Raw genomic sequence first — 922746 nt, 5'->3', positions numbered from 1 at the left:
GCCAGTTCACGGCAGCGACCTTCACCGGTGCGGCGCTCGAGAATTGCTCCTTCGTCACCTGCGACCTGAAAGGCCTTCACGGCGAACAGCTTCGTGCGGAAAAATGCAATTTCCTGTCCTGCAACCTGGATCGCGCCGATTGTTGTGGCGCCATGATGAAGAAGGTCACCTTTGCGGATGTGTCCTTCCACGCCGTCAAGCTGTGCCACTCCCTGCTGGATGAATGCGGCTGGTTCGGCAATACCGACATGTATGGCGTGAATTTCCTGGAGGCGCATGCGGTGAAATGCGGGTTCCAGGACGCGAACCTGAATGCGGCCGGGTTCTTCAAGGCGATCTTTTCAGGTTGCAACATGTCCGGAGCCAACCTGAAACTGGCGGACATGCGGCTGTCGTCCTGGAACGGTTCCATGTTCTCCTTCGCGGATGCGCAAAAGGCGGACTTCTTCGGTGCCAACCTGCTGGGGGCGAATTTCCACGGCGCGGACCTCGCCGAGGCAAGCTTCCGCTCAGCGAATTTCTTCCGCACCGATCTCTCCGAGGCCAGGCTCGCCTTTGCCGATCTGACCGGCTGCAATCTGGAACTCACCAACCTGGAGGCCCGCCTATGATCTCCCTGGACGAGCTTGCGGATTTCATCCGCTACGAAGAGCCCGTGATGGATGCCGATTTTTCCGGCGCCGATCTCAGCGGTGTGTCGCTCGCCGGCGGGAGGTTTTTCCGGACAAATCTTGCCGGTGCCAACCTGAAGGACGCGGACCTGACCCGGTGTGTCTTCACCGAGTGTGATCTGCAGGGCGCAGACTTCGGTGCCTCTGAAATCGAGCAGGCCATTTTCGTCAAAAGCAACCTGACAAAGGCTAACCTGGCCGGTTGCCGGTTTGAAAAATCGAGTTTTCTGGAAAGCGTCCTTGCCGACGCAGGCCTTGCGAACACGAACCTGATTGCCTGCCAGGTCGTCAAGTCGGATCTGGTGCGCGCGGATCTTGGCGGTGCGGCGCTTCTCAACAGTGCCATGGTCGAATGTGATACGGCGTCGATCCGGTTGTCCGAGGCGTTGCTGGAAGCGAGTGTCTTCGTCAGCCTGGATCTCGCCGGGGCAGCCTTTGAGAACGTCATCTGCCAGTCGGCGATGTTCCTGAAGTGCAACATGACCGGGCTCGATTTCTCCGATACGCCGATCATGCAGTGCACCTTCATGGAGACCAGCATGGAAGGCTGCCAGTTCGAGCGGGCCGATCTGAGCGGCAGCGTGCTGATCGGCAGCCAGCTGGCCGGGTGTTCCTTCGCAGAAGCCATTGCAGATATGGCGCTGTTCTGCGACGCCAATCTGCAGAAAGCGGTTTTTGCTGGCGCAAAGCTGTCGATGGCGAATTTCAACGGCAGCGATCTGAGGGGGGCGGACCTGACGGCAAGCCTTTCGGAAAAAGCCCAGTTCGACCATGCGGATTGCCGCGGCGCGACCTTTGCCGGCAGCGACCTGAAGATCGCGAATTTCGCCAATTGCAATCTGGATGGAGCGGACATGACCCGTACCACGCTGGATCTGGCCGACTTCCACAATGCCAGCGTCAATGCGGCGCTGACAACCGGGGCACATGGAACGGTCCGCCAGACCGACCAGGTGCGCCTGATCCGCGAAATCTATAACCCGCGCACCGTCGCAACGGACCAATAGGTCCCGACCCAAGGAGCGAAAACGTGTTTGCAAACAATCAGCTCGGATGCATGAGCCTCGGCCTCATGGATGTCTGCAACACCTATGTCGGCACCGCGGCCGTGCCCACGCCTTATGTCAACATCGCCACTTCGTCTGTGGCGGTTCCCAATGCGGTGACCGTACTCCTCGGTGGCGGGTTTGCGCATAATCTTCTGACAACCACAACGGTGACGAGCGGCGACGAAGCGGGCGCCATGCTTGGTGTTGCGTCCGGAACCATCGTTGGTCCCAGCACGCATGTCACCAGCTCCGTGAAAGTGTTCATGGGTGTATCTCCCGCGACACGGCTGACCGACACCACCATTCAGAATTCGACCAATTCCGTCGGAATGACGCTGACGCCGGCACAGGTCACCTGCCTGGTCCTGTCCTAACCGTCCGCACCGGCTGCTGCAGAAGCAGCAATTGTTTGAAAGGAACCCGGCATGACTTCCTCCGAGACAGTTGACGACGCCGACTATGAAGTGAGCAGCACGGACGAGGCGCTGAACGCTACGGTTCTCATTCCGGATGAGAGCTCGTCCTCGTCGGAAGAAACGACGGATACGAAGGACAACAGCAGTTTCCTCCGGATCGGCAAGTATGATGCCAGCGAAGAAGGCGACCGTTCGCCTGATCATATGGATGAGGCCGCAAGGGGCGCCCTGATCCAGACAACGGGCGGACTGTTCTTCCTGATCAACGAGGACGCCTATCACCAGTACAAGTCGAACCTGGACATCTATATCGAAGGCAATCTGGAAGAGGCCATCGACGGCAATTCCAGCACGACAATTTCCGGCACCAACGACGTCAAGACAACGGGTCTCAGCCGTCACTCGGGCGAAAGCTATGTGATCTCGACCGGTAGCTACACGGACGAGGAACCGGGATCGACCAACGATATCCTTCTGAAATCCGACAACAAGATCGAGCTGGAAAGCGACAATGGCGTGAAAATGTCGGTCCGCAGCAGCTACTGGGCCGAGCTCAGCGGCGAAGGTCTCTGGGAAACGCAGCTGAAGGACGCCATCGAGGTCACCACCGGCACGACCCACGAGCGATTTGGCGGCTGGAGCACGGAAGAATTCTATGGCGGCAAATTTGAGTTCCAGATTGCCGGCGCCTTTGCGATTTCGTTTTCGGTGAGCATCGAAATCAGCCTGCTGGTCGGAATTTCGGTGGCCAATATCGAAATCGGTGCGACGGCGATCGAGATCGGCGCGACCGGCATCGCCATCGGTGCGACCAACCTGAAGATCGAGACGACCAATATCGAGGTCGCGGCCACAAATGTGGAAGTGTCCACGCGGGAGGCCGAAGTCAAGAGTGCCAGCGCTGTGCTCAACGCCACCAGCATCAAGATCGCCACCGGTATGAAAATTCTGAGCTGATCAGCGACGGCCCGCGCATCACATGAACCTGACATCCTCCGAAAAATGCCAGGCGGCCGAAAAGCTGATCCAGAAAGGTCGGTTCGAGGACGCCGGTTTCCTGCTGGACCAGGTGCTGGAAAGCCATCCCGGAAACACCAGCGCCCTGATCGCCAAAAGTGCCCTGCAGCTCAAGGCCGGGCATGTTGCCGAGGCGAAACAACTCTTGCAGGTGGCCTATCAAGTGACCCCGGACGATCCGGTGATCCTGACGAACATGGCCAACCTGGCCCTGTTCGAGAACCGTGTGCCCGACGCGTTGGAACATCTGCAGACAGTGGTGGGCCAGTCTCCGGAGCATTTGCCGGCGAAACTGCTGCTGGGACAGATCCACCTGCAGCGCGGCGATCTTGGCGATGCGCGAACCTGGTTGCGCCGTGCCGCCGCGCTCGGTCCCGAGGATCCCGATGTTCTCGTGGCATTGGCGTCGCTGGCGCTGGCGCACCAGAACATCACGGAAGCCGCAGCCCTGCTCGACAAGGCGCTGGAGTGCGCACCGGATCATGAACGCGTGCTGTCGACCCTGGCCCAGGTCCGTGCCCTGACCGGCGATTTTGATGCGGCCACCACGCTGGCCGCAAAGGCCCATCTCGAGGCGCCACAGGATCCGGATGTCGCCGTTACACTGGCGCGGGTCTATCTGGCCTCGGGCGTGCTCGGCGAAGCCCAGAAGCTGATGGAGCGGTTCAGGGTCCGGTTTCCCGATTTTGCGCCGGTTGTCCTGTGCGCCGCGGAGGTGTCGATTGCCAGGGGCAAGGTCACCGAGGCGCTGGCGGACACTGTCAGATGGCTGCGCAACGCACCAAAGGAGAGCGGCCGGGTCGCCGGGTTCCTGAAGGTTCTCAAGAAGGCCGGGGCCTGGCAGCAGCTGCTCGATCTCAGCGACAAGCTCTCGCCAGAGCTTGCCGGCAGCGGTCCGGTCCAGAGCCTGCGCGAAGAGGCGCTCCATGCCCTGGGGCGCTCGCGAGAGGGATGGGCTTCCTGGGCGGCGCGGCGCAAGCTGCCGGAGAAACGCCCGGAGCCGCCGCTGCTTGTCGGTCTGCCCCCGCGCACACCGCTGCTGGACCAGCTTGTGTTGATGCGTTTCGTCAATGCGTGGGCCGCTGAAGGAGCGGTGGAGCTGATCGGGCACACGCCGGTGGCGGATGTCTGGGGCCGGATTGCGGCCGGGGACGCAGTCAGCTGGCGGTCCCGGGCCGACCGGCCGGTTGAGTTGCCCGCCGACCTGGCTGCCCGCACCGTTCTCTACGCTTTGGAAATGGCGGCCTTCGCCCCCTATCTGGCACCTCAGCCGGAACGTCGTGCCCTTTGGGAGGGGGCCCTGCCGCAGGACGGCCGGCCGAGGGTCGGTGTCTTCTGGGATGCCCGGGCGCCGGGCCTGCTGATCGATCACCTGCGCGAGATATTCGACGATGTGCCGGTGCATGCGATCAGCCTCCAGTTCGACGACAGCCGCCATCAGTTGAGAGCCTGGCCCGCTGCCTTCGATGCCGGCAAGGCGCTGGAAAACACGGGAGACCTGGTCAACCTGGTCGATTGCCTCGACCTGGTGGTCGGTCCGGACGGTCTTCCGCTTCATATCGCCGGAGCGCTTGGAAAGAGCGGTGTTGCGCTTCTTCAGGAAAATCACGAGTGGTACTGGGCAGGGCAGCAGGCGCAGAGCGACTGGTATCCGAGCATTGACCGGATCGTGTCACCGGTTGGACCTGACTGGTCGGCCGGCAAGAATGCTCTGCGGGAAATGCTTGCGCAATGGATGCAGGATCCAGGGGCTCGGTAAGCTGTCGAGCAGGCGGTCGGCTGTGGGGTGATCAGAACGGCACCCAATTGCCTGCCTCCAACGGAGCGAGGTGGCATGGATTTGAAAGATGTTTTTTGTGTCTTCGGTCGAAAAATCAGTCGGCGCTCCTGAAATTCTGACAATGAAAAGAAAAAGTGCTTCATGCGCTATGTCTTTCGAATTTTTAATAAATCTATTTTCCTCGTCAAATGGGTGATTTAGCTGTCGCCTTTCCTGGTAAGTGCAGTCCAAAACCGCCCGCCGCTCTTGACCTGTTCGCCTCGAGTGATGAACTCTAGGGCAGGTGCTCGATATTTCATTTCAATCTCCGGCCTTGATGGTGCCGGTCTTGCGGCACCTCGGGAGGTCGTGATGGGATTGCAAGCCAAGGCGGATAGCGGAGCCACAGCACTGGAAACCAGCGATGCCGCGTTCCCAGGCAATCTCCTGACCGAGCAACCGCTCAAGCGCCAGAAAACACCGACGGGCGAAGTGCAGGAGCGAGAAGGCAATGCCTTTGAGCTAAGCGTGTCGGGTGAAAGGCTAAGCGCGCAACGCGCCGTGTCCTGTCTGCTGGAGCCCAGGATCGGAGATCTGGTGGCCCTGCTGGACACGGAAGAGGGCGTGTTCATAACGGATGTCCTGGTTAGGCGGGAGGGGAAAACCGAGCAGTCCCGGATCACTGTCGGGGGAACGCGCGGCGAAGCGCAGGACCTGGTCATTGCAGCGGCAAATCTGAAAATCGAAGCATCGGAAAACATTGAGGCGCACGCCAGAAGCATGTCTTTTCGCTTCGAAAGCATCCTGATGGCAGGACGCCAGCTGGCCCTTGTCGGCACCAAGCTTTTGACGTCCATGCAGGACATCGTCACCAACGCGAAAAAACAGCTTGCCAGTTTCGAGACGACGTCGACGCGGGCCAGGAACAGGGTTGATCGGGTTGACGAGACCGACCAGTTGCGCGCCGGAAGCATTCAGACCCAGGCCGATAGTGTTGCACTGACCCAGGCCGGCACGTCTCTGATTGTCGCAAAAGAGGACATTCGCCTCGACGGCAAACGCATTTCCATGGGCTAGTTCCCCTTTGAATTGAGCCAGCTGCAATTCTTCCGGCATGAGCGCCGGAGCGTGAGGTTTCATCGATGCGTATTATCAAGCCCCTGCGACTTGGTCTGCTGACCAAAACCGTGCCGCATAATGGCGGCGGGCTTTTTGTCGTCTCGACCTTCACGCTTTTTGATCTCCTGGACCCCACGGACATCTTGGCGGAAACGGGGCTTTGGCCGATGGCGGCCAAGGCGTTGCCCAAGGGCGCGATCTTCGACCCGGCTTACCCGAAACCGACTGCCGAGTTCCTGATCGCGGGCCGCGCCATGTCACGAGAACCGGTGCAGGCCATGCAAGTTGGTGTTTCTGTCGGCGACAAGGCGCGCGCGCTGTCGGTGTTCGGCGACCGCACCTGGCAACCGAGCGTCGAGGGACCCGTGTTCTCGCAGCCGGATCCTTTCACGGACATGCCGTTGACCCCGGACCGGGCGTTTGGTGGCGAGGGCTACGCTGCCAATCCCGCCGGACGCGGAGCTGTTGCCGCTGACCTCTATGGCCATGCCGAAGGCATCCCGTTGCCGAATGTCGAACTGGCCGGCTCGGAAATCCATGCGATTTCAGACGTGCCGGAGCCTGCGCTGGTTGGTCCGATCCCGATGGATGACCCCGCCCGGCTGCGGCTGATGGGCACGTATGACAGCAGCTGGGCGCAGACAAAAATGCCCGAATGGCCGGACGATTTCGATCCGCGCTACTACCTGAGTGCTCCTCAGGAGCAACGGTTCGATGGATTTCTGACCGGCACCGAACCCATCCGTGTCATCGGCATGTCCGCCGACGCGCCGGATGTTCAAAGCTGTCTTCCCGGCGTGCGTGCGCGCGCCTTTGTGACTGTAAAAGGGGCGGCGGGGACACTGCATGAAATTCAGATGCGCACTGACACCGTCTGGGTGTTTGGGTCCGAGTTGAAGGGTGTGGTCGTCAATCGCGGCATCGTCGAGATCGCCAGCCGGGACGGCAACGAGATCGACAGCGTCATGGTGGCCTATGAATGGCTCAGGGATGCACCGCGCCCGGCAAGCCATTATCACGAGGTCTACGCACTTCGGACGGATCCGGAGGAAGGCCACAAGTACTTGCTCGCTGACGGACAATTGTCGCCCAAGGAAGCACCTGAAGAGCTCGAGCGGCGGGAGCAGGCCCGTCTGTCGGATGCCCGGGCGCGAATGGCCAAGTGGGACGAGAACCGGAAGTGGCGGCTGGAACGTCATTTTGCCGACAACGGGCTACCGGCGTCGCTGGTTCCGGTGACGGATGATCCGGAGATGAAGCCCTTTATCCTGCCGACAAAGGAAGATGTCGCGCGTGGAGACGTGGATTTCGCCAGATTGATCTCCGATGCCGAGGATCTGCGTGTTGAAGCGGAGCTGAAGGCCAACATGGCCCGTGCCGAGGTTTACGGCTTCAACAGGCAGCTGGAAGTGCCCTCGTCAGGCGCTCCGACGGCCAGCCTGGAGCGCATGGAGCAGCTCGGCGAAGGCAATGGCGGTGGACCGGGCTTTCTGCCTGGCTTCGACGACCTGTTGCCGCATAGCGAACTCGACAGGATCCTGGAGGCATTTGAGCAGGTTGCGCCGGAAGAGCGGCACGACGTCCTCAGCGCCGACCCGCAGGCCGATTTCGAGGCCGCGCGTGACAGGTTTCTGAAAACCGAGCAGTCCGGCCTGTTGGCACCAGCCAAATCCCTGCTCGAAACACTGCCTCCATCAGAGGGACCGCCGGACCTGCCCGAGGAGCAGGTGAACTCGGAAACACCGGTGCTGGATGAGATCCTGGAAAACTATCTTTCCAAGGCCTTTCCCGAACTGGACGTGGAAACGGGCGCTTCACGGGCGGATGGTCTTCGGGCAGCGCTGACACCGGACCGGTCCGCCATGGAAACCATGGAGGACCGCCAGGCAGCCGTGCAGCAGCAACTGCTCGACGCCGAAGCAACTGCGGAAGACGCCCTGGTGACGGCTCGCCGCGAAGCGGCCGAACCGATCGCACCGCTCAAGCCCATCGGGCCGGAGGCCGCGGGGCTGTTTGGCAATTTCATCCGGGCTCACATTTCAGGAGGGGGAGCGCTGGCCGGCCGGGACCTGGCAGGCGCGGATCTGGGTGACCTCGACTTGGCCGGGGCGAACCTTGCCGGCGCATTTCTGGAAGCCTGCAGACTGCAAAACGCCCGCCTTCAGCGCGCACAGGCCGAAGACGCGGTGTTCACCGGCGGTGACCTGACCGGCGCCGACTTGTCTGCGGCCGAACTCGGAAGGGCAAACTTCTCCAAGGTGATTGCCAGGGGCGCCAGCTTCCGCAATGCGCGGTTCTCGGGGTCGACCGTTGTGGCGGCCGACTTCACCGATTGCGACTTTTCCGGCGCGATGCTGGATGGCTGCACCTTCGTGGACTGCCAGTTCGCCAATGTCTCCCTGAGCAGCGCTCATCTGCGCGACTGTGCCTTCCTGAAAAGCGATCTGACCGAACTGAAAGCGGATCGCGTGCAGCTTGAGAAAACCAGCTTCCTCAGCTGTCAGCTGGACCGCTCTGACTGGAGCAAAAGCTCGCTCAAGAAGAGTTCGTTTGCGCGCGTCGGTTTTCGCGAAGCCAATCTTGCCGGTGCGGTTCTGGCCGAATGCGGCTGGTTTGGCCAGACCGACATGGAAGGGGCCAATTTCACGCATGTTCAGGCGGTCAAATGCGGCTTTCAGGAAGCCCGCCTGGCAAAGTCGGCGTTCCACCGGGCTGTCTTCAACGAATGCAATTTCGCGTCGGCAATCCTGTCGGGTGCCGACATGCGGCTGGCCTCTTTCAAGGGCAGCCTGTTTGCCTTTGCAGAGATCTGCGAGGCGGATCTTTTCGGGGCGAATTTGCTGGAAACGAGTTTGCACGGGGCCGACCTCGGCCGAAGCAGTTTCCGCGCCGCCAACTTCTATCTGGCTGACCTTTCCGATGCGAAGGTCGCCTTTGCCGACTTCACAGCCTCCAATCTGGAGCTGAGCAACAAGGAGGCGAAGGTTTGAATTCCATCGACGACCTTGTGGAGTTTCTGCACCACGAAGAACCGATCCTGAACGGGCATCTTGCCGGCGGCAATCTGTCCGGTCTTGACCTGACCGGCGTGACCTTCCTGCAAACGGATCTCTCGGGCGCGGATTTTACCGGTGCGACCCTGAGCCAGACCGTCTTTACCGGCTGCTCGCTGCAGGGCGCGCGCTTTCAGGACATGGATGTCGATCAGGCGATTTTCACCCGATGCGATTTGAGCGACGCAAATCTTGCAGGCTGCCGCCTGGACAAGACGTCCGTGGTGGAAGGGTCACTTGAAGGCGCGAAGCTGACGGGTGCGAGCCTGGTCTCCAGCCATCTGGTCAACACGGATCTCAAAACTGCCGATCTTTGCAGTGTCGCGCTGATCAACAGCGCCCTGATCGAATGCGGCACGCAGGGTCTTGATCTCTCTGACGCCGTCATCGAGGCGAGCGCGCTCGTCGGGATGGACCTCACTGAGGTCGGTTTCCAGCATGTCGTCTGTCACTCTGCCATGTTCATCCGCTGTGACCTGACGGGGATCGACTTCTCCGGGACGCCGGTCATGCAATGCACCTTCCTGGAAAGCGACATGGCCGGCTGCCGGTTCGAACGGGCCGACCTGAGCGGAAGTCTGCTGATCGGCAGCCAGCTGAAAGGCAGCTCCTTTGCCGAAGCCATTGCCGAGACCACACTCTTCTGCAACGCCGACTTGCAGGAAGCCGTCTTTTCCGGAGCGCGGCTCGCGATGGCCAATTTCACCGGCAGCGATCTCAGGATGGCCAACCTGTCGTCCAGCGCATGCGAGAAGGGGCAGTTTGGCGGCGCGGATTGCCGCGGAACCCAATTTACCGGCAGCACCATGACATTGGCGAATTTCTCGCACGCAAACCTGGATGGCGCCGACCTGTCGCAGACGGCTCTCCATCTGGCGGACTTTCACAACGCAAGTGTCGAATCGACCCTGACGGCCGGTGTCCAGGGAACGGTCCGGCAGACCGATCAGCAGCGGCTCATCTGTGAGCTCTATGATCCGCAAACGGTTGAATCCTAGGAGACCATGATGGTTTTTAGTCTCAATCAGAATGGCGCGACGAGCCTCGGCATGCCGGATGTCTGCAACATCACGACACCTGCCGGGCCGGTCCCGACCCCCTTCGTCAACTTCGCGATGTCGAGCCTGGCAGTGCCGAATGTCTTCAACGTGTTTGTGGGAGGCGGGCTCGGACACAATGTCCTGACCACGACCACGATCACCAGCGGTGACGAGGCGGGGGTCGCAATGGGGGTGGCGTCCGGAACGATCATCGGCCCCAGCCGCCACCTGACCAGCTCCGTCAATGTCTTCTTCGGTTTTGCGCCCGTGACGCGCATGCTGGACTCGACCTTGCAGAATTCAACCAATGCACCGGGCACCACGCTGGTCCCGACGCAGTTCACCCATATGGTGTTGTCCTGAGCCGCGCCTGGGCGCGCAAGTCCGGAGGAGACCGGCATGTCTGATTCCCAAACGGTCGATGATCTTGATGTTGTTGTTTCGCAAAGCGATTCCGCCGAAGAGTTGAACGCAACGCTGCTGATCCCGGACAAGGCCAGCGCTTCGGCCGAGACGTCGACCCTAACCAAGGACACAAGCAGTTTTCTGCGCATCGGTGAATATGAGGCGTCGGAGGAAGGCGACCGGTCCCCGGAAAACATGAGTGCCGCGGCCCGCGGTGTGCTGGTCCAGACCACGGGCGGCTTGTTCTTCACGATAGGCGAAGACGCCTACCATCAGTACAAGGGCAATGTTGATGTCGAGATAGAAGGCAATCTGACGGAAGCCATCACCGGTGACAGCTCGACCACGATTTCGGGCAAGAGCGATGTTCACACAACGGGCGTTGCCCGTCACTCGGGCCAAAGCTTCGTCATAGCGACAGGCTCCTACAGCAACACAAACCCGGACGCGACCAATGACATTCGGCTGAAGTCAGACAACAAGGTCAATCTCAACTCCGATACCGGTGTCGAGATGACGGTTGGCAGCTCCTACTACGCCAAGATCAACAGCGAAGGGCAGTGGAAGAAGAACTTCAAGGATGAGGTTGCCGTTACCACCGGCACAACACACAGCCGCTACGGGGGCTGGACAACGTCGGAGTATTACGGCGGTTCCTTCACCTTCCAGATCGCCTTCACGATTTCCCTGTCCTTCTCGATAAGCATTGATATCAGTCTGCTTTTGAGCATTGCGGTTTCGAGTATGTCCGTTGAAGCCAAGGGGCTGAAAATGGAAGCAACCAAACTGGCGGTGTCGTCGACCGGTGTCAGCGTCGACATCACGTCGCTGTCGGTGTCCAGAACCTTGGTCGAGGTGAAGACCGAAGACGCACGTGTTGAAACCACCGCCAGCGCCGTTCTGAACAAGGCGGGGATCAAACTGGCATCCGGCATGAATATCATCAGCCCGTAATCCCATGAGCGTTTGAACCGGACATGAGCCTGACAAGCACCGAGAAATGCGCAGCAGCTGAAGAGCTGATTGCGGGTGGAAAACTCGAGGATGCCGAATTCCTGCTGGAGCAGGTGCTGGACAGCCATCCGCTCAACGTGACCGCCCTGAACGCAAAATGCGGACTGCTGATGCGATCGGGCAAGATGGCTGAGGCCAAACGTCTGCTGCAGATCGCGTCCGATATCGCGCCGGAAGATCCCGTTGTGCTGACCAATCTGGCCAATGTCGCACTCCTGGAAAACAGGATCGGGGATGCGATAGACAGCCTTGAACAAGCCCATGGCGCCCGCCCGGATTACCTTGCTGCAATCCTGCTGCTCGGCCAGGTGCACCAGATGCTTGGCCAGCGCAAGGAGGCCGCAGAGTGGCTCACAAGGGCCTCAGCACTGCAGGCCGAGGATCCGGATGTTCTTGCCGCCGGCGCCGCTTTCGAGCTCGATCAGCAGAACATTGTCGAAGCGCGACGGCTCTACGAAAAAGCCGTCGAGACCCGGCCGGATCATATCCGGTCACTGGCGGGGCTGGCCAGGATCAGGTGTCTTGCCGGGGATTTTGATAAGGCGGTGGAACTTGCCAAGAAGGCTCATCTGCTGGCGCCGCAGGATCCGGAAAGCGCATTGGTGCTGGCGCAGGTGTTTTTCCAGTCCGGTGCCCTTGGGGATGCGGACAAGCTGATCGGTCGCTTCAAGCGACGTTATGCCGATTACGCGCCTATTGTCCTCCTGGGCGCAGAAATCAGGATCGCCCAGGGCGAGGTGCAGCAGGGGCTGGCGGATGTCGCTGCCTGGTTTCGCAAGGCGCCGGGGGATGCTGCCCGGCTGGTTGCGTTTTTGAAGCTGCTCGGGAAGGCCGGCGACTGGCAGCGGATCCTGGACATGTGCGAGAAACTGCCTGCTGAAGTCCGGGCGTCCGACGCTGTTGTCAGCCTTCAGGAGGAGGCACTGTTGGCGCTCGGGCGCACCAAGGAAGGCTGGCAATCCTGGGCTCGGCGGCGGAATCTGTCTGGTGAAAGCCCTTGCCCGCCAGTGCAGGTCACGCTGCCACCGCGCGCACCATTGCTCGACGAAATGGTCCTGATGCGGTTTGTCGATGCTGTTGCCCGGAATGGCCGGCTGGAAGTTTCCGGCGAAACACAGATCCCGGGCATGTGGGAGCGGCTGAGCGCAGCGGCCTCCGTTGATTGGGCAAGGGAGGCAGCACCAGACCCTCAACTGCTGGCGGATCTGGCGGCCAGGGCCACGCTGCATGCACCGGAGAATGGCGGTTTTCGCGCCTATCTCGCGCCCGAACCCGGCAGACGGGCGATGTGGGAGGCTGCCCTTCCTTCCGACGGGCGGCCACGTGTCGGCGTCTTCTGGGATGCGCGGCCACCGGGTCTTCTGATCGATCACCTTCAGGACGCGCTGCAGGACCTGAACATCCATATCATCAGCCTGCAATTCGACGAGAGCCGCCATCAATTGCGGACCTGGCGCGGTGTTCTCGATGCCGGCGTGAAACTGGAGGGGCCCGGGGATCTGGTCAACCTTGTGGACTGTCTGGATCTGGTGGTCGGCCCGGATGGCGTGCCGCTGCATGTCGCCGGCGCGCTCGGACGCCGAGGCATTGCGCTTTTGCAGGAAAATCACGAATGGTACTGGGCCGGCAGCGATCGACAAAGCATCTGGTATCCGGATGTGGAGCGGATCGTATTGCCGATCGGTCCAAGCTGGGCAGGGGCAAAGCCGGCGCTGCGCGAAACGCTTGAGAGGATCGTACCGGCTCTTCACCTGCCGGTTACCACATAAACCATCGGTAGAACTGGCTGGATTGCATCGATCCGCTTATCCGCCCTAGGCTATCGGCGCGGCGGTTTGACCATGTCGATGACAGTTGGCAGGGATCTGACCACCGGACCGCCATTGGCCCAGGTGGGAGGAGATCGTGACGGACCTCGCAGACAGGGTGAAAGCTCTTGAAGGTGTGCTTTCAAGCGTCGATCAGGGCGTTGCCGCCTTCGACGAAAACCTTGTGCTGGTTGCCTGGAACGATCGTTTTCTGGAGCTTCGCGAATACCCCGATCACCTCATCTTTGAAGGCCAGAAATTCGAGACCCTGATGCGCTTCGATGCTGAGCGCGGCGAGTTCGGGGAAGGCGATATCGATGCAATCGTTGAAGAACGTGTCGCCGTTGCGCGCCGGTTCAGGCCTCATGCGCTGGAGCGCCGCCGGCCGGACGGCGCCTATATCGAAATCAAGGGCGGCCCGCTGCCGGGCGGTGGCTTTGTCAGCACCTATTCCGACATTACGGAGCGGGTGAGGGCACGGCAGCAACTGCTGCAGCAGATGGAGGATCTGAAGGAGGCCCGCCAGGAAACCCTGCGCATGATGGCAGAGGCGGAGGCAAACCGGCGCCGCGCGGAGGATCTGCGGGAAAAGGCCGAGAGTGCGACCAGGGCGAAAGACTCCTTTCTGGCGACGATGAGCCATGAGATCCGAACGCCGATGAACGGTGTTGTCGGCATGATCGATCTGCTGACCCAGACCCGGCTCGATCAGGACCAGCGCCAGATGGCAACGACCATCCGCGAGTCGGCCCTGGCCCTGCTCACGATCATCAACGACATTCTCGACTTTTCCAAGATCGAGGCCGGCAAGATGGATCTGGAGGAAATTCCGGTTTCGCTGCAGGAGATCGTGGACGGCGTCGGGGAAACCATGGGCCCCAACGCCTGCGCGAAATCCCTGTCACTGGTGACCTATTGCGATCCGGAGATCCCCCAGCATGTGCTGGGAGATCAGGTCAGGCTCAGGCAGATCCTGTTCAACCTGCTCGGCAATGCCGTCAAGTTCACGGAGGCAGGGCAGGTCACCCTGCGGGCCGATCTGGTGGATATCCGCGACAACCACGCCCGCGTGCTCTACCGGATCGACGATCAGGGCATCGGCATGACAAAGGAGCAGATTGCACGCCTGTTTCAGCCCTTCGAGCAAGCCGATACCACGACCACACGCAGGTTTGGCGGAACCGGTCTGGGCCTGACGATCGTGCGCCGGCTTGTCGACCTGATGGGTGGGCGGATTGCAGTGGACAGTCTTCCGGGGGAAGGCAGCCGGTTTACCGTTCATCTGGACCACGCGCTTGCCGGAGACGTCAGTCCGGAAAACGACACGGTTCTCGGGGATCTCCGTGTACTGGGCGTTTTGCCTGGCGATGCCTTTCAGGGTCAGATCTACAGCCAGTATCTAGAGCCACATGGGGCTCAGGTCGAGATCACGGGCCGTCCTGAGGAGGTGCTGGAAAGGGTATTGTGCGCGGCAACCAGGGGAAAGGCCTTTGATGTCGTGGCCATCGGTCTTGGCGTGACGGAGCCGCAGAAGGCCGAATTGCTCGAAACAATCGGACAGCACAAGGATCTTCGGCGGACGGGATTTCTGGTCGAGCGGCGGTCTTCCGATGTTGCAACGCTTGCCGAGCAGGCGGGCATCACAAATGTCGCGGCAACGCCTTTGACGCGTCGAAACCTTGTAAAGGCGATCTCTGTCGCAGCGGGCAGGGCCGCGCCGATGGAAGCGGAGGTTACCTCGCCGGTATCCTATGCACAGCGCGAAGCGCCCTCTGTCGAGGATGCGGTTGCCAACCATGAACTTGTGCTCGTGGTTGAGGACAACAAGACCAATCAGGACGTGATCCAGCGGCAACTGCGGCTGCTCGGATTCCAGTCGGAAATTGCCGAAGATGGTGAGGCCGGTCTTGCCGCAATCCGGTCCGGAAGACATGCGATTGTGCTTACCGATGTCAACATGCCGAAAATGGACGGACTGGAAATGACGGCCCAGGCGCGCCGGACCGAAGCGGCAAAAGGAGGGCGTCTTCCAATCATCGCCATCACCGCAAATGCCATGCAGGGCGAGGTCAGACGTTGCCTTGATGCGGGCATGGACGATTTCCTCACCAAGCCGCTGGAAATGGAAAAGCTGAAAGGCTTGCTGCACCGATGGCTGCCGCATGTTCTGGCAGAACAGGTGCAGGCACTGTCGGACGAAGCGGCAGGGTCTTCCGGAAGTGGTGCCGACGCAGGGCCAATCGACCGATCCGCGCTTGTCGAAATCTTTGGCGACGATGACGAGACAATTTCCGAGATCCTGTCGGATTTTGTCGCCCCTGCCTGGGCAAGCATCGCCGAGGCCGAGGCCGCGGTTGCTGCCAGGGACAGCGGACAGGTCGCAGCGGCCTGCCACAAGCTGAAATCCTCCTCGCGTGCGGTTGGAGCCAATGCGCTGTCCGACCTGTGTCAGCGCCTGGAGAAGGCAGGATCAGCAAATGACTGGACCGTAATTAACGCAGAGTTTCCTAATCTTCAGTCATTAATGAGCGACGTTGCGGACTATATCGATCAGAATTGAGCGGCAATGGGAACGTCACATGCAAGACATGACAGTGCTGATTGTTGATGACGATACGTTCATTACCAACCTGACGACCCGCATGCTGAAAAAACTCGGCATCGAGCGTGTGCGGTCCGCCAAGGACGGCCATGATGGCTTGAGCGAGATCGGGACGGACAAGCCGGACGTCATTCTGTGCGACCTCAACATGCCCGGCATGGACGGTCTTGAGTTCCTGCGTCACCTGGGCGAGGACAAGATCGGCAGCGGGATCATCCTTGTCAGCGGGGAAGACAAGCGGGTGCTGCAAACCGCAACCCAGCTTGCCAAGGCCCATCACCTGAATGTTCTGGGGTCGCTGCAAAAGCCAATCAAGCCGGTCCCCCTCAAGGTATTGCTCGACAAGTTCGATGAGCAGCAAAGTGCATCCAGGCGGGGGCCCATCACTTTGTTGACCCTGGAGGCTGTCCAGGAAGGGCTTCACAATGGACGGATCGACGTCTTTTTCCAGCCCAAGGTCTCGGTACCGGACCGTCGCCTGGTCGGGGTCGAGGCGCTGGTGCGCTGGCGTTCCGAAGACGGTCGTTTGATACCGCCCATCGCCTTTCTGCCCGTAGTGGAGGAAAACGGCCTGATCGACGATCTGACAGCCCAGGTGTTCCAGATTGCGGTGGGCGCGGCGGCAGACTGGGTGCAAAGCGGATTGAACATCAAGGTTGCCGTCAATTTTTCCGTCGATTCCCTGACCCGGTTCGACCTGGTCGATTTTCTGGTCGGCACAGCCCGCGACAAGGGCATCGACCCGGACAAGCTGATCCTTGAGGTGACCGAGAGCCGGATCATGGAAGAGGTGACCACCCCCTGGAAATCCTGACCCGGCTGCGCATCAAAGGGGCCGGTCTTGCCATCGACGATTTCGGTACCGGTGCGTCGTCCATGCAGCAGCTGAAGCGCATTCCCTTTACCGAGCTGAAAATCGACAGGGCCTTCGTGGCAGGAGCACCGACGGACGAAGAAGCCCGCGCCATGCTGGAATCAAGCATAGCGCTGGCAAAGAAGCTCGACCTGACGATTGTGGCCGAGGGGGTCGAAACCCAGGAGGAGTGGGACCTGATCGAACGTCTCGGGGTCGAGATCGTGCAGGGCTATTTCATTGCCAAGCCAATGCCCGCGGATGACCTATTGGCGTGGGCGCGTGCGAACGGCGACCTCAGTCCCTAGCATCGGCAGGTGTCCCGGAGGGTTCCGGGTCGGTCGGAAAGCGCAATTCAACGGTGGTGCCCTTGCCGGGGCTGGACAGAATTGTCGCCCGGCCACCGCTTTGACGCACAAAGCCGTAGACGACGGCGAGGCCAAGGCCCGCCCCGCCTTCGTCCGAGCGCGTGGTGAAATAGGGTTCGAACGCCTTGTCCGCTTCCTCCGGATTCATGCCGATCCCGGTATCGGTCACGGAGACAACAACGCTTTCGTCCTGTGACCAGGCCTTTACGACAACGGAACCACCGTCCGGCATGGCGGCTGCCGAGTTGAGGCAGAGGTTCAAGACAGCCTGTTCGAACAACTCCGGGTCCAGGACGAGCGGCGGCAGGTGGTCGTCCAGATCCAGTTCCAGCCGGCAGGCTTCACCGATCGCGATTTCGAGAATATCGGCCATGCCGCGCAAGAGGGTGGAGATATCCGTCCGGCTTAAATTGGTGGGCTGCTGCCGGCCGATGGTAAGCATGCTGCTGGCCAGCGAACGGCCTCGGTCGGCCGCTTTGCGAATGCGGGCTATGTTGCGCTGCTGCCGGTCGCTGAAGCCGCCCTCGCGTTCAAGCAGGCCCAGGCTTCCCGTAATGATGCCGATGGTGTTGCCGACTTCATGGCTGAGCTGGTGGGTGAGCCGCATGATGCCATCGAGGCGCATGGCCTTGGCCGCTTCGGCTTCCTGGCGGTCCAGCAGGGTGACATCGCGGGCAAGCAGGACAACGCCGTCATCGCTCTGGCGTGACAGGGAGATTTCGGTGACGGTGCCATCGGTGGAGCGATGACGCACGGAAACGGGCTTTGTCAGCAAACCGGCCTTGGCACCGTCCGGCAGTGTTTCGCTCCGGATTTCGGGGATGGGCGCGAGGAACTGGACCAGCGGCAGCTTGCGCGCAGACCCCTTGTGACCGATCAGTTCGATCACGCGCCGGTTCATGGTTACGGGCCGGCCGGCGGCATCGAAAATGGCAATGCCCTCATTCATGCTTCTGAAGGTGGAGCGGATGGTGCGCGCCGCAGCTTCTGCTGTCCGCCGGAGACGGGTGACCCTGTCGACGCTCTCCTTGAACGCCTGGAAGGCCCGTTGCAGATCCAGCAGCTCGGTCTCATCGCCTTGATAGACGGGCGGGCCGACATCCTTTTGTCCCTTGGTGAGCGCGTTCATGCCGCTGGACAGGGACACAATGCCTCTGGAGACCCGGATCGCTGAACGGATGGACAGAACCGCGATGGTCAGCACCAGAATGGAGGCTGCCGCAACGATGAACAGCAGCCGTTGCAGGGTTTCCGACGTCGATTGAAAATCGGCATTCAGCGTCTGGGTGACGATGTCGGATTGTGTCTCGGTCGCAAAGGACAGTTCGCGTGCGATGGTGTGAAGCTGCGCGACAGCGGTGCGCACACCGAACATCTCCATGAGATACCGGGTCTGGGCGGCAAACACGCGTTCATAGGGCTTGAGGGCGTCTTCCGGCAGCGGCAGCGTGACGGTCTCGGCGACATACCGGCGGCGCAATTCGCCGAGCTGGAACAGGCTGCCGGCGCTTGAGACGGAATGCACAATGGCATTGAGGCGCTGACTGAGCTGTTTCTGAGCGCTGGTTTCGCCGACGGCGATGACGCCAAGCGCCGACGAGACCTCTTCCTTGTGGTCTTGTGCGGTTTCGGCGCGCGCGGCGAGCGCCAGCGTCTGCGTGCGGATCTGCTGAAGAAGCCCGGCAACCTGGGCATTGGCCAGTCTGTAGGTCTCCTTGTCCGATGGATAGTCCGGCAGGGAGGCGAGCAGCGCATCTACCTGCTCAACAAGCGCCCGGCTCTTGGAGGAGACTGCGTAAGGCGAAGTCGCGTTCATGAGGAACGGGGCGCTGGAGACCAGGTCCGACACCTGGCGCGACACCAGGGCGGCATCTGCCAGGCTGGAATAGGCCTGCAGGCCGTAGGCAGCCGTTTCCTCCCGAGCCTTCAACAGCCCGTAGATCGCGATCGCCGACAGCGCAAAGGCAACGACACAGATCAGCACGATGGCCGCCGGCAGGCGGAAAGCTATGGAGGAAAGACGCGAACGGCTGATCATCCGGTCAGGCGGGCCGGATCCTGATGCAGGATGTAGCCTTTCCCCCGGCGGGTCTTGATATGCTGTGGCAGGTCCGGATTGCGCTCGATCTTGCGGCGCAAACGCAGGACCAGCACATCAACATTGCGATCGATGAGCCGGTCGGTCTCCGCCCCCAACTGTTCAAGGATGGTGGTCCGGCTTACGGGCTCGTTTGGGGTGGCTGCCAGGATCTCCAGCAGAGAGAACTCCGAAGACGTCAAAGTTCTGGACGGATGCGAGGTGCAGACCGCCTTGCGGTTGACCAGGTCGATGACCCAGTCTCCGAGCCGCAGGGCCGTTGGCTCGTGACAGACCGTCAGCGGGTCCCGTTCACCCTTCATCGCCGGATGCAGGCGGCGCAGCACGGCCTTGATCCGGGCGGTCAGCTCGATGGGTTCGAACGGCTTGACGACATAATCGTCCGCAGCGGTTTCAAGACCGAGTACACGCTCGGCAGCACTTCCTGCCGCCGTCACCATGACGATGCCGATATCGGTCCGGGAGCGCAGCCTTTGTGCAAACACCCTGCCGGACATGCCGGGCAGGTTGTGATCGACCAGTACAAGGTGGAAATCCTGTTCGGTGAGACGTCCCGCAGCTTCCTCCGCAGAGCACACGGTCACCGGTCGCCAGCCTTCTGCTTCGACCAGATCCGCTATCAGTTCCGCCATATCCGGATCGTCCTCCACGATCAGGATACTGATGCCTTCATTCAACAAACTTGTGTCCTCCCGGAAGACATCATATGCATGGTGTTGAAATATGCAAAGCCTATGTTTTTCAAGTGTTTGTCACAATTGTAAGGCTTGTAATATTTGTAATTTATTTTCTTTTCCGGCGAAACAACGGTAACCAAACTCCTGTTGCGAAGACAGCGGCTTCTGCCATGCTGATCAGCACCCGGGGCCATGCTTCGGGCGGGAGGAAACATGAAGTTTGTCACGTCACTCGGAGCGGGGACGGCCCTTTGGCTGTTTGCTGCGCTCAACGTTGCTTCGGCGCAGGATCTGAATGTCCTGTGTGGCGTCGACGAAGACTGGTGCCTGACCATGGAAACAGCGTTTGAGGCCAAGACCGGCCTTGAGGTTGCCATGGAACGCAAGAGCACTGGTGAAATCCTTGACCGGATCCGCGGCGAGCGGGCCGACCCCGTCATCGACGTTTGGTGGGGCGGAACGGGCGACACCCATCTGCAGGGTGCTGCCGAAGGGTTGATGGAGCCCTATCAGCCTGCGCATTCCGAAGACGCCCTTCCCTGGGCACAGAACTTCTTCCAGATGTCCGGCGGCAAGGCCTCCGGCGTCTATGCCGGCGCGCTCGGTTTTGCCTACAACGCCGATATCCTGGAAGACATGGATGTTCCGACACCGTCCTGCTGGAAGGACCTCACGGATCCGCAGTATCGCGGCCTGGTTCAGATGGCGAACCCGAAATCCTCCGGAACCGCATTCACCGTGCTTGCCACGCTCATCCAGCTTCTGGGCGAAGATGAAGCCTTTGCCTATCTGTCAGCGCTGGCCCGGAACATTCCCAGTTTCACCACGTCCGGTGCGGCGCCGGTCAAGGCGGCCGCGCGCGGGGAAACCGGGATCGGTATTTCCTTCATTCATGACGCGGTCACACAGAAGCTGGCCGGAGCGCCGCTGGTGATCGTCGCGCCCTGCGAGGGCACCGGCTACGAGATCGGCGCCGTCAGCATCGTCAGCGGTGCAAGGAACCTGGACAATGCCCGCCGCTTCGTCGATTTCGCGATGAGTCCGGACGGACAGGCAACCGGCGCGGCCTCGGGGCAGAACCAGATCCCGTCCAATGCCAGGGCGGCGCTGCCGCCGGCTGCTCCCGATATCTCGCTCATCCGCATGGTCGACTACGACTTCGCAACGTTCGGATCGCCCGAGCAGAGGCGGCGGCTGCTTGACCGTTTCGACAAGGAGGTGCTGCAGGGCGCCAGCGCCGTCGAGACCCAGTAGAGGAACCGGCTTCGACACCAGACCTGACCGACAACAACGGACCGTCCCAACGGCTCCGAACGGGAAAACTGTGCCCGTTGCCCGGTCAAAACCCAGCCCAAGGGCTGAACAGCAGTCTGCCGCTTCCGGACGGAACCGGCAGGAAACCAGAAGTGGAGGAAAACATGTCCCTGAAAACTCTAGCCGTCGCGATGCTTGCGACCGTTGCCCCATTTGCTGCGTCCTCGGCGCAGGCAGCGGGCAATCTCAACGTCATCTGTTCTGCCGATGTCGTGATCTGCGAGCAGCTGCAAGGCGACTTTGAAGCCAAGCATGACATCAAGGTCAACATGGTGCGCCTGTCGTCTGGCGAGAGCTATGCCAAGATCCGGGCTGAATCCCGCAATCCCAAGACCGACATCTGGTGGGGCGGCACCGGTGATCCGCATCTTCAGGCGGCTTCCGAAGGCCTGACCGCGCAATACAAGTCGGATCTGCTCGGCGACCTTCATGCCTGGGCACAGATCCAGGCGGCCAGTTCCGGTCATCGCACCGTGGGCATCTATGCCGGCGCGCTCGGCTGGGGCTACAACACGGAAATCCTGAAAGAGAAGGGGGTTGCAGAGCCGAGCTGCTGGGCAGACCTGCTGAAGCCGGAACTGAAAGGCGAGGTCCAGGTCGCCAATCCCAATTCCTCGGGGACGGCCTATACCGCGCTTGCATCGCTGGTCCAGATCATGGGGGAAGACGAGGCCTTTGCCTATCTGAAGGAGCTCAACACCAACGTCTCCCAGTACACCAAGTCCGGTTCCGCGCCGGTGAAGGCGGCCGCACGCGGCGAGACCGGTCTCGGTATCGTCTTCATGCATGATGCCATTGCGCAGGCAGCCTCCGGCTTCCCGATCAAGCCGATCGCGCCCTGCGAGGGCACCGGCTACGAAATCGGCTCGATGTCGATCGTCAAGGGTGCCAAGAACATGGACAACGCCAAGATCTGGTACGACTGGGCGCTGACACCGGAAGTCCAGTCGCGCATGAAGGAAGCCAAATCCTTCCAGCTGCCGTCCAACAAGGCTGCCGAAGTGCCGCCGGAAGCTCCCAAGTTCGAAGACATCAAGCTGATCGACTACGACTTCGCGACTTACGGCAATCCGGAGACACGCAAGAACCTCCTGGAGCGTTGGGATCGTGAGATTGGCGCCATCGCCAACTGATCCCGGCATCCGAAGAGACCCGCTGGGGAATTGTCCCTTCCCCGGCGGGGCCAGCCGCGCAAGCCTTTGGCCGCGGCATTTTGACAACCAGAAATCAGCAAGCAGGGGTAGCCATGCACAGTGGCAACAAACGGCTGAACGCGCTTCTCGCGATCGGCGTCTTTGCCTTTCTATTCGTGCCCTGGTACCGGGTGGAAGGCGGCTTTTTTGCATTTGAATGGCCATCGGAGTTTTTGACCGATCCCGATCTGGCGCCCGGTCTGTTGCAGATCGCAGGCGAAGACCGCTTCTGGCTGGTGATTGCGCTGGCCCTGTTCCTGGCCGGTTGCGGCACACGCTTTCTGGCCACAGGTGAAACACGCGGCAAACTGCTGGCTGCGACCGGGTTTGCCGGGATCCTCTTCATGGCCCTGCAGGGACTTGCCATCAGCTTTACCGGCTGGGCATGGACCTTTCCCGAAGCGGCTCTCGGCACGCTCCCGTCCGGGCAGCCTGCCATGGGGGCAGGGGCAATCCTGTTGTCGCTGATCTTCGTGCTCTTCATCGCGTTCGGTCTCGCAGAACGCGGCTTCATGAAGGGAGACGCGTTTGTTGTCGGCTCGATTTCGGTGCTGGTGTTCCTGGTCACGGTGTTCATTTTCTATCCGATCGGTTCGATGTTCGCCGGCTCGGTCCAGGATTTCGACGGCTCCTTCAAACCGGACGGCTTCATCCGCAACATGCAGGACCCGGCCATCTGGAGCCTCGACTGCGTGATTGGCGGCAACCGCTGTGGCGTGGCCTGGCGCACATTGTTCCTGGCGGTGATGACCGGGCTTGGTTCCACCGTGCTGGGGCTTGCTTTCGCTCTCATGGCGACCCGGACGCGGTTTCCCTTCAAGAAAGGCCTGCGCCTGGTGACGGTGTTGCCGATCATCACGCCGCCCTTCGTGATCGGCCTTGCCCTGACCTTGCTGTTCGGCCGCTCGGGTGTCGTTACCGAAGCACTCGATGTGGTGTTCGGCATCGAACCAAGCCGCTGGCTCTATGGGCTCACCGGCATCTGGATCGCGCAGGTTCTGTCCTTCACGCCGATTTCCTTCCTGGTGCTGATCGGTGTTGTCGAAGGTGTCAGCCCCTCCATGGAAGAAGCGTCCCAGACGCTGCGCGCCGACCGATGGCGCACCTTCTGGAAGGTGTCCCTGCCGCTGATGAAGCCGGGCCTCGCCAATGCCTTCCTGATCGGCTTCATCGAAAGCATGGCGGATTTCGGCAATCCGCTGGTGCTTGGCGGCAGCCATGGGGTGCTGTCGACCGAGATCTTCTTCGCGGTCGTCGGATCGCAGATCGACCCCTCGCGGGCGGCGGTGCTGGCAATCATTCTGCTCACCTTCACGCTGTCCGCCTTTCTGGCGCAGCGCCTGTGGCTGTCGGGAAAGAACTTTGCCACCGTGACCGGCAAGGGCGACAGCGGTGCACATGCGGGCCTTCCAAAAAGCCTGTCGGTCACCGTTTACGGCATCGCGCTTCCCTGGATGGGGTTCACCATCGTCGTCTACGGCATGATCCTGTTCGGCGGGTTCGTGAAAACCTGGGGCCTCGACAATTCGCTGACGCTGGAACACTACGCCCGCGCTTTCTCGGTCCAGTTCGGCGAAGGGGGACTGGTCTGGACGGGTGTTGCCTGGAATTCCTTCTGGACGACAATGGAAATTGCGCTCATTTCGGCGCCGCTGACGGCAGCCGTCGGTCTCCTGACTGCCTATATCATCGTGCGCCAGAAATTCGCCGGCAAGAATGCCTTTGAATTCGCCCTGATGATGAGCTTTGCCATTCCAGGCACGGTCATCGGCATCAGCTACATCATGGCGTTCAACCTGCCGCCGCTGGAGATGACCGGGTCCGCGCTGATCCTGGTGGCCTGCTTTGTCTTCCGGAACATGCCGGTTGGTGTGCGCGGGGGCATTGCCGCCATGAGCCAGCTCGACAAGAGCCTGGACGAAGCGTCGCTGACCTTGCGCGCCAACAGCGCCAGGACCTTGCGCAAGGTGATCCTGCCGCTGCTCCGGCCGGCCATCACCGCGGCGCTGGTCTATTCCTTCGTCCGGGCGATCACATCGATCAGTGCCGTGATCTTCCTGGTCAGCGCCGAGTACAACATGGCCACCAGCTACATTGTCGGCCTGGTCGAGAACGGCGAGTACGGCATCGCGATCGCCTATTCCTCGATGCTGATCTTCGTGATGATCACGGTGATTGCCGGTTTCCAGCTGCTGGTCGGCGAACGCCGCCTGCGGCGGGAAAACCGCGTTGCCGGTGTCGCAAAACCCCGAAACATCCGTCTCACGCAGGAGAAAACCGCATGAGCGAGCTCAAACCCGGTTCTGTCGTCTTTGAAAACGTGCGCAAGGACTTTGGCAGCTTCACCGCCATTCCGGACTTGTCCATCACCATCGAGCCAGGCTCGCTGGTAACGCTGCTCGGACCGTCCGGATGCGGCAAGACCACCACCTTGCGCATGCTGGCCGGTCTGGAGCACCCGACATCGGGCCGAATTCTGATCGGCGGGCGCGACGTGACCATGATGGCGGCCCATGAACGGGACGTCTCCATGGTGTTCCAGTCCTACGCGCTGTTTCCGCACATGACTGCGCTCGACAACGTGGCCTACGGGCTGGAATCGTCAGGCTTCAACAAGAAACAAGCGCGGGAGAAAGCGGAAGAAGGCCTTGAACAGGTCGGCCTGTCCGGCATGGGGCACCGGTTGCCTGCCGAGCTCTCCGGCGGCCAGCAGCAGCGTGTCGCCGTTGCGCGGGCGCTTGTGCTCAATCCGCAGGTGCTGCTCCTGGATGAGCCCCTGTCCAACCTCGACGCCCGTCTGCGGCGAAAGGTGCGAACCGATATTCGCGAGCTGCAGCAACGGCTCGGCTTCACCGCTGTCTATGTCACGCATGACCAGGACGAAGCGCTGGCTGTCTCCGACCGTATCGTGGTGATGAAGGACGGACACATTGCGCAGCAAGGGGCGCCGCGCGAACTCTATGAAGAGCCGGTCTCGGAGTTCATTGCCGATTTCATGGGAGAGGCCAATGTCGTCGCTTGCGAGATCGTCGCGCGAGAAGGCGATGACGCGGTGATTGATGTCGGCGGGTTTCAGCACCGGCTGCGCGCGCGGCAGGTTTCAACGGGCAGGGCCCGCCTCGCCGTGCGGCCGGGAGCGGTCGTGCTCAACTCGGATACGGAGGCGGGCCTCGGGGGCGAGATCCTGACCGCGGCCTATCTCGGTGATCATGTCGAGTACGAGATCGAGACTCCCGTCGGCAACTTCTTCGTGATCGATCATGCGGTCGACCGGACACTGGCACCCAGGAGCACCGTTTCCCTGGGCTTCAGAAACCGCGGCCTGGCCCTGATCGAGGCGTGACATGACGGTTCAATGCAAAGGGGCACCAACCATGAACGCAGATCTCGCGGACCGCTTTCGGTTCGCACAGGACCTCGCCGAGGAGGCGGGCGCTCTCGCGCTTGACTATTTCCGTCGCCGCAAGGACCTGACCGTCGAGATCAAGGGCGGTCTTCAGGACGTGGTCTCGATCGCGGACCGCGATGTGGAGACGCTGATCCGGCGCAGGATCGCAGCTGCGTTTCCCGAAGACGGCATTCTGGGCGAGGAGCAAGGTCTGCTGGACGGTCGCAGCGGATACACGTGGGTCGTCGATCCGATTGACGGCACCTCCGCCTTTGTCCACGGACATAAAAACTGGTGTGTGTCCATCGCGCTGACCGATGACAGCGAGCCGGTGATCGGCGTGATCCGGGTTCCCTGCGATGACGAGACCTATGCGGCTCAGCGAGGTGGAGGCGCAACGTTGAACGGTACGCCGTTGACGCTTGACGGGGCGTTGACATTGCAGAACGGTCTGACCGGTATCGGCGCGAGCCAGTCGGTTGTTCCGGAAAAGGTCGGCGCACTGATCAGCGGTCTCATGGCAGTGGGCGGTAACTACATTCGAACCGGGTCGGGGGCGCAGATGCTTGCCTTCGTTGCGGCCGGTCGTCTGGCCGGGTTCCACGAGCCGTCCATGCATGCCTGGGATTGTCTGGCCGGATATTGCCTGGTTGCAGAAGCAGGTGGCTTGTGTCTGCCATTCCCGGCAAAGGGAGAGGGGCTTTTGAACAGCGGGCCTGTGCTTGCAGCCGGGCCCGGCGCCTTCGAGGCGCTCAGGGACCTGGCGGAAACCAGCATCTGTCTGACTGATTGACGTTGCTGTTTAAAAGCCTGCGGAGCGGTTTCACCGGCCGCTCCTTGCTCGGCTTCTTGAATAGCCATGATATTCCGCAAAACCTGCTCGGATGAGTTGAGTGAGAATCGGGTCAGGTGCATTGATCAAATTAACATAAGTTGTTGTCTCTGACGTTACGTTAATTTTCAAGAGTATTTGACTATCTCGGGTATATATATGAATTTCTGTGAAGAAACTAATTGGTTTGAAAATTTGAATCGACCTTCTTGTCTCTGATGATATCTTTGTTTGAGTGATTCATTGTAAATTTTGCTATTTTTTATATAGGTGATGTCAAATTATGGCGATAATGGTCACTGGCGGCGCCGGATTTATCGGATCGAATTTTGTTCTCGACTGGTTCAAGGAAACCGATGAGCCGGTGATCAATGTCGACAAGCTGACCTATGCGGGAAACCTGCATAATCTGGACAGCCTTCTCAACCATCCAGGACACCAATTTCTGCAGGCCGATATCTGCAACAGAGAGGAAATGCGTGAGATTGTCGGCAGCTACAGGCCGCGGGCCATCCTCAATTTTGCGGCCGAAAGCCACGTGGACCGGTCGATTGCCGACCCGCGGGATTTTATCGAAACCAATATCTGCGGCTTGTTTACGCTGTTGGACATCGCCAGGGATTATTGGGACACCCTGCCCGAAGATCGAAAGAAAAGCTTCCGCTTTGTCCAGATTTCGACGGATGAGGTCTTCGGCAGCCTTGCACAGACAGACACGCCCTTTGTTGAAGGCAGCAATTACGCGCCCAACAGCCCTTATAGCGCAAGCAAGGCGTCTGCGGATTTCCTGGCTCGTGCCTATAACAGGACCTACGGTCTGCCGACGATCGTCACCAATTGCTCCAACAACTACGGTCCCTACCAGTTTCCCGAAAAACTCATCCCGCTGGTCATTCATAACTGCCTGAACAGGCTGCCGATACCGATATACGGCGACGGCAGGCAAATTCGTGATTGGCTATATGTCGGCGACCATTGTGCCGCGCTGCGCCTGTTGCTCGAAAAGGGCATTGCCGGTGAAAACTACGTCATTGGCGGTCGCAATGAAGTTCGCAACATCGACATGGTTCGGACCATCTGTCGCCTGGTCGACAGCAGACTGACACCTTCAGCTCTCAGGCGTTCGGAAGAGCTCATCACCTTCGTGGCTGACCGGCCGGGGCATGACACACGTTACGCCATCGACGGCACCAAGATCGAAACCTCACTTGGATGGATGCCACAGGAAACCATCGAGACGGGCCTGGCCAGGACCGTCGACTGGTATCTGTCCAACAGTCCCTGGGTGACCAAGGTGACTTCGGGAGATTACCGGGACTGGGTCGAGCACCAGTACGCATCCTGAACCCACACGCGCGGAGAAAAACGCTTTGGCGGAAAAAGGGATCATCCTGGCGGGCGGAACGGGATCGCGGCTGATGCCGCTCACGAGGGTTGTCTGCAAGCAGCTGCTGCCGCTCTACGACAAGCCGGTGATCTGTTACCCCTTGTCGACCTTGATCAGCATGAATATTACCGACATCCTGATCATCAGCACGCCGTCAGATATCGGCCTTTTTGAGAAGCTGTTCGGGGATGGCGCAGACTACGGACTGAACCTCAGTTATGCCGTGCAGGCCGAGGCCCGTGGCATCGCCGAGGCGCTCATCATCGGCGAAGACTTCATCGGCGATGACCCGGTCACGCTCATTCTCGGCGACAATGTGCTGCATTACACAGATCGGCTGTTGTTTTCTGCAGCTGACAGGTCTGAAACGGCGCGAGCAACAATCTATGCAATCCATGTGAAGGACCCACGACCATTTGCGGTGGTCGAATATGATACCAGGGAGAAGAAGGTGCTCTCCCTTGAGGAAAAACCGGAACACCCCAGATCGAACTATATTGCCATCGGCCTCTACCGCTATCCGCCGGGCGTAGCAGCTCTGGCCAGGACGGTCGAACCCTCCTGGCGCGGCGAACTTGAGATCACCTGTCTGAACGGGCTGTATCTTGAGGCGGACAGGCTGGATTGTGTTCGGTTGCCGCGCGGTGCCGCCTGGTTCGATGTCGGCCGGATCGATACGCTGCTTTATGCGGCGACCTATTTCCAGAACATAGAGCAGCTTCAGGGGTTGAAGGTGGCCTGTCTCGAAGAGATCACCTATCGGCGCGGGCTCATTGATCGGCAGCAATTTGAGAAGTTGCGGGCCGGATACGGCGCAGACAGCGAGTTCGGGCTTTATCTCGACAGCGTGCTCAGACTGTCTGAAGAGACGGTTTGAAAGGCGGGCACGATTGCCCGCCTTTCCTTCAGGATCAGGATCAGGATCAGGATCAGGATCAGGATCGCGGTTTCAGGTTTTCCGGATCGTAAAGCGGCGCATAACCGACGCCGGCGACTTCGACCGGATAGGTCTCGGAGAAATACTCCACGGTCAGTTTGCGGCCGACCTCGCAATAGTCCTGCGGCAGATAGGCAAGGGCGATGTTCTTGCCGATGGTCGGGCCATAGGCCACGGACGTGGTGTAGGAAATGCGGCCCAGGCTGTCGACGAGGGTCTTGCCGGTTTCCGGATCCTGCACCGGCATGGCGCCGACGGGGAAACGTTTGACGCCGCTCGCATCGGTGTTTTCCGTCATCACCAGCGTGCACAGCATGGCCGGCTGCTTGTCACGGGCGCGATATTCCAGGTGTTTCGCCTTGCCGCGGAAATCGGCTTCCTTGACCTTCGGGCGGGCAAGATCGGCCTCGTAGAGATTGTACTGGGTCAGGAGGTCGGCGTTCTGCAGACGCAGTGACTTTTCCATGCGCCGGGAGTTGGCGTAGGTCTCCACGCCAACGGCAATGACACCAGTGGAGCGCAGCGCGTCCCAGACCGCCAGGCCATCCTCGTATTTCATGTGAAGTTCCCAGCCCTGCTCACCGACATAGGACAGCCGCAGCGCGGAGACCTTCTTGCCGGCAATCTCAAGCTGGCGAATGCCAGCAAACGGGAAATTCTCCGGATCGAGGGCTGCCGGGTCCGAAACGACCTTCTTCAGATTGTCGCGGGCATTGGGTCCCCAGATGCCGATGGTGGTGAACTGTTCGCTGACGTCGGTGACGGTGACGTCATAGCCCTTTTCCTCGGCGATGCGCTTGACGTAGTGATAGTCGCGCGGACCGGCATCTGCACCGTCGACAATGCGGCAGCGGTCTTCCATGCGGAAGACGGTGAGGTCGGCACGCACATTGCCCTCGTCATCCAGGAAGTGGGTGTAGATGCCCTTGCCGATGTTGTTGTCGCCGCCGATCTTGGCTGCGCAGAGCCATTCCAGCAGCTCGACATGATCCGGGCCCTCAACGTCGAACATGTAGAAATGCGACAGGTTGATGATGCCGCAGTCTTCGCTGAGCGCCAGCTGCTCGGCATTGGAGACGCGCCAGAAATGGCGGTTGTCCCACTCGTTTTCGCGGACCGGAACCTGGTCGCCGTATTTTTCCAGGAGATGCTCGTTGGCAGCATAGCCGTGCGCACGCTCCCAGCCGCCCAGTTCCATGAAATAGCCACCAAGTTCAACTTCGCGCTCGTAGAAGGGCGAGCGTTTCACGCCGCGGCTGGAGACATAGGGCTCGCGCGGGTGGATTGCCGGGAAGTAGATCTTCTGGGCGGCCTCGTAGCAGCGGTTCTCGATGTAGTCCTCGGTCAGCTGGTGGCCGTAGAAGCGGGAATAATCGATGGTCGCGTGGTCGATCTCGGTGCGGCCATCGGTGATCCAGTCGGCGATCAGCTTGCCGTAACCCGGGCCGTCCTTGACCCAGATGGCCACGCAGTACCACAGACCGCGCACCTTCTGGCTTTCACCGCAGGACGGGCCGCCGGCTGCGGACACCTGAAGCAGGCCATTGAAGGAATGGCTTTCGTTGTAACCGATCTCGCCCAGGATCGGCGTCAGCTCCATGGCGCGTTCCAGCGGGTCCATGACCTGTTCCATCTCCAGGTCGCGCTGGGAGGGAGACAGGCGCGCCTGATCCTTTTCCAGGAGGTCTCGCGGATGACAGAGGCGCGGTTCGTTGGGCTCGTAGTAACCCCATTCGATCTGTCCGCCTTCGGCGGTTTTCGGGTCGCCGGTGTCGCGCATATAGGCCGAATTGCCCTGATCGCGCAGCAGCGGGTAGCCGATGTCCTTGCCGGTGCCTTCGAATTCATTATACGGGCCGAAGAAGGTCAGCGGGTGATCGACCGGCATGACCGGCAGGTCCTCGCCGACCATGTCGGCAATCAAACGGCCCCAGAGGCCTGCGCACACGATGACATGATCCGCCATGATCGTGCCGCGATGCGTTTTCACGCCCTTGATGTGGCCGTCTTCGACAATCAGCGACTGGGCCGGCGTGTTGGCAAAGGCCTTCAGCTTGCCGGTTTTTTCACCTTCATCGACCAGTTTGCCGGCAACCGTCTGCGAGCGCGGAATGACCAGACCGGCGTCCGGATCCCACATGCCGCCCTGGACCTGATCTTCCTCGATCAGCGGGAACTTTTCCTTGATCTCGGCCGGTGTGACCAGGCGCACATTGGTGCCGAAGGCCTTGCCCGACGTTACCTTGCGCTTGATCTCTTCCATCCAGGCGTCGTCGCCGGTGCGGGCGACCTCCAGGCCGCCGACACGGGCGTAGTGGCCCATCTTGTCGAAGAAATCGATGGAGTACTGGGTGGTCCAGACAGAGAGATAGTCGTGGCTGGTCGTGTAGCAGAAATCCGAAGCGTGGGCGGTCGAGCCGATGTCGGTGGGAATGCCCGACTTGTCGATACCGACAATGTCCGTCCAGCCACGTTCGATCAGGTGGTGCGCGATGGACGCGCCGACAATGCCGCCCAGACCGACGATGACGATTTGTGCCTTGTCAGGAAATGCTGACATGTCTCATTCCTTTTCCATCAGCTGGAGCCGGGGAACTTTCGCCCGCCCCATGTCTCTTTGCAAACCTGTCGCGGCCCTGCAGTGATTTCATGTTTCATCCGCGCGCCGCAGCCTGTTCCGAATTTCCATGTGTGAGCGGCAGTATCGCGACTGTATGCGGGGCAAAATAGCGTATTTGCGTCATGCGGCAGTATTGCCACGACACGAGGCTTCAAAACGCCGCAGACGGCGAGTGTCCCGGCCAAGGCCTTCTCTCGCGTTCTGTTTTTCTGTCCGGAGCGTATCGTCTGTGTCGTTTGTATCATTTGCCCTTTCCGGAAGGCGGAATGTCGATACAAATCTTACTGTCTTTCCAGTGAGCTGACGCAGCCCGGATACGTCGGGACGTCATTATCTGTGCAGTGGGCACCGGGTCTTGGCCCGGCAGGAACCCGATCGAATTCGGCCTTGGGCCACAGATGCAAAGAGGAAGACTGACATGGCTTTGAGATTGCTGGCACCCTATTCCAAGACGCTCGACTGGAACGCCAATCAGGGGCGCGCCTGGTCTGACTGGATGGAAGAAACGGCGGTGCCGACACAAGAGGACGACAGCGCGTCGCGCTCCTCCCGGCAGAATGACAGAAGTGACGCCGAAACCGGTGCCGGAGAAGATGACACCGCATCTGTCCGCCGAACTGGACGACAGGACAGTGACGAGGACCCCTACCGGACCGTCGAACGGGCAGAACCGCTGGATGCACCGGTCTGGTCCTTCGGCGGTTATTCCTTTGCGCCGGTTCTTGGTGGATTGGGCGGGGGCAGCCTGATCGACTTCTTCAACATCGGCATCATTGTCACACCGGTCAATTACTGGTTCGACTATGGCGGTGTTGATGAGTTTTTCGGCACGAACGGCATCGACCGGGCCTATGGCCTTTGGGGCGATGACGACATCTTCCTGTTTGACGGCAATGACAGCGGCTATGGCGGCTTCGGCAATGACCTGATTGTCGGCGGCCGCGGCGACGACAATCTCTACGGCCAGACCGGCAACGATGTCCTGAGCGGTGATGTCGGCGACGATTTCCTCGATGGGGGTTCGGGCAATGACACGCTGCTTGGTGGCCACGGCAAGGACCAGATCTTCGGCGGCACCGGTAACGACCGGATCAAGGGCGGCTTCGACCGGGATGTCGTGCGGGCCGGCGATGGCAACGACACGGTTGAGGGCGAAGACGGCAACGACACGCTCTGGGGCGACGAAGGCGACGATACGATCTTCGGCGGTGACGGCGATGACCAGCTGTTCGGTGGTCTCGGCCGGGATCTGCTCCATGGCGGAATTGGCGATGATCAGCTCGAGGGCGGCGCCGGAAATGACGTTCTTGCCGGCGATATGGGCGATGACATCCTCAATGGCCATTCCGGCAACGACAAGATGTCCGGTGGCGGTGGCGGCGACCTGATGACCGGTGGCACCGGTGACGACAACATGGAAGGCGGCGCCGGCAATGACCAGCTTGAAGGGGACGAGGGCTCCGACGAGATGGAAGGGGGCGACGGCGACGATACGCTGCTCGGCGGCGCGGACGGCGATTTCCTCTTCGGTGACGATGGCAACGACTACATCCACGGTGGGGCCGGCAACGATCATATCACCGGCGGCGCTAATGATGCCGGAGAGATCGGCGACTATCTGCATGGCGGCGGCGGCTTCGACGTCTTCTATTTCGCGGAGGGCGACAGCGGCGGTGCGTCCGACCCGATGGATGTGATCGGCGACTTCACGCAGGGCGGCGACCTGATCGTGATCGAAGGTTTCTTCGCCCAGTTCATGGGCGAACAGAACGGATTTTCCAACACACCTGGCGCAGAAGCCTATTTCGAGCAGACCCAGAGCGACATCTATGGCGATGTCACCAATGTCTATGTCCGTGACGGCGTCGGCCTTGACGCAGACCTATCCTTCCAGGTGCTGGGACATGTCGATCTGACCCAGAACGACCTGTTCCTCGTCTGAGGATGTCCCGGAGACGGGCGGCGGTCAGTTGACCGCTGCCCGCTTCCAAGCTCCGATCAACTTGCCGCGCTTGAAACCATCCGGTTTGAAGCGCGGTTTTTTGTTTTTGATCCGCAAGTGAGTTGAGACTGATACAATTGAAATAGTCCGCGAAATCAATTCGATAAGTGAGATGCCCATCTTCGTAGTGTCAGCAGGAAAGCTGACGCAACAAAGATGGAGATCACAAATGAAAATGAATGCCACCCTTTTGAGCACGCTTGCGGCATTTGCCCTTGGCAGCGTCGCCACCGTGTCCCTTCCGGCGACTGCCCAGGCGGCCGACCGCATCGTGACCTGCAATGACGGCACGGTCTATAACTTCGGTCCGGACGATGCGATCAGCAACGAGGTCGCCTGCGCCAACCATGGCGGTGTGAAGCCTGCGTCGCCGTTCAAGGCCTCGAAGGTCAAGACCCGCGGCACGACGGTCAAGCCGGCCAAGACGATGCGTGTCTCAGGCAACAGCCAGCGCAACTCGACCGCTGACGGTTCCTATGGCGGCAAAAACAAGGCCGTGGCCTGGACTGCCGGTTGTTATGCCGAGTTCGGTCCGAACGCGACCCATCCGGATGCCGCACTTCTGGAAAAATGCCTCGGTAACTGACGGCGGGGGCGGGTATACGCCCTGGCACCGGTTCAAGATAACCCCGTGTTTCCCCGGAAACGCGGGGTTTCTTGGATTTTGAGCAGGGCAACCCTGCTGTTTCGAGAGCATCTTTCTACTCAAGGTGTTTTACTGTTCGTGCAGCCGTAAGTTGAGTTTTGGAATCTCGGTGCCGTAACGTTTCTTCAAGTCTACGTGGCTGTTTATTTTTACTTATTCATGCTTGTCTAACTCTCTCAGTCTAAATGCTGAAGGAGGATATCGAGGCAAGCATGCAGATTGAAGCGCTCAAAAGCAGTTTTCTGGATCTGACAAATGATCCCGTTGCGATTGCGCGTCTTGCGCCTGGCGAAACGACTGCACACTTGATCTACGTGAATGCTGCCTTCACCGATGCCTTCGGTTATGCACCGGAAGACGTTTCGGGCGACACCTTGAACCGGCTGCATGCGGGGGACGACTGGTTCTGGCGCAGTTTCGAAGATGGGGTGCCTCCCTCGGGGAGGGACAGGCGACAGGGCGGGACGTGCCGGCTTGTCCGTGCCGATGGCACAAGCGTCGATACCGACTTTTCCTATTTTCTTGTCGACGCCGACAAGGACGAGCACGAACAGGGAGAGCGCTACTTTTGCGCCACCTACAGGCCCCGGTCCGGTGTGGCGGATGCGGAACGGGCCTATGCACGACTGGTTGCCGCGCTGAATGCCTATCCGGATCCGATCGTCGTCTATGACCGCGACCTGAAGATGATCTTCTGCAATGACGGCTATGCAGCGTCCATGTCGGACAAGCCCGAGGAGCTTGTCGCTGGCATGCATCTTGAGGAAGTGCTGCGTCTGGCCGTGCGCGACGGACGGTATCCGGACGCTATCGGCCGGGAGGATGCCTGGATCCAGAGGATCCTGACGCCGGAGTTTCTGGAAAGCTCCTTTGAGGACGTGGAACTGGATGGAGATGTGCACCACCGCCTGCTGCGGTCGAGATCCACTTTCGGCGACCATGTGATTGTTCGGCTGAATTCAACCGAGCTGGTGCGGCAAAAGCGGCAGGCAGAAGCGGCGCAGGCCCGGCTGATCGCCGCTTTGAATGCCTATCCCGCCCCCTTTGTCATCTATGACAGCGACGATTGCCTTGTTGTCTGCAACGATGCCTACCGGGCCTCCATGTCGGAACATCGCGAGAACCTGAAAGTCGGCATGCACCGGACGGACGTTGCGCGAGTTGCCATTCGGGCCGGCAAGATCGCCAATGCGGTTGGCCGGGAAGAGGAATGGATGTCCGATCAGCACCAGGATGCGGAAATGGAAAAACCGGTGCAGGATCTCGAGCTTCCCGGTGACGTGCATCACCGGTTGCTCAGGTCCCGTGTCGAAAATGGTGACCTTGTTATCCTGCGGATCGATACCACCGAACTGGTCCGCCAGCGCCGGGCGTTTGAATCCGCACAGGACCGCCTGATCTCGGCCATCCACGCCTATCCCGATCCCTTCGCAATCTATGACGCGGATCTGAAACTGGTTGTCTGGAATCCGGCCTATGAAGAGGCCATGTCGGGCGAGAGCGGCAAACTGACGGCGGGCACCAGTCTGAAGGACATTCTGTACACCGTTGCCTTGTCCGGCCGGATCCCGGCAGCAATTGGCTGCGAGGAAGAATGGGCCGAGCGCTATTACTCCTCGCCGCATCTGACGGCACCCGGCGTGGAGGATCTGGAACTCGCCGACGATCAGTATCACCGGGTCGTTCGGTCGCGCACCGAGGCCGGCGAATTCGTGATCCTGCGGCTGAACATCACCGAGGTGGTGCGCCAGCGGCGTGCGTTGGAAGAAAAATCCGTGCAGCTGGAAAAGGCGAACCGGGACATCACCTATATGGCGCTGCATGATGACCTGACCGGTCTCGGCAACCGTCGCTATCTGGCCCAGAAATTCGACCAGCTTGTTCAAAAGCGCCGGGAGAGCGGCGGCGAAATTGCCGCGCTTCACATTGACCTCGACCGGTTCAAGAACATCAACGACACGATGGGGCATGCGGCAGGGGACGAAGTGCTCCTGGAGATTTCCAGGCGCATTCGGACACATGTTGACCCCGAAGACGTTGTCGCCCGGATCGGCGGTGACGAATTTGTCGTGCTGTTGTCTGTGGCAGGTGACAGCGACCGGCCGGAAACACTTGCAAGGGACCTTCTGTCGGACCTTTCCCGTCCCCTCTTCTTTGAGGGCAAGGAATGCCGTTTCGGGGCGACGGTCGGTCTGGCGCGTACACCCTTGGCTGAAGTTGAACAACTGCTGACGACGTCGGACCTGGCGCTCTACAAGGCCAAGCGGCGTGGACGCGGCCAACTCGGCATCTTCGACCGGGCCGATCTGGAAGACGCGCAGCGTACCAAGGCCCTTGCGGACGATGTGCTGCGCGGCATCGAGGCCGTCGAGTTCGAACCCTATTTCCAGCCGCAGATGGACGCGGCGACCGGAGAGGTGGTCGCGTTGGAAGCGCTCGCGCGCTGGCGCCATCCGGAATACGGCATCCTGGCGCCGGGCGCCTTCCTGTCCATTGCAACAGATCTGAACGTTGCCGGGGACATCGACAGATTGATCTTCGAACAGGCGATTGCCGCCTGCCAGACTGCCTTCGGGTCGGATGCGCGGCCGCCGTCCCTGTCCTTCAATGTCAGTGAAGGCCGGATCAACCATCACGATTTCGATGCGATCCAGCGCCAGGTGCAGGCCTATGCGGGCCAGGTGAGTTTCGAGCTTCTGGAAACGATCTTTCTGGAAGAACAGGACGATGCGTCCCTGTGCCGGCTCGACCGGCTGCGCGAACTCGGCATTTCCATTGAAGTCGATGATTTCGGCAGCGGCCGGGCGTCGGTCGTTGCGTTGCAAAGGATCAATCCGGATCGATTGAAGATCGACCGCCGGCTTGTGGCACTGGTCGACAAGGGCAGCGGCGGATTGCGATTGCTGAGGTCCCTCATCGAAATTGGCCACGCACTGGAAATCGGCGTCACGGCGGAAGGTGTCGAGACCCGGGATCAGGCCGACATCCTGGCCGGGCTCGGCTGCGACCGCCTGCAGGGGTACCACTTCGCCCGGCCAATGGCCTTTGCGGATCTCGTGGCCTTTCTCCGGAAGAGTGATGATGCCCGGTCGGAGCAGGTCTTCCAGCCTGACCGACGACTGCCGCCGATGTTCTGAAGCCTTCAGGACGTTCTGAGACAGTCCGTCTATGCTCTGAAATCAAGTCGCCTTCAGATCTTGGGAAAGACGCCGAAGCAGGTGGACCCGGATACTACCGGGGCCACACACGCTTTCAATCACGCCTGGCCGGGTTATTCGGCTGGAACTCTGGCGAAGTAGTCATTGGCGCTTTTAAGATCTGCCAGCGGAGAAAACATGTCGAAACTGAACGCCTCGGGCACGTGCTGCTCCTGAACTTTCCGGGGCCAGTCCGGCGCGGCGAGGGCCGGTTTGCCGATCGCGATCAGATCGGCGCTGTCATCCGTCAGCATCTTCGCGGCGCGCTCCGGATCTCCCAGGCCGCCATTGGCGATCACCGGCAGCCCTGACAGGAGGCGGGCCAGCCTGGCAAGGGAGGGGCCGGTCTCGAAGGCCGGTTGATCGGCGTTGAACTCGGTCGTGTGGATGTAGCTGGCGCCGGCCTTGGCAAGTTGCGGGAAAATGACCCTGGCATCGTCTTCAGCGCCGGCCCACTTGTGCTCGAAGTCGTTCACCTTGGCCTGGGAAATGCGCACCCCGACGGTAAAGTCCGGGCCGGTGGCGTCTCGCACACGTCGGATGACGTCGCAGGTCATCCGGACACGGCTCAGCGTGTTGCCACCGAAATCGTCCGTGCGCCGGTTGGTGTAATCGGTGAGGAACTGGTCGAGCAGATACCCGTTCGCGCCGTGAATTTCGACGCCGTCAGCACCGGCATCCTGGGCGCGGCGGGCGGCGTCGGCAAAACCCTTCACGGCGGTGTCGATCTCGGCCGGAGACAGTTCCCGTGGTGTCGGGTAGGGGCCTTCGCCGCGATAAAAACCCATCTGGGTTCCCCTGGGCGGCACGGAGGAGGGCGCGCGGGTTTCGGACTTGAAGCGATTGTACTGCGACAGGGCACCTGCATGCATGAGCTGCAGGATCACTTTTGAACCTGCTGCCTGAATGTCCCTGATCAGCCTGACCCAGCCGGCGGCCTGCTCCGGATCGGTGATGCCCGGCTGATATTGGTAGCCCTGGCTATAGGCCTTGTCGGTATAGACGCCTTCCGTAATCACAGCGCCAAACCCGCCATCGGCGAAGGCCCTGTAATAGGGAAACATCAGATCGCCGACACAGCCGTCCCGGGTGGCGCTGACACGCGTCATCGGCGCAACAAGCGTCCGGTTTTTCAGTTTCATCGACGCGAGCTGGAACGGTTCGAACAGTGGTGAGAATGACATGACTGACTCCATGAGAAACACTGGAGCCAATCTATTCACTGAGTCTTGATCTGATAATTTTGCAATTTGTCTCCTATTCTTTTACAAATCATCGCATAATGAGCGCTGAAAATCTGACAGAATATCTGCGTGTGTTTCGCACCGTTGTTGAGCATGAGAGCTTCTCCGGTGCTGCGCGCGCGTTGAACATGACACCCGCCTGGGTGGCCAGGCAGGTGACCCGGCTGGAAGAACACATGAATGCGTCCCTCCTGATCCGCTCGACGCGCCAGTTGCGGCTGACCGATGCCGGGGACGAGACCTACCGCGTCGCCGGCCGGGTGGCGGATGAGCTGCAATCCTTGCGGGACAGCCTGCAGCGCAATGCCGCCGAGATCACCGGAACCGTGCGCCTGAACGTGCCGACCGTCTATGCCTTGGGGCAGCTCGGCAGTCGCCTGGCCGATTTTCAGAAACGCTATCCGAACCTGACAATGGAAGTGACCGCCACCGACAGTTTCGTCGACGTCTTCAACGACGAAGCGGATATCGTCGTGCGGATTGCACACACGCTTCATGACAGCAGTGCGGTCGTGCGCAAGATCGGGGAGGTGCCAAGGGTGCTGTGTGCCTCGCCAGACTATCTCGCCGCTCAGGGCGCGCTGTCCTCACTGGACGATATCAGGCGCCACAGGGCCCTGGTTTTCAGCGGCCTGCAGGCTTCGCCCCAATGGCATCTGTCGGACGGCAAAACCGAGGCCTGGATCGACCCTGTGGCCGTCGTTCGCGCAAACAACAGCTTCCTTCTGAAAACCGCCGCGCTTGCCGGGACCGGTCTCGCCTTCCTGCCGAAGGTGATTGTCGAAGAGGAATTGAGAACCGGCGATCTGGTTCACATCCCCGCTTTCGTCGATTGCTCCCCGTTTCAGATGTACCTGTTACGGGCACCGGTCAAACACCTGCCGGCCAGAACCCGGATCGTCTGGGATTTTCTGTCGGGTGAGGGTGTTTCAGACTGACTGTCGATCTGGCTGAAGTCGTCAGCGGCTTGAGAACAATGTTTCCCGCAAAGACAGCGAAACAGGCGATCAGGTGGACCTCATTTCGGGTCGCCGATGAGCGTCTTGACCCGTCCAGTGTGACCAGATCTTTTTGAGGCGGTCTGGTCTGGCTGAACGGCGTGATCGGAGTGTCGAGCAATCCAGTCATCGATATAGGCGTGTTCGTGTGACCAGTCCTTCCAGGTCGCTTCGGCCCATTCATGCACCTTTGAAACGTGCTGGGGCGTGCCGGCAAACGGCGCAACGTCGGCGACAGTCTTGCTGAAATCTGAAGGCGGGACCAAAGCGCGGAGCGTATGCTTGTGGCGGGAAAAATGCAGCATGACCTGGTTGGTTTCCGCCGGTGGGCGCGGGCAGGCCAGCTGAAGCATCAGCCGGGCAAGATGTAGACCCACGGATTGCACCGCCCGGCGGTCTCCCGGGTCGCCGGGATGCTGGACGGCCCAGGTGTCGACCGTGAGACGGTTTATGCGCCCGAGATCGACTGAGGAATATTCCGCGGCAAGCAACGTGTTGAAGGCTGCGAAACAGCCGGATGACGACTGCATGTAACGGTGTGTTGGCCCGTCCATGTCGGGGAAATGTCCACCGCAGCCATAACAAGGTTCCATGAAGTATCAACCGCTTGAAAGGAAGGCGTCTTGGTAGCCTACCAGCCCAATGTGTCGTCACCGGGGCTGCGTAAAAGGGCCTGAAAAGCAGCCCTATCGTTCTTGTGCCTCCCCCTCAATCGAAGACATACCCGATCCCGCGCACGGTCCGGATGGTTTCCGGTTTGGTCGGGTTGGTTTCGATCTTGCGGCGGAGGCGGGAGATGCGGAGGTCGATGGAGCGGTCGAAGGGTTCCCAGCCCTTGTCGTGGGCCTGTTCCAGAAGCTGGTCGCGGTTGAGGACGCGGCCGCGGTTTTCCGCAAAGACGCGCAGCAGGCTGAACTCCATCGCCGTGATAGCGATTTCGTCGCCGCCGGGGCCGAACAGCTTGGCGCCGTCAAGGTCGAGCCGGCAGGGGCCGAAAGTCACCGTGCCCGACTGACGGGTTTTTTCCACCTGGTCGGCATCGGCAAAGGTCTGTCGGCGCAGGGCCGCCTTGATGCGGGCTTCCAGTTCGCGCAGATCCACCGGTTTTCCGACATAGTCGTCGGCGCCCATTTCCAGGCCGACAATGCGGTCGATGACTTCGCTCGCCGCTGTCAGCATGATGACCGGAATTGTGGACGTTGCCCGCAAGTCGCGCAGTGCCGTCAGGCCGTCGGTGCCGGGCATGTTGACGTCGAGAATGATCAGGGCCGGTTGAAGCCTTTCCAGCAGCTGCTTCATCTCGGCGGCATTCGGGGCCTCGGCAACATCATAGCCGCGTTCGCTCAGATATTCGGCGACCATTTCGCGCAGGTGCGGTTCGTCATCGCAGACAAGGATCTGTTTCGGGGACGGGGTGCTGGTCATTGCGAGGTCTCTCCACCACCTAGCTGGTTCAGAAGACAGGCAAGGTCTTCCTTTGAAATCGGTTTTTCGACATGGGGGCGCCGGCTGTCGGCCAGGAAGCGCTGGACGGCGGATCCCATGGAATCGCCGGTGACAAACCCGATCCGCGGCGCATAGCTGGGCAAGCGCTCCTGAAGGGTTCTGTAGAAACCCTCGCCATCCATGCCCGGCATCTTGAAGTCACTGACAATCAGGTCGACCGGTGTATGCGACAGGAGCGCAAGAGCTTCACGTGCACTTGTGGCCTGTATCGTCTGGCAGCCGAGATCAGTCAGGAGATCGGAGATCAGTTCGCCGACGCCTGGTTCGTCGTCAACCACGAGAACACGCCGCTGCACCGGGGCGGCTGCAGGCGCTTCGGCCTCAATATGGTCTCCGGCCTCCGGCTTCAGGGCCTTGAGCCGGACGAAGAAACTCGTGCCTTGCCCGGGTGTCGAGGTGACCTCCAGAACGCCGCCATGGGTGTCGATGATCCGGTGGCTGAACGCCAGTCCGACACCGGTGCCTTCACCGACATCCTTGGTCGTGAAAAACGGTTCGAAAATGCGGGCCCGGATTTCCTCCGGAATGCCCGGACCGTTGTCCCTGATTTCCAGAACGGCCTGATCGCGGTCGACATCGTAGGACGACAGAAGCGTCAGGTGCGCCTTCTCGCCAAGCGGGGCGAGCGCGTGTTCGGCATTGACGATCAGGTTGGTGAACACCTGGACAAGCTGGTCGGCGTCGCCGGAGACCTGTGGCAGGTCGTCATCAAATTCCGTTGTGACCGTCGCGCCGTTGGACCGCAAACCGTAGCCCGCAACATCAAGCGCAACAGAGGCGATCTCGTTCAGCGAACACGGCTCGATGCTGGCGGGACGTTGACGGGCCATGGCCAGGAAGGTCTTGACGATCTTCGCGCTCCGGTCCGCCGCCTCGGCGATCCGGTCGACACGCTTGGCGAGCACCGGATCATCGAACTTGCCTTTCAGCATCTGGGCATAACCGGTGACGATCGAAAGCGGGTTGTTGAGCTCGTGGGCGACGCCTGCCAGAAGTTCGCCCAGGGCCGACAATTTTTCGCTCTGATGGGCAATGTCACGCTGTTTCTGCAGTTCCTCCTGCATTGCGAGAAGGTCGGAAATGTCGCGCGTCGAGGAGACGATGACATTCTCGCCCTTGTAGTCGGTGACGCGTGCCGCGGTGATGCCCTGCATGATCGAGCCATCGGCCCGGCGGAACTGAACCCGGTAGTCATCAAGCGTGCCGGTCGGCAGCAGGGCGTCCAAATAGCGGACCCGGTCTTCCGGCGTGAGGAAGAAACTGAGGGTCGAGTCGATCTCGCCGAAGCGTTCCCGGGAAGCGGGCGGGCAATAGATGATCTTGCCGTCCTCGATGCGCGAGACCAGGAAGTTGGCCGGACAGGCCTCGACGATCTTGCGCAGAAGCAGATCCGCCTCGCGCTGTTCTTCCTCCGCCCGCCGCTGCTCGGTGATGTCGGTGAAGGACACCAGATAGCCATCCAGTTCGGTCTTGTGGGCGGAGGCGAGCAGAATGCGGCCGCCTTCCAGGTGGATGGTTTCCTTCTTGTGATAGATCCGCACCTTGCGGCCGAGATCGTCCATATAGGCGTGTTTTTCAACGCCTTCGGGAAGGCGGAGTACACCGGCATCGATGAGCCGGTCCATCATCGGTACGAGGTTTTCGCCGGGTTGAGGGGCTGGGAGTTCGCTGAAATACATCTCGTGCCAGAGGCGGTTGCCGAGGACGAAATTGAGGTCGCGGTCGAACAGCACGAGGCCTTCATCGAGCGACTGGATGGCATCGTTCAGCGTCTGGAGGCTGCGGGTCTCGGCTTCCTTCAGAGCGGTGATGTCCGTTACAACGACGACCCGGCCATTGTCCTGGGTAATGGCGCGTTCAACGACATAATGCCGGCCGTCCCGGAACCGCACTTCCATTGGCGCCAGCGTGTCGCGCTGTTGTTTGACGGCCTCGGCAAACATCGCCGCGGCCCGGTCTCCGGCATCGCGACCGGCGACCTCGGCGATCTTGGGAGCCAGCAGATCAATCCGTTCCTGGTCCGTGAGTTTCAGGATTTCATCCGCGGTCAGGCCAAAGGGAGCGGCAAAGGCATCGTTGCAATGGGTGAACTGACCGTCGGCGGCCTCAATGGCGACGCCGACCGGCAACCGGGCGACCGCATCCGTGAACAGACGCTCGGCGCGCAATTGATCGGTGACATCCTCGATGGTCAGCAGCCGGCCCTGCAGCGCGGTTTCATAGACATTGCCGACGATTTCCCGGCCCTGATTGTTTGGCACGGAAAATCCCTTGGCCGCCTGGCGGATCATCCGGTCGAGTTCATCCAGGATCTCGTTGCTGGGGGTCCAGGGTGGGAGCGGAAATTGTCCTGTGGCAATAGCATCGGCATGGATCTCCCGCATGGTGCGACCGGGGACCAGAAGATCGTTGTTGGGATCGCCGATCTCGCGGAACTTCGTGTTGGCCAGCACCAGCCGGTCATCATCGTCAACCAGCGCAATGCCGAAATCGACGGCTTCAATGGCGCCATGAAGCAGATCGCGGGCGCGGGCCTCGGCGGTGCGCTGTTCGGTGATGTCGCGAACCGTTGCGACAATGCCGCCGTCCTTCAGCAGCGCAAGCGTGATTTCCCGCTGGCTGCCATCGGCGACGCCGATTTCGATCTTCAGTTTGCCGGCTGAGGCAAGGGCCTGGAAGATGCCGGGCAAGCCACCGTCCGGACCGCGCACGATTTGAATATGACCGCTGCCGATGGCGGTGCCGATGATTTCCTGCATCGGCGTTCCTGGAACCAGCAGATCCCTGTGCGGTCCGAGCATGTCCGCATAGCAGCTGTTGGCGAAGACCAGCCGCTTGTCCCGGTCATAAAGGACAAATCCTTCTTCCAGCGCCTCGACCGCTTCTTCCAGCAAGTGCTGCTGGATCCGGTCGCCGCCGGCAAGAGCTGTATCGCTGTCGCCCTGCTGAAACATGTCCCACTCTTCCTGCCTCCCGGGGTGTGAAGACACCCCGAACCACTTCGGTAGCTGTCCAGTATTTCAGTTTGACCTTATCGTTTGTATCAATTGTATCAAAGGGGGCGACCGGGGCCTTTACTCTGCCCCGCTCAGGAGCAGGGCGCGGTTGCGGAGTTCGGCTTTCAAGATGCTGGCAGCGGCGCTGTCGGCTGCGCCCTGTCTGGCAAGCAAGCCAATCGGCCGGGTCACTTCCGGGTCTTTCAATGTCTTGAAGACGAGTTGTTTTCCAAGCTCGGAATGCTGTGCAGAGCGCGGCAGCAAAGCCACGCCGGCGGATGCCCCGACCAGTTCCATCGCCGTTGTCGTCCGCCCGACTTCAAAGGTCCACTGCGCGGAAAGGCGGCTGCGGGCCATGGCGTCATCGATCAACAGGCGATTGCCGGTGCCGCGGGCCGGCAGGATCAAGGGTTCGTTCAGAAGGTCGGACCAGTGCACTGTTTTGCGGTCGGCAAGTGAATGATCTCCTGAGACCGCGAGTGCGATTTCGTCATCAAAGAGGGGCGCGAAATCGGTATTGGGTTCGAGTGACCCGAGTGAACAGACACCAAAGTCGGCGTCTCCCTGCGAGACCGCCTCGGCCACTTCGTTGGCGGCGCGGTCCAAAAGGCGCAGGCGCACGAGCTCGCCCCTTGATCGAAGGGTATGGAGTGCCGGGATCAGCAGGGGCGTCACGGCGCTGGGGATCATGGCAAGCGTGACGACGGCGCTCTGCTGATAGGCAAAGGCAACGCTTTCATCGCGCATGGCCAGTGTGGTTTCTTCCGCGCTGTCGAGCATGGCTTCGGCGCGGGCCTGCAGCCTTTTGGCGGCGAGGGTCGGTTTAACGCTTCTGGTCGAGCGTTCGAACAGGTCGGACCCTAGTGTGTCTTCCAGCTTCTGGATCCTGCGGGTGACGGCCGGCTGGGACATGTTGAGACGGCCCGCAGCGGCATGAAACGACGCGGTGTCCATCACGGCCAGGAAGACCTCAAGGTCCAGAAAATCGAAATTAATGCGCATCAAGCATTAATTGCCAAAAACGTAGCATTGGTCAAATCAATCCGGCCGGGTGTAGATCCTCTCTTGAGAGGACACTCACCATGACCACATCACCTGACATTGCCGTCATCGGCGGTGGCAATGCAGCGCTTTGCGCCGCCATCACGGCCGCGGAAAAAGGCGCCAGCGTCATCATCCTGGAAACGGCGCCCAAGGCCTATCGGGGTGGCAATTCCCGCCACACCCGCAATTTTCGCTGCATGCATGGCGGCCCGTTAGGGCCACTGGTGGAGGATTATTCGGAAGAGGAATACTTCGAAGATCTTCTGAAAGTCACCGGCGGCAAGACCGACGAACAGCTTGCGCGGCTTGCCATACGCACATCCGAGGAATGCCTGCCCTGGATGCAGGACCACGGGGTGCGCTTTCAGCCTTCCCTGTCCGGCACGCTCTCATTGGCCCGTACCAACGCGTTTTTCATGGGGGGAGGCAAGTCGCTGGTCAACGCCTACTACCGAACCGCCGAAGGCTTGGGCGTCGAGGTCGTCTACGAGGCGCATGTCACGCATCTGGAACTGGACGGCGACCGGGTTGTCCATATCGACTATGAGCATGAAGGGCAGAAAAAGCGTCTTGAGCCCAAGGCCGTGGTGGTCGCTTCCGGAGGCTTTCAGGCGGACACCGACTGGCTGACCCGGGCCTGGGGCCCGCCGGCCCAGAACTTTCTGATCCGTGGCACACCCTATAATCGCGGCGTCGTTCTGGCGGACCTGTTGGACCAGGGCGTTCAATCGGTCGGTGATCCGACACAGTGCCACGCCGTTGCGATCGACGGACGGGCACCGAAATTCGACGGTGGCATCGTCACGCGTCTCGACTGCGTGCCCTTTTCCATCGTCGTCAACAAGAATGCCGAGCGCTTTTACGATGAAGGCGAGGATGTCTGGCCGAAGCGTTATGCGATCTGGGGGCGGCTGGTGGCAAGTCAGCCCGACCAGGTCGGCTATGTCATCATCGACGCCAAGTCTCTGAACCTGTTCATGCCCTCCGTGTTTCCACCGATCAAGGCGGAGACGCTGGAAGAGCTGGCGGACCAGATGGGACTTCCCGCCGAAGGTCTGCGCAAGACCGTCGAAGAGTTCAATGCCGCCTGCGGTGATACGTCCAGTTTCCACCCGACCGAACTGGACGGGGTGGCGACAACGGGGCTGACACCGCCCAAGACCAACTGGGCCAGGCCGCTCACCGAGCCGCCCTATTACGGCTACAGCCTGAAGACCGGTGTGACCTTCACCTATCTCGGCCTGAAGGTCGATAAAAACGCGCAGTGCAGCACCGAGACCGGCCTGATCCGCAATCTCTGGGCTGCCGGAGAAACCATGGCCGGTTCGATCCTCGGGCAGGGCTATCTTGCCGGTTTCGGCATGACAATCGGAACGGTCTTCGGACGGATTGCCGGCAGGGAGGCGGCACATTATGCAAGCTGAACTGCTACAGGAAGCGCGCCGCCAGGCTGAAATCTGCAATGCCTGCCGCTATTGCGAAGGCTATTGCTCCGTCTTTCCGGCGCTGCACGAGGAACGGTTTTTCACCGACGCCAACCTCACGCAGCTGGCCAATCTCTGCCACAACTGCCGGGGGTGTTACTACGCGTGCCAATACTCGGCACCGCATGAATTTGACCTCAACCTGCCTAAGGCCCTTGCCGAGGTGCGGCAGGACAGCTGGGAGAGCTTTGCCTGGCCGGGGGGCATTGCGACCCTGTTTCAGAGAAACGGAGTGATGATTGCCCTGGCAACGATTGTCGGATTTGCGCTCCTGTTTCTGGCGTTTCGCACGCTTGGTTCGGCGGGAGGGGATGGCTTTTATGCAGTTCTCTCGCATTCCGCCATGGTGGCGATTTTTCTGCCGGCCTTCCTGTTCCCGGTGGTCAGTCTTGGCGTCAGCCTGACGCGCTACTGGAAGGCAACGGGGGGCAGCAAGATCACCTGGGCGCAAATCGTCGATGCGTTCGGATCGGCCGCGAAGATGCGGAACCTTGCCGGAGGTCATGGCGATGGCTGCAATTTCGAGGACGAGGACCGGTTCAGCCAGGCACGCCGGCTGGCCCACCAGGCTGTGATGTATGGCTTCCTGCTCTGCTTCGCGTCGACCTCCGCCGGCACGGTGATGCACTATGTTTTCGACTTGCCGGCACCTTACGGCCTGTTCTCGCTGCCAAAATTGCTGGGTCTTCCCGGCGGTGTTCTGATGGTACTGGGCACCGTCTGGCTGGCCGCGCTGAAACTGAAGGCGGATAAAAATCTGGGCGCGGTGTCTGCCTGGGGCGGCGAGATGGGCTTCGTCCTGCTTCTGTTCCTGGTCGCGCTCAGTGGCCTGTTGCTTTATGCCCTCGGATCGACGGCCGCCATGCCGGCGATGCTAGCCATCCATCTCGGGTCGGTGCTCAGCTTCTTCCTGCTGACACCCTATTCCAAGATGGCGCACGGGTTCTATCGTCTTGCTGCCCTTGTGCGGGATGCGCAAAGAAAAGGCGTTTGAGGGGGAAAGGCGGTCGTTCAGACCGGCAGATGAACGAGGGGCAGCGTCAGCTGAACCTGAAGGCCGGGCGACGCCGGCGTCAGTGACAGACCGCCGCCATGACGTGTGGCGACGCGTTCGACGATCGGCAGGCCGAGGCCGCTGCCGTCGTTGTTTTCCCCGACCTGGCCGAAACGTTGCAGGGCTGTCTGGATTTCGTCTTCGGTCAGACCCAGCCCGTCATCGGTGACGGTGATCGTGGCCTGATCCTGCGCAACGCCACTTTCGACCCTGATTGTGCCTAGCGTGTCACCGCCATGGCGAAGCGCATTGTCGATCAGGTTTGAAACCGCTTCGCGCACCATCGTCCGGTCGGCGGAAAGCTCAATATCTGCCCGTGCGGGCAGAAAGTTGATGCTGATGCCGCGCCGTGCCTTGCGTTGACATTCGGCGGCAAGATCGGCGAGCAGATCGTTCAGGGCGAAGGTTTCCTTGGCAGACGCCGGATTGATGGATTTTGCGCGCTCATAGGACAGAAGCTTCTGGGCCAGTTGGCTGGTTTCCTTCGCGGCCTTTACGAGATCGTCGGCACGCTGACGCATGGCTGTTTCCGTCTTGGCTGAGCGGACGGATTCGGCCAGGGCCAACACGCCGGCAAGCGGGTTGCGGAGCTGATGCGCAGCATTGGAAATGAATTCGCCCTGCGTTTCCATGGCATCCGAAACCTGCCCGAGCAACCGGTTAAGCGTACGCACGATGCCTTCCACCTCCACAGGGACGGGGCGGCGGATCGGCTTCAGAACGTCGCCGGAGCGCAGGTCGATGGCCTGCTGCAGGTCACTCAGCGGCCACAGGCCGATACGGATCCCGAACCAGACGATCAGGGCGAGCGAGAGAATGATCGACGAAATGGCCACAAAGGACCGCAGCATCAGGTCCTGAACGAAGGCGGATCGGATCTGGACGTCCTGCCAGACGGTCGTTGTGAACACACCGCTGAAACCGTCGACCTGCATGCGTGTGCGCATCCGGTAGCCGCGTACCTCGCGGCCCAGATATTCGCCGTTGAAATAGACCGGGCTGAGATCGTCACCCGCCGTTCTTGGAATGCCGGCCGGCGGGGTTGCATAACCGGCCACGATGACGCCGTCCGGTGCATAGACATGGTAGTAAACCCGGCCGCCGGACGTGTCGGCGAGGATCTGCCGTGTCGCGGGGACCAGCGCATCGCCGCCCGACAGAGCGACGTCATTGGCGACGGCCAGGGCGGCGGATTGCAGGCTGCGGTCGAAGACGTCGCTGGCTGTCACTCTGGCATTGTTGAGCTGCCACAGGCCCGCGATGCCGGCAACGAACAGCAGCGGTAAAAGGATGATGACGGTCAGGCGCAGGCGAAGAGAATAGGATCTCTTCATGTGGTAGACCCTTGCAGCGAATAGCCGATGCCGCGATGCACCTGAATGTGAATGTCGTAGGGGCCGAGGCGCTTGCGCAGCCGTGACACATAGACTTCGATGACTTTCTCGTCGGTCTCGCTGCCGGCACCGTAAAGCTGGTCGAGCAGGCTGGCCTTCGACACCGTCCGGCCATTGGCCTGGAGGAGAGCCGCGAGCAGAGCGAGTTCGCGGCGCGGAATTTCCAGGGCGGTCCCGTCTTCGAACAGCTGCATGGTGCCGGGGTCGAATTTCAGGGGGCCGAGATCCACAAACTGTTTTGGTGCAGTCGCCTTGCGCCGCCCGAGCGCGCGAATGCGCGCGGCCAGTTCATCCATCTCGAAGGGTTTTACGAGATAGTCATCGGCGCCTGCGTCGAGCCCCTTCACCCGGTCCTGCGTTTCGGATCGCGCGGTCAGGAGGATCACCGGACGGGGGTCATCGCGCTCTCTCAGATCGCTCAGGAGATCAAGCCCGCTCTTTCCGGGAAGGTTGATATCGAGAATAACGAGGTCGCCGGGTTCCTGTTTCAGGAAGAGATCCGCCTCGTCGCCAGTGTGTAGAACATCAACCGAGTGACCGGCATCCCTTAGCTGGTAAGCTATGCCCTTGGCCAGACTGACATTATCTTCGACGAGCGCGATCCGCATATTCTTTTTCTTTTCGATGAAAGCTTATTGCAAGCTTCGCAGGGAAATCTGAATGCATCAAGCCGCTTTTCCGCGGTCTGACTGTGCGGCAGTCAAACGAAATTGACTGCGCCATTGGGAGGAAAACATGATTCTTAAGAAGCTTGCGCGCCAGCTCGCGCTTGGTGTGATGTGCACTGCCGGAGCGCTGGTTCCGGCCCAGGCCCTGGCCGAAGGCATCGACCTGTCCGGCAAAACCGTCGAGTGGGTCATTCCCTTCTCCGAAACCGGTGGGTCCGCCAAATGGGCGAACTTCTATGCGCCGCTCCTGAGCGAGGCCCTGCCGGGCCAGCCGACCGTGGTTGTGAAGTTCATGCCGGGGGCCGGTTCCACCAAGGGCGCCAACTGGTTCCAGAACCAGGACTTTGCAGACAGCGAAGGCACCCTGATCTTCGGCTCGTCCGGTTCGACGCAGTTCCCGTATCTGCTCGGCGACCCGCGTGTCCGCTATGAATACGGCGACTGGAACGTGGTTCTGGCATCCGGTACGGGTGGTGTCGCCTATCTGCCGCCGGATCTGGCGTCCAAGATGAACGGCAATGACGCGAGTGCCTTGCGGGACACCGATTTCATCTATGGCTCGCAGGGCGCAACACGCCTCGACCTGGTGCCGCTGCTGGCCTGGGAGATGCTCGGTCTCAATGTGGAGCCGGTCTTCGGCATCAAGGGGCGCGGTGACGGCCGGCTGATGTTCGAGCGCGGCGAAGCCAATATCGACTACCAGACGTCCTCGTCCTACCTCAAGGGCGTGACACCGCTTGTCGAAGCCGGCACGGCCGTGCCGATGATGAGCTGGGGCGCGTTGAATCCGGACGGCGACATCGTTCGCGATCCGACATTCCCGGACATGCCGACCTTCAAGGAAGTCTGTGAAGCAACGGACGGGTGTGAAACGTCTGGCGAAAAGTGGGATGCCTGGAAAGCCTTCTTCATCTCCGGTTTCCCGGCGCAAAAGATGGTGTTCCTGCCGAAGGGCGCAACGCCCGAGGCGATCCTCACCTATTCCCAGGCCTTTGAGAAGGTCAAGGCACGGGGCGACTTTGCCGAGATCTCAGCCGGCCGTCTCGGAAAATATCCGCAGATGACAGGCGCAAAGGCTGACGGTGCTCTGCAGAACGCCACTCAGGTGCCGGCAGCGGCCAAGGACTTCGTGGTCGGCTGGCTGCAGGAACGCTACGGCGTCTCCCTGAAGTAACGGCAGAACCGGCCCCGCCCGCCCGGGTCTGACCGGGCGGGCCCCTTCTTTCAGACAATCAAATCAGAGACGATCCAGTGGACATTCTCGGTACCGCTCTGCCTGCGCTCGCCCAGGCGTCAGAGATGATCTTCCAGCCCGCGGTCCTCGGCTACCTCGTGCTCGGCGTGGTCATGGGGCTCTGCATCGGCGTGTTTCCCGGCCTTGGCGGCATTGCCGGATTGTCCCTGCTGCTGCCCTTCATGTTCGGCATGGACCCGGTTCTGGGTCTCGCCCTGATGATCGGCATGGTCGCCGTGGTGCCAACCTCCGACACGTTCGCGTCCGTTCTGATGGGCATTCCAGGCTCGTCGGCCTCGCAGGCAACCGTTCTGGACGGCTTTCCGCTCGCCAAGAAAGGGGAGGCGGCCCGCGCGCTCTCCGCGGCGTTTGCCTCGTCTCTCTTTGGCGGCCTTGTGGGCGCTGCTTTCCTGACCGTCTTCATTCTGGTCGCCCGGCCGATCGTGCTGGAATTCCGAACGCCAGAACTTCTTATGATCACTCTGTTCGGCCTTTCCATGGTCGGCATTCTGGCGGGCCAGGTGGCGATCAAGGGGATTGTTGCCGCGGGTCTTGGCCTGATGGTGGGCACGATCGGCGAAGGCGACAGCGCCGGTGCCTTGCGCATGGCCACCTACGACATGCCCTATCTCACCGACGGGCTGAAGCTGGTCATTGTCGGTCTCGGCATTTTTGCAATTCCGGAAATCGTTGCGCTGCTGCGTCAGGACCGCGCCATTGCCGAGCGCTCCATGCTCGGCGGCGGCTGGCTGCACGGCGTGCGTGACTGGTTCTCCAATATCTGGCTCAGCATCCGCTGCTCGCTGATCGGCGTGACTGTCGGTGTCATCCCGGGTCTTGGCGGCTCGGTGGTCGACTGGATCGCCTATGGCCACACGGTCCAGACATCCAAGGACAAATCGAAATTCGGCAATGGCGACATTCGCGGCGTGATCGGGCCGGAAAGTTCCAACAACGCCAAGGAAGGCGGCGGACTGGTACCGACGCTGCTGTTCGGAATTCCGGGCTCCGGATCGATGGCCGTCTTCATCGGCGCGGTTGCGTTGCTCGGGTCAGGCTCGATCGAAGTCGGTCCGTCGATGCTGAAGAACAATCTCGATGTGACCTATGCCATCGTCTGGCTGCTGGCGCTGGCCAATGTCGTCGGCACGATCATCTGTATCCTGGGCTCCGGCGGCATTGCGCGGCTGACGACCATTCCGTTCGCGCTGTTGGCCCCGTTCCTGTTCATGATCATCTCCTTTGCCGCGTTCCAGTCGGGCCAGAACCTGATGGATCTGGTGGCGCTGTTTGCCATTGGTCTGCTTGGTATCCTGATGCGCCGGTTCGACTGGTCCCGTCCAGCCTTCCTGATCGGCTTCGTCCTGTCCAACCCGGCAGAGACCTATACCAACCAGGCCGTTCAGATTGCGCAATCCCGGTTCCGCAAGGGCTTCGAAGAGGGACTGGAATATATCTTCTCGCCGATTGTCATCGTCCTGATCATCATCACGGTGATCTCGGTGGTGGTCGGTCTGCGCCAGTCCAAGAATATCCGCGCGGAAGGCGAGGTGCCGCATGGCACCAAGAGGGCGCCGCTGATCTTCCTGCTCGCCATTTTGGGCTACCTGGCCCTTGCCTTCACCAACGCGTCGCTGATCCCGGACTATGCATCGGCGGACCGCGTGTTCCCGCAATTTGTCGGCCTCGTCTCGATCGTCGGCTGCCTGATCCTCCTGTTCCGGATGCGCGGAAGCTCGGAACAGGACCCGCTTTTCTGCGACAGTGAAGCCGGAAACTCGGAGGACAACCGGCACGGCCTGTGGCGGACGCTGGCCTGGTTCGCCGGCTTGCTGATCCTGACCTCGCTGGTCGGCTTCATCCTGGCGCTGGCCGTGTTCCTGGTGGCATTCATCCACTTCCGGGCAGGGCGCAGTTGGGGATATGCCGGTCTTTACGGGGCCTGCGGCATCGCCTTCATGTGCGGCATGGCCTGGCTGCTCAACCGCGACTTTCCGCCGGGCCTGCTGCAGTCCTTCGTCAAGCTGCCCTGGCCGTTGACCTGAGGAGCAGGTCATGGCGCTGAAGCTTCTCTGTCTTGCCGGTGACGGCATCGGTCCGGAGATCATGGTGGCCACCCAAAAGGTGGTCGCCGCTGCGGCCGCATGCCATGGCCTGGACCTGCAGTTTGAAGACCGGGAGATCGGTTTTGCCGCGCTTGAGGCGCAGCACTCCACAATCCCCGAGAGCGTGATCGAGGCAGCAAGGGCCGCCGACGGCGTCGTCCTCGGACCTGTCTCGCACAACGCCTATCCTCCGCGCGAAGCGGGCGGGCTCAATCCCTCCGGCGTGTTGCGCAAGGAGCTGGATCTCTTTGCGAACATCCGGCCGGCAACAAGCGTTGCCGGGTTGCCGACGCCGACGGGAGCCCCGGTCGACCTGGTGATCTTCCGGGAGAACTTGGAAGGCTTTTACGCGGATCGAAATCTTCATTCCGGACCGGGTGAATTCATGCCGGTGCCGGGCGTCGCCATGGCCATGCGCCTGGTCACCCGGCATGCAAGCGAACGCATCGGGCGAGCCGCCTTCGCTAATGCTGAGCGTGAAGGCCGCAAGCGGGTGACGGCGGTTCACAAGGCCAATGTGCTGCGCACAAGCGACGGTCTCTTTCTGGAGGTCATTCGCGAGATCGCTGCTGACCACCCGGACATCGCTTATGACGAGGTTCTTGTCGATGCGGCAACGGCCTTGCTGGTCCGGGATCCCTCCCGCTTCGACGTCATCGTCACCACCAACATGTTCGGCGACATTCTCTCGGACCTCGCAACGGAACTTGCCGGGGGGCTTGGCCTTGCCGCCTCTCTCAATCTTGGACCGCACCACGCCGCGGCCCAGGCCCAGCACGGCTCCGCTCCGGACATCGCAGGCCAGGACAAGGCCAATCCGACCTCGCTGATCGGCTCTGCGGCCATGCTGATGGCGCAGCTTGGCTGCCCGCCGGTCGCCCTGTCGATCCAGACAGCGCTGACAGAAGCGCTGTCACGACCGGCAACGCGCACCGCCGATATCGGCGGTCCTCTCGGCACAACAGCCTTCACAGACAGTGTCATCGATTTGCTTCGGGAGACGGATGAATGATCCAGACATCAACCCCCTTCATTTTCATGCGCGGCGGGTCGTCGCGCGGGCCCTATCTGCGGCGCAAGGATCTGCCGGAAAATCTCGACGACCTTTCCAATGTGCTGACATCAATTGTCGGGGCAGGCCACCCGTTCAATATTGACGGGATTGGCGGCGGCACGGCTGTGACCACCAAGGTTGCGATGTTGTCCAGGTCGGACGACGACTGGGCCGATGTGGACTATTTCTTTGCCCAGGTCGGTGTGGAGGAGAAGCTGGTCGACTACAAACCCTCCTGCGGCAACATCTTGGTCGGCGTCGGTCCGGCGGCCATCGAAATGGGTCTCGTCGAACCAACCGGTGATGTGACCGAGGTGAAGATCCGCGCCGTCAACACGGGCTCGCTGGTCTCCGAACTTGTCCAGACCCCGGGCGGTGCCGTTCAATATGATGGCGAGGCGGCCATTGATGGCGTGCCGGGCACGGCCGCACCGATCGAGCTGCGGTTCATGAAGGTGGAAGGCAGCGTGACCGGGGCCCTGTTCCCGACCGGCCAGAAACAGGAAATCATCAACGATGTCGCCGTCACGTGCATGGATGTTGCCATGCCGATGGTGATCGGGCGTGCGGCCGATTTCGGCATAACGGGAACGGAAAGCGCCGCCGAGCTGGACGCCAACAAGGATCTTTTTGCGAAGATGGAAGCGATCCGTCTCATCGCGGGCGAGCGCATGGGGCTTGGCGATGTCAGCAAATCGGTAATCCCGAAATTCGGGCTGCTGGCCCCGGCACAAGATGGCGGATCGGCCCTGGTGCGCTATTTCATGCCCTGGAAGTGTCATCCGACGCTTGCTGTCACGGGATCTCAGTGCCTGGCCTCGTGCCTTCTCGCTCCCGGAACGATCGGGGAGGGGCTGCTTGACGGGCCGGCAACAGCTCCGGTCTTGCTTCAGCTGGAACACCCGATGGGCAAGATGGAAGTCGTGATCGATTATGACATCGACGGGGATACGTTTCTGGTGAAATCGGCGGGCCTGCAGCGCACCGCGCGCAAGCTTGCGACCGGAGAAGTCTTCATTCCGGGGACGGTCTGGACCCGGAACTGATACGCGGTTTTTGAAGGAAAACGAGGAGAACGGAATGGGGACGGAATATGATGCACATATCGAAGCGGCCGTCCTGGCTCTTCAGATTGCGCGCCAGCAGATCGCGGATGAGATCCGTTCATATCCGACGCCCGTTGCCGGATGCGATGTTGATTACAATTCGCTCTTGTCGAAGCGGACGCAGCTGACCCGCGCGCTGGATGTTCTCAACCGGGAGATCTTCGTGCCGACCCCGCGCACGCTCGTCGACGGAAGTGGTGTGGAAAGCCGATGAAAGTTCATATTCTCGACGACTGGTTCGACACGCTTCGCAGTCTGCCCTGCTTTGAAAAGCTTGCTGCCCATGACGTAACGGTCTGGACCGATCATGTGGCCGATCCGGTAGCTCTTGCCGCGCGGCTCCAGGAGGCCGAAGCGCTGGTGCTCTTTCGGGAACGCACGAAGATCACGGCGGAGCTGCTCGAACAGGTGCCGAAACTGAAACTGATCTCTCAGCGCAGCGTCTATCCGCATATCGATGTGGAGGCCTGCAGCCGCAATGGTGTGCTTTTGTGTTCAAACATGCATGCAGGCACACCGTCTTATGCGGCGGCTGAAATGACGCTCGCGCTGATGTTGTCCAGTTATCGCCAGATCCCCGAGCAGGTTGCCTCAATCCGCCGTGGGGAGTGGCAAATGGGGGTCGGCCGAACGATGCGGGGACGCACGCTCGGGCTCTATGGCTATGGCCGCATCGCCAAGGCAGTGGCAACCTATGCCGAGGCCATCGGCATGAAGATCCAGTGGTGGGCTTCTAAGAGCGGCCGCGAGCGGGCGATCGCAGACGGGGTAAACGTTGCGCCGAGCCGCGAAGCGTTCTTTGCAACATCGGATATCGTCAGCCTTCATGTGCGGCTGAAACCGGATACGCGCGGCATCATCACGGCGGAGGATCTTGCCGCCATGCAGGCGCGCGCCCTTCTGGTCAACACGTCGAGATCGGGATTGATTGCGCCGGGCGTTCTGGAAACGGAAATTGCGAAGGGCCGGATCTTTGCAGCCGTTGATGTCTTCGACACCGAGCCTTTGACCGACACCGCCCATCCGCTTCTGACCCATCCCAACGTCCTGCCGACGCCCCATGTCGGCTATGTCACCGAGGACGAATTCGACCTTCAGTTTTCGGACATTTTCGACCAGGTGAATGCCTACGCGGAGCGCGCGCCGATCCACATGATCAATCCCGAGGTCTGGCAGACGGCTTGAGTGCTCCCAGGGCCGGGCCTTTCGGAAGCCCCCTAAGGCGGTCCGCGTTGCGGACCGGGGCCGGACAGGTTTGCGCGTGCTCGCAGGCACTCCCGAAAGACAGGTGCGGATTTTTCCATGAGATCCATCTTGACATTTTGGAACGTTCCAATAACTATGCCTGAAAATTGGAACGTTCCAAAAAAGATCGCTCGGGAGGAATGAATGCGTTGGGGACTGATTGGCGCGAGCCGGATTGCATCCAGCTATGTGATCGACGCGATCCGCGTGCAGCCGGGTCTGGAGATCCAGTCCGTCCTGAGCTCGGATGCATCCCGCGGCGAAGCCTTTGCGCGGGATAACAACATCCCCGATAGCTATACGGATCTGGATGCGTTGCTGGCCGATGACAGCATCGGTGCGGTCTATATCTCCACGACCAACGAGAAACACCATCCCCAGGCCCTGGCGGCGATTGCCGCCGGCAAGCATGTGCTCTGCGAGAAACCTCTGGGCATGACGCTGGTCGAGGCGGTCGAGATGGTGCGGGCCGCGGAGGACAAAGGCGTCGTTTTCGCGACCAATCACCATCTGCGCAATGCCGGGTCGCATCTCGCCATCCGCGACCTGATCGCCTCCGGCCGCATCGGCAAGGTCCTCAGCGCGCGGGTCTTTCACGCGGTTAATCTGCCCGAACACCTGCGTGGCTGGCGCATCAATGATGCGTCGGCAGGCGGCGGCGTCATTCCGGATATCACCGTTCACGATGCCGACACGATCCGCTTTCATCTCGCCGAAGACCCGATTGATGTGATCGCCAAGGCCGGGACGTCCGGCATGGGCGAAGGTGTCGAGGACAGCGTGATGTCGGTCTGGTCGATGCCTTCGGGCGCAATGGTGCAGACCCATGAAAGCTTCACGCACGGCTTTGCGGGGACCGGGATCGAATTTCATGGAACCGATGGCTCGATCTTCGCGCGCAATGTCATGACGCAGGAGCCGGTTGGTACGGTCAAGCTGGTGGATGCCAATGGCGAGACCGACGTCGCTTACGACACCCACAATCTCTATCACCGCGCACTTGGTCTTTTTGCCGGCGCCGTCGCCGGCAGCGGCCGTCCGTCTGCCGACGGGGCGGACGGCGTGAAGTCGCTTGCCGTAGCTCTGGCCGTTCGCGAGGCGGCCCGCTCGGGCAAAGCCGTCGACGTCGACTACGGAGGGTTTTGAGCCATGGCGTCCAAGATCGTCTCCATGGACGACGCTGCCGCCCGCATTCAGGACGGCGCGACGGTTACCGTTTCCTCTTCCTCCGGCCTCGGGTGCCCCGACCGGATCCTTCAGGCCATCGGCGAGAGGTTCGACAGGGAAGGGCACCCGAGGAACCTTACCACGCTGCACCCGATTGCAGCCGGCGACATGTACGGCATCAAGGGCATCGACCACATTGCCAAGGACGGCCTCTTGTCGACGATCATTGCCGGGTCCTATCCGTCCGGTCCCTCTTCTCTGCCGATGCCGGGCATCTGGCAGATGCTCGTGGAGAACCGGGTTGCCGCCTATAACGTACCCTCCGGCATTCTTTTCGACATGCACCGTGATGTGGCAGCGCGCCGTCCGGGTGTCATGACAAAGGTCGGTCTCGACACGTTTGTCGATCCGATCCGCCAGGGCTGCGCCATGAACGAGGTGGCCGCCGAGCGGCCCATCGTCAACCGGCTTGAGCTTGGCGGTGAGACCTGGCTGCATTTCCCGAACATCGTTCCGGACGTCGCCATCATCCGGGCGACAACCGCGGATGAGAACGGCAATCTGACCTACGAGCACGAAGGCGCCTATCTGGGCGGGCTGGAGCAGGCGATTGCCGTGCGCAACCACGGCGGCCTTGTCATCGCGCAGGTCAAGCGGGTGACGGCTGCCGGCTCGCTGCGGCCCCACGATGTGCGTGTGCCCTGCCACCTGGTGGATCTGATTGTCGTCGATCCGGACCAGCGCCAGACAACCGAGACCGACTATGATCCGGCGATCTCCGGCGAGATCATGCGGCCGTGGTCCAGCTTTTCCCTGGCCGAACACGGCGTGGAAAAGATTGTTGCGCGCCGTGCAGCCATGGAGCTGAGTGCCGGTCAAACCGCCAATCTCGGCTTCGGCATTTCCGCCATGGTGCCGCGTGTGCTGTTGGAAGCCGGTCAGGAACAGGCGGTGACCTGGGCGATCGAGCAAGGCGCGACGGGCGGCATGCCGCTCACCGGTTTCGCCTTCGGCTGTGCCTCCAACGCCGACGCCTATATGCCGTCGCCGCAGCAATTCACCTATTTTCAGGGGGGCGGCTTTGATGTTTCCTTCCTGTCCTTCCTGGAGATCGATCTCGACGGCAACGTCAACGTTTCCAAGCTGGGCAAGAAACCCTATCTGACGGCCGGTTGCGGCGGATTTGTCGATATCACGGCCAATGCGCGCAAGATCGTCTTCTCTGGTCTCTTTGAAGCGGGCGCCGAACTCGAGCTGACCGACGAGGCTCTGACCGTCAGGAAACCGGGCAAGTTCACCAAGATGGTCGACGAGGTCGAGCATGTGACCTTCTCCGGCCGCCGGGCGCGGGAGCTCGGCCAGGATGTCCTTTATGTCACCGAGCGCTGTGTCATCCAGCTGACCGAGTCCGGTCTTGTTGCAACCGAGATCATGCCCGGCATCGATCCCGCCCGCGACATCGTCGATGCCTCCAGGGGACGGGTTCACCTCGCCAACACCTTGAAGGAAATGCCGAAGTCGCTTCTGTCCAGCGGCAGGATGGAGCTGAGCCTTTGAGTGCGCTGCATCTTTTTCGCCATGGCGCAATTGCCGAGCTGAAGCTGGACAACCCGGCCAAGCTCAATGCGTTCACGCTGGACATGCTGAGAGCGCTCGAAGCCCACTGCGATGAGCTGGAGCGCGACGCGTCGACCCGCGCGGTGGTGATCACGGCAGCCGAAAGCAAGGCGTTCTGTGCGGGGGCTGATATTCTGGAATGGGCGGAACTCGGCCCGTTTGATTTTGCCCGTCACTGGGTGCGGGAAGGCCACCGCGTGTTCGACCGCCTGGCGCGTCTTTCCAAGCCGACCGTGGCGGCCATCGGCGCACATGCCTTTGGCGGTGGCCTTGAATTTGCGGCGACGGCCGATATCCGGGTCATGGCGCCCGGCGCAACGCTCGCCCTGCCGGAAGCCTCGGTCGGCATCGTTCCGGGCTGGTCCGGCACGCAGCGCCTCATCCGCCTGATCGGTGAGCCGATGGTCAAGGAAATGGCTCTGTTCGGGCGCCGGATTTCTGCCGAGCGGGCACATGCCGCCGGTTTTGTGGCGGACATCGCCGAGGATCCGAACGAAGCAGCCTTCGACATGGCGCACAAGCTGACTGCAAAGTCCGGCCGCGCCGTCGAGGTTGCCAAATACATGATCCATGCGGCCGTCAATGAGGACCGCAGTGCCATGATCGAGGCGCTCGGCTCCGGGATGATCAGCCCGACAGATGATCGCAACGAAGGCGTTGCCGCCTTCAAGGACAAGCGCAAACCGAATTTCTCCGGAACCCAGTCATGAGTGAATTGAACGTCGTATCCATCAGCGAAGCCAAGCTCCCGGCCGAGCCTTTTGTCGCCCGTCACCTGATTGACGGCGACTGGTGCCAGAGTGCGGATGGGGCCACCTTTGAACGTGTGTCTCCGTCCCATGGCAGCCTCGTCACGGTCGCTGCCAGGGGCGGCGCCGGCGATGTCGATGCCGCTGTCTCCGCCGCACGCCGCGCCTTCGACAAGGGGAACTGGTCTCAGACCAGCGGCAAGGACCGGGCGACGCTGCTTTTGAAGGTGGCCGATCTGATCGACCGCGACCGGGAACGCATCGCTCTTCTTGAAACGCTGGAATCCGGCAAGCCGATCAGCCAGGCGCTGGCCGAAATCGAAGGGGCTGCGGATATCTGGCGATACGCTGCCTCGCTGGCCCGCACCATGCATGGTGAGAGCCACAATTCGCTTGGCAGCGACTTTCTCGGCCTGGTGTTGAAAGAGCCGATCGGTGTTGTTTCGATCATCACGCCGTGGAACTTCCCGTTCCTGATCGTCTCCCAGAAACTGCCCTTCGCGCTTGCCGCTGGCTGCACGGCGGTCATCAAGCCCTCGGAGATGACGCCGGCAACCACGGTGATCCTCGGCGAATTGCTGCTGGAGGCCGGCCTGCCGGCAGGCGTTGCCAATATTGTTCTGGGTTATGGCGACCCGGTCGGGGCCGCGATGACCACCGACAAGCGGGTCGACATGGTGACGTTCACCGGCTCGACAGCCGTCGGCAAGGCCATCGTCAAGGCCGCCGGGGATACGCTGAAGAAAGTGTCGCTGGAACTTGGCGGCAAGAACCCGCAGGTCATCTTCCCGGATGCGGATCTCGAAAGCGCCGTCGATGCTGTCGCGTTCGGCGTCTATTTCAATGCTGGCGAATGCTGCAATTCCGGCTCCCGGATCATCGTGCACGAGGACATCGCCGAAGAGTTTCTGAAACGGACGGTTGACCTGTCCAGGAAGGTGCCCTTCGGCGATCCGCTGGACACATCGACCAAAGTCGGCGCGATCATCACACCTGAACATCAAAACAAGATCGATAGCTATGTTCGGGATGCGAGCAAGACCGGAGCCAGTGTCCGGTTGGGCGGGGAGCCGCTGTCGGTTCCCGGCCTGACCGGACAGTTCTACCAGCCGACCGTGATCGCCAATGTCGAGAGCCACATGCCGATCGCCCGCGAGGAGGTCTTCGGGCCGGTCCTGTCGGTGTTGACCTTCAAGACGCTGGAGGAGGCCATCGCGCTGGTCAACGATGCCGATTATGGCCTGTCGGCAGGTGTCTGGAGCGAAAACGTCCACACCTGCCTGGAGTTCGCGCGCAAGGCGCAGGCGGGAACGGTCTGGACCAATACCTGGATGGACGGCTTTGCCGAACTGCCTTTCGGCGGCGTGAAGGAAAGCGGGCAGGGCCGAGAGCTCGGCAAATACGGTCTCGACGAGTTCCTGGAAGCCAAGACCGTGACCATGCGGATTGGCCGGACGCGGGAGCCCTGGGTGTCGTAATGAGAACCCTAACCCGAAATCGAGAACGGACCCTCGGGCTGGAGAAGAACCTGCATCTTCTCCATCGGGGCACCGTCGATCCTGTCGAGAAGGACCTTTGCGATCGCCCGTCCGGTGGCGCGAAGATCCTCGTCGATGGTCTCGATTCTCGGGCGGAAATGATTGGAGATCGGCGAGGCGCGCTTGGCGACCACGTCGACTTCGTTGCCGGGCGTCAGGCCCATGTCGCCGAGATAGGCCAGCGTGATCAGCGCCATGACCTCGCCGACGCAGACATAGCCGTCGGGCGCGTTGGCCGACGCATGGAGGGCACGCAGCTTGGCGGCGATCTCGTCGGGTTCGGTATCGAGATCGATGTCATCGGGGACCGTGAGCTGGACACCGTGCGTGATCGCGGCCTGACGGGCGCCGAAGCGCAGGTGCTGACCGAATGTGTACCGCTCGTTGGGCATGACGATGCAGATGTGGCGCCGGCCCTTCTGGGCGAGCCGTTCGATGGCCATGCGCACAAAGGCCTCATTGTCGAAATCGACGAAGGGGTGCGGCGTGGTGAAATCCGTCCGGCCATGGGTGGCGAACGGAAAGTCGTGCTCCAGGAGATAGCGGACACGTTCGTCGAAACACTCGGTCCGGGTGAAGACGATGGCATCGGCCAGAGAGTGCCGGCGGATGTTGCGAATGACCTCCAGCCGATCGGAGGAGAGCCGGTCGGCGGTGATGTTGATGGCATAGCCGGTGCCGGCAAGGCCCTCGCTCATGCCGCCGAGAAATTCGGAGGTGAAACTCAGGAATTCGTGGCGGGTGTTGAGCAGCAGGCTGATCACCTTGGTGCGGCCGGTGCGCAGGCGCTGGGCGGCGCGGTTGGGAACGTAGCCCAATCTGTCGGCAACGGCGGCAATGCGTTTGCGGGTGGCTTCGGCAATTCTGGGATCGTCGGCAAGGGCGCGCGAGACCGTGGTGACCGCAACACCGGCTTCGGCTGCAACCGTGCGCAAGGTGGGACGCGATGCCGGTTCGGCGGCGCTAGTGTCTTCGGAATCCAAGGTTTTTCGCGTCATGCCCGTTCACTTCAACAACAGCTTTTTAGCCCAGATTGCGATTCAAGTCTAATCCGGGAATTTAAAACGTTACAACTTGAAAACGTGCTGCGCTGCAAAATTGGCGCTGATCCCATAATCATATGTAAAAGAACAACAAAACTTTTTCCGAAACCCATGCTGAATTTCATTGACACCGATCCAGTTTGCAACGTTACAATAGACGTTGCGTTAAGATCGGGATGCCAGTGTCCGGCACCCGTGATATCTTGAAATGCGCTAAGGGAGGAAGACCATGCGTAAACTATCGATGATGACGGCTGCAGCTGCCCTGTTGGCGGCGAGCACCAGCGTTCAGGCAGAAGACGTTGAGGTTCTGCACTGGTGGACGTCCGGCGGTGAAGCTGCCGCACTGAACGTTCTGAAGGATGACCTGCAGAGCCAGGGCATCGGCTGGCAGGACATGCCGGTTGCCGGTGGCGGCGGCACCCAGGCCATGACCGTGCTGCGCGCACGCGTCACCTCGGGCAACCCGCCCACCGCCGTGCAGATGCTTGGTTTCGACATTCTCGACTGGGCCGGTGAAGGCGCTCTCGCCGATCTGAACATCCAGGCTGGCCTGGAAGGCTGGGACGACGTCGTGCCGGCTGCCCTTCAGCAATTCGCAAAGCATGACGGCAAGTGGGTGTCCGCTCCGGTGAACGTGCACTCCACCAACTGGGTCTGGGCCAACAAGGCTGTACTCGACGAACTCGGCATTGCGGTTCCGACCACCTGGGACGAGTTCGTTGCAGCCCTGGAAAAAGTGAAAGCGTCCGGCAAGACTGCAATTGCACATGGTGGTCAGGCTTGGCAGGACGCGACCGTGTTCGACGCTGTGGCCATGTCGACCGGTGGTCCGGAATTCTACAAGAAGGCCTTTATCGATCTCGATGAGGAAGCTCTTGGTTCCGATACCATGAAGGAAGCCTTTGACCGGATGGCCGTGATCCGCTCCTATGTGGATGACAACTTCTCCGGCCGCGACTGGAACCTGGCGACCGCCATGGTGATCAACGGCGACGCAGCCTTCCAGATGATGGGTGACTGGGCAAAGGGTGAATTCCTGAATGCCGACAAGGTTCCGGATCAGGACTTCCTGTGCTTCCGTTTCCCGGGCACGCAGGACCAGGTGACCTTCAACGCCGACCAGTTCGCGATGTTTGCGCAAGGCTCTGAAGTCGGCAAGGAGCAGGCTGCTCTGGCAACCGCAATCCTGTCGCCGAGCTTCCAGTCCGCGTTCAACGTGGTCAAGGGTTCGGTGCCGGCACGGACGGACGTTTCCGACGAAGCGTTTGACGCTTGCGGCAAGAAGGGCATGGCCGATCTGAAAAAGGCTGCCGACAGCGGCAACCTCTACGGCTCCATGGCACATGGTCACGCCAATCCGGCAGCCGTGAAAAATGCCATGTACGACGTCATCACCGCTCACTTCAACGGTGAGTATGACAGCGCGACCGCTGTCGACGAGCTGGTGACCGCCGTCCAGATCAACAAGTAAGAACCTCCCAACGAGAGCGGTGATCCGTCACCGCTCTCACCCTGGGGGTGGGGACTGACCATGTCTATTTCTGAAACGGCAAACCCGCGCGGTTCCGCTGTTGACAGACTGCGTGACGCATTGCCCAAACTGGTGCTGAGCCCGACCGTCGCGATCGTCGCGATCTTCGTCTACGGCTTCATCTTCTTCACGCTTTACCTGTCTTTCACCGACAGCCGCATTCTGCCCAGCTTCGGATGGGTCGGCTGGCAAAACTACGAGAACCTGTTCAAGATCAGGGCGTGGGATACCGCCGTTTCAAACCTGATCGTCTTCGGTGTCCTCTATATCGTGATCTGCTGCGTACTCGGGCTGCTGCTTGCCATCCTGCTTGACCAGCGGATCCGTGCCGAGGGTTTCATCCGGACGATCTATCTCTATCCGATGGCGCTCAGCTTCATCGTGACCGGCGTTGCCTGGAAATGGTTCCTCGACCCGGGCATCGGCATTGAGGCGGTGGTCCAGGGCTGGGGCTGGACCAGTTTCGAATTCAACTGGATCAAGGATCGCGAAATGGCGATCTACACGATCGTGATCGCCGCGGTCTGGCAGACGTCCGGTTTCGTGATGGCCATGTTCCTGGCAGGCTTGCGCGGTATTGACAGCGAGATGATGAAGGCCGCCCAGATTGACGGCGCCTCGACCTTCGCGCTCTACCGCCGGATCGTCATTCCGCAGCTGCGACCTGCCTTCATGTCGGCCTTCGTGGTGCTCGCCCATATGGCGATCAAGTCCTATGACCTTGTGATCGCCCTGACCGGCGGTGGCCCGGGTACGGCCACCGAACTGCCCGCGACCTTCATGTATTCCTACACCTTCACCCGGAACCAGATGGGCATCGGTGCGTCTTCTGCCGTGATCATGCTGATGACGATCGCTGCGATCATCGTGCCCTATCTCTGGTCAGAGCTGAGGGAGAAAAAGTGATGGCGACTGCATCCTCCAACACCCGCTCCTTCAGCGCAGGCCGCGTCATTCTCTATGCGCTCCTGGCCCTGTTCTGCATCTATTACCTGCTGCCGCTCTATGTCATGGTGGTGAACTCCCTGAAACCCCTTTCGGAGATCACGGCCGGCGGCATGATGGCACTGCCGCAGGACTGGACACTCGCACCCTGGCTGAGCGCCTGGTCGACGGCCCAGGTCGGCGTCGAGGCAACGGGCCTGCGACCCTATTTCCTCAACTCCATCCTCATGGTGGTGCCGGCCGTGGCCCTGTCGACCCTGGTCGGTGCGCTGAACGGCTATGTCCTGACCAAGTGGGCCTTCCGCGGATCGACCGTCCTGTTCGGCCTCCTGCTGTTCGGCTGTTTCATTCCGTTCCAGATGGTTCTGATCCCGATGGCCCGCATGCTCGGCCTGATGGGGCTGGCCGGGTCGGTGCCGGGGCTGATCTTCGTGCACTTCGTTTACGGGATCGGCTTCTCGACGCTCTATTTCCGAAACTACTATGCAGCGTTCCCGACAGAACTGGTGCGGGCGGCACAGATCGATGGGGCCGGTTTCTTCCGCATCTTCTATCGCATCCTGCTGCCGTCCTCCGGACCCATCGCCGTGGTCTGCATCATCTGGCAATTCACCAACATCTGGAACGACTTCCTGTTCGGTGCGTCCTTCTCGGACTTCAACAGTCAGCCGATGACCGTTGCGCTCAACAACCTGGTGCAGTCCTCCACCGGCGTGAAGGAATACAACGTCCATTTTGCCGGCGCGATCATGGCCGCGCTGCCCACCTTGCTCGTCTACATCGTGGCGGGCCGATACTTCGTCCGTGGCCTGATGGCCGGCTCAGTTAAAGGATAAGACCATGGGCTTTCTCGACATCAAACAGGCGACCAAGTCCTATGGGTCCCTCCAGGTCCTGCACGAGACCAACATTTCCATCGAAGAAGGCGAGTTCCTCGTTCTGGTCGGTCCGTCCGGCTGCGGCAAGTCCACGCTCTTGAACATGATCGCCGGTCTGGAGGACATCACCTCCGGCGAGATCGCGATCCGCGACCGCAGCATGAACGGGGTCAAGCCGGCCGACCGGAACATCGCCATGGTGTTCCAGTCCTACGCGCTCTACCCCAACATGACGGTTGCCGGAAATATCTCCTTCGGCATGGAGATGCACGGCATCGCCAAGCCGGAGCGTGAAAAGCGCATCGCCCAGGTGTCCGATCTTCTTCAGATCAGCCATCTCCTCGACCGCAAACCGGGCCAGCTGTCGGGCGGTCAGCGGCAGCGCGTTGCCATGGGCCGCGCGCTGGTGCGCGAGCCGGATGTCTTCCTGTTCGACGAACCGCTCTCCAACCTGGATGCCAAGCTGCGCGTCGACATGCGCACGGAAATCAAGAAGCTGCACCAGAAGCTCGGCACGACCATCGTCTACGTGACCCACGACCAGATCGAGGCGCTGACCCTGTCGACCCGCATTGCAGTGATGTTCGGCGGCTATGTGCAGCAGCTCGGCACGCCGAAGGAAATCTACGACAATCCGGCGAACATGTTCGTCGCCGGTTTCATGGGTTCGCCGTCCATGAACCTCTTCCCGGCGAAGGTGACAGCGGTCGACGGCAAGCCGGCCGCGGAAATCAACCTTGCCAACGGCAACAAGGCAGCGGTGCCGTTTGCCAATGACACGCTCGGGTCCAGCATCGGCCGGGACATCATTCTGGGCATTCGCCCGGAAGCGATCACCGACAAGGATGGCGCGGACCGCAATTCCAAGGCCGTCCATATGGTCGAGGCACCGGTCGAAGTGACGGAGCCGGCAGGGTCCGACACGTTTGTCGTTACCCAGATCGGTGGCAAGGATGTCACCGGGCGGTTCCGTGCGGATGTCGCGGTGAGTGCGGGGGATGTGTTCCCGTTCGCGTTCAACATGGAAAAGGCCGTTGCCTTCGATCCGGAAACGGAAAACCGGGTCGCCTGACATCATGAACGACGCGCCGGACATCGTGATCATCGGGAGCGGTATGGGCGGCGCGTCGCTGGCAGCGGGGCTGGCCTCGTCCGGTGCCCGCATCGTCATCCTGGAACGGGGTCACCAGATCCCGGACGATGCCCCGGCGCGCGATCCCTGGCGCATCTACACCAACAGCGCCTTCCGCTCCAACGAGACCTGGCTGGATGAAGACGGCGAGGCCTTCGAACCCGGCAACTACTACAACGTCGGTGGCAATTCGAAACTCTACGGCGCCGTCCTGCTGCGCTATCGGGCCGAGGATTTCAGCGCGCTGGAGCATTTTGACGGGATGTCACCCGCCTGGCCGTTTCCCTATGAGGAGCTGTCGCCCTGGTATGATGCGGCCGAGCAGCTGTTCCAGGTGCGCGGCGACGCGCAGTCCGATGCCACCGAACCACCGCATGGACAGCCCTATCCGTTTCCACCGGTGCCCGATGAAGAAGCGATCCGGGTTGCAAGACGGCGCCTGGAACGGGTCGGCACGAAGCCCTTCAGCCTGCCGCTCGGGGTTGATATCGACCGCTGGCTCGATGCAGGACAGACCGGCTGGGACGGCTATCCCGATACCCGTTGCGGCAAGATGGACGCAGAAACCTGCTCTTTGAGAACGGCGCTGGCCCACGACAATGTCAGCCTGATCACCGGGGCGCAGGTGACAGAGTTGCGCACCGGCTACAAGTCCAGCCGCATCCATGAGGTTCACTACAGGAAGGACGGCGAAGACCATTGCCTGACACCCGGCGTGGTCGCGCTTTGTGCCGGCGCGGTGCAATCGGCGGCGCTGTTGCTGCGCTCCGGTGTGGCCAACCTCTCCGGTTATGTCGGCCGCTGTTTCATGAACCACAACGCGACGGCAATGATCGCCATCGACCCGCGGTTCAAAAACACCTCCGTCTACCAGAAGACCTTTGGCCTGAATGACTGGTATCTGGACGATGGCGAAGACGGCAAACCGCTTGGCAATGTCCAGCTTCTGGGGCGGGTTACGCCGGACATCCTGAAGATCCAGGTGCCTCACCTGCCGAAATTCGCCGCCCGCTGGATTTCCGGTCACGCGCTGGATCTCTATCTCATTTCCGAGGACCTTCCCGACCCCGAAAGCCGGGTCGTCTTGAAGGACGGCAAGATCCAGTTGATCTGGCAACGGTCCAACATGACCGCACACCGGAAACTGGTTGAAAAGACCAGGGAAACGCTGAAGGACGCTGGTTTCCCGGTGGTGCTGTCGCGGCTGTTCGACGGGCGTGTGCCGTCGCATCAGTGTGGAACCGTGCGGCTTGGAAACGACCCGGCAACGTCTGTTCTCGGGCCCGATTGCCGGTCCTGGGACAATCCGAACCTGTTTGTCTGCGACGCCGGCGCCCTGCCGACCTCGGCCGCCGTCAATCCGGCTCTGACGGTAGCGGCGCTGGCGCTGCGCACTGCGGAAACGATCAAGAAGGACCTGGCAGCATGACGAAGGTCGCGCTCGTCACGGGCGGTCAAAGAGGTATCGGTCTCGGCATTTGCGAAGCGCTTCTGGCAGCTGGCTACAAGATCGCGCTGATGGCGCAGGTCGCCGAAGATGATCCGGATGTCATCGCGGCCCTGGAACGGCTTGGCGGTGGGACGGCGTATTACCAGCATGACCTTCAGGACATTGAAGGGCATGCGGCCGTGCTGGACCGGGTCGAGCAGGAGCTGGGACCCATCTCGACCCTTGTTTCGAATGCGGGCGTGCCGGCCAAGATCCGGGGCGACCTCCTTGATCTCCGGCCGGACAGTTTCGATTTTGTCATGGGCATCAATCTGCGCGGAGCCTTTTTTCTGGCGCAGGACGTTGCGCGGCGCATGACCGGCCGTGAAGCCGACAGCTACCGCTCGCTGATCTTCATCACCTCTGTCAGCGCCACCATGGTGTCCATCGAGCGAGCCGAATACTGCCTGTCCAAGGCCGGGGCCGCGATGATGGCGGAGCTCTTTGCCGTGCGTCTGGCGCCTCACGGCATCGGGGTGTTCGAGATCCGTCCTGGCATCATCGAAACGCCGATGACCTCGGGTGTGAAAGACAAATACACCGCGCGCATTGAAGACGGCCTGGTGCCGGCGGCCCGTTGGGGGCAGCCGGAAGATATCGGCAGGACGGTGGTTCCGCTTGCCGACGGGCACATGGCCTTTGCCACGGGCACGACCATCAAGGTCGATGGCGGGCTTTCGATCCCACGCCTTTGAGAGAAGACTATGGATACTGGTTTTGACTTCATCATCATCGGTGGCGGCAGTGCAGGCTCCGTCGTGGCGGCGCGGCTGACCGAGAACCCGGACATCAGCGTGCTTCTGCTGGAAGCGGGCGGACGCGACTGGCATCCGTTTTATCACCTGCCAGCCGGCTTTGCGAAAATGACCAAGGGCATCGGTTCCTGGGGCTGGCACACGGTGCCGCAAAAGCACATGAAGGACAGGGTCTTCCGCTATACTCAGGCCAAGGTGATTGGCGGCGGGTCTGCGATCAATGCCCAGATCTACACCCGCGGCAACGCGCTCGACTATGACGAATGGCGTCAACTCGGCTGCGAGGGCTGGGGGTACGAGGATGTGCTGCCCTATTATCGCAAGGCCGAGGACAACGACACCTACGACAATCGCTATCACGGCCAGGGCGGTCCGCTTGGTGTTGCCAAGCCCTGTGCACCGCTGCCGATCTGTGAAGCCTATTTCGAGGCTGCGGCTGCGCTCGGGATTCCGAAGAATGAGGATGTGACCGGCGAGAAGCAGGATGGTGTCGCCTATTACCAGCTGACCCAGCGCAATGCCCGCCGCTCGTCCGCGGCCATGGCCTACCTGGCGCCGAACCGGAACCGCCCGAACCTGACGGTCCAGACGGGTGCAAACGTGCGCCGGATCCTGGTCGAGAACGGCAAGGCGACCGGGGTGGAGCTGGTTGACGGTCAGAAGCTGACGGCAACATCGGAAGTGATCCTGTCTTCCGGCGCGATCGGGTCGCCAAGACTGCTGCAGCTCTCGGGCATCGGCCCGGCAGACGACCTGAGCGCGCTCGGCATCGACATTGTGCTCGACCAGCCGAATGTCGGTGCGAACCTGCAGGATCACCTTGATCTCTACTGCATCTGCGAGGTCAGCGGCCCTCATACCTATGACCGTTATGCCAAGCCGCACATGTCGGTGGTGGCCGGTCTTCAGTATCTCTTCACGCGCCGGGGACCGGTTTCTTCCAGTCTCTTTGAGACCGGCGGCTTCTGGTATGCGGATCCCGAAGCCCGCTCGCCGGATCTGCAGTTTCACCTGGGGCTCGGAACCGGGATTGAGTCCGGTGTTGCCGCGATGCCCGATGGCGGCGTGACCCTCAATTCCTGCTACCTGCGTCCGCGCTCGCGCGGCACGGTGCGGCTCCGGAGCAGCGATCCGTCGACCGAACCTCTGATCAATCCGAACTACCTTGAAGATCCGAGGGACCGGGAGATGTCGATCCGGGGGCTCAAGCTGACGCAGGAGATCATGGCGCAGGCGCCGCTGAAACCCTTCATCAAGGCCGAGCGCCTACCGGGCCCGGACCTGAAGACAGATGAGGACTATTTCAACTTCATCTGCGAACACTCCAAGACCTCTCACCATCCGGCCGGCACGTGCCGCATGGGGGGCGATGACGGTGCCGTCGTCGATCCGCGTCTGAAGTTCAACGGCATCGACAACCTGCGTGTCGTCGACGCGTCCATCATGCCGAACGTGATTTCCTCCAACACCAATGCCGCGGCAATCATGATCGGCGAAAAAGCCTCCGACATGATCCGCGAAGACCTGAAGGCCTGACCATGATCCGTCACATCGTTCTCATCAAATTCAAGCCGGACGTGTCCGAGGACACAATCTCGGGTCTCTTTGCAGAGTTGCGGGACATCGAAAAGCAGGTCTCCGGGATCCGGGACATTACCTCCGGGCGAAGCGAAAGCCCGGAAAAGATCGAACGCGGTTACATGCACGGCTTCGTCGTCGACTTCGACGACTGGGACGCCCTGGAGCGATACCAGACCCACCCGGATCATAAGGCGCTTGGCGGCAAACTCGTCGACAATGCCGTTGGCGGTCTCGACGGCATTCTGGTCCTCGACATTCCCGTGGCGGCCTGACCGGTCCTCAAAGCATTCTGGAGACGCCGATGCTGACCCTTCCGACCTATGACAACAAGCTGGAACCCTACCAGCTGACCGGCGAGCCGTTGATCCCGCGCGCGCCGAACGTGCCGCTGACCCGCACGGCCTTTGCCGCCGCGCATGTGGTTTCCGATCCGCTTGCCGAGCGCGACCCGTGGATCGGTTCGCCCGCCGTCGACTGGGACAACACGCTGAAGTTCCGCAACTGGCTCTTCGATCAGGGTCTGGGTCTTGCCGAAGCCATGGACACCGCACAGCGGGGCATGGGAGTCGACTGGCCGACGGCAAAGGAGCTTATCGAGCGGACCATGCGGGACGCCAGGGCCCACCCGCTCAAGCCCCGGGTTGCCTGCGGGGCGGGAACCGATCAGAAGCCGCTGTCCGGGCTGAAGACAACGGCCGACATTCTTGCGGCCTATACCGAACAGATGGAAGCGGTCGAGGCGGCCGGCGGGCAGGTGATCCTGATGGCATCGCGCGCCTTTCCGGCGATCAGCGCGGGCATCGAAGACTACGCCTTCGTCTATGGCAAGCTCCTGGAAGAGGCCGCGGCTCCGGTGGTGCTGCACTGGCTGGGTGACATGTTCGATCCGGCACTGACAGGCTATTGGGGCGCGCCGGATTTCGCGACGGCGTCCGACGCGGTGCTCGACATCATCATGGCCCACAAGGACAAGGTCGACGGCATCAAGATCTCGCTGCTCAACCAGTCCTACGAGGAGCAATTCCGTGCCCGGCTGCCGGAGGGTGTCCGGCTCTATACCGGCGACGATTTTAACTATGCCGACCTGATTGCAGGCGACGGCGAACACTATTCCCATGCGTTGCTGGGCGCCTTTGCGGCGATTGCCCCTGCCGCCAGCCAGGCCCTTGAAGCCCTGGCCCAAGACGACCTTGAGACCTACCACGGCCTGTTCGCACCGACGGTTCCGCTCAGCCGTGAGATCTTCAAGGCGCCGACACAGTTCTACAAGGCAGGCATTGCCTTCCTGGCCTGGCTGAACGGTGCGCAAAGCCACTTCATCATGCCGGCCGGGTTCCAGTCGGCGCGCGAGATCACGCATTATGCGGAGGTTTTTCGGCTTGCGGATCAGGCCCGGGTGTTGTCAAAGCCGGAGATCGCGGTTGAACGGATGAAGCTGCTGCTGAAGCTCCACGGAGTGGACTAGGCACTGCGGGAAGAGGGAATGGGCAAACGACCGACCATACTGGATGTGGCCAAAAAGGCGGGGGTTTCCAAGTCCACCGTGTCGCTGGTCCTGCAGAATTCCTCGCTGGTCAAGCAGCAGACCCGTGACCAGGTCACCGAAGCGATGGAAGCGCTCGGTTATGTCTATAACCGCTCCGCGGCAGGCCTGCGCGGGGCAGCGTCCGGCCTGATCGGGCTCATCATCAACGATCTGCGCAACCCGTTCTTCACCGAGTTTGCCGCCAGCGCCCAGATGGAATTTGCGCGCAAGGGCTATTCCACGGTCATCGCCAACACCGATGAGGATCCCGACATCCAGTCCCAGGTGATCGACTCCATGATCGAGCACGGGGTCTCGGCTTTCGTGATTTCACCGGCTTATGGAGAGGATGCCGGGGCCTTCGACCGGATCGCGCGTGCCGGCATTCCAACGATGCAGGTCCTGCGGCAGCTGGATGACCGGACTGATCTGTTCCCGTTTGCCTCTCACAACTATGCGTCGGGTGGAGAGCTGGCGACAAAACATCTGCTTGACCAGGGCTGCCGCAAGATCGCCTTTGTCGGCGGTCTTCAGGACCGCGCCATTACCAACGAGCGCATGTCGGGCTACAGGGCGGTGATGGCGGCGAACACCAGGACCGTCCAGATCTTTCACGGTCGCCCGTCGCGCGCTTTCGGCCGGGATATTGCCTTGCGGATCCGGCAGGAGCATCCGGATCTCGAAGCCGTCGTCTGCTTCAGCGACCTTGTAGCGCTCGGTCTGATGTCCGGTCTGGCGGAGGCCGGCGTGCGGGTTGGCGAGGACATCAGGATCGTCGGCTTTGATGACATCGAGGAAAGTTCTCTCGTCTATCCGCGTCTGAGTTCTGTCCGGTGCGATTCCAAACGTTTCGGCACCCATGCGGCGGAGGCGATGCTGGCCTGGATTGTCGACGGCAAGCGGCCGCCGGACACAAAGCGCTACGAGGTCGAGCTCATCAGGCGTCAGACGAGCCTCGGACTGGATCCCTGAGCAAAAATCTTGAGGCCTTTTCGCAAGCGCGCATTTGCCGCCACCCAACTGAAAGACTGCCACGTGCACGACCTGGACACCCGCGTTGGCGCTGCACGCGCCCTCATCTTTGACTGCGACGGAACCCTGCTGCGCACCCCCGAGCTCTATGCGGCGGGATGGCAGATGGCGTTTCGCACGGTCGGTCAGGAGATGGACCCGGACTGGTATCACCACCGCGCCGGCATGTCGGAACGTGTTCTGCTGGATGAATTCGAGGCGGAGTTTAACGTCAAGCTGGATCGGGCGGGTGTTGTGCGGGCCATGCGGCAGGCCGTTCTAGCGCAGATCGAAGAGGTGCAGGAGATTGTTGAAGTCGCCGCCGTTGCACGGGCGCATGCCGGGCAGAAACCGATGGCTGTTGCCTCAGGTGGTCCGAAGGCAATCGTTGTGCCCTCGCTGGAAGCGGCAGGCCTGTTGCCTCTGTTTGACTGTGTGGTGACGATCGAGGATGTAGCCCACGCCAAACCCGCGCCGGATCTCTTCCTGGAGGCGGCTGACCGTCTGAAGACACCCGCAGGGTCTTGTCTGGTCTTTGAGGACAGTCGTCAGGGACTGGAAGCAGCCGGACGTGCGGGAATGGATGTGATTGATGTGAATGCGCTGATTGCCCCGCGCTTGATCTCTTGACCTGCGCGGGGCCTTTGGGCCCGGATCAGACTTTCCCGTCAGATTGTCCCGCCGAGGGAGCCTTCGAGTTCTGCGAGTTCCTGTCCGCCGGCCATGAGGTCCTGGAGTTCCTCTGCCTTGATCTCGCCGCGTGTTGCGGTGCCGAGGGTCTTGCCGCGGTTTAGCACGGTGAAGCGGTCGCCGACAGCCATGGCATGGCGGACATTGTGGGTGATGAAGACCACACCGATGCCCTTCTTGCGCACCTTGTCGACGGTCGCCAGGACGTTTGAGGTCTGGCGGACGCCAAGGGCAGAGGTCGGCTCGTCGAGGATCAGCACCTTGGCCCCGAAATAGACCGCGCGGGAAATGGCCACCGTCTGGCGCTCCCCGCCCGACAGCGTGCCGACCGCCTGGTCGGGCGAACGCAGATGAATGCCCATCTTCGCCATCTCGCTCATGGTGACCTCGTTGGCCTTGGCAAAGTCGAAGAACTTGAACGGACCGAAGCTCTTCTGCGGCTCGCGCCCCATCCAGAAGTTCCGCGTCACCGACATCAGCGGGATCATGGCCAGATCCTGATAGACGGTGGCAATGCCGGCATTCATGGCATCGCGCGGGCTGGAGAAGTTGACCTCCTTGCCCTCGATCAGGATCTTGCCTTTCGTCGGCTTGTGAACGCCGGACATGGTCTTGATGAAGGTGGACTTGCCGGCGCCGTTGTCGCCCAGAAGGCAGTGGCATTCCCCGGGCTTGACGGACACGGTGACGCCGTTGAGCGCGATCACCGGGCCGAAATGCTTCTCGATATCGACGAGTTCGATCAATGCATCGGACATGTCAGCGTTCTCCCGTGATCATGCGGCGAATGTAGGTGTTGAGGATCACGGCGAGCAGCAGGATCACACCGAGGAAGACGCGGAAGAGCGAGCTTTCCACCCCGGCAAAGAACAGGCCCTGCTGGACGACGCCGAAGACGAGCGCGCCGAGGGCGGCGCCGATGACCGAGCCGTAGCCTCCGGTCAGAAGCGCCCCGCCGATGACCACGGAGATGATCGCCTCGAACTCCTTCAGAAGACCGCGGTCGGCCGCCGCCGAGCCGAACTCCATCACCTGGCAGGTTGCAAAGACGGTGGCGCAGAAGGCGGAGAACATGAACATCAGAACCTTCACCCGGTTGACCGGAACACCGACATAGCGGGCGGCCTGGGCATCGCCGCCGGAGGCGAAGATCCAGTTGCCGAAGCGGGTGCGGGTCAGGAGGAAGTGGCCGAAGATGATCAGGATGATGGCCCAGATCATGAGCATGGGAATGCCCTCGACCACGGGCTGACCGGCCTTGGGTCCGGCCACGAACTTGCCGACGACGCCCAGATCGGCGAGCCAGACAAAGAGGCCGTTGAAGACCTTGCCACCGAAGAGCCAGGCGATGGGGTCGCCCTCGGCAGCATCCTTGACGCCACCGATGATGGTTTTGCGGGTGGTGGCAATCGCGGTGAAGATGGTCAGGCCGCGCAGGATGTAGAGAAAGGCGAGGGTGACGATGAAGGAGGGCAGGCCGGTCTTGATGACGAGGTAACCGTTGAGGGCGCCGATGGTGAGTGCCAGGAGGAAGGCGACGACGATGGCGAACCAGACGGGATATCCCCATTGCACGGAGATGAGGGCAATGACGATGCCGGAGAAGCCGATCATGGAGCCGACGGAGAGGTCGAACTCGCCGGCGATCATCAGAAGGCAGGCGCCGACGGCGATGATGGCGAACTGGGCGGCGACGGTGCCCCAGTTGATGATGCCTTCGGGGGCGAACATGCCGCTGTCGCGGGCGATGGCGACGAAGAACATGAAGACCAGGATGGTGCCGCAGATGGCACCGAGTTCGGGTCGGATCAACGCCTTGCGGAGCGCCGACATCTCGCGGACACGTTCGTCCTTTTCGGGCGCGGCCGGATCTGGCGCTGATGGCGTCTGTGTTTCAGACATGAGGTTCCTCCTGCGGTCCGGTCAGCCGGCCGCCTTGATTGCTGCGGCCCGGCCGCTGATCGTGTTTCCGGATGAAGGCGCTCGACCCCGGGCATCTGCCCAAGGGAGCGCGGGTCGTTTCAAAAAAGGAGAGGCAGCGAGCCGCCTCTCCAAGGTTCGAGGGGAGATATGACCGGTTGGTCCGGAATTAGCGGTATTCGCCCGCGTATTCCTCAACCTTGGCCAGGGCGTCTTTGGTGATGAAGCCCGGTCCGGAGTTGATGTTGTTGCCCGGCAGCACACCGAAGCGCTGGTAGTTGGCCAGAACGATCACCGGCAGGTAGGCCTGCAGGAACGGCTGCTGGTCGATGCCCCACTGGATGGTGCCGTCCTTGATGCCTTTCACGATCTCGGTGCCGAGATCAAAGGTGCCGAAATAGATGTCGCCGGCCTTGCCGATTTCCTGGAGCGCACCGATGGTCGGGTCCGCAGAGGTCGGGCCGAGTGTCAGGACGGCTTCCGTGTCCGGATTTGCGGCCAGATAGGCTTTCACCTTGTTCTTGATTTCTGCCGGATCCTGGCCGCTGTCGATCATGCTGTCGCCGAGTTCAACGCCGAGACCGTCGGCAAATCCGCGGCAGCGCTCGCCAACCACCGGGTTGGAGACGACGTGGTTCACACACAGGAAGGAGCCGACGCCGTCGCGCTTGGCGCGCTGACCGGCGGCAAGGCCTGCGTCATATTCCGGTTGACCCACATACATCAGCGCGCCGACATCGGCGGCCTGTTCCGGGGTGCCGGAATTGATGATGATCACCGGGATGCCCTTGGCAACGGCGTTCTGGATCGGGCCGGAGAGGACGTCCGGATCGGCCAGGGTGGTGATGATGCCGTCCGGATTGGAGGCGGCGGTCTGTTCGATGATGCGGGCCATGTCGGCAATGTCGCCGGTCGGCGGGTTGCGATACTCGACTTCGGCGCCAACCTGTTCGCCGGCAAGCGCCAGACCGTTCTTGATGGTGTTCCACCAGCTGTCGCTGTCCGGTGCGTGGCTGACAAGGACGAAACGCTCGCCGTCCGCAAGCGCAGGAGCCGTCAGGCCGGTGAACGCAACGGCTGCTGCCGCCATCGCGATAAGTGTCTTCTTCATGAATTCCTCCCAAATAACCTGGCACCTGATCCGGCGTATCCTGCCGGTGAGCCGTGCCTTCCTCCAGACAAACACAACGTCGCGTTAATTGCAACCGGTTGCAAAAAATTTGACGTCAAAAGACGTTCGTGTAGTTTCGGGCGAAAGGAAGTCAGTGGCTGGAATGAAAACTTGGCTGTCACGTTAAAGGAAGTTGCGGAACTTGCGGGTGTGTCCCGGTCGGCCGTGTCGAGAACCTTCACAGATGGGGCGAGCGTCTCCGCGCGCACCCGGGAGAAGGTGGAGAAGGCCGCCAAGGCGCTTGGATACCGACCGTCGCTGATCGCCCGCAGCCTGGCCACCAACCGCACCAAGCTGATCGGACTTGTCGCCAACAACTTCCAGAACCCGGCCTTTCTGGATGTGTTCGACCTCTTCACCAGCGAGCTGCAGGAACGGGGGCTGCGGCCGCTTCTGGTCAACCTGTCGGACGAGACGTCGCCCAAGGAGTTTGTCGAGTTGCTGCGGCAGTACAATGTCGATGGCGTGATTGTAGCGACCTCGACCTTGCCGACCAGCTTTGCCGGCGCTTTCCAGACCGCAGGCATCCCCGTGATTCATACGTTCGGCAAGTATCAGGCAAATGCGCAGGTCCATGTGGTCGGGATCGACAACGAGAATTGCGGCGCCATGGCGGCCGAGACCTTTCATGGGCGCGGATACCGCAAGGTGGCTCTTCTGGGAGGTCCGGAAACCGCGACATCGACCCAGGACAGGGGCACCGGATTTGAGCGCCGGTCGTCCCAGCTCGGTCTTGATGTCACGTCCATTCGCTATGCAGAGAATTACACCTACCGGGCCGGACGGGAGGCCATGGCAACCGTGCTGGCGGAGGACGATGTCGAGGCGATCTTCTGCGGCGATGATCTGATCTGCATGGGGGCAATGGATGCCGCGCGTGCCGCCGGCAAACGCATCCCGGAGGATATCGGCTTTCTCGGCTTTAACGACATCGCGATGGCGGGATGGGATGCCTATGCCCTGACGACCATAAGACAGCCGATCCGGGACATCATCATGAGCGCGGTCGAGCTGGTAGTGGGTATGGTGGAGAACCCGTCCCGCAGCCCTGAAATCCGGCTGTTTCCCTGTTCGGTGGTCGAGCGCGGATCCTTGCGCCCGGCCACCGATTGAAGAATTTTGACTTGAGGATTGGGTGCTAGAGGGTGGTCCAGCGACCGTCCGATTTGGCCGAACTGGCCGCTGCCTCAATTGCACGCATCGACCAGAGACCATCTTCCGCAGTCGGGAAGTCGAGTGCGAGAGGATCCGGAGCCGTGCCCGCCTTGCGCGCCCTCAGAACATCGGCAAGATCATGATAGATATTGGCAAAGGCCACCGGCATGCCTTCGGCGTGACCGATCGGTATGCGGGAGGCGCGGGCCGCGGCGGGCGACAGGTCGCCGTCGCCGCGTTCCAGCGTCTGCGTGCGGCCGTTCAGCGGTGTCCAGAGCAGCTGCTCCGGATGCTGCTGCTGCCAGGAGAGGCCGCCCTTCTCGCCAAAGACCTGCAAGGTCAGGCCGTGCATGCGTCCAACAGCAATCGCGCTTGTCCACAGACGGCACAGGGCGCCGTCCGACAGGCGGATGTTGATCATCGCATCGTCTTCCAGCTGCCGGTCACCCACGAGCGAGGCGAAATGCGCGGACAGCTCTGCAGGTGCCTGCCCGGACACAAAACAGGCCATGTGGAAGGCATGGATGCCGGCATCTGCGAACACCGCGGACGTACCGGCCTGCGCCGGGTCGTAGCGCCAGCGAACGCGGGGGTTGTCGGCTTCTTCGGCATCGGCATGAAAGCCGTGGGCGAACTCCGCCTTGATCAACCTGATCTTGCCAAGCTCGCCGCCAGTGATCATGGCACGCATCTGGCGGACCAGCGGGTAGCCGCTGTAGCCGTAATTGACTGCACAGACCTTGCCGGTATCGCGCATGATCGCGACGATCTCTTCCGCCTCGGCGGCCGTCATGGTCAGCGGTTTTTCGCACAGGACGTCGAAGCCGGCCTCCAGAAAAGCCCGGGTGATTTCATAATGCGTGGCGTTGGGGGTCGCGACTGTCACCAGGTCCAGCCTGTCGTCGCGATCCCGTTCACCCGCCAGCATGTCCTGCCAGTTGCCATAGGCGCGATCCGGGGCAATGCCCAGTTCGATCGCATAGTCCTTGCCCCGTTCCGCGTCGGCGTCGAGAGCGCCGGCGGCGAGGCGGAAGTGGCCGTCCAGCCCGGCGCTGATGCGATGGGTCGGGCCGATCTGCGAGCCGCGCCCGCCACCGATCATGCCCCAGTTCAATTTGCTCATGCTGATGCCTCAAAGCCGATGGAGTGCAGATAGGAACGGTTTTCCCTGGCGTCGTCGAGCGGGGACTGCGCCATTTCCGGATCGCAATCCTGTTCCACCGTACACCAGCCGGAAAAGCCTGCGGTCTCAAGCCGGGCTTTCACGGCCGGAAAGTCCACGGCGCCCCTGCCGAGATTGCAGAAGATGCCGTCACCGCAGGCTTTGTAGAAATCAGTGCGGTTGGCAACGACACTGGCGCGGACTTGCGGGTTGATATCCTTGAAATGCATGTAGGAAATCCGGTCCATATGCCGGTCCATGAAGGCGACCGGGTCAAAGCCCGCGTAAAGGCTGTGACCGGTGTCGAGGCAGATCTTGAGGATGCTCTCGTCGACCTCGGCCAGCAACCGCTCGACCTCGTCCTCAAAATCCATGAAACCGGCGGCATGAGGATGGATGGCAGCTGTCAGGCCATAGTCGTCCCGTGCCATCTTCGCAATGTCGCGGATCCGGTCCCGGAAGACGGTCCATTCCGCCTCGCTCATCTTTTCCGCTTCCTCCGGACGCCCGGCGGTGGGCGCGCGCCGCGGCGAGATGGAATCGATCAGTACCAGGTGTTCTGCACCATGGGCCTTGAGCGCGGCGCAGGTGCGCACGGCACCGTCCTTGACGTCGTCCCACTTGGCCGGATCGTGAAACGGGCGGAAGACAACGCCGCCGATCAGTTCCAGGCTGCGTGCAGCCAGGGCATCGCCAAGCTCAGACGGGTCTTCCGGCATGAAGCCGACCGGGCCCAGCTCGATGCCGCGATAGCCGGCGTCCCGGCATTGGTCGAGCACGGTCTGCCAGGCGGGGTTGCGCGGGTCGTCCGCAAATTCGACGCCCCAGGAGCAGGGCGCGTTGCCAATCTTGATGGTCATGTTCGTTTTCCAAAGAAGGTCCGGACGGTGGGCCGTCTAGACGTTTTGCAGGTCGATCCAGCTCTTGCTGTCGTTGGATTGCCAGGCCGCCTCGACGACCTGGTTGACATAAAGGCCGTCCGCAAAGGTCGGCCAGAGATTTTCGCCCGTCTCGATCGCCGTCAGGAAATCCTTGGCTTCGATGATGATCTGGTCCTGGTAGCCGGTGCCATGGCCAGGTCCGAGGCAGAAATTGACGTAATCCGGATGGTGTGGGCCGGTCAGGATTTTCTTGAAGCCTTCGCGCGCTACGGGCTGTCCGCCTTCGTAGAGCCAGAGCGCGTTCTGGTCTTCCTGGTCGAAGCGGATGGCGCCCTTGGTGCCGAATATTTCGTAGGCATAGCCCATCTTTCGGCCAAACGCTGTGCGGCTGACATAGAAGGAGCCGAGCGCGCCGGACTGGAAGCGGCACATGATCTGGGCGTGATCGTCATTGGTGACGGTCTGCATCTGTCCGTTGGCATCCGGGCGTTCTTTCACGACCGTTTCAATTTCCGCAAGCACCCGCTCCATCGGGCCGGCCAGAGCCTGGGAGGCATTGATGATATGCGGTGAGAGATCCCCCATCGTGCCGTTGGCGCGGCCCTGTGTGCGCCAGGTCGCGGGAATCAACGGATCTGCAAAGAAATCTTCCGTGTGTTCGCCGCGTATATAGCTGATCTCGCCGATCTCACCGGCCTCGATGATCTCCCGGGCGAGCTGTGAAGCCGGTGTCCTGATATAGTTGAAACCGACCATGTTGATGCAGCCGGCAGCCTCTGCGGCACGGGTCATGGCCCGGCTGTCGGTGAGGTCGCGGCCGAGCGGTTTTTCGCAAAAGACCGGTTTGCCGAGTTCAAAGGCGGCGGTGGCAATTTTCAGATGGGTTGACTGAGGCGAAGCAATCACGATGGCTTCCACATCCGGATTGCGAACAAGTTCCTGCCAGTCGGCCGTGGAGGACCTGAAGCCCAGTTCCGCGGCCTTTCGAGTGGCGCCTTCCGGTGTGGTCGTGCAGACCATCTCCAGGGAGGGGCGCAGCTTCGTATCGAAGACCGCACCGACAGCCTGCATGGCGACAGCATGGGCCTTGCCCATGTAGCCGCCGCCGACAATGCCGACGCCAAGTTTGCGTGTTTCCATCCCGTTTTGATCCATTTTTTGCAACCGCTTGCAAAAAGCATAAACACCCATTAGCTTGCCCAGTCAAGGGCTCCAGAAGCCATATAAAATTGTTTTCCGGGAGGAATAGAGGCTCATGGCCGCAAAGACGCTTCGCCTGACGATGGCTCAGGCGCTTGTCCGCTATCTGGCTGCACAATATGTCGACGTGAAAGGCGAACGGGTGCGCTTGTGCGCCGGTGGTTTCGGCATCTTCGGTCATGGCAACGTGACCTGTCTCGGCGAGGCGCTTTACGAAAACCGCGACGCTCTGCCGCTTTGGCGAGGTCAGAACGAGCAATCCATGGCGATGGCAGCTGTTGGGTACGCCAAGCAGCAGCTGCGCCGCCGCTTCATGTTCGCAACCTCGTCTGCCGGACCCGGCACGACCAACATGCTGACCTCGGCCGGCATTGCCCATACCAACCGTTTGCCGCTCCTGATGCTGGCCGGTGATGCCTTTGTCACCCGTTTGCCGGATCCGGTGTTGCAACAGGTGGAGCATCCGGGCAATCCGGGACTTTCCGTGAATGACGCCTTCAAGAGTGTTTCGCGCTACTGGGACCGGATCACGCATCCGGCGCAGCTGCTGCAGTCTCTGCCGGCAGCGATCAGCACGCTGATCGACCCGGCCGATTGCGGGCCTGTTTTCCTGGGCCTGCCGCAGGACGTTCAGGGCTGGGCGTATGACTATCCGGAAGCCTTCTTCGAACCGAAGGTCCATCACTTGCGCCGCCAGACACCGGACGAGCGGGAGCTGGCCGCAGCAGCCCAGATGCTGAAAGGGGCGGAGCGGCCCCTGATCATTGCCGGAGGCGGGGTGCAATACTCGCTGGCGACCGAGGAACTGAACGCCTTTGCCCACAAACACCAGATCCCGGTCGTGGAAACCATCGCCGGACGGGCCAATCTGGTTTTTTCCGATGAGCTCAATTGCGGTCCGATTGGCGTGACCGGCTCCAATTCGGCCAATGCCCTGGCGGGCGAAGCAGATGTCGTTCTGGCCGTCGGTACGCGGCTTCAGGACTTCACCACCGGATCCTGGACCGTCTTTGCACCCGAAGCCCGCATCGTTGCGCTGAATGTCGGTCGCCATGACGCGGGCAAGCACATGGCGCAGCCGGTGGTGGGAGACGCCAAACTGTCTCTGCCGCTGCTTTCCGATGCGCTGGATGGTCTGACGACCACCGTGTCCTGGCGCGAGAAAGCCGCCTTGGAACGTGCTGCCTGGAATGCCTATGTCGATGACAATATTTCGCCGACAGCAGGCGACGGCAGCAACCGGCCGATGTCCTATGCCCAGGTGATCGGGGCCGTGAACGAGGTCTGCGATCCGGACGACAGAGTGGTTGCGGCGGCCGGCGGCCTGCCTGCGGAGGTCACGGCGAACTGGCGGACAAAGTCGCTTGGCTCGGTGGACGTTGAATTCGGCTTTTCCTGCATGGGGTATGAGATCTCCGGGGGCTGGGGCGCGCGGCTTGGCCACCAGGAAGAGCACGCGGACAAGGATACGATCGTCTTTGTCGGGGACGGATCCTATCTCCTGATGAACTCAGATATCTATTCCTCGGTCCTGTCTGGCGCGAAGATGATCATCGTGGTCTGCGACAATGGCGGTTTTGCCGTCATCAACAAACTGCAGAACAACACGGGCAACGAATCCTACAACAACCTGATTGCCGATTGCCGTCTGGCAGTCGAACCTTTTGCCGTGGACTTCGAGGCGCACGCCCGGTCCATGGGAGCCAATGCGGAGACTGTCTATTCGATCGAGGGTCTGAAAGAAGCGTTTGGCCGGGCAAAACAGTCCGACCGCACCTACGTGATCTCGATGAAGGTCGATGCCTTTGAAGGCTGGACACAGGAAGGCCATTCCTGGTGGGAAGTCGGCACACCGGAGGTCTCCAACAGTCCGCGCGTCAAGCAGGCGCATGAGGACTGGGAAGCCGGGCGTTCTGCCCAGCGAAAAGGCGTCTGACATGCCGGCCGGCCTGACATCGCGGTCCCGCTTTCTGGTTCTCGGACGCGCCGGGATGGATCTCTATGCCCATCCGTCCGGTGCGACCGCGGAGACCGCGAGCCATTTCGCAACCGCTCTTGGTGGCTCTTCGGGCAACATTGCCGCCGGGCTTGCGCGACAGGGTCTTGCCGTCAGCATGCTGACCTGCGTCTCGGACGACAGCGTTGGCCGTTTCGTGCGGCGTGAGCTGGAAGCTTATGGCGTCGATACCCGTCACATGAAGGTGCTTGTCGACGGGTCGCGCACGTCTCTGGCGATCACCGAGACCCGCATTGAAGACACGCAGAACACGCTTTACCGGAACAATGCGTCCGACTTGCTGATGGACGAGGCACAGGTCGCAGGGGTCGACTTCGAAAACTTCGACGCGCTGGTCGTCACCGGGACGGCGCTTGCAGCTCATCCCTCCCGCCAGGCAACACTGAGAGCGATGGAACATGCCCGGGCGGCCGGCGGCTATGTTGTCCTTGATCTTGATTACCGGCCCTATTCCTGGCCCGGCAGTCTCGAGGCTGCCGAAACCTACCGGGCGGCCATCGAAGCCTCTGATCTTGTCGTCGGCAATGACGACGAGTTCGCCGTGGTTGCCGATGGCACCCACGAGGCGGGCCGCGTTCTGGCAGAACAGCTTGGCCGTGAGGACATGACCATCGTCTACAAGATGGGCGAGAAAGGCTCGGTGGTGTTTTCCGAGGCGGAAACCTTCGAGACGGGCATTTTTCCGGTGACTGCGATCAAGCCGATGGGGGCGGGAGATGCCTTCATGGCGTTGCTGCTTGCGTCGCTCGCGGCGGGACATTCCATGCGCGAAGCGGTGCGGCGGGGATCGGCGGCTGCCGCGATGGTGGTGTCGACCTTCGGCTGTGCACCGGCCATGCCGACGCCATCAGATCTTGAAACCTTTTTGAACGCTCACAGCGTCCCGCAATCTTGAGGAGACCGCCATGCATATTCCACCGTTTGAAAATGCGAACAAGGCCATCATCGATGTGGAGGATGCGCGCGTTCCGCTGAACTATTTCAACATCGTCAAGTTGACCAGGGGACAGGCCTTCGAATATGCCGTTCCCGGCTACGAGACCGCCATTGTGCCGGCCACCGGCAGCGTCGATGTTTCCGTCGAAGGGGTGGAATTTCCGGCGCTCGGCTTGCGCGGCGTCGATGTCTGGGATGGGGAACCGGAGGGTGTCTATGTGCCGTCCGGGGCAAAGGCACAGCTTGTCTGCGTGAGCGATGCGGCCGAAGTCTTCATTGCCGGTGCGAAATACGACAAGGTCCTGGAGCCCTTCGATGTGCGCGCGGAGGCGATCGATCTCGTGCAATATGGCTCCGACGACACCAAGACCCATCGCAAGATCAAGCACATTCTCGGGACGAAATACCACGACAAGGTCGGCCGGCTCCTGGTGTCGGAGCTGTTTACGGTGGGGCAGGGCGGCTGGTCCGGGTTCCCGCCGCACAAACACGACACTGACCGGATCCCCGAGGAATCCCGCCACGACGAGACCTACAATTTCCGCTTCCGCCCCAACAAGGGCTTTGGCATGCAGCTCGTGCAGCGGGAAGACGGCAAGGTGGGCGATGCCTACCACATTGTCGACGGGTCGACGATCGTCCTGGACAAGGGCTATCACCCCTGTGTCGTCGCACCGGGTTATGAAATGTATTATTTCACGATCCTGGGCGGCCTGTCGCAGCGATCGCTGGTCCAGTATTTCCAGCCCGATCATGCCTGGCAGATCGAGACCATTCCCGGCATCAAAGACATGATTGCCAAGTTCAAATGACGGCGGTCAATCTGACGGAGCTGCTCAAAAGAGCGTCCGAGGAAGGGTACGCGCTGGCCGGGCTTGTCGTGCTCGGCTGGGAAGACGCTTTGGCCTATGTGGAGGCTGCCGAAGAGGTCGGTTGCCCGGTCATTCTCCAGGCGGGGCCGGGCTGCCGGGCCCATACGCCGGTTCCGGTGATCGGCAAGATGCTGCGACACCTGGCCGACCAGGCCACGGTGCCGGTCGTCTGTCATCTCGATCACGGATACACCGTCGAGGAATGCCTGGAAGGGATCGATCACGGCTTCACGTCGCTGATGTTCGATGGCTCCAAGCTGCCGATTTCTGAAAATGTCGCCCTGACATCGGGCCTTGTTGAGGTCGCCCATCCGGCGGGTGTCTCGGTTGAAGGTGAGGTTGGCTATGTCGGTTATGCCGCCGGGGCCGCGTCACGCTTCACCGACCCGGAGGAGGCGGCCCTGTTTGACCTGGAGAGCGGGGCCGATGCCATTGCGATCTCCGTCGGCAATGTGCACCTGCAGACCGAGCCGACAGACGGGATCGATTTTGAGGCGCTTAGCGCCATCGAGGCGGTCACGAGGAAACCGCTGGTGCTTCATGGCGGCAGCGGGATCCCGGAGGCCGACCGTGTCCGGCTGGCCAGGGAAACGCGTGTTTGCAAGTTCAACTTCGGTACCGAGCTGCGCCAGACCTTCGGCAAGGCGTTGCGGCAGGAACTGGCGGACCGACCGGACGTTTTTGACCGGATTTCCATCCTGAAAGGAACGATGCCGGCGGTGCGGGCGGCGGCTGCCGACATGCTCCGGACTGTCACCAGGATCTGAAACGCGTCCGGTCCGAGGGCAGGCGCCAACAGTGAACTTACTTCTTCTGCACTGCTGACAGCGTGTTGCCGGAGGGCGTCTTCGACCCTACCATCCTTGTGACGTCGGAAGCCGGGGCGTGACGGAAGGCAGCTGCATCCGGAGCGGCTCGAGCCCCGCGCCTCAGGGATAAGGTAGGTTGTCGATGAGAAATGCCAGGATCACGCGTCTCCCATTTGGCTTGCCGCTTTTTTTGTCCGCCCTTGCCGCAGTTTTTTCGCTCTTTTTCGTGACTGGTTCCGCGAATGCCAACGGCGTTCTGGAAGAGGTGCGGCGGACCTTGGCGCAGCCGGAGCGTCTGCCGCTCGTCGTTGAAAAACGCCGCACGGCGATCCGCGATTTTTATGCCGCCGATGGAGCAACCTTGCTCTGGCTGCAAGGTTCCTTGAGTGAAGACTTTCTGACGGTGCTGCAAACCGCGAGCCGGGAGGGGCTGCGACCGGAAGATTATCCGGCAGAGGTCCTGATGGCCGCGCTGGACGATGCCGAAGACCTGCAGGATCCGGTGGATGCAGCCTGGACCGAGCTTCTGTTCACGGCACAATTCCTCGATTTCGCCAGCGACCTCCGCGCCGGGCGCGTTTCGCCACGGGTGCTCTACCCGGACGCCTATATGCCGCGCAACGCTATCGATGCACTCGAAGCCCTGGCGCGCCTGGAAGAGGCCGGCAGTCTCGGGGCCTTTATCGAGACCTGGCAGCCGCAGGACGACACCTATCGCCGGCTCAAGGGAGAGCTGGCGCGTCTGCTGGAGATCTCGGCTTCAAGCGGGTTCACCTATGTGGAGCCGGGGGAGGTGATCCGAGCCGGTCAGTCGGATGATCGCGTCCCTGCCCTCAAGCACAGACTGGTGGAAGACGGTCTGCTTTCTGAGGCTTCCGGGCAGAAACTGCTCGACAAGCGCACGGCCTTTGCGGTGGCGCAGGCGCAGCAGCGCTATGGCCAACCGGTTTCCGCAGATCTGACGCCCGGTCTCGTGCGGGCGCTCAACATCCCGGTGGACCGGCGGATCGAGCAGGTCAGCAATGCGATGGAGCGGATCCGCTGGATCCCGAACGAATATGCGCGTCTGCAGCTCTTCATCAACAAGGGTGAAAACCGGTTTGTCTTTCTGGAAAACGGTCGTGTCCTGCAGGACGGCCGGGCCTATGCCAATTGCCCCGACCGCAATCACACCACGTTGGCGACGACCATCGAGGCGGTCACGCTTTATCCGACCTGGCAGGTGCCGTTCGACTATCTGGGCCAGGAATTGCTGACCCGGTTGCAGAAAGACCCGGATGAACTTGCGTCGGAAGGCTATTATCTACGCAGAAAAGGCGCGGACGTGCCCCTGAGTGCCTTGCCCTGGCGCGAAGCAACGCCGAGAAACCTGAAGCGGCTGGAAGACGAGACCACGCTTTATCTGTCCGGGTCGGATCAAAACCCGCTTGGCCGCTATGCCTATCGTTTGCGCCGCGAGCAGAAACTCTCGCTTTTCGACCTGTCGGAGGCTCCGGAAGGGGACACGTTCTGCAATCCCTATCTGCCCAAATCGGCCTTCGGTATTGTTGACGGGCTCAACCTGCTTGATCACATCATCGAACCGCGCGTTCTGCCGACCGGTGGTCTTGCCCCGCGCATCGACCGCAACGAGACCGTTACCTTTCCGGCGCGCGGCGGCCTGATGGCCGTGGTGTCGCACCAGTCCGTCTGGGTACAGCGCCAGGGCACCATCCGGTTCGGAAATGACCCTTACCTGGAAGATGCACGGCTTACCTCCGCCCTGTCGGGCAGACCGAAGCCCTGACAGGAAGGGCTTTTCGCACGGGCCGGAACTTTCTATGGTTCCGGCATGCCGCATCTCTTTCTCAACCGGCCCAGAAAATACAATCTCGCGTCCGGTCAGGACAGTGCGGGCAAGGAGCTTTTCTGGGAAAGCCTGAACGCCTTCATCTACAAGATCGGCGGTGTGATCTTCATTTTCGGCAGCGTGCTGTTCTTCCCGGCCTTCAGTGCCTATGAGGATCTCGGCGCCTGGTCCTTTGTGGTCGGCTCGCTGCTTTATCTGCTGGTGACCGGCCACGATCTTCTGGAAGTGTTCAATGCGCGGCGGCACCGCACCACGCCGCCCACGATCTGGAACCGTCTGGAGGCCGCCGCAGCCATAGCCTATGTCACCGGCACCGTGCTGTTCATCATCGGCAGTCTGTGTTTTCTCAAACGGTTCGACCAGACGGAGGTCGGCGCCTACTGCTTCATCATCGGCAGTCTGCTGTTCGTGGCAGGAGCCGTGGTCAATGTCATCCAGATCGTGTCTGCGGCCAGCATGATCCGGCTGCAGCTGATGAACCTGACCGCGATTTCCTTCGTTGCCGGATCGGTGCTCTTTGCAGTGGCATCCGTTCCCTATCTCTGGACAGTTGAGAGCGCTTCCGACGCGCGGGAGCTGTTTGCCTATCTGGCACTGCTTTACGTGATCGGCAGCGCGCTCTTCCTGCTCGGTGGCATCTTCAACTACTGGCGGGCGCTGCTGGTTATCGAGGCCCTGAAAACCCGGGGCAACAAGCGTGGCGATCCGGATGATCAGCACGGAAACGCACTTCAACAAGACATGCGCGCGGTGCTGGAACGCCGGTTGGATCCCTGAGAAGAAACCGCCTGTCCACGTGCAGGGCCCGGCAAGATGCGGAGCCCTGCAAAACCGTAGCCCGACCGGTCAAGCCACGCGCTTGCCGAACAACTTGGAAAAGAAGCCTTTCTTGGGTTCTTCCACGGTTGCCGCGGCTTCTTTCATGACGCCGGCAACGGTCGTGAAGGTCTCGGTCCAGGCGTCTTTCACCTCCGGGGTGAAAGCCTCGCCGAGGCCCTTTTCAAGCGTGAAGAGGAGGGCGGCCCCGACAGTGTCGTAATGTTCGTCCTTGACGCCATAGGCAACATGCTTGCGGCCCAGATCCTGAACCGTCGGCAGGATCGTCTCGACCTGGTGCAGATTGTTGACCGCAACGCCGAGCGTCTGCATCAGCTTGTCTTTCTGGTTGGACATGTCGGCCGGGAACATCGGCCGGACATCGGGGGCGATCTCGAACAGCCGGTCGTAGAAAATGTCGGCCGCCTTGTCCGCAATCGGCGCGACCTGGGCGAAACTGTCCTGAACGAGTTTGATCTTTTCGGGTGTCATGCGCTTTCCTTCCTGAATGTCTACACCGCTTTGGAGAACGGCGATAGCCGTGCTGCTTTTGTGAAAGATCTGAGGGGCACCGCCGCCCGGTGTCCGTTGCCGTGGCGCGCACTGCTTTGCAAATTGGAAGGCAGCTGAGCTCCAGGTTTGGAACGGTGCCGAACAGGGCAGCTGGGCGGGCGGTGCATGGCCGTTTTAACCGTCGAGCGGAATGCGAATGACGACGCCGCCCATCACATCGCCGAGCTTGAAATCCGTGCGCGGGCTGTCCTTGTGGTCGTTGTGACAGCTGGCGCAGACCTCGGCGACGGCAATGTCCGGATAGACCGCCGTGAAGTAAGTCGTGCCGTCGATTTCTTCCTCGCCGTAGAAGTTTTCGCCAATGTTGTCGGCGACAAATTGCAGCCCTTCCTTCTCCAGCTCTGTCTGGTTCTCGGCATTCGGCTTGTTGATCGGCCAAAGCGACTGCAGGGAATATTCAAAGAGGTCTGTCCGATCGGCCACGGCCTCTGCGCCCATGCGGAACATCTGGGCGGGAAGCGGGGCGGCGACGTCATCTTCGAAGAATTCCGAGGCCTTGATCAGCTTGTGCTTCGCGACCAGCCGGCCAACGATCATCTTGGTGTAGATGGTGCGGTCGGAATCCATGACCGCATGAAGCATGTCGGTCACGTCCCTGGGCTCAATGCCATCCGCGTTGGCGACGGTCTGCGGCGCGGCTGCCAGCATCAGCGCTCCCAGCCCCGCTGCTGCGAGTTTGTTGAAGTTTCGAGGCATCGGCGTTATCTCCTTCGTGTTGCACGATGTGCGATGAAGCGGGAAGTGGGGAATGTGGCGTCCAATCACGGTCCCTACTTCTCGCGGCTAAGGGCCCAGTCGATGCTTTCGATATGCACCGCCGGGCGCCCGTTGAAATTGCTTTCAACGAGATTCGGATCTGCCAGGGCGTCGATGGAAAACTCCAGCGAATGGCAGGACAGACAGACCGGCCGGATCATTTTTTCGTTCGGCCGGAAATAGGCGTTCTGATTGTGCGTTGTGAAGATCTCGCCGCTGCGGCCCTCGATCCTGGGCATGTGGCAGTCGGCGCAGCTGACCCCGCTTCCCGCCGGTGCCTCGCCCGAGGTCTCGGCCTGCCACAGGGCAAAATGCGGTGAAGTGAAATAGTTGCGGCTGTGATCGTCGTCGTGACAGGTGCCGCAGCTTTCAACAGCGGCGACACGCAGGTCGACGTCATGGGGTTTATGGCAGTTGCCACAGTCGCCGAGCGCGACATCGTGGGCCTCGGGTTTCATTTTATCGGCAAGATAGGAGTCCCCCACGGTGAAGGGGGGAAGCGGCCTGTCCTGAAACAGGGTATGTGCAACACGTGCCAGACCGTCTTCCGCCATGGGCCGCGGAGGGGCGATTTTCGCATGAAGCTGCATGCCGTGCTTGCCTTCGCTGAAGCTCTTGCGCTGGGGCGTGTGACAGGTGCCGCAGATCTCGGCGCCGGGGGCTTCCAGCCAGTTTTCCTTGAGCTCAGCCAGGTCGGTCGTTTCGGCAGCCTCAGGCGCATGACAGCCGGCGCAATTGACGCCGCTGATTGCATGCGCGGACCCTGCCCATTGGGAAATCGCCGCCTTGGTCCTGTAGGTTTCAGGGGCAATGGCGTCTTCTGCAGTCAGGAGCTTTGCAAAGATCTCTTGGGCCTTTTCCCCGGTGTCCTGGCCCGCCTTGTTGTCGAGAAAGGCCTTGAGCGCAGCTGTCGGATCGGGAGCCTTTGAAGCTTCGATCAGGAAGGGCGTCGCCGGCTTCAGGCCGTCCTGGGCCAGCACCGGATGGTCCTTGAGCCAGTTGCCGCCGGCATGTTTGACCAGGAATTTTTCATAGAGCGCGGTGTTGTCATGGAAATTGTGGCATCCGGCACTGGCGCAGGTGGTGAAGGCCAGACCTTCGTGGCTTTTCCGGTCTTCGCCGATCTTCTGGTGACAGGCGCTGCACAGGTCCATCGGCAAGGTGACGGCATTCGCACGGGTCAGCTCGGGCAGATGTTCTGTGTGACAGGTGGTGCATTGCTGCGCGTTGAGGGCGGCCCTCAGCCTGGCCCCCTTGGCTCCGCGAAACTTCTTCGGTGGATGACTGTCGTTGGAAACTTTCTTTTCCGCCTCGTGACAGCCGAGGCAGGCCTGGGTCATCGCCTTGGCCAGTTTCTTCGGGCTCCTGGTCAGGTTGTCGCTCAGCCCCGTCGTGTGGCAGCTTTCGCAGGCGAGTTCGAACTGCTTGTGCGCACCGGTGGTCTTGCCGATGAGCATCAGATCTCTCTGGCCGCCGACAAACAGGATGCCGGCAAGCGCGGTGCCGGCAATGAGCGTCAGTGCGATCCAGAGGATCCAGAGCAGGGCCGTCTTGTTCATTCTCTCCCTCCGGCCTCGCTAGAATGCGTAAACGGTTGCGATGTGAATGATCAGCAGGACCGGCAAGGGCCAGAGTGCGAGAATGTGGACCCAGAGCGGCAGGGTTTTCGGAACAGTTGTTGCCCCTCCCTGACCTTGACCCGGATCCGGCAGGGCGTGGTCCGCTCCCTTCACGAAGCCGGCCACAGCGCCGAAGACGAGCGTTGCCAGGAAGCTGAGCATCAGCAAGAGGTTGAGGTTTGAACCGAGGCGGAAGCCGGTATGCACAACAAGGCCAAGCGCACAGGCAAGGCCGATGGTCAGATGAACCAGGCGCCAGCCGTCATAGCTGCCAAGACGTCCCAGGAGCCTGATGCGTTTGCGCAATCCGATGACCGCGGCGGACACTGTCAGCGCCAACAGGGTGTAGCCGGTGTATTGTTTCCAGAGACTGTCGAACCACAGGCTGAACCAGAAGTCCTTCGTGGCATAGGTGTCGGCCAGCGCGATCCGGGGCAGGATTGCGGTCGCGAGCGCTGCCAGCGCGCCCAGAATGGAAACACCGATCAGCCAGCGCCACCATCTGACCGGTTCGGGTGGGGCGTCACCCTGGCCGAGAAGCTCCAGGATAAGGGGTTTGCAGGTGCCGCAGACTGTGTTGGCGCTGGTGGTCGCACGGACATCGTCCAGGGTCTGCGACCCGAGCGTGATGCTGTCGAGAACCGCGCCTTTTGTGGTTCCCGTGCAATTGCAGACGATTGCTTCCCTGGGCCAGCTGGCGACACTGTCATCGCCCTGGGGCCAAAGGTCGCCTGATCTGGCAAACCGGGCGGTTTGCCAGAAGCGGACCGGTTGCCGTTTTCCGATGGCCTGCTGCAGCCGGGTGGCCTCGGGCCAGTCGCCGACGCCGAGCGCGGCCACCAGTCTGCCGCGGTCGACGAAGAGGCGTCTGTAGACGCTTCCGTCGGCGGGCTGGAACACAAAGGACTTGATGTCCTGCTGCTGCTCGATGGATTCAAAATCGCCCATCGAAAAGACGTCGGCGCCGATGACCTTCAGTTTGGTGGCCGGCACGGACCCTAGGTAGGTGGCGTCTTCTTCATCGCAGATATGGGCCACGGCAATCGATGCCTGCTCGTAACCGGGCCCGACCAGGCCATAGATCTGACCGGCATGCTCGACGCATTCGCCGATGGCGTAGATCGCGTCATCATCCGTGCGCATGCTGTCGTCGACGACAATGCCGCGCCGGTGGGAAAGGCCGATCCCGGCCGCCAGCTGGGTGTTGGCACGCACCCCGGTGCAGATGATGACCGTGTCGGCTTCCAGGACCCTGTCCTGACCAAGGACAACCTTCTCGACCCGGCTGCTGCCGGAAATCTCGTGGACCCGTTCACCGACAAGCACGCTGATCCCGATGGCTTCGATCCGTTCCTTCAACACGTTGCCTGCCGCCAGATCGAGCTGGCGCGGCATCAGTCGGTTTTCGTGTTCGACGACCGTGACGGCCGCGCCACGGGCCGCCATGCCCCGAGCTGCTTCCAGACCCAGCAATCCACCGCCGATGACAAGCACCTTCCTGGCGGACATCGATCTGGCCACAAGTGCTTCGGCATCATCGAAATTGCGGAAGGTGAAAACGCCCGGCAAATCGGCGCCAGGGATGGCCGGGACGAAGGCACGGGAGCCGAGGGCCAGGATCAGCTTCGAATAGGGCTGGATCCTGCCGGAGGAGAGAGCGACCAGGCGGTTCTCCCGGTCGACATCGACCACGGAGACACCGTCATACCGGTGAACCCTGCCGGGGCGCGGAAAGTGGTCGCTGGCGTAGATCTGCCCGACCTGCTCTTCCCCGGCCAAAAGCGGGGTGAGCTTTACCCGGTTATAGGGACGCCAGCGTTCGGCATTGAACAGGATGACGGTCCGGCCGCGGCGGGACAGTTCCTGCGCGGCCCGTGTGCCCACCGGACCGCCCCCCACGACGACGACAGGAGGCATCAGTGTCTCTTCCTGAAGGCCTTGATCCGAGCTGGTTTTAACGTCGGCAACTACATTCATGGGTCTTCCGCCAAACAAAAAGCCGTCTTGTCCGGAAACTCTTCTGAGCAACCGGAAAAGACGGCTTTGTCTCGTGCCCAACGCTGGGCGGTTCAGATTTCAGGACCCGGCACGGGCCGAACCACACGCAGCAATTAGCGTGCCAGTGGAGCTGGAATACGTTTGTTCATAAGAGTCAGAAGGTTAGCGCTTTTTGGGTTTTGTTGTTGATTGCCAAAAGTGCGGAGATCTTGTGCAATTTTGCGGAGTTGCCTGCCTATTGTGCATTGCAAAAACTGCGCAAGGAGACGTCACCTGGAGGTCCGTCCGATCCGGCGTCAGTGTCCTAGTTGAACATCGCGTTGGGCAGCAACAGCGCGATCTGGGGAAAGGCGACGATCAGTGCCAGTGTGACGATCATGGCCAGCCAGAAGGGCATGATACCGGCAAAGATCGTTTCGATCCGGACGTCCGGCACGACGCTCTTGACGATGAAGACGTTGACGCCCACGGGTGGTGAGATGAGCCCCATTTCGAGAACCAGCACCATCACCACGCCCAGCCAGATCGGATCGAAGCCGAGGCCGACCACCAGGGGAAAGACGATCGGAAGGGTGATCACCAGCAGAGACAGGCCCTCGATGAACATGCCCAGAATAACGTAACCCAGCAGGATCAGTGCGAGCGTTCCATAAACCCCGAGATCAAGTCCGGTCATGCCGGCGGCGATGGTGGCCGGCAAGTGGGAAAGGGCCACAAAGGGTGCGAACACATTGGCGCCGATGAGGATGAAGAAGGCCATGCCGGTCGTCTTCAGGGTTTCGGCGCTGACATTGTAGAGCGTCGGCAGGGTGCATTTGCCGCGCAGGACCAGCATCAGCAGGGCGAAGAAGGCGCCGACCCCGGCTGCCTCGACGGGCGTGAAGAAGCCGGTGTAGATGCCGCCGATGGTGATGAAGATGATGATGCCGATCCCGGTTGCCCGAAACAGGCTGATCAGCTTCTCCCGAAGCGTGAACACAGGTCCGCGCGGACCTTCCTCGGGCCAGAAGAAGGTGACGAAGGCAATCGCCACCAGGAACATGGCGGTCAGAAGCAGGCCCGGCAGGACACCTGCCATGAACAGCCGGCCAATGGATTCCTCCGTCAATACCGCGTAGATGACAAAACCCGTTGAAGGCGGGATCAGGATGCCGAGGGTTCCTCCGGCCGCGATGGAACCGGTCGCCAGCCGGTCGCCATACTTGAAGCGGTTCATTTCCGGATAGGCGACCTTGCCCATCGTGATGGCCGAGGCGAGTGAGGAGCCGGAAAGGGCAGCAAAGCCTGCGCAGCCCATGACGGTTGCGGCGGCCAGTCCGCCCTTCAGATGTCCGATGATCTTGTGTGCCGCCTCAAACAGGTCCCGGCTCAATCCCGCAGCGGATGCCAGATTGCCCATCAGGATGAACAGCGGAATGATGGTCAGCTCGTAAACGGTGACGGTTGCAAAGACCTGTCCGCTCACCGTGAAGGCCGCCGCCTGAAAACCGGAGAGGGCGACGGTGCCGGCAAAGCCGACAACCAGCAGGGAAATGGCAACGGGTGTTCCAAGGCCGAGCAGCAGGAAGAGCGCCAGGAACCCCAGAAAGCCGACATATTCCGGGCTCATCTGAAAAATCTTTCAACAAGGAGAATGAGGGCCGAGAGCGCGCAGCCGAAGGCGACCGCGTAATAGGACGGGCCAAAGGGCAACTGCAGCAAGAGCGTTGTTTCTCCGAACATGGCGGCTTCGCGCGCGTTCACGAAGGCGCGCCAGGCGACATAGGAGAGGATGGCGATGCCAAGGGCGGAGGTCAGCCAGTCGAGGGGGGATTGGACCCATTTGGGCAGCCGCACCACCAGCGTGTCGATGGCAATCAGGCGGCCCGCCAGCACACAGAGCGGCAGGCTCAGGCCGACAACGAAGGACAGGAGGATCTGGGCATAGTCATTGGCGCCGAAAATCGGGCTGTTCAGGAAGGACCGGAGCAGGGCGTCTGAGACAGAAAGGCCCATCAGGACAAACACGGCGACTGCGCCGAGTATGACAAGCGGGACTTCAAGAAACGTCCTCCAGCGCGCGGATCCCGCGCTGGAGGCTGCCAGTTTTTCAAGAGCCATTTGTCAGTTGGCACTCAGCTTTGCTGCGATGGCTTCGGCATCCTTGCCGATCTTTTCGCTTTTCTCATCGAGGATCTTGGCGAGGGCCGGCTTCATGGCCGCCCGGAATTCAGCCTCTGCGGCCGCATCGATCTCGATGAGTTCCACCCCGCTGTCCGCGGCAAGTTTCAGTCCGGCCTGCCCGGCTTCATAGAAACCCTTGGCGCCGGCAAGGCTGATGGTACGGCCCGTCAGCTCGTCCAGCTTCTGCTTCTGGCTGTCGCTGAGGTTGTCCCAGCTCTGCTTGTTCATCAGAAGATAGAAACTGTCGAGCGCGGAAGGAATGTTGGTGGTGACGTATTTGGCTGTCTCATGCAGCTTGTAGGAGCGGATGCCGGACGGCCCGATCATGACCGCGTCGATCACGCCGGTGTTCATGGCATTGTAGACATCCGGTGTCGGCATGGAGACGGGAATGCCGCCCCAGGCCTCGATCAGGTCTGCCATGACCGGGTTCGGTGCGCGGATCTTCTTGCCCTTCATGTCGGCGAGCGTGCGTACCGGGTCTTCGCGTGAGATCAGCACAGACGGGTTGTTCGCCCACAGGCCCAGCAGTTTGGTCTGCGAATATTCGTCCTCAAAGAGATCGATATTGTCCCAGAGTGCATTGGTGGCTTCCGTGCCGTTGGCAAAGAGACCCGGAATATGGACCAGGCCCGTGGTCGCGAACTGACCCGGTGTGTATTCGGGAATGCCGAAGACGATGTCGGCCACGCCGGTGACAACCCGCTTGTATTGCTGGACTGGGCCCTTGCCCAGTTCGCCGGACGGGTAGATCCGGATGGTCAGTTCACCGTCCGTTGCGGCCTTGATGTCCTCGGACAGAGGCGTCATCACCCCCCGGTCCATCGGGTGCATGGACGGCATGAAATGAGCCGCCTTGAGTTCTGTTGCGGAGGCCGTCTGCAGGCCCAGAAAAACTGCCGCAGCGGCAGCGGTTCCCGCGAGTGCTGCGCGAAAACCCATTGATTTGGTTGGCATTTCCTCTCCCCTCCCAAATTAGTTTACATTGGTAATTAACTTGAGTAATTATCATTGTTAACTGATTAGAAGAGATGCACCGGGCTGAGTCAAGCCTGTTCGCGCGGGGAGACACATGGCGGCTGAGTTCACGCTTCACAACAGGATCGGCTTCAAGGTGACGCGCCTGGCGCGGATCATGGAAAGCCGGCTGGAAAAGCAGCTCGCGGTCCATGGCATTACGCGGTTGCAGTGGTGTGTGTTGCGGGGCGTCGGGCTGGAAGGCGTAACGTCGCCCTCCCAGCTTGCCGATTATATCTGCATCGCCCGTCCGGCCATTTCCAGGCTGCTCAAGTCCATGGAGGAGCATGGGCTCCTGATCCGGAACGGGATCGACGACGACAAGCGGTTTACCGAAGTTGCGCTGACCGATCTTGGCCAAAGCAAGCTGACCGCCTGCCACGGTCTGGTGCGCGAGCTCAACCAGCATTTCAGCGAAAAGCTGGATGGCGATATCTACGACGTCTTCATGGATGCCATCGATCGCCTGACGGAGGGGGAGGACGTGCAGCTGACACGGCTTTGAGCGTGGATCAGGCAATGGCTGCGGAGTGTTTGTAATCGGCCGGTTGATGTCCGGGGGGAGAGAGTGAAGTTTTTTTCAGACAAGTCGCGTCCCGTTCACCTGGGGCCTTTTCCACTGGAGCGTCTGGCGCGGCGGGAAACACTCGTGCTGCCGCCGGACATGCCGGCTTTTGCGCCGCTGACCTTTTCCAGACCGGATCGACCGGAAAACATCATCAACGCGATGACGGAAGCCCAGGCGATGCTGGACACCGTGCGCGACGGGCTGGTCAACCGGTCTCGCGCCGACATACCGGACGATCTGGTCGAACGGCAGAACCATCTGAAGTCCTTCAGCTATTATTCCGACGTGTCGATGGCAGGCACCTGCGCGGTGCCGCCGGTCGCCCTGTTGAGCGAACCGGCGCGAAATCCGGACATCGGCCAGCTGGCGGAAAAATTGCGCAACGGGCAGCACAAGTCGCTCGCCTCCGGCATCGACATGATCATGGCGGATCTCCGCGATGCCGTGAACGCGCCCTTGAAATCGGTCGGGCATCACCAGCATGCGCTGGTCTTTCTGGTGCAGACACCGCGCCCGGTCCGGGCGGACGAGCCGGGCCATCGCTGGCTGGAGGGGGCGGAACGCCACCGATCCGCCTTGCGGGCGATGGAAGTCGCCGCGGTGCTTGCGCAGTATATCCGGCTCCTGGGTTTTGAGGCGCGCGCGCATGGACATTCGGCAAGCGATGTGGATCTGAATGTGCTCGCGGTTGCGTCGGGACTTGCAAGTGTCGAGGAAGGGGCTCTGGTCAATCCCTATCTGGGAGAGCGGTTTGCCATTGCCGCCGTGACAACGGACATGCCGTTCGCCCATGACCTGCCGCTGAAACCGCTGGCAGAGCAACCGACGTGGAAAACCCACGGTCTTGCCTGGAAGATAGGGTACCGGACAGCCCGGAATGCCGGCAATCTCGATCCTTACGCGAAGCGCCGCTATGTCGACGGTGCGCATCCTTTTGAAACCCTGAAACGGGTCGACACGCCGACCACCTATATCGACGAGGACCGTGTGCCGCGTGTTCCCAAGCGGACGGACATGTTTGCCCGCTCGCTCTTTGGCGATCTGGGCAAGAAGGTGCAGCAGGCCTCGACCAATGGGCAATATGTGCGCAAGTCCGCGCCGTCCATGGCGCAGCGGCGCGCGCTGGGCGCTTTCGTCCTCTTGCAGGATGGTGAGCCGGCAAAACGGGAAGCTTCGGCACCACCTGACCCGGTTGAAAACGCACAGAACCTGAAGGCGATGTCCTATTTCCTGGGTGTTGATGCCGTCGGCCTGTCGCGCTGCCCGGACTGGGCCTGGTATTCGCACGACGCCACCGGCGCGCCGATCGATCCACCCCATGATCAGGCGATTTCCATGGTCATTGACCAGGGCTACGAGACAATGGAAGGCGCAACGGGCGACGATTGGATTGCCGTTTCCCAGTCGATGCGGGCCTATCTGCGGTTTTCCATCCTTGGCAGCATCGTTGCCAAGCAGATACGTAACCTTGGCTACAAGGCTAAGGCCCATACGGTAATCGACGGCGAAGTGCTGCAGCCGCCGCTTCTGCTGCTGTCGGGCCTGGGCGAGGTCAGCCGCATCGGCGAGGTGATCCTGAACCCGTTTCTGGGGCCGCGCCTCAAGTCCGGTGCTGTGACCACAGACATGCCGATTGCCCATGACAAACCGATTTCCTTCGGACTGCAGAGTTTTTGCGAGGCCTGTAACAAATGCGCGCGGGAATGCCCGTCCGGGGCGATCACCGCCGGGCCGAAACTGATGTTCAACGGCTACGAGATCTGGAAATCCGACAGTCAGAAATGCACCACCTATCGCATCACCAATGAAGGCGGAGCGATGTGCGGCCGGTGCATGAAGACCTGTCCGTGGAACCTGGAAGGTGTTTTTGCCGAAGCGCCGTTCCGCTGGGCCGCAATGAACATTCCGAAAGCTGCGCCCTTCCTGGCGAAGCTGGACGACATGGTCTGCAATGGCGAACAGAACCCGGTCAAGAAATGGTGGTGGGATATCGAGCTGGCCGAGGACGGCGCCTACCGGCCCGCGAAACAGCCGGTCAATGATCGTCCGCTGCAAAAGGATCTCGACCTCAAATATGAGGATCAGACACTTGCCGTTTACCCGGCTAACCTTGCGCCGCATCCCTGGCCGTTTCCGTTCCCGATGGATCGGGAAAAGGGGATCGAGGCCTACCAGGCGCTGATCACGGCACGGGAATACAAGGCAAGGCTGGAGCGCGGCGAGACCGAGGGCCTTGCCCATGAATATCGCATCGATGGCGATGCGCCGGTTATCCGGGTGGAGGTTGTCAAGGCCGAGGCCATGGCGGGCGATGTCACCAAATACGAGCTTGCGTCGCTGGACGGGGCGCCCTTGCCCGAGTGGACGGCGGGGGCCCATATCGACATCGTCGTTGCGCCGGAATTCCTGCGGCAATATTCGCTCTCCGGCAATCCTGCCGACAGGAGCCGCTACCAGATCGGGGTGCTGCGGGAAGACCAGGGCCGGGGCGGATCACAGCTGCTGCACCGGATCTTCACCGAGGGACGGAAGATCTTCATTTCAAAACCGATCAATCACTTTCCCCTTGTGGAGGAGGCTGGCAAGTCCTTCCTGATGGGCGGCGGCATCGGCATCACGCCGATGATTGCCATGGCGCACCGGCTGCATGCCACCGGTGCGGATTTCGAGCTGCATTATTCCGTTCGGTCTCGGGAAACGGCTGGATACCTGAAGGACCTGGCAGCGTTTCCCTGGGCCGACAAGGTGCATCTCCATGTCAGTCAGGAAGGCACACGCGCCAGGTTCGATGAGATCCTTGAGGGCTATCGTCCGGGCGATCATGTCTATTGTTGCGGGGCCGGTGCCTACATGGACGCCGTGATGGCGGCAGCCGAGGCAACCGGGTTCTCGGAAGAAGAGCGGCATCTGGAATATTTCAACGTTCCGGAAATGCCGGACTATGAAAACCATCCCTTCACGCTCAAGCTGGCCAAATCGGGGATAGAGCTGGAAGTGGCGGCCGACCAGACAGCCACGGACGCGCTGGCGACCCGCGGCATTCATGTGGACGTGAAATGTTCCGACGGTATTTGCGGTGTCTGCAAATGCGACCTCGTGTCCGGCGAGGTCGAGCATCGGGACTTCGTCTTGTCGAAGAAACAGCGCGAGACGGCGGTCATTCTTTGCCAGTCACGGGCCGCGAAAGCCGGCGGTGTTATTGAGGTCGGTCTCTGATTGTCGGACTGCGGCGCTTTTTCAAGCGCCGCATTTTTCTCATGCGGTGCAGAGATGACACGCGACGCGGGCGTGTTCCTGGCCGAATTCGCGAACGTCCGGGCGATCCTTGCGGCAGAGGTCTTCGGTGAGGGAACAGCGCGGGTGATAGCTGCAGCCGCTCGGCTTGTTGATCGGATCGGGGATCTCGCCGGAAACGATCTCTGCCGTGCGGCCGAAGGCATCTATATGAGGCGCCGCATCCATCAGCATGCGCGTATAGGGATGACGCGGGTTCTGGAACAGCGTGTCCCGGTCCGCCACCTCGACCAGGCGGCCGAGATAAAGAACACCGATTTCGTCGGCCATGTAACGGATCACCGACAGGTCATGGCTGATGAAGAGGTAGGTGAGGCCAAGCTCCCGCTGCAGGTTCTTCATCAGGTTGAGCACCTGGCTCTGCACCGAAACGTCGAGGGCCGAGGTCGGCTCGTCGCAGACGATGAATTCCGGATCGGAGGCGAGCGCGCGGGCAATGGCAATGCGCTGGCGCTGGCCGCCGGAGAACTCGTGCGGGAACTTTTCGCCATCCGATTTGGCAAGGCCGACCTGGTCGAGCAGCTCGGCAACCCGCTTGTCGATCTCCGAAACGGGCATCAGTTCAAAGGCCCGGATCGGTTCGCCGATGATGTGCTTGACGCGCCAGCGCGGGTTGAGCGAAGCGTAAGGGCTCTGGAAGATCATCTGGATCCGGCGACGCATGGCCATCTGGCGCTTGCGGTCCTTGATGGCGAAGAAGTCTTCGCCATCGATGAGCACCTTGCCGCTGGTCGGTTTCTGCAGGCCGACAATCATCCGGCCGATCGTTGACTTGCCCGAACCGCTCTCGCCGACGAGAGCGAAGGTCTTGCCTTTCGGAATGTCGAAATCGACCGTGTCGACCGCGGTCAGAAACTGTTTCTTCTCCAGCGCAAGCATGCGGTTCAGCCAGGGCTTGGAGACGTCAAAAATGGCGCCCAGGCTCTGGGCGCGGATCAAGGGGGTCTCGCCGGTCATTCGGTGGCTCCGGAGAACTCTTTTGTTTTGGCTTGATAGGCGGGATCGTAGAGCCAGCAGGCGACTTCGCTGCCATCGACCGGTTCAAGGATCGGAATGTCCTGGAAGCAGGCACCTATGGCCTTCTCGCAACGCGGGTTGAACGCGCAGCCCTTCGGGATGGCCCGCAGGTTCGGCATTGATCCCGGGATCTGGCTGAGCGTGTGCATCGTGCCCGTCGTTGACGGTGTCGAAGCCATCAGACCGGTCGTATAGGGGTGCGACGGTGTGCTGAGCACGTTCCGGGTCGGGCCGATCTCGGCAATGCGCCCGGCGTAAAGAACAGCGACGCGGTCGGTGCTTTCCGCGATCACGCCCATGTCGTGCGTGATCAGGATGACCGCCGTGCCGCGCTCCCGGCACAGGCGCTTCAAGAGCGCCATGATCTGCGCCTGGACCGAGACGTCGAGCGCCGTCGTCGGTTCGTCGGCAATGATCAGTTCCGGTTCCGCCGCCAGGGCCAGCGAGATCACCACGCGCTGGCGCATGCCGCCGGAGAACTGGTGCGGATAGGCATCGATCCGGCTGGCAGCCGCGGGAATGCCGACTTCCTCCAGAAGCGCGATGGCCCGGGTCCGGGCTTCGCTGGCTGAAACAGGCAGGTGCGTCCGGATGGTCTGGATCAGCTGCTGGCCGACCGTCATCAGCGGATTGAGGCTGGTCAGCGGGTCCTGGAAGACCATCGCGATCTTCTTGCCGCGGATCCGGCGCATCTGGTCTTCGGAAAGATTGTCGATGCGGTTGCCGTCGAGGTGGATTTCACCGCCGCTGATCCGGCCCGGACGGTCGATCAGGCCGATGATGGCGGAACCGCACATGGATTTACCGGCGCCGCTTTCGCCGACGAGGCCGAGAATTTCGCCGGCGCGCACTTCGAAACTGACCCGGTCGACCGGGCGCAGAACGCCGTTGCGTGTCGGAAACTCGACGATCAGATCGGAGACCTTGAGAAGAGGTGTGTCTGTCACGGGTCTATCGCAATTTCGGGTTCAGGACGTCCCGCAGCCAGTCTCCGAACAGGTTCACGGAGAGGGCGAGCGCCAACAGGGTCAGGGACGGGAACAGCAGGATCCACCATTCGCCGGAGAGGATATATTGCCGGCCGACATTGATCAGCGTTCCAAGGGACGGTTCGGTTTTCGGTGCACCGACCCCCAGGAAGCTCAGGGTGGCTTCGGCAATGATGGCCAGAGCCAGGCTGATCGTGGCAATCACCAGGATCGGTCCGGTCACGTTCGGCAGGATGTGGCGCAGCATGATGCTCCAGCGGGTGAGACCGATCAGGTGGCCGGCCTGCACATATTCCTTTTGCCGTTCGACCATCGTCGCGCCGCGCACCGTGCGTGCAAACTGCACCCATTCCGACAGGCCGATTGACAGGATCAGGACCCAGATCGCCATTTCGTCCCGCAGGTCCGGCGGGATGAGGCCCTTGCCGATGCCGTAGAGCAGCATGGCGACCATGATGGACGGGAAGGTCATCTGAATGTCGGCAATGCGCATGATGACGCCGTCGAGCCAGCCGCCGACATAGCCGGAGATGAGGCCAAGCACCACGCCGAGGGTCATGGCGAAGAGAACCGCAACTACGCCGACAAAGAGCGAGATGCGCAAGCCGAATAGGATGGTGGAGAAAACGTCACGGCCCTGATCGTCGGTGCCGAGCAGGAAGTAGTCGCCGGTAAAGTCGTTGGCCGACATCGGCTTGGTGAAGCCGTTCATCAGGTTGAGGCTGGCCGGGTCGAACGGTGTGTAGGGTGACAGCAGCGGAGAGAAGACCGCGCCGAGGACCAGCACCGCGAAGACGATCGAAGACACGATGATGACCGGCGCCGACTTGTAGGAGTGCCAGATGTCGGACTGCAACCAACGTTGCAGGAAGGTGGTCGCGACGGCTTCCTTGAATTCGGGCCGGGCCGACGCGCCTTTTGGGGTTTGAATATCCATGATGCCTCTTGTCCTCAGCTGTTGCTCACACTGAGACGTGGATCGATGGTGAAATAGAGCAGGTCGACGATCAGGTTGATGGTCACGAAGATGACCGCAACCAGCAGCAGATAGGCCGACATGACCGGAATATCGACGAAGCTCACCGCATTGAGGAACAGCAGTCCGACGCCGGGCCACTGGAAGACGCTTTCGGTGATGATTGCAAAGGCAACGATCGAACCGAATTGCAGACCGGTGACGGTGATCACCGGCACGAGCGTGTTCTTCATGGCGTGACCGAAATTGACCGTCTTCTGGCTGAGGCCGCGGGCGCGGGCAAACCGGATGTAATCGGTCCGGAGCACTTCGAGCATTTCGGAGCGCACCAGCCGCATGATCAGGGTCATCTGGTAGAGACCGAGCGTGACGGCGGGCAGAATCATCGACTTGAAGCCGTCCCATGTCAGGATGGCAAGATCGACACCAAGGAAACTGCGCGTGTCACCGCGTCCGAACGATGGCAGCCATCCAAGATTGACGGAAAACAGCCAGATCAGGAACACGCCGATCAGGAAGGTCGGCAGCGACACGCCGATCAGCGAGGACGTCATGATGAAATTGGCGATGTAGCCATCTCGTCGGATGGCCGTATAGACCCCTAGTACGAAGCCCAGCGATATGGCGATCACCCCGGAAAGGAAGGCCAGTTCAAGTGTGGCCGGAAGGCGTTCCAGGATCACTTCGCCGACCGGCAGGCCGGCCCGGTAGGAGACGCCGAAATCGCCGGTCAGGGCGCGTTGGAAAAAGCGCACATATTGAACGATAAGCGGATCGTTGAGGCCGAGCCGTTCTTCCAATTCGGCGCGGTCCGCGACGGTGGCTTCCTGTCCCAGCATGTTCTCGAGCGGATCGCCCATGAACTTGAACATGGCAAAGGAGACGAAACCAACGGCCATGAGAACAAGCAGGGCCTGGCCCACGCGCCGGATGATGAATGCGAGCATTTTGTATATGCCAATCGAAAGACTGTGGCGTCGGCAACAGTCTGCTGGAGTCCATCGATAGGGATGCGATTGCTGTTCAGTGACGGTCAGGCCTGGTGCGTTTCACGGGGAAGATGCAAATCACCCGTCGCAAGTCCCTGAAGACATGCCGGCACGTCTGAGCAAAATCACGGAAACCGTGCCGGCTGAAGGACAGCCGGCACGGTCGCCGCTTTCACGACTTACTTGCTGAAGGTCATGAACTTGAAGTGCGGCTGATCTTCCGGCTGGACCGGGAAATCAATGTTGCCCTTCATGCCCCAGTTCAGAACCTGGTTGTGGATCGGCAGGTACAGGGTTTCTGCTTTCACCGTGTCCCAGATCTCGCCGAGCGTACCGTTGCGGACCTCTGCATCGGTCTCGGAAGCCAGGCTCTGGATCTTGGCGTCAATGTCGGCGTTGGAGTAGCGGGTCGCATTCCAGGAGCCGTATTTGTCGGTGGTCGTGTGAACGAGGAAGTTGAAGATATACTCGGAGTCGAACGTCGGAACGCCCCAGCCGAGCATGTAGAAATCAGTTTCCTTGTTCTTGATCAGCGGGAAGTGCTGGGCCTTCGGCTTGGCGTCGAGGTTCACCTTGATGCCGATCTGGCCGAGCATGCCGACAGCTGCCTGACAGATCGCTTCGTCGTTGACATAACGGTCGTTCGGGCAGTTCAGCGTCAGGCTGAAGCCATCGCCGTAACCGGCTTCGTCCATCAGGGCCTTGGCCTTGGTGACGTCATACTCCGGATAGGCGTCGAGCGCCTCGGTCCAGCCGTTGACGAAAGGCGGCATGATGACACCGGTCGGAGCGGACTGGTCGCGCATCACGACCTTCTTGATGGCATCGCGGTTGATGGCGATGTTCATCGCTTCACGCACGCGCTGGTCGGCCAGCGGGTTCTTGCCATCGACGCTGTCGCTGGTCAGGTCCGCGTCACCCATGTTCATGCCGAAGAAGATGGTGCGGTTCTGTGCGGCGGTGCTGAGCTTCAGACCATCGGTTTCGGCCACACGGGCCAGATCCTGCACCGGAACGTCCTGGATCAGGTCAACTTCACCTGAGAGCAGCGCGGAGACGCGGGTCGCGCTTTCCTGGATCGGGGTGTAGATGATTTCGGTGACTTCCATCGGGAACTCACCCTTGCCCCAGTAGTTTTCGTTCTGCTTCAGGACCGTCTTGGAATCCTGCTTGCGGCTTTCCAGAACGAAGGCGCCGGTGCCGTTGACAGAGCGGACGCACGGGTTGTCACCGCCATTGGCAACGTCCTGCGGTGCTTCACAGCCGTTGGAAACGGTCCAGTCGCTGTCCATGATGAACAGGTTGGTCAGGTTGTTCGGCAGAAGCGGGTTCGGGCCGTTGGTCTCGATGTGAACGGTCAGGTCGTCGACCTTGCGCACGTCCTTGATGGACGCCAGCAGTTCCTTCATGGCCGAAGTCGGCATCATGGCGCGCTTGAAGGAGAAAACAACGTCGTCGGCGGTCATGTCTTCGCCGCCATGGAACTTCACGCCTTCACGCAGCTTGAATTCCCAGACATTCGGATTGTCGGTCGGGGCCCAGCTGGTGGCCAGCGCCGGAATGATCTGGGCTTCCATGTCGCGCTGCAGGAGCGGCTCGTACATCTGGTGCGCCAGCGCGTGGGTCGGGCCCTCGTTCTGAGCGTGCGGGTCAAGCGTCAGCGAGTCGCCGGCGCGTGCCCAGCGAAGCGTTTCGGCATTGGCCGCGCTCAGACCGGCGCAAAGCGCCACACTGGCCGCGGTCAGTTTCAGGAAAGTTTTGGTCATGTAGTTCCCCTCGGTTTTGCCTGGGCCGGTTTTTCCGGCGTGATCTTATGGCGATCCCCAGCCTTGCTTTAAGGACGTCTTCGCGGCCGGGTTGGTTCTCTCACATGATGTGGCCCGTTCCCGCGATATCCTGTTGGTTAAAAAAGCGTTCCGACTTTCGAGAGTCAAGCGATAAGTATATCTACGCAGCTGACGTTACGTGCAATTTCGTTCCTCTGAAGCGCAAGTTCGGGAACAATCTGGTGTGCCTGTCCATCAAACGAGGCAGCGCCGGATGTTTTCTGCCGTTGGGGCCAGAGGGGCTTAGGCTTTTCGGCATAAAAAGTTCACGGGAATTTGAAACAAAAACCGAAAAATCCGAAAGCAGATTTGCTCCTGTTGAGAAGCGACAAATGCCAATTATGGTTAATGTGTCGAGCGCCTGTTCAGTTGGTTGTATCAGTGGGTGTCGGAGTTTCATGAGTTGCATGGCGACTTTTCGACCTGTTTCAGGTCTCTTGGCCTGTCGGTGCCTGAGGTGCATTGTCTTGCCGACAGCTTCTGGAGCGCCAATTCGCCTGTCGCACCGTCTTCCAATTCCAGTCCGGGTGGGGCCATGATAAAACTTGCGGAACAGTTCGAGCGCCGTTTCGGCGAAACGTTTGACCCGGACCGGTTTCCTGAAGCTGCCGGGGTCCTGGCGGGGATGCTCGCACGCGGCTCCTGTCGCGACTTTGAGCCCAGGACAGTCGACGCAGAGCTCGGCCGGCTGTTATGCGCCGCAGCGCTGGCGTCGCCGACAAAGAGCGACTTGCAGCAGCGGGACATCATTCTCGTGCGTGACCCGAACCTGAAAGCCGACATTCTTGAACTGGCCGGTCCAGCGTCCTGGTTTGCAAACGTGCCGAACCTTGCAGTCTTTTGCGGCAACAACCGGCGTCAGCGACAGGTGCACGAGCTGCGCGGGCATCCGTTCGTCAATGACCATCTGGATGCGTTCTTCAATGCAGCCGTCGATGCAGGGATCGCGCTTTCCGCCTTCGTTACCGCCGCCGAGGCAATCGGCCTTGGCTGTTGTCCGATCAGCGCGGTCCGGAACGAAGCCGCAAAAGTGAGCGAGCTGCTGAACCTGCCCAACCATGTCTTTCCCGTTGCCGGTCTCGCCTATGGCTATCCGAAGCAGACTGCGCCGACCATCAGTGTCCGGTTGCCCTTGTCCGTGACCGTGCATGAGGACCGGTTCCAGGAAAGTGACCCGGAGACGGTGATTGCCGACTATGACCGGCGCAGAGAGGCCCTGCAGCCTTACACGGAGCAACGCACGCCCGAACGCCATGGTCTCACGGCGACATATGGCTGGTCGGAAGACAAGAGCCGCCAGTATTCATTGCCGGAACGCGACAGCTTTGGGGCCTTTGTCCGGGCCAAGGGTTTCAAGCTGACCTGAGGCCTGGTGTGCCGATCGCATGCAAGATGGGGCAGGCCGCTGAAAACAGGAGATTTTCCAAACCTGCTTGTCAATGCGGGATGGAGGCGATATCCGTCACGCAAACAGCAAGCCCGGTCCGGAGATCGAGGTCCTGTCAGGCGGACTGAAGCCTGGTCAGTGACCTGTGCAAGCGAGGCCGAATTTGAAGGGCGTGCCGTCTCTTACCCATACGCAACAAACGCCCGCACGAGGCGGGTTGGACCTGGAGACACATGATCGAGACCCCGTATTACCTGATCGACAAAGCCGGTCTGCTCCGAAACCTGGAAAAGATCGCCTATGTGCGTGAACGTTCCGGTGCCAAGGCGCTTCTGGCACTGAAATGCTTTGCCACCTGGTGCGTGTTCGATTTCATGCGCGAGTACATGGATGGCACGACATCGTCGTCCCTGAACGAGGTGCGGCTTGGCCATGAACGGTTCGGCAAGGAAACGCACGCCTATTCGGTTGCCTATGCCGACTACGAGATCGACGAGGTGATCTCGCATGCCGACAAGATCATCTTCAACTCGATCAGTCAGCTGGACCGCTTTGGCGACAAGGCGGCCGGTATCGTGCGTGGCCTTCGTCTCAACCCGCAGGTGAGTTCCTCCAGCTTTGATCTTGCGGATCCGGCGCGTCCGTTCTCGCGTCTCGGCGAATGGGATGTGGTCAAGGTGGAAAGGGTCATCGACCGGATCAGCGGCTTCATGATCCACAACAATTGTGAAAATGATGATTTCTCGCTGTTCGATCGCATGCTCGGCGACATCGAGCAGAAATTCGGCAGCCTGCTTGAGCGTGTGGAATGGGTCAGCCTCGGCGGCGGGATCCACTTTACCGGCGACGACTACCCGCTCGACCTGTTTGCGGACCGCCTGAAGGCGTTCTCGGAAAAATACGGCGTCCAGGTCTATCTGGAACCGGGCGAGGCCTCGATCACTCGGTCGACCACGCTGGAGACCACCGTGCTCGACACGCTCTTCAACGGCAAGAACCTGGCAATTGTCGACGCGTCCATCGAAGCCCACATGCTTGACCTTCTGATCTACCGGGAAAGTGCCAAGGTGAGCCCTGATGAGGGCGCGCATTCCTACATGATCTGCGGCAAATCCTGTCTTGCCGGCGACATTTTCGGCGAGTTCAGGTTCCCGGCCGAACTCAGGACCGGTGACCGGGTTTCCATCCAGGACGCAGCCGGTTACACGATGGTCAAGAAAAACTGGTTCAACGGTGTGAAAATGCCGGCCATCGCCATGAAGGAGCTGGACGGCACGATCGTGCCGGTGCGCGAATTCACCTACCAGGATTACGAACAAAGTCTGTCTTGAGACTTGAACCCGAACACCCCCAAGTTCCAGGGAAGGTAAGAAACCTCATGAAAAAGAACGTCCTTATCATCGGCGCCGGTGGTGTCGCCCAGGTGGTGGCGCATAAATGTGCGCAGAACAACGATGTCCTCGGCGACATTCACATTGCCTCGCGTACGGGCTCCAAATGCGACGAGATCATCAAGACCGTTCATGAAAAGAAGGCCCTGAAGCAACCGGGCGTTCTGGAGGGCCACGAACTCAATGCACTCGACATCGACGCGACCGCAGACCTGATCCGGAGCACCAAATCCGAGATCGTCATCAATGTCGGCACCGCCTTCCTGAACATGTCGGTGCTCAGCGCCTGCCTCAAGACCGGTGCGGCCTATATCGATACGGCCATCCACGAAGAGCCGGGCAAGATCTGCGAAACCCCGCCCTGGTATGCCAATTATGAATGGAAGCGGGCCGACGACTGTGAGAAGGCCGGCGTCACGGCCATTCTCGGGGCCGGATTTGATCCGGGCGTCGTCAATGCCTATGCGCGCCTTGCCAAGGACGACTATCTCGACAAGGTCACCGAGGTCGACATTGTCGACATCAATGCAGGCAGCCACAGCCGCTACTTTGCCACCAATTTCGATCCGGAAATCAATTTCCGTGAGTTCACCGGCACCGTCTATTCCTGGCAGAAGGGCGAATGGCAGTCGAACAAGATGTTCGAGATCGGCAAGGAATACGACCTGCCGGTGGTCGGCAAGCGCATGGCCTATCTCTGCGGCCATGACGAAGTGCATTCGCTGGCCAAGAACATGGACGGCGCGGATGTGCGCTTCTGGATGGGCTTTGGCGAGCATTACATCAATGTCTTTACCGTTCTGAAGAACATCGGCCTGCTTTCCGAGCAGCCGGTCACCACGGCCGAAGGGCTGGAAGTGGTGCCGCTGAAGGTGGTCAAGGCCTGCCTGCCGGATCCGTCCTCACTGGCGCCGGAATATGAAGGCAAGACCTGCATCGGCGATTTCGTGAAAGGCATCAAGGACGGCAAGGAGCACGAGGTGTTCATCTACAACGTTGCCGACCACAAGGAAGCCTATGAGGAAGTCGGCAGCCAGGGCATTTCCTATACAGCCGGCGTGCCGCCGGTGGCCGCGGCCATGCTGATCGCGACCGGCGAATGGGACGTGAAGAAGATGGCCAATGTGGAAGAACTGCCGCCGCACCCGTTTCTGGGCATCCTGAACCGGATCGGCCTGCCGACCCGCATCAAGGACGCCGACGGCGACCGGCCGATCGAATTCTAAGTCTTGCGCAGACACTGAAAGAAAAGGGCCGGCGGCATGGTGTCATGCCGCCGGCCCTTTTTTGCAATTCGTCAAATGCTCAGGGCTTCGTACAATGAAGCCGGGAACGCCCTATTTCTGGGACAGGTATTTCGGCGGTTCCGTCAAGAGCAGAACAACGAAAACCAGCACCGGCGTGAAGATCACGCTGGCCAGAAAACAGCCGAAGGAACCCAGGCGCGTTTCTCTACCCCGGTAACCCACGAGCACGCACAGGAACAGGTATATGATCAGCGGGGCAACATACATCAGGCGGCTTCCGGTTTGTCTTCCGCCACGTCTTCGCCTTTCCGGATCATCTTCTTGAAGTGATCCTTGTAGGCCTGGGCGTCAAAGTTCAGTACATCGCCACCGGATTCAAAATGCTGCTGGAACACCTTTCCGACGGCGTAGGTGAAAGCGCCGAGCGTAGCACCGGATCCCGCTATCCCCAGCGCCGTTCCGACGACTGGAATGGTCTTCATGAAACTCGAGGCGATGAAAGTCCCTGCGCCAACACCGCCAAGACTGCCCAGCAATGCCGTGACAGCCGATTTGGCAGCATTTTCCGAGAAGGGCACGTCATAGGCCTGCGCCAGCTTGCGGATCAGGTTGAGCTGGGTGCCAATAGCCGCGACGAGGTCGAAAACCGGAATGGGAATGAGGCCGGTGCCCGTGCCGACGATGACATGATCCCGAATGATCTTGTCCGCGCGCTCGGTGCGTTCTTCAGCGGTCATTTCCGCCTGTTCGGTCTTTTCCGTGTTTTCTGCGAGTTTCTCGGCTTCTTCGGCCTTGTCGGCCGGTCCTGCCTTGGTGGAACCTGTGCGAGTGGACTTCGTCGTCATGTCACATATTCCTTTCAGCTTGGCAGCACCGCGCTGCTTCCCCTAGGTGAGAGTAGCTTGAGAAGGCTGCGAATTCAATCTTGCAATCCAGAGTTTAGTTTTCATTCCTCTGCTTATTATCCGTGTTTTCCGTCTCTTCGGTTCCGGTATCCATCGGCGGTTCGTCGGTCGCACTGGGACTGTCGGCGTCCATTTTGTCCTCTGCGTTTGCTGGAGTATGTGCCTGAGGGGGATCGGGGAACAGCTTGGGCAGGGTTGCAAAATCCGGCAGCCGATAGTGCTGCGGATTGACGGCCGCCGGCGCCGGCAGGTCCGGCTGTTTGGTGATGTCGCTGCCCAGAATGAGCGGCAACTGATCTTCGCCACTGCCAACGATCACGATCTTGCTGTTGTTGGACTGGGCAAGTTCCACGGTGGCCTCGATCCCGCGCCAGGTCAGTAGCTGTGGTGTCAGCGCGTCTGCCACGATTGAGTAGAAGGTCTGGTAGCCGATGGCGTCGATGCGCTTGCGTTCGGCCTCCTTGCGTGCCTGTTCAAGCACGTAATCATAGGCGAGCGCATTCTGTTCTTCGGTCAGTTTTCGCGAAATGGCCTGATTGAGTTCCTTCGGCAGCTGAATGCGTCGGAGAATGACCTGTTCGAAGATTACCAGGTCCTGTTCATTGGAGTCGATAGCCTCCATGACCTCGGTTTCCAGCCGGGTCAGATCCACCTGGTAGAGCTCGTGCGGATCATATTTGCCGATGACGGAACGGATGGCCTCGATCGCGGTTGGCCGAACGAAGCGTTCCGCATACTCGGGGCCGATGGTCTTGTGAAGCTTGCCTGCATTTTCGGCCTTGGGGTGAAACAGGACGGAAATGTCGCTGGTGATACGCAGTCCGTCGGCGGCAAGGCCGTGAACGGTGTCGTCCTGTTTCTGCACCCGGACCTCATACCGGTAGACCCGGTTCCAGGGCCATTTTGCATTGATGCCTTCAGTGAAAACAAAACTGGTATCGGTGCCGGTTGTCAGGGTGCGGAAAAGCACGCCGACCTCACCAGGGCCGATGATGAAGAAGGTCAGGGGCCAAAGAACAATGGAAGCGAAGCCGAGCAGCATCAGGTAGGCAATCGCCTTGTCTGTGCGGCTCAACCCGTGGCGCTTCCGAGGTTTGCCCGCCACGGCCTTTGCTTCAACCTCGTCATCAGCAACGTTCATCCGGAACTCCCTGAAAACGGACCGGTGTGTCGGGCCGTCCGGCTGATCTCACTGTTCAAAGCCGGCATAAAATCAAGGCCTCTCAATGCCTTCCGGTGCACAGCCGGCCAAGGCACAAGCTGCAGACTTGCAAGAAAACCCCTGTGTGGCAAGCGGGATTGTTGCACTGGTCAAAGCTGGAATAATTTGCTTAAGTCGTCTTGCATTGCGTTGCGTCATCGCAACTTGTGGTTAACGATCCGGCCGCGTTGCCGGGCATTCGAGACTGAAGGAGCGGGTGGTGGCGTCCAGTTCGGGAACATTCAGTTTCGATCGGCGCGACCTCAGCCGGTTCCTCTACGATCTCTATGACTACGAGCCGAAACTGTTGCGCCGCCTGATTTCGGCGCGGCCCTATGTCTGCCCATTCGACGAGATCGAACGGCATGTGCCACCGGGAGCCAGGCTCCTTGATGTCGGCAGTGGCAACGGCTCCCTTCTTGCAATCCTGCTTGCCGCCGGACGAATTCGCGAAGCCGTCGGCTGTGACGTCCACGAAGGTGCGCTTGTGTCGGCGCGAACGGCCGCCGGACGCACGGGGCATGGGGAGCAGGTCTCCTTTCAGAAAATCGGCGGGTTCGAAGACCTGCCTTCCGACCGGTTCGACGTGGTAACGATGATTGATGTTCTTCATCATATTGCCGAGAAGGACAGGGCGAGGGCTGTCGCCCAGTCCCTGGAGCGCGTGGCTCCGGACGGGATCTTCCTGTTCAAGGACATGGTCGAAGGCCCGTTCTGGCGCCGTCTGGCGCATAATCTCGACGACTACATCTTTTCGGGTGAATGGGTGACACAGGTCAAGACAGCTGCGCTGAGGCGGCAGGTGCTGGAATCAGGGTTTGACCTTGTCGAGGAAAGGGAAATACCAAGACTGTGGTACGGCAATACGCTGTTGGTGTTCAGGCGGCAAAGTAAATAAACTGTGTCTCTTCGATTTCGGAATTTGTTAAGGAAAATTAACAAATTTTTTGATGGAAAATCAGCTGCGTGATTTATCTTGCCGTTGAGGAAAGAATGTGAAGAGTGAAAGGGTGCAATTTTAAGTTTAAGTGAGTCGATCCTTCTAACGCCTTGAAGGGGGCCGAATTGGTTTCAGATATTGCCAGTCGTCGCATGTTCCTGGCCGGGTATATCCTCGTTCCCGGCAGTCACTTCGCCGGGATGTGGCGGCACCCTTACAGCGAGACCGACTATTGCGATCCGGACCTGTTCAAGGACACGGCCGTCACGCTGGAGCGTGGCGGTTTCGACCTGGCCTTCATTCCCGAATCCCTGAGCGTGACGACCGGCCTGAATGACGATTACGAGACCTTCCTGAAGCGCGGCGCGGTTGGCGCGATCCGGCATGATCCGAGCCAGCTCGTGTCGCTGATGGCCTCTGTCACACAGTCGCTCGGCTTCACGGTCACTCTGTCCACGACCTTCATGGAACCCTATCATCTGGCGCGCACGTTGAGCACGCTGGATCACTTCAGTCGCGGCCGGATTTCCTGGAATGTCGTTACGTCTGCCGGACCGAGCAACGGACACAATTTCGGTCACTTCCCGAAACTCACGTCTCCGGAATCCTATGACAGGGCCGAAGAGACGCTGGAGATCTGCAAAAGCCTCTGGCAGTCCTGGGACCAGGACGCCATGGTCGCCGACAAGGCCGCCGGGATCTACGCCGATACCGACAAGGTCCGACCGATCGATCACGACGGAGACCTGTTCAAGTTGCGCGGTCCTTTGTCGCTGCCGGCAGGCCCTGCCGGAGAACCGATCCTGATGAGTGTCGGCGTCTCGCCGCGCGGCCGGGACTTTTCCGCAAAATGGGTGGACGTCATCTTTGCGATCCAGGCCGATGCGGACGGCATGTCGGAACTGCGCGCGGATGTGCGCCGAAGGGCGGCCGAACGCGGTCGCGATCCGGAGAAGCTGTTTCTTCTGACGGCGGTCCAGCCCGTGATCGGCGAAACGGAAGCCATCGCAAGGGCCCGGGCGGACTATCTGGACGAACTCATTCACACGGATGTCGCCGTCGCGTTCCTGTCCGGCATGCTCGGCCTTGATGCCACCGGGTTTTGCCCCGAGACACCGATTGAAGAGGTGCTGAAAAGTGCCAGCGGGCCATCGGCTCAAAAGGCGGCCGTGGACGGCGGTGCGGCGTTCCCCTGGCTTGAGCGGATCCGGCAGGAAGACAAGGACCGGGACTGGACGCTCGGCGAGATTGCCATCCGCATGGCGCGCAGCACCTCGACCCCGCGTCTTGTCGGGACGCCCGAGCAGGTGGCCGACCAGCTGGAAAGCTATTTCCTCGCCGGGGCCTGTGACGGCTTCGTGATCACCCCAACCCATTTTCCGGGAAGTTTCGACGAGTTTTCCCGGTCGGTCGTGCCCATCCTGCGCGACCGCGGACATGTGTCGGAGGCGGCTTCGGGACCGCTCTCCCTCAGACAAAGACTGGGACTGCAAACCTGAAGAGACCGGCCTCGCGGTATCGGCGGGGCCAACGCAAACCTGTGCATGTGATCTGACGAGCCTCCAACGGAGTTGATCTCAATGGCGCCCCGCGACCCGATTTCCAGAGCTGTGACGGCCAGGAGTGCCGCAGCGGGGGCTCCGTGCGCAGATCCTGATACCTTGTCGCAGAGGCCTATGGATTGTGTTGCGGACCTGTTTGCGCGCCAGGTTCGTGCACGGCCCCATCAAATTGCGCTGCTCGTCGGCCAGACATCGCTGAGCTTTGAGGAACTGGACCACCGTGCCAACCGGATGGCGTGGCATCTGATCCGGCACGGCATCGGGCCGGGCAAGATCGTGGCGCTTGGCTGCCCTTCAGGTGCAGACCTCGTTGTATCCTTGCTCGGGGTCTTGAAAACCGGTGCCTGTTACATGCCCCTTGACCCGTCCTATCCGGCTGGGCGGCTGGTCATGATGCTGGAAGATGCCGAGCCAGATCTGATCATCTGCGGACCATCCGTGCTGGAGATTGCAGCGGTTGCCGGCATGAGCGACCGGATCCTCTCCATCGGGGAGGAACATGTTCGCTCGCTCATCGACGCGCTCCCCGGACAGGCGCCAACCACGGAAGATCTGATCAGGCCATCCAGCCAGGATGATCCGGTCTATCTGGTCTATACGTCCGGCTCCACAGGGCGGCCGAAAGGGGTGCTTGGGCGGCAAGGGGCTCTGTTCAACCGCCTTCTCTGGATCGGCGAAGCTTTACCGTTTCAGGAGGGGGAACGGACGCTCTTCAAGACCTCGCTCAATTTCATCGACGGATCGACAGAGCTGCTGGGCGCACTGACCAACGGCAGTGCCGTTGTCGTCCCCGAGGGCCCGGTGACCGGTGATCCACGCCGCCTGGCGGAAGTCGTCGAACACTTTGGTGTCACGAGGCTGACCGTCGTGCCCAGTCTTCTCGCCTCCTTGCTTGAGGAAGATTGTCTGCACCATCTGTCGGACTGCCGAAGCTGGATCACGAGCGGGGAAACGCTGCCCACAAGTCTGCTCGACAGCTTCAGTGAAAAGCTGCCGCTTGCCCGGCTTTACAATTTCTATGGCGCCTCCGAGGCGGCCGGCGACAGTCTCTGGGCGCCTTGTGTTGCAGGAAAACCCGTCACGATCGGCAAGCCGGTGCGCAGGACGGAGGTGTTCCTGCTCGATGGAAACCTTGCAGAGGTCGCTGATGGTGATGCCGGCGAGCTTTATCTGGCCGGAGAGGGGCTGGCCCTCGGGTACCATCGCCAGCCGGACAGGACAGCGGACCGGTTCATTGCCTCTCCGTTTGGGCCGCCGGGCGCCCTTCTTTATCGAACAGGCGATGTTGCACGCCGGTTGCCCTCTGGTGAGTATCAGTATCTCGGCCGGAGCGATCACCAGGTGAAGATCCGCGGTGTGCGGGTGGAACCCGGCGAAGTTGCCACCGCTCTGGACGCCTTGCCGGCGATTGCCCGTTCTGCGGTCGTCTCAAAGAGGCGGGAGAACGGCGATATCTATCTTGCCGCCTATGTCGTCTGGACCAGGGGAGCGGAAATAAATGTTCCGAAGCTGCTTCGGGACCTTTCTGCGCAGTTGCCGCCAGCCTTTTTGCCGTCGGCCGTCGTGACACTGTCCGAGCTGCCGCTGATGCCCAACGGCAAGCTCGACAGAGCGGCCTTGCCGGACCCCGAGCCACAGGCGCGCTCAGAAGATGGCGCAGCTTCGACCTCGCTGGAGGAAATGCTGTGTGTTCTGTTCGAGGAGTTGCTGGGGCTGGAGAGAGTAGGCCCGCACGATCACTTCTTCCTGCTTGGCGGACATTCGCTGTTGGCCGCGCGCCTTGCCTACCGACTTCAGGATCGGCTTGGTGTGTCGCTCGAACCTGCTCAGGTGTTCGATGCTCCGACGCCGCAACAACTTGCCCGTCTTGTCGAGCAGGCGGGGCCAAAGTCAGCCGCCTTTTCGGCTCAGCCACGCCCGGAAAAACTGCCCCTGTCATCTGCCCAGAAGCGGCTCTGGTTCCTGAACCGGTTGCACCCGGAGGACGCGTCTTACGCGCTGACCTATGCCTACCGCCTCGATGGCGCGTTGGACCTCGATATTGTCCGGCAGGCCTGGGCGGATGTGATCGGCCGGCACGAGGTGCTCCGAACGCTTTATCCGGAAGATGAAGATGGCGCACCCTTTCAGAACATTCTGGCGTCATGGCCGGAAAGCGACGTCTTCAGAGCATCGCCTTCAGCGCCTGCAAACGCGGAGGAGGCGCGGCGAAAACGGGTGGCGTTGCCCTTCGATCTGACCCGGGACCTGCCGATCCGGATTTATCTGGAACCGGCTGCTACGGGATCCTCAGAAACGCATCTGATGCAGATCGTGCTTCATCACATCGCGGTCGATGGCGGCGCCATCAACCTGCTTCTGGCGGATTTTGAGACAGCCTTTGCCGCTCGACGGAAGGGGGAGTGGCCAGACTGGGGGCGCCCGTCTGTCGGCTATGCTGATTTCGCAGTCTGGCAACAGGATTGGCTCGAACACGCAGGGGCCGCAGATGCGCAGCGATACCTTGCGGACTGGAAGGCCGATCTTGAAGCCGCGCCGGAATGTCTGGACCTGCCATGTGCAGAAGGACGTCGCCAGACGGCCCATTGGTTGGGAGGGGAGGTTACATTCGATCTGCCCGCGCGGCTTCACCAGCAGCTGGTGGCACTGGCTGTGAAGAGCGGCACCAGCCTCTTCATGGTGCTTCAGGCGGCGCTCGCAACGACCATGTTCCGGCTTGGCGCCGGTAAGGACATTGTCATCGGGACGCCGGTGGATGGCCGTCCTGACAAGGCCTTTGAAGAAACAGCCGGTCTGTTCGTCAACATGCTTGCGCTTCGCAACGATGTTTCAGGCCGGCCGAGTTTTCGCGATCTGCTGCTTGCCACGCGTGAGCGGAACCTGCGGGCCTATCAGCGCAGAGACGTGCCTTTTGAAACCGTGGTCGATGACCTGAGGCCCGAAAGGGATCTGTCCTACCATCCGCTGTTCCAGTTGGTTCTCGCACTCGACATGGAAGGACCACCGTCGCTTGACCTTCCGGGACTGGCGGCGACACCCCTCAACGTTCCCGTGATCGCTTCCAAGTTTGATATCTCCTTCGACCTGACCGCCTGCCGCGATGAAAAAGGAGCGCCGGCTGGCATCTTCGGACGGATCGAGTTCCGCACGGATTTGCTGGACTCGAAATGCGCCGCCTGGATTGCGCGCCGTTTTGTGAACCTGCTCGACGCAGTGGTTCAGGATCCGGACGCCCGGCTGGACACCCTGCCGATGACCGAGGTTGCAGAACTCGCCGATGTCACTGCGCGCAGTCAGGGGCGGCAAGTTGTCAGGCCGGAAGCCGAAGCCTCGCTTGTTGAGCGGTTCAGAACGCTTGCAGCCCGGCACGGCAACAAGACAGCGCTTGCCAACGAGACCTGCGCGCTCTCCTACCAGGATCTGGAGTGTCGCTCCGATATGGTGGCGCGCAACCTGGTTTCGCGCGGTGTAGAACCGGGTGACCGTGTTGCGGTGTTCATGGAACGATCCATCGATCTGGTCGTTGCAACGCTCGCCATCGTGAAGGCAGGCGCTGCTTATGTGCCGCTCAATCGCAACGATCCGCCGCAGCGGCTGGAGCAGCTCGTCACGGATACAGCTGCCAGCCTTGTCCTGATCGATGGTCCGAAGGACGTGCCGGCATTTGGGGTGACGGCCAACTGCATCCCCTTTCGCGACCTGCAGGCGGGCAATCCGGATAGCGTCCTTCCGAGCGTACAGGCAGCCCAGATCGCGTGTGTCCTGTTCACGTCCGGGTCGACCGGACGACCGAAGGGCATCGCGATCAGCCACCGCAACATACAGGCGCTGGCGCTGGACGGGTGCTGGCCGGAAGGATCGCACGAGCGGGTGCTGTTGCATTCCCCCTATGCCTTCGATGCCTCGACCTACGAAATCTGGACGCCGTTGATGCTCGGCCAGGAGCTGTTCGTGGCACCGCCCGGCCTTCTGGACGCCGAAACAATCAGCCGCCTCATCGCGACGCATCAGATAACAGCCGCCTGTATCACGACGCGGCTCTTCAACATCATTGCCGGGGAAAAACCGGCCGCCTTCCGGCCGCTCAAGTCTGTTCTGATCGGCGGCGAGGCGGCGTCAGCAGAGGCCATTCGCCGGGCAACGTCTGCGGCACCCGATACCCGCTTCGTCAATGGCTATGGTCCGGCAGAAGGGACCACATTCGTCACCTGGCATGCGATGCGGTCACTGGAGGTCGACGCCTACAAGGTTCCGATCGGACTGCCGCGCGACAATTGTCAGGTGCGCATTCTCGATGACCGCTTGCAGCCTGTCGGCTTCGGCATGGCGGGTGAGCTTTATCTGGCTGGTGCGTGCCTGACACTCGGTTATCTCGGCAGGACGGGACTGACGGCGGAACGATTTGTCGCCGATCCTTTCGGACCGGCGGGCGAGCGGATGTATCGCACAGGTGATCTCGTCCGCTGGCGCAGCGATGGTTTGCTGACCTTCGTTGGCAGGGCGGATCACCAGGTCAAGATCAACGGGTTTCGCATCGAACCTCAGGAAATCGAAAACGCGATTGGTGCCAATCCCGATATTGGCCAGTGCAGCGTGATCGTGCGCGAGGACCGGCCGGGCGAGAAGAAGCTGGTCGCCTATGTTGTTGCGGCGGGCGAAGCTGTCCCGGATCTTTCAGGGCTGCGCGCCCATCTGGCCGAGGCCTTGCCCGCCTTCATGGTGCCGGCCCATTTTGTTCCGCTTTCCCAACTGCCCTTCACGACCAACGGCAAGCTCGACGTTTCCAGACTGCCGGCGCCGGACATTCAAGGCGAAACGTCGCGGGCGGCAAAAGCAGGACTGGAAGCCGAACTCTGCAAGCTCTTTGCCGATGTTCTGGGCTTGCCGGCGGTTGGTCCGGCAGACAATTTCTTCACACTCGGCGGCGACAGTATTCTGTCGATCCAGCTGGTCAGCCGTGCGCGTCGACAGGGTCTGATCTTTTCTGCCAAAGATGTCTTTCAATGCAAGACGCCGGAGACCCTTGCCAAGGTCACTGTCGAGAAAGAGAAAGCGACAGAGCAGAGCGACACAAGTCTCGAGGATGGCTGGCTCGACGCGGCCGAACGGGCCGAGATCCTGGACCGCTACGGGCCGTCTGTTTCAGCTGTGTGGCCTTTGACGGGTCTTCAGTCGGGTCTTCTGTTTCATTCGCTGATGGATGCGGAAACGGGTGAGGATGCCTACAAGGTCCAGACGGTGGTGTCTCTCGCCGGCCCGGTGGAGGCAGAGGCGCTGCGAACAAGCCTTCAGACGCTCGTTGCTCGTCATGCCCCCTTGCGGGCCGTCTTCTGCCACGAGGGCGTGCGCGATCCGGCCCAGGTGATCCTGGGCGAGGTTGCCGTGCCGTTTCAGGAACGGGACCTCACGCAAAGCAAGGACCCGCAGGCTGCCCTCGACGCGTTGCTGGCCGAAGACAGGAAGGTGCCGTTCGACCTGGCAAAGGGGCCGCTCTTCAGAGCGCAGCTGGTGCGTTTGCCGGAGGGCCGGTCCGAGCTGATCCTGACCAACCATCACATCCTGCTCGACGGCTGGTCGCTGCCAGTGCTGATGCGCGAGTTACGTCAGATCCATGCTATGGGCGGGGCAGGGCCCTTGCCGCCCGTCGTGCCTTTTGATCACTATCTCGGCTGGCTGCAAGCCCAGGACAAGGAGGCCGCACAGGCTGCCTGGCAGACGGCGCTCTCCGGTCTCGGTGAACCGACCCGGCTTGCTGCCTCTGTCCATGGACAAACGTCAGCGGACAAAAACGCCGCGGAGGAAGTGCTGCGTTTCGACAGATTGCTGAGCGCAGAGGCGACCAGAAGCCTGGAGGCGCTGGCCCGCGGGCTCGACATCACACTCAACACCGTTCTTCAGGGTGCCTGGGCCGTGCTGCTCGGACGGATCTGCGGCAGCACGGATCTTGTCTTTGGGGCGACTGTGTCGGGACGGCCAGCGGAGATCGTCGGCGTGGAGGCCATGGCCGGTCTCTTCATCAACACGGTGCCGGTGCGGGCACAGCCGCAGCCCCGCCAGTCCGTCGGCGCATTCCTTCAGGATCTGCAGGCCGCGCAGGCGCGCCTCTTGCCACATCAGCATCTTGGTCTGCCGGAGATCCAGGCCGCCGTGGGGCTCGGGGATCTGTTCGACACGCTGGTTGTGTTCGAGAACTATCCCGATCAGGAGGATCTGAGCGGTTCCTCCGAAGAAGGGCTTTCGATCCAGGGGCTGGAGGTTCACGACCGGACCCATTATCCGGCCAGTCTGATGGTGGTGCCGGGTGAGCAATTGCTTTTGCGGCTGGATTGCCGGAAGGAGCGGATCGGGGCTGACCTCGGCAAGAGCCTCCTGGAGCAGCTCTGTCATCTGCTTCGGCAGATGAGCGCCCGTCCGGAGGCCCTGCTGGGCGCCCTTGAGACGCTTGCACCGGAGCAACGCCAGCGCGCGCAGGATCGCTGGAACGAGACGGGACATGATCTGCCCGCGGGTGATCTGACAGAGCTGATCGCGGCAACGGCCCGCAGATATCCGGACCGGGAGGCCGTGGTCAGCGGCGAGGAGCGGCTCAGCTATGCCGCGCTCGAGGAGCGGGCCAACCGGCTGGCGCATCTCCTGATTGGGCGGGGTGTCGGCGCGGAAGATGTTGTGGCGATTGCACTGCCGCGTTCCGCCGAGATGATCGTGGCGATGCTGGCGGTCCTGAAAACGGGTGGGGCCTATCTGCCGCTGGACCCGGCCTATCCGCCGGCCCGGATTGCCATGATGCTGGCCGATGCATCGCCCCGGCTTGTGCTCAGCGAGACCGGGACGGCGACAGAGCTTGCAGACGGGCTAACGGGTTGTGAGGTGCTGCAGCTGGACGCGGCGGCGATGAGGGCGGAGCTTCAGGCGGCACCAGTCTTGCTGCCCTCGGATAGTGACCGGCGTATCCCCATCGATCCGCGCCATCCGGCCTATGTCATCTACACATCAGGCTCGACAGGAAAGCCGAAGGGCGTTGTCGTCACACGGCGGGGGTTGGGCAATCTGGCGCTTGCGCAGAATGAAAGGTTTGACATTTCGGCGGCTTCACGTGTGGCCCAGTTTGCCTCCTTCAGCTTCGATGCGGCGTTTTCTGAAGTCTCGACGGCCCTTGTGGCCGGGGCGGCACTGGTGATCTGGCCGAGAGCCGCTTTTACCGACCCGGCGACGCTGAAAGCCTTCATGCAGGAGGAGGAGATCTCACATATCACGCTGTCTCCCAGCCTTTTGGGCGTGATGGCGGTAGACGATCTGCCGGAAGGATGTGTTCTGGTGACGGCAGGAGAAGCCATCGGCGTCGCGGAGGTCCGGCGATGGGCGGCAAGGTGCCGGCTGATCAATGCCTATGGTCCGACAGAGGTCACGGTGTGCGGCTCCATGAGCTATCCGCTTTCTTCCGGTCATCCGGAAGGCATTGCCTCCATCGGCGATGCGATCTGGAACACGCGGCTCTATGTGCTTGATGAGGCCATGCAGCCTGTCGTTCACGGCGTGGCGGGCGATCTCTATATTGGCGGCATCGGTCTTGCTCGGGGATACCAGAACCAGTCCGCCCTGACGGCCGAGAGGTTTCTTGCAGATCCCTTTGCCGGTGCCAGTGCCGGTACTGGTGCCCGTATGTACCGGACAGGGGATCGGGTCTACCGGGCGGAAGATGGCGCACTCTTCTTCCTTGGCCGCAGCGATACGCAGGTCAAGATCCGGGGACGGCGCATCGAGCCGGGGGAAATCGAACGGGTTCTGCTGCAAAGGGCAGACGTCGCCCAGTGTCTGGTCAGCGTCTATCGGGACCCGCAAGGCGGGGCAAGACTCGTCGCCTATGTCATCGGTCCGGAAACAACGGAACCGGTTGCGGCTGAGCTGTTGCGGTATTGCGATGACCGCCTGCCGGACTACATGGTGCCCGCACAGATCGACCTTCTGCCCTATTTGCCGCGTTTGCCGAACGGCAAGATCGATCGCAAGGCCTTGCCGGCACCCAGCCGTCCGGAACGCAATGCCGTGTCGCGGGAGCTGTCCCCGGTGGAACAGGCCGTGTCGGCTGCTTTCGCTGAAACGCTCAGTCTTGCGGCAGTTGCACCGGAAGAAAGCTTCTTTGCGCTCGGCGGTGACAGTATTTCCGCGATCCGGCTGGTCAGTCTCTTGCGCAAGGCGGGCTGGCTGACGTCGCCCAGGGACATTTTCGAGCAGAAGACAGTTGCAAGACTGGCCGGTGTTGTCCGCCCGCTCAACATTGACCGCCCGGTTCGAGATACCTCCTCCAGCGGTGGAGCCGTTGTACTGACACCAATCATGCGCTGGTTCTGCGAACAGGGCGGTCCGGTCGACGGCTTTTTCCAATCGGTCTGCCTGACGCTCCCGGAAGGTGCAGATGACAGCTTTCTGAAAACCGCGCTGGAAGCCTTGTTGCGTCAGCATGAGATGCTGCGTTTGAAGGCTTCAAACGGTCTTGGAAACCTGCGCATAGAGCCTCTTGCAGACAGGCCGGAGACTGTTCCCCTCAAAACGCTCGACCTGACCGATTGCGACACGAGGCTGGATATGGCGCAGCGCCTGGAGCAGGCGAATGCAGCCGCCGTTTCGGCCTTATCTGTCGCTGACGGAGCGGTGTTCAATGCGACCTGGTGCCGGCGGGAAAACGGCGCGCCGGACCTTTTGCTGTTATGCGCCCATCATCTCGTCATTGACGGCGTGTCCTGGCGGATCCTGACCGATGACTTTCAGGCAGCCTGGACGGATTGGAACGCCGGTCGATCTGTCTCGGTTGAGCCCGCATCGACATCCTTTCAGGATTGGGGCCGGCTCTTGCAACAGGACGCCTCCTCGGAGCAACGCCTTCGGGAATGCGGCTATTGGCAGGAGGTGACAAGCGCTGACACTGCCTCGCTTCTTGTGGAGCCGTTCAACCGAGACCTGGACACCGCTGCGACCCTTGGCTCGCGCCACTCGACACTCGATTCTGCCAGAACGGAGCAGGTTCTGACCCGCCTACCGGCTCTTTATGCCTGCAACCCGCAGGACATTCTGCTGACCGCGCTGAGCCTCGCTCTTGGTGCCTTCCTAAGAAAACGGACCGCTTTCAACGGTGCAGCCATTCTCTGCGATGTCGAAGGTCACGGGCGCGAGGCACTCGGTGAGGCGGATCTCAGCCGAACCATTGGTTGGTTCACGAGCCTTTACCCAGTGCGGTTGGAGCCTTGTGAACTGGACCTGCCCATCGCCGATGTGCCGGACCGAACCCTGAAACACATGATCGGGAGGGCCAAGGAAAGGGCTGTCCGACTACCTGATCGGGGCCTCGGCTTCGGCCTGTTGCGCTATCTGAATGAGGAGACGGCGGGTCTTCTCGCCAAGGGGCAAAAGGCGCAAATTTCCTTCAACTATCTCGGCCGTTTCGATGCCGGGCGAAACCACGACTGGGCACCGGCCTCCGAATTCGGAGGCCTGCGCGGCGGGTTTCCACCGGCAAGTCCGCTGGAGCATGCACTTTCAATCGACTGTCAGGCGATTGAGGACCTCGACGGCTATCGTCTTCAGACCGATCTTGGTTTTGCCACACGGCACTTGTCCGCTTCTGACGCTGCCGAGTTCGAAGCTTGTTGGGACAGTGCACTGAAACGGCTGGCTTCTCATGCAGTCTGGCAGAACGCCGGCGGAAAAACGCCGGCCGATTTTGCACTGGTTTCGCTGGACCAGTCCGAAGTCGACCTTCTGGTTAACCGCTACGGGCCGTTTGTTTCAGCTGTCTGGCCTTTGACGGGTCTGCAATCGGGTCTGCTGTTTCATTCGCTGATGGATGCGGAAACGGGCGAGGATGCCTACAAGGTCCAGACGGTGGTGTCTCTTGCCGGCCCGGTGGAGGCAGAGGAGCTGCGTGCCAGCCTTCAGACACTTGTCGCCCGTCATGCGCCCTTGCGGGCCGTCTTCTGCCACGAGGGCGTGCCCGATCCGGTCCAGGTGATCCTGGGGGAGGTTGCCGTGCCGTTTCAGGAACGGGACCTCACGCAAAGCAAGGATCCCAAGGCGGCCCTTGACCAGTTGCTGGCCGAAGACAGGAAGGTGCCGTTCGATCTGGCGAAGGGGCCGCTCTTCAGAGCGCAGCTGGTGCGCTTGCCGGAGGGCCGCTCCGAGCTGATCCTGAGCAATCATCACATCCTGCTCGACGGCTGGTCGCTGCCGGTGCTGATGCGTGAGTTGCGCCAGATCTATGCTGCAGGCGGGGCAGGGTCCTTGCCGCCCGTCGTGCCTTTCGATCACTATCTCGGCTGGCTGCAGCGCCAGGACAAGGACGCTGCACGCGCTACCTGGCAGACGGCGCTCTCCGGTCTCGGCGAACCGACCCGGCTTGCTGCCTCTCTTCATGGGCAAACGTCTGCGGACAAAAACGCGCCGGATGAAGTGCTGCGGTTCGACAGTTTGCTGAGCGCAGAGGCGACCAGATCCCTGGAGGCACTTGCCCGCGGGCTCGACATCACGCTCAACACCGTGCTTCAGGGCGCCTGGGCCGTTCTGCTCGGACGGATCTGCGGCAGCACGGACCTTGTCTTTGGGGCGACCGTTTCCGGGCGACCAGCTGAGATTGCCGGCGTGGAGGCCATGGCCGGTCTCTTCATCAACACGGTGCCGGTGCGGGCACAGCCGCAGCCCCGCCAGTCCGTCGGCGCATTCCTTCAGGAACTGCAGGCCGCGCAGGCGCGCCTCTTGCCACATCAGCATCTCGGCCTGCCGGAAATCCAGGCCGCCGTGGGGCTCGGGGATCTGTTCGACACGCTGGTTGTGTTCGAGAACTATCCTGATCAGGAGGATCTGAGCGGTTCCTCCGAAGAAGGGCTTTCCATTCAGGGGCTGGAGGTCCACGACCGGACCCATTATCCGGCCAGCCTGATGGTGGTGCCGGGCGCGCAATTGCTGTTGCGGCTGGATTGCCGGAAGGAGCGGATCGGGGCGGACCTCGGCAAAAGCCTCTTGAACCAGCTCTGCCATCTGCTTCGGCAGATGAGCGCCCGTCCGGAGGCACTTTTGGGCGCCCTTGAGACGCTGGCACCGGAGCAACGTCAGCGCGCGCAGGATCGCTGGAACGAGACGGGACATGATCTGCCTGCGGGTGATCTGACAGAGCTGATCGCTGCAACCGCCCTCAGACATCCGGACAGCGAGGCCGTGGTCAGTGGCGAGGAGCGGCTCAGCTATGCCGCGCTCGAGGAGCGGGCCAACCGGCTGGCGCATCTCCTGATTGGGCGGGGTGTCGGCGCGGAAGATGTTGTGGCGATTGCACTGCCGCGTTCCGCCGAGATGATCGTGGCGATGCTGGCGGTCCTGAAAACGGGTGGGGCCTATCTGCCGCTGGACCCGGCCTATCCGCCGGCCCGGATTGCCATGATGCTGGCCGATGCATCGCCCCGGCTTGTGCTCAGCGAGACCGGGACGGCGACAGAGCTTGCAGACGGGCTAACGGGTTGTGAGGTGCTGCAGCTGGACGCGGCGGCGATGAGGGCGGAGCTTCAGGCGGCACCAGTCTTGCTGCCCTCGGATAGTGACCGGCGTATCCCCATCGATCCGCGCCATCCGGCCTATGTCATCTACACATCAGGCTCGACAGGAAAGCCGAAGGGCGTTGTCGTCACACGGCGGGGGTTGGGCAATCTTCTTTGCAGCCTCAGCCAGACCCTGCCTTTGGGGCTGGAAGACCGGTTGCTGAGTGCAACGACAATCGGCTTCGACATTGCCGGACTGGAACTCTTCGGACCCTTGCTCACAGGCGCGACTGTGCTTTTGTTTGACGGTCGGCAGCGGGAAACCGATGCCTTGTCGGACTGGGTCGAGAGAAACAGCCCAACGGTCATGCAGGCAACGCCTTCCTTGTGGCGTGCCTTGCTTGAGACAGGTGACTTGCCGCCCTTGCGCATTTTGGCCGGAGGGGAAGCACTTGATGGGGAACTCGCCGGAAAGCTTCTGGAGGCGGGCCCCGTGACCAATCTCTACGGCCCGACGGAAACAACGATCTGGTCCCTGATGGAGTCGATCCTGCCCGAAACTGCTGAGGCTCCGGCAATCGGTCACCCTCTCTGGAACACACAGGTTCATGTGCTGGATGCGGCGTTGCAGCCTGTCGCGGATGGGACCTCGGGAGAGCTTTACATCGGAGGACTGGGCCTTGCACGCGGCTACCATGGCAGGGCCGACCTGACGAGCGAACGCTTTGTCGCCGATCCCTTTGCCGGGGGAGGCGCTCGCATGTACCGCACAGGGGACGTTGTTTTCCGCAAGCCGGATGGCGGGCTGGTCTTCCTCGGCAGAAGCGATGCTCAGGTCAAGATCCGGGGACACCGGATCGAGACAGCGGAAATCGAGGCAATTATAGCGGCAATGACCAACATTGCGCGCGCTGTTGTCATCGACAGACCGGGGCCGGGAGGGGCTCCGGTGCTGGTGGCTTATGTGGTGCCGGAAACCGGTGCCGGAGTGAAACCGGGGGGGATGCGCGAGGCGCTTCGGCAGCTTCTGCCCGATTATATGGTTCCGGCGGAGGTCTTGGTGATCGATGCTGTTCCCCTGACGCCCAACGGGAAGGTGAACCGTCTGGCCTTGCCGGCGCCGCACCACGCCAGCCGCTCATCGGAACCGCGCTCCTTGCGCGAGACCCTGCTTTGCAATCTGTTCTCGGATCTTCTGCCCGGGGTGACGGCCGGGCCGGAAGACAGCTTTTTCGAACTTGGTGGCCATTCACTTCTGGCGGCGCGCCTCAAGGTTCAGATGCGCGACAGGCTAGGTCTTGATGTCAGCCTGCATGACATTTTCGAAACGCCGACAGTGCGGGGTTTGCTGTCTCTCGGCAAGGACCGCAAATCAGGTCTTCTTGAACCGGTCCTGCAGATCAGGCGCGCCAGCGGCGAAGCACCGCTCTTCTGCGTTCATCCCGGTTTCGGGCTCGGCTGGAGTTATGCCGGGCTGGTGTCGGTTCTGCCAGACGTTTCGGTCACAGCCTTGCAGGCCCGCGGATATGCAGGCGAGCAAGACCTGCCGCGAACCCTCAATGCCATGGCGGCCGAGTATGTCGATCATGTCGACCGGTTGTGGCCGGACGGGCCCGTCCGGTTGCTCGGCTGGTCCTTTGGCGGGTTGGCAGCCTTCGAAATGGCCCGGCATCTGGAAACGCGTGGACGGCCGGTCGAACTCGTTGCGCTGTTGGACTGTTACCCGATGAAGGACGGCGATCCATTGCCGGACCTTTCCGACCAGGGCGCGCGTCAGGCGTTTTTCGAAATGATCGGCTTCGACCCGCAAGGACGTGCGCCGGACGATGTGGCGTTTGAGGATCTGAAGCGGTTCCTGGTGGAAAGCGCGCATCCTCTTTCGGATCTCGGTGCTGCCGATTTCGACAACATGCTGCGGATCGCGCGCAACAACGCGACGCTGGCGCATGGCTTCCGTCCCGAAGCGATCAACGCACCGCTTGTGCATTTCGTTTCAGGATCGAGCTGGGCCATGATGGGGCTGAAAGAAGATCCCTGGTCGCGTCTCACCAGGGGGCACTTCGAGCGATGCATGCTGGACCATGGCCATCACCAGATGACAACCCCGGCGGCGCTGGACGTCATCGGCAAGCACCTTACGGATCTGATGCGACGGGCCGGACGGCCCTCCGGCCAGGACGATGGAAAAGGGAGAGTTGAGAATGTCGGTTGAACCTCTCAATCCTGTGGAGCGGTCGGAGGTGGTGACCGCCACGCCGATGACCGGACGCGAATTTGTCGACAGTCTCAAGGATCAGCGCTGCGTCTACTTCAACGGGGAACGGGTCACCGACCTCACCGAACATCCCGCCTTCCGCAACTCGGTGCGATCCCTCGCCAGGCTGTATGACGCGCTCCATGACGACCATGCCAGTGGCGCCAGCATCCTGACCGCCCCGGCAGATGCCGATCCGGCGGGCTACACCCATCGGTATTTCAAGGTGGCCCGAACAGCTGAGGAGTTGCTTGGCCAGCAAAAGGCCATCGCCGAATGGGCGAAGCTCAGTTACGGCTGGATGGGCAGATCACCCGACTACAAGGCCGCCATCGTCAATACGCTGGAAGCGAACGCGGGCTACTACGGGCCCTTTGCGGCAAATGCCCGGCGTTGGTACCACCTGGCGCAGGAGCGGACCTATTTCATGAACCATGCGGTGGCCAATCCGCCCATCGACCGGGCCAAGCCGTTCAGCGACGCCAAGGACATTCTGGTTCATGTGGTGAAGGAAACCGACGCCGGGCTCTACCTGTCGGGCGCCAAGGTGGTCGCGACATCGGCTGCCCTGACACACTACAATTTCCTCAGCCACCATGCGGTCTCGGAGACCAACGGGCCACCGACGGCGTTCATGTTCTTTCTCGACATGTCGACACCGGGCATCAAGCTGATCTGCCGCAATTCCTACGAATTCGCCGCACATGAGGCCTCAAGCCCGTTCGATCATCCGCTGTCGTCCCGGTTCGACGAAAACGACGCCATTCTCGTGCTCGACAATGCCTTTGTGCCCTGGGAGAACGTCCTGGTGCACGGGCCGGCGCACAAGCCGATCGATTTCCTGATGGACACCGGCTACCTGCAGGGGACCTGTTTTCACGGCTGCACCCGGTTTGCCGTCAAACTCGACTTTCTGGCCGGCCTCCTGACCAGGGCGCTGCACATCACAAGCGGCGACGAGTTCCGCGGCAATCAGGTGCTGCAGGGAGAGGTGATCGCGCTCCGGCATCTGTTCTGGTCCTTGTCGGATGCGATGGCAAAGACGCCGGAGCCGTTCGCCGACGGGGCCGTTCTGCCCGGCGTCAGTGCTGCCCAGGCCTATCGCGCCCTGGCCCCCGATGCCTATGGCCGGGTCAAGGAAATCGTTCAGAAGATCGTGGCGTCCGCATTGATCTACCTGCCGTCCTCGGCGAAGGATTTCCAGAACCCGGAGATCGATACCTATCTGGAACGCTACGTGCGCGGCTCCAACGGCATCGGCTACAAGGATCGGATCAAGCTGATGAAGCTGCTCTGGGACGCCACCGGCTCGGAATTCGCCGGGCGGCACGAGCTTTACGAGCGCAATTACGCCGGCAATCACGAAGAGGTCAAACTGCAGCTGCCGGCGATTGCCCGGCGCGACGGGTCGATGGACCAGATGCTCTCGCTTGTTGACCAGTGTCTTGAAGACTATGATGAATTTGGCTGGTGCAACACGGCGTGGAAAGACTGATGCCACCAGTTGGGGAGACCATGCGATGACCAATCCGTTCGACGATCCCGACGGCACATTTCACGTGCTGGTCAATGACGAGGAACAGCATTCCCTGTGGCCTGATTTTGTTGCGATACCGGAAGGCTGGCGGTCCGTCTTCGGTCCCGGCAAGCGGCAGGACTGTCTCGACTATGTCAATGCCAACTGGCCAGATATCCGACCGAAGAGCCTCCGGGACGCGGCGGGCAACTGACCTGAAAGACACGCTGCGGCGAACCACCTGGAGTGCCTGATTTCCGATGAAGTTCTTTCGTCTTTTGTATCGCGAAGCAGGCGACAGCAAACGCACCTTCCTGTTGCTTTCGCTGATCCCGGGTCTTGTGATGGGCCTCGTGATCGCGGTGATCAACGCGGTGACCAACTATCAAAGTGCGGGCGGCGTCCAGTGGCAATATCTTGGCCTGTTCGGCATCGGCTGTGCCACTGTCCTGTTCACGATGAACCGGGCGCTCAACATGGCCACGGCGATCATTGCCGATTATCTGAGCCGGCTGCGCATCAAGGTCACCGATCAGGTCCGCAGTCTCAACCTGGCGGCCGTGGAAGAGATCGGCGTCAACCGCATCCGGTCGGTTGTGGGACGCGATCACCAGACCATCGAGGAGACGGCGCCGGCGCTGGTCGGACTGATCTACTTCGTCATGCAGCTGGTGATGTCGGCGCTTTACATCTGTTATCTGTCGCCACTGGCCTTTGCCGTCACTCTGGCCTTCCTGGCGGGCGCTGTCTTCTTCTACCGCAAGAGCTACCAGGACGCCGAGGAGCTGATGCGCCAGGCCAGTCTGAGCGAGCAGGCATTCCAGAACAGTTTCGAGAACATCCTGGGCGGCTTCAAGGAGGTGAAGCTGAACGGGCAGCGCAGCGACGACCTGTTTCACAACTACGTGGTGCCGCGCTCCGAGAAGGTGGAAGAGCTGCGGGTGGAGTCCGGCCGCTCCTTCATTTACGGACAGTCGGTCAGCGATGTCTTTTTCTACACGTTGATGGGCACGCTGGTCTTTGCCATTCCCTTCTACGTGTCCGACCTCTCCGTTCCGGGCAAGATCGTCACCGTCATCGTCTTTGCCAGCGGTGCAATCACGTCGATCATTCGCATGCTGCCCGTCGTCTCCCGCGCCAATCTTGCAGTGTCCAACATTGAAGACCTGGAGACGTTGCTGGCAGGTCATGCGGAACGCGCGGAGGAGGGGCGACCGGTCAAGCAAGCCAGGCTGACAAAGTCGCTGGCGCTCAAGAAGATCGCCTATACCTATCACAGCGAAAACGGAGATAGGCCGTTCTCCATCGGTCCCTGCGATCTGGAAATCGAAGCGGGGGAAATGGTGTTCATTGTCGGCGGCAATGGCAGCGGCAAGTCGACCCTGGCCAAGATCCTGACCGGGCTCTACGACGCCAATGGCGGGCATATCTCCTGGGACGGAAAAACCGTGAAGGCTGCCAATATCGACCTGTATCGCAGCCTGTTTGCCGTCATCTTTTCCGATTTTCACCTGTTTGACAGGCTCTACGGCGTCGACCTGTCCGATGAGCAGAAACTCTACGATCTGCTGGAAGACATGAAGCTGGATGAAAAGGTCCACTATCGCAACAACCGCTTCAGCACGACCAACCTGTCCACGGGCCAACGTAAGCGCCTTGCGATGGTGGTTGCCCTGCTGGAGGACCGGGATGTCTATGTGTTCGACGAATGGGCTGCCGACCAGGATCCGGAATATCGCCGCTGGTACTACACGGAGTTTCTCACGAAGCTGAAAAAGGACGGCCGTACGGTCATCGCGATCACTCACGATGATCGCTATTTCGATGTGGCCGACAAGGTTGTCTGGATGGAAGAAGGCAGGATCAGCAAAGTGGCGCGCCCTGCCGAGGCCAATGCCTGAGTCTTCCCGCGATCTCTGCCCCACCCTAATGGCGCGTGGGCCGGCCGTCATCGCCGAGTGTTGCAAAATTTCAATTTGACTATCAGCAATTGATGGTCATCTATCGGGCCGCACGAACGGCCGCGACGAAATATCTGCTCGGACCGGAGCGCTGCTGCCTCTACAACGGGCAGGCAGGGCCTGCCGGGCGGCGCTGCAGCAGGTCAACCGCCCGAGCAAGCGCCGGCAGGTTCGTGCCTGGTCGCAGGCTCTTCCGCTTGCCTGCGAGCAACCATCAACGTCTGAAAAGGACAGAACGCATGTCACTTCGTATCAACGACACCGTCCCGAACTTCACCGCAGAGACCGATCAGGGGCAGATCACGTTTCACGACTGGATCGGTGACAGCTGGGCGATCCTGTTCAGCCATCCGAAGGATTTCACACCGGTTTGCACCACCGAATTCGGCGCCGTTGCACAGCTGGCTGCCGAGTGGGAGAAGCGCGGCACCAAGGTGATCGGCGTTTCTGTCGACAGCGCGGAAGACCATCGGAAATGGAAAGGTGATATTGAAAAGGTCGGTGGGGCTGCCGCCGGTTTCCCGATCATTGCCGACGAAGGCCTGGCGGTCTCCAAGGCATTCGACATGCTGCCTGCCGAAGCCTATCTGCCGGACGGACGCACGCCGGCCGACAGCGCTACCGTTCGCTCCGTCTTCATCATCGGTCCGGACAAGCAGCTGAAACTGTCCATGACCTATCCGATGACCGTCGGCCGGAACTTTGCCGAAGTGCTGCGCGCGCTGGACGCCCTGCAGACCTCCGCAAAGGGCGTGGCCACGCCGGCCAACTGGCAGGTGGGTGAGGATGTCATCATCCCGCCGGCTGTCAGCGACGAAGATGCCAAGGCAAAATTCGGCGAGTTCGACGCCGTCCTGCCTTACCTGCGCAAGACCAAGGTCCCGGCCTAAGCGTCAAAGAGCCTGTCACGGCATTTCCGGTGCCGTGACAGCGCCCCGGCCGGTCAGTGATAACACTTCCGGCGTGACATCTTGCCGATGCCCGGGTTGAGCGTGTTGGTGGGATCACATTTCTGGTAGAAGTCGGCGAGATCCGGCTTGGCCGCGTAGAGATGGCCGACATTGTGTTCGGCCGGATATTCCGCACCGCGTTGATCCAGCAGCGCCAGCATCTTCTGCTTGAGCGCCTTCGGGTCCCGACCTTTCTTCACGATATAGTCCTGATGCAGCACGTGGCAGAAGAAGTGGCCGTAATAGAGCTTGTGCAGCAGGCTGTCCTCGATCTCCGCCGGCAGCGTCTCGAACCAGTCCCGGTCGTCCCGGCGCAGCGCAATGTCGAGCGCCAGGATGTCCTCGACGTCACCGGCATGAACGGCCTGGTAACGCACGGCCGCTCCGGCAGCGGCGAAGCGATGCAATCCGGCAATCTTGCCTTCCCGGGGTGTACAGGTGAACCAGGCACCGTCCTCGCCTGAAAAGAAGTCCGCCAGGAACGCTTCCGCCTCGGCAACACCGCCGTCCCGCATCTTCAGGATCAGGTGGTGCTCGTAGTTTGCCCGGTACTCTTCCATGCGTTTCGGCAATACATTCGGCCACATCCAGCTCAGGATCTGCATGAAGCGATCGGTCAGGCTGCAGGGCAGGAACGGGATCTTCGAAAGCCGCGCATCCACCCAGCCTTTCATGGCAAAGATGGCCGGCAGCTTGTCCGTCCCCATCTTGTCGATCAGGACGAGCGTGTCCTTGCCGTATTTTTTGGAAATGTCGTAGATCTCGGCATGCATGTATTCGCCCGAGACCGGCAGGTGCTCGAACTCCGCAAGAACGTGGCGGCGCAGCCTTGTCAGCACCTGGGTGTCGTTGGTGCCGATATAGAAGACCTTTTCGGTTTCCGGCTTGGGGTAGGTGTCGAGCCGGGCTGCGAATACCGCCAGCTTTCCGGCGCAGCCGGAGGCTTCGTGCAGCCGCCGCTTGTCCGCGTTGAACCGTGCGGGGCTCGGCGAGTCGATGTCCCGGACCCGCTGGTGATAGTCGGTGTCCGAGGCCTTGAGATTGGTTTCTTCAATATCCTGGTCGGTGTAGTCGCCGGTCTCGAGCCGCGTCAGGATGGTCTCCGGGTCGTCCCCCAGCGCAATGCCCAGGTGATTGACGAGTTCAAGTGTACCGTCTTCGCGGACCTGCGCAAAAAGCGAGAGTTCTGTGTATGACGGACCGCGCTCGACTAGGGAGCCGCCGGAATTGTTGCAGACGCCGCCGATGATCGAAGCGCCGATGCAGGAGGAGCCGATGACCGAATGTGGTTCCCGGTCCAGCGGTGCCATCAGTTTTTCCAGGCTGAACAGGGTGGCGCCGGGAAAGGAGACGATCTGCCGGCCTTCGTTCAGCAGCTGGATCTTGTCCATGCGTTTGGTGCTCAGGACAATCGCGTCCCGGTCATACTGGCCGTTGGGTGTCGACCCTTCGGTCAAGCCCGTGTTGGCGGCCTGCATGATCACGATCTTGTCCGCGGCGACACAGGCCTTCAGAACGTTCCACTGCTCCAGCAGAGTGCCGGGCTGCACGACGGCGAGCGCCTTGCCTTCGCCGGAGCGGAAACCCTTGCAGAACCGCTCCATCGACCTCGGATTGGTGATCACGTGCCGGTTGCCGACAATTCCCTTGAGTGTTGCAACGAGCTGATCGTCAGTCTGTGTATTGGCCTGGGCTTGCATGCTGTGCCTCCGGCTTCTGATCCGTTGCATCTCGGCAAACGGTAGGGGTCAAGCGTGTCGGGTTGCTTTGGTATAAATTTTTTACCAATTTACATTCCGGCACGCAAGCTGGCAATCCGACCTTCTGCCAAGACGGACGGATAGGGCGGTCAGCCAGCGGATGTCGGCAGACCGTGGCAAAGTTTCAAATGGAGGAGTGACTGCAATCCGGCCCGCGGTCGTGCCGGAGCCAGTCTGTCAACAAGCGGCAAAGTGCTCAGACAGGTGCCGACAGAGAGCTAAGCGATGCCTGCTGTCTGGTCCCAAGAGGCGGATTAAAGGTCAAAAGCGTCGGTCAGTCTTTTGACAAAAGCTTCCTTGCTGTCGCCTTCCGGCAGGCTGGCATGTGCGGCCGGGTCGATCCGCCGGGCCTCTCCAAGTTGGCCGAGGAACCGGTTGATGGCGTCAATTGCGTCGATAGACACCGGTTCGATCAGCATGATGGCATGGGCCAGCACGGCGCTACGGCTACGGTCGGCCTTGCCGCGCCGGATGCGCATGGCCGTACCTGCGAATTTGCGGCCGTTGAGCTGGACGTTGAACTCTCCGTCGCAGAAGGCGCCCGGTTGCCAGCCCCGGCTGGCGCCCAGCCCAAGCGCCTGTTCGATCGCTGTGCAGAGCCGGTCATATTCCCGACGGATATCGACCTGGATGCCGGGTTCTGTCGCGTAAACATGGGTGACGTTCAGGATACCGGTGCCCTGAGGAGTCACATCTCCACCGGTGCTGCGCAGGTGCACGGGCCAGCCTTCGGCTTCAAGGACTTGTGAAGCTTTCTCGAAAAGAGGTTTGTTGCTCAGGTTCTTCGGCGACACCAGGCATGTCGGGCTTTCCCAGAACCAGAGATGGCGCTTGGCCGGATTTTGGCTGACCTCTTCCAGCAGGTCGAGCTCATGCGCCAATGCCTCGGCAGCATCCAGGAAATCGATCAAGAACTACCTCAATGGACCGCGTCTTCAGATTGCCTTGGATCTAGATTATCCTTGAACAGAACACAACAGCAGTGCTGCGCCCTGCGGAACGATCACGTGCAGTGTGCCGGCCGGCATCAATCGGCTTGCAACAATCACCAGGAGTGGTGATCGTCAGTTCGGAAAAAGATTGCATACCAGTGTATACTGAACTATTAGGGCACCCAGCAAGCTTGACCCGGCACGCCAGAACAGAACGCGACCCGGCGTCATAGCGATCATCAACTCCAAAGCGCCGGGGGTATCATGAGCCTTTATGCCGATTATCTGAAAGAGATCGAGACACGCAAAACGCAGGGTCTGAATCCCAAGCCGATTGACGATGGTGCGCTTGTCGACGAAATCGTCGCGCAGATCAAGGACCCGGCCAATGAGCACCGGGAAGCGTCCCTGAAGTTCTTCATCTACAACACGCTTCCGGGCACAACCAGCGCGGCCGGCGCGAAGGCCCGGTTCCTGAAAGAGATCATCCTTGGTGAGGCTGACGTCCCGGAAATTCTCCCGGCCTTCGCTTTCGAACTGCTGTCCCACATGAAGGGCGGTCCTTCGATCGAGGTCCTGCTCGATCTGGCCCTCGGCAATGACGAGCAGATCGCCAGGAGTGCGGCGGACGTCCTGAAGACCCAGGTCTTCCTCTACGAAGCCGATACCGACCGTCTGAAAGAGGCGCATGCCGCCGGCAACGCCATTGCCACAGACATCCTGCAGAGCTATTCCAAGGCCGAATTCTTCACCAAGCTTCCGGAGATCGACGAAGAGATCAAGGTTGTGACCTATATCGCCGCTGAGGGCGATATCTCCACCGACCTTCTGTCGCCCGGCAACCAGGCCCATTCCCGCGCCGACCGTGAACTGCATGGCAAGTGCATGATCTCCGAGCGCGCGCAGCAGGAAATCCAGGCTCTGAAACTGCAGCATCCGGACAAGCAGGTGATGCTGATTGCCGAGAAGGGCACCATGGGTGTCGGCTCCTCGCGCATGTCTGGCGTCAACAACGTTGCGCTTTGGACCGGCAAGCAGGCGAGCCCCTATGTTCCCTTCGTCAACTACGCACCGATCGTTGCCGGCACCAACGGCATCTCCCCGATCTTCCTGACCACCGTCGGCGTGACCGGCGGCGTCGGCATCGACCTGAAAAACTGGGTCAAGAAGCTGGATGAAGACGGCAACCCGATCCTGAACAATGATGGCAATCCGGTTCTGGAGCAGAAATACTCCGTTGAAACCGGCACGGTGCTGACCATCAACACCCAGAAGAAAAAGCTCTACAACGGGGAAGGCGACGAGGAACTGGTCGATGTGTCCTCGTCCTTCACGCCGCAGAAACTCGAGTTCATCAAGGCCGGCGGCTCCTATGCCATCGTCTTCGGCAAGAAGCTGCAGAGCGTTGCCTGCGACATTCTCGGTGTTGAACTGAAATCCGCCTTTGCCCCGTCGAAGGAAATCTCGCACGAAGGCCAGGGCCTGACCGCGGTTGAAAAGATTTTCAACAAGAATGCCGTTGGCTCCACTCCGGGCAAGACCCTGCATGCGGGCTCCGATGTGCGTGTCAAGGTCAACATCGTCGGCTCGCAGGACACGACCGGCCTGATGACCTCGCAGGAACTCGAAGCCATGGCCGCGACCGTGCTGTCGCCGACCGTGGACGGCGCTTACCAGTCCGGCTGTCACACAGCATCGGTCTGGGACCTGAAGGCGCAGGCCAACACGCCCAAGCTGATGGCCTTCATGCACAAGTTCGGCCTGATTACGGCACGCGACCCGAAGGGCGTCTATCACTCCATGACGGACGTGATCCACAAGGTGCTGAACGACATCACCGTGGATGACTGGGCGATCATCATCGGTGGTGACAGCCACACGCGCATGTCCAAGGGCGTTGCCTTTGGCGCGGACTCCGGCACTGTTGCCTTGGCGCTTGCCACCGGCGAAGCCAGCATGCCGATCCCGGAATCGGTCAAGGTGACCTTCAAGGGCTCCATGGCCGACCACATGGATTTCCGCGATGTGGTTCACGCCACCCAGGCGCAGATGCTGAAACAGCACGGCGACAATGTCTTCCAGGGCCGCATCATCGAGGTGCATATCGGCACCCTGCTGGCCGACCAGGCCTTCACCTTCACCGACTGGACCGCCGAGATGAAGGCCAAGGCCTCCATCTGCATTTCCAATGATGAAACGCTGATTGAATCGCTGGAGATCGCGAAGCATCGCATCCAGGTGATGATCGACAAGGGCATGGACAACGACAACAAGATGCTCCAGGGCCTGGTCGACATTGCCGACAAGCGCATTGCTGAAATCAAGTCGGGCGAAAAGCCGGCACTTACCCCGGATGCCAACGCGAAATACTTCGCGGAGGTCGTTGTCGATCTCGACGAGATCAACGAGCCGATGATCGCCGACCCGGACGTCAACAATGCCGACGTCTCCAAGCGCTATACCCATGACACGATCCGGCCGATTTCCTACTACAACGCGGAAAAGAAGGTCGATCTGGGCTTTGTCGGCTCCTGCATGGTGCACAAGGGCGATGTGAAGATCGTGGCGCAGATGCTGCGCAATCTTGAAAAAGAAAACGGCAATGTCGAATTCAAGGCACCGCTCGTTGTCGCTGCTCCGACCTACAACATCATCGACGAGTTGAAGGAAGAGGGCGACTGGTCGGTCCTGCAGAAATACTCCGGTTTCGAGTTCGACGACAGTGCACCCAAGAGCACGGCCCGCACCGAATACAAGAACATTCTCTATCTCGAGCGGCCCGGCTGTAACCTTTGCATGGGCAACCAGGAAAAGGCGGCCAAGGGCGACACGGTGCTGGCAACGTCGACCCGCCTGTTCAAGGGCCGCGTGGTTGAGGACAGCGACGACAAGAAGGGCGAGTCCCTGCTGGCCTCGACCCCGGTCGTGGTTCTCTCCGCAATCCTCGGCAGAACACCGACGGTCGAGGAATACAAGACCGCGGTTGAAGGCATCGACCTGACCAAGTTCGCGCCGCCGCTGCAGAAGCCGCTCGATACCCAGTCGGTCCACTTCTAAGGATCACTGGCCAAAAGGGCTGGAAATCAGCTGCCGTGCCGACCGTCTCCGCGTTTTTCGGAGATGGTTGGCGCGGCAGATTTGTTTCAGGTGTCTTGAAACGTCTCGATTGCAATCGCCAAAGGTGGCAAGTTCTCGGGGGATGCTTCGCCGACAGACCAGCTTGCGCCGCCGAACCGGACCTCGCCTTGCGGTCGGCGCATCAGGTGGGCCAGATCGAGGCTTGGAAGATCGTCGATCAGGCCACAGCCCTCTGCCTTGAGCACTGCCTCTTTCATGCGCCACAGGCGCAGGAACAGGTCGACCCGCGCATCGGCGGGCGCGGACAGAAGCAGGCGCTGCTCGGCTTGCGACAGGGTCAGCCGTGACAGGTTTGCCGCCTCGCTCGCATCGATGCGGCCTGTTGCCTCGATGTCGACACCGATCCGCCGCCCCCTGCAAAAGGCGGCCGCAACCCAGCCGTTGGAATGGGTCAGGTTGAATTGGCACGCCTGGCCATCAATGTAGGGCTTGCCTTGTGCATTCGTTTCGATCGGCACGGCGCCGGGGGGCAGTTTCAGCACATCGCCTAGCACGCGGCGCAGGATGGAGCGGCCGAGAAGATGCTCCCGGCGGTTCTGCTCCAACCGGAACCGGTCCGCCCGCTCACGTTCAGAGACAGTGACAAGGCCGGCCTCCAGCAGGGCGGAGGCGCCGCGTTCCGTGCCTGAGGCAACAATTGCGACAGGCTGGCCACGTTCGATCAGGGTGGGCAGCTCCGGCAACGCGTCAAGACCGACGACCCGTGGATCCGGCGGACAGTCAGAATGTTCTCTCATGAAACAAGACTTGCACCTGGATTGGCGCGGAGGCCAGTTGAAACTGCGACGGCCAATGTCAGCGAGACCTCTGAGGAGCTTCGTTTTCCGGTATTTCCTCGATCGGGTGGTGGTTCCAGCCGAGTTGCTCGAGAAACTTGTTGAAGCTGGAAACCAGGTTGCCGGCGTCAACGCACCGTTGCCACTTGCCCCGCGCGGATGCGGATTGCCTGAGTTCAAACAGGAGCCCGGCGTCCGTTGGGGTAATCGTCAGAAACTCGAATGAAGAGCTGTGCCAGTCGGTTTGCGTGGCCGTCTGGCTGATCCAGAGACTGGTGACAGATGTATGGGCGTAAAGCTGGCCGCCAAGGTGGCTCGTCGCAACGGCGCGGCACAAACCGTCCAGGGCTCCGAAATGCCTGCAGTCTGAAGGCTTGCCCGCCGCAAGTTCTCCGTAAAAGTCGGCGATCTCCAGCCAGTCCCGATGGATAGACCCGGTCTGCCTCATGTCGCACCCGCCCGGGGTGTCTTACCGGGCACCGGCAGCTGACACACGGTCAGGATCGACAAGCCGCTATGTGACATCACCCTGTCAGGAAGCCTTGAAGGTGACCTTGACGCCGCGCTGGCGAAAATAGGCCTGGAGCAACTTGCGGCCGGACCGGTTGTTCTGGACGAGCTTCGAAGCATCCAGTACCGCTTCCTTCAGGCCCTCTTCCTGCAACGCCGCCTTGAGCGCTGCGATATGCAGGTCAATGTCCTCATTGTCCGCCTGAAGAGATTGATAGATGCGGCTCGTTGCGTCCGCTACGGTCAGTTCGCTCACTGGTCCATTCCCGAAGTTGTTGTTTGCGGGCGCATAGCACATTCGCAGGCCTGACACCAAAAAGAGTTGACTGGTGCGCCCCCACGCGGTGCCGGGTGGCCTTGCCGAACGGTTCCTTCAGGTGCGGCGAAGGCAGGGGGGCGACACCATCCTTGTTGGGGGAAGCTGCAATTTGAGCAGCAGATTTCCGCGGATCACGAGCCGGCTGCTCATTCGTGACCTATGCCATTGCGCGAACTAACAATTTTCAAAGCTGTGCCAGGTAACTATTAGTTGGAAGGATAGGCGTAGACTTCTTCCGTGTCGCCCTGTGTGGTTCCTGGACGGGAGCCACCGCTTGCAGTCTCACCCATAGTCACGTGCGACCCCAGGAGACGCAGATGGTTTGTGAACATTCAATACCCTGCACCTTTCCAGCCAAACGGCAATGGCTCCGCAGAGCCTTTGGCGCAAGCCTGTGTGCCGCAGGCCTGCTCCTGAGTGACGCGGGCATGGCTGACTATGTCGGCGGTCTCAACCCCAACGGAGATAACTTCCTGGCCATGCGGCGGGGACCGGGAACCGGTCATCCGATGATGCTCGAAATGGGACCTGGAACCATCGTTACCGTTCTGAAACGTCAGGGGAACTGGGCTCTGGTTGCACTGGAGGACGGGACGAGCGGCTGGGCCTACGGCAAGTACATCAAGCCGGGGTTGCCTTCCTCGACCGACACCGGGGCAGACAGCAACATTGTCTATGTGGCCGGGTCCAGTGATCCGGAGGACCTGTGTTTTGTCATTGTGGAGCAGGGCCAGTTCGGTCGCATTGAAGGCTGTGTATCGTCCGTTCTGCCAAGACAGGGACGCAACTACTATGGCGCCGGAAGCGCGTTTGACGGCGACACACACTCAGCCTGGGTTGAAGGTCGTCCACATGAGGGAACCGGTGAATGGATCGAGTATCTCTTCGAAGATGCAATGGTCGTGCAAACTATTGAAATCATTTCAGGTTATGCAAAAAACAACAAGACCTTCCTGGACAATGCAAGACCGGCCAGGGTCACGATCCACGCCGACGACGTGCCCGTCGGCTCGGTCCGGCTTGCCGACACGCCTGCCCCCCAGATCATTCGCCTGCCTGAACCGGTATCTGCACAATTTCTCAGGCTTGAAATCACGGACGTCTATCCCGGCCGCAAGTACAAGGATCTTGCGATCACGGAGTTGTGGGTCGACCTGGAAGAGCATCACATGACGTTCGAACCTGAGGTTTCCGCACCTCAGGAACCCGTTGCGCCACCGCAACCGACCCCCGTCATTGCCCCGACGCCGCAGGCCGCGCTCCCCGCCGCTTCCGCGCCGCCCCCGTGCCATCCGAAGCATTGGATACAGGCGAAATCATGTTGATAAAGGGCCTTTTGAACCAGTTGGGATACGAGGCCGGTTCCATGAACGGCACCGTCGACGACCAGCTCCGATCCGCAATCATCGCATTTCAGAGTGTCGAGGGAGAAATTCCGACAGGCGAAGCCACGCCGGCCTTGCGGGACCTTCTGGTCCGGAAGGCCTCGCAGTAGATCGCAATCGGCGGCTGTCTGCCTGTTGTGCACCGGCCCGACCTTCGCCGGTTGTCACGGGACGATTATGTGTCCGGCAACCTCGGCGTTCCAGCCCTGAGCTTCGTCTTCACACGGCGTACGTCCCGTGTGTTTCAGGATGACCGCGTAAAGGCCCTTTGGAAGATTGGTCAACTTGCGCGTGGTGTAGAGGCCGTAATAGCCGTAGGAAATGTCGTCGGCCCGGACCAGCTCCTGACCCGTCTCGTTGACCACGATCATCTCCGCCTGGCGCGTGCAGGGTCGAATGGTGACCTGAACGTCTCCTTGCGTTGATGTCGCAAACAGGATGACATCGACATCGCCGACCGGCATGGTGCCGTTTGCCAACCAGCCGTTGGGCCGGCTTTTGAAGATGCCCCTCGTGGCATCTGGCGATGAGGCAAAGTCTCCGACTTCGTCTTCCGTATGCGAGTACGGGCCCTGCGCAGCCGGCGGAGCCTTTGCCGTCTGAGTGCCATTGCCATCGCCCGTGGGTTTATCGCCGCCCTGTGTTTGCGGCGGTTGCTTCACCGCGGAAATCAGGGCGTCTCTCAGACCCTGTGTCGGCAGACCGTCAGAGGGGAGGCCATTGTCGTGCTGGAACCGGGAGATCGCGGTCCCGGTGTTGGCGGAAAACGTGCCGGTCGGCTTGTCCGCCAGATACCCGAGCCTGTTCAAAAGGGCTTGAATGGCCAGAAGAGTGTTCTTGTCGACTTCGACCCCGGGCACACCGGTTGCTGCCTGTTGCGCGGGCCGCTCGGGAGCTGGGGCCGACTGGGAAGGTGGCGGTGACGGAGGCGGTGGAGCTGAAGCCTGCGGCGCTTCCTGAGGGGCGCTGGGGACAACCTGGTCAACGGGTGCCGGCGGCGGTGCTGCGACCGTCGGTGCCGCGACCTGTGCGGAGGGCATTGCAATCGGGATGCCTCTCACGACAACGAAGCCGACATTGTTGGCATTGCCGTTGGTGGCCCATGTCGCCGGGTCGCTGTCCATGATGACGTAAGTCCCGGGATTGAGGACCAGGTTCGGCCGTGCGATCCATTCCGCGTTCGGAGCATTGTTCATGCCCGGAGCGCCGACGGCCTGCCAGAAACCGATACCCGCAATACCGATCGCCCCGGCCTGTGCCGTCCCTTTCGCGTTGTTCCAGTGATAGGTCTGCAGCTGGGTAATCAGGGTCGGTACGCGCAAGGTAACTTGCGGCGAGACCGAGGGACCGCTGCGCACAGTTGCCTTGTTGTAGGTGTTCAGCACTTCGATTTCCTGCCCGGACAGACCAACCACGCCGTTCGAGACGGGCATCTGCGGGGCGGTGGCAGCTTTCGCACCGGCGGGCGCCGGCGGTGCGGTACTTCCCGCTGCCACGCCAGGCGATGGTGAGACCGGAGCCAGAGGTTCTGCAGCGGGCACAGGACCCGGGGAGGTGGGAGGATCGCCGTCCTGTTCTTGAAGCTTCCGCAATCGCTCCAGTATCGGTTTCATGCGCTCAAAGCCATCAGACAGTTTCGGCTGAAGCACGAACTCCCGTTCCTTGAGCATGTGGGCACCGGCAGGCTGAAACGATGCCGCCAGGAAAAGAACTGCGAGAACGGCAGCCGGAACGTATTGGTCTGGTCTGGTGTCGCGAAAAAGTCTCATCACTCACGAGTTCCTTTTTCCTTGAAGCAACCGTTCGGGAAGAGCGCTTCCCGCGCGCCTGTCTCGAAGGTCAGTTCGGGCTGCGTGACAGCTCATCTTCGCCGATACAATGCATGAAATACTGCCTTGAATTCGGCGCGTAGGGACACCCGATCACCTCTGTCTGTTCGGTTACGCCGTAGATTTCGGCGATCTTGTCGGCTTGTCCGTTCAGGATGTCGAGAAACTGGTTCCAGTAGTCGGAACTGCTGTCCCGTATGCTGTTCAGGTAGTTCCAGTCTCTCACAATGGCGTCGGCATCCCCGTTCCGGAAAGACTGCTTGAACCGCTCCATCATGTTGATCTGCGTGATCAGGGTGGTCTCGATCTGCGCGGCGAGATCCTGCAACTCGGCGAATTGTGAATTCCTTGCGAAATGTCCGACGAATTCGGCCGCCTGTTTGGCATCGAAGGTTGCATCGTCCATGCGTGAAAAGTCCAGGCGATTGAGCTTGTCGTACACCTCGTTCATCGTGTCCGAGTCGTTGACGGATCTCAGGACCGCTTCGTATTGGTTGGTCACTGAATCGCGCAGGCCGTCCTCGGCAAGATTCAGCTTGTCTGCCCCTTCCTGAAATGACAGCAGTTCGTTGATGTATTTCTGCGCGTCCGCCTTGTTGGTAATCGCACTGATCCTGCCTTGCGCGAACAGCGGCTGCACATTTGCCATCGCAAACAGCGTGATCAATGCCACTGCGGCAACCAGTCTCTCAGTCGCCACCATAGTCGCCTCCCCCATCGCCATGATCCATGGTCATCCAGTGTGCGAAGCCGGTTGCCGCCATCTGGTTTGCGTCGATCGCCTTCTGGCGGCGACGGGATCTGATCGCCCCGGCGAGCAGCAGGAGACCGATGAACAGCAGCATTCCCGATATGAACAACGCTGCTCCGGCGTCTTCGGTCATGCCTTCCCTGGCATAGACATCCAGAAACGCGATCAGTGTTGCACCGCCGCCTCCGAGGAAACCGGCAACCAGAACCAGGGCAATGAAAAACCGCATGACAGGCTCCCGTTTGCTGGCCGGAACATGATCCGGCTGAGGGACGCGGAAACAGCAGGTCGTTCTTCCCTGGGCGCGGTCGGGAAGCGGCCGCCAACTCCCTGCAGCGACAGGCTTCTCCTGAAAAACGGATCAGCCGGCGGATACCCTGACCTGCAGCAACCCGGATTGAAACCGGGTGTGGCCGTCAGGCTGACAAATTCAGAACGGACGCTCTCGCCGGGACTGCTGTTTCGGCTCAAGGAAAAAGCTTAGCATACCGTAAGGTGATGTATAGACGCGGTTTTTGACATGCCTGGCGTGCCCGGGGCGGGGGGACGGCATTGTCAGATTTCAATCGTCGCCGTTCTTCGCAAGTCGCAATGACCGCGTGTGAGCGGCGGAAAAAAGGTCGTCGCTGCCCGGCAAGACCACGCGACAGGACAGCTTGTTATCTGTCCGCTCTGATCTGTTCGACTGTGCCCAACAGTTTCTCGCCGCTCTGCTGCCCGGTATCCGGATCGAAACGCCGTTCGCCGCACCGGTGGCCTCCGGCGAAGTAGACCTTCAGCACAGTCTTGCCTGTCTTCTTGTTCTGTTTGACCGCGACCCCGTTGAAGGGCTGTGCATCCGTTGCGTCGTTGCAGCGTTTCTGGCCTTGCCACTTGCCGCCATAACAGGTGCACAGGCGATTGTCGCGATAGCCGCATCTGGGAATGGACAGGGACGCCAAAATCGGGATTTCAGCCCCTTGGCTTGCTGCAGCAAAACAGGCGCCGGCATAGAGGTCCTCAGGGTAGCCGTCCTTCGCAAGCGGCTTGCCGTCTACGCCGAAATAGCGGCGCACCTTGTCGTCTTCGCCGGCCGAAACGACGGGACGGCGTTCGAATTCGCGCAACTGTCCTGCCCGGTCGAATTCCTCTCTTTCGATGAAGTCCTGCTTCTCGCCTTCCGAGAGGTAACGCTTGATTTCGCGGATATAGCCGTCACCATCATAGATGTAGGTCACGCGGCCGGCCGGGTGATAGGCGGTCTGACCGTACCATTTCTTGTCCATGCCGCTGTCATCATGCACGACCGTCTTCTCTCCACCTGCGTGGGATGCATAGCTTATGCCGGGTCGTGTCTTGTCCTGTGCGGTTTCAGGAGGCGTTTCAGCTGAAGGGGGCGAAGCGGTCCGGGGTTCAGGCTCAGGTGCTGGGGCCTCGCTGCCTTCCGGAGGCAGGGCTGGGGAGGATTGCACTTCGGACTGCGCCGCAGGTGCAGGTTGGGTCGACAGGGAAGGCTCGTCCGGACCTTTTTCCTGCAGCCGCCGGTGACCGGAAGCGACAGCCGAAAGAGCTTCGTCGCGCAGCGCCGCGCTTGGAAGACCGTCAGCGTGCAAGCCTCTGGCGACCTGAAACGCCGTCAGGGCTGCCCTTGTCTGAGGAGAGAGGCTGCCGTCCAGCATACCGACCTCGTAGCCCATGGAAGACAACAGTGCCTGTATCGCCATGATCAGCTCCGGATCGCCGGGCAATGCAGAGTTGGCCGTTTCATCGGACGTATTGCGGCCGGTATCCGCCGCTTCGGTGGCGACACTGTCCGTTTCGGCTCCCGTGCCCTGTTTCCGGAAAACCCGGTAATTGTCCTGGGGCCTGAGATCGCCGCATGTGGTCTGTAGCCAGCATTCACGCGCCCGGGGGCCACCTGCTGCCCCATACATGACCAGTGGCGCAGACCTTGCGGTACCGATCTCCAGGCAGGCCGCCTGTTCCCGCAATCCGAAGTAACAGCCGTGATCGACGCACTGACCGTCTTTTTTCCAGCTCTCCGGATAAGTGGCTCCGCCGAAGCACGCCAGTGCCCCCTGATCTGAATAGTCGGACCTCATGGAATCGTTCTTGGGACCTGATGGTACAGTTTCTGCCGTGTGTGCGGCCGCGGCGTCCGGCACGTTCGGAGGGGGCTGAACAACCGGTTCCGGCAGTGGTTGCGTCGAAGGGAGCGCGATGTTTCCGACGGTGACCGGAGCCTTCGCGGCGATTTCGTGGCCGCCGTTCGGCCAGTCCAGGTAGACCCTCAGCTCATAATCGCCGTCGGGCAGGAGCTTGAAGGTGTGGGTTCCCGCCTGTCGACCGTCCTGCAACATCAGCAGGTCGTAGAAGGCATCTGCGTCATGGTCGGCCGCGGCGATTGCAATCCAGTTCAACTGACCGGTCGGCAGGTTGCCAAATTCGACCGAAACGGCCTCGCCTGTCGAGAACCGTGCCTTGTTGCCCTTGATGGTCGGAGCGGTTTGCGGGGCCGGCACCGGAACAGGGGTCGGCAGGGCGGTGACGGGTGGTGGCGTGGTCGTTTGCGCTGCGCGGTTTTCCGCGTGCCAGTCCTTCAGGATATCCCTGGCGCCGCGATGTCCCGAGGCGGCGGCCAGTTCGAGGTCGGCAAGGGCCGCCTCCGGTTCCTGCGCGCGCCGCGCCAGAGCCCGTCGCACCAGGGCTTCCGGGTGGCCGAGGTCAGCTGCCTGGCTGATCAGGTCGCTGGCGTGTCCAGAATAGCTTTCATCGTCAAAACCAAGCTCCATCATCCGCGCGAGAAGAAAAAGCCCGCGCGGATCGTCCGCGTCCGCGACCAGCGTCACATGGCCGATGGCTTCCTCCTTGAAGCGCCCGTAGTCGGTCTGATCCATCAGGGCCAGAACGAACACCAGCTGTGCCCGCGGATCGAGTGTGTCGGCGTTTTCCCTCAGTTGCCGAAGACTGCCGGAGGGGACCGGGATGCCGACTTCCCGTGCGAGATCGCGTATGTCTGCGGACGGTTGAATATCCGGCGCTTCGGGTTCGGTTTGGGCGACAACCTGAGGCGCATATGTCTGATGGCAACGCTGCAGTGCCCTGATGGCACGACGGCTTCCGCGCAGCGAGAGGGTGTTGCGCTTCAAACCGGTGATCTGAAAGTTCAGCCGAGAGCCTTCAGCGATGGCCGTGAGCGCCCTGGACGTCGCAATCTCGTTGCCGGGAAAGAACCTGACGGAATCGCTTGTCATGGCCTCGGTACTGGTCTCCAGCGCCCAACGCCGATCCACGCTGATCCGCGCGTTGTAGCTGGCTCCTTCGGTAACCCGATTTTCTCCAAGCCCCAGAATGACAACATAGTTGCCGCTGGTGAACAGGCCCAGCCCGAAGTAGCGCCCCTGTGAGAGGGGCAGAACCATGATGCATTTCGTGAAGGTGGTCGCGTCAGTCCCATCTGCATAGGCTGCGATGACCCAACTTCCCGACTTTTCCAGCGAAAGGCGGTTGGAAGCTGACGCAGTACCGACACTTGCCAGCAATGTGAGACACAGAACAGTTGCCAAAGCAGCGAAAACACGCACGGTCTTCTCCCGGATGCCTGCAGTTTCTGGCCTGTCGTTGTCCGAGTGAGGCCATCTTTGCTTCCGAAGTTCGGAGGGACCCGGCTATTCTATTGGAAACCGCCCCACGCAAAATTGAAGCATCTGCGCATGACAAAACTGCCGATCTGTCTGCGGCACAGGCGCCACGTGGTCCAACAGCGGATCTAGCGACGCGCTCGTGTCCGTCTCCTGTCAGAAAGGAACCGGGCCGACCAGCCTGCTGCTTCGTTCCAGGCGAAGGGAATGGTCTTCAACAACGTTCTTGAGGCATGACAGCTCGAACTTGGTTCCTGGCCCTAGGCGATTGTTGTAAATCCGGGGTTGGTTGCCTGGTAGACAACGTTTGACAGGTGCGCGTCGCCATAGGCATCGGCGTTGGTAAGATGGCCATCATAGCCACCGACCTTGCAGAGCGTGGTGCCGTTCCTCCAGACCATCATCAGGCCGTGCTCGATCTCCCAGTCGCACTCTGCCTCCATAATGGCGTACCAGACATCATCATCGCCGTTGCCTCGCTCCTGGAAGACGGGCCCAGGCGTGACATGTCGCCAGATTTCCGGGACCTGGTCACGATAGGTCTTGGTGTCCTCTCACCCATCTTCGCACTCCGCGGATGTGTGGAAGTCCCTGCAACAGGCAAAGATGTGTCTGGTTTCCCTGAGGTGGTCAGCACTGCACAAAGGGAGAGATGCCTCCAAGACCTGTTTGGCTTCCAGGTCCAGACTTCCGGTTTCATCGTGAAGCTCGACCTTAAAGGTGTCGAAACAAGGAACGGTGATTTTCATCCGGCAGGGCCCCATATGCGAAACGCTGTCTCAAGTTGCACCGTGAGATACGGCCGTCAACAAGCGGTCTTGCCGCCGGCAAGCGTGCGGGGCCGGGGGAGGAGGGGCAAGAGCTTTGTGTCCGGCAAACCTTTTTGGGATCCGAAAAATCGATCAGTGCAGTCAATTATTGAAAAAGCATCGGCAGGCGAAACTGATATGGCTGTATGTGTTGGCCCTTGCGGGGCACAACCGTTTCACGAATGCACGGTTTCAGCTGCAGTTTAGGCAAAATGTCAGCCGCGGGGCAGCAGCGGCGGCAGTCTTTGTTCGAAGATCGAAGACTTCACGATTGACGTATGCGTTTCTGCCCGATCGTGGAAGGGCAACAGAATGTCATCCAGTTCGGCCACATCCACCAGGACGAGACGCGCGACGTAACAATCTTCACCTGTCACCCTGTCGCAGGACGTGAAGCGGGGCTGATCTTCAATCATCCGCTCGACCGCATGCAGCTGCCCGCTGCGAGGCTTGATCCGGACCAGTGCCTGCACGGTATAGCCCAGCGAGCGCAAATCGATCCGGGCCCCGAAACCGTCTACAAATCCTGTCTCTTGCAGTCGGCGAACGCGCTCTCCGACGGCGGGACCAGACAGGCCAACCACCTTTCCGATTTCCGCAAGGCTCGAACGACCATCCGAGTCGAGAATTTCTATGATCTCACAATCTGTTTGGTCCATGGATTTTGACATGAAGGCATAATCGGGAATTGGCGCGCGATTTGAAAGGCCTTTTTCCAGTTTCCCTTTGCGAGTGCCCGGACAGTTGCGCGCCGGATGACTAAAATGCGTCCCAACAAACAGGAGAGCATTATGGAAATCCAAAGAGTAGCAGCGTTCAGTCAGGGTGGTGAAGGGGGCAATCCGGCAGGCGTGGTCTTGTTGAGCGAGCCCGCACAGGTGGCGGACATGGCCCGTGTCGCCGCTGAGGTCGGCTATTCGGAAACGGCCTTTGCCGTGCCGCAGGACGATACCGGAATGAACTGGCGGGTGCGCTATTTCTCGCCTGAATCCGAGGTGCCGTTCTGTGGTCACGCGACGATCGCGCTTGGCGCGGTGCTGGGGCAGCATGCCGGTCCGGGGACGTTTGGCCTGACATTGAACGATGCCTCGATCACCGTTGAAGCGCAGCCGTCCGAGACGGGCATGATCGCAACGCTGACCTCACCGCCGACGAAGAGCCGGGCAATCAACGAAGATGAGCTCTCCGACGTGCTGGCACTCTTTGGACTGAGCCAGGATGATCTTGATCCCCGGCTTCCCGCGGCCCGTATTCACGGCGGGGCAGATCACATCGTCTTGCCGCTGCAACACCGCGCGCAATTGGCGGGCATGAGCTATGACCTTGACCAGGGTCGTGACGTGATGCGCAAACATGGCCTCGTGACAGTGATGCTTGTTTTTATCGAAGCCGATCAGATGTTTGCCGTCAGGAACGCCTTCGCATCAGGTGGGGTTACGGAAGATCCCGCCACAGGGGCAGCTGCCGCAGCCTTTGCGGGGTATCTGAGAGACAGAAACTGGCCCCACGGTGGAAAATTCACGATCCGTCAGGGCGAAGATATGGGGCATCCCTCCTTGATAGAGGTCGAGTTGAGCGACACTCCAGGCGCGCCGGTTCGGGTGTCCGGCAGCGCCAGGGCGATAACGTAAGCTACTGAACGATAGGCCGAAAGGGGGGGATGTGTCCCCCTTCAGCAGACGTTGTTGCTGGCGCCTTGAATTGCGCGGAGCCCACGAACTGACAGACATCCTTGAAGAAAGGGGGAGGCATGAGGTCCGCTGGCTACCCATGGTGGACCTCCGAGAGCGTAGCATAGGAACACCCGCCTTCTCCTCCCGATGGTGGATGTTTATTGTTTTGAAGCAGGCTCTTGCACATCTGACCAAGTGAATCAATTCGGCTTGCCGTGCAGCTCCATCCGTTGATGCCAACGTCGACGTGGCGAAACCTGGTTGCCGGATGCGCTGATTGCAATTTGAAGCACCTGAACAACTACAACTTAAGATTTATACGTTATTGCACCCTGCGCATTCTCCGCAGCATGAAAAACTTCTTTTGATGCTGTCATGGGGTGCAAAGGCTTGCTTGGGTGCGACCATACTCAATCAAGATTGGATTTTTTGTTGGGTTTTTCTGGAGATCTATCGTGCAGAAGAGTGTGGGGCTGGTTCGATTTGGATTTGTATTTACGGGATTGTTGATCGTGATGACGGTCGTGAGCATCGTTCTGGAGATTTTTACCGGTATTAGCATCAACGGTGTGATGAGCCAGCTTGTAGCGGTCATGGGAGCGGCCACGGACGCCGGACACAGGTTCTACAAGAATTTTGAAATCGTTCCTGACAGCGGGTTCGCCTGGAGCGCATCATTCCAGATGACACTGGTCGAAGGTGCCATTTCCCTTACGCTCGGCGGACTGTTCGTATTGTTTCTGCTTGCATCGGGCGAGCTTGGATCAGACCTCGGATCATTCCTGTTGTTCACTTTGCTGCTCACGATTGCCCTTCTTGCCATATCCTGGGTTGCGAAGCGATTCATGTTCGTCAGCGGTGCACGGCAAGCCGAAAAAGTGCATCTGGCGAAACAGGCAAAAAGGAGCGCCGTTTTCGAGTGACGGTCAGGCGGTCCTGTACTGACAACCAAACTGGACCACTGAAGTGGGGCTATTCATGGAGAGTTTTCCGGTTCTTACTCAATAGATCTGAATAACCGACCAGGGCATTAAGGTGGATGACTCTAACAGTTCCTGAACCAAAGAAAAGAACCCGAGAGGCCCAAAGCGCCGTGTGGCCAAAGAGGTATTGTCCGGAATTCGTGCTTCGATTCATGAATTCGCACTTTGCTCAACTTAAGTCGAGCATAAGTTCAGAAAACTCTGAGGGGGAAATTTGGTAGCGGGAGGGACTCGAACCCCCGACACGTGGATTATGATTCCACCGGAAAAACTTAGGTGTTGAGCAAACTTAACAGCCGGTCCAAGCGGAACCACCTATGGAACAAGTCTCGTTTGAGGAAACATGGTCGCGCCTGAGAAAGGGCGCGACCAAGTTTGATTAATCGGCAAATGACCTTGATATTGCGTCCATCGCACGCCAACCCAAAACGATGTTCTCCTTGTCCGCGCTCACGGGAAGGGAGGAGAACTTTACAATCGCCGTGCGGGTTGTCGGGTTAATCCATATGTGCTGGCCGTTAACACCTACAGCAAAGAATGACCCATGATCGTCGCCCGTCACATACCATTGATTTCTGTAGAAACCGTTCGGCCAAGTTTCATAGTAACTGGTCGGTTTCCAGGCTTCGTTGTCACCATTAAACCTGATGTCATCGATCCAGCCTGAAGCGACGATTTGCTGATCATTGTAGTATCCGTCATCCAGAACCATTTGCGAGAACCGTGCAAGGTCTCTCAAAGTCAGGACAAACCCGCCATTGGCTGCCGCGGAACCTTTGTAGTCAACCGTAATCTGGCCGTCGTGATCTGCTCCCAGTTTCGACCAAATTGTTTCGCTAAAGAAATCCGCAAACCTTTGACCGGAAGCGCGCTCAATGAGCCAGCCCAACACATCGGTGTTGATGGACGCGTACTGGAACTGCTGTCCATGTGGTCGAGAGTCGTCCTTTTTGATCGTTGTTGAGAAGGCATAAACACCCTCATTGGCCAGCGGTGCATTTTCACCCCGCCACGCGGTGGAAGCTTCGTGCGCAACGACCTCTGCGTTCGGATCGGCATAGTCCTCGCTGAAGACAATTGAAGTTGTCATATCCAGAACTTGACGGACTGTCGCATCGCCAAATCCGGGTGCACCTTCCATTTCAGGAATGTACTGTGTCACCATTGCGGTGGGGTCGAGCCGACCGTCGTTCACCAGGACACCGGCCAAGGTGCCGGTCACGGACTTTGAGACGGACATCAGAAGGTGACGGGTATCGGGTGTCATCCCGTTGAAGTACTTTTCAAAGACGACATCTCCGTCTCGCAACACGATAAATCCATCGGTATAGGTTTTTACGAGCATCTCTGAAACGGACATGTTCGTGCCGTCCAGGGCTTCGAATTCAAGAAAGGAGAGATCCTGAAAATCGGTTCCAAGTGGAACGGAAGCCTTCGATCCTTTGCTGATATTGGCAACGTGGAGAAATTCACTGATGTGCTGGAACGCCCAACGATTGTCGGGCCCTTTGTCCCATGCGCTGATGTCAATGGTTCGTGCGGGTGGGGTTCCAGTCATGATTCCCAGTTCGGCTGCCGTTTTAGGACGGCCTTCCACAAAGTCATCCTGAGCGTAGCTTGTCGTCGTCGTGGCAATCATTGCCAGCGAACAAACCGCAATTCCTTTTGAAAAGAAGCCCTCGGTAAGCATTCCCAACTCTCCTGATTGTTCGCCAAGAGTGACCTTGGTCAGAAATTGGTAGCGAAAGGTTTCCAAACCCATCGATGGATGTGCAAATCATTGAATTCTGTAGAGACCATGTGGAGTGTGTTACCGGTGGCCTTCGTCGTAAGTTACGTGCAACAGTGGTGCCTGAGATTTCTTATGGCGGTTTTTTTGAATGAACAAAGCAGCAGACAAGCGGAGTGGACAAATCCAGTTGGCGGGAGAGGGCTGGGTTGGTGACGTTCGCCGACAGCTGGCCGTGTTGACGAGCGACGAGGCATTTACGGCCAGTGTTCGCGGTCGGCGTCTCCTCAGGTATCTCGCGGAAGAATGCCTGGCTGGTAGATCAGCCACTTTGAAACAGTTTGCCATTGCACAGGACGTTTTCGGACGAGGAGACGATTTTGATCCGCAAAGCGATCCCGTGGTGCGTGCCGAAGCCGCAAAACTCCGCAGGGCGCTTGATCTTTATTATGCAGTTGACGGCAAGGAAGACGCCATTCGCTTTGAACTGCCCAAAGGTGGATACGCAATCTTGTTTCACCGGCAGCCCAGTCAGGTGCCGGAAGATGACACCCAACGACGTCGTTTTGCCAATAGTCTACCGCGCCTTGCAGTCGCGCCGATTGCCTCAAAATCCAACGTGCCGGATGCACATTTGTATGCGACAGGACTGACTCATGGGTTGATAGCCGGCCTTTCCCGTTTCGACGGCCTGGAAGTCATCGGGCACCACACCTCCGTTGCTGTCGCAAGGAACGGGGCCATCGAGGCGGACCAAATACACGAGTTGAATTTGGATCTTGTTCTCACAGGAACGGTTCGTTGGGGTGGGAACCGGATACGGTTGACTTTGGAACTCTCGGAGACAGAGACCTCTAGCACGGTCTGGTCGGAAATCTACGATCAAATTTGGTCACCTGACCAAGCTTTCGATATTGAAGACAAGATCTGTGCTGACGTGGTCGCGAAGGTTGCCAACAGCTATGGGGCCGTTGCGAGCTATTTTCAGCGTCCTGGCGCAAGGTCACGCGTCAAAACCGATGGCGCATACAGCGCGGCCATGACTTTCTACAATTACAATCTCAATCACACAACATTCGAACACACGCGTTCACTCTTGCGGCAAACAGTGGATGTAGAACCGTCGAATGCGCTTGTGCTTTCAATGCTGGCAGAGCTGGAAGCCGACGCTGTCGCACTGAGATTGAGCGATGACACCATTGAGATGCAGGCAGCAAGAGAAATTGCAGAGCGTGCTGCGAGACTTGACCCCAACTGCCAGCAATCGCAGCAGACACTTGGCTTTTTAAGAATGCACTGCCACGATTTTCAAGGAGCGGTGCAGGCCTATGAAAGGTGTATCTCGCTCAACCCCAATGCCGCTTATCTGATCGGCTTCTCGGGCTGGGGAATTGCGTTATGCGGTCACTGGGAGTCGGGCCTCGCGCATTTGAAAAAGGCATGTCGCCTGAATCCCATGCAGCCAGGCTGGCTTAAACTGGCTCCGTTGCTGCACCACTGGATAAACCATGATTACAAAGCTGCCCACATCAATGCGATTGATTTCAAGTCGCCTGGGATTGCGTGGGATCCTTTGTTACGCTCTGTAACTGCTTGGCGTATCGGAGAGAAAGCCATGGCTCGAGAAGCAGCTGCCGAACTCACGGCAAACCATCCTGAATTTGAAGGTCATGAGCGGGAATATCTGGGACGGTTTGTCTACCGTTCCGAAACCGTCGACCAAATGCTTGAAACTCTGGAAGAGGCCAAATTGTAGTGAATTTGTCCTACGCATGAGCCAAAACCGGAAGCCCGTTTGCGCAGCTTTAAAAGCGCAATCATTACACATTGAAAACTTGGTAGCGGAGGAGGGACTCGAACCCCCGACACGCGGATTATGATTCCACCGGAAAGGCGCAATTTCCACGTAGATTCAGCTCGTTGATCTCGATATGACACTGCCGAGAATTTGTAATTTCGAGCGAGTTTATGCATCCCAGTTACGAGCCGAAGCGCCCATATGTCGGGCTCATTGTCCTCCGCGGTTATAGCCAGTCTGTCTCAGTCAAGGCAGCGAGCCTGCACCCTTCGTCACACTTCCAAAAGGAATACATAGAGCGCTGGGCGGATGAACATGAGATCGAAATCAAGCGCTGGTGTGCGATCTCGGAGGAATATTCTCGGCCCATACTTGGCGCCAATCAGTCGGTGCGGGCTGCCATAACAGAAGTGAAGCGCCATGGAGGCTCTGCAGTGATCGATGACGCCTCCCGGCTCATTGATGCCAGCAATGAAGAGGAAATCTATAGGCTTCAGCGTTTCTTTGGCGGTCAAGCACTCTATCTGCACAGCGTGCTTCAGAATGCACCTGTCTTCTCGCTTACAGAGGAGAGGTTCGCGGAGTTTATCAAGCCCAGGCTGCATGCTGTTCACGAAGCCATCCGAACTCGAGAAATCGAAGAGCAGATGAGAGCGAAGGGGCAGGTGCCACGCTACCGGCCAGCGAAGCTAAAGTCAGAAGAAGCAGAAAAACGCTCGACCGGGATCGAGGACGTGTTCATGGCACAAAACATATTTCGCGCTCATGGACATCTCCTGCCCGAAGACCGCAAGGCCTTGCTGTCAGTCTCGGACATCGTCGAAGAGCTCAATCGCCGAGAAGTGCCGACAATGCGCGGAAAGCCCTGGACGAGTGCAAATTTTCGCAGGTGGCTCAATCAGTTCCGGGCAAGGAATCCTGACCATCCGGTTCTGAGCAAGGTGAAGCTTTCAGGGAGCGGTGCGTAATCATGCCGCTTCCAGGTCAGCCTCGAGTTTGGCGAACAGCTCAACGTCATCCTCAGCGTTGTCGAACAAGTGCCCGTACACGTCGAATGTCATGGTGATTGAGGCATGACCGAGCAGCGTCTGGATCTTCTTAGCGGGCCAACCCTGTTCGATATAGAGCGAGGCGGCTGCGTGCCGCAGCGCATGGAATGAGAACTTCGGCTTGCCGTTGCTGTCCGTGATGTCAGCGTTTTTCAGAAGAGGATAAAGAACCCGAGTTGAGATGTTCGACGGGCTCTCGACGTTGCCAACGCCATTCGGGAATACGAGGTCGAAATCACCGGTTGGGCAGTTTGCCTTCCAGGCCATCAGCACCTTCTTGACGCTCGGCGCCATCGGTATATCCCGGCGACCGGACTTAGACTTGGGCTTGCCGATCTGGTTGAAGCGATCGGCACGCTGACGCACTCGGATGATGGACTTGGTGAAGTCTACATCTTCCCACCTGAGACCGCGTAGTTCCGACATGCGCATACCGGTGTAGATCGCAGTGACGATCAGTGGGCGATATTTGTCGGAGACGGTATTTAGCATCGCCTTGATTTCCGACTCAGTCGGAATGATCCGATCCGGAGCGTTACGAGAAGACCGACGCAGCTTCACAGAAAGCGCAACGTTGTTGTCGATCCACTCCCGGTCCAAGGCTTCATTCAGGGCTGAACGCAGAGACCGCAGCACCTTGTCTGTCATCGCCCTGGAATTCTTGTCGAGCATGTCATCAATGAAGTCGCGGACATCTGACCGGGTCAATTCACAAAGCAAAGTTTCACCGATCACCGGATCAATATGATGATCAACGTGGTTGCGATAAGAGCGCAGTGTCGCTCGCTCCAGTTCATCCCGCTCACAGCGTTTGATCCATGCCTTACACGCGTCGCTTATCGTCTTCTTATTGCTCATCTGAACCTCAGTAGTTGTCGATGAACATTATTGTAGGAGACGCGGAACGACCTGTCGGGTGTTTTTCCAGTCGGGGAGTGGAAAAAGTTAAGTAGAACAGCCGCTTAGATGGAAGTCCTAGAGAAGTTGGACATGTCTCATGGGGATGAGCATTGGGCTCACCAGGAAAATGTTCACCAATCCCCGGAGAGATGGTTTCCAACGGTGTGTTTTTGGGAAACTTTTCTCAACTTCCGAGCGTCGAGAGTTTCCAAAACCGGGTAACAAGAGCGGTTAGAGCCGTGGTCATCTAATTTCACGTCATTGGGTGGGAAACTTTTGTGCTCCTTAAGTAAACTCAAAACCGGCGATTTTTACGACCGCGGGCAAGATCGAGTGCGCCACGAGTTAACCGGCTACCCAAAACAAGAGCGTAGGGTTCCATGAGATGCCTTCGGCAGGAATAAAAAAGCTCCGAATTTCAATACATTCTGGCCAAGATGTAATCTGTGTTGGAGTTTTATGGGAGGAGCGCAAAAAATGTTAACCCACGCACCAGCACAGCCTTTTTCCTTGTCGATCCGATTGCAGTCGCGTGTTCTTGGGAAATCTGAGAGGCGTAATTTCGAGCCTGGTTTTGCGCCGTAAATCACGCTTTGGGCGCGAGGGTGCACTTAGTGCGTCATTGATTGCGACATCCCTTTGGCCCGGACAAACAGTTTTGAGCCCAAGAGATAGACATATCGCGAGGATCTTCAGGGAAGATCACCAGCGCTTTTCTGAGCGATCGATAGTGTTTTCTCTGCCCTGCGCATCGTGAAGCTTGCCAGAGAGCATTAAAACAAATCCCTGTTGTGTTCACCGCTTGATTAGTGGGAGAAGAATAGTTGCGACCGGAACAGTTGGAGGCAGACGACAGCGATCTTGCTGTGTGGCCACTATCTGATTGTTTCCAAAACCCGGAACGAGCCCGGCTGCGACTAAACTTGTCGAAGAGTGCTCGGACCGGCTGGGATAGCCGCTGCGAGCCGGAAACAGATCAGTGATCTTCTTTCTTCTCCTGTATCGTGTGCCGGACCCAGAGGGTGTTCCGGGAGAGGGGAGGATCGGAGCCGCAGGCGACGAACGGACCCTCTCTAGGGTCTTTGTGTCTGGTGTCGGTGTCACCGCACTATGTTCCGGAGATAGCTTAGTCTGTAACCTTGTTTTCTCTCATTCTCTTCCGGAACGATGTTTTCTCACCCCTGGGATGCGGAGTGCCGGAGCCGAAGGCGGAGGCCGGAGCAGCCCGCGCCCGAAGGGCGCTCCCTAGTATGAAAATACCTCTCTATCAGTCTACTTTTTAAGGGACGCCGACAACTCATTTCCCCAAGGTTTCTGGGCTGTTCCGGCCTTTTTGCTCTTGAGTTGCTCGTTCTTTGCTCGTGTCTAGCTTCGGTTGTGCTCTTTCGCACTATGGTTCAACCCCAAGCGTGCGGCAGGCCGACGTGTACTTCTGCATGACGCGGTAAGGAGCGTCGTCACTAACGCGGCCAACCAGGCACAAGACGAGCTTGAGGTTTTGCCCGGACGCATCCAGATCGAACTTCTTCAGCAGTCCGGCAGCCGCAAGCATGTCTGCCCATTCATCTTCGTTCACACTTGCCTTCAACGACTTGTTTCGGAGGTCGATCAGAAAGCGGTCGCGGCTCTTGAGAAAACACCGATGAGCTTCTCTTTCCGCATCAGTCTTCAATGACGCGTTCCCAATCCGGCAATAGCCAGGCCCTGGCGTCTCGTCTAATCCGATCAGCTCGAGCTTCGCCGCGATCTTTCCCTTGGACTGCGAGAACTCATAGGCTTCTTCAAAGTCGAACTGTTCGCCGAATGCAGTCGCGATCTTTCCCGTTTGCCGCGGCTTGTGCCCCATCGACCAGCAGTAATGCATGTCGATCAGGCGAATAATATTTGACAGTGCTGCAGCGTTGCCAGCTGGGAACCTTGTTCGGTTTGGCTGAGGTCGAAACGCAGGTGCAGGCGCTGGGTCAACCTTACAGCCGACCCGCGCATTGAGAACCAGGTGTGACGCGATGAATTCCTTCCTGACCATTCCTTGAAAGGCTGCTGCATTCGCCTCTGCGTCGATGGTTTCCTTAAATCCCTCAAGCTGCTCACAGATCAACGCCGTATCGATACGCTTGAGACGACGAACCGTTGCGGAAACATCATCAAACTTCGCCTGCCTTGGTGACCGAGTAGCAGCGGCACTCTCTTCGCAAGCTGCATCGTCTTTACTTAAGCGCTCTTTGACGTCACCAATGACCTGGAAATTGATTTCCTTAGCGCCGTGGGGCAGGGAGTGCTTTGTCACGCGGCTTCCTTCTCTTCTTGGATGTTGTCATTTCTGGACTGAAAACCTTCGTAACCCCTTTTGCGGCTCGCCTTTTTGCGAAGACAGCTCAGTTTGAGGTGTGTCTGATTGAGAACATGGGTGGTGAGCATACACAGCGACCTTGCGTGCTCAAAAATAGGCTGGCCTAAAGCGGCCAGCCATTCTGCGATCACCAGAAGCATTTCAAGATGCTCCCGAACCCGGATTAGCAAGATCAGCTGATACGACACAGACTCCGCCACATTCGGGATCACGCTTAAGGGCGTCAGCACCAACAAGAAGCTTGTTGCCGTTATCGCGCTCAATCGCAGCTGCGTCAGCGATAAGACGATGAGGTCCGGGGTTCGTGAGAGAATGCCTGCCTCGCAAATATTGATCTGTGCCTTCTTTCTGCTGAGACAGCCAGACATTGAAGAAATGCAGGTCTGCATGGGACAGCATAAACATGTTTTTGATCAGACGTGCTGTCGGGATTTCCGCGTGGCGCGCGAGGCCTTCGACCAGCTCGCCGGTAGCCGCGTCAAGTGTCACTGTGTATCGGAATTTGGTCATCAATTTTCCTTTTTGTAGATGTTTTCCTTATTGTAGCGTTCTTGGTCACCAGAGTGCATAAAAAAATGATCAGCGAAAGAATGCCCTTGGCCCCGCAACGTTGGCGTCCTATCGCGTCGAGTCGTGCTCTAACTGGAGGTCGACTATGAGTTTGCTGATGAAAAACCTGTTCGTGAAAACTTTTGCTGCTGTGCTCACTGTAGGGACTGCGTCCGCCGCAGAAATCGACTCGAGGCTTGAGGGTGCCATTCGTGCATCTGCAGCTAACGTGCTCACTGATCCGTATACTGCGGTGTTCACGTTCGACATCGTGACGGAACTCAGTGAGGGGCTGGGGGGCAAGATTTGTGGAACAGTGAATGCCAAGAACGCTTTCGGTGCCTACACTGGTAAACAGTTCTTCTTCGCTGGCTATGCAAAGCTGAATGAGGACTACGTTATCATTGCATTCGATGTACCCGGATACTCACTAGAGAAGGCGGTAGCATCCGGAAAAATCTGTATGTAAACCAGTTGATTAGCGGCAGCGACCGCTGGCCGTTTGAAACAGATCAAGGATATCACTGTCCCGACTATGCGTTTGGTATCGCAATGCGATCCTTAGCGATGGAGCGGATAGTGGTATCTCGGGAAGAATTATATGACTTGGTCTGGGCTAAACCGCTGACGCAGTTGAGCGAAGAGCTTCAGCTTCCGGGCTTAAAGATTGTCCAGGCTTGCGAAGCGATGGATGTTCCGCGCCCAAGAGCTGGGTATTGGAACAAGCTGAAGGTAGGGCGGGCACCGGCATGAGAACCGCTGCCTGAACCGACCTCGACCACACTATTGCAGTGGTCGTCGTCTGATCGTCCGCCACATAAGCCCTGGGTAAAACGTAAAAAAGAAGCAGGCCACCGTTGAAAGGCCCACAGATGCGAACAAATGCGTTCAATTTCTAGTGCGAAGCGCCCGAGAGCATTTCCTAAACAGTCTTCGTCTTGATGAAGGCGGGTACTTGAAGCCGTTTAAGAAGCTTCTCGTTGACGTGGCAACTTCTCCAAGAGGGCTTGAGAAGGTGCTTGATTTAGCCAACTAACTGCTCATGGCATTCGAAGTCGCCGGACATAATGTGTCGATATCGCAAGCCAACAGCAATTATCGATGTGCTTCAATCGATGAGCGCTTTGTTCAGAAAATATGGCAATGGCAGCCATCCTGTTTCACACAGCTAGCGTAGCGCCTTCCATGACTATCAGGTGGGGGCGGGATTTGCGCTGAAGTGCGAGGCGTCTGCAAGTTGTGGAGGCCAAATAAACTTCCAGTTGATCGCTCCAGCAACAGGACCTGCACAATATTTGGTTGCATTTCGAGCAGGAGTGTCATTTTATTGGTGTGTTAATAGGGGGGTTTTTATGCGCTTGGTAAATTTGTTTCTGATTGCATGTATTACCGCAAGTTCTGCGGTCGCCGACGACGAATTTCGAAAAGTCAGCGAAACTGCCGGTTACTGGTCCGACGACAAGGTTGTATTTCCGGGTTCAAGGGTTATCGACTATCCAAGGAGTGGTGTTGCAATTGGTGCAGGTTGGAATAGCGTCGATGAACAAAAGGCTTACGCTACATGTATTTCCTTCAAAGTCGAGAGTGCTGGCGGGCAAAATGCGTCTGTTTCTTTAAAGCGAATTGAAGATCGAGACAGCCTCCGCCGCGAAATTGAACTCACCTACAGTGCAGCTGCTAAAGCTAAATTTGAAATTGCATCCGCGGATGTATCCGCGAAATACAATTTCTATAAGAAAACCAATGTAGAAAGCCACAGCTTAAACTTGCTTGTGAAGGCAAATCTAGTGAATGGTGTCGAATTTGTGTCCGCTCCGGACGGCGAAAACCAATTGCTTAGAAGCGTTACGATAAACGACTTTGGAAAGGGGCTGCTTGAGAAAGGGCCTGAAGAATTCTTCAAACACTGTGGAGACAGTTTTGTGGCAGCTATCGAGCGTGGAGCGGAGTTATATGCTCTATATGGCTTTGATGAAGAGAGTAATTCTGAAGATACAAGGAAGACTTCATCAATTAGTGCCGGTGGTGGCTATTTAGGGTTTTCAGGAGAAGCTAGTTTTAAATCGAAAAAGTTGTCGGAGACTGTCTCCAAAAGATCTGTTGGAGCTTTGCAATATTATCATTCGGCTCATAGAGGACTGGCTTTGCCCAGTTCAGAAAATAGTATTTATTCTACCTTGGCTCATCTGGGAAATGCGATGGAAGTTAGTGATAGTTATCCGTTTCGTGTCAGGCTTACCAGGTATACAGAATTGCCCGATTTTTCTGAAAAGCTTAAACAAGGTCTTCTGTTGAACGAAAAAAGGGTATCCTTCATTCTTAGATTAGAGGGATTGGCGTCCTATTTGGAGCGAGTTATAGAGAATCCGAGTGCGTATTCCATTGGATTACGTGGGAAAGACATACAGTTCTACAAAGATTTGCAGGACATACTGCTTGCAAAGGTAGAAGAACTCTCTAGCAAAGAAAGGAAATGCCGTCGCTTACTCTCAAATGATTTACGCGATCAAATTTTGGAAGAGTGTTTGGCTGCAAGCGACGGAAAATATTCAGACTACTTTTATCGGTTGGAAATGCCTATTCACTCCGAATTTGTTAGAGAGAGAACTGAAGAAGAAGCAAGATCTATTTCTGATTTGGACAGTTATATTGCACACCAAGAAAATCAGAAGAAAGGGCATTTGGTAAAAATCTATAAGAAGGCTAAAAAATGTAAGTTCAAAATTGGTAAAGGTGGTATCTGTGGTTACGATCACATTAGGGAAGGCTGCAACATCCATCCCTCCGATCGCAGGTGTAGGGAATTCGACTCGAATATAGCAAGGGCGAAGAACAAAAAATCAATTATTGAATCGCAACTTGCCTTGATTTTAGATGCCGATAGCAGGTACTTGCATTGGATTAAAGGAACTTCAGTTGAGAGGCGTAAAAATGGTGACCTTGATGGGTATTTGTCGAATGCGGAGCTAGACAATTTCCGTAGGTTGACATCTTGCCAATATCAGGAACTAGCTGCCAAGCCAGAGCTGAACTGTGATGAGAGTAGAAATTCCACAAATAAAATAATGAACGGCGAAAACATTCGATCAGTTTTCCAATTTAGCCCAGAAAAATACATCTTAAAGCGCCAAGAGTATACTGCTGCGGCCAAGAACGCCCAGAAAATAAAAGCCAAGGAACTGTCGGACTTGTTTCATGAAGAATTTGGTCACCCCGAAGACGGAATAATATTTGTCGATCCGAGGGAGGCCATAAGCGATTTTCCACGTGACTTTGATCTCGGTGATCCGGAGCTAGATGATTTCCTTAAAAAGCTTAAGGAAAATCATTCTCAAACAAACAACTATATCATGTCCAATGCATCTGGATCTGTGAAGGGTAAGGAAACGCGTCTAAGCGTTGAGGAGTTCAACGAATTGATTTCCGAAGACCCACTATTTCTATCAGAATTGCGACACTTCGCCATTCTCGATACGCAGAAACTAGTTGCGACAGGTGATGTAGAAATTATGGGGAATCCAATTGATCGGTTTAACGCTCGGTCTGATGTACAAGAGTTGCAAAAGGATATTGCGGAGCTAACTGAATTGCTGTCTTCGCAAAATACCATTCGCAAGAAATTGATTGACAGATTCAAGGCTATGGAAGTTTCATCAAATCAAATAGAAAATTTTGATGTTTCCCCCTTGAGCGTAAGGCAAATAGTCTCGGATGTAGAAGACAGTAATCGATATACTACTGCTGAAAGCGGTTGGGAGCTAATTCATCCTGACCCGGATTTGGAAGTGGACTATGAATTGCTTCTTCAAAGTTATTAACATTGCATTTTATTCCTACTTGATTGCAGTAGGTGCTACTGAGGCGGGAGAAAAATTGTTGCCGCCTCAGTTAAACAATAGAACCTGCCAGTCTTTTGCCCTGGCAGTTGCACTTCAATCTGAAGAAGATAAGAAACAGATAGTCGTAGATGACACAATAAACTTAGAACTATTCCAAAGCATTCAGAGAAAAGAATCCGCAATTCGGGATTTGGTGGTGCGGAGGATGAAGAGCAAGGGGCAAAAAAGTTCAACTCGCGAAGATTGGGACTACGTTGTTAGGCTTTACACCGGTGGCAAATATAGAGTTCAGACACGTTATTATTACGGGCAGCCGAAACTTCTATCAGCAATCCGAGAACATTTTTTTCCTAGGGAGGAGTGTATTAAGAGGAATGCCTATTGTTCCGATAGCCGGCGAGGTAATGAGCCGGTTTTGAACGAAGAACGGGGTGCAAGGTATCTGCTAACTAGCGTTAGTTACATCGATGGCCGGACTTATAATTCTGGTCACGTAGTTACTCTTGCAGGAATGACGGAACTTCCCATCCTTGATTCCGAAAAAACTCCTCAATTGAAGGTAATAAATAGTTATTATTCTGGAGGCGCGTCGCAAGTTTGTGTTAATCCCAGGACGCAAATACATTGGACAAACGAATTTAAATTGAAATTTTTATGGCATGTGTTCGACCGAAGGTCAAAATACTTTACTAAAATGAAGCGTAAAAAAATTCCAGTGCTAAGTATTTCTTGGGTTGAGGCTACCTTCTAACGCACCAAACGACTTGCCACGGTGCAGGAGCATCAGACTAATTTGAAGATACAATCGAACGCGAAGTAGCAGAGGAAAAATCACCAAAAATTAGAATTGAATTTTCGAAGTACCTGCAGCACAGGGCCTTTGGTTAGGCGAATTTGCCACGAGTTCGTCGAAACGTTCAGCTGAATTTCGTCGTATGTAAAGTAAGCTAGAGTAGCGGATAGATGATCCGATGGAAATCGAATTAGCCTTCCGTTAGTGGTTTCAGTACGTGACCTGAAGCTAACAAAAAAGACCGATGCGATCAGTGATTGCTTTTCGCCCTGATCTCTGACATTGGGCGCGCAAAGCCATAGCCTGAACCCGGACGCTATGACCGCTATCCGTGAAAATCTGAGCGCGCGCGGCCCGGCGTAGGTAGTTACGTGGCAGAGTTGTTAGATTACTCGTTGCGAGCGTTAACCTCGAGCTCTATTGCGAGTTCGACCCTGTCGAGTGTCTGTTCCCACGTCTCGCCTGCAGATGAAGGAGCAAGATGAGGCTTCAATGCTGCAAAATTCTGATGGATTTCACGTCGCGTAAGGCGCGCACGTCAGAAACGGAATGCCGTCAACCGCCGAGTTCGAACGGCAGCACAAAATTAAGGCCGAAGGCGTCTAGAAGACGCGGGGCTATTGAGGCTGACTATTCGAGGCACGCACCCGAAAAAACACTGCGCGAGAAACGCGCTATTTGACAGCACACGGCAACGAATTGACTCGGAATGATGGTAGCGGAGGAGGGACTCGAACCCCCGACACGCGGATTATGATTCCGCTGCTCTAACCGGCTGAGCTACTCCGCCATCCAATGCGCGTCAGGGCCTGGGCGGCCCGCGCAACGTGGGGTGCTTATAGTGAGGCGGCGGGCGGGCGTCAAGCGTTGAATCGATGCCCGTCCGCAAAGTTTTTCAATGTGGCTCAAGCGGCAGAAACCGGGCTTTCGGCTTGTGGAAAATCGATGGTCCAGGTGCCGGTGCGCTCGGTCTTGTCGATCCAGCCGCCACCGAAAACCCGCGCCGTGTCGTCGTCGGAATCGAAAAAGACACAGGCCTGGCCAGGCGCTACGCCGGTTTCGGCATTCGCCAGGTCGACAAAGGCCTTGCCGTTCAGGATGCGCAGGGTGGCCGGGGCCGGTGGCCGGGTGGAGCGCACCTTGGCAAAGAGCTCGATCTCGTCGCCTTCGTCCAGCGGCTGATCGCCAATCCAGTTCATTTCCCGAAGCAGGATGGTGCGCGTTGCCAGCGCCTCACGCGGGCCGACCACCACCCGGCGCTCGTCCGGGTCGAGACGGACCACGTAAAGCGGTTCTCCGGTGGCAACGCCGAGACCGCGGCGCTGGCCGATCGTGTAGTGAATGATGCCTTCATGCCGGCCCAGCACCCGGCCATCCATATGGACTATCTCGCCCGGCTCGGCCGCATTGGGGCGCAGCTTGCGGATTACCTCTGCATAGTCACCATTCGGCACGAAGCAGATGTCCTGGCTGTCCGGCTTGTTGGCCACCGACAGGCCGAACTGTTCGGCCAGGTCCCGCACCTTTGCCTTGGGCATGCCGCCAAGGGGGAAGCGGACAAAGTCCAGCTGTTCCTGGGTCGTGGCGAACAGGAAGTAGCTCTGGTCACGGTCCAGATCGGTCGGCCGGTAGAGCGCGCGCTTGTTGCCCTGCTGGCTGGAGCGCACATAGTGGCCGGTCGCCAGCGCATCCGCGCCGAGGTCCTTCGCGGTCTTCAGGAGATCGGTGAACTTGACGGTCTGGTTGCAGGAGACGCAGGGGATCGGGGTTTCGCCGGCAATATAGCTGTCGGCAAAGCGGTCCATGACCTGCTCCTTGAAGCGGCTTTCATAATCAAGCACGTAATGCGGGATGCCGATTGTCTCGGCCGCGCGGCGGGCGTCGTGAATGTCGACGCCGGCGCAGCAGGACTTCGCCTTGGCAACCGCTGCACCATGATCGTAAAGCTGCAGCGTGACGCCGATGACGTCATAGCCTTCCGCCTTCATCAGCGCAGCCACGACGGAGCTGTCGACGCCGCCGGACATGGCAACGACAACACGCGTATCCTCCGGGCGGCCGGGCAGATCCAGACTGTTTCGCATTTTCAAAGTCTTCCAGAAGTCCTGGCCGGTTCAGCGCTCCGGGCCGTTGCCCCGGGCCATCCACGCCGATTGCATCGGGAGAGGCTGCGCGCTGATCTCAAGGCCTGTTTCAAAGTTGGCGGCACTATACAGATATGGTCATTCTTTGCCAATTGCCCGCCTGCGCATGGCAGGCACGCTTTGCCCGATCGGCAAACCTTGCCGCCCGTTGAAGGCATGTCTTGCGAGGGTGTGACTCTTTTCGTTAAGAAAATCAGTTGCTTGCAAAGGGATTTCGATTGGCCCGCTCCTTGCTTTCTGTTTCGTGACGCAATGTGCCTGCAGCGGCGGGCGAGGATTTCGGGGGCAATCGTGCTGCCATTTGGACTGACAACGGATGTTTCTGCAGGGGCGCTGGCCGCCGGGGCCGGAGGTGCGCTCGGAGCTGCACCTGCTTCTGGCGGCGTGATCGCCGGTGGAGAAACGGGCGGTTTCGCGCATGAACTGAAAGCGGTGGCCGGGCAGGCTCTCGCGCAGGACGGGGGCACGGCCGGGCAGGCCGGGGCGGCGGAAAGCGCTCTGGAAACACTTCAGCTTTTAAAGACCTCCGCTGAACTGCCGGAGGGAGCCGTCCTGCCGCAAGACGTGGTGCCGGGGACCTTGCCCGAGGTGGCAGTGCTGGAGGAAGACCAGCAGATGCCGGTGGCGGAAGCTGGCGTGGATGTCGCGGAGACGGAAGACACCAGCCAGCCCGCCGCGCCTGCCGGAGAAATCAGCCTGGCGGCGTTGGCGCCGGCTCATATGGGTGCGGTCATGTCGCCGGCCGTTTCGCCGGATGGCGCTGTGCTGCCTCAGGTGGCTGTGCCTTCTGTTGAGGCCGGCGCAGGAGGTGTCGCGCCTCCAGCTATTGGGCAGGCAACAGGTTCGGCCGCTGGTGCTGTTCCCGGCGCCGCACCCGTGACGCCGACGCCCGCGCAGCCTTCGCAGTCGGCTTCTTCTGGAATGACACCGCCGGCAACAGCCGCCGCCACACCGCAAACCGCTGGTGAGGGCGTGCCGGCGGGCCTGCCGTCTCAACCCGCCGGTGAATCTCTTCAACAGGTCGCAGCCCCTGCCGGGCGGCGCTGGCAGACCGAGCTGCCGCAAGAATTCCGCGCGCCGTCAACGGTTCCCGCTCAGCCGCGGCCCGCCGGACCTGTTCCGACTGTTGAGATGCAATTGCCCGCTGTTGCCACTGCCGGCGCGGCCGGGACGCCCGCAGCCGGGTTGAACCCGCCGCCGGTGGTGCAGGTGACTGCCGCAGCCCCGGTGCAGCAAGCGGTGACTGATGTTTCAGGATCAATGACCGGTGGAACGCCGACGGCAGCGCTTCAATCGCAGACTGCGGCCGACTTCATGACAAAAGCGCCGTCCACGCCGGTCCAGCCGGTCGCCAGCCAGGGGATCGGGGCCATGCCGGCTGACGGGCAAGCGCCTGTCAGTCAAGCTGTGGGCGCGCCGGCAGCGGCTCCTGCTGTTGTTTCGACTGCGGGGCAGCCCGCAGTCCAGCCCCAGGTGCTGACCCAGGTCCAGACCTCGGCAGCGACTGGTGAAACGCCCGTGGTGGCCGTGCCCGAGCTGGATGCGGCACTGGACCAGGATATTGATGGAGATGTTCTGCCTCTCAAGCCTTTGTCTGCGGACACTGCACCAGCGACGGGCGCCAAACCTGCGGCTGCAGGCGGAACGGGAACAGCGGGTCCCGCCAATGCTGAGCGTGGGCCTGGTGCGCCTCAGAACACGGCTGCCGCCATGGCGGCGCCTGTTGCCGCTGCTGCCCTGGCTCCGGCTCTGAGTGAGGAAGCCGAATTGCCCCCAGGTGTCCTTGAGCCGGAAACCGGTTCGGAGTTCACGACGGCCACCGTTCGCGGCGGTGACATGAGCGGGGCAATGCGCACGGAAAGCCTGCAGACGCCCAATCAGGCGCAGTCAACCCAGGTGGCCACGCAGGTGGCTGCAGAAATTGTCCGGAACCTGAAAAACGGACAGACGCAGTTCCAGATGCGGTTCGATCCGCCGGAGCTCGGCCGGGTTGAAGTCAACATGCGGGTCGCCGCCGACGGCAGCGTTCAAGCGCACCTGATCGTCGAGCGGCCGGAAACCCTCGACATGTTCCTCAGGGACCAGCGGGGCCTGGAACGTGCACTCGAAGCGGCCGGTCTCAATCCGGGGTCCGACAATCTGCAGTTCTCGCTGAAGCAGGATGGTGGCCAGGACATGGCCGGGGGCCAGGACAACCGGAACGGTTCGGGCGGTGCCGATGAAGGCGTTGCAGACGGCGCCGGAGAGGCAGACCCTGACGTCAGTGACCGGGTCCGATTGATGCTTGCCGAACAGCGCGGCGGTCTGGACATGAAAGTATAAAGGGACGGGATCCGTCCCGGGAGTGAAGCATGACCACAATTACTTCATCCACATCTGCGACAACGACCGGCGATGCGGCAAACAGCAGCGCCAGCCTGATCGCGGATTACGAACTCTTCCTGAGCATCCTGACGACGCAGATCCAGAATCAGGATCCGCTCGATCCACTGGACTCGGCCGAATACACCAACCAGCTGGTGCAGTATTCGAATGTCGAACAGGCGATCAAGCAGAACCAGAACCTGGAAGACATCATCGCGACGCTGCAGAGCAATCAGAGCATGAGCTATGTCAGCTATATCGGCAATGAAGTGACGGCGGATGCCTCCACCACGACGCTGACGGGCAGTCAGGCGAGCTGGGCCTATGATGTGACCGAAGCGGCGACGGGAACCTTCGAGATCCGCAATTCCGGCGGCGCGGTTGTCTATAGCGGCGATATCGAGCTTGATGCCGGCAGTGGCACGTTCAACTGGGACGGCCGCACCGACAGCGGCCAGCAGGCGGTGGACGGGCTTTATACGATCGCCTTCGACGTGAAGGACTCCTCCAGCCGGCCGGAGACGGTGCGCACGCAGGTGACGGGAGTTGTTGACAGCGTGGATTGGTCCAGCGGCGAGGCAGTGCTGAAGGTCGGCAACCAGGAATTCCCGATCAGCGCGGTGACAAAGGTGTCCAGCCCGTCGTAGCGACGGGCCAATCAGGGTAATCCGATCCGAAAAGCCTCGAACCTGTTCGGGGCTTTTTTGTTGTCCAACCAACTTCCTGTCTTTTGTGCGTCTGTCGCAATTTTGGATTGAACCCGAATTGCCTCGCAAATTGCATGGGTTAGTAACTATGGTTAACAAATTCATATATCGGTATTTACAATTCGAATGATTATTTTGATGAAACCCTAAATATCATTCACTAAATTTAGATTTTATAGTTAATAAAAACACAACTTTGCTTTAGTCGTTTGTTAAGCGTCATCAGGTAGTCTCAATTCAACCTTGGTCATGGTTAGTGTGAGAGTACAATGACCGAACAGATTCGTTCGCGTGTAAAATATGTCATCGGCCCCGATGGAAGCCCGCTTACCATTGCGGACCTTCCGCCGACCTCCACCAAGCGGTGGGTGATCCGGCGCAAGGCGGAAGTGGTTGCGGCGGTTCGAGGGGGGCTCCTGTCCCTGGAAGAGGCCTGCCAGAGATACACTTTGACAGTTGAGGAATTCCTCTCCTGGCAGAGTTCGATCGAAAAGCATGGACTTGCCGGCCTCAGGGCCACACGGATCCAGCAATACCGGAACTGACCGGAACACATTTGGATGGAGCGGCGCGGGTGGCGCGCCGTTGGAAGGGTCGGCTCAGCCGGCCTTTTTTATTGAGCTGCAGAAACCTTGCCCTCCAGTTTTCTTGGTGAAAGCGTTTCCCATGTCCGGAAAAGCCAAACGACGCGCCAGTCTCCAGGAGATCCTGGCTTCGTGTTCCGAAACGCTCTTCCCGGCGGAAATGGGGGCGGCGGAGGTCTGTCTTGACAGCCGCAGCGCCGATGGGGACACGCCTCTGCATGTCATGCTCTGGCGGGACGATACCTATTCTGCCCTGGAACTCATTCGTGCCGGTGCGGACGTCAACGCCGTCGGCGACATGTCCGAGACGCCTCTGCATGTCGCGATCTCCAGGCAAAATCTCAAGGTTGTCGAGGCGCTGCTGGAGGCAGGGGCAAACACCTCGCTGGTCTCGGAGTTCGGCGAAACGCCTCTTGGCAAGGCGGACGCGGTTGGTGGAGATATCAGGCGACTGCTTCGGGGTCGTTGATTGTCAGCGCCAATACTCCCGCTGATTTGCGCCGCGCGGCACGGGCTGACCTCAACGGAACTTATCCAAAAATTAATCCGGTAGGCAGTTTTTCCCCACCTGAGTTGCGTTTTGCATTATAAGAATTCGCAGAAATCCGCCGATCCCGGAACGCGGGAAAAGGTTTGTTAACCACTTGTTAACCCTCTGGGCGGCAAATTTTGCCCATCGAAGGTGTGGTGTGCCGAGCCGACTCCAACAATAACGGCTTAAGGCATGTTTCAGATGCGGGCGGGCATTCGTGAACGGACTAACTGAATTCATTAGAACACTGGGACCGGCACGTATCGCCGCGATGGGCGCGGTTGCGGCTATCCTGATCGGCGTGTTCGCGTTCATCATTTTCCGTGTCACGGCCCCTCAGATGACGACGCTCTACAACGAGCTGACCCTTGAAGATTCCGCGGCCATCGTGACCCAGCTGGAAAGCCAGGGTGTGCAGTTCCAGCTGAAGCGCGAAGGCTCCACCATTCTGGTGCCCAAGGAGCAGGTTGCCCGGCTCAGAATGCAGCTTGCCGCAGAAGGTCTGCCGACCGGCGGGTCCATCGGCTACGAGATCTTTGACCGGACCGATACGCTGGGGGCCACCAGCTTCGTTCAGAACATCAATCACCTGCGCGCCATGGAAGGCGAGCTGTCGCGCACGATCGGTTCGCTTGATCGCATCCGGGCCGCCCGCGTTCATCTGGTGATCCCGGAGCGGCAATTGTTCCAGCGGGACCGCCGTCCGCCTTCGGCCTCCATCGTGCTCAATGTGCGCGGTGCGCTTGGTCCTGGCGAAATCCGCGCCGTGCAGCATCTCGTGGCCACGGCTGTTGACGGGCTTGATCCGGATCGGGTGTCGATTGTCGACGAGAGCGGCCGCTTGCTTGCCTCAGGTGTCGGCAATGACGAGGACGGCATGGTCTCGGCCTCCTTGCAGGAGCGCACGGTCGCTGTTGAAAGCCGGTTGCGCAACCAGATCGAGGAAATCCTGAATTCCGTCGTCGGGCCGGGGCGGGCGCGGGTTCGTGTCAATGCGGAAGTGGATTACAATCGGCTGACCGAAACCACGGAAACCTTCGACCCGGAAGGCCAGGTCGTGCGTTCGACCCAAACCAAGGAAGAGGCAAGCTCGGCTGTGTCGCGGAACGGTCAGGTGACTGTGGGCAACCAGCAGCCCAACGCGAACGCGCAGGAAGATGGCGGCGGCGATCGGGATACCTCGACGCTGACCGAAGAAATCACCAATTACGAGATTTCCCGGTCGACGCGGACCGAAGTTGTCGAAGCCGGCCAGGTGCGCCGCCTGTCCGTTGCGGTGCTGGTCGACGGCACGTATCAGCCGGACGGCAGTGGCAACAATGTCTATACACCGCGGTCCCAGGAGACGCTGGATCGCATTGCAGTTCTGGTTCGTTCTGCCGTCGGCTTCGACGCGACACGCGGCGACAGCGTGGAAGTGGTCAATCTGCAATTCGCCCTGCCGCCCCAGGACGACCTTCTGGCCGAGCCGGACGGGCTGTTTGAATTCACCCGTGATGACATCATCCGGTTTGCCGAACTTGGCGTCCTGTTCCTGATCGCGGTTCTGTTGCTGCTGTTCGTGGTCCGTCCGCTGCTGCGCCGGATCGTGACACCGGAAGAAAAACAGCCGCAGGAACTGATGATCGGACCGGATGGCACTCTGGTGGTTGAAACCGAAGTGCCGAAGGATGAGCCGGAAGAAGACGAGTTTGTTATTGAATGGCTTGAGCAGGCCAAGCAGGAAGGAGCCATGCAGGCGAGTTCGATCGCAAAAGTCGGCAGCATGATCTCGGATCATCCGACAGAAGCGGTGAACATTGTTCGCGGCTGGCTGGATGAGCAGGCAGCCTGATGGTTAGCGATCAACTCCAGAAACAGCTCCAGGTCAGCGCCGAACACGAAGATCGTGAGCTGAAGGGTGCCGAGCGGGCAGCCGTTCTGCTGCTGGCGCTCGGCGAGCAGCATGGTGCGCCGATCTGGGAGAAACTGGACGAAATCGAAGTGCGTCAGGTGTCGGCTGCCATGGCCAACCTGGGGCCGGTCACGCCGAACATGCTGGAAGACCTGTTCAAGGATTTCGTGCGCCGTGTCAGTTCCACCGGGGCACTGACCGGCAACGTGGATGCAACCGAACGTCTTCTGGCCAGCTTCCTGCCCGGTGACAAGGTCTCCATCATCATGGAGGAAATCCGCGGACCGGCAGGACGCAACATGTGGGAGAAGCTCTCCAACGTGCAGGAGAACGTTCTCGCCAACTATCTGAAGAACGAATATCCGCAAACCGTTGCAGTGGTGCTGTCGAAGATCAACTCGGACCATGCTGCACGTGTTCTGGGTATCCTGCCGGAAGAACTGGCGCTGGAAGTCGTCAGCCGGATGCTGCGCATGGACGCCGTTCAAAAGGAAGTGCTGGAGAAGGTCGAGCAGACGCTTCGGGTCGAGTTCATGTCGAACCTGACCAACACGTCGCGGCGCGACAGCCACGAGATGATGGCCGACATCTTCAACAATTTTGACCGGCAGACGGAGGCCCGGTTCCTGGCCGCGCTGGAAGAGGACAACCGCGAGGCCGCGGACCGGATCAAGACGCTGATGTTCACCTTCGACGATCTGCTCAAGCTCGACGCGGCGAGCTGTCAGACGTTGCTGCGCCACGTGGAGAAGGACCAGCTGGCGATTGCGCTGAAAGGGTCAACGGACAGCGCGCGCGACTTCTTCTTCGGCAACATGTCCTCGCGCGCAGCCAAGCTTCTGCAGGACGACATGGATGCGCTTGGACCTGTGCGCTTGAGAGACGTGGACGAGGCACAGACCAGCATGGTCAACAAGGCCAAGGACCTGGCGGCCAAGGGCGAGATCATGATCTCCAAGTCCAAGGGCGATGACGAGATTATCTATTGATGCGGCAAGCGGCGCGTAGCGGAAACAGAATGGGCAGTATGAGCAACCCGTCGAAATTCCTGTTCAATGTCGACTTCTCCGAACCGGAGGAGCCGGAGGTGGTTGCTCCGCCCGAACCGGAAATTCCGATGATCCCGGTTTCCGAGCACAAGACGCTTCTGAAGGAGGCTCAGGCCAAGGCGTTCGAGGAAGGCCGGGTCAAGGCCCTTCAGGACCTGCAGACCAAGCAGGAAACCCTGCTGACGGAAGAGGTCGGTCATCTCGTGCGGGCAGTGGGGCAGGTGCTGGAGACACTGGACGAGGTCCAGTCCGCCCGGGAGCAGGATGCGATCAGCCTGTCATTTCTTGTGGCTAGACGCCTGTGTGCCCATCTGATTGCCCGCCAGCCGCTGGCCGAAACGGTGGCGTTGGTGTCAGAATGTCTGGGGCCCTTGCGCAAGGCGCCGCATCTTGTCATCCGCATCGCGGAAAAGGATGTCGAGGCGCTGAAGGCCCAGGTGGACCCGATCGTGCACGAAAAGGGGTTCGAGGGACGCCTGGTGATCCTCGGAGAGCCTGAAATCAGCCGGGGCGATTGCCATATCGAATGGGCCGATGGCGGCATCCGGCGGGACCGGAAAGCGCTGGAAGGCGAGATCGACACGAGTATCCGTGCCTATTTGCGGGCGCGCAGTTCAGAAAAACGCGGAACTCCGTCGGACAAGCCGGCGGAAAAGGACACTGACGCATGAGCGACGAACAGGATACCAACATTCCGCTCGACGAGCTGGAAGCTCCCGAGCGTCACGCAGATGACGGTGAGGTTCTCGGACCGCAATCCGCGGCCGATCTGGAGGCCGTGTTTGATGTCCCGGTCCGGATTTCCGCGGTACTCGGGCATTCCCGGATGCATGTTTCGGATCTGTTGAAACTGGCCTCCGGCACGGTGCTGGAACTGGACCGCAAGGTCGGTGAGGCCATCGACATTTACGTGAACAACCGACTGGTTGCCCGCGGCGAAGTTGTTCTCGTGGAGGACAAGCTCGGCGTGACCATGACGGAAATCATCAAGACGGATCGATAGGAAACAGCACGGATGCGTCTGTTAATAGTCGGAACCCTCGGCGGCCAATTGACCACCGCTTCGAAGATCGCCATGCAGAGCGGGGCGCAGGTCACCCATGCGGACGATGTCGAGGGGGCCCTGAAGGTTCTCAGATCGGGCCGTGGTGCCGACCTTCTGATGGTCGAGGTGCATCTCGACATTGCCGGGCTGATCCAGAAACTTCAGGACGAAAGGGTCCACGTTCCGGTCGTTGCCTGTGGTATCGAGACCGATGCCCAGGCCGCCGTTTCGGCGATCCGGGCAGGCGCGAAGGAATATATCCCGCTGCCGCCGGATCCGGAAATGATCGCGGCCGTTCTGGCGGCGGTTGCCCAGGAACGCGGCGACCTGATCTACCGCGACGAGGCGATGGCCACCGTGGTCAAGCTGGCCGAGCAGGTGGCGCCCTCTGAAGCCTCCGTGCTGATCACCGGCGAATCCGGCACGGGCAAGGAAGTCATTGCCCGCCATGTGCACAAATGCTCGAACCGGGCCTCGAAACCCTTCATCTCGATCAACTGCGCCGCGATCCCGGAACATCTGCTTGAATCTGAATTGTTCGGCCACGAAAAGGGCGCCTTTACCGGCGCCGTGGCCCGGCGGATCGGCAAATTCGAGGAAGCCGACGGCGGCACACTGCTCCTGGACGAGATTTCCGAAATGGATGTTCGCCTGCAGGCCAAGCTGCTGCGCGCGATCCAGGAACGGATGATCGACCGGGTGGGCGGCACACGTCCTGTTCCGGTGAATATCCGCATCCTGGCGACTTCCAACCGGGATCTCGCGGAAACCGTGCGCCAGGGTCAGTTTCGCGAAGATCTCCTGTTCCGGCTGAATGTCGTCAATCTGAAACTGCCGGCCCTTCGGGAGCGTCCGGCGGACATCATGGAACTCGCCGGTTTCTTCATCTCCCACTATTCGGAGGCCAACGGCGTGCCGGTGCGTCCGTTGTCGGCCGAAGCACGCCAGGCCTTGATGAGTAACCCATGGCCCGGCAACGTCCGCGAACTGGAAAACACCATGCACCGGGCCATCCTGCTGGCAAACGGTGCTGAAATCGGCGTTGAAGCGATCCGAATGCCCGACGGGTCTCCGCTGAGCGTCTCCAGAGGCCCTGCAGAACGGGCGGCGCAGACCGCGGAAGCGGTGACACGGTCCTTTGTCGGCCGCACGGTTGCCGATGTGGAGCGGGACCTCATCCTGGACACGCTGGACCATTGTCTGGGCAACCGGACCCATGCAGCGAAAATTCTGGGTATCTCGATCCGGACGCTGCGCAACAAGCTGAATCAATATACCGATGAAGGTATCAGCGTGCCCGGGCCGGGCGAAGCCCGCACATAAGCTTTCGGGCCCGGATAGGGCCCGGACCAGAGGACGCAGCGCCGCTTCAGGACGGATGGCGCAGGTAAGGAACTGAAATCGGAATGTCGGATACGGCGGCAGACGGACAAGGTGGTGCAGGCGGGCCGAAAGGCCCGGGTGGCGCTGCGCCGGGCCAGCAGGCGGCTGCACCGCAGCCCGGCGGCGGGGTGTCCGGTTTCCCGAGCGTTGCAGAGCTGATCGATACCCTGAAGAAGGGCGATATCGGTCTTGCCACCGGCATTCTCGTCATCCTGACGCTGCTGATCCTGCCGATGCCGCCCGTGATGCTGGACATGTTCCTGGCGGTGTCGATCATCTTCTCGGTCCTGATCCTGATGACGGGCCTGTTCATCCAGAAACCGCTGGAATTCTCGTCTTTCCCGACGGTGCTCCTGATCGCGACGATGCTGCGGCTCGGCCTGAACATCGCCTCCACCCGCCTGATCCTGTCGAACGGCCACGAGGGGACGGCTGCAGCCGGCAACGTCATCCAGTCCTTCGGCAATCTCGTGATGGGCGGGAACTTCGTCATCGGGATCATCGTCTTCGCGATCCTGGTGATCGTGAACTTCGTCGTCATCACCAAGGGTTCCGGCCGTATTGCGGAAGTCGCGGCCCGCTTCACCCTGGACGCCATGCCGGGCAAGCAGATGGCGATCGACGCGGATCTCTCCGCAGGTCTCATCGACGAGGCGGAGGCGAAATCACGGCGCAAGGCGCTGGAGGACGAAAGCTCCTTCTTCGGCGCCATGGACGGTGCCTCGAAATTCGTGCGCGGCGATGCCATTGCCGGCCTGCTGATCACTTTCATCAACATTCTCGGTGGCATCTTCATCGGCGTTGCCCAGATGGAGCTGAGCTTCTCCGAAGCGGCCAACAACTACACGCTGCTGACCATCGGTGACGGCCTTGTCTCGCAGATCCCGGCGCTGATCGTCTCGACCGCGGCCGGCCTGCTGGTCTCCAAGGCAGGGGTGCATGGCGCGGCCGACAAGGCGCTGGCCAGCCAGTTCACGGGCTACCCGAAGGCGCTTGGCATGTCGGCCGCCGTCATGGTCATCCTGGCGCTGCTGCCGGGCATGCCGATGGTTCCGTTCCTGGGTCTGGCCGGTGTTGCCGGCTACCTGGCCTTCCGAATAGGCACGCAGAAGAAACAGGAAGCGGCCAAGGCGGCCGAAGTCAAGGCGATCGAGGCCGCTCCGCCGCCACCGCCGGAACCGCCGATCACCGATGCGCTCAAGATGGACGAACTGCGCATCGAACTGGGCTATGCGCTGCTGCCGCTGATCAATGGCAAGGCCACCAGCGACGGCGATGTCCTGACAGAGCAGATCAAGGCGTTGCGCCGCCAGGTCGCCGGCGACATGGGCGTGATCATGCCGCCCGTGCGCATTCTCGACAACATCCAGCTCGGCGCCAACGACTATGTCATCAAGGTCAAGGAAGTCGAGGCCGGGCGCGGGGTGCTCTACCCGAACCACTTCATGGTCATGGATCCGGCCGGTGGCCAGGTCAAATTGCCTGGCACCCACACAACCGAGCCGACCTTCGGTCTGCCGGCCACCTGGGTGGAGGCCCAGTATCGCGAGGACGCGTCCCTGCGCGGATATACAGTGGTTGACCCGGCCACCGTGCTGTCGACCCATCTGACAGAGACCATCAAGGCCAATATTTCCGAACTCCTGACCTATGGCGATGTTCAGAAGCTGCTGAAGGAGCTGCAGGGCGAGCAAGCCAAGCTGGTGGAAGATCTGATCCCGTCGCAGATCACCGTCTCCGGTATCCAGCGCGTCTTGCAGACGCTGCTCAACGAGCGCATTTCGGTGCGCGATCTCGGCACGATCCTGGAAGGCGTGTCGGAGGCGACCGGCATGACCCGCAACACGGACACCATTGCCGAACATGTGCGCACGCGCCTTGGCCGCCAGATCTGCGCGTCCAACCTGTCGCCAGGCGGCTATCTGCCGCTGATCGCCCTGTCGCCGCAATGGGAACAGGCCTTCCTGGAGGCGATTGTGGGCGAGGGCGACGACCGGCAGCTCGCCATGCAGCCAAGCAAGCTGCAGGAGTTCGTCGGCCGCGTGCGCGATGCCTTCGAGGAGGCCGCCCAGCAGGGCGAGGTGCCTGTGCTCCTGACCTCGCCGCAGACCCGGCCCTTCGTCCGCTCCATCGTCGAACGCTTCCGGGCCCACACCACCATCATGAGCCAGGCCGAAGTCCACCCGCGCATCAAGCTGAAGACGATCGGCTCGATCTGAGAACCGTTTGGGGAATTTCTTCGGAAAAAAGCCGGGGTCTGATGGGCCTCAGACCAGAACGTTGACCCGCGCCATGGCGGCGGTCTGGTTGGCATAGGCGCCGACGCGGCCCTGGTTCTGCATCACGAACATCGTATTGGCCTGGGAGGCCTGCAGACCGATGGTGTTGAAGGTGCTGGCCAGGTTGCGCAGTTCCTGCATTTTCTGGGCAGATGCCTGGCGGCGCTTGGCCCAGGCCTTGTTGTAGTCGGACCAGGTCGATTTTCGCTGGGAGCGAAACTTGTTGTGATAATCGCGCTGGACGTAGTTTCCGACTTTGGGCATGGCTGCATCTTTCCTGGATACACGCCTTCCAGCTTGCCAAATCGTGGTTAACAGGCCGTTAATATCGCGCAATACGCGATTCACCCCCTTGGAGGTCCGGCCCGGCGCTGCTATGGGCCAGAGCCTGACCTCTAGTGAAGGAGAATCGACGGTGGCAGAGACGTTTGGCGCAGCCCTCAATCTGGATGGCTATACGGAAGTTCCGGATGGCAAGATCGCCTTTGTGGTCACCTATCTGGAAATGCTGCAGGCGCCTGCCAAACCGCTTGCGCCGCCGCGCAGCGACGTGACGCTGGAGCGCTGGAGCGCGCCGGATGTCGCCAGCTACCGCGAACTGTTCAAGGAGATCGGCGAGGACTGGATCTGGTTCAGCCGCCTGGAACAGGACGAGGACGTTCTGGCAAAAACCCTGGCCGAGCCGGCGCGGGAACTCTATCAGCCGATGAAGGATGGCAAGTCCGTCGGGACGCTGGAACTGGATTATGCCAATCCGGCCGAGCCTGTCGTTGCCTATTTCGGTCTTGTGCCGGGGGCAATCGGGGGTGGGCTGGGCCGCTGGCTAATGGGGCAGGCGGTAGAAATGGCCTGGGCGCGGCCGGAAACGAAACGGCTCTGGCTGCACACCTGCACGGGCGACAGCCCGCAGGCGATCCATTTCTACCAGTCCTGCGGCTTCAAACCCTATAAACGCTCCATCGAAGTGGCGGATGATCCGCGGCTCAAGGGTCTCATCGGCAAGGACCGGGCGCCACATGTGCCGGTGATCGGGTAATCCCTTGGAGCTATGAGGGAAGTCATGCTGGACGAACGTGCCTTCGGAAAACTCACAAGTTACCTGAAACGCGTGCCGGCGGTGTTTGAGAACATTCAGACCGGGTCAAACGAGGACGAATGGTAGGTGACGTTCGACCTCGACATTCATCATGAGCTGGCGTGGAACGTCGTTCAGGAGCTCGCCTATGTAACCAACAATCTATCGGCAGGGGCAAAACTGCCGACCCGGTTCTATCCAAGTTCCCCACCGCCCTATTTGAACGGTGGTCCGGAGGAATTTCTGTCCTGGTGGATCGTTTGCAGTAATCTTGAATTCCGGCCTGGAACCGTCGCGGACTGGCTTGAAGGGCGCCTTCCAAAGCCTGTCGAAGACGAGAGCCAGTGGCACGCCGACGAAGACGGCTAGCGTGAGATGCATTCTCCACCGGCGTCATCCTTCGAGACGCTGCTAGCGCAGCTCCTCAGGATGACGTTTGTAGGTGCGGTGGACTTCCGGCCTGAGTGGCTACTCTAGCGGGCTGGATTACGCACCCATCTTGACCCGCTCCGGAAACGCGTCTGCAATTGATTTCCGGCTGGCTTCCAGAACACCGCGTTCGGTGATCAGGCCGGTGACAAGCCGGGCGGGCGTGACATCGAAGGCCGGATTGCCGACCTCGGAGCCGTCGGCGACGATGTCGATCGTCTCGATGGCGCCCGTCTGCGTGCGGCCGGTCATCTGGCTGACTTCCAGGCCGCTGCGCTCTTCGATCGGGATTTCCTGCACGCCGTCCGACAGCGAGAAATCGATGGTGGGGGAGGGCAGGGCGACATAGAAGGGCACGTTGTTGTCCCGGGCCGCCAGGGCTTTCAGATAGGTGCCGATCTTGTTGCAGACATCGCCGGTCGCCGTGGTGCGGTCCGTGCCGGTGATCACGATATCGACCTCGCCATGCTGCATGAGATGGCCGCCCGCATTGTCGACGATGACGGTATGCGGCACGCCGTGATGGCCAAGCTCCCAGGCCGTCAGGAAAGCGCCCTGGTTGCGCGGGCGGGTCTCGTCGACCCAGACATGGACCGGAATACCGCCATCATGGGACATGTAGATCGGGGCCGTGGCCGTGCCCCAGTCGACGGTGGCAAGCCAGCCGGCATTGCAGTGGGTGAGGATGTTCACCGGTTCGCCGGCGCGTTTCAGCCGGGCGATGGCGGCGATCAGCTCCATGCCATGCATGCCGATCGCCATGTTGATGGCAATGTCTTCATCGCAGATGGCATTGGCGAGCAGGAAGGCGGCTTCTTCGCGGGCCTCCGGGGTAACCTGAATGAGCGCCTTGCGCGCCTTGTCGAGCGCCCAATGCAGGTTGACCGCGGTTGGCCGGGTTTCCAAAAGCGCGGAGCAGGCGGCGTGCAGGTTGGCGTCGGAAGGGTCTTCGCGCATGGCAAGGGCGACGCCATAGGCGGCCGTTGCGCCGATCAGCGGAGCACCGCGCACCTGCATGACGCGGATCGCGTGGGCGGCGTCTGCCATCGTGTAGAGCCGGGCGATCTCGAACGCATAGGGAAACTTGGTCTGGTCGATGATCTCAACCGCGCTGCCATCCTCGGCGAGCCAGATCGTGCGGTACTTCTTGCCGTCGACATTCATGTTCACGCTCCCCGGAATATCCGATTTGTCTTTGCATAACCCATGATCAGGGGGCGGGCCAATGGTGGCTTGCTGGCTTCGGGTCAAAAAATGTCTTAATCTTTGTTAACCATGTTCGGATACCCGGTGGATAGCGTGCAGGGAAAAGGCCTGCGGCTGTTCCGTCCCGGTAAGAGTCAGTTAAGATTCTATTGACCAAGAGTAAAACGGAGTCAGGCACCCCATGTCTGAAATGCAGGATAACGTTGTCCCCCACACCCGCATGCGCTCCCTGCGGGACGCAATCCGCAAGGTGCAGCTTGGCGAGGTCGAGCGCTCGGATGTGGTGGTGGAACTGCAGGATACCGAGCGGGCGCGCCTCGACATGCTCGCGGACGAACTGAAAGACGTCTTCAAGGAAATCCCCCAGGACGACGACCAGTTTTCGCTGCAGATCATTTCCGGTTCGACGCCCCGGCTCTGGATTGACGCCACCAGCCACGTGGTGGTCGGCGGCGACCGGCGGACCTACCGGTTCCTGAAGGACACGCGTCTCGGCCGGGTGGTCATTCTGGAGACCGCCAATATCGACGACATGGCCGACTGCCTGACCGAATATATCGCCGAGCGGGTGCTGGAGCGGGAAAAGGCGCTGGAAGGCGACTGGCTCAACAACCGGCTGCGCCAGGTGGCGATTGACAGCCAGGTGGTGCGCGTCAAGGAAAGCCGGACGCCCTGGCTTGCCGTTGCCGGCGCTTTTGGCATCGGCATCGCTGCCGGTGTGGTCGGCCTGGTGGCCTTTGCCTGGTTCGCCAATCCGCTTTGAATTGCTACCGATCGTCCTGAATTCTGTGTCAACCCAGCGAAAACCTGGTACCAGGAAGCGGTGACCTGCCTGAGCCGACGTGATGTTGCTCGTTCAAACTTGTAGCAGCTGATCCCGGTTTGACGCTGTGGCAGGTATTGGCGAAAAAAATACGCCGTGCCGACGGTCTGAGGCAACAGGCAAATACAGGGACACCTGGGTCCCCGCTTTCGCGGGGATGACACCTCAGAAGATGCGGGGGGTGGGGAAGGCGTAACTAAGCCATATCCTTCACGCCGGAACCGCGACGTCCCGCTCTACCAAGAGCTTCACCGGCGCGTTCGGCGCATCGAAGCCGTGTTCCTCCATGCGGCAGGTCCAGCCTTCGTTGGTCCTTTCGATTTTGAACAGATTGTAGCGTGCTGCCGGTTTTTTGCCGCCCGGTGCACTTGTCGCGGAAGGCACGCCGACCACCGGAACGGGGCCGTCCGGTCCCTCGATTGTCTCGAAACTGTCGATATGGGTATGCCCGTGCAGGATCAGTTCCGCGCCGGCACGCTTGATGACGGCGCGCACGCGCGAGGCGTCCGACAGGCGCTTGTGCCAGCCGGTGGCTTTCCGGAAAGGCGGGTGATGCAACATGACAACCCGGAAACAGCCTTCCTTGCCGAGCTCTTCCAGAATGGCCCTGAGGCGTTTGCTCTGCGCGCTGCCGACCCGGCCGGTCGCGAACCAGGGACCGCTGGCACGCCCCGTGGTGACGCCGATCAGCGCGATGTCGCCACGTTTGCGGACATAGGGAAAGGTGGCTTCCGACCTGGTGCCGACGGCCGGGGCGTCCGCGGCATCGTCGCCGCACATATAGGGCCACCAGGCAGCCCGGGCGCGGCGCACGGCGCCGGGTACATAAGCGTCGTGGTTGCCGGGAACAACGGAGACGTCGTCCGGGTCTCCGACCTCTTCCAGCCAGTCGCGTGCGCCTGTGATTTCAAGTGGCAGGGCGATGTTGACCAGATCGCCCGTGACCGCGATGTGGTCGGGCGCCTTCGCCTTCATGTCCTCGACCAGCTGATCCAGGTAATTGGCCCCCATGATCTTTGAGCGGTTCCGCTGCCAGTTCAGGTAACCGAGCAGGCGCTTGGAAAAGAGCTGCAGCAGTTTCGGATCGGGCAGGGGACCAAGATGAGGGTCGGAGAGATGCGCAAGCGTGAACATGTGGCGCATCTTCAAAACGAAAGGCGCCGCGTCAAGGAGAAATGACGCGGCGCCATTGATCTTGGACTGAACCGGAAACCGGTGGTCCGGCTTATTTGCCCGGTTTGGCCGACTTGGCGGCCTTCGGAGCTTTTTGAGCGCTGGTGTCAGCGGAGCGCGTGGTCTCGCGCAGCGTCGCGTTCACAACATTCACAAAACCGAACATCTTGTGTCTCCGTTCAGTTCCCCGTCCGACCTTAGTTGGTCGGGAAGGTGGTCAGGGTTGCGACAACGCGCGGGTTGGTGAGGTCAACGGCAGGCTTCCACTGGTAGTGGTTGCGGTTGCGGCGGCGTTTTCCAAACAGTGCGTTCAACATTGGTCTTTTCCTTCGGACATCAGGCAGTCGGGAGAACTGCCTTCGAAATCATCTTGTTGCCCGATATATAGGCAACCTTCTCTCGAAGGAGGAGCGTTATTCTGAGTGAGCTGCATTGCAGCAATTGCATGGGTTAACAAAGCCTTTCCCGTTGGTTGTGTCTGTTATCCCGCCCGAAACACGGACCCGAACATGCTGAAACTGCTTTCCTTTCTTCCCACGAGCTGGACCATTCGCCTGATCCAGCAGGTCGGCCTGTTGCGCAACTCCTATACGCTGGAGGTGCGGGTCATCGTGGAAGACGAGACCGGCGGTGTGCTGCTGGTGCGGCACAGCTATCTCGATGGCTGGTATTTGCCGGGCGGCGGGGTCGAACGGGAGGAGACGCTGGCGGAGGCTGCGAGGCGAGAGGTTTTTGAGGAAACCGGGGTCACGGCGACCGAAGATCCGCAACTGCTCAACATCTATCTTCATACCGGTGGCACCCGGCGCGATCATGTCGGCCTGTTTCACCTGGCGAACTGGCAGCAGGCAGAGACCTTCCTGGCGCCAAACACGGAGATTGTCGAGGCACGGTTTTTTTCGCAGGAGGAACTGCCTCCGGGGCTTTCAAAGGCAACTGCGCGGCGGCTCAAAGAGTTCCGCGCAGGTACATTGTTGGATTCCAGCCGCTGGTAGCGGCAACAGCGGCAACAGCGGCGATCAGGCAGCGGCCTTGAACCGGTCCCGGTTATGCGGTGTGGTCAGGTCGAGGTCCGGGCCAACCGGTACGATCCTGGTCGGGTTCACACTTTCATGAGAGCCGTAATAGTGCTCCTTGATGGTCTTCATATTGACCGTTTCGGCAACACCCCGCACCTGAAAGAGCTCCCGCAGGTAATTGGAGAGGTTCGGGTAGTCCTCGATCCGGCGGATGTTGCACTTGAAGTGGCCGACATAGACCGGATCAAAACGCACCAACGTCGTGAACAGGCGCCAGTCGGCTTCCGTCAGGCGGTCGCCGACAAGGTAGCGCTGGCCGGAGAGCCGGTCTTCAAGGTCGTCAAGGGTCTCGAAAAGCGCGGTGACCGCGTCTTCATAGGCTTCCTGGCTGGTGGCGAAGCCGGACTTGTAAACACCGTTGTTCACCGTGTGATAGACGCGCTCGTTGATGGCGTCGATGTCAGCGCGAAGCTCTTGCGGATAGAAGTCGAGCGTCGAACCGGTCAGACCGTCAAAGGCGGAGTTGAACATACGAATGATTTCAGACGATTCATTGCTGACAATCGTGTTCTGTTTCTTGTCCCAGAGGACCGGCACGGTTGCCCGTCCGGTATAGTGCGGGTCGGCCTTGGCATAGAGATGCCAGGCGTATTTTGCCCCCACAAGCGGCTCTGCCTCGGCGAACTCCCAACCGTTTTCCAGCATCAAGGGCTGAACCGCGGAGAGGGAGATCTTGTCTTCCAGCCCCTTCAGCTTGCGGAAGATCATTGTGCGGTGGGCCCAGGGACAGGCATAGGAAACGAACAGGTGATAGCGTCCTGCCTCGGCCTTGAAACCATCCTTGCCAGTCGGTCCGGCGGAACCGTCCGCGGTGATCCAGTTGCGAAATGCGGCATCCTTGCGGACAAACCGGCCACCGGTGGATTTCGTGTCATACCACTGGTCTTTCCAGACACCGTCGACGAGCAGTCCCATGATGCACTCCCTTGCTGAATTGCTGTGCTGCGTTCGTTGGTTAGGTTGTGCGGGAACGCGCCATTTCAATCAACTGAATGCACTGTTGCTGATCCGTGAACAATCGAGGCCAACCTGGAAACAGCCAAAAAAGCGCTGGACCCGGCGCGGCAATGCGTGCTAACCGCTTTCGTCACTTGAGAAGTTGCCGGCGGATCGCGCCGGCACATGACGAGACTGGGATCCATGACCGCAGGTCTGACACTCCGACGACGAACCAGCCGACGAGATTTTTCTCGTTCGCACCGTCGCGGCTGACCTGATCCCGGAACCTTCTGATCCTTTCATCCGGGCCAACCGGCAGGCGCGTTTTAAAAAAGCTGCTTGCTGGAACTCGAATTATGAAACAGACGATGTGGGTCATCCGGTCCGAAGAAACTGCCGACAACGAGGCGATTGAAACCCTGCAGGCGGAAGCCTTCGGGCCTGGCCGTTTTGCGCGTACAGCCTTCAGGGTGCGGGAAAACGTGCCTCACCGGGCCGACCTGTCCTTTGTTGGCTTGTCCGGCGAATGTGTTGCCGGATCCATCCGTCTGACACCGATCCGGATTGGCGAGGCTGACGCCCTTCTGCTCGGGCCGTTGACCGTGTCACCGGAGTTCAAGAACCGCGGCCTCGGCAAGGCGCTGATGCGCACCGCCATGGAAGCCGCGGCCGCAGCAGGCGACACGGTCGTGCTTCTGGTCGGTGATGCACCCTATTACAGCCCTTTCGGTTTCCAGCAAGTGCCTCCTGGCCGGATCACGCTGCCCGGCCCGGTCGACCCTGCACGGCTCCTGGTGGCGCTGCTGAATGACGGTGACATGCCAAGCGGTGCGGTGCATGGAGAACTTGGCGGTTAAGCCGAGCTGGCCGGAAGCGCGCAGCCTGCAAGAAGAGAACCTGCCGAACAGGCAGCAAAAGAACCATGTTTTCAACACGTCAGCACGAGGAAACCGAAGTCCGGGAGTTGCTCGGCCAGGCCTGCCGGAGCTTGCGGGTTTTGTGTGTTGCAGAAAGCGACGAGGTTCTCATTTTCCTGATAGAGACGAAGACCCACTTCTTGCGCGGCTTTCTCGACGCCGGATTACTGTTCCTGGACGAATTCCGGCAAGGGGATACGTCCGAAGAGCTTGAAGACGGAGAAACCTTCATTCGTCTGGAAGACACCTATCCTCTCAAGGGCAAGACGATTGTGGCAGCCGAGATGAGAGGCGGTGCGTTTAGGCTTCGGTTTCAGGACGGCCCAGACGTCGTGTTTTGCGAGGAAAACGAGGAAACAAGGGTCCGCGTTTCAACGGAGCCAAACTAGGCGGACAGCAGCTTAACCTGGGCTCAAATGCGAGTTATCCCGGAGGCTTCCCGCCTTCGATGCCAAGTTGAGCCAGTTTTCTCATAAAGCCGGCATCGGTATTCAGGGTATGCAAGACCGTTCCATTGCTTCGGATATAGCTGATCAGTCCCCCGCCTTCGATCGGAAGCACGACCACTTTGTCGCGATTCCCGTCTATTTCGTGATCGGTTGCCTCGTCGATATTTGGCACCAGTTTGACCAGAGGAAGGCAGGGGTCTTCGTTGACAAGTACGAAACGCCCGGGACAGTTGTTGATCGGTCGCCAGAACCAATGCGCCTTCAATTCGTCAAAACACACTTTCGTCACTCGTGAGCTCTCGTCCCTGGTTTTCATCGATCCAGACCCTCCTCAGTGACGGTGCACCGGTCAGGAGCGTGAAGCCGAAGAGGCCGATCATCAGCGAATAACACCGTTGCCTGCACGGGGGTACCTCAACCATCCGGAGCATTGTGGCAGGGGCCTTCGATTGGGAACAGGCTGCGGATCAGTCTCTTAGTCCTGCCTTGTGCAAGGCGGCTCTTGCCCGAAACCGGACACGGGCGCATCTTTCCTTTTCGCTCTCCGACGCGTCTGCCGGACAACGGCAAATCCTCGACAGCCAGGCCATGTCTTCAGGGTCCAGCCAGAGAGCAACGCGTCCTTTTTCCTGTTCTTGCGCAGCATCTGTCGGAACGGGCCCACTCATGCGGTAACTCGCTTCTTCGTTTTGTCAGCGTGTCAGCGCCCTTCGCGATACCAGGTCAGTGACAGGGCACCGAGCAGGAGCGCAAGGCCGAACAGGCCGATCATCAGCGGATAACGGTCAATGCCGTTGAGGACGCTGGCTTCAGTCGCCTTCAGACCTATCCAGCCATTGCCGGCATAATTGGCCGATTCGCGCATGGAGACGACCCGCGGCGCGTTGAGATCGCCGCCAATGTCCCGCAGACGCTCCGACGCGCCTCCGGTGGCCTTGGTCAGTGGCGCCAGCGGTTCCGTCGAGGACAGGACGTCGGTGTATTCCCGCGGGTTCTGCGGGCCGACATGAATAAGCGCATTCATGTCGCCCTCCGAGATGGCAAACAGCCCTGTCTCGGTGACGGGAAGACCGCCGCGCCAGAGGCCCGGTTCCTGTTCGGTCAGCGCGACGTCCGTGCTGTCGCCTGTGGGGGACACCACGGTGACGTTGTCGATGGTTTCGCCGAGGGTCTGGCGTTCAATGACCAGTTCCGGACCCCGCAGGGAAACGTTGAGTGCTTCTTCCTCCAGATCCGGTTCCTGCATCAGCCAGTGGGCCAGCCGGCGCAACAGGGGCACATGCGGGCCGCCGCCTTCAAAGCCGCGCGCCCAAAGCCAGACATGATCGGACAGAAGCATCGCCACACGGCCTTCGCCTTCCCGGTTCAGAACCAGCAGCGGCGTATCGCTCGGACCCGACATCAGGGTCTGGCCGGCATCGAGTTCGGTGTCGACGGCGCGGAACCAGCGGCTCCAGGCGGGCGGGTCCTGTTCGGAGCCCGGCAGGCCGCGTGTGACCGGATGGCGTTCGCCGAGATTGGCGAGCGTTGCATGGAAGGGCTGTTCCAGAATGGTTCCGGTTGGCCGTGCGGGCAGGATCGGTGCCAGCGGTGTCCGGTAGAGGCTGCCACCTTCGGCATAATCTGGCCCACCCGCCAGCAGCACTGCTCCACCATCGCGCACATAGCGGGCGATGTTGTCGAAATAGAGCATAGGCAATACACCGCGGCGGACATAGCGGTCGAAAATGATCAGGTCGAACTCGTCGATCTTGACCGAAAACAGCTCGCGTGTCGGGAAGGCGATCAGGGACAGCTGATTGATCGGCGTGCCATCCTGTTTTTCAGGCGGGCGTAGAATGGTGAAGTGGACCAGGTCGACCGAGGCATCCGACTTGAGCAGGTTGCGCCAGGTGCGCTCGCCTGCATGCGGGGAGCCGGAGACCAGCAATACGCGCAGGTTTTCACGTATGCCGTCAATGGTGACGACAGCCCGGTTGTTCAGTGTGGTCAGCTCACCCTCGAGCGGTTCGGCGTCGAATTCGAAGATGTTGTCGCCGCCATGGGCAATCTCGACCGGAATGTCGATCTTGGCACCCGTGGTGGCCATGCGTTCGGTAATGACGGAGCCGTCGCGTTTGACGGTCAGGCGCACCTGGTCACCGGGGCCGGTGCCCTGGCCCTGGTCGACAACGGTCAGGCTGACGGTCTGTTCGGAGCCAACCAGGCCGAAGCGCGGGGCCTTGTCCAGGACGATGCGCCGGTCGCGCTCCTGCACCCGGCCGGTGATCAGACCGTGCACCGGGGCATCGAAACCGAGGGCGCCTGCGGTTTCTGGAATATCGTGGATCTGGCCGTCAGTGATGATGATCGCACCGCCGACGCGCTCAGGAGGCACATCGGCCAGACCGTTGGAAAGGGTCTGAAATACCTGCGTGCCGTCGCCCGAACCCGAATTGCGCGCTTCCAGCACACGCAGGTCGAACCCGGGCAGGGCCTCGATCCGCCGCTGGATTTCCGCAGCCGTTTCGTCGGTGGTTTCCGCGCGGCCGTCGAGACGCTGGCTCTGGCTCTTGTCGACCACGACAGCGACCACGCTGGAAAGTGGCTCCCGGTCCTCGCGTTCAATGGCGGGATTGGACAGCGCCAACACCAGAAGCGCCATGGTAAAGGCCCTGAGCAGCCAGCCGCGCAGGTTCAGATAGCCGGACAGGCCGGTCAGAAGCAGCGTGATGACGGCTCCGGTGATCAGGGCCCAAAGAGGCAGTAGCGGGTCGAAGGAAAGGGACCAGACCATCAGCGCTCCATCTGTCTCATTGGCCAAGCCGTTCGAGCAGGGCAGGAATGTGGACCTGATCGGCCTTGTAGTTGCCGGTCAGGCTGTACATGACGATGTTGACGCCTGAACGGAAGGCGTAATCCCTCTGGATCGGGTTGTTCGGAACTGTCGGGAACATGAATTCGCCGGTTTCGGTGATCGCCCAGGCCGCGGCGAAATCATTGCCGGTGATCAGGATTGGCGACACACCGTCGCCCGCGCGCACGGGCCTGTCGCCGCGCGCGGCGATTTCTTCCAGGCTCTCAACCCAAAGCGGGCTGGTGGCATAGCGCCCGGGGAAGGTGTCCAGCAGGTAGAAAGCCTTTGTAAGGACATGATCGGGCGGCACCGGCTCAAGCGGCGGCACATCCAGATCCTCCAGGATCTCGCGCAGTTTCAAGGTTGCCGGCGTCGAGCCGAAGCCGGTGGCCGAGGCGTTGATGTGATCGCGCGTGTCGAACAGGATGGTGCCGCCATTGCGCATGAAGGTGTCGATGCGGGCAATGGTCTGATCGCCAGGTTTGTCCATCGCGGGATCGATCGGCCAGTAGAGCAGGGAATAGAAGGCCAGTTCATCGCGGGCGATGTCGACGGCGCTCGGCGCACCCGGCTCAAGTGCTGTGCGCTCGGCCAGAAACTGGGAGAGGCCCGACAGGCCCGCCGCACTGGCATCGTCGATTTCCGGATTTCCGGTCAGGACATAGGCGAGCCTGGTGTCCAGCGTCGATTCAAGCGCCTGCAATTCGCTGTTCGTCGATTGTGCGAATGCCCGATCGGCGCCGAGGCTCACCAGAAGCACCGAGCCGAGCAGGAGGGCAAAGGCCGCGTTGATATGCCGGCTCCGCATGCCGATGCGGCTGAGGCCGCCGGCAAGCAGGAACACGGCAATCGCATCGACCACCATCAACAGGAACGCAAGGGTGAAGAAGACGGCTCTGAGGTCCAGCGGGTCCGTGGTCGGATAGGGAGCTTCCGCAAGGCTTTCCCCAAAGACCGACAGGTCGAGCGGGGCCAGTTCGTCTTCCCTTTTCATCAGGTTGAGCGCGCGGAACCCGTCCTCAGTGCCATAGAGACCGGGCGGTGTGCGGCGGCTGGCATCGGCCCGCTGGAAGTCGGCGGCGCTGACAGGTGTGACCTCGACAGGCGGCGGACCGAACCGGCCGAACCCGTCCAGCAGTCTGAGGGGCGGCAGGACGCTGCTGGATTGTGTTCCGTCCTCTGCGGTCTCCGAGGCGGCAACCACATTGGAAACGGACAGGATCCGGCGCAACATGTTCAGGAAAACACCGGACAGCGGCAGGTTGGACCAGGCGGAATCGGCCGTGACGTGAAACAGCACCACGGATCCGGCTCCGATCGGCGCAGCGGTCACCAGAGGCGTGCCGTCCTCCAGCATGGCCCAGGTGCGCTCCGGCAGGTCGGAGGTCGGTTCGGCGAGGACCTGACGGGTCACGGTCACTTCTTCAGGCACTTTCAACCCGGCAAAGGGCGAGCCTTCCGGAAAATCAGCCAGGTGCTGCGGCTGTTTCCAGCTGAGCGATCCGCCGAGCGACCGGTCGCCGGCTCTGAGACGCACAGGGATCAGTGCATCGCTGCCGCCCGCGGTGCGGGGGCCCGCGAAGCGCACCAGCATGCCGCCGTTTTCGACCCACTCGCGCAAGGTGGCTTCCGTGGTGTCCGGCAGGCGGCCGACATCGGCCAGAACCAGCACGGAGATGCCCTGGTCGATCAGCGCGGGAACGGCCTCGTCAATGTCGCTGACCCGGGGGCGGCGAATGTCGGAAAAGGGCAGCAGCGCACGTTCAAGATAGTAGACCGGTGACAGCAGCGGCTGGTCGAGATCGCCGGACTGTCCGGAAATCAGGCCGACGGTCCGGCGGCGCCAGCTGTCATCCACCAGCTGCACGGCCCCGGCGGCGGCCTCACCGGCAATTTCGACGCGGGCTATGTCGTTGCGCAATTCGCTCGGCAGTTCGAACCGGGCTTCGGTTTCCGTCGCACCGCTGTCGAAATTGACCTGCACTTCGCCAAGGACCAGTCCTTTCAGATCAAGGGCGCGTACGGTTGCTGCGCCGAGTTTCTGATCAGGATGCCGTGCGACTTTCAAGGTCAGCGCATCGGTGTCGTTGTTCAGGTCCTTCAACCCCATGGGCGTGTCGAGACCGGTGAAGACGGTGATCGGCACCTGGCCGACAATGTCGGCGAGGTCGTCGACAAAGGAGCCGCTGGTGTTGGTGCCGTCAGACAGCCAGATGATCGCGGACGGCGGCGTGGCCTGTGCGGCCTTGCGCAGGCCAAGGCTGAGTTCGGCGCGCAGCGGCGGATAGGGTCTCGGTTCGAGAGCGCGCAGTTTGTCCAGTGCGGTTGTCGCGCTTTCCGGCGCAAAATTCTGGCCCGGGCCTTCCGCGGTGGCGGCGAAGAGCAACGGTTGGCCCTCCTGTTCCGCAGCTGTCAGGATGCGTTCGGCGGCGCCAACCTGAGTGTCCCAGCTCCTGGCGGATGTCCAGCCATTGTCGACCAGAACCCAAAGCACGCCGTCGCCGGTCTCGAGCGGTTCGGCCGAGCGCCAGACCGGGCCTGCCAGGGCGAAGATCAGAATGGCGGCCAGCAGAAGCCGCAAGAGCGTCAGCCACCAGGGGCTCCGCTGCGGGGTTTCTTCATGCTGGTCGATATCGAGCAGCAGCCGGGTCGGCGGAAACTGGATTTCACGCGGCCGGGGCGGCGTGAGACGCAGCAGCCACCAGATCACCGGCAAAAGCGCTAGAGCAGTGAGGATCCACGGTGCTGTAAAGGTCAGGGGAAGGCCGGCAAACACGGGTCAGGCGCCTCCCTGCTGCATCACATCAAGGGCGCCGGAGAGGGCGCTGTGCAGGACCAGCAATGGTTCGGAGGCCGGTCTGTCCGTGTGATGAAGGACATAGGTCCAACCTGCCTTGCGGGCCATGTCGCGCAGTTCCGCACGGTGGGCTTCCAACCTGGTCTGGTAATCCTCGCGCCATTTTTCGGCGCGTCCCGCGGTCAGGCGCACGCCAAGTTCCGGATCGGTGAATTCCACACGTCCATCGAAGGGAAAGGTCTCTTCAATCGGGTCGAGCACCTGAACCAGGTGTCCGCGGGCACCGGTGCTGGCGACACGCGACAGCCATTCGGCGATGTCTTCGAGCGGGTCCAGGAAATCCGACACCAGCACCACATCGGCAAAACGTTGTACGGCCGTTGTGTCCGGCAGGGCGATCGGCCGCGACAGGTGGGTCAGCGCGTCGGCAAGGCGTTCTGCCGCCCGCCGGTCCGAGAACGGCCGGGTCAGGCCGGGCAGGCCGATGCGTTCACCGGTTTCCGCCAGCATGTCGGCCAGGGCCAGCATGAGCACGATAGACCGGTCCCGCTTGCTGACCTCCGCCAGCCGCGAACGGAACACCATGGAGGGCGAGAGGTCGGCCCAGAGCCAGACCGTGTGGGCCGCTTCCCATTCGCGTTCGCGCACATAAAGGTGGTCGTCCCGGGCAGAGCGGCGCCAGTCGATGCGCTTGGCCGGTTCGCCCATGTAGAACGGCCTGAATTGCCAGAAGCTCTCGCCGGGGCCGGCGCGCCGCCGGCCGTGCCAGCCGGCAATGATCGAACTGGCGACGTGACTGGCCTCGACCAGGAGATCCGGCAGCGCATCGGCGACCGAGCGCGCCTCGCCGATGACATTCGGCCAGGTCTGCGGGTCGATACCGGACTGTGCGCTGCTGGGATCCATGCTCTCGGGCTCCTGACGTTGCCTGTTTGTGACTTAGGTGATCTGTTCTTTCACGCGGCGAATGACATCACGGACCGTATGACCGTCGGCGCGGGCGGCAAAGGTCAGCGCCATGCGGTGCTGCAGAACCGGTTCGGCCAGTGCCAGAACATCGTCGACCGACGGCGCCAGGCGGCCATCGACCAGCGCGCGGGCGCGTACGGTCAGCATCAGTGCCTGGCTGGCGCGGGGGCCGGGGCCCCAGGCAATCAGCTTGGTGATATCGGAAGAGGCGCCGCCTTCATCCGGCCTTGCAGAACGCACCAGTTTCAGGATCGCTTCCACGACGGATTCACCAACGGGCATGCGCCGGACAAGTTGCTGGTAGTCCATGAGTTCACTCGCCGACATGGCCACCTGCGCCACGGCCTGGTCGGCACCGGTGGTTTCCAGGAGGATGCGGCGCTCGGCTTCCAGGTCCGGGTAATGCACGTCGATCTGCATCAGGAACCGGTCAAGCTGGGCTTCCGGCAGCGGGTAGGTGCCTTCCTGTTCCAGCGGGTTCTGTGTGGCCAGCACGTGAAACGGACGTGGCAGGTCATGCGGGTGTCCGGCCACCGTGACGTGGTACTCCTGCATCGCTTGCAGAAGTGCCGACTGGGTGCGCGGGCTGGCCCGGTTGATCTCGTCGGCCATGAGCAGCTGCGAGAACACCGGCCCCGGAATGAAACGGAAGGAGCGGCCGCCGTCGCTGCTCTGCTCCATCACTTCCGCGCCGAGAATGTCGGAGGGCATCAGGTCCGGCGTGAACTGAATGCGCCGGGCATCGAGGCCGAGAACGGTACCGAGGGTTTCCACCAGCTTGGTCTTGGCGAGGCCGGGCACGCCGACCAGCAATCCGTGACCGCCGGCCAGAATGGTCACGAGCGATTGCTCGACGACGGTCTCCTGACCGAAGATGATCTGGGCGATGTCGGTCTTGGCATCCGAGATGCGGGCAACGGCGCGTTCGGCGCTTTCAGCAACGGCGGCAAGGTCTTCTTCGCTGGGGCTGGAGGGGGAAACAACGCTCATGAATCACCTTTCGCGTATTGTTCTAACCGGCTGTCAGACCCAAATAACGGACGCTGTGCCTGTCACCGTGGTTGCTGCGACTCTTGCAGTCTGACACCATATAAATCAGTAGATAAGGCGCAATTGTGCGCCATACAGTGGAAAGGTCCAAGATTCTTTCCATGCCTTGGGGAAAAGGTCTTGCATCCTCTGGACAGCGGCGGAAGGCAAATGATCGTGAAGGGACGGGGCTTGGTAAAAATCCGGGTGGTCCGGTCAGGCGACGGGCAGGGGTGAGCGAGGACATGGCGGAAAAAACCGCAACTGAAACAAAGACCATGCCGGCGGGGCTTCAGGCCCTGATGAGCCGTGCGGATGCGAGTGGCAAGGCACCGCCGCCGGTCGAAAAATGGAACCCGCCCTTTTGCGGTGACCTGGACATTCGCATCGCGCGGGACGGGACCTGGTTCTATCTGGGGTCCCCGATCGGGCGCCTGCCACTGGTCAAGCTCTTTGCCTCCGTGCTGCGCCGGGATGAAGATGGCAAACACTACCTGGTCACGCCGGTTGAAAAAATCGGCATCACGGTGGAAGACGCGCCGCTGTTGGCGGTCGAGATGGCGGTGGAAGGATCGGCGTCCAGCCAGGTACTCACCCTGCGGACCAATCTGGGAGATGCCGTGACCGCCGGTGCCGATCACCCGATCCGGTTTGAAAAAGAACCGGACAGCGGCGGATTGAAACCCTATGTTCATGTCAGAGGCCGGCTCGAAGCGCTGTTCACACGGGCGCTGATGTATCAGCTGGCCGAGCTGATGGAAGAACGGGACACCGATAGCGGGGTTGAAATGGGGATCTGGAGCGGTGGTCGCTTTTTTGCGGTTGGTCCGGATCTTCTGGCCAATCCGGAGGATGTGCATGACAATTGACACTGGATCGGTTGGCCCGGCTGCATGACTGTTCCGCTCATGACTGACAGCTTTGACACCCGCGCCTGGATTGATGGCCTTAGAACCCGGCTGTCTGAGGCGACCGCGCTGGAAAAAGCCGGTGACGGCGTCAGGGAAACCGGCGACCATATTCTCAATCCGGACCTCGGCCCTTACGCAAAATGGGACGGTCCGCCGCGCGATGCAGCGGTGCTGATCGGCCTGCTGGAACGCGGGGACGGACCGAATGTGGTGCTGACACAGCGGACGGGGCACCTGAATTCTCACGCCGGTCAGGTCGCTTTTCCAGGTGGAAAGATCGATCCGACGGATGACGGTCCGGTGGAAGCGGCGCTGCGCGAAGCCGATGAGGAAATCGGTCTCTCTCCTGCGGCAGTCGAGCCTATCGGCCATCTGGCGCCCTATCTGACCGGGTCGGGTTACCGGGTGGTGCCGATCATCGGCCTGATCCGGACCGAAACCGCGTTCCGCCCCAATCCGGACGAAGTCGAAGACGTTTTCGAAGTGCCGCTCAATTTCCTGATGGATCCTGCGAACCATCAGAAGCTCAGCCGGAAATGGCAGGGCAAACGGCGCTACTTCTATGCAATGCCCTATGGTGAGCGCTATATCTGGGGCGTCACCGCGGGAATCATCCGCTCCTTGTACGATACGGTTTATCGCTGATGTTTCGTGTTTTCCTGGCACATCTTTTTCTGTTCCTGCTTCCCTTTTTCGGCTATGCGCTTTGGCTCTGGATGAGCAAGAAAAGCAATCATCCGGAGCGCTGGTCGAAAGGGCCAATTGCCTGGCTGACGCTGACGGGTCTTGTGCTGGTCATTGCCGGTCTGGTCAGCATGGCAACCCTCACACGAAGCCCGGAAGGCGCCAACTACATTCCCTCGCAGATGCGCGATGGCGTATTTGTTCCGGGGCGGTACGAATAAGGTCATGACGGCGGACGCAATTCATCGCCTCAGCCAAGCCGATTGGCTGAGAACGGACGGCATTCAGGCGGTTTTTTCCGCAATCGAGCAGCAAGGCGACGAAGCCCGCGTTGTTGGCGGCGCCGTGCGCAACACCTTGCTGGATCATCCCGTTCCGGATGTCGATATTGCCACGACCGCGACGCCGGAAACCGTTACGGCACGTGCGCTGGCCGCCGGGCTGAAGCCGATCGGCACAGGCATCGATCATGGAACGGTGACCGTGATTGCCGGCGGATTTCCCTATGAAGTCACCACGTTGCGCGAAGACGTCGAAACCTTCGGTCGCCAGGCCAAGGTCGTGTTTGGCCGGAACTGGACCCGGGATGCGGAACGGCGCGACTTCACCTTGAACGCACTTTATGTCGACCGCCACGGTAGCTTGCATGACCCGCTTGGCGGACTGGAGGATTGCCTGGCGCGCCGCATCCGCTTCATTGGCGATCCGGACAAGCGGCTGCAGGAAGATTATCTTCGTATCTTGCGGTTCTTCCGGATCTATGCGGCCTACGGTGCAGGTGACATGGATGCGGAAGGCCTTGGTGCCTGCCTGCGGCAGCGTGATGGCCTGCGGCATTTGTCGGCGGAACGGATCGGTCACGAAATGCGGCGGCTGCTCAAGGCGCCGCTTGCCGGCCCGGCCCTCAGAATGATGAATGATTGCGGGCTCTGGGAGATCGCGACCGGCGGCTTGGCGCGTGTTGAAGATTATGACGCGCTTCGCCGTCTGCAACCAATTGCCGATGAAGTGCTGGATCCTGAACTGGGTCTTGTGGTGCTTGCCGGGTTCGTGCGCGAAGACCTGGAGCGGATCTGCGACCGCTTTCGGCTCTCCAATGCGGAGCGGGGGCGGATGCGGACGGCCTGGGCTGGGCTGAAGCGCCTTCGTGGAATGGGCCAGCTGCCTGACGCGGCGGATATGATCTATGAATTCGGACGTCAGGGCGCGATCGACGGTCTGCTCGCGCATTGGGCCGGTTTGAGCGCTCAAGGCACGGCAGAGGACAAGGATTTTGGAGAGTTTCTGGCGCAATTGCGACAGGTCAGCCAACCGGAATTTCCGCTGAAAGGGGCGGATCTGATTGCGATCGGTCACACGCCCGGACCGACTTTGGGCGATCTTCTGAAGACGCTCGAGACGACATGGCGCGACAGCCGTTTCCTGCTGGACAGGGAAGCCTTGCTGGCGCAGGCCAACAAGGACGCTTAAGCATTTTTTAGGGGGCTACACGCCACAGCTTGACCGACATATTGTTAGCGGAACGGTTTCAAGGGCTTGTTCGGCGGAGCTTGTAATAGACGAGGGTGGAAATGGAAATTGTTCTGATATCGGACGGTCCGCTTCCGCTTGAAAGCCCGGTCAGGAAACTGCCTTTCTTCTTTCCGGCACGGCTTGTTCACATGGCCAAGGTCTCTCCCCGCACCGTGGGAGACGCAAGAATTGGCGTGGTGGAGCTTCTGAATGCGACCGATGCCGGGCTGACTGCATTGAAGAATTCCTGGGGGAGCATCGCCGAGATACCGGTGATCTGCCTTGTGGACCGGAAGAACCGGCGCGAGGTCATCCAGGCGTCGGCCCTGGGCAAGACCCAGGTGCTGGAGCGGGAGACGCCGCTGGCGCTGCTCCTGCGCACGATCAGGGGAAAGGTCGAATTCGACCCTCTGGGAGACGTTCCGGCAAGTGTTCCGGAGACGACCCTGGAAGCCTATCGAAAAGGCAATGCCTTCCTGGAAAGTCTTGCGCTGTCGACGGCGGATGGGTCGAAGATCCAGATCAACCTGCTGAATGAAAGTGCAGCTGAGGTTCTGTCCGCTCTTGAACTCGACGGCATGTCATCCTGGGTCGACGCCGTGCAGGCTCATCATAGCCCGACCTACTGCCATTCCCTGATGGTCGCCGGTCTTGCGGGTGCGTTTGCCGGTCATCTCGGCTGGAGCAAGGCCGACTGCCTGGAAGCCGTTGCAGGCGGTCTGCTGCACGATATCGGCAAAATGCGGATCCCGCTTACCATTCTCGACAAGGCTGACAAGCTGACCGAGGATGAACGGAAGATCATCGCCAAGCATCCGCAGTTTGGCCGGGACATCTTGAAGCCGAGGCTCGAGGTGCCCTTCGACATCAAGAAGATGGCGATTCAGCACCATGAATATCTCGACGGGTCGGGCTATCCGGATGGTCTCAAGGGCGATCGGATTTCACCAAAGGTCCGTCTGATGACGATCTGCGATATCTTTACGGCCCTGACCGAAACACGCGCCTACAAGGACGGTCTGCCGGTGCGGGCTGCGCTCGGCACCATGAAGGAAATGGGCAGGAAACTGGATCAGGACATGCTGAACCAGTTTGCGCGCATGGTGATCGATCGGGACTTCGGCGACATCAGCAGAGCCTAGTGGCCTTGCTGCAAAGTGGCAGGAACCGTCAGGGCCACTTCACCACGGGCGGCATGGAGGACAGGATCGAAGAGACGTTGCCGCCGGTCTTCAACCCGAAAATCGTGCCACGGTCGTAAAGCAGGTTGTATTCGACATAGCGCCCGCGCCGGACCAGCTGTTCCTCCCTGTCGGCGTCCGTCCAGGTCTTTGCGAAGTTGCGTCGTACAAGCTCCGGATAAATGTTCAAGAAGGCCAGGCCGACATCCCTGGTGAAGGCAAAGTCGGCGTCCCAGTCACCGCTGTTGAGGTAGTCGTAGAAGATGCCGCCGATGCCGCGCGGCTCGTTGCGGTGTTTCAGGAAGAAATAGTCGTCGCACCAGGTCTTGTAGGCGCCGTAGTCGGCTACGTCATGGGCGTCACAGGCAGTCTGCATCGCTTCGTGAAAACTGACGGTATCCTGGTCCTGCTGCGTGCGCCTGGCGTCGAGAACCGGTGTCAGGTCGGCACCGCCGCCGAACCACTGCCGTGTCGTGACCACCATGCGCGTGTTCATGTGAACCGCAGGCACGTGCGGGTTCTGCGGATGGGCGATCAGGCTGATGCCGGAGGCCCAGAAACGCGGGTCTTCGTTGGCACCGGGGATCTGACCCCTGAACTCGGGCGAGAACTCGCCGTGGACCGTTGAGATATGAACGCCAACTTTTTCAAAAACGCGGCCGTGCATCATGGACATGACGCCGCCGCCGCCCTTTGCTCCGGTGCTGTCGGTCCGCTCCCACGGGGTGCGTTCGAACCGGCCGGCCGGCTGGTCGGCAAGCGGCCCGTTCAACGTACCGAGTTCGTCCTCCAGGTCTTCGAACGCCTGGCAGATCCGGTCGCGCAACTCCTTGAACCAGGCGGGCGCGGTGGTTTTCTTGTCGTCGATGCCATCCGGAATGGGGCCGCCGCGGTTTTCGGGGGAAGGTGCGTTCATGACATCGTCCTAAGCAAAGAAATGTGCAACCGCTGACGCGGTGCCTTCAAAAACACTACCCTGTGCTTCTAGGAAATGTGCCTGTTTGCCGCAAGGCTTCTCCAAGTGCCATGCCGCAAGTGACCGCAACGTTGATCGATCGCATGCCCTCGGCCATCGGAACGGTCAACCGTGCGTCTGCCGTTTCGTGAATGCTGTCGGGAACGCCGGTGCTTTCGCGGCCCAGGAAGAGAATGTCGTCGGCGCAATACCGGAACCCGGTGTAGGTGTCAGTCGCCTTGGTGGTCAAAAGCACCATGCGCCTCCTGAGCGGTGTGCGCCAGGCCTCGAACTGCTCAAACGAAACGTGCCGGGTCATGGCCGCGCGTTCCAGGTAGTCCATGCCGGCCCGTTTGAGCGCACTGTCGGAAATCGGAAAGCCGGCGGGTTCGATGATGTGCACCCGCACATTCATGCAAGCGGCAAGACGCAGGATGGTTCCGGTGTTCTGTGGAATATCCGGCTGATAAAGCGCGATATCTGGCATGGTGACCTGTGTGAAATCTCAACTGGGCGGGGCATATCAGCAGATTGTCGTGAGCGCAAAGCACGTGCGGCTGTTGGTCTTGAGGCACAGGCTCGTTTGGACGTCGGGTCCGAGTTGAGGGCGACTTTCGGCGGTCTCCGTAAAATTTCCTTAATGACGCTGCGTTAATTTGAGCGTCTGCGTTTCATCAGGAGGCTGCAGCGGCAGGTGTTGATGCGAGAGAAACGATTTACCTTCGGTTCGTTTGTTCTGCTGCTGTCTTTGATGCAGACAGCCGGTGCTGCCGCAGAGCAGGTTCTCCTTGTTCAGGACGATTCCTACATGCCCTATATGGGCGCGGAGCAAATCGACGCCGTCGGGATCTACAGCGATATCCTGGATGAGGCCGGCGAGAGACTTCAAAAAAGTGAGTTTGCGCTACAGGCGGTCCCCTGGCCAAGAGCGATAGAGCTGGTTCGCGGCGGTGGCGCCCAAGGACTTGTCGGAACTTATCACAGGCCGGTTGTGAGACCCTGGATCCGGTACTTTTCCGTTCCCCTGTTTACCGAACAGGTCAGCGTCTATTGCCGACCGGGTGTTGCCCGGCAGGGTTGGTCCTATCCTGATGACTTCAAGGGGCTGACCTTCGGAAACAACACCGGCTTTCGAACGCCGGGGGCACGTTTCTTTGAACTGGTAAAGGCCGGCGACATCACGCTGCTTGAAGCCCAGACAACAGAGATGAACCTCAACATGCTGGAGCTTGGCCGCCTCGATTGCTACGTCCAGGAGCAGCTCACGGCCGAGCGGGAAATCCGCCGCAATAACCTGAAGAATGTTCAACGGGTGCAAACCATCAGTTCCGAAACGGCGCATATCGGCTATTCCCAAAGCTGGATTGGCCCTGACGCTGATGCCTTCATCGCCGAAATGGATCGGGTGCTTACAGAAATGCACCAGGACGGGTCGGTCAACCGCATCATCAGCGCTTACCTGGGGTCTTCGTAATTACGCTGACCCTACTGGAAGAATTTCAGGTAATCTTATTGCAATTACTGCTGGTAATTTCCCGGTTTAATGTTTGGGGAAACTTCTCTCTACACAATATTAGAGTGCTAAATCGCAAGTAGTGAGGAGTATTCAAATATGTACCGTGAATTGCATTCCCTATTTGCTTCAACTCTACTCGTTGTGGGCGTTGTCTCCGGACCGGCCGTGGCTGCGGAGATCGTGCTCGTTCAGGATGAGGCCTATCCGCCATACATGTTGAAAGAGGGAGCGGACGCGTCGGGGATCTGGGCCGATGTGGTGAAGGAGGCCGGCCGGCGAATGGACGGCATGTCATTCAAGCTGGATGCCGTGCCATGGTCACGTGCCGTGGGACTGGTCGAGAAGGGCAGGGCCCATGGACTGGTCGGAACCTATTACAAGCCTGAAGCGCGCCCCTGGATCGCAACCTATTCCGAACCGGCCATGACAGAACAGGTCAGCGTCTATTGCCATCCGGGTGTCGCCAAGGCGGACTGGACTTACCCGGACGATTACAAGGGACTGACCTTCGGCAACAATACCGGTTTCCAGACACCTGGCGCCAAGTTCTTTGCCATGGTTGAAGCCGGTGACATCACGCTCCAGGAAGCGCCGAGCACGGAACAGAACCTGAAGAAACTCTCTGCAGGTCGCATCGACTGTTATGTGCAGGAACGCCTCTCGGCGGAAATCGCGATCAATTCCGGCGGCATCGACAATGTCGAACGCGTGACGGATGCCAGTTCGGAAGAGTCCTTCATCGGCTATACCGACACCTGGACCGGACCGGAAGCGGAAGCCTTCATCGCCGCCATGGACAAGGCGATCAAGGAAATGAAAGCCGACGGGACGATCGACAAGATCATCAAGAATTACGTTGGCGGTTAGAACTTCGGACCTTCCGACCCCAAATGGGGTCGTCGGCTGAAGCAACCGGGAAACTGCGTTTCCGCGCCAACAGGACCCCTTTGGCGCGGACGCAGCAAAAGACTGTCACACAAGCTCGTGCTCTGCCCGTTCCGGGCGAGAGCGCGTCAAATTGCAACGCCATCTGAGTAGGCACTCTCGACTGACCCCGCTATGATGGTGGCGGTGTGTTTCCGGCGATTCCAAACTGGTGAGAAAAGAGGTGGCACAACACCCGTTCCTGTTCTGGCCAAGATCTTTGCTGCTTGCTGCAGCATGCATATTCGCGACCGCAGCCGCGGCGCAGGGTGAAGAGCCTGTCGAAACCGTGACGATGGTTCAGGATGCGGGTTACCCTCCCTACATGATGCAGACAGTGTCGGGGCCGCAGGGCATCTATGCCGATATCATCAGGGAAGCCGACCGGCGCATGCCTGGCTACGAAATCGATCTGAGGGCCTTGCCATGGCCACGCGCCCTGCATCTGGTCAGCACGGGCCGCGTTCAGGCACTCCTTGGAACCTATTACCGCCCAACGACGCGGCCCTGGCTGAGAGAATACTCTGCTGCGCTCCTGTACGAGAGCGTTTTTGTCTTCTGCCGGAAGGGAGTTGCTCAAAAGGGCTGGACCTACCCGGATGACTTTTCAGGTCTCGTCTTCGGAAACAACAGCGGCTTCTCGACGCCGGGATCGGCGTTCTTCGACATGGTTGCCAGGGGCGAGATCTTCCTGAACGAGGAGCAGACGACGGACCTGAACCTGAAACTGCTGCATCTCGGCCGTGCTGATTGCTATGTCCAGGACAAGTCCGTGGTCGACCCGATTTTGGACCAGGGGCAGTACGACAGGATCGAGCCAGTGAAGCAGCTGACTTACGAGGCTGCCTTTGTCGGGCTTGCCGAAACCTGGGCCCCCGCCGCAGCGGATCGGTTCAAGATGGAACTGGACCGGGTTCTGAAAGACATGAGGCAGGACGGTACTGTCGACCGAATTGTTTTCAGCAATATCATGGATTGACGCCTTTCGAGGAGCTGGATCCTTTGGCCCTTTCTTTTCGTTGGGCCAACCGTTGCACCCTTGCGTAGGATAGAGGCAAGAATCGTTTCCCCTTTTTTTGGAACTTGTCCGTGTCTCCGTTGTTCCGCCTTTTTGAATCCTGGATAGACGCTTTCCGGGAGCCGCCCAAAGCCGAAATGCCGCGCGGCGGCATCGCCTTCCTGTTTTACTTCGTATCTCAGGTGCGCTGGCCGTTTGCGGCCATGCTGGCGCTGGGGGGCGCAGCTGCCTTTGTCGAGGTCGCCATCTTCAACTTTCTCGGCGACCTGGTCGACCTCCTTGAAAACGGCAACCGGGAAACATTCTTTTCCGACCACGGCTGGACCCTGGCCGGCATGGCGTTTGTGGTGCTGGTGGTGCGGGTTATCGTCAATTCCTTGATGGCGCTGGTCGAAGAACAGACCGTCGTTCCGGGGTTCTTCAATCTGGTGCGCTGGCAATGCCATCAACGGGTCATGAAACAGAGCCTGAGCTACTTTCAGGATGATCTGGCGGGGCGCCTTTCGCAGAAGGTGATGCAGTCCGGCATGTCGGCCGGCGACTTCATGATCAACCTGCTTCAGGTCGCCTGGTTCATTGTTGTCTATGCCCTTACGACGCTGGTTCTGATCACGGAGCTTGATCTCCGTCTGGGAATTCTGGTCGCGCTGTGGCTCGCCTGTTTTGCCGCGGCAGCGCTGAATTTTGTCCCGCGTGTGCGTGTTGCCGCGAAAGATCTCGCCCATTCCTATTCCGGTGTGACCGGACGGCTCGTGGACACCTATACGAATATTCAGTCGGTCAAGCTTTTCGGGTCCCTCGAAGAGGAAAACCGCGGCGCGCGCGGTGCCGTTGAAGGCTTTCTCGACAAGATGAAGGTGTTCACCCGCTTGCTGACCTCGATCCGGATGACGATGTCCTTCATCAACGGATTGCTGATTGTTGCCATTGCCGGCATGGCGCTCATGATCTGGCAGGATGGCGGCATCAGCACCGGGCATGTCGCCTTTGCCCTCAGCCTGATCCTCAGGCTCAACATCCTGCTGAACCGCCTGTTCAATCAGCTCAACGGCCTGTTCCGGCAATTCGGGTCGATGCAGGACAGCATGGAAACGGTGGTCAAGCCGATCGCGCTGAGCGACGATCCCCAGGCGTTGGACCTGAAGGTCTCCAAGGGCGCCATCTCCTTTGAAAACATCCGCTTTCACTATGGCAAGGCAGGAGGTGTCATTGACCACCTCAACTTGTCTATTGAGCCTGGTGAGCGCGTCGGCATTGTCGGCCCTTCCGGTGCCGGTAAAACCACCATCACAAGCCTGCTGCTAAGGTTTTATGATGTCGAGAGCGGGCGCATACTGATAGACGGGCAGGATATCCGGACGGTTCGTCAGGAGAGCCTGCGCCGGTCCATCGGCATGGTGACCCAGGACCCGTCACTGCTGCACAGGTCCATCCGGGAGAATATCGGTTATGGGCGCAGCACAGCCGGCGAAGACGAGATTGTCGAAGCAGCGCGCCGGGCGCACGCGCTGACATTTGTTGAGGCGCTGGAAGACAAGCGCGGGCGCAGGGGGCTGGATGCCTTTGTTGGCGAGCGCGGTGTGAAACTGTCCGGTGGGCAGCGGCAGAGGATCGCGATTGCGCGCGTGCTTTTGAAGGACGCGCCGATCCTGGTGCTCGACGAGGCGACATCGGCACTGGATTCGGAAGTCGAAGCGGCGATCCAGGACAATCTTCAGGCCCTGATGACCGGCAAGACGGTGATCGCGATTGCGCACCGGCTGTCGACAATCGCGGCCCTGGACCGACTGATTGTCATGGACAAGGGCCGCATCGTGCAGCAGGGAACGCACCAGACCCTGCTGGAGCAAGCCGATGGTCTCTATGCGCAGCTCTGGCACCGGCAGTCGGGCGGTTTCCTGAAATCTCAAACGGAGCCTATTTGAGGTCCGGCACGGAAAACGCCTCAAGATCGGCGTTTGTCTGATCCGGCTAGGGGCGGCGGACGTAAAGCTCTCAGACCGCAACAGAGATTTCCATGCTCAAGCTTATCATCGCCTATGTCACGACGGCCCTTGTGTTCCTTGCCATCGACTATGTCTGGCTGACACAGGTTGCCACCCGTTTCTATTTCGATCGGATCGGACACCTCCTGATGGAGAAGCCGAACCTGGCCGCGGCCGGCGTTTTCTACATCATCTATGTGATCGGCATCGTCATCTTCGCCGTTGCGCCAGCCTTGCGGAGCGAGAGTATCGTGACCGCGATCACCTATGGCGCGTTGTTCGGGTTCTTTACCTATGCCACCTACGACGTGACCAACTATGCCACGCTCAAGAACTGGCCGGTGATTGTTGCCGTGGTCGACGTGGCCTGGGGGACGTTTCTGTCGGCCATTTCCGCAAGCCTTGGATACCTGCTGACGAGACTGCTGGTTTGACCCGACAGGGGTCAACCGGTGTCTTGCAAAGGGATAGGTATTTTCCCTAACTCTTGAGCGTTACTGAATTTTTACGTGCATCCCGGTAGTATTTCGCCCGCCTGAGGCAAGCCGATTGAGCGGCCTGTCCAGGATCAGAGACACTACCGGGGAAATCTCGTGACACTTTCGATCAAGGGCCGATTTGTTGCCATGGTGCTGACTGCATCAGCTATCATGATGGCCGGCACCGCATTTGCATTTTATACGTTCCGTGAAGCAATCATTGCAAAAATCGGCACGCCTGAGGGGGCTGAACAGTTTCTGTCCGGGGATGTCTCCCGTCAGATCGACACCTTGATCCTCGATCAGATGATCACGATCGGGCTGGTCGTTTCGCCTGTAGGGCTGGCATTTCTGGGCTTCGCTGTCATCCTGGCTGTCGGACTTGCACGCCCCCTGGCACGTCTGCAGGACGGCCTCGACAGATTGTCGTCCGGTGATCTTGATATCCAGATCGAGGGGGAAGGCCGCAGCGATGAAATCGGCGCTATTGCGCGATCCGTGACGGCCTTTCGGGCGGATCTGGCAGAACGGGCGAAGGAGCAGGCACGCAAGGAACTCGCACATCAGGAAACGCTCAGCGAAGAGCGCAAGGCATTGATGCAGGACGTTGCGGATGATTTTGAGAAATCCGTCATCGGTGTTGTCTCCGCGCTTTCCAAGGCCGCGCAAAGCGTTGAGCACAACTCCACGGACCTCAATGACGCAGTGAATTCGTCGCTTGAGGCTGTTTCGCAGGTTCATACGGCAACGTCCGATACCAGCGGATCGGTCGAGATTGTCACCGGGTCGGCGGACCGGCTGTCCGATTCCCTGGGCCGGGTGCGCCAGGACGTCGACCAGGCAACGGACATTGCCAGCGTCGCAGTGGAAGAAGCGCGAAAAACCGACGAGATTGTCGGGCGGCTGTCCGAGACCGGGCGGGCAATTGGCGAGATCGTTGAATTGATCAGCCAGATCGCAAGCCAGACGAATCTTCTTGCCCTGAACGCCACTATCGAAGCGGCGCGGGCCGGGGAGGCCGGCCGCGGGTTTGCCGTTGTCGCGAACGAAGTGAAGGCACTTGCGGAACAGACAACCAAGGCCACAGACGACATTTCCGCGCAGGTTGCCTCGGTTCAGGAAGTCGCCGAATTGTCGGAAACCGCCATTCGTTCGATTGCGGAAACCATCGGCCGGGTCAGCGAGATTTCCGGGAAAATCCGGGAGGCGGTTGAAGAGCAGACGACCGCGACACAGGAGATCAGCAGCAACGCCCAGACCGCGCGCTCAAGTTCGGAGCTTGCCGCGGAATCCGTAGAGGCCCTGAGCGGAGCCATGGAGACGAGCCAGTCTGCAACCCGCGAAATGCATGGGGCGGCATCCGAGCTCGGTGATCTGTCCAACAACTTGCAGAAGCAGGTAAGCCAGTTCTTGCAAAGTGTGCGTGCAGCTTAGACGTCATCTTCCTTAGATGTCATTTCTGTATTGGGGTTATTACTAATATGGAGAAATCGAGAATTCCTGTTTAGAGATTGGTTCAGAATTAGGTGAATAAAATAAAATCTGATCTTAATCTGAGCTGAAACTGGAATATGTCAGACAACTTGGCAGATCTGCCGATTGATCACGTGGTGTTTTTTCTAGGGACCGCTCTTGCTGTCCTTGTCTTTGGCTATTTTGCCGGCCGCTCACGAACCAGCCGGTCCGGTACCTCCAAGAACTCCAGCTTTGGCAATGATACCGCGGTCCTGAACATGGTCGTGAAACATGTCCATGAGGGCCTGATCATGCAGGACATCTATGGACATATCGAATGGTCCAATCCTGCATACACCCGGATCACGGGTTACACGGCAGATGAAGTGCGGGGCAGGCGGCCGCAGGAGTTCATTCTCGCACCGGAAAACACGCTGTCGCCGGAAGCGATCGCAAACTTCAAATACGACCTGGACAAGGTTCGGTCCGGTGTGCACGAGCTGATCCGAAATCGCCGCAAGAACGGTGAACTCTTCTGGAACCAGCTTACCTTCGCCGTGGTCGAGGGAGAAAGGGAAGAAGACACCAAGATCATCCTGATCTGCCGGGATGTCACTTCCCAGGTCGAGCATGTCACGGAACTGGAAGAAGCGCGCAAACGCCTGAAACACCAGGCCGAACATGACGATCTGACTGGGGTCGCCAACAGGGCGAAGATGTCGGCCTATCTGCAGGACAGGGTCTCGGCCAAGACCGGCAGGACTGGGCAGGTCGGTATCATTCACGTGGATCTCGATCACTTCAAGGATATCAATGACAATCACGGACACAGTTCCGGTGATGCGGTGCTGTGCCAGGTCGCCAGAACGCTGAAGTCGGTGCTCGAACCCGAAGGGTTCGTGGCCAGGATTGGTGGCGATGAATTCATCGCGGTTGTCCACGAACCGACAGGTCCGGAGCAGATGGAGCATCTGGGGGCAGAGATCCTGCGTGGGATTTCCAGGCCGATTACCGTTGACCGACAGAAGCTGCGCGTGGCGGGCAGCGTGGGGTTGGTGCTGGCAGATCCGGCCAATGCAAGTGTTTCAGAGCTGATCCATCGGGCGGATATTGCGCTTTATGCGGCGAAAAAATCGGGCCGCAACTGCTTTGCCTGGTACACGGACGCGATCGGCGCTGCCCACCGCCAGCGCCGGATGGTCCTGGCGCGGCTGGATCAGGATCTGGTGACGGGTGACCTGAGCCTGTTGATGGAGCCGCAATACTGTTTGAAGCGCCAGCAGATCGTCGGTTACGAAGTCTATGCGCGCTGGCTGCATCCGACGGACGGCCTGGTCGATCCCGCAAAGCTGCTGTCGCGTCAGGAAGACGCTGGTCGTATTGCCCAGATCGAACTCTTTGCGCTTCGTCGAGGCCTGGCGGAAATCAAGCGTCTGCGTGAAGCCTCCAACGTTCCCTATTTTCTGTCTGTCAACCTGACCGAGGTCGGTCTCAAGCAACCCGGCACCATGGACGCCATCCGCCAGTTAAGCGAGGATGTCGCCATTCCCGCGAGCGACATCATTGTCGAGCTGGATGAAAAGATCATCCGGTTTGACGAGCCGGAAGGGCTGGTGAACATCATCAAGGATCTGTCCGCAACCGGTTGCCGGGTCGCTGTCGATGAATTCGGCGGTGGACACGGAGGCGCCGGTCAGCTGATCCGTCTGGACGCAGATATGCTCAAGATCTGTCCGGAACTGGTGGCTGGCATGGAAGAGCAGGACAATATGCGCCAGCTGGTCCAGTCCGTGATCCGCCTTGCGGGAAACCTGGGTCTTGAGGCCTGCGCGACCGGTGTGAATCGTCCCGAGCAACTCGACATTCTGAAGGAATTCGGTTGCAAGAGGATCCAGGGGGAAGTTGTGTCAGCGCCGATGTCACCGCGCGAAGCGGAGCTGCACATGCGGGCTTTCGAGCTGAAACTCGAAACGGATCAGGACAAGCGCGTTCAGTAGATGCGTTCAAAGGCTGTGGCGGTTGGGCAACAGGTTTCGGCCTCGTGCAGCGAAATGACGCAATTGCCCTTCCCAAGCCTGGCAAAAGCGGTTACCACCACAATTGTCAGCTGCCGACAGCTGATTTTTTATCCCCAGCAGCCGCCCGGCTGCGCAACCAGGAGGGCTACATGATAGATCACAGCATGATCCACCCGTTTGTCGCCCTTGCGGGTTGCCCAAGGATCTCTGCACGCCTCCGCTAGGAGGCCGCGAGCCTTCATTCAAAATCCAAGATTTGCGGTGACCGGCTGAAGCCGTGCCTGCTGGCTGCAGTCGCCTTGCGTCTGTCTGTCGTCACCATCCAATACGATCCCTTTTCGGAGACGATCCGATGTCAGTCCATTATTCACCGGACCTGTCTGCGCTCGCAGACCGTCCGGATTTCGACGTCACTTTGCCGGAAGAGCCGGAACCAGGACGTTTCGGCCGCGCGCGTCGCTTTTTCGCCGCCGTCGGCGTGTTCCTGGGGGCGACATTCGCAACCACCGTTGTGTTTTTCATTCCGGTCTTTATCTACAACCTGAGCCGGATCGAAGCGCTTGAAGTTGCCGGACGCCTGATGCCAGCCTCTGTTTTTGCGGACCAGCTCGGTGCGCTGTTCTGGGGCACGTTTATCCTGGCCCTGGCATTCACAAGCTTTGTGGCTAGCCTCCTGATGTTGGCGTCAAGCCGCACGCTTCGCCCCGTCGCTCGCTCCCTTGACCAGGAGAATGCCTTGACCCACCTTGCCGTGTTACGGTTGAGCGGGTCGGAGAGATGACCATGTTTGAACGTTTCGAAAAACTCGTAGATCCGTTTGAAAATACCGAACTCGATGTGCCGCCAAAAGGCTTCTGGGCCTTTTGCTGGTACTACACAAAGCCGGTCTGGCCGATCCTGGCCGGCGTATCGGTGCTGGGCGCAATCATTGCCGTTCTGGAAGTGATGATCTTCACGTTTCTGGGGGAGCTGGTGACCTGGCTCAGCACGGAAGACGCGGAAACATTCTTCCAGGACAACTGGCGGCAGCTCCTCTGGATGGGACTTGTTGTTCTGGTGCTGCTGCCCGCCTTTGCAGCCTTCTGGGAAATGCTGTTTCACCAGGGGCTGATGGGCACCTATCCGATGTCCGTGCGCTGGCGTGTACACCGATACCTCCTGCGCCAAAGCATATCCTTCTATCAGAATGACTTTGCCGGGCGGATTGCCAACAAGCTGATGCAGACGGCTCTGGCGGTCCGGGAGGTCGTCACGCGGATTGCCGACATCCTGGTCTATGTGGCGGTCTACTTCGTGGCTGCCCTGTTCGTGGTTGCGGAAGCCAGTCTCTACTTCCTAATCCCGTTTGTCGCCTGGCTCGGCTGTTACCTGATCACGATGCGGATCTTCATTCCGCGGCTGAAGAACGTGTCCAGGGACCAGGCGGATGCCCGCTCGCTGATGACCGGCCATGTCGTCGACGCCTACACCAACATCTCCACCGTGAAGCTGTTTTCGCATGCCGAGCGGGAGGAGGAGTATGCCAAGACGTCGATGACATCGTTCCTGAAGACCGTTTTTCAGCAAATGCGGTTGGTGTCGGGCATGAACATCACTCTGACGACACTCAACATGGTGTTGCTGTTTGCCGTCGGTGGCATGTCCATCGGTCTGTGGCAGGCCGGCAAGGTGACGACGGGTGAAATTGCGGTTGCCGTTGCGCTTGTCCTGAGGTTTCAGGGCATGTCGCAATGGATCCTGTGGGAAGTGTCCGGCCTGTTCGAGAATGTCGGCACCGTTCAGGACGGCATCAACACGATCTCGCGGGAGCGGGACGTCACGGACGCGCCGGACGCCGTGGCCCTGGAGGTCCCGAAAGGCGAGATCCTGTTCGAAGGCATCGGCTTTCACTATGGCAAACAGACCGGCGTGATCGAGAATCTCGACCTGGTGATCAAACCAGGCGAGAAGATCGGTCTGATCGGTCGCTCCGGAGCCGGCAAGTCGACGCTGATCAATCTGCTTTTGAGGTTCTATGACCTTGAAAGCGGGCGGATCGTGATCGACGGTCAGGACATTTCCGGGGTGCGCCAGGATGACATCCGGGCCAATGTCGGTGTGGTGACGCAGGATACCTCGTTGCTGCACCGCTCGATCCTGGAAAACGTTACCTATGGCAAGCCGGATGTCAGTCGCGCGGACGTGGAGGCGGCCATTGAAAAGGCCCATGCTGCTGACTTCGTCAAGGATCTGACCGATCTCAACGGTCGCACCGGCCTGGACGCCCATGTCGGTGAACGCGGTGTCAAACTGTCCGGTGGCCAGCGTCAGCGTATCGCGATTGCGCGCGTTCTGTTGAAGGATGCTCCGATCCTTGTCCTGGACGAGGCAACGTCGGCGCTCGATTCAGAGGTCGAGCTGGCGATCCAGGAGAGCCTGTTCGAACTGATGAAGGGCAAGACGGTGATTGCCATTGCGCACCGCCTGTCGACCATCGCGGCCATGGACCGGCTGATTGTCATGGACCAGGGTCGAATCATCGAAGAGGGCTCTCACCAGGAGCTTCTGGACCGGAATGGCCTCTATGCACAGCTGTGGCAGCACCAGTCCGGCGGCTTTTTGTCCTCTGTTCAGGCAGCTTAAAAGCGTTAGAAAACCAGCAGGGCCGGGATTCATTTGAATTCCGGTCTTGCGCTTGTTCGCAAAAAAAGGGCAGAAAAGCGGCGCGGTGGTGGATTTGCCTGCGACATATGCGTTTCGACACGTTTGTTGAACTGGACAAGCGTTTCGAAGGGTGCAAAAAGACAAGCCGCTTGGCCAGTGCAGAGTTTCACTGTACTTGGCCCCCGAAAAGCCCGGCATGGTTCCGCTCTCTTCTTGGGCAAGAAGGGAAATCGGACCTGTTGCGGGCTTTCGGTACAGGTAGAACAGGTTTCGAGAGGACGCGACCTTGGCACATACGGATCAGGCGGAACCGACCCGCCGCGATTTCCTCTACATTGCGACCGGCGCCATGGGCGCTGTGGGCGCCGGCGCGCTGGCATGGCCCTTTATCGACCAGATGAACCCGGACGCCTCCGCATTGGCGCTGGCCTCCATCGAGGTTGACGTGTCCGCCGTGGAAGAGGGGCAATCAATTACAGTTCAGTGGCGTGGAAAGCCGGTATTCATCCGCAACCGCACCGAGACGGAAGTGGAAGAGGCCAAGGCTGTGCCGGTCGGCGATCTGCCGGACCAGCTGGCCCGGAACGCCAATCTTCCGGCCGATGCGGCAGCAACGGATGTGAACCGCGGCGTCGAGGGCAAGGAAAACTGGCTGGTTCAGGTCGGTATCTGTACCCACCTTGGCTGTGTGCCGATTGGCGACGCCGGCGAGTTCGGCGGCTGGTTCTGCCCCTGCCACGGCTCCCACTACGACACCGCCGGCCGTATCCGTAAAGGACCGGCTCCCGAGAATTTGCTCATTCCGCCGCTCGAGTTCGTCAGCGACTCGACCGTCAAGATCGGCTAACGGCAAGCATTTTTTAGGAGGCAGCCATGGCTGGACACTCAAACTATGTACCGCAGAGCGCTGCGGCAAAGTGGCTGGAAAGCCGCCTGCCGGTCATTTCGCTCGTTCGCGGTTCCTTCGTGGATTTCCCGACGCCGAAAAACCTGAACTACTGGTGGACCTTCGGCGGCATTCTCTTTTTCGTGCTGATCGCACAGATCCTGACCGGGATCGTTCTGGTCATGCACTACACGCCGAACACGGAATTGGCGTTCAGCAGCGTTGAGCACATCATGCGCGATGTGAACTTCGGCTGGCTGCTGCGTTATCTCCACTCGAACGGCGCATCGATGTTCTTCATCGCCGTCTACATCCATATCTTCCGCGGTCTCTACTACGGTTCCTACAAGGCGCCGCGCGAGATTTCCTGGATCCTGGGTGTGATCATCTTCCTGATCATGATGGGCACCGCCTTCATGGGCTACGTTCTGCCCTGGGGTCAGATGTCCTTCTGGGGTGCAACGGTTATCACCAACCTGTTCTCCGCCATCCCGCTGGTCGGCGAGACCATCGTGACATGGCTGTGGGGCGGTTTTGCGGTCGACAACCCGACTCTCAATCGGTTCTTCTCCCTGCACTACCTGCTGCCGTTCATGATCTTCGGCGTGGTTCTGCTGCACGTGTGGGCGTTCCACACGACCGGCAACAACAACCCGACAGGCGTGCAGCCGAAGACCAAGCAGGACACCGTTCCGTTCCACCCGTACTACACGGTCAAGGATCTGTTCGCGATCGTCGTCTTCATGGTGCTCTTCTCCTGGTTCGCCTTCTACCTGCCGAACTACCTGGGCCATGCCGACAACTACATCGAGGCCAATCCGCTGGTGACCCCGGCACACATCGTGCCTGAATGGTACTTCCTGCCGTTCTACGCCATTCTGCGTGCGGTTCCGGACAAGCTCGGCGGCGTCGTGTTGATGTTCGGTGCGATCGCGGTCCTGTTCATCCTGCCCTGGCTGGACACGTCCAAGGTTCGCTCCGGCGCCTACCGTCCGCTGTTCAAGCAGTTCTTCTGGATCTTCGCAGCTGTCTGCGTGGCCCTTGGCTACCTTGGCGCCATGCCGGCGGAAGGCATCTACGTGACCCTGTCGCGGATCTTCACCGCCTACTACTTCGCCCACTTCCTGATCATCCTGCCGATGCTCGGTTTCCTCGAGAAGCCGAAGCCTCTTCCGGCCTCGATCTCCGAAGCGGTTCTGAAGGGTGGTTCAGGTACACCGGCTGGTGCGGCTGCCGCACCGGACACGAAGTAACGCGAACCGGATCAGGAGTTAATTGAGACAATGAGCACCATGATCAATATGGTTCGTTCCCTCGCGGCGGTGGCAGCTCTTGCCATCGCAACGCCGGCCGTCGCCGCAGGCGCCAAGGTTGAAATCGACTACCAGCAGTGGTCGTTCTCCGGCCCGTTCGGTTTCTTCGACCGTGGCCAGCTGCAGCGCGGCTTCAAGGTCTATCGCGAGAACTGTTCGGCCTGTCACGGCCTGAAATTCGTCGCCTTCCGCAATCTCGCGGAAGACGGTGGTCCTGGCTTCACCGAAGATCAGGCCAAGGCGATTGCAGCGGAGTATACCGTTGTCGATGGCCCGGATGATTTCGGCGACATGTATGACCGTCCGGCCATTCTGGCCGACCGCTTCCCGTCTCCGTTCCCGAACGAGCAGGCAGCGCGTGCAGCCAACAACGGCGCCTACCCGCCGGACTTCTCGCTGCTGGCGAAAGCCCGTGCCGCGCAGCGCGGTTTCCCGGGCTTCGTATTCGACATCTTCACCCAGTACCAGGAAAACGGCCCGGACTACATCTACTCGCTGCTGACGGGTTATGTGGATGCGCCGGAAGGTCTCGAAGTTCCGGAAGGTCAGTACTACAACCACTCCTTCCTGGCCGGCCAGTTCATCTCCATGGCTCCGCCGCTTTATGATGAGGCTGTTGAATACACCGACGGCACGCCGATGACGGTGGACCAGTATGCCAAGGACGTTGCCGCGTTCATGATGTGGGCCGCAGAGCCGCATCTGGAAGAGCGCAAGAAGATCGGCTTCCGGGTCATGATCTTCCTGATCGTCTTCGCCGGCCTGCTGTACTTCACGAAGAAGAAACTCTGGCGCAACGTTGAGCATTGATTGCTCGAGGTTACAGTGCATGATGAAAGCCGCCGGTAGTTCCGGCGGCTTTTTCTTTTTTGAGGTGACGCATGCGCCGCGCATTCCTTGTCTTGTTGTTTGTTTTGCTTCCCTTTCCGGCAAGTTCCCAGTCCGCTGCAACGCATACGGTCGAGGTGCTGGATCTTCAGCTCGCGATGCGCGCTGCCCTGCGGGCCGTGGAGGTCTGCAATGAAGCCGGCTACCAGGCGGGAGCCGCGGTGGTCGACCGCTTCGGTGTCGAGCAGGTGACCTTGCGCAACAATATGGGCGGCGCACAGGTGTCCGAGGCAGCCCGCTCCAAGGCCCGGACAGCGGCGTCCTTCAATATGCCGACCCTGGAGCTGGAACAACAGGTGGCGGAGGGCCGCGCCGGCGATCTGAGTGCCATGCCGGGTGTGGTGCCGCTTGGGGGCGGCCTGCCCATCTTGACGGCTTCCGGAACCTTGCTTGGCGGGATCGGTGTTGCCGGAGGAGGCGGCAGCGAAAATGAGGCCAAATGCGCGCAGGCCGGCCTTGACGCCATTGCCGATCAGTTGAAATAAACCTTGCTGGCATCCGGTGCGACGAAGCACCGGTTTTCTGATGTGATTGGGAGCGGTTATGGCAGACGCAGTATTGGGCATTATCGGCGGATCCGGCATCTATGACCTTCCCGGCCTGGAAGATGCGGAATGGATCTCGGTCGAAAGCCCCTGGGGGACACCTTCCGATCAGGTGCGCATCGGGACCATCAACGGGCTCAAGATCGTGTTTCTGCCGCGCCACGGCCGGGGCCATGTCTATTCTCCGACGACGATCAACTACCGCGCCAACATTGATGTGATGAAGCGCTGCGGCGTCACCGATCTGCTGTCCGTTTCGGCCTGCGGTTCGCTCAAAGAAGAACACGCACCCGGCACCTTCGTGCTGGTGGACCAGTTCATTGACCGCACGATCGCCCGCGAGAAGAGCTTCTTCGGAACCGGCTGTGTCGCTCATGTCTCCATGGCGACCCCCGTCAGCCCCAAGCTGGTGGATGCGGTGGCTGCGGCAGCGGAGGCGGAAAGCCTCGCCTTTTCGAAAGGCGGCACCTACCTGGCGATGGAAGGTCCGCAGTTTTCTTCGCTGGCCGAAAGCCATCTTTATCGGTCCTGGGGCTGTGACGTCATCGGCATGACCAACATGCCGGAGGCCAAGCTCGCCCGTGAAGCGGAGATCTGCTACGCGACCGTTGCCATGGTGACCGACTATGACAGCTGGCATCCCGATCACGGCGAAGTCGATATTCAGGCGATCATCAAGGTCCTTCACGACAATGCGGAAAACGCGCAGCGCCTCGTGGCCCGGGTGGCGCGGGATCTGCCGAAAGAGCACCAGTCCTGTCCGGCGGGCTCCGACACGGCGCTGGAGTTTGCCTTCATGACCGCACCCGACAAACGCGATCCGGCGCTGGTTGCCAAACTCGACGCGGTGGCCGGGCGTGTGCTGAACCGGGACTAACCCATTTGTCCATCTGAATTGGCTTCGACCACCGGCGGAAACTTGGTATAACCACCGGCCGGGGGCTTCGGCCGGAACGTTTTTAAAAGAAAGACATGTGATGACCGAACAGACGATCCAGGATGAATTGATCAGCGCCATCCGCACGATCAAGGACTATCCCAAAGAGGGCATCCTGTTCCGCGACATCACGACGCTTCTGGGCAATGCACGCGCGTTTCGCCGGGCCGTTGATGCGCTTGTCCAGCCCTGGGCCGGGTCCAAGGTCGAGCAGGTCGCGGGCATCGAGGCCCGTGGTTTCATTCTCGGCGGCGCTGTTGCGCACCAGCTGTCGGCCGGGTTCGTGCCGATCCGCAAAAAGGGCAAGTTGCCGCACGAAACCGTGCGCATCGCCTATTCGCTGGAATATGGCCTGGACGAGATGGAGATGCACAAGGATGCCATCCGCCCGGGCGACCATGTCATCCTGGTGGACGACCTGATCGCCACCGGCGGCACTGCCGAAGCGGCCTGCAAGCTGCTTCGCTCGATGGGCGCGAATATCGAGGCCGCCTGTTTCATCGTCGACCTGCCGGACCTGGGCGGCCGCAAGAAGCTGGAAGCCCTCAACGTGCCGGTGCGCACGCTGGTGGAATTTCCGGGTCACTGAGCCGCCATGTCGGGAGGACAAGCGGGCGACGGCGCCAAACCGGACTTCTCCGAACGGTTTCGCACTGATTTCGAGACCCTTTTGAAGTGGCGGCGGGATGTACGCCGGTTCAGACAGGACCCGTTGCAGGACGAGACACTGCACCATCTGCTGGAGCTGGCCGATCTTGCGCCGTCCGTTGGCAACAGCCAGCCGTGGCGGATCGTGATTGTCGACAGCGAGCAGAAACGGGGCGAGATCATCGCAACGTTCGAAGCGGAAAATGAAGCTGCCGCACAAAGCTACGCCAACGACAAGGCACAGCTCTACCGGCAGCTCAAGCTGGCGGGCCTCAAGGAAGCGCCGGTGCATCTGGCCGTTTTCAGTGACGAGGATCCGGAGCAGGGGCACGGGCTCGGCCGCATGACCATGCCGGAGACGTTGGCCTATTCCACCGTCAGCATGATCCACACGTTCTGGCTGGCGGCCCGGGCGGAAGGTGTGGGGGTCGGCTGGGTGTCGATCCTCGACCCTGAAAAGGTCGCAGATATCCTGCAGGTTGACGAAAGCTGGCGGCTCGTGGCTTATCTATGCGTCGGATTTCCGGAAGAAGAACATGTCGATCCGGAACTGGAACGGGCACGCTGGCAGGCACGGACACCGCTGTCGTCGCGTATACTTCACCGCTGAGGGCAGGTCATGAGCATCGTCACACGCCGGATCACCGAGGATGACAAGGACGCCGTCTACCAGCTTCTGGCAGAACGCTGGGCAGGACCGGAAATGCTGCTGGATGGCGAAATTGTCGATGCGTCGTCACTGCCGGGTTTCGTCGCCTATGCCGGTGACGAACTCGTCGGGTTGGTCACCTTGATCAAACGTGATCAGGAATGGGAAATCCTGACGCTCGATTCGCTCAATCGCTGGCACGGGACCGGAACGCTGCTGCTCAATGCGGTTGTCGACGACGCGAAAGCCAGCGGCATCGACCGGCTGACCGTGCGCACCTCCAATGACAACCTGGATGCCTTCCGCTTCTATCAGCGCCGCGGCTTCCGCCTGGAGCGCATCGCCCAGGGGGTGATTGACGCGGAGCGCGAGAAGAAACCGGAAATTCCGCTGCGCGGCGATTATGGCATCGAGATCCGCGACGAAGTCCTGTTTGCGCGCAGTCTTTGAGGCCGAAAGGTCACCTCATCAATGGAGCTTGGCGCGTTGCCCGCGTCGATGCAGCACACGAGGCTGCCGTTGAACAAAGGACCGTTCAGGTCGAAATCCCAACGGTCGACAAGCCCGGCGTCTTCCTGGCTGGCGCGCCTGATGGCGTCGGCTGCAAGCGCATGGCCGCCGCTGTCCCGGCAGGGAAATGTCGTGCCATGGCCGGCCCCGAAAAGAACTGCTTTGGGCGGTCGGCCTTCAGGCAAATGCCGCGGGAGACCGAGAAAACGGGGTGTGGTGTACATCAGTCATCCCTTCAAAATGGACCAGATCTGGCGCTGTGACGGTCGAACCTTGCGAAGGTGAATTGCAGGTCTGAAATCTTCAAGCGAATTCGGTCAGGCAGCTGCCGGCTGCCGTTATCGGTGCAATTTGCATTGCGCTGCACAATAGTTATAATTGACCATTCTCAAGAATTTTTCCCTGTCCGGGAGAGCTCTGTACATTTTTAACTCAGAATTTCTGAGGAGGATCAATTATGGCCGAAGCGAAGTCACTGGAAACGGCTGAAGAAATTTCTGATATTGCCTTTGGTTTTATGGGGTCGAAGGCGCTTTTTTCTGCACTTCATGTCGATTTGTTTTCTGTTCTCTCCGAGAAAAGCTTGTCTCCTGCAGATGTGGCCAAGAAAAGTGATCTAGATCCGGACCGGGCAACGACACTGCTGACAGCGCTCACCAGTCTGGGGCTTGTGCGCAAGGAAGGCGATGCTTTCACGAATTCCCCGGCTGCCGAGGCCTTTCTGGTCAAGGGGCGCAAATATGACTTCGGCGACTATCTGCGCTTCCAGATCGACAAGCAGATGTATCCGTTTCTCACACAGCTCAATGAAGCGCTGACCGATACGCTCGAGGAGGACCAGGTGGCCTCCTATGAAGACTGGTTCAGCGATCCGGACGAGGCGCGACTTTACTCCAGGTCTCAGCATGCCGGTTCGCTGGGGCCGGGGCGGGGTCTTGCCAAGCTGGTCGACCTGTCGGCCGCCGAAACGCTGCTCGATGTTGGTGGCGGCACGGGCGCCTTTTCGATTTCGCTCTGCAAGGCCTATCCCGGCTTGCGCTCGACAATTCTGGATTTTCCGAATGTCGCGAAGGTCGGTGAGGAGTTCATCGCCGAGGAAGAGCTGGAAAGCCGGATCGCCTACCGGCCCGGCAACGCTCTGAAAGATCCCTGGCCGGAACATGCGGATGCGGTGTTGATGTCCTACCTCTTTTCCGGTGTGCCGGGCACATCCATCCCGCGGCTGGTGCGCAAGGCCTTTGAAGTGCTCACCCCCGGCGGAGATTTCATGGTGCATGACTTCATGGTGGACGAGGCGCGCGACGGCCCGAAACTGGCCGCCCTCTGGCAGCTCCAGCACACGGCATTCAATCCCGAGGCCCGCTCCATCACCAGCTCCTATGTCGCCGGGTTGATGGAAGCAGCCGGGTTCACGAACATTGCGATCGAGCCGATGATCCCGGGCATGACCATGCTTGTGCATGGCCACAAGCCGGAATGACTGGTGTCAAGCAGTGCCTGTTCCTGTTGAGGGATGGAGTGCTTTTCCCTGAACGCCTTTGTCTTGAGGGCGGCAGGGGACCGGTAGCCGACTTCAGCGGGTCTCACCGTTAGTAGTCAAAAACGGTTGTAGATCGAAAATCTCTCGGTTTTTAGTTGTTCTTAAGTCCGGTGATGTAGGTGTTTGACAGGAGCAGGTGCGTGGGGCCTCGCTGCGGAAACGTAGCGTCTTTCCCGGGCGCACTGGAAGCAGGACGCGGTCACGGGTATCCGTCCTCCAAACAGTCAACAGCGTCGGATAGCAAGATGGCTTTACAGCGGAATCATCGACCGAGTGCCTTTGGTCAGACCGGTAATGAGCTCGACATGCAGATCGAGCAGGCAAGGCAGTGGCGGCTGGTGGAGGAACGCTTTCCGTCCGAGAGCGGATCAAGGATCGCCGTATCGCTGGTCCTTCGATCTGTGGTGTTGTGCACCGGTCTCGCCTCAGCCTATGCGCTGGCCTTTCACGCCTTGTCGACCTCTTTTCCCTATCCGTTTTTTGTTGCGCTGGCAGGCGTCCTTGCAGCCAATATCGTCGCAATCAATTTCTCCAGGGAAGCCAACATGATCAATCCGTTCTGGAGCGATCATGTCTACTGGACATGCACCGTCGGGCTGGTGGTGCTGTTTGTTGCATTGCCGGCGCAGCATCGCCTTTATGATCCGCTGCTGTTCATCTGCCTGGCATTGATGCTCTCCTTGCCGTTACCGGGGTATTTCTTAAGCGCGTTGAACCTTCAAAAGACAGCGACGGTGCGCCAGCTTCAGCGGTACCTTGCCAGCCTTCCGGCATCCGACCGTGGCAGGGTGGCGGAGATCCTGCTGCGGCGGTAAGCGTCCTACTTCATTGGCAAAACGGTGCTGTTGAGAGTGGCGGTTCACCAGCCGCCCCCTGTTTTGGCGCCTGTTTCACGGTTGATACAGCTCCAGTTCGGTTGCAAATCCTTCCAGCTGCTCCCCTGAGACCAGCGTCAGGAGCCGATTCACAGTCGTCTTTCTCTCGCCTGCCAAAGCGGCTTTGCCGTTTTTGCTCCGCGTTTGTCTGACCGTCCAGGTGACGTCGAAGCGTATTTTCAGAAAAAAGAGACCCCAAAAAGCCCGGAAAACCGGGACCCTTCGGACATAGCGACGAAGCACGTCCCATTTCCCGCTTGACAATCCGAGGGCAAAACATGTTTTTGGTAAGACATCAGACGTCTGATGTCTTATGAATTGAATTGTTGATGGAGCGGGCACACCTCATGCGGCATACCTCTGGTCTGGATCTGGTGCTGACACGGGACGAGACGGCAGCTGCCTTCAGCGCGGCGGTGCCGCCGATCTTTCAGACCTCGACCTTTCTGTTTCAGACCTATGAGGCGCTTGAGGACTGTTACAGCGGTGCCAGTTCCGCAGATCTCTATTCCCGAACCGGCAATCCCACGGTGCGGCTGCTGGAAGACAAGCTGGCCAGGCTGGAAGGCGGCGGCAAGGCCATCGCGTTTTCAAGCGGAATGGCGGCGATCTCCAGCGCGGTGCTCGGGCTGCTCAAGGCTGGTGACCGGATTGTCAGCATCCGAAATGCCTATTCAGATGCGTATCGCCTGTTCGAAGTGCTGCTGCCGCGCTTTGGTATCGAAACGGACTATGTCGACGCGTCGGACCTGGAGGCTCTTCAGGGCCGCCTTGAGGGCGCCACGCTGCTCTTCCTGGAAAACCCGTCGAGCTTCGTTTTCGAGACTTTGGACCTGCGCAAGGTTGCGGCGCTGGCCAGGGCGAAGAACGTCATCACGCTGATTGACAACAGCTTCGCGTCGCCCGTGCTGCAGCGGCCGATCGAGGCAGGCATCGATCTGGTCGTGCATTCCGCTTCAAAATATCTGTCAGGACATAGTGACGTCGTTGCCGGATGCGTCATCGGTCATCCCACTTACATCGACCGCATCCGTGCAACGGCGGTGCCGCTGCTTGGCGCCAAACTGTCAGCCATGGAAGCCTCCCTGATCCTGCGGGGGCTGCGCACGCTTGCGCTGCGTGTCGACGCGCACACGCAGACCGCGGACTGGATCGTCGAGCGGCTGAAAGACGATCCGCGCATTGCCAGAATTCACCGTCCCGGGCATGCCGAACCGCTGCCGGAAACCTTGAGCGGCGCGGGCGGTCTCTTCACCCTGACGTTTCAGGAGGGGGGCGATATCCGGGCATTCTGCAATGCCCTCAGGATTTTCCGCCTTGGCGTCAGTTGGGGCGGGTTTGAAAGCCTGGTGCTGCCGGCTGCCATTGCCAACCGGCAGGATTCGGGTCCGAACGCCTTGAACGCATTCCAAATTTCGAAAAATTCGGTCCGGTTCTTTGCCGGGCTCGAAGGTGCATCCGCGCTTCTGGAGGACATCACCACAGCTCTTGATGCCGCCTGGCATCAGGAGGCGGTGAAGGAGAATGCGCTGGGTGGGTAACTGATGACACTGGAGGAGAACATGAAACTGATCAAAACCCTGCTGGCAGGTGTTGCTGTCGCGGCGGTCGCCATGCCGGCCCTCGCCGACACCAAGAAGGCGGAAGTGCTGCACTGGTGGACCTCTTCGGGGGAAGCTGCGGCCATCAAGCAATTTGCCGAGGCCTATAATGCCGCCGGCGGCGAATGGATCGATTCCGGTGTCGGTGGCACCGACATGGCGAAGTCGATGCTGACCAACCGGCTGATGGGCGGAAACCCGCCGCAGGTTGGCCAGTTCAACACATCGCGGGAGTTCGAGGAGCTCATCGACGCGGGCGTGCTGAACAACATCGATGCCGAAGCGGAGGCCGGCAACTGGGGCGAGTTGTTCCCGCCCATCATCGACAATCTGGTCAAGCGCAATGGTCATTATTATGCGTTGCCGGTCAATATCCACGGCTCCAACTGGCTCTGGTACAACATCGATCTCCTGGAACAGGCAGGCGTGGAGCCGCCCAGCGACTGGGACAGCTTCTTTGCCGCGGCCGAGAAACTCCAGGAAGCCGGTATCGTACCGCTTGCACTGGGTGGCCAGGCCTGGCAGGAGCGGCTGACATTCAACGCGGTTCTTCTGACGATCGGTGGCCAGGATCTCTATCTGCGCCTGTTCCAGGATCGCGATCTGTCTGCGCTTGAATCTGACGAGATGAAGCAGGTGGTGTCGACCTATACGCGGCTGCGCGATCTGGTGCGGGCAACCGATAGCGGTTCGCCGGGCCGGTCCTGGAATGACGCCACCAACATGGTCATCTCCGGCAAGGCCGCCATGCAGATCATGGGCGATTGGGCCAAAGGCGAATTCATCGCGGCCGAAAAGGAAATCGGCAAGGACTATGGCTGCGTCCCGGCCGTCCTGCCCGGCTCGACCTACATGATCTCCGGCGATGTCTTCGTGTTCCCGAAGACCGGCAGTGATGCGGACCGCGAGGCCCAATCACTGATGGCGACCACCATGCTCGATCCGAAGGTCCAGGTGGCGTTCAACAACGTCAAGGGGTCCGTTCCCGTACGGCCGGATGTGGATGCCTCGCAGATGGACGCCTGCGGCCAGCAGGCGATCAAGCTGACCAGCGATGCGAAGGTCCATGTCGGTTCGACCAGCATGTATATCTCGCCGGATCTCGCCGGAGCGCTGCAGGACATCTACACCGAGTACTGGAATTCCGAAGGCATGAGCGAAGAGGATGTTCTGTCCTTGATGAACTCGGCCTTCAAATCCATCGACTGACGCGATAGCGGCGCCATCCTCCCGCGGCGCCTGAGCCCCCGGACACAGCCAGGACACTTTAGGGCATTCGTCCGGGGGCAGCGCTTTCAGGCAGGCAACTGCCTGGACCCCATAAGACTCCAAACGGGAAACCAACATGTTACGCTTGAGTTCGTCACAGCTGACGGCAAGGCTCGTGATTACGCCCTTTGTCATAGTCGCGGTGACCATCTTCGTAATCTGCGTCCTGTGGTCGGTGCAGCTTTCCTTCACCGGTTCAAAACTGCTGCCGAGCCACGATTATGTTGGCCTGCGCCAGTATGAACGCCTGTTTGCAACGACCCGGTGGCTCGTCTCGCTGCAGAACATGGTCACGTTCGGCATCTTTTTTGTCGGCGGCTCCCTGGTCTTCGGCTTTCTGCTGGCGGTGTTCATCGACCAGAAGGTGCGCGCGGAATCCGTTTTCCGGACGATCTTCCTGTGTCCGCATGCCTTGTCGTTCGTGGTCACCGGCCTTGCCTGGCAATGGCTGCTCAACCCGTCACTCGGCATTCAAAAAAGCGTACGGGAGCTTGGCTGGGAGGGGTTCACGTTCGACTGGCTGGTCGACCAGCAGATGGCGATCTACACGATTGTGATCGCGGCCATCTGGCAGGCGTCCGGGCTGGTGATGGCCTTGATGCTGGCGGGCCTGAGATCAGTCGAACCGGAAATCTGGAAGGCCGCCAGGGTCGACGGCATCAGACCCTGGCGGGTCTATCTGCACGTGATCGTGCCTATCCTCGGGCCCGTGATTTTCACCAGCGTGGTCCTGCTGTCGCTGTCCGTGATCAAGGGCTACGACATCGTTGTGGCGATGACGGATGGCGGACCGGGCATTGCAACGGAAGTGCCAGCGAAGTTCGTGCTCGACCATATCCTGCGGCGTGCCAATATCGGCCTCGCCATGGCGGGCGCAACCGTCATGCTGATCACCGTGATCGCGGCTCTCGCACCCTGGCTCTACGCCCAGAACATGCGCAAAAGGAGGGCGTCATGAACCAGGTCCCAGCCAAACCCTTCGTGACGAACGTTGCACCGGGGCCTCAGGGCAAGCCACCGCGCAAGCTCACGCCAAGCCGGATCGGAATCTATCTGTTTCTGGTCATGGCCGCGGCGTTCTTTCTGCTGCCGCTTTATGTCGTGGTGCTGACCTCGCTGAAGACGATGCCGGAAATCCGTCTGGGCAACATTCTGGAATGGCCCGAAATCTGGACCTTTGAAGCCTGGATCGTTGCCTGGGACAGTGCCTGCACCGGGCTCACCTGCGAGGGCATCAAGGTCGGGTTCTGGAACTCGGTGAAGATCCTGATCCCGAGCCTCTTCGTGTCGATCATGGCCGGCGCGATCTGCGGCTACGTGCTCAGCTACTGGAAGTTCAGGGGCTCGGAACTGTTCTTTTTCATCGTGCTGTTCGGTGCCTTCGTGCCCTACCAGGTGATGATCTATCCGATCATCCGGATCTTTTCGGTGACAGGTCTTTACGGCAGCCTTGCCGGGATCGTCCTGATCCACACGATCTTCGGCCTGCCGATCATGACGCTGATCTTCCGCAACTTTTACAGCTCGCTTCCCAAGGAGATCTTCAATGCCGCGCGTGTCGACGGCGGCGGCTTCTTCGCGATCTTCTTTCACGTGCTGTTGCCGATGTCGACGCCGATGCTGATCGTTGCCGTCATTCTTCAGGTGACCGGTATCTGGAATGACTACCTGCTCGGCCTGATCTTCGGCGGGCGCGACAACATTCCGATGACCGTGCAGCTCAACAACATCGTCAATTCGGCGCGCGGCGATGTTGCCTACAACGTCAACATGGCCGCCACGCTGCTGACGGCCCTGGTGCCGCTGGCCGTCTATTTCTTCTCCGGACGCTGGTTCGTGCGCGGCATCGCTGCCGGCGCCGTCAAGGGGTGATCAATATGCTCGACAGAAACGCACATGTACGCGCGAAGGATCTGAGTGTCAGCTTCGGCGCGGTCGATGTTCTCAAGGGATTGAATCTCGACATTCACAGAGGTGAATTCCTCGTTCTGCTGGGATCATCCGGCTGCGGGAAATCGACGCTTCTCAACACGATTGCGGGCCTGCAGGACGCCAGCGGCGGCCAGATCCTGATCGACGGCCGCAATGTGACCTGGGAGGAGCCGAAGGACCGGGGACTGGCCATGGTGTTCCAGTCCTATGCGCTTTATCCAAAAATGACCGTGCGCGGAAATCTCTCCTTCGCCCTGAAAATGAACGGCACTCCCAAGCGGGACATCGCCGACCAGGTGGACGAGGCGGCACGGATCCTCCAGATCAGCCATCTTCTGGATCGCCGTCCCAGCGAGCTTTCCGGCGGGCAGCGCCAGCGTGTCGCCATCGGACGGGCGCTGGTGCGCCATGTCGATGTTTTCCTGTTCGACGAGCCGCTGTCCAATCTGGATGCCAAGCTGCGCGCCGAATTGCGCGTGGAACTGAAACGCCTGCACCGGGAGCTCGGTGCGACCATGATCTATGTCACTCATGACCAGGTTGAAGCCCTGACGCTGGCAGACAGGATCGCGGCCATGAAAGACGGCGTGATCCAGCAGCTGGCGCCACCGGAAGAGATCTACAACGCGCCTGCCAACAGGTTCGTGGCTCAGTTCATCGGTCTGCCGAGCATGAATTTCTTCAGGGGTGCGATTGCCGATCAGAACGGTGCACCGGCCTTCTGGTCCGATGAGCTGACGATAGACCTCTCCGGCTACGAAACAGCGTCTGCCATGACTGCCGGGCGCGAGGTGGATCTTGGCGTCCGGCCCGAACACATCACGCTTTGCACGGGCGCATCCAGCGGCCGGCCGGCGGTCTCCGGCAAAGTGGACCTGGTGGAAATGCTCGGATCCGAACAGATTGTCTGGGTCGTTTCCAAATCCTCGCGCTTCTGTATGCGGATCCCGCCGGACGAGAAGGTCCGGGCCGGGGACATGGTCGAGGCCTGCTTCAACACTGGCAGACTCAATCTGTTCGACTTAAAGTCCGGGCTGCGCCTATGACGCTGCCCATCCAGACCTGCCCATTCACCTTGGGGAACGGGAGGCAACCGGGGAGGTGCTCGCGGGCGGCAGGCTCAGGCCCAGTCTTGGCTTTCGGAATTCAAACGGGAATGATCGACCATGCATGAACTGCAACCGGTTCCGGCCAAAAGCAAACTTGAAGCGGTGGTTGACAGGCTGGTCGATTTCATCAGCAGCAATCGTTATTCGGCCGGTGACAGGCTACCGTCAGAACGGGAGCTGATGGACGCGTTGGGTGTGGGCCGCTCCTCCGTGCGCGAAGCGGTGCGCAAGCTGGAGGCGCTCAACGCCCTGGAGATCCGCCATGGCGCCGGCACGTTTGTCCGGCGCACCATTCAGCCAGGAGAAATTCTCGTGCCGCTGGCCATTCGCGAGGAAAGGGGCGCGCTTCTGCTCGCTCTGGATCTGCGCAGGGCACTGGAAAGCGAAGCCGCCGCACTGGCCGCTTTGCGCGGCTCGGACGCAGATATTGCGAATATCGAGGAAAAACTTCTGGCGATGGAAGCCGTTCATCAGGCCAAGGGCGCCGCGCTGGAGGAAGATGAGGCGTTTCACCGATCGATCTATGAAGCAGCCCAGAACCCTCTGTTTGAACAGATTATTTCAAACATGCGCGGGCCGTTTCTCAAGTTCTTTTCCAATGCGGTCAAGTCCACACGGATCGGCGAAAGCTCGTTTCCCTTGCACCGCGAGTTGTATCAGGCGATTGCCGACCGCGATCCGGAGAGAAGCCGCGCAAAAACGGTTGAACTGCTCGATCTCGTCGAGCAGGACCTGCGCATGATGGACTGACACCACCCGTTTTCCCATACCAGATCTTTTGTTGGCACACACACGCCGCCGGCCAGGCTAGTTCCTGCCGCCGCATGTCACTGGCTGGTCAATCGGCCTCGGATCTTCAAAGGAACAGAACTGATGAGCTTGCCATTCTTCGACGGCCACAACGATGTCTTGCTGCGCCTGTTGCGCGCCGGTGCCTCAGACGGAGCGGCGCGGTTTCTTGACGGAACGCCGGACACCCAGCTGGATTTGCCGCGTGCGCGCCGGGCCGGTTTTGCGGGAGGCCTGTTTGCCATGTTCGCGCCATCACCGGAGCACTACGATTTCGAGGACTATCAGTCGGACAAGGGCTATAGCGTGCCCATGCCGCCGCCGCTGGCCCCGGAGCTGGCACAAGATGCGACACTGAAGATGGTTGGTGTGGCTGAAGAGATCGAGGCAATGTCTTCTGGCGGCGTGCGGATCTGCAGGCAGAGCGAAGAGATCCGGGACTGCGTCGATCGGGGCCAGCTTGCCATGGTTCTGCATATCGAGGGCGCAGACTGCATCGACGCGGAATTCAGGTTCCTTGATGTGCTCTACGCACGCGGATTGCGATCCATTGGACTGGTCTGGAGCCGCGACAATATCTTTGGCCATGGCGTGCCGTTCCAGTTTCCGGCGTCGCCCGACATGGGTGCCGGTCTGACAGAGCAGGGAAAAGCCTTGGTGTCGGAATGCGACCGCAGGGGCATCATGATCGACCTGTCTCATCTCAATGAAAAGGGTTTTTGGGACGTTGCCGGCGTCAGTTCCAGGCCACTCGTTGCCACGCACTCCAATGCTCACCGTCTTTGTGCGTCACCTCGCAATCTGACTGACCGGCAGCTAAGGGCGATTGCCGACACGGGTGGTGTCGTCGGTGTCAATTTTGCGCCGTGTTTTCTGGCTGCCAACGGTCTGCTTGAAAGCGGCGTGCCATTGGAACAGGTCCTGGCGCACATCCGTTATCTGGCCAATCACCTCGGTGAGGACGGTGTGACGCTCGGATCGGACTTTGACGGCGTGATGATGCCCGACGAGATTGGTGATGTGCTTGGTGTGCCGAAGATCTTCGCTGCCTTGGAAAGGGGCGGCTGGTCCAGTCGAAGCATTGAAAAGTTTGCGCTCGGCAACTGGATGCGCGTGCTGCGCCAGACCATTGGTTGATCCTGGCCTGGTGCAGCCGTCGAGAAAGGGGCGGGCAGCTCAGCTGCCGGTGCCGGCGGGGCGTCGTTCCACAAACACCGTGCCCTTGAAGGAAAACACCAGCTTGCCGTCCTGGTTTTCGGCAAGCATGTCGGAATGGATCAGGCCCCAATCCGGTCGGCTGCGGCTTTCCGTCTTGCCGGTGACGACGCGCTTGTATCTGAGCCTGTCACCGACATAGACCGGCTTGATCCATTTCAGGTCTTCAAACCCCGGCGAAGGGCCGAGCTTTGCAGGCGTCTTGCCTTGCGCTGCGGCCTCCTTCTGAACCTTCTGGTGAGCTGCCACCCACAGTTTCATGAAGACGGATGCGGTATGCCAGCCAGAAGCACACAGCCGGCCGAAATGGGTCTGCGCTGCGGCTTCCTCGCTCAGGTGAAAGGGCTGGGGGTCGAACTGTTCCGCAAAACGGAGAATCTCGTCTTGCGTGAAGGTGTGTTCGCCGAGCTCAAGCGTATCGCCGATCTTGATGTCTTCGAAAAAGTCCGTCATGCGCCTGCCTCCCGACGGGCGAACAGGATCGGGTTTAACCAGGTGAGGACTGTGGCTCCCTCCTGATTTTTGGCAGTCACTTCGACCGTGACGATGCCGAGATCCGGTTTGGACCGTAGCGCCTTTGTCTCCATGACCTCCGCCCTGGCCGTAAGTGTGTCACCTGGAAGAACAGGGCGTTTCCATTTGAGGTCGCTGATGCCCGGCGAGCCGCGGCCCGCGGTCTTGTTCAGAAGGTTGGACGCGAGCAGGCGCATGACCAGGGAAGCCGTGTGCCAGCCGGACGCCGCCAACCCACCGAGGATCGATGCCTTGCCGGCCTCATCGTCCAGGTGAAACGGTTGCGGATCGAATTCGGCCGCGAAGGCGACAATGTCATCGCGGGAGACGGTTAAGGAGCCGAGGTCATAGATCTGCCCCGGTGCGAAATCTTCAAAATGGATGAGATCGGACATGAAAAATTGCCATGGGAAAGGGGAAGAAACGCGGGGGCGCCGCGTTTCCGGTGTTTCAAAGCTGTCCGGTGGGATCAGTCGTAATAGATTTCGTTGTCGTCCATATAGACGTTGCTGGCAGCACAGATATCGATGCTGATCGGATCGTCCAGAACTTCGCTGTCGTCCTCGGCAAGCCAGCCGACCTGGAAGACCTGCTCGCAATTGCCGGTGTCCGCGGTGAATTCCGCTGTGGCGTTTTCTCCGGGCGCGAGGGCTTCCGACAGCCAGTTGTCGCTCCAGCCGCTGCCGTCATTGGTATAGAACCCGACGACGATGTTGTTGCCGGTGTTGTTGTAGAGCTGGAAATAGCCTTCCGAACCTGTTCCCTGTGCAAGAGCGACCGGCGCAGATGCCAGGAGGGCCAGACCGATGATCGACGATTTCAAGAAATTCATACTCTCTCCCCGGCAGAAGGCTGCCCTTTTTGAATGTTGCTCCCAGAAGCTAGTCGGTGGCGGATAAGAAGTAAATTGCCCTGAAGACCAACAGCATGATTGGTTGGCGAACCGGACTGCCGTACCCGGCAGTCTGCTCAGGCGCTGATATAGTTGCGCCAGTTGTGTTCTTCCCGGAAGCCCAGGACCTCCCGGATCTTGCGGTTGGAAAACAGGGCTTCATGGGCTTCGAGCTCTCTTGAGAGCGGCACGCCCGGGAAAAAGCGTTCCAGGATTTCGGTGTTGGCAATGTCGACGGAGTTGGTGTCGTTGCCGGCATTGAAGATCTGAAAGCCGAGCCCGTCCTTTTCAAGGCAAAGGTCGACGATCTGGCCGAGATCGCGTGCGTCGATATAGCAGAAGATATTGCGCCGGCGCTGGGCCGGGTTTTTGAAGAAATCGGCGAAGCGGTCATATTCGTGAGGCTCGATGACATTGCCGATCCGAAGCGCATAGATGTCGAAACCGGAGCGGCGCTGGAAAGACCGGGCCGTCTGTTCATTCACGACTTTCGACAGGCCGTAGCTGTCCATGGGGTCAACGTCATAATCCTCTTCGACGGGCAGAACCTTCGGGTTGACCACCCCGTCGGCAAAACAGACGCCGTACGTGGTTTCGGAGGAGGCGACAACGACCTTGCGGATGCCGAGCTTCACGGCGGCTTCGATCACGTTGTAGGTGCCGACGGCATTGACCTCGAAGGTCCTGTTGTCCGGTTGGATCAGAATGCGCGGGATTGCCGCGAAATGCACCACCGCATCGAAGGCGGGGACGCCGGTTCCCGGTTCCAGCTCATCAAAGTTGGCGTAGCTGGTCATGACATTGAACATCTCGCCGGACGAGGTGATGTCGGCGGTCAGATTGTCGACCCCGGGATGGTCCAGCGGTGTCAGATCGACATTGACGACCCGGTGCCCCTTGTCGAGCAGGTAGGGGATGACATGGCGGCCGGCCTTGCCGGAGCCGCCTGTAAACAGGATCCGTTTCGGGGTGCTCATGTGGAGTGCTCCGCTTTGGTTCAGTTGCGTTCATCATGAGCAATTCAGCCTCTGATGCCAGTGCGATTTTGTCGCCGCCTGCAACATCTTTGTGACTTGAAGCGAGAGCGAGACCAAGTCCGCAAGATTTATCATTCGGGGCGGTGTTAGGGTCCGTTCACATCTTGAGGACAGCCTATGACCCAGCACGAAAAGACCATGATCGATCCGAAGGACAGCGGCTACATCCGCCGGTTCACAAGGGTGATCGAATATATCTACGCCAATCTGGACGAGGATCCGGATCTGGCGACGCTGGCCGAGGTGGCCGCGCTGTCTCCCTGGCACTGGCACCGGGTCTGGCAGGCCGCCTATGGCGAATCCATCGTTGCGACGGTGAAGCGCCTGCGGCTTCACCGCGCTGCGGCCGATCTGGCCTATACCGACATGGCGCTCCTAAAGGTGGCCCATCGGGCGGGCTATGGCAGCCAGGAAGCCTTTTCCCGCAGTTTCAAACAGTCTTATGGCCAAAGCCCATCGGCCTATCGCGCCGAAAGGGCTTCAAGCAAGTTGCAGCCCGCACATGGCGGAGCCCCGATCCCCAAACACACAGGAGCCAATCTCATGCATGATGTTGAAGTCAAATCCCTGCCGTCCGAAACGCTTGCCGTTCTGCATCACAAGGGCCCCTATATGCAGATCGGGCAGGCGTTCGAAAAACTGGTCGGCGTTCTTGTCGGCCGCAATCTGATCGGCAAGGCCGGTGCAATGAAAGCGCTATATTACTCCGATCCGACCCGGGTGCCGGAAGAGGAGCTGGAATCGGTTGCGGGCGTGGCGGTCACGGATGGATTTCCCGTGGACGCCCCCCTCGAACCACTGGAGACACGCGCCGGCGACTATGCCGTGCTTCGCTACAAGGGTCCTTATGCGGACATGCAAAAGGCCTATACCTGGCTCTATGGCGAATGGTTGACCCAGTCGGGCCGCGAGCCGGCCGACGCGCCCTGCATGGAGATCTATCTCAACAACCCGCGCGACACGGCACCGGCCGATCTCCTGACGGATATCTGCCTGCCGCTTAAACCCGCGGCCTGATGCTGGCTACGTGCCCGGAGCTTGCACGCGTCTCGAAGGACGGCCTCAAGACTATCAGTTGAGGCCGATCCTTCGAGACGGATCTTACGGCCGGGTCCAGGATGATGTGGAGTTTGGAGCGCTTGCTCCTTTTTCGGGGGGCGCACTTGCCTCACAGCGGCCAGAAGACAAGGATCGCGGGAATGGAGACAACCAGCACCAACAGTTCCAGCGGCAGGCCCATGCGCCAGTAGTCGCCGAACCGGTATCCGCCCGGTCCCATGATGATGGTGTTGTTCTTGTGCCCGATCGGCGTCAGAAAGGCGCAGGAGGCGGCAACGGCGACCCCCATCAGGAACGGGTCCGGATTGACGCCGAGCGAATTGGCGATCTGAACAGAGATCGGCGCTGCGATCAGGCAGGTTGCGACGTTGTTCAGGAAGTCTGACAAGGTCATGGTGACAATCATCAGGACCGTCAGCGTGACCCAGGCCGGCGCGCCGGCCGTCAAGGACGTGATGCCGTCCGCGATCAGTTGTGCATTGCCAGCCTGTTCAAAGGCCTGGCCAAGCGGGATCAGCGAGCCGAGCAGCACAATGACCTTCCATTCAACGGACTGATAGATTTCCGTGCCGCTGACCAGACCGGTCGCCGCATAGAAGATGATGCAGGCCGCCAGGGCGACCGGCAGATAGGCCAGACCGGCCACGGCCACTGTGATGGCGAGGGCAAAGCCGGCAATGGCCATCCAGGCCTTGTTGCGCTGGATCATGCCGGTCTGCCGGCCTTTCAATGGCAGGACACCAAGCCAGCTGCTGGCACTTTCCAGACGGTCCGGCGTGCCCAGAAGAAGGAGCACATCTCCTGCACGGATGGCTTCGTGGCGGACCCGCTTTTGAATGCGCCGGCCCTGCCGTGAAATGCCCAGGAGGGTGACCCCCTGACCATAGAGAAGGCGCATGTCGAATGCCGACTGGCCGATGATGCGCGCGTTGTCAGGCGCTATGGCTTCGATCAGCGTGAGCGCGCTGCCCGTGAGGCCGCCCTTGTGACGTTCAGAACCCGCAAAAGCCAGTTTTGCAGCGCCCATGAAAGCCTCGATGGCTTTCGGATCGCCCTCGACAAAGAGGTAGTCGCCTTCCTTGATCGGCTCCCGCCTGGCAAAACCACGAATGCGGCGGCCGTTGCGGATCAGGCCAATGATGGCGACATCCTTGTCCTCGGCAACCGGATAAAGGTCGCCGACGGTCATCGGCTTGTCCCTGGAGACCTTGCCGACCTTGAGTTCGGCCGAATAGAGGCTCTCCGCAAAACCGTCTTCCTTGGGTTTGTCCCGAAAGTGGCCGGGCAGCAATCGCCAGCCGATCAACGCGACAAAAAGAATGCCGCTGATCGCAACGACCAGCCCGACGGGCGCAAAGTCGAACATGGTGAAGGGTGCCCCGAGCGCATCGGACCGGTACTCGGCGATCACGATATTGGGTGGTGTTCCGATCAGGGTGATCATGCCGCCAAGAATGGTTGCGAAAGACAACGGCATCAGCGACAGGCCGGGTGAGCGGCCGGCCTTTTTGGCGGCTTCCAGATCAAGCGGCATCAGCAGGGCAAGAGCCGCAACATTGTTGATGATGCCGGACAGGCCGGCACCGACAACGGAGAGCAGCCCGATATGTTTTGCAAGACCGCTGGTGGCGGACAGGAGATACTTGGCGACCAGCTCGACAGCGCCCGAGTTCATCAGGCCGCGTGAGACGATCAGCACGAGGGCAATGATGATGACAGCTGGATGGCCGAAGCCGGAAAAGATCTCGCCCGACGGGACTAGTCCCAGCAGGGCGCCGATGATCAGAGCGGCAAAGGCGACGAGGTCGAAGCGAATGCGTCCCCAGACCAGCAGGGCGAAGACAACGCCGAAGAGTATGAAGAGGGCGGATTGCTCGAAGGACACAGGAGAGCTCCAGCTTGGGCGGGAGAAGACAGGGTCCATCCGTTTTAGGCCGAAGCCGGACAATTATCCAGCCGGTGGCCGGAACAGCTCTTGCCCGGCGCAGGGCCGGGCTGAGCGGTTTGAGGATCAGGCGGGATTGTTTTGACGTCAGGCCGCTTCGGCTTGCGGCTCCTTCATGGGGCTGAGGGCGCTGATGGCAAGCGTCAAAACTGTCACGACAGCGCCGATCCCCAGAATCGCCAGTCCCAGTGTCGCGAAGGCTGACAAGAGCAGGCAGCCTGCGATCAGGGCGAGAACTCCGGCGACGCCTGCGCCAAAGCGCTGCGCGGCCATTTTGCTGGTTTCAAGAACGGAATTCAGGGTCGTCATGTCAGTCTCCTGTTTTGGGAAATGTCAGGGAAGTGCGGCGGGCAAGGGCCCGCCATCCTTTCAGTTCAGCGTCAGCCTTTCTGCTTGTCGTCGTCTTCACCATCGTCGTCGTCTTCGTCATCATCACCGTCATCGTCCTGTTCCATGGACAGGACATCGCCCGTTGCGGCGTCGATCATGACTTCAACTTCACCGGTGTCGGTCTTGATCTCGACTTCGAAGACCGCTTTGCCGTCTTCGTTTTCCAGTTCGATTTCCTCGATGGTGCCGGCTTGAGCACCGAGGGCAATCTCGGAAACCTGGCTGATCGACAGGTCGGACGTGAGCGGGGCCTCGTTGGTGTCGGTCTGTGCTGCAACGGCGAGCGACGTGCCCGTCAGGCCGGTGGCGATCAGAGTGGCGGCAAGGATCTTTGCAGTGGTCTTTTTCATGTCAGTTTCCTCTCAAGTGGTCCGGCGACCCGGCGTCGTCCGGTGAACAAGAGATAGGCGGGCAGGTTTTCCCGCCTCTGGCGCGAAATTTACAATCTTGTAAAGAAGCGATTTTTCCTTTCACCCGTGCGCCCAGACCTTGTAGGCCATAGAAAGACAGGCGGTTATCTATCCGCTGCAACGAGAGGCGCTGGTAGCTGGTCAATGAAAATTCTGCTGTTGGAAGACGACGCCGGAATCGGCAAGTGGGTTCACTCAAGTCTGAGCGATGCCGGCCATGTCGTCGACTGGGTCGAGGACGGGCGCGATGCTCTGGCCAGTGCCACGACAGGTGAATTCGACGTGATCGTGCTGGACCGCATGACCCCCGGCATTGATGGTCTGTCGGTTCTGAAGGCCCTGAGGGCATCGAAGAACATGACGCCGGTTCTGTTCCTCACCGCCATGGAAGCCGTTGACGACCGGGTTGAAGGCCTTGAAGCCGGGGCCGACGATTATCTGACCAAGCCCTTTGCTTCCACCGAGCTTCTGGCACGGGTCGGGGCGCTGGGCCGCCGGGCAGCTCCGGCCGCTCAGTCGGAGCCGGTCAAACTGAACGCGGGCGACGTGGAGCTGGATCTTCTGAAGCAGACCTGCGTTCGGCAAGGTTCCAGGATCGATCTGAATGCCAAGGAATTCCGGCTCCTGGAAGTGTTCATGCGCAACCGGGGCAGGGTCCTGACCCGCGCCATGCTTCTGGAACGGGTCTGGGACATCAATTTCGATCCGACCAGCAGTGTCGTTGAAACGCATATCAGCCGGTTGCGGGCAAAGATCGAAAAACCCTTCGGGGATACGCTCATTCGGACAAAACGGGGGGCGGGATATGTGTTTGAAGCCTAGACAGTTTGCTGTTCAACCCTTCCAGCGGCGGGAGCGGACGGTTTGTTGAAGCGTTTCCGACAATTGCTGCAGATGTCGGCGCTTCGTCAGGCCGTGCAGCTGACGTTAGTCTTCCTCGTGATCGTCTGTGTGGCCGGTCTGGTGTCCGTTCTTTTTGTCGATCGCGAGATTACGGCGCGAATTGATGCGGAGCTTCTGGGCCGCGCCGCCGATATCGCAACACGACTGGCAGCGACCGGGCCGGACCGGGCCATGTTTTACGAAACCGAGGACCGGTTTGCTGTCATCCTGAGTGACAACACTCGCCTTGCAAGGCGCATGACCAATGGAATTGCCAGACTGCCGGGAGCTGCCACCTTTCATTTCAAGGAAGATGAAGAATTTGAGGAACTCGAAGGCCCCTGGCGTGTCTATGCAACACCAATCCCGAACGGTCTTCTGCTGGTCGGCAGCAACCTGGAAAACCGTGAAGACTATCTGGAGGTCTTGATCAACATCTTTGCTGTTTCCGGGGGCGTGACGCTTGTTGTCATGTTGGCGATTGGCGGTCTTCTCGGGTGGCGGGCTCAGAAACGTGTCTCGGTCATCTCCGGTGTTCTGGACCGGGTGGCGGCGGGCGACCTGTCGGCGCGCGTCGGCGACAGGGCGGGGCGCGACGACTTCGGCCGGCTGGCCCGCTCTCTGGACGACACGACGGCGCGCCTGGAAGTCCTGATGCGCCAGACCCGCAATCTCACCACGAATATCGCCCACGATCTGAAAACACCGCTGACGCGGCTGCGTGCCGAACTGGAAGGTCTTGAAGAGCGCACCACAGACAGGGGCGCGGTGGAAAATGCCCTGGCCCAGACCGACGAGGTCATCCATATCTTTGAAGCGCTGTTGCGCATGGCCAAGCTGGAGAGCGGCGAACACAGGCAGCGGTTCGAGACGCTTCAACTGACTTCCGTGGTGGAAGACGTTGCAGATATCTATCGCGCCGTTATCGAAGACAGCGGCCGAAGCTTCCAGTTTCAGGTGTCGGGAACCGCGACCGTGCAGGGCGATCGCCGGCTCCTTATCCAGGCATTGGCCAATCTCATTGAAAACAGCCTGAAACACACGCCGGCGGATACGCGGATCGGTCTTGAAGTCAAAGGCAAGACGCTGGTTTTCACCGATACCGGACCCGGGATCCCGGAAGAGCTCCGTGAACGCGTGTTCGAGCCGATGTTCCGGCTTGAGGAAAGCCGGACAACACCAGGGGCCGGGCTGGGTCTTGCCTTGTTCCAGGCGATTGCCAATCTGCATCAGGCGGAGGTGGTGCTGTCCGACAACCCGCAAACAGGGTCTGTATTCCCAGGGCTACGGATCGAGATCCGGTTCTCGTGATCGGGCAATCTTCGCCCTCTTCACCCGCCTCAGCCGGGCGGAGTTCCGATACCTTGCAGCTTTGGGAGAACATGACCAAAGCTTAATGTTGCCGACACATCTTCGTCAGGATTGCCACCCACATGCCTCTCACAGGCAAGGCATTTCGCTCTGCAAGAAGGGAGACAGAACCATGGAACTTGGCAATCGTCATTATTTTGAAGTCGACACGCTGCTGCAGAAATATGGCGCGCCCAGAAGCAACTGGACGCCGCGCCTGCGCCAGGGCAAACAGGGCGCAAAATGGCAGGACCAGAAAGGTCCGAACCCGCTTGTCCTGAAAGGCCTGGATCGCAGCTAGCAGAAAACCCCGACGGGAGACCGGCGGGGTTTTCCGCTTTCAAGGACATCCGCACTAAACGACGGTCACGTCCAGTTCTGGCAAACCATCGACAGTCGCGCGCATCACGTCTCCCCGCTCGACTGCACCAACGCCGGACGGCGTGCCCGTCAGGATGACGTCGCCAGCCCCGAGCACGAACAGTTCCGACAGTTTGGCGATGATTTCCGGGACTTTCCAGATCATCTGGTTGAGGTCTCCCTCCTGGCGCAAAGTCCCGTTGACGGTCAGGGCGATACGCCCTTCATGCAGGAACCCGCAGTCGGCCGCCGGCACGATCGAGCCGATCGGCGCGGAGTGTTCAAACGCCTTGCCGGCTTCCCACGGACGACCGGCTTTCTTGGCCTCGCCCTGCAGGTCCCTGCGGGTCATGTCGAGCGCGACCGCATAGCCATAGACATGTTCCAGAGCATTCTCGATGCGGATGTTGCTCTTTCCCGATTTCAGCATCACCGCCAGTTCCACCTCATGATGGACGTCGGTGCTCAAGCCCGGGTAGGGAAACGTGCCTGACGGATCGAGATTATCGGGGTTTTTCTGGAAGAAGAAGGGGGGCTCCCGGTCCGGATCATGACCCATTTCGACCGCATGGGCGGCGTAGTTGCGACCGACGCAGTAGACCCGCCGAACCGGAAACTCCGCCCGGCTTTCGCTGACGGGCAGAAGGACGGGATAGGGAGCCGGGATTACGGTTTTCATCGCAGGTCTTTCGCTTGGAAAAGGATTTCAGCTTTTAGGTCGTTTCCTGCGACAATGTCGAGTGGCCTGCGACACGAAGCGGCGCGCCTGCGGCCTAGACCTGCAATCGTCCTGAAACAGGTTCCTCGATATCCTGCGGGTGGCTCACCAACGCGGCGAGGGCCAGGCGCAATCCCTGTGCAGCTGTTTCAACGGACATGCTCGGGGCGCCGAGATTGTGTTCCAGGGCGGCGACTTCCGGCAGATGCGGGAGGTGCACCCAACCAGCGGGGATCGACTGATCGGTGATCGCCAGGTGATGCAGGATGCCATAGAAAAGGTGGTTGCAGCAGAAGGTACCAGCCGCATCCGAAATGTCTGCCGGAATGCCGCCCATTCGCATGGCCTTGACCATGGCTCGGACCGGTAGCGTGCTCTGATAAGCGAGCGGGCCATCCGGTGCGGTCAAGTTTCCCTGCAGCGCAACGCCTGCATTGTCCTTCAGCCCGTAGCGGGTGCTGTCGTTGAAATTGAGGGCGATGCGTTCAACCGTGATGGTCGCCCGGCCGCCGAATTCGCCCATCATCACCACGGCGTCGGCGTTCGTTTCCGTCAGCGCCTGTTTGACCGCATCGATGCAGACAAAGAAAGTGTTCGGAATGATCCGGGAGACAATTCTTGCCCCCGCGAGGGTTTCGCCATCGAGATGTCTGGCAACCTGTTCGGCGGGGTTGACCGGCGTCGTGCCGAAGGCTTCGAAGCCGGTCAGGAGGATGGTCTTCATGCTTGCGCCTTTCGAAGTTCCTGGCCGACAGACTAGAGCGCCTGCCGGAGGAACAAAAGGCAGTAGGGCAAGTTACGTGTTGAACTTGAAGAGCAGGACATCGCCGTCCTTGACGATGTATTCCTTGCCTTCGTCGCGCGCCTTGCCGGCTTCCTTGGCTGCACTTTCTCCGCCGAGACCGACATAGTCGTCATAGGCAATTGTCTGCGCGCGAATGAAGCCGCGTTCGAAATCGGTGTGGATGACACCGGCGGCGCCCGGGGCCTTGGTGCCTTCTGTGATGGTCCAGGCGCGGGTTTCCTTCGGGCCGGCCGTGAAATAGGTGATCAGGCCCAGAAGGTCGTAGCCGGCGCGGATCATGCGGTCGAGGCCCGGCTCCTCAAGGCCGATGGTTTCCAGGAACTCGTCCTGTTCTTCCTTGTCGAGCTGCGAGATTTCGGCTTCGATGGCAGCGGATATCACGACCGCGACAGCGCCTTCTTCCTTGGCTTTCTCGGCAACTTTCGCAGACAGGGCATTGCCCTCTGAAGCTGATGCCTCGTCGACGTTGCAGACATAAAGCACGGGTTTGGACGTCAGGAGATTGAGGCCCTTGAGCAGCCTGGCTTCCTCGGCATCGGCAACCTCAAGCACACGGGCAGGCTTGCCGTCCTGCAGCAGGGCGAGGGCCGCTTCCATGATCGGAAGAACCACCTTGGCTTCCTTGTCGCCGCCGGTTGCCTTTTTCTTCAAGGGCGCAATGCGGCGCTCAAGGCTTTCCATATCGGCGACCATAAGCTCGGTTTCCACCGTCTCTGCATCGGCCAGCGGATCGATGGCACCGTCCACATGGGTGATGTCGTCATCCTCGAAGCAGCGCAGCACATGGGCAATCGCGTCAACTTCCCGGATGTTGGCCAGGAACTGGTTGCCGAGGCCTTCGCCCTTGGAGGCACCGCGCACCAGACCGGCAATGTCGACAAAGGTGATCCGGGTCGGAATGACTTCCTTGGATTCGGCAATGTCGCGAATGGCGTAAAGGCGCGGATCCGGCACGGCCACTTCACCGGTATTCGGTTCAATGGTGCAGAACGGGTAGTTGGCAGCCTGGGCGGCTGCGGTCTTGGTAAGCGCGTTGAAGAGCGTGGACTTGCCGACATTCGGCAGTCCGACAATGCCGCACTGGAAACCCATGGGAATTCGCTTTCGGTCTGGTCTGAAACTGTTGCCGCGCTACATGCCCGAGGCCGGTCATCAGGTCAAGGCTTTCCGCGGGGCATGGCGGCCCGCGACAGCAGCCTGTCAGCACAGATCCGTATTTTCGACAAGATAAGCCGTTAGGCAGCTTCCGGCGCTTTCCTCAAACGGGCGTTCTTGTATACTCACCCCGGTGTTTCGGGCTTTTGTATTGGGAATTGAAACTGATGGTTTTCAGTCTCCTGGAGGCTGGCATGTGTCGGGCGGGTTTGGCTCGGCTGGCCGGAGCCCTGGCCGCCACGGCCTTCATTTGCACGCTGCCATACGCCAGTCCTGCCGAAGGGCAGTCCTTCGATCCAAGCGCGCTCACCGGTCTCTACGGCGATACATCCATTGACCCGGCCCTTTTGAAGTCTGTCGGCCGGGCGGAGGTCACTCGAGCCTATATCCCGGATGCGATCGACCTGTCGCCGCTGATGCCGCCCCCGCTGCTACAGATCCATGGCAGTTGCGTCTCCTATGCGGTCGGCTATGCCATGCGTGGTTACTACGCGGCTTTGGAAAACAACGTCTCGCCGGGCACCAGGGCCTATACACCGAGCCCTGCCTATCTGCATTCCCAGATCCGGGACAAGGATGAAAGCTGCGAGGCCGCCGGCAGCCACGCCTATTACGCCATGTCCTATTTCAAGGGACGGGGCGCGCCGGACCTGAATGCGATTCCGGACATTGCCATGTGCTCGGAGCGGGTGGAGCGGCCGACGTCACCGCCGGACCGGTTCAAGATACGCGACTTTGAATTCATCTATGTGCTGGAGCGCGACGAACGTCCCGTCAGCAACCGGGATCTGGATGCGATCAAGCAGCAGCTCGCCGCCGGACACCCCGTTGCAGCGGGATATCGCATGGTCGATGTCGTGCCGTCGTCCCGAACGCCCGACGGCTCCGTGCTGCAATATCTGAAGGCGGGCGAGATCTATCAGGGTTCGCTCGGTCCCAATGCCGGCCTGGGGGGCGGTCACCAGATGGTGCTGGTCGGCTACGACGAACGGCGCCAGGCTTTCCTGGTTCAGAATTCCTGGGGCCCATATTGGGCGGGCGACGGTTATGGCTGGATCAGTTACGACGCCACCAAGGCTGATCTGCGGAATGCCTCGGTGATGCGCACCTTTGTAAAGCCCCCCAAACCGGTTCCCGGCCTCGACCGCTTCGACCATGGCAACCAGGTGGCTTTCCAGGGGGACGATTGCAGCAATCTTTATGTCACGGAGGATGCGCCCGGTGGCATGCCGCTGCTGGGCGGGTTCGTCAGCTCACAGGAGACGCTGAAGAAACTGCGCGCGGAGTTCCCGCCGGAACAAATTCAGAAGATTGCGGTGCGCCCCTGGCCGGTCTGCGAGGTGCTGAAGACACTGGACCGCCCGCTGGCCGAGCCATCGCGTCCGTCGATCCGGCTGCTGGGTGGCCGGTCCGATCTGGCCTATGGGGACAGTCTTGCCTTCGAGGTCACGGCGCCGGACTTCGCTTCCTTTCTCTACATCGTTTACCTGCAGGCCGATGGTACTGTGGTCAATCTGCTGCCCCGGCGCGGACCGGTCCGCGAGCAGGTCCGGTTTGGCGAAACCTTCCTCTATGGCGATGGCCGCCAGGGACGCCAGAAATACACCGTGTCACCGCCTGCCGGATCCGAGGCGATCGTGGTGATCGCGGCGCACAGCCCGATTGACCAGCTGGAGGCACTTGAGGCCAGCGGTGGCGGTCAGTTTTCTATGCCTGTCAGCGCGGAAGGCCAATCGGGTCTGGCGGATGACCGGTTCTTCCTGACGGCCTTGCGGGCGGGGCTGGCGGAGCGTCCGGATGAAACCCGTCTGCCGCGCGAGATCACGGCCGCCGTGCTGCATCTGACAATCCGGGGCGAGTGAGGGAAACGACATGAGGATCATTTCGAACGTCCTGGACAGATTGCTGACCGCGGGTGTTGCGCTGGCTTTGCTGAGCGGACTGTTTTCGTCTGCCGTTTCGGCTCAAAACGTGACCAGTGAAGACATTATCCGGGCGCTCTTGCCGAATGGCGGAGCGGCCAAGGTGCGCTCCTTCCGCAAGGCAGAGCCGCATCCCCTTCGCGGGATCAGCATCGAGGGCCAGTTGCCACCGGAAGCGGATCTGCCGCGCATCAACCTGACGGTCAATTTCGAATTCGACAGTGCGTCGCTGACCAATGACGGCATTCTGACCTTGCAGGCACTGGGGCAAGCTCTGCGCGATCCGAGGCTGCGCAACATGCGCTTCCAGATCGCCGGGCACACGGATCTCAGAGGCACCGCGGCCTATAACCTGGACCTGTCCAACCGCAGGGCGTTCATGGTTGCCGAGTTCCTCGCTGCTTTCTACAGCATTCCGCGGGAACGGCTGGTGCCGGTCGGCTATGGCGAAAGCCGGCCCGTTGATCCGGCCAATCCGGAAAGTGGCCGGAACCGGCGGGTCGAGATCATCAACGTGCAGCCGTTGTCCTGAAGGATAGGCTGATTGCTCAGTCCTTGCCGCCGAGCAGCTTTTTCAGCATATCCGCCATCGGGCCGGATTTCGGCACGTTGACCGGCTTTGCCTGACGGGCCTGGCGGATGTGGCTTTGACCCTTTGAGGGGACGGGTTTCTGTCCGGCAGGCTTTTTTGCTTCCGCAGAAGCCTTCGGCTTGCGCTGCGCCTTTTCCGGTTCGAGTGCCAGCGTCAGCTTGTTGGCAAACTGGCTGTCCTTGCCTTCGGCCAGCAGATCGGCCTGATCGGCGATCTCGGTCAGGAGCGGCTCTAGCCAGTCACGGTCGGCCTTGGCAAAGTCACCCAGAACATAGTTGGAGACAAGTTTCTTGTCCCCGGGATGGCCGATGCCGAGACGCAGGCGACGGTAGTCCGCGCCGATATGAGCGGTGATGGAGCGAAGGCCGTTGTGCCCGCCATGGCCACCACCCTTCTTCATGCGGAACTTGGCCGGTGGCAGGTCCAACTCGTCGTAGAGGACGACGATGTCCTCCGGTTCCAGCTTGAAAAAGCGCATGGCTTCTCCGACGGCGCGGCCGGATTCGTTCATGTAGGTGTTTGGCTTGAGCAGCAGGACTTTCTCCGAGCCCAGGCGTCCCTCGGAGACCTGGCCCTGGAATCGCGCGCGCCAGGGCTGAAAGCCGGAGTGGCGCCGATGGATCTCGTCGACCGCCATGAAGCCGATATTGTGCCGGTTGCCGGCGTATTTCGCGCCCGGGTTGCCGAGGCCGACAATCAGTTTCATGAGACACCTTTAAAATCAGTCCGGATGCAAAAAAGCAGCCTTGCGGCTGCCTTTCAAGTCCCCTTTTCTAAGGGGGGAGGAGGCGGGGGGCGCCTCCTGCCTTTTGCTCGGGAAGCGGCTTATTCGCCTTCGGCTTCCGTAGCTTCTGCTTCGCCGCCTTCTTCGCCTTCTTCAGCTTCTTGCACGCCGGCCGGCGCAGCAATCGTTGCGATGGTGAAGTCGCGGTCGGTGATGGTCGGCTCACAACCTTCCGGCAGCTTGACTGCGGAAATGTGCAGGCTGTCGCCCGGCTGTGCTTCGGCCAGGTCGATTTCCAGAGCTTCCGGAATGCTGTCGGCCGGAACGGTCATTTCAACCGTGTGGCGGACAATGTTCAGAACGCCGCCCTTCTTGAGGCCCGGGCAGGTTTCTTCGTTCAGGAAGTGAACCGGGATTTCAACGGTCAGCGTTGCGCCCTTGGCAACACGCAGGAAATCGACATGCAGGACGTCGTCGCGTACCGGATGCAGCTGATAGTCCTTGGCGATGACACGGTGCTTCTCGCCATCGATGTTGATCGTGCCGATCTGCGAGGTGAAGCCACCCTTGTGCAGGGTGATCGTGGTTTCCTTCACCGGAATGGTGATCGGCAGGGCAGGTTTCTTGTCGCCGTAGATCACGGCGGGGAGAAGGCCTTCGCGACGCAGTGCCCGAGCGGCCCCCTTGCCCACCCGTTCCCGTGCCGACGCCTTCAGCTCATAGCTGGAAGCCATGGCAAAACTCCTTCGAGTGTATAGGTAACGGACCGGCGAACACCGTGGCTTGACGTCAAGTTGTCCGGGATCGGTCCATGAGCGCCTCCTCCAGGGGTGCAGGCGCGAGCGGGGATATACAGAAAGCCGGGCAAATGTGCAAGCCTGCAGTCACCGATCCGCCAAGAATACCGGGCTTTGCCGCCAAAAAACACCTGTCGGCTGCCGCGTATTTCCATCGACTGGAAAGAAGCTGAACTGATTGGTTGACTGATGGGCCGTTCCGGTCAAGTGTGATCAACGGTCTGGCGCTTGAGGAGATTGCTGACATGGCCATCGATGAAGACCTGAACGACCGGCTGCGCGGGCTTCTCGGAAGCCGGTCCGGACTGGCTGAAAAGAAGATGATGGGAGGCCTCTGTTTTCTCCTGAACGGCCATATGATCGGTGGAGCCGATCGAACGAAAGACGGCGAGCGGCGGTTCATTTTCCGGGTGGGCAAGGACAATCATGACAAGGCCAGCGCGTTGCCGGGCGCCGTGCCCATGGTCCAGGGCGGTCGGACCATGAGCGGGCTGTTTTTTGTCGGTGAGGATGAGGCCCCCGACGACGTTCTTCAAAGCTGGCTGGATCTTGCCGTGGAAAACGCTCTCTCACTACCGCCGAAATAGCGACTAGGCGCCGTTTGGCAGCCGCCTGGAAATGTCTTCCCTGAAATTCGGGTCGACTTTCTTGGCAAAGGACGCCCTCCAGGGTTCGGCAAGCTCTTCAAGTTGCGACAGGGTCGTTGCTGTCTCGGAGTCCAGCCGTGGATTGAAGCGGGCGAGGATGACCTCGCGCAGGTTCCAGTCGGGGCAGGGTCGGTCGATGACCTCGATCGTGTCGCCCGCTTCCAGCGTGCCCTCTTCCAGCACCCGGAAATACCAGCCGGTCCTTGCGGTCTTCTGGAAAGATGCAGCCTGGGCGGGGTTGTCCGTGTGCAGATTGAGCTTCCAGCAGGGCTGGCGGCCTTGCGAGATCTGCAGCCGCGCACTCCCGGCGCTGAATATGTCGCCGATACAGAGATCTGCTTCGGTGAACCCTTGCGTGGAAAGATTCTCGCCAAATCCACCGTTCCGGTAGATCTCGCTTTTCTCCGGAAACACCTCGCGCCAATGGGCATAATGTTCGGACGGGTAAATGTGCAGGGCCTTTTCCGGTCCGCCGTGAACGGCAAGGTCCGCCTGCTGGTCTCCGGCAAGGCCGGTCCGTGTCACCTGAAGAACGCCATCTGCGAGGGTCTTGCGGATGGCGGAGGGGTCCTTGCCGTCCCAGCGCTGTTCCGGTTTGCCGAGGAAAAGACCAAGGATTGTTGCTGTTTCAGTCATCGAGTTCGGTTCCTGTCAGGAGGCGTGTTCATGGCAAAGCTGGCTGGTTTCAGAGGCCGTCAGCGGGACTTGCAACAACCGGCAATACCCCTTCGTGCCGTCCGTCTCGTGATGGCGGCAGGTGTTGCAGATGCCGAAGGACCGGCCACCCCGGTGATGCAGCATTGTCAGCACCAGTGATTTCAGCGAGCCGGCAAGAGAAGCCGCAACCTCTGCCGGTAACCGGGACACCACATCGTCCAGCTCCGACGGTGCTGAAAGCAGCGAGCGACCTTCTGTAGTCACGTCGTATCGAATGCTGCGCTTGTCGGTTTCCGAGCGGGTTTCCTCAATCAGATCCTTGCGTGCCAGCGCCTTCAGGGTCTGTGAGGCCGTGCCGCGGGTCGTCGCCAGAAAATCGGCGACATGGGAAGGCGCGCGCGAGAAACGGTTGGCCCGCGCAAGATAGCTGAGTGCAGCAAATTGCGACGGGTTCAGGGGGCCGTTCCACTCTTCTGCCGCATGCAGGCGCGTCAACCGGTCGACCAGGTCGCGGATCGTCTGGGTGTCGTTTTGCTCGCTCATGCCTCTTTGTATCGAGTCGAAATTAAACTTGCAATAGTTTCGAGTCGCTATTATTAAGGCTGCGTCCTCGAACAGGGAGAACCCAGATGCTGAAATCAATCCTTGGAAGTCTCTTGATAGCCGGTCTTCCGGCCACTGCCCTTGCAGGCGGGTCCCATGCCCTTCACCAGGAAGGGGCGGTCTTGTCGGCCGAAAATCCGAAAATCGATCCGAATTACGACATCCTCGCGGCGCATGTGCATCGCGAGGGGCGCATTGTCACCTTTCACATGACCCTGAAGGGAACAGCCGGTGCGACCACTCCGGAACCGGCAGGCGAATTGGCGGGGGCGCCCGTCGAGGCCTATGTCTGGCCGACGTCCTTGTCGCCCGAAACGGTTGGCTTTGAGGGCGGTGAGGGCATCCTGGCCCTGGTCGCCACCAGCCACCCGGATTTCGACGATACGCCGCTTTTTGACGAAAACGGCGACGGCGATGTCGCCAATGACGGTGCCGACTGGCATTCCCACTGGGTCGTTCTGGCGCCACATGAGGCCTGCGGCCCGGGGGCGCTATCGGTCAAGGACATTCCCGACGGCGCGACGCCGAAAATGCCGGCAACCTGGCCGGGACTGCCGATCTACATTGACAGCCCGGGTTTTTCACCGGTTCTGGAGACTGAAGAGATCACCATCAATGTCTCCTTCGCCGACGACAGCGCGGTCGACGGGTTGAAATACGATGGGGTTACATCGGCGCTGCGCGTGAACCAGAATGTCCATGCGCCGCTGCTCTGCGTTGTCGATGTCTTCGATGTTGCGTCCGGGGATCTCAGCCTGCCGGGTGAAATCAAGCAGCACTGAGGCGCCACAGGGCTGAAGCCCCCCACCGCATTTCGTCATGCCAGGGCTTGCCCATGGCAACCCTGCCGTTCCCTCGCCATTGCTACAGGACCGGCAGGGTCACGGCATGGATTGCCAGGTCAAACCCGGCAATGACGAAGGCGGATGGGAAAAAGCGCCTCACCCCTCGTGCGGCGCATAGGCGGCAGGGTCGACTGTTTCCGGCCGGCCCGGCAGCGAAAGCCGTGTTTCCCGCGGCGGCGTTTCGGCAATCACCTTGCCGCCTTTGACGACCGCAAGGCGCGTTGCCTTCAGCCGGATGGCCTCAATCGGGTTCTCGGCTTGCAGAAGAACAAAATCCGCCTTGCATCCCTTCGCCAGGCCGTAACCCTCAAGCCCCATCGCCTTGGCCGGGTGACTGGTGACGCAGTCGAAGCAATAGCGAATGGCCTCGCGGCTGGTCATCTGGGCCACATGCAGCCCCATGGAGGCCACTTCGAGCATGTCGCCGGAGCCCATGGAATACCAGGGGTCCATCACGCAGTCATGGCCGAAGGCGACATTGACCCCGTAGGAGCGCAGTTCGGGAACGCGGGTCTGGCCGCGCCGTTTCGGGTAAGTGTCGTGGCGGCCCTGCAGGGTGATGTTGATCAAGGGGTTGGCGATGGCGTGAATTTCCGCTTCCGCGATGAGCGGCAGCAGCTTGGATACATAGTAGTTGTCCATGGAATGCATGGAGGTCAGATGCGAACCGGCCACACGGCCCTGCAGGCCAAACCTCTGGGTTTCAAAGGCCAGGCTCTCGATATGACGGGACATCGGATCGTCCGTCTCGTCGCAATGCATGTCGACCATCAGACCGCGTTCAGCCGCAATTTCGCAAAGCCGGGCAACGGACCGGGCGCCGTCCTGCATGGTGCGTTCGAAGTGGGGAATGCCGCCGACAATATCGACGCCCATGTCGAGTGCGGTCAGGAGGTTTTTCTCCGCGTTCGGGGACCTGTAGAGACCGTCCTGCGGGAAGGCGACGAGCTGCAGGTCGATATAGTCCTTCACCTTCTCACGCACTTCCAGGAGGCCTTTGACACCTGTGAGCCGGTCGTCGCAGACATCGACATGGGATCGGATCGCGAGCAGCCCCTGCGAGACCGCGAGGTCGCAGTATTTCAAGGCGCGCTCGACAACCGCCTCAACGGTGAGGATCTCCTTCAGCTCTCCCCAGAGCGCAATGCCTTCCAGAAGGGTGCCGCTGCGGTTCATGCGCGGCAGGCCCAGGGAGAGCGTTGCATCCATGTGGAAGTGGCTGTCGACAAAGGGCGGCGAGACCAGCTTGCCGCCGACGTCGATCACCGTTGCCGCTTCCGCGGCAATGCCGGCTTCCACGGTCGCGATCCGGCCGTCCTTGCACGCGATATCGAGACCGTGACGGCCGTCGGGCAGATTGGCGTTCTTGACGAGAAGGTCGAAGCTCATGTCGGTCCTCTCAACGTTGGCCGCGGAAGTAAGGCACCAGCAGCGCCCTTGGATAGTCGGCCTTGCGGGCGACCACAATCAGCGCGGCAATGGACAGGAGATAGGGCATCATCAGGAACACCTGGCCCGGAATGAAACTGCCGACTTCGGTCTGAAGACGCACCTGGAACGCATCAAAAGCGCCGAAGAGCAACGCGCCGATCAGGGCCTTGCCGGGGCGCCAGGAGGCGAAGACGGTCAGCGCAATGCAGATCCAGCCTCGGCCATTGACCATGCCGAAAAAGAAGGCGTCGAACGCGGACATGGTCAGGAAGGCGCCGCCAAGCGCCATGATCGCCGAACCCGCGACAACGGTGCACATGCGGATGGCATAGACGGAAAGGCCCTGGGATTCGACAGCGGACGGATTGTCGCCGACCGCGCGGATCGCAAGCCCCAGTGGCGTGCGGTAGAGCACATAGGCCGTGACGGCAACCAGAACCAGCGCCAGGAATGTCAGGGAGGTCTGCTGGAAAAGTGCGGGGCCTATAAAGGGCAGGTCGCTGAGGACAGGAATATCCAGCGGCTTGAAGGCCTCGATGCGCGGCGGCGAAGAGACATCGGGCAGGGCGGTTCTGTAGATGAAGTAACTGAGCGAGGTGGCAAACAGCGTCACCCCGATCCCGGAAACATGCTGGGAGAGGCCGAGCGGTACCGTCAGGATGGCATGGATCAGGCCGAAAAAGGCGCCGGCCATGGCGGCAACCAGGACCCCGCCCCACAAGCCAGCCCCCAGCCAGACGGCCATCCAGCCGGCCATGGCGCCTGCGGTGAAGATCCCTTCGATGCCCAGATTGAGCACGCCGGCGCGCTCGCAGATCAGGGCGCCAATGACCCCGAAAATCAGAGGGGTGGCGATCCGGAGCGAGGCGGCCCAGAAATTTGCCGAGAGAAGGATGTCGAGAATCTCGGTCATTCGGCAGCCTCCTTCGCGGCCGGGCCACCGACAAAGCGGATCTTGAACCTCAGGAACAGGCCGGACACCAGAACGCAGAGCAGGGCCATCGCGACGATGAGATCGGCAAGGTAGTTGGAAACGCCTGTGGCGCGCGACATGGAATCGGCGCCGACAAAAATGCTGGCGATGAAAAGCGCTGCCAGCACCACGCCGACCGGCGACAGGCCGGCAAGCATGGCCACCACAATGCCGGAATAGCCGAAGCCCGGGGAAAGGTCCGCCGTGAGATAGCCTTTCAGGCCGGCGACCTCGCCGACACCGGCCAGTCCGGCGAGAGCACCGGACAGAAGACCAACCCGGATGAAGGTGCCCGTGACCGGAATGCCGGCATGGCGCGCAGCGGCGGCGTTTTCGCCCACCGCCCGGATCTCGAAGCCCCAGACCGTCCGCTTGAGGAGGAAATAGACGCCGAGCGCGGCGACGAGAGCCAGGATCAGACCCCAGTGGATGCGCATCCGTGCCATCAGCTTGGGCAAGGCGGCCTCATCAAGGATGGGCTCCGACTGGGGCCAGCCCATGCCCATCGGGTCCTGCATGGGTCCTTCCAGCATCATCTGAACGAACAGCACAATGACGAAATTGAGCAGCAGCGTGGTGACGACTTCGTCGACGCCGAGCCGGGTCTTCAGAAGGGTCGGGCCGAGCATGACGAGCCCGCCCGCCAGCGCACCTGCCAGAACGACCAGCGGGATCAGAATGAAGGAGGGACCCGAAACCAGGCCGGTGCCGACCGCAACGGCGGCGAGCGCGCCTGCATAAAGCTGGCCTTCCGCGCCGATGTTCCAGAGCTTCGCCCGGAAGGCGACCGCCGCGGCCAGACCTGTCAGGATCAGCGGGGTCGCCCGGGTCAGCATCTCGGTAAAGGCAAAGACCGATCCGAAAGCGCCCTTGACCATCAGGCCATAGGCCTCGAAGACGGAGAGGCCGGCGAAGGCCATCGGGATCGCCGCGAGCAGCAGGGCTGCCACCGCGGCGGCCAGCGTGACAGCCAGGACACGGGTAACGGGAACAGGGCCTCTTGGTTCGAACCGGATCATGCTGCCGCCTCGCCGCCATGTCCGGCCATGCGCAGACCAAGCGTTGCGCGATCAAGGGTTTCCGTCGCCTCCGCCCGGGACAGGTGCCCCCGGTGGATCACGGCAATGCGGTCGGAAAGGCGCATGAGTTCGTCCAGGTCCTCGGAAATCAGAATGACGCCGGCGCCGCGTTCGCGGGCGGCCAGCAGGCGTTTGTGCACGTCGGATGTTGCCCCGACATCCAGTCCGCGAGAGGGCTGTGCGGCAAGCACGACCTTCGGTTTGGCTTCCAGCGTTCGGGCCAGGACAATTTTCTGGATGTTGCCGCCGGACAACAGCCGTGCGGGACTGGCATCGCTCTGGCAGCGAATGTCATAGGCGCTGATCAGGGCCTTGGCCCTTTCACGCAGGGCTGCAAAGCGCAACAGACCGAAACGCTGGTTTTCGGGCTTGCGGATACTCTCAATGGCAAGGTTCTCCGCAACGCTCATCGCCCCCACGATACCGTCGTGATGCCGGTCCTCCGGAATGCGTGCGAGACCAAGATCAATCATGTGCCTGGCATCGGCGTGGGTCAGAGGCGCGCCCTCCAGGCTGAGGGTGCCCGCGGTGACGGCTTCCAGTCCCGAGATAACGCGCGCGAGTGTCGTCTGGCCGTTGCCCGATACGCCGGCAATACCCAGAATTTCACCTGATCTCAGGTCGAGATCGGCGTCCAGCAGCGCATCGCGGCCGTGACCGGCAAAGACATTCGCCAGGGAAAACAGCGTTGCGCCCGGCTTTCCCGGGGATCGGACCAGCTCCGTGATCTCGTGACCGACCATGAGTTCGGCAAGTTTGCGCTGGTCGCTTTCGGCCGTCGGCAGGTCGGCCACCTTGCGGCCGCCGCGCAAGACCGCCACCCGGTTCGAGGACGCCACGACTTCAGCGAGTTTGTGCGAGATGAAGATGATGCCGAGCCCGTCTGCAGCCAGCTTCTTCAGGGTGGCGAACAGGGTTTCGGATTCCTGCGGTGTCAGGACGGCGGTCGGCTCGTCGAGCACCAGAACGCGTGCGTCCCGGTAAAGTGCCTTGAGGATCTCAACGCGCTGCTTTTCGCCAACGGACAGGTCGGAAATCCGGGTGTCCAGCGCGACATTCAGGCCGGACCGGTCCATCAGATCTTCCAGCTTCATCCGGGCGGGGGCTCGCGCGGAGGCCAGCGCCGCAAGGCGTTCGGTGCCAAGCAGGATATTGTCGAGCGCGCTGAGGTTTTCCGCGAGCGTGAAATGCTGGTGGACCATGCCGATGCCGGCTTCGAGCGCCGCGTGGGGCGAGCCGGGTTCGAGTTCGACAAGTCTGCTGCCTTCATTGATCAGCACGCGGCCTTCATCAGCCACGTAATGACCGAACAGGATGTTCATAAGTGTTGTCTTGCCGGCGCCGTTTTCGCCCAGCAGGGCAAGGATCTCGCCTCGGCTCAGATCGAGCGAGACATCGCCATTTGCGGTCAGCGCGCCAAAACGCTTGGTGATGCCGTCGAGCCGGAGGACGACGTCAGCCTCTTCAGCGGGTTCCGTCATGCGGAGCTCCGGAAATCGGGTTCTAGGGGGCCGCAGCGGGGGCGCGGCAAGAAAGGCAGTGGCCGGGAGTAGGCCCCGGCCACCGGAAATTTCCATTACATGGTGGATTTCGGTTCGCTGTCGTTGACGTTGACGCGGAACAGACCGTCGAGGATCTCCTGTTCCTTTTCCTTGGCTGCCGCAACCGCGTCGGCCGGTGCCAGGCTTTCGTCGACGATGAAGCTGCCGCCGCCATAGGACATGAAGCTGTAGGGACCGTAGTCGGCAGGTTCGAAGCTGCCCTCAACGACGGCGCCGACAGCCTTGTCGATGGTCGGCTCCATGTGCCACAGCGCGGAGGAGAGGATCGTTCCGGGATAATCGCCGGCCGTGTCGATCACATTGCCGATGGCCAGGATGCCCTTCTCCTTGGCGGCGTCGGAAACGCCGAAACGTTCTGCGTAGAGAATGTCGGCACCCTTGTCGATCATGGCAAATGCGGATTCCTTGGCCTTGGGCGGGTCGTACCAGGAGTTGATGAAGGTCACCAGGAACTTCACGTCCGGGTTGACGGAGGTTGCGCCGTCCATGAAGGCATGCATCAGCCGGTTCACTTCCGGAATGGCGTAACCGCCGACCATGCCGATCACGTTGGACTTGGTGGTGGCGCCGGCAATCATGCCCGAGAGATAGCTCGGTTCATGGATCCAGTTGTCGAAGACGGCGAAGTTCGGCTTGGCCGGTCCGAAGGAAGAGCCCATCAGGAAAGCCGTTTCCGGGTATTCGGCTGCGACTTTGCGCGCAGCGCGTTCCACGGCAAAGGCTTCGCCGACAACAAGATCCATGCCCTGTTCGGCATATTCGCGCATGACGCGCTCATAGTCGGTGTTGGCGACGTTCTCTGAGAAGGTGTAGGTGATCTCGCCGCGTTCCTGGGCGGCCTTGAGGGCCTTGTCGATGCGGCTGACCCATTGCTGCTCGACCGGAACGGTGTAGATCGCAGCGACCTTGATCGGGTCGGCGGCCTGGACAGGCGAATAGGCAAGCCCAGCAGTAACTGTGACGGCCAGCGCAGCCGACAACAAGGCCCGGCGGGCCCTCGAAAACGGTTTTGAATTGATCATCTGGAACCCCTGGAAGTCTTTTTTGACTCCAAAATTTGAACACAGTTTATGCGTGCCCACAAGCTGGGCAGGGGGGCTGAAGCGCTGATTTTTTGAACAAACGGGAAAATTTTTTAGGCGGCCGGGAACGTTGGTGATGTTTGCCTTCCAACGTTGTGTCCTCAAAAGGCGGGGCTCCCTCCGCTGCGCTGCGGCCAGGATGACCAATGTGGGCTTTTCCTCCCCCGCAAACAAAAAAAACGCCGGACAGGCCGGCGCTTTCCGATTTTCAGCCCGTCAGGTTCAGCTGAACAGGCTCGAGACCGATTTTTCCAGGGCCGTGCGGTTGATTGCTTCGCCGATCAACGGGGCGATCGAGATGGCGCGGATGTTGGCGGCGGCGTCGATGGCTGCGGTCGGCTCGATGGAGTTGGTGATCACCAGTTCCTTCAGCTTGGAGGAGGTGACGCGCGCAACGGCACCGCCGGACAGAACACCGTGGGTGATATAGGCCGTGACCGACTTGGCCCCCTTGGCCAGCAGAGCGTCGGCTGCGTTGCACAGCGTGCCGCCGCTGTCGACGATGTCGTCAACCAGAATGCAGTCGAAGCCGTTCACATCGCCGATGATGTTCATAACTTCCGACTCTCCAGGCTTGTCGCGGCGCTTGTCGACGATCGAGAGCGGAGCTTCGATACGCTTGGCCAGCGCACGGGCTCTGACCACACCGCCCACATCCGGAGAGACCACCATGACATTGTCGGTGGCGTAGCGTTCCTTGATGTCGCGGGTCATGACCGGCGCGGCAAAAAGGTTGTCGGTCGGAATGTCGAAGAAACCCTGGATCTGACCGGCATGGAGATCCATGGTCAGGACCCTGTCTGCGCCGGCTTCGGTGATCAGGTTGGAGACCAGCTTGGCCGAAATCGGTGTCCGGCCGGAGGCGCGCCGGTCCTGGCGGGCATAACCGAAATAGGGCAGAACGGCGGTGATCCGGCGGGCGGAGGAACGGCGCAGCGCATCGATGATGATGAGCAGTTCCATCAGGTGGTCATTTGCCGGGTAGCTGGTCGACTGCACGACGAAGACGTCTTCGCCGCGCACGTTTTCTTGGATTTCTACGAAGATTTCCTGGTCGGCAAACCGCCGGACCTGGCATTTGGCAAGAGGAGCGTCCAGATATTTGGAGATTTCCTCAGCCAGGGCTCGGTTGGAATTGCCCGCGACGATCTTCATGAGCCGCAAGTCCTTCTGGTGCGACGGCGGGTCGACGAGGGTCAGGTGGCCCTGTCAACACGCGGAACAGGCTTAGGTCGTAAGTCGAGTGCCGGGTGCCGCGAGTCCCTGACGGAAACCCTCGGCAGGCGGCGGCGTTGTAACAACCAAGCACCGGGACGACAACAGCCGTTCGCGCTGAACTGCCGCTTTTTTTGATTTTTTATGACGCAGCGCGGCAATTACCCGGCAAAGCAATTCATTATCGGTTGAGCCAAGCCTTGATTTCCACCATGGAGCGATTGGCGATGCGTGACAGGGTGCCGGAATTCACCGACTGCCAGGGATCGCCGGAAGCGCCTCCGGTGGCTTCCGTCCCGGAGATTCGCTTCAACCGGCGGCCGCTGCTGTCGACGATGTCAAAAACGTAGAACACGGTGCCGCTCGACGGCTGCCCCGTTGCGGACAGATAGCCGTTGACGCGATAGGTTGCCGCCGCGCCGATACGCCGGACAAGCGTGATGCCCTGCTTGCGGGCTTCCGAGCCGATGAATTCTGAAAGTTCGTCTGCAATGTTGCCAGGCGCACCGGTGAAGGGTTCAAACGCCAGCGTAACGCCTTCTTCCGGATCCACAGGCCCGGACAGGGCCGGAACAGGGGTCGGTGTCGAGACCGGGTTGGGTGGCTGCGGCGTGGCCTGGCAGGCTGCGAGGCCGGCAGCCAGAAGAAAGCCGGCGATCAGGCGCGGATAAAAGAAACGGTTCGAACGGGACGGAGTTTGCATGAAAGGCCTGGCGCTCGCGGTCAGTAACGGTCTGGATGCGGCCCCTGAAACCGACTCAAACAGGCCGGGCCGCAAAAGGTGCACATGGTTTAGCCTGACTTGACCGGCAGGTCGAGAGGCAGCGTGGATAAGCATTCCGGCGCGCCCTCACCGGTCAGATAGGTCTGGCCGAGGGTCATGGCTGTGCCGGTGATGGAATCCATCAGGATCATGTGCATGAAAATGACCATGTTCGGCTTCACTTCGGCCGGGTTCGCCTTGTAGGCCATGGGCATGTCCATCCAGCTCGGCGTGAACCGCGCGCCCAGCGAATAGCCACAGGCGTTCAGCCGGTGAGGCATCATGCCGTGATGATCCATGCGTTCGGCATGGGCGTCGAAGACATCGCCGAAGGTCTTTCCTGGGACCAGCTGGGTTTCGACAGCTGCAAGCGCCTCGCGGGTCGCCAGGTACATTTCCTGGTGCCGGTCGGTGGGAGTGCCGATGACCACGGTGCGCATCAGCGCGGCATGATAGTGCCGGTAGGTTCCCGCCCATTCCAGGGTGATCTGGTCCTGGTCGGAAAGCGTGCGCCGGCCGGCCTTGTAGCGGCACAACAGTGCGTCCCGGCCGGACCCGATGATGAACTCGTTGCCCGGATAATCACCGCCGCCTTCAAAGATCGCGCCCTGCATGGCAGACAGGATGCGGCCCTCGTCGGCTCCCGGACGGATTTCGTCGAGCGCGGCGTGATAGGCCTTGTCGCCAAGTTCGGCCGCCTTGCGGACATAGGCGATCTCTTCCGCACTCTTGACGGCACGAAGCTCCGGAACGAGCGGCGAGGCGTCCCGGATGTCGGCAAAACTCGACAGTTCCTCGTTGATCTGAAGGGCGATCCTGCCGGTCATGCCGTGGGTGTCGTATTCGATGCCCAGCCGGCTGCCGAGCAGGTCCATGTCGAACAGCATTTCCTTCAACTGACCAACCGGACTGGCCGCACCGCGATCAATCCAGATGCGGATGTCCTCGATGTTGGACGTGTGCTTGGCCTGACGCTCGTCGGCGGAGCGGGTCAGCAACACCTTGCGGCCGTCGGCGGTGACCACCAGGCACTGAAAGAAGCAGAAGCCAAACGTGTCGTAGCCGGTCAGCCAGTACATGCTCTCCTGCGCAAACAGCAACATGGCATCGAGTTTTTCCGCTTCCATGACCGCCTTGAGCCGGTCAAAGCGGTTCGCGAATTCGGTTTCGGTAAAATGAAGGGCCATGATGTGTCCTCAAAGAATCGCGATTGCGCTGATTTGGCGGCCGTAGTCCGGTTCCCGCCGGTGAGTTGTCCGGCGGTAGGAGAAGAACCGTTGTTCGTCGGAATAGGTGCAGAGCGCCATGTCGGAGACCGTCTTCAATCCCAGGGACGCAAGCCTGGCCGTGATGAAGGCCGGCAGGTCGAACATGAAATGGTCCGGCTTTTCGGAGGCCCTAAAATAGGCCGCGTTGTCACTGTCTTCTTGCCAAAACCGTGCATGGAATTCAGGTCCGACTTCATAGGCGGCTTGCGAGATGGTCGGTCCGAGAACCGCGGTGATGTTGGCTCTGGAGGCTCCAAGACCTTCCATGGCCGCTACGGTGTTCTGCAAGACACCTGATACCGCGCCTTTCCAGCCGGCATGTGCCGCGCCGATCACACCAGCTTCCGGATCGGCGAAAAGAACCGGGCCGCAATCGGCCGTGGAAATGCCCAGAACGAGACCGGTGGTCGCGGTCACCAGGGCATCGGCCTTGCGGTCTGCATCCGCGGCAAAGGGCGCATCGACCACAATCACGTCCGGTGAATGGATCTGATAGGGCGAGACCAGCTGCGCTGCGCCGGTGCCGAATGTCGCCGCAACCCGGTTTCTGTTCTCAAGAACATGCTCACGCCTGTCGTCGGAGCCCAGACCGATATTGAGGTCGGCATAGATGCCTTCGGAAACACCGCCTTCGCGCGTGAAGAAGCCGTGCGCGAGGCCGTCCAGTTTCAGGGCATCCGATTCAAGTTTCATGAGAGCTCCTGCACACGGGAAATGCAAACCGCCTGATCCTTGGGGCTTCAGGGCGCGCTGTCAAACGGTGGGAATGTTAATCCAGAGTTTGTCACAGCCAAGACCTTGAAGAGGTCGCCCATCTTGTCGGGGGCGGCAAGCCGCTCGACCGCGTCGCGGATCGCTTCCTGATCATCGTGGGACTTGCCTGACCCGAGGGCTCCGGCCCGCTCCAGCAGGCCGGACCGAAGCAGGAAGTCGCCCTGCGTCAGTGGCGGCAGTGCGGCCGCGCCGCCCTTCACGGCCGCCGCGGCGAGGCTCTCGAAATTGACATGTGCCGTCAGGTCCGCTTCTCCGGGATGAGCAAGGACGTTGTCGTAGCGGTGTCTATGGAGCGCCTGCAGCGTGTCGCCGGGTGCGGTCTTCAAGTAGCCGTAGTCGATGAAGAGCGCCGCTCCACCGCATGCTGCAATCCGCTGCCCGATCTCCTCGGCAATGGCATTGGCGGCCGGTTGGGTTTCCAGGATGGCGCCTTGAGGGGCGGTTCGGGCAGAAGCCGGAACAGCTGCCTCGGGCAAAGCGGCGGTGCCGAGGCCAAAGATCAGGTCGCCGGCCTCGTTCACGCCAACCTGGCGCTCCTGCCAGGCGTCCGGGGTCTTGACGAACTGATGGATCGGCAGGGCGTCGAAAAACTCGTTGGCAACCAGGAGCAGCGGCGCCTCCGGCACATCCTGGAACCGGTCCCGGAAGGTTGGCTGGACCGGAGCGCCTTTCAGCGTTGCGCTTTGGATCTTCCTGAGACGGTCGCTGGTCTCGACAAGGCTCAGCCGGGCTGCCTTCAGGAAAGCCGGACGCAGGGCGGCGACGCGCAGAAGATCTGCCATCAGCGTGCCGCGACCAGGTCCGAGTTCAACAAGTTCGAACCGGTCTGGCCGTCCCAGTGCATCCCAGGCGGACAGACAGGCGGCGCCGACCAGTTCGCCGAACATCTGGCTGACCTCCGGTGCGGTGATGAAGTCACCGGCCGCGCCAAAGGGTTCCCGCGTTGAGTAATAGCCGTATTCGGGATCGCTCAGGCAGACGGACATGTATTGCGCGACGGTGAGGGGACCCTCCGCCGCGATCCGGGCGCAAAGCTTGTCGAGAAGGCCGGTCACGCGCTCGGCGCGCCTTTGGACCGGCGGGCCGACCAGATCATGGCGGCGAGACCTGCCAGGATCATTGGCAGGGACAGCAGGATGCCCATGGTCAGGAACCCGCTCAGATAGCCGATATGGGCGTCCGGCACACGGTAGAGTTCGGCGATCGAGCGGCCGACACCATAGCCGAAGGCGAAGGCGCCAGCCAGGAAGCCGGGTCTTTGCAGGAGTTTGAAACGGTGGCTCAACACGCGCAGCACCAGGAACAGGATCACGCCTTCCAGCGCAGCTTCATAGAGCTGGCTCGGATGGCGCGGCTCCGGCCCACCGGTGGGGAAGACAAAGGCCCAGGGCACATCGGTGGGGCGGCCCCAGAGTTCTGAATTGATGAAATTGGCAATCCGGCCGAAAAACAGCCCGATCGGCGCGGCGCAGCCGGCCAGGTCGAACAGGGTCCAGAGCGGGATGCCGCGTTTCCAGGCAAACAGGATCATCGCGATCACGGTGCCGGCAAAGCCGCCGTGAAACGACATGCCGCCGGACCAGACGGCCAGTGCCTCGCCCGGATTGGCGAGATAGTAGCCCGGATTGTAGAACAGGACGTAGCCGAGGCGGCCACCGAGAATGATACCGATCGTGCCCCACAGGACAAAGTCGTCGATATCCGCCCGGCTTGGGCGTGTCGCGGTGCCCCAAAGCTGATCGTTGGCCGTAAGGGCCTGCATATACCGCCAGGCAAGCAGAATGCCGACGATATAGGCGAGCGCGTACCAGCGCAGGGCAAAGGGGCCGAATTCGACGATCACCGGGTCGATGGCGGGAAAGGGCAGGGCGAATACAGGCGGCACGGCGTTTCCTTGTCTGGACCGGTGGCAGCTTCCGGCAGAACGCTTGGCGGAACTTTGTGCCGCCGTCAAGGCAAGGCGCGGTCCCGCCGGGTGCGGCGGAATTGGATCTTGAAGTTGCGGGCAATCCCTCATACCTGTGAGGCATCTTTTTCACCGCCGATCAAGGAGGGTCCGATGACCCAGGGTCCCAACCGTCTTCTCGATGATTTTGCCAAGCTCATGACCGACGCCGCCGGTGTTGCCCAGGGTGCCCGCCGCGAAGTCGAAACGGCATTCAGAGCACAAGCGGAGCGTTTCCTGTCGGAAATGGATGTGGTGTCCCGCGAGGAACACGAAGCTGTCAAGGAAATGGCCGTGCGTGCCCTCGACAAGGTCGAAGAGCTCGAATCGCGACTGGCTGCGCTTGAAAAATCCGACAAGGATGCTTCTGGAGACGCTTGAAGCAGTGCGATGACGCTGTCGTGAGCGTTTTCTGTTAATTGTTGATGACAGAATTGCGACGGATAAACCCGGCAGAAATGCAGTGATTTTGAGCAGTTTGTCTACTTTTGTTGCTGAGTCGTCCACAAGTTTCGGCTTTTGGGGCGACTTGGCATGTATCGTTTAAATTCTTCCTGCACCTATACTCAAAGACAACAGGGATTCGTCGGAGCAAGACGGAACCGGTTCGTGAAAGGGCCATCAAAGGTGCGTATTGCTCCTCCGGCATGGGACATATCCCGGCGGCCCGCCCGGTTATCCTGATCGGGTACTCGGCCCCGGCTCGAAAGGGGAGAAGGCATCATGAGCCTCATCGAGATCGAATTCGAGCGACCTGGCAATCCCGTCGACATGATCGAAACTGTCGCCGCCTTGAACGACTGGGCCTTTGAGCGGTCGGACGAGGATGAGATCACCATCTCCCTTGAAGGCAGCTGGTGCGACTATCATGTCTCCTTCTCCTGGATGGAGGAAGTTGAAGCCCTTCATCTGGCCTGTGCCTTCGACCTGAAAGTGACCGAATTGCGCAAGACCGAGGTCCTGCGGCTTCTGGCCCTGGTCAACGAGCAGCTCTGGATGGGGCACTTCGACCTTTGGAGCAAGGAAAATGTCGTCATGTTCCGTCAGTCACTGCTTCTGACCGGCGGCGCGGAGGCGTCTGCAGCGCAAATCGAGGCGATGCTGACGAATGCCCTTGAAAACTGCGAACGTTTCTATCAAGCCTTCCAGTTCGTTGTCTGGGCCGGTCACTCGGCTGCCGAGGCGCTGAGTACGGCCTTGTTCGAAACCGCAGGAGAAGCATGAGTTTTTCAAAGGAGCGCCCCTTCCTTCTTGTCGGAGCCGGCAAGATGGGTGGGGCAATGCTCGCAGGCTGGATGGCGGAAGGTATCGATCCTGCTTCCGTCGTGGTCTGCGATCCGGGTCTGTCCGACGAGATGGACGGACTGTTGAAATCGCACGGTATCCGCCATGTAGCGGCCGTGCCGGACGATCTGACAGCCGCGATCATGCTGGTTGCCGTCAAGCCGCAGATGATGGACCAGGTCCTGCCGGGTCTTGCATCCGCGGTTGAGGCGGACACGCTGGTCATGTCGGTTGCAGCCGGGACACCGGTTACGAAATTCCAGGAACACTTTGGCCCTGTTCCGGTGTGCCGCTGCATGCCGAACACGCCGGCCATGGTCAAGCGCGGCATCACGGCTGTCTACCCGACCACTGAGGTTTCGGAAGGCCAGAAACAGGATGTGACGAAGCTCTTGTCGGCCGTTGGCAAGGTTGTCTGGCTCGACAGCGAGGACCAGATCGACCTGGTTACAGGCGTCAGCGGATCCGGTCCTGCGTATGTGTTTTTCCTCGCCGAAGCGCTCAGCGAAGCGGGCATGGCGGCCGGTCTGCCGGAAGAGCTTGCACACGAGCTGGCGGTTGCGACGGTCTGCGGCGCCGGGGAACTGATGCACCAGTCGGGTGATCATCCGGCGGCGCTTCGTCAGAATGTCACCAGCCCGAACGGCACCACAGCGGCAGCGCTTGATGTGCTGATGCATGCTGAGGGGCTGCAGCCTGTCATGACCGAGGCCGTTGCCGCGGCGGTTCAACGGGCGCGCGAACTCGCACAATAACAGGGCCTCAGATGGCCTGCGGCGGAAGGTCCCCCTTTTCGCCGTGGGTCCGGTTTCCTATGTTGAGGGCAGTCAACCTGCCGGAGGCACCCATGGCGACCGCAAAGACAAAGCAGAAAATCCTTCAGACCTTTCTGGAGCTGCTCGCAGAGCACCCATACGAAGATGTGTCGCTGCCGCTCATTGCCGAGACGGCGAAGGTGAAACTCTCAGACATGCGCAGCGCCTACAGCTCGAAGCTGAAGCTGGTGGCGGCTTTTCTGGAACAGGTGGATACGGCCGTCCTGGATGAACGGGATGAGGACATGGGCGACCAGCCCGCCCGCGACCGGCTGTTCGATATCCTGATGACCCGGATTGATGCGCTTGCCGAACACAGGGACGCCGTGCGTGCCCTGCAGGAGGCCGCGGCCAAGGATCCGGCGCTGGCCCTTGATCTGAATGCGCTCCATGTGCGCTCACAGAAATGGATGCTGATTGCCGCCGGGATCGACCTATCCGGCGTCAAGGCGACCGTCGTCGCCCAGGGACTCTCGATTGCCTTTGGCCGCGTGGTGGATGTCTGGCTCGACGAAGAGGACGAGGGCATGCCGCGCACCATGGCCCGGCTCGACAAGGAGCTCGACAAGGGCTCCGATTTCATGAAACGACTGAAGAATGTCGAGGGTCTGGCAAAAGGCGTGCGTTCGTTTCTGCGGAAAGCGTCCGGCGGGCGCAAACGCTGGAAGGATCGGCAACGTGAGACCGATCCCGATACCGAATTCGACGGTGAGGCGCCGGCGGGTGCGTGATGGACACACCTCACGCTAGAAACGTCTCTTGAACGCAAACCGGGCTTGCGCGGTGCCAATTGAACGGCCACCCTCGCGGCAAACAACGGCGAGGGATGTTTCGTGAGCGACCAGATCAGTTTCGATGATTTTCTGAAAGTGGACGTGCGGGTAGGCCGGGTGGTCGAGGCCGAGGATTTTCCGGAAGCCCGCAAGCCGGCCTACAAGATGAAAATAGATTTCGGCCCGGATATCGGCATCAAGAAAACGTCTGCACAGATCACCAGGCATTACACGCCTGACACGCTGGTCGGGAAGCTGGTGATGGCTGTGGTCAACTTTCCACCGCGCCAGATCGGTCCGGTGATGTCCGAGGTCTTGACGCTCGGTGTGCCCGACGAGGAGGGCGAAGTGGTGCTGCTGACCCCGGACAAGGATGTCCCCATCGGCGGCCGGCTTTACTGACCGGTGCCCGCACACCGTTCTTATCGACAAAGCGTGATTTTGGTTTTTGATGACCAGCAGCGATACTTTCCTCGGAGAGGAGAGATCCGATGGTCTCCGTATCGAAAGGTTTACCTGCGACGTTGAGGCGGTCGCGCTGTGTTCAGTGCGTCGGGTGGCTCCTGGCTGCGATCGTCGTACCCTGGCTGCTCTGCGTGCCGGCATCGGCCTGCTCCCTGGCGCTGGTGGTTGCGGTTGACGTCTCGGCCAGCATCTCAGAATCCGAGTATGACCTGCAGCAACGCGGTATTGCCGGTGCCTTGCGTGACCCTTCCGTGCTGGAAGCGATCGAGACCGTTGGCGGGATCTGGCTGCACAGTTTCGAATGGAGCGGCCGCTATCAGCAGAACACGCTTCTGGACTGGCGGTTTCTGAGTGACGAGGCTTCTGCTCATGCCGCTGCAGACGAGATCCTGAGCAACACAAGAGACAGCCGGGAGTTTCTGACGGCGCTCGGCCCGGCGCTGGTCCATGCCCGCGGCATCCTCAACACGGCACCGCAGCGATGCGATCGGCAGGTGATCGATGTCTCCGCCGACGGCATCAACAACCAGGGCGAGGAGCCGCGCTTCGTTTACGCGACCCTCGACTTCAGCGAGGTCACGGTCAATGCGCTGGTGATCCTGAAGGACGACATGACCCTGAACTATTACACCGACAAGGTCATCACCGGACCTGGCGCGTTCATCCAGTCAACGCTGCGCTATGAAGACTATACCGAGGCCATGACCCGAAAGCTGATCCGCGAAATCCTGGGCTATGGTTTTGCGGAGTTGCGCTGACCCTGTTTCGGGACAGCGCAAGCCGGTTTCAGAAACGAAGGTCACGTGCCAGCGTGTTCTGGCGCTCGATCACCTTCGGCAGATCAATCGTGGTGACCTTGCCGTCATTGACGATCTGCCTTCCCTCGACAAAGAGGTGTTTCACCCGGGTTGGTCCTGCCAGCAGCAAGGCCGCCGGATCCCAGCTTCCGGCGCTTTCCACGCCGGAAATGTCCCAGATCGCGATATCGGCCCGTTTGCCGACGGCCAGCCGGCCGCAATCGGGCCGGTTCAGCACATCGGCACCGCCGCGTGTGGCAATCTCAAGCGCCTCGCGGGCCGACATGGCGTCGGCACCGTTGGCCACCCGTTGCAGCAACATTGACTGTCTGGCTTCGAGAATGAGGTTGGCGGCATCATTGCTGGCCGAACCGTCGACCCCGAGGCCGACCGTCACGCCTGCATCGCGCATGGCCCGCACCGGTGCAATGCCGCTGCCAAGTCGGCAGTTTGAGCAGGGGCAATGGGCGACTCCCGTGCCACTGGCTGAAAAGAGCGCGATCTCCTGGCCGTCGAGTTTCACGCAATGGGCATGCCAGACGTCAGCTCCGGTCCAGCCGAGATCTTCTGCATACTGGCCCGGGCGGCAACCGAATTTTTCCTGCGAATAGGCGATGTCCTCGTCATTTTCCGCAAGATGGGTATGGAGCATCACCTTCTTGTCGCGGGCCAGCAGCGCTGCATCGCGCATCAGGTCACGGCTGACGGAAAAGGGAGAGCAGGGGGCAAGGCCAACACGCACCATGGCGCCTTCTGACGGATCGTGAAAGGCGTCCACGACACGGATGGAGTCTTCCAGGATGTCCTGTTCCTTTTCGACCAAATCGTCCGGCGGAAGCCCGCCGTCGCTTTCACCAATGCTCATGGCGCCGCGCGTCGGGTGAAATCTCAAACCGATCTCCCTGGCCGCTGCGATCGTATCGTCGAGCCTGGACCCGTTTGGAAACAGGTAGAGATGGTCGGATGTGAGTGTGCAGCCGGACAGCGCCAGTTCCGCAAGGCCCGTCTGGGCGGAGACAAACATCTCGTCTGGTCCGAAACGGGACCAGATCGGATAAAGGGTCTGCAGCCAGCCGAACAGGAGCGCATCCTGTCCGCCCGGAACGGCCTTTGTCAGGCTCTGGTAGAGATGATGGTGCGTGTTGACCAGGCCGGGCGTGACAACGCACCCGCTGGCTGAATGAACCTCACCACTGCTTTCAAGATCGGGGCCGATTTCGGCGATGACGCCCTCCCTGATCCGGATGTCGACGCCCGAATATTCGTTTCGGTCGTCATCCATGGTCAGGACGGTATCGGCATTTTTCAAGAGAATTTCAGGCAAACGCAGTCCTCAGGTCCCCGTCTCATAGGAATGCGTCAGCGGCGCCGGTGGAAAACGGGGGTAAGAACCGGCCACCAAATTGGTACGGAAAATGAACTGGCGATGTCAAGCCGCTGAGGGGGCTTTCGGTCTTCAGGCTGGGATCCGGATCCGGGCCCGGAGGCCTCCGAGCGGGCTGTCTTCCAGATAGAGGTCACCGCCATGGCCGCGGGCAACGTCCCGGGCAATCGCGAGGCCAAGACCGCTGCCGGATTCGTCCATGTTGCGGGCAAGATCCAGCCGGTGGAACGCCTGGAAGGCCAGTTCCCGCTGATCTTCGGGAATGCCCGGTCCGTCGTCATCCACGGTGATGACAAGCCAGCCCTTCTCGATGGAGCCGGCAACTTCCACCCGGTTGCCATATTTGCAGCCGTTGGTGATCAGGTTCGACAGGCAGCGTTTGAGCGACAGCCGCCGAACCTCGGCGTCCATGTCGCCATCAAAGCGGACCTTGAGATCCAGGCCGGAAATCTCGGCCTCTTCTTCCAGCTCCTCCAGAAGCGCAGCTATGTCTGTCTGCTGAATGTCTTCGTCGCCGTCGCCGCTGGCAAACGCGAGGTAATCCTCCAGCATGTTGCTCATCTCGCCGACATCCTTGCGCATTGCTTCGCTCTCCGGCGTGTCTCCGAGGAAGGCAAGCTGCAGACGCAGACGGGTCAGGATGGTTCTGAGATCGTGGCTGACGCCGGCCAGCATGGTCGTGCGCTGTTCGATCTGGCGTTCGATGCGTCGGCGCATGTCGATGAAGGCGAGACTGGCCCGGCGCACTTCGCGCGCGCCGCTGGCCCTGAAATTATCGACCGGCCGCCCCTTGCCGAAGGCGTCGGCAGCATCGGCCAGGCGAATGATCGGGCGGATCTGATTGCGTAGGAACAGAAGCGCGATGATGACCAGCACCAGCGACGTGGAGAACATCCAGACCAGGAAAATATGCGAGTTGGACGCGAAGGTCTGGCTGCGCCGCGTGAAGACCCGCAGGATGGAATCTTCCAGCTGGATCCTGATTTCCACGAAACGGGAGCGTCCGACCGTATCGATCCAGAAGGGCTTGCCGATCTTCTGGCTGATGGCCTTGCTCAGTTCCTGGTCGATGACGTCAAAGAAGGGTTTGGGCGCGGGCGGCGGCAAGGGTTCCAGCGGTGTGACGGTCATCGACATGCCGAGGGCACGGGAGGCAAGTTGCTCCACATTGGCGTAGTTCGGGTCCTGCGGATAATGTTCCAGAACGTAGACCACCGCGGCGATCTCGCGGACCACGGCTTCCGACATGCGCTGCGATACAAGCTGGTAATGCCGCTCCATGAACACAAACACCAGCACCGACTGCAGAATGACAATCGGCGTGACGATGATCAGGAACGTCCGTGTGAAGAGACCCTTGGGCATCACCCGGTACATGAACCGGGAGATGGCCTTGTAAGGACCGAGAAGCGGTTTGAACGGCCGCAGCAACCTTGTCATGCGTTCGGCAAACCTGAGTTTACCTGTCAGGGATCCCAGATCCGCCAGTCGGGGCCAGGTCAGTCGCATGCCAGCCTGTAGCCGATGCCGCGCACCGTCTGCAGATAGATCGGGTTGCCGGGATCGGACTCGATTTTCCGCCGGAGCCGGTTGATCTGCACATCGACAGTCCGCTCACCAAGGCCGCTGTCATCGCCGACGATCTTGTGGCGGGGCACCGTTGCGCCGGGTTGCTCGGCAAATATGGCCAGGATCTGCTTTTCCCTGTCGGTCAGCCGGACCATGCTGTCGCCATTCTTCAGTTCGCCCCGCGAAGCATTGTAGCAGAAGGGGCCAAATCTGATCTCTTCCGTGACAACGGCTGGCTGCTGGTTTCCGCGGCGCAGGATGGCGGCAATGCGCAGCATCAGTTCGCGCGGTTCGAAGGGTTTGGACAGGTAGTCATCGACCCCGGCCTCAAGACCGGCGATGCGGTCGGGTGCATCCGAACGTGCCGTCAACATCAGAATTGGCACTTCGGAGGATTGCCGGAGCGAGGCTGCCAACTGCAGGCCAGTCTCACCGGGCATCATCACATCCAGAATGATCAGATCGAACTCCAGGCCGGACAGGCATCTGCGGGCATCTGCTGCATTGGCCGCTGTCGTCACCCTGTAACCGGTTTCCTTCAGGAGCCTGGACAGAAGGTCCCTGATCCGATTGTCGTCGTCCACCAGCAGAATGTGATTGGCGTTATCGTCCGGCACCTGGGCATTCATCGTGTCAATTCGGTCCTTGTCCTTTGGCGGCCTTAATCCTGAAGGTCAAAGGCAGAGCGGATCAGCTGCAGGATTTCCGGACGCATCTCGGGATCGATCATCTGCAGCAGAAACTTGCGGATAACTTCGTGGCTGCCATCAGGCAACCCAATTAGGGCACGTTCAAGGCGTTTTTGCTGCAGTTTTGCCAGATCCACAGCGAGCGCGTGGCCGCGTTCGGTGGTGTAGAGCAACCGCTGCCGCCGGTCGTGGTGGCCTTCGCGCTGTTCGATGATGCCGACATCCACAAGCTGCTTCAGGACACGGCCAAGGCTCTGCTTGGTGATGCGCAGGATGCCGAGCAGGTCGGTCACCATGATGCCGGGATTGCGCTCGACAAAATGCAGGACGCGGTGATGTGCCCGGCCGAATTCGTATTCGGCCAGCACGTCGTCCGGATCGCCGGTGAAGTCGCGATAGGCAAAAAACAAGAGCTCGATCAGATCATAGGGCAGATCCGGATCGCGCTCGGCGCTTATCCGCTCCGGTTCGGCCTCTTCCATGTCCTGTTTGAGAGGAGACGGTGCCGGTTTGAAATTTATGTCAGTCATATTGACTTAATTCTGGTCGATTGTTACTTCTATATGGCTGCGTACGAAATGATCGGTCGTTTTGATGCCGTATAGAGCATCAGATGTTAAACGAATCCGTTCAGGATCGTGGCGGCTATCAGGATACCGATAGTTTGCGTGCTGTGCAAAAAATACAGTGGTGAAAGAGGCGCAAGTCTTTGGCGTCATTTGCCTCTGTGATCTAAAGAGAAAACACGCTGAAAGAGCGTGCGGGAGATAAAAAATGGCTGGAACGCCTTTTGACCAGCTGAGTGGCGACATCTGGTACGATGGAAATTTCGTGCCCTGGTCGGAAGCGAAACTGCATGTGCTGAGCCACGGGCTCCACTATGGCAGCAGTGTCTTTGAAGGTGAGCGGGCCTATGGAGGCCGCATCTTCAAGTCCGAAGAACACACCGAACGCTTGCTGGCCTCCGGCAAGATGCTCGGTTTCGACATTCCCTGGACTGCCGAACAGATCAACGCGGCCAAGGAAGAAACCCTGGCGCGCATGAACCTCACGGACGCCTATATCCGGCCGGTGGCCTGGCGCGGCAGTGAAATGATGGGCATCTCGGCCCAGAAGAACACGATCCATCTTGCGATCGCTGCCTGGGAGTGGCCGAGCTACTTCAAACCGGAAGAGCGGCTGAAAGGCATCCGGCTGGACATGGCGGACTACCGCCGGCCGGATCCGCAAACCGCTCCTTACAAGGCCAAGGCCGCAGGTCTCTACATGATCTGCACCATTTCCAAACATGCGGCAGAAGCAAAGGGTTACACGGATGCCCTGATGCTGGACTGGCGCGGCCATGTTGCGGAAGCGACCGGTGCCAACGTCTTCTTCATTCAGGACGGCAAGATCCACACGCCGACACCTGACTGTTTCCTGGACGGCATCACGCGGCGGACCGTGATCGGTCTTGCAAGGGACAGGGGCATCGAAGTGATCGAACGCACCATCCTGCCGGAGGAGCTTGCCGGTTTCGAGCAGTGCTTCGTGACAGGAACAGCGGCAGAGGTTACACCGGTTTCTGAAATCGCCGGCAATACCTTCGAAGTCGGTGAGATCATCAAGACGCTGATGGAAGATTATGATGCGGCCGTGCGGCCGAACGCACCGGCCTTGCAGGCAGCTGCTGGATAGGTCGAGTCAGACACACTTATCAAATCTAGGCGGGCTCAGGCCCGCCTTTCTTGTGCCAAGACGGCGGTTTCCGCCCGTTAGCGATCTGACTTCAGGCCGCCGATAGGGTTGGCGGCAGGGGCGCCTGTCTCAACGCCGTCGACATCCTGTTTGCTGAGGCGATCGCATGGCTGCCGTGCAGCGGCCAGGTCTGGGTCAGGCCTTCCAGAATGAGCATCAGCTCGACTTCCCTGCCTTCCAGTCCACCTGACTTTGCCGCCAGTTGCGCGACTTCGCCCTTGTGTTCCTGCAGCAGCGCGATCAGGCGTTTGTCCTGGGGGGCGGCGGCGACCGCTGCGTGGAACAGGCACCCCCTTGCGCTTTCCGTTCCCATCCAGGCGCCGATCCGGTCGAAGATCTCGGCAAGGGCGTCGTCGCCTGCTTCAGGCAAGTCCCCAAAGACCTTTTCCAGATAACGCTGGTGCCGGTGTTCGAGTGCGGCATGGACCATCTCTTCCCGGGACGGGGCGTATTTGTAGAGCGTGCGCAGACTGACACCAGCAGCGTCCCGCAGATCGCCGACGCTTGGCGCGGCAAAGCCGTGTTCGGCGAATGCCCGTTCCAGCCCGGCAGCAATTCTGGTCCTCGTATCCGACATGCTTGACTATGTAGAATGATCGTTCTACATGGGCAAGTAGAAAGATCATTCTACATGGAGTTCTCATGACACGCCCCGACACGATGAGCGGCATGGTTCTGACCGGACACGGCGGGTTGGACAAGCTGCTGTGGCGCACTGATCTGCCGGTTCCGGTCGCCGGACCCGGTGAGGTGCTGATCCGTGTCGGTGCGGCGGCGGTGAACAACACCGACGTCAACACACGGACAGGCTGGTACTCGCCGAAGGTCCGGGGGGACACGTCTTCAGGAGCAGCGGAGGGCTATGCTGCGGGAGAAGGTGCCGAGGGCAGCTGGTCCGGTGAAGCGCTGGCATTTCCGCGCATTCAGGGCGCCGATTGCTGTGGAGAGATTGTCGCTGTTGGAGCGGGGGTTGATCCTTCCAGGATCGGAGAGCGTGTGCTTGTGCGTCCGATGCGGCCGATTGACGATGGCGCAAATGGGATGACTGTCCGGACTTTCGGCTCTGAACGCGACGGCGGGTTTGCCGAATTCACGACTGCACCTTCCGATGACACGATTGCCGTCAATTCCGATCTCACCGACCTGGAACTGGCGACGTTTCCTTGTGCCTTCTCAACGGCGGAGGGCATGATCCAGCGTTGCGGCCTCGGGGCGGAAAAGGTGCTGATCACAGGGGCCTCCGGTGGTGTCGGCTCCGCCGCCATCCAGCTTGCCAGGCGCCGGGGCGCGCATGTCACCGCGATGACCAGCCCGTCCAAGGCGGCTGAGCTGCGGTCACTGGGTGCCGCCGATATCCTGGGACGCGACGAGGCACTGCCTGAAAGTGCCTTTGATGTGGTGCTGGACCTTGTGGGCGGTCCGCGTTGGCCGGAACTCATCGGGACGCTGCGCAACGGTGGCCGCTATGTCACCTCCGGGGCGATTGCCGGCCCGATCGTGGAACTCGATCTGCGCACGCTTTACCTGAGAGACCTGTCGCTGCTGGGCAGCACCTATCAACCGGCAAAGGTGTTCACGGACCTGGTGAGCTACATCGAGGCGGGAGAGATCCGCCCGGTCGTTTCCGCGACCTATCCGCTGCGCGAGTTGCGGGCGGCGCAGGAGGCCTTTCTGGCCAAATCCTTTGTCGGCAAGATCGGGATCGAGGTCGCGCAACAGGTCTGACCGCAGAAACGGTTTGCCTCCCGTCTTCAGTCGCTGGCCGTTTGCGTATCATGCAGCGCGTGAAACATGCGGCCGCGTTCTGCATAGAGGATGCAGCCGATGGCGGCCAGGCCGTAGACAAAAAAGGCCAGACCCAGCGGCTGCGTGGTGCCGTCAAAGAGCTGCCCCATGACATAGCCCAGAAGAGCGCCGCCTAGGGTGGAGATGGTACCAAGGACGCCTGCTGCGGTCCCTGCGATGGCTCCAAGCGGTTCCAGGGCCATTGCGTTGAAGTTGGCACCCAGGAAACCGAAGCTGGTCATGATTGCGGTGGTCAGGATCAGGAACAGCCAGAAATTCTCGATGCCTAGTGCGGGCAACAACCAGACTATGAAACCAAGGCCGGTGTAAACAACCGCAGCCCCATGTGAGAGGCGGCGCATACCCATGGCTTCCACAAGTTGGGCGTTGGAGAAAGACGCAACGGCCATGGTTGTTGCGATCGCTGCAAAGACGGCCGGAAACAGCGTCCCGAGGTGAAAGACGTCGACAAAAATCTGTTGTGACATCGCAAGAAACGAGAACAGTCCGCCGAAAATGAACGCAGTGCCGACCGCATAGCCAAGGCAGGCGCGCGTGGCGAGGGCCGTTTTGTAGGCGTCGATCACTTTGGAGACGACAATCGGTTGCCGTTTGTCCTGGTCAAGGGTTTCCGGCATGCGCAGCGCCGACCAGACCAACATGGCAAGGCCGGACAACAGTAGCAATGCGAAGATCCAGGGCCAGCCGGCGACCAGCAACACCGCCTGACCGATGGCCGGTGCAACAACCGGAACAGCCATGAACACCATCATCACCAACGACATCACCCGACCCATGCGCCGGCCCGTGTAGCAATCGCGCACGACCGAGAGGACCGCGACCCGCGCAGCGGCGCAGCCGATCCCTTGGAGAACGCGGGCGATCAACAACACCGTGAGGTCGGAGGCGAAGATCGCCGCGACGCTGGCGAGACTGTACACCGCAAGGCCACCGACCAGAATGCGGCGTCGGCCAAGAGCATCCGACACTGGGCCGAAGAAAAACTGGGCGCCGCCAAAACCGACCAGATAGGACAGCAGGACCAGCTGGCGGTTGTTTTCTTCCACGATGTTGAGGGCATCGCCAATGGCCGGCAGAGCGGGCAGCATGACGTCGATGGCCATGGCGTTGAGCGCCATGATCATGGCGATGATGGTGACAAATTCTGCAAAGGGAATGCCGGGCTCGCGCAGAACTTCGCTGTTGTCGGCGGAAGCGGAGCGGCTTGCAGCAGCCGTCTTGGCTGCCGGTTCGGAAGAGGCACTGTCGTGTTTCAAGGTCGGGACCAGTTCGTACGCGCGGGCGGGTGTGGGCCCGGGAACGTTATGTAGAGTAAACCTGCGGCTCAAAGCCAAAAGACGGGTCACCTTAGGAGCTTATGTGGCTCAGGTCCAGCGCGCGGCGTCCTTGTCGTCGGTGGCCTTTGCTTCGACCCAGTTGCTGCTGCCGCCTGTCGAAAGATGCTCCTTTTTCCAGAACGGCGCGCGGGTCTTGAGGTAATCCATCAGGAAATCGGCTGCTTCGAACGCGGCCCTGCGATGAGCCGAGGCGGCAATGACCAGAACGATATTCTCGCCAGGCGGTATCTTGCCGAAGCGATGAACCACCGTCAGGCCGGTCAGGGGCCATCGATCGGCGGCCTCCCTGGCGATCCTTGTCAGCTCGGCCTCGGCCATGCCGGGGTAATGCTCCAGTTCGAGGGCTTCCAGCGTTCCGGCCTCGTCGCGGCAAAGGCCGGTGAATGTCACCAGGGCACCGACATCCTTGCGGCCCGCGGTCAATCGGGTGGCCTCGGTCGCGGCGTCGAAATCGTCTGCCTGGACGCGAACAAGCGGAACTACAGGCATGGCACTACCCACCCGTCATCGGCGGAAAGAAGGCCACTTCCCGGGCACCTTCGAGCGCCGCATCGGTTTCGACATGCTCCTGGTCGAGCGCAACCCGTATCGCGTCCTCTTCTTCAAAGGCCGCAGCATGATTTTCATCGAGCGATTTCAGATGCGTGATCAGGTCGGCAACCGTGCTGACAGACGCAGGCAGGTCGATCTCTTCTTCCTCAAGACCCACCCGTTCGCGGACCCAGGCAAAATAACGGATGTTCATGGCGCCCCTCAAGCTTTGAACGGCCGGTCACTCGGTGATCAGATGACCGATGCCGGCGCGGAAATAGTCGTATCCCGTATATAGGGTCAGCAAGGCGGCGAGCCAAAGCGAGACCAGTCCCATGTCGGTCGTATATGGAAACACCGTGTCGCCGGCCGGACCTGCGAGCAGAAAGGCGATGGCGACCAGCTGGACCGTGGTTTTCCATTTGGCCAGCTGGGTCACCGGCACGCTGACCTGGAGTTCGGCCAGAAACTCCCTGAGGCCGGAGACCAGGATTTCACGGCACAGTATGATGATCGCCGCGATCATCGACCAGCCGCCGATCGTGCCGTCGCCGGCCAGCATCAGCAGGCTGACGGAGACCAGCAACTTGTCGGCAATCGGATCAAGCATGCGGCCAAGCGCGGATTGCTGCTGCCAGGCGCGGGCCAGATAGCCGTCGAAGAAGTCGGTGATGGCCGCAACGACGAACAGGGCAAGCGCGATCCAGCGCGGCGTGGTGCCTTCGAAATAAAAACAGAAGGCAACAGCCGGGACGGCCAGAATGCGCCCGTAGGTCAGGAGATTGGGCAGGCTCAGAACAATATTGCGTTTCATGTCGGCTTTCAGATTGCGGAAGGCAGATGGGCCAGGCCTTGGCCGGTCGGACCGCCCTGCGTCAATCGAATATGCTCTCGCCCATCTGGTCAATCATCATTTTGGCCTTGCGGATCATCTCGTTTGCAGCTGCCTCCTCGTCCGGCAGCGTATCCGCCCGGATGAAGGTGTGCACCTTGGTCGTCTCGCCATCCTGCTTCTCGATACGCCCGGAGACCTGCCATTGGCCCTGGTTCTGCTGGGGTTCGGCGACAATCAGGAAACCGTCATAGTCCACGGTCTGCACCTTCGATTTACCCTTGCCGCCTTCGCCTGAGGACGAAAACAGGGATTTGAACATCTTGCCGAGCATCTAGAGCCTCAATCTGGTGTTTGTCTTCTTTTAGGCGGCACGGCGGGGGGCTTCAAGGGGGAGAGGTGCCTCTGTCGTGTCTGACAGGCGCGCAGATGATTGTGCCCGCATGGTCGCGGCCGTGAAGGGGCGATCTTCTGTAAACGCGCTTCGATCCGAAGACACATCTGGGACCGCCCCGTTCCCATAGTCTATCGCTGCCACGCACCCACGCCATCAACAAGGTCGTCAATCTGTTGCGCCGTCAGCTTGGGCTGGCCGGCGGTGCCATTTTTTCGCTCGATGAACCGGACCGCCGCATATCTGGAACCACCCCGCTCGTGGAGGTTTTTGACATGATCGAGAAAAAGCTCTTGCCAGAAGACACGCGACTTCAGTTTGAGCGCCTTGACTTCTCCGTCTTCGACCAAGCCGTAGTGCTCTTTCAAAGCGGCATTGATCGACGCCTCCGAAATTCCCATGGAGTCGGCACGTTCGACAAATTCCAGCGGCGTTTCATGGGCAAGCGGTTCAAAATCGGACATGGGCTTTCAGTCTCATTAAAAGGTTTTGAGTAAATGTCCTCCGGAAGCTCGGCGCAAGTGAAGAAAAGTTAGGGGCCGCGCAAATACTGCGCCTCTTTTATGGTGTTGAGCTTTCTTGGCTTGCCGGTCCGAAATCGTTGGGGACTGCGTTGGTCTCAAGCCTGACCTATCCCAATTCCCGTCTGCTCCAGTGAAGGCGGCACAGCGAGACATATTTGTCGTTGCCGCCGATCTCGACCTGGTTGCCTTCCTCCACAATGTTGCCGTCGGCATCCAGGCGGGCGACCATGGTGGCCTTGCGGCCGCACCAGCAGATGGTCTTGACCTCTTTCAGATTGTCGGCAAGCGCAAGCAGGGCGGCACTGCCGGGAAAGAGCTTGCCCTGGAAGTCCGTCCTGAGGCCGTAACACATGACCGGAATGCGCAGCTGGTCGGCGACATTGGCAAGTTGCCAGGCCTGTGCTTCCGTCAGAAACTGGGCTTCATCGACCAGAACAGCATCGATCTTGCCCGCGTTGCTGCGGGTTTCGATGTGGTTGAACACATCGTCCTGCGGAGAGAAGACGTCGGCATCGGCCCCCAGTCCGATCCGCGAGGCGATGCGGCCTGTGCCCGCCCTGTCGTCGAAGGAGGCGATCATCAGCAACGTGTTCATGCCGCGCTCCTGGTAATTGTAGGCGGCCTGCAGCAGCAAGGTCGACTTGCCGGCGTTCATCGTGGAATAGTTGAAATAGAGCTTGGCCATCTGGGGATCATGGGAATCGGTCACGAAGGGTTCCCGCAGTCTTCAAAAATCCGGCCGTGGCCTCAAACACTTTCAGGTTGAAGTCACAGGCAATCACTCGCCCTTAACGGGATTTTGTCTGGCCCAGTTCGACAATCAGCGGCAAGTGGTCCGAGCCGATATGCGGGCCGAGAGAGACGTTCACAAGCTGCAGGTCTTTGGAAACGGCGAACTGGTCGACCGGTGCACCGAGTATCCAGTGCAGACGATAATCGAAAAAGAAACGGGTGGTCTGCGGCCAGCCGTCCGGATAGCCGGTCTTCAGCCCGTTTCTGGTCAGGGTCTCCTGGAACCGGGCGGACCAGGGTGCGCTGTTCCAGTCGCCGATCGCCAGGATGTTGTCGCCGTTTTCCTCCTTCAACCGGTCAAGGAGCGCATCGATCGCGTCGAAATACCGGCGTTTGTTGAGCCAGCGGGCCTCGGTGCGCGGACTGTCCGGATGAATGACCACGAGATGCAAGGGGGCCTTGCCGGTGTCCAGTGTCAGCGACAGCAGTTCCCGGTCGGCGTCGTAATAGACATTGGCGCCGGGCGGCAGCTCGCCCTGGATGACCTGTTCTTCGGCCTTCAGAATGGGAAAACGGGAATAGACAACGAGGCCGCCGAGATCGCCGACCTTGAGATAGTCCGGAAAACCGTTTTGTCCGGCGCCGCCGACGGGCAGGCCCAGGCGCTCCCAGCGCCGTTCCTGAAGCCACCAGAGCACTTCCTGCAGGACGATGATGTCCGGCTTTTCCTGTTCCAGGAAACCTTGCAGCACCTTGTCGCCCAGAAACAGGTGCTCGATGTTGATGGAGATGATCTTGAGCGGCTGGTCTCCGGCAGCAAGGGGACCGGCCGGCTTGGTGTTTGCCAGGGTGCGGGCACCTGTCAACCCGGCCAGGGCAATGAAGCACGCAAGGGCCAGCGCCCAGGTCATCCGGTAGAGCCAGGCCAGCCGGTGGCGCACCAGGAACCCGATTGTGCCGCCCAGAATGCCGGCAAGGCCCGCGGCGAGGAACTGCCGCAGGAAAAAGCTCATATTGTCGGCCAGCCAAAAGTCGGGTGCAAGATAGGCTGCCAGGCCCATCAGGCAGACAGCAAGTGCACCAAGGCTGCCCAGCCAGCCGAGAAACGACAGGCCGATGTCGATCAGGGATCGCGGCTTTGAGCGGTTGAACAGCATCTTGGCCTTTCCGGCTGATGGAGCAGACAGCCGCTGTGCTTAGCACGAACTGCCGGGGCAGTGTCAGCTAATACAGGGGGAAGAGTGCGTCCCACATGGAGGACAGTGACTTTCCACGTGGCCTGGCTCACTCATGAAAGTGATCATAAACGAGCCGGGCGACCGCTTCGGAGATGCCGGGGACGGCAGCCAGATCGTCAACGCCTGCCTTGGAGACGGCCTTGGCGGTGCCGAAATGGGTGAGCAGGGCCTTCTTGCGGGTCGGCCCGATGCCGGCGATCTCGTCAAGCGGGTTCTTGACGATGTCCTTCTTGCGCCGCGCCCGATGACTGCCGATGGCAAAGCGGTGGGCCTCGTCGCGCAGGCGCTGCACGAAATAAAGCACCGGATCGCGCTCCGGCAGCATGAAAGACGATCTGCCGGGAATGAAGAACTTCTCCCGGCCCGCGTCCCGGTCCGGCCCCTTGGCAATGCCGACGAGTGGCACGTCGGTGATGCCGAGGCTTTCCAGGGTTTCGCGCGCGGCTGTCAACTGACCCTGGCCGCCATCGATCAAGACGAGGTCCGGCCAAGCCGGCATTTCGGCAGAAGCCGGCGGCTCTTCGACCGGGGCGCCTTCGCTCTCGCCTTCACCGCTCTGAGGCGGCTCGGAACGGGCATGTTCCTTCAGGAGGCGCGAAAAGCGGCGCGTGAGCACTTCGCGCATCATGCCGTAATCGTCGCCCGGTACGAGGTCTTCGGACTTGATGTTGAACTTGCGGTACTGGCCCTTGGTGAAGCCTTCCAGTCCGGCAACGATCATGCCGCCGACCGCGTTGGTGCCCATGATGTGGGAGTTGTCATAGACCTCGATGCGGCGCGGCGATGCCGCCAGATCGAAGGCTTCGGCGACCCCCTTCAACAGGCGGGCCTGGCTGGAGGTTTCCGCTAGACGTCGGCCCAGGGCTTCGCGCGCATTGGTCAGCGCGTTGTCGACCAGCTCTTTCTTTTCACCGCGTTTGGGAACGAGGACCTCGACCTTGCGGCCTGTCCGTTCGCTCAAGGCCTCTGAAAGCAGGTCCTGTTCGGCCAGCGGATGGCTTAAAAGGATCTGCTTCGGCGCGGGCTTGTCGTCATAGAACTGGGCGAGGAAGCTTTCCAGAATGTCCGTCTCTTCCAAGGATTTGTCTGCCTTGGGGAAATAGGCCCGGTTGCCCCAGTTTTGGCCGGTGCGGAAGAAGAACACCTGGACACAGGTCTGGCCGCCTTCCTGGTGAATGGCGAAGACGTCGGCCTCTTCGACCGATTGCGGGTTGATGCCCTGATGTGCCTGAATGTGGGACAGGGCCGACAGGCGGTCGCGATAAATGGCGGCCCTTTCAAACTCAAGGTCCGCGGAGGCGGCTTCCATCTGTTCCGCCAGCTGTTTCTTGATCAGTTGACTGCGGCCCGACAGGAAGGCCTTGGCTTCCGAGACCAGGCCGGCATAGTCTTCCGGCCCGATTTCACCGGTGCAGGGGCCAGCGCAGCGCTTGATCTGGTATTGCAGACAGGGGCGTGTGCGGTTCTCGTAATAGCTGTCTGAACAGGTCCGGATCAAAAAGGCCTTCTGCAGGGCATTGATGGTCCGGTCGACCGCGCCTGCAGAGGCAAAGGGGCCGAAATAGGCGCCCTTGCGCTTGCGGGCGCCTCGGTGCTTCACGATGGCAGGCGATTCATGATCGCCTGTGACCAGAATATAGGGAAAGGACTTGTCGTCGCGCAGAAGCACATTGAAGCGCGGGCGCAGGCGCTTGATCAGGTTGGCTTCCAGCAGCAGCGCTTCGGGTTCCGTTTCCGTGACGACGAATTCCATCGCCGCGGTTGCCAGGATCATGCGCATGATGCGGTTCGACTGGCCCTGGAGCCGGGTGTAGCTGGTCACCCGCTTTTTCAGGCTGCGGGCCTTGCCGACATAAAGAACCTCGCCGTTCTCGTCGAGCATCCGGTAAACGCCCGGCCCGTTGGGCAGACGCTTGACCTCGTCGGCGATGACCTCGACACCCTTGCGCGGCGTCTCGGTGCTTTCGCCGGTTTCCGGGGTCTCGTCAGGTTGGGAATCAGACATGTCCTGCATGCCAGACATTTAAGCGCCTCGGCTCGTTCAGGAAAGGGGCCTGTTCAGAAGAGCGTTGTCCGCAGGTCGCCAATTTCAGGCGGTATGGCCCAGCATGTAGACCGTCGCGATGTAAAGGGCATAGGCGGCGGTCATGGCAAAGCCGGAGATCCGGCCAAGGCAAATGCGGAAGCCTGCAAGCGCCGTCAACAGCACCGCACAGGCCAGCATCACCCAGATGTCGAGTTTCAGCACTTCCTGCGGCACATCGATCGGAACAACGACCGCCGTGATGCCGATGATGGCGAGCAGGTTAAAGATATTGGATCCGATGACATTGCCGATGGCAACGGCACCATGCTGGCGGATGGCGGCCATGACGGTGGTTGCAAGTTCGGGAAGCGATGTGCCAAGCGCGATGACGGTCAGGCCGATGACGGCTTCGCTGACGCCCCAGGCAGAGGCGATAGAGGTTGCACCTGTGATGGTGAAATGCGCGCCGAGCGGCAGGCCGACCAGACCGAGGAGAATGTAGATGATCGCGATCCAGATGCTGTCCGGCACATCCTCGACTTCGTCGAGACCGTCATCGTCCTCGTCCATCAGTGCGCCGTCGGCCACCGCAGCACCGGCCGCAGCAGCGGCGATGGCTTTTTGTTCCTTGCGATGCCGCCGCGCGACGATGGTCGATGCGCCAAGGAAGAGGCCGAGCAGCGTCAGCAGGATCAGTCCTGCGGTCAATCCGATCGGGGTGTAGAAACACAGGGCGATAAAGACGAGCGTTACGCCGACCATGAACAGCGCGTTCCGGGTCGCGCCGGCCTCGCCGCAGGGTGTGGCCGCAATCAGGGCCGGCATGCCCAGAACGAGCAGAACATTGGCGATGTTGGAACCGACGACATTGCCGATGGCGATGCCACCGGCCCCTTCCAGGGCGGCCTTCAGGGAAATGACCAGTTCCGGGGCGGAGGTTCCGAAGGCGACGATTGTCAGACCAATGACAAGGTTCGGAATCCCAAGGCGCTGCGCGACCCCGACAGAACCCCTGACCAGAACATCACCGGCAATGATCAGCACAACCAGTCCGCCGGCGAGGCTTATGTAGTCAAACAGCATTTATGAGTTCCGGTTTCGGTCTGGCGTGGGCGTCGTGCACGGTTTCGGGAAGGGCCCCAATTCCTGTTGGGCGCCTTATACGCAATAGATTGGTTCGGGGAAAGTCAGTGACAAGGAACTTTCTACCGCCCAAATGGCGACCCGGAATGCAAATTGCAATGGCCTTAACGCGGCATTTATGCTGCCAGATTGTTGCCAGCATTTGTCACCAAATCTCCCAAATCTCAATCCCGATCCGCCACAAACGCTCTCCATATCTCCTGACAGGGGGAGAGTGAGGACGCGGCAACCCCCGTCCGACTCACAACAGGCCTGCCTGAAAAGGGGGCCATTCAGAAAGAAATGTGGATCTGGAGTATCTGAAATGAAACGTCTTGCACTTGCTGGCATGGCAATGACCGCAGCATCGGCCGCAGCCGCGCCGGTTCTGGCCGCGGATCTGCCCCAGGCCCCGGCACCGGCTTACGAGGCGGTTCCGGCTCCGCAACAGACGATTGACTGGTCCGGGATCTATCTCGGCGGTAATCTCGGTTGGGCGTTCGGGAATTTCGACAACAAGTCTGGCAGCACGGGCCTTGGCACCAACGCCAATGGCGTCGCTGGCGGTCTTTACACCGGCTATAACTTCCAGGTGACGCCCAATGTGGTGATCGGTGCCGAAGCTGACTTCAGCCTCACGGATCTGGAAGAAACGCGCACCAATGGCGGTCTCAACGTCAAATCCAAATCGGACTGGAACTCCAACATCCGGGCGCGTGTCGGTTACAGCTTCGACCGCTACCTGGTCTACGGTGCGGGCGGTCTGGCGCTGGCCGACCTGGAAGTGTCCGCAGCCGGTGACAAGGACAGCAAGACTGCTCTCGGCTGGACCGTGGGTGCCGGTGGCGAAGCGGCCATCACCAACAACATCAGCGCCCGTCTGGAGTATGTCTACCAGGACTTCGGCAGCCAGGATTTCAACCTGAACGGAACCGGCGTCAGCTCGGATTTCAACAATTCCCAGGTTCGACTCGGTCTCGGCTACAAGTTCTGATCATTCAGGCCTCACAAAGAGCGGGCCCGGTACCTTCAGGTGCCGGGCTCGTTTTGTTACAAGTGGTTACAAGGTTTTCAGAATTTCGCCCCACAAGCATGGTATTTTAACGATGCTGTACTACCTGCAGCATTTGGGACCGTGTGCTGAAGCGGGCCTTGAAGCGGTTCTGTGGGAGAGTTGAATGCGGTTCCTGATGCGCGGACTGGTAGGTCTGGCATTGATGGCAGTGATGATCGGGTTTGCCGGGTTTGGCGGCTACCGGCTTTATGAAGCCATGACGGCTGAGGAGCAGGTGCGCCAGCGTCCCGCCCGGGAGCGCAGCTATTCGGTCAATTTCGCCGAACTGGTTCCGCAAACCGTCGCGCCCGTTACCACAGCCTATGGCACGATTGAAAGCTGGCGGACGCTGGAACTCCGGGCAAGCTCCGAGGGCCGGCTGGTTGATGTGGCCAGCAAATTCAGAGACGGTGCTGCGGTCGCGGAAGGCGAACTTCTCCTGCGCATCGATCCGGCAAATGCGGAATTCCAGGTTCTGGATGCGGAGGCAGCTCTTGCCGATGCGGAGGCTCAGAAGGCCGAGGCGGAAGAAGCTATTGTCGGGGCCGAGCAGGAACTGGAAGCGGCCCGCCGTCAGCTGGAGCTGCGCCGGCAGGCGCTGGAGCGTCAGCGGCAACTGAAGGACAAGGGCTATTCGACCGCCGTCCAGGTGGAGACTGAAGAGCTCGGCGTGGCCTCACTGGAACAATCTCTCAGCAACCGCCTGCAAGCGGTGATCACGGCCCGCAAGCGCATCGAGCGCATGGACCTGACGGTAAAGCGGGCCGCGCTGGCTCTGGAAGACGCACGGCGTGTGCTCGACGAGACGACACTCACCGCCCCTTTCAACGGATATCTTTCCGACGTCAATGCGACACTCGGCCGACGGGTCAGCCCGTCGGAAACGCTGGCGCATCTGATTGACCCGGCTGCGCTGGAGGTCAGGTTCTCACTGTCGACGGCCGAGTTTTCCCGCCTGCTCGACGATCGTGGCAAGTTGATCAAGGTGCCGGTCAGCGTCACCTTGCAGCTCGGGGGACGATCGATCACCGTACCCGGCAATATCGATCGGTCCGCGGCAGTCGTGTCGGAAGGCGAGGCTGGCCGCACATTGTTTGCAACGCTTGATATCGAGCCTGGCACGGTTCTGCGTCCCGGCGATTTTGTCCTGGTTGCCGTCGAAGAACCCGAGCTCCTGAACGTGGCGCTTGTCCCGGCCGCCGCTGTGACGGAGGACGGCCGATTGCTGATTGTCGGCGAAGATGACCGGATCGGCGAAATCCGGGCCAGCGTATTGCGCAGGATGGGCAATGAAGTCGTTTTGGGGGACGTGCCGTTTGGCAGGGATTATGTCCGCGAACGTCTGCCCCAGCTTGGCACCGGCCTGAAAGTGACGCCGCGCCGTGCTGGTGAGCCGACATCACCGAAACAGGTTCCGCAAGCTGACCGGCAAGGGTCGTCCGGTGATCTGGTTGCGCTCGATCCCGAGCGCCGCGCGGCCCTGATCGCGCAACTGAACAGTTCCAACATGCCGGAAAACCGGAAAGCTAGGTTGCTGGCGCTTCTGAATGAACCGATGGTGCCCAAGGACCTGATTGAACGGCTCGAACAACGGGGCGGCCGCCGCGGCTGACACGGGCACGGCGCCCGCGCTGACTGGAGTATCCCGACATGCGTTCACCTGGCGGATCGCAATTCGCATCGCTGCTGGACTACATGGTCCGACACCGCACGGCCGCCAATCTGTTGCTGGCGCTCATGCTGCTCAGCGGGATTGCCGCCGGTACGCAGATCCGGACCCAGTTCTTTCCGGACTTCGTGCGGGAAGAGGTGGATGTCGAAATCAACTGGCCCGGTGCCGGGCCGGAAGATCTCGACCGGTCCGTTGTCGAGATTCTCGGACCTCAGTTGCTTGCGATCAATGGTGTCGATGAAGCGACATCGGTTTCCCGCGAAGGTCGGGCCAGCATAGAAATCGAGTTTGAAGACGGCTGGGACATGGGGCAGGCCACCGACGAGGTGAAGGCCGCCGTCGATCAGGCGAGATCCAGTCTTCCGGACGGAATCGACGAACCGGTTGTCACCCGCAGCGTCTATCGGGACCGGGTGACCGATGTGGTCATTTATGGCCCGGTGGATATCGATCAGCTGGCGCGGTTCGCCGAGGATCTGCAGACCGTTTTCTTCCGCCAGGGCGTGACCCGGGTGTCGATCCAGGGCTTGGCGAACCCGATCATTCGCGTCAATGTCGGTGAGCAGATGCTGGTGCGGCACGGACTGACGCTTGCCGAGATTGCAGACACGGTGTCTGCGGAAATGGAAACGACGCCGGCCGGTGATGTCAGCGGCAGTGGCGCACGCCTGCGCACGGGACAAACGCGCCGGTCCGAACAGGAACTCGGCGAGATCGTGATCAAGGCGCCGTCGCAAGGGGAAAAGCTCCACCTGCGGTCTGTTGCTGATATTGTCACCGAAGGGGTGGAAAGCGGGCGCGCCTATTATCACAGGGGCATGCCGGCGGTTGTTCTCAGGGTCGACCGCAGCGCCCAGGGCGACACGATCTCCATCCAGCGGGATGTCGAACGCATCACGGCGGAGTTTCAGAAAACATTGCCGGAAGGGGTGGTTGTGCAGCTGACGCGCACGCGCTCCCAGAACATCATCGACAGGCTGAATATCCTGATCGAAAACGGTGCATTCGGTCTTGGACTTGTGCTGGCATTCCTGTTCCTGTTCCTGTCATCGCGCACGGCGTTCTGGGTGGCCGCAGGCATCCCGGTGGCGATGGCGGCGACCATCGGACTGATGTACGCTTTCGGCCTGACCCTCAACATGGTCTCGGTCTTCGCGCTGATCATCTGCCTTGGCATTGTGGTGGATGACGCCATCGTGGTGGGGGAACATGCCGATTTCCTGCACCGGCGCGGCTATCCGCCGGCCGAAGCGGCGAGCCTTGCCGCACGGCGCATGACGGCGCCGGTCTTCAGCGCGTCGATCACCACGCTGATCGCCTTTGTCGGGTTGATCGCCATTGGCGGACGCTTCGGCAGCCTGATCGCCGACATTCCCTTCACCGTTGCCGTGGTGCTGATCGCCAGCCTGGTGGAGTCCTTCCTGATCCTGCCTGCGCACATGAACCATGCTCTTTCGGCGAGCAAGAAACAGCGCTGGTACGATTATCCCAATAGGGCTTTCAACAGAGGATTTGTCTGGTTCCGGGACAAGCCTTTCCGGACCTTCGTCACCTGGCTGATGTCCGTCCGGTATCCGGCGCTGGGTTTTGCCGTGATGGTCCTCCTGCTGTCGGTGTCGCTGTTTTTCGATGGCAGCGTGCGCTGGCGTTTCTTCAACGCACCCGAAAGGTCGGTCGTTTCCGCCAGCATCGCCATGATGCCGGGGGCGGATCGGGATGACACGAGGGCCATGATCACCGAACTGGAGCGGGCACTCGATACGGTCAATCAACGCTACGCGGATGAATATGGCGCGGAGCCTGTCCTCTTCGTGCTGTCGACCATCGGGGGGACGGCCGGGCGCGGACTGTCTGGCGCAGACTCCAAGGATGTCGACCAGCTGGGCGGGATTTCAATCGAGCTGCTCGATCCGGATCTCAGGCCCTATTCCGCGTTCCAGTTCATCGGCGACTGGCGCAAGGAGATCCAGCGTCCGCCAATGCTGGAAACACTTGCGCTGCGCGGCGAGCGCTCCGGCCCCGGCGGGGACGCGATTGACGTGCGTCTCTACGGATCTTCCACGGAGAACCTGAAAGCCGCCGCGGAGTATCTCAAGCAGGCCCTGGCCCCCATGAGCGGGGTCAGCGCTCTGGAAGACACGCTCGCCTATGACAAACCCGAACTGAGCCTGACGCTGACGGCGCGGGGCGAGGCGCTTGGTTTCACCACGGACGATGTGGCCCGGATCCTGCGCAACCGGCTGGAAGGCGTCGAGGTTGCGGAGTTTCCGGTCGGCCGACGCACGGCGAAGGTCAAGGTCCTGATGCCGGACGAGGAAACGGATGCGGCGTTTCTCTATACGACCAGGGTCCGGACCAATGACGGCAATTACGTCGCCTTGAGCGAGATCGTCAATGTCGACAGCAGCTACGGTTTTGCCTCCGTTCGTCGGAGCGACGGCCTCCGGACGCTGCAGGTGACCGGCGATATCTCCGAGGATGATCCGGAAGCGGCCGCCCGGGTCACCGCGTTTCTGGAAAACGAATTGCTGCCACAGCTCGCTGCGGAGTTTGACGTTGAAAGCGAAATGGCCGGTCTGGCCGAGCAGGAAAAATCGTTCCTGTCAGACGCGATGATCGGCTTCGCGCTCTGCCTTGCCGGGATCTATCTCACGCTTTGCTGGATCTTCGAAAGCTGGACCCGGCCGCTGATGATCATGATCATCATTCCATTCGGTTCGATCGGCATGCTTTGGGGGCATTATATCCACGGGGTACCGCTGTCGATGTTCTCGGTGGTCGGCTTCATCGGCATGGCGGGCATCATCATCAACGACAGCATCGTGCTGGTGACCACGATTGACGAATACGCCAAGAACCATCCGTTCCGGCAGGCTCTGGTCAATGGTGTCTGCGACAGGCTTCGTGCCGTCGTCCTGACAACGGCCACGACCGTGTTTGGCCTGGCGCCCCTCCTGTTCGAGACCAGCCGGCAGGCACAATTCCTGAAACCGACCGTGATCACGCTGTCCTACGGTCTGGGCGTCGGTCTGTTTCTGGTGATCCTGCTGGTTCCCGCGCTTTTGGCGGCCCAGCGGGACTTCGGCCAGTCGGTTGCGAGCGGCCGGCGGCTCTTGAAGGCGCGTAGCCGCAAGCCGCTTGTCGGGCGTGGGGGCTGATCCTAGGAACTTCTTGAAGCCGCCAGGCCGATCCCGCTGGCCACGAAGAGACCGCCGGTGGTCTTGTAGACCCTTGTCATGACGGCCCTGGACAGTTTGAGCCCGCGAACCCATGCGCCGAGGCAGCCGTAAAAGAGGGCGACGGAAAACGCGCTGAGCCCAACGAGCAGGACCATGCCGGTCAGTTGTTCCAGGCTGTTGCCTTCGACCGACAGAAACTGCGGAAACAGGGCGGTAAAGAAGGCAATCGCTTTTGGATTGCTCATCGCCACGGTGAAACCGGCGGTGAACAGCTTGTGAGACGGCTCCCGTGTTCTCTCCTGTCCGGAGGACAGCGATACCTGACGGGCCGCACTGCGCCACAGCTGAATGCCGACATAGATCAGATAGACGGCGCCGGCGTATTTGATGGCAAGAAACAGCGTTGCGGAGCTGGTGATGACGAGGCCCAGCCCGGCCGACGCCAGGACTGCCTGCATGACCGAAGCGGTGGTGTTGCCGAAAGCGGTCAGGACCGCACGGCTCCACCCATAAGCGGCACCGTGGGCGAAGGCGATGAAAGTGCTGGGGCCAGGGATCAGCGACACGCCAAGGACCGTGGCCAGGAAGATGAGCCAGTGAGGGGCGTCCATGATCCAAAATCCTGTGATGTTCTAAATGCGTTTGCGTCCAAATCGTCTGGAGAATTCAGCGCGCGAAAAAGGCTGTGCTCCGGTTCTGTCTCCGCCCACTTCTGGGAGCGGAGACAGAGCCATGGATTTCCAGAGACTACTGCAGCAGGGCAGGGTCGTTGTCGGGCACCGGAGCCGGGGGAACCTTCGTTGCGGCAAATGCCGGCACAACGGCCTCGAAAGCCTCGAGCCAGGCGGCCAGTTTCGGATGCCCGTCTCGCCAGTTGTCGTTGCCGAAACGAATATCCAGATAGCCAAGCATGCAGGCCAATGTCAGCGTGCCCGCATCAATGTCGTCTGCCGAGGAAGGCGTGCTCGGCACATTTTCCTCGAAATAGGCAAGGCCGCGCGCCATCTTGGCACCCTGATAGGCGTCCCAGGCCGGATCCCGGTATTTGGGTTCCTTGAAGCGCTTTTCATAGACCCGCAGAATGGCCGCTTCCATGATGCCGTCGGCAAGGGTCTGGTTGCGCAACACCGCAAAGCGGGCTTCGCCAGCCGGAAACAGTTTGCCGCCACCAGCCAGAAAGTCGAGATATTCCAGAATGACGGCGCTGTCGTAAAGAACGTCGCCGTTTTCCAGGATCAGGGCCGGGATCTTCCCAAGCGGGTTCTGGCTCCGCAGGCTGTCGGAGGGATCCGCGGTGTTGGCGTCTTCGATCTCGATCCGGTCTTTCAGTCCGAGGATCGCCATGGCGAGCTTGATCTTGCGGCCAAACGGCGAAGGGGGGGACGAACGCAGTTTCATCATGATGCGGCTCCAAACAAAGAAACGGTCGAGGTGCCGCGATCGCGGCGGAAGATCAGCGGGTGCGCGGCGGCGGGACGAAGAGACTGCCGGCCCGGCAGCTCTTGCGGTCGACTTCCTGGCAGGCGCGGAACTCAAGGTCCCTGGACAGGCAGATCCGGACTTCCTCAAGCTCTCCCTGGTCGCAGGTGACGGCCATGGCGTCCTCCGTCAGACCGGGATTTGCGAGCCGGAAGGCCTTCTCAACCGTTGCAGGAGCAGCCTTGCCTCGCTTGGTCAGTGTGCGGAACGCGCCGGGAATGGTAATTTTTTCAAAGGCTTCGCGTGTCAGGTCAAAATAGGCTTCCGGCGATAGCCCGGAGCAGGTGCCGTGTTTGCGCCACTCATGAAAGACCAGGTTATGGCTCGGCATGATGTCCTCCATCGAAACGGCGATATCCCGGTCGATGCGCGTTGGCGCGCCCGGGCAGCTCTCCGGATAGCCGCGCTCATATTGCGGCCAGAGACCGTGCACGATGAAGCGGAAGGGGGTGGCGACATCGCATTGATGCCGGCTGGCGCTTGCGCCTTCCTGTTTGCAATAGGTCGGCGACCAGGACAGGGCGAGAACGTAGAAGTCGAACTCGCCGGCCGTGTCGGCGCGTGCCTGTTGCAGGAAGCAAAAAATTGTCAGGAGGGCACAAAGCACCCGGAGACGGGCTGCCGGCATCATCCGCTGATCCTTCCAAGATGCGATCAGTGCGGGCGCACCGTGCTGCAACGGGCACCATAGACCCGCCATTTGTCACGCGGGCTGAGACAGGCTTCCACATTCCAGCCCACGCCGACAAATCCGGCATGCTCTTCAACCATGTAGTGGACAGACTGGAAAGATCCGTCCGACAGGCTGGCCTTGCCGCTGCAATAGCGGCGCGCCACCGGGCTGACACCGTGGTCGCGATAGGCAACCTCGCGGATTTCGTCGACACTCGTGATCCGGACGCCACCATAATAGTCGGCATAGGCCCTTGCGACCGAATTGCGTACCGCACCGGTCACGGAACCCGCCGTGCAGTCCGGGAGGCGTTTTTCGCCGGAGAAGGAGAAATAAACCCGGTTCTCGTCGGCAGCGGCCGGCGCAGCGAGGCTACCGACGATGAGCAGGGCCGACAAGGTCAAAGAGGCAAAACGGGCAATACGCACGGCAGGAACTCCGGAAGGCAAACAGTGTGTGAGACGATGGGGGAGGCTGCTCTGAAGGTCAAGGTTCGATCCCCTGAAAAAGCGCCCTTGCGCCGATTATTCGCCAATCAGTTGTGTCACGTCCCAGCCGCCTCCGGGCCCCTGATGCAGTGTTTCGGCGAGCCAGGGAAGAACCTGTCTCATCTCGTCCGCCAGAGTATAGGGTGGATTGATCAGGGTGATGGCGGAGCCGAGCATGCGCGTATCAGGTCCACTTTTGCCAACGCTCAAGCTAAGGGCCAGAACGTCTTTCACGCCTGCTTCGGCGAAGTCCTCATGCATGCGGCGGATCGCCCTGGCGTCTTTCAGCGGATACCAGAGGGCATAGGTGCCACCGGACCATTTCTTCCAGGCCTTGAGGACGGCGTCTGTCATTCTGGTGAATTCGTCGGTCACCTCAAAGGCCGGATCGATCAGGACAAAGCCGCGTTTCTCCTTCGGCGGCAGGAAACTGCCCATGGCCAGCCAGCCATCGAGATGAATGGTCTTGACCTGGTGGTCTCCCGCGAAGCGCCCGGACAGGGTCTGGAAGTCCTGCGGGTGAAGTTCGGTCAGGGTCAGGCGATCGGTCTTGCGCAGCAGCTGGCGGGCAACCTGCGGAGATCCGGGGTAACGTTCGAGCCGGTCGCCGGGATTGAGGTCCCGGACGACGCCAAGCCATGGTGCCAGGAGCTCGGCGACCGAAGCGGGCATGTCAGCCTCAAGCACCCTGGCGATGCCCTGCTGCCATTCGCCTGTCTTCTGAGTTTCAACGGCAGTCAGGTCATAAAGGCCGATCCCGGCATGTGTGTCGAGGATTCGGAACGGCTTGTCCTTGCGCTGGAAATAAACGATCAGTCGCGCCAGGACGATGTGTTTGAGCACATCGCCGATATTGCCGGCATGATAGGCGTGCCGGTAGTTCATGAGCCGTTGCCGGCTTTCGGCTCTGCAGGACGCTGCAGATAGATAACCGCCTTGTCACCATGGTCTGCCTTGCCGATTTCCTCAAAGCCGAGCCGGCCATGAAAGCGCAGTGACCCGGGGTTGGGCGGACGTTCGTTGACTTCGCACAGGAAACTGCGGCCGGTGCCCGCATAATGCTTGAACAGGGCGGCATAGAGCGCATCGCCGATCTTGCGGCCACGCATGGTTTCACCGACACAGATACGGTCGGTATAGGCGAAATTGGTGACGCGCGCGCTCAGCCAGGCGTAATTCGGGCTGCCATAGTCCGCACCGTCTCCGAGGCACAGCAGAAAACCCGCCGGTTCACCATCCACTTCCGCGACGAGACAGATCAGCGCCTGATTGATCAGGTCGAGAAGCTCTTCTGCCGTCACCTCGCTGACCGCGGGCACGGCCGCATTGTTCATTGTCAGAAGCGTGCTGAGATCGCCGGGTAGAAACGGGCGAACGGTTGCCTGGGAAGTGATGTCTGACGCCATGAGGACCACCTGAAAGGGAAGGGATCTGCCTTATAGGCGGCGGGGCGGGGCTTGAAAAGGAGGTGCGTTGGCGGATTGGCATAAAAACAGGGCGCAACATTTGCTGCGCCCTGATGGATTGGGTCGGTTTATTCATCCAAGCGTCAAGGCGCTCGGCGCATCACTCCTCGGAAGGAGCCTCGCCTTCGCCAGCCGGTTCGCTGCCGTCTTCTTCGAGGACCTGAAGGTTGACAGCTTTCGGTCCTTTGCCGCGACGGTCCGGCTCCGTTTCAAAGGAAATCCGCATGCCGCTGTCCAGGGAAGACAGACCGGAACGCTCGACCGCAGAGATGTGCACGAACACGTCCGCATCGCCCTCATCAGGGGTGATGAAGCCAAAGCCCTTGTCGGATTTGAAGAACTTTACGGTGCCGGATTGACGCGGGCCGCGCTCCATGGGTGGGCCGTCCCGACGCGGGCGCTGCTGGCCATAACCGCCGCCACCGCCGCCATCACGCTGGCCGTAGCCACCACGACCGCCGCCACCGTAGCCGCCGCCGCCTTCGCGCTGGCCATAGCCGCCACCGCCGCCACCGTCACGCTGGCCGTAACCACCGCGGCCGCCACCGCCGTAACCACCGCCACCATCTCGGTCGCCACCATACCCGCCACGGCCGCCGCCATATCCGCCGCCGCCGTCACGGTCGCCGCCATAACCGCCACGACCGCCGCCGCCATCACGACCGCCGCCATAACCGCCACGGCCGCCGCCGTCTCTGTCGTCGCGGCCGTAGCCGCCACCAAAATCATTGCTGCGTCCGCCTCGGTAGCCCCCGTCACGGCCACCGCCATAATCACCACCGAAATTGTTGCCGCCAAAATCACTGCCGAAGTCTTGCGGACCGCCAAACTCGCGCTTGCCGCCGCGCCGACCACGCGACCTCCGGTCCGAATCGCCATCGTGCATTACCAAATCACCTTAATCTCCGTGCCAATCCGGCACATATCGACCAACCTCACCCGCCTTCACAGTCGAGTCACTTCACTCAGACGCACCCTGTACGTCCTATCAACACTTGAAGAGCGGGTTGAAACAAACTCGCCACATCCCACTCCAGCCGCTGCGTTAGCATCATAAGGTCGGGAAATGCGAAATCGCAAGAAAATCCTTGGGCAAAGCTCTAATTGGAGGCTTTTTTGAGGGGCCAGCTGCTTGACCAATTGGACAAGTCCGGCTCGGTTCCGTCGCAGGTCGTTCTGGCGGCTTCCTCCAGCAGGACCAGTCCGGTGCCGTTCCAGACCCACCGGTTCCAGAGGCCGCATTCGCCGACACCGGAGCCCTTGAAGTAGCTGACCAGCTGCTGATCAGCGGGAATCCATTTGGCGTTGTAGATCAGATCTGTTGCAATCGGGCCTTTTTCCGACATGCGGGCAACATGGACCTGACGGGCAGCGCCATCCTTGCCGGAAAGTACTGCGACATAGGGACTGTTATAGGCGGTTGGCGCGCCACAGGGGATGATGTAGAGCGATGCCCCGTCGGCAAAAGGCACCCGGACAGCGTTCAATCCGGCAAAGATGGTCGGGTCGATTTCCGAACACAGCCGGTTGGCGGACCAGACTGCCGCGACTTCCGGCGGCAGCTGGTCGGCGCTCATCAGCGAGACCGCATGCGGCGCGTCCTTGGCGGGGTCGGTGCCTGGCGCGACGATCGCCGAAACGGTTCCGGTCCTGTCCTGGCGGTTGTCGAGCCACAGCAGGCTGGATTTCAGGCCATGCAGGGGCACGGGAACGGTGACCGGATCCGAGCCGTTGACAGCCGGCAGAATGATCGTCAGTTCCTTGCCGGACCGCATGGCTTCCAGAAGGGTCAGCGTTGCCGGCCCGGTCGGGTACCAGAAACCTTCGCCACCAAGCGGGCGAAAACCTGCGGGAGGCTTGACGGCGGGCTGCATCTCCCGGAGCTGTTCGATCGGAAGGGATTCAATCGCCGTGCCGTCCACTGCAAACTGAAGCGTGCCCTCCTTCGGGAGTTCGCTGTTGGTGGTCAGCCGGACCAGCGGCTGTGCTTCCGCCTGCCAGTCCCGGACAATGCGCAGATCGACCCAGACCGACTGGCTGCGGGTGTAGGAAGAGGCAAAGCAGACGCCTGTGTTGCCGCAATCCACCGTCCAGCTTTCAAAGCTGGGCACCGTGCGGCCGGGTTGCGCCAGCGAAGCTGAGGCTGCCAGAAGCGCCGTTGTCGCGGAGATCAGCAATGTCAACAATCTTGGCGTCATTAGGTCCGGTTACCCGATTTATTAGGACATCTTCTCACAGGCCCATTCATCTTGTACGAAATGCGCGCGGCAAGGTGAAGCCGATAGTGCACAGAAACACGGCACCGGACAGCGTTGTCCCGTATTTGTTACAAGGGGTCAGCACTGATCGAGGTGCGGCGATAAGGAGGCAATCATGCCGCAGGAAGGCAAAACATCGGACCATGACGGCACGCAGGAGACCAGAGAAGACGGCATGCCGCCGATCCAGGTGATGGTCATCGTGGTCTCGGCGTTTCAGCAGAACTGCTCGCTGATCTGGGATCCGGCCACTTTGCGCGGGGCTGTCGTCGATCCGGGCGGCGACATCGACCGGATCCAGGCCGCGATCCAGAAACAGGGTGTCACGGTCGAAAAGATCGTTCTGACGCATGGGCATATCGACCATGTCGGAGGCGCTGCGGATCTCGCCAAGGCTCTTGGTGTTCCGGTTGAAGGCCCGCATGAAGCCGACAAGCCGCTGATCGACCGGGTGGCCGAACAGGCTGCACAATTTGGTGTCGACGACGTCAAGCCGGTGACGCCGGATCGCTGGATGGTGGAGGGCGACACGGTCGAGATCGCCGGCCGGAACTTCGACGTGCTGCATTGTCCAGGCCACTCGCCGGGGCATCTGGTCTTCGTCGACAAGGAGCTTCGTTTTGCGATTTCGGGAGACGTTCTGTTTGCCGGGTCAATCGGACGAACGGATCTTCCGGGCGGCGACCATGCCACTTTGATCAAGTCCATTCAGGAAAAGCTGTTGCCACTCGGCGATGATGTCGCGTTCCTGCCGGGTCACGGTCAGGCCTCCACGATCGGCCACGAACGCGAGCACAACCCGTTCCTGCAGTGATTGATGTGGCGGTTCCGGGCGCTAGAACAGCGCCCGCAGATCGTCGATCCGGTCATTGACCAGCCAGCCGTAGTAGTTTTCCCGTGGCCAGGACTGGCCGCTGCGCCGGAACTTGGCGGCGCGGCTCCAGGGGTCGCCGAGATTGTAGAGCGTCGCGGTCAGGCCCGGGTTTTCGGAAATGTCGACCTTGCCGACCGATTTGTAGGCGGCGATCGCATCCTGAATGATCGCCGCCATGTAATGCAGCGATATGTTCGGATCCATGGTGGCCTTGTAGACCTCCTTGGGATCGGAAGCTTTCAGCTTGCGATAGCTGCTCTGGCGAGAAACCCGGTCCGTCATTTTGAGGACCGTCAGCGGGCTCAGCTGCCCCAGGCCAAAACTCTGCCCGGAAAACAGCGGCTGAAAGAAGGCTTCGTTGAAGTTCTTCTTGGGATAACGCACGCCGTCGACGCGGCGGCCACGGAATTTGCTGTTCCAGACGTTCTCATAGCAGGACCAGCGCCGGTCGCTGCTCTTTTGGATATGTTCCTTGCGACAGCGATCGAATTGCGGCCGCTCGACGAAAGCGTCGACATGTTCGCCGTTCAGTTCAAAATCGAAGCGGATACCGGCGTAGGACAAAGCCTTCACATAATAGGATTGGGCGCTGTCCAGCGTGTCGTAATTGTAGGTGTGTTCGCCCACGATCGCGCCGACGATGTGGATCGGGTCGATGCCGTATTTCGATGCCACCCGCTTGATCGATCCCATCAGACGGCGATCTCGTTTCAGGACCGCGAGCACCTTGTCGAACTTGGCGTCATAAGACGATTTGGAAGCGGATGTGCGCCTGGAAGAGGCAAAGGGTATCTTGGGCTGTGACCGGTAGCGGTTGCCTTCGGGAACCGTTCGGACGGATTGCGCTTCAGCCTGTGTCGCGGTCGCCAGCGGGAATGTTACGGGGCTCGAGACCACCGCAAATGCCAGACCGGCCGCCAGCAATCGGGCGGTATGTTTAAACCGATGGGTTTTCCTGCACATCATGACCGTCTTGCGCCTGGCCTTGTTCTTTAAATGGCGCTGGACACATGTCTGCGCGCCCGCGAGCCACATCCATTGCACATAGCTCGTCATTTGCGACTGTAAATAACGCATCTTTCAAAAAGCCCCCAGAAAAAACCATTCGTGCACCAAAGATGCAACTGGTTCCTTTTCCTAGGACGGCGCCATCAACAAAGAAGTGATGCCTGTCACAGCCCTCAGCAATTGGTGAAAATCAGGAGGAAGTGAAGCTTTTCGCTGGGCCCATCCGCAGGCGAACGGCCTTCGGCACACCCAGAAAATCATAAAAGGCCTTGTGCTCGCGCAGGCCGCACAACTCGCGCTGGATGGTCACGTGCCAAAGTGCTTCTCCGGCTTCGGCCAGCAGGGGCAACAGGTCTTCTTCTGTTGTTTCCTGCGCAGAGCCGGACACCTCCAGGCGTTGCAGCGCCTGTTCCAGTTTCTTGTTCAGCCTGGAGAGGGTTGCGGCCTTTTCGTTGAATATTTCCTGCTCGAGCGCAGCGGCCAGCGGATCCTTGTCGGCGGGTTTGGTGAGTTGCGGAGGACGGACGGCCATGGAAGCACCAGACGGTTTCGACGATGGTTCAGGCTCACACGGGCGAACGGTTCCGGGCAAGGTCTTTTTCGACCACGATGAGACCGATCAGGGCGCTGAGTTTTAATATGCAGGGAATGCCGGCATAGGTGAGGCTGAGCACGAAGTTCAGCTCCAGGGTCATGGGCGCGTTGGGCTGATACCCGAACAGGCCAAGCAGGGGAAGAGCCAGGCCGGTTGCCAGGGCCAGCGCCGATTTCGACAGGAATGCCATGATCGAGAACAGGCGGGAGGCGTCTGCCTGCCGCCCGTCGGCATCGATGTGATCGGCGAGGATCGCAGGCGGCAGAGCCAGATCCGCGCCGAGCGCAAGGCCGGAAAAAGCGCAGACAGCCGCATAGGCAGCGATGTCTCCCTGTTGGAGCAAAACCGCCCAGCAAAAGGTCAGGACAGCAGCGCCAAGAGACATCTGCCAGGTTCGTATCTTGCCGAACTTTCTTGCAAGGCGTGTCCAGAGCGGCATCGATAAGGCGCCCGACAGGAAATAAATCAACAAGAACAGTCCTGTATAGGCTTCAGCGCCGAGACGGTCGCGAATGAAAAACAGCACAAGTACGGCCGGGATGGCGCTTGCAAACGTGTTCAGCGCCGTGAGCGCGAAGAAGGTTCCGCGCCAGCGGTCTCGCATCAGTCTCCACCACCCGACACCCTGTTGCGTCGTCTCCGGCACTGTCAGGGGGCTTTGTGCATCCAGCGCACGAGCAGCCAGTAGGCAAGCGCCAGAAGCGGCAGGTAGGAGATTGCCAGCCAGTGAAAAGCGTCCTGGGGACCTGACAGGTGCATGAGGACTGGCGGTGCGACGGCTGCCACCAGAAGTCCGACCAGCCCGAAAGCCTCGCGGCTGGCGGTCACGCCGGTCCGGTCTGCAGACCGTGTTCGCCACAATCCGCCAAGCGCCTGAAAATTGATGGAAACAACAGAGAACCCCGTCGTGCAGATCAAGACAGAAGCGGCAAACCAGACGAGCGTCAGGGAGGAAACGGGATGAAACAGCATCCAGAAGCCGACACCGAGAAGAACGGCTCCCAGGGCGAGGATAGTGGCTCTGGAGCTGTGAAAGTGGTCGCTAAGGCTGCCAATAATCGGATCCTGCACGGCATCGACAAGGCGCAGCACCAGAAGCACTGTCCCGAGCAGCGTAACGGATTGCTCCATGGTGACGGCATAGAAGTCCGGCGCGTGGAGGTAGATCGGAAGACCTGCAAAAGCCAGGGGGAAGGCCATCGCGCCATAAGCAAAAAGGTCTGGCCAGCGAAGGTGTGCAGGCCCGTTGTCGTCTTCGGGCTTCTCTTGGAATGCCCGGTTGTCATTTGCTTGCTGCGGGGCCTCGGCCCCGCCAAACGCTTTTGTCACGAACCGGCCCCGACGAGACGCGCGCGCAGCTGCGGATTTCGGGTGTTGTTGCCGAGCCAGATCGCAAAGAATTTCCTGGTGAAGGCCGGATCACTGATAGTGCCGAGCTTCCTGTTGCCGATGTAAAACACAGTGCTTCCGCCGGAGGTTCGCACACCGGTGATCGACTGGCCCTTGGAGACGTTTGGAAAGATCGCCTGCATCTGCTTTTCCCAGGAGGCGAGCTGGCCTTTGGAAACGCCGCCCTGGCGGCGCATCTCCTTGACGGAGCTCTCGGCAATTGCGTCGCCCTTGAAGTTGCGAAGGTAAGTCAGCTTCAGGGCAAACGGGGACGACGCGCTGTATGTGCCGCGCGGTGCATAGAGCTCTGCATCGAAAACCTTGAACCCGAGATAGGTCATGCGCCCCTTGCCGACCAGTTGGGCCGACGGCACGGAGCGGGCGGCAGCGCCAAGGTCGGCAAGGGCTGAAGACGTTGGCAGGGATAGTGTCAGAAACAGACCGAGCAGCAGAGCGCCTATCGTCTTGCCGCGGCGGGGCATCGTATTCGGGGTCAAGATCATGACGACCTCCTCGTGTCGCGTTCAGTTCGGACTGTGATCGATACGCGGGTCGTCAGCAATTGGATTGGCCCACGCAGAATTTCGCTGTGCGATCGAAGTGGGTTGATTTCCGTAGGTGCTGTGAAAGGTGGCGTTATGTCAGGTGCCGAACTCGGAGAACTGCATAGGCACAATTTGCGATTGTTCGCGTATTGGTTTAGGTCAGTCGAAGATACATCTACTGAAAAGCCAAAAGATGTTTAGAGAAAAGTCATCGTGATTCAGGCAAATCGCAGCCTGATTAAGACATTTTTTGGACAGTCCCCGTATTAGTGAAACAAACCTTATTGGGGGACATTATGAAGTTCTGGCAATCTGTGAAATTCACCACCACGGTGCCAATTGTCGCTGTCGTTGCAGTCGCGTTTGTCGCTTTTGCCTATATTACCTCGACCCAGCGCGTGTCGGCGGTGCAGGATGCATTCGAACAACAGATCAGCATGAGCGCAAACCTGACCAACCAGGCGCTTGGCAATGCGATCTGGGACTTCGATCAGGATCTGGCCAACAGCCTGCTGGCTCCTCTGCTCGACAACAAGAATTTCGACTGGGCCGTCGTCCAGGAGGCGAACGGCGATATCTTCGCGTCGCTGATGCGCCAGGAAGGCGGTGAAGCGGAAGCGCTCGTCAGCCTGATCCCCGAAACAATGCGCGGCGAAAATGCCAGCCAGACAACGGCTTTCTTCAGTGATGCCAGCTACGAGATCGGCATCAAGCCGATCACCCGCAGCGATGGCGACAAGGTCGACACGCTTGGTTACATCTATGTCGGTTTCGACCTTGCCGGAATTGAAGCCGCACGCAGCGAAGCCCTGATGACCGCGTTGATCATCACGCTGATTGCCATCGTTGCCGTGTCCCTCGTTCTGGTCGCACTGATCCGCCGAATTACCGGCCAGATCGGCAATCTGTCCGAAACCATGACCACGCTGTCCGACGGAAATTACGACATCAACATCCCCTATGTTGAGCGTGTGGATGAAATGGGTCAGATGGCACGTACCGTCGAAGTTTTCCGGGACAACGGTCTGCGTCAGCGCGAGCTTGAAGAAGAGCAGCAGCAGAACATCGAAAACGAACGTCAGCGTCAGGCTTCCCTGGAGCAGCTGATTTCCGGGTTCCGGGACGACAGCCAGCGCCTGCTTCAGCCGGTGACCGAGTCCACCGAGAACATGGGAACGATCTCGTCCATTCTCATGGATCTGTCCAGCAGCAACACAGAGCGGACTGCCTCCGTGGCTGCTGCCACCGAGCAGGCCTATGCCAGTGTCCAGACGGTTGCCTCGGCTTCCGAAGAGCTGTCTGCCTCAATCGGTGAAATCTCGCGCCAGATTGCTGAAACAAGCGACGTGGTGTCGACTGCAAACGCCAAGGCGACCTCGGCCAACGAGCAGGTGGCAAGCCTTGCCTCCTCGGCCCAGAAGATCGGTGCGGTTCTGCAGCTGATCCAGGATATTGCCGAACAGACCAATCTCCTGGCGCTGAACGCCACCATCGAGGCCGCGCGTGCCGGTGAAGCCGGCAAGGGCTTTGCGGTTGTTGCCGCTGAAGTCAAGGAACTGGCGACACAGACCTCCAAGGCAACCGAGGAAATCTCCGCCCAGATCAATGCCATCCAGGGCGCGTCTTCCGACTCCGTAGCCGCCATTGAAGAGATCGCCAACATCATGGTGAAGGTGAACGAGTTCACCACCTCCATCACCGCGGCTCTCGAGCAGCAGGGATCTGCAACGGCCGAAATCAGCAGCTCGATCCAGGAAGTTGCCTCCGGCACCCGCGAGATCAGCGAGAACATGACCGGCGTGAAATCCGCCGTGGACGACACATCGCAATCTGCCGGTGACGTATCGCGTACGTCTTCCGAAGTGGCCGACAACACCCGCCAGCTAGCGCAGCGCATCGACGGTTTCCTTAATCAGGTCGCTGCGGTCTAAGCTACGGAACTTCAAGAACAATCGTTACCCTCGCGCCCGGCGCGGGGGTTTTGTTTTGAAAGGTGACGGTGTTTGCGGCAATCGTCATGTTTTCATCGATTTCGCAATGCACTATAGTGGCATCACAACAGGCCGGTTGGAGAATCGGGTGGACAGGTTCCGCCCTTCCGCTGCAAGGCCTTAAGAAAAGAACCGGCAGTGAATGCCGGGGACAACAGGACCCCAGGTTAAATCGCTCGACGCGACCCATGAGGCGACAGCTTAGGCCAGTGCCATGAGTAACATCGATCTGAAACCGAGACTGAAGCAGAAGACCAAGGTTCAGAAACCGAACCTCTACAAGGTCATTCTGCTCAATGACGACTATACGCCACGGGAATTTGTCACCCTGATCCTGAAGGCCGAATTCCGGCTGGACGCCGCGCAGGCGGAAGTGGTGATGATGACCGCGCATCAGAAGGGGGCCTGCGTTGTCTCCGTCTATCCGAGAGACGTTGCTGAAACCAAGGCAACCCGGGCGATCGATGCAGCTGGCCAGCTCGGCTACCCTCTGCAATTCACCGTCGAACCGGAATAGGTCTTTTCAGGAAAAATCTGGCATTTGCAGGCCCGGGTCTTGCCCGGGCTCTTGTCTTTTCACGGAACAGCGCTGGCATGAATTCTGCTGAGAGACCGGTGAACGACCGCGCCTCTCAGGATTTGTGCCATTATGGAACGTGAAGAAATGTCAGCTGCTTCTAAACAGGACAACTTGTTCCGCAAGGTGGTGATCACCGGTGGCCTCGGCTTCATTGGTTCGCAAGTGTTTCGACGGGTTGCAAGACTTGAAAACGTTGCGGAGACCGTGATCCTGGATCGTGTGTCCTATGCCGCTGATTTCCGCAGACTGGCTCCGGCCGGCGAAGCAGGCGAGCTGCCGGTCATACGCGGTGATATCCGGTCCCGCATTGACGTCGCAGCTGCCCTTCACGAATGCGATGCCGTCATTCACCTGGCGGCGGAGACGCATGGTCCCCGGGCCTACGCGGAACCGGACCTGTTCTTCGATGTCAACGTCGCCGGCACAGAAACCTTGCTTGGCGAAGCACTGAAAGCAGGGGTCAAACGCTTCATTCACGTCAGCTCAAGCGAAGTCTACGGCCCCGCGCTCGATCCTCTGCGCGAAGAGGCAGCGCTGCGCCCTGTAACGCCCTATGCCTCGTCGAAGGCCATGGCGGAGGAAGCCGTGATGATGGCCTCACACCAGGGGCTCCAGGCAACCATCCTGCGGCCGACCAACGCCGTCGGGGCCGGACAGAATCCTGAAAAGCTGTTTCCGCGTTTTGTCATGCGTGCCCTGTTGGGCCAGCGTCTGACGATCGAGGGATCCGGTCATCAGGAAAGAACCTTCCTGCCCGTGGGCGACCTGGCCAACGCCATCGCCCTGGCTCTCACCGCGCCCGGCCAGGACAATCTCCAGGTCTACAACGTGTCCGGGGCCGAAGACCTGACGGTCCTGGATGTGGCAGATCGTGTCTCCGAGGTCACCGGCAGGAGCGCCGGCCGGCATTTTCTGCGTGACCGGCTCGCGAACGTCGCCGCCTGCCGGATCGATGACACCAGAATTCGCGGTCTCGGCTACAGGCAGTCAGGCAGTGTCGAGGCCGAGTTGCGCGCGCTCCATGATGTCTATTGCGCAAGGGCCCGAAAGCTGCGTGCAGCCTTGTAGCACCATCGCACGTCGCTTCGGCTCGGTCTGCAAAAAACAAACCCCCGGACGCTGGTCCGGGGGCTGACTGTTCTTTGCGTCGGTGACCGGGATCAGTCGCGCAGTTTCACGACCTTGTCGTCGCCGCCACCCGGCTTGTCATCGTCCGGTCCGTTGTCGGTTTCCGGATCCATGGTCAGGTCGTCGATATCCATTGGCTCCAGGTCGGTCGACAGCGGTTCGGTGATCCCGAGATCGCTGGCCGGATCCGTGGTTTCGGTCAGGCCGAGTTCTTCTGCCGGTCCTCTGCCTTCCATTGCCATCTGGTAGTTCGCGATGACCGACTTGAGCTGAACGATCTGCTCGTTGGCGGTGTCGACCTGGATCTTGTAACGCTGCAGACGCTTGTTCTCTTCGATCAGGTCTTCCAGATTGTCGGCGAATTTCTGGTTCTGGTTGCGCTGGTGATTGAGGTCCGTCAGGGCCGAATTGTAACGCAGATTGAGTTCACGCAGCTTGGCGGTGGTTGCCATCAGCTCGTTGCGGTCTTTCTCGTGGTTCTTCTGCGCGCTGTCGAGCAGGTGCTCGATTTCCTGCATGCGCTTCAGCAGATCCCGGCTGCGCTCCTTCAGCGTGGAGTTCTCGCGCGCCATTTCCTGCAGGGATTGCGCACCGATGCGGCGCTGGGAGGAGAGGTTCTCGATTTCCGCGTTGAGCGCATAAACCTCGTTGTCGTGCTTGCGCTGTTCTTCTTCCAGCCGGGACTTGGCATAGACCAGTTCCTGGTTGGCGACGTCCAGATGGGACTTCAGGTCGATATTGTCGTTTCGGAATTCACCCAGCTCGCGTTTGACGGCCTCGAGTTCGCTGGTGACCTGGTTGTTCTTGCGTACCTCGTCTTCCAGCAGCTTGGCGCTTTCAGAGAGGTTCTGCTGCAGTTCCTTTTCGCGGTGCCGGACAGCTTCCAGATCGGAACCGAGGCTTTCAGCGTGTTTCTCAAGGGTCTCGAACTTGGCCTTCAGATCGTTGAGCTGACCGGAAAGGTCGGCCACCTGGGAATTCGCTTCGACCAGGGTGGCACTCTGCAGACGGTACTCCTCGTTGACCTTCTTGTTGTTGTCGCGGATCGAGACAATGTCATTGCGCGCGGTTTCCAGCGCCGTGCGGGTTTCCGTTGCGCGCTTGCGCAGGGAATGGACTTCCGCCTGGGCGTCTTCCAGCTGCGTGGTCAGCGTCTTGACCTTGTGCTCGGCATCGAGCAGGTCGGTCGAGATTTTCGCGTTTTCCGATTTCAGCCGGACTTCGGTTTCAACGCTTGAACGGGAGACCTCGAGAAATTCCGACATCATGCGGATGGATGTCTGGCTTTCCATGGCGAAAGCCTGCATCTGCTCGAAGGTTTGATTGAGACCACCAACCCGGGACTTCAGCCCGTCCAGCTGGTTCATCTTCTCCTGCATCTTCAGGGCGAAAGGCGAAAGCTGCTCGACATTGGCCTTTTCGGACACTTCAGCTGTGTCCGGGGCCGGGGTCGCCTCTGTCCTGGTCTCGACCTGCTGCTCCTGACCGTCGCCCGGGCGCGAGGATTTCGAGAAAATGCCCATTCCTGTCTCCTGACTTCCGCGCCGGCGCCGCCCGGCGAAAGATACGCAATACGTTTACTCTTTCTTAACCCATGAGGGTGTGCGAATTCAACGACTCACACAAATCGGCCTGCAGAATACATCGGCAAGTGTTACCCCAAAAAGACAGATATCCCCGGCATTTTAACCATTTTGACGATATGGTTAACCGGTCCCCTTCCAGCGGCCTATCTCAGATACCGGTCCAGGAACTGCCGAATTTCCACTTGGGCTTCTTTTGCGGCGGCCGGATTATACCCGAGTGTGCCGCCGCCGGCAGCAAACCGATCCGGATTTATGACCGCAGCTTCGACGGCTCTGGGAGCGCCGAAAGCCGCTATGTCAAAGCCGTGCACGGCATCTTCCAGAAAGACCGCCCTGACCGGATGTTCGTCCGAGCTGCTTTCGGCGGCCACGCGATGGCAGACCGTGTTGTCGACCCAGTCGTCCTCCTTGCCGGAAACGATCAGGATCGGTCCCATATGCGGGCCACGGGCAAAGGAGCAGAAAGGGTAGAGCGCGACGCCGGCAGCGAACTTCGCTTCGAAAAACTGCGCAAAGCCTTCATATTGCAAGGTGCTGAGCGGGATCATTCCAAGACGTGACCAGGACATGATGGCAATCCTGTCGGCGTCGATCTCAGGCCGGTCTGCCAGGTAGAGCAGGGCACCGAGCGCTGCCAGCGACCCGCGTTTCCAGTCCAGCGCCGGAATTTCGGCATCGTCCGGTACAAGATCCGGGGGCTGGCACCGGGAAAAGGACAGGGTCGCATAGCCCCAGTTCTCGAGCTGCTCGAGCCAGGGAGCGTAGTAGTCCGCATCATGGCAGGTCCTGATCACAACGACCGCGGGATGTGGCCCGTCTCCCTTCGGCAGACGCAGGTCACCAGAGAAATGACCCTGGGACAGGTTCGTGGCTGTTGTCTTCAGACGTTTCTGTTGCAGCGGCGTCAGCGGAGCGCGCGGCAATTCGAAAGTGACCGTCTGCGCGACAGCTGGTCCCTGTACGAATTTGCTCGGCAGCATCAGCGGTACAAGAAACAGGGCGACTACAAGCGCGGGCAAACGCCCGGGCAGCAAGATCTTTGTCATTGGTTCCTCCCAGGTGTCCTCCGCTCTTATCGGCAGATTTGACCATGGGCCGAAGAGTGCCGGGCTTGCCGCCCGGAATCAAGCCTCGCACCGGAAAGCAGGCGTTTCTCGGCAATTTCGTGACAGCCTGTGAAAGCTCTTTGTTCCGGCGCCGGACTATGCACCAATGGCAAGCGACCTTCGTTCCAGTGGGAGAAACCGATGCGAATGCGACTTGTGACCCGCCTGAATGCCTTGCTGCTCGGATTCTGTCTGGCCGGGACAGCGTCTGCCTATCAGCAGTTCCTGACCTACCGCATCGCCGGCAAGGACATTCTGGCGATCACCATGGCAGACCATGTTGATGAAGACCCGGCTGCCATGACGTTGAAGGTCGTGCCGACCGGCGGCATGAGCGACGAGATCCTGATCGAGTCCGATGGTGGTCTCGATGAGTGCAAGACCCAGCTGGAATACATCAAGGGCGTCGATGGCGCCTATGCGGAAATCGTCATCGACATGAATTCCACGACCATGAACGGTGTGCTCGTCCTGCAGTGTGCGACATTCTACGGACTGTTCCAGGAAGGCCGGTAAAACGGGGCCTTCGAGTTGGTGTTCGTCTGCGTTCACGCTGATAGCTTCGGTTACCTGACCTCGGCTATCAGCGTGCTGTCTCAAATCCTCATCCGCCCATTTCGTCGATGGTCCAGCTGAGCGGCCAGGCTTCGGGCGGCCCGCCGACGCCGTCGCAGTTCCCCTTCTCCAGGTACTCGATCAGGATGTAGTTGCCGCTTTCGGCCTCCATCTCGTGGCGTTCAAAGGCGCCGCAATCATAGTTCGGCGAATAGTAGGTGGTGCCGGTGACCTGGCCCGTGTCCGGGTCGAAGAAGAGATTGTTGACCAGCGCGTGATTGGGCTGGTTGAACCCCGGAGGGGTTTCGAACTCCTTCCACTCATCAAGCGAGGGATTAAAGGGAATGTGGATTGCCATGTAATAGGGCACATTCGCATCGGCCATCTGGCAGGGGACGACCCAGGTCTCGACATCGCCTTCGGCAAAGAACTGCGCTCCGAAGGCTGGCACCGTTTCTTCCAGCTGGCAGTCGAGCGTGCGGTACCCCATCATCTGGATGCTGTCGGGGATCTCGCTGACATTATAGACCAATCCGCGCGGACCGGCCGCCAGGTCCTGGGACGGCATGACCGGCGGCGGCAGGTCATTGGCCGGAGCTGCGGGAGCAGCACTTGACGCCGTGTCACGGGCGCTCGCCGCATTCGACGCAGCTGCATCGTTGGAAGCGGTCTGGGACTTGCGCCTGGTGGCGGGCTGGGCGGCAGCCGACGCGTTGGCCGAGATGCCGCTGTCCTTGTCCGACGGCAGGCCGCCCCAGGCCACAATGGCGTCGAGCCGGCCGACGCGCCCCTGTTCTTCATCGATTTTCAGCAACGCATGGGTGATGCCCTTGAGCGAAACCCAATAGGTGAGGGTGCCGGTCGATCCGCCGAATTCGATCTGGATCGCCGCATCTTCGCCCATCCGGAGCTTTTCCATCAGGTCGCGGTCGGCATCGCCGCCAAAGGTCATCTCGTTGCCCTTGTAGACCTTGGTGACCTTGCCGAAATAGCCGTAATTGTCCTCTTCGAGACTTTCGATCTCGATGCGCGCAGGCAAACCTTCGGAAAGAGCGGTGGTCGGATCGAAGGTGACATAAACCTGGCCATCCGCCTTGGCGCTGCGTTCGATCTTCAGCCGGAAAGCTTCGCCGTTGGAGGCTTCCCCATCGGTTTCAGCAATGCAGTAGTTTTTCGCGTTGCAGGAGACCGACCAGTCGCCGAAACTGGTTTTGGGTAATTCGGCGGACGCGCCGCTCACAAGTCCCAATGACAAACCCACAAACCCTAAACTGCGATACACTGTGTCAGCCCCCCTCTGGCCTTAATGCGACCTGAACCGGTCGCCAGGGCCAGCATGCCGCTGCGATCCGTGAAGTCAATTGGTACTTCCGCTGGGGGCAGCCTACACTCTGTCGAAACATGCCTTATCTTCCGACTGGTGAGCAGCATTTCATGACCCAGGCCATTCCCCGGACAGCTCCGGACACAACGCGGCTTTTGAAGGCAGAGCGCCGTGGATTGCGTCTTGCGATCGTTTGCCGGACGGTTGCAGTCGGTGCCGCTTTTCTGTGGGTTGGCAGCTCCTGGCTCGCCTTCGGCTTTTACCCCAATCCCCTGATCTTCCTGGTTCTTGGCCTGTTCACCGCTGTCGGCATCGCGCATGCCAGCGTGATCGGCACGCGGTTCGATCGCTGGTGGATGAAATATGCCATCTACACGATCGACATTCTGGCCATCTGCACGACCTTCGCCTTTCTGCCCGTGATCCAGGGAGAAGACGTGCCGCAGATCCTCGCTTTCCGTGCGTATGGGATCTACTACCTGTTTCCGCTGGTTGCCATGGCGACCCTGTCGCTGTCGCCGCGCCTGGTGCTCTGGGCGGGCAGTGTGGCCGTGGCGGGCTGGTTCGCAGCGTTTTTCATCGCGATTTCCGGTATGGAACGCAGACTGTCCTGGTCAGACCTGACGCCCGGGGCAACGCGCGCCGATTACGAAGCCCTGTTTCTGTCTGCCGATTTCATCGGCCGGGGGAATCGGATCGAGGAAACCGGTTTCCTGATGATTGCGACCCTGATCCTCGCCCTGGCCGTGGCGCGGGCGCGCCGCGTGTTTCTGGCGCAGGTCGCCGCTCAGGCCGAGCGTGAGCAGATCGCGGCAACCCTCGGCCGCTATGTGCCCGAAGCCATTGCCAAGCGCCTGATCGAGGATCCGGAAGCCTTGACCCCGCAGGAACGGCCCGCCGTGATCCTGGTGATGGATATTGCCGGTTTCACCAGCTACTCGGCGGGCCGCCCGCCAACGGAAGTGATCGAACATCTGAACGACTTCCTGTCCGGTTGCGCTGAAAAGATCAGCCGCCACGGTGGGGTGGTCATTCAGTTCACCGGCGATGGCCTGATGGCCGCCTTCGGAACGCCGATTGAAAGCGACAGGCCCGAGCGGGAGGCGGTTGCTGCCGGCAACGCGCTTATCGGCGAAGCGCAGGCGGCAGGTTTTGCCATCCGCATCGGACTGGCGGCGGGCCCGGTTGCGGCCGGCAGCATCGGGTCTTCGGACCGGCAGGCCTTTACCGTCTATGGCGATACGGTCAACCGCGCGGCGCGCCTGGAAGCCCATGCCAAGGTGCTGGGGCGGGCCGTGTTGCTGGATGCCGCCCTGGCGGAAAAGCTGCCGGCCAACCAGCTGGTGGCGGAAGGGCCGCAGCAGCTCCGCGGTCTGAAAGGGCCGGTTGAGGTCTATTCACTCACCGTGCCTTGATCAGAAAATTTCCCTAACGTCATTTTTATGAGCCGCTTGCGCGCACTCGCGCTAGACTGTGCCGGATCGGGAGGCGTTTTCTCCCTGCCAGGATCAGTCTGCCGAGGAGGCTGGAATGCTGCAAGCTGTCGGAGTTCTCTTGGCCATGGTTTTCTGGGTCGGCCTGTCGGGAACGGCACAGGCGGCCAGGACCGCGCTGATCATCGGCAACAGCGCCTATCAAAGTGTTGCGCCATTGGACAATCCTGTGCGGGACGCGGATCTCGCTGCCAGAACCTTTGCCGCGCTCGGCTTTGAGACGGAGGTGGTGCTGGACGCGGACGCGGCCACCATGCGGGCTGCCCTGAAGGACTTCAAGGCCAGGGCCGCCTCGGCCGAGGTCGCGGCGATCTTCTTTGCCGGACATGGCGTTCAGGCGGACAATATCAACTATCTGCTGGCGACCGATACGGGCGCGGAAACACGGGAGGTGTTCCAGCAGACGGCCGTCCGGATGGACGAGCTGCTGGAGGCGCTGTCAGTGGCCAAGGGCGTCAAATTGCTGATCGTCGATGCCTGCCGGGACAATCCCTTCGAAGCGACCCGGTCGCTGACCAAGCTCTTCTCCTCCGATGCCAGGGGCCTTGCCCGGGTCAATCATCAGCTGCAGGACCTGATGGTGGTCTATTCCGCTCAACCCGACCACCAGGCGCTGGATGGAGAGGGCGACAATAGCCCCTTCATGGAGGCCTTCTTCGAGGTGTTGACCGCCAAGGAGACGGTGCGCCTGACCGAGGCCCTGATCGACATCACCAATTTCGTGCGCACCAAGACCGCTGACCGTCAGCTGCCCTATACCGAAGGCACCTTGTCCGTTCATCTGGAGTTCGCCCTGGAAACGCCGGTGCAGCCGGCACCTGAAGCCGCAGCCTGCCCGGGACAGGGCGATGTTCTGGCCCTGGACAAGGCTGAGCGCTACCTGGAATTTGCCGAGGGTCCGCATAGCCTCAGGATCTCGGAGAAGGGGACACCGCTCCTGGAGCTCTGTCTGAAGGACGGTGAGATCCTGGTTCAGGGCCGCTATGACGAGCGCTTCGGGGCAGGGGATCTGCGCAATGCGGATCGCGGCGGCTCGGGCTATTATTTTGAGACAGGCGATGGCCGCGACGCGCATCTGTGGTTCTACGCCGACCCGGCAAACGCGTCCGCGGCCGCTGAAATCGGCGTTTACATCGACGGCACCGAAATCTCCTGGATCAACACGGCCTGGACGTTCTAGGTCCAGACATTGGCCTGATCGCCGGGGGCGGGGTCACAATTCGTGCAGATCACAGAACGCTGCTTGGACGCTCTCGATCCAACAGAGCGGGCCTTCCTTGCAAAAACCTCTGGACCCGACAAAACCCCGTCACTTCCGACATTGACAATTTCGCTGCGGCTCGCTCAGGTGGCCGCGCCGGACCGGCCGGGCATTTGGGGTTGGGCGGCGAAGAACTCCCGATCCCGCCGGAAGCCGCCCTGGGCAGCGGACCGGTGCCGGATCGGTTCGTCTGTTTCCCAGGAGGTTCCCATGCGACTGACACCCCCGTCCTTTCTCGTTTTCCTGATTTCCCTTGCGCTCTTTGTTGTCGCCGTCCTGCCGCTCGCCGGCATCGCCGTCCCCAGCATCGGCCTCTCGACCGCCCACATCCTGATCGCCTCCTGGGCGGTTCTGGCGGCCGGGGTTCTGTTCAAGGGGATTTGAGCAGGGTCTTTCGCGTTTGAGTGACGAAGCCGCCTGGTTGGAGACGACCGGGCGGCTTTTGTGTTGGTACGGAATTGAAAATGAGCGGGCTGTGCTCGCGCTGAAACACTGGGTTCCGGATCACACGATGGCGCATAAGCGCCACGCTGTCCGGAATGACGGCGGAGAGGGGGGCAAACAAACCAACCATCGTCATTCCGGACGGTCTGCAACGCAGTCGCATGTCGAGATCCGGAACCCAGACATCCTTCGCGCCCTTGGCGCGTCTTTGTTCAATGCTGTTTCGCCCGTCGTTTATGAGTTCGCTGCGCTCACGCTGACATGCTGGGTTCCGGATCGGCGCACAGCTTTGCTGCGCTTGTCCGGAATGACAGTGGAGAGGGGTGCAAACAAACTCACCATCGTCATTCCGGACAGCGTGGCGCGAGAGCGCCAACGCGTGATCCGGAACCCAGACATAAGTGTGAGCGAAGCGAACGCCGACTAACCAAAACCGGTTGCCGTCAGATCCAGCCATTCCGGGTTGCTCTTTTCAATCAATGCCATTTTCCAGGCACGTTTCCAGGACTTCAGCTGCTTCTCCCGGACAATCGCGTCGTCAATGCGGTCGTGCTCTTCTGCGTAGACAAGACGCTTGACGTTATAGGTGCTGGTGAACCCTCCGATCAGGCCGTTCTGATATTCAAACAGACGCCGCGAAAGGTCTGTTGTCACCCCGATATAGAGCGTTCCGTTTCGGGCGGATGCGAGAATGTAGACATGGGTGGTCATGGCACGATTGTGGTGTGGTTTCCTTCATCGCGCAATCTATAAGGGTAATTTTCGAACCCCTCCATCGTCATTCCGGACGTTCTGCAACGAAGCTGCATGGCCAGATCCGGGACCCAGAAATCTTTCGCGCCTTGGGCGCGGCTATATTCTTTGCTGCGTTGCTTCCGGCGCTTGAGTTCGCTGCGCTCACGCTGACACGCTGGGTTCCGGATCGGCGCACAGCTTTGCTGCGCTTTTCCGGAATGACGGTGGCGAATGGAGGACGTTTGCTCACCCCCAGAGCCAGTTCACCCCGAGCACGATCATCAAGATGACCACCCCGACGGCGACCAGCGTCTGGGTGTCCGGGCCGGGGCCCTTGCCGGGCGGCGGGCGGAAGAATTTCTCGTCCGGGTCCTCGTTCGGATCGATCACCGGTTCCGGCCGGGGCTTCGGCTTGACCAGCTTCAGCACCAGAAACAGGAAGAGGATTGCCATGACGATCGCCATCAGCGGCCCGACGGTGACCGCGACGCCCATGGCAATGCCGCCATTCATGTCGCTGCCTTCGATGGCGACGAAGATCGGGTAGGCGGTGAAAAACGCGCCGATATAACCGACGACCGCCCCGACGACGGCACCCAGAATGGCCAGGATGGCACGCATGACTTCCCCCTTGCATGCTTTTGGAAAAGGTTAGCCTGCAAAGCAGGGGCTGCAAAGAGGTGGCTGCGTGCCGGCTGGCGGCCCTTTCTGAGAAACGCGCGGCCTGAGCAAATTCAAGGGGACTACCGGGATTAGTGTCCCGAACCACACTTGTTCAGTGCCGGTTCCCTACTGCCCCGGCCGCCCGCTCTTCTTCGGCCGGCCACGCCGCCGCTTCTCTTCCGCCGGATCCTCATAGGACCCCGCCCCGATCTTGCCCCGGACAACGGGTTTCGGATCGTCCGAGCCGAGCGGCACTTCCGTCCGCCCTACCGTCATCTCGTCGAGGGAGTTCTTGCGCACCTTGGCGCTTGGGTTCGGCAGGGCGTTTTTCTCTCTGGCGGCCTTGGCCTTGTCCCTGGCGGTGAGTTTCTTCTTGCCGCTGACGCCTTCCTTGGTGCCGCCGGCGCCGAATTTGCGGTCGCCGCGATAGCCGCCGGTCTTGCTGTCGACGTCGGACTGGCGGGCCATGGCGTCGTCGGCAACCGCCAGCTCGGTTTCCTGCAGGCGCTTGATCTCGTCGCGCAGGCGTGCGGCGGTCTCGAAGTCGAGGTCAGCGGCAGCGTCGCGCATCTGTTTTTCCAGATCCTCGATATGGGCCGCCAGATTGTGGCCGACCAGCGAGCCTTCCTCGGCAAAGCCGGCATCGACCGTGACGTGATCCTGCTCGTAGACGCTGTCGAGAATGTCGGCGATGTTGCGCTTGACGCTTTCCGGCGTGATGCCGTGTTCTTCGTTATAGGCGAGCTGCTTCTCGCGGCGGCGCTCGGTCTCGGCGATTGCCCGCTCCATGGAGCCGGTCATGTGATCGGCATAGAGGATCACCTTGCCGTCGACATTTCGCGCGGCACGGCCGATGGTCTGGACCAGCGAGGTTTCCGAGCGCAGAAACCCTTCCTTGTCCGCATCCAGAATGGCGACCAGCGCACATTCCGGGATGTCGAGGCCCTCGCGCAGCAGGTTAATGCCGACCAGAACGTCAAAGGCGCCGAGGCGCAGATCGCGGATGATCTCGATGCGCTCCAGCGTGTCGATGTCGGAATGCATGTAGCGCACGCGCACGCCGTTTTCATGCAGATATTCGGTCAGGTCCTCGGCCATGCGCTTGGTCAGGGTGGTGACCAGGGTGCGGTAGCCCTTGGCGGCGACCTCGCGCACCTCGCCCAGGAGATCGTCGACCTGGCTGGTGGCCGGGCGGATGTCGATGACCGGGTCGACCAGGCCGGTCGGGCGGATCACCTGTTCGGCAAAAACGCCGCCGGACTGGTCCAGCTCCCACGAGCCGGGTGTGGCAGAGACCGCGATGGATTGCGGCCGCATGGCGTTCCACTCCTCGAACCGCAGCGGCCGGTTGTCCATGCAGGAGGGCAGGCGGAAGCCATATTCGGCCAGCGTCGCCTTGCGACGGAAGTCGCCCCGGTACATGGCGCCGATCTGCGGAATCGTGACATGGCTTTCGTCGGCGAAGACGATGGCATTGTCCGGCAGATATTCGAACAGCGTGGGGGGCGGTTCGCCCGGCTTGCGGCCGGTGAGATAGCGGGAATAGTTCTCGATGCCGGCACAGGAACCGGTGGCCTCCAGCATCTCCAGATCGAACATGGTGCGCTGTTCCAGGCGCTGTGCTTCCAGAAGACGGCCGTGCTTGTTGAGCTCGTCCAGCCGGTGCTTCAGCTCTTCCTTGATCGACTTGGTTGCCTGGTTCAGCGTCGGCTTGGGCGTGACATAGTGCGAGTTGGCGTAGATCTTGACGCTTTTCAGTTCGCCCGATTTCTGGCCCGTCAGCGGATCGAATTCGGTGATCGCCTCGATCTCGTCGCCAAACATGGAAATGCGCCAGGCGCGGTCCTCATAGTGGGCCGGAAAGAGTTCGATCGTGTCGCCGCGCACCCGGAAGGTGCCACGCTGGAAAGCGGCATCGTTGCGCTTGTATTGCAGGGCCACCAGATCGGCGATCAGCTGGCGCTGATCCATGCGCTCGCCGACCTCGATGGCGAAGGTCATCGCCGTGTAGGTCTCGACCGAGCCGATACCGTAGATGCAGGACACCGAGGCGACGATGATGACGTCGTCGCGCTCCAGAAGGGCGCGGGTGGCGGAGTGGCGCATCCGGTCGATCTGTTCGTTGATCGAGCTTTCCTTCTCGATATAGGTGTCGGTGCGCGGCACATAGGCTTCCGGCTGGTAGTAGTCGTAGTAGGACACGAAATACTCGACCGCATTGTCCGGAAAGAAGGCCTTGAACTCGCCATAGAGCTGGGCGGCGAGGGTCTTGTTCGGCGCCAGGATCAGCGCCGGGCGCTGGGTGCGGGAAATCACCTGGGCCATGGTGTAGGTCTTGCCCGAGCCGGTGACGCCGAGCAGCACCTGGGTCTGCTCGCCACCTTCCATGCCCTCGACGAGGTCGGCGATGGCGGTCGGCTGGTCGCCGCGCGGCTCATACTCGGATTTCAGGACGATCTCGACGCCGCCCTCCGATTTCGGCGGACGCTCCGGACGGTGCGGGATCCAGGCTTCGCCATTCTTGTGCAGCGGGTTGCCGCTTTCGATCAGCGCGGACAGGGCCTCGACCGTGGCGGTGGCGCCCTGGTTGCCGGTCAGCTCGCCAAATTTGCTTTCCTTGGCCTTCTTCTTGTTGGCCTTCTTGTGCTCCTTCAGCTCGGCCTCGAGCTTTTCCGCCTCTTCCAGCGAAATGTCGAGCCCGGCCACGGGATTGAGCCCGCCGGCCGCCCGTTCGCGCACGCTGTCGGCCTTGCCGATGGAGGTGCCTCGGGACGACTTTGTCGGTTTGGATTTTTTGGCGCTCGTGGTCGCAGCCTTTTTCGCTGCGGCCTTTGGCGCAGGCTTGTCGGCTTCCTCGGAAATCTCGGCAGCCCAGTCGCTGATGGAGCCGCTCAGGGGCGTTCCTGACAGCGGTTTTTGCGGGGCTTCACCGAAGCCGCTGGTTTCGTTGCTGGCGGTGTCGTCGGCAGAAGGATTTTTCGGGCGCTTGCTCATCAGCGCAATATGGTCCGGTTGCGCGCGCGAGGGAAGGGGTCTGTTGCGGCTTTGTTCCGCTTTGCCGCACTTCCTGTCAGTCTCCTGACATGAGGGTGTCAGGAAGTTGCTTTTCAAGAACATCATGTCCTTGGTCGATGTCAGCGGTCGATCTTCAGGTTTCAGGACAGCGACCTGTTCCGTTTTCCCCTTCTGAACGCCGAAAATCACCTTTCCACTTATGCGTGCTGCGTAGTTTGCTGAATGTCTGCGGGCGCTCGAATGTGTTATAAGTAAAGGCGTTCAGAACATTCGGAAAATCAACATCTTGCGCGGAGGAGGCGAAAGATGAACACTCAAGTTATGCTCAAGCTCAGCGCGCTGGTTTTGGCGTTCGGCCTGTCGTCGCCGACCCTGGCTGACCCGACCTCTTACACGAAGACGCCCGACCTGAGCGCCGCCCGAATTATGCTGGCCAGCCTGCACCGGGACCTGGAAGTGCATGCGCTTCCCAACATGTCACCGCAGATTGCCAGTCCGGACTTCGCCTGGCAACCCGGTGCGGCAACTCGGGCCCCGCTGTTGCAGATTGCCGGCCGCTGCGGTTCCTCGGACTATTACTGCGACTCGCCCGGCTACACCTATTGCTGCGGCAACTCGACAGACGGGTTCTACTGTGCGGCGGATGTGAACGGGTGTTAGCGGGGTACCCTTTTCAAAGCTTCGCAAGACCGGCAGGAATTCTCGATTTACGCCTTGAACACATTTGCTCTGTGCCATTGCAGATAGTTCGGGTGAGGGCGTTTTGAGGGGTCTCCCGGAACGCTGGCTTTCATGTCCTTGTTCAACAAATGGGAGACGTCGTAATTGAGGTGCCTGGAAGGCAGGATGTCAAAATCCTCCGACAAGCTGAGCAAGCCTCTGTCAAACATCCAATGCACTGTTCCCGACAGGGCGATGCCGTTTTGAACCGAGTCATTGCCACCCTCTTTGACCGGGACGATATGGGCAGCTTCGACCTCGGGTCGTCCACCACCATTGATCAGTCGAAGACCGGTAAAGGCGCAGGTGCGGTCATAGAGTTTTCGGATATGCTGTCGAAATTTGGCGTCTCGAAAGGGGCGGTTGACGATCTGAGTCAGGATCGGGCGATCTGCGTGCAGTTGGAAAAGTGGTGCTGGTGACCCTTCGGAAAATCCTTCCGGGGTGCCCAGATTGTCGGTGCGCGCTGGCCAGAGCTCTTCTTCGGAGAGGCCGGCAAGCAGTAACCTATTGAACTCGGTTTCCTCAAGCATACGCACTGCGTGACGGGTATAGCCGGCGTTCGGGTGTCCCGTCCCCATTGAGCAGCTTTTTTTCGTAGCCGCCGTTTTCTCGATAATCGAGTGGCTGATCGAAATCGATGTAGTCATTTAAGAAGACGTAATAGCAGTCCTTTTGAACCGAATCCTGCTCGATGTGGGTTGCGCGCGCAGTGGCGGAATAATAGCGACTCTTTCGACCGATTTGCGGACCGTAGTAAACAATCCAATCTCCGAGTGTTTTCTCCACGCGCGACAGGTAGCTCCTGGGGAAATGATACCGCGTGGCCGGATCGTCATCATAGATGCTGTCCGGCTTGTGGTAGAAAACCGCGTTTGCCATCAATCGATTTGCTTGTTGAATTGTAAGGTGAATTCAACCTATCCGATAAAATGCGTCAGTCAAACGTTGGATTGAAACCAGTCCTGCTCACTCTCCCCTCGGAAAGCGCTGGCCTTCTTCGACCTCGTTCAGGTCCATGTGGTTGCGCATGTAGCGTTCGGAGGCTTTTTGCAGGGGCTGGTAGTCCCAGGGGAAATAGGCGCCGTTGCGCAGGGCTTCATAGACGATCCAGCGGCGGGCCTGGGACTGGCGGACTTCGCCGTCAAAGGCAGCCATGTCCCATTGATGTTCGACGCGGGCCGCGAACTCGCCGGCCAGGTCGATATGGGCTGGATCTGCCGCCAGATTGGTCAGTTCGTGCGGGTCGTCGGCCAGGTTGAAAAGCTGGGGCGGGTCGAGCTCGCAGTGAACGTATTTCCAGTCGCCGTCGCGGATGCCGACCAGCGGTGCATAGGAGGCCTCGGCGGCATATTCCATCAGGACCGGCTCGGTGCGGTCCGTGCCACCTGCCAGCGGCACCAGCGACATGCCGTCGGTCCAAGGCATGATCTCGCTCATGTCGATGCCGCCGAGATCACAGACCGTCGGCAGCACGTCGAGCGTGGAGACCGGCGTGGAGATGTGACCCGGAGACAGGTCCTTGTCCGCGATCATCAGCGGCACGCGGGAGGAGCCTTCGAAGAAGGACATCTTGAACCAGAGACCGCGCTCGCCAAGCATGTCGCCATGGTCGGAGACGAACAGGATTGTCGTGTCCTCTGACAGGTGCATGGCCTCCAGCGCGTGCAGGATCTCGCCGATCTTGTCGTCGAGATAGGAGATGTTGGCGAAATAGGCCCGGCGCGAGCGGCGGATATTGTCTTCGGTAATGGTGAAGCTGCGCCAGTCATTGGCATCGAAGATGCGCCTGGAATGCGGGTCGTGGTCGTCATAGTCCATGGCCGGCACCGGCGGCAGCAGGTGTTCGCAATCCTCGTAGAGATCCCAGTATTTTTTGCGGGCAACATACGGGTCGTGCGGATGGGTGAAGCTGACGGTCAGGCAGAAGGGCCGATCGTATTTGCCGCGGCCATAGTCGTAGATCTTGCGCACCGCCTGGAAAGCGACGTCGTCGTCATACTCCATCTGGTTGGAGATCTCCGCGACACCGGCACCGGTGACCGAGCCCATGTTGTGGTACCACCAGTCGATGCGTTCACCCGGCTTGCGGTAGTCCGGTGTCCAGCCGAAATCGGCCGGATAGATGTCGGTGGTGAGCCGTTCCTCGAAACCGTGCATCTGGTCCGGGCCGACAAAGTGCATCTTGCCGGAGAGGCAGGTGGTGTAACCGGCCCGGCGCAGGTGGTGGGCATAGGTCGGGATGTCGGACGCAAACTCGGCGGCATTGTCATAGACACCGGTGCGCCGCGGCAATTGGCCAGACATGAAGCTTGCGCGTCCCGGCGCGCAGAGCGGTGATGCCGTGTAGGTGTTCTCAAAGCGAACCGAGCGCTCCGCCAGCTTTTTGAGATTGGGCGTGTGCAGAAAGTCGGCGGGACCGTCGGGAAATAGCGTCCCGTTCAACTGGTCGACCATCAGGATCAGGATGTTCTTGCGCTTCACCATGCCGTCTCTCCGCTGCCGTTAAGTCCACAGGTTAGATTGTCTAGCTTTTTTTTAATTGAGCGATCAATCAAAAACGGCATAGACTGATTTTCAGGCGCCTTCCCGTCGGGCAGGGGCCGCGGGAGAAAGCAAACCAGAAACGACAATTTCTGTGCACGATAGAAACCTATCGGCATTTTCTTGAACGAGAACCAGAACAGGGGACAGGAGAATGACCAAAGACAAGAAAATTGATCTGAGCGCGGGCGTGTCCCGGCGGAGCATTCTGCAGGGAACGGCTGCCTTGGGGGCGACAGCCTTTGCCAGCCAGTTCGGTGTCAGCCCGGCGGCGGCCCAGCCCAAGAAGGGCGGCGTACTCCGCGTCGGCATGGCGCATGGCAATACCAACGACAACTATGATCCGGGCACCTGGGACAATGCCTATGTTCAGGTCTTCGGAACGGCGCGCAACGGCTACCTTGTGGAAATCGCCGCAGACGGCTCGCTGGTCGGCGAAGTGGCGGAAAGCTGGGAAGCCTCGCCGGACGCAAAGACCTGGACCTTCAAGATCCGCAAGGGTGTTGCCTTTCATGACGGTGGCACCGTCAGACCGGAGGACGTGGTCGCGTCGATCAACTATCACCGCGGTGAAAACAGCACGTCGGCTGCCAAACCTTTTGTCGATCCGATCCAGGACATCAGCGTCGATGGTGATAATGTCGTCTTCACCCTGGAAGCCGGCAATGCCGATTTCCCGTTTGTCGCCAGCGACTATCACCTGCCGATCCTGCCATCCAAGGACGGGGCGATCGATCCGACCAGTGCTATTGGTTGCGGCCCCTACAAGGTGACGAACTATACGCCGGGCTACATCGCCGAACTGACCCGCAATCCGGACTACTGGAAGACCGACCGGGCCCATTTCGACGACATTGTGCTGATGGCGATCGTCGACCCGGCCGCGCGCCAGGCTGCGCTGATGACCGGCAATGTCGACGTCATTGACGGCGTGGATCTGAAGACGGTGGCCCTGTTCCAGCGAGCGCCGAATGTGAGCATCCTGTCGACCACAGGTACCCAGCATTACACTTTTGCCATGGACACGCGCGCGGCGCCGTTCAATGACGTCAATGTGCGCATGGCACTGAAGCATGCCATCAATCGCCAGGAACTGGTCGACAAGATCCTGTTCGGCTATGGATCGGTCGGCAACGATCATCCGATCAGCCCGTCCAACCGCTTCTATGCAAAGGATCTGGAGCAGACGACCTACGATCCTGACAAGGCAAAATACTTCCTGAAACAGGCCGGTGTCGATTCGCTCAAGGTTCAGCTGTCCGCGGCGGACGCAGCCTTCGGTGGCGCCGTCGACGCAGCTGTTCTCTTCTCCAGTTCCGCCGATAAATGCGGTATCGACATCCAGCCGGTGCGCGAACCCAATGACGGCTACTGGTCTGATGTCTGGATGAAGAAGCCGTTCTGCGCGGTCTATTGGGGCGGCCGGCCTACGGAAGACTGGATGTTCTCGGTCGCCTACGCTTCCGGCGCGCCGTGGAACGACACGTTCTGGGAAAACGAGCGCTTCAACGATCTGCTGGTCACCGCCCGGTCCGAACTGGACGAAACCAAGCGTGCCGAGATGTATGCCGAAATGCAGAACATGGTGCGCACGGATGGCGGCGTGATCATTCCGATGTTCGCCAGCTATGTGATGGCGCATAACGACAAGGTCCAGCATCCGGAAAAGGTGGCCGCCAACTGGACGCTTGACGGCTTCCGCGCCATCGAGCGCTGGTGGTTCGCCTGATGATCTCCAAACGGCAACCATAAGCCGGAACCGGCCGGAGGTTCTCTTCGGCCGGGACAGAATTTTGGTGTTTGCTCTTCGGAGTTTCCTGACTGGCCGGCGGCTCCCACCCGCCGGCTTTTTCCTGCCGTCGGCAACCGCTGTTCCACCAAAAGCCGGCACGGACCGTCAGCTGGAGGATGGTCGTGTCCCGGCAAGGATCGGGGCGAGTTCACCAAAGGCGTCATAGAGAAAGTCCATCAGGACGCGCACCCGCGGGTTGGTTTTCAGATCCGCGTGGGTCAGCACCCAGATGTCCATGTCCGGCACCGGATCGTGGCCGGGCAATCGCACCAGGCCCGGATCGGTGTCGCCAAAATAGCAGGGGATCAGGCCAATGCCCTGGCCGTCGCGCATCAGCCGTGCCGCCGACGGCAGCGTGCTGGTGGTCGCGACGGTGCGGGCCGGCAGGACTGGCTTGAGCGAGGGTTCATAGTCGATTGCAATCCAGCGATCGAGCTTGGGCCGGTTTTCCAGATAGACCGGGGCCGCATAGGCGCAAAGCGGGCTGGTCGACACCTTTCGGCCAATTGCGCTGTCTGGCGGTGACTTCGTGATCCTGATCACCACATCGGCTTCCCGGCGCGACAGGCTGGAGAGATGATCGGACATTGCCAACTCGAGAGTGATCATCGGGAATTGGCGCAGGAACCGGTCGAGCACCGGTGCCAGAACACTCAGGTAAAGGCTTTCAGAAACAGACAGGCAGACCGGACCGGCCAGGCTTGTGTCCTCGGCGAAGGCGGCCCGTCCGATGGCAGCAGCGTCCTGTTCCATGCGTTCGGCAAGCGGCAGAATGCGGCGACCGAGCGGCGTGAGGGCACGGCCTTTCGGGCCTGGCTCGAACAGCGCGCCACCCAGATCGGCTTCCAGTGCCTTGAGCTGCCTGGCGACAGTGGAATGGGTGGTGTTGAGGCGCCTGGCCGCCTGCCGGACGGAGCCCTCGCGCAGGAAGGTCAGAAAGGCGCGCAGATGATCCCAATGCATTGGTCGGTCAACTGGATGATATTTCACACATGTTGCCGATGTTATGGATGATTTTTCAAACGAAATGAAGCGGTGCCGGGACCGCTTCACTGTTGGCTATCGCCTTTTGGGAGACCTGTGCCGACTGGTCAGGCGGCGGCAACATCTTTCAGGAACCGGTCGATCCGTGTCGTGACCTCGGCCAGGTGGCTGGTTGCGGCGCCGGCGATGTCCTCGACTTCCCGGGCCGACTGGCTGGTTTCACCCGAGCCCCTGGAAAGGTCGCCAATGTTCTCCGACACGCTGGCCGTCTGACCGGCCGCCTGGGAGACGCCGCTGGAGATCTCGGAAGTCGCCTCCGCCTGCTGTTCGACGGAGCTGGCCATGGCAGCCGCGGTTTCGTTGACGTCCTCCATCATGGTCATGATCCCGCTGATCGCCTCAACGGCAGCGTGGGTGGCCTGCTGGATTTCGGTCACCTGGCTGGAGATTTCGTCGGTTGCCTTGGCGGTCTGGCCCGCAAGGGATTTCACTTCAGAAGCCACGACGGCGAAGCCTTTTCCGGCTTCACCGGCCCGGGCGGCTTCGATGGTCGCGTTGAGCGCCAGCAGGTTGGTCTGTTCGGCGATGTCCTGGATCAGCTGGACCACGGCACCGATGCGTTCGGCGGAGGCCGACAGGCCGCGGATCTGCTCGTTGGAGGTCCTGGTGGCGCCGGAGGCTTCCTCGACGCGGGTAAGCGTGTCGCCGACCTGGCGGCCGACTTCCTGGACCGACGCGCTCAGTTCCTCGGTTGCGGCCGCAATGGTCTGCACATTGTGGCTGGCCTGGCTGGAAGCGGAGCTGACATCTTCACTGCGGCTGGTCGTCGTGCGCGCGATCTCGGACAGCTGTTCTGCCGTGTTGTCGAGCTGCTGCATGTTGCCGGTGACGGTGTCCAGGGCGGTCTCGATGTCCTGGCGGAATTCGGCGACCAGGGCATCGACGGTGTCCTGGCGTCGACGCACCTGCTCCTGGCTGGCTGCGGTTTCCGCTTCCAGGCGCATGCGTTCGCGCTCCCGGTCGCTGAACGTGGCGACAGCCTTGGCCATCTGACCGAGTTCATCCTTGCGAATGGCCGCCGGAAGATCGAGCTCGGTGTCGCCGTCCTTCAGTTTCAGCATCGCTTCGGTCAGGCTGCGGATCGGGCGCACGATGGCCACGGACAGCAGGATGACAAAGGCAATACCGAGAGCGATCGCGAGCGCAAGCGTCAGGGAAATCTGGGTCTGGGCCGCGGCTGCGCTGGAAACGGCTGTTTCCCCGGATGAAGCGCTGATCGCTTCAGCCTGTTCCGTCAGGGACGCGGCCGCCGTCGCAAAGTCCTGCTGGCTGTTCTGCAGCGTGGTTGTCGCTGTTCTGACAGTTTCGAAGGATGTTCCCAGTTTCGGCAGATCTTCATTGCCGGCAGCGACAAGAATTTTCAAAGGGCCATTGAGGAGATCGGTCAAGGCCTTGTCGGAGGTGTTCTTGCCGGCCGCCGTCCGTACTTTTTCGAGATTTTCAAGTTCCAGCTGCGCTTCCGCCAGATAGCGTTCAAAGGAGCCGGATGCCTCCGGGGACGAGGTGTTCAGGAAGTCGGCATAAGCGCTGCGCACGCCGAGTACATTGCGGGCGACGCTTTGGGTGTAGTTGGAGAGCAGAGCAATGTCGGCGGAGGCCTTGTCGAAATCGCGCAGATCCTTTCTCAACGCGTCGATAGGCTCTTCGGCAGCCATGATGATGCCATCGGTCAGAGCGACCAGTTCCTGGGTGGCCGGCTGGATGGTGGTCTTCCAGGCGTCGGCCTCCGGAGTCTTCATATGAGCTTTCAGAAGCTTGGCATAGGCCTTTGAGCCCTTGGTGAGCTTCTTGACGTCGTCCTTGATCGCCTTGGTTTTCACGGTTCTGCGAACGGCCTTGGCGTCCTTGTCGAGATCCTTCACCCGATCGCCGAGAGCCTTGGCCAGGGCCTTGTCCGGATTGGCAGCAAAGGCTTCAGCTTCCTGGGCGAGCACGATTGTGGCAATGCGCATGTCACTGAGGCGCGGCGCGACCTTGGACAGGTCGTTCATCTTGCCTTCGTTGGTGATGGCCAGAGCCGAGCGGTAGGCAGCAAGTTTCTTGAATTCCTCGAAGGCGTTGTCCGTGGTTTGCACCATGGAGGAGGTCAGCGTGTCCAGCTCCGACACTGCCGCGTCCCGGTCTGCTCGTGTCTGGCGAAGTTTTGTGAACCCGCCCTTCAACTCGGCCACAACCGTTTCCAGGTCTGCAGCAGCTTGCGGGCGTCCGCTGGCCAGAAGACGGCTCTCGTCGGTAATGGAGTTCAGTTCGGCCTCAACCGCATCGGCTGCCGCATTGCTGCCATCCAGGCTGAAGGCTTGAGCGTGGTTTTGCAGATACGGCACACTGCCAAGCAGTTCATTGGCGGCTTTTGCCGTTGTCACAGAGGACTTCACCTGCGACCCGGCGATAAGGCCGCCTGCGCCGACAGCGATTGTACACAGGAGCAGCGCGCCGAACCCGATGCGCAATTGCGTCTTGATCGACCAGTCGAGGAACAGACGTGGTTTGGAAGCCTGACCGGCCCCCTCGGTGGGTTCGCCGCTGGTCTTCTTCTTCCCGAAAGGAAGCGTTTTGAACGTCATGGTCGCGCTCCGGGGCAACTGCAGGTGGTTCGATTCTGCCGCAAAACCCTTAAAAAGAGCCAAAGAAAGACTGAATGAAGAATGAAGGCTCCCAGTCAGAAATACCAAGACGTTAGCGCCCCAGGAGCTAGGATGCCGATGACGCAACTGCGATTGGGACCTTGTGAAATGGGGAGAGTATTGGATGAAATTTGCGACATGCAGTGTCAATTTTGGATAATTTTCGATCCGATACGGGTGCGATAGGACAGGGTATCCGAAACACAGGAGACCCGAATGACCTATCAGATCAACTTGCTTCACGCAGACATACCGCAACCCATGCAGGGCGACATGCGCCTCGGCCTGGTGCATGAAGGCAGCCAGGTGGCGGAACTGGAGTATCGCTGGGATGACAAGCAGTTCACGGCTGTCTTCGTCGGCAACGCACCGAGCCTGCCGCATCCGGCTCATCCGGTGGTGTTGCTGCAAAAACCGATTGCCGCGATCCAGGCCCTGAAGACCGAAACCCATGTCAGGCCGACGGATGTGTTCAAGGATCACCAGGTGTCGATCGAGGTGGAGGGATGACCATGCTGTCCGGGATTTACCGCATCGTCGCTGCAGGTGGCCTGTTGTTCGCGGCCAATGTGCAGGCAATGGCCGAACCTATCGGGGTCGTGGCCCTCTACAAGGGGGACAAAAGTGCGCTGAGCGCGATGACGAGCAGCCACGACTGTTCCATCCGCCGTGGGGGGACAGTGCTGGCGCGGCAAGGCAATCTGGATCTGCCGGAGCTCGACCGGTTTGCCGTGCTCAGCTGTGCTGAGAGCCCGCTGAAGTCGACTGCACTGGGAACCTTCCTGCCGGACACTGCCCAGCCGTTTCTTCTATTGGAGGGAGATCTGCAGGAGTTCGACGCGGCGGGCGGATCACAGGCTGATCAGCGCGAGTATCTTTTGAAACTCAGCTACTACACCAATTCCGATCCGGTCGGACGGTCGAAAGACCTCGCCGCGTTGGCTGACTGGGTTGCCCCGCTCGAGGATCCTTACAGGACAGAAAGCTTCCTCGAGGTTCATCGGGCATCGGGGCTGCGCACGCCCGATGAGGTGGTGACGCTCTTTTATGACAGCCCTGAAGCAGGCAATCGTTTCCGGGAAGCCAACCAGGCGGTTCTCGAGAAGGTCGGCGCCTTCAACAAGGCGCATCTTGTGTCCTTTGTCTATCTGGTTGCCAAGGCTGACTGATTGCCCTTAAGGAAGGCGCTGCTCAGGTGCCTTCCTTCCCCTGGTCCTTGGGCTGCAAGGTCGAGGTATTCTCGTCTGAAACCGGTGCCAGGAGGCGCAGGAGCAGGCCGCGCAAGGTCTCCAGGTCCTCCGAACCCAGCCTGGCCTCCAGTTCCCCTTCCAGCTGACGCACCAGGCTGCCAACCTTCACACGCGCCTGCTGGCCCAGTTCCGTCGGAACCGGGCGTTTGTCGCGTTTGTTGCCCGGCACCGGTTCCAGGCGAAGCGCGCCCAGTTCGACAAGGCGGGCCACGGCCGCATGCACGGCCTGGCGGGTGACGCCGCGGTCGCGCGCCAGTTCGGAAATGGTGCGCGGATTTCGGCAGATCATCATGAAGAGATTGGCGTCTGCAGGCCTTGCAGCATCAAGGCCCGTTCCCTTGCGCAATTCGATCATGCGCCGGTCCAGCTCTTCCGACAGGTCGGCGACAAGGCCGCGGATCGAGGCGCGGGGCGGGTGAGTCGGTGCTCTGTCATTCATGCTTGACAATTCCCAGTCCGTCACCACATTGTCAAATGTCAACTATGATTGACAAAATGGAGGTGATGATGCGTTTTGGATTTGGGATTTGGGGACTGGCACTTGGGGCGATGGTTTCTGTCGGCGCTGTATCGCTTGGGGCGCAGGAGGTTGACGGCACACGGTTTCGCGCGCCGGAAGAAGGATCCTGGTATCACCCGTTAGATCCGGAAAAATGGGTGCATGTCGGTGGTGTCGCGTCCGAAATCGACGGGGTATTGACCCGGATTGCAGATGCCGGGCAGAGCCGGACCCCGCCGGACGCCCCGGATTATCAGGGGGCGGGCAGCTGGCTTGCAGAATGGCGTGCTGCGGGCGAAAAGGCTTTCAAGGAAGGACGTGCCCTCGAGGTGGCCGGTGACGAGGCAGCAGCGCAGCGTCGTTTTCGGGCAGCCGTGGCCTATTTTCTCCAGGCTTCGTCGCCACACACGGATGACCCGGCGCAGCGCGGCGCCTTGAAGCGCGCGCAGGACAGCTACCGGGCACTTGCCGGTCTTCACCCGCTGAATATTGAAGAAATCGAGATCCCGTTTGAAGATCGCAGCTTCAAGGCCTGGCTGCACAAACCCGATGTCGATGGGCCGGTGCCTGCCGTGGTTGTCTCCATGGGTTCGGATGTCGCCAAGGAGGAGCTGCTACCCTACTTCGAAAAACAGCTTGCCATCCGCGGCATTGCGATGCTGTCCCTCGATCTGCCGGGCATGGGCACGTCCGCCGAATGGCGCGCATCGCCGGATCTGGACAAGCTGCATGTCGCTGCCATCAATCACCTGCGGACGCTTCCGGACATCGATGGCAGAAACCTGTTCCTGCAAGGGGCAAGTTTCGGTGGTCACCCGGTCGCCCGTGCGTGGCTCGCGCGGCCGGAACTCGATCTGGCTGGTGCCATTTTCATGTGCGGTCCCGTGCACAGCGCGCTGGTGGCTCCGCCTGAAGTCTATGCCCATTTCCCGCAATTCACCATGGACGGTGTCCGGACCCGCTTCGGCCTTGAGCCGGCAGCCGGCTTTGACAAGATTGCTGCCATTGCCGAGACGCTTTCACTGAAACGGCAGGGGCTGTTTGACGGTTCTGAGATCGCGACCCCGATGTTTGCGATCGTGACGAATGACGATCCCGTCATCCCGCTGGAAGATCTTGAGGCGATGCTGGCGCGCGGCAGCAATGTCAAACGGGTCGTTTACGATACGCCGGGACATTGTCCGGAACGGGACTCGCGCGAGGCAATGGCGGCCAGCTGGGTTGTGGACCAGTTGCGATAAGGGCGCCGCAAACGGAAGCCGGCCCATCCGCCAGGTACGGCCGGGAGGCGTCACTGCGTCAGGCGATCCGCTGAAGAGGCGGGTCGCCGTGCGTCGAGGGCGGCCTGCAACCGATCGACCACGCCCTGATCGATGTCGGGATTGCAGGCAAGGGCAAGATCCACTTCCTTGATCGTCAGGACCGGTTGAACGTCAAGCCCTTGCTGCTGCGCGACAAAGGGTGTGGAAACCAGTCCTCCCAGCCAAAGCTGGGTGTGCCCCTGTTTCAGCATGTTCACATTGAGATCGTCCTCGTAAACGATCACCAGATTGGGATGTCCGGCATCCTGGACTTCTACGGTGCTGGTCCAGCCGCTGACGGCGCCGGTTGCATAGCCGAAGCTGTCGGAAAGTTCTGAAAGGGTGATTTTGGTGCCCTTGAGCGCAAACAGCCCGTAGCCATCCACTGCCAAGGGGCCGACCCATTTGAAATTGGGTTCGCGCATGGTGGTGCGCCAGAGCGCCAGGAAACAATGATCAGTGTTGTTCCGAACTGCATTGAGACCGCGTTTGAAAGGGCGGGTGCGGAGATCATAAGTCACGTTGGCCGCGTCAGCGATTTCCCGGACGAGATCCGCGAGTTCGCCTTTGACGCCACCGTTTTCATCCTGAAAATAAAGTGGTTTGTAGTCTTCGGTATAGATTACAATTTTTGATTGAGCTTCATCTGAAGAAAATGCTGGGTTTAGTCCTGTGATCCACAATATTCCGGCAAAAATAGCGGACATTGCTGTGCATGTAGATGGGGCTTTCCGCATGGCATTGGTTCTTTTATTGCGTTGATTGCGGTCAATTTGAAATGATTATACTCTCATATATGTTGATGAAAAGTAATATGTCCAAAAACTCAGTCTTTGCGATCACTGTGCCCAAGATCCTTTTCAGGCCATAGCCGATCACGCAGCCGCTGCTTCAGGATCTTTGCCTCCGGAAAGCCGCCGTCCGCTTGACGGTCCCAGACGGTGGCTCCGTCACAGGTGATGGTGAATGTCCCGCCTGTTGCCGGCACCAGCGTTACAGCGCCTGTTTCTTCGGAAAAAGTGGACAGGATTTCCTGTGCCATCCAGGCAGATCGCAGCAGCCAGTTGCATTGGCGGCAATAGGTGATGATGATATGAGGAGACGGTACGTTGTCCATGGCGTGCGCTGTTCTCCCGATTTGATCCCGGATACGGTCCGCTTGTGCCACAGCTTCCTTCCGATTTGCCAGAGGCCGTTCCTGCTGAAGTCGCCGCTGCCTTCCAGGCTCATCCCGGCCTGCTGGAAACATGTGGCAAGCCACTTCAGGCCACAGCCAGCCGGGGGCTGAGCAATCGTGTTTTTCGCCTTGAGGCGGAGCGGGGGACTTTTTATCTGCGATTGCCACTCAAACAGCAGGCTGTCCGGGTCGACCGGGTCGCCGAGGCGCACAATCTGGCCCTTGCTGCCCGGCTGTGCCTCGCTGTGCCTCCCCTCTATTGCGATGTCGAGGACGCGATCCTGCTGACACGGGCCGTTGCGGTTGCCGATCCGCCGCCGCCAACCCTGCCGGAGCGGCTCGGTACCGCCTTGGGAAAACTGCACGCATCGGCAGAGCCCTTCAAGGGCGAGCTGGACCCCGGCGCGGTCAATCGGGAGCAATTGTCGCGCCTGCCGCAAGAAGGTGTTCTGTCCGCAGAGTGGCAAGACCTGGCCAGGGCGTTGTCCGCGCTTGAGACACAGGAGTGCGAACAGACGGCCTTGCTGGTTCCGAGCCATGGGGATGTTTCTCCAGGAAACTGTCTTCTCTCAGCTGACGGTTTCTGGCTGATCGATTGGGAGTTTTCCGCCATGGCGCCGCCTGCCTGGGATCTCGCCTATGCCATTCTGGAGCACGATTTTTGCGAGCGATCGGAAATGGTTTTCATGGAGAGTTATTGCGCGGAGGGGGCCGGACACCTACGTCCTTCGACGCGGGAACTTGATGTCATGAAGGCCCGGTGTGACGCAGTCTCGGCTTTCTGGGCTCTCGAGCAGCTGGTGGCCGGGCGTGACGAGACAGTTTTTCTTCCCTTCGCAAGGGAGCGGCGCGACAGGTTGCTTTGCCGAGTGAAGCGGGTGTTCGGCCACTTCGATTAAAGCGAGGCCAGTTCGAGACCGGCTATCGAGCGCCTGGGGCAATGTGAGGTAGGGGAATGGCAAGCGGCGAACGAATTCACGTCAGGCAGATTTTTGCTGCGCTGTGCGCGGTTGTTCTTGCCGGGGTCTGGGTCGATCCGGCTTCGCGCGACCTGTTCGAGACTTTGGGGCTTCTGGAGCCCTCACGGTTGGCGTCCGAGTATTGGGGATGTCTGCGCACGCCTTTCAGCCCCTTCCCCTGGTAATCACGCGGTTAATCTCCGGGCTCCGCGAGGCAGATGGCATAGGTCTCGTTCATCTGCTGGCGGAGAGACTGGTTCAGGGGATCCTTGTTGAGATCCTCCCAGACACCGTCCGTTTTCAGCCTGTCGACTGTGCAGGTGCAGGCGGAGTTGCAGGCGCTGGGGGAAGCATAGGTATCCTGGCAGGCGATTGTGCAGTTGCGGACAAATGCATTGCCGGCCCGGTCAAGTTCCGGCGTGACCTGGGCGGCGCTCCAGACCAGCCCGTAAAGAACCGGCTGGTGCAGGAGGTAGATGGTCAGGGAATGCCGGCCGGTCAGGCGAAGCCCCTTGCCAGAGGCACCTTCAAAACCAAGGACCGACAATTTTTGCCAGACGCCGAGTTTTCGAAAACCCTTCGACAGGGAAAGACCGGCGAGTGTCACCCCCGTCCAGGGGGCAACCGGGACATAGTCGACGCTGGCAAAACCCGTCTTGCCCAGCCCGGTCCAAAACCAGAGCGGTCCGTCGAAGACGGAAGATGTGGCCCAGAGCGGCAGCGTCAGGAAGAACAGCGCAGCCGCTGGGACCGTCCAGGAGGGCAGGCGGGCAAAAGGCAGAGCGATCAGGCTGGCGGCGGCAATGCTGTGCAGGATGCCGAAGCGGACGAAACTGTCGGCGAACGCGAAATAGGTCACAAGTGACACAGCCGCCGCGGCTGCTGCAATCGTTGCCAGGCGGCGCCAGAACGCCCGCCAGCGAATGGCCTCATGATGCGCGAGATCCAGACTAACCCCGGCAAGGAACAGGAAGCTGCCCGCGATCGAGCCGGCAAACAGGCGCCAGCCGAAACCCTGGGCGACGGGCCACTGAACGAATCCGAACCAGGAGAGATCCCACGAGAGGTGATAGATCACCATCGCGATGACAGCGAGCCCGCGCGCAAGATCGATCACGGCCAGACGCGGAGCGCGCATTCTCACATCTCTCTGATTTCAAGGGGCAGCTGGACCGGGCAGACGTCGGCCTGCCAGAGGGGCTGCATCAGGGTCGCGAAACAGCTAGCCGCTGAAGGCAACAACAAGTGTGGTGATCAGCGCAGAGGCGGCGATCATGGCGCCGACAAAGGGCCAGGGTGACGGACGATGGGCATCGTAGACATCATGGTTTGCCGGGTCTTGCAGCATTGCCCTCAACTCCCAACTTCAGCAGCAGTCAATCGATTGCCATCGTGTGACCTGACGCTGAGCGTTTCCAAATTGAGAGAGCAAAGGGCTGATTTCAGCAGGCCGATTGCTCTCGTCCCAACCATCAATCAGGCGAGAGTGAGGCAATTGCCCGGCGGCGAAAAGATGGTAAATCAAATCCTAACCGGTTTTCCCAAGGAAAGCGCAAACTTGTGGAGGAGGCGGCAAAGTTTGCCCGCTCTGCTTGACCTCGCAGAAGGCGTTGAAACGAGGGAGGAAACGGCGCCGATCAGAGGTCGAGTGCGTCGAGGCCGGCTTCCATATAGTCCGCCAGCAACGGCATGCCCAGGAGATACTTGGCCGTCGAACCCACGGCCCGTTCACGCGCTTCATCAACGACCTGGTCGAAATCTTCGGCGTCGAAGTCGCCTCGGCCAATCCAGGTGATGGCGACAAGTTCGGCGGCCTCGTCCACATTGAGGTCCTCGATCAACTCGCGCAGCTCCTCGTCGGAGAGGTCGTCGTTTTCCTCTTCCGCGAGGCCGTCGTGATTGTGACCTTCCTCGAGCGTGTCCGCGTCAAACTCGACGTCCCCTTCGTGACCGTCTTCGAAACTGTCTTCAAGGGATGAGGCGGCCGCGCGGGCCTTTTGCGCAAACATTCGGATCGTGTCTGCGGAGAGTGTGAGGTTGATGTCCATTGCTGCCTCCGACAAGCCTGAGTTTTCTTTATCGATCCACTTTGGGCTGTTGGCAATGGTCATGGCGCGAATTCCCTTCCAGGTCCCCGAGAGGCTTTCCCCAGGGTTATCCCCTGTTATTCGCCGAAGTGAACGGGGTTCAAGTTAATCGATGGCGCCTGTGCCCTTGGGGACCGGGTCGGTCTTGCGGGCAGACGTCCTCATTGCTTTACTTGAGCGACAAACACAGTCCTGTCTTTGACCGGGATCAACAACGAGTTCCGTTGCTCACATGCAGCGTGACTTCCGGGTGGGGATGGCGACGTGTTGGGACAGTTTACCGGGGGCGGACCGGGCACTTGAGGCTCGGCTTTCACGCAAGCACGTGGAGCCGGGCCTCTGCTTTTGTATGTCATGTTCTGGCTGCTAGCAGCGCCTCTCGGCGCCGGGTTCTTTCCATGAAGTTGCGGGAGCGCCAGGGGCAGGCCGCACCTGCTCACGCGAGTGTGAAAGACGGTGTCTGGGTATTGCCGGAAATCACCGCTAACCTGCCGCCATGTTTCGGATTCTGATCATTGTCGGATTTCTGCTTGCCGGTTTCCAGCAAAGCTTTGCGCGCGGCAATGTCGAGTTGTCGGAAACGGAAACTGGTGTGGTCCTTCTTCAGGAACCTGGTTTCCAGGGCCTTGACGGCGTAGAGGCCAGTCAGCCGGCGGAGGAACCTGGCACTGCAGATACCACTCCGAGCTACTGCAAATCCTCTGACTGCAAGGCCGTTATCGGCACCGCGTTTCTGGAGGCGTTCAATGCAGCCGAAGCTCCTGACACGATAAGGCCCATCCGGAGGCGCTCCGTCGGGACCCGCCTGGAGCCACGCCCCCCCAATTCCTGATCGTCTGTCCCTGTCCTCCGGCCGACACCATCGGCCAACAGTCCAGATAATTCAGGAGATCTTCCATGTTGAAGCGAAGAGATTTGCTGCTTGGCGGCGCAATGCTGCTTGCAGCACCAGTCGGTGTCGCTCAGGCCCATCACACCGAAAAGTTCAAAAAGACGTTCAAGCTCGATCCTGCCTATGTGCCGCAAAGCGTCTTTTATTCAATGACCTATGCGCCAGGCACGATCGTGGTCGATCCGCGCAACCATTTTCTCTACCTCATGGAACGATGGGGACGGGCGCGGCGCTATGGCGTTGGTGTCGGAAAAGCCGGACTGGCTTTCCAGGGCAGCGCCATAGTCCAGCGCAAGGCGGAATGGCCGAGCTGGACACCGACGAAGAACATGATCCGCCGCGAACCGCAGAAATATGCCCGCTATGCAAATGGGGTTCCGGGCGGGGTCAACAACCCGCTTGGTGCCAGAGCGCTCTATCTTTATCGCAACGGCCGCGACACCTACTACCGGATCCATGGGACCACCCAGCCGTCCTCAATTGGCCGGTCCGTCTCAAACGGCTGCATCCGCATGATCAACGATCATGTGATCGACCTCTATGAACGGGTGCCGGTTGGAACCCGGGTTGTGGTTCTTTAAGAGGCGCCCGGACAAGACCCGATGAAAACAGTCATGACACGCCGCAAGATGCTTGCGGCTGGATTGAGCATGGCCGGACTGACGCTGGCCGGTTGTTCCAACCGGCAGGCTCCTTTGCCCGAAGCGGTTCGCCCTCTGGCAGACCCGGCCTTTCAACTGGCCTACGGTCCGAGACTTTCGGAGCCGTTTCCCGTTCCCGCCGTCGATCCCGCGTTGCTGATGCCGGAGTTTCGGCGCCAGCGCATTTCCTATCCGACCGGGGAAGCTCCTGGAACGGTCATTGTCGATACCAGCAAGTTCTACCTCTATCTCGTGGAGCCCAGCGGCACGGCGATGCGCTATGGCGTTGGGCTGGGGCGGCAGGGTTTCGAATGGTCCGGCCGGGCCAGGATTGCCTGGAAACGGCCCTGGCCAACCTGGACGCCGCCGGACGAGATGATTGCGCGTGAACCGCATCTTGAACAATTCAGCGCCCGCAACGGTGGCATGGCTCCGGGCCTCGACAATCCGCTGGGCGCGCGGGCTCTCTACATCTTCCAGGGCAAGGTCGACACGCTCTACCGGCTGCATGGCACGGCCGAGACGGCGTCGATCGGACGGGCCGTATCATCAGGCTGCGTCAGGCTGGTGAACCAGGACGTGATCGACCTTTACGACAGGGTCCGCCCGGGCGCCGAGATCGTCGTGAGCTGACACGGAGAATCCAACTGTTTGGAAACAGGTGAGACATGAAAAAGCAACGGAAAAACAGCAACCGAAAGGCAAAACGTGCCGCTCAGACCTCTGCTCAGGCCGGAAAGACGGGGCCGGATCGGCGGGGTGTGCTGCGCTTGTTGCGCAATGTCGCGATCGGCACGGTTCTGCTCGGTGGCACCGGCTACGTCTTTGCGCAGAACGTGATGAATACCATGCACGAACATGATCTGGACCGTGTCGGGAATGGGCGCGCAACCATCGTGCAGATCCATGATCCACAATGCTCCATGTGCCTGGCGCTCCAGAAGGAGACCCGCAAGGCATTGGACATGCTTGAAGGTGAGGAGATCGATTACGTGGTTGCGAATATCAGAACCGAAAAGGGGCGAAGTTTCGCGACCAGTTACGGCGTGCAGCATGTCACGCTGCTCTTGTTCGACAAGGAGGGCGCGCTTCAGGACATCTTGCAGGGGCAACGCGGGTCTTACCAGCTGAAGACAGCCTTTGAAGAGCTCGTCGCGCTCTAGGGCCAGGACGCTCGGCAATAGTCAAACCCGCGGAACCGATTGGCGTCTTCCGCGGGCTTGTACTGTCTCCAGCTTTAGTACTGGTTGTACGAGTTTTGCTGGTGAACGGGCAGCGGCGGCGCGCCCATCTCGTCCGGGTTTGCCATGACAGCGGCTGCAACAAGGGCTGCCGCCAGCACAACACCCAGAAAGATGGCTTGCAGCAGGGGCCGGGCGGCGTTCATTTCGGTCTGTTGAGATCCGCTCTTCCGGCGGTTTGGCGTATCAGCGTTGGACATGATTTGTTTCTGAAATGCAGTTTTCGGGGCGATGGACGGTGCAGCCGACCGGCGGGTCAGTCGATGATTTCCTGTTTGCCGGACAGTTCGTAGTACAGGCGCTTGCCGAGCAACCGGGTCGCGATGGCCATGGCAAAGAACGCCACTAGCGGCAGAGCCAGACGTGGTTCCCATGCAGACATCAGCATCAATACACCAGCGGCCAGAACGAACAACACCACGGGCGGAAACACGTTTGAGGATGCTGTCCGGGGTTCTGTCTCAATCACGGTGTCAACCATATCGGCCTCCATCAGCTAGGGTAGCTTCAATGTGGCGCGCAATTGTGCTGGCAGACCGACTCGAATCTGACAGGCCCTGAGTGATTTCGTGACCATTTTGCGGCAGTTGCCACCAGCTGGCAGGTGGGGGAGGGGGTGTCACAAAGGGTCGTCAAACAGTCAGCATTGCAAGGCTGCTCCTTGCCGGATCAGTTTTTGGAAAAAGATAGGTGCGTTTTCTATTCGCGGTCGGTTCAGTAAAGTTAACTTTTAGTAAAATTCAAACCTCCATTTTAAGCATAATTTGAGTTTCTCGCGTTTTTTCTCGCAGGAATTGACAATGATCTACGTTTTTAAGGCCTGATTTTAGTGTTTGTTTGGAATTGGGCGGGATAGTTTGGTTTCGGGAGAGCCTTCGCAAAAAGATCAGGCCTAGAATGACAGTCAATGCAGCGCAACGCGCCACGGCGGCAAAGCCGAACGATGCCGCGACGGCGTCGGCACCAGCACAACAGCCGGCCGGGGAAATGCCCGCCCTGTCACTGGCCGGACTGCAGTTCTTCATCGCCGATATCAGCAAGAAAACCATTCTCTGGCACGAGGTCGGCTCGCAGAATTTCAACAGCGAAGTCAAGGATCTGCAGGAAGCGCCGTCCAACGAGGCATTGAGGCATCTGTCACCTGAGGACCGGAAAACGATCCTGCATCTTGTGCAAGGTGCGATCAGAGACGGGCAGGCAGGGCCGTTTGACGTTGGCGGTGGACCCGATCACCGTATTCCGGGCATTCCGATCGTCGCCTATCGGTACGAGCTTCCCGACGGACGTATTCTGGCGATCTGCTTCCCCTCGATCGGCGAGCATGACGACAATCCGGGCCGCATCGCCCTTGGGCTGGCGCCGATCCTGCAGCACTTCGTGGCGTCCTCGAACCGTGTTGTGCTGCTGGTCGACAATTTCGGGTATGTCCGCTTCGCCAGCGACGGCTTCCTGAAAACCTTCCAGATCGAGGACGCTCGGCTGATCCTCGGGCGCAATATTGCCCACATCCAGGGGAGGGTCGGCCGCACCATTGTCTCGCTGGCTTTGGCGTCGTTAACACGTCGGGCGAGCGCGACAGGCCGTGGCAAGTTCCTGCTGGCCAGTGGCGACAGCACCGACCTGAAATATGAAGCCATGTATTTCCGCATTGGCGGCACGGTTGGCGGGGTCTTGTTTTCCGCCGGCCATATGGGCGGGGATGTCGATTTTGCCAAGGTGTTTGAGATCTGCAGTGCGCCGATGCTCGTGGTCAACGCCAAGTCGCGCATGATCATCGCAGCCAACAATGCGGCCATGAAGACCTATCACCTGACGCACGACGTGATCGAAAGCAAACCGATTACGGAGACATTGCTGCACGCGAGCAATTATACGGAACTGCTTGGGGCGGCCAAACAGGAGTCCGACGTGCCCTTGTCGGTGCCGGTGACAATCCTCAATGGCCAGACCAAGAAGAAGCGTTTCAAGTGCAGCCTGGTCGACGAAGATACAAAAGATCCGAAACTGATCCTCGAAACGCGCATGTAAATGCGCGCTGATTGTCGGTGTATCTCTGAGCTCTTCCCGTCTGGTCGGCAATTCTTTGCAATTTTGTCATACTTGCTGTCATGAGGCCCTTGTCTTCCGCAGCGCACGGTTCTACGGTCCGCGCGCTGTTATTCCCGTTTCCCCCTGGAGGACATTATGGGCTTTCTTGCTGACGCATTGGCGCGTGTACAACCTTCTGCGACCATCGCCGTCACCAACAAGGCACGCGAGCTGAAAGCCGCAGGCCGCGATGTGATCGGTCTCGGTGCTGGCGAGCCGGATTTCGACACCCCGGAAAACATCAAGGCAGCTGCCATTGCAGCGATCAATGGCGGCAAGACCAAATACACCGCCGTGGATGGTATTCCGGAACTCAAGGCGGCCATTGTCGAGAAATTCAAGCGGGAAAACGGTCTCACCTACGCGACCAACCAGATCACCGTCGGCACCGGCGGCAAGCAGGTGCTCTATAACGCCCTGATCGCCACGCTCAACCCGGGCGACGAAGTCATCATTCCGACGCCCTACTGGGTCAGCTATCCGGACATGGTGCTGCTGGCGGGCGGCGAGCCGGTGATCGTGGAAGCCGACAAGTCGACCTTCAAGATCACTCCGGAAGCGCTGGATGCGGCGATCACGTCGCGCACCAAGTGGCTGATCTTCAACTCGCCGTCCAACCCGTCCGGTGCCGCCTATACGGAAGCGGAACTGAAGGCGCTTTGCGAGGTGCTGAAGAAGCATCCGCAGGTCTGGATCATGACCGACGATATGTATGAGCATCTCGTCTATGACGATTTCCAGTTCACCACCCCGGCCCAGGTGGAGCCCGAGCTCTATGAGCGCACGCTGACCGTCAATGGTGTGTCCAAGGCCTATGCCATGACCGGCTGGCGGATCGGTTATGCCGGTGGCCCGGCCGATCTCATCAAGGCCATGGCCAAGGTGCAGTCCCAGTCGACCTCGAACCCGTGTTCCATCGCCCAGTGGGCGGCGGTCGAGGCGCTGAACGGTACCCAGGATTTCATTCCGAAGAACAACGAAATCTTCAAGGGGCGCCGCGATCTCGTGGTCTCCATGCTCAACCAGGCCAGCGGCATCTCCTGCCCGGTTCCGGAAGGAGCGTTCTACGTGTTCCCGTCCTGTGCGGGCACCATCGGCAAGACCGCGCCCTCCGGCAAGGTCATCGAGAGCGACGAGGATTTTGTCTCCGAGCTGCTTGAGGCGGAAGGTGTGGCCGTTGTCCACGGCTCGGCCTTCGGACTTGGCCCGAATTTCCGCATTTCCTATGCGACCTCGACCGAAGCTCTCGAAGAAGCCTGCACCCGCATTCAGCGCTTCTGCGGTAACTTGAAGTAAGTTCAAGAGCTTAGTGTTTTGGAGAAGGGCGGTTTCGGCCGCCCTTTTTTTGTTTTTCGTCCTTGCTGGCGGTCTCTGGCGCCTGGATCCGGATCGGCAGTCGCTGACCTGCTCCGATCAGATGACGTCAGGGTTGAGGAGCTACAAGTTTGCACTTTTTGGGCTTTGTTCTTATCTCTACTCAACAAGGGTGGAGGAAAGTCGATGACAAGATCCCGGCAAATGCAGTTCCTTTTGGATCTTCTGGAGGGCCTGCCCTCCGTCGGTTTCATCCTGCTGTGGCGTCAGACTGGCGACCTGCAATTCGCAGGCTGGTTCGGCTGCGGTCTGGCCTTTGTCGTCTTCATGGTCTTTGCCGGTCTGAAGGCCCGGATGAACCCGGTGTTGCTCGGTGTCAATTTGCATATCCTGCTGGTCACGCCGCTGATGGTCGGCCTCTTCCGCTTCGGGAACACGGCTCTTGCGGAATTTCTCGTGGGCTATTCCTATGGCGCGGTCTTGATCACCGTGACCCTGACAGGAGCTGTGCTTTCGGCCTTCACCCGTGAGGGGTTTGCAGCTGCGCCGGATCTGCCGGCCAACCTGCGACGACGTCTGTCGCTGGCCATGCTGTTCGTCGCCGGCTCCGGCGCCGCGTGGGCAATCTGGATGCCCGGCAACAGTCTCTTGCCTGTTGTGGTCACGTTGACGGGTCTGATCGTCGGTCGCCGGTTCCTGCTGCTTCGCTGGTCGGGAGATGCGGCAACCGGTCTTGTCGTTGCCGGAACGGCCACATCAGGCAGCGCCCAGTCCGACCTGGTCACCTGAAGGGCAAGCGTGACAAGGCTGCCCCGATTTTGACGCGATGGCCTACCATATCTCTCGCACCCGCCGGCCATCCGGTCCTTCGGCGGCCCTCAATTGATCTGGAGAGTTTTCCCATGCAATTTCTGAAGCCCGTTCTTGCTGCCGCTTTGATTGCCGCCGCCGCACCGGCTCTGGCCTCCGAAAACAGCCCGAAGGTGGAGATTGGTACGCTGAACTGCCTGGTAGAGGGCGAACATTCCTTCATTGTCGGCTCGTCCGCGACGCTCGGCTGCAGTTTTAAACCGGTCGACGGGGGCGCGATCGAGTATTACCGCGGCAAGGTCCGTGACTATGGCCTTGATATCGGCAAAACCAAGGAAGCGACCCTGGTCTGGGGTGTGCTGGCGCCCTCTGCGGACAGGAAACCGGGGCTGCTCGCCGGAACCTATGGCGGCCTGACCGCTGGTGCCAGCGTTGGCGCGGGCATTAAGGCGAATGCACTGCTTGGCGGTTTTGACCGGTCGATCGCGCTGAACCCGTTCAGCCTGGAAAGCCAGACCGGTACGAACCTTACGCTCGGCGTCAGCAAGCTCACTCTGGAGCCGATCAACTAGTACCGGATAATCGCGTGATCGGAACTGCTCTAGCGCCCCTGGTTGCAGGCCGCGTTGGCGCCGGGGCAGTTCGATCCGCTGGTGCCGGACCGGGTGTTCAGGCGATTGATCTGATTTGTCCGGTTCAGCTTGTCGGAACTGTCGAGCTGCTGCCGGGTTGAAAAGTCGGATTGCTGGCGGTTGAGGTTTTGGTTGAGCTGCTGGCTGGCAGATGGCAGCCGGTTGGGCGTTGCATCGTTCAGGCCCCGAAGCGTATTGGTCTGGGCGAAGGCCGTGCCGGCGAGACAGGCCGAGAGCACAGCGCCTGACAGGAATATGCCGAGTGTTCTCATCTGTTTCTCCGGCCTGTTGTTGCTCCTGACCATCATAGCGTGACCGGACGATTTATCCAGAAACGGAAAACTCCGCTCATGCGGAGCGCGACGTGTAAACCGCGCCCGTCGCCTTATTTGCAGGCACGAAAATCTGGCTCAGGCCTTGAGGGGTCAGACTTGAAACTGGTCGGAAATGCTGCGCTGCCGCGTAAGATTCCCTTGCGTTTGGGTCGTTATCGGCGCGACCATGGAATACCGCCCCTGGTCGAAGGACTGACAAGACGGGGTCCGGTTCCTGCGGAGCCGGGCATGGCCTTCGATCCCATCCGGGCGTGACGCGGCAGGCCCGCGTCGTTGGAACGAGTTGAGTGGGGGAGGGACTTCGGACTCGCCTCGTTCTTCCTGCCGGCCGAGCCGCGTTGTTGCGAGGATGACCTCGAGCAAACGGGAGGCTCAATATGGCAATCACGACACATGGAAAGGGAACTTCTGCCGGCGGCACGCCGCGCTGCATCGCCCTTGTCGGGCCGTTCGGCAGCGGCAAGACCAGCCTGATGGAGGCGCTGCTTGCACGGACCGAAAAGGTGGCCCGGCAGGGGACCGTTGCCGACGGCAACACGGTGGGCGACGGCGCTCCGGAAGCGCGTGCCCATGGCATGAGCGTGGAAGTGAATATCGCGGATGTGGACTTCATGGGCGACAGGTTTGTCTTTGCCGATTGTCCCGGATCCGTTGAGTTTTTGAGCGAGATGGACGGCGCCTTGAGCGGTGCGGATCTGGCGGTGGTCGTCGCGGAGGACGACGAGCGCAAGGTTCCCGCCTTGCAGCTGATCCTGAAAGCTCTTGAAGCCCGCGCCATTCCGCGGGTTTTGTTTTTGAACAAGATCGACAAGAGCACGCGCCGTGTGCGGGATGTGCTCAACCTGCTGCAACCGGCTTCGGCCGTGCCACTGGTTTTGAGGCAGATCCCGATCTGGGAAGACGGTCACGCAACCGGATTTATCGACCTCGCGCTGGAGCGGGCGCATGTCTATCACGAAAAGGAAGCCAGCACGCAGATCGACATGTCCGACGAGGACCTGGCGCGCGAGCACGAAGCCCGCTTCACCATGCTGGAATTGCTTGCCGATCACGACGACGACCTGATGGAGGCGCTGCTTGAGGATATCGCGCCGGACCAGGATCAGGTCTTTGCGGATCTGGTCAATGAAATGCAGGACGGGCTGATCTGTCCGGTGTTTTTCGGCTCGGCGGAACACGGCAATGGTGTCGGGCGCCTGTTGAAGGCGCTTCGCCACGAAGCACCAGGTGTCGACCGCCTGTCGCGGCGCATTCTCGACACGCAAAACCGGTCGGCGCTTCAGGTGGTCAAGACACTGCATACCCAGCATGGCGGCAAGCTGTCGATTGCCAGGGTTCTGGACGGCGTGGTGTCGGACGGCGACAGCCTGTTCCTGAACGGTGACCAGGAGATCAAGGTCTCGGGCCTGTTCTCGATCTTCGGTCAACAGGCGAACAAGATCGCTACCGCAGGAAAGGGCGACCTGGTCGGTCTTGGCCGGCTTGATGAGGTGCAGACCGGGGATCTCCTGTGCTTCGAGGCCGGCAGGATTTCCAGCCTGGAAACGCCCGAACCGCGCAGTCCGGTGCTGGCAACCGCCATCGCGGCTTCGCAGCGCAAGGACGAAGTCCGGCTCTCCACGGCGCTGGCCAAGCTGGTCGAGGAAGACCGGTCGCTGACCGTGACCCAGAACCAGACCACGGCTGAAACCCTTCTGGCGGGGCAGGGCGAAATGCATCTCAGAGTGGCGCAGGAGCGGTTGGCCGGAAAATACGGCCTCGACATCACGGCCCATACACCGCACGTGCCTTATTCGGAGACCATCAGGTCGGGCACCAAGATCCGCGGCCGGCACAAGAAACAGTCGGGTGGTCATGGTCAGTTCGGCGATGCCGTTCTGGAGATCAGGCCTCTGCCGCGCGGCGAGGGGATCCAGTTTACCGACACGATCACCGGCGGCGTCGTGCCGAAACAGTATATTCCCTCCGTCAGGGACGGCGTTCTGGAAGCGCTCGGGCAGGGGCCGCTCGGCTTCCCGGTGGTCGACGTCGCCGTTTGCCTGACGGATGGGTCCTACCACTCCGTCGACAGCTCCGACCAGGCGTTCAAGATGGCCGGCATCCTGGCGATCCGCGAGGGCCTGCCGGAGTGCAAGCCGGTGCTGCTGGAGCCCATCCACAAGGTGGTGGTGGTTTGCCCGAATGAGGCGACGGCCAAGGTCAATGCCATTGTCTCGGCCCGGCGTGGGCAATTGCTGGGGTTTGACGCCAGGCCCGGCTGGACCGGCTGGGACGAGGTGCAGGCCCTGATGCCGGAAGCTGAAATCGGCGACCTGATCATCGAGCTGCGTTCGGCAACGGCAGGTGTGGCCAGCTACACTTCTGAATTCGACCACATGGCCGAACTCTCCGGCAAGGCGGCTGATCAGGCTCTGCAAAGATCGGGCAAACAGGCGGCTTGAATCGTTCGGTGAGCTGGCCAAACAAACTGAAGGAAAGGGCCGCCAAGCGACCCTTTCCGCGCATGGTCCAATCGCGGCGCTGAGAAACGGGAACTTGACTACTTGAAGGCAATTTCTCCAATCGGAGTTCCGGGAGGAAGATCTCTGGTCTTGCAAATCAGCTGAACCATGACATCCCAGTAGATGCTCATGTCGCTGAGTGTCAGGTTCGCTATGTCGTCATTGCCCCCGAGGAATAGCGGGTGATTGTAGCCAACGCACTGGGAATGAGCTGGAACCTGATTGGACGCCTTTAGCCAGTCAGCGTGAAAGCCGGTGGCGAGGGCGGCATCGGCATGGTTGTCCAGCTCTTCGTTATGAAACTGCAGAAAACTTGTCGGGATTTCAAAATAGTCACCTGTCCCCGGTTCCAGCATTACGACCAAAGGTTCCCCGGACTCCATCCGGCTTGGGTCCAGACAGAATTGACGTCCCAGCCAGTCGTAACCGAAGCAGAAAATTCCCTTCGGAAGCTCTGGAAACGCTTTCAAGGCGAGTTGGTTCCACTGGAGCATGGATTGTGGAGTGTGCACACGATAAAGCCCGCGGTTGAAAGAGCTTCCTGCAAAGGTTTGCAGGAAAACTTCAAGGCCGGTTGCCTTTGGCAGAGCTTCTGAAACTTGAATCGCTGATTGGCTCAATTCATGGTCTATTTCGAATGCTGAAGAAAATGCTTCGAACATCATTGGTCCTTGTAATGGGCAGGGAAAATTCTTCCATCAGTTCAAAACACCTCGACGAACAGTGCAATCTCAAAGTCTTCGTTTAGGTCCGAGTATATCCTGGTCTGCTTCATCGTTCTGATCGGATTTGCCGGGCCGCCGTTTGCCCGGCACGTGTTTCATCCAGGAACGGGCCTAACAGGACGGGTGATTTGTGGTCCACCCGCCGAGGCGTTTCTGTTGGGCGCCTGTTCGAGAGGCGGCCGCGATCTTCTTCACCGTTTCGTTGCCGAAGGTCACCAGGGCGTTATTTGCCATTGATGAGCGATTCCGGTTTCCTGCGGGGCAAATGGAGTGAGACGCATGAACATCCTGAAGAAACGCAGCTGGAACCTTGCTGAGCGCGATGCCACGCCGGAGGCCGTTTTCCTGAACCGGCGGCAGATCCTGGCAGGTCTTGCCGGCGGCGGTGCGCTTCTCGGCAGCGGGCTTGGTCTCCGGCCGGCTTTTGCGGAAGAAGACCCGAGTGCCGGGCTCTATCCGGTCACGCGCAATGCAGCCTACACGCTGGACCGGGACCTCACCGCCGAAGACGTCGCGTCCAAATACAACAATTTTTATGAGTTCGGCTCACACAAGCAGATCTGGCCGGCGGCCCAGGCCCTCAAGATCCGGCCCTGGACAGTGACGCTGGATGGCATGATCGACAATCCGCAGACCATCGACATCGACGATCTGCTGGCCAGGATGCCGCTGGAAGAGCGTCTTTACCGGCACCGCTGTGTCGAGGCCTGGTCGATGGCCGTGCCCTGGTCAGGCTTTGCACTGGCGGACCTGGTCAAGCTCGCGGGTCCTCAGACGGGTGCAAAATATCTGCGTTTCGAGACGTTCCACGATCCGTCGGTCGCAAGCGGTCAGAAACAGTCCTGGTATCCCTGGCCCTATGTGGAGGGCCTGACCCTGGAAGAGGCCACCAACGAGCTGACCTTCATGGCGACCGGTGTCTATGGCAAGCCACTCGCCAAACAGTTCGGCGCTCCGGTCCGTCTGGTGACGCCCTGGAAATACGGCTTCAAATGCATCAAGTCGGTGGTGAAGATCACCTTCACGGACCAGCGTCCTGTCAGCTTCTGGGAAGAGATCCAGCCGAAGGAATACGGCTTCTGGGCCAATGTGAACCCGTCGGTGCCGCACCGCCGCTGGCCGCAGGCATCGGAACGGATCCTGGGCACGGACGAACGGCGGGACACGCTTCTCTACAATGGCTATGAGGAACAGGTGGCGCATCTCTACAAGGACATGAAGGGCGAGCTTCTGTTCATGTAGGGAAGATTTTGCGCTGCAGCAAAGTATAGGCAAAAAAAGAGCCGGGTCTTTAAGGACCCGGCAGTTTATTTTGATTCACTGAAACCAGTGGAATCACCTTCCAGAGGGGAACAGCTGGTCTGGACATCACTGGGAGGAGGACGTGACGTCCGCGTGACCAACAGTGATGCTTATATGCAGTGCACAAGCCGCATAAACAAGAGGCAGGTGCGCAGACCTGCTATGCATTTTGCGCAGGTCTGTGTTTTCAGGCTTTGGTGGCGGTGGAAAAGATTTGTTTTCCAATATGTTAATCCTGTTCAATTAATCGGCGGCACACGACATTTTTTGCGTATTCCGTCAGAATTTCTTTGCGGAAGCCCGGATCTGGTTTGATTGCCTGGCAAAATTGCACTCAGGTTTTTGCATATTTTTTGACCTGACCCTCTCATGTGTCCCTGCGATTGGCGGCTAGGCCGGGCCCAGCAGCATGAAGGTTTCGGACTTTCCAACGCCGTTCATCATGCGAATTTCCGATATGACACTGTTCATGGCTGGCAGGCTGGAAACTTCGATTTCCGCGATGATGTCCCAGACGCCATTGGTGTTGGAGAGGCTAGCAATGCCGGGAATGCGTTTGATCGTGGCGACCGTGTTCTTCAGGTTGTTGCCGCTCAACTCGATCAGCATGACCGCACGCAGCAGATTCTCGGGCATGTCGTCACTGAGGCGGATGGTGAAGCTCTTGATCGTGCCGTTGGCAATCAGGCGGTCCAGTCGGGTCTGAACCGTGCCGCGCGCAACTTTCAGGATCTCGGCAAGCTTGGGCAGAGAGGCCCTGCTGTTGATGCGCAATTCCGCGATCAGTCTCCGGTCCAGGTCATCCATCATGTCTGTCTTCGCTGTCAGTTTCGTTAATCGAACTGACAGAATACGCAGAATACTAGATAATTTGACAGGTTTTTGCGTATTCCTTGACCCTTGTCCGGGGGATGTTTTGGCAAAGAGGCCAGACAGGGAAGGAACAGGAATGACACCGGACACAGCGGCGCCTGTGGAAGCAAACCACGCTCATGGAGTATGGCAGCCAGCGGAGCGCGTCGAGGAACTCGCCTGCCGGCTGGTGCGCCTTGCCAGCGAAACCGGAACGCCCGGCGAGGCGGCCTTTGCACGGCAGCTTGTGGCGCTTTTGAGCGAGATACCGTATTTCCGCGACAACCCCGACGACATCCGTCTGGTGGAGGGACTGGAGGGCACGCCGGCCCGCAACGTCGTGGCAGTGGTTCGCGGCGCCGGCCGCAAGGCCCTGCTGCTGACAGGGCACTATGACACCGTGTCCGTTGAAAACTATCACGATCTCAAGGATCTCAGCCGGGAGCCTTATGAACTCAGAACGGCTCTGCTCGCGGATCTGGAAAGGCCAAACCTGACGCTGCAGGAGGAGCGTGCGAAGACCGATCTGGCAAGCGGCGACTTCCTGCCGGGCCGCGGCATGCTGGATATGAAAAGCGGCCTTGCAGCCGGTGTTGCCGTACTTGAGCAGTTCGCGGCGCGCAGCGAGCGGACAGGCAATCTGGTGCTTTGCTGCAGTCCGGACGAAGAACGTGACAGCCGGGGCATGCGCGCCTTGCGCGACAGCTTGCCGGAGCTGATGGCTGACATGGGTCTGGATCCTGCCGGGGCCATCAACATGGACGTAACCTCGGACCAGGGCGACGGCAGCGAGGGGCGCGCCGTTTTTGCCGGCACCATCGGCAAGCTGATGCCTTTTGCGCTGGTGGTCGGCAGGAGCTCGCATGCAAGTTACCCCTATGAGGGTGTCAGCGCCCAGATGATCGCAGCCGAGATCGTGCGGCGGATCGAAGCCAATCCCGACCTCAGTGACCGGGGCGGCGACGCAGTGTCACCGCCGCCGATCTGTCTGGAAGCAAGGGACCTGCGCGACGTTTACGAGGTCACCACCCCCGAGCGGACCTGGCTTGCCTTCAACTGGCTCTACCATTCCCAGGACCCGGAGGATCTCTTTGCCAGCTTTGTTGGCCAGGTAAAGGCTGCCGCGCAGGCCAGTCTCGCCAGACTGGCGGACAATGCGCGCCGGTTTTACGCACTGTCGGGCAGCGCCGCCGGACCGGAGCCTGCCGATATGCCCATTCTGAGCTACGCGGATCTCAAGGCAGAAGCGGCACGCCAGCTTGGTGACCGCTTCCAGAATGCCTTGATGGCAAAACAGGCCGCGCTTGAAGGCGTCGATAATCCGATGACCGTCAGCCGCGAGCTGGTGATCTGGCTGGTGGATCGTGCAAGGCTCTCCGGACCGGTGATCGTGACCGGTTTTGCCAGTCTGCACTATCCGTCCACCCGGCTCGACCGGAACCATGCGCACGATACCGCACTTGAGACCGCGATATCGGCCGTCATGGCAACGCGGCAGCATGACCCGTCCCGGCGCTTGATCTGGCGCCCCCATTTTGAAGGCATTTCCGACATGAGCTTCTTTGGCTCCATGGAGGGCCGCTCTTCTGCGCTGGTTGCCAGGAATACGCCACCGGGTTGGCTGATTGATCAGCCAAACCCGAAAAGCCTCAGATGTCCCATGGTGAATATCGGCCCGTGGGGGCGTGAGTTCCATCAACGGTTCGAGCGCGTTTACGCCCCTTACGCCTTTGACGAGCTGCCCCGCATCCTGGCTGAAATCAGCGATCTGTTTCTGGCGGATGGCTGACGGGGTGCGGGCAGGAGATCCTTGCCCTAGTAGACCCAGTTCTGGGCGTTGGCCAGCAGGAACTCGCGGAATGCGGTGACGCGAGCCGTGTTCTTCAATTCGGACGGATAGACAAAATAGGTGTCGAAAGAGGGCACCTTGTCCTCCTGCTCGGTCATCACCGGCGCCAGCTTGGAAGACTGGTCAATGATGTAATCGGGCAGCATGGCGATGCCGACACCGCTCTGAACGGCCCGCTTGATCGCCACGATGTTGTTGGCTTTCAGAACCGAACGGCGCGGGCTTGTGGTGACACGTCCTGCCGTTTCCAGCCAGTTCATCGACCTGAGATAGGCCGGTGCCTGCTCGCCGAAGGTGATGATGCGGTGATTGTCGAGATCGTCGATCGACACCGGTGCGCCGAAGCGCTGCAGATATTCCGGTGACGCATAGACATGGAAATGCACGGTGAACAGCTTGCGCTGGATCAGGTCCGGCTGGGTCGGTTGGCGCAGGCGGATGGCCACATCTGCCTCGCGCATGCCGAGATCAAGCTCGTCATCGTCGAAGATCAGGTGCAGATCGACATCGGGATAAAGGTCGATGAAGTTCTTGATCCGCGAGGTGAGCCAGGTGGAGCCGAGACCGACCGTTGTGGTCACCCGGAGAATGCCGGAGGGTTTTTCCTTGCTGTCCGTCAGGCTTGACTGGACGGCCTCGAGCTTCATCAGGACGTCGCTGGCGGTGCGATAGAGCAATTCGCCCTGTTCCGTGAGCAGCAGGCCACGCGCGTGGCGGTGAAACAGGGGCACGCCCAGATCATGTTCCAGCGCACTGACCTGCCGGCTGACGGCGGACTGGCTCATATGAAGCGTGTCACCGGCATGGGTGAAACTGCCGGCTTGAGCGGCCGCATGAAAGATACGTAGCTTGTCCCAGTCCATGCGACCCCTCCGAAGGGCGTTGCAGGCAGCCTTACTCGGCTGCCTGTTTGGTCGATGCGGCCTCATGTTCGGCCAGAAACTTCTCCGCTTCAAGCGCGGCCATGCAGCCCATGCCGGCGGCGGTTACCGCCTGGCGGTAAATATCGTCAGTGACATCGCCGGCCGCGAAAACGCCCGGGATCGAGGTTTTGGTCGAATCCGGCGCGGTTTCCATATAACCGTTCGGCTTCAGCTTGAGCTGATCCTTGAACAGTTCCACCGACGGCGCGTGGCCGATGGCAATGAAAACACCATCTGTGGAAATTTCCGACAGTTCGCCGGTCTTGGTGTTTTTCAGACGAACGCCGGTCACGGCCTTGGGAATGCCGCCGCCGAGAATCTCGTCGACCTGGCTGTCCCAGACGATGTCGATCTTGGGGTTGTTGAACAGGCGGTCCTGCAGGATCTTTTCCGCGCGCAGGCTGTCACGGCGATGCACCAGCGTCACCTTGGAGGCGAGGTTGGCCAGGTAAAGAGCTTCCTCAACGGCGGTGTTGCCGCCGCCGACCACGACCACTTCCTTGTTGCGGTAGAAAAAGCCGTCACAGGTCGCGCAGGCAGAGACGCCGGCGCCCATGAAATCCTCTTCGGACTGGATGCCGAGCCAGCGTGCCTGGGCGCCGGTCGCGATCACGAGCGTGTCCGCGGTGAACACGGTGCCGCTGTCTGCCTCCAGCCGAAACGGACGCTGGGAAAGGTCCGCCTTGATGATCGTGTCATAGACGATCTTGGTGCCGACATTTTCCGCCTGCTTCTGCATCTGCTCCATCAGCCAGGGGCCCATGACCGGATCGGCAAACCCCGGATAGTTCTCGACATCAGTGGTGATGGTGAGCTGACCGCCCGGCTGGATGCCGGCAACAAGGGTCGGCTCGATCATGGCGCGCGCGGCGTAGATGGCGGCCGTATAACCGGCCGGGCCGGAGCCGATGATCAGAAGTTTGCTGTGTTCCGTGCTCATGACGCACCTTTTCCTGTCTTTGGTCCGGCTCTTCCTGTCCGGTTGCCCGTCTTCAGGGCTCCTGTGAGTCTTGCCGCCGAAAGCTTGCGTATTCCGCGAGAATGCGGTCCGCGATGACCGGGGTGGCATCTATCGGCTCGTAGGTAGTGGTTTTCAGCGGACCTGGAAAGGGGTGAACTGCACCGATCCGTTCCAAAGTCCCCAAAAACCCGGTGATCTTGTCGTGACCGCCAGCAGGATGAAACACGTGCACCGGCTTTCCGGTGGCTGTGGCCTCACCGATCATGTTGGTGGAATCGGCCGTGGCGATGATTGCATCCGCTTTTGCAAGATAGTGTCCGAGCGGATTTGGCCCCTGGCCCGACCAGTAGAGATGGGGTCCTGATCTGGCAAGGCTGGAAAGACCATAGGCTAGATCCGGCGGCGTCCGGCGCGACGCCGTGATCATCAACGACGCTTTTTGGGAATTTGCCAAGTCGCGCAGGCCTGCAAGCAGGCGCTTCTGGTCCTCTTCACGGAAGGTATGATGACGGCTGTCGCCGCCGATCAGGACCGCCACCCGCGGGTGGTTCAGCCGGTCGATGTCGACCAGCGTTTCGGCGCGCAGATCGGCAAGCTTGCTGGCGGAGAACCTGTGAGGAGAGGTCGGCGTGACCAGAACGTTGCGGCCGCGCAATTTGTCGTGTTCCGGCACCCAGATCAGGTCGGCGGCCTCCGGGCCGGTGCGGGGGTCCTTGAGAAAGACGGTAAAGGTATTGCCCCCGAACGCCGCTTGATCCGGCGCAGATACCCAGCTGCGCGCCTGCCGGAGGCAACGACGATATCCGGATAGGGGAGAGCGATTGGGCTTTTTGGGCGTGATTCCCACTCGCGCGGGTCGATCGGGCCGAAGGGAAGCCACCAGGAAAAGGGTGGTTTTGGTGCGACGATCCGGGTTTCATAAGGAACGCCGAGCGTTTCGACTACGCCGATGCATTGCGCCAAGTCACCGGCCTTGCCGTCGGTCAGGACCCATGCGGTCGACGGCGCGATCTCCTCAAACTGTGGCATTTAAGGAGCAGTTCCCCTATCGTAATCTTTCGAAATCGTGCGCATTTTTGTTATAGTCTTGCACAAACGCGCAAAAAATCATAACTCGGCACCTGAAACACACGTTAACGCGGGATTCTCCCATTCCGCAAGACGAGGGGCCGGCTCGGTGGTAATTGCCCACACCCGGGTCCAGTTGGAAGCTTTAAGGAGACAGGTGTGAAAGCGCGGCTCGATGCCATTGACTGGCAGATCCTGAAGGAATTGCAAGCAGACGGACGGATGACCAATGTCGAGTTGGCGCGGCGTGTCGGCATTTCCGCGCCTCCGTGTCTTCGCCGGGTCCGGGCCCTAGAAGAAGCCGGCCTGATTCTCGGATACCGCACGCTGCTGGACGAAAAGCAGCTCGGCTATGACGTGACGGCCTTTGCCATGGTCGGTCTGCATAGCCAGACCGAGGCCGACCTGATCGCCTTTGAACAGACGGTGCAGAACTGGCCGCTTGTGCGGGAAAGCTACATGCTGTCCGGGGAGGTCGATTTTCTTCTGAAATGCGTTTCGCCGGATCTCCAGACCTTCCAGAACTTCATCATCCGCGAACTGACCGCCGCGCCCAATGTCGACAGCGTGCGCACCGCCCTGACGATCCGGCGCACCAAGGATGAACCGGTGGTGCCGATCGACTGAGGCCGAATACCTCGTTTCCGGACAGTCTTCAGGCTTGAGGCGCGTTGTCAGGTCGCTTGCGCGTCGCTGCGACCGGACTGGATGCGTTCCAGCTTCTTGCGCAGCCGCAGGATCGTAGCGACATCGCGCAGAGCCGTTGCGACCAGCGTAAACACCACACTGAGCAGGAAGCAGGTGGTCAAGATAGCGACCGGGAGCGGCTGTTCGTAATGGAAGGTGTTCAGCGCCTGGTCGACCGGTTCCATTCCGGAATAGAGACGGGTGCGGACGGTTTCCTTGTAGACGCCGAGTTCAAGCGAGCCATGCTTGAAATAGCGAAGGCTGTAAACCAGAAGCAACACGGACGCAGCAAGGGCGACCAGAAAGCCGAACATGCGCGCACCGAAGGCAAAGGCGCCCTCGTATCGTTTCGTCACCAGACGCTTGAAGATCTGGCGTTCGCGCTCATCCAGCTTGGCATAGAGAAACCAGCGATAGGCCCACAGGGGCAGTGACGCGACCAGCAGCCACACCGCGATTGCGTGAAAGACCATCAATCACCCTCCGACACGTACCGACTGCTACCTTAGCGGGCGACCGGCACGCGTCAAAGGGGAATATCAGTTGCCCCGGACAAACCGGCGCAGACAAGCGATCAGACGAACTGAACTTCAACGATCTCGTAGGAACGAGCACCGCCCGGTGCGGCGACTTCAACGCTGTCACCCACAGATTTGCCGATCAGGGCACGTGCAATCGGGGAAGAAATCGAGACCTTGTTGTGCTTCACGTCGGATTCGACATCTCCAACGATCATGTATTTCTTCTCTTCTTCCGTGTCTTCATCAATCAGGGACACGGTCGCGCCGAATTTCACGGTGTCGCCGCTGAGTTTGGTCACATCAATGACCTCGGCGCGCGAAAGTTTGTCTTCCAGTTCCGCAATACGGCCTTCGTTGAGGCTCTGGGCTTCCTTCGCCGCATGGTATTCGGCGTTTTCCGACAGGTCGCCATGTGCGCGCGCTTCTGCAATCGCATCGACGATGCGCGGACGCTCAACCGTGGTACGTTCCTTCAGCTCGTCCTGAAGCATTTTGTAACCGGCGGAGGTCATCGGAACTTTTTCCATGGGTCTCAGACCTTCAACTTATTGGGTCCTTATTTTGCTCTTCTTCAAGGACCGCGCTTTAACAAAAACAAACCAAGCCGGGAAAGGCGCGCTTTCCCGGCCGGTCAATGAGTATATTAGCCTTAGCCGAAGTAGGATTGTAAAGGTCTTACTTCAAGGCTCCCCGCTTTGTGGGCGGTAATGCCTTTGGCCGCTGCAACCGAACCTGCAAGGGTCGTGTAATACGGAACCTTGTTCAGGAGGGCTGCCCGGCGCATCGACCGGCTGTCGGAGATGGCCTGCGCGCCTTCGGTGGTGTTGAAGACAAGCTGGACTTCGCCATTCTTGATAGCATCGACGATATGTGGCCGGCCTTCAAGCACCTTGTTGATCTTCCTGACCGCGATGCCCTGGTCCTCCAGGAATTTCTGGGTGCCACCGGTGGCGATGATGGTGAAGCCGGCTTCCTCGAGGCTCTTCACGGCCTCAAGCACACCTGCCTTGTCCTGGTCCCGCATGGAAACGAAGACGGTGCCTTCGCCCGGAACGCCGGTGCCGCAGCCGATCTGCGACTTGGCGAATGCCTTGCCGAAGGCGGTGTCCAGACCCATGACCTCGCCGGTGGAACGCATTTCCGGACCGAGAATGGTGTCGACGCCCGGAAAACGGGCGAAGGGGAACACGGCTTCCTTGACCGCAATGTGGTCGTATTTGCGATCGCTAAGGCCGAAGGAGGCCAGGCTCTCGCCGGCCATGACGCGGCTGGCGATCTTGGCGACCGGAGCCCCGATGGTCTTGGCGACGAACGGCACGGTTCGGGAGGCACGCGGGTTCACTTCCAGAACGAAGATCTCGCCGTCCTTGATCGCGTATTGAACGTTCATCAGGCCGCCGACTTCCAGCGCCAGGGCCAGCGCCCTGGTCTGCCGCTTCAGCTCGTTCAGCATGTCTTCGCCGAGCGAGAAAGGTGGCAGCGAACAGGCACTGTCGCCGGAGTGGATGCCGGCTTCCTCGATATGCTCCATGATGCCGCAGACAAAGACGTCCTTGCCGTCGCAGAGCGCATCGACATCGACCTCGATGGCGCCGTCCAGGTAACGGTCGAACAACAGCGGATTGGTGCCCAGCACCGTGTTGATCTGGCCGGTCTTGTCGTTCGGATACTTGGCGCGCACTTCCGCCGGTACCAGCTCGGGCAGGGTACCGAGCAGGTAGGAGTTGAGCGCTTCCTCGTCGCGGATGATCTGCATGGCACGGCCACCCAGCACGTAGGACGGACGTACGACGAGCGGCAGGCCGAGCTGGCCTGCAATCAGGCGGCCCTGTTCGACGGAATAGGCAATGCCGTTTTCCGGCTGCTTCAGGTCCAGTTTGATCAGAAGCTTCTGGAACCGGTCACGGTCTTCTGCAAGGTCGATCATGTCCGGCGATGTGCCGAGGATTGGCACATCGGCCTTGACCAGCGCCTGGGCCAGCTTCAGGGGCGTCTGGCCGCCGAACTGGACGATAACGCCGTGTAGAGTTCCGTTTTCCTGCTCCTTGCGGATGATCTCCAGAACGTCCTCGGCCGTCAGCGGTTCGAAATAGAGCCGGTCGGAAGTGTCATAGTCGGTGGAGACGGTTTCCGGGTTGCAGTTGACCATGATGGTTTCGTAACCGGCGTCCTCAAGCGCGAAGGCGGCGTGACAGCAGCAATAGTCGAACTCGATGCCCTGGCCGATCCGGTTCGGGCCACCGCCCAGGATGACCACCTTCTTCCTGTCGGACGGATCGGCTTCGCAAGCCGGTGCGCCCATGAAGGGGGCTTCATAGGTTGAATACATATAGGCGGTGGGCGAAGCGAATTCGGCGGCGCAGGTGTCGATGCGCTTGTAGACTGGATGCACGTCCAGGTCCTGGCGCAGCTTCTTGACGTCGCTTTCGTCGAGGCCGGCAAGGCTCGCCAGCCGCGCATCGGAGAAGCCCATCGATTTCAGCTTGCGCAGATTGTCCGCATCCTGCGGCAGGCCGATGTTGCGCACCTTGGCTTCCATCGCCAGGATGTCGGCCATCTGCTCCAGGAACCAGGTGTTGATGCCGCTGGCCTGGTAGACCTCTTCCACGCTCATGCCCAGCCGCATGGCCTGGGCGACGCTCAGAAGACGCGTCGGGGTCGCCGTCGAAACAGCCGCGCGCATGGCGTTGCGGTCGTCGCCTTGGTCCAGCCCCGGAATGTCGATCTCGTCGAGGCCGTTCAGACCGGTTTCCAGGCCGCGCAGGGCCTTTTGAAGGCTCTCGTTGAAAGTCCGGCCGATCGCCATGACTTCGCCGACCGATTTCATCGCCGTGGTCAGATAGGGTTCGGAGCCCGGGAACTTTTCGAAGGCAAAGCGCGGAATCTTGGTGACGACATAGTCGATCGTCGGCTCGAAGGAAGCCGGGGTCGCGCCGCCGGTGATGTCGTTCTCCAGCTCGTCCAGCGTGTAACCGACGGCCAGCTTCGCCGCGATCTTGGCGATCGGGAAGCCGGTGGCCTTGGAGGCGAGGGCGGACGAGCGCGACACGCGCGGGTTCATCTCGATGACAACCAGCCGGCCAGTGTCCGGATTGACGGCGAACTGCACGTTGGAGCCGCCGGTTTCCACGCCGATCTCGCGCAGCACCGCAATCGAGGCGTCGCGCATGATCTGGTATTCCTTGTCGGTCAGGGTCAGTGCTGGTGCCACGGTGATCGAATCACCGGTATGCACGCCCATGGGATCGACGTTTTCGATGGAGCAGATAATGATGCAGTTGTCCGCCTTGTCGCGGACCACTTCCATTTCATATTCCTTCCAGCCGAGAAGGCTCTCGTCGATCAGGACCTGTCCGACCGGGGAGGCATCGATGCCGGAGCGCACGATGGTCTCGTATTCTTCCCTGTTATAGGCAACGCCGCCGCCGGTGCCGCCCAGGGTGAAGGCCGGGCGGATGATGGCCGGCAGGCCGATCTCGTCGAGGGCGCGCATGGCTTCCAGGTAGCCTGCGTTGCGGTCGTAGCCGCTGATCTTGCCGTTGTCGTCCCTGATTGCCGGTGAGGAGGCGATTGCGGCGCGCGGGTTTTCCAGCCCGATCTTGTCCATGGCGGCCCGGAACTTTTCCCGGTCTTCCGCCTTCTCGATGACGTCTGCGCGGGCACCGATCATTTCGACGCCGTATTTTTCCAGGACACCCATTTCCTCAAGATCGAGGGCGCAGTTCAGCGCAGTCTGTCCGCCCATGGTCGGCAGCAGCGCGTCGGGGCGCTCCTTCTCGATGATCTTGGCGACCAGTTCCGGTGTGATCGGCTCGATATAGGTGGCATCGGCCAGGTCCGGATCGGTCATGATCGTCGCCGGGTTCGAGTTCACCAGGATGATGCGGTAACCTTCTTCGCGCAGCGCCTTGCAGGCCTGGGTGCCGGAATAGTCGAATTCGCAGGCCTGGCCGATGACAATCGGACCGGCACCAATGATCAGGATAGAAGAGATATCTGTGCGTTTGGGCATCTCGGCTCGCAGCTCGCAGCGGCCAGTCCGGATAACGAACGGGCGTTATTCGGTCTGAACCTGACTTGAGGTGAATGACAATGTTGGCTGAGCGCGTCTTATAGGGAAAAGCGGCGCGCTAGGAAACCCCGCCTGGACCGGAAGATGACGTTTTCCGGAGCAGAAATGCGACTTTATTCGGAGTCCTTGATTTCCAGCGGCAACGGAACGGTCGTCTGGCCGTCAAAGTCGCCTATTCCATTGGACAGCGCGTAACAGGCAAGACGGATGGATTTGGGGATCTCGACCGGTCGGCCGTCTCGATTGCCCTTTTCATAATACTGGATCATGCGCTTCTTCAGACCGAGCCGGTCCGCGGCGTCTTTCTGCTTAAGGCCGAGTGCGCGCCGCCAGTGGCGGAACTGCTGCGGGGTCATGCCGGGTACAGGGTCTTTGGATTTCGAATCGGCCATTTTGTCTTATTCCGGAATGCCTTGGTTTCATGCGCCGCTTGTTGCAGCGCACGTCCCCTATTTCTTGACAGAAATAACCTTGGTGCCGAATTGTCAATCAAGAAGTGCACAATGTGCTCTTTTTGTGCGCTTTTGGGTCGTGCTGCGACGGCCCAAATGCAAAAATGAATAACACAATGCAGATTTACAGCAACGTTTGAGCAACGCATCGTTTTGGATCGGATTTTTCGGACTTTAGGGAAGTTTTTGGAAAGATTCCAAACTGTTTGGTTTGAAATTATATTCTACATATGCCCTAAGGGTTTTTAGCATCCTGTAATAAATGTCAGGGTTAACACAAAGAGATTTAAGTAGTTTTCCGGTGTGCGTTGCCGTGGGGTTAAGAAAATTCGTCGGGGATAAGCCAATTCCAAAAAAGTTTATTTATTAGATTTAGATTATCGATAATTCATATTTATGGCCATCAGGGGTAATTATCTTTGGAAATAACCATTCCCTGTTGCGTGTTCTTTTGGTTTGGTGGCGAGATTTTGTTTTTCCTTATCTGAAACTTCTGCGGAAAATCTGCAATATTTCCAATTTTTCCGTAGATTTTAACTATCGATCCGGTGTATTAGACTACTGCTTAGTCTCCTATGAGTTTGCTGTTGGGAGCTTCTTGAGCGGTGAGCATTGCGCTTCAAGCTACAGAGGCTGTTATTGCCGTGCTAGTGGGACCCGATTGACCGGAGGTGGGACCGGAAGGTCGGGAGTGCTGCAAGACCCAGCCAGACTTGGAACAAAAAGACAAGATCGGGCTTAAAAGTATGAACAATGTAGCAACCAAAATGGTCGTGATCCCGGATATTGCAGGTCCGGGACAGGAAGTGGTTCTGGAAGATCGCGCTCTTGCGATTTCCGAAATGTCGGAACGGTTTGATGTAACGCTCCGCACACTTCGTTTCTATGAGGAAAAAGGTCTCCTCAATCCCGTGCGCAAAGGCGCTCGCCGATTTTACGGTGCGCGCGACGTCTCACGGATGCGGGTCATCCTGCAGGCCAAGAAAATCGGTCTGACCCTTGCCGAGATCCGCCGGGTCATCAAGCTGGTGGAAGGCAATGGCAATCGCAACGACCAGTATAAAGAACTTCAGGAAATCTGCCGCGCACAGCAGGATATCCTGATCGAGCAGAAGCAAATGCTTGATGAGCAGGTCGCTGAAGTCGAACAGATCCTGTCGGCCTTCGACGAACTGGTCGCCTGATACACTCCAGGTGAGTGGCGCGAGACCCGGCATGGGAACATGCCGGGTCTTTTTTGTTGGTGTTTGGCAATCTTTGCTTCTGTAGCTGGTCGCTGAGTTTACTGCTGGCCGGCCTGCAGGCAGACCTGAAACAGACTGCCGTCTTCCTTGCCGGTCAATTTGGCAAAATAGGCGTGGCCGTCTGCCGAACGGAACAACCAGACATCAATCGGATCGGTGCCCTTGACCTTGAGCCGATAGTGTCTTGCCGGGATCTGCTTCGTCCCTGACACCAGGTGCTCTGTTCCCAGATCTTCCACCTTGGCCATGAGGATCACCATGTCCTGCGTGTCGAAAATGCGCAGGTTTCCGGGCAGGCGAAAGGCATTACGCTGCCAGTAGAAAGGCAGCCCGACAAGGCTGGTGTCGAAACTGCTGGCGGTCAATCTGTCGTTCCGGGGCGAATTCTTGTCGTCGGATAAGAGCAAGGTTCCGATTTCAATCACGTCACCGACCTCTGGAACGAGAAAGGTGGCAACGCCTGTCGCCAGGTCTTTCAGTTCGTCCATGTCCTTCTCGCCCTTGTCCTTCATCTGGGAGCGAAAGGACAGGTATTCCTCGCCCGAGAGCTGAAGCTTGCTCCAGAAGACCTTCTTGTTCTCTTTCAGTTCGTTGCTGGCTTCCAGAAGTTGCCCTGAAGCGGAAATACGCTCTTCCAGCGTGCCCCGGATATCGATCTTGCCCCAGAAACCACCCGTCTTGATCCGGAGAAACTGTGTGACCTTGCGTCCTCCCTGCGCAAGATCATCTGTCTTCATCGTGACGCCTCCGATCTTCTTATCGTCGAGAAGCAGATCGTAGTGCTTGAGGGTTTGGGCCATAACGGGCGGGCACATGGAAAACAGCGCCAGCGCCAGGATGGCCTGAAGGATTTTTTGCATTACACCGAATTGCATTGATTGTCCCTTAAATGACTTGTCTGGAATTTGACCGGCACAGCGCTCAAGTCCTTGAAATGCATGCTGTACCGGCGCCACGACCTCTGTGTTCTGCGTCTGCCCCTTGAACCCGGCGGTCGGGTCCGGGGAGCCCGCTGGAAAAATATTGAGCGAACGTTCGTTCGTATTTATGGCTTGCTACACCGATTTGCGAAAGAGGTCAATTGAGGGCGCGTGCGAGGGCAACAGCAATGGCAAGGGCACGAGCAGGGGTACGCGGGAGGGCGCAAGGCGGTATCCGGGCCGGATGCAAAACATCCAGGCAGGCCTCGCCGGACCGGCTGACCGAAGTCGACAGAACTCCGGGAGGGGCTGAAGACCGATGATGTCTCTGCTTGCAGGGACGGCCCTGTCTCGTGGGGTCACGGCAGGAAATCTACATTGGTATGTGGCGCGTTCCTCGGCGCCGCGGAGGCGACGCGTACCGGTTCCACCGCACCGACATGAAAAACGCCGGCTCTGGCGAGCCGGCGTATCTTCAAGGTCTGTCGATGTTTACCGGGGAGGGCTCAGCCCTGCCTTGCGTCTTCCATCAGGCCGGTGAACCTCTTGAAGAGATAGTGGCTGTCCTGCGGACCCGGAGAGGCTTCCGGGTGGTACTGGACGGAAAAGACAGGCTTGTCTTTCATCGCGAGGCCACAGTTGGAGCCGTCGAACAGGGAGACGTGAGTCTGCTCGACATTGTCCGGCAGGCTGTCGGCGTCGACAGCGAACCCATGGTTCATCGACGTGATTTCCACCTTGCCGGTGGTGTGGTCGAAAACCGGATGGTTGGCGCCATGGTGGCCCTGGTGCATTTTCACCGTCTTGCCGCCGAGCGCGAGTGCCAGCATCTGGTGGCCAAGGCAGATGCCGAAGGTCGGAACGCCCTTGTCGACCACCCCGCGAATGGCGGCAACCGAGTATTCTCCGGTCGCAGCCGGGTCACCCGGACCGTTGGACAGGAACACACCATCCGGCTGATGGGCCAGAATGTCCTCAGCCGTTGCCGTCGCCGGGAGCACGGTGACATCGCAGCCGGCATCAGCGAGCAGGCGCAGGATGTTCCGTTTGATGCCGTAGTCGACCGCAACGACCTTGAACGTGCTGCTTGTAGCCTCGCCAAAGCCTTCGTCCCACTTCCATGTGGTTTGCGACCATGGATGGGACTGGGTGGTTGAGGCGTCCTTGGCCAGGTCCATGCCGACGAGGCCAGGCCAGTTGGAAGCAGCCGTTTTCAGGCTGTCCAGATCGAATTCGCCGTCTGGTGCATGGGCAATGACGCCGTTCGGAACACCCTTTTCGCGGATGAGGGCGGTCAGGGCGCGCGTATCGACGCCGCTGATGCCGATCAGGTTCCGGCTCTTGAGCCAGGCATCGAGATGCTTTGCGGCGCGGTAGTTGGCCGGATCGGTGATGCCGGCCGCCAGCACAACGCCGCGAATGCCGCTCTCGGCCGCCATGTTGACGGTCTCGATGTCCTCATCATTGGCGCCGACATTGCCGATATGGGGAAAAGTGAAGGTGATGATCTGACCGGAATAGGACGGATCGGTCAGGATCTCCTGGTAGCCGGTCATGGCGGTGTTAAAACAAATCTCACCAACGGCTTGGCCAGTGGCGCCGAGGCCCTGTCCCTCGATCACGCTGCCGTCGGAGAGCACAAGCAGGGCGGTCGCCGGGGTCTTGGACCATGCGTCTGCAGTCGTCATGTCTTGTTTCCAGATCTTGTTGGTGACATCATGCGCTGCAGGAAAGGCGTCTTGGGTGGGCCCTAAAGCCCGCAAATGGCCGTCTGCATTAAGCGCGGGACTCTATGGGAAGCGGCTTGGATCGTCAATATTGATCCTCTGAAAAAAGATCTTTAAAATTCAATGACTTGGCTGAGAGTTGCAGTGGGCGCCGATGCGCGCTTCGTCTCAGCGCGGCAGGGGTGGGGTTAAACCATGCGCCAGGAAATGCGCGACAGAATCAATGCTGCCCTGAAGGCGGCGCAAGATGATGGCGACAAACGCAGATGCGCGACCCTGCGGTTGATGCAGACCGCGGTCAAGGACCGGGAAGCGGCTGCCCGCGAGACGGGCAAGGATGGCGTCAATGAAGCTGAAGTGATTGAAATTCTTCAGAAAATGATCAGTCAGCGGGAAATCTCGGCGGTGGAATTCGAAAGCGGAGGTCAGCTGGATCTGGCCGAACAGGAACGGACCGAGCAGGACATTATCCGCGAGTTTCTGCCCGAACAGCTCAGCGAAGACGAAATGCGGACCATCTGCCAGGAGATGGTCAAGGACATCGATGCGCATGGCCTCAGAGATATCGGCCGCTGCATGAGCGAATTGAAGACCCGTTATCCGGGGAAAATGGACTTCATGCAGGCCTCCAGCGTCGTAAAGGACATGCTGAGGGCAGATAGCGCCTCCAGAACGGAAAACGGTTCGGACGGCAAGGGAAGCACCTGATCCGGGCACAAGGGCTAACAGGGGGCTTCGGGCGCCTTCAGGGTTCTTCACAGATAATCCAGAGCCCCGGACCGGCAGTCCGGCCGCTCTGGAAACGTCTTCAAAGTCATTCTATTTTGGAAGCCGGTTTGGTCGGGCGCACTGCGTCTGTCATGGCCGGAGCTTCTCTGACGATCGGAAACCAGTCTCTTCATGCGCTTTGAACCGCGACTTCTTGATGAAATCCGGGCCCGGCTAACCCTGTCGGATCTTGTGGGCCGGCGCGTGACCTGGGACCGGCGCAAGACCCAGCCCGGCAAGGGCGACTATTGGGCCTGCTGCCCGTTTCATCAGGAAAAGAGCCCGAGTTTTCACGTCGACGACCGCCGCAACCGCTACAAGTGTTTTGGTTGCGGGGCGTCCGGCGATCATTTCACCTTCGTCTGCGAAACCGAGGGACTGAATTTTCCCGAAGCGGTGGAGCGGCTGGCCGAACAGGCCGGTGTGGCGCTGCCGGCACCGGATCCGCAAGCTGCCAGGCGTGAGAAGAAGCGCGCCGGCCTGGCGGATATCTGCGAGATGGCTGCGCAATTCTTCCAACATGAATATGCCGGTCCGCGTGGGGAAACGGCGCGGGCTTACTGCGCCAAGCGCGGTCTTGTAGCAGAGACCTTGCGCGAATTCCGCTTCGGTTTTGCGCCCGACAGCCGGGACGCACTGAAATCCTTCCTGGCGGCGCGGGAAATCCCCGAGCCGGCGATGATCGAGGCGGGGCTCGTGATCCAGCCGGAAAACGGGCGACCGTCCTACGACCGGTTTCGCGGCCGTCTGATGATCCCGATCCAGGACGACCGGGGCCGGGTGGTTGCCTTTGGCGGACGAACGCTGTCGCCCGACGGGCAGCCGAAATATCTCAACTCGCCGGAAACGCCGCTCTTTCACAAGGGCATCATGCTGTTCAATGCGCACCGGGCGCGGGAGCCGGCCTTCAAGTCCGGCGAGGCCGTGGTGGTTGAAGGCTACCTTGATGCCATCGCACTGTGGCAGGCAGGTATCCACCACGTTGTCGCTTCGCTCGGCACCGCCTTCACCGAGGACCAGGTTGTCCGGCTCTGGAAATTCGCACCCGAACCGGTGATCTGCTTTGACGGCGACGCCGCCGGTGTTGCGGCAGCCCACCGCGCGATCGACCGGATATTTCCGGTTCTGAAGAGCGGCTATTCCTTCCAGTTCAGCTTTCTGCCCGACGGCATGGACCCGGACGATCTGGTCAAGCAGCGCGGCCTGAGCGGCTTCCACGAGGAGGTCGCCCGCGCGCAGTCCCTGTTCGACGTGGTCTGGGACCGGGAAACGTCTGTTGCGCGCCTCGACACGCCGGAGCGCAAAGCCGCTCTGGAAAAGCGGTTCGACGATCTGATCGGGACCATCCGAGACGAGAGGGTGCGCCGGCGCTACCAGCTCGATCTGAAATTCAAACTGTCGAACTTCTTTTTCGAACAGTCCCGGCAAAGCCGAAAAGGCGGCAAGGCTGCGGAAACCGTTCCTTCTCTCGGGATCGCCCGGGAACGCGTCGCTGCCAGCGATGATTTCGGAACGGAGCGCCTGGTGCTTGGATTGAGCATGCGCTACCCGCATTTGCTCGACCGGAACTTCGAACGCTTTTCCAGGATCCCGTTTGCCAACGAGTTGCATTCCCAGCTGCGCGATGTCCTGTGCCGGATTGTCGACGATCTCGAAGTGGCGCCGATTGCCGATCTGACAGGTGGGTTCGAGGAACCGCTCCGGGATATCATGTCGGAGATGATGGCGGAGACCATCGGCCTGCAGGAACAGAAGGGCGCAGAATTCTCCGCCCTGATCCACCGGTTCCCGCTGCTCAAATCCAACCCGCCGGAGGATTTCATCGAGGCGGCTTTTCTGCATTTCCTTGATGTGCTTGAGCTCAATGCGCTGGAAGAGGAGCTGGCGTCTGAACTGGCGGTGGCCGATGACGAACTGGACGAGCATTCCTGGTCGCGGATACAGGCGCTGACGCAGGATCTCAGCCGCCGGCGCGAGGAATGTGCGCGGGACGAGGGTGATCTGGCAGAACGGGCCAAGAAGATCAGGACCGCACCGCCTGCGGCAGCCGCAGGATAGGTGGCAGAGATATCGGTCGTTTGCCGGCCGGCAGAACGCCTCATTTTCCGGTTTCAGGCGGTTGCGGCTTCAAAAAAACGCATTTTCCAATTGACCTGTGACGAATCACACTTGCGAATCGTGCGCGTCGAGCTAAATAGAACCTTTGCAGCCTTCCTGCGCCGCAGCCTTCAAGCCTGCTCGCGGCAATAGTCTTATAAAAGCTGCAACCCGTTTGAACACCTCTTCGGCATTCGTTCTTCGAATGTGGACTTGAAAGACCGTGCGCCGCCTCGATGCTGAAACTTGTCAATGTCGAAAAAGCTACGGTTAATTGGGACTTAAGGGACACGGCTTACAAACCTATCCACACTGATTCCTTTGGACGCCGCCGCTTTCAGAAGCTGGCGCGCTGAGGAAGACGTGGGTTGAAGCCAAACTAGGGGCGCGGCGTGGCCCGTCAGGCCACGAACTGGAGCACGACATGGTAGCCAAAGCGACACAAGCAGACGACACTCAGGAACAGAGCGGCGAAGGCGCGGACGGCCCGCTGCTGGACCTGTCGGATGCTGCCGTCAAGAAGATGATCAAAGCCGCCAAGAAGCGCGGCTACGTCACCTATGACGAACTCAACGAGGTTCTGCCGTCGGAACAGGTGTCTTCGGAAAAGATCGAGGACACGATGTCCATGCTGTCCGACATGGGCATCAACGTGATTGACTCCGACGAAGCCGAAGACGGTCCGGAAGAAGTCGACGGCGGCGAGCTGGCGACCACGACCACCACGGCCGTCGCCAAGACCGGTAATACCAAGGAGCCGGCGGACCGGACCGATGACCCGGTACGCATGTATCTGCGCGAGATGGGCTCTGTGGAGCTTCTGTCCCGCGAGGGCGAAATTGCGATCGCCAAGCGGATCGAGGCCGGCCGCGAGGCCATGATTGCAGGTCTTTGCGAAAGCCCGCTGACCTTCCAGGCGATTATCATCTGGCGCGACGAACTCAACGAAGCCCAGGTCCTCCTGCGTGACATCATCGACCTGGAAGCGACCTACGCCGGCCCGGACGCCAAGGCCGGTCCGGCAGTTGCCAATGACGACGTGGCACCGGGCGAGGGCGAAGAGAAGCCGGCTTCCGGCGAAACCTCCGAAAACACGGAAAACGAGGAAGGCGAAGGCGACGGCGAAGAGGATGACGACGAGTTCGAATCCAACGTCTCCCTGTCGGCCATGGAAGCCGAGCTGAAGCCGGGTGTCCTGGAAACCTTCGACAACATCGCCGACAACTACAAGAAGCTGCGCCGCCTGCAGGACCAGCTGGTCGAAAACAAGCTGGCCAACAAGACGCTCTCCCCGAGCCAGGAGCGCCGCTACAAGAAGCTGAAAGAAGACATCATTGTCGATGTGAAGAGCCTGTCGCTCAACCAGAACCGTATCGACGCCCTGGTGGCCCAGCTCTATGACATCAACAAGCGTCTGATGGGCTATGAAGGCCGTCTGCTGCGTCTGGCCGACAGCTACAATGTCGACCGCACCGACTTCCTGAAGCAGTATCAGGGCGCCGAGCTGGATCCGAACTGGCTGCGCAAGGTGGCGAATCTCTCCACCCGCGGCTGGAAGAACTTCATCGCCAAGGAAAAGGAAAACGTCCGCGAGCTGCGTCAGGAAATCCAGACGCTGGCAACCGAGACGGGCCTGGAAATCACCGAATTCCGCCGCATCGTGGCCATGGTGCAGAAAGGCGAGCGCGAAGCCCGCATCGCCAAGAAGGAAATGGTCGAGGCCAACCTGCGCCTCGTGATCTCCATCGCCAAGAAATACACCAACCGCGGCCTGCAGTTCCTCGACCTGATCCAGGAAGGCAATATCGGCCTGATGAAGGCGGTCGACAAATTCGAGTACCGCCGCGGCTACAAGTTCTCCACCTATGCGACCTGGTGGATCCGTCAGGCGATCACCCGCTCGATTGCCGACCAGGCCCGCACGATCCGTATTCCGGTGCACATGATCGAGACGATCAACAAGATCGTGCGCACCTCGCGTCAGATGCTGCACGAGATCGGCCGTGAGCCGACCCCGGAAGAGCTGGCCGAGAAGCTGCAGATGCCGCTGGAAAAGGTTCGCAAGGTTCTGAAAATCGCCAAGGAGCCGATCTCGCTCGAAACGCCGATCGGCGACGAGGAAGATTCCCATCTCGGCGATTTCATCGAGGACAAGAACGCGGTTCTGCCGATCGATGCGGCGATTCAGTCGAACCTGCGCGAGACCACCACCCGCGTGCTGGCGTCGCTGACGCCGCGCGAGGAGCGTGTTCTCAGAATGCGTTTCGGCATCGGCATGAACACCGACCACACGCTGGAAGAAGTCGGCCAGCAGTTCTCGGTGACCCGCGAGCGTATCCGCCAGATCGAGGCCAAGGCGCTCCGCAAGCTGAAACACCCGAGCCGCTCGCGCAAGCTGCGCTCGTTCCTGGACAGCTAAGGTCAGTTTAAATATTACTGCGAAAAGCCGAAGCAACGCTTCGGCTTTTTTGTTGCGCTAATATGAACGTTGTCACAATTGCGTGCAGTCGATTGATTGGATGATTTGAGGATTAGGGGTAAATGGGCAGTTTTTATACAAATATTACCGTCAAGGGCGCTTCCCGGGAAGCCTTGCTGGAGGATCTAAAGCGCAATAGCTGCAACGCTGTTGTGGGTCCATCTCTTGGGGGCTGGTGTACCTTTTCAGAAGAAGGAATTGACATGCAGGATCAGGAACGGATCCGGGCCTTTTTGAAGTGGGCTTCGTCACGTTATGGCGGCGTTGCGTTGTCTGTTCTTTGTCATGATGACGCCGTCTTGGAAGTTCAGCTTTTTAAGCAGGGAGAACAGATAAGCCACTACAATTCGTGCCCGGGATATTTCCTGGAGGATCCGACCGATGATCAAACGAATCCGGTGTTGGAGAATGCAGGGAATTTCGCCGCCGAGTTCGACGCGGTTTCGGAAAAGGACCTGGAACACATCCTGATGCCCGATGCCGGGACATATCTGTATCCGCTAGATGTGCAAAGTGAACTATGGCGTATCCTGCAGCTGCCGGAATATGGAGTTGGTTTTGGTTTTCGTTATGCGGAACATGATACTGACGAATATGAACCAGAACGGTTCGCCCGTACCAATTGATTTGCTCCAACCTGATGATGCTTTGGGTGCAAAGAGTTTCTAATTTGGGCCGTGCGGGAAGCGATGCAATCTAGGTCGGTGTAAGAGACCTATTGGAAACAAGGACTTGGCATTGGCGCTTGTTGCCGACATGGACCATTTCAACGAGCCGCCCCGGCCCGATGACCGCAAGGAATTCGGCTGGGGCCTTGTGGCATCGTTTGTCCTGCATGGTCTTGCCGCCTTGTTGATGACGGGGATCATCACCGGTCATGTGACCGAACCGCTGCAGGATACGGTTGAAGTGGAGTTGGTGCCGCCGCTCACTGAGGCGGTCCCTGTTCCGGAAGAGGTGCCGGAGGCAGCCACGCCCGAACCGGAGCCCGCTCAGGAGGAGGAAGTTCCCCCGCCGCCACCACTGCCTCCAGCGCCGCCGGAGACCGTCGAAGCGCCTGCCGAGGTGCCGATCGAACTGGCGGTGGAAGAGTTTGGCGAAGAGAACACTGCGCCGCTGGAAACCGCTGACGAAACGCCGCCCGAAGAGACCGAGCCTGAGGAGGCCGTTGCCGAGGCTGAGAGCGAAGAAACGACTGCGCCGTCCGAGCAGGACGCGGCCAAAACGGAGCCTGCCGAAACCGATCCTGCGGGAGATGAGGCGGCGGCGGAGGTTGATACGGCTGAGGCCGATCCGTTGGAGGGCGAACCGGAAACCGCAGCCGAGACCGAAACCGAACCGGAGGAGACGGAGAGCGTCGAGACGGCTTCTCTGCCGGTCGAAGAGGATTTTGACGCCGCCTCGGGCACGGAAGCGGTGGAGGATGTCGGCATTGCGGAGGAGGCGACGCGCGATGATTTCGGCGTTGTCGGTCCGATTGCAACCGATGCAACGCCCAGAGTGAAACCGGCGGCACCCGTCCGGACAGCACGCCGTCAGGATACACGACAAAATTCCGGTCAATCGTCAGGCGTGCCGGCGGGCATGTTGCCGGCGCGGGAGCTCTTTTCCCGGGTCCTGCTGGACGATCCCCAGGCCCGCAGCGCCATGCGCGGCATGTCGGAAAGCCAGCGGCTGAACCTTCTGTGCATGACCGAACTGCGGGCGCAGATCGCGTCGGTCAGCGCGTTGCCGCCGGAATTGCTGCCCTCCTTCCGCCCGCCGCCCGGCAACGTTCTTCAACCCCGCGGAGCCGCATTCCGCAGCCTGGGCCGCTGGTTCGACGTTGCCTTTCGTTGCGAAACGGATCGCGGCGTCACGCGCGTTGAAAAATTCGCCTTCAAGATCGGCAACGAGATCCCGCAGAGCCAGTGGCTGGAACGTGGATTGACCGGGTTCTAGCGGGGCTCTGAGCAAACGCCAACCGGATCAGCGTTCGATTGCCTCTACTGGAAAGAAGCTTGCACCGGGCGGCAGAGCCGCCGCCTCGGCCTGTTCGGTGACCTGGTATTCCAGGCCGAAACCGTAGTCGGGTTTGAAATAGCCGGGGCCGACCTGAGGCGCGGGGCTCAACGTGGCTTCGCCGGGCTTCAGATCTGATCCGCGGATGACGCCGATCTGGAACACGATGCGTGCAACTGCTTGAGGCGTTTCGCCGAGCCGGTAGCTGTCATAAGGATGATAGGCTTTTGCCGGGTTGGAGAGCACGATTTCACCGGAGATCGTTTCACCCGGTCCAAGCCGCTGGAAATAGGGCAGTTCCGGGCTTTCCACCTTCATGCCGTCCGGGATCCGCATGATGAGCTTGCCGGCATAAAGCGTGCCGTCGGCCTGGGGCATGACATAGGCGGTGCGCGGGTCGATCGACAGACTGCCGTCCGCTGCCGGTTGGTAGAGGAGATCGGCCACGTAAATGTCGGTCGTCTCCGTGTTGGTCACCTGGTAGGACAGCGCGATATAGGCCGCCGTAACGGTTTTGACGGATAGGGTCAGCATGGGCGCGCGCTCCTGATTTCGATTGCAATCACTTGATCATAAATAGCCGGGTAGCGCGAGGCTGCCGTGTCCGCCAAAACGGCGTCAATAGCGCGGACGTTGATGTTCTTCATCGTTCTTGCCGATTTCATGCTCGTCGAAATCCTTGCGGATGTTGTTTTCCGTCAGCTCGCTGTCCTTGTATTCGCCAAGGCCGACTGTCTGCAGTTCATAGCCGGGGGCCTTGCGCTTGTTACCGTCGGCATCGGTATATTCCACTTCGCTGCGGCCATCCGTTGTGCCGTTGGCATCGTGATAGGAGTGGATCAGCTCGTGGCCGAGGCCGATGGCCGGATCGCGGGTCATCCAGTCCTCACCATTGAGCTTGTCGCGGTCCGGGTTGAACAGCACCGTGCTGTCGCTGCCCGGCCCCGGTTTGTTGTTGGTGGTGTCATAGAGACCCTTGTTCCAGTCGGCGGCCGTTTCCGTGTTGCCCTTGCCTGCAGGGGCCTGCTTGATCGTGGTGGTCTTGTCGCTGGAATCGAGCGCCTGCAGCAGTTTCATGCCGGTCGGGGACTGGGCCAGCCGGTCGAGGGCGGCCAGAGCCTTTTCCTTGAACGCGTCGGAACCTTCGATCTTGATGGAAGACTGGCCGTTCTTGATCTTGTTCATCAAGGCCTTGCGTTTCAGATCGGCAATCTGCTTCGGCGTCAGACTGGACGGGGCGCCCATACCAGCTCCCCCACCGCCGCCGCCCGCACCGCCACCCCCCTGCGTGCCGATCAGCACGGTCGGGAAGCCGGTGACGATGGCGCCGCCTTTCAGGGTCAGGTCGGTCATCCGGGCGGCCGGCAGATTCTCCACCAGAACGGTCCAGGCGCCGGTGATGATCGGGTCGCCGCCCATGGGAGGCGGCGGGCCGACGCAGACACACAGATCGGTGACGCGCGCCTGGGGCATCATGCCGGTCAGGACCGTCCAGGCGCATTTGTAGACAATTGGGGCCGGCACACCCATGCACATGGGGCAGGTATGCATGTCGAGAATGCGGGCTGCTGGAAACTGCATGAAACTTCCGCCGTCAGATGAACTTGAGGGAAATCTTCAGCTGCAGGCCGGTTTTAGTCAATGACGCTACGTCACACTTTTGCGCTTCCGGTGTAAGCTCCGGCGCAGGGGGATCGGTCTGGACAGACACGCCGACCTGAACTTGCGGCAGGTCCCTGGACTGGTTTGAAACCCGGGTACGGCAATGGGGGCAGAATGGACACGGTGCATCGGGACCCTGCGGGAGGCCAGCGTCCTCAAACCTATATCGAGGAAACACCGCAATGGCGGGACGGTACAAAGGTCGAGGCCTCCGTCCTGACGGGAATGCAGTGGCGGATCTGGTGGCTGGCCTGCGCGGGAAAGTTTTTCGAGGGTATGGTCATCTTCATGACCGGCATCGCCTTGCCGCTGATCGGCCGCGAATTCGGACTGACCGCCTTGCAACACGGATTGGTCAGTTCCGCGGTGCTGTTCGGCATTCTGATTGGTGCCACGGCGCTTGGCGGCCTGGCCGACCGCTTCGGTCGCCGCTTCATGTTCATCGTCGAAATGGCCCTGTTCATCGTCTTCCTGCTGGTTCTTTCCGTAGCGCCGGGACTTGTCGTGACGTTGCTGGCACTCTTCGGCATCGGCCTGGCGCTAGGTTGTGATTATCCGACCGCGCATATGGTGATTTCGGAGAACTTTCCGGCGCGGGCGCGCGGGCGGATGGTGCTGGGTGCATTCGGTTTTCAGGCGATTGGCGCCATGTGCGGCACGGGCATTGCGTTCCTGACGCTGACCTGGTTTCCGGACCTGCACGCCTGGCGCTGGATGTATCTGGTGGCCGTCGCGCCGGCTGCTCTTGTGCTCATCGGCCGCTTTTTCGTGCCGGAAAGTGCCAGCTGGCTGATGGTGCAGGGACGTGTGAATGACGCCGAGGCCGCGCTTTTGAAGCTGCTGCACAGGCAACCGGTCTACCCGGCCGAGATCAAACTCGCGCGGCAAGCCGGGACCGGCGATCCGGTGCAAGCCAGAATTGGCCTGAAACACTTCCTTGGCGACCGGAAGCTGCGCCGCGCAACCCTCTTTGCCGCCTTGCCCTGGTTCCTGCAGGATCTCGGCACCTACGGCATCGGGATTTTCACACCGGTGATCCTGGCCAGCGCGATCGGTGCCAAGCGAGCCCATGAAGGATCGGTCGCCGATCTCGTCTATAATGACCTTCTGGCAGCCAGAGGGGCTGCGCTGATTGATGTGCTTCTGATTGTCGGCATCCTTTTCGCGATCGTTCTCACCGACCGGGTCGGCCGGGTCAAACTGCAGGTCATCGGGTTTCTGGGCTGTGCTGCCGGACTGGCCATTGCCGCGGTCAGCGGTACTGTTGGCCCGGAGTGGCAGATCCCGCTGATTTTCGCGGGCTTCATGCTGTTCAATTTCATGACCAACCTGGGACCGAACGCCCAGACCTATCTGATCGCGGGTGAGGTCTTTCCAGTTGCCTATCGCGGCATGGGGGCCGGGTTTGCAGCCTCCTTCGCGAAGATCGGGGCGGTGATGACCGCGTTCCTGTTTCCGATCTTTCTGAAGGATCTCGGCACCGGCACGCTGCTGACCGCTCTGGTGGTGACCTCTGTCCTTGGCGCCGTCGTCACCTGGCGTTACCGCATCGAGACGCGCGGCGCGCAACTGGACTGACAGGCCGCGCCGTCAGTCCAGGACCCGTTCCTGCCGGATCAGCCGTTGCCGCAGCACCAGCATGGCGAGGGCAGGCACCAGAGCAATCCCGGCATTGAGATAGAATACGGCGGCGCCCGACTGGATGACGGCATCCTTTGTGACCAGGGTTGCTTCGCCCGGCGCGACAAGTCCGGTCATGATGGCGAGCAGGCCCGTCAGTCCACCGCCAATGGCGATGCCGGCAGAGGAGATGGTCGGCAGGATCGAGGACACAAGGTTCTGGTCTTGCCCGGTTGCACCATACATCAGCGAACGCATCAGGATCTGGTTGCAGAGCCCGTGACCCGCGCCCGTGACAACGGCTGCCAGCGCAAAGGCGGGAAGCGAGGCGTTGTCGATTGCCAGGGCTGTCAGAGCCATGCCGCCTGCGATCAGGAACGGCCCCAGCGCCAGATAAAGAAGTTCGCGCTGGCGGTCGGGTGCCCGTGACGAGATGAAGGCGAAGAGCGACCAGGAAAAGGCGAGCAGGGCGGCGACATAACTTGCCTGAGTGACGCTCAGGCCCCAAAGCACCTGACCGATCGTGGTGACAAAAATCGCGCGTACTGCGGCGGCCACCGAGATCAGGATGACGATCCAGGTACCAAGGCCGATGAGTGTCCGGATGCGGAAGGCGTCACGCGGGAAGAGCCGCCTGGGGCTGGCCGCATCGATCCGCAACAGCAGTCCGGCGACGGTCAACCCGGCCAGGATTGTCAGAGCCAGAGGCAGGGGCTCATGCAGTTCGCCGATGACGGTCAAAAGGAAGATGCTGACGGCAAGCAGCGCGAGCCGCAGCACGAACCGGCCATGCCTGCCCTCATGGCTGGCCGGGGCCGCCGCAGGAGCGGTGCTGGCGGGCAGGGCGGTGTTCATCAGCACAAACAACAGCACGACCAGCGGCAGGTTGACCAGGAAGGCCGCGCGCCAGGACCAGAGTTCGGACAGGAGGCCTGCGGACACCGGACCGAGGCCGGCCGCCAGGGCCCAGACCCCGGCGAGAAGCGCAAACACGCGGGGCACAAGCGTCTGCGGGAACAGATCGGGGATCAGCGCATAACACAGCGCGATGATCATGCCTTCGCCAAAGCCCTGCAGCGCGCGGCCTGCAATGAGGCCTTCAAGAGATGTCGACAGGCCGGCCAGAACCGAGCCGCCGGCAAGCAGCAGCGTGGCCAGCAGGAAGGGAAGGCGAGCGCCGAATTTGACTTTCGCGGCGCCGGTCAGACAGCCGGCCAGGATCGCCATCATCTCAAAGGAGGAAAACACCCAGAAGGCCCGGTCCTGGCCACCGAGGTCGCGAATGATGTCCGGCAACACGGCGGTGGTGACAAAACCGTTGATCGCATGCGACCCGACCCCGAGCATCAGGGCCAGGGTTCCGGCGGCACGGTCCGGGGAGAAAATGGATTGGCTGGCAGGCAATGGCGCTGGCGACGTGATGGTCATGGCAACCTCAATAAGAAAAGATTTTTCTTTTTATATGTAGGTGCGTCGAATAAGAAAAGAAAATTATTTTTTATTTGTCCCGGCTGCGCTTCCCTCAATGTCGTCATCCTGAGGAAGCGCGATCGCGCTGTCTCGAAGGATGGTTAGCAGGTTCGGACCAGGCGGACGATCTGCATTTGGCTCGCTGGCACATCCTTCGAGACGGGCCTTTGGCCCCCTGCAGGGTGAGGCCGAGTGAGGGGCCGTTGCGCTTCAGTTCGCAGGGGCGGCAGGTTCCTTCGGCTCGACAACGCAGTCCAATGCGCATTCAGATCGTCCAAACAGAGGATCCTGACTTCAAGCCGCGGTCCATTGGTCGCGCCTTGCTGGCTGGCTTTTTCGGACCTGAGGACCTCACGCATCGTCCGGGCCAAAAGGGCAAGGGCTCTGGAAACGATTGGATCCCGGAGCGGGTCCGGGATGACCCGGAAGGAGGTTGGGGCAGGGGTTGGCAGAGCCGTAGGTGTCTGCCGGGCTGCTGTCGAGCGTCGGTGGTTGTGGTCAGGTTGCGCCCATTTAGAGTTGCGGTTGCGCGTACGCCTTGCCAATCTGAAGATCGGATGCAGTGGGGGCGGGTGACTTGGACAGACTGACTTTTGAAAAGCCGGATGATGTCGGCAAGTGGCTGGAAGACAGACCGGCTGAGTGGGCGCAGGTGGTTGCCGCGCGAGTAGCATTGCGAGTGTTTCCAATTCTGCTTGGTGCCGGCGGGTTGAGCAAGGAGACGCTAGAACAGAACTTGCAACACGAGCTGATTTTGCGTGGCTTTCAGAGCGTATTCCTGTCATGGGTCAGTTGCAGTTATTCGGTGAGAGATCCTGGACTTTTTTCACAAACTGCGAGAAGCGCCGCTTCGGCAGCAGCCAATGCAGGAATTGAAGCGAGCGAACTCTCGTCAAATGTTCGGCCTGCGTCGGGAGCGGTGCTTTCGGCTGCAAATGCGGCTGCTGCAGCCGAGGCAGTGAACACGCTCGCTATCGCAGCCGAGAAAGGCATAGAAACCAAGCCGGTCGACCTGCACACAAGATCCGCCGCCGTTGCGCTTGAGGCTGCATTGAAAGCTGTTGCCGATATCGATGGCGGGCAGCGTCTTCTTTCAGCAACGGTGGTAGCAGATTGCCAACGTCTCCTGGAGAGTTTGAAGCCTGACGAGCTCATCCGTCAGCCCCTTTGGCCGGAAAACCTGCGCGACGACGATTCTCCCTCCAACCAGCCCGCCTGGCTTGTTCGTGCATTCGAGACTTTCGCCAACAGCGAGTGGTCCGGCACGGTGGCCTGCCGGCTGATCTCCCAATGGTACCAGGCCCTGGTTCCCATCGAGGGTGACGTTTCCAATAGCGCCTTCGGAGAAGAGGCCGATCTTGCCATAGCGTCCCAGTCCGCCGAATTCTGGACGGCGACCGATGACAGGAACACGGGCGCCATTTGGGAGGAGCTCGAGCTGCTGAGCCAAGGCGGCACGTTGGAGCCCAGGCGAAAGCAGGCTGACGACGACCCTCAGGACGATGAGACCGATCCCGGCGGGACGCCGGACGACCCCGAGACCGATCCCAAGGACGACAAGGAACCGCCCGCCGAAATCAATGTCGCTGTCCAGTTCGACCAGTTTGCCCGCAAGGACGAGCTGGGCCGCAAGCGATTTGCCGAAATCCTGGCGGCACGGATCGGCGAGCTGCATGTGGGAGGCGGGCCGGACGGACTGGCGGTGAACCTTCACGCACCCTGGGGAGCCGGCAAGACCACGGTCCTCTATTTCATGAAAGGCTTCCTGGAGGCAGAAGAGCTGCCTGAAGACAAGCGCTGGGTGGTGATCGACTTCAATGCCTGGCAGCACGAGCACCGGCGACCGCCCTGGTGGCCCTTTCTGGAAACCGTCAAGAGCCAGCTGTCGGATCGCCTGACGGCGCAGAAACGCCGTACACGGGCCGCTGAAGTGCGGCACGCCTGGAACGAATGGAAGTTCAAGGCGGAGGCCTTTCCCATTTTTGTGGTTCTGTTGGTCGTTGCAATTCTCCTGACCCTGTTCCTGTCCGGCAGCAGCGATGTCTTCAAGACGGTTCTGGGGGCCGTTGGCGGCGTTTTTACGCTCCTGGCGACAGTCTCGCTTTATTCCCGCAAGGCCTTTTTCGGATCGGAGAAGAGCGCCTCGCTCTACCACGATTTTGCCAGCGATCCGCTGGAAAAACTCTCGGTCCTGTTCAGGGACATGATCGAGGCGGCGGATGCGCCGGTCTGTATCTTCATCGACGATCTCGACCGCTGCCAGAACGACTTCGTGGTTGAATTCCTGGAAGGGCTGCAGACCTCCTTCCGGCACCGGAAAGTCGCTTATGTGGTGGCTGCCGACAAGTTCTGGATCAAGACCAGTTTTGAAGACAAGTATTCCAGCTTCTGCGAAAAGACCGCCGACCGGACCCAGCCGCTCGGCTATCAGTTCCTGGAAAAGATATTCCAGTTCAACGTGCCGTTGCCGGGCATGGCTGCGTGGAAAAAACGCTATCTGGAAGCGCGGCTCGGCCTGATGGGAACCGGCTCTGGTGGTATCGGGGCAGGCGATCTTTCTTTCGCTGGAACAGGAACAGGAACGGGAACGGGAAACGGCACCGGAACAGGCCTGGGCACGGGTGACGCCGCGCCGCCGGATGAAAAGGTGGAGGATCTTGAGGTCGAACGTCTGCGCGGCGAGATCCGTTCGACGCAGCCCGAAGGCCTGACGCATGAGACGGTCAGGATGTTGTCGACGGGAGACGGCAGCGCCAATCCGGCCTTTCAGGCGGCCTTGGCGCTGGAATATACGACCTCTGCGGCAGCTCAGCGGGAGGCGGAGCATTTTCTGCTTCAGTATCTGGAATTGCTGCCGGACAATCCGCGGGTGATCAAGCGCATTATCAACGCCTTCGGCATGTCGGTCGCAACAGCCATTCTGGAACAGCAGGCGCTTGACTATGACGTGCTGACCCGCTGGACAATCCTGGAGCAATGTTATCCGGCGGTCGCCGATGAGCTCACCGGAGATCCCGGCCTCGCAGATCAGCTACTGGCGGTCGATGCTGACGGAGGTGAAGACCTCACCAACCTGACGGATACCCTTGTCGCCTTCTGCGCAAAGAACATGGCAGTGAAACTGCTCAAGAGTGGCGAGGTTGCCGTTCTGACACCGCAGGTGATCCGGCGGCTGACACGTGGCTTTACCGGGGACGAGGCGGACGCTGTCTAAACGCGCGGCCGCCTCACATCCCGGTCAGTTCCAGAAAGTCCGGCGGAACGTTTTCCGCGAGCCAGACACCGTTGTCGGTCCGGAAAAAGACATGGCCGGCGTCCTGCATCACACGGGCAGCGACTTTCAGAACCGCCGGTTTGCCGTGACGCATGCCCACTTTCACGGCAGTGGCGGTGTCGGGAGAAAGATGCACGTGATGCCGGTTCATCGGTTTGAGGCCTTCGCTCAAGATGAGCGGCAAGGTCTTCGTGGCCGTGCCGTGGTAGAGAAATTCCGGCGGTGTCAGCGGGGCAAGGCCGAGGTCGATCTTGACGGAGTGTCCCTGCCGGGCGCGGATCTTCGTGCCGTCTTCGGACAGTTCGAAGCGCTTCTTGTCGTTGGTGTCGACCACCCGTTGCAGCTGGGTTTGATCGCAGGCCAGCCCGAGACGATCAAAAGCACTCAAGACCTCAGCGACATTTGCCCAGCCGTCTTCGGTCAGTGTCAGCCCGGCGTCCTGGGGTTGATGTCTCAGCCAGAGGGCGAGGCGTTTGGAAATCTTTGTATCTGTTTTCATTGTCTTTTCTTCAAATAGATTTGGTGTTGCGAGCGCAGGTTGCTTCCGCGGCTCTGTCTTTGTCATCCCGGTTTGCCGTGTTGCGGCAAGACCGGGATCTAGTAGTCACTGTGCAGCGTGCGTTCGCCCAAAACTGGCGGCACGGCGTACTGGGTCCCGGCTCTGCGCTGCGCTTCGGCCGGGATGACAAACGAGCGGCAGGAGATCCTTGGGCTGGATAGGCCTTAGCTGCGCACAAGCAGAAACGGCGCGGGTTGCCCCGCGCCGTCCCTTGTTCAAGCAGCGCTGTCGTCGCGCAGGCGGACGAGGTCGTTCATCAGGCCGCCGGTACCGTTGTGGACCGTCAGTTGATCGACCTTGCCGGCAATGGCTTCGAGTGCTTCCAGCTCCTTCAGCCGCAGCATGACCGGGTTTTCGGCCATGACCCTGGCAGTGTTCAGAAGCGAACGGGTTGCGTTCGTTTCTTCCCGGCGTCGGATCACGTTGGCTTCGGCTTCCTTTTCCGCCGTCACCACCTTGTTGAGGATCTCGCGCATTTCGCCCGGCAGGACCACGTCCTTCAGGATGATGTCGCTGACCTCAACGCCGATCGCAGCCATGTCGGTCCGGATCTTTTCGGCCGCTTCCGCGTTGACCTCGCCCTTCCTTTCCAGGATCTGATCGAGCTTCAGCGCGCCAAGCTGCTTGCGGAAGACCACCTGCAGCGCCCGGTAGAGCGTGTCGGTGAAGTCCTTGACCTCGGTCGCGGCTTTCACCGGATCGACAACGCGGTACTCCGCGCTGAGGTTGATCCGGATGGTGACGCGATCAAGGGTCAGGACTTCCTGGCCGGTGACGTCGAGCGCCTGGCGTTTCAGGTCGATGACCTTCTGCGTAACCGTGCGGCCGGCCTTCCAGAAGGCATGCACACCGGCTTCCAGCACCTGGGTCAGGACACCGTCGATGAAGAGCAGCGCAACGCTGCCCTCCGTCACCGGCGCAGTCACGACCTGATCCGTCAGACGGGCTTCGCCGAGCCGGCGCATCAGCTTCCGCGGAACGGCCGGTTCCGCCTCGGTGTCGATGAGCGTCGAGGTCCACGGGCCGGCGGCGGTCCACAGCACCAGCTGCTGGTCCGGTCCGATGACCATGGCGATCCGCGTGTCCCGTTCGACGATGGCGACTTCGCCAGGACCGGTCCGGACAACGGTCAGGTGCTCTTCGGCAACTTCGGGAAGCTTATCGAACAGCGCCTTCTCGTAGGCAGACCGAAACGTGGGCGTTGCCATCGCGTGGCGCTCGACCACCAGGGTGCCGCGGCCGTTTTCAAGGCTGTGTTCTCCCGGTCCGAGAATGCCCCGGAGTTCGCCCTTGCAAATGTGCAGGGCCCGTTCGGTTTCTGAAATCACAACGCGGGTGCGACCGCGGATCTTGTCGAGAAAAGTCGTCATGTCGATAATCCTTCCATTGCGCTAAGGCACTTGGATGTCCTTTCCGTGGGTTGAAGTCTGTTGGGGGTTGTAAGAACCGGCTTCTCCAAATGAAGGCCAGGGTGAAATCTTGAATAAAAAGAGAGACCTGAAGAAAACACGAGATCTCCCGACGGGCATTGGGTCAGCGGGCGTCGCGGCGGCTGCGCGGGTCACGCCCGTTCGAAAACAGACGGTTCCGGCGCGATCGCGGCAAAGCCTTCACACAAGGCCGGGCGAGGGCACCTGGCATCCGCAAACCGGGATACGCCGTGGCGCAACCCTTGCCTGCGTCTGCAAGTTCTCTTCAGGTCCCGTTGAAAGACAGCACCTAAAGCTGTTGGCTTATCAGGCCAGTCCGGGTGTGAACCGGGTGTTGGAGCGGGAGTCGAACCCGCGACCCTCAGATTTTCAATCTGATGCTCTACCATTGAGCTATCCATGGAGCGCAAGACAGGAGTCGAACCTGTTGCCTCCGAGCAACAGTGCCCGTCGTTCAACCGTTGAACTTCATGCGCGGCAATCCGATCTGCCAGAACAGCATCCGGACATGAAGCGGCAGTGCCGGATCATGCGGGTGGCGAAAATAGCCGAACCGTTGATGTCTGCGCCAGCGTGGCGACCGGTGAAAAAGTGATAACGCCAAAACGGCCGCCGCTGCAACTGACAATTTCATGACAGGCTCGATTTGTTGCTTTATTGCAACATGATGTTGTACTTTGGGAACATTGAGGATTTGAAGTGGCCGGGTAGAGGTCCTCTTTGATTGCTTTGAAGCGGTTTCGGTGAAGAAGCGTAAACCGCTTTCCGGTGACCCACTTGCGCACCGGCTGGCGCGCAGGCAAACTCGCGGTCAAATTGCAGTTTGCGGCAGTGAGGACCCATGGCCAACAAGCAGTCCCGGTTTCTGATCGATACCTATTTTGCAGCCTTCAATGCGGGCGATACCAAGAAGATGGAAAGCCTGGTTGCGGAGGATCTGGTCCACGACGTCAATCAGGGCGAAAGGCGGGTCGGCAAGGACGCGTTCTGGTCGTTCAATGTGCACATGACGCGCTGCTACAAGGAGCGGCTCACCGATATCGAGCTGTTCGTCAACGAGGACGGCACGCGGGCCGCCGCCGAGTTCGTGGTCAACGGCACCTATATCGACACGGACACTGGTCTGCCGGAGGCGAACGGCCAGACCTACAAGCTGCCGGCTGGCAGCTTCTTCGAGATCCGCGACGGCCAGATCGCCCGCATCACCACCTACTACAACCTTCAGGACTGGATCGACCAGGTGAAGGCAGGGGAAGGCGCAAAGGTGCCGGAAGACGCCTGAGCGGGGCTGTCACCACCCAGCCTGAAATTCAGCAGCAGCTACCTGGCTGGCAGCACTGGCGCACGGTTTCGTTGTTGCCGCAGCAATCTTCCAGAAGATAGCGGATCAATGTGCCCATGGCCTCAAAGTCCACCTGATAGCAGATCTGCCTGGACTGGCGGGTCGCGCTGACAAGGCCGGCCTCTGCCATGGTCGACAGGTGAAACGAAGCGCGTGACGGCGTCGCGCCGATGGCGGCCGCGATGTCTCCCGCCGTCAGTCCGGCAGCACCGGCCGCAACAAGCCTTTTCAGGATCTGCAGGCGGGGCGCGCTCGAAATCGCTGAGAGCGCGGCCAGGGCATCGGCTTCCTTCATATTTCAAACTTTCTTGAAATTACATTTCTTTTGTGTCACGACTATATTTCAACAATCTTTGAAATGAAAGGCGTGACCATGACCTGCAACTCACTTTTGGAAACCCTCGAGACCCTGCCCGGGGACGCGCCGCTGGTGTTTGAAACCCCCGAGGGAGAGATCGGCGACGGCTATCACGTCACCGAGTTCAAGCTGGCGCATGTGACGGGGATCGATTGCGGGGCGCGCCTGTCCAACTGGAGCGAGGCGACCCTGCAGCTTCTGGACGGGCAGGGCGGGGGACACATGCCGGCCGGCAAGTTTGCCGGCATCCTGAAGCAAAGCATTGCCAAGGTGAGTGGCCTTGGTGACGCGCCGCTGCAGGTCGAATTCGCGCATGGCAACAGGGCGAAACAGATTTACCGGCTGGCGACGCCGGAACTCTCCGCCGGTCGGGTCCTTGTCGGTTTGCGGGACACACGAGCCCATTGCAAGCCGGCGCTCGACAGGAAGGCGGCGCTCGGCAGCTCTGCCGGCTGTTGCGGAGCCAATGCGGCGAACGAAGCCGGTTGCTGCCAGTAAGCCGGACGGCGGGAACGCGTTCCCGTCCGAATGAAACAAAGTGGGCAACACCGGGGGCCGAGAGGTTTTCACCCTCGATCCCGGCGTTGCGATAAGCGTGCATTGGCCTCCTTGCGGCGATGGATCCGGACCGGGTCAGCCCGTGAGCCAGGGCGGGTTGCGTCCGATGCGTTCCAGCAGGAAGTCAATGAAGACGCGGACCTTGGCGGTCAGAACATTGGACTTCGGGTAGATCAGCCACAGACCCGTATCGTCCTGCACCTCATAGTCGGGCAGAACGCGCACCAGCCGGTTTTCCCGCATGTCTTCGGCGGCGTTCCAGAGGGCGGTCAGGCCGATGCCGACACCGGCGCAGGCTGCCAGTTTGAGGCTGAGGCCGTCATCCATCACCAGCCGGCAATCCGCATTCGCCGGATCAAAGACATGAATGTTGCCGTCCGGTCCGCGCAGCTGTTTCGGCAAGCGGCTGCGAAAGGCGATATACCGATGCGCGGCCAGGTCGGACGGGTCCGACGGCGTGCCGTGACGGGCCAGATAATCGGGTGAGGCAACCAGCACCCGTGTGTCGTCGGCAAGCTTGCGCGCCTTCAGACTGCTGTCCTGGAGCGCGGCGTTGCGCAAGGCAAGATCAAAGCTGCCTTCGATCAGATCAAAGGGCAGATCGGAGAGGCGCAGATCGAGATCGATGCCCGGGTATCGCTCCAGAAACTCCGGCAGAAGCGGAATGATATAGGCCTGGGCAAAGGTGCTTGAGGCAGCAAAGCGCAAGGTGCCGGTCACATGTTCGCTGGCAAAGCCCAGCGCGGCGCGCGCAGCGTCTTCCTGGGCCAGGATTTCCCGTGCAAAGGGCAGGAACTCCGCCCCTTCCAGCGACAGCGCCACCTTGCGCGTCGATCGATGGAGAAGATCCGCCCCGACCGTCTGTTCCAGCTTGGCCAGCCGGCTGCTGGCGACAGCCGGTGCCAGGCCAAGCTCGCGGCCGGCAGCACTGATGTTGAGCTTTTCCGTCGCCAGAACGAACAGGCGCAGGCTGTCGGTATCCATCTGATTATATCCAAAATCAGAATTATGAACTCGTGTTTGGTCGATTTATATAGTGAGGAAGCCGAATTATCTAGGGGTGGTCCTGAAAGAGAGACAAGACAGATCAAGAGGAGCCGCCCAATGGCCTTTTATTCCGTTCTTGCCGTCACCCCGACTTCCGAAGGCTGGATCCCGGATTATATCGGCCCGGCCAACAGGCTGGTCGCCCAGTATGGCGGCAAATATCTGGCCAGAACCGCAAGCCACAGCCAGCTGGAAGGCGAAGAGAGCGGTGCTGCTTTGCGCATTGTCATTGAATGGCCATCCAGAGAAGCCGCGGAAGGGTTCATGAAAGACGCGAACTATGCCCCGCATCTTGCGGCCCGCACCGAGGGCTCTAACAGTTTTCACTTCCTGACCGAAGGCAAGGACGATCTGGCCTGAGCGCCGCTTGCACGGTCCTTTGCCAACGCTCTGATCGGAGATGACATCCCATGCAGATTGCAGCCAACGTCAACTATCATGTCCACAGCCCGGACCCTCAAGCCTATCTGATTGATGCGGGCGGTGTGACGGGCAAGCTGGTGCCGCCGGTGCAGGACCGTCAGACAGTGTCCGTGCGCGATCTGCGCGGACAGGAAGATCGCGTCCGGTTCGACCGGGACAGCCTGGCCTTTGTGAAACGCCCGAGCGTTGAAGCGACCTATGGCGACGACAACGCCTGGCAAAAGGCCTATGACCGGCAGCTTGCGGAGCTTCTGACACAGGAGATCGGCGCGCGGGACGTGGTCATCTTCGATCACACGGTGCGCATTGACGATCCGGCGTCCGACCGCAAACCGGCGCGCAATGTTCACAGTGACTACAGCGAAGCGGGGGCGCAGCAACGCCTGAAGGATCTGCTTGGCGATGCCGGCGCTGCGGACTGGCGCGAAGGGCATTTCGGCTTCGTCAATGTCTGGCGTCCTATCCGGCACCCGATCGCCAGTGCGCCACTGGGTTTCGTCCTGCCGGGCTCTGTCGAAGAGGCCGACTGGGTTACGCTCGATCTGGTCTATCCCGACCGCATCGGCCAGATCATGGGGCTGGTTCACCAGGGCGCGCATGACTGGGTCTACCTGTCTGCGATGACACCGGACGAAGTCGCGATCTTCAATATCTACGACAATCGGGGCCTTGCCTCGATCGCCCACAGCGCTCTTGATCTGGACGCTGACGGGCACGCAAGCGTTCCCAGAATGAGCCTGGAGAGCCGGACGCTGGTGCGCTACGCGCGCTAGAAGAAAGGAGAAGGACGTCATGCTTGATCGTGTTTCTGAGACCGGCTTTCAGCCCCTCAACAAGGGCTTTGGCCGGGTGTTCCGGCAGGGCCGTTTGAGTGTCGGGCTGGTGGCGCCACTGGAAAGCTATCCTTATGGTCCGGTGCCGCAGCTGGAGCGCCATCTGGAACGTGTGAAGCTCGCCGATGAGCTCGGCTTTGCTGCGGTCTGGCTGCGTGACGTTCCTTTCAACGTGCCGTCTTTCGGTGATGCCGGACAGACTTTCGATCCGTTCACCTATCTTGGGTTCCTGTCGGCGGCAACGACCCGCATCGCGCTGGGCGTTGCCAGCATCGTCCTGCCGCTTCGCCATCCTGCTCATGTCGCCAAGGCGGCGGCAAGCGCGGATGTGCTGTCGGGGGGGCGGCTTATCCTGGGCGTTGCTTCGGGCGACCGGCCGGAAGAATTTCCGGCGCTGAACCTGCCGTTCGAGGACCGGGGCGCGCGGTTCCGCGACAGCTTTGACTATATCCGCGAGATGGCAACGGATGCCGGGTCCATCTTCAATTCCTATGGCAGCCCGGGTGGTGGCATGGACATGCTGCCAAAGCCGGTCGCCGGCAAACTGCCGATGCTGATCACCGGCGGCAGCCAACAGGCACCGGACTGGGCTGCGGCCCATGGCGATGGCTGGATGACCTATCCGCGGCCCTTCACGCTGCAGGAGAAGGTGGTGTCCGACTGGCGGTCCCGCGTTCTGGCGCAAGGCGGGTTCGACAAGCCGGTGATGCAGCCGCTCTATGTCGATCTTGCCCCGGAGCCGGATGCGCCGCCAAGACCGATCCATCTGGGCTTCCGGCTCGGGGTCGAGCATCTCAAATCCTATCTGGCGGCGCTGCAGGAGATTGGCGTCAACCACGTTGCGCTCAATTTGCGCTTCAACCAGCCGGACGTGGAAGACACACTGAAAAAACTGGCCGACGCGCTTCTGGCGGAGTTCCCGGCCCATGAAACGAGGGACAGGTAAGACCATGAGCAAGACCATTTTGATCACCGGCGCAACCGACGGCATCGGTCTGGAAACCGCCTGCAAACTGAGCGCGGCCGGCCACACGCTGCTGCTGCACGGCCGCAATCCGGACAAGCTCGCGGCAGCCAAGGCGCGCGTCGGTGCAAAACCCGGCGCGGGCGAGGTGGAGACCTGGCTGGCGGACTTTTCCGATCTTGCCGACGTTGCCCGCATGGGCAGCGAGATTGCATCGACGCATGAGCGGCTGGATGTTGTGATCAACAATGCCGGTATCCTGAAAAGCCCGGTGGAGATGACACCGGCCGGCCTTGATATCCGTTTCGTCGTCAATCTGCTGGCGCCGGTCCTGTTGACGCAGAAACTGCTGCCGTTGATGGGACCGGGCAGCCGGGTGGTCAATCTTTCCTCCGCGGCGCAGGCCCCGGTCGATCCAGCTGCGCTCGCCGGCAAGAAACAGCTTTCCGCCATGGATGCCTATGCCCAGAGCAAGCTGGCGCTGACCATGTGGACGCGGCATCTGGCACAGGACCTTGCGGGAAAGGGACCGCTGATCGTTGCGGTCAATCCGGGCTCGCTTCTGGCCAGCAAGATGGTCAAGCAAGGCTTCGGCATTGCCGGCAACGATCTCGGCATCGGCGCGGACATCCTGGTGCGGGCGGCTGTCTCTGAGGAATTCGCCTCGGCGAACGGCCTTTATTTCGACAATGACAGCGGCCGTTTTGCCGATCCGCATCCGGGTGGGCTGAACGACGCGCGCACCGCTGAACTGATGGAACAGGTAACGCAGCTCCTCAAGGCCGCCTGACGAACACCGGCGCCCGGAAGTGGGCGCCGGATCAGACATTCCCCCGGGCAGCGGTCGCTGGTCCGATCATCCCTGGCTGGTGTCATCTGACCCAGCCTTCCGTGGCCATGATTTCCTGTCCTTCTTCCGAGATCAGAAAATCCACAAAGTCCCGGGCCTCCGGGCTGGCATTGGGGGCGACTGCGACGCTGATGTCCCGCCAGATTCTGCGTTCGGGTTCAATTTCGACCAGCTCAAGCTCGTCCGGGTTGGTCAGTGGCCAGTTGGGCCAGGTGATCCAGGCGTCGGCTTCCAGGTCCTTGAAGGCTCGGAAACTCGCACCGGAACCCAGGGCAAAGTCAACAATGTTGCCGCGCAGGGTCGCAACATCTTCAAGTTTGCCCAGTCTTCCCGCAACGTCTTCCCATGTGCCTGTTCCCGACGTGTTGTAGACACCGGCGCCCTCGGTCACGACGATCTTGATGTCTTCCTGTAGAAGGTCGTCGAAGCCTTTGATGTTCTTTGGATTTCCCTTCTTGACCGCAATGATGGCCGGTCTCAGATAGATCGGCTCGACCTGGTCGGAGGAAAAGGTCTTGTAGGTCTGAAGAAAGGCGGTCATGGACTGTTCGGAGGTGCCCCAGATGATGTCGGCATCGGACTGGGCGTCCCTGGACCAGCGGCTTTCCGGGCCTGCGATGATTTCCACCGGGGTCCCGCTGCGTTTTTGCCAGACATCTGCAACCTTCTGAAAGGCGGTGTGCGGGCCGCCGGCACCATAAAGTTTCACGACACCGTCTTGTGGCTGGTGTTGGATGGTGGGGTCGTAGAGGGTGTCCGCAAGAGCTGCGGCTGGCGTCAGCAACACAGTGCCCAGCGCAATGATTTTCGCGATTTTCATCGTTTGTCTCTTTTTGTTTTCCTGTCGGTTGAACGTTTGTCCTCGTGTCTGATGGCGAAGACGGGCGCACAATGAAACGCGAATTGAGGTCGGATTTGGGCTGGCAGCTAACCGAAGTTTAATGCGACGGAAAGGTGTTGGTAAGCCAGTGCAAGTATTTGTAAAATAACGTGAAAAGAAGATTTCCTCCACCAGATCCCTGAATCAATTCGAAGTCACTCAAACGTGTCTCGGGTGAAAAGGGCTGGTTCAGCAACCGGTCGCGCTCCCTGCGCTCCAATCATCAATGAGGCCTGACCCCAAGTAGTCGATTGCTCTGGCTTATCCATGAAGCCTCTGCCGGGGGCGCATTGACAGGTGTCTAAAAAACTATATAACTAGAAATATGGTTATATTGAATGAGGCGACGATGGATCCGGAAGTGGCAGCCCAGGGCTTTGCGGCCCTTGGTTCTGAAGCGCGATTGCAGGTGGTGCTGACCTTGGTCAAGGCCGGCAAGACGGGATTGACGGTGGGGGACATCCAGTCCCGGACCGGCATGGCCGCGTCGACGCTGGCCCATCACCTGAAATTTCTCTCTTCCGCCGGACTGGTCAATCAGGAAAAGGACGGCCGTTCGGTGATCAACCGGGCAGCCTTCGATCACCTGGAAAACCTGGCCGGATACATCCTGAAAGAATGCTGTTCCGACGAGAACGGCTGCGCCGACCCGTTGCAGGAAAGAGAACTGATCCATGAGTGATACGGTGGAGACCATCAAGCTTGCGGAGAAATCCGCATCGAGCAGTTGCTGCGCATCGACGCCGTCGACCGGCGCGGGCGCCAAACCCGGATGGACCTTCAAGTCCTTCCCGGGCCGCAAATATCTTCTGTCGACCTGGACAATCGTTGTTGCGGGACCGCTCCTGGTCCTGTTGCTCGATCAGGCGCAGTTCATTCCCTTTGTCAGCTTTGCCGTTCAGGCCTTTGGCGGCACCTTGCCCTATATCGCCTTTGCCGTTGCGCTGATTGCGTGGCTGAAGGCGGCCGGAGCGGAAGCCTATGTCGGCAAGGCCTTCGAAGGGCGCGAGACCCAGGCGATCTTCCTGGCTGCGCTCTTCGGCGGCCTTGCGCCTTTCTGCTCCTGCGAGGTCATCCCCTTCATTGCCGGTCTTCTGGCGGTCGGGGCGCCGCTCTCAGCCATCATGGCCTTCTGGCTGTCTTCCCCGCTGATCGATCCGCCGACACTGCTGATCACGGCCGGTGCGCTGGGCTGGCCATTTGCCATCGGCAAGGCGGTGTTTGCCGTTGCCCTCGGCCTCTTCGGCGGGTTCCTGGTCTCGCTGCTGATGCGCACGGGTGTCTTTGCGAGCCCGGTCAAGATCGGCTCTTCCGTTGGTGGCTGCGGCTGTGGCGCGTCGCCGAAAACCGGCCGGCCCGTCTGGCAGTTCTGGCGTGAAACCGAGCGCAAGGAACGCTTCGGGGAAGAGCTCAAGACAAATGCGCTCTTTCTGGTGAAGTGGCTGGCCCTGGCCTATGTGCTGGAAGCGGCGCTGGTAACCTATGTGCCGGCGGATCTGATTGCCGGTGTCGTCGGCGGCGAAGGGCTCGGCTCCATCGTGATCTCCGCGCTGGTCGGCATGCCTGCGTATCTCAACTCCTATGTGGCGCCGCCGCTTCTGGCCGGCCTGATGGACCAGGGCATGAGCGCCGGTGCGGCCATGGCCTTCATGATTGCCGGTGCGGTCAGCTCCATTCCCGCCATGGCGGCGGTCTGGTCGCTGGTCAAGCCGAAGGTCTTTGCGACCTATCTGGGGCTTGGATTTGTCGGGGCCGTTCTGTCCGGCCTGATTTTCCAGATGGTGATCTGAGGACCATGATGATGCGCACCCTTGTTTCCGTTGCCGTTGCTCCCGAGGCGGACGCAAACCGCAAGCTGCTGATCCCGATCGGCCTGCCGACACCGCACCAGTTGCCGGCCGGGTTCGAGATTGCCGGTGGCAGCATGACCCTGACGGGCGAGAGTACCACCGGCCAGATGGCAGCCCTCGTGACACCGGAGCCCGGCGTTACGGTTGAGGTCAGCTACAGCTATCTGGACGGCGGGCCGGGCTATCCGGACGGGCTGTTCACGCCGCACCGGAACCGGTTCACGCAGGCCGCCCGGGATCTTGTGTTCGACGCAATCAACATCGCCGACGCGCAGCCCGACGGGCACGCAAGCATCCAGGCTCTGGTCAACGCGGCGGCGGAAAAATTCCGCTATGCGCATCCCGAGGTGCGGTTCAACGACGGCTGTGAGGAGATCCCCTATCTGGCCTGCGGCCTGACCGAAGGGTCCTGCGTCGACATCAACACCTACCTGATCGCGTCCTTGCGGGCGGCCGGGTTCGAGGCGGGCTATGTCACGGGCTATTTCTTTCCAGAAGAGAAAAACGGCTGCTGCAGCGACATGCATTGCTGGGTGGTGACACGGCACGACGGCGTGGTTCTGGAATGGGACATTGCCCATCACCTGAAAATGGGCACGCGGGATGTCTGCTGCGGGCTCAACCCCAAGCCGGGCGACCGCGTCGCTGTCGCCCATTCCATGGGTCTCACCTTCCCGGATCTTGGGATTACCTGCGAGAAACTGATGGGCGAGCCCGCCTGGATCACCGCCGACGGCCGCCTCGACAGGGCGGACGTCACCATCAGCCGCAAGATCATCAGCGCGGACGAGGTCGCGGCCTAAGACGTTTTCCTTTCCCATTGTCCTCTCGGAGTTGGTAAAGCCAAGTCCGGGATCCAGTAAACGCGGGTCCTTGCGCTTCCAGCCGGCACCGGGGTTACTGGGTCCCGGACCTCCGCTGCGCTGCGTCCGGGATGACAACGCAGAGGGCGTGCCGGGATGGGAACGGAGGAGACGTGTCACCCCCGTTTCCGGCTGAAGACCATTTTCTGATTGGCAAGGCGGTCCTGGGGGCCGATCCAGGCATAGGCAAGCAGCGCCGGTTCGGTCTTGGAGACGGTGATCCGGTGGGTGTGTTCGGGCGGGTTGAAGATCATCGAGCCGGGCGCATAAACCCCCTGGTGGTTCTCCGAGACGGCCCCCGACAGGCACAGATAACTTTCCGAAATGCCGCTATGGGCATGGGCCGGATAGGTGCAGCCGGGGGCGAACAGTACCAGTCCCAGGATGACCTCGGTTGTCAGGATCGGGCCGTTGGGACCGCAGATCTCCGCATAGGCGTAGGTCCTGTCGAGGCCGCGCGGAACCTTCTCATAGCCATATTGCCAGATCAGGTGGTCCTGTATGCTTTCCACGGCCCGGATCAGCGGCGCGGTTCTTTCCAGCCGGCCTTCGTCGAGCGCCCGTTTCAGATGGGCCGTGACCGGCTTTTGCGCCGGAGCGTCGAACCGGATTTCGGCCTTGGACCTGCTGACCCGGCTGATGGCCTCGCGCACGGCGCGCTGATGAGCGCGGATCTTGTCGCTGCCGCCGGAGGACAGAAACCGGTAGGCCTCGTAAATCTCGCGCAGCAGATAGCCCCAGTCCGGATAGTCGGACAGGCGCTTTTGGGCCACTGTGTCCGCCTGGGAGATTTCAGGATCTTGCATTGTGGCTCCTCTTGCCGGACGGCCGAACTCGGCATCGTGTCACCCTAACCTTGCGCAAGGTAGCGGCTTCCTTTTGTGCGGCAACCGGAAACACATATCCGCCATGTGTCTTTTGTGACTAGGGGCAGGACCCATTCATTTGAGTGAAATGGGAGGGATGAATTTGTTCGGATACGAGGCGTAAAGCTGCAGGAAACCGTCCGGTTTCCAAAGATTTGCAACGACGTTTCCGGGCAAAATCACCCTATCGCGGAGGGACGCAAAACGGCCTTGGTCTGCTGCGTCAAACCGCGTGGGCCGGGCAAGAAGCCGCTTATCGCGCTTTTCCTTGCAGCTCATCGCCGTTTGCTGCGCCATTTCGATCAAATTAATGGGTCCTGTCCCCAGGCAATGGCTTGCGCAAGAAATCTGCCTCGATACTCTGCCGGTTCACACCGCAGGACGAATCCCATGACTGTATTGATTGTCGGCGCCGGCATTTCCGGCCTTTCCACCGCCTGGGCCCTTGCCAAGAAAGGCGTCGAGGTGACGCTTCTGGAGCAGGGGCCGATCCCCAATCCACTGTCGGCCTCCGGCGACCAGCACCGGATCATCCGCCGGGCCTATGGCGGCCAGGGCGGATATCAGCGCCGCATCGGTGATGCCTATGCCGCCTGGGACGAAATGTGGTCCGATCTCGGTCAGAAACACCTGGCTGAAACCGGTTTTCTGCTGATGTCGCAACAGGAAGGCGATGGCGGCGATGAGTATCGCGAGGGCTTGCGCACGGGCGGCTATCCGTTCGAGGAACTGTCGCCTGAAGAGACTGCAGCCCGCTATCCCTTTGTCGATCCGGCAACGATCCGCTACGGGGCCGCCAGTCCGGAAGGGGGCGTGCTTTTGTGCCAGAAGATTGCCGCCGGCCTGCGCGACTGGTTGCGTCAGGCAGGGGCGGATGTGCGGGAAAACACGCCGGTCACGGCTGTCGATGCAGGCGCCGGCACCGTCACGCTCGCCGACGGGTCGGAGCTTTCGGCAGAGCATGTCATCGTGACAGCCGGCGCCTGGACGCTGGGGCTCTTCCCGAAGCTGGATGTCAGCCTGACCACCTACCGCACGGCCGTTGTCTATCTGACCCCGCCGGAGGATCTGTGCGCGGCCTGGGAAAGGGCGCCGGCGATCCTCGATCCGGGCGGGCCGATCGACGGCTATGTGCTGCCGCCGGTTGCCGGCACCGGCCTGAAATTCGGCGCAGGCATTCACAAATACAAGGCAGCGCCGGATCAGGACCGGGTCGCCAGGAAGGGCGAGGGTGAAACCCTGCGGGATTATTTCTCGCCGCCCTTTGCCCGGATCGGTGAATACCGGGTCGATGATGTCGTGACCTGTGCCTATACCTTCACCGCCGACGAGCATTTTTTCGCCGTCAGTGAAGACAGGGCCACGGTCGTATCCGCCTGTTCCGGACACGGATACAAGTTCGGCGCCGTTGTAGGTCAGAAACTGGCAGAAGGGGTCGTTAGCGGCGACATGGAGACGGCCCGTCTGTGGCTGGAGGCCCGGGACTGAGCCTGGAAATTTTTGTGCGTGGATAGCGGCGGACTGGCTGACATGCTGTTGGTGACGGTTTCGCGCCGAAGCCCGACGGCAAAGACCGGCAACATTTTGGCAGTTGCGGGTAAGCTTGCGGCGATATGAAAGCTGCGACCAAAAAGGACCAGGCCATGTCCCTTGAAATCAAACGCCTGACTGGCGAGGACCTGAAAGCAGCGCTTGATGCGCTGGCCGGGCTCAGGATCTCCGTGTTTCGTGCCTGGCCCTACCTGTATGAGGGCACACTCGAATACGAGGCGAAGTATCTGCAGCGCTATGCCGAGACGGAGGGGGCGGTGATCGTCGGCGCCTATGACGGCGACAGGCTGGTCGGTGCGGCAACCGGCGAACCGCTGGGCGAGGAGCTGGAAGACTTTCGCGCACCGCTCGAAGCCCGCGGGTTTGACCTCGGCCGGATCTTCTACATGGCCGAATCCGTGCTTGATCCGGCCTATCGCGGACAGGGCATCGGCCATCGCTTCTTTGAGGAGCGTGAGGCCCACGCGCGCGCGCTCGGCTTTGACGAAGCCGTCTTCTGTGCAGTGATCCGGGCGGACGATCACCCCTTGAGACCGGCTGATTATGCGCCGCTGGATCCGTTCTGGAGGAAACGCGGTTATGAAAAACTTCAGAACGTCATCGTAACCTTCCCCTGGCTGGATGTCGGCGACAGCCGGGAAACAGAAAAGCCGATGCAGGTCTGGTACAGGAAATTATGACGGCCTTCTGGTCAAAGAACCAACGTCTGAAGATGCTCCACCTGGCTTTTGCCCGGGTCGTTACGCTCTGTTTCCTGTGTTGCGCAGGGCCGGGTGGTTCGGTGGCCGCGGCGTCGGAGCTGCGTTTCCTGACGGTTGAAGAACCGCCGACAAATTACCTTGAAAACGGTGAAGTTGTGGGCACCAGCGTTGATCTGGTGCGGGAACTGGCTCGGTTGCTGGATGAGACCATCGACATCGAATTGTTGCCACCGGCCCGGGCAATTCTGGTCGCGAACACGACCGCGAACCGGGTCTTGTTCACGGCCGCTCTGACTGAAGCGCGCAAGGCACAGGGGTATCATGCCATCGGACCGGTGATCACCCGCAAGCATGTGCTCTATGCGCGCAAGGGCCGAAACCTTCAGTTGGCGAAGCTGGGCGACCTGATCACCCAGAACCTGACGGTTTCAGGAACGGACGGCGACTGGCGCAGCGCGTATCTGAAGGAGAGGGGTGTTGTTGTCGAAACGACAACGGAACATCTGCTCAATCTGAAAAAGCTCATGGTGAACCGGACAGATCTCTGGATCTCTTCCGATATCGAGGCGCCGCCCATCCTGGCGGAGGCCGGGGTGGATCGATCCGAAATCGAAGAGGTCCTCGTGATCAGGACCGCCCCGAGTTACATCCTTGTGTCAAATGGGACGGCACCGGAGGTCCTGAGACGTTGGCGCGCTGCCTTTCGGGCAATGAGTTCCGATCAAGATTTTCTGGACCAGGTGACGTCGAAATGGAGCCGCAAGCTCGGCATGGACTTCGGCTATGACAGGGGGACCGGCTTTTTCGTGAAATCGGGTGGTGATTCAGCGTCGCGAAGTTAGCCGATTGTTCAAGTTTGCAAGGGTAGCTGTTTGATCTCTTGAGTGAATACTTTCTCGGAGCTGTTTCAGTTCTTAATTGTTGCCATGTAAATTTTGACAGTCTAAAATTATTCTTTCTTCTTAACAGTGCAATCATGGTTTGAACCTAGACTTCGGCTCGTCTTTTCGATCTCGGGCGACGCCGGAGCTTGCCGGCCGCGCCTTTGGAAGAGGAACAAATCAATGATGGCTGGAAAACATACACTTGCGGCCGGGCTGGGCGCCTGTCTGCTGATTGCCGCGACGGCCGCCGAGGCAGTCGAGTGCCCGCGTGACGGAACGCTTCTTGCCGGTGCCAGCGACTATCGCCCCTATCAGAAGGTGGAGGGCAAGGATGTCTCCGGCATGGATGTGGAAGTGCTTGAAGCCGTGCTCGGCAAGCTGGGCTGCAGTCTGAAAATCGACGCTCTGCCCTGGGCGCGCCATCTGAAGGGCATTCAGGACGGGTCGGTGGATATTGCCTCACCGGTTTCCAAGACCGAGGAACGGGAAAGCTACGCCCATTTCACCAGCCCTTATGTCAATGCCCGGCAGTTGCTGTTCGTCGCGCCGGGAAACGAGACGGCCTCTGCCGACCTGACGGCCTTCTTTGCAGGGGGCGGGAAGCTCGGAGCCATCCGTGAATACGCTTACGGCGGTGACTACATGACCCTGAAGGAGACCCATGCGGGCCAGGTCGATGAAACCGACAGCCTGGAATCCAACCTGAAGAAGCTGGCTGCGGGCAGGGTGGACGCGACACTGGGCGAAGAGTTTGTTGTCGGCGCTGAAATCAAGAGGCTGGGCCTTGGGGACAAGGTAGTTGCCTCTGAAACCGTTATCTCTTCCGATCCCTCCTATTTCATGTTCTCCAAGGCCAGCGTGCCGGAAGAGTTCGTGGCTGCCTTCAGCGCCGAACTTCAGAAGATGAAGGACAATGGCGAATTCGACGCCATCATTGCAAAATATCGCTGAGGCTTTCCCGGCGTTTTTCAGTTGTTGATCCGAAATCATGGCCGCTCCGCAAGATACGGAGCGGCCTCACATGCATTTGGTTGGAATTGTTAACCTGGTTGCGTCAGTTTGTTTGCCGAAAAGGCGTGGTTCCGGCAGGCCATAGCGCGGTCCGGAAACCAAGAGGACATGGGCGGGACTTGAATGATCAAAGAAGCACCTCACAGGTGCGGCATCGTTCTGACATCGATTGAGGTTTTCCGCATTCGCTTTGTTGCCGCCGTGCTTCTCTGGCAATCCCTGATGGTTTTAAGCCTTGGCGTTTCACCACTTCGGGCAGAAGGGTTGCGGCTGATCACCTCGCCCTGGCCTCCCTCCAACTACCTGTCGGAGGACGGCCGACCGACAGGCCTGAGCGTTGCCGTGGTCGAGGCGCTGAAGGAGCGGGTTGGCGAAACGGCGCCGATCGAGGTGATCCCCTGGGCGCGCGGCTATCTCACCGCCCAGCAAAACCCCAATGTGATGCTGTTTACCGCCGGGCGCACCCAGGAGCGGCTCGACATGGGGTTTGATTTCATCGGCCCCATCGTGATGTGGTCGCATGTTCTGCTGGCGCCGCGTGACCATCCGGTTGAAGTGGCAAGTCTAGAGGACGTCCGTTCCAAGGGATTGACGGTGGCGGGCGTGCGCGGCTCCTGGCAGATCAAGATGATCGCGGAGGCCGGTATCCAGGCAGTGGAGACCGAAGACCACGCAACCGCCGCCAGGATGTTGCTGGCCGGCCGGGTCGATTTCTGGTTCACCTCGCGCCTGCAGGCTTCTGCTGTGCTTATGGAGCTGGGCAAGCGCGGCGATGCTGTTGTGCCGGTTCACACCGTGCGCCGGTCGCCGTCCTACCTGATGGTCTCCAGGGGAACGGATGCCGTGGTGCTGGCCGCGTGGCGCCAGGCCTATGCGGACTTGCTGCTGACGGATTTCTTCGACAGAACCGCCCGGGACTGGAGCGGCCGTCTCGGGGTTCCGCTGCAGTTCCGGGCAGAAGAGGGATTTGTCGCCGAGAGCCTTGACCTCGGTGACACGGGATCCTGACCGGTCCGGTGCTTACTTCAATGACCAGCTAATGGTGACGTTTGCGGCGATGGTTTCCTCGCCTGCTTCGACGGGAACCGGGCTGCCCTTGGCCATCATCATGGATTCAGCACGCATCATCACCGGCCGGGGCATTTGAACACCGGTTTCGGTAATGGTCTGAATGCCGCCAAGTTCCGCACCGGCGGCAGCGGCGAACACCTCGGCCTTGTGCCGGGCCGCGTCCACGGCCTTCTTGCGGGCCTCATCCAGTTTTTCCGCCGGATCACTGACTTCGAAGCGGATGCCGTCAACGGCGTTCGCGCCACTGTCCACCACCAGCGTCAGGAGGTCGCCGAGCTTGGTCAGATCGCGGATCTTGATTTCAACACCGTTTCGGATCTCGTAGCCGACGATATCCGGCTGTCGGTCGGAAGACTTGGAATGGTCGTAGCGCGGATAGATGCCGAACCCGGTCGTCTGGATATCCTTGGCCTCGATGCCATTGGCCTTGATTGCGTCGATGACCTTTGCGATGGCCGCGCTGTTGCCGGACAAGGCGTCAGCCGCGCCCTTGCCGGTCGTTACCACGCTTGTGGAGATCACGGCCATGTCGGGCGCAACGGCCACGCTGCCCCGGCCTTCCATGGTGATGGTGCCGGATGCCGGAGCCTCGTCCTGCGCTAGGGCAGGCGCTGCCCCCACAAGGGCAGCGCTCAGTCCCGCGGCCAGAACGGCCTTGCGCAGCAGGGGGACGGGCAGGAAATAGCGGACTTTCATATGATCTCTTCCTTGAAAAACACCTGAATTTCGGTGCCGGACTGTCAGCACTGATTGCGGCGCGGTCATGACCGCCCCGTTCATCTTCGGTTCACCCAGCCGGCCCCTGTCTTCTCTTCATGGGGGCGATGTGGATGATTTTCAACCTCTGGGTAGCGCTTCGTTAAACCCCGGCGTGTAGGAAATTGCCATGTGGATGTCTCCAGGGGCTGTCATGACATTTCCCAGAATGAGCCGGCGTTTGTTCCTGCTGGTGAGCATGCTGATATTTCTGATCGAGCTTGCCGGCGTGTTCCTGATCATTGATCTTTTTCTCGGCTGGCAGACGACCTGGCATCTTGAACACAGCGCGGCGCGCGGAGATGCCAGCCTGTTGGTCCTGGCTCTCTTTGCTGTGATGCTGGTGGCCCGCATCGTGGCCGCCATGCTGAGGCTGAAAGATGCGGGCGTATCGGTGTGGTTCGCCCTTGCCTATGGTGTGCCCTTGCTCCTGGTCGGATTTTTCGATGCCATGGTGTTCGCGCTGGTGACGCCGGAGGCGGAGTTCTTCACGCCCGCCATTTTCCGTATTGCGACGTTTGTCTCCTGGCTGGCGATCCTGCTGGTCCCTGCCGCCGGGCACGGGTTCTGGCGTGCCGGCCCGCGCCGATGCGCCGTTCAGGTTGATACACCACACACTCCTTCAAGGCCGGCTGTACCGGACCGGCGGCAGCCAATCATGACAGGACGACCGGCCAGAGCCTTCGGCAAGCGCGGGTCCTGAAAGGATCAGGACGCCTTTTGCGTTTCACCCGGCAGTGGGCCGACCTCGCCGGTTTCCGACAGAAGAACCGCAATCGGGCGGGCGCCTTCGAACCTTGCGCAGACGATCACGATCATCACGGTCAAAGGCACGCACAGCACCATGCCGACGACGCCCCAGATCGCGCCCCAGAAGGCCAGCGACAACATGATCACCAGGCCGGAGAGATTGAGATTGGAGCCCATCAGGCGCGGTTCCACCAGGTTGCCGACGGCAAACTGGATCAGGCCGAGGCCGGTGGCGATGGCAAAGAACGGGCCGAGCGTGTCGTAATAGACAATGGCGAGCAGGCTCGGGAAAATCACGCCGATCAGTGAGCCGATGGTCGGAATGTAATTGAGCAGGAAGGCGATGAAGCCGAAGAGGGCCGCGTAGGGCAGGCCGATGGCCAGCAGCACAAGGCTGGTCAGCGCGCCGGTGGCCACCGAGACGGCCGTCTTGATCGAGAAATAGTGCATGATCGAGCGGTTGATTTCCGCGCGCATGGCAAAGGCGGCTTCGGCCCGTTCCGGAGTGGCGAACAGCCGCTCGAACTTGCGGTCGAAGGTGGACTGTTCCAGGACCAGGAACAGCACATAGATGAAGACCAGGCTGGCGGAGCCCGCCAGCGTCGTCACCAGGCTGGCACCGGCGGTCACCATGCGCGGCACGACGGAATCCGGCAGGAGATCCTTCAGTTCGAGCGGGTCGTTGAGGTCCAGGTGTTTGGAGACCTGGCTGAAGAGTTCCTCCAGGCGCCGCTGATAGGTGGGGGCGTCCTGGGCGAGCTGTGCCAGATTGACGGTGACGATGTCGAGGACGAATGTGGCCGCGGCAAAAATGGCTAGGAGAGCCAGCGGAAAGGCGACAAAACCGGGCAGGCGCCATCGGCCGATGGGGATGGCGGCAAAGAGGTGGGCCAGGGAATTGATCATGTACCAGACGATCAGGGCGATCACGAACGGCAGGATCAGCGAGCGCCCGACCACCAGCAACCAGCCGACCATGCAGACCAGAAGAACGCTCAGCGTGACGGACAGAAGCGGGGATCGCATGGCGGCTCCGGTTTGAGGCATAGGGCAGGATAATTCATTTAGACCGATCGCAGCCAGGAACGGAACCGGTTTTTGGCGCCGGCCGGTTGGCCGCAGAAGCGCCGGGTCGGGCTTTCCAGACCTTTTTGCCCTCGCCGCCGCAAATCCCTTGCCCCGTTTTCCCGCCATGGTATAGGGAGAATTATGCAGGCACGGCATGCGCCGTCACCTGCCGTGGGCCTGTAGCTCAATTGGTTAGAGCCGTCCGCTCATAACGGATTGGTTGGGGGTTCGAGTCCCTCCGGGCCCACCATTTTCCTGTCCTCCCAGGGGACATCAGGGAAATCTGCGGTTCGAAGAGATTATCGGGCGTCTGTCGTGCTTTCGGCAGCAAGTTTTTTCCTTAGAGCTCTTTTTCGAAAATAGCGGCCAATCAATCCGATCCCCAAAAGGATTGCGGCATGAGTCAGGGCCTTTGCCGGCCAGATGGAATCGTCAAAATATCCCGGACCGTCTCCGGCCCAGTTTCGGGAGCCGATCTCTTTTTGCGCGTTGATAATGATCCTCAATACGCCGCCGCCCAAGGCGAGCGGAAACAGCCAGAACAGCCTGTCGAGAAACCTCCCGGCCAGAAACATGGCTATGAGCCAGTATCCAAACAGCAGTTGCAGAAGAATTGTCATCTTGTCTATCCGCGGCTGCCGCTGATCCTGGCGGGTGTGGCATTATCTCTTGAGGAGGTCTCGCTGCTCTTTTTGGTGTTGTCCCGGGATGTGTTTTCCAGAATTTCGATTATCTCGGCAAGGTTTCTGATGCGTTTTCTGGGGTCCTTGTATATTCGGCTGCATTTGGTTTCGCATTTCTGTTTTTCTTCCAGTGCGATCTGCAGCAGGGGCTTGTCCAGAAAGCCGCGAATATCGGCGTTCGCGCCGTGTTTCAGCAGCTCCTGAACGGCCGCGACCTTGGCTGACAGCACGGCAAGCTCAAGCGGTTTGTGTTCGTAGCCGCTTTCAGCATTCACGTCCGCGCCATGCTTCAACAGGATGCGGATCTTGCGGACCGTGTGCCAGTCGCTGCTCCGGCTCGCCGCAGCCTGGTGGATGGGTGCCCACTTCATTGCGACGTCTTCCGCCGCCATGCTGTCAGCGTTTGGAGACCGGCGCATCAGATACGCCAAAAATTCCGAATCTGGCGCTTTCGCCGCAATGCTTACCAGGCTCTTGTTGTCCTGGTCGCGGAAGTTGATGTCGTCCATTGCATCCAGAATTAGTTTTTGCACCGCCAGATGGTCGCCGTCGGCCGCAAATTCCAGTGGAATGCGGTAATTGCCGGTTCTGGTTTCGGCATGGGGGTCGGCACCGGCCCTCAAGAGCGACCTGACCTTCTTCAGGTCGCCATCCTCGGCAGCAACATGCAGACGGGTTTCGTACCGCCTGTTTGTTGCCTTGATGTCAGTGCCGTAGAAAAAATTCCGGGTCACATCGTCGAAGGGGTAGGGGTTGTAGATATCGCCGCCAATGCCCAGCGGGGCAAGCGGGTAGGACAGAAACACGGCCCAGAACACAAACAGGGAAATGGAAGCAGACTTGATCAGTCTTTGACCGCGCTGATCGGGCGTTTTCATCGTGTGCCGGTAAACATAGATCGCCAACGACAACACAAGCACGGACAGGAACAGGACGTCGGAGGCGTAATACCTGATCATATGAAAGGTGACGGTTTTGAACATGGTCAGGTGCGCATGCAGTCCACCTCCCGACAGCAGGTTGAAATAGAGCGTCACCAAAGCCAGCGTGGTGCAATGGAAGATCAAGATCGCTCTCAGAAGCCCTTTGCGCTGCGTTATCAGGATGGCGGACAGGAAGCCGAAAGCGGAAAGGGTGGCGAAGAATGCTGCAGCGTAATAGTCGGGCGCGATAAACTGGAAACCTTGATGTTCATGAGAGTCAAGCGACACCCCGGCTGCAATCAATGCATACAGTAGGGATATTCCAGTCATGCTGTAACGAAGATACTTCATCGTTCCCTTGAAGGAAAATATGATCAATACTGCCAAGCTGATACAGAAATACGTGTTTGGACGGTCGAAATATTGGAAAAATCTTGAATGAAATTCATGCTAATGCCCTGCTTATTTTTAATAAAACTTGCTCGTGAATGTTTCGTGCCGGAATTAAAACCACAGGTATCAAGGAGTTTTTGATAAAATGATAATTCGAACGCAGGTAAGTGCTCCACTGGCACGTCCTGAAACGGTGTTGTCCAGGCAGTCGCTGCCTGGAGACGGTTGCATGTGCCGCTGCTTTCGATCTTGCAACGGGCGTTTCGGCTGGAAGGGGAGAGGTTTATCTCTCAGGCAAGTCTTGTCTTCCGGTCTTGTGCGTTTGAACCGGAGTACCACGTGGGACCCTTTCAATAGCGACAAGGGCATAGATTGCGGAACGGGGCCAGATCGACATTGGCCGCACTTCAGGTTCGGCGCGGTGTGCTGCCTGACCTGGCAGCCAAACCGACGGGACCGATGGGAATGACAATCAATTCTGCGTCCGAGGCACTGGAGCTTCTGCGGTCACTGAAAGCGCCAGCGCGGTTGATCACGCATGTGACGCTGGTGGGGGAAGCAGGCCAGGAGCTTGCCGACGGCCTGTCCGATCTTGAGGTTCCATTTGACCGACAGTTCGTCGAAATCGGGATTGCTCTCCATGACGCCGGGAAAATAACCCACCCGGAAGAGCTCGATCATCCCGGCAACCACCATGAACCGGCAGGTCAGGCGCTGCTGCTTGACAACGGCGTTGATCCGGGACTGGCGCGGTGCTGCCTGAGTCACGCCCGCTTCAACAGCATGCCGGTTTCATTCGAGGAGCTGCTTGTCGCTGCCGCAGACAAGCTCTGGAAAGGAAAACGAGAAGAGGTTCTGGAACTCAGGATTATCGATGAGGCGGCAAGCCGGATGCAGTCCGACCGGTGGAGCCTGTTCACCGACATAGACAGCCTGTTCGAAAAAGTCGCGACGAACGGAAGCCGTCGACTGGCCCAAAGCTCTTGAGCCGGCCTGATGAGTTGCCCAGGACACCCGCCCATGGTGGTGCTGGCAAATAGCCCGGATGGGCACTGATCCTGCAAGGCGGGATGCGGCTTGCTGCCGTTGGCGTGTGCTTGCCGGTCACTTCTCAACGCGATGTTCTGTCTCGTCAGGTCAGGCAGTTCCCGGCGCAGCGCCGAGAGTCTCCCTCAGGCAGATGTTGGTCGGCAACTCGATGCTTTCGGGATTGCCGCCTTCCAGCGCCGACATCAGGGTCTGGGCCGCGCACTGGCCCATGCGGCGGTGAGGAACGTGGACCGTTGTCAGCGGGACAGGGGCAACGCCGGCAAGCTCGATGTCGTCGAAGCCGGTGATCGACACATCTTCCGGAATGCGCAGGTTCATGGCGGCCGCGGCCCGCAGCGCGCCCACTGCAAGCACGTCATTGCCGCACATCACGGCCGTCGGTCGCCGGGGACCGGACATCAGCTTTCGAAAAGCAATGTCGCCGTTTTCAATGGAATAGTTGGTTTCTTCGACCTTGAGGTCCGCCGGATCGAGGCCCGCCGCTTCCATGGCTTGGCGAATGCCAAGGACACGATCCCGCGCACGGTCATTGGCGACGGTTTCTGCGGAAATGCAGGCGATTGAGCGGTGCCCGCGCTCCAGGACCAGGTCGGCAAGCGCGCGCATGGCCTGCTTGTTGTCGAACCCGACGGACAGAAGGTTCTTCTCCGGATCGGCAACCCAGGTCATTACCGCCGGGATCTTGCGTTTTTTCAGAAAATCATAGACGCGTTCGTCGCGCTGGTAGCCGATCAGCAGTAGGGCGTCCGCACCGCGCACGGTCAGCGTTCTGATCTGCTCCTCCTCCAGGTCCGGGCGATAGGACGAGCTGGCGACAAGGAGGGTGCAGCCGTTCTGCTGCAGCTCCTCCTGAAAGGCTTGGATGCCACGTGCAAAGATCGCGTTTTCCATGGTCGGAATGATCGCACCGATGGTGTTGGTGCGACCGGCGGCGAGCGCGCGCGCACTATAGTTCGGCGAATATCCGAGCCGGTCGACCGCCTCCATGACGATCTGCAATGTCTTCTTCGTGACCCGGTCCGGAGAATTGAGGCATCTGGAAACCGTGGCCGTCGAAACCCCTGCTGCAACAGCAACATCGGCGAGCGTCGGCACCTGCGACGCCGGTGGTTTCGGTCGGTCTTCCATCATGTCGAAGCGTTGCCAACGCGGATCGGTCTCAAGTTCATTCAAACTGCCTTACAGGCATTTTCGGTTCGGGAGAACCATTTTTCCGCTTGCATCCTAAAATGTAAGCGCTTACATTTTCTGAAGCCGGGTAATTTGATCGTTGGGAGGTGATCATGCTTTTGGCTCTGGCGGCCGCTCTATTTGCCGTATTCGCGATCAACGTAACGATCGGTTCCTTTGGCGGGACGCCGTTTTTCGGAAATGTCGGAGAGATGATCTTGCTGTGTGCCGTGTCCATCATGTTCACGGCTGCAGTGCTCAGGAGAGAAGCAAGCGAACGCTCCGGCAAGTAGTCCGGCCGATGCCGGACTTTTAGGGAGGAAATCATGAAGAAGACAGAAGACCTCGCGTCGCGTGAGCGCCGTAATTTCTTGAAGCTGGCCAGTGCCGGTGGCTTTACCGCGGCCGTGGTCGCTGGCGCCGCCGGGACCTTGTGGTCGGATGAAGCTGTCGCGCAGACCGCGCAGGAAGAAAGAGAGCGCGAAAAGGCAGCCGCGCACACCATGACACTTGCGACCGCCTATATTCTCGGCGCCTCGCGCAGCTATCCCATCATGCAGCTGGACCTGAAGGAAAACATCCAGAACGCGACCAACGGCAAGGTCTATGTGAAGCTTGCGCCGGGCGGTCAGCTTGGTGCGGGCGGGGCTCTGGCCCAGGCTGTCCAGGGCGGCACCATCCAGGCAGCCCAGCATTCCCTTTCGAACTTCGCCCCCTTTGCTTCGGCTGTCGATCTGATCAACATGCCGTATTTCTGCGGTTCCAATCAGCGGTTCACCAATCTGGTGACCTCGGACGCCTGGAAAAAGGAAGTCCATCCGAAGATCGAGGCTTCGGGCTTCAAGGCGCTGTTCTATGTGGTGATCGACCCGCGCGTGGTCGCGGTGCGCAAGGGTGGCAACAAGGTGATCACGCCGGCCGATCTCGACGGCGTCAAGTTCCGCGTGCCCGGCTCAGCCATGCTGCAGCAATATTACCGCATGGTCGGCGCCAACCCGACGCCGGTCGCCTGGGGCGAGACGCCTTCTGCCATCAAGCAGGGCGTTGCCGATGCACTCGACCCGTCCGTCGGCGCGCTTTACGTCTTCGGATTCAAGGACATCCTGAGCCACGTCACCTTCACCCAGGCGGTGCCGGACAGCCAGGTCTATTCCATGAACCTGGAGTGGTTTAACTCCCTGCCGGCCGACGTTCAGGAAGGCATCGAGTTTGCGGGTGAAATCACCGCTCAGCAGAACCTTGCCAAGGTGCCGGCCGCGCGTTCCTACGCCATGTCCGAACTGGTCAAGTCCGGTGTGGAATTCCATTCGCTGACGGAAGACCAGCTGGCCGAATGGAAAGCCGCCGGTGGCTATCAGCGCGAGGAGTGGGACCAGTTCAAGGTTGAACTGGCCGGATCCATGGACGCCTTCGGACGCCTGGAAGAAGCTGCCAACACGATGGGCCGCTACTACGTCCACGACGCGTAAGACGTCGCTCTTCCGGCCGGCGCCTGCTGGCGCCGGCCATTGATCCTTGCACATGTCCCTATCACTCGACCGCCGCGTCAGACACCATCTGACGGGAACGGCAGAGGAGTGCCCATGTTGAGAATTCTTCACATCCTGGACCGGAACGGCGAACGCTGGCTGCTGCTGGTCTTCTACGTCATGCTTGTCCTGACCATGTTCGTCGAAGTGGTTCGGCGCGAGGTCTTCGCCTATTCGTCCATCTGGGGTGAAGAGATCGTCCGCTATTCCTTCATCTACCTGGCCTGGGTCGGGGCCGCGGCGGCCGTCAAGGAACGCGGCCATATCCGCATCGACGTGCTCATGCAGTATGTCGGTCCCAAGGTGAAGGCGCTTCTTTACATCTTCGGCGATCTGGTGATGGCGGCCGTCGCGGTCGTGGCCTTTTACTGGTCTCTGGAAACGGTTCTTGTCTCCGCCAAGTTCGGCTCGGTCACCCATGGCCTCCGGATTTCCCAGGTCTGGTTCCTGATGGCGGTGCCCTTCGGCTTCGGCCTGGTGCTCTTCCGCCTCGCCCAGTCTCTCCTGCGCGATCTGCGCGACTTTCGTGACGGCCGGCCCGTCTACGAAGGCGACAAGCTGTTCGACTGAGGGAGGCAAAGATGCTCTGGCAACAATTGCAACAACAGACAGTCGAACTCGGTTGGGAGTTCTACGGTCCTGTCCTGATCTTCGTCCTGCTCGTGGCGCTGGCCGTTCCGGTCTGGGCCGCCATCGGTGCGGCTGCCATCGCCATGCTGATGATTTCCGGCGCCCTGCCGCTGTCGCTGGTCGGTGAAAGCCTCTTTCACGGGATCGACCACTTCGCGCTGACCGCGGTGCCGCTGTTCATCCTGACCGGGGACGTTCTTGTGCGGACCGGTCTCAGCCGCAAGTTCCTGGATGTCGCCGAAGCGCTGACCTGCTGGGCGAAAGGCGGCTTCGGGTCGGCCACCGTCCTGGTCTGCGGCATGTTCTCCGCCATTTCCGGGTCCGATGCGGCAGGCGCTGCAGCGGTCGGTCGCATGACCATCGAGCGGCTCGTGGAAAGCGGCTATCCGCGTCCCTATGCCTGTGCGCTGGTCGCCGCCGGGGCCTGTACCGGCATCCTGATCCCGCCATCGATCGCCTATATCATCATCGGCCTCGTGCTTGGTATTTCCGCCTCGACCTTGTTCCTGGCCGCCGTGATCCCGGGGCTTGCGATCCTCATCTCGATCCTGGTGACCAACATCGTCATGAACCGGATCTATGCCTATGAGGGCGGCGGGCTGATGACGGTCGGCGAATGGGCGGCCAATCTCGGCCAGGCGCTGAAGTCCGGCTGGTATGCCTTTATCGTGCCCGGCATCATCTTTTACGGCATCTTTTCCGGTCGCCTGACACCGACCGAAGCCGGCGCGGTGGCCGTGGTGGTCACGATCGGCATGGGCTTCATCCTGGGGACACTGAAACTCTCGGATTTCCCGGCCATGCTGGTCAGCTCGGCCAAGGTGAACGGCGTCATCGTTCCGATCATTGCCTTCTCCCTGCCGCTGGCGCAGGCGCTGGCGATCCTCGGTGTGCCGCAAGGCTTCGTCTATGCTCTGACCTCGATCACCGAGGAACCGGCGATCCTGATCCTCCTGATGATCCTGATTCTGATTGCGGCCGGCTGCGTCATGGAGACCACGCCGAATATCGTGATCCTGGCGCCGATCCTGAAGCCGCTGGCCGACAATATCGGCATGAACGAAATCCAGTTCTGCATCATGATGATCACCGCGCTGGGCGTCGGGTTCATCACGCCGCCGCTGGGTCTCAACCTCTTCGTCGTGTCGGGACTGACCGGGGAGTCGATCCTGAAGATCGCCGCCCGCGCCGTTCCGTTCGTCTTTTTCATGCTCCTCGTGACGTTGCTGATCGCCTATGTGCCGGCGATCTCCACAACGCTGCTTCCCGAGATTTACAAGTAGGGCCCACCATGTCTGTGGAATATCTGAAGAAAGCGGTTCTGACCTCGAAGACCGACGCGTCCGAAACCACCAAGATCGTTCAGGAAATCCTCGATACGATCGAGGCCGGCGGCGATGAAGCGGCACTTGATTATGCGGCGAAGTTCGACAAGTACGAGGGCGACATTCTCCTCTCCGATGCAGCGATCGAGGCTGCCGCCGCGCAGGTTCCCGACAAGCTGAAGCGGGACATTGAATTCGCCCACGCCAATGTGCAGCGCTTTGCCGAGGCACAGAAGGAAACCTGCCAGGACGTCGAGGTCGAGATCATTCCGGGGCTTGTTGCCGGCCAGAAGAGCATCCCGGTCGATACGGCCGGATGCTATATTCCGGGCGGGCGGTACAGCCATATTGCCAGTGCGATCATGACCGTCACAACGGCCAAGGTTGCCGGGTGCCGGAACATCATCGCCTGTTCTCCGCCCCGTCCGGGGATCGGCATCAACCCGGCCATCATCTATGCCGCCAAGGTCTGCGGTGCGGACAAGATCCTCGCCATGGGCGGTGTCCAGGGCGTTGCGGCCATGACCTTCGGTCTTTTCGGCCTGCCCAAGGCCAACATCCTGGTCGGGCCGGGCAATCAGTTTGTTGCCGAGGCAAAACGCATCCTGTTCGGCCGCGTCGGCATCGACATGATCGCGGGACCGACGGACAGTCTGATCCTGGCGGACGGGTCCGCCGACGCCGAAGTGGTGGCTGCCGACCTCGTCGGCCAGGCCGAGCACGGCTACAACTCGCCGGTCTGGCTGGTGACCGACACGCGCGCGCTGGCCGAAGAGGTGATGGCACTGGTGCCGAAGCTGATCGACGATCTGCCGGAGGTGAACCGGGACAATGCCGCAGCGGCTTGGCGCGACTATGCCGAAGTCATCCTGTGCGACACGCGCGAGGAAATGGCTGCCACGTCCGATGCCTATGCGCCTGAACACCTGACCGTGCAGGCTCAGGATCTCGACTGGTGGAAGGAGCGTCTGTCCTGCTACGGCTCGCTGTTCCTGGGTGAAGAGACCACCGTGGCCTTCGGTGACAAGGCATCCGGCCCCAATCACGTGCTGCCGACTTCGGGCGCTGCCACCTATACCGGCGGCCTTTCGGTCCACAAATACATGAAGATCGTCACTTGGCAGCGGGCTACCCGCGATGCCGCCAAGCCGGTTGCCGAAGCCACGGCCCGGATCTCCAGGCTGGAAGGCATGGAGGGCCATGCGCGCACCGCGGATATCCGTCTGAAGAAGTATTTCCCGGACGAAAGTTTCGATCTGACCGCGGATGCCGGAGCCTGACGGCATGAACGGGTTGTTCGATGTTTCTGGAAAGGTGGCCTGCGTGACCGGGGCAAGCTCCGGTCTCGGCCGCCGCGCGGCGACCGTGCTGGCGCAGGCCGGCGCGCGCGTTGTCGGCGTGGCGCGCCGCGCCGCGGATCTGGAGGCCTGGCGCGCCGAAGCGGGCACAGACACCGCCTGTGTGTCCGCAGATCTGAGCGACCGGGCACAGCTTTCAGAGGTGGCCGCGCAGATCGCGGCCCCCTTCGGACCGCCGCAGATCCTGGTGCATGCCGCCGGCATCAACACGCGCCAGGTGGCCGACGCAGTGACGCCGGAAGGCTGGGACATCACCATGACCTTGAACCTGACGGTCCCGTTTTTTCTCAGTCAGGCCTTCGTGCCGGCGATGCGGGACCAGGGCTGGGGCCGTATCATCACCTTTGCCTCGCTCCAGAGCGAGCGCGCCTTTCCGGGCGGGATCGCCTATGGCGCGTCGAAGGGCGGGATCAGCCAGCTGACCCGGGCCATGGCGGAAGCCTGGTCCAGCGACGGCATCAACGCCAACGCCATCGGGCCGGGCTTCTTTCCAACGGAACTGACTGCTGCGGTCTTTGGCGATGAAGACCGGGCGGCGCGCAACGCGGCCCAGACCTGTATCGGCCGCAACGGCAATCTTGACGACATCGACGGACCGCTGCTTTTCCTGAGTTCCGATGCCTCGCGCTTTGTCACCGGGCAGGTGCTGATGGTCGATGGAGGGTTCACCGCAAAATGAAGGCGCTTGTCTATACCGGGCCCGAGGCGCAGTCCTACCGGGACGTGGAAGATCCTGTTCCCGCGGTGGGGGATGCGCTCATCCAGGTGGCCCATACCGGGATCTGCGGATCGGACATGCATGCCTTTTTAGGGCATGACGACCGCCGCCCGGCACCGCTCATTCTGGGGCACGAAGTGGCCGGCACCGTTCTGTCCGGCGCGCTTGCCGGCAAACGGGTGACCGTCAATCCGCTCGTCACCTGTGGAACCTGCGAGGCCTGCCGGTCCGGCCGGGACAATCTGTGTCCGACCCGGCAGATCATATCGATGCCGCCGCGCGAAGGCGGCTTTGCAGAACGCCTGGCCATGCCGGAGGGCAATCTCGTGGTGGTGCCGGATCATGTATCGGATGCGCAGGCCGCCCTGGCAGAGCCGATTGCCTGCGGCTGGCATGCGGTCCGCCTGGCAAGGACGGCTTTGGCCGGCGGTGCGGGCGAAAACCCGGCCGGGGCGCGCGCCCTGGTGATCGGCGGCGGTGCCATCGGTCTGGGCGCGGCTCTTTCTCTCAAGGCCCAAGGCATCAGTGATGTCCGGCTGGTTGAGCCCAACAAGGAGCGCGCGCGCTATCTTGCCGAGACCTGCGCCCTTAATGTGCTGACACCGGAAGAAGCCGACGACAGCGGTCACTATGATCTGGTCATTGACGGGGTCGGGTTTGCCGCGACCCGCGCGGCTGCTTCTGATCGGGCCAAACCCGGCGGCATCATCGTGCATATCGGGCTCGGTTCCGCCGAGGGCGGGCTGGATATTCGCCGGATGACGCTGCAGGAAATCACCTTCATCGGCACCTACACCTATACCGCTCAGGATTTCCGCGACACGGCAAAGGCCATGTTCGACGGTCTTCTGGGCCCGCTCGACTGGGTCGAGACCCGGCCCCTTGCCGAGGGGCAACGCGCCTTCAGCGACCTGCGCTCCGGCCAGGTCGCGGTTCCCAAAATTCTACTCACACCGGATATTTAAGGAGACAGTCATGTCCGAAATCCCTCATCTGCTGGTCCACGAACATGCCGACAATGTCGGTGTCGTCGTCGTGGAAGGCCTGACAGCCGGCACGGACATGCTGTGCTGCGTCACCCATGACAATTCGACCTTTCGCCTGACGGCGGGCGCCGATGTGCCGATCGGCCACAAGATCGCGCTCAAGGATCTGAAGGACGGCGACACGGCGATCAAATACGGCGAGGACATCGGCAAGATCATCGCCGACATTTCCAAGGGCGGCCATGTCCATACCCACAACTGCAAAACCAAGCGCTGGTAAGGAGCCGCTCAGATGTCATCCAAATATTCCAACATGACGGTGCAAGCCTTCCGGCGCGAGAATGGCCGCGTGGGCGTCAGAAACCACGTTGTCATCCTGCCGGTCGACGATATTTCAAACGCAGCCTGCGAAGCCGTTGCCAACAACGTCAAGGGCACGATGGCGATCCCGCATGCCTATGGACGGCTGCAGTTCGGCGAGGATCTCGAGCTGCATTTCCGCACCATGATCGGCACCGGCGCCAACCCGAATGTGGCCGCCGTTGTGGTCATCGGCATCGAGCCGGGCTGGACCAAGCGGATCGCCGACGGCATTCGCGAAACCGGCAAGCCGGTCGCCGAATTCTCCATCGAGCAAAACGGCGATTTCGAGACCATTCGGGCCGCTTCCTGGAAAGCCAAGGAATTCGTGCACTGGTCGACCGAGCTGCAGCGCGAGGAGTGCTCGATTTCAGAGCTCTGGGTCTCCACCAAATGCGGCGAAAGCGACACGACCACCGGTCTTGGTTCGTGCCCGACTGTCGGCAACATGTATGACAAGCTCCTGCCGGAAGGCATCACCGGCTTTTTCGGCGAAACCTCGGAGATCACCGGCGCGGAACATATCTGCCAGAAACGCGCGATCAACGAGGAGGTTGGCGAGCGCTGGTACAAGATGTGGAAGGCCTATCAGGACGATGTCATCTTCGCGCACCAGACCGACGACCTGTCCGACAGTCAGCCGACCAAGGGCAATATCGAAGGCGGGCTGACCACCATTGAGGAAAAGGCCCTCGGCAATTTGGAGAAGATCGGCCGGACGTCTCAGTATATCGACATCCTGGACCCGGCGGAGGCCCCGAAATCCGGCAAGGGGCTCTATTTCATGGATTCCTCTTCCGCCGCCGCTGAGTGCGTGACCCTGATGGCCGCCGGTGGTGCCGTCATCCACACCTTCCCGACCGGGCAGGGCAATGTGGTCGGCAACCCGATTGTGCCGGTCATCAAGATCACCGCCAACCCGCGGACCGTGCGCACGATGTCGGAACATGTGGACGTGGATGTCTCCGGCATTCTGCGCCGTGAAATGACCATTGACGAAGCAGGCGACGCTCTGATCGAAATGATCTGCCGCACGGCCAATGGCCGCAATACCGCGGCCGAGGCCCTGGGTCACCGGGAGTTCTCGATGACCAAACTCTACCGCAGCGCATAGACCGATCGGGCAGGTGACCGGCCCCGGTGTCGGTCGCCTGCCGAAAGGACACGTTAATGGAAGCGAGCGAACGCCTGAGTCTCACCGAAGCGACGGACCTGATCCGCAGCGCTTTTGAAGCGGCCGGCGTTCCGGGCGAGACGGCGCTGTCCGTTGCCAGGGCGCTTGTTGCCGCCGAGGCCGAAGGACAGGTTGGCCACGGGTTCTCGCGGGTGGAGGACTATTTCGCGCAGGTCAGAAGCGGAAAGATCGTGGCGGATGCGGAAATCGGGATCCTGGAGGTCGGAACGACGAGCCTTGTGGCCGATGCCGGGTTCGGTTTTGCCTATCCCGCGCTCGACAAGGTGATTGAGAGGGGAGCCGGCATCGCCCTCGAACACGGGTGTTGTGCCATGGGCATCACCCGCTCCCACCATTGCGGCGCGCTGTCGCTTCAGGTGGAAAAACTGGCCATGAGGGGACTGGTTGCAATCATGGTCACCAATGCGCCCGCGGCCATGGCGCCCTTCGGCGGAAAGGCGCCGGTCTTCGGCACCAACCCGATTGCCTTTGCCGCACCGCGAACGGGTGGGGCGCCGCTGGTGGTCGATCTGTCATTGTCACGGGTCGCCCGCGGCAAGGTCATGAACGCCCACAAGGCCGGGCGTCCCATTCCCGAGGGCTGGGCGCAGGACAGGGACGGGAACCCGACCACCGATGCGGGCGAAGCGCTGGAAGGCACCATGTTGCCGATCGGCGACGCAAAAGGCACGGCGCTCGCCCTGATGGTGGAGATCCTGGCCACGGTGATGACGGGGGCAGCCCTGAGCACCGAGGCATCCTCTTTCTTTTCCGCGGACGGTCCGCCGCCGGGGGTAGGACAGTTCCTGATCGCGCTCAAACCGCAAAGCCCGCTTTTCACCGAGCGGCTGGAGCAGTTGCTGGTGGGCATCGAGACAATGGAGGGGGCACGGCTTCCGGGAACCAGACGTCTGGCGGCGACGCGCGCTGCCGAAGAGAACGGAATTGAAGTCCCGTCCCGCTATGTGACGGGAATTCGGAAGCTGGCGGCCGGAAACGCCTGACGGGAAAGACTGCCTGCCGCGGTCAAGACGTTTGTCCTGTTTCCCCGCCCGAGACCGGGCCCGTCTGCAGAAGAAATGCGGGGCGGGTCCCTTAGTGGAGGGAAAGACATGTACAAGCATATCCTCATCCCGGTCGCGCTCGACCATGAAACGCTGATTGACCGCAAACTGGAAAATGCGCGGCATCTGCTTGGCGATGGCGGCAAGATCACCCTGATGACCGTGCTGGAGAATATTCCGGGCTTCGTCTCCGAATTCGTGACGATGAAGATCGACAATCACCTGACCGGCAAGATCGAAGCCAAACTGCGCGAAGCGGCCGGTGGCGATGACGCGATTTCCTGCGCTGTCGTGACCGGCAAGCCGGGCGTCCAGATTGCCCAATACGCGGAAGAAAAGGGCATCGACCTGATCATTGTCGGATCGCACCATCCGTCCGCTCAGGACTATTTTCTGGGATCGACCGCCGCGCGCGTTGTGCGCCGGGCAGGGTGCTCGGTATTCGTCGTCAGGGACTGATTTTTGCCTGTTTGGGTTCCAGGTACCGCTCAACGATCCGGTCGATCTCGCCGCTGGATTTCAGTTCGGCAATGGCTTTGTTCAGGGCCGGAAGATGCTCTGCAGCGCAGTTGTGAATGCGCAAGGAAAGGTCCGTCGACTGGACGTCCTGAGCAAAGGCAATCTCGACGCCCATGTCCCTTGCCAGAAATTGGCCGACGGTCTTTTGCAGGATGCCCAGCTTGGCATGTCCTGTTGTCAGCATCCTGATCATCGTGCGTTCTGAATCGACGTCAAACCGTTCGTCGAAGTCGAAGGTGGGATAGCGATAGCCGAGCACTGCCAGAACGGGTTGTCCCTCTACCGCAATATTGTCCAGTCCCTTGTCCGGGCCTGCATAGGCCAGAGCATCGGTGTGCGACATGAACGGGATGGAAAACAGAGAGTTGGCGCGCTCTTCTTCAGAGTACCAGGACGGAGAGACGCCGAATTCAAGGTGTAGCTTGCAACGCTCGAACAGGTAGCGGCCTCGGGTTGCGGGATAAATCCCCCACTCGATCTCAATTCCGGTCAGATCGGAAATACGCTCGGCAATCTCGACATAGATACCACGTCGAGGCGCTCCCATTGGAAACAGGAAGGGCAGATATCCGTCTTCGGCCTGTCCGGTGCGAAGCACGACCGGATCCGAAGGCGTGTCTTCGGCAAGGACGGGATCGCACAACAAGGAGATTGTTGTCAGGGCAAACGCGACTTTGCAAATTGCGCGTAAGCTGGACAAGGACCGCTCCTCCGTTGTTGTTTCAGCGACCAGCTTGTCAGCGTGTCACTGTCAGCCACCTGCGAACGCACATGAGTCTGCGATGGCCTTGTCTTTTGAACTAGGATAGCGGTCAGAGCATTCTGTCCCAAGTCCTTTTTTGACTCGCAACTTCAACGAGTTGACTTGGGTGTTGCGCGTCTATTCGAAGGCGTCGTCCGCCTCCTGGGCTTGCCTCTCGCCTGGGGTGCTCAGGCAGTCTGCTCCTTCCGGCGCGTGTCCTTCAGGGCAACGATCAGCGTTGCGCCGATGATCAGAGCGGCAGAGAGGTAAAAGACCGGTTCGGGCAGAATGTCGAAGAAAAGAGCGTCCGCGAGGACTGCGAAGATCAGGGACAGATATTCGAAGGCAGCCAGTTTGGAGACGTCGCTGTGCTGGTAGCTCACCGTCATCAGGATATGAGCGACACCACCGGCAAGACCGGTGCAGATCAGAAGGCCCAATTGTTCCCAGGTCGGTGTCACCCAGCCAAAGCCGATCGTTGCCAACCCGGCAACGGTGCAGGTGAGCGCGAAATAGAAGGCAATGGCACCGGCGTTTTCTGTCAGCGCCAGGCTTCGGATCTGGATCTTGGCACCTGCGGTCAGGACAGCCATGGCAAACGCCAGCCCGACGCCGATGAGATAGGCCCGGTCGACCTCTGCCGCCGTCGCGCTTGGGAGGACCAATATCAGAACGCCGATCAGACCGAAGATGACCCCGAACCAGCGGGCGTTGCTGACGACTTCCCGCAAGAGGACAGCCGCCAGGGCCACGGCCAAAACCGGCGCCAGATAGCCGATGATGGACGCGTGGGAAAGCGGCAGGAATTTCAGAGATGCGAAACTTGCAAACATGGCCATACAGCCAAGAAGGCACCTCAGGACGTGGCTACCTGGCCGTTTGGTGCGCAGGCCGGAGGGAAACTCCCTGGTAAGCATCAGGTAGAGCACCAGCGGAATAAGCGCAAAGGCACTGCGATAGAAGACGACCTGTCCGACCGGAACGGTGTCGGCAAGAAACTTGATGAAAACAACCATCAGCGTGAAAAACGCCGTGGCTCCGATGCGCAGGACAATGCCCTTGAATTCCGAGCTCATAGTCAATCCGATAGGTGGCCATCCTGGCTTGCGAAGAGGTCGCGAAGCCGGTCGCCGATAAGGTTTATGGACAAGACGGCCAGCAGGATTGCCAGTCCGGGGAAAATCATGACGTGAGGTGCCGTCTGCATGTAGCTTTTGCCGTCCAGCAGCATAGCGCCCCATTCTGCATGCGGAGGTTGTACGCCGAAACCCAGAAAACTCAAACCTGAAATGGAGAGGATGCTGCGCGACCAGGCATTGGTCCAGAGCACCAGAAGGCTTGGACCGATATTCGGCAGGACGTGGCGCCAGAGGATCAGCCAGGAGGGCAACCCGTTGAGACGCGCCTGAAGAACGAAGTCGCGATGGGCAATCGATACAGCCAGGCTGCGCACAAGGCGTGCGAATTTCATCCATGACACCAGGATCAGGGCGAGCACCATATTGGTCGTGCTGGGGCCGAGCACGCCTGCAATGGTGACCGCAGCGATCAGTTCGGGAAAGGCAAAGAAACTGTCCGTGACGCGCATCAGGCCGACATCGGCGAACCGGCCGAAATGCCCGGCGGCCAGACCGACAATCACACCGACCAATGCGCCGACGGTGGTGATCAGAAAGGCAAGACCGAGCGACCAGAGACCGCCATAAAGCAGTCTTGTGGCGATGTCGCGCCCAAGCTGGTCGGTCCCGAACCAGTGTGCGGCAGAGGGGCCCGAGAGCCTGTTCAGGAAATCCGGATCGGTCGGACCATAGGGCGTCAGCGCGAAGCCGGCGACGATGAGAACACCAAGACCCGCCAATCCGAAGGCAAGGCTGCGCAGGAAACGGGCGGCGGCCGTGTCATGGTTTTGGCTGCGCAAGTCCTGTTGCTCGGCCGGCAGACTGTCCAGCGCTGTGCTCATGACCGGCCTCCGGTGGCTATTTTGGCCGACTGCTTTGTGAAGAGAGACGACTTCGGATCCAGGATGTCCTGCAGGATCTCGATCAGCGTGTTCAGAAGCACATAGACGAGCGCCGAAAAGAGCACCAGAAACAGGATCATCGGGTAGTCCCTTGAAAGAACCGAACCTGCCAGCAGGGAGCCGAGGCCGCCGCGTGCAAAGGTCAGTTCAACGATCACCGTGCCCTCCAGAAGGGCGGCGATGTCCAGACCGATCATGGTGAAAGCGGGCACCAAAGCATGGCGCAGGACATGGCGGAAGAAGATTTCCCGTTCGCTGACACCGCGCAGCCGCAGGGTCTCGATAAAGGGTGCCGACCTCGCTTCCAGGAAAAAGCTGCGCAGCAGGCGGGTCTGGGAGGCCGTGATCCAGAAGGCAAGCGTCAGGGCGGGCAACACCAGATGGGCGGGGGGTCCGGTGCCGTAGGCGGGCAACCAGTTCAAGGTGGCGGCAAAGAGGAGGATCAGCAGCAGACCGAGCCAGTAATTGGGCATGGCCGCCCCGATGGACGCCAGGGCAACGGCGACCCTGTCCGTAAGACTGCCCGGACGCCAGGCTGCCACTGAACTCAAGATAAAGGCACACAAGAGGCCAATGACCAACGCCGTCAGGGTGAGCGTCAGGGTTTCGGCAGCGTTGCCGAGGAAGATGTCCCAGACAGGCGTGTTGGACGCGAAGGAGTTGCCGAAATCTCCTTGCAGAAACCGGGAGAGCCAGAGGAAGAACTGGGTAAAAAACGGTTCGTTCAGGGAAAACTCTTCGCGGATTGCCTCCAGTATCTCAGGTGAAAAGGCATTTGTGTCGGGATAGCGCGCATTGGCGATGGCGGCTGCCTTGTCGCCCGGCGCGAGATAGGTCATCGCAAAGGTGATCAGACTGACGCCAAAGAGGACGCTGCCCAGTGCAGCAAGCCTGCCTGCGGCGCTGACCAGAACCTGTTGCATGGGTTTTTGGCGTGCGTTCACGGGCGCGCCTCCAGACCTGGAGTGTCAGCGCCAGGGGGCGGCGCAAGTTCACCGAGCACTTGTGCGGCGTCAATCAGGGCTTCGCAATAGGCACTTCCCGGCGCGCTAAAAAATGCGTCTGCGCGCTGGCAGGCCTCGACCTTGCCATGACGCAGGACAAGGATTTGGTCCGCATAGGCGGCGGCATATCCAAGGTCATGGGTGACAACGACATAGGACAGGTCATGTTGTTGCTGGATCCGGTCCATGGTGACGGCGACCTGTTTCTGGACGACGGTGTCGAGGGCGCTCAACGGTTCGTCGAAGAAAATCAGCGACGGTCTGGCAATGAGCGCCCGTGCCAGGCAGGCGCGCTGGGCCTGGCCCATGGAAACCTCTGACGGGCGTCTTGCGGCAAAGTGACAGGGCAGGTCGACGCTCTGCAGCGCATCCGCTACCGCACTGTCCAATTCCCGGCGCGTCCGTTTCTGCCGGTAGAGGCTCTCTGCGATGGAGACACCCAAAGGCTGGCGGGGGTTGAGGGCGGCAAGCGGATCCTGCATCACCCAGCGGCTGTGAGGCAAACCGGCAGCGCCGTGCCATTTGCCTTCATGACGGATCGGGTCAGCGCCGTCTGCGCGAAACAGAAGGTCATCAAACCGGGCAGGCAGCAGGCCTTGCAGGGCCCGTAACAGGCTCGTCTTTCCGGATCCGCTTTCACCGATCACGCAAAGGGTTTCGCCCTTTTCCAGGGTGAAGGAAACCTGTTCCAGGATGATGGCGCCGTTCAGGTTCAGATGGAGATTTTTTACAGAAAGCATCGATCGGCTATTCGGCGGCAACAGGTTCGGTGTTGGAAGCGGTATTGGCACGGTGCCAGGATCTGTGGGACACGAGCAGCTTGCCGAAATCGGATGCCGGTGCGTTCAAAAGCCGCTCTGTCGGGCCGAATTCCACGACCCGTCCCTCGGCCATGATGGCGGTTCGATTGGCATAGCGGCTTGCGAGCGCAAGGTCATGCGTGACCATGAGCAGAGCGATGTTGTGCCGGGCTGCATGATCCCTCACCAGACGCAGAACCTGGGCCGCTATCAGAGGATCCAGAGCGGAGGTCGGTTCATCGAGAATGAGCAGGCGCGGCGCGCCCAGCAAAGCCATGGCAAGCAACAGCCGTTGTTGCATGCCGCGGCTCCATTGATGCGGAAAGCGGGATCCGAAGTCGCTGAGCCCAAGCGCCTCAAAGAGCTTTTCCTTGTCCGTCGGCGTGACGCCGGCGGCCTCGACCTGCCGTGCCGTCTGGCGCCATTGCCAGCGAAGCCGTTTGAGCGGGTCAAAGCCGTAGTCCGGGTTCTGCGGCACATAGGCCATGCCTTGCGGATTGCGCGATTTGGGCCTGGCTGCGAGATCGTATCTGGAACCGTTGAAGGTCAGACTTCCCTCAAAGGGTCTGGCCGGCCGGGTCAGGCCCATGACGCAACGCAGAAGCGTGGATTTGCCAGCGCCGGAACCGCCGACCACTGCAACGCATTCACCGGGGTCGAGTTTCAGGCAGACCTTGTCCAGAACCACCTGCCGGCCAATGCGGGCCGACAGGTTGTCCAGATTCAGAAGGGGGGCAGTGTCAGTCGACAAGGTCCAGGTCCGGCGTCACGAGGTAGGTTTCGGCCGGGTGAATGGCATATCCTTCGACCTTGCCGTTGCCGACGGAGACCTGAGTTTTGTGGAAGACCGGGATCAATGGCAGGTCCTCGTTGATGATCTCCTGAACACGGTCGTAGTGGCTTTTGCGCACTTCGTCGTCGAAATTCTCGCGGCCCTTGGCCAGGAGTGCATCCAGTTCGGGGTTGGCATAGCCTGAGAAATTGTAGCTGACGCCGCTTTCCGCGAGCGTGCTCGGGAAATAGTCCGGGTCACCCTGCGGGGCGGTGCCCCAGGCCTGCAGATGCATGTCGATCTCGCCGGCCTTCAGCGCCTCGTTGTTGGCGTCATATTCGCCCATGGCGATTTCCGCTTTGATGCCGATCTGCTGCAACAGGGCCTGGGTGATTTCCAGCGTCGGGCGCAGCGCGGCACGGCCCTCATAGGAGCGCAGCTTCAGGGTGATTTCCTCGCCGTTCAGTTCCCGGTTGCCGTCGCCATTGGTGTCCTTGATGCCGGCCTCGTCCAGCAGCGCTGCGGCTTTGACCGGGTCATAGTCCAGCGTCAGGTTTTTGTTCGCCCAGGAGGCCATGGAAGCCGGGAAGATGCTGTTGGCTTTTTCACCGCCGACACCGCTGAGGGACGCTACCACGATCGTGTCGCGATCCAGCCCAAGCGAAACCGCCTGGCGCAGGGCCTTGTTGGCCAGGGGGCCATCGGCCGTTCTCACCTGAAAGAAGAAAAGGCGGGTCGTCGGATTGGAAAACAGTTGACCGTCTCCGGCCTCCTTGAGGGCTGCAAAGTCAGGCTCGGGATAGTTGGTGACGAGATCAACATCACCGGCCTGCAGCGCCAATTTGGCAACAGACGGATCCGACAGCGCATCCATGACGATCCGGTCGAGCTTCGGCTCACCGCCCCAATAATCTGCGAATTTGCGTGTTTCGTAACTCTTGTCGGTCTCGGCAGAGACAAACACGAAGGGGCCGGTGCCGATCAGCGGCAGCTCCTCAGTGCCTTCCTTCATGACGGCAGCAGAGGGTTCCGTCAGTGACCAGAGAAACGCCGAGTTGGGTTTCCTGGTTTTGAAGAGCAGGGCATTGTCGCCCTCAACGGTGATGCTTTCGATCCCCAAAAGCCTGGAGAGGCGAGGATTGTGTCCTGGGTGGCCTTCGATATCGAGCTTTTCGAAGGAGGCCTTCACATCTTCGGCGGTCATAGGCGTGCCGTCGTGAAACCTGACATCGGATCGGAGCACCAGGCGCCACTCGGTCGGCGATACATTTTGAAAAGTTTCCGCCAGGCGCGGCTGCATGGTCATGTCATGCCCGAGGCCGATCAGCGTTTCAGAGACCCCCGCCCGGTTGCTGAGCCAGCCGTTCTGGCGCGCGCGCGGATCCGGCGCGGAGCTTTTCGGGCCGAAAGGAACGGCAATACGAAGGGTCTTGTCAGCAGCAGCTACCCGCTGTGTTGTGGCCGCAAGTCCGGTTGCTGCGACGGCGGAAAGGCCCATCAAAACGGTCAGCGCGGATGTCAGATTCCATTTCTTCATGGAAGCTCTCCTGGAAAGGATGAAACAGAGAAAGAAGCCGCTACGGGTATCAGTAATGTTATTTCATTACAATGCGGGTCGCTGGTGAATTTGCCAAGTGCTATTTCGAATCAGGCAATTTTTGGGAGTTCCGACACAGAATGCAACCTTGACCTGTCGCCAACATCGTGCCCATCCGGGCAACTGAAGGAATTTATCGGAGGTCTAACGGTGCATTTTGATCAGCCGGAGGGCAAACTGGCGCGCGCGAATCCTTTAGAATGCACTTAACAAGGTCGATCTTGCCGCTGTCACATGTCAATTCATTGTTCTCTCCTCCCTCATGTCCACGGAAGCGGTGCGCGCCGTGACTGATACGAACAGCGTGTCAGCCCTCCCTTCCGCAATGACGGAGGACATTGTCGCGTCGTCGCGTGACGGCATCCTGACCATTGATCCACACGGCAAGCTGACCTCCTTCAACCCGGGTGCCGAAGCCATTTTCGGCTTGAAGGCCGAAGATGTTGTCGGACTGACCGTCGCCGAGGTGTTTCTGCCGCTGGAAGACCTGGATGCCTTTACCGATTGCGTTCTGGAAGCCGTGCGACAGCCGGACAAGGAGCATGTGGCCACGATCAGCCTGAAGCGGGCGCATGGGGTGCTTCACCTGAGTGTCCGGGCGGTGCTGCTCCATCGGAAAGGGTCCGAGGAACGCATTGGTGTCCTGGTCATGCTGGCCGATGAAAGCGAGCGGGTCGAGCTTCTGACCCGGACCGCGGAGCGCGAGCGCGAACGGGCGGCGACCGGGCGCTTTATCGTGGCCGTTCTGACGATCTTTTCCGTGTTCACCCTGCTTCTGGAACCGATCCAGAAACTGGCGCAGGCCCAGGTCTATGATCTGGGACCGGTGATTGCGCTTCTGACGCTCGTCGTGATCGCCTTTTTCCTCGACAGATGGGCCTCGCCCGGGGCGCGGACACTTGTCCTGAACCTGCGCCCGGAGCGACGCTACGTGATCGAAAGCATCGTCTGGTCGCTCGGCTTCTGCGGGCTCATGACGGTCGGAAAGTTTCTGCTGATCGCCTTTCAGGTCTATCCCACAGAGATCCAGCCGCGTCTGTTCAGCTTTCTCGTCCTTGACGATGGCACCCGGGTTCACAGCACCGGACTTTATCTGGCGGCGCTTGCCATCTATCTGATCTCGGTGCTGTTTCAGCAATTCGCGATCCGCTGCGCCATCCAGGCACCGCTGCAGAGTTTCCTGACAGGGGTTGTCAGACAGGCTGGATGGATCGCCAATCTGGTATCGACGCTGCTTTTTGCGGTTCTGCACGCGCATCTCAATCCGATCGTGTCTCTTGCCGTGATTGCGCCCTCCATTCTCTGGGGATGGCTGTTCATGCGCTCTGGCAGTGTCGTGACGCCGATCCTTTCGCATGCGATCATCGGTGTTTATGCGATCTTCATTCTGGGCATCTTCGCCGGACTGGATCAGGTTTAAGGCGGAGCGAATTGACCGGAATGACAGTCACATCCAGCAGGGTCCCGAAGGTGTTGATCGTCAACGCCTATGTCGATCCGTGGCGGTCGGCGGCGCCCATGCGCCTGTTCATTCCCCGGGCGATGGCCCCCTATTATCTGGCCGGCCGGCTGAGCCGCGACGCGGTCGATGTGCGGGTCTATGACGAAGTGCATCACGGCGCCCTGCTGGATCCCAAGCTGTTTGCCTGGCCGGATCTGGTCGTCTTTACGGGTCTGACGGCCGCCTTTGACCGGGCGCGGCAGCTCTCCGCCTATTTCCGGTCTGCCAACCCGGCTGTGGGTGTGGTCATCGGTGGCCCCATCGCGCGCGCCTTGCCGGACTTGTGCGGAGAGGTCTTCGATCATGTTCTGGACGGCGATGTGGAAGCGTTCGACGACCTGATCGAGGCAGAGCTCGGCACTGATTGTCTTTCGGCTCACCCAGTGCCCCGGTTCGATCTGGCCGGCTGGTCCTACGGCCTCGGCTTTGTGGAAACGACCCGTAACTGCAATTTCAGATGCGCCTTCTGCTCCCTGACCGGCGAGGGGCGGGCCTATCAGGCCTATTCGACGGAGGAGATCAACCAGCAGCTCGATGCCCAGGGGCGGTTCATGATGCTGATGGTGCTGGACAACAATTTCTACGGCAACAACCGGTCTGATTTCGAACGCAGGGTCGCCGTGCTTGGCGAACGCTGGCGCCGCGGCGACTTCAAGGGCTGGGGCGCCCTTGTCACCGGCGACTTTTTCAAGAACCCGGACAATCTGGCCAAGGTTGCGGCCAATGGCTGCAAGGCGCTTTTCTCCGGCGTGGAATCGCTCGATCCGGAAGTTCTGAAAACCTACAACAAGAAGCACAGCCTTTCTTCGGACCCTCTGACATTGGGCAGGCTTTGCGCCGAACACGGCATCCTGTTCGACTACGGCATGATGCTGGACTTCGGAAAGCAGACGATCGAAGAGGTCGACAGCCAGATCGAGGCGCTGCTTGCCAGCACCGAAACACCGTTCCCGGCGCTGTTGTCACTGACCATACCGATCCTGGGCACTCCACATTTTGCGGAAGTTGCAAGCGCCGGACGCTTGATGCCGAATTTGAGATTGAGCGATCTGGATGGCCAGAAGCTTGTCGAATGGCCGAAGGAACCGCTGGAAGAGGTGGTTGCCTATCTTTCTGGCTTGTTGCAGTTCCGTGGCCGCAAACTGGCCATCACGCGTCACGCGGTGAGCCACGCCTGGTCCCGCCGGCAATCCTTTGACCTGGAGCAGACCCTGATCAGCATGATCGGACCGATCGCGCGCTATTGCGCCGGCTTCAGGCTCGGCAATCCAAGACAGATGCGGCAGACCTGGAGCGAGCCGCGCCGGACCTTCTGTTCCATGACCGACCCGTTGAGTGTCACCTACAGGCCGGCGCAAAGGCTCGATGCCAAATACGCCCGGGACTTCGAGCCGCTCTATCTCACGGACGAGGACGGCGCACTGACACCGGTGGCGATGCAGACAATCCAGCAGCGGGCCTATGCATAGCCGGTGACCTGGCCATTGGGCGCTCCCGGGAGGACGCGCGGCAACCCGGTGCTTACATGAATGAAATGTTTGGCCGCTTGCCGACCTTCACGCTCATATTGGCGAAGAGCTCGTTCGGAACTTCGACGAATACGATATTGTTCGATTCCACCACGATGCTGATATTGTTCACCATCGGCGACTTGCGCGGCGCCAGCAACACGTCGGTGAAATTCCGGTTGATCGCAAGCACCGGAACAAAATCCTTCATCTTGCAGAACTTGTTCGCCGCTTCCAGAACACCCAGGTTCTGTTTCACACCCGCCTCGGAATGACAGCAATCGTTCAGCTGGAGACACCCCAGTTCGGGATGCAGAAGCTCTGAGTAATACATCAGGTCATCCAGAACTTTTTCATAGTGATGGTTGGCGTCAACGTAAATCAGATGAAAGTCTTTTATTCCCTTATTCTTTAGTTCGTTGAAACCGTCGAGGCTGTTCGACCTGAGGAACTCGACATTTGGCTTGTCTGAGAATTTGGACCTTGCTTCTTCAAGAAGGGCGTCGAAAGTTGATTGCTCTTCAACGGGACCGCCAAAATAGGCGGCGTATTCGGAAGGATGGTCCACCCATTTCCGGTGTGCGTTAATGAGCTGGTACTCGGTGAAACACACTTCAGCAGACCAGGCATCGATCAGGAACATTTTTTCCGGATTGAATGCATCGAACAGGATCTTTGCGTTGTTTCCGCTCAGGACGCCAACTTCCGCGATAGACGGTCTGACGCCCAGTTGTCCGAAGATGCGGGCCAAGATCGAATAGATCGCGGTCCTGTTTGCTTCCATGACTTTCATTCTGTTTCCTAAGCTCGAGCTTGTGGTGACGGAGATCTCAATGAGACGCGCGGAGGCACTGCTAAACCGGGCGTATCTTCCTGGCGTGACTGACGAGGTCCGTCAGGAGGCGAGAGGTGTTGCAGTCCTGTGGGCTTCTGTCCTTGCCTGCTCGTAAAACGCTGAAATCTCCTCGATCACGCAGTGAATCTCTGCTTCCGTGAGCGATGCGTGCATGGGGAGGCGGATCAGACGGCCGGCAAGGTCCTCGGTGTTCGGGAGATCGCCTTCCCCGTAACCGTAGCGCTTTCCAACCGGGCTCGAATGCAGTGGCACATAGTGGAAGGCTGCCTTTATGCCTCGGTGGCCAAGGTGTTCGATAAGCGCATCCCGTGTCCCACGATCTTCCACGATCAGGTAAACCATATGCGCGTTGCCCTCGTTATATGCCGGTGTCGCGGGAAGTCGAAAGACGCCCCTTTGCGCCAGGGGCTGCAACGCATTCATGTAAATATCAAAGGCGTTCATACGGGCGTTTTGGACCTGATCGATCTCCTCAAGCTGGGCTGCCAGGCAAGCTGCCAGCAGGTCGGACATGACGTAGGACGATCCAATCTCCACCCAAGTATACTTGTCGACGCTACCCCGGATGAAATTGGCCCGGTTCGTTCCCTTTTCGCGAATGATTTCAGCGCGTTCGAAGTGGTCCTTGTTGTTGATGACCAGGGCGCCGCCCTCGCCACAGCTGATGTTCTTGGTTTCATGGAAACTGAAGGTCGACATTGCGCCGAAGCTTCCGAGTGGCCGCCCCTTGTAGCTGGACCTGATTGCCTGTGCGGCATCCTCCACGACAGGAATGCTGTTCTCTTCCGCCAGGGCCATGAGCTGGTCCATGTCGCAACTCATGCCGGCGTAGTGAACCGGCACTATTGCCCTGGTTCTGGGGGAGATCGCGTTTCTGACGCCTTCCAGGTCAAGATTCATCGTCGCCGGGTGAATGTCTACAAAAACGGGTGTGGCGCCACGGAGACAGAAGGCATTTGCCGTCGATACAAATGTATAGGAAGGCATGATGACTTCATCTCCTTCCTTGATATCAAGCAAAAGAGCGGCGATCTCGAGGGCTGCCGTACAGGAGGTTGTCAGCAGGACGCGGCAGTCAAAGCCGATCATCTCTTCAAGTATTCTTTGGCTTTTTTTCCCGTACTTCCCATCTCCGGAAGTTTTTCCTGACAAAACGGCCTCTGCAACATTGTGCATTTCCTTGCCGGTCAAAAATGGCTTGTTGAATGCTATGTTCATCTAAAAGTCTTTTGCGTTGATCTAGAATCAAACAATTATGCACTGTCAGGTAGTGGTGTTCAGTCGGACTCAATTGCGTTTTCTGTTTGTCCACATCAATCAGGGCCTCGCTGAAGGGCGCTTTTCTGTGGTTGGTCAAATGAGAATAACGTCAAGCGCGTTTGGTCGGGCCGCGTTGTCGGGCCGAGCCTTCGGTTCCATCGTGCCACCTGGCCAGAACGATTTGTAAGTGCTTGTATTTTTGCGTTGATTCATTGCAGCAGATGGGATCCGAAATGGCAAAAATCGCGCTCTACCTGATGACTGAAAAAGGGCTTGAAGTTTTTGAGCGCATTCTGTCGGTGGACCCTTCGCTCGTGTCCCACGTGGTAGTGGGCCGGGATGCAAACCTTGAGAAGGACCATGGTGACGACATCGAGGCGCGTTGCGCGACCGCAAGGATAAGGTGTTTTGCGCGGGAGAAAGCTCCCAGTGTCGATGAGAATACCTTTGTTATGGCGGTTTCCTGGCGGTGGATGATTGTGCATCCGGGTCAAAGGTTGATCATCTTTCACGACTCGTTGCTGCCAAAGTATCGAGGCTTTTCTCCGCTGGTGAACATGTTGATCAATGGCGAAAGCAGAATAGGCGTTTCTGCTGTTTTTGGGGCGCAGGACTATGACCGCGGCGATATCATCGCGCAGCGGCACAGCGAAATTGCCTACCCGATCAAGATTGCTGACGCCATTCAGATCAACAACAGGAATTATGCGGAACTGGCCGAAGAAATCGTCCGGCAAATTTCCTCGTCGCAACCACTGGTCGGCCAGCCGCAGAACGAGGCCGAGGCCAGTTATTCTGTCTGGCGCGACAGGGAAGATTACTTTGTCGACTGGAGGCAGTCCGCTTCGGATATCAAACGGATGATCGATGCTGTCGGTTCACCCTATGCCGGCGCCAGAAGCATGACTTCCACCGGCGAAGAAGTCGTTATCGAAGAGGCCGTCGAGGTTGCCGATGTTGCATGCGAGTTGCGGCATCCGGGCAAGGTACTGTTTGTGGAAGACGGCCGTCCGACAGTGTTGTGTGGCACAGGGCTGTTGCGCATTGAGAAAGCCTCCCTGGTCACACCCGACGGGCAAATGGACTTTCTGCCGGTCAGGAAATTCCGGATCAGGTTCCGGTAATATCAGATCAGGCCGGCTTCTGGTGTCTAAACGAGCGCCTCGGCCCTGGCTTCGTTGAATTGATCCAGATGTTTCAGGAATTCCGCCATAAGTGCCTTGCTGTCCTTTACGGCCTTTGCTCCCTCGTGTGCAAAATCCTTGTATTCGCTCATCTTGTCCGGGCATGACAGGATCTGCAGGGCCGCTTCGCCGACCTCCTTGTAGTTCTTCAAATTCGGAAAGTGCTGCGTGGTTATCTGAATGTCACCATAAGAGACGGACAGGACCGGAAGACCTGCAGTCATGGCGTAAACGGCGGAGCTTCCGCCGCCAATCCTGGTCGGCGCCAAATATAGATCACAATGTTCGTAGACTGACATGATGTCAGGCTGGAATTCGCAGTGTTCCGAGTTTTGAGCAAGAAGGGGGCGCGCGCTTTCCAGATAGCCGTAGTCTGCGTATCCTCCGAGGAAATAGACAAAGGCGTTACTCTGCGAGACGATATCCTCCAGCATTGTCAGAAAGTCTTCGTCGATTTCAAATCCAAGACGATATCCAACGATGACAATGACGGGTCGATTTTCCGGCAGCTTCAGTTCCTGGCGCGAAACGGGAGCTGATTGCTCAGGAGAGTCATAAGGTCCCTCAAACTGAAACAGGGGCAGGTGCCTCGATTCTTCCTCTTCAGGCCCACCTGTTTGTTCTTCGCCTCCGGCGCCACTCGTATGCGAATGGTAGCTGACCTCGAGACACTCGGGAACAACGTCATTGTTCAACGGACTGCACAAAGTGAAGCAGTCTTTGGCAAAGACCTCCGCAATCGCGCATTGGTTTCCGACAACAAGAATGCCTGACGGGCCGAACTCTGCAATCGTGTTCAGAACCGCCTGTACGGACTCATCGCTCAGAGTTGGAGGATCGGGCTGAAACAGGTTGATCCGGGACCCGTCGACAACCACATGCCTTGTTTTTGAAAGTGACTTCGAAACAGTTGGTGTGTTTTTGCGCGTAACATGGCCAGAACTCAACTGTGAAAACATGCAAGTGTTTATCAGCAATACTTCTTTCTGAAAGTCATCCTGCAATATTTGGGTGAATTTAATGGCCCGATTTGAGGGCGCGTGCTTCTGGCCCAGAAGCTGATCGAGCATGACGACAATGCGCGACGGATTGGATTGAAACGGTTTTTGCGAAGGAAAGCGTTCTTTTATTCCTTTCACGGCCTTTCGATAAATCTCCCGAAGCATGTCCGGGGTTATGACTTCTTCGTGCTTCAAATCTGGGAGGAGAAAAGTGAGATTGCTAAGCGCAAAGTAATCGTTGATGCATTCAACGTAGCCTGGTTCAACTTTGACGTAGTCTTCGATTGCGCTCTTTAGATAATTGTTGTCGCCCGTCATATGGAAGAGCAGCGACCGCAAAAAGACGCGTGTCTGCAAGATGTTTGTTTTTGTAAAGGTTATAAGTATTTGGACCAGTTGTTTCTTCTGCGTCGTTCCCAATTCAGCGTAGTGATTGAGCATTTTTGCCGCGTTTAGCTGCAAAAATATTCGATCTTGCGAACTTGGGGGGGTATGCGTGGCGTTTTTCAGGATTGCAAAAAACTTCTGATAACTCAAACGACTGCTCCAGTAATAAATTGGCAAAAAAGAAAAAAGACTTGTTCTTAGGTGTCGCCAAGTGGATCAAACATATCCATGTAGCTTTGAGTCGTCGATGTATCCTGAGCTGAATTCTTGCCTGGTCTCAAATTAGTTGTGGAACCCTACTTTTCAATGTGACGTGAGTCCGCTGATCGCACCAAGTTCACCTGATGGTGTGGCAGACGTGGCTGCCATTTCAGGCGCGAACTTTTTCAAGGGCACGAAGGAGGTGGCTCGTTTCTGTTGGAATGCGACTTGTGTTTTGAAAGCTGCACTACGCGCCCTTCAGAAAGTCTTCGGCCAGTTCCGTCCAGAACGTTGCTCCGACCGGCAGGATGTCGTCGTTGAAATCGTATTTGGGATTGTGCAGCGCCGGGTCGTTGCCTGTCTTGGCCGTGCCGAGCATGAAATAGGTGCCGGGTCGCTCTTCCAGAAAGTATGCGAAATCCTCGCTGCCCATGAAGGGGCGTGGAAGGTCGGAGACCTTGTCGTCGCCTGCAAACCGCCTTGCAAAGGCGCGGACATAGTCGGTCTCGGACTTGTGGTTTACCATCGGCGGGTAGCCGCGCTCGTAATCGATCTCGGCGCGCATGCCGTAGCTGGCGGCCTGCCCCTCCGCAATCAGGCGAATGCGGTGTTCCAGTTCATCGCGCACGTTGTTTTCAAGTGCGCGCACCGTGAGGTTCATTTCGGCCCGCTCCGGGATGACATTGCTGGCAACGCCGCTGTTGAAGGCACCGACCGTGATCACGGAGGACTGCAGCGCGTGAATGTTGCGCGAGGCGATGGTCTGCAATGCCATGATGATGCTGGCGCCGCAGACGATCGGGTCGGCGGCGGCATGCGGTTCCGCGCCATGACCACCCTGACCGACAACGGTGATCTTGCATTCGTCGGCCGCCGCCATCATCGGGCCTTCCAGAAAGGCAAAATGACCGAAAGGCAGAGACGGCTCGTTGTGCAGACCGAAGACGGCGTCACAGGGAAAGCGCTCGAAGAGGCCGTCCTCCATCATCAGGCGGGCGCCGCCGAAGTTTTCCTCCGCGGGCTGGAAGATCAGATGGACCGTGCCGTCAAACTGCCGGCGTTCGGCGAGCAGTCTTGCCGCGCCGAGCAGCATGGCCGTGTGGCCGTCATGGCCGCAGGCATGCATCAGGCCCGGATGGGTGCTGGCGTAGTCGGCACCGGTTTCTTCCTGGATCGGCAGGGCATCGAAATCGGCACGGATGCCGATGCTCTTGGTCGATGTGCCGTTGCGCAGCGTGGCGACAATGCCGGTTTTGGCAAGGCCGCGCGTGACGTCATAGCCGAGAGCCGTCAGTTCGGCGGCAACAAATTCGGACGTCTTGAACTCGGACAGACCGAGTTCGGGGATCGAATGCAGGTGCCGCCGCGTTGCGACAAGGTCCGGCATGATGTTCGACGTCTGCAGGGTCATGATTTCACTCGGGCTTAAGCGCCCCGGCTGGGGACACGGTTTTCCAGGAACCGGAAGAAAAGAACCAGGATTCCCGTCAGACACATATAGATGAGCGCAAGCAGCAGCAATGGTTCGTAGGTCAGATAGGTATCCTGCCGGACCCTGGAAATGACCGCGTAGACATCAACCACGGTAATGGTGGCCACCAGCGGGGTCGATTTCAGCTGCAGCACGGTCTCGCCGCTCAAGGTGGGCAGCGCGCGGTAGAATGCTCGCGGCAGCCAGATGCGGCGGAACATCGTGAACCGGCCCATGCCGAAGGCGCGGGCAGCTTCAAGTTCACCGCGCGGCACGCCGGCAAAGGCCCCGCGCATCACCTCGCCCTCATAGGCGGCAAAGGAAAGCATCAGGGCGGTGAAGCCGTAAGGCCAGGCCTGGCGCAGATAGGGCCAGAGCTCGGACTGGCGGATTTCCGGATATTGGGCAAAGACGGACCCGAGCCCGTAATAGAGCAGCCAGAGCTGCAGCAAGAGCGGGGTGCCTCTGATCAGGGTGCAAAAGCCGCGGGCCAGCCAGGCGAGCGGGCGCGGACCGGTGACCTGGACCAGGCCGATCGGCAGGGCGAGCAGAAAGCCGACCGCGGCCGTCGAGAACAGCAGAAACAGCGTTTCACCGATGCCCTCGATCAGCTTCCACTGGTATTTCGGCAGCCAGTCCCAACGCATGAACCAGACAATGCAGAAGACAATGCCGGCAAAGACAGCAAGCAGGAAGATCCGGTGCGGCTCCAGCAGCCTGCGGGGCGGTGGCGGCACATAGGCGGGCATGGTCACTTTGGTGTCGCTCATGTCAGGCCGGCCCCGCGATACCGCGTCTTGCACGCTTTTCAATGCGCGCAATGACCTGGTTGGAGACCAGCGTGAGCGTCAGATACATCAGCCCCGCCGTGCAATAGAACAGCATGTAGGCCTTGGTGCTGCCGGCGGCCTGGCGCGTCACCAGGGTGAGTTCGGAGAAACCGACCACGGCCAGAAGCGCCGTGTCCTTGGTGGCAATCAGCCAGAGATTGGAAAGGCCCGGAATGGCGAAGGGCAGCATGGCGGGCAGGGTGATGCGGCGCAGCGTCTTGAACGGCGACATGCCGTAAGCGCGCGCGGCCTCGATCTGTCCCGGCGGCACGGCCTTGATGGCACCGCGCAGCACTTCGGTCGAATAGGCGCCCTGGACGATGCCAATGACGAAGATGCCCGCGGCCAGGCCGCTGATGTCGACGCGCGGCAGTCCGACTGTCACCAGAAGGGCGTTCACCGCGTCTGTGCCGGCGTAATAAAGCAGAAGGATCAGGACAAGTTCGGGCACGGCGCGGATGACGGTGGTGTAGACCTCCAGCAGATCGCGCAGGATCGGCCCGCCGTAAAGCTTGCCGAAGGCCCCGCCGATACCGATGAGAAGGCCCAGCGCATAACCGCCGACGGCAAGCTGCAGCGAGGCCGCGAAGCCTGCCAGCAGGACACCGCCCCATCCGGGAGGCGACAAGGCAAGCAGATCGAGATTGAGAAAACCGGTGTCAGCAGCCATCGGCAGCGGTCAGCCCCTTGAAGTGAGGATGCCCGCTCCGCACCCGAAAGGGCGCGGAGCGGTGTGAGCGGGGGGCGATCAGCCGCCGTAGATGTCGAAGTCGAAGTATTTCTTGGAGAATTCCTCGTAGACGCCATTGGCGCGAATGGCGGCGATGGCGGCGTTGACCTTGTCCTTCAGCTCGGTGTCGCCCTTGCGCAGACCGACGCCAACGCCGGCACCGAGGATCGCCGGGTCATCGGCAACATTGCCCTTGAGTTCGCAGCAGGCGCCGGCATCGGATTTCAGGAAGGCGTCAAGCGCGATGGCATCGGCCTGGACGGCGTCGAGACGGCCGGCGGCCAGATCCTGGTTCACTTCGTCCTGGGTCTGGTACTGCTTGATGTCGTCGGCGGTTGCAGCGAAATACTTGTCGGCGTAATCGGCGTGAATGGTGGACACCTGAACGCCGAGGATCTTGCCGGAAAGACCTTCCGGAGTCGGCTCGAAATCATCGCCCTTGGCACCGATGATGCCGGTCGGGGTGTTGTAGTACTTGTCGGAGAAATCGATGGTCTTCAGGCGCTCTTCGGTGATCGACATGGAGCCGACGATCATGTCGATCTTTTCCGATGTCAGGGCCGGAATGATGCCGTCCCAGGCAACCGGTGTGATGACGCAGTCGAGCTTGGCTTCCGCGCAGATGGCTTCCATGAACTCGACTTCCCAGCCGACCCACTTGCCGCTGGCATCGGGTGAGGTGAAGGGCGGATAGGGTTCGGCAGCAACGCCGACCTTGACCTGGTCGGCCATGGCGCCGGTGACGCCTGCGGCCGTCACGGCGGCTGCTATGAATGCTGCTTTGACAATCTGTTTCATGCTGTTCCCCTGTCTTGTCGACTTTGTGCCGGTTGTCCGGCTCGCTGGCCCAGCGCCTTGCAAGATGCTGGGCAATTCCGTTGGTTCTTGCAGTCCGGGTCTGTCGCCTCCCGCGTCAGTGCACCAAGCTGATGAATTTTTTCAGGCGCTCCGATTTCGGGTCGCCGAAGACCTGTTCCGGCGGGCCCTGTTCCTCAATCACGCCGCTGTCCAGGAAGATGACGTGGCTGGCGACTTCACGTGCGAATTTCATTTCATGGGTGACCAGGATCATGGTGCGGTGTTCGCGGGCCAGGTCCCCGATCACGCTGAGGACTTCACCGACGAGTTCCGGATCGAGTGCGGAGGTCGGTTCGTCGAACAGCATGGCAAGCGGCTGAACCGCAAGCGCACGGGCGATGGCCGCACGCTGTTGCTGGCCGCCGGACAGAAAAGCCGGATAGGCGTCCTGCTTTTCATGAAGTCCGACACGGCGCAGGATCTTTTCGGCGATGGCGACCGCCTCGTCGCGCTTCATGCCGAGCACATGCACCGGAACCTCGATCACATTCTGCAGAACCGTCATGTGCTGCCAGAGATTGAAGCTTTGAAACACCATGGCGAGCTGGCTGCGAATGCGCTCGATCTGACGCCGGTTGGCGGGTCTGAGGCCGTGGTGGCCGTCATCCCTGAGTTCGATCGCCTCACCATGGACCGACACGGATCCGGCGCTGGGCAGCTCGAGCATGTTGATGCAGCGTAGAAAGGTGGATTTGCCCGAACCCGAGCCGCCGATGATGGCGATCACGTCGCCCTGGCGGGCGGTCAGCGAGACCCCCTTGAGAACTTCCAGGGGGCCGAAACGTTTGAAGAGGTCACGCACCTCAATGGCTGGCGCCGCAGCTTCCATCATACCGCCAATGCCCGGCCGGGGCCGGTGCAACTGTTGTTACTGTTCCCTGCTGACACTGTCTTTTTTGCCGGTGCGATGTCAGCCTTTCGCCCGGTTGATCTTGTCAGCTTTGCACTTGTCTCGTAATTATTCAACCGTATAATAAGAAAAAAATCAACGCGGTTCGAAACGGGCCGGTGACCGTCTTGAGGAGATCGAATGGTGCTGAAAGCGGGACAAAAGGTGGCTCGGGCCGGATCATGAGCCGTCGGCCGTTCCACCGTATCGGCGAAGCCGAGCGCCGCCAGGACCTGATCCGGGCGACGCTGGAATGCATCTCCGAAAGCGGCCTGAAGGGCGCGACCGTGCGCCAGGTTGCAGCCCGTGCCGGCGTCACGCCGGGCCTGATCCGGCACTACTTTTCCAGCAAGGAGCAAATGCTTCAGGACGCCTACCGGGAAGTCATGACCGGCATGACCACGGCTGTGGTTGTAGCTGCCGATGCGCAGCAGCAGACCGCCCGGGCGCGCCTCCATGATTTCATCGTTGCCAACCTGACGCCACCGGTGGCTGATCCCGCCAAGCTGTCGCTCTGGGCGGCTTTCATCAGTCACGTGCGCGTCGATCCCACGTTCGCGGAGATTCACCGCGAAAGCTACCTGGCCTTCCGCTCCGCCCTCGAGGAGCTCGTCGGAGACGTGCTTGTCGAAGTCGGGCAAGCCGCGGACAAACGCCGGTGCCAGGAACTGGCCATTGCCATCAACGGCGTGATCGACGGGCTCTGGCTGGAGGGCACGCTGGTCGGTGACCTTTTTTCCGAAACGCCTCTTCCGGGCATTGCCATCCGTTCCGTCGAAGCCCTTCTGGGCGGCATTGCTCTTTATGAAACGCCCCCCTCAAGCTGAGAGATCAACCATGCGCTACGCGTCGATCACCGATCGTCTTGCCCCTTTGGGCTCGGGTAAATGGACAGTGCACCTGAAGGCCCGCGATATGATCGCGGCGGGCAAGGATGTCATTGAACTGACCATCGGCGAACCGGATATCCAGCCGGACGAATCGCTGATGGATGAGGCTGACCGGTCCATGCGCGCGGGCCGGATCCGCTATTCCAACGGCCGCGGCGAGCCGGGCGTTGTGGCGGCGCTGCGCGAGAAATACCGCCAGCGGCGGGCGGACGTGAGCGACGAGAATATCCTCTGTTTTCCGGGAACCCAGACGGCCCTTTTTGCCGTCATGCTGGGCCTTGTGGAAGGGGGCGACGCGGTGCTCGTCGGGGACCCGCTCTATGCCACCTATGAAGGTGTGATTGCCGCCTCCGGCGCGCGCATGGTGCCGGTGCCCCTTCGACCCGAAAACAGCTTTCACCTGAAGGCGGACGATCTGGAACAGGCGGTGACGCCGGATTGCCGGGTGCTTTTGATGAACACCCCGCACAATCCGACGGGCGCCACGCTGACACGGGACGAGATCGCTGCGATCGGCGAGGTGTGCAAGCGCCATGATCTCTGGATCGTCTGCGATGAGGTCTACGAGAAGATCATCTTTGACGGCGGCACATTTGTTTCTCCCTTCGACCTGCCGGAGCTTGCGGACCGCACAATCGTCGTCTCCTCGATTTCCAAGTCGCATGCGGCGCCGGGGTTCCGGTCCGGCTGGGCCGTCGGCCCGGAAGAATTCTGCACGCGGCTCCTGGCTGTCTCGGAAACCATGCTCTTTGGCGGGCAGCCCTTCATTGCCGACATGACCGCGATGGCGGTGTCGGGAGAGTTCGATACGGCAACGCGGATGCGCGAGAACTACCAGCGCCGCGCCGATCTGATCCTGGAACACCTCAAGGGCCACACAATGCTGCGGCCGATGCGGCCGGAAGCCGGCATGTTTCTCCTGATCGACGTCAGGGCCACCGGACTGGACGGTGCTGCCTTCGCAGAACGCCTGTTGGAGGACAAGCAGGTCGCGGTGATGCCCGGTGCCTCCTTCGGCGACCAGGCCGCGGATTTCATCCGACTGTCGCTGACCGTTGACGACAAGGTGCTGGCGGAAGCAACGGACCGGATCGCCGCCTTTGCCGATGCGCTCGGGGAAGGGGACCAAAAATGGGCGTCGTGACCAAGACCGTCGGTGAGGCGCTGATCGATATTCTTGAAGCCAATGGTGTCGATACCGTTTTCGGTATTCCAGGTGTCCATACCGTGGAACTCTACAGGGGGCTGGCGGCCTCGAAGATCCGGCACATCACGCCGCGCCACGAACAGGGCGCCGGGTTCATGGCCGATGGCTATGCCCGTGTCACCGGCAAGCCGGGCGTTGCCCTGGTGATCACCGGACCGGGACTGACCAACACTATCACGCCGATGGCGCAGGCCTATCAGGATTCCATTCCAATGCTGGTGATTTCCGGGGTCAATGCGCGCGCCAGTCTGGGGCACGGTACCGGCAAGCTGCATGAGCTGCCCGATCAGCAGGCGATGATCTCAACGCTCGCCCCGATGTCGCACACGCTTCTGGAACCGGGCGATCTTCCAGCCGTGATGGAGCGGGCATTCGCCATCCTGACATCATGCCGGCCGGGGCCGGTGCATATCGAGATTCCGACCGATGTCATGGCCAAACAGATTTCGCTTGGGCCTCTTCAGGCAGTTCAGGCCACCGGACCACGGGCCTCCGCCGATCAGGTGCGTGCGCTTCTAAAACTTTGCCGGGAGGCGTCACGACCGGCGATCCTGTGTGGTGGTGGCGCTGTGTCGGCGGCCGTAGCTGTCAAAAGCCTCGCCGAGACGCTTGATGCGCCCGTAGTCAGCACGGTCAACGCACGCGGCCTGATGGCCGGGCATCCTTTGTCGGTGCCGGCCAGCCCGTCGCTTGCCGCCGTCCGGGACTTTCTGGCCGGATCCGATCTGGTGATTGCACTCGGCACGCAGATGGGACAGACCGATTACGACATGTATGCCGATGGCGGCTTTCCGGATCTGGACAGCCTGGTGCGGGTCGATATCGATCCGGAGCAGCTGACCCGCGGCGCCGCGGCGTCGCTGAAGGTGCTGTCGACGGTCGACCAGCTTCTGGAGGATCTCCTGCCGCTGCTTGCCGATCATCGGGCTGAGGCCGGCGGTGCGGAGCGGGCCAGGGCCTGCCGGGAGGCAGCGCTCGCCGGGCTATCTCCGAAAATGCGTGCCGAGATCGCCGTTCTGGACATTATCCGCGAGGCCTTGCCGGGGTGCCGGATCGTCGGCGATTCCACCCAGGCGATCTATTCCGGCAATCTTTACTTCGAGGCGGGCAGGCCCTCCGGATGGTTCAATGCGGCCACCGGCTTCGGCGCGCTGGGTTATGGTCCCCCGGCGGCCATTGGTGCCAGCCTCGGCGACCCGGACGCGCCGGTGGTCTGTGTCACCGGCGACGGCGGCCTGCAATTCGTGCTCGCGGAGATCGGCTCTGCCAGGGACTGCGGCGCCAACGTGATCTTCCTGGTCTGGAACAACGACGGATACGGCGAGATCCGCACCTATATGGAAGACTGCGGCATCGAGCCGGAAGGTGTCACGCCAAGCGCCCCGGACTTTCTGAAAATCGCGGACGCTTACGGGCTGCCTTCCAGACGGCTGGCAGATGTCGCTGATCTTGCCGAGGCGCTTCAGATAATGGCAGCCAAGGGCGGGCCAAGCCTGATCGAGGTGCATGAGACCGGAACGCGCGGGCTGTCGGCCTGAGGGCTGGTTCGGCCCGCATCCGGTCACGCGAATGCGGTCATGCGGGGAAGGGCGTGCCGTCCACAACACCCTCCAGAGGCGCCCTGCGGTCGGCGGGGAGTTCGTCCGGGCGCACGACCATCACATAAAGAAGCGTGAAATAGACGCTCTTGGCACAGATTGTGGCGGCTTGAACCAGCGCGCTCAAGGTGAAGCTGATCATCAGGATCGCCAGCGTGGGCAAGGTGTTGACCCCGACTTCGTCAAACTTTGCCAGGAAGGAGCCGGGCAGTTGATCGGCAAAGATGTAGCCGGCCGCCCCGCCGCCGAACAGCCCGAGCACAACGCCGCCCGCAAAAAGGCTGGTGACGACACTGCCTGCAAGATCGATCCCGATAACACCAACCAGGGTTTCCGGCACGTGTTGGCGCAAGGCTTTCAGCCTGTCGACAAGGGTTCCGAGCGACGCTCTTTCGACCATGATGACGGCGATTCCAAAGTTGGAAATCAGGTCCCAGACCTCCCGGACGGCAAAGAGCAGGAGGGCGAGCAGAAAACCGAAGAAGCCATTCTGTTTGGTGTCCGAGACATAGCGCACGAGTGTGCTGACCAGACCGATGAAAAACAGCGTGAAGACCTGGCGCAGGAGCGCCCCGCCTGTTGCGGCCAGACTGATCCGGCCCTTGCGAAGCGTGTCATAGGTCATCTTCGACAGGGCTGCCTGGAGAAACGTCTGCAAGAGCACCTCGAAGGGGACATAGGCCAGCGCAATCAGCATGAGCGGGAAGGCGGTGTCCCAGTCTCTGGTGACGAAGCCCAGATAGAGCAGGGTCAGGAGCAGCGCCGCGCGCCCGGCCTTGACCAGGAACAGAAGGACAAAGGGAAGAACCAGGAAGCGGTCATTGCCGATGACATCGACACCGGCGCGCAGCAGGCGGCCGATCCTGGTTCCGGCTGGACCGATGCCGGCAAGAAGGGGGGCCAGAAATGTCATGAGATCACCATCGGATTTCGATCAGGGCGCTGGTGTTCGCGCGGTCATTCCACTGTGATCGGAATGCGCTGAACGATCCTGTCTCCTTCGGCAAAGAAATATCTCAGCTCATAGGCGCCAGGGGTGTCCGGCACGGGCACGGAGAGCGGGTTGCCTTCTCCGGTTTCCGCCATGCTCAGAATATGTGGCAAGGGTTCGTCGGGCAGGGCGAAGGCAATGTAATCCTTCGGGTTTGTCGTTCCGTTCCACAGAACCTTGACGGAGGTACCCGCCTTGGCGCTTGCAGGGGCTTTCAGGGTCAGGTCGACGTCTTCGACGGTCAGCGGGACATGGGCCAGAATGACCCTTGGGTCCGTGTTGGTGATGTAGCGGATCTCGTAGTCGCCGGGGGCGGAGGGCATTTGCAGTTGCGCGGGGCTGCCTTCCGCAACGTCGAAATAAAAGCCGGATTCGGGCAGCGGGGCGCCCGCCTTGGCGATGGTGACGTAGTCGCCGCCACCGGCCGGGCCCTGCCAGCTGATCTCGATGAGGCCGCCGGCGCTGGCAACAGAAGGGGCAGACAGGCTGGCTGCGACGTCCTGGATGTCGATCGGGGCCCGCGCGAGAACACTGCCGGTGGCATAATCGACATAGATCAGATCGTGCGGTCCGGGCGCCGGCGGCGCCTGCACCGACAGGGGGCTGCCGTCCCGCAGATCGGCGGAAGAGAGCAAGGTGTCCGCGTTCCCGTCCCGTTCAACGAAAGCCAGGAAGTCGCCCTCCTTGGCCGGGCCTTCCCAGCCAACGGAAACGGGCGCACCGGCAGGTGCTGAGGCCGGCGCATCAAGATGCACCCGCTCGGGAGCCGGTTTTTCCTCCGCGATGCTGTTCAGCGCCTTGGCGAGGCTTGCGGCGTCATGTGCGCTGTGGAACGTGCCACCGGTTTCGGCCGCCAGGCATTGCAGCTGGCGCCGGGTTTCCGCATCGCTGACATCGAAGCCGACCGTGTGAACGGCAAAGTCGATGCCCGCCTGTTCCAGATCGCGCGCTACCGCGCAAGGGTCGAGACTGCAGGTCTCTTCGCCGTCGGAGATCAGGATGACGCTGGCTTTTTCTTCCGTGTATCTCAAGGCTTCGGCGGCTTTCAGGACAGCGGCCGAGAGTGGTGTCTTTCCTTTCGGCGAAATGCCGTTGACGCTGGAGACGATGTCAGATTTCTGATGGGCAGCGGGCGCAAAAAGAGTCTCAATGTCATTGCAGTCGCCCTTGCGGCGGTGACCATAGACCGTCAGTCCGACTTCCATCTCGTCGGGAAGGCGCCGGATGAGATCGCCGACAACCTCCTTGGCGATGGTGATCTTGGCGACTCCGTCGATCTGACCCCACATGGAGCCGGAAGCGTCCAGAACGAGTGTGGTTCGCGGGGCTGTTTCCGCCGCGGCCAGCGGCGCTTGCAAGGCGAGTGCCGTCAATCCGGTCAGCAGATACAGGGACGCTGGTTTGATCATCGATTAGTCCTCATGTGACATCAGGCAAGTTGGCTGTGCTGCAGGCGCAGGCGTGGTCTCACGCCCCGGTTCGCACCCAGTCGCTGCTGGTCGTGACCACACAGACATCGGTGCCAAATGCGGCAGCAGCTTCCGGCGGGATGACGACCGTGAGGCGGGTGTGATGACGGATCCTGTCCGGGCTCAGCACGTGCAGATCCCAGGTCATGTTCGAGCCCTTGCCCCCGTTTTGTGGCAGCTGCGAAAAGGCTGTCTCAAGCGCTTGTGTCCGCCAGTGGCCCGGTCCGACACTTTTCCAGGTGACGCCCATCTTGCGGGTCATTTCCAGCTGGTCGGGATGAAACGGCCGGGTCAGGGAGAGGGGCCGGGGCGCGCTGAACTCTTCCAGCGGGCCTCCGACCGGTCCCAGCATGGCGGCACGCATCATGTCGGGGCAGGTTTCGACTTGAGGCTGTCCCTGGAGCAGTTGCCACTGGCCGCTCAGGGGCTGCGGGCCGGCCTGTGTTGGCCGATCGGTTTTCTGGTCTTGTGGGGCCACGTCGTTTTTGGTGAGGTCGATGGGAAGGTCTGATGGGGCGCAATGGTCCGGGCCGGTATACCGATAGGCGCTGGTGTCGCCGTCCAGAAGAAACACCGTGTCGCCAATGGCCGACCGGTCGATCCAGTAACCGCTGCCGTCACTGGCGTCGATGGCCAGGACCTGGTTCGGTCGGACCGGTTCGCCATATTTTTCTGTCTGCGCCGCAAGTGCGGCCTGGTCGGGAACGGAATAGGCAGGCGTCTTGCCGGACTGAATGGTGATGACAGCCGGATTGCAATCGGCTGCGTGGGTCTTTGCAGCAAGGGCCAGGCACAGGGCGCAGCCATAAACAAGAGAACGAAACACAGGCAAGCCCCTCACCAAATTCAATGACGTATTGGCCTTAGACGGACCTGACATTTTTGACATGCTCAATATTGGTTATATGCTTGCCCGGTTGACCCGGTTTTCGAGATACAGCTTCGTTTATGAATTCAATTCCAGACCTGTTCGGGTCGCTCTATTTTGCGGCTCTGGATGACCAGAAATTCAATGATTTGATTGCCTTGGCCGAAACGACGCTCGTCGGCGAAGACGGACATGTCGAAGAGTTCGAGGTGCTGCGCCGGGAATGTGAACGCCATATTGCCCAGGCGGAGAAACTGATGCGGTCGCTTGGATCCGGGCCTCAGGAGGTTCCCGGAAGGCCCGTCTTCGACGTGACGTCCGGCGGGCGCATCGAGGAACCGAACCAGGTGGCTCGTGAGCTGTTCGACCTGCGCGGCGGCGAACGGCTGGAACACCTGATTGACGATCCGGAAACGGCGACTTTGCTGTGCCGGTTCGCTTCCGGGCAGGTTGAGCATGCGCCCGTCTTGCGGTTGCCGGGCAAGGACACTGCCAAACCCCTGGTGCTGATTGTGGAGACGGCCGACGGGGACGGGCGCGCGCGAGTCGCAGGGATGGATGTCCTGTGGCACGAGGCTGCGGAAAGGGCGATGAGGGTGCTCTACGGCCTGACGGTCTCGGAAGCCGAGGTGCTCGGTCTCATGACAATCGGGCATGCGCCGGCGGACGTTGCCGACTTGCGAGGCCGATCCGTCGAGACCGTGCGTCAGCAGATCCGGTCCATCTTGCTGAAGCTGGAGGTGAATGGCACCCAGGATGCCGTTCACCTGGCGCGGGCGGTTGCCGTCTCCTCGTCGAGCGCCCGGCAGATCAAACCGAGCGGACCGGCTGAGGGCAGTCTGGTTCTGTCCGACGGCCGAGTTCTGGATTATGCCGAGCAGGGTGCCGCGGATGGCGAGGCCGTCATCTTCCTGCATGGCTGTCTGGGGGGGCGGCGTCTGCCGGGGGGCGCCGCGACCGCCCTTGAGCGGGAGGGCCTTCGTCTGATTGCGCCGGCACGTCCCTGGCACGGGCAATCTGCCGGCTGTGCCAGCCTGCTGGAACAGCCGGGCGCTTATGCGGAGGATCTTCTGGCGCTTGCGGATCACCTTGGCCTTGAGACGTTTTCAGTGCTGGCTTTCGATGTTGGTGCGATTTACGCGCTTTGCGCTGCCGAGCGACTTGAGGGGCGGTTGACGTCGCTGCTGTGCGCGGCCGCGCAGCCGCCCGTGTTCAGCTTGCGGGACTTTGCCTCAGCGCCCCAGCAGCAGCGCATTTTCGCAACGCTTGCCCGTGTGTCGCCGCCGCTGCTTCGGTATCTCTCGGTCCTGGGAGACCGCAAGCTGAAGAAGGAAGGCCGGTCGGCCTTTGCAGAGACGGTGCTGGGCGGATCCCGGGCCGATCTTGCGGCCTGCAAGGATCCGGAAATCCTCGATCTCATGTGGACCGGTCATCACTTCCATGTCGAGAAGGGGTCTGACGGTTTCATCAATGACTGCCGCCTGATTGCCTCCAACTGGATCGGCAAGGTTGCCCCCTTGAAGGTGCCCCTGCGATTTGTCCACGGAACGGAAGACGTTTCCATTCAAGCAAAGCGGATCACTGCCCTGGCGCAAACCTTCCAGGCAGAGGTGAGCTGGGTGCCCGGGGCGGGACACCTTTTGCCTTTCAGTCACTGGAACGCGGTCCTGCCGTTTCTGAAGCCCAGTTGAAGAGACGGCGTTACAGCGCCATCACACCGCCATCGACGGCCAGGGCCTGCCCGGTGAGATAGGTGTTTCCCGGATGGATCAGCGACATCATGGTTTCGACGATTTCGGCCGGTTCGCCGAGGCGTTTCATCGGGACGCCTGAACTGAGGAAATCCTGCTTGTCGGCAAAGCCGCTTTCGGTCATCAGCGGTGTCGGGCTGAAAAAGGGGCAAATGGCGTTGATGCGGATATTGTCGCGCGCAAATTCCACCGCTGCGGTCTTGGTCATGCCGACGACGGCGTGTTTGGCCGCTGCGTAGGAGATCAGTTTCGGGGCAGCGTTCAGACCCGCGACGGAGGCGACGTTCAAGATGGCTCCGCCATGTTCCTTCATCAAGGGGATCTGGTGTTTCATGCCGAAGAAGACGCCCTTGGCATTGACCGCAAAGGCCCTGTCGAGATCGTCTTCGCTTGTTTCGAGAAGACCCTTCATCGGCGGAGCAAATCCGGCATTGTTGACGGCAATGTCGAGCCCGCCAAAGGCGTCTTTCGCCCGTTCGCACAGTGTCTGAACGTCGTCTTCGCGGGTGACGTCGCAGCAGACGGGAACGATCTTGCCGGAAAGGTTGTCTGCCAGTTCGTCGAGGCCGGCGGCGTTGAGGTCACCCAGAACCAGATTTGCGCCCAATGCGGAAAGCCTCTCGGCCAGCTCCCTGCCGAAGCCGCTGGCGGCGCCGGTGATGAGAATGGTTTTTCCTGAAAAGTCGGATGTCATCGGCTGGTTCCCTTTGTCCCTGATCCTTTCTACTCAGCTGGAACAAGGAAGAACAGCGGACAGGATCTGCCTACTCCGAAACGGGGTTTGAAGGCGCCTGGGTTTTCGGTGTGCCGCACGTCACAGGCTTTCAGCGTCGCTGATCCCTATTGTCTGTCACACGACGCGGGCAGCATGGGTACCCGCCACTGGCAACAAATCATGAGGAAAGGGGCCATCATGTCTGCGGAAGCGGTGACCAACAGCCAACAGGATTTCTACACCAACCCGCAAGCGCCGGTTGCGCGTTATGGCGGTGCCGCGCGCCTTCTGCACTGGGCCGTGGCGGTTCTGGTGCTGGCAACCTGGCCGCTCGGTCTGATGATCGGTTATGCCAAGAAGGACGTGGTGATGAATTTCTACCTCCTGCATGAAAGCCTCGGCTTCATCGTGATCTGGCTGATGCTGATCCGGGTCGGCAACAAGTTGCTGTCTCGGGCTCCGGAGACCGAGGGTCCGCTTCACGAACGCATCGCCGCCGCCAGCGTGCACGGATTGCTCTATGCCTTCCTGATCATCATGCCTGTGAGCGGCTTCCTGGCGACCAATGCGCACGGCTTTCCGCTGAAATGGTTCGGTCTTGTCGAGGTGTGGAGCCCGCTCGGCAAAAGCCCTGACATCGCCTGGACCTTGTCCGCGATCCATTCCTGGAGCGCATGGATCCTGCTCGGTCTGCTGGGGCTGCATCTTGGAGCGGTTCTGATGCATCACGTCATTCGCAAGGACAAGACGCTGTTCCGGATGCTGTGAGGCCGCGGACTTGAGCGTCCTTCAATAGTGCGTGTAACGGCTGGCGCCTCGTGCGCCGGCCGTTTTACTATTCTGTCGAACTTGAATGGCGCATGCCAGGCTGGCGGGGAGCGAAAGGATGACCGAAAACACTGTCATATTGGAAAGTGAGCTGACCTGCCCGGATTGCGGTCATGCGCAGGTCGAAATCATGCCGACAGATGCCTGCCAGTGGTTCTATGAATGCCGGAACTGTGCCGCCCTGTTGAAGCCGAAACCCGGCGACTGCTGTGTGTTCTGTTCCTATGGAACCGTGGCCTGCCCGCCGATCCAGGCCGGACAGGATTGCTGCGGCTGACGGCCCGATGACTGCCGTCTAGTTGAACTCGGGTGCCTCCCCGGAAGCCCAGAGGCCGACCTTCAACTCTTGCTGACGTCCCCGGATCGCCACGGTTTCCATCCTGGGTGTCTCCAAAGATCCCGCGCTCTTTTCGACTTCCTCCAGGAGATCCGCCGACAGGACGACGGACACCTTGTGGTCCTTGGCGACTTCCAGGAGGCGGCTTGCGACATTGACGCAGTCGCCGGTGGCTGCGATCTGCTGCTGCCGGTCGTGGCCGAGCCGCGACAGCACAACCTGCCCCAGATGGGCGCCGACCCGCACCGAGCTGATGTCGCGGTCCCGTCCGGTTTTTCTGAGCCAGGCGGCAACGTCCCGCTCCAGGGCGAAGGCGCAGCGGCAGGCCCGTTCGGGGTCGTCGGGATGGGCCTCCGGTATGCCGAAGCCGAGCATCGCGCCGTCGCCCATGAAATCCAGGACGATGCCGTGCTCGTCGCTCACGACATTCACAACAATCGTATGAAACTCCTTCAGGAAGTCCCGTGTTCTGGCAGCGCCGAGACGCTCGCTGAGGCTGGTGTAACCGGACAGATCGACAAACAGGATCGCTGCCGACTCTTCCTTCGGTGTTGCCAGGAAGGAAGGATCTTCGGAAATGCGCTCGGCCAGTCTGGGTGACTGAAAGCGGCTGAGGGCCTCCTGGGCCCGCAGCAGGCGTCGCGCCTCGACCCGGTCGGTCACCTGTCGCGTGATCAGCAGGCCAACAACCGGCGGCAGGCTGGCCGCAAAGGGCAGGGTCGCATTCAGCCAGAGCCCCTGGCCAAAAAACACCACACAGATGACGAGCCATCCGGAGAGCAGCATCAGATAGAAAATCGATGCGGGGGCGAGCGGCAGCAGGATGACGGCGATCATCGCTCCCAGCGTGATCAGGAGCGCTGCGGCGCTGTCCAGTTTGCGAACGCCCGCCGTGCGCACCAGGGGAGCCGCTTCCAGAAGATTGGCTATCGCGGTTGCCTGTACCTCGACCCCGGGCATGACAGGATCAAACGGCGTTGAAAACCGGTCGCCCACGGCAGTCGCGGTGACGCCGAGAACCGCCATGCGGCCGTCCAGCTCCGGTGAAAACCCTGCCGGTGGATCGAGAAGGTCTCCGGCGCTGAGGGTGCGGATGGCGCCTCCGGACCCGACATAGTTCAGGGCAAGGTGCCAGCCGCTGTCCAGCTCGACGGCACGACCGCCAAGCGTTACACCCGCTTCGGTGATGTTCGGCGATGTGCTCAGGTATTTTGCGGCAGCCTGCAGGGAAAAGGATGGCAGCAGGCCCGTGTCGGTCAGGAACAGCATCGGCACATGACGCGGCGTGCCGCCGCTGTCGGTGACGATGTTCACCAGGCCGGTCGAGGTTGCCGCTGCAAGGGCGGGGGCCGGTGAGAGCATGGTCTCAACGACCGGCACGCCGCTCGCCGGCGCAGCGCCTTCACGCATGCGGGCTGCGCCCGCGACCACGGTCGGCAGGCTTGCCAGAGAGTTCGCCAGCATCCCGTCTGCCGTTTCGTCCGAGGCGCCAAAGAGCAGGATATCGACCGCGAGCGCCCTGGCCCCGGCGTCCCTGATCCGATCGACCAGCGCCGCAAGCGCGTCGCGCGGCAGCGGGTAGGGGCCGACAGCGTCTATGGTTTCATCATCGATGGCGATGATGACGACATCTTTCGGTGGTGGTTTTTGCCCGGCCAGCGCAATCCTGAGGTCCAGCAACACCGTCTCGAAGCGGTCCGCCACGCTTGCGGTTCCTGCGAGATGCGTGCGCACCAGCAGGCCCGCCCAGATCAGGCCGAGGCAAAGTGCCAGCGCGGTGACCGCGACAGGCAGGGTCGGTTTCATCGTCCGAAACGATCCAGCAGGCTGTCGACCCGTGCCTGCGGCCAGCGCCGGGTTTCGAGCACTACGCCCGGGGACACTTCAACACCGAGGCCTTCTGTCAGAACCACCGTATCGGAGCCGTCTGCGCGCGACACGCTGACCTCACCCTCGCGAACGAACACCGCGGTCATCTCGTCGGTGACGTCGACGACGTAGACCGTGCCGCGCACGGCCGCAATGGCATGCGGGGTCTGGATCTGGAACGGACCGCTTCCCGGCGTGATCTCGATGTATAGCCCGTCGGAGGACAGCTCGACGTCGGTTGGCCGGTCATCGGCTTCGCGTTCCACAATGCCCAGCGCGGTCGCAGCCTCGGCCTCAAGCGTGACGCCGCCGGCGCATTGATAGACGCTGCGGGGTGGGTCCTGAAGGTCGGTTTTGGTGCACCCGCTCAAGGTCTGTGCCGCCAGAGGCTGCGCCGCCACGGGCGCCAGCAGGAAGCAGATCGTGAAAATTGCCAGTTTTTTCATCGTCAAATTCCCAGTTTGTGCTTTTCAAGCGCCCCTGAATGCCCATACATCAGACCTTCTAACGCATAGGCTGTGATTGCTGTCACTAGCGTTGTACTGTTGCAAACGGCAAGACGGAACGAAAATGAGCACCGAAGTCGACTTTAAAAAGGAAAAACTGCTCGGCAAGAGTTTCATTTTCGAAGCGCTGGACGACCAGGCCCGGCAGGAGCTGGCGAATTTCTCCTTCATCAAACGCTACACGGCCGGTGACACAATCTTCACCATGGGAGAGCCTGGCCAGAGCATGATGGCCATTGCGGAGGGCTCTGTCCGGGTGAGCATGTTCACACCCAGCGACCGGGAAGTGACGCTCAACGATCTTCAGGCCGGCGATGTCTTCGGTGAGATCGCCATGCTGGACGGCCAGGAACGGTCTGCCAGCGTCAAGGCGCTGACCAACTGCACATTGGTGGTCCTGGAGCGGCGGGCCTTGCTGGATCTTCTGAACCGCAATCCGGCTCTTTCCATCCGGTTGATCGAGCTGCTTTGCCAGCGTGTGCGCCGCTCGGATGAGCGCATGATCGAAATTGCCTTTCTGGATCTGCCGGCACGCCTCGCCAAGCTTGTGCTGCGCCTGACGGTGACCGCGCCGGCGTCCGAAGACAAACCGCTGTCTAAGCTGTCGCAATCCCAGTCCGAGCTCGCCGGCATGATTGGCAACAGCCGGGAAAACGTAAACCGGTGCCTGCGCCGCTGGCAGAAGGCAGAGCTGGTCGATCTCAAGGATGGCTGGCTGATCATCAGGGATCGTGCGCGCATTGAGGCTCTGGCGCACGGAGAATAGTTTCCACCGCGCTATTGTTCTTGCAAACAATTTACATTGCTATTTACTTCAGTATTGTTTTTGTTCCCCTTCGGAAGATTTTGTGCGTTAACCCTGTTGTTTGTCTCTATCTTAAAGGTTTCGATTGACGGTGAACTCCGGAATCACTCGGAGTGCCGCAATGCAGTCTTTCATGGCCAACCGGTCGCTGTCCTTCAAGCTTGCGCTTGTGTGCTGGGTGCCGGTGCTGGCGCTTCTCGTTATCAGCCTCCACGATTTCCATTCCGAATACCGAAGCTGGCAAAAGGCCCGCGCGATTGAAGAGGTTCTGGCCGTAGCGCCGACCCTTTCAGAACTGGTCCATAATCTGCAGCGCGAACGCGGTGTTTCAGCGGGTTATGTCGGCTCAGGGGGAAGTTCCTTCGGTGAAAATCTTGCGGATCTGCGTGCGGCAACGGATGCACAAATCGATGGCCACCTTACCGACATCAGCGTGATGGGCAGTGCTCTTGATTTTGCCGGATTTACGGCGCCCTTCGACCGGGCAGCCGAAAGGTTGCAGCAACTCGACGGCATGCGGACGCGGGTCGACGGGCTTGACGTTGAAGTTTCTGAACTTGCCGAGTTCTACACGACGACCATCGCAGAGCTGCTCGCGGCCATCGAAAACATGAAATTCGCGGTGGACAGCACCGACACCCTGCGGCCGATCAACGCCTATGTGAACCTGCTGCACGCAAAGGAGCAGGCCGGGCTCGAGCGGGCCATGGGATCCGTCGGTTTCAGCTCCGGGCGTTTCCTGCTCGACACCTATGAGCGCTTCCTGAGCCTGATTGCCAATCAGGAGCTTCTCCTGGCGCATTTCTCCAACCATGCGCCTTCTGAAGCTCTTGTGCTGTTGAACAATCACCAGAACAGCCAGGCTGAAAAGCAGGTCCGCGTTTATCGCGACATCGCCAAGGCGGCGCCCTTCGGAACTTCGGTCGCCGGTGTCTCAGCCTCCGACTGGTGGGCCGCCTCGACGAGCCGGATTGACGCGCTCTACGCGATCGAAAAGCGCCTGTCGCAATCCCTGCATGCACAGGCGCAGGCCGATGCCCAGAACGCGTTCCTGTCGCTGGCCTATCTGGCCACGCTGCTGTCGCTTCTCATTCTGGGCGCCACGATCACCTCGATCTGGGTCTACCGGGAAATCCAGCCGCCGATCGCACGGATCATCAAGTCCATGCGGGCCTGGTCGGAGGACAGGGAAGTGCCCGACCTGGAGGAGGCCGACCGGCAGGACGGCATTGGCGAACTCGCGCGCACGTTCAACGAGCTACGGACCCGTCTGGAATGGAACCGGGTCAAGGACGAAGAGCGGACCACGCGCGAGCGTGCTCAGACGCGCGAAATGAAATTGCTGTCCGATCTCAATGAATGGCTGCAGTCCAGCACGTCGACGCATGAACTCTACGAGATGATCGGCACCTTCATGACCAAGATGCTGCCGAATTGCAGCGGCAGTGTCTATGTCTACTCCAATTCCCGCGACGTGCTGGACGGCACATGTTCGTGGAACGGCGGCGTGCTGCATGAACATATCCGGCCGGGTGACTGCTGGTCCCTGAGGCGTGGGCGCGGTTATTCCTATCGTTCGCAGGACATCAAGTTCGCCTGCGAACACACCAAGCCCCATGACGAAAGCCCCTATACCTGCCTGCCGATCCTGGCTCATGGCGAAACCGTCGGCATGATGCACCTGACCCCTTATGGGAACATCTCCGAAGAGGACTTTTTCGAGAACTTCCGGGTTGCCCAACTGGCGGCGGAGCAGATCAGTCTGGCGATCGCGAACAGCAAGATGCGCGATCAGCTTCACCAGCAATCCATCCGGGATCCGCTGACGGGGCTCTATAACAGGCGCCACTTCATTGATGCGCTGCGATTGCGGCTGGAACAGTCCAAGCGGTCGGGCCAGCCCTTTGCGCTGGTCTCCATCGACGTCGATCACTTCAAACGCTTCAACGACAACCATGGTCATGATGCGGGTGACATGGTGCTGCGTGCGGTTGGCTCGACGCTGGAAAAAGAGTGCGACGGCGACGAAATTCCCTGCCGGCTCGGCGGCGAGGAGCTGATGCTGCTTCTGCCGGGCGCCGATGTCAGCCAGGCCGAAAAACGTGCGGAGCATATTCGCGCGGCGATTGAGCGGATCTCCGTTCGCTATGGCGAAAAGAACCTGCCCAAGGTCACCATCTCTGTTGGTATCTCCGTGTTCCCGGATCACGGATCGATCCCGCAGGATCTGATGAAGGTTGCTGATGACGCGCTCTATACGTCCAAGGCAAACGGCCGGAACCAGGTGACTGTTGCGTGCCTTTCAGATGAGGCGGATGCGTCCACTGCCGTCGACTTTGAAAAGGTTCGGCAGGAACTTGGCGAGCGCAAGGAGCAAAACCGGCGCTCCGGTGATCAGCAATAGACTGACAATACCTTGGGGAAGATCAGGGCGGCGGTTATCGAGCCCTGATCTGCCTTCCTGATCAGACGCGTTCGGGTTCCAGGGAGCGCCGTTGCCGTTAGGGCGGCGAATGGCGAGCTTCCCTTGCGACCCGTCAGAAAATCTCTTTCTTTCAGAGGCTTGTCTGGGACGTGTCGCGCGTCACAGGTCAAATCAGGTGTTCCTTCTTAGGTCTAGGTCACCGGCGGACGACAAGTCGCCGGTACCAAAACGAAAGAAGGATATTGATCATGTTTCGCAAGACCATTTTGAAGACCGCCGCTCTGGCCCTCATTTCCGCGACCGTTGCCGCCTCGGCCGTTTCCACCGCCTCCGCCGGCAATTACGGCTATGGCTACAAGCCGCACTACAATTCCAACAAGCAGCATGGCTACGCCAAGGGCCACCACAAGCGCCCGTTTGCGCATATTCAGGACCACATCTGGAAAAAACACGTCAGCTGGTGCCACAACCGCTTCAAGACGTTCAACACCTATGACAACACCTACCAGCCTTACAGCGGTCCGCGTGCCCAGTGCTGGTCGCCGTATATCAGCGGCTGAAGCAGCTGAAATTGCCGACAGCGCGGGTCCTTGAAAAGACCCGCGTCTCTCTCTCCATTCGTTTGCAGTGCAAGGGCGCTTGAAATGATTGCCAGGAAGATCTTCTCACACGTAACGCTGGCGCTGACTGTTGCCGCGCTTACGATCCCCCTCTCTGCCACCGCCATGGCAGGTGGATACGGCTATGGGAGCCAGACCGGCTGGAGCGGGTCCCAAGCCCATGCTCCCATCCGTCACACAACGCGCAAGAAGGTTTATGCCGGCAGCAACCGGCACCTGGCGTGGTGTTTCAACCGGTATCGCTCCTACCGGCTGATGGACAACTCGTTCCAGCCCTATCACGGTCCGCGCCAGGAATGCCTGTCGCCCTACGAGCAGGAACGGCGCGCGCTTTTTGTCGGCTATCCGGACCAGGCGCCGGAGATCCTGTTCCGGGACCAGGCGGTTGCAGGGGCTGAGCCGACAGAAGGCGATCCGTTCGGCAACCTGCCGGAAGGAACAGCAACGGGGGCCTTGAGGGCCGGCGGAGCTTCGGCGCAGGCAGACCGGTTCGGCAACCTGCCGGAACAGGCCGCGCTGGGGGCAGACCTTTCAGCCGGGAGCGAACCGGTTACCGAGGAAAAAGCTGCTCCTGCGCAGGTTCCGCAGCTCGTGGTCACTCCGAAGGACGAAGGCGAGGGGACACGCGTCGCGATACCTGAAGCACAACCGGGTCCGGCAGCAAACGGTTCCGCGGGCGTGCAATCCGATGCGGACGCCGGCAGCGCGCAGCCTGTTGCGCCTGCCACTGATGACCCATCAGCTTCGGCGTCAGCGCAGTCTGCGGCTCAGACGGAGGGCCAGAAAGGTCCGGACGCGTCCGGCAACTGACGCGCGGCAGGTTCGAGAGATCTGCACGAAACCACCATCACGTGGTGGTCTTTCCAATACCCTGGAAAGGGCCTGGCCCTTTCACATGAAAAAGCCTGGCGGTGGGTCTCCCAGCGCCAGGCTTTTCATTTGATCCCGGTTCGGTCTGTCAGCCGCCGAAGTCGTCAAGCATGATGTCTTCGCGGTCAACGCCCATGTCGAGCAGCATGTTGATCACGGACTGGTTCATGATGGGAGGACCGCACATGTAGAACTCGCAGTCTTCCGGCGCCGGATGGTTCTTCAGATATTCGTCGTAAAGGACGTTGTGAATGAAGCCGGTATAGCCGGTCCAGTCGTCTTCCGGCAGGGCGTCGGACAGGGCGACGTGCCACTCGAAATTCTCGTTTTCCGCTGCAAGCTGGTCGAAATCCTCAACGAAGAACATTTCGCGCTTGGACCGGGCGCCGTACCAGAAGCTGATCTTGCGCTTGGACTTGAGCCGCTTGAGCTGGTCGAAGATATGGCTGCGCATTGGAGCCATGCCGGCACCACCGCCGATGAAGACCATTTCCTTTTCGGTCTCGCGGGCGAAGAACTCGCCGAACGGACCGGAAATCGTGACCTTGTCGCCTGGCTTCAGGTTGAAGATGTAGCTCGACATCTTGCCGGGGGGGATGCCTTCGGTGCCCGGAGGCGGCGACGCGACACGGACGTTGAGCATGATGATGCCCTTTTCCTCCGGGTAGTTCGCCATGGAATAGGCGCGTTCGACCGGCTCGTCGACAACCGACTGATATTGCCAGAGATTGAAGCGGTCCCAGTCGCCGCGATAATCTTCCTCGACGTCGAAATCGGTGTATTTGAGCTGGTGGGCCGGCGCCTCGATCTGGATGTAGCCGCCGGCGCGGAAATTGACGTCCTCGCCTTCCGGCAGTTCCAGGACCAGCGCCTTGATGAAGGTGGCCACGTTCTCGTTGGAGCGGACCGTACATTCCCATTTCTTGACGCCGAAGACCTCTTCGGGAACCTCGATTTCCATGTCCTGCTTGACGGCCACCTGACAGGACAGGCGATCGCCACAGGCCGCTTCACGCTTGGTGATGTGGCTCTCCTCGGTCGGCAGGATCGAGCCGCCGCCGGAGAAGATCTTGACCCGGCACTGGGCGCAGGTGCCGCCACCGCCGCAGGCCGAAGGCACGAACAGTTTCTGTTCGGCCAGCGTTTGCAGAAGCTTGCCGCCGGCGGGAACCGAAATGGTTTTCTCGCCGTTGATGCTGATGTTGACGTTGCCCACCGAAACCAGCTTGGAGCGGGCCGCGAGAATGATCGTCACGAGCGCGAGCACGATCAGGGTGAAGAGCAGAATGCCCAGTCCGAATGTCGCCACGGAGCTCTCCTCTTACAGTTTGACGCCGCTGAAGGACATGAAGGCCAGCGCCATCAGACCCGCAGTGATGAAGGTGATGCCCAGGCCCTGGAGGCCGTCGGGAATGTCGGAGTATTTCAGCTTCTCGCGAACGCCGGCCATGGCAGTGATCGCCAGGGCCCAGCCGAAGCCGGACGAGAGGCCGTAGGTGACGGATTCGCTGAAATCGTAGTCGCGTTCCACCATGAACAGCGACCCGCCGAGGATCGCGCAGTTCACCGTGATCAGCGGCAGGAAGACGCCGAGCGCGTTGTAGAGCGGCGGGAAGTACTTATCGAGCACCATTTCCAGGATCTGCACCAGAGCGGCGATCACGCCGATATAGGAGATCAGCCCGAGAAAGGTCAGATCGACGTCGCTGAAACCGGCCCAGGACAGCGCGCCGGGCGCGAGCAGATAGGTCAGGATCAGGTTGTTGGCGGGCACGGTGATCGCCTGGACGATCATCACCGAAATGCCGAGACCGATCGCCGTCGAGATCTTCTTGGAGACCGCGATGAAGGTACACATGCCCAGGAAGAAGGACAGCGCCAGGTTTTCGACAAAGATTGCCTTAACGGCAAGGGAGACCAGCTGTTCCATCAGTGTGCGTCCACCGTCTGGATTTTGTATTCACGCTCTTCCACCTGACCGGGTTTCCATGTCCGGAACGCCCAGATGATCAGGCCGATAATGAAGAAGGCCGAAGGGGGCAGCAGCAGCATGCCGTTCGGGACATACCAGCCGCCGTTGTTCACGGTCGGCAGGACCGTCAGGCCGAAGAGGCTGCCGGAGCCGAACAGCTCGCGGAAGAAACCGACCAGCATCAGGATCAGGCCGTAGCCGAGACCATTGCCGACGCCATCGATGAAGGACGGGATCGGCGGGTTCTTCATGGCGAAGGCTTCGGCGCGGCCCATAACGATGCAGTTGGTGATGATCAGGCCGACGAAGACCGAGAGGGTCTTGGAAATCTCGTAGGCATAGGCCTTGAGAACCTGATCGACCAGGATCACCAGCGACGCGATGATCACCATCTGCACAATGATCCGGATCGCACCCGGAATGTGGTTGCGCAGCATGGAGATGAACATGGAGGAGAAAGCGGTCACGAAGGTCACCGCGATGGCCATCACGAAGGAGACCTGCAGCGAAGAGGTGACCGCGAGCGCCGAACAGATCCCGAGAACCTGAAGGGTGATCGGGTTGTTGTCGACCAGCGGATCGATCAGCATGCTTCTCTTGGTCTGAGCCATCAGATCTCTCCTGCTTTGATGTTTTCAAGGAACGGAGCATAGCCTGCTTCGCCCATCCAGAACCGCACGAGGTTGTCGACACCCACAGTCGTCAGCGTTGCACCGGCCAAGGCGTCGACATGGAAGTCCTCGCCCTGGGGCGGGGCGGTCTTGGCGACCGTGATCAGAAGATCGCCGCTGTCATCGGCCAGCTTCTTGCCGCGCCACAGCGATTTCCAGCGCGGATTGTCGACTTCCGCGCCGAGGCCTGGCGTTTCCGCATGGCTGTAGAACTGCAGGCCGAAGATGTCGTTGGCGTTTTCTTCCAGCGCAATATAGCCGTAAAGCGTCGACCAGAGGCCGTAGCCGTGGATCGGCAGGATCACCTTGTCGAGGCTGCCGTCTTCGTTGCGCAGCAGATAGACCGTCACGAATTTGGCCTGACGGCCGATCGAGGCCGGGTCGTCGGTCAGGGCGACGGAGGTTGCCGGATCGTCGGCCGCTGCGCGGTCGTCGAAGGTAGCGGCATCGAAGGCGTCGGTGAACTTGCCGGTGGCAAGCTCGAGCACATGCGGCTCGAACTCGGCGAACGCTTCGGTGATGTCCACGGAAGGATCATAGCGGCCGGCAACCTGCAGGATGTTGATCTGCTTGTCGCGGAGCTTGTTGACTTCCTGGATGGGCCGCAGCGCGACGGCTGCCGCCGAAACGACCATCGAGGCGACCAGGCAGAGGGCGACCGCGACGAAGACGGTTTTGGGAACGGAATCCGCCGGCAGGTCCAGGAAACGCCGGATGAACCCCTTGTTGTTGTTTCCATTCACGTCAGGCATTGCGCTTCGCCCTGCGTTTGATGTTTGCCTGCACCACGAAATAGTCGATCAAGGGTGCAAAAACGTTACCGAAGAGAATGGCCAGCATCATGCCCTCCGGGAAAGCCGGATTGATGACGCGGATCATCACCACCATGAAACCGATCAGGGCGCCGTAGATGTAGCGGCCGAGATTGGTGTGGGAGGCGGACACCGGTTCGGTGACCATGAAAACAAGGCCGAAGGCATAGCCGCCCACCACAAGGTGCCAGTACCAGGGCATGGCGAACATCGGGTTGGTGTCGGAGCCGATGACATTGAGCAACGTGGAAAAGGCGATCATCCCGCCCAGACAGCCGACGATGAGGCGCCAGTTGGCAATCTTGGTGACGAGCAGAAACACCAGGCCGATCAGGCAGGCGAGCGTCGAGGTTTCACCGATGCTGCCCTGCATGATGCCGATGAACGCGTCGAACCAGGTCAGGCCATGGGCCGCCAGCTGCTGGTAGCCGTCGGAAGCGCCGACCGAAAGGGCGGTCGCACCCGAGAAACCGTCCACCGGGGTCCAGATCGTGTCGCCGGACATCTGCGCCGGATAGGCGAAATAGAGGAAGGCGCGGCCGGTCAGGGCCGGGTTGAGGAAGTTCTTGCCGGTGCCGCCGAAGACTTCCTTGCCGATGACGACGCCGAAGGAAATGCCCAGCGCCACCTGCCAGAGCGGGGCGGACGGCGGCAGGATCAGGGCATACAGCATCGAGGTCACGAGAAAGCCCTCGTTGACCTCATGGCCGCGGACGGTCGCAAACAGCACTTCCCAGATGCCGCCGACAACCAGCGTTGTGATGTAGATCGGCAGGAAATAGAGCAGCCCGTGCATGAAGTTGGCAAACGGATTGGCCGGATCGAACCCGATCCCGAGCAGCTCGATGACCCAGGCGCGCCAGCCGGATGCGCCATGAACGGCGATGGCGGAATTGACCTGGAAGCCGACATTGTAGAGCCCGACGAGGATACAGGGGATCGTCGCGATGACCACATAGGTCATGATCCGCTTCATATCGACATAGGACCGGGCATGCGGTGCGGCGGTCGTGACCGTCTTGGGCGTATAGATGAAACTTTCCACCATCTCGTAGACGGGGAAGAGTTTCTCGTATTTGCCGCCCTTTACGAAATAGGGCTCGATACGGTCGAAGAAGTTGCGAAGGCCCAAGGATCAGCCCTCCTTCTCAATTTTGGTGAGGCAGTCGCGCAGCGCAATGCCGTATTCATACTTTGCAGGACAGGCAAATCCGACCAGTCCCAGATCCTCTTCGTCCAGTTCCAGGGCACCGAGGGCCTGGGCCTGGTCGGTGTCCATCACCAGAAGCGCGCGCAGGAGCTGCGTCGGCAGATAATCCTGGGGCATCAGCTCTTCGAAGGTCCCGAGCGGGACCATGGCGCGCCGGCCGCCATTGAGGTTCGACGTCAGCGCATAAAGCTTCTTGGAGAACGCGGAACCAAGCACCGGCTGGAACGCGAACTTGGACGGCATCGGCCGGATCCAGCCCAGCGGGATCTGCTTGTGATCTTCCTCGATCAGGGTGATCTGACGGGCATACCGTCCGAGATAGGCGCTCGGGCCTTCGCCCAGTCGGCCGCTCAGGATCGAGCCGGAAATCAGGCGAACCGGCGCGTCACTTGACAATTGTCCTTCGGAAATCTCTTCCATGGACGTGCCGAGGATGGTTCTGACGAGGCGCGGATTTTGGCACATCGGTCCGCACAGGGCGATGATCCGGCTCGGGTCGAAACGACCGGTCTCAAGCAGGCGGCCGATGGCAATGACATCCTGGTAGCCAATGGTCCAGACAGTCTTTTCGGAGGTTGGTACGTCCAGAAAATGGATGTGCGTGCCGGCAAGGCCGGCCGGATGCGGTCCGGAAAACTCGGCTGTTTCGACGCCTGCAACGTCGCGTCCGGGAATGGAGGCGCCGGAGGCGACACAGAGATAGGTCTTGCCCGCGCTCAGCGATGCAACGGCTTCAAGCCCCTTTTCAAAGGCGGCACCGGCATCTGCGATGATCACGGCCGGGTCGGCCGTCAGCGGCTCGGTGTCCGTTGCCGTGACAAAGATTGCTGCCGGTTTCGTGGATGGATCGGGAACCTTGGAATAGGGACGGGTCCGGAACGAGGTCCACAGGCCGGAGGCGCACAGGCGTTCGGTCAGACCTTCAGGGGTCGTCGCGTCGCCGACGCCGGAGAAATCCACGGGCTCGGCTGCGTCGGAGTCCACTTCGATCTCGACGCTGATCAGGACGCGCCGGGCGCCGCGATTGACGGCCTTCACACGGCCCGAGACAGGGGACGTGACCATGACGTCCGGTGTGTCCTTGTGGAAAAACACCGGAGCGCCGACACCGACCACATCACCTTCCTGTACCACCAGTCTCGGCTTCAGACCGACATAGTCCTCCGCCAGAACTGCTGCGGTTCCGGGCTCATATTCGCCACTGATCTCTTGAACAGGTGCCCCCAGCACAGGCAGATCAAGACCCTTTTTGAGCTTAAAGCTTTGCACGCATCTGGCCTCCAGAATTCGACAGCCCGCCATATGCTACGTTTTTGCTCCCGTAAAAAGCACTATTATGCCGGTTAGGGAAATTTTTTTGTTGAATTGCCTCTCGAAACAAATGAAAAGCGCCATGGACGCGACCCATGTCGCTCAGGATCTATCGGAGACGGTACCGTGGCTACTAACATCGTTTTCTCCCGGCGCAGCTTCATTCTGATGTCGCTGACGACCCTTGCCGCCTGTAAGGGCGGTTCGGAACTTGTCGAGCTTTCCGGCTCCACAATGGGGACCAGCTATTCCGTTACCGGCCTTGACCATGACCGCTCTGTCGACAAGGCGGCCTTGAAAACGGCGCTCGAAAAGAGCCTTGCCGACGTCAACGCGCAAATGTCGAACTGGGACGCAACGTCCGAAGTGTCGCGGTTCAACGCGTTCAAATCAACCGATCCGATGACCGTTTCGGAAAGCCTGGCCCGCGTGGTCAGTGCAGCCCGGGACGTCAATGCGGCCAGTGACGGTCAGTTCGACATCACGCTCGGCCCGGTGATCGAGGCCTGGGGCTTCGGCGCGAAGGGCAGCGCGCATGGTGCCACCCCTGATGCGGCTGTGCTTGCAGCAGCGCGGGACGTCGCCGGTCAGACCCATGGTCTTCAGGTCAGCGGTTCCCAGATCCGCAAGAGCCATCCAGACGCGGAAATCTACTTGCCCTCCATCGGCAAAGGTTTCGGTGTCGACCAGATGGCCAAGGTGGCCAGGGAGTTCGGCCTGTCCGATTTCATGGTGGAAATCGGTGGCGACATCTATGTGTCCGGCCGCAATGCCGACGGCATGAACTGGCAGATCGGCATCGAAACGCCGGATGCACATACCCGTCAGGCTTACCAGGTCGCAAGCGTGAGCAATCTCGGCATGGCGACGTCCGGCGACTACCGGAACTATTTCGAGAGGGACGGCAAGCGTTTCTCGCACATTATCGACGCCAGGACCGGCCAGCCGATCACGCACAAGACCGCGTCTGTCACCGTGCTTGCAGAAAACACGATGCTGGCCGATGCCTGGGCAACGGCGCTGCTCGTTCTCGGCACGGAACGCGGTCTTGAGATCGCCGATCAGCAGGACCTCGCGGTTTTGTTCATTGATCGCAGCGAAGAAGCGGGCGACAAGACGTTTGCCTCGATTTCCAGCCGCCGCTTCCAGGAGCTGCAGGCCTGATCACGGGAGCAAACTGACGTGGCGACCTTTGTCCTTGCCTTTGCCCTCTTGTTGACCGTCATCGTCGGGATGGCAGTTGGCGTGATGTTTTCAGGCAGGACGATCAAGGGCAGCTGCGGCGGTCTGAACGCGATTTCCGATGCGGATCACTGTGTGGTCTGCAGCAAGGAGATCGATCCGAACAGCCCGCTGCGCGACCGGCTCCAGTGTCCCCGAGCCCGCAAAATGCTTGCTGAAATGGAAGCCAAAGAAGCCTGAAATCAGGTCGCGGACACCGGTATGAACGCCACGATGCCCAGGCAGAGTGCTGCAATCACGCCAAACAGCCAGAGCTTCCAGCGCGGTCCCTCTTTCACCCAGACGCGGCGATACTGATAGCCCGCCAGACAGGCGAGCACGAAGAAGATCGTCGCGGTCAGGGGCGTCAGAAAAAAATCTGCCAATTTGGAGAGTTCCTTAGGCCGACATGTTTCGGTTAAGCTGGTCCTTGCCCGCCAGTGGCGAACAGTCAGCAAGGAGCCATTTACATGCCAAGCTCTTATCAGGCCCCCAGCCGGAAAGACAAGATGCAGGCTACGACGCATAGCCAGACAACAGAGTCGAATCTCACCCACGAGACGGCGACCGTTCGGAAAATTCTTGAAAAGAAGGGATCCGACGTCTTTTCCCTGCGGCCGCAGAACACGCTGCACGAGGCCGTGGTGATGCTTCGCGACAAGAAGATCGGCGCGGTTGTGGTGAAGGATTCGGAGGGCAAGTTGCAGGGCATCCTGTCGGAGCGCGACATCGTGCGCAGGCTGGCGGAGACGCCAGGCCAGACCTTGCCGCAACAGGTCGAGGACATCATGACCAAGACCGTCGAGGTCTGCCAGCCGGACGATGCCCTGATTTCCGTGTTGCGCAAAATGACCGCCGGCCGTTTCCGGCATATGCCGGTCGTCGACGATGGAGTGCTGGTGGGCATCATCACGATTGGTGACGTGGTCAACTATCGGCTGACCGAACTCGAATACGAAGCGCTTCAGCTGAAACAGCTGATCGTCGGTTGACCACGAAGGCTATCCAGCTGACCGGGCAGCTGCGAAGCCCGGTGTTCAGGTGCGCAGTCGTCGTCTCGACGGCTGCGTTTTTGCATCTGCCTTCCAGCGGTCTTGCCGTGCAACTGGTTGGATTTTCTGATTTTACAGGCTTTGATTGCAGTGTTGTTTTCAGTTAATTGCATCGAAACTTGCGTCATAATGGCAAGCTGCCTCTAAGTTTCGGTACGAAATTTGGGCTTGGCTTTGTAGCTCAAGTTTTTTACTTTGTTTTTCGTTGCGAAATTCATTCTTTTATTTTTGATTTATTGTATCAGGGTAAATACCTACCAATTGTTCGAAGTGTTTATAGACCTAAGTATTGCTATACGGAAGTAGTGCCTACCTAAGTAGTCTTGAATGCAGCGGTGACGCTGGTACTACACTGCGTTGCAGCAATCAGGTCGTGAGCAGAGTCACGCCTGACTGGAGGTAACGGGTTAGGGCGGAGGAGACTGCATGTCCGAAAAACCATCCAACAATGCATATTGGTCGGCCAATATGCGCATCATTTCGATCAGCCTCGTCATCTGGGCGCTGGTCTCGTTCGGGTTCGGCATCCTGCTGCGCCCGATGTTGAGCGGCATCGCTGTCGGTGGCACGGACCTGGGGTTCTGGTTCGCGCAGCAGGGCTCCATCCTGGTCTTCCTGGCGATCATTTTCTTCTACGCCTTCTGGATGAACCGGGTTGACCGGGAACATGGCGTGGACGAGGACTGAGGGGGCCTGAAACGATGGATCAGTTTACGATTAACCTGCTGTTTGTGGGGGGCTCCTTCGCTCTCTATATCGGCATCGCGATCTGGGCCCGGGCCGGGTCCACGTCCGAATTCTACGCTGCCGGCCGCGGGGTTCACCCGGTCACCAACGGTATGGCAACCGCCGCCGACTGGATGTCAGCGGCTTCCTTCATTTCCATGGCCGGCCTGATTGCCTTCACCGGTTATGACAATTCCACCTTCCTGATGGGCTGGACCGGCGGTTATGTGCTGCTGGCGCTGCTGCTTGCGCCTTATCTGCGCAAGTTCGGCAAGTTCACCGTGTCCGAATTCATTGGAGACCGGTTCTACAGCCAGACCGCCCGCATCGTTGCCGTTGTGTGTCTGATCGTCGCCTCGACGACGTACGTCATCGGCCAGATGACCGGCGTTGGCGTGGCCTTCGGCCGCTTCCTAGAAGTGGACAACACGACCGGTCTGCTGATCGGGGCCTGTGTCGTCTTCGCCTATGCGGTGTTCGGCGGCATGAAGGGCGTGACCTATACGCAGGTGGCGCAGTATGTGGTTCTGATCACGGCCTACACCATTCCGGCGATCTTCATCTCGCTGCAGCTGACCGGCAACCCGATCCCGGGTCTCGGCCTCTTCGGCGACGACGTTGCCTCCGGTGTGCCGCTTTTGACCAAGCTGGACCAGGTGGTGACCGAGCTCGGGTTCAACTCCTATACATCCCACCACTCCGACACCTTCAACATGGTGCTGTTCACCCTGTCGCTGATGATCGGTACGGCTGGTCTGCCGCATGTGATCATGCGCTTCTTCACGGTGCCGAAAGTGTCCGACGCTCGCTGGTCCGCCGGCTGGGCGCTGGTCTTCATCGCGCTGCTTTACATCACGGCCCCGGCCGTCGGCGCCATGGCGCGGCTCAACATCACCGAGATGATGTGGCCGAATGGCGGCATCAATGGCGGTGCGGTTGCCGTGGAGCAGATTGCAGACGATCCCAAGTATGACTGGATGGACACCTGGCAGAAAACCGGTCTTCTCGACTGGGAAGACAAGAATGGTGACGGCAAGATCCAGTACTACAACGACAAGAATGCCGAGATGCAGGCGCTTGCCGAGGAAAAGGGCTGGGTCGGTAACGAGCTGACCAAGTTCAACCGGGACATCCTGGTTCTGGCAAACCCGGAAATCGCCAACCTGCCCAGCTGGGTGATTGGTCTGGTGGCGGCCGGCGGTCTTGCTGCGGCTCTGTCAACGGCGGCCGGCTTGCTGCTGGCGATTTCCTCGGCGGTCAGTCATGACCTGATCAAGGGGGCGATCAACCCGGCCATTTCGGAGCGCAAGGAACTTCTGTCCGCGCGGATTGCCATGGCGGTCGCGATCGTGGTGGCAACCTATCTGGGGCTCAATCCACCAGGCTTTGCGGCGCAAACCGTGGCTCTGGCCTTCGGACTGGCTGCAGCCTCGATCTTCCCGGCGCTGATGATGGGGATCTTCTCGACCCGCATCAACAACACGGGCGCGGTTGCCGGCATGCTTGCAGGCCTGGTCGTGACCCTGGTCTACATCTTCCTGCACAAGGGGTGGTTCTTCATCCCGGGCACCAACAGCTTCACCGATGCTGACCCGCTGCTTGGCACGGTCAAGTCCACCTCCTTTGGTGCGATCGGTGCGGCGGTCAACTTCGTGGTGGCCTATATCGTGACCGGCATGACCAAGGAAACTCCGCAGGAGATCAAGGACCTGGTCGAAAGCGTTCGGGTGCCGCGCGGTGCGGGTGTTGCCCAGGCGCACTGACAAAGCTCCGGGGGAGGAGACTGACACCTCCCCCGACCTCCCAGACTTGTCCTGCCCGGTCCGCACCGGGCAGGATCTTTCGGTTTCATAAGCCAGGCCAAATTCATGACCCTGACCGCTGATCAGATCCTGAAGTTCCTGAAGACAGTGCATCCCTACGATGCGTTGCCGGAGACCGATCAGGAGGTGCTGTCGGGCCAGATCGAGCCCTGGCGGCTTGTGGCAGGCACTGTCGTCTACGATCTCGGCGACATGCTGCGCGGGCTGTTTCTGATTCATGAAGGCGGTGTCGAGGTTCGCGACGAAAATGGCGAAATCCTCAGCCAGCTGAGCCAGCGCAATTCCTTCGGTGAGCGCGGTCTCATGCTGGACGGCATTGCGGTGACTTCGGCACGGACGACCGAAGACACAACACTTCTGGTCCTGCCGCCGGATGTTTTCCAGGGCCTTATACGTTCGCAGTCAGCGGTCGCGCGGTTCTTCGACCGGGCCCGGAAAAACCAGGCGCGGGGCAATGAACTCGCCATGACGCGCGCCGCGACCCTGATGTCGTCGGCACCGCTGACGTGCCGGCCGGACGATACGGTTCAGTTTGCCGCCAGCGTCATGCGCGACAATCATGTGTCCTCACTTTGTGTGACAGGCGCCGATGCAGCCCTGACCGGCATCGTGACGATCCGGGATCTGTCCGGAAAGGTGCTGGCGGAAGGGCGCAGTCCGGAAACACCCGTCAGCGCCGTCATGACGGCCGATCCGGTGACGTTGCCGCCTTCGGCGATCGGGTCCGACGTGCTGCACCTGATGATGGAGCGGCGGATCGGGCATGTGCCGATTGTCGAAGCCGGGCGGCTTGCCGGCATCGTAACAAAAACCGACCTGACAACGTTCCAGGCGGTCAGTTCGGCTGAACTGGTTGGCGAGATCTCCCGCTGCGACAGCGCGCAGGAGATTGCCAGGGTGACCGCCCGCATTCCGAAGCTGCTGGTGCAGCTTGTGGCCGGTGGCAGCCGCCATGAAGTGGTGACTCGTTTGATCACCGATATCGCGGACACGGCAACCCGCCGGCTTCTGGCGCTTGCCGAGGAAACACTCGGACCGCCGCCGGTTCCCTATCTCTGGCTCGCCTGTGGTTCGCAGGGCCGGCAGGAACAGACCGGCGTGAGCGATCAGGACAATTGTCTGTTCCTGGATGACAGCGTGACGGAAGCCGATCAGACCGGCTATTTTGCCGAGCTTGCCCGCTTGGTCACGGACGGGCTGAACACCTGCGGCTATGTCTATTGTCCCGGTGACATGATGGCGACGAACCCGCGCTGGTGCCAGCCGATGCGGGTCTGGAAAAGTTACTTCGAGGGCTGGATCGCAAAGCCGAACCCGGAAGCGCAGATGCTCAGTTCGGTGATGTTCGATCTCAGGCCCATTGGAGGCGACAAAAGCCTTTTTGAAAACCTGCAGGATCAAACGCTGAAAGCGGCCAGCGAGAATTCGATCTTCGTGGCCCACATGATCAGCAATTCGCTGAAACACACGCCGCCGCTCAATCTCTTGAGGGGTCTTGCAACGATCCGCTCGGGCGAAAACAAGAATACGCTGGACCTGAAACATAATGGCGTTGTGCCGGTGGTCGATCTTGCCAGGATCTACGCTTTGCGCGGACAGATCGGTGTGGTCAACACGCGGGCCCGCCTGGAGGAAGCGCGCGAGACGGGGCAGCTGAGCCAATCCGGTGCGGGCGATCTTCTGGATGCCTATGATCTGATTGCCGAAACACGGCTGCTGCACCAGGCCAACCTGGTCAAGCAGGGGGCGGCACCAGACAATTTCCTGCAACCGTCGACGCTTTCCGATTTTGAGCGGAGTCATTTGCGGGACGCGTTTGTTGTGGTCAAGACAATGCAGTCGGCCGTCGGCCATGGACGCGGCATGCTGAGCTAGGCGGACAGGACAGCGCCCGGAGCGCGGGCCGAAACCGCCGGGAGGAAACGATGTTTGTGGAACTGATCGCAACGCTGGTTGCCGGACTGGCAGGGGCCGGGCTGGTGATGCTGCTCAACCGGCTTCTGGGCGGGCGCTTGCCAAGGTGGTTTGCGCCCGTTGCCGCCGGGGCGGCCATGATCGTAACGACGATTGCCAATGAATATGGCTGGTATGACCGGACGCGGCAGTCGCTGCCGGCAGAGGTGGTCGTGGCTCAAACCGTCGAGAGCCAGGCCTTCTACCGTCCCTGGACCTATATCGTACCGTTCGTCGAAAGATTTGTCGCCATCGACATGGCGTCGCTTCAGACACATCCCGAGCAACCCGGATTGCGACTGGTCGAGGCCTATTTCTTCGGGCGCTGGTCACCGGTCAACAAACTTCCGGTGATTGCGGACTGCACGGAACTGCGCCGGGCCGCTCTTGTGGACGGGGTCAATTTCGAGGCCGCGGGTGAGGTGACCGGGATCACCTGGACGCATGTTTCGAAAGAAGATCCCATCGTTGCCACGGTTTGCGGGACTGGGTGATGCTGACCGGGGTCAATCTGCGGCTTCGCATCTTTCTTATGTTCGCAGGCGTCGCCGCCGCCAGCTGCCTGGTCGTTCTGGCCGCGCTATATGCCGGCTACAGGCGTAGCGACGAAACGGACATCGGCTCGGGTTTCCTCTTTGCCGGGATCCTGTCCGCCTTTGGCCTTTTGGCGATTCTGGTGGGGGTCTGGCTGCTCTTCGACGAAAATGTTGCCAAACCGATCAACCGTCTGGCAGCGGCCATGCGGACGCGCGCGCATGCCGATGTCGCGCCGGGGCTTGATCTGGAAGAAGCCCGCTATCTCGGAGATCTTGCTCCTGCCTTGCAGGCTGTCACCGGCCGGCTTTCGGAAATGTCGGACGAAACAGACGGGACTGCGGGCGAGGACACAACACGCTTGATGGCCGAACGAGCGCATCTGGCGCTGCTCCTGACGGAGATCCCCGTTGCGATCGTTCTGGTCAGCCCCGCCCACAGGATCATGCTCTATGACGGGCAGGCGGCCGATATTCTCGGCCAGGTGCAGGTGCCGCGGCTGAGTGCGTCGATCTTCGACTATTTTTCAAAAAACGATCTGCTCGACGCTTTCGCTCAGCTGGAGGGTAGCCGGAAAGAGGTTGATGTCAGTGTGCGCGGTGCTCGTGACAGGCTGACGTTTCAGTTGCGTCTCAAGAAACTCAGCGAAGCTTCGGGTTACATGATCCTGATCGACGGCGCCGATGCCCGTTTGGCGCCGGAGGCGGCCCGGCCGCTGATCTTCGATTTCGATCTGTCTGAACGCGGCAGCGAACGGGCCATCGAAAACATGCCGCTGAAGGACCTGACCTTCGCCGTCTTCGATACGGAAACGACCGGACTGATGCCGAACAAGGACGAAATCGTCCAGATCGGTGCCGTTCGTGTGGTCAATGGCCGGATCGTGGAGGGCGAGGCACTGGACCAGCTGGTCAATCCCGGCCGGCCGATACCGCCTGCCTCAACGAAAGTTCACGGCATCTTTGACGAGATGGTCGCCGATGCACCGGAGCCGGCGGTCGCGGTCGCGCATTTCCACGATTTTGCCCGGGAGGCGGTGATCGTCGCCCACAACGCACCGTTCGACATGGCTTTCCTGCAGAAACACGGGCGGCGCTCCGGCCTGGCCTGGGATCACCCGATCCTCGACACGGTGCTGCTTTCGGCGGTGGTGTTCGGCACCAACGAGGAACATACGCTGGACGCCCTGTGTGCCAGGTTGGGTGTGACAATCCCGGAGCAACTCAGACACACGGCGTTGGGCGATGCCTATGCCACAGCTGAAGCCCTGTGCCGCCTGCTGCCGATCCTGTCGTCACAGGGTTACGACACTTTCGGCGATGTCATTCAGCAGACGCGCAAACACGGGCGCCTGCTGAAGGATCTCAATTGACGTTTCGGCGGAGCGTTCCTTTCAGCCCCGCTGTCCGACATAACGCCCGGCGCCATCGGGCAGCGGCAGCGCGGCATGGGCCTTTGCAAAAGCCGTCAGCTTTTCCTCGACATCCGGTGTCGGCGGGCAGCTCGCCCGCGTTGTCAGATCGACATGGAGCAGCATGGTCTCCATGGTGGCAGCCACGTCGCCATCGCCGTTTTTCAGAAAATGGAACAGTTTCATCTTCTTGCCTTCGCCCTGAAGCACCTGCGTGGTTACGATCAGGCGCTCCCCCGCCTTGAGCTCATCCAGATAGCGAAGGTGGTTTTCAACGGTGAAGTAGCTTTTTCCCGAAGCGATATAGGCTGCATCCGCACCGATCAGCTCCATGAAACGGTCGGTGGCCGCCGCGCCGGCTTCCAGGTAGTGGGCCTCGTTCATGTGGTCGTTGTAATCGGTCCAGCTTTGCGGGATCTGGCGGTCCACGGTGACCGGCAGCTCGACCGGATCAGGGTTGGCGAGGGCCTGCTCATGGCGCACCAGGACAGCCCCGGCGCCGCTGCCGTTCTTTTTCAGGGCGCGCATCATGCCGACCAGATTGTCGTCGCGCAGACGCTCCAGTTCGCGGATGGTCAGATGGCCTGACTGGGCGTCCGATTGACCGGCGATCAGATCCACCAGCTCGTCGGTAAATTCCGGCACGTCCATCAGCTTGGTCCAGGGCCATTCCAGCGCCGGACCGAACTGGGCCATGAAGTGCTTCATGCCCGCTTCGCCGCCGGCAACGCGGTAGGTCTCGAAGAGCCCCATCTGCGCCCATCTGAGGCCGAAACCCATGCGGATGGCCTCGTCGATCTCTTCCGTCGTCGCGATGCCGTCCTTGACCAGCCACAGGGCTTCGCGCCAGACCGCCTCCAGAAAGCGGTCGGCAATATGGGCGTCGATTTCCTTGCGCACGGTCAGCGGGTACATGCCGATGGACCGGAGGATCTCCGCGGCGCGCCCGGTTTCGCCTGGATCTCCGACCAGCTCGATCAGTGGCAACAGATAGACCGGATTGAACGGATGGGCGACGATGGCGCGTGCGCCCTTTTCGCAGAGTTCGGAGGGTTTGAAGCCGGAGGTGGAGGAGCCGATGACGGTGGTGACGGAGGCGAGCTCGGTCAGGCTGCCAAGGACCTTGTGCTTCAGTTCGAGCCGTTCCGGCACGCTTTCCTGGATCCAGTCGGCGCCCTTTGCGGCGTCCGCCAGATCGGTGTGGAAGGAGAGGGTGCCCTCCTGTGGCAGGCGCTTGTCGTAAAGGGACGGCAGGCTGCGGCGCGCATTGGCCAGAACCTCGTTGATCTTGCGTTCGGCCTCCGGGTCCGGATCGAACACCGCCACGTCCCAGCCGTTCAGAAGAAAGCGGGCGGCCCAGCCGCCACCGATTACGCCGCCGCCGACGATACATGCTTTTTGGGTCATGGTGCGAGTGTCTCCGTGTGGCCGTCTATGGCCAGGATCTGGCCGGAAATGCGGGCGCCGGCATCGGATGCCAGAAAGTGAATGCTGCCGGCAACGTCGTCTGCCGTTACCCAGGTTCTCAGGGAAACGCCTTTGACATAGCTGTCGCGAATGGTGTCCTCGGTCTCACCGCGTGCCCTGGCTTCCATGGCAACGACCCGGTCCATACGCTCGCCTTCAACCGCGCCGGGGCAGACCGCGTTGACGCGGATACCGTGAGGCCCCAGTTCCATGGCGAGTGTCTTGGTGAGGCCGACAATGGCCCATTTGGCGGACGCGTATGGAGAGCGGAACGGATAGCCGTAAAGACCGGCGGTCGAGGAGGTCAGCACGATCAGGCCGTGGCCTTGCGCCTTCATCACCCTGGCCGCCCAACGGCAGGTCAGAAAGGCACCATGCAGATTGGTGGCAATGCAGCGCTGCCACTTGTCATAGTCCAGTGTCTCGATGGCCCCCGCAGGTCCGCCGGTGCCGGCATTGGCGCAGACCACGTCCACGCCGCCCCAATCAGCTTCCAGCGCCGCCAGAAACGCCTTCATGTCCTCTTCCGAGGTGACATCGGCAATTGCAGCGACCGCCCCCGTGTGAGCTGCGGAAAAGGCTTCGACCGCAACCGGATCGGCATCGCAGATGGCGACCGTGTCGCCATCTGCCAGAAACCGCTCGGCAATGGCGCGGCCGATGCCCGAGGCGCCGGCCGTGATGAGCACCCGCCGGCTCATGGTCAGGCCGCCACTGGTGCGCGCTTGGTGAGACCCAGTTGCGCGCGCACGGCGTCCGGGCCGATGATCCGGGCACCCATGCCTTCAACAACGCCGACGGCCTTTTCCACCAGCTGGGCATTGGTGGCCAGCACACCTTTTTCCAGAAACAGGTTGTCTTCCAGCCCGACACGGACATTGCCGCCGGCAAGCACTGCCGCCGCTGCATAGGGCATCTGGTCCCGGCCGAGGCTGAAGGCCGACCATGACCAGTCCTGCGGAATGGCATTGACCATGGCCATGAAGGTGTTGAGATCGTTCGGCGCACCCCAGGGAACGCCCATGCACAGCTGAACGAGGGCGGGGGAGGCAAGCGTGCCTTCCTGGACCAGCTGCTTGGCAAACCAGAGGTGACCGGTGTCGAAGGCCTCGATCTCGGGCTTGACGCCCAGCTCCGTCATCATGGCGCCCATCGCCCGCAGCATGCCCGGGGTGTTGGTCATGACATAGTCGGCTTCGGCAAAATTCATGGTGCCGCAGTCGAGTGTACAGATCTCCGGCAGACACTCACGCACATGGGCCATGCGTTCGGTGGCACCGATCATGTCCGTGCCACCTTCATTGACAGGGAGAGGCGCCTCGGTCGAGCCGAAGACAATGTCGCCGCCCATGCCGGCCGTCAGGTTCAGGACCACGTCGACATCCGCATCGCGAATACGGTCGGTGACTTCCCGGTAATGGTCCAGGCGCCGGGATGGAGCGCCGGTCTCCGGATCGCGCACGTGACAGTGAACGATGGCTGCGCCTGCCTTGGCCGCATCGATGGCGCTGTCGGCAATGTCCTTCGGGCTGCGCGGCACGTGCGGAGACTTGTCCTGGGTACCGCCGGAGCCGGTGACGGCACAGGTGATGAAGACGTCGCGGTTCATTTGAAGGGGCATTCTGGTCTCCTAACGGCCTTTCCAGACCGGATCGCGTTTTTCGGCAAAGGCGCGCGCGCCTTCCATCTGGTCCTCCGAGCGGTAGAGGGTTTCCACCGTCTGAAACTGGCTTCCGGTGATGCGGTTGAGCGCATCCTGGAACTTCATGTCTTCGGCTTCGCGCACGATCTCCTTGATCGCGGCATAGACAAGCGGCGGGCCGGAGGCGAGTAGCTCGGCCATCTTCCAGGCCTGGTCCATGAGGTCGGCCGCCGGATGGATGTGATTGATCATGCCCCAGCGCGCAGCTTCGTCTGCGTCGATCCAGCGGCCGGTGAACAGCATTTCCATGGCGATGTGATAGGGAATGCGCTTCGGCAGCTTGATGCTGGCGGCGTCGGCAACCGTGCCGGAACGGATCTCGGGCAGCGCAAAGGTGGCATGGTCTGCGGCCAGAATGATGTCTGCGGACAGGGCCAGCTCCAGCCCACCGCCGCAGCAGATGCCGTTGACGGCGGCAATCACCGGCTTGTTGAGCCCGCGCAGTTCCTGAAGACCTCCGAAGCCACCCTTGCCATAGTCGCCATCGACCGCATCGCCGTCGGCAGCGGCCTTGAGATCCCAGCCCGGGCAGAAGAATTTCTCGCCTGCACCGGTGACGATGGCAACGCGCAGCTCCGGGTCATCGCGAAAATCGGTGAAGACGTCGCCCATGATCCGGCTTGTCGCCAGGTCAATGGCATTGGCCTTGGGCCGGTCTAGCGTGACGGCCAGAATATGGCCGCGTCTTTCGGTCTTGACGGGACCTTCCATCAGTTTCCTCCCAGTCTCACCAGCGCATCGGCGGCGATGGCAAAGTCCCTGCCGCAGAGCAGGGGATTGATTTCAACTTCCTCGACCGGTGTGCTGCAGGCAAGCGCCTGGATGGCAAGAACGACAGAAACGATTGCTTTCATGTCGCAGGAAGGCATGCCGCGATAGCCCGTCAGCACGCGGCCGATCTTCAGCGTGGCGAGGGCTGTGCGGATGTCCTCTTCACCGACAGGCAGGATCAGCGAGACGCTGTCTTTCAGAAGCTCGGTCAAGGTGCCGCCGGCAGCAAGCGTCAGAACGTAGCCATGGGCCGGATCGCGGACGACGCCGATCAGGAGCTCGGCCAGCGTTCCGGTGACCATCTCTTCCACAAGGAATGTCGCCGTCGGCATTTTTTCGGCGGTTTCCTGAACATCGCAGGCAGATGTCAGATTGAGTGCGACAGCACCAGCCTCGGTCTTGTGGGCAATGCCGGTGCCCTTGAGCACAACCGGAAAGCCGATCTCCTCAGCAGCGCGTGCCGCCTCCTCAGAACTGGCGGCGTTGCGGCTTTTCGGAATTCTGAGCCCGTGTTCTGCAAGGAGCGCCTTGGCCTTGCTCTCGTCCAGAAGCTCCGGATCATTGACCGGGCCGGGCAGATGCACCGGGTCCGTCGGCAGAGGGCGCCCGAACAGGGCAGCGGCCTCGATGGCCGTAAGGGCTTCTTCGAAACCACAGAGCGGGACGATGCCCCGTGCGATCAATCCGGTTGCGATTGCCTCCGGCATCAGTTCCGGCAGGGAACTCAGGATGGCCATCTGGCGACCGGAGGCTTTCTGGGCGATTTCCACCGCGTCGAATACTTTCAGCCAAGCTGCGGGATCGCACCGGTCCTGCCGTGGAATGTCGAGAATGACGAGCCCGAGCGAAAGATCGCCCTGCATCATGGCCGTATAGCAGCGGCTCATGGCGGCTTTATCACCCCAGATATAGGTGTGATAGTCGAGCGGGTTGGCGAGCGCGACTTTGGGGCCGAGGGCATTGGTCAAAGCTGCGCGCTGGTTGTCGGTCAGCGCCGGGAAAGTCACGTTGCGGCCAACTGCGGTGTCGGCAATCAGGCTGGCTTCGCCCCCGGAACAGGACATGGACGCGATGTTTGCGCTCTCGAGCGGACCGGCGACATGCAGAAGTTTCAGGGTCTCCAGGAGCGCGGGCAGGCTGTCGACACGCGCGATGCCCAGGCGTTTGAAAAGGGCGTCGGAGCCGGCCGTGCTGCCGGCCAGCGATGCGGTATGTGACAGTGTGGCTGCTTGCGCTGCCTCCGATCGGCCGATCTTCAAGGCAACGACCGGTTTGCCGAGGGCATTGGCACGGCGCGAAAAGGCCTCAAAGGCCGCAAGGTCGTCCAGGCCCTCGATGTAAAGACCTATGGCCGTGACGCGCTCATCCTGAAGAAGCGCATCGCCGATGGCCGACAGACCGGTCTGTGCCTGGTTGCCGACCGTCATCAGATAGGCGATCGGCAGGCCGCGGGTCTGCATGGTCAGATTGAGGGCAATGTTCGAGGACTGGGCGATGATGGCAACGCCGGATTCCACGGGTGTCAGGCCATGCTGGTCTGGCCAGAGCGTGGCACCATCGAGCGCGTTCAGGAAACCATAGCAGTTCGGGCCAAGGATCGGCATCTCCCCGGCTGCGTCAACCAGGGCTGCCTGCAGGTCCGCACCATCGGCAAGCTCTCTCGTGGCCTCACTGAAACCGGAGGCGAAGCAGATCGCGCCGCCGGCCCCAAGACGCGCCAGGCTTGCCACAACCTCTATGGTGGTGTTCCGGTTGACGCCAATAAAGACCGCGTCGGGTGCGGAGGGCAGCTCGTCTGCCGAGCGGAAGGCCCTGACCCCGCCAATCTCGTCTCGGCTCGGATGGACGGGCCAGAGTGCACCATTGAAACCGGCTTTGCGGCATTCTCCGATGACGTTTTCACACCAGGTGCCGCCGCCGATGACGGCAATGGAGTTCGGCCGGAGCAGACGTTCCAGGGACCGCATGGATCAGGCCCCGAGCGGCCGGAAGATGTCGCGGCTGATGATGTGGCGCTGGATCTCGCTGGTGCCGTCCCAGATGCGCTCGACCCTTGCGTCGCGCCAGAAGCGTTCGATTGGAAAGTCGTCCATCAGGCCCATGCCGCCGAAGATCTGCAGGGTCGTGTCCGTGACACGGGCCAGCATTTCCGTGGCATAGACCTTGGCACTGGCGATCTCGCGGTTGGCGGGCAGCCCCTGATCGAGGCGCCAGGCGCCGACCAGCGTCAGCCAGTCGGCTGCATCGATCTCGGTGATCATGTCGGCGACCTGGAAGCCGACGCCCTGGAACTTGGCAATGGCCTGACCGAACTGCTTGCGTTCAGCGGCATAATTCACGGCATAGTCGAAGCAGCGGCGCGCGCGGCCGACACTCATGGCAGCAACGGTCAGCCGAGTCGCGTAAAGCCACTCGTTCATGACGTCGAAACCGCCATCAACCTCGCCGAGAACCTGTGCGTCCGGTAAGCGGCACTTGTCGAAATAGAGAATGTAGTTCTTGTAGCCCCGATGGCTGACGGAATTGTAGCCATCGCGGACTTCAAAGCCCGGCGTGCCTCTGTCGACCAGGAAACATGTGATGCGTTTCTTCGGACCTTTCGGTGTCTCGTCGACACCCGTGGCAACAAAGACGATGAAAAAGTCTGCGTGTTCCGCCCCGGAGATGAAGTGCTTGGAGCCGTTGATCACCCAATCGCCGCCGTCGCGCACGGCCTGGCATTTCATGCCGCGCACATCGGAGCCGGCATCCGGCTCGGTCATGGCCAGCGCGTCCATCTTTTCGCCGCGCACGGCCGGCAACAGATAGCGCTCGCGCTGCTCGTCCCTGCAGGCCATCAGGATGTTCTGCGGACGGCCGAAAAAGTGGTTGAGGGCCATGGATCCGCGACCGAGTTCACGCTCGACCAGCGTGAAATCCAGATGGCTGAGCCCGGCGCCGCCGACCTCTTCCGGGAAATTGCAGGCGTAGAAGCCGAGATCGATGCATTTCTGCTTGATCTCCTCACCGAGCTCCAGAGGCACCTGACCGGTTTTCTCGACCATGTCCTCGTGCGGATAGATCTCGTTTTCAACGAAAGAGCGGACGGTGGAGACGATCATCTCCTGCTCTTCGCTCAGACCAAACTCCATCGGGATCTCCTCTTGCCTCTTGCAACAGAGAGTGAGACAAGCAGGGAAACGTCAGTGTGCCGTTTTGGAGAAAAACCATGCAGGTTTCGGAAAAATCTTCCGCTTCCCGAAAAATCTGCGTTTTCCTGTTCGACAAGTTCTCGGTCTATTGCCTTGCCAATGCCGTTGAGCCGTTTCGGGCGGCCAACACGATTGCCCGCCGGCAGCTTTACGTTTGGGAGCATGTCAGCCTGGACGGAGGCACCGTTACCTCTTCCAGCGGGCTACCGGTGGACACCCGGTCCTGGGCAGAGGCCATGCCGACCGGGGATTTCCTCTTTGTGATGCCGAGCTACGACTATACGCAGTATGCCGGTGCCCGCATGCAAAGGGTGCTGCGGGCGGCGAGGGGGCGTTTTACGACCCTTGTCGGCATGGATACCGGTGCTTGGTTGATGGCCTCGGCCGGTCTCCTGGACGGTCGCCAGGCGACCATTCACTGGGACGAGCTGTCTCTCTTTGCCGAAACCTTCCCGGAAGTGGATGTGGTTGAGGACCGCGTCGTCGCCGGCAGGGACACCTGCACCTGCGGCGGCGCGTCGACCACTTTCGAGCTGACACTGGAGCTGATCAAACAGCAACATGGTGCCCTGTTTGCACTCGAAGTCTCCGCCAATTTCATGCATGGCGACGCGTTTGAGCGGCAGGATCCGCGTCTGCGGTTGACGGCAGACAGCCTGGTGCGCAGCGCGGCGGCACTCATGCGCAGGACGCTGGAAACGCCGCTCACGATCGCCGAACTGGCAGCCCGGCTGAACATCGACCAGAGAAGCCTGGAAGACCACTTTCGGCAGGAGGTGGGCATGACACCGCTCGGTGTCTACAAGGCGATCCGGCTGCGTGAAGCCCGGAGGCTTGTCGAACTGACACGGCTCAGCATTGCGGAGATTTCCGAGCGATGCGGATATCGCAATTCAAGTGCGATGACACGGGCGTACCGACTGGAATTCGGCCAGCCGCCACGTGCGCATCGGCACTAGCGATTTCCAGAAAGGTCCTCGGTGCACTCTGCGGTAGGGTTTGTCGTTCACTTGTTCCATTGCGGGTGTTTGCGACTCATCTGCGGATTGGTCGTTTCATTTGGGACGCGAGAAGACACGCCAGAATGGCACGGCAAAGCCGTGTTTCGGCTAGTTCTGCGCAAAAAGCCTGGCTGGATCGCGCCACCTCGATTTCCGGAGCAAGGGATTGCTTCTGCCTGAGGGTTCTCAGAAAAAAACAATAAAATCTAGGTATTAAGTGATTCCGTCATGCTGCATGTATTGTTGTCCTGCCAGAACACAGGACCGTTGAAGGCAGGCTGCCCGGAACAGCGGGCATGAAAGCAGTTGTCAGACAAATCCTGAAGACTACACTGCGCGCGTCAATCATTGGGTGTAGTGCGTTTCCGGTTTTCCGCCCACTGAGATTGCGCCGCGAAGGGGCGGGGATTGGCAAGGGGTAGCCATTTTACTCATTTATTGAGGACGTGCAGGATGAACGGGTATTTGACCAAGGCACAGCTTCATGCCTTCGAACGCGGTGTGGAAGCGTACCGGGACGGGAAAATGCGACAAGACAATCCCTATCCACCGGAAGCCGATTATTTCGGTCTGTGGGACGAGGGATACCAGAAGGAACAGAACGGATCCTCGCATCACGCCGATGTCGGCTGAACAGACTGTGCCGATAGGTGTCGGCAAGAAGGCCGTTCGAGTGAAAGGGAGTTCGATGTCAAGTAATCGTCCGAGGAGCTGATTTGTAAACTCTGTGTTTTCTTGAAGACCTCTGCCTAGCTCTCTGCGAGCAGAAGGTTTCAATTTGGGGCCAGAGGATAGATGAACAGATTAAGTCTCTCAGGTCATTGCTGAAGGGGCCATTTGCGCTGTTTTGAGTTCGAAGGCGTCGGGGCATGTGGTACAAGGCGCTCCTATGGCCTCACTCTGAACGTCACCATCCCGTTCTAAAGCCCGGCCGTTGCTGATCTGGCCGACGTGCCCGCACTTTTGCCGGGGTCTGTGGTCTTGTCCGCAACGCCGGTGATCATGGACACGATCTCGTTCTTGTCGGTTTCGGCCGTTTCGCGAATGCCAATCTGCTGGCCGCGGCGCAGCACGCAAATGCGATCGGAGAGGCGGAAAACCTGGTCGAGCGAGTGGCTGATGATCAGGATAGCAAGGTTTTTCTTCTTCAGCGACGCGACAAGCTCTTCCACCTTGGCGGTTTCGGCGACACCCAGGGCTGCGGTCGGCTCGTCCAGGAGGACCAGCTTGGACGCCCAGTGGGTCGCTCTTGCAATGGCGATGCCTTGCCGTTGCCCGCCACTGAGATCGCGGATGGTGGAACTGGCAGAAGGAATGCGTACATCCAGCTCATCAACCAGCTGCTGGCACTCCCGGCGCATACGCTTCTTGTCGAGCAGGCCAAAGGGTGGCCTGGTTAGTTCGCGCCCGAGAAACATGTTCATGTAGACCGGCTGCTGATCGGCCAGGGCCAGATCCTGATAGACCACTTCGATGCCGCGGCTGCGGGCGGAGCTCGCGTCGGAGAAGCTGACCTCCTCGCCATCCAGGCGAATCGCGCCGGAGGTCGGCTTGTAGACGCCCGAAATGATCTTCACCAGTGTGGATTTGCCGGCGCCGTTGTCACCGACAAGCGCGACGATCTCGCCGGCCCTGAGGTCGAGCGAAAAATCCTGGATGGCAACCACACCGCCAAAGGCCTTGTGGATGTTGGTCAGGGAAAGGACTGGATCTGCCAAGTTCATTGCTGGTGCACTCCCGGCCAGCTGACGAGATCGCCAAAGCTGTTCTCGATGGTTGTTACGACCGGATTTCCGCTGCTGATACCGGAGATGCCGGCAACAAGTGCGCGTGTGACAAAGGCCTGGCCGCGAAAGCCGAAAACAACCGTGTCTCCGGGTGCCGGCGGTTTAGGGCCAATCGCGTCGATCATGGCGTAATAGTCGATAGCCGAATAGTCCGGGATCTCGACGTCACGCAGCGCGGAGCGGCTGGCGGTCGGTTCGGCGGAGACCAGGGCCTGCACCTGATATTTCGGAAACACCGGATCGATGTAAAGCCCGCCGCCAAAACAATAGGCCTTGCCGCCATGGTGGTGCGAGACTTCTGAAAGATAAAGCACCGCCGGGTTCTCCGGCAGGTCTTCCACCGCATGGAGGGGCGTCGTGCCATGAAGGCCATTGCCGGGTTCGCACTGGGTTGCACCGGCTTCGGAAAGGGCGCCGAGAACCGCGGAGGAGGTGGTGCCCGGAGCATTGATCTCGATGCCGGTGCGGCCGGATCTGGCCAGCGCGTCGGCGGCCCGGCTAAGCGTGGCAAGGTTGGGGGTGGGTTTGACCTTGCGGGTCTCCAGATCAAAGAGCAGGGCCGGGAAGGTGGTGATACCTGCAAACGCTGCGCCGTCAAGCGCGTCCAGCCTTGCTGCCACCGCGACTATGTCTTCCGCTGCGAAACCGCCCTCGTGTCCGCGGTAGAAGGTGTCGCCTTCGGTCTGAATGCGGGCCAGGAGTTTCTGGACGCGCCCGGCTGCTTGTGCCGCGCCGGCCGCTTCCGCGGCCTTGGTATCGGAAAAGACCGTCCAGTAGTCTGGCTGCAGTTTTGCGGCTGCAAAGGCGGCTTCCCGGCGGGGGATCTGAACCAGATGGCCAAGATGACCAGTCTTGAGACCAGCACGGTCGCAGGCAAGCGCACAGGCCATGTCGACGGCGACCGACCGGTCGATGCCGCCTTTCTGGACCGCCTGGCAGAAACCGGAATGGCGGCCAACCTGCTTGGTCATGGCGAAGGTTTTCAGGCCATGTTTGGCCGCTTCGGTCTGAAAAAGCCGGGCATTGTCTTCCACCGCGTCAAGATCGAGCACATAGGTATTGGCCGGGATCTTGCCTTGCTGGTGAAGAGCCATCGCCGCTTCGATGAAGGCCGGGTTACGGCGGATCAGGGTGTCTAGAAACATGGGAAGCTCCGGTTACCGGCTGGTGTCGCGCAGGGAGACGGCGACGGCAATGAGAATGATGAGCCCGCGGACGATCATCTGGTCCGAAACATCAAGGCCCATCAGGATGAGGCCATTGTTGAGCATGCCCATCAGCAGCGAGCCCAGGAGCGCGCCGATGATCGAGCCCTTGCCGCCATTAAGCGCCGTGCCGCCGACAATGACCGCGGCAATCACGGTCATCAGATCGCTTTCCCCCAGCGTGTATTTTGCGGCCTGAAGACGGCCGGCATAGAGCAATCCGGCGAGGCCGGCCATCGTGCCGCAAAGCATGAGCACGCTGAGACGAATGCGTGGCACCTTGATGCCGGAGACCTGCGCGGCACGGGCATTGTCGCCGGTCGCCAGCACATGCGCGCCAAAGCGCGTGTTGCGATAGACAATGTGGCCGATAATGACAGCGGCGATGGTCCAGAGGACCAGCGAGGGAATAGAAAACAGGGCGCCCGAGCCGAAAATGCCGGTGAAGGTGTCATTGAGCACAGGGATGGAGCGGAGATCTGTCATGGACCGTGCAATCCCCGCGAACAGGCCCATGGTTGCGAGCGTGACCAAGAAAGACGGCAGGCGCAGATAGGCGACCAGGACACCGTTGATTGCGCCGATGAGCGCACCTGCACCGAGACCGGCCATGACGCCGACGACCATCGGGTAGGATTGCATGGCAACGGCGGCGGAAAGCGCGGACACGGCCACCACCGAGCCGAAACTGAGATCGATCTCTCCGGCTGACAGCGCAAAGACAAGACCGATGGCCATGATGGTGGCGGGAGCCGTCTGAAGAACAATGTTGGTCAGGTTCCGGCTGGTCAGGAAGCCGTCATCGTGAAGCGTGATCGCGAAGAACAGGAAGATCGCCAGAAAGCCGAGATAAATTACGGAGCGCTGCAGATCGAGGCGCTGCAGGCGCGCTGCGATGGTGGTCATGTCAGTCTCTTTGCTGCAAGGAAGTGCCGGCGGGCAGAGAGCTGCCCGCCGTATTGCCGGTCACTGCGCGGAGGAAACGCTTGCCGGCGCGTCGATGTTGAGCGACTTTTTCCATCCCTCGACCACCGTGTCGGCGGTCACGGTGATGGCAGGCGCTGTCACGAAAGGCGGCACATCCTTGCCGGCAAGACGAAGCGCTGCGGCGGCTGCCATGGCTCGGCCAAGCTCATAGGCTTCATCGGCGACGATGGCAGCGACATTGCCGCCCCGGACCATGTCGAGTGCGACCGGCTCAGACAGATCGAGCGTGACGATTTTCGTGGTCTTGTTGCCATTGGCGCGCAGGGCCGCGAGCACACCTTCCGCAGGACCTGCCCAGGTGACATAGATGCCGCCGAGATCCGGGTTCTTCAAAAGCATCGCGTTGGCAATCTCTTCGGCGCGGGCCGGATCGCTGATGCCCTGTTCGGCGACGATGGAGATTTCCGGATAGTCCTTTTCGATCGTCGTTTTGAAGGCGTTGTCCCGCTGGTTGGTCACGTAATAGTCGGCGTCATGATAGATCCAGCCGACGGTGCCCTTGCCGCCCATGGCGCTTGCCAGGGCGTCGGCGGCCTGCTTGCCCATCTGGAAAAGATCGTCGGTGACAATGGCGGCATAGTCGCGCGGATGCTCGTATCCGGCCGGCAGATTTGAGAGAAACACCAGAGAGACCCCACCGTCACGGGCTTCCTTGAAGGCTGCCGCGGAAGTGACCGGGTCGAGCGGCAGCGACAGAATGATGTTCGGTTCCTTGGCAAGCGAGGTTTCGATGTCGCTGCGCTGCTTGGCGGCGTCAAAGCCGGCACTGGTGGTGGCCACTACCTCGATGCCGAGCCGCTCGAATTCGTCCTTTGCACCGGCGCTGACGGCGTTGACGAAATCGGACTGGTCGTGCCAGAGCAGGGCCGCCTTGTAGCCCGCGCCGCGGATCGCCTCCAGGCTGTCATCGCCGACGACGACGTCGGCGGACGGCGTCGCACTTTCCCCGCCCGGGCCGACGGTCTGGGCCATGGCGGCGGGAGACAGAGCGGTGACGCTCATCAGTGTGAACAGGGCGGAAGCCGCCAGGTGTCTTGCTGCAGATTTCATGTCGGTACCCTCTGGTTGTTGGTTGTTACCGTGCTTCTTCCAGGCCGCAAAATTCGGCCACGAACAGCGCAAAAGCCCTGACAGCTGCCAGGTAGCTTTCCACCTCGATGCGCTCTTCGAATGTGTGCGCCAGGGCGATGTCGCCCGGAGCGCAGTAAACCGCCGGACAGCCGATCTCGTTGACGAGAAACGGCATTTCCGACCAATAGGGTGCGCCGCCAAGGGCGCCTCCCGGTTCATGGACCTCACCGATGCAGCGCGCCAGCAGCCGCGCATCCGGATGGTCATGGGCAATCTCGACCGGGGAACCGCCGAATTTGTGGTCCCGGCCTGCGGGATAGTCGATCTGAAGGGATATGCCGTCGGCAACGGGAGCTGCGTGGATGACAGTTTCCAGTGCCGCAACGGCCTCGTTCAGATCTTCGCCGGGGCGTAACTTGCGGATCAGGGAAAAGCGGCATTCGCCGGGCACGGCGATGTAGCCGCCGCCGCGGATATCCGTCACAAGGACCGACGATGCGCCGACCAGGTCGTGTTTCGGCCCGGCGGTCAGGTCAGCCTCATGCGCCCAGATCTGTTCGAGGATGGCGTGGGTGGCTTTCAGGGCGTCGGTGCCAAGCTCCGGTGTGCCAAAATAGGCGGATTTTCCGGTGATGGTGATATCTGCAATGAAAAAGCCGATCTGCGCGGTATAGACGTCGAGCTTTGTCGGTTCGACATAGACTGCGAAATCGGGTTTGGCGATTTCGCCGGCTTGGATGCGTTTGACAAGGTCGTGGGCTCCGGCGCTGACGCCCGTTCCGGGTTCTCCGCTTTCCTCGTCGCCGATAAAGGCAAAGGAGAGGCCGCCTGCAGGTTGGTGGCCTGCCGATTGCAACAGGCGCAAGCCGGCCAGCGCCGCACAGATACCGCCCTTCAGATCACAAGCGCCCCGACCCCAGATGTGGCCATCGATCAGCGCACCCGAAAACGGGTTCTCCTGCGGTTTGCCCGACCAATTGTCTTGCCAGCCACGGACGTGGACTGTGTCGGTGTGGCCGACAAACAGGAGCCGTTTTGCGTCCGCACGGGCTGCTTTTGTTTCCCCCAGACATTAAGACGTCCGGGCAGAAAGTCACCCGATCCGGTTTGCAGGCCGAGTTCGTCCATCCGGCTCTTCAGGAAAGAGGCAAAGTCGGTTTCATTGCCGGTGATGCTTTCATGGCCTATGGCCTCTTGCAGCAGTTTCAGGTCCGCGTCCCGGTCCTGATGATCGCTCAGTGTTTGAAGAAACTCAGAGCTCATCAGGCTGCTCCCTTCCTGAACGTCTCGATGGAAGGGGGCGGCACGGCGATTTCCACCCCTTTCAATCCCTCGGTGAAAAGGGACAGGTGCAGGCGGGAAAGGGCGACGGAGGCGCCACCGGCAAGTGCGGCATGATTGCCGAGCGTTGACTTTTCAATCAGGACTGGGCGGGGAAAACAGGCCTTCAGCTGATTTTCCACCCTTGAAAACAATTCATAGCGCGCACCGATGGAGCCGCCGATGACGATGCAGGACGGGTCGAGCACGGCTGCCAGGGCTGCCATGACGCGCGCCGCCTGGCGGGCTGTCTGGTCAAGGGTTTCGGACGCGGCCGTGTCACCGTCATTGGCGGCTTCGAAAATGGCGGGCACGTCGAGGCTCCTGCCGGTTTTCCGGGCGTAGAGTTCCGTAATGGCGTGTGTGGCGGCGACCCGTTCCAGGGCGCCGGTTTCCAGGCTCTCCGGCTCGAAGGGATCGGCGCCGAAGGGCAGATAGCCGATCTCACCGGCAGCCCCGTTCAGTCCGCGATGGAGCTGACCGCCAATAACGATGCCTGCGCCGATGCCGGTGCCGATGGAGACGTAGATCAGGTCGTCCTTGTCGCTGCGTTTGGTCAGCCAGTGTTCGCCAAGCGCGGCGAGATTGACGTCGTTTTCGACAAAGACCTCGATGCCGAGTGCGTCGCGCCAAAGGGCCGGTGCATCGAGTTCGCCGATGCCGGGAATATTCGGCGCCATGCGGATGTTGCCGGTTTCCCGGTCAGGGGCGCCCGGGACGCCGATCACTGCAACACGCGGGAGTTTCGCGGTGGTTCCGGCCTGGGCGGCCGTGCGACGGATCAGATCGGCGACCTGATCGATCACCGCCTTGCCGCCGGCCTTGTCGGTCGGTTCCACCAGTTCGGAGACAACGGCGCCGGTCAAGTTGCAGATGGCGACGCGGATCTTGGTGCCGCCGAGATCAACACTTGCCACAGAGGCGGCCTCCGGCACGATCTCGTAGACGACAGCCCGGCGACCGACATGGCCTTCGGTTTGCCCAACGGTCCTGACCCAGCCTTCTTCTTCCAGATTGCCGACAATCTCCGACACGGTCTGCTTGGACAGGCCGGTGATCTTGGACACGCTTGCGCGGGAGATCGGGCTGTAGCTGGCAATCGCCTGAACCACTGCACTCAGGGACATGCGCCGGGAGATGTTGGAAGGGTCGGCCAAGACGGGCACCTCATTAGTTCGTTCAGTTACCGAACTAATTATGAAATGGAAGCTGAGTCAAGTGCGGTTTGCGAAGTCTGGCAGGTCCGGACGGGTGATGAAGCAGGTGAATGCATGGCTCCGGCAAAGAAGCGGTGGTCCTCCGAAGGTTCTGAAGATGGGGACAGAAAAAGTCTCTTCATAGGCGCATAATGTCGGCTTCTGCCAAGGTCCTGATTGGTCAGAGCAAACTGAAAAGGTCAATCTAAACAGGTGGTTCAGTTGGTTCAGGTGATTGGACAGGCTCGTCAAAACGGAGCTATAAGAGGTCTTATCAAGTCATCCTGGAATACTGCATCCATCGAACACCCCACGTGTTCGTATGCCGGATTTCCATTGGGGCGCGACCGCGCCGTACGAGGGTGACTTTTCTTTCGACTGATGATGAGCGAGGTGACGCATGGCTCAAATGGGCAGCGGCGCTTGCGCGCTGCCATGGCCGACACCGGAAGACAGGCGGCGGGCTTGCAGCGCATTCTGCGACCATATTGCCGCCGGTTTTTCGATCGACAGCTTTCCAGGTGCGGACCGCAAGACCCTTCGGTACTACGCGGAGCAGTTCCCGGAGGATTTTCCAGCTGAACAACTTGAAGCGGCCGCACGGCGCGGGCTTCTGGAGTGGGAACGTATTGGCAAGGCTGGCAGCCAGGGCGAGTTGCCAAAGTTCAACGCCAGTGCCTGGGCGCTGAACATGAAGAACCGGGCCGGGTGGCGGGACCGTTCGGAGCTGGAAAGCTGGAACATCCTGGCTGGGCCGGACGACGCTGGACGGCTCGAGGCGTTGAAACCACGAAGTTCGAATGAAATCGCGCTGGGCGTGATGGCACTTCTGACCGCAAAGGATCTGCCGGGAGATGACGACGGCTCTGGAAACACTGATCAGAACCATTGACAGGATGGAGCCACCCAATCGTGTCGCCCTGCAAAAGAAATTGGATGAAGCCGGGGTTCTGGATCAGTTCGACGTCTGGCGGCCGCAACATGGCCCCCAGACGGACGGCTATTTCTCAAAGGCTGATCTGACACTCTATGGTGGTGCCGCCGGTGGTGGCAAAACGGACCTGATCGCCGGCCTGGCGCTGTTCGCCCATCACAAGGCCGCCATCTTCCGGCAATCACTAAAATCACTGAAGGGGCTGATCGAACGCATGAACGCGCTGATGCGGCAGGCGGAGATGGGAAAGATCACCGGAAATCCGCCACGCTGGGTTGGCCCGGACGAACGCCTGATCGAGTTCGGTCATCTGGGGCTGCCTGGTTCTGAAGAAGACTGGCAAGGGCGCGACCATGACCTGAAGGCCTTCGATGAAGGGGCGCAGATGGACCCGCGCAAGATCATCTTTGTGCTCGGCTGGCTGCGCAGCAGCCGGATGGGACAACGTTGCCGTGGCCTGATCGCTACCAATCCGCCAATTGGTGGACAGGGTGATTATCTGAGTGACTGGTTCGGACCCTGGCTTGACCCGCTTCACCCGCTCCATGGCAAGGTCAAGCCCGGAGACCTGCTCTGGGCCGTTTTCATCGACGATGGCGACGCCATTCGAACCGTCTGGGTTGACGGGCCGGAACCGGTCGAGATCGAGGGCGAATTGCGCACGCCGAAAAGCCGCACCTTCATTCCCGCACGGCGGCAGGACAACAAGTTTCTGGGCGCTGACTATGATGCGCAGCTCGACCAGATGCCGGAGCCGATGCGGACCGCGCTGAAGACCGGCGATTTTCTGGCCGCCCGACAGGATCATGATTGGCAGGTGATCCCGTCCGACTGGGTTGACCTGGCCTTTCAGCGCTATGACGAGAATGTCGACAAGGACCAGCCGATGGATGTGCTGGCTGTGGATGTTGCGCAGGGTGGTAAGGACAAGACTGTCCTGCAGCCTTTGCACGGCCGGCGGTTTGAACAGAATATCGTCCGCAAGGGGGCTGATACCAAGGATGGAGCGGATGTCGGTGCGCTAATCATCCGGGAGCGGAGGGACAATGCGCTGATCGTGGTCGACTGTACCGGCGGCTGGGGTGGAGATACGGTCGGATTTCTGACCCGTGAGAACGGTATTCCTGTCGAAAAATGCGTCTTTTCCGCCCAGTCCGGCGAGACCGCGAAAGACAGCCGCATTCCCTTCTACAATCTGCGGGCCCAGCTTTACTGGCGGTTTCGCGAGGCGCTTCACCCCAAAAGCGGGGCGGGGGTCGCGATCAGGCGCTCCGCCACGATCAAGGCGCAGCTGACGGCGCATCGCTGGAAGATGAAGGGCGGCCGGATCCTGATCGAGAGCAAGGAAGACATCAAGGAACGGCTCGGTGCGTCGCCGGACGAAGCCGATGCGATGGTCGAGGCATGGGGATGGAAAGACAGGGCGGACCTGAAAAAAATTCTGACGAACACCGGCCGAAGCCAGATGAAGCCGCTGGACGATCCCCTCGGCGGCTTCTGATCAAGGACCTGTGTCTGCGTGATGTCAGCTACATTGCAGCGAACATGCGTCAGCAGGATTTTGAGGAAATCTCGTGTCTCTGGGAGGTCTGGGACACGCGCGCCCTGGGTGTCTGCGCGATCGAGACGGCAGTGCCAGGCATGGTCTGGTCAGTCTGGTATGACGGCCAGCCGGCGGCAGCCTTCGGCTTCAGCCAGGCGTCGGCTTTCGATCCGCAACACTGGCAGGCCTGGGCTTTTGGAACAGCGCGATTCAAGCGCTGTGTGCCGCTGATCACGCGGCATATCCTGTCGTTGCGCCCGCAGATTGAACGTGATTGCCGGCGACTTCAGGTGATCACGATGTGTGGGCACGATATTGCCCATCGCTGGATTGAGGCACTTGGGGCGGAACGGGAAGGCCGGCTCAAGTCCTACGGCCGGGGCGGCGAAGACTTCCTGATCTATGCCTGGACCGGGAGCGACGGTGCGCGTGGTGGGGAGCAGGACAATTTTTAGGTGCAATGCGTTTGATGCTGTGATTTATTGCAATGGAACAATTGGAGAACATGTATTGGCTCTGGCAGTGGCGTTATGACGGCGAGGCGCTGGAACTGAGCTGCAAAGGTATGTGAACGGTAAAAGCGATGGAATGGCTCGAGTATCTGCAGGTTGTTGCGTATTTTGGGTTCCTGGCTTTCTGGCCCGTGTCACTTCTATTCAGAGTTTATCTCAATGTCCGCCTGGTGCTGGGGCCTGACACTTCCAAGATCGGTCGCCTTTCTGACAGTTTTGTTGGGTTGAGCACCACTTTTTTTCTCTATTTGTACCTTTGTATCTTTTTTGATCGCGACCTTATTTCTCTTTTGTTTAACGATTACCGGAATTACGTAATTGCGTTTTTTTTAGCCGACGTTGTACTCAGTCTTCTCCAGTTGGCCCTGTGCTATCCGCGCAGGGCTGCAAGAGTGACATGGATAAGACGCATACTCTCTGTGCTGCTGCTTTACTGCGTGTTTCAAGCCGCCGCCCTTGCCGCCTTCTCGCTGGTTTGAAGTTGGTTGAAACCGCACGCTCTATTTGATGAACCGGTCATCGGGCCGAGACCAACATGCGCACCGGTGATGTTTTACTTCCTGCGGGAGCGGGGCTGCGATGTCGACGCGAAACGAGACCAACTCGCAAAGCCGCTAGATGTAGTCCTGCAGGTTTTTCTCAGCTATCAGCCGGGTAGGAGCAAGGTCCTTCAGCCGATCAACTGCTCTCAAGAGTTGGCAGGACGGTACTAAAAACGTTCCGCCCAAGGCACGCTGTGAGTGAAGCAGCGCATCACGCTTTCCCGGAAACCCTCACGACTTCGCGTTGATTCAACGACGTCATTTGCTGTTCGGCACCATCGTTTGCCGGAGGCCTGTCTGATGCCAGTTTCGGAGACTGAAATGGAAACTATCGAGCTTCGTGTGACGGATGCCGCTTCGAAGGATTTCGGGCATCTCTACATCATCTATACGAATAACGAAGGAAAAGAATTTGTCATTCGGGGCGGACCTGGGCCGCTGTCCGTCGTCGGGAATATCGACGTGGAAATCGGTCCCTACTCGGAACGGTCGCGAGACTGGGTTCCGCCCGCCGAACGCTCTCAGGAAGACACCGTTGTTCTGGAGAGCGGAGGGGATCTTGAAGAAAAATATCTCAAGATGGCCTTCTTCGCCCAGTTGGTTGAGCAGTCGGAAGTGGATTACGACACGCTTGCAGCAATCGGCGACGTCAACTCAGACTGGATCGTCAACAGCAACGGGCTCGTGTCCGCCGCACTGGCCGCTGTCGACATCAATATTACAAAAGAGGACCTGCCACCTTCGGAGCGGCGCCGACCCGCGGCCGGGTTTGAAAACAGAAGGGTCTTCGAGAGGCCGGTTTCAGAGTTTCTGTCCACGCATTTCGACGATGCAGCAGGCCAACATGCGGCTGGCTATGCCGCCGTTTATCAGCGCCTTGAAGACAGGTTTGTCCGGAAACACAAGGGGCAGATCCATGACCTCGACAACAGGACCAACCGATCCCTCGAAATTCTGAACGAGGCATGGCAGGGAACTCCCGACGGCTCGGATCCGTCGAACGGTAGCGAAGGCCTCTGGGACGAATTGTTTGGAGACAGCGTCTTTCCGGAACACATTGCCGAAGACTTCGGTGACGTCGATTGGCGCGCAACGGAGAAAAATATTCGCCGGCTTCATCGGAGCGATCCTGCGCTGGCGTCCTCCATCCTTGGCGAGCTTGCGACGGCCAGGTCGCTGGGCATGCCCTGGAAAAAGGATTTCGCACGAAAATATGGCGGCTACTTCATCTACCTGGATGGATCAGCGACGCCAGGCGGCGAGGCAGGTGAGCCGGAGGGACCGGAGGCAGATGGCGGCGAAAGCGCACGGCTTTTTCCCGACGCGTCAGCTCAGGACGCAGCGCCGGTCGAGCTGGCCCTGGATCAGGAAACCGTCCGGTCTGGTGTTGATACATTCCATTCGGTCCCAGGAAGGCCACCGGTCGCTGTTCCTGCCCGGGAAACGTCCTTCGACCGGTATCGTCAACTTGGCTTGACCGCCGAAGAGGAAGCCGAAGCACTGGAGGAACATGCCAAACTCTGGAAGCAGAGTTTTCTGGATATGGGCGGCGATGAAGACGCGGCAGAAGCGTTGGCGCTCGCGCGGTTTTCCATGGCATGGGGCCTGACGGAATTTGCATCCGAGGCAAAGGGTGTCGTGTTCAAACACCCGGTGGAAAAGGTCTACCCGGCCACGAGTGGGACAAACCGTGACTACATCAGCAAGGAAGTGGAGGGACTTCTGGCAACACTTGGCATCACGGCAAGGCGATGGTCATTGATGCCAAACGCGCACACGGGAAGCGACTGGAAAAAGGGTGGAACCGATGACGAAGGGTTTGGCCCACGCATGACCCTGACCTATACCGATGAGATCGGTGAACAGATCTTGGTGACAAACAGCTTCCAAGCGAATGTGCGCGGGGCCTTTGCACCGACATCTGACACGGATGAAATTCCGTCGAATGCGCCGGTTATGAATGCGGGCCAGGATATGTGACACCCATTTTCGTTTTTAAGGTGCCGGCAAGTGCTTTTGACCGAGCCTTTTTCTTGATGGCTTCCATCTTGCGATGATTGGCAACAGCTTCTTGTCCGCCTCTTGTTGCGGTGTAGAGTTTCAGCCTCTCGAAATCGCCCGCGCCAACCGGTGCAATGGCCGCATCCACGTAGTCAAAGCGCCCGGGGTCGCTCCAGAGTGCCTTGATGAAGCGCAGGTAACGCCAGCGTGTGAGCATCAGCAGCAAAATGTTGCGCACCGTTTCAAAGGCATGTTTGGGATAGAAGATCAGAGGGCTTTCGACCGGCAAACCCGGGCGGCGGTCACGACGGTATTTCAATCGCAAGAATCCGCCGTCGAGCGAAAAGACATTGTGGAGCCGTGATCCGGTTCCATAGATCAGCAGCCGGTTCATGGTCGCAATTTTCTTGTTGCTTCCAAGCGCAGCCGCGCGGCGCAGGATGGTGCGGCAATGGTCCGGGGAATAGAAGGTTGCCCAGGCTTCGATGTAGAGCTTGTCGAGCTCGTCGCCGGGCAAGTTCGGATGCCGGATCACACTATGGGTCAAATCGTAGCGATTGAGATCCGGATGGATCCAGGTGCCTGCGGCCACGGCGTTCTTGTGGTCCTCGGAGCCTGGCAGCGGCGTGAGGATCGACAGTGAGAGTATGTCGACAGCAAGCTCGCGCTTGAGGACATCGATATCGTGAAGGACGGATTCTCGGGTGTCGTTGGGAAACCCGATGATGTAACCGGCGGTCAGGACCACGGGGTGTTTCTTCCAAGCGAGGAACATCTCACGGTAGTCGGTGATCTTGTTCTGTCTTTTCTTGGAGCCGGCCAGGTTGTCCGGATTGATGTTTTCCAGCCCGATAAACACCTGATCGACACCGGCTCTAACGCATTTGTCTATGAAATTCGGGATCTTGTGGCACAGGGTATCGACCTGAATGATCAGGGTGAACCTGAGCCCGTCTTCCTCGCGAAGCCGGATCAGCGTATCGAGAAAGGCTTCCCAGTTCCGGTTGCGTGCGAAATTGTCGTCCGTGACGAAGAACTTGGTGACACCGATCCTGGCGTGATCCCTGATGATCTTCTCAAGGTCCCCGGTCGAGCGAAAGCGGCTGCCTCTGCCCTGCACATTGATGATACAGCAAAAACTGCATTCAAACGGGCACCCGCGACCGAGATCGAAACTGCCGTAGCCCAATGTCGACTGTTCTACCTGTGCCTTTTCAACGACAGGCACCGGTTGCCCTGGAAGTGACGGAAGATCCCTGGTGTAGTCGTAGACCGGTTTCAGGACGCCCGCATAGGCGTCTCGCAGCACAGCGTCAAAGCGCCCGCCTTCTGCCTCGCCGAGAAAAAAGGAAACCCCCATGTCCAATGCGTCGCGCATGTCCCTTGGCATTTCGTCAAGCATTGCCATGCAGCCGGTCACATGAAATCCGCCGACAGCGACGGGCAGGCCTGCCGCCAGAAACGGCTGGGCGAGGTCAATGGCACGAGGGAACTGATTGCTCTGGACACCGGCGAAGCAGATCAGGCCACGTGCCCCATCGCGCCGGATCTCATGGATGATCTGGTGGGGGCGAATGCGGGTGTTGCCTTCATCGATGGCGCGGGTCGCAATTTCCACATCGGGACCAAGGACTTGCCGTTCCTTGCAATCCAAAGAAATTCCTGCAAGGCAGGAAAGTGAATTGGCCGGGATTGTGGTTTTATGCCAATGAATCGGATAGCCGTCATCGTCATATTTGGTTGGTCGAATAAGAAAAATGTGAAATTTGTCTGTCGCCATAACTGTCCCTCGCCAGTCTCGACATTTCACTCTTTTATTTGTGCTGTTATATTTGAGGACTAGTCTAGCAATTAACCCTATGTCAGGGAAGCGCACGATTGCCTGAGGTCATGTTCGTGGAATGGTGTTTGTGGCAGCGCTTCATACCGATTGGCCGGAAGTGCAGCATTGTCAGCGCTCAGGCTACATCTGAGCGAAACAAGTGCCGGTAGTCGGTCGGGCTCAATCCAAGGCGTTTTCGAAAATGGTGGCGTAGCGCATGCGCGCTGCCGAAGCCGACCAGTGCCGCCACCGTTTCCATGTCCTGGCGCCCTGTGATGAGGATTTCCTTGGCCGCTTCGATGCGCTCTCCGGTCAGCCAATCGCCCGGCGTCAGGCCGACAGCATCAATGAAACGCCGCTGAAAGGTGCGCGCGCTCATGTGGCATCCCGCCGCCATGCCTTCGATTGTCCAGTTCTCCGAAAGCCGGCGGCGCACATCTTCCAGGAGCGGGGCGATCGCACTCTCTGGCCTGCAGGAAACCGGACGTTCCAGGTACTGGGCCTGTCCCCCCTGGCGCTGAGCGGGCACAACGAGGCGCCTTGCGACACTGTTGGCCTTGTCCGGTCCATAATCACGCCGAATGATTTCGAGCATCAGGTCGATGCCCGCCGCACTTCCGGCTGACGTAGAAACGCGGTTTTCGAGCCGGTAAAGCGATGCTTCATCCACCGTGATGGAGGGAAAACGGGAGCGAAGCTGCTCGGCATAACGCCAGTGGGTGGTGGCTGTCTTGCCATCGAGCAGGCCCGTCGCTGCCAGAACAAACGCACCAGAACAGATCGATACGAGCCGCGCACCGCGCCGATGAGCGATGACCAGCCTGTCCTTGAGATTTGCAGGGATATTCGCGTCAGCACTCTTCCAGCCCGGAACGACAATGATGTCGGCATGGTCGAGGGCGTCAATGCCCTGATCAGCAGAAATGCTTAGTCCGCCAGCTGCCCGTAAAGGGCCATCCTCGATCGCACAGCTGGCAAAGCGGTACCAGTCATTGCCGAATTCCGGCCGGGTCAAGCCGAAGATTTCTGCCGTGATGCCAAACTCGAAAGTGCACAGGCCGTCATAGACAAGGGCAACCACAAGCGGCCCTGTTGGGGCGGTCGTGGGGGGCAGTTGAGCGGAAACCGAGATGTTTGGCATGATTTTTACGTATATCGTCTTTCGTGCCAGTTGCCAATGATCACCCTCCGGGACAGAACGTTCTGGAAAGGAGACCTCATGACCAACAATGTTACCAAGATACCCGCGGCCTCGAGCACCCTGGCGGCGGAACATTTCGCGTCGGAATTCAGATTCGAGACAGATTGCTGGGATGTCCAAGATGCATTGAAAAGCGATCCCGGATTTGTACTCTTGGATGTTCGCAGTCCTGCTCTTTATGCCAAGGGACACATCCCGGGGGCCATCAACCTGCCGCACGGCAAGATCATACGATCAAAGCTTGCCCATTGGCCGGAAGACACCCTGTTTGTGACCTATTGTGCAGGGCCTCATTGCAATGGCGCGGCGCGCGGCGCATTGCGGCTCGCAGAACTTGAACGTCCCGTGAAGATCATGGCTGGTGGGATTACCGGCTGGATCGACGAAGGTTTCGAGTTGGAAAGCGGACCGCAGTGAGACAATTACGACTGTGAAAACGGGCCTCGACAATTAGGCGCGCCCGCTCGCTGGACTGCTTGAAAAAAATCGGCGAACAACGCGCAAGGCTGAAATGGCAGAGCCTTTTGATTGAACAGGTTTTTTCGAAAAGTCACGCCTAAACAAGTATTTGAGACCCGTCCATAAGCTGGACGGGTCGTCAAAACAGCTCTAAAACAGAGCTTACAAGGTTACCTTGGAAAAGTGTGGCTGAATGACCGGGACATCGGTCCTGCCTTCAGCCTTCCATGACGATCCATTCTGCAAAATCGTTGACCCGTTCTCGTCTCACATGGTGACGCATCACCATTGTTTGACCCGTCGAGGCATTCTTTTTTGCGGGGGCGCTTTGGAAACCAAACCCCAAATCCAAACCATCTGAAAGGAGCACCTCATGTGTCTCTTTGGAGGCGGCGGCGCGAAGCAGCCGAAACCGGAACCGACACCGCCACCACCGCGGCAACCCGATCCTCAGCGCCAGGCCAGGAACCTTCAGGAAAACGGCCGGCGACGGCGGGCCGCGGCCTATAGTTCGCGCGCTACCAACCTGACGAGCCCGCTCGGCGTTCCCGATTTCGGCAGCGCCTCGCGTCCGGGCGTTACACTTCTCGGGCGTGCCTGATGGGGATCGTCGAGGACCTGAAGTCCGAGTTGCAGTCCGCGCGCGCGGAACGCCAGTGGGTGGAAGATGACTGGCAGGACTATGTCACCTACACCGCTCCCGATATGGAGCGTGGGTTCAATCGGGCAGGAGGCGTGACTTCGTCGGACGGGATGAGTGTCTTCCGGCATTCTGCTGCGCGAAACCGCTCACGGAAACTGTTCGATCCAACAGCGGTCTGGCTCCTCGACCGTCTGGCATCCGGCGTTGGTTCGCTGACGATGCCCGAGGGGTTTTCCTGACACGGCATCGGCTTTGGCGATCCGTTCGCGCCACCGCCCACCCAGGACGATGAGGAGTTTTTCGAACTGGTCCGGGATCATCTGTTCCGGGTGCGCTATTCCGGCCGGTCCGGCTTCGCACTCGCCAACCGCTCCCGCATTCTGTCGACAGTCAAACTTGGGACGGGAGTGCTTTATCCGGTCGAGAACGAGGACAGTCTTGCCGACATCCGGACACCGATCCATTACCGCTACGTCCCGCTTTATGAAATATATCTGATTGTGGATGCGCAGGGAAATGACTGCGGTTTCTTTCGTGTGCGGACCTTGGCGGCGTGGCAGGCCGTGAAGGAATATGGCGGCAAGGTCTCCGAGCGCGTGAAAGAGGACGCCGAGGATCCGAAACGCAAAACGCGAGAACACGTCTTCGTTCATGCCTGTTTTCTCAGGGAGGGTGGCCACTCGGACGCAGCAGACATCAGAAAGTCGCGCTACGAAAGCATCCATTTCGAGGAACAGAGCGGTCATATCTGTCGGAAGGCTGGTTTTTTCGAATACCCGCTGGTGATCAGCCGTTGGGATCGGGATGGACTGTCGCCCTACGGATCACCACCTCAGGCCAAACTGATGAGCGATATCAAGAGCCTGCAAAGCCTGGCGCGCGACAGTCTGATTGCCAGTTCACAGGCGGTTCGCCCGCCAATTGCCACCCATCGGGAAGAACGTCAGCGCGACCTGAATCCCGGACGAACCAATCCGGGTCTGATCGACGAACAGGGCCGGCCGCTGTTTCGCCCAATGATCGAGATGGTCAATCCGGGTGCGGCGGACAGCCAGATCGAGAATATCCGCGAAAAACTGCGGGTCGGTCTTTATGGCGATCTCTGGCAAACGCTGCTGGAAGGCAATGGCCGACATGATCGGCCCCTTCTCGACCAATATTCTGGCCGGCAACGAAAACCTGTTCGAGCGGGAGATCGGCATATTGGGGCGTCGCGGCGCTTTCGCCGAAGGTTCTCCGCTCGAGCCTCCAGACACGGCGCTGGAGGGCGATGTCACGCTGACCTCGACTGCCCCGATCGACCAGATGCGCGAGGCTGGCCATTTTGAAGCAATCATGGGATTCCAGGAGTATCTTGGGGTGGCCGCCGCTGCGGACCCGTCGATACTTGATCTGCATGATCGCGACTAGGAATACGACCTGACGCGCCGGGCTCTGGGGCTGCCGGCAAAGCTGAAACGCAAGCCCGGCGAAGTAGACGCCCTGCGAGCAGAACGCGAAGAGAAGGCAACGCAGCAACAACAGCTTGCGGCAGGGGAGAGCATGGCGCGCATGGCCAAGGACGGAGCACCGATCCTGCAAACCCTACAACAGGAAGAAGGCGGAACCGATGTGGCACAGCCTTAAACGAGTGGCTGTTCGGCGCAAGGACAGACCTGCTGCTATCGAACGGGCCTACAGGTCCGTTTTTTTATGTGCTGAAGGCGAACTCGTCCTGGCAGATCTTGCTGCTGAATGTGGGATTTACCAGGCGCCTCCCGCGGACCTAAGTGCCCGTGCCAGCGGTTATCTGGACGGACGGAAAGCGCTTTATGCCCGCATCCTTGCCATGATCCGGATCTCACCGGAGGAACATGCCGCGCTTCAGCAGGCTGCGCGGCTCGAGACGATGCCAGACTATGAAACCGATGAGGACTTTTGAGGATGAATGACTTGGCAGGCAATCAGCGTGAAGACGCCACCTTTTCCAGAACCGGTACCGGATCAGAGGATATCCCTGGAGTTTTCGTTGAAGACCAGCACCGATCGGCCGGAGAAAACAGCTTAGGCAACGCGGCGAACATGTCTGAGCGTCTTCATGGTGAGGACGGGCAACAAGAGCCTTTCGTTACACTGCCGGGTGAGGCGGCAAGCCCTGACGAAATAGAGACATTCTTCGGGAAACTGGCTTCGCGCTGGACACCGAAAGACGGCTATCAGTTCAAGCTGCCGGAGACTTTCCCCTATGACCAAGCCTTCGCCGAAGAGGTCGGCGGCTGGTTCAAAGAGGCTGGTCTTCCACCCTCTGCCGCACAAAAACTGCATGATTGCTGGCTCAACAAGATGTCCGATCACCATGCCGAACAACAAGATGCGGCAAGCGCGGCGACTGCTGCCCAGGCCGAGGCCGTTCATCGGGCCCATGAGTCGCTTGTCCGGGAGTATGGCGGGGAAGGAAGTGACGGATACCAGAACCTGGTTGCCAGGGCGGACAGGGCGTTGACCGGGCTCAAGTCTGCGGGGGTTGATCTGTCGGAAAGGGCGCTCTGACGCAAGCGGATGAAAACGGCCTGCAACAGGTATCCGATCCAACTGCGGTCAAACTTCTGGCGTTCATTCACGACCGGGCTTTTGCGGAAGACAGTCTTGACGGGTTCACCGAGACCGGAGGAGACGGCAACCCGTTCGAAACCGGAAATCCTGACCTCAAGAGGCAGTCGGATCTGCTGGAACGCAATCCCGCCCAAGCCCGGCGGCTGATCGTGTCAGCCGGACGAGACCCCGGTCTGTTCAGGCTGTGAAATCAGTGTCCAGCTGCTGACAAAGGCGAGGTCTAGCGCCGCACCACTGATCCCTAACAGAGAGCGAAGTCCAGGGAAGTCCCAACGACTAAATGATCAAGAGAGAATGAGTTGCCACCGCAGGGAGGCGGCCGCGTCCAACCGATCCGCTTCCTATTCGCACTTCGGCACAACCATGGGGTCTTCATTTTCCGCAGAGAGGGGCGGGGAAAACGAAAGTTCGCCGGTCTCCAGGCGTTCAGCGCGAACCGTGTAGACGCTTGGGTTCGTGTCTCCAGGCCACTTTTCCAGGCACTCGTACCTGGGTCCATCAACCTGCTGACAGAAGGCCCGGTGATACGCCCGGTTAATCAGTAAGACATCTTCGAACATTGTAAATGTATACGGAATCTCAGGTTCCGGGCAGTAATTCTCCTGTGCAGCCGCAGGAGTTGCTAGCATAAAAGCCAAAAGGAAAACTTTTTTCATGGGGTCCAAAGTTAATGACTTTTCTCGCCGCATCTATATTGCGGCAAGGAATATCGGGTTGGCGGATCCGCAGGCGCGTTTAGCCGCAGCACAATCCTCAGTAGAAACCGGCTACGGACGATCTGTCAAGGGGCACAACTATTTCGGTATCAAAGCGGGGCGGTCCTGGACAGGACAGGTTCAAGAATTTCAGACCTGGGAGGAGGAAAATGGAAATCGTGTCAACATCCGTGACAGGTTCCGCAAGTACAACAGCTTGGAAGAAAGCCTGAAAGACTGGGTGAAGACTGTCTCTGCTCGCTGGCCTGAGGCGATGTCTGGAAACAGCTTTGAAGAGGCGGTCGAGGGACTGCGCTACGGCAAACGCGGCGGATATGCAACCGACAGCCAGTACGGACAAAAACTGGCCTTTGTCGAGCGACGGATCGGGGACGCCTATTCACCGCCGTCTGAGGTTCTGGAACAATTTGTCGGACGCACCGAGGCTGATGCAGATCTTCAGAATCTGCTTGCGGGTGACAAAAGAACGTCAACTTCGCCAAGCATATTTGATACGCATGGTGTCGGTTCGTTGAACATCGAGGCAACACCTGTACCCAGGGAAAAGCCCGGGTCTTCAGGTTCAGGTCCAGACGGCCCGGCGCCGCAAGCGAAATCCGGGCGGGGCGCTTCCAGATATCCGCTATCGCATTTGCCTCTTTTACCGGGAGCGAACGCGGTATTGCCGGCGATCTTCTCCGCAAGTGAAAGCGCCGTTCAGTCGGGCCTGTCGGGGCGAGGAAATCGTCAGGAGCAGTCGCAGACCAAAGAACGACTTGAGGCGGCCAAGCTTTCAAACCAAACACGCGACCACAATCCCTTCGACCTGAAACAACCCGACCTCAGATTGCAAGCCGCCCTCATTGAAAGTGCGCCCGCCCTGGCGGAACAACTGATCTTTGCGGCAGGACGTGACCCGAGATTGTTCGGACTGTAGGAGGGGGCAGTCTGAAACCGTCAACACCTTACAATTTCCGAAGACCGGGCCGTGGCGACAAGTTAACGACTGGCTTCGTTGGATCCTGACAAAGCTGCAGGGGACGTCCGGAGACCGGGTTCTTCCAGCGTCGACTGTGCAAATTTTGATTGAAAGAACTTGAGAACAAAATGGAAACATGCCTAGATTGTCATGCTTTTCAGATTGCTATTTGTCACAAGGGTCACAGAGGGAATTTCGGAATGACGTCGGACGCAGCGACCAACCGTTCTGCGAGAATTTTTCGTATTTTTGCTTACTTAGTCATTTTTCTGGGTGTGTTTTTATCGCAATCCATTTTTGATTACATGGTTCATTATGATTATTTCAGTGTTCTAATAATATTTCCCTATGCAGTCTTTTTTCTTGCTCTGCTGATATTTGCAGTCGTCTTACTGATCAAGACAAAATTCATTCCGGCCGCCATTGTTCTGGCGGCATTTCTTTGTGCCTGGCTGATCGATTTTGAAATTGAAGTCATAGACTATTTCAGAGTTCAAAACCTTGTTGCGGCGGGAACGATCAATTCCGATGTGATGAGGTGGGGAGAGCAACCCTTCTATCAGTATAATTATGAAACATTACTTGTAAGGAACAGTTCCGGAGAACTCGCCGACATTCACTTTCTTCTTAATAAGGAAGGTTATGACCATCTCTCCGAAAGCTGTTCTTTGGACGTAAGCAGAGTGCACCCGGATTTTGTCGTGGTCAGAGGCTGGTGTTGAAACAATGTGCTTTTTTAAGATGGAAGTCAGATGTCCAAAAACATATTTTACGTCAAGGATGGAAAAGGGAGGCAAATTCCTGCGAAACACCTGACGGATTCTTCCGGTAATTTTATCATAAATCCACGAACAAACACTCCATACATTGTACCTGCAAGTTATTCTGTTGCGGATTCTATTTCAGTCGGACGGCGGTTGCGTCAGTATCGGCTGACCAGTTCAGACAAATATGAAAAGATAATTGAGATCTTCAGGGTAGGAGGACAGCAGGACCTGCAGCGAAGCTATAACGGCAAGGTCGGAAACAGCGGCCACGAATTTGTCGAGGACTTCAGGGATATTGCTTCGTTTCACTTCGGGCTGACCATGCGCGCGGCCGGTGTGGATGAAGAGATCTCCGTGATGGGGGGAGGCTTCTACAACGCCTGGAAGAAGTTTGCGAAGGGAGAAAACCTCGACACGTCCGGAGACTGGTGGAACAATCCGCGTAACCCACCCAATATCCGGATGGGGTCGCAGATCTATGAATCCGGCCGATCGAACCGGGGTCACCCACAAGCCAATCTCTGATTGGCGAAGAAACATACTGTTCACCAAATTGAAGCTAGTTTTTCAATTTAGTCTCTAATATCTCCAATATTTAAACAATCTAATAGCCACCGTTTGACACGACTGGAGATAAATTGATGACCTCGGTAGATACGATCCTTCAGATCAATGCCTCAGCTCGCAAGTCCGGGTCGGTGACGCGAGAACTGTCCGACACTCTGGTGACTCGCCTACTTGAAAATGCACCCGATGCCAAAGTAATCAGCCGTGATGTTTCCCAGGGCCTTCCCTTTCTTGACGAAGACTGGATTGGAGCAAATTTCACCGATCCGAATGAAAGACAAGCTGAGCAAAGGATGAAACTGGCATTGTCGGATACACTTGTCGGTGAATTACGAGCAGCAGACACGATAGTTATCGGTGCCCCGATCTATAATTTTTCAGTTCCTGCAGCGCTCAAGGCATGGATCGATCTTGTTGCCAGGGCAAAAGAAACATTCCTCTATACGGATAAGGGGCCAGTTGGGCTTTTAAGTGGCAAGAAGGCCTATGTACTTGTAGCTTCTGGAGGAACGAAACTTGGCTCGGAAATTGATTTTGCCGGCTCATACCTAAAGCATGTGCTTGGATTCATAGGTATTTCCGACGTTACCTTTGTCGCAGCAGATCAACTGATGATTGACCCGACGAAGCGTGAGGTAGCACTAGCGCAAGCGCTGAGCTTGGCGGCATAGATGGCAATTGGGTCGGGACGATTGGCGTCTCGGCCTTCCTGCTGAAAGGGCATGGTTGCAAAAGCAAATTAGGTTGTGATCGAAGGTGGTGAAGCTGAGCGTCTCGAGACCACTGGCGAGTGTTGTGCTGCAAATACTCCCGGGCGGGCTACGCCAGCAAGGAAGAGGCCCAAGCGGGCACACAATGCAAGCGTCTGGACCAGCTCCGTTTAACAGTATTTTTAGTTGATACCAGTTATTAGAAGCCTATCGGTTGTAGACTTTTCCCGACATTTTTTAGTCCCGTTCGTCGGTTCAGATTACGCCGACTACGATTGCTGCCAAAAATGCGAACGCTGCCAAAAAGGCAATGAAGTTCAGGTTCCGTGCAAGAGTCATCTTTTCACTCCCGATCACCACTGTCTGACCGGACGATACTATGCCAGGCTTTCGGGGAAACGAAGCGAAAAAGATGTTGCGTTGCAGCGTGAAAATGCACTCACAGGTTGTTTTTTTTGAGGAATTGTTAAGTAAGGCATTGATCGTAAACGGTTCGCGCTTTTGCGATTGTGCGACATTTTTTCACCGGCTAAGGGGGCGGCGCATGGGGCAGCATCTGAGCCCTGCAAGGGCGTGCGGAACGTCACCCCTCATCCGCAACTTCAGCGGATATGTGCCCGAAATGAAGTAGGTTAATGTTAAGAGGCTGCTGCTAGGTTTTTGGTAACGCGTTCAGCGTGTCGGAGTGTCGATGATCAGTCTTGCAAAACTTGCCGATTTGGCGAGGGATCCCAGCACCTCAGGTCGCAAGAGCCTGATCGGTGCGCTGACGGATATGTTCGTGGGGTCGGGAGACGACCGTGACGAACAGATCAGCTTGCTGTTCGGCGACATCGTTCTGAAGGTGCTGGGGCAGCTGGAAGAGGAAACTCGGATTATCCTCGCCAAAAGAGTGTGCGGTGAACGCGCCGCGCCACGTGACCTAATGGTCAAGCTGGCCCAGGATACCATCTCGGTGGCTGAGCCGGTTCTGGAGAATTCTCCTGCCCTAACGTCTGAAGATCTGGTGGCGATTGCTTCTTCCGCCTCCATGAAACACTTGGGTGCGATCGCTGGGCGCCAGGTCGTAGACAAAGCAGTTACGACCGTTCTGGTTGACCGCGGCGATTCTGAGGTGCTGAGCAAGGTTGCGGAGAACAAGGGCGCAGAGTTCGAGGACGGGTCCTTTTTGAAACTCGTCGAGAAGGCCCGCTCGAACGAGAGTATTCAGGCCGCACTTGTGGGACGCTCAGACCTTCCGGAGGAGGCTGCGCATGCCTTGTTGCCGTTTTTGACAGAGGAACTAAAGGAACGGATAAGCTCGCTCGGCGCTGATAGCACGCTGGTCCAGTTGCTGGCGGAACGGGCAGCAACCGAAGTTGCAGCGCGCGCGCATAAACTTGAAGAGGCGCGGGAACAATCCAACGCGCTTATCAAGGATGTGGTCAACAAGAAGACCAAAATTGACGATGCGATTACGCTGTTCGCAAGATCTGACCGTACGGCCGAACTGGGCATGTTACTGGCGCGGGTTAGTGATTTGCCACCAGCTGCCGTGTCGCAGTTGCTGTTCAGTGCGAGTGACAAGCCGTTGATCATTCTTTGCAAGGCGAATGGTGTCACCTCCGAGGCCTATAAGGACATACTCACCATGAGAGCCCGCCGGCTTCGCATGGGAGGCCTTGAACTGAACGCGGCAATACAGAGATATTCGGCTTTGAGCGAGGCAGGGGCCATCAGGTCGCTTGAAACTCTCAAGCAGTCTGGTGGCGTCTTCGGATTGAAAACCACTGCAGACAAAACTGCGGACGAAGTCGAGCCTGCGAAGAAGAATATCCCCTTCGCTTCCAGTCGCTGATTTACTAACCGCTCGTCTTTTGCAGGGTCGCCGTCATGGCTGCCGCGGAAATCAAGAAAGTACCGCCAACTCTGTTGACCAATCTCATCAGCGATGGGCTGCGCAGTTTCTGCCCAAGTGCAGCTGCCGCAAATGCGTAGACAGCAGCGTTGAGAATGCCGAGTATGACGAAGGTTGTGCCAAGCAGGAATAGCTGTGGGACAACGGCAGCCTGAGGGGCGATGAAGTGCGGCAAGAATGCCATGAAAAAGATGATCCCCTTCGGATTAAGGGCCGTCACAACGTAGGCATGCCAGAAGATCTTTCTAATTGGCACGTCCGCGACCTTTTGCGGGCTCAGAGCCTGAGATGGCGTCCGCCACATCTTGATTCCCAGCCAGATCAGGTAGGCGGCGCCGATCCATTTGAGCAGACTGAATGCGGTTGCCGATGTTGCAAGAACGGCTCCCAGTCCCAAAAGAGATGCTACTGCGGCCGTTGCATCACCAAGGCCGACGCCCATAACGCTCGCAAATGCGGACTTTCGGCCCTGGGTGAGCGCGTAGCTGACCACCAGCATGATCGTCGGGCCGGGAATGGCCAAGACCACGAGCGTTGCAACCACGTAGGCCAAATAGAGTTCAAGCGTCACGAGAATTTTCCTTGAAATGGATCAGGCAACGATAGACCTGGTCTGTGAGATATTCAATCATGAGCCAGGCGAGAGATGGTCCAGGGAGTGTGTGGATGTGGCATTTGGGGCTGAGCCGACCGATCATTTTGCCATTCTTTATGTGCTTGATCGCACCGGTTTTTGCCCAGGACACGATACCAGTACCAAAACCTGTGAACGACAGGCCGGATGAACCCGCTCCGGCAAGAAGTGATGTTCCGAGAAACAAGCCGGTGACTTCCGAGGATTCCGTTCGGACGGTTCCAAAGGGTGCCCTTGCAGCAGCCAGCTGCGAAATCAGCGGCGCTGTTTTTGTGCGTAGCAGACCTGTCTCAGGTGGAGCGGAGGGAGACCTTCTTGATGATGAAGCATGCGGAATTGGCAATCCAGTCAGTTTGTATGGTGTGAAAGCTGAGGGAGAAGCACGTTTTCCCAAACCCGCGCTTGTTTCATGCATGTTTGCGCAAACTGTTTCAGATTGGCTTCTTCAAGATGTCATGCCAGCTGCTCGAGAGCACGTTGCCAGTTCACTTAGCGTCATCGGAAGTGGGCCAGGCTACCAATGCAGAAGGCGCAACAATCTACCTGACGGAAAACTTTCAGAACATGCGCTTGGCAACGCGCTCGACGTTACGCATTTTGTGTTTGCGGACGGTAGTGAAGCATCCGTAGCGGAGGATTGGGGCAGTGACACGTCCAAGGGGCGGTTCCTACAGGAAGTTCACGCGGCAGCATGCAGACGCTTCACAACGGTGCTGGGACCAGACGCAGACCCCAACCACAAAACTCATCTGCACCTCGATATCGGCTGTCACGGGCAAGACTGCACTTACATCATCTGCCAATAAATCACTTCTCCTTGCAATTCTTCATGAAGGTTGTTCCCATAACGTACTGACGCCAAAAGGTGAGGCTGCTCATGGAACGTTTTGAAACAGCTGTTGAGGCTGCCCTAGAACTCAGACCAGATCAGCCGGTCTATTGCTTTCGCCCCGAGGTGTTAAACCAGGATGCGCGGCAGTTTCAGAGCCTGTTTCCCGGTAAGACGGCCTACGCTGTAAAGACTAACGGTGAGCCATTTGTTCTAAAAGCGCTGGCAAAAGCAGGGATCAACTGTTTTGATGTCGCATCGCCAGCTGAATTCGCGGCGGTGCGCGAAGCGGCCCCAAGTGCGGAAATGCTCTACATGCATCCGATTAAAGCGCAGTCTGACATACGGCTTGCGCTTGAGAATTACCGGATTCGAGCTCTTTCGCTCGACCATGAAGACGAAGTCGCCAAGATTCTGCGTATCGTTCGGGCTCTCGACGTCGATCCGGGCAAGATCACACTTTTTGTGCGCATCGCAACCAAGGGACATGCTGCTTACGAACTTTCCAAGAAGTTTGGTGCGGCGCCGGGACATGCTGTTGAACTGCTGCAGCGCATTCACCGGATCGGCTTCAAATGCGGCCTGTGTTTCCACGTCGGCAGCCAGATCGAGGAACCGGAAACTTACGAACGGGCTCTTGCTTCGGCGGACTGGATCAGATCACGCGCGGGTGTGCCGATCGTGGAACTCGATGTTGGCGGCGGGTTTCCGGCCGAATACGGTCACGACCCGCGCCGGAAAGTCCGCGAGATGCCTTCGCTTGAAGAATTGATGGGGCAGCTAAAAAATGACATTGAGGAATGGCAATTTGACGAACTTCCGTTGGTCGCGGAGCCTGGGCGTGTCATTGTTGCAAGGTCAATCTCGCTGATTGTTCGGGTGTTGTTAAAAAAGGGGCGGAGGCTTTACATAAATGATGGGATCTGGGCATCGCTTTCGGACAGCTGGACAGGCAAGATAACGTTGCCGGCTCGCTTTATTCCCGACCCAGCACGCAAGACCCGTGCCGGCCAGGCTGACAAGATCGTGCCGTTCAAGGTTTGCGGGGCAACGTGCGACAGCGTCGATATACTGTCGCGGCCGTTCTGGCTTCCTGAAACCATCGATACGGGCGACTGGATCGAGATCGGTCACATTGGAGCCTACAGCCTGTCTCTGCGAACACGGTTCAACGGGTTTTATCCCGAGAAGGTGATTGAGGTCGTTTCGCCTTTCGATGCCGGGACCGCTCCGGAAGGCTTTGCGTCCATTGAAACGATGGCCGATTGAACAAAAAAACGGCGGCAAGCGGGGACCAGTTCGGCTGGTCGAGTGCTTGCCGCCACAAGTTTACGGGGCTTAAGGTGTGTCGCGTTTTATAAGATCCAACGATCCTCGGTTTTTGCGTTGAAATCCTTGATTTCAGGCAGCGCAAACCGAGTCCGGTTATTCGCGATTTGCTCCAATCCTGGTTGTTTGAGACCTTACTGGCAGAATTTCTGCACGCCGCGATAGGTCGTGTAGGTGCCGGTGGACGGATTGAAGGACCGGTATTTTGAAGAGCAATACTGGTACCAGGCCGGGCTCCAGGGCTGATATCCGACGGGTCCATGGACGTGTCCCGGGTAAGGCGCCGGCGGGTAGTGGTTTACCGGCGGCGGGCCGGCATAGCTTGGCCGGCTTGTTGCGCCCAGCAGAATGGCACCTGCTGCGAGACCGATCACACCGGCGGCAACGGCTGCGCCGAGATTGTCGTTGTTCTTGTGGCGGCGATGCTTGCCGTGTTTGCGGTGATGGTGGTGATGCCCCCACGATCGTTCCAGCCGTGACGCGGTCCTGCTTCTGCAGTCGCGACAGTCGGAAGAAGGAGGGCGCCGGACAGCGCGGCTGCGATGAGGCGTTTGCTTGCGGTTTTCATCGGGTTACTCCAATGGGCTGCACCTTTTTGGTGATGCCGTGACTGATGGTGAGAAGATTGCACGCGCGCCCTGAACGGGCTCTGAGATGGCCGTTCATCCTGGGTTCAGAATTCTCTTGTGGGCAGACGTCGTCTTTGACAAAGCTGTTTCCAGACCGACCTGCCGAAACAAGACCGGAGACATGTGTGTCGAATTCGGATGATGAAAACAAAGATCAGAAGTCGGTCATCCGGCCGACAGACGACAAGGCACGTCTCCTGGCAAAGGGGCTCATTCGCACAGCGCGCTTCGGCGCCTTGGCAGCCCTTGAGGCCGGGTCCGGACATCCGCTTGCAAGCCGCGTCTCTCTCGCCACTGATCTTGACGGAACACCGGTGCTTCTTGCCAGTACATTGTCCGGCCACACTGCGGCTATTCGCGAAAATCCTGATTGCTCGTTGCTTGTCGGCGAGCCCGGCAAGGGCGACCCGCTCGCTCACCCCAGAGCAAGCCTTTTTTGTTCAGCCAGACCTATTCTGCGCGAAAGCGAAGAGCATGACCGGTTGCGACGGCGCTATCTGTCGCGCCACCCAAAAGCGGAACTCTATGTCGACTTCGGCGATTTTGCCTTTTTCAGGCTCGAGCTGACCCGGGCCAGTTTGAATGGCGGTTTCGGCAAGGCCTTTGAACTCGAACGGCAGGATCTATTAACCCTTGTCGAGGACCTGCCGGCGTGGTCGTCCCTGGAGGCATCGGCCGTTGCCCACATGAACGAGGATCACAAGGACGCGATCAAGCTTTACGCCCAAGTACTGTTGCGCGCAGAGGACGCCAATTGGCGTCTTGCCTGCCTTGATCCTGAGGGGCTGGATCTTGCAGCCGGAGATCGTGTTGAAAGGCTCTGGTTCTCGGAAAGGCTGGCGGGACCGGAAGATCTGCGACCGACGCTGGTTGCGTTGGCCTTGCAAGCGCGCAACACCTGAAATGTGAATTGGCCGCGCGTTGATGAAACCGGGCTCTCGTACCTTGCGTTGAATATCCTGTGGGTTTAGGTCAAAGCACCAATTTCTTGAGGACATTTGTTTTGCCTACGCTCTGACCGGTCTTCGATCTCGCCCTGCATTCTCTGAATGCACGAATTGACTTGTTCGTCATGGTGGCGGATCGGGACCGGTATGGCATGGCCAAACCGTATCTGATCTTTCCGATACTCCACCCTAGCAATTTTCCGGCCTGATCGAGCTGCATCCGATCGGGCATGCGCGCCGCACCGTCCCGACAGCCCGTTGACGGACTTCCTATCAGGAAGACCAACGGAATGTCCTTGATCATCAATGCCGAGTGGACGGTTCACCGCTCCGAGGCCCCCTCAATTCTTCGTCCTTGCGGACGTTGCAAATGCACCAGACCCTTCGAATCCACCGGCAAGTTTCGGGTCAATGCCAACGGCAATCGTCTCGACGCATGGCTGATTTACAGCTGCACCTCCTGCAACAAGTCGTGGAACCGCACCGTCTTTGAACGCAAGCCCGTTGGCCGTGTTCGGCAAGCCGATTTTGCCGCGATGCAATCCAACGATCCGGAATATGCAGAGCGCATTGCGCGACTGCCAAAATCGGGAGAGGGCGGACTTGGGCCGCAGAAGGCAGGCTTTTCCCTGACCAAACGCTGCGGGGGACTGGCAAGAGACATGAGGTGCGCGGCGCTGCTCAGGATTCTCAATCCGAAACGCGAGCCTGTCAGGTTGGACCGGGTTCTGGCGCACGGATTGAGCGTGGGCCGCAAGGATGTGGCGATGCTTGTGGATGCGGGCGTTTTGCATATCCAGAACGCGCCTGCCAAGCCGCTTCGACGCCCTGTCTTGCATGAAATGACGCTTGAATTCCATGCCGGACAAGATGCTGATCTTGCACCGATTGTCGCGCGTTTGCTGGATTAGCTGACCTGGAAGTGCGCCCGAAACAGGGCGGGTCGGCCGGTCAGGTGGCTGCCGACCCGACGCTGTCAAACACCACCCGGTTCCGGCCTGCCTTCTTGGCGGCATACATGGCAAGATCCGCGGCGTTGATAGCGTCGCCGATGTCCCTGTGCGCGGTCATGTCGGCTATGCCGAATGACGCGGTCACAGAAATATAGCCATTGTTCCGGACCTCATAGGTCTTGTCTGAACTGGCTTTTCGCAGCCGTTCGGCAACGCCGGCAACGGTCTCCGCACTGACGCCGCTTATGCAAAGAAGAAATTCCTCTCCGCCGTAGCGGAAGAAAAGATCATCTCCTCTAATGTGATCCCTTACCAGGGCCGAAAATCCTTTGAGGACCTGGTCTCCTATCTCGTGACCATGTTCATCGTTCACCGACTTGAAGTGATCGAGGTCAACCATGAGGATCCAGGCCTGACTGCCCTTGTTGGTGGACAGGTGTCTGCGTTCTTCCAGGCGGACGGACATCAAGGACCGGTTTTCCGCGCCGGTCAGCGGATCGGTTGCATTGATCGAGGCAACGAGGGCGTCGTAGGCGGATTCGATGAGGCCGACGAATTGCTCTGAAGAGGCGAGAAAATCGTCGTAAAGGGCCTCGTTGATGGTCGTGCCGCCTTGAACGGTCAGGACCATTTCGCGCGCCAGATCGTGCACTTTCTTATGCCGCTTGACCAGATTGCCAAGCGTTTGATCATCGATATCGAGGTGCTGTGCCTTGTTTTCCAGCCAGTGACCGAAAGCGCAATGGACATGCGCATCAGTGGCGATCATTTCATTTGTCGGATCAAGGCCGCAGATCAGGGTCTTGTTCAGCCGGTAGACCCAATTGCGGTGGCTGTTCAGCATTCTGTCCAGCTCTTGCGCCGTTTCTTCCTGCTTTTTCGTCTGCAGCGGAAACATAGATCTGTCGCGTGCCCAACCCGATAAATGCCAAGTCTACTTCGAGTCTTACTTGGAGTTGGCTTGAGCGACAATTAACGGGTCGAAAAAATCGCCTGTTTTGTTGAAATTCAAGAATAAATAGTTGGTATCATTTTATTATGCAATTTTTCGTTGGTGACTTCCGTTGCGGAAAATCGCGCGCGACGTCGCATCCCAGCGTCAGAACAGACATGTATTTCATCAGAATAGCATGACACAGACGCGCCATTTTGAATGCTTGCGACACATGACGATCCAAATTTCATTTCAAGCCGCGCGCAGGTGCCCCAAAAAGTCGCTCAAACCATCCCGGATGGTGCCGATCTGCGTCGAGACTTCCTGGACACGGCGCACCACGTCTCCGACCTTGTCGCCCGAAACCTGCGCGGCCTCGTTCACTGCAGCGATATTTGACGAAATGTCCTGACTGCCCAGAGCGACTTCGCTGGCATTTTTGGCAATTTCGGACGTGACCGCGTTCTGTTCTTCAATGGCAGAGGCAATGCCCGAGATCTGATCCCGCATGTCGGCCATGGATTTGACCACGGTGAGAATCGAGTGAGAGCAGCTTGTGGCACCCGATTGAACGCCGCTTAATTGCGTGCCGATCTGATCGGTGGCCTGACCGGTCTGTGTGGCAAGAGCCTTCACCTCCGAGGCAACCACCGCGAACCCCTTGCCGGCCTCTCCCGCTCGTGCCGCCTCGATGGTTGCATTCAGTGCAAGCAGATTGGTCTGGGCCGCGATATCGCTGATCAGTTTCAGAACTTCGTTGATTTCCTCCGCTGACGCGGACAAATCGCTGACCGTGTTGCCGGTGTCTTCAGCCTGTTCCGACGTCTGTGTGGTCGATGTGTTGGCAAGGGTCACCTGCCGGCTGATTTCCTGGATGGAACTGGCCAGCTCTTCGGAGGCGGAAGCGACGGACTGCACGCAAGTGCTTGCCTGTTCCGCCGCCGCGGCGACCGTGTGGGACCGTTCAATGGTTTCGTGGCTGTTGCGGGCAAGCTGGTCGGCACCGGTTTCCAGGTCTTTCACCGCCGAGATGACTGCGTTGCAGCTGGTCATGAGCAGTTTTTCCAGTTCGTCAGCCAGTCTGAGACGCGTCTCTCGTCTATCAATTTCGGCCTGTTTCTCTTCTTCTCGCGCCTGTTCCTGCAACCGCTTCATTTCAATCGTGTTGTCTCGAAAGGTTTCAAATGCACGCGCGACTTTTCCGATTTCATCTTTTGACCGGACATGGACCTCGACATCAGTGTTGCCCTGCGCCAGTTCAAGCAGCCCGTCCGTTACCTGGTTCAGCGGTCTTGAAATCACAAAACGTGCAAACAGTGTCGATCCGCCGATACAGAACACAAAGGTTGCAATCGCCGTGAAAGTGATCTGCTGCAAGGCCTGTTTTTCATGGGATTCAGCGGTAAGAGCAGCTGTTAGGGTGAAGTGCTCGATTTCCTCCAGAAGAGCAATCAATTCGCGGTCTAGCTTCTGCTGCTCCTCTTCCAGCTGAACGAGCAGTGAATTTGCGGATGCGAAATCGCCGCGCTCAATCAGGTCCATGATCTCATCCAGGTGGGACTTGTACTGTGCATATTCCTGCTCGATCCGCTTCAGTTGTTCGAGCGCCATCGTGAATTCAACCTGCTCGACTTCGGTGTCGGAATTCAGGAGAGCTTTTTCCGCGAGCTCTTCAGCCTTGAGGATCTCCTCGGCGACCTGATCTTCCAGCTTCCTGAGTGTCGCCTTCAGCGGGACAAGGGCGGCTTCTTCCTTTTCGGAGCGGAGACCGGACAGGCGCATGATCCGCTCGACAAGAGCTGCCTGTTCAAGCTGGTGATTTGTGACGTGGCTGATGGCTTCGGTGAGGGGAATGTCCTTCTCCGCAATGTTTGCCAGCTCCTTGCCGATCTGGTTCATCTGGAAGATGGCAACGATCGAAACGAGCGCCAGGCCCAGGCACAAAAAGCCGACCAGCGACAGAATTTTGGCCGCGACTGAGGATGAAATCGGATTTGAAGCAATCATTTTTGATGCCCGCATAAATAGTCAGGTTGCTGAAGACGTTACGTAATTCTTCTAGAATTAACCTACTTAAAGTTGAAGAGTCGGTTAATTTTTCAACGAGCAAAGGATGATTTTCTATTCTAGGTAGAAATTCGAATGTCCATTCTGCTTGGTCCATATTGACTATCAAGCAAAGCGTTCTGCCCAATGTGAGGGCAAGGTATGGCGGGTCGCGGAGCGATTGTGTGCTGACACGAGCCGTCTCCTCTTGACGCGAAAAGAAAAGCCGCGCACGAGGCGCGGCTTTGACTGTTCTCAGATGTCTTTGAAACCTATGCCGTTCCCCAGCCACCTGCGGTCGGTGTGATGACGGTAACGGCTTCACCAGCCTCCAGAATGGTCTGGTCGCAGCCTTCAAGCTTTTCAACCTTGCCGTCGAGCCTGCGGACCTCGGTGCGTCCGAGCTCGCCGTCGCTGCCGCCATCGAGCCCTTTGGGGGAAACGGTGCGGTGAGATGCGAGAATCGCACAGTCCATCTTTTCCAGGAAGCGCAGCGTCCGCCGCGTACCGTCGCCGGCTGACCAGCGCCCTTTGCCGCCGGACCCTTTGCGAATATGGAAGTCTTCCAGGAGCACCGGAAAGCGGAACTCCAGAACTTCTGGGTCCGTCAGGCGGGAGTTGGTCATGTGGGTGTGAACCCCATCGGTGCCGTTGAAACCCGGACCGGCCGGAGAACCGGAACAGATGGTTTCATAGTACTGATAGGTGTCGTTGCCGAAGGTCAGGTTGTTCATCGTCCCTTGTGCGTTGGCCATGGCGCCAAGTGCGGCGAAGACGGCATTGGTAACATGCTGGGACGTCTCCACATTGCCGGCAACGACAGCTGCCGGGTAGGAGGGACGCAGCATGCAGTCCTGCGGGATGATGATGTTGATCGGCTTGAGGCAACCGGCATTCATCGGAATGTCGCCGTCTACCATGACACGGAAGCAGTAGAGGATTGCGGCCCGTGTCACAGGTTCCGGCGCATTGAAGTTGTTCGGCTTCACGCCCGATGTGCCGGTGAAGTCGACGGTTGCCTCGCGCTTGTCCTTGTCGACGGTAATCTTGACCTTGATCACCGAGCCCTGGTCGGTCGGATATTCGTATTCGGAATCCTTCAAGGCTTCGATGACCCGCCGCACGCTTTCTTCCGCATTGTCCTGGACGTGACCCATATAGGCCTGGACCACATCGAGACCAAAATGGGCGACCATCTTGCGCAGTTCCTGAATGCCTTTCTCATTCGCCGCGATCTGGGCGGAAAGGTCGGCGACATTCTGGTGCGGGTTTCGGGCCGGGTAGGGGTGGTTGGTCAGAAGTTCAACCAGTTCCTGCTCGCAGAACCGTCCCTGATCGACAATCTTGAAATTGTCGAAGAGGACGCCCTCTTCATCCACGTTTGTCGCGCGCGGTGTCATTGAGCCCGGTGCGGATCCACCGACATCGGCATGGTGCCCACGGGATGCAGACCAGAAGAGGATTTCCTTGCCGTCGTCGTCGAAGACGGGCGAGACCACGGTGATGTCGGGCAGGTGAGTGCCGCCGTTATAGGGCGCGTTCAGAGCGAAAACGTCTCCCGGCTTGATCTTGCCCTTGTTCAGCTTGATCACGGTTTCAACCGAGCGGTCCATGGAGCCCAGATGCACCGGCATGTGCGGGGCGTTGGCGACAAGCGCGCCGCTCGCGTCGAAGACCGCACAGGAAAAGTCGAGACGTTCCTTGATGTTGACCGAATAGGCCGTGTTCTGAAGTGTCACGCCCATCTGTTCTGCAATCGACATGAACAGGTTGTTGAACACTTCCAGCATGACCGGGTCGGCATGGGTGCCGATGGCTTCCGCGCGCTTCAGCGGCACAATGCGCTTCAGGATCACATGGTCTTTGGCGTTGATTTCTGCCTGCCAGCCATCTTCAACGGCAATGGTCGCGTGCGGCTCGATGATCACGGCCGGACCGGTGACCTTCATGCCGGGCTTGAGGCTTTCGCGCTTGAAGACACCTGCCTTGTGCCAACCGCCGTCGGAATAGACGCTGGTCGAGGTGGCCGCCGCCGGGTCCTGGGAGATCAGCGACAGGTCCGGTTCGGTCAGACCGGCGCCACCACCTGCGGTCTCCACTTCAAGCGCTTCAACGACAACAGGCTTGTTGTCATAGGCAAAGCCAAATTGTTTCTTGTGGGCGTCTTCGAAGGCTTCGCGCATGTCCGCGACCGACCCGAGCGGAACCGGAAGCGGCGTGTCGGTGCCGTCATACCGCAGGTGCACGATCGCAGATGTGCGACGCTCATCAGCGGAAATGGCTTGTTTTTCAAGCTCGGCTTCCGTTTGCACCGCCAGGTCGTCCCGCAAGGCTCCCAGCTCAGGCAGCAGCTCTTCGGTGAGGGTTTTGACAACGGCTTTCTGGCGGTCGGCCCGAATGTCCGCGAGACCCATGCCATAAGCCGACAAGATGCCTGAGAACGGATGCAGGATCACGGTCTTCATGCCCAGGCTGTCAGCCACACGGCAGCCGGTCTGGCCACCCGCGCCGCCAAAGCATGTCAGTGCATATTCGGTCACATCATAGCCACGCTGAACCGAGATCTTCTTGATCGCGTTGGCCATGTTTTCAACGGCGATCTTCAGGAAACCGTCAGCGACTTCTTCCGGCGTGCGGCCGTCACCGATGCGCATGGCGAGATCGGTAAAGCGTTTGCGAACAACTTCGCCGTCCAGCGCCTCATCCTGGTTGGGACCGAAGATTTTGGGGAAGAATTCCGGAACGAGTTTGCCGGTCATCAGGTTGGCATCGGTCACCGTCAGCGGGCCTCCCCGGCGATAACAGGACGGGCCCGGGTTGGCGCCAGCGGAATCCGGACCGACCTGAAACCGGCCGTCGGCGTAGTGAAGGATGGAGCCGCCACCAGCGGCCACCGTGTGGATCATCATCATCGGCGCGCGCATGCGCACACCGGCGACCTCCGTTTCGAAGGCGCGCTCATAGTCGCCGTCATAATGGCAGACATCGGTAGACGTCCCGCCCATGTCGAAACCGATAATCTTTTCGTAGCCGGCCATGCGGGAGGTCTCAACTGCACCGACGACACCGCCGGCCGGACCGGACAGGATCGCGTCCTTGCCCTGGAAAAGATCGGCTGCCGTCAGTCCGCCCGAGGACTGCATGAACATCAGTCGCGGGCCTGCCCCGAGTTCCTCCTGAACCTGGTTCACATAGCGGCGCAGGATCGGCGAGAGGTAGGCGTCGACCACGGTCGTGTCCCCGCGACCGACCAGTTTCATCAAAGGCGAGACCTCGTGGGAGACGGAGATCTGCGGGAAGCCGATATCCTCCGCGATTGCCTTCAGGGATTGCTCGTGGGCCGGGAAGGCATAGGCATGCATGAGGACGATGGCGATGGAGCGGATGCCGCTGTCCCAGGCCGCCTGCATTTCCGAGCGTGCAACGGATTGGTCGAGCGCAATCTCAACCGCGCCGTCCGCCCGGACACGTTCCGGCAATTCGTGAACGCTTTCATAGAGCAGTTCCGGCTTGATGATTTCTTTCGCAAAGATATGCGGCCGTGCCTGGTAACCGATCTCCAGCGCATCACGAAAGCCCTTGGTGATGAAGAGGGCGGTGCGCTCCCCCTTGCGTTCAAGCAGGGCGTTGGTGGCAACGGTCGTACCCATCTTCACAGTGGCGACCTTGTCGGATGGAATAGGGGCGCCTTTTTCCACGCCGAGCAGTTCGCGAATCCCCTGGATAGCGGCATCACGATAGGCTTCCGGGTTTTCGGAAAGAACCTTATGCGGATGTAGTGTTCCATCCGGTGCGCGTCCCACGATATCGGTAAATGTGCCGCCCCGGTCGATCCAAAAATCCCATTTGGCTGTCATGATCTTCCCTCTGATGCTGCCGGTTCAAACCGCCTGTGCGATTAAGTCCCGGATTGCGTTTTCTTGATTGCAGGTGAGTTTATGCTGACATTTTATCGATAAAATGTCGATGAAAAAATCTGAATAACGGGCTATTTGATCTTTTTATCGCCCGTGCAGTCGCCATATCAGGTTGAACACAAAGCGAAATTCGGAAACTCAGAGGGAGGGTGATGTCCGGCGACAAAAGGTCCAATGACCGCGATCCATTCCTGTTGCGCCTCGCCAATGGAGTTGAAGCCGCCGTCGGTCTCCTGAATGCGGAGCTCGGTATGGTTGTCTTTGCATGTCTGTTGGCGCTGTTCCTTGGAGCTTCGCTGGTCGGCGTGTTGCTGGAACTTTTGATAGGGGTTGCTGTGTTGACGGTCGTCGCGCTGGTTGGCACCGTTGTGATGTTCTTCTTTTCCGATTGAATTCGAGGGAGGGGGCGTTAGTCAGCCGAACGAGGCTTGATCAGCCGCAAGCCGCTCGCGCCCCAGCCGAAACGCTGTGACGCCACGGCACTTTCTTCCGCATTAAATGCCTTGAGCACTGAAGTGGTTTCCGCGTCATTGCTGTGTACGATCAGGAGCCACTTGTCCTTGCGGTCCAGCGTCTTCAGGTCGTCAGACTTCTCGACCGTTGCAAACGCCTCGGGCGTGCGCAGATAGTAAGAGAGTGCGGGTGCGGCAAACCCCTTGTAGAGAACAAGCCGGTCATCCGGACCTCGTTGAGATTGATAATCTTCTGCAATCAGGCGCCATTCAGGCCTAATTTTCGTCTGCAAGGTGAATTTGAGTTCCGGCAAGGAAAGCAAAAGCGCGGTGGCCACAAGCGCTAGCGGTGCGATCTGTGGCAGCAGGCGCTGGGCTGCGATTGCAGCAAGCAGCAAAAGGCCGGGCCATGCGGCGATCAGATAACGGTCGAATAAAATGGGCTGGACAAGAACGGAGTAAAAATAGGCGAGAAGGGGAGGTCCGAGCGCATAGGCTATGCAAACAAGCAGCCCCCGCGATGAGAAAGGTGTGGGGCCGTGACGGCTCGGCTGGATCAGGACCTGAAGCAACCCAACGAGGGCCAGGGCTAAGAGCAGCCAGAACAGGAAGAGCGAACCGGAGATGCTGAAAATCATTCCCTTCAGAAATGCGGCATCCGGATAGGCGATCCAGAAGCCTTCTTCTGCGACGGAACGCACCCTGCTCGCCAGAATCAGCAACCAGGGGAGAAACAGCAAGGCACTGACAGCCATGGCAAGGCAGGCCTTGAAGGCATTCGATCCGCTGACAGACTTGTTCCGGAAAATGTCCACCAGCGCAAAAAAGCCACAGACCAGACCTACCGCGGCGAAGCCCAGAACGGCGTAGATATGGCTGTAGAGGAACAATGTGCCGCTGACAGCCAAGGCGACCTGCCACCGGCCTGAGGCGCGCTGCAAGAGCTTGAGAGTTGCCAGAAGGAAGGCCAGGCCCGTTGCCGCAAGCAAGGCGTACATGCGTGCTTCCGTCGAATACCATATGTGAAACGGCGAGACCGCGAGAAGTGCTGCCGCTGCCAGTCCGGCGGACCGTCCAGCCATCATGCTGGCGAGCGGGTACATGAGCAGCACAGCCACAAGGCCAAGCAAGGCTGACGGCAGACGAAGTGCAGTTTCACTGTCTCCAAGAGCCGGCATGCTCAGCCAAAGAACAATGTTGTGAAGGGGAGGGTAATTGTCCGCAGCGACGGCCGTCAGCAATTCGGTGAATGTGCCTTTTGATTGGTCCCAGCTTACCGCCTCATCATACCAGAGGCTGGTGCGGTCAAGATCGGGAAATCTCAGCAAGACCGTACCGACCAGAATGAGCAGCAACACAAGGGTTTCCCACCGCCATCCGGTCTGCAATTGCCCGGTTTCACCCTGCTTCAAGTTTCTGCCTCCCGCCTTGACGCGCAAACGCTATCCAATCCAGGCTCGAGAAGAAAGAAAGGATAGAGCTCAGGCTCACATCAAGAATTTATCGATAAATTGTTGATGTTTTCGGATTTTGAGTCTACTCTTTCTCTAGATGCACATTCCAGGGTGCCGGCAAGAACGCACCCGGAGCAGCATCGCGACGGGCATGACCCGCATCCTAGAGGAGAACAATATGCTGCAATCTCGTTTCCTGACCCGTGCCGGCGTTCATCTGGCCGCTGCCGCCGCTCTCACGCTGGCCGGGTTCACCGCCGCCTCCGCCGAAACCAAGTGGGACATGCCGACACCCTATGGTGATGGCAATTTTCACACTCAGAACATCGCCGCCTTTGCCGACGCTGTGAAGGACAAGACGGGTGGCTCGCTGATTATCCAGATCCATTCCGCAGGCTCGCTGTTCAAGCACCCGGAAATCAAGAATGCCGTTCGCAAAGGGCTGGCTCCGATCGGTGAAGTCCTTGTCTCTCGCCTGTCCAACGAAGACCCGGTTTTCGGTGTTGATTCCGTGCCTTTCCTGGCGCCGTCTTACGATCAGGCCTGGAAACTCTACCAGGCGGCCAAGCCGGCCATGGAAGAAAAGCTCGCCGAACAGGGTCTGCAACTGCTTTATGCGGTGCCGTGGCCGCCCCAGGGCATCTACGCCCAGAAGGAAGTCACCGAAATCGGCGACATGAGCGGTCTGAAGATCCGCGCCTACAACGCGGCGACCGAACGCCTGGCCATTCTGGCTGGCGGTGTCACAGCGCAGATCGAAGCTCCGGACATTCCGACGGCCTTCTCGACCGGCCGCGTCGATGCCATGATCACCTCGCCCTCCACCGGCGCGAATTCCAAGGCCTGGGACTTTGTCAGCCACTATCACGATACGCAGGCATGGCTGCCGAAAAACATGGTGATCGTGAACAAGGGTGCCTTTGATGCCCTGAGCGATGCTGAAAAAGCTGCTGTCATGGAAGCCGCAGGCGTTGCTGAAAAGCGCGGCTGGGAAGCTTCCAAGGTCGAGACCAAGACAAAGACCAAGGTGCTGTCCGACAATGGCATCACCGTTGTCCAGCCCTCCAGCCAGCTGATCAAGGATCTTGCCGGCATCGGCGAGACCATGGCCGCCGAATGGCAGGAGCAGGCCGGCGAAGAAGGTGCCGCCATCCTCGAAGCCTACAAGAACTAAAACATCGACGCCGGGCCAACGTGCCCGGCGTCTTCTTATCAGCTGACCAGAGCAAGTGTGTCTGGAGTGAGCTGTTTGACGGCGGAAGTGGGATCGCGCGCGAAACGGACATCTTTGGAGTGCTTTCCGCCGCTCCTTGAAGAGCTTGTCCATCAGGTGCCGGAATTCCGGCAAACGCCCTCGTGGCCTATCGGGAAGTTGCGCCGCCCTGCCGTCAGGCAATTGCGATCCGGTCGAACGATCAACTACAAATTCAACTTGCTCTTACCGGTGGGGGAAGCCGATGCGAAAGGCTTTGAATATTCTCTATCAGATGGCGACGGTCCTGGCCGCGTGTTGTCTGCTTGTCATTGCCACGCTCGTGGCGCTCCAGGTGCTGGGTCGCATCGCCGACTGGGCACTCATTCAACTCGGGCTTGAGCCGCTTCGATTTCAAGTGCCGTCGCTTGCGGAGTTTGCCGGCTTTCTTCTGGTCGGTGCTTCCTTTCTGGCGCTGGCAGGAACGCTTCGCAACAATGACCACATTCGCGTTTCCATGTTGCTTCAGGCCGTGCCGCCAGGCGCTGCGCGGCTGCTCAATATCTGGGTGATCGCGATCGCCTTTGCATTGGCTGCGTTTTTCACCTGGAACGCCGCACTGCTGGCGCTCGACAGCTACACCTATAACGAAACCTCCTACGGTGTCGTTCCCGTTCCGCTGGTTTACCCGCAAAGTGTCATGACACTGGGGTTGCTGGTGTTCAGCATCTCCTTGCTGGATGACCTGATCGTCTCCCTGACAGGCCGGGCTCCGAGTTTTGAAACAGCCGTCAAGGCAGATCTGATTGAGGGGAAAGAATGATGGACCTCTCGATGATCGCATTCTTCCTCGGTCTCGGCATGCTGGCTGCACTTGCCACCGGTATCTGGGTTGCTGTCGCACTGTTTGCCGTCGCGCTTGCCGCCATGATGGCGCTGGTGTCCGTGCCGGCCGGGCCTGTCATGGCCACCACGGTCTGGGGGGCTGCAAACTCCTGGGACCTGACCGCCCTGCCTATGTTCATCTGGATGGGTGAGATCCTGTTCCGTTCGCGCCTGTCGGAGGACATGTTTGCAGGCCTGTCGCCGTGGATGCGCAGCCTGCCGGGCCGTCTTCTGCACGTGAATATTCTCGGTTGTGGCATCTTTGCCGCTGTCTCGGGCTCATCCGCTGCGACCACGGCGACGATCGGGCGAATGTCTCTGCCGGAGCTCAAGCAGCGCGGCTATGACGAGCGCATCGCCATCGGTACGCTGGCCGGGTCAGGTACGCTGGGCCTTCTGATCCCGCCCTCGATCATCCTGATCGTCTATGGTGCGGCCACCGAGCAGTCGATCGCGCGACTTTTCATGGCTGGCGTTCTGCCGGGGGCGATGCTCTGTGTGCTGTTCATGGGCTACGTTGCCATCTGGGCTCTGTTGAACCGGTCGAAAATGCCCGTGCAAGAAGAGGCTATGCCCTTCGGGGAGAAGTTGCGCGCAACCCTGCGTCTGTTGCCGGTCATTGGCCTGATTGTCGGCATTATCGGCTCCATTTATGCCGGGCTTGCTTCTCCGACCGAAGCTGCGGCAATCGGTGTGATGTTGTCCCTGCTGCTGTCCTGGTTCAGTGGCACGCTCAATCGGAAAAGCTTTTCCGAAGCGCTCATGGGGGCAACGCGCACATCCTGCATGATCGCGTTCATCCTGGCCGGGGCCGCCTTCCTGACGGTTGCCATGGGCTATACCGGTATCCCGCGTGAGCTGGCCGCCTGGATCGGCGCCATGAACCTGTCGCCCTATGCGCTCCTGATCGCCCTGACACTGTTTTTCGTGGTGCTTGGCTGCTTCCTGGACGGCATTTCGGTTGTGGTGCTGACCACTTCTGTGATCCTGCCGATGGTAGAGCAGGCCGGCATGGACCTGATCTGGTTCGGCATCTACCTGGTTCTGGTCGTGGAAATGAGCCAGATCACACCGCCGGTGGGCTTCAACCTGTTCGTCCTTCAAGGCATGACCGGGCACAACATCTTCAAGGTCGCCAAGATGGCCCTGCCGTTTTTCCTGCTGATGATCGTGGCCGTCGTGCTGATTGTCGCGTTCCCGGGATTGGCGCTGTGGCTCCCGGAAGCAATGCAGGGACGCTAGCGCGGCTTGCGTTCTGCTCCAGGGCGCACTAAGGCGTCTTAACTTGAAAAACAAACCGGCACATGCAATCCAAACGGGCTGCATGTGCCGGATGCTTTTGATCAATCGTTCTGGAGACTGGATGTGACGGACAAGACAGAAAAAAACGCCGAGCTGCCCATCGGCCCGGTGGTGTCCGCCGCCCATCTGGCTTCCGGCGCCATGCCGGCGCTCTCGGAAATCGAATTCGCCGTCACGATGATGGTAAATGCCTACCACCGCTGGATGGTCCGCTGCATGGCGGCAAGTGGCTCTGAAGGTCTTGGTCCGCTCGATGTTCTGGTCTTGCACTCCGTTAACCACCGGGGACGGGCAAAGACGCTCTCCGATATCTGCCTCGTGCTCAATATCGAAGACACCCACACGGTCACCTATGCCTTGAAGAAGCTTGAGAAGGCTGGACTCATCGCCTCCGGGCGCCGAGGCAAGGAAAAAACCGCTGAAATCACAAGCGAAGGTGAAAAGGCCTGCCTGGAATACCGGCGGCTGCGCGAGGCGCTGTTGGTGGAGCCGATGAAAGCACTTGGGCTCGATGAAACCGAGCTCTCACGACTGGCCGCAACGCTGCGCCTCGTTTCCGGTAACTACGATCAGGCTGCAAGAGCTGCTGCTGCCATGTGATTGCTGAATTGCTGCGGGGCAGCATTTTTGCGTTGATTGCTACAAAATTTCTTGTAGGGTCGAAATATGAAAGATCAGGAAGCGATAGCGGCGCTGGGCGCCCTTGCTCAGGAAGACCGGTTGTCTGCCTTTCGGTTGCTGATAACGGAAGGCCGGAACGGACTGCCCTCGGGTGCGATTGCCGAAAAGCTGGACATACAGCCGACCCGGATGTCGTTTCATCTGACGACGCTGGAGCGAGCCGGTCTGCTGACGGCCCGAAGAGAGGGCAGGCATGTTCATTATGCGGTCGACTATGACCGGATGCGGTTGCTTCTGAGCTTTCTGATGGAGGATTGCTGCGGCAACAATCCTGCCATTTGCGGCTTCACACCCGACGATTTTTCCGTGCCTGCGGGCCAATGACGAGACCCTAAATCCATGACGATCAAGATCTATCACAATCCCAAATGCGGAACCTCCCGCAACACTCTGGAAATGATCCGAAAATCCGGTGAGGAACCTCAGGTCATCGAGTATTTGAAGACGCCGCCGAGCCGGGACGACCTCGTTGACCTGATCGGCCGCATGGAGATTTCCGTTCGGGATCTCCTGCGGCAGAAAGGCACCCCATATGAAGAGTTGGGGCTTGGCGAAGACAAATGGAGCGACGATCAGCTGGTCGACTTCATGATGGAGCATCCCATCCTGATCAACCGACCGATTGTCGTTTCCGAAAAAGGCGTCCGGCTTTGTCGTCCGTCCGAAAAGGTCCTGGATCTGCTGGAGGCCGACATCGGCTCCTTCACGAAGGAAGACGGTGAGGTGGTCACCTCGAATGGCTGAGACCGGAATGGATGTGACTGCGCTCGACAACGTGTCTGTCGAAGATCTTCGGCCAATCTCGGAAGACAGGCTGTTCGCGCCGGACGGATTGGGTCATCCGCCTCGTATCCTGCTGTTGTATGGATCCTTGAGAGAGCGATCCTACAGCCGGTTTCTGGCTCAGGAGGCACAGCGTCTCCTGGAAGCCTACGGGGCGGAAACCCGGATCTACGACCCCTCCGGGCTGCCGCTGCCCGACGATGCGGAAACGGACCATCCGAAGGTCGCCGAATTGCGGGAGCTCTGCGCCTGGTCGGAAGGGCAGATCTGGTGTTCGCCGGAACGCCACGGCGCCATGACGGGTGTGATGAAATCGCAGATCGACTGGATTCCTCTCAGCGTCGGTGCGATCCGGCCGACCCAGGGCAAGACCCTTGCCCTGATGCAGGTGTCCGGCGGGTCGCAATCCTTCAATGCGGTCAATCAGATGCGTGTTCTTGGGCGATGGATGCGCATGGTCACCGTTCCGAACCAGTCTTCCGTGCCGAAGGCCTACCAGGAATTTGACGACAATGGCCGCATGAAACCATCTGCCCTCTACGACCGTGTGGTGGATGTGGTGGAAGAGTTCATGAAGTTCACGCTGCTCGTGCGAGGACGGTCCGACTATCTGGTCGACCGGTATTCCGAGCGGAAGGCAGAACGGGAAAAGCGGTTGGCGGCCGAAGCGTCAATGCGCGAGGCGGTCGGCCAATAGGCAGTGTGTCAACCGGTCGACTTGAGCGGGAGTGGTGGCACGTCCTGATGCTGCGGCTTCTTCGAAGACACGCGCCGGGCCGGGACCACCTTTGCCCCTTGGGCCAGCTTTGGGGAAAGCTTGATCTTGGGTGATGCGACCGCCGCTTTGCGATCCTGCTGCTGATGTTGTTGCGGAAACCAGCGCCCTCCGGACGTGTTCTGCGGGAAGATGGGGTAAGCGGCTTCGTGTTTGGCAACGGTGTCGGGTTTGCCGAACATGTAGCCCTGAACCAGATCACAGCCTGCTGCGCTCAGCAGGATCGTCTGGGATTCGGTTTCCACGCCTTCAGCCGTGATCGTGACATCCAGGGAGCGGCCGAGACCGACGATCGAGGTCACGATGGCGTCCGTGCTGGCATCCTTGCCCAGGTTCTGAATGAAGGCCTTGTCGATCTTGATCTTGTCGAAGGGGAACAGGCTCAGGTAACTGAGCGAGGAATATCCTGTGCCGAAATCGTCCATGGCGATCGAAACGCCCATGTCACGGATTTGTCGAAGCGTTTCAATCACGGCATCCGTGTTGGAGATCAGCAGGCTTTCCGTGATCTCGATCTCCAATCGCCGCGGGTCCAGTCTGGAATTCTGCAGAGCCTGGGCGACCCGCTTCTGCGTTTCTCCGGCAATGAACTGGGCCGGAGACACATTGACGGCGACGCGGCGGGTGCGGTCGGACCAGAGCGCGGCTTCCTGGCAGGCGTGATTGAGAACCCAGGTGCCGATTTCCTCGATCAGGCCGGTGTCCTCTGCGATTGGGATGAAGATGTCGGGCCGGATCATCCCCTTGGTCGGGTGCTCCCAGCGGATTAGCGCTTCAAATCCCTTCAGGGTGCCGTCCTTCAACGCATATTGCGGTTGATACAGCAGTTTGAACTGGTCGAACTTCAACGCCTTGACCAGGCCTTCCTCTACTTCCTTGCGCTTCTGGGCCTCTGCATCAAGGCCGGGCGTATACCAGGAAAAGGTGGACCGGCCGCTGTGTTTCGCCCGATAGAGCGCAAGGTCGGCGCAGTGCAGCAACCTCGACGCGCGCCATGAGCCGTCAGTGGCTCTGGCAAGCCCGATGGACAGCGAGATCTTGATGTCCTTGCCGTCGATGGAACAGGGGGCTTCGGTTGCCGAAATCATATCGGCGGCAAGGCGGGTCATCCGGCCGGGGTCGGAAATGGAGGTCAGCATTACCGCAAACTCGTCGCCGGACAGGCGGGCGACAAGATGGTTGCCGAAGACTGCCTTCAGTCGTTCGCCGACGATCTGAAGGAAGACATCTCCGATACCGTGTCCGTAGGTGTCGTTGATTTCCTTGAACTTGTCGACATCGATCAGCATCACGCCGATATTGGAGGCCTTTGCCTGGGCCAGACGCAAGGCTTCCGTGAGCCGGGCGTTGAAGACCGCCCGGTTCGGGAGGCCTGTCAGCGTGTCGTGGTGCGCCAGGAACTGAATGTCGCGGTTGGTCCGCACCTGATCATAAAATCGCATCCACAGGAGAATGCCGGCAAAGACGAAAGATGCCAGACACAGGCCGCCGATTGCAGCACTGATCGACCAGATGAGAGGCGTCAGGTTCTTCAACATGTCGTTCTGCGTCACCAGCAGCAGCAGTCCCGGGTCGTTGGGACCGGCATTCTGGGGACGGTAGGTGATGAGAGCGTTTTGTCCGAATTTTCCCTGCCAGGTCATGTCGGGCAGGGCGACGATTTCCTTCTTCGACTTGAAGGCCTTGTTCACCAGTCCGAGGGTGGAGGGCGACCGCAACAGCTCAAATCTGTGCCAGGGAACGTCCGCTGGATTGGTGAAGCGTCCGGCGTTGTCTGCGGTAGCGGGATAGACCAGAGCTGCGTCGACCACAGATGAATTGCCGTTTTCCTGGTGAGACAGTGCCTTGAGTGAAGCAAGTTCTGCAGCAGGGATGCGCGATTGTGGGCCCTGTTGAGGGGAAAGCCGCAATCCCGGCGGTGCAGGGGCGGCCTGTTGCGCGGCAATAGCTGACAGGATTTCGCCAATCGACTTGTCTTGCGGAAGAAATGCCTGTTCAAGCCCTCTGACGACAAGCCAATGAGTCAACAGACGGTTGCTCGCGTAGACGCCCAGCGCCAGTGTCAGCACCAGCGACATGGAGACGAAAAAAATAACAATGTTGCTTCTTACGATGGGAGCTGCCATCCCCTGAGGCACCATTTTGCGAACAAGTGACTGACAAGACTATGCTCAATTCCTTTAACCATCATGAATCGCTTTTCCGCAGACTTCTGCGCTGAATTCGGGGTCGCGCGACCGGCTGCCGCCTTGCGGCGAATTCGTCCACACCTGTTGGGCGATCTGGTCAAACACCGACTGTGCCGATAAGACTGGAGTGAGAAGTTGATTCATTTCCAACTGAAGAGGCCAGCTGGCCTGCATATTGTCTACCGCCCAGCAGGAGCTGATGAGTGAGTGTCTGGAGCAATCTCGGGGCGATTGTAAGTTCGATCGGGACCGGTGGCGTTCAAATCGTCGACCGTTTGGTGCAGCTGGTTCTTGCGCGTCCCGAAGGCACAAGCAGCGTCGGTTTCACGGTGGCGATGATTGCGTTGTCTGCAAAGATGGCCAAGGCGGATGGTGTCGTGACCACGGACGAGATCATTGCGTTTCGTGAATTGTTCGATGTACCGCCCGGTGAAGAACGCAACGTGACCCGTCTTTTCAATCTGGCGCAGGAGGACATTGCCGGGTTCGAGGTGTATGCCAAGAAGCTGGCGGACCTGTTTCCCTATGACCGGAAGACCTTGCTGGATATACTTGATGGGCTTTTTCACATTGCGAAAGCTGACGGCGTCGTCCACGAAAGCGAAATAGGCTACCTTTCCAAGGTGGCTGAGACCTTCGGCATCGATGATCGTGAGTTTTCGAAGATTCTCGCCCGACATGTGCGCAAGGACGGAAATCCTTACGATGTGCTTGGTCTTGGGCCGGAAGCAAGTGATGCGGATCTGAAAGCTCACTACCGGCGTGAGGTGCAGGAGACCCACCCGGACCGGCTGATCGCAAGGGGGGTTCCGGAAGAGTTCGTACGGATCGCGAACGACCGTCTTGCCGCATTGAATGAAGCCTGGGCAAAGATCTGCGCGGAAAGAGGTCTATGAGCGTTGCGACTGACACCGGTGTAAAAGCAAGAATTCATCCGTCCCCCAATCATGGCCAGCGGGCGCAAGGCGCCCCGATCGACATGGTGGTGGTTCACTACACGGGCATGGAGACGGCCGAAGAGGCCTTGCAGCGCCTGTGTGATCCACGAGCAGAAGTGTCCGCGCATTACTTCGTCAACGAAGACGGCTCCATTTTGCAATGTGTCCCGGAATCGCGCCGTGCCTGGCATTCCGGGCGCAGCTTCTGGAAGGGGGAAAGCGACATCAATTCCAGGTCAATCGGTGTCGAGATCGTCAACCCGGGACACGAGTTCGGCTACAGGGCCTTCCCGGACGCACAGATTGAGGCGGTCATCTCCTTGCTGCGCGATGTCTGCCAACGCCACGGTATTCATCCTTGGATGGTTCTGGCCCATTCCGATATTGCTCCCGACCGGAAGGAAGATCCGGGTGAACTTTTCCCGTGGGACCGGCTTGCAGAAGCCGGAATCGGGCTTTGGGTGCCTCCTTTCCCGCTTGGAGCGGGCGTTCTGATGCAGGAAGGCGATGTTGGCCAACCGGTCGAAGCAGTGCAGTCGATGCTGGCGCTCTACGGCTATGAAATCGACATCAATGGCAAGTTCGACGAAAGGACGCGGCAGGTGGTGACTGCCTTCCAGCGGCACTTCCGGCAGGAGAAAGTCGATGGCGTCGTCGACGAATCCACCATTGAAACGTTGAACACGCTCCTCCGAAAACTTCCGACCCTGGCGACCTGAGACTTTTTCCCTGCGCCGGTCTCCTCTGTTTTGCATGCCGAGTTGCGCTTCAAGCGAAGGGGACCAGAGTGCCAATTTGCCTCCCGCACTGCAGCAAAATTCGATTGAAATTGTCAGGAGGCGTCACAGTCTTTCTTTAGATCGCCAAAGTCCCGACATGGCGCTTGCGCACTTTCGCCACAAAGCACAGAAACTGACATGTTTTGGTATGAAATTCTCGTAATGTTCTGAAATAAACTGAAATAATTCGTGATTGGATGGCGCCCATTTTCGTCCCACTGCTCCGGCATTTCTCCGCCCCGAATTCAACGCAACGAAAACCAAAAAGGGCTGGACTGAATGTTACGGTCATTCTCGAAACTGACTGGGGCGCTTTGCCTTTTCGCCTATGCTACCACGCTTGCCGCACCGACGGTGATGGCCGCCGGATCGGGCTCCGACCCGATCCTGCATGTGATCGATCCTGAGAAACAGGCGAAGATGACGGAGCTGAAAGAAGCTGTGGGCTCCGGATCCAAGCCGATCCTGCATGTGATCGACTCTGAGACCAAGGAAAAGCCGGCAGCCAAGACGAAAGCTGCATCGTCGAAGCAAAAGACCACTCCGAAGAAATCCCGCACGGCGCGCAAATCTTCCAGCAAGAAGAGTACCAGCACGGCGTCCAAGGGTATCACCAAGGACAAATACGCCACGCTGATCCGCAAGGCGGCAGCCAAGCATGGCGTTCCGGTCAAGATCGCCAAGGCGGTGGTCGAGGTTGAAAGCAACTTCAATCCGCGCGCACGCGGCAGCGCCGGTGAAGTCGGCCTGATGCAGATCAAGCCGGCAACAGCTCGTGGTATCGGCTATCGCGGTTCCACCAAGGCGCTCTATGATCCGGAAACCAATCTGGAATGGGGCATGAAGTATCTCGCTGGCGCGCATCAAAGGGCTGGTGGCGATCTCTGCGGCACGATCCTGCGCTACAACGCCGGTCACTACGCCAAGCGCATGAACCCGATCAGCCGCCGTTACTGCTCCAAGGTGAAGCGGATCCTGGCGTCAAGCTAACAGGGCGGTCCGTCGTGGGCACGAGAACCCCGCTGGTTTTCCAGCGGGGTTTTTTGTTGTTCTTGAACCGGCAGGTCAGGCGAACTTCTTGCGAGCAGCCGGGACGGAAGCCGGTACCTTGGTCTCGGCTGGAACATCGCCAGCGGCAAGGGGCTGGCCGATGGCCGTTACAACGGGAACAACACCCGCCCAGATGTCTGTGCCGAGGTCCTCCTTGTCATCCACCGGTCCGCCGGTGCGCACCTTGGTGCTGACGTGTTCGATGTCGAGCACAAGCACGCCGGTTGCCTTGAGTTCCTGAGACGTCATCTCACGGCACTCGTCCCATCGTCCCGGAAGCAGGTGATCAGTGATGGCGGCAAGCGCTGAGACCTGTTCCTCCCGGTCTTCCACCAGTCGCGCCGTCCCATGGACGATGGCGCAGCGGTAGTTGACCGAATGATGGAAGCCGGACCGGGCAACAACGATGCCGTCAATCAGGGTTACCTCCAGGCTTGCGGGCACGCCGCCGCCATTGGCCTTGATGATTCGGGTCGTGCTGGCACCGTGGATATAAAGCTTGTCACCGATACGGGCATAGGCCATCGGAATGACCATCGGCCGGTCTTCATGAATAAAGCCGACATGGGCGACCATGCCCTTGTCGAGAATGTCAAACGCAAGGTCCCGGTCATAGCTGCCCCGGTTCATCTGGCGGATTTTTGCGTAGCGCGGCAGATCTTTGCCCTGCCGCTTGTCCAGTGAGGACATGGATGCCTCCAAGTGATGTGTCGTCTTGTGTTTTGCTGTGTGCGCGATAAATTGGTTCTTTAAAAGATCCGGTTTAGAGAAAATGGCAGAACCAGTTTTACCCGAAGGGATACTTACGCTTGATCGCACCGATCCTGTGCCGCTGGCGGAGCAGATTTATCGCTGCTTCCGTGAGGCCGTGCGTGCCGGGCACCTGACCGCTGGAACGAGGTTGCCATCGACGCGCCGTCTGGCGGCCTCGCTGAAGGTTGCCCGGAACACCGTCAACACGGCTTACGAGCTTCTCAAGGCGGAAGGTGTGATCAACATTCGAGGCGGAGCCGCGCCCAGGATCTCGGCCGAATTGCCGCCAGAGGGGGCGGCGGGGGAAATCGTGACGGCAACGGCCGCGCCGGCGCTGTCAACGCGGGGCAAACTGCTTTCTGAAAACCTGCGCGCAGAGGGCTGGTTTCGTCAACCAGGCGCTCTTCAGCCCGGCGCCCCTGCTCTTGACAGTTTTCCGTTCGAGGACTGGGCAAGATGCCTGCGTCGTGCCGCCAGGCTCGAACGAAGCTCCGATCTTCATTACCAGAATTTCTGTGGTGTCGAGGCCCTCAAGCAGCAACTGGTCAGGCATCTCGCGGCCGAACGGGGGGTGAGGGCGGAGCCGGAACAGATCCTGATTACCAGCACGATGCAGGCGAGCCTGTCTCTTCTGGCGCAGGTGCTGACCGATCCTGGAGATACCGTGTGGCTTGAGGAGCCGGGCTACCTTGGGGCCCGTACGGCGTTTCATGGGGCGGGTCTTGTCATTCGGCCCTTGCCGACGGATCGTGACGGTGCGGACGCCTCGAAGGTCACGTCCGGAGCGCCGGTTCCGAAACTGATCTATGTCACGCCGTCTCATCAATATCCGCTGGGTGTCAGAATGCCGCTTGCGCGTCGGCTTTCCCTGATACAGGCCGCGGAAGACGCCGGTGCGGTGATCCTGGAAGATGACTATGACAGTGAGTTCCTGTTCTCCGGCCGGCCCGTTGCGGCGCTTCACGGGCTCGCACCGGAAGGCCGGGTGATCTATCTCGGCACCTTTGCAAAGAGCCTGTTACCAGGTCTCCGGGTTGCCTATTGCGTCGTTCCAAAGGGCCTGACGGAGCCACTTCAACAGTTGATGCGCAACATGGGGTGCGCGGCCAATGTCCAGGCCCAGGCGGCGCTCGCCTGGTTCATGGACAGCGGCGCCTATCGCAAGCACTTGAAGCAGATCCGGGAGCTCTATCAAGAGCGGGGCAATCTGCTGGTCGAGGTTCTGCAGCGCCGCCTCGGCAATCGGCTCGAAGTTGCGCCACCAACCGGCAATGTTCAGGTCGCTGTCCTGTTCCGGGAACAGGTGGACGATATCGGGATCGCTCTGGCCATGCAGGAGCGCGGCTTTGCCGTCTCGGCGCTGAGCAACTGTTACATGGAAGCACCCCGCAAAAGCGGCCTCATCATCGGTTTTGCCGGTGCGACACGGGACCAGATCGATCAGGGAGCGGATGCCCTTGCCAGTCTGCTAGAGCAATTTCCGACCAAATTGCTCTAGAGGAGCCAAGAACGGCCAACTGAAGCGGATCAAAGACGCATTCTTGGCACGTCGCCCCGCACGATCAGGTTCGCATCGGTTGCTGAAATCACGTCATCCACACTGGTGTTTGGTCCGATTTCCTTCAGGACAAGACCGTCATCCGTCGGTTCAATGACGGCCATTTCCGTGACGATCAGGCTGATGCGGCGCTGGGCGGTCAGCGGCAGCGTGCATTCCTTCAGGATCTTCGGTTTGCCTTTGGCTTTGTGAACCATGGCCACGATCACGTGTTTGGCCCCTGCAACAAGATCCATGGCACCGCCCATGCCCGGCACCATCTTGCCCGGGATCATCCAGTTGGCCAGATAGCCGCGCTCATCGACCTGTAGACCGCCGAGCACGGTCATGTCGAGATGGCCGCCCCTGATCAGGCCAAAGCTCATGGCGCTGTCGATGGAGGCAGCTCCCGGAACTGCGGTGACAAACCCGCCTCCGGCATCGGTCAGGTCCGGGTCCTCCATGCCTTCCGGCGGCCGGGCGCCGAGACCGATCACGCCATTCTCCGCCTGGAAGAAGACATGCACGTCGTTTGGCAGGTAGCTGGCCACCATCGAGGGCAGGCCTATGCCGAGATTGACCAACGTGTTGGAGGCGATTTCCTGCGCCACGCGACGGGCGATGATTTCCTTTGCATCCATCAGGCAGCCCTTTCCAGAAGGTGATCGACCAGAATGCCGGGGGTCTTGACGCTGTCGGGCGAGATAACGCCGACAGGCACGATCATGTGCGGCTCGGCAATCACCGTCTTGCCGGCGAGGGCCATGATCGGATTGAAGTTATGCGCCGTCAGCGAGTATTCCAGATTGCCGACATAGTCGGCGCGATAGGCTGCGAGTAGGGCAAAATCACCGTGAATGGGTGTTTCAAGAAGAAATTCCTTGCCGTCCACGACGATCTTGTCCTTGCCGTCTTCAACAAGGGTTCCAAGGCCTGTCGGCGTCAGGATGCCGCCGAGGCCGACGCCTGCAGCCCGGATCCGCTCCACCAGTGTGCCCTGCGGTACCAGGTCCACGTCGATCTCGCCCGAGATCATTTTCTGCTGGGTTTCCGGGTTGAGGCCGATATGGGATGCAATCACCTTCGAGACGCATCCGGCCGTGATCAGCTTGCCGATGCCACGGCCCGGCATTGCCGTGTCATTGGCCACCACTGTCAGGTCCCTGACACCCTTTTCCACGAGGGCGTCGATCAGCCGATGGGGCGAGCCCACGCCCATGAACCCGCCAATCAGCAGAACGGCCCTGTCGGGAATGAGTTCCGCGGCCTCTTGTATTTTCGTCGCCTCTTTCATGCCAGCGCTCCCCGGGTTGCAACCAAGTCCGGGGACGTTAAACGCTGATCGACGTCAGTTAAATGAAGATTGTGCGAAGCCGTGATACTACGCAGTCTTGGCCGCGTCGGCGAAGCTCCCAGCTGACCGGGGCATCGCGGCTGCAGGACGCTGTTTGATGCAAAGTCGGCTGGGGCCACTATCTTGTCTACCTCTGTGCCAGTCCTGGTCATGGCATTCAGATTCAGGATCGTGGGCGGGAAGAAGTCAGGCTGGGCCGGGTTTCCTGGCTTCGTGCGCTTCACCGCTTCTGGCCGGACCTGGCCTGCCTCCTTTTGAAAGCGTCACAAGTTTCAAGGGAAAGACCGGCAGAGCAAGGCCCGGTCGCTTGACCTTGCCGGAAAACGCACTTAAGTCCGCAGGCGCCAGTCGGCCGGACAGCCGCTGCCGCAAGTGCCGAAAGGCCGCGGGGGAGGAAAGTCCGGGCTCCATGGGAACACGGTGCCGGGTAACGCCCGGCGAGGGCGACCTTAGGGAAAGTGCCACAGAAAGCAAACCGCCCTGGCGTGCCGGGGTAAGGGTGAAAGGGTGGGGTAAGAGCCCACCGCGCAACTGGCAACAGCGGCGGCATGGTAAACCCCACCGGGAGCAAGACCGAATAGGGACAGCACGGCCTTCGGGCCAGGCCGGTTTCCAGGCCCGCTGTCCGGGTTGGTTGCGTGAGGCGTCTGGCGACAGACGCCCCAGATGAATGGCTGTCACGTCCGTGAAAGCGGGCCATACAGAACCCGGCTTACAGGCCGGCTGGCTTTTTTTCCTGGCGTCTGTCAGGCAACCGAATAGCTCGGTGCGCTTTTCAGAAAGCCGCCATAGGCATCCGCATTCGGATAGGAGAATTGTTCTGCAAGCGGATTGCCTCGCTTGCGTTTGGCCGCGCCCATGTCGGCCAGCAATTCGTCGAAATGCCGGAAATGAAACGGCGCTGAACAGAGCCCTCCGTAAACCTTCGCTGCCGGCCGTTCCTTTCGGCGCCAGACCAGCATCTCATCGATACTGTGCCGCATCTCCGCGTCGCTCGGCTGGTTGGCAAGCTGACCATCGGCATAGCGCACCAGCCAATTGGCAATCATCTCGGCCGAGAGCACCGTGCAGAAGCTGGAATTGAAGCCGACGAACCCCATGTCCGGCAGATCCGGATTGACCGAGAGCCGATAGACCCGGTACTGGCCGTCAGCCTCGACCAGCTTGTCGCGGTATTGCTGCGCCAGATAGGGGATGCCGAGTTTCCAGCCGACCGCGAGGACGGACAGATCGCAGGGGATCTTTTCCCCCGTCGACAGAACCACGTGCCCCGGCTCATAGGTCGTAAACGTCCCGCGCACCGGGCGGATGGTTCCGCTTTCAAATCCTTCAAACAGGCCCGGCGTGACGATCGGCAGCGAGCATGACGCGTCCTTCTCGATCGGGATATCAGGCACCATGTCCCATTTCTTCAAGTTGAGCTGGAACTTCAACAGCGTTTCCAACCCGCGGAAATTCGCCCAGATCAGCGGTTTGAAGGCCGTGAACACGGCTTTGGCTGCTGCCGAGCGCCCCCAGCTGTTGAATTGCTGTTCCTGGGCCCGCATGTAGAGAAGCCGCTTGAAATTGATGCCGCCGACAAAATAGGGCACGCGCCACACGGGTTCGCGATAGACCATCGTGACCGATTTCGCGCCGTTTTTCGACGCATTGACAACAAGGTCGGTCGCCGACTTGGAGCCGCCGAGCACCACCACGTGTTTGCCGCGGGCAAGCTCGGGATCGGTGTATTCCGAACTGTGCATGACCTGGCCGCCGGAAACCTCGAAATCCGCCTGGCCCGGATGGGTGAGGACGTTCTTGTCGGAGAACTGCCCCGTGCAGATTGCGACGAAGTCGACATCCTCCGTCCAGCTCTTGCCGGCAGCCTCCAGCGTCAGACGCCATCCCGGTTTGCCGTCGGGTCGCCGATCCATGGAGGCGACATTGGTGTTGAGACGGAACAGGCGGGCCAGATCGTGTTTCCTGGCATAGGCGTGCAGATAGGCGTGAACCTGTGGCCCCTTCGGCCATTCCGGATAGTCTTCCGGCATCGGAAGGTCGGTAAACCTGTAGAGGTCCTTGGGTGACTGGGTCTGCACGTCCGGATAGGAGCGGGACAGCTCCCAGACCCCGCCGAAATCGTGGCTGCGTTCGATGCCAAGCACCCTGTGGCCGCGTTCGTCGAAAGCCTTTGCGGCCGCAAGTCCGCTCACGCCGCCGCCGATCACGGCGACAGTCTTGCGTTTCGTCATTCTCGATGTCCTCCTGCCTGTGTCTTGCGCGATCAGACCTGGTCGGGCGGTGGCAGGAAATCAACTTCGTGCAGAGCAGAAAGACGCACGAGTTCGGCCGGATCGGTGACACCGTCCAGAGCGCCGAAGAGATCAAAGAGCTTGCGCGTCGGCGCAACGCCGAAGACGCAAGTCGCCGTCTTGCCGGACCGGTTGAAAATTCCGTGCGCCTCACCCATCGGCATGCGCACGGTGTCGCCAGGCCCAGCCTTGTGAACGGCGCCGCCCATTTCCACTTCCAGCTCACCGTCCAGCATGACGATCCACTCGTCCTGCGTCGGGTGAATGTGAGGCGGTACGAAGGTTTCCGCCGGAATGACGGCGTGCCAGATAAAGGCGTTGTTGCTCAGAACCTTCGGTGTGTAGGTGTGACCGACCACGTTCCAGCTGATCGTGTCGAGGCCCGCATTGGCTGCGGTAATGCCTGCTCCGTTGTGCATTTTGTTCCCCTCATGCTTTTCGGATGACCGGGAAAGGCTAAGCTTGCGAGGCGCGAAAGTTTTATCCGGAAAACGAAATTACTTGGCCATCTGCTCTGAAATGCCGCATTGCACGGCGGCATTCGCTTGCCTGCCGACGCGGCAAGCGGCATGATTTTGCCATGGCAGCTGACGCATATCTCAAACGGCCGCTTGACCGGTTTCGCAGCTTCGAGACGAAGGATGTCGACGAGGCGCGGCAGATTGTCGGCCGCCATTTCTGCAGCCACAGACTGGATCGGGCCTCTGCCTCCGGCCGCTTCGATGCCTGCCAGAACCGGTTGGCCGGACAGCATCTGTCTCTCAACTACATCCGGTATGGCGCTGACGTGAGTATCGAACCGGGGGAGCTCACCGACTTCTATCTGATCCAGGTTCCACTCCGTGGGAGCGCCGATATCTCGAACGGCCGGCAGTCCCTTGTGTCGACACCAAAACTGGCGAGCGTCCTCAACCCGGACCGCCACACGACAATGCGCTGGCACGCGGGGTGCGAACAAATCCTGCTGCAGATAGATCGCGCATTCTTGCATGCCGTTGCCGAGAAAATGGCCGGGCTTCCACTGGCCCGGATAAGGTTTGCTGCCGGGCTCGATCTGGCAAGGACGGATGTTGCCGCGTGGAGCCGCTGCTTTCGCGGCCTGGTACAGGCGGTGGAAGCCGGTGAAGCCTTTGACAGCGGGGATCAGCGTCGCCAGCGGCTGCTGGAAGAAGCGCTGGTTGGCTCTCTGCTGGCGTGTCAGGCGAACACCGCGTCGTCCTTGCTGGAGAGACGGGAGAGCGGTGCAGCACCGGCCATCCTGAAGCGCGCCCGGACCTTCATTCAGGAGCGGTTCCGGGACGAGATCGGCCTGCTCGACATCAGCGCCCATGCCGGGACTACGCCGCGCAACTTGCAGATCCTGTTCAAACGCGAATACGGGACAGGGCCGGTTCAGCAGTTGCACGACACGCGCCTGGCCTATGCGCGCCATTTGCTGCTGGCGGACGCGGACAGTCTTTCGATTGCCGAAATCGCGGAGGCCTCGGGGCACCGCCACTTCGGCCGGTTTTCCGTCGGCTACAAGAAGCGTTTCGGCGAATCTCCGAGAGACACGCGCAGCGCTAGACTGTTCAGCTGAAACTCTATGGTTGTTTCGGGATGAAAACACGATTTCACGTGTTTTGTCTGGTCGCTTTTGCAGGTGCGAAGTAAATCGGGCGAAAATCGGTCAGCTCGCCACAGTAATACCTTGAACTTTTAATGTTTTGTCCATTTTTCTGCACCTCGGTCTGCCTAGCCTTGTCTTGTTCTACTCAAAACAGGCGGGATGAAAAATGGAAGGAACATTCGAGGATTTCTTGGCCGCATTGCTGGCCTTTGAATCGGGGTGGGATCGCGACCGGTACAACGCCGGCGTCATCCAGGACTGGCAGCTGGACCAGTGGGCTGGCGGCCCGGTCCAGGATCATTTCCCGGGCTACTCGAGCTGGTCGCAGCTGAGTGATGCCGAGTGGGAGACAATGGCCTACCAGTCGATGAATTCACTTGGCTTTGTCGGTTTCCAGTTCGGCGAGGCATTGCTGATTGATCTTGGCTATTACGATGCGACCACATTCTATGGCAATGGCGCGTCAACCAACACATGGCAGGGCACCTGGACGGGCAAGAACGGTGTCAACTCGCTCGAAGACTTCATGACCAAGGAGGCGCAAACCGTCGCGATCCAGGAAGCCTTCGGTTACAACCTTCAGGTTCTTGAAGGACAGTTGGCCGGCAGCGGTCAGTCGCTGAGCGATTTCATCGGTCAGACGGCAAGCTACACCCAGAACGGCCAGACGGTGACAGTGGAACTGACGCTGACCGGCATTCTGGCAGCAGCACACCTGCGTGGTGCCTGGGGTACGGCGACCCTGTTACAGAACGGTGCCGTCAGTACGGATGAATACGGCACGTCGATCCTGCAATATATCGATCAGTTCGGCGGCTACGACGCCCCGTCGATCGCCGACCAGATTGCCTTTTATGAGGATCGCCTGACGGGTGACGAGGGGCTTGGCACTCCGGGAGATGGCGACACGCCGGATACGGGAGACACAGGAGGCGATGGTGGCAACGGTTCGGCCGGTGTCGGTGAAAACGACGCTGATGTGGTGATCACCTGGTCCTGGGGTCAGGATGAGGTGGTCAACGGCTTTAATCCGGCAACGGATACGATCTTCATCGACTGGATCGGCGCTGCGGACCTGAACGTCACCCAAACCACTGCGGGTGTCGTCTTTGCGGTTCCGTCCAACAATCAGACCACGACGCTGGCCGGCGTTCAGCTGTCCGATCTGAGCGATGCCAATTTCACCATCCTGGACACGGGAACCGCAGCCAAGGTGCTGGCACTGGTTGGCGATGGATCATCGACACCGGACACGCCCGATGAGCCTGATACTCCGGATGAGCCGGATACGCCCGACGAACCGGACACACCTGATGAGCCGGACGAGCCTGATACGCCGGACACGCCGGACACGCCGGACACACCGCCGGTAACGCCCGACAGCTGGAACGGAACGGCCGGTGTCACGGCGGCAACTGCCACCGTGGTGATCACCTGGGCCTGGGGCACCAACCGCACCATCACGGATTTTGACCCGGCCAGCGACACGATCTTCATCGACTGGTTCGGGCCGGAAGCGATCGATGTGGCGGACGTGAACGGCGACACGGTCTTCACGATGGCGTCCAACAATCAGACGCTGACCCTGGCAGGCATCTCGCTAAGTGAGCTGTCACCGGCAAACTTCACCATTCAGAGCACGGCCACCGGCCAGGAAATCCTCAGTCTGGTCGGTTCGGGCGGCACCGATCCCGATCAACCGGATGAGCCGGATAATCCCGACACACCGGATACGCCCGACACACCCGACGGGCCGCAGATGATCATGATTATGCCGGACAGTCCCTCGCGCGTGATCACGGACTTCAATCCGGCAACAGACATGCTGCATCTGGAAGCGGGCGTGATTGCCGAGCGGCTCGAATTCGCGGACTACCCGGAGACGATTGCCGATGTCGCCGCTGGACTGACCGTCCGGGTTCTGACGGCAACCGGCGAGATTGCCAGTGAGACCGTTCTGGTTGGCATCGATGCGTCGGACTTGTCGATGAACAACTTCATGGTCGCAGAAGAATCCGCACTCAACGAGGTGGCAACGCTTCTGGGGACGGCCGTGGTGACCCCGGATACCGGCGGGTTTGATGTTATCTACGACAATGACGGTTCCAATCCACCGGTGCCGTCAGGCGCCAGTGATCTGGGCGGCGTCAAATGGTCGGCCGAATTTGGCGCGGACGATATTATCGGGTTCAATCCGGCGGCTGACGAGATCGATTTCGGCAATGCGTCCGTGCATGGTCTGATCCTGACGATGACGCCGAATGGCGAGCCGGTGATCGACAATCCCTGGGGACCGGACATGCAGATCCTGCAAGGTGTCCAGCTGTCCGACCTCTCGATCGAGAATTTCGGCGTTGTCGGCAACGAACATCTGCGCCAGGATCTCGGGGGCATCCTCTCCTGGGAGAAGGGCATCGGGCCACGCGACGCGGACACGGTCTATATCCGGTCTCACGAATACGGAGCTTTTCAGGTGATCGACGGATTTGATCCGGCGACGCAGAAGATCAGCTTCCTCTATTTCGGAACGCGGGAGCGGTTGAGTGTCGAGGATACCTCCGAAGGCATGGTGATCAGTTCGCTGCCGAGCGGGCAGGGCTTCCTGTTCACCGGTGTGTCCAAATCGGACCTGATCGCCGGCAATCTGGAGTTCCATTTCGACCAGGTGATGGAAGACAATCTGGAAGCACCTTTCGGGATCGACCAGAACGACGTCTCGCTGGTGTCGCGTGAGGCCCTTCTGACGCCTGAAGCGCCTCCGGGAGAGACCACCGACGGCCACCAGGTGCGGGAAGGGACAGGTGTCTCGCCTGATCCGGATCAACCGGACACACCCGATACGCCCGACACGCCGGACGAGCCCGTGGTGCCGCCGTCGACATCCGACGACATCGTGCTGGGTGCAGGGGCCGAGACCGTTCAGGTCACCTGGGACTGGGGGCGCATGTTTGCGGTCCAGAACTTCAACCCGGCCGAGGACATTCTAGACTTCGGTAGCCTGGCGGCCTCCGACGTGACCCTGGAGGAAGTCGGCGCAGACCTGCTGATCACCGTTGAGAACAACGGTGGTCACGGGTACCTGCTGGAAGGTCTGCAGGCGGAAGACCTGTCGATTGCAAACCTGACCGCGGCAAACTGGAATTCCGTCGTCACGGATAATGGCGGCATCGCCGACCAGCTTGCGTCGCTCGGCAATGCAGATCTGCTGATGTAAGTCATCCGGGTAGCCGGTTGCAGAAAACGAAACGCCGCGCCACAGCGCGGCGTTTCCCGTTCTCCACAAGTCTTTGCAACTAGGCACATTTTGCCGCCTTTAGGGTGGCTGAAATCGAAAACCTCCGTATTCCTGCGAATCCGATTCTTCATTTGTGTCAAGGCTTCATTAAGCATGTTCGACGTAAGGTCGTTCGACGGGGTCGTGTGCGATCAAATCGAGCTGGAATCCATGAGATTCCATTGACCGCCCATGAAATCCCATGGTATCCCATAGATACCCAGAAAGGGGAGCGCGGGCCCATTTCAGTAGGGCTTGGGACATCGGTTTAACGGCTCGGCAAGAGCTGTCTTTGCAAATTGCATGTCCCGGCGAGTTGCCGGCCTTTCCTTCGTTCTAGGGTGTTTCGGGGATTTGAACGGGTGAGAACCCGTTTCGAGGGGATTGATGGCCGGCTTTGTTTCTCACTTCACCAACCGGCTGGATGCCAAGGGTCGCGTGTCGATCCCGGCGCCCTTCCGTGCGGTTCTGGCGAGAGATGGTTTTGACGGTCTTTATTGCATTGCTTCTCCTCATTGCGCCGCGGTTGATGCAGGCGGCAATGACCTGCTGGCCGAGATCAACAAGCGCTCGGAAGCCTTTGCAAAGCTCTCCCCGGATCATGATGCCCTCGCGGTTGCCCTTTTCGGCGCCAGCGAAAATCCCAGGATCGATGGAGATGGCCGCATGACCATTTCCGACATGATCCGCGATCACACCGGGCTCACCGACCAGGTCACCTTTGTCGGCATGAACTACAAGTTCCAGATCTGGGAGCCGGAAAAGTTTCGCGAGTATCGCGCAGAGGCCCAAAAGCGTGCGCTCGCGATGTTGTCGGGGCAGCTCCCCGCACCCTCTCAGGGAGAGCCGGTATGATGGCGCTCGGCGACAGAGATGCTGTTTCTGCCGCAGGCGGACCCGAGCGCCATGTGCCGGTTCTCCTGAACGAGGTGCTGGAGTGGCTGGCTCCGCAGCCGGGCAAAGTGGTTGTCGACGGGACCTTCGGCGCCGGCGGCTATTCGCGTGCGCTGCTGGCACGCGGCGCAAAGGTGGTCGGGATCGACCGGGACCCTGATGCCATTGCCGGTGGCCAGGAGCTGGTGCGTGAGGCGGATGGCGATCTGATCCTTGTGCCCGGGCAATTTGCAGACCTGGAACAACATGCTCGCGCAAGCGGCTTTGATGGTGTCGACGGCGTCGTGCTGGACCTCGGCGTCTCCTCCATGCAGCTCGACGAGGCCGAGCGCGGCTTCTCGTTCCTGCGCGACGGGCCGCTCGACATGCGTATGGAGCAGGCCGGGCCGTCGGCTGCTGACGTTGTCAACGAGCTGCCCGTCCGGGACCTGATCCGGGTGATCGGCCTTCTGGGCGAAGAAAAACGTGCTACCAGTGTTGCGCACGCAATTGACCGCGCGCGGCAGGAAAAGCCCTTTGAGGGCACGCTGGAACTGGCAAACCTGATCGAGAAGGTGCTGGGCCGATCTCCCAAGAAGGCGCAGATCCATCCGGCAACCCGCACATTCCAGGCGCTCCGGATCTACGTCAACGGCGAGCTGCATCAGGCTGCGGAGGCGCTCGGGGCTGCCGAGCGCATCCTGAAGCCGGGTGGCCGTCTGGTCCTGGTGAGCTTTCACTCTCTGGAAGACCGGATCGTCAAGCGGTTCTTGCAGGACCGTACAAAGACCCGTGGCGGCGGGTCTCGTCATATGCCGGAGGCAGAGGTTCCGCCGGCGACTTTTGAAATGCTGACGCGCAAGGCGGTCGAAGCGGCGGCCGGGGAAACGGATGTCAATCCGCGTGCGCGCTCCGCGAAACTTCGGGCCGGGCGGCGGACCGAGGCGCCGGCACGCGATCTCGATATCCACGAGGCCGGCGTGCCGCGGCTTGCGGCGTTTCACGGGCTAGGGGGCTGACAATGGTGCGAACGCTGAACATCCTGTTCATTCTCGCGGTCCTGATTGGTGCCGCGACGGTTTACGACATGAAGCTTGCAGCGACGAAATCGGCTGAAAAAGTCGCCGAACTGCAGCGTCAGATCGATGAGGAACGCGATGCAATCCGCCATTTGAAAGCAGAGTGGAGCCTCCTGAACAAGCCTGACCGGCTGCAGACGCTGGTTGAGCGATACAATGATTATCTGCAGCTGGAGCCGCTTGATGTGAAGCAGATCGTGACCCCGGAAGACCTTCCGGCCCGTCCGGTGATGCTGGAGCCGATCGGCGGCAACCAGATGGGCGGCTATGCCGGCTCATCGGCGGTCATTCAGTGAGGGCGCGGCGATGACGATGGTAAGCGAACCGGCAAGCTTTCTTCAGGTGCGGCGCACCCATCCAAGGGCGGCCCGCAGCTCGGTCTCTTCAAGCGCGGTGAAGTCCCGGGTCTATGTGGCGATGCTGGCCTTTGCCTGCGTCTACATCGCGATCGCCGGACGTCTGGTCATGCTGGCGCAGATGGAAGAAGCACCGTCCCGCGCCTGGATCTCCGCCCAGGATTCCGTGTCCGCCTCAAGGCCAGACCTGATCGATCGCAATGGCGAGATCCTGGCGACCGATATCAAGACCGCATCCCTTTATGCCGAACCGCGCCGCATCCTGGATGTGGACGAAGCCGTTGAAGGCCTGATCCGTGTGTTGCCGGACCTTGATGAGCCGCTTGTCCGCCGTCGTCTGGGCAGCGGCACCGGCTTCGTCTGGCTAAAGCGGGAAATGACGCCGCAACAGGCCGAGCAGGTTCACAATCTGGGCCTGCCGGGCATCGGTTTCCTGTCGGAAAATCAGCGGTTCTATCCAGGAGGCCCGACGGCGGGCCACATTGTCGGGTCGGTGAATGTCGACAATCAGGGCCTGGCCGGGATTGAAAAATACATCGACGATTCCTGGCTGTCCGACCTTCAGTCGCTCGGGTTCACGGCAGACCGGTCCATGGAGCCGGTGCGGCTGTCCGTCGACCTGCGGGTACAGCATGTCGTGCGCGACGAACTGGTCAAGGCCATGGAGCGCTATCGCGCGATTGCCGCGGCCGGCATCGTTCTGGACGCCAAGACCGGCGAAGTGGTGGCCATGTCCTCGCTGCCGGATTACGACCCGAATGACCGCGCGCAGGCTCTGGAGAAGGACCGGCTGAACCGTGCAACGGGCGGCGTCTTCGAAATGGGGTCGGTCTTCAAGACCTTCACAACGGCCATGGCGCTGGATTCGGGGGCAGTCAGCATCAATGACAGCTTCGACGCGACCCGGCCGATCCGGGCCGGCGGACGGACGATCAACGATTTCCACGGGAAAAACCGCATCCTGTCGGTGCCGGAAGTTTTCATCTATTCGTCCAATATCGGCACGGCGAAAATGATGCTGGCGACGGGTGTCGCGCGCCAGAAGGAGTTCCTGGGACGCCTGCATCTGACCAGCCGGCTGACGACGGAATTGCCTGAAAACGCTGCGCCGCTGCTGCCGCCGAAATGGAACGAGCTTGCGGCGATGACCATCTCCTTCGGGCACGGCATCTCGGTAACACCGATGCAGACGGCAGTGGGCGCGGCGGCTCTGGTCAATGGCGGCGTGCTGTTGCCGCCGACCTTCATGCCGCGCAGCCAGGAAGATGTTCAAAAGCTTGGAAAACAAGTCATTTCTCCGGAAACGAGCCGGATGATGCGTTACCTTTTCCGCCTCAATGTTCTGTCCGGCTCCGGCCGCCGTGCCGACGTGCCGGGCTATACGGTTGGCGGCAAGACCGGCACGGCCGAGAAGATCGAGAACGGCAAATATGTGCGCAACAAGCGCCGCAATTCCTTCCTGTCAGCTTTTCCGATGGATGACCCGCGTTACGTGGTTCTGGTCGTGATCGACGAGCCGAAGCCGGAGCGTGAAGGCATCGGCGCGACGGCCGGTCTGAACACGGCACCGGTCACCGGCGCGATCATTCGCAGGGCTGCGCCGATGCTCGGCGTGATGCCACGCTTCGGTAAGGGGGATGAACCAATCGAGATTTCCTATTAAGGAGAGACCTTGAAACCTTGATATCCGGCGGGGTCGCAGCTGTTTCCGGAAATCGACAAGGCTTCCACATCACGACGACGCACAAAGATGATCGGACAACATGGACCTTGACTATCTTGCCGCCGGCCTTGCGGTGCCGGATGCGGCCAGGGATCTCAAAATAGCCGGGCTTACGGCCGACAGCCGTAAGGTTCAGCCCGGCTTTCTGTTTGCAGCTTTCAAGGGTGCCGCTGTCGACGGCACCAGATTTGCCCCGAATGCCGTTGCAGCCGGAGCTGTCGCGATCCTGTGCGCTGAAGAGGCCGCCGACGCCGTGCGTGCCGCCTGTGGCGGCGACGTCATCGTCCTCGGTGCGGATGAGCCTCGGCAGGCCTTTGCCCGAATGGCGGCACGGTTTTTTGGTGCACAGCCCGACACGATCGTCGCCGTCACCGGAACCGCCGGCAAGACTTCGGTCGCCCATTTTGTCCGGCAGATCTTTCAGGGAGCAGGTCATCCCGCTGCCAGCCTCGGCACGCTTGGCATCGTCAAGCCGGATGGCGAGAGTTATGGCGGATTGACGACGCCCGATCCGGTTGCCCTGCATCAGCAACTGTCGGCGCTGGAAGATGAAGGTATCAATCATGCGGCCATGGAGGCCTCGTCCCACGGGCTCGATCAGTATCGCCTCGATGGTGTGCGCCTGACGGCTGCCGCGTTCACCAATCTTGGCCGCGACCACATGGATTACCATCCGACGATCGAGGATTACCTGCGCGCCAAGCTGCGGCTCTTTTCCGAGTTGCTGCCGGCCGGCGGGACGGTTGTCGTCGATCCGGGTGAAAAATATGCGGACCGCGTGCTGGCCGTTGCCGAAGAACGCGGCCTTCCGGTGTTCACGGTCGGAGAAACCGGCAAGGACCTGAAACTGACCGGGTTGAAACCGGCCGGTGCCGGCCAGGAGCTGACCCTTCAGACCGCGCGCGGCGAATACAAGGTGACCCTGCCGCTGATCGGCCGGTTCCAGGTCTCCAATGCCCTGATCGCGGCTGGTCTTGCCATTGCCTCCGGGATGGACACAGGCGCGGCCCTGCGCGCCCTTGAAAACCTGAAGGGCGCACCGGGACGGCTGGAGCTCGCCGGTAAAACAGGCGAGGGCGGGCTGGTCTTCGTCGACTACGCGCATAAACCGGACGCTCTCGACAATGCACTGGCCGCTTTGAAGCCGTTTGCCGGCGGCAGGCTTTCTGTTGTTGTCGGGGCCGGCGGCGACAGGGATCCCGGAAAACGTCCGTTGATGGGAGAGGCTGCCGCGCGTCATGCCGATCTGGTCATCATCACCGACGACAATCCGCGTTCGGAGGATCCTGCCAGCATTCGCAAGGCGGTTCTTGGCGGCGCGCCGGACGCGCTGGAAATTGGCGACCGTTTCGAGGCGATTGCCGAGGGGGTTCGCCGGCTCAAGAAGGGCGATATCCTGTGTGTTGCCGGAAAAGGCCACGAAACGGGCCAGATTGTTGGCGACACAGTGATTCCCTTTTCCGACCACGAAGCAGTGAAACGCGCCATCAGCCTTGAAGGAAACACATGAGCGAACCGCTTTGGACCCTGGACGCCTTTGTCGAGGCTGCCGGCGGCAGCCTCAAGGGCGAGGCTGGCGCTGACATCACCGGAATATCCATCGACAGCCGTACGCTTCAGCCGGGTGATGCCTTCGTGGCAATCAAGGGGGACCGGTTTGACGGGCACGACTTCGTGGCGGCTGCGCTGGAAGCCGGTGCGACCGTTGCCCTGGTGGCCGAAAGCCGTCTTTCAGAGCTGCCCGAAGACGGTCGGTATGTGGTCGTTGAAGACCCGCTCGAAGCACTGCGCCAGATCGGCATTGCGGCACGGGCGCGGACATCCGCGCGCATCGTTGCCGTCACCGGGTCCGTCGGCAAGACCGGCACCAAGGAAGCGCTGCGTTTGACACTGGAGCCTTCGGGCAAGGTGCACGCCTCTGTCGCCTCCTTCAACAATCACTGGGGCGTGCCGCTGACGTTGGCGCGCATGCCGGCCGAGACCGATTTCGGCGTTTTTGAAATTGGCATGAACCACGCCGGCGAGATCACCCCGCTGGTGCAGATGGTGCGCCCGCATGTGGCGATCATCACCACGGTTCAGGCCGTTCATCTGGAATTCTTCGACAGCGTCGAGCAGATCGCGAAAGCCAAGGCCGAAATCTTTGATGGTCTGGAACCGGGCGGCATCGCCGTTCTGAACAGGGACAATCTTCAATTCGACCTGTTGAAGTTCCTGGCCGCCACCAAGGGCATTGCCACCATCCATACATTCGGGGAGAACCCGGCCGCCGACAGCCATACGCAGAAGGTTGTCAGCTATCCTGCCGGCTCCAGTGTCGATGCTGCGATCCTGGGTCAGGAAATCACCTACAAGATCGGGGCACCGGGCAAGCATCACGTCAAGAACAGTCTGGCCGTCTTGACCGCCGTTGCCGATCTTGGCGCCGACCTGGCAAAAGCCGGACTTGCGCTCGATACGATGCGGGCCCCCAAGGGGCGCGGGGAAGTGTCGCGCCTTCCGGTGCCGAACGGTGAACTCAACCTGATCGACGAGAGTTACAACGCCAACCCGGCCTCCATGCGTGCTGCTCTCGCGGTGCTGGGCGAAGCACCGGTGACCCGACCGGGACGGCGGATTGCCGTCATCGGCGACATGCGCGAACTGGGGACCGATGCGGACCGGCTTCACGCGGAACTGCTGAAACCGGTCAGGGACGCCGAGATCGACGCGGTCTATTGCGCCGGCCCGCATATGCATGCGCTCTGGCAGGAGCTGCCGCATGATCTGCGCGCGCATTACTGCGAAGACGCTGCGGATCTGGAAGAAGTATTGTTGAACGATGTGCGTGCAGGCGATGTCGTCATGGTCAAGGGATCTCTTGGAACCCGCATGGGCCCGCTTGTCGAGGCTTTGAAAAAGGAATATCCGCCTGTCGATGACACCGAGGCGGCATAAGGGGCTTTGAACTGAATGTTTTATTTCCTGGGGCAATTTGCGGATCAGATTTCGGCACTGAACGTGTTCCGCTACATCACGTTCCGGACCGGCGGCGCGATCATGACCGCGCTGTTTTTCGTTTTTCTCTTCGGTCCGAAAATCATTGCCAGCCTCAGGATCCGGCAGGGCCATGGCCAACCGATCCGGTCTGACGGCCCGGAAAGCCATCTTCTGACCAAGAAGGGCACACCCACTATGGGCGGATTGATGATCCTGTCCGGTGCGCTGGTGGCTGCCCTGCTGTGGTCGGATCTTTCCAACCCCTATGTCTGGGTGGTCATAGGGGTCACGCTCGGCTTCGGCGGCATCGGTTTTTACGACGACTATCTGAAAGTCACCAAGTCCTCGCACAAGGGCTTTGGCGGCAAGGCGCGTCTCGGGCTTGAGTTCATCATCGCGGCCACGGCCGCTTTTGCCGTGACGATGCTCGATACCTCGGAATATTCCGAGGCCATCACGTTCCCCTTCCTGAAAGACTTCACGCTCAATCTCGGGATTATCTTCATTCCTTTTGCAGCCTTCGTGATGGTCGGGGCGGGCAATGCGGTCAACCTGACCGACGGGCTTGATGGTCTTGCCATCGTGCCGGTGATGATTGCCTGCGCCTCCTTCGGTCTGATTGCCTACCTCTCGGGTAACGCGGTGTTTGCCAACTACCTGCAGATCCATCACGTCTCGGGTACCGGGGAACTGGCTGTTATCTGTGGCGCGGTGATTGGTGCCGGCCTCGGCTTTCTGTGGTTCAATGCCCCTCCGGCAGCCATTTTCATGGGTGACACCGGCTCGCTGGCGCTTGGCGGCATGATCGGCGCGATTGCGGTTGCCACAAAACATGAAATCGTGCTGGCCATCATCGGGGGGCTGTTCGTGCTGGAAGCCGTCTCCGTGATCGTGCAGGTGATTTCCTTCCGGCTGACCGGCAAGCGTGTCTTCCGAATGGCGCCGATCCACCATCATTTCGAGATCATGGGCTGGACGGAAAGCCAGGTTGTCATCCGCTTCTGGATCATTTCCGTCGTCCTGGCCCTGATCGGCCTTGCCACCTTGAAGCTGAGGTAAGGCGATGATTCCGGTCACCACATTCATGAGCCAGAAGGTCGCCCTTTTCGGACTTGGCGGGTCCGGGCTCGCGACCGCACGGGCGCTTCGCGCCGGTGGGGCCGATGTGGTGTGTTTCGACGACAATGCCGACCGGGTTGCCGAGGCGGCTGCCGAAGGGCTCACGACCGGTGACTTGAGGGAACTCGACTGGACCGAGGTTGCCGCGCTGGTGCTCGCGCCTGGCGTGCCGCTGACCCATCCCGTTCCGCACTGGTCTGTCGATCTGGCCCGGGATGCAGGCGTCGAAATCATCGGCGATGTGGAGCTATTCTGCCGGGAGCGGCGCAATCTCTGCCCGTCTGCGCCCCTGATCGCGATCACCGGCACGAACGGCAAGTCGACCACGACCGCGCTTGTGACGCATCTCCTGAAGGAGATGGGACTTGATGTTCAGATGGGCGGCAACATCGGAACGCCCGTCCTGGACCTCGAGCTGCCGCAGCCCGGACGTCACTATGTGATCGAGTGCTCGTCCTACCAGATCGACCTGGCGCCGACGCTCGATCCGACGGTCGGCGTGCACATGAACCTGTCGCCGGACCATCTCGACCGGCACGGCTCAATGGAAAACTATGCAGCGATCAAGGAACGGCTGGTCGCAGGAGCCAAGGTCGCTGTGGTGGGCGTTGACGACCGGCTGTCCTCCGACATTGCCGACCGGCTCGACATGGCGCGCAAACCTGTCTGCCGCATTGCCGGCGAACGGGAGCTTACGGACGGCATTTACGCTCATAGAGGAAAACTGATCGAAGCCCATGACGGCGCGCAGAACGTAGTCGCCCTGCTCGGTGGTATCGACAGTCTGCGGGGCGATCACAACGGCCAGAACGCGGCGGCTGCCTTTGCTGCGCTGAGAGCGCTTGAGCTTCCGGCCGACAGGATTTCCTACGCCATGAAATCCTTTCCCGGCCTGCACCACAGGATGGAAGTCGTGTCGAAGCAGGGGCGGGTGCTGTTCATCAACGATTCCAAGGCAACCAATGCGGACGCCGCGGCACGGGCCCTGTCGAGCTTTGACCGGATCTACTGGATTGCCGGAGGCCGGGCCAAATCCGGCGGCATCTCGTCTCTCGACGAGTATTTCCCGAAGATCGCAAAGGCATTCCTGATTGGCGAGGCAGCCAGGGATTTCGCCAAGACACTGGAAGACCGGGTGCCGCACACGATCAGCGGAACGCTGACGCAGGCCGTCAAGGATGCGGCCGCGGAGGCGGCGGAAGACGGGGCAGAGGAAATCGCCATACTTTTGTCGCCGGCCTGTGCGAGCTTTGATCAATTCCCGAACTTCGAATTGCGGGGCGCTGCTTTTGTAGACGCGGTGCGTGCCTTGCCTGACGCTGGAAACACTCAGGAGGAGGTTGCGTAAGATGGTGTCACGCGCCGATCGCAGCAAATTCGCCGAATGGCTTTGGACCGTCGATCATTACCTGCTCGCCGCGTTCGGGCTTCTGCTCGTTGCAGGCGTGGTCTTCGCCTTCGCCGCCAGCCCGCCGGTGGCCGAACGGATCGGCGTCGGATCGCTCTATTTCGTCAAGCGGCAGGCAATGTTCGTTGTACCGGCACTGGCCATCATGCTGGCTGCCTCGCTTATGACGCCACGCATGGTGCGCCGGGCCGCGCTGGTCGTTTTCGCCATATCGGTCTTCCTGCTGATCGCGACCCTTTTCATGGGGTTCGAAACCAAGGGCGCAAGGCGCTGGATCTATGTGGCGGGTGTCTCTGTCCAGGCCTCGGAATTCCTGAAACCGGCCTTTGTGATCCTGATCGCGTTCCTGCTGTCTGAGAGCGGGCGTCGCCGGGAAATACCAGGTGTCCTGTTTGCCTTCGTGCTGTTTGCGATCTGCGCCGCTCTGCTGATCGCCCAACCTGATTTCGGTCAGACCATGCTGCTCGGGCTGGTCTGGGCCGGGCTCTTCTTTCTCAACGGCATTTCCTGGCTGATCATCGTGGCGCTCGGATTGATCGGTATCGTCGGGCTCTTTGCGGCTTACGCCTTCCTCCCGCACGTGACGACACGTGTCGACAGGTTCATGGATCCGAGCAAGGGGGACACCTACCAGATTGACGCGGCAATCGACTCCTTCCTGTCCGGGGGCTGGTTCGGACAGGGGCCGGGCGAGGGGACCGTCAAACGGGTGTTGCCGGACAGCCATGCCGACTTTGTCTTTGCCGTTGTCGGCGAAGAATTCGGAATTCTCATCTGCCTGCTGCTGGTGGCTGTCTTTGCCTTTATCGTGCTGCGCGGTCTGAAACATGCCAGCCGCGACCAGGACGCGTTCAGCCGTCTGGCCACTGCAGGTCTTGTTGTTCTGTTCGGTTTGCAGGCCACCATCAACCTGGCCGTGAACCTTCACCTGATGCCGTCCAAGGGCATGACACTGCCATTCATTTCCTATGGCGGTTCATCGCTTCTGTCCTCGGCCATGACGGCCGGTGCCATTCTGGCGCTCACGCGCAGGCGGCCACAGCCGTCGCGCGGAGACGTTGTCACCGTCAGCCGGTTGTCGCCCTCGTCCCTAATGTAAGCCCAAAGCCGGTTTCCATGAGCAAAACAGTTTTATTGACGGCCGGCGGTACCGGCGGCCACTTGTTTCCCGCACAGGCTCTTGCCAGTGAACTAATCCGGCGTGGCTGGACCGTCGAACTGGCGACAGACGAGCGGGCAGACAAATATGGCAGCGCCTTTCCGGCCAGAGACGTTCATATCATCGCCTCGGAAACCATTCGGGGCCGTAACCCGATTGCCATTGCCAAGACAGCCCTGAAACTGCTTTGGGGCACGGTCCAGGCGCGCAAGGTCATCAAATCGCTCAAGCCGGATGTTGTCGCCGGTTTCGGTGGCTATCCGACGTTCCCACCGATGTTTGCGGCGCGGCTGACGGGGACGCCATCCATTCTGCATGAAGCAAACGGCGTCATGGGCCGGGCCAACAAGATGCTGGCCAAGGGCGTGACGGCGATTGCCACCAGCGTGCCGATGGATGAATTGCCGGGAGACCTGAAGTCCAAGCTCACCGAGACCGGTAATCCGGTGCGCGATGCGGTCATCGATGCCTCAGAAATCTTCTATTCCGTTCCCGATTCAATTGGTCCGTTCAGACTGCTGGTCTTTGGCGGTTCCCAGGGCGCGCGCTTTTTCTCCGATCTTGTTCCGCCGGCGGTCGAAAAGCTGCCGGAGGACAAACGCAAGCGGCTTCAGATTGTGCAGCAATGCCGGCCGGAGGATATGGAACGGGTCCAGGAAGTCTATGACAATCTGGGCGTTCAGGCCGAATGCGCGCCGTTCTTTCAGGACATGCCCCAGCGCATCGCGCATTCCCATCTGGTGCTCTGCCGCTCCGGAGCGTCGTCCGTGAGCGAGCTCAGCGTGCTTGGACGACCGTCCATCCTGGTGCCGCTGCCGGGCGCTATCGATCAGGATCAGGCCGCCAATGCCAAGGTGCTGGAGAAAGTTGGCGGGGCCTGGCCGATCCGTCAGGTGGATCTTTTCCCGGAGCGTCTCGCAAAGGAGCTCGTCCGTTTCATGGAAACCCCGGAGATGCTGAAAGACGCCGCCAAAAATGCTCGTGGTGTCGGACGGCCTGATGCGGTGAAGCGTCTTGCGGATCTGGTCGAGGAAGTTGCCAATTCAAAAGGAGAACGGCCATGAAGATGCCGCAGGATATCGGACCGGTTCATTTTGTCGGCATTGGCGGCATCGGCATGAGCGGCATTGCCGAAGTGTTGAAAACACTCGGCTATGAGGTTCAGGGATCGGACATGGCGGAAAACGCCAATGTCCAGCGGCTGCGCCAGAACGGCATCAAGGTCACTGTCGGCCACGCTGCAGAAAATCTCGGCGACGCCGAAGTTCTGGTGGTTTCTTCCGCGATCAAGAAGGACAATCCGGAGCTGGTCGCAGCCCGTGAAAAGCTGATCCCGGTGGTGCGCCGCGCCGAAATGCTCGCCGAGCTGATGCGCTTCAAGCAGTCCATCGCGGTCGGTGGCACCCATGGCAAAACCACGACCACGTCCATGGTTGCTGCTTTGCTGGATGCCGGCAACCTGGATCCGACCGTCATCAACGGCGGCATCATTAACGCCTATGGAACCAATGCCCGGATGGGCGAGGGCGACTGGATGGTGGTCGAGGCGGATGAAAGCGACGGTACCTTCATCAAGCTGCCCGCCGACATTGCCATTGTCACCAACATAGATCCGGAACATCTGGATCATTATGGCGATTTTGCCGGCGTACGCGCGGCCTTCCGGCAGTTTGTCGAAAACGTGCCCTTCTACGGATTTGCCGTGATGTGTCTGGATCACCCGGAAGTCCAGACCATGATCGGTACCATCGAGGACCGGCGCGTCGTCACCTACGGCACCAATCCGCAGGCTGATGTCCGGTTCACCGATGTCTCCATGGATGGCGGCAAATCGACCTTCTCCGTCAGCATTCGGGACCGGCGCAGCGACCAGGTGACCGAACTGAAGGACCTGGTGCTGCCGATGCCGGGCCTCCACAACGTCTCCAACGCGACCGCGGCGATCGCAGTCGCCTCGCAGCTGGGCGTCGGAGCAGAAGACCTTGAAAAGGGGATTTCCTCCTTCGGCGGTGTGAAGCGGCGCTTCACCCACACCGGCACTGTGAACGGCGTTCAGATTTTTGACGACTACGGGCATCATCCGGTTGAGATCAAGGCCGTGCTCCATGCGGCCCGCCAGTCAACCAGGGGCAAGGTGATCGCGGTTATGCAGCCGCATCGCTATTCGCGATTGCACAGTCTGTTCGATGATTTCTCCAATTGTTTCAATGATGCCGACAGCGTGATCATCACGCCTGTCTACGAAGCCGGCGAACAGCCCATCGAAGGGGCTCTGCACACAGATCTCGTGTCGGGCATGAAAACGCGGGGACATCGAAACGTCCAGGCCGTCAGCGGTCCGGACGAGATCCCGACGCTGGTTAAGGAAATTGCCGAACCTGGAGATTTTGTCGTCTGCCTGGGTGCCGGCAACATCACGCAATGGGCCTATGCCCTGCCAAAACAGCTTGAAGCGCTCTGAGGGAGGCAGCTCGTGAGTTTCCCAGATCTTCTTGAGGCGCATCCGGACCTGGCCAGCGGCATTCGAGGCAAACTGACCGCCAACCAGCCATTGGCAGCGGTGACCTGGTTTCGAACGGGGGGGCCGGCGCAGCTGATGTTTCAGCCGGCCGACGAAGACGACCTAGCTGCCTTTCTGAAGAAACTGCCGAAGGAGATACCGGTCCTGCCGGTAGGCCTGGGATCGAACCTTCTGGTGCGCGACGGTGGTCTGGAAGGCGTCGTCATACGGCTGAGCGCCAAGGGCTTCGGCGCTGTTGAAGATTTCGGAGGCAATCGTTTGCGGGCCGGCGCTGCTGTTCCGGACAAACGCCTGGCGGAAGCCGCGGCGAAAGCCGGCCTGGGCGGATTTGCATTTTACACCGGCATTCCGGGCGGGCTTGGCGGCGCCTTGCGCATGAATGCGGGCGCTCATGGGACAGAGACCCGCGAACGCGTGGTGGAACTCACGGCGATTGATCGTGACGGAGAACAACACGTCCTGTCCAATGCCGACATGGGGTATGCCTATCGGCATTCGGCCGCCTCGAAGGACCTGATCTTCACCTCGGCGGTCTTTGAGGGGATCCCTCAGGACGAGGCATCCATTCGCCAGGACATGGCCGATGTGGTCGCGCATAGGGAAAAGGCGCAGCCGATCCGCGAGAAAACCGGTGGCTCGACCTTCAAGAACCCGCCGGGCACCTCTGCCTGGAAGGAAGTCGACGCGGCCGGGTGCCGCGGGCTTACCGTCGGCGGGGCGCAGATGTCGGAAATGCACTGCAATTTCATGATCAACACGGGCAATGCCACCGGCCACGACCTGGAGCTCCTTGGTGAAACCGTGCGAGCGCGGGTTCTGAAACACAGTGGCATTCGGCTGGAATGGGAAATCAAGCGATTGGGAGCGTTCGGGCCTCAGGGGGCGATCGAACCGTTTTTGGGTGAAGAAGGGGAGGCCGCGTAGATGGCCAAGAAGCATGTCGCCGTTCTGATGGGTGGATGGGTCAACGAGCGGCCGGTCTCGCTGACCAGCGGCCGGGAATGCGCTGCGGCCCTTGAAGAGGCCGGCTACCAAGTCACGAAGGTCGATGTCGACCGCAACGTTTCGGCCGTTCTGGCCAAATTGAAGCCCGATGTGGCCTTCAATGCGCTCCACGGGCCTTTCGGGGAAGATGGCTGCATTCAGGGAATATTAGAGTTTCTTAACATTCCCTATACCCATTCCGGGGTGATGGCGTCGAGCCTTGCGATGAACAAGGTGAAGGCCAAGGCGGTGATGCAGGCTGCAGGTGTTCCGGTCACTGAACACCTCATTGTGAACCGTTACGACATCCAGCGCGAACACCCGATGAAGCCGCCCTATGTGCTGAAACCGATCAACGAGGGCTCCAGCTTCGGCGTCTTGATTGTCAAGGAAGATCAAGAGTTTCCGCCGCAGGAGCTGTCCCGGACCGACTGGCCTTACCCGGATGTCCTGATGTGCGAAAAGTTCATTGCCGGGCGCGAACTCACCTGTGCGGTCAAGGAGGACCAGCCCCTTGGTGTCATCGACATCGTGCCGATGGGCCACAGCTTCTACGATTATGATGCAAAATATGTAGAAGGCGGTTCAAAACACATTCTTCCTGCAAAAATTTCACCGATTGTTTACCAAACCATAGAGACACTAGCGGTTAAGGCGCATCAGGCTTTGGGATGCCGCGGTGTTTCCCGGGCCGATTTCCGATTCGATGAACGCGAAGACGGTTCCGGAGACCTGATCTGCCTAGAAGTGAACACGCAACCAGGCATGACGCCGACTTCTCTTGTGCCCGAAATGGCGGCCCACAAGGGGATGAGTTTCAAGGACCTGGTGAGTTGGATGGTTGAGGACGCGAGTTGCTGTCGTTAGCGCGCAAAAAGACCCGGGACCTGCTGACCCCGCTGGAAGCCGAACTGGCTCCGCGGGGGCGCGGCGTTGCGCGTCTGCATCGCCAGCCGGTCTGGCGCTCGGCCGGACGACTGGCCGATCTGCCGCGCTGGACCGGTTCTGCTGCTGCGCTGGGGTTCTTAACCTTAACAATTGGTTATGGAATAGTCATAGGGGGGCACGGCCGTATCGTCTCCGATGCGTTCCTGTCGGCGGCCGGGTTCGGCATTGAGGCCGTTAAGCTCTCCGGTCAGCGGGAAATCAACGAATTCCAGATCCTCGAAGCTTTGGAAATCCATGAAGGCTCGTCGCTGGCCCTGTTCGATGCGGATGGCGCGCGCGAACGTCTCAGCAAGATGGCTTGGGTCAAGCACGCCTCAGTGATGAAGCTCTATCCGAGCACGCTCCAGATCAACATCGAGGAACGCATCCCCTACGCTCTCTGGCAACGCGGTGATCTCGTGTCCATCGTCAACGAAGCCGGTGACGTGATCACGGATGAAGTCGACGGCCGCTACGCCAACCTGCTGCTGGTGGTCAATCATGGCGCACAGCGCCGGGCGACGGAAATCAACACGGCGCTGGAGAAAGTCCCGGATCTGCGCCCGCGGGTGCGTGCAGCGTTTCTCGTGTCGGACCGCCGTTGGGATCTTCAGCTGGAGAACGGTATCTCGATCCGGCTGCCACAGGACAATATCGATGCGGCCCTGGCCGATCTGATGGAAATGGACAAGGAAAGCGGCTTGCTGTCGCGAGACATCATTGCAATCGACATGCGCCTGGCCGACCGGGTTACGGTGCGCCTTTCCGATGAAACCGCGGAAGAGCGCAAGATCATGACCGGCGGCAACGGGCGGAATGCAAAACGGGAGCGGGATACATGAGCCGTTCCTCAAGCAATCTATATTTGCCGAAGATGCGGCCGCTGCCGAGCCGTCGTTCGGTCATCATGTCGGTTCTGGATGTCGGTTCGACCAAGATCTGCTGCCTGATTGCAAAGCTGGTGCCGCAGGAAGACAAGACGATCCTGTCGAGCCGTTCCCACAAGGTTGAAGTGCTTGGCTATGGCTACCAGCGCTCGCGCGGGATCAAGTCCGGCGTCGTGGTCGACATGGATGCAGCCGAGCATGCGATCCGTCTTGCAGTCGACAGCGCCGAACGCATGGCGGGCGTGACGGTTGAATCGCTGATTGCTAATGTCAGCTGCGGCCGGTTGCAGAGCGAGATTTACAGCGCCAGCGTGCCGCTGGCCGGTGACAGCGTATCGGAAGCCGACATTCAGCGGGTCCTGTCCGCAGGATCGAGCCACTCTATTACCGATGGCCGGGCCGTCACCCACGCGTTGCCGATTTCCTATTCGCTGGACGGCAGCCGCGGCATCCGCGATCCGCGCGGCATGATGGGTCACAAGCTCGGCGTCGACATGCAGGTCGTGTCGGCGGAAGTGCCGCCGGTGCGCAATCTGGAACTGTGCATCAACCGCGGTCACCTGCATGTGGAAACCATGGTGGCAACGCCGTTTGCCAGCGGCCTGTCGACGATTGTTGACGACGAGGCGGAGCTCGGTGTCGCCTGTATCGACATGGGCGGCGGCACGACGACACTGTCGGTCTTCGTCGACGGTCACATGGTGCATCTTGATGCGATCGCCGTTGGCGGCAACCACGTCACCACGGATATCGCCAGAGCGTTCGCAACCCGTCTTCAGGATGCGGAACGCCTGAAAACCCTTTACGGCTCGCCGCTGGCATCCAGCTCGGACGATCGTGACATGCTCACGGTGCCGCCGCTGGAAAGCGACAGCGACCTGCCCAACCAGATCCCGCGCTCGGCTTTGACCCGGGTCATTCGCCCGCGTGTGGAAGAGATCCTTGAACTTGTGAGAGATCGGCTGACGGCGTCCGGCTTTGCCGGGCGTGTGGGCAAGCAGATCGTCCTGACAGGGGGCGCTAGTCAGCTCACGGGTCTTGGAGAAGTTGCGCGTCACATCCTGGGGCGCAACGTCCGTCTTGGCCGGCCGCTTGGTGTCGCCGGTCTTCCCGAGGCTGCCAAAGGTCCGGCATTTGCCGCCGCGGTTGGCCTCTTGATTTATCCGCAGGTCGCTCAGATCGAACAGTTCGAACACAAGAACGGACGGTCAGGGTGGGGCGGGCAATCTGGTTACCTGGCCCGTGTTGGCCAGTGGATCAGGGAAAGCTTCTGACGACATGAGCCAAGAAGACGACAGCCAGGAATTGGAACTGCCCGGTGTGGCAGAGGAACTTAGGGAAGAAGAGGGTTCTCCCGTAGCGGGGGCACCAGTGGGTCGCGAGGATAATATGACCATCAACCTGAAGATGCCCGACATTCAGGAGCTGAAGCCGCGCATTACGGTCTTCGGCGTCGGCGGCGCGGGCGGAAACGCCGTCAATAACATGATCACAGCAGGCCTCCAGGGGTGCGACTTCGTCTGCGCCAACACGGATGCCCAGGCACTGGCAATGAACCAGTCCGACCGGCTCGTCCAGATGGGCGTTGCGGTCACGGAAGGTCTCGGCGCCGGGTCCCAGCCGGAAGTCGGCTCTGCCGCGGCTGAAGAAGTGATCGACGAGATCAACGACCACCTGTCCGGTTCTCACATGGTGTTCATCACCGCCGGCATGGGTGGTGGCACCGGCACCGGTGCTGCACCGGTCATTGCCCGGGCCGCCCGCGAGCAGGGCATCCTGACCGTCGGCGTGGTCACCAAGCCGTTCCAGTTCGAAGGTGCGCGCCGCATGCGCATCGCGGACAGCGGCATTGAGGAACTGCAGCGCAATGTCGATACGCTGATCGTCATTCCGAACCAGAACCTGTTCCGGATTGCCAACGCCCAGACCACCTTCGCCGATGCTTTTGCAATGGCCGACCAGGTGCTCTATTCCGGTGTTGCCTGCATCACCGACCTGATGGTGAAGGAAGGCCTCATCAACCTCGACTTTGCCGACGTCCGCTCCGTGATGCGCGGCATGGGCAAGGCGATGATGGGCACCGGCGAGGCCAGCGGCGAGAAGCGTGCACAACAGGCTGCGGAAGCGGCCATTGCCAATCCGCTTCTGGACGAATCCTCCATGAAGGGTGCCAAGGGCCTGTTGATCTCGATCACCGGCGGCAATGATCTGACGCTGTTCGAGGTCGACGAAGCCGCAACCCGCATCCGTGAGGAAGTGGACGCCGACGCCAACATCATCCTGGGTGCGACCTTCGATGAAACGCTGGACGGCATCATCCGGGTCTCCGTTGTTGCCACCGGCATTGACAGGGAGGAGGGCCTTGCCGCCGCTCCGTTTCCCGGCACTGCAGCACAGCCTCTGAAGACCGAAGCACCGGTTCTTGCCCGCACGCCGGAGATCACCACCGCCAAACCGGCACCGGCGCCGGCGCCTGAAAAGGCCAGCGCACAGGACGCGGCCGCAAAGGCTGTTGCCAGCCTGGAAAAGGAACTGGCTCTGCCGGATCCCGCTCCGGTTGCCGTCGCCAGCGATCCGGCCGTTGAAATCAAGAAGGTGCAGCCCAGCAGCGCTTCGCTCTCGGCCAAGCCTGCCATGATGGATATCGAGGACGAGGCTCCGGCTCCGGTTGTCGAAGACACCCCGGTCAGCCAGCCGTATATCCCGCCTGTGGCTGAAGCCCACAATCCGGCACCGCGGATGCCGCGGGTCGAGGACTTCCCGCCGATCGCCCAGCGTGAAATCCGGGCGCAGCAGGATACGGCCCCGGCCCAGCCGCAGGCTGCTCAGCAACCGGCAGCCACGCCTGCGCAACCGCAGCAGGCCGAATCCTTTGCCGAGCATGACGAGGAGGACCGTCGTCCGATGGGACTGCTGCGCCGTCTCGCAAGCGGCCTTGGGCGCCGCGAAGAAGACGAAGACGAGCATGAGGCACCGGCACCGGTGGCCCGTCAGGCTCCGCAAATGCAGCAGCCGGCACCGCGTGCACCGCAGCAACGCCCCGCTGCACAGGGCGCGACCGGCCAGCTCGACAACACCGGCCGGGCTGCTCCCAAGCCGCTCGCAGCCAGCGAAGACGAACAGTTGGAAATCCCGGCATTCCTGCGCCGGCAGGCCAACTGATTCGACACGCGATCTTCTTCCCTGATCGCAACAGCCCGAAGCTCACGCTTCGGGCTGTTTCCGTAACGGAACGAAATTTCCCATATTTTTCAGTTATTTGCCTGCCTGTGGATCGTTACAAACCGTAATAAAGCTTTATTTCGCTCTGCAGCAGAACGGGACTATCTTCCCAACCACCGTGGGATCGTTAAAAGTCCGTAACTCCGCAGGAGCAAATCCCGGACATTTGCGACCACATTTGGAAGGGCAGGGTTTCATGACCACTTATGTTGACCGACAGACGACGCTTGCCGATCAGGTGACCCTGACTGGTATTGGCGTTCATTCCGGCAAGCCGGCGTCGATCACTCTGGTACCTGCCGAAGCTGGTGTGGGGATTGTGTTCACCCGGACCGACCAGGACAATGCCTGCGAAATTCCGGCCCGTTGGGACAAGGTCACGCAGACCGCACTTTGCACCGTTCTAGGCGATCCGTCCAAGGATGGGGTTTCGACTGTCGAACATCTCATGGCCGCGCTCTTCGGCATGGGCATCGACAATCTGATCGTCGAGATCGACGGTCCTGAAATGCCGATCATGGACGGCAGCAGCTCGGTCTTTGTCGAGGCAATCGAGCAGGTCGGCCTGAAGAAACTGGATCGCGGCCGTCGTTATCTGAAGGTCAACAAGACCGTGCGTGTCGACAATGGCAGCGCCTGGTGTGAATTGCACCCGCATGACGGCACCAGGTTCGACATCACGATCGATTTTGACACGCCGCTGATCGGCAAGCAGCAATTCGTCGACGACATCACGCCGGACGTGTTTCGTGATGATCTCTCCCGGGCGCGCACCTTCGGTTATGTGAAGGACGTTGAGCAGCTCTGGAAAATGGGTTTCGCGCTTGGCTCGTCGCTTGAGAATTCCGTTGCCATCGCAGACGACAAGGTTCTGAACCCGGAAGGCACCCGCTGGCCGGACGAGTTCGCCCGTCACAAGGCTCTCGATGCCGTTGGTGACCTGGCGCTGGCCGGGCTTCCGATCCTTGGCCTTTACCGGTCCTACAAGGGCGGGCACAAGATGAACCATGCCATCCTGGTCAAGCTGTTCGAGGATCCGAGCGCGTTCGAGATTGTCGAGGCACCTGCATTCCGGCAGGTCGGACAGGTCGACAAGGGCGGGATTGCCGCCGCTGCGGTGTTCGGCCCCGACGTTTCCTGAGGTCAATTCACGGCTGCTGTTTTCAGCGGCCGTTTTCATTTGTGCGGAATGCGGCGCTTTTTGGCGCTATTGCCATAAAATTGCTCAAAAAAAGCGTCACATCGCCGATCAGGACGTGACGGGGGCAGGTAAAGTCCGCTAAACACTCCTGTCGAACAAAATAGGAAGACTGCCTGCATAATGGGTGGTCTGTGGGGCCGGGCGGTCCGGGAGCATAGGCGTGAACGGAATTGAGACTGGTTCTGATTTGGGCAGAACCAACCGTATGAAGATTTTTCTCAGAATGGTCGTCCTGGCGGCACCGATTGCGCTTGCCGCCTGTGGGGGCAAGGACGATCTGGATGAGCTCGCGCTCAATGACACGCCGCCCGAAGTGCTGTTCAATGAGGGGCTGGCGCTGCGTGCGCAGGGCAAGCTGCGCGACTCGACCGAAAAATTCGAAGAGCTGGACAAGCTCTATCCCTATTCCGAGTATTCCAAGAAGTCCCTGGTCAACCTTGCCTTCCTGAACTATTCGCGTGGCAAATACACCGAAACGGTGACCGCGGCGCGCCGGTTCGTGACGCTTTATCCGGGTGACGAGGATTCGGCTTATATGCTCTATCTCGCCGGCCAGAGCTTCTTCCGGCAGATGCCCGACATCACGCGCGACCAGGCCGTGACCCGCAAGGCGGCGTCCGCCTATTCCGAACTGATCCAGCGTTACCCTGAGTCTGAATATGTTCCGGACGCCGAAAAGAAACTGCGCATCGTCAAGGACCAGCTCGGCGGCAAGGAAATGCAGGTCGGCCGGTTCTACCTTAAAAAGCGCAACTACATTGCCGGCATCAATCGCTTCAAGACCGTTGTCGTCGACTATCAGACCACGCGTCATGTCGAAGAGGCGCTGTTCCGCCTGACCGAAGCCTACTACGCCCTTGGTGTCGTCAATGAGGCCCAAACCGCCGCTGCGGTCCTGGGGCACAACTATCCGGACAGCCAATGGTACAAGGACGCCTTTTCGCTGTTGAACAAGGGTGGTTATTCACCGAGCGAAGACGCCGGCAGCTGGATCAGCCGTGCTTTCCGCAGTATTTGATGCGGTGCGTCGATAATCAGGTTGAAATGCCCTAACAGGCTCTTTCAAGACGGCGCGGTCCTCCTATATGGTGGGCCGCGCCGAACTTTATGGAGCGACCTTTATGCTGGTCACGCTGTCTATTCGTGACATCGTTCTGATTGACCGTCTTGATCTCGATTTTACGGCCGGAATGTCGGTCCTGACCGGCGAGACCGGTGCGGGCAAGTCCATTCTTCTCGATTCCCTGTCCCTCGCGCTTGGCGCGCGCGGTGATGCGGATCTCGTGCGCCATGGCGAGGCCCAGGGGCAAGTCACCGCCGTCTTTGATGTTCCCGCCGGGCATCCCGTGCGGGGATTTCTGAAGGAAAATGATGTCGACGACGACGGCGACGTCATTCTGCGCCGTATTCAAACCGCGGATGGCCGCACCCGGGCGTTTGTCAATGACCAGCCGGTCAGCGCCGGCCTGCTGCGCCAGGCGGGCAGTCTCCTGGTCGAAATCCATGGCCAGCATGATGACCGCGCCCTCGTGGATCCGGAAAGCCATCGTGCGCTGATCGATGTCTTTGGCGGGCTGACCGGGGAAGCGGACGCGGTCGCGTCCGCCTATTCCGCTTTCAAGGCGGCCGAAAAGGCAGTGACCGATCACGAAAAACGGATCGAAGCGGCCCGCAACGAAGCCGACTATCTGCGCGCCTCCGTCGATGAACTCCGCCAGCTGAAGCCCGAACAGGGCGAAGAGGAACAGCTCGCCGCCCGCCGCACCGACATGATGGCGGTGGAAAAGATCGCCGGTGACCTCAACGAGGCATTCGAAACGCTCAACGGCACGGCATCCCCCATTCCGGAACTTGCCAGCCTGCTGCGCCGGCTGGAGCGCAAGGCGGATCAGGTGCCGCATCTTCTTGGCGCACCGGTCCGGCACCTGGCGGAGGCACTGGATCAGCTGGAAGAAACACGTGGCGGCCTGGAAACGGCTCTACGCGAAACCGAGTTCGATCCAAGAGAACTGGAAAATGTCGAGGAACGCCTGTTCGCACTGCGCGCTGCCTCCCGCAAATACTCCGTTCCCGTCGAAGAGCTGGCCGGCCTGTGCGAGCGGATGTCGACGGATCTGTCCGATCTGGACGCCGGCGAGGACAAGCTGGCTGCATTGATCACCGCGGCAGGCCAGGCGCGGGCGGATTACGACAAGAAGGCCGCGAAACTGTCAGACAAGCGCCGCAAGGCTGCCAAGGCACTGGAAAAGGCCGTGGAAGTCGAGTTGCCGGACCTCAAACTGGAACGCGCGAAATTCATCGTCGAATTTGTCAGCGATCCCGAAAACCGCGGCCGCAGCGGTATCGATCAGCTGGAGTTCCACGTCCAGACCAACCCGGGCACGAAGCCGGGCCCGATGATGAAGGTTGCTTCGGGCGGGGAATTGTCGAGGTTCCTGCTGGCCCTGAAAGTCTCGCTGGCCGACAAGGGCTCGGCGCCGACGCTGGTCTTTGACGAAATCGACACAGGGGTCGGCGGCGCCGTTGCAGAGGCAATCGGCCTGCGGCTCGCCCGTCTGGCTGGCAGTGTCCAGGTCCTGACCGTCACCCATGCGCCGCAGGTCGCGGCGCGCGCGGAAGGTCATTTCCTGATCGCCAAGGAAGCCTTGAAGAAGGACCGGGTGGCGACCCGTGTGCAGCGCATCGGTGACGATCACCGCAGCGAGGAAATTGCCCGCATGCTGGCCGGCAGCGTGATCACCGAAGAGGCGCGGGCGGCAGCCCGCAGACTTTTGACGGCAGCAGAGTGAGAGCCGGGATGAGCGACAACAGCACCACGTCCGGCAAGGACGTCGGCATCTTGAGCGAAGCGGAAGCCAAGGCAGAGTTACAGCGTCTGGCGGCTGAAATCGCCGAACACGACCGGCGCTACCACCAGGAAGATGCCCCGATCATCTCCGATGCCGACTACGACGCCCTGCGCCGTCGCAACAAAGAGATTGAGGCGCGGTTTCCCGATCTGGTCCTGGCCGATGGGCCGTCCGCGAATGTCGGCGCAGCGCCGGCGTCCGGTTTCGGCAAGATCACCCACCGGGTGCCGATGCTGTCTCTGGACAATGCCTTCAGCGACGAAGACGTCCAGGACTTTGTCGGCCGGGTGCGCCGCTTCCTGAAATTCGATCCGCTCCAGGGCGTTCTGGCGGTAACCGCAGAGCCGAAGATCGACGGCCTGTCCCTGTCCCTGCGCTATGAAAACGGTCAGCTCGTTTATGCCGCCACGCGTGGCGACGGCACCACAGGTGAAAACGTCACCGCCAACGCCCGGACCATCAAGGACATCCCGGAAACGCTGTCCGGCAACGTGCCTGAGGTCGTCGAGCTGCGCGGTGAAGTCTACATGGCGCACAAGGACTTCCAGGCGCTCAACGCCCGCATGGAGGCCAATGGCGGCAAGGTCTTTGCCAATCCGCGCAATGCGGCGGCGGGCTCCCTGCGTCAGCTGAAATCGGAAATCACCGCCTCAAGACCCCTGCGTTTCTTTGCCTATGCCTGGGGCGAGATGAGCGCCATGCCCGCCGGCACCCAGTTCGACATGGTCGAGCAGATGCGGGCCTGGGGGTTTCAGATCAACCCGCTGATGAAACGCTGCGAGACGGTTGAGGAGCTGCTTGGTGTCTATCACGGCATCGAGGAAAGCCGCGCGCAGCTCGATTACGACATTGACGGTGTTGTCTACAAGGTCGACCGGCTGGACCTGCAGGAACGGCTCGGCTTCGTGTCCCGTTCACCTCGCTGGGCGATTGCGCACAAGTTCCCGGCCGAGCAGGCCTTCACCGTGCTCAACGACATCGAGATCCAGGTTGGCCGCACGGGCGCCCTGACGCCGGTTGCCAAGCTGGAGCCGATCACGGTCGGCGGCGTTGTCGTTTCCAATGCGACGCTCCACAACGAGGATTACATCAAGGGCATCGGCCAGGACGGCGAGCCGATCCGCGAGGGCAAGGACCTGCGCATTGGCGACACGGTCAAGATCCAGCGGGCAGGGGATGTCATCCCGCAGATCGTCGATATCGATCTGGACAAGCGCTCCGAAGGTGCACAGCCTTTCGAATTTCCGACCGTCTGTCCCGCCTGCGGCAGTCATGCGGTGCGCGAAGAGAATGAGAAGACCGGCCGGGTCGACGCGGTTCGCCGCTGCACCGGGGGGCTGATCTGCCCGGCCCAGGCGACCGAGAAGCTCAAGCATTTTGTTTCCCGCAACGCTTTCGACATTGAAGGCTTCGGCGACAAGCAGGTCGATGCCTTCTATCAGGACGGCATGGTCATGGCGCCGGCGGACATCTTCACGCTGGAAGAGCGCGACAAGCGCTCGCTGACCAAGCTGCGCAACCGGGAAGGCTGGGGCGCGGTCTCGGCCAGGAACCTGTTCGAGGCGATCAATGCTCGCCGCGATATCGATCTGCACCGGTTCATCTTTGCCCTTGGTATCCGTCATGTCGGCGAAGGCAATGCCAAACTGCTCGCCCGCGCCTACGGCTCCTGGGCGGCGTTCTACCAGGCCATGCAGGCCGCCCATGATCCGGCAGGCGAGGCCTTTGCGGAACTGAACGACATTGACGGTATCGGACACATCGTTGCCGACGCGCTGGTCGAGTTCTTTGCCGAGCAGCACAATCGCGCCCAGCTTGACGCATTGCTGGCAGAAGTCAGTCCGAAGGACCCGGAAAAAATCGATGCCAGCGGGTCTCCGGTTGCCGGCAAGACAGTGGTGTTCACCGGGTCCCTGGAACGCATGACCCGGGACGAGGCCAAGGCCATGGCCGAACGTTTCGGCGCCAAAACCTCCGGGTCCGTTTCAAAGAAGACCGATCTCGTCGTCGCCGGTCCGGGCGCCGGCTCCAAGCTGAAAAAGGCTCAGGAGCTGGACATCGAGGTGATCTCCGAGGACGACTGGTTCGAGCTGGTTGGGGCGTGATACGGGATCAGAACAGGCAAAAATCTACGCAGGTCGAATCTGATTTGTTCGATAACGTTGATAATCAATGTGATTTTTCCGAAACATTTCCGGGGTTGCTATTGTCAAAAATGACAGTCTCATCTGGATTTAACTTTACCACCTATAATTGATTCTTTTGACATGGAGCTGTTTTAGTGTCGCAAAATGTCAAATTTCCCGCTTCCGTTAAGTAAGAGGTAACGCGGTCGATTCAGTTTGATCGAAATTGGTTTCGGTCTGGAGGGGCTGCGGAAATGAAACGCATCAGATTGCAGATTGCCGTGTTGGCGGGCGTGCCGATGCTGGCGGTCATTGGTTTTGCCACACTGAGTGTCATGGAAAAGGTGATCGAGCGGTCGCATCATGAATTCATGAAGCCGTTGACCCGGATCGCGGAAGACGCGGGCAATCTGGTGCACGAGCTGCAAAAAGAACGCGGCATGAGTGTCAGTCTGATCAAGTCGGATTATGACCCTGCCATCGCATCCAACCTTGCCAAACAGCGTCCGAAGGCAGACGCGGCCCTCAAGATCTTTGACGAGCATCTTGCGTCGCTCGATCTTAATGACGAGGCACTGCTGAAGGACCTGCAGCATGTCGCTGAGGAGGTCCACAAGACGGACAAGCTCCGCAGCGCCGTTGACGCGAAACAGATCAGCACCGCTGAAGTGGTCAAGGGATACAGCCACGAAATTCAAGAGTTGATCCATGTGATCGGTGTGACGACGGAAGCAAGCCCGTCACAGGAAATCACCTCGGAGCTTCTGCCCTATCTCACCATTGTCGAAGCGATGGAATCCGGGGGACTGGAACGCGCCAACGGCGCGGCGCTCCTCAAGGAGTTCAATAAGACGGGTGAAGTGAACCCGGCAACCTTCAAGAACGTGATCGTTCACTATGGCGGCGAGAATGCTTTTCTGAAGGAGTTCGCCTCCGTGGCAAAGCCCGACCAGAAAAAGCTCTATGCCGATACGGTCAGCGGGCCGGACGTCGACAAGGCGCTTGCCTGGCGGTATGTGATCCAGGAACTGCCCCAGACCAAGGACGCGCAGGGCATTGAAGGTGCGGCCTGGTTCGCCCAGGCGACCAAGCGTCTTGACCTGATGAAACAGGTCTCAGACGAGTTTATCCACCGGGCCGAAGCCGCTGCCGATCTGGATACGGCAAACCTGAACACGCAAATCTTCTGGCTGACCGTGATTGCAATCGGGTTTACGTTGTTGACCATGGCGCTTGTCGGTTGGCAGGTGCTTTCCATTACCCGCACTCTCGGGCGTCAGCGCGATTCCATCTCCGGTCTGGCCGAAGGGGATCTCACGGTCGATGTGACGGATACGGATCGTCCTGACGAGATCGGTGACATTGCCCGTGCGGCGGAAGTGTTTCGGGCCAACCTGATCCGTCAGAAAGAGCTGGAAGAGGAAGCCGAAATCGGGCGGGCGCAACGCCGCAAACGCGCGGCGCAGCTCGAAAGTGCAATTGAACATTTCCAGACGTCCGTCAAGACGGTCCAGGAGCAGTTGAGCAGCGAAACCGAAGACATGCGCGCCGGCGCCGGCGAGATGGTCACGATTGCCATGCATGCCGACGAGAGTGCGCGCGCGGCCAATGCGGCAACGGAAGAGGCGACCACCAACGTTCAGACGGTTGCTTCGGCGGCGGCGGAGTTGTCGGCCTCCATTGGTGAAATCGCCCGCCAGGCAATCACGGCGACCGAGATTTCCGCTGCCGCGGCCGAAACCGCTGTCGCTGCCGACAAGGACATATCGATCCTGGCGGAAACGGCCGACAAGATCGGCGAGGTCGTCGAAATCATCCGCGCCATTGCCGAACAGACCAATCTTCTGGCTCTGAATGCCACCATCGAGGCGGCGCGGGCCGGTGAGGCCGGCAAGGGCTTTGCGGTCGTGGCGGCCGAAGTCAAGGAGTTGTCGACCCAGACTGCCAAGGCGACCGACGAGATCGCGTCGCAGATTTCCGGTGTCCAGAGTTCGACCCAGAAGTCGGTGACCGCAATCCGCTCGATCGTGGAGCGTATCGAGGAGGTTCGCTCTGTCAGTGAGACCATCTCGGTTTCGGTCGACGAGCAGAATGCCGCAACTGGAGAAATCACGCAGAGCATCACGCTGGCGTCTGACGGGGCCACATCGGCAGCGTCCAATGTGGCCGGGGTGTCCGGTTCCATCGACCAGACCCGGCAGAAGTCGGAAGTCATGAGCCAGTCTGCCGAACAGCTCGGCGAAGTGGCGACGAACCTTTCCCGGGCAGTGGACCAGTTCCTCAACGAGGTTCGGGACGAAGAAGCGGCCTGAGGCCATTGGTGCGCGCCAGACAGCACAATCACATCGATTGCCGCTTCAGGGGAAATTGAAGCCGGTCTGCGCCGAAAGGGACGCAGGACCCGCATGGCCTCGCGTTGACCGGGTTCCTCCAGGTTCGTTCTTCGCGGCAGGACCGCGTCATCAATCAACCCCTCCTTTGCCGTCCAGGACGGAACACGGCGGAGATCCGGGATCCAGTTGCCCCTGTGGAGGCTGAAGCCGCAGGCGTTCGCGTTTACTGGCTCCCGGTCCTGGCTTTGCCAATCCGGGATGACAATCGACAGGTTGTCGATGGGCTAGTTGCTGCTTCTTTCCTGCGCCGTTGCCTCTCCGATGTCATCCGGGACGCAGCGGAGCGGAGATCCGGGATCCAGTCGCCCCTGTGGTGGCTGGAGCTACGGGCGTTTGTGTTTACTGGCTCCCGGTCCTGGCTTTGCCAATCCGGGATGACAATCGACAGGATGTCGATGGACTTGTTGCTGCCTCTTTCCTGAGCCGCTGCCTCTCGCTTGTCATCCCGGACGCCGCGGAGCGGAGATCCGGGACCCAGTAGCCCCTGTGGTGGCTGGAGCTGCGGGCGTCTGTATTCACTGGTTCCCAGCCTTGGCCTCGCCAATCTGCTTATCAAGGCGATGGTTTCCGTTTGGCGGGATGCAGGGCACCAGTCGCAGAGCCTGGCAGCGCATTTGCGATGGCAGGCCAAGAAAACCGAGAGCCTGTCCGCCGCCATCTTGTCCCCACCAAATCCTTCGGTTCAGCCTCGCCAGCGCCGCTTTGTTGCTATATTGTTCTCCATCAAGAGCGCTTGAGAACACCGGACCAGTACATCATGACCGACCCGGACGGGTACGACGATCCATTTGACGATCCATTTGACGATCCCTTTCAGCCGATCGGCACGAAAGCCGAACCCGCGCCCGTGCCCGCACGGCCGGAAGGCGGGATTGCCGCGCGGGCGATGGCGGCCCGGCGGGTGCCGGACTATCTCACCGGCCTGAACCCCGAACAGCGGCTGGCGGTGGAAACCACGGAAGGCCCCGTTCTGGTTCTGGCCGGTGCCGGCACGGGCAAGACCCGCGTTCTGACCACCCGCATTGCCCATATCCTGGCAACCGGACTGGCCCGGCCGTCCGAGATCCTGGCGGTGACCTTCACCAACAAGGCCGCGCGCGAGATGAAGGAGCGCATTGCCGGTTTTGTCGGCGGCAATGTCGAGGGCATGGCCTGGCTCGGCACGTTCCACTCGATCTGCGTCAAGATCCTGCGCAAGCACGCCGAGCTGGTCGGATTGAAGTCATCCTTCTCGATCCTCGATACGGACGACCAGATCCGCCTGATCAAGCAGATCATCCAGGCCGAGGGGCTGGATGACAAGCGCTGGACGGCCAAGGCCTTCGCCGGCATGCTCGACGGCTGGAAAAACCGTGCGCTTGGGCCAAAGGATATTCCGGAGGGGGAGGCGCGGGCCTTCGCCAATGGCAAGGGCCGCAGGCTCTATGAAGAGTACCAGGAACGCCTGTCGATCCTGAACGCGGCCGATTTCGGTGATCTGCTCCTGCATGTGATCACGCTGTTCAAGACCCAGCCGGATGTCCTGAAGGAATACCAGCGCCGCTTCCGCTACATGCTGGTCGACGAATACCAGGACACCAACATTGCCCAGTATCTCTGGCTGCGCCTGCTTGCCCAGGGCAACCCGAATGTCTGCTGTGTTGGCGATGACGACCAGTCGATCTATGGCTGGCGCGGGGCGGAGGTCGACAACATCCTGCGTTTCGAACACGATTTCAAGGGTGCGGAAGTGATCCGCCTGGAGCGCAATTATCGCTCCACCAGCCATATTCTGGCCGCCGCCTCCCACCTGATTTCCTTCAATGAGGGCCGGCTCGGCAAGACGCTGTTCACGGATTTTCACGAGCCGGATCATGACCTTGTCTCGGTGGCCTCCGTCTGGGACAGCGAAGAGGAAGCCCGCACCATCGGTGATGAAATCGAGGCACTGCAGACCAGGGGGCATAGCCTCAACGAGATGGCGGTGCTGGTGCGCGCCTCGTTCCAGATGCGCGAATTCGAAGACCGCTTTGTCACGCTTGGCCTCAACTACCGGGTCATCGGCGGCCCGCGCTTTTACGAGCGCATGGAGATCCGCGACGCCATGGCCTATTTCCGCTGCGTGGTGCAGCCGGCCGACGATCTTGCCTTTGAGCGCATCGTCAACACGCCGAAGCGGGGCCTTGGCGATGCGACGCTGAAACTGGTTCACGGCGTCGCCCGGGCGGAACGCATTCCGTTGATGCAGGCAGCTGCCCAACTGATCGACACGGAAGAGCTGAAGCCCAAGCCGCGTAACGCACTTAAAACCGTGCTCGACAATTTCGAGCGCTGGCGGCGCCAGCTCGACCAGCTCAAGCATACGGAGCTGGCCGAGATCATTCTGGACGAGAGCGGGTATACCGAAATGTGGCGTCTCGACCGGTCCGCCGAAGCGCCCGGCCGGCTCGACAACCTGAAGGAACTCATCCGCTCGATGGAAGAGTTCGAGTCCCTGGCCGGGTTCCTGGAGCATATTTCGCTGGTCATGGACCGGGACAGCGCGGATACGAGCGATGCCGTTTCCATCATGACGCTGCATTCGGCCAAGGGCCTGGAATTCGACACCGTGTTCCTGCCGGGCTGGGAGGAGGGCCTCTTTCCGCATCAGCGCGCCCTTGACGAAAGTGGCCGGGCGGGGCTCGAGGAAGAGCGACGGCTTGCCTATGTCGGCATCACCCGGGCCAAGAAACGGGCCAAACTCTATTTCGCCTCCAACCGGCGCATTCATGGGCTCTGGCAATCCACCGTGCCGTCCCGTTTTCTGGACGAGCTGCCGCCGGACCATGTGGAGATCGCGGAACCGTCCTCGAATTATGGCGGCTATGCGGGCGGCGGTTACGGACCTTCGCGTTTCGACAGCCACGATCCGTTCGACGGCGGCAGCTATTCGACACCGGGCTGGAAACGGGCGCAGCGCAACCGGCAAACCTCCGAAGGCTTTTCCGAGGGGGGCGGACGCGGCTATCAGTCCGCGCGCCAGAAACGCCAGGGACCGCTGACCATCGAAGGCGAACTGGTCGCCAAGTCCGTCAGCGAAACACCTTCCGACTATGCCCTCGGCGAACGGGTGTTCCATCTCAAGTTTGGCTATGGCGCGATCAAGTCGATCGAGGGCAACAAACTGACCATCGATTTCGAAAAAGCCGGTGTGAAAAAGGTCATCGACAGCTTCGTCGAGCGACATTGAGATCTGCTGTCGCCTGACCTCGCGCTTGTCATCCCGGACGCAGCGTAGCGGAGATCCGGGATCCGGTAGCCCCTGTGTTGGCTGGAGCCGCAGGCGTTCGCGTTTACTGGATCCCGGTTCTGGCTTCGCCAAACCGGGATCACAAGTGAGGGGTTGTCATTGGGACAGCAACAGCGTCTTTGCTGTGCCGCTGCCTCTCCGTTGTCTTCCCGAACGCAGTGCAGCGGAGATCCGGGACCCAGTAGCCCCTGTGGCGGCTGGTGGCGCAGACGTTTGTGTTTATTGGCTCCCGGACTTGGCCCCGCGAAACCGGGATGACAAGTGACAGGCCGCTGATGCGGGGATGCGGTTCCGCTGCCGCAGTGCTTTCCCAAACCGCACGTCCGCGTTTCATCCCTGCGATCTCCCGGAAACAGAACCGGCCACCCGAAGGTGGCCGGCCGGTTTTCCGAGTGGGGCATGCAATCGCATTCAGGTTGTGGGCACGAATACAGGTGCTCGGGAAACCTGGCCTGGTTGCCAGTTTGGGGGATGGCGGCCAGACCGTTCCGCAGTGTCAGACGGTGTAGTCGGCCAGCAGCGAAGCAACTTCTCCGGATTGTTCTCCCGAGCCGTCATAGGTTGAACCGCTCTGAAGCTGGCTCAAGATCGCGCTCAACAGCTCCTGCGCAGCACCGCCCTGGCCGCCGTCCGGGCCCGGCTTCGGTGGCCGGCCGAGTTCACCTTCCTCAAACATCTCGGCGAGGTGGTCCGCCTGATCCTGGTCAAGCGTGCCGGCTTCGACCTGGTCAGACAGCATGCTTTCAAAATTGGCCTGCATCTCCTCCCGGCTGGGTGGGGTGCCGCCAGGCTCCGGAAGCCCTGCTTCCATACGCTCGGTGTGAATGGCGTCCAGTGCCGCCATCATGGCGTCCTGGTCTTCTGAGGTGATGTCACCTGCCTCGACCTGCGCGTTCAAAGTGTTGGCCACCTGATCCCTGGGGGATGCGCCCTGTGGCATCACGGGCATAGAACCAATCTGCATCTCGTTCCGCTCCTGCATGAGTGTTTACGCCGGTACTGGATGGACCGTGATGCGGAAAAAGTTAACGGTGTCTTAACCGTCCTGGGGTGGGTTTTCGGCCTGTTTCTGCGATATTTTGCGGAAATAGTGGGAAACACTTTCCTGGCGCATTAACTTTCAAAATCGGATGCAATTCCTTCTCCGGACGGCATAAGGTCCAGTCATGCGAACACCTTCACACATCCTTGTCGTCGAAGACGATTCCGAGATCGGATTGCTGATCAAGCGCCATCTGGTGGCCAATGATTTCAAGGTCACCCTGGCGCGGGACGGCGCCGAGATGGACCGGCTTCTGGCCAGCAACAGGGTCGATCTGATCCTGCTCGACCTGATGCTGCCCGGTGAAGACGGAATCAGCATCTGCCGGCGCCTCAGGGCATCGAGTTCGGTGCCGATCATCATCGTCTCGGCGAAAGGGGAGGATATCGATCGTGTTGTCGGGCTGGAAGTGGGCGCGGACGACTATGTGCCCAAGCCCTTCAATCCGCGCGAGCTGATCGCGCGCGTACGGGCGCTGTTTCGGCGCGTCGAACTGGGCGGCCTTGCGGCACCGGCCTCGAACGGCAGGCTGACCTTCGAAGGCTGGCAGATGGATTGCCGCCTGCGCACGTTGCACAATGGCGAGCGGGCGCTTGTCTCGCTTACGCCAGCCGAATTCAACCTGCTTCAGGTTCTGGCGGAACGCAGCGGGCGGGTGCTGAGCCGCGAGCAGCTGGTCGAACTCACGCTCGGCCAGTTCGGAGCCACAAACGGCCGCAACATCGACATCCTGATCAGCCGTCTGCGCTCCAAGCTGGAGGCGGGCGGCGCAGCCTACCAGTATATTCGTACCGTCCGGGCCGGCGGCTACGAGTTTGTCGCACCGGTGGCGCGCGATGAGCAGCCTGCTTAAGATTGTCTGGCCCGACACGATGCGGCACCAGATCCTGGTGCTGCTGGCCGCGGCGGGTCTGTTCATGGTCGCTGCCGGCGCGGTCGCCTTTCTGTTCGCCAAACGGAGCTATGACAGCAACAGCCCGGTGATGAACAGCCACCTCGTCAGCGTTGCCGTGACGAAGCTCAACGAGACGGCGGCCGCAGAACGGCTTGCCGTTCTGGAGAGGCTCCAGCCGGACCTTCCGGATGTGACCCTGGACCTGGTCACGGAAGAGGCGCTGGCGCAGGATGGCGGGTCCAGCGACGGCCGGCGGTTCGGTCCGTTTGTCACCGGAGAAACCTTGCTGGGCATGCGGATCGAACATGTGCTCGGGCCTCGCGAACGCGGCGGCGGGGAACCTCCGCTGGTCTATATCCGGTTGCAGGACGGGGCGCTTCTGGCCGCAGAGTGGGGAACGCGGGCGCCGCCGCCTCCCGTGCTCGGGCCGCCCTTCTATCTGTTCCTCGGCTTTGTGATCCTGAGTTTCTGTGGCCTGATGATCTGGGCCGCGCGCAGTCTGGCCGGTCCCCTGGCGGATCTGGCAGCTTCTGCGCGCACTTTTGGCGAGGTCTCGACCGATCCGGTGCCGGTTCGCGAAGGCGGTCCGAAGGAGGTGCGGGAAGCGGCAGAGGCTTTCAACCGCATGCAGCTCAGGATCAACGATGTTCTGGAAAAACGCACGCGCATGCTGGCGGCGGTCAGCCACGATCTCAGAACGCCGTTGACACGGCTGCGTCTGCGTCTCGATCTCCTGGAAGAAGATGACCTGCGCGAGAAGAGCCTGCAGGATCTCAACCTGATGGAACAGCAGATCGACTCGGCCCTGACATTTCTGCGCGACGGCGCAACGTCCGAACCGCTGGAGCGCATCGATCTCCCCAGTTTCCTGCAATCCCTGTGCGATCAATATGCCGACACCGGCAGCCTTGTCTCGCTCAGATATGAAGGCCGCCTGTCGGTGATGGCCCGCAGCACCGAGCTTGGCCGGGCCGTGAGCAACCTGATCGACAACGCGCTGCACTATGCCGCCGCTGCCGAAGTCCTGACATACCGGGATGGTGGGATGATCCGGATTGACGTGGTCGATCACGGGCCGGGGATTGAAGCGAAGGACATGTCACGGCTTCTGGAGCCGTTCGAGCGCGGCGATGAGGCGCGCCAGATCCGTGAAGGCACGGGCTTCGGTCTGGGCCTGCCGACGGCGAAGTCCATCGTAGAGGCGCATGGCGGTCGTCTGGAATTGACCGAAACGCCAGGAGGTGGACTTACAGTCTGTCTTTTCTTTCAGGCGATCGAAGACGGTCCGGCCTAGGTCAGCCTGGCATTCGATTGGCGGACCGTTGTAACCCGCACTGCACCGTCAGGTTTGCCGTCGACCGGGCATCAGGCCGGGTACGGTTCAGCTAGAGGTCCACGCCCTTTGGCTTGATCAACATGCTGCGTTCCTTCAGGTAGGGATGAATTGCCACCGCTTCCCGCAAGGCCTTCTGGCCAAGTTTGACCCGGCCCTGGGTCATGAAGATCATGGCTCTGCCGCTCAGCGCGCCAAAATGGCGCGGCTCCAGCGCCAGGACCCGCATGATGTCCTCAAGGCTTTCGTCGTAGTTGCCTTGAAGAAACAGGATGAAGGCGCGCTGGTTCCAGCCCTCCGAGTAGTCGGGGGCCGCGTCAACAACTTCATCGAGCAAGTCTCTTGCGCCCTGGAAGTCATAGACGCCGCGCCGCTTCATGGCTTCGTCGACCTTTGCGCGAATGTCGGGTGTGGGCGCTGCGTCCAGCCAGTTTTCCCAGATCTGGCTTTCGATTGATTCGGCAGCCTGTTCGCTTGGTGCGTTTTTGAGGGCCTTGAACAACGCGTCCATATCGTCGGCGGCGGAGACGGGCAGGGCCAGAAAAAGAATTCCGGTGAGTGCCAGTATGGCCAATCGCCAAGTCTGGCCGAGCGGGGTGAAAATCGAATGGCTTGACATCGCTCAATTCCTTTCTCCTTGTCAGGAAATGGGGCGCTCTGCCGAAATGCCCAGTCTTTTGCCGTCAAGATGCTGGTTTCGTGACCGGCTTCCCGCTATACCGCACGCTTTGAAGCCAACCACCTGAGGCAACTCTGTCATGAAAACCATCCGGGTGCGGATCACCGCCGAAGAACTGGAAGCCAAACGCATTGCAGAGATCCTGGAGCGGGCCTTCGAGGAGGATGGCAATCCGGTAACCATCTACGAGGCGTCGCCCGACGGCCGGATCTGGTCTGCGGAAATCCTGTTGTTCGACATGGAGCCGGACGCCGCTGCGGCCGCCGTGCGTGACCGGGTTGGCGCAGATGCCTTTGCGGCTCCGCTGGAGGCTGAGGAGCTTCCGGATATCAACTGGGTGGAGAAAAGTCTGGAAGGCCTGAAGCCGGTGCGCGCGGGCAGGTTTATCGTGCATGGCGGTCATGACCGGGACAAGGTTGTTCCAGGCGCCATCGGTCTGGAAATCGAGGCAGCGCTTGCCTTTGGCACCGGGCATCATGGCACCACAGCGGGCTGCCTGGAAGAAATCGACCGGCTCCTGTCCTTGCGCGAATATGACAGCATTCTGGATCTGGGCACCGGTACCGGCGTTCTGGCGATTGCAGCGGCCCTGAAGGCGCGGCAAACCGTTCTGGCAACCGATATCGACCCGGTCGCGACCCGGACGGCTCTGGAGAATGCCCGTCTCAACGGCGCGTCACACCTGGTGAAGGGTTTTTCGGCCAACGGCATGGAAGACCGGCGCTTCCGTCTCTACGGGCCGTTTGATCTGGTGATTGCCAATATCCTGGCGCGGCCCCTCATGAAAATGGCAAAATCCATCGGCGAACACATGACATCGACCGCGACGCTGGTGCTGTCCGGTCTCAGGGTGGAAGACGGGCCGCGCATTCTCTTTGCCTATCGCTGCCAGGGGTTTGTCCTGGACCGCCGCGGCGAGAAGGACGGCTGGCTGACGCTGACCCTGGTGAGAGGCCGCAAGGTGGCGTGACTTCGATCCAGACCTTGAGCGCTGGAGCGGGATCATCGCAGGGAACGTCATTTGAACGCGGTGAAAACCTGCCTGCCTGCCTCTGAAGATCAGGTCTTCAGCAACTGTTCCGACGTAGCAGCGAGTCGTTGATCGATCGGCGTTGCCAGTAATATTCCGGGCCTTCCGGATCCTTGCGAATTTCAAAACCTGTCCGCTTGAGAACTTTCTCAAGTTTGGGATTGGGCTCTGCGCAATTCCGGGCCAGGACAGTCCATTCGATCGCAGGGATGTTCTTTCGGCGTGCCGATCTTTCGATGGTGTCAATCAGGGCCGGCAGCACACCTTCTCCTCCCCGTTCCACAACGGCGATTTCGACATGAAGCTCGGTTGGCGATCGCGTGAATTCCGCCAGAACGCGGGCCTTGCCAACATTGATCACAATGGGTCTGCCAGCCAGGGCATATGTTTCGAGGTCTTCGAGCGCGATCAGTTCGTCAGGCTTGAGGCCCTCGATCAGGAGCGGTTGCTTGGTCATCACTTGATCTCTGGGAAAACGTGTGCGTGAGACAATCGTTCCTAACGCATTTTCGTCCGCAATCAAAAAAAAAGCCCGCCGGACAATCCGGCGGGCTTTTTCAGTGCACAGCGTATTTATGAATACGTCCTGAGCCCCTTAGAAACCGCGGGTGCTGGTGCCTTCACGCTCCAGTTCGTCGCGGTTGTAGCCGTGCGCTGCCAGGGTGGCGTCGTCCAGCGACAGAAGGTAGCCGTTGACATAGCGGCGGGCCTGGGCGGAACGGGCCTCAATCATGCGGTCGAATGCACGGCGCATGAAGGAGCTGCCAGCGCGGGTCGAAGTGGTCGTTGTACGGGTCATCGTGATCTTTCCCATTTGAAGTTTCAGAGCTTCCCCAGAGCATCCTATGTTCGTCCGAACACAGACCAGATGCTCTGCTCTTCAGAAGCGATCAGCTTTTTGGTTGCCCAAGCGACCCGCTTGGGCCGCCGCTGATCTTGGGAGAAACGTCTTTGTTCTTGTGTGACCTCAATATGCGCTTTCTCTTGCGGCTCAGGTAGGTGGGTTGGTGCATGACTGCCTTGCATATCTCGCATATGCGAAATCTTTGCTGCGTTGCAAAATTTGAAAGGACCTGTTTCCGATAGGTCCAAATCTCGGGAAAAATTATCCGTCTTGATCCCGGCCATCGGCCAAATTACCGTGCGCCGCATGTTTCAGACCTTTGACGATCTCAGCGATCCTTCCTGCGGGGCGCCGCATGCAGCGCTTCTCAGGGCCGAACTTGCCCGCCGTGGCCTTGATGGCTTTCTGATCCCGCGCGCCGACGCGCATCAGGGCGAATATGTGCCGCCGCATGACTGCCGCCTGCAATGGCTGACCGGCTTTACCGGCTCGGCGGGCCTTGCGGCCATTCTGGGCGAGGACGCTGCGATCTTTGTTGATGGCCGGTACACCATCCAGGTGCGCGAGCAGGTCGACATGGAGGTCTTCCCGGCCAGCCACCTGATCAACGAACCGGTCACCGACTGGCTGGCGGCACGTCTCAAGCCGGGGCAGAAGCTCGGCATCGACGCCATGCTTCACACCGTGCGCGAGGTTCGCCGTCTGAAAAGCGTTTGCGAGGAAGCCGGGGCGGAGCTGGTCACGCTTCAGGACAATCCGGTCGATTCCGTCTGGAATGACCGTCCAGAGCCGCCGCTCGGCGAGGTCTCGCTCTATCCGGTAAGCTTGGCCGGCCGGGAAGCGGCGGACAAGATCGCCGAGATCCAGGCAGCGCTGAAGGACAAGAAGGCCGATGCCTGTGTGCTGACGCAGCCTGATTCCATTGCCTGGCTGTTCAATATCCGTGGCTCGGACGTCACCCACACGCCATTGCCGCTGTCCTTTGCGACCGTACCAAGCGACGGCACGCCGGCGCTTTATATCGACGGCCGGAAACTGACCAACTCGGTTCGCGACGCCCTGTCCGACCTGACGGAAATCAGCGAACCGGCCAGCTTCAAGTCGGGTCTCGAAGGGCTTGGCGCCTCCGGTGCCCATGTGCTGATCGATCCTGCACTTGCAGGCATCGGCATCGCCGATGCCATCGTTGACGCGGGCGGCACGCTTGTCGAGGCCCAGGACCCGGTTCTGCTGCCCAAGGCCGTCAAGAACGAGACCGAGCTGAACGGGGCAAGGGCGGCGCATGTCCGGGACGCACTGGCCTATGTCAATTTCCTGTGCTGGTTCGACGAAGAGGCCCCGAAAGGCGAACTGGACGAGATTGGGGCGGCGGAGAAACTGGAAGAGTTCCGGCGCGAAACCGGCGTTCTGAAGGACATCTCCTTCGACACGATCTCGGGGGCCGGACCGAACGGGGCCATTTGCCACTACAGGGTCAGCCGTTCCAGCAACCTCAAGATCCCGGTCGGCAAACCCTTTTTGATCGACAGTGGTGCCCAGTACGAAGACGGTACCACCGATATCACGAGGACTCTCGCCGTCGGTGAGGTCAGTGCGGAAATGAAGCGTCATTTCACGCTGGTCCTGAAAGGGCATATCGCCATTTCTACGGCGAAGTTTCCGGAAGGGACCAGCGGCGCGCAGCTCGACACCCTTGCCCGGATTGATCTCTGGAAGGCCGGGCTCGATTTCGACCACGGCACGGGCCATGGGGTCGGTGTCTATCTAGGCGTTCACGAAGGTCCGCAGCGTATTGCCAAGACGGGAACCGTACCGCTGAAGCCGGGCATGATCCTGTCCAATGAGCCGGGATATTATCCGGCCGGTGAATATGGCATCCGCCTTGAGAATCTCGAGATCGTCACGGAGCCAAAGGACATTGCAGGCGGCGAGCGGCCGATGCTCGGTTTTGAAACCATCACCCTTGTGCCCATGGATCTGCGCCTGGTGGAACCTGCCCTGCTGACCCGCGCCGAACGAGACTGGCTCAACGGGTATCACGCCCGCGTGCGGTCGGAAATCGGCCCGCTGCTTGGCGCCCGTCAACGGATCTGGCTGGAACAGGCGACCAAAGAGATCTAAAAGGTCGGGGGACTGAATTCTCCGGTCCTCCGCCATGAAAAATGCATAGTCATGTTGAGGTTTGAATGCGCGCGGCAGATGTCTTGAAGATGCCCCTCTATGCGGCGGAGCTAGCCACAGGGGCGAAGTCCTTTTGCGACAATCCGCTCATCGGCAGCCGGCGTCTCAACGAAGCCGGTCTGCATGTAAAACGGATCAGGCTGGCCGAACAGATGGCCGATGCCAGGCGCAGGCGGCTGGCGCATCTGGTGAGCGAGGAAGACAGGGTCGCCTATCAGCGGGACGGCTTTATCGCGACGCGGGATCTGATCAGTGCCGAGGAGCTTGCCGGGCTTCGTCGGGAAGTCGAAACAACCCGCTTTGATGCCTGGGACATGCGCCAGGGCAATGCCGTGACGCGCTTCATTCCTCTTCCGCCCAAAGTACTCAAGGGGCTGCCCTATCTGAAATCAGTGGTCTGGAGCAATGCGATCCAGAATGGCCTGCGGTATGTTGCTTCGACCAATGGTGACCCGTTGATGTATCTGCATATCGTCATGACCGATCCGGCCGAGAACCGGAAGGCGGATCCGCAGACGGCCTTTCATTCGGACACGTTTCATCAAACGGCCAAATGCTGGTTCTTTCTCTACGACATCGACGATGCCGAGGGACCGTTCACCTATATCGCCGGGTCCCACAGGTTGACGAAGGAACGTCTTGACTGGGAGCGGCAGCAGAGCCTGACGGCGTCCACGGACAAGAACCGGTTACATGCACGCGGATCCTTCCGGCTTGCCGCGCATGAACTCGACAAGTTGAATTATCCGCAACCCACCCGGTTTTCGGTCCCGGCAAACACGCTGGTCGTGGCGGACACACACGGGTTTCATGCGCGCGCCGCGAGCGAAAGAGCATCGGTGCGGGTCGGGCTATACGGTTCCCTGCGCAGGAACCCGTTCCTGCCCTGGACAGGGCTGGATGTTTTCAACCTGCCGGGCCTCAAGGGCCGGCAGGCGCAGATCCACATGATGCAAAAGAACCTCGATGTTCGTCTGAAGGGCAGAACGTCGCACAAATATGCCGGCAAGATCCTGGCGACCGAGCCCTCAAGGTTCTGAAGACGGGTCAGGAGGAGATCAGCTAGTTGTGCTCTTCCTTGGTCGCCTTGATCAGCGCGGCATTGAAATAGCGCAATCCACGTACATGCCGCGCAGTGCCGATGATTGTGGACGCATCGCCCTTGGCGACGACAGGCAGTGCCGCCTTGCCGCAGCTGTCGAAGCTCTTCAGTGCGCTTTCCAGCGTATCGGTGTCGTGAAGATACGGTCCGTCCTCGCCCGGATTGAAGGCACGCTCCTCCTCCGCTTGCGGCGGCGGATCCATGAAATCGCGCACCTTCACCGTTTCGCTCAGGAACTGGTGAACACCTTCGTTCACGAAACAGCCGCGCATGCCCAGTTGCCAGTGGAAATAGGACTTGCCATGGACGGCCTGGGTCAGGCCGGTGGCAATGGACACGGCAAGGAGCAGCGCAATCGAGAGTGCATAGCCGCCGGTCAGCTCGAAGACGATCACCGTGGTTGAAAACGGTGCGCCAAGCACGGCCGCGGCAACCGCCCCCATGCCCAGGATGGCATAGAGGCCGTGACTGGAGGCGACTTCAGGAAAGACGGAGGCGGCAATCAGGCCGAAGGCGCCCCCCGTCATGGCGCCTAGATAGAGTGATGGCGAAAAGATTCCGCCTCCAAAACGCGATGCGAGCGTGATTGCCGTGGCCGCCGTCTTGACCACGAGCAAGGTCAGCATGGTCGTGATCGGCAGCGATTGTTTGAGCGCAAGATCGGTCGCTTCGTAGCCGACACCCAGAATGGCCGGAAAAAATACGGCAATCGCCCCGACCGCAAGGCCACCGATCACCGGACGCAACCAGAGCGGCATGGAAATGTTGCGGGCCGTCCAGTCAGTGCCGATCAAGGCGAATTGAAAGATGATCGCGACGGCCGCACAGGTCAGTCCAAGCAGGGCAAAGGCGGGAATTTCCAGATAGGACGTGATTTCATATTGCGGGATTTCGAAGGCGGCGACGTTGCCGAACCAGAGCCGCGACAGCAGTGTGCCCATGACGGAGGCAAGCACGATCGGCACGAACGCCGAGACGGCGTAGTGGCCGAGGATGACCTCATGGGCGAAAAGCACGCCCGCGATTGGTGCGTTGAACGAGGCGGAGACACCACTGGCGACCGCGCAGCCAAGCAGGACACGCCGGGCTGAATCCGGCAAACTGAAGAAGCTGCAGACCGCTGTGCCTAGTGTGGCGCCCAGATGCACGACTGGGCCTTCGCGACCGGCACTGGCACCGCTGCCAAGGGATATCGTCGTCACCAGGGCGGACCAGAGCCCGGATTTGAGCGGCAGGCCTCGACCGCCATAGGCGCGCGCCTCGATGACATCGGCAACGCCACCGGCACGCTGTTGCGGGTGAAACTTCTGCAGGATCCAGCCAACCAGAAGTCCACCGATTGCCGGGGCGAGCAGAATAACCCACCAGGGCTGTTCGGCAGCCGCCTGCCAGGTGCGTTCGGTGGTCGTCTGAAGCCAGGGCCATTGCACGAGCCCGATCGCCGTTCGAAAGGCGATGGCGGCAAGGGCCACCAGCGCGCCGACAATGATGGACAGGGCCCAGACAAGATGCAGCCGGCTTGCCCGGAACTGGCGCACGTTCGGCGTTATCCAGCTGACGAGGATAGTGGGAAGCTGAGCGGCGGTTTCCAGTATCTTGCGCATCACTCACGAGCGGGCAGGGGGCTTCGGCTGGAAGCCATTTTGCCCGAGTCGGAGGGAAAGAACAGACCTGCAAACCCGATTTATGGCCTGTTCACAGACCTTTGCGTCATCGGGTGGTTCAATTCCTGTGTTTTTTCCGGATTTCGACATGACGTCCTGCGCGTTCCGGTCGAGGCAGGCCCTGCTGGGCATCGGCAAGCTCCGTCAGATTGGCAAGGATGTCCTCTGGCCAGGGGGCGACCTTGCGCGCATTCATGTCAACGTGAAGGCTCAGTTGTTCGCTGGTTGCCGACAGCCAGCCTTCCTCGGCATGATGCAGTTCCTGGTAGAAATGCGCGCGTTTTTCGTCAAAATCGATGAGTTGAAGCGTCACCGATACAGGCATGCCGGCGCTCAGTTCCCGCAAATAGCAGACATGGGCTTCGGCGGTGAAGAAAGAGGCGCCACGGTCTTTGACGTAATCAGGCCCCAGGCCCAAGTGATGAAACACCTCGTCAACCGCCGTGTCGAACAGAACATTGTAATAGGCCATGTTCAAATGGCCGTTGTAGTCGATCCAGTCCTCCTTGACCGTCATGACGGTGCTTGTCACCGGTTCGCGTTTCCAGGACCCTGCCATGCAATTTCTCCGCGTGATTCCAGAATGAGCCGTGTCTCGGGCGCGATTGCCTTTGACCTTTCGGATTTGCGCTAACATATTCAAAAAAAAACTGGCGTGGCCATAGCCGCGCCTGGTGGAGGACAGACTATGCCGGAATTGGCCAACGCGCCGGGAACAGTGCAATCAGGGGACACACAGACAGGCATCGCCGCCGTTATTGCTCAACTGAAGGAGAGATTCCCGGACCGTTGTGCCACGTCTGCTGCCTTGCGTGAACAGCATGGCCACACCACCACCTGGCTGCAGAATCAGCCGCCGGACGCCGTCGTTTTTGCAGAGACCACGGAGGAGGTCGCCGAGACTGTCAGGATCTGTGCAAGGGGAAAGGTGCCCGTAATCCCGTTCGGCACCGGATCCTCGCTTGAAGGACATGTCAACGCGCCGCTGGGCGGGGTGTCGATCGACCTCTCGCGCATGAATGCGATCCTGGACGTGAATGATGCCGATCTTGATTGCCGCGTCCAGGCGGGCGTGACCCGGAAGCAGCTGAACAGCTATATTCGCGACACGGGCCTGTTTTTTCCGATTGACCCCGGTGCGGATGCATCGCTCGGAGGCATGGCGGCGACGCGGGCCTCCGGCACCAATGCGGTGCGCTACGGCACGATGAAGGATGCGGTGCTCGGCCTGACGGTGGTCACACCGGACGGACGCATCATCCGGACCGGTGGCCGGGCAAAGAAGTCGTCCGCCGGCTATGATCTCACGCGGCTCTATGTCGGTTCGGAAGGCACGCTCGGCGTGATCACCGAGCTGACCTTGCGCCTTCATGGACAGCCGGAGGCGATTTCCGGCGGGATCTGCCCCTTCCCGGACGTTGCGTCCGCCTGCCAGGCCGTCAGCATGACCATCCAGATGGGCTTGCCGGTGGCGCGCATCGAGCTGCTCGACGAGGTTCAGGTGCGCGGCTGCAACATCTATTCAAAGCTGAACCTCGCCGAAACGCCCACCCTTTTCCTCGAATTTCACGGATCGGAAGCCGGGGTGAAGGAACAGTCGGAGATGTTTTCAGAGATTGCTGCCGAACTCGGTGGCGGACCGTTCGAATGGGCGACGGCCGCCGAAGACAGGACGCGGCTCTGGGCGGCCCGGCATGATGCTTATTGGGCCGGCAAGGCGCTGAAACCGGATGCGCAGATCATGGTGACGGATGTTTGCGTGCCGATCTCGAAGCTGGCCGACTGCGTTACGGAGACCGCAGAAGACATCCGCGCACATGGCTTTCTGGCACCGATCGTCGGTCATGTCGGCGACGGCAATTTCCATGTTCAGGTGCTGGTCGACTTCAATGACCCGGAGGCGGTGCGCGAGACGGAAAAATTTGTTGAGCGTCTGTCGCTGAGGGCGATCGACATGGGCGGCACCTGCACAGGTGAACACGGCGTGGGGCAGGGCAAGCAGAAATACATGGCCCGCGAACATGGCGAAGCGCTGGATGTCATGCGGGCCGTGAAACAGGCTCTGGATCCGGATAATTTGATGAATCCCGGCAAGATCCTGCCGCAGTCATGATATTGTATCGAATCAGACCAATAAGCTCGATCTGGATTTTTGCTGGTCGGTTTTGAAAAAGGCACGCTGGCGGTGACAAAACCGTGTTTGCGGTGCAGCAGGGATCGGGTACACCTGTCCGGCAAGGTTTCCGGTGACGTTGGAAAGCAAGGAGACGAGGCCTGAACTCCGTCTATATCACGTTGGGCGTAACGGTGATCCTGGTGCTGGTGGCAGCACTGGTGGGACCATTCTTTATCGACTGGACAAATTACCGTTCCACGTTCGAGATCTATGCGGAGCGCGCCCTCGGCCACAAGGTGACCGTTCTGGGCGAGGCCGACCTGCGTCTTCTGCCGGCACCATCGATCAGTTTTTCCGATGTCCGGGTAGGCGAGGCGGAAGACCCGCTTCTGGTTGTTTCCAAATTCGACATGCGGGTGGAATTGCCGCCCTTGATGAAGGGCGAGATCCGCGTCATCGAAATGGAGCTGGACCGGCCGCATCTGGCGCTTGCACTTGATGAAGAGGGCCGTCTGGACTGGCTGACCGCGATGACCTCGAACGGCGCGCTTGCCAAGCTGGCGCCGGAAGACCTGGCCTTTGAAAAGGTCACCATCCGGGATGGCGCCCTGACCATCGTCGACGCACGCTCCGGCGAAACGCACCAGGTCGACAATGGCAATCTGGCCGTTTCCGCACGCACGCTTGCCGGCCCTTTCAAGGCATCCGGCAGCCTCACTCTGAACGGTGCTCCTTTCACGGTCAGCCTTGCGACCGGCCAGGCGCGGCAGGAAAGCGGAATTCGGATCAAGGGGGAGGTGACCCCGACCGACCGCCCGGTGAATTTTGCCTTTGACGGCATGTTGCAGGAAGTCGATGCAACACCGGCTTTCGACGGCCGCTTTACCATTGCGTCCGTTGCATTGGACGAAGCGGATCAGAACAGCTGGCAGGCCGAAGGTGTTTTCTCTGCCGATATTGCCGAAGTCGCGATCCCGGAATTCGAGTTTCGCTACGGTCCGGAGGACCGGCGCCTCAGCATGACCGGCAATGCAGATCTGGTTTATGCCGGCGACAAGCGTTTTGAAATCCGCGCCAAGTCCAAGCAGGTCGATCTTGACCGTTTGCTTGGGGGCGGGCCGCAGGCGCCGGTCGAGATCGAGGCCGCCGGTGAGCGCCTTGTCGCCGCCCTCCGTGCCGTGCCGCTGCCGTCGATTGATGGCGCGATTTCCATGGATGTTCCGGCGCTGGTCGCAGGTGGCGGGATCATCCAGAACGTGCGGCTCGACCTTGAAACCATGCTTGGCGGCTGGCGCATTGCCCGCCTGGCCGGTCGTTTGCCCGGTCGGACGCTGGTTGCCACGCAGGGGGATCTGGGTCTGGAACCTTCGATGACCTATCGCGGGGCAGTGTCCGTCAGTTCCGATCAGCCGGGTTCGCTTCTGAGCTGGTGGCGCCAGAAGGATCTTGGCGTCAGCACGATGGATCCGGTGTCGGTGGAAGGCCGGTTGAACCTGGTGCCGGAAGGGGCAGCACTGGACAATCTTCGGCTGACCCTTGCCGGCGCGGAGGCGCGTGGCGGCCTCGCTTATCGCAAACCGCGCAATGGCAATTCCGTGTTCTCGCTCAGCCTTGATGCGGAACGTGTCGACCTGGATCAGATCGAAGGCCTTGTGGCCCTGATCCGCCCGGATCGGGACGCATCGGGTGCGACCCGGGATCCGAAAGGCCTCGACGTATCGTTGCGCCTCAGGGCGCGGGAGGTGGTCGCGCGGGGCGTTGAAGGGGCGGGTCTGACGCTCGAAGCGGAATATTCCGATGGCGGTGTGCGCATCGACCGGCTGTTTGCAGATGATCTGGCCGGAGCACGGCTCGATGTTGACGGAGAAATCCGCAATCTCTTTTCCGCGCCGGAAGGGGCGGTGTCCGGAACGCTGGACGCCCGCGACCTCTCCGGTCTTGTAGCGCTCACCGGCAGCCTTTTCCCGGATTCAGCTTTTGTCGAACGGCTTGAAAAGGCGGCGGCCAGCCTGGTGCCGGCGAAATTCGATGCCGAGTTGCGGGCTGCGGCGGTTGGCGGGGAGACTGACATGTCCCTGCGCCTCGACGGTTCGGCGGGCGGCGCCGAGACGGCGCTTACCGCTGCGCTGAAGGGCCGGGTCGATGAATGGCATGCGGCCGATCTCGATCTGTCGCTTGCCCTGAAAGGTCCGGATGGCGGCAAGTTGCTGCAGCAGCTCGGCTTTGACGTCATTCCGGTCGAGGCTCTGGGAACGGGTCGGCTGGATGTCACGGCTGCGGGCAAACCGGAAGAACAGCTCAAGCTGGGGCTTGCGGCCGTTGTCGGGACTTCGCAGCTCAGCGGCAGCGGCAGCTTGAGGCTGGCACCCGACGCGGAGCCTGAATACCGCTTTGCCCTCTCGGCCAAAACCGATGACCTCGCACCGCTTGCCCTCATGGCAGGCCGTGTTCTGCCGGTCATGACCGGCACGATCCCGGCCGAGCTTGCCGTTGATTTTGACGGTGTCGGCAGTGCGATTGCCATCAGCCGGGCGGAAGGGGCCGTTGGCGAAACCAGGTTCGAGGCGCGCCTTGAAGGGGATCTGGAACCGGCTCCGGGTGAACGCAATAGGAGGTTTTCCGGAGAGCTCACCTTGAACCAGGCGGACCTGCGCGGCCTGACCGAGCTTGTTCTCGGGCCCGACCAGTGGTTTGCCGCCGGAGACGGTTCCAGCATCTGGCCGGTTGATCCGTTCGGGGCGCCGTTGCTTCACGGATTTGATGTCAGTCTTGCGTTCCAGGCGGACAGGCTTCTGCTGGACGACGAAAACGAAATAACCGGGCCGCGCGCCGAGTTTCGTCTGTCGCCGTCGCTGATGCGGCTGGACGGGCTGAGCGGTGCTTTTGCAGGTGGGAATCTCAATGGCAGCCTGTCGATCCGGCGCAGCGAGGCGGAAGCCGCCTTGTCCGGCAGGGTCAAGCTCGACAAGGCCGACCTGCGCCAGCTGTCCTGGCGCCCGGAGGGCCGGGCGGTTGCCTCCGGCTCGCTCGATCTCTTCCTGGAATTTGAGGGCGCCGGCCGGTCGATTTCAGCCATTGTCACCGGGCTCAGCGGTGGCGGCACCTTCTCCATGGAAAAGGGCGACTTCCGGGGCCTTAATCCGCAGGCGTTCCCGCTGGTGACCCGTGCGGTCGATGCCGGACTCGAACTTGCGGACGACAAGATCCGCGATGTCTTTGTCAGTCACATGGCTGCTGGCAGCCTGCCGTTTGAACGGGTCGACGGAACGCTGACGCTGGTCGGCGGACGCCTGAGTGCCCGCAATGTGGTGGTGGATTCAGAGCGGGCGGAAATCTTCGGTTCGGCGGAAGTGGATCTCGGCAGCTACGATCTGGATGCCGACTTCTCGCTGAAGGTCGACCCGGGTGAAGAGGCCGTCACCGGCGCCGAGCCGCAGGTCGGGCTTTTGTTCCAGGGGCCGGTCGACGGACCGGCGAGACGCGTGGATATCGCCCCTTTCACGGCCTATCTGACCCTGCGCGCCTTCGAGCAGGAGGTCGAGCGGGTCGAGAAGCTGCAGGCGGAAATCCTGGAACGGGATCGTCTGGTGCGCGAACTGAAAGCGCAGCGGGAAGCCGCCGACCGGCGTGTGCGGCTCGCCGCGGAAGCCGCGCAGCGCGCTGAGGAAGAACGGCTCCGGCTGGAACAGGATCAGTCCGGCACCGGGGATCAGACCTCCGAGGAACAGGAAAACTCGGCGCTTCAGCCTGAGACCGTTCCCGAGGCTCCGGTACCCAGGCAGCAGAGCAGCGTGACGCCGGCCGAACCGGCTGCGCCTTTTGCCGAGCGCATCCGCGCTCTTCTGGAAACACCGGGAAGCGAGGCGATCACGGCTCCGCCCGCAGCACCACCAGCCGCCAAACCCGCCAACAGCCTGCCACCGCTCGATCCGCCGGTGTCAATCGAGGACCTGATCACCCAGGATGTCGGTGGTCCGCTGGTTCTGCCGGGACTGCCGCAGTAGGTCCTGTCGGAACGCCACTTATTCCTGACACTGCTTCTTTGCTTCCTGGCAATCATCTTCACAGTGAATGCACAGGCGCCCATTGACCGGACAGCGGATTGGGCTTCGGCCTGTAACAAGTCTTCTCAGCTTTCCAAGGAAAGACGGCACGTCCTGATATGCCATGTACGCGGTGGCGAAAAACACCAGGGCGGCTGGAAAATAAGATGCACTAGGCTCTGGAAAGGTCTGATGGACGAAAATCGAGAGAAAAACCAAGGAAAATAGAAACTTGATTTGGTGCTTTCGGAGCAATTTAAAAATTTTCGTGCTGACAATACTTGGTCGAGTGTGATTTTAAGTCGTTGATTTTACTTGTTTTTCTAGAATCGGTTTTTTGTCGAGGCAACCTGCTTCAACGCCCATACCCGTACCGCAGAAGAGAGCGGATCCTCCGGATCCCGGGTGTCGTCGATCTCGGCGATCAGACTGGCCAGCGAACGTTTCTCGGCCGCAATGAACCTATCGACCACGTCCCAGAACTCAGGCTCGAGCGCCAGGCTGGTGCGGTGGCCGTGGAGGGAGAGGGAGCGTTTGAGAAGGGCCATGCAAGGTCAATTGTCGGCGTCGTTGCCGGACGGATCATCCTGGGCCAGCCTGTGGCCGTCGACATGGCTTTCGAGGTCTTCGCGCCGTTTGCGGGCGGCTTCGCGCTCGGCCTTCGAGCGGCCGTATTTGCGGCGGTTGTCTTCCGCCGCCTTGTGTTTGTCCTGGCGCTGCTTCTGTTTGCGCGCCATGCGCAGATTGATGATCTCCGCGCTCATGGGAAGCTCTCCGGCTGATACTGAAATCAGGTCTTCTTGCGGAAGGCGTCCAGCGAGACAACTTCGCCGCCACCGTCGCCGGCTGGGGTGTCCGCCACAGCGTCATCCTTCTTGTCGGATTTGGCGCTTGCAGCTTCCTTGCTGTCATCCTGTTCACCGTCCGTCTTGGACTGGCTGTCTTCGTGGTCCTGTTCCGCCTTGGCAAGTTCTTCCACGGCTTCCAGGAGTTCTTCCGGCAGTTCCTCGGCGGTCTTGCCCGGATCGAATTCCAGCGCAAACTGAACCGAAGGATCAAAGAAGCCCTTGATGGCGGAGAAGGGTACCAGCAGTTTTTCCGGCACGCCGCCAAAGGACAGGCCGACCTCGAAGGCATGTTCGCCGATCGCGAGGTCCCAGAACTGGTGCTGCAGGACAATGGTCATTTCCTGCGGGTAGCGTTCTTTCAGGCGCTGCGAGATGCGCACGCCCGGCGCGTTGGTGTCGAAGGCGATGTAGAAGTGATGATCCCCGGGCAGCCCGGTGCGTCCGACTTCGGCAAGGATTTTCTTGACCGCGCCACGCAGCGCGTCCTGGATCAGAATGTCGTATCGCAGAAGGTCTTCAGACATCAGTTTCGTTCGAATCTCGCTTGGATTATCGTCTCTCTGGAGCACATTGACGGGCCGCGATCAAAAAGAAAAGGCTCTTTTCAAAGTGAACCCAGATTAATGTGTCCTGCTCATCAAGAACGCTCCGTCTCATGACAGAATTGTCCAGGTCAAGGCTTGGGGAAGGCAAGATCAAGTGGAGGCTTCTGTTGCCAGGTGCCTCCGAACCCCGCCTGGAGGTGCTAACCAACAGGACTTAGTGGACTACCGGCGCAGCATTACGCTGCGACAGCGTTGTCCATAGCATAGTTGTCGTTTGCAACTATTAGAACAGCCCGATAACGGTGGTACAATGCCGAGCAAAAGCACAGTCTTTACGCCCTCGTCGATCCTATTTCGCCCCCGCCGAAACCCATGAGATTTCCTGAGCTTAAGCCCCATGGGCTTGGGTGGAGGCGCCGGGTACCGCCCCCGGGTCCGATAGGTTTATTGCACTGACAGTTTATTGCCATAGCTGGCGAACCAGCACTGCTGATATAGGCGGTTTGGGGCTGAATTAAAAGGCCCTTTTCAGTCAGTGCCTTGCTTTGCCGCCTTATTGGAGTGCCATCCACAGACTGTTCCGAAGCTGGGGAAAGTGCCTGCCGAGGGCTGTGTTTTCGCCAAAATCTGCGACATTAACCTCAACACCAGAAACAAGAGAGCAGGGGCCGCCACCGTGCAGCAGTATCACGATCTCATGGCCAAGATCCTGGAAGACGGCACCGACCGGGGGGACCGGACCGGCACCGGCACGCGCTCCATCTTCGGTCACCAGATGCGTTTTGATCTGGCCGAAGGCTTTCCGCTGGTCACGACCAAGAAGCTGCACTTGAGGTCGATCATCCACGAGCTGCTCTGGTTTCTCGCCGGTGACACCAATATCGGTTACCTGAAGGAAAACGGTGTCAAGATCTGGGACGACTGGGCGGACGAGAACGGTGAACTCGGTCCGGTCTACGGCTATCAGTGGCGCTCCTGGCCGGCACCGGATGGCCGTTCGATCGACCAGATCACCAACCTGCTCACCATGATCCGCACCAATCCGGAAAGCCGCCGGCTGATCGTCTCGGCCTGGAACCCGGCCCTGGTCGATGAAATGGCGCTGCCGCCGTGCCACTCCCTGTTCCAGTTCTATGTCGCGGATGGCAAACTTTCCTGCCAGCTTTACCAGCGCTCGGCGGATGTGTTCCTTGGTGTTCCCTTCAACATCGCCTCCTATGCGCTGCTCACCATGATGGTCGCCCAGGTCACCGGCCTCAAGCCCGGCGACTTCGTGCACACCTTCGGTGATGCCCATCTTTATTCAAACCATTTCGATCAGGCGCGCGAACAGCTGACCCGGTCGTTCCGTCCTCTTCCGGAGATGAAGATCAACCCGGACGTGACAGATCTCTTTGCGTTCAGGTTCGAGGACTTCGAACTGTTGGGCTACGACCCGCACCCGCATATCGCGGCGCCGATTGCAGTGTGATGCTTTTCCCAACTATAAGCCGGTCATCATGCCGGGTGCCACGTGTACGAGCCACTTGCCCGGATTGTCCGTGACAAGGGCGGTCCTGACCGTTTCTCGTGAGTATCTCGAGGCCAGGCAGACGCCAAAACTGAACGCCTCCGGGACCCATCAGGTTCTCAATCGAGGGCAGTCCATCGAGAAGATCTATTCAGCGACAATTGGTTCAGTTTGATCGAAATAGTGCGTCACGAATGCGAAACAGAATGGCGCGCCAGGTTGCCCTCGACTTGATACCTGTTTCAGATTGTTGACTTGGTGTTGTGTTTCCAACAGTTCGGGAAAGAGTGGTTTCAGGTGTCTGGATGCGAGATTCCGGAATTACGCCCTGTTTGACTCCTTTGGCGATGGCATTTGCAACGCCATTTGTGATGGGCAATGGTGCATCGTCCATAGTGCGAGTAGCCTCTCAATCAATACATGAAATTTCGGGTTTATTTTAACGAAGAACTGTAATTTATACAAATTTTTTGGATATACACGCTTTTTGGTGTTTATTATTATTAAATTTTCGTGGAATGGATTTATTCAGGATATTTTGTTTGAGTTTATTTTCATACTTCTATTGAAGTATTAAGAGTATGTGGTGTGAGGAGTATTGTTGAACTTCTCACACCACCTCGAACCAGGTCATCATGCCCGAGGCCGCATGGCCGAGCATGTGACAGTGGATTAGCCACTTGCCTGGATTGTCCGTGACAAAGGCGATCCGGACCGTTTCCCGGGGCTGGGTGGTGAACGTATCGCGCCAGTCGGGATGTTTCAGTTTTTCACCGTTTCGTTCCAGAACCCTGAAATGATGACCATGCAGATGCATGGCGTGCGCAAAACTGGTGTCGTTGCGGCTTTCAATCACGATGGTTTCGCCGTTTTGGGCGCTGAACAAAGGCGTGTCGTCCATGCCGGCCTTGCCGTTGAACGCCCAGAACATGCCGTTCTCCATCATCTGGCGGATTTCGTCTTCGCTCTTCTCCTCCATCAGCGCCCGCATGCCCATCATGGCGCCACCGGCCATGTTGAGCGGCACTTTTCGGGCAGCCTCCAGGTCCGGTTCGGGCAGGGCGTTGGCCGCCGGCATGGTGAACGGCCGATCCGGCGCCGACGCCTTTGAGACCTTGAAGGTCGCAAACTGGAAAGGCTGGCCGGTCATGGTTTCAAAGGCAATGTCCTCCGCCGTTTCCGGGCGCATCACCAGATCCATGCGCTGCGCCGGTGACAGCTGAAGCGTGCCGTCGATGTCACGGGCCTCGTCAAAAGGCTGGCCATCGAGTGCAATCACCCTTGCCCCAAAGCGGGACGGGGCGATGTCGAGCACACGGGACGCGGAGGAGTTGATCAGCCGGATCCGGTGCCAGCGATCCTGCTGCAAGGAAATGTCCGGCATGGAGGCGCCGTTGATGGTCAGCCAGTTGCCGAGGCGACCGGCATGGGAGAAATCGTGGCGCGCGCCGAAGCTAGCCGTTTCCAGCGTGCCGTCCTCTTTGAGCCGCCAGTCGTTCAGCATCAGGGTGATGTCGTTGGCTGGATCAAAGACCGGTTCGTTTTCCTCGACGATCAGCGGGCCGGCGAGACCGCGCGGCACCTGGTTCCAGCTCATCGTGTGGGCGTGATACCAGTAGGTGCCTGCATCGGGCACGACGAAGTCATAGTCGAAGCTTTCGCCAGGCTCTACCGCGGGCTGGGTCAGGCCGGCGACACCATCCATGGCATTGTCGATCCGGATGCCGTGCCAGTGGACCGAGGTTGCTTCCTCCAGCTTGTTGAGGAACCGGATTTTGACCCGCTCACCGCGTTTCACTCGGATCTCCGGTCCCGGCAGGCGGCCGTTATAGAGCCAGAGATCCGACAAACCGCCATCGTTGCCGTAGAGCCGAGCCTGGCCCTTTTCGGCGGTCAGCTCGAAAAATCCGTCCGCTGACCGGGCCAGCGAAAATGTCGGCAACAGAGCCGCGCCGATCCCTGCTGCGGAGGTTTTCAGAAAAGTTCTGCGGTTCACTAGGTCTCTCCCAGGCTGCTGATGGCACTGCCCCGAGTTTCAAATGATGGTTCCAGCAAGGGGAGGGTCAAGAGCACGGGCTTCCCTTGTCATAATAATGCTCGCATTCATTGCGGAATCTGGTCAGACTCAACTCTGTTTTCATGAAGGGATTTCAAAAATGGTTTCATCCGCCAGCCTTTCCCTGTCTCCTCACGCCCTTGCTGCCGAGCAACAAGGGTTCGATACGGCCATTGGCCGCAAACTCTGCGCAGGTGTCGAGGCGGGGCTGTTGCCGCATCTGCACGCTGTTCTGGCGGAGCGGGGCGGTGAGACCGTTCTTGAAAGCTATGGCAGCGGGACAGACGAGAATTGGGGCCGGCCGATTGGCGACGTCCGGTTTGACGCCGAAACCCTGCATGATCTTAGGTCGGTCTCAAAAAGCATCGTCAGCCTGCTTTACGGGATTGCGCTGGAACGCGGCGAGGTGCCGCGGCTCGACACCCCGATCCTGGAGCTCTTCCCCGACTATCCGGATCTTGCAGGCGATTCGGCACGGCAGAAGCTGACCGTCGAACATGCGCTCACCATGACGCTCGGTATGGAATGGGATGAAACCCGTCCCTACACGGATCCGGAAAACAGCGAGATCGCCATGGAACAGGCGCCGGACCGCTATCGCTACATTCTGGAGCGTCCCATCGTGGCGGAACCGGGCTCGCGCTGGATTTACAGCGGTGGCGCGACCGCGCTTGTTGGCGAAATCCTGCAGCGCGGGACCGGCAAGAAACTGCCGGATTATGCCGTTGAAACTCTCTTCTCACCGCTCGGGATCGAGCGCTTTGAATGGGCTGCCGGACCGGACGGAACGCATTCACCGGCCTCCGGTCTGCGCCTGACGGCCCCTGATCTTCTGAAGATCGGCCGGATGGTGCTCAACAATGGCACCTGGCAGGATCACCGGATCGTACCGGAAGCCTGGCTGACCGCGTCGCTCCGGCCGGTGATTGCCACGGGGGAAGGACCGGATTACGGCTGTTTCTGGTTTTGCGGCCAGGCACCCGTGCCGGCTCTTGGTGGACGAGCACAATGGTTCGCCGGCTTCGGCAATGGCGGCCAGCGCCTCTGGCTCTGCCCGAAGGCGGATGTGGCTGCCGTCATCTTTTCCGGCGACTACAACAACTGGACCGCCTGGATCCCGCCGACCCGGGTCTGGACCGAGATCATCCTGGCGAACCTGGAAAGGGTGTAGTCAGGCAGACAGAATTTCGTCATGCCATGGCTCGACCCACTGCTGACCGGTTTAAGTCGACCCAGTTTCAACAGAACATTGATTCATCGTCGATATTTACGCTTCTTCCAATCCTGGATACGCAGCGCCTTACCGCTTGTTCCAGTCTCCCCCCTGGAGGGGGAGATGTCCGGGAACCGGACAGAGGGGGGCACAGCGGTTCCTCGAATTCGGAAAAGGCCTTGTATGCGGGGAGGTCGAGCCCCCCTCTGTCTCCTGACGGAGACATCTCCCCCTCCAGGGGGGGAGACTGGAACAAGCAGCGAAGCCTATATACGGTCAGATGAATCTGCTTAACCGGACAGCAGTGGGCTCGACCATGGCATCCAGGCCGTGTCCTGGCGCCCTTGCTCAGACGTGAGGAATTGGCATGGATTGCAGGGTCAAGCCCTGCAATGACGAGGAAATCGGTAGCCGGTCAGCGTATCAGTCGCTTCTTGAACGAGTCGGATGCAAGCGCCAATGATGGTCCTTCTCACCGCGCCGCCAACAGCTCCTTGTACCAGTGAGCGCTTGCCTTCAGCGTCCGCACCTGGGTTTCGTAGTTCACGTGAACGATGCCGAAACGCATGCGGTAGCCTTCGGCCCATTCGAAATTGTCCATCAGGCTCCAGAGGAAATAGCCCTTCACCGGAACGCCGGCATCGCGTGCATCGGCAACAGCGCCGAAATGACCGTCCAGATAGTCGATCCGGCGCTGATCGTTAATGACGCCGTTCACCGGTTCGTCGTTGTAGCAGGCACCGTTTTCGGTGATGTAGCAGTCAGGCAGTTCGTACCGGCCGTGAAGATCCTTCAGGAGATTGGAGAGCCCTGTTGCGTCCACCTCCCAGCCGATATCGGTGACGGGAACATCGCCCTTGGGCGGGACGGCCACCGCCTGGGGATAGTCAGCCTCCAGGTCAGCCTCCTCGCGCACCCGCCAGGGCGTATAGTAGTTGAGGCCCCACCAGTCGAGCGGCTGCCGGATGGTCTCCAGGTCGCCGTCGCGGATGTCCATGGCCGCACTTAGGTCCTCCAGCACCTCCTGCGGATAGGCGCCTTCGAACAACGGCCCGAAATAGATGCCATTGTGGAACTGGAACGCACGCTCGCCAGCAAGCCGGTCTTCGGGTGTGTCGGTTGCCGGATAGATCGAATAGGCATTGAGAACGATACCCATCGGCAGGTCGGGTTTCACCGCGCGTGCCGCCTGAACACTCAGGCCGTGGGCGCGGTTGAGCGTATGAACGGCGGCAGCAAAGGCAGCCCGGTTCTGTTCGCCTGGCGCGTGAATGCCGTAAAGATGGCTCAGGTGACAGATGCACCAGGGTTCGTTGATGGTCGCCAGTGCGTCCATGCGGTCGCCCAGCCGTCTGACCACGATCTCCGTATAGTCCGCAAAGGCTTCGGCCGTGTCGCGCGCGGTCCAGCCGCCATAGCCTGCGAGCGTCAGCGGCAGGTCCCAATGATAGAGCGTCGGATAGACCTTGAGACCGCGGTCGACCAGGCCGTCGATCAGACGGTCATAGAAATCGAGACCCTTCTCATTCACCTTGCCCCGGCCATCAGGCAGGATACGCGGCCAGGCGATGGAAAAACGATAGGCGCCGACGCCGAGATCCCGGATCAGGTCAAGGTCGCTTTCCCAGCGATGATAGTGATCGCAGGCCATGTCGCCGTTATGCCCTTCAAATACCCGGCCCGGCATCTTGGAAAACGCGTCCCAGATGCTGCGGCCGCGGCCGTCTTCATCGGCCGCGCCCTCGATCTGGTAGGCGGCAGTGGCAACGCCGAACAGGAAGTCTTCTGGAAAGCGCTGTGCCAGATCTTTGGGAGAGGCCATGGGTTCTCATCTCGGCTTTGGGAAAGATGCCGAGGTGATAGGCTTCAAAGCGCTTTGGATCAAGCTCTTTCCTGCAGGTCCAGCAGCCAGGTCCAGAACGACAGGGTCGGTTCCCAGACTTCGCAAAGCCCTGCAACGGCGGTGTCGCCTGTCAGAAACCCCGGGTCCGCCAGCGTTTTCCAGGCAGCCAACCCCTTGTGCCGGGCAAGATCGCCAAAGGCATGATCTTTGGGGAAGCCCCGCGGCGGCTTGGCCAGATCCGGTTCTGAAATCTCAAATCCCTGTCCGGTCAGGTCAGTGAGCAATCCGGAGATTTCCTCGCCCTTGCCGGTTTCAACCGCCTTGAGGTAGGCGCCCAGTCCGGGTTTGGAAAAAGCCATGCAGCCGGTGCCAAAGCGGATATGGCCGGCTTCGATCGACAGAAAGAAGCTCGGCGGTTGCGCATCCTTACCCTCAAAGGCGGCTCCCGATGGCCAGAACGCCATACGGATATGGGTGTTGTAAGGGGTCTTGTCCTTGGAAAATCGCAGGTCCCGGTTGATGCGGAACTGCTTGGATTTCAGCTCCCGCCCGGTAAGTGCGCCGAGCGCGTCAGCAAGGGCAGGCCGAAACCGGTCAGACGGTTTTTTGACAAGGCTTTGGTAGTCGGCCTTGTGGGCGTCGAACCAGTCCTTTGTATTGTTTTCGGAAAGATCTTTCAGGAACTGAAATGTGCCTGTCTGAAAACCTGGCGTGTCTGATCGGGTCATTGCGCTGCCTTTGCCGGTTTTGGACGTTTTGCTTTGGCGGCCTTGGGCGGCAAGGCACAGACATAGGTGCGGGCCATCTCGACCCAGTCTCTCAGGTCGTCGTCGGTTTCGATCCCTTCCGGCTCGATCCGGATGAAGCCGGGCATCGGCCGCCCGGTCGGCCGGCATTGCATGGCGTGCGGTCTGGACAGGGCGAGCGGCTCCTGGTCCTTGCCGACACGCGCCGTCAGGCCGCGCTTGGACGCACAGACCAGCATGTTGCCGTTGACCATGAAACAGGTGCCGCCAAACATGCGTTTCTGCTCCACCCTGTCGTCAGGGATCAGGGCGCGGATGCGCTCGATCAGGACGGTCTCCATCAGCTCCGGCATTTTCACAATTCTCCTTGTTCCGGCAGGATCACCTTTCAAAGACGGTCAGTGCACCGGAGAACCGACAGGCTGCGGCAAAGAAATTCGCTGGCAATGCCCTTCCGCCAGCGTTTCATGCTAGGAGGCGGTCAGGGAAAAGAAAACCGGATTCGGAGAAGACCTTGCCCGAACTCGTGCTGATCGCGGCCGTTGCGCGTAACGGCATCATCGGAGCGGACAATGACATGCCCTGGAAGCTGTCGTCCGATCTCAAGCATTTCAAGAAACTCACACTCGGCAAGCCGGTGATCATGGGCCGCAAGACGTTTCTGTCCTTCGGCGGCAAACCCCTGCCGGGCCGGCCGCATGTGGTTATTTCGCGCGACCCGGACTATGCGCCGGAGGGGGCAGAAAGCGCGACCTCTTTCGAGGCAGCCTATGACCGCGCCTGCGCGCTGGCTGCCGGCCTGGGTGTCGATGAAATCATGTGCATCGGAGGCGGCCAGATCTATGCGCAGGCGATGGCGCGCGCGGATCGGCTGGAAATCACCGAGGTTGCTGCCGAACCGGCCGGTGACACGCGTTTTCCGGACATTGATGCGGCGGTCTGGCGGGAAACGGAGCGGGATGCCGGCGTCAGAACGGAAAAAGACAGCGCGGATTTCACATTCGTCACCTATCGACGCAATCCCTGATCCGAAGATCAGGAGATCGACACCAAAAGCCAAAGACCTGAGTGAATGACCCTCTCTGCGACCATGACTGCCCGCTGGGCGGCCTTTGACGAGCTCAGCCTGCAAGAGCTCTACGATCTGTTGCGCCTGCGTCAGCAGGTCTTCATCCTGGAGCAACAGTCTTTCTATGCCGATATTGACGGCAAGGATCAGGAGACATTGCACTATCTGATCCAGAACCGGGACACTGGCGCCTTGCTGGGCTCCATCCGTCTCCTGACGGATGCAGACAAGGCGATGGCGCGCATCGGCCGTGTGGTGATTGCCGAAGAGGCACGCGGCACCGGTCTCGGGCGCCTGATGATGCAGGCCGGGATCGACAAGGCGCTTGACCTGTTGCCTGGCTGCGAGGTCCATGTCTCGGCGCAGGCCTACCTGGAAAAGTTCTACGGATCTCTTGGCTTCAAGACCGTTTCCGACATTTATATCGAGGACGGCATTCCGCATATCGACATGATCCGGTCCTGATTTTCGCGCAAGCTGTCGCCCGGCTGCGGCATATTGTGCCTTTGCCGCTTGACACACACTGTCTCAGGCCCCACCTGCGGCACGGGAAATCTTATTGGTTTCGGGAGGATCTTGCGCCCCGCTTTCCGTTGAAAGCGGCTGGTAACCTCCCTATAACCAACGGTGAGTCAGAACGGGCACCAGCCCATGTCCGGCACCCATCGCCGGATCTCGAAGAAGGAAGTTTTGATGCCTTGGAGCAATCAGTCAGGTGGCGGTGGCCCCTGGAAAGGTGGCGGAAACGGCGGCGGCCCATGGGGCGGCGGCGGAAACAACAACGGACCCTGGGGGGGCGGTGGCGGCCCGAACCGGGGTGGTAACAACCCGCCGGATCTGGAAGAGCTCCTGAAACGCACCCAGGACCGCATGAAAAACGTGTTGCCTGGCGGCGGCGGTGGCGGCCTCGGTGTCATCGGCGTGCTCATCGTTGCCGGTGTTGTCGTGATCGGCTGGCTGGCCACGGGCTTTTATGTCGTGGACGAAGGTGAAGTCGGCGTCGAGCTGGTTCTGGGTGAAGTCAATGACCAGACCCCTCCGGGCCTGAACTACAACTGGCCTTACCCGATCGGCGAAGTTTACAAGCCGAAAGTCGAGCTGCAGCGTGAAACAACGGTTGGCACGGAAGAAAACGTGACCAGCTCCGGTGTGGTGCGCGCACGCGACGTCTCGGAAGAAAGCCTGATGCTGACGGGCGATGAAAACATCGTTGATGTCGGCTTCAAGGTGCTGTGGCGTATCAAGAACACCCGCGACGGCATCAGCCACTACCTGTTCAACATCCAGGATCCTGAAGCGACGGTGAAGGCGGTGGCCGAAAGCGCCATGCGTGAAGCGGTGGGCAGTTCGAACATCGACTCCATCCTGACCGAGAACCGCGTTGCCATCCAGAACGACGTTGTCACGCTGATGCAGACGACCCTGGACAGCTACCAGGCCGGTATCGAGATTGCCGAAGTGCAGATGCAGCGGGTTGACCCGCCGGCACAGGTCATCGATGCCTTCCGCGACGTGCAGGCGGCCCGCGCCGACCAGGAGCGTATCCGCAACGAGGCGGAAGCCTACGCCAACCGGGTCGTTCCGGAAGCGCGTGGTGAAGCGGCCCGCGTTCTGGAAGCAGCCAACGCCTACAAGGACCAGACCATCGCCGAGGCAACCGGTCAGTCCCAGCGTTTCACCAAGATCTACGAGCAGTACAAGAACGCCCCGGATGTGACCCGCGAGCGTCTTTACCTCGAGACCCTGGAAAAAGTCCTGGGTGCCAACAACAAGATCATCATTGACAGCGAGTCCTCCGGATCGGGCGTTTTGCCCTTCCTGCCGCTCAATGACCTGAACCCGCGTGGCGGCAGTGCCACGACGGCACGGACCGGAGGAAACTGATCATGCGCAGTGGAATTCTTGCCATTTTCCTGATTGGCGTGGCCGTGCTCGGCTACATGTCGATCTACATCGTCAACCCGACCCAGCAGGCGCTTGTTCTGCGACTCGGCCGGATTGTTGAAGAGCCCAAAACCGAACCCGGCTACTACTTCAAGATTCCGTTCGTTGAAAATGTGGTCTATCTCGACAAGCGCGTTCTCAACCTGAACATGCCGCCGCTTGAGCCGATCTCCTCGGACAAGAAGCGTCTCGTGGTGGATGCCTTTGCGCGCTACAAGATCTCCGATCCGGTGCTCTTCTACCAGCGTGTTGCCAATGTGCAGACGGCCAACCGCCGTCTGTCGACCCTGCTGCAGTCCTCGCTCCGGTCCGAGCTTGGCCGCACCAGCTTCGTGGCGCTCGTGCGTGACGACCGCTCCGGTGTCATGGAAGCGATCCGAAAGGACGTCAGCGCAAACGCCAAGGAACTCGGCATTGAGGTGATTGACGTGAAGATCCGCCGGGCCGACCTGCCGGATGCCAACTCCCAGGCGATTTACGCCCGGATGCAGACGGAACGCCAGCGGGAAGCCACCGAGATCCGCGCCCAGGGTGAAGAAGCTGCACGCCGGATCCGTTCGCGCGCAGATCGCGACGCGACGGTTCTGGTGGCTGAAGCGAAGCGGGATTCGGAAATCACCCGAGGTGACGGTGATGCAGAGCGGAACAAGATCTTTGCTGAAGCCTTCGGCGCCGATCCGGAGTTCTTTGCCTTCTACCGGTCCATGCAGGCCTATGAAGCCGGCCTGCGGTCGGGGGATACCAGCCTTGTGCTTTCGCCTGACTCGAGCTTCTTCCGGTTCTTCAAGGACCCGATGGGGCAGAACCTTGATCCGGCCGCCAATGACAATGGCAGCCAGGGCGTGTCCGACCGGTCGCCGTCGCTCGCCTCTCAATGAGCGAGCTGGTGACCGCACTGGGCCTGGTCCTTGTGCTTGAAGGTGTGCTCTACGCGCTGGTGCCCGGTGGCATGAAAGCCATCATGCGCAGCGCGCTGGAGACACCGGACCAGACGCTGCGCCTGACGGGCCTGATTGCGGCCGTGATAGGCGTGTTTCTTGTGTGGATCATTCGCGGATAACGAAAAGTTTTCGGGCGGGAGGGGCCAAATCCTCCCGCCCGTTCTATATTCTGGGAAACGAACCTTAAAACACCCATCGGATGCCGGCCCGTGAAAGAATGGCTGGCGATCCCACCGGCCGGGATGAGGAGAAAGCCTAATGGCTCCAAAAATTATGCGCCGTCGGATGACCCGCGTTGCAGCCGCTGCTGCGGGCATTCTGCTTGGCGGTATGGCACTGGTGCAGCCCGTCGAAACAGCCCATGCACAGGGACCGGTGTCCGTCGCCGATCTGGCGGAAAACCTTGCAGATGCGGTTGTGAACATTTCCACGGCACAGACCGTGCAGGGGCGCCGCTCGGTGCCGATGCCGCAGGTTCCGGACGGATCGCCGTTCCAGGAATTCTTCGAGGAATTCTTCAACCGGCAGAACCGCGACGACGATCAGCCGCGCCGCGTTCAGTCGCTGGGCTCCGGCTTTGTCATCGACGGCACGGAAGGCATCATCATCACCAACAATCACGTGATTGAAGGCGCCGATGAAATCACCGCCAACTTCAATGACGGCACCAAGCTGCGCGCTGAAATCATCGGCACCGATGAAAAGACCGATATCGCTGTCTTGAAGGTCGAGCCGGAAACGCCGCTGAAAGCGGTCGATTTCGGCAATAGCGACACCATCCGTGTTGGCGACTGGGTCATGGCCATCGGCAACCCGTTCGGTCTTGGCGGAACGGTCACCGTGGGCATTGTCTCGGCGCGGAACCGCGATATCAATTCCGGTCCCTATGACAATTTCATCCAGACGGATGCGTCGATCAACCGGGGCAACTCCGGTGGCCCGCTGTTCGACATGCAGGGCAACGTGGTCGGCATCAACACCGCGATCATTTCGCCGTCTGGCGGTTCAATCGGCATCGGCTTTGCGATCCCGGCCAAGACCGCCATGCGCGTTATCGATCAGCTGCGCGAGTTCGGTGAGACCCGCCGTGGCTGGCTTGGCGTGCGCATTCAGGAGGTCACCGACGAAATCGCTGACAGCCTGGCCATGGAAGAGGCCATGGGCGCGCTGGTTGCCGGCGTGACCGAGGACGGTCCAGCCGCGAAGGCCGAGATCGAACCGGGCGACGTGATCATCAAGTTCGACGGCAAGGATGTGGAAGCCATGCGGGAACTGCCGCGCATGGTCGCAGAAACCGCCATCGGCAAGGAAGTCGAAGTCGTCGTGCTGCGCAAGGGTGAGGAAGTCACCATCTCCGTGACGCTTGAGCGCCTGCAGGAAAATGAAGTCACCGAGGCGAGCGCAACCACCGAGGACGAGCCCGCGGACAAGCCGGCTGAAAAAAGCGAAGTGCTCGGCATGATGCTGGCCGAACTGGACGATGCGTTGCGTGAGCAGTTCTCGATCGAAGAAGACGTCTCCGGCGTTGTTGTCACCGAAGTCCTGTCCGGTTCGTCCGCCGAGGAAAAGCGGGTGATGGCGGGCGACGTGATCAAGGAAGTCGCCCAGGAGCCGGTGGCAACGCCGGCCGATGTCGAGGCCCAGATCAAGAAACTCAAGGAAGACGGTCGCCGCTCGGCACTGCTGCTTCTGTCCAACCCGACCGGCGACGTTCGTTTCGTACCGGTGCGGATCGAAGACCAGTAAGTTCGGTCAACGAATTTGGATCTGAGAAAGGCGCCGGAAACGGCGCCTTTTTTGCGTCAAGGCGCCACTCGGTCCCCTCTCAACCTGAGGAGGTCGGTCACGTCCGTCTCGAAGGATGGACTGCGGTTCTGCGCACCAAGCCGACAGGCGGTTCCTGGGACCAGGTCGCTCAGCCTGAAAACCGGGTCACATCCGAGACGGTTGCATTGCCGCCACAGATCACAAGGCCGATCACGGCGTCATGGGGCAAATTGGCGGCGATGCGCTGCGCTGCAGGTATCAGTGCCCCTGCCGCCGGTTCCACCCAGATGTGTTCTTTCTCGGCGAAGTCTATGACACCCTGGAAGGCTTCCCGGTCTTCCACCACGACCACCTCCCGGACCAGTTCCAGAACACACTCCAGAAACACTTTGGAAACGGTCGGAACACCAAGCGTCGATATCGCTGTGGTCACATCGATGGTGACGGGCGTGCGTTTTTTGATGGCTCTGGCCATCGAGTCAGACCCATGCGTCTCGACACCCCAGACCCTTGTCTGCGGGGACAGGGCCTTTGCCGCCGTGGCAACGCCGGAAATCATCGAGCCGCCACCGATTGTGGCAACAATGTCCGTGATCTGGGGAGCGGTTTCCAGGAATTCCAGCGCCAATGTGCCGGATCCGGCTGCGATCTGGACATCATCGCAATCGTCAATCAATGAATAGCCGTCTGCGGCGAGTTCATCCGCCCTGGCAAAGGCAGACCCGACATCCGGCGTCCAGATCACCTTTGCCCCGGCCGCTTCAATGCGCTGTGCGGATGCCACTGGAGCAGATTCAGGCAGGACGATGGTCACAGCCAGGCCCAGTGTCTCGCACACTTCCGCAAGCGCGATGCCAAAGTTCCCGCCGCTGACGGCGACAAATTGAGCGTCTTCGGCTTCGGTTTTCGTGGAGAGGAGCCTGTTCAACACGCCCCTTCGTTTGAAAGATCCACCGATTTGCAGGTTCTCGAGTTTGAGAACGGTTCGTCGTCCAAGCAGCTTTGACAGGACCGGAGCCCCGATCGTGGGGGTGACAGTCACCTTTCCGGCAATGCGATCAGCTGCGGCGCGGATATCTTGAATGGAAATCATCTTGGCATGTTTCAGTTCTGGCAGAGGATCTTCATCAAAACGGGAGGGAGCTACAAGGGGTGCCGAGGCACCGGTCATGCCCCAAACGCCAGTTGAACCCGGGAGACGTCAAGCTGTCTTCAGGGTCGAGACGTTCTTGAGAAGAGGCTCGTGCCGAAGGTGGGTGTCGAATTATCGGGAAGCGCTAGCTCGCCTTCAGCTCAGCACAAAATCCTTCTCCGCATAGCCCTGGAGATAGAGCAGGGCCGTCAGATCACCGTGATCGATCCGGAAATCGGCGGCCTCGGCGACCGCCGGCTTGGCGCGGTAGGCAACGCCGGTGCCGGCGCGCTCGATCATGGCGAGATCATTGGCACCATCGCCGACGGCCAACGTGTCTTCAAACGCGATGCCTTTTTCGGCTGCGAGAAATTCCAGTCGGGCCCGCTTGGCGTCGCGGCCCAAGATAGGCTGGCCGACCTTGCCGGTCAGTTTGCCGTCCGCTTCCAGCAGCGTGTTGGCCTGGTTCTCGTCAAAGCCGATCATGTTCGCAATCGCCTTGGTGAAATGGGTGAAGCCGCCCGAGACAAGTGCACAATAGGCCCCGTTGGCCTTCATGGTCTGGACCAGCGTGCGGCCGCCCGGCATCAGCTGGATGCGGTTGCTCAGGACGGAACCGATCGCGGAGACCGGAAGGCCTTCCAGAAGGCCGACACGCTCCTGCAGGGCCGGTTCAAATTCGATGTCTCCGCGCATGGCCCTTTCGGTGATCTCAGAGATGCGTTCCTTCAGGCCGAGTTCAGCCGCCAGTTCGTCAATGCATTCCTGGCGGATCATGGTGGAATCCATATCGGCAATGAGCAGCCGCTTGCGGCGATCTCCGTCTGCCTGCACAAAGACGTCGACGGGTTGTGAGCCGATGACGCTGCGCAGATCCTGTTCGGCAGCTCTTGCATCGGCACCTGTAAACCGGATATCGGCTGCAACACCGGGGCTGAGAACGACCGGGGCCTCTGTGGCACCCAGGGTGTCGGCGGCCCTGACGAGCAGTTCCTGATCGACAGCGGGCGCAGTCGGCGTGGACACCAAAGTGGCAACGAGAGACATGGACAGTTCCTTGGAAGGCAGCAGGACAGAAGCTTTGAACAGGCGCGTCATTCTGATAGCCGGGCCGACGGCCAGCGGCAAGTCCGCCCTGGCTCTGGATCTGGCAAAAAAGCTAAATGGGGTCATTCTCAATGCCGACTCGATGCAGCTCTATCAGGACCTTCGCCTTGTGAGCGCCCGGCCGTCGGCAGAAGAAGAGGCCGAAGTACCTCATCGTCTCTATGGCATTCTTCCGGCGTCCCAGGCCTTCTCGACCGGGGCCTGGCTGCGGCTTGTGAGTACCGAAATTGCCTCTGCCGAAGAAAAGGGGCATGTCCCGATCCTGGTTGGCGGCACGGGGCTCTATTTCAAGGCGCTGACCGAAGGCTTTGCCGAAATGCCGGAGATCCCGGAGGAGATTCGCCGTCAGGCCCGTGATCTGGCGGACCGGCAAGGTGTGGAAGGATTAAGGCAGGAACTGACCCGGCTGGGCGACAAGACCGCTGCTGCGACACTTTCCGATCCGCAGCGTCTCGCCCGGGCCCTGGAGGTGCTGATGGCCACGGGCAAGTCGCTCGCACATTGGCAGAAGGCGCATCAGGCGCCGCCATTGCTGCGGCCGGAAGTGTGCTGCCGGATCGTGCTGGCACCGCCCCGGCCCTGGCTGCACGCGCGCATTGCGCAAAGGGCGGAGCTGATGCTGGCAAAGGCCGGTCAGGCCGAAGTGCGTTCGCTCCTGGAGAAGGACCTTTCGAACAAACTTCCAGCGATGCGAGCCATCGGAGTCGCTGAAATCGGCGCTTTTCTGGCTGGAGAAGCCGATTATTCAGAAACGCTCCACAGGCTGACTGTTGCAACGCGGCAATACGCCAAACGTCAGGAAACCTGGTTCCGCAACCAGATGAGCGATTGGCAACGGGTTGATCCGTCGGTCGGAATCAATCTGGAAAACTGGCAAGGCATATTTTTCGGATAGGTGGTTAACATAACAAGTGTGCGCTGCAGCGTGGAGTATCAGGTTAACCTGTTGGTAATACGAATTTATTTTTTCCGATTTTGTTCTTATACTTTTGTCTGCCATCGGGTTGGCACAATTCAGGGTTATATGAATCGCCCTGTCTGCAATCGTTTCGAGAATGAGGCGGTGGCGGTCAAACAGACTTCAGAACCAGGGAGGACATGGTGCAGACGATTTATCTCGAATGCGGCGCAGTGCGGCTTGTCCCTTTTTCGCCGGCGGATATTCATCTCGTCAAAGACCTTCATTCCGACCCGTATGGAAACCGATGTCACGAATTCTCCAGCAATTGCACGGTCGTTGATGCGGCCGAGCTGGTGCGTACGGCTCTGCAGAACCAGGACGACCTCGGTTTCGCGAAGTGGAAAGCGGTTTCTCCGGACGGCGACTTTTTAGGCTGGGCAGGGTTCACACCGGTCGCCGAGACCTCCGAGATCAGCCTGAACTATTGCCTGCGCAACGACGTGCTCGACGCGGATCCGGAATTGCCGACCCGTCTGTGCGCTGCGCTGTCGGGCTGGTTCTTCGAAAACACCTATTTCTCGCATCTTGTTGCCGTCGTTAGGACCGATAACCGCCTCATGCGTGATGTCGTCCTGGATGCGGGTTTCTATCATCGCGAAAGCAAGGTGATTGATGGCATGCAGGCGGATGTGTTCCAGCTGCTCAGCCCATCCATGCAATCCTATCTCATGAGTGCATAGGCAGTGCACCGGCGCCTGTTGGCGCCAGGTTATTTGCCTGGGACCGTGTTCGTCACGGTCCCTTTTTTTGAAAGTGTTCATTTTGATCAAACCTGTATTGGAAACGGCGCGGCTGCGCCTGATGCCATTCACCGAAGATGATTTTCTGAAACTGCAGGAGCTGCATTCCGACCCTGAGGTCAATCGGTACCTGTCGCCGGGACCGGTAATCATGAGCCCGGAGGAAGTGCACCAGCGCTTGAAAAACTACGCCGAGGATCACGTCCAGTCGGGCATCTCGAAATGGAAACTGGAGACCCTTGACGGCCGTTTTGTCGGCCGCGCCGGGTTTTCCTGGCAGTCGGATCCGGATGGGTATGAACTGGGCTACAGTCTGAAGAGATCGGCCTGGGGCAGGGGATATGCGACCGAGATCGCATCTGCGCTAGTCGCCTGGTTCTTCGACAATACCGACCAGGATCATCTCATCGCCTATGCGGTGCGGGAGCATGGGGCCTCCCAGAAGGTCATGGAGAAAGCAGGCATGCGCTTCTGGCGGGACATGGACATAAACGGGCTTGCCTGCCGGTTCTACCGAGTGGACAGGGCGAGGGCCTGATCAAGATCGTGCGTCGCCCTGACCCTCCAACCGGAAAGTCCCGATCGTGATACACCCTGTGGTGCAGACAGACCGGCTGCGACTGATGCCATTTTCCGAGGACGATTTGCCCGCGCTTGTCGCGCTGCACGCCGATCCGGAGGTCAACCGTTTCCTGGCGCCAGGTCCGGTCGCACTCCAACCCGGCGACGTGCGTGACCGTCTTGACCGGTATCTGGAAGACAACCGGCGGCACAAGATCACCGGCTGGAAGCTGGAGACACTGGACGGCGTTCTGATCGGACGGGCGGGTTTTTCCAAGCTGAAAGATCCCGAGGGTTATGAACTTGGCTACGTGCTGCAGAGAAAGGCCTGGGGTGCCGGCTATGCAACAGAAATTGCCTGTGCCCTGGTTGCCTGGTTCTTTGAAGAAACCAGTGAACCGCAGCTGTTTGCAACGGCGGAGCAGGCGCATGATGCGTCGATAAGGGTGTTGCAAAAAGCCGGGCTTCACCTCTGGCAGGATCGGGAAATCGATGGGATTGCCTGCCGGATTTTCCGGCTAACGCGTCGCCAGTTCCTGAAAGGCGCTAACGCATCACTCTCCCGGGCCGGTGCGCCTGAAAGCCGTCTTTAGCCTTTTGGAAGGGAACCGCCCGTCGCGGCTGCCAGGGCCACTGGCAGCGCGGCAGACGTCACTGTTTCCGCGAGCTGGTCATCGGACAGCGCCCGGGCGGTCGTCAGGGCACCGATCAGGACGCTCAGAAAGGCCCAGGCGCGGTTCAGGCGCAGCGCGTCGGTGTCCCCTGGCAGGCCTTTGGCGATGAGCGCCGCAATCGTTTCCATTTGCTGGTCGTAAAGAGCGCGTGTTTCCGGCCTGGCGCGGGCCACGTCCGGCGACATGGCGGTCATGGCACAACCGCAGGCCCTGTCCTTGCGATGGGCGGCTCCAAGATAATACCGGGCAAAGGCCTCCACCCAGCCCGCACCATGCTGATCCTGGTAGGTCGGCACAGTCTCGATCACCTCGTTCAGGCCAAGCTCCAGTGCTGCGTGGAAAGCTCCGTCCTTGGACCCAAGATGGGCGTAGAACGCCCCGGATGTTGCGCCCGCCGCCTTTGCGATCGCGTCCACGCCAACGCCGGAAAAACCTTCGCTGCGAAACGCCCGGCTGGAGGCGTTCAGGAGTGCGCGATGTGTCTCCGCCTTGCGTAGCTGCTGTTTTGCCATGCTGTCCGCTCTTTCATAACGATCGTTATTTGATTCTTGACAAAATAACGATCGTTACATAAATAAGCCTCGCAACCAAATATAACGAACGTTATATTTCTTGAAGGGAGCAGAACCATGCCACTTGCACTGAACTACACGGAAGGTGTCCTGACCGAGGAAGCCGGCCGGTTGGCCGGAAAGAAAATCACCGACGCTTTCCTGAAATGGCACGGCCTTGCCGGCAACGCCGTCATGACGCCCAACGTCACCATGCAGATCCAGGCGCTGCCGCATGGTGGAGCCCTCTCCGGGGGCGAACCGGTCAAGGGCGCCTGGCTGGAATGCAAGACACCGTCCTTTGCCCTGGCCGACCGGGACATCCAGGTCGGCTTCTTCAAGGAGGCGACCGACATCATCGCCGATGCCGCCGAGGGGCGGCTGCCGCGGGAGAAGATCTGGTCGAACCTTGTTCACACGGTGGACGGGACCTGGAACCTGGACGGCGAGGCGATGACCAATCAGCAGCTTTCCGAGCGCCTTGCCAAAGGCTGAGTGTCAGACAGAATTCAAGGGATCAAACACATGAAAACGTTTCGAACCACACTGGCGGCAGCTGCTGCCATGATGATGACGGCTCTGCCTGCCATGGCCGACGACTGCCTGGAGATCGGAGGCGCCGCCATTCCGAATTTCTTTGCCGAAGGCGAGGGAAAGCCGGTGATCATCTCCGCGACGCTGATGGGGTCGGTGACCAATGCGTCCGGCAAGATCCTGGAGCAGCGCGTCACGGAAACCGGACTTGAAATGGAGATGGAACACTATTTCGGCCGCGCGGACGGTGGAGCGATATACACCAAAGATGTCGGCATCCTGACCGCGGTTCCAGGCAGGCCTGGTCGCTACATGATTGAAATCAGTTATGATGTTCAGGAAGGCTAGGGGCGGGGCACATTGTCCGACTATGGCGGCAGCTTCACCAGCTACGGCCCGGTGGATCTGCGCAATCCGCAGGATCTGCAGGGCCTGGTTCGCTATTCCGGTGAACTCTGCAAGTGACCGGTCAGAGGAGAGGGGCCGTGTTGCGGCCCCTTTTCCGGCAAAGGGAGCTTCAGATCCCGATCGACTTTTTCAGTCCGGCAAGAAAACGCGCCAATTGCCGTGGCCGGGTAAAAATGTAGCTCTTGCCGGCAAATGAGTGGATGCCCGCAAGGTCTTTCTCGCGGTGGTCTTCCCTGTAGTTCAGAACGAAACGGAAAAACGGCCAGTCGATCCGTTCAACACAGCCTTCGGGCAATTCGCCTCCGCGGGATTTGCCGTGTCCGAACAAGGTGCGCCGCGCCACTCTCGTGGCACACAGCAGGGTGGAAAAATCCAGATAAATCAGCGTGTCCGCTGCCGCGAGGCGCAGGTCGAGCGTGTCGGCAAAGTTGCCGTCCATGATCCAACGAGGCCTGGCGACCAGTTCCTGAATGGTCGCGCGCCAGGCTGCCTTTGTCGGATGTTGCCAGCCCGGCAGCCAGTAATGGCTGTCCAGGTGAATGACCGGCAGCCCGGTCAGCTGGCCGAGTGCGCGTGCAGCCTGTGACTTGCCGGAGCCCGGGCAACCGGCAATCAGGACCCTGTTCATGTTCTGGGCAGTCAGTTCTTGCTCCAACGCCCGCCTCTTCCTGGTTCCAGGCAATCAGGATCGGCCGATAGCACAGCGGATGTTCCTGGGGCGAAGCCGATGGGCGCTGGAAAACGGCCGTTCCAGTATTTTTCATAGCATTTCAGCAGCCCCCCTGTCAGGGGGGGGCGGATGGAGCAACCCGACCGGTCAGATCCCCTTGTGAAACCGCCCGGCAATTTCTTCGGAGAGTTCTGGAAGAAGCGTTGCCCAGTGACCGGCCCTCGGAGAGCGGATGACATCAAGGCTCGGATACCAGATGCTGCGACCCTCTTCTGAAAACCAGTACCAGGGCGCGACACGCGGGACGAGTGCCAGGCCGGGCGTTCCGGAGGCGCCCGCCGCATGCAGTATGATGCCGTCCGGACCGACGACATAATCCAGCACCTGCACCAGTGCCGCCAGATCTTCGAGCTGTTCGATATGACGACCGGCGTCGATGATACCCTTGTGGCCGGCGAGCTGGGACCGGCTGTGGTCCCAGATGGTGCTGACCAAGGTTCCGGGCAACGGAGGCAGGCCGGAGAGCAGGCTGTCCAGGGTCAGACCGGGCGGGGCTTCATTCCAGGCGATCCCGATCCAGGGTCTGGGATACTCCGACAAGGCGTCGCGCCACCGTCGCAGGCGATCTTCGCGCGCCGGCAGATAAGGCGTGGACCCCGTCAGACCACCACGCATTTGAGCCGGCACGGCCAGCAGACCAGAGACCGGAAAGGTCCCTGATATCGCGGGTTGCAGCTGGTTTGTCACCTGGGTATCGCTCGGCAGAAAGGTGTCGAAACCGAACAGCCGCACAAGACCGGCCAGAGTTGCCGCACCAATCACGGGCGTTTGCGTTCCTTGTCCGGCGGCGCTGATAAACCGGGCCATCACCATGAATTCCAGGTTGCTCAGACCGGGATCGACCACCATCGCCGAAGAGCGGAGATGGTTCGCCAGCGCCTCCTCGTCCGGCTTCTTGGCCGCATCCGAACCCGACAGATTGAGCACCTCTGGCAGCCTGTCCAGCTGACCCGTTGCAAGATACGTTTCCCGGAGCACGCTCAACAGCCGGGCCCTGTCGGGCTCTTCCAGCCGGTCGCTGTTGCCAAGCAGCGGTTCCAGAAGTTGCAGGGTCTTTTCCGGTTCCCCGGCCAGACCGTAGGCGGTTCCAAGCGTCAGAACGGCTTCCATGCGGTTCTTCGACGCCTTGGCAACCGGTGCGAAATCCCGCAGGGCTTCTTCGGCCTCACCGCGCTCTGCCTTGATCCGGATGTAACAGAGCCAGGCGGGCATGGAGTCCGGAAACAGTGTCTTGACCCGGTCGGCAAACCGCAACGCTTCCGTCAACTGGCCGGTTGCCGCGGCATTGTTGGCGAGCGCCAGCAGGTATTCCGGGTTGGCCGGATCCTGCAAGTGTGCCTTCTGGAGAAATCCAGCGGCTTCCCCGTGATCCGCCAGGACAGTCAGGAGCTGACCGACAAGAGCGTTGAGAGCAGCATCGTCGGGATCAAGCGCATGGGCCTCGCGTGCCGAGGCAAGAGCGGGGGCAAACAGACCGATCGAGAAGTAGAGCCGGGCGATGCCATGCAGGATGTCCTGGCTTTCTGTCTGCGCTCGAACGGTATTCAAAAGGACTTCCACGTCGGCGAGGGCGCCGGCAGCAGCCAGTAATTCGGCTTTGAGCAGTGCAGCCTGGACATGATGGGGATCGATCGCCAGAGCCCGATCAGCCAGACGCTCCGCCTCGCCGGGATTGTCGCCTGCGAGGGCCACTTTTGCGGCAAGGGCCAGGAAACCGGCATCCCGCTCGCTCTGCGCTGTTGCCTTTGTCAGAAGAGACTGGGCCGATTGCAGGTCGCCTCTGGCAAGGCTTGTCTCGATCAGGCCGGTGAGGGCTTCCGGATGTCCGGGGGAAATGTCGAGGATGCTTTCAAACAGCAAGGCTGCGTTGTCATGCCTGCCGGCGGCCGCGTGGTCGCGCGCTGCCTGAAGTCTGTCATCCACCAGAAGCATTGTTTACCCTGTCGCCGTGTTCCTGCTGCAGCTCAGCCGATGCTGACACGTTCGGCATCAAGACGAACATCTTCCTTGGCGGTGATCAGAGACACGTCGCTGTTCTGCGTGGCGACACTGTCGATGTTCTGAACCAGAATACCGGCCTTGAGCGTCTCGGTTTCCTTGATCGCACTGCTGCGGCTCTGTGCGGTCGTGGTGATTGTGCGGGCATTGACCATCTTGTCGACATAGGTCTCAAGGGACCGGCTGAAATTGGTCACCAGCTGCTTGCCGGTCTGCATCAGGCTTTCGGTCAGGACAGTCAGCCGGCGGGCGCTCACCTTCACGTCCGGAGCAGAGAGAGCGAGGCTGCCCTTGGTGGTCAGGGCAACATCCTTTGCACCTGTCACGCCGATTTCAGCCGTGACGGTGGCTTCCCGGGCCAGAACGGATAGCATGAAGGACTGCTCGGGGCCGCTATAGACCAGAACCGTGTCGCCAATGACCGGTGCCAGCAGACAGCTCGTGGCCTGAACCGCATGGATCTGTTCGCCCGTGTCCAGCGTCACCATGGCTTCCACTTCTGTAAGCAGTGCCTTGACCGTCCCGGTCTGAAGTCCGGCGCTCGCGGCAGGGTCCTGCTGTGCTGTTTTTGCGACCGGTTCCATTTGGCTCTGGGTCTTCGGGGTCATGAGCAGCTCACTGTCTTCAAATGGTGTGTCAAGTCTATCAGATTTCGGTGGAACCGAGAGGCCGTCGGTCCAGGTTGATCAACTCAGGCACAGGACTCGAATCTGTGACGGAGAAAGGGTCAATCCGACGGAGTTCGGCGACAGGCCATTTTGAGCGGTCGGGTCCATCAGCGAACGGGTCGCGGGCATGCATTGGAAAAACAGTTTGAATGAGCCCAGAATGTTGCGGCTGTTGGAACACACCATGCCGGAGGCGACACCGGGACCGGGGCCACTGATCGTGACCGGGGCAATGTTTGCCATGTTATGCACCGGCGTGCACATGACATAGGTGCGAAGACATGTCGGGATCTCGGTCGCGCGCATGCCCATGGACATCAGCGGTATCGGCATGGGACCGGCTGGCGTTGTTTGCAGGTAGACATCGGGGACCGAGAAATCCATGCCCGGCAGAGGTCCCTGGGTGTTCACGAAAGGCATCAGAGGTTCTCTCCTGTGGCCGGGGTTTCGCCATGCAGGGCGACCCGGTCTGTCCGGTACAATTCTGCAATCAGTCGTTCAGTGTCGGTTTCTATGCGACTGCCCGATGTGCCGAGCATCACAGTTTGCTCGGTTTTAGCGCCGTGAAACTTGGTGTTGTAAAAGCGGCCTGCCGTCAGTGAGGCGCCGGACAGGTCCGCATGCGAGAGTTCAGCCTGGGCGAGGTCACACTCGTCGAAGAGTGCCGCCCGGCAATCGGCTTCCAGAAAGACGGCGGAGAACATCTGAGACCTGTTGAAACGGGCCGCGGACAGGCCTGCGCCGGCGAAATTCGCCAAAGACAACTGGCTTCCGGACAGGTCGACACCGTCCAGCTTGCTGTTTGTGAATCCGGTCGTGTTGGCCGTGACACCTTTCAGGCTGGCACCTTCAAAGTCGCACTCGGCGAACACCGACGCTGTCAGGTTCGCACCGTCCATCCGGGTGCCCTTGAACGCGCCCTTGTGGAATGTGCAATGCTGCCAGGACTGGCCGGCAAGATCGAGGCCGGAGAGGTTCGCGTCGGCAAACAGGGCGATGTCGATATGCGCCCCGGTAATGTCGACCGGCCGCAGGTCGGCTTCACTCAGCATGAAATTCGACAGGGTCGCGTTGGCAAAACTGGCGCCCTTGATGTCCGGCGCGATCATGGCGGCCCGATAGAAGCTGGTGCCCGAAAAATCGGCGTTGGACAGGTTCGGCTGCGCGAAGGAAATCTCGGTGAAGGTGCTGCCCTCAAAGGCGCAACCACTGGCATCGCCGCCGACAACCTGAAGCCGTTCAACGTGAGTGTCCCGCAGCTGTGCTCCCGGCAGGTCGCAGCCGACAAGCTGGGTGTTGTAGAGATTGCAGCGGTTGAACGTTGCTGCATTCAGTTGACAGGAAACGATCTGGGCCTCGGACAGGTCGGCGCCTGAGAAATCGCAGCCCGTGAGGTTGCAGTCGATGAAGCGGATGCCGCTAAGGTCCTCACCCGCGAAGGAGTGACCCGCCGCATCGCGCATCATGATCGGCTGTTCATGAGCGTGAAAGGCCAGAACGTCTTCGCGCGATATCGGCTTTCTGTCTGGTTTGTCAGGCATGGCTCTGTTGCTCCATCAGGGTCAGTCCCAGATTTGCGCCGGTCAGATCGCAACCTGCCAGTTTGGTGTCCAGAAGGTTTGCTGCATAGAGATTGGCCGCCCGCATCGAACAATTCCGCAGATCCGCGCCAGTCAGCGCCGCCATGAACAGATTGGCGCCAAAGAAGTCGCTGCCCTGGAAGTTGGATTTTCCGAACATCGAATTGCGAAAGGCTGCCAATCGGAAGTCGTTGCCTTTCAGGTCGCAGGCATTGAAAAAACAGGTATCCCCTTTCGCCCGCAGGAAGCAGCACTCTTCCATTTTCGCGGTGTTGAAGGAGCTTTCCTTTGCGTCGAGCCGGTCAAAACGGGCCCCGGTCAGATCGCAATTGCCCATGAAACCGACGGAGAGCCATTTGCCGTTCCGGCCGTCGGCTCCCGCTGCGTTGACTTCCACAAAACCGATCCGTTCCAGGTCGCTGCCGGTCAGGTCCAGACCCGTCATCGGCACCATGACGAACATGGTGCGGAGGATTTTGGAAGAGGGCAGGCCAATGCCGTCGGCACTTCCGGACAGGAACTGGCAGTCGGTGATCCGGCTTTGCGTCAGTTCGACATTGTCCAGCGTCGTTTCGATGAAGCGAACCTTGTCCAATTCGACGTTACTGCCTGCAGTTCCGGAGAAATTGGCCTGAAAGATCATCAGATCAACGAGCCTGGCCCTGTCCAGACGCATGTTCTTGGCGCGCACCCGGCTGAGATTGGCATGGGTCAGGTCGGCCCTGGTAAAATCCGTCCCGTCGAGCGTCGCACCGGTAAAGACAGCGCCGGTCAGGTCGGCACCGGCAAAACTGGCTCCGGTCAGATCGGCTCTTTCAAAAAACGTGTCGGTCAGGTCCAGTCCGCTGAAATCAACGCCGCGCAGGTCTGCGCCGGCCAGGTCTGCGCCGTGGAACGCGTGACCGGCCTTCAGCTTTTCCGCGATCAGGGTGCCGAGGCGCACCGGCACGCCTTCCGGCAGGGGATCAAGCGGAAAAAGAGGTGTTGGCGACTGGTGGCGGGCCATGGCCATGTTCTCGTCGACCGTGACGTCGGCTTCTTCAAGCCTTGCCATGGTCATGTCAACAGCCGCGGGAACCGCGTCGGACGGGGATTGTCCGGCCGCGGGTTGCATCGCTCCGGTATCGGCCTCGGCAGCCTTGCCCATCAGCGCGTCCAGCATGTCGTTGAACGTGTCCTTGGCCACCGGAAGCGATCCGGTCTGGCTCAGGGTCTGGTCCAGTTGCGTTTCCAGAGCGCCCTTGTCGAGCCCGTCCAGGCTGGCGCCTGCCTTTTGAACGTCATTGGTTGCCTGGGTATCGGTGTTCAGCTGGTCGAGACCGACAAGGTCCATATCACTGAGCGCCTGCCGGAGATCCGCCAGAATGCTGCCTTCCGGCTGGCGCAACGCGCGGGCCACCGCCTTGTCGTATGCCACCTCGATGTCATCCTGAGAGGCGCCTTGCGGTTCACCGAACAAGTCGGCGAGGCCGTCAAGGGAAGGTTCGAGGCCGGCGGTCGCATCCGCCCCCGCGTCACTGGACGTCTCCCGCTGCGTTTTCAGTGCGTTCAGCTGACTGCTGAGCTGGTTCAATCCGTCGACAAGGTCCGGATCCAGTTCAACATCCGCATACCGTTGGACCAGGTCATCGTCGACAATCGGGGTTTCGAGATTGGCCGGCAGGCGTCCTGAAGGGGCGGCGGCAACAACGGCCCGCCGCTGCAGCTCGGCGCGCACCATTTCCCGGTCGCGTTTTTCCAGAAGCGCTTCTTCCACGGCCTTGACGTCGTCCAGCAGGGCGGCGACGTCCAGTTCACCTTTTTCCAGGTCTTCGCGGGTTGGCTGGGCAATCAGGGGCAGGTCGTCGGCGATGCCGGATTGCTGCTCAGGGAAGATGTCCTTGGGCAGGCCTTCGTCCTCGAGCATCTTGCCGATGGCCCAGTCCTGATTGTCCTTGAACTTCTGACGGTCGGCTGCCGCCTTGTCGAGCTTTGCCTGCTGCCGTTCGTTCCAGATGGCGGCATCAATTTCGGGCATCAGCTGATAGTCGGCGAGCGCGTATTTGTGGCCGTCTTCCTTGGACCGGCGTTTCCGGTGAATATCCGCGTAATAGGCGTGGTCGCGCGACGTCTGCCCGGTTTCTTCCACCGCGACCATGATCGAGGCGATGTCTTCTGCAAACCGGTCTTCGGCCCGAATGAGACCACGGAATGTCAGGACAGCCTTCTGCACATTCGGGAACAATGTGACGGTGTCGCAGCGCATGCCGGTTTCATGCAGGGAGCCGTCCTTCACCAGCTCGTAAAAACAGCGCGCCGTCACATACGGCAGCTGACCGCCGACCGTTGTTTCTCCGCGTGACATACCGGAGATCGCAAAGCTTTCCCCCCCGTTGAAAAACGCGTCAAATCGCTGATCATGCGGTGCTTCGCAGTGATAGAGCGGGTTGAAATCTTCGGGTTTCAGCGGTGAGACCTTGTCGATCCAGTGCTGGTCGTAGGTGCCAAGCAAGGTGATCCGTGCCGGATCATCCGCTGCGATCGGACCAAAATGGACCGGCGTGGGCCGATCTTCTATGGACTTGATCAAACGCGCGGGATTTTCAACGTTGGGAAGCGGGGCATCAAAGCCGGATTCCACAAGAATGGAGGCCCCATACCCCTTGCCGCGCGGATTGTGGGCAAAACCCTGGCCTCCAAAGGCCTGAATGTCGCCGATCGGCATCTTCAGGAACGGCGTCGGCCGGCTCATCTGGACGCCCTCGTCGGTCAGGCGCCAGAACCGGTCACCGAAGACGGCCAGCTTCTTTTGGAAAGACCCGAACCGGGCGGTGACTTCGACACCCTCGACAGGGGCTTCCGTGGGCGACAGCGCACAGCCGGCGATGATCAGTTCCGCCTTCGGCTTGGCCTGACCCTTGTCGAAGATGGCGCCGTTCGGCATTTGCTCGGCGACCATCGGCCAGAGCGCCTGTTCGGTGAGGAAGCGCTTCGGATCCGAAAAATCAAACAGGGCATAGGCAGAGACGGTGGTCAGGGCACCGTCCCGTGACAGCTCTGTCTGCTGGGCCACGGAGATCCGCGAGGGTTTTATGATTGCTGGCAAGCTGCTCTCTCACCGTCGTCTGTTTGTCCTTGGGCCAGCCGCAAACGCCCGGAGGCTTGACGGCAGGCCATGCATTATACGGGGAGACCGGTTCAGACGTAACAGCTGAGGTTGCCGAGCTTGACGTCACAGCCGAAGTTCTTGAGTTCCGCCTGGACGCTCTGGACATGCAGTTCCTTGCGCTTGGCTTCAAGCCGGGTCGCCTCGGCTTTCAGACCCTGCAGGCCGACCATGATCTCGTCCCATTCGGCAGAGCAATCAGTGGCACCGAACTTGGCCGTCAGTTTTTTCATGACGATGCCCTTCAGGTCGATCTGGGTGCCCTTCCAGTTCAGTGAGACCCAGTCGGACAGGAAGTTGAACTTGTCGAACTGCATGCGCACACCGTAGACGGATTCCATGATGCCACCGTAATAGGTGGTCATGTTGAACCCGTAGGTGCTGTTGAAATCCCAGCCGAATTTGTGGGTTTCGTAGGAGTCCTTGTACTTGATCAGGTGCCACTTCTCATAAGTGTGCTTGGACTTGCCTTTGATGTCGCGGTCTTCTTCGTCGCATTCGACCTTCAGCTTCTTGGCGCAGGTCACCGTCATGTTGCCGGTTTCGGTCGTCAGGGCGTAGTTGTTCTGGACCGCGTGAGACATGTCCCCATTGACATCCATCGTGTGGCTGCCGTTGGTCTTCTGGTGATAGTTCCCGGTTTCCAGGTACATGCGCTCGGCGGCCTTCACGAGGACGCGGCCGTCGCAGGACATCATGATGCCCTCGGCACCGCCGGCGGCATTGGTATAGACGGAACTGTCATTGCCTTCGTCGGTGATATGCTGCGCGGGGAACAGGTCGCTCTGATGATTGTGATCAAAGACCCGTTTTTCGACGTCGGAATACTCTCCGAGCCGCAGGAAGGCACCGACATTATCGGTTGAAGCGGAATTGCTGTTGGACGGAACGAGGTAGAACATCGTCCGGCGGGCAGGGGGGGCATTGTGACCGTGGGGGCGTCGAGCCATCGGTATGTCTCCAAGTGTCTTTTTGTTCTGTTGGAACTTGTCAGCCCTGCAGCAGTCAATTCCTTGTTGGTCGGGTGCGGAAGGTCCGCGTCTTGCAAGCCGGCGCTTATGTCACAGAACCGCACCATATCGTAGAGTGATAGTGCGGAAAGGGTTAAGGTCCGGTTCGCTTTCTGTGTGGCACCCGAGCCAGGGTCAGTACATATATCCTTCGTTTATTCGGCACATTTACCGTGTGACCGATGCCCCATCGTCGTCACATGGCTGTAACATTGCACTTGATCACGCCATTGGTAAATTTCAAGAGGCTGAAAAATCCCGACCACAAAAAAATAGCCGTCGAAGATCTTTCCGGCTGACACACCAGGGAACTCCGCGATGCCGACAAGGGTGCGCAGCGATCCTCAAGGCCGTGTTTTCATGAGGTTCCCGGCCAAAGGAAAGCCCCCGCAGCGTCTACCTGAAAGGCACGGCTGCAGGGGCTGACGGTCCGTTAAGCCTGTTTGGCAATTGCGGGCGGTTATACCGCCTGCAGGGCGCCCGGGTTGCCGGTCTGCTGGCGCAGGGCCAGTTTGTTCATGGCCGAGACATAGGCACGGGCGGAGGCGACCAGCGTGTCGGTGTCCGCGCCCTTGCCGGTGGCGATCCGTCCTTCAGCTTCCAGGCGCACGGAGACTTCCGCCTGTGCGTCCGTGCCTTCAGTGACCGCGTGCACCTGGTAGAGCGACAGGGTCGCTTCATGCGGCACGATGCCCTTGATGGCGTTGAAGGTGGCGTCGACCGGGCCGTCGCCCGTGGCTTCCTTGGTGATGTGCTGGCCGTTGACATCCATGGTCAGGATGGCTTTCTGTGGGCCGCCGGTGCCGGCAATCACGGTCAGTGCGATCACCTTGGTGCTTTCGCCCAGGATGTTGATCTCGTCCTCGACCAGAGCCTCGATGTCCTCGTCATAGACATGCTTCTTGCGGTCGGCCAGGTCCTTGAAGCGGCGGAAGGCGTCCTGCAGGGCGTTGTCGCCCAGTTCGAAGCCCAGTTCCTTCAGCTTGTCGCGGAAGGCATGGCGGCCGGAATGCTTGCCCATGACCAGCGACGTTGCTTTCACGCCGACGTCTTCCGGGCGCATGATCTCGTAGGTCTCGGCATTTTTCAGCATGCCGTCCTGGTGAATGCCGCTCTCGTGGGCAAAGGCGTTCTTGCCGACAATAGCCTTGTTGTACTGGACGGCGAAGCCGGAGGCGCCGGCGACCATCTTGGACGCACGCACCATGAATTGCGGGTCGATCTGGGTGGCGTAGGGCAGAACGTCCGCGCGGGTGCGGATTGCCATGACGATCTCTTCCAGCGCCGCATTGCCGGCCCGTTCGCCGAGGCCGTTGATGGTGCATTCGATCTGGCGCGCGCCGCCGGCGACGCCTGCCAGGGAGTTGGCAACCGCCAGCCCCAGGTCGTCATGGCAATGGACGGAGAAGATCGCCTTGTCGCTGTCCGGCACGCGTTCGCGGATCTGCTCGAACATGGCCTTGTATTCTTCCGGCGTGGCATAGCCGACGGTGTCCGGCAGGTTGATGGTGGTGGCGCCGCACTTGATGGCCGCTTCCACGCAGCGGCACAGATAGTCGATCGGTGTGCGGGTCGCGTCCATGGCGGACCATTCGACATCGTCGATCAGGTTGCGCGAGCGGGTCACCGTGTCGGTGATGATCGACAACACTTCCTCTTCGGTCTTGTTCATCTGGAACTTCAGATGGATCGGAGAGGTCGACACGAACGTGTGGATGCGGCCCTTGCCGGCGTGTTTGACGGCTTCGCCGCATCGGTCGATATCGGCGTGGATGGCGCGGGCCAGACCGGCAATCACCGAGTTTTTCGAGCGGCGGGCGATTTCGCTGACAGCTTCGAAGTCGCCGTTTGATGCGATCGGAAAGCCGGCTTCGATGATGTCGACGCCCATGTCGTCGAGAATTTCGGCAATCTGCAGCTTCTCTTCCAGCGTCATCGATGCGCCGGGCGATTGTTCGCCGTCACGCAAGGTGGTGTCGAAGATCCTGATCTGGTCCTTCTCGGAAGTGGTCGTCATGATGTTTCGTCCCTGGCTTGGATCGGCGCTTAAAGGCGGTATTGGGCTGGCGGGCGCGATCCGATTGTCGTGATGCGGTTTTGAAAAACTCTCCCCTAAGTGCCCGTTCCGCTGAAGATCACGCGGAGCAGCCGACGCTCAGGGGCATCTAAGAAGGAGGAGATCGCCAAGTAGGAGGAGGCCGCCGCGCTGGGTCAGCGCGATCGCAGAAGAACCGGAAATGTCGCGAGCCGCGATCATGGGTCTGCCTTGGGCCTTTGGTCGTCTTCAAACTGGTCGTCCGTCAAAGGTGGCGCAAAAGCGTGACCCGACGGTTAACGGGTTCTGTTCATAAGTCAGCTTGGAAAATGTTGCAACCGGCTTTTGCCGGGCTGTCCTCAGGCGATTTCGCGCAGCAATGAGATGTGACCCATGTGCAACGGTGTCTCTTTTTGGCATCTGGGACCAGTGTTGCCGGTTGATGCCGGCACGTCTGGCCGGTATGTAACCGCCATCCCGCGCCACCAATGCGGCGTAACGAGGAGACATGCATTGCTGGATTTAGACACCCTGCCGGGTCTGCGCTTCGCCGCCTTCCAGTCTCTGCCGTAAACACATTCCCATGTGCTGCGGTCGGGACAGGATCCGAGACGACCGCGTAACCCTCAAAACTGAAGATACCGACTGGAACTCGCATCGGGTGAATGACCCCGGTGGCGATCCGATCTGGGTCATGGGACGATCATGAACGAATATCAATTGGTGAAGGCCATGCTGCTCCATGTGAGCCGCGGGCTTTCCGAAGAGGCCCCTTTGGCAAAAGCGCTGAAGGACTGGTGCCTCGACAATCTGGTCTGGCTTGACCTTGGCATTCGCAAGCGCGAGGCCAAGAACTGGGGCAATCTGCAAGAAGTGCTGCAGGGCTGGCGACTGCCTGAAGCGCCGGCACCCTATGTCATGGAGATCGCCGACACGCTGGCCGAACTTCTCGGGCTGGACACGGAAAACAGCACCTTGCTGGCCCTGCTGATCGGTTGCGACCGGCTGCCGAAACTACAGAGCCTGTCGGAGGCGGTGACGGCAAAGGGCGTCGACCTGCCGGTGCTACTGGCAGAGCTGTGCGGTGTCTCGGCGCACGAGTCCTTGCGCTTTGTCCGGCGCAGCCCGGTGTTCCGGCTTGGTTTGATCGGATTTCAGGTCTGCCGCTCCGGGGCGGTTGCCGTCGATATCAAGTGGACGCTTGAAAGACTGCTCGACCGGGCGCCGAGCCAGGGTGACGAATTTGTCGATGCCCTGATCGGTCCGCGTCATCAGACCAGCCTGTCCCTAAAGGATTTCGCCGAAGTCCCGGACGTGTCTTTCCTTGCAAGCCTGATCACCGGCGCCGTCAGGGAAGGCGCCAAGGGCGTCAACATTCTTGTCTACGGACCGCCCGGCACGGGCAAAACGGAACTCGCCCGTGTGCTCGGCGCCGAGGCGGAGCTGCGTCTGCATGCCGTTGGCGAGGTCGATGACGATGGCGAGGAACCGACGCGCTACGACCGGGTCAGTGCGCTCCTGTTGGCGCAGCGTGTGCTGAAGGACAAGAAAGAGGCCGTGCTTCTGTTCGATGAAATGGAGGATTTCATCGGCGATGCCCAGCCAAGCCCGGGCGATTTCATGATGCGCCGGGACGGCAGCAAGGTTTTCATCAACCGGATGCTGGAAAACAACCCGGTTCCGGTCATCTGGACGACCAATGCCGTCGGCAACATGGATGACGCCATCCTGCGCCGGATGAGTTATGTGCTGAAGATGGACTATCCGACGCGCAAGGCTCGCCGGCGCATCGCGGAGACGATCTGCAAGGACGAGCAAGTTGCCTTTTCGAAGGACATTGCGGCGCTTGTTGAAAGCGCTGAAGAGACGACCACGATCCTGCGCAACGCTGCCAGGGCGTCGAAGCTGGCCGGTCAGGACGGCAATGTCGAGCAGGCCGCCACGGCTCTGGTCAAGACGCTGCGCGGTGGTGTGCTGCCGAACAACAATGCTCAGGGTATCGATCTGGATCTCTATAACACCGAGCCTTCGCTCAGCGCTGTGCTGGATGGCATCGCCTCGTGTGGCCACAGCGATGTCTCGCTCTTGCTCAGCGGTCCCCGGGGACCGGCAAGACGGCGTTCGCCCATCACTTTGCTGACCGCCTGGACAAGCCGTTGCTGACGAAACGGGCCTCGGACCTTCTGTCCAAGTGGGTTGGCGGAACCGAGCGCAACATCGCGGACGCTTTTGCCGACGCGCGCTATGAACAGGGGGTGTTGTTCTTCGATGAGGCGGACAGCCTGATGTTCGACCGGGGCACGGCTCAGGCAAGTTGGGAGGCGGGGCAGGTCAATGAGCTGCTTTCCTGGCTCGACCGTCATGACCAGCCTGTCCTGGCCGCGACCAACTTTGCCTCCAAACTGGATGCGGCGACCCTGCGCCGGTTTGATTTCAAGCTGGAGCTGAAACCCCTGGAGCGGACCGGTCTTGCTTATGCGTTCCGCAAATTCTTCGGTGCAGAGGCGCCTGAGGAGGTTCTCCGCCTGCGCAATCTGACACCGGGCGACTTTGCGGTGGTGAAAAAGCAGCTTCGCTTCACGGCGGATCCTTCCGTTCAGGACATTGCGTCCGCCCTGGTGAAGGAAGCGCGATTGAAGCCGGAAACCGGCATGGCGATCGGTTTCCTGGGAAGCTGATCCTCATGAGCGCGTGGCCTCAAACCGGTTGGGTGCAAAATGTGAAAACCCCGGCTATCGGCCGGGGTTTTCTTCATTGCCAGTCAGGCCTCCGCGTCATACCGGTCCCGCCGGCGCAACCAGGCCATGGGCCAGGGAAGGCCGTCTTCGTGGCGGCCCATCGGCGTCAGATCGAGCAGGTTATAGGCCATGTTCAGGATGTCGAGACCGCGGCCATAGGTGGAATAGGAATGGGCGATGCGCCCGTCCTCCAGCTTCAAAAAGGTACTGACGCCCGGTAGTTCCTCGGAAAAGGCAGCGTCCGTGTAGTTGTAGCCCTGGCCGTTCCGGACTTCCTTGCCCGGGAAGGTGACGCCGAAATCTGTACTGAAGTCGTTTCCGGCGGTCGACACCCAGGCAAAACTCCATCCCATGCGCTTCTTGTAGGCGTCCAGCTTGGCAAGCGGGGCATTCGAGGTAGCGACCAGGGCCGTGTCACGGGCTGCCAGGTGAATGTCCAGCGTGTCGTAATTGTCCGCCCAGAAGGAACAGCTCGGACAGCCTTCTTCCCAGTCCTCGCCGAACATGAAGTGATAGACGATCAGCTGCCTGCTCGGGCCAAACAGGTCGGACAGCGTCTTTTTCCCGTCCGGTGTCTCGAAGACATAGTTCTTGTCGACGATGACCATTGGCAGGTCGCGGCGGGCCGCGGAAAGGGCATCGCGCTCCTTGGTAAAGTCCTTTTCCCTGGACAGGAGTTTCTTGCGGGCCTCCAGCCATTCGTCCCGGCTGACAATTTGCGGTGCGGACATTTTCAATCTCCCGGTTCGCGTTCCAGTTCCATGACAAAATCGGCAAGCCGCTCGAAACAGCCGTTCCAGCCGGCGCCGACACCATGGCGGGCGTCTTCGGTCTTGATGGCCTCATGGCAGAGCCTGACTTCGGTGGCCTTGCCTGCAGCCGTGAAGGTCACGGCCACCCTGGACGTGTCGGTGGTTTCGCGTGTTCCGTCGGCAAACTCCTTTACGTGCCGCCAGCTGAACTCCAGGCGGCTGGGCGGGTCGATGACCAGATATTCGCCTTCGAAATGAATCTGGTTTTCGTCGGACCGGTCAATCACGAAGCACCATTTGCCGCCCACCTTGAGGTCGATCTGGACCTCTTCCAGACTGCCGGACTTCGGGATGAACCAGCTGCAGACGTCGCGCGGATCGGTGAAGGCCCTAAAGACACGTTCCGGTGCAGCCCTGAACAGGCCCTCGATGATGATCGGGTCTCGGCCCGGTGCCGATTTCAGGTATTCCCTGGAAGGCTGGTCTGCGGTCATGATTGGGTGTCCTCCTTGGCAAGATGACGGGCGAGCGCATCGAAGCGGTCGATCCAGAAACTTTCATATTTGCTGAGCCAGTCGACGGCTTCCTTGATTGGAGCGCCGCGCAGCCGGCAGTGACGGGTTCGACCGCGTTTCTCGATGTCGACCAGTCCGGCGTCCGACAACACCCGCAGATGCTTGGAAACCGCCGTCAGCGACATGTCGAACGGTGCCGCCAGTTCCGACAAGGGTGTCTCACCATCTGCCAGGCGGGCGACAATCGCCCGCCGGGTGCCGTCGCTGAGCGCTGCAAATGTGGCGTCGAGTTGGGGCATGTGCGTCACAGTCATAAAGTGAACCTTTTGGTTGACTATCATCTCATTCCATTATAGTCAACCACTAGGTTGAGTAAAGGGCCGGTCCGTGGCCCGGGCTCATCCGGCCGCAGGAAAGCTGCGGAAACCAATTGAGGAGTTGTACCGATGAAGCTTTACATTACCGATCTGTCGCCCAACAGCCGCCGTGTCCTGGCCGCCCTGGGGCATCTTGGTTTCAAGGGAGAAACCGAGATCCAGAAATTCGACATCCTCAATGGCGAGCAGCGCACCGAGGCCTTTCGGGCGGTCAACCCGAACCTGAAAGTGCCGGTGCTGACAGATGGCGACCTCAATCTCTGGGAAGCCAATCCGATCATGATCTATCTTGCAGACAAGGCCGGCGCGGACAGCTTCTGTCCGTCAGATCCGCGCGGGCGCATAGAGATCCTGCGCTGGATGTCCTGGGAAGTGCAGCACTACAACCGCGCCCTTGGGGACATCGTCTGGGAAACCGTGGCCAAGCCGGCATTCGGCATGGGCGCGCCGGATCAGACGAAGATTGACGCTGCGCTTGAGAATTACCACCGCTTTGCCGCGGTGCTGAACGACCATCTTGCGGGCCGCGATTTCATTCTCGGGGAGAACGTGACGGTGGCGGATTTCGCGGTCGGTGCGGTCTCGGCGCTCGCGCTGCATCCTCAGTCACAGGTGCCGCTGGACGACTACCCGCATGTCAAAGCCTGGTATCTGCGGCTTGAGGGCGTTCCGGCCTGGCAGGCCACGGCGCCAAGAGCACCGGCAGAAGCTGCCGAATGATCCGTCAACCTGGTGGTGGCCGGGGTCGGCCACCACCAACTGATTAAAGAAACAGCTCGCCCCGGGCCACCAGCGTGGCCTGGCCGCCGATCCTGACGGCATGCATGCCGCCGTTTTCAATGTCGATTTCCAGATCGATCAGCGACGGGCGCCCCATTTCAAATCCTTGCTCAATGCGGATGTGATGGGTGCCGTTGGGCAGGTCGTCGTAATAGTCGACCACACCGGCAAAGGCGGCTGCGGCCGAGCCCGTTGCCGGATCTTCCGGAATGCCCATGTCGGGCGCGAACAGGCGGGCGTGAAAGGCGCTGTCGTGGGAGCGCGTTTCCCGGCAATAGACATAGGCGTCCGTGTGACCGTTCTTGCCAAAGCCCGCCTTCCACATGGACGGCACGGGCTTGGCCCGGGCAAGGGCGTCCAGATCGCGCACGGGAACGAAGGTGAAGGGCGGCCCAACCTGGAAACGGGACGGTGCGTGGTTCTCGAAGCCGATGTCGCTCGGCTCCAGATTGAGGGCTGCGGCAATCAGTTCGGCATTGTGGGTCGGTCCTGCCGGTTCAGGCAATTGCGGCACGTCGAACTCGGCGAAGGCGGCTGCGTTCTCGCGCAGAATGACCGCGCAGCGCACGGTGCCGATCTGCTGCCGCAACACGACCACGGCGTCCTGTTCTCCGGCGATGTCTCCAAAACGCTCCTTGGCCATCAGGATCGCCGTGCCGACGGTGGGGTGGCCGGCAAAGGGCAGCTCCATCTTGGGCGTGAAGATGCGCATGTTGGCCGAATGACCGGGATTTTCCGGAGGAAACACGAACACCGTCTCGGAGAGGTTGAACTCACCGGCGATCTTCTGCATCTGCTCGTCGCTGAGGCCTTCCGAGTCCAGCACCACGGCCAGAGGATTGCCGGCCAGGCTTGTGTTGGTGAAGACATCCAGGATCGCGTAGCGACGGCTCATGTATCGTATCTCCCTAGAGCAATCTGCCGGAGCAAGCCTTGGGCCGCGTAACCGTTGCCACGGAGGCAATCGAGTCGCGTTTCGACGCGGTCAAGGCGAGCGGACTTTTGCATGTTAGCGCACGTCCTGCCAGTGTTAAGTGCTCCAAGATGGTGAACAATTTCTTGCGCCAGACCTGTTGGAACCGCCGGGCAGCTACGTCAGCAAGTAGCGGGCGATCGAGCGTGCATAGGAGATCATGGCCGGGTCCTGAAGGTCTGCGAGGGACCGGACAATCCTGACATCCGACAGTTCCTGCTCTCTCGAGGCGGCTGAAAACCGCAGGATTGACTCTCGGACCGTTTCGGCCTTTTCGGGAACATCAAGGACGAGCCCGAGCGAGATCCTTGATCCGTCGAACGTGACCAGCAGATCCCTTGCCGATACGTCGTTCTTGCCAAGGCCGGTTTCTTCTTCAAGTTCCCGATAGATCGCCCCGACAACGTCCACACGGCCGTCATCTAGAAGGTCGGTCGGATCGAGATTGCCACCGGGTGGATAGATGAGACCTGCTGTGGCAGTCCGCTCTGACATCACACCGAAGAGCAGGGCGCCATCGGAGGCGCGCAGGATGGCGGAACCGAACAGGTTGAACGAGGAGGCATCTGGCGCGCCCCAGTCCCGCCAGGCGAGATAGGCGGCAAAGGAACATTCCGCACAGGTGCCTTTGAAGATGCCGTTCTCGAAGTGGTAACCGGTCAGCTTCAGCGTGCGGCCGTTCCACAGCAGCGCAATGCGTTTTTTTGCTTCCTCAAAGTGTTCCTCAATGGCGTCTTCGTTCGTGATCTCGAATTTCCAGGGGGCGGAAGAGACATGAATGTCCAGAGATGAGACCTGGTGCACACTCGGTGCCAGCCATTTTTCCATGAGCGGAATCTCCTTTCCGGGAGACATCTCGCTGGGCCGCGTTGAAAGCGTGGTAAAACCCCGTTTCTCGTAAAAGGGGCCGGCGTGGGCGTCCGCTTCGAGATAGAGCCGCGGCAGGCCTTGTTCCCTTGCCTTGTCCTCGGACCTTGTCAGCAGCAGGTCGCCAATGCCCTGTCCCTGGGCTTCAGGCGCGACGAACAGGAAGTCGACCAGCAGGGTGTCGTCTCCCTGTTGGGTCACGCCGGAGAAGGCAACCGCCACCCCGTCTTTTTCGGCAACCGTAACGGTGAGAGACCGGATGGTCGCCTCGGTGATGCGCCAGTGTTCGCGAAATTCCGCCATCAAGTCTGGCGTGTAACCCCAGGACGCTTTCGCGCGGTGGAGAATGTCGGTGAGAGCCGGGGCGTCGGAGAGTTTGGCAGGGCGGAGTTTCAGGGGCATGGTCTGTCCGGAGCGTTGGCGTGCCGGACAGGCCTAGCCATAGTTCGTCAAAGTTACAAGGCGGCCGCGCTATTTGATGAAAGTCCCGTTTTGCAGTTCGGTCACGGCCTGGATCAGTTCCTGGCGGGTGTTCATGACGATCGGACCGTGCCAGGCGACCGGCTCCTTGATCGGGGCGCCCGACACCAGCAGGAAACGAATGCCGTGGTCGCCTGCCTGAACCACGATCTCGTCGCCTGTGCCGAAAATCACCAGGGTGCGGTTGCCGGTTTCGTCCCGGATCTTCAGTTCTTCGCCACCGAATTCCTTCTCTGTCAGCACGCCGAACGGATCGGATGCGCCTTCAAACGTGCCGGAGCCCTCGAAAACATAGGCAAAGGTCTGCTTGTAGGTGTCGACCTTGAAGCGCTTTTTCTTGCCGGCGGGCACATGGATGTCGAGATATTGCGGGTCGGCGGCAATGCCGTCGACCGGGCCGCTTTTGCCCCAGAAACTGCCGCAGATGATCCGGGCCGAAGATCCGTCATCGTCGACGACAACAGGAATGTCCTTTGCGGTAACGTCCTGATACCGCGGCTCGGTCATTTTCAGGGAGGAAGGCAGGTTGGCCCAGAGCTGAAAGCCGTGCATGCGGCCCTTGTCGTCGCCCTTCGGCATTTCCTGGTGCATGATGCCGCGACCGGCGGTCATCCATTGGACGTCTCCGGCGCCGAGATTGCCGGTGTTTCCCAGGCTGTCGCCATGTTCCACCGTTCCGGCAAGCACATAGGTGATGGTTTCGATGCCCCGGTGCGGGTGCCACGGAAATCCTTTCAGATAGTCTTCCGGGCGGTCATTGCGGAAATCGTCCAGCAAAAGGAAAGGGTCCAGCATTTCCGGGTCCTGGAAACCGAAGACCCGGTCAAGCCGGACACCGGCGCCTTCCAGCGTCGGTTGGGTGGAGCCGATATGGGTGACGGGGCGAATGGACATGGTTTTTCCTTCAGCGGATTTCCGTTTGATCCTGAAGATAGAGGTGTTTCAGTGGAAACCCAGCGTGGCGCGAAAGACGCAGTGTTCAAGCTTGGGAAACAATGGTGCCGTCCTGATTGGGTTTGCTCCAGCGCTGGGCTGTGGCCGGTCACCCCTTGCGACGGGCAATTGAAGCGAGGGGGGCTGCGTCCACGCTGGGAACCCGCAGGCGAAGCTGATCCGGACCGTAGAAATGAAGCTGTTGTCTTGTGTTGAGGTGCGTACCTCAGTATGTTGTCATTCCATGATCCGACAGGGCAGGAGCGCATCGCAGACGCTTCGGCAGCCGATGGGGTGCAAGCTCAGGACCGGCAGAAACGCGCTGCAAGAGATTTACAATCCGCCGCTGGATCAAAGAAGGGGGACGCCATGGTGGGTTCAAAGCTCGACCCGGACTGTGTCATTCAGGATGAAGCCGCTCTTCGAGGTCTTTATCCTGCAACACATGACCTTGCGATCAAAAAGTGCCAGGCATCGATCGACAAACATGCGCGGGCGTTTATCAGCCGTTCGCCATTCGTGTGTCTTGGCACGCAAAACCGGTCAGGCAAGGCCGACGTCAGCCCGCGCGGCGACAAGCCAGGTTTCGTAAAGGTGCTCGACCGGGACACGTTGGCAATCCCGGACCGGCCCGGCAACAACCGGCTCGACAGTCTGAGCAACATTCTCGACAACCCGTCTGTCGGTCTTCTGTTTCTCATTCCCGGATTTGACGACACGTTGCGGGTCAATGGCAGGGCCAGACTGGTGACGGATCCGTGGCTCCTGGAGAGCCTTGGCGTCAACGGGCGCAATCCGGCACTTGCCATCGTGGTCGAGGTGGAAACGGTGTTCATGCATTGCGCCAAGGCGTTCCGTCGCTCCCGCCTATGGGATCCGGACCAGTTCCAGAACAGGGAGGAGATGCCGTCCCTGATTGAGATCATCCATGAGCAGTCGACCGGGCAACCGGGCGACGCGGACGAGATGAAGAAGCTCGAGGCGGCGCTGGAAGAAAGTTACAAGCGCAGCCTTTACTAGCTGCGTGTCGGCGGTACCTGAAAACAGGCGGATTTTGGTGTGGGAGACTGCAGCGACCTGTCTTGCATCTTGCGACTGAACCGCCCACATGCGAGTGTGCCCGCCTGTTTGGCCAATCGGTCAAAATCCTTTTTCTAACCGGTTTGAACCATGTCTTCGATTTTGTCCGTTCGTGATCTTGAAAAGACCTATGACGGTGGCTTTCAGGCACTCAAATCTGTGTCCCTGGACATCGAGAAAGGCGAAGTGTTTGCGCTTCTCGGTCCCAATGGTGCCGGCAAGACAACCCTGATCAGCACGATCTGCGGGCTTGTGAAGCCAACGTCCGGCAGCATTACGGTCGGTGGCCATGACGCGCTGAAGGACTATCGGGCCGCGCGCCAGCTGATCGGTCTCGTGCCGCAGGAAATGCCGACGGCGCCTTTCGAAATGGTCGGCGATACCGTCGCCTTCAGTCGCGGCCTGTTCGGCCTTCCACCCAATCGGGACCTGGTTGAAACGATCCTGAAGGACCTGACGCTCTGGGACAAGCGCGACAATCCGATCATGGCTCTGTCCGGCGGCATGAAACGCAGGCTGCTGGTCGCCAAGGCGCTGGCGCACGAACCCCAGATCCTGTTTCTGGACGAGCCGACCGCCGGTGTCGACGTGGAGCTGCGACATGACATGTGGCGCATTGTCGAGGAGCTGAAGGCCAAGGGCGTCACCATCATCCTGACGACCCATTACATCGAGGAAGCCGAGGAAATGGCCGACAGGGTCGGCGTCATCAACAAGGGTGAAATCATTCTGGTGGAGGACAAGGCGGAACTGATGCGCAAGCTCGGTCGCAAGCTCCTGACACTCAGCCTGAACGAACCGATCACCGTGATCCCCGACGCGCTTTCGCACTATGATCTGCGCCTGGAAGACGACGGGCACAGTCTGGTCTATACCTATGACAGCCAGGCGGACAGAACGGGTATCACCGCGTTGCTGACGGATCTTGCCAAGTCTGGCGTGCGCTTCCAGGACCTGCAGACGGACCAGTCGTCGCTGGAAGACATTTTCGTGGACCTGGTCAGGCAAGGGTAGGGGCTGATGACGGACGGCTATTCCATTCGCAGGGCGAGACTGGAAGATCGTGATGCACTCACGGATCTGTGCATGCGCTCCAAGCAGTCCAACGGCTATGACGATGCGTTCATGGAGATGTGCGCAGAAGAGCTGCGCGTGCGCGACAGCTGGATCCTCGACAATGATTTCTGGCTGGCGGAAGCGAGCGACGGCAGACCCGTCGGCTGTATCCGGCTTTCGGTGGAAGAGGACGGCGTGACGGGGGAGCTTGAAACCTGTTTCGTCGATCCGGACTGGCAGGGCCGCCAGGTCGGACGCCGCCTGTTCGATACGCTTCACAAGCGGGCAAGGGACCTGAAGCTGGCGACGGTTGCGCTGGATGGAGATCCTTTCGCCGAGCCTTTTTATGCCCGGTTGGGCTTTCAAACGACTGGCCGGGCACCGTCCGGCTCAATTCCCGGGCGCACGTTGCCCCGGATGGAACTGAGACTGGGCTGAGGGCAACGGGGCGGATGAATTTCGAAGCGGTCAAATCCATCTATATCGCGGAAATGGCGCGCACCAGGCGCACCATCATGCAGAGCATCATCTCGCCGGTGATTTCGACGGTGCTCTATTTCGTGGTGTTCGGCGCGGCCATCGGCTCGCGCATCTCCGAAGTCGACGGGGTCAGCTATGGTGCGTTTATCGTGCCCGGCCTGATCATGTTGTCCCTGATGACACAGAGCCTGTCCAACGCGTCCTTCGGCATATATTTTCCGCGTTTCACCGGTACGATCTTCGAGGTGCTGTCGGCCCCGGTTTCCTTCCTGGAAATCACCGTTGCCTATGTGGGCGCTGCGGCGACCAAGTCCGTCCTGGTCGGCCTGATCATCCTGATCACCGCCAACTTCTTCGTGCCGATCGAGATCCAGCATCCCTTCTGGATGGTGACCTTTTTCATGCTGACCGCGATCACCTTTGCGCTGCTCGGCTTCATCATTGGCATCTGGGCCGACAATTTTGAAAAACTGCAATTTGTGCCGCTGTTGATCGTGACACCACTGGCCTTTCTGGGCGGCAGCTTCTATTCCATCAACATGCTGCCGGAGTTCTGGCAAAAGGTCACGCTGATCAATCCTGTGGTCTATCTGATCTCCGGCTTTCGCTGGAGCTTCTATGGACAGGCGGATGTCAGCCTGTGGCTGTCGCTGCTGGCAACAATGATCTTTCTCGGCGGTTCGCTGGCCGTCGTGCACTGGATTTTCAAGACCGGTTACCGCCTGAAACCTTGAGGTCGGCCGGCCAGGAAACGGGTTTGGTATGAGTCGCATCAACGTTCTGAAACGCGCCTTTGTCATTGGTCTTGCCGCGCTGCTGGCGGCTTGTCAGACGGCCCAGGGACCGGCCACCTCCACGGCCCCGGTCCCGGCAACCGCGACACCAGCGGTTCAAACGTCATCGCTTCCAACGCTCAGCTATACCCCGGCCACCGCGGTTGAACGCGGCTTTTCGGCGCTTGTTCTGAATGCCTCGACGGGCGAGGAGCTTTATGCCGTAGAAGCTGACGCACCTCGCTTTCCGGCGTCTCTGACCAAGATGATGACGCTTTACTTGTTGTTCGAGGCCGTCAGTACCGGGCGTTATGCCCTGTCTTCGCCGCTGAAGGTCTCGGCCAAGGCTGCCGCAGAGCCTCCTGCCAAGATCGGTCTGAAAGCCGGCTCGACCATCACGGTGGAACAGGCAGCCCGGGCGCTGGCGGTGAAATCGGCCAATGACGTGGCCCTTGTCGTGGCGGAAAACCTTGCAGGCAGTGAAGCGGCCTTTGCGCGCCAGATGACGTCGAAGGCCCGGGCGCTGGGCCTGTCAAAAACACGCTTCGTCAACGCAACCGGCTTGCCTGATACGTCTCAGGTGACGTCTGCCCGGGACATGGCAAAACTCGGCATGGCCTTGAAAAGCCGGTTTCCGCAATATGGCAGTTACTACCGGGCAAAATCCTTCTCCTACAATGGCCGTTCCTTCCGCGCGACCAACAATCTGATCGGCAAGGTCTCCGGCGTCGACGGTCTGAAGACCGGCTATATCCGCATGTCCGGCTACAATCTGGTCGCGACCGCAAATCGTGGAGGCAAGCGCCTGATCGTGGTCGTGATTGGTGGCCAGAGCGAGGCTGCACGTGACCGGGAAGTCACCCGGCTGATCGAAGCCTATTCCTGAGAAATGTCAGCTGGCTTCGGGCGCGGGATCCGCAAAGGAGACCCGGTTGCGGCCGGCTTTTTTCGACTTGTAGAGCCCCTTGTCGACCGTCTGCAGAATGTCGGTTGAGCCAAGGGCCTTGCCGTCGCCATGGTAGATCCCCGCCGAGGCAGTCAGTTGGAAGTCCTCCGGTGCAAACTCGAAGCGCAGACCTGAAATGCATTCGCGCAGCCGGTTGGCGATCTTGTAGGCATTGTCGCGTGACACGCTCGGCAGCAGGACCGCGAATTCCTCACCGCCGAGCCTGGCAAAACAATCGTTCTGACGAAGCTGGGCCTTCACGGCGGATGTGATCCGGACCAGCGCCTCGTCGCCGGCGAGATGACCATAGCGATCGTTGACTTCCTTGAAATGGTCCAGATCGAAATGGATCAGGCCGAAATCCTCTTCTGGACTACCTTGAAGGATATCCTCCAGCCGCGTCTGAAATTCGCGTCGGTTGAAGGCGCCCGTGAGCGGATCCCGGCGGGCGGCCTCCTTGTGCCCGCGGGCAATCAGCTCAAAGGACAGGGCCAACGAAAATGCACCGGTAAGCGAAACGAACACCAGGGCACTCATCAGATGGATGTCGAGGGTCATGTCGTTGAGCATTCCCGGGCCCTGGGGGCCGCCGGAAAGCAGGCCGTGCACCGTTCGCAACACGCCTTCCGCCCCCATGAAGAAGAACGCCAGGATCAGTCCGACCGGTGACAGCAATCCGCGGAACGGGGCTGTTGCATAAGCTGAGATGGTGAGCACCGCAAGAAGGGTGAAGACCACATTCGACGCGATGTAGGCAAGGGCGTAGTCGGACAGGAGAAAGGCCGTGGATGCCACCAGGAGATAGGCAGAAGCCGGGGCGGCGACATTGCTGATCCGGCTGGGCAGTTGCGCGATCTGGCGAGCGGCATGCCAGTGGCATCCGAAACCAAGCAGCAGGAGTGCATTGGGAAGAAGATAGGCCGCCAGGTCCGGCAGGTGGGCGTCCAGTGCGAAACACAGGAGTGCAAGCGCCAGAAGGGCGTTGGCGGCGGACCAGCTCAGAAAGTGAGCGCGCGGCGAAACCTGAAAGGAGATTGCCAGAAAGGTGATGGCAAAGATCGACAGCAAAAGCACGTTGGCCGAGAAGAGCGTCGATGCATCCATCAAATGGTCTCCGGTCTGGGGTCGAGTGACTTGCGTTTGTTGACGTTACGGCAAAAGGTCTTGCGATCCGGTTAGTGTATGCAGAAAAACTTTCGATAACTGAGGCACTTGAGTGGAAAAATTCATTCAAATGCCTCGGAAATTTTATCCTTGCAGGAATTGCTCCTGTTTGATTTTCGAGGTCTCCTGGGCGATGGCCTGGCATGTCAAAGAGCCGTTAAAAAAACAGGCCGTACCAGTGGAAGTGGCAGGGTGGAGGTTGACGCTTCGGAAGTTGTTTCGCAGGCGCGGCCGCGCTATGAGGAACCTGCAAGAGGCCACTGAATTTGAGTGACAAATGGTGTTTGTTTCAAGCGGGAAACCGGGCTGTCAGTCAGTCGTGGCAAGGTCGTCCCGCTTTGTTGGGTGAAATATGAAATCGATTGGACTTGCAGCTTTTCTCGTCTTTTTCCCGGTGCTGTCCGCGCATGCCGTCTCGGGCAAGGACGGGGGGCGCGAGCTTGGTCGTGGTGAGCTGAGCCTGAGGCAGGGGCTTTCCGCGCCGGGCCATTTTTCCCGCCAGTCTCCTGGAAACATTCCCGATGCGCGGGAACTGGAAAAACTGCTGGCGCGTGAGGCTGCGGAGGATCCGGAGGACCTTTACCGTCTCGGGCTTGCCTATGAGAGTTCGGCGCTCTGGAAGCCGGACTACCAGAAGGCGTTTTCGTATTTCCAGCGGTCCGAAGCGCTGGGCTACCCCTATGCCAAGGCGCAGCTCGGCTACTATTACGAAACTGGTCTTGCAGGCGTTCAGGACTACAAGAAGGCCGTCTCCTATTACCAGGAAGGTGCGGATTTTGGTGACAGCTGGGCAGGGCTCCGGCTGGGATATCTTTACATGGACGGAAACGGCGTCCGCAAAACGGACAGTCAGGCCTATTTCTGGATCGACTGGGCCAGCAAGGGCGGCGTTCCGGAGGCCACCGCCGCTCTCGGCTGGCTGCATGAAAACGGGATCGGTACCGAAATCGATATGGACCGGGCGGCCCGTCTTTACAGGAAGGCAGGCGAAGAAGGCGCTGCGAACGCCTGGGTTCTTCTTGGGCTGCTGCATGAACATGGTGAGCTTGGGCAAAGGGAGCCGGCGAAGGCCGCCGAGCTTTACCGGAAGGCTGCCGAGCAGGGCAATGCCATGGGCAAGCACCATCTCGGCACGATGTACTACTGGGGGCTGGGCGTTGAAGAAGACCGCACGCAAGCGGTGTCCCTGTTCAGGGAAGCCGGCGAAGAGGGCTACGCCAGGGCTCATATTTCGCTGGGTCTTGCCTATGAACGAGGCGCAGGCGTCGATCAGGATTTTGCCAATGCCGCAGACCAGTACCGGCAGGCTCTGGAAGAGGAGCGCTATCCGCGTGCACTTGCCTATCTGGCCTGGCTCTATCAGGAAGGTAAAGGCGTCACGCAGGACCTGACAGAGGCCAGGGCCCTTTACGAAGAAGCGGCTGGCGAAGGCGATCTGTTTGCAAAAACGGAGCTTGGTCTGGCCTATGTAAACGGCTCTGAGATGACCGGGCGTGATGTGGATGCCGGGCGCAGGCTGTTAAGGGAGGCGGCCGAAAAAGACCATTCGCCGGCGATCCTCGCGCTGGCTGACATGTATGAAAGAGGCGTTGGTGTTGCAGCGGACGCCGTTGAAGCGATCCGATGGTATGAAAGGGGCGTTGCCCTTGGTGAACCGGAGGCAATGAGTTCGCTCGGCGATTTTTACGAGAACGGCAATGAGGTCGAGCAGGATTTCAGTCGCGCATTCGAGCTCTACCAGAAGGCTCTCGACGGTGGCTATCAGCGCGCCCTTATCGACCTCGGCGTTCTTTATACCAACGATGCCTGGTCGGGCCGTGACTACGACAAGGCGCGTGACTATCTGGAGAAGGCGCACGGCGCGGAAGTTGACGTCGCCGCGATGATCCTGGGGAAGGCCTATTTTGAAGGCGAATGGCTTGACGAGGATCTGACGCGCGCGCGCAGCTATCTGCAGGAAGCATCGGAAAGCGGGTACTGGCTCGCATCGTCCTATCTCGGTTACCTGGAAGAAGAAGGACTTGGCGGTCCGCAGGACATGGAAAGCGCTCTGCGCCACTATGAGGCGGCTGCCAGCGGCGACAATCTTTTTGCGGCACGACGGCTCATGGTGATTTTTTCCGCGAGTGACGCCACTTCAAAGAACGAGGCCAAGGCGCTGAAATGGCAGATCCGGGCAGGAGAACTGGGCGATGCCGCAGCTGCCTTTGCGGCGGCAGAACGTCTTTACGACGATCCGCTTCACCGGGATCTCGGCAAGGCGTCCGAGCTTTACCGGATTGCCGCTGACGACGGCAATCTGGACGCCTCGGTCAAATGGGCTCGGATGCAGATCCTGGGGGAGGTGCCGGGGGCAGACTATTTTGCCGGTATCTATGAACTCAGTGAACAGGCAAAGGAGAAACCGCTCTCTTTGCTCGGGGCCTTCTCCTGGATGAAAGGTCAGGCCGAAGAAACTGCATATTATTCGCACCAGGCGAAAGAGCGAGACCTGTTTCTGGGCCTCGCGCATCTTTACGGCATCGTCCTGCCGCAGGATTTTGAGCAGGCGGAATCCTATCTGAGGAAGGTGGTTGAGGCGAAACACCATCCGGATGTGGCGCCCTTTGCACTGGCGCAAGTGCCGATCGAAAGGGGAGACAGTCTGCCAGTGGTGCAAGGCGAGATTTATCCGCTCCTGGAAAGATCCGCCGATCGTGGGATCCTCGCGGCACAGCTGCAGCTCGCGCAGAATTTTGACTATGGCTACTTCAGCCAGCCGCATTACGAGAAAGCGGCTTTCTGGTACCGGCTGGCGGCGTCTCATTCAGACCTGGCGGCACGCCGGCTGGCTGAAATCTCGATTTCCAACGATGTTGAGGGCACCGACCCGCAAACAGCATTGGGTATGCTTGAATCCATGACGGAAGCAGGTGATGCCAAGGCGGCCTTCAGCCTGGCAACGGCCTTGTCCAGGCGTGGAGAGTGGCAAGACCTGCCTCAAGCCGCTCACTATGCGGAAAAGGCGGTTCGATTTGGCGAGGCCGACGCGTATGCCCTGCTTGGCTGGCTCCACCTCAACGGCGGCCTTGAAGATGGCAGCTGGCAAAAGGCGTATTCCTATCTGACGACCGGGGCGGATGCCGGAAACGTTTATTCGATGCATACGCTCGGGGACAGTTTTGCCTGGGGTGTGATTGGTGCCCGGGATCTGAACAAGGCGCGCCGCTGGTTGACGAAAGCAGCAGACGCCGGACTGTCAGACGCCCAGGCGTCTTTGGGCATCTTGCTGACCTCGTCGGCATTTCTGGATGAGGAAGATCTCAAGGAAGGGGTCGAGTGGCTGCAGGCCGCTGCACGCCAAAACGACGCCTATGCCCATTACAGTCTTGGTGTCGCCGCCTTGCGGGGCAGGGGCCTTGAGCGTGATCCGATTGGTGCCAAACACTATTTTCAGATGACCTGGCAGCTGGATTCTGCAGTCGGCAACGTGGCGCTTGGCGACTATCACTATTATGGCGGTGAGGGAAAACCTGACTACACCAAGGCCAGGGAACACTACCTGGTGGCAGCCGGGTACGGCAATCACAATGGCAGGCTCTTTGCCGCCTGGCTGTTTCGGTACGGGATCGGTGTTGAAGCAGACCCGGCGAGGGCAGCGGATCTGCTGCGCACGAACTCGGACGAAGGCGATCTTCCGTCCATGGTCGAGCTGGCCAAACTCTATCGGGATGGTGTCGGGGTCGTCCGGGATCGCGGCAAGGCCCTGGACCTGTTGCGAAAAGCCAGCAGACGAGGGTCTGCTCAGGCCGCAGCCCAGATCGGCTGGATGACATTGAAGGGCCTGGGAGTGGATCAGGATGTCGAAACCGGGCTGAAGGCCATTGAAGAGGCCGCGGCGCAAGAGGTGCCGGACGCTCTTTATCTGCAAGCCAAGGTCCTGGAGGAGGGTGTTCACCTGCCGCAAGATCTCGACCGTGCAATTGTCCTTTATAAACGGGCTGCCGATTACGAGATCTATCCGGCCTTTGAGGCCTTGAGGCGACTGAATATCGACTACCAGGCTCTGGGCAGTGGCACGCCTCTGAAATACAGGATCATGGAGAACTGACATTGGATCACCAGCCCGGGAGCACCGCCCGGCATCTGGTTGCCGGTAAAAGGGACATAGCTGGATGAATGACAAGAGGCAGGTTGGTTGCAGCGGCTGATAGCATATTTCATTGCGGCAGTCCTTCTTGCGGCGGGACTGGTTTTGACCGTTGCCAACAGCCAGCATGCACTGGAGGTCCTGGCGGGCGCCGGGAGTGCCAAGGCTGCGTATCGCCTGGGGGAGTATCACAGCAACTCGCAAAACGAGGAGACCTATGACCTTGACCGGGCGCTTCGTTGGTTCGAGCAGGCGGCCGGATCAGGAGATCTCGAAGCGCTTTATCACGTGGGACAGTTGCACTTTACTGGCAGTGTCAAAAATCACTCCTACGAAGCGGCCTATCTGTCCTTTCTGAAGGGGGCCGAAGCGGGCCATGTCCCCAGCATGCACAGTCTGGCGATGATGTATGGCCTGGGGCTCGGGGTCGAACAGGATCTCCTTGCAGCCGAGCGCTGGTATCAAAAGGTGGTCAATCTGGGGAACGCCGCGACGCAGCTGAACCTGGCTCTGCTGTATTTCAACCACCCTGAAGCATTCGGCGCTGAAAAGGCTGCGTTGGCGGCCAGAGAACTTCAAAAACAGGCCGATTTGGGGGATGCAACTGCAGCCCTCACGCTCGGACAGGCCTTGATCGAGGGCAACGGTGTCGATCAGGACGTCGAAAAAGGCATAGCGCTTTTGTTTGAGGCGGCGGAAACCGAACCGGACGCAGCCTATCTTTTCCTTGGAAGTACCTATCTGCGGGGGCTGGTGGCGCGGCGGACTATGCCAAGGCAATGGAATTTTTTGAAAAATCCGCTGCATTGGGAAATGACGTAGCGACCTATGAACTTGGGCAGATGTGGGAACACGGGCTCGGTGTCGAAAGGGACTATGTCCAAGCAGCTGCCCTCTACCGGGAAGCGATCGAAGGGCGGTATTTCGCGGGCCTGATCGCGCTCGGCACGCTCCATCGCGACGGTAAAGGCGTTGATCAGGACTACGACAAGGCCAATCGTCTTTTCCAAAGGGCCCTGGAAATCGACCTTCCAGGCAGTGCTGCCAGTGTCGGCTGGATGCTGATCCACGGATATGGCGTTTTAAAAGATCAGGAAGCCGGGCTGCGCATGATCCGGGAGGCAGCAGTCGAGGGAGACTATTCCGGCACCTACTACTATGCGGAGCTTCTTCGCGGCGGAGAACTCGTTCCCCGAGACCATGATCGTGCCGTGGAGCTCTACAGGGTCGCGGCAGACAAGGGAAACCAGCATGCCGTCACCGCGCTGAAGCGGCTCGGTCTCGAGCCCTGAGGCCTGCATCAGGAAACAAAAAGGCCGGGCGTTGTCGCCCGGCCTTTCCACTTGGTCGATGGGAACGTGCTTAGTTCTTGGTCTTGTCGACGAGGGCGTTGGACTTGATCCACGGCATCATGCCGCGCAGCTTTTCGCCGACTTCCTCGATCTGGTGACGGTCGTTGAGGCGGCGGGTCGCCTTGAACTTGGCGGCGCCGGCCCGGTATTCCTGCATCCAGTCGGAGGTGAACTTGCCGGTCTGGATGTCGGTCAGGACGCGCTTCATTTCAGCCTTGGTTTCAGCCGTCACGATGCGCGGACCGGTGACATATTCACCCCATTCCGCGGTGTTGGAGATGGAGTAGTTCATGTTGGCGATGCCGCCTTCGTAGATCAGGTCCACGATCAGCTTCACTTCGTGCAGGCACTCGAAATAGGCCATTTCCGGCGCGTAACCGGCTTCGACCAGGGTTTCGAACCCGGCGCGGATCAGCTCGACCAGACCGCCGCACAGAACGGCCTGTTCGCCGAAGAGATCGGTTTCGCACTCTTCCTGGAACGTGGTTTCGATGATGCCGGACCGGCCGCCGCCAACGCCGCAGGCGTAGGAGAGACCAAGGTCAAGGGCGTTGCCGGAAGCGTCCTGGTGAACGGCGACCAGGCACGGCACGCCGCCGCCCTTCTGGTATTCGCCGCGCACGGTGTGGCCCGGGCCCTTCGGCGCGACCATGAGAACATCAACGGATGCCTTCGGCTCGATCAGGCCGAAATGGACGTTGAGGCCGTGGGCAAAGGCGATGGCAGCACCGTCGCGGATGTTGCCGGCAATGTGGTCCTTGTAGATGTCGGCCTGGAGTTCGTCCGGGGTGGCCATCATCATCAGGTCGGCCCAGCCGGCAGCTTCTGCCACGGTCATGACCTTGAAGCCGTCGGCTTCGGCCTTCAGCGCAGTGGTGGACCCGGCGCGCAGCGCAACCGCAATCTCGGTGCAGCCGCTGTCCTTTAGGTTCATGGCATGGGCGCGGCCCTGGGAGCCGTAGCCGATGATGGCGACTTTCTTGGATTTGATCAGGTTGAGATCAGCATCACGATCGTAATAAACGCGCATGGGTTCCTTTCTCCCGTCTGCAGTTCGTTTGTTCAGGCGCCGGGGTTTTTCCCGGTCGTGTTTGTTGAGGTGTTCCCCGGTGGCACCGGCCGGAAGCGTCAGGCTCCGAACAGCCGGTAAAAGCGGTCGACGGCCGTTTCGGCCTGGGATTTCAGATCCTTCTCGGCCGGGCTGGCGGCCTCACCGAGAAGAAGGCGGATATGGACGTCCCGGATCGCCAGGCCATAGAGCACCTGGTAGGCATCCTCGGAATCGTCGAATTTCAGGAGCCCGTGACGGCGGCCGCTGTCGAGCATGGCGCGGGCACGGGTGGAAATCATGTGTTTACCGCGCACCAGCAGAAGCTGGCCGAGACGGTTGGAATTGGTGTTGCTCTGACCGATGGACAGGCGATTCAGCGCCAGCGAACTTTCGGAAAAGAGGACGCCGAGCAGGGCTTCGACAAAGGCGGTGACATGGGCCCGGAACGTCTCGGCATCGGCGGTCGCACCGGTCTCGGACGGAAACTGGACCTGGCTGGCCTGGAAGGCGACAACGGCGGCCAGCAACCCGTCCCGGTCGCCGAACCACTTGTAAAGGCTTTCCTTGGAGCAGCTGGCGGTGCGCGCCAGACCTGCGGTCGTTAGAGCCTTTTCCCCACCTTCGACCAGGAGCGTCAGCGCGTGTTGCAACACCACCTGCTGGCGCGGCGAAAACTCGGGCGCGGCGTCCGGGCGGGAGGTGGCAATGTCAAAGGCGGCTGCGGGCATCTTGGTCTGGTCGCTTGCTTGCGGGGCAGGTGTTTCTCTGGTGAACCGTACGGTACGGTTCGGTTTATGGCAAAGCTCGGGCGGTGGGTCAAGAGAGAATTTGACTCTTTTGCAAATGCTAAATCTCCTAGGGGTAGTTCCAGGTTTTCAGATGTCATCGAGAGTGAAAAGGAGCATTTCAATATTATTTGGTGTCTTGATAAAGTATTTGAAAAGCCGAAATTTGAATATTTGAGGTGAGGTTATTGGAGAGGTTTGAGGGGGTGTTGATATGTCGATTTGTAAACATGTTCTTGTCGCGCCGTTGATGATCGGGGTCTTGCTTGCCAATACTGTGGCAGGCCAGGCCGCGCAAAGGGTGACGGCAACGATCGACCTGTCCGAACAGCGGCTCTATCTTTATGTCGACGGCCGACTGCGTAGCAAATGGGCTGTGTCGACGGCACGCAAGGGCTATCGCACACCAACGGGCAGCTGGCGCCCGACCCGACTGGAGCGCGACTGGCATTCGCGCAAGTACAACTGGGCCCCGATGCCCTATTCGGTCTTCTTCTACGGTGGTTATGCCATTCACGGCACCACGGACCTTAAACGCCTCGGCCGCCCAGCTTCGCACGGCTGCATCCGCCTGCATCCAAAACACGCAGCGCACCTGTTCAACCTGGTCCGCCAGGTGGGACGCCGCAATGCCCGGGTCATCATCCGGAAGTAGCGGGTGCCAATTCGCAGATCCAGTTCAAGACGGGTGATCCCGTGTTCCGGGGGCGCGTGTATCTACTTTGTTTAAGGTAATGCAATGGCTGCATGATCAGCCGCTGGAATGAGAAGTCTGAAATAATACTTATGTAAAAAATGACAATTATTCAGATTATTGAAATATTAGCTCGCCGGTGTTGAGATTCGGACTTCAAAACGGTCCGGGTGTCCTTATGTTCGAAAAGTCAGGGAATACGCGTATCTGGCTAAATCTGACGATGTTGTTCGCCTTTATTGCGGTCATGCTCATCGTTGGTAAACTTGTAATAGCCCGCGCCGTTGATGACGTGATCGAAGCCAATGCGGAGCGCAAGGCGGGCGCCTGGGCAAGCTATCTCGCAAAATCGGTTCCGGAGCTGCAGGACCTGATCCGCTCGGGCGTGCCGAGTGCTGAGCAAACCGCTGTCATCGATAAGGCGGTCCAGGTGGCCGATGTCTTTCGCTTCAAGCTCTTCGACGAAGAGGCCCGCGTTGTTCTGATCTCCGACGAACTGGACAGGCCCCTGGAAGCCGGGGCGAAGACCGATCACAACGGTAACGCCCTGACTGTGCTGACAACGGGCAACCCCGTCATCGATTTGCAGGATGGCCGGCAAAAGGACAACAGGCCGGATCTCTATGTCGAAGCCTATGTGCCGATTGTCTCGGCAGCAGGTCAGCCCATCGGCGTGGTCGAGGTCTATCTGGATCAGACCCCGGTCGCGGCCCTGTTCGAACGGAACTATCTCTATCTGGTCGGGGCGCTTGGGCTTGTTGTTCTTGCCAGTTTCGGCGTGCCCTTCGTCGCCTATGTCCTGAAGATGCGGCAGCAGGTCAGAACCGGCGAGAAAGTCCGGCTGCTGTCATCTCGCGACCAGCTAACAGGGCTGCATAACCGGGCAACCTTTTTCCATAAGGTGAAGGACGCGCTCGAAGCCGGCGACCTGGATCTTGGCAAGGCCGCCGTCATCTTCATCGATCTCGACAAGTTCAAGACCATCAATGACACGTTCGGCCACAAGGCGGGGGACGAGTTCCTGCGTCACGTCGGGAATGCGATTTCCCGCAGCCTGACGCCGGATGATCTGGCGGGGCGTCTCGGTGGAGACGAGTTCATCATCATCTCCGGCAAGCGGGACATGCCGGCTGTCGAGCGTCTGATCGAGGATCTGAGAGAAGCGGTGAGCGAACCCGTCCGTGTCGATGGCATTGCATTGACCGGTCATCTGAGCATTGGCGTGCATTTTGACCCGGCTCCCGGGCTCGATCTGAAAGAGCGGATGCACAAGGCGGATATCGCGCTCTATCAGGCGAAATTGATGGGGCGCAACACCTGGGTTCGTTTCACGCCGGATCTGGAGGCAAAGATTGCACGGCGGCAATTTGTCGAGGAATGCATCGTCGCCGGCTTCCCGCAGAACCGGTTCGAAGTTCACTATCAGCCGCTGATCGAGCAGACGACCCTGAAGGTGGTCGGCTTCGAAGCGCTGCTGCGTCTTTCCGATGGCGACGGCAACTACATTCCGCCAGCGGAATTTGTCCCGATTGCCGAAGAGGCCGGCGAAATCGCAGCGATTGGCGCCTGGGTGCTGGAGCAGGCGACGCGGTCCGCGGTCACCTGGCCGGACCACCTGTTTGTCTCCGTCAACCTGTCTGCCCGGCAATTCGAGGAGGGCACTCTTGTCGCGTGCGTGAAGGCCTGTCTGGAACGGTCGGGCCTCGCCCCGGAAAGGCTCGAGCTGGAGGTGACGGAGAACATGCTCATCGAGCAGGAGGACAAGATCATCCACCAGCTCAATGCCCTGAACACGCTGGGGGTCTCCCTGGCGATGGATGATTTTGGAACCGGCTATTCCAGCCTTGGTTATCTCTGGAAGTACAAGTTCAACAAGCTCAAGGTCGACCGGTCCTTCGTCAGCTCCCTGACCGGCACTGACAGCAAGTCGCGCCACGTGCTGGACACCATCATTTCGCTCGGTCACCGCCTCGACATGACCGTCACGATCGAGGGCATCGAGACGGAAGCGCAGGTCGAGGCCCTCAACAGCCTGTCCTGCGATCATTTCCAGGGGTTCTATTACGGCGTTCCAATGCCGGCGCAGGAGCTGGCCCCATTCATCTCGAATACGATTGAAACGGCCAGCCGCAAGGGCGGCGCACACAAGCTGCGTCTTGCCGAAAAGCCGGAAGGCCCAGCCAGGGACGCCGGATAGGTCTTGCGCCAGGGAATTGCGTAGCAAGAGCCTCTACGCCGAAGGGAAAAGGGCTTGAAAAGTCCCGGCGTTTGCCCACGTTGAAGCGAGGCAAATGTCAGGCGGGCATCCGGTGTACGATCACAAGAAACGGCTTGAGTGGTTTAGAAGCGCTGAGTTCGCGATCCGATGGCGCATTATCCCCGGGCTGTTTCTTGCGGCAGCAGCAATAGCCTATCTCTACTTCTATTCCGGCTTTGCCGAGGTCACGGCCGTGATCACCAGCGTCGAGCGCTCCTGTGTCGCCAGGAAGTCGAAGGGGACGCTGAAGTCGCGCCGGGTTGAAACCAGGGACATTGATTGCGCCCTTCTCGAAACGCCACTTGCGTGTGACCTGGAGCGCCAGGGATTTCGCTTCGATGTGTCCAGCGATGTAACCTTCAACTACACCTCACCGGTGAACGGACGGCGGTTGCAAGGGTTCGGAACTGTTGGCGAGGCAGATCTCGCCCCGGGTGACAGGATCAGGATCGGGGCCTCAACGTCAAAACCTCACGTTTATATGGTCGACTGGTAGTGGTGTTGCGTGTGTTTGGCCGTGCGGCTTGCGCAGCTATTCGCTATCGGCTGCCTCTTTCAGCCACTCCACCAGCATCTCCGATGTCTCCCGGTTCCGGCTCCTGTGCGACAGCACCGCGTGATAGGCGTTGTTCGGAGTGAGCGGCGGCAGGCCGGCGGGGATGAGCTGGCGATTGGCGACATGGTCGCCGGTGATCGCGCGCCAGCCGAGCATGACACCATGACCGGAGAGGGCCGCCTGGGTGGCCTGGACGTAGTTGGAAAACCTGAGGCCCTTGGCGGAGCCGGCTGCCTTCTGGCCGGTGCGGGCGAGATAGTCGGCCCAGGAAATCCAGCGACGGTCACCGGTCTCCACATGGATCAGAAAAGCCGTGCCGAGGCTGCCACCGGTCTCCTTGAGGCGGCGGACATAAGAGGGGGCGCAGACCGGTTCGACCCTCTCGTGAAACAGCAATTCGACGGCGCCGTCCTCCCAGCGGCCGTCGCCATAGCGCATGGCAATGTCCGTGCCGGGTGCAAGGCGCGGTGTTTCCTGCACTGACGTCAGCACGTTCACTGCCACATCCGGATGCTCCAGGTAAAAGGCCTCCAGCCTGGGCATGAGCCAATAGGTGGCAAACCCCATGGTGCAGGCGACCGTCACCGTTGCGCCCGTCGGATCGGCAAGGGCCCTGATATCGTCCAGGGCCTCGGTCAGCCGTTCCCGGTTTTCGACAACGGCCCGGAACAGGATCGCTCCAGCCTCTGTAAGGCTGGCAGGCCGGGTGCTGCGGTCAAGCAGCGGCGCGCCGATATGGGCCTCCAGCTGTTTCAGGGACTGGCTGACCGCCGACAGCGAGACATTGAGTTCGCCGGCCGCGGCCTTGGCGCTGCCGGCGCGCTGGACGGTTTCAAAAACTGCCAGCAGCCGAAGGGGTGGCAAGCGGTCCATGTAATGCCTCAAGTTAAGTCATGGCTTAAGTTAAGTTTCGATTTTATCGTCTTTTCAAATCGCTTTTGCAAGCGCATTTATCTTTCAAGATCATGAATTTCAATCGCTTCTCGCAGTCTGGCTTGTGGAGCCCTTGCGGGAGGTCTTCTTAAGTAAAGGACTGGACGATGCTGGGGACGGGCGACGCGGGTGTGCTGCTGCGCGAGCAGGGGCTTGATGTGCCCATGAGCGACGGCAAGACGGCCTATTTCAACTACTACTGGCTGCGCGACAATTGCCCGAGTTCCTTCGATCCGGAGACCCGGGAACGGGTGTTTGACGTCTTTGACATGGCGGAAGCCCCGAGAGCAGCCTCGGCCGCGATTTCCGGTGGGGTGCTGGAAATCCACTGGCAGGGCTCCGGTCATGTCAGCCGTCTGCCCGTGGACCAGCTGTCCGCCTATGCCGGTGGCTCAAGGCGGCCCGACAAGGCCAACCTGCCGCGCAAAGCCTGGTATGGCGATCACTACGACGAGATCGCACGCTTTGCCCATGCCGACCTGATGGCCGACAGGAGCCATATTCGCGACTGGGCCGAAGCCATGCTGACCGATGGGGTGGCGCTGCTGACCGGTCTGCCGGACACGGACGAGGCGCTGACAGATACGGCCGGTCTGATCGGGCATGTGCGGCCGAGCTATTTCGGCAAGGTGTTCGAGGTGAAGACCCATATCAAGCCGACCAACCTCGCCTTCACTTCCAAGGCGCTGCCGCTGCACACGGATCTGCCGGACGAGGATCTGGCACCTGGCATCCAGTTCCTGCACTGCCGGGCGAACACGGTGGCGGGCGGCAACTCGATCTTCGCCGATGGTCTGGCCGTTGCCGAGGATTTCCGGGCGCTCTATCCCGAGGAATTCAAGCTCCTGGTCGAAACCGATGTGCCCTATTTCTGTGAGCATGACAGCTTCGACATGCGCGCCCGCCAGCGCGTGATCGAACTGGATGCCCATGGCAACATCTCCGGCGTCACCATCAGCCAGCATCACGCGGACATTTTCGACCTGCCACAAAAGGATCTAGACCGGTTCTACCCGGCCTTTTGCCGCTTCGGCCGGATGATGCGCGACGACAAGTACCTGATGCGCTTCCGCCTGAACGCGGGCGAGTGTATCGTCTTCGACAATCACCGCATCGTGCATGGCCGCGCTGCCTATTCGGCCACGAGCGGCAGCCGGCACCTGCGCGGCTGTTATACCGATCGGGGCGAATTGCGCTCCACCTACCGGGTTCTTGCCGGGGAAAGGCGGTTCAAATGAGTGTCGTGACAGACGTTGCCTTCAAAGGGGCTGCCGACCGGCAGAACGAAGAGGCGCTGCGGGAGGATCTTGCGGCAGCGTTCCGGATCGCGGTTCGCATGGGCTGGCATGAATCCGTCGGCAACCACTTTTCGGCCGCCGTATCCGAAGATGGCGCCACCTTTCTGATGAACCCGAAATGGCGGCATTTTTCCGAAGTCCGGGCCAGTGATCTCCTCCGGCTCGACGCCCATGACGACACGGTCATGGACGGGCCAGATGCCCCGGATGCCTCGGCCTGGTGCATTCACGGCACGGTGCACCGGACCAACCCCAAGGCCCGAGTCCTGTTTCACGTCCATCCGCCCCATGCCACCGCACTGGCCTGCCTTGCCGACCCGTCGATGAAACCGGTCGACCTCAACACGGCACGCTTCTTCGGCAAGGTGGCGGTCGATCTCGGATTTGGCGGCATGGCCGACGAGGCGGAGGAGGGGCGCCGCATCGCCGAGACGCTGGGTGACAAACCGGTGCTCGTGATGGGCAATCACGGTGTTTCGATTGCGGCCGAAACCGTCCCGGAAGCCTTCGAACATCTCTATTTCTTTGAGCGGGCAGCGGAAATCCTCCTGAAGGCCTATGCCAGCGGCCAGCCGCTGGCGGTGATGTCCGACAATCTTGCCGCCAAGACCGCCGCGGAGTGGGAGCCCTACAAGGGCATGGGGTATGAACATTTCGACTACTGGAAACGCCAGCTCGACCGGACCGAGCCCGACTACAGGGACTGAGGGCTGATTTCGGGGCCTTTGTGCGAACCACCATTGTCCTCCCGGATTGGCACTGCCAGGTCCGGGATCCAGCAGACGCAAGCGCCCGCAGCTCCAGCCGCCACAGGGGTTACTTGGTCCCGGATCTCCGCTGCGCTCCGTCCGGGATGACAACGGAGAGATTGCAATGTGGCACTGGTCTCCCGGATTTGCGCACCGGGAGACCAACCCCACACCAACGCTCTCCTCAACCAACAATCCCGGTAGCCGGTATGATGGCAAGACCAGGGTCCTGAAGGCCGTGTGGTGGGGGGATCGACACCTTATGGCGTGCTGGGTCCCTGCCTTCGCGGGGATGACAAGGGGAGAGGGGGCAGCGCCGCCGACAGGTATGCCTTCGCGGGAAAGGACCAGTTTCGTCCCCGGGTAATGAGGTTGATTTGGATGATTGCAGCCTGGCGGCGTGTTAAGCGTCGTTGATGGCGAAACTCAATCCTCTCATCCTGTTGCCGCTGCTGAGTTTTCTCTGGCTCGCGACTGGCGTTGTCCTGGCGAGCCTTTACTACCCGGGCTACGACCATCTCAGCCAGTTCATGAGCGAGCTCGGAGCAACCGGAACGCCCCATGGTGCCAGGGTCAATCTTCTCGTCTTTGCCGGGGCCGAGGTCTGGGTGCTGCTGTTTGCGGCACTGGCTGGAAGAAGCCTCATTGGAAACGGCGTTGCCTTTGCCGGACTGCTGCTGCTTGCGGTCTATGCGCTCCTGCTATTGATCGCGGCTTTTTTCCCTTGTGATTTCGAGTGCCGGCCGGTGGAGCCGTCCCGATCGCATCTGATCCATGTCAGTGCCGGAATGTCGGCCTATGCCGTGGGGCTCTGCGGTCTCTTCCTGATCTCGACCGGCTTGAGGCGGGACGGGCGCGGTGCAGTGTCAAACCGAACAGCCGGTGTCCTGGTTCTAGCAGGAGCAGGACTGTTGGCCGGCACGGTTCTGTCGCAGGGTTATGCGGGTCTTTTCCAGAGAGTGCTTGAGGGGCTGCTCTACCTCTGGATGATCCGGATCGGGGTCGCATTGTCCCGTCAGGCCACGCAATCTCCGTCGGGTCGGGCGATGTGAGGTATGCGTCATGGCTTGACCCGATGCCGCTTGACCGCAACGTGCTGAAGAATTCCCGGCCTCACCTGCTTACCCCGGCAAAAATCAATACTGCATGGACGGTGCCGACCGGTGGATGCCACCCCGGACAAGCGCAGCGCAGATCTGGGGCCTACTCGCCGGTCCTCGCGCCAAATCTGAAGGTGCTTCTGAAGCCGGACTTGCCACACGCCATTTCTCTGGAAATGAGTGGGCCCCGGGTCTCGCTGCGCTCGCACGGGGTGACACCGAAGATATGGGTTTGCATGTGAGTGACAAACGCGCTCAGCAACATTTTCGCCTGTAGTACTCGCCTAATACCCGTTTCGTTTCTTTGCCTGCTAGCGTTTGTCCATCGCTTTTTGCCAAGCTGGAGGACAGAGCATGAGTGCGACGAAGATCCTGATGATCACAGGGGATTTCACCGAAGACTATGAAACCATGGTGCCGTTTCAGACCTTGCTGGCCATGGGCCATGAAGTCGATGCGGTCTGCCCCGGCAAGAAGGCCGGCGAGACGGTTGCCACCTGCATCCACGATTTCGAAGGTGACCAGACCTATACGGAAAAGCGCGGTCACAACTTCACCCTGAATGCGAGCTTCGCGGACATCGACGTGGCTGCCTATGATGCGCTGCTGATCCCGGGTGGCCGGGCACCGGAATATCTGCGCCTCGATGCGAGTGTTCTTGCCGCCGTCAAACATTTCATGGACGAAGGCAAGCCGGTGGCCGCGATCTGTCACGGCGCCCAGATCCTGACCGCTGCCAAGGTGATTGAAGGCCGGACCGTCTCCGCCTATCCGGCCTGCCGCCCGGAAGTCGAGCTTGCCGGTGCCACCTATGCCGACATCGCCATCGATGGGGCTGTCACCGATGGCAATCTTGTCACGGCACCCGCGTGGCCGGCTCATCCGGCGTGGCTTTCCCAGTTCAACGCGCTGCTGAAGGGCGCAGCGGCCGGGTCGCTGGCGGCGTAGCAAGCAGCGCCTGCCATACTCAGAGCTTCATCCTGAGACAGCGCTGACGCGCTTCCTCAGGATGACGTGGTGGGCCTGGCGGAGAACGTGCACTGGTACGTCCCCTTCCTCTTGTGGGGAGGGCAGGGGGGCTTTGCCGCTTCTGCCAGTTGTTCGGCGTCGTCAAATACCCCCATCCCTGACCCTTCCCCACAAGGGGGAAGGGGACTAGGCTGCCGTTCTGGCGAAAGTGTGCGTTCCCCCGTCCAGCTGCTGCCGGAACGATTGCAAGCGAAATGCCCAGAGGAAACCAGCATGTGCAAACTCTTCATCGAAGCCGATCCGGCGCTTTGGGAAAGCACGACCAAGTCGCTCCGGATCGACGGCATGGTGACCTCCGTGCGCCTGGAGACCTTTTTCTGGAAAGTGCTCGATGAAATTGCGGCACGCGACGACATGAACGTGGTGCAGCTGATCACCAGGCTGCATCACGAAAGCATCGATGCCGGCCATGATCTCGGCAATTTCACCAGTTTTCTCCGGGTCTGCTGCGGCCGTTACCTGGCCCTTCAGCTTTCCGGCGACGTGCCCACCGACACGCGCCTGCCGATTGCCGGGCTCGATGCGGATGACATTCTGGAGGCGGAAAGCGGTCGGGTGCACTAGCCCGAAATGAGGCGGGGTGCAATCCGACACAGGCTGGTGCATAACAGCCGGATTTCGAAACAGATCCGACTTTCTTGTTGTGTGCACTCAAAATGACATTTGCCAGCCTGACCGCCGATACTGCCGAAGCCTTGAAACGTTGCATTGGCACTAGACAGCCCCGGACGAACAGCTCTCAAAGGGAAACACTATCCGGTAATCCGGCCATGAGCCTGTCGGCATGCCTTGCCCAGCATGATCCGGCCCATGTCGGGCTGATCGAGACGCAATTGCGCAATCTCGTTGCAGACCTGGTCGGGAAGTATGATCCCGGCATCCTGAGCAATCTCCGCCTGCTGCCACTGCCGCGCTTCAGTCAGGAGCGCGAGACTGCAAAGGCCAATTTGCTGGTGGCATCCCGGCCGGAGGTTGCGCTTGCCTTGTCGACTCACAGATCCGGCTTCGTGCGTGAAATTGCGCTTCGGCACGTCAGGTCCATAGATAGTGCGTTTGAATTTGCGCTCGTGTTGAGACGGATGAATGACTGGGTGCCTGAAGTCCGCTCGGCGGCGGTCGAGCTGGTGGAGCGCAGCCTGTTCTCGGAGACAGCAGACACGAAATCCGTTCGGGCAACTGTCTCCGGCTGCCTGGAACTGCTGCTTTCTGCCAACGAGCTTGGCCGGGCCGACTCGGTGAGCCGCAGGGTTCTTGATCGCCTCCTGACAGATACCGGATGTCTTGATGAATTGAGCGCGAACCTGATGTCCGGCCGGCAGAATAGTGCGCCGAAATTGTTGAAGCAGGCGCTGAAGCGCGCGCTTGTCGTCGAACACCTTCCTGGGTTGGCGCTGGGCGCCAGGCATCCGGCAGTAAGGCGCGTGGCACTGAAGGCGCTGCTGGACGGTCGCTTTGTCTGGAAAGCCTATCAAAGTCTCCGGCAAACCAGTATCGAACTGGCGGTAGGCAAGGATGAGCTTGCCGAGACCGGGCTCAGGGACAGGTCTGTCGAGGTGCAGGACGTCGCCTTGCAATACATCGTGAACACGCCGGACAGCAGGCTCAACCGCGAGGAGACGTTTCGAGGCCTTCTGTCTTCACGTCACCCTTGCCTGACGGACAAGGCAAGCTTCGGTCTGGCTCGACTGCTCGGCAAGCCAGAAATCGTGGCGGAATGCAGCGATTTGCTGCTGTCAGAACCGGAGCCGCCCATCTGGGCGGCGCGTATCCTGGCGCGCTACGGCAACACCAGGGATCATCAGATCATCCTTGCGGGGTATGAACGGCTTTCGTTGCGACCGGATCTGGTGTGGCTGGACCTCCTGGCAAAACTGGAAGACGTGCAGGCCATCGAAACTCTTCTGGACATTGCCGTTCATCATCCCGATCTGGCATGTGCCCGGCAGGCATCCAGGGCGTTGGAGAGCACGCGGTTGCAAGCGGACGTGAAGGTCCTCGCGGAAGTGATGCGGCGGGGAAAGGGCGAGTTCCACGCGAGAAAACTTCGACACATCGCGGGGCGTTGCAGCGCAATCGATATCGTGCGGTTGATACTTCTGCAGACGCGCCATGATCCGGAGGCAGACCGGGAGCCGCTGTGGGTCCTGGCTGGCCGCAAGATTGTCCTCGGCGTCTTCAATCCGCTGCAATCCGAGCTGGATGCACTGAAGAGCGATCTTGTGTCTGCCGACCCGGATTTGCGCGACAGGGTGGAGGATTTCTTGTGGCTCAGCCGTTTCGAAGGCAGGCAAGAGCCGACCTGAGCTCTTGCCTTTCCGGGGCAAATGTCGTGGCTCCATCGAGTTTGCCGAATTCATCGGCCAGGTCATCCATATGCCGCAGCACGGCATTCAGGATCGTCTGGAGATTGACGAGGACCGATTTGGGGAAAGGGTCGCAATCGATGATGATCTTCACGTTGTCGCCCAACGGGGTAAAGGAAATCTGCAGGGGCTGGTCGGGGAAATAGGTGCTGAAAGTCCGGCCGCCGGCAGCCTCGACAAGCCCGTTGGCGATGTAACACCAGAGCTGATCTACAAGATCCCAAAGCTCGGTGCCAAGCAGTTCAACGCCATCAATGATCAGACTTATGGCACCGTCGATGTAGTGCGGATCGTCGAGAGGCCCGTTGAACTCGGCCACTGGCACAAATGTTCCGGACAGTTTGAGATCGGTCCGAATCTCGATTCCGTGCAGACGTGTTTGCATGGCAGGACAAATGAACCCGTGTTTCCTGGAAAGGGGAGGGCGTTCTGGAGGCTGTGACCGTGGGCAAGCGCCGAGGTCCTCCGGGCGCGATGGCTCAGGCGCTGGGCGGCACCTCGGCGTGTGACCAGCCTTTGTAGCTCCAACCGAACTCATGCAGAAAATCGTTCAGTTCAAGGGTCCGCCTGTTGAACACGAGGGAGCTCAGCTCGGCTGTTTCATCGAAGGACATGGACGTGCCGTCCGGTGACAGTTCAAAGCCTTGATAGCGGTTCTTTTCAAGGGCAGTGCGGAGTGCTTCGGCGTCGGGAGTGGGCGCCGTTCCGGAAAAGGTCGCGGTGTGTCTGATGGGCTGCGGGACCTTGAGATCGATGCCAAGCTCCAGCAGCGCCTGCTTGATGTCGTCATTTGCTTCCTTGGACCCGTGCCAACGGTTCTGGCCCGCGTAGATTGTCTGGAAATTGTCGTCGCGAAGCTCCTCGGTGGAGGAGGAGAAGCGAGGCAGTATCTGCCAGATGACAATCGGTCCCATCAACAAGGCGGCGAGCGCCGCATAGAGCAATAGATCCATGACTTGATCCTGAAAAAAGAATGAGAAAAGGGCGTGTGCGGAATACTCGGAGGAGGTCAGGCGGTACCCAACCTCATTTTGACCTCGTTCGCAATGGACAGGGACGCGGTCAGGCCGGGGGACTCCATACCGTAGAGCGCAACCAGTCCTTCAAGCCCGTGCGCCTCCGGTCCGTCGATGCGGAAATCCGCGGCCGGTTCGCCGGGGGCAGCGATTTTCGGGCGGATGCCGCTGTAGTCCGGGATCAGCGCTTCGTCTTGAAGATCCGGCCAGTAACTGCGGATGGCGGCGTAGAACGTGTCGCCGCGGGACGGATCGACCGCATAGTCCCGTTCCGTCACCCATTCGACGTCGGGTCCGAACCGGGCCTGGTGTTGCAGGTCGAGCGTCAGGTGAACGCCAAGGCCGCCGGGTTCGGGGACCGGATAGATCAGCCTGGAAAAGGGAGACTTGCCCTGCAGCTTGAAATAGTTGCCCTTGGCGAGGAAGGCCTTCGGCGCCTTTGAGGCAGGCAGAGCTGCCATGAGGCCCGGTGCGTCGTGGCCGGCGGAGACGATCAGCTCCCGGCAGGTGAGCGCATAATCACCGTCATCTTCCGTTGAGATATCAACCCGATAGCCTCCGGCCGGGTCCGGCGCGATCTGCGTCACGTTTGTGTTCAGAACCACCTGACCGCCCCCGGCGCCAAGGCCGCCCTCAAGCGCCAGCATGAAGCCATGGCTGTCGATGATGCCTGTGGACGGGGACAGCAACGCGCCGGCGCCTTCAAGGGCCGGTTCCAGCTCCAGCATTTGCCGCCGGTCCAGAAACGTGAGATCCGTGACCCCGTTGTCAGCCGCCTTCTTTTTCAGGGCCTGCAGCTCTGAAAGCTGGTCATCGTTGGCCGCGACGATCAGCTTGCCAAGACGCTCGTGTTCAACGCCGTTTTCGGCGCAAAAGTCATAGAGTTGTTGTTTGCCTGAGACGCAGAGCCGCGCCTTGAGACTGCCCGTCGGATAATAGATGCCGGCGTGAATGACTTCCGAATTTCGGGCGCTGGTTTCCGACCCGATCAGGTCGTGGCGCTCCAGCACGAGCACTTCCTTGTCCGCTTGTGCCAGGGTGCGGCCGATGGCAAGGCCGATGACGCCGGCGCCGATGACGATGGTTTCGATGTCAGGCATGGTCACCTCTGCTTGTCATCCCGGGCGCAGCGCAGCGAAGGTCCGGGACCCGGGAGTTCCGGGTGGCCGCAACTGGCCGAATGTCCCGGCCATGCGGGGTCCTGGGTTCCCGCTTTCGCAGGAATGGCGCCAGGAAAGCTCCCGAAGCGCGTAGCTGGTAAGGACCTCCCTGCCGGGATCGGCAGGGAGGCTTCGTCGGTTAGCCCCACCATTTCTCCGGGTCGAAGGAGCCGGCAGCGTCCTCGATGACCTGGCCGACCTGGAAGAGCGTGCTCTCGTCGAACGGCTTGCCGATCAGCTGCAGGCCGAGCGGCAGGCCGGACTTGTCGAGGCCGGCGGGAACGGAGATGCCCGGCAGGCCCGCCATGTTCACGGTCACGGTGAAGATGTCGTTCAGGTACATTTTCACCGGATCGGAATGAAGATCCTGATCGGCGACGCCAAAGGCAGCCGACGGTGTTGCCGGGGTCAGGATGGCGTCCACACCATTCTGCCAGGCCAGGTCGAAGTCGCGCTTGATCAGCGTACGAACCTTCTGCGCCTTCAGGTAGTAGGCGTCATAGTAGCCGGCGGACAGCACGTATGTCCCGATAAGGACACGGCGCTGAACCTCTTCGCCGAAGCCCGCGGCGCGGGTGTTTTCGTACATCTCGACAATGTCATTGCCCGGTACCCGGAGGCCGTAGCGAACGCCATCATACCGCGCAAGGTTGGAAGAAGCTTCCGCAGGCGCGACGATGTAATAGGCCGGCAGGGCGTATTTGGTATGCGGCATGGAGATGTCGACGATCTCCGCGCCGGCATCCTTCAGCCATTCAATGCCCTTCTGCCACAATTCGTCGATCTCGCCCGGCATGCCGTCCATGCGGTATTCGGCCGGAATGCCGATCTTGAGGCCTTTCACCGATCTGCCGATGGCAGCTTCATAGTCCGGCACCTCGATGTCGACGGAGGTGGTGTCCTTCGGATCGACGGAGGCCATGGATTTCAGAAGGATGGCACTGTCGCGGACCGTGTGGGCGATCGGGCCGGCCTGGTCGAGCGAGGAGGCAAAGGCAACCACGCCCCAGCGCGAGCAGCGGCCATAGGTCGGCTTGATGCCGACTGTGCCGGTGAAGGCCGCCGGCTGACGGATCGAGCCGCCGGTGTCGGTGGCGGTGGCCCCCATGCACAGGCGCGCGGCAACGGCGGACGCGGAGCCGCCGGACGAGCCGCCTGGCACCAGGTCCTGGTTGGAGCCGGTCTTGCGCCAGGGGTTGATCACCGGGCCGTAGTAGGAGGTCTCGTTGGAGGAGCCCATGGCGAACTCGTCCATGTTCAGCTTGCCGAGCATGACGGCGCCGTCGGCCCAGAGGTTGGACGTGACGGTGGACTCGTAAGGCGGCTTGAAGCCGTCGAGAATGTGGCTGCAGGCCTGGGTGTGCACACCCTTGGTGGCAAACAGGTCCTTGATGCCGAGCGGGATGCCTTCCAGAGCGCCACCGGTGCCGGCGGCCAGTTTTTCGTCAGACGCCTTGGCCATGTCGCGGGCCTGGTCGGCCGTCACGGTGACATAGGCATTGAGCTGGCTGTTGGCGGCTTCAATATTGGCAATGAAGGCGTCTGTCAGCTCAACGGACGTGTAGTCCTTGTTTTTCAGGCCCTCGCGGGCTTCGGCAATCGTGAGTTTGGTCAGGTCGGTCATGAATTTTTCTCAATCGGGGCCTTAGCGGCCAGAAGCGGAACGGACGGCTTATTCGACGACTTTCGGCACCATGAAGAAATGATCTTCGGAGGCTGGGGCGTTCTGGGTGATGTCACCGGCCTTGTTGCCGTCCGTCACGCCGTCCACGCGCTTTTTCATGGTCTGCTCGACGACGGAGGTCAGAGGTTCGACGCCGTCGATATTCACTTCGTCGAGCTGCTCGACAAACCCGAGAATGGCGTTCAGCTCGCCGGTCATGCGGGTTGCGTCTTCGTCGCTCACCTTGATGCGTGCCAGGCGGGCGACGCGTTTCACCGTATCGGTATCAACTGACATATTGTCCTCGTTGGTCTGGCTGGCGGGGCCAGGATCTCCTCTGGCCACGGGCATTGATCCCGGCCTGTTTGCGGTGACCGTGTTGCAAAATCAAGCGGTCCGTCTTGTCTTCCTGCCGAAATTCTCATAATACGGTACTGGCTGTAACCGAAATTGAGTTTTGCCGTGACAAAGACCCTTGATCCGATCCGCCCGCTGCCGATGGCGGCTATTGTCTATCTGGCGTTCGAGCCTGCCTGGCTGGCGCTCTCGCGCGACGAACGAGGCGCGCATGCAGAAAGGATCGGCGCGATCCTGGCGCGTCACCCGAAGGTCTCCTTCGAATGGTTCGATGCCGACGCGCTGGCGGGCGGTTTTTCCGACTTTGCCATCTGCCGGTTTTCCGACATGCGCGCCTATCACCACCTCTGGGAGGAGCTGCGCGATACCGACATCTTCGCGCATCCCTATGCCCGCATCGTCAATGTCACGACCGGCATTGAAAACGGGTTTCAGGATTATGAAGCCGCGTTGGCAGGAGTGGCTGGTGGCTGAGGTCGGCCGTCCTCAAGCGGCCCGGGTGACGGCAGCCCTGCTGGAAGCGACACTCCTAGAACTTGCTGACAACGGCTTCGAGAAGGCGACAATTGCCGCGATTGCCGCGCGTGCGCGCACCAGCAAACAGGCCGTTTACCGACGTTTCGAGACCAAGGAGGCGCTGGTCGCAGCGGCGATTGAAGCGGCGCTCGCTGCGGCCAATCCGGGCCCGCCACAGCGCGGCAGCGTTGCCGAAGATCTGCGGCTTTGTCTCGGCAACACGGCGGCTGCCCTGCAGGAAACCCCGCTCGGGGCCGCTCTCAGAGCCCTGGTGCCGCATCGCCAAATACCGGGTCTGGCCGAAGTTCTGGATGCGGCCGAGGAGGGGCGCCGGCTGATCCTGCGCCAGATCTTCTTGGCGACGCCCTTTGAGGCAGACATGGAAACCCGCATCGACCTGCTACTCGGGCTGATCTATTTCCGGCTGCTGATCCGGGGCCTGAAGGTCACCGAAGCGGATATCGAAACGGCGATCTATCTTGTCCTGGGCCTGGTCGCGCCGCGGGATCCGGAAGGGTTTGCGGGTCTCCCCGGAATGTGATCGTGAGGCCATTCACGATCTCCTCGCCGGGTGCTGTCACTTCTGTGATCAAGGGTGATTGGTCTTCCCGGGCGTCATGGCACATTTTTTAACCAGCGCGGTGCAGGCATGCGCCGGACGCCACGACCCGATCAAATCCTCTTGGAGACGTTGATGCCGCTTTATACGTCCAAATCCGTTCTGCTGGGGCTCACCGCCCTTTTTTCCGCCGCCGCCTTCACCGCTTCGGCCGACGAGATCACCACCTTCACCAAGGATGGCGCTGCCATCGGCGGGACCGACCCGGTCGCCTATTTCACGGAAGGCAAACCGGTCGCCGGTACGGACGAATTCACTTACGTCTTTGACGATGTGACCTGGAAATTCTCCTCCGCCGAGAACCGCGACCTGTTCAAATCCGACCCGGCAAAATATGCGCCGCAATATGGTGGTTTCTGCGCCTTCGGCACTGCCATGGGCTTCAAGGTTCCGGTCATTCCGGATGCCTGGTCGATTGTCGACGGCAAGCTCTACCTCAACAACTCCCACAAGGTTCAGGAACGCTTCGAGCAGGATGTCCCGGGTTACATCCGCAAGGCGACGCTCAACTGGGACATCATCAAGGAAAAGAACCCGAGCGAATTGACCGAGCCGATCATTCGGGATTGATCCCCTCCCTGTATTCTCCTCTCCTTGAGCCCGCCACCAGGCGGGCTTTTTTTGTTTGATTACCAATGGAGTGGGAGCGCTGTTTCAAGCCCTTCGTTGTCATCAACTCATTGCGTTGACGACAGAGGATGAGACGGCGCGGGGGGCGGCCGCTTAGGGACAGTCTCTTAGTTCTGTCAGAAGTGGCGCGTTGTTCCTCCTCAGTGTCACCCCGGCCAAGCGCAGCGCGGAGCCGGGGCCTACTCGCTTGCCTGCTCACTGAAACGCAAGAGGTCCAAAACTCCGAGAAGGCTCCCTGCCAAGTGATCAAGCTCTCTGGAGGCGAGTAGGCCCCGGGTCTCGCTTCGCTTGCCCGGGGTGACACCTGGGGAGTCTCTCTCGAATTGGAAGGGAGGTGGCGAGCATTCGCAAGTGAAGACCAACACGGAAACGCCTTTCTTGAAGGCCCAAGAATGCGCCTGGTGTTATTCCGGCCGCAGCGCGGCGGAGCGCCGGGGTCCAGTAATCATTAGTGGTTCGTTTAAAACTCTTGGGGTGTCGTTCCTCCTCAGTGTCACCCCGGCCAAGCGCAGCGCAGAGCCGGGGCCTACTCGCTTGCCTGCTCACTGAATCGCAAGATGTCTAAAACTCCGAGAAGGCTCCTTTCGAGATGGTCAAGTTCTCTGGAAATGAGTAGGCCCCGGGTCTCGCTTCGCTCGCCCGGGGTGACACCTGGCGAGATCCTCTCGGATTGGGAGGGAGGTGGCTAGCGTTCGCAAGTGAATACCAACACGGAAACGCCTTTCTTGAAGGCCCTGCCAGCCCACTTTGTCTTCCCGGCCGCAGCGCAGCGGAGAGCCGGGGTCCAGTAACCGCACGAGTCCAGGGCAAAACAACTGTTCCTTCGGCGTACTGGGTCCCGGTCTTGGCTGCGCCAAACCGGGATGACAAGGGAAGGGGGCAAAGGCGATGTCGCCTCTCTTCCCCCTTCCTTCAGCCAACCCTCTTTTAATTCCGCACCACAAGTGTTAAATCCTGAGGAATTAATTCAGCATTTAAGAGGTGCTCCTTGGCTAGGCTTCCGAAACGCCGTCCCCGGTTTCTGACTGTCAAAACCGCCTATCATCTCAGCCCGAACCTGATCCGGGTGACCTTTGCCGGTCCCGAGCTGGAAGGGTTTCCGAAGGGCCATCACGGCGCCAATTGCAAGCTTGTCCTGCCGCGCGACGGTGAAAGCCGGGCGGAATTCGAGGCTTATTTTGCCCCGGATGCACCGGAGGAAAAGATCCACGCCGTGCGCACCTATACGGTTCGGGCTTACCGGGAAGACAGCCAGGAACTCGACATCGATTTTGTCGCCCATGGTGACAATGGCCCGGCGACCCGCTGGGCACAGGCCGCCATGCCCGGATCTTTCCTTGGCTTCATGGGGCCGAGCCAGCCGAAGCTGACCGAGTTTTACGCCGACTGGTACCTGCTGGCCGCCGATCTCTCGGCCATGCCGGTGGTGGAAGCCACCCTGGAGGCCCTGCCGTCAGATGCGAAGGGTCTGGCGGTTTTCGAAGTGCCGTCTGAAGACGACATTCGTGACATTGCCGCGCCGGCCGGCATCGAGCTGCACTGGCTGGTCCAGCCGGAACAGCACCGCGCTTCGGCAGCGCAGGTGGATCTCGTCAAATCCCTCGACTGGCCGAGCGGCACCGTCCAGACCTGCATGGCCGGCGAAAGTTCTGTTATCCGCGCCCTGCGCGATCACCTGCACAATGAGCGACAGGTTCCCAAACGCGACACCTATATTTCCGGCTACTGGAAAATTGGTCTGGTGGAGGACGAGCACCAGAAGATGAAGCGGGCCGAGGCGGCCTGAAGGGCCGTGCGAGCATTCAGTGGTTTCCTGAATGCTCTTTTGTCCCGGCTTCGCGCTGCCTAGCCGTCCTTGTAATAATAGCTGTAGCCGTTGAGGGCAGGGGCGCCGCCCAAATGGGCGTAGAGTACCCTTGACCCTGCCGGGATGCCGCCGGTCCTGACAAGGTCGATCATGCCCTGCATCGATTTGCCTTCATAGACCGGGTCGGTGATCATCGCCTCCGTTTTTGCCGCAAGGCGGATGGCGGCATTGGTTTCCTCCGACGGCACGCCATAGGCCGGATAGGCGTAATCCGGGTTGATGAGGATTTCATCCTCGCGCACCGGCCGGCCGAGTTCGACAAGGTCCGCCGTTGTGTCGACGATCTGACGCACCTGTTGCCGTGTCTGGTCCAGGGTGCCGGAGGCATCAATGCCGATCACCCGGTCCGCGCGGTTCTGGTCGGCAAAGCCGACAATCATGCCTGCCTGTGTCGAGCCGGTGACGACACAGACGATGATGTAGTCGAAGGAAAAGCCCAGTTCTTCTTCCTGGGCCCTGACTTCCTCGGCAAATCGCACATAGCCCAGCCCGCCGAACTTGTGCACCGAAGCGCCGGCCGGAATGCCATAAGGGATGCCGCCGCTGTCCCGCACCGACTGCATGGCGTCCTCCCAGCTTTTCCGGATGCCGATGTCGAAGCCATCTTCAACGAGGCGTGAATCGGCTCCCATCAGACGTGTCAGCAAGATGTTGCCGACACGGTCGTAAACAGCGTCGTGGTGCGGCACCCATTTTTCCTGAACCACCACGCATTTCATGCCGATCTTGGCAGCGGTGGCCGCCACCATGCGGGTGTGATTGGACTGGACGCCGCCGATGGAGACCAGCGTGTCGGCGCCCGATGCAATGGCATCCGGCACGATATATTCGAGCTTGCGCAGCTTGTTGCCGCCAAAGGCCAGCCCGGAATTGCAGTCCTCCCTCTTGGCGTAGATTTCCACCATGCCGCCCAGAGCCTCGGAAAGGCGCGGGAGATGTTCGATCGGGGTTGGGCCGAATGTCAGCGGGTAACGTTCAAACTTTTCAAGATTCATGATTGGCACCTCAGTTCGAAAGAGGTCTGAATCATGGCAGCTTCTTTCTGAAAGGTGCTCTCGAAAGTGAGTGTGCTACTGAGTCATTAGGGGGGTGATGTGACGGTAGAATTTTGTATAATTTGAAGAATGGATTAAAAACTGGAAGAATCTTTCATGTCAGATGCGCTCGACCGGATTGACCGCAAGATTCTGAAACACTTGCAGCAGGATGGCCGCCTCAGCAATGCGGATCTTGCCGGTCTGGTCAATGTGAGCCCGGCCACCTGTCACAGGCGCACCCAGCGTCTGTTCGAAGACGGCTATATCAAGGGCGTGCATGCTCAGATCGATCCCGAGCGGGTCGACCGGTCCGCGCTGGTGATCGTCGGTGTGGTTCTGGACCGGTCGACACCCCAGAGTTTTGCGGAGTTTGAAGCCGTGATCCGCAAAGCGGACTTCATTCTGGATTGTCACCTGGTCGCCGGTGACTTCGATTATTTCCTGAAGATCCGTGCGCGCGACATGGCGGACTTTAACAAGCTCCACGGAGAAAAGCTGATCGCGTTGCCGGGCGTCCGGCAAACGCGCACGTTTTTTGTCATGAAGGAAGTGACGGACAATGCGCCGCTTCCATTCTGAGCGGGGAAGGGCGCTCTTGCAGCCTAGCGGCTGGCGGAGGCCAGCGCTGCGCCGAAGCCGACAAACAGGCCACCGGTGACACGGCGTACCCAGAGCATGCGCCTTGCGGAGGTCAGGAAGCGCCGCATGTGGCCGCCGGCAAAGGCAATGGCGGCGTGGTTGGCAAAACAGAGCGCGGCATAGGTAACCGACAGCACGGTGATTTCCAGCAGGTCGATACGGTCGTTCCGCATGAATTGCGGGAAGAGGGCGGTGATCACCAGGATGGCCTTGGGGTTGGTCACGGAGACCAGAAAGGCTTCCAGAAACAGTTTCCAGCTGCTCTTGCGCGCGGTGAGGACGCCGTCCTGCAGCTGGAAGGTTGTCTTGTCGCGCCAGATCTTGATGCCAAGGAAGATCAGATAGGCGGCACCGATGATTTTCAGGACGGTGAAGGCAAGAGCGGAGGCTGCCATGATTGCGCCAAAGCCGAGCGCCACCGCAAATCCGAGCACGACAAGGCCAAGGGCATTGCCGCTGGCTGAAGCAAGCGTTGCGTTGCGGCCAAAGCGCAGCGTGTTCGACAGCGCCAGCATGACGGCTGGGCCGGGGCTGATAGCCGGCAGCAGCGAAACAGCAATGAACAGCAGCCAAAGATCAATCGGCATCGGACAATCCTTCAAGGGGCCTGAAGCGGGGCAGGCCGGATCAGATTAGGGGCCCGTCAGGGCAGGAGGCGGCCGTCCCGGACGGCCTTTGCCAGGAGATCCTGGGCATAGGTCCAAAGTCCGGGGAACGGTGAGAGGCGGGCTTCCTTCGTCTGCCGCATGGTGTCGGCCGACAAGGGTTCATGGGTGGGCTCCGGCTGGCCGGAGGCAAAGACCAGCACCATGGGATGCAGCGCGTCCATGGCATTGGCAAACCGGGCTTCCGGTGTCTCGCCGGCTTCGAACTCGAGCCAGAGGCCCTTGAATTCCGATGCCTGGTCGTCAGGCAGCAGGCCGAACAGTCTCTCGGCAGCCGCCTGTTCGCGCGCCTTGATGTCGGCCCGGTTGGCATCGGTCACCCAATGGTCGCCGGCGTCGATCTCCACAAGGTCGTGAACCGCAAGCAGCTTGATCACATGATGGATATCGGTCCCCGGCAGCGCGTGGCCTGCAAGGGTCAGCGTCTGGAGGATCACATGCCAGCAATGTTCGGCGGTGGTCTCCCGGCGGTTGCCGCCGGCCAGCTGGTTGAGCCGCACCACTTCCTTCAGCTTGTCGGTCTCCAGAAGAAAACCGATCTGCCGCTCCAGCGAAGCCTCCATTCAGACCTCGCCCATGGCGCGGCGGAACCGTTCGACGCTGCCTGCGAAGCCGTGGATCAGGGCATCGGCCGTAAAGCCGTGTCCGATCGACATTTCGCGGATGAAGGGCGCGCGCGCCAGAAGCGCCGGAATGTTGTCGACGGTCAGGTCATGGCCGGCATTGACGCCAAGGCCGTTGGCGCGTGCGGCCTCGGCCGTTGCGACGATCCGGTCCAGTTCCTTGTCGGCTTTCGCCGGATCGTCGAAACAGGCGCCATAGGGTCCGGTATAGATCTCGATCCGTTCCGCGCCGAGCCGCGCTGCGTGCTCCGGTGCCGCCGGGTCCGGATCGCAGAACAGCGATACGGTGACCGCCCATTCCTTGGACGCGGCAATCGCCGTTTCAAGCGCGCCGGTGTCCTTTGAAAAATCCCAGCCGTGATCGGAGGTCGTCTGCTCCGGATCGTCGGGCACGAACAGGACCTGCTCCGGGCGGGCGTCTTCGACCAGCTTCAGAAAATCAGGTGAAGGGTAGCCTTCCAGGCAGAGTTCCTTGTTCGGGAACCGGTCCTCGATCAGTTCGGACAGTTCAAACACATCGGTCTTGCGGATGTGACGCTCGTCCGGGCGAGGGTGCACGGTGATGCCCTTGGCGCCGGCTTCCATCGCAAGCGCCGCCAGACCGGTGACGCACGGCCAGGGCAGGTCGCGGCGATTGCGCAGCATGGCGACGGCATTGACATTGACGGACAGGCGGGAGACGGCGGACATGGCTCGAATTCCGGTTGAAACGGTTGCGATCAAGGTTGAAGGGGTTGGGTCAGGATCGAAAGATTGTTTCAAAAGGTCTTGAAGTCAAACAAGAAATTGTCACTAGAGACAATGTTTTCAAGGTGCTTGTCTCTTGGTTGGGTCCGTGATCCGGGGTGGACGGACTTGGCGCGCATGCAGCTGAATGAGCACCAGACACGCGAGCCAAACGGCGAAGGAAAGCGGAAATGTGTAGGTTCGAAAGCTGATCGCGCCACCGACCACAGTGCCAATCCCAGGAAAGATGAGCGTTCCGATAAGGGCACCTGCCAGGATTGGGCAGAAAAACGCGGTCGCCGTGGCCAGTATCCATCCGTCTTGGCCCGAACGGCCGAAGCCACCGGAGAGAACAAAGCCAGCGGGAAAGCCTCCCGCGACACCTATCGCCGCGAAAAACGCCAGTTCTGCCCAGTTCATGGCTCGAGACTCGAGCAACATCGTTGCAATTGCGGTGGATACCGCTGCGCCGGCGCCGGCACACTCAATCGCAATTACAAAGCGCCATGCGTTTCGCTTCAACCAGCAGACCTGACGATCGTTGTTTTCCGGCATGCAGTCTCCTCCAGCTTTCCCTGGTAGCGCACCAGCAACCCGGCAAGGGGCAGCGATATGCTGACATCAAAGTGGAAGACACCGCCCCTGTCTGTCTCCGTTGCCTCGCTGACCGGCAGCAGCCAGCGCGGCAGTGGCAATCCCAAAACCCGGCCGCGTGCCACGGGAAAGGCCAGGGTTCCATGTTGGTCGTTCAGATGAATATCGAATGTCATCGGCCCGAACCGCTCTTGCACGATGCCGGTGCCTTGCTTGCCTTTCAGACCGAGTACGGAGGTGAAGACCTTGCCGCCAAAGTCTCGTTCCCAGATCTCGCAGTCACCGCGCCGCTCGATTGTCACCGAGACCGGTGTGCTGTCAGTCTGCGCTGGAAAGCCGACGATCCGGCAGACCAGTCTGCTCAGGAAAGAGCTGCCGCGCGTGACCCTGGCCTCGCCGGACCAGCAGCGCTTGTCGAAGACGGTGTGAAGATCCTTGACCGGCTCGGGCAAGGCCTCGAAGGCCAGGCCGAGCGCCTGCTGAAACAGGCAGGGCTGGCGCCTGGTCCCGACATGCGTGGTGACATTGAGATGACGCGTTGCTTCCGAGACTTCCTCCAGGGAGATCTCGCCGAGGTAGGCACGGGCTCCGGGGGGGACCGTGCCCTTGACCAGCCTTTGACACAGGATCGCAGCTGCAACGGCCGGAATATGCGGACCATCACCCGCTTCCGCGATCAGTGTCCACCGCCGGTCAAGCGGCTTGCCTTCCAGATCGAGCCCGGCAAGGCGCACTTCCATGCCGCCGCGGTCGGTGCCAAGAGGTTCCAGCCAGTCGGCGATTGTCTGCAGAGGCCTTGCCAGCGCTTCCAGCGAGCGCATCAGCCGCAGGCGCACCAGAAAGGACAGGGCCCAGAGGCCGAGATGCATGACGGAGAGTTCAAGTCCGGCGCGGAACAGAACGGTGCGAGCGCCGTATTTGTCCGGAAAAAGGGTGAGATCCGGGGCGCCTATGAAACTGGTCCAACGCGGTGGCAGGCTGGTCTTGTTCGAAGGGCCGATCCGGCGCTTTTCAAGGCCGGACCAGCCGGGAACAGAAACTTTAGCCCCGTCGCGAAAGACGGCAAGGGGCCGCCCGGTCTGGCCCAGGATGGCGCGCATCACGGAGAGGCCACGCGGGGCGCGATTGCCAGGCAGGATCGCACTCTCGATCAGGTCGAGGCGGGAGAAATCCTCGCGCAGCGCTTCAACCGCGGCAGACGAAAGCGCCGGAACGCTGGAGACGCCGGACAGGGCGGTCAAACCGGCCGCACCGGCCCTCTTCTCCAGAGCGCCGATGCCGGCCGTGAAAGCTGCATCGTCGGAGAGGTCCAGATAGTGGCTTTGGGCCGCAAGGGCGGCTTCTGCGACCCTGTACGGCGCCTGTTCATAGGCCTGAAACGGACCGGCGGCATCGACGGTCACGAACGGGGACAGGGCGTTGAGGCTCTGCTCAAAATCCGGGGCTGCCCGGTCCAGCACCGCAGGGCGGCCGCCATGGCTGCTGCAGAAGGCTTGTGCCCGGTCGAGATTGCGCCCCGCGACGACGACCTCAAGGTCTCCGCTTCGCAAGAGGGCCATGGCCAGCTTGCCGCCGAACACCCCATAGCCGCCGAGAATGACGATCCGCTTCCTGGACGGGGCGTCAGTCAAGCAATCGTTCCTTGAGTTCGGCGGACGGCATGGGGCAGGCGCGCTGGCCGAACCGGTAGCGGTTCCGCGCAATCCGGTCATAGAGCCAGTTGCCGATACCGGTGGGCAGCAAATCGAGCACCGTCAGACCCCGCCAGGGCCAGCCCAGGCTGCGCATGGCGGCAGTGAAGGAGGCCATCTTGATAAAAGCCTTGCCCTCAAGAAGAACAATGTTGGTTTCCATCAGATCCGGGTCGAGCCCATGGGCCTGGTACAGGGCGCGTCCGGTTTCCGAATGGGCATCGACAAACCGGAACCCGGCCTTTCTGTCATGCCGGGCCATGAAACGGGCAAAGCCGGAACACAGAATGCACACCCCGTCGAAGACGATCAGATTGCCTTTTGGCAGACCAGTCCGCGCCTCAAGGGGCGAGGGGGCTGCGTGGCCTTGGATGTTATTCGCCTGTTGCTGCATGCAGGGAACTCACTGCTTGGGCTGCAAGGATCTGGTGTGGGATCTCATACCAGTTTGAAGCCGTGTGGGAGCCCGCGATTTGCCGCAGTCCAGCCGGTGTTGCAGCATCATCAGGAAAACCGGGCTGCCGTGAGCGCAGGGATACCGTATTTCTCCGGAATAGGCGCGGTCCCGCATTTGCAGTATGAGCGCGCGGGGCGCAGAATTCTGCCGATTCGAATGATTTCCAGCGTTTGCATCGCCGAAACCGGTTTTGGTTTTCGCGATGAACGGGAATCGATGCATACATTATTTCAGTAACCAGATCCGGATTGTTCATGGCCACGTCCAACGCACTCCTTCTCTTCGCTCAGGCGGCTGTTTATTTCACCGTCATGATGAGCTTGCTCAGGGCGCGCAAGGCAATCGGCATCGGCGTGTTCATGTGCGCGCTGGGCGTCATGCATTTTCTGGAAACCTATCTCGCCAGCGTCTTTTACATTCAGCTGCCCTTCGGCATCGTTTCGCCGGGCTCGACGGTGCTGTTCTCCGGCAAGCTGCTGATGATCCTGCTTTTGTATATCCGTGAGGATGCACTGGTGGTGCGCCAGCCGATCTACGGCCTTTTGATCGGCAACTTCCTGATCGTCGGGCTGGTGATGATCCTGCGCTACCATGACACGGTCAACGTCACCAACGGCAACAGTCCGGACTTCGCCTTTATCGACGAGATGGGCCTTTTGATGGTCTGGGGCACGGTGCTGCTGTTTCTCGACAGCATCCTGATCATCGTTCTCTACGAGCGGCTCGGCGACTGGCTCGGGCGCCATCTGGGGCTGCGTTTTCTGATTTGCGGCGCCGTTGTGCTGACCTTCGATCAGGCCGGGTTCTTCCTGGCACTGCACTATGTCTCCGGCGCGCCCGGCCATGTGTTTTTCGGCGGCTGGGCCGCCAAGATGGTGGCAACCGTTGTCTACACGGTGCTGTTCGTCCTCTACCTGAAATATTTCGACACGGAAAAGGGCTGGCTGACCAACCGCCCGCTGAAGGATGTCTTCCAGGTTCTGACCTATCGTGAACGCTACCAGCAGCTGCTGGAAGCCTCCATCCGAGATCATCTGACCGGGGCGCTGGACCGCAGCCAGTATGACCAGAATGCACCGGGCATCCTGGAGCGGAACCTGCTTGCCGAGCGCCCCTTGTCCCTGCTCGTGATCGACATTGATCATTTCAAGCAGGTCAATGACCGGCTTGGCCACCAGGCCGGCGACGAGGTGCTGAAAACCGTCTCGCGGCTGCTGACCGACAATCTGCGCTCCGACGATCACCTTTACCGGGTGGGCGGCGAGGAATTCGTGCTGATGTGCGAAAAGCTTCCTGTCGACGGCGCGCTTTCGCTCGCCGAGCGGCTGCGCAAGACCATCGAACGCTTCACCAAGGTCTATCTGCCGGAGAAGGTGACCGTCAGTGTCGGTGTCGCGTCGGCCCCGGTTGACGGTCACACGGTCGAGGACCTGTTCCGGACGGCGGACCAGCGGCTTTACGAGGCCAAGGAAGCCGGCCGTAACCGGGTGATCGGCCCGGGGGCTGCCGCCTGACCCCAGGCGGTCAGGCCACCGGGCAGGTCACGCTGAGCGCCCAAGAGCGAGAACTTCTGCCGAACTCCAAACCTGGGCTGGCGTGCCGAATGAACCGCTCGACAGATTCCTGACTTCCAGGCTTTTGTGTCACCGCCCAGACAACCGGTGGTCTCCGCGTTCAGTCGTGATACCGCCAGGAAACGTGCGCGCCCCGCCTGCGGCCGGCAGACGCCTCGCTCGCACTGAGCACTTCTCGGGACGATCATCGAAACCAGCTTGCCAGCGAAACACCTATTGGTGTAGGAGGGTGCTATGTAATAACATAACATCTGATGGAGAGGGATGTCATGCTGGACAAACGTTTGCCCGTGACGGTGCTGTCGGGATTTCTGGGCGCTGGCAAAACCACCTTGCTGAACCGAATCCTGAACAACCGGGAAGGCCTCAAGGTCGCTGTCATCGTCAATGACATGTCGGAAGTGAATATCGATGCGGATCTGGTGCGGGCCGGCGGGGCAGAGCTCAGCCAGACCGAGGAAACACTGGTGGAGATGTCCAATGGCTGCATCTGCTGCACCTTGCGCGACGATCTCCTGCAGGAGGTGCGACGGCTCAGCGAAGCGGGCGCGTTCGACTATCTCCTGATCGAGTCGACCGGCATTTCCGAGCCGCTGCCGGTGGCTACCACGTTCGAATTTCGCGACGAAGAAGGCCAGAGCCTCGCCGATGTCGCCCGCCTCGATACCATGGTCACGGTGGTGGATGCGGTCAATCTGCTGAAGGACTATTCGAGCCACGACTTCCTGCGGGACCGGGGCGAGGTCCTGGGAGAGGAGGACGAGCGCACGCTGGTGCATCTTTTGACCGATCAGATCGAATTTGCCGACGTGGTCGTGCTCAACAAGGTGAGCGTCGCCGAACCGTCCCAGGTGGACGCTGCCCGCAAGATCATCCGCAGCCTCAATGGCGATGCCAGGATCCTGGAAACCGACTATAGCGAGGTCGCCCCGTCGGAGATCCTCAATACGGGTCTGTTCAATTTCGAAAAGGCCCATGAACACCCGATGTGGGCCAAGGAACTCTATGGTTTTGCCGAGCACGTGCCGGAGACGGAAGAATACGGCGTGGCGTCCTTCGTCTATCGGGCGCGCCGGCCCTTCGATCCGCAGAAGATACACACCTTGCTCAACAATGCGCTGCCGGGTGTCATCCGCGCCAAGGGGCATTTCTGGATCGGCAGCCGGCCGGATTTCGTCATCGAGTTTTCCCTGGCAGGTGCGCTGTCCAGCATCAGCCCGCTGGGCACATGGTGGGCCTCGGTGCCGCCCGAGAAATGGCCGAACGACCCGCGTGCCCATGATTATGCCCGCGCCCAGTGGGTCGAGCCGTTCGGCGACCGGCGCCAGGAACTGGTCTTTATCGGTGCCGGCATCGACTGGCCGGCGCTGAAAAGCCGCCTCGACGCCTGCCTGATCCCGGAGCTTCAGGGCAACGATCTTGCTGCCTTCGCCGCGCTGCCGGACCCGTTCCCGCCCTTCCGCCGGGCCGAGGCCGCGGCATGAGCCTGGCAGAGACCCGATATTCAGCCGGAGGCCGGTCGGCCCGCGATGTCCTTATCGGCCGCGAGCCGGATATTCTCGATGACATTCACCTGCCGTCGGTGGCCGCCTCGATCTGGGTGCGGACACCGGCGCCGGACTTCCAGGGCTGGATCGACGGACTTCCCGTCGATCAGCTGCCGGAACTGGCGACCGTGGTTCCGGTGCATCTCGCCGAGGCTGCCGTTCTGGCCGCTGCCGAAACGGCCGGAACGCCCGCCGGGCCGGAACTGGACATGCTGGCCGGCGACATCGGCGCCCTGGCCTTGATGGTGGCCAGGACCTTGCGGGTGGATCAGATCCGCCTCCGCCTGGATGTCTCCGAAGAGGTCATGTGTCCGAAATTTCACATCGACAATGTGGTCGTCCGGCTGCTGTGCAGCTATCGCGGGCCGGGCACGGATTATGTGCCGGAGGGAGCGGAAGGCGATCCCGGCCGGATCCGTCAGGTCCGCACCGGGGCTGTCGCGCTCTTTCGGGGGCGGCTCTGGCCGGATGCGGACAGCACGGGCCTCCTGCACCGCTCGCCCGCTGTACCCAAGGACATCGGCGCAAGGCTGCTTCTGGTGATCGATCCGGTGGTTTGAAGGTTCCAAGTCAATGTTCAGGTTGTTTTTTTTAGTATTCAACCAGAAGGGGAGTTGTTAGGTTGTGGTTCTGAAGCTAGGCGTTTGATTTGCCTTGCTCGTTGAATTGGGAAAACGCGTACTGATTTTCCGGTTGGTATTTAAGGAACTGCATTATGAAAAATTTGAAAAAATCTGCGCTCGCCTTCACGCTCGCACTCACGTTTGCAGCAGATGCTGTTGCGCGTGAGTGTCAATACTTGGGCACCATTGGTCAGGGGGGCGAGTCTGCCAAAGTCTACAAGTCAGATGGTGATGTTCTTTCCTTTGTTGGAGATATGGATGTCAACACCGACGGCGCCTTGTCCTCCTATGGCATTGAAGACCTGGGATACAAGAACGCCAACGATAAGCTCGACACCAACAGTTCCCTGAATGTGATTTGCAATGGCGCGAATATTCGCAAGCCGAATGGAGAACTGCTTTACGGAACCAGCCGCTGTTATGATCTCATTCGCGAATTTAAACGAATTCGCAAGGAGGGCTGGTTGAAGCCGAACGAAAATTTTGTCTTTTTCTACGGCATTGAGGTGAGCAAGAAGACCTATGTCGAAAAGCCTGACGGCAAGAAGATCCTACGCGGCGTCCCTTGTGAAAAGGACGGGTTTTATGTTTCTCAAGTGGCAAAAATGCTGCCAGGCGGCACTTATGGCGACTGCAAGCCGGAAAAATGGCTGGATGCCTTGAAAATCCCTGCAATCGTGGTCCCGCGGACCGGCATCATGGCTGACAATGGTGTCGGTCAGCACGATCTGGCCATTGTGCGGCTCAAATCGTCAGGCGACTGGGTTGGAGCAATTGTTGGCGACACCAATGACAGCAAGGTTGGTGAGGCCACGGTCAATCTTGCGGCGCGGCTGCGAGGCAAGCCACTGCCTTCGACGTATCGCAAAGTCATTGGTCTGGCCTTGGGGGCTGGAACAGTCGAATACATCGTTTTTCCTGGTACCGCCGGTGATATTCCGGACCTGTCGAATTCAAGCGATGCGGCAATTCAGACCGCTGCCAAGGCACTTTTCGAAAAACATGCCATTGGAGACACTTCGCCCGTTTGCCCATAACGGCGAATGCTTCTTCAGACTGTTGCTGATTGTCAGAAGGACGGTTGCGGAAGGCGATCCCGGCCGGATCCGTCAGGTCCGCACCGGGGCTGTCGCGCTCTTTCGGGGGCGGCTCTGGCCGGATGCGGACAGCACCGGCCTCCTGCACCGCTCGCCCGCCGTGCCGAAGGACATCGGCGCAAGGCTTCTACTGGTGGTTGATCCGGTGGTCTGAGCCCAAGGGAAGGACAACAAGTGTGCCGCCACCCACCATTGTCATCCCGGTTTGGCGCAGCCAGGACCGGGATCCAGTCATCGCCGGCTTCTTTTTTTGATCGGGGCCGTTGCGGCGAACCGGCCCCGGATCTGCGTTTTGCCTGTCCGGGGTGCCAGGGAGTGGTCTTGCTTTCCGGCCGGTAGAGAGGCTTACCCTGCCGCGTAAAGCGAGCCCGTGCGTGTCTTCAAGAACGCCTCCAGCGGGATGTCTTCCTGGCGCAGGAAACCGTGGTCCGGCAGTTTGCCGTCGCGCACCATTTCAATGACGGCCACGACGGAGGCAGAGGTCGTCCAGGCAATCGCCGTGCGCATCTTGCCGCCGATCTCGAGGGGTTTATAGGCGCGCACGAATTCCTCGCGGCGCGGCCGGCCGTCAATCGTGCCCTCCGAGGCCACATGCACATAAACAACATCATTGTCGGTGGGCGGTTTGGCATGGACCAGGATCTCGCCGGCTTCCTGGCGCCGTTCGCGCATCAGGAGTTCGTGGAAGAAGAAATTCATCAGCTCCGCATGGCCCGGGTAGCGCATGGTCTTGTAGTCGATATTGGCGACCTTGCCGAGATAGGTCTCGCACATGGTGCCGAGGCCGCCGGAGGTGGTGAAGGCTTCCAGCTTCATGCCGTCGATATAGATGGTTTCCAGCCATTCCATCGGCGAGACCCATTTACGCACGCCATCCTCGATCACTTCGCAATCGTTGAGATACTCGTTGACGACACCGTCCGGTGACCAGTTGAAGGCATAGCCCATCAGCCCGGTCGGATTCTGCGGCAGCGCGCCGACACGCATGCGGCAGGAGCGGCAATCATCAAAGTCGCCGATCTGCTTGGCGCCGACAATGCCGACAAAGCCCGGCGCGAGACCGCATTGCGGCGCCATCAGGCCCTTGGCGGTTTCGCTCATCTCGATGATCGCCTTGGTGGTCGGCACGTCTTCGGTCAGGTCGAAATAGTGAATGCCGGCGGCATGGGCGGCGGTCGCAACGCCGACATTGAGCTGGTAGGGCAGGCAGGAGAGGATCGCGTCGACATCCGCGACGATCTTTTCCAGGCTGTCATAGGCCTTCAGGTCTGCCGAGCGAATGTCAAACGGCATTTCCTCGCGCGGGGCGTGCTGGTCATAGGCGATGACCTCAAAGCCGCTGTCATGAAGAAGCCGCGCCGCCAGCGCCCCCACCTTGCCCAGACCCAGTACCGCGATTTTTTTCATGTCTCTGCTCCCTGGCGAAAGGCGCCCTTCTTCGGAGCTGCCCTTGCCCGATTGTTCCCCTGACGGCGGGTTTCCACCCGCGCCGAAGCGCGGGCCGAAAACGCCCGTTGGGCCTATTAGGAGCTGATTTGATGCCAAACAAAACGGCAAAAAACTTTTCAAAAAGCTAGTTTTCTGACATTTTGTCAGACTTGGTGTGGCCCACAAACCCGGCTTTCAGGAAACCATATGGACGATCTCGACCACCGTTTGCTTCACCTTCTGACGCGCGATGCCCGCATGTCGGCGACGGACCTGGCTGAAAAGCTTGGTGTTTCGCGCGGCACGGTGCAGAACCGGATCGACCGGCTCCAGCACCAGAAGGTGATCCACCGCTTCACGGTCGAGCTCGGCCCTTCGGACGAGGACCACCAGATCAGCGCCTTCACCCTGATCCGCCTCACCGCCGACGACGGCCGCGCCACCCAGGCCGCGCTCCGCCGCATCGAGGCGATCACCGACATCCACACGCTCAGCGGCGCGTTCGATCTGGTCGCGGAGCTGCGTGTGCGCTCGCTGAAACTGCTGGACAGGACGCTGGACGAGATAAGGGCTCTGCCGGAAGTGGCGGAGACGCAGAGCCATATCAGGCTGGCGTCGGCGGGGAGGAGTTTGTGAAATTGAGTTCAAACATACTGAACGATTCAATTTGCCATGACTGCCAATTGTTGATCGTCAGATTGTTCTATCTCAGTCCTGGAAACCCCCAAGGCGATTGATATTGCTTTCAGAATGGCTTCGGAGAACAGTGGGTTCACGCTATTCCCAATCATCCTGTGCGCGTGCCACTTGGTAGGATGGAAATCAAACCAATCGGGGAAACCTTGAATTCTTGCAGCCTCGCGTACCGAAATAACGCGGGGGGATTTGTAGTGAATAGGGCGGGCTGACTGAAAAGACCCGCGATCTGCCCCGGTTCCAGCGCGAAGTGTTCGCGCTGGTTCATTGGGGTCGAGGCGAAAGAAGCGACTCGTTTTTTCCGTTTTTCCTTGAGCAGTTTTTGCAAACCGTCGTTGCACTTCTTCTGAATGTTGCGTTGCTACAAAGCCGCTGACTTGACCGTTATTAAAAGCCTCAAGTTTCGCGCGATCACCCAAATTTTTGGATCTGCGGTTCACTAGGCTAATGTAAGGTGACTCAAAAAACCCGACATTGGCGATGTCCTTATCTCCGGGTTCGGGAAGTCCTTCAAGAGCCTGCCATACAGTTGCTGGTAGGGATCGATGTTTGTTGACTTGTTCAAAGGATAGGTTGTCTACATCGAGCGGGTCATAGCCAATTACAATTACACGTTTTCTGTGAGTGGCAGCTCCGAAATCGGCAGCATCCAGAATGGTTGGAGGAAGAATGGTGTATTCAGTGGCTACTCGGTCCAAAGCTCGTTCAAGCATCTGAATACTGGAGCGATCAAGCAACCCTGGTACATTCTCCATCATGAATGCGCGTGGTTGTAGTTCGGCGACAATCTGAAAGAAGCGATCTAGTAAATCGTTTCTTGGATCGCTTTGATTTCGTTTGCCAATGTAGCTAAAGCCTTGACAAGGGGGGCCCCCGATCACAAGGTCAGGCCTACCCTTATAGAGGGAGCTGAGTGAACGGGGATCAACTCTCGATAGGTCAAGTTTGGCGGTTTTGCATTTTGGGAAATTCTTTGAGTGAGCGGCAGCGGCATGGCCATCTAATTCAATAGCGATTTTTGGAGGAAGGCCCGCACGTGCAGCACCAAGTGAGAGGCCACCGCAGCCAGAAAATAGATCAATTACAGTTACCATGTTCAACCATTACATCATGGAGTCGGGCCTGTCGATCGGAAATCGACAAGTCAACCAGCTAAACAGCAGAATTTTTTTAAACGAAATCTGAGGGCGCTCAAATGACAATAAGAACAATCGAGGCGGGACCATCCAAGCGGTTTTTTGTAGAAATGCTGCCGAGGGACATTAGCCTTGAGCATGCTGTGCTTGATTTGATTGACAACAGTTTGGATGGAGCGATTCGCCAAAGGATCGACAAAATACGTCTTAACCATCCGGCACCCTACCAAGACCTTTTTTGTGAACTCAGTTTTTCGGCTGACAGCTTTGAAATCAAGGATAATTGCGGTGGAATACCAGCGGATCGTATCGAAGCGGCTTTGAAGCTCGGAAGAGACGATCCCAGCATCGACAACGACAAGCCGACTATTGGAATGTATGGCATCGGTATGAAGCGATCCATTTTCAAAATCGGTGCTGATTCTACTGTGATTTCCAGAAGCACCTCAGCTACCACTCGTGTCCATTACGATAGAGCTTGGATGGACCCGGGAAATCCTAGTTGGACGCTTGATTTGGACGAGACAGCTCCAGTGAGAGATGGGCACGGTGTGACCATCGTTGCAAATGAGTTATGGCCAAATATTTCGAGAACATTCTCATCCAAGAGCTTTTTCGATGACCTCGTTCGAACAATTTCGCGCTACTACGCTTACGTCATCGAGAAGGGATTTTCGATCATCGTAAACGGCAAGCGGATTCCAGCGCTACCGATTGAGTTTCGGTTTGATGAGCGGAATGTGTCACCCTTTTACTATGAGGCAACGTCTGGCGATGTATCGGTTAGAGTTATCGTGGGTTTGTTCCGAAAACTAACAAAAGAAGATGAGCGCGAAGAGGCAATAACCTCAAATGATGGCTTGGAAACTGGTGGCCTAAGAGCCGGAATTACCGTCGTGTGCAATGATCGAGTAATTAAATACGCAGATACTTCTGCTGTTACAGGTTGGGGGATGGGGGCTGTTCCTAGATACCACCCTCAATTTCGTTCTATTGCGGGAATTATTATCTTTGAATCAGACGATGCGCGAACACTTCCTGTTTCAACTACAAAAGGCGCGCTTGATTTGGATGATGGTACTTACGTCGTTGGCCTCAATGCAGTCATGGAAGGCATCAAGATTTTTACGGACTATACAAACAAGGCAAAAGGACGTGAAGAAACCACCGATGCGGTTATTGATTCAGCCCAAAAGTATTCAATTTCTCAAGTAACTAACACACTTAGATCATCTGCTCGCGTAGTCCGAAACTCCAAAGGTGCTGCTAAGAAAGTCACTGCGACCTTACCGACCATAGAACAAAGGAACCCGATTGGTAGAATAGCTTTTACACGAGATAAATCGGAAATCGAACGTGTTGCAGAGCTGCTTGGTCTCAGCCCAAGTGAAAAGCCAGGGGTAGTTGGCGAGCAAGTATGGACCGATCTGGCCCGAAAACTCAGGGTGATTGATTGATGCCAAGCAACTATTCAATCCGACCGAACAAGCATGTTGATCGAGAACTTTTCGTTGAATTGGTTGGCCGAACTCTCTCAAGCACACAGGTGGACAGGTGCGCATACATTTCGATGGGCGGTCCACAGATGACAGATCAAATTGCTATGTATCGAAGAAATGGCATTTCGAAGCTCTATTCGTTTGATGCTGAACAAAACATTGTTTTAAGACAAAGATTCAACGCGCCTACACATGAGACAATATGCGAAGCTCACTCTGCGGCTGAACTTCCAGCAAAACTAGATGATATCAGCTATAAGCTTGATGTTGATCGAGTGATTGTATGGTTTGACTATACTGGGGCGAGGCAGCGAGGCGTTCAGTTAGCAGAGTTTCAGTCTCTGCTAAAGTCACTTTCAAGCGGTGACATAGCAAGAATTGCGATGGATGCTTCGCTGCCGCCGGAGAAGTTTAAGTCGGAGTTGCCCGAAAACATTCGAAATCAGCATTTTCCAGCGATGAAAGCACTTCTGGCACGCGAGCTTGGAGAATACCATCCCGAAGATTTTGAACTTGAATCTCAAAACGACATGCCGAGATACCTATCCAAGTGTATTGAACATTTGTGTGATAGGGCTGCCGAAATGGATCCAAATGGGGAAGTGTCATTTTGCCCGATGCTGCAAACTTGTTACACCGACAGTGTACCTATGTTTACAGTAACAATCCTTGTGCAAGATGCTAACAAGACTCCTGCTGCACCAGACGGTTTTAGTTATCTCGCAAATGATTGGGGTGACATCGAGAGTCTAGAAGTTCCAGAGCTTACAGCTCGGGAAAAATCTTATTTGGATCGGCTACTTGACCGCAATGCGGATGAATTAACCAGAGAGTTAGGATACGATATCGCGCGCGCAGCGCAGATGCCGAGACAGTGGACTTCATTTAAGAAGTTTCATCGCTTTCTGCCACAGTTCCAACATGTTGAGATTAAATAGAGTCTACTTTAGGCCGTCCTCCGACACCTCCCTGGACACCTCCTCCAGCCACCCCACCAGCACCTCCGCCTCTGCACTCAGCGCCCCCTGATGGATCAACGCATATCGCGACCCATCCGCGCTGAACCCGTACGGCGCCACCAGCCGGTCCCGTGCGATGTCATCCAGCGCCACCACCTCCGGCAACAACCCGACCCCGAGCCCGCTTGAGGCGGCTTCGGCCACGAGGAAGTGATGGTCCAGTTCGCGGCGATCTTTCGGGCGCGGGGCGTTCGGGTGGTCGGCGAGCCAGCTGTCCCAGGCGTCGGGGCGGGTTCTCGAGATGAGCGCGTTGTAGTCGCCGGCGGTGAAGCGAGCGTGCATTGCGGCGGTCATGACCGGGCCGACCCGTTCGGGAAAGAGCGGGCGGACGGTCCAGGCGGGGTCAAGCGGGAAATCCAGGCGGCGGAGGGCGAGGATGCCGGCGTCGCGGTGCGGATCCATGGCGCCGCCGCCAACCGACAGATGGATGGCGATCTCGGGATGGGCCGCCTCGAAGGCGGCAAGGCGCGGGATCAGCCAGCGCATGGCAACGGATCGTTCGCAGGAGAGCAGGACGGCGCCGGGGCCCTCCTGCTGTGCCTCCCGGATTGTGGCAATCGTGCGGGTGAGATCATCGAAGCTACGCCGGCAGGTATCGCTGAGGGCCTCGCCCGCCCCCGTCAGCCGGATACCGCGGCCGTCCCGTTCCAGAAGCGGGGCGCCGACGGCCTCCGACAGCCGCGAGACGCGGCGGCTGACTGCGGCATGGGTGAGGGAGAGCTCTTCGGCGGCGGCCCGCACGGAGCCGGTGCGTGCGGTTGCATCAAAGGCACGCAGATCGTCGAGATAGGGGAGGTCAGAGCGTTTCATTGGTGATTTCTTGTCACATATTTTGGTGCCAAATCATTGCTTGTCCTGCAAGACACTTTCGCAGACGTTACCAGTATGACTTCAACGAGCCCACCCCTTTTCGGCATCCTGGCCGATGATCTGACAAGCGCCGCAGATGGCGCTGCGCCCTTTGTTGCGCGTGGCCTTCGGGCAAGTGTCGGCCTGGGCCACGTGCCGCAGACGCAGCCACAATCACAGGCGGAGGTGATCGCCGTCGACATGGCAACACGCTCCCTGCCGGTCGCAGAGGCGATGGCCCGGGCCGCGAGGTTCGCTCGCTCCCTCAATAGCTGCCGGTTTCTGGTGAAGACGGTCGATTCCACGCTGCGCGGCCATGTGCGCGCTGAAATCAGCGCCGCCTTTGCCGCCAGCCGCCGCCAGCGCCTGGTTCTGGCGCCGGCTTTTCCCGCAGCAGGGCGGGTGACGCGGGACGGCGTGCAGCTGGTGGCGGGTGTCCCGGTGGCCGAAAGCCCCTATGCCAATGACCCGGTTCATCCGGTCAAAAGCTCGGAGCTGGCGGAACTGGTGCCTGATACGGTCCAGGACGTCACCATCCTGAATGCGGACACCCAGCAGGAGCTGACCGCCCGCGTGGCGGAGATTGACGAGCCGGAAACGGTGCTCTGGGCCGGTTCGCCCGGACTGGCCACCGCCTTGTCGCAGCTGGTTGGGGCAGGGAACAGTCCGGACACTTGTCCAGGGACGTCCGGTGACGTTCTTGTTGTGGTCGGCAGCGCCAATCCGGTGAGCGCAGACCAGACGGCAAGGCTGGCCGGGTTTCCAGGCGTTACCGTCCTGAGCGCGCCGCCGCACCGGGGCGATCCGCACGAGACGCTCGCGGCCTTGACGGGCGATGCCCTGACCGAGCTTCAGACCGGCCGTTATGGCGCGCTTCTGGCAACGGGCGGCGATACGATGACAGCCCTTCTGGAGGCTGCTGGCATCGGGCGCTTTGCGCTTTTTGGAGAATTCGAACCCGGTTTCCCGTCGGCGCAGGCAACATATGAAGGGCGACCGCTTGTCCTTGGATTGAAGGCAGGCGGGTTTGGCGGGCCGGACACGTTCCGGCACGCTGTTGAATGTCTTACCCGAAACAAGGAGCGCAGCGCGTGACCCGGCCCCCACTTGTCATCACCATGGGCGATCCGGCCGGCATCGGCCCGGAAATTGTCGCCAAGGCCTTTGCTGCCGGCAAGGCTCCAGACTGTGTTGTGGCCGGAAGTCCTTCGGTCATGAAACGCGCCGTGCAGCTTGCCGGGGCCGATCTGGCAATCCGGGAAACTGCCTCGTTTGAAGAGGGGCGTCCGGAACCCGGTGTGATCAACGTTTTGCCCGTGTCGCAGGACGCAGAATGTGTTCCCTTAGGTAAAGTGTCTGCGGCCGGTGGGCGGGCCGCGTTCGAGGCGGTAATCACCGCGATCGACCTGGCAAAGACGGGGCGCGCCTCCGGGATCGTGACGGCGCCAATCAACAAGGAGGCGCTGTTCTCCGCCGGGCTTACCTATCCCGGTCATACGGAAATCCTTGCCGAATGTGCCGGTGTGGAGCGGGTGGCCATGATGCTCGCCAATGACGAGATCCGCACCGTGCTGGTGACCATTCATCTCTCCCTCCACGATGCCATCAAAAGTGCTGATTTTTCAGCGCAGATGGATGCCATCCGCCTGGCTCAGTCGGCCTGCCTGGATCTGGGCATCGCGGCGCCGCGCATTGCCGTTGCGGGCCTGAATCCGCATGCCGGGGAAGGCGGGCTGTTCGGGCGGGAGGAGATCGAGATCATTTCGCCCGCCATTAACGCCGCGCGCGCTGAGGGCATAGACGTGACGGGCCCCTGGCCGGGAGACACGGTGTTCATGGCGGCCCGGCGCGGCAAGTTCGATGTGGTGGTTGCCCAGTATCACGATCAGGGGCTGATCCCGGTGAAATATCTGGGTGTGGAAACCGGCGTCAACATCACTCTCGGCTTGCCCTTCGTGCGCACATCGCCCGATCATGGCACCGCGTTCGACATTGCCGGGCAGGGGGTGGCCGATGCTGCCAGCCTGTCCACCGCCATTGCCTATGCGCATCGCCTCGCCGCGACGCGCCGAACCAGCGAGGAGGCAGCCTGATGGGCCTGCGTTTCATTTTCATGCTCACCCGGGACGACCGCACCGTGCCGGAGGCTGCCAGCCATCTGGAAACGGCACTTGAACTTGGGGTGCGCCATATCGGCTTCAAGGATATTGGCCTGCCGGTTGAAGACCTGAAGGCGCTCAACGCCCGGATCAAGGCAAAGGGGGCGACGTCCTATCTGGAAGTGGTCAGCCTGGACCGGGACAGCGAAACCGCATCGGCGCGCGCCGCCGTCGACATCGGGGTCGACGTGCTGCTGGGCGGAACGCGCGTCACGGACGTTCTGCCGATCCTGAAGGGGACAAAGATCGAATATTTTCCGTTTCCGGGGCAGATCACCGGGCATCCGAGCGTCCTGGAAGGCAGCATCGAAGAAATTGCAGCAAGTGCGCGCGCGCTTGTCGGCCATGACGGGGTGCATGGTCTCGACCTTCTGGCCTACCGGTCGCCGCTGCCGGACATCCCGGCGATGATTGCCGCCGTCTGCGAAGCTGCCGGCAAGCCGGTGATCGTTGCCGGGTCCATTGCCGACCGGGAGCGCATTGCAGCCGTGCAGAACGCAGGTGCGGCCGGTTTCACAATCGGCACGGCGGCGCTGGACGGAGCCTATCCGGCAGAAGGCACGGCGCTCGCTACGCAGCTTGCAGCCATCGTCCGCGATGTCGCGGACCTGAACGGGCACCTGTCGCCCTTCGGCAAGAAGAGCCTGGACCGGGCCTTCGGCTCGTTTGAAGACACCTGGTCACCGCGTATCGCGGGGCAGATCAACAACATGCAGATCAAGCTCGCCAAGTTTGCCGGCGCCTTCACCTGGCATTTTCATGAGACCGAGGACGAGCTCTTTCTGGTCCACCGAGGACGGCTTCTGATGAAGTTCCGGGACCGTGAGGAAATCCTGGAAGAGGGCGAGTTCATCGTGGTTCCCCACGGCATCGAACATTGCCCCGTGGCCCTGACGGAAACCTGCGAGGTCGTTCTGCTGGAGCCCGGAACCACGGTCAACACCGGCACGGCATCGAATGAACGCCGGGTGGACAAGCTGGCCGAGGTCTGAGGGGGCCGTCCGCCTCTGCAGTCTTGCAGCACTTGTCCGAAGTGAGGTGCTGACGGGATGGCGTGAAACAGAAAAGCCCCGGTCGGTGACCGGGGCTTTGCTTTGTTCTGACTGCAGGCGGTTACACCCGGTTGAGCAACCGCGCGCGAATGGTGTTCGGCAGCTGGCGGATCTCTTCCAGGATCTTCACCGGGTCCTCGACCGGGCTGTCGACATCCAGCACCACATAGCCGATGTCGGAATGGGACTGCATGTACTGGGCGAAGATGTTGAGATTGTGCCGTGTGAAGAGATCGTTCAGCGTGCGCATGGCGCCCGGTGCGTTGTGGTGCACCTGGATAAAGCGCGTCGCGTCGATGCCCTTGGGCAGCTGGACCTGGGGGAAAGACACCGCGCCGATGGTCGAGCCGACATCGGAATATTCCACCAGGCGCTTGGAGACTTCCTCGCCGATCCGGGCCTGGGCCTCTTCCGTCGAGCCGCCGACATGCGGCGTCAGGATGACATTGTCGAGGCCGCGCAGCGGTGAAATGAACTCGTCCTTGTTGGATTTCGGTTCGACCGGGAACACGTCAATGGCGGCGCCTGCCAGATGGCCGGATGTCAGCGCTGCGGCGAGGGCGTCGATGTCGATCACCTTGCCGCGGGCGTTGTTGATCAGGAACGCGCCCTTTTTCATCTTGGCGATCTGATCGGCACCGAACATGTTGCGCGTTTCCGGCGTGTCCGGAACGTGCAGGGAGACAACGTCGGACGCTTCCAGCAGCGCGTCGAGGCTTTCGGCCGGCGCGACATTGCCGTGCTGCAGCTTGTCGACCAGATCGAAATAGATCACCCGCAGGCCCATGGCCTCGGCAAGGTTGGAGAGCTGCGTGCCGATATTGCCGTAGCCGATGATGCCGAGCGTCTTGCCGCGAACTTCATGCGAGCCGGTTGCGGTCTTCAGCCAGCGGCCTTCATGGGCGGCGGAGGATTTCGGGAACACGCCGCGCATCAGCATGACGATTTCGGCAATCGTCAGTTCCGCGACAGAACGGGTGTTTGAGAACGGTGCGTTGAAGACCGGGATGCCGCGGGTCAGGGTACCGGTCAGGTCGACCTGGTTGGTGCCGACGGAAAAACAGCCGACGGCAACGAGGCTCTTGGCCGCTTCCAGGACCTCTTCGCTCACCTGGGTGCGCGAGCGGATGCCGAGCATCTGCACGCCCTGGAGCTTCTCGATCAGGGCGTCCTTTTCCAGCGCGCCGGCAAGGACTTCCACATTGGTGTAGCCGTTCTTTTCAAGAACCGCGTGCGCGGTCGGCGAGATGCCTTCCAGCAGCAGCCAGCGGATCTGGTTTTTCGGTCGGGAGAGACCGTGCATCATGGCGAAGTGCCTTTTGATCTGATTGGTTTGGATGGCGCCGATCCGGCGCCTCTGACGCGGGTGTCGTATACGCGCTCCACCGTGTCGCGTCTAGGTGGGCGGGGCAGAAAGCCGCGCCATTGCGCGCAAGAAAAGCGTTTGGTTTCAATTCGGCGGCGTTTCGAGATCGGTTTTGAGCCGGGTCAGCAAATTGACGGCATTTTCCGCGCAATCTTCGATCCAGCGATCATAAAATTTCTTGATCGGCAGGGCGTTGAGATGATTCCACCGCTCACGCCCCTTGCGCTGGACAATGATCAGGTCTGCTGCCTCCAGCACGTTCATGTGCTGCATCACCGTACAGCGGTCCAGTTCCGGGGAAAGCCGCGCAGAGTGTTCCGGTGGTTTGCGGAAAACGTGCGAATTCCTGTTACCAACGATTAAGTGCTGGGGCGGTAGACTGGCGACAGAACCGGTTCAACTTGGCAAGGATGCTGCGCTCGACGCGCCAGGCAGGCATGGACACACTCAACGAGATCTACCAGACGTTTCTGGGAAGCTGGACGCTGCGCATCGCGCCGCTCTACATCGTGACAACGCTTGTCATTGGCGCCGTGCTTTACCGGTACCGCGAGCGTGGCGCCGGCATCAGCGGGTTCCTGGGCTGGTTGTTTCCGAAAAACATCTATCTGCATGCCTCGCATCTGAACGATATCAAGATCTTCCTGTTTGGCCGCCTGCTTGCCTTTTTCGGCATATTGAACATGCTGGTGGTCAGTCCGCTGACGGTGATTGCCGTCGTGGAAGGCCTGAACGGGATTGACGGCAGCGCCGCTGACAAATCTGCGACAACGGGAATTGGCCAGGCGCTGGCCGTTACGCTGATCTTTGTCGTTGTCACCGATTTCTGCGTCTACTGGGTGCATCGGCTGCACCATGAATGGCCGGTCATCTGGCCATTTCACGCTGTGCATCACTCCGCGGAAGTGATGACGCCCATCACGGTCTACCGCAAACACCCGGTCTATGACCTGATCAGCTTTTTCGTCAAAAATGTCGCGATCGGTCTGGTCACCGGGCTGGTGCTCTACGCGGTCTTCGGCAAGGTGACCTATCTGCAGGTGGGCCAGGCCAATATCTTCTACGTCCTGTTCAACCTGGCCGGCTCGAATTTCCGTCACTCCCACATCTGGATCAGCTATGGCCGGGTCCTGGAACATGTCCTGATTTCGCCGGCCCAGCACCAGATTCACCATTCGTCCGCGGTGCCGCATCACAACAAGAATTACGGCGAGATCTTTGCCCTTTGGGACTGGATGTTCGGCACGCTCTACGTTCCCGAACGCCACGAAGAGCTGACCTTCGGTCTCGCCGATGGTGATGGCAACCGCATCGAGCAGCTGCATCCGAGCCTGCGCCAGACGCTGGTGCAGCCGGTGGTCGCCTCCGCACGGGAAATCCGGGCAAGACTGACGCGTGGACGGTCCGGAAAGACGCCTGCACCGCTTGAAACGGCGGGGACGATTCCCCGGGAACCGGCTGACCCTTGACATGACACGAGGCCTCTCCCTTTATCTGGATGCGGTTCGGTTCGGTGCGGCCTTTCTGGTCCTGTTGTCGCACTGGGCCTATCCGAGGTTTACGGACGGGAGTTACCTCTGGATTCGCGAGTTCAACCTTGGCAGCGACGCGGTGGTGGTGTTCTTCGTTCTCTCCGGTCTGGTGATCGCCTTTGCGGCCGAGAAAAAGGACAAGTCCGGCGGAACCTTTGTCTTCAACCGGGCAACCCGGCTCTATTCGGTGGTGCTGCCGGCTCTCTTCCTGACGCTGGTTCTGGATCGAACCGGTGCGCTGCTCTGGCCCGATGCCTATGCCGGCTGGTGGTACAATCCACTGCCGGTTCCCGTCTATTTTCTGTCCGGCCTGAGCTTTTCCAACGAATGGGGCCTTCTGGGCATGCGGCTCGGCACCAATGGTCCCTTCTGGTCCCTGAGTTACGAGGTGGCCTATTATGCGCTGTTTGCCGCTGCAGTCTATCTGCGTGGAGCGGCAAGGATCCTGGTGATTGTCTGCCTGGTGCTCTTGATCGGCTTCAGGCCCCTGATGCTGCTGCCGGCGTGGCTCCTGGGCGTTGCGGTCTGGAAAACGATTGCCGCGCCAGGCTTCCGGATGAACGCCGGACTGGCCTGGTCATTCGCGCTGCTTCCTGTCGGACTCTATGTTTTTTCCCTTGCCACCGACGTGCCCGCGGCGCTGCTGGCGTCAACGGCGGACATGACGTCGCTTTCCGAGACCCAGGTCAGGGCGCTTTTCCGTTTCTCCGATGAGTTCCTTTGGAACACGCTGCTGGCCGCTCTGGTCGCCGTCAATTTTGTTGGCGTCGCGGCCCTTGGCAGGATGGGCAGTGTTCCGGACATGCCGGACGGATTGCGGCGCTTTCTGGTCTGGGGCGCAGGCGGCAGTTTCTCGCTCTATTTGGTCCACTATCCCCTGCTGCAGTTTGCCGGGCCGGCGCTGAAGACGTACGACCATCTGCCGGGCCGTGATTTGTTACTGCTTCTGCTCGTCTTTGCCCTGTCCATGGGATTTGCCGGCCTTTTTGAAAGACGGCTCAGGACGGTTCGGCAAGGCGCCACTGCGGTTCTGGCAAGACTGGAGAGCCTCCGGCATCGTCTGTCGGTGCGGCAAACGCCTTCCGAGGGGCGCTAGTGCTTCCCGTATCGTGCTGCCCGCACGTTCAGCAGTCGTTCGTTGTTCCAGCCCAAGGCGCATTCAGACGCGCGAAAATCGCCTGGATTGTCTGCCGGTCGTAGCCAAGACCGATATCCTGCTGCACGAACCGGATGAGCTCTTCGGCCTCCCGGATCTGCCACTCCCGGTTTTCATTCTTGCCGACCAGCCTCGCCCGGCCGTCCAGAAAACTGAAAAAGCCGTCCTCCGTCAGTCGGTAGAACTTGATGCTGTTGGCAAAGGGCATTTTCGGCGAGGCTGCACAAAGGAAATTGGCACCTTCGATGTCGGCGGGCCGGACGTCGACCCGGTCAAAGCCATAAAGCGCAAACCAGCCCGCGTCGGTCAACCGTTCCAGCACATGTTCGCCGGAGGTCTCTTCAAAGCGGATCCGGTAGGTCTGATCACGGATCGGCTGGGCGTCTTCGCAAATCCGGACCGGCTCCGCCGGTGCCTGACCGCCGAAACCGGCATCCACCAGCCACTGGGAACCGTCGAGCGTGACGACAAAGGCAAGATGTGAGCGGGCGCCGCCTTCTGCCGCGCCCTGCCGCACGCGGGCAAGAACCTGTCTTGCGTGGAAACCGAGGGCGTCGAGAGCCTCACCCAGCAGGGAATTCAGCTCGAAGCAATAACCGCCGCAACGCTCCACAACGAGTTTCTGCCAGCGGCTTTCCGGATCGAGGTCTGGAACTTTTCCCAGAAAGGGCAGGACATTTTCAAACGGAATGGCACTGATCTGGGCAGCCTGGAGGGCTTTCAGGCCGGCGAGGTCCGGTGTGCAGGCTTGAAGGCCGATGCGGTGGAGATAGGTGGTCAGATCGAAGGCGGGCATGGCAGGTCCGAAACGGGCAAGGAAGGCTTGATGTAGGTGGCAGGGGAGACCTTGCCAAGCTTGCTTTCCTCTCCATCGTCTTTCCAGCCTTAAGCGGCGCGCGCCGGGACAGGAGAACCATAGGTCCTTGCCGCCGTGTCGCGGACCAGTCGGCAGGCCCTCGGCTCCCCGGTTCCAGCTCTCCGCTGCGCTGCGTCCGGGATGACCAAGCAATTGGGGTTGGGTGAGCTTACAAAGACCTGCCGTATTCCTGCGGCGGGGCAGACTGCTGACAATCCTTCAGCCTGTCATTCCGGACGAGTGCAGCGTTGCTGCACGCTGATCCGGAACCCAGCGTATCAGCGCAAGTGAAAACGAGCACAAAGTCAATCAACTATCTGACTTTATTGAAAAAGGCGCGCCTGGGGTGCGAAATATTCGCTGGGTTCCGGATCTGGTCATGCAGCTCTGCTGCAGACCGTCCGGAATGACGGAGGCGCCATTTAGACAAAAAACCCGCCGCATGCCTGCGACGGGTTCCTGAATTCAGTCTCTGGGTAGCTGTTCAGAGCCCTTCCGGACCTCGCTGCACGGCGGCGACGCCGGTTCTGGACACTTCGACCAGGCCGAGCGGTTTCATGATCGAGATGAATTGCTCGATCTTGGAGGTGCGTCCGGTGATCTCGAAGACGAAATGCTCGGTCGTGGCGTCGATCACCGTGGTGCGGAAGGCATCGGCGAGGCGCAGGGCCTCCAGACGTTTCTCGCCGGTTCCCTCAACCTTCACCAGGGCAAGTTCCCGCTCCAGCGGCTTGTCCTGGTTGGCGCGTTTTGCGCGCACGGTGAGATCGGTCACCCGGTGCACTGGCACCAGGCGGTCGAGCTGGTGGCGGATCTGTTCGATGATCATCGGCGTGCCGGTGGTCACGATGGTGATCCGCGACAGGTGTTTCTCGTGCTCGGTTTCCGACACGGTCAGGCTGTCGATGTTGTAGCCGCGGCCGGAGAACAGGCCGATGACGCGGGCGAGCACGCCCGGTTCGTTGTCGACGAGAAGCGATAGGGTGTGGGTTTCGATTTCATTGCTGACTTCGGCCAGGAAATAGGCGGAAGGCGCATCAACATTCTGGGCGTTCATGACTTTGTCTATCCTTGAGCCTGGGACTTAAACGAGGGACTTGCCTTCGGCGCTGATCGCGTTGGCGACCGCCTCGTCATTGGCCTCATCCGGCAGCAGCATTTCATTGTGGGCCTTGCCCGACGGGATCATCGGGAAACAGTTGGCGAGATTGGCGACGCGGCAGTCGAACAGGACCGGCTTGTCGACAGCGATCATCTCTTCGATGGCGCCGTCCAGATCGCCCGGCTTTTCCACCCGGAAGCCGACACCGCCATAGGCGTCCGCCAGCTTGACGAAGTCCGGCAGGCTGTCGGTATAGGAGTGGGACAGGCGGTTGCCATGCAGCAGCTGCTGCCACTGGCGCACCATGCCCATATACTGGTTGTTCAGGATGAACACCTTGACCGGCAGGCCGAACTGAACGGCGGTCGACATTTCCTGGATGTTCATCAGGATGGATGCATCGCCGGCAATATCGATGCACAGAGCATCGCGGTGGGCTGCCTGTGCTCCGATGGCTGCCGGCAGTCCGTAGCCCATGGTGCCGAGGCCGCCGGAGGTCAGCCAGCGGTTCGGCTCCTCGAAACCGTAGAACTGCGCCGCCCACATCTGGTGCTGACCGACTTCCGTTGAGATGAAGGTCTTGCGATGCTTGGTCAGTTCATAGAGCCGCTGGATCGCGTATTGCGGCATGATGATGTCTTCATTGGGCTTGTAGGCCAGCGAATTGCGCGCGCGCCACTGGTCGACCTGCTGCCACCAGGCCTTCATCGCGGTTTCGTCGGCCTTCTTGGACGAGGACCGCCAGATCCGGACCATGTCTTCCAGAATATGGCCGACATCGCCAATGATCGGCAGGTCGACATTGATGGTCTTGTTGATGGAGGACGGGTCGATGTCGATATGGATCTTGCGGGAGCCCGGCGAGAAGGCGTCGGTGCGGCCGGTGATACGGTCATCGAAGCGGGCGCCGATGCAGACCATCAGGTCACAGTCGTGCATCGCCATGTTGGCTTCGTAGGTACCGTGCATGCCCAGCATGCCCAGCCAGTTTTCACCGGAGGCCGGATAGGCGCCGAGACCCATCAACGTGGAGGTGATCGGAAAACCGGTCAGGGAGACGAGTTCGCGCAGCAGCTGGCAGGCCTGCGGGCCGGAATTGATCACGCCGCCGCCGGTATAGAGAACCGGTTTCTTGGCGGCGGCCATCAGTTCAACGGCTTGCCGGATGCTGGCGGCATCGCCCTTCAGCTGCGGGCGGTAGCTCTTGTGAGCCGACGCCGGGTTCGGTGTCGGTCCCTGATAGGTACCGGTGGCGAACTGAACGTCCTTCGGGATATCGACGACGACCGGGCCGGGACGGCCGGAGGTCGCGACATAAAAGGCCTCATGCAGGATGCGCGGCAGGTCGTCGACATTGCGCACCAGCCAGTTGTGCTTGGTACAGGGGCGGGTGATGCCGACCGTGTCGCATTCCTGGAAGGCGTCGTTGCCGATCAGGTGGGTCGGCACCTGGCCGGAGATGCAGACCAGCGGGATGCTGTCCAGCATGGCGTCGGTCAGGGCGGTGACCATGTTGGTTGCTCCCGGGCCGGAAGTGACCAGGGCAACGCCCGGCTTGCCGGTGGAGCGGGCATAGCCTTCGGCGGCATGGCCGGCGCCCTGTTCGTGGCGTACGAGAATATGCTCCAGACCGTCCTGCTGAATGATCTCGTCATAAATGGGAAGCACTGCGCCGCCCGGGTAGCCGAAGATCGTGTCAACTCCCTGGTCTTTCAGCGCCTGGATGACCATTTCGGCGCCGGTCATTTCCCGTGTCATTCGTTCCGTCCTTGCATTTTGCCCGTCTTTCGGGCCTTGGCTCTCGTCGTCTTTATGTTCTGGCCCTGTCGCCTGTAGCGTCAAAGGTCCGGTCTACGCGGAAGGAAAGGGCGGCTTCAGAGGGCGGGTACAAAAAAAGGCCCCTCGGGGAGCCTTGGTCGCGCGCCATCTGGTCCGTACGGGGTTCAACCCGCTGCGGAGGCGCGCTTTCCTACTACGATTAGAATGAGCGACATCGCCATGTCGTCCCGGTCCCTTGATGCTGCAGGCCAGAAGGCCTCTGGACAGTGTTTTCGGGTGGCCCCGCCGGCCCCACCTTCAAAACTGCGTACAAGACATTGTTCTGTCTGCACCTTCTAGGGCGATTCCGGCATCAACCCGTCACGTCCGTCCGGGCTTGATGCGGCGCACACTAGTCAGGCGGTCTGAACCGGTCAAGCCTTAATTTCATTTATTGCGCCAAAGTTTTCAGATGTTTTTGAAAGTTTCGTTGAGGGCGTTGCATTTGTGCAATCCTTCCGTTTGCGTCAATTCATGAGCGATCTGCGTTAAGCGCATGGCGGCTTTGACAAAAAAGTGTCACAAAGCCCATTGCCTTGGGGAAGGGCGCGGTATATACACCCGCAATCCGGCGCGCCGCTGCCCAAAGCGGCCCTTCCGCCGTAGATGGGTGTGTAGCTCAGTTGGTAGAGCAGCTGACTCTTAATCAGCGGGTCTAGGGTTCGAGTCCCTACTCACCCACCATTTTTCAAGCAGTCTTGATAACTGCCTTTGTTCGACTCTCGCTAGTTGCGGAAATGGTTTAGCTTGATCGAAAAGCGGGGCCGGAGAACACCTTGTTCTGCACTGCCTGCACCATAAGTTCACAAATATCTCATAGTTCCGGAAATTTGCTCTGGTCTGCTGGTGTGGGAAAGGAAGGGGATTTACTCTTCTGTTAAGGAGGACCATTCGCTCATCACACTGTATTGTGGGTCACGATAGTTTGCTCTTGTGTGCTAGGTTTACGTTAAGAGGCTGCCGAACCCTGAGCCTGACCGGCGATGCACTCGCGTGGCTAGAGTATCGTTTGAGCAATGCAATATCTGTCCAACGCCAGTCATGCGTCGGCTGCTGCGTTCGTCAATGTGAATTTAGAGAATGTTTGCTATTTAGTGAACGGCAAAATTTTAGAAAAACCCCAAACAGTGGAGAGGGGGTAAGGTGCTGGCGACACTGAGTCGGCTATTTAATACTTCTCACCTTCTTGAAGAAAGGTGCCATTCCGTACAATTCGACCAGGGCCAACTTCTGCGGATGGTCCAACAATCGCATCTAGTTCTACGAATGAACCAGGTGCAATTACAGCACTATCTGCCACCCAACCGCCAACTGTATCGTCTGGGTTGATAAAGCGATGGCCACGCACAATCTCACCCGCTGTTGTATGGAACGTAAATTCAACAGTTTGAGGCATCTCGCACTCCTGTAACTTGTTGATTCTGTGAAAAGTATAACTCATGTGAATAGTTTTTCAAAGGTGCCAATAATATTGTGCCAGTCGAAAACTACTGTGTATCCACAGACGGTGACTGGTAGCAAAAAATTAAGAATTGTCTGTATTTGACCAAAAAACTTCCACACATGAATATTCTCGCTGATTCGACTTCGAACATCGTTTTCCAATTTTCTTTGTAGGGCGGATTTGGCTGAGTCGTCGGACTGGGTGTCCATGCCTTCTAATATTTTATTGTACTCTTCGTTCTCAAATGATGCCACTTCTTCAAAATAGTTAGTAAGAAAAAGAATTAGGAAATATATGCTAAGAAGGGAGAATATTCCTGATGTGGGTAGCGATATTTCTTTAGGGATTTCCAAGTTAACGAAAGGTATCTTGGAGAGTTTTAAGCTGTACTTGGAAGATACGAGTGCTATTGCGGAAAAGATAACGGCTTTGTTTCCAAAGCCTGCTGTCTTATCCGATACAGAGAAAAAGGGGTTAAATGGATTTATCATCCGCGAATTCGCGAGCCTGAATTTGTGTAAGCTTGAAGGCTAAGGTAGTGTGTTCCTGCTCTTTCAAAAGTAAACATTATGCAATAGAATCCTTGAAAATGGACTCTTTTCTTTTCCATTGGTATTTTCTCAAGGTCACCTTCTTCAAAGTTTCCTTCTTCTCCATTGGTATCACGAAGGACTTTGTATATCTTCTCCGCAAGGATCTCAGACACCTTACCCGTGTCTAGTTTGACGGGAATTACTACGCGTTCATCAATTTTAAAAGTCAACTTAGCCTCCTCATTTGACAAAACAATCTGAGGTTACAAAAACAAACTGTAGCTATCAAGGGAATTTGGTGCGTATTAGAATTGTGGTTGCGGAAGTCTCGGTTACCGTGGCCTCAATTTTGACGATTCTGGTGGGTTGTCGTCGCTCTCGCCAGCGATAGAGGCAGTGGAGTCCGGCGTGGACAGGCAGGGCTCTGGCTGGGGGCGCAAACTCATGGAAGGATATTCACAGTCAGGCGGAATGATTTCCTTGCGTCGAAACTGGCATACTGAGCGACGCGCTTAGCGCCCTTGCGGTCGAGGAACTGGACATAGTTCTTAAGCGCCACGCGAGGAACTCTTCTTTGTACTTAAAGGGTAGTTGCGGATTGACCTTGTTTGTCGGCGACATGTTGGTCGGCAATGCAATCATTACCGTGCCGAGTTTCCTGTCCGAAGCTTCTTTATGCTGGGTGTGGCGCTCGGGTGGCCTGCGTAAATTGCGAGAAAAATATAGTACCCAAAGCCTATTATTCCCGGTCAGTTCCCCTAGGAAACGGCCGCTGCGTTCATTTATATATGTTCCGTTGCTATCTGCGCAGTTTTTAACCCTCGAAGTGCTAATCTAGTTCCACCAAGGGTAGAGAGTGTCTCTGTAGTAAAGTCGGTCGACAGAACTTGCGTGTTTCTGGGTGTCCGCTGATCTATGTCGAAAGTCGGAGTTCTCGATGTCAAAGCATTTCCGAAGGGGCAGCGGCAAGGCTATTGCGTCTAGGCGCGTGGCTTACAGGTTGGCATTCTCACACCATTTTCAGCGCAAAGCATCGAGATGACCGCGCAACGACAGGAGCGCGCGTTCCGCTTCGCGAATGGCTTCGCGGATGGTGATTTCCTCGCGGTGGTCAATGTGATTGTCGACCAGGGCCTCATGGGCCGCGCGCAGCACGTCAGCTGCTTCGATCACGATCCGTTCCGCACCGCGCGCAAGATTTTCCTCAAATGACGCCGTGTCCGGCCCGATCTGTCGTTCAGCCGGAATATAGGGTGTGCCTGCGAGCAGGAAATCGGCGATGATCGGATCGTCGACCACGATCAGCAGTCGCTGGATTTCGTCTGCGGAGAAGGGTGTGGCATGGCGGAGCCGATTGTAGAACGCGGCGTAGCTCATGCCCATTTCGTCCGCGACCCGGTCCAGTTCGGACTTTCCGCGGCCCGTCAGGGTGCGGTGAACCAGATTCGCGAAGGCCCGGCCGCGATCCGCTTCAGGAAGCACGGTTCCTGCTTTCGTTTCCCGATTGTCCATTCCGCCCCTGCCCATCTTGTTTTTCAGTCAAAAGACTAGCGAATGTCATGCCCGTGAACAAAGCCCCTGCCGGGCTTGTTCAACAGGCTTGTATCGCCCCGTCGCGTGCAGACACAGTGATGTGTCGAGATCCATGCGATTGTTCGTAGACGAGGATCTGGCAGAAAAGACGGTCTGCCGACGGGAAAACGTCGTGGTCGTCCGTGTCTGCCGTCGGGATGACCATGCCGCTGCAGAACGGAACCGTTTCCTTCTCTGAAAGCCTGTTCCAGATGACGGAAAGGTCGATCCTCGGGGATGTGTCTGACATAGGGCGCCTCCTGCAATGCTCGTGTCGTCACTTCCGGCTTGTGAGCCGTTGAAGCGATCCTAGGACACGATTGTCAGGAAGGCGCTCAAAGAAACCGCGTGATTTTGCATTGTAAGTTTTCAGGAGGTCAGGCGTATCCCTTCAAGGCGTCCTGCGAAATCAAAGAGGGCACAATCTCCTGACAGGTTCCGTCCTGAAGATGCGTGCCGTCTTCCCCCAGCACTTCCAGGAGCAGCCAGTCGTTCGTCCCGGTAGCCGCGAGGCAGATCGTGGCGGCCGGGTGGCCGTCGTAGTGATAGAAATAAAGGTCTCCCGCCAGGACATCGGCGAGAAACCGGTCGACGCCGTTGCGCATGCGCTGGCTTTCCTGGTGCAGCTCGGCAGCATTGCCGAGCGGGATCAGCATCGGTGCCGACGGAATTGGCGGTGCCGGAAAGGTGCGGCTGCGGCCGGCCAGTGTGGTCCAGTGCATCAACCACCATTGCAAGGCCTGGGGGGCCTGTATCTTCTTGAGGCCGGCCAGGGCAGCCGGCCGTTCCGAGGCTGTCAGGTTGCGCAGGCCGGACTTGATCGTGGCGATCAAGCGGGGCAGGGGTACCCCCTGGTCGATCAGGGCCTGGACATGTGTCATGCCGGCCCACTCCGTCTCTGACAGGATTGCGCTGAAAGACCGCTGTTGCAGGCGTGCGAGGTCTTCGGATACCTGAGGCGCGCCAGCCTGGGAAAGCGCCGACTTGATGCAGCGCTCATCGAGCAGGTCGCTGCCCGGCGGGAACTGTTCCAGAAATGCCAGCAGGGCCGGAGGCGGCGTTGTCTTGAGAAACCGGTGCAGAAGCGTTTCCCGCGTTTCCAGGTTCAGAGTATCGGCAAAGGCCTGGCGCTGCCGCGGTGCGGTTCGTCCGGCGGCGCAGAAGAGCTCCAAGGTCAGCGACAAAGTGCCCAGGCGGCCGAACGCCGTCTGGCGGTGGACCTGTTTCCAGAGACCCGGCGCGCGCCGGAAAAGGTCCAGCAGCAGCCATTGCTGCGCGCCGAACGGCGCGGCGAGAGAGACGAGCAGGCGGGGGAGTGTTGCGATGTATTCCGTTAGGGCCTTCTCCGCGCCAGGGCCCGCAGCAATGCCTGTGCCCAATGTCCTGGGGTGATGCGCCAGGACGCTCTTTTCTGTTGCGATGCGGCCATAGTCGGGAGCGTCGAGCAAGGCCCAGGCAGGCAGAAAGTCCTCCGGGTCACGGTGCTGGCGCCGGATCGTGCAGGCAAAGGGCCGGTCCCAATAGGAATAGAGGATCGTGTCGCTGCCGGAGCGTTCACAAAGGCCTTCGCCCGTCCATTCGTAATTTGCGTAGGTCGGCGGCAGGCAGCGCTCCGACTGTTCTTCAAGCGCCAGCTGCTGCTGGCCCGCCAGCATGTCCCGAGTTGCCATGGTGCCCTCTTTCGGTCGTACAGCACTGCAACCCTGCGCCTTCGCCGTGACACCAGCAATTCGGCCGGCTGATTCCTTTGCGGATATGCACAGAGCAGGGCAAGGGGCGGCAAGATTTGCCGGGGAGGATAACCCGGTGCCTGTGCTGACCGGGCTGCATGAAGTTCTGGCTTTTCGTCTGCCCGGCATTTAGGGAGAGGGCAGCACATCAACGGGAAATGTCACCATGACCATCGATCGCCTGACGCTTCGCAAGTTCCTTCTGCAGGAAAAGGAGAAACACGGGCTCGATCAGGACATGATGCTGCTCTTGGAAGACATCGCCACATCGTGCCGCATCATCGCCCATCAGATCCGCAACGGTCCCTTCCTCGATATTCTGGGCGCTGCGGAAACGGAGAACGTGCAGGGCGAAACCCAAAAACAGCTCGATGTCATCGCCAATGACATCTTCCTCAGTCACTGTTCCAACTGTGCGCGGGTGGCGGCTTTGGTCTCTGAAGAAATCGACGAGGTCATCTGGTTGAAAGACCGGCCGAGGAAGGGCGATTATCTGGTCTATTTCGATCCGCTTGACGGGTCCTCCAACCTGAATGTCAATCTGTCGGTCGGGTCTATCTTTTCCGTCGTCGAACTGGAGGAGGACCTGTCTGAGCTCAGCAACGAGGCGGTCCTGATCAGGGGCAGTGAACAGATCTGTGCGGGATATTCGCTATACGGCCCGTCCACTTCGCTGGTCTTTTCAACGGGGCAGGGTGTCAACGGCTTCACTCACAAGATCGGCTCGGGAGAGTTCCTCCTGACTTTCCCGGATATGAAACTGCCGGCTGAGACCGGAGAATTTGCCATCAATGCTTCGCGCTTTCGCAGCTGGAATGCTCCCGTCCGGCGGTATGTCGAAGAGTGCATCGACGGTGAGGACGGTGTCCGTGGCAAGACCTTCAACATGCGCTGGACAGCGTCGATGGTCGCCGAGATTCACCGGATCCTGATGCGTGGCGGCGTGTTTCTCTATCCCAGAGATGCCGCCAATGCCCATATGGGGGGCAAGCTGCGCTTGCTTTACGAGGCAAACCCGATGGGCTTCATCATCGAACAGGCCGGTGGCCGTGCTTCAACAGGGTGGGAGCGCATTCTGGATGTTCAGCCGACGGGGCATCACCAGCGCATCTCCGTGATCATGGGATGCCGGGACGAGGTCGAGCTGATCGAGCGCTACCACGACGAAGCGGGTGATTGACTGCGCGGGACACGGGTCAGATCAAGGCAGCGTCCATGATCCATTCCACGACGCGCCTGACCGGCTGTGAGGCGCTGGCGCCCGCCGGCACGGCAAGGCCGTGATGCCTGCCTGCGAGCTGGACCTCGGGTTCAATGACCTGCAGGCGGCTGCTCTCAAGCTCCGCCTCTATGAAAGGGTAGGCGCCAAGGGCGAAACCCGTGCCGCCGGTGGCCATCTGCAAGGCGCAGTGCATGGAATTGACGAGCGCAAACCTCGGTGCCGGCAAGGACCGGCCGGCGGCGGCCAGCCAGGACTGCCAGGTGCCACGTGGTCCGGCGGTCTGGATCAGGCAGGGCGTTCCCGGCAACTCCGAGGGCCAGAGAGCGGCAAGCTCCGGTGTTGCCACCGCAACGATCCGCTCCCGGAACAGGGGCAGAAAACCGGCGGACGAGCTGGCGAGATCCTCATAGGAAAAAACGATGTCCCAGGAGCCGGGAGTGCTCGGGTTCAGCTGATAGTTGACGCTGATCTGGATCTCGATGCCGGGCAGATCCGCATAGAGCGCGCCGAGGCGGGGTGCCAGCCACAGATGCGCGAAGGTCGGGGAATAACAGGCAAGGCGGACGCGCTCGGTTTCAGGCCGGGTGAACAAGTCTTCCGTCACGCTGCGGATGTCGGCCAGGGAGCCGCTCACCTGGTTCAGATAGGCCTCGCCTATTTCGGTCAGGAAGACCCGCCGGCCACGCCGTTCAAACAGCGGTGCATCAAGCTCCTGTTCCAGTTTGACGATCTGCTGGCTGACCGCGCCCTGGGTCAGGCCGAGTTCGGAGGCGGCCTTTGTGAAATTCAAGTGGCGGGCTGCGGCTTCGAACGTGGCCAGCCAGGACATCGGAATTCGGGACATTATCTGCTCTTTGATTAGAAATTTAATCTAGAAGAATGCAAAAGCGCGTCAAGCGATGCGAGGTTCAGCGTGATGTCGCCTTAAGAAATGAATTTGATCGAATAACTTCTTTGGTCAAATATCTGAAAAATATAAGAAAAATTCGCGTTGCTGCCTCCGTTGACATGAGTGGTCCCGGAAGCTGTTGCAGTTTGAATTTCTCTTCTATTAGAAAAATGATCAGACTCAGTGTCGCGCTGATGCCTTCTCTGGCGCAGCCGATGTTTGGCGACAGCGAGGCCGGGCGGGTGTTTGACGGCCAAGCACAGAACGGAGCATGAGATGTCCGGCAAGGTAATTCTGGTGATCATGGACGGCGTCGGCTACGACACGGCCGTCAGCCAATGCGGCTATCTGCAAAGCGCGGTGTCGCTTGGCATCGCCCGCCGCTGGAAGATGGTAACGGCGACGCCGAGCATTTCCGGCCCGATGTATGAGACCATTCACACCGGTCTTTGGCCCTATGAACACGGCATCACCTGCAACCATGCCATGCGGTCTTCCGAGAAGGACAACGTCTTCTCCGTTGCGCGGGCAGCGGGCCGCATAACGGCTGCGGTCGCTCATTCCTACTTCCACAAGCTTTATGCGGGGGAGGCCTGGGATCCGCTGCGCTCCATCGAACATTGCAACGAAAACGGCGATCTCCAGTACGGACGATTCTATTCCATGGAAGGTTATGGCCGGGCCAACGCGGTTGCGCCGGCGGAAATCGATCTTTGCGCCCAGACCATCCGGCTCATCGAAGACCATCAGCCGGACTATCTGCTGCTGCACACATGTGCTGCCGATACGCTCGGGCACACGTTTGGTGGTGATAGCGCCGAATATCGGGCGCAGGCGATGATGATCGACGGCGCGCTGGCACGGGTGCTGCCGGTTTGGCGCGCGGCGGGGTATGAGGTGATGATCACTGCCGATCACGGCATGTCCGCGGAAGGGGCGCATGGCGGCACGTCATCGGTCGAAACCGAAGTGCCGTTCTATTATTTCGGCGATGGCGACGTCTCGACCGAAGACGGCCGTCTGAACCAGCTGCAGCTGGCGGCCTCGCTTCTGGCGCGCCTGGGCGTTGACCCGGCGCGGGGCATGCGGCCGGCTTTCCTGACCAAGGCCGCAGGGAAATGACGGGGCGAGCTTCGTCTGGTGTGCGGGCGATCCTGTTCGACAAGGACGGCACGCTGTTTTCCTTTGACGCGACCTGGACCGCCTATTGCGAACGCATGTTCGATCAGCTGACAGGGCAGGACGAAGCACTGAGCAACGAGCTGGCCGAGATCTGCGGATACGACCGCAGGGAAGGCACCTTTGTCCCGGGCTCGGTGATCGTCGCCGGCAGTACGGAAGAGGTGCTGCGCCTCTGGGCCGGGAAACTGGGGGAGGGAGGTCTTGGCAAGGTCCGGCGGGCTCAAGAAGCGGCGGTCAGAGCATTGCCACTGGTGCCTGTTGCGGGTGCTCGCGTAGCACTTGAGAATTTGCACCGGAACGGCATTTTTCTGGGTGTGGCCACCAATGACACGGAAGCATCCGCCCGCAATCAGCTTGCGCATGCCGGCCTGTCGGAGCTTTTCGGCTTTGTTGCCGGTTCTGACAGCGGATACGGCGCCAAGCCCGGCCCCGGCATGGCCGAGGGATTTGGCCGGGCGAGTGGAATCTCTCCGGCCGAAACGGCCATGGTCGGCGACAGCGTTCACGATATGGAATTTGCGTGCAACGCGGGACTGGCCGAGCGGCTGGCGGTTCTCAGCGGGCCGGCGGAGCGTGAAGAGCTGGAACGTTTTGCTACCGCGGTCCTGCCGGATATCAGCCATTTGCCCCGGCATCATGGGCTTGCGGAAGATGTTTAGGGACCTAACCCTATGCCTTGGGTGACCTTGTTGAAAGGGGCGCGCGCCGAGGCGCGCCGGTCCTTGAACCGGAGACCTGATAGGCGGGATGCCAGCTGAGGCCGTCGCGGCGCCAGCGGTGATGGTCACCTCGGTTGGAGCTGAACGGACGGGAATGCATCTCGACAAGCGTGACCAGGGAAAAGATCCTGGTGAAGCCGGTCTTGGTCTCGAAGCGCAGCAAGAGCCTCTGCAAAGTCATATCCGGTAGAGACTCACCCAGAATTTGCCCTGTTCTTTGAATGTCGAAATTGGGTTCCCCCTGCATGGTCCAATGATAGGCTTCCGCGATGGCATGCCTGTAGCCATCTGGCAGGCATGCGGCCGGCGACACATGGTTCAGGTCGTCGAGCGCCTGGGGATAGAATTTCAAGAAGTTGGACTGCTTGCCGACAAAGGTGACATGCGGCACTTCGCCTGGTGGTGCCCCGGGCAGCGTCAGGAGGAGCCAGGGGCAGAGGCGGGTCAGTTCACTGTCGCTGAAGACAACGCCCTTGTTCTTGAGCCAGGTCCGGTAAAGAAACTGAGCCATGTCGCCGGCCAGTCCCTGTTCGACATGGGAAATCGGCTGCGGTTCGATGAAGGCGTCTCCATCTGAAAACCCTTCAGGCGCTTCTGCGGCGAATGTTTTCGGCCGTGGCGGAGACTGCCAGAGAATGTCGGAATGCGCAGTTGCTGCAAACTCGCTCCGCCGGTGGGTTGGCAACGCGTCCGGCTGTGTGTGTCCGAACATGTTGTAGCAATGGAAATCGAGTAGAAAGCCGCATTCGAAACGCGTTGCGGTCTGGTAAAGCGCGGTCAGGTCCGCGTGCCCGGAAACACCGTTTCGATCTTGCATTGTTTGCCCGTTGCGCTTGATGCCACGGACAGTTCAACGCATTTCTCCGGAAGCGGCAATCCTGAAAAAAGTACCGGGGTTCTGATGCGGCCACCCGCACCCGCGGTCTGCCTTGCAGACCGCGGGCGCGTGGACCAGGGTCCGGTTACCGGGCCGTCAGGGTGACCGACGCGAGGTCGGAGCCGACCACGGTTTCACCTTCAAAACCGCTGTCGACAACGGCGTTGCGGTAATCGTCTTCGGTCAAGGCGCCGTCGGGCAGTTTGTAGGGACCCTGGCGCGGTGCGCCGACCGGTGGGATCAGGTGGGTCAGCATCAGATGCTTGACCCCGGCGCGCCGGGCCAGGTGACCGAGATCGGTGGCGTTCGACTGGCGGAAGAAGATCGGTGGCGGAAAACCGGTGCCGCCTTCCGGCCCCATTACCGGGTGGATGGTGGAATGCACCACGATATCAGCCCCTTGCGCCAGTTTCTCAACCTGGCCGGATGTGGAGGTGTCGCGCGGAGGCTTGCGCACGTCATTGCCGGCATCCCCTCCGATGACAACACTTCCGGCAGGCGTATCGACCCGGTAGGAGGCGTGGCCTGCAATGTGGGTGGAGCGGATGGCACTGACCGTGACATCCCCCTTGGACCAGACTTCCTTGGCCTCGTCCTCCGGCTTGAAGTCCTTCACCTCGATCAGATCCGCCGGTCCGCCCGGCAGACGTTTCTTGTTTTCAGCCAGTCTCTGCGCGATTTCTCCCGACTGGATCAACGCATCGCCAATATGTCTGGCAAACCGCTCGCAACTCAGGGCAAAACCCAGAGGTGACCTGGTTTCCTCGCTGCAGACGAGATCGACCTTCGGACCGCCGGAGTTGAAATGCCAGCGCAGCTGCATCATGTCGGCAAGGCCTTCCGTGTGGTCGGAATGCAAATGGCTCAGGAAAATTGCATCGAGTTGCCCGACGGGCACGCCTGCCTGGCTCAGGCGCTGGGTGGTGCCGCGGCCCGTATCGAACTGCAGGCGCATGTCGTTGCATTTGTTCTCCACCGTGCCGAACTGCACGAGTGTGCCGGCGCCTGCCTGTCCCTGATAGACGGGCGGTCCGCCCTGGGTGCCGGTCAACGTCACCTTCAAACAGGTCTCCGCCCATGCGCCTGACGCGGCGAGCAGACCGCCACCAAGCACAAATGCCCGAACCAGATTCCGTGCCATTCTCTCCTCCTGTCGATTTATATTGTTATGCAGATATAATATCGATTTTAATTCCGAATGCAATGAAGCATCGATTGTTCTGATCATGCCGTCGGCATGTTGCTTCAAACGACCGAGGGGAGGTGTGGCCGGAATAGATCAGGCTGGGCGCGCGACTTTGCGCACCCTTCTCAAACTTGCGAAAGGATTTGCCGAAACAAGGACGTCAAAGGGCGCTTCTACACGGCGGATGGTGCAGCCACCTGCCGCCTGAAATCCTGCTTCCTGGCGGCAGCCTCCAATCCACGTATGTCCGAGGAGGCGGCAATTTCTTTTTGTGTGGCGTAGCGCTCGTGGTTCTGCGTGACGCGGCCAAGGTCGTAGAGATAGTTGACCATGACGCCGGCCGACTGAACCCGGCCTTTTTCCGAGATATCCGCGTCCGCATGTACAGCGTGAACCTGGGCGCCATTGCCGAGATGAAACCGTGCCACCGGGTCGAGCGGCAGCCCGTCGGGTCGCTTGGCAGACAGCAGATAATGCGCAGCCAGCTGGCGCAGATGCTTTGGCTCCGCCTCGGCAAAGGGAATGTCTTCGCTAACCAGCCATCTGGTGAGGCCGGGGATCGGCGACAGGGTGACAAAGGTCTTCAGTCCCGGCAGTTCCGCCGACAGATCGGCGGCCACCTGCTTGATCAGGGAATTGCCGAAGGAAATCCCGGCAAGCCCCTCCTGGCAGTTGGAGATGGAGTAGAACACCGCGGTTCGGGCTTCTTCGGCCGTGATCGGTTCCCGATCTTCGGCCAGCAGGCCCTGAATGGATCCTGGAATGTCGGCGGTCAGGGCCACTTCCACAAAGATCAGCGGTTCATCCGGCATGGAGGGGTGGAAGAAGGCAAAACATCTGCGGTCAACGGGCACAAGACGCCGGCGGAGATCGTCCCAGCTCTCGATCTCGTGGACCGCCTCATAGGCGATGATCTTTTCAAGGATATGGGCCGGACTTTCCCAGCTGATCGGCCGCAGCACAAGAAAGCCGCGGTTGAACCAGGACAGGAACAGGTGCCGGAAATCCTGGTCGAGCGCCTGAAGGGCAGGGTCCTCGCCGCCAAGCCGCAACAGGTCCGAGCGCATGCGGACCAGTCGCTCGGTGGCGCCGGGGATCTGGTTCAGGCGGCGGATGAGTTCCTGCCGGTCCGGTTCCACTGCAGCCATGAAGGCGCGATAGCTTCTTTTGCTGGGGTCGGCCTCATAAGCGTCAAGCGTTGAGCGCACACGCTCCGGGTCGATATTCATGTCTGCCGCGAGGTGCCGGAAAAAGGCGAGCTTGCCGTCGTCATCCATTTCCTCGAAGCGCTGCAGGATGCTGCCGGCCGCGGCGAGGCCGGTGATTTCACCGGCGGCGCCGACGAGTTCACCGATGAGTTCCTCCGTTGGCCGGGCGTCCTGCCGGCCTGGCGAAAACGGCAGATTGCGGCGTTCGAAGATGGTCGATAGCAGGTCGCCGAAGAGGGACATGTGGATCTCCAGACATCTGGTTCCGTGGGCATGGCTGCCCTTAAGATAAGAAACCTTCGGCGTGCCCCCAATTGTCCAAAGGAAGAACGGCCGCGTCGGCGTCAGGAAAAATCGACAGCCTTGGTGGAGAGACCGACGGACAGCGAAAAGCTGCCCTCGTTGATCAGCCAGCGGCGCAGGGAATAGGTCCTGACGCCCCGGCTGTGCATGGGATCAGCGGCTGCCAACGCGTCTGCCTCTTCAAGCGAGGCGGCACGGTAGATGATCATGCCTTCCCCGGTCATGTTTTCTCCCGACGCATCCGACACCGGTCCGGCAAACGCAAGCTTTCCTTCTGCTTCCAGCCTTGCCTGATAGGCCAGATGATCGGGCAGGGTTCCCGGCAGATCAACGTCCGGACCGGCGGGCACCGTGTTGACGACATAAAGCTCCAATGCCAGCGCGCCGCGCTCTTTTGCGATCCGTTTGTACTCAGTCCATTTGGGCATGTTGCACCTCCTGTTTCCCGCACTCTAAAAAAATCGATATTATTTGACAATCTTAAAAATAGTCGTCAAAGTGTCAAAAAATTGGGAAACACCGAGGCGGTTATGCGATTCATTGTTGGGACAGGTGTGTCGGGGCAGGGCGTTTATGTTGTCGAAGGCGACTGGGCGTGGAACCTGACAAAGGCGGATGAGCGGTTCGGCACGGACCTGATGGCCTTGATCGAGGGCGTGGCGGACCCGTCGGCAATTGCTGACGCGCGCAACAAGGTCGATGCAGAGCCGGTTGCCTCGCTCACGCCTGGCCTGCCGGTCGCCCGTCCGGGCAAGATCATCTGCCTGGGCCTGAACTATGTCGATCACATCAAGGAAGGGGGCTACGACGTGCCGGTCTACCCGGCCCTGTTCATGCGCTCCAACACCTCGATGATCCCGGCCGGGGCGCCCATGGTGCGGCCCTCCTGCTCCGAGCAGCTGGATTACGAAGCCGAGCTGATGGTGATCATCGGCAAGGGCGGCAAGCATATTTCCGAGGCAGATGCTCTGTCCCACGTGTTTGGCTACACGCTGTTTAACGACGGTTCGGTGCGCGAATACCAGCGCAAGACCCACCAATGGACGCCCGGCAAGAATTTCGATGCCACCGGCCCTGTCGGACCGGTGATCGTGACGCCGGACGAGCTGCCGGAAGGTGCGGACGGCCTGAAGATCGAGTCCCGAGTCGGTTCGGAAATCCTGCAAAGCGCAACCACGTCCGACATGCTCTGGAGCGTTGCGCGCACCATTGCAACCGTTTCCGAATACACAACGCTGGAGCCGGGCGATTATCTCGCCATGGGCACCCCTCCGGGTGTGGGCCATGCCAAGAAACCGCCGCGCTGGCTTAGGCCGGGCGAGACGGTCGAGGTGGAGATCGAAGGCATCGGTATCTGCGCCAATCCGATCGTGGCCGAAGAGGATGTCCAGGCAACGGAGGCGGCGGAATGAGCATGGCTGCCTCGAAAGCCCCGACCGGAGAAGCACTTGCCAAGCTGCGCGCCGATGCGCAGGAGGCGGTGCGCTCGCTGCGTGAGCGGGTCGGGCGGCTCGACGATGACGGTATCGACCTGATCCTCCGGACGGCACGCTCGCATTATGCCTGGCAGGACAAGCCGGTTCCGCGTGAATTGCTGGAGACGATCTACGACATCACGGCGGCTGGCGCGACCAGCATGAACACCTGTCCGGCGCGGTTTTTCTTCGTCGAGACGATCGAAGCCAAGAAACGCCTGGCGAAATCGCTCAAGGACAAGAACATCGACAAGATGATGTCGGCCCCATCGACAGTGATCATCGCGCACGACCTGGAGTTTTGGAAGGAGCTGCCATACCTCTTTCCGCATGAGGACCGGCGGTCGCATTTCGAAGGCAAGCCGGAACACTCTGAAGTCACGGCGTTTCGAAACGGTACCCTGCAGGGGGCCTATTTCATGATCGCCGCCCGCGCCGTCGGGCTGGATGTCGGCGCCATGTCCGGCTTCTCCAACCAGATTGTCGATGAGGAGTTCTTCGCCGGAACGACACTGAAGTCGAACTTCCTGTGCAATCTCGGATATGCCGACGAGACGGCGCTGTTTCAGAAGCTGCCCCGTCTGCCGTTCGACACGGCCTGCAAGTTTCTGTGAGGGAAAATGGTGGCCTTGAAGGAAAAAACGGTTGTAAAGTTGCGGGCCAGGGGCACCGGCCTGTCGCATTCGCGGACAGATGTCGGCATTCGTGACCTGACCTTTTCCATTGACGAGCCGGCGGCGCGCGGCGGGACCAATCTTGGCCCGGCACCGACCGAGGCAGCCGTTGCGGCCCTGGCAGGCTGCACCAACGTGATCGGCCACAAATGCGCTGCCAGGCTCGGCGTTGATATCGGCCACATGGAAATCGAGATTGCCTGCGAGTTCGACCGCAGGGGCGTCACTCTTGAGGAGGAGATCGACGTTCCCTTTGTCGCGCTGCGCCAGGTGGTGACCTGCGACGGGTCGCTGAGTGAAGACGACCTGCAGAAAGTCGCAGGCGACGTCGCCAAGTACTGCCCGCTGTCCAAGCTCTTTGAACAGTCGGGGACTGCAGTTGAGACGGTCTGGCAGAAAGCCTGACCGGTCTCGTTCTTTTGGGAGGAGAATGTCATGATTGGAAAACTGACACGGCGGAGCGCCCTGGCTCTTGCGCTTCTGAGCGCCACCTCGGTGCCGGCCCTTGCAACGGAAACCATCAAGGCGGTGGTGATTGACGGTTATCCGGCCCGGGCTCTCTGGGTGAAGGAGTTCACAAACTTCTTCATTCCTGAAGTCGACAAGCGGCTTGCCAAGACCGGCAACTACAAGATGGACTGGCAGGAAAGCTATGGCGGTTCCATCGTCAAGCCGAAGGGTGTCCTGGAAGGTGTGAAGCTCGGGCTTGGCGATATCGGTATCGTCACCACCATCTTCCACTCGTCGAAACTGCCGAGCCAGGCGATTTCTGCCGTGACCCCGTTCATCGCGCCGGATTCCCGCGCTGTGGCCAAGGCAGTGGACGAGATCGCCAAGGAATTCCCGACCATGCAGAAGGAATTCGAAGCCCAGAACCAGGTCTACCTGGCCACCGGCGTGGTGCTTGATACCTACCAGGTGTTCTCCAAGGAGCCGATCAACTCGCTTGCCGACCTGGAAGGCAAGAAGGTTGCCGGCGCCGGCATGAACCTGCGCTATCTTGAGGGCATCGATGGAGCGGCCGGCGTGCGCGGTGGCCTGACCGACTTCTACAACATGCTGCAGACCGGCCTGGTCGACAAAGCCATGCTGTGGCCGGAAGCTGCCAAGACCTTCAAGATCGCGGAAGTCGCGCCTTACATGCTCAAGGCCGATCTTGGTGCCGTGAACTCCAAGACCATCACCGTCAACAAGGACTATTGGGATGGTCTGCCGGACGAGGTGAAAAACGTGCTGCAGGAAGTGGCCGTTGAGTATCGCGACCACGTTGCCGGCATTGCCATGGACCGCGCGGAGGCGAGCCGGGCAGCCTATGTGGAATCCGGTGGTACCGTGGTCGAGATGGATCCGGAGCAGCGTGCTGCCTGGGCGGCCGCCATGCCGAACATTGCCGTGGAGTGGGCCGCGAACCTCGACAGCAAGGGCGAGCCGGGCAGCGACATGCTGAAGGCCTATATGGCGAAGCTCGCCGAGGCCGGCTACACCCCGGTACGGGACTGGTCCTCCGAGCTGACCCAGTAAGTCACCAGACAAGACGCATGCCGCCCGAACGGCGGCATGCGCCGGACACGGGTTACCGGCAAGTGGCAGGTGACCCGATTTCCTTCCTCGTGCAAAATCAAAAAAACTGGACGGTACAAGCGGGGTTGCTGGAATGCTGGAACTCTTGACCGGCGGGGCACGCGCCTTCTCGAAAATGATCAGTTGGGTGGCAATCGGCGCCAACGCAGTCGGCACGCTCATCGTGCTCGGTCTGGTTCTGATCGTGAACTATGACGTCGTGGCGCGCGGCCTCTTCAACGCCCCTTCCGGGGCGCCTATGAAGTGGTCCAGTTCTCCATGGTGCTGATCGTTTTCCTGCAGCTCCCCGATGTCGTGCGCATGAACCGGCTGACACGGTCTGACGGGTTCCTGACGATCCTGTCGACGACACGGCCCGGATCTGCGGACTCAATCCGGCGGACGATCAACTTCGTCTCCGCCGTCTTCATGGGACTGGTGGCCTATGCGATCTGGCCGGAATTCCTTGAAATGTATGAAACGAAAGACTTCTTCGGCGTTCCAGGCATCTTCACCGCGCCCTGGTGGCCGATCAAGCTCGCCATCTTTCTGAGCGCTCTCATGTGCGCGCTCCTGTTCTTCATCAAGGTCCTGATACCGGACGACAAGGTTGAGCCCGTGCGCCTCAACGAACACGCAGAGGAAGACTCGTGACACCTTTTGAAATCGGCATTCTATCGGTCGTCGCGATTGTCGTTCTCGTCTATCTCGGCGTTTACATTCCGATTGCCCTCGGCCTCGTCTCCTTCGTCTCCATCCTGCTGATGCGGGACAATTTCGACCTGGCAGTCAACCTCCTGAAGATCGCCATTGGCGACAGCGTGATGGAATACACCTTCGCCACGGTGCCGCTCTTCACCTTCATGGGACTGATTGTCTCCAAGGCGGGGCTCGGGGCGGATATCTATCAGGTGATGAACAGCGGCTTTCGCAAGGTCAAGGGTGGCATCGGCATGGCAACCGTCGGTGCGAATGCTGTCTTTGCGGCCGTCACCGGCTCGTCCATTGCTTCCGCCTCGGTCTTCTCCAAGGTCTCCGTGCCGCAGATGCTGGCGTTCGACTACAATCCGCGCTTCGCCGTCGGGGTGGTCGCCGGGTCGTCGGTGCTGGGCATGATCATTCCGCCCTCGGCGATGCTGATCATCTATTCCTTTGTCGCCGAGCAGAGCGTGGGAGACATGTTCCTGGCCGGCGTCGTCCCGGGGCTCATGCTGGCCGCCGCCTATGTCGCCGCGATCTTCCTGATGGGCCGGCTGACGCCGACCTATGTCGGCGGCCGTCCGGCGGAGGAAACGGAGTGGATGTCCCCGCTTGAAATTGCCGACAAGACCCTGCCGACCCTGATCCTGATTGTCGCGGTGCTCGGCGGCATCTATACCGGCTGGCTGACACCGGTCGAGGCCGGGGCAACGGGCTCCCTGCTTGGCCTTGTGATTGCAGCACTGCGCAAGAAGCTGACGCTGACCTCGCTCTGGCATGCGCTCCTGGAAACAGGGCACATCACGGCGTCGATCCTGTTCCTGATCACGGCCGCGTCGATTTACAGCCGCATGCTCGGGCTTGCCGGCCTGCCGAACGAACTCGGCGATCTCCTGACCGATACCCAGCTGACCTTCTTCTGGATCATGGTGATCTACGTCCTCCTGATGATCTTTCTCGGAACGATCCTGGACACGGCGTCGATCATCCTGATTGTCGTGCCGCTGTTCCTGCCGCTGGTGGAGCCCATGGGGCTGTCCCTGGTCTGGTTTGGCATCGTCACGGTGGTCGGCGCCGAGATCGGCCTTCTGACACCGCCACTTGGCATTTCCTGTTTTGTCATCAAGGCAACGCTGAACGATCCGCGCATCTCGCTGAAAGATGTCTTTGTCGGTGCGTTCCCGTTCGCACTGGTCATGCTGATCGTGCTGATTGCACTGATCCGCTGGCCGTCGCTCAGCCTTGCCATTCTGAACTAAGAGGGTTCCATGCGTCACGTCACCAAGGACAACATCACCGACGTCTTCATGGGGTATTTCGGCCCGGATACCGATCCGCGGCTGAAGGAAATCCTGAAGAGCCTCGTCACCCATCTGCACGACTTTGCCCGCGAGACCAATCTCACCCACGCGGAATGGCGCAAGGGTATCGAATTCCTGGAGTGGGCCGGCAATATATCGGATGCCGAGCGGCACGAATTTGTGCTCCTGTCCGATGTGCTCGGCCTGTCCTCGCTGGTCGACATGCTGCATTCGCATCCGGAAGGCACCAGTTCCAGCGTGCTCGGACCGTTCCACATCACGGGGGCGCCACCGCTGCCGATCGGCGGTGACCTGCGCAAGGATTTCGGCGACCAGGTGCTTTTGGCCGAAGGCACGATCCGCGACACGGACGGCAATCCGATCGAAGGCGCGGAGCTGGATATCTGGCAGACGGCCCCCAACGGCATGTATTCCAGCCAGGACCCGGACCAGGATACCTATTCCTTCCACGGCATCCAGACGACCGGCAAGGACGGGCGCTATGCCTTCACCTCGGTCAAGCCGGTCTGTTACACGGTGCCGAGCGACGGACCGGTCGGCGATATCCTGAATGCCAGCGGGCGCCATCCCTGGCGGCCTTCCCACCTGCACTACATCGTCAAGGCCCCGGGCTATCGCACCCTGGTGACGGAAATCTTCCCGGACGACGATCCTTACCTCGATCAGGACACGGTCTTCGGTGTGCGCGACGATCTGGTCATGACCTATGTCGAGCAGCCGGCGGGGACCTTTCCGGAGAACGGTTTCGAGCTCTCAGGCCAGGTGGACGGGCCGTGGCTCAAAGCGGCCTTCGATCTGGTGCTGGTCAGGGAATGAGGGGAGGGGCCAGCTCTCCTTGTCTCCCTGAACCTGCCCTTCGTCCTTCCGGAACCGTCGCTTCACGTCGTCCGGGATGACCTTGAAAAGGTCATTTGGAGACCGCGTTCCATCGATTGTCATCCCGGTTTGAAGCGCAAGCTTCAAGACCGGGATCCAGTACGCCGTGCCGCTGGAAGCAAAACAATCGGCGCTCGCGTTTACTGGGTCCCGGCTCTCCGCTGCGCTCCGGCCGGGATGGCAATTGAGGCGAGATTGCGCGCCTCGCGGCTACTCCGCAGCTTCCGCCACAAAATGCTTTTCCAGGAACGCACCGGTGTTGCGGTAGTGGTCGAGCAGCAGGTGGCAGGCGGTTTCGATGTCACGGTCGACGGCCGCATTCATGATGTCCGTGTGCTCCTTGCCGATGTCGCGCTTGGAGTAGTTCAGGGCCTTGCCGGCGAGATAGCGATACCGAATGTTGAGGTCGTAGAGCTGGTTGCAGAACTTCAACAGCACCGGTGAGTGGCAGGCACTGATCAGGTTCATGTGGAAGGCCTTGTGCAGCTCTTCGAAGCGCTCCACGTTCGCACGGGGTTCGCGCATCATCCGGTGGTGGCTGATCACCAGCCGGTCTTCCCAGGCGTGGTCGGCGTTTTCCAGGCTCTCCCGCAGCGCCATTTCCTCCAGCTGGCATCGCAGTTTCAGGATTTCGGAAAAGTTCTGCGGGCTGATTTCCGCGGCCCGGAACCCCCGCTGGTCAAGCCGCTCCACAAGCAGGTCCGACACCAGCAGCGTCAGGGCTTCCCGGATCGGCGAACCACCCATATCGAGGATCTTGCGCAGGTTCTCGATCTTGAGTTTTTCACCCGGTGCCAGTTCGCCGACCAGGATCATCCGTCTGATCGCCAGATAGGCTCGTTGGGTGGCGGAAGGTTCCTGGGCGGGGTCGAGATGCGGTTGAATGCTCATGGGCTGATAATATCGATTTTTCTGGCGATTTGCCAGTTTTAACTATCGTCTTCTCAGCCAAGATCAAGACCGGAATCGCAGAAAAATGCCGGTTGGCGGCAGAATGGTCAGAAATGCTGTCAGGGCGGTGTGGGGCGGCAGCGGATCAGGCCGCGCGCCCGTGTTCGTCCTGTTGCTCAAGCGGGCCTTTCTTCAGGGACCGGAAGAAGGCGGCAACGGCATCCGTCAGCTGGCCGGCATTGGCACTCATGGTTTCCGCTGAACTCAGGACGGTCTTCGAGGCAGCCTGGGTGGTCGCCGCGTTTTCGGCAACACCGTCGACTGTATCGGTGACGTCCGTCGTGCATTTCACCGTGTTGGAGACGTTGTCCTGAATGGCCTGCGTGGCCTCGGCCTGTTTTTCCGCAGCCGCCGAAATCATGCCGGTGATCGTCTCGATCTCGGTGATGGTCTGGGAAATGGTGTCGAAGGATTCCGCTGTTTCGCGGCTGGCCGTGTCGACTTCCTCCAGCGACTGAGTGATTTCCTGGGTCGCCTTCGCGGTCTGGTTCGCCAGTTCCTTGACCTCTGCGGCGACGACGGCAAAGCCCTTGCCCATTTCGCCGGCTCTTGCGGCCTCGATCGTGGCATTCAATGCGAGCAGGTTGGTCTGATCGGCAATAGAGGAGATCAGGCTGATGATCTCTCCGATGGCTTCCGCAGAGGTTTTCAGGCTGTTGGCCTTGTCCTGCCCCTGTGCAACCTGGTCGACTGCTTCGCGGGCAATCTCGATGGACCGGCTGATCTGGCCGCTGATTGCGGTCGTGGATTGCGACAGGTGGTCGGCGGCCTCGGCAGCGGCATTGACGTTGTCGGATGTCAGACCGGCGGCGTCCGCGATGGCTGTCACGACCTGGGCGTTGGACTGTGCACAAGCCTCCATTTCGCCGGCGGTTCCCGTCATGCTGTTGGCAGAGGACAGCAGGCTGTCTGCGATCTGGCTGATCTGGTTTTCAAAGGAATCCGTGGACTCCCGGAAAGCGCCCACGCGGCCTTTGATTGTTTCAATGGCATCGTTCATGATGCCGGCGTTTTGCAGATAGCTGCCATTGAGGCCGCCTGGCTGGATCCGGCGGTAATACTGATTGTTCTGAATGGCAGTCATCGAGGCGGCGGCTTCACGCATAAAGGCGTCCGTCCGGTCGATCATGTGGTTCATGGCGATCATCAACTCTCGAATGTCACCATGCTCGGCATAGTCCTTGGCGCGGGCTTCGAAGTTTCCCCAGCCGACCTCGCTGCAGACTTTTGATGCCGCAACAAGGCCCTTCCTGGAGCGTTGCACGGCCAGAACCGCAAACAGCGCTGAAAGGGCGGTGAGACCGGACATGAGTGCTGCTGCGAGAGGCCAGCCGGCAAGTGCGCAGACACTGGCGCCAAGTCCGGCAAGCGCGGCGAGGGCGGCGCCAAGAACAGCGTTAGAGAGTGTGAATGAGCTCGTCATAACTCACGCCTTTGGATTGTAGAAGAGAGACCAGTTGATCGTGACCGGCTTGCATGCCGGCTTTCCGGTTGTCCGCGGTCTGTTCGGTCTGAAGAAGCTGGGCGTAAAGCGGCGTGATGACGTCGTCGACAATCCGCCGGTTGGGAACCCGCCGGTTTGAGTGATAGCCAATGATGGCGCCGTTCTCGTCAAAACTCGGCGTGACATGCGCCAGAACCCAATAGTGGTCGCCGTTGGCAGACATGTTGATCACGTAGGCAAAGATCTCGCCGCCGGCTTCGATCGTGTCCCAGAGAAGCTTGAACACGCATCGCGGCATGTCAGGATGACGGATCAGGCTATGCGGTGCATTTTCCAGCGCCTTGCCGTCAAAGCCAGCAATCTCCCGGAACACGTTGTTCGCGTAGGTGATGCGCCCGCGTGTGTCGGTCTTGGAGACGATCAGGTCCCGTTCAGAGAAAAACCGCTCAACCCCGGTTGGCTGAACCTTGTAATGTGTCATCCCACCATTGCCCGCTTCCTGGTGCGACCTGAGTCGCGTTTGTCGGACAACGCTATCCCCGCAGGCTTAAAGATCCTTAAAGAAGGGGTGCATTTTCCGGCTGTAATCAACTGTGGGTATATGCACTTTTGACGAGGGTGGCGGTTGTGACATGGCATATGAGCGGAGAATTCCAGACAGGCCCAGTGTTGCGGGGGCGGGAAGGGTGCATCCGATAAACTGCGGACTTTGCAGGTAGGGGCGACATTCTGTATAGAGAGCGCCAACCGCCCGGACCCAATGTGCGCTTGGCCGTCAGGCCAGCCCGTCCGGCACTTTGTCCAGAAAAAGAACAAGACCGATGAACGACTTTCTCGTTGCCGCCCTCTACCTGTTCACGCCGCTCGACGATTTCGAGGCGATGCGGGACCCGCTCAAGGCCTATTGCAAGGCGAGGGATGTGCGCGGCAGCCTGCTTCTGGCGCAGGAAGGGATCAACGGCACGATCTGCGGACCGGAAGCAGGCGTGCGCGAGGTGTTGGCGCATCTGCGGGCCGACCCGCGCCTGAAAGACCTGACGCACAAGGAGGCGTGGACACATCGGCACGTGTTCAAGCGCATGAAAGTTCGGTTGAAGCAGGAAATCGTGCGTCTGGCCGTCGATGGCATCGATCCGAACGAAATCGTCGGTGAATATGTCAAGCCGGAAGACTGGAATGCGTTGATATCCGATCCGGACGTGGTGGTGATCGACACCCGCAACGACTACGAATTCGCCTTCGGCACCTTTGAACGGGCGCTCAACCCGGAAACGCAGGCGTTTCGCGACTTTCCCGACTGGGTGGAGGGCCAGGACGACCTGAAGAAAAGGCCCAAGGTCGCGATGTTCTGCACCGGCGGCATCCGCTGCGAAAAGGCAACCGCCTGGATGCTGAAAAACGGCTTTGAGGACGTCTATCACCTGGAAGGCGGCATTCTGAACTACCTGGAGAAGGTTCCGCAGGAAAACAGTCTCTGGAAGGGGGAGTGTTTCGTCTTTGATGACCGGGTCTCCGTCGATCACCAGCTGCAGCCGCGCTGGGGGGCCTGGGTTCCCGAGGAAGCCCGACACATCATCAACGAAGACACCGACTATGAAAAAGGCGCGAGCGTTGAGGTCGATGAGGCAGGTGACCGTGAAGCCGTTTCTTAACGGTTGTTAACTTTTTCGCTTTAACCCCCTGAGCATCTTCCCTAAAGTCAGGGGTGCAGAGCGTATTTCTGCACCAGACTGGGGGATAAGTTGATGCGTCACAGGTTCTGGAGCGCGGCCATAGCGCTGGTTCTCACGCCGGTTCTCAGTTCTTCGGTTGTGGCAGGCGGTCAGGCCTTGTCCTGCTATGAACAGGCGACTGTCCCGGCGGTCTATCGAACCGTGCATCAAAAAGTTCTTGTGCAACCCGCGTCCAGCTATGTGGTGCAGAAGCCGGCCGTCTACAGTTACCGGACAAAGCGGGTGCTTGTGCAGGCGGAGCGTGTCAGCTACCGGAAAACGCCCGCTGTGTACCAGACCCGGCAAAGCCAGGTTCTGGTTCAGCAGGCCAGCGTCGGGTGGGAATATCGCATGATCAAGGGCCGCAAGATCCTGTGCAAGGTGCAGCACCCGGCCGTCTACAGGACCGTCAGTCAAAAGGTTCTCGTGCAGCCGGCCTCGAAAGTGGCCGTCCGCCAGCCGGCGATCTACAGCACCGTCCGGGAAAAGGTCCTGGTTCAGCCGGCAACCAGTCACCGGGTGCATAAGCCGGCGGTCTACCGGACCGTCAGTCGACAGGTTCTTGTGCAGCCGGCGCAGACCGTCTGGAAACCGGTGCGGGTCCGCGGTTGCCGGTATTGACGGTTTATTCGCCTAGCCAAGCGGGGAGAACATGATGATTTGCACCTTGGTGGCGTCCTCGATCCTGCTCAGCGTTGAAGGCGGATCCATGGCGGTCCTGATCCCGGAAAATCAATCCGTTCGCATCTATGATGAACAATCAGCCATCGGGGAGACCGCGGTCGTGCATCTCATCGGCGAGACCAAGATCCAGGTGCGGGGAGTCAAGGCAAAGCAGATTATCGAGGCTATGAAATCCTGCCGCAGGACGGAAGGATAACACGGCAAGCGACATGCATCGCCCTGGCTCTAGGCACCCGACGTTTTGAACCGATAGCTCTTCAGGCCTGTCCGGCCGTGGCCTTCGACCAGAAAAAGGCCGCCGGAGAGCGTGTCGGGGTCCATGGTTGTCGGATCAGCAGGCTGCTTGATGCTGGTGACGATCAGCTGATCGAGATCGGGTCCGCAGAAGCAGGGCATGGTCGGCTTGTCGACAGGCAGCTTGATGGCTTCCAGGAGATTGCCATCCGGCGAAAAACAATTGAGAACGCCCGCCGAAACACCGGCGCTCCAGTAGTTGCCGTCGGTGTCGACAGTGGCGCCATCCGGGCGGCCGGTTTCGTTGGTCTGCTGGGCGTAAAGCATTTTCGAGCCGAGCGCACCGCTGGCCGGGTCGAAGCCGTAACATTCGATCCAGCCGGGCGAGGTGTCGGAATGATACATGTAGGCCCCGTCCGGGGTCCATGCGAGACCATTCGAACATTGCAGTTCGTCGCGGATTTCAGCGACGTCGCCGCTGGCGTCGATCCGGTAGAGACCGGCAATCGGCTCACGCGGTGAGCTGGTGTCCATCGTGCCGACCCAGAAGGCACCATCCGGCCCGACCTTGCCATCGTTGAGGCGGGTGCGTGGTTCGTCCGCCTGAACCTCGGCCAGGATTTCGCTTTTTTCAGTTGCCGGATCGAACAGAAGGATCTTGTCCCAGACACTGACAATCAGCCTGTCATCATCCGTCAGGCCGAAGGAACCGACCTCATTGTCGAAATGGAAAGTGCTGATCTTGCGGCTTGCCCAGTCCATCGACTGGATGGAGCGGCCCTGAATGTCGGCCCAGAGCAGGCGGTTGGCCCGGTCATCCCAGGTTGGACATTCTGCAAGCTGATAGGTTGTGTCGAGAAAGCGGGTGATCGTGTGGGTCACCGGAGGCGGTTCCTTAAAAAAGCCAATTCCATGAACGGAGGCGGACTATAGCGGGGGTTGCGGTGAACGTCGACTGTTCTTGCACGTTTGCCGGAGCGTTGCGCGGAACAATCCTAGTCGCCCTCCAGCGGGATCGCCGTCCGCTTGACGATCGGGCGAATGGCAAAGGAGGATTTCATCCTGAGAACGCCGGGGAGCTGTGCGAGATGATCGCGGTGGATGCGTTCGAAATCGATCGGGTCCCGCGCGGAAAGACGGAGGATGTAGTCGGCATCGCCGGCCATCAGGAAACACTCCATGATCTCGTCGGACCGGGCGACGGCGCGCTCGAAATTCTCCAGCGTCTCCTTGGACTGGCCGGTAAGCGAGATCTCGACAAAAACATCCATGTGCCGGCCGAGCTTCTTCTGGTCCAGAAGCGCGACATACTTGTCGATGATGCCGGCTTCCTCCAGGGCGCGCATGCGCCTGAGGCAGGCGGAGGCCGACAGGCCGACCTTTTCGGCAAGATCGGCATTGGCAATGCGGCCGTCGCTTTGCAGGGTACTTAGGATTTTCCGGTCGAGGCGATCGAGTTTCATTATGTTGCACCGCACATATTGCTGGCATTGAGATCATACCTAGCAATATATTTGAGCTTTTGTCCAACTGGCGCAAGAAAATTGCGTCAAGGGCGATCGCTGAGGCGCGGAACGCAAGCACATTCGAGGCAATCGGGCGTAGACTCATCGGCAATCAAAATGCTTCCAGAGGAGACGGGAAGATGCGTATTGGTGTGCCGAAGGAAATCAAGAACCACGAATACCGGGTCGGTCTGACCCCGGACAGCGTTCATGAAATGGTGGCCCACGGCCACGAGGTTGTCGTGGAAACAAATGCCGGTGCCGGCATCGGCGCCAGCGACGCCGACTACGAGGCGGCCGGCGCAAAGATCCTGGCGACCGCCAAGGACGTGTTCGACGCGGCCAACATGATCGTCAAGGTCAAGGAGCCGCAGGCTGTCGAACGCGCCATGCTGCGTCCGGACCACATTCTCTTCACCTACCTGCACCTGGCTCCGGATGCGGAGCAGACAGCGGACCTGGTCAAGTCCGGTGCAACCTGCATTGCCTATGAGACGGTTGTTGATGCCCGCGGCGCACTGCCGCTGCTGGTGCCGATGTCCCAGGTGGCCGGACGCCTGTCCGTGATTGCCGGTGCCAAGGCGCTGGAAAAGGCACAGGGCGGCTCCGGCACCCTGATCGGCGGCGTGCCGGGCGTTGAGCCGGCCAAGGTTGTCGTGATCGGCGGCGGCGTTGTCGGCTCCCATGCCATCACCATGGCGATCGGTCTCGGTGCAGATGTCACCGTCCTTGACCGCAACACAGCCGTGCTTGGCGAACTTGCTCTTGCGTTCGGGCCGGCGCTGAAGACCGTCTACTCGACCAAGTCGGCGCTCGAAAAACACGTTCTGGAAGCCGACGTCGTTGTCGGTGCCGTGCTGGTCGCCGGTGCAGCAGCTCCGAAACTGGTCTCCAGGGATCTGGTCAGCCGCATGAAGCCGGGTTCGGTTCTGGTGGATGTCGCCATCGACCAGGGCGGTTGCTTCGAGACCTCCAAGGCAACCACCCATTCCGACCCGACCTACATCATCGATGATGTGGTGCATTACTGCGTTGCCAACATGCCGGGTGCGGTTCCGAAGACCTCCACCTATGCGCTCAACAACGCCACGCTGCCGTTTGCGCTCGCCCTTGCCGACAAGGGAGCCAAGAAGGCGCTGCTCGACGACCCGCAATTCCTGCCGGGCCTGAACGTCATCGGCGGCCAGGTCACCTGCGAAGCTGTCGCGACCGCGCTTGGCTACGACTATGTCGACCCGAAGGTTGCGCTGGAACAGGTCAAGGACGCAGCAGCTGCCTGAGCTGCGATGCACTGAGCCGTGAGAGAAAGCCGGTCCCTCGGGGCCGGCTTTTTCTTGAAAACGGGGAAAAGCTGCAGGGGCCGATCAGAGGAACTCTCTGGTGTAGATCGCGTAAAAGGCTTCGATTTCGAACTGAAATCCGACGTCAACGTCGTTCATCCAGGCCCCTTTGACCGTGTCATAGATGCGACCGTTGGGTTGTCGAACTCCGTCGGCGACATAGTCGCCCCAATGGACCATCTCGTGCAAAAGGGTGGCCTTCAGGATCAGGTCCCAGGGTTTGCCGGTGCGAATGTCAGGGTCGATCTTGTTGAACTCCCTGCAAAGCCTCCTGTTCAGAAAGACCTTGTTGCGGTTATGGGCAAAACGGGGCCGGTATTGACCATATGATCTCATAACGGCCGCATCGATTGTCGGTGGTTTGTTGTTGAATGAAAGGGCCTCTGTTGCAGCGGATTTGCTCAGCTGACTGTATTTCACAAAGGCATCGAAGATCTGCGGATTGCTCTTCACTTTCGGGATTTCGCGAGAAATCCAGGACGACAGATTTGGAAAATTTCGTTTCATCGTTCGATCAAGTTTCATGATGTCCATCCTTTGGGTTTGGCGAGGGACATCCTTTCAAATTGACGTTGCGGCGGATGTGATCCTGGCCACATTATGTCGACCCTGGTGTGGTTGCATGGAAAGCAACCAATGGTAAACAGTCCGAGGGCAGGACTGCACGACGCCATGCAATCGATTGCGCAGTTGGCCGTCGGCTTTGTACCTAACGGGAGGATTGTTCGGTTGCTTGTTTCGATTGTTTTGGCAGGAATCGTGGGCGTCGGTATCGTGCTTACGCATCATGGTTGGAGGCGCAAGAATTACCTTCTGCTGGGGCTGGGCGGCGTATTTGTGTTTTTCGGCCTTGCCTTGTTTGCCCTGGACACCATCGCTGAGATGAAAAAAGCCGGAATAATCTAGGGCGTTTGCAGGTGGCCCGGTGTGCAGTTTCCGCTGTGGTTTGACCATCCGCAAGGGCTGGAGAAGAGGGGTTTGCATTTGCAGCGAGGCTGCCGGCCTTTCACACCGTTCAGTGTTCGGACATTGCATTCCAGACCGTGGAAAACGGTGGTTTCAGGACATGGCCGAGATTCTTACGGGCACCTGACCTTGTATGGGGTGCCGTCCTGGTCGTGGGCGATGCAATTGCGCGGGGTGGTGACGACGCCGACGAGGCCACCGCCAACGGCGCCGAGAGCCGCGCCTGCCAGGGTCGCGTTGACGGTTGATCCCGCAACGGCGCCTATGGTTGCTCCGGTGGCTGCGCCCAGACCGGCGCCGATCAGCATGCGGTCGCGCTGGCTCTCGGTGTTTGCACAGCCGGCCAGCAGAAGGGCGGATAGCGTTGCGACGAGCACGGGTTTCATGGGGCAGCCCTTGACGGAATCTAATCCCGACAAGGGTGAAGAGGTATGGTTAACAGATCCTTACCAGGAGCCGTTTATCCAAGGTTCAGCTGACTACGGACAGCGGACCCGGAACGGGTTGCCGTTCTGGTCATAGGCCACACAGTTCTTGGGTGCGGTCGCAGCTCCCACGAGAGCTCCGCCGGCTGCGCCAATCGCGGCCCCGGCAAGCGCCGGGCCTGCACCCGCACCAGCGGCAGCGCCGACGATGGCACCGGTGGCAGCTCCCAGACCACCACCCACAAGGGCGCGGTCCCGCGTGCTGCTGGATTGACAGCCGGCCAGAAGCAGAGCCGCTGCAGCGATCAACAAAAAGGATTTCATCATGTGTCCTTGCGCCCCGAGACCGTGACGGAATGCCGTGCCGCCTTACGGGCAGGCGACACGATAGGGATTGCCGTACCGGTCATAAGCGACGCAGTTCTTCGGCGTGGTGGCAGCCCCGACAATGGCACCGCCGGCGGCGCCAATGGCGGCGCCGGCCAGGGCCGGTCCGGCTCCGTTGCCGGCCGCTGCACCGATGATCGCGCCGGTGGCGGCTCCCAGGCCGCCGCCGACCAGTGCCCGGTCCGTCTGGCTGTCAGACTGGCAGCCGGCGAGGAAGGCCGCTGTCGCGGCGATCAAAAACAGTTTTTTCATCTTGTCCATCCTGCCGGCGCCTCAGCCGGGCTCACTCAAGAAGCGATCGCAGCCTTACGGGCAAGCGACGCGGTAGGGGTTGCCGTAGCGGTCGTAGGCAACGCAGTTTTTCGGAGTGGTCGCACCGCCGACAATGGCACCGCCGGCGCCACCGATGGCTGCGCCGACCAGCGCGCCGCCGACATCGCCCGTTGCGGCTGCGCCGATGGCGGCACCCGTTGCGGCACCCAGGCCACCGCCGACCAGGGCACGGTCGCGCTGACTGTCAGACTGGCAACCCGCCAGCGCGAGGGCGACTGCTGCGAGCAAAACAAACTTTTTCATAAAAGGTATCTCCCTTCCACTTCGCGTAAGGCCGCGAATTCAATAGAATAAAGTCTCACAGAGGTTAAGCTGCTTTGACCGCAGGGGCAATGTCGCAATTCGAACAATGAACCTGCACCCTGGCCCGGTCGCGCCGGACCAGGCCCGTTGTCCGACAAAGAAAGCGCCGGTTGGGCAAAAGTAAGGCGTCTGGAGCTTCGTTAACAAATTTGACGCAAAGCGGGGAGCGTCAGCTCCGAAGGGTTGCCAGCAGGCCCTGTGTCGATGCGTCCTTCGAATCAGCTGCCGTGTCGCCTTTCACCATGGGAAGCAGTGCGGTCGCCAGCTCCTTGCCCAGCTCCACGCCCCACTGGTCGAAGGAATTGATGCCCCAGATAACACCCTCGACAAAGACGCGGTGCTCGTAAAGCGCGATCAGACGCCCCAGCGCAAACGGTGTCAGCTTGTCATAGGCAAGGGTCAGGGAAGGACGGTCACCCGGAAACACCTTGTGGGGTGCTAGGCGGGAGACCTCCTCAGGGGACATTCCGGAGGAAGTCAGCTGCTCGGTTGCTTCGTCCAGCGTGCGTCCCAGCATCAGGGCTTCCGACTGGGCCAGGCAATTGGCGATCAGAAGTTCATGGTGATGCTTGAGATCGTCTTCGTGACCGTTGGCGGCAATCAGGAATTCGCACGGGATGACCGTCGTGCCCTGATGCAGCAACTGATAGAAGGCGTGCTGACCATTGGTGCCAGGTTCACCCCAGACAAGCGGGCCGGTTTCTTCCGTGACCGGGCTGCCGTCGAGCCTGACGCGCTTGCCGTTCGATTCCATGTCGAGTTGCTGCAGGTAGGCAGGCAAACGTGCCAGACGCTGGTCGTAAGGCAGTACGGCTCTGGCGGAATATCCCAGACAGTCGCGGTTCCAGACGCCGATCAGCGCCATCAGGACCGGCAGGTTCTTCTCCAGCGGAGCTTCCGCAAAATGGGTGTCGAGGGCATGAGCCCCTTCCAGGAAGTCATTGAAGGCATCCGGACCGATCGCGATCATCAACGGCAACCCGATGGCCGACCAGACGGAATAGCGGCCGCCGACCCAATCCCAGAAGCCGAACACCCGGGCTTCGTCGATGCCGAAGGCGGCGACCTTGTCGAGGGCGGTGGAAACCGCGGCAAAGTGGTCACCGACGGCCTCTTCGCCGAGCGCTCCGGCAATCCATTTGCGCGCGGTTTGCGCGTTGGTCATGGTCTCGATGGTGGTGAACGTCTTCGAGGCGACAATGACCAGGGTGGTTGCCGGGTCGAGCTTTTCCAGCGTGTCGGCAATATGTGCACCGTCGACATTTGAGACGTAGTGCAGCTCCGGCCCGTCATGGTAGGGGCTGAGCGCCAGCGTGGTCATGACAGGGCCGAGATCAGACCCGCCGATGCCGATATTGACGACGTCGGTAAAGGCGTCGCCGCTGGACGACGTCAGGTCGCCCGACCGGATCGCCTCGGAAAAATCTGCCATGGCGTCGAGGACGGAGCGCACGTCCGGCATGACGTCCCTGCCGTCGACCAGAACCGGCTTGTCCGATTTGTTGCGCAAGGCCGTGTGCAGCACCGCACGGTTCTCGGTGGCGTTGATCTTCTCTCCGGCGAACATGGCTGCACGTCGGCCTCCGACATCCGCGGCTTTCGCCAGATCGAGCAGAAGGTCAAGGGTCTTGCCGTCAAGCTTCGACTTTGAATAATCGAGGAGAAGGTCGTCACAGCGCGCAGAGAGGGACGTGAACCGGTCAGGGTCGGCGGCAAACAACTGCCGCAGCGTGGTATTCTTCAGGTTGTCCGCCTGCCGGGCAAGCGCATCAAACGCTGCGTGAAGAGCCATGAACGATCTCCTTAAATCGATTTAGCCGCCGCTTTTCGGGCAAAATTCCATGGTGCGCACCAGATAGCACAGCCTCCCTGGAAGAGGGAGCAGAAAATGTGGGCAAGGTTGCCGGATGTGCACCTGGCGCGGCGTTGCCTGGTCGCATTCGAAGTCGATTGACGCGGGCGTTCAAGCAGCTGAAGACAGGTGTCCTGGCGAAAAGTCTCTTAGGGAGAAACAGCTCATCCAGCCGCAGGCCCCCCAGAGGGCTCTGCGCCGGAACGCCTCGAGCGCAGAACTTTTGGGAAAGACCCGGTCAGCTCTTGTTGTGAGAACAACCTGTCTATACGTAACGCGGCAGTTCTGCTTGAATATTTGAGAGAATCTGAGTCGTTGCCGCTTTGGGCAGGCGAAACGAAGACCGTCTTTGGGTAAGCCGTATCATGAGCTCCGAAACAAAAATGCATGGCCTTGTGCATCTGCAGGACCAACCGGATGCAGAAGAAGAGGTCGTGGTAATGGACTTTGACAATCTGTCTGTCCTGCACGCCACCGTCTCCAATGTCAGCGAATGGGGTTGCCGTCTGACTTCAGTGGACGTTTCCAGACTCTACAAGAATGTCGGCATCTGGCCCAAGGACGCAGACACGCTGGTCAAGGCCCAGGTCACCTCGGTGAAAGGCAGCGATGCGGCCCTGGTGTTTGCCAAGAGCGAAAAGTCCGTCTCCGACAAACGCCGCGAGAAGCGCAACAATGTCAGCATTCCGGTGAAAATCGCCGATCTGGAAGGCATCACGGAAATCGAAGGCCGGATCGTGGATGCAGGCAACAATGGTGTGCGCATCACCGCCAAAGGCCTGACAGCAATGCCGGAAGAAGTGCTTCTGACCATGAAGAAGTTCGACAAGCCGGTGGTTGCCGAATTTGCGTGGCGGAATGAAACCTCTGCGGGGTTGCGCCTTTTGTGGAACCGCACCCTGGAGCAGAACGAAGACGAGAACGGCGACGAGGATGCCGATGCCGGCGACGAGGAACAGCAAAGCGCCTGAGGGCGATGTGCCCTCAGGCGCGCCAGATCAGTCGTTCAGGGTCGCGGCAGCGCGGGCACGTTCTTCAATGCCGGCCCAGTCCTCGGCTGCGATGGCCTTTGCATCGGCAATCCAGGATCCCCCGACGCACAGGACGTTCGGCAGTTTGAGATAGTCCTGAGCCTTGTCCAGGGAAACGCCGCCCGTCGGGCAGAACTTGGCTGCCGCCAGCGGTGAGGACAGGGACTTCAGGTAGGGCGCGCCGCCTGCCTGCTCGGCGGGGAAGAATTTCAGTCTCTGATAGCCACGCTCAAGCAGTGCCATGACTTCCGAGGCCGTTGCCGCGCCCGGAAGAAGCGGCACACTGTGCTCATCAGCAGCGTCAAGCAGCGCGTTTGTCGCGCCGGGTGACACAATGAAGCGGGCACCAGCGGATACGGCGGCATCATACTGCTTGCCGTCGAGCACCGTTCCGGCCCCGACAATTGCGCCTTCCACGTGCTCATTGACCGCGTCAATCGCTTCAAGGGCATGCGGTGTGCGCAACGTGATCTCGATGGCAGGCAGGCCACCGCGCACCAGGGCTCTTGCCATCGGCACGGCCTTTTTCGGGTCTTCCACCACGAGCACGGGGATCACCGGCGCGGCGCACATTACTTTTTCGATTTTTTCAATGTCCTGGGCCACAGGCTTCTCCTCGAATTCGCAGGTCAGGCACCAAACACATGCGCACCGGTATCGGCCGTGCCGACATTGGCCCGGAAGGCGGCAAAGAGGTCGCGGCCGACACCGAACTGGTGCTGGCTCAGATCGGCTTCGGCCAGAGGCCGCGCGTTGAACTCGGCTTCGTCCTCCAGAACTTCCAGCTTGCCGGTGACGGCATCGATGCGGATCATGTCGCCGTCACGGATCCGGGCGATGGGGCCGCCGTCGGCAGCTTCCGGCGTGACGTGGATGGCGGCGGGGACCTTGCCAGAAGCGCCGGACATGCGTCCGTCGGTGATCAGGGCCACCTTGTGACCGCGATCCTGCAGAATGCCGAGACAGGGCGTCAGCTTGTGCAGTTCCGGCATGCCGATGGCTTTCGGTCCCTGGAAACGGACCACGGCGGCGACATCGCCCTTCAGTTCCTTGTTGTTGAAGGCGGCCAGGAAGTCGTTCTGGTCGTGGAAGACCCGGGCAGGGGCTTCGATGATGTGACGTTCCTTGGCGACGGCCGAGATCTTGATGACAGCCTTGCCGACATTGCCGGTCAGCATCTTCAGGCCACCGGTTGGCTGGAAAGCCTTGGCAACCGGCGCCAGAACGGTTTCGTCGCCGGACGTCTCGGGGACTTCCTGACGCAGGACATTGCCTTCCGCGTCCAGCTTGGCTTCCGCGGTGTAACCAGACAGATCCGTGCCGTAGACGGTCTTGACGTCCTGGTGCAGATAGCCGTCGCCGAGCAGTTCCCGGATCAGGAATTGCAGGCCACCGGCCGCCTGGAAGTGGTTCACGTCGGCCTTGCCGTTCGGATAGACGCGGGCAAGCAGCGGCACCACGTCCGAGAGGTCGGAGATATCGTCCCAGGTGAGCCTGATGCCGGCCGCGGCGGCGATCGCCACAAGGTGCATGGTGTGGTTGGTCGAGCCGCCGGTGGCGTGCAGACCGACGACACCGTTGACGATGGCTTTCTCGTCGATCACTTCGCCCGCAGGTGTGAATTCGTTGCCCAGAGCGGAAATCGCCAGAGCGCGTTTGGCAGCTTCCTTGGTGAGCGCGTCGCGCAACGGCGTGCCCGGATTGATGAACGAGGCGCCCGGCATGTGCAGACCCATGATCTCCATCAGCATCTGGTTGGAATTGGCCGTGCCGTAAAACGTGCAGGTGCCCGGAGAGTGATAGGCAGCGGACTCGCTTTCAAGCAGCGCATCGCGGCCGACCTTGCCTTCGGCATAAAGCTGGCGGACCTTGGCCTTTTCGTCATTGGAAATACCGGTGGTCATCGGGCCGGCCGGTACGAAGACGGCTGGCAGATGGCCGAAGGACAGGGCGGCAATGGCAAGACCCGGTACGATCTTGTCGCAAATGCCGAGGAAAACGGCTGCGTCGAACATCTGGTGCGACAGGCCGACGGCTGCCGCCATGGCAATGACATCGCGGGAGAACAGCGAGAGCTCCATGCCGTCCTGGCCCTGGGTGACGCCGTCGCACATGGCCGGCACGCCGCCGGCGACCTGAGCAACCGCACCGACTTCATGGGCAGCTTCGCGGATCAGGGATGGGTAGGTTTCGTAGGGTTGGTGCGCCGACAGCATGTCGTTGTAGGACGTGATGATCCCGAGGTTCGCCACGACGTCGCCGGAAAGCGCCTTCTTGTCGGAGAGGCCGCAGGCGGCAAATCCGTGGGCGAGGTTGCCACAGGAAAGGCGGGAACGCTGAGGTCCCTGCTCGGCCGCCTTGCCGATCCGTTCCAGATAGATCGAGCGGCTGTCATGGCTGCGTTTGACGATCCGTTCCGTGACGTCGCCAATGCGGTCCTGAATGGTCATGCTGTCAAATCCTTTGCTAGCCGGTTTGGGCTTGGCTGTTTTCTGGCAGATAGGGCGAAATCTCGATTTCGCACCCTGCTTTAATCGATTTAAACGACAGAAATCTCACAGGATGAGATCCTGTGAGCGTTTCCTAGATGCCGTCTTCGGCCCAGGTACGGCCGTCTCGCTCCACCAGAGCGATGGAGGCCGACGGGCCCCAGGTGCCGGCGGTGTAGCCCTTGGGCGTGTCCTTGGAGGCCGCCCAGGCAGCCTGGATCGGATCAATCCAGGCCCAGGCTGCATCAACTTCGTCACGGCGCATGAACAGGGTCTGGTTGCCGCGGATCACATCCATGATCAGGCGCTCATAGGCATCCGGGTTACGCACCTTGAAGGCTTCGGCGAAGCTCATGTCGAGCGGAACCTTGCGCAGGCGCATGCCGCCGGGACCCGGGTCCTTGATCATGATCTGCATCTGGACGCCTTCGTCCGGCTGCAGGCGGATGATCAGCCGGTTGGCAGTGATCGATCCGGCTTCCGTATCGAAGATCGAATGCGGGATCGGGCGGAACTGGACCACGATTTCCGAGACGCGCTGGGCCAGGCGTTTGCCGGTCCGCAGGTAGAAGGGCACGCCGGCCCATCGCCAGTTGGCAATCTCCGCCTTCAGAGCAACAAAGGTTTCCGTGCGGCTCTCGTCATTGCCGAGTTCTTCCAGATAGCCGGGGACAGCGCCGCCGGCAGAGGCTCCGGCACGATACTGGCCGCGCACCGTCAGCTTGTCGGCGCTTTGTTCGTTGATGGGAGCGAGGGCCTTCAGAACCTTTAGTTTTTCGTCGCGGACACTGTCCGCATTCATGGATTCCGGCGGCTCCATGGCCACGAGGCAGAGCAGCTGCAGGATGTGGTTCTGGACCATGTCGCGCAGGGCGCCGGCCGTGTCGTAGTAGCCGGCGCGGCCACCGGTGCCGAGCGATTCAGCCACCGTGATCTGGACATGGTCGATATGAGCGGCGTTCCAGAGCGGTTCGAAGAGGGCGTTTGCAAAGCGCAACGCCATCAGGTTCTGAACCGTTTCCTTGCCGAGATAGTGGTCGATACGGAAGATCTGGTGTTCGTCGAAGACGGCGCCGACCGTGTCGTTGAGGGCCTTTGCCGACGCGCCGTCCTTGCCGATCGGCTTTTCCATCACGACGCGGGCGTTTTCATTGACAACGCCGATGCGGCCGAGGTTTTCGCAGATGGTTCCGAAGAGGTCGGGACCGACGGCCAGGTAAAAGGCACGGATGACATCGCTGCGTTCGTCGAGCACCGTTTTCAGGTCTTCAAAGCCTTCCGCCGTGGCAATGTCGATCTTGACGTAGCGCAGGCGTTTCAGAAACTGCTCCAGATGCGCGTCATCCAGATCCTTGACGTGTTCCACCAGCGCCTTTTTGGCATAGTCGCGGTAATCGTCATCAGTGTAGTCGCGGCGGGCGCTGCAGATGATGCGCGCATCTTCCGGCATCTGGCCGTCAGCATCGCGATGATAGAGCGCTGGCAGAAGCTTGCGGTTTGCAAGATCTCCGGATGCGCCGAACACGACCAAGTCGAATTCATCTACTTCAATGACGCGTACCGCCATGGTTCATCCCTTCTCAGCAGCTGTCTCACAAGCGGATTACAGGTCTATCCGCTTTTTGCAATGCACCTAGAGCAGGTTTTTAAATCGATTTAATTCACTTGTCAGCTGTTATTTCAGACCAGCCCATTCTTTTTCAAGCTCGGCCTTGCGCGGCAGATCCGCACCGCGGCGCGAGCATGTGATGCCTGCTGCCGTTACAGCAAATTCCACCAGCCGGCGCAATTGCTCCTGCTGAAGATTTTCCAGTGCGGCCCGGCTTGTCGCACCGAGATGCCTCAATCCGGCAAGCAGGGCGGCCTGAAACGTGTCGCCGGCACCAACGGTGTCTTCAACCGTTACCTTGACACCTGGACAATCGATCTCGGTACCTGGAGCGAAGGCTGTCGCGCCGTCGCCGCCCCGGGTGACGATCACGAGACCTGCTCCGGCCGCGAGCCAGTTGCGCGCGATCTTGTCGACCGGTTCACCCGGCGCGATCAGTTCCAGGTCTTCATCACTGACCTTGATGAGATCCGTCAGCGGCACCAGCGCTTCTGTGTTGTCGCGCCAGAGGTCCATATCGGAGACCACGGTCGGGCGGATGTTCGGGTCGAAGGAAATCAGCGTGTGGGGTTTTTCCCGGGCGATCAGTTTCTTCAGGGCGCTGGCCACCGGTTCCACCAGCGCCGTGTATGATCCGATATGCAAAAAGGCGGGTGGGGTGTCGAATGTGGGCAGATCTGTCTCCGTCACCATCCGGTCGGCGGCATTGGCGCCATAAAACGTATAGGCCGGAGAGCCATGTGCGTCCTTTTGCACAAGGCTCAGGGTGGTCAGGTAATCTGTCCTGAGAATATAGCGCTCGGAAACGCCTTCCGTGCGGAACTTCTCGACCAGCTTTTCACCGAGCGCATCCCTGGAGATGCCGCCAAAGAAAGCGGCCTCTTCGCCAAGACGGGCCAGCCCCATGGCAACGTTGAAGGGGGACCCGCCGATGCGGGCGTCGAAAGCGACACTGTCGCCGGGCGTGTTGTCGCCGAAAAGGTCGAACAGGGCTTCGCCGCAAATCAGAAACATATTGGTTTTCTACTCTCGGATTGGGCGCAGGTCACTACGCCGGAAGACGTTGTTGCACTAAGAGATTTGCCAACCAGACAAGCTCATCCTGGGGAGCCGTGTCGCCGGTGTCTCCAAGGACCGGCCGTTTGAACACAGCTTGCCGCCGACCCTTGGAGATGGACCTGACGGTCCCCCTCAGGAGGAGGTAGCTTCCCAGGTGACAGGCCGTGTTGACGCGCATTCATGACGACCAGTCAAAATCTTGGACAAGAGTTTCAGGTCCGCCCTCACGCTGCGAGCTCCTCCGGCGGATCCATGGCACCTGTCATGATGGCGACCGCATCTGACATCGAGAAGTCTGATGGCTTGATCACGCAGGCGCGTTTGCCCAGCCGGTGAATGTGGATCCGGTCGGCGACCTCAAACACATGTGGCATGTTGTGGCTGATCAGGACAATCGGCAGGCCTCTTGCCTTGACGTCCTTGATCAGGTCGAGCACGCGCCGGCTTTCCTTGACACCAAGGGCTGCCGTCGGTTCGTCCATGATCACCACCTTGGAACCGAAAGCCGCCGCCCGGGCCACGGCCACACCCTGACGCTGTCCGCCCGACAGCGTTTCCACGGCCTGGTTGATGTTCTGGATCGTGAGCAGGCCAAGCTCGTTCAGCTTTTCGCGGGCGATTGCTTCCATCCTGCTGCGGTCGAGCTGGCGCAGGACCTTGCCGCGGAACCCGGATTTCCGAAGCTCGCGCCCCATGAACATGTTGTCCGTGATGGACAGGGCCGGTGACATGGCAAGCGTCTGGTAGACCGTCTCGATACCTGCCTCGCGGGCATCGATCGGGGAGGTGAAATGGATCGGTTTCCCGTCCAGAAGCACCTCGCCGTCATCGGGTTGAACCGCGCCGCTGAGCGCCTTGATCAGGGTGGACTTGCCGGCACCGTTGTCACCGATGACGGCCAGGATCTCGCCCGGATAAAGTTCGAAGTCGGCATGATCCATGGCAACCACGCGGCCATAGCGCTTGACCAGACTTTTGGCTTGAAGAACAGGTTCCATCAGACTGATACCTTTCTGATCCACTGGTCGATCGCGACCGCACCGATGATGAGAATGCCGATCAGCAGGTACGTCCACTGGGCATCGGCACCGAGCAGGCGCAGGCTCAGGGTGAAGACACCAACAATCAGCGCCCCGAAAAGCGTACCTAGGATCGAGCCGCGGCCGCCGAACAGCGAGATGCCGCCGATCACCACCGCGGTGATCGATTCAATGTTGGCGAGCTGGCCCGTGGTCGGTGACACGGAGCCGATGCGTCCGATCATGGCCCAGCCGGCAAAGGCGCAGATGAGGCCGGAGAGCATGTAAACGGAGATCAGCACCTTCTTGACCTGGACACCGGACAGCTGTGCGGCTTCCGGATCGTCGCCGACGGCATAGACATGCCGGCCCCAGGCGGTCTGTCGCAGCGCATAGGCCAGCACGACAATCAGGATCACCATGAAGATCACGCCATAGGTGAAGATGGCACCACCGATATTGATCTTGTTGCCGAAGAACTGCAGCAACGGGGCCTGGGCTGCGATGTCCTGAGAGCGAATGGTCTCGTTGGCGGAATAGAGAAAATTCGTCGCGAGCACGATCTGCCACATGCCGAGCGTGACGATGAAGGGCGGCAGTTTCACCACGGCCACGAGGAAGCCGTTGATGTACCCGCAGATGGTGCCGCAGATCAGGCCGCAAGCGATTGCGACTTCAACCGGCAGGCCGTAGCGAAAGGTGAACTGGCCCATGACGACGGACGAGAGCACCATGATGGCGCCAACGGAGAGATCGATGCCGGCGGTCAGGATGACGATGCTTTGCGCTGCCGCCACGATGCCGACGATCTGAACCTGCTGGAGGATCAGCGTCATGGCGAAGGGGGAAAACAGCTTTGAGCCAAGCATGATCCCGAAGACGATCAGGGACAGCAGTAGGACGATCAGCGGCACCAGGCTCGGCGTCTGATGAAGCGTGTGCTGGATCTTCTGGCCAAGGCCGCGGTGATGTTCGTCAAATGATGCAACTGCCTGCGGACCGGATGCTGCGGCGGTTTCGAAATCCGCCGGTCCATCGGCCGGTTTTGTGTCTGAGGTCATGCCCGAATTCCCTCTGTGCCTTTGAAAAAGGGGGCCAGGTCGCCCAAGCCCCCTCCGTTTTTGGTGGCGTTAGCCTTAGCCCCAGCAGAGCTCCGTACCCTTGGCGGTGTCAATGGACTCAACACCGTCAACCGGCTTGTCGGTGACCAGGGCAACGCCCGTGTCGAAGAAGTCCTTGCCCGGGGTCGGCTCGGGCTTCTCGCCGCTGTCGGCCCACTTCTTGATCGCCTCGATGCCGAGCGAGGCCATCAGCAGCGGATATTGCTGCGAGGTGGCGCCAATGACGCCGTCCTTGACGTTCTGCACGCCAGGGCAACCGCCATCCACGGAAACGATCAGCACGTCGTTCTCGCGGCCGATGGCCTTCAGAGCCTCATAGGCGCCGGCTGCCGCCGGCTCGTTGATCGTGTAGATGACGTTGATCATCGGGTCTTTGGCCAGAAGGTTTTCCATTGCCTTGCGGCCGCCTTCCTCGTTACCGGCAGTGACATCGTTGCCGACGATGCGCGGGTCGGTTTCATCGCCCCACTTGTTCGGGTCGCCGAGATCGATGCCGAAGCCCTGCAGGAAGCCCTGGTCGCGCAGAACGCCGACGGTCGGCTGGCTGATGGCAAGATCGAGCATGCCGATCTTGGCATTGGCCGCGTCGTCGCCAAGTGAAGCGGCAGCCCATTTGCCGATCAGTTCACCGGCCAGGAAGTTGTCCGTCGCAAAGGTCGCGTCGGCCGCATCGATCGGGCTCAGCGGGGTGTCGAGCGCGATCACCAGGAGGCCATTGTCGCGGGCCTGTTTGACGGCCGGAACGATGGATGACGTGTCGGATGCGGTCAGAAGAATGCCCTTGGCGCCATCGGCGATGCAGGTTTCGATGGCGGCAACCTGGGTTTCATGGTCGCCGTCGATCTTGCCGGCAAAGGACTTCAGCTCGATGCCGAGCTCTTCGGCCTTGGCAGTGGCGCCTTCCTTCATCTTCACGAAGAACGGGTTGGTATCGGTTTTGGTAATCAGGCACGCAGAAATGTCTGCTGCGGCTGCTGGAGTTGCTGCCATGGCGGCAAGCACGGATGCTGTCGCAAGGAATTTACGGATCATGTGCGGTTTCCTCCCTGGCCTTGATTAAGTTGGACGGTTGGGTGCGGCCAGATGTGACCCCAACCGTGCTGCCCTTGCAGGAAAACTGGCTTTGTCCTCCGCGCCGCCAGCGCCTGCGGGTCCGGTGTCCTTCCCGCCTGTCAGGATCGCTGCCCTGGGCGAGAAGTTGAAGAATTGCGGCAGGCTGGCTGCGCCGATCGCACCGGCGTCGTGGCCAAAACTGCCGACCTGGATGTCGGGAGACTGCCGCTTTTCAGGTGCGGCACGCTTCACTGCCTCGGTGAGAGCAGTTCGGAATGCTTCCGGGAAGGGGCCGCCCAGGTCGCCGTCGATGACAACTAGCGGCACGTCCAGAAGCGCATAGGCGGATCTGAGCGCAAGCCCCAGGGCGTCCGCGCAGTCCTGCAGCCATTCGCGGTATCTGATGTCGCCCGTCTCGACTGCGTCTTGCAGATCGGCCCTGTTCAGCCGGGAAAAATCGTCCGGCGCCATATGCCGGGCGAGGGCGACCAGAGAGGCGCGCGTGAGCAGCAGGTCCCACTGGTTTCGCGGTTTCGGCGCCGTCGTCAGGTTGCTCGGGGGGACCGGCATCATGGCCACGTCGCCGGCATTACCTGTCTCGCCCCGAATGACATCGCCCTTCAGGATCAGGCCGCCGCCGATGGCCGGACCGAGGAAAAGATAGAGAAAATGGTCGTTCTGGCGACCAAGGCCGTAAAACAGTTCGGCAACTGCTGCGGCCGTGCCGTCGTTTTCGCTGAAAACGGGTAGTTCCGTGGCGGTTTCCAGCGCCTGGGCAAGATCATAGTCTTCCCATTTCTTGAAGTCTGCCTCCGGAAGCCCCAGTTCGTGCAGCCAGGCGCCGAGGTTGAAGGGCTGCGCGAGACCGATCCCGGTGATGCGGGACTGCTCGTCGGCGGCAAGTTCATCGCGCAGGATCCGGATGTCTTCGGTCAGGATTTCCAGGGCCCGCTCCGGCGCGGGCAGGATCAGGTCATGCAGGCGGCGGCTGACAAGTCGGCCGGAAAAGTCCATCAGCACCGTTTCCATGTTGGTGCGGTCGAGACGCACACCGAAGGAATAGGCGCCTCCCGGTTCCAGACGCAGGATCGTCGCCGGCTGTCCCCGGCTGCCGTCATGGCGTTTGCCGGCCTCAACGATCAAACCTTCTTCGATCAGGTCCTGGATGATCGCGCCAATGGCCGCGTTGGTCAGCTGAACGGCCCGGGCGAGTTCCGCCTTGGAGGCTTCGCCGGCGCGCCGCAGGATCTGCAGAACGATGCGCTCGTTATAACGGCGCAACTGCGCGGAATTCGAGCCGCGCCCGCTTTTGCGAGGTTCCTCCACCCTTGTCGCTCCTCCGGATCCCTTCACTCTCTTTTGGAGTGGTTCAGAATAATTTATCTTGATGAAATTATTCGTTCGAAACGGAAGCCTGTCAATTCGATTCCGCCCTTGCGGTGCGCATTTTCGATGCTGCGATGCGGTAAGGATTTGAAATAAGTGTATAAGTTTTCGGCTGAATTTATTCTATTATTTCCCTTGCGGAAGGTAAATGGTGCCGTCCGAGGGAATTGCAAGACGTGGAATTGAGGTGATACCCGTCGAGTTCTGCGTGGCCACGAAAATTCACGTCAGGCGGGAAAGCGTTGCCGAGGCGCCGTAGTTTCGTATTGTCGGAGGCAGAAAAAGAATCGGAGAACAAACATGCCGGTCCACCACGATGAAGCTTTTCTGGCACAGGCAATTGCCGCCGGTGCAGGGGAACAGCCCGCCGACCTGGTAATCAAGGATGTTGCAATGTTCAGCGTTGTCGATGGCACGACAACCCGGACAGATATTGCTGTGGTCGGCGACCGGATCGTTGGCACACATGGCGAGTATGACGGCAAGGAGCAGATTGACGGCTCTGGTCTGACGGCCGTGCCGGGCTTCATCGACACGCATCTGCATGTGGAATCCTCGCTGGTCACCCCGTTTGAATTTGACCGTTGCGTGCTGCCGCACGGCGTGACAACCGCGATCTGTGACCCACACGAGATTGCCAATGTGCTGGGTGCGGAGGGAATTCGGTATTTTCTCGACAGTTCGCTCGAAACCGTCATGGACCTTCGGGTCAATCTGTCGTCTTGCGTGCCCGCAACCGCTTTCGAGACTGCCGGCGCCTGTCTGGAGATTAAGGACCTGCTGCCGTTCCGCGGTCATGCCAAGGTGATCGGCCTAGCGGAATTCATGAATTTTCCGGGGGTTCTGGCACGCGATCCAAAGGTGCTTGCAAAGCTCGCAGCCTTCCAGGACGGGCATATCGACGGCCATGCGCCCCTTCTTGTCGGCATGGGGCTCAATGGCTATCTCGCGGCCGGTATCCGCACCGATCACGAGGCAACGAACGCCGAGGAAGCGCTTGAAAAACTTGCCAAGGGCATGACTATCCTGATGCGCGAAGGCTCCGTTTCCAAGGATCTGGAGGCGCTTGCCCCGATCCTGACCCCGGATGTGTCGGCCTTTGTTGCGCTGTGCACGGATGATCGCAATCCGCTCGACATTGCCGAGGAAGGCCATCTCGACAGCATGATCCGGCGGCTGATCGCCAAGGGGATCCGGCCGCTCGATGCCTATCGGGCAGCCAGCTGGTCCGCTGCCAATGCCTTCGGCTTGAAGGACAAGGGCGTGATTGCCCCGGGCAAACGGGCGGATATTGCGCTTCTGAGCGACTTTGAAGATTGCCGGGTGGCCAAGGTCATTTGTGGCGGCGTGATCGCCGGTGACGAGGCCTTTTCTTGTCGGACCGTGGTTTCTCCTGTCGGGCTCGACAGCGTCAAGGTGGCCGCGGTCTCCGCGGAGAAATTCGATATTCCGGCCCGCAACAGCGAAGCAGATGTGATCGGCGTGGTGCCGGGCAAGATCATCACCGAGCATCTGAAACGCACCTTGCCGGTCACCGGTGGCAAGACCCTGGCAGACCTTGACCAGGATGTCCTGAAGGTGGCGGTGGTCGAACGTCACAAGGGCACCGGCAATATCGGTCTTGGCTTCGTCAACGGATTCGGCATGAAGCGCGGCGCGATTGCGTCCTCCGTCGGTCATGACAGCCACAATATCTGTGTTGTCGGCGCCAACGAGGCGGCCATGGCTCATGCCGTCAACCGGGTGATCGGGATGAAGGGCGGCTTTGCCGTGGCCGACGAGACAGGCGTCATGGCAGATCTCGCACTGCCGCTGGCCGGACTGATGAGCCTGGAACCGTTCGAAACAGTCAAGGAGCATCTGGAAGAGCTTCGGGCCGCCGCCAAGTCACTCGGCTGCACACTGGCCGAGCCCTTCCTGCAGGTGGCCTTCCTGCCGCTGCCGGTAATCCCGCACCTGAAGATCACGGATTTCGGCGTGTTCGATGTCAACAAGTTCGAGCTGATCGATCAGGGATCCTGAAGAGGGTCAGTAACGGCGCATGCGCCGCCTGAAACGGGCCCAGGCCCAGCCCTCTTCCAGGCCGAGCCAGAAAAGCACGAGGCCGATGATCAGGGAGATCTTGAACACCTTGTTGTCAAAGGCAAAACCGGCAAGGAACTCGGCGGGATAGGCGATCTTCGGATTGATCGGCAGATAGACAACATCGATCGCTTCGCGGGTCTTCTTGTCGACAAGATTGGCGGGCAGCGTCACCACCAGGGTCCGCAGGGGCTCGTTTTTCGGCCGATAGTCGATCACCAGCGTGTCGCCCCGGGTCCAGGTGCTCGGGTTTTTCAGGAAGTTCCGAGGGTTTTCGCGCTTTCGTTTCTCGATGACGGCCGGATCCTGAGGGGCGTTCTGAAGGGCGACAATGCGTCCTTCGACCGTGTCGCCGAAGCTGGTCAGGAGGGAATATTTCAGGGCACTGTCAAAGTGCAGGAACAGGGAAATCAGCACCAGCACGGAGGCGAAGAAGAGCATGGCCAGCTTGTGGGCAAAACTATCTTCCTGCGTTTCATGCGGATTAAACATCGGCCCCGGCACCTGTTGCCGGACCAGCACGAAAACGCCGCAAGGTCCGGCTATTTCCCCATTTCCCGCATGATGGCACATTTTCAGGTTTAAGGCAGTTCTTTCATGATTCTCACTCTTGCGGTCTCCGGTTACCGTTCCCTGCGCGACCTGGTTTTGCCGTTGGACCGGATCACGCTTGTGACCGGGGCGAATGGCAGCGGCAAATCGAGTCTCTACCGGTCAATCCGGTTGCTGGCCGAGGTGGCCCAGGGCCAGGCAATCGCCTCGCTGGCTGCAGAAGGCGGCTTGAACTCAACACTCTGGGCGGGACCGGAAGCCTTTTCACGGGCGATGAAGCGCGGTGAGATGCCGGTGCAGGGCACCGTGCGCAAGAATGTCGTCAGCCTGAAACTCGGCTTTGCCGACGAGGATTACGGCTATGCCATCGATCTCGGATTGCCGGCGGATGCCGGCGGTTCGCTGTTTTCGATGGATCCGGAAATCAAGGCGGAAGCGCTGTGGGCAGGTGAGGCCCTGTCCCGGTCCAACGAGATCGCCGGGCGCAACGGTCCGACCGTCAGGGTCTTGAACGAGCGGGGACAGAGGATCCCCGTTCTGCAGACCCTGGCGCGGTTCGACAGCATGATGACCCATGCGGCAGACCCGAAGGACGGGCTGGAACTGCTGGTGATGCGTGAACGCATGCGAGCCTGGCGTTTCTACGATCATCTGCGCACCGATCGCGAGGCACCGGCAAGGTTCCCAAAAATTGGCACGCGCACGCCCGTCTTGAGCGGCGATGGCGGCGACCTGGCCGCCGCGCTCCAGACCATCCAGGAGATCGGCGATGAACAGGAGCTGGCCGAGGCCATCGACGATGCCTTTCCGGGCGCTGCCATCGAGATCTCGGTGAATGACGGTTATTTTGAGTTGCTGATGCGGCAGAAGGGGCTGTTAAGATCGCTTCGGGCGAGTGAACTCTCCGATGGTACGCTGCGCTATCTGCTTCTGACCGCAGCCCTTCTGTCGCCGAGACCCGCTCCACTGATCGTACTGAACGAGCCGGAAACCAGTCTGCATCCGGCGCTGCTGGAACCGCTCGCCCGGCTGATCGCAAAGGCGGCTCAAAAGACGCAGGTGATCGTCGTGTCGCATGCCGGTGTCCTGGTCGACGAACTGGCCTGTGAACCCGGCTGTCTGCGCTATGATTTGCGAAAAGAGCTGGGTGAGACGGTTGTGGATGGCGCGGATACACCTAAATGGGTCTGGCCGAAGCGATAATTTTCCGGCAAGCTTTCCAACGGGATAAGCTTTTGATTTGGCGACGCTATTGCCATTTCCTGCCGCCGTCTTATCTAACAGATCAGACTGTGCAGGTGCAAAAAAGTGCCGAGGTGTCGTTACGTCGCGAGTTGACGTTTGCGGAAGGTTGCGTCATGTCAGGAGGCACCCAAAGAGGCAATGCCACATTGGCGGACGGGATCCGGAGGGGGGAATGTCCGGTTGGCGCGTGGAGGCGCAGAACCGGATTTCAGGTCGAAGACCCGCCCGCACGAGTGGCATAAAAACGCGTTGGAGAACTTTATGACGACTGCGGAGGAGTGGAACGCGGCGTTTGTGCCCCGTCCAGTACACGAGTATCTCGAAACGACCGTTTCCGAGTTCGGTGCGCGCCCGGCCGCCGATTTCATGGGCAAGGTCTGGACCTATGCGGAGATCGGCGAACTGGTCGATCGCACCGCGGCTGGCCTTCAGGCGATGGGCGTCGGGCCCGGTGTCAATGTCGGGCTGTGCCTGCCCAACACGCCCTATTACACGATCTTCTACTTCGCGATCCTGAAGATCGGTGCCACGGTTGCCAACTTCAATCCGCTTTATGTGGAGCGGGAAATCTCCTTCCAGGCACGTGACGCCGACGTGCGGATCATGGTGACCATGGATCTGAAGGTCATCTACGACAAGGTCGAAGAGGTCCGGAAGGAAAAGATCCTCGACAAGATCATCGTCTGTCCGATGAGTTTCTGCCTGCCGAGCGTCAAGAAGGTGTTGTTCAGCCTGTTCAAGCGCAAGGAGCTGGCCGACATCCCGAAGGATGACGCCCATATCTGGTTCGACGACCTGCAGACCAGCGGCAACACGCCGAAGCCGGTCGATATTGATGTGAACGAGTCCATCGCCGTTCTGCAATATACCGGCGGCACCACCGGTGTGCCGAAGGGCGCCATGCTGACGCACAAGAACCTGGCGGCCAATATCGAGCAGATGCGCTGCATCTTCGAAAAGGCCAAACCGGGCGAAGAGAGGATGCTCTGCGTTCTGCCGTTCTTCCATGTCTTTGCCATGACGGTGGCCCAGAACCTCTCCATTATCCTGGGCGCTGAAATGGTGCTGCAGCCGCGCTTCGAGCTGAAAGCCCTGCTGGATGCGATCGTCCGCAAGAAAGTGACCCTGTTTCCGGGCGTGCCGACCATCTATACGGCGATCAACAATTCGCCCATGACCGAGAAATACGACCTCACCAGCATCCGGCTGTGTCTGTCCGGTGGTGCACCGCTTCCGGTCGAGGTGAAGGAGAGTTTCGAAAAGATCACCGGCTGCGTCCTGGTAGAGGGCTATGGTTTGACGGAATCCTCACCTGTTGCTGCCGTCAATCCGCTCGATGAAAATCGCCGCGCCGGTTCCATCGGGCGTCTTGCCCCAGGCACCAAGGCACGCTTCGTCAGCATCGAGGACCGGGTTACCGAGGTGGCGCAGGGCGAAAAGGGCGAATTGATGCTGCACGGCCCGCAGATCATGAAGGGCTACTGGAAGCGCGATGACGCCACGGCCGACACGATCACCGAGGACGGTTATCTCCATACCGGCGATGTCGGCTATATCGACGAGGACGGTTTCATCTATCTCGTCGACCGCATCAAGGACCTGATCCTGTGCTCCGGCTACAATGTTTATCCGCGTGTCATCGAGGAAGCGATCTATCAGAACGAGGCCGTTGACGAGACCATCGTCATTGCCGTCCCGGACGAATATCGCGGCCAGACACCAAAGGCCTTCATCAAGCTGAAGGACGGCTATTCAATGACTGCCGAGGAGATGAAGACCTTTCTGAAGGATCATCTGTCGACCATTGAGCTGCCAAGGGAATTCGAGTTCCGCGACGAGCTGCCCAAGACCATGGTCGGCAAGCTCTCCAAGAAGGAACTTGTCGAAGAAGAAGCCCAGAAACGGGCGATGGCCGAAGCCAAGAGTGCTTGAGGTAGGCTAAAATCTGTCCGTCTTGAAACGCGCGTCCCCGACGCGCGTTTCGTGGTTCTGGACCAACGCATGCCCTGGCTGTCATTCCGGGCGAAGCGAAGCGGAGACCCGGGACCCGGGACAACTGGGAGGTAACAGTCGGGTACGAACAGAGACGTGAGGTTTCCCGGGTTCCCGCCTGCGCGGGGATGACATTGCAAGACTGCCGCACGGTTTATCCATTTTCGTCATTGCAGTGCTCGACCCTGCAATCCATGCCGTTTCGTCGCCTTGAGCGCAGCCCTGTCTGCGGAGAGCTCATGGCATGGATCCCATGGTCAAGCCATGGGACGACGAAGGCAGTGCGAGCGAGCGGTGTTCGTGCGCCCTGACGTTCGGCGCCAGCTGTTTGTCACCCCGGATGCAGCGCAGATGAGACCCGGGACACTTGAGAGGTAACAGTCGGGTACGAAAAGAGACCATGAGGCTTCCCGGGTTCCCGCCTGCGCGGGGATGACATTGCAAGACTGCCGCACGGTTTATCCATTTTTGTCATTGCAGGGCTCGACCCTGCAATCCATGCCGTTTCGTCGCCTCGAGCGCCGCCCTGTCCGCGGAGAGCCCATGGCATGGATCCCATGGTCAAGCCATGGGATGACGAAGGCAATGCGAGCGAGCGTTGATCGTGCGCCCTGACGTTCGGCGCCTGCTGATTTGTCATCCCGGTTGGCGTACGCCAAGACCGGGATCCAGTAGACACCGGTCGACGTTTTTTCACCGAGATGCCTGCGTTTACTGGGTCCCCGCCTGCGTTTACTGGGTCCCCGCCTGCGTTTACTGGGTCCCCGCCTGCGCGGCGATGACAATCGAGAGCTTGGTGGCTGCCGCCCAAACTTCAGGAACGTGGGCAGATTTCCTAGCTGTTATACCCGCGGCCGTCAGACGCCCGGGCCAGTTCCCGGCCGCGCTTGGCTTCGCGGCGGACCGTGTAGATCGAGGCGGCGATGATGATGGCGGCGCCGATCAGCGTTTCCACCCTTGGCCACTGGCTGAAGACCAGCGCGCCGAAGATCGTGGCGTAGAGCAGCCGTGTGTAGTCGAGCGAGGCGATCGCCGTGGCTTCTCCGGCCTTGAAGGCGCGAATATTGGCCATTTGCGCGGCCCAGGATATGGCGCCGATCACCAGGAGCAGGCCCCACTGGCCAAGGGTCGGTGCCTGCCAGGTGTAGACCGCAGGTGCCGCCATGATCAGGCCGACGCCAAATGCCTGGTAGGTCAGGATGGTCACCGGCGGATCTGTGCGGGTCAGGAGGCGCACGACGATCATCACCATGCCGGCACAGGCGGCCCCGGCAATTGCCAGCAGGGCGTAAGGATCGATCAGGCCTTCACCGTCCGGGCGCAGCATCAGCACAACGCCGAGAAAGCCGATGATGGTTGCGCCCCAGCGATGCACCCCGACGGTTTCACCCAGGAGCCAGATGGCGAAAATGGTGATGAAGAACGTCTTGGAAAAGCTGATTGCCGTCGCGTCGGCCAGCGGCATTTCGATGACGGCGGTGAAGCCGCACAGCATGGCGGTGGAGGCGAACAGAATGCGGGTCAGCTGCAGGCCCGGCCGTTTGGTGGCCAGCGACCCGGGCAGACCGCGCAGGATCGTGGGGGCAACAATGGCCAGCATGATGGCCTGGCGAACCACCAGGATCTGAAAAACAGACAGATCCTGACCGAGAAACTTGATCATGGTCACCATGATCGAGAACAGGAAGGCAGCCAAAAGGATCCAGAGCGCACCGATGGTATTGGAAGGCAAATTGGCCGTCATGCGGGTGAAGTGTCGCTGGATCGGGTTGCCACGCGCCTTGTCGGGGGCGGGGTCCTTGGCTGGCATGTCCATTTATGTTCCTTGCCGGACGGCATGCGCATGCGGCGGTCCCGACAGGGCCGGAGCAGGGGCGTGGCTCAAGAAGAGCGGATTGTTGCGCTTGCAACAAGTCTAGCGGTTTTGAGGGCGAAAGGAAGAGGCCCGGTTTGTCTTCTGCGCCTTGTGGCCCATACTTTTCTGGAAAACCGAGGGAGGAAGGCCATGCAGAAAATCCAGACACAGGGCATTCACCACATCACGCTGACCGGGGCGGACCGGCAGACATCCATCGATTTCTGGGAAGGCGTGCTTGGCATGCCCTTTGTTTTCGAACAGCCCAATCTGGATGATCCCAACCAGAGCCATCTCTATTTTGACCCCGGCGATGGTCGGCTGATCACGATCTTCACCAACGAGGAGCGCAAGCCGGATCCGGAGCCGGCGCCGCAGACCATCGGCTGCGTCCACCATCTGGCACTTGATGTTTCGCAGGCGACATTCCGCCAGATCGCCGAGCGGCTGGAGGCACGCGGCATCGAGCACAGCGGGCCGAAGGATCGCGGTTTCATGGATTCCATCTATTTCCGCGATCCGCTGGGTCTTCTGATCGAACTGGCAAGTTACCGGTTCAAACCACCTGAAGGTGTCCAGATGGGCGAAGTCATGCTGGAGGCGCACCGGATCCGGGTGGCGCGCGGCGACTACAATATCCAGGAAGTTCATCTGGCCGATGCGATCGAACTTCTGACGCGGGAGACACGGCGCAGCCTGTCGGACGACCGAAGCCCGAAAAACCCTTATTCCTGATCCCGAGACGGGGCCGGTTGCTGATTGCGGTCGGGCCTCGTGGCGCCCCCGTATTGCGCCGATCCCGATGCCGTGCCATGCTCGAAACCGAGGGTGGTCGCGACATGCCTTCCGTAGAAGAAGGTGCTGGGAACTTATTGAATGACAAGGACAAAATCAGTCCGCCCGGCCGTTTCGGCCGACATTATCGGCTGGCGCGAAATTGTCAGCCTGCCGGAACTTGGCGTCTTTGACATGCGTGCCAAGATCGACACCGGCGCCCGCACATCGGCACTTCACGCCGAGGAGCAGGAACTGTTCAACCGGGATGGCGCGCGTTGGGTGCGTTTCCGGGTTCCTGCCTCCAGGCATCACAGTGACTTTCGGGTCGAAGTGCCCGTTCTGGATGAGCGGAACATCAAGAACACAGGCGGCGTGCCGGAAAGCCGGGTGGTGATCAGAACCCTGCTTCATCTTGGCACCCATCACTGGCACGTGGATGTGTCGCTCGCGGACCGGAGCAATATGGGCTTCGACATGATCCTCGGGCGAACGGCAATTCGTCGGCGCAATGTCCTGGTGAATGCCGGCCGGTCCTTTCTGGCCGGCAAGCCCGCACCGGTTACCCAACACTGAAGTCGATGTCAGGCAGCGGCCTGTTTGAAGGCCGAGAGCAGGGGATGAGATTCATGAAGATTGCAATGATGGCCCGGAACCCGGAGCTCTATTCGCACCGGCGCCTGAAGGAAGCCGCGGAGGAACGCGGCTACCAGCTGGACATCATCAACACGCTGCGCTGCTACATGAACATCGCCTCCAGGCGACCCGAAATCTACTACAACGGTGACAAGCTGACCGGCTATGACGCGGTGATCCCGCGGATCGGTGCGTCGGTGACCTTCTACGGCCTGGCGGTGCTGCGCCAGTTCGAGATGATGGGCGTCTATCCGCTGAATGAATCGGTTGCCATCGGTCGCTCGCGCGACAAGCTGCGGTCCATGCAGCTGCTCGCGCGGGACGGCATTGGCCTGCCGGTGACAACCTTTGCCCATGATCCGAAGATGACGGAGGAAGTGCTGCAGACGGCCGGCGGGGCACCCGTCGTGATCAAGCTTCTGGAAGGCACGCAGGGCATCGGCGTGGTCCTCGCCGATACGGAACGCTCGGCAAAGTCGGTCATCGAGGCCTTTCGCGGTGCCAATGTGAATATTCTGGTGCAGGAATTCATCAAGGAAGCAGGGGGCTCGGATATTCGGGCAATCGTTGTCGGCGGCAAGGTGATTGCTGCCATGCAGCGGACAGGGGCCGAAGGTGAGTTTCGCTCCAATCTTCACCGCGGCGGCAGCGCCAAGCCGATCAAGATCTCCCCGGAGGAACGCTCCACCGCCGTTCGGGCTGCCAAAACGATGGGGCTCAATGTCTGCGGTGTCGATATGCTCCGGTCCAATCACGGGGCTGTCGTGATGGAAGTGAACTCCTCGCCCGGCCTGGAGGGCGTTGAAAAAGCGACCGGGATCGATGCGGCCGGGAAGATCATCGATTTTCTCGCCAAACATGCGGTGGCCGGAAAGACCAAGACGAAGGGCAAGGGGTGAAAAAGACAGTCGACCCCTTCCTGATCGGTGAGCATTCGATTGCACCCGGGACACGGCGCACGGTGGACCTGCCGGTCAGCGTGCTGTCGGATCATACGCCCGTCACCATGTCGGTGCATGTGCTGCACGGGCGGCGGCCCGGCCCTGTCCTTTTTGTCAGCGCGGCGGTTCACGGAGATGAGGTGATCGGGGTGGAGATCGCGCGCCGGATTCTGAAGGCGCCGCAGCTCGAGGCCCCGGAGCTGGAGAAACTGAAGGGCACACTGCTGGTCGTGCCGATCGTCAATGCGTTCGGTTTCCTGAACCATTCCCGCTACCTGCCGGACCGGCGCGATCTCAACCGGTCCTTCCCCGGCAGTCAGCGCGGTTCGCTGGCCGGGCGGCTGGCGAACCTGTTCATGACGGAGATCGTCAATCGCTCGGATTTCGGCATTGATCTGCATTCGGCGGCGATCCACCGGATCAACCTGCCGCAGATCCGCGTGTCGCCGTCGCGGCCGGAAACGCTGACGCTGGCAAAGGCTTTTGGCGCGCCGGTTGTTCTGACCTCCAAGCTGCGCGAAGGTTCCATGCGGGAAGCAGCCCAGTCCAAGGGCACGGACGTTCTGGTGTTCGAGGCAGGCGAGGGGCTTCGGTTTGACGAGATGGCGATCCGCGCGGGCGTTTCCGGCATCCTGCGGGTGATGCGGTCCCTCAAGATGCTTGGCGCGAAGGGCATTACCCGGCCGAAAGCGCCGTCGATCCTGACCAAGTCAAGCTATTGGGTGCGGTCACCGGCAGGCGGGCTGCTGCGGCCGTTCAAATATATCGGCGATGTGGTCGAACCGCAGATGCTGCTCGGCATCGTCTCGGATCCCTTCGGCGAGAATGAGCGCGAGGTGATTGCAGAGTACGGCGGTCTTGTCATCGGGCGCACCAATCTGCCTGTCGTCAATGAAGGCGATGGCCTGTTTCACATTGCCGATGTCAGCGAGAAATACGATGCGGAACTGACGCTCGACAGCCTTGTCTCACAACTTGAGGCCGATCCCTTGTTTGATGAGGACGAGATCATTTAAGATAGTCGGGAAGATTTTTCCAACGAGGGAGGCGATGGCCGCCCTCTGGCCTCACAAGCTTCAGAACACTATGTACGATATAGACACCGTGCATGGTGCTTGAAATTCGTCTCGGGATTGCCTTCCCAAACAAGCAGGTCCAATTCGATGAACCAGATGGTCACTCCGAAATTCGGTGTCGGCGCGCCTTTGCGTCGCAAGGAAGATGCTCCGCTTCTCACGGGCAAGGGCATCTATACAGCAGACTACATGCCGGATGGCTGCCTCCATTCCGTCGTGGTGCGCTCTGCCATGGCGCATGCAAGGATCAGCCTGGAAAATGTCGATGACATCCGCGCCATGGAAGGCGTTCATCTGGTGCTGACCGGCGCTGAACTCGCCGGCAAGACCATGCCCTGCCAGGTCGGCCTGAAGCAGATCGATGGCAGCAACTACCCTGTTCCCGACCAGCCGGTGCTGTGTTCGGACGAAGTGCGTTATGTTGGCGATGCGATCGCCTTTATCGTCGCCGACAGCGTCAGCGCGGCGCGCGATGCGGCTGACATGCTGGAAGTGGATTACGATCCGCTCGACGTCGTGGTGGGGATCGAGGACGCCCTGGCACCTGATGCGGTCAAGGTCTGGCCCGAGTTTGACAGCAATGTCGCCTTCACCTTCGGGCAGGGCGATGCCGCCAAGACCGACGAGGCCTTTGCCAAGGCCGCGAAGACCGTTTCCATCGACGTGGTCAACAACCGGATCGTTGCCAATTACATGGAGCTGCGCGGCTGTGTCGCCGAGTTTTCATCCGAGACCGATCGTTTCAAGCTGACGCTGGGCACCCAGGGCGGACATGGTCTGCGCGGTGTCATCTGCGGCATTCTGGGGCTTGAACAGGACAAGCTGCAGGTGATCACGCCGGAAGTCGGCGGCGGTTTCGGCACCAAGATGTTCTGTTACCGGGAATATCCGCTGGCGATGATCGCGGCCCAGGAACTTGGCCGCCCTGTGCGCTGGAACGGGGAGCGCATGGATCACTTCGTCACCGATGCCCATGGCCGGGACAATCTCACCCATGCAGAACTCGCTCTGGATGCGGACAACCGCATTCTCGGACTGAAGGTGCATGTGAAGGCGGCCATGGGTGCCTATCTGCACCAGTTCGCGCCGTTCATCCCCTTCGTCGGCACCTCCATGTCGTCCGGGCTTTACGACATTCCGGCGGTCTTTGCGAAGGTCGAGGGTGTCTACATGCACACCGTGCCGACCGATGCCTTCCGCGGCGCTGGGCGGCCTGAAGCGGCCTATCTGATCGAGCGGCTGATCGACAAGGCGGGGGAGGAAACCGGCCTCGGCCCGGTAGAGATCCGCAAGCGCAATTTCATCAGGCAGGACCAGCTGCCCTATACGACCCAGACCGGACGCATGTATGACACCGGCGATTTCGCCGGACATCTCGACAAGGCGCTGGACGTCGCCGACTGGGCGGGCTTCAAGGCCCGCCAGGAGGCAAGCGCCGCGGCCGGCAAGTATCGCGGCATCGGCCTTTGCTCCTATATCGAGGCCTGCGCCTTTGCCGGCGGCGAGGAAGCAACGCTTGAACTCGACGAAAAGGGCAGCCTGACGCTTTTGATCGGCACCCAGACCAACGGACAGGGCCATGCAACCGCCTACAGCCAGGTGGTCGCCGAGGAATTCGGTGTCGCCATTGAGGATGTGGACGTGATCCAGGGTGACACAGACCGGGTGCGGAAAGGCGGCGGCACCGGCGGGTCCCGCTCGATCCCGATCGGTCTGCCGTCCGTGCGCGAAGCCGGCCGGACGCTGGTGAAGAAGGTCAAGGAACTGGCGGCCGACCGGCTGGAAGCCGGGATCGAGGATCTGGAGCTCGACAGCGGCCTGGTGCGTGTTGTCGGAACCGACCAGCAGGTGACACTGGCGGAGATCGTCGCCGAAGCCGGCGAGACCCTGTCGGCGCGCGAAGAGGTCAAGCAGTCGGAAAACACCTATCCCAACGGCACCCATGTCTGTGAGGTGGAAGTGGATCCGGACACCGGCGACGTCGATCTCACCAATTACGTGATCATCGACGACTTCGGCGTCACGGTGAACCCGCTGCTGCTCGCCGGTCAGGTCCATGGCGGGGCGGCGTCAGCCGTCAGTCAGGCGCTGTGCGAACAGACGGTCTATGACGAGGATGGCCAGCTTCTGACCGCCTCTCTGCTCGACTATCGCATGCTGAGGGCCGCCGACCTGCCGGACATCCATTTCGAAACCCGGAACATTCCGTCGACCACCAATGCCATGGGCATCAAGGGCGCCGGCGAGGCCGGCACGATTGGCGGCTGTGCGGCGGTGATGAATGCGGTTCAGATGGCCCTGAAGGACGGCGCCGGCGTCAGCAACCTGGTCGACATGCCGGCGACACCGATCCGGGTCTGGGAGGCGATCCAGTCGGCGGGGTAGGTCAATCATCGTATCTGTAGAGTTAAAGGCGTCCAACCGGACGCCTTTTGTCTTTTGGCTGAACGCTCAACCCGCTGTTCATTCGGCAGGTAGCGGGTAGGGCTCTCCACCTGCGCGTTCGTACTCCCAGATGTTCTTTTCGAACGCTCTTAGGCGCTTGTGGATCGAGATCAGTTCGATGATGACGCCCCACGAGTTGGCCAGGAATTGAAAGGAGTTTTCAACTTGGCTGAAGGCGGAGCTAATACGCTGTAGCAATCCATAAGTAATTGCACCTGCTAGAATGGTTGGAGCGAGAACTACAAAAGGTATCAGAACTGCACCTTGCAAATAAACCCACTTTGCGACGTCGAAATACAGGTAATGGAAGTACAGCTTGAAATAGTTTTTTCGGACGTCTTTATAAAGATCTACGATCGTTTGAGGCTCCGCTCTGTCTTCGTGGTCCTCGCCGTAAACAAGTTCTTTTCTATAGGCCGCCTCGACTTTCTGGTTGTTGAATTCCAGTCCAGGGAGCTTGATTCCAACCAAGGCAAGCAGAACTGTGCCGAATGCCGCTGACAGGAGCGCTGCAAAGACTAGGGAGCCTTCGACCTGACCGATTAGCGGAAGTTCCGTTACATGTTGGGAAAGCTGCCAAAGGATGGGAAGAAATGCCACAAGGGTCATTACCGACCGCATGAACGATACGCCCAGACTTTCCATTATCCGGGCGAACCTCATTGTATCTTCCTGCACCCGCTGCGCCGCGCCTTCGATATTGCGCACGACGTGCCAGTGAGACATGTAATAGTCGTTCATTGCTGTCCGCCATCTGAATACAAAATGCCGAACAAAAAACTCTAGAATGACCGCGACGGTTATGAGCGGAATGGCAACGTATAGAAAATCCATAATGCCAGACCAGTATTCCGCCGCGCTGACGCTGCCAGGACTTTGCAACGCCTTCTGGATCATGTCGAAAAATGTGCCGTACCATTCGTTGATCTTCACAGACTGCTGGACCTTGTACCAAGTCACATAAAGAATGAGTACGGATCCAACCCAAGCCCAGAGAAACCACTTTTTGCTGAGAAAAAACGAACGGAACATTGAGCACAGCCTCTCGATTCGGAGATATTTCGAGAATTATAGGTGGACGTGGCGACAAGTGGAGAGCGTCGCAAAATATTGATGTCCAATTGTGGAGTTATTGACTGAATTTGACTGTGGTGTGGCGCTCAAACTTTAGAAGAAGGTCCAATCGGTCAAATTCCCAATCTCCAGGATTGCAACATCACAGAAATGTCAGGATACTGGGCGTCCTATCCGCAGCCAATCTTCCCTGACTTCCCACCATCCCTACTCCGTTTGGGTTTTGTGAGTGTTGTTTTGTGGAGGCTGTCACTTTCCATCTTCTTCTTTGTCACCGGCTAGGCACAGAAGGTGAAATCACCGTGCCGGCCAAAGATTGCTTTCCATGCCCCTTGCTTCCATGAAATCCCGCCTGTCCGGTCCGCCGGCCCCCACCGGCATGACCCGGCAGGCACCGCTCCTCGGGATTTCGCTGAAGGTGGCCTCGACGCTTATCTTCTTTGTTATGGCCACCGCCCTGAAAATTGCGGCGGAGACCGTGCCGATTGGGCAGCTGGTCTTTGTGCGCAATTTTTTCGGCCTGTTTCCCGTGCTGCTGATGGTGGCAATGCGCGGGGAGTTGGGACTGGCCTTTCAGACGCAGAACCCGCGCGGACACCTGATCCGGGCAACCATCGGTCTGTCGGCCATGGTCTGCATGTTCACGGCGCTGTCGCTGTTGCCGCTTCCGGATGCCACCGCCATCGGCTTTGCGACGCCGCTCTTCGTGGTTGTTCTGGCGTTTTTCCTGCTGGGCGAACAGGTCCGGATCTATCGCTGGAGCGCAGTCGGGGTCGGCTTTGTCGGGATCCTGGTGGTGCTGTCGCCACATCTCGGCGAGGCGCATCTTGACGGCCCCTCGACCTTCGGCGCGGCAATCGGCGTGTTGGGGGCCGGGTTTGCGGCGCTCGCCATGATCACCGTGCGCAAGCTTTGCGAGACCGAACGTACCTCGACCATCGTCACCTGGTTCGCCGGCGCCTCTACGTTGCTCGCGCTGCTGACCCTGCCGCTCGGGCTCATGCTGCCGGGGCAGGCCTGGGTGCTGCCGGACGCACCAACGGCAGGTCTCCTGGTCCTGATCGGACTGGCCGGTGGCGTCGGCCAGATACTGCTGACCCAGAGCTACCGCTTTGCCGATGCGTCGACCATCGCGCCGTTCGATTATGTCAACATGCTCTGGGCGATCCTCATCGGCTGGCTGGTGTTTTCCGAAACGCCGGTAAGCGAAGTGGTTCTGGGAGCACTGATCGTGATCGCGGCCGGGATCTTCGTCATCTACCGCGAACACAAGCTGGGCCTCGACCGCACCAAGGCCCGCAGGGCGTCAACGCCCTCAAGGTCGTGAGGGGCCTAAGATTGCGTCTTAAGTTTAAACGTTGTTGTGGCGTGGACCTCAGGAGACGGACCGGCCGCAAGCGGTGTTTGTACCGCCGGCACCGTATTTACTGGGTCCCGGACTTGGCTACGCCAATCCGGGATGACAAAATAGGTGTCTCATATCAAATTGCTGCAAAAGGCGAACAATGCACCTTGATCAGCAGTATTACGTCTATCTTCTCGCCAGCAAATTGGGCGGTACGCTTTATGTAGGCGTGACAAACAATCTTGTTGAACGTGTTTCAGCGCATCGTGACGGTATTGGGAGCAAGTTCACGGCCAAGTATTGCATCAATCGGCTGGTCTATTTCGAAGTGCACGAAGAAATTGACTGGGCAATTAAATGCGAAAAACAGGTTAAGCGCTGGAGGCGCGCTTGGAAAATCCGCATGATTGAAGAGAAGAACCCGAATTGGGATGATCTCTTTCCTTCGCTCGTTTAGCTTATGTCTCCATTGTCATCCCGGATTGGCGTAGCCAAGTCCGGGACCCAGTAATCGGAAACGTTCAACGTTATCGCCAGCGTGGCGGCTGCGAGGTCGACCACGCCTTTGACGCCAAAATAAGGCAACTGATGCGTTGCCAGGCAGATCTTACTGCGGCTTGTATTCAAACCGTTCGACCTGGCTCTTGGTGCCGTCCGGGAAAATGAGCTGAACGCTGATTGACTGGGTCGAGCCGGCCGGCCGTTCCAGATAGGGCTTTTCCTTCAGGACCGCGTTCGGATTGTCCGGGTTGCATGCTTCCAGTTCCCACTCCTGGTCGATCGGGCCGTCATTGAGGCCGTAAAAGACATAGTCGATCCCGCATTTCCAGGATTCAAGGTGGGTGAAATAGATCAGCTCCTGGCCCTGCCAGTCGCGAAAGGCAACCCAGTTGGCCTTGGTCAGGTCAAGGATCTGCTTGATCTGCTCCGGCGGCATGCCCTGCGCGGAGGCCGGTGCGGCGATAGCGGCAGACGAAAGGGCGAGGCCGAGGCAAAGGGCTGTCGATTTCAGAAATTGCATGAAACATTCTCCGTAGAACGCGGATAGGCTCTAAAAAGCCTTGAAGGTGATGATCGTCTTGGTGTCCTGGATACCGTCGATCGGGTGCACCTTTTCATTGACGAAATGGCCGATATCCGCGCCGTTATCGACATAGAACTTCACCAAGAGGTCATAATCACCACTGGTCGAATAGACTTCGGACGCAATCTCCGCATCGGCAATCGCATTGGCGACCTGGTAGGTCTTGCCCAGCTGGCATTTGATCATCACGAAAAACGGTATCATGCGGTGCTCCGGAATTGCTGTTCCAAATGATGCCCATGGACATCGCCCATCTGGGCGTTTCAGTCAATCGTTGAACGTCCGGCCGGCAAGACGGAAAGCCGCACTTGCAATCGCCCGTGCCGCTTGTTAACCGTGCAGGCGTCTCATGGGGGTGCCCGGCCATTCCGGATCGGGCTGAGAGGCAGCCTGCCAACTCCTTGAACCTGATCCGGCTGATACCGGCGGAGGGACTTGAGATCATGACACTTTCCATTGCTGCCACCACGCAATCGCTGACGCCCGAAACGGTTTACGGACTGCTCGAAAAGGTCAGACGGCAACAGCCGCGCATTCATGCCATCACCAATGCGGTGGCCCAGGCCTTCACGGCCAACACGTTGCTGGCGCTTGGCGCTGTTCCGTCAATGACGGTTGCGCCGGAAGAGGTGGCAGGATTTGCGGCAAGCGCAGACGCATTGCTGGTCAATCTTGGCACGCTGGACGAGACCCGGCGGGCCGCCATCCCCCTGGCGATCGAGGCTGCCCGCGCAACCGAAAGGCCTGTCTGCATCGATCCGGTCTTTGTCGACCGGTCTCCGTCACGCTGTGCCTTTGCGCTGACCCTGTTGGCGTCCCGGCCTGATCTCGTACGTCTGAACACGGCTGAACTCGAGGCCCTGTTTCCGGAAAGGGCTAGGGCGGACGCGCTGATTGCCAGTGGAACGGTTCTGGCCGTGACCGGCGCGGAAGACAAGATCGAGAGCGAAGGCGAGGATTTCCGTCTGTTGAACGGGCACCCGCTCATGAGCCGTGTCACGGCGACAGGCTGCGCCGGTGGCGCGGTTCTGGCCGCCTTCTGCGCCGTGGAGGGCGACAAGGCGCTGGCGGCGGCCTGCGGCCTCTCCGTCTTCAACATTGCCGGTGAACTGGCGGCCGTGCGCGCTGGCGGGCCCGGCAGTCTCGTTCCGGAATTGCTCGACGCGCTTTACGGCCTCAGCCTGCGCGATATCGAGGCACGACTCCAGACCGCCTGACTTCAATTCCAATCACATCCCGGGAGATGCAGATGACCGCCATTGCGGTAACCATTGCAGGGTCCGACAGCGGCGGCGGCGCCGGTGTCCAGGCCGACCTGAAAGCCTTTTCCGCAAACGGTGTTTACGGCGCCAGCGTGCTGACGGCGCTGACGGCCCAGAACACGCTTGGTGTCAGCACCATTCATGATGTGCCACCGGAGTTTGTCCGGGCCCAGATCGATGCGGTCTATTCCGATCTGGCCGTCAAGGCGACCAAGATCGGCATGCTGTCGCGCGTGGACACCATTCAGGCCTTGGCCGAAGGGCTGAAAGCCCACGCCACGGGGCCCGTTGTGCTGGACCCCGTCATGGTGGCCGCCTCCGGCGATCCGCTGCTCGCCGACAGTGCCGTCACAACACTGATGGCCGAACTGGTGCCGCTGGCCGATATCATCACACCGAACCTTCATGAAGCCGCCCGCATGCTGGAAACCGGCCTTGCGAGCGACGAAGCGGACATGAAGGCCCAGGGCGAGAAACTGCTGGGGCTGGGCGCTAAGGCTGTGCTGATCAAGGGCGGGCATGGTGAAGGCGCAGAGAGTGCGGACCTGCTTCTGACCAGGGACGGCACGTCCCGTTGGTTGCGCGACAGGCGGATCGACACCGGCAATACCCACGGCACCGGCTGCACCCTGTCGTCGACCATCGCGGCCGGCCTTGCGAAAGGCCTGTCGATGGATCAGGCGGTTGCCGATGCCAAGGCTTATATCCAGGCCGCCATCGCGGCCGCCGACACGCTTCAGATCGGCAGCGGGCATGGGCCCGTGCACCATTTTCACGGCTATTGGAGCAAGTGAGATGAACAAGACGAGTGGCCAAAGGACACATGTGAACCGCCGCGCCTTGCTTGGTGCGACGGCGGCCGGTGCTGCCGGTCTGGCAGCGCCTGCTGTTGCCCAGGAGCAGGCTACGCTGGAATGGAAGCTGGTCACATCCTGGCCGAAGAACCTGCCGGGTCCCGGCATCACCGCGCAGCGGATCGCAGACCAGATCGAACTGATGTCGGGTGGCCGCATGCGTGTGCGCCTGTTTGCCGCCGGGGAACTGGTGCCTGCGCTGGGCGTCTTCGATGCGGTTTCGGCCGGCACAGCCCAGATGGCCCACACGGCTTCTTTCTTCTGGCAGGGCAAGATCCCGGCCTCTGTCTATTTCACGGCCGTGCCCTTCGGTCTCCTGCCGCATGAACATATTGCCTGGATCGAGCAGGGCGGCGGGCAGGCGCTCTGGGACGAGCTCTATGCGCCGTTTGGTCTGAAGCCGGTCATGGCGGGCAATACGGGCGTCCAGATGGGCGGCTGGTACAAGCGCGAGATTGCAGGCCTTAATGATCTCAAAGGGCTGAAGATCCGCATGCCGGGCCTCGGGGGCGAGGTGATGCGCCGTCTCGGCGCCACGCCGGTCAGCCTGCCGCCGGGTGAATTGTTCCAGGCCCTGCAGAGCGGCGTTCTGGATGCGACCGAATTCCTGGGGCCCTGGTCGGATCGCGCGATGGGGTTTCAGAAGGTCGCGCACAACTACTATTCGCCCGGCTTCCACGAGCCGAACGGCACGGGGGAGGCTCTCTTCAACACAACAGCTCTGGACGGGTTGCCGGAGGATCTGAGAGCCATCGTGCTGGACGCCTGCCGGGCCGAGAACGGGCGGGCGCTGGCGGAAAGCGACTGGCAGAACGCCGGCAGCCTGAAACTGCTGCAGGAAGAAGACGGCGTGACGGTCCGGCCGTATCCGGAGCCGGTTCTGGCAGCGCTGCGGGAAACGGCCGCTGATGTTCTTGCCGAATTTGCGGAAAGGGATCCGTTGGCCGGGCGCATCCAGGAAAGCCATCAGGCGGCACGGGAGCGTCTGGCCCCGTGGAGCAGCATCGCCATGCGCAATTTTATGTCGGCGCGGGACGGCTAAGCAGGCGACAGATGAACCGGCAGCGCGCACAGGAACGCGGTGCCGGTATCACCGATCTTCGCACCCATTCTCTCGGCAGCTCCTGACATTTTACCGCTGGCCCGTTCCTTCAGTGCTATCCCGGGCGTTGAGACAAATGGGTTGCCGTAAAGTCATTTTATTGGTGATTTTACCGAGGGTCTTCAGGTCATTTGTCCAACAACCTACCCGTGTTCCCTAACGACACGTGTGGCAAAGCCGCAACGTTCAATGGCTAATTTACGTTATCGGAAGCTGGTATTTTTTCTGCCTCTTTTTTGGGCAAAAGAGTCAACTTGTGTCGATCATGTGACGAAGTGTCTCTGAACTTATCGATTTTTGGGTGATGAGCGGACGTTCAGCCGAAACCTAAGGGAAATTCCTGACTATATTGCAATGCAGCAAGCGATTTTCTGCCAATCCCCAGTCCCAATATTGTGTTGAAACCGGGCGCCTTCTCCGGGAATTCTGTCATCAGTTGTCATGAATCACCCAGCGGGAAGGGGATGGGAGGAAACACCATGTCGTGGGCAAACAAAAAAACAGTTCTATTTGCGTCGACCGCGGTCGCGCTATCTATGGTTGTAGGCGCGGCGCATGCCGGCGGCTTCGCCCTGCGTGAGCAGAGCTCCTATTATCAGGGCATGTCTTTTGCCGGTTACGGCACAACGGGCGGCGGCATTTCGTCCATGTACTGGAACCCGGCTTCGTTGATGGGGGCTCAGAAGGGCCTGACCGTCGAGGCGCACAACACGGGGCTGTTCCCTGTCTCGGAGGTTAACGGTACCCTGTCGGGCGGCTTTCTGGGAACCTCGTCCATCGGCAGCGGCGACCTCGCGTCCGACGCGTTCATTCCGGCGTCCTATGCGGCGTACCGGCTGAATGACCAGCTCATCTTCGGTGTTGGTATCAACGCCCCGTTCGGTCTCTCCACCAAGCCGGATTTCAACTGGGCGGCCCAGTTCTACTCCCGCTCCTCGTCCGTGTTCTCGATGAACGTCAACCCGGCGGTTGCGTTGCAGATCAACGAGATGGTGTCGGTCGCGGTCGGTGTTCAGGTCCAGTACCTGAAAGTGTCGCTGAAATCCGCTGACGCCACGTCCGGTGCCGGCTTTCCGCGCTCCAACGAGATCAAGGGGGATGATGTCGGCTTCGGCGTGACCGCCGGTCTGACCGTGCGTCCGTGGGAAGGCACCGAGATCGGCATCGGCTATCGCTCCGGTGTTGGTCATGACCTTGATGGCGATCTGATCGTGGGGGGCGTCACCAGCGCGATCGGCCTTGGTGTCGTGACACCGGACATGGTCAACATCTCCGCGCGTCAGAAGATCACCGACAAGATCCGCGTTCTGGGAACGGTCGAATGGACCAACTGGAGCCGTCTGAAGTCGCCGCGCGCAATTTCCGACACCAGTGGCGCGACGCTGACCACGCTGCATTTCAACTATGATGACGGCTGGTTCTTCTCGCTCGGTGGTGAATATGACTTCAACGATCAGCTGACCCTTCGGGCCGGTCTCGGCTACGAGATCTCGCCGATCGACGAGGACATCCGTTCCACCCGCCTGCCGGACAACAATCGCTGGTGGCTGTCTGCCGGTGCGACCTATGAATTCAACAAGCATATGTCGTTCGATCTGGGCTATACCCACATCATTCCGGAAGCGACCAAGATCAACATTGCGCCTGGGCACCAGGACTATAACGCCACCTTCGGCACCTACACCGCCGATGTCGACAGCCACGTCAACATCATCTCCGCATCGCTGCGCTACAAGTTCTAAGACCAGCTCAGCAGCGTCTTGACGAGAGGCCGGGGCATTGCTCCGGCCTTTTTGCTTGGCGGATTTCAAACCGGACATCTTGTGTGTCGGGTCCGGTGGGGTCCAGTTGCCGGGAGAAGCTGGAGCAAACTGGTTTAGCGGATAAAGGCGCCGTGTTTTGCCGCCCAAATTCGATTGCCGAGTAGAATAATATTCAATTATTGATGGATGCGTAATTTCTGTGATTTTCAATATTCAGATGATTGAATGGATTTCTGTATCTATTGTTTCGCCTATTGTCTTGAAAGCTTTTATGTTTTGTCGACTTGTTTGCGGGCGATTGAATAGACTCGGCGTATCGTTGCGAGTCTTCGTCTTTCGGGTGTATGATCTCTTCCTGGGGATATCCGGTTGAGTTGGGGTCATGAATTTCTTTTATGCTCTTATGGTCGCGGCGTTTGGCGGCACGGTCGGGGTGCTTTCGGCCATCACGATTTCTTCGACAAGCAACACCATTATCGAGATTGCGGCCGGAATCCTGATCGGCGGGGGAGGGGTCTATGCGCTCTTGCGCGGCAGCGGTCCCCAAAACCTGCAGCTGGGGCTTGTCGGCAAACTCGGTTGTCTTTTTCTGCTTTTCTTCTGGGGAACATGGGCTGGCACGAAATACCTTGTCGACCAGGCCTCAAACCCCTGGTCAGATCAACGGGATCCTGTAACGGCTTCATTGATCTGGGAAACCGAAGCGCTGTCGAAATCGCTTGGGATCGGTTTCCGTACCTACTCTGCGACAATCGACGCTGTGCTGCCAAAGACTTCTCAGCCCAGGCCTGACTGGTGCGATCAGGACCCTGTCAGTTGGGTGAAAAAGATGGATGCCATCCTGGGTCACGCGAAAATCTGCGCCTCGGGTGAGGACAAGGTTCAGCTGGACGTCCTGGCGCTCGATATGAAATCGGCTCAGGGGGCTGCTTCAAATGGGCAATTGTCGAGAGAAAGAGCAGGCGAGCTGACCAGGTTGTTCTGGGAGCAGTTCCCGAACAGTCCCGGCTTGACCAGCGCGGCGGAGCGCAGCTGTCCTGTGGCCGGAGACTTGTCTCCAGAACAGGACGTCTGGCTGACATACAGCAAAACCTATTTCGAGAGCTGCCAGCCCAACGAACTGGCCGGTCTTCGAAGGCTGAGAGATCATTTGAGATTGTCCGTCGAACAGCTCGGAAAATCCGGAATTTCCACTGTGCCACCTACGCGCAATCCTTTTGCCGAGGAGCGCCTTTCGACACGTTGACGAGGAAACGCCATGTCTCGCCTTTTCATGTCTCTCGTTCTTGTTCCGGTTGCCCTGTTCCCGGTCAGTTCCGTCGCGCAGGACCTTACCCCCGGCGTGAGTGACTTTAAGGTTGGAGGCGCAGCATTTCAGGACGACTTTCTTGATCGGCTGAACCCGCAAAATTTCCCGACTGAGCTTCTTGGAAACAGAAACCGGCTTCAGACGCTTGGTTTCTCCGACTTCGTGATTGCGCAGGAGGATTTGGGGTCTTCAACCCGGGACGACGTCAACTCGAGTTCGCGGATTTCCTGGACATTTGCCGATTTCAGCTGTGCTGGTTGTATCGAGCAGGTTGTCTCTCCGAAAAAGGCCCGCGATCAGTTCGGCGGGGCTTCAGGAGCAGCCTCCAGGTGGCGAGCCCGTTCTCTTGAGGCCGACCAGGCTGCAATCGACGCTGAAAAGGTGACATGCGATGCAGCTGTTCAAGTCCTGTTCGACACCGTGTGTGACGGAAACAGACAATGCGTGATCGAAGATGCCTATGGTGATCTGTGCGTGCAAGACCACACAAACTCACCGGAAACCTTGAAAACCTGTCTGACCGCCGAAGCTACCTATGTTGACGCCTGTTTTGGAGACGGTGCGTTCCTTGCCGGTGCAGACCATTTGTCATTCAATGGCATCCTGTCCGCAGACACAGGCGAAGCTGTTTGCTCCGCATCCGTCGCGACAATGCCTGAGAATTATGTGGCAAGTGGCCAGGATGCGCTCGTTCAACTCGCGTTCACGGCCGAGCACTGTATCGACGGAGACAATCAGGCCGTTGGATTTCGAGCGCCGCGCAGCATGGATCTGGTTGCGGCGCCCGCGCGGCGGCCTGACGACGGATCAGAGCTCGACCAGTTGGATGCCCGGGTGTTCCCGATCGCGTTCCAGGCTCGTTTCGAAACCATCCAGGCGGCAGATCCGGTCCTGTTTGAGCCAACCGCCTTTTGCGGCCTCAACGCGATTTCCATGCACCGGCGCGCCATGGCGGAGATGAACAACCTTCAAAACTTCCTGCATGGCGGAAGGTGCGATACGTCCAACCTTTGCACGATTGTTTCAAAAGTGGGCACAGAGCTCCGACATACCTGCCAAAGCACGCGTGGTGGCAGCGGTGGAGCGCTTGTTCAAAAGCAAGAGGATCAATTTGTGCTCGTGGGGATCAATGAAGGCAGCGACGCCACCGGCGTCGTGGCGTCGAACCTCGGCATAAGCTTTCGATGACCTGTGTGAGAGGGAGGCTCTCCGCCCTCAAAACGCCGCGGGGTAGAGCCCGCCATCCATCAGGATGTTCTGGCCGGTGATGTAGCCGGCGTGCCGGGAGCACAGGAAGGCACAGGTCTGGCCGAATTCTTCCGCATTGCCGAAGCGTTTGGCCGGAATGCCGGCGGCCTGTTCCGCGCGGATGTCGTCGAGGCTCCTGCCGGTCTGTTCAGCCGTGCGCGTGAAGCCACCCTTCAGCCGGTCGGTATCCATCTTGCCAGGGAGCAGGTTGTTGATCGTGATGCCGTGCGGGGCAAGCTGGCGGCAGACACCCGCCAGAAAGGCCGTCAGGCCGGCGCGCGCGCCGCTGGAGAGGTCGAGACCCTCGATCGGCATCTTGACGGAGAGCGAAGTGATGTTGACGACACGGCCGAAACCGCGTGCCTTCATGCCGGGCGTTACCGCCTGGATCAGCTCTACCGGCGTTACGAAATTCTGAATCGCACCGCTGATCAGCGCCTCGCGATCAAGCTCGGTATAGTCCTTGCGGGGCGGGCCACCGTTGTTGTTGACCAGAATGTCGGGGTCGGGACAGGCGGCAAGCAGGGCCTGTTGGCCTGACTGGGTCGAGACATCGGCCGCAACAGCGGTGACGTCAACGCCGAAGCGGGTCTCCAGTGCCGCCCGCGTCTCCGCCAGAACAGCTTCGTCGCGCCCGTTCAGGACGACGGAACAGCCGGCTTCGGCGAGCGCCTCGGCGCAGCCCCGGCCGAGCCCGCGGCTGGATGCGCAGATGATTGCTTTTTTGCCCTTCAGTCCAAGGTCCATGGAATGTCTCCCGTCCGATCACTTTAAGCGTCTTTGTGGACGCTCAGGTCGCGCAGTGTCAAACGGGAAGCTGCTACGGGCCTGCCGCTGAGACATCGCGATGTAAATCCGGCGCGTGTCCACGTATTAATCATGAAGGCGGAAAACAAAATCAGGGAAGGAAGACGGCTTAATTGTCATAATAGTGATACTTGAATCGCGTCTATAGCGCCCCAATAGGAATTTGGAGAATTGCCATGTCGACCGCCGAGGGATCGCGGCATTACCGGGCATTGTTTCTGTCGGACGTTCATCTTGGCACGCGCGGCTGCCAGGCGGAGATGCTGCTCGACTTTCTGAAGGATCACGACGCCGAGACCATCTACCTGGTCGGCGATATCGCCGATGGCTGGCGGTTGAAGCGGTCCTGGTACTGGCCGCAACTGCACAATGATGTGGTTCAGAAAATCCTGCGCAAGGGCCGCAAGGGAGCCCGGATCATCTATATCCCCGGCAATCACGACGAGTTCCTGCGCAGTTTTCTCGGTACCCATTTCGGTGGTGTCGAGGTGACCGACAGCATCATTCACGAGGCCGCCAACGGCAAGCGCTACCTGGTGATCCACGGCGATCAGTTCGATGTAGTTATCCGGCACGCCAAGTGGCTGGCCTTTTTCGGCGACAAGGCCTATGTGACCGCCCTTGGCATCAACACCTGGGTCAATTTTGTGCGCAGGAACCTTGGACTGACCTACTGGTCCCTGTCCGCCTGGGCGAAGCTGAAGGTGAAAAACGCCGTAAGTTTCATCGGCCGGTTCGAAGAGGCGCTGTCCGACGAAGCGCGCCGGCAGGGGGTTGACGGTGTGATCTGCGGTCACATCCACCACGCGGCCGACAGGGATCTCGACGGGATCCACTATATCAATACGGGTGACTGGGTAGAGAGTTGTACAGCGGTCGCCGAGCACCATGATGGCACGTTTGAGGTGATCAGATGGGTGGACAAGACCCAGACGAAAGCGGTGCGGCCGAAATCCAAGGAAGCACCGGTCGCCGCATGAGTTCCATTCTTATCGTGACGGATGCCTGGCATCCGCAAATCAACGGCGTGGTCCGCTCGCTGGAACGCACCGCGGAAGAGCTTGAGGCCATCGGTGTCAGGGTCGAAGTGCTGTCCCCGCAGGAATTCAAGACCCTGCCGTGCCCGACCTATCCAGAAATCAGGCTGTCCCTGACCCATCGCGGCATCGTTCGGCGCAAGATCGAAGAACATGGCTGCGAGCACCTTCACATTGCAACAGAAGGACCGCTGGGTCTGCTGGCCGCCAGTGTTGCGAAAAAGACCGGGCGTCCGTTCACGACCAGCTACCACACCCGGTTTCCCGAATATGTTTCCGCGCGGTTGCCGGTTCCCCTGGCCTGGTCCTACAGCTGGCTGCGGCGGTTCCACAATGCCGGCTGTGGCTGCATGGTGGCCACGCGCTCGCTGGAACAGGACTTGCGGGACCGCGGTTTCAACAACCTGATGCGCTGGTCCCGGGGTGTCGACGAGCAGCTTTTCAAGCCCTATGAGGGCTCGGTTCTGCCTGAAGAGTTGCCGCGCCCCGTTTTCATGTATGTCGGGCGGGTCGCCGTTGAAAAGAACATCAAAGCCTTCCTGGATCTCGATCTGCCCGGTTCGATGGTGGTCGTCGGCGACGGGCCACAACTGGACAGCCTGCGCCGGGAATATGCAAAGGTCCATTTCACCGGGGCCAAGGTGGGCGAGGAGCTTGCCCGCCACTATGCCGACGCGGACGTGTTTGTCTTCCCCTCGCTGACAGACACCTTTGGCAACGTGATGCTGGAGGCACTCGCCTGCGGTGTTCCGGTGGCGGCCTATCCGGTCATGGGGCCGCTCGACGTGATAGGTGACACCGGTGCCGGCGTGCTGTCCGAAGATCTTCGCGAGGCCGCGATCGCCTCTCTGGACATTCCCCGGGATCATTGCCGGAAAATCGCCCTGAATTATACCTGGGCCGCCAGCGCGCGTCAGTTCCTGGACAATTGCATCGAGGCGCGGGACATCTACAACAGCGTCCACGGCGACGCCAAGGCCGCCGAGTAACTCCCGGCTGGTCCCGTCTTCGCAAACGGCTAAATTGACACCCGGACAATTTCCTGCTGGCGCGGTCCGCTCTCCTGTGAAATTTCTTTGCTGAATGCCAGCCCCTGGTGGCGGGCCGGTTATTCGCGTGCCCAGGCATGGCGGATGGCTGTTTTCTGTTTCAGAACCAAGAAAGAGCTCACATGACGGACCTCCACTCCCAAGTCGTTGAAACGTCCCCTGCGGCGGTGTCGATCGATGACATCCGCGCTGCTGCCGAGCGCATCCGCGGTGAAGCGGTGGTGACACCGGTCCTGCGGCATCCGGCTCTGGATGCGGCGGTCGGGGCCACCGTTCTGATCAAGCCCGAGAACCTTCAGCGCAGCGGGTCCTTCAAGTTTCGTGGCGCCTTCAACCGCCTTAACCTGATCCCGGCGGCGGACCGGCCGCGGGGCGTTGTGGCCTGTTCTTCCGGCAACCATGCCCAGGGTGTGGCGGCAAGTGCGCAGCTGCTCGGCATGCCGGCGACCATCGTCATGCCCGCAGATGCGCCCGCGATCAAGCTGGAGCGGACGCGCGGCTTCGGGGCAAAGGTCGTGACCTATGATCGGGCCACGGAAGACCGGGACGAGATCGCTGCGGCACTCTGCCGCGACAGCGGTGCGACCTTCGTGCATCCCTTCGATGATGCCGGCGTGATCGCCGGGCAGGGCACTGTCGGCCTTGAACTGGCCGGACAGGCCAGAGACCTTGGTCTGGCGCTCGACGACGTGTGTGCCTGTACGGGAGGAGGCGGTCTGTCGAGCGGCATCGCGCTCGCTCTTTCGGAAGTGTCGCCCAAGACCCGGTTTCATACGGTCGAACCGGCGGGTTTCGACGACTACAAACGCTCGCTTGACGCAGGGGAGCGCCTGAGCAACACGGAAAAATCCGGTTCGGTCTGCGATGCGCTCTTGTCCGAAACGCCCGGGGAAATCGGGTTTTCCATCCTGAAACGACTGTCCGGAGACGGGCTGGTCGTCACCGACAAGGAAGCCCTGGCCGCCGTCGCCTTTGCCTTTACCGAACTGAAGCTCGTTGTGGAACCGGGCGGGGCAGTGGCCCTGGCCGCGCTGCTCTCCGGCAAACTGCCGGTTGCCGGCAAGACGGTTGGCGTCGTCTTGACCGGTGGCAATATTGATCCACAGATGCTGATGACGGCGCTTGCCCGTTAACCCTCTCTTAGAGCCTCTTTTGTAGAGCGGAAGTGAAGGCGGATTAACTGCAACCGGGAGTGGGGTTCCGGGGAATGCACCGTCTTCAATTCGTCGAGACGGGACGAACGGAATGCAGGGCCTGAGCAAGTATCGTCTGCGCTGAAGGCAGGCGTATCGCTTCTCCTAACATCGCCGGGACGTGACCGTGACGCTGCTTTGGCGCCGGCAAATCTGCGCGACCTCAAGCACAGGTCGCCAGAGGTGCGGAGCAGCGTGTGCACAAATGAGTTAAGAGGCTTCAATGCAACACACCAGTTTGAAGGACCGGCTGACATTCTTCCGGTATGAGGAAGAAGACCGCGCCCTGGCGCGATCTCTCTGGCCGCAGATCAAGTCCGCCTTGCCCCAGGTTCTTCAGGATTTTTACGCCCACGTCAAAACCGTGCCGCATCTGGCGGATCTTGTCGGTGAACAGCAATCCCGTCTGGTGGCTGCGCAGATTGCTCATTGGGAAGGTCTGTTTTCCGATGGACCTGACGCTGCCTACGGGGAACGTGCCGTCCGGATCGGATTGGCGCATGTGCGCATCGGGCTCGATCCCAGCTGGTACATCGGCGGGTACTCTTTTGTGCTGACTCGCCTGAGCGATCAGTTGATGAAGACGCGCTTCCTGTCGAACGCCAGGCGCAGCCGGGCGCTGGCGCTTTTGAACAAGCTGATCATGCTCGACATGGACCTCGCCATTTCGACCTATCACGACAAGATGGTTTCGGACGCTGTTGCGCGCGAGGAAGGGCTCAAATCGGCCATCCAGGAGTTTCAGGACACGCTCGGCGGCACGATCGGTGCGCTTCGCTCAGCCTCGGACGAACTGGATACCTCCTTCGGCAGCCTGAGCCGCGAGACGGAAGAGATCAGCTCCCGGATTGTTGCCATGGACAGTTCCTCCGGGGAAACGGCCAGCGGTGTCCAGTCAAGTGCGACGGCCACGGAAGAAATGACCGCCTCCATCAGCGAGATTGGTCGGCAGGCGGGACAGTCCCGCGAAATGGCGCTGAAGGCCGTAGAAGGCGCGCGCAACACGAATGAATCCATGACGGAACTGGCTCGCTTCGCCGAGCAGGTGGGCTCGGTGATCGGACTCATCTCCGACATCGCGGCCCAGACCAACCTGCTGGCGCTCAATGCCACGATCGAGGCCGCACGGGCAGGCGAGATGGGCAAGGGGTTCGCCGTCGTTGCCTCGGAAGTCAAGGAACTGGCCAGCCAGACCACCAAGGCGACGGAAGACATCACGGAGCAGATCGCCAGCATCCAGCAGGCGACCCAGCAATCGGCCCAGGACATCGACGGCATCACCACCATCATCGGCGAGCTGTCGGAAATTGCGACCGGCATCGCTTCGGCCGTGGAACAGCAGGCTGCCGCCACGGCGGAGATTGCCTCCTCCGTGCAGCTGGCCGCCCAGGGCACACAGTCGGTGACCGACGAGATCACGGCGGTACGTGGCTCCGTGGAGACGGTCGGCGGCACGGTCGGATCGATCCGCAACCTGTCGACCTCCCTGAAAGGCCAGGCAGATCACCTGGGTCTTCAGGCCGAGCAGTTCTTCGACAGGATCAACGGCTGATCCAGGACCGCTGATGCAATTGGCCTCCGCCACCTCTCGGGTTGCGGAGGTTTTTCTGTTGCGGGACGCAGGGCAGGTGGACACTGGCCCATCAACCGGGCAAGTACCCTCGTCGCGTTGCTCACCTTTTTGTTGAGCGCTCTCCTGTGTTGCTTCAAAAGGCTTTCAGGACTGGGCTGGTGCAAACATCTTTGAAAACTGGATCTTCGAAACCGGTCCAGTTCTGGCTGACTTGAACGCCAGCTGCCACAGAAGAACGGGGGAAATCCATGAGAGCGGTTTTGAGGTTCCTGACACTGGGCTTGATCCCCATGATGATTGTCAGCATGGTTTCCGCCATGGCGGAAGAGGCGGCAGAACGCAAGGCGCGTTCCATTGAAATCCTGCGTTCAGAAGGTGTGAAATACATTGATCACCTGCCGAAGATCGAGACCGTTGACGAGAGCCTTCGGCGAACGGAGGAAGAAGTCGTAAGGCGAACGCTTGCGCTTGCCATCGTCGCAGTCAAGGCGGAGTCGGACGACTATTCCCTGGGTCAGGAGTTGATCGCGCAGTTCGGGGCGGAAGGGTATTTTACGCCCCACGAAGAAGCCTTCATGAAAGATCGTGCACCAACGGAGCATGAGCGTATTCAGTTCGTGTGGTGCTACGAGGCGGTTCACGTGTTGCTCTGGGCAATGGGGATCTATGACGAGATCGGGTCTCTCGGTGTGATCACGGATGTGCCTGTCCTTGCCGAAACATTGCGGGACCTTGGTCCCGACGGCCTGCGTGCGCGCGCAAGTCTGCGTTCACAGGCCGAACTCCTGGATGCTGCCGATTTGATCTATCGATATCACTGGGCTGTTGTCGATGCGCGCATCAACGGCCGTGCAGCTCCAACCTCCCTTGATCCGGGCGTTGTTTATGAGCGCCACTATACTTTGAACTGGCTGATCGGCTACTCGGACCAACCCTGGGATGACATCTCCACAGACACCTGAACAAGGTTCCAGGTTTTGAACGGGCCTGTGCAGCGACACGCTTCCAGATCTGGTCCAAGACGCCCGGCAAAAGGACTGCCTTGGCCCGAAAGCGAAACGGCCCGGTGAGGATGACTCACCGGGCCGTTTTTCAAAGCGGATAGCTCTTTTGGGAGCGACCGAAAGCTCTTGCGCCTGTTGTCAGTTGAACAGGGCCTGACGCTCTGCTTCGGAAAGGCTTTGCAGAGGGTCGTCACCGTCCTCGGCTGCTGCTTCTTCGGTCAGTTCCCAGTCTGCGTCCGCTTCAGCTTCGGCCTCAGCCTCGGCCTCCGCGTTGACTTCGCTGTCGAACAGCGCCTCGATGGCGGCTTCGTCAAGCGTGGCGTCCGGATCAGCAACATCGAACTCGTCTTCGGCTGCGACGACTTCAGGCACATCCTCTTCAGCTTCGTCTTCTGCGGCCGCCGGGGCAGCTGCGAACATGTCGTCGATTGCGGCTGCGTCCATCGGCTCGTCGCCACCGGCCATGATTGCGTCGATATCAGCCTCGTCGGCCACAGCCTCTTCGGCGGCAGCCATGATGGCGTCGACATCTGCATCGCTGGCATGGACCGGCGCGGCCGGCATTTCAGCGCCGGTTTCCTTGATTGCGGCGTCGAAGACATCGTCGCTTGCAGAGAACAGTTCGTCGACATTGTTCTGGGAAACGCCACCGCCATCCCGCTGCGGGCCGTTGAGCAGATGTGCATCCGGACGGGTATCGACAGGACCGGCGGTTTCGTCCGCGTCCATGTCCTCGATGCCCCAGATGTTGATCATCAGGTTGATGCGGCTTTCCAGATAGCGCAGCACCTGAACGACCTTGTTGGTGCGCTGGCCGGTGAGATCCTGGAAGGAACAGGCCATGAAGATCTCGGTCGCCTTGGCGTCGATGTCGTCGCAAGTCGCATCGTCGGCACCGTTTTCGCGCAGCACCCAGGCTTTTTCCTGGATTTGCTCGGCGGCTTCCAGGATGGACTGGGTTGCGCCTTCCGTCTGCGTTACGATGGCATCGAGCTCATGGGAGGCATCGACAAAGCGGTTGCTGTCGTCGCCTTCCTGCTTGATATTGGCGATCTCGGACTTGGTCCGTTCGATCGCCTCGTGCATGTCGGCAATGTCGAGACGGATCTTGTCGAGGTCCGGAACCTTGCGTTGCCGGGTCACCACCTTCTCGAGCCGGTGGATGGCCCCCAGGATCTCGGTGGTTTCCGGGGTCTTGTTCCGATTGAGAAACTCTTTTAGAAACCGACGCCCGCGATCGGATTCCATCAGGGTCTGTTCGAGGGTCTGATATTCGGCTTCGCCGATCAGTCCTTGCTCTTCCTGTACTGCTTCCGCTTTCATGTGGACGCGTATCTCAACTTGCCTAAGGGTCATCTGTTGCCGCAACGCGGACAACTTATCCTTCAGGGTAAGGCGAAAATCGTTAACATCCTTTTTAGGACGGCTTCCCGCCCGTTAATTCATGGCATTTAACTCAATTCCGATCCGTGCCCGCGTGTCCGGGCTGTTTGCCGGTCACTTCTTCGGATTTGGCCTGTTTCTGCCGTTTTTTCCTGTCGTTCTGGGCGTGAACGGCTTAACTGCCGCAGAGATCGGTTTCATCCTGGGGGCAGGGACTATCGCGAGAATCGCGGCAAGCCCGGCCTTGTCGAATCTCTCCGACAGGACCGGTCAACGGCGATTGTCCGTTCTGATCTATTCGCTGCTTGGGGCGGCGTTCCTGTGTGGGTTCTTCTTGCCTGGCGGTCCGGTCATGCTCGGAATTGCCGTCATCGGATACATGGTGATGAACGCGCCCATCGTTCCCCTGAGCGACGCCTATGCGCTGGATGTTCAACGCAATATGGGGGCGGATTATGCCCGGATGCGTCTTTGGGGGTCCGCCGGGTTCGTCGTCGCCAATCTGGTCGGCGGCGTGCTTGCTGCAGAGGGAACGTCCTGGGTGCTCGTGCTGGCGATCGTCTCAGCGGGGGTGGCCACGGGCGCCGTGGCCATGTCGCTCCCGCGTCAGGAGCGGGGCAACGAGGCTGCGAGCTCGCCTGACGAGGGGGCCGATACACCGTTTCGCAGCATCTGGTTCTGGCCGGTCGTGACCGTGCTCGGCCTGTTCCAGGCCAGCCATGCTGCCTTTTACGGGTTCGGGACGCTCTACTGGCAGGCCAAGGCGGTGCCGGATGTTGCCATTGGTGTGCTTTGGGCCGTCGGCGTTGTGGCCGAAATTGCCTTGTTCAGCGTTGCCGGAAAAATCGCGCAACGCTTTGACCCGCCGGTGTTCCTGTTTGCGGCCGGCCTGGCTGCCACCTTGCGTTGGGCCCTGTTTTCCTTTGCCGACACGTTGCCGGTCATGGCAGCGCTGCAGCTGCTGCACGGTCTGTCCTTCGGGGCGGCGCATCTGGGCGCGGTGGCCATCCTCGCCAAGGTGGTGCCGGCTCGCTGGGCCGGGACCGGACAGGGTTTCCTGGCAACTTCGGTTGGCATCCAGATGGCCATCGGCCTCAGCATCTGCGGCGCGCTTTATGACCTCAACCACGACTGGCCGTTTTATCTGATGGCGGTGGTCGCGCTGGTGGGCACGCTGATCATGATGGCGCTGACACCTCTGGTGCGGCGGCGGATGCGGGCGAGTGACTGAAGCTTGCCGCGACACAACCATGAGAGCCTGTTTCCGGAGCGGCATGTCAGCGCCGTTTCGAAGGATGGGCATTCCGCTCGGGAAACGGTGGCCGATCCTTCGAGACGGGCCTGACGGCCCTCCTCAGGATGAGGTGGTGTGTGTGATGGTCTCTGGTCCTTGCCGAAGGCGCTGATGGGTCGGGGTTACCCCCAGAGCTCCGGCTCCGGCGGATAAAGCGTGCTGCCCTCAAAGCGCAGCCCCGGGCTGCGGTCCTCGGCCAGAAGCAATGGGCCGTCGAGATCGACATAATCGGCAGTCTGCGCGATCACCACAGCGGGGGCCATGGCCAGGGACGTGCCGAGCATGCAACCGACCATCACCTTCAGATCCTGCGCCTTCGCGTCTTCGACCAGTTTCAGCGCTGCCGTCAGGCCACCCGCCTTGTCGAGCTTGATGTTGACCGCATCATATTTCTCCGCAAGGCCGTCAATGCTCTTTCCCGGATGCAGGCTTTCGTCCGCACAGATGGTGACCTTTCGGTCCAGTCCGGCCAGCAGTCCGTCGTTCTTTGATGGCAGCGGCTGTTCGATCAGGGCAACACCTGCGGCTTCGCAGGCCGTCATGTTGATCTGAAAGCAGGTATCGTCCCAGGCTTCGTTGGCATCGACAATCAGCGTGCTGTCGGGCGCTGCTGCGCGTACAGCGGCAATGCGCTTATCATCGCCCGGACCTGCCAGCTTGACCTTGAGCAATGGCCGATGGGCGGCCGCGCGGGTTTTCTCCGCCATGACATCAGGTGTGTCGACGCTGATTGTGAAGGCCGTCGTCACCGGCTTGAGCAGGCCGGAACCGGCCAGATCCGCGGCGCGTTTGCCAGAGCGTTTGGCCTCCAGGTCCCACAGCGCGCAATCGACGGCGTTTCGGGCCGCTCCGGCCGGCATGAGGCGCAGCAGCTTCTCCCGCGTCAGGCCTTCTTTCAGAAGTTCAGCAACTTCTTCAATCTGTGTCTGAACACTTTCAAGCGTCTCGCCGTAACGCGGGTAGGGCACACATTCGCCGTGGCCCTTATGCGTGCCGTCCTCCAGGCTCACCACAACGACCTGCGCATGGGTGCGGGTTTCACGGGAGATCTTGAAACCGCCCGCGATTTCGAAGCGCTGCGCTTCGATGCTGACGGCAAGGCTCATGGGGCACCAAACTCCGCGGAGACCTTGTCGACAATGGCGTCCATGCCGTAGCGGACCGGGTCGGTCGCCGGCAGGCCGTGTTTTTCGCCGACCTTGGCGAGATAGGCGAGCGCCTCGTCATCGTCGAGCGCGGCAGTGTTGACGGCGATGCCGACGCAGCGGATGTCCGGATTGGTCAGTTGGCCGCACTGGACGGTCATGTCGATCACCTGCTGGATTGTCGGCAACGGGGTCTCCACACCACGCATCCTGGTGCGTGTCGGTTCGTGGCAGACAATGAACCCGTCCGGCTGAGAGCCGTGCAAAAGACCAAGGGTGACACCGGCAAAGGACGGGTGAAACAGCGAGCCTTGTCCCTCGATGATCTGCCAGTGGTCGTCTTCAGTTGCCGGGGAAAGCCATTCCGCGGCGCCGGAAATGAAGTCGGCGATGACGGCGTCCAGAGAGATGCCCCGGCCGGAAATGAACACACCGGTCTGACCGGTTGCACAGAAGGAACTCTTGTAGCCACGCTCGTTCATGGCCTTGTCCATGGCAAGCGCGGTGTATTTCTTGCCGACCGAACAATCGGTGCCGACGGCCAGGATGCGCTTGCCCGGCCGCTTGGTGCCCTTGCCGGTGGCGAAGGTTTCCGTGTTGTGGCGTACGTCGTGGAGCTGGCGGCCATTTTCTTCCGCCGCCGCCCTGATTGCAGGAATGCTGGCCAGGCGCACATGAAGACCCGAGGCGACGTCGAGCCCGGCCCTGAGCGCAGCCACGATCGAATCGACCCAATGGTCCGGAAGCTGGCCGCCGGCATTGACGGCGCCGATGACAAGGGTCCGGGCGCCGGCAGCGGCTCCGTCTGAAATACTTGTGTCCGGCAGGCCGGTGTCGGCGGCGCAGCCATCAAGCCGCACCTGCCCGAGACACCAGTCCCTGCGCCAATCGACGATGCCGATGGCGGTTTTTGCCGCTAGGGCATCGGGAACGTCACCGAGGAACAAAAGGTAAGGACGGGCAATTTCCATGGACAAAGCTTTCAAGTGGCTGCTGGACGTTAAACTTCTCCATCAGGTATACGAGGGATGACGAACCAGCGGCAAGAGGGCAGCCAGCCGGAATGGCATTCTTGGAGAAAAACACGGCACCGACGATTGCGTTAGAGGCGGACGGTGCCGAGCATCAGCTTCTGGCCCTTTCCGGCGACTGGACCGTCAGCACCATTGGTGAGGCCGAAAGAGACCTTGCCGAGCTGAATGTGGCCCGGGACCAACTGACCTGTATCGACGTCTCGGGCATCGATCATCTGGATACGAGCGGCGCCTGGCTGATCCACCGCACGCGCGGCCGGCTGGAGTTCAAGGGACGACGCGTCGGGCTGACGGGTGTCACGCCCGTGCGCCAGACGCTGTTTGACGAGATCGAACGGCATCACCCGCCGAGCTGGAAACCGGACCGCAGCGGCTTTTCCATTGTCGGTTTCCTGGAAACGACCGGCCGCCAGATGGTGGACGTCTACAAAGACGCCATGGCCATGCTGCATATTCTGGGCTCGCTCGGTCTGGTTCTGTCTACGGTATTGTTGCACCCCAAGCGCCTGCGCAGCATTTCCATTGCCGTGCAATTCGAACGCAGCTGCATCGGGGCGGTGCCGATCGTGGCGCTGATGAGTTTCCTGATCGGTGCGATCATTTCCCAGCAGGGTGGTTTTTATCTCCGGCAATTCGGGGCGGACATCTATGTTGTCGACCTGGCCGGTATCCTGGTGCTGCGCGAAATCGGCGTCATCCTGACGGCCATCATGGTGGCCGGCCGGTCCGGGTCGGCCTTTACGGCGGAACTCGGGGCCATGCGCATGCAGGAGGAGGTCGACGCTCTCCATGTGATCGGTCTCAACGTGACCGAAGTGCTGGTGCTGCCGCGCATTCTGGCGCTGATGATTGCCTTGCCCATCCTGACCTTCATTGCCGATATGGCGGCGCTTTTCGGATCGGGTATCGTGACCTGGGTCTATCTCGACATACCGCCGGCGGCCTTTCTGACCCAGCTTCAGGCAGCGATCACCATCGATACGCTGGTGGTCGGCCTGGTCAAGGCACCGTTCATGGCCCTGATCATCGGCCTGATTGCCTGTGTGGAAGGTCTGAAGGTTGAAGGGTCCTCTGAATCGCTCGGGCGCCATACGACCATGTCCGTGGTCAAGGCCATTTTCCTGGTCATCGTGGTGGACGGTTTCTTCGCCATGTTCTTCGCGGCCATTGGAGTGTGACCGGATTTATGAAGATGCGCGCACCCGACACCAGCGTCAAAACCACCGTTTCAACCGGTGAAGATGCCGATTACGTGCTGTCCGTCCGCGACATCACCGTCGGTTTCGGCTCGAAGATCATCCTGCAGGATCTGGACCTGGACGTTCGCCGCGGAGAGGTTCTTGGCTTCGTCGGCGGCTCGGGAACGGGCAAATCCGTTCTGATGCGTACAATCCTGGGCCTCACGCCCAAACGGACGGGACTGATCTCGGTGTTCGGGCACGATCTATCCACGGCGAACGACAAGGAACGCAAGGCCATCGAGCGCCGTTGGGGTGTCCTGTTCCAGCAAGGTGCGCTGTTTTCATCACTGACGGTCAAACAGAACATCCAGGTGCCGATGCGCGAGCACCTGAAGCTGTCGCCGCAGCTGATGGACGAACTGGCGGGACTGAAGCTTGAACTGGTCGGTCTGCCCCAGGATGCCGCAGACAAACTGCCATCGGAACTCTCCGGCGGCATGGTCAAGCGTGCCAGCCTGGCCCGCGCTCTTGCACTTGATCCGGATTTGGTGTTTCTGGACGAGCCGACGTCCGGTCTGGACCCGATCGGGGCGGCTGCTTTTGATTCGCTGATTGCAAACCTGAGTTCGACTCTCGGATTGACCGTTTATATGGTCACCCATGACCTCGACAGCCTGCATTCCATCTGCGATCGCATTGCTGTTCTTGGGAAAAAGCGTGTTCTGGCGATCGGAACACTGGACGATATGATGAAAAACGATGATCCATGGATCACGTCATACTTCCGCGGAGAGCGGGCACTGCGCCGAGTATAGGTTGGACTGACTGAATGGAAACCCGGGCAAGCTACATTCTGATCGGCGCTTTCATGGTTGCCATCCTGTTCGGTGCGTTCGGGTTTGTTTACTGGAAGGCTGTCTCTGCCGAGTCGCGCCAGAACGTGGAACTGAAAATCCTCTACCCCGGTCCGGTGACCGGATTGCCGGTCGGGGGGCAGGTGCTGTTCAACGGCATCAAGGTCGGCGACGTCAAGTCGCTGGACTTTGCCCCCGGCGACCCGACCAAGGTCGTCGCCACGGTCAGTATCCGGCCATCGACACCGCTGCGCGAAGATACCAAGGCGACCCTGAATTTCACCGGCCTGACCGGCGTCGCCTATGTGGACCTGACCGGCGGCACATCCGATTCCCCGCTGCTTCTGGGGCGGGAGGACGGCAAGGTGCCTGTCATCGAGGCCGAACGGTCCTTCTTTGACGACATTGTCGATGGAGCGCGTGACGTTCTGAAACGCGCCGATTCGACGATGAAGACCATCGATGACCTTCTGAAGGACAACGAGCCGGCGATCACCGAAATCGTCCAGAATGTCGAAACCTTCTCCGGCGCGCTTGCCGCCAACTCCGACGGCGTCAAGGATTTCATGGCGAGTATCGGCAAGGCCTCTGAATCCTTCTCCAGCCTGTCGGGACGCCTTGAGAAACTGGTTGATCAAGGTGAACGTCTTCTGGCTGCGGTTCCGTCCGACAAGGTGACGGCGATCGTTGACGATCTGAGCAAGTTCTCGCAAAGCCTCGGCAATGCCAGCAAGGATATCGATCTGCTTGTGGCCGACGCCCAGAATGCGGCCAAGGAACTGGAGACCTTCACCAAGAACCTGAATGCCGGTCTCGACAACGTGCACAAGATTGTTGACGCTGTGAAGCCGGAAGACATCGAGAAGGTCATGGCGGGGGCTGCCGCGCTGGGCGATGTGCTTGAAAAACGGTCCGGCGACATCGACAAGCTGGTCACGGCAACCAGCGAAACCATGCAGAATGTCAATCAGATCGTCGAAGTCGTGCAGCAGCGGGAAGGCACGGTCGTGGAGATCCTGGAAGGCAGCCGCGATGTGGTGGCCAAGGTCGACACAATCATGACACGGGGCGTCGAAATTGCCGCTGCGATCGATCCGCTTCAAATCGATCAGGTGGTCAACAACGTTTCAGTCTTCACGGAAGGCATGAACGCCTCCCTGCTGCGTGTCGATGAGATCCTGGCAAGTGTTGACCCGGACCAGATTGGTCAGACTGTCGACAACGTTTCCAGCATCGTCGACAACTTCAACAATCAGCAGACCCAGATCAACGAGATCATCGCCTCCACCAAGTCGACGGTACAGAATTTTGAAGCTGTCTCCGCGACCGTACGGGGGCAGGATGACCGGATCGCGGCGCTGATCACGGATGTTCAGGCCGCAGCAGAACGGTTCTCGACAACGCTGGAAACGGCCAATGATCTCATGAAGGCGGTTGATCCGGAGAAAGTCGCGAATATTGTCGGTTCGGTCGAAACCGCGGCCTCCGGTCTTGCCAATCCGGAAGACGGCATTCCGGCGATCCTGCAGAGCGCACGCAAGGCGGCCGACAATGTTCAGCAGATGACGGCAAACCTGGAGAAGCGCACGCCGGATGTCGATCAGATCATCACCGATGCCAAGCAGATGACCGCGACGCTGAATGCAACCTCCGTGAGGGTCGAGAGCCTGGTGGAGAAGGTCTCGACCATGGTCGATGGGGACGGCGAAGGCCTGATCAAGGAAGCGACCCTGGCGGCCCAGGCGATCCGCAAGATCGCGGTTGCCTTTGAAAGCAGGGCGGATTCGATTGCCGGCGGACTTTCCAAGTTCGCGACGCAAGGATCTGCCGATTTCACGGCAGCTCTGGCGCAGGTCAACCGCACGCTGATCTCGATCCAGCGCGCTGCTGAAAGTTTCGAACGCAGTCCGAACCGGGTGATTTTCGGTGGAGAGGACGTGCCGACCTATTCAGGCGGGCGGCGCAGGTAAAAGACGATGGCTAAGGGCTGGGACGCATGACGAAGACACCGACAGACATGACCCGCCGGGGCGTTCTCGGAGCGCTCGGGTTCGGCGTGCTGGTCTCCGGCTGTGCCAGCAACACGCCCTCCGCCTATTACAGCATCGCAGCGGCCGATGTCGGAGGTCTTGCCGGCCGATCCAGCCGGGTTCAGGTGCTGGTTGCCGCGCCGCGTGCGCTGAAAGCGCTCGATACCACTTATATCGCAGTTGTCGACAGGGGACCGGTCTACAGCTATTTCCCGGAAAGCGCCTGGGCGGACACGCTGCCCAATGTGGTCCAGCTGAAGCTGGTGGAAACCCTGCAGAACACTGGCCGCCTGCGCGGCGTCGGCGTACCCGGCGACGGTCTCCTGATCGATTACCAGCTGCAGACCGAAATCCGGGCCTTCGAGCTCCGGGTCGATGGTACGGACCGCGGCCTCGTCGAGATCTCCGCCCGTGTCGTCAACGATCGCAACGGCCGCACGGTCGCGACCAAGGTGTTTCGCGCCGAAACCCCTTCCGGTAGCACATCGGTCGACAAGGCGGTGGCAGCGATGAACGCCTCCGCCGACCGGGTGTTTGCCGAAATGGCCGCCTGGACACTCCGGAACGTTTGAGCGAAAACGTGCCGGTTGGACTGCCCTAAAATCAAGGTTGGAGCATCCGGAGTTCGTTTTTCAGACGATCGATTTCGGCCAGAAGGCGCGGAATATCCTGGCGGGCGTGTGCAATGAAATCCTGATCCGCATGCGTGGCACCTGGTATTTCAAGATCCGGGCCACGTGTGTCCCCCTCTCCGGTCCTGATGAAGTCACTGCCGCTGGTATGGTCACGCCCTTCAACAAAAGAAATCCAGGGTCCAGGTAGTGCCGCGTCACAGCGCCGCCGCATGGCTTCGAGGTCGTGATCGCTGATGGGGCCGGTGTTCAATGGACTGGTCGCTCTCTGTCTGGTGTGGTGCAACATACCGTGTCATCCAGTTGCTTCAAGCGGCACAATGGACATTCTCAAACGTGATCGTGTCTCAGCTCTGCCACAGGCCAGTTCGCCTTCATCGCGGCTCCGTCATAGAGGCTGTTCAAGAACGCCAGGATGCTCGCGGACGGATTGTCGCTTGTTCGCGCGTCCTCGTATTTCAGGATAGCCAGTGCGCCACCATTCTTCTCGGCCCAGAAAGCCTCTGGCGGTGCCAGGGCAACCTGGTTGAGGCCATCAGGTTCGGGATAGGCATAACCGTAAAAGGCGGCCTCGGGGAAGCTGTCGTCGCCGGGCCAGAAGCCGATCGAGATGACCTCGTGGGAATAGGCCTCCCTGTCCGACTGGGTGCCGCTTTCAAGCGGGTGGGCCCGTCCGGAGAACCGGGTGACGACCAGATCGAACGAATGCCAGTAGAGCTGAACCGGTGTCTGCTTGCCGACAAAACCGGACCGGTAGTTTTCAAAGATGCCGGCAATGGAGCAGAGCGCCCGCCAGAAGTCTGAAATGGCTGCCGCGTCGTAGGGCCTGGGTGCGGTGTCCTCGGCAAAAGGCACTTTCGACTTGTTGTCATAGGGCACGCCAACGATTTTCACTGCCACGCCAAGTGTTTCGAGACGTTTGAACAGGGCATCGTGGAATTCAGCGACGGTCAGGCCCGCCACATCAAAAGCCGCCTGTCGGCCGTCGTTCAGGCTGATCGACACGCGGTGATCGAGCATGTCATAGAGAATTTCGAAGCCGCTCTTCCCGTAAGGGACCCGTCCTGTGGTCAATCCGCGAACATGCGGATAGAGCGTGACATGCCACCAGTGGTTCATCTTGGGATGCGCCTTGAGGCGGATCTTGCCAATAATCTGCAAGAAGAGATGCAACGTGTCCTTGCTGTCGGACCAGTTGGCATAGGGTAGGGCAGGGAGCATCGTCATGGCGGTCTCGGAGGTTTGCTTCTCGGGACTTAAGGAAATAGGCGGGGCCGGCCAAGAGGAAACAGGCCTTCTGAAAAAGACCTTTTTTGCAGGATCCGGGGCACCTCTCAACAGCCGGACCAGTCCGGCGCTGCCTGGCGGCCTGTCAGAATTGTCAGGATTGAAAGCCCGGCCTTATCGGGATCTTGATTGCCTATCACTTTAAGTTAAGTGTCTAGCGTCATCATGCATTTGAACGCGACCAAATGCATGAGACCGGGTCAGGTTCCCACAGATGACGTTCTTGTTCCGGAACGCTGCATCGGCAGGTGGTACAGGCTATGCATGAACTGGAATACGATGCAGACCCAGAAGCCGGTTCGGCCAGGAACCTCGGCGAGGATGTCGTCGGCCTGATCGTGCCTGACATTACCAATCCGTTTTTCGCCCAGCTTGCAAAACATATCGAGATGGAAGCCGCTCTGCGCGGGATCATGGTGATGCTGTCCAACTCCCATGAGGACCCGGCCATCGAGCGCAAGCAGATCAAGGCGATGTATGACCGCTCGATCTCCGGCATCATCGTGGTCTCGACTTCTGACGCCAGCCTGCCTTTCAGCTCGGACATTCCCATCGTCTCCGTCGATCGGCGCTATGGCAGCTACCCGCTGGTGACGACAGATCAGTGGCACGGCTCGGGCATGCTGGCCGAACACCTGCATGGTCTTGGACACAGGCACATGGCTTATATTGCTGGGCCGCTCGAGACGGAGGTTGCCCGGCAGCGCCGCGACGGTTTCGTGGCCCGTGTCGAGGCGCTTTCACGTCCCGAAGACCCGATTGACCTGACCATGCAGTCGGGCCCGTTCGACTCCGAGACAGGAGAGGCGATCGGGCGAGAGATTCTGCTATCCGTGCGCAAGGGCGGACGGATTACCGCGATCGCGACCTCCTGTGATCAACAGGCCATCGGTGTTCTGAGATGCGCCCGGGACCTCGGCGTGCATGTGCCGCAGGATGTTTCGGTGATCGGCTTCGACGATATCGCGATGGCGTCACTGGTGGTTCCACGGCTGACAACGCTGCGCCAGCCGATCGAGGACCTTGCTTCCGGCGCGCTCGAAAGGGTGCTTTCCGAAACAGGGTTCACGACCGACTACGCGATCCGTGGCTCCCTGGTGATCCGCGAGTCGACCGCGCCTCCAAGCGAATGGAGCTAAGCGTCCATCGGCCTTTTGGATCTTTTCACCTGACTTCCCGTCCTGGACGTTTCGAACGGGATCAGCTGCGTATTTGCTGAACTCTGCCGTTTCGTTGAGAACAGTCCGCTCACAATGAGGGGGACGTGTGGTCAGGATTTGCTTGTGTGGCTTCCAATCGTTGCCTGGAGTGCGGTCTCCGCAACCTTATCGAACAGTGTCTTGTCGTTGGAGGCCGACGCGATGATCATGCCCCCTTCCAGGGCGGCAACAAGCGTGAGGGCCTTGTCGCCTGCGCGATCAATGCCGTGTTTTTCAAGCAGGGCTTCAAGCCAGACCCTGTTGGCCTTGAAGAACGCCGCCGTCTTGCGGTTTATGTCTTCCGGCAAACCATTGGCTTCGGCGCCCATGACGGCGCAAAGACAGATGGCTTCCGTCAGCACCAATGCATTGGCATAAAGGCCGACAAAACCGTTCAGGGCAGCGCGGAGCGTGCCGGTGTCGAGATCTTCCAGGGCAGCCTGAAAGTTCTTTGCGTAGCGGTCGACAAGAGCTTCGCCGAGCGTGTGTTTGGTCGGGAAATGATAGTGCACGCTGGCGCTCTTGATGCCGACATCGCTTGCCAGGTCACGGAAACTCATTTCTGCAAAACCTGCCTTGCGAACACGCTTTTCCGCGGCCGCCAGTATTTTTTCCTTCATCGTCAACGACATGGCTCTCTCCGATCTATCGAGTGATAGATAGTTCTTGACTTGTCTCGGGGCAACTCCTAATTAAATATCTATCGATAGATAGAAAATTTGCTGATGATGGGACGGGTCCCGGGCGATCCGAGGCCTATGTGAATGAGCAAATGGTGAAGGAGCAGGCTCCGGTGCATGCACAATGGGAAGGCTGGCGACGGCCCTCCTGACCGGCTCGGCGCTGGGCGAAACACAACAGCAAGGTCACAGAGTGAACCGGAGACCTTGCAGCAATGAAAAGGCTGCGGGGAGGGAAAGGCAGACAGATGGAACTCAATGCGAATTTCGACCGGCGGGCCGCAGTTCATGCGGATCAGGAGCCCTGGATCGCCTCGCCCATGAAAGGGGTGGACCGCAGAATGCTGGACCGTGTGGGCGGCGAGGTTGCGCGGGCAACAACGATTGTGCGGTATGCGCCCGGCAGCGCGTTCTCAGCGCACACGCATACCGGCGGTGAGGAGTATCTGGTGCTGGACGGCGTCTTTCAGGACGAACATGGCGACTTTCCAGTTGGCACATATGTGCGCAATCCGCCGACTTCGTCCCACACGCCAAGCTCGGCACCGGGTGCAACGATCTTTGTGAAGCTCTGGCAGTTCGACATGGAGGATCGCCAGCAGGTCACGATTGACACCAACAGGGAGCCCCCCAGACCGGTGGGGGGCGGGGTTTCGGAAATTCCGCTGTTTGAAGATGCGCGCGAGCGGGTGCGTATCGAGCTCTGGGAGCCAGGGGCCGAAATCTCCATTGCGGCCCATGACGGGTTCGAAGCGCTGGTGATCAAGGGCAGCTTTGTGGAAGGCGGTGAAACCTTTCAGGCCAATTCCTGGCTGCGACTGCCACCCGGCAGCCCACTGAAGGCTGTGGCGGGTGAGGCCGGGGCGCGTCTTTGGGTGAAATCGGGGCACCTGGCAGAACCGCAGACCGCCCCGCAAATCGGAGACTGAGATGACACATCCCTTCGCTCTTGTTGCCGGCGCCGGAGCCGGCCTTGGCCAGTGCCTGGTCCGTACCTTCAATGACAGCGGGTATCATGCGGTCGGTCTTAACCGCTCCGTGCCGGACGGGACGGTTGAAACCACACAGGCACTCGATCTGACCGATGCCTCTGCAACGGCGCATGTGCTGTCGGAGCTTCTTCGGGCACATGGCGCGCCAAGACTTGTGGTGCACAACACCGCAAAGCTGGTGATCTCCGACTTTGAAAACACCTCCAATGCCGACTTCGAAGCCACCTGGCGGTCGATGGTCCTGTCGGCAGTCAATCTTGCACGTGGCGTCTTGCCGGGCATGGTGGCAGCAGGCGGCGGCACGTTCATTGTCTCGGGGGCCACCGCCAGCCTGCGTGGCGGCCGGAACTTTGCCGCATTTGCCTCTGCCAAGGCCGGCCTGCGCGCCCTGACCCAGTCTTTGGCGCGCGAATACGGGCCCAAAGGCATACACGTGGTTCACGTGATCCTGGACGGGATCGTGGACACGGCCGCAAGCCGCGCTCTGCACGCATTGGACCCCGCACGGATGATGCAACCGGAAGACATTGCAAAGGCCTATCTGGCGCTCGCCGACCAGCCCGGTTCCACCTGGACCCACGAGCTTGACCTCAGGCCGATGGGGGAGGCGTTCTGATGAAAACGGATGTGCTGGTTGTCGGCGGGGGCCTGTCCGGTCTGGCGCTCGCCGATCAGCTGACGCGCGAAGGTGTTGATCACCTGGTCGTCGAGGCACAGGACTGGCTTGGGGGACGTATCCTGACCAGGAACCTCTCCGGCGGCGCTTTCGACCTTGGTCCGGCCTGGTTCTGGCCCGGTCAACCGCGCATGGCGGCCTTGGCGGACCGGTTCGGAATCCCGGTCTTCGAACAATTTGCAACGGGCGATCTCGTTTATCAGGACCAAAGCGGTGCCGTTCAGCGCGGCCGCGGTTTTGCGTCCATGCAGGGCTCTTACCGTCTGGAAGGGGGCATGGGCCGGTTGATCGAAGCGCTTGGCGGCGTCCTGGCACCTGAAAACGTTTGGACAAACACCCGATTGACCGCGCTGGCCCCTCGAGAGCGTGGTCACACGGCTTCAATCCTGCAACATGGTTTACCCAGGACGATCGAGGCACGGGACGTTGTGCTCGCGCTTCCCCCGCGGGTGATCGCCGAGACGGTGTCCTTTGAGCCCGCGCTTGAGGAAGGGCTGGTGGCGGACCTGCGCGCAATCCCGACCTGGATGGCCGGGCAGGCCAAGATCCTGGCTGTCTATGACGAACCCCACTGGCGGATGGCGGGAATGTCGGGGGATGCCATGAGCCATCACGGGCCGATGGTGGAAATCCATGATGCTTCGCCGGTGAAAGGAGGCCCCTACGCGCTGTTCGGTTTTGTCGGCGTTCCGGCGCAGGTCCGGGCGGCACACGAGGCGCAGTTGATGGATCTTGCGCGATCCCAGCTGGTGGACCTTTTCGGCCCCGCAATGGCCGAGCCCCTGGATCTCGTGCTGCAGGACTGGGCAAAGGTGCCGGAAATTGCGCGGTCCCAGGACATGACTCCGGCTGGAGGCCACCCCGACTATGGTCTGCCGGCCGGCCTGCAGACGCTCGGCACGGGTGGGCTGCATTTCGCATCCACCGAGACTGCACCGACCTTCGGGGGTTTTCTGGAAGGTGCGCTTGAGTCAGCAGAAAGAACAGCCCGGGCAATCAGGCAAAGGGTTCCCGAGGGAGCCTAGAAGTGTGTGCTGTCTGCCGACTTTATCGTCAGAGGTGACGGTGCCTGGCCGTTAGTGGTCTTCAGCCCTGCCGCGCGGCGGCACCGCTTCGACGATGTTTTCCCTGGTCACTTCGCTCATCGGGCAGTGAACGCGGATCGTCGCGATCGGATTGTCCGGTTCGAGTATGCCGATTACGGTTTCGATGTCCGGGCAGCCGTCGTCCCGGCAGGCCAGTTCAGACACAGTGACCGGCGTGTCTTCCGGGAGCGCCAGAAGTTCCCGGACCCAACCCTTGATCTCCGTTGACTTGGCTTTCAGCCGTGTGAACTTTGGCGCCAGCGGATTGACGAATGCGCTCATTCGGCCGCTACCTGAGTTTCTGCGACGCATTGCCTGAAGCCGTTTTCAATCGCTTCCCGGGGCAGGTTGCGACCGATAAAGACGATCCTTGTGGTGCGGGCTTCATGCTCTTTCCACGGGCGCTGATGGTCACCTTCCAGCAACATGTGGACGCCCTGCATGACAAACCGATCATCGTCGCCCGGAAAGGCGATAATGCCCTTCATGCGCAGCATGTCGGGACCGTGTTCCTGGGCAATCGTCTGGATCCACGGAAAGAAGCGCTGCGGATCAAGCGGCTCGTCGCTGAGCAGCGAGAAACTCGAGACATGATCATCATGATGGTGATGATGATGGTGGTCCAGGAATTCGGGTTCGTTCTCCAGCACTCGGTCCAGGTCGAAGGCATTGCGCCCGAGGATATTGTCCAGCGGTACCTGGCAGCGCTCGCTGCGGTGGATGATTGCCGTCGGATTGATCCCGCGAATGCGCTGCTCGACATTTGCAAGCTGGTTCTCGGTCACCAGGTCGGTCTTGTTGAGAAGAACGATGTCGGCGAAGGCCAGTTGCTCTTGGGCCTCGTGGGCCTTGTCGATCTCGTCGAGCAGGTGTTTGGCGTCGACGACGGTGACGATTGCATCAAGGCTGGTCTTGGACTGCACATCGTCATCGACGAAAAAGGTCTGGGCGACGGGCGCCGGATCGGCCAATCCCGTGGTCTCGATCAGGATCGCGTCGAAATGGTTTCGCCGTTTCATCAGTCCATCGATGATGCGGATGAGATCCCCGCGCACCGTACAGCAGATGCAGCCGTTGTTCATTTCGAAGACTTCTTCGTCGGAATCGACGACAAGGTCGTTGTCTATGCCGACCTCGCCGAACTCGTTGACGATGACCGCGTACCGTTTACCGTGATTTTCCGTCAGGATGCGATTGAGCAGGGTTGTTTTGCCCGCGCCCAGATACCCTGTGAGTACGGTGACAGGCGTCTTTTTCAATTCAGTCATTTTGACCTCCGGGACAAGCGGCTAAGTGTTGAGAAAGCTTGCGAAAACGCTGCAACGAAGTCACCCGCTGCAGACTTGAGAAACTTTGTGAAAGAGCTTGGCTCGGAGTCGATTACGGCGCTGAAGAGCTCTTTGACCGGCTCGGGGTCTATGCCGTCCGTAATGAAAACGAGCCGCGTGCGCCGATCCGCGTCAGGCCAGGCCGGCAGGCGGACGGGGGCGGACAGAACTTGCTGGACCGTATGAATGATCATCGGCTCGTTGGGTGCATCCGCCGTCGCAACAATCCCCTTGACCCGCAACAGGCGCTGGCCTGCAGACCCTTGCAGAAGCGTCAAAAAGCGCTGCAGCCGGTCTCCGGAGAGAGGAAAGTCCCTGACCAGACTGAACGTGCGAATGCCGGTGCCATGCCGAGCCGCCGGGTTTGCCGTTACTGGCGTCGCACCATGTCCGGGGTCCTGCGCCAGCGCGCTCTCCAGGGCGAGCCACCCAACGACATCTTCACCGCGCTCGACTGTGGCGTAAGGCCGGGGCTCAAAAAGGGCGGCGAGATCGGCGGTGCACCGGTCAAAGACCTCTGCACCGGCGTTGAGTGTGCGAAGGTCTCGGATGAGCGGAAAGCTGTCGAATGACGGATTGCTGTTCTGGGCAAGATCCGTTTTCGTCAAGACGATGCGATCTGCGAACGCGATCTGTTTCACGGCTTCAAAATGATGCTCAACAGAGTTCACCCCGGCGACGACGTCGAAGAGGGTCACAACGCCTGCCAGATAGAAGACCGCGCGCTGGTCTTCATCCTGAAGCGGGCTGTCAGGGCGCGTGCCGGAAGTGAGGGCATTGACCAACGGTGCCGGGTCGCCCAGCCCGCTCATTTCCACGATCACGCGCGAGAAGCCATGGGTCCGACCGCTGTCTGCGGCGGTTTTCAAGTCGGACAACGTTTGTTGGAGATTTGTCGTGCCCACGCAGCACAGGCAGCCGGTTGATACCTGCTGAATAGCGGTTTCGCCTTGGCGGATCAGCAGATGATCGACGGGTACGTCGCCGAATTCATTGATGATAATGGCAGTGTCTCTGACTGCCGGATCGTTCAAAAAGGCGTTTAACAGCGTCGATTTTCCGGAGCCCAGAAAACCGCTGAGCAAAAAAACGGGTATGCGATTGGGAAAAAGCATATCAGGCGCAGTCTTGGTTGCTGGTTGGTCTTTTGCAGCCGGGGCACTCATGGCGTGTCTCACACACAGCGCGATGAATGATGGCCTGTGATCAGCCAGTGCCCGTCGATCTGTGCATAGGTGAACAGGAAGCGGGCGGGTACGGCTTCCGCACCCCCATCTTCCGTCCGAAACGAGAATGTGTAGATGCCGCCGATTGCGACAGTGCCGTGCGCTGGATCTGCCCGGACAATTTCCTGCCCGACGGTGCAACCGAGCACCTGCCGGGACAAAAAGAACTCGAAGTAACTGCGGCGCCCAGCTTCCGTGACGTGGATCTCGTTGGACAAGGTTGGCACCAGGACGGCGTCCTCTGCATAAAGCGTGAGAACCATCTCGATCCGGTTGGATGTGACGGCCTCAGTCCACCGGGTCAAAGCCGTGCGAGCTTCATCGAAGCCGGACGCTTCGCGGGCGTGAGCAATCTGACCAAAATTCCGTTCCAATTCTTGTTCCTGAATCTGCTTGGGTGAACAAATCATTCGGTTCACAGTTGAAGTGCCGGTTACCGGGACCTGACCTGCAGGCCTCACGTTACTAGGTAATGTTATAACGTACTGTGGTCAAATCAAGGTGATAACCGCGCCGGTTTTCCCACGGGAAATCGCCCGGCTTCAGAGGACCGGCTCGCGAAGGTGCTGGATGCCGTAGACGTCGCACGTCAAAACGATGATTGACTGATATGTTATAACGTTGCATCTCTGCCGGAATTTTTCTGACGGAGGTCTCTAGGACAATGAATTACGCTGCGACTGTTACAGCCATGGCAGAGTACAGGAAGGAACACGGCCTGCGTCCGTCGCGTGCGGACGCAGAAGCAGCCGTCCGCATCCTGCTGGAATGGACGGGCGATGATCCGGACCGGGAGGGGCTTGTCGACACACCGGCCCGTGTCGTTCGGGCCTATGAAGAGTTTTTCGAGGGATATACGATCGATCCAGCGGAGCTGCTGGCCAGAACCTTTGAAGAAACCAATGATTACAACGATTTGATTGTGCTCCGAAACATGCGGTTGGAGAGCCACTGCGAGCATCATGTGGTCCCGATCATCGGCAAGGTCCATATCGCCTATCTGCCCGCCAATCGTGTTGTCGGCATCAGCAAGCTGGCGCGGGTCGTGGAGGTTTTTGCCAAACGTCTACAGATCCAGGAGACGCTGACATCCCAGATTGCCGATACCATTCAGGACGTGCTGCGGCCCCGCGGCGTTGCTGTTGTTATTGAGGCAGCGCACATGTGCATGACCACACGAGGCATCAGGAAACCAGGTGTTTCCATGCTGACACGCCGCCTTCTCGGGGAATTCCAGACCGACCCGGATCTGCGCCGCGACTTTCTGTCTTCCATTTCCAGTTCCCTGAAAGGAGAGGTCTGATGAATGAATCCATTCCCTTCGCGCAGCGTGTTTCCATCGAGCAGGTGGAAGAAGGCAAACAGCTTGCACCAAAGTTCGATGAAAATGGCCTCATACCGGTCGTCACAACTGACGCTTCGTCCGGCGAGGTTCTGATGATGGGGGGCATGAACAAGGAGGCTCTGAGGCAGACCATCAGGACCGGGGAGGCCCACTACTGGAGCCGTAGCCGCAAGGTGCTCTGGCACAAGGGGGCGACCAGCGGATTGGTGCAAAAAGTGGAGGAGATGCGCATCGACGACGATCAGGACGCCGTCTGGCTCCGTGTCGCCGTTGATGGCGGTGCCAGCTGTCATGTCGGCTACCGTTCCTGCTTCTATCGCGCGGTCCCGGTTGAGGTCGAAGGCGGTTCGGTCGAGTTGCGCTTTACTGAACAGGAAAAGGCCTTTGACCCGGTCGAAGTCTATGGCGATGCCCCAAATCCGACGCAGCTCTGACGCCGGTTTTTGCAGCCTGCCCTGGAAAGGACGCGGGGTGTCTCCGAGTCCTTTTGATTGTTGAAACAGCACTCAGGACCGTTCGGCCGGGGGGCTTTGTCGCCGCTGCTGGTCGTTTTCACACGGCTGGTGGCGTCCGCGCGCGTGGAGCACGATTTTCCGGGATCAACGGTTTAACTGTCGTAAGATTTATTCCGAAGGAAAATCGATATTTCATCATCTGTTTGCCGAATTACTCCGTACCGATCAGCATAGTTCGTCGAAATAGGAGTAATCGACATGAAAAAGAGCCTGCTTGCCCTTACAACTTCTTTCTGCCTTTTGGCTGGCGCCGCCAAGGCCAACACGATCGTTGACATTGCCGCTGGCGATGACCGGTTCAGCACCCTTGTTGCTGCCGTGCAGGCTGCCGGACTTCAGGATGCCTTGCAGGGGCCTGGTCCGTTCACGGTATTTGCTCCCGTCAACGATGCCTTTGCCGCTCTGCCGGAAGGCACTGTTGAGACCTTGCTGAAACCGGAAAACAAGGACCAGTTGACCAACGTCCTTCTTTATCATGTCGATGATCGCAAACTGACGGCGAGTGACATTCCGGTCGGTTCCAACTATTTCAAGCCGCTTCTCACCAGCGAACGCACCTGCATCACCCGGTCGGGCGACGGTGTTCAGGTTGCCGATGGCAGCGGCGCCAGCGCAAATGTCATCATCGCCGATATTCAGGCGGACAATGGCGTCATTCACGTGATCGACAAGGTGCTTTTGCCGGGCGACCGCCCCGCCTGCCACTGAGCCTTCAATCAAGGGGCCCGCGCATTGTGCGGGCTCTTTTTTGTTTGTGGCTGAGGCAGAGTTACCGGAGCAGCTTTGCGTCCGACGACTGCAGAACGCCCCTCAGGACCGGGCCTGTATCACCGCTTCAATGGTGGGCAGCACCGGTATCACTTGCCGTCGCCTTCGCGAACCGACGTGAAAGCTCGGCAATATGCTCAGGCCCAACCTCGCAGCAACCGCCGATGATGGTTGCACCAAGATCGATCCACGTGGTGGCATGGTCGGCATAAGCGCTCGGCGTCAGATCGGTTCGGGCGGACAGGTTGGAGACGCTGCTGCCTTTTTTCAGGAATTCGGGTTTGATCGCGGTGAACCCATTGGCGTAAGCGCCGGTTCTGAAGCCCGACTGGCCCAAAATGCCCAGTCCGGTGGTAATGGCTTCCGGCACAGAGCAGTTGAGCAGCACCGCATCGGGTTCGAACCTTTCAAGCTCTTTCAAGACGATATCCAGCGGTTCACCGGAGCGCAGCTCTTTGCCATTCTGATCGTCCACCGTGAGCCCGATCCAGACCGGTTTGCCGAATTGTTGTGCCGCCGACAGCGACGCCCGTGCCTGTGACAGCGAGGCAATCGTCTCGATCACAAAAAGATCGACCTTGTCTTCCTGGAGCCGGCATATCTCTTCGTAGAGTGCAGTGGAAGCGGTCTCCGACGGAGCGCCGTCATGGCTGTAGGACCAGCCGAGCGGACCGAGACAGCCCGCAATGAGTCCGGAACCGTGCGCCTGCTGCGATTGCCGTGCGAGGTCGCAGGCCAGCTTATGCAGCTGTTCGAACTGGTCTTCCAGGCCGGCCGGGCGCAGGCGGTCGCGATGAAGCGTATAGCTGTTCACCGTCGCGACATCCGCGCCGGCGGCGAAAAAATCGTCATGGATGGCACTGACCAGATCGGGGCGTTCCATCATCAATTCGCAGGACCAGAGCCCTGTGGGTGTGCGTCCAGTGCGGTGGACCAATTCCTGGCCCATGCCGCCATCAAGGATCGTTATCTTCGTCAAGTCCGATCTCTCCTGCCTTTGCGTTCCGAAACCGGATGACGCCACAGTGTCTTGTTTCCCAAACGCAATGTGTCGCGTCAGGTCTGGTGCGACAACGGTTTGTCCGTGAAAAATTTGACGGTGAACGTTCTTGGGGTCCGGTCGCTAGGACTCGGGAACTTGGCAGACAACCTCCCGGCGCCCTTATTTTCCTCTTAAGTTTTCAACCCTATACAGGGACAAAATATCCTTAGGTAAATTGACCGATAGGAAGCTGGTCGACCGGTCTTCCGGGCGCCCCGAAAACACAGAGGCTTGTGGCATGACGCAATCTGATTTGGTCGAGACAATGGCGACGGCGCACCAGCTGGAGGTAGAGTTCACGCAAGCCGGAGACCTTGGACTGACCGGACCTGACAGTGTGTCAGACAGCTCGCGGGAGACCCGCAGCCCGGAAGCCTGGGCGGAAGCCCTCCGGGCGCTGGATGCAGCCTTTGAAGACGCTGCTCCGGCTGAAATTGCACTTGCCGTCTTTGCCGTTTTCGCCGCTCGACTGAGCGAAAACCGCGTTGCCGTCCTGGCGCTGGCACAAGTGAACCCGGATGGTCAGGACAGTGGGGTTTTTGAAGCCGGGCTCACCGCGGAAAAAACCTTCGCCGAGGTGTTGTCGGAAGTGACCCGCAGCGGCTTTGGTGCGGCCACTGGGCTTTCCGGCTTGCCAGAGCTTCCCGCAGGGGCCCCGTTACCGTTCTTGGTCAGTGCAGGGTCTCGTTCGGCACAGGAAATCGTTGCGGCACTGGAGCTTCAAATCTCGGCCGATGGCAGCCTCACGCTTGTTCATCCGGCGAGCCTTGAGACAGGCTTGCTCGATCTCCTGTTCGAACGGTTGACGGCCCTCGCGGCCGGTCTGGCAAACAACCCGGCAACACCGCTGGTGCATCAGCCGATCATGTCGGCGGATGAGCGCAAGACGGTCGTCGAGACCTGGAATGCGACAGACCGCCATTATGGCTATCACGGCGGTCTCGTCGCGATGATGGAGCGGGCCGCTGCGGCAACCCCGGATCACCCCGCGCTGATCTTCAAGGAGGCGACGCTCAGCTACGCCGAGTTCAATGCCCGGGTAAACCGTCTGGCGCGTCTGTTACGCGAGAAGGGCGTTGGTCCCGACAGGTTTGTCGCGCTTTTCATGGACCGGAGCCTGGAAATGGTGATCGGGCTCTGGGCGACGATCAAGGCCGGCGGTGCCTATGTGCCGCTCAACACTGAAGATCCGTCCGGCCGCTTGACGGAGATCATCGAGGATTGCAAGCCGGTTGCCGTTCTGACCCAGGCGCATCTTGCGGACAAGATCGAAACAGATGTCGCCGAGGTGATTGTCCTGCCGGAGGGCGGCGATGCCGCGCCAGAGTTTGAAACCGGCAATCTGGGCCTGGAGATCGCCCCCGGGGACCTTGCCTACATGATCTACACATCCGGTTCGACCGGAAAGCCGAAAGGCGTGATTGTCGAACATGAGGCGATCCACAACCGGGTTGTCTGGATGCATGAGGAATATGGCCTGGACCCGGAAGACAGGGTCCTTCAGAAGACACCCTATACGTTCGATGTGTCGGTCTGGGAATTCCTCTGGCCCTTTGCCGTCGGCTCGACCCTGGTGGTGGCGATCCCGGGCGGTCACATGTCGATCCGCTATCTGAAACGCGAGATCAAGCAGTCCGGCGTCACGCATCTGCACTTCGTGCCGTCGATGCTGCGGCTGTTCCTGCTGGCGCCGTCTCTCGACGAACTCCAGATCAAGAAGCTGTTCTGCTCCGGCGAAGCGCTCGGCTTCGATCTGGTCCAGGCCTTTTACGAAAAGGCGAGCGACAGCGTCGAGGTCCACAATCTTTATGGCCCGACGGAAGCGGCGGTCGATGTCAGCTATTTTGCCTGCCCGCGCACGTCCGGCGATCACAGCATTCCGATTGGCAAGCCGGTGACCAATACCGGTCTCTATGTGCTGGACGAATATGACCAGCCGGTCCCGGTCGGTGTTCCGGGTGAGCTTCACATCGGCGGGGTTCAGCTGGCGAGGGGCTACTGGAACCGGGACGATCTGACTGCGGAACGCTTCATCCCCTGTCCTGTCGAGGACGCACCGCATCGGCGGCTCTATCGCACCGGCGATCTTGCCTATTTCCGTCCCGACGGCGAGATCATGTATCTCGGCCGCAACGATTTCCAGGTGAAGATCAGCGGTGTCCGCATCGAGCTTGGGGAAATCGAGGCCGCCATTCGCTCGGCTGAAGGCATCCGGGACGTGGTGGTGGTTGCGGAAGAAAATCAGGGCCAGAAGTCCCTGGTCGCCTATGTGGTTGCGGAGGCCGCCGGCGATGCGGCGGCCGCTGCGATCAAGGCCGCTGTCGCGGAAAGATGTCCACCCTTCTATGTGCCTCAGGATGTGCGCTTCCTGGCCGAGATGCCATTGACGGTGTCGGGCAAAATCAATCGCAAGCTCCTGAAGGACCAGCCGCGGCTTTGAGGCTGCGGCTGGCTCTCCGGTCAGATCAGCATCAGGGACAGCGCCGGCACGGCAATCAGGAGACCGAGCCGCAGGATGTCGGCCAGCCAGAAGGGCAGGATACCGGCGAACATGGTTCGAAGCGGCACATCTGTCAGAACCGACCGCAGCACGAAGACATTGAGCCCGATCGGCGGCGAGATCAGGCTGATCTCGGTGACCACGACCACCACAATGCCGAACCAGATCAGCACCATCTCCGGATCTGCCAGAAGGCCGCCGCCGAAGTCGAGCGAGGTCACCAGCGGGAAGAACACCGGAACGGTGAGCAGGATCATGGAGAGGCTTTCCAGGACGGCCCCCAGAACCACATAGATCAGCACCAGCACCAGGATCACGACATAGGCGTTGACGTCGAGCGACTGGACAAAGGTCAGAAGGGCATCGGGGACACCGGCATAGCTGATGAAGTTGGAAAAGACCTCCGCGCCGATGATGATCGCGAAGATCATGGCCGTGGTGCGGGCGCAGTTGAGACCGGCAGTATAGAGTTTCTGCCACGTCAGCCCGCCTGAAACCAGCGCAATGACAAAGGCAGCGGCCGCGCCGATGCCGGCGGCTTCGGTCGGTGTGAAGAAGCCGCCATAGATGCCGATCATGATCACGGCAAAAAGGCCCAGCACGGAGAGCACGCCCCAGACATCCTTGCGCTCCAGCTTCCGGTCCTCTGCGCCTTGTGGGGCGAGATCCGGTTTCAGGAGGACGGTGAGGTAGACGGCCGCGAGATAGAAGACAACGCCGAGCAGGCCCGGAATGATGCCGGCGATGAAGAGCTTGCCGATATCGGCTTCGGTCAGAAGCCCGTAGATGATCAGGATGACGCTCGGCGGGATCAGGATGCCGAGTGTACCACCGGCGGCAATCGAGCCCGTGGCCAGACTGTCGGCATAACCTGCCTTGCGCATGGACGGCATGGCGACCTTTGACATGGTCGCGGCCGTTGCCAGCGACGAGCCGCAGACGGCGGAAAAGCCGCCACAGGCGACGATCGCGGCCATGGCGAGGCCGCCGCGCATCCGGTGCAGCAAATGATGTGCCGTTGAAAACAGGGACTGGCTGACGCCTGAAATGGTGAGCAGGTTGCCCATCAGGATGAACAGCGGGATCACCGACAGGGTGAAGGACAGGCCGGTCTCGAACGCGGCATTTCCAAGCAGGTTCAGCGCTGCATTCCAGTTGCGCAAAGCGGCAAAACCGGCGGTGCCGACGATGATCATGGCAATGGCAATGGGCACGCGCACCAGCACGAGGGCGAACAGGGCGCCAAATCCGATCAGAGCTTCAAGCACGGGCTCAGGCCTTTTCCCGGAAACGTTTGGTGAAGAAGTAAAGGGCTGCCAGCGCCGACAGGGCGAAGGAAGCAGCGCCAAGCCAGCCGACATAGAAGAGCGGAATTTCCAGCGAATCCGTCACGCGGCCGCGGCGTTGCAGCTTGTCGGCATGTTCGAGCAGTTCCATGGCAATCAGGGCAAAGACACCGATGGTGCACAAGGCGGCGGCGAGCGTTCCGAGCTGCTTCAGGAAGCTGCTTTTGACACCGTCCAGCAGTTCCACCTCGATATGTTCACCTGCGGCTGTTGTCAGCGGCAGGGCCAGGAAGATCAGTGTGGCCAGCAGGATTTCGGTGAGCTCGTAAGCACCGGTGACCGGACTGTTGAAGGCATAGCGGGCAACGACGTCGACACAGGTGAGTGCGATCAGGCCGGCCAGGACCAGTAAACAGGCCAGGCCGAGCAGGAAACTCGCTCCGCGCCGGATCTTTGCAATCCGGCCCGGAGCCTTATCGTTGGGTCGCGGCAGCATGATCAGGGATTGATGCCGGTCTTGCCGCGGAATTCGGCAAGGGCCGCCGTGCCGTCAAAGCCGGTTTTCTGGACCGCATCGGCCCAGGTGGCTTCGTGTTTGGTGGCCAGCTCCTTCAGGGCCGCCAGGACCGGGGCAGGGGCATCGTAAACCTCGATGTCCTTGTCGGCGATATAGGCCGCGCCGCGCGTGTCGGCACCGTCCCACACCGAGCCTGCCAGTTCGGCCAGCGCTGCACCGGAAACCTTTTCGATGGCGGCCTGGTCTTCAGCGGAGATGCCGTCCCAGATGTCCTCGTTCATGACCATGAACCAGGAGGTGTTGTAGATGCCGCCCGGGACACGCATGGAGTATTTGACATGGTCGGTCAGATTGAAGGCCTGCAGGGCTTCCATCGGGAAGGTGACACCGTCAATCACGCCGCGGGAGAGCTTTTCGTAAACTTCACCCGGCCCCATGAACTGGGTGATGATGTCGAGTTCCTGAGCCAGGCCTGCGATGTAACCACCCGGCGTGCGCACCTTCAGGCCGGAGAAGTCTTCCGGGGTCTCGATCTTGCGCTGGTTGTTGTGGAACATGCCCGGCCCATGCACCCAAAGGCCCAGGAGCTTGGTGCCCTGGTGCTCGGCTTGCGCGTCCATGGTGCCGGCATAGACGTCCCAGTAGGCCCTGGAGCCTTCGGTTGCCGTGTCGGCGATGAAGGAGAACTGGCCGATGCGCGAGCGCAGGAACCGGTCGTCCTTGGTGAAGGAATGCAGGCCGTAGGTGATGTCGACGATGCCTTCGGCGGCAAGGTCAAAATGCTCCGGCGGCGAGCCGACCGGTTTTGGCAGGATGCGCACCGTTACGCGGCCTTCCGTGGCCTCGGCGACCTGATCCGCCCAGGGCTGGATGACGCCGGTGACGATCGGGTGCTTCGGCGGCAGCCAGGATGACAGCACCAGTTCGTCGGCGCTGGCCGTTGCGACAAGGCCCGTCAGCGCGGTGGCGGCAACGCCGGCCAGAATGGAAATGCACTTCAACTGTTTCAAGGGTCTCTCCTCCCACCTTTCATGATGGCCGTTCTTGCCGGTATCATCCGGACTTGAAACGCGGCGCCAAACATAGTTACATATGAAACAAAATAGTTACATGTGAAACTAAGTCAATCGAAAATCGCATGATTACGCCGAACGGATAACGTGGAAGACGGATGAACAAGTTGACCGAAGCGGACAAAACTACGCCAGAAACCATTGACTTCCTTGCGGAAACTGAAGCTGGTCCGGTATCTGCGTTTGAGCTGGAGACGTTCTTTCCCTACCAGGTGCGCGTGTTTTACTCAGACGTCACCCGCGCCCTGTCAGCGGTCTATCAACGCGATTACGGCATGATGCCGGCGGAGTGGCGCACCATGGCGATCCTCGGCTCTTCCTCCGATGGGCTGCAGGCAACGGAGATCGTTGCGCGCTCCAGCATGGACAAGGTTGTGGTCAGCCGTGCCGTCAAGCGGATGGAGGAGCGTGGGTTCCTGGTGCGCGAGAGCAACGAGGCCGATGGCCGCAGCTTTCTCTTGAAACTGTCCGACGAGGGCAGGGCCGTCTATGAGGACCTTGGGCCCAAGCTGAAGCAGGTCGAACAGCAGATGCTGGACGGTCTTACGGCCGACGAAATCTCCGCATTCCTTTCGGTCACCAGAAAGATCCGGGAGAACCTGGCCGGTGATCTCGACGGGGTGAGCGATTGAGGTGATTGGCGGCAGAGGCTAGGAGAGGACGCCCTTTTCCTGCAGTTTTGCGATCTCCGTTCGGATGGTGTCGACAAAGGCTGTCTCAATCCGGCTCAATGGGCGGTCGTCATGTTGAAATACGGCCATTTCCCACTCGATTTTCGGCTCGATTGGCAGCGCGACAACATCGTCTCCGACGGTCAACAGGCTGGTCAGCGGGTCGACGATGGCAATGCCGACGCCGCGGCGCACCAGGCCGTGAACAGCCCTGTTCGTGCGGGCTTCGGCCGCGATTTTGCGCTGACCTCCGGAGTTTTGCATCATGTAGTCGACGCGCGTGCGAAGCGGGCTGCCAATCGATAGCTCCACAAATACCTCCTTGCTGATGTCTTCCAAATTGACGCTTTTTGCTGTTGCCAACCTGTGCCCGCGGGGCACCAGGCACAACGCTGCACACGTGCCAAGGGGCAGCAGGCTGGCGCCATAGGGGCTGGCGTCGAGCGTGATGCCAACACCCAGGTCGCAGCTGCCGTCATGGAACATCCGCAACAGGTCTTCCAGGCCCGCATCAATGATCTTGATGGCCACATCCGGATGTGTCTGTTTGTAACTGGCGACCACATCCAGCAGAAACGTATCGAGGTAAACCGGCTGCGATGCCACGATGATCCGTCCAACCTGCCGGTTGGATATGGCACGTGCCTCGCGATCGAGATCCTGGAAAGCAGCCAGCGACCGGGACACCTTGGCGTGGAACAGGACTGCTTCCGGGGTCGGTGCCAGCTGATTCCGTTTCCTCAGAAACAGCGGGAAGCCGACATTCTCCTCAAGTTGCCCGAGCAGGCGGCTGACCATGGGTTGGCTGACCTTCAATTCCGCAGAAGCCCGGGTGGTTGAGCCCGTTGTCATGAAGGCATCGAAGGCCTCGAGTTGCCGCAAGTTCATGTATTCACCTCAATAACCAGTATGCATAAAAGTAATACTAAAGCAATAAATTTGCATTGTAAAGCATACTGTGCAATAAAGATGTGCGTGCGTTGAAGACACGCGGCACCGGACTTCCGGTGCAACAACAAGTGACCTTCTCAAAGAGGACAAAATGTCAAAAATTCTGAAAAGCCTCCTGGCGGGCTGCGCGCTCGCCATCGCTACAGGTGTGGCTGAAGCCGATTATCCGGAAAAGGCCGTGACCGTGGTTGCGCCCTATGGTGCCGGTGGCGCGTCCGACCTGGCTGCCCGTTCGCTGGCCGATGTTGCAGGCGACTATCTCGGCGATCAGCCGGTCGTGGTCATCAACAAGACCGGCAATGGCGGCATGAACGGTGCCAGGTACGTGTCGCAGAGTGCCCCGGACGGTTACACCCTGCTTCTTGCCCGGGTCGGCATGGCATTCTACCCGGCCGTTCAGGAAAGCGCACCGGTTGGTTGGGATGATTACACGTTCCTTGGGTCGCTGGAGGCAACTCCGATGATCCTGGCTGTGTCCGAAACCTCGCCGTATCAGACCATGGAGGACCTGATCGGAGCGCTGAAATCCGGCGCTTCACCGCTCACGTATGGGGCGTCAGGGGCAACTTCGATCGACGGTTTTACCGTTCAGGCGCTGCTGTCGGACAATGGGCTGGACCCGCTGCAAGCGGCAACCCTGGTCCCCTACAAGGGCGGCAGTGCGCTTGCGACGGCGCTGCTCGGCGGGCATGTCGATTTTCTGGCGGTCGCAGCGGGCTCACTGATGCCCCATATCGAGGCCGGCAAGATGCGCCCGCTCATGGTCTATGCCCCAGCGCGCATGGAGAAATTGCCGGACGTGCCGACGGCCTCGGAACTGGGTTTCGAAAAGGCCGGTCAGATTTCCGGCTGGAGCGCGCTTTATGGCCCGAAGGGGCTTCCAGAAGACGTGGTCAAACAGTGGGCAACGGTCTTGAAGCAGGTCGGTGACGATCCGGACTGGCTCACTCTGGCGAGCCGTCGAGGCTCGATCTCGACAGCCGGCACGGGCGACATGGCCGCCTTTGCCAAGTCGCAATATGAACTCTTCAACGGCATGGCCAAAGACTTTGGCTACGTGAAGTAATCCGACGCGCAAAGGGAGGTCTCGGCATGATCAACAAGTATGTCATCAGAGGCGTTTTGATTACGCTTTTCTTCGGCCTGGTTCACTTCGTGCTGATCCCTGTCCATGTGCCCAGACCTTCCTTCATTCCGGGCTTTGCGCCGCCGCCGGACATGTGGCCGCGTGTTGTCTCCCTGCTTGGTATGGGTATCGGCCTTTTTTCTATCGCGACGGCCGTGATGGAAAGCCGCCAGGCGACCGGGAAGACCGAACCCGTGCCGTGGCAATTGCAGTTGCGCGCCGAGACCCTGCTGCGGCTCGCACTGGTGGCGGCGGTCTTTGCCGGGTTTGCCTGGATGCTGCCGCGTCTGGGATTTCTGGGAAGTGCCATTCTTCTGGCCCTGGCAACCTTTTCCCTGACAGGTGGCTTCAGGTACCGGCTCCTGGCAACCCTGCTGGCCCTGATGCTTCCGGTCCTTTTGCAGCTGTTTTTTGCGAACGTGATGTACACGCCGTTCCCGGCGGGCAGCTGGGACGTGCTGCCGGCCCTGCGTTAGGCAAGGGCTGGCAGCCGGCAAGGCCGGAAAAACCAAAGTCAAAAACACAAAGCCTTGGATCAGGTTTCTTGCGTTCGGCCGAGCGCGGGACACCCGTGCCTCATCAACCACGGAAGACAGACCCATGTGGAATGACATTCTAATCGCCGTGAGTTCCGTCGCCACGTTTGCAAATGTGCTTGCAATGTGTGCGGGGATCCTGGCCGGCGTGGTCATCGGCGCCATTCCGGGCATGACCGGAACAATGGCGGTGACGCTCGCTCTGCCCTTCACCTTTTACATGCAACCGGTGACGAGCATCCTTCTCCTGGTTGCCCTTTACAAGGGCAGCACCTATGGCGCCTCCATATCGGCGATCCTGATCAAGACACCCGGAACGGCCTCTGCCGCCTGTACGATCCTTGACGGCTGGCCGCTCGCTCAACAGGGCAAGGCTGGAAAAGCGCTCAACATGGCGCTTGTGTCCTCCTGTATCGGCGACTTCATCTCCAACATCTCGCTGATCTTTCTGGCCGCACCGCTTGCCCTGCTGGCCCTGCGTGTCGGCCCGGCGGAGTATTTCATGCTGATGGCGTTTGCGCTGTGCATGGTGGCCTCGATATCCGGAAATTCTCTGCTGATGGGCATCATTTCCGCATGCCTCGGGCTTCTGCTGGCAACGGTCGGTGAAGACATCTACGGATCCTTCCGCTTTGCCATGACGGAGGACATGAAAGGCGGATTGTCGATTGCGCCGGTTCTGATCGGCCTGTTTGCGCTGCCTGAGCTGATCCGACTGATCGTGTTTCGGGACGGGCAGCAGGGCATGGCCATGAAGCTGGGCGACAATCACCTGACCCTGGCCGAAGTCCGGCGCGTCTTCAAGTCGATCATCCGCGGCAGCTTTATCGGTGTTGTGCTGGGGGCCATTCCCGGGATCGGCCCGTCAGCGGCGGCCTTCTTCTCTTACGGTGAAGCCCGCCGGTCTTCGCCGAACCGGGACAATTTCGGCAAGGGAGAGCTGGAGGGTATCGCGGCATCTGAATCGGCCAACAACGGCTGCTGTGGTTCCACCATGATCCCGTTGCTTGCTCTTGGTGTGCCCGGTGACGTCATCACAGGTGTGATGCTGGGTGCCTTCATGATCCAGGGACTGACGCCCGGTCCATTGCTCTTCCAGAACAATCTCAACGAAGTCTATATGCTGTTCATCGGCATGATGTTCTCATCGGTGCTTCTGTTCATCGCCGGCAAGCTGACTGTCCGGTATTTCTCCAGGATTGCCGCGATCCCGCAGGTGATCCTGGGACCGGTTGTGCTGATGCTGTGCATCTACGGCATCTACGCGATATCCAGCAATACCTTTGACGTGACCGTGCTCTTGATCATGGGCGGCGTCGGCTTTGTCATGATGCTCCTGGAGATACCTGCTGCGCCCTTCCTGATCGCGTTCATTCTCGGGCCGATGTTCGAGGACAACCTGCGCCGGGCCCTGGCCATCTCCAGAGGCGACCTGTCGATCTTCTTTCAATCGCCGATCTCCTGGCTCTTTGTCTGTCTGATCGTCTTTTTCCTGGCCCTGACCGTGCGTTGGGAGCTGCAAAAACTGAGGCAAAAGCGTGCTGAAAGCTAAGTCGTTCGTGCTGGACAGCAATCTGTCCCCCCTTGAAAGAACCAAGCAGATCCTGTCGGACCTCGTCAGCTTCGACACAACGAGCCACAAATCAAACCTTGAGTTGATCGACTTTGTTGTCGATTACCTGGATGCATTCGGCGTCTCGGCGACCATCCTGACGGATCAAACGGGAAAAAAGGCCAATCTCGTTGCCGCAATTGGTCCGCAGGACCGCCCGGGCATTGTCCTGTCAGGCCACACGGATGTTGTGCCGGCCCTGGAGGAGGGGTGGCGGACCCGGCCGTTCGAGCTCGTCGAGACGGCCGGTCGGCTCGTCGGCAGAGGCAGCTGCGACATGAAGGGGTTTGTTGCCTGCGTTTTGGCGATGGTACCGGAGTTCGTCGAAGCCCGGATCAACCGGCCAATCTGGATCTGTCTTTCTCACGATGAGGAGGTCGGATGTCTTGGGGCGCCGACCATCGCCTCCTGGCTGGCCAAGCGCACAGTGCCGCCTTTTCTGGCTATCGTCGGCGAGCCGACGGAGATGAGACTTGTCACGGGACAGAAAGGCAAGATCGCCATGCGGTGCCACGTCCATGGAACATCCGGTCACTCATCCTTTGCCCCCGATCATGTCAACGCCGTCGACTATGCCGCCCGGATCGTGTCGCTGATTGCCGCGCGCGCCGAACGGTTCAGGTGCGAAGGGCCCTTCGACCCGGATTTCACCGTCCCGCATTCAACCATGCTGGCAACCATGATCCAGGGTGGGGTCGCAACCAACATCACGCCAGAGAAGTGCAGTTTCACCTTCGAGATCCGCAGCCTGCCGGTCCACGATGCAAGGGCTGAGCTGGCCGAGCTGATGACCGAAGTGGCCGGGACGCTGGTTCCGGAGATGCAGGAAATCAATCCGGCAACCGGCGTCGTTTTTGAGGAGATCTTCTCCTACCCGGCGATGGGAGACGGGACGGATTCCATGGGCTTCCTGCTGTTTCGGGACATCATGCCCGATTGGTCGGGCAAGGTCTCCTATGGGTCGGAAGGCGGGGTGTTTGAACAGGTGGGCGGAATTCCCTCCATCATCGTCGGGCCGGGCTCGATTGCCCAGGCTCACAAGCCGGGCGAATTCATCGAGATCGAACAACTGGACAAGTGTCTCGGGTTCCTGCGCCAAATGACCGGCCGATTGAAACAGTCCAATTGAATTGGCGCCGGCCGATCTTTCTGTCGATACTTCCATGCGAAAAAGAACGCCCTTTCTTGAAAAGGGCGTTCAGGTGAGGTGGCTGCAGTCTTCTTCTTTTGTTGCTGGCTGATGTTTATTTGGCGAGCCACTCGTCGCGGATCTGTTCAAACCGGTTTTCCGCGGTCAGTTCCCGGATCGCTTCGTCAAGCTTGGCGACCAGGTCTTCTGCACCTGGAAAGTCCTTGCGGATGCCGATGACAAACCGCGAGGAGTTTTCCAGAAAGGGGAGTTCGACGACCGGCAAATCGAAACCGAGTTCATTGAGCTGGTGTTTCCCGATGGCATAAGGGCTGACGTGAAGATCAGACCGGTTGCTGTTGACCAGCTGGAACACGTTGGCGAGGTTGTCGACCTTGTAGACGGAATAGTCCTTGAGGTTTGATTCTCCCCAGCCGTTGCCGAGATAATCGACGATCTCGAACTTGCCGAAATCCTCCATGGCGCCAATCGCCTGAATTTCCCCGGCGCGCGGATTACCGGATGAATAGAAGGCGACGCGTTCCGGTCCCCAGACCTTTTCCTTGCCGAAAACGGCATATTCCTGGCGTTTGGCGGTGGCGACGGTGCAAAAGGCATCCAGCTGGCCTCTTTCCACCAGCTTCTGCGCCCGCGCCCAGGGATAACCGTGAAACTCGGGAGAGACGCCGTCGACCTTTTCAAAGATCGCCTTGATCGAGTCGACAAGAATGCCCTGAACGGCTTCGCCGCTCCCAAAGGTAATCGGGGGATAGGCTTCGTAATGTGCAAAGCGAACGGTTGTTTCTGCAGTCGCTCCCGTTGCCGTTGTCACGAAAATGCCGACTGTGCAAAGTCTCAGAAAGTGTCTGATTTTGGTCAGGTGCTTGTTCATTTGCTCTCCTCCAGACAGGGGCTGTCATAAGCCCATTGGACCAGCGCCCCTCTCGGGCCGACTGTGGTTTGACTTGGCTGATCTTCTGCAGGCAGAGCATTCAAAGGGCAGAGTGATCCTGCATTCCACGAGGCTTAAGTAAAAGCGTCATGGAACGACAACTGTTTTGAATAGCTTCTCTGCAGGATCGGGGAACAGTATCACGTGAAAATGTTAAGATAAAGTATAAAAGAATATATATACTACATCTATGTATGTATTAGTCAGTAAAATTGAAAAAAATGTCAATAATACTCAGTATTACTATTTGTTATCCGTGGCGCTGTTTCAGGGGGGCGGCGAGCAAGTTTTTGCCAGGGCATGTATCCATAAACAGAAGGACGCTGTCCAACGTCTTCGGCGGAACCCTTGGAATCCGGACAATCGACCACGCAGGTTGGCGATGCAAACCAGGTGCACATTCTTCGCCTTCGCGCCAATGTCGGTTTTTGGAAGAAGTATCGAACTTCGCTTTATGGGCCGACCCGATCGGCTTTGGCGACGAGGCGCTGCCAATTTCCAGGAGAAATGCCGTAGTTTGCTTTGAAACGCCGGGTCATGTGCGACTGGTCGCTGAAGCCGGCCGCAAGCGCGGCCTCTGACAAACTGCACCCACTTGCAATACCGGCGCGAGCCCGATCAAGTCGGCGCATCATCAAAAACCTGTACGGGCTTGTTCCATAGGCCTTGCGGAACTGGCGGGCCAGTGAATAGCGATCCTGCCCGGTCACGGCTTCAAGTTCGTCCGAGGTAACGGTCCGGTCGAGATTGGCCTCGAGAAACCTGCGTGCCCGATGGGTCGCGCTGAAGTCGATCAACGAATGGGCAGACCGATGTGCCGAAGGGTCATTTGCCAGCAGACCGTCCGCCAGAGCCATGGTGATTTCATCAAGCGCAATAGGCTCCAAGACAGAGTCCAGATCACCGAAGGCTGCATGAATGGCTCTCAATAACCTTGGGTCGCCGAAGACGGCATCCTTCACAAAGGGGAGCGCGCCGGCGGAAGGGCCGAGGGCCTCGCGCACCAGAGAGGGCTCGATGTAGAGCATCCGATAATGAAAGCCGTCTTCGGTTCCAGCCTCCCCGTTGTGGATCTCATCAGGGTGCAGAACCATGACCTGCCCTGGGGTGCTATCCGCGCGAGCTCCGCGGTAGTCGAAGCTTTGCACGCCTCTTATCGTGTAGCCGATGGAATACGTGTCGTGCCGATGTGGGGCGTAGGCCTCGCCAGAGAAGAAGGCTTCAATTCGCTGAATGCCGTATTGCCAAGGTGCAACGCGAACCCAGTCCAATGCGCACGATCGTTCAAGACCCGGTGTCGGATCTCGTGCTTCAACATCTCCAGGTATTGGCGTCGTTGAAATCGGATTTCTCCTTTGCAGCCGCGCGGACGCTTTGCACCAATCGAACCAGGTCAAATGCTGGTTTTCACAAGAAAAGGACACCGCAGATGAAAACAGTCAACCTCTCAGAAAAACTGAACCGCTTCTCAAGCCATTGGGATCCTCATGTAGTCGCCGATTACAACGACAATGACGTCATGGTCGTGAAATTCATTGGCGAATATGCATTTCACAAGCACGATACGACGGATGACTTCTTTTATGTGCTGGAAGGTGAAATGGAGATGGATATCGAGGGAGAGCCCTCGCGCACAGTTAAGGCCGGCGAACTCTTCATCGTGCCCAAGGGTGTTGTCCATCGGCCGAGAGCAGACAAGGAGGTCAAGGTGCTGCTGATCGAACCGAAGGGGGAACCAAACTCTGGCGATGCCGACAGGGAACCGGCTCCCAAGCCCCGAATCTGATCTGTGCTGTGGCAGGGAAACAGGCTTTAACTCTCGCGGCTGTCCGGCCGTGGCTGCGCGTTTTTGAGGTCACGGTCTAGCGTTTTCGGATCTGGAGTTGGCGATGTGCCGACTGTGCGCGCGAAAAAAACCGCCCGGTCGCAGAACCGGGCGGTTTGAGCCGGCAGGAGGGGCACCCTGTCCGACAGGTGGGCTGCGTTGCAGGTCGCAGCCCGGAGGCGTTTTGTCTTAGGTGACCGGGCTTAGGTGACTGGGGCGCGGTAGTCGTCGGAGGCGCTGGTGCCGGCCTTTTCGTGGGTCCAGTCGCACTTGCGGTAGGTGAAGGACCACTTGTCGGTGTCGCCGCGGGACGCGTTGGCTTCGTCATTGACGTCCGGCAGGATCGTCTTGCCTTCCACCAGAACCGCGTCTTCAAACTTGATCGTGTAGTAGTGTTCCTGAACACCTGAGGTCGAGGTGCGCCAGAACTGGACTTCGATTTCCAGGCTCTCGCCGGTGGCCAGGGCCTGCCACAGCAACGGCGTGGCCTTGTCGACCGGCTTCATGAAGGTGGTCGGCATGTGGCGGCGGGTGGCGATGATGGAACCGGACTGCGGGTCACGGGGCACGATGGCGTTCTGTTCGAAGGCATAGACGAGAGATTCGCCTTCATGGCCTTCCTGCCACAGGTTGCCGATGCTGTCGGCGGTGGTTGCGTCGGACGTCATGTCGCCCTGGGTTGCGCCCTTGATGGTGATGTAAGCGATGTTGGACATTTTGAAATCTCCTGGCTGGCTGTGCGTTCAGTGCGTGTCTGTTCTTGTTGTTGACTTCCGGGGCTCGTTGTCTGGAGCCGATGGGGAGAGAATTGCAACGGGTGTGCCAACTTGCGGAGTTTTCGTTATGTCATTGTTTTCGCGCCGGAAATTCTCTCACCAGCGAAAGTGTTAAAATATGGAACTGTGCAGTTTTCTGCACAGTCACCTCCGGACTGCGAAGAAACACGCGCAGGCAAAGTGTGACGAACATCACAAAACGGGTTTTCGGAGGGGCAAGTGAGGGGATGGCGGCGGAGTTTTTGCAGGATCGAGAGGTCGTATTGACGATCCACAGCCCTTGCATTGTGGTCGGGTGTGCAGGCTTGCTCCCACTAGACCGCCTCAAAAGCTGCCTTCGTAAAGGTTCAGACTTAACCACTGGTGTCACCCCGGCCGCAGCGCAGCGAAGAGCCGGGGCCCACTCGCTGCTCTGCTTGCTGAAGCGCAGGCATTCAAATTTCCGCGGATCCGCTCTGCGAGAGGATCAGGCTCTCTGGCAATGAGTAGGCCCCGGGTCTCGCATAGCTCGCCCGGGGTGACACTGAAGGGGCGGGCCAGTAGGCTGCGATACACTCAATGGGTGTGTCTTGACCTACTACATTTACATTCTCGCAAGCCGGTTGAACAGCACACTCTATGTTGGCGTCACCAATGACCTAGAAAGACGTGTCGAACAACATCGTAGCGGCGAGGCGGGAAGCTTCACGAGAAAACACGGTGTCGGGCGGCTCGTTTACGCAGAAGGATTCGAAGATATCAATGAAGCCATCGCGATGGAAAAGCGCCTGAAGAAATGGCGCAGGTCTTGGAAGGTCCAGTTGATCGAGAGATCGAATCCCTGTTGGCAAGATCTGTTGCCCCCTTAACCATCGGTGTCACCCCGGCCGCAGCGTAGCGGAGAGCCGGGGCCTACTCGCAAGGCCCCTTGCTGAAGCGCAAGGCATTCAAATTTTGCGGATCCGCTCTGCGAGAGGATCAGGCTCTCTGCAAACGAGTAGGCCCCGGGTCTCGCGCAGCTCGCCCGGGGTGACACTGGAGGAGACGGCGTGGCGAAGTGGGACCGGCAAAATCAGGCCGCTTTTCCGCTCTGATTTACGTGGTGCGGCCTTCGCACCTGTGTCACCCCGACCGCAGCGCAGCGGAGAGCCGGGGCCTACTCGCAGACCCGCTTGCTGAAACGCAGGCATTCAAATTTCTGCGGATCCGCTGTGCGAAGTGACCAGGCTCTCTGGCAACGAGTAGGCCCCGGGTCTCGCGAAGCTCGCCCCGGGTGACACGGGAGGGGGCGAGGGATTGGATCTGGGTTGAATGTTGCGTTGTTGGTCGCGCAATCAAAAAAGGCGGCCATTGGCCGCCTTTTCGTGTCTTGTGACCGGTTCTCTTAGTCGAGGCGCCCGCTGGCATGGGCCAGCATGGTGTAGACCTTGCCGGTGTCCGAGGTGAGGTAGGTCTGGCCGAGCATGTTGTCGCGGTCGTTGCGCGACACCTGGGCCAGAAGCTGCTCGAAATCGGCCACGTAGCGTTCCACCGCCGTGCGGAACTCAGGGTCGCGGGAATACTTCTGACGGATCTCGTCGAAAGTCTGCTGGCCCTGGAGTGTGTAGAGACGGCGGGTGAAGACGTGACGCTCGCCATTGCGGTAGCGGTTCCACAGATCGACGAAGGTCTCGTGATCGATGGCGCGGGCAATGTCGACCGACAGCGAGTTGAGGCTTTCCACCGTCTGCAGCGGTGTCCGGCTCATGTCGGTGTCCGAGCTGGCATCGTCGTCACGCGAGGCGCGGCGCAGCAGATCTGCCACCCAGCCCTTGCCACCGGATGTTCCACCGGTTGCGGCTGGTGCCGGCTGCTGGCGGCGCGGTTCGGCCGGCCGTGCCGGCTGAGGCTGCTGCTGCCGCGGCGGCTCGGCGGCGACCGGGGCTGCCGGTGCATAGCTTGCCGGAGCAGGTTGCGGAGCCGGCTGCTGCGGGGCAGGGGCCGCGCTTGCCGCTGCGTGCGCGGCAGGGCGGGAGATGTCCAGCGTGTTGGACTGCTTGGCAACGATCTCGGAGAGCTCCGTCAGCGCGCGGATCTGCTCGTTGACCACCTTGCGCAGGGCCGCGGAAGATTCTTCCGCCTCGTCCGGCAGGTTGAGGACACCCTGTTTCAGTTCGCTGCGGGTCGCTTCCAGTTCGCGGTGCACCTCGCGGGCGACATCGCGCATGCGGGTGGCCGCATCGTTGAAGCGTTCGGAAGCGTCTGTGACGGTGCGCGACATTTCCGACACGATGTCGTCCTGAGCCGAGCGGATGGCTTCGCGGGCCTTCTGACCCTCCATGCCGGCGGTCAGGCGCATCGATTCGAACTGCTCGGCCACCTGCTTGGTGGCAGCTTCCGCAGCCGCCGACAGCATGTTGGCAGCCTCGCGGGCCCGGTCGTCGGCCGATTCCAGCGTTTCCGACAGGGTGGAAGTGAAGGACCGCATGAGCGTGTCGACGGCCTCGGTCTTCGCCAGTAGCGTGTCGGCAACTTCCTCGATCGCCGTGCGGCGGTCAGCCACGCGGCCCTCGACGGAGCGGTTGGTGTCTTCCAGGTGACGGGCGGCCTTGGTCAGCTCTTCAGACTGATCGCCAAAGCGGTTGGTCAGGTTCTGGATATCCGCCAAGGTCGTGTCGGTGACATCGCGCAGGTTGGAGACCTGTTCGGAGATCAGCGTCGTGGTGGCATTTGTGTCCGTCACGGCGCGGTCGACCGCGGAGCGGAACTCGCCGGCCCGGCGGGCCAGGTTGCCTTCGACCTCGGTGAGGTTCTCGCCTGCCGTGGCAACAATGCCCTGCAGGTTGGCGTTGGAGGTCTCGATCTTGTTGAGGATCTCCGTGACGTCCGCTTCCAGGCGCTGCTTGGTGTCGCTGAGCAGGCTGGTCGCCTGTGCGCTGCGCTCATTGATGCTGGCGACGATGCGATCGCCGGCTTCGACCAGCGAACGGGTCGCGTCCAGGCCGGTATGCGCAAAGGTGTCGGTGACATCGCGGCCCTTGACGGTGATGGCGTCGAGGATGGCGGTGTGGACCTCGGAGAGGCGGCCGGTGAGATCATTGGCACGCATCTCGATGGCGCTGATGAGCTCGTTGCCGTCCGTGCCGACAATCTTGGCAAGCTCGCCGGAACGGGCCCCGAAGGCTTCGTTGAGGCTGGTTGCCTTTTCAAGCAGCTCGTTGGCAACTTCATTGCCGCGACCGACCAGAAGGTCTGCTGCCTCGGCCACCGCGCTGTTGACCCGGGCCCGGACCATGCCGGCTTCGCTCGACATCTGGCCGCGAATGTCTTCCAGCGTCTTGGCGAGGGTGATGCGGGCCTGTTCGCTTTCCGCCGACAGGTTGCCGGAGATCTCGGCGATGAGGCCGGCCAGCTCGTTGCGGACCTTTTCGCTTTCGCCGGTCAGGGAGCCGGTGAACTCGGCAAGGGTGCCTGCGTAAAGCGTGCGGGCCTTTTCGCTCTCTGCGCCCATGGCACGGGCGGCATCGCCGACCGCGCTCAGAACCAGATCGCGGATCTTGCCGCTTTCACCCGACATGGCGCCGGTTGCCTGCTGCATGGCGGCTGTGACCGTGTCGGCTGCCTTCTGGCTTTCGCCAACCAGGACGCCGCGGGCTTCGCCGACGGAGCCCAGCACGATCTGGCGCATACGGTCGCCTTCGCCGGTGAGCTTCTCGGTTGCCTGGGAGAGGGCGCCATCGACGATTTCGACCGTCTTGGTGCGCTCGTCCGCCAGCGTCTGGACGGCTGCCGTGACTGCTTCCTGAACCACGTCGCGCAGGCGGGTGCTTTCGGTGGAGAGTGTCGCTCCGGCTTCGGAGATGACAGCCGTGAGAATGTCGCGGGCGCGTTCGCTCTCGCCGGTGAGGGTGCCGGAAATGCTTTCCAGGCGCTCGTTCAGGATGGTTTCCAGCTGGGTTGCGCGGCTGTCGAGGGTCTCAGCGACCTCGAACACCTTGGCGCCGAGCGAGACATTGATCTCCGCGATCCGTTCGGACAGGGATTCCGTGAGCTCTTCGCTCTGCTTGCCTAGAACACTGCCGGCTTCCGCCAGGCGGTTGTCGAGGGCGGAGGTCATTTCGTCCTGGCCGTCGACAAAGGCCTTGGCGATTTCCTTGGTGCGGGAAATCAGGGTCTCGGAGATCTGGCGGGCCCGGGCGTCGAGGGTCTCGTCGATCCGGTCCGTACCGCTGGTCATGGACGCAGACAGGAGTTCCGCCTTCTCGGCCATGGACGTGGCAGCGCCGTCAACCCGTTCGGACAGCGTGTTGCCGATGTCCTCGGCCCGTTCGGCGAGGGTGTTGCCGGCAGCTTCGATGCGCTGACCGAGCTGCAGCGTGATGGCGTCGGAGCGGTCGGCCAGAACATCGGTGATGTTGCGGGTCTTTTCCTCCAGCGCATCGCTGATGCCGGTGGTGCGGTTCTCGATCGCGTCGGACAGGATCTGGGTGCGCGCCTCCAGCGTGGCCTCGAAGGCGGCCGTGCGCTGATCCAGCGTCAGATCCAGCGTGTTGATGTGGCTGCCGAGAGAGGCATCCATGGTGGAAATCCGCTCGCCAAGTGCCGTGTCCATCGTGGCGACCTTGTCGCTGAGCGAGGCATCCATGGTCGTGAAGCGCTGCTCCAGCGCCGTGTCCATGGTGGCGATCTTGTCGGCAAGCGAGGTGTCGATGTAACCGAGGCGCTGTTCCAGCGAGGTGTCCATCGTGCTGATGCGGTCGGTGAGCGTTGCATCCATCACGGTGAAACGCTGCTCGAGCGAGCTGTCGATGGTGCCCAGACGTTCGCCCAGGGTCGCATCGATTGCCGAATGACGCTGCTCGAGGGAAGCGTCCATGGCCGAGATGCGGTCACCAAGCGACGCGTCCATGGCGTCGACACGGGCCGCGAAGGTCGAATCGAGCGTGCCCAGGCGCGAATCCAGGGCTTCGGACAGCAGCAGGGTCTTGGTGTCGAACGCATCGATGAGCTGGCCGCCACGGTCGGTGACGATGGTTTCCAGTTCGGTGAGACGGGTCGACAGACCTTCCTGCAGGGCCTGGCCGCGGACTTCCAGCGTTTCGGCGATCTGGCCGCTGATCTGGTTGATGTCGCCGGCGACCCGGTCGCCGCGGCTGCCGATCAGTTCGGCCAGCTGGGTGCCGGTTTCGGCCAGTTTCAGGGTCAGGGCATTTGTCTGCTCGCCAAGGCCGGCGGCAAAGGAGCCCGAAACGCTTTCCAGGGTTTCGCGGAAGCCGACCGTCTGCTGTTCCAGGATCGTCGCCATCTCGTTGCTGCGGGCCGCCAGACGCTGGTCAAGCTCTGCGCCGTCGATGGAGATCGCGGTGTAGATGCGCTCGGAGATGTTGTCGAATTTCTCTGCCAGTTCGCCGCCGCGCACGGAGATGGTCTCGGTGAGGGAACCGGCGGTTTCGTCCAGCTTGGAGGCGATTTCGCCGCCACGCAAGGAGAGGTCGACCACGATGCTTTCGCCGGTGCCGCGCAGGATCTCGGCGACTTCGGTGGAGCGGCTCGACAGGGTCTCGACGATTTCCGCACCGCGGATCGAGATCGTGTCGGTGACCGTCTGGCCTTTCTCGGAAATGCTCTCGACAACCCGGTTGCCGGTTTCGGCCAGGGATTCATCCAGCGAGGTGACGCGGCTGTCGACAGTGGTGACCAGTTCCTCGGTGCGCGAGGTGATGGTGTCGATCAGGCGGCCGGAGGTCAGCGACAGGTTGGCGTTGATCTCTTCGCCGCGGGCCGTGATGGTGTCGCCAACGGTCGTGCCGGTGGTTTCCAGGGTGACACGGAACTCGTCCGCTTTCTCGCTCAAGGTGTTGATCACCGACGTGCTGGAAGAGGCGAGGGTGTCGTTGATTTCCGTGCTGCGCGCGGAAAGCGTTTCCACGAAGGTGTTGGCCGTGTCGGCGAAACGTGCATTGACGTCGTTGCCGCGGGCGGTGAGCGTCTCCCACATGGTGGCGCCGGTTTCCGCCAGGCTGTCGACCAGGTCGTTGCCGGTGGTGGACAGGCGCGCCACATAGTCTTCCGCGCGAACGGTGAGGCTGTCGACCAGTTCGTTGCCGGAGGCATTCAGCGTGGCGCCGAGAGACTCGATGCGGCTGTCGACGGTCGCGGTCAGTTCTTCCACGCGGCTGTTGACGGCGTCGATCATGCGCTGGGTGGCAAGATCGACATTGTTGCCGAGTTCACCGGACGTGCTGGAGAGCTGTGAGGCGAAGTTCTCGTGGGCACCGGCGATGGTCTCACGCACGCGCTCTGCGTTCATGACAATGGATTCACGCTGGCTGACCAGTTCCTCGATCAGGGCGCGGATCTTCAGTTCATTGTCATTATAGGAGCGCTCCAGCGAGGAGACCTCGTTGTGGACGAGCACTTCCAGCTCGCTGGCGCGGGCAATGGCGCGTTCGATGCCGTCGCCCATGGCGGCGACCTCGCGGCGGATGGCCTGGCCGACGCTCAGAATGCTTTCCTTGGCCATGTCTTCCGGCTCGGCCAGACGCAGGGCGACCTCCGTCATGCCGCGGGCGACGATACGCATTTCCTGCGCGCGCCAGATCATCATGGCCATGACAAAGAAGAAGATGATCGGCACGACGATACCGACAGCCGCCAGGATCATCTCCGGCGAGGACATAAGGGCCTGCGGATCGGTGAGGGACGTCACCTTGTCCGAGAAGGCGCTCATGAACAGGCTGCTGCCGAGTGCGGCCCAGACGGCGCTCAGGGCAAGAGCACCCCAGAAGGGCGCGGAAGAGGGACGGCGCTGCAAGGCGTAGATGAGGTTGCCGATATTGCGGCGATCATCATTGGCCGCCGGCGGGCGTCCGCCGCGGCCGCGACGACGCGCAGGGCGCTCCTCGCGCTGGTTGGTGTCGCGTGTGTCCGCCTGGGGCTGCTTTGCCGGCTCCGCTGCGCTCGTGTCTGTTGCAGGGGCCGATGCCGTTTCAGGGCCGCCGAAATCGAGTTTCAGGGCCTCTTCCACAGCAGACAGAGCCGCTTCCGCCGGATCTTTTGCCTTTGTCGGATTTGCCATTTAGGGTCGCCTCACATCCGTACTCATTACACACCGGTACCAAGCCAGACTGATTTTTCAGCCTGTTACAGTTGTCTACCGGATGCGTCCTCGTCGCGCGCCGCCCACCTGACAGCGTCGCAAAACCTGTACGTGGAGAGGGCCGCCGCTGACCGACCGCGAACTTTTCGTTCGACGGTTCTCTCCCCACCTTGCCGCATCAGTAACTGTAATGGCACAATCTCTCCTAACGAACAAGAAACGGCAATAGCGTGAGTCACTTAGGGGGCGGTCAGGATGCCAGAATCGAAGGCAGGCGACGCAGCGGAAGGAGCTGAAATCGCAGCTGTTGCCGATGCACTCAAGGCGAGTAAATTAACGGCGCCACAAAAGCGCTGGTTGAAAAAGGGGCTCGATCAGCCCGGCGGCAAGCTGCCTCTGTTCGACGATCAGGGACGGGAAATTCCGGCACGCACAATTCGCGCCTGTATCGAGGCAGGCTGGGCAGAGCCTTGGTTTTCCAACCCAATCAAGCCCGATTGGCTGGTTTGCAAGCTGACGCCTGCAGCAATCGAGGCTCTGACCGCAAGTCAAAAAAGCAAAAAAAGTTAACGCCGAATCAGATCATTAAAATTTTAGCGATTCAGGAAAACAGCGGAAATGCAAGGGCTTTTTGAATCCTGTTTTGATAGCTGCGTTAAAACACGTTAACCACGAATCGAATTTTTTGGGGACTTCTTCGTCAACGGGCAGTTTGTGAGATCGGTTTAACCGGGTGTTTGCGGATTGGAGATCACTCTAACGTGAGCCTGCGAATGCAACAGGGCGTCGGCAGGCATGCATGGTCAAGTTTGGAGTATCCCCATGGCCTCGTCTTCTTTGGCCCGTGTTGCCGGCCGGTCCGGTCCCGACGCACCGATCGATCTGGTGCAGCTGGCGGCGAACACACTGGGCAATCGCGATCTGGAAGTTCAGGTCCTTCATCTCTTCAAGTCGCAATCCTCCAGCACCCTGGAACGGCTCAACCGTGAAAGCGACGCGGGCATACGCCGGGACCTTGTCCATACGCTCAAGGGATCGGCGCGCGCCGTGGGGGCCGAACGTGTGGCGATCGTCTGCGAAGCGCTTGAGGGGCGCATGCGAGACAGGGCCGATGCGGATACGGATGGCCTTGCGGACGCGGTCGAGGAGGTCAATGCCTATATCCGCGACCTGCTGGACAGCTGATTTGCGTTGAATTCCCGACCCATTGCCGCACAGATACGGCACGGTCCTTGACCTTTTGCGTTTATTCTTTATTTCGGTCGTCTGAGAACCTCTGTTTCAAGGCTTGGACGCGACATATGCCGAAGATCACATTTGTAACCGCTGACGGAAACCAGACCGAAGTCGATGCCGCCGAAGGCTCGACGGTGATGGAAAACGCCATCAAGAACATGGTGCCGGGAATTGAAGCGGAATGCGGTGGCGCCTGCGCCTGCGCGACCTGCCACGTTTATGTCGACGACGCCTGGAAGGACAAGACCGGGTCGCCCGAGCCGATGGAAGAGGACATGCTCGACTTTGCCTATGACGTGAAGCCGACCTCGCGCCTGTCCTGCCAGATCAAGGTGAGCGGCGAGCTTGACGGTCTTGTCGTGCACGTGCCGGAACGCCAGGCTTAAATTCCAGGCAAACTGTCAACACATTCAGCCTCCTCCTGAGGAACGCGCTTGCGCGCATCTCGAAGGAAACCGCGCCCTTGGCGCGTCTTTACCAGAGAACTCAGACGCTTGACTGGTTTGTGCTCGCTGTCGCTCGTACTGACGCGCCGGGTTCCGGATCGGCGCGCAGCGCCGCTGCACTTGTCCGGATGGATGAGCTGAGCGTTTGGATGCAATCTGAAAGGGCGGCCCAGGGGCCGCCCTTTTTGCAATTGATCTCAATGGTCTGCGGCGAGCGCCGCCGGGTCACTCCGCGGGTTGGGCCGCCGGCTTGCGGAACCAGAAATCCACCTCGCGGCCTTCCTCCGGATTGCTCGGGATCAGGCTGGAGAGCGCCAGGCTGACCACGGCCATGCCGGCTCCGGCGAGGAACACGGCTGCCGGTGAGACCAGCCAGATCAGGCCGAACAGGGCCGGAATGAACACCGCCGCGATGTGGTTGATCGTGAAGGCGACACCTGCGGTCGGCGCGATGTCGGCCGGGTCGGCGATCTTCTGGAAATAGGTCTTGATCGCGATCGCGATGGCGAAGAACGCATGGTCGATCACATAAAGCGCGGCGGCCAGCGTTGCGTTGGTGACGAACGCATAGGTCACGAAGACACCCGCAAGCCCGATATATTCCAGGATCAGCGCCTTGCGCTCGCCGAAGCGGACGATGAGCTTGCCGATGCCCGGGGCCAGGACCAGGTTGAACACGCCGTTGAGAAAAAACAGCATGCCGACTTCATGAACTTCATAGCCGAAACGTTCGACCATCAGGAAGCCGGCAAAGACGGTGAAGATCTGGCGCCGGGCGCCGGCCATGAAGGTGAGGGCGTAATAGAGCCAGTAGCGCTTTTTCAGAATCAGCTTCTTGTGCTGCGGCACGCCTTCGCGGAAATGGGGATAGGCCATCATCAGGAAGGCCAGAACCACCAGGGTCAGTCCGCCGGCAATGGCGAAGACGGTCGCGAAGGAAAGGTCGAAGGCGGCCCACGCAACGACGACCAGGAAATAGACAATGAGCTGGCCAAACGCGCCGACCGAGATGATCTTGCCCATGCTGGCCGCGGCGGTTGCCTTTGGCAGCCATTGCAGCGACAGCGATTGGGCCATGGTCTCGTAATAATGAAAGCCGATCGACATGATCAGGGTGGTAATGTAAAAGCCCATCGCCGTCGGGAAATAGCCGGTGATGGCGACGCCGACACCCAAAAGCAGCAGCGACAGATAGGCAAGCGTCTGCTCGCGCATCAAGAGCAGCAGATAGATCGCCAGAAAACTCAGGAAACCGGGGATCTCGCGGATCGACTGCTGGATGCCGATTTCACGTCCGGTGAAATCCAGCTCCTGAACCGCGAAATTGTTCATCAGGTTCCACCACGCAGCAAACGACAGCTGCATGGCGCCTGCCATGATCATCAGGAGAACGGCTGGCGAGCGCCAGCCCTTGATCTCGTCCGGGTGGGCGTTTTGGGTAAAGTAGGTCATTCCGTAGCCAGATAAGAGAAACAGTCCGACAGCGCTGTGACCCGTTTTTAGGTCGAACGGCGCCTTGCGTGTTAGCGGTGTTTTGTCAGGATATGTCTCCGACCCGCCAAATTTTGAGTGGGTGGTTAAAGATCGGCGGTCTCCAAGCCGGCCAAATGTGTGTCTGCAACAAACAGTGTAAAGCGTGCTTTACTTTTGATCTTTGATGTGGAATGTAAAGGTCACTTTACATTTGTTCGTTTCAGGAGCCGACAATGACCCGGTTTGACCGTCTTTCCTTGCAATATGTCGCCGAGACGCTCGGGGCCACCGCCCTGTTTGTTGCGTCCAGTTTTTGGGCAAAGTCCTATCTGGACACCAGCGCGTCCGGTTTTTCGACGCATGTTCTGGTGTCCGGTCTTGCGACCCTGCCGATGCTTCTCGTGCTGTGGGCCCTGGTCAGATATTACCGCAAGGTGGACGAGCGTGAGCGGCTGATCATGGCCGTGGCCGGTTCGATCACCTTGCTGGTTGGTGTCCTGGCTGCCCTTTTCCTCGCAAAGCTGGAAGCGGTGCTGACGGTTGACCTCAACTATTTCGCCGCGTTTCTGTTTGTCATGTGGTCCGTTGCCACGGCTGGCGTTCGCTGGAAGATGTGATGCGGAACCATCTGAAAACCCTGAGGGGCGAACGTGGCTGGTCCCAGGCGGATCTCGCCGAACGGCTTGACGTGACGCGCCAGACCGTGATCGCGCTGGAGAAGGGCAGGTATGATCCCAGCCTGCCGCTTGCCTTTCGCATTTCACGCGTCTTTGGCCTTCCAATTGAACAGCTGTTTGACCCTGATGAAGACTGAGACCGGGTCTGAAGGCGGTCACACCGGTTCAAGGCGCTTTCCCTGGCATTGCCCCGGTTGAGCCTGAGCCGGTTGAAGGCGCCCAAAGGACAGGCGCACCGGGTGTTTTGCCCGGTTCAGCAACTGTGCAATCTGCAGGAAGGCGGCTATTATTCGCCCATGAGCATTCATCCCGAACTCTCGGAATTTCCGACCGAAGCCGTTCCCGGTCCGCTGATCGGCTATGCCAAGAGCCAGCCTGCGGGCATCGGACATAATGGCTGGCATTCCCACGATGCCGCGCAGCTCTTTCATGTGGTCAAGGGATCGATTGCGATCGATACCGAAATGGGCACGTTTTTCGCACCGCCCGAACGGGCCGTCTGGTTACCCTCGCGGTTGTCTCACCAGACCCGCTACCTGACCGACACCGAAATCCGCTACGTCTATGTGCAATTCGATCACACGCAGGACCTGCCGCAAACGCCGCAGGTGATCCAGGTCACCACCTTGCTACGGGCGCTGATCCTTGAATTCATGTCCTATCCGCGGGCGGCAAGCGTGGAAGGGCCTGCTGCCAGGATCGCGGCGGTGATCCTGGATCAGCTAAAGATGCTGCCGGCGGCGCCCTTGCAGCTGCCAATGCCGCAGGATCCCAAATTGCGGGCTCTGTGTGACGGGATTGTGCGCTGTCCCGCTCACATTCCCTCGTTAAGCGAGGCGGCCGCGCGCTGTACGACCTCCGTCAGGTCATTCGAACGGCGGATCAAGGCGGAAACCGGTCTCAGCTACCGCACCTGGTGCCGGCAGGTGAAACTGTTCCGGGCGCTGGAGCTGCTTGCGGCCGGCCGCAGCGTCTCAGACGTCTCTCACAAACTCGGGTATGAGGGGCCGAGCGCCTTTGTCGCCACCTTCAAGAAGGCCTTCGGCGTGACACCTGGCCGGTATTTTGGCGATGTGAGCGATTGATTTTTCTCATGGCGGTAAATTGTCAGCCGTCCCAAAAGAGGAAAGAACCACTTTTGGGAGACATCCAATGTTCAAGAAAGTCCTCGTTCCCGTGGATCCCGCCGAAGCCGGCTTTGCCGAAGATGCCTTGGCAAAGGCGTCCCAGATGGCGCGCGATTATGGCACCAAGGTCCACCTCCTGGCAGTCTGCCCGGAAGTTCAGAGCTTTGTCGCCAGCCAGTTGCCGGAGGGCTGGCAGGAACGCGAGTTCCAGGAAACCGCACAAATCCTCGACAAGATCGCGGCCGGCCTCGATGCACCGGAGGGCGCCGTCGATGTGGCCGTCCGCATGGGCTCGGTCTACCACGAAGTGATCGAGGAAGCAGAGCGGACCGCCTGTGACCTGGTTCTCATGACCTCGCACAAACCGGGCCTGTCGACCTATTTCGTCGGATCGAACGCAGCCCATATTGTCCGGCATGCGCCGTGTTCGGTGCTCGTGCTGCGCGGAAGCTGACGAGCGTTCAGCCCGCGCGCGTCAGCAGCATGGCAATGGCGATGTAGCGGAACGGGTAGCGGTCCGGATGGGCCTTGAGCAGATCAACGGCCGTGTCATAGATGCGCTCAACAAGCTTGCCCCTGTCCGGCGTTTCGGGCAGGGCACCGGAGAGGACCGCCTCCGTGAAAGCGCGGAAGAAATTGACGTAGTCCCTGGCATAACGGTCCAGGTCACCGTCTGACTGAAAGCGCTCGTTGAACGGCACGGCGATCTCGTAGGACTTGGTCTGATCGATGTCGAACAGTCCGTTTGCGCCATAGGTCTCGTCGGTCACAGGAGCGACCAGCTCGTCCAGCGTGCGCATGTAGACCGGCTGATAATAGCGCTCGTAGGTCTCCCGGCTGATCTCGCCCAAGTCGACATGGGCAAGGACAGCATCGTTCAGGAGATCGTAAAGGCCATTGCAGGTGCTTGCGGTTTCGTTGGCGCCAAAAACCTGGACCAGCAGCTTGCCTCCCGGGATCAGTTCGCGGGCGCGCTTCTGCAGGAACGTTCCGACGTCCTGTTTGGCCTGCGCCGCAAAGGCCTTCCTGTCTTCCTCAGCGACAAAACCGTTTGCCCGCTCCTTGCTGGGGCCGTTTGGAAAAATGTATCCAGGCAGCGTCTTGACCGGTCGGCGGGACAGGAAACCGATCGCATTAAACGTGGTTGCCAGATGCACCGAGCGGTCCGGCAGCAGCTGGTCATACATGGAGCCGCCAACAGCTGCGGAATAGACCCTGTCGCTTTCAAAGACAGGTTTGCCGCCCGGCTGCAGGTTCAGGAACAGTTTGGAAAAGTCGTTGGTGGGCAGGTCGGAGTGGATGGTCTGTACAGGGCGGTCGGTGTGCGGCAACAGGGACGTGAGGGCGCGCTGCATCACGGCAATCGAATTGCGCCCTTCCGAGCAGCCGAAATCCGCCAGGCAGACCGGGCCAGGACAGTCGACAGGCAGGGAGTTTGTCGCCTTGTCCAGCATGGGCAGCACCGCTTCGATGGCGTTCCATTGGGGAGACGAATTGGCATTGTAAAAGCCGCCACCAACCATGCCGGACGTGGTGCTGTGCGTCGAGAAGGTAGGGCCGTCCTCCGAGGCGCTCACCGTGCCAGTTCCTTCATCGCGTCTGTGAGCCCCTCGACCGTCATCGGGAACATGCGGCCTTCCATCAGCTCGTTCAGCATCTGGATGGATTGGGTGTAATGCCAGTGCTGCTGGCGAACCGGGTTGAGCCAGACCGCGCTGTTGTAAAGGCCTGTGATCCTTTGCATCCAGGCAGAGCCTGGTTCCTCGTTCCAGTGTTCGACCGATCCGCCCGGATAGGCGATCTCGTATGGGCTCATCGAGGCATCGCCGACGAAAATGATCTTGTAGTCGGACGGGTATTTGTGCAGCACGTCCATGGTTGGAATGCGCTCGGTGTGACGGCGGCGGTTTTCCTTCCAGACATACTCGTAAAGGCAGTTGTGGAAGTAGAAATGCTCCATCACCTTGAATTCTGAGCGCGCGGCCGAAAACAGTTCCTCGCAGACCCGGATGTGGTCGTCCATCGAACCGCCGATGTCGAAGAACAGGAGCACCTTGACCGCATTGTGCCGCTCCGGGCGCATCTTGATGTCCAGAAGGCCCTTGTGCGCCGTCGCCCGGATCGTATTGTCGAGATCGAGTTCCTCGGCCGCGCCGGTCCTGGCAAAGTATCTGAGTCGCTTCAGGGCAACCTGGATATTGCGGGTGCCCAGAAGCTGGGTGTCGTCCAGGTCCTTGAACTCGCGTTTGTCCCAGACCTTGACCGCCCGGCGGTGCCGGCTTTCCTTTTGGCCGATACGCACGCCTTCCGGATTGTAACCGTAGGCGCCAAAGGGCGATGTGCCGGCCGTGCCGATCCACTTGTTGCCGCCCTGGTGGCGTTTTTCCTGTTCCTTCAAGCGTTCGCGCAGGGTTTCCATCAGTTTCTCGAAACCGCCGAGGGCCTCGATCTGCGCTTTTTCTTCGTCCGTCAGGTGTTTCTCGGCAAGCTTGCGCAGCCACTCTTCGGGAATGTCGGTCAGGGGCACGTCGCTCATCAGCTCAAGGCCCTTGAAGACATGGGCGAAGACCCGGTCGAACTTGTCCAGGTTGCTTTCGTCCTTCACGAGCGCAAGACGCGCCAGATAATAGAAATCCTCAACGCTTTTCTCCGCCAGATCCTTGTCCAGCGCCTCCATCAGCGTCAGGTATTCGCGCAGCGAGACCGGGATGCCCGCCGATTTGAGTTCGGTGAAGAAACTTATGAACATGAGCCGAACCTAGAGCGTTTCGCGCTCAGTTTGAAGCATTCTGTTTGTTGTCCGGAGAGATGGATGCGTGGAGGGGCGTGAGGCCCTGGTGGGCTATGGGTGAGCGGTACGACAAGGCAGCCGTCCGCCAGACCTAAGCCCGAAGGGCCGGGCAGGTTTGGTTCGATCCAACCGTGAAAGGCTCCAGCGGCGTGAACAGACCGTCTCGAGAGGTTACGCTGTGCGTTGAACCGGGAAGCGACCCAGGTTTTCAGCTCCTTCAAAAGCTGATCTTGCCACCGAGGCGCATGGTGCCAGACAAGGTCTCGGTGCTGTCATAGCCGCCCTCGACACTGGCAAGGAACGCCGCGCCGCCATTTGATTTCCAGACGGCATCCGCTCGGCCGAAGCCGCGAACGACGGCGTCGTCATTGTCGATGGAAAGGTTGAGCGCGGTTCCAGAAAGGTCTCCGTCGACATTGTCGCTCAGCGTGAAGATGCCGTCGATGCCGGCTGCAACACCGAAATGAAAAGCGCCGGTGTCGGCGGCGACAGGGGTAAAATCAAACGCAGCCTCGCCGCGAAGTTCCAGAACGTTCAGCGATCGTCCGGAAACGGTCAGGCCGGTGGTGCTCTCGCTTGCGTCGCCTGTTTGCCACAGCCCGGAATACCGGGCGCGCGCGCTCGGAGTGAGCGTGCCTTGCGTCAGGGCGAAAGCGTGTCCGAGACGGGCACTCGGCGTGACGAAGAGGTAGTCGTAGTCGATCGACAGATCCTGCAGGCCACCGGAAACCATGTTGTTCAGAACCGTGACATCCTCGGCGCTGTTCAGATAACCGCCGAGAAGGCTGACCTGGGCGAAGGTCTGCTGCCAGTTCCGCGTTGCATAGGCGCCGGCGAAAACGCTGTAGTTGTCGGCCGAGTGCACATTGTTGTTGCTGTCGGTGTGCCCAAAGGAGAAACCACCCGCGACACCAGCCCGGTAATCGGCTCCGAAGCCGCGCTCGGCACCGGCCATCAGGCCGCCGAAACTGTGGTCGAAACCGTTCGTGCCATCACGGTTCAACAGTCCGCCGAAAGGCGACGCCCAGACGGACCATCTGTCGGAGACCGTTTCGGCCGGCGTGCCATTGGTGGCGACGAAAGCGGAGCCGTCGAGCGTTCCCGCGTTCATCTGCTCCTCGAGAACGTCTGCCAGCTCCCGCGAGAGCGCGTTGAAGGTGAGCGATGTGGTTCCCAGCTGAAACTCGTCCGGATTGAGGAATGTAACCGTATTGCCGTTGGTGCCGAAAGTCAGGGTGTCCGAAGTCAGCGTGCCCGGCACACTGGAGAAACCGAAGATCGCGGTCCGGTCGCCCCCATAGGAGAACGAGGCCGAAGCGGCGTTGGTGAAGGTCAGACCACCGATGATCGTGGAACCGTTTTGAATCGTCACGGTCGCATTGGCGCCGTCGATATAGATTGCGGAGCCGTTTTCGGAGGATGCAGTCCCCGAACTGGTGACCGTGACGGTCGCGTTGTCACCGACAATCGAGATGCCGTGTCCGGCGGCCGCGTCGCTGCCGGTTCTCGAACCTGTGTTCTCGACGGTTCCGGAATTGGTGACGGTTGCGCCGTCGCCCGTCACCGCCACGCCATTGCTGTCTTCACCGGTTGCGGTGATCTTGCCCGAATTGTCTACGGTGGCATTGTTGCCGGAGACGTTTATGCCGTCCGCATTGCTGCCACTTGACGCGATTGTATCAAAACTGGTGTTGGAAATGCTGGCGCCAGTTCCAGTGACACTGATGGCATGACCGCCTGCGGCAACGCTGGTGATGGTGCCGTTGTTTGTTACAGTTGCGTCATTGCCGATGATGTCGATGCCGCCGCCCGTATCCGTCACCGAGCCGGAGTTGGTACCGGAGTTTGTGATGGTGCCGTCATTGGTCACCGTCGCATCGTTGCCGGTGATTTCAACGCCGTTGCTGTCTGTGCCGGATGTTGTGATCGTGCCGGATGTCGACACGGTTGCCGTGTCGCCATTGACGTCGATCCCGTTACCACCTTCACCCGACTGGGTCAGTGTTCCGGAGCTGGTGACAGTGACGGTGACAGAGTCTCCGTCACTGTCGATCCCGTCACTGCTGTCGCCGGTCGTGGTGATGGAGCCGGAATTGGTGATGTTGGCCGAGTCACTGTCGGTGCCGATGCCGTGGGCATCTTCTCCAGTTGTTGAAACCGTATTCTGGTTGTTGATCGTAGCGCCATCGTTCGACGCGTAAATTGCGTCTGACTGGTTGCCGGACGTGGAGAGGGATCCCGTATTGGTGATCGACGCACGGTCGCCGAGGGCGCCGATCCCGAAGGAACTGAAACCGTTGGTCGTGATGCTGCCGGCATTGGAGATGGTCGAGTCATTGCCCTGGGAGCCAATGCCTGGTGCACCGCTGCCTTGTGTCGTGATCGAGCCGGATGCGGAATTGGTAATGGTGCTGCCATTGCCTTTTGACTCGACCCCCAATGCGTCATTCCCGTTCACGGAAATGGTGCCGCTGTTGGTGATGGAGGCGTTGGTCGCCCCGCCGTCGGAATCGATACCCGTGGCGTCATCACTCGTCGTCGTGATCGTTCCGCTGTTGTTCACAACAGCGTTGGCACCATCCGCATCGATCCCGTGTGCGTCTTCACCGGTCGTGTTGATCGTGCCGGAATTGGTGGCGCTGGAATCGTCCCCCGCGATCTTGATGCCGTCCGCATCTTCACCTGCAGTGGAGATCGAACCTGAATTCGAAACGGTGGCACTGTCGCCGTCGGCGCCGATGCCGACAGAGTCGTCGCCGGTCGTGGTGATCGTTCTCGTGTTGGTCAGGGTTGAGGCATTGCCGTCGGAATAGATCCCGAAGGCGTCTTCACCGCTTGTGACGATTGTACCTCTGTTCGTGGCCGAGCCGTCGTCGCCGAACACGTAAATACCATCCGACTGAAAGCCGTTGGTCGTGATGTCGCCGGAGTTTTCAGCACTGGAATCGTCGCCGTCCAGCGAGATACCGGTATTGAAATCACCGTCGAGGTCGATCGTCCCGGAATTGACGACAACAGCGTCATCATCAGTCGTGACGATGCCGAAGATGAAGTCGCCGGTGCCGGTTATGTCGCCGTTATTGGTGATACGTGAATTGGCTCCCAGCGAACCGATGCCTGCAAGGGAAGGGCCTCCTGTGTTTTCAACGTCAATATCGCCATTGTTGACGGCGGTCTGATCATCATTGCCCAGAACCAGGCCGTCCTCGTCGGTGACGTCAATGGCCCCACCGCTGTCGATCGTGCCGGTATCACCAACGTCTGTCAGGGTCTGGGTCGTCGTTGCCGTCGAGCCGGACGGTATGGTGATGTCGGCGGCGACGGCCACGGCAGGCAGGACCAGCCACAAGGCACAGCTTGCCATGAGCGCGTGTCTGATCTGGGAAGCCCCGCGGCCTTTTTCGGTCGTGCCGGTCATTGCTGACGCCTTGTTGTTTGCTATTTCTTAACGCATTTCGTTAAGCCGACGAAGCGAAAACGAAGCATGGGGCAGGTCTTAAAGGAGCTGTGGCCCAAGCACAACAAATGCGGCGTCCAAACGTGCTAAACTTACGTTTAATATATATTTTACAACAGGTTAGCTGTTTCCATCTGTTTCCTGTTTCTTTGCAAGAGACGTCAGTTCACCCATGAACTCCTTCACGCTCGGACCGTTATCGGCGACGAACGGAGACGGACGGCACACCGCGATGGCGGCGATGCCGATGCGGGCGGTCAACAGCCCGTTGATGACGCCTTCCCCCAAACGCGCCGACAAGCGGGCGGCAAGGCTGTGGCCCAGAAACTCGGAAGCCAGACTGTCGCCAGCTGCCATGCCGCCGGTAACAGCCAGGTGCGAGACAACATGTTTGGCGAGCCTGAGAAAGCCGAGAGTGCCCGGCCGGCCGCCATAAAGCGTGGAGACGCGGCGGATGGTCTTGAGGTTCTCGAAAAGAACCATCAGGAGGTCGACCAGGGCACGGGGGCTGACCGCGGTCACCAGCGACACGCGCTTGGCGCTGTTGAGCACAATGCGGTTTGCCTCCTGATCGAGAGGGCGCAACAGGTCGCGTTCCGCCAGGATGACCAGATCGCGTCCGTCGATGACCTCCTGCATGTGACCTGCAAGCGCCTTGCGGCCCTGAGCCGTTTCTGGCCGGTCGGCGTAAAGGGCCATGAGCTCCTTCAGCCCGGCCGTTGCCGCCTTCGCATCGTCCTCGTCGGCTGCCGCTTTCAGCTTCTCACGCAGATGATCGATCTTGCCGAGCCGGGCCAGACCGGCAAACTCGCGGATGATCAGTCCGGTCAGTCCGAGGGCGGCAATGGCGGCAAGGGCGACTGCCAGCCAGCCAAGCCAGTCGGTTCGGGCAAAGAGATCACGGATCAGGCTGTCGATGGCAAGGCCGATTGCCAGGGAGACCAGGCCCGTGAGGCCGACCATGATCCATTTGCCGAAACCGAAACGGGATTTTGGAGTACTGGCGTCTCGCGGCAGACGCGGTTCATCCTCTTCCAGATAGGCCTGGGTCACGAGTGCCTCGCCGGCCGAGGGTTCCCGGTTCTCGTCGTCGGTCAGGCGCACCTTGCTGTCATCCAGACGAAAGGCAGTAGGCTTGCGGCCAGGAGGCGGGGTCGATCCGGTCATGCCAGTCGGTCTCCAATGAGAAATTCAAGGGCTCGGTCCAGGCGGATATGCGGCAGGGACAGGGTTAGGCCCTCTGCCGTCGTATCCAGTTCCGGCGGCCGGAAACGCAGAAATTGAAGATCAGCCTGAGCGGCCTGAAAACTTGGTCGAACGTCTTCAGAAACAGAGTCACCTTTGACAAAAAGTGATTCAGGATCCTCGGGCAAGTCTCCGGGAAACATGGCGATTTCAGATTTGCCGTCGTAGGTGTCGCCATTCAGACGCTCACCGGGAAGCGGGGTGCCGAGGATGGCTGGAAGCTCTTCACCCCGGTGTTTGACAGTCGCCTCGCGCGTGGCCCGGACGGCGGCCATCGCAAGCACGTCCACTTCAGCACCCTTGAAGCGGGCCTTTTCTTCCGCGCGTGCGACCAGCCGTTTCAGGATTGCCTGAAGGCGGTCGTGATCGGTGCGGTGCAAATGGTCTGCCTTGGTGGCTGCGAACAGGATCCGGTCAATCCTGCGGGTCAGAATGGAGGACAGCCAACTGCGTTTGCCCGGCCGGAACGCACCAAGCACTTCACTCAAGGCCGTCTCGAGGTCGGTGATCGCATGTGGTCCGGCATTCAGTGCGTGCAGGACGTCGACCAGGACAATCTGACGGTCGAGCCGGGCAAAATGATCCCGAAAGAAAGGGCGCACGACATGGGTCTTGTAGGCCTCGTAGCGCCGTTCCATCATCGCACGCAAGGTGCCGGATCGGGCCGGCGCGGCATCCGCTGCAATATCAAGCGGCGCAAAGGTGAGGGCAGGGGAGCCGTCGAGATCGCCCGGCATCAGAAACCGTCCCGGTGGCAGCATCGACAGCGCGTGCGCATCCGCCCGGCAGGCCGCCAGGTAGGACTTGAAAGACTTTGCGAGCGTCTGGGCGGCCGGTTCACTTTCCGGCGCAGCCGGATCGGTTTCCTCCAGTGCCTTGAGGAAAGGGGCGGCGATGTCTGTGCGGTTCTGGGCACGCGCACGGGTGAGCGCTTCGGCTGAAAAGGTCGCATAGTCCTTGCCGAGCAGGGGCAGATCCAGCAGCCATTCCCCCGGATAGTCGATCAGGTCGAGGTGCAGGCGCCCCGGGCCCAGCTTGCGATAGAAATAGGAGGAGCTCTCGTAATCGATGGTCAGGCGCAGTTCCGAGACCTGGCGTGTGGAGTCCGGCCAGACCCGGTCCTTCACCAGTGCCTGCACATGAGCTTCGTAATCGAAGCGCGGCACGGCATCGTCCGGCTGGGGCTGCAGCTGCGCACCGGTCATGCGATGTCCTGCGGCGGCTGCAAATAGGGGCAGGCGGCCACCATGGACGAGATTGTGTACGAGGGCGGTCAGGAAAACGGTCTTGCCGGCGCGGGCAAGGCCGGTCACGCCCAGCCGGACGCTCGGCACGGTCAGGTCAACGGCTGCATCGGCCAGGTTTGCCAGTGCAAGCCGGGACTCTTCCTTCAGTGTGGTCAACGGGTTCAAGAGCACCTCCAGCGCGTTCATGTAAGCGCTGGCCGGAGCAAGTGCAATCGCCGATCAGTCTGCAGTCAGCCAAGATCGTCCTTCAGATCTCGCGGTTTGACAAAACGCTCCAGGTGACCGGTTCCGGGCTGGAGTTCGGACCAGTCGGCAATATCGAAATCGATCACCGCCAGGGCCGCAGTCGGGTATTTTTCCTTCAGATCCGCAATGGCCATCGGGTCGCCCGTGCCGGCCAGGGAAAGCGCCGTTTCTTCGGTGGCGGGATTGTGGGCGATCACCATGAGATTTTGTGAGCGCCCGCCATACTTACGGATCAGGGAAAGGTAGTCATCTTCGCTTTGCAGGTAGAGATCGGACAACAGGTGGATCCGGGCTTCCTGTGGCAGGCTTGTCAGGACGCGGGCAAGCGTTTCCCGGGTTCTCAAGGAGGTGGAGCAGAGGACCTGGTTGGGCAGCAGCGCGTGCTCCTTGAGATATCGCGCCATTCGCGAGGCTGCTGCCTTGCCGCGGCTGTTCAGCGGTCGGTCGATATCCTCCAGGGACGGATCGCCCCAGTCGGATTTGGCATGTCTGAGCAGTAAGAGCCGCATTTTGTTTCCAGAGGTTGGTCGGTCGCGGACGCGATGGCGTAAAGGACTGGTGCCCGGTGTCAATTCTGGTTGGCAAGGGCCTGGGTGAATGAGGTCACTGCGGGGCCGATATCAACTTCCTGCGTCGGCAGGGTGTAGGAGAGCCACAGCGTATAATCGGCCTTGGTACCGGAAAAATACCACAGCGTTTCGCAAAGGCTTGTCGGTGTCCAGCTTCGCGTTCTGAAGGAGATGCCGGAGGCAGCCGCCCCCGTCAGCTTGATCGGCTCGAACCCGGCGGCCTTGTAGTTGCGGGAGAAGGTCAGGGCCTCGCGGCGCCCTGTGCCTTCCACGTGTTTGCGCAGAACCGCGGTGATGCCGTCACGGCCGGTATAGATGCAGCCGGCCAGGCTCACCTGATCACCCTCCATCACCTTGATCCGGTAGAACGGGCCGATCATGTCCGGGCAGCGCAGACCTGTGAAATGGCGCAGCCCTTCCACATCGCTTTGCCAGCCTGCATCCTGTTCCGGCGGGACCTGGGCAGACACCGGCAGTGACAGGCCCACGGCCACAGCTATCAGCAGCCCTGCCTTGAAGCCTATGTCCGACCGCTGTCGTGCCACCGCAATTCCCCGTCTCAGGTCCGTTCCCTGCGCGCCATGAAGGCCAGCCGCTCAAACAGGTGAACATCCTGCTCATTCTTCAGAAGAGCACCGTGGAGCGGCGGAATCAGCTTGGAACTATCTTGTTGACGAAGCGTTTCCGGGTCAACGTCCTCGTTCAGAAGCAGCTTGATCCAGTCGATCAATTCCGATGTCGACGGCTTTTTCTTCAGTCCCGGCACATCGCGCACATCGTAGAACAGGCGAAGGGCTTCCGACAGCAGGCGCTGCTTGATGCCGGGAAAATGCACTTCAACGATGTCCGTCATGGTTTCCGCGTCCGGAAACTTGATGAAATGGAAGAAACAGCGGCGCAGAAAGGCGTCCGGCAAGTCCTTCTCATTGTTGGACGTGATGATCACGACGGGACGTCGCGCTGCCCGGACCGTCTCTCCGGTCTCGTAGACATGAAACTCCATGCGGTCGAGTTCCAGCAGGAGATCGTTCGGAAACTCGATATCGGCCTTGTCGATCTCGTCGATCAAGAGGACCGGCCGTTCCGGAGCCTCGAAAGCTTCCCAGAGTTTGCCCTTGCGAATGTAATTGTTGATATCCTTGACGCGTTCGTCGCCAAGCTGGCTGTCGCGCAGGCGCGAGACAGCGTCATATTCATAAAGGCCCTGCTGGGCCTTGGTGGTGGACTTGACATGCCACTCGATCAGCGGCGCCCCGAGGGCGGCTGCAACCTGCTGGGCCAGGACGGTCTTGCCCGTGCCAGGCTCACCTTTCACCAGAAGCGGCCGCTCCAGGGCAACCGCCGCATTGACGGCAACGCGCAGGTCTTCCGTGGCGATGTAGTTCTCAGTTCCTTCAAAGCGCATGGGCAATTCGTCCTTCGTCAGTCGGCGGCAAGTTGGCAGGCCCGGACGCGGTGCGCAAGCCAATAAAACCAGGTATCGGCAGGCGGCAAGGAGGGACAGTCTTGCCCATCTTGTGGGGAAGATTTTGCCCGGCAGGACGCGGATTGCCGATCTTGGTGCGAGCGCTGTCGCGAAGATATGAGCTTTAATTTATTGAAAAGATTAAAGAAAAATCTCTGATCCGATTCTGGCACGGCCTTTGCGGATGGAAGCCGATTATGGGCGAAAGCCCGCGTAGCAGTGCCCGATCTATAAAGAGGACCGAACATGGGTATTTATGGGGCTATCAACTCGGCTGTTTCCGGACTGGCGGCGCAGGCCACGGCTCTGGAGAATATTTCCGGTAACGTCGCCAACTCTCAGACCACCGGTTACAAGCGGCTCGACACGACGTTCTCCGATCTCGTTTCCGGCGGTGGTTCGGTGCAGGCGCAGCAGGTGTCAGGAACGACCTTCGCGACGTCGCGTGCCACCAACACCGTTCAAGGCGATATCACGTCCGTTGATGTAGACACCTACATGGCCATCAACGGTGACGGGTATTTCGTCGTGACCAAGGCGTCCGACGTTGTCGACGGGTCCACGACTTTTGCAGACGAAACCTACTACACGCGCGGTGGCGATTTCGAACGCGACAAGGAAGGGTATCTGATCAACGCATCCGGCTACTACCTTCAAGGGTTCCCGCTGGATCCCGATACCGGTAACGCCATCGGTGACAATCCGACCGTGATCCAGATCGAGAACCAGCCGCTGGCGGCGTCAGCAACCACCACGGTTGAATACCAGGCGAACCTGCCGCGTGTTCCCGATACAACAGATTACGATGGCTCAGACGAAGATACCGCGCTTCTTGATGCAGGTGTCGGTGTCGGCAACATCGCCAATGCGGATGAACAGGATTTCCTGGATTCGTCCATCTCCGGCGGTTCGATCACAATCTACAACGAAAATGGTACGGCGATGAATGTCGAGGTGCGCTATGCCAAGCGCCTCAATGAAGACGCCGGCGTGCCGCAAAACGATACCTGGAGCATGTATATCGGCACCGGCGGAGATGCGACGGACGCCTGGTATGATGTCGGTGATATCGAGTTCAGTTCGACCGGGGTCATGGGTACTCTGACAGCTGGTGGCATGACCGGTACGGCCGTCAACGGCACAAGCGACGGGTTTACGATTACGGCGCTAACCATCGGTGGCACCACGGCAAACAACGTTGAGTTTTCGTTTGCAAACGGCTCCCTGACCCAGTTCTCGGATCCGGATGGAACGGCCAGCTCCGTCTCACTCGACCAGGATGGCTACCCTGCCGGTGAATTGACCGGTGTTGCCGTGGATGACGCAGGACGCGTTGTCGCAAGCTATTCGAACAACCAGCAGCGCGCGGTTTACCAGATCCCGCTGGCGACGTTCGAGGCAGAACAGAACCTGCAGCGTGTCGACGGTGCAGCCTTTGCGGCGACCGCCTCTTCCGGTGATGCGGACCTGTCCGGTGGCGGCCAGATCCTTGCCAAGAAACTGGAGCTCTCCAATGCCGATATTGCCGACGAGTTCTCCAAACTGATCATCACCCAACAGGCCTATTCGGCAAACTCGAGGATCGTCACCTCCGCGGACGAAATGCTCGATGATGCCCTGAACATGGTCCGGTAATTCGGGCTCCGCCGGCGGGCGCAAGCCCGCCGGTACGCCTGGCCTAGTCGCGTAAAAGGAAGGAGAAGCCGCCATGGGTCTGACAAGTGCCATGAACACAGCGGTTTTCGGCATTACCTACAATCAGCGCCAGTTGGACGTGACAGCGACCAACATCGCGAACGCAGATACGGCCGGCTATTCCAAGAAGATTATCTCCGCAGAAGTTTTCTTCGACGGCCTCGGCAACGTTGCAGGCATGAATGCAACGGAAGTCCGGCGCATTATCGATGAACAAATTCAGGCGGATTATTTCAATTCCCTTGCCGACACCAATTACGCCAAGCAGATCGCGGACTTCACGGATCGTCTTGATGATATTTTCGGGACTATCGGCGATCAAAGCAGCCTGACCTCTCTTGTCGGTGAACTGTCCTCAAAACTCGCGGTACTGGTGAACGACCCGGGCAATTACGCCGCACAGAAAGACGTCGTTGCGATTGCAGACGCGTTTGCCCGCGAACTCAACTCCTCCTACGAGCAGATCGCCGACCTGCGCCAGGAGGCGGACACCGCACTGTCGACCCAAACGGATGCCGTTAACGGATTGCTGAGCAGCATCGAGGACATCGACGAAGCGATCCGGGACGCGGCGCAATCGGGTGTCTCGACAGCAGACATGGAAGATGAGCGCGACCGGCTGATCGAGCAGCTTTCCGCGTATCTCGACGTCAATGTCTCCGAGAGCTCGAACGATACGCTGTTTATTCAGACAGCGGATGGCCAGCAGCTTTACGCGGACAACCAGGCCTCGACCCTGTCTTTCTCGCGGTCTCATTCCCTGCAGCCCGGGCAGACCGGGAACTCCGTCATGGTGACAACACCGGGTGGTACCAGCTATGACCTGATTGCCGGTTCAAGATCCGGCCTCATGGTGGCCACGGCCGAACTTCGGGACGACATCCTGGTCGAGGCGCAGACACAGCTCGACACCATTGCTGCTGAAATCTCGCTGGCCTTTTCCAACGTCACCGTGGACAGCACGGCAGTGACGGTCGGCCTGGATGACGGCTTCGATCTTGATATCTCCGCCCTGCAGGCCGGAAACACCATCACGGTGGAATACACGGATACGGGCGGTACGGCACAGACCGTTACGCTGGTCGGGGTTGAAGATGCATCCCTGCTGCCCCTGGACAATTCCGCGACGGCCAATCCGAATGACACGGTTTTCGGCATTGATATTTCGAGCGGGACGCAGGCGACCATCATCACCAACATCATTGCCGCGATGGGCGCAACCGGCTTGCAGGTCAGCAACAACGGTTCCGATCAGCTGAGGGTTCTGGGAGACAACACCGGGCCAACCACGGTCGAAAGCCTGACGGCCGATGTCACCGTCACGGCTCACACGGACCAGGGGCTAGGTCTGGCGATTTTCGTCGACAGTCGGGATGCCCCAGAACTGTTCACGGACGCGCTTGAGGACAGCGGCCAGCGGCTTGGTTACGCCAACGCCATTGCCGTCAATCCGGACCTGTTGGCAGACAGCGCTCTTCTGGTGAACTACCAGACCACGCCGACCGCCAACACCGCCAACGACCCGGCCCGCGCTCAATATCTGTCCGAAGCCCTGACATCTGCCACGACCTATTATGATCCGGGTTCGGGCATCGGCAGTTCGTCAACCCCCTTCCAGGGCAGTGTCATCGATTTCGTCAACCAGACCGTCGCCTTCCAGGGAAACCAGGCGGAGGATGCCGCCACCTATTCGGACAGCAAGGAAACGCTGACCAGGAACCTGGCGATCCGATACGAGGAAAGCTACGCGGTCGATCTGGACACGGAACTTGCCTTCATGGTGCAGCTTGAGAACGCCTATGCGGCCAATGCCCGTGTCATGCAGACGATCAAGGAGCTCTTCGATGAGCTCTTGAACATTGTATAAGGTTTAGGTGCGTCATGGCCGTCTCAACAGTCACCACTTCCCGGACTTATCTGATCCAGCAACTGGGTGAACTCAACGACACGCTGGCCCAGAAAACCACGCAGCTGGCGCGCGGCAAGGTGGGCGACACCTATGGTGAAATCGGCGACCGGCGGCTGCTGGACATTCAGCTGACCCAGAAGGTCAGCATGATCGAGACCTATCAGCAGACCATCACGATCTCCAACCTGCATCTGCAGACGGCCACCATGTCGCTGGACCGGCTGGAAGAGCTGCGCCAGGATGCCAAGTCGGCCCTCGATACCAACGACTTCATCCTGCAGGATGACGGCCAGACCCAGACCCAGTCGCGGGCAGAGCTCTTGCTCAACGAGGCGGTCAATATCCTCAATACGGAAGTCGCCGGCTATTACGTCTTCGGCGGAACCGATGCCGTGAATGATCCGGTGGCCAGCCTGCAGGCCATCCTGGACGGCGAGAACGGGCGTGACGGACTGCGGACCTATCTGAGCGAATTTTCGCAGGCCAATCTCGGAACCAACAACAACGGACGGGTCGATACCTCTGCATTGACCACAAACTATGCCGGGGCCGTGCCGACCGATTCCACCTTCACGGTTGCCGAAGACGGTGCACATGATTTCGGGTTCGACATCTCCTCGGTTACTTCGACGCTGACAAATGTCGCCGTCACCGGCCCACTAGCGGCGGATCCCGACAGTTTCGACGTTCAGTTCACGGGGCAGCCCAATCTCGGCGAGACGATTTCTGTCGAGCTGACCCTGCCGCCGGACCATACGGAGACGATCACGATCGAATTTACCGCAGCTGCAACGGCTGAGAACGAGGGCACCTTTGCCATCGGGGCGGACCTTGAGGAAACGGCGCAGAACCTTCGGGATGCGCTGGAAGCCGAAATCGAAAGCCAGGCGCAAACCACCTTGCGGGCCGTTTCCGACGAATGGGCGGCGGAGGAATTCTTTACCACCTTTGGCGGCGAGGAACCGCAGCGTATCGATGGGCCGCCCTATGACACGGCAACGGCGTTGACCGGCGGCGGTTCGACAACCGTCGAATGGTATACCGGCCGCAACGATTCAGTGACCGACCCGCGGGATGACAAGAACGCCGTGGTCGACGGCAACCTGACGGTCAATTACGGCGTAAGGGCCAATGAGACCGCGTTGCAGGAGCTGGTGCAGTCGCTGGCGGCCTTTGTGGCTGCTGATTTCTCAGGCGGTACGCAGACCGACGAGGAATACTACAACGCGCTGTCTACCAATCTGAGAGCCACACTGCATCCGCCAGGCGTGGAGCAATCCGGCATTGTCGACATAGCCACCGATATTGCGATCACCCATCGCACGGTCTCGCTGACCGAAGACCGCCACGTGCAAATGAAAAACACCTACGAAGGCACGATCGACGAAATCGAGGGCATCGACCAGGACCGTGTGGCCGCAGAAATCCTGCAGCTTCAGACCAATATCGAAGTGTCCTACCGGGCGTCTTCCATCGTCTTCAACCTGTCCCTGTCCGACTATCTGTAGACATCGGACCGGCGACATATGTTACCAAGGATCAGCCGGCTTGAAGGAGCCGGCTTTTTCGGTTTTGGTCAGATGGCAAATTCCTGCCTGTTTCGGCAAGCGGGACCAAGAAAAATCGCCCGTACTTGCGGCTTGCCTCATTGCCAAAGTGACCGACTTCTGAGGCTTGCAAGACCTTGGGAACACGCACCACCATATCGTCTTGCAAATAGTTTTGAAACTCCGCCGTCGTTCCGGTCCAGCGCCCCCTCCAGGCCTTTGAATTCGTTTCTGAGCTGTCTTTCGGAGGAGAACACGTTGGTTGGCAGGCCTGCTGCTGCCGGGTGAAGGCGCCCCCGGGCAGGGGAAACGACTCGCCTTGGAAAATCGGCTTCTGAACCAGAAGCAGGAAGGCGGTGGGGACAGCGGCAAGAGCTTGACGAAGCGGGAGAGGTGGGCTGACGATTGTGCCAAGCCTCTTTTTGCTAATTTAGGTTGTCAATCCAAAAAACGTCATAGTAGATTTCCGTTGGGGGAGTTTAAGCGCCGGTTTCTTGGACTTTAAATTGTCGGCCGATTGTTTGCGCGCCTTTTGGCTCTTGCAAATCTGTTGGTCTGAACTGATGCGGTTTTATAGAAATCGATGGCTTCTCTTGGTGATTTTTCTTGATTTTTTGTTTGGAAGAAACTGTGGTTAGACCTGTTTACAACGTTAAGCACTACGTCGAGAGACAATCTCAAGAGCGGGTATTCAATGAGCTTCTGGAACGCTCAGAATTTCACCGAAAATGCGGACTGTTGTTCCACGGCGATGGCGGAAGCGGCAAGTCATGGCTCTTTGAGCATCTGAAAGCCAAGCTCGCTGAGAAACACAAGCTTGCCAGCTCTGCGGGCCTGCCTGGTTATTGTTACACATTTTTGTCCCTTGATAGTGGCAACGAACGGCAGCTGTTGTGGTTTGAGGCCTTGCGATTGAATATGCAGTTCAATCTTGGTGCGCAGCCGAAGCTGTCTACGCATTTCAGATATTTTAAGCGGTTCGACACCCTGTTCATGATCATGAGCACGCTTGAGGGAAGGAAAGAAGAACACCTCAAATACGGTAGTCTATTCTCCCACGACAAATACGTCACTGCCATTGAAGACGGGCTAGTCGACAATTTTCTCAAGTACGTTGAAACCCTGGCCAGCGAAGCGGCGAAGTCGAGCCTGGGAATTGCCGCTCAAGTGGTGGAAGCGACACCTGTAAATGCCTTGTTCAAGTTCTTTGGCGCGGTCGGAGAACAACGCATGATGAGCGACGCATTCAAGAAATTTGCCGATGAATTTGAGGGTGCTCACCTTTGGGGGGGCGATGAGTGCCTGGAACGGTTACCGTTGTTCCTGGCCAGGGACCTGAACGAGTTAGCCGAAGATTTTCCTCAAAACAAAACGGTGATCCTGATCGATGGGCATGACCGGGTCTTTTCGCAGGCAAATCCCGAGCAGGGCGGAAATCTCGAACGTTTGATACGGACATTCTGTGAGGAGTTGGAAACTGGAACAATCGTACTGTTTTCCCAGTACAAGATCGACTGGCTCAAGGAAGGAAAAACTCTTTCTGAAATGAAAGAACCTGGACAGGTCCTCCTGTCTTCGTCGTCTCAGGATAACTTTGGAGCCGGAAAAGGAGAGCCGCCGCGCTCTGTCAGTGACTGGGAGGACGAAGCGTCCTTTGGAAACATTTTCGACCTACCGTTTGCAAATGGTTCTGAACAGGCGATTGAAGATACCGCTAGCTCCAACCCCATCTCAGGGGAGGGGTCATTCAGTGAAGTGGTTCTTGTTTCATTGCAGGGCTTTGAAACGCGTGCAGAGAAACTCGATCTTGTCGCCAGGCTGGGCATGTCGGGTCACCTTCACTGTCCGGCCATGGAAGGTATCCTCGAAACGACGTCTTTGCCCTTCGAATTGCATGCGAAACTGACATACCTAAAAGAAAACCTGGGTCGGTTTTCGGGAGACAAGGCAAAGTTTGTTAATCCGTTCAGTCGTCTTTTCGAAGAGATCATGGCCAACAAGCCGCAAGATGAAGCGCGGCTTCTAAAATTACTTTGGTACCTCACAGCATTTGATCGGTCGATGCTGGAAACAATTTGCGATTCTTTGAATGTTGCTGTTCACCAAACCCTTCTGGATCATGTACTTGGCAGCGGAATGATTGTCGAAGCGGATGAGCCGGGTTTCTTCAAGGTTGAGCATCATTACAAGAAACTGTTATGGGATCTTCGCAGGAATGAAGGGGGAAATCAGCATCAGCAGCCGGATTCTCGCGCTGACTACCTGCTTGCAGATGATCGTGTTATCCTCGCGGACGCCTTGCAGCGCCACATTGATCAAAAACGAAAAGAAGTGCCCTTGCACCAAATGGCAGTGCCCGTTGGCGATCTGTTGAATTCGTGCGTGTTGTCAGGAACTTCCAAGTCAAACACTGACAAGAGACTTCTTTCTGGAAGATGGCAGACCGAACAGCTTTCCAGAATTTTCAATACCTGGTTCGATTTCCTGGAAGACACCATCCGTCAGGAAGCGCCGAGCCTCTGGCTTAAGAAGATCCTGGGATTGCGCAATTGGGCGCTGTCGCAGATCCGACTCTCCCAAGACAATGCCAGGCCCCACTTGGCGGCCTTCGTTCTTCTATTTGTGCGGGCCAATGAACTCGCAGCAGAAATTTTCTGTACAGCTGGCCGGCGATACGAACCGGCTGATGCGCGCGACTGTCTTTTCGACTCCCGGGAATTGCTAACTCATCTGGCCGAGAAGCGTTTTGTCAGCCCGTTGTCACCTGCCATGAACCGGTACTGGCTCTTGCGAACGGAATTATTGGAAAACAGGTTGTCGCCGCATTGGAGCAATGCCCGCGGCGCGGGGTATCTTGGGGCGTTGAACCATGGTGTCAGCCTGACCCAGACCCTGCGTTGTCTGGACGATTTCAAGGCGTTGATCAAGGCAACTGAAGGTGAGATCGATCAAACGGTGGAAAGGCATCACCGCATTCTGGAAGCGCGAATTCTGTCAAGTGTTTCCAAACAGCTACGTCGGTCTAGCTATGCTTCATCAAGGAAATTCGCCAACGAGAGCAAGGAAATCGCGCATAAGCTCTACGCCGATTTTCCAGCTGACCTGAGTGTGGTCGAGGAGCTTGTGGATAACGACCCCGACGTCGACAATGGTGCACTTTCTCTGGAGGACTATTCCGCGACGGTCAAAGACTTGAGCCGTTTCGTCGACCGAGGCCATCGCAGTCAGCGCATCGTGTTCTGGCTTGAAAAGGCGAAGATCCGGCTTGCGCGCAGTTACATCGCAGAAGCAGCAGACAACGAAACACTGCCGGAAGAGGCTGACAGGCTTCTGAAGGAAAACTACGTGTTCCTGGCAGAGCTTGTTGCGAACCCGAAATCCGCCCCTTTTGAGTTGTTGCGGCTTTACATCAAGTCCGTCAGAAAAACGGCAGAGATTTATAAGGGAGTTCGAGGTCATTTTGAACCCGAGGAACAGGGCATCGACAGCGATCTTGTTGTCGGAGTTGTCGCAAATGTAATCGAGACCTTGCGCGAGCGCCAAATTCATCTTGGCCACCCCGCCTTCCATGAAATCAACCGCCTGGCGCAATTGAATGCCGCGCTTGCCAGGCGGTTTTTGGACGTCGTCACCACAAATGCCGATCGGATAGAAGGCGAACTTGGCAAGGCGCGTTGGCTCATTATCCTTGCAAAGCTTTGGCGGACGCTTCACCAGGCAGAGGGGGGCGCCAGCCTTGAAACTCCTGTCTTTGTCGACGCGATCAAAGCGATCGACCTTTGTCCAGCGGAACATGACGAAGCCGCCAAATTTGCGTCCGCGAGGAAAAGTTTGCAGGTTACGAGTTGGAGGCACAGATCCGCCGTACGGCAGAAACCGGCACCTTTTTTGGCAAAGGCGAGTGGGTTCTGGATTTAAAAGACAATTGGTCCGGATACGAACTCACAAAATTTGTCGGACTGGCTGCCGACATTTCGAGTGATCACAGGCAGGAAGCAGTACGGCTCCTGGAAGAATTCTTACCTCTGGTGCTCGACGCTCAACCGCTCGACTTGCGGAGCTGCTCGGAAGGGATGACGCTCTACTTGTCGCTCACGGAGGAGCCGCAAAGAAAGCTCGATGTCGAACCGGAAGCGATCAGCCGGCTCTCCAGCGACTTGGCAGATAACCCGAGCGAGCAAAGTGGTTACAGCGCCCTATTCGCCGCCAAAACTTATCAAGCTCGGCTGGAGCAGGAGTCGTGGGACCGGGCAACGCGCATCTTGGCTGCAGCCCTGATCAGTCTTGAACCCGAATTGCCTGCAGACAGCCACCTGCGGCAGAAGCTCCGCAGGGAATATGCAGCTGCAGTCTGGCAGGGATTACAAGCTCAGAGGGCCGCCAAACGCCACCAGCTTGTTTCGCGAATTCCCCCGTCTGAGGGCTGGCTCGAAACCTTCGCTCAAGGAAGCACCGAGACCTTTGTCGACGATTTGCTTGATGTCCTGTACCGGTTCCCCGTTCCGCCGAAACCTTATCCTGGAGACCTGCTCGTTGCAGATTTTGATGAGATAACTGAGAAGTCGGCAACGAATGGTCCAGGCAATCAGCCAGGCAAGGCGATTGTCGGCAAGTGGGGTGGCCACGAGGTGTCCCTGGCTTCCAACGTGATCTCGGTGCAGGAATATCACCTGTTGCAGGGAACAGGCGAGGAAGACAGAGAGGCTGGTCCGGGGGAGGAGGGGCAGCCGGGACCAGGAGGAAGCGTTTACCGAAACAGCGGTGCCCTTGTCGGAAGCGTTGGCGGGAGCTCGAGAGACAGTTTAGCCGCCAAGTCGGCTGCTGGTCTCCCTCATGAAGCCAAGACCGGGTTTTCTACCGGTGTCTCAACGAGGCTGGCAGCATGTCATGGCCGCCGTCGATCTTCTGTATCCGGGCATTATTGGCAACAGTGCTATGGGGTCTCGTCTTGCGCTCGGGGCATCGAACTCGTGGTTACTTTGTTTCCTGCCGCTTGAACACAAAACGGTGCTCTTGAGCGGCGACGGGTGGTTTCTGAATGCGCTTAAATCTTCCTTGGGGCTGCGTAGAATAACGCTGAGTCAAACTTCTACTCTGTCGGGAAGGCAGGGCAAGATTGCCGAAATCGAGGAGTTCAGGAAGGTTGCCTACAAGTCCTTGAGCCTGATTGAGCTTACCGGCGGAAATGCTCGTTTTCTCGGAGATGAAGAGGAAAACAGGGATCCGAGAAAAGATCGAACCTTCATTTCGATGTTCAAGAAGCTGTTTCCCGGTGTAATGCCGAGAATTTCAGGACCGGATGGCTTCTGGGTAAGGAGCGTTGCAGGCAGCGAAGGGCAGGCTTTCGAAGAAAATCTGGATCAGCAGATTACAGAATTCGAGCCGGAAGAGCTCGACACACGTCGCCGTCAAAAACTTGTTGTTGAACGCCTGAAGGGACGTTCCGGAAGGGTGCAGGGTGCCGAATTGGCGAATGAGGACGGCATTCAAGTAACGCTGTCAGCAGATGTGTTGAGGAGAAGTGGCCTCGTCATTGTCTTGGGGCAATCCCTCTGGTGCAAGGTCTACCGGGACGGTGAAACTTACAGAGTCAGCGATGCGAAGCCGTTCCACATAGCTCACAATGATCTAGAGGAATTCACGGTCCTTGATATCGACAGGTCTGCGCAACGGTTCAAAATTCAGGTGCCTATGGATTCCCGTCAGCTTGACGTCAATGAATTCGCGACAGTAGAGGGCAACTTGCAGTTTGCCGAAGTCGCAATACATCGCAAGTTGATTGTCGGAGATGTCTTGCTGTGTGAAGTCAGGAGAGACGATGCTGACCTGCCCATACTGACCTATGTAAAAGGTCCAGGAGGGGAGCAAAACCTGCTGACGCGGCAAGACCTGACCGTTCTGAACTTCTCCCCCAAAAATGATGCCTATTACCTGGAGGGCGAAGGTGTCGACCGGCTGGTCAAACTTCCCATGGCCATGCTGAGGCGCATTGGCTACCACAGGCTGCAATCCGGTGACGCCGTGTCGGCGACTGTACGCAGCAACTGGCGTTTCCCGGTGGTTAGCCGGCTGTTGGAATGCAGCCGACGAATCTACTGGGACGTAGAGGGCACCATCAAGTGGGAGCTGGAACCTGACGGCGGCCGGCGCTGCTGGCTGGTCGAAATCTCGCGCCCTCAGGACAGGGGCCTGAAAAAGGGCTTGCAGCCGTTATTTCTTCATGAGGCTGCGCTTCCTCAGCTCTACAAGTTTCCGTGTCTGCCGGAAGGTGCAAAGGTACATTTGACCATGCAGGAGGAGCCGAACAATCGGTACTCCATCACGCGTGTGCAGCACATGGATCTTCTGGACCAGGGGCGCTGGATCCTGGGGGAAGTAAGTAGCGCCCAGGACGGGAACCTTCTTTTTCTGAATTTCTCTCACGATGGCGAGCAGCTCAGTGCGCTGATTCCGCCTCAGCTGCATGATTGCTTTGGGCATTTGGACCAGTGCGAGGCAATCTGGAAGCGGGCCAAGATTGCGGCCACACCAAAAGGATATGCCGTCTGTGATCTGCATCAGATGCCTCGTATCCCCGGTCCATTGACAAACGGACGGATCGTGCCCTTCAGAGAAGGCGCGCCATATGCCTTCGAAAAGAACGGGCGCTATGGTTTTGTAGAACTCGAGGATGGCACACGCATCAAGATCAGCCAAAATGCTTTTCTAGATGCGGGACTTCCCGACCGGCATATCATTGGCCTGCCTGTGGCTTGCCAGATTGCCGAGTTGGGAGACAAACGCTCCATCAGTTTCGTGCAGTTCAACCATAGGGAGGGGCACAATGATTTGATGTGCTATTTGCTACCGGCACGAAGCGGGGCAGAAGGCAGGGTTCTGCAAAGCGCCAATGGCGATATCAAGATCTTCGTGCACAAGAGCCATTACGCCTACAACTGGCTTTGTGATGAGATGCCCGGACAGTATCTATCGGTGAAGGCCTATTTGTACGAGGGCAAATGGCGGTTGCTGGATGCAGTCCGGGAAAATGAAGGTGCGCCCTGGAAATACGGGTTTTATCAGGGGCCGCGTTCCGAAGATCAGGATGGTCAACTGGTCGATGAGATGCTGTTCCGGGTGTTGGGCGTGGAAGACCGTGTTTCCTTCCCCAGGTGGATGCTCAGGGAGAGGGGGGCAGATGATCTGAAGTTTGGTGACAAGGTTCGCTTCACGGTCCTGGAAACCAAGTCCAAAGCCCTCACACCGGGTATGTTCGAACGCGCACCGCACGACGATGACTGGTTTCACGAGGGGTATGTCGCCTTCTATAATCAGGAGAAAGATTTCGGCAAAATCGTCATGATCCGTGATCGCAGTGCCGAAATCCGCTTTAACGCCGCTGCATTCCAAGTGGAGGCGGACAAAATCACGAAATCGATGCCGGTGGAATTTTCGCTGCAACGGGACAATCGCACGAACTTGCAAGTGTCGAAGGCCGTGCCGAGGAACATCAAGAGGTTGCCGTGGACCGAGGCATCGCTCGACAACCTGAATGAAAATCCAAGTTACGGTTTCGTTGAAATTCAAGACGCTGACGGTGAGCGGGGCCTAGCTTATCTCCCGGCAACACTGGTTGAAATGCTCGGATTTGATGACCGTTTCGGACCCGGCGCACGGCTGTTCTGCCAATTCCTCCCGGGAGCAGAAAGGCCAAGTGTCGTCAATGCCGTGATGGTTCCCGAAGATGGTCTCGCCGACAATGAACGGATACTCGTGGCCAGCTTTGGCAGTGACCAACGACGTCCCGGCAGATTTACAGACCTTTTCACCGGGGACGAGTTTTTCGCATTGCCCGGAGCCTATCTCAATGAAGAGGAAGGAGACATGACGGTTCTGCGGGACGAGATCGTGCATGTAAGTACGCGTCAGGATGGCCAGGCAATGGTGGTGGACGCGATTTTGTCAAAGATCGGAAAAGCTACCGACTTTTCTCCGAACCTCGATGATGTCAGGCAAGAACTCGACGAAGCGGATGAGGCGGGCTGACAGCAAAAGGCCGGTCGCTTTGAGCGCCGGCCTCGATTTTTTCTTGCTGTAGGGAGATCTACTCGGCGTCGGCCGGTTGGGATCTCAAGCCTTCCGCAATCGCCCGATTGATGTTGATGAGCACACCGATCTTGTTGACGTCATCGGTCGTGATGATCGACATCGTCTGTTTGAAAACAAACACGCCCAAGGTGGCAATATTGTTCTTGATGTCCTGCGGCAACTCGCTTTCCGCGCTCGTTGCCGAGGTTACAAGGATGGTCCAGAGCTTGCGGTTATAGACCAGAGCATCATCTTTTTCGGCGAGCGAAGAATCGTCCCACTCATCCTTGATCAACTGAAGCCGTGCTGCGGCCTTCATCAGCAGATTCGCTTCCAGTTCCCGAGGCGACACTGCCGCCACCTGGGCCGTCTTCTGGTAAGCCTGCGCTGCCTGCTTGTACATGACTGATCAGCGTCCCTTCATACTCGATGAGCTTTCGTGCTTCTTTCAGAGCTTTGTAAAAGGCGCCGGTTAGGATGGAGTTACTAATCCTGGTAACGTACGGGATCGTACTCGGCGCGGCCTTCACAATATCGTTGACGAGAGTGAAGTAATTCTCCTGAATTCTTTCGATATCCGTCGATAGATACATCAGCTGAACGGCCAGATAGACCCGTTTTGCCGGTGTATCAGCGGTGGCCGGAGTGAGAATATCCTTTTCCCGAAGAATGGGTGCCTGGCCTTCGATAAACAGGCGCGTGCGCTGATTATCATTGGTAATGACACTGTCCCCGATGATAATTCTTTCGCCCGGCTTTAGCTCGACCTTGAGCGCCATTCCGTGACCTCCAAGCGTGAGTATCGCGGTGAAACGTTAACAAAAGAGTTAACGTGCCTTCCCGATACCTTAATGTTTCCTGCTGCCGATGTTAACCGAACAGGCTCAAAACACTCTGGTCGGCCTGGTTGGCAAGCGACAGAGCGGTCGATGACAGTTGCTGGCGGGTCTGAAGCGCCAGCATGTTGGCGCCCTCCTCGTTCATGTCGGCGATGGTCAGTTCACCTGCGCCGATTTCGAGCGTGTTGATCAGGTTCTCCGTAAATTCCGTCCGGATCTCCACGGTGGACAGTGCCGTGCCCATGTTGCTGGCAGCTGACCGAAGCTCGTCGAGCGCCGCGTTGATGGCCTGAAGGGTCCGGTCGATATCCGTATCGGTCTTGAACTCCGAGGCTGCGGCCGACAGCGCGACGGTGCCAGTGCCCGAGGCAAGTGTCATCCGGTTGAAATCGGCATTGCTGCTGCTGATGTCGAAGGAGACTTCACCGATCAGCGAGATGCTGCCGCCTGAGAAGGTGGCATCGAGACCCTTCACATTGTTGATGAAGGAGACAAGGTCGTCCACCGTGGTTTCGTCATCGATCTCGATGGACGCCGGCTCGAAACCGTTGCCGTCGGTGATCGTAATGGTATCGCCCGCCTGGAAGCCGCCGGAGGAGATCAGTGTTGCCGTTGAACTCAGGGCCGTGACCGTGAGTGTCGTTGTGGTGCCACCCGTTGCGCTGCCGTCGGTCGCTGTACCACCGCCGGCATTGTCCTTGGAAATGGCAAGCGAGTTATCCAGTCCGGAAATGATTGTGATGCCGTCCGTTGCTTCGTCAAAGCTGGCATGCACGCCACTCAGGCCGTCCAGCGCGTCCACATAATCCTGCACGGTGGTAATGTCAGTGCCGACCGTGAAGCTGGTTGTTCCGGAAGAATCGGTCACAGTGACGACATCACCAGCGGCCCAGTCGCCGAGATCCGTCAGGTTCGAGGAAGCCTGCAACCCGGTCAATGTCAGCGTCGTTGTGCCGCCATAGAGGTTGAAGGAGGAGGTGCCGGTACCTCCTGTGTTGAGATCGTCAAGATTGAGGCCATCGTCCAGCGTCGTGTCGGTGAAGTCGACCGGGTCTACGGTGAGGTTGGAGGTGCTGTCCTCGTTGAAGATGACTTCGAGTTCGTTGCCGGCGCCTGCAAGCAGGTTCTTGCCCTTGTAGCTGGAATCCCGCGCCATGTCCTCGATCTGCTCGAGCAGGTCGTTGTACTGGGCGGTATATTGCTTGCGTTCGTATTCGCTCGACGTCTGCAGCGCCTGGTTGGCGATGGCTTTGGCGGACTCCACGAGTTTTGTAATGGAGGTGATGCCCTTGTCAGCCGCCCTGATTGTCTGAACCGACTGGCCCATATTGTCCAGAAGGTTGGTCAGGTCGCTTGCCCGGTCGTTCAGGGACTGCGCCGTGAAGAAGGAGTTCGGATTGTCGAGCGCCGTGTTGACCTTCAGGCCGGTGGCCAATCTGGTTTGCGTGACCGATTGCAGATCCGCCGTTTGCTTCAGCGACAGGAGATTGTCCCGGACAGCACTGGAGAGAACAATATCAGGCATCAGACTTCACCGCTTTTCTGTTCCATACGCGTCGAGAGAGCCTGCTGAGCTGCAAAGTTGAGCAAACGCCCTCTTCGTAAATCTAAATGGAAAGTTAATCACTGATGCATCGGTTAACTTACTGTAAATAAAAGTTACCAAAAGGTTTCTTTTAAATGGCTGATTTTAAACGAGATTTTTTCCTTCTGTTTCTGGTGGGCGGAGCCAAAAACAAAAACGGCGGACCGAAAGTCCGCCGTTTCCAAGTCTTCGGAAGTGAATCAGTCGCCAGACTGATTCTGCCTGAATTAGAAGAGGGATAGCACCGTCTGATCGGCCTGGGAGGCGAAGGACAGTGATGTCGATGCGAGCTGCTGACGGGTCTGAAGGGCCAGCAGGTTTGCACCTTCCTCGTTGGTATCTGCCAGGGTCAAAAGACCCGCACCTTCCTGCAATGTATTGATCATCGTCTTGGTGTAATCTTGACGGATCTCAACAGTCGAAAGGTTAGTACCGAATTCGGAGGCCTGTGACCGCAGGTTCGACAGCGCCGTGTTCAGGCGGTCGACCACCCGGTTGATCGCGGTGTCCGTTGCGAAGCCGCTGTCGGAAAGCGCGTCAATGGTGACACCGTCGGTGTCAGCGGTGAACGTGTCGGCGTTGAAGTCCGCATTGTCACTGGTGAGTGACAAGTCGGTGTCGCTCTGGATCGTGATCCGGCCGGTAGAGGAGTTGAAGGAAGCGGACACGCCGTTGAAATCGTTGATGAAGTTTTCAAGATCATCAACAGTCGTGTCAGCTTCGATTTCCAGCGAGCCGAGTTCGAAATCGTTGCCGTCAGTCAGGGTCAGGGTGTCGCCGACTTCAAAGGAACCGGTTCCGGCCAGTGTCGCACTGGTGGTGGCCAGCAGCGTTGCGTTCACTGAAACCAGCTGAGCCGTCGTGGACACGCTGTTCTGAAGGGCGATGTCCTCGTTGGAAATGATGGTGACCTCACCGGTCCCTTCATCAAATTCCGCACGTACACCGGCAATGCCGTTGATCGTGTCCAGCAGGTCCTGAACCGTGGTGCCCGCGGTAACGCCCAGTGTCGAGCCGGTGAGGGTCGCGGTGATTGATGAACCGTCGTTCAGCGTCAGTGTGTTGGTCGTCGAGATGCCGGTTGCACTGGACAGGGTCGAACTGGAGTTCAGCGCCTGGCCGCTGGCGTCGGTCAGGGTAAAGCTGGCGGTGCCGCCTTCCAGCTGGAAGGCCGTCGCGCCACCCTGGCCCTGGGCCAGGTCGGACAGGTTCAGACCGTTGGACAGGGTCGTGTCGGTGTAGTCGACCGCTTCAATCGTCAGCTTCGAGGTCGCATCCTCATTGAAGATCGTGGTCAGATCGTTGCCGTCACCAGCGAGCAGATTTTTGCCCTTGTAGGAGCTGTCACGCGCAACGTCTTCGATCTGCTCGAGCAGGTCGTTATATTGTTCGGCAAAGGTTTTGCGCTCGTATTGGCTCTGGGTCTGCAGGGCCTGGTTGGCTTTTGCCTTAGCGGTTTCAACCAGATCGGTGATTGTCTGGATACCTTTGTCTGCAGCCTTGATGGTCTGCAGGGACTGACCCATGTCATCCAGCAGGGTGGACAGATCATTGGCGCGGGAATTCAGTCCGGAAGCGGTGAAAAAGCTGTTCGGATTGTCCAGAGCAGAGTTCACCTTAAGACCGGTCGCCAGCTTGTTCTGGACGCCCGACATAAGATCTGCTGTGGACTGGAGTGTGAGGAGGTTCTGCCGCACGGCAGCTGACAGGGTAATATCCTGCATCTGACTATCCCTTTCCTGGGTCACATTTCAGCTGCTCTTCCTGAGCAGGTTGCCTAAGATCATTCTCTGTTAACCTTAATCAATGGTTAAACGCTTGAAATTTAGGGTTAGCAGAGCGTTAACGCCGTGATCCGGCTCGCCAGGAATCCTTAGGGAGAGGGGGCTTGCCGGCTTCTCGCAAAGAGAAGAATTGACAAGGCAACAGCTGCGCCCGACCGGAAGAAAATTTTTTGCTCTGGATAGGCCTGATGGTGCAGGGCGCGGGAATCCGCCATTTCGTGCGCACGTTTTACCGCGGGGAGACCTGTGGGCGGCGGACAGGCTCTAAAAAAGTCACGTCTCGTGCAGGAGGCGCTGGTTAAGGTGCGCGCTGGCAACGAGAAAGGGTGTGTTTTTGTTGCTGGTGCACGGGACGGAGAACTCAGCGAACCGGTTGTCAGCTTAGCCTGACCGAAAGCGGCAGAATCAACGCGGCCACATCCCGACAAAGAAAAAGCGGGCCGAAGCCCGCTTTCCCGTTTTGGAGAAGTCTTTCTGACTTAGAAGAGACGCAGAACGTTCTGGTCTGCCTGTGCCGCGAAGGACAGCGAGGTCGAAGCAAGGCTCTGACGTGTCTGCAGGGCCAAGAGGTTCGCACCTTCTTCGTTGGTGTCCGCCAGGGTCAGGAGGCCGGCACCTTCTTCCAGCGTGTTGATCAGGGACTTGGTGAAGTCCTGACGGTTTTCCACGATGGAGAGGTTGGTACCGAATTCAGAAGCCTGGGTACGCAGCGTGCTGAGCGCCGTGTTCAAGCGGTCAACGGTTCTCTCGATGTCACCGTCAGTCGCAAAGCCCGAGTCGGACAGCGCGGAGATGGTCACGCCATCGGTGTCGGCCGTGAATGTGTCTGCATTGAAGTCAGCGTTGTCGCTGGTCAAGGACAGATCGGTTTCACTTTCGATCGAGACTTTACCGGTGGAGGTGTTGAACTCCGCGGACACGCCCTGGAAGTCGTTGATGAAGTTCACCAGGTCATCGACGGTGGTGTCAGCTTCGATTTCGAGCGAGCCGAGTTCGAAGTTGTTACCATCGGTCAGCGTCAGGGTGTCGCCGGCTTCAAAGGAGCCGCTGCCGACCAGCGTGTCGGATGTCGTGGCAAACTGTGTTGCGTTGACGGAGACGAGCTGAGCGGTGGTGGACACGCTGTTCTGCAGAGCGATGTCGTCGTTGGAGAAGATGGTGACTTCACCTGAGCTTTCATCAAATTCCGCACGGACACCGGAGATGCCTTCGATGGTGTCGAGCAGATCCTGAACGGTGGTGCCAGCCGTCACAGCCAGTGTCGAGCCGGAGATGGTCGCGGTGATCGACGAACCGTCATTCAGGGTCAGGGTGTTGGTCGTGGAAATGCCGCTCGCAGAAGACAGGAGCGACGAGGAGTTCAGTGCCTGGCCGCTGCCGTCGGTGAGCGTGAAGCTGGCGGTGCCGCCTTCCAGCTGGAAGGAAGTAGCGCTGCCTTCGCCCTCGGCGAGGTCGGACAGGTTCAGACCGGTGGACAGAGAGGTATCAGTGTAGTCAACGGCGTCGATCGTCAGTTTGGACGTGGAGTCTTCATTAAAGATCGTGGTGAGGTCGTTGCCACTGCCAGCCAGCAGGTTCTTGCCCTTGTAGCCAGCGTCCTTCGCCAGGTCTTCGATCTGGGTCAGGAGTTCGTTGTACTGAGTCGCAAACTGCTTGCGCTCGTACTGGCTCTGCGTCTGCAGGGCCTGGTTGGCTTTCGCCTTGGCGGATTCGACCAGCTTGGAGATGCTCGAAATGCCTTCGTCCGCAGCTTTCAGGGTCTGAACCGACTGGCCCATGTCGTCCAGAAGCGTGGACAGATCATTTGCACGGGAAGTCAGGCCGGAAGCCGTGAAGAAGCTGTTCGGATTGTCCAGTGCCGAGTTCACTTTCTTACCGGTGGCCAGTTTGTTCTGGACATCGGACATGAAGCTAGCGGTCTGCTGGAGAGTATTGAGGTTCGAACGAACCGCGCTGGACAGAGTAATGTCAGCCATTTTGTTTCCTTTCTAGGAATACGAGATACAGGAACCCTTCCTGGGTCCGACGCACATCTATCCGCGTTTACTTGAAACAATTTCTAAAGAAACATGGTTAGCGAGGATTAACCTTAATTCTTGTTAAACAATGCGACACAGCAAAGGCGCTTCATGCATGAAAACAGTGCCCTGCTGAAGGCCATCTTCCGGGAAAGGGCGCTGCCCGAACAAGGTAGAGGACATGGTCAGGCGTCTTGGGGGGATGAACGGCGTGCTGAAATTAACAATTCTGACAAGGTCCAAGGCGGTTCGGCTTCGGAAACGCTTTCAGGGAGGAAAGCTGAAGGGCGCGCAGAGGCGAAGGCGCCAATGCGGGACGTCTTTGACCGTCAGCCCGAAAGCAGTGAAAGGCACGGAGCGAAGTGGAGGGTATCAGACGTGTTCAGGTCAACGGGCCGGTAAGACGGTTTCCGTATCCAGACTGGCTGGGCTGTCGCAGTGTCGTAAAAGGAGGGGCAGGATTTGCACATGGCCGGCCACAGCCAAGCGCGCCTTGTTCGGACGAGCGCCGCGGAGCTGGCAAAGCAGACGAAGAGGAGAATTGGGGATCAGCCTGACAAGGCCCTAGGCGACTGTCTGTACAGAGCCCTGGGTGTCCCGAAACTGCTCTTGCTGGCTCGACAGAGTTTCTGCATAGGCACGCAGGCGCAAAAGGGTTTCGGCAGGTACTTGCCGGACAACCTGGCCGGTTTCCGTGTTGGTCGCTATATAGATGAGGCTTTCGCTGTCCGGATCGATGACGTTCTGGCGTTCGACCGTCGGGGTAAAGCGTTCCAGCAACGAGCTCTGCTCACGTTCGTTGTTGGCAGACCGCTGGCTGTCTTCCGATTCGCTTAAGGGCGTCACGGTTTCTTCAGGCGGCAATTCCGTGGCTGCCGACGATTCGTTTTGTTCCGGAGCCCGCGTTGCCGGCGTGATCGCCGTGTACGTCGGCGATGGCGGCCGGGCCAGTCCCGTGTCCAACATCTTTCCCTCCGGGTGCTCGATACATATACCCGTTCACCGTCAAATATAACGTAGGGGAATGAATCCTCTTTTAACGAAATGATTAGAATTTTACAGAAGTCGCTTTAGCCGATTGGCTTCGTTCCTGATTCGTTTTGGCTGCGGCGTTTTGCCGGCTATTTCACCCCCTTGGCAGGTTTCTCCAGGTGAAAAGAAAACGCTCCCGATGAAGGGAGCGCTTGCAATATCAGGTCTGTCTGGCCGGTGCGACCGGCACCGTCTCAGAGAGACTGGTTGACGGCAATGCCCCGTGCCGACTGCGGGCCATTCGGCGCAGCACCATTGCGGCCATAGGTCGTTGGTGCGTTTGCATTCTTGGCGCCGGCAATTTTTGCCACCGTCGATACAATGTTGTTGGCGACATCGCGTGCGGTCGACAGGACAGCCAGGTTGATGCGCAGGACGGGCTGGAATTCGCCATGCTGCCGACGCAGGTTCTGTGTGGCGGCCGGCGCCAGATTACCGAGCGCGACGGCGTGTTCCTTGGCCGTCATCATGCCCCTTGTATATTCGTGGATCAGCCGGGCCTTGTCGGCCTGAAGCTCACCTGCTTCCCTGAGTTTGCCGGCGCGCACAAGGTCGGTTTCCATTTCTATCACGGACAGCAGCGCCTCCATCGTGCCCGAAAGCGCGGAGCAGAAGTTTTCCGCATCCTGCTGGCTGGTCGGCCGTTCCAGAGAGAACGGAAAAGCCGTTGTGTTAGGCTGTGCAGTCATCTTGCGCCCTCCTGCAGTGCAAGCAGTTCGCGTTCCACGCTATCGGCGAGACCGATGCCGCCACTTTCCGCAATGGTACGCGCATATTCGTCAATCAAGAGGCCCTGCCAGGCATCCGCGCCGGCCCCGTTGCCCCAGGTGCCGCCCTCCTGGAGGCCGGTGAACATGTTCTGGAGCATGGTGTTCAGGAACACTGCCTCAAATTCTTCAGCTGCCTCGCGCACAGCCGTCTTGTCGTTCCGGTCAACTCCGCGCAGGGCATCCTGGGGATTGGTGCTGACGGTTGCCGGTGAAATCTGCGGTGTGATCTGGTCCAGCATCACAGCACCTCGATATCGGCCTGCAGCGCGCCGGACGCCTTGATGGCCTGCAGGATGGAGATCATGTCGCGCGGTCCGATGCCCAGGGCATTGAGGCCGTCGACCAGCTGCTTCAGGGTGACCGTTTCCGGCACGATCGCCAGCTTGGTGCCATCCTCGTTCACGTTGACTTCGGAACGCGGCACGATCGCTGTCTCACCATTTGCAAAGGGCAGGGGCTGCGATACCTGGGGTGTTTCGGCAATGGTCACCGTCAGGTTGCCCTGGGCAACCGCGACCATCGAGACCTTCACGTCCTGGCCCATCACGATGATGCCCGAATTCTCGTCAATCACGATGCGGGCGGCCAGATCCGGTTCGACGATCAGCTGTTCGATATCGGTCAGGAGATCGACGATGTTGCCGTCATATTGCTGGGGCAGATCGAGGCGGACGGTGGCCGGGTCAAGCGGTTCGGCCGTCGGCATGCCGATCAGCTCGTTGATCGACAGGGCGATGCGCCGGGCCGTGGTCAGGTCCGGGTTGCGCAGGGCCAGGCGCAGGGTTGTCAGCGAAGCAAGCTTGAATTCCAGTTCACGCTCGACAAGGCCGCCATTGGCGATGCGACCGGCCGTCGGCACGCCGCGTACCACGGATGCTGCATCTGCCTGGGCGGAGAAACCGCCGATCGCGACCGAGCCCTGGGCAATGGCATAGACTTCTCCGTCCGCGCCGACCAGCGGTGTGACCAGCAAGGTGCCACCCTGCAGGGAATCCGCATCGCCAAGGGCGCTGACATTGACATCGATGCGCGTTCCCTGCGTGGAGAAGGGTGGCAGATTGGCTGTCACCATAACTGCCGCCACGGTGTTGGTGTTGAGATCCACGTTGCGGGTATTGACGCCGAGACGTTCCAGCATGGCCTGCAGGCTCTGCTGGGTGAAAGGCGAATTGTTCAGCGAGTCGCCGGTGCCGTTCAGGCCAACGACCAGACCGTAGCCGATCAACTGGTTTTCCCGGATGCCTTCGAAATCGGCGATGTCCTTGATGCGGGAAGCTGCCTCCGCCGGCGCCGTGAAGGACAGGGCGCAGATTGCAGTGACCGCGGCTGCATAGACCAGCCGGCAGAGTTTTTCAGAGAACCTGTTACCGAAGTTTCGCATTACTGAGTCTGGTCCGCCATCTGTAAGCCGGCCTGTCCCGCCGGAAGGATTATCCCGGCTTGCGCAATGCGAGAGCCGTGCCACTTTCCAAGCTTCAGCAAATCTTTTCCCGAAACTGCCCGGATTCTGCGCTGTTTGCTGCTATGATTGAAGGTCTATCCACGCAAAACTGTCTGGACGGGTTAAAGAATTGCGTTTGCCGGGCGGCAAATATTGCCTCCTTGATAAGGACTCATTTACCCTTCCCGGCAGAATCTGACAGGCAGGTCCGCGGTTCGCGTCAGGATTGCCGTCAGCCGGACTGGAAGAACGAACATGCGTATCACTGGCAACAAGCCCATCACCGGCGTTCAGGGCAAGGGCGCAAAAAAGGGGAAACCCTCTGCTTCAGAGCAGTTTGCACCCGATATGGGAAGCGAGGTCGTGCAGTCTTCGCAGACGGCGGGCGGCGCCGCGATCCAGGGCATGGACGCTCTTCTCGCACTCCAGGAAGTCGATGCGCTTGCCGAGCGCCGTTCCCGTGCTGCACGGCACGGTCATACGCTACTGGATGCGCTTGAAGCCGTGCGGACCGATCTCCTGGCAGGTCATGTGTCGGAGGACCGGCTGGAGCTTCTGGCCAGGCAGGTCGCCGACCGTCAGGAGAGTGGCGATTCGCGCATCGATTCCGTGCTCGAGGAGATCGAATTGCGTGTCAAAGTTGAGCTTGCCAAGCTGGGCAGATTCATTGACTGACCGGTCGGAAATTCCGTTAAAATTTGCCGCAAAACTAGCTAAAAGTTACGCAACGAATTGAAAGATATAAACTTTCTTTGATGCCATTTTTAACAAATGAACCGTTGTCGGCAGGAGGAAGCGGCTATATATTGCGCCCGGCATATCGGCAATCCGGAGCTATCGATGACGGTTGAAATTGAGTCTGAATATCGACCCTCGGAAGACGAGCCGTTCATGAATGACAGGCAGCGCGAGTATTTTCGAAACAAGCTGCTTGCCTGGAAGGAAGAGATCCTGAAGGAGAGCAAGGAAACGCTCACCAACCTTCAGGAGGAAAGTCAGAACCACCCCGATTTCGCCGACCGTGCGTCCTCTGAAACCGACCGCTCCATCGAGCTTCGGGCCAGGGACCGTCAACGTAAACTGATTTCAAAGATCGATGATGCTTTGGAGCGGATTACGGACGGCAGCTACGGCTACTGCGAAGAAACCGGGGAACCCATCGCCTTGCGGCGCCTGGAAGCCCGCCCGATCGCGACCTTGTCGATTGAGGCCCAGGAAGCGCATGAGCGCCGGGAAAAGGTTTATCGCGACGACTGACCTTCAATAAAACGGCCGATCCGCCGGAAAAAGGCGGGTCCGAAAGACCTTCAAAACCTTCCCCGTCGGGGAAGGTTTTTTTGTGTCTCAGTATCCGGTGCTCCAAGAAACAACCGCCTCCTGAAAAGTTTCATCAGGCCCGTTCCGAAGGGGACTGCTGAACGGATGAGCAAGCGGTGCTTGGAGACTGCGCCGTTACGCTTCCTCTGGAGGACGGCTGATGGGAGTTGCTCCACTTGGCAGAGCAACTCCTTCATCCACTGGTGTGATTAGAGCGTGATCCGGTATTGCGCGAAGCCGTCGGCACCGTCACCGGCCGGTTCGATGCGCACACCCTCAACGGAAGCTGCATGTTCCGCGCCGCCCGGGCCGGTCTCGAACAGAACCGTCGTCTCCGGAACCGGCCGGAACCGCCAGTTGGCGTCGGCTGACGGGTTGATCGTGCCCTGTTCGACAATGTATCGCACCAGCACATCCCGGTTGGTGTCCGGGCCGACAAACACCACGACGTCGTCGTTGATGCCGGGGAAGTTGCCACCGCCGCCGGCGCGGTAGTTGTTGGTCGCGACGATGAACGTGTCATCGAAATTCAGAGGCTTGCCGCCGAATTCCAGCTTCACGATGCGGTTCGCGTCCGGATTGATCAGTTCCCCCTTGGGGTCGTATTTCGACGGCTGGGTCAGGTCGATCTCGTAGGTAAGACCGTCAATGACGTCGAAATTGTAGCTCGGGAACTCCGGGTTGATCAGCGGCTGGTCGGCCTTGCCCGGCTCCACCTGCTGGAAGATGCCGGCTGAGCGTTCCAGCCACTCCTTGACGGTGCCGCCCTTGATGGCGACAGCACGGACCGTGTTTGGATAGAGGTAGAGATCCGCAACGTTCTTGATGGCGACGTCGCCGACAGGAACGTCCGTGTAATAGTCCGGTCCGCCGCGGCCGCCGGCTTTGAAGGGAGCTGCAGCGGACAGGATCGGCAGGCCTTCCCATTCCGTGCCCTTCATCATCTGCTCGATATACCAGGTCTGGGCCTTGGAGACGATCTGCACGCTCGGATCGTCGGCGACGAGGGCAAAATAGGAATGCAGCGGTGCGGAGGTCTTGCCGACCGGGCGGCGGACATAGGCCAGAGTTGCCTCGTGATCCTCCTTGACCGCGTCCAGAACGTCCTGCTGGCTTTCGACCAGCGGTGTGACCTTGCGGCCTTCCTTTTCAAAGATCGGTCGGGCTTCGGTCATGAAGTTGGCGACCCGCCAGCCATTGCCGTCCCGCTCGATCATCAGGTCGATGACACCCAGATGCGAGCCCCAGAATCCGCCCATGGCGGCCGGCTTGCCGAAGAGCGTGCCTTTTTCGGCATCCACGCCCGGCAGGCCTTCATATTGCGGGCCCGGGAACACAAGGTGATGGTGGCCGGTAAACACCGCATCGATGCCGTCGATGGCAGCAAGATGCAGCGATGCGTTTTCCATGCCTTCGGAATAATCATTGGCATCGATGCCGGAGTGGGAGAGGGCGATGACAAGATCGCAGCCCTGTTCCCGCATTTCCGGCACGAAGGCCTTTGCCGATGCAACGATGTCCCGCGCGTTGGCACTGCCTTCCAGGTGGCGGCGGTCCCAGTTCATGATCTGGGGCGGGACGAAACCGATAAAGCCGATCTTGATCGGGGCCGCGTTGCCGGCGCCGTCGGTGATCTCCTTTTCGATGATCACATAGGGCTTCAGGAACAGGTTGTCGTTGCGTGCATTGGCCGCGAGCGTCGTACCCTTGACGAGATTGGCGCAAACGAACGGGAAATTGGCGCCCGACAGCACCTTCATCATGAAGTCGAGGCCGTAGTTGAATTCGTGGTTGCCGAGTGCGGCAGCGTCGAAATCGAGCACATTCATGCCCTTGATGACCGGATGAACGTCACCTTCGCGCATGCCGCGCTCATAGGCGACGAAGTCCCCCATCGGATTACCCTGCAGAAAGTCACCATTGTCGACCAGGACGGAATTGGTGGCTTCTTCGCGAATCTGGCGGATCAAGGTCGCGGTCCGGGCCAGGCCGGCCGTGTCGACCGGCCGGTCGCCATAATAGTCATACGGGAACACATGGACGTGCAGGTCGGTGGTTTCCATCAGCCGGATATGGGCCGTGCCCTCCTTGGCAAGCGCCGAATAGGGATGCAGCGCAGTGGCGAAACCCGTGGCCGCGGCGCCCATGAGCAGGCTGCGCCTGGAAAGGGAAAAATCGTTTTTGATAGGCATGAGAAAGCTCCTGTTCGGCCGGACGGCCGGCAGCGGGTTTTGCACCGCTGCCGTTACAACCGTGTGACGGATCAGGCTGCCTGCCCCGTCACTTTTGTCAAGGTAAAGTGTTGCGAACCTCGGCTCGCCACAGGCGCTGTGGAGGACCTGGTATCGACCAAACCCGGGCCGGGGGGACATTTCGGCGCTTCAGAAATCCACGTGTTTTTTCAGGAAGTTCAGAACATCCTGCCGGACAGGGGCGACATCCAGCAAGCCGTGCCTGTGTTTTAACTTTTCGTCTCGATAGACGATGGATCTGCTTCCGTTTTCGGGGTCCAGAAAAGGCGTGCACTCACCTTTCGTCCACTGATCCTGGTACCAGGGATCGTTTTCCCCGACGAGCGTCAAAACCGGTTCGTCCTCACGTGCCCGCACGCCCTTGTATTCCAGCCAGCCTGCGTGACATGTCCAGCCTTCCGCCACTCTTGCCTTCACAAGCTGACGTTCGTTTTGGGCTTCAAACAACACGGTCGTCAGGGCGCCTTCGCTGAACCCCATCAGGACAATGTTGTCGGCATCGACACTCGAAAGCTGCCTGGCTTTTTCAATGGCATATCCGGCATCGTTCTTCCTGAGCACCACCGTTCCCCAAAACAGTCCGCCTTCACGCGTTTCCACGTTGCAGGACCGGGGATAGACTTCCCGAGCCAGACTGGCGGGGGCAATCACGAGAAAGCCGTTCTCGGCAAGGAACCTGATGCGTTCGTGGGTTCCGGACCAGATGCCGCTGCAGCCGTGCAGGTAGATGACGGTTGGCAGCTTTCGGGTCGTCTCTACCGTCTGCCGTTCGAGATCCTCCGTTGTGGCTCGCGTGGACTGGCCCGGCCCGGCAGGCATGAGCACGATCGCCGCCTTCCATGTCCTTTCGAGTTCATCCGGATCGTCCCAGTCTTTCCAGGTGAGATCGGCAGGCGCTGAGAACACTTTTGAACTGTTATGCAGGCCTGCATCCTGTGAATGGGACGGCTTCGTCACCGCAAAGGTGCAAAAGATGGAAAACAACGCAGCATAGGGTGCGAAATTGCGACGTTTAAACAAGGGCATATGAGCAACCTCCTTAAAAACAGGCGGGTGCCAACAGCATGCAGATATTGTTTTTATAGTGTCCGGCTGAAAAAAGTGCCGGTCGGCCATCGCCACCCAAATGGAAAAACGCACAGAATGGCCACATCTTACACGAATTAGGTGGCAGCTGGCAAAAATCCGGGAGACTTGCTTCGGATCGACGGCTGACTGCACTGCCCAGGAGCGCCCGAAATCTGGCGTCCCCGGGTGCCTTGACCAGGCGTTCGCCTGCCCTCAATAGAGAACGGGCACGGCACTCGGGGAGCGAGATGCCGTGCCCGTCGTCAGCCAAGCCCGGCAACGCTTCTAGAACACGTTGCCGGAGTTTGGCCGGGGGACTGTATGTCGGGGAGACTAGAACGGCAGCAGGATATCCAGGACCTGGTTGCCGACCCGCGGTTGTTGGACGTCGGTGATCTGACCGCGGCCGCCATATCCGATGCGCGCTTCGGCGATCTGCTCGCTGGCGATACGGTTGTTGGAGGTGATGTCCTCCGGCCGCACGATACCGGCAACGATCAGCTCACGCACTTCGAAGTTCACCCGGACTTCCTGGCGTCCCTCGATGACCATGTTGCCATTGGGCAGGACCTGGGTAACCACCGCCGCCACGGTCGTCTGCAGGGTTTCCTCGCGCTCGACACTACCCGAACCGGTGAAGTTGGAGTTGCTGTTGACGTTGGCCAGATCGCTGGCCGCCGCTCCGGCCGGCATGAAGATCGTGTCAATGGCGGTGCCGACGGCGCCGCCGACGCCTGCGCCGCTGGTTTCCGTCCGGCTGCGCGCTGTGTCGTTCTCGAATTCCGCTTCGTCATTGATCGTGACGACCACGGTCAGAATATCGCCGACCTGGCTGGCCCGCTGGTCCTTGAAGAAGGCCCGGCTGCCCGACTGCCAAAGGGAGTTGGGGTTGTAATGTGCCTGCACCGGGTCGGGCATGGGCATTTGCACCGGCCGGTAGCCCGGTGTCGTGGTCGGGTCCTGAATGGCGTTCAGGGCAGGTTGCTGGCCGACATTGGCCAGCTTGTCTGCGGTGCCGCAACCGGCGGCGAGGGCGGAAAGCGCGATGCTCGCCAGAAGCTGTCTGGGGAATGTGCTCAACATTAATCGGTCTCGCTGTTCAAGCTTGCGATAACAGGGTTGGCGGCATGAACGCGTACTTGGCCGCGGGAGGTAACAATCGCCGGCACGATCCGCCGGGACTGAAGGTTCATGACATCGATCACGTCGCCCTTGGCGCCGTCATCCATGGCCTGGGCCCGGGAAGTCAGTTTCATTCCCGGCATTTCGAATGTGACCGTGATTTTTTCGCCGCGCTCGATCAGCACGGGACGCTGAAAGTCCCGGTGCGACAGCGGCGCGTTGGCGCGGATGTTGGTCCGGGCCTGCTTGCCGACAATCTCGCTTGCGTCGCTGACCGCGCCGGCCGGGACCTTGTTGCGCGGCAGGCGGAGCCTGTCGACATCGCCTTCCTTCAGGATGTCGCCCCGGCGGACCGGCTGCATCAGGGCAGCAATTTCGATCATTTCAGTGGCGACACCCGACAGGATCAGCCGTTCGGTGCCGAATTCCACGGCAACGGAGGCATGGAGGGTGAAGTGTCCATTGCCTGCGGACCACTCGACCCGGTCGATCCGGATCGGGTCATGTACCTTTGGATCCGCCAGGACCTGGTCCGGAGCCTGCAGCAGCCGGATTTCAAGATTGTCGGCATCCAGTCCGGCGTTGCGCTCAACAAGTGCAGTACGGACCAGTCCGGCCAGCTGATCCCGGTTCAGCTTGGTGGCGCCGCGATAGACAACAACGGTTCTGAGACCGTCTGTGCCGGCGGTTTCCAGACCGGCCGCGCGGGCGCGCTCGGCGACCAGGGTTGCCGGGACATTGCCGGAAGTGCCCATGTCGGGTGACCGGAACAGCGGTTTTTGCGAGAGCAGTCCTGCATTTGAGTAGAAATCGCCAACCGTGACGATGTCCGACAAGGTCATGACCTGCGAGCGCAGGACAGGGCGGTCATCCGCCACGGCCAGCGTCAGGCCAAGGGGCAACAGCAGCAAACCGAGCACGCATTTGAAGAGACGTCTCATCAGTTCAAGCCCTCCCGGTTAGCGCAGGTTGGTCGTGGTGGAGTACATCTCGTCGGCGGCCTGGATGATCTTTGAGTTCATCTCGTAGGCGCGCTGGGCCGAGATCAGGTCGGCGATTTCCGTCACCGCGTCCACATTGGCCATTTCAAGGAAGTACTGCTGGGTGCTGCCAAAGCCGTTGTCACCGGGATTTCCGGTTTCGGCCTGGCCACTGGCGTCGGTTTCCAGGAACAGGTTGTCACCGATGGCTTCAAGGCCAGCCTTGTTGACGAAGCGGGCCAGCTGGATCTGGCCGAGCTGAACCGTGGTGCCGGTCTGGTCGACCCCCTGCACCACGCCCGTGTTGGAAATCGTGATGTCCTGGGTCGTCTCGGGGATCGTGATGCCGGGGTTGACGGTGTAGCCGTCAACGGTGACGAGCTGACCGTCGGCGTCGCGTTCAAACGACCCGTCCCGGGTGTAGCCCGTGGTGCCGTCCGGCAGATCGATCTGAAAGAAGCCTTCACCGCGGACGGCGACATCGAGGGCTTTGCCGGTCTGTTCCAGGGATCCCTGAGACATGATGCGCGTGGTTGAAGCCAGCTTTACACCGGAGCCGATCTGAATGCCGGTCGGGACGATGGTGCCGGCATCGGAGGTCTCCGTGCCCATGCGGCGCAGGTTCTGATAAAGCAGATCCTGAAAATCGGCGCGCTGCTTCTTGAACCCCGTCGTGCGCATGTTGGCGACGTTGTTGGAAATGACTTCGACGTTCAGTTCCTGGGCCTTCATGCCCGTCGCGGCAATATGGAGTGCTTTCATGTTCGTCTTCCCTCCTGCCGATTAGGCCTGGAATCTGCCAAGCGTCGAAATGGCCTGCTGACGCAGCTCGTCCGCGTCCTTCAGGAACTTGGAAACCGATTCATAGGCACGGGTGATTTCGATCAGTCGGGTCACCTCGTAGATGCCGTCGACATTCGATTGTTCCAGAGCGCCCTGAACCACACGAAACCGGTCAGGTACCCCCGGGTTTTCGCCCTGGTAGAGGGTTTCGCTCAGTTTCTGCAGGGCCTGATTGTCTTCAAAGGATGCGACACGGACCTGGCCGCGGACGCCGAGCTGGGTGGAGATCGTGCCGTCCTCGGCGATCTCGATCAGACCGTCTTCGCGCGTGAAGGTGAGGGCGCCTGCCGATGTCAGAACCGGTCGGCCTTCGGATGTGACCAGCTGTCCGGTCGAATCCAGGTGGAAGGCGCCGTTGCGTGTATAGGCTTCGGTGCCATCCTCCATCTGGATGACGAAGAAGCCGTCTCCCTCGAGCGCCATGTCGAGGTCGTTGCCGGTCAGCTTGAAGCTGCCATTGGCGAAATCCGTGTGCGTCTTGTAGTCATGGACGTAGGAAAGGGTTTCGTCCTGCGACTGAAACTCCGTCGCTTCGGCCACGGGCATCAGATACTCTTCAAACAGCAGGTTCTGCGTCTTGAAGCCCGATGTGTTAATGTTCGCCATGTTGTTGGCGACCACGTTCAGTTGATTCCGTAAGGCCGTTTGCCGTGACAAGGCGACTAGCTGTGCGTTCTCCATCGTGAACGGTTCCCTTCATGCTCCCCGATGAGCCGCCGGATCTCCCCAGACCTTCGGGCTCGTTAAGGTTAATGCACGAGGCGTGCCAGTTTTTAAATCCTTGGGAAATCTGGGTAAAAGACCAACGGGGCAGGTGCGTGCGGCAAGAGATTCCGGCAGAAGTTAACCACTTGGCAATTTTTGCCCGGTGACTCGCGTTAATGGATTGGTAACCAATCGTTAACCATTAACTCTTTAGTAATAAATAGAGCGCGCGCGAGCGCCAGGCTGTAAGCGGAGTGCGGAATGACAGACGAAAACGCCGCAGCCGACGAAGACGGCGATGATGGTGCGGAAGGTGCCGCCGGGGGCGGCAAGAAAAAGCTGTTCCTCTTTGGCGGCATTGGCCTGGTTCTGCTGCTCGCTGCCGGTGGCGCGGGCTACTATTTCTTCATGATGGGCGACAGCATGCCGGCGCCCACGCCGGGAGACCCAGACCAGCCTCAGGTGGTTCAAAAACCGGTGGTCTTTTACGACCTGCCGGAAATGACGGTCAATTTGGCGACGGACGGGCGCACCACCTACCTGAAGGTGAGGATCGCGCTGGAAGTCGAGAATCGCGCAATGATCGAGCAGATCCAGCCGTATCTGCCGCGGATCCTGGATGCATTCCAGATCTACCTCCGCGAATTGCGCCCTGCGGACCTGGAAGGGTCTGCTGGTCTGTTCCGCCTGAAGGAAGAATTGCTTCGGCGGATCAATCTGTCGGTCTATCCGGCAAAGGTTGAAGGGGTGCTGTTCAAGGAAATCCTTGTTCAGTGAGACGTTGAATGGCTGACATCGACGACGATGACGATCTGTCCGAAGAGGACATGGCGGATGCGTGGGGCGCGGCTCTTGCCGAGCAGGGCGCTGGCGGCGACGACGATGAAGATCTCGCCGCGGCCTGGGGTGCTGCTCTAGAGGAGCAGGGCGCCGGCAGTTCCGACGACATGGCTGCCCAGTGGGCGGCCATGATCGACGACAGCGAACCGGATCTGGAAAATGCCACGCGCGGCGCTGACCGTGTCCTGAACCAGGAGGAAATCGACAACCTCCTCGGCTTCAACATTGAAGACACGATCGCCGGTGACCAGAGCGGCATCCGGGCCCTTATCAACTCGGCAATGGTCTCCTATGAGCGCCTGCCGATGCTGGAAATCGTCTTTGACCGCCTGGTGCGGCTGACGACGACTTCCTTGCGCAACTTCACCTCCGACAACGTGGAAGTGTCGCTGGATTCCATCAGTTCCGTACGTTTCGGCGATTATCTCAACTCCATCCCGCTGCCGGCCATTCTGGGCGTGTTCAAGGCGGAGGAGTGGGACGGGTTCGGCCTGATCACGGTTGAATCGAGCCTGATCTATTCCATCATCGACGTTCTGCTTGGCGGCGGACGCGGTACCTCGGCGGTGCGTGTTGAAGGCCGTCCCTATACGACCATCGAGACGGGTCTGGTGCAGCAGATGGTGGCGCTGATCCTTCAGGATGCCGAGCAGGCTTTCGCACCGTTGTCGCCGGTGCATTTCAACCTGGAACGCCTGGAAACCAACCCGCGCTTCGCCGCGATCTCCCGACCGGCCAACGCAGCCATCCTTGTCGAACTTCGCATCGACATGGAGGACCGTGGCGGTTCTGTCGAGATCATGATGCCCTATGCGACGCTCGAGCCGATCCGCGATCTGCTCCTGCAGATGTTCATGGGCGAGAAATTCGGCCGCGATCCGATCTGGGAAGGGCATCTGGCAACGGAAATCCATGCGGCCGAGGTCGATATCGATGCCGTGCTTTACGAGACCTACCTGCCGCTCGGACGAGTGCTCAGTCTCGACATCGGCCAGACGCTTGTCTTCGACAAGGAGCCGAGCGATCCGGTGATGATCAAATGCGGCAATGTCCCACTGACCGAGGGAACGCTCGGCAAGGTGGACGACACGATTGCCATCCGCGTCGCAAAGAATTTGCGCAAGCCCAAAATGACCCTGGCGGCCTTCGAGCGCGCCATGCAGAGCGAAATGGGAGAACAATGAGCACTTTGCCACTCGGGATGATCATCGAAGGTCTGGTCGCTGTGCTGCTGGTGATCACGATCGGTTATTGCTGGACGCTGAACCGCCGTCTTCAGCGGCTGCGGGCGGATGAGGAAGTGCTTCGCGCGACCATTTCGGAACTGATGACGGCAACGGAGATTGCCGAACGGGCGATCCTGGGCCTGAAGACCACCGCAGCGGAAGCTGACAAGACTTTGGGGCATCGCCTTAAGCAAGCGGAAACCATGTCTCACACCCTTGCTGGCCAACTGGGCGAAGGTGAGAAAGTCTTTACCAAGATATCCCAGATTGCCGACGCAGCCCGGATGGCCTCGCCGCAACGCGAACCCGCGCCCCGGCAGCATGGCTATGCTCCCCAGCCTTCGCTGGAACCGCAATACCATGCGCCCGTGGCGGAAGATTTCGCACCGGTGCCAGCGGCGGAACCGGAACCGCGTCGGAGCAGCCGGGCCTCCGATATCCGCAGTGCTGCCGCGGAAGCGACCGCACGGCTGGAACAGTTCCGTAAACGCAATGGTGCTGCTGCATGAATTTGAGACTGCTGCCATTATTGGGAGTTTCGGCGAGTGCGCTGCTCGCCCTGAAGCTGCTTGGCCTGACGCTCGGGCCGGAAAGCGGCGATATTTCCATCAATGGGGCAGTCGCACAGGAAACGCCGGCGGGCGGTGATCAGCAGACCATGGACATGCCGGAAATGGCCGATGGCGAGGGCGCCGCAATGGCACCGCCGCCGCCGCCGGCCGAGCTTCCGGACCAGCCCGTTCTGCCGGACAGTCTCGAAATCGGTGGGTCGGCCGCCGAGCGTGCGGTGCTGGAAAGCCTCGGTAGACGGCGGGAGTCCCTGCAGCAGCAGGAAGGGCAGCTGGACCTGCGTGAAAAGCTGCTGAAGGCCACCGAGGAACGCATACAGAAACGTGTCGACGAACTGAAGAAACTGGAAGAGCGGATCGAGGCCGCCGTCGAAGAGAAGAAGAGGCAGGAAGAAAACGAGATCGCCGGTCTGGTGACCATGTATGAAAACATGAAGCCAAAGGACGCGGCGCGGATTTTCGACCGGTTGAGCCTGCCGATCCTGATGAAGGTCGTGCGTCAGATGAAACCCCGGAAGATGGCGGACATTCTTGCCAAGATGCATCCGGAGGCAGCAGAGCGGCTGACGGTTGCAATCGCCAGTAACGCCTCGGAGCCTGTCCAGCCGCCGCAGCCGGTGCGGGCACAGGCGCCTGCACAGGACACCTTGCCGAAAATTCCCTCCAACTGACCGGAAAAGGCTGTATTTGCGCGGAGCGCGTAAGGGCACGTTAACAAGACCAGACCTAAAATAGTGTGTTGGCGTCATCCGAGGATTTACCACTTTGCCAGGACCGTTCCTGACATCAGAAAACAGCTCCCGTACTGCCGGTGCCGGCGGTGCGCCGCGTTTGCTGTACCTGATGGCCGGCTTCTGGTTTGTCCTTATGCTCATGATGGCCGTTCGGCCGGTGCAGGCGCAGCCTCTCGAGCCCGTTGAACTCAATGTCTCGCAGGAAGAAGGCTTCGGCCGTATCGTGCTGACCTTCAAGGACCGGACGCTGCTGCCGATCTATGATGCCGTGATTACCGGCGGCGTCCTGCGGATCTCGTTTGAGGAACCGATCGACATCAATGTGGACGACGTGCCGCTGGATCTCGGCGATTATGTCACGATCGCCCGGCGTGATCCGGATGGCAGCGCGATCCGGTTTGCGCTGAAGAACCAGTATCAGATCAATACGCTTGAGGCGGGTGAGAAGCTTTTTGTCGACATCCTTCCAATGACCTGGCAGGGCCTGCCGCCCGGCTTGCCGGATGATGTCGTACGCGATCTGGCCAAGCGTGCCGAAGAGGCCATGCGCAAGGTGAGGGCTCTGGAGCAGGCGCGGCTGAAGGCCCAGGAAGGCCCGGAAGTAACCCTTCATGTGGGCGAGCACCCGACATTTACCCGGCTGGTGTTCGACTGGTCGATCAAGTTCGACACGGCCTTCGTCCGGGAAAATGACATCATCAAGGTGACGTTCAATCACCCCGCCCAGCTCGACATTGCCCATTTGCGCGCACATCTGCCGCAAGGTGTCATCGACGCAACCTCCTTCCTGGATCAGGGCAAACTGAAGTTTCTGATGCGCGTCGAACCGTCCGTCGACATCCGCGCGTTTCGGGAAGAGCAGACCTATGTCATCGACGTTACGCCGGAAAACATGGAAGCCAATGATCCGGCCAATGCGCTGATCAACAAGGAACTGTCCGTTGCGGACAACGAGAACCGCAAGGACATGATTACGGCGCCGGGGCTGCGTGACACGCGCGAGGTGAAAAACCCGCGCGGCCTGCCGCCGGCCGGGGCAACCACAACAGCCAGCGGCGGGGTGCTTAAGGAATCGCGCGCAGATGAATCGCCGGCCTATACGGTCATTCCCATTGGCGAGCCTGCGGGAGCCGATGGCGCGAGGGCGCCCGCGCCGCCCGGTCAAGGTGGGCAAGCTCCCGATCAGTCCGCGGCCGCGACCGGCGAACCGGTGCCGGAAGCCGGTCGCGCGAGCGCCGAGCCGGCGCGCATTGCGATGGTGCCCAGGACCAAGCCGGTTGTGACCGCAGAAGGGCCTCCACAGGATGGCGACGACGGAGGCTCAGGAGTTTCCGTCGAAACGGACATCGCTGCCGCAGACCCTGTTGACCCGACGACCGCCCCGGCGGTCGAAACGCTTCCTGCCCCAGAGCTTGTTGCCGCCCAGGCGTTGCCGCAGTCTGAAGAAGTTGCGGACGATGGGTTGACCACAGCCGCCATTTCACCTGCCGCCGGTTCCGGTGAAACGGAGAATGAAGGTGTGTCCGCGCTGCCGCAGGGCGCTGTGCAGGTCGCGCAGGTGGATCCGGGCGCTTTGCCGCTTTCGGAACCGATGCCCCAGGAGGATTTTGAGCGACAGGCGCCGATGCTGGACCTGTCGCAGCAGCAGATCGAGGAGCCGCAGGCAGAGGCCGTGCCGGAAAACAACGGCATCCCGACCCTGCAACCGGTCGAGGCGATCAATCGCGGGCAGCAGCCCAATGCCCCTTACAGGGCGGCGCCGGTTCAGATCCAGAACACACCGACGCTTGGCGGCAGCGATGTGCCGGCGGGCATTCAGTTGCCGGACCAGCCGGCCCCGGCCCAGGAGACCTGGCGTGCCAATGGCGGCCGTGATCTGAATAATTCTGCGTCCTCTCCCGAAACGCCTCCGGCAAGTTTTGCGCAGGAAGTGCGCAACTTCGTTTCTGCCGAAGCCCGGCGCATCGGCAACACGGTGCGGGTGGTGTTTCCCTTCTCCGAGCCGGTCTCCAGTGCCGTCTTCCGCCGCAATGACAGCATCTGGCTGGTGTTTGATACCGATGCCACCATCGACACACGCGGCATGGTGTCTGCGCTCGCCGAAACGGCGGAAACCATCGAGGTCAAGCAGTTCGACGACTACCAGATCCTGCGTCTGGACATGAATGACCCGGTGCTGGCGACTGTCGGCGTGGACGGCAATGCCTGGTCGCTGGTGATCGGGGACCTGATTCTGGAACCTTCGCGGCCCCTGCAGCTTGAGCGCAATGTGCGGGGGGACGGCGGCTCCGTGCTCCGTGTGCTGTATCAGGACCCGCAGAACATCCGCCAGGTGACCGATCCGTTTGTCGGCGACTCGATTTCGCTGGTCACGGGGTTCGGGCCGCCGCGCGGGCTTTTGAAGCCGCAGAATTTTGTCGACCTGGAAGCGCTCAGTTCTGCGCAGGGCATTGCCGTGGTGTCAAAATCCGACGGCGTCAAGATGAAGATCCTCGGGGACGACGTCATCATCGAGAAAGAGGGGGGGCTGGCCCTCTCCAACAACTACCTGCGCGGCGGCACCGGCGCGCTGAACAATATCGTTGATCCGGATGACGGAAATTACGTCGAATTTGTTTCCCTGAGCACGGAAGGACCCGGGGCCTATCGGTCGCGTCTGCTGGAACTGCAGGACAAGCTTTCCCGCGCTCCCGAAGGTCGGCGCCGCAAACCTCTCGTGGCCCTGGCAAGGTTCTACCTGGCACACCAGTTCGCCCAGGAAGCGCTGGGCCTGATGAAACTTGCCCTGGAAGAAGAACCGGCTCTTGCGGAAGACAGCTCCTTCAACCTGATGATGGGGGCAGCCCAGACGATGGCGGACAGGCCAGAACTGGCCTTTTCACACCTGAACCGGCCGGATCTGAAGAACAGCCCGGATGCGGCGGTCTGGCAAACGCTCGTCGACGTGAAGCTCGGCAACTGGACCTCCGCACGCATCGCCATGCCGCGGGGACGCGCCGTTGTCGGCAACTATCCGCCCGCCATTCAGACCGAATTCAAACTGGCCGCCGCCCAGGCGATGGTCGAAGTCAATGATTTTGGCGTTGCCAACGGGATCCTGGCCGAGATCGAGCCGTCCGAGGTGACGCGGACGCAGGCCGCGCGTTACGACATCCTGCGTGGGCGCGTTGCAGATGCCTCCGGCCGATCGCAGGAAGCCCTGACCGTGTTCGATCTGGTGACCCGGTCCGACGATCGTCCGCGGGCGGCAGAGGCCGAATATCGCGCCTTGCGCATCCGCTACAGGGACGGCGAACTCACCGTCGATGAAACCATCGATCAGCTGGCGGGCCTGGCGACGTCCTGGCGCGGGGACGAGATCGAACTCAAGACCCTGCGCTTTCTGGCGCAGCTCTATGCGGAGCGCGGGCAATACCGGGAAGCGTTCGAGGCGATGAAGTCGGCGGTGCAGGCCGAGCCGGATGCAGACACGACGCGGCTGCTGCAGGAAGAAATGAACGGCCTCTTCAACGCCCTGTTCCTGGATGGCAAGGCTGAAGAGATGCCTGCGGTCAAGGCTCTGGCCCTGTTTTACGATTTTCGCGAGATGACGCCGATTGGCCGCCAGGGCGACGAAATGGTGCGCCTGCTCGCCAAACGGCTCGTAGAAGTCGATCTCCTGGACCAGGCGACGGAACTCCTGCGCCACCAGGTCGACAACCGGTTGAAGGGAGCGGCACGGGCACAGATCGCAGCAGATCTTGCGGCGATCTACCTTATGGATCGCAAGGCGGAAGAAGCGCTTCGCGTTCTGAACCGGACGCGGCAGGCAAGCCTGCCCTCAACCCTTGAACGTCAGCGCAACATTGTCGAAGCGCGTGCTCTGACTGAAAGTGGCCGACCGGATCTTGCCCTTGAGCTGGTTCGCAACATGCGTGGATCTGATGTCGACCGGCTGCGCGCCGACACGTTCTGGGCAGCAGAAAGCTGGCGCGACGCCGGTGAGCAGCTGGAGGCCATGCATGGCTCGCGCTGGTCCGACAACATTCCGTTGGACGACCTGGAGCGCAGGGATATTCTGCGGGCCGCGATTGCCTATTCGCTTGCAGGCGACCAGCTCAGCCTGGAACGGTTGCAGAACAAGTACATGGACAAGATGGCCGACAGCGCCGAGGCCTTTGCCTTCGAAGTCGTCACCCGGCCGATCGAAGCACAGGGTGTGGAATTCCTGGAGGTCGCCAACAGGCTGGCGGATACGGATTCCCTTGAGACTTTCCTGGCCGAATACCGCAGGCAGTACATGTCGCCCGACCGCAGTCCCGATCAGCCAGCGGATGCTGCCGGCTGAGCCTGCCCCGTTCTCGAAAACCGGATAAGTTAGGTTGCCACCTTTTGCATCTCGGGCTGAGCTGCGGTTCTGCGCGGCTTTTTCAGTTCGGCCTTGTAGCGCATGACCAGTTCCGGAATGGACCGGGTGCTTCGGTCGAGCCATTCGCAGCGCGCTTTGAGGAAATCACGATAGGTCTTTTCGTGGATGCCGGTTTGCAACATCAGACGCATGATGGCGCCGTCCGCATCGGATTTCAGTGTGTCGGCAACCACATCGTCCGCAAGATTGATCTTGCGGCCGATCAGCCAGATCGCGGCGTCGAGACGCGCCTGCTCAAACAGGGTGCGCAGGATCGCGTCGAATGACAGCTCGCCATTGGCGATCTGTATGCTGGCTTCATGCCTCGAATAGTGCATGCCATCCAGTTCGACACCGCCGTCGCGCTGAGCGCCTTCAATGCTGCTGGCGAGCCGGATCAGGTCGCCGCTCTCCAGGGCCGATTTGAGGGGAGGCGGTACCAGCGGACAATTGGTCTCCAGAATGTCCATCTGCATCTCCATGAATTCCTCGTCATTCATGGCGCGCCTTGCAATCCCGGCGAGCACTTCAGCCTCGGTATTTGCAAAGATCAGGAGAGCCAGTGTGCCCTTGATGGAAAAGGGGGCTTCCAGGTTGTCGAGGAGCGCATGCACGACATTTCTGCTGGCACGCGCGATCAACGTGTCGGTGATTTCCTCGCTCAGGTCGGCGCGGTGCGCCATGGACAGACGCTTGTTGTTGCCGCCGTTCTTTGCCAGGGCCATGAGCGCATCCTGGCTGATCATGGGGGAACACTCGATCACCGGTTCGGACAGCTCGTAGTCTTCCTGGGCCAGTCTGTCGGCCAGATCCGGAATGATCCGGTCCGTTTTGGCGAGCCGCACGACCAGTTCGTAACGGGCCGCGCGATCAAGCTGATCGAAGACCGAGAGCACGATCCTGGAAAACAGCTCCCGTTCGGTCTCGGTCGGGTCGTGCTCCTCCGAACGGGCGTACTCGCCGACAAGCGTTCGAATGAGTTTCGACCGCGCTTCGGGTTCCTTAATCCGGGCGAGCTGTTCAAGCTGATCTCTTAACACTGACCTGCCGCTATTAAAAATGGGAGGGACGTCTCCCCTCTGGAAAGTTCAATATTTCAGTTTCTTCTTAATATTCTTCTACTTTTGGGAAGGCTGATCACCCGTCAACCACCGCCAAAACTCTTCACCAGTGATCCGGCCACCAGGTTCCAGCCGTCGACGAGAACAAAGAAGATCAGCTTGAACGGCAGCGAGATCACTACAGGAGGCAACATCATCATGCCCATGGACATGAGCACCGAGGCAATCACCAGATCGATGATCAGAAAGGGCAGATAGAGCAGAAAGCCGATTTCGAATGCGCGGCGCAGTTCCGAAATCATGAAGGCGGGAATGAGCGTGGCCATCGCCAGGTCTTCCGGGCCTTCCGGAGCGTCCTGGCCGGAGAGTTCCTGGAACAGGGCAAGATCCTTCTCGCGCACCTGGGACAACATGAAGGTGCGGAATGGATCGGAGGCACGCTCATAGGCCTGTTCGATCTCGATGTCGCCGTCGACCAGCGGCTGCACGCCTTCATTATAGGCTGCCTGCAGGGTTGGCATCATGATGAAGGCGGACAGGAACAGGGCCAGGCTGATCATCACCATGTTGGGCGGCGCCGTTTGCAGCCCGATGGCGGAGCGAAGCAGCGACAGCACCACGACAATGCGCGTGAAACTCGTCACCATGATGAGGATCGAAGGTGCGAGGGACAGAACGGTCAGGAGGATGACGAGCTGAACGGCGCGTTCCGTCAGGCTGGCGTCGTCTCCGAAGCCGACGGAAATTTCCTGCGCCAAGGCTGGCCCGGCAGCCACAAGCAGGAGCGCTCCCAGCAGCGCGGCCGTCCCCGCCTTCCAATGCCGGCAGCAAGATTGAAGGACACTCGTCTTCAATTCGACGGCCCACCCAGTTCGTCGAGGATCTTTGCCATTTCGTCTTCGATCGGGTTCCTGTCTCCAAGGGTGCCGGTGGGCCGGGGGGCAGCTTTTACCGGTTCGGCCGGCTTTTTCTGCTCCGATGGACGGTGCTGGATGGCGGGGGCGGCATTGGACGGCGCCTGTTGTGGCGCGTCCTGTTTGACCGAGGCGTCCTGGCCGGCTGGTGGTTCTTGTTCGGCAGGTGCCTGGTCGGCGCCTGCGGGCGCCTTCTCTTCACTGGTGGCTTCAGCTGCCGGCGTTCCGGCTTGCGGCAGATCTTCCAGAAGGTCGTTCATGTCGAGGGTAATGTCCGGCGTCTGGTCAGGACCATTTGCGTCGGGTGTCGCGGCATCGCTTGCAGTCTTGTCATCTGCCGCAGATGCAGCGTCGGTCTTGTCCTGACTGGCCTCGTCCTGATCACTTGTGTTGGGCTCGACCTCGGCTTGCTTGGAAACTTCCTTTTCGACCTCAGAAGCGCTTTCGGCAGCCGCGGGAGCGATCTGAGCGTCTGCTTCCCCGGTGGCTGCCGGTAGCGCCACCGAAGTGGTGTCGGTGACGACTGTGGCTGCGTGTGCGGTCTCCGTGCCTGATGGCTCGGTTTCAGACAACGCTCCCGCAGCGCCCATGACCGGTTCGACCTTTTCCTGTGGGTTCGCGGCTTCCCTTGGTTTCAGCAAGGCTGTTTTGGCACGCGCTGCCGGACCGGAGGCGGGCGGGGAGATCGAGTGCCCGCCGTAGGACGGCCGTTCGCGTGGACTGAAGGGCCTGGCAAGGGACTTCAGTCTGGAGCTGGCGGTTGATCCTGGTGCGGCAGAGGGTGTTTCCGGTGGGCTGGCAGCCGCTTGGGAAGGCGCCGCAGTTTCCGCTTTGCTCGCACTGGCCAGGTCCTCGGAGATTTTCGGCGCCTCCTTTTTATCCTTGCCGAAGGTTCGGCTGAAACCGTTCTGGGCGGCGGCCTTCAGGAGGTCCGCGGCGCGGTCCGGGCGCTTGCCAGCACTGGAGCTGGTTGCGGGCGGAGTTTCAGGCGCCGACGGGCTGGCAACGGGCGGTGTCGCTTGCGGCGGCAGCGACGTTTCAGCGGATTTGGAAAAGGCTGGTGGTGTCGGGCGCACTGCGCCGGCTGATGGCATTTCCCGGGTCTGGGGCGCAGGGACGGCACGTGCAGGCAGGGGGGCAGGGCTGGCGGCAACGGGCGGCGCCGGTGGGCGGGCCTGATCTGCAAGAGGTGGTGTCGGTTCGTTCTGGGCGGCGAGGTCGTCCGGTCGTGCGGGGATATCGGGGCCTGGGGCGACCGGTGTCCTCACAGGAGCCTGACCGCCGAGGCCGGCCGCCTGTCCGGGGCGCGTTTGTGCGAGCGGGGCATTGCGCAGAATGTTCTGCTCAACAACGACATCGCTCGGCCCACCGATCAGGATGAGATGTTCGATATTGTCGCGTCGCACCAGAACAAGGCGCCGCCTGGCATCAATCGTGGCACTGTCCATGACGGCGATGCGCGGTTGCCGATTGCGGTTCGGGCTGGTCTGGCCACCCATGAGGCGCTTGAGGATGAAAATGAACAGCGCAAACAGCAGCAAGACGACTGCAAGCGCCAGAATGACGGCAATGGCCTGCGTGACGCCCCCGCTCACATTGAATGTGGTTTCGATCCAGTTGTACATTTTGCCCTCGTGCCGCCCCGCCTGCGGATTGAACTCGATTGCCGGTTACCCCGGCTTCTTGCCTCAATTGGGGAAGAACGCCTTTATCCCCAGTAATTCCTGGTGCTTCGCTTCGGACGGCCCGGCTCTCCAACGCACTCGATAGCCTTGCTTTTCTCAGTGCGGGAGCGGCGCTCCTCATGGAATTCTGAATGCCGGTTGCTTGCTGAGCCGCTGCGAATCTCACTAGGCCTTAAAGTTAACAGAAGCAGGCAAAATTTGCCTGTCGGGGCCATGGCTCTTTTTGCGAAATGCAAAGGAATGTTGTCCCTTCCACTGGTTTTTGTAAGGTTTGCGTGCTGAGGTCCGGTGCGGGCATTAACCTTTCATTAACCATTTGAACGGCAATCATTGCCGAGTTGGTTAACGAATGGTGAATCGCATGACCGTCACCGATCTGCCGCTGTTCCAGGCGCTGAAGTCGAAGATGCAATGGCATCAGACACGGCAGGGCGTGCTTGCGGAAAACATTGCCCATGCTGACACGCCTGGCTACCAGGCCCGGGAAGTGAAGGCCTATTCCTTCCAGGAGCATATCGGTCGTCAGTCTTTCGGCCTGACAACGGCCACCACCAAGGCCGGGCATATCGAAGTGGCGATATCGGGCCAGGGCAAGGTCAAGGCGGAAGAGCGCGACACATTCGAAATCACGCCGAGCGGAAACAGCGTCAATCTGGAAGAGCAGATGATGAAGATCACCGAAAACCAGATGGACTACCAGGCGGTGACAGCGCTTTACACCAAGGGACTCGGATTGATCCGGAAAGCCCTTTCCAAAAGCGTCTGACGCGTGGCCTGACTAGAAAAGGACCCGATCCATGGACCTGCTCAAATCCCTGTTCATCTCCGCAAGCGGACTGAAAGCGCAAAACGGGCGCATGCGAGTCATCGCGGAGAACATTGCCAACGCCAACTCGACAGGCAGGACACCCGAGGAAGAGCCCTACCGGCGCAAGATCCCGACCTTCCAGTCTCATTTCGATCGCGAGCTGGAGGCCAACAAGGTTGAGCTCGGCAAGATCGCAGAGGACACGTCCGCGTTCAAATCCGTGCACATGCCGGGGCATCCGGCCGCGGACGAGCAGGGCTATGTGCGTCAGCCGAACGTGAACACGCTGATCGAGACCACCGACATGCGCGAAGCGCAGCGGTCCTACGAAGCCAATCTGAACGTCATCGATTCAACCCGAAAGATGCTTCAGAAGACCATCGATATTCTGCGGGCGTAAGCCGCCGAGCCGCAAGGAGCCTAAGCCATGTCGACCGCATCGATTGCTAACAATGCCTACCAGATGGCGGCCAAGCTGCAGCAGCAGGCGCGGGCGCTGGAAGACAACGCGCCCCGTCCGGAGGCTGTCGATTTCGGCAAGATGGTGCAGGAAGCGGTCGGGGACGTGGTTGAGGCTGGACGTGTGGCCGACGACAAGGCTGTTGGCCTTGTGGAAGGCAAGGCCGACGTGGTCGATGTGGTCACGGCGATCGCCGAAACCGAAGTGGCCCTGGAAACCATGGTCGCGGTGCGCGACCGGGTCATTTCCGCCTATGAGGAAATCATGCGAATGCCGATCTGATTGGCAAACTGAAAGGCGCATTTCATGACCGGTGCTGAAGTTCTAGATGTGGCACGTGAAGCCGTCTGGACCATGATCCTGGTGGCGGGGCCGGTCATGGTGATCGGTCTTCTGGTGGGCATCGTGATCGCCCTGTTCCAGGCACTGACGCAGATTCAGGAAATGACGCTGGTCTTCGTGCCCAAGATCCTGGCGATCTTTGCGACAATCCTTGTGATGCTGCCCTTCATGAGCAGCGTGCTCCAGACCTTCATGGGGCGCATCAGCGAGTTGATCCTGACCACCGGTTAGGCGTGCGCTCATGACGATCCAGCTTGATTTCCTGCCCGATGTTGCCGCCGCGTTCATGCTGATGTTCGCGCGGCTGGGCACGATGATCATGCTGCTGCCGGGGCTCGGAGAGAGCACCATTCCAACGCGGTTTCGGCTGACGATCGCACTGGCCCTGACGCTGGTGCTCTATCCGGTAGCCTCCTCACTCTATCCGGCCGACCTGACATCGAACGCGCCACGGCTCGCAATGCTCCTGTTTGCGGAAATGGCCATCGGGTTCGGCATCGGGCTCTGTGCTAAGATGATCACGTCCGTCCTGCAGATCGCGGGTGTGATCATGGCCAACCAGTCGGGCCTGGCCTTTGCGCTCGGCACGGACATCGCCAACGAGGGCCAGCAGGGCGCGCTTTACGGCAACTTCCTGTCAATCCTTGGGATCACGCTGATCTTCGTGACCGACACCCACTATCTGGTGATCGCTGCGCTGCATGACAGTTTCACTCTTTTTCCGCCGGGAATGCCGCCGCCCGTTGGCGACTTTTCCCAGAACGCGGCGGATACGGTGGCGCATGTCTTTACCATCGCGGTGCGCATGTCCGCGCCGTTTCTGGTGGTCGGTCTGGTGTTTTACTTCGGCCTTGGCCTGCTTAACAAGCTGATGCCGCAAATGCAGATCTTCTTCATCGCCATGCCCGTGAACATCGCGATCGGGTTCCTTCTTCTCATGGTGCTGATTGTCACGCTGATGATGTTCTATCTGGATCATTTTCAGCAGGCTCTCGGCAAGTTCATTGTGGGGTGATGCCGCGCAATGGCTGACAATACCGACGATTCGGAGAAAACTGAGGACCCCACGCAAAAGCGCTTGAAGGAAGCGCATGACAAGGGGGACGTACCGAAATCTCAGGAAGTCAGTACCTGGTTCACGCTGGCCGGGGCGACCCTGATGATTGCCCTGCTTGCGCCCGGAGCGGCTGCTGCGCTGGGCGACCTGATGAAAGGATACCTGGAGCATGCCCACCAGATCCCGGTGGACGGCTATGCGCTGAAAGCCCTGTGGCGCGACACGGGCCAGTCGGTTGCCTTGATCGCCGGTTTGCCTCTTCTGGCGCTGGTTCTCATGGCGGTTGCAGGCAACCTCGTGCAGCACCAGCCGCTGTTTACCGGCGAAACCATCAAGCCGAAGCTCTCCAAGATTTCACCTCTCTCGGGCTTCAAGCGCCTGTTTTCCGTCGACAGCCTGGTCAACTTCGCAAAGGGCATGGCGAAGATCGTGATCGTGGGCGCGGTCATGGTCGCGGTGATGTGGCCACACCGGGATGAGGCCGACATCATCATCTTCGCGGAAACCAGCGTCATTCTGCAGGAAGCCCGGGTGCTTATCCTGCAATGCCTTGCCGCCATTCTTGCGGTCATGACGGTCGTTGCCGCAGCCGACTTCATCTACCAGAAGAACAAGTGGTTCAACAAACAGAAGATGTCGCTGCGCGAGATCAAAGAAGAATTTAAGCAGACGGAAGGTGATCCGCAGGTCAAGGGCAAGATCCGGCAACTCCGGATGGAACGCTCGCGCAAGCGCATGATGGCGGCGGTGCCGGCTGCGACGGTGGTCGTTACCAACCCGACCCACTATGCTGTTGCACTCAAATATGAAGAGGGAATGGGCGCGCCGCTCTGCCTGGCCAAGGGCACGGATGCCGTTGCCCTGAAAATGCGTGAGATCGCCAAGGAGCACGAGGTGCCCGTGGTCGAGAACCCGCCGCTTGCCCGTGCGCTTTATGCGACCGTCGACATCGATCAGGAAGTGCCGGAAGAGCATTACAAGGCGGTTGCCGAGGTGATCGGCTTCGTCTTCCGCATGCGCAACCGCGCCAAGTGGCGGGCAAACTGACGGCATCAAAGCAACAGGCCAGGACAGCTCCCAAGTCAAACAGGTGAATTTCAACAGGACTTGGTCGCATATCAGTTGAAATACGCTATTAAGCACAGAATGCTTATGTACGGCCCTTTCAGATGCGAATCGGGCCGGGGAGACAGGACGGATGAAGGACATGGACGGATCGCCGAGCGGGCCGATGATCAGTCGCCCAGAGCGGTCCGGCAATATAGGGCTGCTGATCGGCCTGGCGCTGCTGCTTGTCGGCGCCGCAGCTGCCTTTGCGGTGATGGACCGTGAAGTTGCGCAGCCGTTCATCCTTGCGCTTCTGGGCATCCTTGCCGTGGTCGGCGTGTTCTGCCTCTTTGCCGGGGCAATCGGCTTCCTGCGCCTGTCCGCGCGTCCGGGTGAATCCAATCCGCTTGCATCCGCTTTTGTCGACACGCTGGAAGACGGCGCCCTGATCACCGATCTGGACGGGCGACTGGTTTACGCCAACAAGGCCTATGCCGATCTGACCGGCGCGGAGACCGCTGCCGACATTCGGGTGGTTGAACGGGTGTTCTCTTCTGATCCGGATGCAGCCGACGCCATTTTCCGCCTGTCCCAGGCGATGCGTGACGGCCGCAGGGCCCAGGAAGAGATCCGCATGCCGTTCCCGCTCGGACGGGCGGACGGCACCGCGCGCTGGTACCGGGTGTCGGTGCGTCCGCTTCAGGTGTCCAAGGAACGGGGCGGTGGCAAGCCCATGGCCGTGTGGCAGCTGTCCGACATCACCCGCGACCGCGCCGAACAGGAAAACTCCTTCCAGGAGCTGCAGCGGGTCATCAATTTCCTCGATCATGCGCCGGCCGGGTTCTTTTCCTGCGATGCCGAAGGCAGGATCGTCTATCTGAACGCCACGCTGGCCGACTGGCTGGGGTATGATCTGGCCCAGTTCGACGCCGGTGACCTCGATCTCTCCAGTATCGTGCGCGGCGACGGGACCGAGCTGATCCGCTCCCTCAAGGGCCAGGCCGGCGAGGTCAAGAGCGAAACCTTCGATCTTGATTTTGTCACCCGCAACGGTCGCGGCCTTCCGGTGCGGCTCTTGCACCGGGTGCCCTTCGGCGAGAACGGCCAGCCCGGGGACAGCCGGACGCTGGTGCTCAACCGGTCCCGGGGCGAGGAAGCGTCCGAAGCGCTGCGCGCCGCTGAGGTCCGTTTCGCACGTTTCTTCAACAACACGCCGATTGCGATTGCCTCGCTCGACAAGGAAGGCCGGGTGCTCAGGACCAATGCGCCTTTCCTTAAGCTGTTCGGGGCTGTCGATACGGATGACGAGTCGCCCAAGCTGGAAGCCTATGTGGCCGACAATGGTCGCGAGGAGCTCTCAAGGTCCTTGCAGGCGGCCGCCAACGGCATCGGCGAAATCGCGCCTGTCGACATTCCGCTTGTCGAAGGCAACGATCCGCGCTCGGCGACGTTCTATGTCTCCGCGGTTCAGGAAGGCGAGGGCGACGGTGAGGCGGCCATCGTCTATGCGCTGGAAACCACGCAGCAGCGGGCGCTGGAAGCGCAATTTGCCCAGAGCCAGAAGATGCAGGCCATCGGTCAGCTGGCCGGCGGCGTTGCACATGATTTCAACAACGTCCTGACCGCGATCATCGGCTTCTCCGATCTGCTGCTTGCCAGCCACCGGCCGACCGACCCGTCCTTCCAGGACATCATGAACATCAAGCAGAACGCCAACCGGGCCGCCGGTCTGGTGCGGCAGCTGCTGGCCTTCTCGCGTCGCCAGACGCTGCGTCCGCAGCAGCTGGAACTGAACGACGTTCTGGCGGATCTCTCCATCCTGCTTGACCGCTTGCTCGGCGAAAAGGTCGACCTGAAGGTGATCCACGGCCGCGATCTGTGGCCGGTCATGGCCGACCTCAACCAGCTGGAACAGGTGATCGTCAACCTGGCCGTGAACGCGGGCGATGCCATGTCCGATGGCGGCCGCCTGACCATTCGCACGCGCAATGTCACCGAGGCCGAGAGCACGAAATTCGACAACACCCGTGGCATGCCCCCGGGCGAATACACGCTGGTCGAGGTCGAGGACACCGGTCACGGCATGCCGCCGGAGATCATGGAAAAGATCTTCGATCCGTTCTTTTCCACCAAGGAAGTCGGCAAGGGGACCGGGCTCGGTCTGTCCACCGTCTACGGCATCGTCAAGCAGACCGGCGGGTTCATCTTCTGCACCTCCGAGGTCGATCTCGGCACGACGTTCCGGCTGTTCCTGCCGCGGCACATCCCGCAAGTGGTAGAAGAGAAGAAGCCGGAGCCGAAGGAGAGCGAACCGGAGAAGGTCGCCGATCTCACCGGTTCCGCATCGATCCTGCTGGTCGAGGATGAAGAGGCCGTGCGGGCGTTTGCCGCGCGTGCGCTCGCCTCACGCGGCTACACCGTCTACGAGGCTGGCTCCGGCAACGAGGCGCTGGAGGTGATGGAAGAAACCGATGGCGAGGTCGATCTGGTGGTCTCCGACGTGGTGATGCCGGAAATGGATGGACCTACCCTTCTTGTGGAGCTGCGCAAGACCCGCCCTGATCTGAAGATCATCTTCGTGTCGGGCTATGCCGAGGATGCGTTTGAAGAAAACCTGCCGGAAGGCGAGCAGTTCTTCTTCCTGCCCAAGCCGTTCACGCTGAAGCAGCTGGCGACCACGGTGAAGGATGTCTTGAACGGTTAGGAAAGCCGGTGCAGACTTCGCCCTGTTTCATCGAACAGGGCGGGTGATCGCATGCAGTTTCCGGAGTTTATTCAGAGGTTTCCAGCACTTGATGTCCCGTTTCCGGAGGATGTCGTCAAGTCGTATGCCGTGCAATCCGATGCCGGGCTCGTCGTCTTTTTCGACTTTGTCAAAGACATGGTCCTGCCGCCCCATTCCCATCTGGCGCAGTGGGGCACTGTCTTGAGCGGCGAGATCGAATTCACCATTGCCGGTGAGACCCGGACCCTGGGCCCCGGCGCCATCTATGACATTCCGAGCGGTGCCGAGCATGGTGCGATCATCAAGGCGGGAACCAAGGTGATTGACGTTTTCGAAGAGGCGGAGCGGTATCCGCTGAGGACCTGAACCGGGCCTGGGCCGGGCTGGTCTGAACGGCGCATTCCAGCCTGCCGTGCTTGACACTCCCAACCCGATTTGGCACTGAACTGCGCATGGGGCATGCGAACACCCCGTGAGGCGTCAGCTGAAGTTTCGCGTCCATAGACCCTCAATTGACGGGAGGACGCGCCATGCCGTCTCCAAACACGATTACAGTTTCTCAGCTGAACAGATTGATAGGCCTGCCGGACGCACCGGTGATTGTCGATGTGCGCATCGACGAGGACTTTGACAACGATCCTTTCTTCCTTCCCTCAGCCTTTCGGCACCCCTTCAACGAGGTTGAAGCGCTGGTGCAGCACCTGGCCGGGCGGAAGGTGGTCGTGGTCTGCTGGAAAGGGCTGAAACTCAGCGCGGGTGCCGCCGCGATTTTGCGTGCCGAGGGCATCGAGGCCCAGATCCTGGAAGGGGGCGCAACGGGTTGGCGGGAGGCCGGATTGCCGATGGTTCCCGCTGCAAGTCTGCCGGCGCGCAATGAAAAGGGACAGACCGTCTGGGTGACACGGCACCGGCCGAAGATCGACCGGATTGCCTGTCCCTGGCTGATCAGGCGGTTTGTCGATCCGTCGGCCAGGTTTCTCTTCGTCGCGCCGTCGGAAGTGGCCGGGGTGGCCGAACGCTTCAACGCCACGCCGTTTGACGTCGAAGGGGTCTTCTGGAGCCACCGGGAAGAGTTTTGCAGCTTCGATACGATGGTGAGCGCATTCGGCCTGACAACAGAACCGCTTCTGCGCCTGGCGACCATCGTTCGCGGTGCGGATACCAACCGGCACGACCTGGCGCCCGAGGCCGCCGGGCTACTCGCCGCCTCCCTAGGTCTATCACGCATGTACAAGGATGATCTCAAGCAACTCGAGGCGGGTATGGGGCTCTATGATGCCTATTACCGTTGGGCCCGGGATGCGGTAGAGGAAGGCCATGACTGGCCGACGCCGAGCAGGAAGGGCTGACTGTTGTGACTGCACATCAAAAAACGGCACCGGAAGTGTCTGGCGCTGCGCCGTCAGACGGGCAGGACACCTCCTGGGGACGTCTGGTTTCCATCTTCGGCGGCATCGGCCTTCTGTCTTTCGGAGGACCGGCGGCCCAGATTGCCCTCATGCACCGCAAGCTGGTCGATGAGACCGGCTGGTTGTCGGAGAAAAACTACGTCAACGCGCTCGGTTTCTGCATGCTCCTGCCGGGGCCTGAAGCCATGCAGCTGGCGACCTATTGCGGCTGGAAGCTGCGGGGTGTGGCCGGCGGCTTGCTGGCCGGTCTCCTGTTCGTGGTGCCCGGCGCCCTGGCGATCTTTGCCCTGGCAACGGTTTACGCGCTTTATGGCAACGTGCCGCTGGTCAGCCAGTTGTTTCTCGGTATCAAGGCCGCCGTTCTCATCGTGGTGCTTGAAGCGCTCCTGCGGCTCTCCAAGCGGGCTTTGACGGAACAGCGGCAATGGGTGATCGCGGGTCTGGCTTTCATTGCGATCTTCTTTCTCGCATTGCCCTTTCCCCTGATCGTCCTTGCGGCCGGGTTCTACGGCGCTGTGTTCTCCTCAAAGCATCTCGGAACGAGCGGAAGTCCGCCGATTGGCGTGCCGGTTTCCAGAACACTGCGGACCGTGGCCATCTGGCTTGTCGTCTGGCTTGGACCGCTCGCTGTGCTTGAGGGGGCAACGGGTGTGCCGGTGCTGAGCGAGCTGGGCTGGTTCTTCTCCAAGCTGGCTGTGGTCACCTTTGGCGGTGCCTATGCGGTGCTTGCCTATATGGCCCAGGATGTTGTGACCATTCACGGCTGGCTGAGCGCCGGTGAAATGATGGACGGTCTGGGGCTGGCCGAAACAACGCCGGGGCCGCTGATCCTGGTGACACAGTTTGTCGGCTTTCTCGCCGCTGCCAATGAAGGCGGCCTGGCGCTCGGTCTTGCCGGTGGCCTGGTCGCGCTTTGGGCCACCTTCGTGCCGTGTTTCCTCTGGATCTTTGCCGGAGCTCCCTATCTGGAATGGATCTCCGCCCAACCGAGGCTGAAATCGGCTCTCAGCGCGATCATCGCGGCTGTGGTCGGCGTCATTTTGAACTTGTCTGTCTGGTTCGCCTTGCATGTCTTCTTTGCGGATGTCACGGCAGAAAAATGGAGCTGGCTGACGCTCTGGCTGCCGGATCTTGCCAGTCTGGACTGGCGGGTGCCCGTCTTGGCAGCGCTTTGCGGCGTGTTGCTGCTGCGGTTTCATGCCGGGCTGATCTGGGTGCTCCTGGCGTCGGCTCTTGGCGGCGTGCTGCTTTCGCTGATCTAAGTCAGTGTTCGGTCCGGACCGGGTTCAGGCATTGATTCAGGTTGCTGGCAAACTGATTCAGAGCCTGAGCTCAAGTCTCTGTTTCCACAGCGGCAGGTTTGGCGCCTAGCCTTGAGCGGCGCCTCAGCAGCGCGCGCAGGTTTGCGGTCACGGCGTCCGGTTCCTCGATTGGTGTCAGATGGCCGCTCTCCTCCAGAATGGAAAGGTCGGCACCCGGAATGTGGCTGGCCATATCCTTGTGAAGGTCGGGCGGGGTCAGAACGTCGTGGCGGCCGCACAGCACCAGTGTCGGGCAGGTGATGCGGGCGAGCGAGGCACGGCTGTCCGGGCGCTCGATCCGGGACTGGCGAACAAAAACTTCCGGGCCAAGCCGTTCGGTCATGGTACGAACGCGGTCGATCAGGACATGGTTGGACTGATTATCCGGCGAGAGATAAGAGCGGGCGAGCTTGCGGCCGAAGCCGTGAAAGCGCCCGGGCTTTGTGGTCTGGGTGATGAGCTGTTCGCGCTCCCGACTGCGCTCCGGCGTATCCGGCAGCATGGTGGTGTCGAGCAGTGCCAGGTGGGTGACCCGTTCCGGGGCTCGCCGCATCACCTCCTGGGCCACGATGCCACCGAGAGAGAAACCGGCGAGGGCAAAGGTGTCGGCACTCGTCGCCAGAACCATCTCGGCGAGCACCGCCAGGGATGTACCGTGGGTGATGTCGGCAACGCGGGGTTGGGCAATGTCCCGAAGGTCCGCAATCTGGTCACGCCAGAGATCGGCATCATTCATGAGCCCGGGTATCAGCACGATCTGTGGCAGGGTCATCGGGTGTCCTCCGGAACGGCGGCCAGAATGGCCCTTGCCCTGATCCTGACCGGTGCGTCGACCATGGCCCCGTCGACGACGACGGCGCCATCGCCGGCGCTCAGAACCCTGCGGGCCCACGCGATCTCGGAAACACCTGGTGCAAGTGCCCTGCGGATATCGGCGACCTGCCTGGGATGAATGCAGAGTTTGCCGGTCATGCCGAGGTCTCGAGCATGCGCAGCATCCTCATGAGCGATGGCGGGGTCGGTCAGATCCGCGGTGACACCGTCGATCGGCGCGGCAATGCCGGCGAGTTTCGAAGCGAGCACCAACTCGGAACGAACAGGCAGCAGGACGTCCTGGCGATGCGCGCAGCCGAGGTCAGCGCAATAGTCGATTGAACCGAAGGCGAGCCGGACAACGCCTTCGTGAGCGGCAATCTCGCGCGCATTGGCGAGCCCCCTGGCGCTTTCGATCAGGGCGATGACCGGCAACCTGCGACCCAGAGACGTCCAGAGCTTGTCGATATCTGCAAGGTCTTCTGCCTTGGGCAGCATCACCGCATCTATCTCTAGAAATTTGAGCGTGTCGATGTCGGCGGTATGAAACGGCGTCTGGGCCGCGTTGACCCGGACGATCACCGGTTTGTCGGTGAACGTGCTTGTGAGATTGGCCCGGGCACTGTCCTTTTCTGACGCTGGAATCGCGTCTTCAAGGTCAAGAATGACAGCATCCGCATCGCTCGCAGCGGCCTTCGCAAAGCGGTCCGGCCGGTTGGCGGGCACGAAGAGTGGTGCTTGAAGGATTGTCACCACGACGCGGTTGCCTCCACCGCCACAGGGCCGCCGACCTGTGCAGACCAGAGCCGCAGGCTGCCGTCTTCCGCGTCCGCCGCATTGACGGTGAAATCAGCCGTGTCGAAGATTGTGCCGATGCTGCGAAAGCTGAACTCTGCCGGGCAGCTGCCTTTCAGGTCGGCGGCAAACTGGCAAAGCAGCGTCGCCTGCAAGGGGCCGTGTACGATCAGGCCCGGATAGCCTTCCACGTCGCGCACATAGTCCTTGTCATAGTGGATGCGGTGGCCGTTGAAGGTCATGGCGGAATAGCGAAACAGATAAGCGGCAGACGGGGTAATCTTTCGGAAATTCTCACCTTGCGCTGCGGCTTCGACGGCGGGCTTTGTGGTGGTCTCCTGCACAGACGGCGCTTGGCGATAGACGATGTCCTGGCGTTCGGTCAGGACCGGCCGGCTATTTGCCGTGACGTCGTGCTGGACGGTGACAAAGCACAAGGGACCGGTGCGCCCCTGTTTGAAGACCACGTCCTTGACGGTGGAGCGCCGCGTGACCTCATCTCCAATCAGGATGTCGCCGTGAAAGGTGAAGGCGCCGCCGGCCCACATGCGCCGGGGCAGCGGCACCGGGGGCAGGAAACCGCCGCGGGCGGCATGGCCGTCCGGTCCGAGTTCCGCAGTGGCGACGGAAGGCTGGGCCAGGCAGAAATGGATCAGGAGCGGAGCCGCATTTCCCGGCGTTTCACCGGAGGAGCGGTCGAAGGTGGCATTGAACTGGCGCACAAGTGCAGGGCTCAAGGTCTCGGAAGCGCTGTCCTCTCGCCCGATCCAGCGGCGCAAATGGTCGATATCGAGATCCATGTCAGCTCTCCAGCGGTTTGAGGGCCGGTACCGGGCCGTAGGTTCGCGGTGCGTCCTTGAAGATGGCCGCAGGTGCGGGGAAGGAGACAGGTCCTCCCGGGCTCTCGACCGTCATCCGGCGCAGATGCGGATGTCTGGAGAGACCCGCCATATCGTTGACGGTCGCCAGCGCGATCCCGGCTTTGGTGAGCTGCGCGATGGCTGTTGCGGCATCCTGCGTCGCAAAGGCATCGGCGACAGCGCCGTCTGTCTCCGAACGATTGGCAACGCGGGCCACATTGGTGGCAAAGCGCGGGTCGGTGCCAAGCTCCGGCCGCCCCATGAAGTCGCTGCAGAGCACGCGCCACTCCCGGTCGCTCTGAATGGAAATCAGGATCGGAGTTCCGTCTTTTGCGGAAAAGACACCGTAAGGGGAGATCGACGGATGGGCGAGGCCGATCCGCTTCGGCGTGTGACCGCCCTCATGATTGAGTAGGGGCACGGTCAACCAGTCGGCGAGAACGTCAAACATTGAGATGGAAATCTGAGCGCCCTTGCCAGTGATGCCACGCTGGATCAGGGCCTCCAGGATGGCGGCATAAGCGGTCGCACCCGTCGCTATATCCACCACAGAAATGCCGACCCGCGAGGGTTCGTTCGGTCCGCCCGTGATCGAGCAGAGACCGGTCTCGGCCTGGATCAGGAGGTCATAGGCCTTGCGATCTGCCATCGGTCCGGTTTCGCCAAAGCCGCTGATGGAACAGGTGATCAGGCGGGGGTGTCTTTCGATGAGCTGCACCGGATCGAAACCGAGACGGGCGAGGGCGCCGGGTTTCAGATTCTGGATCAGGACGTCCGCATCGGCAATCAACTCGCCCAGGACGCTCTTGCCCCGATCCGAGGCAAGGTCCAGGGTGATGCTGTTCTTGCCCCGGTTGAGCCAGACGAAATAACTCGACTGGCCGGCGGCAACAGCATCGTAGCCTCTGGCAAAATCGCCCTCCGGGCGTTCGATCTTGGTGACCAGGGCGCCGGCATCGGCAAGGCGGGAGGAGGCAAAGGGGGCGGCGACCGCCTGTTCGACGGCAACGACCTTCAGGCCTTCAAGCGGCAAAACCATCAGTAGGACCTCGGCAGGCCGAGCACGTGCTCGGCGACATAAGACAGAATGAGATTGGTCGAAATCGGTGCCACCTGGTAAAGGCGGGTCTCCCGGAACTTGCGTTCAACATCATATTCGGCTGCGAATCCGAAGCCGCCATGAAATTGCAGGCAGGCATTGGCGGCTTCCCAGCTCGCCTTGGCGGCCAGGTATTTGGCCATGTTGGCTTCCGTGCCGCAGGGGGCGCCCTTGTCATAGAGGGCGCAGGCCTTGTAGCGCATCAGATTGGCCGCCTCGATCTCGATAAAGGCTTCGGCAATCGGGAACTGCACACCCTGGTTCTGACCGATCGGACGGCCGAACACTTCGCGATCGCGGACATAATCCGTCACCTTGTCGGTGAACCAGTAGCCGTCACCGATGCATTCGGCGGCAATCAGCGTGCGTTCGGCGTTGAGGCCCGTGAGGATGTATTTGAACCCCTTGCCTTCCTCGCCGATCAGGTTCTCCTCAGGGATCTCCAGATTGTCGAAAAAGAGCTCGTTGGTCTCGTGATTGACCATGTTCGGGATGGGCCGAACCTCCATGCCGGAAGACATGGCGTGCTTGATGTCGACGAGAAAGATCGACAGGCCTTCGGATTTTTTCTGAACATCCTTCAAGGGTGTCGTGCGGGCCAGAAGGATCATCAGGTCGGAATGCTGGACCCGGCTGATCCAGACCTTCTGTCCGTTGATGACATACCGGTCGCCCGTCTTCACCGCTGTGGTCTTGATTTTTGTGGTGTCGGTGCCGGTGGTCGGTTCCGTGACCCCCATGGACTGCAGGCTTAGCTCGCCGGCCGCGATTTTCGGCAGGTATTTCCGGCGTTGTTCCTCAGAACCGTGCCGGACCAGGGTTGTCATGTTGTACATCTGGCCGTGGCAGGCGCCCGAATTGCCCCCTGCGCGATTGATCTCTTCCATGATCACCGAGGCTTCAGTCAGGCCGAGGCCGGAGCCGCCATAGGCTTCCGGGATCAGCGCGGCCATCCAGCCTTCTCGGGTCAATGCGGAAACGAAATCCTCCGGGTAGGCGCGCTCTTCGTCGATCTTGCGGTGATATTCGGCGGGAAACTGGGCGCAAAGGGCCCGGATCCCGTCTCGGATATCCTGATAGGTGTCTGGCTGGGCGGTCATTTTGGGCTTCTTACTGGAACCGGAGTGACCGCAGTTAAGCCCGCCTGTCGGCATTAAACAAATATATGTTTTGGATTATAGATATAGAAAAATTATATAGAAGGTCGTTCCCCACCAAGAGGCCGTGATGGATATCAGGCAGCTGCGCTATTTTCTCGAAATTGCCGAACAGGGGTCGCTCACAAAGGCGGCTGAGCGTCTTCACGTGGCGCAGCCGGCGCTGTCGCTCCATGTGAAGAACATGGAGCAACAATTGGGCACAGAGTTGCTGATACGCGGACGCGCTGGTGTCCGGCCGACCGAGGCAGGCGACCTACTGGTGGAAAGGGCGCGCCGCATCCTCGACGATCTGGCGCGCGCCGAGGATGACATTCGCAATCTTGACGGGGATCCGGCGGGGATCGTGCGCCTCGGGTTTCCAGGCACGATCAGTGCCATGGTGTCGTTGCCGCTGATCCTGGCGGCCCGCCAACGCTATCCGCGGATCACGCTCAACATTACCGAAGCGATGAGCGGCTTCATCGGTGAATGGCTGTCGGAGGGCAAGATTGACATTGCCGTGCTCTACAGCCGTTCGCGGGATCCGCAGATCCTGTCCGATCTTCTGCTGGAAGAAGAACTGGTGGTGGTGTGGCCGGGGGCAGTTCGCCGCCGGAGACGCTTGATCTGGCAAAGCTTGAGGAAGAACCGATGGTCCTGCCGAGCGGTGCGCACGGTCTGCGGGTTCTGATCGACCAGACCTGCCAGGGGCTTGGTTTTGCACCAAAAATCGCCATGGAAATCGATTCCTTCAACAACATCAAACGGCTGGTCTCTGCTGGCTTTGGACCTTCGATACTCCCTCTCTACGCGGTAGCGGACGAAGTGGCGTCCGGTGCATTGAAGGTCAGCCATATTGCGTCGCCGGGTCTCTGGCGCGGCGCCCATCTGATGTCGCGCGGTGGGCGTCCCGTGCCGCGCGCCCAGGCTGCGGTTCGCGATCTCCTGAGGGAAGTGATTATCGATCTGCGCGACAAGGGCGCCTGGGCGGCGGCTCGGGTGCCGTCATCGTGACGGCGATGACCCGTCCTGAACCACGTTCAAATGCCTGAAACTGTTGCTGTTGTCTTCGGTGAGGTTCTGGCTCAGCATCCAGTCCCGGACGGCGCGCGCATTGTCATCCAGATCCTTGTCCTTCGGCCAGACGACGTAATATCCATTGCCGGTCCGGAACGTGTGGCCGGTGACTTTCCGGAGGCGGCCATTGTCGATGAAGGCTTCCACGAGATGGCGCCAGCCCAGAGCAACGGCGTCGCCGTCGAGGGCCATCTGCACCACGGCAACATATTCGTTCGCACGCGAGCCACGCACCTTGTCCGCGCCGGGAACACCGGCGGACCGCAGCCAGTCCTTCCAGGTGGCTGCGTAGCGATAAGGTTCGTCGAGATGGGCAAGGTGGTGCGAGAGAAGATCGCGCGGTTGCTCGGGAGTGCCGTGTTTTTCCAGATAAGCCGGGGAGGCGACCGCGATGATTTCCTCGGTCTCGAAACGGGCGCAGGCATAGCCGGGCCAATCCTTGGGGCGGCCACCGCGAATACCGAGTGGAATCTCTTCCGCAACAATATCGAGATCCCGATCGGCCGTGTGAAGCCGCAGTTCGATATCCGCCAGGTCCGTGCGCAGGAGCTGCAGGCGGGGCGCTATCCACAAGGTTGCGAAGGCCGTCGATACCGAGACTGTGACGACGTCGTCCGCCGGTCTGGTCCGCACCGCGCCAATGCCGTCGGCCAGTAGATATAGCCCGCGCGTTACTTCCGCATGAAGCCGGTCACCTGCTCGTGTCAGGCGGACTTCCCGGTGACCGCGCTGAAACAGCGGCTGGCCGATCTCCTCCTCCAGAGCCTTGATCGAATAGGAAACGGCAGATTGGGTCATGCCAAGTTCTTCGCCGGCCCTTGTGAAGGAGCTGAGCCGCCCGGCGGCCTCAAAGGCGACCAGGCCACGAAAGGATGGTAGCAGTCTGCGCAAGTTTGTCATGAACAAATTTTATGTGAAGCATGACAATTTTCAAGCGTTACAAAGCGATTTGGCACGTCTAGCATCGAACCAGGATATGGCACTGGGAGGATGTTATGGCCGTTGTTTCCGAGACTGCCGATCGGCAGGGCGCAAATGAAGCGGTTCGAGGCGGGCGCAGCGGTGGGCGCGCTGGCCGCCGGGCCAAGCGCTCGATGAGTGTCGCACCAGTCGGCCGGCCCTATATTGTCCGGCAGCTGCCACCTCACGATATCCTCTCCGAAGAGAGCCTTCAGCGGATCGAGGCAACTGCGGAAACGCTGCTGGCCGAAATCGGTATCGAGTTTCGGGACGATCCGGAAAGTCTGGCACTTTGGAAATCCGCAGGTGCCGAGCTGGACGGGGTTCGCGTCCGGTTTCCGAAGGGGCTGATACCGGAGCTTCTGAAAACAGCACCGAGCCGGTTCACCCAGCATGCCCGCAATCCGGCCAACAGTGTCGAGATCGGTGGCGACAACGTCGTCTTCGCGCCCGCCTATGGCAGCCCGTTTGTGATGGATCTCGACGAGGGGCGCCGATACGGCACGATCGAGGACTTCCGCAACTTCATCAAGCTGGCCCAGTCCTCGCCCTGGCTGCATCACTCCGGCGGTACGATCTGCGAACCGGTGGATGTGCCGGTAAACAAGCGGCACCTCGATATGGTCATGGCCCATATCACGCTGTCGGACCGGCCATTCCTGGGCTCGGTCACCGCACAGGAGCGCGCCGAAGATTCCATCGAGATGGCCCGGATGGTGTTTGGCGCTGAGTTCCTGGAAAGCAACTGCGTCATCATGGGCAATCTCAACGTCAACTCACCGCTGGTCTGGGACGGCACGATGACCAGTGTCCTGCGCGCCTATGCAGCGGCCAATCAGGGAACGGTACTGGTTCCGTTCATTCTGGGCGGGGCCATGGGGCCGGTCACAACGGCCGGAGCGATTGCCCAGGCCCATGCGGAAACGCTGGCAGGATGTGCGTTGACCCAACTTGTGCGCCCTGGCGCGCCGGTGATCTATGGCAATTTCCTGTCGTCGATGAGCCTGCGCTCCGGTTCGCCGACCTTCGGCACGCCGGAACCGGCGGCTGGCTCCCTTCTTGTCGGTCAGCTGGCGCGTCGGGCCGGCTTGCCGCTGCGCTGTGCCGGCAACTTCACCACGTCGAAACTGCCGGACGCCCAGGCCATGAACGAAGGCACCATGTCGATGCTCTCGGCCATCCATTGCGGGGCCAATTTCATTCTGCATTCCGCTGGTTTTCTCGATGGGCTGCTGTCCATGTCCTACGAGAAATTCATGATGGACGCGGATTTCTGCGGTGCGCTGCACACCTATCTCGGCAGCGTTGTTGTCGACGACAACACACTGGCGCTGGACGCCTTCCGCGAAGTCGGCCCGGGCAATCACTTCTTTGGCTGCGAGCATACGATGCGCAATTACGAGACCGCGTTTTTCGACGCGGCCAGCGCCGACAACACGCCGTTCGAGACCTGGGAGGAAAACGGTTCGGTGGACGCCGCCACCCGCGCCAACCGGGCCTGGAAGGAAACGCTTTCCGCCTATGAAGTGCCACCGCTCGACGCCGGTCTGAAGGAACAGCTGGCCGATTTTGTCGAGAGACGGAAAGCCTCCATGGAAGACCGCTGGTACTGAGGTCGGGAAGACAAAATGAAGATCACAAACATCCGTGTCACCCACGTCAACCTGCCGTTTGATGCGCCATTCTGGTGGACAGGCGGGCTTTATCCGGGCGCGTCCAAGTCGATCATTGAGGTGGAGACGGACGAAGGCGTCGTTGGGCTCGGTGAAGCGCCCTGGTATCATTTCGGCGAGGTGATCAAGGCTGAAATCGCTCCGGCGCTGATCGGGGCAGATCCGCTGGACCTTGCCGATTGTGAAGCCCGCTGCGTGCCGCCCTGGCAGATCACGGCGAATACGGGCGAGGGGGCGGCCTCGGTTGCCTTCGGGGCCGTTGAACTAGCGCTCTGGGACATCAAGGGCAAGGTGTTCGGGCAACCGCTCTACAAGTTGCTGGGCGGCGCCGTGCGCAAGGACATCAAGTTCTCCGAGTATTTCTCCTTCCGCCCCGAGCACACTGGCGCCGGTGGGGAAATGAGCGCGGAGGCCATCCGTGACTACTGCCTGAAGATGCGGGAGGAGCACGGCTCGTCCATTTTTGAGGGCAAACTGATCCTGGGTGATCCGGAGCTGGAGATCAGAACGGTCAGGCTGTTGCGCGAGGCGCTGGGAGAGAAGGCCGAGATCAAGCTCGACAGCAACATGCAGTATTCGCTGACGACAGCGCGCTGGCTGCTGCGCGAGCTGGAGCCTTTCAACATCCGCAATTACGAGGATCCGGTTGCCACATTCGAGGAAATGGCGGCGCTGCGCCAGCACAGCATCATTCCCTTTTCGACGCATGTCCCGGACCTGAAACGGGCAGTTGCGCTCGGCGCACCGGATAATTTTGTCTGCAATTTCGCCGCGCTGGGCGGGATTTCACGCAGCCTGAAATTCATTGCCGCCTGTGAGGCCATGGGCAAGGGTTTCTGGTGTTACTCCAACGATCTCGGCATCATGACGGCGGCCTATCTGCATGTTTCCGCGGCAACGCCCCTGATTTCGGAAGCCTCGCAGGCCCTGTTCCGCTGGCAGATCGGCGACGTGATCCGGGATGGTCCGTTCCGGCAGACAAACGATGTTGTGCGGGTGCCGGAAGGGCCGGGGCTGGGCATTGAGCTGGACCCGGTCGAATTCAGACGGTGGGCGAAGCTTTTCGAAGACGAGGGGCCGATGAGCCATTTCCAGGACCCGGCCCGACCGACCCATCATCGGACCTTGCCACTGTACTGAATCGGGAAAGCCAAGAAGGCAATCAGGCCGCCTGTGCAGGCTGGAACCGGTAGCGGCCAGTGATTTCAAAGTCGAACAGACGGTCTTCCAGCCGTGTCCCGGCACCGATATTGTGAACCACCATCGGCCTTTTGCCATCGGGCGAGATCCGGTGGGTGACAATGGCGATATGGGGCAGGTTTCCAGGCAGCATCTGCGAGACGAGGTCACCGGGAACATAATCGCCCGGCCGGTCGCTGACCGGCAGCTCTGCGCCTTTGCGTTTGAAGAAGGCCTGCAGGTTCGGCACCCGGCGGTGATCGATATTGCGGTCCGGACGCTTCAGGCCCCAGATCTTCGGATAGGCCGAAAAATGCGCCTTCATGTCGGCATTGACGGCCTGTTGCAGGTCGTAACCGAATGCATCGCGATAGGCGCGGATGACGACGTCGGTGCAAACCCCGCGTTCCCGGGGTATGTCGCCATTTGGAAAAGCCAGCCCCGCGTAAGCCGGGTCATAGATCAGGGTAACCCCGATCTGGTTTTCAGCGGCGGCGATCAGTTTTTCTGCCCAGAGTGGCACGCGCGTTGAAACGTACCTTGGCTGACCGGGCGCCGATTGGGCCGAACGTAAGCCGTTTTCGAACCTGCCGGCGGTAACCTGGCTTGCTGCGAACAGCCCGCTGCCGGCCAGAAGGCCGGATCCGATCAGAAAAGTGCGCCGTTTCATTCCGTCCTCCAGGTTTCGACCCAGCGATAGGGAGGCAGTTGGACAGGAATAGGGCGGTCATGGCGGGCAGGTCGTGAAAGTGCGGTCGTTGTCGGTGATCTGCAACCAGAACTTGGTAATTTTCTCCCTTTTGTTTCTGGAAATTTAATAAGATCCCGCTTTACTTTGTGAATATGCGGTGCAATCGAATGTTTGGCAAAAAAACACTGTCAATAATTACGATGTTTGCGTGGGTTTTCCTGTTGTCAGGGCCCGCGGCCGTGGCGCAGGACTATTTGCCTTACGAGCAAGTCTTTCAGAAACACAGTGCGCCGATGCTCATGATCGAACCGGCCAGCGGGTCCATCATCGACGCCAACAAGGCTGCACAGGAGTTTTACGGCTACGATCGTGCGACGCTGCGTAGTATGGCTATTCAGACCATCAATCAGCTGACGGCAGAGCAAGTGCTTGCGGAGCGCCAGCTGGCGCAACGCGAAGACCGCAATTTCTTCATCTTCCGGCACAAGCTGGCTGACGGGTCCGTGCGCACCGTTGAAGTTCATTCCACACCGCTGGAATTTCGCGGCCGGCCTGCACTGTTGTCCATCATTCACGACATTTCAGCAGATCGCGGTCGTCAGGAGGAACTCTGGCATTACAAGAACCGGCTCGAAGAGATGGTGGACGCGAAAAGCAAAGAGCTCGCCTCCGCCAACGAAACCCGGGACCGCTGGATGCTGGCGCTGGTGATAACACTCACCGTTTCGCTGATCGCCGTCGGATTCCTGTTTCTTGAACGCAACGCGGCACACAGGCGTCTGAGATCTTCAGAACAGCGCCTCCGGGAAATCATATTCGGGACAAATGTCGGCACTTGGGAATGGAACGTGCAGACGGGAGCTGCGGTCTACAACAAGCGTTGGGCAGAAATTGTCGGTTACAAGCTGGAAGAACTGGAACCGGTCAGCACGGAAACCTGGGAAAAGCTCGCGCATCCGGACGACGTGAAAAAGTCGCAGGAGAAATTGGAAGAGGTTTTTGCCGGCAAGGTGCCGGCCTATGATTGTGAAATCCGCATGCGCCACAAGGACGGCCGATGGGTGTGGGTTCTGGATCGCGGCCGTGTTGTCGAGTGGACCAAGGACGGCGAGCCCTTGCGCATGTCGGGAACACACGCGGACATCACCGTGCTGAAAGAAAGCGAAGAAGCGGTCCGGCGCCTTGCCATGACCGACCACCTGACCGGCCTGTCCAATCGGGCCCATTTCAGCCAGAGCCTGGAGGAAAATGTCCGGATCGCCGATCGCGAGAACCGCAAATTCGCGCTGATGATGCTGGACCTGAACACGTTCAAGCCCGTCAATGACAGCCACGGACACCCGGTGGGGGACGCGCTTTTGCAGGAAGTGGCCGAAACGATCAAGAAATGCACCCGTGACGGAGATATCGTCACGCGGGTTGGTGGGGACGAGTTCGCGGTCATCATCGGGGACTATTGCGGCGAAGATGACGTCTTGTCCTGTGCGGGCCGGATCTATCGCGAAATTTCCAAGCCGACGGAGATCCAGGGCAAGACGATCTCCATCAGCGTCAGCATTGGCATTTCCTACTATCCGGACGATGCCGACACGGCGACCGAGCTCATCAAGCGCGCCGACCAGGCCATGTACCAGGCCAAAAAAAGCGGCTCCAACGTTCTCACCTACAAGACGTTCCGGATGCGCGCAGCGAGTTGAAGCCGGGCGGCGTCGGACCAATGGGTGCATAAAACGTGCTAGGCCTGCTCCCCACTGGCCAATTCCTGAAAATGGATGAAGAAGAGGCAGCCGGGTGTCCGAAACGGCGGAGTTGAGATGGCTGATGAACAATCCGACGTAGCTTTTTCACAGGGCCGGCCTGCAATCCTGCTGATCGCCGGATTTGGCGATACCTCGGAGATGTATTCCAATCTCCTGAAGACGCCTCTGGCGAATTCCTTTCGACTGCTACCGACCGATTTGCCGGGGTTTGGCGCGCCGGCCCTGGAAACAACAAATTTGCAGACGCTAGCCTGCCACGTGGCGGAGGTTGCCCGTCTGGAGGAGGCCCGGATCATTGTCGCGCATTCCGTTGCCTCCATTGTCGCGTCGCTTGCAGCAGCGCAGCCCGACTGCCCCTTGCGCCAAATCCTGTCGCTGGAGGGAAACCTGACGGCAGAAGACGCCTATTTTTCGGGAACGGCGGCAGACCATGACGACCCGCTGGCGTTTCGGACCGCGTTCCTCGCGCGCCTGGACGACATGGCAGAAGACGATCCGGTGATTGCAAGATACCGCCAGAAGGTCGCCAGCGCCGATGCACGGGCGCTCTGGGATCTGGGGTGCGATGCGCGCCGTTTTTCCAATGAAGAGGTGCCTGGCGACGTACTGATGGCGTCGGCAGACGTGACCTATTTCTACAATCCCGAAAACTGCCCGCAGGCCTCTCTCGACAGGATTGCGGCCAGCCGGATGCGCCGGGTTGTCCTGGCAGACGCCTCGCACTGGCCAAGTGTGGATCAGCCCGAGTTACTCGCACGGGAAATTCAGGTGTCACTTGAAAACGGCTAGGAGCTGATAATCCGGGCTGCTTAGGGCCACTGCTCCAACTCTTTGGAATAGGGGCTGATATCGCCAATATGTGCGGACACCCAGTCCGGATCGAAATAGGTGTCGAGATAGCGCTGGCCGCTGTCGCACATGACCGAGACGATTGAGCCGGTCTCGCCGCGGCCGCGCATCTCCGCCGCGATCTGCAGTGTGCCCCACAGGTTGGTGCCGGTCGAAGGCCCTGGTTTGCGGCCGATCAGCTTTTCCAGCCACAACATGGTGGCGACGCTGGCAGCGTCCGGCACCTTGATCATCCGGTCGATGACGCCCGGTACGAAGGAGTGTTCCACCTGTGGCCGGCCGATACCCTCGATGCGGCTGGAACAGTCAGCCGTGAGGCTGTGGTCGCCTGAATGATATGCATCGTGAAACACGGAGTTCTCGGGATCGACCACGGTCAGGCCCGTCACATGTCCCTTGTAGCGGATGTATCGCCCGAGCGTTGCCGACGTGCCGCCGGTGCCGGCGCTCATGACCAGCATTCTGGGGATCGGGTGGGGCTCGAACGCCATCTGCTCAAAAATGCTTTCGGCGATGTTGTTGTTGCCGCGCCAGTCCGTTGCCCGTTCCGCATAGGTGAACTGGTCCATGAAGTGGCCGCCCATCTTGTTTGCCAGGTCAACGGCAGCGCCATGCATCTCCGGGGCGGAGCCGACATAATGCGGTTCGCCGCCGTAAAGACGGATCAGTTCGATCTTGCTGTGCGCTGTCGATTTCGGCACCACGGCGATGAAGGGCACACCGATCATCTGGGCGAAATAGGCCTCCGATACGGCTGTGCTGCCCGAGGACGCCTCGATGACAGGTGTGCCCTCGGTGATCTTGCCGTTACAGAGCGCATAGAGAAACAGGGAGCGGGCGAGGCGGTGTTTCAGACTGCCGGTCGGGTGGGTGCTTTCATCTTTCAAATAGATATCGATACCGTCGAGCTTCAGCCCGTGCAGCTTGAACAGATGGGTGTCGGCAGAGCGGTGCGCGTCCGCGTTGATTTTCGCGACGGCGTCATGCACCCATTTGTCCATGTGCGTTACTCCCCGGCCGGTGTTTGCGTCAGAGTGGCCCTAAAGCGGGATTCCCGCAATATGGGCAATCAGCTCCAGGCTGTTGCGGGCGCTGAATTTTTTCATCAGGCGGGCCCGGTGCACTTCCACGGTGCGCGGTGACAATTCCAGCAGACGGGCAATCTCCTTGGTGGTGTTGCCTTCCGCCAGAAGTTTGGCCACCTGGCGCTCACGCAGGCTCATTTCAGCCAGAGGCCGATCCTCGGAAATGTCGGCGAAGCTCCAGACGGCTTTTTCGAAGGGGGCATCGGCGTCCAGCGACTGGCCGCGCACCCGGCACCAGAAATTCTCACCCGACTTGCGGCGCATGATGCGTTCGTCCCGGTAGCGACCGACACCCCGCATGATTTCAAGTCCGATTCGGCCGATGCGCTGGAATTCTTCCGATGACGGATACAGCAGCGACAGGGAAGCGTCGGCCAGTTCCTCGGGCGCATAGCCGAACATCTCCGCAAATCGCGGATTGCAGCGCCGGATCTTCCGGTTTTCGGAGAAGATCAAGCCAACCGGTGCATTGTCGAACGCGAGCGCTGCAAAGTCTTCCATCTTGTTTCCGTTACGTGTTTTGCCGGAATTTCCGGCGGGGGACTTCGGATTGTATCTCAATAGCGCTTTTTGGGGGATTGGTTGTGTGCGTGGGTGCGCCTGAGGCTGCCGGGAGGAAAGCCGCCCGGGACTGCACCGCCACACCCACTCATCCTGGGGAGCGCTTTGCCGTCGTTTTGATGCATCGGCCCCGCTGGTGTGGGTGCCATGCCCTCATGTGCGTTGAACGGACCGCCTGTCCGGAACTTGCGGTCCAGTCGAAACGCGGCGTTCAGCGCTCTCCAGGATGAGACCTATCCGCCTCGCGTTGGGTGTGCCCGATGCGGGAAGGAAGCCACGGGAAACTGCAACCTTGCGGTTTCTCCGCAAAGGGGCAGAAACGGGTGGGAGAATGACCAATGAATCCGGCTGAATGGCTGATGAGAACAGCGCTCAGGACCCCGGACGCACCAGCTCTACTGGAAGGAACGGAGCGCAGGGCGAGTTACGCGGAATTCGCCCGAAGTGCCGGTGCGATCGGCGCGGCCCTGACCGGTCAGGGTCTTGCTCCTGGAGACCGGGTGGCCCTTTTCGCGGCCAATTCCACGCGTTATCTGGAAGCGCTCTACGGCATCTGGTGGGCCGGTGCCGCAGCCGTTCCGATCAATGCCAAGCTGCATGCGCGCGAAGCCGCCTGGATGATCGAGAACTCCGGTGCGCGGTTTGTTTTTGCCGATCGCAAATCAGCCGCCATGCTGTCAGCCCACCTGAAGGGCGACAGCACGATACTGGTTTCGCTGGAAAGTGCCGAATTTGATGCCATGCGGCTGACCGAGCCTCGCGCGTTGCCCGTGCCGCTGGCCGAAAGTGATCTTGCCTGGCTGTTCTACACCTCCGGTACGACCGGCAAACCCAAGGGAGTGATGCTCACCTGCTCAAATCTGGCGTCGATGGCCTTGAGCTATTTTGTCGATGTTGACGACGTCAAGCCGCAGGATGCAGCCCTATATGCCGCGCCAATGAGCCATGGCGCCGGGCTCTACAATTTCATGCATGTGATGAAGGGATCCCGTCACGTGGTTCCCAAGAGCGGTGGCTTTGATGCTGAGGAGATCCTGCAGATTGCGCCGCTGATCGGCTCGATATCCATGTTTGCGGCCCCGACGATGGTTCGTCGTCTGGTCGATGCGGCCAGACAGTCTGGCGGTACGGGCAAGGGGCTGAGGACAATCGTCTATGCCGGCGGGCCAATGTATGAAGCCGATATCCTGGAGGCCGTCGAGGTGATGGGCTCACGCTTTGTCCAGATCTATGGTCAGGGTGAATGCCCGATGGGCATCACCGCCCTGGCGCGTCACGAGGTCAGCGACCGGCATCACCCGCGTTGGCGCGAGCGGCTCAATTCCGTCGGGACGGCCCAGTCCGTGGTGCGTGTCGCAATTGTCGACGACAAGGGCAATGCGTTGCCGAGCGGGGAGGTTGGCGAGATCGTTGTTGAAGGCCCGACAGTGATGAAGGGCTACTGGCGCAACGAGGACGCCACTGCGGCGACGCTCGAGAACGGCTGGCTCTGGACGGGCGATATGGGCCGGATGGACGAAGACGGTTATGTCACCCTTCAGGACCGTTCCAAGGATGTCATTATCTCCGGGGGCTCCAACATCTATCCGCGCGAAGTGGAAGAGGTGCTGCTGGCCCACCCGGCCGTGCATGAAGTGGCGGTCGTTGGAAGCCCAGACCCGGAATGGGGGGAGGTGGTTGTCGCCTTTGTCGCCTGCCATCGCGGGAACAGCGCGACGGAAAGCGAACTCAATCAGCTTTGCCTGGACAACATTGCGCGGTTCAAGCGGCCCAAGACTTACCGTTTCGTCGACAGCCTGCCGAAGAACAATTACGGCAAGATCCTGAAGACGGAGCTGCGACAGCACATCAAGGAGGAGGAAACGGCATGACGGATCTCAGCGGAAAAACGGCTCTCGTCACGGGGTCTGTCCAGGGCATCGGTCTGGCGGTTGCCAAGGCGCTGGCTGGGGCGGGGGCGCGTGTCGCCGTTCACGGTCTTGCGACACCGGAGCAGGCCGATGCGGCTGTTGCGGAAATCAGCGAGGCTGGAGCACCGGAGGCCCGGTTTTTTGACGCTGACATGCGCGATGTCACTGCAATCGAACGCATGATGGCCGATGTGGAAGCCTGGGGCGGCGCAGATATTCTCGTCAACAATGCCGGCATCCAGAAGACGGCGAGCCTGAAAGAGCTTGATGCGTCGACCTGGGATGCCATCATCGGGGTCAACCTCTCGGGCGTCTTTCACACCATGCGGCTGGCCTTGCCGAAAATGGCGGACAGGGGTTTTGGCCGTGTGATCAACATTGCCTCGGTTCACGGATTGGTCGCTTCGGTCAACAAGGCGCCGTATGTTGCTTCCAAATTCGGTGTTGTGGGCATGAGCAAGGTGGCCGCTCTTGAGTTCGCGGCCGAAGGTTCCAAGGCTTCCGGAGGCGTGACGGTCAACTGCATTGCTCCGGGCTGGACGGAGACTGCGATCATCGAACCCCAGGTCGCAGCCCGGGCGGCCCTGTTCGGCGGTGACCGGGACAAGGGCATCGCCGACCTTCTGAAAGAAAAGCAGCCGTCGCAACGCACTTCCGATCCGTCCGAAATCGGCGCTCTGGCCTTGTGGCTCTGCGCCCCGGTTGCCCACAATGTCACAGGCGTGACCATTCCCGTGGATGGTGGGTGGACCGCGCAGTAGGTCCTTCCGCTCAACTCGGATGACGAACAATTAAGTACCGGGTCATGGGAGTGAATTGCTTCCATGCCGTATCGCCCTGCCATTCGTGCGTTTCAGGCGCTCGGCCTTTTCTGACACGTGTTTCAATCGGCTTTCGATCAACCGGGCGCGCGCGTCTACCAGAATTCGGTTGCCTGTCCTTGACTTTCGACAAGAGCAGAACTGCGAGCCTTTGCTATGCTGCCGTCGAGCGGTTCATGGGAGCTGATGGCATGCCAGGAACCTGGGGAGACAATTTTTAATTGCAGGTGGCAGGACGTGGTCTTCCAGGCTGTGTATACTTCCAATCAAATTCGGCCTGTTCGCAGGACGCCAGCTCAACCAGCTCGTGGTTGGTTGCCGGTTTTCCTTGGGCAGACATGATCTGGAAGGTCAGCCATCAGACCATCATAGAAAAGGCAATGACATGCTTGGCATTCTCGATCTGCTCGGAACCATTGGGGGCAATGTGCTCAGCCTGCCGGGGATCCTCGGACTCGCGCTTGGAATGACAACCCGGAACTGGGTGGTGGCCGCCATTCTGGGCGGGCTCGTCGGCGTCTTTGAAACCGTTGTCTTCGCCGGGTTCCGCTTCGGCGACATTGGCAGTCTCGATCTGGCCATTGCGGTCCTTGTCGGTGTTCTTGCCGGCAGCCTCGGCTGCGCGATCCGTCACAGGGGGGCGACGGCCTGACGGAAGACGGAACGGATCTGAACGTCTTCCCTGAAGCTCGGTCGTGACGACACCACCTCGGACATTTGATCGAACTGTCCTGAGAACGTCCTGTTGCAGCATAAGCAGGGCGCGGCTGGGGATGCCTCTTGCCCTTTCCCGAATTCTCCGCAAGTCTTCTCTTGGAATCCGACACCTTCTTTTCCATTCGGGAGGCTCAACATGCACGTCCTCGTAATCGGTGCTGCCGGCATGGTTGGACGGAAGCTCCTGGCACGGATTGCCGCAGAACCTGGGGCGTTGGGTTTTGACATCCGGGAGCTGACGCTGGCCGATGCCGTGTCGCCCTCTGTGCCGAAAGGGCTGCAAGGGGCACAGGCCTTGACCATTGACCTGGCAGCTCCTGGAACAGCGGAGCGACTGATCGAGGGGCGGCCTGATCTGATCTTTCATCTGGCAGCGGTGGTGTCCGGAGAGGCGGAAGCTGATTTTGAGAAAGGCTATAGCGTCAACCTTGATGGCAGCAGGAACCTTTTTGAGGCGATCCGGCACGAGGCCATGCGCGAACCCTATTGCCCCCGGCTGGTCTTTGCCTCGTCGCTTGCCGTTTTCGGGGCTCCGTTTCCCGACCGGATCGAGGATGAGTTTCTGACAGCGCCTTTGACCAGCTATGGCACCCAGAAGGCGATCACCGAACTGCTTCTTGCTGATTACACCCGCAAGGGGATTTTTGACGGCATCGGCCTGCGCCTTCCCACCATCTGTATCCGGCCAGGTGCCCCCAACAAGGCGGCGTCCGGTTTCTTTTCCAACATTTTGCGGGAGCCGCTGAAGGGGGAAGAGGCGGTGCTGCCGGTATCGGACAACGTGCGCCACTGGTTCGCCAGCCCCCGTGCGGCCGTCGGCTTCTTCCTTCAGGCCGCCCGCATGGAAACGGGCCGCATCGGTCCGCGCCGGAGCCTGACGATGCCGGGCCTGTCGGCAACGGTTGCCGAAGAAATCGAGGCGCTCGGGCGCATCGCAGGAGAGGCCGCGGTGAAGCTGATCCGGCGTGAGCCAGACCCGGTGATCCAGAAGATTGTCGAGGGCTGGCCGAGGAATTTCGATGCCAAACGGGCGTCAGACCTCGGCTTTCAGGCCGACGCCGGGTTTGACGAGATCATCCGCATGCATCTGGAAGACGAAGGGAAAGAGGTTTGAACGAGGCAAGCGACACGACCGCGCGGATCGCACTGGTCACGGGAGGCGGCACCGGGGTCGGCAAGGCGGTGGCGACAGAATTGAGCCGTGCTGGCTGGTGCGTTGTCCTGAGCGGACGGCGGCAGGCTGTTCTGGACGATGCCGCAGCTGCAATCTCCGCCGAGACCGGTGGAGACGTCATGGGTATTGCCGCGGATGTCGGCGATCCGGCCTCCGTAAAAGCGCTGTTTCGCGTGATCGAGGACCAATATGAGCGGCTTGATCTCCTGGTGAACAATGCCGGGATATCCAATTCCGCCGTCCCGCTGGAGGATATCAGCTTCGCGGAATGGAGCGCGGTTGTTGCCGCCAATCTGACGGGCGCCTTCCTGTGCACCCAGGAAGCCTTTCGGATGATGAAAAAACAGACCCCGCTTGGCGGACGGATCGTCAACAACGGCTCGATCTCCGCGACGACCCCCAGGCCCTTCTCGGCCCCCTATACGGCCACCAAACATGCCATCACGGGACTGACCAAATCGACGGCCCTAGATGGTCGCCCCTTTGACATTGCATGCGGCCAGATCGACATCGGCAATGCCGCAAGCGACATGACCGCGAAAATGGAAAAAGGCGTTCCCCAGGCCAATGGCGAGACGGCGGTAGAACCGACCATCGATCCGGCTCATGTCGCCGATGCGGTGGTCTACATGGCATCCCTGCCGCTTGATGCCAATGTTCTCTCGCTCACCGTGATGGCGACGAAGATGCCCTTTGTTGGACGGGGGTAGGCGACCTGCCGCAAGAGGCTCCTGCGGTATCTGGTGTTCTTCCTGACTGGTGGATGGCGATCACTTCCTCACTAGTTTTCCGAATGATTTGAAGAACGCCGGTTCCCGGCTTACGATCCGAACGGGTGTCTGCTCCCTGTTTGCACTGAGCCACTTCGCCGGATCGCGCATCCTCGACAAAACAGTAAGGAACACACCAATTGCTTACTTGTTTTTACGGCAAATAAACCTTCTGGTTGCAAAGTCAGGTGTTAACGCATACATTGTGGCGTTTTTGTAACAGAGGGGCATGTGTGATGACACTGCCGGCAGCAGTTCTGTTCGGGTCCATCGGGACCCTGGCCGAGACCTCGGAAATGCAGCGCGAAGCGTTCAACCGGGCGTTTGCGCTGGCCGGGCTCGGCTGGCGTTGGAACCGCTCTCTTTATCAGGCGCTCTTGAAGACCACGGGTGGTGCCAACCGGATCGAGGCTTTTGCGCTGAGCCGCGGTCAGGTGGTCGATGCCAGATCCATCCATGTCGCCAAGACCGCGATCTATCATCAGCTTCTTGCCGAAAAGCCGCTGGACTTGCGTGCAGGGGTTGCCGAAACGATCTCATGGGCCAGAGACAACGGCATCAGGCTGGGCCTGGTTTCCACCACCGGCCGTGGCAATATCGAGCGGTTGCTGGTGGCGCTGGCGCCGGCCTGCACCCGGGACATGTTCGACATCGTTACCGATGGCAGCCAGGTAAACGCGCCAAAGCCTGATCCGGAAGCCTATCATCTGGCTTTGGACAAACTTCGCCTTGGTGCGGGCGACGCCGTCGCCATTGAGGACAGCGCCGCAAGCTTGAGCGCATCGGTGGGGGCCGGCATCGCCACCGTCGCTTTCCCCGGCGAGAATGTCTATGGCGACGACTTTGCCCTGGCGAGTGACATCACACCGGTGCTGAGCCCGGATGTGATCCTGGAGGCCGTCTTTGGTCAGGCAAGGCAAACGGCTTTCGGCTAAAGGCAACCTTTTCATCGTTCTCTATTCTTGAACAGTGTGATCGACCTTTTGTGTCTGGTGACCGGCAGGTGGACAACCTACCTGCCGATCGAACGGGATTTGCCCCGTCCGATTGACCCGAGACAGAAAGGAGACGTCATGCTTGCTGATCTGGACATTCGAACCGCGGACATGCCGGACGAAATGCGTCTTCTCCTGGCGGAGTATCCGCGCGAGAGCTGGGACGGACATCCGGGCTTCCATGAAAAGACCCGCAACTGGCTGGGCGCGCATCAGGGGTTTCGGCGTTTGTCGGAGCTGGTGCGTGGCGAAACCGAAGCCTATCTGGACAAATCCATGGGCGCGGAAGAATTCGCCCTGCGCCTGTCCCGCTTCGGCAACCTGCTGGTGGGTAATCTGCATGGCCATCACACCTGGGAGGACCGGAGCTATTTTCCGGAACTCTCGGCGGCCGATCCCCGGTTCGATCAAGGGCTGGAGATCCTTGAAAAGGATCATGAAACGCTTGACCAGGTGTTGCACGGCTTTGCCGGCACCGCCAATCGTGCGATCAAGCTGATACAGCTGGACGAGGCCCAGGCGCGTGAGGAGGCCGGAAAACTGCTTCCCGCCGCACAAGTGATTGAAACGCTGCTCGACCGGCATCTGGGCGATGAAGAAGAATTGGCCGTGCCGATCATTCTGCATCACCGTCTGCGAGGATAAGGGAAGACCCATGTCTGACAAGACACCGGACAATGCAGTGGAAGAAAGTCAGGCAGATGCAGCCGGGCGCCGCGCGCGGGGTGAATTCGTGCGCGGCGTCAGCGGCTTCCGGTCAGCGATCGGCGATCGGGAGTTTCCGCCGGAGCCGGGGCGCTACCACCTCTTCGTAGCGCTCAACTGCCCCTGGTGTCACCGGGTGACACTGGCGCGCAACATTCTCGGGCTTCAAAACGCGGTCACGATGGACATCGCCTTTCCGGGGCGGACCGATGAAGCGGATCCGGAAGGACCCAACTTCTGGCAATTCGCGCCGGACAAGATCGCCAGCCTGACCGGCGCTATTCTTCCGGAATGCACGCATGAAACGGCGACAGGGCAGGGATACCGCCTTGTGCGTGACATCTACCGGGCCGAAGGGTCCGATGAGAAGTCTGTTCCCGTTCTCTACGACAAACGGCAAAAGCGGATTGTCAGCAACGAAAGCGCGGAGATCATCCGCATGCTGAACGCCCATGCCCTTGCGCTCGGGAGTGACAGTCAGGATGCGGCGAGAGTGGATCTCTACCCGGCTGACAGGAACATGCGTTCTGAAATCGACACGCTCAACGAACAGATCTACCAGGCCATCAACAACGGCGCCTACAAGGCCGGGTTTTCTTCCGATCAGTCTGTCTATGCTGCGGCTTTTGAGGCCTATTTCAACATGCTGGGGAAGCTGGAGGCACGCCTTGACGATGGCCGCCCCTATCTGACGGGTGACCGGTTCACGGAAGCGGACCTGCGTCTTTTCCCGACGCTCTACCGGCATGATCCGGTATACACGGTGCGCATGAAGCTGAACGGAGCCAGGATAGTCGATTATCCGAATCTCTGGCGCTGGCTGTGCCGGGTTCATGCCCTGCCGGGCGTTGCCGCCAGCAATTCGCTCGTCCATTGCCGGCAAGGCTATTTCGGGCGGTCCTGGAACGGCGTCGTGCCGCTCGGACCCTTCAGGCCAATGCCCTATCCGCAGGCCTATGATCATCCGGAGCTTGCTGACGGGTAACGGTCTTGCCGCTACGGGTTCAACAGGGGCAGGCGGTGTTTGCCGGCATCTTGCCTGTCGTCCGGAACTGACCTGCGGACCGAGTCGGCCAGAATGCGCCAGTCCTCCTGTCCGGTTTTCCGGGGACGGGCTCCATACCGGTTAGCGCCAAGCAGGCGAAGGGCCTCCCTGATCCTCACCTGATCTTCCTGCCTGAGGTGAGGAGGTCGCTCCGCCCAGAGCTTCAGGGCCCTTACGGTCGCCGGATAGTCCTGCCTTGCAATTGCCGCCAGAAGGCGCCTGCGGGCAAAAGCCTTGCTCTTCTGATACCTGGCCCGGCGTTCCCTTCTCATTAGGGCAAGGTGTGGCCAGCAAAGATAAGCCAAAGCCAGGAGGGCAATGAGACCTGTGGTGATGGCCAGGGCTATCCGCGCGTCGAACCGGGTGAGGCTCTCGCGGGCAACGGCAGGCGCTCCGGTTGCCGTGACGGGGACGGCGTCCAGGGAGGCGGTTTCAATTGTTCCGGACGTGATGTCGTACCAGGAGAGCTCCAATGCAGGCAGGTCGCCCTGTCCATTGCCCTGGACCATCAGGGTGACCACTTCCTTGCGGCTGCCGGAGAGGAGGCCGCGATCGTCCTTTTCCTCCAGCACCGGCGTCTCCGCATAGGCCGCAAAGCCCTCGATCTGCGGAACTTCCGTCAGTTGCGGAAGCATCATGGGAGATGCGCCCGTCAGTGCCACGGTAACCGTGCGGCGGATGCTGTCCCCCGGTTTCAGGTCCGTGGTCTCGCCGGAAATCTCCTGGGTGAGTGTTAGTGTCTTTGCCGCAATGAATGGTGTGAGCTGTTCCGCACCCTCCGGCACAATCCCCTCGATTTCAATCGCCCCCAGATCAAGAGAGGTTGTCAGCGGCACGGATGTGTTGTCCGGATCGGCATAGGTTATGTCGACGGTCCCGCCCGGAAGCGAGAACCTGCCCGGTACAAGGGGCGTGATCATGTAGCGCCGGCTGACGCCGGACCAGTCTTCACCGTCGATGCGCCTGCTTGTCGGCGATGTTGCGCGCTCAGGCAGTCTGACACGCACATTCGGGGCGTCCAGCGAGGGAAAGACCGCAGGCTGCGGCATCCAGGTCGGAACGAGAATGGTAATCCGCAAGGGCAGGAACTGACCCGGTATCGTCTGGGTCTTTTCGAATTCGACTTCGACGATCGGCTCCGGCAGATCGGCTGCCAGTGAAAGCTGCGGCAACAGCCAGAGCAATGCGGTCAGTGTGAGAAACGCGCTGCGGGTCATTGCTCGGCCGCCTCAATGGCAAAACGCTGACGCAGGAAATCGCCGGTGCGTGTGTCCACGAAGCTCATCCACTGGTCCGTGGTCAGAAGCCGGTCGCCGTCTTCGGAAACGTTCATCTCCGTCTCCGTGCCGCGCGCCTCTTCATTGTCGAAGACGGTGTCGTCAGCGCCGATGCCTGCCTCCTCACCGGTGTCGGATTGTTCTCGTGTGGTTTCGATGTAGTCGAGAATCTCCCGGGCGGTTGCCAGGTTGGCGGCCGCTTGCGGAAAATCGGGATCAAGCTTCAGGGTCTCCTCGAAGGCTGCAATACCGGCGCGATAACCCCGGCTGCGCATGTGTGCCATGCCCTTGGCAAAGGTGGCTTCTGCAGTGTCAAGCCGGTCATAGGTCCGCGCCGCCTCTTCATACTGCCCGTCCTTGTAAAGCGCGCGGGCCTTCCACATGGGATCGACAAAAAGCTCGGCAGCCCGTTTGTACTCCTTGTTGCTGAAGGCGATCTGGCCTTGCTGGTCCGGCGTCAGGAACCAGTCGGCGACACCGGCTTTCGCCTGATCCGGCAGGCCTAGCGTCATGCCGGCCACCAGTGCCCAGACCGACCAGCGCATGGTCCAGCCACGCCGGAACCAGATCAGCGTCAGAAGCGCTGCCGGGATGGCCAGCATCCAGCCGCGATCGTCCCAGGGCTGGCTTCCCGTTTCGTTGAGCGCGCGGCGGTAATCTGCATTGAGCGACCGGTCAAGTGTGCGCAGGTCGCTGTCATCCGGAGTGACGCGGACCTTGACCCTGTCGACTGCGTCTATGCCGGGATCGCTCGCCCCGTCTGGCAACATGGCGAGAACACCGACGGCAACACCTGCGTTTTCGTCTCCGGCCAGGGCATTTGCATCTGCCGGATTGAGCGCATCCAGAACAAGGAGGATGGCACCGCTTGTGTCCGCAGAGGCCAGCAGGGATCTGGCTCGGTCCAGAGCGGTGGCCACATCATCGCCTTCCCGGGGCATCACGTCGGGCGACAGTCCTTCCAGATAAGGCTGCATCACCGTCGGGTCGTTGGTCATGGGAACGACCGAATGGGCCGTGCCGGCATAGGCGACCAGGGCCGTTCTTGCGCCTGCGCGCAAGGCCAGCAGATCCGTGATCTTCTGCTTTGCGCGCTCCAGCCGCGTTGGCGCAATGTCGTTGGCCGTCATGGACGGGGTTACCTTCAGAACAACGACCATCGGGGCGGTCTGGGCGACGAACGGATCGGGCTGGCGTGACCAGGTCGGACCGGCCGTGCCCAGAACGGCCAGAACCAGCACCAGCGCAACGCCGTCAATTGGCAGCCGCCGCTTTTTCCTGCCGGACCCGACTGTCAGAGCAGCGCGCAAATGCGGCGCGAGACCGTCAATCTCCGGACCCTGCCGTGTTGCCCTTCGCCGGATCTGGAACCAGACCAGGAGAACCGGGATCAGCAGCAAGAGCCAGAGAGGCCGAATGAAGTGGAGTTCGGAGAGGATGAAGCCGAGCTCGCTCATGCTGTTCGCCTCCCGATCCTTCCGGAAAAGGCCAGGAAACCTGTTGCCAGAAGGCCGATCGCTGCGGCGACCGCCAGCGGGATATGTGCCAGGCTGGATTTGGGGCGATAGGACAGGGACCGGGTTTCACGCGGTGCCAGCGTATCGATCCGGTCATAGACGTCGGTCAGTCCGGCTTCGTCCTCGGCAAAGAAAAACTCGCCGCCCGTCCGCGAGGCAATGGCTTTGAGCGTCTCCAGATCGACCCGGTTGTCACCCGACCCCTTCGGGTCTCCGACGCCGATGGCGTAGATTTCTATGCCCTTTCCGGCAGCGATCTCTGCCGCATTCACCGGGCTCATGCGGCTCCCGGTATCGGCTCCGTCCGACAGAAGGATGAGCAAACGCTGTTCAATGTCGCTGATTTCGAAGGTTCGGATCGAAAGGCCGATGGCATCGCCGAGTGCCGTGTGCGGGCCGGCCATGCCGACCTGCGTTTGCCCGAGAAGGGTGGTGATCGTGTCGAGGTCTTCTGTCAGTGGTGATTGCACATAGGCCCTTGTTCCGAACACGATGAGCGCCATGCGGTCGCCGTCCCGTCCGGCGATGAACCCGTCGACGACGTCCCTGACAGCGGCCAGCCTCTGTTTGGGAGCCCCGTCCGGTGTCCGGAAATCCCGGGTGTCCATGGACCCGGAAATGTCGATGGCCAGGACAACATCTCTTGCCGCGCGTGTGACTTCGACAGCGTCTCCGATGCGTTCGGGACGGGCCATGGCAAGGCAGAGAAGACACCAGACAAGCACCGCCGCGCCCATCTGCAGGCGAGATCTCGATAGAACGACAGCTCCCGGGCCAGGCGTTGTTCCCGCAGTCCTGGTGATGCGCCGGAAAAACGGGAATCGCAGTGCCGGGACCTGTTCCTTGTGGGCAGGCACCAACCACAGGACAAGAAGGGGCAGGGGAAGGGCAAGAAAGGCCCATGGGAAGGCAAACCCGATCATGCGGGCACCTCCCGCCGGTGGGTGCGGATCCAGCGTTCGGCCAGGACAGTCAATTCGGGTGATGGCTGCGGCGTGGCGCGATAGGGAGCCCCCAGAAGAGCCTCCGCGGCGTTGCCGTCAAACGTGCAGTCGCGCCCGGTCCGCGTCAGAAAGTCGATCCAGGAGGGGCCGGTCAGGGCGGCAACGTCCTGTCGAGGGAAGGCCGCAAGTGCGGTTCGCCTGAGAAGACAGGCAATATCGGCAGGGTTCTCCGCGATATCTGTCAGTTCGGCCAGGGCCTCTCGGCGGTAGGCATTGGCCCGGTAGCGGCGCAGGAGCCGAACCAAAATGGCCGCGAGACCAAAGGCAAACAGGATGGCAAGGGCAATCCAACCCCAGGTCTGGGGAACCATGGAGACGGGCCCCGGGTCGGCCGGTTCGGCAAGGCGGTCCAGCAAGTCGACCAGGGTCACTGGGTTGGTGCCGGTGTCGCTCATCGGCGTTGCCCCAGTTGGCCCAGAAGCCGACGCATCTGGGCTACGCTGTCCTCACCGGAAGAAAGCGGCATGACCGGGAAACCGTAACGCCGCTGCCAGTCCAGGATTTCCGCCAGCCGTCCGATGGCCATGTCCTGCAGCCTCTGGTGCACCGACCGGTCACCGGTGTCGATCTCTGCCTGGAGCGTGCCATCGGAAACAATGATGCGGATGCCGGCAGGCACCAAATCTGCAAAAGGGTCAGACACCAGACACAGGACAAGGTCGTTGTGCCTTGAAAGGTTGGCGACGAGACGGTGTGTTGTCTCGTCGATTTCGTCGAAATCGGAAAACACCAGAACCAGATGATCACGCCGCGCGATGCGCGCGACATTTTGGAGAACCCTGTTGAGCGGCATGGGCGAGACCGACGGGGCCTCGGCGCGCAGGAGGCCGTTGGCATCACTGAGTGCGGTCAGGAAGCTGGTCAGAGCAGTGCGACCGCGGCGAGGACGGATTTCCGCGATGGCCTCATCGCCGAAGACCAGGCCGCCGACGCGGTCGCCCTGATCAAAGATCCGGAATGCGGCTAGAGCGGCGCATTCGGCCGCTGTGACCGATTTCATGTTGAGCCGGGAGCCGAAGAACATGGACATGCGCTGGTCCACCACGATCAGGGCGGGCCGGTCCCGCTCTTCGGAAAAGACACGCACATGAGGTTTGCCGGTGCGCGCGGTGACTTTCCAGTCGATGGAGCGCACGTCGTCCGAGGGCAGGTAGTCGCGCAGTTCCTCGAAATTGAGGCCGCGTCCGCGCAGGCGAGAGGCATGACGTCCATTGAGGATACTGCGGGCCGGCTGACGTGGCAGGAAGGTGAGGCCGCGCGCCTTGCCTTCCAGGGACAGAAGGTGAGCGAGGTCAATGCGCACACGCGGATCGGTTTCTTCCGAACCGGGTGGCTTTGCCGAAAGTCCGCTGCGCAGGCGCGCGGCCCTGTCCCGCATGGTTCCTCTCCCTAAGGCAGTGCCACCTGCATCGTCAGTTCTTCAACCACTCTGTCGGGATTGATGCCTTCGCCCTGGGCTTCGAAACTGAGCCCAATCCGGTGGCGCAGAACATCGGCGACGATGGCATGAACGTCTTCCGGGTCGACATAGTCCCGTCCGCTCAGCCAGGCATGGGTGCGCCCGCATCTGTCGAGGGCAAGAGAGGCTCGGGGCGAGGCGCCGATTTCGATCCAGCGCTTCAGATTGTCGCCGTAAGCCTCCGGAAACCTGGTCGTATTGACGAGGTCTGCCATGTAGCGCTCCATCGCGTCGGAGACATGAACGGCAGCGATCTCCCGTCGCGCGGCAAACACGGTTTCCTGAGAAATCGGTGCTGTCTGTTGGACGGTTGGGGCGCCATCTTCTCGCTCACCGAGAGCGGCGATTTCTTCCCCGCGTACCAGCCGGATGACCTCCACTTCGTCCTCAACGGGAGGATAGGAGATCAGGACATGCATCAGGAAGCGGTCCATCTGCGCCTCGGGAAGCGGGTAGGTGCCTTCCTGTTCCACCGGGTTCTGGGTGGCCATCACCATGAACAGCGGTTCCATCTTGTGGGTCTTGCCGCCGACAGTGACCTGCCGCTCTTCCATGGCCTCCAACAGGGCCGCCTGAACCTTGGCAGGCGCCCGGTTGATCTCGTCCGCCAGCACGATATTGGCGAAGATGGGGCCGGGTTCGAAACGGAATTCGGCGCTGCCGCCGGCCTGGTAGTAGACATCGGTTCCGGTGACATCGGACGGGAGAAGGTCCGGCGTGAACTGGATCCGGCTGAAATCTGCTTCCAGGTTCCTGGCCAGCGCCTTGATGGCGCGTGTCTTGGCGAGACCCGGCAGACCCTCGACCAAGAGATTGCCGTTCGCCAGGAGGCCGATGATCAGCCGGTTGATCACGCCTTCCTGGCCGATGATGGCCTCTTGCATGCGCGCCTTGAGGTCCTCAATCCGGGAAAACGTGTCGCTCATGATGGGTCCGTTCAATTGTCTGCGTGCCCGGCCAGCACTTCCGTCAGCACCTTACCGCGCGCGCCGCTGGGCGGCTTGATGCCGAGATAGGCTGCGACCGTCGGGGCAAGGTCGACGGTTTCCACACGGCGGGCAACCCGGGAGGGGGCGATGTCCGGACCTGCAAAAATCAGGGGAACAAACGTGTCGTAGCTCCAGGGCGAACCGTGATGAGAGGCGACCTGCAGCCCGTCAAAATCCCCGACGAACCAGTGGGGCTCGAACACCACATAGATGTCGCCGGATCTTTCGGGGTGAAAATTGGCCAGGATGGCGCTGCTGATGGTGGTTTCGGCGACGGCGCCAGCGCGCAGGTCCTCGCTCGAAACTGCCTGGGCGATGCCCGGCATTTTCTGAAGCTCTATGGCCAGCGTCCGGGCAACGTCTTCCTTTTCAAGGCCCTTTTGCTCCAGATAGTCCTCGTTCAGATAGACGTAAGGCTGGGAGAAGGTCTCGATCAGTTCCTTCGCCGCGCCAAATTCCCGCGTCAGCGTTTCGGCCGCTTCGCGTTTGTCGATGTCGTCGAAACTGAAATAGCTGGCCGGAATACCGAGAGACTTGAGATAACCCGGAACTTCGGCGGCACCGTGATCGGCAGAGAGAATGACGAGCGTCCTGTCGAGCCCGACCTTTTGATCGACATGGGCCAGAAGGCCGGACAGCGTGCGGTCGAGCCGGCGCAGGTTGTCCTCGGCCTCAAGACTGGATGGGCCGAAGATATGACCGACATAGTCGGTTGAGGAGAAACTCACGGCGAGATAGTCGGTGATGTCATCCGCGCCGATCGCCTCGTTGTCGATCAGCGATTTGGCGAAGTCCGCGGTCAGCTCGTCACCGGCCGGGCTGAGCGTCAGCAAGGTGGTGTAGTACTTCTGGCTGGCCGGGCCGAATGGATGCGGGAAAACCCGGCCGAAACCGGGGAAATTCGTTTCCCACTCCATGTCATCCATGTCGCCGAACCGGTAGCTGTCTCGTGCGTCGGACAGTTCCCAGTCCGTATCGGCATAGGACAGGACGCGCCCGGTGCTGTTCCAGGCATCGACCCAGTCCGGGTAGATATCCATGTAGTAAGACGAGGTCACGAACCGGCCCTCGCTCTTGGAGAACCAGTACGCCGTCCCGGTGTGCCCGGCCATCGAAATGGCACCACGATCCTTGACCGAAACCGCGAAGATCTTCGGGTTGCCGGCGATGCCGATGGCCATTTCGTCGGACAGGGTCGAGGAGAGAATTGCGCTCGGGGAGCGGCCGTCCGTGGTTGCGGCCCGTTGCGTCGGGTCGATCTCGGTTGACTGATCGATGCCGGCATGGGCCAGGAGAGCATAATTGCCATCCTGAACGTTGTAGTTCGGCTGGCCGGTTTTCCGGTCGAACCAGATGTTGGCGACCATGCCGTGTACCGCCGGGTCCGTACCGGTCGCGAGCGTCGTATGGCCGACAATGGTCTCGGTATTGGCGTGGCGGTGATGGGCGTCGGTGAAATAGAGACCGTTGTCCAGGAGGTAGCGGAAACCGCCGTCACCGAAATGAGCGGCATTTCTGAAAAGAAGGTCTCCGCGCAACTGATCAACCGTGATCTGCAACACCAGCTTCGGCTTTGCAGAGGTGTCCTGCGCTGAGGCTCCGGATGCGAGCGTGGCCACCGTCACCGTCAGGACTGTGCGAAGACACGTGGAAATCTGCATGAGTGGCTCCCGGCGAGGCAATGCGACAAACGCCGGTTCACCGCGCTGCGGTCAACCGGCGGAAAGGTGGAGGTGGCGCCAACCGCCACCTCGTTTGCTGCGTTGGTTACTGAGCGCCGCCCGGGGCCGTCAGCTTGTCCATGACCTGCTCCAGCGAGAAACTGGCGGCTTTCTGACGCGGCGGAAATTCCTGGAAGGTCGCCAGGAAATTGCCGACATATTGCTGCGCCGGAACAAGCATGTAGGCCCGGTCGATCAGCCAGTCGTAATAGGTGTTGGACGTCCGGTAGGACCGCTCGTAGGGGTCGCGGCGCAGATTGAAGATCAAAGGCAGCCGCAGTTCCGTGAAAGGCTCGATCCAGGCGCGCAGGGTCTGGTATTCCTTCTGCTCCATGAACACGAGTTTCCAGTCGTTCCAGCGAAGTGCCGTCAGGTCGCCGTCGTCGGAGAAATAGAAGATCTCCGCTCTTGGTCCCTTGTCGGTCTCGCCGGTCAGCACCGGCAGGAAGTTATAGCCGTCAAGATGAACCTTGTATTCGCGACCGATTGCCTGGACACCGCCGGCCTTCAGCTGTTCCTTGATGTCCGGAACGCCGGCCGCTGCCAGGTAGGTCGGCAACCAGTCCATGTGGTGCATGATCTCGTTGGAGACGGACCCTGCTTCGATCTTGCCTGGCCAGCGCACCATGGACGGCACCCGCCAGCCACCTTCCCAGTTGGTGTTCTTCTCGCCGAAGAACGGGGTCGCGGCCGCATCCGGCCAGGTGTTGTAGTGCGGACCGTTGTCGGTCGAATAATGAACGATGGTGTTGTCGGCGATGCCAAGTTCATCAAGAAGGTCGAGCAGCTGTCCGACATGCAGGTCATGCTCGATCATGCCGGCCGTGTACTCGTCGACATTGCGGCCGGCGATCTGGTTGGCCTGCTGGCGCATGTCGTCCTTCACATGCGTTCTGAAATGCATGCGGGTGCCGTTCCACCAGACATAGAAGGGCTGGCCCTGTTCATGTGCACGCTTGATGAAGTCGATGGCCGCCGCGACGGTTTCCTCATCAACCGTTTCCATGCGCTTCTTGCTCAGGGGACCGGTGTCCTCGATGGACCCGTCAGCCGACGACTTGATGACGCCGCGCGGTCCGAAGGCTTCGCGGAACGTCCTGCCGTCCGCAAGCACCATGTCGCCGGGATAGTCCTCGTTCTCGGGCTCTTCCTCGGCATTCAGGTGATAGAGATTGCCGAAGAATTCATCGAACCCATGATTGGTCGGCAGGTGTTCATCCTTGTCGCCCAGGTGGTTCTTGCCGAACTGGCCGGTGACATAGCCCTGTGCTTTCAAAAGGCCGGCAATTGTCGGATCCTCTTCCTGCATGCCGAGATCGGCGCCCGGAAGACCGACTTTTGAAAGACCCGTGCGGAAAACGCTCTGGCCCATGATGTAGGAGGAGCGCCCGGCTGTGCAGGACTGTTCGCCATAATAGTCGGTGAAGATCATGCCTTCATCGGCGACACGGTCGATATTGGGCGTGCGGTACCCCATCAGGCCCATCGTGTAGGCCGAAATGTTGGATTGTCCGACATCATCGCCCCAGATGACGAGAATGTTGGGCTTGTCTGCAGATTGCGCGCGGGCATCTGCTGGCAGCAGCGCGAGCGCGCCAGAGGCGCACATGGCCAGCGCTGCGGCCAAATTCTTAAAGGAAATTGTCATGGGTGGGTCCTCCCCTTGTGCACTTTGTGCGCCGCAAAACCGAGGTTATTCAATAAGTTGGCAATTGGCGAATGCAATCAAACGATGAAAGTAACTTCAAGTCAACAAGAGGAAAGGTTGTAATCGGACCAGATTTTTCCGGTGCCAAGCCGGCTCTGCGAAGCGCGGTTAAAGATCAATCGGTTCGGCGAATGAGCGCCTGCCGGAATTGTTTCGGTGTCACGCCGGTGCGGCGCTTGAAAGCGCGTTCAAAAGCGGTCTGGTCGGAATAATCGAGTTCGCAGGCGATCTGGGCCAGGGTGTGCGGCGTGTCGATCAGTGCGTGGCGGGCCACGCGGTAGCGGCAGTCGTCCAGAAGGATCGAAAAGCGGGTGCCTTCTTCACCGAGATGACGATGCAGGGACCGTCGCGACAGTCCGAGCTGACGGGCAATGGTCTCCTGGTCCGCCTGACCGGTGCCGAGGGTCTCGTAGATCGCCGTGCGTGTGCGTGCCGTCAGGGAGCGGGCACGGGCCTTTTGTGCCAATTCCCGGCTCAAGTGCTGCAGCACGCTGCGATGGCGCAGGCTGTCATCTTTCGGCATCGGCAGCGTGAGCACGCTTTCGGGGAAACTGAGGGCATTGGTCTCGCAGTCAAACAGGCAGAAGCTGCCGGCCGCGGCCATCGAGCTGGCCTGCGACCGAGATGCAGTGTGTTCGAAACACACCAGATCGGGCGACCACGCGGCTCCGGCTCCCCGACGGATCAGCTCGATCAAGACGGACAGCGTGAATTCGGCGTCCTGCCTGCGTGGCCAGATATCCGGATTGAGAATGCGGTAGGTCAGGGTGGCAACACCGTCTTCCACGGCTAGCTGCAGATCGGTCTCGCTCTGGATGAATTTGATGAAACGTTCAAAGGTACGCAGCGCAGAGCCAACGGTCGACGCAGTCAGTAGCGCATCGCCCAGGTCACCCAGGTCGTGGAGGTCCAGAAGCGGGCCGGATTGCCAGCCGAGGCTCTGCTGTCCGAGCAGATCCGCGCCGTTCTCATAGATCTGGACAAAGGCGTAGAGCGGGATCTCGTGTCCGGCGTTTTTCCAGACCGAGACGGGAAGGCCGCTCTGGCGGCCGAGTGCTTCCGGCTCCAGGCCCTGTTGCGTCAGCACCGCCTGAAGACCGTTCAACGCGCCCGAGATGATGGTTGCGCTTTTCGGCATGTTCCTCGCTTCGGTTCGAAGCCTCTCCTCCGCAACCTGCCGCAGGTAACGGCAGGCTGTTGTCTCGACTACATCAAACATTCCCTGGTCATGCAAATGATGAGCGGGCGTTTTTGCCGTTTCGGAAAAGATTGGCCGAAATTGTCGGGAAAGCAGATCCGAACCGCTCCCCTAATGGCGCCCACAGAGAGATCCGGCTTTGCACCTTGAACACTTGGGCGGCCGGACGAGGGAACAGTATTGGTGATCAATTACGATTGTGTCGTCGCCGGGGGCGGTCCCGCCGGTGCCTTCGCAGCGCGTGAGTTGACGCGTGCCGGTTGCAAGGTCCTGATCGTTGATCCGGCGATGGGGTCAAGGCGCCTGGAAGGCCTGAGCGACCGTGTTGCACGGCTTCTTGAGAGCCGGGGGCTCTCGGCCGCCATGGCAACCGCCAGTGAACCCGGACATCGGCAAGTCGACTGGGCTGGGCTGCAGAGCAGTGCCAATGGCGAACGTCTCGTGCGCCGCCCGGCATTCGATCAGGCCCTGAGGTTTGCGGCAGTCGAGGCCGGGGCGCACCTGATTGAAACTCGGCTTGGCCGGATCGAAAAAGGCGCCCCGGATCAGGACGTTATCGTGACGCTTTCAAACGGCAACTCAGTCTGCTCGCGACTGGTGATCGATGCGCGCGGACGCCAGGCGCCGTCATCCCGCCGATTGAAAGGGCCGCAGACGCTCGCAATCAGCGGTCTGGTCAAAGGCACACCAAAGCGCTCCGGAACACGTGTTGTGTCCTCGCCTGAGGGATGGATGTGGCAGGCTGGCTTGCCGGGTTTTGGATGCTGGCTCCAGATCTGCGTGGAAGCGGACAGTCTTGTCGGCGGTGGACAGGCGGCACTTCAGGACCGGTTGAAGGGTTTCCTGACGCAGCCGCAGCTCAGGTCTCAAGTCGGCATGCTCGACCTCAGGTCTTCGCTGTTGGCGCGGCCAGCCGGGCTGGTTCTTTCAGCGCCGGAGCTCACGCTGCCGGTCATCCCGGTTGGCGATGCGGCCGTGGCGATCGACCCGCTCTCCGGTCACGGGCTTTTCTGGGCGCTTTCCTCTGCACTGGCCGCCGTGCCGATGGTTCTGACAATCCTGGAAAATCCGGAAAGAGGCGCCCCTTTGGCGGCGCGGTTCTATCGCGCCAGGGTGGTCGAGACCTTCTGGCGACAGGCGCGTATCGGCCGCGATTTCTACGCCCTTGAACAGGATCTCTCCGGTCACGCCTTCTGGGATCGCCGGTCCAAATGGCCCGACACGCGCCCAGCTCGCCAGGTCCCGGACAAGAGCCGGCTGGAGACCCGTGTTGTGGTTGAAAACAACCGCCTTGTTGAGCGGGACGTTCTGATCACACCTCAGGACCCGGGCGGTGTGGCCTTCATTGCCGGGCTTCCGGTCGCTGACCTTCTGAAAACGTCCGAGGGGGATCTCACTCCTAAACCTGTCACTGGCACGCCGTCTCCGGCGCTCCAGGCCGCTTATCCATGGCTGCGAAGCCGGGGCCTGATCAGAGGCGGGACAAGCCAATCCAACCAGCAATCAACCAGAACAAGGGAAACAGCATGATACCCAGTTTGCGAAAGGGGCATCTCGCCGGCCTGGCCGGTCTCCTGCTCCTGATGCCATTGCCGGCCGCTGCCGAAGACGGGCCGGCGTTGCTTGACGCCAATTGCGGCGGTTGCCATGCGGCCGACGAGACAGGTGTCCTCAGCCGGGTCAAGGGCCAGCGGAAAACGCCGGAAGGCTGGCTGATGACCATCGTGCGCATGCGGCTCTTCCACGGCATGGAAATAACGCCGGAGGATCAGGGCAAACTGGTGCATTACCTGTCCGAGACGCAGGGCCTGGCTCCGAGCGAAGCAGCGGACTATCGCTATATTCTGGAGCGCGAACCTGCTGTCGTCGAGGATGTCGATGCTCCTCTTGGAGAAATGTGTTCGCGCTGCCACTCGGCTGCACGCTTCACCCTTCAACGGCGCACACAGGAAGAGTGGGATCTTCACATTGATTTCCATGTCGGCCAGTTCCAGACGCTGGAATACCAGGCGCTTGGACGGGACCGGGAATGGCTGAAGATCGCGCGCGAGGAAATCGTGCCGCTGTTGGCCGAGCGCTACCCGCTGGAATCGGATGCCTGGACCACCTGGCTTGAAGCCCGGAAGCCGGAGGCGAATGGTACCTGGCTGTTCACCACCACCTTGCCGGACAAGGGCGAAGCCTATGGCCGTCTTGAAGTCTCCGGCGATGCCCAACCGCTCACCGTCTCCGGTTCGCTGGTGACAGCAGCGGGCGAGGAACTGCCGGTCTCCGGCAGGCTCAACGTCTATACAGGCTATGAATGGCGCGCCAATCTGGATATTGGCGGTGACAAGTACCGGCAGATCCTGGCGATGTCGGAGGAGGGCGACCGTCTTTCCGGCCGGCAGTTCCTCCATGCCGAAGACAGCCTTGGAGGCGCCTTCCGGGCGGTCAAGGCAGGTGGCACGGCTGCCATTGCCGGTGTCGTGCCGTCTACACTGCCGGCAGGGTCAGAGGAAACCGTTCAGGTCGTCGGCACCGGTCTTGGCGATGTTGCCCTTTCCGGCGCTCTGGTGGCATCCGGGGGAGCGGCCAATCTCTACGGTGCGTCGATCAAGGTCACACCTTCCGATGAAACAGATGGCCTGGTCAGCGTCGCCTCCGGGGAAGCCTCCGCGGAGAACGCGATTGCCGTCTACAGCCATATCGACAGCCTGAAAGTCGAGCCTGCCTTTGGTGTTGCCCGGGTTGGCGGTGGCGGCGGTTCGGCCGGCAAGGTCCCGGCCCGTTTCGACGCGGTCGGCTACTGGAACGGTCCGGACGGCGAAGCCGGCACGGAAGACGACATCCGCATCGGGGTCGTGCCCGCCAGATGGACGGTTGCCCCCTTCAACGAGGAAGCTGAACACCTGAAGGATGTCGAACATGCCGGCCAGATGGATACCGAGCTCGGTATCTTCGTGCCGGGTGTCGCCGGCCCCAATCCGGACCGGCCGTTTTCCACCAACAATGCGGGCAATCTGAAAGTGCTGGCAACGAACGGCGATGTCACCGGCGAGGGACAGCTGATCGTCACCGTCCAGCGCTGGAACGATCCGCCGATCCGCTGAACAAGGAGCAAAGCATCATGGGTTATCTCTTTTTTCAGCCGCAAAATGCGCACCGGGTCGAGGTGGACGGACGGCAGCTGCTGTTTCACGTGCCAACGACCTCCCTGTTCGAGATCGACAGGCTCGACAGCGACGTGATCGATCTCTTCCAGGACCGGTCACAGGTCACCGAAAGCGACGTCAGGGATCGGTTCGAGGGCCGGGTGGACCCGGATCTCGTCACCGAGCGTCTGCGGGCGCTGCTCGACCTCGACATCATCACCGACGGCGGCGCGCCCAGGGCCGAACGGCCACCGGTTCACATCGAGAACTTTCCGCTGACGACGATCGTTCTCAACGTCAACACGGGCTGCAACCTGTCCTGCACCTATTGTTACAAGGAGGACCTGGACACGCCGTCGAAAAGCCGGCGCATGGCTTTTGAAACGGCCAAACGCTCCATTGAGCTGCTCTTGGCCGAAAGCCCGGACCGGGACAGCTACAATGTGGTGTTCTTCGGCGGCGAGCCGTTGAGCAATCTGGCGCTGATCCGCGAGGTGGTCGCCTATGCAGAGGAGCGCTTTGGCAACCTCGGCAAGAAAGTAGACTTCTCGCTGACCACCAACGCGACCCTGCTGACCGAAGAAAATGTCGACTGGCTGAATGCCCATCGTTTCGGCCTGACAATCTCCATGGACGGGCCCAGGGCGCTTCACGACAAGAACCGCAAGACCGTCGGCGGCAAGGGCACCTACGACGTGGTTGCCCGCAAGACGAGGATGCTGCTGGAGCGCTACACCTCCCGGCCTGTTGGCGGGCGGGTGACGCTGACAAGCGGCGTCACGGCGGTCTACGACATCTGGGATCACCTCAAGAACGAGATCGGTTTTCATGAGGTCGGCTTCTCGCCGGTGACCTCCGGACCGGTCACGCCGTTCAACCTCACCGGGGACGAACTCATAACGGTGTTCGAGGAGATGAAGCGGCTCGGCCGGCACTACCGGGACGAGGCGCTTCTCGGCCGCAACATCGGCTTTTCCAACATGCACCAGCTGATGAACGATCTTTATGAAGGTCGCTCCAAGGCACTTCCCTGTGGGGCGGGGCTGGGCATGCTGGCTGTCGATCACGAGGGCGGGCTGAACCTGTGTCACCGGTTCACCGGGTCCGACATGGACACCTACGGCTCGGTGGACAGCGGCATTGAAAAGCGGAAGCTGGCACGGTTCATCGAGGACCGGGCCGATCGCACCGACAAGGGCTGTTCGACCTGCCGCATCCGCAACATCTGTGCGGGAGGCTGCTACCACGAGAGCTACGCCCATTTCTCAGACCCGATGAAGCCGACCTACCACTATTGCGACCTGATGCGCGACTGGGTCGATTTCGGCATTGGCGTCTATGGCGAGCTGATCGCCGGCGCCCCTGCCTTCTTTTCCGATCACATCATGCCGCGGAGGGCATACGGCAAATGAGACATCTGAAACCCCTGAACCAGAAGGCCGACCGCGTGGTTGCGGCCGTTGAGAGCGACAAGATGGACGAGGTCCGGGCGATGCAGACGGTGGTTGCCGGTTGCGCCTCGACCCTTGATCCGGGGTGGGAGGTCGATCCCTTTGGTGGCGTTGCCGCCCTGTGCCAACCGATGGAGGCTGACCTCTACGGCTGTTCCGATCCGTGCTGGTGGCCGGCCCAGGTGCCGGACACCATGAATTCCTACAAGGACTGGAACGACGGCGCCGACAATGCCGGCAAGGACTGGCGCTCGCTCGGCACGGTGTTCCCGGCCGACAGCGAAACCTGATGGCCCGACAAAACCCAAGGAGTAATTCCATGCGCACTCTATTCGCAGCCGCGACGGCTGTGCTCTGCCTCGGGCTCTCCGGTCTGCCGGCACAGGCCAGGGACCTGATCGTCACCGTCGCCAAGCCCGACAGGCTTTATGTGATTGATGCCAAGGCACGCACGATCGAAACCGATTGCCAGCTCGACTTCAACCTGATGCCCGGCGTCATCGTGATGTCGCCGGACAATTCCATCGCCTACATCCTCGGCAACCGCTGGGAAGATGTCTTCGGCATCGAACTGGCCACCTGCAAAACGGTGTTCTCCGCGCACCAGTCCGAAGGGGACATTCGCCGCAAGACCATTGCCTCGCTCGCGGTCTCCAAGGATGGCAAGGAACTTTACACCGTGCGCAATCCGGTGCGCCTTCTGGCTGACCGTTACGAAGTCATGGAGCCGGAATTTGCTGTTTATGAAACGTCGGCAGGTCTTGATGCCGAACCGGCCCGGACCTTCCCGAGCCCGCGCCGGGTCACCGTGATGGCAACCGGTGAAAATGGCGAGGTCTATGCCGCCGGGCACGACATCTACGCCTTTGACCCGAAGACGGGTGAGCGCACGGTCAAGATCGCCAATGCCAGCTGGGACCGGCCGACCTATTCCCCACCGGATGTGCTTGCCTTCTGGCCGATAGGCACACAGGCGAACGAATTCATGCTGCTCTATTCGGCTGCGAAATTCACCGACGAGACCTTCAGCGAGATCGCCGATTTTGTCTGGGGCTACCTGAGCGTCGACCTCAGCACCGGCGAGAGCAAAATCGAGGATTTCGCAAGCCTTGAGGTGATCATGTTCTCCGCGATCCGCGATCCGAACGACACCTCCAAGCTCTATGGCGTCTACACACAGCTTTCCAAGCATGACGTCGACAAGAAAGAGCTGATCAAGCGGGTCGACCTGCCGCACACCTATTACTGCATCAACATCTCTTCCGACGGCAAGGAGATCTATGTGGGCGGCACCAATGACGACATCGGCATCTACGACGCTGAGACTCTGGAGCGCATTGGCGAGATCCTGCTGCCGTCCGGCGGCGACATGGCCGCCGGGACGATGCATGTGATCAACACCGGGAGTTAGGTGGCAACGTCCCTGGTTGAGACGGGCTTACAGCCCTGCCTTTGTCATCCCGGGCAACCGAAGGGAGACCTGGGATCCAGTACGCCGAGAGCTATCTGGTTCTGCCGCCGGTGACACGGGTTACTGGGTCCCCGCTTTCGCGGGGATGACAATGCGGAGAGGGTGACTCTGAGGGACGCACAGCCCTCCTGTTGTCATCCCGGGGGACCGGATTGAGACCCGGGACCCAGGACACCGAGAGCTATCGGGTCTTGCTGCTGGCCTCATGGAGTACCGGATCCCCGCCTTCGCGGGGATGACAATTGAGGCGGCGGAGATCTTGAAGGGCATACAGCGCGCCCGTTGTCATCCCGGGCGACCGAGGGGAGACCCGGGACCCGGTACGCCGAAAGCTATCGGGTCTTGCCGCCGGTCTCACGGAGTACTGGGTCCCCGCTTTCGCGGGGATGACAATTGAGGAGGTGGAGATCTTGAGGGGGAGACAGCCCTGCCGTTGTCATCCCGGTTTGGCGCAGCCAAGACCGGGACCCAGTAACCCGTGCCCTCTCGGGCCGAGCTGATGGTCTCGCGGCTTCCTGGGTCCCCGCCTTCGCGAGGATGACAATGGGGAGGTGGTTTTGAAGAAGGCAGAGCGATGAAACAGGCAACGCCTTTGGCAGAGACATTGATGAACGCAAGGGAAACGCCGCGCCGCCGGCCGCTTCTGCGCGGGCTGTTCAACCGCCTGTTCGGCGACCGGGAAGCTGCCTGGTTGCTGCCTTTGGTAACGCCGTATCGCTGGCCGCTGGCCGCGCTGTTTGCCTTGTCGATGGTAACGGCGGCGGCGGCGTTGGTGCCGCCCTACCTGACCAAGCTGGTGATCGATCAGGGCCTGATGGCAGGCGACAGACAAGCGCTTGTCGTCTTTTCCGCTGCCCTGTTCGGTATTGGTCTTGCCGCGTTGGCGCTGGGCGCGTTGAATTCTCTGCTGCATCTGAAGTTTTCCGCCAGGTTGCTGGCGGATCTGCGCCGGGCGGCGGTCGCAAGGATCCTTCAGCAATCGCCCCGCTGGCAGGCGCGGCAAAAGACCGGCGAACTGATGAGCCGGCTTGATGGCGATGCCGGTGAGGTTCAGCAATTCACCTTCGCCGTCCTGGTCTCCGGCGCGGGCAGCGTGCTGCGGCTTGCCGGTGGGCTGGTGATGCTGTTCGTGCTGGCACCCAAGCTCGCTCTGCTGGCTCTGGCGCTGGCACCGCTGGAGCTGTTGTTCTTCGCAAGAGCGCGGCCGGTCACGCACCAAAAGGCAAAGGAGGTGCGTCGGGCGCGCGGTCAACTGGCGTCAGGCCTTGCGGAGACCATCACGGGCCTTGGTGCCCTCCGAGCCCTCAATGCGGCCGAGGCGGCAGCCGACCGGATCGAGACCCGCCAAACCACCCTGGTCGACGCCTTGATGAAAGCGCAGATGTGGTCGGAGGTAACCCGTGCCGTGCCGATGGTGCTGACCGCGACCTTGCGCGGGGCGGTGTTCCTGGTCGGCGGGCTCGCCGTCATCGACGGCACCATGCCGCTCGGTTCGCTGATCGCCTTCATCGCCTATCTCGGTTTCCTGATCGGACCGATGCAGTCGCTAATCTCCCTCTGGCACGGCCAGGCGCGCATGAAGGCCGCGCTCGACCGGCTGGACCAGGTGATGAGCGCCGTACCGGACGTGTGCGATCCGGTTGCTCCCGTTCCGCTCGGTGTCGGACCGGGCGATCTGGTTCTGAACCACGTCGCCTACACGCCGACGGATGGTCCGCCGCTGTTTCAGAACCTGTCCCTTTGTGTCCCGGCGGGCAGCACGCTTCGGCTTGCAGGGCCCTCAGGGAGTGGCAAATCCTCGCTCCTGTCCTTGCTGCAGCGTCACGCTGATCCGGTTGCGGGCACGGTTTTTCTGAGCGGCATCGATCTCAGGCAGCTCGCCCTGAAAGACCTGCGCGGCGCGGTGGCACTGGTGCCGCAGAAAGGGCACGTCTTCTCCGGAACGCTTGCCGACAATCTCCGTCTCGGCTGTCCGACCGCAACAGACCAGGACATGCTGAAGGTCCTGCAACTCGTTGAACTGGAGGAACGATTCGTTATTGAGGGGTTGGCAACAGCGCTGGGCGAGGGCGGGCTTGAGCTTTCGGGTGGGGAGCATCAGCGGCTCTGCCTGGCCCGGGCGCTTTTGCAACCCTTCAGCGTCCTGGTGCTGGACGAGAGCCTCTCGGAAGTCGATGGCGTGCGGGTCGCCCGGATCATGTCCGCGATCGATCGTTGCTACAAGGGCTGCAGCCGGATCGTCGTCACGCATGGCGAGCCGGCGCGCTATGGCACTTTCGACCTTGAGCTGGACCTCAAAGACTACGCGACAGGAGGCGGAGGGACACCATGACCCGCATCGGTCTCATAGATGGTGCACTGCCGGCGGACTGGCCGGGCCTGGAACGCCAGGCCTGGCTCTGCGAGGCGGATGGCGCTCCCCATGCCGGACAACACGCAGCCGCGATGGCGCGTACGATCCAATCCCATGCACCTGAGGCTGCAATCGTCAACGCAGTGGTCTTCCCGGGGCGGCTGGCCACTCGTCTGCCTTATGTGCGCACGGCCCTGGACTGGCTGGCGGACGCTCCGCCCGACCTCGTCCTTTGCGCTTTCGGCATGGCACGTTCTTCGGTGGACCTGAGCATCGCAGTCTCCCGTCTGCAGCAGGCCGGAACCATTTTCATCGCTTCGGCTCCGGCACGCGGCGAACTGGTTTACCCGGCCGCACTCTACGGTGTCCTCTCCGTCCAGGGCGACGCGCGCTGCGTCCCGGCTGAGCTTTCCCGCCTGGACCTGCCGCATGCGGTGTTCGGAGCCTGTCCGGAGGCGACCGGCGCGCCGGACATCCGCGGCGCCAGCCCGGCGGCGGCACATGCGGCGGGGTTGCTGGCGGCATGTGAGAGGGGGAAGGGACGGGACGCGCGGTGTTTGGAGGGGGCTGTGCGGTATAGGGGACGGGAACGGCGGGGGGAGATGGCTGACTAAGTGTGGCTTCCTATAAAAAAGTTTCCAGAGTTGCTAGTTAGTGCCTAATAGTTTTTGTGTAGGCAGTCATTTTGACCCATTCACTCGTGCCTCTTAGTGTTTTCTCGTGAGCTTGGAGAAAACCTTGCATATCCGTATGCGTCACTAAGAACTTCTTCAGCCGTTTCACCTTCGAAATTCATCAAAAGATGAAGTGTTCCCCCCGGTGCGATTGTCTCAGACATGCTTATGCTTGTTCCGGGCCATGGGCCAACATTTACATTGGGATCTCTCCTGAGGCCCAATTGCGACGTTGCAGTCAGTAGCGAAGAAAAGACCTGTGCCCGGTAAGCAATGTCGAAGTACGTTTCCCAATCACCTTCATACATTGGTGCATCTGCTGTTTTGATATCAATTTCCCGAAGAGATTGCGCAAAGCTGGGCCACCATGGACAATCTTCCGACTGAAAAAGGATGGTTTCAGGATTATCGTAATTACACCAGGGGATGAAATCGCCTTTTCTTAAAGCAAATACCTTGAAACGAAGGTCGGACAGAGGGCGGTCTGTCTGCCAGTAAAAAGCATCGCCATATAGAACGTGATTTATCGCCCAGAAAGAACGGGAAGTGTTTGAAATTGAGGATAAGAACCTGGTCGCATCTTTTTTCAGGTTGTCGAGCAGGTATTGCCAGTCAATCTTATCGCTTCGAGGAAACAGTGGGTCTCTTGGATTTGAATGTCGAAAAAAGGTTTGTGCTTCAGATCCTATCATCACCAAGTCGTTCAATTGTCTTTCTCCGGTCAAGCATTGATGAAATGCGACACGCTATCGCGATGTGATCGCCGAATGGGTTGCTTTCAGTCCCAATCTCCGCGGCGCCGCCATCCTGCAATATTGCGGGGAGCCACACATTCTGTTCAGATAGCTTTATCGTCGCAGGCGTGCTTATTCGTCCCTTGTTTCATGCATATACCAAGCAAATTCAATTGGTTGTAGTCAGGTTGGTCTATGCCCCACACGATTCCATTCCAACTCTGGCGCCATCGCACCACCGCAGTCCAACGCTCACCCGTCTTCCCCGACGGCTGCCGCGACGTGCTGATTGTCCGTGCGCCCGGCGCGCGCGCGAAAATCGTCCTGACGGAGCTGGATCTGCGGCCGCGGGTGGCGCAGCTTGCTGCCGGGACGGAGATCACCGGGTACCGGTTACGGCCTGGAACAACCATCAGGCCGACCGTTCTGGCCGAGATCGAGCGCGATTGCGGCCGGGCGGAGGAGATGCTCGGCAATGAACTGGCGGCCCGGGAAAGTGCCGGAGGGCCAGGTGAGGAAATCCTGCTGGCGCTGGTCGAACCCGGGGCCAGTGTCGAGAGCGTTGCGGCGGATCTGGGGGTGTCGAAACGCACGTTGCAGAGGCAGGTCAGGGTGTTGGGATTGCCTGCACCGGACTATTGGCGCCTGCTGGCACGGGCGCGGCGGGCCGGCGGGCTCCTGAAGAGCGGGCAATCCCTGACCGAGATCGCCTACGCGAGCGGGTATAGCGACCAGGCGCATTTGACACGCGAGATACGGCGCTGGTTCGGACAGACGCCGAGCGCGCTGCAGGCCCGCCCGGATCTCCTTGAGCAGATTTCTCAGCCTGCGCTCGGCAACTGGACCGGCGAACAGATCTCGATGAGATAACCGAAAGGATCGCTGACATAAGACGTGGTCTGGCCCCAGGGCTCTTCGCGCACCTCCTGGACCAGCGTCGCGCCCGCTGCGATGGCCTTCTTGACAGCCGCGGCCACGTCTTCCGTTTCAAAGGCCAGTTCGAAAACCGGCTTTTCCGGATCCGGCGTGCCGGGAGATTTGCCAAGCTGGCGCATCAACGCCTTGGAGGAAAAGGCAAGCTTGGTCTCTCCGGTGGCCAGTTCTCCATAGTCCCCGCTTTCGTGCAGGAACGCGCGCTTGAAACCGAGGGCGCGCTCGTAGAAATCAAGCGCGGTGGCAACATCGTCGACGTACAAAATCGAATAGCGGAAAATCACTTTTGGGCTCCTTGAGGCTTGGTCTGCCGGTCTTCTAGCGGCAGTGTAATTGTCTGTCTTGAAGGATCGCGACACTGCGTGACTGCTCTTTGAAGGCAAGGCAAATCCATCTGGAGAGACGAGACGTATCCTCCTCCTGTCATCCCAGGCGACCGCAGGGAGACCAGGGACCCAGGACGCCGTGAGCCCGCGGATCCAGCCGCCAGTCTCACGGATTTCAGGGTCCCCGTTTTCGCGGGGATGACAATTGAGAAACACAGAAGTTTTGTCTCAGTGTCACCCCGGGCGACCAACGGGAGACCCGGGGTCCACTCGTTTGCAGAGCTGTGGGTATGGTCGCCACCGACGACAAAACGCACGCGTTGGCAAGCGACTCCGCGAGTGGGTCCCGGCTCGCGCTACGCTTGGCCGGGATGACACTGGGGGGCAGGCCTATCGTATAGAGGAGAGGTGTTTGCCGGGCGTTCTTCCGCCAGCGGGGGAGCTGCTTACCGCCGACACTCACTCCTTCAATATTCCCGCCAGCAGCTTACGGGTCGCCGTTTCATAAGCTTTGCGGTCTTCGCCATTGGCAATGGCCAGGGCCGCCCGGTCGAAGGCGGAGGAGAGGAGGTCTGCGAGCGGTTCCAGGGGGATGTCCTTCAGGGCGCCATGATTGGCGGCGTGGCGAAGACCTTCCAAGAGCGTGGCGCCTCCGGTCTGGCGGTCGATCCCGGCCATTTCGGTTAGGCCCAGGACGGTCGGTCCCTCGAGCAGCATGATGCGGGCGCGGCCGGGCACGGACATGGCCGTGAAATAGGCCTGGGCGCCTGCCATGAAGGCATCGAGCGGCGTCTGGCTGGTGTCCGTTTCCGCGTTGATATCGGCGGCAATGGCTTCCGATTCCAGCAGCACCAGCGCCCGCATCAGATCGGCCTTGTCGGCAAAATGGTGATAGAGCGCGCCCCGCGTGACATTGGCCGCCTTGACGATCTCCGGCGTTGCCGTCTCCGCATAGCCCTTTTCCACGATCAGAGCCCGCGCTGCTTCCAAGAGCGCCCGGCGGGTTTCCGCGCGTCGTTCGGCCTGGGTGCGACGGCCGCCTGAGTCCCGTTCGTTTTTCTCTTGCATACATGCAGCCTGTATGTTAGTTGAAAAATTACATACAGACTGTATGTCTTTTTTGTTGGTTTGCATAGCCCCTGCCAGAACGGGTTCGGGCCCATCAGGAGAAGAGCGATGAAATGCACGCAGTATTACCCGGTTCTGATGACTTCCAAGGTCGCCGAGACCTCACGGTTCTATCAGGACAATTTCCGCTTCAAGGCCATCTTCGAGGCTGACTGGTATGTGCATCTGCAGTCCGAAGACGATGACAAGGTCAATCTTGCGGTGCTCGACCAGACCCATGAGACTATTCCGGAGGAGGGCCGGGGCAACGGCGCCGGCGGCATGCTGCTCAACTTCGAGGTCGAGGATGTCGATGCCATCTATGAAGAGGCAAAGGGCAAGGGCCTGCCGATCCTTCTGGCGCTGCGCGACGAGCCTTTCGGCCAGCGCCATTTCATCACCAAGGACCCGAACGGTGTCCTGATCGATGTCATCAAGCCGATCCCGCCCAGCGAGGAATTCCTGAAGCAGTTTGCGCCAGAGGCCTTGCCGGCCTAGGCAGCCAAAGAGCATGCTAAGCCGGGCGGGCCCGGGGGAGGTTTCCCGCTGCTGTGAACCGGTCCTGCGAAAGGCGGCATGAGAAAGGCGTGGCCGGTGTCCGGTCACGCCTTTCATGTTTTTGACAAATGGAATGCTGTCGCCGGTTACGATGTGATGGGCGGGCAGGAGCTGTTCTGTTCGGCGCGGGATTTGAGACCCTGCAGGCTTTGCATGGTGTTCGGATTGCCCGGCAACACGAAACTCTGTTCCAGCGCGGTACGCGAATTGTTGATCACGGCCAGGTCCTGCACGGCAAGGGTCTGGCAGGGCGTGCCGGTGAAACGCACCCGAATCCGGATCACCCGCTGGCCGTTGTCGGACGGACCGAACTGGGAATCGAGGGCCGGGTTCTCGCCGCTCATCGCGCGTTCCATCACCACCATGTTGGGTTGGTCCTGGATGACGATCGTGCCGCGCTCCTGGGCACTGGAAACAAGGGCACTGCGGACGGTCATCGGGTCGGCCGCGATGTTGACCGATTGCGCGCCAGCCGGAACTGTCAGCTGCGGCTGTTCGGGCAGCGGCGTGCGCTGTGACGAACCGGACTGGCAGGCGGCAAGGGTGAGCGCGCTGAGGCTGATGAAAAGAAGGCGTCGCATGTGCAGTCCCGAGCTTGTCTTAATCTTTCAAAGTGCAGCTTCTAATCCGGCTTACTGTCAAATGACAACAGATGACACGTAATCTACGGCAATGTTCCAGCAATAAACTGACATAACACTCCTAACGAAGCCTTGTGACAAGAGCAGGGCGGCGCAAGCTCCCACGAGGCTTCAGAATGTGTCGCCCGTCTTGAAGCCGCCACCACCGAAACTGCCGCCGCTCTTGAAACCGCCGCCCCCGAAGGGCTTGTTCCGCCGACCGCCGCCAAATCCGCCCATGGATTTGGGCAATCCGGATCCGTTCGGAAATGCCACCTGCCGTCCGCGCGGCTTGCGGCGCTTGTGCGAGCGTTCCGCGCGGGACCAGTATTCCGCGCCGGTAATCGCACCCTTGACCAGTTCTCCGAGGAGAACGGTCGTCAGCTTGTCGTCGGAGAAGGTCGATTCCCAGCTGCCATAGCCCCGGGACCGAAAACGCTTGATGACATCGGCAAGTTCCGTGCGGCGCCGGCCGATGTCGCGTTGCAGCTCCCTGTCCTGGCGGATTTCCCGGGCAATCTGTTCGACCCGTTCCCTCAGTTCCTCGATGCGCTGGACAATCTTTTCGTCCTCCGGGGAGGGGGTTTCGAGCGCGGCGCGCCAAAGATCATTGAGGTCGTCGGCCTGCAGCGAAACGGCCAGGTGTTCTTCCGCCTTCTGGAAATCTGCATCCTCGCCGCTGGAAAACTCGGCCAGTGCCTCGGAGAGCGTTTCGATCCGCCGGTCGAGCTTGTCCAGATCGCCGTCGATCTGGTCGATGTCGGCGCTCAGGTCTTCGATCGTGCCGACCAGGTCCGAACCGGCTGCGTCCGTCATGGCGTTTCTGCTGAAATCGGCCAGTTTTTCCTGCTCTTCGCGGGCAATCTCGGCACAGCGTTCGGCATGTCTGGCAACCCGCTCGGGTATGCTTGTCAGCATGGCATAATTGGCCCGGGCATCGGCGAACCTGATCAGGCCGGCAACCCAGCCGTCCAGCGAGCGAACAAGACCACGCCGTTTGTAGTCCGGTGTCCCGTAGCCCCGTTGCCACAGATAGATGAACAGTGGGTCTGCCTCGTAGGCCTTGCCCTTTTGCTGCCGGTCCTGTTCGGAGGTTGCCGCCTTGGAAGCTGCGGCCTCGGCAGTGGCCAGTGCCGCATCGGTGCGCTCACGCTGGTCTTGATAGCCGGCATCCTTTTCCAGACGGCTGTCGACGGCGTCCATCAGCTCATCCATCTGGTTTTCGGCCGCATCACGGCCGGCATCCAGTTCGCCGCGTTTCTTCTGCAGCTGGCTGCGCTCGCTTTCGCACTGGCGCAACTGGTCGGTCAGCACCTTGTAGTCCGCGCTGCGCTTGTCCAGCAGGCGCCGCGCTTCGCGGGCAGCACTGTCGAGGCGGGTGTTGAGCGAGCCGGCACTGTCGGTGTCGAGACGGAACCGGGCGAGGTCCCGATAGGCTTCGCTCTGGCGTTCCTGCAAGTCGGTCAGGGCACGCGTCGAGCGTTCGATGCGTTTGCTGAGCTCGGCTTCCTCTCGGCGCAGATCGGTCAGTGACTGTTCGATCGTGCCAAGGGTCTGGCGTCCCGTCAGCATGGGCTGGCCTCCTTCCGGGGCTTGGGCATGCTAGCCGTTACCATGATGTGATCGCTCCGTCCTGCACGCCGCTGCGCCAATTGATCTCAAGGTCACCGCGCCGCTTCTGGCCAAGCACGCCTTTCTGCACGATACCGTCTTCCATCTTGTCACGGCGCACCGCGTCGTAGATCGTCTGCGAGACCCGCTGACCCCATTTGTCGACACGTTTGGCCGCACTGTTTTCTTCCGAAACGATGTCGCGTTCCAGGACGTTGCCGTCCGGATCGATCACCTCGACGACGATGTAGTAGTTCTGGGTTTCCGGATTGGCTTCCGGAATGCGCTCAACGCCGGTCGGAATGCCTTCGCGCGAGATGATCCTGACCTCGAAGACTTCCTGCAGTTTTGCGGCCAGATCGCGCAAGTCCGTTTCCGCCTTGAAGGCGGCTTCGTTCTTGCCGTCCGTTAGTGCCAGGCGGCCATCGTCAGCCAGGCGTTGTGCTTCTGCCTCGATCTCCGCATTGTCCGTGAGGGTATCCACGCGTCCGACCAACTCGGTGTATGTCGCCGGCAGGGCCTGCAGGCGTGCCTGCAGATCGGCTTCCGCGCGTTGGGCCGGCAGCTTCACGATGAAGTACCAGGCGGCCACGAACACCACGATGACACCGATCGCTGCCGCCAGCCACTTGGACCAGGTGCTCCGCGAAATGTAGATCATGGCCAGGGTGCGCTGGAACCCGGCCGAGGGCGGGGCGTAGACGAACCGGTCGCGCTTCAGATCCTCAACGCCGGCCTTCAGGATGTGATGGGGAACGTCGATGCCCTGGGAGGCATAGACCTGACGCAACCGCTCGACCATGGCCGCGTCTCGCTCGTCTGACTTCAGTTCCCGGGCGACCTGGCCTTCTTCGTGGCGCAGCGTGTCGACCACGTCCATCGCCATCATGAGATCGTCGAGCGGGGCGTCGGATTTGCTTGCCATTTACGCGTTACTTCTCCTGAGGGCGGACCGGGTGGCCGGTCCGCCTGAGCCGGCGACTTACAGCGCCTGGCCCTGTGCCGTCAATTTGGCGAGACGGCGCTTGCCGTCTTCGACCGCGTTGCGGATTTCTTCCGAGTTCTTGGTCGACATGTCACGCATCTCGTTGATGATCTCGCGCGACTGGACCTGGAAATTGACCACGCTGTCGACCAGCTTCTTGACCGATGCGGCGGCGACCGTCGGGCCGTAACCGGCCTTGAGCGCCTCCTGCTGCACGGCGTCGCCGATTTCAGCCAGAGTCTCCAGGCTCTTGTTGATGCCATCCTTCATCGCGTTCAGCGTTTCGGTGGATTCGTGCAGGCCCTGCAGGCCGGTGAAAGACGCGTTGAGCGCCGTCAGCACCGATTCATTGGTGGAGAAGAAGCTGACCGACTGTGCGTAGACCCGTTCCTTGGCATTGGTGGTCTGTACGAGGCGCGCCATGATGACTTCCGACGTGTTGTAGCCGACCGTCAGGTTGTCGGAGAGGTCCTTGGCGATCTGATAGCGCTTTTCCTCGTCCTGCATCTCGCGCAGCTTTTCGTCCCGCGCCAGTTCCAGGCGGGCTTTCTGAGCCGGATCGTCGCCTGCATAGGCCTCGACCTCGCCGGAGGCGCCTTCCAGGGACGCCTTGGCCGCGGAGAGCTTTTCCGTGGCCATGTTGAGCAGTTCAAGGGCAGTGACCTCGGCCTGTTTCAGCGCCCCGCGAAAGTCGCGATAGGCTTCCAGAATGGTCTGCTCGCGCTCGATCTGGTCCTTGGTGGCTCTGGCGACGTCCTTGTAGGTGGAGCGGATATCGTCGAAGCGGTCGGAAATCGTGCCGCGGCGCATGTCGCGCCACTTGTTGGCAAGGTTCTCCGTGAAAGAGATCTTGCCGTCTGCCAATTGGTCGACAAGTGTCTTGGCATCGTCACGGATGGTGTTGAAAGCCTCCGTGATCTCTTCGTAGCGCTCGCCAATATCCATCTGCTGGACCTGGGACCGGACCACTTCATTGAAGTTCGAGGCCTGGGCCAGCGTGCGCGAGATAACGAGGACCTTGTCCGGAGACATGTCGGAGATCTGTTCCAGCAGCGCGTTGATCGGTGCGTCTTTTTCGCTTTCCGGCGAGATGCCGATGTCACGCAGCGTCGACAGCGCGCGGTCGAGATACTGAAGCGGGGAAAAACTTCCGGCCGGAGCGGCCGCATTTTCCGGGGTTTCTGGGGCTGCCGCGTCTGTCATGTCTGACCTCCTCGAAAAACGCTACCTGAACTCTTGGCCGTCCGGATTGGATCCCGGCCCAAGCCTATTCCTTAATGAAATCTTGCGGCAAGTAAGGTCAGGCTTACGCCGCAATGTCAACGGCTTAAGCCGCGCCGATATCGCAATAGACGGCCCAAGGCATCATCGTTGACCCGGGAACAGCCTTACGCGCCGAATGCGACAGACATGTCTCGTCCGCCTTGTTCATTGTGGCAGTTGGCCAAAAAACTTGTCCAGCTCACATGGGGACGCCCGGTTGCCACCTTGTCCGGTGCACACACCACCGCAATGATGTCGTAACGAGTGTGCAATTGCTTCGCCCGGTGGACACCGCGTCCTTCAGGTTACAAGCCACGCCGATCTTCTGTGGGGGAAATCAGGCAGCTGCTGCCGCGGTCGCGACGGCCGCAAGGTAAGTCGAAAATGTCAGCCGGGGCTTGACCGGGGCAGGGCCCTGTCGGCAAGGCTATGGATATGAAGCAATATCAGACGTTCCTTTTTGCCTGTCTCCTGGCCGTTCTGGCAACGGCCGGTGTTTTTCAGGATGTCGCCAGGGCCCAGGAGACGGCTGGTGCCCCGGTCTCAGCCCAGCCCACCGTGCTCGATCTGTTTGAGCGTGCCTCCACGGCACTCGAGAACGGGATTGTTTCGGAGAAAACGCTGGAACTGTTGCGCAGGCAACTTGTCGAGGTGCGGGACAGCAATGCGATCATCGTCGCGGAAGGCAGCATCGAAGCCGAGACGCTCGCAGCCCAGCTCAGGGCGCTGGGTCCGCAGCCGGAGGGACAGGACGAACCTGCGGAGATTGCCGAGCGGCGCCGGGACCTGACCAATGCACTGGCTGCCGCAAATGCCCCGATCCGGGAAGCGCGCGAAATCACCAACTTGGCGAATGTGCTTATTCGAGAGGCCGACCGCCAGATCCGGGCGAGGAAGATCGAAAGCCTGCTGACCCGCTATCCGTCGCCCGTGTTTCCCTCCACCTGGAGTTCGGGCTGGCAGGAAATCGAGCAGTTCCGGCAGCGACTGAACCGGGATATCCAGGCGGAGCTGGCCCGTCCGAGCGTTTCCAAGGCACTTGGAGAAACCGTGCCTGTCGCACTCGGACTGATCGCATTCGGGCTTCTGTTTCTTCTGGTGCTGCGGCATCCCATACACCGGATCCTGCTCAAGATCAGCCTGAAGCAGGAACCCGGCGTGCGTGCGGTCGCCCTGGCGGTTGTCTATAATCTTTCCATTCTGCTTTTGCCTGTCATTGGCGCGCTCGCGCTGCTTCTGGTGATCCCGGTGCTGGATATCTATCCCAATGCCGCGCGGATTGCGCTGACCGCAACGCCGGTTGTCGCCCTCGTGATGGTGATCGCAAACTGGCTCGGGCACACGCTGTTTGCGCCGGAACAGACAAGATGGCGGTTGCTGGAACTTGAGGAACGTGAAGCCAAGCTCGGCTTGCGGCTCTGTCAGGGGCTCGGTGTCTTCATGATGCTGGAAGTCGTGCTGGAAGCCTTGCAGCTGGACAATGCCTTTGGCGAAGCCGCGATTTCAGCCATGTCCGTTCCGCTGATCGCCATGGCGGCCGTTTTGCTTTGGGCGCTTGCGGGAACCCTTCGCAACAAACGGGCAGATGCAGTGCCAGGTCCGGGCGAAGGGGAAGACGTGGAAGACGGCGAGGAGGTGGACGAGGCTTCTGTCAAACCGCAGGAATCCGGTTTTCTCTTCTTCCTGTCACTCTTGATGAAGGCGTCGGCGGTTCTGGCCGTGACCGTGACGCTTGCCGGTTACGTCCAGCTGGCCAGGGCGGCGATCATCCCGATGATCATGACGGTGGCGCAGCTCGGCCTCGGTTTCATGCTCTACCATCTGTCACAGACGCTCGTGAAGGCGGCAACCAACAGGGACGAGGCCGCACCGGCGCCTATCCTGGTCAGCATCGCACTGGTGCTGGCGCTGGTCGCTGTGTTCGCGCCGCTGATTGCCCTGACATGGGGCGCGCGCGCCACTGATATTGCCGATGCCTGGCGTCTCCTCGTCAACGGCGTGCAATTCGGCGACATCCGGCTCTCGCTGGATTCGCTGATCGTGCTGGCCGTGGTGTTCTCACTCGGCGTGTTCATCACGCGCTGGCTCAAGAACCTGCTGAGGCGTTCGGTTCTGCCGCAAACCCGCATGGACAGCGGCGCACAGACGGCGATTGTCACCGGAACCGGTTATGTCGGGCTCACACTGGCCGCCCTCATCGCGGTCTCGACAGCCGGGCTCAATCTTTCCAGCCTTGCCGTTGTTGCCGGCGCACTCTCGGTCGGCATCGGTTTTGGCCTGCAGACCATCGTATCGAATTTCGTGTCCGGAATCATTCTCCTGATCGAGCGCCCGATCAAGGAGGGGGACTGGATCGAGGTCTCCGGCCAGTCGGGATATGTGCGCAAGATTTCGGTCCGCTCGACCCGGATCGAGACCTTTGACCGGCATGATGTCATCATTCCGAACTCGGACCTGATTGCCGGAACGGTTCGCAACATGACCCTCAGCAACAAGTCGGGACGTTTGCTGCTGCCGGTGCGGGTTGCCTATGGCAGCGATCTTGAGAAGGTCAAGTCGATCCTGATCGATGCCGCCCGCGGACATTTCACAATCGCGCGCTATCCCGCGCCCTTTGTGCTTTTCAGCGGGCTTGGCGAAAGCGCCTTGAATTTCGAATTGCGGTGTTACCTGAAGGACGTCAACAACATCCTGACGACCAAGTCCGATCTTTATTTCACGATCTACAACGAGCTCGGCAAGGCCGGCATCGAGATCCCGTTCCCGCAACAGGATCTTCACGTCAAGGATATCGACAAGCTTCTGGCGCTCCTGGAGCGCAAACAGGAAGCCGGCCCGACACCGGCTTCCTGAACGGATCAGACCAGCTCGGCTGCAATGCGCGCTGCAAGCCGCGCATTGTTGCGCACAAGAGCGATGTTGGTGTCGAGGCTGCGGCCTGCCGTCAGATCAAGGATGGCGCCAAGAACATATGGCGTGACTTCCTTGCCGCGGATGCCGTCTGTCTCGGCCTGTGCGATGGCCGCATCGATGTAGCTGGTCATTTCAGAGCGCGGAATCTCGTCCGTCTCCGGCACCGGGTTGGCGATCAGGACGCCGCCGTGATCGGAAAAGGTTTCCCGCATCTTCAAAAGCGCGCCGATCTCTTCAGCGGAGCTGAGGGTGTATGGCGCGGCAAGGCCGCTCTGGCGTGACCAGAATGCCGGCAGCTCTTCCGTGCCATAGGCAATGACCGGGACGCCCTTGGTTTCAAGCACTTCCAGGGTCTTGGGAATATCAAGCAGGGCCTTGGCGCCAGCGGAAACGACGCAGACCGGCGTACGGCCGAGTTCATCGAGGTCTGCGGAAATATCGAAGCTCTGTTCCGCGCCCTTGTGAACGCCGCCAATGCCGCCGGTGGCAAACACTTTCAGGCCGGCAGCATGTGCCGCCATCATGGTCGCGGCCACGGTTGTCGCGCCATAGCGGCCGGTCGCCAGGGCAAACGTGAGATCGGCGCGCGAGCATTTCATCACATCCTTGGCCTGGGCGAGGCGGTCGAGATCCGCGTCGGACAGTCCGACCATGATCTTGCCGTCCATCAGCGCGATGGTCGCTGGTACGGCACCTTCGGCCCGGATGTCGGCCTCGACCTGTCGTGCCGTCTCGACGTTTTTCGGAAACGGCATGCCGTGGGTGATGATGGTGGATTCCAGGGCAACGACCGGTTTGCCGGTCGACAGGGCGTCACGGACTTCGTCGTTGTAAACAATCAGATCCGCAAGCGCGGCCGGGGCAGGGCTGGTCACAGGAGTAGCCTTTCTGGTTCGTTGGTCCGGCGGTTTTCAGCCGGACGGAGTTGGCTGTCTTATAGGCGGCGCCAGGCAGGGCGCCAAGATCAGATTTTGTCCGTTTGGTCAAATTGGTGAAGCGCCTGCCATGAAAGTCCTTCGGCAAGCGCACCGGTGCTGGACAGGGTCAGGGCGGCCGCAGCAAGGCCGAAGGGCATGGCAGCCGTCAGGTTCCTGCCTCTGGCCAGCGCCGCAAGCGTGCCGGCCATGAGCGCATCTCCGGCGCCGGTCACGTCGGTGATCCGGGTTGCCTTCGGGCGGAACCTGCTGACCGCGCCATCTTCCAGAACCATGACGTCTTCGGCCCCGCTGGTGAGCACAAACCGGTTCAAGCCCGAGGTGACCAGAGCGGAGACGAGGTCCTCGGCGGCGGCGTCCCGCGGCAGGTCCGTCAGGGCGATGGCTTCGCCGCGATTGAGCATCAGGCAATCGAGGTCGGCCAATAGTGGCTTCAATCGGATCGCCTTCGCCTCGGAGACGGCATTGGCGATCAACCGGGCGGGACGGATCTGGGTGACAAGACGGCGCAGCATGTCGGCGGGCAGGTTGGCATCTGCAAACCAGAGCGTTTCGGTCGGCATGTCTGCGGTGAGTTTCGCCAGGAGACTGTCAAACAGATCGGCCGGAGCTTCGGCGAGCACCCTGTCATCCACGCAGGCCGCCGCGAGTGCGCCGGACGGATCGTGAAGTGCGAGATATTGACCGGTTGCAAATCCCGATCGCGGCACGGTTTCAAGCTGGAGGCCTTCGCCTGTCAACTGCCGGCTGAGTTCGCGGGCCGCACCATCGTCGCCGACGGCGCCCACCAGGCGAACGGATACACCAAGCCGGGACAGAGACCTGGCGAGATTGGTTGCGACGCCGCCCGGTTTGGCGGCAAATCGGGCAGGGGTCGAGGTTTCCGGCCGGATGGTCTCGCTGGCATGGGCAATCGTGTCGTAATGAATTGCGCCAATGGCAATGACGGGAAAGGGCTTCGTGTCGGTCACGTCCGGCAGGATCTCTTTTCGGGGGCCGATCAGCCAGGTACTGGCATTTGCGGCACTCAACTTCAGAACAGCGCGGGCTAGCAGATTAGCATCGGGGCGGCAAGCGTGCCGGGCAGTTCACATGATTCTGCCGAAAGACAGAATCACGAGATGTTCCGTTTTTTGTTGACGCTGCGTCAGTTTCTGTCAGCGTTGATGAGAACATATTGGAAACAAACACGCATTTCCATTTTAATACCAAACGGTTTTGCCGACTTGAAAAAAGAGAACAAAATGTGTACAAAGGCTCTCATTGAAACAGCGCGTCCATCGTGGAATAAGGAGCGTGAGCCATGTCACAAAGTACACTTCGTCTCGTAGAAAGCAGCCAGATGGATAAGACAAAAGCGCTTGATGCAGCGCTCAGCCAGATCGAACGCGCCTTTGGCAAGGGCTCCATCATGAAGATGGGCCAGGGCCAGGCCGTGGAGGTCCAGTCCGTTTCAACCGGGTCTCTGGGTCTTGACATTGCCCTTGGGATCGGCGGCCTGCCACGGGGGCGAATTGTTGAAATCTACGGCCCTGAATCGTCGGGTAAGACCACGCTGGCGCTGCACACGGTGGCCGAAGCCCAGAAGAATGGCGGCATTTGCGCTTTTGTCGATGCGGAACACGCGCTCGACCCGATCTACGCCCGCAAGCTGGGGGTGGATATTGACAATCTCCTGATCTCGCAGCCCGATGCCGGCGAACAGGCGCTGGAAATTGCCGATACGCTGGTCCGGTCCGGGGCGATTGACGTTCTGGTGATCGATTCCGTTGCCGCCCTGACACCGAAGGCCGAGCTTGAAGGCGAGATGGGCGACAGCCTGCCGGGCATGCAGGCACGCCTGATGAGCCAGGCGCTTCGCAAACTGACCGCATCGATTTCAAAGTCGAACTGCATGGTCATCTTCATCAACCAGATCCGCATGAAAATCGGTGTGATGTTCGGCTCTCCGGAGACCACCACCGGCGGCAATGCCCTGAAATTCTATGCGTCGGTCCGTCTTGATATTCGTCGCATCGGTTCCCTCAAGGACCGTGATGAAGTCGTCGGCAACCACACCCGCGTCAAGGTGGTGAAGAACAAGCTGGCGCCGCCTTTCCGTCAGGTGGAATTCGACATCATCTACGGCGAAGGCGTGTCAAAGGTCGGGGAACTGATCGATCTGGGCGTCAAGGGCAATATCGTCGAGAAGTCCGGCGCCTGGTTCTCCTACAACAGCCAGCGTCTCGGACAGGGGCGAGAGAATGCCAAACAGTTCCTGAGAGACAATCCGGAAGTCGCCGACGAGATTGAACTTGCGATCCGTCAGAATGCAGGTCTCATCGCCGATGCGATTATCGACCCGGCGGGTGGCGACGAAGACGCGGGCGAATAGAGCCCTGTCCGTTTCCGTTTGAGTTATGCCGGCCCAAGGTCGGCCTTCCAGAGGCCCTTTCCCGATTTTCGGGAAGGGGCCTTTTGAATTTCATAGCCCCTGCAGGCCACGGAGTTTGGCTTGACGGGCACAACGTCGCCGCAATTGCTGGACAGCGCAAAAGCGCAAAGTTAAAAGGCTGTTCCGGCCGCGATCCGTCTACGGGATCGGGGCTTCCAAAGATTTACAACCGGCCCGATCCGAAGGGCTTTGGACCGATGCGAGACCTGAATGACCGGCGTTAATGAAATCCGCTCCGCCTTTCTGGACTACTTTCAGAAAAACGATCACGAGGTGGTCGAGTCCGGACCTCTGGTGCCGCGCAACGATCCCACGCTGATGTTTGCCAATGCAGGCATGAACCAGTTCAAGAACGTCTTTACCGGCCTGGAAAAGCGCGACTATTCTCGAGCGGTCACGGCCCAGAAGGTGGTGCGTGCTGGCGGCAAGCACAATGATCTCGACAATGTCGGTTACACCGCCCGGCACCACACGTTCTTCGAGATGCTGGGCAATTTTTCCTTCGGTGACTATTTCAAGGACCGTGCCATCGAGCTCGCCTGGAACCTGATCACCAGGGAATACGGCTTGCCGGCCGACAAGCTGCTGGTGACGGTCTATGCCGAGGACGACCAGGCGTTCGATCTCTGGAAGAAGATTGCCGGTCTCAGCGAAGACCGGATCATCCGCATTCCGACCTCGGACAATTTCTGGTCCATGGGCGACACCGGACCTTGCGGGCCCTGTTCGGAAATCTTCTATGACCACGGCGATCACGTCTGGGGTGGCCCTCCGGGCTCTGCCGAGGAAGACGGTGACCGGTTCATCGAGATCTGGAACCTGGTCTTCATGCAGTATGAGCAGACGCCGGAAGCGCGGCTCGATCTGCCGCGGCCGTCAATCGACACCGGCATGGGCATCGAGCGGATTGCCGCTGTCATGCAGGGCGTTCACAACAACTACGACATCGACCTCTTCAAGGCGCTGATTGCCGCTTCCGAACATGCCACGGGTGTGGATGCGGAAGGCGATGCGCTTGGAAGTCACCGGGTGATTGCCGATCACCTGCGGTCCACGAGTTTCCTGATCGCCGATGGCGTGCTGCCGTCCAATGAAGGCCGGGGCTATGTGCTGCGCCGGATCATGCGTCGCGGCATGCGCCACGCCCACCTGCTCGGCGCCAGCGAACCGCTGATGCACAAGCTGGTGCCGGCGCTGGTGCGCGAGATGGGCCGGGCCTATCCGGAGCTCGGCCGGGCCGAGGACCTGATTACCGAGACGCTGAAGCTGGAGGAAACCCGTTTCCGCAAGACGCTGGAACGCGGCCTTGGCCTGCTCGACAGTGCAACGGAAGACCTGACAGCCGGTGGCCAGCTCGATGGCGAGACCGCCTTCAAGCTCTATGACACCTATGGTTTCCCGCTGGACCTGACCCAGGACGCCCTGCGTGCACGGGATATCTCGGTCGACACCGACGGCTTCGATGCCGCCATGGAGCGCCAGAAGGCAGAGGCCCGGGCGGCGTGGTCCGGTTCCGGCGGCGCGGCAACGGAAGCCGTCTGGTTTGCGCTCAAGGAAAAACACGGCGCCACCGATTTCCTCGGTTATGAAACCGAGAGTGCGGAAGGTGTCGTTGCCGGTCTTGCGTCCGAGGACAAGGAAGTGGCTGACCTGACGGCCGGCCAGAGCGGTTTCGTCGTGCTCAACCAGACGCCGTTCTATGGCGAAAGCGGCGGGCAGGTCGGAGACACCGGCCTGATGCTGGCAAATGGCGTCAGGGCGGTTGTCACCAACACGCAGAAAAAGGCCGATGGCCTGTTCGTACATGCGGTGACCGTGGAAGAGGGCACGCTGGTGCCGGGTCTCGCCCTTGAGCTGAAGGTCGATCACGGCCGCCGCACGTCGATCCGGGCGAACCACTCAGCCACACACCTGGTGCATGAGGCTCTCCGCGAAGTTCTGGGCGGCCATGTTGCCCAGAAGGGCTCGCTGGTGACACCGGAACGCCTGCGCTTCGATTTCTCTCATCCGAAGCCGGTCGGGGATGACGAGCTTGCAACCGTCGAGACCTTCGCCAACGAGATCGTGTTGCAGAATGCCCCTGTCGAAACGCGCCTGATGGCCGTTGACGATGCCATCGAAGCCGGCGCCATGGCGCTGTTCGGTGAAAAATACGGCGAGGAAGTCCGTGTCGTCTCCATGGGCACTGCGCTCCACGGGGACAAGGAAGGCAAGCCGTATTCGCTCGAACTTTGCGGCGGCACGCATGTGAAACGCACCGGTGACATCGGTCTTGTAACCCTGGTGTCCGAAGGTGCCGTTGCCGCCGGCGTTCGCCGCATCGAGGCCCTGACGGGCGCTGAAGCCCGGGCCTACCTGGATGGTCAGGACAAGCGCATGCGCGAAGTGGCCGCGATCCTGAAAACCGGTGCAGAGGATGTGCCGGCCCGGGTGGCACAGCTTGTGGAGGAACGCCGCAAGCTGGAAAAAGAGCTGGCCGATGCGAAGAAGAAACTTGCCATGGGTGGCGGCTCGGGCGAGGGCGCACCGGTGAAGGACGCCGGTTCGTTCAAGCTCATGGCCCGAACGGTGGACGGCATCAATCCGAAGGACCTGAAAGGCATGGCCGATGACGCCAAGGCCCAGCTCGGCACCGGCGTGGTGGTGCTGATCAGCGTTGCTGAAGACGGCAAGGCGGCGATTGTGACCGCTGTCACCAAGGATCTGACCGAGAAAGTCAGTGCGGTTGATCTGGTGCGCATCGGGTCCGAAGCCCTGGGCGGCCGCGGTGGCGGCGGCCGGCCGGACATGGCGCAGGCCGGTGGTCCGGACGGTTCAAAGGCCGACGGCGCCATTGCCGCGATCGAAAGCCATCTGGCAGGTCTCTGAAGATCTTCAGCCAATCTTGTATGATGAAGCGGGCGGTCCCTTCGGGCCGCCCGTTTTCATGTCAGTTATGCTGGCTCAGCGCCGGGCCGATGAATTCAATCCGGTTGGTCCAGACATATCCCTGAAACCCGTCCGGTACCGATTGCATCTGTTCCTGCGTGTCGATCCCGCCTGTGCCCTTGGGCGGACCGGTATAGATCACCTCGGTGTCATGCGCGCGCATCCGCGCCAGGAAGCGGTTCGGCCAACCCCAGAGATACGGCGCATAATTGGATGGCACCAGGATTGTTTTGCCGCGGCAGGCTCCCGGGACAAAGCCCGACCAGCCAAGGGCGATATAGCGCTGCAGGCAGTCCTTGGTGTCCTTTTTCGTAAAACCGCGCAGGCCCGGCCGGTGGCGGATCATATTTGCGGTTGGTGCTTCACCGCCGTAAACGCCCCAGACACGGGTTTCCCAATCCGGATGGGTCTTTAATAGGGCTTCGAGCCGGTCCGCTTCTGCAGGATCCCGGCTCTTGAAGTTGATCAGGAACTTGCCTTTTGAAAATCCCTCCAGAACGTCGCTGAGGGAGGGCAGCTTGCCAAGTCCGGTGCCTCTGAAAGGATAGGTCTGGCCGTTGTCGGCCGTATAGCCGTATCCGATGTCGAGCGCCTTCAGGGCGGAAAGGCTATGCTCACGCGTGACACCCGAACCATCGGTCCGGCAGTCCAGTGTCCAGTCGTGAAAAACGGCAAAATGACCGTCGGTGGTTGGATGAATGTCGAGTTCGACAATGTCCGCCCCGGCAGCAAAGGCGGCCTCCATGGAGGCGAGCGTGTTTTCCAGAAAGGCGTGTTCGGGGTTAAAGATCCGGTCGGCGGTGCAGGTGTCGCGGCCAAGGTCTGTGCGATCATAGGTTTGATGGACGCCACGATGGGAAATGATCGTCAGATCGCCACCCGTGGGCGGAGAAGCAAGCCAGGATGCATTGGTGACATAAAGCGCCAGCCCCAGAAGGGCGGCGGCGGCGAGACTTTTTCGAAACATTGACGACAGCCGGAAGACTCAGTTGGAAAACGGCTGCAAGTCTTCCCGTGAGACTGTGGCTGAATGGAGACGGGGCCAAGACGGTCGGTACCATCATGAGCGTTGATTGAGGGCATTACCGGGGACAAAAACTGAAAAAGCGTGCCATCTGGCACGCTCTTTTCAGTCGGATGCGGATTTGATCAGCTGAGGGCTGCTGCCAGTGCAAGGGCCAGGGCCGTCAGGAAGGTTGAGGCAATCAGCATTTTCAGCACCACATGATGCTGAGTGGTTTCACCAGCCCGCGCCTTGTTGGTTTCAATGGTCATCGTCATCTCCTTTTGGTTTCGCTTACACAAAGACAGATGGGGACCTGCGGCAATCTTGCCCAATCACTATGTCGCGTTCCGATGTCACGGAATTGCGCGCAAGCTGTGAGGACGCGCCGTCCAAGGCTTTGTTGCCGCTCGAAATTCCGCTATTGATGAGGCTGACCTTTCTACGAGACGAGGTGCTGGTGGAACAGCAGAACTTCAAGCGGGCGCTTTATGAAGTGCTTGAGGACACGGGCAAGCGAAGGCTGGCAGCCCGGTCCCTGCGGCAGTTTCTCGTTGTTCTGATCCTTCTGAATATCGGGCTTGCAGTTCTGGAAACGGTGCCGCAGGTCAGGGACACATTCGGTCCGCATCTGCGCTTCGTGCAGCTCGGCAGCGGGTTCATATTTCTGGTCGAGTATATCTTGAGGCTTTACGTTGCGGATCTGCACCCACCGCTGCGCCGCTATGGTCCGTTCTGGTCGAGGTACCGCTATGCGGTTCAGCCCGATGCGGTGATCGACCTGATCGGTGCGTTGCCGTTGCTTTTCGTCTTGTTCCTGCCGAACCAGGCGGTCACCGTCGTAGTGCTGCTGCGCCTTCTCCGGTTTCTCAAGCTGGCCCGCTACTCTCCGGCCTTGCGGTCGCTGATTTCCGCTGTCGTCGCGGAACGCAAGGCGCTCATGGGGTCCACGATGATC

General features: G+C 60.1%; 830 protein-coding genes, 5 tRNA genes, 2 other RNA genes, 8 pseudogenes and 1 riboswitch (2 of these 846 only partly in view). Of the genes and pseudogenes, 462 read left to right on the top strand and 383 right to left on the bottom strand.

Features of this window, described 5'->3' with window-relative positions:
* From CHH27_RS13840 to CHH27_RS28350, 13 genes and pseudogenes are all read left to right on the top strand, one after another.
* Nucleotides 1-611: the 3' portion of a DUF2169 domain-containing protein gene (locus CHH27_RS13840; RefSeq protein ID WP_094072114.1), read on the top strand. The gene continues 2380 nt to the left of window position 1, outside the view; only the last 611 of its 2991 coding nucleotides appear in the window; its start codon lies beyond the left edge, outside the window; the stop codon is at nt 609-611.
* A complete protein-coding gene (locus CHH27_RS13835) occupies nt 608-1678 on the top strand; it encodes a pentapeptide repeat-containing protein (protein ID WP_094072113.1) in 1071 nt (356 codons plus the stop codon). The genes CHH27_RS13840 and CHH27_RS13835 overlap by 4 nt, the downstream gene beginning before the upstream one ends.
* 23 nt (nt 1679-1701) lie before the next feature.
* A complete protein-coding gene (locus CHH27_RS13830; RefSeq protein WP_094072112.1) occupies nt 1702-2094 on the top strand; it encodes a DUF4150 domain-containing protein in 393 nt (130 codons plus the stop codon).
* Between the two features lie 51 nt (nt 2095-2145).
* Nucleotides 2146-3093, top strand: a complete 948-nt coding sequence (locus CHH27_RS13825) for a hypothetical protein (RefSeq protein ID WP_094072111.1) — start codon at nt 2146-2148, stop codon at nt 3091-3093.
* A gap of 22 nt (nt 3094-3115) precedes the next feature.
* Nucleotides 3116-4912, top strand: a complete 1797-nt coding sequence (locus CHH27_RS13820) for a tetratricopeptide repeat protein (RefSeq protein ID WP_094072110.1) — start codon at nt 3116-3118, stop codon at nt 4910-4912.
* A gap of 372 nt (nt 4913-5284) precedes the next feature.
* Nucleotides 5285-5989 carry a DUF3540 domain-containing protein gene (locus tag CHH27_RS13815; RefSeq protein WP_157738928.1) on the top strand — a complete coding sequence of 235 codons (705 nt, stop codon included), beginning with the start codon at nt 5285-5287 and terminating at the stop codon, nt 5987-5989.
* A gap of 65 nt (nt 5990-6054) precedes the next feature.
* Nucleotides 6055-9021: a pentapeptide repeat-containing protein gene (locus CHH27_RS13810; RefSeq protein ID WP_094072108.1), complete on the top strand. Its 2967-nt coding sequence runs from the start codon at nt 6055-6057 to the stop codon at nt 9019-9021.
* Nucleotides 9018-10082: a pentapeptide repeat-containing protein gene (locus tag CHH27_RS13805; RefSeq protein WP_094072107.1), complete on the top strand. Its 1065-nt coding sequence runs from the start codon at nt 9018-9020 to the stop codon at nt 10080-10082. Before CHH27_RS13810 ends, CHH27_RS13805 begins: the two co-directional genes overlap by 4 nt.
* A gap of 6 nt (nt 10083-10088) precedes the next feature.
* Nucleotides 10089-10487, top strand: a complete 399-nt coding sequence (locus CHH27_RS13800; RefSeq protein WP_198338423.1) for a DUF4150 domain-containing protein — start codon at nt 10089-10091, stop codon at nt 10485-10487.
* A 36-nt stretch (nt 10488-10523) separates the two neighbouring features.
* Nucleotides 10524-11483: a hypothetical protein gene (locus CHH27_RS13795; RefSeq protein ID WP_094072106.1), complete on the top strand. Its 960-nt coding sequence runs from the start codon at nt 10524-10526 to the stop codon at nt 11481-11483.
* 23 nt (nt 11484-11506) lie between these two features.
* A complete protein-coding gene (locus CHH27_RS13790; RefSeq protein ID WP_094072105.1) occupies nt 11507-13312 on the top strand; it encodes a tetratricopeptide repeat protein in 1806 nt (601 codons plus the stop codon).
* 136 nt (nt 13313-13448) lie between these two features.
* Nucleotides 13449-15911: a PAS-domain containing protein gene (locus CHH27_RS13785; protein ID WP_094072104.1), complete on the top strand. Its 2463-nt coding sequence runs from the start codon at nt 13449-13451 to the stop codon at nt 15909-15911.
* Between the two features lie 19 nt (nt 15912-15930).
* A pseudogene (locus tag CHH27_RS28350) lies at nt 15931-17114 on the top strand (EAL domain-containing protein).
* Here CHH27_RS28350 and CHH27_RS13770 read toward each other — a convergent pair.
* Together CHH27_RS13770 and CHH27_RS13765 are read right to left on the bottom strand one after the other, a co-directional pair.
* Nucleotides 17104-19212 carry a PAS domain-containing sensor histidine kinase gene (locus CHH27_RS13770; RefSeq protein ID WP_094072101.1) on the bottom strand — a complete coding sequence of 703 codons (2109 nt, stop codon included), beginning with the start codon at nt 19210-19212 and terminating at the stop codon, nt 17104-17106. The pseudogene CHH27_RS28350 and the gene CHH27_RS13770 sit on opposite strands and share 11 nt — an antisense overlap.
* Nucleotides 19209-19952: a response regulator transcription factor gene (locus CHH27_RS13765; RefSeq protein WP_094072100.1), complete on the bottom strand. Its 744-nt coding sequence runs from the start codon at nt 19950-19952 to the stop codon at nt 19209-19211. The genes CHH27_RS13770 and CHH27_RS13765 overlap by 4 nt, the downstream gene beginning before the upstream one ends.
* 210 nt (nt 19953-20162) lie before the next feature.
* On the opposite strand from CHH27_RS13765, the gene CHH27_RS13760 reads away from it, so the two are divergent.
* The 7 genes from CHH27_RS13760 to CHH27_RS13730 all read left to right on the top strand — a co-directional run bounded on the left by CHH27_RS13760 (nt 20163) and on the right by CHH27_RS13730 (nt 28940).
* Complete coding sequence (locus CHH27_RS13760; RefSeq protein WP_094074736.1) at nt 20163-21203, top strand: ABC transporter substrate-binding protein; 1041 nt, start codon at nt 20163-20165, stop codon at nt 21201-21203.
* Between the two features lie 164 nt (nt 21204-21367).
* A complete protein-coding gene (locus tag CHH27_RS13755; protein ID WP_094074735.1) occupies nt 21368-22396 on the top strand; it encodes an ABC transporter substrate-binding protein in 1029 nt (342 codons plus the stop codon).
* 113 nt (nt 22397-22509) lie between these two features.
* On the top strand, nt 22510-24741 hold the full coding sequence (locus tag CHH27_RS13750) for an iron ABC transporter permease (RefSeq protein ID WP_094072099.1): 2232 nt from the start codon (nt 22510-22512) through the stop codon (nt 24739-24741).
* A complete protein-coding gene (locus CHH27_RS13745; protein ID WP_094072098.1) occupies nt 24738-25799 on the top strand; it encodes an ABC transporter ATP-binding protein in 1062 nt (353 codons plus the stop codon). Before CHH27_RS13750 ends, CHH27_RS13745 begins: the two co-directional genes overlap by 4 nt.
* Nucleotides 25800-25830: 31 nt before the next feature.
* Nucleotides 25831-26637, top strand: coding sequence for an inositol monophosphatase family protein (locus tag CHH27_RS13740; protein WP_094074734.1), 807 nt, complete (start codon nt 25831-25833; stop codon nt 26635-26637).
* 322 nt (nt 26638-26959) lie between these two features.
* Entirely contained in the window at nt 26960-28021 is a 1062-nt protein-coding gene (gene rfbB / locus CHH27_RS13735) for a dTDP-glucose 4,6-dehydratase (RefSeq protein WP_094072097.1), read from the top strand.
* 25 nt (nt 28022-28046) lie between these two features.
* Nucleotides 28047-28940 carry a sugar nucleotidyltransferase gene (locus tag CHH27_RS13730; RefSeq protein ID WP_094072096.1) on the top strand — a complete coding sequence of 298 codons (894 nt, stop codon included), beginning with the start codon at nt 28047-28049 and terminating at the stop codon, nt 28938-28940.
* 58 nt (nt 28941-28998) lie between these two features.
* Here CHH27_RS13730 and CHH27_RS13725 read toward each other — a convergent pair whose 3' ends face one another.
* A complete protein-coding gene (locus CHH27_RS13725; RefSeq protein WP_094072095.1) occupies nt 28999-31560 on the bottom strand; it encodes an FAD-dependent oxidoreductase in 2562 nt (853 codons plus the stop codon).
* Between the two features lie 478 nt (nt 31561-32038).
* Here CHH27_RS13725 and CHH27_RS13720 point away from each other — a divergent pair, with 478 nt between their 5' ends.
* From CHH27_RS13720 to CHH27_RS13710, 3 genes are all read left to right on the top strand, one after another.
* Nucleotides 32039-33562 (top strand): calcium-binding protein, encoded by a 1524-nt coding sequence (locus CHH27_RS13720; RefSeq protein WP_094072094.1) that lies wholly within the window; start codon nt 32039-32041, stop codon nt 33560-33562.
* A 229-nt stretch (nt 33563-33791) separates the two neighbouring features.
* Entirely contained in the window at nt 33792-34208 is a 417-nt protein-coding gene (locus CHH27_RS13715) for a hypothetical protein (protein WP_094072093.1), read from the top strand.
* A 272-nt stretch (nt 34209-34480) separates the two neighbouring features.
* A complete protein-coding gene (locus tag CHH27_RS13710; protein WP_094074733.1) occupies nt 34481-37405 on the top strand; it encodes an EAL domain-containing protein in 2925 nt (974 codons plus the stop codon).
* Between the two features lie 134 nt (nt 37406-37539).
* Here CHH27_RS13710 and CHH27_RS13705 read toward each other — a convergent pair whose 3' ends face one another.
* A complete protein-coding gene (locus CHH27_RS13705) occupies nt 37540-38649 on the bottom strand; it encodes an NADH:flavin oxidoreductase (RefSeq protein WP_094072092.1) in 1110 nt (369 codons plus the stop codon).
* Between the two features lie 98 nt (nt 38650-38747).
* Here CHH27_RS13705 and CHH27_RS13700 point away from each other — a divergent pair, with 98 nt between their 5' ends.
* Nucleotides 38748-39647, top strand: coding sequence for a LysR family transcriptional regulator (locus tag CHH27_RS13700; RefSeq protein WP_094072091.1), 900 nt, complete (start codon nt 38748-38750; stop codon nt 39645-39647).
* Nucleotides 39648-39727: 80 nt separating this feature from the next.
* Here CHH27_RS13700 and CHH27_RS13695 read toward each other — a convergent pair whose 3' ends face one another.
* From CHH27_RS13695 to CHH27_RS13680, 4 genes are all read right to left on the bottom strand, one after another.
* Entirely contained in the window at nt 39728-40300 is a 573-nt protein-coding gene (locus CHH27_RS13695) for a DUF5946 family protein (RefSeq protein WP_256386435.1), read from the bottom strand.
* A 115-nt stretch (nt 40301-40415) separates the two neighbouring features.
* Complete coding sequence (locus CHH27_RS13690) at nt 40416-41132, bottom strand: response regulator (protein ID WP_094072089.1); 717 nt, start codon at nt 41130-41132, stop codon at nt 40416-40418.
* A complete protein-coding gene (locus tag CHH27_RS13685; protein ID WP_157738926.1) occupies nt 41129-44167 on the bottom strand; it encodes a PAS-domain containing protein in 3039 nt (1012 codons plus the stop codon). Before CHH27_RS13685 ends, CHH27_RS13690 begins: the two co-directional genes overlap by 4 nt.
* A 120-nt stretch (nt 44168-44287) precedes the next feature.
* Nucleotides 44288-45211, bottom strand: coding sequence for a LysR family transcriptional regulator (locus CHH27_RS13680; RefSeq protein ID WP_094072088.1), 924 nt, complete (start codon nt 45209-45211; stop codon nt 44288-44290).
* 80 nt (nt 45212-45291) lie between these two features.
* Between CHH27_RS13680 and tcuA the strand changes: the two genes are divergently transcribed.
* Both tcuA and tcuB read left to right on the top strand, forming a co-directional pair.
* Nucleotides 45292-46677: an FAD-dependent tricarballylate dehydrogenase TcuA gene (gene tcuA, locus CHH27_RS13675; protein ID WP_094072087.1), complete on the top strand. Its 1386-nt coding sequence runs from the start codon at nt 45292-45294 to the stop codon at nt 46675-46677.
* Entirely contained in the window at nt 46667-47731 is a 1065-nt protein-coding gene (gene tcuB / locus CHH27_RS13670) for a tricarballylate utilization 4Fe-4S protein TcuB (RefSeq protein WP_094072086.1), read from the top strand. The genes tcuA and tcuB overlap by 11 nt, the downstream gene beginning before the upstream one ends.
* A gap of 17 nt (nt 47732-47748) precedes the next feature.
* Here tcuB and CHH27_RS13665 read toward each other — a convergent pair whose 3' ends face one another.
* Both CHH27_RS13665 and CHH27_RS13660 read right to left on the bottom strand, forming a co-directional pair.
* Nucleotides 47749-49125 carry a sensor histidine kinase gene (locus CHH27_RS13665; protein ID WP_094072085.1) on the bottom strand — a complete coding sequence of 459 codons (1377 nt, stop codon included), beginning with the start codon at nt 49123-49125 and terminating at the stop codon, nt 47749-47751.
* Nucleotides 49122-49793, bottom strand: coding sequence for a response regulator transcription factor (locus CHH27_RS13660; RefSeq protein WP_094072084.1), 672 nt, complete (start codon nt 49791-49793; stop codon nt 49122-49124). Before CHH27_RS13660 ends, CHH27_RS13665 begins: the two co-directional genes overlap by 4 nt.
* 127 nt (nt 49794-49920) lie before the next feature.
* On the opposite strand from CHH27_RS13660, the gene CHH27_RS13655 reads away from it, so the two are divergent.
* From CHH27_RS13655 to CHH27_RS13610, 10 genes are all read left to right on the top strand, one after another.
* Nucleotides 49921-51027, top strand: a complete 1107-nt coding sequence (locus CHH27_RS13655) for a tricarboxylate transporter (protein WP_208988868.1) — start codon at nt 49921-49923, stop codon at nt 51025-51027.
* 77 nt (nt 51028-51104) lie between these two features.
* Nucleotides 51105-53132 carry a tripartite tricarboxylate transporter permease gene (locus CHH27_RS13650; RefSeq protein WP_094072083.1) on the top strand — a complete coding sequence of 676 codons (2028 nt, stop codon included), beginning with the start codon at nt 51105-51107 and terminating at the stop codon, nt 53130-53132.
* Nucleotides 53133-53142: 10 nt separating this feature from the next.
* Nucleotides 53143-54204 (top strand): isocitrate/isopropylmalate dehydrogenase family protein, encoded by a 1062-nt coding sequence (locus CHH27_RS13645; protein ID WP_094072082.1) that lies wholly within the window; start codon nt 53143-53145, stop codon nt 54202-54204.
* Nucleotides 54201-55292: a 4-oxalomesaconate tautomerase gene (locus tag CHH27_RS13640; RefSeq protein WP_094072081.1), complete on the top strand. Its 1092-nt coding sequence runs from the start codon at nt 54201-54203 to the stop codon at nt 55290-55292. Before CHH27_RS13645 ends, CHH27_RS13640 begins: the two co-directional genes overlap by 4 nt.
* A gap of 34 nt (nt 55293-55326) precedes the next feature.
* Nucleotides 55327-55566, top strand: coding sequence for a hypothetical protein (locus CHH27_RS13635; protein WP_094072080.1), 240 nt, complete (start codon nt 55327-55329; stop codon nt 55564-55566).
* On the top strand, nt 55563-56537 hold the full coding sequence (locus CHH27_RS13630) for a D-2-hydroxyacid dehydrogenase family protein (RefSeq protein WP_094072079.1): 975 nt from the start codon (nt 55563-55565) through the stop codon (nt 56535-56537). The genes CHH27_RS13635 and CHH27_RS13630 overlap by 4 nt, the downstream gene beginning before the upstream one ends.
* 204 nt (nt 56538-56741) lie before the next feature.
* Nucleotides 56742-57743 (top strand): Gfo/Idh/MocA family protein, encoded by a 1002-nt coding sequence (locus CHH27_RS13625; RefSeq protein WP_094072078.1) that lies wholly within the window; start codon nt 56742-56744, stop codon nt 57741-57743.
* A gap of 3 nt (nt 57744-57746) precedes the next feature.
* Nucleotides 57747-59321 carry an acyl CoA:acetate/3-ketoacid CoA transferase gene (locus CHH27_RS13620; protein WP_094072077.1) on the top strand — a complete coding sequence of 525 codons (1575 nt, stop codon included), beginning with the start codon at nt 57747-57749 and terminating at the stop codon, nt 59319-59321.
* Complete coding sequence (locus CHH27_RS13615; protein WP_094072076.1) at nt 59318-60091, top strand: enoyl-CoA hydratase/isomerase family protein; 774 nt, start codon at nt 59318-59320, stop codon at nt 60089-60091. The genes CHH27_RS13620 and CHH27_RS13615 overlap by 4 nt, the downstream gene beginning before the upstream one ends.
* Nucleotides 60088-61608: an aldehyde dehydrogenase family protein gene (locus CHH27_RS13610; protein WP_094072075.1), complete on the top strand. Its 1521-nt coding sequence runs from the start codon at nt 60088-60090 to the stop codon at nt 61606-61608. Before CHH27_RS13615 ends, CHH27_RS13610 begins: the two co-directional genes overlap by 4 nt.
* A gap of 8 nt (nt 61609-61616) precedes the next feature.
* Here the strand turns inward: CHH27_RS13610 and CHH27_RS13605 are convergent, their stop codons facing one another.
* Nucleotides 61617-62666 (bottom strand): LacI family DNA-binding transcriptional regulator, encoded by a 1050-nt coding sequence (locus tag CHH27_RS13605; protein ID WP_094072074.1) that lies wholly within the window; start codon nt 62664-62666, stop codon nt 61617-61619.
* 274 nt (nt 62667-62940) lie between these two features.
* Here CHH27_RS13605 and CHH27_RS13600 point away from each other — a divergent pair, with 274 nt between their 5' ends.
* The 11 genes from CHH27_RS13600 to CHH27_RS13550 all read left to right on the top strand — a co-directional run bounded on the left by CHH27_RS13600 (nt 62941) and on the right by CHH27_RS13550 (nt 74191).
* Entirely contained in the window at nt 62941-64185 is a 1245-nt protein-coding gene (locus CHH27_RS13600) for an ABC transporter substrate-binding protein (RefSeq protein ID WP_094072073.1), read from the top strand.
* Nucleotides 64186-64245: 60 nt separating this feature from the next.
* A complete protein-coding gene (locus CHH27_RS13595; RefSeq protein WP_198338422.1) occupies nt 64246-65151 on the top strand; it encodes a carbohydrate ABC transporter permease in 906 nt (301 codons plus the stop codon).
* Entirely contained in the window at nt 65151-66026 is an 876-nt protein-coding gene (locus CHH27_RS13590; protein ID WP_094072072.1) for a carbohydrate ABC transporter permease, read from the top strand. Before CHH27_RS13595 ends, CHH27_RS13590 begins: the two co-directional genes overlap by 1 nt.
* 4 nt (nt 66027-66030) lie before the next feature.
* Nucleotides 66031-67140: an ABC transporter ATP-binding protein gene (locus CHH27_RS13585; protein ID WP_094072071.1), complete on the top strand. Its 1110-nt coding sequence runs from the start codon at nt 66031-66033 to the stop codon at nt 67138-67140.
* A 4-nt stretch (nt 67141-67144) separates the two neighbouring features.
* Entirely contained in the window at nt 67145-68629 is a 1485-nt protein-coding gene (locus CHH27_RS13580) for a GMC oxidoreductase (RefSeq protein ID WP_094072070.1), read from the top strand.
* Nucleotides 68626-69384, top strand: a complete 759-nt coding sequence (locus CHH27_RS13575) for a 3-ketoacyl-ACP reductase (RefSeq protein ID WP_094072069.1) — start codon at nt 68626-68628, stop codon at nt 69382-69384. Before CHH27_RS13580 ends, CHH27_RS13575 begins: the two co-directional genes overlap by 4 nt.
* Nucleotides 69385-69393: 9 nt before the next feature.
* On the top strand, nt 69394-70980 hold the full coding sequence (locus tag CHH27_RS13570) for a GMC family oxidoreductase (RefSeq protein ID WP_094072068.1): 1587 nt from the start codon (nt 69394-69396) through the stop codon (nt 70978-70980).
* 2 nt (nt 70981-70982) lie between these two features.
* On the top strand, nt 70983-71297 hold the full coding sequence (locus CHH27_RS13565; RefSeq protein ID WP_094072067.1) for a Dabb family protein: 315 nt from the start codon (nt 70983-70985) through the stop codon (nt 71295-71297).
* A gap of 29 nt (nt 71298-71326) precedes the next feature.
* Entirely contained in the window at nt 71327-72490 is a 1164-nt protein-coding gene (locus CHH27_RS13560; RefSeq protein ID WP_094072066.1) for a dihydrodipicolinate synthase family protein, read from the top strand.
* Nucleotides 72491-72508: 18 nt separating this feature from the next.
* Nucleotides 72509-73522, top strand: coding sequence for a LacI family DNA-binding transcriptional regulator (locus CHH27_RS13555; protein ID WP_094072065.1), 1014 nt, complete (start codon nt 72509-72511; stop codon nt 73520-73522).
* A 63-nt stretch (nt 73523-73585) separates the two neighbouring features.
* Nucleotides 73586-74191 carry an HAD family phosphatase gene (locus CHH27_RS13550; protein ID WP_094072064.1) on the top strand — a complete coding sequence of 202 codons (606 nt, stop codon included), beginning with the start codon at nt 73586-73588 and terminating at the stop codon, nt 74189-74191.
* Nucleotides 74192-74229: 38 nt separating this feature from the next.
* On the opposite strand, the gene CHH27_RS13545 is transcribed toward CHH27_RS13550, so the two are convergent.
* The 3 genes from CHH27_RS13545 to CHH27_RS13535 form a co-directional block, all read right to left on the bottom strand.
* Nucleotides 74230-75009: an ATP-binding cassette domain-containing protein gene (locus CHH27_RS13545; protein WP_094072063.1), complete on the bottom strand. Its 780-nt coding sequence runs from the start codon at nt 75007-75009 to the stop codon at nt 74230-74232.
* A 1-nt stretch (nt 75010) separates the two neighbouring features.
* Nucleotides 75011-76153, bottom strand: coding sequence for an ABC transporter permease (locus CHH27_RS13540; RefSeq protein WP_094072062.1), 1143 nt, complete (start codon nt 76151-76153; stop codon nt 75011-75013).
* Between the two features lie 187 nt (nt 76154-76340).
* A complete protein-coding gene (locus CHH27_RS13535; RefSeq protein ID WP_094074730.1) occupies nt 76341-77282 on the bottom strand; it encodes a sugar ABC transporter substrate-binding protein in 942 nt (313 codons plus the stop codon).
* A 171-nt stretch (nt 77283-77453) separates the two neighbouring features.
* Between CHH27_RS13535 and CHH27_RS13530 the strand changes: the two genes are divergently transcribed.
* Nucleotides 77454-78455, top strand: a complete 1002-nt coding sequence (locus tag CHH27_RS13530; RefSeq protein ID WP_094072061.1) for a LacI family DNA-binding transcriptional regulator — start codon at nt 77454-77456, stop codon at nt 78453-78455.
* A 25-nt stretch (nt 78456-78480) separates the two neighbouring features.
* On the opposite strand, the gene CHH27_RS13525 is transcribed toward CHH27_RS13530, so the two are convergent.
* The 3 genes from CHH27_RS13525 to CHH27_RS13515 are packed head-to-tail and all read right to left on the bottom strand — an operon-like array spanning nt 78481 to nt 81680.
* A complete protein-coding gene (locus CHH27_RS13525; protein WP_094072060.1) occupies nt 78481-79620 on the bottom strand; it encodes a Gfo/Idh/MocA family protein in 1140 nt (379 codons plus the stop codon).
* Nucleotides 79617-80519, bottom strand: coding sequence for a TIM barrel protein (locus CHH27_RS13520; RefSeq protein ID WP_094072059.1), 903 nt, complete (start codon nt 80517-80519; stop codon nt 79617-79619). The genes CHH27_RS13525 and CHH27_RS13520 overlap by 4 nt, the downstream gene beginning before the upstream one ends.
* Before the next feature lie 36 nt (nt 80520-80555).
* Nucleotides 80556-81680: a Gfo/Idh/MocA family protein gene (locus tag CHH27_RS13515; protein WP_198338421.1), complete on the bottom strand. Its 1125-nt coding sequence runs from the start codon at nt 81678-81680 to the stop codon at nt 80556-80558.
* Nucleotides 81681-81795: 115 nt separating this feature from the next.
* Here CHH27_RS13515 and iolD point away from each other — a divergent pair, with 115 nt between their 5' ends.
* The 6 genes from iolD (at nt 81796) to CHH27_RS13485 (ending at nt 89000) form a co-directional block, all read left to right on the top strand.
* Nucleotides 81796-83676: a 3D-(3,5/4)-trihydroxycyclohexane-1,2-dione acylhydrolase (decyclizing) gene (gene iolD / locus CHH27_RS13510; protein ID WP_094072057.1), complete on the top strand. Its 1881-nt coding sequence runs from the start codon at nt 81796-81798 to the stop codon at nt 83674-83676.
* The gene (iolC, locus tag CHH27_RS13505) at nt 83630-84652 is read left to right on the top strand and encodes a 5-dehydro-2-deoxygluconokinase (RefSeq protein ID WP_247646230.1); all 1023 of its coding nucleotides are present in this window, start codon (nt 83630-83632) and stop codon (nt 84650-84652) included. Before iolD ends, iolC begins: the two co-directional genes overlap by 47 nt.
* Before the next feature lie 10 nt (nt 84653-84662).
* Nucleotides 84663-85505 (top strand): 5-deoxy-glucuronate isomerase, encoded by an 843-nt coding sequence (locus CHH27_RS13500; RefSeq protein WP_094072055.1) that lies wholly within the window; start codon nt 84663-84665, stop codon nt 85503-85505.
* Nucleotides 85502-86332: a class II fructose-bisphosphate aldolase gene (locus CHH27_RS13495; RefSeq protein WP_094072054.1), complete on the top strand. Its 831-nt coding sequence runs from the start codon at nt 85502-85504 to the stop codon at nt 86330-86332. The genes CHH27_RS13500 and CHH27_RS13495 overlap by 4 nt, the downstream gene beginning before the upstream one ends.
* 268 nt (nt 86333-86600) lie before the next feature.
* Nucleotides 86601-88160 carry a hypothetical protein gene (locus CHH27_RS13490; protein WP_157738925.1) on the top strand — a complete coding sequence of 520 codons (1560 nt, stop codon included), beginning with the start codon at nt 86601-86603 and terminating at the stop codon, nt 88158-88160.
* Between the two features lie 45 nt (nt 88161-88205).
* Entirely contained in the window at nt 88206-89000 is a 795-nt protein-coding gene (locus CHH27_RS13485) for a YrhK family protein (protein ID WP_094072052.1), read from the top strand.
* Nucleotides 89001-89069: 69 nt separating this feature from the next.
* On the opposite strand, the gene CHH27_RS13480 is transcribed toward CHH27_RS13485, so the two are convergent.
* The 7 genes from CHH27_RS13480 to CHH27_RS13450 form a co-directional block, all read right to left on the bottom strand.
* A complete protein-coding gene (locus tag CHH27_RS13480) occupies nt 89070-89531 on the bottom strand; it encodes a globin family protein (RefSeq protein WP_094072051.1) in 462 nt (153 codons plus the stop codon).
* Nucleotides 89532-89726: 195 nt separating this feature from the next.
* Complete coding sequence (locus tag CHH27_RS13475) at nt 89727-90308, bottom strand: DUF3365 domain-containing protein (RefSeq protein WP_094072050.1); 582 nt, start codon at nt 90306-90308, stop codon at nt 89727-89729.
* A 74-nt stretch (nt 90309-90382) separates the two neighbouring features.
* The gene (locus tag CHH27_RS13470; RefSeq protein ID WP_094072049.1) at nt 90383-91927 is read right to left on the bottom strand and encodes an ammonia-forming cytochrome c nitrite reductase subunit c552; all 1545 of its coding nucleotides are present in this window, start codon (nt 91925-91927) and stop codon (nt 90383-90385) included.
* Between the two features lie 18 nt (nt 91928-91945).
* The gene (locus tag CHH27_RS13465; RefSeq protein WP_094072048.1) at nt 91946-93964 is read right to left on the bottom strand and encodes an FAD-dependent oxidoreductase; all 2019 of its coding nucleotides are present in this window, start codon (nt 93962-93964) and stop codon (nt 91946-91948) included.
* Nucleotides 93965-94289: 325 nt separating this feature from the next.
* A complete protein-coding gene (locus CHH27_RS13460; protein ID WP_094072047.1) occupies nt 94290-95594 on the bottom strand; it encodes a TRAP transporter large permease in 1305 nt (434 codons plus the stop codon).
* Complete coding sequence (locus CHH27_RS13455; protein ID WP_094072046.1) at nt 95591-96085, bottom strand: TRAP transporter small permease; 495 nt, start codon at nt 96083-96085, stop codon at nt 95591-95593. The genes CHH27_RS13460 and CHH27_RS13455 overlap by 4 nt, the downstream gene beginning before the upstream one ends.
* Before the next feature lie 3 nt (nt 96086-96088).
* Nucleotides 96089-97105 (bottom strand): TRAP transporter substrate-binding protein, encoded by a 1017-nt coding sequence (locus CHH27_RS13450; protein ID WP_094072045.1) that lies wholly within the window; start codon nt 97103-97105, stop codon nt 96089-96091.
* Nucleotides 97106-97220: 115 nt separating this feature from the next.
* On the opposite strand from CHH27_RS13450, the gene CHH27_RS13445 reads away from it, so the two are divergent.
* Both CHH27_RS13445 and CHH27_RS13440 read left to right on the top strand, forming a co-directional pair.
* Complete coding sequence (locus CHH27_RS13445; RefSeq protein ID WP_094072044.1) at nt 97221-97670, top strand: MarR family winged helix-turn-helix transcriptional regulator; 450 nt, start codon at nt 97221-97223, stop codon at nt 97668-97670.
* A gap of 63 nt (nt 97671-97733) precedes the next feature.
* Complete coding sequence (locus CHH27_RS13440; protein ID WP_094072043.1) at nt 97734-100949, top strand: reductive dehalogenase; 3216 nt, start codon at nt 97734-97736, stop codon at nt 100947-100949.
* A gap of 39 nt (nt 100950-100988) precedes the next feature.
* Here the strand turns inward: CHH27_RS13440 and CHH27_RS13435 are convergent, their stop codons facing one another.
* The 5 genes from CHH27_RS13435 to CHH27_RS13415 all read right to left on the bottom strand — a co-directional run bounded on the left by CHH27_RS13435 (nt 100989) and on the right by CHH27_RS13415 (nt 106764).
* On the bottom strand, nt 100989-101984 hold the full coding sequence (locus tag CHH27_RS13435; protein ID WP_094072042.1) for an ABC transporter ATP-binding protein: 996 nt from the start codon (nt 101982-101984) through the stop codon (nt 100989-100991).
* The gene (locus CHH27_RS13430) at nt 101981-102991 is read right to left on the bottom strand and encodes an ABC transporter ATP-binding protein (protein WP_094072041.1); all 1011 of its coding nucleotides are present in this window, start codon (nt 102989-102991) and stop codon (nt 101981-101983) included. Before CHH27_RS13430 ends, CHH27_RS13435 begins: the two co-directional genes overlap by 4 nt.
* 4 nt (nt 102992-102995) lie before the next feature.
* Entirely contained in the window at nt 102996-103970 is a 975-nt protein-coding gene (locus CHH27_RS13425; RefSeq protein WP_094072040.1) for an ABC transporter permease, read from the bottom strand.
* A 14-nt stretch (nt 103971-103984) separates the two neighbouring features.
* On the bottom strand, nt 103985-104956 hold the full coding sequence (locus tag CHH27_RS13420; protein ID WP_094072039.1) for an ABC transporter permease: 972 nt from the start codon (nt 104954-104956) through the stop codon (nt 103985-103987).
* A 221-nt stretch (nt 104957-105177) separates the two neighbouring features.
* On the bottom strand, nt 105178-106764 hold the full coding sequence (locus CHH27_RS13415) for an ABC transporter substrate-binding protein (protein WP_094072038.1): 1587 nt from the start codon (nt 106762-106764) through the stop codon (nt 105178-105180).
* Between the two features lie 595 nt (nt 106765-107359).
* Here CHH27_RS13415 and CHH27_RS13410 point away from each other — a divergent pair.
* The 3 genes from CHH27_RS13410 to CHH27_RS13400 all read left to right on the top strand — a co-directional run bounded on the left by CHH27_RS13410 (nt 107360) and on the right by CHH27_RS13400 (nt 110828).
* On the top strand, nt 107360-108190 hold the full coding sequence (locus CHH27_RS13410) for a nitroreductase family protein (RefSeq protein WP_094074729.1): 831 nt from the start codon (nt 107360-107362) through the stop codon (nt 108188-108190).
* A gap of 254 nt (nt 108191-108444) precedes the next feature.
* Entirely contained in the window at nt 108445-109542 is a 1098-nt protein-coding gene (locus tag CHH27_RS13405; protein ID WP_094072037.1) for a carboxynorspermidine decarboxylase, read from the top strand.
* 47 nt (nt 109543-109589) lie between these two features.
* Entirely contained in the window at nt 109590-110828 is a 1239-nt protein-coding gene (locus CHH27_RS13400) for a saccharopine dehydrogenase family protein (RefSeq protein ID WP_094072036.1), read from the top strand.
* A gap of 111 nt (nt 110829-110939) precedes the next feature.
* On the opposite strand, the gene CHH27_RS27955 is transcribed toward CHH27_RS13400, so the two are convergent.
* From CHH27_RS27955 to CHH27_RS13390, 3 genes are all read right to left on the bottom strand, one after another.
* On the bottom strand, nt 110940-111116 hold the full coding sequence (locus CHH27_RS27955) for a hypothetical protein (RefSeq protein WP_198338420.1): 177 nt from the start codon (nt 111114-111116) through the stop codon (nt 110940-110942).
* On the bottom strand, nt 111116-111694 hold the full coding sequence (locus tag CHH27_RS13395) for a YcjF family protein (protein ID WP_094072035.1): 579 nt from the start codon (nt 111692-111694) through the stop codon (nt 111116-111118). Before CHH27_RS13395 ends, CHH27_RS27955 begins: the two co-directional genes overlap by 1 nt.
* A 94-nt stretch (nt 111695-111788) precedes the next feature.
* A complete protein-coding gene (locus tag CHH27_RS13390) occupies nt 111789-112895 on the bottom strand; it encodes a prohibitin family protein (RefSeq protein ID WP_094072034.1) in 1107 nt (368 codons plus the stop codon).
* A gap of 280 nt (nt 112896-113175) precedes the next feature.
* On the opposite strand from CHH27_RS13390, the gene CHH27_RS13385 reads away from it, so the two are divergent.
* From CHH27_RS13385 to CHH27_RS13355, 7 genes are all read left to right on the top strand, one after another.
* Nucleotides 113176-113853, top strand: coding sequence for a bifunctional 2-polyprenyl-6-hydroxyphenol methylase/3-demethylubiquinol 3-O-methyltransferase UbiG (locus CHH27_RS13385; RefSeq protein WP_157738924.1), 678 nt, complete (start codon nt 113176-113178; stop codon nt 113851-113853).
* A gap of 167 nt (nt 113854-114020) precedes the next feature.
* Entirely contained in the window at nt 114021-115394 is a 1374-nt protein-coding gene (locus tag CHH27_RS13380) for an NtaA/DmoA family FMN-dependent monooxygenase (protein WP_247646228.1), read from the top strand.
* Between the two features lie 177 nt (nt 115395-115571).
* The gene (locus CHH27_RS13375) at nt 115572-129185 is read left to right on the top strand and encodes a non-ribosomal peptide synthetase (RefSeq protein ID WP_198338419.1); all 13614 of its coding nucleotides are present in this window, start codon (nt 115572-115574) and stop codon (nt 129183-129185) included.
* Nucleotides 129175-130722: a 4-hydroxyphenylacetate 3-hydroxylase N-terminal domain-containing protein gene (locus CHH27_RS13370; protein ID WP_094072030.1), complete on the top strand. Its 1548-nt coding sequence runs from the start codon at nt 129175-129177 to the stop codon at nt 130720-130722. Before CHH27_RS13375 ends, CHH27_RS13370 begins: the two co-directional genes overlap by 11 nt.
* A 25-nt stretch (nt 130723-130747) precedes the next feature.
* Nucleotides 130748-130957 (top strand): MbtH family protein, encoded by a 210-nt coding sequence (locus CHH27_RS13365; protein WP_094072029.1) that lies wholly within the window; start codon nt 130748-130750, stop codon nt 130955-130957.
* A gap of 46 nt (nt 130958-131003) precedes the next feature.
* The gene (locus tag CHH27_RS13360) at nt 131004-132644 is read left to right on the top strand and encodes a cyclic peptide export ABC transporter (RefSeq protein ID WP_094072028.1); all 1641 of its coding nucleotides are present in this window, start codon (nt 131004-131006) and stop codon (nt 132642-132644) included.
* A gap of 299 nt (nt 132645-132943) precedes the next feature.
* Entirely contained in the window at nt 132944-133594 is a 651-nt protein-coding gene (locus CHH27_RS13355) for a peroxiredoxin (RefSeq protein ID WP_094074728.1), read from the top strand.
* A 53-nt stretch (nt 133595-133647) separates the two neighbouring features.
* On the opposite strand, the gene dld is transcribed toward CHH27_RS13355, so the two are convergent.
* Both dld and CHH27_RS13345 read right to left on the bottom strand, forming a co-directional pair.
* Nucleotides 133648-135354, bottom strand: a complete 1707-nt coding sequence (gene dld / locus CHH27_RS13350) for a D-lactate dehydrogenase (RefSeq protein WP_094072027.1) — start codon at nt 135352-135354, stop codon at nt 133648-133650.
* A 314-nt stretch (nt 135355-135668) separates the two neighbouring features.
* Nucleotides 135669-136325: a hypothetical protein gene (locus tag CHH27_RS13345; RefSeq protein WP_208988866.1), complete on the bottom strand. Its 657-nt coding sequence runs from the start codon at nt 136323-136325 to the stop codon at nt 135669-135671.
* A 285-nt stretch (nt 136326-136610) separates the two neighbouring features.
* On the opposite strand from CHH27_RS13345, the gene CHH27_RS13340 reads away from it, so the two are divergent.
* Nucleotides 136611-139403 (top strand): bifunctional aconitate hydratase 2/2-methylisocitrate dehydratase, encoded by a 2793-nt coding sequence (locus CHH27_RS13340; RefSeq protein WP_094072026.1) that lies wholly within the window; start codon nt 136611-136613, stop codon nt 139401-139403.
* 86 nt (nt 139404-139489) lie between these two features.
* Here the strand turns inward: CHH27_RS13340 and CHH27_RS13335 are convergent, their stop codons facing one another.
* The 3 genes from CHH27_RS13335 to CHH27_RS13325 form a co-directional block, all read right to left on the bottom strand.
* Nucleotides 139490-140221: a 4'-phosphopantetheinyl transferase superfamily protein gene (locus CHH27_RS13335; protein WP_094072025.1), complete on the bottom strand. Its 732-nt coding sequence runs from the start codon at nt 140219-140221 to the stop codon at nt 139490-139492.
* A gap of 58 nt (nt 140222-140279) precedes the next feature.
* Nucleotides 140280-140708 (bottom strand): hypothetical protein, encoded by a 429-nt coding sequence (locus CHH27_RS13330; RefSeq protein ID WP_094072024.1) that lies wholly within the window; start codon nt 140706-140708, stop codon nt 140280-140282.
* Nucleotides 140709-140792: 84 nt separating this feature from the next.
* Entirely contained in the window at nt 140793-141068 is a 276-nt protein-coding gene (locus tag CHH27_RS13325) for a hypothetical protein (RefSeq protein ID WP_094072023.1), read from the bottom strand.
* A 449-nt stretch (nt 141069-141517) separates the two neighbouring features.
* Here CHH27_RS13325 and CHH27_RS13320 point away from each other — a divergent pair, with 449 nt between their 5' ends.
* Together CHH27_RS13320 and CHH27_RS13315 are read left to right on the top strand one after the other, a co-directional pair.
* Entirely contained in the window at nt 141518-142414 is an 897-nt protein-coding gene (locus tag CHH27_RS13320) for an SH3 domain-containing protein (protein WP_157738923.1), read from the top strand.
* Nucleotides 142408-142584: a peptidoglycan-binding domain-containing protein gene (locus CHH27_RS13315; protein WP_094072021.1), complete on the top strand. Its 177-nt coding sequence runs from the start codon at nt 142408-142410 to the stop codon at nt 142582-142584. Before CHH27_RS13320 ends, CHH27_RS13315 begins: the two co-directional genes overlap by 7 nt.
* A 54-nt stretch (nt 142585-142638) precedes the next feature.
* Here CHH27_RS13315 and CHH27_RS13310 read toward each other — a convergent pair whose 3' ends face one another.
* From CHH27_RS13310 to CHH27_RS13275, 6 genes are all read right to left on the bottom strand, one after another.
* Nucleotides 142639-144243, bottom strand: coding sequence for a peptidoglycan-binding domain-containing protein (locus CHH27_RS13310; protein WP_094072020.1), 1605 nt, complete (start codon nt 144241-144243; stop codon nt 142639-142641).
* 70 nt (nt 144244-144313) lie between these two features.
* On the bottom strand, nt 144314-145006 hold the full coding sequence (locus CHH27_RS13305; RefSeq protein WP_094072019.1) for a hypothetical protein: 693 nt from the start codon (nt 145004-145006) through the stop codon (nt 144314-144316).
* Nucleotides 144993-145283 carry a hypothetical protein gene (locus CHH27_RS13300; RefSeq protein WP_094072018.1) on the bottom strand — a complete coding sequence of 97 codons (291 nt, stop codon included), beginning with the start codon at nt 145281-145283 and terminating at the stop codon, nt 144993-144995. The genes CHH27_RS13305 and CHH27_RS13300 overlap by 14 nt, the downstream gene beginning before the upstream one ends.
* A 430-nt stretch (nt 145284-145713) precedes the next feature.
* Nucleotides 145714-148617, bottom strand: coding sequence for a peptidoglycan-binding protein (locus CHH27_RS13290; RefSeq protein ID WP_157738921.1), 2904 nt, complete (start codon nt 148615-148617; stop codon nt 145714-145716).
* A gap of 317 nt (nt 148618-148934) precedes the next feature.
* A complete protein-coding gene (locus CHH27_RS13285) occupies nt 148935-149192 on the bottom strand; it encodes a hypothetical protein (RefSeq protein WP_371681854.1) in 258 nt (85 codons plus the stop codon).
* A gap of 506 nt (nt 149193-149698) precedes the next feature.
* Nucleotides 149699-150286 carry an Lrp/AsnC family transcriptional regulator gene (locus tag CHH27_RS13275; RefSeq protein ID WP_247646226.1) on the bottom strand — a complete coding sequence of 196 codons (588 nt, stop codon included), beginning with the start codon at nt 150284-150286 and terminating at the stop codon, nt 149699-149701.
* Here CHH27_RS13275 and CHH27_RS13270 point away from each other — a divergent pair.
* Nucleotides 150275-151114, top strand: a complete 840-nt coding sequence (locus tag CHH27_RS13270) for a PhzF family phenazine biosynthesis protein (RefSeq protein WP_094074726.1) — start codon at nt 150275-150277, stop codon at nt 151112-151114. The genes CHH27_RS13275 and CHH27_RS13270 overlap by 12 nt on opposite strands.
* Nucleotides 151115-151611: 497 nt before the next feature.
* On the top strand, nt 151612-152079 hold the full coding sequence (locus CHH27_RS13265; RefSeq protein WP_157738920.1) for an ABZJ_00895 family protein: 468 nt from the start codon (nt 151612-151614) through the stop codon (nt 152077-152079).
* Nucleotides 152080-152518: 439 nt separating this feature from the next.
* Here CHH27_RS13265 and CHH27_RS13260 read toward each other — a convergent pair whose 3' ends face one another.
* The gene (locus CHH27_RS13260) at nt 152519-153901 is read right to left on the bottom strand and encodes a serine hydrolase (RefSeq protein ID WP_094072011.1); all 1383 of its coding nucleotides are present in this window, start codon (nt 153899-153901) and stop codon (nt 152519-152521) included.
* 118 nt (nt 153902-154019) lie between these two features.
* Here CHH27_RS13260 and CHH27_RS13255 point away from each other — a divergent pair, with 118 nt between their 5' ends.
* The gene (locus CHH27_RS13255) at nt 154020-155624 is read left to right on the top strand and encodes a hypothetical protein (protein WP_094072010.1); all 1605 of its coding nucleotides are present in this window, start codon (nt 154020-154022) and stop codon (nt 155622-155624) included.
* Nucleotides 155625-155836: 212 nt separating this feature from the next.
* Entirely contained in the window at nt 155837-156634 is a 798-nt protein-coding gene (locus CHH27_RS13250) for a hypothetical protein (protein ID WP_094072009.1), read from the top strand.
* Here CHH27_RS13250 and CHH27_RS13245 read toward each other — a convergent pair whose 3' ends face one another.
* The 4 genes from CHH27_RS13245 to CHH27_RS27700 all read right to left on the bottom strand — a co-directional run bounded on the left by CHH27_RS13245 (nt 156635) and on the right by CHH27_RS27700 (nt 160475).
* Nucleotides 156635-157573, bottom strand: coding sequence for a site-specific integrase (locus tag CHH27_RS13245; protein ID WP_094072008.1), 939 nt, complete (start codon nt 157571-157573; stop codon nt 156635-156637).
* 1432 nt (nt 157574-159005) lie between these two features.
* Entirely contained in the window at nt 159006-159902 is an 897-nt protein-coding gene (locus CHH27_RS13240) for a hypothetical protein (protein WP_094072007.1), read from the bottom strand.
* Complete coding sequence (locus tag CHH27_RS27705; protein WP_157738919.1) at nt 159899-160105, bottom strand: hypothetical protein; 207 nt, start codon at nt 160103-160105, stop codon at nt 159899-159901. Before CHH27_RS27705 ends, CHH27_RS13240 begins: the two co-directional genes overlap by 4 nt.
* A gap of 1 nt (nt 160106) precedes the next feature.
* Entirely contained in the window at nt 160107-160475 is a 369-nt protein-coding gene (locus CHH27_RS27700; RefSeq protein WP_157738918.1) for a hypothetical protein, read from the bottom strand.
* Nucleotides 160476-160620: 145 nt separating this feature from the next.
* Between CHH27_RS27700 and CHH27_RS13230 the strand changes: the two genes are divergently transcribed.
* From CHH27_RS13230 to CHH27_RS27695, 3 genes are all read left to right on the top strand, one after another.
* On the top strand, nt 160621-160983 hold the full coding sequence (locus tag CHH27_RS13230) for a hypothetical protein (protein ID WP_157738917.1): 363 nt from the start codon (nt 160621-160623) through the stop codon (nt 160981-160983).
* Nucleotides 160984-161866: 883 nt separating this feature from the next.
* Nucleotides 161867-164332, top strand: a complete 2466-nt coding sequence (locus CHH27_RS13225) for a hypothetical protein (protein ID WP_094072004.1) — start codon at nt 161867-161869, stop codon at nt 164330-164332.
* Nucleotides 164307-165104, top strand: a complete 798-nt coding sequence (locus tag CHH27_RS27695) for a hypothetical protein (protein ID WP_157738916.1) — start codon at nt 164307-164309, stop codon at nt 165102-165104. Before CHH27_RS13225 ends, CHH27_RS27695 begins: the two co-directional genes overlap by 26 nt.
* 755 nt (nt 165105-165859) lie before the next feature.
* Here CHH27_RS27695 and CHH27_RS13220 read toward each other — a convergent pair.
* Nucleotides 165860-165936 (bottom strand) — tRNA-Met (locus CHH27_RS13220).
* A 115-nt stretch (nt 165937-166051) separates the two neighbouring features.
* Nucleotides 166052-167230, bottom strand: a complete 1179-nt coding sequence (gene mnmA, locus CHH27_RS13215; RefSeq protein WP_094072003.1) for a tRNA 2-thiouridine(34) synthase MnmA — start codon at nt 167228-167230, stop codon at nt 166052-166054.
* 351 nt (nt 167231-167581) lie between these two features.
* On the opposite strand from mnmA, the gene CHH27_RS13210 reads away from it, so the two are divergent.
* The 10 genes from CHH27_RS13210 (at nt 167582) to flhA (ending at nt 179067) form a co-directional block, all read left to right on the top strand.
* Complete coding sequence (locus CHH27_RS13210) at nt 167582-169612, top strand: flagellar hook-length control protein FliK (RefSeq protein ID WP_157738915.1); 2031 nt, start codon at nt 167582-167584, stop codon at nt 169610-169612.
* A 29-nt stretch (nt 169613-169641) separates the two neighbouring features.
* Nucleotides 169642-170301 carry a flagellar hook assembly protein FlgD gene (locus CHH27_RS13205; protein WP_094072001.1) on the top strand — a complete coding sequence of 220 codons (660 nt, stop codon included), beginning with the start codon at nt 169642-169644 and terminating at the stop codon, nt 170299-170301.
* Between the two features lie 329 nt (nt 170302-170630).
* Complete coding sequence (locus tag CHH27_RS13200; RefSeq protein WP_008194991.1) at nt 170631-170906, top strand: DUF1153 domain-containing protein; 276 nt, start codon at nt 170631-170633, stop codon at nt 170904-170906.
* Nucleotides 170907-171027: 121 nt separating this feature from the next.
* Nucleotides 171028-171414, top strand: a complete 387-nt coding sequence (locus CHH27_RS13195) for an ankyrin repeat domain-containing protein (RefSeq protein ID WP_094072000.1) — start codon at nt 171028-171030, stop codon at nt 171412-171414.
* 280 nt (nt 171415-171694) lie between these two features.
* Nucleotides 171695-173311: a flagellar basal-body MS-ring/collar protein FliF gene (gene fliF / locus CHH27_RS13190; protein ID WP_094071999.1), complete on the top strand. Its 1617-nt coding sequence runs from the start codon at nt 171695-171697 to the stop codon at nt 173309-173311.
* Nucleotides 173311-174360 (top strand): flagellar motor switch protein FliG, encoded by a 1050-nt coding sequence (gene fliG, locus CHH27_RS13185; RefSeq protein ID WP_094071998.1) that lies wholly within the window; start codon nt 173311-173313, stop codon nt 174358-174360. The genes fliF and fliG overlap by 1 nt, the downstream gene beginning before the upstream one ends.
* Before the next feature lie 29 nt (nt 174361-174389).
* A complete protein-coding gene (locus CHH27_RS13180; RefSeq protein ID WP_208988864.1) occupies nt 174390-175091 on the top strand; it encodes a FliH/SctL family protein in 702 nt (233 codons plus the stop codon).
* Nucleotides 175088-175423 (top strand): flagellar motor switch protein FliN, encoded by a 336-nt coding sequence (gene fliN / locus CHH27_RS13175; protein ID WP_094071996.1) that lies wholly within the window; start codon nt 175088-175090, stop codon nt 175421-175423. Before CHH27_RS13180 ends, fliN begins: the two co-directional genes overlap by 4 nt.
* A 12-nt stretch (nt 175424-175435) precedes the next feature.
* On the top strand, nt 175436-176788 hold the full coding sequence (locus CHH27_RS13170) for a sigma-54 dependent transcriptional regulator (RefSeq protein ID WP_094071995.1): 1353 nt from the start codon (nt 175436-175438) through the stop codon (nt 176786-176788).
* A gap of 83 nt (nt 176789-176871) precedes the next feature.
* The gene (flhA, locus tag CHH27_RS13165; RefSeq protein WP_094071994.1) at nt 176872-179067 is read left to right on the top strand and encodes a flagellar biosynthesis protein FlhA; all 2196 of its coding nucleotides are present in this window, start codon (nt 176872-176874) and stop codon (nt 179065-179067) included.
* Between the two features lie 48 nt (nt 179068-179115).
* On the opposite strand, the gene CHH27_RS13160 is transcribed toward flhA, so the two are convergent.
* Nucleotides 179116-179391 (bottom strand): flagellar biosynthesis protein, encoded by a 276-nt coding sequence (locus tag CHH27_RS13160; protein ID WP_094071993.1) that lies wholly within the window; start codon nt 179389-179391, stop codon nt 179116-179118.
* A gap of 151 nt (nt 179392-179542) precedes the next feature.
* Between CHH27_RS13160 and CHH27_RS13155 the strand changes: the two genes are divergently transcribed.
* A complete protein-coding gene (locus CHH27_RS13155) occupies nt 179543-180163 on the top strand; it encodes a GNAT family N-acetyltransferase (RefSeq protein ID WP_247646224.1) in 621 nt (206 codons plus the stop codon).
* A gap of 126 nt (nt 180164-180289) precedes the next feature.
* Complete coding sequence (locus CHH27_RS13150) at nt 180290-180571, top strand: hypothetical protein (protein ID WP_198338417.1); 282 nt, start codon at nt 180290-180292, stop codon at nt 180569-180571.
* Between the two features lie 117 nt (nt 180572-180688).
* Here the strand turns inward: CHH27_RS13150 and mtnA are convergent, their stop codons facing one another.
* Nucleotides 180689-181795, bottom strand: coding sequence for an S-methyl-5-thioribose-1-phosphate isomerase (gene mtnA / locus CHH27_RS13145; RefSeq protein ID WP_094071991.1), 1107 nt, complete (start codon nt 181793-181795; stop codon nt 180689-180691).
* Between the two features lie 223 nt (nt 181796-182018).
* Between mtnA and CHH27_RS13140 the strand changes: the two genes are divergently transcribed.
* Nucleotides 182019-182600 (top strand): hypothetical protein, encoded by a 582-nt coding sequence (locus tag CHH27_RS13140; protein WP_094071990.1) that lies wholly within the window; start codon nt 182019-182021, stop codon nt 182598-182600.
* Nucleotides 182601-182870: 270 nt separating this feature from the next.
* Here the strand turns inward: CHH27_RS13140 and CHH27_RS13135 are convergent, their stop codons facing one another.
* On the bottom strand, nt 182871-183794 hold the full coding sequence (locus CHH27_RS13135) for a metallophosphoesterase (RefSeq protein WP_094074725.1): 924 nt from the start codon (nt 183792-183794) through the stop codon (nt 182871-182873).
* Nucleotides 183795-184342: 548 nt separating this feature from the next.
* On the opposite strand from CHH27_RS13135, the gene CHH27_RS13130 reads away from it, so the two are divergent.
* Nucleotides 184343-184828 carry an NUDIX domain-containing protein gene (locus tag CHH27_RS13130; RefSeq protein ID WP_094071989.1) on the top strand — a complete coding sequence of 162 codons (486 nt, stop codon included), beginning with the start codon at nt 184343-184345 and terminating at the stop codon, nt 184826-184828.
* A gap of 24 nt (nt 184829-184852) precedes the next feature.
* Here the strand turns inward: CHH27_RS13130 and CHH27_RS13125 are convergent, their stop codons facing one another.
* Nucleotides 184853-185827 (bottom strand): glutathione S-transferase family protein, encoded by a 975-nt coding sequence (locus tag CHH27_RS13125; protein ID WP_094071988.1) that lies wholly within the window; start codon nt 185825-185827, stop codon nt 184853-184855.
* Between the two features lie 380 nt (nt 185828-186207).
* Here CHH27_RS13125 and CHH27_RS13120 point away from each other — a divergent pair, with 380 nt between their 5' ends.
* The gene (locus tag CHH27_RS13120) at nt 186208-186708 is read left to right on the top strand and encodes a GNAT family N-acetyltransferase (RefSeq protein ID WP_094071987.1); all 501 of its coding nucleotides are present in this window, start codon (nt 186208-186210) and stop codon (nt 186706-186708) included.
* Nucleotides 186709-186773: 65 nt separating this feature from the next.
* Entirely contained in the window at nt 186774-187157 is a 384-nt protein-coding gene (locus CHH27_RS13115) for a hypothetical protein (protein ID WP_094071986.1), read from the top strand.
* 34 nt (nt 187158-187191) lie between these two features.
* Here CHH27_RS13115 and CHH27_RS13110 read toward each other — a convergent pair whose 3' ends face one another.
* The 5 genes from CHH27_RS13110 to CHH27_RS13085 form a co-directional block, all read right to left on the bottom strand.
* The gene (locus tag CHH27_RS13110) at nt 187192-187533 is read right to left on the bottom strand and encodes a hypothetical protein (protein WP_157738914.1); all 342 of its coding nucleotides are present in this window, start codon (nt 187531-187533) and stop codon (nt 187192-187194) included.
* Between the two features lie 384 nt (nt 187534-187917).
* Nucleotides 187918-189993 (bottom strand): hypothetical protein, encoded by a 2076-nt coding sequence (locus tag CHH27_RS13100; RefSeq protein ID WP_094074724.1) that lies wholly within the window; start codon nt 189991-189993, stop codon nt 187918-187920.
* A 16-nt stretch (nt 189994-190009) separates the two neighbouring features.
* Nucleotides 190010-192829, bottom strand: a complete 2820-nt coding sequence (locus tag CHH27_RS13095; RefSeq protein ID WP_094071983.1) for a DUF4159 domain-containing protein — start codon at nt 192827-192829, stop codon at nt 190010-190012.
* Nucleotides 192830-192832: 3 nt separating this feature from the next.
* Complete coding sequence (locus CHH27_RS13090; RefSeq protein ID WP_094071982.1) at nt 192833-193756, bottom strand: DUF58 domain-containing protein; 924 nt, start codon at nt 193754-193756, stop codon at nt 192833-192835.
* A gap of 33 nt (nt 193757-193789) precedes the next feature.
* A complete protein-coding gene (locus CHH27_RS13085; protein WP_094071981.1) occupies nt 193790-194809 on the bottom strand; it encodes a MoxR family ATPase in 1020 nt (339 codons plus the stop codon).
* A 284-nt stretch (nt 194810-195093) separates the two neighbouring features.
* Between CHH27_RS13085 and CHH27_RS13080 the strand changes: the two genes are divergently transcribed.
* The 5 genes from CHH27_RS13080 (at nt 195094) to CHH27_RS13060 (ending at nt 199097) form a co-directional block, all read left to right on the top strand.
* Complete coding sequence (locus CHH27_RS13080; RefSeq protein WP_094071980.1) at nt 195094-195717, top strand: DUF1285 domain-containing protein; 624 nt, start codon at nt 195094-195096, stop codon at nt 195715-195717.
* Nucleotides 195718-195756: 39 nt separating this feature from the next.
* Entirely contained in the window at nt 195757-196404 is a 648-nt protein-coding gene (locus CHH27_RS13075; protein WP_094074723.1) for a CoA pyrophosphatase, read from the top strand.
* Nucleotides 196404-196664, top strand: coding sequence for a DUF6111 family protein (locus CHH27_RS13070; protein ID WP_094071979.1), 261 nt, complete (start codon nt 196404-196406; stop codon nt 196662-196664). Before CHH27_RS13075 ends, CHH27_RS13070 begins: the two co-directional genes overlap by 1 nt.
* Before the next feature lie 4 nt (nt 196665-196668).
* Entirely contained in the window at nt 196669-197913 is a 1245-nt protein-coding gene (locus CHH27_RS13065) for a CCA tRNA nucleotidyltransferase (RefSeq protein WP_094071978.1), read from the top strand.
* 101 nt (nt 197914-198014) lie between these two features.
* On the top strand, nt 198015-199097 hold the full coding sequence (locus tag CHH27_RS13060) for an HD-GYP domain-containing protein (protein WP_094071977.1): 1083 nt from the start codon (nt 198015-198017) through the stop codon (nt 199095-199097).
* 28 nt (nt 199098-199125) lie between these two features.
* Here CHH27_RS13060 and hemF read toward each other — a convergent pair whose 3' ends face one another.
* The gene (hemF, locus tag CHH27_RS13055; RefSeq protein WP_094071976.1) at nt 199126-200052 is read right to left on the bottom strand and encodes an oxygen-dependent coproporphyrinogen oxidase; all 927 of its coding nucleotides are present in this window, start codon (nt 200050-200052) and stop codon (nt 199126-199128) included.
* A gap of 55 nt (nt 200053-200107) precedes the next feature.
* The gene (locus CHH27_RS13050; protein WP_094071975.1) at nt 200108-200578 is read right to left on the bottom strand and encodes a tRNA (cytidine(34)-2'-O)-methyltransferase; all 471 of its coding nucleotides are present in this window, start codon (nt 200576-200578) and stop codon (nt 200108-200110) included.
* Nucleotides 200579-200791: 213 nt separating this feature from the next.
* Here CHH27_RS13050 and CHH27_RS13045 point away from each other — a divergent pair, with 213 nt between their 5' ends.
* The 26 genes from CHH27_RS13045 (at nt 200792) to CHH27_RS12910 (ending at nt 228757) form a co-directional block, all read left to right on the top strand.
* Nucleotides 200792-201565: an ABC transporter substrate-binding protein gene (locus CHH27_RS13045; protein ID WP_094071974.1), complete on the top strand. Its 774-nt coding sequence runs from the start codon at nt 200792-200794 to the stop codon at nt 201563-201565.
* Between the two features lie 138 nt (nt 201566-201703).
* Entirely contained in the window at nt 201704-202474 is a 771-nt protein-coding gene (locus CHH27_RS13040) for an ABC transporter substrate-binding protein (protein WP_094071973.1), read from the top strand.
* 241 nt (nt 202475-202715) lie between these two features.
* Complete coding sequence (locus tag CHH27_RS13035; RefSeq protein WP_157738913.1) at nt 202716-203510, top strand: ABC transporter substrate-binding protein; 795 nt, start codon at nt 202716-202718, stop codon at nt 203508-203510.
* A 176-nt stretch (nt 203511-203686) separates the two neighbouring features.
* Nucleotides 203687-205474 carry an ABC transporter ATP-binding protein gene (locus CHH27_RS13030; RefSeq protein WP_371681853.1) on the top strand — a complete coding sequence of 596 codons (1788 nt, stop codon included), beginning with the start codon at nt 203687-203689 and terminating at the stop codon, nt 205472-205474.
* Between the two features lie 92 nt (nt 205475-205566).
* Nucleotides 205567-205968 (top strand): DUF2177 family protein, encoded by a 402-nt coding sequence (locus CHH27_RS13025; RefSeq protein WP_094071970.1) that lies wholly within the window; start codon nt 205567-205569, stop codon nt 205966-205968.
* 159 nt (nt 205969-206127) lie between these two features.
* A complete protein-coding gene (locus CHH27_RS13020; protein ID WP_094071969.1) occupies nt 206128-207447 on the top strand; it encodes a methyl-accepting chemotaxis protein in 1320 nt (439 codons plus the stop codon).
* A gap of 137 nt (nt 207448-207584) precedes the next feature.
* Entirely contained in the window at nt 207585-209465 is a 1881-nt protein-coding gene (locus tag CHH27_RS13015) for a bifunctional diguanylate cyclase/phosphodiesterase (protein ID WP_094071968.1), read from the top strand.
* Nucleotides 209466-209838: 373 nt separating this feature from the next.
* The gene (locus tag CHH27_RS13010; RefSeq protein WP_094071967.1) at nt 209839-210267 is read left to right on the top strand and encodes a hypothetical protein; all 429 of its coding nucleotides are present in this window, start codon (nt 209839-209841) and stop codon (nt 210265-210267) included.
* Between the two features lie 2 nt (nt 210268-210269).
* Nucleotides 210270-212108, top strand: coding sequence for an ABC transporter ATP-binding protein (locus tag CHH27_RS13005; protein ID WP_094074722.1), 1839 nt, complete (start codon nt 210270-210272; stop codon nt 212106-212108).
* A 307-nt stretch (nt 212109-212415) separates the two neighbouring features.
* Nucleotides 212416-212976, top strand: a complete 561-nt coding sequence (petA, locus tag CHH27_RS13000) for a ubiquinol-cytochrome c reductase iron-sulfur subunit (RefSeq protein WP_094071966.1) — start codon at nt 212416-212418, stop codon at nt 212974-212976.
* Between the two features lie 26 nt (nt 212977-213002).
* Nucleotides 213003-214268: a cytochrome b/b6 gene (locus tag CHH27_RS12995; RefSeq protein WP_094071965.1), complete on the top strand. Its 1266-nt coding sequence runs from the start codon at nt 213003-213005 to the stop codon at nt 214266-214268.
* A 30-nt stretch (nt 214269-214298) separates the two neighbouring features.
* Nucleotides 214299-215138 carry a cytochrome c1 gene (locus tag CHH27_RS12990; RefSeq protein WP_094071964.1) on the top strand — a complete coding sequence of 280 codons (840 nt, stop codon included), beginning with the start codon at nt 214299-214301 and terminating at the stop codon, nt 215136-215138.
* A gap of 71 nt (nt 215139-215209) precedes the next feature.
* Nucleotides 215210-215701, top strand: a complete 492-nt coding sequence (locus tag CHH27_RS12985) for a heme-binding protein (protein ID WP_094071963.1) — start codon at nt 215210-215212, stop codon at nt 215699-215701.
* Between the two features lie 58 nt (nt 215702-215759).
* Nucleotides 215760-216638 (top strand): S-methyl-5'-thioadenosine phosphorylase, encoded by an 879-nt coding sequence (locus CHH27_RS12980; protein ID WP_094071962.1) that lies wholly within the window; start codon nt 215760-215762, stop codon nt 216636-216638.
* A gap of 100 nt (nt 216639-216738) precedes the next feature.
* On the top strand, nt 216739-217287 hold the full coding sequence (locus CHH27_RS12975) for an adenine phosphoribosyltransferase (protein WP_094071961.1): 549 nt from the start codon (nt 216739-216741) through the stop codon (nt 217285-217287).
* Between the two features lie 6 nt (nt 217288-217293).
* Nucleotides 217294-217956 carry a 5,6-dimethylbenzimidazole synthase gene (gene bluB / locus CHH27_RS12970; protein WP_094071960.1) on the top strand — a complete coding sequence of 221 codons (663 nt, stop codon included), beginning with the start codon at nt 217294-217296 and terminating at the stop codon, nt 217954-217956.
* Between the two features lie 9 nt (nt 217957-217965).
* Complete coding sequence (locus CHH27_RS12965; protein WP_094071959.1) at nt 217966-218445, top strand: GNAT family N-acetyltransferase; 480 nt, start codon at nt 217966-217968, stop codon at nt 218443-218445.
* Nucleotides 218446-218962: 517 nt separating this feature from the next.
* Entirely contained in the window at nt 218963-219985 is a 1023-nt protein-coding gene (locus tag CHH27_RS12955) for a methyltransferase (RefSeq protein WP_094071957.1), read from the top strand.
* A gap of 305 nt (nt 219986-220290) precedes the next feature.
* Complete coding sequence (locus CHH27_RS12950) at nt 220291-220860, top strand: hypothetical protein (protein ID WP_157738912.1); 570 nt, start codon at nt 220291-220293, stop codon at nt 220858-220860.
* Between the two features lie 407 nt (nt 220861-221267).
* The gene (locus tag CHH27_RS12940; protein WP_094071954.1) at nt 221268-222461 is read left to right on the top strand and encodes an aminotransferase class I/II-fold pyridoxal phosphate-dependent enzyme; all 1194 of its coding nucleotides are present in this window, start codon (nt 221268-221270) and stop codon (nt 222459-222461) included.
* Between the two features lie 21 nt (nt 222462-222482).
* Nucleotides 222483-223730 (top strand): ABC transporter substrate-binding protein, encoded by a 1248-nt coding sequence (locus tag CHH27_RS12935; protein ID WP_094074721.1) that lies wholly within the window; start codon nt 222483-222485, stop codon nt 223728-223730.
* 136 nt (nt 223731-223866) lie between these two features.
* Complete coding sequence (locus CHH27_RS12930) at nt 223867-224748, top strand: carbohydrate ABC transporter permease (protein ID WP_094071953.1); 882 nt, start codon at nt 223867-223869, stop codon at nt 224746-224748.
* Nucleotides 224745-225662, top strand: coding sequence for a carbohydrate ABC transporter permease (locus CHH27_RS12925; protein WP_094071952.1), 918 nt, complete (start codon nt 224745-224747; stop codon nt 225660-225662). Before CHH27_RS12930 ends, CHH27_RS12925 begins: the two co-directional genes overlap by 4 nt.
* Before the next feature lie 5 nt (nt 225663-225667).
* Nucleotides 225668-226768, top strand: coding sequence for an ABC transporter ATP-binding protein (locus CHH27_RS12920; RefSeq protein WP_094074720.1), 1101 nt, complete (start codon nt 225668-225670; stop codon nt 226766-226768).
* A 120-nt stretch (nt 226769-226888) separates the two neighbouring features.
* Nucleotides 226889-227581: a FadR/GntR family transcriptional regulator gene (locus CHH27_RS12915; protein WP_094071951.1), complete on the top strand. Its 693-nt coding sequence runs from the start codon at nt 226889-226891 to the stop codon at nt 227579-227581.
* 123 nt (nt 227582-227704) lie between these two features.
* Nucleotides 227705-228757: a dipeptidase gene (locus tag CHH27_RS12910; RefSeq protein WP_094071950.1), complete on the top strand. Its 1053-nt coding sequence runs from the start codon at nt 227705-227707 to the stop codon at nt 228755-228757.
* A gap of 39 nt (nt 228758-228796) precedes the next feature.
* Here the strand turns inward: CHH27_RS12910 and CHH27_RS12905 are convergent, their stop codons facing one another.
* The 4 genes from CHH27_RS12905 to CHH27_RS12890 form a co-directional block, all read right to left on the bottom strand.
* Complete coding sequence (locus CHH27_RS12905) at nt 228797-229288, bottom strand: MaoC family dehydratase (RefSeq protein WP_094071949.1); 492 nt, start codon at nt 229286-229288, stop codon at nt 228797-228799.
* Nucleotides 229285-229743, bottom strand: coding sequence for a MaoC family dehydratase (locus CHH27_RS12900; protein WP_094071948.1), 459 nt, complete (start codon nt 229741-229743; stop codon nt 229285-229287). The genes CHH27_RS12905 and CHH27_RS12900 overlap by 4 nt, the downstream gene beginning before the upstream one ends.
* 74 nt (nt 229744-229817) lie before the next feature.
* Nucleotides 229818-230180 (bottom strand): hypothetical protein, encoded by a 363-nt coding sequence (locus tag CHH27_RS12895; RefSeq protein WP_094071947.1) that lies wholly within the window; start codon nt 230178-230180, stop codon nt 229818-229820.
* Nucleotides 230181-230317: 137 nt separating this feature from the next.
* Nucleotides 230318-231217: an NAD(P)-dependent oxidoreductase gene (locus tag CHH27_RS12890; RefSeq protein ID WP_094071946.1), complete on the bottom strand. Its 900-nt coding sequence runs from the start codon at nt 231215-231217 to the stop codon at nt 230318-230320.
* A 177-nt stretch (nt 231218-231394) separates the two neighbouring features.
* On the opposite strand from CHH27_RS12890, the gene CHH27_RS12885 reads away from it, so the two are divergent.
* Entirely contained in the window at nt 231395-232294 is a 900-nt protein-coding gene (locus CHH27_RS12885) for a GyrI-like domain-containing protein (RefSeq protein WP_094071945.1), read from the top strand.
* Between the two features lie 151 nt (nt 232295-232445).
* Here the strand turns inward: CHH27_RS12885 and CHH27_RS12880 are convergent, their stop codons facing one another.
* The 3 genes from CHH27_RS12880 to CHH27_RS12870 all read right to left on the bottom strand — a co-directional run bounded on the left by CHH27_RS12880 (nt 232446) and on the right by CHH27_RS12870 (nt 235021).
* The gene (locus CHH27_RS12880; RefSeq protein ID WP_094071944.1) at nt 232446-234221 is read right to left on the bottom strand and encodes an SLC13 family permease; all 1776 of its coding nucleotides are present in this window, start codon (nt 234219-234221) and stop codon (nt 232446-232448) included.
* 147 nt (nt 234222-234368) lie between these two features.
* Nucleotides 234369-234590: a hypothetical protein gene (locus CHH27_RS12875; protein WP_094071943.1), complete on the bottom strand. Its 222-nt coding sequence runs from the start codon at nt 234588-234590 to the stop codon at nt 234369-234371.
* 71 nt (nt 234591-234661) lie between these two features.
* A complete protein-coding gene (locus tag CHH27_RS12870; protein WP_094071942.1) occupies nt 234662-235021 on the bottom strand; it encodes a PepSY domain-containing protein in 360 nt (119 codons plus the stop codon).
* A 204-nt stretch (nt 235022-235225) separates the two neighbouring features.
* On the opposite strand from CHH27_RS12870, the gene CHH27_RS12865 reads away from it, so the two are divergent.
* The 3 genes from CHH27_RS12865 to CHH27_RS27690 all read left to right on the top strand — a co-directional run bounded on the left by CHH27_RS12865 (nt 235226) and on the right by CHH27_RS27690 (nt 237614).
* On the top strand, nt 235226-235903 hold the full coding sequence (locus CHH27_RS12865) for a response regulator transcription factor (protein ID WP_094071941.1): 678 nt from the start codon (nt 235226-235228) through the stop codon (nt 235901-235903).
* A gap of 42 nt (nt 235904-235945) precedes the next feature.
* Nucleotides 235946-237274 carry a HAMP domain-containing sensor histidine kinase gene (locus CHH27_RS12860; RefSeq protein ID WP_157738911.1) on the top strand — a complete coding sequence of 443 codons (1329 nt, stop codon included), beginning with the start codon at nt 235946-235948 and terminating at the stop codon, nt 237272-237274.
* 172 nt (nt 237275-237446) lie between these two features.
* On the top strand, nt 237447-237614 hold the full coding sequence (locus CHH27_RS27690) for a hypothetical protein (RefSeq protein WP_157738910.1): 168 nt from the start codon (nt 237447-237449) through the stop codon (nt 237612-237614).
* Nucleotides 237615-237668: 54 nt separating this feature from the next.
* Here CHH27_RS27690 and CHH27_RS12855 read toward each other — a convergent pair whose 3' ends face one another.
* From CHH27_RS12855 to ychF, 3 genes are all read right to left on the bottom strand, one after another.
* Nucleotides 237669-238352 (bottom strand): fumarylacetoacetate hydrolase family protein, encoded by a 684-nt coding sequence (locus tag CHH27_RS12855; protein ID WP_094071939.1) that lies wholly within the window; start codon nt 238350-238352, stop codon nt 237669-237671.
* A gap of 94 nt (nt 238353-238446) precedes the next feature.
* Complete coding sequence (gene pcp / locus CHH27_RS12850) at nt 238447-239115, bottom strand: pyroglutamyl-peptidase I (RefSeq protein WP_094071938.1); 669 nt, start codon at nt 239113-239115, stop codon at nt 238447-238449.
* A 72-nt stretch (nt 239116-239187) separates the two neighbouring features.
* Nucleotides 239188-240288: a redox-regulated ATPase YchF gene (gene ychF / locus CHH27_RS12845; RefSeq protein ID WP_094071937.1), complete on the bottom strand. Its 1101-nt coding sequence runs from the start codon at nt 240286-240288 to the stop codon at nt 239188-239190.
* 230 nt (nt 240289-240518) lie between these two features.
* On the opposite strand from ychF, the gene CHH27_RS12840 reads away from it, so the two are divergent.
* Together CHH27_RS12840 and CHH27_RS12835 are read left to right on the top strand one after the other, a co-directional pair.
* On the top strand, nt 240519-242213 hold the full coding sequence (locus tag CHH27_RS12840) for a DUF4384 domain-containing protein (protein ID WP_094071936.1): 1695 nt from the start codon (nt 240519-240521) through the stop codon (nt 242211-242213).
* 10 nt (nt 242214-242223) lie between these two features.
* On the top strand, nt 242224-242805 hold the full coding sequence (locus CHH27_RS12835; protein WP_094071935.1) for an OmpA family protein: 582 nt from the start codon (nt 242224-242226) through the stop codon (nt 242803-242805).
* A gap of 16 nt (nt 242806-242821) precedes the next feature.
* Here the strand turns inward: CHH27_RS12835 and pth are convergent, their stop codons facing one another.
* Both pth and CHH27_RS12825 read right to left on the bottom strand, forming a co-directional pair.
* Entirely contained in the window at nt 242822-243571 is a 750-nt protein-coding gene (gene pth / locus CHH27_RS12830) for an aminoacyl-tRNA hydrolase (RefSeq protein WP_094071934.1), read from the bottom strand.
* A gap of 119 nt (nt 243572-243690) precedes the next feature.
* A complete protein-coding gene (locus CHH27_RS12825; protein ID WP_094071933.1) occupies nt 243691-244323 on the bottom strand; it encodes a 50S ribosomal protein L25/general stress protein Ctc in 633 nt (210 codons plus the stop codon).
* A 308-nt stretch (nt 244324-244631) separates the two neighbouring features.
* On the opposite strand from CHH27_RS12825, the gene CHH27_RS12820 reads away from it, so the two are divergent.
* Complete coding sequence (locus CHH27_RS12820; RefSeq protein WP_094074719.1) at nt 244632-244973, top strand: TfoX/Sxy family protein; 342 nt, start codon at nt 244632-244634, stop codon at nt 244971-244973.
* 3 nt (nt 244974-244976) lie between these two features.
* Here CHH27_RS12820 and CHH27_RS12815 read toward each other — a convergent pair whose 3' ends face one another.
* Nucleotides 244977-245669 (bottom strand): MOSC domain-containing protein, encoded by a 693-nt coding sequence (locus CHH27_RS12815; protein WP_094071932.1) that lies wholly within the window; start codon nt 245667-245669, stop codon nt 244977-244979.
* Nucleotides 245670-245684: 15 nt separating this feature from the next.
* Entirely contained in the window at nt 245685-246233 is a 549-nt protein-coding gene (locus CHH27_RS12810) for a MarR family winged helix-turn-helix transcriptional regulator (RefSeq protein WP_094071931.1), read from the bottom strand.
* Between the two features lie 86 nt (nt 246234-246319).
* On the opposite strand from CHH27_RS12810, the gene CHH27_RS12805 reads away from it, so the two are divergent.
* A complete protein-coding gene (locus CHH27_RS12805) occupies nt 246320-247075 on the top strand; it encodes a hypothetical protein (RefSeq protein WP_094071930.1) in 756 nt (251 codons plus the stop codon).
* Between the two features lie 159 nt (nt 247076-247234).
* Here CHH27_RS12805 and CHH27_RS12800 read toward each other — a convergent pair whose 3' ends face one another.
* From CHH27_RS12800 to lgt, 11 genes are all read right to left on the bottom strand, one after another.
* Nucleotides 247235-248527: an amidohydrolase family protein gene (locus CHH27_RS12800; protein WP_094071929.1), complete on the bottom strand. Its 1293-nt coding sequence runs from the start codon at nt 248525-248527 to the stop codon at nt 247235-247237.
* 10 nt (nt 248528-248537) lie between these two features.
* Nucleotides 248538-249482, bottom strand: a complete 945-nt coding sequence (locus tag CHH27_RS12795; RefSeq protein ID WP_094071928.1) for an ABC transporter permease — start codon at nt 249480-249482, stop codon at nt 248538-248540.
* Nucleotides 249479-250561: an ABC transporter permease gene (locus CHH27_RS12790; RefSeq protein WP_094071927.1), complete on the bottom strand. Its 1083-nt coding sequence runs from the start codon at nt 250559-250561 to the stop codon at nt 249479-249481. The genes CHH27_RS12795 and CHH27_RS12790 overlap by 4 nt, the downstream gene beginning before the upstream one ends.
* A complete protein-coding gene (locus tag CHH27_RS12785; protein ID WP_094071926.1) occupies nt 250558-252102 on the bottom strand; it encodes an ABC transporter ATP-binding protein in 1545 nt (514 codons plus the stop codon). The genes CHH27_RS12790 and CHH27_RS12785 overlap by 4 nt, the downstream gene beginning before the upstream one ends.
* A 95-nt stretch (nt 252103-252197) precedes the next feature.
* Complete coding sequence (locus tag CHH27_RS12780; protein WP_094071925.1) at nt 252198-253205, bottom strand: BMP family protein; 1008 nt, start codon at nt 253203-253205, stop codon at nt 252198-252200.
* Nucleotides 253206-253487: 282 nt separating this feature from the next.
* Nucleotides 253488-254420: a ribose-phosphate pyrophosphokinase gene (locus CHH27_RS12775; protein WP_094071924.1), complete on the bottom strand. Its 933-nt coding sequence runs from the start codon at nt 254418-254420 to the stop codon at nt 253488-253490.
* Nucleotides 254421-254661: 241 nt separating this feature from the next.
* A complete protein-coding gene (locus CHH27_RS12770; RefSeq protein ID WP_094071923.1) occupies nt 254662-255183 on the bottom strand; it encodes a hypothetical protein in 522 nt (173 codons plus the stop codon).
* Nucleotides 255184-255272: 89 nt separating this feature from the next.
* Complete coding sequence (locus CHH27_RS12765; protein WP_094071922.1) at nt 255273-256430, bottom strand: Xaa-Pro peptidase family protein; 1158 nt, start codon at nt 256428-256430, stop codon at nt 255273-255275.
* 9 nt (nt 256431-256439) lie between these two features.
* Nucleotides 256440-257204, bottom strand: coding sequence for a peptidoglycan editing factor PgeF (pgeF, locus tag CHH27_RS12760; RefSeq protein WP_094071921.1), 765 nt, complete (start codon nt 257202-257204; stop codon nt 256440-256442).
* A gap of 47 nt (nt 257205-257251) precedes the next feature.
* The gene (locus tag CHH27_RS12755) at nt 257252-258340 is read right to left on the bottom strand and encodes a class I SAM-dependent methyltransferase (protein WP_247646221.1); all 1089 of its coding nucleotides are present in this window, start codon (nt 258338-258340) and stop codon (nt 257252-257254) included.
* Nucleotides 258337-259170, bottom strand: coding sequence for a prolipoprotein diacylglyceryl transferase (gene lgt / locus CHH27_RS12750; protein WP_247646220.1), 834 nt, complete (start codon nt 259168-259170; stop codon nt 258337-258339). The genes CHH27_RS12755 and lgt overlap by 4 nt, the downstream gene beginning before the upstream one ends.
* A gap of 174 nt (nt 259171-259344) precedes the next feature.
* On the opposite strand from lgt, the gene CHH27_RS12745 reads away from it, so the two are divergent.
* The 6 genes from CHH27_RS12745 (at nt 259345) to CHH27_RS12720 (ending at nt 263325) form a co-directional block, all read left to right on the top strand.
* Entirely contained in the window at nt 259345-259611 is a 267-nt protein-coding gene (locus CHH27_RS12745; RefSeq protein ID WP_094071919.1) for an accessory factor UbiK family protein, read from the top strand.
* 342 nt (nt 259612-259953) lie between these two features.
* Nucleotides 259954-260454: a YbjN domain-containing protein gene (locus CHH27_RS12740; protein WP_094071918.1), complete on the top strand. Its 501-nt coding sequence runs from the start codon at nt 259954-259956 to the stop codon at nt 260452-260454.
* Complete coding sequence (proC, locus tag CHH27_RS12735; protein ID WP_094071917.1) at nt 260451-261269, top strand: pyrroline-5-carboxylate reductase; 819 nt, start codon at nt 260451-260453, stop codon at nt 261267-261269. The genes CHH27_RS12740 and proC overlap by 4 nt, the downstream gene beginning before the upstream one ends.
* 92 nt (nt 261270-261361) lie before the next feature.
* Nucleotides 261362-262060: a TetR/AcrR family transcriptional regulator gene (locus tag CHH27_RS12730; RefSeq protein WP_094074717.1), complete on the top strand. Its 699-nt coding sequence runs from the start codon at nt 261362-261364 to the stop codon at nt 262058-262060.
* A 102-nt stretch (nt 262061-262162) separates the two neighbouring features.
* Nucleotides 262163-262504 (top strand): tRNA-binding protein, encoded by a 342-nt coding sequence (locus CHH27_RS12725; RefSeq protein WP_094071916.1) that lies wholly within the window; start codon nt 262163-262165, stop codon nt 262502-262504.
* An 89-nt stretch (nt 262505-262593) separates the two neighbouring features.
* Complete coding sequence (locus tag CHH27_RS12720; RefSeq protein ID WP_094071915.1) at nt 262594-263325, top strand: DUF1194 domain-containing protein; 732 nt, start codon at nt 262594-262596, stop codon at nt 263323-263325.
* Nucleotides 263326-263353: 28 nt separating this feature from the next.
* Here the strand turns inward: CHH27_RS12720 and CHH27_RS12715 are convergent, their stop codons facing one another.
* From CHH27_RS12715 to CHH27_RS12700, 4 genes are all read right to left on the bottom strand, one after another.
* Nucleotides 263354-264688 (bottom strand): 8-oxoguanine deaminase, encoded by a 1335-nt coding sequence (locus CHH27_RS12715; RefSeq protein WP_094071914.1) that lies wholly within the window; start codon nt 264686-264688, stop codon nt 263354-263356.
* Between the two features lie 132 nt (nt 264689-264820).
* Nucleotides 264821-266188, bottom strand: coding sequence for an ATP-binding protein (locus CHH27_RS12710; RefSeq protein WP_198338471.1), 1368 nt, complete (start codon nt 266186-266188; stop codon nt 264821-264823).
* Between the two features lie 59 nt (nt 266189-266247).
* Entirely contained in the window at nt 266248-266946 is a 699-nt protein-coding gene (locus tag CHH27_RS12705; protein ID WP_094071912.1) for a response regulator, read from the bottom strand.
* Between the two features lie 32 nt (nt 266947-266978).
* Entirely contained in the window at nt 266979-267488 is a 510-nt protein-coding gene (locus tag CHH27_RS12700; RefSeq protein WP_247646283.1) for a MarR family winged helix-turn-helix transcriptional regulator, read from the bottom strand.
* 292 nt (nt 267489-267780) lie between these two features.
* On the opposite strand from CHH27_RS12700, the gene CHH27_RS12695 reads away from it, so the two are divergent.
* Nucleotides 267781-268683: a branched-chain amino acid aminotransferase gene (locus CHH27_RS12695; RefSeq protein ID WP_094071910.1), complete on the top strand. Its 903-nt coding sequence runs from the start codon at nt 267781-267783 to the stop codon at nt 268681-268683.
* 91 nt (nt 268684-268774) lie between these two features.
* Here CHH27_RS12695 and CHH27_RS12690 read toward each other — a convergent pair whose 3' ends face one another.
* Complete coding sequence (locus CHH27_RS12690) at nt 268775-269320, bottom strand: TetR/AcrR family transcriptional regulator (RefSeq protein WP_094071909.1); 546 nt, start codon at nt 269318-269320, stop codon at nt 268775-268777.
* 65 nt (nt 269321-269385) lie between these two features.
* On the opposite strand from CHH27_RS12690, the gene CHH27_RS12685 reads away from it, so the two are divergent.
* Entirely contained in the window at nt 269386-270468 is a 1083-nt protein-coding gene (locus CHH27_RS12685) for an alcohol dehydrogenase family protein (RefSeq protein WP_094071908.1), read from the top strand.
* Nucleotides 270469-270494: 26 nt separating this feature from the next.
* Here CHH27_RS12685 and CHH27_RS12680 read toward each other — a convergent pair whose 3' ends face one another.
* The 10 genes from CHH27_RS12680 to CHH27_RS12635 form a co-directional block, all read right to left on the bottom strand.
* Nucleotides 270495-271805 (bottom strand): multidrug effflux MFS transporter, encoded by a 1311-nt coding sequence (locus CHH27_RS12680; RefSeq protein ID WP_094071907.1) that lies wholly within the window; start codon nt 271803-271805, stop codon nt 270495-270497.
* A 108-nt stretch (nt 271806-271913) separates the two neighbouring features.
* Nucleotides 271914-272375, bottom strand: a complete 462-nt coding sequence (locus CHH27_RS12675; RefSeq protein ID WP_094071906.1) for a molybdenum cofactor biosynthesis protein MoaE — start codon at nt 272373-272375, stop codon at nt 271914-271916.
* Between the two features lie 4 nt (nt 272376-272379).
* Nucleotides 272380-272631, bottom strand: coding sequence for a molybdopterin converting factor subunit 1 (gene moaD, locus CHH27_RS12670; RefSeq protein ID WP_094071905.1), 252 nt, complete (start codon nt 272629-272631; stop codon nt 272380-272382).
* A gap of 27 nt (nt 272632-272658) precedes the next feature.
* Nucleotides 272659-273231, bottom strand: a complete 573-nt coding sequence (gene pgsA / locus CHH27_RS12665) for a CDP-diacylglycerol--glycerol-3-phosphate 3-phosphatidyltransferase (protein ID WP_094071904.1) — start codon at nt 273229-273231, stop codon at nt 272659-272661.
* 61 nt (nt 273232-273292) lie between these two features.
* The gene (locus tag CHH27_RS12660; RefSeq protein ID WP_094071903.1) at nt 273293-273583 is read right to left on the bottom strand and encodes an HlyU family transcriptional regulator; all 291 of its coding nucleotides are present in this window, start codon (nt 273581-273583) and stop codon (nt 273293-273295) included.
* Nucleotides 273584-273774: 191 nt separating this feature from the next.
* Nucleotides 273775-274107 carry a hypothetical protein gene (locus CHH27_RS12655; RefSeq protein WP_094071902.1) on the bottom strand — a complete coding sequence of 111 codons (333 nt, stop codon included), beginning with the start codon at nt 274105-274107 and terminating at the stop codon, nt 273775-273777.
* Between the two features lie 166 nt (nt 274108-274273).
* Nucleotides 274274-274852 carry a thymidine kinase gene (locus CHH27_RS12650; protein ID WP_094074716.1) on the bottom strand — a complete coding sequence of 193 codons (579 nt, stop codon included), beginning with the start codon at nt 274850-274852 and terminating at the stop codon, nt 274274-274276.
* Nucleotides 274853-274955: 103 nt separating this feature from the next.
* Entirely contained in the window at nt 274956-276056 is a 1101-nt protein-coding gene (locus CHH27_RS12645) for an endonuclease/exonuclease/phosphatase family protein (RefSeq protein WP_208988862.1), read from the bottom strand.
* Between the two features lie 127 nt (nt 276057-276183).
* Nucleotides 276184-278142, bottom strand: coding sequence for an excinuclease ABC subunit UvrC (gene uvrC, locus CHH27_RS12640; RefSeq protein WP_247646219.1), 1959 nt, complete (start codon nt 278140-278142; stop codon nt 276184-276186).
* A gap of 84 nt (nt 278143-278226) precedes the next feature.
* Nucleotides 278227-279246 carry a calcium/sodium antiporter gene (locus tag CHH27_RS12635; RefSeq protein ID WP_094071900.1) on the bottom strand — a complete coding sequence of 340 codons (1020 nt, stop codon included), beginning with the start codon at nt 279244-279246 and terminating at the stop codon, nt 278227-278229.
* Between the two features lie 364 nt (nt 279247-279610).
* On the opposite strand from CHH27_RS12635, the gene CHH27_RS12630 reads away from it, so the two are divergent.
* From CHH27_RS12630 to CHH27_RS12620, 3 genes are all read left to right on the top strand, one after another.
* Complete coding sequence (locus CHH27_RS12630; protein WP_094071899.1) at nt 279611-280279, top strand: outer membrane protein; 669 nt, start codon at nt 279611-279613, stop codon at nt 280277-280279.
* Nucleotides 280280-280463: 184 nt separating this feature from the next.
* Entirely contained in the window at nt 280464-281951 is a 1488-nt protein-coding gene (locus CHH27_RS12625) for an efflux RND transporter periplasmic adaptor subunit (RefSeq protein WP_094071898.1), read from the top strand.
* Nucleotides 281952-281989: 38 nt separating this feature from the next.
* Complete coding sequence (locus CHH27_RS12620) at nt 281990-285169, top strand: efflux RND transporter permease subunit (protein ID WP_094071897.1); 3180 nt, start codon at nt 281990-281992, stop codon at nt 285167-285169.
* Nucleotides 285170-285171: 2 nt separating this feature from the next.
* Here the strand turns inward: CHH27_RS12620 and CHH27_RS12615 are convergent, their stop codons facing one another.
* The 8 genes from CHH27_RS12615 to CHH27_RS12580 all read right to left on the bottom strand — a co-directional run bounded on the left by CHH27_RS12615 (nt 285172) and on the right by CHH27_RS12580 (nt 291482).
* Complete coding sequence (locus CHH27_RS12615) at nt 285172-285801, bottom strand: LysE family translocator (protein WP_094071896.1); 630 nt, start codon at nt 285799-285801, stop codon at nt 285172-285174.
* A gap of 136 nt (nt 285802-285937) precedes the next feature.
* Entirely contained in the window at nt 285938-286591 is a 654-nt protein-coding gene (locus CHH27_RS12610; RefSeq protein WP_094071895.1) for a glutathione S-transferase family protein, read from the bottom strand.
* 52 nt (nt 286592-286643) lie between these two features.
* Entirely contained in the window at nt 286644-287300 is a 657-nt protein-coding gene (locus CHH27_RS12605; RefSeq protein WP_094071894.1) for a ribonuclease T, read from the bottom strand.
* Between the two features lie 23 nt (nt 287301-287323).
* Complete coding sequence (locus CHH27_RS12600) at nt 287324-287770, bottom strand: hypothetical protein (protein WP_208988858.1); 447 nt, start codon at nt 287768-287770, stop codon at nt 287324-287326.
* Nucleotides 287771-287866: 96 nt separating this feature from the next.
* On the bottom strand, nt 287867-288715 hold the full coding sequence (locus CHH27_RS12595; RefSeq protein ID WP_094071893.1) for a 23S rRNA (adenine(2030)-N(6))-methyltransferase RlmJ: 849 nt from the start codon (nt 288713-288715) through the stop codon (nt 287867-287869).
* Nucleotides 288712-289236, bottom strand: a complete 525-nt coding sequence (locus CHH27_RS12590) for a GNAT family N-acetyltransferase (RefSeq protein WP_094071892.1) — start codon at nt 289234-289236, stop codon at nt 288712-288714. The genes CHH27_RS12595 and CHH27_RS12590 overlap by 4 nt, the downstream gene beginning before the upstream one ends.
* 160 nt (nt 289237-289396) lie before the next feature.
* Nucleotides 289397-290182, bottom strand: coding sequence for a cold-shock protein (locus CHH27_RS28585; RefSeq protein WP_094071891.1), 786 nt, complete (start codon nt 290180-290182; stop codon nt 289397-289399).
* Between the two features lie 214 nt (nt 290183-290396).
* Nucleotides 290397-291482 (bottom strand): DUF1176 domain-containing protein, encoded by a 1086-nt coding sequence (locus CHH27_RS12580; protein WP_208988856.1) that lies wholly within the window; start codon nt 291480-291482, stop codon nt 290397-290399.
* Nucleotides 291483-291729: 247 nt separating this feature from the next.
* Between CHH27_RS12580 and CHH27_RS12575 the strand changes: the two genes are divergently transcribed.
* The gene (locus CHH27_RS12575) at nt 291730-292368 is read left to right on the top strand and encodes an MBL fold metallo-hydrolase (RefSeq protein ID WP_094074712.1); all 639 of its coding nucleotides are present in this window, start codon (nt 291730-291732) and stop codon (nt 292366-292368) included.
* Between the two features lie 21 nt (nt 292369-292389).
* Here CHH27_RS12575 and CHH27_RS12570 read toward each other — a convergent pair whose 3' ends face one another.
* The 5 genes from CHH27_RS12570 to CHH27_RS12555 all read right to left on the bottom strand — a co-directional run bounded on the left by CHH27_RS12570 (nt 292390) and on the right by CHH27_RS12555 (nt 295923).
* On the bottom strand, nt 292390-293484 hold the full coding sequence (locus CHH27_RS12570; protein WP_371681847.1) for a DUF1402 family protein: 1095 nt from the start codon (nt 293482-293484) through the stop codon (nt 292390-292392).
* 142 nt (nt 293485-293626) lie between these two features.
* A complete protein-coding gene (locus CHH27_RS12565; protein WP_094071890.1) occupies nt 293627-293968 on the bottom strand; it encodes a DUF6665 family protein in 342 nt (113 codons plus the stop codon).
* Nucleotides 293969-294002: 34 nt separating this feature from the next.
* Nucleotides 294003-294635 (bottom strand): MFS transporter, encoded by a 633-nt coding sequence (locus CHH27_RS28495; protein ID WP_208988854.1) that lies wholly within the window; start codon nt 294633-294635, stop codon nt 294003-294005.
* Between the two features lie 44 nt (nt 294636-294679).
* Nucleotides 294680-295360 carry an MFS transporter gene (locus tag CHH27_RS28490; RefSeq protein ID WP_208988853.1) on the bottom strand — a complete coding sequence of 227 codons (681 nt, stop codon included), beginning with the start codon at nt 295358-295360 and terminating at the stop codon, nt 294680-294682.
* Nucleotides 295357-295923 (bottom strand): chalcone isomerase family protein, encoded by a 567-nt coding sequence (locus CHH27_RS12555; RefSeq protein ID WP_198338414.1) that lies wholly within the window; start codon nt 295921-295923, stop codon nt 295357-295359. Before CHH27_RS12555 ends, CHH27_RS28490 begins: the two co-directional genes overlap by 4 nt.
* Before the next feature lie 338 nt (nt 295924-296261).
* Here CHH27_RS12555 and CHH27_RS12550 point away from each other — a divergent pair, with 338 nt between their 5' ends.
* The 3 genes from CHH27_RS12550 to CHH27_RS12540 all read left to right on the top strand — a co-directional run bounded on the left by CHH27_RS12550 (nt 296262) and on the right by CHH27_RS12540 (nt 299604).
* Nucleotides 296262-297896 carry a methyl-accepting chemotaxis protein gene (locus tag CHH27_RS12550; RefSeq protein WP_094071889.1) on the top strand — a complete coding sequence of 545 codons (1635 nt, stop codon included), beginning with the start codon at nt 296262-296264 and terminating at the stop codon, nt 297894-297896.
* A gap of 274 nt (nt 297897-298170) precedes the next feature.
* The gene (clpS, locus tag CHH27_RS12545) at nt 298171-298473 is read left to right on the top strand and encodes an ATP-dependent Clp protease adapter ClpS (protein ID WP_094071888.1); all 303 of its coding nucleotides are present in this window, start codon (nt 298171-298173) and stop codon (nt 298471-298473) included.
* A 147-nt stretch (nt 298474-298620) separates the two neighbouring features.
* Nucleotides 298621-299604: an NAD-dependent epimerase/dehydratase family protein gene (locus CHH27_RS12540; RefSeq protein WP_157738909.1), complete on the top strand. Its 984-nt coding sequence runs from the start codon at nt 298621-298623 to the stop codon at nt 299602-299604.
* Nucleotides 299605-299696: 92 nt separating this feature from the next.
* Here CHH27_RS12540 and CHH27_RS12535 read toward each other — a convergent pair whose 3' ends face one another.
* Both CHH27_RS12535 and CHH27_RS12530 read right to left on the bottom strand, forming a co-directional pair.
* The gene (locus CHH27_RS12535) at nt 299697-301187 is read right to left on the bottom strand and encodes a hypothetical protein (protein WP_094071886.1); all 1491 of its coding nucleotides are present in this window, start codon (nt 301185-301187) and stop codon (nt 299697-299699) included.
* 206 nt (nt 301188-301393) lie between these two features.
* Nucleotides 301394-302296 (bottom strand): dienelactone hydrolase family protein, encoded by a 903-nt coding sequence (locus tag CHH27_RS12530; protein WP_094071885.1) that lies wholly within the window; start codon nt 302294-302296, stop codon nt 301394-301396.
* 201 nt (nt 302297-302497) lie between these two features.
* Between CHH27_RS12530 and CHH27_RS12525 the strand changes: the two genes are divergently transcribed.
* Entirely contained in the window at nt 302498-302872 is a 375-nt protein-coding gene (locus CHH27_RS12525) for a hypothetical protein (protein ID WP_157738908.1), read from the top strand.
* 88 nt (nt 302873-302960) lie between these two features.
* On the opposite strand, the gene CHH27_RS12520 is transcribed toward CHH27_RS12525, so the two are convergent.
* The gene (locus tag CHH27_RS12520) at nt 302961-304151 is read right to left on the bottom strand and encodes a DUF1176 domain-containing protein (RefSeq protein WP_247646281.1); all 1191 of its coding nucleotides are present in this window, start codon (nt 304149-304151) and stop codon (nt 302961-302963) included.
* A gap of 194 nt (nt 304152-304345) precedes the next feature.
* Here CHH27_RS12520 and CHH27_RS12515 point away from each other — a divergent pair, with 194 nt between their 5' ends.
* The 4 genes from CHH27_RS12515 (at nt 304346) to CHH27_RS12500 (ending at nt 307860) form a co-directional block, all read left to right on the top strand.
* Nucleotides 304346-305650: an adenylate/guanylate cyclase domain-containing protein gene (locus tag CHH27_RS12515; protein WP_157738906.1), complete on the top strand. Its 1305-nt coding sequence runs from the start codon at nt 304346-304348 to the stop codon at nt 305648-305650.
* A 115-nt stretch (nt 305651-305765) separates the two neighbouring features.
* Nucleotides 305766-306908, top strand: a complete 1143-nt coding sequence (locus CHH27_RS12510) for a caspase family protein (RefSeq protein ID WP_094071881.1) — start codon at nt 305766-305768, stop codon at nt 306906-306908.
* 291 nt (nt 306909-307199) lie between these two features.
* Nucleotides 307200-307373, top strand: coding sequence for a hypothetical protein (locus tag CHH27_RS27685; protein ID WP_157738905.1), 174 nt, complete (start codon nt 307200-307202; stop codon nt 307371-307373).
* A gap of 16 nt (nt 307374-307389) precedes the next feature.
* Nucleotides 307390-307860, top strand: a complete 471-nt coding sequence (locus tag CHH27_RS12500; protein WP_094071879.1) for a hypothetical protein — start codon at nt 307390-307392, stop codon at nt 307858-307860.
* Here the strand turns inward: CHH27_RS12500 and CHH27_RS12495 are convergent.
* The 3 genes and pseudogenes from CHH27_RS12495 to uvrB form a co-directional block, all read right to left on the bottom strand.
* Entirely contained in the window at nt 307857-308144 is a 288-nt protein-coding gene (locus CHH27_RS12495) for a GIY-YIG nuclease family protein (RefSeq protein ID WP_094071878.1), read from the bottom strand. The genes CHH27_RS12500 and CHH27_RS12495 overlap by 4 nt on opposite strands.
* A gap of 270 nt (nt 308145-308414) precedes the next feature.
* Complete coding sequence (locus CHH27_RS12490) at nt 308415-308789, bottom strand: hypothetical protein (RefSeq protein ID WP_094071877.1); 375 nt, start codon at nt 308787-308789, stop codon at nt 308415-308417.
* Nucleotides 308790-309236: 447 nt separating this feature from the next.
* Nucleotides 309237-311825: pseudogene (gene uvrB / locus CHH27_RS12485) on the bottom strand (excinuclease ABC subunit UvrB); the annotation flags it as partial.
* 327 nt (nt 311826-312152) lie between these two features.
* On the opposite strand from uvrB, the gene CHH27_RS12480 reads away from it, so the two are divergent.
* A complete protein-coding gene (locus CHH27_RS12480) occupies nt 312153-312506 on the top strand; it encodes a hypothetical protein (protein WP_157738904.1) in 354 nt (117 codons plus the stop codon).
* A 47-nt stretch (nt 312507-312553) separates the two neighbouring features.
* Here the strand turns inward: CHH27_RS12480 and CHH27_RS12475 are convergent, their stop codons facing one another.
* Both CHH27_RS12475 and betC read right to left on the bottom strand, forming a co-directional pair.
* Nucleotides 312554-313216 (bottom strand): HNH endonuclease, encoded by a 663-nt coding sequence (locus CHH27_RS12475; RefSeq protein WP_198338413.1) that lies wholly within the window; start codon nt 313214-313216, stop codon nt 312554-312556.
* Nucleotides 313217-313535: 319 nt separating this feature from the next.
* Entirely contained in the window at nt 313536-315053 is a 1518-nt protein-coding gene (gene betC, locus CHH27_RS12470) for a choline-sulfatase (RefSeq protein WP_208988851.1), read from the bottom strand.
* A 211-nt stretch (nt 315054-315264) separates the two neighbouring features.
* On the opposite strand from betC, the gene CHH27_RS12465 reads away from it, so the two are divergent.
* Nucleotides 315265-316839 (top strand): ABC transporter substrate-binding protein, encoded by a 1575-nt coding sequence (locus CHH27_RS12465; RefSeq protein WP_094071875.1) that lies wholly within the window; start codon nt 315265-315267, stop codon nt 316837-316839.
* A gap of 168 nt (nt 316840-317007) precedes the next feature.
* Here CHH27_RS12465 and CHH27_RS12460 read toward each other — a convergent pair whose 3' ends face one another.
* Together CHH27_RS12460 and CHH27_RS12455 are read right to left on the bottom strand one after the other, a co-directional pair.
* Nucleotides 317008-317865, bottom strand: a complete 858-nt coding sequence (locus tag CHH27_RS12460; protein ID WP_094071874.1) for a LysR family transcriptional regulator — start codon at nt 317863-317865, stop codon at nt 317008-317010.
* A gap of 128 nt (nt 317866-317993) precedes the next feature.
* Nucleotides 317994-320510 carry a methyl-accepting chemotaxis protein gene (locus CHH27_RS12455; protein ID WP_094071873.1) on the bottom strand — a complete coding sequence of 839 codons (2517 nt, stop codon included), beginning with the start codon at nt 320508-320510 and terminating at the stop codon, nt 317994-317996.
* A 276-nt stretch (nt 320511-320786) separates the two neighbouring features.
* On the opposite strand from CHH27_RS12455, the gene CHH27_RS12450 reads away from it, so the two are divergent.
* Entirely contained in the window at nt 320787-321080 is a 294-nt protein-coding gene (locus CHH27_RS12450; protein ID WP_157738903.1) for a hypothetical protein, read from the top strand.
* Between the two features lie 2 nt (nt 321081-321082).
* Entirely contained in the window at nt 321083-321739 is a 657-nt protein-coding gene (locus tag CHH27_RS12445; protein ID WP_157738902.1) for a hypothetical protein, read from the top strand.
* A gap of 22 nt (nt 321740-321761) precedes the next feature.
* On the opposite strand, the gene CHH27_RS12440 is transcribed toward CHH27_RS12445, so the two are convergent.
* A complete protein-coding gene (locus CHH27_RS12440; protein ID WP_094071870.1) occupies nt 321762-322259 on the bottom strand; it encodes a MarR family winged helix-turn-helix transcriptional regulator in 498 nt (165 codons plus the stop codon).
* Nucleotides 322260-322327: 68 nt separating this feature from the next.
* Here CHH27_RS12440 and CHH27_RS12435 point away from each other — a divergent pair, with 68 nt between their 5' ends.
* Entirely contained in the window at nt 322328-323560 is a 1233-nt protein-coding gene (locus CHH27_RS12435; RefSeq protein WP_157738901.1) for an alpha/beta fold hydrolase, read from the top strand.
* A 50-nt stretch (nt 323561-323610) separates the two neighbouring features.
* Here the strand turns inward: CHH27_RS12435 and CHH27_RS12430 are convergent, their stop codons facing one another.
* Together CHH27_RS12430 and CHH27_RS12425 are read right to left on the bottom strand one after the other, a co-directional pair.
* Complete coding sequence (locus CHH27_RS12430) at nt 323611-324357, bottom strand: ABC transporter substrate-binding protein (protein WP_094071868.1); 747 nt, start codon at nt 324355-324357, stop codon at nt 323611-323613.
* An 89-nt stretch (nt 324358-324446) separates the two neighbouring features.
* A complete protein-coding gene (locus tag CHH27_RS12425; RefSeq protein WP_094071867.1) occupies nt 324447-324737 on the bottom strand; it encodes a SelT/SelW/SelH family protein in 291 nt (96 codons plus the stop codon).
* Between the two features lie 44 nt (nt 324738-324781).
* On the opposite strand from CHH27_RS12425, the gene CHH27_RS12420 reads away from it, so the two are divergent.
* Entirely contained in the window at nt 324782-325696 is a 915-nt protein-coding gene (locus CHH27_RS12420) for a phosphotransferase (protein WP_157738900.1), read from the top strand.
* 56 nt (nt 325697-325752) lie between these two features.
* Entirely contained in the window at nt 325753-325941 is a 189-nt protein-coding gene (locus tag CHH27_RS27680; protein ID WP_157738899.1) for a hypothetical protein, read from the top strand.
* Between the two features lie 8 nt (nt 325942-325949).
* Here the strand turns inward: CHH27_RS27680 and CHH27_RS12415 are convergent, their stop codons facing one another.
* The 3 genes from CHH27_RS12415 to CHH27_RS12410 all read right to left on the bottom strand — a co-directional run bounded on the left by CHH27_RS12415 (nt 325950) and on the right by CHH27_RS12410 (nt 327804).
* Complete coding sequence (locus tag CHH27_RS12415; protein ID WP_094071865.1) at nt 325950-326894, bottom strand: heparan-alpha-glucosaminide N-acetyltransferase; 945 nt, start codon at nt 326892-326894, stop codon at nt 325950-325952.
* Nucleotides 326895-326978: 84 nt separating this feature from the next.
* On the bottom strand, nt 326979-327104 hold the full coding sequence (locus CHH27_RS28485; RefSeq protein ID WP_256386434.1) for a hypothetical protein: 126 nt from the start codon (nt 327102-327104) through the stop codon (nt 326979-326981).
* 289 nt (nt 327105-327393) lie between these two features.
* The gene (locus CHH27_RS12410) at nt 327394-327804 is read right to left on the bottom strand and encodes a DUF3775 domain-containing protein (RefSeq protein ID WP_094074707.1); all 411 of its coding nucleotides are present in this window, start codon (nt 327802-327804) and stop codon (nt 327394-327396) included.
* 535 nt (nt 327805-328339) lie between these two features.
* On the opposite strand from CHH27_RS12410, the gene CHH27_RS12405 reads away from it, so the two are divergent.
* From CHH27_RS12405 to CHH27_RS12390, 4 genes are all read left to right on the top strand, one after another.
* Nucleotides 328340-328675: a hypothetical protein gene (locus CHH27_RS12405; protein ID WP_094071864.1), complete on the top strand. Its 336-nt coding sequence runs from the start codon at nt 328340-328342 to the stop codon at nt 328673-328675.
* A 65-nt stretch (nt 328676-328740) separates the two neighbouring features.
* The gene (locus CHH27_RS12400) at nt 328741-329316 is read left to right on the top strand and encodes a L,D-transpeptidase (protein ID WP_094071863.1); all 576 of its coding nucleotides are present in this window, start codon (nt 328741-328743) and stop codon (nt 329314-329316) included.
* Between the two features lie 33 nt (nt 329317-329349).
* On the top strand, nt 329350-330009 hold the full coding sequence (locus CHH27_RS12395; RefSeq protein ID WP_198338411.1) for a L,D-transpeptidase: 660 nt from the start codon (nt 329350-329352) through the stop codon (nt 330007-330009).
* Between the two features lie 35 nt (nt 330010-330044).
* Complete coding sequence (locus CHH27_RS12390; protein ID WP_094071861.1) at nt 330045-330539, top strand: hypothetical protein; 495 nt, start codon at nt 330045-330047, stop codon at nt 330537-330539.
* Between the two features lie 74 nt (nt 330540-330613).
* Here the strand turns inward: CHH27_RS12390 and CHH27_RS12385 are convergent, their stop codons facing one another.
* Together CHH27_RS12385 and CHH27_RS12380 are read right to left on the bottom strand one after the other, a co-directional pair.
* On the bottom strand, nt 330614-330817 hold the full coding sequence (locus CHH27_RS12385; RefSeq protein ID WP_094071860.1) for a hypothetical protein: 204 nt from the start codon (nt 330815-330817) through the stop codon (nt 330614-330616).
* 56 nt (nt 330818-330873) lie between these two features.
* Nucleotides 330874-331098, bottom strand: a complete 225-nt coding sequence (locus CHH27_RS12380; RefSeq protein ID WP_157738898.1) for a hypothetical protein — start codon at nt 331096-331098, stop codon at nt 330874-330876.
* Nucleotides 331099-331514: 416 nt separating this feature from the next.
* Here CHH27_RS12380 and CHH27_RS12375 point away from each other — a divergent pair, with 416 nt between their 5' ends.
* The 4 genes from CHH27_RS12375 to CHH27_RS12360 all read left to right on the top strand — a co-directional run bounded on the left by CHH27_RS12375 (nt 331515) and on the right by CHH27_RS12360 (nt 335401).
* Nucleotides 331515-332645 carry a hypothetical protein gene (locus CHH27_RS12375; RefSeq protein WP_094071858.1) on the top strand — a complete coding sequence of 377 codons (1131 nt, stop codon included), beginning with the start codon at nt 331515-331517 and terminating at the stop codon, nt 332643-332645.
* 156 nt (nt 332646-332801) lie between these two features.
* Entirely contained in the window at nt 332802-334001 is a 1200-nt protein-coding gene (locus tag CHH27_RS12370; protein WP_094071857.1) for a pyridoxal phosphate-dependent aminotransferase, read from the top strand.
* A gap of 222 nt (nt 334002-334223) precedes the next feature.
* The gene (locus CHH27_RS12365; protein ID WP_157738897.1) at nt 334224-334808 is read left to right on the top strand and encodes a hypothetical protein; all 585 of its coding nucleotides are present in this window, start codon (nt 334224-334226) and stop codon (nt 334806-334808) included.
* A 113-nt stretch (nt 334809-334921) separates the two neighbouring features.
* Nucleotides 334922-335401, top strand: coding sequence for a DUF992 domain-containing protein (locus tag CHH27_RS12360; protein ID WP_094071855.1), 480 nt, complete (start codon nt 334922-334924; stop codon nt 335399-335401).
* Nucleotides 335402-335430: 29 nt separating this feature from the next.
* Here CHH27_RS12360 and CHH27_RS12355 read toward each other — a convergent pair whose 3' ends face one another.
* Nucleotides 335431-335733, bottom strand: coding sequence for a hypothetical protein (locus CHH27_RS12355; RefSeq protein WP_157738896.1), 303 nt, complete (start codon nt 335731-335733; stop codon nt 335431-335433).
* Between the two features lie 440 nt (nt 335734-336173).
* Here CHH27_RS12355 and CHH27_RS12350 point away from each other — a divergent pair, with 440 nt between their 5' ends.
* A complete protein-coding gene (locus tag CHH27_RS12350; protein ID WP_094071853.1) occupies nt 336174-338237 on the top strand; it encodes an elongation factor G in 2064 nt (687 codons plus the stop codon).
* Between the two features lie 98 nt (nt 338238-338335).
* On the opposite strand, the gene CHH27_RS12345 is transcribed toward CHH27_RS12350, so the two are convergent.
* Nucleotides 338336-338962, bottom strand: a complete 627-nt coding sequence (locus CHH27_RS12345) for a hypothetical protein (RefSeq protein WP_094071852.1) — start codon at nt 338960-338962, stop codon at nt 338336-338338.
* A gap of 339 nt (nt 338963-339301) precedes the next feature.
* Between CHH27_RS12345 and msrP the strand changes: the two genes are divergently transcribed.
* Nucleotides 339302-340264: a protein-methionine-sulfoxide reductase catalytic subunit MsrP gene (gene msrP, locus CHH27_RS12340; protein ID WP_094071851.1), complete on the top strand. Its 963-nt coding sequence runs from the start codon at nt 339302-339304 to the stop codon at nt 340262-340264.
* Nucleotides 340265-340714: 450 nt separating this feature from the next.
* On the opposite strand, the gene CHH27_RS12335 is transcribed toward msrP, so the two are convergent.
* Nucleotides 340715-341134, bottom strand: coding sequence for an Lrp/AsnC family transcriptional regulator (locus CHH27_RS12335; protein WP_198338410.1), 420 nt, complete (start codon nt 341132-341134; stop codon nt 340715-340717).
* A 139-nt stretch (nt 341135-341273) separates the two neighbouring features.
* On the opposite strand from CHH27_RS12335, the gene CHH27_RS12330 reads away from it, so the two are divergent.
* Nucleotides 341274-342965, top strand: coding sequence for a M20/M25/M40 family metallo-hydrolase (locus CHH27_RS12330; protein WP_094071850.1), 1692 nt, complete (start codon nt 341274-341276; stop codon nt 342963-342965).
* A gap of 26 nt (nt 342966-342991) precedes the next feature.
* Here the strand turns inward: CHH27_RS12330 and CHH27_RS12325 are convergent, their stop codons facing one another.
* The 3 genes and pseudogenes from CHH27_RS12325 to CHH27_RS12315 form a co-directional block, all read right to left on the bottom strand.
* Complete coding sequence (locus CHH27_RS12325; RefSeq protein WP_094071849.1) at nt 342992-343888, bottom strand: LysR family transcriptional regulator; 897 nt, start codon at nt 343886-343888, stop codon at nt 342992-342994.
* Nucleotides 343889-343919: 31 nt separating this feature from the next.
* Nucleotides 343920-344888 (bottom strand): thioredoxin-disulfide reductase, encoded by a 969-nt coding sequence (trxB, locus tag CHH27_RS12320; protein WP_094071848.1) that lies wholly within the window; start codon nt 344886-344888, stop codon nt 343920-343922.
* A 52-nt stretch (nt 344889-344940) separates the two neighbouring features.
* Nucleotides 344941-345938 (bottom strand): annotated as a pseudogene (locus CHH27_RS12315) (mitochondrial fission ELM1 family protein).
* A gap of 198 nt (nt 345939-346136) precedes the next feature.
* On the opposite strand from CHH27_RS12315, the gene CHH27_RS12310 reads away from it, so the two are divergent.
* Nucleotides 346137-346604 carry an Lrp/AsnC family transcriptional regulator gene (locus CHH27_RS12310; RefSeq protein ID WP_094071847.1) on the top strand — a complete coding sequence of 156 codons (468 nt, stop codon included), beginning with the start codon at nt 346137-346139 and terminating at the stop codon, nt 346602-346604.
* Between the two features lie 47 nt (nt 346605-346651).
* Here CHH27_RS12310 and CHH27_RS12305 read toward each other — a convergent pair whose 3' ends face one another.
* The 4 genes from CHH27_RS12305 to CHH27_RS12290 all read right to left on the bottom strand — a co-directional run bounded on the left by CHH27_RS12305 (nt 346652) and on the right by CHH27_RS12290 (nt 351649).
* Nucleotides 346652-347137 (bottom strand): hypothetical protein, encoded by a 486-nt coding sequence (locus CHH27_RS12305; RefSeq protein ID WP_094071846.1) that lies wholly within the window; start codon nt 347135-347137, stop codon nt 346652-346654.
* Nucleotides 347138-347238: 101 nt separating this feature from the next.
* Nucleotides 347239-347712, bottom strand: coding sequence for a transcription elongation factor GreA (gene greA / locus CHH27_RS12300; RefSeq protein WP_094071845.1), 474 nt, complete (start codon nt 347710-347712; stop codon nt 347239-347241).
* A 122-nt stretch (nt 347713-347834) separates the two neighbouring features.
* Nucleotides 347835-351197 (bottom strand): carbamoyl-phosphate synthase large subunit, encoded by a 3363-nt coding sequence (gene carB, locus CHH27_RS12295; protein ID WP_094071844.1) that lies wholly within the window; start codon nt 351195-351197, stop codon nt 347835-347837.
* Nucleotides 351198-351370: 173 nt separating this feature from the next.
* Complete coding sequence (locus CHH27_RS12290; RefSeq protein ID WP_094071843.1) at nt 351371-351649, bottom strand: helix-turn-helix transcriptional regulator; 279 nt, start codon at nt 351647-351649, stop codon at nt 351371-351373.
* Between the two features lie 806 nt (nt 351650-352455).
* Between CHH27_RS12290 and CHH27_RS12285 the strand changes: the two genes are divergently transcribed.
* Complete coding sequence (locus CHH27_RS12285) at nt 352456-352893, top strand: MerR family transcriptional regulator (RefSeq protein WP_094071842.1); 438 nt, start codon at nt 352456-352458, stop codon at nt 352891-352893.
* Nucleotides 352894-352991: 98 nt separating this feature from the next.
* Here the strand turns inward: CHH27_RS12285 and CHH27_RS12280 are convergent, their stop codons facing one another.
* Together CHH27_RS12280 and carA are read right to left on the bottom strand one after the other, a co-directional pair.
* On the bottom strand, nt 352992-353828 hold the full coding sequence (locus tag CHH27_RS12280) for a DUF6134 family protein (RefSeq protein ID WP_157738894.1): 837 nt from the start codon (nt 353826-353828) through the stop codon (nt 352992-352994).
* 551 nt (nt 353829-354379) lie between these two features.
* The gene (carA, locus tag CHH27_RS12275; RefSeq protein ID WP_094074705.1) at nt 354380-355561 is read right to left on the bottom strand and encodes a glutamine-hydrolyzing carbamoyl-phosphate synthase small subunit; all 1182 of its coding nucleotides are present in this window, start codon (nt 355559-355561) and stop codon (nt 354380-354382) included.
* A 246-nt stretch (nt 355562-355807) separates the two neighbouring features.
* On the opposite strand from carA, the gene CHH27_RS12270 reads away from it, so the two are divergent.
* From CHH27_RS12270 to CHH27_RS12250, 5 genes are all read left to right on the top strand, one after another.
* Nucleotides 355808-356308, top strand: coding sequence for a GatB/YqeY domain-containing protein (locus tag CHH27_RS12270; protein ID WP_198338409.1), 501 nt, complete (start codon nt 355808-355810; stop codon nt 356306-356308).
* Between the two features lie 192 nt (nt 356309-356500).
* The gene (gene dnaG, locus CHH27_RS12265; protein WP_094071839.1) at nt 356501-358426 is read left to right on the top strand and encodes a DNA primase; all 1926 of its coding nucleotides are present in this window, start codon (nt 356501-356503) and stop codon (nt 358424-358426) included.
* A gap of 463 nt (nt 358427-358889) precedes the next feature.
* Nucleotides 358890-360884 carry an RNA polymerase sigma factor RpoD gene (rpoD, locus tag CHH27_RS12260; protein ID WP_094071838.1) on the top strand — a complete coding sequence of 665 codons (1995 nt, stop codon included), beginning with the start codon at nt 358890-358892 and terminating at the stop codon, nt 360882-360884.
* Between the two features lie 122 nt (nt 360885-361006).
* Complete coding sequence (locus CHH27_RS12255; RefSeq protein WP_157738893.1) at nt 361007-361570, top strand: hypothetical protein; 564 nt, start codon at nt 361007-361009, stop codon at nt 361568-361570.
* Between the two features lie 106 nt (nt 361571-361676).
* Nucleotides 361677-362885, top strand: a complete 1209-nt coding sequence (locus tag CHH27_RS12250; RefSeq protein WP_157738892.1) for a DUF930 domain-containing protein — start codon at nt 361677-361679, stop codon at nt 362883-362885.
* 27 nt (nt 362886-362912) lie between these two features.
* On the opposite strand, the gene CHH27_RS12245 is transcribed toward CHH27_RS12250, so the two are convergent.
* Nucleotides 362913-363479, bottom strand: a complete 567-nt coding sequence (locus CHH27_RS12245; protein ID WP_094071835.1) for a hypothetical protein — start codon at nt 363477-363479, stop codon at nt 362913-362915.
* Between the two features lie 84 nt (nt 363480-363563).
* Nucleotides 363564-364526 carry a M91 family zinc metallopeptidase gene (locus CHH27_RS27675; RefSeq protein ID WP_157738891.1) on the bottom strand — a complete coding sequence of 321 codons (963 nt, stop codon included), beginning with the start codon at nt 364524-364526 and terminating at the stop codon, nt 363564-363566.
* A gap of 195 nt (nt 364527-364721) precedes the next feature.
* Here CHH27_RS27675 and CHH27_RS12235 point away from each other — a divergent pair, with 195 nt between their 5' ends.
* Entirely contained in the window at nt 364722-366185 is a 1464-nt protein-coding gene (locus tag CHH27_RS12235; RefSeq protein ID WP_094071834.1) for an MFS transporter, read from the top strand.
* A 12-nt stretch (nt 366186-366197) separates the two neighbouring features.
* Here the strand turns inward: CHH27_RS12235 and CHH27_RS12230 are convergent, their stop codons facing one another.
* Nucleotides 366198-367655 (bottom strand): MFS transporter, encoded by a 1458-nt coding sequence (locus CHH27_RS12230; RefSeq protein WP_094071833.1) that lies wholly within the window; start codon nt 367653-367655, stop codon nt 366198-366200.
* Nucleotides 367656-368655: 1000 nt separating this feature from the next.
* Here CHH27_RS12230 and CHH27_RS28580 point away from each other — a divergent pair.
* Nucleotides 368656-370911 (top strand): P-loop NTPase fold protein, encoded by a 2256-nt coding sequence (locus tag CHH27_RS28580; protein WP_198338408.1) that lies wholly within the window; start codon nt 368656-368658, stop codon nt 370909-370911.
* Between the two features lie 13 nt (nt 370912-370924).
* Here CHH27_RS28580 and CHH27_RS12220 read toward each other — a convergent pair whose 3' ends face one another.
* The 5 genes from CHH27_RS12220 to CHH27_RS12200 form a co-directional block, all read right to left on the bottom strand.
* The gene (locus tag CHH27_RS12220; RefSeq protein WP_094074704.1) at nt 370925-371470 is read right to left on the bottom strand and encodes an RNA 2'-phosphotransferase; all 546 of its coding nucleotides are present in this window, start codon (nt 371468-371470) and stop codon (nt 370925-370927) included.
* Between the two features lie 275 nt (nt 371471-371745).
* Nucleotides 371746-372900: a slipin family protein gene (locus tag CHH27_RS12215; protein ID WP_094071831.1), complete on the bottom strand. Its 1155-nt coding sequence runs from the start codon at nt 372898-372900 to the stop codon at nt 371746-371748.
* Between the two features lie 395 nt (nt 372901-373295).
* Nucleotides 373296-373359 (bottom strand) — tRNA-Phe (locus CHH27_RS12210).
* Between the two features lies 1 nt (nt 373360).
* Nucleotides 373361-373436 (bottom strand) — tRNA-OTHER (locus CHH27_RS12205).
* The gene (locus CHH27_RS12200) at nt 373415-373594 is read right to left on the bottom strand and encodes a hypothetical protein (protein WP_094071830.1); all 180 of its coding nucleotides are present in this window, start codon (nt 373592-373594) and stop codon (nt 373415-373417) included. Before CHH27_RS12200 ends, CHH27_RS12205 begins: the two co-directional genes overlap by 22 nt.
* Before the next feature lie 207 nt (nt 373595-373801).
* Between CHH27_RS12200 and CHH27_RS12195 the strand changes: the two genes are divergently transcribed.
* Nucleotides 373802-374242, top strand: a complete 441-nt coding sequence (locus CHH27_RS12195) for a ketosteroid isomerase-related protein (RefSeq protein ID WP_094071829.1) — start codon at nt 373802-373804, stop codon at nt 374240-374242.
* A 28-nt stretch (nt 374243-374270) separates the two neighbouring features.
* On the opposite strand, the gene CHH27_RS12190 is transcribed toward CHH27_RS12195, so the two are convergent.
* Nucleotides 374271-374597 (bottom strand): helix-turn-helix transcriptional regulator, encoded by a 327-nt coding sequence (locus CHH27_RS12190; RefSeq protein WP_094071828.1) that lies wholly within the window; start codon nt 374595-374597, stop codon nt 374271-374273.
* A 78-nt stretch (nt 374598-374675) separates the two neighbouring features.
* Here CHH27_RS12190 and CHH27_RS12185 point away from each other — a divergent pair, with 78 nt between their 5' ends.
* Nucleotides 374676-375158 carry a DUF6428 family protein gene (locus tag CHH27_RS12185; protein WP_157738890.1) on the top strand — a complete coding sequence of 161 codons (483 nt, stop codon included), beginning with the start codon at nt 374676-374678 and terminating at the stop codon, nt 375156-375158.
* Nucleotides 375159-375293: 135 nt separating this feature from the next.
* Here CHH27_RS12185 and CHH27_RS12180 read toward each other — a convergent pair whose 3' ends face one another.
* The gene (locus CHH27_RS12180; protein WP_094071826.1) at nt 375294-376202 is read right to left on the bottom strand and encodes a LysR family transcriptional regulator; all 909 of its coding nucleotides are present in this window, start codon (nt 376200-376202) and stop codon (nt 375294-375296) included.
* Between the two features lie 120 nt (nt 376203-376322).
* On the opposite strand from CHH27_RS12180, the gene CHH27_RS12175 reads away from it, so the two are divergent.
* From CHH27_RS12175 to CHH27_RS12160, 4 genes are read left to right on the top strand one after another with little or no spacing between them, the layout of a single operon-like run.
* Nucleotides 376323-376625 (top strand): DUF1330 domain-containing protein, encoded by a 303-nt coding sequence (locus tag CHH27_RS12175; protein ID WP_094071825.1) that lies wholly within the window; start codon nt 376323-376325, stop codon nt 376623-376625.
* Between the two features lie 50 nt (nt 376626-376675).
* A complete protein-coding gene (locus CHH27_RS12170) occupies nt 376676-377461 on the top strand; it encodes a CmcJ/NvfI family oxidoreductase (protein ID WP_094071824.1) in 786 nt (261 codons plus the stop codon).
* Between the two features lie 19 nt (nt 377462-377480).
* The gene (locus CHH27_RS12165; protein WP_094071823.1) at nt 377481-378467 is read left to right on the top strand and encodes an LLM class oxidoreductase; all 987 of its coding nucleotides are present in this window, start codon (nt 377481-377483) and stop codon (nt 378465-378467) included.
* A gap of 4 nt (nt 378468-378471) precedes the next feature.
* A complete protein-coding gene (locus tag CHH27_RS12160; protein WP_094071822.1) occupies nt 378472-379275 on the top strand; it encodes an SDR family NAD(P)-dependent oxidoreductase in 804 nt (267 codons plus the stop codon).
* Between the two features lie 82 nt (nt 379276-379357).
* Here the strand turns inward: CHH27_RS12160 and CHH27_RS12155 are convergent, their stop codons facing one another.
* Nucleotides 379358-380155: a substrate-binding domain-containing protein gene (locus CHH27_RS12155; RefSeq protein ID WP_094071821.1), complete on the bottom strand. Its 798-nt coding sequence runs from the start codon at nt 380153-380155 to the stop codon at nt 379358-379360.
* A 409-nt stretch (nt 380156-380564) separates the two neighbouring features.
* On the opposite strand from CHH27_RS12155, the gene CHH27_RS12150 reads away from it, so the two are divergent.
* Genes CHH27_RS12150 through CHH27_RS12140 form a run of 3 tightly spaced genes read left to right on the top strand, consistent with a single transcriptional unit; the run spans nt 380565 to nt 382868 of the window.
* Nucleotides 380565-380897, top strand: a complete 333-nt coding sequence (locus CHH27_RS12150) for a helix-turn-helix transcriptional regulator (RefSeq protein ID WP_094071820.1) — start codon at nt 380565-380567, stop codon at nt 380895-380897.
* Nucleotides 380890-382005 carry a permease gene (locus CHH27_RS12145; protein WP_094071819.1) on the top strand — a complete coding sequence of 372 codons (1116 nt, stop codon included), beginning with the start codon at nt 380890-380892 and terminating at the stop codon, nt 382003-382005. Before CHH27_RS12150 ends, CHH27_RS12145 begins: the two co-directional genes overlap by 8 nt.
* A gap of 11 nt (nt 382006-382016) precedes the next feature.
* Entirely contained in the window at nt 382017-382868 is an 852-nt protein-coding gene (locus CHH27_RS12140; protein ID WP_094074703.1) for a transglutaminase-like domain-containing protein, read from the top strand.
* A gap of 176 nt (nt 382869-383044) precedes the next feature.
* On the opposite strand, the gene CHH27_RS12135 is transcribed toward CHH27_RS12140, so the two are convergent.
* Nucleotides 383045-383734 carry a dimethylsulfonioproprionate lyase family protein gene (locus CHH27_RS12135; RefSeq protein ID WP_094071818.1) on the bottom strand — a complete coding sequence of 230 codons (690 nt, stop codon included), beginning with the start codon at nt 383732-383734 and terminating at the stop codon, nt 383045-383047.
* A gap of 135 nt (nt 383735-383869) precedes the next feature.
* Entirely contained in the window at nt 383870-384100 is a 231-nt protein-coding gene (locus CHH27_RS12130; protein WP_157738889.1) for a hypothetical protein, read from the bottom strand.
* An 84-nt stretch (nt 384101-384184) separates the two neighbouring features.
* Between CHH27_RS12130 and CHH27_RS12125 the strand changes: the two genes are divergently transcribed.
* The 5 genes from CHH27_RS12125 (at nt 384185) to CHH27_RS12105 (ending at nt 388949) form a co-directional block, all read left to right on the top strand.
* Entirely contained in the window at nt 384185-385282 is a 1098-nt protein-coding gene (locus CHH27_RS12125; protein ID WP_094071816.1) for an FAD-binding oxidoreductase, read from the top strand.
* 155 nt (nt 385283-385437) lie between these two features.
* Nucleotides 385438-386025, top strand: coding sequence for a GNAT family N-acetyltransferase (locus CHH27_RS12120; RefSeq protein ID WP_094074702.1), 588 nt, complete (start codon nt 385438-385440; stop codon nt 386023-386025).
* Between the two features lie 32 nt (nt 386026-386057).
* Nucleotides 386058-386888 (top strand): ABC transporter substrate-binding protein, encoded by an 831-nt coding sequence (locus tag CHH27_RS12115; RefSeq protein ID WP_157738888.1) that lies wholly within the window; start codon nt 386058-386060, stop codon nt 386886-386888.
* A 222-nt stretch (nt 386889-387110) separates the two neighbouring features.
* Nucleotides 387111-387881, top strand: coding sequence for an ABC transporter substrate-binding protein (locus tag CHH27_RS12110; RefSeq protein WP_208988849.1), 771 nt, complete (start codon nt 387111-387113; stop codon nt 387879-387881).
* A 183-nt stretch (nt 387882-388064) separates the two neighbouring features.
* Nucleotides 388065-388949 carry an ABC transporter substrate-binding protein gene (locus tag CHH27_RS12105; RefSeq protein WP_094071814.1) on the top strand — a complete coding sequence of 295 codons (885 nt, stop codon included), beginning with the start codon at nt 388065-388067 and terminating at the stop codon, nt 388947-388949.
* Between the two features lie 12 nt (nt 388950-388961).
* On the opposite strand, the gene CHH27_RS12100 is transcribed toward CHH27_RS12105, so the two are convergent.
* Entirely contained in the window at nt 388962-389708 is a 747-nt protein-coding gene (locus tag CHH27_RS12100) for an SIMPL domain-containing protein (protein ID WP_094071813.1), read from the bottom strand.
* Nucleotides 389709-389922: 214 nt separating this feature from the next.
* Between CHH27_RS12100 and CHH27_RS12095 the strand changes: the two genes are divergently transcribed.
* Nucleotides 389923-390471 carry a hypothetical protein gene (locus tag CHH27_RS12095; RefSeq protein WP_157738887.1) on the top strand — a complete coding sequence of 183 codons (549 nt, stop codon included), beginning with the start codon at nt 389923-389925 and terminating at the stop codon, nt 390469-390471.
* Between the two features lie 5 nt (nt 390472-390476).
* On the opposite strand, the gene CHH27_RS12090 is transcribed toward CHH27_RS12095, so the two are convergent.
* On the bottom strand, nt 390477-391544 hold the full coding sequence (locus tag CHH27_RS12090; protein WP_094071811.1) for an AI-2E family transporter: 1068 nt from the start codon (nt 391542-391544) through the stop codon (nt 390477-390479).
* 215 nt (nt 391545-391759) lie between these two features.
* Here CHH27_RS12090 and CHH27_RS12085 point away from each other — a divergent pair.
* Nucleotides 391760-391836, top strand: a tRNA-Ile gene (locus CHH27_RS12085).
* Nucleotides 391837-391885: 49 nt separating this feature from the next.
* Here CHH27_RS12085 and CHH27_RS12080 read toward each other — a convergent pair.
* Together CHH27_RS12080 and CHH27_RS12075 are read right to left on the bottom strand one after the other, a co-directional pair.
* Nucleotides 391886-392206, bottom strand: coding sequence for a hypothetical protein (locus tag CHH27_RS12080; protein ID WP_157738886.1), 321 nt, complete (start codon nt 392204-392206; stop codon nt 391886-391888).
* 5 nt (nt 392207-392211) lie between these two features.
* A complete protein-coding gene (locus tag CHH27_RS12075) occupies nt 392212-393480 on the bottom strand; it encodes an ankyrin repeat domain-containing protein (protein ID WP_157738885.1) in 1269 nt (422 codons plus the stop codon).
* A gap of 570 nt (nt 393481-394050) precedes the next feature.
* On the opposite strand from CHH27_RS12075, the gene CHH27_RS12070 reads away from it, so the two are divergent.
* Nucleotides 394051-394572: an HD domain-containing protein gene (locus tag CHH27_RS12070; protein ID WP_198338407.1), complete on the top strand. Its 522-nt coding sequence runs from the start codon at nt 394051-394053 to the stop codon at nt 394570-394572.
* 150 nt (nt 394573-394722) lie between these two features.
* Here the strand turns inward: CHH27_RS12070 and CHH27_RS12065 are convergent, their stop codons facing one another.
* Entirely contained in the window at nt 394723-395808 is a 1086-nt protein-coding gene (locus tag CHH27_RS12065; protein ID WP_247646218.1) for a LacI family DNA-binding transcriptional regulator, read from the bottom strand.
* A 110-nt stretch (nt 395809-395918) separates the two neighbouring features.
* Here CHH27_RS12065 and CHH27_RS12060 point away from each other — a divergent pair, with 110 nt between their 5' ends.
* From CHH27_RS12060 to CHH27_RS12010, 11 genes are all read left to right on the top strand, one after another.
* Nucleotides 395919-396098: a hypothetical protein gene (locus tag CHH27_RS12060; RefSeq protein WP_094071808.1), complete on the top strand. Its 180-nt coding sequence runs from the start codon at nt 395919-395921 to the stop codon at nt 396096-396098.
* Between the two features lie 33 nt (nt 396099-396131).
* On the top strand, nt 396132-397274 hold the full coding sequence (locus CHH27_RS12055; RefSeq protein ID WP_094071807.1) for a TRAP transporter substrate-binding protein: 1143 nt from the start codon (nt 396132-396134) through the stop codon (nt 397272-397274).
* A gap of 114 nt (nt 397275-397388) precedes the next feature.
* A complete protein-coding gene (locus CHH27_RS12050; protein WP_094071806.1) occupies nt 397389-397904 on the top strand; it encodes a TRAP transporter small permease in 516 nt (171 codons plus the stop codon).
* An 11-nt stretch (nt 397905-397915) separates the two neighbouring features.
* Entirely contained in the window at nt 397916-399247 is a 1332-nt protein-coding gene (locus tag CHH27_RS12045) for a TRAP transporter large permease (protein ID WP_094071805.1), read from the top strand.
* Nucleotides 399248-399255: 8 nt separating this feature from the next.
* Nucleotides 399256-400569: a histidinol dehydrogenase gene (gene hisD, locus CHH27_RS12040; protein ID WP_094071804.1), complete on the top strand. Its 1314-nt coding sequence runs from the start codon at nt 399256-399258 to the stop codon at nt 400567-400569.
* Nucleotides 400570-400573: 4 nt separating this feature from the next.
* Entirely contained in the window at nt 400574-401326 is a 753-nt protein-coding gene (locus CHH27_RS12035) for an SDR family NAD(P)-dependent oxidoreductase (RefSeq protein ID WP_094074698.1), read from the top strand.
* Nucleotides 401323-402330 carry a zinc-binding dehydrogenase gene (locus CHH27_RS12030; protein ID WP_094071803.1) on the top strand — a complete coding sequence of 336 codons (1008 nt, stop codon included), beginning with the start codon at nt 401323-401325 and terminating at the stop codon, nt 402328-402330. The genes CHH27_RS12035 and CHH27_RS12030 overlap by 4 nt, the downstream gene beginning before the upstream one ends.
* Before the next feature lie 10 nt (nt 402331-402340).
* Nucleotides 402341-402631, top strand: coding sequence for a UxaA family hydrolase (locus CHH27_RS12025; protein WP_094071802.1), 291 nt, complete (start codon nt 402341-402343; stop codon nt 402629-402631).
* A 12-nt stretch (nt 402632-402643) separates the two neighbouring features.
* A complete protein-coding gene (locus CHH27_RS12020) occupies nt 402644-403825 on the top strand; it encodes a UxaA family hydrolase (protein ID WP_094071801.1) in 1182 nt (393 codons plus the stop codon).
* A gap of 56 nt (nt 403826-403881) precedes the next feature.
* Entirely contained in the window at nt 403882-404889 is a 1008-nt protein-coding gene (locus CHH27_RS12015; protein ID WP_094071800.1) for an Ldh family oxidoreductase, read from the top strand.
* Between the two features lie 108 nt (nt 404890-404997).
* Entirely contained in the window at nt 404998-405408 is a 411-nt protein-coding gene (locus tag CHH27_RS12010) for a universal stress protein (RefSeq protein WP_094071799.1), read from the top strand.
* Here CHH27_RS12010 and CHH27_RS12005 read toward each other — a convergent pair.
* From CHH27_RS12005 to CHH27_RS11975, 7 genes are all read right to left on the bottom strand, one after another.
* A complete protein-coding gene (locus CHH27_RS12005; RefSeq protein WP_157738884.1) occupies nt 405398-406168 on the bottom strand; it encodes an ABC transporter substrate-binding protein in 771 nt (256 codons plus the stop codon). The genes CHH27_RS12010 and CHH27_RS12005 overlap by 11 nt on opposite strands.
* A 230-nt stretch (nt 406169-406398) precedes the next feature.
* Nucleotides 406399-407286, bottom strand: a complete 888-nt coding sequence (locus tag CHH27_RS12000) for a DMT family transporter (RefSeq protein WP_094071797.1) — start codon at nt 407284-407286, stop codon at nt 406399-406401.
* Nucleotides 407287-407288: 2 nt separating this feature from the next.
* Nucleotides 407289-408170: an ABC transporter permease gene (locus CHH27_RS11995; protein ID WP_094071796.1), complete on the bottom strand. Its 882-nt coding sequence runs from the start codon at nt 408168-408170 to the stop codon at nt 407289-407291.
* On the bottom strand, nt 408167-409174 hold the full coding sequence (locus CHH27_RS11990) for an ABC transporter permease (RefSeq protein WP_208988845.1): 1008 nt from the start codon (nt 409172-409174) through the stop codon (nt 408167-408169). The genes CHH27_RS11995 and CHH27_RS11990 overlap by 4 nt, the downstream gene beginning before the upstream one ends.
* Nucleotides 409171-409974 (bottom strand): ABC transporter ATP-binding protein, encoded by an 804-nt coding sequence (locus tag CHH27_RS11985; RefSeq protein ID WP_094071794.1) that lies wholly within the window; start codon nt 409972-409974, stop codon nt 409171-409173. The genes CHH27_RS11990 and CHH27_RS11985 overlap by 4 nt, the downstream gene beginning before the upstream one ends.
* A 7-nt stretch (nt 409975-409981) precedes the next feature.
* Nucleotides 409982-410785: an ATP-binding cassette domain-containing protein gene (locus tag CHH27_RS11980; RefSeq protein ID WP_208988836.1), complete on the bottom strand. Its 804-nt coding sequence runs from the start codon at nt 410783-410785 to the stop codon at nt 409982-409984.
* The gene (locus CHH27_RS11975) at nt 410775-412343 is read right to left on the bottom strand and encodes an ABC transporter substrate-binding protein (protein WP_094071793.1); all 1569 of its coding nucleotides are present in this window, start codon (nt 412341-412343) and stop codon (nt 410775-410777) included. Before CHH27_RS11975 ends, CHH27_RS11980 begins: the two co-directional genes overlap by 11 nt.
* 346 nt (nt 412344-412689) lie before the next feature.
* Between CHH27_RS11975 and CHH27_RS11970 the strand changes: the two genes are divergently transcribed.
* Both CHH27_RS11970 and CHH27_RS11965 read left to right on the top strand, forming a co-directional pair.
* Nucleotides 412690-413823, top strand: a complete 1134-nt coding sequence (locus CHH27_RS11970) for a CPBP family intramembrane glutamic endopeptidase (RefSeq protein ID WP_208988834.1) — start codon at nt 412690-412692, stop codon at nt 413821-413823.
* Between the two features lie 20 nt (nt 413824-413843).
* On the top strand, nt 413844-415373 hold the full coding sequence (locus CHH27_RS11965; protein ID WP_094071792.1) for a radical SAM protein: 1530 nt from the start codon (nt 413844-413846) through the stop codon (nt 415371-415373).
* A gap of 52 nt (nt 415374-415425) precedes the next feature.
* Here the strand turns inward: CHH27_RS11965 and CHH27_RS11960 are convergent, their stop codons facing one another.
* Together CHH27_RS11960 and rffA are read right to left on the bottom strand one after the other, a co-directional pair.
* Complete coding sequence (locus CHH27_RS11960) at nt 415426-416205, bottom strand: class I SAM-dependent methyltransferase (RefSeq protein WP_094071791.1); 780 nt, start codon at nt 416203-416205, stop codon at nt 415426-415428.
* 102 nt (nt 416206-416307) lie between these two features.
* On the bottom strand, nt 416308-417486 hold the full coding sequence (rffA, locus tag CHH27_RS11955) for a dTDP-4-amino-4,6-dideoxygalactose transaminase (RefSeq protein WP_094071790.1): 1179 nt from the start codon (nt 417484-417486) through the stop codon (nt 416308-416310).
* 275 nt (nt 417487-417761) lie between these two features.
* On the opposite strand from rffA, the gene CHH27_RS11950 reads away from it, so the two are divergent.
* On the top strand, nt 417762-418652 hold the full coding sequence (locus CHH27_RS11950; RefSeq protein WP_198338406.1) for a formyltransferase family protein: 891 nt from the start codon (nt 417762-417764) through the stop codon (nt 418650-418652).
* Between the two features lie 26 nt (nt 418653-418678).
* Here CHH27_RS11950 and CHH27_RS27670 read toward each other — a convergent pair whose 3' ends face one another.
* From CHH27_RS27670 to CHH27_RS11915, 6 genes are all read right to left on the bottom strand, one after another.
* Nucleotides 418679-420250, bottom strand: coding sequence for a hypothetical protein (locus CHH27_RS27670; RefSeq protein ID WP_157738882.1), 1572 nt, complete (start codon nt 420248-420250; stop codon nt 418679-418681).
* A 298-nt stretch (nt 420251-420548) separates the two neighbouring features.
* Entirely contained in the window at nt 420549-421712 is a 1164-nt protein-coding gene (locus tag CHH27_RS11935) for a M20 aminoacylase family protein (RefSeq protein ID WP_094071786.1), read from the bottom strand.
* A 14-nt stretch (nt 421713-421726) separates the two neighbouring features.
* Nucleotides 421727-422542, bottom strand: a complete 816-nt coding sequence (locus CHH27_RS11930) for an ABC transporter permease (RefSeq protein ID WP_094071785.1) — start codon at nt 422540-422542, stop codon at nt 421727-421729.
* Between the two features lies 1 nt (nt 422543).
* On the bottom strand, nt 422544-423272 hold the full coding sequence (locus CHH27_RS11925; protein WP_094071784.1) for an ABC transporter permease: 729 nt from the start codon (nt 423270-423272) through the stop codon (nt 422544-422546).
* Between the two features lie 78 nt (nt 423273-423350).
* Nucleotides 423351-424130, bottom strand: coding sequence for a transporter substrate-binding domain-containing protein (locus CHH27_RS11920; RefSeq protein WP_094071783.1), 780 nt, complete (start codon nt 424128-424130; stop codon nt 423351-423353).
* Between the two features lie 115 nt (nt 424131-424245).
* Nucleotides 424246-425019 carry an ABC transporter ATP-binding protein gene (locus CHH27_RS11915; protein ID WP_094074695.1) on the bottom strand — a complete coding sequence of 258 codons (774 nt, stop codon included), beginning with the start codon at nt 425017-425019 and terminating at the stop codon, nt 424246-424248.
* A 242-nt stretch (nt 425020-425261) separates the two neighbouring features.
* Between CHH27_RS11915 and CHH27_RS11910 the strand changes: the two genes are divergently transcribed.
* The 3 genes from CHH27_RS11910 to CHH27_RS11900 are packed head-to-tail and all read left to right on the top strand — an operon-like array spanning nt 425262 to nt 428714.
* Nucleotides 425262-425906, top strand: a complete 645-nt coding sequence (locus tag CHH27_RS11910) for a TetR family transcriptional regulator C-terminal domain-containing protein (protein ID WP_094071782.1) — start codon at nt 425262-425264, stop codon at nt 425904-425906.
* Between the two features lie 10 nt (nt 425907-425916).
* On the top strand, nt 425917-427113 hold the full coding sequence (locus CHH27_RS11905) for a pyridoxal phosphate-dependent aminotransferase (protein ID WP_094071781.1): 1197 nt from the start codon (nt 425917-425919) through the stop codon (nt 427111-427113).
* Complete coding sequence (locus tag CHH27_RS11900) at nt 427101-428714, top strand: 5-guanidino-2-oxopentanoate decarboxylase (protein WP_094071780.1); 1614 nt, start codon at nt 427101-427103, stop codon at nt 428712-428714. The genes CHH27_RS11905 and CHH27_RS11900 overlap by 13 nt, the downstream gene beginning before the upstream one ends.
* Before the next feature lie 37 nt (nt 428715-428751).
* Here CHH27_RS11900 and CHH27_RS11895 read toward each other — a convergent pair whose 3' ends face one another.
* Genes CHH27_RS11895 through CHH27_RS11885 form a run of 3 tightly spaced genes read right to left on the bottom strand, consistent with a single transcriptional unit; the run spans nt 428752 to nt 432060 of the window.
* Nucleotides 428752-429687, bottom strand: coding sequence for a hypothetical protein (locus CHH27_RS11895; RefSeq protein WP_094071779.1), 936 nt, complete (start codon nt 429685-429687; stop codon nt 428752-428754).
* Between the two features lie 44 nt (nt 429688-429731).
* Entirely contained in the window at nt 429732-431174 is a 1443-nt protein-coding gene (locus CHH27_RS11890; RefSeq protein ID WP_094071778.1) for a VWA domain-containing protein, read from the bottom strand.
* Between the two features lie 58 nt (nt 431175-431232).
* A complete protein-coding gene (locus CHH27_RS11885; RefSeq protein ID WP_094071777.1) occupies nt 431233-432060 on the bottom strand; it encodes a hypothetical protein in 828 nt (275 codons plus the stop codon).
* A 122-nt stretch (nt 432061-432182) separates the two neighbouring features.
* Between CHH27_RS11885 and CHH27_RS11880 the strand changes: the two genes are divergently transcribed.
* Nucleotides 432183-433793, top strand: coding sequence for an alpha/beta fold hydrolase (locus tag CHH27_RS11880; RefSeq protein WP_094071776.1), 1611 nt, complete (start codon nt 432183-432185; stop codon nt 433791-433793).
* Between the two features lie 10 nt (nt 433794-433803).
* On the opposite strand, the gene CHH27_RS11875 is transcribed toward CHH27_RS11880, so the two are convergent.
* On the bottom strand, nt 433804-434547 hold the full coding sequence (locus CHH27_RS11875) for an SDR family NAD(P)-dependent oxidoreductase (protein WP_094071775.1): 744 nt from the start codon (nt 434545-434547) through the stop codon (nt 433804-433806).
* Nucleotides 434548-434766: 219 nt separating this feature from the next.
* On the opposite strand from CHH27_RS11875, the gene CHH27_RS11870 reads away from it, so the two are divergent.
* Nucleotides 434767-435336 (top strand): cytochrome b, encoded by a 570-nt coding sequence (locus CHH27_RS11870; protein ID WP_094074694.1) that lies wholly within the window; start codon nt 434767-434769, stop codon nt 435334-435336.
* A 118-nt stretch (nt 435337-435454) separates the two neighbouring features.
* Nucleotides 435455-435673 carry a GDCCVxC domain-containing (seleno)protein gene (locus CHH27_RS11865; RefSeq protein ID WP_094074693.1) on the top strand — a complete coding sequence of 73 codons (219 nt, stop codon included), beginning with the start codon at nt 435455-435457 and terminating at the stop codon, nt 435671-435673.
* 18 nt (nt 435674-435691) lie between these two features.
* Here the strand turns inward: CHH27_RS11865 and CHH27_RS11860 are convergent, their stop codons facing one another.
* Nucleotides 435692-437539, bottom strand: a complete 1848-nt coding sequence (locus CHH27_RS11860; protein ID WP_094071774.1) for a CHASE2 domain-containing protein — start codon at nt 437537-437539, stop codon at nt 435692-435694.
* Nucleotides 437536-438048, bottom strand: a complete 513-nt coding sequence (locus tag CHH27_RS11855) for a FecR family protein (RefSeq protein WP_094071773.1) — start codon at nt 438046-438048, stop codon at nt 437536-437538. The genes CHH27_RS11860 and CHH27_RS11855 overlap by 4 nt, the downstream gene beginning before the upstream one ends.
* A 124-nt stretch (nt 438049-438172) precedes the next feature.
* Here CHH27_RS11855 and CHH27_RS11850 point away from each other — a divergent pair, with 124 nt between their 5' ends.
* The 4 genes from CHH27_RS11850 to CHH27_RS28645 all read left to right on the top strand — a co-directional run bounded on the left by CHH27_RS11850 (nt 438173) and on the right by CHH27_RS28645 (nt 442768).
* Complete coding sequence (locus CHH27_RS11850) at nt 438173-438874, top strand: Crp/Fnr family transcriptional regulator (RefSeq protein WP_094071772.1); 702 nt, start codon at nt 438173-438175, stop codon at nt 438872-438874.
* Nucleotides 438875-439034: 160 nt separating this feature from the next.
* A complete protein-coding gene (locus tag CHH27_RS11845; protein WP_094071771.1) occupies nt 439035-441317 on the top strand; it encodes a nitrate- and nitrite sensing domain-containing protein in 2283 nt (760 codons plus the stop codon).
* A gap of 269 nt (nt 441318-441586) precedes the next feature.
* A complete protein-coding gene (locus CHH27_RS28650; RefSeq protein WP_094071770.1) occupies nt 441587-441898 on the top strand; it encodes a BA14K family protein in 312 nt (103 codons plus the stop codon).
* A gap of 84 nt (nt 441899-441982) precedes the next feature.
* Nucleotides 441983-442768 (top strand): BA14K family protein, encoded by a 786-nt coding sequence (locus tag CHH27_RS28645; protein ID WP_094071769.1) that lies wholly within the window; start codon nt 441983-441985, stop codon nt 442766-442768.
* 148 nt (nt 442769-442916) lie between these two features.
* On the opposite strand, the gene nqrF is transcribed toward CHH27_RS28645, so the two are convergent.
* Genes nqrF through CHH27_RS11805 form a run of 6 tightly spaced genes read right to left on the bottom strand, consistent with a single transcriptional unit; the run spans nt 442917 to nt 448762 of the window.
* Entirely contained in the window at nt 442917-444137 is a 1221-nt protein-coding gene (nqrF, locus tag CHH27_RS11830) for an NADH:ubiquinone reductase (Na(+)-transporting) subunit F (protein WP_094071768.1), read from the bottom strand.
* A gap of 12 nt (nt 444138-444149) precedes the next feature.
* Nucleotides 444150-444758, bottom strand: coding sequence for an NADH:ubiquinone reductase (Na(+)-transporting) subunit E (gene nqrE / locus CHH27_RS11825; protein WP_094071767.1), 609 nt, complete (start codon nt 444756-444758; stop codon nt 444150-444152).
* Entirely contained in the window at nt 444758-445411 is a 654-nt protein-coding gene (locus tag CHH27_RS11820) for an NADH:ubiquinone reductase (Na(+)-transporting) subunit D (RefSeq protein ID WP_094071766.1), read from the bottom strand. Before CHH27_RS11820 ends, nqrE begins: the two co-directional genes overlap by 1 nt.
* Entirely contained in the window at nt 445411-446223 is an 813-nt protein-coding gene (locus tag CHH27_RS11815; protein ID WP_094071765.1) for a Na(+)-translocating NADH-quinone reductase subunit C, read from the bottom strand. Before CHH27_RS11815 ends, CHH27_RS11820 begins: the two co-directional genes overlap by 1 nt.
* Nucleotides 446216-447415, bottom strand: a complete 1200-nt coding sequence (locus CHH27_RS11810; RefSeq protein ID WP_094071764.1) for an NADH:ubiquinone reductase (Na(+)-transporting) subunit B — start codon at nt 447413-447415, stop codon at nt 446216-446218. The genes CHH27_RS11815 and CHH27_RS11810 overlap by 8 nt, the downstream gene beginning before the upstream one ends.
* Before the next feature lie 3 nt (nt 447416-447418).
* A complete protein-coding gene (locus CHH27_RS11805) occupies nt 447419-448762 on the bottom strand; it encodes a Na(+)-translocating NADH-quinone reductase subunit A (RefSeq protein ID WP_094074692.1) in 1344 nt (447 codons plus the stop codon).
* A 168-nt stretch (nt 448763-448930) separates the two neighbouring features.
* Between CHH27_RS11805 and CHH27_RS11800 the strand changes: the two genes are divergently transcribed.
* Nucleotides 448931-449968, top strand: coding sequence for an FAD:protein FMN transferase (locus tag CHH27_RS11800; protein WP_094071763.1), 1038 nt, complete (start codon nt 448931-448933; stop codon nt 449966-449968).
* Between the two features lie 18 nt (nt 449969-449986).
* The gene (gene nqrM / locus CHH27_RS11795; RefSeq protein WP_094071762.1) at nt 449987-450226 is read left to right on the top strand and encodes a (Na+)-NQR maturation NqrM; all 240 of its coding nucleotides are present in this window, start codon (nt 449987-449989) and stop codon (nt 450224-450226) included.
* 2 nt (nt 450227-450228) lie between these two features.
* Here nqrM and CHH27_RS11790 read toward each other — a convergent pair whose 3' ends face one another.
* Nucleotides 450229-450411 (bottom strand): hypothetical protein, encoded by a 183-nt coding sequence (locus CHH27_RS11790; protein ID WP_094071761.1) that lies wholly within the window; start codon nt 450409-450411, stop codon nt 450229-450231.
* Between the two features lie 84 nt (nt 450412-450495).
* On the opposite strand from CHH27_RS11790, the gene CHH27_RS11785 reads away from it, so the two are divergent.
* The 6 genes from CHH27_RS11785 (at nt 450496) to CHH27_RS11760 (ending at nt 457485) form a co-directional block, all read left to right on the top strand.
* Nucleotides 450496-451017 (top strand): CBS domain-containing protein, encoded by a 522-nt coding sequence (locus tag CHH27_RS11785; RefSeq protein ID WP_094071760.1) that lies wholly within the window; start codon nt 450496-450498, stop codon nt 451015-451017.
* A gap of 486 nt (nt 451018-451503) precedes the next feature.
* Nucleotides 451504-451764 (top strand): DUF4212 domain-containing protein, encoded by a 261-nt coding sequence (locus tag CHH27_RS11780; RefSeq protein ID WP_094071759.1) that lies wholly within the window; start codon nt 451504-451506, stop codon nt 451762-451764.
* Nucleotides 451765-451778: 14 nt separating this feature from the next.
* Nucleotides 451779-453566 carry a sodium:solute symporter family protein gene (locus CHH27_RS11775; RefSeq protein WP_094071758.1) on the top strand — a complete coding sequence of 596 codons (1788 nt, stop codon included), beginning with the start codon at nt 451779-451781 and terminating at the stop codon, nt 453564-453566.
* A gap of 105 nt (nt 453567-453671) precedes the next feature.
* Nucleotides 453672-455501: a DUF294 nucleotidyltransferase-like domain-containing protein gene (locus CHH27_RS11770; protein WP_094071757.1), complete on the top strand. Its 1830-nt coding sequence runs from the start codon at nt 453672-453674 to the stop codon at nt 455499-455501.
* 50 nt (nt 455502-455551) lie between these two features.
* Entirely contained in the window at nt 455552-456073 is a 522-nt protein-coding gene (locus CHH27_RS11765; protein ID WP_094071756.1) for a hypothetical protein, read from the top strand.
* Nucleotides 456073-457485, top strand: a complete 1413-nt coding sequence (locus CHH27_RS11760) for an exonuclease domain-containing protein (RefSeq protein ID WP_094071755.1) — start codon at nt 456073-456075, stop codon at nt 457483-457485. The genes CHH27_RS11765 and CHH27_RS11760 overlap by 1 nt, the downstream gene beginning before the upstream one ends.
* 21 nt (nt 457486-457506) lie before the next feature.
* Here CHH27_RS11760 and CHH27_RS11755 read toward each other — a convergent pair whose 3' ends face one another.
* The 6 genes from CHH27_RS11755 to CHH27_RS11730 are packed head-to-tail and all read right to left on the bottom strand — an operon-like array spanning nt 457507 to nt 464595.
* On the bottom strand, nt 457507-458931 hold the full coding sequence (locus CHH27_RS11755) for a carnitine 3-dehydrogenase (RefSeq protein WP_094071754.1): 1425 nt from the start codon (nt 458929-458931) through the stop codon (nt 457507-457509).
* Nucleotides 458928-459692: an SDR family oxidoreductase gene (locus CHH27_RS11750; RefSeq protein WP_094071753.1), complete on the bottom strand. Its 765-nt coding sequence runs from the start codon at nt 459690-459692 to the stop codon at nt 458928-458930. Before CHH27_RS11750 ends, CHH27_RS11755 begins: the two co-directional genes overlap by 4 nt.
* Nucleotides 459693-459694: 2 nt before the next feature.
* A complete protein-coding gene (locus CHH27_RS11745; RefSeq protein WP_094071752.1) occupies nt 459695-460612 on the bottom strand; it encodes a 3-keto-5-aminohexanoate cleavage protein in 918 nt (305 codons plus the stop codon).
* A gap of 9 nt (nt 460613-460621) precedes the next feature.
* The gene (locus tag CHH27_RS11740; protein ID WP_094071751.1) at nt 460622-461404 is read right to left on the bottom strand and encodes a carnitinyl-CoA dehydratase; all 783 of its coding nucleotides are present in this window, start codon (nt 461402-461404) and stop codon (nt 460622-460624) included.
* Entirely contained in the window at nt 461404-463431 is a 2028-nt protein-coding gene (locus CHH27_RS11735; protein WP_094071750.1) for an acetate--CoA ligase family protein, read from the bottom strand. Before CHH27_RS11735 ends, CHH27_RS11740 begins: the two co-directional genes overlap by 1 nt.
* A gap of 3 nt (nt 463432-463434) precedes the next feature.
* Nucleotides 463435-464595: an acyl-CoA dehydrogenase family protein gene (locus tag CHH27_RS11730; protein WP_094071749.1), complete on the bottom strand. Its 1161-nt coding sequence runs from the start codon at nt 464593-464595 to the stop codon at nt 463435-463437.
* Between the two features lie 77 nt (nt 464596-464672).
* Between CHH27_RS11730 and CHH27_RS11725 the strand changes: the two genes are divergently transcribed.
* Both CHH27_RS11725 and CHH27_RS11720 read left to right on the top strand, forming a co-directional pair.
* Nucleotides 464673-465614 carry a GlxA family transcriptional regulator gene (locus CHH27_RS11725; RefSeq protein ID WP_094071748.1) on the top strand — a complete coding sequence of 314 codons (942 nt, stop codon included), beginning with the start codon at nt 464673-464675 and terminating at the stop codon, nt 465612-465614.
* Nucleotides 465615-466109: 495 nt separating this feature from the next.
* The gene (locus tag CHH27_RS11720; RefSeq protein ID WP_094071747.1) at nt 466110-466289 is read left to right on the top strand and encodes a hypothetical protein; all 180 of its coding nucleotides are present in this window, start codon (nt 466110-466112) and stop codon (nt 466287-466289) included.
* A 287-nt stretch (nt 466290-466576) separates the two neighbouring features.
* Here CHH27_RS11720 and CHH27_RS11715 read toward each other — a convergent pair whose 3' ends face one another.
* Genes CHH27_RS11715 through CHH27_RS11690 form a run of 7 tightly spaced genes read right to left on the bottom strand, consistent with a single transcriptional unit; the run spans nt 466577 to nt 473192 of the window.
* Nucleotides 466577-467380 (bottom strand): ATP-binding cassette domain-containing protein, encoded by an 804-nt coding sequence (locus CHH27_RS11715; RefSeq protein ID WP_094071746.1) that lies wholly within the window; start codon nt 467378-467380, stop codon nt 466577-466579.
* A complete protein-coding gene (locus CHH27_RS11710) occupies nt 467377-468588 on the bottom strand; it encodes an alanine racemase (protein ID WP_094071745.1) in 1212 nt (403 codons plus the stop codon). The genes CHH27_RS11715 and CHH27_RS11710 overlap by 4 nt, the downstream gene beginning before the upstream one ends.
* Before the next feature lie 12 nt (nt 468589-468600).
* Entirely contained in the window at nt 468601-469554 is a 954-nt protein-coding gene (locus CHH27_RS11705; RefSeq protein ID WP_094071744.1) for an ABC transporter permease, read from the bottom strand.
* Between the two features lie 60 nt (nt 469555-469614).
* Nucleotides 469615-470685: a substrate-binding domain-containing protein gene (locus tag CHH27_RS11700; protein ID WP_208988832.1), complete on the bottom strand. Its 1071-nt coding sequence runs from the start codon at nt 470683-470685 to the stop codon at nt 469615-469617.
* Between the two features lie 25 nt (nt 470686-470710).
* Complete coding sequence (locus CHH27_RS11695; RefSeq protein ID WP_247646279.1) at nt 470711-471733, bottom strand: M20 family metallopeptidase; 1023 nt, start codon at nt 471731-471733, stop codon at nt 470711-470713.
* On the bottom strand, nt 471640-471969 hold the full coding sequence (locus CHH27_RS28325) for a hypothetical protein (RefSeq protein ID WP_247646216.1): 330 nt from the start codon (nt 471967-471969) through the stop codon (nt 471640-471642). Before CHH27_RS28325 ends, CHH27_RS11695 begins: the two co-directional genes overlap by 94 nt.
* Nucleotides 471969-473192 carry an ROK family protein gene (locus tag CHH27_RS11690; RefSeq protein ID WP_371681846.1) on the bottom strand — a complete coding sequence of 408 codons (1224 nt, stop codon included), beginning with the start codon at nt 473190-473192 and terminating at the stop codon, nt 471969-471971. Before CHH27_RS11690 ends, CHH27_RS28325 begins: the two co-directional genes overlap by 1 nt.
* 430 nt (nt 473193-473622) lie before the next feature.
* Here CHH27_RS11690 and CHH27_RS11685 point away from each other — a divergent pair, with 430 nt between their 5' ends.
* The 5 genes from CHH27_RS11685 (at nt 473623) to CHH27_RS11665 (ending at nt 478733) form a co-directional block, all read left to right on the top strand.
* Nucleotides 473623-474114 (top strand): hypothetical protein, encoded by a 492-nt coding sequence (locus CHH27_RS11685; protein WP_157738881.1) that lies wholly within the window; start codon nt 473623-473625, stop codon nt 474112-474114.
* The gene (locus tag CHH27_RS27945) at nt 474077-475657 is read left to right on the top strand and encodes a hypothetical protein (RefSeq protein ID WP_094071741.1); all 1581 of its coding nucleotides are present in this window, start codon (nt 474077-474079) and stop codon (nt 475655-475657) included. Before CHH27_RS11685 ends, CHH27_RS27945 begins: the two co-directional genes overlap by 38 nt.
* Nucleotides 475658-475701: 44 nt before the next feature.
* The gene (locus tag CHH27_RS11675) at nt 475702-476154 is read left to right on the top strand and encodes a hypothetical protein (protein WP_094071740.1); all 453 of its coding nucleotides are present in this window, start codon (nt 475702-475704) and stop codon (nt 476152-476154) included.
* A 128-nt stretch (nt 476155-476282) separates the two neighbouring features.
* On the top strand, nt 476283-476690 hold the full coding sequence (locus CHH27_RS11670; RefSeq protein ID WP_094071739.1) for a hypothetical protein: 408 nt from the start codon (nt 476283-476285) through the stop codon (nt 476688-476690).
* Nucleotides 476691-477074: 384 nt separating this feature from the next.
* Nucleotides 477075-478733: a hypothetical protein gene (locus CHH27_RS11665; RefSeq protein ID WP_094071738.1), complete on the top strand. Its 1659-nt coding sequence runs from the start codon at nt 477075-477077 to the stop codon at nt 478731-478733.
* Here the strand turns inward: CHH27_RS11665 and CHH27_RS11660 are convergent.
* A complete protein-coding gene (locus tag CHH27_RS11660) occupies nt 478708-480630 on the bottom strand; it encodes a radical SAM protein (protein ID WP_371681845.1) in 1923 nt (640 codons plus the stop codon). The two genes, CHH27_RS11665 and CHH27_RS11660, sit on opposite strands and share 26 nt — an antisense overlap.
* A gap of 82 nt (nt 480631-480712) precedes the next feature.
* Nucleotides 480713-481717, bottom strand: coding sequence for a transcriptional regulator FtrA (gene ftrA / locus CHH27_RS11655; protein ID WP_198338405.1), 1005 nt, complete (start codon nt 481715-481717; stop codon nt 480713-480715).
* Between the two features lie 78 nt (nt 481718-481795).
* Between ftrA and CHH27_RS11650 the strand changes: the two genes are divergently transcribed.
* The 12 genes and pseudogenes from CHH27_RS11650 (at nt 481796) to CHH27_RS11600 (ending at nt 491026) form a co-directional block, all read left to right on the top strand.
* On the top strand, nt 481796-482194 hold the full coding sequence (locus CHH27_RS11650) for a rhodanese-like domain-containing protein (protein ID WP_094074690.1): 399 nt from the start codon (nt 481796-481798) through the stop codon (nt 482192-482194).
* A 415-nt stretch (nt 482195-482609) separates the two neighbouring features.
* On the top strand, nt 482610-482837 hold the full coding sequence (locus tag CHH27_RS27660; RefSeq protein WP_157738880.1) for a hypothetical protein: 228 nt from the start codon (nt 482610-482612) through the stop codon (nt 482835-482837).
* On the top strand, nt 482837-483118 hold the full coding sequence (locus tag CHH27_RS28640; protein ID WP_094071736.1) for a portal protein: 282 nt from the start codon (nt 482837-482839) through the stop codon (nt 483116-483118). The genes CHH27_RS27660 and CHH27_RS28640 overlap by 1 nt, the downstream gene beginning before the upstream one ends.
* A 90-nt stretch (nt 483119-483208) precedes the next feature.
* A pseudogene (locus tag CHH27_RS28320) lies at nt 483209-483937 on the top strand (portal protein); the annotation flags it as partial.
* A 67-nt stretch (nt 483938-484004) separates the two neighbouring features.
* Nucleotides 484005-484289, top strand: coding sequence for a hypothetical protein (locus CHH27_RS28315; RefSeq protein ID WP_247646364.1), 285 nt, complete (start codon nt 484005-484007; stop codon nt 484287-484289).
* A 199-nt stretch (nt 484290-484488) separates the two neighbouring features.
* A complete protein-coding gene (locus tag CHH27_RS11635) occupies nt 484489-484800 on the top strand; it encodes a hypothetical protein (protein ID WP_157738878.1) in 312 nt (103 codons plus the stop codon).
* Nucleotides 484801-484940: 140 nt separating this feature from the next.
* Nucleotides 484941-485408, top strand: coding sequence for a hypothetical protein (locus CHH27_RS11630; RefSeq protein ID WP_208988830.1), 468 nt, complete (start codon nt 484941-484943; stop codon nt 485406-485408).
* Nucleotides 485409-486125: 717 nt separating this feature from the next.
* Complete coding sequence (locus CHH27_RS11620; RefSeq protein ID WP_094071731.1) at nt 486126-487103, top strand: glycoside hydrolase family 73 protein; 978 nt, start codon at nt 486126-486128, stop codon at nt 487101-487103.
* 242 nt (nt 487104-487345) lie between these two features.
* A complete protein-coding gene (locus CHH27_RS11615; RefSeq protein ID WP_094071730.1) occupies nt 487346-487867 on the top strand; it encodes a hypothetical protein in 522 nt (173 codons plus the stop codon).
* A 30-nt stretch (nt 487868-487897) separates the two neighbouring features.
* Complete coding sequence (locus tag CHH27_RS11610; protein WP_157738877.1) at nt 487898-488437, top strand: hypothetical protein; 540 nt, start codon at nt 487898-487900, stop codon at nt 488435-488437.
* A 116-nt stretch (nt 488438-488553) separates the two neighbouring features.
* Nucleotides 488554-489150: an FMN-dependent NADH-azoreductase gene (locus CHH27_RS11605; RefSeq protein ID WP_094071728.1), complete on the top strand. Its 597-nt coding sequence runs from the start codon at nt 488554-488556 to the stop codon at nt 489148-489150.
* 730 nt (nt 489151-489880) lie between these two features.
* On the top strand, nt 489881-491026 hold the full coding sequence (locus CHH27_RS11600; protein WP_094071727.1) for a DUF2336 domain-containing protein: 1146 nt from the start codon (nt 489881-489883) through the stop codon (nt 491024-491026).
* Nucleotides 491027-491030: 4 nt separating this feature from the next.
* On the opposite strand, the gene CHH27_RS11595 is transcribed toward CHH27_RS11600, so the two are convergent.
* Entirely contained in the window at nt 491031-491657 is a 627-nt protein-coding gene (locus CHH27_RS11595) for a LysE family translocator (RefSeq protein WP_094071726.1), read from the bottom strand.
* A 59-nt stretch (nt 491658-491716) separates the two neighbouring features.
* Between CHH27_RS11595 and CHH27_RS11590 the strand changes: the two genes are divergently transcribed.
* Both CHH27_RS11590 and CHH27_RS11585 read left to right on the top strand, forming a co-directional pair.
* A complete protein-coding gene (locus CHH27_RS11590) occupies nt 491717-492526 on the top strand; it encodes an extensin family protein (protein WP_157738876.1) in 810 nt (269 codons plus the stop codon).
* A 71-nt stretch (nt 492527-492597) separates the two neighbouring features.
* Entirely contained in the window at nt 492598-493818 is a 1221-nt protein-coding gene (locus CHH27_RS11585; protein ID WP_094071724.1) for an alanine racemase, read from the top strand.
* A 194-nt stretch (nt 493819-494012) separates the two neighbouring features.
* Here the strand turns inward: CHH27_RS11585 and CHH27_RS11580 are convergent.
* Nucleotides 494013-494446 (bottom strand): annotated as a pseudogene (locus tag CHH27_RS11580) (BA14K family protein).
* Nucleotides 494447-494632: 186 nt separating this feature from the next.
* On the opposite strand from CHH27_RS11580, the gene CHH27_RS11575 reads away from it, so the two are divergent.
* Together CHH27_RS11575 and CHH27_RS11570 are read left to right on the top strand one after the other, a co-directional pair.
* Entirely contained in the window at nt 494633-495409 is a 777-nt protein-coding gene (locus CHH27_RS11575) for a HugZ family protein (RefSeq protein ID WP_247646215.1), read from the top strand.
* A gap of 335 nt (nt 495410-495744) precedes the next feature.
* On the top strand, nt 495745-496365 hold the full coding sequence (locus CHH27_RS11570; protein WP_094071722.1) for a DUF1062 domain-containing protein: 621 nt from the start codon (nt 495745-495747) through the stop codon (nt 496363-496365).
* 40 nt (nt 496366-496405) lie between these two features.
* Here the strand turns inward: CHH27_RS11570 and CHH27_RS11565 are convergent, their stop codons facing one another.
* From CHH27_RS11565 to CHH27_RS11555, 3 genes are all read right to left on the bottom strand, one after another.
* On the bottom strand, nt 496406-497251 hold the full coding sequence (locus CHH27_RS11565) for a diguanylate cyclase (protein WP_198338404.1): 846 nt from the start codon (nt 497249-497251) through the stop codon (nt 496406-496408).
* Nucleotides 497252-497593: 342 nt separating this feature from the next.
* Nucleotides 497594-499348, bottom strand: a complete 1755-nt coding sequence (locus CHH27_RS11560) for a methyl-accepting chemotaxis protein (RefSeq protein WP_094071720.1) — start codon at nt 499346-499348, stop codon at nt 497594-497596.
* Nucleotides 499349-499659: 311 nt separating this feature from the next.
* Nucleotides 499660-503244, bottom strand: a complete 3585-nt coding sequence (locus CHH27_RS11555; RefSeq protein ID WP_094071719.1) for a hydantoinase B/oxoprolinase family protein — start codon at nt 503242-503244, stop codon at nt 499660-499662.
* 212 nt (nt 503245-503456) lie between these two features.
* Here CHH27_RS11555 and CHH27_RS11550 point away from each other — a divergent pair, with 212 nt between their 5' ends.
* Entirely contained in the window at nt 503457-503696 is a 240-nt protein-coding gene (locus tag CHH27_RS11550; protein WP_157738875.1) for a hypothetical protein, read from the top strand.
* A gap of 17 nt (nt 503697-503713) precedes the next feature.
* On the opposite strand, the gene CHH27_RS11545 is transcribed toward CHH27_RS11550, so the two are convergent.
* Entirely contained in the window at nt 503714-505168 is a 1455-nt protein-coding gene (locus CHH27_RS11545) for a glycosyltransferase family 39 protein (RefSeq protein ID WP_157738874.1), read from the bottom strand.
* Nucleotides 505169-505388: 220 nt separating this feature from the next.
* Between CHH27_RS11545 and CHH27_RS11540 the strand changes: the two genes are divergently transcribed.
* From CHH27_RS11540 to arsH, 7 genes are all read left to right on the top strand, one after another.
* A complete protein-coding gene (locus CHH27_RS11540; RefSeq protein WP_094074688.1) occupies nt 505389-506384 on the top strand; it encodes a TRAP transporter substrate-binding protein in 996 nt (331 codons plus the stop codon).
* A 283-nt stretch (nt 506385-506667) separates the two neighbouring features.
* Nucleotides 506668-507225: a TRAP transporter small permease gene (locus CHH27_RS11535; RefSeq protein ID WP_094071716.1), complete on the top strand. Its 558-nt coding sequence runs from the start codon at nt 506668-506670 to the stop codon at nt 507223-507225.
* Entirely contained in the window at nt 507225-508529 is a 1305-nt protein-coding gene (locus CHH27_RS11530; protein WP_094071715.1) for a TRAP transporter large permease, read from the top strand. The genes CHH27_RS11535 and CHH27_RS11530 overlap by 1 nt, the downstream gene beginning before the upstream one ends.
* Nucleotides 508530-508730: 201 nt before the next feature.
* Complete coding sequence (locus CHH27_RS11525) at nt 508731-509189, top strand: winged helix DNA-binding protein (RefSeq protein WP_208988948.1); 459 nt, start codon at nt 508731-508733, stop codon at nt 509187-509189.
* A 66-nt stretch (nt 509190-509255) separates the two neighbouring features.
* Nucleotides 509256-509594 (top strand): helix-turn-helix transcriptional regulator, encoded by a 339-nt coding sequence (locus CHH27_RS11520; protein ID WP_094071714.1) that lies wholly within the window; start codon nt 509256-509258, stop codon nt 509592-509594.
* 15 nt (nt 509595-509609) lie between these two features.
* Complete coding sequence (gene arsC, locus CHH27_RS11515; protein ID WP_094071713.1) at nt 509610-510014, top strand: arsenate reductase (glutaredoxin); 405 nt, start codon at nt 509610-509612, stop codon at nt 510012-510014.
* The gene (arsH, locus tag CHH27_RS11510; RefSeq protein WP_094071712.1) at nt 510007-510750 is read left to right on the top strand and encodes an arsenical resistance protein ArsH; all 744 of its coding nucleotides are present in this window, start codon (nt 510007-510009) and stop codon (nt 510748-510750) included. The genes arsC and arsH overlap by 8 nt, the downstream gene beginning before the upstream one ends.
* A gap of 8 nt (nt 510751-510758) precedes the next feature.
* Here the strand turns inward: arsH and CHH27_RS11505 are convergent, their stop codons facing one another.
* Nucleotides 510759-512954 (bottom strand): bifunctional diguanylate cyclase/phosphodiesterase, encoded by a 2196-nt coding sequence (locus CHH27_RS11505; protein WP_208988828.1) that lies wholly within the window; start codon nt 512952-512954, stop codon nt 510759-510761.
* A gap of 266 nt (nt 512955-513220) precedes the next feature.
* On the opposite strand from CHH27_RS11505, the gene CHH27_RS11500 reads away from it, so the two are divergent.
* From CHH27_RS11500 to CHH27_RS11490, 3 genes are all read left to right on the top strand, one after another.
* A complete protein-coding gene (locus CHH27_RS11500; RefSeq protein WP_094071711.1) occupies nt 513221-513913 on the top strand; it encodes a molecular chaperone DjiA in 693 nt (230 codons plus the stop codon).
* Nucleotides 513910-514674, top strand: a complete 765-nt coding sequence (locus CHH27_RS11495) for an N-acetylmuramoyl-L-alanine amidase (RefSeq protein WP_094071710.1) — start codon at nt 513910-513912, stop codon at nt 514672-514674. The genes CHH27_RS11500 and CHH27_RS11495 overlap by 4 nt, the downstream gene beginning before the upstream one ends.
* A 480-nt stretch (nt 514675-515154) precedes the next feature.
* Nucleotides 515155-515724, top strand: a complete 570-nt coding sequence (locus CHH27_RS11490) for a lytic transglycosylase domain-containing protein (RefSeq protein WP_208988946.1) — start codon at nt 515155-515157, stop codon at nt 515722-515724.
* Nucleotides 515725-515799: 75 nt separating this feature from the next.
* Here the strand turns inward: CHH27_RS11490 and CHH27_RS11485 are convergent, their stop codons facing one another.
* Nucleotides 515800-516474, bottom strand: a complete 675-nt coding sequence (locus CHH27_RS11485) for a pyridoxamine 5'-phosphate oxidase family protein (protein WP_094074685.1) — start codon at nt 516472-516474, stop codon at nt 515800-515802.
* Nucleotides 516475-516556: 82 nt separating this feature from the next.
* Between CHH27_RS11485 and CHH27_RS11480 the strand changes: the two genes are divergently transcribed.
* Nucleotides 516557-518035: a PLP-dependent aminotransferase family protein gene (locus tag CHH27_RS11480; RefSeq protein WP_094071708.1), complete on the top strand. Its 1479-nt coding sequence runs from the start codon at nt 516557-516559 to the stop codon at nt 518033-518035.
* Between the two features lie 29 nt (nt 518036-518064).
* Here CHH27_RS11480 and CHH27_RS11475 read toward each other — a convergent pair whose 3' ends face one another.
* Both CHH27_RS11475 and CHH27_RS11470 read right to left on the bottom strand, forming a co-directional pair.
* The gene (locus CHH27_RS11475; RefSeq protein WP_094071707.1) at nt 518065-518715 is read right to left on the bottom strand and encodes a 3-oxoacid CoA-transferase subunit B; all 651 of its coding nucleotides are present in this window, start codon (nt 518713-518715) and stop codon (nt 518065-518067) included.
* The gene (locus tag CHH27_RS11470; protein WP_094071706.1) at nt 518715-519368 is read right to left on the bottom strand and encodes a CoA transferase subunit A; all 654 of its coding nucleotides are present in this window, start codon (nt 519366-519368) and stop codon (nt 518715-518717) included. Before CHH27_RS11470 ends, CHH27_RS11475 begins: the two co-directional genes overlap by 1 nt.
* Before the next feature lie 404 nt (nt 519369-519772).
* Between CHH27_RS11470 and rnpB the strand changes: the two genes are divergently transcribed.
* Nucleotides 519773-520159, top strand: an RNA gene (gene rnpB, locus CHH27_RS11465) — RNase P RNA component class A.
* A 15-nt stretch (nt 520160-520174) separates the two neighbouring features.
* Here rnpB and CHH27_RS11460 read toward each other — a convergent pair.
* Together CHH27_RS11460 and CHH27_RS11455 are read right to left on the bottom strand one after the other, a co-directional pair.
* Nucleotides 520175-521662 carry an NAD(P)/FAD-dependent oxidoreductase gene (locus CHH27_RS11460; RefSeq protein ID WP_094071705.1) on the bottom strand — a complete coding sequence of 496 codons (1488 nt, stop codon included), beginning with the start codon at nt 521660-521662 and terminating at the stop codon, nt 520175-520177.
* Nucleotides 521663-521694: 32 nt separating this feature from the next.
* A complete protein-coding gene (locus CHH27_RS11455) occupies nt 521695-522141 on the bottom strand; it encodes a cupin domain-containing protein (RefSeq protein ID WP_094071704.1) in 447 nt (148 codons plus the stop codon).
* 161 nt (nt 522142-522302) lie between these two features.
* Here CHH27_RS11455 and CHH27_RS11450 point away from each other — a divergent pair, with 161 nt between their 5' ends.
* The 24 genes from CHH27_RS11450 (at nt 522303) to CHH27_RS11330 (ending at nt 557619) form a co-directional block, all read left to right on the top strand.
* A complete protein-coding gene (locus tag CHH27_RS11450; protein WP_094071703.1) occupies nt 522303-523301 on the top strand; it encodes an AraC family transcriptional regulator in 999 nt (332 codons plus the stop codon).
* 196 nt (nt 523302-523497) lie between these two features.
* The gene (locus CHH27_RS27940) at nt 523498-526545 is read left to right on the top strand and encodes a hypothetical protein (protein WP_094071702.1); all 3048 of its coding nucleotides are present in this window, start codon (nt 523498-523500) and stop codon (nt 526543-526545) included.
* A gap of 447 nt (nt 526546-526992) precedes the next feature.
* Entirely contained in the window at nt 526993-527460 is a 468-nt protein-coding gene (locus tag CHH27_RS11440) for a division/cell wall cluster transcriptional repressor MraZ (protein WP_094071701.1), read from the top strand.
* Entirely contained in the window at nt 527457-528497 is a 1041-nt protein-coding gene (rsmH, locus tag CHH27_RS11435) for a 16S rRNA (cytosine(1402)-N(4))-methyltransferase RsmH (protein WP_094071700.1), read from the top strand. Before CHH27_RS11440 ends, rsmH begins: the two co-directional genes overlap by 4 nt.
* A gap of 2 nt (nt 528498-528499) precedes the next feature.
* Complete coding sequence (locus CHH27_RS11430; RefSeq protein ID WP_094071699.1) at nt 528500-528853, top strand: hypothetical protein; 354 nt, start codon at nt 528500-528502, stop codon at nt 528851-528853.
* 10 nt (nt 528854-528863) lie between these two features.
* The gene (locus tag CHH27_RS11425; RefSeq protein ID WP_094071698.1) at nt 528864-530576 is read left to right on the top strand and encodes a penicillin-binding protein 2; all 1713 of its coding nucleotides are present in this window, start codon (nt 528864-528866) and stop codon (nt 530574-530576) included.
* 100 nt (nt 530577-530676) lie between these two features.
* The gene (locus tag CHH27_RS11420; RefSeq protein ID WP_094071697.1) at nt 530677-532146 is read left to right on the top strand and encodes a UDP-N-acetylmuramoyl-L-alanyl-D-glutamate--2,6-diaminopimelate ligase; all 1470 of its coding nucleotides are present in this window, start codon (nt 530677-530679) and stop codon (nt 532144-532146) included.
* A complete protein-coding gene (locus CHH27_RS11415; RefSeq protein WP_094071696.1) occupies nt 532143-533573 on the top strand; it encodes a UDP-N-acetylmuramoylalanyl-D-glutamyl-2,6-diaminopimelate--D-alanyl-D-alanine ligase in 1431 nt (476 codons plus the stop codon). Before CHH27_RS11420 ends, CHH27_RS11415 begins: the two co-directional genes overlap by 4 nt.
* A gap of 15 nt (nt 533574-533588) precedes the next feature.
* Entirely contained in the window at nt 533589-534674 is a 1086-nt protein-coding gene (gene mraY, locus CHH27_RS11410) for a phospho-N-acetylmuramoyl-pentapeptide-transferase (protein ID WP_094071695.1), read from the top strand.
* 4 nt (nt 534675-534678) lie between these two features.
* Nucleotides 534679-536082 (top strand): UDP-N-acetylmuramoyl-L-alanine--D-glutamate ligase, encoded by a 1404-nt coding sequence (murD, locus tag CHH27_RS11405; protein WP_094071694.1) that lies wholly within the window; start codon nt 534679-534681, stop codon nt 536080-536082.
* A gap of 1 nt (nt 536083) precedes the next feature.
* Entirely contained in the window at nt 536084-537241 is a 1158-nt protein-coding gene (locus tag CHH27_RS11400) for an FtsW/RodA/SpoVE family cell cycle protein (protein ID WP_094071693.1), read from the top strand.
* 17 nt (nt 537242-537258) lie between these two features.
* Entirely contained in the window at nt 537259-538365 is a 1107-nt protein-coding gene (gene murG, locus CHH27_RS11395) for an undecaprenyldiphospho-muramoylpentapeptide beta-N-acetylglucosaminyltransferase (RefSeq protein ID WP_094071692.1), read from the top strand.
* Nucleotides 538362-539762 (top strand): UDP-N-acetylmuramate--L-alanine ligase, encoded by a 1401-nt coding sequence (gene murC / locus CHH27_RS11390; RefSeq protein ID WP_094071691.1) that lies wholly within the window; start codon nt 538362-538364, stop codon nt 539760-539762. Before murG ends, murC begins: the two co-directional genes overlap by 4 nt.
* Before the next feature lie 12 nt (nt 539763-539774).
* Nucleotides 539775-540746 (top strand): UDP-N-acetylmuramate dehydrogenase, encoded by a 972-nt coding sequence (gene murB, locus CHH27_RS11385; protein WP_094071690.1) that lies wholly within the window; start codon nt 539775-539777, stop codon nt 540744-540746.
* Entirely contained in the window at nt 540747-541673 is a 927-nt protein-coding gene (locus tag CHH27_RS11380; protein ID WP_094071689.1) for a D-alanine--D-alanine ligase, read from the top strand.
* Complete coding sequence (locus CHH27_RS11375; RefSeq protein ID WP_198338403.1) at nt 541661-542575, top strand: cell division protein FtsQ/DivIB; 915 nt, start codon at nt 541661-541663, stop codon at nt 542573-542575. The genes CHH27_RS11380 and CHH27_RS11375 overlap by 13 nt, the downstream gene beginning before the upstream one ends.
* Entirely contained in the window at nt 542572-543894 is a 1323-nt protein-coding gene (gene ftsA, locus CHH27_RS11370; protein WP_094071688.1) for a cell division protein FtsA, read from the top strand. The genes CHH27_RS11375 and ftsA overlap by 4 nt, the downstream gene beginning before the upstream one ends.
* 115 nt (nt 543895-544009) lie before the next feature.
* Complete coding sequence (gene ftsZ, locus CHH27_RS11365) at nt 544010-545782, top strand: cell division protein FtsZ (protein WP_094071687.1); 1773 nt, start codon at nt 544010-544012, stop codon at nt 545780-545782.
* Between the two features lie 256 nt (nt 545783-546038).
* Nucleotides 546039-546983 (top strand): UDP-3-O-acyl-N-acetylglucosamine deacetylase, encoded by a 945-nt coding sequence (gene lpxC, locus CHH27_RS11360; protein ID WP_094071686.1) that lies wholly within the window; start codon nt 546039-546041, stop codon nt 546981-546983.
* Between the two features lie 265 nt (nt 546984-547248).
* On the top strand, nt 547249-548061 hold the full coding sequence (locus CHH27_RS11355) for an outer membrane protein assembly factor BamD (protein ID WP_094071685.1): 813 nt from the start codon (nt 547249-547251) through the stop codon (nt 548059-548061).
* A 103-nt stretch (nt 548062-548164) separates the two neighbouring features.
* Nucleotides 548165-549832 (top strand): DNA repair protein RecN, encoded by a 1668-nt coding sequence (recN, locus tag CHH27_RS11350; protein ID WP_094074683.1) that lies wholly within the window; start codon nt 548165-548167, stop codon nt 549830-549832.
* A gap of 8 nt (nt 549833-549840) precedes the next feature.
* On the top strand, nt 549841-551997 hold the full coding sequence (gene ligA, locus CHH27_RS11345; RefSeq protein ID WP_094071684.1) for an NAD-dependent DNA ligase LigA: 2157 nt from the start codon (nt 549841-549843) through the stop codon (nt 551995-551997).
* Between the two features lie 275 nt (nt 551998-552272).
* Nucleotides 552273-554330, top strand: coding sequence for a methyl-accepting chemotaxis protein (locus CHH27_RS11340; RefSeq protein WP_094071683.1), 2058 nt, complete (start codon nt 552273-552275; stop codon nt 554328-554330).
* A gap of 838 nt (nt 554331-555168) precedes the next feature.
* A complete protein-coding gene (locus CHH27_RS11330) occupies nt 555169-557619 on the top strand; it encodes an ATP-dependent helicase (RefSeq protein WP_094071681.1) in 2451 nt (816 codons plus the stop codon).
* Nucleotides 557620-558175: 556 nt separating this feature from the next.
* Here CHH27_RS11330 and CHH27_RS11325 read toward each other — a convergent pair.
* Entirely contained in the window at nt 558176-558643 is a 468-nt protein-coding gene (locus CHH27_RS11325) for a hypothetical protein (RefSeq protein WP_157738872.1), read from the bottom strand.
* A 202-nt stretch (nt 558644-558845) separates the two neighbouring features.
* On the opposite strand from CHH27_RS11325, the gene CHH27_RS11320 reads away from it, so the two are divergent.
* Nucleotides 558846-559574 (top strand): response regulator, encoded by a 729-nt coding sequence (locus CHH27_RS11320; protein WP_094071679.1) that lies wholly within the window; start codon nt 558846-558848, stop codon nt 559572-559574.
* A complete protein-coding gene (locus CHH27_RS11315) occupies nt 559558-560910 on the top strand; it encodes a HAMP domain-containing sensor histidine kinase (RefSeq protein WP_094071678.1) in 1353 nt (450 codons plus the stop codon). Before CHH27_RS11320 ends, CHH27_RS11315 begins: the two co-directional genes overlap by 17 nt.
* Nucleotides 560911-561001: 91 nt before the next feature.
* Here CHH27_RS11315 and CHH27_RS11310 read toward each other — a convergent pair whose 3' ends face one another.
* The gene (locus CHH27_RS11310) at nt 561002-561568 is read right to left on the bottom strand and encodes a tetratricopeptide repeat protein (protein ID WP_094071677.1); all 567 of its coding nucleotides are present in this window, start codon (nt 561566-561568) and stop codon (nt 561002-561004) included.
* 139 nt (nt 561569-561707) lie between these two features.
* Here CHH27_RS11310 and CHH27_RS11305 point away from each other — a divergent pair, with 139 nt between their 5' ends.
* Nucleotides 561708-562598 carry a 50S ribosomal protein L11 methyltransferase gene (locus CHH27_RS11305; RefSeq protein ID WP_094071676.1) on the top strand — a complete coding sequence of 297 codons (891 nt, stop codon included), beginning with the start codon at nt 561708-561710 and terminating at the stop codon, nt 562596-562598.
* 97 nt (nt 562599-562695) lie between these two features.
* Here the strand turns inward: CHH27_RS11305 and CHH27_RS11300 are convergent, their stop codons facing one another.
* The gene (locus tag CHH27_RS11300) at nt 562696-563115 is read right to left on the bottom strand and encodes a hypothetical protein (RefSeq protein ID WP_094071675.1); all 420 of its coding nucleotides are present in this window, start codon (nt 563113-563115) and stop codon (nt 562696-562698) included.
* A gap of 138 nt (nt 563116-563253) precedes the next feature.
* Nucleotides 563254-563457, bottom strand: a complete 204-nt coding sequence (locus tag CHH27_RS11295; RefSeq protein WP_208988826.1) for a hypothetical protein — start codon at nt 563455-563457, stop codon at nt 563254-563256.
* 351 nt (nt 563458-563808) lie between these two features.
* Here CHH27_RS11295 and CHH27_RS11290 point away from each other — a divergent pair, with 351 nt between their 5' ends.
* Complete coding sequence (locus CHH27_RS11290) at nt 563809-565623, top strand: aminopeptidase P family protein (RefSeq protein WP_094074682.1); 1815 nt, start codon at nt 563809-563811, stop codon at nt 565621-565623.
* Nucleotides 565624-565688: 65 nt separating this feature from the next.
* Nucleotides 565689-566723 carry a phytanoyl-CoA dioxygenase family protein gene (locus CHH27_RS11285; RefSeq protein WP_094071673.1) on the top strand — a complete coding sequence of 345 codons (1035 nt, stop codon included), beginning with the start codon at nt 565689-565691 and terminating at the stop codon, nt 566721-566723.
* A gap of 22 nt (nt 566724-566745) precedes the next feature.
* On the opposite strand, the gene CHH27_RS11280 is transcribed toward CHH27_RS11285, so the two are convergent.
* Complete coding sequence (locus tag CHH27_RS11280; protein ID WP_094071672.1) at nt 566746-568389, bottom strand: chloride channel protein; 1644 nt, start codon at nt 568387-568389, stop codon at nt 566746-566748.
* A gap of 118 nt (nt 568390-568507) precedes the next feature.
* Complete coding sequence (locus CHH27_RS11275; RefSeq protein WP_094071671.1) at nt 568508-569008, bottom strand: thioesterase family protein; 501 nt, start codon at nt 569006-569008, stop codon at nt 568508-568510.
* A gap of 129 nt (nt 569009-569137) precedes the next feature.
* Here CHH27_RS11275 and CHH27_RS11270 point away from each other — a divergent pair, with 129 nt between their 5' ends.
* Together CHH27_RS11270 and CHH27_RS11265 are read left to right on the top strand one after the other, a co-directional pair.
* Nucleotides 569138-570562, top strand: a complete 1425-nt coding sequence (locus CHH27_RS11270) for an FAD-binding oxidoreductase (protein WP_094071670.1) — start codon at nt 569138-569140, stop codon at nt 570560-570562.
* Between the two features lie 182 nt (nt 570563-570744).
* Nucleotides 570745-574569 carry an AsmA-like C-terminal region-containing protein gene (locus CHH27_RS11265; RefSeq protein ID WP_094071669.1) on the top strand — a complete coding sequence of 1275 codons (3825 nt, stop codon included), beginning with the start codon at nt 570745-570747 and terminating at the stop codon, nt 574567-574569.
* A gap of 362 nt (nt 574570-574931) precedes the next feature.
* On the opposite strand, the gene CHH27_RS11260 is transcribed toward CHH27_RS11265, so the two are convergent.
* The 4 genes from CHH27_RS11260 to ssrA all read right to left on the bottom strand — a co-directional run bounded on the left by CHH27_RS11260 (nt 574932) and on the right by ssrA (nt 576525).
* Nucleotides 574932-575156: a ribbon-helix-helix domain-containing protein gene (locus CHH27_RS11260; protein WP_094071668.1), complete on the bottom strand. Its 225-nt coding sequence runs from the start codon at nt 575154-575156 to the stop codon at nt 574932-574934.
* Nucleotides 575157-575162: 6 nt separating this feature from the next.
* Entirely contained in the window at nt 575163-575372 is a 210-nt protein-coding gene (locus tag CHH27_RS11255; RefSeq protein ID WP_094071667.1) for a DUF4169 family protein, read from the bottom strand.
* Between the two features lie 26 nt (nt 575373-575398).
* Nucleotides 575399-575980, bottom strand: a complete 582-nt coding sequence (locus CHH27_RS11250) for an SspB family protein (RefSeq protein ID WP_094071666.1) — start codon at nt 575978-575980, stop codon at nt 575399-575401.
* Between the two features lie 174 nt (nt 575981-576154).
* Nucleotides 576155-576525: a transfer-messenger RNA gene (gene ssrA / locus CHH27_RS11245) on the bottom strand.
* Between the two features lie 152 nt (nt 576526-576677).
* Between ssrA and CHH27_RS11240 the strand changes: the two genes are divergently transcribed.
* Nucleotides 576678-577472, top strand: coding sequence for a thymidylate synthase (locus CHH27_RS11240; RefSeq protein WP_094074681.1), 795 nt, complete (start codon nt 576678-576680; stop codon nt 577470-577472).
* 649 nt (nt 577473-578121) lie between these two features.
* Here CHH27_RS11240 and CHH27_RS11235 read toward each other — a convergent pair.
* A complete protein-coding gene (locus CHH27_RS11235) occupies nt 578122-579507 on the bottom strand; it encodes a multicopper oxidase family protein (RefSeq protein WP_157738870.1) in 1386 nt (461 codons plus the stop codon).
* 160 nt (nt 579508-579667) lie between these two features.
* Between CHH27_RS11235 and CHH27_RS11230 the strand changes: the two genes are divergently transcribed.
* A complete protein-coding gene (locus tag CHH27_RS11230; RefSeq protein WP_094071664.1) occupies nt 579668-580738 on the top strand; it encodes a serine hydrolase in 1071 nt (356 codons plus the stop codon).
* Between the two features lie 514 nt (nt 580739-581252).
* Here the strand turns inward: CHH27_RS11230 and CHH27_RS11225 are convergent.
* From CHH27_RS11225 to CHH27_RS11215, 3 genes are read right to left on the bottom strand one after another with little or no spacing between them, the layout of a single operon-like run.
* Complete coding sequence (locus tag CHH27_RS11225) at nt 581253-582602, bottom strand: GH1 family beta-glucosidase (protein ID WP_094071663.1); 1350 nt, start codon at nt 582600-582602, stop codon at nt 581253-581255.
* A 59-nt stretch (nt 582603-582661) separates the two neighbouring features.
* The gene (locus CHH27_RS11220; protein WP_157738869.1) at nt 582662-583351 is read right to left on the bottom strand and encodes a DUF2461 domain-containing protein; all 690 of its coding nucleotides are present in this window, start codon (nt 583349-583351) and stop codon (nt 582662-582664) included.
* Nucleotides 583348-583722 carry a TfoX/Sxy family protein gene (locus tag CHH27_RS11215; protein ID WP_094074680.1) on the bottom strand — a complete coding sequence of 125 codons (375 nt, stop codon included), beginning with the start codon at nt 583720-583722 and terminating at the stop codon, nt 583348-583350. The genes CHH27_RS11220 and CHH27_RS11215 overlap by 4 nt, the downstream gene beginning before the upstream one ends.
* 161 nt (nt 583723-583883) lie before the next feature.
* Here CHH27_RS11215 and CHH27_RS11210 point away from each other — a divergent pair, with 161 nt between their 5' ends.
* The 6 genes from CHH27_RS11210 (at nt 583884) to CHH27_RS11185 (ending at nt 589069) form a co-directional block, all read left to right on the top strand.
* Nucleotides 583884-584396: a dihydrofolate reductase gene (locus CHH27_RS11210; protein ID WP_094074679.1), complete on the top strand. Its 513-nt coding sequence runs from the start codon at nt 583884-583886 to the stop codon at nt 584394-584396.
* A 45-nt stretch (nt 584397-584441) separates the two neighbouring features.
* Complete coding sequence (locus tag CHH27_RS11205) at nt 584442-584903, top strand: GNAT family N-acetyltransferase (RefSeq protein WP_208988823.1); 462 nt, start codon at nt 584442-584444, stop codon at nt 584901-584903.
* Nucleotides 584904-585131: 228 nt separating this feature from the next.
* A complete protein-coding gene (gene hflK, locus CHH27_RS11200; RefSeq protein ID WP_094074677.1) occupies nt 585132-586322 on the top strand; it encodes an FtsH protease activity modulator HflK in 1191 nt (396 codons plus the stop codon).
* 2 nt (nt 586323-586324) lie between these two features.
* Nucleotides 586325-587260: a protease modulator HflC gene (gene hflC / locus CHH27_RS11195; protein ID WP_094071661.1), complete on the top strand. Its 936-nt coding sequence runs from the start codon at nt 586325-586327 to the stop codon at nt 587258-587260.
* Nucleotides 587261-587268: 8 nt separating this feature from the next.
* Nucleotides 587269-587442: a DUF2065 domain-containing protein gene (locus CHH27_RS11190; protein WP_371681844.1), complete on the top strand. Its 174-nt coding sequence runs from the start codon at nt 587269-587271 to the stop codon at nt 587440-587442.
* Nucleotides 587443-587581: 139 nt separating this feature from the next.
* On the top strand, nt 587582-589069 hold the full coding sequence (locus CHH27_RS11185; RefSeq protein WP_208988821.1) for a DegQ family serine endoprotease: 1488 nt from the start codon (nt 587582-587584) through the stop codon (nt 589067-589069).
* Between the two features lie 169 nt (nt 589070-589238).
* Here CHH27_RS11185 and CHH27_RS11180 read toward each other — a convergent pair whose 3' ends face one another.
* Both CHH27_RS11180 and serB read right to left on the bottom strand, forming a co-directional pair.
* Nucleotides 589239-590183 carry a pyridoxal-phosphate dependent enzyme gene (locus CHH27_RS11180; RefSeq protein ID WP_094074676.1) on the bottom strand — a complete coding sequence of 315 codons (945 nt, stop codon included), beginning with the start codon at nt 590181-590183 and terminating at the stop codon, nt 589239-589241.
* A gap of 195 nt (nt 590184-590378) precedes the next feature.
* Nucleotides 590379-591269 (bottom strand): phosphoserine phosphatase SerB, encoded by an 891-nt coding sequence (serB, locus tag CHH27_RS11175; protein WP_094074675.1) that lies wholly within the window; start codon nt 591267-591269, stop codon nt 590379-590381.
* On the opposite strand from serB, the gene miaA reads away from it, so the two are divergent.
* The 4 genes from miaA (at nt 591268) to CHH27_RS11155 (ending at nt 594184) form a co-directional block, all read left to right on the top strand.
* Nucleotides 591268-592224, top strand: a complete 957-nt coding sequence (miaA, locus tag CHH27_RS11170; protein ID WP_094071658.1) for a tRNA (adenosine(37)-N6)-dimethylallyltransferase MiaA — start codon at nt 591268-591270, stop codon at nt 592222-592224. The genes serB and miaA overlap by 2 nt on opposite strands.
* Before the next feature lie 203 nt (nt 592225-592427).
* A complete protein-coding gene (locus CHH27_RS11165) occupies nt 592428-592970 on the top strand; it encodes a GNAT family N-acetyltransferase (RefSeq protein ID WP_094071657.1) in 543 nt (180 codons plus the stop codon).
* 121 nt (nt 592971-593091) lie between these two features.
* Nucleotides 593092-593568, top strand: a complete 477-nt coding sequence (locus CHH27_RS11160; RefSeq protein ID WP_198338402.1) for a GNAT family N-acetyltransferase — start codon at nt 593092-593094, stop codon at nt 593566-593568.
* Nucleotides 593569-593614: 46 nt separating this feature from the next.
* On the top strand, nt 593615-594184 hold the full coding sequence (locus CHH27_RS11155) for a GNAT family N-acetyltransferase (protein ID WP_198338401.1): 570 nt from the start codon (nt 593615-593617) through the stop codon (nt 594182-594184).
* On the opposite strand, the gene CHH27_RS11150 is transcribed toward CHH27_RS11155, so the two are convergent.
* Nucleotides 594181-594777 (bottom strand): TetR/AcrR family transcriptional regulator, encoded by a 597-nt coding sequence (locus CHH27_RS11150; protein WP_094071655.1) that lies wholly within the window; start codon nt 594775-594777, stop codon nt 594181-594183. The genes CHH27_RS11155 and CHH27_RS11150 overlap by 4 nt on opposite strands.
* 117 nt (nt 594778-594894) lie before the next feature.
* Here CHH27_RS11150 and CHH27_RS11145 point away from each other — a divergent pair, with 117 nt between their 5' ends.
* Complete coding sequence (locus CHH27_RS11145) at nt 594895-595311, top strand: 4-oxalocrotonate tautomerase (protein WP_094071654.1); 417 nt, start codon at nt 594895-594897, stop codon at nt 595309-595311.
* 30 nt (nt 595312-595341) lie between these two features.
* On the top strand, nt 595342-595698 hold the full coding sequence (locus CHH27_RS11140; RefSeq protein WP_157738867.1) for a hypothetical protein: 357 nt from the start codon (nt 595342-595344) through the stop codon (nt 595696-595698).
* 169 nt (nt 595699-595867) lie between these two features.
* On the opposite strand, the gene CHH27_RS11135 is transcribed toward CHH27_RS11140, so the two are convergent.
* From CHH27_RS11135 to CHH27_RS11100, 8 genes are all read right to left on the bottom strand, one after another.
* Nucleotides 595868-596413 (bottom strand): adenylate kinase, encoded by a 546-nt coding sequence (locus CHH27_RS11135; RefSeq protein WP_198338400.1) that lies wholly within the window; start codon nt 596411-596413, stop codon nt 595868-595870.
* Nucleotides 596414-596575: 162 nt separating this feature from the next.
* Complete coding sequence (locus CHH27_RS11130; protein ID WP_094071652.1) at nt 596576-598420, bottom strand: tetratricopeptide repeat protein; 1845 nt, start codon at nt 598418-598420, stop codon at nt 596576-596578.
* Nucleotides 598421-598452: 32 nt separating this feature from the next.
* Nucleotides 598453-599094: a DUF3540 domain-containing protein gene (locus CHH27_RS11125; RefSeq protein ID WP_094071651.1), complete on the bottom strand. Its 642-nt coding sequence runs from the start codon at nt 599092-599094 to the stop codon at nt 598453-598455.
* Nucleotides 599095-599172: 78 nt separating this feature from the next.
* Nucleotides 599173-599574, bottom strand: coding sequence for a PAAR-like domain-containing protein (locus CHH27_RS11120; RefSeq protein WP_094071650.1), 402 nt, complete (start codon nt 599572-599574; stop codon nt 599173-599175).
* Nucleotides 599574-600695 (bottom strand): pentapeptide repeat-containing protein, encoded by a 1122-nt coding sequence (locus tag CHH27_RS11115; RefSeq protein WP_094071649.1) that lies wholly within the window; start codon nt 600693-600695, stop codon nt 599574-599576. Before CHH27_RS11115 ends, CHH27_RS11120 begins: the two co-directional genes overlap by 1 nt.
* Entirely contained in the window at nt 600688-603819 is a 3132-nt protein-coding gene (locus CHH27_RS11110; RefSeq protein WP_094071648.1) for a DUF2169 domain-containing protein, read from the bottom strand. The genes CHH27_RS11115 and CHH27_RS11110 overlap by 8 nt, the downstream gene beginning before the upstream one ends.
* Nucleotides 603820-603911: 92 nt before the next feature.
* Complete coding sequence (locus CHH27_RS11105) at nt 603912-604829, bottom strand: hypothetical protein (protein WP_157738866.1); 918 nt, start codon at nt 604827-604829, stop codon at nt 603912-603914.
* Between the two features lie 520 nt (nt 604830-605349).
* The gene (locus CHH27_RS11100) at nt 605350-606906 is read right to left on the bottom strand and encodes a 2-isopropylmalate synthase (RefSeq protein WP_094071646.1); all 1557 of its coding nucleotides are present in this window, start codon (nt 606904-606906) and stop codon (nt 605350-605352) included.
* Between the two features lie 723 nt (nt 606907-607629).
* On the opposite strand from CHH27_RS11100, the gene CHH27_RS11095 reads away from it, so the two are divergent.
* Entirely contained in the window at nt 607630-609087 is a 1458-nt protein-coding gene (locus CHH27_RS11095; protein ID WP_198338399.1) for an ATP-binding protein, read from the top strand.
* A complete protein-coding gene (locus CHH27_RS27935) occupies nt 609081-609602 on the top strand; it encodes an ATP-binding protein (RefSeq protein ID WP_247646214.1) in 522 nt (173 codons plus the stop codon). Before CHH27_RS11095 ends, CHH27_RS27935 begins: the two co-directional genes overlap by 7 nt.
* A gap of 83 nt (nt 609603-609685) precedes the next feature.
* Here CHH27_RS27935 and CHH27_RS11090 read toward each other — a convergent pair whose 3' ends face one another.
* The 3 genes from CHH27_RS11090 to CHH27_RS11080 are packed head-to-tail and all read right to left on the bottom strand — an operon-like array spanning nt 609686 to nt 611228.
* Nucleotides 609686-610393 (bottom strand): DUF899 domain-containing protein, encoded by a 708-nt coding sequence (locus tag CHH27_RS11090; RefSeq protein ID WP_094071645.1) that lies wholly within the window; start codon nt 610391-610393, stop codon nt 609686-609688.
* Between the two features lie 2 nt (nt 610394-610395).
* Nucleotides 610396-610908, bottom strand: coding sequence for an SRPBCC domain-containing protein (locus CHH27_RS11085; RefSeq protein WP_094071644.1), 513 nt, complete (start codon nt 610906-610908; stop codon nt 610396-610398).
* Nucleotides 610905-611228 carry a helix-turn-helix transcriptional regulator gene (locus CHH27_RS11080; RefSeq protein WP_247646213.1) on the bottom strand — a complete coding sequence of 108 codons (324 nt, stop codon included), beginning with the start codon at nt 611226-611228 and terminating at the stop codon, nt 610905-610907. Before CHH27_RS11080 ends, CHH27_RS11085 begins: the two co-directional genes overlap by 4 nt.
* Nucleotides 611229-611375: 147 nt before the next feature.
* Here CHH27_RS11080 and CHH27_RS11075 point away from each other — a divergent pair, with 147 nt between their 5' ends.
* The gene (locus CHH27_RS11075; RefSeq protein ID WP_094071643.1) at nt 611376-612026 is read left to right on the top strand and encodes a glutathione S-transferase family protein; all 651 of its coding nucleotides are present in this window, start codon (nt 611376-611378) and stop codon (nt 612024-612026) included.
* Nucleotides 612027-612069: 43 nt separating this feature from the next.
* On the opposite strand, the gene CHH27_RS11070 is transcribed toward CHH27_RS11075, so the two are convergent.
* The 3 genes from CHH27_RS11070 to CHH27_RS11060 form a co-directional block, all read right to left on the bottom strand.
* Entirely contained in the window at nt 612070-612981 is a 912-nt protein-coding gene (locus tag CHH27_RS11070) for a PhzF family phenazine biosynthesis protein (protein ID WP_094071642.1), read from the bottom strand.
* A 195-nt stretch (nt 612982-613176) separates the two neighbouring features.
* The gene (locus tag CHH27_RS11065; RefSeq protein WP_094071641.1) at nt 613177-614328 is read right to left on the bottom strand and encodes a GNAT family N-acetyltransferase; all 1152 of its coding nucleotides are present in this window, start codon (nt 614326-614328) and stop codon (nt 613177-613179) included.
* A 69-nt stretch (nt 614329-614397) separates the two neighbouring features.
* Nucleotides 614398-615300 carry a pirin family protein gene (locus tag CHH27_RS11060; RefSeq protein ID WP_094071640.1) on the bottom strand — a complete coding sequence of 301 codons (903 nt, stop codon included), beginning with the start codon at nt 615298-615300 and terminating at the stop codon, nt 614398-614400.
* 408 nt (nt 615301-615708) lie between these two features.
* Here CHH27_RS11060 and CHH27_RS11055 point away from each other — a divergent pair, with 408 nt between their 5' ends.
* The 5 genes from CHH27_RS11055 (at nt 615709) to CHH27_RS11035 (ending at nt 619614) form a co-directional block, all read left to right on the top strand.
* Nucleotides 615709-616359 (top strand): pyridoxamine 5'-phosphate oxidase family protein, encoded by a 651-nt coding sequence (locus tag CHH27_RS11055; protein ID WP_094071639.1) that lies wholly within the window; start codon nt 615709-615711, stop codon nt 616357-616359.
* A gap of 150 nt (nt 616360-616509) precedes the next feature.
* Nucleotides 616510-617433, top strand: a complete 924-nt coding sequence (locus CHH27_RS11050; protein WP_094071638.1) for an ABC transporter ATP-binding protein — start codon at nt 616510-616512, stop codon at nt 617431-617433.
* 6 nt (nt 617434-617439) lie between these two features.
* Nucleotides 617440-617913, top strand: a complete 474-nt coding sequence (locus tag CHH27_RS11045; protein WP_094071637.1) for a GNAT family N-acetyltransferase — start codon at nt 617440-617442, stop codon at nt 617911-617913.
* A 14-nt stretch (nt 617914-617927) separates the two neighbouring features.
* The gene (locus CHH27_RS11040) at nt 617928-618689 is read left to right on the top strand and encodes an ABC transporter permease (protein WP_094071636.1); all 762 of its coding nucleotides are present in this window, start codon (nt 617928-617930) and stop codon (nt 618687-618689) included.
* 28 nt (nt 618690-618717) lie between these two features.
* A complete protein-coding gene (locus CHH27_RS11035) occupies nt 618718-619614 on the top strand; it encodes a D-alanyl-D-alanine carboxypeptidase family protein (RefSeq protein ID WP_094071635.1) in 897 nt (298 codons plus the stop codon).
* 6 nt (nt 619615-619620) lie between these two features.
* Here CHH27_RS11035 and CHH27_RS11030 read toward each other — a convergent pair whose 3' ends face one another.
* On the bottom strand, nt 619621-620778 hold the full coding sequence (locus CHH27_RS11030; protein WP_094071634.1) for a GGDEF domain-containing protein: 1158 nt from the start codon (nt 620776-620778) through the stop codon (nt 619621-619623).
* Nucleotides 620779-621190: 412 nt separating this feature from the next.
* Here CHH27_RS11030 and CHH27_RS11025 point away from each other — a divergent pair, with 412 nt between their 5' ends.
* From CHH27_RS11025 to CHH27_RS11015, 3 genes and pseudogenes are all read left to right on the top strand, one after another.
* Nucleotides 621191-624928, top strand: coding sequence for a tetratricopeptide repeat protein (locus CHH27_RS11025; RefSeq protein ID WP_094071633.1), 3738 nt, complete (start codon nt 621191-621193; stop codon nt 624926-624928).
* A gap of 87 nt (nt 624929-625015) precedes the next feature.
* Nucleotides 625016-625438, top strand: a pseudogene (locus tag CHH27_RS28635) (tetratricopeptide repeat protein); the annotation flags it as partial.
* A 335-nt stretch (nt 625439-625773) separates the two neighbouring features.
* Nucleotides 625774-626259, top strand: a complete 486-nt coding sequence (locus CHH27_RS11015) for a tetratricopeptide repeat protein (RefSeq protein WP_198338396.1) — start codon at nt 625774-625776, stop codon at nt 626257-626259.
* 70 nt (nt 626260-626329) lie between these two features.
* On the opposite strand, the gene ilvC is transcribed toward CHH27_RS11015, so the two are convergent.
* Both ilvC and CHH27_RS11005 read right to left on the bottom strand, forming a co-directional pair.
* Entirely contained in the window at nt 626330-627349 is a 1020-nt protein-coding gene (gene ilvC / locus CHH27_RS11010) for a ketol-acid reductoisomerase (RefSeq protein ID WP_094071630.1), read from the bottom strand.
* Between the two features lie 98 nt (nt 627350-627447).
* Nucleotides 627448-628098, bottom strand: a complete 651-nt coding sequence (locus tag CHH27_RS11005) for a TetR/AcrR family transcriptional regulator (RefSeq protein WP_094071629.1) — start codon at nt 628096-628098, stop codon at nt 627448-627450.
* 271 nt (nt 628099-628369) lie between these two features.
* Between CHH27_RS11005 and CHH27_RS11000 the strand changes: the two genes are divergently transcribed.
* From CHH27_RS11000 to CHH27_RS10990, 3 genes are all read left to right on the top strand, one after another.
* On the top strand, nt 628370-628810 hold the full coding sequence (locus tag CHH27_RS11000) for a L,D-transpeptidase (protein ID WP_094071628.1): 441 nt from the start codon (nt 628370-628372) through the stop codon (nt 628808-628810).
* Nucleotides 628811-629072: 262 nt separating this feature from the next.
* Entirely contained in the window at nt 629073-631046 is a 1974-nt protein-coding gene (locus CHH27_RS10995) for a bifunctional diguanylate cyclase/phosphodiesterase (RefSeq protein ID WP_198338395.1), read from the top strand.
* Between the two features lie 112 nt (nt 631047-631158).
* Nucleotides 631159-631602 carry a hypothetical protein gene (locus CHH27_RS10990; protein WP_157738865.1) on the top strand — a complete coding sequence of 148 codons (444 nt, stop codon included), beginning with the start codon at nt 631159-631161 and terminating at the stop codon, nt 631600-631602.
* 36 nt (nt 631603-631638) lie between these two features.
* Here CHH27_RS10990 and CHH27_RS10985 read toward each other — a convergent pair whose 3' ends face one another.
* Complete coding sequence (locus CHH27_RS10985) at nt 631639-632535, bottom strand: LysR substrate-binding domain-containing protein (protein WP_094071625.1); 897 nt, start codon at nt 632533-632535, stop codon at nt 631639-631641.
* 167 nt (nt 632536-632702) lie between these two features.
* Here CHH27_RS10985 and CHH27_RS10980 point away from each other — a divergent pair, with 167 nt between their 5' ends.
* The 6 genes from CHH27_RS10980 (at nt 632703) to CHH27_RS10955 (ending at nt 639074) form a co-directional block, all read left to right on the top strand.
* The gene (locus tag CHH27_RS10980) at nt 632703-633833 is read left to right on the top strand and encodes a TauD/TfdA family dioxygenase (RefSeq protein ID WP_094071624.1); all 1131 of its coding nucleotides are present in this window, start codon (nt 632703-632705) and stop codon (nt 633831-633833) included.
* A complete protein-coding gene (locus CHH27_RS10975) occupies nt 633830-634600 on the top strand; it encodes a class II aldolase/adducin family protein (RefSeq protein ID WP_094071623.1) in 771 nt (256 codons plus the stop codon). Before CHH27_RS10980 ends, CHH27_RS10975 begins: the two co-directional genes overlap by 4 nt.
* A 458-nt stretch (nt 634601-635058) precedes the next feature.
* On the top strand, nt 635059-635694 hold the full coding sequence (locus CHH27_RS10970; protein ID WP_094071622.1) for a DUF998 domain-containing protein: 636 nt from the start codon (nt 635059-635061) through the stop codon (nt 635692-635694).
* A gap of 402 nt (nt 635695-636096) precedes the next feature.
* A complete protein-coding gene (locus CHH27_RS10965) occupies nt 636097-636690 on the top strand; it encodes a DJ-1/PfpI family protein (protein WP_198338394.1) in 594 nt (197 codons plus the stop codon).
* Nucleotides 636691-636984: 294 nt separating this feature from the next.
* Nucleotides 636985-637335, top strand: a complete 351-nt coding sequence (locus CHH27_RS10960; protein ID WP_094071621.1) for a ribbon-helix-helix domain-containing protein — start codon at nt 636985-636987, stop codon at nt 637333-637335.
* A gap of 92 nt (nt 637336-637427) precedes the next feature.
* A complete protein-coding gene (locus CHH27_RS10955) occupies nt 637428-639074 on the top strand; it encodes a hypothetical protein (protein WP_157738864.1) in 1647 nt (548 codons plus the stop codon).
* On the opposite strand, the gene CHH27_RS10950 is transcribed toward CHH27_RS10955, so the two are convergent.
* The 5 genes from CHH27_RS10950 to gatC form a co-directional block, all read right to left on the bottom strand.
* Entirely contained in the window at nt 639040-639453 is a 414-nt protein-coding gene (locus CHH27_RS10950; protein WP_157738863.1) for a hypothetical protein, read from the bottom strand. The two genes, CHH27_RS10955 and CHH27_RS10950, sit on opposite strands and share 35 nt — an antisense overlap.
* A gap of 160 nt (nt 639454-639613) precedes the next feature.
* The gene (locus tag CHH27_RS10945; protein ID WP_094071618.1) at nt 639614-640087 is read right to left on the bottom strand and encodes a ribonuclease E inhibitor RraB; all 474 of its coding nucleotides are present in this window, start codon (nt 640085-640087) and stop codon (nt 639614-639616) included.
* Between the two features lie 56 nt (nt 640088-640143).
* Nucleotides 640144-641250, bottom strand: a complete 1107-nt coding sequence (locus tag CHH27_RS10940; RefSeq protein ID WP_094071617.1) for an NAD(P)/FAD-dependent oxidoreductase — start codon at nt 641248-641250, stop codon at nt 640144-640146.
* Nucleotides 641251-641449: 199 nt separating this feature from the next.
* Nucleotides 641450-642934: an Asp-tRNA(Asn)/Glu-tRNA(Gln) amidotransferase subunit GatA gene (gene gatA, locus CHH27_RS10935; RefSeq protein ID WP_094071616.1), complete on the bottom strand. Its 1485-nt coding sequence runs from the start codon at nt 642932-642934 to the stop codon at nt 641450-641452.
* Between the two features lie 48 nt (nt 642935-642982).
* Nucleotides 642983-643270, bottom strand: a complete 288-nt coding sequence (gene gatC / locus CHH27_RS10930; protein WP_094074670.1) for an Asp-tRNA(Asn)/Glu-tRNA(Gln) amidotransferase subunit GatC — start codon at nt 643268-643270, stop codon at nt 642983-642985.
* Nucleotides 643271-643435: 165 nt separating this feature from the next.
* Between gatC and CHH27_RS27650 the strand changes: the two genes are divergently transcribed.
* The 4 genes from CHH27_RS27650 to CHH27_RS10915 all read left to right on the top strand — a co-directional run bounded on the left by CHH27_RS27650 (nt 643436) and on the right by CHH27_RS10915 (nt 646881).
* Nucleotides 643436-643804, top strand: a complete 369-nt coding sequence (locus tag CHH27_RS27650) for a darcynin family protein (RefSeq protein ID WP_157738862.1) — start codon at nt 643436-643438, stop codon at nt 643802-643804.
* A complete protein-coding gene (locus tag CHH27_RS10925; protein ID WP_198338393.1) occupies nt 643797-644387 on the top strand; it encodes a TetR-like C-terminal domain-containing protein in 591 nt (196 codons plus the stop codon). The genes CHH27_RS27650 and CHH27_RS10925 overlap by 8 nt, the downstream gene beginning before the upstream one ends.
* Before the next feature lie 153 nt (nt 644388-644540).
* Nucleotides 644541-645035 (top strand): YHS domain-containing (seleno)protein, encoded by a 495-nt coding sequence (locus tag CHH27_RS10920; RefSeq protein ID WP_094074669.1) that lies wholly within the window; start codon nt 644541-644543, stop codon nt 645033-645035.
* 1048 nt (nt 645036-646083) lie between these two features.
* Entirely contained in the window at nt 646084-646881 is a 798-nt protein-coding gene (locus CHH27_RS10915; RefSeq protein ID WP_094071614.1) for a siderophore-interacting protein, read from the top strand.
* A gap of 59 nt (nt 646882-646940) precedes the next feature.
* Here the strand turns inward: CHH27_RS10915 and CHH27_RS10910 are convergent, their stop codons facing one another.
* The gene (locus CHH27_RS10910) at nt 646941-647960 is read right to left on the bottom strand and encodes a 1-aminocyclopropane-1-carboxylate deaminase (protein WP_094074668.1); all 1020 of its coding nucleotides are present in this window, start codon (nt 647958-647960) and stop codon (nt 646941-646943) included.
* Between the two features lie 153 nt (nt 647961-648113).
* On the opposite strand from CHH27_RS10910, the gene CHH27_RS10905 reads away from it, so the two are divergent.
* Complete coding sequence (locus CHH27_RS10905; protein ID WP_198338392.1) at nt 648114-648578, top strand: Lrp/AsnC ligand binding domain-containing protein; 465 nt, start codon at nt 648114-648116, stop codon at nt 648576-648578.
* A 23-nt stretch (nt 648579-648601) separates the two neighbouring features.
* Here CHH27_RS10905 and CHH27_RS10900 read toward each other — a convergent pair whose 3' ends face one another.
* The 6 genes from CHH27_RS10900 to CHH27_RS10875 all read right to left on the bottom strand — a co-directional run bounded on the left by CHH27_RS10900 (nt 648602) and on the right by CHH27_RS10875 (nt 653331).
* Nucleotides 648602-649225, bottom strand: a complete 624-nt coding sequence (locus CHH27_RS10900; RefSeq protein WP_094071612.1) for a LysE family translocator — start codon at nt 649223-649225, stop codon at nt 648602-648604.
* A 56-nt stretch (nt 649226-649281) separates the two neighbouring features.
* Entirely contained in the window at nt 649282-649866 is a 585-nt protein-coding gene (locus tag CHH27_RS10895; RefSeq protein ID WP_094071611.1) for an HD family hydrolase, read from the bottom strand.
* Complete coding sequence (locus tag CHH27_RS10890) at nt 649867-650616, bottom strand: pyridoxine 5'-phosphate synthase (protein ID WP_094071610.1); 750 nt, start codon at nt 650614-650616, stop codon at nt 649867-649869.
* A 117-nt stretch (nt 650617-650733) separates the two neighbouring features.
* A complete protein-coding gene (locus tag CHH27_RS10885; protein WP_157738860.1) occupies nt 650734-651207 on the bottom strand; it encodes a hypothetical protein in 474 nt (157 codons plus the stop codon).
* The gene (locus CHH27_RS10880) at nt 651171-652877 is read right to left on the bottom strand and encodes an SDR family oxidoreductase (protein ID WP_094071608.1); all 1707 of its coding nucleotides are present in this window, start codon (nt 652875-652877) and stop codon (nt 651171-651173) included. The genes CHH27_RS10885 and CHH27_RS10880 overlap by 37 nt, the downstream gene beginning before the upstream one ends.
* Nucleotides 652870-653331, bottom strand: coding sequence for a thiol-disulfide oxidoreductase DCC family protein (locus tag CHH27_RS10875; RefSeq protein ID WP_094071607.1), 462 nt, complete (start codon nt 653329-653331; stop codon nt 652870-652872). The genes CHH27_RS10880 and CHH27_RS10875 overlap by 8 nt, the downstream gene beginning before the upstream one ends.
* 317 nt (nt 653332-653648) lie before the next feature.
* On the opposite strand from CHH27_RS10875, the gene CHH27_RS10870 reads away from it, so the two are divergent.
* From CHH27_RS10870 to CHH27_RS10850, 5 genes are all read left to right on the top strand, one after another.
* Nucleotides 653649-654908, top strand: a complete 1260-nt coding sequence (locus CHH27_RS10870) for a diguanylate cyclase (protein WP_094071606.1) — start codon at nt 653649-653651, stop codon at nt 654906-654908.
* Between the two features lie 329 nt (nt 654909-655237).
* Nucleotides 655238-656452, top strand: a complete 1215-nt coding sequence (locus tag CHH27_RS10865) for a GTP-binding protein (RefSeq protein WP_094074667.1) — start codon at nt 655238-655240, stop codon at nt 656450-656452.
* A complete protein-coding gene (locus CHH27_RS10860) occupies nt 656449-657075 on the top strand; it encodes a DUF1826 domain-containing protein (protein ID WP_094071605.1) in 627 nt (208 codons plus the stop codon). Before CHH27_RS10865 ends, CHH27_RS10860 begins: the two co-directional genes overlap by 4 nt.
* A 155-nt stretch (nt 657076-657230) precedes the next feature.
* Nucleotides 657231-658175 (top strand): glycoside hydrolase family 75 protein, encoded by a 945-nt coding sequence (locus CHH27_RS10855; RefSeq protein WP_094071604.1) that lies wholly within the window; start codon nt 657231-657233, stop codon nt 658173-658175.
* Entirely contained in the window at nt 658147-658389 is a 243-nt protein-coding gene (locus CHH27_RS10850) for a DUF1826 domain-containing protein (RefSeq protein ID WP_208988817.1), read from the top strand. Before CHH27_RS10855 ends, CHH27_RS10850 begins: the two co-directional genes overlap by 29 nt.
* A gap of 191 nt (nt 658390-658580) precedes the next feature.
* Here the strand turns inward: CHH27_RS10850 and CHH27_RS10845 are convergent, their stop codons facing one another.
* Entirely contained in the window at nt 658581-659642 is a 1062-nt protein-coding gene (locus CHH27_RS10845; RefSeq protein WP_094071602.1) for a saccharopine dehydrogenase family protein, read from the bottom strand.
* A 228-nt stretch (nt 659643-659870) separates the two neighbouring features.
* On the opposite strand from CHH27_RS10845, the gene CHH27_RS10840 reads away from it, so the two are divergent.
* On the top strand, nt 659871-660299 hold the full coding sequence (locus tag CHH27_RS10840) for an Lrp/AsnC family transcriptional regulator (RefSeq protein WP_094071601.1): 429 nt from the start codon (nt 659871-659873) through the stop codon (nt 660297-660299).
* A 26-nt stretch (nt 660300-660325) separates the two neighbouring features.
* Here the strand turns inward: CHH27_RS10840 and CHH27_RS10835 are convergent, their stop codons facing one another.
* Nucleotides 660326-661453, bottom strand: a complete 1128-nt coding sequence (locus CHH27_RS10835; RefSeq protein ID WP_247646273.1) for a DNA cytosine methyltransferase — start codon at nt 661451-661453, stop codon at nt 660326-660328.
* A 101-nt stretch (nt 661454-661554) separates the two neighbouring features.
* On the opposite strand from CHH27_RS10835, the gene CHH27_RS10830 reads away from it, so the two are divergent.
* Together CHH27_RS10830 and CHH27_RS10825 are read left to right on the top strand one after the other, a co-directional pair.
* Complete coding sequence (locus CHH27_RS10830; RefSeq protein ID WP_094071599.1) at nt 661555-662952, top strand: ATP-binding protein; 1398 nt, start codon at nt 661555-661557, stop codon at nt 662950-662952.
* Nucleotides 662952-663932 carry an O-methyltransferase gene (locus CHH27_RS10825; protein ID WP_371681843.1) on the top strand — a complete coding sequence of 327 codons (981 nt, stop codon included), beginning with the start codon at nt 662952-662954 and terminating at the stop codon, nt 663930-663932. The genes CHH27_RS10830 and CHH27_RS10825 overlap by 1 nt, the downstream gene beginning before the upstream one ends.
* A gap of 3 nt (nt 663933-663935) precedes the next feature.
* On the opposite strand, the gene CHH27_RS10820 is transcribed toward CHH27_RS10825, so the two are convergent.
* Entirely contained in the window at nt 663936-664823 is an 888-nt protein-coding gene (locus tag CHH27_RS10820) for a LysR family transcriptional regulator (protein ID WP_094071597.1), read from the bottom strand.
* 75 nt (nt 664824-664898) lie between these two features.
* Between CHH27_RS10820 and CHH27_RS10815 the strand changes: the two genes are divergently transcribed.
* The 3 genes from CHH27_RS10815 to CHH27_RS10805 are packed head-to-tail and all read left to right on the top strand — an operon-like array spanning nt 664899 to nt 668013.
* Nucleotides 664899-665957 (top strand): four-carbon acid sugar kinase family protein, encoded by a 1059-nt coding sequence (locus tag CHH27_RS10815; protein ID WP_094071596.1) that lies wholly within the window; start codon nt 664899-664901, stop codon nt 665955-665957.
* Nucleotides 665954-666955: a 4-hydroxythreonine-4-phosphate dehydrogenase PdxA gene (pdxA, locus tag CHH27_RS10810; protein WP_256386432.1), complete on the top strand. Its 1002-nt coding sequence runs from the start codon at nt 665954-665956 to the stop codon at nt 666953-666955. The genes CHH27_RS10815 and pdxA overlap by 4 nt, the downstream gene beginning before the upstream one ends.
* Nucleotides 666955-668013, top strand: coding sequence for a cupin domain-containing protein (locus tag CHH27_RS10805; RefSeq protein ID WP_094071594.1), 1059 nt, complete (start codon nt 666955-666957; stop codon nt 668011-668013). Before pdxA ends, CHH27_RS10805 begins: the two co-directional genes overlap by 1 nt.
* 121 nt (nt 668014-668134) lie before the next feature.
* On the opposite strand, the gene serA is transcribed toward CHH27_RS10805, so the two are convergent.
* Together serA and CHH27_RS28310 are read right to left on the bottom strand one after the other, a co-directional pair.
* Nucleotides 668135-669379, bottom strand: a complete 1245-nt coding sequence (serA, locus tag CHH27_RS10800; protein ID WP_094071593.1) for a phosphoglycerate dehydrogenase — start codon at nt 669377-669379, stop codon at nt 668135-668137.
* 144 nt (nt 669380-669523) lie between these two features.
* Nucleotides 669524-669770 (bottom strand): annotated as a pseudogene (locus CHH27_RS28310) (ArsR/SmtB family transcription factor); the annotation flags it as partial.
* Between the two features lie 79 nt (nt 669771-669849).
* Between CHH27_RS28310 and CHH27_RS10790 the strand changes: the two are divergent.
* Together CHH27_RS10790 and CHH27_RS10785 are read left to right on the top strand one after the other, a co-directional pair.
* Nucleotides 669850-670908, top strand: a complete 1059-nt coding sequence (locus CHH27_RS10790; protein WP_094071592.1) for a sterol desaturase family protein — start codon at nt 669850-669852, stop codon at nt 670906-670908.
* A 1-nt stretch (nt 670909) separates the two neighbouring features.
* On the top strand, nt 670910-672067 hold the full coding sequence (locus CHH27_RS10785; protein WP_094071591.1) for an acyltransferase: 1158 nt from the start codon (nt 670910-670912) through the stop codon (nt 672065-672067).
* Nucleotides 672068-672095: 28 nt separating this feature from the next.
* Here CHH27_RS10785 and CHH27_RS10780 read toward each other — a convergent pair whose 3' ends face one another.
* The 3 genes from CHH27_RS10780 to CHH27_RS10770 form a co-directional block, all read right to left on the bottom strand.
* Nucleotides 672096-672923 carry an arylamine N-acetyltransferase gene (locus CHH27_RS10780; protein WP_094071590.1) on the bottom strand — a complete coding sequence of 276 codons (828 nt, stop codon included), beginning with the start codon at nt 672921-672923 and terminating at the stop codon, nt 672096-672098.
* A gap of 544 nt (nt 672924-673467) precedes the next feature.
* On the bottom strand, nt 673468-674040 hold the full coding sequence (ilvN, locus tag CHH27_RS10775; protein ID WP_094071589.1) for an acetolactate synthase small subunit: 573 nt from the start codon (nt 674038-674040) through the stop codon (nt 673468-673470).
* Nucleotides 674041-674067: 27 nt separating this feature from the next.
* Nucleotides 674068-675843: an acetolactate synthase 3 large subunit gene (locus CHH27_RS10770; protein WP_094071588.1), complete on the bottom strand. Its 1776-nt coding sequence runs from the start codon at nt 675841-675843 to the stop codon at nt 674068-674070.
* Nucleotides 675844-676511: 668 nt separating this feature from the next.
* Between CHH27_RS10770 and CHH27_RS10765 the strand changes: the two genes are divergently transcribed.
* A tRNA-Lys gene (locus CHH27_RS10765) sits at nt 676512-676587 on the top strand.
* A 484-nt stretch (nt 676588-677071) separates the two neighbouring features.
* Here CHH27_RS10765 and CHH27_RS27640 read toward each other — a convergent pair.
* The 6 genes from CHH27_RS27640 to CHH27_RS10740 all read right to left on the bottom strand — a co-directional run bounded on the left by CHH27_RS27640 (nt 677072) and on the right by CHH27_RS10740 (nt 681122).
* Nucleotides 677072-677299, bottom strand: a complete 228-nt coding sequence (locus tag CHH27_RS27640) for a hypothetical protein (protein ID WP_157738856.1) — start codon at nt 677297-677299, stop codon at nt 677072-677074.
* A 41-nt stretch (nt 677300-677340) separates the two neighbouring features.
* Entirely contained in the window at nt 677341-677838 is a 498-nt protein-coding gene (locus tag CHH27_RS27635; RefSeq protein ID WP_157738855.1) for a hypothetical protein, read from the bottom strand.
* The gene (locus CHH27_RS27630) at nt 677835-678110 is read right to left on the bottom strand and encodes a hypothetical protein (RefSeq protein WP_157738854.1); all 276 of its coding nucleotides are present in this window, start codon (nt 678108-678110) and stop codon (nt 677835-677837) included. The genes CHH27_RS27635 and CHH27_RS27630 overlap by 4 nt, the downstream gene beginning before the upstream one ends.
* A gap of 790 nt (nt 678111-678900) precedes the next feature.
* Nucleotides 678901-679392 carry a phage regulatory CII family protein gene (locus CHH27_RS10750; RefSeq protein ID WP_094071585.1) on the bottom strand — a complete coding sequence of 164 codons (492 nt, stop codon included), beginning with the start codon at nt 679390-679392 and terminating at the stop codon, nt 678901-678903.
* Nucleotides 679393-679471: 79 nt separating this feature from the next.
* Nucleotides 679472-679702 (bottom strand): hypothetical protein, encoded by a 231-nt coding sequence (locus CHH27_RS10745; protein WP_094071584.1) that lies wholly within the window; start codon nt 679700-679702, stop codon nt 679472-679474.
* A 127-nt stretch (nt 679703-679829) separates the two neighbouring features.
* Entirely contained in the window at nt 679830-681122 is a 1293-nt protein-coding gene (locus CHH27_RS10740) for a hypothetical protein (RefSeq protein ID WP_094071583.1), read from the bottom strand.
* Nucleotides 681123-681348: 226 nt separating this feature from the next.
* Between CHH27_RS10740 and CHH27_RS10735 the strand changes: the two genes are divergently transcribed.
* Nucleotides 681349-682362: a class 1 fructose-bisphosphatase gene (locus CHH27_RS10735; RefSeq protein ID WP_198338391.1), complete on the top strand. Its 1014-nt coding sequence runs from the start codon at nt 681349-681351 to the stop codon at nt 682360-682362.
* Nucleotides 682363-682378: 16 nt separating this feature from the next.
* On the opposite strand, the gene CHH27_RS27625 is transcribed toward CHH27_RS10735, so the two are convergent.
* Nucleotides 682379-683248, bottom strand: a complete 870-nt coding sequence (locus CHH27_RS27625; protein WP_157738853.1) for a LysR substrate-binding domain-containing protein — start codon at nt 683246-683248, stop codon at nt 682379-682381.
* Nucleotides 683249-683283: 35 nt separating this feature from the next.
* On the opposite strand from CHH27_RS27625, the gene CHH27_RS27620 reads away from it, so the two are divergent.
* Genes CHH27_RS27620 through CHH27_RS10720 form a run of 3 tightly spaced genes read left to right on the top strand, consistent with a single transcriptional unit; the run spans nt 683284 to nt 685134 of the window.
* Entirely contained in the window at nt 683284-683568 is a 285-nt protein-coding gene (locus CHH27_RS27620; RefSeq protein WP_157738852.1) for a hypothetical protein, read from the top strand.
* Nucleotide 683569: 1 nt separating this feature from the next.
* On the top strand, nt 683570-684415 hold the full coding sequence (locus CHH27_RS10725) for an alkaline phosphatase family protein (protein WP_094071582.1): 846 nt from the start codon (nt 683570-683572) through the stop codon (nt 684413-684415).
* Nucleotides 684412-685134 (top strand): HAD family hydrolase, encoded by a 723-nt coding sequence (locus CHH27_RS10720; protein ID WP_094071581.1) that lies wholly within the window; start codon nt 684412-684414, stop codon nt 685132-685134. The genes CHH27_RS10725 and CHH27_RS10720 overlap by 4 nt, the downstream gene beginning before the upstream one ends.
* Nucleotides 685135-685144: 10 nt before the next feature.
* On the opposite strand, the gene CHH27_RS10715 is transcribed toward CHH27_RS10720, so the two are convergent.
* From CHH27_RS10715 to CHH27_RS10700, 4 genes are all read right to left on the bottom strand, one after another.
* Nucleotides 685145-686011 (bottom strand): hypothetical protein, encoded by an 867-nt coding sequence (locus CHH27_RS10715; protein ID WP_094071580.1) that lies wholly within the window; start codon nt 686009-686011, stop codon nt 685145-685147.
* Nucleotides 686012-686156: 145 nt separating this feature from the next.
* Nucleotides 686157-687212, bottom strand: a complete 1056-nt coding sequence (locus CHH27_RS10710) for an MBL fold metallo-hydrolase (protein ID WP_157738851.1) — start codon at nt 687210-687212, stop codon at nt 686157-686159.
* Between the two features lie 218 nt (nt 687213-687430).
* Nucleotides 687431-688708: a malonyl-CoA decarboxylase gene (locus CHH27_RS10705; protein ID WP_094071578.1), complete on the bottom strand. Its 1278-nt coding sequence runs from the start codon at nt 688706-688708 to the stop codon at nt 687431-687433.
* A 101-nt stretch (nt 688709-688809) separates the two neighbouring features.
* Nucleotides 688810-689196 carry a YciI family protein gene (locus CHH27_RS10700; RefSeq protein WP_094071577.1) on the bottom strand — a complete coding sequence of 129 codons (387 nt, stop codon included), beginning with the start codon at nt 689194-689196 and terminating at the stop codon, nt 688810-688812.
* Between the two features lie 102 nt (nt 689197-689298).
* On the opposite strand from CHH27_RS10700, the gene CHH27_RS10695 reads away from it, so the two are divergent.
* The 8 genes from CHH27_RS10695 (at nt 689299) to CHH27_RS10665 (ending at nt 695314) form a co-directional block, all read left to right on the top strand.
* Complete coding sequence (locus CHH27_RS10695; RefSeq protein WP_094074665.1) at nt 689299-690180, top strand: fumarylacetoacetate hydrolase family protein; 882 nt, start codon at nt 689299-689301, stop codon at nt 690178-690180.
* Nucleotides 690177-690857: a malonic semialdehyde reductase gene (locus CHH27_RS10690; protein ID WP_094071576.1), complete on the top strand. Its 681-nt coding sequence runs from the start codon at nt 690177-690179 to the stop codon at nt 690855-690857. Before CHH27_RS10695 ends, CHH27_RS10690 begins: the two co-directional genes overlap by 4 nt.
* Nucleotides 690858-690863: 6 nt before the next feature.
* Nucleotides 690864-691322 (top strand): OsmC family protein, encoded by a 459-nt coding sequence (locus CHH27_RS10685; protein WP_094071575.1) that lies wholly within the window; start codon nt 690864-690866, stop codon nt 691320-691322.
* Between the two features lie 30 nt (nt 691323-691352).
* Nucleotides 691353-692438 carry a C4-dicarboxylate TRAP transporter substrate-binding protein gene (locus tag CHH27_RS10680; protein ID WP_094071574.1) on the top strand — a complete coding sequence of 362 codons (1086 nt, stop codon included), beginning with the start codon at nt 691353-691355 and terminating at the stop codon, nt 692436-692438.
* A gap of 133 nt (nt 692439-692571) precedes the next feature.
* Nucleotides 692572-692766: a hypothetical protein gene (locus CHH27_RS28085; RefSeq protein WP_208988813.1), complete on the top strand. Its 195-nt coding sequence runs from the start codon at nt 692572-692574 to the stop codon at nt 692764-692766.
* Nucleotides 692757-693131, top strand: a complete 375-nt coding sequence (locus CHH27_RS10675; protein ID WP_247646212.1) for a hypothetical protein — start codon at nt 692757-692759, stop codon at nt 693129-693131. Before CHH27_RS28085 ends, CHH27_RS10675 begins: the two co-directional genes overlap by 10 nt.
* Nucleotides 693128-694435: a TRAP transporter large permease gene (locus CHH27_RS10670; RefSeq protein ID WP_094071573.1), complete on the top strand. Its 1308-nt coding sequence runs from the start codon at nt 693128-693130 to the stop codon at nt 694433-694435. Before CHH27_RS10675 ends, CHH27_RS10670 begins: the two co-directional genes overlap by 4 nt.
* A 9-nt stretch (nt 694436-694444) precedes the next feature.
* Nucleotides 694445-695314: a dioxygenase gene (locus CHH27_RS10665; protein WP_094071572.1), complete on the top strand. Its 870-nt coding sequence runs from the start codon at nt 694445-694447 to the stop codon at nt 695312-695314.
* Between the two features lie 270 nt (nt 695315-695584).
* Here the strand turns inward: CHH27_RS10665 and CHH27_RS10660 are convergent, their stop codons facing one another.
* The 3 genes from CHH27_RS10660 to CHH27_RS10650 all read right to left on the bottom strand — a co-directional run bounded on the left by CHH27_RS10660 (nt 695585) and on the right by CHH27_RS10650 (nt 698250).
* Nucleotides 695585-696265, bottom strand: a complete 681-nt coding sequence (locus tag CHH27_RS10660; protein WP_094071571.1) for a GntR family transcriptional regulator — start codon at nt 696263-696265, stop codon at nt 695585-695587.
* 145 nt (nt 696266-696410) lie between these two features.
* Nucleotides 696411-697748 (bottom strand): methyl-accepting chemotaxis protein, encoded by a 1338-nt coding sequence (locus CHH27_RS10655; protein WP_208988802.1) that lies wholly within the window; start codon nt 697746-697748, stop codon nt 696411-696413.
* Nucleotides 697723-698250 carry a PAS domain-containing protein gene (locus CHH27_RS10650; protein WP_094071569.1) on the bottom strand — a complete coding sequence of 176 codons (528 nt, stop codon included), beginning with the start codon at nt 698248-698250 and terminating at the stop codon, nt 697723-697725. The genes CHH27_RS10655 and CHH27_RS10650 overlap by 26 nt, the downstream gene beginning before the upstream one ends.
* A 340-nt stretch (nt 698251-698590) precedes the next feature.
* Here CHH27_RS10650 and CHH27_RS10645 point away from each other — a divergent pair, with 340 nt between their 5' ends.
* The 3 genes from CHH27_RS10645 to CHH27_RS10635 all read left to right on the top strand — a co-directional run bounded on the left by CHH27_RS10645 (nt 698591) and on the right by CHH27_RS10635 (nt 700361).
* Entirely contained in the window at nt 698591-699421 is an 831-nt protein-coding gene (locus CHH27_RS10645; protein ID WP_094071568.1) for a rhodanese-related sulfurtransferase, read from the top strand.
* A 93-nt stretch (nt 699422-699514) separates the two neighbouring features.
* Nucleotides 699515-700102 carry a hypothetical protein gene (locus CHH27_RS10640; RefSeq protein ID WP_094071567.1) on the top strand — a complete coding sequence of 196 codons (588 nt, stop codon included), beginning with the start codon at nt 699515-699517 and terminating at the stop codon, nt 700100-700102.
* Between the two features lie 34 nt (nt 700103-700136).
* The gene (locus CHH27_RS10635) at nt 700137-700361 is read left to right on the top strand and encodes a hypothetical protein (protein WP_157738850.1); all 225 of its coding nucleotides are present in this window, start codon (nt 700137-700139) and stop codon (nt 700359-700361) included.
* Between the two features lie 29 nt (nt 700362-700390).
* Here the strand turns inward: CHH27_RS10635 and CHH27_RS10630 are convergent, their stop codons facing one another.
* Both CHH27_RS10630 and CHH27_RS10625 read right to left on the bottom strand, forming a co-directional pair.
* Nucleotides 700391-701281 (bottom strand): SMP-30/gluconolactonase/LRE family protein, encoded by an 891-nt coding sequence (locus CHH27_RS10630; RefSeq protein ID WP_094071565.1) that lies wholly within the window; start codon nt 701279-701281, stop codon nt 700391-700393.
* 113 nt (nt 701282-701394) lie between these two features.
* Nucleotides 701395-701862 (bottom strand): Lrp/AsnC family transcriptional regulator, encoded by a 468-nt coding sequence (locus tag CHH27_RS10625; protein WP_094071564.1) that lies wholly within the window; start codon nt 701860-701862, stop codon nt 701395-701397.
* Nucleotides 701863-702044: 182 nt separating this feature from the next.
* On the opposite strand from CHH27_RS10625, the gene ald reads away from it, so the two are divergent.
* Nucleotides 702045-703184, top strand: coding sequence for an alanine dehydrogenase (ald, locus tag CHH27_RS10620; protein ID WP_094071563.1), 1140 nt, complete (start codon nt 702045-702047; stop codon nt 703182-703184).
* A gap of 84 nt (nt 703185-703268) precedes the next feature.
* Here ald and CHH27_RS10615 read toward each other — a convergent pair whose 3' ends face one another.
* Entirely contained in the window at nt 703269-703769 is a 501-nt protein-coding gene (locus CHH27_RS10615; protein WP_157738849.1) for a hypothetical protein, read from the bottom strand.
* A gap of 111 nt (nt 703770-703880) precedes the next feature.
* On the opposite strand from CHH27_RS10615, the gene CHH27_RS10610 reads away from it, so the two are divergent.
* Nucleotides 703881-704150 (top strand): hypothetical protein, encoded by a 270-nt coding sequence (locus tag CHH27_RS10610; protein WP_157738848.1) that lies wholly within the window; start codon nt 703881-703883, stop codon nt 704148-704150.
* 173 nt (nt 704151-704323) lie between these two features.
* On the opposite strand, the gene CHH27_RS10605 is transcribed toward CHH27_RS10610, so the two are convergent.
* The 5 genes from CHH27_RS10605 to pgi form a co-directional block, all read right to left on the bottom strand.
* Nucleotides 704324-704596 (bottom strand): hypothetical protein, encoded by a 273-nt coding sequence (locus CHH27_RS10605; RefSeq protein WP_094071560.1) that lies wholly within the window; start codon nt 704594-704596, stop codon nt 704324-704326.
* Nucleotides 704597-704689: 93 nt separating this feature from the next.
* Nucleotides 704690-704959 (bottom strand): bacteriocin, encoded by a 270-nt coding sequence (locus CHH27_RS10600; protein ID WP_094074664.1) that lies wholly within the window; start codon nt 704957-704959, stop codon nt 704690-704692.
* Between the two features lie 45 nt (nt 704960-705004).
* A complete protein-coding gene (locus CHH27_RS10595; protein ID WP_094074663.1) occupies nt 705005-705274 on the bottom strand; it encodes a bacteriocin in 270 nt (89 codons plus the stop codon).
* A 54-nt stretch (nt 705275-705328) separates the two neighbouring features.
* On the bottom strand, nt 705329-705598 hold the full coding sequence (locus CHH27_RS10590) for a glycine zipper domain-containing protein (RefSeq protein WP_094071559.1): 270 nt from the start codon (nt 705596-705598) through the stop codon (nt 705329-705331).
* Nucleotides 705599-705827: 229 nt separating this feature from the next.
* The gene (gene pgi, locus CHH27_RS10585) at nt 705828-707450 is read right to left on the bottom strand and encodes a glucose-6-phosphate isomerase (protein WP_094071558.1); all 1623 of its coding nucleotides are present in this window, start codon (nt 707448-707450) and stop codon (nt 705828-705830) included.
* A gap of 425 nt (nt 707451-707875) precedes the next feature.
* Here pgi and CHH27_RS10580 point away from each other — a divergent pair, with 425 nt between their 5' ends.
* Complete coding sequence (locus CHH27_RS10580; RefSeq protein WP_208988798.1) at nt 707876-708481, top strand: PilZ domain-containing protein; 606 nt, start codon at nt 707876-707878, stop codon at nt 708479-708481.
* 27 nt (nt 708482-708508) lie between these two features.
* Here CHH27_RS10580 and CHH27_RS10575 read toward each other — a convergent pair whose 3' ends face one another.
* The 8 genes from CHH27_RS10575 to CHH27_RS10535 all read right to left on the bottom strand — a co-directional run bounded on the left by CHH27_RS10575 (nt 708509) and on the right by CHH27_RS10535 (nt 718217).
* A complete protein-coding gene (locus CHH27_RS10575) occupies nt 708509-709147 on the bottom strand; it encodes a 2-dehydro-3-deoxy-phosphogluconate aldolase (protein ID WP_094071557.1) in 639 nt (212 codons plus the stop codon).
* Nucleotides 709148-709170: 23 nt separating this feature from the next.
* On the bottom strand, nt 709171-710991 hold the full coding sequence (edd, locus tag CHH27_RS10570; RefSeq protein ID WP_094071556.1) for a phosphogluconate dehydratase: 1821 nt from the start codon (nt 710989-710991) through the stop codon (nt 709171-709173).
* 133 nt (nt 710992-711124) lie between these two features.
* On the bottom strand, nt 711125-712597 hold the full coding sequence (gene zwf, locus CHH27_RS10565) for a glucose-6-phosphate dehydrogenase (RefSeq protein ID WP_094071555.1): 1473 nt from the start codon (nt 712595-712597) through the stop codon (nt 711125-711127).
* Nucleotides 712598-712705: 108 nt separating this feature from the next.
* Entirely contained in the window at nt 712706-713653 is a 948-nt protein-coding gene (locus CHH27_RS10560) for a carbohydrate kinase (protein ID WP_094071554.1), read from the bottom strand.
* Nucleotides 713654-713922: 269 nt separating this feature from the next.
* Nucleotides 713923-714696, bottom strand: a complete 774-nt coding sequence (locus CHH27_RS10550) for an ATP-binding cassette domain-containing protein (protein ID WP_094071552.1) — start codon at nt 714694-714696, stop codon at nt 713923-713925.
* On the bottom strand, nt 714696-715778 hold the full coding sequence (locus CHH27_RS10545) for an ABC transporter permease (protein ID WP_094071551.1): 1083 nt from the start codon (nt 715776-715778) through the stop codon (nt 714696-714698). Before CHH27_RS10545 ends, CHH27_RS10550 begins: the two co-directional genes overlap by 1 nt.
* Before the next feature lie 75 nt (nt 715779-715853).
* Nucleotides 715854-716870 (bottom strand): sugar ABC transporter substrate-binding protein, encoded by a 1017-nt coding sequence (locus CHH27_RS10540; protein WP_094071550.1) that lies wholly within the window; start codon nt 716868-716870, stop codon nt 715854-715856.
* Nucleotides 716871-716894: 24 nt separating this feature from the next.
* Complete coding sequence (locus tag CHH27_RS10535) at nt 716895-718217, bottom strand: ROK family transcriptional regulator (protein ID WP_094071549.1); 1323 nt, start codon at nt 718215-718217, stop codon at nt 716895-716897.
* A gap of 360 nt (nt 718218-718577) precedes the next feature.
* Here CHH27_RS10535 and ade point away from each other — a divergent pair, with 360 nt between their 5' ends.
* Complete coding sequence (gene ade / locus CHH27_RS10530) at nt 718578-720299, top strand: adenine deaminase (protein ID WP_094071548.1); 1722 nt, start codon at nt 718578-718580, stop codon at nt 720297-720299.
* A 6-nt stretch (nt 720300-720305) separates the two neighbouring features.
* Here ade and CHH27_RS10525 read toward each other — a convergent pair whose 3' ends face one another.
* Nucleotides 720306-720851: a hypothetical protein gene (locus CHH27_RS10525; protein ID WP_094071547.1), complete on the bottom strand. Its 546-nt coding sequence runs from the start codon at nt 720849-720851 to the stop codon at nt 720306-720308.
* Nucleotides 720852-720956: 105 nt separating this feature from the next.
* Between CHH27_RS10525 and CHH27_RS10520 the strand changes: the two genes are divergently transcribed.
* Both CHH27_RS10520 and CHH27_RS10515 read left to right on the top strand, forming a co-directional pair.
* Nucleotides 720957-722114 (top strand): AAA family ATPase, encoded by a 1158-nt coding sequence (locus CHH27_RS10520; RefSeq protein ID WP_094071546.1) that lies wholly within the window; start codon nt 720957-720959, stop codon nt 722112-722114.
* A gap of 303 nt (nt 722115-722417) precedes the next feature.
* Nucleotides 722418-724088 carry a long-chain fatty acid--CoA ligase gene (locus CHH27_RS10515; protein ID WP_094071545.1) on the top strand — a complete coding sequence of 557 codons (1671 nt, stop codon included), beginning with the start codon at nt 722418-722420 and terminating at the stop codon, nt 724086-724088.
* Between the two features lie 895 nt (nt 724089-724983).
* Here CHH27_RS10515 and CHH27_RS10510 read toward each other — a convergent pair.
* Nucleotides 724984-725958: a DMT family transporter gene (locus CHH27_RS10510; RefSeq protein WP_208988796.1), complete on the bottom strand. Its 975-nt coding sequence runs from the start codon at nt 725956-725958 to the stop codon at nt 724984-724986.
* Between the two features lie 195 nt (nt 725959-726153).
* On the opposite strand from CHH27_RS10510, the gene CHH27_RS10505 reads away from it, so the two are divergent.
* The 5 genes from CHH27_RS10505 to CHH27_RS10485 all read left to right on the top strand — a co-directional run bounded on the left by CHH27_RS10505 (nt 726154) and on the right by CHH27_RS10485 (nt 731815).
* Complete coding sequence (locus tag CHH27_RS10505; RefSeq protein ID WP_094071543.1) at nt 726154-726738, top strand: VOC family protein; 585 nt, start codon at nt 726154-726156, stop codon at nt 726736-726738.
* A gap of 141 nt (nt 726739-726879) precedes the next feature.
* The gene (locus CHH27_RS10500) at nt 726880-727353 is read left to right on the top strand and encodes a RimK/LysX family protein (RefSeq protein ID WP_094071542.1); all 474 of its coding nucleotides are present in this window, start codon (nt 726880-726882) and stop codon (nt 727351-727353) included.
* A 53-nt stretch (nt 727354-727406) separates the two neighbouring features.
* Nucleotides 727407-728312, top strand: coding sequence for a 30S ribosomal protein S6--L-glutamate ligase (gene rimK / locus CHH27_RS10495; RefSeq protein WP_094071541.1), 906 nt, complete (start codon nt 727407-727409; stop codon nt 728310-728312).
* Complete coding sequence (locus CHH27_RS10490) at nt 728309-729370, top strand: succinylglutamate desuccinylase/aspartoacylase family protein (RefSeq protein ID WP_094071540.1); 1062 nt, start codon at nt 728309-728311, stop codon at nt 729368-729370. Before rimK ends, CHH27_RS10490 begins: the two co-directional genes overlap by 4 nt.
* 147 nt (nt 729371-729517) lie before the next feature.
* Nucleotides 729518-731815, top strand: coding sequence for a xanthine dehydrogenase family protein molybdopterin-binding subunit (locus CHH27_RS10485; protein ID WP_094071539.1), 2298 nt, complete (start codon nt 729518-729520; stop codon nt 731813-731815).
* A gap of 78 nt (nt 731816-731893) precedes the next feature.
* Here CHH27_RS10485 and sbmA read toward each other — a convergent pair whose 3' ends face one another.
* The gene (gene sbmA / locus CHH27_RS10480) at nt 731894-732925 is read right to left on the bottom strand and encodes a peptide antibiotic transporter SbmA (protein WP_305773791.1); all 1032 of its coding nucleotides are present in this window, start codon (nt 732923-732925) and stop codon (nt 731894-731896) included.
* Between the two features lie 349 nt (nt 732926-733274).
* Here sbmA and CHH27_RS10475 point away from each other — a divergent pair, with 349 nt between their 5' ends.
* Both CHH27_RS10475 and CHH27_RS10470 read left to right on the top strand, forming a co-directional pair.
* Nucleotides 733275-734276: a DMT family transporter gene (locus CHH27_RS10475; RefSeq protein ID WP_094071537.1), complete on the top strand. Its 1002-nt coding sequence runs from the start codon at nt 733275-733277 to the stop codon at nt 734274-734276.
* 178 nt (nt 734277-734454) lie between these two features.
* Entirely contained in the window at nt 734455-734751 is a 297-nt protein-coding gene (locus CHH27_RS10470; RefSeq protein ID WP_094071536.1) for a GIY-YIG nuclease family protein, read from the top strand.
* A 150-nt stretch (nt 734752-734901) separates the two neighbouring features.
* Here CHH27_RS10470 and CHH27_RS10465 read toward each other — a convergent pair whose 3' ends face one another.
* Complete coding sequence (locus CHH27_RS10465; protein WP_094071535.1) at nt 734902-735315, bottom strand: hypothetical protein; 414 nt, start codon at nt 735313-735315, stop codon at nt 734902-734904.
* A 30-nt stretch (nt 735316-735345) separates the two neighbouring features.
* Complete coding sequence (locus tag CHH27_RS10460; RefSeq protein WP_094071534.1) at nt 735346-735582, bottom strand: Lrp/AsnC ligand binding domain-containing protein; 237 nt, start codon at nt 735580-735582, stop codon at nt 735346-735348.
* Between the two features lie 137 nt (nt 735583-735719).
* Nucleotides 735720-735830, top strand: a riboswitch (TPP riboswitch).
* On the opposite strand from CHH27_RS10460, the gene CHH27_RS10455 reads away from it, so the two are divergent.
* The 6 genes from CHH27_RS10455 (at nt 735822) to CHH27_RS27615 (ending at nt 742856) form a co-directional block, all read left to right on the top strand.
* Nucleotides 735822-736595, top strand: coding sequence for a hydroxyethylthiazole kinase (locus tag CHH27_RS10455; RefSeq protein ID WP_094074661.1), 774 nt, complete (start codon nt 735822-735824; stop codon nt 736593-736595). It overlaps the preceding riboswitch by 9 nt.
* Before the next feature lie 32 nt (nt 736596-736627).
* Nucleotides 736628-737434, top strand: a complete 807-nt coding sequence (thiD, locus tag CHH27_RS10450) for a bifunctional hydroxymethylpyrimidine kinase/phosphomethylpyrimidine kinase (RefSeq protein ID WP_094074660.1) — start codon at nt 736628-736630, stop codon at nt 737432-737434.
* 1 nt (nt 737435) lies between these two features.
* Nucleotides 737436-738536, top strand: a complete 1101-nt coding sequence (locus tag CHH27_RS10445) for a TRAP transporter substrate-binding protein (RefSeq protein WP_094071533.1) — start codon at nt 737436-737438, stop codon at nt 738534-738536.
* Between the two features lie 596 nt (nt 738537-739132).
* Nucleotides 739133-740338, top strand: a complete 1206-nt coding sequence (locus CHH27_RS10440; RefSeq protein ID WP_208988794.1) for an OmpP1/FadL family transporter — start codon at nt 739133-739135, stop codon at nt 740336-740338.
* A 403-nt stretch (nt 740339-740741) separates the two neighbouring features.
* Nucleotides 740742-741605 carry a hypothetical protein gene (locus CHH27_RS10435; RefSeq protein WP_094071532.1) on the top strand — a complete coding sequence of 288 codons (864 nt, stop codon included), beginning with the start codon at nt 740742-740744 and terminating at the stop codon, nt 741603-741605.
* A gap of 507 nt (nt 741606-742112) precedes the next feature.
* Nucleotides 742113-742856, top strand: a complete 744-nt coding sequence (locus CHH27_RS27615; protein ID WP_157738847.1) for a hypothetical protein — start codon at nt 742113-742115, stop codon at nt 742854-742856.
* 27 nt (nt 742857-742883) lie between these two features.
* Here the strand turns inward: CHH27_RS27615 and CHH27_RS10425 are convergent, their stop codons facing one another.
* Nucleotides 742884-743663: an SDR family oxidoreductase gene (locus CHH27_RS10425; protein ID WP_094071530.1), complete on the bottom strand. Its 780-nt coding sequence runs from the start codon at nt 743661-743663 to the stop codon at nt 742884-742886.
* 236 nt (nt 743664-743899) lie between these two features.
* Between CHH27_RS10425 and CHH27_RS10420 the strand changes: the two genes are divergently transcribed.
* The 5 genes from CHH27_RS10420 to CHH27_RS10400 all read left to right on the top strand — a co-directional run bounded on the left by CHH27_RS10420 (nt 743900) and on the right by CHH27_RS10400 (nt 749537).
* On the top strand, nt 743900-744703 hold the full coding sequence (locus CHH27_RS10420; RefSeq protein ID WP_094071529.1) for a UDP-2,3-diacylglucosamine diphosphatase: 804 nt from the start codon (nt 743900-743902) through the stop codon (nt 744701-744703).
* Nucleotides 744700-745749: a glycosyltransferase family 1 protein gene (locus CHH27_RS10415; RefSeq protein WP_094071528.1), complete on the top strand. Its 1050-nt coding sequence runs from the start codon at nt 744700-744702 to the stop codon at nt 745747-745749. Before CHH27_RS10420 ends, CHH27_RS10415 begins: the two co-directional genes overlap by 4 nt.
* A 182-nt stretch (nt 745750-745931) precedes the next feature.
* Nucleotides 745932-746942, top strand: coding sequence for a threonine/serine dehydratase (locus CHH27_RS10410; RefSeq protein ID WP_094071527.1), 1011 nt, complete (start codon nt 745932-745934; stop codon nt 746940-746942).
* A 283-nt stretch (nt 746943-747225) separates the two neighbouring features.
* Entirely contained in the window at nt 747226-748554 is a 1329-nt protein-coding gene (locus CHH27_RS10405) for a globin-coupled sensor protein (RefSeq protein ID WP_094071526.1), read from the top strand.
* 269 nt (nt 748555-748823) lie between these two features.
* Nucleotides 748824-749537, top strand: coding sequence for a DUF4272 domain-containing protein (locus CHH27_RS10400; RefSeq protein ID WP_094071525.1), 714 nt, complete (start codon nt 748824-748826; stop codon nt 749535-749537).
* A 180-nt stretch (nt 749538-749717) separates the two neighbouring features.
* Here the strand turns inward: CHH27_RS10400 and CHH27_RS10395 are convergent, their stop codons facing one another.
* A complete protein-coding gene (locus CHH27_RS10395) occupies nt 749718-750902 on the bottom strand; it encodes a protein phosphatase CheZ (RefSeq protein WP_094071524.1) in 1185 nt (394 codons plus the stop codon).
* A gap of 121 nt (nt 750903-751023) precedes the next feature.
* Here CHH27_RS10395 and CHH27_RS10390 point away from each other — a divergent pair, with 121 nt between their 5' ends.
* Entirely contained in the window at nt 751024-752193 is a 1170-nt protein-coding gene (locus CHH27_RS10390) for an MFS transporter (protein WP_094071523.1), read from the top strand.
* Between the two features lie 185 nt (nt 752194-752378).
* Here the strand turns inward: CHH27_RS10390 and dgcA are convergent, their stop codons facing one another.
* Both dgcA and dgcN read right to left on the bottom strand, forming a co-directional pair.
* A complete protein-coding gene (gene dgcA, locus CHH27_RS10385) occupies nt 752379-753362 on the bottom strand; it encodes an N-acetyl-D-Glu racemase DgcA (protein WP_094071522.1) in 984 nt (327 codons plus the stop codon).
* Entirely contained in the window at nt 753359-754372 is a 1014-nt protein-coding gene (gene dgcN / locus CHH27_RS10380; protein ID WP_094071521.1) for an N-acetyltransferase DgcN, read from the bottom strand. The genes dgcA and dgcN overlap by 4 nt, the downstream gene beginning before the upstream one ends.
* Nucleotides 754373-754464: 92 nt before the next feature.
* On the opposite strand from dgcN, the gene CHH27_RS10375 reads away from it, so the two are divergent.
* The 4 genes from CHH27_RS10375 to CHH27_RS10360 are packed head-to-tail and all read left to right on the top strand — an operon-like array spanning nt 754465 to nt 759072.
* Nucleotides 754465-755613, top strand: a complete 1149-nt coding sequence (locus CHH27_RS10375; RefSeq protein ID WP_094071520.1) for an ABC transporter permease — start codon at nt 754465-754467, stop codon at nt 755611-755613.
* Nucleotides 755614-755627: 14 nt separating this feature from the next.
* The gene (locus CHH27_RS10370) at nt 755628-756431 is read left to right on the top strand and encodes an ABC transporter ATP-binding protein (protein ID WP_094074658.1); all 804 of its coding nucleotides are present in this window, start codon (nt 755628-755630) and stop codon (nt 756429-756431) included.
* A 14-nt stretch (nt 756432-756445) separates the two neighbouring features.
* Nucleotides 756446-758440, top strand: coding sequence for an MlaD family protein (locus CHH27_RS10365; RefSeq protein WP_094071519.1), 1995 nt, complete (start codon nt 756446-756448; stop codon nt 758438-758440).
* A 26-nt stretch (nt 758441-758466) separates the two neighbouring features.
* A complete protein-coding gene (locus CHH27_RS10360) occupies nt 758467-759072 on the top strand; it encodes an ABC-type transport auxiliary lipoprotein family protein (RefSeq protein ID WP_094071518.1) in 606 nt (201 codons plus the stop codon).
* Nucleotides 759073-759103: 31 nt separating this feature from the next.
* Here the strand turns inward: CHH27_RS10360 and CHH27_RS10355 are convergent, their stop codons facing one another.
* Together CHH27_RS10355 and CHH27_RS10350 are read right to left on the bottom strand one after the other, a co-directional pair.
* Nucleotides 759104-759421 (bottom strand): hypothetical protein, encoded by a 318-nt coding sequence (locus CHH27_RS10355; RefSeq protein WP_198338390.1) that lies wholly within the window; start codon nt 759419-759421, stop codon nt 759104-759106.
* A 41-nt stretch (nt 759422-759462) separates the two neighbouring features.
* A complete protein-coding gene (locus CHH27_RS10350) occupies nt 759463-760359 on the bottom strand; it encodes a DUF5996 family protein (RefSeq protein WP_094071517.1) in 897 nt (298 codons plus the stop codon).
* Between the two features lie 320 nt (nt 760360-760679).
* Between CHH27_RS10350 and CHH27_RS10345 the strand changes: the two genes are divergently transcribed.
* The gene (locus tag CHH27_RS10345; RefSeq protein ID WP_094071516.1) at nt 760680-761558 is read left to right on the top strand and encodes a LacI family DNA-binding transcriptional regulator; all 879 of its coding nucleotides are present in this window, start codon (nt 760680-760682) and stop codon (nt 761556-761558) included.
* A 131-nt stretch (nt 761559-761689) separates the two neighbouring features.
* On the opposite strand, the gene CHH27_RS10340 is transcribed toward CHH27_RS10345, so the two are convergent.
* Nucleotides 761690-762250, bottom strand: a complete 561-nt coding sequence (locus CHH27_RS10340; protein ID WP_094071515.1) for a TetR/AcrR family transcriptional regulator — start codon at nt 762248-762250, stop codon at nt 761690-761692.
* Nucleotides 762251-762546: 296 nt separating this feature from the next.
* Here CHH27_RS10340 and CHH27_RS10335 point away from each other — a divergent pair, with 296 nt between their 5' ends.
* From CHH27_RS10335 to CHH27_RS10325, 3 genes are read left to right on the top strand one after another with little or no spacing between them, the layout of a single operon-like run.
* Nucleotides 762547-763227: a cupin domain-containing protein gene (locus tag CHH27_RS10335; RefSeq protein ID WP_094074656.1), complete on the top strand. Its 681-nt coding sequence runs from the start codon at nt 762547-762549 to the stop codon at nt 763225-763227.
* A gap of 1 nt (nt 763228) precedes the next feature.
* A complete protein-coding gene (locus CHH27_RS10330; RefSeq protein WP_094071514.1) occupies nt 763229-763906 on the top strand; it encodes an SDR family NAD(P)-dependent oxidoreductase in 678 nt (225 codons plus the stop codon).
* Nucleotides 763906-764991 carry an FAD-dependent oxidoreductase gene (locus CHH27_RS10325; protein WP_094071513.1) on the top strand — a complete coding sequence of 362 codons (1086 nt, stop codon included), beginning with the start codon at nt 763906-763908 and terminating at the stop codon, nt 764989-764991. Before CHH27_RS10330 ends, CHH27_RS10325 begins: the two co-directional genes overlap by 1 nt.
* Before the next feature lie 51 nt (nt 764992-765042).
* Here CHH27_RS10325 and CHH27_RS10320 read toward each other — a convergent pair whose 3' ends face one another.
* The 4 genes from CHH27_RS10320 to CHH27_RS10305 are packed head-to-tail and all read right to left on the bottom strand — an operon-like array spanning nt 765043 to nt 767979.
* Nucleotides 765043-765333, bottom strand: a complete 291-nt coding sequence (locus CHH27_RS10320; protein ID WP_094071512.1) for a hypothetical protein — start codon at nt 765331-765333, stop codon at nt 765043-765045.
* Nucleotides 765330-766319, bottom strand: coding sequence for a GTP-binding protein (locus tag CHH27_RS10315; RefSeq protein WP_094071511.1), 990 nt, complete (start codon nt 766317-766319; stop codon nt 765330-765332). Before CHH27_RS10315 ends, CHH27_RS10320 begins: the two co-directional genes overlap by 4 nt.
* Nucleotides 766316-767545, bottom strand: coding sequence for a GTP-binding protein (locus CHH27_RS10310; protein WP_094071510.1), 1230 nt, complete (start codon nt 767543-767545; stop codon nt 766316-766318). Before CHH27_RS10310 ends, CHH27_RS10315 begins: the two co-directional genes overlap by 4 nt.
* 8 nt (nt 767546-767553) lie before the next feature.
* Nucleotides 767554-767979: a nuclear transport factor 2 family protein gene (locus CHH27_RS10305; RefSeq protein WP_157738846.1), complete on the bottom strand. Its 426-nt coding sequence runs from the start codon at nt 767977-767979 to the stop codon at nt 767554-767556.
* Between the two features lie 290 nt (nt 767980-768269).
* Here CHH27_RS10305 and folE point away from each other — a divergent pair, with 290 nt between their 5' ends.
* The 3 genes from folE to CHH27_RS10290 all read left to right on the top strand — a co-directional run bounded on the left by folE (nt 768270) and on the right by CHH27_RS10290 (nt 770173).
* The gene (folE, locus tag CHH27_RS10300; protein ID WP_094071508.1) at nt 768270-768908 is read left to right on the top strand and encodes a GTP cyclohydrolase I FolE; all 639 of its coding nucleotides are present in this window, start codon (nt 768270-768272) and stop codon (nt 768906-768908) included.
* The gene (gene hisI, locus CHH27_RS10295) at nt 768908-769384 is read left to right on the top strand and encodes a phosphoribosyl-AMP cyclohydrolase (RefSeq protein WP_094071507.1); all 477 of its coding nucleotides are present in this window, start codon (nt 768908-768910) and stop codon (nt 769382-769384) included. Before folE ends, hisI begins: the two co-directional genes overlap by 1 nt.
* Nucleotides 769385-769663: 279 nt before the next feature.
* Nucleotides 769664-770173: a fasciclin domain-containing protein gene (locus CHH27_RS10290; RefSeq protein WP_094071506.1), complete on the top strand. Its 510-nt coding sequence runs from the start codon at nt 769664-769666 to the stop codon at nt 770171-770173.
* A gap of 127 nt (nt 770174-770300) precedes the next feature.
* On the opposite strand, the gene CHH27_RS10285 is transcribed toward CHH27_RS10290, so the two are convergent.
* On the bottom strand, nt 770301-771212 hold the full coding sequence (locus CHH27_RS10285; RefSeq protein WP_094071505.1) for a homocysteine S-methyltransferase family protein: 912 nt from the start codon (nt 771210-771212) through the stop codon (nt 770301-770303).
* Nucleotides 771213-771513: 301 nt separating this feature from the next.
* On the opposite strand from CHH27_RS10285, the gene CHH27_RS10280 reads away from it, so the two are divergent.
* The gene (locus tag CHH27_RS10280; RefSeq protein ID WP_094071504.1) at nt 771514-773715 is read left to right on the top strand and encodes an amino acid adenylation domain-containing protein; all 2202 of its coding nucleotides are present in this window, start codon (nt 771514-771516) and stop codon (nt 773713-773715) included.
* Between the two features lie 20 nt (nt 773716-773735).
* Here CHH27_RS10280 and CHH27_RS10275 read toward each other — a convergent pair whose 3' ends face one another.
* The 3 genes from CHH27_RS10275 to CHH27_RS10265 are packed head-to-tail and all read right to left on the bottom strand — an operon-like array spanning nt 773736 to nt 776588.
* Nucleotides 773736-775043 carry a TRAP transporter large permease gene (locus CHH27_RS10275; RefSeq protein ID WP_094071503.1) on the bottom strand — a complete coding sequence of 436 codons (1308 nt, stop codon included), beginning with the start codon at nt 775041-775043 and terminating at the stop codon, nt 773736-773738.
* Nucleotides 775044-775047: 4 nt separating this feature from the next.
* Complete coding sequence (locus tag CHH27_RS10270) at nt 775048-775557, bottom strand: TRAP transporter small permease (protein ID WP_094071502.1); 510 nt, start codon at nt 775555-775557, stop codon at nt 775048-775050.
* Between the two features lie 2 nt (nt 775558-775559).
* Complete coding sequence (locus CHH27_RS10265; protein ID WP_094071501.1) at nt 775560-776588, bottom strand: TRAP transporter substrate-binding protein; 1029 nt, start codon at nt 776586-776588, stop codon at nt 775560-775562.
* Nucleotides 776589-776749: 161 nt separating this feature from the next.
* Here CHH27_RS10265 and CHH27_RS10260 point away from each other — a divergent pair, with 161 nt between their 5' ends.
* The gene (locus CHH27_RS10260) at nt 776750-777283 is read left to right on the top strand and encodes a MarR family winged helix-turn-helix transcriptional regulator (RefSeq protein ID WP_094071500.1); all 534 of its coding nucleotides are present in this window, start codon (nt 776750-776752) and stop codon (nt 777281-777283) included.
* Nucleotides 777284-777301: 18 nt separating this feature from the next.
* Here CHH27_RS10260 and CHH27_RS10255 read toward each other — a convergent pair whose 3' ends face one another.
* On the bottom strand, nt 777302-778210 hold the full coding sequence (locus tag CHH27_RS10255; RefSeq protein ID WP_094071499.1) for a LysR substrate-binding domain-containing protein: 909 nt from the start codon (nt 778208-778210) through the stop codon (nt 777302-777304).
* Nucleotides 778211-778364: 154 nt separating this feature from the next.
* On the opposite strand from CHH27_RS10255, the gene CHH27_RS10250 reads away from it, so the two are divergent.
* The 4 genes from CHH27_RS10250 to argE all read left to right on the top strand — a co-directional run bounded on the left by CHH27_RS10250 (nt 778365) and on the right by argE (nt 782676).
* Complete coding sequence (locus tag CHH27_RS10250) at nt 778365-779339, top strand: tripartite tricarboxylate transporter substrate binding protein (RefSeq protein ID WP_208988784.1); 975 nt, start codon at nt 778365-778367, stop codon at nt 779337-779339.
* Between the two features lie 26 nt (nt 779340-779365).
* Nucleotides 779366-779875, top strand: a complete 510-nt coding sequence (locus CHH27_RS10245) for a tripartite tricarboxylate transporter TctB family protein (protein ID WP_094071498.1) — start codon at nt 779366-779368, stop codon at nt 779873-779875.
* Nucleotides 779876-779999: 124 nt separating this feature from the next.
* The gene (locus tag CHH27_RS10240; protein WP_094071497.1) at nt 780000-781487 is read left to right on the top strand and encodes a tripartite tricarboxylate transporter permease; all 1488 of its coding nucleotides are present in this window, start codon (nt 780000-780002) and stop codon (nt 781485-781487) included.
* The gene (gene argE / locus CHH27_RS10235; RefSeq protein ID WP_247646211.1) at nt 781474-782676 is read left to right on the top strand and encodes an acetylornithine deacetylase; all 1203 of its coding nucleotides are present in this window, start codon (nt 781474-781476) and stop codon (nt 782674-782676) included. The genes CHH27_RS10240 and argE overlap by 14 nt, the downstream gene beginning before the upstream one ends.
* Before the next feature lie 115 nt (nt 782677-782791).
* Here argE and CHH27_RS10230 read toward each other — a convergent pair whose 3' ends face one another.
* Together CHH27_RS10230 and CHH27_RS10225 are read right to left on the bottom strand one after the other, a co-directional pair.
* Nucleotides 782792-783568, bottom strand: a complete 777-nt coding sequence (locus tag CHH27_RS10230) for an ABC transporter substrate-binding protein (protein WP_094071495.1) — start codon at nt 783566-783568, stop codon at nt 782792-782794.
* Nucleotides 783569-784080: 512 nt separating this feature from the next.
* Entirely contained in the window at nt 784081-785025 is a 945-nt protein-coding gene (locus tag CHH27_RS10225; protein WP_247646210.1) for an AraC family transcriptional regulator, read from the bottom strand.
* 32 nt (nt 785026-785057) lie between these two features.
* Between CHH27_RS10225 and CHH27_RS10220 the strand changes: the two genes are divergently transcribed.
* On the top strand, nt 785058-785414 hold the full coding sequence (locus tag CHH27_RS10220) for a cupin domain-containing protein (protein WP_094071494.1): 357 nt from the start codon (nt 785058-785060) through the stop codon (nt 785412-785414).
* 242 nt (nt 785415-785656) lie between these two features.
* Here CHH27_RS10220 and CHH27_RS10215 read toward each other — a convergent pair whose 3' ends face one another.
* Nucleotides 785657-786169: an Hcp family type VI secretion system effector gene (locus CHH27_RS10215; RefSeq protein WP_094071493.1), complete on the bottom strand. Its 513-nt coding sequence runs from the start codon at nt 786167-786169 to the stop codon at nt 785657-785659.
* Between the two features lie 629 nt (nt 786170-786798).
* Here CHH27_RS10215 and CHH27_RS10210 point away from each other — a divergent pair.
* The gene (locus CHH27_RS10210) at nt 786799-787077 is read left to right on the top strand and encodes a GIY-YIG nuclease family protein (protein ID WP_094071492.1); all 279 of its coding nucleotides are present in this window, start codon (nt 786799-786801) and stop codon (nt 787075-787077) included.
* A gap of 515 nt (nt 787078-787592) precedes the next feature.
* Here the strand turns inward: CHH27_RS10210 and CHH27_RS10205 are convergent.
* Nucleotides 787593-793265: an antitoxin gene (locus tag CHH27_RS10205; RefSeq protein WP_094071491.1), complete on the bottom strand. Its 5673-nt coding sequence runs from the start codon at nt 793263-793265 to the stop codon at nt 787593-787595.
* A 276-nt stretch (nt 793266-793541) separates the two neighbouring features.
* Between CHH27_RS10205 and CHH27_RS10200 the strand changes: the two genes are divergently transcribed.
* The 3 genes from CHH27_RS10200 to CHH27_RS10190 all read left to right on the top strand — a co-directional run bounded on the left by CHH27_RS10200 (nt 793542) and on the right by CHH27_RS10190 (nt 794908).
* A complete protein-coding gene (locus tag CHH27_RS10200; RefSeq protein ID WP_094071490.1) occupies nt 793542-793856 on the top strand; it encodes a hypothetical protein in 315 nt (104 codons plus the stop codon).
* Between the two features lie 252 nt (nt 793857-794108).
* Nucleotides 794109-794471, top strand: a complete 363-nt coding sequence (locus CHH27_RS10195) for an Hpt domain-containing protein (protein ID WP_208988782.1) — start codon at nt 794109-794111, stop codon at nt 794469-794471.
* 116 nt (nt 794472-794587) lie between these two features.
* A complete protein-coding gene (locus CHH27_RS10190) occupies nt 794588-794908 on the top strand; it encodes a 2Fe-2S iron-sulfur cluster-binding protein (protein ID WP_094071489.1) in 321 nt (106 codons plus the stop codon).
* Nucleotides 794909-795193: 285 nt separating this feature from the next.
* Here CHH27_RS10190 and CHH27_RS10185 read toward each other — a convergent pair whose 3' ends face one another.
* A complete protein-coding gene (locus CHH27_RS10185; RefSeq protein ID WP_094071488.1) occupies nt 795194-796420 on the bottom strand; it encodes an MFS transporter in 1227 nt (408 codons plus the stop codon).
* Nucleotides 796421-796674: 254 nt separating this feature from the next.
* On the opposite strand from CHH27_RS10185, the gene CHH27_RS10180 reads away from it, so the two are divergent.
* The 4 genes from CHH27_RS10180 to CHH27_RS10165 all read left to right on the top strand — a co-directional run bounded on the left by CHH27_RS10180 (nt 796675) and on the right by CHH27_RS10165 (nt 798699).
* On the top strand, nt 796675-797058 hold the full coding sequence (locus tag CHH27_RS10180) for a hypothetical protein (RefSeq protein ID WP_094071487.1): 384 nt from the start codon (nt 796675-796677) through the stop codon (nt 797056-797058).
* Entirely contained in the window at nt 797058-797255 is a 198-nt protein-coding gene (locus tag CHH27_RS10175) for a helix-turn-helix transcriptional regulator (protein WP_094071486.1), read from the top strand. Before CHH27_RS10180 ends, CHH27_RS10175 begins: the two co-directional genes overlap by 1 nt.
* 159 nt (nt 797256-797414) lie before the next feature.
* Complete coding sequence (locus CHH27_RS10170) at nt 797415-798203, top strand: helix-turn-helix domain-containing protein (protein ID WP_094074652.1); 789 nt, start codon at nt 797415-797417, stop codon at nt 798201-798203.
* 67 nt (nt 798204-798270) lie between these two features.
* A complete protein-coding gene (locus tag CHH27_RS10165) occupies nt 798271-798699 on the top strand; it encodes a universal stress protein (RefSeq protein WP_094071485.1) in 429 nt (142 codons plus the stop codon).
* 7 nt (nt 798700-798706) lie between these two features.
* Here the strand turns inward: CHH27_RS10165 and CHH27_RS10160 are convergent, their stop codons facing one another.
* From CHH27_RS10160 to CHH27_RS10125, 8 genes are all read right to left on the bottom strand, one after another.
* Nucleotides 798707-799822 (bottom strand): hypothetical protein, encoded by a 1116-nt coding sequence (locus tag CHH27_RS10160; RefSeq protein WP_157738845.1) that lies wholly within the window; start codon nt 799820-799822, stop codon nt 798707-798709.
* Nucleotides 799819-800994: a VWA domain-containing protein gene (locus tag CHH27_RS10155; protein ID WP_094071483.1), complete on the bottom strand. Its 1176-nt coding sequence runs from the start codon at nt 800992-800994 to the stop codon at nt 799819-799821. The genes CHH27_RS10160 and CHH27_RS10155 overlap by 4 nt, the downstream gene beginning before the upstream one ends.
* Nucleotides 800995-801253: 259 nt before the next feature.
* The gene (locus CHH27_RS10150; protein ID WP_094071482.1) at nt 801254-804454 is read right to left on the bottom strand and encodes an S-layer family protein; all 3201 of its coding nucleotides are present in this window, start codon (nt 804452-804454) and stop codon (nt 801254-801256) included.
* A 159-nt stretch (nt 804455-804613) separates the two neighbouring features.
* A complete protein-coding gene (locus CHH27_RS10145; protein WP_094071481.1) occupies nt 804614-805660 on the bottom strand; it encodes a YcjF family protein in 1047 nt (348 codons plus the stop codon).
* The gene (locus CHH27_RS10140; protein WP_094071480.1) at nt 805657-807171 is read right to left on the bottom strand and encodes a YcjX family protein; all 1515 of its coding nucleotides are present in this window, start codon (nt 807169-807171) and stop codon (nt 805657-805659) included. Before CHH27_RS10140 ends, CHH27_RS10145 begins: the two co-directional genes overlap by 4 nt.
* A 44-nt stretch (nt 807172-807215) precedes the next feature.
* Complete coding sequence (locus CHH27_RS10135) at nt 807216-807740, bottom strand: histidine phosphatase family protein (protein ID WP_094071479.1); 525 nt, start codon at nt 807738-807740, stop codon at nt 807216-807218.
* 59 nt (nt 807741-807799) lie between these two features.
* Nucleotides 807800-808345 (bottom strand): hypothetical protein, encoded by a 546-nt coding sequence (locus tag CHH27_RS10130; RefSeq protein WP_208988780.1) that lies wholly within the window; start codon nt 808343-808345, stop codon nt 807800-807802.
* A 14-nt stretch (nt 808346-808359) separates the two neighbouring features.
* Complete coding sequence (locus CHH27_RS10125) at nt 808360-809205, bottom strand: MoxR family ATPase (RefSeq protein ID WP_094071478.1); 846 nt, start codon at nt 809203-809205, stop codon at nt 808360-808362.
* Between the two features lie 306 nt (nt 809206-809511).
* Between CHH27_RS10125 and CHH27_RS10120 the strand changes: the two genes are divergently transcribed.
* The 6 genes from CHH27_RS10120 to CHH27_RS10095 all read left to right on the top strand — a co-directional run bounded on the left by CHH27_RS10120 (nt 809512) and on the right by CHH27_RS10095 (nt 822441).
* Nucleotides 809512-810900 (top strand): flagellar hook protein FlgE, encoded by a 1389-nt coding sequence (locus CHH27_RS10120; protein WP_094071477.1) that lies wholly within the window; start codon nt 809512-809514, stop codon nt 810898-810900.
* Between the two features lie 73 nt (nt 810901-810973).
* Nucleotides 810974-812827 carry a flagellar hook-associated protein FlgK gene (locus tag CHH27_RS10115; protein ID WP_094071476.1) on the top strand — a complete coding sequence of 618 codons (1854 nt, stop codon included), beginning with the start codon at nt 810974-810976 and terminating at the stop codon, nt 812825-812827.
* A gap of 14 nt (nt 812828-812841) precedes the next feature.
* Entirely contained in the window at nt 812842-814377 is a 1536-nt protein-coding gene (locus tag CHH27_RS10110; RefSeq protein WP_094071475.1) for a flagellar protein, read from the top strand.
* A gap of 645 nt (nt 814378-815022) precedes the next feature.
* On the top strand, nt 815023-818334 hold the full coding sequence (locus CHH27_RS10105) for a hypothetical protein (RefSeq protein WP_157738844.1): 3312 nt from the start codon (nt 815023-815025) through the stop codon (nt 818332-818334).
* On the top strand, nt 818262-819413 hold the full coding sequence (locus tag CHH27_RS10100) for a hypothetical protein (RefSeq protein WP_094071473.1): 1152 nt from the start codon (nt 818262-818264) through the stop codon (nt 819411-819413). Before CHH27_RS10105 ends, CHH27_RS10100 begins: the two co-directional genes overlap by 73 nt.
* On the top strand, nt 819304-822441 hold the full coding sequence (locus tag CHH27_RS10095) for a hypothetical protein (protein WP_157738843.1): 3138 nt from the start codon (nt 819304-819306) through the stop codon (nt 822439-822441). Before CHH27_RS10100 ends, CHH27_RS10095 begins: the two co-directional genes overlap by 110 nt.
* A gap of 58 nt (nt 822442-822499) precedes the next feature.
* Here CHH27_RS10095 and flaF read toward each other — a convergent pair whose 3' ends face one another.
* The 9 genes from flaF to CHH27_RS10045 all read right to left on the bottom strand — a co-directional run bounded on the left by flaF (nt 822500) and on the right by CHH27_RS10045 (nt 831892).
* The gene (gene flaF, locus CHH27_RS10090) at nt 822500-822835 is read right to left on the bottom strand and encodes a flagellar biosynthesis regulator FlaF (RefSeq protein ID WP_247646209.1); all 336 of its coding nucleotides are present in this window, start codon (nt 822833-822835) and stop codon (nt 822500-822502) included.
* The gene (flbT, locus tag CHH27_RS10085; RefSeq protein ID WP_094071470.1) at nt 822765-823262 is read right to left on the bottom strand and encodes a flagellar biosynthesis repressor FlbT; all 498 of its coding nucleotides are present in this window, start codon (nt 823260-823262) and stop codon (nt 822765-822767) included. Before flbT ends, flaF begins: the two co-directional genes overlap by 71 nt.
* A 91-nt stretch (nt 823263-823353) precedes the next feature.
* Nucleotides 823354-824847 carry a flagellin gene (locus tag CHH27_RS10080; RefSeq protein WP_094071469.1) on the bottom strand — a complete coding sequence of 498 codons (1494 nt, stop codon included), beginning with the start codon at nt 824845-824847 and terminating at the stop codon, nt 823354-823356.
* 287 nt (nt 824848-825134) lie between these two features.
* Nucleotides 825135-826631, bottom strand: a complete 1497-nt coding sequence (locus CHH27_RS10075) for a flagellin (protein WP_094071468.1) — start codon at nt 826629-826631, stop codon at nt 825135-825137.
* Nucleotides 826632-827170: 539 nt separating this feature from the next.
* Nucleotides 827171-828667: a flagellin gene (locus CHH27_RS10070; RefSeq protein ID WP_094071467.1), complete on the bottom strand. Its 1497-nt coding sequence runs from the start codon at nt 828665-828667 to the stop codon at nt 827171-827173.
* A 606-nt stretch (nt 828668-829273) separates the two neighbouring features.
* On the bottom strand, nt 829274-829675 hold the full coding sequence (locus CHH27_RS10060; RefSeq protein WP_094071465.1) for a hypothetical protein: 402 nt from the start codon (nt 829673-829675) through the stop codon (nt 829274-829276).
* 260 nt (nt 829676-829935) lie between these two features.
* Nucleotides 829936-830430 carry a hypothetical protein gene (locus CHH27_RS10055; RefSeq protein ID WP_208988778.1) on the bottom strand — a complete coding sequence of 165 codons (495 nt, stop codon included), beginning with the start codon at nt 830428-830430 and terminating at the stop codon, nt 829936-829938.
* The gene (locus CHH27_RS10050) at nt 830427-830750 is read right to left on the bottom strand and encodes a rod-binding protein (RefSeq protein ID WP_094071464.1); all 324 of its coding nucleotides are present in this window, start codon (nt 830748-830750) and stop codon (nt 830427-830429) included. Before CHH27_RS10050 ends, CHH27_RS10055 begins: the two co-directional genes overlap by 4 nt.
* A complete protein-coding gene (locus CHH27_RS10045; protein ID WP_208988776.1) occupies nt 830750-831892 on the bottom strand; it encodes a flagellar basal body P-ring protein FlgI in 1143 nt (380 codons plus the stop codon). Before CHH27_RS10045 ends, CHH27_RS10050 begins: the two co-directional genes overlap by 1 nt.
* 315 nt (nt 831893-832207) lie before the next feature.
* On the opposite strand from CHH27_RS10045, the gene CHH27_RS10040 reads away from it, so the two are divergent.
* Both CHH27_RS10040 and dksA read left to right on the top strand, forming a co-directional pair.
* Complete coding sequence (locus tag CHH27_RS10040; protein ID WP_094071463.1) at nt 832208-832627, top strand: flagellar assembly protein FliX; 420 nt, start codon at nt 832208-832210, stop codon at nt 832625-832627.
* Nucleotides 832628-832792: 165 nt separating this feature from the next.
* On the top strand, nt 832793-833209 hold the full coding sequence (gene dksA / locus CHH27_RS10035) for an RNA polymerase-binding protein DksA (RefSeq protein WP_094071462.1): 417 nt from the start codon (nt 832793-832795) through the stop codon (nt 833207-833209).
* 269 nt (nt 833210-833478) lie between these two features.
* Here dksA and CHH27_RS10030 read toward each other — a convergent pair whose 3' ends face one another.
* From CHH27_RS10030 to flgF, 6 genes are all read right to left on the bottom strand, one after another.
* Complete coding sequence (locus CHH27_RS10030; RefSeq protein WP_198338389.1) at nt 833479-835461, bottom strand: bifunctional 2',3'-cyclic-nucleotide 2'-phosphodiesterase/3'-nucleotidase; 1983 nt, start codon at nt 835459-835461, stop codon at nt 833479-833481.
* A gap of 189 nt (nt 835462-835650) precedes the next feature.
* A complete protein-coding gene (locus tag CHH27_RS10025) occupies nt 835651-836637 on the bottom strand; it encodes a dienelactone hydrolase family protein (RefSeq protein ID WP_094071461.1) in 987 nt (328 codons plus the stop codon).
* Nucleotides 836638-836922: 285 nt separating this feature from the next.
* Entirely contained in the window at nt 836923-837672 is a 750-nt protein-coding gene (gene flgH, locus CHH27_RS10020) for a flagellar basal body L-ring protein FlgH (RefSeq protein WP_094071460.1), read from the bottom strand.
* Entirely contained in the window at nt 837672-838652 is a 981-nt protein-coding gene (gene flgA / locus CHH27_RS10015; RefSeq protein ID WP_208988774.1) for a flagellar basal body P-ring formation chaperone FlgA, read from the bottom strand. Before flgA ends, flgH begins: the two co-directional genes overlap by 1 nt.
* Nucleotides 838653-838670: 18 nt before the next feature.
* Nucleotides 838671-839453, bottom strand: a complete 783-nt coding sequence (gene flgG / locus CHH27_RS10010) for a flagellar basal-body rod protein FlgG (protein ID WP_094071458.1) — start codon at nt 839451-839453, stop codon at nt 838671-838673.
* Between the two features lie 21 nt (nt 839454-839474).
* Nucleotides 839475-840215 carry a flagellar basal-body rod protein FlgF gene (flgF, locus tag CHH27_RS10005; RefSeq protein WP_094071457.1) on the bottom strand — a complete coding sequence of 247 codons (741 nt, stop codon included), beginning with the start codon at nt 840213-840215 and terminating at the stop codon, nt 839475-839477.
* Nucleotides 840216-840500: 285 nt separating this feature from the next.
* Here flgF and CHH27_RS10000 point away from each other — a divergent pair, with 285 nt between their 5' ends.
* The 5 genes from CHH27_RS10000 to CHH27_RS09980 all read left to right on the top strand — a co-directional run bounded on the left by CHH27_RS10000 (nt 840501) and on the right by CHH27_RS09980 (nt 847935).
* Nucleotides 840501-841016: a flagellar basal body-associated FliL family protein gene (locus CHH27_RS10000; RefSeq protein ID WP_094071456.1), complete on the top strand. Its 516-nt coding sequence runs from the start codon at nt 840501-840503 to the stop codon at nt 841014-841016.
* Nucleotides 841017-841033: 17 nt separating this feature from the next.
* Entirely contained in the window at nt 841034-842263 is a 1230-nt protein-coding gene (fliM, locus tag CHH27_RS09995) for a flagellar motor switch protein FliM (RefSeq protein WP_371681852.1), read from the top strand.
* Nucleotides 842260-842814 (top strand): DUF6468 domain-containing protein, encoded by a 555-nt coding sequence (locus CHH27_RS09990; RefSeq protein ID WP_198338388.1) that lies wholly within the window; start codon nt 842260-842262, stop codon nt 842812-842814. The genes fliM and CHH27_RS09990 overlap by 4 nt, the downstream gene beginning before the upstream one ends.
* Nucleotides 842811-843545, top strand: a complete 735-nt coding sequence (locus tag CHH27_RS09985; RefSeq protein ID WP_094071454.1) for a MotE family protein — start codon at nt 842811-842813, stop codon at nt 843543-843545. The genes CHH27_RS09990 and CHH27_RS09985 overlap by 4 nt, the downstream gene beginning before the upstream one ends.
* Before the next feature lie 172 nt (nt 843546-843717).
* Complete coding sequence (locus tag CHH27_RS09980; protein WP_371681851.1) at nt 843718-847935, top strand: hypothetical protein; 4218 nt, start codon at nt 843718-843720, stop codon at nt 847933-847935.
* Between the two features lie 29 nt (nt 847936-847964).
* On the opposite strand, the gene CHH27_RS09975 is transcribed toward CHH27_RS09980, so the two are convergent.
* The 3 genes from CHH27_RS09975 to CHH27_RS09965 all read right to left on the bottom strand — a co-directional run bounded on the left by CHH27_RS09975 (nt 847965) and on the right by CHH27_RS09965 (nt 851595).
* Complete coding sequence (locus CHH27_RS09975) at nt 847965-849035, bottom strand: DUF2336 domain-containing protein (protein WP_094071453.1); 1071 nt, start codon at nt 849033-849035, stop codon at nt 847965-847967.
* A gap of 104 nt (nt 849036-849139) precedes the next feature.
* Nucleotides 849140-849832, bottom strand: coding sequence for a flagellar type III secretion system pore protein FliP (fliP, locus tag CHH27_RS09970; RefSeq protein ID WP_371681842.1), 693 nt, complete (start codon nt 849830-849832; stop codon nt 849140-849142).
* 74 nt (nt 849833-849906) lie between these two features.
* Nucleotides 849907-851595, bottom strand: a complete 1689-nt coding sequence (locus CHH27_RS09965; protein ID WP_094071452.1) for a flagellar biosynthetic protein FliO — start codon at nt 851593-851595, stop codon at nt 849907-849909.
* 421 nt (nt 851596-852016) lie between these two features.
* On the opposite strand from CHH27_RS09965, the gene flgB reads away from it, so the two are divergent.
* From flgB to chrA, 10 genes are all read left to right on the top strand, one after another.
* Nucleotides 852017-852421 (top strand): flagellar basal body rod protein FlgB, encoded by a 405-nt coding sequence (gene flgB, locus CHH27_RS09960; RefSeq protein ID WP_094074645.1) that lies wholly within the window; start codon nt 852017-852019, stop codon nt 852419-852421.
* Nucleotides 852422-852452: 31 nt separating this feature from the next.
* Complete coding sequence (gene flgC / locus CHH27_RS09955) at nt 852453-852863, top strand: flagellar basal body rod protein FlgC (protein ID WP_094071451.1); 411 nt, start codon at nt 852453-852455, stop codon at nt 852861-852863.
* 27 nt (nt 852864-852890) lie between these two features.
* Nucleotides 852891-853205 carry a flagellar hook-basal body complex protein FliE gene (locus tag CHH27_RS09950; RefSeq protein ID WP_094071450.1) on the top strand — a complete coding sequence of 105 codons (315 nt, stop codon included), beginning with the start codon at nt 852891-852893 and terminating at the stop codon, nt 853203-853205.
* A 24-nt stretch (nt 853206-853229) separates the two neighbouring features.
* Complete coding sequence (fliQ, locus tag CHH27_RS09945; RefSeq protein ID WP_094071449.1) at nt 853230-853496, top strand: flagellar biosynthesis protein FliQ; 267 nt, start codon at nt 853230-853232, stop codon at nt 853494-853496.
* Between the two features lie 10 nt (nt 853497-853506).
* Nucleotides 853507-854280, top strand: coding sequence for a flagellar biosynthetic protein FliR (gene fliR, locus CHH27_RS09940; protein WP_094071448.1), 774 nt, complete (start codon nt 853507-853509; stop codon nt 854278-854280).
* 9 nt (nt 854281-854289) lie between these two features.
* The gene (flhB, locus tag CHH27_RS09935; protein ID WP_094071447.1) at nt 854290-855369 is read left to right on the top strand and encodes a flagellar biosynthesis protein FlhB; all 1080 of its coding nucleotides are present in this window, start codon (nt 854290-854292) and stop codon (nt 855367-855369) included.
* A gap of 160 nt (nt 855370-855529) precedes the next feature.
* Entirely contained in the window at nt 855530-858073 is a 2544-nt protein-coding gene (cckA, locus tag CHH27_RS09930) for a cell cycle histidine kinase CckA (RefSeq protein ID WP_371681850.1), read from the top strand.
* A gap of 51 nt (nt 858074-858124) precedes the next feature.
* Nucleotides 858125-858460: a cupin domain-containing protein gene (locus CHH27_RS09925; protein WP_094071445.1), complete on the top strand. Its 336-nt coding sequence runs from the start codon at nt 858125-858127 to the stop codon at nt 858458-858460.
* 164 nt (nt 858461-858624) lie between these two features.
* Nucleotides 858625-859443 (top strand): sulfurtransferase/chromate resistance protein, encoded by an 819-nt coding sequence (locus CHH27_RS09920; RefSeq protein ID WP_094071444.1) that lies wholly within the window; start codon nt 858625-858627, stop codon nt 859441-859443.
* A 5-nt stretch (nt 859444-859448) separates the two neighbouring features.
* Nucleotides 859449-860765: a chromate efflux transporter gene (chrA, locus tag CHH27_RS09915; protein WP_094071443.1), complete on the top strand. Its 1317-nt coding sequence runs from the start codon at nt 859449-859451 to the stop codon at nt 860763-860765.
* A gap of 70 nt (nt 860766-860835) precedes the next feature.
* On the opposite strand, the gene CHH27_RS09910 is transcribed toward chrA, so the two are convergent.
* The 5 genes from CHH27_RS09910 to CHH27_RS09890 are packed head-to-tail and all read right to left on the bottom strand — an operon-like array spanning nt 860836 to nt 865471.
* The gene (locus tag CHH27_RS09910; protein WP_198338511.1) at nt 860836-861576 is read right to left on the bottom strand and encodes an alpha/beta fold hydrolase; all 741 of its coding nucleotides are present in this window, start codon (nt 861574-861576) and stop codon (nt 860836-860838) included.
* Complete coding sequence (locus CHH27_RS09905; protein ID WP_094071442.1) at nt 861573-862373, bottom strand: CoA ester lyase; 801 nt, start codon at nt 862371-862373, stop codon at nt 861573-861575. Before CHH27_RS09905 ends, CHH27_RS09910 begins: the two co-directional genes overlap by 4 nt.
* The gene (locus tag CHH27_RS09900) at nt 862367-863212 is read right to left on the bottom strand and encodes a MaoC family dehydratase N-terminal domain-containing protein (RefSeq protein ID WP_094071441.1); all 846 of its coding nucleotides are present in this window, start codon (nt 863210-863212) and stop codon (nt 862367-862369) included. Before CHH27_RS09900 ends, CHH27_RS09905 begins: the two co-directional genes overlap by 7 nt.
* A 1-nt stretch (nt 863213) precedes the next feature.
* Nucleotides 863214-864311 carry a CaiB/BaiF CoA-transferase family protein gene (locus CHH27_RS09895; protein WP_094071440.1) on the bottom strand — a complete coding sequence of 366 codons (1098 nt, stop codon included), beginning with the start codon at nt 864309-864311 and terminating at the stop codon, nt 863214-863216.
* A complete protein-coding gene (locus tag CHH27_RS09890) occupies nt 864311-865471 on the bottom strand; it encodes an acyl-CoA dehydrogenase family protein (RefSeq protein ID WP_094071439.1) in 1161 nt (386 codons plus the stop codon). Before CHH27_RS09890 ends, CHH27_RS09895 begins: the two co-directional genes overlap by 1 nt.
* 127 nt (nt 865472-865598) lie before the next feature.
* Here CHH27_RS09890 and CHH27_RS09885 point away from each other — a divergent pair.
* Nucleotides 865599-866524, top strand: a pseudogene (locus tag CHH27_RS09885) (LysR family transcriptional regulator).
* Here the strand turns inward: CHH27_RS09885 and CHH27_RS09875 are convergent.
* Nucleotides 866516-867487: a LysR substrate-binding domain-containing protein gene (locus CHH27_RS09875; RefSeq protein WP_094071436.1), complete on the bottom strand. Its 972-nt coding sequence runs from the start codon at nt 867485-867487 to the stop codon at nt 866516-866518. The pseudogene CHH27_RS09885 and the gene CHH27_RS09875 overlap by 9 nt on opposite strands.
* Before the next feature lie 95 nt (nt 867488-867582).
* Here CHH27_RS09875 and CHH27_RS09870 point away from each other — a divergent pair, with 95 nt between their 5' ends.
* Nucleotides 867583-869160, top strand: a complete 1578-nt coding sequence (locus CHH27_RS09870) for a trimethylamine methyltransferase family protein (RefSeq protein WP_094071435.1) — start codon at nt 867583-867585, stop codon at nt 869158-869160.
* A gap of 15 nt (nt 869161-869175) precedes the next feature.
* Nucleotides 869176-870360 (top strand): mandelate racemase/muconate lactonizing enzyme family protein, encoded by a 1185-nt coding sequence (locus CHH27_RS09865; protein ID WP_094071434.1) that lies wholly within the window; start codon nt 869176-869178, stop codon nt 870358-870360.
* Between the two features lie 22 nt (nt 870361-870382).
* On the opposite strand, the gene CHH27_RS09860 is transcribed toward CHH27_RS09865, so the two are convergent.
* A complete protein-coding gene (locus tag CHH27_RS09860; RefSeq protein ID WP_094071433.1) occupies nt 870383-871069 on the bottom strand; it encodes a DUF1287 domain-containing protein in 687 nt (228 codons plus the stop codon).
* Between the two features lie 260 nt (nt 871070-871329).
* On the opposite strand from CHH27_RS09860, the gene CHH27_RS09855 reads away from it, so the two are divergent.
* On the top strand, nt 871330-872787 hold the full coding sequence (locus CHH27_RS09855; protein WP_198338386.1) for a sensor domain-containing diguanylate cyclase: 1458 nt from the start codon (nt 871330-871332) through the stop codon (nt 872785-872787).
* A 117-nt stretch (nt 872788-872904) separates the two neighbouring features.
* Complete coding sequence (locus CHH27_RS09850; protein ID WP_157738841.1) at nt 872905-873639, top strand: alpha/beta fold hydrolase; 735 nt, start codon at nt 872905-872907, stop codon at nt 873637-873639.
* 20 nt (nt 873640-873659) lie between these two features.
* Here CHH27_RS09850 and CHH27_RS09845 read toward each other — a convergent pair whose 3' ends face one another.
* Nucleotides 873660-874700, bottom strand: coding sequence for a PLP-dependent cysteine synthase family protein (locus CHH27_RS09845; RefSeq protein WP_094071430.1), 1041 nt, complete (start codon nt 874698-874700; stop codon nt 873660-873662).
* A gap of 39 nt (nt 874701-874739) precedes the next feature.
* Complete coding sequence (locus CHH27_RS09840) at nt 874740-875285, bottom strand: LuxR C-terminal-related transcriptional regulator (protein WP_094071429.1); 546 nt, start codon at nt 875283-875285, stop codon at nt 874740-874742.
* 398 nt (nt 875286-875683) lie between these two features.
* Here CHH27_RS09840 and CHH27_RS09835 point away from each other — a divergent pair, with 398 nt between their 5' ends.
* The 8 genes from CHH27_RS09835 (at nt 875684) to CHH27_RS09800 (ending at nt 883422) form a co-directional block, all read left to right on the top strand.
* Complete coding sequence (locus tag CHH27_RS09835; protein ID WP_094071428.1) at nt 875684-877216, top strand: class I adenylate-forming enzyme family protein; 1533 nt, start codon at nt 875684-875686, stop codon at nt 877214-877216.
* Entirely contained in the window at nt 877213-878016 is an 804-nt protein-coding gene (locus tag CHH27_RS09830) for an SDR family NAD(P)-dependent oxidoreductase (protein WP_094071427.1), read from the top strand. The genes CHH27_RS09835 and CHH27_RS09830 overlap by 4 nt, the downstream gene beginning before the upstream one ends.
* Before the next feature lie 445 nt (nt 878017-878461).
* Nucleotides 878462-878728 carry a hypothetical protein gene (locus tag CHH27_RS09825; protein ID WP_208988766.1) on the top strand — a complete coding sequence of 89 codons (267 nt, stop codon included), beginning with the start codon at nt 878462-878464 and terminating at the stop codon, nt 878726-878728.
* 201 nt (nt 878729-878929) lie between these two features.
* Entirely contained in the window at nt 878930-879907 is a 978-nt protein-coding gene (gene denD, locus CHH27_RS09820; RefSeq protein WP_094071426.1) for a D-erythronate dehydrogenase, read from the top strand.
* Nucleotides 879904-880677 carry an SDR family oxidoreductase gene (locus CHH27_RS09815; RefSeq protein WP_094071425.1) on the top strand — a complete coding sequence of 258 codons (774 nt, stop codon included), beginning with the start codon at nt 879904-879906 and terminating at the stop codon, nt 880675-880677. The genes denD and CHH27_RS09815 overlap by 4 nt, the downstream gene beginning before the upstream one ends.
* Nucleotides 880678-880973: 296 nt before the next feature.
* Nucleotides 880974-881672: an HAD-IA family hydrolase gene (locus CHH27_RS09810; RefSeq protein ID WP_094071424.1), complete on the top strand. Its 699-nt coding sequence runs from the start codon at nt 880974-880976 to the stop codon at nt 881670-881672.
* A 138-nt stretch (nt 881673-881810) separates the two neighbouring features.
* Nucleotides 881811-882377: a hemerythrin domain-containing protein gene (locus CHH27_RS09805; RefSeq protein ID WP_094074642.1), complete on the top strand. Its 567-nt coding sequence runs from the start codon at nt 881811-881813 to the stop codon at nt 882375-882377.
* Nucleotides 882378-882387: 10 nt separating this feature from the next.
* Nucleotides 882388-883422, top strand: coding sequence for a glutathione S-transferase C-terminal domain-containing protein (locus tag CHH27_RS09800; protein WP_094071423.1), 1035 nt, complete (start codon nt 882388-882390; stop codon nt 883420-883422).
* Nucleotides 883423-883433: 11 nt separating this feature from the next.
* On the opposite strand, the gene CHH27_RS09795 is transcribed toward CHH27_RS09800, so the two are convergent.
* From CHH27_RS09795 to CHH27_RS09755, 9 genes are all read right to left on the bottom strand, one after another.
* Complete coding sequence (locus CHH27_RS09795; protein ID WP_094071422.1) at nt 883434-884699, bottom strand: BatD family protein; 1266 nt, start codon at nt 884697-884699, stop codon at nt 883434-883436.
* The gene (locus CHH27_RS09790; RefSeq protein ID WP_094071421.1) at nt 884696-886216 is read right to left on the bottom strand and encodes a VWA domain-containing protein; all 1521 of its coding nucleotides are present in this window, start codon (nt 886214-886216) and stop codon (nt 884696-884698) included. Before CHH27_RS09790 ends, CHH27_RS09795 begins: the two co-directional genes overlap by 4 nt.
* Nucleotides 886213-887199 (bottom strand): VWA domain-containing protein, encoded by a 987-nt coding sequence (locus CHH27_RS09785; RefSeq protein ID WP_094071420.1) that lies wholly within the window; start codon nt 887197-887199, stop codon nt 886213-886215. Before CHH27_RS09785 ends, CHH27_RS09790 begins: the two co-directional genes overlap by 4 nt.
* Nucleotides 887196-887675: a DUF4381 domain-containing protein gene (locus CHH27_RS09780; RefSeq protein WP_094071419.1), complete on the bottom strand. Its 480-nt coding sequence runs from the start codon at nt 887673-887675 to the stop codon at nt 887196-887198. The genes CHH27_RS09785 and CHH27_RS09780 overlap by 4 nt, the downstream gene beginning before the upstream one ends.
* Nucleotides 887672-888658, bottom strand: a complete 987-nt coding sequence (locus tag CHH27_RS09775; RefSeq protein WP_094071418.1) for a DUF58 domain-containing protein — start codon at nt 888656-888658, stop codon at nt 887672-887674. Before CHH27_RS09775 ends, CHH27_RS09780 begins: the two co-directional genes overlap by 4 nt.
* A gap of 11 nt (nt 888659-888669) precedes the next feature.
* Complete coding sequence (locus CHH27_RS09770; protein WP_094071417.1) at nt 888670-889665, bottom strand: MoxR family ATPase; 996 nt, start codon at nt 889663-889665, stop codon at nt 888670-888672.
* Nucleotides 889666-889676: 11 nt separating this feature from the next.
* Nucleotides 889677-891389 (bottom strand): alkaline phosphatase family protein, encoded by a 1713-nt coding sequence (locus tag CHH27_RS09765; RefSeq protein ID WP_094071416.1) that lies wholly within the window; start codon nt 891387-891389, stop codon nt 889677-889679.
* A gap of 106 nt (nt 891390-891495) precedes the next feature.
* Nucleotides 891496-893097 (bottom strand): arylsulfatase, encoded by a 1602-nt coding sequence (locus tag CHH27_RS09760; protein WP_208988764.1) that lies wholly within the window; start codon nt 893095-893097, stop codon nt 891496-891498.
* Nucleotides 893098-893272: 175 nt separating this feature from the next.
* Nucleotides 893273-894295 carry an AraC family transcriptional regulator gene (locus CHH27_RS09755; protein WP_094074640.1) on the bottom strand — a complete coding sequence of 341 codons (1023 nt, stop codon included), beginning with the start codon at nt 894293-894295 and terminating at the stop codon, nt 893273-893275.
* A gap of 243 nt (nt 894296-894538) precedes the next feature.
* Here CHH27_RS09755 and CHH27_RS09750 point away from each other — a divergent pair, with 243 nt between their 5' ends.
* The 7 genes from CHH27_RS09750 (at nt 894539) to CHH27_RS09720 (ending at nt 903378) form a co-directional block, all read left to right on the top strand.
* The gene (locus CHH27_RS09750; protein ID WP_208988755.1) at nt 894539-895885 is read left to right on the top strand and encodes an NAD(P)/FAD-dependent oxidoreductase; all 1347 of its coding nucleotides are present in this window, start codon (nt 894539-894541) and stop codon (nt 895883-895885) included.
* Nucleotides 895882-897447 (top strand): quinohemoprotein amine dehydrogenase subunit alpha, encoded by a 1566-nt coding sequence (peaA, locus tag CHH27_RS09745; protein ID WP_094071414.1) that lies wholly within the window; start codon nt 895882-895884, stop codon nt 897445-897447. Before CHH27_RS09750 ends, peaA begins: the two co-directional genes overlap by 4 nt.
* 17 nt (nt 897448-897464) lie before the next feature.
* Complete coding sequence (peaB, locus tag CHH27_RS09740; protein ID WP_094071413.1) at nt 897465-898901, top strand: quinohemoprotein amine dehydrogenase maturation protein; 1437 nt, start codon at nt 897465-897467, stop codon at nt 898899-898901.
* Nucleotides 898898-899230: a quinohemoprotein amine dehydrogenase subunit gamma gene (gene qhpC / locus CHH27_RS09735; protein WP_094071412.1), complete on the top strand. Its 333-nt coding sequence runs from the start codon at nt 898898-898900 to the stop codon at nt 899228-899230. The genes peaB and qhpC overlap by 4 nt, the downstream gene beginning before the upstream one ends.
* 29 nt (nt 899231-899259) lie before the next feature.
* Entirely contained in the window at nt 899260-900351 is a 1092-nt protein-coding gene (gene peaD, locus CHH27_RS09730; protein WP_094071411.1) for a quinohemoprotein amine dehydrogenase subunit beta, read from the top strand.
* Nucleotides 900352-901018: 667 nt separating this feature from the next.
* A complete protein-coding gene (locus tag CHH27_RS09725; RefSeq protein ID WP_094074639.1) occupies nt 901019-902743 on the top strand; it encodes an ABC transporter ATP-binding protein in 1725 nt (574 codons plus the stop codon).
* A complete protein-coding gene (locus CHH27_RS09720) occupies nt 902740-903378 on the top strand; it encodes a hypothetical protein (RefSeq protein ID WP_094071410.1) in 639 nt (212 codons plus the stop codon). The genes CHH27_RS09725 and CHH27_RS09720 overlap by 4 nt, the downstream gene beginning before the upstream one ends.
* Nucleotides 903379-903458: 80 nt before the next feature.
* On the opposite strand, the gene CHH27_RS27610 is transcribed toward CHH27_RS09720, so the two are convergent.
* Entirely contained in the window at nt 903459-904145 is a 687-nt protein-coding gene (locus CHH27_RS27610; RefSeq protein ID WP_157738840.1) for a hypothetical protein, read from the bottom strand.
* Nucleotides 904146-904367: 222 nt separating this feature from the next.
* Here CHH27_RS27610 and CHH27_RS09715 point away from each other — a divergent pair, with 222 nt between their 5' ends.
* Nucleotides 904368-905042 carry a helix-turn-helix transcriptional regulator gene (locus CHH27_RS09715; RefSeq protein WP_094071409.1) on the top strand — a complete coding sequence of 225 codons (675 nt, stop codon included), beginning with the start codon at nt 904368-904370 and terminating at the stop codon, nt 905040-905042.
* Here the strand turns inward: CHH27_RS09715 and CHH27_RS09710 are convergent.
* Both CHH27_RS09710 and CHH27_RS09705 read right to left on the bottom strand, forming a co-directional pair.
* Nucleotides 904994-905389, bottom strand: a complete 396-nt coding sequence (locus CHH27_RS09710; RefSeq protein ID WP_094071408.1) for a VOC family protein — start codon at nt 905387-905389, stop codon at nt 904994-904996. The two genes, CHH27_RS09715 and CHH27_RS09710, sit on opposite strands and share 49 nt — an antisense overlap.
* 501 nt (nt 905390-905890) lie before the next feature.
* Nucleotides 905891-906499, bottom strand: a complete 609-nt coding sequence (locus CHH27_RS09705) for a TetR/AcrR family transcriptional regulator (RefSeq protein ID WP_094071407.1) — start codon at nt 906497-906499, stop codon at nt 905891-905893.
* A gap of 108 nt (nt 906500-906607) precedes the next feature.
* Here CHH27_RS09705 and CHH27_RS09700 point away from each other — a divergent pair, with 108 nt between their 5' ends.
* On the top strand, nt 906608-907036 hold the full coding sequence (locus CHH27_RS09700; protein WP_094071406.1) for a VOC family protein: 429 nt from the start codon (nt 906608-906610) through the stop codon (nt 907034-907036).
* Nucleotides 907037-907182: 146 nt separating this feature from the next.
* Here the strand turns inward: CHH27_RS09700 and CHH27_RS09695 are convergent, their stop codons facing one another.
* The 4 genes from CHH27_RS09695 to CHH27_RS09680 all read right to left on the bottom strand — a co-directional run bounded on the left by CHH27_RS09695 (nt 907183) and on the right by CHH27_RS09680 (nt 911515).
* Nucleotides 907183-907677 carry a hypothetical protein gene (locus CHH27_RS09695; RefSeq protein WP_094071405.1) on the bottom strand — a complete coding sequence of 165 codons (495 nt, stop codon included), beginning with the start codon at nt 907675-907677 and terminating at the stop codon, nt 907183-907185.
* Nucleotides 907678-907848: 171 nt separating this feature from the next.
* On the bottom strand, nt 907849-909288 hold the full coding sequence (locus tag CHH27_RS09690) for a hypothetical protein (protein ID WP_094071404.1): 1440 nt from the start codon (nt 909286-909288) through the stop codon (nt 907849-907851).
* Between the two features lie 37 nt (nt 909289-909325).
* Entirely contained in the window at nt 909326-910252 is a 927-nt protein-coding gene (locus tag CHH27_RS09685; RefSeq protein WP_094071403.1) for a DUF6384 family protein, read from the bottom strand.
* A gap of 57 nt (nt 910253-910309) precedes the next feature.
* A complete protein-coding gene (locus CHH27_RS09680; protein WP_094071402.1) occupies nt 910310-911515 on the bottom strand; it encodes a cell surface protein in 1206 nt (401 codons plus the stop codon).
* A gap of 495 nt (nt 911516-912010) precedes the next feature.
* Between CHH27_RS09680 and CHH27_RS09675 the strand changes: the two genes are divergently transcribed.
* On the top strand, nt 912011-914428 hold the full coding sequence (locus CHH27_RS09675; protein ID WP_094074638.1) for a DUF3772 domain-containing protein: 2418 nt from the start codon (nt 912011-912013) through the stop codon (nt 914426-914428).
* 5 nt (nt 914429-914433) lie between these two features.
* Here CHH27_RS09675 and CHH27_RS09670 read toward each other — a convergent pair whose 3' ends face one another.
* Both CHH27_RS09670 and CHH27_RS09665 read right to left on the bottom strand, forming a co-directional pair.
* Nucleotides 914434-915363, bottom strand: coding sequence for a pseudouridine-5'-phosphate glycosidase (locus CHH27_RS09670; RefSeq protein ID WP_094071401.1), 930 nt, complete (start codon nt 915361-915363; stop codon nt 914434-914436).
* 89 nt (nt 915364-915452) lie between these two features.
* The gene (locus CHH27_RS09665; protein ID WP_208988753.1) at nt 915453-916394 is read right to left on the bottom strand and encodes a PfkB family carbohydrate kinase; all 942 of its coding nucleotides are present in this window, start codon (nt 916392-916394) and stop codon (nt 915453-915455) included.
* A 332-nt stretch (nt 916395-916726) separates the two neighbouring features.
* Between CHH27_RS09665 and recA the strand changes: the two genes are divergently transcribed.
* Together recA and alaS are read left to right on the top strand one after the other, a co-directional pair.
* Nucleotides 916727-917797, top strand: a complete 1071-nt coding sequence (gene recA / locus CHH27_RS09660) for a recombinase RecA (RefSeq protein ID WP_094071400.1) — start codon at nt 916727-916729, stop codon at nt 917795-917797.
* A 270-nt stretch (nt 917798-918067) separates the two neighbouring features.
* Nucleotides 918068-920725 carry an alanine--tRNA ligase gene (alaS, locus tag CHH27_RS09655; RefSeq protein ID WP_094071399.1) on the top strand — a complete coding sequence of 886 codons (2658 nt, stop codon included), beginning with the start codon at nt 918068-918070 and terminating at the stop codon, nt 920723-920725.
* 61 nt (nt 920726-920786) lie between these two features.
* Here the strand turns inward: alaS and CHH27_RS09650 are convergent, their stop codons facing one another.
* Together CHH27_RS09650 and CHH27_RS28475 are read right to left on the bottom strand one after the other, a co-directional pair.
* A complete protein-coding gene (locus CHH27_RS09650) occupies nt 920787-921752 on the bottom strand; it encodes a glycerophosphodiester phosphodiesterase family protein (protein WP_094071398.1) in 966 nt (321 codons plus the stop codon).
* A gap of 182 nt (nt 921753-921934) precedes the next feature.
* Nucleotides 921935-922060, bottom strand: a complete 126-nt coding sequence (locus tag CHH27_RS28475) for a hypothetical protein (protein WP_256386431.1) — start codon at nt 922058-922060, stop codon at nt 921935-921937.
* Nucleotides 922061-922215: 155 nt separating this feature from the next.
* Here CHH27_RS28475 and CHH27_RS09645 point away from each other — a divergent pair, with 155 nt between their 5' ends.
* Nucleotides 922216-922746 carry the 5' portion of a cyclic nucleotide-gated ion channel gene (locus CHH27_RS09645; RefSeq protein ID WP_094074636.1) on the top strand. It continues 789 nt past the right edge of the window, so 531 of the gene's 1320 nt are visible here — the first part of the coding sequence; its start codon is at nt 922216-922218; the stop codon falls past the right edge of the window.

Source organism: Labrenzia sp. VG12 (assembly GCF_002237595.1).
GTDB lineage: Bacteria > Pseudomonadota > Alphaproteobacteria > Rhizobiales > Stappiaceae > Roseibium.
The sequence above is the reverse complement of the archived record's forward strand: the minus strand, read 5'-3'. Positions and strand labels throughout refer to the sequence as shown.

Excerpts from the sequence above, each read along its gene's own strand:
- CHH27_RS13725 (WP_094072095.1), bottom strand. The coding sequence starts at position 31,560 with ATGTCAGCATTTCCTGACAAGGCACAAATCGTCATCGTCGGTCTGGGC.
- CHH27_RS10055 (WP_208988778.1), bottom strand. The coding sequence starts at position 830,430 with ATGACTGCACAGCCTAACACAACGGCTTTTCCGTTCTCTCTGGAACGG.
- CHH27_RS11865 (WP_094074693.1), top strand. The coding sequence starts at position 435,455 with ATGACCGAAAACACTGTCATATTGGAAAGTGAGCTGACCTGCCCGGAT.
- clpS (WP_094071888.1), top strand. The coding sequence starts at position 298,171 with ATGAGTAACATCGATCTGAAACCGAGACTGAAGCAGAAGACCAAGGTT.
- CHH27_RS13300 (WP_094072018.1), bottom strand. The coding sequence starts at position 145,283 with ATGCGGTTTTTCATTGCCCTGGTTCTGGTTGCCGGTTTCCTCGGAGGC.
- fliG (WP_094071998.1), top strand. The coding sequence starts at position 173,311 with ATGGTTAGCGATCAACTCCAGAAACAGCTCCAGGTCAGCGCCGAACAC.
- CHH27_RS12730 (WP_094074717.1), top strand. The coding sequence starts at position 261,362 with ATGGCGACCGCAAAGACAAAGCAGAAAATCCTTCAGACCTTTCTGGAG.
- CHH27_RS12940 (WP_094071954.1), top strand. The coding sequence starts at position 221,268 with ATGCGGCATACCTCTGGTCTGGATCTGGTGCTGACACGGGACGAGACG.
- pgeF (WP_094071921.1), bottom strand. The coding sequence starts at position 257,204 with ATGAAACTTGAATCGGATGCCCTGAAACTGGACGGCCTCGCGCACGGC.
- CHH27_RS12790 (WP_094071927.1), bottom strand. The coding sequence starts at position 250,561 with ATGATCCGGTTCGAACCAAGAGGCCCTGTTCCCGTTACCCGTGTCCTG.
- proC (WP_094071917.1), top strand. The coding sequence starts at position 260,451 with ATGAGTTTTTCAAAGGAGCGCCCCTTCCTTCTTGTCGGAGCCGGCAAG.
- CHH27_RS27660 (WP_157738880.1), top strand. The coding sequence starts at position 482,610 with ATGTGTCTCTTTGGAGGCGGCGGCGCGAAGCAGCCGAAACCGGAACCG.
- CHH27_RS13755 (WP_094074735.1), top strand. The coding sequence starts at position 21,368 with ATGTCCCTGAAAACTCTAGCCGTCGCGATGCTTGCGACCGTTGCCCCA.
- CHH27_RS13535 (WP_094074730.1), bottom strand. The coding sequence starts at position 77,282 with ATGAAGAAGACACTTATCGCGATGGCGGCAGCAGCCGTTGCGTTCACC.
- uvrC (WP_247646219.1), bottom strand. The coding sequence starts at position 278,142 with ATGTCTGATTCCCAACCTGACGAGACCCCGGAAACCGGCGAAAGCACC.
- CHH27_RS10175 (WP_094071486.1), top strand. The coding sequence starts at position 797,058 with ATGCGGAACCATCTGAAAACCCTGAGGGGCGAACGTGGCTGGTCCCAG.
- peaA (WP_094071414.1), top strand. The coding sequence starts at position 895,882 with ATGATACCCAGTTTGCGAAAGGGGCATCTCGCCGGCCTGGCCGGTCTC.
- CHH27_RS12865 (WP_094071941.1), top strand. The coding sequence starts at position 235,226 with ATGAAAATTCTGCTGTTGGAAGACGACGCCGGAATCGGCAAGTGGGTT.
- CHH27_RS11455 (WP_094071704.1), bottom strand. The coding sequence starts at position 522,141 with ATGCACAACGGAGCAGGCATTACCGCAGCCAATGCGGGCCTCGACACG.
- CHH27_RS10700 (WP_094071577.1), bottom strand. The coding sequence starts at position 689,196 with ATGCCCAAATGGACTGAGTACAAACGGATCGCAAAAGAGCGCGGCGCG.
- CHH27_RS27705 (WP_157738919.1), bottom strand. The coding sequence starts at position 160,105 with ATGCTTCTGGTGATCGCAGAATGGCTGGCCGCTTTAGGCCAGCCTATT.
- peaB (WP_094071413.1), top strand. The coding sequence starts at position 897,465 with ATGGGTTATCTCTTTTTTCAGCCGCAAAATGCGCACCGGGTCGAGGTG.
- CHH27_RS09860 (WP_094071433.1), bottom strand. The coding sequence starts at position 871,069 with ATGAAACGGCGCACTTTTCTGATCGGATCCGGCCTTCTGGCCGGCAGC.
- CHH27_RS12965 (WP_094071959.1), top strand. The coding sequence starts at position 217,966 with ATGAGCATCGTCACACGCCGGATCACCGAGGATGACAAGGACGCCGTC.
- CHH27_RS10030 (WP_198338389.1), bottom strand. The coding sequence starts at position 835,461 with ATGCCTATCAAAAACGATTTTTCCCTTTCCAGGCGCAGCCTGCTCATG.
- CHH27_RS11815 (WP_094071765.1), bottom strand. The coding sequence starts at position 446,223 with ATGCCTGACGTGAATGGAAACAACAACAAGGGGTTCATCCGGCGTTTC.
- CHH27_RS12635 (WP_094071900.1), bottom strand. The coding sequence starts at position 279,246 with ATGCTGTTTGACTACATAAGCCTCGCCGGCGGACTGGTTGTGCTGATC.
- CHH27_RS12930 (WP_094071953.1), top strand. The coding sequence starts at position 223,867 with ATGTTACGCTTGAGTTCGTCACAGCTGACGGCAAGGCTCGTGATTACG.
- CHH27_RS12400 (WP_094071863.1), top strand. The coding sequence starts at position 328,741 with ATGTTGAAGCGAAGAGATTTGCTGCTTGGCGGCGCAATGCTGCTTGCA.
- CHH27_RS13450 (WP_094072045.1), bottom strand. The coding sequence starts at position 97,105 with ATGCCAACCAAATCAATGGGTTTTCGCGCAGCACTCGCGGGAACCGCT.
- CHH27_RS12435 (WP_157738901.1), top strand. The coding sequence starts at position 322,328 with ATGCGTTTTGGATTTGGGATTTGGGGACTGGCACTTGGGGCGATGGTT.
- CHH27_RS11380 (WP_094071689.1), top strand. The coding sequence starts at position 540,747 with ATGGCCAAGAAGCATGTCGCCGTTCTGATGGGTGGATGGGTCAACGAG.
- CHH27_RS11590 (WP_157738876.1), top strand. The coding sequence starts at position 491,717 with ATGAGCCAGGCGAGAGATGGTCCAGGGAGTGTGTGGATGTGGCATTTG.
- CHH27_RS28495 (WP_208988854.1), bottom strand. The coding sequence starts at position 294,635 with ATGCGAGACCGCTGGCGCGGAACCTTCTTCGCGCTCACGGCGCTGAAC.
- CHH27_RS12605 (WP_094071894.1), bottom strand. The coding sequence starts at position 287,300 with ATGATGCCGGCAGCCCGTCTCCGGGTGCTTTGTGCCCTCCTGACAATT.
- CHH27_RS12390 (WP_094071861.1), top strand. The coding sequence starts at position 330,045 with ATGAAAAAGCAACGGAAAAACAGCAACCGAAAGGCAAAACGTGCCGCT.
- CHH27_RS11665 (WP_094071738.1), top strand. The coding sequence starts at position 477,075 with ATGGAAACTATCGAGCTTCGTGTGACGGATGCCGCTTCGAAGGATTTC.
- CHH27_RS10685 (WP_094071575.1), top strand. The coding sequence starts at position 690,864 with ATGGTGGCCTTGAAGGAAAAAACGGTTGTAAAGTTGCGGGCCAGGGGC.
- CHH27_RS12550 (WP_094071889.1), top strand. The coding sequence starts at position 296,262 with ATGAAGTTCTGGCAATCTGTGAAATTCACCACCACGGTGCCAATTGTC.
- CHH27_RS11080 (WP_247646213.1), bottom strand. The coding sequence starts at position 611,228 with ATGCCCCAACTCGACGCCACATTTGCAGCGCTCAGCGACGGCACCCGG.
- CHH27_RS12255 (WP_157738893.1), top strand. The coding sequence starts at position 361,007 with ATGGGCAGTTTTTATACAAATATTACCGTCAAGGGCGCTTCCCGGGAA.
- murD (WP_094071694.1), top strand. The coding sequence starts at position 534,679 with ATGATTCCGGTCACCACATTCATGAGCCAGAAGGTCGCCCTTTTCGGA.
- CHH27_RS11910 (WP_094071782.1), top strand. The coding sequence starts at position 425,262 with ATGAGCCGTCGGCCGTTCCACCGTATCGGCGAAGCCGAGCGCCGCCAG.
- CHH27_RS13365 (WP_094072029.1), top strand. The coding sequence starts at position 130,748 with ATGACCAATCCGTTCGACGATCCCGACGGCACATTTCACGTGCTGGTC.
- CHH27_RS11875 (WP_094071775.1), bottom strand. The coding sequence starts at position 434,547 with ATGACATCCGACTTTTCAGGAAAAACCATTCTCATCACCGGCGCCGCC.
- CHH27_RS13795 (WP_094072106.1), top strand. The coding sequence starts at position 10,524 with ATGTCTGATTCCCAAACGGTCGATGATCTTGATGTTGTTGTTTCGCAA.
- CHH27_RS09875 (WP_094071436.1), bottom strand. The coding sequence starts at position 867,487 with ATGACAAACTTGCGCAGACTGCTACCATCCTTTCGTGGCCTGGTCGCC.
- CHH27_RS10725 (WP_094071582.1), top strand. The coding sequence starts at position 683,570 with ATGTCCGGCAAGGTAATTCTGGTGATCATGGACGGCGTCGGCTACGAC.
- miaA (WP_094071658.1), top strand. The coding sequence starts at position 591,268 with ATGGACAGTTCCTTGGAAGGCAGCAGGACAGAAGCTTTGAACAGGCGC.
- CHH27_RS10525 (WP_094071547.1), bottom strand. The coding sequence starts at position 720,851 with ATGTTTAATCCGCATGAAACGCAGGAAGATAGTTTTGCCCACAAGCTG.
- CHH27_RS12685 (WP_094071908.1), top strand. The coding sequence starts at position 269,386 with ATGACACGCCCCGACACGATGAGCGGCATGGTTCTGACCGGACACGGC.
- CHH27_RS11750 (WP_094071753.1), bottom strand. The coding sequence starts at position 459,692 with ATGAGCCGGCGGGTGCTCATCACGGCCGGCGCCTCGGGCATCGGCCGC.
- CHH27_RS12175 (WP_094071825.1), top strand. The coding sequence starts at position 376,323 with ATGGCCTTTTATTCCGTTCTTGCCGTCACCCCGACTTCCGAAGGCTGG.
- CHH27_RS12025 (WP_094071802.1), top strand. The coding sequence starts at position 402,341 with ATGTCCGAAATCCCTCATCTGCTGGTCCACGAACATGCCGACAATGTC.
- CHH27_RS09965 (WP_094071452.1), bottom strand. The coding sequence starts at position 851,595 with ATGTACAACTGGATCGAAACCACATTCAATGTGAGCGGGGGCGTCACG.
- flbT (WP_094071470.1), bottom strand. The coding sequence starts at position 823,262 with ATGGCGCTCAAGGTCGAGCTAAAGCCGGGCGAAAGAATTATCATCGGG.
- CHH27_RS10975 (WP_094071623.1), top strand. The coding sequence starts at position 633,830 with ATGAGTGTCGTGACAGACGTTGCCTTCAAAGGGGCTGCCGACCGGCAG.
- CHH27_RS09810 (WP_094071424.1), top strand. The coding sequence starts at position 880,974 with ATGACACTGCCGGCAGCAGTTCTGTTCGGGTCCATCGGGACCCTGGCC.
- CHH27_RS13655 (WP_208988868.1), top strand. The coding sequence starts at position 49,921 with ATGATTCTTAAGAAGCTTGCGCGCCAGCTCGCGCTTGGTGTGATGTGC.
- CHH27_RS12080 (WP_157738886.1), bottom strand. The coding sequence starts at position 392,206 with ATGACAATTCTTCTGCAACTGCTGTTTGGATACTGGCTCATAGCCATG.
- CHH27_RS12810 (WP_094071931.1), bottom strand. The coding sequence starts at position 246,233 with ATGAGCGAGCAAAACGACACCCAGACGATCCGCGACCTGGTCGACCGG.
- CHH27_RS13250 (WP_094072009.1), top strand. The coding sequence starts at position 155,837 with ATGCATCCCAGTTACGAGCCGAAGCGCCCATATGTCGGGCTCATTGTC.
- CHH27_RS13525 (WP_094072060.1), bottom strand. The coding sequence starts at position 79,620 with ATGAGCAAATTGAACTGGGGCATGATCGGTGGCGGGCGCGGCTCGCAG.
- CHH27_RS09675 (WP_094074638.1), top strand. The coding sequence starts at position 912,011 with ATGAAGCAATATCAGACGTTCCTTTTTGCCTGTCTCCTGGCCGTTCTG.
- CHH27_RS11710 (WP_094071745.1), bottom strand. The coding sequence starts at position 468,588 with ATGTTTCTAGACACCCTGATCCGCCGTAACCCGGCCTTCATCGAAGCG.
- CHH27_RS11280 (WP_094071672.1), bottom strand. The coding sequence starts at position 568,389 with ATGCGCAAGATACTGGAAACCGCCGCTCAGCTTCCCACTATCCTCGTC.
- CHH27_RS12090 (WP_094071811.1), bottom strand. The coding sequence starts at position 391,544 with ATGCGATCCCCGCTTCTGTCCGTCACGCTGAGCGTTCTTCTGGTCTGC.
- CHH27_RS11450 (WP_094071703.1), top strand. The coding sequence starts at position 522,303 with ATGGCAGCTGACGCATATCTCAAACGGCCGCTTGACCGGTTTCGCAGC.
- CHH27_RS11340 (WP_094071683.1), top strand. The coding sequence starts at position 552,273 with ATGAAACGCATCAGATTGCAGATTGCCGTGTTGGCGGGCGTGCCGATG.
- CHH27_RS11585 (WP_094071724.1), top strand. The coding sequence starts at position 492,598 with ATGGAACGTTTTGAAACAGCTGTTGAGGCTGCCCTAGAACTCAGACCA.
- CHH27_RS12325 (WP_094071849.1), bottom strand. The coding sequence starts at position 343,888 with ATGGACTGGGACAAGCTACGTATCTTTCATGCGGCCGCTCAAGCCGGC.
- CHH27_RS11085 (WP_094071644.1), bottom strand. The coding sequence starts at position 610,908 with ATGACCGCAGACCAGCCTTCCAGGGAATACCTGAAATCGGCACCGGGC.
- CHH27_RS09835 (WP_094071428.1), top strand. The coding sequence starts at position 875,684 with ATGAATCCGGCTGAATGGCTGATGAGAACAGCGCTCAGGACCCCGGAC.
- CHH27_RS10350 (WP_094071517.1), bottom strand. The coding sequence starts at position 760,359 with ATGACGATGCTCCCTGCCCTACCCTATGCCAACTGGTCCGACAGCAAG.
- CHH27_RS12135 (WP_094071818.1), bottom strand. The coding sequence starts at position 383,734 with ATGCAAGATCCTGAAATCTCCCAGGCGGACACAGTGGCCCAAAAGCGC.
- CHH27_RS11920 (WP_094071783.1), bottom strand. The coding sequence starts at position 424,130 with ATGAAACAGATTGTCAAAGCAGCATTCATAGCAGCCGCCGTGACGGCC.
- mtnA (WP_094071991.1), bottom strand. The coding sequence starts at position 181,795 with ATGAATGTCGACGGCAAGAAGTACCGCACGATCTGGCTCGCCGAGGAT.
- CHH27_RS11050 (WP_094071638.1), top strand. The coding sequence starts at position 616,510 with ATGTCTTCGATTTTGTCCGTTCGTGATCTTGAAAAGACCTATGACGGT.
- CHH27_RS13560 (WP_094072066.1), top strand. The coding sequence starts at position 71,327 with ATGCTGACCCTTCCGACCTATGACAACAAGCTGGAACCCTACCAGCTG.
- CHH27_RS09770 (WP_094071417.1), bottom strand. The coding sequence starts at position 889,665 with ATGAGCGACACGTTTTCCCGGATTGAGGACCTCAAGGCGCGCATGCAA.
- CHH27_RS11035 (WP_094071635.1), top strand. The coding sequence starts at position 618,718 with ATGAGTCGCATCAACGTTCTGAAACGCGCCTTTGTCATTGGTCTTGCC.
- CHH27_RS13495 (WP_094072054.1), top strand. The coding sequence starts at position 85,502 with ATGACGGCGGTCAATCTGACGGAGCTGCTCAAAAGAGCGTCCGAGGAA.
- CHH27_RS13715 (WP_094072093.1), top strand. The coding sequence starts at position 33,792 with ATGAAAATGAATGCCACCCTTTTGAGCACGCTTGCGGCATTTGCCCTT.
- CHH27_RS10215 (WP_094071493.1), bottom strand. The coding sequence starts at position 786,169 with ATGTCCAACATCGCTTACATCACCATCAAGGGCGCAACCCAGGGCGAC.
- CHH27_RS12395 (WP_198338411.1), top strand. The coding sequence starts at position 329,350 with ATGACACGCCGCAAGATGCTTGCGGCTGGATTGAGCATGGCCGGACTG.
- CHH27_RS10560 (WP_094071554.1), bottom strand. The coding sequence starts at position 713,653 with ATGTTTCTGATTTGCGGCGAAGCCCTGTTCGACCTTTTCGGCGACAAC.
- CHH27_RS12835 (WP_094071935.1), top strand. The coding sequence starts at position 242,224 with ATGAGGATCATTTCGAACGTCCTGGACAGATTGCTGACCGCGGGTGTT.
- CHH27_RS10415 (WP_094071528.1), top strand. The coding sequence starts at position 744,700 with ATGAGTTCCATTCTTATCGTGACGGATGCCTGGCATCCGCAAATCAAC.
- CHH27_RS11630 (WP_208988830.1), top strand. The coding sequence starts at position 484,941 with ATGTCTGAGCGTCTTCATGGTGAGGACGGGCAACAAGAGCCTTTCGTT.
- CHH27_RS10455 (WP_094074661.1), top strand. The coding sequence starts at position 735,822 with ATGACACTTTCCATTGCTGCCACCACGCAATCGCTGACGCCCGAAACG.
- CHH27_RS12475 (WP_198338413.1), bottom strand. The coding sequence starts at position 313,216 with ATGACTACATCGATTTCGATCAGCCACTCGATTATCGAGAAAACGGCG.
- CHH27_RS12160 (WP_094071822.1), top strand. The coding sequence starts at position 378,472 with ATGAGCAAGACCATTTTGATCACCGGCGCAACCGACGGCATCGGTCTG.
- CHH27_RS12510 (WP_094071881.1), top strand. The coding sequence starts at position 305,766 with ATGCTGCAAGCTGTCGGAGTTCTCTTGGCCATGGTTTTCTGGGTCGGC.
- CHH27_RS11490 (WP_208988946.1), top strand. The coding sequence starts at position 515,155 with ATGACGGAGCTGAAAGAAGCTGTGGGCTCCGGATCCAAGCCGATCCTG.
- CHH27_RS13460 (WP_094072047.1), bottom strand. The coding sequence starts at position 95,594 with ATGAGCCCGGAATATGTCGGCTTTCTGGGGTTCCTGGCGCTCTTCCTG.
- CHH27_RS10345 (WP_094071516.1), top strand. The coding sequence starts at position 760,680 with ATGCATGAACTGGAATACGATGCAGACCCAGAAGCCGGTTCGGCCAGG.
- CHH27_RS12285 (WP_094071842.1), top strand. The coding sequence starts at position 352,456 with ATGAACAATGTAGCAACCAAAATGGTCGTGATCCCGGATATTGCAGGT.
- CHH27_RS11745 (WP_094071752.1), bottom strand. The coding sequence starts at position 460,612 with ATGCCCCTTCAAATGAACCGCGACGTCTTCATCACCTGTGCCGTCACC.
- CHH27_RS12785 (WP_094071926.1), bottom strand. The coding sequence starts at position 252,102 with ATGACGGAACCCGCTGAAGAGGCTGACGTCGTCCTCCGGCTCGACGGC.
- CHH27_RS12030 (WP_094071803.1), top strand. The coding sequence starts at position 401,323 with ATGAAGGCGCTTGTCTATACCGGGCCCGAGGCGCAGTCCTACCGGGAC.
- CHH27_RS12460 (WP_094071874.1), bottom strand. The coding sequence starts at position 317,865 with ATGCATTGGGATCATCTGCGCGCCTTTCTGACCTTCCTGCGCGAGGGC.
- CHH27_RS28085 (WP_208988813.1), top strand. The coding sequence starts at position 692,572 with ATGCTGGAACTCTTGACCGGCGGGGCACGCGCCTTCTCGAAAATGATC.
- CHH27_RS27635 (WP_157738855.1), bottom strand. The coding sequence starts at position 677,838 with ATGATAAATCCATTTAACCCCTTTTTCTCTGTATCGGATAAGACAGCA.
- CHH27_RS11715 (WP_094071746.1), bottom strand. The coding sequence starts at position 467,380 with ATGAACTTGGCAGATCCAGTCCTTTCCCTGACCAACATCCACAAGGCC.
- CHH27_RS11765 (WP_094071756.1), top strand. The coding sequence starts at position 455,552 with ATGTTTGTGGAACTGATCGCAACGCTGGTTGCCGGACTGGCAGGGGCC.
- iolD (WP_094072057.1), top strand. The coding sequence starts at position 81,796 with ATGGCCGCAAAGACGCTTCGCCTGACGATGGCTCAGGCGCTTGTCCGC.
- CHH27_RS12820 (WP_094074719.1), top strand. The coding sequence starts at position 244,632 with ATGGCCATCGATGAAGACCTGAACGACCGGCTGCGCGGGCTTCTCGGA.
- CHH27_RS12610 (WP_094071895.1), bottom strand. The coding sequence starts at position 286,591 with ATGATGAAACTGCGTTCGTCCCCCCCTTCGCCGTTTGGCCGCAAGATC.
- ychF (WP_094071937.1), bottom strand. The coding sequence starts at position 240,288 with ATGGGTTTCCAGTGCGGCATTGTCGGACTGCCGAATGTCGGCAAGTCC.
- CHH27_RS11725 (WP_094071748.1), top strand. The coding sequence starts at position 464,673 with ATGCAGGTTTCGGAAAAATCTTCCGCTTCCCGAAAAATCTGCGTTTTC.
- CHH27_RS13335 (WP_094072025.1), bottom strand. The coding sequence starts at position 140,221 with ATGAGAGAACATTCTGACTGTCCGCCGGATCCACGGGTCGTCGGTCTT.
- CHH27_RS10180 (WP_094071487.1), top strand. The coding sequence starts at position 796,675 with ATGACCCGGTTTGACCGTCTTTCCTTGCAATATGTCGCCGAGACGCTC.
- moaD (WP_094071905.1), bottom strand. The coding sequence starts at position 272,631 with ATGAACATCCGTTATTTTGCCTGGGTCCGCGAACGGGTGGGTCTTGAG.
- CHH27_RS13305 (WP_094072019.1), bottom strand. The coding sequence starts at position 145,006 with ATGGTGGCGACTGAGAGACTGGTTGCCGCAGTGGCATTGATCACGCTG.
- CHH27_RS13420 (WP_094072039.1), bottom strand. The coding sequence starts at position 104,956 with ATGCTCGCATTCATCATCCGGCGCGTGGGCCAGGCCCTGCTTGTTCTC.
- CHH27_RS28325 (WP_247646216.1), bottom strand. The coding sequence starts at position 471,969 with ATGAGCTCTGAGTTTCTTCAAACACTGAGCGATCATCAGGACCGGGAC.
- CHH27_RS13390 (WP_094072034.1), bottom strand. The coding sequence starts at position 112,895 with ATGAACGTTGCTGATGACGAGGTTGAAGCAAAGGCCGTGGCGGGCAAA.
- CHH27_RS12885 (WP_094071945.1), top strand. The coding sequence starts at position 231,395 with ATGACCCAGCACGAAAAGACCATGATCGATCCGAAGGACAGCGGCTAC.
- CHH27_RS10475 (WP_094071537.1), top strand. The coding sequence starts at position 733,275 with ATGCCCCTTGCTTCCATGAAATCCCGCCTGTCCGGTCCGCCGGCCCCC.
- CHH27_RS13015 (WP_094071968.1), top strand. The coding sequence starts at position 207,585 with ATGTCAGACAACTTGGCAGATCTGCCGATTGATCACGTGGTGTTTTTT.
- murG (WP_094071692.1), top strand. The coding sequence starts at position 537,259 with ATGAGCAAAACAGTTTTATTGACGGCCGGCGGTACCGGCGGCCACTTG.
- CHH27_RS12775 (WP_094071924.1), bottom strand. The coding sequence starts at position 254,420 with ATGAAGATCGTCGCGGGCAATTCCAACCGAGCCCTGGCTGAGGAAATC.
- CHH27_RS11935 (WP_094071786.1), bottom strand. The coding sequence starts at position 421,712 with ATGACCCTGCAGACGTCGAACATCATGCCGGACCTTGTCGCAACGCGG.
- CHH27_RS11700 (WP_208988832.1), bottom strand. The coding sequence starts at position 470,685 with ATGAAATCTGCAGCAAGACACCTGGCGGCTTCCGCCCTGTTCACACTG.
- CHH27_RS11780 (WP_094071759.1), top strand. The coding sequence starts at position 451,504 with ATGTCCGAAAAACCATCCAACAATGCATATTGGTCGGCCAATATGCGC.
- CHH27_RS09805 (WP_094074642.1), top strand. The coding sequence starts at position 881,811 with ATGCTTGCTGATCTGGACATTCGAACCGCGGACATGCCGGACGAAATG.
- CHH27_RS11070 (WP_094071642.1), bottom strand. The coding sequence starts at position 612,981 with ATGAGCCGTCGCTACGCGATCCTGGATGTCTTCACCAACACAAGCCTG.
- CHH27_RS13325 (WP_094072023.1), bottom strand. The coding sequence starts at position 141,068 with ATGTGCTATGCGCCCGCAAACAACAACTTCGGGAATGGACCAGTGAGC.
- CHH27_RS27945 (WP_094071741.1), top strand. The coding sequence starts at position 474,077 with ATGACGACGGCTCTGGAAACACTGATCAGAACCATTGACAGGATGGAG.
- CHH27_RS11485 (WP_094074685.1), bottom strand. The coding sequence starts at position 516,474 with ATGTCCTCACTGGACAAGCGGCAGGGCAAAGATCTGCCGCGCTACGCA.
- CHH27_RS13555 (WP_094072065.1), top strand. The coding sequence starts at position 72,509 with ATGGGCAAACGACCGACCATACTGGATGTGGCCAAAAAGGCGGGGGTT.
- CHH27_RS11820 (WP_094071766.1), bottom strand. The coding sequence starts at position 445,411 with ATGGCTCAGACCAAGAGAAGCATGCTGATCGATCCGCTGGTCGACAAC.
- CHH27_RS12290 (WP_094071843.1), bottom strand. The coding sequence starts at position 351,649 with ATGGCCGATTCGAAATCCAAAGACCCTGTACCCGGCATGACCCCGCAG.
- CHH27_RS11185 (WP_208988821.1), top strand. The coding sequence starts at position 587,582 with ATGGCTCCAAAAATTATGCGCCGTCGGATGACCCGCGTTGCAGCCGCT.
- CHH27_RS13690 (WP_094072089.1), bottom strand. The coding sequence starts at position 41,132 with ATGACCAGCACCCCGTCCCCGAAACAGATCCTTGTCTGCGATGACGAA.
- CHH27_RS09920 (WP_094071444.1), top strand. The coding sequence starts at position 858,625 with ATGCCGTCTCCAAACACGATTACAGTTTCTCAGCTGAACAGATTGATA.
- CHH27_RS11985 (WP_094071794.1), bottom strand. The coding sequence starts at position 409,974 with ATGCTTTCTGTAAAAAATCTCCATCTGAACCTGAACGGCGCCATCATC.
- CHH27_RS10050 (WP_094071464.1), bottom strand. The coding sequence starts at position 830,750 with ATGCTGGACCAGATCACACCGCAGATTTCACCGGCAACCGTCAGCACC.
- CHH27_RS12660 (WP_094071903.1), bottom strand. The coding sequence starts at position 273,583 with ATGCTCGGCAAGATGTTCAAATCCCTGTTTTCGTCCTCAGGCGAAGGC.
- CHH27_RS12170 (WP_094071824.1), top strand. The coding sequence starts at position 376,676 with ATGCAGATTGCAGCCAACGTCAACTATCATGTCCACAGCCCGGACCCT.
- CHH27_RS10060 (WP_094071465.1), bottom strand. The coding sequence starts at position 829,675 with ATGTTGGACACGGGACTGGCCCGGCCGCCATCGCCGACGTACACGGCG.
- CHH27_RS11045 (WP_094071637.1), top strand. The coding sequence starts at position 617,440 with ATGACGGACGGCTATTCCATTCGCAGGGCGAGACTGGAAGATCGTGAT.
- CHH27_RS11855 (WP_094071773.1), bottom strand. The coding sequence starts at position 438,048 with ATGAAAAAACTGGCAATTTTCACGATCTGCTTCCTGCTGGCGCCCGTG.
- CHH27_RS10875 (WP_094071607.1), bottom strand. The coding sequence starts at position 653,331 with ATGCAGCAACAGGCGAATAACATCCAAGGCCACGCAGCCCCCTCGCCC.
- CHH27_RS28485 (WP_256386434.1), bottom strand. The coding sequence starts at position 327,104 with ATGCTGCAAGACCCGGCAAACCATGATGTCTACGATGCCCATCGTCCG.
- CHH27_RS10420 (WP_094071529.1), top strand. The coding sequence starts at position 743,900 with ATGTCGACCGCCGAGGGATCGCGGCATTACCGGGCATTGTTTCTGTCG.
- rfbB (WP_094072097.1), top strand. The coding sequence starts at position 26,960 with ATGGCGATAATGGTCACTGGCGGCGCCGGATTTATCGGATCGAATTTT.
- CHH27_RS10855 (WP_094071604.1), top strand. The coding sequence starts at position 657,231 with ATGAAAAATTTGAAAAAATCTGCGCTCGCCTTCACGCTCGCACTCACG.
- CHH27_RS11290 (WP_094074682.1), top strand. The coding sequence starts at position 563,809 with ATGTTTCAGACCTTTGACGATCTCAGCGATCCTTCCTGCGGGGCGCCG.
- CHH27_RS09990 (WP_198338388.1), top strand. The coding sequence starts at position 842,260 with ATGAGCACTTTGCCACTCGGGATGATCATCGAAGGTCTGGTCGCTGTG.
- CHH27_RS13625 (WP_094072078.1), top strand. The coding sequence starts at position 56,742 with ATGCGTTGGGGACTGATTGGCGCGAGCCGGATTGCATCCAGCTATGTG.
- dnaG (WP_094071839.1), top strand. The coding sequence starts at position 356,501 with ATGCGCTTTGAACCGCGACTTCTTGATGAAATCCGGGCCCGGCTAACC.
- CHH27_RS12805 (WP_094071930.1), top strand. The coding sequence starts at position 246,320 with ATGCTGAAATCAATCCTTGGAAGTCTCTTGATAGCCGGTCTTCCGGCC.
- CHH27_RS10695 (WP_094074665.1), top strand. The coding sequence starts at position 689,299 with ATGCGATTCATTGTTGGGACAGGTGTGTCGGGGCAGGGCGTTTATGTT.
- CHH27_RS12375 (WP_094071858.1), top strand. The coding sequence starts at position 331,515 with ATGACAGTCAATGCAGCGCAACGCGCCACGGCGGCAAAGCCGAACGAT.
- CHH27_RS12800 (WP_094071929.1), bottom strand. The coding sequence starts at position 248,527 with ATGAGCTTCGACCTTCTCGTCAAGAACGCCAATCTGCCCGACGGCCGT.
- hflK (WP_094074677.1), top strand. The coding sequence starts at position 585,132 with ATGCCTTGGAGCAATCAGTCAGGTGGCGGTGGCCCCTGGAAAGGTGGC.
- CHH27_RS12995 (WP_094071965.1), top strand. The coding sequence starts at position 213,003 with ATGGCTGGACACTCAAACTATGTACCGCAGAGCGCTGCGGCAAAGTGG.
- rffA (WP_094071790.1), bottom strand. The coding sequence starts at position 417,486 with ATGAACATAGCATTCAACAAGCCATTTTTGACCGGCAAGGAAATGCAC.
- CHH27_RS13065 (WP_094071978.1), top strand. The coding sequence starts at position 196,669 with ATGACGGCGGACGCAATTCATCGCCTCAGCCAAGCCGATTGGCTGAGA.
- CHH27_RS10185 (WP_094071488.1), bottom strand. The coding sequence starts at position 796,420 with ATGACCTACTTTACCCAAAACGCCCACCCGGACGAGATCAAGGGCTGG.
- CHH27_RS11540 (WP_094074688.1), top strand. The coding sequence starts at position 505,389 with ATGCTGCAATCTCGTTTCCTGACCCGTGCCGGCGTTCATCTGGCCGCT.
- CHH27_RS10995 (WP_198338395.1), top strand. The coding sequence starts at position 629,073 with ATGTTGTTCGCCTTTATTGCGGTCATGCTCATCGTTGGTAAACTTGTA.
- CHH27_RS11440 (WP_094071701.1), top strand. The coding sequence starts at position 526,993 with ATGGCCGGCTTTGTTTCTCACTTCACCAACCGGCTGGATGCCAAGGGT.
- recN (WP_094074683.1), top strand. The coding sequence starts at position 548,165 with ATGCTGGTCACGCTGTCTATTCGTGACATCGTTCTGATTGACCGTCTT.
- CHH27_RS12975 (WP_094071961.1), top strand. The coding sequence starts at position 216,739 with ATGACCGAACAGACGATCCAGGATGAATTGATCAGCGCCATCCGCACG.
- CHH27_RS10095 (WP_157738843.1), top strand. The coding sequence starts at position 819,304 with ATGGCCGCCGTCGATCTTCTGTATCCGGGCATTATTGGCAACAGTGCT.
- CHH27_RS12525 (WP_157738908.1), top strand. The coding sequence starts at position 302,498 with ATGCGAATGCGACTTGTGACCCGCCTGAATGCCTTGCTGCTCGGATTC.
- CHH27_RS10790 (WP_094071592.1), top strand. The coding sequence starts at position 669,850 with ATGCTGCGCTCGACGCGCCAGGCAGGCATGGACACACTCAACGAGATC.
- hisD (WP_094071804.1), top strand. The coding sequence starts at position 399,256 with ATGTCTGTGGAATATCTGAAGAAAGCGGTTCTGACCTCGAAGACCGAC.
- CHH27_RS13590 (WP_094072072.1), top strand. The coding sequence starts at position 65,151 with ATGGCGACTGCATCCTCCAACACCCGCTCCTTCAGCGCAGGCCGCGTC.
- CHH27_RS11180 (WP_094074676.1), bottom strand. The coding sequence starts at position 590,183 with ATGATTTCCATTCAAGATATCCGCGCCGCAGCTGATCGCATTGCCGGA.
- msrP (WP_094071851.1), top strand. The coding sequence starts at position 339,302 with ATGAACATCCTGAAGAAACGCAGCTGGAACCTTGCTGAGCGCGATGCC.
- CHH27_RS11090 (WP_094071645.1), bottom strand. The coding sequence starts at position 610,393 with ATGTCCGCACCGCAAATTGTCAGCCGGGACGAATGGCTGGAGGCCCGC.
- CHH27_RS10870 (WP_094071606.1), top strand. The coding sequence starts at position 653,649 with ATGGCCACGTCCAACGCACTCCTTCTCTTCGCTCAGGCGGCTGTTTAT.
- hisI (WP_094071507.1), top strand. The coding sequence starts at position 768,908 with ATGAATGAATCCATTCCCTTCGCGCAGCGTGTTTCCATCGAGCAGGTG.
- CHH27_RS12655 (WP_094071902.1), bottom strand. The coding sequence starts at position 274,107 with ATGTCCGATTTTGAACCGCTTGCCCATGAAACGCCGCTGGAATTTGTC.
- CHH27_RS11880 (WP_094071776.1), top strand. The coding sequence starts at position 432,183 with ATGAATTCAATTCCAGACCTGTTCGGGTCGCTCTATTTTGCGGCTCTG.
- CHH27_RS27955 (WP_198338420.1), bottom strand. The coding sequence starts at position 111,116 with ATGTATGTTGCCCCGCTGATCATATACCTGTTCCTGTGCGTGCTCGTG.
- CHH27_RS10600 (WP_094074664.1), bottom strand. The coding sequence starts at position 704,959 with ATGAAATCCTTTTTGTTGATCGCTGCAGCGGCTCTGCTTCTGGCCGGC.
- CHH27_RS10125 (WP_094071478.1), bottom strand. The coding sequence starts at position 809,205 with ATGCGCTTTGAAGGAACTGAGAACTACATCGCCACGGAAGACCTGCGC.
- CHH27_RS12140 (WP_094074703.1), top strand. The coding sequence starts at position 382,017 with ATGCGCACCCTTGTTTCCGTTGCCGTTGCTCCCGAGGCGGACGCAAAC.
- CHH27_RS13400 (WP_094072036.1), top strand. The coding sequence starts at position 109,590 with ATGAAAAAGAACGTCCTTATCATCGGCGCCGGTGGTGTCGCCCAGGTG.
- CHH27_RS11120 (WP_094071650.1), bottom strand. The coding sequence starts at position 599,574 with ATGCCTTTCGTGAACACCCAGGGACCTCTGCCGGGCATGGATTTCTCG.
- CHH27_RS28645 (WP_094071769.1), top strand. The coding sequence starts at position 441,983 with ATGATTGCCAGGAAGATCTTCTCACACGTAACGCTGGCGCTGACTGTT.
- CHH27_RS13100 (WP_094074724.1), bottom strand. The coding sequence starts at position 189,993 with ATGGTCTGGTCCCTTTCCTTCGACCCGCTACTGCCTCTTTGGGCCCTG.
- CHH27_RS13320 (WP_157738923.1), top strand. The coding sequence starts at position 141,518 with ATGGCTGACTATGTCGGCGGTCTCAACCCCAACGGAGATAACTTCCTG.
- CHH27_RS11055 (WP_094071639.1), top strand. The coding sequence starts at position 615,709 with ATGGTGGGTTCAAAGCTCGACCCGGACTGTGTCATTCAGGATGAAGCC.
- bluB (WP_094071960.1), top strand. The coding sequence starts at position 217,294 with ATGTCGGGAGGACAAGCGGGCGACGGCGCCAAACCGGACTTCTCCGAA.
- pcp (WP_094071938.1), bottom strand. The coding sequence starts at position 239,115 with ATGAAGACCATCCTCCTGACCGGCTTCGAAGCCTTCGGCACGACGCCG.
- CHH27_RS10720 (WP_094071581.1), top strand. The coding sequence starts at position 684,412 with ATGACGGGGCGAGCTTCGTCTGGTGTGCGGGCGATCCTGTTCGACAAG.
- CHH27_RS12445 (WP_157738902.1), top strand. The coding sequence starts at position 321,083 with ATGCTGTCCGGGATTTACCGCATCGTCGCTGCAGGTGGCCTGTTGTTC.
- CHH27_RS10665 (WP_094071572.1), top strand. The coding sequence starts at position 694,445 with ATGCGTCACGTCACCAAGGACAACATCACCGACGTCTTCATGGGGTAT.
- CHH27_RS12895 (WP_094071947.1), bottom strand. The coding sequence starts at position 230,180 with ATGAATTTCTTGAAATCGTCGATCATCGGTCTGGCCCTCCTGGCATCT.
- CHH27_RS13180 (WP_208988864.1), top strand. The coding sequence starts at position 174,390 with ATGGGCAGTATGAGCAACCCGTCGAAATTCCTGTTCAATGTCGACTTC.
- CHH27_RS09760 (WP_208988764.1), bottom strand. The coding sequence starts at position 893,097 with ATGACAATTTCCTTTAAGAATTTGGCCGCAGCGCTGGCCATGTGCGCC.
- CHH27_RS11975 (WP_094071793.1), bottom strand. The coding sequence starts at position 412,343 with ATGAAGAAATGGAATCTGACATCCGCGCTGACCGTTTTGATGGGCCTT.
- CHH27_RS10595 (WP_094074663.1), bottom strand. The coding sequence starts at position 705,274 with ATGAAAAAACTGTTTTTGATCGCCGCGACAGCGGCCTTCCTCGCCGGC.
- CHH27_RS13045 (WP_094071974.1), top strand. The coding sequence starts at position 200,792 with ATGCGAGAGAAACGATTTACCTTCGGTTCGTTTGTTCTGCTGCTGTCT.
- CHH27_RS13485 (WP_094072052.1), top strand. The coding sequence starts at position 88,206 with ATGCCGCATCTCTTTCTCAACCGGCCCAGAAAATACAATCTCGCGTCC.
- CHH27_RS11040 (WP_094071636.1), top strand. The coding sequence starts at position 617,928 with ATGAATTTCGAAGCGGTCAAATCCATCTATATCGCGGAAATGGCGCGC.
- CHH27_RS11425 (WP_094071698.1), top strand. The coding sequence starts at position 528,864 with ATGACGATGGTAAGCGAACCGGCAAGCTTTCTTCAGGTGCGGCGCACC.
- CHH27_RS11225 (WP_094071663.1), bottom strand. The coding sequence starts at position 582,602 with ATGGCCTCTCCCAAAGATCTGGCACAGCGCTTTCCAGAAGACTTCCTG.
- CHH27_RS10355 (WP_198338390.1), bottom strand. The coding sequence starts at position 759,421 with ATGTTGCACCACACCAGACAGAGAGCGACCAGTCCATTGAACACCGGC.
- CHH27_RS09845 (WP_094071430.1), bottom strand. The coding sequence starts at position 874,700 with ATGGACAAATGGGTGCATGACGCCGTCGCGAAAATCAACGCGGACGCG.
- CHH27_RS13750 (WP_094072099.1), top strand. The coding sequence starts at position 22,510 with ATGCACAGTGGCAACAAACGGCTGAACGCGCTTCTCGCGATCGGCGTC.
- CHH27_RS13610 (WP_094072075.1), top strand. The coding sequence starts at position 60,088 with ATGAGTGAATTGAACGTCGTATCCATCAGCGAAGCCAAGCTCCCGGCC.
- CHH27_RS13595 (WP_198338422.1), top strand. The coding sequence starts at position 64,246 with ATGTCTATTTCTGAAACGGCAAACCCGCGCGGTTCCGCTGTTGACAGA.
- CHH27_RS10325 (WP_094071513.1), top strand. The coding sequence starts at position 763,906 with ATGAAAACGGATGTGCTGGTTGTCGGCGGGGGCCTGTCCGGTCTGGCG.
- CHH27_RS11330 (WP_094071681.1), top strand. The coding sequence starts at position 555,169 with ATGACCGACCCGGACGGGTACGACGATCCATTTGACGATCCATTTGAC.
- CHH27_RS11325 (WP_157738872.1), bottom strand. The coding sequence starts at position 558,643 with ATGCAGATTGGTTCTATGCCCGTGATGCCACAGGGCGCATCCCCCAGG.
- CHH27_RS13540 (WP_094072062.1), bottom strand. The coding sequence starts at position 76,153 with ATGTCTGAAACACAGACGCCATCAGCGCCAGATCCGGCCGCGCCCGAA.
- CHH27_RS11620 (WP_094071731.1), top strand. The coding sequence starts at position 486,126 with ATGGGGTCCAAAGTTAATGACTTTTCTCGCCGCATCTATATTGCGGCA.
- CHH27_RS13340 (WP_094072026.1), top strand. The coding sequence starts at position 136,611 with ATGAGCCTTTATGCCGATTATCTGAAAGAGATCGAGACACGCAAAACG.
- CHH27_RS12465 (WP_094071875.1), top strand. The coding sequence starts at position 315,265 with ATGACCAAAGACAAGAAAATTGATCTGAGCGCGGGCGTGTCCCGGCGG.
- CHH27_RS12150 (WP_094071820.1), top strand. The coding sequence starts at position 380,565 with ATGGATCCGGAAGTGGCAGCCCAGGGCTTTGCGGCCCTTGGTTCTGAA.
- rsmH (WP_094071700.1), top strand. The coding sequence starts at position 527,457 with ATGATGGCGCTCGGCGACAGAGATGCTGTTTCTGCCGCAGGCGGACCC.
- CHH27_RS11470 (WP_094071706.1), bottom strand. The coding sequence starts at position 519,368 with ATGAAAGAGGCGACGAAAATACAAGAGGCCGCGGAACTCATTCCCGAC.
- CHH27_RS10165 (WP_094071485.1), top strand. The coding sequence starts at position 798,271 with ATGTTCAAGAAAGTCCTCGTTCCCGTGGATCCCGCCGAAGCCGGCTTT.
- CHH27_RS13515 (WP_198338421.1), bottom strand. The coding sequence starts at position 81,680 with ATGGAAACACGCAAACTTGGCGTCGGCATTGTCGGCGGCGGCTACATG.
- CHH27_RS11870 (WP_094074694.1), top strand. The coding sequence starts at position 434,767 with ATGTCTGCGGAAGCGGTGACCAACAGCCAACAGGATTTCTACACCAAC.
- CHH27_RS09900 (WP_094071441.1), bottom strand. The coding sequence starts at position 863,212 with ATGGATCTCGATATCGACCATTTGCGCCGCTGGATCGGGCGAGAGGAC.
- CHH27_RS13075 (WP_094074723.1), top strand. The coding sequence starts at position 195,757 with ATGACTGACAGCTTTGACACCCGCGCCTGGATTGATGGCCTTAGAACC.
- CHH27_RS12650 (WP_094074716.1), bottom strand. The coding sequence starts at position 274,852 with ATGGCCAAGCTCTATTTCAACTATTCCACGATGAACGCCGGCAAGTCG.
- CHH27_RS09705 (WP_094071407.1), bottom strand. The coding sequence starts at position 906,499 with ATGCAAGAGAAAAACGAACGGGACTCAGGCGGCCGTCGCACCCAGGCC.
- CHH27_RS10650 (WP_094071569.1), bottom strand. The coding sequence starts at position 698,250 with ATGACACATTACAAGGTTCAGCCAACCGGGGTTGAGCGGTTTTTCTCT.
- gatC (WP_094074670.1), bottom strand. The coding sequence starts at position 643,270 with ATGTCAGTTGATACCGATACGGTGAAACGCGTCGCCCGCCTGGCACGC.
- CHH27_RS12330 (WP_094071850.1), top strand. The coding sequence starts at position 341,274 with ATGACACCGGACACAGCGGCGCCTGTGGAAGCAAACCACGCTCATGGA.
- CHH27_RS10820 (WP_094071597.1), bottom strand. The coding sequence starts at position 664,823 with ATGAAACGCTCTGACCTCCCCTATCTCGACGATCTGCGTGCCTTTGAT.
- CHH27_RS11960 (WP_094071791.1), bottom strand. The coding sequence starts at position 416,205 with ATGAAAGTCATGGAAGCAAACAGGACCGCGATCTATTCGATCTTGGCC.
- CHH27_RS13255 (WP_094072010.1), top strand. The coding sequence starts at position 154,020 with ATGAACAAAGCAGCAGACAAGCGGAGTGGACAAATCCAGTTGGCGGGA.
- CHH27_RS10655 (WP_208988802.1), bottom strand. The coding sequence starts at position 697,748 with ATGACGAGCTCATTCACACTCTCTAACGCTGTTCTTGGCGCCGCCCTC.
- hemF (WP_094071976.1), bottom strand. The coding sequence starts at position 200,052 with ATGAACGCACCTTCCCCCGAAAACCGCGGCGGCCCCATTCCGGATGGC.
- CHH27_RS12245 (WP_094071835.1), bottom strand. The coding sequence starts at position 363,479 with ATGCTGACCCTATCCGTCAAAACCGTTACGGCGGCCTATATCGCGCTG.
- CHH27_RS13375 (WP_198338419.1), top strand. The coding sequence starts at position 115,572 with ATGGATTGTGTTGCGGACCTGTTTGCGCGCCAGGTTCGTGCACGGCCC.
- CHH27_RS13665 (WP_094072085.1), bottom strand. The coding sequence starts at position 49,125 with ATGAAGAGATCCTATTCTCTTCGCCTGCGCCTGACCGTCATCATCCTT.
- CHH27_RS12345 (WP_094071852.1), bottom strand. The coding sequence starts at position 338,962 with ATGATGTTCGAAGCATTTTCTTCAGCATTCGAAATAGACCATGAATTG.
- CHH27_RS11760 (WP_094071755.1), top strand. The coding sequence starts at position 456,073 with ATGCTGACCGGGGTCAATCTGCGGCTTCGCATCTTTCTTATGTTCGCA.
- fliR (WP_094071448.1), top strand. The coding sequence starts at position 853,507 with ATGACGATCCAGCTTGATTTCCTGCCCGATGTTGCCGCCGCGTTCATG.
- CHH27_RS13745 (WP_094072098.1), top strand. The coding sequence starts at position 24,738 with ATGAGCGAGCTCAAACCCGGTTCTGTCGTCTTTGAAAACGTGCGCAAG.
- CHH27_RS11720 (WP_094071747.1), top strand. The coding sequence starts at position 466,110 with ATGAACGGGTATTTGACCAAGGCACAGCTTCATGCCTTCGAACGCGGT.
- CHH27_RS13500 (WP_094072055.1), top strand. The coding sequence starts at position 84,663 with ATGCATATTCCACCGTTTGAAAATGCGAACAAGGCCATCATCGATGTG.
- CHH27_RS09650 (WP_094071398.1), bottom strand. The coding sequence starts at position 921,752 with ATGTTTCGAAAAAGTCTCGCCGCCGCCGCCCTTCTGGGGCTGGCGCTT.
- thiD (WP_094074660.1), top strand. The coding sequence starts at position 736,628 with ATGACCGCCATTGCGGTAACCATTGCAGGGTCCGACAGCGGCGGCGGC.
- CHH27_RS10710 (WP_157738851.1), bottom strand. The coding sequence starts at position 687,212 with ATGGCACGGAATCTGGTTCGGGCATTTGTGCTTGGTGGCGGTCTGCTC.
- CHH27_RS11895 (WP_094071779.1), bottom strand. The coding sequence starts at position 429,687 with ATGACATTTCTGGCCCCCCTTCTTGCCGGCATCGGTCCAGCCGGAACC.
- CHH27_RS11675 (WP_094071740.1), top strand. The coding sequence starts at position 475,702 with ATGCGTCAGCAGGATTTTGAGGAAATCTCGTGTCTCTGGGAGGTCTGG.
- CHH27_RS13405 (WP_094072037.1), top strand. The coding sequence starts at position 108,445 with ATGATCGAGACCCCGTATTACCTGATCGACAAAGCCGGTCTGCTCCGA.
- CHH27_RS12410 (WP_094074707.1), bottom strand. The coding sequence starts at position 327,804 with ATGGACATCAACCTCACACTCTCCGCAGACACGATCCGAATGTTTGCG.
- CHH27_RS10190 (WP_094071489.1), top strand. The coding sequence starts at position 794,588 with ATGCCGAAGATCACATTTGTAACCGCTGACGGAAACCAGACCGAAGTC.
- ligA (WP_094071684.1), top strand. The coding sequence starts at position 549,841 with ATGAGCGACAACAGCACCACGTCCGGCAAGGACGTCGGCATCTTGAGC.
- lpxC (WP_094071686.1), top strand. The coding sequence starts at position 546,039 with ATGACCACTTATGTTGACCGACAGACGACGCTTGCCGATCAGGTGACC.
- CHH27_RS11615 (WP_094071730.1), top strand. The coding sequence starts at position 487,346 with ATGACGTCGGACGCAGCGACCAACCGTTCTGCGAGAATTTTTCGTATT.
- CHH27_RS11890 (WP_094071778.1), bottom strand. The coding sequence starts at position 431,174 with ATGATCAAACCAGCGTCCCTGTATCTGCTGACCGGATTGACGGCACTC.
- CHH27_RS11525 (WP_208988948.1), top strand. The coding sequence starts at position 508,731 with ATGCCGGCGCTCTCGGAAATCGAATTCGCCGTCACGATGATGGTAAAT.
- CHH27_RS10245 (WP_094071498.1), top strand. The coding sequence starts at position 779,366 with ATGATCAACAAGTATGTCATCAGAGGCGTTTTGATTACGCTTTTCTTC.
- CHH27_RS11770 (WP_094071757.1), top strand. The coding sequence starts at position 453,672 with ATGACCCTGACCGCTGATCAGATCCTGAAGTTCCTGAAGACAGTGCAT.
- CHH27_RS13680 (WP_094072088.1), bottom strand. The coding sequence starts at position 45,211 with ATGCGCATTAATTTCGATTTTCTGGACCTTGAGGTCTTCCTGGCCGTG.
- CHH27_RS12155 (WP_094071821.1), bottom strand. The coding sequence starts at position 380,155 with ATGAAAATCGCGAAAATCATTGCGCTGGGCACTGTGTTGCTGACGCCA.
- CHH27_RS09785 (WP_094071420.1), bottom strand. The coding sequence starts at position 887,199 with ATGATCGGGTTTGCCTTCCCATGGGCCTTTCTTGCCCTTCCCCTGCCC.
- CHH27_RS12055 (WP_094071807.1), top strand. The coding sequence starts at position 396,132 with ATGAAGAAGACAGAAGACCTCGCGTCGCGTGAGCGCCGTAATTTCTTG.
- CHH27_RS13110 (WP_157738914.1), bottom strand. The coding sequence starts at position 187,533 with ATGAAAACCAGGGACGAGAGCTCACGAGTGACGAAAGTGTGTTTTGAC.
- CHH27_RS10465 (WP_094071535.1), bottom strand. The coding sequence starts at position 735,315 with ATGCAATTTCTGAAATCGACAGCCCTTTGCCTCGGCCTCGCCCTTTCG.
- CHH27_RS12355 (WP_157738896.1), bottom strand. The coding sequence starts at position 335,733 with ATGAGAACACTCGGCATATTCCTGTCAGGCGCTGTGCTCTCGGCCTGT.
- CHH27_RS11205 (WP_208988823.1), top strand. The coding sequence starts at position 584,442 with ATGACCCTCTCTGCGACCATGACTGCCCGCTGGGCGGCCTTTGACGAG.
- CHH27_RS10750 (WP_094071585.1), bottom strand. The coding sequence starts at position 679,392 with ATGGACAATCGGGAAACGAAAGCAGGAACCGTGCTTCCTGAAGCGGAT.
- CHH27_RS13575 (WP_094072069.1), top strand. The coding sequence starts at position 68,626 with ATGACGAAGGTCGCGCTCGTCACGGGCGGTCAAAGAGGTATCGGTCTC.
- CHH27_RS13570 (WP_094072068.1), top strand. The coding sequence starts at position 69,394 with ATGGATACTGGTTTTGACTTCATCATCATCGGTGGCGGCAGTGCAGGC.
- CHH27_RS10980 (WP_094071624.1), top strand. The coding sequence starts at position 632,703 with ATGCTGGGGACGGGCGACGCGGGTGTGCTGCTGCGCGAGCAGGGGCTT.
- CHH27_RS10715 (WP_094071580.1), bottom strand. The coding sequence starts at position 686,011 with ATGCAAGATCGAAACGGTGTTTCCGGGCACGCGGACCTGACCGCGCTT.
- CHH27_RS11415 (WP_094071696.1), top strand. The coding sequence starts at position 532,143 with ATGAGCGAACCGCTTTGGACCCTGGACGCCTTTGTCGAGGCTGCCGGC.
- CHH27_RS11600 (WP_094071727.1), top strand. The coding sequence starts at position 489,881 with ATGATCAGTCTTGCAAAACTTGCCGATTTGGCGAGGGATCCCAGCACC.
- fliN (WP_094071996.1), top strand. The coding sequence starts at position 175,088 with ATGAGCGACGAACAGGATACCAACATTCCGCTCGACGAGCTGGAAGCT.
- CHH27_RS12770 (WP_094071923.1), bottom strand. The coding sequence starts at position 255,183 with ATGCAAACTCCGTCCCGTTCGAACCGTTTCTTTTATCCGCGCCTGATC.
- CHH27_RS10375 (WP_094071520.1), top strand. The coding sequence starts at position 754,465 with ATGGCATTCTTGGAGAAAAACACGGCACCGACGATTGCGTTAGAGGCG.
- CHH27_RS10025 (WP_094071461.1), bottom strand. The coding sequence starts at position 836,637 with ATGGCCGACCGGCACTTTTTTCAGCCGGACACTATAAAAACAATATCT.
- CHH27_RS10805 (WP_094071594.1), top strand. The coding sequence starts at position 666,955 with ATGGGCCTGCGTTTCATTTTCATGCTCACCCGGGACGACCGCACCGTG.
- CHH27_RS13710 (WP_094074733.1), top strand. The coding sequence starts at position 34,481 with ATGCAGATTGAAGCGCTCAAAAGCAGTTTTCTGGATCTGACAAATGAT.
- CHH27_RS12855 (WP_094071939.1), bottom strand. The coding sequence starts at position 238,352 with ATGAAAACCGTAATCCCGGCTCCCTATCCCGTCCTTCTGCCCGTCAGC.
- CHH27_RS10645 (WP_094071568.1), top strand. The coding sequence starts at position 698,591 with ATGAACGACTTTCTCGTTGCCGCCCTCTACCTGTTCACGCCGCTCGAC.
- CHH27_RS13050 (WP_094071975.1), bottom strand. The coding sequence starts at position 200,578 with ATGCCAGATATCGCGCTTTATCAGCCGGATATTCCACAGAACACCGGA.
- CHH27_RS11295 (WP_208988826.1), bottom strand. The coding sequence starts at position 563,457 with ATGACCCGTACAACGACCACTTCGACCCGCGCTGGCAGCTCCTTCATG.
- CHH27_RS12115 (WP_157738888.1), top strand. The coding sequence starts at position 386,058 with ATGCTCCACCTGGCTTTTGCCCGGGTCGTTACGCTCTGTTTCCTGTGT.
- CHH27_RS12535 (WP_094071886.1), bottom strand. The coding sequence starts at position 301,187 with ATGGGCATTTTCTCGAAATCCTCGCGCCCGGGCGACGGTCAGGAGCAG.
- CHH27_RS10360 (WP_094071518.1), top strand. The coding sequence starts at position 758,467 with ATGACGAAGACACCGACAGACATGACCCGCCGGGGCGTTCTCGGAGCG.
- CHH27_RS13085 (WP_094071981.1), bottom strand. The coding sequence starts at position 194,809 with ATGAGCGTTGTTTCCCCCTCCAGCCCCAGCGAAGAAGACCTTGCCGCC.
- CHH27_RS12985 (WP_094071963.1), top strand. The coding sequence starts at position 215,210 with ATGCGCCGCGCATTCCTTGTCTTGTTGTTTGTTTTGCTTCCCTTTCCG.
- CHH27_RS10425 (WP_094071530.1), bottom strand. The coding sequence starts at position 743,663 with ATGGACCTTGGACTGAAGGGCAAAAAAGCAATCATCTGCGCATCCAGC.
- CHH27_RS12710 (WP_198338471.1), bottom strand. The coding sequence starts at position 266,188 with ATGACAAGGTTGCTGCGGCCGTTCAAACCGCTTCTCGGTCCTTACAAG.
- CHH27_RS10965 (WP_198338394.1), top strand. The coding sequence starts at position 636,097 with ATGAGTGCGACGAAGATCCTGATGATCACAGGGGATTTCACCGAAGAC.
- CHH27_RS11915 (WP_094074695.1), bottom strand. The coding sequence starts at position 425,019 with ATGGAAGCTGCGGCGCCAGCCATTGAGGTGCGTGACCTCTTCAAACGT.
- CHH27_RS12125 (WP_094071816.1), top strand. The coding sequence starts at position 384,185 with ATGACTGTATTGATTGTCGGCGCCGGCATTTCCGGCCTTTCCACCGCC.
- flgH (WP_094071460.1), bottom strand. The coding sequence starts at position 837,672 with ATGTTGAGCACATTCCCCAGACAGCTTCTGGCGAGCATCGCGCTTTCC.
- CHH27_RS10785 (WP_094071591.1), top strand. The coding sequence starts at position 670,910 with ATGACACGAGGCCTCTCCCTTTATCTGGATGCGGTTCGGTTCGGTGCG.
- pgsA (WP_094071904.1), bottom strand. The coding sequence starts at position 273,231 with ATGAAACGCAATATTGTTCTGAGCCTGCCCAATCTCCTGACCTACGGG.
- CHH27_RS12305 (WP_094071846.1), bottom strand. The coding sequence starts at position 347,137 with ATGGTCTTTCACGCAATCGCGGTGTGGCTGCTGGTCGCGTCACTGCCC.
- CHH27_RS10985 (WP_094071625.1), bottom strand. The coding sequence starts at position 632,535 with ATGGACCGCTTGCCACCCCTTCGGCTGCTGGCAGTTTTTGAAACCGTC.
- CHH27_RS10240 (WP_094071497.1), top strand. The coding sequence starts at position 780,000 with ATGTGGAATGACATTCTAATCGCCGTGAGTTCCGTCGCCACGTTTGCA.
- CHH27_RS12590 (WP_094071892.1), bottom strand. The coding sequence starts at position 289,236 with ATGGCGTCAGACATCACTTCCCAGGCAACCGTTCGCCCGTTTCTACCC.
- flgC (WP_094071451.1), top strand. The coding sequence starts at position 852,453 with ATGGACCTGCTCAAATCCCTGTTCATCTCCGCAAGCGGACTGAAAGCG.
- CHH27_RS11930 (WP_094071785.1), bottom strand. The coding sequence starts at position 422,542 with ATGAGCGACACCAAAGTGACCATGCCCGCCTATGTGCCGCCACCGCCC.
- CHH27_RS12100 (WP_094071813.1), bottom strand. The coding sequence starts at position 389,708 with ATGAAAGTCCGCTATTTCCTGCCCGTCCCCCTGCTGCGCAAGGCCGTT.
- CHH27_RS13825 (WP_094072111.1), top strand. The coding sequence starts at position 2,146 with ATGACTTCCTCCGAGACAGTTGACGACGCCGACTATGAAGTGAGCAGC.
- CHH27_RS10735 (WP_198338391.1), top strand. The coding sequence starts at position 681,349 with ATGACCATCGATCGCCTGACGCTTCGCAAGTTCCTTCTGCAGGAAAAG.
- CHH27_RS11145 (WP_094071654.1), top strand. The coding sequence starts at position 594,895 with ATGCCACTTGCACTGAACTACACGGAAGGTGTCCTGACCGAGGAAGCC.
- CHH27_RS13585 (WP_094072071.1), top strand. The coding sequence starts at position 66,031 with ATGGGCTTTCTCGACATCAAACAGGCGACCAAGTCCTATGGGTCCCTC.
- CHH27_RS28585 (WP_094071891.1), bottom strand. The coding sequence starts at position 290,182 with ATGCACGATGGCGATTCGGACCGGAGGTCGCGTGGTCGGCGCGGCGGC.
- CHH27_RS13060 (WP_094071977.1), top strand. The coding sequence starts at position 198,015 with ATGGAAATTGTTCTGATATCGGACGGTCCGCTTCCGCTTGAAAGCCCG.
- CHH27_RS12165 (WP_094071823.1), top strand. The coding sequence starts at position 377,481 with ATGCTTGATCGTGTTTCTGAGACCGGCTTTCAGCCCCTCAACAAGGGC.
- CHH27_RS09755 (WP_094074640.1), bottom strand. The coding sequence starts at position 894,295 with ATGCCGAAAAGCGCAACCATCATCTCGGGCGCGTTGAACGGTCTTCAG.
- iolC (WP_247646230.1), top strand. The coding sequence starts at position 83,630 with ATGAGGACTGGGAAGCCGGGCGTTCTGCCCAGCGAAAAGGCGTCTGAC.
- CHH27_RS10615 (WP_157738849.1), bottom strand. The coding sequence starts at position 703,769 with ATGAAACTTGATCGAACGATGAAACGAAATTTTCCAAATCTGTCGTCC.
- CHH27_RS13195 (WP_094072000.1), top strand. The coding sequence starts at position 171,028 with ATGTCCGGAAAAGCCAAACGACGCGCCAGTCTCCAGGAGATCCTGGCT.
- CHH27_RS12745 (WP_094071919.1), top strand. The coding sequence starts at position 259,345 with ATGACCCAGGGTCCCAACCGTCTTCTCGATGATTTTGCCAAGCTCATG.
- tcuB (WP_094072086.1), top strand. The coding sequence starts at position 46,667 with ATGCAAGCTGAACTGCTACAGGAAGCGCGCCGCCAGGCTGAAATCTGC.
- CHH27_RS12815 (WP_094071932.1), bottom strand. The coding sequence starts at position 245,669 with ATGACTGAAACAGCAACAATCCTTGGTCTTTTCCTCGGCAAACCGGAA.
- CHH27_RS10505 (WP_094071543.1), top strand. The coding sequence starts at position 726,154 with ATGCAGAAAATCCAGACACAGGGCATTCACCACATCACGCTGACCGGG.
- CHH27_RS13135 (WP_094074725.1), bottom strand. The coding sequence starts at position 183,794 with ATGTTCACGCTTGCGCATCTCTCCGACCCTCATCTTGGTCCCCTGCCC.
- CHH27_RS27625 (WP_157738853.1), bottom strand. The coding sequence starts at position 683,248 with ATGTCCCGAATTCCGATGTCCTGGCTGGCCACGTTCGAAGCCGCAGCC.
- CHH27_RS11065 (WP_094071641.1), bottom strand. The coding sequence starts at position 614,328 with ATGCCCCTGAAACTCCGCCCTGCCAAACTCTCCGACGCCCCGGCTCTC.
- CHH27_RS13080 (WP_094071980.1), top strand. The coding sequence starts at position 195,094 with ATGGCGGAAAAAACCGCAACTGAAACAAAGACCATGCCGGCGGGGCTT.
- CHH27_RS09690 (WP_094071404.1), bottom strand. The coding sequence starts at position 909,288 with ATGCTGACGGGACGCCAGACCCTTGGCACGATCGAACAGTCACTGACC.
- CHH27_RS10815 (WP_094071596.1), top strand. The coding sequence starts at position 664,899 with ATGACTTCAACGAGCCCACCCCTTTTCGGCATCCTGGCCGATGATCTG.
- CHH27_RS13160 (WP_094071993.1), bottom strand. The coding sequence starts at position 179,391 with ATGCCCAAAGTCGGAAACTACGTCCAGCGCGATTATCACAACAAGTTT.
- CHH27_RS11095 (WP_198338399.1), top strand. The coding sequence starts at position 607,630 with ATGAACGAATATCAATTGGTGAAGGCCATGCTGCTCCATGTGAGCCGC.
- CHH27_RS12230 (WP_094071833.1), bottom strand. The coding sequence starts at position 367,655 with ATGACCATCACGTCGCCAGCGCCATTGCCTGCCAGCCAATCCATTTTC.
- CHH27_RS11705 (WP_094071744.1), bottom strand. The coding sequence starts at position 469,554 with ATGACCACCATCGCAGCGCGCCTGCAGCGCCTCGATCTGCAGCGCTCC.
- CHH27_RS12370 (WP_094071857.1), top strand. The coding sequence starts at position 332,802 with ATGGGCTTTCTTGCTGACGCATTGGCGCGTGTACAACCTTCTGCGACC.
- CHH27_RS13695 (WP_256386435.1), bottom strand. The coding sequence starts at position 40,300 with ATGGAACCTTGTTATGGCTGCGGTGGACATTTCCCCGACATGGACGGG.
- CHH27_RS12215 (WP_094071831.1), bottom strand. The coding sequence starts at position 372,900 with ATGACGACTTTTCTCGACAAGATCCGCGGTCGCACCCGCGTTGTGATT.
- CHH27_RS13605 (WP_094072074.1), bottom strand. The coding sequence starts at position 62,666 with ATGACGCGAAAAACCTTGGATTCCGAAGACACTAGCGCCGCCGAACCG.
- CHH27_RS12840 (WP_094071936.1), top strand. The coding sequence starts at position 240,519 with ATGGTTTTCAGTCTCCTGGAGGCTGGCATGTGTCGGGCGGGTTTGGCT.
- CHH27_RS09725 (WP_094074639.1), top strand. The coding sequence starts at position 901,019 with ATGAACGCAAGGGAAACGCCGCGCCGCCGGCCGCTTCTGCGCGGGCTG.
- CHH27_RS11275 (WP_094071671.1), bottom strand. The coding sequence starts at position 569,008 with ATGGCAGGGTCCTGGAAACGCGAACCGGTGACAAGCACCGTCATGACG.
- CHH27_RS10940 (WP_094071617.1), bottom strand. The coding sequence starts at position 641,250 with ATGCCTGACATCGAAACCATCGTCATCGGCGCCGGCGTCATCGGCCTT.
- CHH27_RS10320 (WP_094071512.1), bottom strand. The coding sequence starts at position 765,333 with ATGAGCGCATTCGTCAATCCGCTGGCGCCAAAGTTCACACGGCTGAAA.
- CHH27_RS11950 (WP_198338406.1), top strand. The coding sequence starts at position 417,762 with ATGGCAAAAATCGCGCTCTACCTGATGACTGAAAAAGGGCTTGAAGTT.
- dksA (WP_094071462.1), top strand. The coding sequence starts at position 832,793 with ATGACGGTTGAAATTGAGTCTGAATATCGACCCTCGGAAGACGAGCCG.
- CHH27_RS10835 (WP_247646273.1), bottom strand. The coding sequence starts at position 661,453 with ATGGTAACTGTAATTGATCTATTTTCTGGCTGCGGTGGCCTCTCACTT.
- CHH27_RS11315 (WP_094071678.1), top strand. The coding sequence starts at position 559,558 with ATGAGCAGCCTGCTTAAGATTGTCTGGCCCGACACGATGCGGCACCAG.
- CHH27_RS13545 (WP_094072063.1), bottom strand. The coding sequence starts at position 75,009 with ATGTCCGATGCATTGATCGAACTCGTCGATATCGAGAAGCATTTCGGC.
- CHH27_RS12020 (WP_094071801.1), top strand. The coding sequence starts at position 402,644 with ATGTCATCCAAATATTCCAACATGACGGTGCAAGCCTTCCGGCGCGAG.
- CHH27_RS12280 (WP_157738894.1), bottom strand. The coding sequence starts at position 353,828 with ATGCAATTCGGTGTAATGCAAAAAATCCTTCAGGCCATCCTGGCGCTG.
- CHH27_RS13800 (WP_198338423.1), top strand. The coding sequence starts at position 10,089 with ATGATGGTTTTTAGTCTCAATCAGAATGGCGCGACGAGCCTCGGCATG.
- CHH27_RS12625 (WP_094071898.1), top strand. The coding sequence starts at position 280,464 with ATGCGGTTCCTGATGCGCGGACTGGTAGGTCTGGCATTGATGGCAGTG.
- CHH27_RS13790 (WP_094072105.1), top strand. The coding sequence starts at position 11,507 with ATGAGCCTGACAAGCACCGAGAAATGCGCAGCAGCTGAAGAGCTGATT.
- CHH27_RS09840 (WP_094071429.1), bottom strand. The coding sequence starts at position 875,285 with ATGGAAGACTTTGCAGCGCTCGCGTTCGACAATGCACCGGTTGGCTTG.
- CHH27_RS27675 (WP_157738891.1), bottom strand. The coding sequence starts at position 364,526 with ATGCAGTTTCCAGCAGCCCGCATTCTCGACATGCATACCTGCCCCATG.
- CHH27_RS10230 (WP_094071495.1), bottom strand. The coding sequence starts at position 783,568 with ATGAACAAGCACCTGACCAAAATCAGACACTTTCTGAGACTTTGCACA.
- CHH27_RS11125 (WP_094071651.1), bottom strand. The coding sequence starts at position 599,094 with ATGACCCCGAAGACCCAGAGCCAAATGGAACCGGTCGCAAAAACAGCA.
- CHH27_RS10400 (WP_094071525.1), top strand. The coding sequence starts at position 748,824 with ATGAGAGCGGTTTTGAGGTTCCTGACACTGGGCTTGATCCCCATGATG.
- CHH27_RS12765 (WP_094071922.1), bottom strand. The coding sequence starts at position 256,430 with ATGGCCCTTCATTTTACCGAAACCGAATTCGCGAACCGCTTTGACCGG.
- CHH27_RS10200 (WP_094071490.1), top strand. The coding sequence starts at position 793,542 with ATGCCAGAATCGAAGGCAGGCGACGCAGCGGAAGGAGCTGAAATCGCA.
- CHH27_RS12690 (WP_094071909.1), bottom strand. The coding sequence starts at position 269,320 with ATGTCGGATACGAGGACCAGAATTGCTGCCGGGCTGGAACGGGCATTC.
- CHH27_RS09695 (WP_094071405.1), bottom strand. The coding sequence starts at position 907,677 with ATGCGACGCCTTCTTTTCATCAGCCTCAGCGCGCTCACCCTTGCCGCC.
- CHH27_RS12110 (WP_208988849.1), top strand. The coding sequence starts at position 387,111 with ATGATGGCTGGAAAACATACACTTGCGGCCGGGCTGGGCGCCTGTCTG.
- CHH27_RS27640 (WP_157738856.1), bottom strand. The coding sequence starts at position 677,299 with ATGCCTCAAACTGTTGAATTTACGTTCCATACAACAGCGGGTGAGATT.
- CHH27_RS12195 (WP_094071829.1), top strand. The coding sequence starts at position 373,802 with ATGGCCAACAAGCAGTCCCGGTTTCTGATCGATACCTATTTTGCAGCC.
- CHH27_RS10170 (WP_094074652.1), top strand. The coding sequence starts at position 797,415 with ATGAGCATTCATCCCGAACTCTCGGAATTTCCGACCGAAGCCGTTCCC.
- CHH27_RS10340 (WP_094071515.1), bottom strand. The coding sequence starts at position 762,250 with ATGTCGTTGACGATGAAGGAAAAAATACTGGCGGCCGCGGAAAAGCGT.
- CHH27_RS13040 (WP_094071973.1), top strand. The coding sequence starts at position 201,704 with ATGTACCGTGAATTGCATTCCCTATTTGCTTCAACTCTACTCGTTGTG.
- trxB (WP_094071848.1), bottom strand. The coding sequence starts at position 344,888 with ATGAGCACGGAACACAGCAAACTTCTGATCATCGGCTCCGGCCCGGCC.
- CHH27_RS10155 (WP_094071483.1), bottom strand. The coding sequence starts at position 800,994 with ATGTTCATAAGTTTCTTCACCGAACTCAAATCGGCGGGCATCCCGGTC.
- CHH27_RS11965 (WP_094071792.1), top strand. The coding sequence starts at position 413,844 with ATGACAGTCACATCCAGCAGGGTCCCGAAGGTGTTGATCGTCAACGCC.
- CHH27_RS12890 (WP_094071946.1), bottom strand. The coding sequence starts at position 231,217 with ATGAGCACCCCGAAACGGATCCTGTTTACAGGCGGCTCCGGCAAGGCC.
- CHH27_RS11560 (WP_094071720.1), bottom strand. The coding sequence starts at position 499,348 with ATGATTGCTTCAAATCCGATTTCATCCTCAGTCGCGGCCAAAATTCTG.
- CHH27_RS11685 (WP_157738881.1), top strand. The coding sequence starts at position 473,623 with ATGGCTCAAATGGGCAGCGGCGCTTGCGCGCTGCCATGGCCGACACCG.
- CHH27_RS12045 (WP_094071805.1), top strand. The coding sequence starts at position 397,916 with ATGCTCTGGCAACAATTGCAACAACAGACAGTCGAACTCGGTTGGGAG.
- CHH27_RS12270 (WP_198338409.1), top strand. The coding sequence starts at position 355,808 with ATGCGCGACAGAATCAATGCTGCCCTGAAGGCGGCGCAAGATGATGGC.
- CHH27_RS12695 (WP_094071910.1), top strand. The coding sequence starts at position 267,781 with ATGGCTGGAACGCCTTTTGACCAGCTGAGTGGCGACATCTGGTACGAT.
- CHH27_RS13260 (WP_094072011.1), bottom strand. The coding sequence starts at position 153,901 with ATGGGTTTGGAAACCTTTCGCTACCAATTTCTGACCAAGGTCACTCTT.
- CHH27_RS12000 (WP_094071797.1), bottom strand. The coding sequence starts at position 407,286 with ATGAGCTCGGAATTCAAGGGCATTGTCCTGCGCATCGGAGCCACGGCG.
- CHH27_RS10405 (WP_094071526.1), top strand. The coding sequence starts at position 747,226 with ATGCAACACACCAGTTTGAAGGACCGGCTGACATTCTTCCGGTATGAG.
- CHH27_RS12870 (WP_094071942.1), bottom strand. The coding sequence starts at position 235,021 with ATGAAAAAGACCACTGCAAAGATCCTTGCCGCCACTCTGATCGCCACC.
- CHH27_RS13425 (WP_094072040.1), bottom strand. The coding sequence starts at position 103,970 with ATGGATATTCAAACCCCAAAAGGCGCGTCGGCCCGGCCCGAATTCAAG.
- CHH27_RS13445 (WP_094072044.1), top strand. The coding sequence starts at position 97,221 with ATGGCGGCTGAGTTCACGCTTCACAACAGGATCGGCTTCAAGGTGACG.
- CHH27_RS13705 (WP_094072092.1), bottom strand. The coding sequence starts at position 38,649 with ATGTCATTCTCACCACTGTTCGAACCGTTCCAGCTCGCGTCGATGAAA.
- CHH27_RS13565 (WP_094072067.1), top strand. The coding sequence starts at position 70,983 with ATGATCCGTCACATCGTTCTCATCAAATTCAAGCCGGACGTGTCCGAG.
- CHH27_RS11310 (WP_094071677.1), bottom strand. The coding sequence starts at position 561,568 with ATGTCAAGCCATTCGATTTTCACCCCGCTCGGCCAGACTTGGCGATTG.
- CHH27_RS10640 (WP_094071567.1), top strand. The coding sequence starts at position 699,515 with ATGCGTCACAGGTTCTGGAGCGCGGCCATAGCGCTGGTTCTCACGCCG.
- CHH27_RS11495 (WP_094071710.1), top strand. The coding sequence starts at position 513,910 with ATGAGCGTTGCGACTGACACCGGTGTAAAAGCAAGAATTCATCCGTCC.
- CHH27_RS13815 (WP_157738928.1), top strand. The coding sequence starts at position 5,285 with ATGGGATTGCAAGCCAAGGCGGATAGCGGAGCCACAGCACTGGAAACC.
- flhA (WP_094071994.1), top strand. The coding sequence starts at position 176,872 with ATGTCGGATACGGCGGCAGACGGACAAGGTGGTGCAGGCGGGCCGAAA.
- CHH27_RS10550 (WP_094071552.1), bottom strand. The coding sequence starts at position 714,696 with ATGGAACCTGTTCTTCAAGCCAAAAGTCTGGTCAAGCGCTATGGCCGC.
- CHH27_RS13115 (WP_094071986.1), top strand. The coding sequence starts at position 186,774 with ATGTTTTCAACACGTCAGCACGAGGAAACCGAAGTCCGGGAGTTGCTC.
- CHH27_RS11520 (WP_094071714.1), top strand. The coding sequence starts at position 509,256 with ATGAAAGATCAGGAAGCGATAGCGGCGCTGGGCGCCCTTGCTCAGGAA.
- CHH27_RS13635 (WP_094072080.1), top strand. The coding sequence starts at position 55,327 with ATGGGGACGGAATATGATGCACATATCGAAGCGGCCGTCCTGGCTCTT.
- CHH27_RS11140 (WP_157738867.1), top strand. The coding sequence starts at position 595,342 with ATGAAAACGTTTCGAACCACACTGGCGGCAGCTGCTGCCATGATGATG.
- CHH27_RS10675 (WP_247646212.1), top strand. The coding sequence starts at position 692,757 with ATGGTGCTGATCGTTTTCCTGCAGCTCCCCGATGTCGTGCGCATGAAC.
- CHH27_RS09790 (WP_094071421.1), bottom strand. The coding sequence starts at position 886,216 with ATGAGCGAGCTCGGCTTCATCCTCTCCGAACTCCACTTCATTCGGCCT.
- CHH27_RS11850 (WP_094071772.1), top strand. The coding sequence starts at position 438,173 with ATGAGCACCGAAGTCGACTTTAAAAAGGAAAAACTGCTCGGCAAGAGT.
- CHH27_RS10460 (WP_094071534.1), bottom strand. The coding sequence starts at position 735,582 with ATGATACCGTTTTTCGTGATGATCAAATGCCAGCTGGGCAAGACCTAC.
- CHH27_RS10075 (WP_094071468.1), bottom strand. The coding sequence starts at position 826,631 with ATGCAGGATATTACCCTGTCAGCTGCCGTGCGGCAGAACCTCCTCACA.
- murC (WP_094071691.1), top strand. The coding sequence starts at position 538,362 with ATGAAGATGCCGCAGGATATCGGACCGGTTCATTTTGTCGGCATTGGC.
- CHH27_RS11785 (WP_094071760.1), top strand. The coding sequence starts at position 450,496 with ATGCCAAGCTCTTATCAGGCCCCCAGCCGGAAAGACAAGATGCAGGCT.
- CHH27_RS10445 (WP_094071533.1), top strand. The coding sequence starts at position 737,436 with ATGAACAAGACGAGTGGCCAAAGGACACATGTGAACCGCCGCGCCTTG.
- CHH27_RS10545 (WP_094071551.1), bottom strand. The coding sequence starts at position 715,778 with ATGACCTCAGACACAAAACCGGCCGATGGACCGGCGGATTTCGAAACC.
- arsH (WP_094071712.1), top strand. The coding sequence starts at position 510,007 with ATGGCTGAGACCGGAATGGATGTGACTGCGCTCGACAACGTGTCTGTC.
- CHH27_RS13700 (WP_094072091.1), top strand. The coding sequence starts at position 38,748 with ATGAGCGCTGAAAATCTGACAGAATATCTGCGTGTGTTTCGCACCGTT.
- flgB (WP_094074645.1), top strand. The coding sequence starts at position 852,017 with ATGACCGTCACCGATCTGCCGCTGTTCCAGGCGCTGAAGTCGAAGATG.
- CHH27_RS12595 (WP_094071893.1), bottom strand. The coding sequence starts at position 288,715 with ATGAACTACCGGCACGCCTATCATGCCGGCAATATCGGCGATGTGCTC.
- CHH27_RS09925 (WP_094071445.1), top strand. The coding sequence starts at position 858,125 with ATGCAGTTTCCGGAGTTTATTCAGAGGTTTCCAGCACTTGATGTCCCG.
- CHH27_RS11530 (WP_094071715.1), top strand. The coding sequence starts at position 507,225 with ATGGACCTCTCGATGATCGCATTCTTCCTCGGTCTCGGCATGCTGGCT.
- CHH27_RS11925 (WP_094071784.1), bottom strand. The coding sequence starts at position 423,272 with ATGGCTGCTGACACCGGTTTTCTCAATCTCGATCTGCTTGCCTTGTCG.
- CHH27_RS27700 (WP_157738918.1), bottom strand. The coding sequence starts at position 160,475 with ATGACCAAATTCCGATACACAGTGACACTTGACGCGGCTACCGGCGAG.
- CHH27_RS09780 (WP_094071419.1), bottom strand. The coding sequence starts at position 887,675 with ATGAGCGACACCGGCACCAACCCAGTGACCCTGGTCGACTTGCTGGAC.
- CHH27_RS10330 (WP_094071514.1), top strand. The coding sequence starts at position 763,229 with ATGACACATCCCTTCGCTCTTGTTGCCGGCGCCGGAGCCGGCCTTGGC.
- CHH27_RS12675 (WP_094071906.1), bottom strand. The coding sequence starts at position 272,375 with ATGCCTGTAGTTCCGCTTGTTCGCGTCCAGGCAGACGATTTCGACGCC.
- CHH27_RS13660 (WP_094072084.1), bottom strand. The coding sequence starts at position 49,793 with ATGCGGATCGCGCTCGTCGAAGATAATGTCAGTCTGGCCAAGGGCATA.
- CHH27_RS11100 (WP_094071646.1), bottom strand. The coding sequence starts at position 606,906 with ATGACGACCACTTCCGAGAAGGACCAGATCAGGATCTTCGACACCACC.
- CHH27_RS11075 (WP_094071643.1), top strand. The coding sequence starts at position 611,376 with ATGAAGCTTTACATTACCGATCTGTCGCCCAACAGCCGCCGTGTCCTG.
- ftsA (WP_094071688.1), top strand. The coding sequence starts at position 542,572 with ATGAGCCGTTCCTCAAGCAATCTATATTTGCCGAAGATGCGGCCGCTG.
- CHH27_RS12180 (WP_094071826.1), bottom strand. The coding sequence starts at position 376,202 with ATGGATACCGACAGCCTGCGCCTGTTCGTTCTGGCGACGGAAAAGCTC.
- CHH27_RS12575 (WP_094074712.1), top strand. The coding sequence starts at position 291,730 with ATGCCGCCGATCCAGGTGATGGTCATCGTGGTCTCGGCGTTTCAGCAG.
- CHH27_RS10070 (WP_094071467.1), bottom strand. The coding sequence starts at position 828,667 with ATGGCTGACATTACTCTGTCCAGCGCGGTTCGTTCGAACCTCAATACT.
- CHH27_RS12440 (WP_094071870.1), bottom strand. The coding sequence starts at position 322,259 with ATGAATGACAGAGCACCGACTCACCCGCCCCGCGCCTCGATCCGCGGC.
- CHH27_RS13370 (WP_094072030.1), top strand. The coding sequence starts at position 129,175 with ATGTCGGTTGAACCTCTCAATCCTGTGGAGCGGTCGGAGGTGGTGACC.
- CHH27_RS11565 (WP_198338404.1), bottom strand. The coding sequence starts at position 497,251 with ATGCTGAACAGCCACCGCAATTGGGTCTACCGGCTGAACAAGACCCTG.
- CHH27_RS11130 (WP_094071652.1), bottom strand. The coding sequence starts at position 598,420 with ATGCTTCTGGTGGATGACAGACTTCAGGCAGCGCGCGACCACGCGGCC.
- CHH27_RS10255 (WP_094071499.1), bottom strand. The coding sequence starts at position 778,210 with ATGAACTTGCGGCAACTCGAGGCCTTCGATGCCTTCATGACAACGGGC.
- CHH27_RS11635 (WP_157738878.1), top strand. The coding sequence starts at position 484,489 with ATGTGGCACAGCCTTAAACGAGTGGCTGTTCGGCGCAAGGACAGACCT.
- CHH27_RS13395 (WP_094072035.1), bottom strand. The coding sequence starts at position 111,694 with ATGACGACGAAGTCCACTCGCACAGGTTCCACCAAGGCAGGACCGGCC.
- folE (WP_094071508.1), top strand. The coding sequence starts at position 768,270 with ATGAATTACGCTGCGACTGTTACAGCCATGGCAGAGTACAGGAAGGAA.
- CHH27_RS10885 (WP_157738860.1), bottom strand. The coding sequence starts at position 651,207 with ATGCCGGAAAACAACGATCGTCAGGTCTGCTGGTTGAAGCGAAACGCA.
- CHH27_RS11535 (WP_094071716.1), top strand. The coding sequence starts at position 506,668 with ATGCGAAAGGCTTTGAATATTCTCTATCAGATGGCGACGGTCCTGGCC.
- CHH27_RS12495 (WP_094071878.1), bottom strand. The coding sequence starts at position 308,144 with ATGACCACCCATGTCTACATTCTCGCATCCGCCCGAAACGGAACGCTC.
- CHH27_RS10250 (WP_208988784.1), top strand. The coding sequence starts at position 778,365 with ATGTCAAAAATTCTGAAAAGCCTCCTGGCGGGCTGCGCGCTCGCCATC.
- CHH27_RS10410 (WP_094071527.1), top strand. The coding sequence starts at position 745,932 with ATGACGGACCTCCACTCCCAAGTCGTTGAAACGTCCCCTGCGGCGGTG.
- CHH27_RS12875 (WP_094071943.1), bottom strand. The coding sequence starts at position 234,590 with ATGACGACCCTGAATTCCGTTCTTGAAACCAGCAAAATGGCCGCGCAG.
- CHH27_RS11610 (WP_157738877.1), top strand. The coding sequence starts at position 487,898 with ATGTCCAAAAACATATTTTACGTCAAGGATGGAAAAGGGAGGCAAATT.
- CHH27_RS11025 (WP_094071633.1), top strand. The coding sequence starts at position 621,191 with ATGAAATCGATTGGACTTGCAGCTTTTCTCGTCTTTTTCCCGGTGCTG.
- hflC (WP_094071661.1), top strand. The coding sequence starts at position 586,325 with ATGCGCAGTGGAATTCTTGCCATTTTCCTGATTGGCGTGGCCGTGCTC.
- CHH27_RS10440 (WP_208988794.1), top strand. The coding sequence starts at position 739,133 with ATGGTTGTAGGCGCGGCGCATGCCGGCGGCTTCGCCCTGCGTGAGCAG.
- CHH27_RS13330 (WP_094072024.1), bottom strand. The coding sequence starts at position 140,708 with ATGAGGCAGACCGGGTCTATCCATCGGGACTGGCTGGAGATCGCCGAC.
- CHH27_RS11220 (WP_157738869.1), bottom strand. The coding sequence starts at position 583,351 with ATGACCCGATCAGACACGCCAGGTTTTCAGACAGGCACATTTCAGTTC.
- CHH27_RS09850 (WP_157738841.1), top strand. The coding sequence starts at position 872,905 with ATGGCTGATGAACAATCCGACGTAGCTTTTTCACAGGGCCGGCCTGCA.
- CHH27_RS12565 (WP_094071890.1), bottom strand. The coding sequence starts at position 293,968 with ATGGCCGTCCGTCCTCCGCAACTCACCAAACCCGCCGACAAGGATCCG.
- CHH27_RS12430 (WP_094071868.1), bottom strand. The coding sequence starts at position 324,357 with ATGCGGAAAGCCCCATCTACATGCACAGCAATGTCCGCTATTTTTGCC.
- CHH27_RS12915 (WP_094071951.1), top strand. The coding sequence starts at position 226,889 with ATGCATGAACTGCAACCGGTTCCGGCCAAAAGCAAACTTGAAGCGGTG.
- CHH27_RS12385 (WP_094071860.1), bottom strand. The coding sequence starts at position 330,817 with ATGTCCAACGCTGATACGCCAAACCGCCGGAAGAGCGGATCTCAACAG.
- CHH27_RS10120 (WP_094071477.1), top strand. The coding sequence starts at position 809,512 with ATGGGTATTTATGGGGCTATCAACTCGGCTGTTTCCGGACTGGCGGCG.
- CHH27_RS13120 (WP_094071987.1), top strand. The coding sequence starts at position 186,208 with ATGAAACAGACGATGTGGGTCATCCGGTCCGAAGAAACTGCCGACAAC.
- CHH27_RS13170 (WP_094071995.1), top strand. The coding sequence starts at position 175,436 with ATGCGTCTGTTAATAGTCGGAACCCTCGGCGGCCAATTGACCACCGCT.
- CHH27_RS13770 (WP_094072101.1), bottom strand. The coding sequence starts at position 19,212 with ATGATCAGCCGTTCGCGTCTTTCCTCCATAGCTTTCCGCCTGCCGGCG.
- CHH27_RS10580 (WP_208988798.1), top strand. The coding sequence starts at position 707,876 with ATGAGCTCCGAAACAAAAATGCATGGCCTTGTGCATCTGCAGGACCAA.
- CHH27_RS10955 (WP_157738864.1), top strand. The coding sequence starts at position 637,428 with ATGACATTTGCCAGCCTGACCGCCGATACTGCCGAAGCCTTGAAACGT.
- CHH27_RS10705 (WP_094071578.1), bottom strand. The coding sequence starts at position 688,708 with ATGTCCCTCTTCGGCGACCTGCTATCGACCATCTTCGAACGCCGCAAT.
- CHH27_RS11115 (WP_094071649.1), bottom strand. The coding sequence starts at position 600,695 with ATGCCTGACAAACCAGACAGAAAGCCGATATCGCGCGAAGACGTTCTG.
- CHH27_RS13520 (WP_094072059.1), bottom strand. The coding sequence starts at position 80,519 with ATGACCATCAAGATTGGCAACGCGCCCTGCTCCTGGGGCGTCGAATTT.
- CHH27_RS11505 (WP_208988828.1), bottom strand. The coding sequence starts at position 512,954 with ATGGCAGCTCCCATCGTAAGAAGCAACATTGTTATTTTTTTCGTCTCC.
- CHH27_RS11215 (WP_094074680.1), bottom strand. The coding sequence starts at position 583,722 with ATGCCGGAGCTGATGGAGACCGTCCTGATCGAGCGCATCCGCGCCCTG.
- CHH27_RS09720 (WP_094071410.1), top strand. The coding sequence starts at position 902,740 with ATGACCCGCATCGGTCTCATAGATGGTGCACTGCCGGCGGACTGGCCG.
- CHH27_RS12615 (WP_094071896.1), bottom strand. The coding sequence starts at position 285,801 with ATGGACGCCCCTCACTGGCTCATCTTCCTGGCCACGGTCCTTGGCGTG.
- CHH27_RS10625 (WP_094071564.1), bottom strand. The coding sequence starts at position 701,862 with ATGAAACTCGATCGCCTCGACCGGAAAATCCTAAGTACCCTGCAAAGC.
- carB (WP_094071844.1), bottom strand. The coding sequence starts at position 351,197 with ATGCCCAAACGCACAGATATCTCTTCTATCCTGATCATTGGTGCCGGT.
- CHH27_RS13685 (WP_157738926.1), bottom strand. The coding sequence starts at position 44,167 with ATGTTTCAGCAGGGCGACAGCGATACAGCTCTTGCCGGCGGCGACCGG.
- CHH27_RS12540 (WP_157738909.1), top strand. The coding sequence starts at position 298,621 with ATGTCAGCTGCTTCTAAACAGGACAACTTGTTCCGCAAGGTGGTGATC.
- CHH27_RS10605 (WP_094071560.1), bottom strand. The coding sequence starts at position 704,596 with ATGAAACCCGTGCTCGTCGCAACGCTATCCGCCCTTCTGCTGGCCGGC.
- qhpC (WP_094071412.1), top strand. The coding sequence starts at position 898,898 with ATGAGACATCTGAAACCCCTGAACCAGAAGGCCGACCGCGTGGTTGCG.
- CHH27_RS12910 (WP_094071950.1), top strand. The coding sequence starts at position 227,705 with ATGAGCTTGCCATTCTTCGACGGCCACAACGATGTCTTGCTGCGCCTG.
- CHH27_RS12795 (WP_094071928.1), bottom strand. The coding sequence starts at position 249,482 with ATGACCGAGATTCTCGACATCCTTCTCTCGGCAAATTTCTGGGCCGCC.
- CHH27_RS09685 (WP_094071403.1), bottom strand. The coding sequence starts at position 910,252 with ATGGCAAGCAAATCCGACGCCCCGCTCGACGATCTCATGATGGCGATG.
- dgcA (WP_094071522.1), bottom strand. The coding sequence starts at position 753,362 with ATGAGCCTTGCCGTCAGCATCGAAGCGCAGCGCTTCGAAATCGCGGGC.
- arsC (WP_094071713.1), top strand. The coding sequence starts at position 509,610 with ATGACGATCAAGATCTATCACAATCCCAAATGCGGAACCTCCCGCAAC.
- CHH27_RS13600 (WP_094072073.1), top strand. The coding sequence starts at position 62,941 with ATGCGTAAACTATCGATGATGACGGCTGCAGCTGCCCTGTTGGCGGCG.
- peaD (WP_094071411.1), top strand. The coding sequence starts at position 899,260 with ATGCGCACTCTATTCGCAGCCGCGACGGCTGTGCTCTGCCTCGGGCTC.
- CHH27_RS10260 (WP_094071500.1), top strand. The coding sequence starts at position 776,750 with ATGAACAAGTTGACCGAAGCGGACAAAACTACGCCAGAAACCATTGAC.
- CHH27_RS10335 (WP_094074656.1), top strand. The coding sequence starts at position 762,547 with ATGGAACTCAATGCGAATTTCGACCGGCGGGCCGCAGTTCATGCGGAT.
- CHH27_RS12095 (WP_157738887.1), top strand. The coding sequence starts at position 389,923 with ATGACATTTCCCAGAATGAGCCGGCGTTTGTTCCTGCTGGTGAGCATG.
- CHH27_RS12415 (WP_094071865.1), bottom strand. The coding sequence starts at position 326,894 with ATGCGCGCTCCGCGTCTGGCCGTGATCGATCTTGCGCGCGGGCTCGCT.
- CHH27_RS12360 (WP_094071855.1), top strand. The coding sequence starts at position 334,922 with ATGCAATTTCTGAAGCCCGTTCTTGCTGCCGCTTTGATTGCCGCCGCC.
- CHH27_RS13360 (WP_094072028.1), top strand. The coding sequence starts at position 131,004 with ATGAAGTTCTTTCGTCTTTTGTATCGCGAAGCAGGCGACAGCAAACGC.
- CHH27_RS10135 (WP_094071479.1), bottom strand. The coding sequence starts at position 807,740 with ATGCGGCTCTTACTGCTCAGACATGCCAAATCCGACTGGGGCGATCCG.
- cckA (WP_371681850.1), top strand. The coding sequence starts at position 855,530 with ATGGACGGATCGCCGAGCGGGCCGATGATCAGTCGCCCAGAGCGGTCC.
- CHH27_RS10745 (WP_094071584.1), bottom strand. The coding sequence starts at position 679,702 with ATGTCAGACACATCCCCGAGGATCGACCTTTCCGTCATCTGGAACAGG.
- carA (WP_094074705.1), bottom strand. The coding sequence starts at position 355,561 with ATGACGACTGCAGACGCATGGTCCAAGACCCCGGCGACCGCCCTGCTT.
- CHH27_RS10520 (WP_094071546.1), top strand. The coding sequence starts at position 720,957 with ATGATTCTCACTCTTGCGGTCTCCGGTTACCGTTCCCTGCGCGACCTG.
- CHH27_RS12185 (WP_157738890.1), top strand. The coding sequence starts at position 374,676 with ATGACCTGCAACTCACTTTTGGAAACCCTCGAGACCCTGCCCGGGGAC.
- CHH27_RS13415 (WP_094072038.1), bottom strand. The coding sequence starts at position 106,764 with ATGACCAAAACTTTCCTGAAACTGACCGCGGCCAGTGTGGCGCTTTGC.
- CHH27_RS10110 (WP_094071475.1), top strand. The coding sequence starts at position 812,842 with ATGGCCGTCTCAACAGTCACCACTTCCCGGACTTATCTGATCCAGCAA.
- CHH27_RS10000 (WP_094071456.1), top strand. The coding sequence starts at position 840,501 with ATGACAGACGAAAACGCCGCAGCCGACGAAGACGGCGATGATGGTGCG.
- flhB (WP_094071447.1), top strand. The coding sequence starts at position 854,290 with ATGGCTGACAATACCGACGATTCGGAGAAAACTGAGGACCCCACGCAA.
- CHH27_RS12145 (WP_094071819.1), top strand. The coding sequence starts at position 380,890 with ATGAGTGATACGGTGGAGACCATCAAGCTTGCGGAGAAATCCGCATCG.
- CHH27_RS11270 (WP_094071670.1), top strand. The coding sequence starts at position 569,138 with ATGCCGGAATTGGCCAACGCGCCGGGAACAGTGCAATCAGGGGACACA.
- CHH27_RS10365 (WP_094071519.1), top strand. The coding sequence starts at position 756,446 with ATGGAAACCCGGGCAAGCTACATTCTGATCGGCGCTTTCATGGTTGCC.
- CHH27_RS10270 (WP_094071502.1), bottom strand. The coding sequence starts at position 775,557 with ATGCTGCCGCGACCCAACGATAAGGCTCCGGGCCGGATTGCAAAGATC.
- CHH27_RS10845 (WP_094071602.1), bottom strand. The coding sequence starts at position 659,642 with ATGAAAAAAATCGCGGTACTGGGTCTGGGCAAGGTGGGGGCGCTGGCG.
- CHH27_RS11740 (WP_094071751.1), bottom strand. The coding sequence starts at position 461,404 with ATGGAAGGTCCCGTCAAGACCGAAAGACGCGGCCATATTCTGGCCGTC.
- CHH27_RS11430 (WP_094071699.1), top strand. The coding sequence starts at position 528,500 with ATGGTGCGAACGCTGAACATCCTGTTCATTCTCGCGGTCCTGATTGGT.
- CHH27_RS12070 (WP_198338407.1), top strand. The coding sequence starts at position 394,051 with ATGACAATCAATTCTGCGTCCGAGGCACTGGAGCTTCTGCGGTCACTG.
- ald (WP_094071563.1), top strand. The coding sequence starts at position 702,045 with ATGCGTATTGGTGTGCCGAAGGAAATCAAGAACCACGAATACCGGGTC.
- CHH27_RS12720 (WP_094071915.1), top strand. The coding sequence starts at position 262,594 with ATGGTCTCCGTATCGAAAGGTTTACCTGCGACGTTGAGGCGGTCGCGC.
- CHH27_RS11000 (WP_094071628.1), top strand. The coding sequence starts at position 628,370 with ATGTCGATTTGTAAACATGTTCTTGTCGCGCCGTTGATGATCGGGGTC.
- CHH27_RS12380 (WP_157738898.1), bottom strand. The coding sequence starts at position 331,098 with ATGGTTGACACCGTGATTGAGACAGAACCCCGGACAGCATCCTCAAAC.
- CHH27_RS12935 (WP_094074721.1), top strand. The coding sequence starts at position 222,483 with ATGAAACTGATCAAAACCCTGCTGGCAGGTGTTGCTGTCGCGGCGGTC.
- CHH27_RS27685 (WP_157738905.1), top strand. The coding sequence starts at position 307,200 with ATGCGACTGACACCCCCGTCCTTTCTCGTTTTCCTGATTTCCCTTGCG.
- CHH27_RS13270 (WP_094074726.1), top strand. The coding sequence starts at position 150,275 with ATGGAAATCCAAAGAGTAGCAGCGTTCAGTCAGGGTGGTGAAGGGGGC.
- CHH27_RS28315 (WP_247646364.1), top strand. The coding sequence starts at position 484,005 with ATGGCCGACATGATCGGCCCCTTCTCGACCAATATTCTGGCCGGCAAC.
- zwf (WP_094071555.1), bottom strand. The coding sequence starts at position 712,597 with ATGGCGGTACGCGTCATTGAAGTAGATGAATTCGACTTGGTCGTGTTC.
- CHH27_RS13245 (WP_094072008.1), bottom strand. The coding sequence starts at position 157,573 with ATGAGCAATAAGAAGACGATAAGCGACGCGTGTAAGGCATGGATCAAA.
- CHH27_RS13200 (WP_008194991.1), top strand. The coding sequence starts at position 170,631 with ATGACCGAACAGATTCGTTCGCGTGTAAAATATGTCATCGGCCCCGAT.
- CHH27_RS09980 (WP_371681851.1), top strand. The coding sequence starts at position 843,718 with ATGGCCGGCTTCTGGTTTGTCCTTATGCTCATGATGGCCGTTCGGCCG.
- CHH27_RS10390 (WP_094071523.1), top strand. The coding sequence starts at position 751,024 with ATGGCATTTAACTCAATTCCGATCCGTGCCCGCGTGTCCGGGCTGTTT.
- CHH27_RS10690 (WP_094071576.1), top strand. The coding sequence starts at position 690,177 with ATGAGCATGGCTGCCTCGAAAGCCCCGACCGGAGAAGCACTTGCCAAG.
- CHH27_RS13225 (WP_094072004.1), top strand. The coding sequence starts at position 161,867 with ATGCGCTTGGTAAATTTGTTTCTGATTGCATGTATTACCGCAAGTTCT.
- CHH27_RS27690 (WP_157738910.1), top strand. The coding sequence starts at position 237,447 with ATGGAACTTGGCAATCGTCATTATTTTGAAGTCGACACGCTGCTGCAG.
- dgcN (WP_094071521.1), bottom strand. The coding sequence starts at position 754,372 with ATGGAAATTGCCCGTCCTTACCTTTTGTTCCTCGGTGACGTTCCCGAT.
- CHH27_RS13125 (WP_094071988.1), bottom strand. The coding sequence starts at position 185,827 with ATGGGACTGCTCGTCGACGGTGTCTGGAAAGACCAGTGGTATGACACG.
- CHH27_RS12920 (WP_094074720.1), top strand. The coding sequence starts at position 225,668 with ATGCTCGACAGAAACGCACATGTACGCGCGAAGGATCTGAGTGTCAGC.
- CHH27_RS11355 (WP_094071685.1), top strand. The coding sequence starts at position 547,249 with ATGAAGATTTTTCTCAGAATGGTCGTCCTGGCGGCACCGATTGCGCTT.
- CHH27_RS10865 (WP_094074667.1), top strand. The coding sequence starts at position 655,238 with ATGCTGGACAAACGTTTGCCCGTGACGGTGCTGTCGGGATTTCTGGGC.
- mnmA (WP_094072003.1), bottom strand. The coding sequence starts at position 167,230 with ATGCGAAACAGTCTGGATCTGCCCGGCCGCCCGGAGGATACGCGTGTT.
- CHH27_RS13835 (WP_094072113.1), top strand. The coding sequence starts at position 608 with ATGATCTCCCTGGACGAGCTTGCGGATTTCATCCGCTACGAAGAGCCC.
- CHH27_RS10115 (WP_094071476.1), top strand. The coding sequence starts at position 810,974 with ATGGGTCTGACAAGTGCCATGAACACAGCGGTTTTCGGCATTACCTAC.
- CHH27_RS11555 (WP_094071719.1), bottom strand. The coding sequence starts at position 503,244 with ATGACAGCCAAATGGGATTTTTGGATCGACCGGGGCGGCACATTTACC.
- CHH27_RS12220 (WP_094074704.1), bottom strand. The coding sequence starts at position 371,470 with ATGAAAACAGATACAAAGATTTCCAAACGCCTCGCCCTCTGGCTGAGA.
- CHH27_RS10540 (WP_094071550.1), bottom strand. The coding sequence starts at position 716,870 with ATGATCCGTAAATTCCTTGCGACAGCATCCGTGCTTGCCGCCATGGCA.
- CHH27_RS10140 (WP_094071480.1), bottom strand. The coding sequence starts at position 807,171 with ATGAACGCGCTGGAGGTGCTCTTGAACCCGTTGACCACACTGAAGGAA.
- CHH27_RS10970 (WP_094071622.1), top strand. The coding sequence starts at position 635,059 with ATGGCGAAACTCAATCCTCTCATCCTGTTGCCGCTGCTGAGTTTTCTC.
- CHH27_RS10315 (WP_094071511.1), bottom strand. The coding sequence starts at position 766,319 with ATGACTGAATTGAAAAAGACGCCTGTCACCGTACTCACAGGGTATCTG.
- CHH27_RS11285 (WP_094071673.1), top strand. The coding sequence starts at position 565,689 with ATGCGCGCGGCAGATGTCTTGAAGATGCCCCTCTATGCGGCGGAGCTA.
- CHH27_RS11150 (WP_094071655.1), bottom strand. The coding sequence starts at position 594,777 with ATGGCAAAACAGCAGCTACGCAAGGCGGAGACACATCGCGCACTCCTG.
- nqrE (WP_094071767.1), bottom strand. The coding sequence starts at position 444,758 with ATGGAACAGCTGGTCTCCCTTGCCGTTAAGGCAATCTTTGTCGAAAAC.
- CHH27_RS12120 (WP_094074702.1), top strand. The coding sequence starts at position 385,438 with ATGTCCCTTGAAATCAAACGCCTGACTGGCGAGGACCTGAAAGCAGCG.
- CHH27_RS13475 (WP_094072050.1), bottom strand. The coding sequence starts at position 90,308 with ATGCCTCGAAACTTCAACAAACTCGCAGCAGCGGGGCTGGGAGCGCTG.
- CHH27_RS09865 (WP_094071434.1), top strand. The coding sequence starts at position 869,176 with ATGAAGATCACAAACATCCGTGTCACCCACGTCAACCTGCCGTTTGAT.
- CHH27_RS10740 (WP_094071583.1), bottom strand. The coding sequence starts at position 681,122 with ATGGCAACTCGGGACATGCTGGCGGGCCAGCAGCAGCTGGCGCTTGAA.
- CHH27_RS10435 (WP_094071532.1), top strand. The coding sequence starts at position 740,742 with ATGAATTTCTTTTATGCTCTTATGGTCGCGGCGTTTGGCGGCACGGTC.
- CHH27_RS10470 (WP_094071536.1), top strand. The coding sequence starts at position 734,455 with ATGCACCTTGATCAGCAGTATTACGTCTATCTTCTCGCCAGCAAATTG.
- CHH27_RS10920 (WP_094074669.1), top strand. The coding sequence starts at position 644,541 with ATGCCGCTTTATACGTCCAAATCCGTTCTGCTGGGGCTCACCGCCCTT.
- CHH27_RS12630 (WP_094071899.1), top strand. The coding sequence starts at position 279,611 with ATGAAACGTCTTGCACTTGCTGGCATGGCAATGACCGCAGCATCGGCC.
- CHH27_RS12455 (WP_094071873.1), bottom strand. The coding sequence starts at position 320,510 with ATGACGTTCAAAACGCTTCCTTTCGGGAAGAAGAAGACCAGCGGCGAA.
- CHH27_RS09950 (WP_094071450.1), top strand. The coding sequence starts at position 852,891 with ATGTCGACCGCATCGATTGCTAACAATGCCTACCAGATGGCGGCCAAG.
- CHH27_RS12645 (WP_208988862.1), bottom strand. The coding sequence starts at position 276,056 with ATGCTGTTCAACCGCTCAAAGCCGCGATCCCTGATCGACATCGGCCTG.
- CHH27_RS11735 (WP_094071750.1), bottom strand. The coding sequence starts at position 463,431 with ATGCGGTCCCTGGAACGTCTGCTCCGGCCGAACTCCATTGCCGTCATC.
- CHH27_RS11755 (WP_094071754.1), bottom strand. The coding sequence starts at position 458,931 with ATGACCCAAAAAGCATGTATCGTCGGCGGCGGCGTAATCGGTGGCGGC.
- CHH27_RS12490 (WP_094071877.1), bottom strand. The coding sequence starts at position 308,789 with ATGCGTGCCATCCTGGCCATTCTGGGTGCCGTCGTCGGGGCGGTCGTC.
- CHH27_RS12990 (WP_094071964.1), top strand. The coding sequence starts at position 214,299 with ATGAGCACCATGATCAATATGGTTCGTTCCCTCGCGGCGGTGGCAGCT.
- CHH27_RS12515 (WP_157738906.1), top strand. The coding sequence starts at position 304,346 with ATGACCCAGGCCATTCCCCGGACAGCTCCGGACACAACGCGGCTTTTG.
- CHH27_RS12105 (WP_094071814.1), top strand. The coding sequence starts at position 388,065 with ATGATCAAAGAAGCACCTCACAGGTGCGGCATCGTTCTGACATCGATT.
- CHH27_RS13810 (WP_094072108.1), top strand. The coding sequence starts at position 6,055 with ATGCGTATTATCAAGCCCCTGCGACTTGGTCTGCTGACCAAAACCGTG.
- CHH27_RS11480 (WP_094071708.1), top strand. The coding sequence starts at position 516,557 with ATGGCAGAACCAGTTTTACCCGAAGGGATACTTACGCTTGATCGCACC.
- pth (WP_094071934.1), bottom strand. The coding sequence starts at position 243,571 with ATGAAACTGATTGTCGGCCTCGGCAACCCGGGCGCGAAATACGCCGGC.
- CHH27_RS12705 (WP_094071912.1), bottom strand. The coding sequence starts at position 266,946 with ATGAATGCCCAGGTGCCGGACGATAACGCCAATCACATTCTGCTGGTG.
- CHH27_RS10145 (WP_094071481.1), bottom strand. The coding sequence starts at position 805,660 with ATGACCGGATCGACCCCGCCTCCTGGCCGCAAGCCTACTGCCTTTCGT.
- ilvC (WP_094071630.1), bottom strand. The coding sequence starts at position 627,349 with ATGCGCGTTTATTACGATCGTGATGCTGATCTCAACCTGATCAAATCC.
- CHH27_RS11900 (WP_094071780.1), top strand. The coding sequence starts at position 427,101 with ATGGGCGTCGTGACCAAGACCGTCGGTGAGGCGCTGATCGATATTCTT.
- CHH27_RS10040 (WP_094071463.1), top strand. The coding sequence starts at position 832,208 with ATGCGTATCACTGGCAACAAGCCCATCACCGGCGTTCAGGGCAAGGGC.
- mraY (WP_094071695.1), top strand. The coding sequence starts at position 533,589 with ATGTTTTATTTCCTGGGGCAATTTGCGGATCAGATTTCGGCACTGAAC.
- CHH27_RS11670 (WP_094071739.1), top strand. The coding sequence starts at position 476,283 with ATGGAATGGCTCGAGTATCTGCAGGTTGTTGCGTATTTTGGGTTCCTG.
- CHH27_RS10825 (WP_371681843.1), top strand. The coding sequence starts at position 662,952 with ATGCCAAGCAACTATTCAATCCGACCGAACAAGCATGTTGATCGAGAA.
- CHH27_RS10610 (WP_157738848.1), top strand. The coding sequence starts at position 703,881 with ATGGTAAACAGTCCGAGGGCAGGACTGCACGACGCCATGCAATCGATT.
- denD (WP_094071426.1), top strand. The coding sequence starts at position 878,930 with ATGCACGTCCTCGTAATCGGTGCTGCCGGCATGGTTGGACGGAAGCTC.
- fliQ (WP_094071449.1), top strand. The coding sequence starts at position 853,230 with ATGACCGGTGCTGAAGTTCTAGATGTGGCACGTGAAGCCGTCTGGACC.
- CHH27_RS09910 (WP_198338511.1), bottom strand. The coding sequence starts at position 861,576 with ATGACCCTGCCACAGATCGTGCTGATACCCGGGCTCATGAATGATGCC.
- rimK (WP_094071541.1), top strand. The coding sequence starts at position 727,407 with ATGAAGATTGCAATGATGGCCCGGAACCCGGAGCTCTATTCGCACCGG.
- greA (WP_094071845.1), bottom strand. The coding sequence starts at position 347,712 with ATGGAAAAAGTTCCGATGACCTCCGCCGGTTACAAAATGCTTCAGGAC.
- CHH27_RS13480 (WP_094072051.1), bottom strand. The coding sequence starts at position 89,531 with ATGACACCCGAAAAGATCAAACTCGTTCAGGACAGTTTCGCCCAGGTC.
- CHH27_RS10840 (WP_094071601.1), top strand. The coding sequence starts at position 659,871 with ATGGACGATCTCGACCACCGTTTGCTTCACCTTCTGACGCGCGATGCC.
- CHH27_RS09870 (WP_094071435.1), top strand. The coding sequence starts at position 867,583 with ATGGCCGTTGTTTCCGAGACTGCCGATCGGCAGGGCGCAAATGAAGCG.
- CHH27_RS12050 (WP_094071806.1), top strand. The coding sequence starts at position 397,389 with ATGTTGAGAATTCTTCACATCCTGGACCGGAACGGCGAACGCTGGCTG.
- CHH27_RS11400 (WP_094071693.1), top strand. The coding sequence starts at position 536,084 with ATGGTGTCACGCGCCGATCGCAGCAAATTCGCCGAATGGCTTTGGACC.
- CHH27_RS12480 (WP_157738904.1), top strand. The coding sequence starts at position 312,153 with ATGAACACTCAAGTTATGCTCAAGCTCAGCGCGCTGGTTTTGGCGTTC.
- CHH27_RS11320 (WP_094071679.1), top strand. The coding sequence starts at position 558,846 with ATGCGAACACCTTCACACATCCTTGTCGTCGAAGACGATTCCGAGATC.
- CHH27_RS11420 (WP_094071697.1), top strand. The coding sequence starts at position 530,677 with ATGGACCTTGACTATCTTGCCGCCGGCCTTGCGGTGCCGGATGCGGCC.
- CHH27_RS27940 (WP_094071702.1), top strand. The coding sequence starts at position 523,498 with ATGGAAGGAACATTCGAGGATTTCTTGGCCGCATTGCTGGCCTTTGAA.
- CHH27_RS11230 (WP_094071664.1), top strand. The coding sequence starts at position 579,668 with ATGGTTTCATCCGCCAGCCTTTCCCTGTCTCCTCACGCCCTTGCTGCC.
- CHH27_RS12015 (WP_094071800.1), top strand. The coding sequence starts at position 403,882 with ATGGAAGCGAGCGAACGCCTGAGTCTCACCGAAGCGACGGACCTGATC.
- CHH27_RS10280 (WP_094071504.1), top strand. The coding sequence starts at position 771,514 with ATGACGCAATCTGATTTGGTCGAGACAATGGCGACGGCGCACCAGCTG.
- CHH27_RS10370 (WP_094074658.1), top strand. The coding sequence starts at position 755,628 with ATGCGCGCACCCGACACCAGCGTCAAAACCACCGTTTCAACCGGTGAA.
- CHH27_RS28475 (WP_256386431.1), bottom strand. The coding sequence starts at position 922,060 with ATGACCATTGAAACCAACAAGGCGCGGGCTGGTGAAACCACTCAGCAT.
- CHH27_RS13030 (WP_371681853.1), top strand. The coding sequence starts at position 203,687 with ATGCCGCGCGGCGGCATCGCCTTCCTGTTTTACTTCGTATCTCAGGTG.
- CHH27_RS10510 (WP_208988796.1), bottom strand. The coding sequence starts at position 725,958 with ATGCCAGCCAAGGACCCCGCCCCCGACAAGGCGCGTGGCAACCCGATC.
- CHH27_RS10945 (WP_094071618.1), bottom strand. The coding sequence starts at position 640,087 with ATGGATCTATTGCTCTATGCGGCGCTCGCCGCCTTGTTGATGGGACCG.
- CHH27_RS11260 (WP_094071668.1), bottom strand. The coding sequence starts at position 575,156 with ATGGCCCTTCTCAAACGCTCCCTCTCCCTCCACGGCCACCGCACCAGC.
- CHH27_RS11165 (WP_094071657.1), top strand. The coding sequence starts at position 592,428 with ATGGTGCAGACGATTTATCTCGAATGCGGCGCAGTGCGGCTTGTCCCT.
- CHH27_RS09825 (WP_208988766.1), top strand. The coding sequence starts at position 878,462 with ATGCTTGGCATTCTCGATCTGCTCGGAACCATTGGGGGCAATGTGCTC.
- CHH27_RS12700 (WP_247646283.1), bottom strand. The coding sequence starts at position 267,488 with ATGGAAGAGGCCGAACCGGAGCGGATAAGCGCCGAGCGCGATCCGGAT.
- CHH27_RS13455 (WP_094072046.1), bottom strand. The coding sequence starts at position 96,085 with ATGGCTCTTGAAAAACTGGCAGCCTCCAGCGCGGGATCCGCGCGCTGG.
- CHH27_RS09895 (WP_094071440.1), bottom strand. The coding sequence starts at position 864,311 with ATGGTTTTGCCGCTTGAAGGCCTGAAGGTCGTTGCCGTCGAACAGGCG.
- ilvN (WP_094071589.1), bottom strand. The coding sequence starts at position 674,040 with ATGAACGCCCAGAATGTTGATGCGCCTTCCGCCTATTTCCTGGCCGAA.
- CHH27_RS09765 (WP_094071416.1), bottom strand. The coding sequence starts at position 891,389 with ATGCAGATTTCCACGTGTCTTCGCACAGTCCTGACGGTGACGGTGGCC.
- CHH27_RS10395 (WP_094071524.1), bottom strand. The coding sequence starts at position 750,902 with ATGAAAGCGGAAGCAGTACAGGAAGAGCAAGGACTGATCGGCGAAGCC.
- CHH27_RS11255 (WP_094071667.1), bottom strand. The coding sequence starts at position 575,372 with ATGAGCGCGGAGATCATCAATCTGCGCATGGCGCGCAAACAGAAGCAG.
- CHH27_RS10890 (WP_094071610.1), bottom strand. The coding sequence starts at position 650,616 with ATGTCCGCCGTCTCCCGCCTGTCCGTCAATGTCAATGCCGTCGCCATG.
- tcuA (WP_094072087.1), top strand. The coding sequence starts at position 45,292 with ATGACCACATCACCTGACATTGCCGTCATCGGCGGTGGCAATGCAGCG.
- CHH27_RS11550 (WP_157738875.1), top strand. The coding sequence starts at position 503,457 with ATGTCCGGCGACAAAAGGTCCAATGACCGCGATCCATTCCTGTTGCGC.
- CHH27_RS12235 (WP_094071834.1), top strand. The coding sequence starts at position 364,722 with ATGGACACGGTGCATCGGGACCCTGCGGGAGGCCAGCGTCCTCAAACC.
- pgi (WP_094071558.1), bottom strand. The coding sequence starts at position 707,450 with ATGGCTCTTCACGCAGCGTTTGATGCGCTTGCCCGGCAGGCGGACAAC.
- CHH27_RS10310 (WP_094071510.1), bottom strand. The coding sequence starts at position 767,545 with ATGAGTGCCCCGGCTGCAAAAGACCAACCAGCAACCAAGACTGCGCCT.
- CHH27_RS13640 (WP_094072081.1), top strand. The coding sequence starts at position 54,201 with ATGATCCAGACATCAACCCCCTTCATTTTCATGCGCGGCGGGTCGTCG.
- CHH27_RS10045 (WP_208988776.1), bottom strand. The coding sequence starts at position 831,892 with ATGCGAAACTTCGGTAACAGGTTCTCTGAAAAACTCTGCCGGCTGGTC.
- gatA (WP_094071616.1), bottom strand. The coding sequence starts at position 642,934 with ATGACCGACCTGACCAAACTCACGATTGCCGAAGCCCGCGAGGGCCTG.
- CHH27_RS12925 (WP_094071952.1), top strand. The coding sequence starts at position 224,745 with ATGAACCAGGTCCCAGCCAAACCCTTCGTGACGAACGTTGCACCGGGG.
- CHH27_RS12010 (WP_094071799.1), top strand. The coding sequence starts at position 404,998 with ATGTACAAGCATATCCTCATCCCGGTCGCGCTCGACCATGAAACGCTG.
- CHH27_RS10830 (WP_094071599.1), top strand. The coding sequence starts at position 661,555 with ATGACAATAAGAACAATCGAGGCGGGACCATCCAAGCGGTTTTTTGTA.
- CHH27_RS12955 (WP_094071957.1), top strand. The coding sequence starts at position 218,963 with ATGGCCGAAGCGAAGTCACTGGAAACGGCTGAAGAAATTTCTGATATT.
- alaS (WP_094071399.1), top strand. The coding sequence starts at position 918,068 with ATGACCGGCGTTAATGAAATCCGCTCCGCCTTTCTGGACTACTTTCAG.
- CHH27_RS13090 (WP_094071982.1), bottom strand. The coding sequence starts at position 193,756 with ATGGATCCCAGCAGCGCACAGTCCGGTATCGACCCGCAGACCTGGCCG.
- CHH27_RS12530 (WP_094071885.1), bottom strand. The coding sequence starts at position 302,296 with ATGACAAAGATCTTGCTGCCCGGGCGTTTGCCCGCGCTTGTAGTCGCC.
- CHH27_RS11250 (WP_094071666.1), bottom strand. The coding sequence starts at position 575,980 with ATGTCTGAAGACCTTCTGCGATACGACATTCTGATCCAGGACGCGCTG.
- CHH27_RS09680 (WP_094071402.1), bottom strand. The coding sequence starts at position 911,515 with ATGACAGACGCGGCAGCCCCAGAAACCCCGGAAAATGCGGCCGCTCCG.
- CHH27_RS12200 (WP_094071830.1), bottom strand. The coding sequence starts at position 373,594 with ATGAAATTGTCAGTTGCAGCGGCGGCCGTTTTGGCGTTATCACTTTTT.
- CHH27_RS10680 (WP_094071574.1), top strand. The coding sequence starts at position 691,353 with ATGATTGGAAAACTGACACGGCGGAGCGCCCTGGCTCTTGCGCTTCTG.
- CHH27_RS12900 (WP_094071948.1), bottom strand. The coding sequence starts at position 229,743 with ATGTCCGATCTCATCCATTTTGAAGATTTCGCACCGGGGCAGATCTAT.
- CHH27_RS12425 (WP_094071867.1), bottom strand. The coding sequence starts at position 324,737 with ATGGACAACGTACCGTCTCCTCATATCATCATCACCTATTGCCGCCAA.
- recA (WP_094071400.1), top strand. The coding sequence starts at position 916,727 with ATGTCACAAAGTACACTTCGTCTCGTAGAAAGCAGCCAGATGGATAAG.
- CHH27_RS11030 (WP_094071634.1), bottom strand. The coding sequence starts at position 620,778 with ATGGATGCATCGACGCTCTTCTCGGCCAACGTGCTTTTGCTGTCGATC.
- CHH27_RS10770 (WP_094071588.1), bottom strand. The coding sequence starts at position 675,843 with ATGACACGGGAAATGACCGGCGCCGAAATGGTCATCCAGGCGCTGAAA.
- CHH27_RS12190 (WP_094071828.1), bottom strand. The coding sequence starts at position 374,597 with ATGAAGGAAGCCGATGCCCTGGCCGCGCTCTCAGCGATTTCGAGCGCG.
- CHH27_RS13025 (WP_094071970.1), top strand. The coding sequence starts at position 205,567 with ATGCTCAAGCTTATCATCGCCTATGTCACGACGGCCCTTGTGTTCCTT.
- CHH27_RS09800 (WP_094071423.1), top strand. The coding sequence starts at position 882,388 with ATGTCTGACAAGACACCGGACAATGCAGTGGAAGAAAGTCAGGCAGAT.
- edd (WP_094071556.1), bottom strand. The coding sequence starts at position 710,991 with ATGACCATTCAGGACCGCATTGGCGACGTCACGGAACGGATCGTCAAA.
- CHH27_RS10660 (WP_094071571.1), bottom strand. The coding sequence starts at position 696,265 with ATGAGCATTCAACCGCATCTCGACCCCGCCCAGGAACCTTCCGCCACC.
- CHH27_RS09700 (WP_094071406.1), top strand. The coding sequence starts at position 906,608 with ATGAAATGCACGCAGTATTACCCGGTTCTGATGACTTCCAAGGTCGCC.
- CHH27_RS13820 (WP_094072110.1), top strand. The coding sequence starts at position 3,116 with ATGAACCTGACATCCTCCGAAAAATGCCAGGCGGCCGAAAAGCTGATC.
- CHH27_RS12620 (WP_094071897.1), top strand. The coding sequence starts at position 281,990 with ATGCGTTCACCTGGCGGATCGCAATTCGCATCGCTGCTGGACTACATG.
- CHH27_RS10080 (WP_094071469.1), bottom strand. The coding sequence starts at position 824,847 with ATGCCTGATATTGTTCTCTCCAGTGCTGTCCGGGACAATCTCCTGTCG.
- CHH27_RS12365 (WP_157738897.1), top strand. The coding sequence starts at position 334,224 with ATGCAGTTCCTTTTGGATCTTCTGGAGGGCCTGCCCTCCGTCGGTTTC.
- CHH27_RS11300 (WP_094071675.1), bottom strand. The coding sequence starts at position 563,115 with ATGACCAAGCAACCGCTCCTGATCGAGGGCCTCAAGCCTGACGAACTG.
- CHH27_RS09985 (WP_094071454.1), top strand. The coding sequence starts at position 842,811 with ATGAATTTGAGACTGCTGCCATTATTGGGAGTTTCGGCGAGTGCGCTG.
- ftrA (WP_198338405.1), bottom strand. The coding sequence starts at position 481,717 with ATGCCAAACATCTCGGTTTCCGCTCAACTGCCCCCCACGACCGCCCCA.
- CHH27_RS10220 (WP_094071494.1), top strand. The coding sequence starts at position 785,058 with ATGAAAACAGTCAACCTCTCAGAAAAACTGAACCGCTTCTCAAGCCAT.
- CHH27_RS28650 (WP_094071770.1), top strand. The coding sequence starts at position 441,587 with ATGTTTCGCAAGACCATTTTGAAGACCGCCGCTCTGGCCCTCATTTCC.
- serB (WP_094074675.1), bottom strand. The coding sequence starts at position 591,269 with ATGTCTCTCGTTGCCACTTTGGTGTCCACGCCGACTGCGCCCGCTGTC.
- flgF (WP_094071457.1), bottom strand. The coding sequence starts at position 840,215 with ATGGAGAACGCACAGCTAGTCGCCTTGTCACGGCAAACGGCCTTACGG.
- CHH27_RS10485 (WP_094071539.1), top strand. The coding sequence starts at position 729,518 with ATGAACCAGATGGTCACTCCGAAATTCGGTGTCGGCGCGCCTTTGCGT.
- CHH27_RS13760 (WP_094074736.1), top strand. The coding sequence starts at position 20,163 with ATGAAGTTTGTCACGTCACTCGGAGCGGGGACGGCCCTTTGGCTGTTT.
- CHH27_RS10205 (WP_094071491.1), bottom strand. The coding sequence starts at position 793,265 with ATGGCAAATCCGACAAAGGCAAAAGATCCGGCGGAAGCGGCTCTGTCT.
- CHH27_RS13630 (WP_094072079.1), top strand. The coding sequence starts at position 55,563 with ATGAAAGTTCATATTCTCGACGACTGGTTCGACACGCTTCGCAGTCTG.
- CHH27_RS10515 (WP_094071545.1), top strand. The coding sequence starts at position 722,418 with ATGACGACTGCGGAGGAGTGGAACGCGGCGTTTGTGCCCCGTCCAGTA.
- ade (WP_094071548.1), top strand. The coding sequence starts at position 718,578 with ATGCCGGTCCACCACGATGAAGCTTTTCTGGCACAGGCAATTGCCGCC.
- ftsZ (WP_094071687.1), top strand. The coding sequence starts at position 544,010 with ATGACCATCAACCTGAAGATGCCCGACATTCAGGAGCTGAAGCCGCGC.
- CHH27_RS13010 (WP_094071967.1), top strand. The coding sequence starts at position 209,839 with ATGTCAGTCCATTATTCACCGGACCTGTCTGCGCTCGCAGACCGTCCG.
- CHH27_RS12740 (WP_094071918.1), top strand. The coding sequence starts at position 259,954 with ATGAGCCTCATCGAGATCGAATTCGAGCGACCTGGCAATCCCGTCGAC.
- CHH27_RS10860 (WP_094071605.1), top strand. The coding sequence starts at position 656,449 with ATGAGCCTGGCAGAGACCCGATATTCAGCCGGAGGCCGGTCGGCCCGC.
- CHH27_RS27680 (WP_157738899.1), top strand. The coding sequence starts at position 325,753 with ATGGCAAGCGGCGAACGAATTCACGTCAGGCAGATTTTTGCTGCGCTG.
- CHH27_RS28640 (WP_094071736.1), top strand. The coding sequence starts at position 482,837 with ATGGGGATCGTCGAGGACCTGAAGTCCGAGTTGCAGTCCGCGCGCGCG.
- CHH27_RS12335 (WP_198338410.1), bottom strand. The coding sequence starts at position 341,134 with ATGATGGATGACCTGGACCGGAGACTGATCGCGGAATTGCGCATCAAC.
- CHH27_RS11570 (WP_094071722.1), top strand. The coding sequence starts at position 495,745 with ATGTCCTTGATCATCAATGCCGAGTGGACGGTTCACCGCTCCGAGGCC.
- CHH27_RS12450 (WP_157738903.1), top strand. The coding sequence starts at position 320,787 with ATGACCTATCAGATCAACTTGCTTCACGCAGACATACCGCAACCCATG.
- CHH27_RS13005 (WP_094074722.1), top strand. The coding sequence starts at position 210,270 with ATGTTTGAACGTTTCGAAAAACTCGTAGATCCGTTTGAAAATACCGAA.
- CHH27_RS13140 (WP_094071990.1), top strand. The coding sequence starts at position 182,019 with ATGTCTGAAATGCAGGATAACGTTGTCCCCCACACCCGCATGCGCTCC.
- CHH27_RS09715 (WP_094071409.1), top strand. The coding sequence starts at position 904,368 with ATGCCCCACACGATTCCATTCCAACTCTGGCGCCATCGCACCACCGCA.
- CHH27_RS12555 (WP_198338414.1), bottom strand. The coding sequence starts at position 295,923 with ATGATCTTGACCCCGAATACGATGCCCCGCCGCGGCAAGACGATAGGC.
- CHH27_RS12350 (WP_094071853.1), top strand. The coding sequence starts at position 336,174 with ATGGCAATCACGACACATGGAAAGGGAACTTCTGCCGGCGGCACGCCG.
- CHH27_RS27620 (WP_157738852.1), top strand. The coding sequence starts at position 683,284 with ATGCAAAAGCGCGTCAAGCGATGCGAGGTTCAGCGTGATGTCGCCTTA.
- CHH27_RS12780 (WP_094071925.1), bottom strand. The coding sequence starts at position 253,205 with ATGATCAATTCAAAACCGTTTTCGAGGGCCCGCCGGGCCTTGTTGTCG.
- CHH27_RS13435 (WP_094072042.1), bottom strand. The coding sequence starts at position 101,984 with ATGACCGGCGAGACCCCCTTGATCCGCGCCCAGAGCCTGGGCGCCATT.
- CHH27_RS11730 (WP_094071749.1), bottom strand. The coding sequence starts at position 464,595 with ATGGAGTTTGGTCTGAGCGAAGAGCAGGAGATGATCGTCTCCACCGTC.
- CHH27_RS10290 (WP_094071506.1), top strand. The coding sequence starts at position 769,664 with ATGAAAAAGAGCCTGCTTGCCCTTACAACTTCTTTCTGCCTTTTGGCT.
- CHH27_RS10150 (WP_094071482.1), bottom strand. The coding sequence starts at position 804,454 with ATGACCGGCACGACCGAAAAAGGCCGCGGGGCTTCCCAGATCAGACAC.
- serA (WP_094071593.1), bottom strand. The coding sequence starts at position 669,379 with ATGATGCACGGTCTCTCCCGACCGAAAAACCAGATCCGCTGGCTGCTG.
- CHH27_RS10895 (WP_094071611.1), bottom strand. The coding sequence starts at position 649,866 with ATGGAGGCTTCGCTGGAGCGGCAGATCGGTTTTCTTCTGGAGACCGAC.
- CHH27_RS13465 (WP_094072048.1), bottom strand. The coding sequence starts at position 93,964 with ATGAATGTAGTTGCCGACGTTAAAACCAGCTCGGATCAAGGCCTTCAG.
- CHH27_RS13410 (WP_094074729.1), top strand. The coding sequence starts at position 107,360 with ATGATAAAACTTGCGGAACAGTTCGAGCGCCGTTTCGGCGAAACGTTT.
- CHH27_RS11605 (WP_094071728.1), top strand. The coding sequence starts at position 488,554 with ATGACCTCGGTAGATACGATCCTTCAGATCAATGCCTCAGCTCGCAAG.
- CHH27_RS13355 (WP_094074728.1), top strand. The coding sequence starts at position 132,944 with ATGTCACTTCGTATCAACGACACCGTCCCGAACTTCACCGCAGAGACC.
- CHH27_RS13315 (WP_094072021.1), top strand. The coding sequence starts at position 142,408 with ATGTTGATAAAGGGCCTTTTGAACCAGTTGGGATACGAGGCCGGTTCC.
- CHH27_RS12825 (WP_094071933.1), bottom strand. The coding sequence starts at position 244,323 with ATGGCTTCCAGCTATGAGCTGAAGGCGTCGGCACGGGAACGGGTGGGC.
- CHH27_RS11460 (WP_094071705.1), bottom strand. The coding sequence starts at position 521,662 with ATGACGAAACGCAAGACTGTCGCCGTGATCGGCGGCGGCGTGAGCGGA.
- CHH27_RS13205 (WP_094072001.1), top strand. The coding sequence starts at position 169,642 with ATGACCACAATTACTTCATCCACATCTGCGACAACGACCGGCGATGCG.
- CHH27_RS11060 (WP_094071640.1), bottom strand. The coding sequence starts at position 615,300 with ATGTCCATTCGCCCCGTCACCCATATCGGCTCCACCCAACCGACGCTG.
- CHH27_RS13720 (WP_094072094.1), top strand. The coding sequence starts at position 32,039 with ATGGCTTTGAGATTGCTGGCACCCTATTCCAAGACGCTCGACTGGAAC.
- betC (WP_208988851.1), bottom strand. The coding sequence starts at position 315,053 with ATGGTGAAGCGCAAGAACATCCTGATCCTGATGGTCGACCAGTTGAAC.
- CHH27_RS09890 (WP_094071439.1), bottom strand. The coding sequence starts at position 865,471 with ATGACCGCCCAGCCAGACACCTATCAGGATATCCGAGACGGGATCCGG.
- CHH27_RS12905 (WP_094071949.1), bottom strand. The coding sequence starts at position 229,288 with ATGACGGACTTTTTCGAAGACATCAAGATCGGCGATACGCTTGAGCTC.
- CHH27_RS13470 (WP_094072049.1), bottom strand. The coding sequence starts at position 91,927 with ATGAACAAGACGGCCCTGCTCTGGATCCTCTGGATCGCACTGACGCTC.
- CHH27_RS11650 (WP_094074690.1), top strand. The coding sequence starts at position 481,796 with ATGACCAACAATGTTACCAAGATACCCGCGGCCTCGAGCACCCTGGCG.
- CHH27_RS11775 (WP_094071758.1), top strand. The coding sequence starts at position 451,779 with ATGGATCAGTTTACGATTAACCTGCTGTTTGTGGGGGGCTCCTTCGCT.
- flgG (WP_094071458.1), bottom strand. The coding sequence starts at position 839,453 with ATGAAAGCACTCCATATTGCCGCGACGGGCATGAAGGCCCAGGAACTG.
- CHH27_RS11860 (WP_094071774.1), bottom strand. The coding sequence starts at position 437,539 with ATGAAACCGACCCTGCCTGTCGCGGTCACCGCGCTGGCACTTTGCCTC.
- CHH27_RS10590 (WP_094071559.1), bottom strand. The coding sequence starts at position 705,598 with ATGAAAAAGTTTGTTTTGCTCGCAGCAGTCGCCCTCGCGCTGGCGGGT.
- CHH27_RS11160 (WP_198338402.1), top strand. The coding sequence starts at position 593,092 with ATGCCATTCACCGAAGATGATTTTCTGAAACTGCAGGAGCTGCATTCC.
- CHH27_RS13580 (WP_094072070.1), top strand. The coding sequence starts at position 67,145 with ATGAACGACGCGCCGGACATCGTGATCATCGGGAGCGGTATGGGCGGC.
- CHH27_RS13620 (WP_094072077.1), top strand. The coding sequence starts at position 57,747 with ATGGCGTCCAAGATCGTCTCCATGGACGACGCTGCCGCCCGCATTCAG.
- CHH27_RS13645 (WP_094072082.1), top strand. The coding sequence starts at position 53,143 with ATGGCGCTGAAGCTTCTCTGTCTTGCCGGTGACGGCATCGGTCCGGAG.
- CHH27_RS11845 (WP_094071771.1), top strand. The coding sequence starts at position 439,035 with ATGCAGTCTTTCATGGCCAACCGGTCGCTGTCCTTCAAGCTTGCGCTT.
- CHH27_RS27695 (WP_157738916.1), top strand. The coding sequence starts at position 164,307 with ATGAATTGCTTCTTCAAAGTTATTAACATTGCATTTTATTCCTACTTG.
- dld (WP_094072027.1), bottom strand. The coding sequence starts at position 135,354 with ATGCAAGCCCAGGCCAATACACAGACTGACGATCAGCTCGTTGCAACA.
- CHH27_RS11995 (WP_094071796.1), bottom strand. The coding sequence starts at position 408,170 with ATGAGCACAGCGCTGGACAGTCTGCCGGCCGAGCAACAGGACTTGCGC.
- CHH27_RS13130 (WP_094071989.1), top strand. The coding sequence starts at position 184,343 with ATGCTGAAACTGCTTTCCTTTCTTCCCACGAGCTGGACCATTCGCCTG.
- CHH27_RS13740 (WP_094074734.1), top strand. The coding sequence starts at position 25,831 with ATGAACGCAGATCTCGCGGACCGCTTTCGGTTCGCACAGGACCTCGCC.
- CHH27_RS09795 (WP_094071422.1), bottom strand. The coding sequence starts at position 884,699 with ATGACCCGCAGCGCGTTTCTCACACTGACCGCATTGCTCTGGCTGTTG.
- CHH27_RS11005 (WP_094071629.1), bottom strand. The coding sequence starts at position 628,098 with ATGCCCGCAGCCGCCTTTGACATTGCCACCTCCCGCCCGGACGCCGCG.
- CHH27_RS10960 (WP_094071621.1), top strand. The coding sequence starts at position 636,985 with ATGTGCAAACTCTTCATCGAAGCCGATCCGGCGCTTTGGGAAAGCACG.
- rpoD (WP_094071838.1), top strand. The coding sequence starts at position 358,890 with ATGGTAGCCAAAGCGACACAAGCAGACGACACTCAGGAACAGAGCGGC.
- CHH27_RS13230 (WP_157738917.1), top strand. The coding sequence starts at position 160,621 with ATGAGTTTGCTGATGAAAAACCTGTTCGTGAAAACTTTTGCTGCTGTG.
- CHH27_RS11305 (WP_094071676.1), top strand. The coding sequence starts at position 561,708 with ATGAAAACCATCCGGGTGCGGATCACCGCCGAAGAACTGGAAGCCAAA.
- CHH27_RS10900 (WP_094071612.1), bottom strand. The coding sequence starts at position 649,225 with ATGCCGATTGATCTTTGGCTGCTGTTCATTGCTGTTTCGCTGCTGCCG.
- CHH27_RS10635 (WP_157738850.1), top strand. The coding sequence starts at position 700,137 with ATGATTTGCACCTTGGTGGCGTCCTCGATCCTGCTCAGCGTTGAAGGC.
- CHH27_RS10500 (WP_094071542.1), top strand. The coding sequence starts at position 726,880 with ATGACAAGGACAAAATCAGTCCGCCCGGCCGTTTCGGCCGACATTATC.
- CHH27_RS13310 (WP_094072020.1), bottom strand. The coding sequence starts at position 144,243 with ATGAGACTTTTTCGCGACACCAGACCAGACCAATACGTTCCGGCTGCC.
- CHH27_RS12980 (WP_094071962.1), top strand. The coding sequence starts at position 215,760 with ATGGCAGACGCAGTATTGGGCATTATCGGCGGATCCGGCATCTATGAC.
- flgA (WP_208988774.1), bottom strand. The coding sequence starts at position 838,652 with ATGAGACGTCTCTTCAAATGCGTGCTCGGTTTGCTGCTGTTGCCCCTT.
- CHH27_RS12035 (WP_094074698.1), top strand. The coding sequence starts at position 400,574 with ATGAACGGGTTGTTCGATGTTTCTGGAAAGGTGGCCTGCGTGACCGGG.
- CHH27_RS11105 (WP_157738866.1), bottom strand. The coding sequence starts at position 604,829 with ATGGCTCGACGCCCCCACGGTCACAATGCCCCCCCTGCCCGCCGGACG.
- CHH27_RS11475 (WP_094071707.1), bottom strand. The coding sequence starts at position 518,715 with ATGGATGCAAAGGAAATCATCGCCCGTCGCGTGGCGCAGGAAATCGCC.
- CHH27_RS09775 (WP_094071418.1), bottom strand. The coding sequence starts at position 888,658 with ATGCGGGACAGGGCCGCGCGCCTGCGCAGCGGACTTTCGGCAAAGCCA.
- CHH27_RS12405 (WP_094071864.1), top strand. The coding sequence starts at position 328,340 with ATGTTTCGGATTCTGATCATTGTCGGATTTCTGCTTGCCGGTTTCCAG.
- CHH27_RS12570 (WP_371681847.1), bottom strand. The coding sequence starts at position 293,484 with ATGACGAGCTATGTGCAATGGATGTGGCTCGCGGGCGCGCAGACATGT.
- CHH27_RS12950 (WP_157738912.1), top strand. The coding sequence starts at position 220,291 with ATGGCTTTACAGCGGAATCATCGACCGAGTGCCTTTGGTCAGACCGGT.
- CHH27_RS12060 (WP_094071808.1), top strand. The coding sequence starts at position 395,919 with ATGCTTTTGGCTCTGGCGGCCGCTCTATTTGCCGTATTCGCGATCAAC.
- CHH27_RS11905 (WP_094071781.1), top strand. The coding sequence starts at position 425,917 with ATGCGCTACGCGTCGATCACCGATCGTCTTGCCCCTTTGGGCTCGGGT.
- CHH27_RS10195 (WP_208988782.1), top strand. The coding sequence starts at position 794,109 with ATGGCCTCGTCTTCTTTGGCCCGTGTTGCCGGCCGGTCCGGTCCCGAC.
- CHH27_RS10905 (WP_198338392.1), top strand. The coding sequence starts at position 648,114 with ATGTCAGATGCGCTCGACCGGATTGACCGCAAGATTCTGAAACACTTG.
- CHH27_RS09830 (WP_094071427.1), top strand. The coding sequence starts at position 877,213 with ATGACGGATCTCAGCGGAAAAACGGCTCTCGTCACGGGGTCTGTCCAG.
- CHH27_RS10780 (WP_094071590.1), bottom strand. The coding sequence starts at position 672,923 with ATGCCCGCCTTCGATCTGACCACCTATCTCCACCGCATCGGCCTTCAA.
- CHH27_RS13070 (WP_094071979.1), top strand. The coding sequence starts at position 196,404 with ATGTTTCGTGTTTTCCTGGCACATCTTTTTCTGTTCCTGCTTCCCTTT.